This window comes from Koromonas humicola (genome assembly GCF_059726255.1).
Genome location: NZ_AP040873.1, coordinates 864102 through 1786847 on the forward strand (window position 1 = coordinate 864102; position 922746 = coordinate 1786847).

Genomic DNA, 922746 nt, shown 5'->3' on the forward strand with positions numbered 1-922746 from the left:
AAACATTCGACACCACAGCGGAGACGTATTCACGCCCTCAGTACCGCACCCTCCGAAGCAGCTGCTCGAACGCGCAGCTGAAGTGATCAACGCAGGAAAGAAAGTTGCCATCCTCGTCGGCCGTGGCTGCCTCGGCGCCGGTCAGGAGGTGGAGCAACTCTCTGACAGCGTTGCAGGACCAGTTATCAAAGCGCTGCTCGGAAAAGCGGTGATTCCGGACCGGAGTCCGTACACGACCGGTGGCCTCGGATTGCTGGGTACCGCGCCATCGCAAGATGCAATGGAAGAGTGCGACACGGTAATACTGGCCGGAACGTCATTCCCGTATATGGAGTTCTATCCGAAGCCTGGAAAGGCGAAGTGCGTACAGATCGACATTGACAGCACAAGAATTGGCCTGCGTCATCCTGTTGACGTCGGCCTGGTAGGCGACTGCAAGATCGTGCTCGGTGAACTCCTCCCATTGCTGACGCGCAAGGAGGATCGCAGCTTTCTTGAGACAGCTCAAAGCCGCATGAGGAGTTGGAACGAGCTGATGAAAGAACGCGGCACGCGCATGGACAAGCCGATGAAGCCGCAGGTCGTTACGTATCACTTAAACGAGTTGCTGCGGGATGACGCGATCATCTCGTCAGATAGCGGAACCATTGCGACGTGGAGCGCACGCTATCTCGAAATGCGCGGCAACATGCAGTTTTCGCTGTCAGGCAGTCTCGCAACGATGGCCAATGGTCTGCCTTACAGCATCGGAGCCGCTATTGCATATCCCGGAAGACAAGTGGTCTGCGTTGTCGGTGACGGTGGCCTGACGATGTTGATGGGCGAGATTGCGACACTTGTGAAATACAAGCTCCCCGTGAAAGTCGTCGTTATCAAGAACAACGTTCTCGGGCAAATCAAGTGGGAGCAGATGGTCCTCGACAGCAATCCAGAATTCGGAGTCGAGCTGCAACCGATTGATTTCGCCAAGTTGGCAGAAGCTTGTGGCGCCGCAGGTTACACGATTGAAGATCCGAAAGACGCAAGAGACGTGCTGAGCAAGGCTTTGGAGCATGATGGGCCAGCGATAATTCAGGCGGTCGTAGATCCGAACGAACCACCTTTGCCCGGCAACATCAATGTCAAGCAGGCTCTGCACTTCGCTGAGGCGATTGCGAGAGGTGAGCGGGACCGTGGCAAGATTCTCAAAACCATAGCTGTCGACAAGATTCGTGAGGTGATATAGGTGCGAGCGGCGTCCAGTCGCATGAGCCCGGTCGGTGATGGCCCTCGCGCTTTGCAAGACGCAACTCATCTTTTTGAAGTTGCGGATGTACACATTCGCGAGGGCCGTTTCCAGCGGAGCCTAGCGCTGATCGCCGGGCTCTCCAGTGTCTTGAGCGGACTAGAAGTCACATATGAGCACTACCGTGGCAGCTATAGCAGACGGATCATGTACACGCCCGTCTTGCTAAGCGGAGGGCTGCTGGCAGTCGGCGTGTGGAGTTTCAAGAGCAAGCGAGCAGCCGAGACCGTTCTGCCTGTGGTGTCGGTCATCACGCTTGTGGATGGCCTGGTCGGTTTCTATTTTCACGTACGCGGAATCCAGCGCAAGCCCGGTGGTTGGCGGATTCCTGTGGTCAACCTCGTCATGGGACCGCCTGTCTTTGCGCCGTTATTGTTCGGCATCAGCGCTTACTTGGGCTTGATCGCCCACTACCTTCGTCGTGAAGGCGACACGCGGGACGACAATTTTCCTCTTCCCGCGCACGCCCGTAGCTGGGCAGCAAGGATTCCCAGCAACAAACACGAGAAGATCAGCTGGCAGCAGGACCTTCGGGAAGGACGATTCCAGAAGCACATGGCTACGGCCACCGCGATCTCAGCGTTCTTCAGCGGATTTGAAGCCTTGTACTCGCATTACAAGAACAATTTCCGCTACAAAATGCAGTGGACGCCGGTGGTGATCGCGCCCGCACTGATGATCTCCGCAATGGCAGCAACGAAAACCCGTCGCGCCGCTCACACGTGGCTGCCCGCAATGTCGGCGTTAGCAATCGCAAACGGTACGATTGGTTTCTACTATCATGCGCGCGGAGTAGTCCGGCGGCCAGGCGGCTTGAAAATGCCGTTCTACAACATCATGTACGGCCCGCCGATTTTCGCTCCGCTGTTGTTCGCTGCCAGCGGTTTTGTCGGACTGCTCGCCAGTTTGCTCCGGAGGGAACAGTGAGCACCACTTCGAAAATCGAACCGCGCAGTTTGCCAGTTGATGTTAAGACTGGCGAGCCAATCTACCCAAGGCCGCAGCCGGGCTATTACCCGGGCTACAGCACCCTTTCGCAACAGGATTACTGGGATGAGGCGACACGCAATGTTGTGCTTCAGCGTGTGCATAACGTTCCGCCGGTTCGGTTTTTCTCGGCCGAGCAGGCGCGGCTGATGACAGCAATCTGCGACCGCATCATTCCCCAGGATGACCGCGACGTGGAACATAAGATCCCGGTGTTGCCGTTTATAGATCAGCGCCTCCACACCGGCAAGATCGACGGGTATAGATACGAAACCATGCCGTCGGACCGTGATACCTATCAACTCGCGCTCGAAGCCATCGATTCAGCAGCTCAAGATCTGCACGGACGCAGTTTCGTCGGACTCTCGATTCCGGACCAGGAATCACTTCTGAAGCGAATTCATGATGGCGACGCTCCATCCGAGCACGCCGCGTGGAAGAGAATGGACGTGCACAGATTTTGGCTGTTGTTAGTGCAGGATTGTGTTGATGCCTACTACTCTCATCCGTGGGCATGGGACGAGATCGGTTTTGGCGGACCTGCATATCCCCGCGCGTACATGCGTCTTGAAGGGGGGCAGCCTGAACCTTGGGAAGTCCGCGAGAAAAGATATGACTGGCAAGGGCCGGCGGATTCGATTTCCGATCATTATGAGGCCGTTGGTAAGCAAGCCGAGCATCATGGCAGTCCTGGGCAGGGAGGAACGCACTAGTGTCCTTCCCATTGTTCGGCAAATTCGGTTCGCCTCGGAAGAAACATATGCTTGGGCCGGTGCAGCGGATCGATGTGCCGATGAAGCGTTACGCCGAGAACGAGTCCGTTGATTACTGTGTCGTTGGTGTCGGGTCGGCAGGAGGCGTGCTTCTTCAGCGACTCGCGCGCGCAGGCTTTCACGTTGTGGGCGTGGAGGCGGGACCCTTCTGGGACTCCGAACGCGATTGGGTCAGCGATGAAGCGGGTTCGCATAATCTCTATTGGGAGGATCTCCGCATTACGGGCGGAAAGGATCCTCTCGCGTTAGGCGCAAACAACAGTGGCAAAGGCGTCGGCGGAGGATCTGTCCACTGGGCTGCTTTCACTCCACGGTTACATCCATCTGATTTCCGCGTGTATTCCGAAGACGGAGTTGCCGTTGACTGGCCCATCGGCTATGACGAACTGAAGCCGTACTACGAACAGATCGAACTCGAAATGCCAGTCGCCGGCCCCGCATATTATCCGTGGGGAGATCCGCACGCATACCCGTATGGACCGCATCCGATGGGCGGCTGCGGTGATGTGCTGATCAAAGGATGTACAAAGCTTGGTATCGGCGTCAGTGTCGGCGGTCCTGTCGCGATTTTGTCAGGAGCTCACGGCGATCGACAGCACTGCATATATCGCGGATTCTGTATCCAAGCCTGCAAAGTCGGAGCGAAAGCCAGCACGCTGATCACTCATGTTCCTGACGCGTTGCGTAGCGGAGCAGAGATTCGCGACAACTGCATGGTTTCGCGCATAAGTATCGCAAGCAACGGTCGCGTCGATGGCGTTTGTTACTTCGATCGCGATGGAGTCGAACACTTCCAGAAGGCGAAGGCGGTCATCGTCTCCGGATACGCAATCGAAACTCCTCGTCTTTTGCTGAATTCCGCGTGTAAAGGATTCGAGAACGGACTTGCGAATTCCAGCGATACCGTTGGCCGATATTTGATGGCGCAGGCAGGAAACGTCGTTCTAGGCCGATTCGAAGAACTTGTTCGGATGTACAAGGCGCCTCCGGCGCACGCACTCACCGAAGAGTTTTACGAGACCGACGGGAAGAGGGGATTTGCTCGCGGGTTCGCGATTCAGACGGTCGGACCTCTCCCGATCGCTTTTGCCAAACAGATGATGGTCGCTAAGGGCGCGTGGGGTTGGGGAATGCGCCGCGTCATGATGGATTACAACCACTGGGCGGCAATCGCACTGTTGGGAGAGATTCTTCCGTGGCCGGACAATCGCGTCGAACTTGCAGAAGAGAAGGATAGGTTCGGAATTCCAGTCGCGAAAGTCACATTCAATCTTCACGAGAACGACAAGAAGCTCATCGAGTTTGGCAAGAACAAGGTCATGGATGTGATGTGGGCTGCCGGAGCTCAAGAGGTCGTACAAGAAGCCCGATATGCGCATCTCGTAGGCGCAGCACGGATGGGCAACGACCCGCGAACGTCAGTCGTCGATCGGTATGGTCGCTCACATGACATCGCAAACCTGTTTGTTTGCGATGGCAGCGTCATGCCAACCCAAGGCTCTGCGAATCCAGGACTAACCATTCAGGCTTTGGCGGCACGAACCGCCGACTATCTCATTTCGCAAGGCGCCCAGATATTTACATCGAACCAGCGGAGTATGGAGCGGCCGAAGATCCGCCCTGAGTTGGCTCCTCCTGAAACGTGGGGCAAGGGAGTGCCGAGGCTAAAATAGCTTCGCCCCTCGCTTCCAGCCCGGCGGCTCCCGCATGAAAAAGTGAGACATCTATGCAGCCTTGCTGTGAGTTGGTATCTCCAAGCGAGCCGTGTCGGCGTCATACATGTAGCCAACGGTCCAATCCAGAGCAGCCGCCACTTTGTTTCGCGTACCCGTGAGGCGCGCGACGTGAACCACTCGCCAAATCAGCCACCCGGAGAATCCCCCGATGACGCGACCCGCCACCCGAGCAACACCCGCCCTTGGACCCACTGAAACAACGTTGCCGAGATCGCGATAACGAAACGGTCTAAGAGCCTCTCCACGCAACTCGCGAATGATGTTCGCTGCCGCAGCCTGTCCTTGTTGCATAGCGGTTGCGGCCAGAAGTGGGGCGGACTTCTTCGTTTCAGGGTCGGTGAAATGCGCGTTGTCGCCCACTGCGTAAGCGTTGTGGCGGGCCTCAATCCTGAGAAACTCGTCAACCACGATGCTGCCGCCGTGCGAGTGTCCTGTCGAAATACCCGCGACGACATCGGGGACGCGAACGCCGGTCGTCCAGATTACCGTTCGGGACGGGATCGGCGTGCCAGATCCGTTTTCGTTCTCGGCTGAGACGGAGTTCACGGCCACGTTTTTCACTTTGCAATTCAGCCGCACATCTACGCCCGCGTCGCGCAATTCACGCGAGGCAACCGTAGCCATATCCTCAGGCATGTGGCCGAGAAGCTTCGATCCCGCCTCGAACACAATGACTCGCGCCTGTTCGCGCTTGAGACTCGGATAATCAGTCGGAATAAGCTCGGAGAGCAGTCCTGCAATCGCACCAGCGGTCTCCACGCCGGTTGCGCCGCCGCCAACGACCACGTACGTGAGCAGTTCATTACGCAGGCCATGGTCGGCCGTTGTCGACGCTTGCTCGAGCGTGTCGATGATATGCGAGCGAATCGCGACGCCATCCTCCATGGTCTTCAGTGGTAGGGCGTGTTGGCTGGCCGACTCGTTTCCGAAGAAATTCGTCGTCGTACCGAGAGCTAGGACAAGGAAGTCGTACGACAGGTCGCCGGAGTCGAGGTGGACCGTGTTCCTGTCCAGATCGACGCCCTCGACGTTCGCCTGCTGAAAGCGAACTCCGTGTCGGCCGGTCCATTGGCGAATCGGATACACGGCGTCGTACGGAACGATGCCACACGTCGCAGCCTGGTAGAGCATGGGCGTGAACAGGTGATAGTTGTGGCGGTCTATCAGTGTCAGTCTGAGTTGCGGCACTGCATCGCAAAGGTGCGCGGCTGTCGCGAGCCCACCGAAGCCGCCGCCGAGAATCAGGACGTGAGGTCCCGAATTAGCGGGTTCGCGAGTGCGCTTGCGATTCGCCATCGTATAGGCCGCCACTCCAACCGCTGCTCCAATGCCTACAAGCGTGCGCTTCTTCATGCATCACCTCACAGACTGCCGGTTTGGTGCATCAGGCCGCCATCGATAACCACCGTCGTACCGGTGATATAGGACGCGTCATCAGAGGCGAGATAGCACACGAGCTTCGCGACTTCCTCAGGTGTGCCAGGGCGACCAAGCGGAATCTCTCGATCGAGCGCGAGCTTCTTCTCCGGGTCCGACATCGTTCTCTTGTTGATCGGCGTGTCAATCGCCCCTGGCGCAACATTGACAACATTGATGTGGTGCCGCGCTAACTCGAGCGCAACGTCGCGGCACAACATCCGCACGCCACCTTTTGCAGCACAGTATGCGGCGTAGCCGGGGAATGGAAGGTCTTCGTGAACGGACGAAATGTTGATGATCGTGCCTTTACCTCTTTTGGCCATTTCTCGGGCAGCCATCTGAGTGCAGAGGAACACACCTTTCAGATCCACAGAAACGATCTTGTCCCATTCCGCTTCCGACTTTTCGAGAAACGGGGTCTCCTTCTCGATCCCAGCGTTGTTAACGAGTACATCCAAGTGGCCGAACTGCGAGATCGCGCGGCTGACCATGCTCGAAACATCAGCAGCTTTGGACACATCCGCTTGCACCGCGATTGCTTGCGCATCTTCATTGCTGATAGATTTGACAGCCTCTTCAGCGGCATCCGCGCTTCCGACGTAATTGACGACGACGCTCGCGCCACGGCGGCCCATTTCAATCGCGATGGCCTTGCCGATGCCGCTTGAGGCACCGGTCACGAGGGCAACTTTGCCTTGCAGATCCTTCACTGGAGTGCCGTGATGCTGTGGCTGCATTTTCAGAACATTACTGCTCATGATTAATCTCCTTCAGATACCCGCCTCCGGGCTGTAGAACTGGTAGTCTTCGCGCCAGTCGCCTTCGCCGGCGGTAGTGGTCGACGATTCGATCCGCTCGACGTGCGCTGAGTATCTCCAGCCCACTACGGATCAGCAGTGTGATGAACAGCAGGTTGCAAAAGTGCAACGCGCGAAGGCAGAGCGGATAATCGAGTGGATGCACGCTACGCCACCTTGCGCTGCTGCTGTTGCTCAACCTTGACCTGCACGCCGCCGGAAGTGCCGCGCACATCCACCTGCACGCCCGCGGGCTGAGTGCGCCGAAAGTGTAGGTCCACAGAGCCTCTGCCGATCTTTATGCGCTTGAACTCCAGTTCCTGGACGCCGCTCGGCAGCACGGGGCGAACGACCCGCAGCGTGTTGTTGAATGCGTCAGGAACGAGTCCCAGCAGCGCAGTAAGGAACAGCGGTACCGATCCAGCCGCCCAGGCTTGGGGATGGCAAGCGACGGGATATCGAACTGGCTCATCGAACTGCTCGCGCGAGAACCCTGCGAATACCTCGGGTAGGCGGAAGTGCTGGAAGTACCGCGACGCTTGCACGATTCCACCAAACACCTGGACCGCTTCGTTATCAAAGCCGTACCGCCGCATGCCAGAAGCGATGATCGAGTTGTCGTGCGGCCATACGGTGCCGAGGTGATATCCGATCGGATTGGCCCTGACCTCCTTCGTCGAGAGCGTCCGCACACCCCATCCGCTGAACATGTCCGGTTCGAGCAAACGCTTCACGACATCCTGCGTCTTCGAGTCGTCAATGATTCCCGTCCATAACGCCTGGCCCGGATTCGAACTAATGACCACGGCTGGCCGGTTGTCCTTCTGCAGCGCGATGGCGTAGAAATTCTTATCTGCGGTCCAGTAATCGCGATTGAAGCGCCGCTTGAGACCCGCTGCCTCATCGCGAAGTCGCGATGCCGTGTTGTCGTCCCCCGATCGCGCATAGAGATCCGCGATCAGCAACTTCGCCATGTAGACATAACCTTGAACCTCAACAAGCGCTATCGGCGCGGTGGCGAGCGAGCCGTCGGAGTTCATGATCGAATCGCCCGAATCCTTCCATCCCTGGTTCCCGAGTCCTTTGCTCGACCTCCTGTCGTAGGAAACGTAGCCGTTGTGGCCGAGGTCGCCGTAATCATCGATCCAGCGCAACGCGGACTCGATCTCGCGTTTGAGCGAGGTGAACACCGACAAGTCGCCGGTCCAGCGCGCGTGCTCGGCGACCAGGATGAGGAACAGGGGCGTGGAATCTACCGAGCCGTAGTACGGCGTTTGCGCGATCTCATCGAGGTTGGCAAGTTCGCCGCGGCGAAGTTCATGCAGGATCTTTCCCGGCTCTTCATCCCGCCAGTCATCCTTTTTCGTGCCTTGATGCTTCGCAAGCAGGCGGATCGTGTCGCTGGCGATGCTCGGCTCAAACGCGAGCGTCTGCAATGAGGCGATGATGCTGTCACGCCCAAACAGCGCGCCATACCAGGGCAGACCGGCCGAGATGTAATGAAAGCCGTCGAACTCGCTCCGAAGTGTGAGCACATCGAGCAGACAGCGGCGCATCAGGCGATTGATGATGTCAACGTCGCAGCGGACCTCCGCGTACTGTGATAACCAGTCCCGCGAACGGTTGTCGATGGAATGGACGACGGGCTTCGGATCGCTGGTGTGGCGATGAGGCGTTTTCGGCTGCTGCTTCGATTCGGTGATCCGGATCGAGATACTGATGCGCTCCTGCTTTCCCGCGCCGAGATTAAGGTTGAAGTGCGCCTCCGCACCAGAGATCTTCGCCGGCTTCGGCTCAGTGTGGATTTCAACGCGGCGCACTACTCCGTCCGCTCCGTCATAACGAAGAACCAGCACGCCATCGTTCCAAGCCGGTTCCGCGGTCTTCCCGCTGGTCTTCCCGGTGATCCCGCGGATAACGAATATGTCCTCGAAATCTGACTGGAACAGCAACGCAACCGGGAGTTCGTGATCCTCGACGTCGTAGTTCTCAATCGTGATTGCATCGTGCACAGCACATTCCTTGCTGTCGATCACGCGTTGCACCTTGATCCCGAACGTCTGCTCCGGGATCGAATTCCCGCCGCTGACTTCAATTTTCTCGTTCGTCAGTTCGAACTCTGCGATGGAGCCGCGATCGGTCGAAGCCATAAGCGGGTTCGGTGGAGTGCCGGCCAACTGCAGTTGGTACCCGTCGAGATAGCGGCAGTCGTGGTAATACAGCCCGAAACCATCCTGGCTGTGTGCGGGAATTTCAGCGTCGTGGCGGCAGAGGAGGAATATATCCTCAGACTTGATGACGATTGCACTGGCTACGTTGCGCGGACGGGGAGCGGGATCGTGCTTCGGACTAGACATATCGCGGCTCAATTTGTTCTTGTGATGCGAAGCGCTTCAATCTCGTGGCCATCCTGAAGCGGGTAACTACTCTTGCTGAATGAAAGGCGCGGCTCGGAGCAGTATCACCACCAGACAAAGTTTTCATTTGCCCGCCGCTAACTCCCGCAGAGAAGCGGTTGACAACAAACTGCCCACCACTGCTGCCTTCGCTTGCTCCGATTCTGGAAGGCCGTTTTGCAGCAATGTGACCCACGCAGCAGAGAGTGCTTTCTGCTTTGGGGCAGTGCGACCTGCATCCAAGAATGCACGAGGGAGTATCAGATTGGGAGGTATATAGAATCAGCCAAACGCGCTCGAGTGCTCTTCGTTGATCACGAGCCCGGTATTCGAGAAACATTGCCTGCGATCCTAGATTCAAAGGCTATGAGGTTAGCGTCTCGGCCACCGTTCGTGAAGCGCTCGAACAGATCACGTCTGGTCCGTTTGATGTTCTTATCGCCGATTTGAACATCGGGAACCCGGGGGATGGCTTTATCGTGGTGAGCGCGATGCGCCGTAGCCAACCGAACTGTTTCACCCTGATTCTGACTGGCTACGCTGCATTTGAGACAGCTTTCGGGGTCGAGATGAATGAAAGCAAAGAGAGCGTATTAAGATCGCTAGCGGGCCGGTGTCATGGCACGCCGAAGATGCGACTTGGAACTATATCGCACAGGGAGCTGCGTCCCTGTTTGAAGGCTACAGTTGGTACGTGAGCCGAAAAGAGATCAATCGACGCCGTCTGCCCGGCGAGTGGCTGGTCAGCGCCGTCCGCAACAGCAAGGCCCCATCCGTCTTTACTGTACTCGTTGAGGATACCGCCGCGCTGTTGGGGCTCTCGATTGCATTCCTCGGGGTGTGGTTGTCGCACGATTAGAACTACCTCAAATTGATGCAGGAGCGTCTATTCTCATCGGAATCGTCCTAGTACTTGCCGCGGCTGCCCTCGGAATGGAACTGGCGGGTTGCTGGTGGGCGAAAGCGCTGATCGGCATATTCTCGATAACCTGTCCAGCATCATCGGGAGCGAAGAGGCAGTTGAGTCGGTGGGAAATCTGTTGACGATGCGATTGGGCCCGGAAAGAGGTGCTCCTGGTTGCTGATGTCAGCTTTAAGGCGCAACTTGGGACACGTGAGCTTGAGGATGTCGTCGATCGCATTGAAGAGAACGTTCAGCGGCGTTACCCTTCGGTCCAGTGCATTTACTTCGAAGCCAACACAATGTCACGCAAGCCCCGCAACAGGGATCCCGCCGCGTAACGAGAGGTTTAGAGCGCTTCTTCTGCCGTCGCTCATTTGCGAACAAGTAGACGACACGAGCCATGGATCAGCCCCACACTGCTGCCCCAAGTGCGTTGAAGATCAGAAAGCTCTTCGATGGCATGCCGAGCATTCCGGCTTGCGGACCGGCGACAGTTCGCGGGCCGAGATGAACCGCGCCCCAAAGATCGTAGCGGCCCCGTGACGACGGAGTTGGTTTTGTGCTGCAGCAACGTCGACATCCTTAGTATCGAACGGGCCTTGGATGTTCGCGTCGCAAGGTGGTATCGCGAGCGGCGAAACTGCGCATTCCTCCTGTTACCTTGCTTTCTGTTGGTCCAGAGGCTTGCGCTCGGTTCGCCGCGATCAGAGATCTGAGCACCTGTCCTTTTAACTGTCGGTGCCTTGGGCATTGGAGAGCAGCGGGTCGTCCGATCTGGGATCGTGCACACTGCACAGTTCCAAGATTGCGTTCCCGCCTCGCGTTCCTGCTGATTTCGAAGCTGTACAGGCAAATGTATGCAAGAACTGGGTTCGCCACGGATAGCGCACGCCATTCCAACGCAACCGCGTGGGCACGAAGACTTTTGAAGCCCTGCCGTAAGCTCTTTGCTGCGAAGCCCATGCCTTTTTTGAACGCCCCAGCACCAGCGCGAGGCGGTACAGCTGCGTCCGATTTTCCGGCGCATTACGCATCATCAGGTGACAGTTGTGGGCCGTGCAGACCTGGCGACGTTCGCAGTAGAAGCAAGTCTCCTCTTCGAACATCGCTATCACTGCGGACAACGCTCGCCTCCTCCTTAACAGTTGTGTGACTGACGCCTACGAGAAGGTGCCCGAATACTGTGAATCGGTGCCAATACGAATGGACTGCTACTGGTGGCCCTATGTCGAAACTATGTAATCGGCTGTGAACAGTGCTGGGCGGGTTCTGGATAATCTCGTTGGCAGAAACAAGCGTCCTGCTTCCATAACCGCCGCTGACATTGCCTTCCATGATGTCTTTTGGCTATGCACGTCGCGGCGCGCGTGGACGGATTGCGATTCCAGGAGATTGCGAAGAGCAGAGGTCCCATCCATTGAAGGGGAGATCGCAACAAGACTACCGTCGCTTTCGAGGACAACGGCCAATGTGCCCTCAACGGAGGTTCCGCCGAACTCTCGAATTGCTGCATTGATCCATCTTCCGTGATCCGCTCCCGCCGCATAGCACCTTTACGCAAGCTTCCCCGGTAGAGCAGAAGCGTCGGCTCGGACTTTAAAACTGATTGGAAAGATGAGTAGCGCACCTGTATCCATGCCACTGCGAACTGAAAGCCTATTAGAACGCCGAGAGCCAGCAAACCTTCAAGGATAGGCGTCGTCTTCGAGAGGACGAGAGTGGAAAACGTTGAACCCAGCGCGATGGTGATCACGAAATCGAATGCATTCAGTAGGCAGCTAGCTGCTGCTGGCGTGCGTCTGCCTCGCTCGATAGACGGTGCGCTTTCAAGTACTGCGGAACGAAGCCGACCAGAAATGCTGCAACAAGTGAAACGCCCCAGAGCAGAACACGATTTCTCACTCGTACTTCTCCTTCGGCTTCGATGGATGCAGGACCGTGCGGAAAGGTGAGCGCATCTGTTCCCCGAACCGAAGCAAACTCTCGCCCTCACTTGAAACGTCGTTGCTACGGCAATACTAGGTCTTCGCTACCGGTCGCCAGAAGCAATCGATAACTCATCAGACTTATCAGGAGGAAGATGATCAGAATCAGTCGCAGTCGAGCCAGAGCAGCAAACAGACGCCGGGTCAGGCGACTAGTCAGGCTTCGAAAAGTGTTCGGAGCAGATTCTCGAGGGCTGCGTTACCCGCGCGAAACAGATTTCTACATCACACCCCTGAGCGGGGAGTCAGTGAAACTTCGCGGTAACAACGAGCTGAACGGAGCTGAGAATCATCAGGCCCGGGTGCATGGACGCTATGCGAACTCAAACCAGAGCGCCAGTAACGCATCGGGCCAAGAGAGTCAAAGCAATGCAATGAGCAGCGCGAGTCAAAACTCCCAGCCAGGCCACATGGGAGGCAATTCGAATGCGAGTAACCAGTCAATGAGCGGGAATTCCAACCCTCAGACCGGACAGGAGTTCGAAGTGACCAAAGTGGATTCTGTGAGCACAGCTTGCCCTAGTGACAGCCAGACTGACACCCAGAAGAAGTAGTCTTGGTCTGAGGCCTAAGTGTTCGCCGCCTTACGCTCTGGTGTTTGTCAGCGGCTTGGGCCTCAGCACCATGATCACAGTACTCTCGACCACTCAACTGCGAATGTGCAATTCCAGTGACTGTTAGCTGCAGGATGCACTCAGAACGGTCGGGAAGTACGCCGAACAACATTTGCTTAGAGGTTCACTCGTCTCGCGTATTCGCCCGCGACAACCCGATACTTCGGGCGGTGAATCTCAGTTCACTTAACCTGGTGATTTCGATGTTTGAAGGTGGGTTCATTAAAGGTTGGCATCTGTTGAAGCAGGTGCGCTCAGGGGATTGGCGCGCCACTGGTGAAACAGCTTGGAGTTCGCAGACTAAGTCTCTGCTCCCGCGCCATCATGACGCACAGGTCACTTCTTCTGTGTGTCCGTACTGCGGAGTCGGCTGTGGACAGCTCATTTACCATACGAAAGATCAATTAATCAGCATCGAAGGCGATCCGAATTCGCCCATCTCGCGCGGACACCTCTGTCCCAAAGGGGCAAATACGCATGAGTTGCACACACATCCCAATCGGCTGAAGAGCGTAAAGTACCGTCCTCCCTATTCCACCAAGTGGCAGGATCTTCCGCTCGAGCAAGCGATGGACATGGTCGCCCAGCGCGTGTGGGAGACGCGCGACCGCTCTTTTGTTGAGGAGCAGGATGGCCGGGCGGTGATGCACACACTTGCAATCGCGCACCTGGGCGGAGCGACGCTCGATAACGAGGAAAATTACCTTATAAAGAAACTGTTCGCTGGCGGCTTGGGGATGAATTGCATCAGCAACCAGGCCAGGATATGACATAGCTCTACTGTGCCCGGTCTGGGCACGTCATTTGGTCGTGGCGGTGCAACTACCGCACAGCAGGACCTGGCGAACGCTGATGCAATTCTCATCATGGGATCTTCGATGGCAGAAAACCATCCAGTCGGATTCCAGTGGGTCATGAAGGCGCGAGAGAACGGAGGCAAAGTCATCCATGTTGATCCGCGCTTCACGAGGACCAGCGCGATGGCTGACATCTGGGCTCCGTTGCGTCCCGGAACAGATATCGTCTTCCTCGGCGGACTGATCAATTACGTCCTTACAAATGAAAAGTTCTTCCGTGAGTACGTCGTGCATTACACGAATGCCCCGACGATCTTGCGTTCTGATTTTCAGGATACAGAGGATCTCGGCGGCGTGTTCTCTGGGTGGGACCCCGAGAAGAAGAAGTACGATTTCACGACCTGGCTCTACGAAGGCGAAGAGAAGAAAGAGGCGCAGCCCGGGCATTCTGCGGCAGGCGGAGGACACGGCAAAGACCGGGGCGGTGAAGCTGGCGAGGCAGGCGAACAAACGGAAGACCTAACCTTGGAGCATCCCCGTTGCGTGTTTCAGGTGTTGAAGAGACACTTTGCACGCTACACGCCGGAGTTCGTGGAGCAACAGTGCGGCACACCGAAGGACGTCTTCCTCAAAGTGGCTGAGACATTTTCAAGTGCGAGCGGACGCGAGCGTACCGGTGCCATGTGCTATGCCGTTGGATGGACGCAACACTCCAAAGGACCGCAGATCATCCGGACGGCAGCCATTCTGCAACTGCTGCTCGGAAACATCGGGCGCCCCGGCGGCGGAATTCTGGCGTTGCGGGGCCACGCCTCCATTCAAGGCTCGACCGACATCCCGACGCTTTACGACATTCTTCCGGGATATCTGCCAATGCCGTTTCTTGAAAGTGACAGCGCCGATCTGAACGACTACATCGAAAAGCACCGATCGCAGACCGGATGGTGGTACTTCTTCGACAAGTACATTGTTAGCCTGCTGAAAGCGTGGTACGGCGAACAGGCGACAGCGACGAACGAGTTTGGATTCGGGTGGCTACCGCGCGTCACGGGCGATCACAGCGAGTTCGGCTACTGGCTCGACATGGCAGATGGCAAACTCGACGGTCTGTTCGTAATGGGCCAGAACCCCGCTGTCGGCGCGGCGAATGGAAGGCTGGAACGCAAAGCTCTTGCAAAGTTGAAGTGGCTCGTAGTACGCGACATGGTGGAGACCGAGACCGCAAGCTTTTGGTACAACTCGCCTGAAGTTGGACGTGGTGAATTGAATCCGGAAAGTATCGCGACAGAGGTCTTCCTGTTTCCTGCCGCGGGCCAGGCGGAAAAGAGCGGAAGCTTCACCAATACGCAACGCCTCCTTCAATTCCACAACAAGGCAGTAGAACCTCCGGGGGACGCGCGTAGCGAAATGTGGTTTATGTATCACCTTGGGCGGCGTTTGAAGGCGAAAGCTGCCGCAGACCCGCGCCCGCGCAATGCTGGTCTAAACGCCTTAACTTGGGACTACTCTACTCACGGCGAGCACGCGGAGCCCGACGCGCAAGAGATACTCCAGGAGATCAACGGTTACACGGTGGCTGACAGAAAGTTACTGGATGGTTTCAAGAACCTCGAAGCTGACGGCTCGACTGCGTGCGGTTGCTGGATTTACTCCGGCGTCTTTCCTGAACAGGGGAAGAACAAAGCGAATATGCGAGAGCCGCACAACTACCTCGGTCATGGTTGGGGATATGCGTGGCCGTCAGATTGTCGCATCCTCTACAACCGTTGCTCGGCAGCACCAAACGGCGAACCGTGGTCAGAGCGCAAGAAGCTAGTCTGGTGGGATAAAGCGACAGAGGAGTGGACGGGCGTTGACGTCCCTGACTGGAACAAGCAGAAGAAGCCGGACTATAAGCCAGCCGACGGCTCAAAAGGAGAGGATGCCATTGCTGGTGATAAGCCCTTCCTCATGCATCCCGACGGACGGGGATGGATATTCGTTACAAGCGGCTTGAAAGACGGCCCGCTGCCCACTCACTACGAGCCTCTGGAATCGCCTTTCCCGAACGCACTCTATCCGGATCACCCAACGAATCCGCCTGCCCAGAAGAAAGAGCGTCCAGATAACCGTTACATTTCCGAAACAGGGGATGCGCGGTTTCCTTACGTACTCACCACGTATCGCCTAACAGAACACCACACGGCTGGCGGCATGTCGCGCACACTGGGACATCTTGCAGAACTGCAACCGGAGCTGTTTTGCGAAGTTTCGCCAGAGCTGGCGGGCAGTATCGGCTTGCAGCACGGGAATTGGGCGACGATCACGACGCCCCGTGGAATTATCGAGGCGCGCGTCCTGGTAACTACGCGCATGACTCCGTTGTGGGTGGCCGGAATTAAGGTACATACAGTTGGACTGCCGTACCACTACGGCTATAACGGCGAGTCTAAGGGAGACGTTGTGAACGATCTGCTCGCAATCAGTGAGGAGCCTAACGTACGCATCATGGAAACCAAGGCCCTAGTCTGCGACATTCAGCCGGGTAGGCGAGCGAGAGGTGCAGGCGCGCTCAGTGAGTTGAAAGACAAACTGAACGAAGCTGCATGAACACTTTTGATCAGGGAACAGCAACGGACCATGGTGGAGACAGATATGAGCGCGACATTGTTTCAACCGAAAAAAACCGCGTTTCTGACGGACTCGACACTCTGCATCGGTTGCAAGGCGTGTGAGGTCGCGTGCAAGGAATGGAATCAACTTCCCGAAGATGGCCTGAACTGGTCTGGCCTCTCCTACGACAATACTGGCGCAGTCGGCGCCTCAAGCTGGCGGCACGTGAAGTTCGTGGAAGGAACGCCCCAACCCGGATTCGGAGGCAATGCTCCGGAATCGTTTTCGTGGGAGTTCTCGTCGGATGTCTGCAAACATTGTGTGAATGCCGGATGCCTCGAAGCATGTCCCACCGGATCGCTTGTGCGCATGGAGTTCGGAGCTGTGTACCTGCAACCGGATATCTGCAACGGGTGCTCGTACTGTGTTGTGGCTTGTCCTTTCGGAGTTGTGCAGCGCAATGAAAAAGATGGGCGCGCGTTCAAGTGCACATTCTGTTCGGACCGCCAGCGGCTGGGATTAGAACCGGCGTGTGCGAAAGCTTGTCCCACAGAGTCGATTAAGTTTGGCGAGCTTGAGGAGTTACGTGTTGAGTCGTTCGTGCGCGTTGAGCAACTGCATTCGCAGGGCATGAAAGATGCACAGGTTTATGACCCGCGCGATACGAGTGTGCAGGGAATCCACGCCATGTTTATTGTTCGCGGTGATCCGAGGCAATACAATCTTCCGCCTAAGCCTGAGGTGCCGACCATCTACTTGAAAGACGGCTGGCGCGCTTCGGCCATTGGTGCAGCCCTGTTGCTGGCGGGTACTGTCGCAGCGTTTCTCGCGTCACCGCGACAACATATTGGAGTTTAGGTAGTCGTCCGCGCAAGTTCGAGGTGAATTTCAGAACATCATGAGCAGCGAGACACAATTTCCATGTCGAGCGACCGAGGGCCGTCTGCTTCAGATCCGCAGGGAAGCAGAGAAGCGAGGCCACGTAGCGGCACCGGGCGTCAAGCCTGCAGGAGCACCCTTTCCCGTTGCCTCGCCCGAAACCGGTTATTACGGTATCCACCTGCTCAAAGAACCCCAGTGGAGTTGGGAAATTCCGGTGTATTTTTTCGTCGGAGGTGCTGCGGGATCAGCGGCGATCATCAGTACCGTGGCGCGTTGGATTGGACACGATGAGCGACTAGCCCGCGACGCGCGCTTCGTTGCTGCAGGGGGTGCGATTCTCTCAAGCGCACTGCTCGTTGCCGATCTTGGAAAGCCAGAGCGATTCCTGAATATGTTGCGCGTGTTGAAGCCGCAGAGCGCTATGTCAGTAGGTGCGTGGGTGCTAGCCGGATTTGGAACATTTTCGGGCGCCGCAGCAATATCAGAACTGATCAGCGCGCGAACCAACGTACGTCCCATCTCGATTGCAGGTGAAGTAGCGCAATTCGTGTCATCTGCATTCGCGCTTCCGTTTTCAAACTACACCGGAGTGCTCATTGGTGCCACGGCCATTCCTGTCTGGAATCACAACATCAAGACACTGCCGGTGCACTTCGGAATGTCAGGACTCAACAGCGGCGTCAGCATCCTCGAGTTGTTAGGCCATGACCATAGCACCGCATTGAATCTGCTGGGTGCATATGCTGCTGTGCTCGAAACGTATGAGGGGGTTCATGTTGAATTGCGGCGAGATCCGGTTATTAACGAACCGCTGAAGCGTGGCGCCAGCGGTTGGATTACGCGCATCGGCGGAGTTCTGTCAGGTCCCGTACCGCTCGCGCTTCGAATAGCCGCTGCGCTGAGTTCGCGGCGAACGTCCACCCGGTTGCGCCGCATAGCCGCTTGGAGCAGCATCTCGGGATCCTTGCTGACGCGCTTTGGCTGGGTTCGGGCGGGATATGCATCCGCACGCGATTGGCGCCTTCCTTTGGACATCCAGCGCGAACGTAGCCGTCCAACCGGATTGCACTCCGAAGAAGTGTCAGCTCATCTGAAGGCTAGTTGATGTTCTTGCTTCTTCGTCCGCGAGATTCTGACTTCACTTGCCTGGGAATGGTAGCCAACCGCGAGTAATGTAATCACACAGCGTCAATGTGAAGAGTATCAGGATCCACATCACGCCTCCTGCGACGACAACCTTCACCAGCTTTGTTTCATAGAAGACGTGCATAAAGAATCCCGCGATCAGCAGCGCTTTAGCCCCGGCAATCAACAGTCCTATGATCATGCTCATTCTGCCAAGGTTAAGCAGTGCGAGCAGCGAGGTCAGCAGAGTTAGGCCCAGCAGACCAAGCCACGTGAAAAGATATACGGGCGCTGAAACGCGAGGATGGTTCATTTCAGATGGGCTCCCGGAATATAGAAAATTGCGAACAGAAAGACCCACACCATATCGACGAAATGCCAGTACAGTCCTATGTTGTCGATTGGAGTGTGGTACCCGGTTGAGAAGGAACCGAAGAGACTGCGCGCAAGCATCACTGCAATCAGGCCCATGCCGATGATCATGTGCGTGGCATGCAGGCCGGTCATGATGAAGTAGAAAACAAAGAAGAGCTGCTCGTGGGCTGCATAAGGACTGGTGGAGTGGAAGTTCAGCCCAGGTACTTTGCTATCCAAATAGTGTAGATAGTATTCATAGAACTTGAACCCGAGAAAGACCATGCCGATGAGGATAGTTGCCAGAAGGAAGAGCGCGAGGCGGGTTCTTCTCCCAGTTTCGGCGCTGTGCACAGCCATCGCCATGGTCAGGCTGCTACAGATGAGCACTGCCGTATTCACAGCGCCAATCAAGAACTCCATCTCTTTGCTGCCCACCTCAAAGCCTTGATAGAAGTTGAGCCGATACACGGTGAAGGCCATAAACAGGCCGCCGAAGAGCATGAACTCGGTGATGATGAACACCCACATCCCAGCCGAGGCAGTCTCGCGCTGCTGCTCGGGGTTGTGAAACTGTTCTCGGACGACGATGGATACGGGATCAGCCAAGTTTCAGCTCCTCTTTTTGCGTCTCAAAGTCGTAAGCACCCCAAGTGACGGTGGGTGTCTCCTCGAAGTTGTGGGTGGGCGGAGGCGAAGGCGTCTTCCACTCGAGGCCCGTAGCTCGCCAAGGATTGGGCGGGGCGGGATCGCCATACTTCCACGCCCAGATTAGATAAATCAGCGGCACAATGTAACCAACTCCCAGGATGGAAGCCCCAGCTGTGGACAACACGTTGAGAATTTGGAATTCGGCAGGGTAACTAGCATAGCGTCGCGGCATCCCCAAATAGCCGAGAACAAATTGCGGGAAGAATGTGAGATTGAAACCGAGAAATACCGTTAGCGCACAGAGCTTGGCTATGAACTCCGGATACATCTTGCCACTGATCTTAGGCCACCAGAAGTGGATGCCGCCGAGGAATGCCATCACTGTCCCACCGACCATGATGTAGTGGAAATGCGCGACGACGAAGTATGTATCAGTAACGTGGACATCCAATCCTAAAGCAGCAAGAAACAGCCCTGTCATGCCTCCAATACTGAAAAGTCCAACGAAGCCGATGGCGTATAGCATCGGAGTAGATAATTCGATGGAACCGCGATACATCGTTGCCGTCCAGTTGAAAACCTTGATTGCCGAGGGAACGGCGACCATGTAGCTGAGGAAGGAAAAGGCCATCGCCGAGTAAACCGAGAGCCCAGCGACAAACATGTGATGCCCCCAGACGAGGAATCCAACGACGGCGATGGCCATGCTCGAGAAGGCGACCGCCTTGTAGCCAAAGATTGGTTTCCGCGAAAACGTGGGAATGATTTCGCTGACTACCGCCATGGCGGGCAGCACCATGATGTACACCGCAGGGTGCGAATAGAACCAAAACAAATGCTGGAAAAGCACCGGATCGCCACCAAGAGCGGGGTCGAAGATGCCGACCTTGAACAGGCGCTCGACGGCGACCATCAGTAAGGTGATGGCGAGCACCGGCGTGGCTAGCACCAGGATGAGACTGGTAGCGTACGTTGACCAAATGAAGATTGGCAGCCGGAACCAGGTGAGTCCCGGGGCCCGCATGCGATGAACAGTGGCTATAAAATTCAGCCCGGTCATGATCGACGAGAAGCCTGCGATGAAAATTCCTAGCGCAGCCGCAATAACGTATGTGGTGGAATATCCCGTGCTGAAGGGAGTGTAAAAGGTCCAGCCGGTATCAACGCCACCGCGCGCCATAGCAAAGAGAGTTACCATTCCCCCCAACATGAACACATACCAACTCGCCAGGTTGATTTTAGGAAAGGCGAGATCCTTGGCCCCGATCATCATGGGAAGCACAAAATTGCCCAGTGTGTTGGGAATGGAAGGGATCAGGAAGAACCAGACCATCATGATGCCATGCATGGTGAAGAGCTTGTTATACGTGGCCGGAGTGACGATGAGACCGTGAGGCGATAACAGGTTCAGACGCATCAACAACGCGAACAGTCCGCCAACAAAAAAGAAGCCGGTAATCGAAAAGATATAGAGAAGGCCGATACGTTTGTGATCGGTGGTCAGCAGCCACGAGAGAATTCCCGTCTTCTCATTCAGATAGTTCTTTTCGATTGTGAGTGCGGTGTTCGACATCAGCGTTCTCCTGGTTCAGGGCCGTTCAGCGGTGGAACTCCGGGGCCGGCGATTCCGGGTTGGATTCCATATCCTTTGGGCGTGTCACCGGAACTGGAGGGCATCTCAGTGCCCGGCGCCTCTCCGATAGCCTTTATGTAAGAGATCAACGCGATCACCTCCTCCTCCTTGAGTTGGAATGTGGGCATGATCGGCTGGTACCCGTACACGATCTTGGCATTCGGCTGAACAATGGATTCGCGCAGATAGCTGTCATCCGCGACGATGGTTCGTCCGCCGTCGATTTGCACCGGCCGGTTGTAAATTCCTTTCAGGTTCGGACAGCGTCCGGAAGTGTCAAGACGATGACAGTTGCTGCAGCCGTACTGGTGAAAGAGTTTCGCGCCCGTGGAGGCCAATGAGCCTTCAGCTGCACCCTGTTCAAGCCAGCGCTGATACTCCTTTGGCTCCATGGCATAGATCCAGCCAATCATCTGGGAGTGATTCGTGCCACAGTACTCGGCACAGAACAGGTGATACGAGCCGGGCCGCTCGGCCTGGAACCAGATCGTGGTATATCGACCGGGGAGCACGTCTTGTTTGACACGAAAGTCGGGAACAAAAAAACTGTGAATGACGTCCTGAGAAATCATGTTGAGACGGATCGGCTTTCCGACCGGGATGTGCAGTGTATTGATCTCGCGCTGTCCACCCGGATGTTGCGTCTTCCACATCCACTGCTTAGCTACTACATAAACCTGCACAGAGTTATCCGGGGGGCGCTCAATGTTGAAGTACAGATGCACGCCGAAGTAAAACATCACCAGAAACAGCAACGTTGGCAGGGTGATCCAGGTCACCTCGGCCGGGATGTTCAGGGCATTCTGCGACGGAAGTTCGTTCGGCGAGCGTCGGCGATATTTAGAGACGGAGTAGATAAGAAAGACCGCGATACCTGTGCCCACTGCACCGCACAGAACGACCATCGACCAGAAGAAGAGATCGTATTCCCGTGAGATCGAGCTTTGCAGCAGGGCGAGGGTCATGAGGCGCGCACCCCTTTGCCGTGACGCAGCAGATCTACCTTCCAGAGCGCCGCAAGTGTAATTCCCCCCAACACCAGAGTGAGAACCGCGCCCAACCGCAGTATGTTCATCACCATCGCACCGTACCGGCCCTTGGTGGGATCGTAGTGGTAACAGTAGAGAAGTATCTGATCGGCTCGACTTCCGATTTTTCCGTGCGAGGCTTCGATCAATCCGAGCTTAAGGTCCTTAGGTTCGTAATCAATGCCATAGAGATACCGTGCAATCTTGCCGGAGGGCGTGAGCATCATCACGCCACTCTGGTGAACAAACATTTGGCGCGGCTGATCGTAGCGGTAATGGAAACCAATCGCTTCGGTGGTGGCGTGAATCGAAGGCTCCGCGGCAGTGAGGAAGTGCCAGCCGTTGGTACCGGCTGATGGTGAATAAGCACGGGTGTAGCGGTCGCGCGCCTCGCGAGCTGCGGCGGTGGTCTCGGCAGGATTGAAGCTGAATACGACAACCTCGAAGTCACGACCGGGTTTTATGGAGAGAGGACGAAGTCCGGATACGACTCCGTGCAGCACCTGGCTGCAGAGCATGGGGCAGGTGAAGTAGACCGGCACCAGGAGCACCGGACGCCTACCGAAGAAGCTGCCCAGTTTTACCTCCATGCCCTGCTCATCCAGGAACACCGTATCGAGCGGTACCTGCGCATTCAGTCGCTGATCGATTCCCACGCCCACAAGACTTGGCAGGCTTTGGGCTGGCTGCGCGAGGCAGAGCGTTGCAACAAAAACTATCAGGATCGGCAGATACTTCATCGCGGTTCCGGTTCCACCTTTCCTTCAAAGCCGGTGAGCGGATATCCGGCCTGCGGCTGTGGCTGAAATTGTTTTGGGTCGAAGGGATGTGGCTGAATGCCGCGCTGCACTGTGAGCTCTATCGCTCGCTCAATTGGAATTGCGACGATCCCCTTGTTGCGTTCGATCCAGCTATAGCTGTTCAACGCGGCTGAATTTTCAGCGTTGAACTCAGCCAAGTCGCGTGCGGGCGATTGTTGCAGTCGCGGCTCTGGCGGGACGTGCACGTACTGCGCCTCCTCCGCCTGTGTTGGCGTTGACCCTCCCTGATGAACATGAACAAAATGCTCGAAAAGAAAATAGAGCAGAGTAATGCTGAGCCAGGTGAAAACCAACATCCCCACTCCCGCAAGCACCACCCACTTCGCCCGGAGATCGCTATGCTCAAAGCGCACGCTCGGACGAACGGTGTCGCCTGCGGGTTCAGAGAAGGTCCATCCGAGGAACGCCGCGACGGCAGCCATTGCCATCCAGAGTGCCCCGGCAGGCGATGAGCTCAGCTGTTTTTTATCGCTCGCCATGATGTAGCGCCCTCTCAAGGTTTGGACTCTTAAGCGGAATCAGCGGAAGTTTCTCCAGTTGCCAGAGAAACGCAGCCATCCACAATCCGCCCAGAGCAACAGGTGTGGTGAAGTTAAGCCAGTGGAGCGCGACAGCGTTCGTGTGCAGTGCTGGCATGGTCTCCCAATAGAGATCGACAAACCGCATCACCAGCAGGATTGCGATGACGGAGGACAGTGCCCATGGACTCCGCTTCAGGCGACGTGAGAGCAGCAGAAAGAAGGGAAGACCAAACTGCAGTGCTGCTAGCGAAATTCCCACGCCCGCCCAAGTCGTTGCAAATCGCGGATAGTACCAGTGGATTTCGCTCGAGAGATTACCTGACCAAACAATCAGCAACTGCGAAAATGCGAAGTACGCCCACAGCATGACGAACATCAGCAGCAGCTTGCCAAGATCCTGGAAGTGCGCAGGACGCAGCAGACGGCTCATTGGCTCCGTGGTTGAAAGCACAGCTAGCACGACAATGGCGAACGCCATAGCGGACAGTCCCTGGCTGGCAACGAAGAGAAATCCCCAGATCGTCGAGTACCAATGATTGACAAGCGACTCTGCCCAATCCACCGACGCGAATGTGACGGTAAAGACATAGATGATCAGACCAGGCGCGCTCAGGCGCTCCAGTCGCGGTCGCTGCCCGCCAATCTCGTCTTCCGCTCGCGACCAGCGATTGAGAAGGTAAATGATGGTTCCCCAGATGATGAAGTAAATCACCGCGCGAAGAACAAACATCGATGGATTCATGTACCCGCTGCGATGCCGAAGAACATCATCAACGCGCACCAGTTCCGGATGAGCCCACGTGTACAGGTAAGGAATCCCGATGATGATGGGAATGAAAAGCAGGGCATCCAGGGCGAGCGTGCGGCTGGCCGCCTCTGAGACTCTGCGCGACATTGTGCCCCACGCCCCACCTGTGAGGTACTGCGTCATAACCAGCGCCATCGAGCCCAGCGTGAGGCCGATGAAGAAGAGATATCCAAACAGATAGGAACCGTAGAACTCGCGAGCGTTGAAGACGGCTCCGATGCAGGAAATGATCAATAGAACAATCCCAACCATGAGGGCGCGGTTGCGCCAGCGTCGCACTCCCGTGGGTTGCAGAAGATAGCTTGTGGGCACGACCGTGCTCATTGGTGATCCTCCAATTTCCCGCGTTGATCCGCTGGAACATCTGCAACAGTGGCGTTGCGGCTCAGTTGCAGTGCATGGATGTAGGCAACGATTGCCCAGCGATCGGCAACATTGATCTGCGCAGAGTAGTCGGGCATGGCCCCATATCCATTGCTGATGACCTGGAACATGTATCCGGGCGGCGCATTGCGCAGGCGCTCGCTTTGCAGATTGGCTGGCCACTTGAATCCGCGCTTCGCGATCATGCCGTTACCGTCTCCGAGCGGGCCGTGGCAGGGAGTGCAGTAGATGCCGAAACGCTGCTGTCCACGCTTCAGCAATGCGCGACTGACCGGCACCGGCATAGCTTCCACGAAGCGCCCATGATCGGCGCCGGTGTGCATCGGGTCAGTATCGTTGAGTGCGTCGCGCGCGATAGTGTTCGGCGGAATCGGGCGCGCCGATCTGCCATCGGCAAAAAAGCGGCTGGCCTGTAACGGGAGCACCTTGGGCTGGTCCTGCATATCGCGCCGGCAACTCGCGCACAGCGCAGCCAGGCAGGCAACTGCGGCAAATGCGGCGGAGCGCGCCGCAGTACGACCGCTACTCGTTGATGACCTGCGATACATGCAGCGGCTCCAGTTCTGAGAGAAAATCCTCGATCTTTTCCGCATCAAAGTCCCACTCGCGGGCCTCAATGCAGAGCAGAAACCGGTCCTTGGATACCCGGGCGGCCCCGCGTGCGTTGAAGATGGGGTGGTGCAGCAACGGCAGCCCGCAAAGCCAGAGCGTACCGAAGAAAGCTGCTGCGGCTGCAAAGAGTACGGAGAGTTCGAAAATGATGGGTATGAATGACGGCCAGCTATTAAGCGGACGTCCGCCGATGTTGGTCGGATAGTCTATGACCGCAATGTAGTACTGCAACACCCAGGCAGTAATGCCGCCGCAGAGTCCGCCCGCGAGAACAATGGCGGGGACAGGATCGCTGCCGGGTACGACTTCGTCGAGTTCTTTCACCGGATAGGGAGTATAGGCTTCGAAGTACTTGTAGCCCCTATCGCGAACAGCCCGCGCCGCCTGCAATAGCTTCTCCGGATCATCAAACTCGGCAACCACACCGTAGACTGGCAACTCAGTCATTTCTCGGCACCTCCTCCCGGCTTCGAGAATGGCAGCAACTGGCGCACTTCAAAGATCGAGATCATCGGCAGGAAGCGGACGAACAGCATGAAGCACACGGTAAACAGTCCGATGGAGCCGAGCAGAATCCCGAGGTCCCATCGCGTTGCGACGAAGTTGGCCCAGGCGGATGGCATAAAATCGCGATGCAGTGAACTAACAATGAGCATGTACCGCTCCAGCCACATGCCATACAACACAACCACGGCCACAAAGAAGAGCCGCCCGGGTCGGACGCGGAATGACTTGAACCACAGCAGTTGTGGAATAAAAACATTGCACGTCAAGGTGAGCCAATAGGCCCATGCGTAAGGCCCAAACGCCCGGTTGTGCACCACGTACATCTCAAAGCGGTCGCCGCTGTACCAGGCAGTAAAGGGTCGAAGGCATAGGTGTAAGCGAGAATCAGACCGGTGCTGAGCATCAGCTTGGCGCAGTTATTCAGGTGACGCTCAGTGATCAGGTTTTGCAGTCCATAAACCGCTCGTAACGGAATAGCCAGGATCAGCACCATCGCAAACCCTGAGTAGATTGCCCCAGCGACAAAGTACGGGGGAAAGATGGTGGAGTGCCATCCGGGAACTATGGCAATGGTGAAATCGAAACTGACAACTGTGTGCACAGAAAGAACAAGCGGCGTAGCCAATCCCGCGAGTAGCAGCGATGCCGTGTCATGCCAGCGCCAATGCCGAGATGCTCCGCGCCATCCCAGGCAAAGAATTCCGTAGAAGGCGTACGCCAGTTTGCTCCGCGACCGATCGCGCAGACTGGCGAGGTCGGGGATCATCCCGAGATACCAGAACAGTAGCGAGACCGTTGCGTAAGTGGAGACAGCGAAGACATCCCAAACCAGCGGACTCCGGAATTGCGGCTGGATTGTCATTGTGTTGGGATAAGGGAGCAGCCAGTAGAGCAGCCACGGACGCCCAAGGTGGATTACCGGAAACAGCCCTGCGCACATCACGGCGAAGATGGTCATCGCCTCGGCAAAGCGATTGATCGAGTTGCGCCAGCCTTGGTTCAGCAACAGCAGGATTGCGGAGATCAGCGTGCCAGCATGGCCGATTCCGATCCACCAGACAAAGTTGGTGATCGGGAATGCCCATGCCACCGGGATCTGTGTTCCGAAGATCGCGATGCCTTTGTACATCAGATAGCTGAATGCAGTGAGAAACACCATCAACGCCAGCATGCCCACGCCAAAAGTGGCATACCAGAAGATAGGTGTTTTGCGCGTGAGCACCAGCGACGTGATCTGGTCCGTTACTGTCCCGAAGGTTTGCCCGGCAGCCAGCACGGGAGCGCCTGCATCAGGAGGCTTTTCAGGAGTCGCCAGGCGCTGTTTCTCTTCGATCACGAGGGGTCTCCCTTCTTGAGCTCTGGATTCGGATTGCGCAATTCAGCCAGATAGCTTGTTCGCGGGCGCGTGTTCAATTCAGCGAGCAAGTCATAATTCAGATTGAGCGTCTTCAACTTCGCCACGCGGTTGGAAGGATTATTGATGTCTCCGAAGACGATGGCTTCGGAGGGGCAGACCTGCTGGCATGCTGTCTTCACCTCACCGTCTCGAATGAAGCGGTTGTCGATACGAGCATGGATATCGGCCTCGCGGATGCGCTGCACGCAGTAGGTGCACTTCTCCATCACACCTCGGCTGCGGACGGTAACGTCAGGATTGCGCTGCAGTTTGATCGACTCCGTCACCCAATCTTGGAACAGCGTGAAGTTGAAGCGACGAACTTTGTATGGGCAGTTGTTGGAGCAATAGCGTGTGCCGACGCAGCGGTTGTACACCATGTCATTCAGGCCATCACTACTGTGATTAGTGGCTTGAACCGGGCAGACGAGTTCGCACGGAGCGTTCTCGCATTGCATACAGGGCACCGGTTGATATGCCGCTTCGGGAGATTCAGCACTTCCTTTGTAGTAGGTATCAATGCGCAGCCAATGCATGGCGCGATGTGTAAGCACCTGCTCCTTCCCGACGACCGGAATATTGTTCTCCGCCTGGCACGCGACTACGCAGGCGTTGCAGTTGACACATTTCGTGAGGTCAATCGACATTCCCCATGCATAGCCGGAGTAGTCCCACTTGGGATAGAGCGTGAGCTTGGGCGGAGGCTCTTTGGATTCCCGCCTGGCGAAGTCCGGTTCCCTCATGTACTCATCCACGCTATGCGAGAGGATGAGATCGCGGCCCTCCATGCGCTGCTCAGTCTGCGTGGTAGCGAGTGCGACGTGCTTGCCAGTCTTCTTGATCTCTACCCCTGAGCCGTTCCACATGGCGTCGGAAGTTCTTATGTGATACGCATTGAAGCCAGCACCAGTGCCGGCGTGTCCCGCTCGCCAGCGTCCCCACCCCAGATGAACTGTTACGGAGTCATCCGGATGGCCGGGGAGAACCCAGACGCCTCCCTCAACGGTTCGTCCTTGCCGGGTCAAGGTCACGACATCGAGGTTCCATACTCCGTATCGTTTCGCAGTTGCAGGACTCAGGTAGATGGCGTTGTCCCAAGTGAGCTTAGTCATCGGCTGAGGCAATTCCAGAAGCCAAGTGTTGTTTGCGAAACGGCCATCGAGGAGATACGGATCGGGGCGGAACACGACTTCCAACTCCTGTGCTGGCTGCGGCTGGTTCAGTGCAGTCGCGAAAGTTGCAGCCGGCGCAGGTGTGATCTGCGGCATAGCCGAGTTGGCGACAATGCCATCGTGCACTGACTTGCGCCACCATTGCTCGAAGTCACTGGCTTCTGAGTGATTTTTCCAGTGCTCGCGAACGACCTCGTAAGAGCTCCGGCCCGGCTGCAATACCAACGCATCCAGCACGCGTAAATGCGAGTAGGAGTCATACATCGGCATGATAAGCGGCTGCAGAATGGATACGCTGCCATCGGGTGCGCGTCCGTCGGCCCACTCTTCGAGGAAATGCGATTCCGGGATGTGCCATGCGCAGTGTGCCGATGTCTCGTCGTCATGCAGACCAACGTGCACCGCATTTCGCACACCTTTCAGAGCTGCGGCAAAATCAAGATCGGCAGGCGCGTTGTAGACGGGATTTCCGCCAAGAATCAGGAGCAACTCGACGGCGCCGGAGCGCATGTCTGCCGCGAGATGCTTGAGCGATTCAATCTGATCTACCGATTGAACTTCAAGGGATGCGGTATAGATGACCGTTCTGCCCGTGTTTCCAAGCTTGGCATTGATTGCGTGCGCAAGCGCCTGTACGGCTGCGGACTGATGTGAGCCAGTAACGACGGCGCACCTTCCGCGATGGCTTTGTAGATCCTGCACTAGGGCGCGCACCCACTCGGGATGAAGCGAAGACGGGGTACCGCTTTCAACCACGCCCAACGCGGCAGCCAACTCGCGAGTGAAGAGTTCAACCTCTGTGTAACGCAATGGCAGTCGATGGTCTGCCTTGCCGCCGGTTGCCGTCATGGTGCTTTCGACCGCATACAAACGGTTCATGTTCGTGCGGTCGCCTTGCGTTCGCCGAAATGCGTAATCGTGCGTCAGTCGAGTGGAGTCTTCACCGCAGGCCAGGAAGTCGGAGTCGAGTGCGAGGATTACATCAGCGTCGGCTAGGTTGTAGCGTGTGTTGACGGCCTGACCGAAGGCGAGCTGTGCGCCTGCACGTGCGGAGTGAGAACCGGCGGGATCAAACTGGTGCCATTGTGCTTTTGGGAACGCAGAGATGACTCTCCGTATGCACTCGCCGAGCGTGGGCGAGACAACGGTCTCAGTCAGAATACGAAGGCCCTCGCCTTGAGAAGCGCGCAAAGAGTCTAACTGCTGGCCGATGGCGATGAGGAAGTTTTCCCAAGTGCGTGCTTCATCGTTGTAACGGATTTGCCTCGCGCGATCGGGATCATAGAGGTCGAGTATGCTGGACTGCGAGTGAACCGAGGTCGCGCCCAGACTTGCAGGGTGGTCCGGATTCCCCTCGACTTTCGTCGGCCTACCGAGATGGCTCTCAACCAGCACGCCTTGGAGGAGGCCCCCAATCGGAACCGCAGTTGCGTAGAATACGGGCTTCCCGGGAATTGCCTTCTCGGGTGGATCAACATAAGGAAGAATCGTCTCCACTGGCTGACGCGTACATCCCGTTACTCCCGCCAGGGCAAAGGACGCACCCGCAAGCTGCAGAAATCGTCTCCGACTCAGCTCTGTGATCGAAGTGCTTCCATCGCAATGCTCTTCGTCTTTGAATCCGGAGCAGTCGAGTTCCTCCAGACGCTGCCAGTAGCCTTGGTACGCGGGCTGGTCGGTCAGCGCTTTGAGAGGGACGAAGTTGGAATTAGGTTTTGGCATGTTCATCGATGGCATGTGGAGCAACTTGTTAGGCTCTGGATGCGGTATTCGCTAACCAGACGTTTCCCGAGCGCGGCCTGATTGTGCGGCGGTGTATACGTCATGTCGAACACCTTGTCTTCGGGACGAACATACTTTTCTGGATGCCTATGGCAGTCTAGGCACCAACTCATGCGCAGATTCTGGGCCTGCCAAGTAAGCGGCATCTTGTCGACGCGGCCGTGACATGAGGAGCAGCCGATTCCCTTATTCACGTGGATGCTGTGATTGAAATAAACGAACTGAGGCAGGTCGTGCACGCGTGTCCACTCGAGCGATTTTCCAGTCCGATAGCTTTGACGCAGCGGTTCCAATATCGGAGCTACAGCCCACATCTGCGAATGGCAGTTCAAGCAAATTTTCGTTGCAGGTAGATTTGCAAACGACGATGTTTCAACGCTGGTGTGGCAGTAGCGGCAATCAATGCCTAGTCCAGAAACATGATGCTCATGACTGAATGCAATTGGTTGTTGTCGGGGAACATCCTGCACGGTCTCGTACGGAGAGCGGACGAGCAGATAGCCAAGCCATGCCATCAGTGCGAGAGCGGCCAATACCCCCAGCAAGGACAGCCGAATAATCGCATTAGCGATAGGCGGGAAGAACTGGGACATCTTCCGTCTATCCTTTCTCTGCGCCAAAATTTCTTTGGGATTCACCCAAAACAGGCCACCTTCTACTGCGCTAGTCTGCGGATTTGGAGGCATGTCACCTACGGCCGCGATGCCCAACATTCCAGCGCTGCAGAAACGCTTTGGGCTGTGTACAGCAACTCAACCACTGCGAGCAGGAATGAATAACAGCAAGTCAGTGACCGGTGGATCGTTCCGATCAAAATCCAAGCAAGAAGCAGAGTGGCTCAAGGCCGATGGCCGAGTCAGGATTCGCCCAATCTGGTCGTGCAACTCGCGCGCTACCATCGTGCGTTCCTCCTCGCGTACTCGTTGCAGGCGGCCCGCAAGCCCGCGCAAGTGCGTTGAGCACGGGCAAATTGATGCTGATCGAATAAAAGCGGATGCAGATGCCTGACGAGAGGATATTGTGCAGCTAAACTGCAGCCAAGGAGAAGAGTTTGAAAAGCAGACGAATTCTCAGGAGATCTATTCCTGTTGTTGCTCTAACGATGGGCAGTGCCGAGGGACGAGAGGATGGTTGCAAGGTACAGAACCCGCACAGAATGTAAAGCATTCCGCTTTGGCCTTGTCGAATGCATGACATTTAACTAAACAGATACACATTTCAGATGATCTGCGGGGGAAACACGTTCCTCGTTTCAGGAACCTGAGTCCCTTACCGCCCCGGCCCTGAGCTCCTGCCCCGACTGCAGATGCTGGTTCTAGGCTGCGGACCCTTTGCTCAGGTGGGACGGGTTGACTTCCGACCTCACCTGGTCGATGAGTTTCACAATCTCCGGCGCGAACATTCGAGGAGTCTCGAAGTCCACCCTCAGCAATTGCGTAACCGTCTCGGCTACTCTAGTCAGTTGCTCCTGTGCCATCCTCACAAGATCACGCGCTTCACTTTGAACATCCTTGTGGGTGGATAAAAGGTCGGTGATGTTCGTGAGTGCCTGGAGTGGATTGTTGATCTCGTGCGCCAACTTGTTCGCAAGCTCCAATGAGTCCGGCGTCCATCTCCTCCTGCGTATAACCAATCATCTGCAGGAACGCTTCGTTTGCGTTCGTAATTCGTTCCATTGCACCCGAGACAACGCCAAGATGCTCTGATCCGTGTAGGAGAGCAAGAGAGGCGAAGAGTTTGGAGTCAAGGCTTGATGTCATGGTTCAGGCTCCCAGCTCGGAGATGCATGTTGATGAACTGCATGTTAGTCGCCAATTTCGGGTCAGCAGTTGAGAGCGATCGAGCTACAGCTTGCACCCACACAGCGATCCGTGAACCCATCGCCTCAGAACAACATACCCATTGCAAAGAGCGCGGGGTATCTGGCCATACACTTTAAACCCGGCTAACGATCTTGGGGCCTTTTCTATTCTGAATCAGTGCTTGCGATCACCTTTTCTCGCAGCTAACGTCACATGAATGCTGAATGGCAGTTGGCGATTTTTTACATCCAGCTGGATTTTTGAGTCGAGCCTGCCCGGAAAACTGTGAGCCACGCGCCCGTGATGCAGAACACGGAGAGCATGAGAATCCACTGTTCGCGTGTATTGTTGTGTCGATGCATCGTGAGGATCAGGATCAGATTCGCAAGGCCTAACAGGGTCAACGAGAGTGCGTGGTGAAATTTGCGGAGCTCAGACTGGAGCCACGAGTCAGGTTGGACTTCAATGACCCGGCCTTCATCGGAATCAGTGCATCGGTATTTAATCGGGCAGTCGTTGCAGTGATGTGCATGCGCCCGATAGCGCACCGTGCTCGATTCCAACACCTCAGTGCGATAGAGGTGTTTACCGTCGGGACATTTCCAGATGTCCAGTTCTGGCTGATATGAGAACCCAACAAGAGGGATCTTTTTCGTCCGCTGATGTGAATGACGCGCGGCGAGTTCAAGGACCCCCGCGACGAGTGCAAGGAAAATCGCGTAGCCGGATGCTAACAGTACCTGAACATCTATACCGTGCATCGCTAACGTCCCTTTGTGGAGTCGGTCAATTCGGTGAAGAGAATGTTCGATGGCTCTACGGCGGGACTATGCCTTCTCATATGACGAACCCCCAACCCGCAGAGATATAGAACAGGCAGAGTACCGCCGAGAATGAACACGATGTCACCCGGAAGTCGCAGCCATTCGATGAGTGAGTTGGTTGAATTTCCAACGAACTTCAGAGTGCGTGCGTCGTAATAGCCATAGGCGATGGAGTGGTAGAGTTGCAGGACCCCCAAAGGAAAGAGCGTCGCAAACACCATCCAGGCCAGCCCGAGATTCAGTGACCAGAAACTGATCTTAGCGGCTCGGTCAGACCATAGCTTTTCGGGAATGATGTAGCGCAAGCAGAACAAAGCCAGCCCTACCGACAACATTCCGTACACCCCCATCATTGCGGCATGACCATGATTGGGCGTGAGAGCTGTACCGATCTCGTAGTACGACACAACGGGAAGATTGATCAGAAATCCAAATATCCCGGCACCCAGAAAGTTCCAAAATCCTACGGCGGCGAGAAACATCACAGCCCAGTAGTGGGGGAACAAGGTCTTCGATTTTGTTTCCTGCTCCGCTCCAAGTTGCAGGAAGCTCCATGCCTCCAGGGTCAGCAGCGTGAGAGGGATCACCTCAGCTGCAGAGAAGAAGGCGCCCAACGACATGTGAATAGCGGGCTCTCCTGAAAAATATAGGTGGTGCATCGTGCCGATTACGCCGCCAGCCGAGTAGAGCACCATGTCCAAATAGATCATGGTTAATGCCACGCGTTCATGCACCACGCCTAACAGCACGAACACATAGGCGACCATGATTGTCGTGAACAATTCGAGGAAGTCTTCTACCCAGAGATGCACGACCCAAAAGCGCCAGAAATCAGTGGTTGTAAAGTGCGATCCGGGGTGAGCGAGCAATCCGACCGCATAAAACGCCGGGATTGACAGCGCCGAAAAGAAAAAGAGCCAGGGCATGTTCCCCATGTGCTCGCCTTGTAGTCGTCCCCGCAGCCCACGAAAGAGAATGATGACCCAGAACAAAAGGCCAACCGTAAGTAATATCTGCCAGAATCGTCCCAAGTCGAGGTACTCAAAACCCTGACTGCCAAACCAGATCCAGGCCTTGGTCTTGAACCATCCTTCGATCCCGACATACTCACCAATCAAGCTCCCAAAAACCACAATCGCCAAAGCGCCCAAAAGGCCATACGCCAGCAAGCTCTGGCCACGCGGTTCGCGACCGGTAATCATCGGGGCAAGGAATATTCCAGCGGCAAGGTATGAGGTCGAGACCCAGAATATTGCAAGCTGCAAGTGCCAAGTGCGCGCGATGTTGAACGGAAGAAGGCGCGCAAGGTCGATTCCAAAAAAGTTGGAGATATCAGCTCGATAGTGCTGGGATGCACCACCCACGAGCGTTTGCAACAAAAATAGCAGGCCCATGACGAGGAAGAACCAGGCACACGCCCGTTGTGCTGGGGTCAAAATGACCAAGTTCGGGGGGCGAAATGAGACCGTCTGCTGTTCACGTCCATGCCAACCTAAGAAGTTCCAGCGCCCAAATGCAGCAAACAGCAGACCGATTCCGCCCAGCAGGGCAATCAGCGATAGGACACTCCACACGATTGCATCAGCAGTCGCCCGGTTCTCGACCAGCGGCTCGGGAGGCCAGTTGTTGGTATAGGAGTATTGCAGGCCAGGCCTGAGAGTCGATGCGGTCCAAGCCGACCAGCTGAAGAATGCGGTCAGTTGGCGAATCTGCTCAGGGTCGCGAATGGCGTTGGGACGAAGGCCATACTTGGTGGTTGGCTCGCCGAACAACTCGCCGTAATAGATACGCAGTTGCTCGAATGCATGCACCTGGGCGGGTGTATAGGTCAGAACGTCGGCAGAACTATCGAACCGATTGTTCTTGAAATCAGTTACCGTCTTCCTCTTGGCGCTGTCCGATGAATCTCCGCCATAAAAATCGGTGACACTGAGCGCTGCACGATGCAGATAATCGGCCGTGAAATCTGGACCCAAATACGCACCATGTCCGAAGATCGAACCGTACTCCATCAGGCCATTTCGAAGGAACACTCCCTGTCCAGCAATAACGTCGCCGCGTGTGAAGAGTAGATGGCCAGAGGTATCTGTGACGCGTGCCGGAATCGGCGGCTCACCAGTGTATGTCCGATACGTCAAGAGCCCCATCACGGTAAAGCCGAAAATCATGACGATTACTACAGCCTGAATCCAACCCCGTGAGATCAGGAATTGCCGTCGTTGAGCGAGTTCCATTCCGCTGCTCCTCATCTGTATGTATCGATTGTTGGCTGCTGGCAGCTATCCCGGATGACAGTCGCGAAGCTTACAACAACAAGTACCGCGCTGAGGGAAGTACGCCTATCACTACATTGGTGACGCATGAATCATTTACGAAAGCTTTTGCACCACCGAGCATTGTGATGCTGACCGACATCAACGCTTTGCCATAGAAATCGGCAGCGAATCTGGTTCATCAGGAGACAAAGTCGATGAGCACACAAGATGAGAGCTGCCGGTCCGATGAATATCGCGCCAGTTTGACGAGGCTTCCTCAGTTGGCTGGAGCGAGCATCCAGTTCAATGTGGCAAAAGAATTGGCAGAACTTCATCATGCCGATGCCTGGGATCAGACAAGCGGACGCAGTTCGAAAACCCTGGCGAAATACGCGGACTTCCGAGTTGTGTTGATTTCGATGAAGGCACACACCCGCATGGATCAGCATCGAGCAGAGGGCAGGATTTCGATTCAGTGTCTTGCGGGACAACTTCGCTTACACCTTCCCAACTCACGAAAAGTAGAGGTGGCAGTTGGGGATGTACTGGTTTTGGATTGTGGAATTCCTCACGATGTCGAAGCCTTGGAGGAGAGTGCATTTCTACTAACTATTTGCTGGCCGACTTCGCACTCAGCAGACACGAAGTAAACCGACTCATCGATGCGTCGGTTAAGTGCCAGTCGTGTTACGAACAGAGGAGGGGAAGTGGCTGACCAAGTCGTACACATCAGAATCAAGCGACAAGGGAAGCCTGGTTCCCAGCCGTACTTGGAAGACTTTGATGTGCGCTGGCGTTCGGGAATGAACGTCATTTCGGCGCTGATGGACATCGCTGCTGACCCTGTCACGACTTCAGGGGTGGCCACATCTCCAATCGTCTACGAGTCCAATTGCCTGGAAGAGGTATGCGGTTCTTGTGCCATGCTGATCAATGGAAAGTCTGCAATGGCGGCGCGATCTCATGGTGGATCGAAGTGTGCTGTTTGAGAACCTGAAACGCTCGAAGGGAAGCATATCCTCTTTCCCGCTGCATCTCCTGCTGCGTGTGCCTGGAGGTATGTCCACAGATGACACAAGAAACCCGCTTCGTGGGCGCAGCCGTTATCAATCAAGTCCGTCTATTCAATCTGCATCCGACGGGCGAGGTACTGAAAGAGGAACGTCTAGAAGCAATGATGGGCGACGGCGGAATTCATGAGTGCAGCTATGCCCAAAATTGCGTTCGCATATGCCCGAAAGAAATTCCGCTGACCACTTCAATTTCCATCGTGTATGGGCAAGTGATGAAGAAAGCCATTGTCGACCTGTTTCGGAGATAGCCGGAAGGGCAAGCACATTTGCCGAGTTGCAGATTCCATCATCTTGGGTGGCTGGTATTTGCCTAACAAGCGGCAGTACAAAGAGTGCATTGTCCTTGCCCTGATATTGCAGGATAACTGAGACGGTTGCACATGGTCAGCTCATGCGCCTACGGAGCAAATACATGGTCAAAAAATGCGCCAATCCAAACTGCAATAGAGAATTTCGTTATTCTCGCGAGGGACATCTCTTCCCATACGAGATCAGAGATCCGGAAGAGCCCTGCCGCGACGTGCCCGCCGTAATCTGCGAGAAGAAACCTGGACACGCCACAGTTTACTTCTGGTTGTGCGGGCAGTGTTGCACCCAATTCAATCTGCAGTTCACGATGAGTGCTGGCATCATCCTCGTACCTAAATCTCCGGAAAGGGATATCCTTCGCGAATCCCAGTGGCAATCAGAAGAACCGAGACGGGATGAAATCGTTGAGCGGAGGTAGGAATCCGCGACCTCAATCGAGGCAAGGCGAGAGAGCTGTGCGTCAAAATGCGAAGCTCAACCTCATCGATCCAACGAGGGAGCGAGGCTTGGATGAGACTCTGAGCCACACTTTCCCGTGCAGCGATGCTCTCTCCTCCATACCGAATCCTTCAGAGGAGAGCGATGGATAAGCAGATACGATGGTGGGAGTGGTTCAGACGCCTGGCTAAATGAGCTTGCGCTGGATTGCATTCATCACGGCTTCGAGGCGATTGTGAGTCCGCAATTTCTGGTTGATGTGATGCAGGTGGTTCCGTAACGTCTGAGCTGTTATGCCTAGATGGTGGGCTACCTCGGCAGAGTCCTTCCCATCGGCAAACAGCTTCAGTACCCGCCTTTCGTGTTCGGACAGTGAGGGAACTGGGGCGGCGCGCACTGGGCTATTGCCTACGCCAGTCAACTCTTTGGAAAGGTGCAGCATTTTGTGAACTAGATCTTCGGTTCTCTTCTGATCGGTAATGTCGTGGGCGAGATGCACGAGCAGTTGACGCCCCGTACGCGGATTATCGAATACGACTGTTGACATGTTGATCCAGACCCGCTGACCAGACCGGGTCTTCGCACTCATATCGAAGTTTGGGATGCTGGCATCTTTCCCGACACACTGTAGTATGCAGGCGTGCTTGTGACAGACTTGTGTGCCGAGTGGGCCCAACCCGTGGAGAAGTTCATAGCACGTCTTGGATAGCGCCTCGGACGCGGTGTACCCGAATAGCTTTTCGGCTGCTTTGTTCCATGAACATATGCTGCCTTCCTGATCGACTGAGAAGGCGGCGTCACTAGTACGTTCGAAAAGTGAAAACAGTTCGCTCTCCAACATTCGCGCCGATCTGCTTTCTAGTACTAAAGATGCTCAATCAACAGTACAGATGCATCATTGTCCAGGATCGGTGTACGAGACGAACGTTGCCCGGGTCTTCCGCGTTTACCTTGGCGAATAGGAGGAAGCCAAGAATTGTACCGTCAAGACCATTCAGGCGGCTCGCATTCCGGACACTGGATATTTATAAACGTCACCCGGTTTAGGATCCCTGCCCATAACAGCATAAAAGCGCACCACTAGGCAATCAGGTAGGAGAACGTGTTGGCGGCATTTGAAAGCTGCCACCCAGTGCAAGAGATATGCTGCCGCTGGCCCGGCTATAGCGCAGAGTTAAGCTGCCGCCCAGTTAGCTTGATTCTGCCACCCTCGTCTTAAGCTCAGGGGGTCAGATCTGAGCGAGGCAGCGGAGAGCTAGTGAGGCGTCCGGGAACTGCGATGGTTCGGCTGCTATGGCCCAGTAAAGACCTCTTCCACGTTGATTAGAGACAGCCGATCTGTTCGATCGAAATGGAATATAACCTTGAAGTCTTTTCTTACGATCTGCGTTCTTGATTGTGTTTCATCTGGGATGATTGCAATCACAACGCCGCGATCGGATGAGTGCGCCACTCTCCGGGAAGCTAAATAGTTCTCTACATCTATTCTGCAGCTTCCGACTGGCGTGGCTCTACGCAAAGACTCTTTGACTTCGGGTACCATAGTGCGCTGACCGCTCTTGTAAAGCCATGCCGCACCAGCCACGATTGCGACGAGAACGATTGTCCAAGCCAGGCGACGCTGATGCATGCAGGCCGACTCCTCTGGTAAACGAATGCAAAACAGCCCTTCCCGTTCATTATCCAGAGACCCGGTACGTCGGGGTAGCAGAATCGTTTGAGAGTTTGGAATGCATGCCTGCCAAGGATGCGACGGCTGGACTTGGCACCCCCAAGTTGGAAGAAGGGGCAGGATTCGAATGGAATCGCTTGCAGCAATGAATGGGCACGCATGCAAGATTCACTCGATTTAACAGCGACTTGCAGGCGTCCCATGATCTGTGTGGCAGCTTAACTCTGCATCAGCGGCAGCATATCTCTGCACTGGGTGGCAGGATTGATTGCTCCCAGCAAGAACGACCTCAGTGACACTCGAACAGGAACTTCATGCATTACGTTCCAAGCGGGATTCGCTGCTCCTTAGGCCTCAGCGCGAGAAGAACCGCTAATGACGGATCCGCCAGACATCAAAAGGGGCACTATGATCTGTGCCCCAGTCTGCGAAATTGTTACACAGTAGGTGAAATTGTTGAACAGTAGGCGAAACTATTAAGCGCCTCCAGTGCGGCAGCCCGTCGGCCGGGGGGAGCCCTTGATGGCTATGATTTTTGATCAGTCGAGTGTGGTTACGTTGCTCCGTTGCAGTTATGTATTGCCTACTCTGCCTGACCACCGGTCATTACGACGGAGAATAAGTCAGATGCGATTTGTCACAAATTTCCGTAATTTTACTGATTTAGTCACTTTGAGGAGACTTCGCTATTTACGCGGCTTACCGATGCCCAAAATTTCCATAATTTTAGTAAATTTACGCGCCGCATCTCGTAGTTTGGGCAGTTATTCCACGGTTACAGATTTTGCAAGGTTTCGTGGCTGATCGACATCGCATCCGCGGCGTACGGCAATGTGGTATGCCAGCAGTTGTAGCGGCACAATTTCCAAAATTGGAAGCAGAAGCTCGGGCGCGTGAGGAATGGAAATCACGTGGTCCGCTGCCTCCTTAATGTCCTCGTCCCCGTGAGTTGCAATGGCAATCACACGTCCGGAGCGAGCCTTGACTTCCTTCAAATTCGAAATCGTTTTCTCGTATCGCTGTACCGATGCGGGATCATCTTTGTCCTGAGTGGCAATAACGACGACAGGCAGGTCCTCATCGATAAGTGCGTTCGGACCATGTTTCATTTCGCCAGCAGCGTACCCTTCGGCGTGAATGTAGGAGATTTCCTTCAGTTTCAGAGCGCCTTCCAGTGCAATCGGGAAGTGGATCCCGCGCCCAAGGAAAAGGAAGTCCTGTACTCGCTGATACGTGCGCGCCAGTTCCTCGATCTCGTCTTCGTGCGAAAGTACTCCCTCAAGATGTCCAGGAATCTTTGAGAGTTGCTGGGTCAACTTCACAGCTTCTTCTTCGCAGATTGTGCCACGGACTTGCGCGAGGCGAAGCGCAAACAGGAATAGCGCAACCAACTGGGCAGTGAATGCTTTCGTCGAGGCAACGCCGATCTCGGGGCCCGCATGTGTGTAGATGGTTCCATCGGCTTCACGCGCAATCATCGCACCTACCACATTGCAGATGGCGATTGTCTTGGCTCCGAGTGCCTTTGATTCGCGTTGCGCGGCGATCGTGTCCGCAGTTTCTCCAGACTGCGTGATCACCATCGTCATTTCATTCTTGTCGATGAGCGGATTGCGGTAGCGGAATTCGCTGGCATAGTCCACTTCAACTGGAACACGCGCAAGGCGTTCAATCATGTATTTGCCAGCGAGTCCAGCGTGCCAACTCGTTCCGCAAGCGGCGATGTTCAGCTTCTTCAAATTGCGGAACTCTTCATCCGACACGTCCATATGCTCGAGGAAAACTTTCCCCGTATCGAACGAAACTCTTCCCATGGCGGTGTCGCGGACTGCACGTGGCTGCTCATAAATTTCCTTGAGCATGAAGTGCTTGTAGCCGCCCTTCTCGGCCATTATCGGATCCCAGGTGATGTGCTGAACTTCGCGCTGAACCGGCTTGCCATCAAAATCCGTGAGTGTCACGCCTTCAGGCGTAAGCACGGCGAGATCGCCATCACCGAGGAAGAATAAGTCACGCGTGTGGAACAGGATTGCCGGGACATCGCTAGCAACAAAATACTCGTCTTTGCCCAATCCAATTACGGCAGGCGGGCCATTTCGTGCGGCGATGATCTTGTTCGGTTCGTCGCTGCAAATCACGGAGAGTGCGAAGACGCCGCTCAGCTGCTTCACTGTAATGCGCACAGCTTCTTCAAGAGAGACCTTTTTGTCGGGATTCTCGAGAAGGTAGTACTTCTCAACCAGGTGCGCGATGACTTCAGTGTCAGTCTCGGTTTTGTAGGTATGGCCCTCATCGCGAAGTTGCTTCTTCAGTGTCAGGTAGTTCTCAACGATTCCGTTGTGAACTACGACAATCTTCCCGGTGCAATCACGATGTGGATGGGCGTTTTCTTCGCTCGGCCGTCCATGAGTAGCCCAGCGCGTGTGACCGATACCGTACGTGCCCTCGATCGAATCGAGGCGAATCACCTCTTCAAGGTTGCGCAACTTGCCTTCGGCGCGGCGAATTTGCAGGCCGTTCTTTCCGCCAGCCACTGCAATGCCGGCCGAATCGTAACCGCGATATTCAAGACGGCGCAGGCCATCAATGATTACCGGAACGACTTGCTTCTTGCCAACGTATCCAACAATTCCGCACATGGGCGACTCCCTAAAATTGTAAAAACCCGCATTGGCGGGTTAAGTTTCAGCTCTGGGATTCCAGTTAGTCTTCGATTGAATAATGAAAATCTTCGATCACTGGATTGGTAAGGATTTCGCGGGCCATGCGCTCGACCTCTGCGCGCGCGGCATCACGTTCTAAGCTGCCGTCGAGCGACAATTCGAAATACTTGCCCTGGCGAACATCAGCAACGCCCTTGTACCCCATCTTGGTCAAAGCGCCCTGAATCGTTTTCCCCTGTGGATCGAGGACACTTTTTTTCATCGACACGTAAACGTAGGCTTTCATGGATACCTCTGATTATACCCGTCCGGCCGAGAGTTTCTGGTGGCAAGCGAGCGAAATCTGGTTCTACAGGCCGAAAAGATCGCGCAATCGCCGGGTCTGTGCGCGGCTGACCGGGATTTCCGTCTGCTTCTTGTCGTCCATTCGTATCTGGTAGCTGCTTTTGAACCACGGCACGACTTCTTTGATTCGATTGATGTTCACTAGATACGAACGATGCGCTCGCCAGAAAAGATTTGGGTCAAGCGAGGCCAAGAGTTCTTCTAGTGTGCGGCAATTAGATTGCCCTTCCATGTTCTGCGCCACAACAGTAATTACGCCGTCTTCGATCGACGCGAAACATATTTCCTTCTGATCGACGAGGAACAGGCGGTTGTTCGCCTTCAGCAATATCTTGGTGGTCTGAGGCTTTTGCTGCTCTAGGAGTTTTACCAGTGTGTCGAGGCGTTCGTTTGGCGGAACATCCGTGTCCAGCGCCTTGCGGGCTTTTTCAACTGCCTGGTAAACGCGCTTCTTGTCGTAGGGTTTCAGGAGGTAATCCAGCGCGCTGACCTCGAATGCCTTTACCGCGTACTGGTCAAATGCCGTAGAGAAAACAATGTTGGGTAACGGAATCTTCTTCTCAAGGAGTTTCTTGATTACCGCAAAGCCGTCCAGTCCTGGCATTTGTACGTCCAGGAACACAAGATCGGGCGAGCACTCCTTGATCAGGTTCACGGCATCAATGCCGTTCTTGCCCTGGCCAATTATGTCGACGTCCTCTAGATCGCGTAGCAGATATGAGAGCTCATCTCTCGCGAGCTCTTCGTCGTCGACGATGATGACGGATAGCGACATTCGGCAACCTCAATCAGTACAGACGAGTATAGAACGCCCGGGGGTGCTGGAAAAGTGGGTGTGGCATTTTTGCAACGGAAGCTAAGCGCATGTGCCGTACACTAGATGAGTTATGAGTGAAGTCCTCTACGGTATTCATGCTATAGGCGAGGCCCTGAAGCGCGGTGGCCGACGCTTTGATTATGTTGCGGTGTCCCGAGACCGCACTGACCATCGACTACAGAACATCATCGACGATTGCAGGGCGCAGGGAATCAGCGTGCGTTTCGTTCCTCGCGAAGATATAGATCGTGAGACCCGGACGAACACACATCAGGGTGTCATGGCCATTACCTCACGCAAGGAATACTCCGGCGTGGAGGAGTTACTCGAACAGAAACACGGCGAACACAACTTCCTGCTCGTCCTCGACGGCGTCGAAGACCCGCACAATCTTGGGGCGTTGATTCGTTCTGCCGACGGAGCAGGCGTGGATGGGGTTGTGATTCCCGAGCGCCGTGCTGCGGGGATCACAGGAACGGTCGTCAAGGCTTCCGCGGGCGCGAGTGAAAATCTCAGCGTAGCTCGCGTGGTGAACATCGCACGCACGCTTGAGGAATTGAAGGACCAGAACGTCTGGATTGTGGGACTCGACGAGCGCGGGGACAAGACCTACGACGAAGTGGATTACAACATGAACTGCGCCATTGTTCTAGGCGCTGAAGGCAAAGGATTGCACGACCTCGTGCGCCGCAAGTGCGACATCTTGGTTTCTATCCCGATGATGGGCGCTGTTTCTTCTCTGAATGTCTCTGTCGCCGGCGGAATCGTGATGTACGAAGTGCAGCGGCAGCGTCGGTCGGCGCAAAGGCCTGCCGTCCAGAAGTCTGCAAAGAAGAAGAGAGAGGAATAGCTGTGCCGTCCTTGCTTCGGTTGTGGCTGTTGGTGGTGGTGTGCGCTGTCGGAGTAACACCAGGATGGGCGCTGGATCGAAATGCTTTCAGCTTCACACGATATGACCTGCAAGCGACGGTCGATCCGCATCAACACGGTCTGTCGGTGGATGGAAAGCTAGAGCTACGCAACATCTCCAAGCAGCCGCAACACGAAGTTGTTCTGCAGATTTCCAGTTCTTTGCGCTGGCTATCGGTGACCATAGGCGGAGCGCCTGTTGAGTGGTTGAGCCAAACTTACACCAGTGACATTGACCACACCGGCCAACTGAGCGAGGCCATCGTGAAGTTGGAGAAGCCAGTCGCCGCAGGCAACACCGTGCAGCTTGGGGTTCGGTACGCGGGCACGGTGGACAAGAGTAGTGGTCGGCTGGAGCGCATTGGGACTCCTGAGGACGTGGCTGTTCGTAGTGACTGGGACGCTATTGGCGATAACTTTACCGCTTTCAGGGGCGTCGGATTTGTAGCGTGGTATCCGGTGTCAATGGATGCGGCGAATGTCCTGCGAGGCAATGAACTGTTCGAGACCTTGCGCGAGTGGCGCGAACGCCAGTCTTCGTCGGTATTACATGTTCACATCGCAACGCCTACTCAACCCGAGGATGACGATTCCAGATTCGCGTTTGTTACCAATGGCTCTGAAGGTAAAACAGGCAAGGAAATCACGGACGAGTTCCGCGGCGTTGATCCCGTAATTGTGTTGCTGAATGATCCGGCGGAGACTACGGATCGGCCGAGGGTGGCGGGGTATTACACAGCGGGGCATACCGGGTTTGCTCGGGACTACATGTCGGCTATCGAGTCGGTGGCGCCACCGCTGCAGGAGTGGTTCGGGGCTCCGCGAAGCAAGGTGGTTGTGGTGGAACTCACCGATCCCAACGCTCTGCCGTATGACGCCGGGTCGTACTACTTCGTGCCCTTAAAGTCGGTGACGCACACGGCAGCCGAAGTGGCAATGGCACGTCCGGTGGTTCATACGATGGTGGACTCACCGCGTCTGTGGATTCGTGAGGGGCTGGCCAACTTCGGGCAGGCGCTCATCCGAGAGCGTCAGGCAGGACGTCGGGCTGCACTGGCGTATCTGGGCCAGTTTGCCTCGGCGCTGGCCGTGGCCGAGCAGCAATCACACACCGCCCCGCAGGTGGGAGAGAACCACAAGGATGATGAGCTTCCTGGCAGTGGCCCGCAGCCGCTCATCTCAACTGCTGACGAACTGTTCCTACATACCAAGTCCGCATTCGTCTGGTGGATGCTGCGTGACATGGTGGGCGACCGGGCGCTGCAGGCGGCGCTCGCTCAGTATCGAGCGGCGAATGACCGCGACTCAGGATACGTGCAGCACCTCGTCGAGAAGCAGGTAGCAGGGAAGCGTGACCTGGAGACCTTCTTCGATGATTGGGTGTATCGCGACCGCGGCTTGCCGCAACTCCATGTGGATTCGGCTTACGTGCGCCAGACGCTTGGACAGCAGACGGTAACAGCCGTGACTATCGAGAACCAAGGTGAAGCCTGGTGTGAAGTTCCGGTCGCAGTGCGTGCTGCTGGACGTGAGAGCACGCAACGCGTGGTGGTTCCGGCCAAACAGAAGGCGATCGTGCGAGTGCCATTCGACATGACGCCGACGGAAGCCGAGGTAAACGACGGCAGTGTTCCCGAAGCGGAGCGTCGTGACAACGTGATTCCCGTGACGACCTCTCCTGCGCCTGCGCAATAACATCGTTGCAAGTTCCCTCTGAACGTCCTAAGGTGGTGTGTCGTTCAGGGGGAATAACGTGAGCTACATTCAATTCCTCGGCGCTGCTGGAACGGTTACAGGTTCCAAACACCTCATTCGGACCTCATCCTTTCAACTTCTGGTGGACTGCGGACTCTTTCAGGGTAAGAAAGAGTGGCGGCTGAAGAACTGGACTGATTTGCCAGTTCCGGCAAAGACCGTTGATGCCGTCATCCTGACTCATGCTCACCTGGACCACTGCGGCTGGCTCCCTCGTCTGTACAAGGAAGGCTTCGAAGGCACTATTTACGCTACTCCGGCGACGGTTGATCTGTGCGGCATCATCCTGCCTGACTCTGGCTACTTACAGGAGGAAGACGCGGCATTCCACAACAAGCACAAGAGCTCCAAGCACACGCCCGCGTTGCCGCTGTACACGATGGAGGAGGCGCAACGGTGCATGTCTCGGTTCCGCGCGGTGCCGTTCGGCGAGACGGTGAAACTGGCGGATGGCATCAGCTTCCGCTTCGTGAGCTCGGCACACATTCTGGGTGCGGCGATGGCCGAGATCTCCTTGAGGGAGAATGGCTCGTCACGCACATTGCTGTTCACCGGAGATATCGGGCGCGTGCGCAATAGCAAGATCGCTCCAGGCAAGGTCGTTCACTCCGGACCGACCGAGGGCGAGTCGCCGGATGTCTTGGTGATGGAATCGACTTACGGAAACCGCGAGCATCCGGATGCGGACGTGATGCCCGAAATGGCTGCCCTGATCAACGCAACCGTGAAGCGCGGCGGCACAATCGTCGTTCCGGCATTTGCGGTGGAGCGCACGCAGAAGTTCCTCTTCATGCTCAAGCAGTTGATGGAGCAACGACAGATTCCGCGCATTCCCGTGTATGCGGATTCGCCGATGGGGATTCACTCGGTGCAGATCTTCCTGAAGCACTCAGAGGAGTTCACTGCTGAGACGCGCGACTTGATCTCTCGCTATGGTTCTCCGCTGTCATGGCCGGAGTTTCACTTCGCCAGCACGCCGCAAGAATCGAAGCGGATCAACGACAGTCACTTTCCGGCGATTATCGTCTCCTCGAACGGCATGTGCATGGGCGGACGCATTCAGCATCACTTGATTCAACGCTTGCCAGACCCGCGCAACCTGATCATGTTCATCGGCTATCAAGCGGCGGAAACGCGCGGACGCCAAATCAAGGACGGCGCGCGCGAGGTCAAGATATTCGGAGAGATTGTTCCGGTGCGCGCGCAAGTCGCGTCACTCGAACAGTTCAGTGACCACGCAGACGCGAGCGAACTGCTGGAATGGCTGCACACGTTTAAGAAAACTCCGAACACGACTCACATCGTTCACGGCGAACCTGACTCAGCCGAAGCCTTGCAGCAGTCGATTGAAAAAGAGCTGAAATGGAACGTCGATGTGGCGAAATATATGCAGAAGGCGGAGGTCGATTAGACCCCGCCTCCCCCCCCCCCATATTTCCCGCCAAAAATTTGAAAACAAGGTACTTACGTCTGACCTATAAAGGCGATCCCGAGCAGAAATGCTCTCTATTTCAGGATAACAAGTTGGGCAGGCAATCCCCTCAGCATGCCGCAAAGTTTATGCGCTTTGAACAGAGGTGTTTACGAGAAAATGTCGGCATCCGAGGGTTGACAAGCTTTGACGCGGCGGCAATCGGGCGATTCTTTTCTTGAAGCGTCATCGCAGTGTAGGCACCTTGCTATCCCAGGTTAACTACGCCTCGCTACGTGAACCTGGGGTACTCATTGTTCTTTCGGAAACATCACCGGTCTTCGACGCTCAACTGCATCTTTGCGAAGTCGATAGTAACTGGACGCGCTTGCATTATGAGATCAAATCCCATGTTTCCTGCGGCCCAATTGCTGGTCTCTGTTGTGGCTTTGAGCAGGACCGTAGCCGGTGCGAGTTCGACTTCTTTTCCAAGCGAGAACCTGACTGACTGTAACTCGACAGATTCCTGAAGAGTGCTTCCGGAAAAACCGGTCAGTCTCCGCTGCTTCTTAGTCCCGGTGCGCATCAGTTCTGGAAATGTCTTCGCAAAGACTGGCCCCAGATAGGTCGTTTCAGCTCCCGTATCGAAAGTGAAGCTGAGTGTTTTTCCATTGAAGCCCATTTGCGTCAAGGGCGTTATGCCGTCAAAGGCTAGCGGAACACTTCTAGCCGGGACGGGGCTGGAGCCTTTGCCAATCTGGATGTGATCGTCGTTGTCAATGCGAACTGCTCCCAATGCAATCAAGACTGAGATTCCGAGTACTCCCTTGTGTGTCGGGGGCAGATCGGCGAATGGTGTGTTCGCGTCCGGATAAACGGCAAAGGCAACATTCTTCAGATGAGTCTTTCCGAGCCACAAGTCCGAAAGATGAGCCAGACGCATCGAAGAAGAAACCCCACTCACGTCAGACATCTTCGACGTGGTCTCCTCTACCTGCAGACCCAATCTGCGCGCCTCGGAATCGGAGATTACGGATAGTCCTGCTCCGGAGTCCAAGAGGTAGGTGGCAGCTACTCCATTGATTGTTACAGGCAAGAAGAGATTGTTGCCGATTACCTCGCCCTGAACGGTTGAGATTCTGCTGCTCGCGACCTTCAAGTCGGGATGCTTGGCAAGCGCAGCAAAGAGTGAATGCATTGCGCGCGTGTCTTGTACGTCGGGCTTCTCAGAAATAGTGCGCTCAAGTTGCGCCAGTGCTTCTCGATATCGTCCATTTCTGAAATACATTGTGCCGAGTGCCTCAAGCGCTTCGATGGCCGTGTCGCCGTGCGGCATGCGACGAATCACGGCATTGAGTTCATGTTCGGCGTCAACTTGTTGATTGAGGCTGGAATTCAGGACACCGAGGCAAAGCGAAGAACCTCCGCTAACCGCTAAGTGCTGCTGTAATTGGAACCAATCGCGAGAACCGCAGGAGCCAGGGACGTTCTGAGCTTGTGTACGGAGGGAGGTGCCTGTAAGCAATACAACCGCTATCAGAACAGTGCGTAGTTGCATGCGCGAATTGTAGTGCAGCTCTGGAGACAAATCGCTGATTATTAGCAGTGTTAGCTCATAGTCCGTGCTCCTTGAGAGGGGCTGGATTCCCGGTTCGGGATCGCAGCTGGCTTGAATGCGGTCAATCACTGCGCCTGCGCAACTTTCGGACGAAGATTACAACCTATGGGGGTTCAGTATGGCGCAGGCGAATGTGTCTCTGAGTACGATTGAGAACTTCCTGAAGCAGAAGCGGATTGCTTTTGTAGGGCTCTCGCGCGACCGTCACAGCATTGGCGCGGTGCTGGTGAAGGAGTTTCGGCGGCGTGGGTGCGAGGTGTTTGCGGTGAATCCCAATGTGGCGGAGGTATTGGGACAACTGTGCTTTGCGCGTGTGCAGGATATTCAGCCTGTGCCGGACGGAGCGCTGTTGCTGACATCTCCTACGGTGACTGACGCGGTGGTACGCGATTGTGCGGATGCTGGAATCAAACGGATTTGGATGTACAGAGGCGGTGGGCAGGGAGCGGTCAGTGAGAAGGCCGTTGAGTTCTGCCGCGAGCGGGGTATGGCGGTAGTGCCGGGGCAGTGTCCGCTCATGTATCTGGACCCGGTGCGCGGAGTGCATTGGTTTCATCGGTTGTTGGTCAAGGTGAGTGGGGCGTATCCGCAGATGGCGGCAGGGCGGTAGGGGTGATGGAGCGCAGTATTCTCCCAGGTTAGCGCCCGACGAAAGGGCACCATTGGGGCAGTGAGGTTTGAGCGGAATAGGGGACGTTCGCTTCGCTCAGGATGACACCCTGTTGTTGCTTAGCAAGAAACGCGCTCTACAAGAGCCAAGGGTATGATTGAGTTCTGGAGTTCACAGGAGGACTGACCAATGGCAAGAGCACGGAAAGCAACTGCAGCGGATGCCGAGCTTTGCATAAAGCTGTATGAAATGCGGCGCGAGGCAGAGATGCGCAAGGCACGAAATTTCGTCAACTACGAATTCAAGCCGAAGGACGCAGGGGATGTGCTGCAGTTGGTCCAGGCGATCGGGACGCAGGAAAATGCGTGGGCACGCCAGGTGTTTTCGTACTGGGAGAATGCGGCTTCGCTGATTCTGAATGATGTGGTGCATCCTGCGCTGTTCTTTACGTGGAACGGCGAGATGGTGTATGTGTATGCGAAGTACAAGCCGTTTCTGAAGGAGATTCGGCAGGCGCTGGACAATCCGATGTTTCTTTCGGGGGTCGAGAAGGCTGTCAATGGGGCTCCTGAGGCGAAGAAGCGCGTGCAAATGATTCAGAAGCGCATTGCGAAGATGGCAGAAAAGGTGAAGGTCGCGAAAGCATAGGACGTCGCCACGATTGAATGAGCCCCACTTTTTGTGGGGCTTCTTGTTATGGCGTGAAATCGCAGCACGACACTGATCTCTGCCGAACAGGAGCCCGGGAGGAACCTGGGTAGGTGACCTGGAATCGCCGTTGGAGATTTGAGCCGAGGAAGGGATCCTTCGCTTCGCTCAGGATGACGCTCGAGACGGATAAGCGGCGGGCCATAAAAAATCCCCGCCCTAGCGAGCTAGGACGGGGCACCCTGGTGAGAGGTGAAGGTTAGAAGGTGAATTTGGCAGCGAGCTGGATTTGGCGTGGCGGCATGGCATTGACGATTTGTCCGAAGCCGATGCTGCTGATGTTGCCGTTGACTGCGGCTGCTCCGAAGAACTGTGCGTGGTTGAAGACGTTGAAAGCCTCCATGCGGAGTTGAATCATTTTGCTTTCGGTGATGGCGATTTCCTTCTGCAAGGAGGCGTCGAAGTTCTCGAGTCCGGGGCCGTAGAAGAAGCGGCGTGGAGCGTTTCCGAGTGTGCCAAGTTCCGGCACAGAGAACAGCGACGTGTTGAAGGCGGCCTGTCGGACTCCTGCTACGGTGTGGCGCGGGTCGCGGTTGATGGCGAGGTTTCCGGGGGTGTAGTAGGGGGTATCCACTCCGTTGTTGTTGATGCCGTTGGGCATGGATCCGAGCAGGGAACTGTCGGTGTTGTTGTAGAGCGTGACGGGCAAGCCGGAGGCAAAGCGAGTGATTCCGGAGATAGACCATCCGTTGGTCCAGCGGTTTTGCTTGCCGGTGAGGCGAGCGAAGGGAAGTGCGTAGCGATAGCTGGCCACGAAGTTGTGGCGAAGGTCGAAGGCGGAGATGGCTTTGCTCATTGCAGCACCCATCGGATACACGGGCTCGGAGAGGCTCGATGAGGAATCAAGCGACTTGCCGTAGGTGTAGCCCGCCATCAGATCGAGCGTCTTGCTGTTGTGGCGAAGTGTAGCTTCGAACGAGTTGTAGTTGGAGAAGCCAACCGTCTTCTGGTAGGTGATTCCGTCGAAATCGGAGCTAAATGGGCCACGGACCTGAACGGTGGAACCGTCGGCGCGGGTGAAGGTGCCGCCTTCGGAGAACTGTCCGCAGGTAGCCGTGCCGGGAGCAACCTGGTTCTGCTGGCTCACGCTGAGGCAGAGCGCGGCGTTGCCGGGATTGGCGGAGGTGAGGACCAGAAGGTGGTGAGCCTGCGAGCCTACGTAGGCGAGTTTGAGGACCGTGTTATGCGCAAGTTCGCGTTCGATGGAGAGATTGTAGCTCTCGGTATAAGGAGAAGTGTTGCGGTAGTAGAAAGCGGGGTCGCCGGTGATGGGGTTGTATTTCGACCAGTCCACAGTGTTGTTGGGGTGTGAGGCGGATGCACCGAAAGTTGGGATTGGCGACGGATAGGGCTGTCCGTTGCTGAGTCCGGTCATGGCGGAAACAAATGGCTCGTCGAATTTTGGGTGTCCGCTGGTGCTGTCGTAATCGTAGCCGTAGGGAGCGCAGGCACTCATGATTCCGGCGGAGAGGCCTTCGAACGCCGAGTAGAAGACTCCGAAGCCACCTTTGATGCTGCTCTTACCGGAGGGGCCGAAGATCTTTTCGAGAACGGGATCGCGGAAGGTGGGTGAGTAGGTGAAGCCGAAGCGCGGCGAGAAGTTATCCCACTTCGTGGGTGCGAGGGTGGAGGGAACGCCGGGATCGCCGGGGAAGACCATTCCCTTGGGCGCGCCGGGATAGACGATTGACTGCTGTCCGAGAACGAATGTCTGAAGCTGGTTGTACTTCTCGTGCCAGGGGGGAAGGACATCCCAGCGGAGGCCGTAGTTGAGCGTGAGGTTGGGGCGGACTTTCCAGCTATCCTGCGCAAAGGCTCCGATGTATTTGTTGCGAATATAGAACGGGCTGGCATCGCCTTGTTCGTAGGTGCTGGCTACGCCGAGCAGGAAATCGGCGAAATCGGATCCGGTTTCGGTGCCGTTGAAGACGAACGATCCGTTGTTGATGGAGTTGGAATCGATGTTCACCTGATCGAGGTGGAGGCTGGCTCCGAGCTTCAGGGTGTGGTTGCCAATGACTCGCGAGAGATTATCGCTCCACTGGAAGGTGTTGTTGACCTGTCGCTCCCCGGTGACATCGACGCCAATGGTGAAGTCGTTGAAAGCTACGTTTTCGATGCCTTCAGTGCTCTTGTTGAGAGGAACGATTCCGAGGCAGTTGTAGTCGGTGCCGGAGCACTCTTTGAAACCTTGCGAGGCGAGCGAGGGGCCGACGCCTCCGGCGGGCTTGCCGATTACGTTGTAGTCGCGCATGTAACTGAAGCGCGCTTCATTGACGGTGTTCGCGCCAAAAGTGCGCGTGAGTCCAAGGCTGATGAGTTGGGCGCGGCCGTTGGAGACGGCGTTGAAGCCCGGGACGTTCGCTCCGCCTTGTGCGGCGGGGTAGGGATTGTCGAGCGTGTACTGGTCAAAGAAGTAGTAGGCCGAGAGATTGCCAAGTCGGGTATTTACGTCAAAACGAGCGGCAGCCTTGTTGTCGCCAAGAGTTTCGTTCTGCGCGGAGTTGGAGAAGAGGTTTGAGGCAACGTTGGCTCGTGGGATGTAGGCCAGCAGCTTTGAGGCAGGAGAGGACCAGACTGACGTGGGGATCTTCGCGTTCGGGAAAACGCACTGCGAGGTGTCGGTACATCCGGCGGTGTAGTAGGGCATTCCGGCGGTTACGTTTTGTCCGAGCTTGGCCGAAAGCTGATTGGCCCAGTAGGTTGTGCTGACGGTTCCGGTGAGCTGGCTGGAGAGATCGGCGAGGTTGCCGGAGCGTGCGGCGTCGCTAGGGATGGAGATATTTCCGGTTTCCTGCCCCTGAGTCATCGTGGTGCCCTGGTAGTCAACGAAGAAGTACGCCTTGTTTTTGCGAATGGGGCCGCCGAGGGTGCCGCCATATTGATTGCGCTCGTAGCTGGCACGGTCAGTTGCGAAGTAGTTGCGGGCGTCGAGCGCGGTATTGCGAAGGAATTCGAAGGCGCTGCCGTGGAGTTGATTGCTGCCGGATTTCGTGGTGACGAGGACTTGTCCGCCGCTGAAATTTCCGTATTCAGCGTCGAAGTTGCTGGTGATGACCTTGAAGTCCTGGATGGAGTCGAGATTAGGGACAACGGCGGTGCCGTTGTTGAAGTCCTCTTCGACAGCCGAGCCGTTCACAGCAAAGCCATTGCTGGTTTCACGTTGTCCGCTGACAGAAAGATTACCGGGATTGAGGTCGCCAGAGGGCGGTGTAGCGGTGCATCCGGACATGACGACAGCGTTGGGCTGCGCGGAACTGGCGGGGATTACGCCGGGCTGGAGAGCTAGCAGGTCGGTAAAGCTGCGTCCGTTGAGCGGGACGGCCGTCATCTTTTCGGCCGTGATGGTCTCGCCAATCTGAGTGTTCGTGGTGTCGAGCGTCGGCATTTCTACGGTGACACTCATCGACTCCGTTTGGGTTTCGAGCTGCAATTGGATGTCGAGCGTGACATCGGCGCCCGAGGCCGTGTCAATTGCGCGGCGACTTGCCTGCTGAAATCCCACTTCGCTGAAATCGATGTCGTAGCGACCTGGGGGAAGGGGAATCGAGTAGATGCCTTCAGAGCCTGTAGTGACTTCGACGACTGCGCCAGTGGTGAGATTGCGTGCGTGAACTTTAACTCCGGGAACAACGGCGCCGGAAGGATCGGACACCTGGCCGCGAAGCGTGGACGCGCTCTCGCTCGAGGCGAAGGTGAACAGCGCGGAAAGTAGAATGAATAAGGCTAGAGAGAGGGTAATGCGTATTGCCGAGGACTTCGGGCGACGATACATAAAGGCGACTCCGGCGATCACTTGCTGTACGAAAATGAAAATCGTTTTCAATTTCATTATCCTACAACTCTGAACCAATATCGCCTGTGACCGTTATCACGTTCAGAAGTGAGATTTGACGCTGGAGAAGACCGTAATCGGCTTTGTCTTTGCGAACGCGCCGAATATAATCACGAGTTCTATTCCTGCCGACCTTAAAACGTCGGCTGTTTTCCATCGCAACAAATCCGCAGGCGGATGTGCGTTGGGGTGCGTCGGTCTGCAAATGCGAGCGAAGGCTCGTGCCGTCCTTAGTAAGAATCCACGTATGAGAATTCAACTATGAAAATTCACGAGTATCAGGCAAAAGCAATCCTCGCGAAATATGGGGTGGCGGTTCCTCGGGGCGAGATGGTGGAGTCGCGTGAAGCAGCAGAGCGTGCGGCCAAGGACCTGTTGAGCGCCGGAGCAACGGGAATCGTGGTGAAAGCGCAGATTCACGCAGGCGGCCGGGGCAAAGGCGGCGGCGTGAAGCTGGCAAAGACTTACGAGCAAGCCAGTGAACTCGCAGGACAGATCCTGGGCATGCAGTTGGTGACGCACCAGACAGGGCCCGAGGGAAAGAAAGTGAACCGCCTGCTGATCGAGGAGACGTTGCCGATTGCAAGCGAACTGTATTTGGGAATTGTGCTCGATCGCGCCGTTTCGCGTCCAGTGTTTATGGCTTCGAAGGCGGGCGGCATGGAGATTGAGGAAGTCGCAGCGAAGGATCCGGATGCGATCGTGAAGGAGTATATCGATCCAGCGCTTGGGTTCAGGGCTTTCCAGGCGCGCAAGGTGGCATTCAAACTAGGCCTGAAGCCGGAACTGATTGCGCCCGCGACGAAGTTCATGATGGCGCTCTACAAGGCTTACGAAGAGACGGACGCCTCGCTGTTTGAGATCAATCCATTCATCACGACCACCGATGGGCGAGTGTTTGCGCTTGATGCCAAGGTGAACATCGACGACAACGCGCTCTATCGCCACGCGGACATCAAGGAACTGCGCGACATCAGCGAAGAGGACCCGCTGGAAGTCGAAGCAAGCAAGTACAACCTGAATTACATCAAGCTGGACGGCACTGTGGGCTGCATGGTGAACGGCGCCGGATTGGCGATGGCGACGATGGACATCATCAAGTTTGCTGGTGGCGAGCCTGCAAACTTTCTGGACGTGGGCGGCGGAGCGAACGCAGAGCAGGTGACGCACGCGTTCGAAATCCTGCTGGCAGACAAGAATGTGAAGGCCGTGCTGATCAACATTTTCGGCGGCATTCTGAGGGTGGATACGCTGGCCAATGGCGTAGTTGAGGCCGCACGAAAGACGAACATCCAACTGCCGATTGTGTTGCGCCTTGAGGGGACGAACGTCGATAAGGGGCGCGAAATTCTGCAGGCGAGCGGATTCAATTTCATTGTGGCAAATACCATGAAGGACGCGGCGGAGAAGGTTGTTGCCGCGGCGGCGGGGAGGTAAGCAATGAGCATACTTGTGGATCAGAACACGAGATTGATCGTTCAGGGCCTCACCGGCCGCGAAGGCACGTTCCACGCCAAGGCGTGCTCCGATTATGGAACCAAGGTTGTAGGCGGAGTGACTCCGGGAAAGGGCGGAACCAAGCATGAAGGCTGGCCCGTATTTGATACCGTGCAGGACGCGGTGCGCGAAACCGGAGCCAATGCCACGGTGATCTTTGTGCCGCCTCCGTTCGCGGCTGACGCGATTCTGGAAGCGGTTGATGCTGAGATTCCGCTGATTGTCTGCATAACGGAAGGTATTCCGGCGCGCGACATGGTGACGGTGTGGCGCTACATGCAGGACAAGAAGTCGCGGCTGATCGGGCCGAACTGCCCGGGCATCATTTCGCCGGGAAAATGCAAGATTGGCATTATGCCCGGAAATATTCACCGTCCGGGAAACGTGGGCATCGTCTCGCGCTCAGGCACGCTGACGTATGAGGCGGTGCACCAGATTTCGCAACTCGGAATGGGGCAGTCAACGGCGATTGGAATTGGCGGCGATCCGATCATCGGCACGAATTTCGTCGATGCGCTGGCGCTGTTCAATGAGGATCCGGAGACCGAGTCGATCATCATGATCGGCGAAATTGGCGGTACTGCGGAAGAGACTGCGGCGGAGTACATCAAGGCTCATGTGAAGAAGCCTGTGGTGAGCTTCATCGCCGGTCAGACGGCGCCTCCGGGACGCAGAATGGGACATGCGGGAGCCATCATCAGCGGCGGAAAGGGCACGGCGGAAGAGAAATTCAAGGCCCTGAAGGCTGCGGGGGTGCACATTGTGAAGACTCCGGCGCTGCTGGGTGAGACCCTTGTGGAAGCGCTGGGGGCGAAACGCTAAGACGAAACTGTTAAGCTGTTATGGGCGGTGTGCGGCTGGCTAGTGTGGCAGCCGCCCGCACCGTAACGATAAGAATCTGTCAGGGACAATTCAGGGATAAATATGGACACCTTGCAACGTACACTTGCCATCGTGAAGCCCGATGCAGTAGCCAAGGGCGCAGCCGGCGACATCATCGCCAGCATCGAAGGAGCCGGATTCCGCATTATCGGGATGAAGATGCTCCACCTCAAGAAGGCTCAGGCCGCCGCGTTCTACGCGGTTCACGTAGGTAAGCCGTTCTTCGATTCGCTGGCTGCCTTTATGACTTCGGGGCCGGTAGTCGTGCTGGCATTGGAAAAGGCAAACGCGATTGCCGATTGGCGCAAGCTGATGGGCGCAACGAATCCGGCAAACGCTGAGCCGGGAACGATTCGCAAGAAGCACGCCGAGAGCATCGAGAAGAATGCTGTTCACGGCTCGGATGCCGAGGATACGGCGCGCTTTGAGCTGAGCTTCTTCTTCTCCGGATACGAACTGGCGAAGTAGTTGTTCTGGTTTTCAGGCAAAAGAAGAGTCCCACACCGACTAGGATGTGGGACTTTCTTTTAGGCGAGGATTTCTTTCGCAGCAGCAAGCACTTCGCTGACAACCAGCAGCACGTCTTCTTCTGTCGTTCTGTGATTCACAACGCAAGCCCGCAGTGCAAACTTTCCATGGATGGTTGCGTTCGACATATACACCTGGCCGCGTCTCACTACTTTGTCGAGAATTGCGCGGTTCAAGCGATCGAGGTCGCCGGGTTCACCGACGTAGCGGAAGCAGACGGCGCTGAGCGCAACGGGAGCAAGCAATTCGAGTTGTGATTCACTGTGGATGGCGTCGGCCAGGACGTGCGCGAGGTGCAGGTCTTCACGAATGGATTCCTGGAACGCGCGCAGACCGTGATATTGCAAAGAAAGCCAAAGTTCGAGGGCGCGGGCAGGTCGCGACAGTTCGATAGATTCTTCGAAAAAGCAGAAGCCCTCGACAGGATCATTGGTGAGCGAGCGTGCGTAGTCTCCAGAGTGGGAGAATGCGCGCTGGGCCGCCGCGGGATCGCGATAGAGCAGGCATCCGCAGCCAGCGGGTTGGTAAAGCCATTTGTGAGGATCGAGCGAGAGCGAGTCGGCGCATTCAATGCCGCGGAAAGCATCCGGAATGGCGAGCGCGGCGAAGGCACCATAAGCGCCATCCACGTGCATCCAGAGACCGAATTCTCTGCAGACTTCGGCGATGGCCTGCAACGGGTCGATGCTGCCGGTGGCAGTGGTTCCGGCGCTGGCGACCACGGCGATTGGAAGCTTGCCTTCGCGCAGGTCTTGAGTGATCTGTTCGCGCAACTTATCGCATTGCATGCGGAATGCGCCATCGACCGGAATGAGGCTGACGGAACTGTGGCCGAGTCCGAGCAGAGCGGCTGCCTTTGCAATTGACATGTGGGCTTCGGTCGAGCAGTAGATGACACCACCGCGAACTCCAGTATCATTCGCAGGAGCCTTGGCTTCGCGGGCCATGCACAATCCCATGAGGTTGGCAGAGGATCCACCGAGAGTGAGGCTTCCGCTGAAGCCTTCGCATCCAATGGCTTTTGCAAGCCAGCGAACAACCGTGCGCTCAAGAGTGACGAGCGATGGAGCGGAACGCCAGGCGGTGGCGTTCTGGTGCAGAACGGTTGCGGCAAAATCACCGAGCGCCGAGATGGGTTCGCCTGAGCCGAAAACGTAACCGAAGAATCGGGGAGAAGCAGGCCGCGAATTCTCGAAGATAGCGGGTAGTGAATCGAACGCCGCGCGACCGACCCCATCCCATGGAATCTCGCTGCTGAAGAGGCGTTCGGTGTCTTTTCCGTTAATACCAGCAGGATACGACGGTAGCTGTGGGAGCTTGTCGAGGTAGTCGGCTGCGAAATCGCTAAGGTCGTGGGCCAGCTGACGGAAGGATTGAGATGACAGGTCAAGAGATCGCATTGCGACCTCCATGTTACACGCACGCGTGGCCGGTGCTGCAAGCTACGCGATGACGACTTGTCGCATGACGTTACTGGTGACACGATCGCAACGAGGCGCGAAGAATTGAAATGCCATGCTGCTGGTTGCGCCAGCGCGGGCATAGAGTTCTTTCCGGAGCAGGGCGCGGGCGCGATGCAACCGAACTTTGACGACGGTCTCCGAAACACCGAGCGCATCGGCGGCTTCGGTGGTGCTCATGTCCTCCACATCGCGCATGACAAGCATGGTTCGGTAAGTTTGCGGCAGTGCGAGTATTCCTTGCTCGATCAGAGTGCGAGTCTCGTGCAAAGACGCCTCCTCCTCGGGGCTCGACGACGTACTAGGCGGGATGTCCATCTCCGGCGAGTTATCGAAATCCACGTTCTCCACGTGCTTGCCTTCGCGTATGCGTGCGAGTGCTTCGTTGATGGCGATGCGCGATAGCCAGGTGGAAAAACTGGAGCGGCGCTCGAAGGTCGCCAGATTCTTGTAGGCACGCAGGTATGCTTCCTGCATGACGTCTTCTGCCTCGCTGTCGTCGTGCAGAATGGAACGCACCAGACGATAGACCCTCTGGTTATAGCGCCGGACCAAGATTTCGTAGAGTGCCGGCGTTCCTGCCAATACTGCGCCGATCACCTGCTCATCGGACCATGCTTGTTGCACTGTTGCAGTCACATTGGGGACGCTGCTCATTGTCGCCTCGCAGTTATAGAGTCCACCAGAAGGCAAAAGGTTACACGGTTACTCTCATCAGCGACAGAAATGCGGTTGGCGGAACTTATTCGAGCGCTGTAACCAAATTGCGAAGGCCACACTCTATGCGCTGGAGGGAAGGTATGGGATTTGATTCTCGATTGAACAACACGTGGTGGGTGCTGCGAATTGGTTTGGGGCTGGGGCCGATCCTCGCAGGGCTCGACAAGTACTTCAACCTGCTAGCGAATTGGGAGATGTATCTGAATCCGCTGGTGCCGCGACTCCTGCATGTGTCCGCGACCACATTCATGCACGTCGTCGGAGTCGTGGAGATCGTTGCGGGAGTGCTGGTACTGACCCGGTTCACGCGATATGCAGCCTACCTAGTAATGGCGTGGCTCATCTCAATTGCCGTGAATCTGGTGAGCCAGGGAGCATTTTTCGACATCGCCGTGCGGGATATCGAAATCTCGCTGGGTGCGTTCGCTCTGGCGAAGTTGACCGAGGTTCGAGAGCAGGCTGCGGTGGCGCATTCGGCGGAAGAAACACATAGGCCGAAGGTTCGCGCCGTTGCATAAACACTTCTGAGGTGGAGGAAGGTGATGAAGATACTTCTCATGACGGCTCTAGTGCTGTCGAGTGTCGCAGCGCATGCCGAGACATGGACGAACGTTCCGCTGGTGGACAGTTCCTGTGCTGCGCAGGTGAAAGCAAATCCAGATGCTCATACACGCGACTGTGCGCTGCAATGTGCACGGTCCGGCTATGGGATTCAGACAAGTGATGGACGTTTTCTGAAATTCGACAAGAAAGGGAATGACGAGGCTCTGAATTTGCTGAAGGCCTCAAACAAGAAGGACCACCTGAGAGTGAATGTGGACGGCGATGTGAAAGGCGATACGCTCGCCGTCAAGACAATTTCATTTTGAGCGGACGTGTGGCGGATGGAACCCCACGCTAGCCAGAGGCAGGCAGAGCGTGGGGAGCATCTCAGAAATCTAGTTGCCGACCATCTCCTTCACACGCTCTTCGATCTGTTCGGGAGTGAGGGTTTCCTGCGGAGTGCTGAGTCCCCAGCCGTGCCCGAATGGGTCGATGATGTAGGCGTAGCGGTCTCCCCAGAAGGCGTCGGAGGGAGGCATCTTGGAGGTTGCGCCAGCGGCGACAGCTAAATCGTGCGTCTTGTCGGCGTTGTCGACGGTGAGCTGTAGCACTACGGAAGTTCCGCCGTAGTGCTCGGGTGAGCGAGCTCCCATCTCGGGAAACTCGTCGTTAACGAAGATTTTCATGTCGCCAATGATGAGTTCGGCGTGCATGACGCTGCCGTTCTTGCCGCGCATGATGGGACGTTCCTGCCGCGCGCCGAACACCTTCTGATAGAAGGCGACGGCCGCGTCAGAATTCTTTACTGTGAGTGAAGGAATGATGGTCGGGCGGTTCTTGTCCATCCTCGTGATCCCCTTTCAGGCGAAAAAGTCTAGCATGGCGGGAAACGGTAGAACTGCCATGAATGTTAATTTCGCGAGCAGCAGAACTGTGTACTGGCCTGAAGTGAAGCAACTACGCCAAAAACGAACAGAACGTTGGGTGGGCCACCTGTGAACTAGATTACGGGCACAAAGAGTTCGCGAGTGCGAGAGTCGAGCAGGTTGTCGATTCCGCCTTTCACGTAGCGTGCGAAATGCGGTGAATTGCGATGCGCTTCGAGTGCGGCTTCGTCAACGTACTGCTCGTAAAAGGCGAAGTTCAGAGGATTGTCAGTGGATTGATGCGCAATGTATTGCAGGCATCCGGGCTCTTTGCGGGTTTCCTGAGTCAAGGTGCGGAGGAGTTCCTTGAACTCCTCCACCTTGTCAGGTTTCGCCGTCATGTGAACGATCAGGACGATCATCGAATCTCCCTTACGCTCGTTTCGATGCAGTTACTTCTTTAGCATTGCAGAGAATTCATCGACGAAGATTGTCTGATCGCGGTCGGGGCCGGTCGAGACCATGCCAATCTTTGCGTTGGATTCCTTCTGGATGAAGCGGAGGTAGTCCTGCGCTTTCTTCGGCAGCTTATCGTGCTCGGTGGTGCCGAAGGTGTTCACCTGCCAACCGGGGAGGCTGTGGATGATCGGCTCGATTTTGCGATAGCCGGAATCCTGCGCCGGGATCTCTTCGGTTTCCTTGCCATCGATCTTGTATCCGACCACGACAGGAATTTCCGCGAGTTCATCGAGCACATCGAGCTTGGTAACCACGAGCCATTCGGTGCCGTTGATCATGTTGGAGTAGCGCAGCAGCGGCAGATCGACCCATCCGCAACGACGTGGGCGTCCTGTAACGGCTCCGTATTCGTTGCCCTTCTTGCGAACGACTTCGCCAAGTTCGCCTTCAATTTCAGAGGGGAACGGGCCTTCACCTACGCGGGTGCAGTATGCCTTGGTTACGCCGATGACGGTAGAGATCGAGGTCGGCGGTACACCTGTGCCGATGGAGGCTCCGCCGGAAGTCGCCGAGGACGAGGTTACGAATGGGTACGTGCCATGGTCGATGTCGAGCATCGTGCCCTGCGCGCCTTCGAACATCAGGCTCTTGCCGGAGGCAATTGACTTATTGAGCAGCAGAGCAGTGTCGGCGACAAAAGGCGCAATCTCGTCGGAGATTTTCGCGTACTGCTCGTACATTTCTTCGGGATCGATTGCTTCGCCGTTGAATAAGGCGTGAGCGATGGTGTTTTTTTCCTGGCACGCGTTATCGATGTGCTTTTTCAGCAGTTCCTTGTCGAGCAGGTCGGCGACGCGCAGACCGCGGCGGGCCATCTTGTCTTCGTAGGTGGGTCCAATGCCGCGCGAGGTGGTACCGATCTTGACGCGTCCGGGAGCGTTTTCCGCACCGAGTTCAATCATGCGGTGATAAGGCAGAATAACGTGGGCTCGGTTGCTGATGAACAGATTGGGAGAGGAACCGTTGTCTCCGGGACCCTGGACCTGAAGGCCAGCGCTACGCAAGGAGTTGACTTCCTTCATGAGCGCGAATGGATCGAGGACAACGCCATTGCCAATCACGGCCTGGGATTCCTGGCGGAGAATGCCGCACGGAATCAGCTGGAGTACGAATTTCTTGCCGGAGATGGTGACGGTATGTCCCGCGTTGTGTCCGCCAGCATAACGGGCGACAACATCGAAGTTGTCCGAAAGCACATCGACAATCTTTCCCTTGCCCTCATCGCCCCATTGGGCTCCGAGAACGACCGCGGTTTTAGCTTTGCTCACTCTTGTCTCCAAACACACGCAGACGATGCTGCGGAAATGCGCACACAGGCGTTCGTTTTGAGAGTCTCAGGCGGAGAGCCGGAAGGATTCCTGACCAGGCTGTGTACGAGAAATTCTACCGTATTCGCACCCCATCGCAAAACGGCGTCGCGACACCATTCGACCAGTCACCCATGAAGACGCGTTAAATCTCTATCTGAATGGGACGGCCAAGCTCCGGCCAGCGCAGTCGATCGGTCATGTCGGCAGCAGCAAATTCGCGTGCAATCTGCTCGCGGCCTTCTGAAAAGTGCTGCCAGCCTTCGAAATGCAACGGGATGATGCTGGCTTTGGGGAATGCGCGTGCGGCTTCTACGGCCTCCGTGGCAGTCATTGTCAGGTGAAAGGGGCCAACTTCGGTAACCCGCGCAGCTCCAAGATTGAGAATCGCAGCCTTTGCAGGAAAACGTGATGCCACTTCAGCTACGCCTTCGAACCAGACGGTGTCGCCGGAGAAGTAGGACCCGTGATCCGGCGAGTCTGCGGCCGAGACGGCAAACCCGATCACCGGACCTCGATCCATGTTTGCCGGGCCGTGACGGGCGGGTGTGGCCAGGACACGGACACTCGTGCCGTTCTGGGCAGGCAGATCGTAGGTCTGCCAAGACTTTAGGCCAATACTATTGCCGCCAAGTCGCGTGGCACCAGCATCAGTGGTGAGTACAACTTTTGCGGAACTGAGAAACTCACGGCCAGCGCGGTCGAGATTGTCGAAGTGGTGGTCGTGGCTGAGCAGTACGCAATCAACAGGACCGATGCTCGACGGGGTGAGGGCTGGCCCGGTGAGCTTTCGAAGGGTAGCTGGGCCAGATGGGTACTCGTCAGGTGCAGGATCAAAGGTCGGATCGGTGAGGAAGCGGATGCCGCCGAATTCGATTAATGCGGTGGGACCGCCAATGTGCGTGAGCAGGAAGTGATCGGCCATAATCGACTCGCTTTCTGTAGGCCTTGAATTGTACTCCTGGGAGGACGGGCTATTCCGAACCTAGCGGCCTCGGGATCTTGCGTTACACTTGCGCCATGCCTGAACTGCCCGAGGTGGAAACAATTGCGCGCGGCCTGCAAAAGGCCGTAGCGGGAGATCGGATCGAAGAGGTTTGGATTGGCGATAAGTCGAACCTGTTGAAGTCTCCGGCGACGGAGATCGCACGTGTGCTCACAGGCGCGGAAATCGTGGCATTCCGCAGGGTTGGCAAGCATCTGGTCGGCGATTTGGAGTCGAAGAAGGGCCCGGCGCAGTGGGTGATTCATTTGGGAATGACCGGACGCTGCCTAGTGTGCGATCCGGACGCGGAGATTGCAAAGCACACACATCTCATCGCCACCTTGAGGTCGGGCCGCGAGTTGCGCTTCGTCGATCCGCGAAGATTTGGAAAGCTGCAGGTGCTGGAAGGGAAGCAGTTTGCAGCAGCGGGTTCGGAGCCGATCGCGGCGGACCGCGAGAAGTTTGGGCAGATGTTCAGAGGGCGCAAGACGCCGATCAAAAGCGCACTGTTGAACCAATCTCTGCTGTCGGGGATAGGGAACATCTACGCGGATGAAAGTTTGTTTCGAGCAGGGATAAGGCCGAGGCGAAGAGCGGCTTCGCTGACGAGGGCCGACCTGTTGCGGCTATACGACGCAATACAGGAAGTGCTGGCCGAGGCGATCACTGCCGGAGGATCGTCGGTTTCGGACTACGTCGATGCCAGCGGAGACAATGGGTGGTTCCAGTTGCAGCACAGGGTTTACCAGCGCATGGGCGAGCCCTGCCTCGTTTGCGGCACAAGCATCAAACGAGTAGTGGTGGCGGGACGCAGCAGCCATTACTGTCCGCACTGCCAGAAGTAGGTGGTTGTGCGCGAAGCGTTGCGTCTCCCAGGTTAACGCCCAAAGAAAGGGCGCGAACCTGGGGCACCCTGTCAGATAGATCGAAAGGACCCTGCCGGATATGCCCTCCTATGCAATTGGAGTTGACCTGGGTGGAACGAACCTGAGAATTGCCGCAGTGGACGAGGGCGGCCATCTGCTCTCGAAAACAACTCTCGGGACGGAGGTATCGCGAGGCCGCGAGCATGTAGTCACGGAGTTGACGCGTGCAGTGGAGGAAATGCGGGCGAAGTACAAGGGCGAAGCGGAACTGCGCGGCATTGGAGTTGGGGTGCCGGGGCTGATCGATATGGAGACGAGCCAGGTTGTGAAGTCTCCGAACCTGCCGGGCTGGGAGAATTTCGATGTCAAGGGCGATATCGAACGGCGGCTTGGAACCTCGGTGATCCTGGAGAACGATGCCAACGTCGCAGCATTGGGCGAGCAGTGGCTGGGCGCCGGACGAAACGCGGAAAGCCTGTGCATGTACACGCTGGGCACGGGCGTGGGCGGCGGGTTGATTCTGAACGGCAAGTTATGGCGCGGGTGGAACGGCATGGCGGCCGAACTTGGACATTGCAATGTTGAGCCGGAAGGGCATCCGTGCCAGTGCGGAAGTCATGGGTGTGTTGAGCAGTATGCTTCGGCAACAGCAGTGATGCGGATGTCGCGCGAGGCAATGAGAGGAGGAGCGGCAACGCGGTTGCAGTCACTCTCGGAGAAGGATTTCAACTCGCGCATGGTTTACGAGTTTGCAATGGCCGGTGACACGGTGGCCAGAAGCGTGTTCGAGCGCGTTGGGAGAGCGCTGGGATTGGCAATTGCGAGCATGATCAATGCGATGAACATTCAACTGTTCGTGATCGGCGGTGGCGTGTCGAGCGGTTGGGATGCGTTCGCCCCTGCGATGTTTCAGGAGGTGCGACGGCGGTCGTACATCTTCGACCTGACTACAGGGGAAGATGGAAAGGGACGTAGCGGGCGACAGAGAACTACCGTGATAACGCGAGCGATGCTGGGTGGAGATGGCGGACTGTACGGCGCGGCGAGGCTGGCGTTGGTTTCCAACGCGTAGAATGGAGATTGGGAGGAGTGCAGATGTCGATCGAAACTGCTGAAGAACTGGCAGCAATGGAGCTGGCCGGCAAAGTTACACGGGCCGTGTTGGATGCAATGAAGGCGGCGGTGAGACCAGGGATCAGCACTCGCGAGTTGGATAAGGTTGGCGAAGCTGTGATGCGGCGGTTGGGTGGCAAGTCGGGGCCCAAGTCGGTGTACGGCTTCCCGGGACAGAGCTGCATTAGCGTCAACGATGAGATTGTGCATGGAATTCCCGGGAACAGGAAGCTTGCGCATGGCGACCTGGTGAAGCTCGACGTTACGGTGGAAGTGGGCGGATTCATGGGAGATGCCTGCGAGACAGTGATAGTGGGCGAAGTATCGAAGGTTGAGAGAGAGTTCGTGGATTGCGCACGTCGCGCATTCGCTGCAGGCTTGGCACAGGTGCGTCCCGGAGCGAGGGCTTACGACATCGGCAGAGCTATTCAAAAGGTAGTGGAAGGCGCTGGTTACTGCGTTGTTCGCGAGCTCGCGGGACATGGCATTGGACGCACAATTCATGAGGAGCCATGTATCCCCAATGAGTTTGATCGGCACTGTGATGACGTCCTTACGGAAGGACTGGTGTTCACGATTGAGCCAATCATTGCCATGGGAACTTCGAGGTCGGTGACGATGAGGGACGGCTGGACGATCCGGACGCGCGATCATTCGCTCGCTGCGCATTACGAGAACACGGTGATGGTGACAGCCACAGGAGCACGCTTGCTCACGGCATAAGCAGCAAGACAACGGGAGAAAACAAAAGGCCACCTGCTGCGGTGGCCTTTGTTATTAGCGGACTTGAGCGCCCTTGGTGACGTTCTTCAAGGCTTGAATGAAATGGCGATTCTCTTCGGGAGAGCCGATGGTGATGCGAATCGCGGTGCGCGCACCCCAGCCTCCGGTGAGAGGACGGATGATGATGCCCTCCATTTGCAGGCGGCGTCCGAGGGCTGAAGCATCTTCGCCGGTTTCGACGTAGATGAAATTTCCCCAGCTCTCGATAGGCTTGTAACCCATTTCGCGAAGCTCACGCGTGAGCCATGCAAGTTGCGCGGAGTTGTTGCGCATCGATTTTTCGTAGTGCTCGCGGTCATCGAGCGCAGCGAGGGCTCCGGCGTCGCCGACGCCGTTCACGATAAATGCCGTCTTGAGACGGGCAATGTAGCTAATGAGTTCGGCAGGCCCCATGCCGTATCCAACACGTGCGGCCGCAAGCCCGTAGGCCTTGGAGAACGTGCGTAGAACGATTACATTGCGCTCCTGCCGAACGTAGTCGAGCGAGTGCGTGTACTCAACGCCGCGTTCGCGGGCGAGCCAGTCGGCGTACTCGAAATAGGCTTCGTCGAGCGCCACCACAACATGGTCAGGGAGCCGGTCGAGGAAGCGATCCATTTCGGCGGCAGGGATCATCGTGCCGGTCGGGTTGTTGGGATTGGCGATGAAAATGAGCCGTGTGTTGGAATCGATGGCGTCATAAATGGCGTCGAGGTCGTATCCGTCGTTGCGAGTCGGCACCTGTCGTAGCTCAGCGCCAGCGGAGCGCGTAACGATGGGATAGACGATGAACGAGCGCTCACTGGTGATGGCGTTGAGTCCCGGAGCAAGCAGCGTGCGAGCGGTGATGTCGAGCAGATTGGTCGAGCCCGCCGTGACGATAAGCTGGTTGGAAGAAAGGCCATGGCGCTCAGCAAGGCGTTCGCGAAGCGCCACCATGTCGTTGTCCGGATACAGATTGACCGAGCGAGATGCGGCCTGCATCGCAGTAATGGCGAGCGGAGAAGGACCGAAAGGATTCTCGTTCGATCCGAGTTTGATCATCTTCACGCCTGATTCGGCTTCTGCCTGCTGAATCGGCTTCCCAGGTACATAGGCGGCCAGAGCACGCACACGCTCCGGCACTAATTCCGCAAATTTACCCATGAGTGGCCTCGTTGAATTGCACCGAACATTCTAGAACTGGTTGGATAAGTTGGGTACACCTTGTTGCAACGTTGAAGCGCCCCGCCTATTGACGGGGCGCAGACCAGCTTTTAAGCAAGCAGCCTATTCGGGACGGCGTCGAGGTGGACCAGAGGGGCCACGACGATTACTTCCTCCGCGAGATGGCCCTGAGGGGCGGCGCGGACCACCTGAACTGGGGCGGCCGCCACGCTTGAAATCTCCAGCGCCAGAGCGTTTGAAATCACCGCCACCACTGCGCTTGAAATCACTACCGCCGCCTCGCTTGAAATCTCCGCTGCCGCTGCTGCGTTTGAAGTCACCGCTGCCAGAGCGCTTGAAATCGCTACTGCCACTGCGTTTGAAATTTCCGCCGCTGCCTTTGAAGTCTCCGGTTCCCGATCGCTTGAAATCGCTTCCGCTACGACGTTTGAAATCGCCACTTCCGCGCTCGAAATCGCCTTCGCCACGTGCGGGGCCAGGCTTGCCTGGACCACGAGAGTATTTGCGGTCGCGGGTGAATCCACCCGGTTTCTTGTCGAAACCGCCGCGCTCTTTCGAATATGGGCGGTCGCCATAAGGCTTGCGCTCTTCGAAGTCGTGGGTATTATCACTGCCGAGGTCGCGATGCTTGCTGGGCTTAACAAACTTGGGTTTGGTAAAGCGCGTGAACCCGAATTTGCTCCCTCCGGAAGCGCCGCGCCTTTCCGGACGTTCCTCCGAACCCCCTTGGCGCGTGAAGCCGTCTTCGCGTTTCGCAAACCCGCCTTCACGCTTCGCAAATCCGCCTTCACGCTTCGCAAATCCACCTTCTTGGCGCTTTGCAAAGCCGCCTTCTCGCTTCTGGTAACCGCCTTCGCGGCTGGCGAAGTCTCCTGAAGGTCTGCGGCTGAAACTACCGGGCTTGCGGTCGAAATCCCCTTCCGGCTTGCGACCGAATGGCCGCTTGGGCCGGTCTGCGGAGTCTGCTGTGCGCCTGGAATCGAAATCTGAGGACTGGCGCTGATACGGGCGTTTTGCGGCGAAGCCGCTGTCTCGGCGCTCTTCGCGGTCGAACTCGGGACCACGGGGGCGGCTGAATCCGGTGCGCTCGCCCGTATTCCTTGCGAAATCTCTGCGAGGTGGGCGCTCGGTGCTGGGACGAGTTGTGCGGAATGCAGCGCCAGATGCAGGGGCAGTGGCTTCGGCACTAGGATTGCCGCGACGTCCCTTCACGAAACGCGCAGCGTCAATGCGAGGCTTGTGCTCGGGGCGGTCGTCCTTTCGCTTGGCCTTGAGGGGCTTGGGCTTGAACTGTGTTTCGAGCGACTTGCGTAACTGGTTCACCTCTTTGGGCGTGAGGTGGCGGAATTCGCCGGACTCAAGATCCAGTGTGAGCGAGCCGTAACGTATGCGCTTGATTTTTTCGATGTGATAGCCGATCTGCTCGAACATGCGGCGGATCTGGCGGTTGCGGCCTTCGGTCAGAGTCACCTCGTACCACGGGTTTTCCTGATCAACGGCAAGCTGGATGACGGCGGGCTGGGTGCGAACAGCGAACGAGCGACGCTCAACGCCGGGCTGCTTCTTGCCACGCACTCCGGTCAAGCCGGGCTCCGGCGGCAGCATAATACCGTCGCGCAGACGGTCGATCTCTTCTTCGGTGGGCTTGCCGCTGACCTTGACCATGTACGTCTTGGCGACGTGTGAGCCCGCCTTGGTCAGCTCGGCCATGAGGTCGCCATCGTTGGTTAGGAGCAAGAGACCTTCGCTCATGTAGTCGAGGCGGCCAACAGGGAACACGCGCTCTTCGACATCCTTGAGCAGATCCATTACCGTCGGTCGGCCTTCGGGATCGCTGACGGTGGTCATAACGCCCTTCGGTTTGTAGAGCGCGAGATAGACGTGGCGCTCGGGACCTCGCAGCAGCTTTCCATCGACACGGATTTCGTCGAGGCGCGGGTCCGCCTTAGTGCCGGGCTCGGTAATAACGTGTCCATTCACGGAGACGACTCCGGCAGCAATGAGTTCCTCGGCTTTGCGGCGCGAGGCGAGCCCTGCGGCGGCTAATATTTTCTGTAATCTTTCCGGTTTTGGTTCCATGAACCCACAGCCTTTCAATCAATCCGTTCGCCATCAGGCGATCGTCAATAGTATCGCGTAAAAGAAATCAGGGGGCATGAACCCCCAATGGCTTTCGCCATTGCGGGTGCTCTCGGCGGCCCCTGAGAAGATTCCCGAAATTGCTATCTGCCGATGGGGTGCTCGGTTTCGGGGGCATTGCTTGGCTCAGTTTCCGAGGGCTGGCTGTCGGGTTCTGAGGATGCTTCTTGTGGAGCCACGGTATCTTGCGCCGCAGGCTGTGGTGTTTCAGACGCGGGCTGACCTGATTCCTCAGCTTCGGTCTGAGTAGCCTCGGGCTGGGCAGGCTGCGCTGCTGATGCCTCGGGCTCTGGGGAGGTGGCGGCTGCTTCGCCTTTGCTCTCTGGAACTGATTCAGTCGTGCTGGCAGCTTCGGCGGGCTTTGTGCCCGGTTCGAAGAGAGACATGCTCTCCTTCGACTCGGACGTGATCTCAATGCCATCGGCGGCAAGTTGCGAGAACTCTTCCATGCTGGGCAATTCGCCAATGTCGTTGAGGCCGAAGCGCAGAAGGAACTCTTTGCTGGTCTTGTACTGCATCGGGCGTCCGATGACCTGCTTGCGTCCGGCAGTGGTGATCAGCTTGCGGTCAAGCAACGTGCCGAGAACACCGGCAGATTCGACGCCACGAATATCGGAGATTTCCGGTCCAGTGATCGGCTGTTTGTAGGCAACGACGGCCAAGGTTTCAAGTGCGGCGAGCGACAGACGGATCGGCGGCTTCAGGCTCTTGGCAAAAGCGCGAACGACATCATGATGCTCGGGCTTGGTGGCCATGCGGAATCCACCTGCGACCTGACGAACTTCCATTCCGCGGTCTTCGCTGGCGTAATCGGTGACGAGTTCGACGAGAATCTCGCGAAGCCGAGTGCGAACAGCCTTGTCCTCTGCAATTTCCTGCTCGGTCTTCTTGGGTGCACGCTTGCGGGATGTGCCCTCAGGCGCAGAAACGCTGGCCGATTCCGCAGGGGCGGGCTCAGCAGGGGCAGCCTCGGTTGGGGCAGGCTCAGTGCTGGCTGGCTGTTCAGTAGCAGTGGCGTCCGGAGAAGCAGTATCGCTGCTCGGAGACACGGACTCTTCCGCTTCTGGAGCTTGTTCTTGTGCAACTGTGGGCTGCTCTACAGGCGTGCTAGTGCTCTCAGGCTCGGATGTTTCTGTGTCAGTTAATGATTCTGAAGCAGCAGAAAGGGTCGTGCTAGTTTCGTCCGCTGAGTTGGCTGCTGGAACTTCTGCTTCAGGCTGTGCTTCATCCGATGTTGCTTCTGCGGTGACTTGCGCGTCCTCGGAAGGAATCTCCGCAGCAGTCTGAGCCTCTGCATTGGCGCCCGCAGGCATGAGTGGACCGGGTTCGGGGCTGACGTGGTTACCGTTCCCATTGCCGTTGGAAAGCTCCGGCATCGCGGTGCTTTCGCTATTGGTAGCGGCTTGTTCTGCGACGGCAGCTTCGGCTTGGAGTGCGGCCTCTTCTTTGGCGGCAGCAATGTCGGCGAGGACGGCGTCCTTCAACAGTGCAGACATCTGCTCCAGAGTGATTGGTTCTTCGGCCGCGTAGATGATGGCCTCGACTTTTGCTTTCAAACTCATCGTGACTCGCCTGTTAGGAAAAGAACTTATCTACTGCCAGTCGTCTTTTACGGCACTGCTTCCCTCATCCACCAGGCGGTCAAATCCGGTGGACTTTTTGAGGACGACTTCGCCAAAAACATCATCCTGCCTACAGACGACAGCCTGCAAGCGGATCATTTCCAGTATTGCCAGGAACGAACAGATCAGCGCCTGACGCGACCGCAGGTGACGCAGCAATCGCTTCAGCCGAATGGGGCGATCTTCGACCATGAGTCGCCGCCGGACGTAATCGATCATCTGGCCGACTGTGACCGCTTCCTCGTTGACCTGTAGGCTCGGGCGATTCTTCGCGCGTTGCAGAATACTCTGGAAAGTCTTCACCAGATCGATGACATCGGCTGCAAGCTCGGGTTCTGTGCCCTCGGCGTTTCGGAACTCTTTGAGCGCTGGGTTGGTGAGCACCGCCTCTTCGAGCTGTTGTTTCTGCAGGAGCATTTGGGCAGCCTGCTTGTAGCGCTCGTGTTCCAACAGCCGATTGACCAACTCGATACGAGGATCCTGCTCTTCGGGCGGAGCATCGGGGTCCCTTGGAAGCAGCATCTTGGACTTGATCTGGATGAGCAGCGAGGCCATGTAGATGAACTCGGCGGCCAGATCAATGTCGAGATTGCGGATGTGCTCCACGTAGCCCAAGTATTGCGCCGTGATCTTCGCAATGGGGATGTCGTAAATATCGATATCCTGCTTGCGAATGAGATCAAGAAGCAGATCGAGCGGCCCGTCGTAAACGGTACCCACACTCACCGAAAAGGGAAACGCATCGGCTGGCAGTTGCGGGTTCTTGGCCGCGTCCTGCTTGCCTTTCGCCGCTTCGGTTCCCTTGGCGGGAGTTGGTTGCGTGGTGGGCTGGTCGCTCATCCGTTAGACCCCAATCTTCTCCGATGCCGGGTAAGCCAGCGACATGCTCATCGACTCGCGCACCTGCTCCAGCGTTTCGTTAGCAGCATTGCGGGCACGCGCTGAGCCAGCTTCGAGGATGTCCCATGCGCGCTTCGGGTTCTGCTCGTATTCGTGGCGGCGTTCCTGAATCGGGTTCAGGATTTGCACGATATTGTCGGCAGCCCAGCCCTTGCACTCGATGCAGCCAATACCAGCGGTCGTGCAACCCGCATAAACTTTGTCCAATGTTTCCTTGCTGCTGAAGATTTTGTGCAGGTCTCCCACAGGGCACTTGTCGGGCGAACCGGGATCAGTGCGGCGGATGCGGGCCGGGTCTGTAACCATGGTCTTGAGCTTCTTGCGAACGTCGGGCTCGGGATCGCTGAGCAGGATGGAGTTGCCGTAAGACTTCGACATCTTGCGTCCATCGGTGCCCGGAAGCTTCGCGGCCGGGGTGAGCAACGGTTGAGGCTCAGGGAACACGGCTATGCGCTTCTCTTCCGGAAGCGAGCGGTCGGCTGGGAATTTGCGATCCTGATCGAGCCAGTAGAACTGGTTGAAGCGACGCGCAATCTCGCGAGTGATCTCGACGTGGGCGACTTGGTCCTCACCAACCGGGACGTAGGAAGCCTGGTACATGAGGATGTCGGAGGTCATCAGGACGGGATAGCCGAGGAACCCGTAGGTGTTCAGGTCCTTTTCCTTCAGATTCTCCTTCTGCTCCTTGTACGTCGGAACGCGCTCAAGCCAGCCAAGCGGGGTCATCATCGAGAGCAGCAGGTGCAGTTCGGCGTGCTGCGGCACGTGGGACTGGATGAAGATAGTCGCATGCTCGGGATCGAGCCCGGCGGCGAGCCAGTCAAATGCCATTTCGAGGATGTTGTCTTTTACGCGCGAGGTGTCGGCGTAATCAGTCGTCAGGGCGTGCCAGTCGGCGACAAAGAAGAAGCAATCGTAGTCATTCTGGAGCCGGGTCCAGTTCTGCAGGGCACCAACGTAGTGGCCAATGTGCAGCTTTCCGGTCGGTCTCATGCCGCTGAGTACGCGGCGGTTCATCGGGTGCTTTGTTTCTGCCGACATCCTTCTCTCTCGGGGAACCCTTCGGATTGGGGAGAATCCGGTGGGAAATGGGCTGGCCAGCGCGGCCAAACCGGCGGGCGGCAGACACAATCCGGCTGGTCGCCAGAATCAGTCTGCGATATGCCCGAAAGCTTGATACTAACACGGCAGGAGCAGGAGTTCTCGCCGGAATGAAACCCGTTTGCCTGCAGTGAGTTAGCGCTGGGTCACGGTGACCTGATCCGATCCAAGGATGGCAGAATCGATCCGGTTATGCAGGGGGAACGTGGATTCCATGCCGATCGAGCGGCCGAAGCGCGGACGAAGATAGTGGTTGACGAAGTATTCGAGAGCGAATCGGGGCACCTCGACGCCATCAAACGCCACGGATTCAACACGCACGGAGCCGAGTCCATTCACGGCTGAGGCTTGGGCCTCGACCTGCACGTGGTGGCGTCCGGTAAAGAGCGAGAGAAGGGGATTGTTGCGGGTTCGGCTCGCAGTAAGACGGTCAAAATCTACGTCGGCGTCGCCATGGATCACCGCAGGCTGGCTCCTCAAGCGCACGTTATAGACGCCATCGGGCAGTTGGACTCCACCTTCGTTGATGTAGGCATTGCATTCGAAAGCGGTCAGTACGGTGGGCCGGGGATTCGGGTGCGGACTGCGACCGTTATTTCCAATCCAGTTGAACTTACGTTCGGCGCTCTGATATGCGACGGAATGATGCCGTTGGACCTGAGCAACAGAGAAGGTGAGACAGGATGCCACGGCCAAGAGCAGCAGCATCCTCCGGTACTGAAGAAGTTTCATCTACGCCTTGCTTGAGTGGGCTGCGGAGCCGATGGAGTACTCAGTTGCGGCTTCAGCAGCGTTCCTGAGACCTTCCATGTGGCACCGTTCTCCTGTGTAAACTCCAATGCCAGCGCTAAGTCGCGCGAAGCGGTGCCGGTGAGGCGATAATTGCCGCTTGGCGTTGCCCATTCGCTGCTGGAGATGGTCCAGCCATCTTTACCGAGAACGGCTTTGCCGTCCCCTGAACGTACCCGCAACGGGCTGTGGCCGTCGGGAGAAATGCGCAGGGTGCCTCCAGTCCAGTTGAAATCGGTGTCGGCTCGGGCAGACTTGGCCAGAGCGTCAGAATCCCATCCGGACATCGACATGTTGTATCGAAGTGCGAGTGTACCTGTTCCCAGCGAGGCTTTCAGAATGGGAGCGAGCTTATCGATCTGGATGCGTGCGGCGGTTCCGTTGCTTTCGTACTTCGGCTCGTTTCCCCGGAAATCAATCTTCCAATCCGACGAGACTATGCCTCCTAACATGTCGGCGCGAGTATTGCTAAGTTCGAGCACTCCGTTCGCGACCTTAACGTTAGTTTCGAACGCGGAGCCCGCGGTTGTGCCCAAGGTCAGGCGATGCGCGGTGAAGTGGCCAGTGGAGCGAAGGTTGGCCATCACGTTGTTTTCTTCACCGGAACCAAAGAGGCGATACCACGGACGCTTCTTCAGGCGAGGGTTGAGAACTTCGTTCCAGCGCTCGGGGTTCAGATCGTCAGTGCTTAGATCAAACGTCGATTGGCAGGCCGAGTATCCATCGCACATGCGTGGGAAGCTCGCGGCACCCGCAAGAGTGATCTTGCCAATGTTGGCCGACGCATTACGCAGGTTCAGGCGATCGCGATCAAGATCAAGGTGGGCAGAAGCGATTTCGACAGGAACAGAAAGGCCGGGGACTTCGGCGCGTGCATTCTTGATCTGCGCCGTGCCGGTGACTTCCGGAGCCACAGAGGCCAGCCATGGGCCGCCGATTGTGATGTCGATGGTGGCAGGTCCCACAACAGCGATCTTTGGACTTCCGACACCCGTGGCGCGAGCAAACTGCTGCAGGCGCTCTAGTGTTGCATCACCCTTGATGTGAAATGCATAGTGATCGCCGTCAATGGTGCCGGTCGCAACTGCCGGAGCCGCAGCTCCGAGGGGCAAGTCGAAGTTCTGAACAATCAATGCGCGAACTGGAGCTTGTGCCGGAACTGTGGCGCGCCCTCGGCGCTTAGTCTGAGGCTGAATCGCTTGGTCGGTGTTGACCATCCCCACTGCCTTGGCTACAGCAAGGTCCTTGCCGAGAACAGAGGAGTGCACGACTAGATCATTGACGACCATATTGCCGATCCAAGAGGAGGGCACATCGTCGGTCAACCGCTTCGCGTGGAAGGACGCCGAGACGGAACCCTTCGCCGTGAGGTCGTCCGGAAGATCGCGCTTGGCACGACGCGCAAGATCGACCAGCGCGTTTGCCGGGAGGTTCTCGGCGACAATTCCAACGTCGTAATGAGGTGAACGCAGTCCCTGCATGCTTCCCTTGACGGAGAGCAGTCCGCCTTCGAGCGGGAGGCGGCAATCGGTGTTCTGGAGAAGGTTAGAACTGATATTGAGTTCGCCGGAGCAGGTTGCGTTGAGGTTGGCAGGGCTGCCGCTGGAAATGTCGTAGCGGCGGAAATCCTGTAGCTTCGCAGCGGTAGTGAATTGGAGGGCAGCGGGGCTTCCGTGGAACTCGACGTCGGTCTCAAGTGCGCCGCGCCAGCCTCGATCCTCGCCGTAAATGAGGCGGGTCAGGTTGCCGAGTTGTACTCGTTCCCAGGTAAGACTGCCCTTCATGGGAGCATCACGCAACAACGTGGCTCGCTGCACGGTGGCTTCCGCCTTTACGGTGCCTGTGTCAGTCACAGGCATATCGGTGCGAACAGGATGGGCTTCGAGACGCATGCGCCACTGGTTTTCAGCGGGACTCCAAAGGCTGAAGTCGGCATCGGTGAAGGAGAAAACGCTCTTCTCAAGGCCGTACTTGAAGTTGATCCGTCCATTGGTGGCTTCGATGTAGGGGAAGCGAGTGCGGGCTTGCGATCGTGCCGTGGTAGGAGCGGCTTGGGTTCGCGAAGCTTTCCAGAGGAGGGATTCGAGATTCCAACTTGCGTCCTGGCGCTCGACAAGGTTGAGGCTTGGATAGTTCAGGTTGAGACGAGCGATTTCAAGGCGTCCGCGCCAAAGTGAAGTCAAGCGCAGTTGGGCGGTGACTTCCTCGGCGTGCAGGATGGATTCGGCGCTATAGGCCGGATCGTCACCCACAACCACGTTTTCCATGAAAAAGCCGGGTTGAGGGAATAGCCGCAGTTCGATGGAGTCGGCGGTGACAGGGCGTCCGAGAGCATTGCTCATCGATGCGGTGACGCGGCCTTTGTATCGGCTGACATTGATGAAAGGGGGCAGCACGATCGCAATCGCAGCTGCCGCCACGGCAATTAGGATTCCACGACGAATAATTTTACGGGTCACGGTTAGCGTACCAAATGCAGCATACGCGACCAGCGGGTTTCGTTGAAGAAGTGAGTGAGGATATGGAAGAAGAATCCGACACGATCTCCCACATTCGTCTTCGTGTACTGATCATCCGGCGTCTGGAAGGACCAGTAGATGAACATCGGGCGTCCTACGACGTTCTCACGTGGAATGAAGCCCCAGTAGCGGCTGTCGTAGCTGACGTCGCGATTGTCGCCCATGCCGAAATATGCGTTTGGCGGAACGACGATGTCTTCACCCTGAATGTGATCGGGCAAAGTCAATTGCCACTCCGGCGCCAACTGGTCTTCGCGGCCTGGTGCCACGGCAGGGAAGTTCTCCCGATACGGTGTGCGCAGCGAAGGATCGGTGTGAACGACATAAGGCTCGTTCTGCGGTTGACCATTGAGGAATACTTGGCTTCCACGAAGGTGAATGTGGTCTCCGGGCACCCCGATTACGCGCTTCACAACGAATAACCCCGGCTCGGAGGGCGAGACAAATACGACGATGTCGCCGCGACGAGGATCGCGGTATGGAATGATCTTGTCGATAAAGCTGGATTTGGGAGCGAGTCGCACGCGATCGACGAAGACGTGATCGCCGATCAGCAAGGTGCCCACCATGGACGAGGTTGGAATTTCGAAAGCCTGCATGCAGAAGGTGATGATGAACAGGCCAATGACGAGTACCGAGGCGATGGACGCGATGAATTCAGGCGTGGTTTCTTTCGGCTGTTCGGCTGCCTGCTTCTCGTCGGTTTCTTTTGCCAACTCTTTTTCTTTTGCTAGTTCTTTCGCCAACTTAGTCCAATCCTGATCTGGCCGGCGTCATGGCGCGAGGCGCAGAATCCGCTGCCAACGCAAATCCTCAAACACGTGGGAGATGCGGGCGCGTAGAGTCAAAATTTTACCATTCGCAAGGCTTGCTGCAGGAGCATCATCGTCGTCTCCAGCCTCGACAATGCTGAAGTAGATCACCATCGGACGCCCGATGATGTTTTCTCGAGGTACAAAGCCCCAATAACGACTGTCTAAACTCTGGTCGCGATTGTCGCCCATAACGAAATACTGGCCGCTGGGAACAATCAATTCGCCGTCCTCGACCAGAGTGCGCATCCGGTTAGCCCAGTCAATGGTCACATTCTCATTGATCCAGTTTCCACGCGGAAAATTGTCGCGGAACTCGTCAGGGAAGTGCTCCTTGAAAACGACATAGGACTCGTGCAAAGGGCGCCCGTTGACATACACGTGCCCGCGGATGAGGTGAATGCGATCACCTGGCAGTCCGATCACGCGTTTCACAAAGTGCTGCGAAGGATCTACGGGATACCGGAAAACGACAATGTCTCCACGGTGAATGTGCCGATAGGGAAGAACGGACTTCCACATTCCGCCTGGGCCAAAGCGCGTCTTATCCACCAGCAGGTAGTCGCCGACGAGCAGAGTGTTTTCCATTGAACCCGAGGGAATTCGGAACGCCTGCACCACAAAAGTGATGATGAACAACGCAATGGTGAGCGCCAGCAACCCAAACTGCACGTGCGGCAGGACGCTCCAGTCGATCGGTGAGGCGGTGGGCTTGGCTGACGGTTGGTCCTCCTGCGGTTGCGGCGCCGTTACACCGGATTCAGGGGCGACGCCGGGCAGGGCAACATCGTCGGGGGCGAGCGAAGGCACTTGGCCGGACGGTGATGGATTTGTGTTACTCAGCTCTTGCTCGCTCATTCTAAAACCGACTGGTGAACTCCATTAAGATGCTGCCCCAGGCTATGCGTTTCCGAGGTCTTGAAGTCGTTCAAGCGCCTTTTGCGCCGCAAGCTGGCCAGCGGCCTTCTTGCTGTTGGCCGTGCCCTCCGTAGCGAACTCAGTTTCGTTGCCCGGATTGAGGACGATTACCTTCATGGTAAAGGTTTTGCGATGATCTGGCCCATTCTCGGCAATCATTTCGTAGCGCGGCTCTGGGCGTCCACTGGCCCGAAGCAATTCCTGTAGCCGCGACTTGTGGTCGGCAACAAGGATTTCGTCCTTCGACTTTGAAAGACGCTCCAACTCGGGTTCCAGGATGCGTGAGAGAACAAAGGCCCGGGTCACATGGATGCCACCATCGAGATAGAGGGCGGCCAGAACCGCTTCGACGGCATCGGCCAGAATGGCTGTCTTGCGGCGTCCGCCACTTTTCTCTTCGCCTCTTCCCAATCTCAGATAAGTGCCAAGCTGCAGGCCGGTAGCGCAGTGCACGAGATGGTTTGCGTTTACGAGATGGGCGCGCAATTTGGACAACTCCCCTTCCTGATACGAGGGGAAGCGCTGGAAAAGTTCCTGGCTGGCAATAAATTGAAGCACGGCGTCGCCGAGGAATTCGAGTTGCTCGTTGTCGCGTGCCTCAGACGAGTTTTCACGCGCAAAAGAACTATGGGTCACAGCCTGTTCGAGCAGTTCGCGGTTGGCGAACCGATGGCCAAGCTCCTGCTCGAGATTGTCTAAAGGGAGATGCTTCATAGAAAGGCGTTTTACTGTGAGATGAAATCCCGCACCCTGAGTCGCAGAGTGCGGGATCCTGAATCGAGATTACTTCTTTGCAGGTTTCGCGGTGTTCATCTTGTCTAAGCGAGACTTTTCCTGCTCCGCGAGTTGGCGAATCTGGGTGCCAGGAGTTGAAGTGGCGATTGCCTTATCGACGGCCGCCAGTGCCGCCGTGGGATCGCCGCTCTTGTCCTGAGCCACGGAGAGGCGCAGCCAGACAACGCTGTCCGTATGATCCTTCTCCTCGGCAATGGCCGCGTTGTATTCCTTGATCGCAGTGGGGTAGTCACCCTTCTTGAACGCTACGGTGGCGAGCACTTCGTGGGCGGTGCCGCGAAGCTGCGCCAGCGCTGCGGCGAACTGCTCGGGCGTCATGCTGCTGGGCTGGGGGACCTGATCCGCGTGTTCCAGCGCATTGAGCGCATCGGTGTTGGCTTCGGCAAGGCGATCATCGCGATCCAGATCGTTGTCGTGAGTGCGCTCGGCCAGCATCTGGCCAGCGGTGAGCAGGGCAACCGGATTGTTGGGATCGTACTTCAGGGTCGCGCGAGCCATCTCCAGCGTCTTTTCGTAATTGTTCGTCTGCTGGTAGAGTCCCATGGCCTGCTGGAACAAGAAGGGACGAAGCTCACTCTCAGGATATTTCTGGGCAAAGTCGATTGCCGCCAGCTCAAGCTTCGCCGGATCCGTTTGGGATGCAGCAGCCTTGTAGGCGTCGTATTCGGCTTGTGACTTCGGCGCAGGCGATTTTGCTGCGGTGCTCTGAGGTGCCTGCTTGGTCGGTGCGGCGGCGTTGGGTGTGGTCGCCGGCGTCGGGGCGTTCGGAAGATTGCCTTGTTGCTGCGATAGCGCCATCGCGGCGGTAGCGGACAACAGGAGCGCAGCCGTGCTCATGAGGATTTTTGCTGTTTTCAAAGTCGTTCTCCGTTTCTAGTCAGTGGGACGCTTTGCAGGTGCTTGATAAGCCTGCTGCAATCCCTTTTCTGCAGCCGCCTTCAGTTCGGGTGTGCCGGCTTCGGCTGCGTTCATTGCTGCGCGATAATGTTCGACCGCCTCCTGGCGATGTTCCTGAATATCCAAGATGCGTCCGAGGTAGATGTGCGACCAGCCTTTTATTTTGGTGTCGTTGGAAGAGGCGGCGGCACGTTCGAAATAGCCCTGCGCGGAGCCGATCTTGCCCTGAGCGATGGAGACGCGGGCCAGCACGAACAGCGCACGTCCCTGGTCTTCCTGATTCCGTAATGCCTGCTGCGCGTAATTCTGCGCTCCGTCTAGATTGCCACTGGCCAGAGCACGGTCGGCGAGGTCTACGAGCAGGTCGCGGTGCTGGTTCTTGCGGACCAGTTCGGGGGTGCTGGATTTCAGGAACGGAACCTTGGCCGCGAACTTCTCCTGCTCTTCCAGATTGATGTCGTGTAGCCAGTCGGCATAAGACTGGTCGAAGCCTACCTCGTCGCCTTCAAAGGTGCCCAGTTTGTCGAAGAAGTACTGGGTAAGAATGAATCCCTGGCGGGTAGAGTTCCACGCCAACTGCTCCTTCGCCTTCAGGTCCCCTTTGCTGCCACCGAGTGAGCGAGCTTCAATCGCCTTTATGAGGGATTCCGTTAGCAACAGTCCCATGTCGAAACGGTAGCTTTCGTCGAGCGGAGCAGATTTCACGTAGTCAAGCAGCGGCGACAGGCGTTGAAGAGTCGTGCCGCGGGCCAGCACCTTCGCGTCGAGGATGTAGTGCAGATAGGCGTGGCGGATGTCGTCTATGCGAATCTTTCCATCATCGGTGGGCGAAATGACCATGTAGTAGTCGTCAGAATAATTGCGCGAATTGACTTCGCCAGGCGCGGCAAGCGGTTCGATGTAAACCACGAACTCATGCTTGATGTAGCCGCTCAGATTGCGCTTGAGGTAGAGATCAGTCGAAACCAGCGTATCGCTGACTGGCTTGTGGAAGCGCCGGATCAGGGCGTCGTATTCCGGACGATGGTGCTGCCAGATCGCGTTCAAATCCACAGTCTGGCTGAAGCGCTGAACCAGCGGCAGGAAGCCCAAAACAAAGATGGCGTCCGGCGGAAGGCTGCTCTCCGGGGTTCGCAACTGGAGCTTTGCGTCATCCTGCAAATTCAGACCGAGCGAAACGTAGTTGGAGAGGGTGCGGGCAGCGGTGTCCTGCTGGTGATCCTGATAGAAGGCGCACATGTTTCGGAGAGCCGTCTGTGCTTCTTGTGATTGCGCGGCCTTCAGCACTTCGGCGCGAACTTCTTTGCGTACCGGAAGCGATTGGGACAGATCTGAGTCATAGCCGCAGGCATTCACGGCTGCCATCACCGAAAACAGCGCCTGGCTCGTTTCCACGCTCATGCGAGGCGTTTGCTGGGCCTGGGCCGAGAGCGAGAGCGTAGCGCACAATGCGAGAACGATAAAAAGGCGGGTTTTCAGGGTGAGCCTCCTGCTTAACTGACGAGTAAGTCTCATTAATGGAGTCAGTTTAAGAGTTGCGGGCGAGGGAAGCAAATGGTTGTGTGAGCCTCAACGGTGAATGAAAGGCGGATTCTTCGTTCTGCAATAAGGCGAACCCTGTTGGGTTCGCCTTGAACTCTCGACTCCAGTTCAGAGTTAGCCGCCAACGTTGATGTTGGCAAACGAAATCACGAGTCGCCCGCTAGTCGGAATCCCGAAACTCGTTGCGGGGCGGAACTGAGTAAAGATCAATGCATTCTTCATCTCGGGGCTTAGCTCGCTGCTCGAGTTCAGAACACGATAGTCCTGCACGCGGCCATGAGCGTCGATGGCAACTTCCACGAGTACGCCGTCATTGCTGAGGCCACTCTCCATACCGAATGGAGCCAGCGTCATCTCAGGAGGCGTATAGAGCATCGTGGGCACGTCGTTGGCGCTGGAGAGATGCGCCGGAACGAGTACGCCGATCAGAAGTCCGAAAATGAGGACGGCGGAAACCAATCCTGCGGCGGCAGGGAACATGAATGCATTCAGCGCATTCTCCCACCGAACTTTGAAGCTCTCCCAGCGGCTAACGCGCTGTGAAGCTAATTGCTGCGAAACGGCTACCTTTAGCCTGAGCGCTAATTCCGGCGGCGCTACGTGGGGCTGCATGGTTTTCATCAACCACTTTGTCCTTCGTAGAGTCGCATACTCCGCGCTGCAGTTCTCGCATGTGCCCATGTGCTCATCGAGCGCAATGGTCTCATTATTGTCCAGCATCGAGTCCAGCATCGGAGAAAACAAACGCTTTGCTTCGGTGCACTTCATGGTGTGACCTCAATCTCCCGATTCCCCTGCGCGATCTTGCGAGTACGACCTTTGCCGTCGGACTGCGAAGAGGTTTCTGCTTCCGGGCCCAATTCGTGGGCATAGCGTTCGAGCCGCTTGCGTAACGCTTCGCGCCCGCGAACCAGTCTCGACTTAACAGTGCCCAACGAAGTCTCAGTCATCTCTGCGATTTCTTCATACGACAGGTCTTCAATGTCACGAAGAACCACAACAGTGCGATAGTGCTCCGGCAATTCCTGCAGCACCTGCTCCACGCGGGCTCGCACCTGACTACGTGCGACAGTTTCGAAAGGCGATTCGCCAGAGTCCATAAGACTGTCGCGCAGGTTATCCGATTGGCCCTGGGAGTCATCCCGGCTGGGTTCAATCGAAAGTTCCTGCACTTTATGGCGGAAGAACCAGCGGCGGCGGTTGCTTGCCTCGTGGATCGCAATGCGATACATCCACGTTTTCAAGCTGCTTTCGCCGTTGAACTTTGCCATCCCGCGAAAGACCTTTATGAAAACTTCCTGTGTGGTGTCGGGTGCGTCGGTAGGATCGTCCAGAATTCGGTAGACGAGATTGTAGATGGTCTGATGGTACTGTGAGATAAGCCGCGTGTAGGCATCTTCATTCCCCGCCTTTAGCTCGGCGACGATTGAAGTTTCATCGGGGCGCATATCCCATGCGCTGGCCAGATCGCCCACGGTCGTAACTCCCACGGCACTCACCGTACGACCTCCATAGTAATCCCGTTAGCTCCTGCCAAACAACCCACACCAGAGCTGCAAGTTTCTGAAATTGCGAAACATGCTTGCTGTGGCACTTCAATTAAGGCGTTTCCCCCGGGCATACCGACCCCGGACGGTTTGCCTTACACCCTTAATAGACCCCGAACTGGGCCGAAATGTTCCCGACTCGCACGCCAAATAACGACATCGAGCTCAGAGTGGACTATTTCGAGGGCGTCTGAGAACTGGTTTGCGTGCTCTTGGCCTTCTTCTTAGGCTTGGGCTGTTCGTCGTCCACTACGACCTTGCTGGGAGTTTTTGCGGAGGTTTTTGCAGCCACTTGAGAGCGGAGCCGGGCCAACTCGGCATCGTTCGATCCGGCCAAAGTGTCAACGCGCTCAGCGACTTGACGACGGAGCTGGTCAATCTGCGAAACGTCGGAGGCCAGCAGGTCGTATTGGTCTTTAGGGCCAAAGGCACCTGCAGATTCCGCGAGTGTCGAGAATGTGTCGTAAAGAGCATTCAGGTTGCGGTAGAGCCGGAAGTTTGCGTTCAGAGAAGATGGCGCGGCCTGGATTCGCTGAATAAGGTCGGGGACGGCGTACTGGAGATTTCGGCGAATTGAGTCGGCACTTGCGACTGATTGTTGCTTGGCAGCAGCTTCGGTCTTCCACTTGTCGATACGCACTCGGGCAAGGTCGCCATCGGATTTCCGCGCGGCAGACTGGATCCGGCTGAGCAGGTCGTTCAGGGCTTGAGCATCGGGCGACACCGATTGAGTCGAGGCCATCGCCGGGGCCGTGTTTGAGCTTTCACTGGGGGCCTGTGCCCAGAGCGTGGAGGAAGCGAGCAGGACGAAAACGGCTATCTTCATAAGCACGTTCCAAGGAAACGGTAATTCCTGAGTAGTAGGATGCGGTGCGCTCGCCGAAAGCTGCAACTCACGGAATCTTCTGTTGTAACCCTGGCTGCTGCTTCTGTTGCCCCGGTTGGCGGGCGCCCGGCGTCATGAAATTGTGGAACATCAGCCAGAGCACGATGGCAAACAGGACCAGCGCTACCACGGCCCCTAGCAGTTTCATGGACATGTTGGCACGTGGAACGACGGTAGCTGGATTGGGCGGGTGGTAATCGACGGCAGGATCGTGAGGTCCGCGGATCGGAGTCACTTTGGAATGAGAAGGCGTTTTCGGGGGCGCCTGCATGGGATCCGGCTCGGGATGTTCCGGAGACCGCAAGAACTCATCAGTAAGAGACTCCTTGTCATCCCCGAGTAGCGGATGATCTCCGTATTTGCTGTCTCCGCCTTCTACATACTCGTTTTCGGGACTCTGCCTGGACTGCGACTCGCGCTTGTATTCCCGCCCGTTGTTCGCCATTCGGATTGAGATGCATAACGCAAGTCGATGGGAGTTGGATTACGCATCTCAATCCGGAAGAAGGAAATTGAAAACGGGCAGGTGTGAGATGAGCGACAGGGCAGATGAACGCGATGATTTCGAAGAGCCTAGAGATGACTACGAAGCGCGTCTCGATGAGCTTGGGTCAGACCCGGGACAGGTAGGACCGACCAGCGGAGGCCGCTCGGGAGATACACAGGGAATTTCCGGAACGAGTGAAGCTGCCCCAGAAAGCGTTGAGGAGTTGGCAGACAACGACCAAAGCTTTGAAGCCGGAGTGATCGGCGGTGTAGAAGAAGCTGGCGACGAGCCGGAGCGGCCTGTGCGTGTCCACGAAGATCCGCGTCCCAAGCACGATAGTGAGTTGCCGCCTGATGCCGACTGGTCTCAATAGTCGGTAAGTAGGCGAGTCGCGTGCCGTTCCCGCGTCCCTGTTTTTGTCTAATCAGAAAAGGACTGCGGGATATGGCACGGCCAACCTAAGCAATAAAGTAGTTTTTACCCACCTGTACCTCGCAAGCCACCGACCCTTAGACAGTTCTGCTGACAACTCCACCGCAGGAACGCGCCTCGAACTTCAGCATCGACCGTCTACGCTGGCCGACCCTCGCCCACGAGGTTCGGAGAAGCGAATCTGCAACTGAATTTTGTGACAGTGGCCCTCTGCACTGGCCAAAGTTGACATCAAACGTTTGTAGAACAACGACGGCGCAAACATGACGCGATGAAACGTCGGTGAGTTCTGCGCGCTGGGTGGGGTGAAAATGATTCGGCGATTGAGTTTGTACGAATTCTTTTTTCGTAGCTGCTGTTTTCTCCTTCCTTTTCTAGCCTTTTTCATCAGTGGTGTTGGGCTGCGATCTTTATCGTTAATAAATCCGCTCAGTCATGATTACGTGTACTTATGCATAACGTTCACGTTTGTGTGGATCGTATGCTCGGCCCACTACCGAGTCACCAGCATTGAGTCGCTGTTTCTTGATTCGGATGGTGTGCAGAACTGCGTAAAGGCTGCGGCATGGACGTACATGCTTGGGTTAAGTGCGCTGTTCTTCTATCGCGGTGCCTCGTACTCTCGTCTGCTGTTCGGTGTGAGTGCCCTGCTGATGCTTGCCGGTGTGCTGATATTGCGATCGGCGTTCCGCCGCATTATTGACAAGGCTGGCAAGGAGAAAGACCGCATCCGGATCATCATCATCGGAGCGGACCGGTTCGCGCAGAAAACGTCCGACAGTTTACGCAACAGTTCGATGGCACCGTGCGAGACGGTAGCGTTCGTGCGCATTCCGGGGCAGAAGGTTGACGTGGAGCCAGGGGTTCCCGTGTTTGAGATGGAGCAGTTAATGCGCCAGAACCTGAAGCACTTTGCAAATGACATGGTGCTCGCGGCTTCGGCCGAAATGCTCCCCATCCTTTCGCACCTGATCGACCAACTTCGTGAATTGGCGATTCCCATTCGTTTCTGCATCGATCTTGGTCCTGATGTGAAAGTGCGTGAGCGCTTCTTCAGAATTGGCGGAACGCACATGCTGGACGTGCATGTCGCACCTTCGGAGACGATCAACTACGTAGTCCTAAAGCGCTGTTTCGACGTTGTGTTCTCACTCGTGACGCTGGTAATTACTGCGATTCCAATGTTGCTGATCGCGCTTGCCGTGAAGCTCTCATCTCCGGGACCAGTGTTCTTTGTCCAAGAGCGGGTTGGGATCAACGGACAACTTTTCAAAATGCTGAAGTTCCGCACCATGAAGGTGGCTCCTCCGTCTCTAACGGATATTTGCTGGGCCGATACTTCACGCAGCACCCCGATTGGAGACTTCCTGCGACGCTGCAGTCTGGATGAGTTGCCACAGTTCTTCAATGTGTTGATGGGCGACATGAGTGTGGTTGGACCGCGTCCGGAGCGTCCACATTTTGTTGAGAAGTTCAACGACGAGGTAGACGCGTACAACGCGCGTCATCACCTGAAGTCAGGCATCACGGGATGGGCGCAGGTGAATGGATTGCGCGGCGATACGGATATCAGCAAAAGGATCGAACTGGACCTGTACTATATCCAGAACTGGAGTCTGATATTTGATGTACGTATCATCCTCATGACTCTGATGTCAGGCATCTTCGCGCAAAACGCGTACTAACATCTACAGGCGAGTTGCGGATTGCTGCGTATAAAGCAGTGGAAAATTCTTTGCGTGTACGTGAGCTGCTGCTGTCACGTAAGAACAGTGGGTAAGAGATCGTGCCATTTTCCAGATTACATCCCGGGATGCTAAAGGTGCGGAAATGGTTCGCGTTCGCTTTGATCGCGGCACTGGCTTTCAGCACCCAAGCGCAAGGGCAGGATGCAGCTCAGACGAGCGTGAATCCAGTGATACAGGCGAACGACGAGAATGAGCGCGGTGTGCGAGTGAAGTATTTCCCACGCAACATTCTTCAGGATCAGGAAGCACTGTTCACTTCGCCGCTCCGCATGAATGAGTCGCAATGGAAGCGTCTCGTGCCGTTGACTGTGTTCACCGTTGGGTTGGTCGCCTCAGACACGGCATTTGAGAAGCACGTGACGACAACGCCATCGACGGTTTCGCAATTCACCTCGCTTTCAAACTACGGTGTCGCAGCCCTGGCCGGAGCTACGGGCGGAATGTACTTGTGGGGCAAGTTCGCGAAGAATGATCGCATGCGCGAAACGGGCTACCTCGGCGGAGAGGCCGCCGTGGATGCGTTTCTCGATACCACAATGATCAAGTACGTCGCAGGACGCGATCGGCCGTTCACGGCAAATGGGCGAGGCAATTTCTTTGACGGGGGAAGTTCGTTCCCGTCGCAACATGCCGCCGTCAGTTGGGCTATCGCGAGCGTCGTTGCACACGAGTATCCCGGGCCATTGACGAAGATCGCCAGTTACGGATTGGCCGGCATGGTAAGCGCTGCTCGAATCGAGGGACACAATCACTTCCTCAGCGATGCCGTGATCGGCAGTGCGATTGGTTGGTATCTGGGGCGACAGGTATATCGTGCGCGATCAAGCGATGCCGATATAGATCCGCACCGCTGGGGCAAGTTCATCAAGTACTCCGGCGAAGAAGAGGAGCGTGCAACAAGCCAGATGGGATCCAGTTTCGTGCCGCTGGATAGCTGGGTCTATGCAGCCTTCGACCGCTTGACTGCAATGGGGTTCGTGAATGCCGGTTCCGCTGCGTTGCGTCCATGGACGCGACTGGAGTGCGCAAGGAAGCTCGCGGAAGCTAAAGAGAAAGACTGGGAAGAGAATCCCATTGCAGCGCAGTCGATCCGGTCACTCGAAGGCGAGCTCAGCTATGAAACCAGATTGATCGGCGGAGAGAAGAACTCTGCGGCTGAAGTGGAAAGCGTGTACGCACGCTTGACTGGGATCTCTGGTACGCCGCTTCGCGATTCATATCATTTCGGTCAGACAATAACCGACGATTATGGGCGTCCATACGGTGAGGGTACGAACGCCGTTAGTGGCATCAGCATGCATGCGGAAACGGGGCCACTCGCGTTCTACGTACGCGGAGAGTATCAGTACGCATCGTCGCTTCCTGCATACAATTCGACGGCACAAGCCGAGATTGCAACCACCGACAATTTGCCGGTTGGATATGGATCTTCGGGCATTCGTAGTGTCAGTCGCTTTCGTCCCATCGAGGCATACGTGGCCTTGAATATGGCCGACTGGCAATTGAGTTTCGGGCAGCAGAGCTTGTGGTGGGGGCCGGGGCGAAGCACGAGCCTGATATTGTCCAACAACTCTGAGGCGATGCCGATGGTGCGTCTGAGTCGGGTCAGTGGACTCAAACTTCCATTGCTGGGCCAGATGCGGGCAGATGCATTCGTCTCACGCGTAGGCGGGACGCACTTCATACGCCTGGGACGCACATTCGTCCTCAACGGTAGTCCTAATCGCTCATTGGAAAGACAGCCCTACATCTGGGGAGTGGACGCGTCGTTTGCGCCTACGGAAAATCTTGAGTTTGGGTTCGGCCTGACGTCAATGATTGCTGGACTGGGACGGCCACTCAACCTGAGGACGTGGGTACACTCGTTCTCGGGATCAGGGAACGGCCAGGCCGTCGATCCGGGGGACCGCAGGACGGAATTCAATTTCAGCTATCGTATTCCAGGCATGCGCGACTGGCTGACCCTGTATGCGCAGGGGATGGCCGAAGATGAACCGCTACCGCTCGTGTATCCGCGGCGCTCGGCAATGAACCCAGGCATTTATCTTTCGAGGGTACCCGGCGTCCCGAAGCTCGATCTGCGAGTGGAGGGCGTCTACACGAATCTCCCGGGATTGAGACATCAAGGCTTTTACTATTTCAACGCGCATTACGCTGACGGCTATCGCAACTACGGCCAGGTGATCGGCAGTTGGATTGGTCGTCAGGGTAGCGGAGGAGCAGCAACCAGTACATACTGGTTTACGGGGCGCAACACCGCTTCGGTGAGCTATCGCCACATGATCGTCGACAAGAGCTTTCTTCTCGGCGGACAGATGGACGATTACTCTGGAGCGGTGACGTGGATGATCAAACCAGGAGTGGAACTGTCGGCGACGGCTCAAGTCGAGCGATGGAAATTTCCGCTGATTGCTGCAGGATTGCAGTCGGATGTCTCCACATCGGTTCAGATCCGTGTTTATCCTCACGCGCGCTCCGCAGCCAAGCCGTAGAGCATGGCTGCAACTACTCAGAATTGGTACCAGGGGCACATGAAAGTAAGAAAGACGAAGATTCCAGAGGTGCTGGTTCTCGAACCAGAGGTGTTTGGGGACGACCGCGGATTCTTTCTTGAAAGCTACAACCAGAAAACTCTCGAAGAACTCGGCATTCGGCGAAACTTCGTTCAGGACAATCACTCTCGCTCATCGCGCAACGTGCTGCGTGGATTGCATTACCAGCTCCAGCAAACACAGGGGAAACTGCTTCGTGTAGTCGCAGGCTCGATCTGGGATGTCGCGCTCGACATTCGCCGCAGTTCGCCGACTTTCGGACAGTGGGTGGCCGAGGAACTGTCGGCAGAGAATAAGCGGGTTTTTTGGATCCCCGAGGGCTTCGCGCACGGCTTTGTCGTAACTTCGGACTCGGCTGACGTGTTATACAAGGCGACGGATTTCTACATGCCGTCGAGCGAACGCTCAATCCTGTGGAACGATCCTGAACTAAAGATTGAGTGGCCGCTGAGTGGCGAGCCATTGCTTTCCAAGAAAGACCGCGCTGGAGTGCCGCTCCACGACGCTGAAGTATTTGAATAGGACTGAAACTTGCGAATTTTGATAACGGGAGCTACTGGACAGCTCGGAACGGATCTAATCCCAGTATTGAGGCAGCAGGGCGAGGTGGTCGCAGTTGGTCGTAAGGAATGCGACCTCTCCTCCGCCGCTGCGATCAGGAAATGTGTGGCCGAGGTTCGTCCTTCGGTCATTGTGAACCCGGCCGCATATACGGCGGTCAACGATGCGGAGTCGCATCGCGATCTTTGCTATGCAGTCAACTCTACGGCGCCGGGCATCCTGGCCGAAGAAGCGCGAAAGCTAGGGGCGGTGTTTATTCACTACTCCACTGATTATGTCTTTGATGGCAACAAGCATGGGGCGTACGTGGAATCGGACACTCCGGCTCCTCTGAATGTTTACGGAGCGAGCAAGTTGGTAGGCGAGCGCGCCGTAGCGGATGTTGGTGGACGCTGGATCGTTATGCGCACGAGTTGGGTGTATGGCGCGAATGGGAACAACTTTTTGCTCACCATACGGCGCTTGGCGCATGACAGGGAAGAACTAAAGATTGTCGATGATCAAGTGGGTGGACCTACGAGCTCCATTCAACTGGCAAGGGCAACGGCACGAATCGTGCAGCAGTTCGGATTAGCGTCGGAAAATGAATTTCCTTCTGGCGTGTATCACGCTACAGCCGCGGGCGGCGTTTCATGGTGCGGATTTGCCCGCGCGATTGTTGATGGCCTCCGGAATGCTGAGACATTCAAGGTGAGGTCAATTACGGGAATTCCGTCTAGCGAATATCCGACGCCTGCACCCAGGCCACTGAACTCCGTTCTCAGCAACGAAAAGTTCGAACGCACGTTCGGATTTCGGATCGAGGACTGGAGGGACGGTTTGGCCGAAGTGATCCGCGAAATACATTCTCGCGAGGCAAAGCCCACGATTTGACAAGGGGAAGTAGAATGGCTGCCTGAGTTGATGGTGATTTACGCGAAGAGTCAGAGTTGTTCCCGTTTCGTAGAGCAAGCGCTATTTAAGTTATTGCGCAGTATGTGGCGGCAGTTCCGTTGCAGAAACCAGTTACGTTTGGGGAGACAATGCTCGGAATTCGGAGTGGATGCAGACGTGAATCATCGGGCTCTAACGCATCAAGTCATCGAAAACTTCTCCTGCTGTTGACGGTTGTGGCCGTTGCAGGTTCTTGCCTGGCGCAACAAGTTGAAACAGGCGTAGGCACCGGCACCCGTCCGTCACAGGCGGATTGCGCGTTGGCTGCTAGTAGTGGGCGTCTGTTATCTGGCTGTGGCGCAAGTTCAGAAGACACGGGCAATGGGATCGGCGGTACGAGCCGGCAGCAGGGGATACAAGAAGCTGCGCCTATCCAGCCACCGCAACTGACGGGCGCCCGACCTGAAACACCGGAAACGCGCACTGTCGCTCCGGTGAATCCGTCCGAGCGCAGACGGGTGGAAGCCCCAGTACGTCCGCACAACGAGTTTGAGCAAATTGTTGCAGATAGTTTGGGACGTGCGATCCCGCGCTTTGGACAGTCTCTGTTTGCCCAGCCTCCGAGCACATTTGCCCCTACAGACCGAACGCAGGTTCCGAGCGATTACATCATCGGGCCAGATGATGAGTTGCAGATACGAGTCTGGGGTCAATTGAATGCGGACCTCCGCACCGTGGTCGATCGCTCCGGGCAGATCTACATTCCCCGCGTGGGGCAGATCTCCGTTTCGGGCCTGCGATATAGCGAACTGAACAAGGATTTGAAGGCGGAAATCGGAAAGTACTTCCACGACTTCGATCTCTCGGTGAACATTGGGCGGATACGCTCGATTCAGGTTTACGTTGTCGGACAGGCGCGATACCCGGGAACATACACCATCAGTTCGCTCGGTACGCTAGTCAATGCCATCTTTGCCTCCGGAGGCCCATCGGACCAGGGTTCCCTACGCGATGTGCAAGTGCAGCGTGATGGCAAGACTCTCACTCATTTTGACTTTTACGAACTGCTTGTAAGGGGTGACAAGTCGAAAGACGTACGGCTGCAATCGGGCGACGTGTTGTATTACCCGCCGAGTGGTCCACTGGTGGCCGTCGCAGGGTCGGTGAACACCCCCGCCATTTACGAGATTAAGTCGGACTCGACCGTCGCCGACGCAATCGAGATTGCAGGCGGCATGAGCACCGTGGCCGATACGAATAAGATCACGCTCGAACGGATCAGCAATCACGCAGAGCGCTCCGTCTTGGAGTTTCCGTTTGATGCCCAATCACGCGAGTTGAAGCTGACTGATGGCGACATCCTGAGAGTGTTGTCCATCGTTCCACGATTCAGTAATGCCGTGACGTTGCGTGGCAATGTTGCCAATCCCGGACGGTATTCGTGGAAGCCAGGGATGCGGGTTCGCGACCTGATTCCCGATGCGCAGACGTTGTTAACCCGGCCCTACTGGATGGGACGAGCGGCCATGACTGACGCTCGCAGCACGGAGTATCCCGTGCGCGTGCCGCCAAGGCCGACGATAGCTCCGCCCGGCACGACTCCAGCGACTAGCCAAACCAATACGGGAGTAGTTTCTGGACAGGCCGATCTGGACGTAACCCAGGGAACTCTGCCGACGCAGTTTGGCGTCAGGAGTTCGAACGCGGAGACGCTGACCGGGGATCTGCATCGTGCGTCCCCCGAGATCAATTGGAACTATGCGATTATCCAGCGAATTGACCCAGTCAATCTGTCAGTGAGGCTACTGTCTTTCGACCTGGGCAAGGCTGTGCTGGAAGGCGATCCGGCGAACAATCTGGAATTGCAGTCCGACGACATCATCACAGTGTTTTCTCAGGCTGATGTATCTGTTCCGCAAAGCGTGCGAGCGCGGTACATACGTCTGGAAGGTGAAGTCGTGCGTGCCGGAGTTTACAAGGTAGAGCAGGGCGAACTGATCCGGGACGTCGTCAGGAGAGCTGGCGGTCTGACGCAGAACGCCTATATCTACGGTACTCAGTTTACGAGGGAATCCGCGCGCCTCGAGCAGCAGAAGAGCATTGATGAACTTGCCCGCACGCTGGAAGGAGAGATATTGCAGGCCCAGATCGCGGCCGGAATGACCTCTCCTCAAAACGCGCAACAAACGATGATTGCGCAGGTGAGAAACGCGAGGGCCACCGGGCGTGTTGTACTTACCCTGAAGCCTACGGCCAACTCTATAGACGCATACCCGGCAATTGCAGTGGAGGACAACGATCGTATTGTGATTCCGCATCTCCCCTCTACAGTGTCTGTGGTCGGAATGGTCTATAATCCGGGCTCGTTTGTCTATGACCCGCATCGGAAAGTGGGTGACTACTTGAGAATGGCAGGGAAAGGCAAACCACACTCGGATCTGCGGCACGCGTTTGTACTGCGGGCGGATGGTACTGTGGTTGCTCGAAATGCAGTCAACGGCGTGTTAGTGGGAAACAAATTTGAACAGTTGAGAATGTACCCGGGAGATCAAATTGTGGTGCCGACGAAGATCCCCACGGGAGCCTTGGTTCGTGGACTCCGCGACTGGAGCCAGATCTCTTCACAACTGGCGATAACAGGTGCTGAACTGGCTCTCATTCACTGACGGGCTAACGAACTGACATGATGGCTGAGACAAGCATTTGCAGCTTCAATTCGGGAGACGATCCAGCATGAAGTCGGAATTCATCAGCGAGCAAAGTCGTGAACTAGGTAGACACGCCGCGCCCGCGCAAGATGTTCAACTGCTGGACCTGTTGATTATCCTTTTAAGGCGCCGGAACTTTATCGTCAGATTTACGGTTGGGGCGGCGCTCTTGTCCATCGTCACTGTTCTGTTGATTCCGAGGCAGTACACGGCTGCGGCGACAGTCTTACCTCCCAACCAGCCCTCCTCTATGAGTTCGGCCTTATTGAACCAGCTTAGCTCTGCTGCAGGAGCCGGAGCGTTGGCGTCGCTTGCAAGCGGCAGTCTTGGTGTTAAGAATTCCGGTGAGATGTATGTTTCTCTGTTTCGTAGCCGGACGGTTGAAGACTCCGTTATACAGCGCTTCGATCTGGAGAGAAGGTATCGCCAGAAGAAAATGTCCGATGCCCGCAAGTCATTTGAGAATCATTCGACCGTGGCACTTGGCGCGAAAGACGGCCTGCTTCGAATAACGGTGAGAGACCGCGATCCAAACATGGCTTCAAATATAGCCAATGGATATGTGGACGAATTCAAAAAGCTCTCGGCTAACTTGGCAATCACAGAAGCAGGACAGCGCCGTGTATTCTTTCAGCAACAATTGCTGGAGGCACGAGAAAACCTAACCAACGCAGAAGAGGCAATGAAGAGGACCCAGGAAACGACGGGGGTCCTTCAAATCGACAGTCAGGCAAAAGCCTTGATTGAATCGGCTGCAATGCTGCGTGGGCAGGCTGTGGCAAAGGAAATCCAGATCCAAGCGATGCGTTCCTATGCTACCGAGGATAATCCGGAGTTGATTGTCGCGAAGCGGCAGTACGCCGAGCTTCAAGCGCAACTGAGTAAACTGGCCGGACAAGACTCGGGCTCCGATTTCATCGTGGCAAAGGGAAGAGCGCCTAAAGTTGGACTGGAGTATCTCCGCAAGCTTCGCGACGTGAAGTATTACGAAACCATCTTCGAACTGATCGCAAAGCAATTTGAATTGGCTAAACTCGATGAAGCTCGCCAAGGCGCCGTCATTCAGATTGCTGACGCTGCAGTACCTCCAGACAAGTCATCGTTTCCTCCGCGCGCATTAATTGTTGTCTTAGTGACCTTGTTTGCATTCGGAATCGCTATTCTCTGGGTTATGGCATCCGAGCGATGGTCGGAGGCTATGGTTGACCCAGAGAAGCACAGCAAGATGTTGACGGTACGCGCACTGCTCAGAAACAAGCAGTGAACGGTAGAACGTTCATTGAATGTTGAATCATGATTCTCAGGAGCAGTCATTTGAGCGAAAACGCGAGCATATGCGGGGGGATCCGATGCAGAGGCATTGCGGTTGAGGGCAGCGAAGACCACCCTCTCGTTACTGTAATCACGGCTGTATACAACGGAAAGCAGTACATGGCGGAATGCATTGAAAGTGTGTTGTGCCAAGATTATCCATACATCGAACACATCATAATGGATGGTGGATCGACTGATGGAACTGTCAACGTGCTGCAACAATACGACGACAAAGTTGCGTTGTGGCGCAGCGAGAGGGATTCGGGGATTTATCACGCCTGGAATAAAGCTCTAGTTGAGGCGCGCGGCGAGTGGATCTGCTTTCTGGGAGCAGACGACCAATTGCTCAAAAATGCAGTTTCGGAGTACATGGACCTCGCGAAGCGATATCCGCAAGCGGACTACTTAAGCTCGAAAGTGAAAGTGGTACATCCTTCGGGATATGAGAGGACGTTGGGGTGCGCTTGGTCTTGGAGAAAGTTCTCCAGGAAGATGTGCACACCTCACGTGGGAAGCATGCATCGCCGCAGTCTGTTTCAGCGATTAGGGACCTATGACACTTCTTACCGGATTGTCGCAGACTATGAGTTACTGCTCCGCGCGCGGCACGAGCTCAAAACCGCATACATGCCCGTAGTAACCGCGCTAATGAGGGCAGGAGGCGTGGGCAGTACAAGATTGGCTCAGGTGGAGACTGCGCGTGCGAAGGTTGCAACCGGGGGGCTGAGTAAGTTCCGGACCAAGATTGAGTTCTATTCAGAAATGGCTGTTTCGCTACTACGCCCTTCGGTTCGTCGCGTGCTGGTCACAATAAACGAATGGCGACCTAGTTCTGAAAACTCGGTCATACAAAGCGCTAATAAGACCAGGGTTGGATCAGATTGAGGTGCCCACTTCCGGGCTTTAGCTACTTTCTTTCGACAAGAGACCGATGACGCTACTCGGGTACATCATGTTGCCAGTGGGACTGGCTGGACTATTTCTATCGACGAAGTGGTTGTACCGCTTGTGGGTGTTCTGGACCTTGTTTTCTGCTACATCCGCTGCAAATTTTGGCGAAGGCGAGAATGGTTCGGCCCTGCAGTTGTGGATGTTCTTCGGCTTACTCTGGCTAGTTCGACTGGTGATCGATCACACCTCTGCGCTTTCATTATCTATTGATAGGAGGATTCTTCTTCCCTGTCGCTGGCTAATCGCCTTTTGCCTTATTGCGGCGGTCTCGCTAATAATGCCGTTGTACATAAATGGTGGCCTTGTGATTGCTTCTCCGACACTGTTCGAAGGTGCGGACGCGCCGCTGTTCCTGACATTGCACAATGTGACACAGCTTTTGTATCTGTTCTTTGGATGCGGTATTGCGATTGCGGTGGCCCATACAAACCTGCGCGAGGAAAATAGGCACGAGACCGAGAAGATCTTGTTGGTTTCGGCTGTATTTGTTTCAGCGTGGGGGCTCTTACAGTTTGTTTGCAACGTAACAGGAATCCAATATCCGGACTACATCTTTAATAACTCCGGTTCCGCATCAGGAAAGGGATTCCTGGAGACGCTTGATGGAGTGGGAAGAATTAGCTCCGCTGCCGTTGAGCCTTCGGTATTTGCCCAAAGTCTAGTTACCTTGCTACCACTCACGATACCAGCCTGGCTTGAAAGAGGATCGGTTTTCTCTATATCAATCGACCGCCTTTGTTCGGTGTTCTTCGTTGTGCTATTGATCCTTAGTACATCCTCAAGTGCGTACTTGGGGATGGCGCTGCTGGGCATGTTGCTCGTGCCTGTTCTTGTGCGTACGCAAACTATGTCTGCGGCGAGAGCGATGAAACTTTCGATAATTATGACGGTGCTGGCGGGAATAGCGATCGCTGTGGCTGTATTCTCAATCTCAATTGTCGGAAACGTTTTGAATTCGTCTTTACTCGCTAAAGCAGCCTCAGGCTCCGGACTAGAGCGCGCGATGACTGTTGCACTTGCCTTCGGCTACTTTCAGAAATATCCGATTCTAGGGATTGGTTGGGGCAGTGCTACGTCTCATGATCTGCTCGTGAAGTTGTTGTCGAATGTTGGCATAATTGGGGCAGTCACTTTCCTTGGTGCGATGTATTGCATCCTGCGCGAAAACTGGCGAGCTTTGGAACCACTCATATTCTCAGCCAGCCTTTCACGCACGGCTTGGTTTCTGGGACTTTCGGTGTATCTCTGCTTGTGTACCCTCGGCGGATTCCCATTAGCATTTGGTAACTTTTGGCTGATTATCGGCATGGCAATATCAACAGCTTGGCCTGAAATGTCGGGGTCAGATCCGATTCCGGCACTTGCCTCAGAGTCGGTTTGAACGTAAAGAAAAAGAGAGTGGGTTAGAGAGTCGCTATGCCTCGCTTTAGCCTTATTGTTGCGACGGTCGATCGAACCAAGGAACTCTCTCTCCTTTTGGAGAGCCTTGCGAATCAGGAAATGCGCGATTTCGAGTTGATCGTTGTTGATCAGAATTCCGACGATCGCCTTTGTCCGTTACTGAAACGATGGACTGAAAGGATTGGAGATCAAAGTGAATCGACGCCGATTCAGTTGAAGTATCTCCGTTGCCCGCCGGGTGTTTCGCATGCTAGGAATGTGGGCATCGCGGAAAGCAGTGGAGAGATTCTTGCTTTTCCTGATGACGATTGCTGGTACCAGCCCGACACCTTGAAGAACGTAGACAGTTGGTTCAGGCAACACGAAGAATATGGCATTTTAAGCTTGGGTTGTAGAGATGAGATGGGGCGGATCAGTTCAAATCCGTGGTGGCAGGCAGAGTGCGATTTGAAATGGATCAACATCTTTCGCACCTCGGCCACATTTTGTTACTTCGTACGGCGTCCGGAGGTGACAATCCCATTACGTTTTGACGAACGGATTGGTCCTGGTTCAGGTACTACATTTGGATGTGGAGAGGACACAGACTTTCTACTGGTCCTGATGGCGCATGGGATTCGTGGCCGGTTCAATTCCACATTCTGTGTTGGCCACCCGCTTAGGAATGGATTTGTGGACGTACAGAGAGCGCGGAAGTATGGCGGTGGCTTCGGACGGGTACTTTCCAAACATTCGAATCCGTTTTTGTTCTATGCATTCGTTGTCTTTGACTTCACAAGAGCAGCGGGGCACGCCGTTTTCGGAAATCGCACCAGAGCCTCGCAATTGTGGGCACACGGCCAAGGCATGATTAGCGCTTACTTCTCTCGCTAGTCCCAACGAGATTTGCTTGCATTGAGACTCAGTGGAATCGACCAGAACAAATGCCGGTTTGCATCCGACGTTCGACTCAAAGGAACGGAGTGTGGACGAATGTCAGCTTCGATTCTTGAGGACTCCAGAAGGCACGGCAGTAATGTTTTATCCGCTTCTGTCCCTTGATCGTGCAATGGAGCAGGCCGGTGTGCAATCCATATTCAATCGCCAGAGCAAGGCAGAAATTGTTATCACGAAGATCGCATCTAGGCTGGGCTTAGTGCGCAACCTGTGGCGCTCACGCGTCGGCCCTGTATTTGTGGGCATGATGGCGCTTTCGGAACACAGGACTTGGCCTTTTGCTTATTGGAACGAGATTATTCCTTACTGTTTTGACTGTTGGCCCATGCACTACGAACGCTGGACAGCTTTCTTCATGAGACACCGCGTTCGATTTGCATTCTTTTCGGCGCGGCAATCCGCGCAGTACTTTGCGTTTGCACTTCCGCAAATGAAGTCGGTGTGGCTTCCAGAGGCTACAGATCCGAGCGAGTACAAGCCCCGTCTGGCGCTGTGCGAGAGGGACATAGATGTATTGGAGTTGGGAAGGAAGAACGACCGGTTCCACAATCAAGTTGTGAAGCCGCTAGCCGAAGCGAACAGGTTGCACCTTTATGAGCGCGTGAAGGGACAAATTATATTTCCGGACAGGAACCGCTTTATCGATGGTTTAGGACGGAGCAAGATATCGATTTGTTTTCCGTGCTCGCAAACACATCCAGAGCGGTCAGGGAATGTTGAGACAGTAACACACAGGTATTTTGAGTCAATTGCATCACGGTGTCTTATTGTGGGCCACGCTCCAGAAGAACTGAAGGATCTGTTCGGCTACAACCCCGTCATCGAGGTGCAGGAAGGATTCGAGGTCGAACAGATTCAGTCTGTCCTAAGCGACATTGGGTCATATCAAGACTTTGTTGACCGTAATTATCAGTGCCTTCTGGAGGTGGGTACGTGGAAGACACGGGTTGAGCAGATTCTCGACGACGTTCGGGCGCATTACACGCAGTCCTGAGTGCGGCTAAACATCACATCTTTCACCTTTGCATCTCACGTATGGAGGTAACCAGATCGGATGAGGGAAGCAAAATCTCGGAGCCTTCGTCACCAGCTAAGAAGAATCAAAAATCTAAGGCCCTTCGTGTGGGCTGAGGAAGTGTGGAGATTCGGGATTGTCACACCGGGGCTCAATGTGACGCGACAAACAGACCCGAGAGATGTGCTTGACCTTATTCGGAAACTGACACCCCAGCAGCTCGATATGCCATTGATCCGGATAGGAGGGACGGGGGATGGAGGTTATCTCATCCCTGACGACCTTGAAGGGATTGAATTTTGCTTTTCTCCTGGAGTGAATACGATCTGCGATTTTGAGAGCCAGTTGGCGGACCGCGGGATCAGGTCGTTTCTCGCAGACTATTCAGTCGAGTCTCCTCCGACGATGCGGCCAGAATTTACGTTTGATAAGAAGTACCTGGGGGCAATGGACAATGAGCGGTTCTTTACGCTTTCTTCGTGGAAGAATAAATACTTAAAGAACTACACCGGCGATCTTATCTTGCAGATGGACATCGAAGGCGGCGAATATCAGGTAGTTCTGAGTACTCCGGATGAGTTGCTACGTCAGTTTAGAATCATGGTGATCGAGTTTCACTCGCTGGAAAGGCTTTTTGATCCGATAGATTTTGGAATCCTGTCGTCGTGTTTCGAAAAATTGTTGGCGTCATTCCGCGTTGTTCACATCCATCCCAACAATTTTTATGGAACTGTCAAACGGGCAGGAATTGAAGTCCCGAGACTTATGGAATTCACTTTTGTAAATAAGAACCGCATGGGTGTTGGCAAACCAGTTCGCACATTTCCAAACCCACTGGACGCGCCCAATTCGCCACTTAGAAGAGATGTGCTCCTTCCTGAATGCTGGCGTTCCTAGCATTAGAGTGGTTGTCGCGAGAGCGAACAAAAACGCCATCCGCCTGAAGAAGTCGCCCAGAGGAATCGCGAAATCCAGGCTCTAGATTCCATAGCTCAAAATGGCGTGCGGCTAAGTATTCCACCATGTCTTGCATGAGCGGTTGCCCCTCGTAGAGTGGAGTTAGTGACAGTTCCAGATGCAAGCATTGGATATCTTCTAGCACCCTGGAGGCTCCTTCTAGAACATCGCGCTCGTAGCCCTGAACATCGATCTTGAGTAGAGCACGATGGGACCCAATGAATGATTGCACCTGGTCGTCCAAGCGGCCCATTGGAACCCGCTCCGTTCGAATGTACACGGACTCGGGCGCGGCGTTTCTGTGAGCATCTGTCATGGGCAGAATCGAACTGGAAAAGCTGTTGCCTGCGACGTGCATCTCCACTTCTCCGACGCGTGGGCCTAGGGCGATTCTTGGAGCCACAGTCCATCGGCTATCGCTTTCAGCTATGCGTGAAAGTTCTGCGTGGGGGGAGCTTAAGGGTTCGAAAGAGATGATTTCTCCGCGATAACCTAGCCCACGTAGCCAGCTCCCAAAAAATCCCGCGTTGGCGCCAACATCGATCACTAGATCGATGGAGTGAAGGTGAAGAAGGGCTGCCATTCGAGCCTCTTCTGAGCCGGACACGATGTTATATCCGAACCTCTGGGCACAGGATTTCACAAAACGTTTCGCCGATCCAATTACGCTCATTTGCCCTCCCGGCGATGCCTCGGATAATTGCGAGGCGAGCACCTGCCTTGGTAGTTAGTATTTTCCCAGACGGTAATTGCGAACACATTCACTGTTTCGAAAGAGCTTGGCCCATGCTGACGGATTATTCTCCGCGATGGAGCGGTGATGCTCCTTTATGAGGCGATTCACCGAGTTGAGGGCCTTCGCGCCTGCCCAGTCGCCGTTCCATACGACCCCAGTCTGCGGGTTCAGCGCATCCATGCAGAATATGTGATCGAAACCTTGAGCGCTCCTCCTGATCTTCCAGAGGTCAAAATCATGGATGACGATGGGAAGTCGATGCAAGCGCAATGAGGCAATTTGGGCAATCGTTCCAGCTCGTTGATCGCCCGTGGGCGAGTCATCCACAAAAACCAAGTCAGACTCTGCGAATGCGATTTCAGGAATCACAGATTCAATTGCTCCATCTATCAGCGTGAGCACGACTCGGTCGTCATTGCCAATATGGTTGAGAACGCTCTCGTGCCATTTGCAATCGTTCTCAAAAGACAACAACGATGTCATTCGGGGGAACGCATCGCGGTTCTGGAATGCAGGAGTGCTCACCAGCCCGGAACCTAGTTCGATGATACGCGCCGGTTCAACTATGGCTCCCAGACCGCATAGTACAGGTAAGTGGGTGGCATACGGCGCGTGCGACCTTGGTGCGAGATGGATGCTGCGGTGAAAGAGATACTTAGTCAGATTCCGAACGACGTTAGGTCTGGACATGGTGCCGTCTTTCCGTCACATACTTGTTGCATCTTGCACAACCAATGCTTGAGAAGATCTTGTTCTTTTCTCGTCGGATTCGGTCTGCAAGGCAGACAGCAGCCTAGGCAGGAACATTGCTGGTGCACAAACGAATAAAGCATAGGCGATATCGGTGCTCCACATAATGGCGGCAAGGTTGAAGCGCGGAGTCAGCACGAATTTCAGCAGCAGCGAGAGACCACACACTCCCAAAGCACAGATAACCTGGACGCGCATTCTGTTCGCCCCATTAAGGAAAACCGAGATCGCGCCGGCACCGGTACTTAGCATTGCCCACAGAGCCATGCTGGCCAGTAGAGATATTGACGCGTTAAAGCTCTTCCCCACCCAGATGTGCAATATCCAAGGGCCGAATAGGACGAGAAACACTCCCGAGGAAGCCGTTACTGCAAGAATGAGCTTCAAGGAACGCACCAGAGCACGTCGTGCCCAGGATATCTCTCCGCGGGCAATTGATTCTCCATATGCCGGCCACAATGGCATGAGCATCATAACCAGCACTCCCGGAATTACGGTGAACATCCTCATCGTAACGGCATAGGTAGATACCGCGGAGGGACCTAACAATTGCGAGATGATTAGATTGTCGGCGCTCGTTGAGACCACAACGCACGTTTGCAAGATAAAGAAGTACATCCCATAGTGGAGCAACTGCTTGATTTGTTTTTTGCTTACTTCGGACAAACGTGGGCGAAGTGCTGGACGCTGAACGCCGAACAGGAAAACGGCATTGAGCAAGGTAGCGAGGAGCGGTGCGCCAGTGATTGAAAGCACGAGCCAAGGGAGGCCGGCCCGGAAGTGCACCGCTAACAACAGCCCAGCGAGCCCCATGAGGCTGCCGACGGCAGTCCAAAGATTATTGGTGAATCCATCCTGGTAGCCAGTCTGAACGCGTTGCACGATTCCCAATGGCAGACCAGCCGCGAAACACATGATGAAAACGGCAGTCGCGGGACCGGACTCGCTGACTGCAAGTCCAGAAGTGACGTTGTAAAGGCGAGCCCACGGTACAGCATGATATCCAGCCAATAGAGCCACTGAAACTAACAGAGCTATTCCAGACAGCATAAAGAATGCGCTGGATACATAGCTTCGCGCCGCATGCTCATCGCCTTTTCCGTGGGATTCGGCAATGGCATTCAGGAGACCGTTGCCAATTCCGAGATCACTGAACGTGAGCATGGCTACGCTGGAACTGATGACCATCCAAAGCGCATACCGCTCGGTTCCAAGGTAATGAATTGTGAGCGGGACGGAAATGATCATGGTCAAAAGCAAAATGGCTTTGGCCGAAATAGATGTAACCGTAGTCAGGGCAATGCGCCGGTAGCGTTCGCGGGAACGTCCCTCGGCGGTACGGGTGTTGAAGGGTTTCAATCCCAGGAAGATTAGTTTGTCACTGATCATCCGAGCTTTCTGCGTGGGCCGCGTGGAGTGCGGGGGGCCTCCGACTGGCACTCGATGTAGCGTTCAGTAACTTTGATGCGAAATATTGCAACCGGGAGCACTGAACATTCAGGAACGCGTTCCCTAGCTGCCATCATCTTGCATCCTTCCGCCTTCATTGGTTTTTTCTTCCTATCGCGCAAGCATATAGAACATTGAGAGTTGACATCGTAGTATAAGGCGATAGTCTTGGCTCGTCGCGCATTTCTGATTATCTCGCTTGTTATGATTCATCGCGAAAGGTGAGATCCTTGCTTCCCACTTCAAATGCAGCGGACCCATTTTCTGGCCTTCGCGTCGCGATCGTCCATTACTGGTTTGTCTCCCGAGGTGGAGGTGAGAAGGTCGTAGAGGCATTAGCGGAGATGTTTCCGCAAGCCGATCTTTTCACACTTGTCGCTGATGGCGACACGCTGACACCTGCATTGCGGAAGCGAAATCTGCACACCTCGTTCTTGGGGTGGATTCCCGGCGCGACGAAATTTCATCGCCACTTTTTGTTTCTGCAACCGTTGGCGTTGGAACAGTTTGACCTGAGTGGTTACGACCTTGTGATTAGTTCGGAATCTGGCCCTGCGAAGGGTGTGATCACCTCTTCCGAGACCTGCCACATCTGCTACTGTCACACCCCAATGCGGTACATCTGGGACATGTATTCCGAGTACAAGCGTGGTATGGGATGGCTCGTAGGGACGATCTTCTCGTTGACCGCCCACTACATGCGCATATGGGATGTGGCGAGTGCCGCACGCGTGGATTATTTCATCGCTAATTCTCAATTCATCTCCTCTCGCATTCGCAAATACTACCGTCGGGAGAGCACGGTTATTCATCCCCCGGTCGACACCGAGAATGCATGGATCACCGACAAACCCGGTGAGTACTACTTGGTTGTCGGGCGCATGGTCGATTACAAGCGTTTTGATCTGGCCGTACAGGCATGTACCCGACTTGGTCGCCATCTGAGAGTTATAGGCGGAGGTCCGCGCTATAAAGACGTGCGAAGGATGGCCGGACCTACCATTGAGTTTCTTGGCAAGGTGAGCGACGAAGAACTGCACGAGAATCTCGCTGGATGCCGTGCGCTGTTGTTTCCGGGAGAAGAGGATTTCGGTATCGTTCCGGTCGAAGCGCAGAGTTTTGGTCGTCCGGTTATCGCCTATGGCTCCGGGGGCGTACTCGAAACTGTACGAGGAATTCGTCCAGGGGAAGTTGCCATCGAGAATCCAACTGGCCTCTTTTTCCGCGAACAGTCAGCAGAATCTCTGGCCGAGGCCATTCTTCATTTTGAGAATATCGAGGACCAATTCTCGCCGGATACGATTCGCCAGCATGCGCTGCAATTCTCGACGGAGATATTCAAGTCCAGGATGTCAGAGTTCATTGAATTCGCGTTGAGCGACTTCAAGACTCGGGACCGGACGCAAGAGGCGGCAAGACGAGATGCGCGGCCTGACTTCGTGGCTTGACCCCGCAAGCCGCTCAGAAACGCTGGTCTAAGCCGCCGAACGTTTGGGGAACGGAACAGTCTTTCCTGTATCCACTCTCGGGCGCTTTGCGATGAGTGGTAGCACCAGTGAGCAGATCATTACCACTGCGATTATGTAGATTGCAGTCTGGTAGTTTCCAGTCGTTTGCCGCACGCGTGCGATCAGGATGGGGGAGGGAACTGCTCCCGCGCCCCACGCGAGCAGGATCCATCCATAGATTCCACCCATGTACTTGGGGCCAAAGAAGTCGGCGGTGAACGATGGCATTGTGCCGAATCCGCCTCCATAGCAGAGGCCCACGGTTGCGACCGCAATTGTAAACAGAGTAGCTGAGTGCAGGTGCGGCAGAGCAAAGAAGACTCCTACCTGGATAAGGTAAAGGAGGAAGTACACACGTGCTCGGCCAAGATAATCGGATACGGCAGCCCAGAACACACGCCCCAATCCATTGAAGATCGAGATGACGCCCACGATTCCCGCTGCGGCGACCGGTGTCAGGCCCACGAGTTGCTGCGCCATTGGTGACGCCTGGCTGATGATCATGATTCCGGCCGAGACGTTGAGGAACAACATGAACCAGAGCAGCCAGAACTGCGGCGTCGACATTGCTTCTTTCACGGTGAAGTCGTAGGTCGACGCTTGTTTGGATACGGCCGAGCGAGGCTCCCATCCCGCAGGACGCCAGCCTTGTGGCGGGTTGACGTAGAACTGTGCGGTGACCACGACGACGACCAGGTACACGATGCCGAGCATCATGAATGTTGAAGGAACGCCACGGGCAGCAATCTCGCGAGCTGCTATTGGACTCATCACGAGCGCGCCCGCTCCGTAGCCGCAAACAGCGACACCCGTCATCAATCCGCGCATGTCCGGGAACCATTTCACGAGAGTCGCGACCGGGCAGATGTACCCCATCCCCATGCCGATTCCTGACACAACGCCGTACCCGAGGTACAAGCCTATGAGCGAGTTTCGAGCCGCAGCCATCGAGGCAATGAGATATCCCAAGCCGTACAGCACGCCAGCAACGCTTGCAACAATCCTCGGACCAACGCGATCTTGCCAGAGACCTCCGATTACGGTGCCCACGCCCAGAAACACTATAGCGAGAGTGAACGTCAGGGAGACTTGCGTGAGTGTCCAGTGTGCGGAATTGATGAGCGGTTTTACGAAGACGCTCCAACCGTACACTGCACCGAGGCATAGCTGCATGATGACCGCTGCCACCGCAATACCCCAACGATTTGCAAGACGTTCCGTCGCCATATTGTTTTCCATTCCTTAACACGACGCCGAAGTGGAATTCATGAGCCCGACGGTCCTTTGTCAGTCCTGCCCTCTTCAGCTTGCAGCGTTTGCTTAGTCACATCTCGCGCTGAACTCATTACCGCAAAATGTTCCGCACGCCGGAACCTTAGGATTGGCAACTGAGGACAAAGGGTTTCCTTATGCGCGAGGTTTCGCGAATGCTGCAACTCGCACATTCGCAACAGATAGTCGGCTTGGAGGCGGGGAAAGTTGCTGAAGTACTTAACCACACTCAGGTAAGGTGCGAGGCAGATGAGAAGCTCTTTTAGGTTCTACCCCTGATCGAATCCAGCATCTTACGGGAGCTACAATGCTCTCGTGAAAAAGGTAATTTTCTTCGCCAGCATCGTTTTGATCATCGTGTTGCCGTTTGCGTATTTGATTGGACGCTCCGCAACGCCCGTTGTGGAACTCCCAAATCCGATCAGCACAATTGGTCTGTCTACGCCTGTATCAGTTCATGTCCGCGACCGTCGTGGCATCCGTAAGCTCGCCGCATACGTCGAGCAAAACGGCTCGCAATATCGCGTGTGGGAAGCCGGGCAGCCTTCAAAGCTGAAGGACAGCACGTGGAGCTTCGTGACCGGAGTGAACAGCACTCCGCAGTTGAAGGACGGCAAAGCGAAGCTGGTCGTCGAGGCCACGTCGAATGACTTCATGCGCAAAACGACGCGCGTGGAACGCGATGTGATGGTGATTACTCGGGCTCCCATGGTCACCGCAGACTCAGAACAGCACTACCTGTATCAAGGCATGGCCGAAATGGTCACCTTCAACGTTTCGGGTACTTACACGGAGGCGGGAGTTCGCGTTGGCGATCAGACGTTCCGCTCCTGGCCGATGCCGGGCGGCAAGCCGGGAACGTTCTCGCTGTTTGCGTTTGCTTGGAATATGCCTGGCACCACTGTTCCTGTTGTGTATGCTTCAAATGGCACGGGAACCGATGCAACCGGCCCCATGGTCATCCAGTTCCCCAAAAAGGAGCAGCCTCACTACACTGTTCACGAACTGCAGATCAGTGATCAGTTTATTCAGAAAGTAGTCAATGAACTCGACCCGAGCGGATCGGGTGATCCGGTTGCGCGCTTCGTGAAGATCAACAACGAGATGCGTCGCTCTAATAACAAGACGCTTTCAGATCTGCGTTTCAAGACCGCCGATCACTTCCTGTTCTCGCAGCCCTTCCAGCGCCAGTCGCATTCCTCTTCTGAAGCGACGTTTGCCGATGTTCGTAATTACATCTACAAGGGGCAGAAGATCGACCAGCAGGTTCACCTTGGCTACGATCTCGCAGTGACTCAGCATGTAGGTGTCGAGTCATCTAACGACGGGGTCGTGGTGTACGCCGCTCCACTCGGGATTTATGGAAATTGCGTTGTTGTTGATCACGGCTATGGACTGCAGACAATCTACGGCCACATGAGCCAGATCACGGTTCACGAAGGCGACACATTGAAACGCGGACAGGTGATGGGATTCAGCGGCATGACTGGAATGGCGGGTGGCGACCACATCCACTTTGCTATGCAGTTGGATGGCGTGCAGATCGATCCAAAAGAATGGTGGGACGCGCACTGGATCAAGGATCACATTGCCAAACGCATGGACCTGCCCGGGTTCCAGAACTAAGAGTCACCCTGATCGCAGGAGCCCGCGAAACCTCGCGGGCTTTTCCTTTTCCGAAATTTGGAATCGGAGTTGGGCAGGGCTCCACATCTTTTTCTGTCCAATCGCGGCTCATTGCAATCTCATCGGTATGGCTACTGAAAGCGTAAACGCAGGCGATACGATTTCGATTGGCGGGGATCTAACCGTCAACCGGTTGGGGTTTGGCGCTATGCGCCTGACCGGCGAAGGCATTTGGGGCGAGCCCAAGGACCCGGCTGAAGCGAAGCGAGTTCTCAAGCGCGCTATCGAGTTGGGCGTGAACTTCATCGACACTGCCGACTCGTACGGGCCAGAGGTGAGTGAGCGCCTCATCGGCGAAACTCTGTTCCCCTACGACAAGGGTCTGGTGATTGCCACAAAGGGAGGACTGACACGCTCAGGCCCGAACAAATGGCATCCTGTTGGGCGGCCGGAGTACTTAAGGCAGTGCCTCGAAATGAGCCTGCGCCGGTTGCGAATTGATCGCATCGATCTGTATCAACTTCATCGCATCGATCCCAAGGTTCCCGCAGCGGAGCAGTTCGGCGAGCTGAAGAAATTGCAGGATGAGGGCAAGCTTCGCCATATAGGACTCTCCGAAGTGAAGCCCGCTGAGATCGAGTCCGCGCGGAAAGTGATCGAAGTTGTGAGCGTGCAGAACATGTACAACATTGGCGATCGTCAGCATGAAGACGTGCTGCAGTATTGCGAGAAGAACGATATCGCATTCATTCCGTGGTTCCCGGTTGCCGCTGGAAAACTCGCGCGTCCGGGTGGAGTGCTGGACTCGGCAGCCAAGAAGCACAATGCCACTGTCGCTCAACTGGCGCTGGCGTGGCTGCTCCATCGCTCGAGGGTGATGCTGCCCATTCCGGGGACTTCGTCGGTGAAGCACCTTGAAGAAAACATGGGTGCAGCAAAGCTGAAGTTGAGTTCTGCGGAGTGGGATGCCTTGGAAGGACAAGTGAAGCAAGCGCAAGCCGCGTAGCAATAACGCGGTGATAGGCCCATTCGGATTGAATGGGCCGCTTTGCTCTTTACGCGTGTACCGGACTGAAGTTGGTTTGCAGTTTCGTCATCGTTGTCTCACACTCGCGAACAAGCTTCTCAATCAGTTCTGATGCGGATTGGCGACGTGCCATGCGAACCCCCTGACCTGCCCAGAGCGACAGGAATTCTGCGCGGCCTTGTTTGGCCGCTGCGGTGCGAAGCGGGCGGGTCAACGCATTCTGCATAGGGAAGGGTGCGATTTGTGAGTCGCCCATTGCATCCACCTCGCTCATGAACTGGTTTACTACTCCGCGGGCGGGACGCCCGGAGAATGCTCGTGTCACCCGTGTCTGGTCTTCGTGCGTGCGCAACAAGACTTCTTTGTAAGCTTCGGGAACGCCAGCTTCATCACAGGTAAGAAACGCGGTTCCCATCTGCACGGCCGAAGCTCCAAGCGCAAGAGCCGCGACAATCCCCCGCCCATCCATAATCCCGCCGGAAGCAATCACCGGAACCCGCACTGCATCTACCACCTGCGGCACTAGCGAAATTCCGCCGATCATCGCTTGGGAGAAATCGCCTGCGAATGTGCCGCGATGACCTCCCGCCTCGTACCCCTGAGTAACGATCGCATCTACGCCTGAGCGTTCGAGCGCGAGCGCTTCATCCACGGTCGTTGCCGTACCAATCAGAAACATTCCCCGCACCTTAATGGCATCGACGGCGTTCGCGGGAAGCATTCCGAAGGTGAAGCTGAAACTCGCGGCGCCGCTATCGAGGGCCGCAGCAAACTGCTGCTCGAAAGCGTCTTCCGGAACTTTCGGCTGTTCGGGAGGGGGGAGCCCCACCTCTGCGAAATACGGTGTAACGCGATCCAGCATCGTCTTTGGAATCGTTGCCGAAGGAGTGTTCTGCGGCGCAAACAGGCCGATGCCGAATGGACGCGATGTTCGTTCTCGAACGGCTGCGGCAGTGCTGGCAATCTGTTCTGGCGTGAGGTATGCGGCTCCGATGAATCCGATACCTCCGGCGTTTGCAACGGCTGCCACCAACGCAGGAGTATCACCGCCTCCCGCAAGTGGTGCCTGGATGATGGGGTATTGAACCGCGAGACGCTTTGTCAGTTGGGTTTGCAAGCTCATCGACTTCACCTCGTGTCGCGCCTGCGACTAGCGCAGTGCACGCACTGGTTACAGATGCACGCCGATGAGCCAGAAAACTGAAAATCAGCTTCTAGACAACGACGGGGACATGAGCAACTCCCGCCAGGCCGAATACTCGTTGGTACCGTTCGACTTCCTTCGGCGTGCCCAACGCTTTTTGGAAGTTATCCGACAGCTTTACTGCTGGACGTCCCTCCGCATCATGGAGCTTGCAGACCAGCCCAACCGGGTTGAACCCATCGTCGCCTCGAGGATTGCAGCCACGAAAGTCATTTGTGAGCAGAGTGCCCCAGCCCGAGCTAAAACGGATGCGGCGATCCGGAACCCATTTTTTCTCGTTATCAAAATCTGCTGCGCTGGTGAAATCCCCTGGCAACGCGCCGTTGCGAAGTGTGCCAGCGAAGTATGCATGAAGGCTCAGGATCTGCTGTACGTCTAAGGCGTCGGAGGCGATAAACAGCTTTTCACGAGGATCGCGGCCGCGTGACTGAAGCCACTGGATATATTCGTCTCCCGCGAGGAATGGATCCTTGCTATCTGCTCGTTGGCCTGTCCAATCCGCTACCCAATCGGGGGCGTCGCGCAGAAACTGCGTGGTGCCATACGTGTCGGGCAGCATAATGAGCAACTCGCCTTGGTATGTCTGCTGCCACAAGTCGAGCAGCTTGTATTGCGAAGCCTTCAACTCCTCATCATTGCTGGCGAGTGCCGCGAGAGCCATTGGCAACTCATGCGCATTGGTGCCAATCGCTTCGAGATCGTGTTTGTAAGCGAGATATGTATTGGAGGTCCCGCTGAAGCTGCTGCCCAGCACGTCCGCCATTGCCTTGACGACATACTCCTGCCACAAAAAGCTATGGCGGCGGCGCGTTCCGAAATCGCTCAGTCGCAGCCCTGGAACTCCCCGCAGTCGCGCCATCTTCTCCCAAAGCTTCGTCTTCGCACGCGCATACAGAATGTCGAGCTCGAACTCGCTTAGACGTTTCAGGCTTGCACGCGTTCGCAACTCGCTAACGGCAGAGAGAGCATAGATTTCCCACATTGTAGTCGACGTCCATGAACCGCGGAACGCGAGTGTAAGGTGGCCGTCTTTGACTGACAGTTCGTAGTCCGAGAGTCGAAAGTCCTCAGCTAGCCATTCCAGAAAGTCCGGCTCAAAGATGCCGCGTTTACCGTAGAATGTGTTGCCCGCCAGCCAGATCAGTTCAGACTTATGAAAGCGGAGTCTCTTCGTGTGTTCCAGTTGCTCGCGCAATTCATCGACATCAATCAATTCAGCGAGACGAACAGTCGCCGGCCGGCTGCTGAGAACAAACGTGGCGTGCGTCTTTGGGAAACGCTTCCAGATGAACTGCAACATCAGCAGCTTGTAGAAATCGGTGTCGAGGAGCGACCGCGTAATCGGGTCAAGCTCCCAGTTGTGATTGTGCGCGCGCCTTGCGAGATTGATGATCACGTTGCAACTTTAACTTGCCGAACGCATCTTTCACAATCGCTTGTGCGCGGGGCGAGGTCAAAACAGCGAAAGCTGTCCCGAAGGCGGAGCCTGCGATTTCTTGACTCGCTTGGAATCGCGATCAAACACCGTGCGCCCATCCAGAGAGGCTGAGATCTCCCGTTCGTGCGCAACTGCAGCAGCAAAATCCGCCAGAGGCTGACGTTGTTCTTCCACTGCGCGGGTCAAGCGGTCAAGACGGCGAAAACCATCGCGCTTCTCGGAGTAGTCAACCCGAATCTTGTCGAGCGCTCCTCTCAGGACGGAGATGGATTCATCGTAGGTTTTCAGCGGTACCGGGAATGGATGTCCATCTTTACCGCCGTGGGCAAACGAGAACCGAGCCGGATCCGAAAAGCGGCTTGGCGCACCGTGCATGACCTCGGCAACGAGTGCCAAAGATTGCAATGTTCGAGGCCCAAGTCCCGGGGTCAGCAATAGGGAAGCGAAGTCACGCAACTCCTGCTCATGTGCGACAGCCAGCACCGCTCCCAGCCGCTTCAGGTCCACGTCTTCAGCGCGAACCTCATGGTGCGCAGGCATTGTAAGCTTTCGAACCTCCGCCAGCGATGCATCCACAGGTTCCTTCACGATCTCGAGCAGCGCTTTCTGTGCCTGATCGGCGCGCGCATCCACCAGGTTCAGAATGATCCCTTGTGGCTGTCCCAGAATGGCCGTATGCGGGTTGGAAGTGAAATCGCGCACCTCCGAGGAATGCCAATGGTATCGGCGTGCAAGATGCGTCTCGGGATTCATCCCTTGTTGAATTACCGCCCACTCGCCGCTCTTACTGATCACGAATGAATGCAGGTAAAGCTGGAATCCATCGGCGATTGCGTTGTTATCGATGCGCGCCGTCAGGCGACTGGTTCGTGCAAGAGCGTTGCCGTCCAATCCTGTGCCTTCCGAGTATGCTCGCAGCTCGTCAGGTGTTCGGCGGGAGTGGCGGCCGCGCCCTCCACACACGAAGAGCCCGATATCAGCAGTGCGCGGGTTCAGTCCACGCTTGAGCGCGCCCATCACCGAGGTCGTTATGCCCGACGAGTGCCAATCCATGCCCATCACGCAGCCAAGCGCCTGAAACCAGAATGGATCGCTCATCCGCGTGAGCACTTCTGATGGTCCGTATGCCGCGACGATGTGCTCGATGATTAGCGTGCCGAGCTTCGTCATGCGCTCACCCAGCCACGCTGGTACCCGGCCTCCATGCAAAGGCAGATCGGCGGTCCCGGAACGTTTCATGTATCCATTTTGATGGCAAATCGGCTCGAGGTGAACAGAATTGCGCTTGAGTGCACAGCGCTGAGCCGACTTCACATCGGGGACGCAGATTTCGGACGATTCAGATGAATTTCGACGTGAGTAGGGACTTTCCCCTCTGGCGAAAAGGTGCATCACAGGCGAAAATGTAAATATAAATAGATGATGGTTCCCGGACAGACAAAGGTACTCGCCATTACAAAGCGGACCGCACAGTTGTGCGCCACCCAATCGCAGCTTCACATGAATGGAATTGAACTGGTCGCGGCGACCAGCCTCCCTATGGTCGAGGTGGTGCTGCGGTCAATCGACGTCAAAGGCGTTATTGTGTGCAGGAATTCCTGGTCTGACCAGGAGCGTGAAAACATTGCGAACGAAGTCACGACACTTCGTCCAGACTCAGTCCTGATCATGAAATGTTTAGGATGCTCGGGATGCGACGAAGCCGCAGGAATTCCCGGCGTGTTGAACGACACTGCACCACTCTCGCAGTTGATTCACGGAATCCGGGCGAGTCTGGCTTAGTTCGAAGATTCAACTCTACAACTGATGCTCGAACGGGATAAAGATGGAGAAGCAAGTTCCCGACTTCACTCCATTCGTCCCAGGGTTGGTCCTGCTGCGCAGTTGCATGGTCCCCTCATACTTGCGCAGAATGTCAGCAGTGATCCACAAACCTAAGCCGGTGCCGCTTTCGCCCTTGGTAGTGAAAAACGGCTCGAAAATCTTGTTGCGAACGTCCGTGGGGATTCCCGGACCATTGTCCGCCACTATCACTCGCACGCCCTGCTTCTTCGTGCGGTAGTCGCGCGATGCATGGGCGCGCAGAGTGATTGTTCCACGGTTTGGCCCAACTGCTTCTATTGCGTTCCCCACCAAGTTGGCAAACATTTGCCTCAGCTCACCCGGCAGTGCCAGGATCTCGTGATCGCCTTCGAACTGCTGTTCGAGTCGAATCTGCGTGTGTTTTATCTTACGATCGTAAAGCCCCACTACGCTGGAGAGAATGTCTCCAATGCGAACAGGAATTGGCTTGGCTGCTTCACGTTGGAATGTCAGCATCTGCTGCGTCATTTGCGTAACGCGTGCTAATTCCTGGCTCGCCATCGTCGCAAATTCCCGGGTTGTGCTCTCCTGCGTATCCTGATTGATCAGGTACAGCAATCCTGAGATTGCATCGAGGGGATTGTGAATCTCATGGGCGATGGTCGCTGCCAAGCGTCCTGTGGTCGCCAACCGGTCGCTGTCGCGCACCGCCTTTTCCGCACGGCGTTGCTCGGTGACGTCATGAAACACCAGCACCACCCCTACAAGAACTCCATCCCGGTTGCGTATGGGGGCCGCGGAATCCTCTATCGGAACCGCGTTGCCTTCGCGCTGGATCAGCATCGTGTGGTTTGCCAGTCCTACGACGCGCCCAACACGGATGACCTTTGCAACCGGACTTTCTGGCTGAACCTTTGTTCCTTCCTGAACGATGTTGAAGCACGTTTCCAGCGGTTTGCCTTGCACTTCACCCAGATGCCAGCCCGTAAGGGATTCGGCCACCGCGTTCATGAACTGTACGCGGCCTTTTGCGTCGGTCGAGATGACCGCATCGCCGATACTCGCCAGCGTGGTAGACCATCGTTCTTCACTCGCCCGAAGCGCTTCTTCTGTCTTCTTGCGCACATTGATATCGACAATGAAGGAGACACCTTCATCGCGATTGTCTTCCCAAGCTACGGCCGAGATCAGGCCCCAAACTCGCGTTCCATCCTTACGGAAGAATTGCTTCTCGTAAGGCAGATGCATACCGGTCTCCCGAATCTGCCGCCTTGCATCTTCATCTGCATCCTTGTACTCAGGCGGAGTCATCGCCGTCCAGCTCAAGCGCCCCGCACGCAGATCTTCGCTAGAATAGCCGGTCATCTGCAGGAACTTATCATTGGCATTGATGATGCCGCCGTCGATATGCCAATAAAGAATTGCAAACAGGTTCGTGTCGTAGAAGCGGCGCAGGCGTGCCTCAGCTTGTTTGCGCAGCGTAATGTCGCGAAGGATCACGGTGAAGATTTTGTGCTCATCCGACTGGAGCTGCGAGATGGTCGCCTCGATCGGGAATTCCGTGCCGTCCGCTCGAACGGCGGTCAGCGTAGCTGGTGCGGCCATCGATCGCTGCGTCCGTCCATCGACTCCGAACTGGTGTATGTATCGGCGATGAGCTTGGCGGGCGGATGCGGGGATAAACCTGTCAATGCTCGTGCCCAATGCTTCTGAGGCAGGGCAGCGAAACGCTTTTTCGGCCGCATGATTGAAGAGCACGATGCGTTGCTGATCATCGAGTGAAATCACAGCATCCATAGCGGAGTCGATGATGCCTTGCAACTTCGCCTGGCTCGCCTGGAGAGCTTGCTGGCTCTTGCGCAACTCGATATTGCAGGCTTCTGCTTGCTTCGCAGCGAAGAGTCGATTTTGATAAGTGCGACTGCGTTGTGCGATCGCGCTCACCACAATCCCCATGCCGGAAAAAACAGCCAAATGCGCAAGATCGGCAATGCGATCGTTGGCGGAGTGTCCCAGTGGCATGAAGATGAAAAACTCGGCGAGCACAGAGGAAAGCAGGGTAGCCAAGACTCCGGGCCAAAACCCAGCCAATAAGGCCACAATCATTGCCGCCGGATAGAAGGTGATAAAGACCGGCAGGGGAATATAGTGAACCACCGCTTGCCTGACGAGAAATGCAAGCGCGACGGCTGCTAAGGCAATGAAATACTGAACACTGACGTTATCTAGGTCCCTCTTGTCAGCATCAACATCCGGCATACACCCATCCAGAAAGAAGACTCATGCGAGCCGGGATTACCCAGGCCGCAGCGTTGATCTAAAGCTGCTCAATCACCGAGGAGCTTCCGAAGATCATCGAGGAAATCAGTGGGTGACACTCCCTTGACCACGCGCATGTCGATCCATTGCAGCGCCTGCTCAGGGATGTCAACGTAAGCTGATAGCAAGAGGATTCTGACCGAAGGTTTGAGCCGTTTCATTTCCGCCGCGACTTCATCCCCGTTCATACCGGGCATGGCATAGTCCAGCACAACCGCCGTAACTGGATTATTCCGGAAAAGTTCAAGTCCTTCGGGGCCGCTCTGGGCCGTTAACACGTCGTACCCTTGTCGTTGAAGCAGCATCTTGCGTACTAGCAAGCCAAGATGCTCATCATCAATGCAAAGAATCATAGGCCATAGTAGCTGAGCTCAATTACGCCCGAGTAACAGAATCCACGGTGTCATGCATCTGGCAGGCAAACAGTGACGCACAACCCTGCATGGTGTGACGCAAATCACACGCAAGTCTCTCGTTGAAATCACGGAGTGGCAGAAGAAGCGGAAAAGATGGGGTAATTCCTGCGGTGCACCGGACACAGCACACAAAAGTGCCGGGCGCCCGCAGTTAACAGACGCCCGCGCAGTTTTGAGGACTTAGAGCTTCCAGAATGAGTTTGCGGCGACCACCAAGCCCAGTGTCAGCAGCGCAATGAAGACCTCGCCAAGCGCTCCGACGATGAATGGACGCAAACCCTGCTTCGACATTTGGCGGAAATTCGTGCGCAGCCCGACTCCGGCAAACGTCAGCAGAAACGCCCACCGCGACAGATTCGCAAGGACGGAGACTTGGGCAGAGTTGAACGTGTGCGCGCTCACCAGCACCGAAATTGCGATAAAGCCAAGCACGAACTTCGGGAACTTCTCCCAGAGGAAACGCCCTTTGTCTGCGACGTTCGAGGCCTGCCCGCGCTTTGCCCAGTAGATCGCATAGGCAAGCACGACGAATCCGATCATTGCGTTGCGGCAAGTCTTGGTGAGCACGGCGACCTTGCCCGCAGCATCCGAATAGAGTGCTCCGGCGGCGGTGGCCTCGGCGGTATTATCCACGGCTAACCCAGCCCACAATCCATAAGCGTTGTTGCTCATGTGCAGAGCGTGGCCAACTACGGGGAAGGCGACGAGCGCGATTGCTCCAAGAGCAAGAATGGCGGCAATAGCGAACGACGAGTCTTCATCATCGGCATCGATTGCGCCCTTGGCAGCGATGATGGCTGACACGCCGCAAATCGAGGACCCAACAGCAAGAAGCGTCGTGAGTTTGGGGCGAAGTTTAAACAGCCGTCCAAGCGCCGTCATCAGTGCGAGTGATCCGGCAATTTCCACCACGACCAAGCCGAGGCTGATGCCTCCAAGCTTTGCGATATCGGCGAACACGAATCGCGAGCCGAGGAGCACGATGCCAGCTTTGAGCCAGAACTCGTAAGTGGACACGCCAGGTTCGAAAATTTTGGGAATGGTCAGGGTGTTCGAGATCACCAGTCCAATTCCAATTGCCCAGAGCACATATTCCACGTTGGGGATGATGAGGTGATGTGCTTTCGCGTAATGCGTGATGCTCTGCTCGATCACTTTGCCTGCGTACCCGATAGCCGCAAGCAGAAGCACTCCCGGGATGAACCGCAGCACGCGAGCAAAAGGATTCTGGAGCTCTATGTTCTGTACAGCAACGTTAGTTGACATGAATCTTTCCTTTTCGCTTGTTGTCGGGTTACCAGGGGATCTGCTTAATGGCGCCTACGCGCACGAGCAGGGCAAGGGTGAAAGCAAAAATCACGGCCCACACGTCAAGTGATAGGCGGAAGCGGGGAGCGGGAACTGCGTTGTTGTTTTCTGGCATTCGAGATCACCTATTCCTTGAAGCGTTGGGTCGAACCTGTTTGCAAAGTTGCGAGCGCGGCGGCAGCAACATCAACCTGCTCCACCCGATTCAATGCTTTCCCCACCAGTACATGTGCGGGCGAAGGCAGCGCATTGCATTGGCCAAGATGAGAGAGCGTGGTGTACAGAACTTGCTGATCGGGCAGTGAAGCGCGGGACACCACAGCGCAAGGTGTCTGGTCGTCGAGTCCCGCATTCACTAGATCTGCGGCGAGCCGACCGTATTCCGAACCCGGCATGTAAATTGCAAGCGTAGAGCCCGAGGTGACGATCCGATCCCACTCGACCGCGCCATTGCCTATACCGCGATGCGCAGTTGTCAGCACGAGACTCGACGCGAACCGCCGATCCGTCAGTGAAGTCTTCGCGGCGGCAGCAGCAGCGAGAGCCGTGGTGATGCCCGGCACAATCTCGAAGTCGATTCCAGCATCGAGCAACGCATCAATCTCTTCACCTGCGCGTCCAAAAACCGAAGGGTCGCCGCCTTTTAGGCGAACTACCAGCGCAGCGCTTTGGGCATGTGTCACGAGTAGAGAATTGATTTCGTCTTGTGTCAGCAGCTTGTGCCCGAAACGCTTACCAATGTCGATGCGCACTGCTCGCGTGCCAATGAGGCGGAGAATCGCCTCGGAAACCAATCCGTCGTGCAGCACTACGTCAGCGGTCTGAATCAGACGCAGCGCTTTCACCGTTAGCAGATCTGGATCTCCGGGACCAGCGCCGACCAGGAATACCTTACCCATGGTGCACCTCGGAACGGCGCAGCCTTGACGCGCGGAATCGCTCATACACCGGACTTGCCGCGATCTGATGCAACGTACGCACGCGCAACTCGGTTGCGATGCGAAGACGGAAGTACAGACTGCGCACATCGCCCAGCCAGTTCAGCCACAAGGCATAGGACTGGTCATAGCGCTCTTCGAGTTCCTTGCGAATGCGCTGCGCAAGCGCAGGACTCTTTCCGCTCGTAGAGATCGCAATCTGCAGATCGCCGCGTTGCACGATCGCCGGATAGTAGAAATGGCAGCGCTCCGGCTCATCGACCGCATTGCAGAGTATGCCAAGCGTATCCGCAACACGATAGATCTGCTCGTTCACCTGCGGATCTCCGGTCGCGGCAATCACCAGCACTGCGCTATTCAGATCTACAGGTTCAAATCGACGCGCCTTCCACTCGACTTCATGGCGCAGGATGCGTTGACGAATCGGCTCGTTTACTTCAGGCGCAACCAATGTCACGGCTGCACCGGATTCCACCAGTGACTGCAGCTTCTGCTCGGCAATGCGGCCACCGCCAACCACGAGGCACTTGCGACCCTGCAACTTCAGAAATATCGGGAATAGTGCAGACATCAACCCTCCACGCCGTGAGGGACTTTGCCCGTCGGTTGATCGCGTTCGATGTTCTCGGCGGGTGCGCCAGCGAGGAATGCCCGAATCTGCTCATTACTGTGGCGCGAAAAGAACTGGCGTAGATTCTCGCCGCCCGTTCGCTGGCCAACGTAACTTTTCAGCAGACGTGTGATCGCATCGGGTACTTCCGTTGCGAGCGCGCGAAATCCGACCGGGCGTGCTATCGCCTGTTCGCGCCCCACGCTGCCGCCAACGCAGAAGTAGTACGCATCCTGAAGCTTGCCGTCGACCTTGAGTTTCTTGCCTTCCAGCCCCAGGTCGGAGATCCAGTGCTGACCGCAACTGTTTGGACAACCAGTGATGTTCAGACGCAATTGCTCGTCAAATCCCGGCACGCGCCCTTCGAGTTCTTCGACCACCCAACGTGCGAATGATTTTGTTTCTGTAATGGCCAGCTTGCAGAATTCGGTTCCCGTGCACGCGACTGCTCCGCGCCAGAACACCGACGGCTCAACCTGCAGTCCGAGTGCATTCAGTTCGCGCGCAAGTTTCGCAGCGTTTGCATTGGGGACATTCACGAAGATCAGGTTCTGCATCGTCGTCGTGCGCACCTCGCCACCGCCGAGGCGGTCAGCGAGATCAGCAACAGCCTGAAGCTGATCGGCACTGGTGCGCCCACGCAAAACCGATGCGCCTACATAGCTCAGACCAGGCTGCTTTTGAGGATGCACGCCCACGTGATCTCGGAATACTCCAGTGGGAAGGTCCTCCGGTTCGGCTGGATCGAACTTGTATCCAAGGCGGCGCTGAATTTCGTCGAGCACGGTTTGTTCATTCCATCCGTGCTTGAGGAAGAGAAATTTGAATCTCGCCTGTTCGCGGCTCTGGCGCAGTACGTCGGCGTCGCGGAAAATCTCGGCGACCGTGCGCACGGTGTCGACGACCTTGGCTTCAGGCACAAAAGCATTGAGCTTCAATGCGAGATGGGGTTGGGTGGAAAGCCCACCGCCAACACGCAAGTGAAATCCGCGTTCGTCGCCCGAAGCACGCTTGCGAATCGCCGCCGTCAGTCCGACGTCGTTGATTTCCGGATAGCTACACCATTCTCGGCAGCCCGCGATGGAGATTTTGAATTTCCTCGGAAGATTGTAGAAATCACCATTGCCCACGAAGAAGCGATTCAGTTCCAGCGCGAGCGGAGATGCATCGAACACCTCGTGACCATCCACTCCTGCTAACGGGCAACCGGTGATGTTGCGCGTAACGTCACCGCAAGCTCCCATGGTAGAGAGCCCTGCCGCGGTGAGTGCTTCTAGCAAATCGGGAACGTCTTCGATCCGCACCCAGTGAAACTGCACGTTCTGTCGAACCGTGATGTCTGCCAGGCCTCGCGCATAGCGCCGAGACAGATCGGCCAGTGTGCGAAGCTGCGAACTGCTGAGGATGCCATTCGGAATCCGGATGCGCACCATGAAGTAGGGAACTGCTTTGCCTTCTCCCCCGACGCCTCCGACGGCGCCAACACCGTCACCCTGCGTATACACGCCCCAGGATCGGAAATACGTGCCCAGCCATTCAGGTGTAATTGCCTCATGGCCTTCGCGCGCAAACTGACGAATTTCGTCCATGCGATCCCATGCATTCTTCTCGCGCTTCAGGCGTTCGACGCGTTGCGCCTTAGTCTCTTTAACTTCGCTCACTTTGACCCCAAATAAAAAACCACCCGCCATACTTGCTGGCGGGTGGTTTGGAAAATCTGATCTCGGTTAGGCTACTGCACTACCTCGATCCCCTTTGCGCCAGCAGATGTAATGCCGCAACAACACATGCAGCACATACACATCGCGACGTTGGAGAAAATCGAAGTCATGTCTGTTGTTTACAGGATTGCTCTGCTCACGTCAAGCATCGCACCGGGGAAAGTACATTCCTAGGCGCATGAGTTTCAGATACCTTTTCTCTTCCGAAAGTTTCAAAAAATGGCCCGTGCTGATAGTGGCACAGTTTCTTGTTTGCTGGCGTTTGTTGCTGGCGTAGGCGAGAATTCACGATTGTTAATCCTGCAATAATCGCGTTTATCGCTGGCCTCCTCTGTCCGTAGTGTTCGCATCGATTGAAGAACACGCGGGCCCGAGGTGGATCATGAGTAGGTGTTTTGCTCTTTGCAGTTCTCGACCGACTTCAGTTTTCACGCACACCCTGCAACTGTTCAGTCTTTTTGTACTCGCCTCGGGAGTAGCAGTCGCGGCTCCGTGCACCCTGAATCCAACATCGCCTTCAGTCACGATCTGCTCACCGGCAAATGGATCGACGGTCTCGTCTCCTGTTACCGTGGTTGCCGGTACTACTGACAACTCTCATCCAGTCACGGCGATGATCTTGTACGTGGACAATCTTGCCGTGTACAAGGTCACGACCAATCAACTTACGTCTCCGCCCATATCGCTCACGGCAGGACAGCACAACCTTACGGTGAATGCATGGGACAGCAGTGGAGCGGTCTTCAAGAGCACAGTCATCATCACTGTTTCGGGTACTGGGACGTCGCCGGTGTCAGTCGCTGTTACGCCTTCTAGCGTAACCCTCGCCCCGGGCGCACAAGAGCAGTTTGCCGCGACTGTACTCAACACCACGAACACTGCCGTGACCTGGTCGATTGATGGAGTCGTAGGCGGAAACAGTACGGTGGGGACCATCTCTGCTTCGGGACTCTACACTGCGCCCGCTGCCAATGGCACTCACAACGTTGTTGCACGCAGTGTTGCTGACACGTCAAAGAGCGATACTGCCGTGGTCACTGTGACCAGCACCGGTGGCGGCGGAAGCTGTGCCCCCTCAGGTACTTCGCCCTCGATCACGATATGCAGTCCAGCGGCGGGATCTACCGTGAGCAGCCCCGTGCAGGTATCGGCGGTTGGTCTTTCGTCCACCTCGATACAAAAGTTCCTCGTATATATCGACAGTGTGCTTCGGTATCAAACCACCGGCAGCACGCTCAGCACGTCGCTAGATGTTGCCGCAGGAACGCACAACCTTACGGTGCAGTTCTACAACGGCACATGGATCAAGAAGAGTGAGACCTTCACTGTCAGCACGGGCGTGCCGATCACCGTCAGCATTTCACCAACTACGGCATCTGTTGCTGCGGGAGCCACTGAGCAGTTTTCGGCTACGGTAACAGGCAGCACAAACACTGCCGTGAACTGGAGCGTCGATGGCGTCCCCGGCGGCAACAGCACGACCGGCACAATCACCTCCACCGGACTTTACACCGCGCCAGCAGTGTCCGGCACTCACACGGTCAAAGCAACAAGTCAGGCCAGTTCTGCATCTTCGGCTACTGCCCAGGTGACGGTCACTGGAGGGAGCACCGGCCCGTGTACTCCCACCTCACCAGCACCATCCGTGACAATCTGCTCACCGACAGCTGGAAGCAGTGTTTCGAGTCCCGTTACAATTACCGCGGTCGATAGCTCAACAACATCCATTAGCAAGACTCTGGTTTACATCGACAGCGTGCTGCAGTATCAGACAACAGCCAGCAGCGTGAATACCGCGTTGAGCGTTGCCGCGGGCACGCACAACTTGACCGTGCAGTTCTACAACGGTGCATGGATCAAGAAGAGTGAGACGTTCACGGTTTCGGGAACTGGGGGCGGTGGTGGCGGTACCGCGAATGTAACAACGTGGCACTACGACAACGAACGCACGGGTTTGAACCCACAGGAAAGCGTCCTGACTACGTCCAATGTCAAGGCGGGAACGTTCGGCAAGTTGTTCTCCTATCTTGTCGATGGTTATGTCTATGCGCAACCGCTGTACGTCTCCAATCTGACGATCAATGGTGTGAAGCACAACGTGGTCTTCGTCGCCACGGAGTACGACAGTGTGTACGCGTTTGACGCAGACACATACGGCAGCGGCGCTCCGCTGTGGCGCAAATCTCTGCTTCAATCAGGAGAGTCGCCCGGCACCGGAACGATCAAGCCTTACCAGGGAATCACCTCGACACCTGTAATCGATCTTGGTTCAAACACGATGTACGTTGTGTCGGCGCAAAAGAATTCGTCTGGTTCATTCTTCCGCCTACATGCGCTCGACATCACGACAGGGGCAGAGAAACTCGGCGGTCCGGTGGTGATTCACGCTTCGGTACCGGGAACCAACTCTGATTCCGTCAACGGAGTGATCACGTTGACCACCTCGTGTGTGCAGCGTACCGGACTGTTGCTGGTGGACAATTCGGTAATCTTCGGATTCTCTGGATGTCACAGTGGGTGGTTGCTCTCTTATGACGCGCAGAGCCTTGCTCAAACAGGAGTATTCAATTCAAGTCCGAACATCAACGGCTACGGTACGTACGGAGGTGCCGGAGGCATTTGGATGGGCGGCGGTGGACCGGCAGCAGACAGCAATGGCAACGTGTACGTCACCACCGGCAACGGTCCTTACGACAACAGCACATCGTTTGGCGATTCGGTGTTGAAGTTCAATTCGCAACTCACATTGCTCGACCACTTCACGCCATTCGATTGGGCTTTCCTGCAATGCAGGGATGCTGATCTTTCTGCCGGAGGACTGTTACTCATTCCGGGTGCTTCGCGCGCACTCGTCGGAGGCAAGACCGGAAAGATGTACTTGGTCAACACTGACGCATTAGGCGGCGAGCAGGCCAACGATGCGGGCGCAGCGCAATGGATCTGGTTCGAGCAGGACCTCTCGGCTGCGTACACAGCTACATGTACCGACAACAAAGGCACCGTTCTCAGCGGACAGGTCACTGGATATCAGATCTACGGTACAGCCGCTTTCTTCAACGGTTCCGCTTACCTTGGCGTCACACCGTCGGTGGCTTCAGTTCGCGGCCCCGTCCGGCGATTCACGTACTCGGCTGGCGTACTCACACCCAGTTCTGTTACTCCGGACAGCATTGCCCCGAACAGTTATGGAACGACTCCATTCATCTCGGCCAATGGAACGGCGAATGGTATTGTGTGGATCATCGATCACGGCAAGCCTTTGCAGGATCCCGACAACGTTGCTCCCACGCCTGCCGTCCTGCGTGCCTACGATGCTTCTAACCTTGGGGTGGAACTCTACAACAGTAGCCAAAGCTCTGCGGACACAGCAGGATTGGGCATAAAGTTCACCTCGCCCATTGTGGCCAACGGAAAGGTGTACATTGGCACCGGTCAGGATCCAGTTAGCACCTCAAATCCGCGCGGCCGTATCGATGTGTATGGATTGAAGTAACGCGACCTATCTGGCCGGATTGCCTCGTGCGACTCCGGCCAGACATTCTTCCATCGCATCCTACCAACAGATGAATTCATCGAAAACACCACTTCGCCTTGGCTTTCCGGTGAAAATACTTGGCCAGCCCGGATTGAAAACCCACGACAGTCGCCGCTGGCAAAACAATCCTCATCTGCGCTTCTCACTTGGATACCTTCACGATGTTCTGAAGTACCTGGCAAAGCACCACATTTCCATGTACCGCATGTCGTCGGATATAGCTCCTTACGCTACTCACCCCGATATGCCGCAGTTCCACTCTATGGTGAAAGACAGCAAGACAATACTTCAGCAGTTTGGTGCCGCTGCTCGTTCAATGGATCTTCGATTGTCATTTCATCCTTCCCAGTACGTCATTCTGAATAGTCCCGACGAGAAGCTAGTTCGCAAAAGCATATGGGACTTGGAATCGCAGGCCGAGATGCTCGATCTCATGGAAGCCGGACCCGAAGCGGTAATCGTGATTCATGTCGGAGGTATGTACGGAGATCGAGAGAGCGGACGACGGCGTTGGGTTGAGACTTGGAACAAGTTGCTCTCCGAACCCGTGCGTCGGCGACTAGTGCTTGAGAATGACGATCTGCGTTACAGCGCTGCTGATGTTCTGTGGATCCACGAACACACGGGCGTGAGGCTCATCTTCGATTATCAGCACTTCTGGTGCCTCAATCCCGAAGGGCTCGAACTGATTCCGACCTTGCGGCGCATGCTTCGTACGTGGCCAGAAGGAGTCCGTCCCAAGATTCATTTCTCTTCGCCACGAACAGAAATGCGCGAAGTAGAACGACGAAACAAGCAGACAGAGAAGAAGGAAATCGTTCATGTCGCACCTATCTGGACTGGGCATGCCGACTTCGCTAATCCATTTGAGTTCATCTCTTTCATGCGACAGGCGGCGGCAGTCGAATTCGACGTCATGCTGGAAAGCAAATCGAAAGACCTGGCAGTGATAAGGCTGAGGAATGATCTCCTGCGCTATGCACCCGACGTAGCTGCACGGTTCGGGGTGTTTCCAGAACAAGCTTCGGTCTTTGAACGTGATCAGCAGGAAACAATGGAGTTGGAAAAGCAATCGGTGGCGTGAAGGATCGGACCCGGAGTAGTGCGACCATTTCTAGCGATTGGCCGGAGCAAGCCACCACTTCATCGCTTCGTTCACAATTTCGTCTGGGACTGTGTGTCCGCCTTCGAACTCGCGATACGTAGTGTCGTAGTTCCATCCGCGCAACACAGGAAGCATTCGACGACTGCAACGATCGATCGGCAGTATCTCGTCATAAATGCCATGAGAAATGAAAATCCTTGGTGCATCTTCCATGCGTGGCGGAACCATGAATCCCGGTGAGAACGCGATGATGTGCTTGAACAGATCGCCATTCGTAATGCCCACTGTCAGAGCATAAGACGCGCCGTCCGAGAATCCCGCAATGGCCACGGCTCCGGCGTCCACACGACAGCTTTCAAAAGCGTATGAAAGTGCACGATCTAGGAAACGAATGTCGGGCCCGAAGCCGCTGATAAGAACGTCCCACGTGTACTGCCGTGCATCGGGCACCAGCAGGATACAACCGTGCACCTCTGCGGACGATTGCAGCATGCCGATGATGTTATGTGAATCAGCTCCCGAGCCGTGAAGCAGCATCACCAGTGGACGGCTCATGTCTTGAGCGTTTGTCGGAACGTACAAAATGCCATCGCGGCCGCTGCCGATTCCCAAGGGATGCGTGCCTGGTGCGAGGATGTGCGTTGGCGATGTCGGACGTGCGCTCAATTCACCATGCAAATATCTTTGTCTTGTCATTGTGCCAGTTGGTCATGCATGACGAAGAGCTGATTCAGTTTGGGTCAATCTAGCTCGCCTTTCTGCGTGGCTCCCCTGTACGCGTGTCATAAATCTTGTGACCATTCGGACATTCAGGGATCGTGTGTCCCTTGGTGACGTGCACGACTGCATTACAGGATTGGTAATGGAAATCCCCAGTCTCTTGAGCCTTTTCTCCAGCGTGAGCAGGCATCGCTCTCTCCTTTCGGTTCTGAAGCGCTACAAGCGCGACAACACGCACAATCGGATGCATGTGCCCAGAGAGCCGCGACTTTGCTGGTCCCCAAATGAGTCTATTGTGATGACAATTACTTACCGAAAGCAGCGCAGTGGCTGCAGCGGTGAGTTGGCTAAGTTGTTGAGGAGATTTGGTGGACCTGGTCGGGATCGAACCGACGACCTCTTCCATGCCATGGAAGCGCGCTCCCAGCTGCGCCACAGGCCCACTTTGGTTAGGATCGCAATCGCTTGCGACTTATTCATTTTCAACTACTGTGGGCTGATAAGTCAAATGTCACCATCACCGCGTGTTTCCTGTTCTAAAGGCGCTTTTCCTCTGTAAGGGCAATTGCGGCATCCACTGCCACAGCAGAATCCGCGGCGCAAAAGATAGTCGGCAGTGAACACAACACGGCCCCACTCATCCACCGTGTAGTCGAGACCTTCGATCAATTCTTCGGACATCAGGGGCGGATCTCCACTACAGTGCCGTCGGGAGCGGCGCTGTAGAGTTCTTCGATCTCGTCATTCCTGACCGCAATGCAGCCAGCAGTCCAGTCGTGGAGCGTATGGCCGCGTCCGACCCAGCCATAGCCGTTTGGGAGTCCGTGAATCATGATGTCACCGCCCGGGGAAAAGCCGAGTTTGGCTGCATGCGCGCGATCCTGCGCACTGGGGTATGAGATGCGAAGCGAGAGGTGGTAGGAACTCTTTGGATTGCGGCCGCTGATCGTGTATGTGCCTTCGGGAGTGCGTCCGTCTCCTTCGCGCTCTTTGGTACCTACCGAATGCGGGCCGAGCGCGACCTTGTAGGTTTTGATGAGTTTCCCCTGTGACCATGCCTGCAGTTCGCGACGCTGCTTCAGCACGACGATCCGATCGATGGTAGGCAGTGCGGTCGCGCTTGCGTGCGTGGGCAGCAGAGAACAAAGGAGCACGGGAATGGTAAGAAAGCGCCATCGAACTCGCATTCTGGACAGCTTACACCGCAGCTTCGCGCTCGGGTAGATCGTTGGTGGATGCATTTGCGGCAACCATCGTCGTTGGAGCGTCTGAGTGGGAGAGATGGACGCCGTTTCGGAAGCTGACACTACGCGGACCGATGGCGGGAACTCGTTCACCGGGGACGATGATGCCGACGAGGTTCAAGGGATCGGAGGCGGAGATCGTGATGATCTCGTTTGAGGCAGGTAATTTGCGGCTTTCACGAAGACTCTCGACCGCGATGGGCAAAGCGAATTGTTCGCCGACGAAGCCGGAGACAAAACGCCCACCACGAATTTCGGCGCGCGCTTCGAGGCGGCGGAAAGCAACTTGGAGTTCGCGCCACTTCGGAAGGTTTGATTCGCGTGTGAGCACTTCGCGGAAAACGACTCCGTAGCGTCGCAACAGCATCCAGCAGGTGGCCTCGACTCGCTCGGGATCGAGTGCTGTGGGAGCCGCATGTTTACTTGATGAGATCGCATTGGCGTTGTTCGCTTCGAAGCCTTCGTTGTGAGTATTGCCAAGCAGAGACCAGCGTCCTGCGGTATGGCGGGAGCGTTTGCTGCGAGATGTGATCGGCGAAGGTTGAGCTTTGGAGATCAGAGATCGCAGGTTGTCGAAGCCATCGGCGGTCACGAATCCGGCGGCGACAAGTTCCCATAAACCGCGTTCTAGTTCGGGGCGATCGAGTCCGGTGAGGCGCTGGAGATCGGCGAAGAATGAGGCTCCGCGGCGGCGCAGTGTGTCGAGCACACATATGGCGGAGGCGCTTAAACAGCGCTCCTGATGGACATCGTTGGGGCGGGGCTGCATCCATGCACAGTCCTCGCGAAGGAAGAATGTGATGGGCGCAACCGAAGTTGGAACGACCCTCCGAGTCGATAGTCCCGGGTCCTCCAGCGTCGCTGGATGCGGCGAGAGGCGCCCCCATCCAGCGACACCCATCAGACAGAGCTGATCGAGCATGCCGCCATCGTAGTCGGCTACGCGGCGGGCGAGGATGTGGCGTTCCCAAGCGGAGGCGGGGACTTCGAAGCCTTGCAGTTGGCGCAGGGCTTCGAGCAATCCTTGGTCGCCGCGCAGGGCGGTGCCGGGGGCGACGTGTTGCCAGCGGAGGAGCCAATGCATGAATTGGGCCGCCGTTACTGGCTCAATCTGCTTGCGCAGGGTGGCGACGGTGAGGCGGTGGATGCGGGCAAGGAGGCGGCGGTCGCACCACTCAAGCGGTCCGGAGGTGCTGCGGAAGTGTCCGCGAAGGATCGCTCCGGTGGATTCTAGGCGGAGGAGTGAGGCTTCTATGAAAGGGAGCGAAGGATTGCACGACTGTGCAATGGCTTCAGAGCCATTTGTTGCGTCTGGAGCAATGGTTTGTTCTGGAGGTGCGGCATTGACCGTTGTATCAACGCTGAGAAGCCTTGTCAGTTCCTCACTGGTTAATGGTCCGGTGTGCTGCATCCATCCGAGCAGGGCGCGGTCGAGAATTGTCTCCGGGGAGGGGGCTTCCACGCCGAGTTGGGGAGGCTCGGGGGAGAACGATAGATCGCTATATATCGATGCAAGGTGCTTGGATTTTTCGGAGGCGACCCAGAACTCGCGGTGTCCGACGAAGGCGCGGACGGCGCGGCGGGTGGAGACGAGGTCGGTCATCCAGCGGGAGAGGTCAGAGGGTGGAGATGCGAGGCTTACCCCAGAGATGCCAACCGAGGGCGAATGTGAGACACGGGGTTCGGAGGAGGGATGAGAGGAACTACCCCACCCTCCGGAAGCGTGGGGCACCCCGCGTTGTAGATCATTGATATTTGTGAATGTATCGGAAAACTGGAGATGGGGCGCTGAGGGTAGGGGTCCTTCGCTTCGCTCAGGATGACACTCAAAACCCTGAGGTCCTGCGCTGCGCGCAGGATGACAACTAAAAACACTGCTTTGCTCAGCCGATGACCTGATTATACCTGCGGGGAAGAGGATGAGGGTTTGGAGGAGGTCGTGGAGGTCGTCGGGGTCGCGCGGGTCGGGGCGCGATTCTTCGATGACTTGGGCGATGGCCGCCGGGTCGAGTTTGCCAGCTTCTTCGAGGACGGAAGCAGGAAGGGTGCGGCGGAGCTGTACGGCGCGAGCGCGGCGCTCCTCAAGTGGAGCGTCGTCGAGGAAGGCGTAGGGATTGGCGTTGAGAATCTCGTGCGCGAACTGCGAGGGCACAGGTGTGTCGATGGCGACGGTTTGGATGCTGCCGTCGCGAATGCATTCGAGGACGCGGCGGAGGCCGTCGATGTCCATTGCTTCGTGCATGACGTCCTTCATGACTTCTTCGACGAGCGGGTGGTCGGGGACCTGGATTTCTCCTTCGATGTTTTCGAAGCAGGCGGCGACGTCGGGGAAGACGGTGGCGAGGAGGTCGTCGCCGCGAAGGCGCTGGATATGGGCAGGGATCTTGCGTCCGTTGCGGAAGCGGAGAAGGGCGAGGGAGCGATTGGCGTCCCAGCGGAATCGTGTGGCGAAAATAGGCGAGCCGGTGAGGACGGCTTGCTGGAGGACTTCCTCTACGGTTTCGGGCTGGAGGAAGTGGAAGACATCGGCAAGCGGAAAGCTGTGCTGCTCGGCGAGAGCGATGTTGATGCCGTCATCGGTGGCGGCGGCCTGAAGTTCGAAGTTGAAGCTGCGGCAGAAGCGCTTGCGGAGAGCGAGTCCCCAAGCCTTGTTGATGCGGGCTCCGAAGGGAGCGTGGATCACGAGCTGCATGCCTCCGCCTTCGTCGAAGAAACGCTCGGCGATGATGGTGCGCTGCGAGGGGATCGCGCCCAGGACGGTGCGGCCTTCTTGGATGTAGGCGGTGAGCTGGCGGAATGATTCGGGGTCGAGGAAGGAGAGGTCGTTGTTTGATGCAGGCGGCGTGCTGTCCCCACACATGCCAAAGGAGGGCATATGTGGGGCACCGGAGAGTTCTGAATTACTCCAGGCTCGGGCGTTGCTGGAACGGTCGGGCACACGCGTTGGATCGATATTTGTAGATGTTTTGGGGAAGATGGTGGCAAGGGCTAGGGGTCCTTCGCTGCGCTCAGGATGACGTACTAACCCGTTTACCTCAGGAGCGTCGGCGGAATCCGGGTGCTCAGGATCAAGGGACTCGCGGAGGTGGCCGACGTGGGCGGAGAGTTCGAGGGTGCGGCCGGGGGCTTCGCCGCGCCAGAAGGGAATGGTGGGGGGAAGGCCGTGAGCGTCTTCGACGAGGACGCGTCCGGAGTTGGACTCGACGCGGTGGACGCGCCAGCTTGTGTTGCCGAGCAGCATGATGTCGCCGGCGTGAGACTCGATGGCGAAGTCTTCGTCGAGGCTGCCGATGACGGTTTCCTCGGGGAGAGCGACAACGTTGTAGAGCGCAGTTTCTGGAATAGCTCCGCCGGAGGTGATAGCGGCAAGGCGCGCGCCGCGGCGGGCGCGCAGGCGATGGTTGACCTGATCGCGGTAGAGGTAGGCTCCGTAGCGTCCGCGTTTGGCGCTGATACCTTCACTGAGCATGACGAGAACTTTGTCGAATGCTTCGCGGGTGAGGTCGCGGTAGTTGCGAGCGCGGCGGACGAGGGAGAAGAGCGCGTCTTCGTCCCATTCGTCGGCGGCGCAGCAGGCCACGATCTGCTGGGCGAGGATGTCGAGCGGAGCTTCAGGAATTATGAGGCGGTCGAGGTCGCCCTGGAGGATGGCGCGGATGATGGCGGCGCATTCGACCAGTTCGTCGCGGGTGGTGGCAAAGAAGCGGCCCTTGGGCGTGGCTCCGCGCCAGTGGCCCGCGCGGCCGATGCGCTGGAGTGCGATGGCGATGGCGCGGGGAGAGCCGATTTGGCAGACGAGATCGACGTTGCCGATGTCGATGCCAAGTTCGAGCGAGGCGGTGGCGATGAGGATGCGGCACTCGCCTTGTTTCAGGCGGCGTTCGGCCTCGAGGCGCAGGTGGCGCGAGAGCGATCCGTGGTGGGCGGCGACGTTGTCCTCTCCCATGCGTTCGGCGAGGCGGTGGGAGATGCGTTCGACGAGGCGTCGTGTGTTGACGAAGACGAGGGTGGAGCGGTGTTCGAGGGCGAGTTGCTCGAGTCGGGCGTAGATTTCGTCCCACATTTCGTTGGAGGCGATGGGCCCGAGTTCGGTGGAAGGGAGCTCGATGGCGAGGTCGAGCGGGCGGGTGGAAGGGATATGGACGACGGTGGGGGTGTGGTGAGGTGGATCGATATGTGTCGATGAATCAACTGGGACGGGCAGTGGGTTCCCACATTCGCCAAACGAAGCTGGTCTACCCGGTGTGGGGAGTTGAGTTGGCAGAGATGCAGGCGGTGTGCTTACCCCACACATGCCAAAGGAGGGCATATGTGGGGCACCGGGCTTAGCAAAATCGCTCTCAGGATGACGCTGAAAGGCAAGATCGACGGCGTTGCCGCTGAGGAATTCGGCGACGAGGGAGAGAGGGCGCTGGGTGGCGGAGAGGCCGATGCGGTTTGGGCGTTGGCGGGTGATGACGTCGAGGCGCTCGAGCGAGAGGACGAGGTGAGCTCCGCGCTTGTTGTTGGCGAGGGCGTGGATCTCGTCAACGATGACGGTGCGGACGTCGCGGAGGAGTTCGCGGCTGCGGGCGGCTGTGAGCAGGATGTAGAGCGATTCGGGGGTGGTGACGAGGATGTGCGGCGCGGTCCTCAGCATGCGGGCGCGCTCGCGCGGAGGCGTGTCTCCGGTGCGCACCATGGTGCGGATGCCGGGCATGAAGTAGCCGCGCTGGGCGGCGAGTTGCTGGATTTCGAAAAGCGGCTGGTCGAGGTTCTTCTGGACGTCGTTCCCGAGGGCCTTGAGCGGAGAGATGTAGAGGACTTGCGTGCTCTGGCCGAGGCTGCCGTCGAGCGACTGGCGAACGAGGGAGTCGATGCAGGCGAGGAAGGCGGCGAGAGTTTTGCCGCTGCCGGTGGGAGCCGAAATCAGAGTGTCACGATGAGCGAGGATGTGCGGCCAACCGGATGTCTGCGGCTCAGTGGGCGTGCCGAAACGCGAGATGAACCATTCGCGCACGACGGGATGCGCCCAGGAAAGAAGGTCATCTGAGGTCCCCACAGAGGGATTGTAAATCAATGTTTCGCGAGGTTGCGCGAGGTTTCACAAGGTTTCACTGGAGGAGAGTGGAGAGGGCAACAAGTAAGAGGGAAGAGCAACAACAACCCCGGGGAATGGTGGCCGAAAGGCCTTTGAGGCAGCAGTGAATGTTTGGGCAGCGCTGGAATGCTTCGCTTCGCTCAGGATGACACCCCAAAGCACAATCGACCTCCTGAGACTCAGGATCCGACTAGAGCCAACATTTACTTTCAAGAATTGAAACCTGTGAAACTTTGAAACCTTGCAGTTATACTTCATCCACTATGAACAACTTACGTTTTGAGATCGAGCGGCTGTTTGCGCTGGGAATGGATGCGAAGAGGGAGTGCGGGGCACTGGAGACCTTCAAGCAGTTCCGCGAGGAACTGTCGCTGGGCGAGATTCGCGCGGCGGAGAAGCGCGATGGACGCTGGGAAGCGAACGTTTGGGTGAAGCAAGGAATTCTGTTGGGGTTTCGGCTGGGCGCGGCCGAGGAGACTCATGCGGGCGATGTATTTACATTTGTCGATCGACACACGTACCCGGTGAGGCATTTTCAATCGCGAGATGGCGTGAGGATTGTGCCCGGCGGGTCGACCGTGCGCGAAGGAGCGCACCTCGCGAAAGGTGTGATCTGCATGCCTCCTATGTACATCAACGTGGGCGCGTATGTGGACGAAGGGACGATGGTGGATTCGCACGCGCTGGTGGGTTCGTGTGCGCAGATTGGAAAGCGCGTGCATTTGAGCGCCGCTTCGCAGGTGGGCGGTGTGCTGGAGCCTGTGAACGCTACTCCGGTCATTATTGAAGACGATGTACTGGTGGGCGGCAACTGCGGCATTTATGAAGGTACGCAGGTGAGGCAGAGAGCGGTGCTGGGCTCGGGCGTGATTCTGACGAGATCGACTCCGCTGTTTGACACGGTGCGCGGCGAGATTTATCGCGCGACGGAGACGGAGCCACTGGTGGTTCCGGAAGGCGCGGTCGTAGTGGCCGGAGCAAGGGCGATCACGAAAGGCAAAGCGAAGGATTGGGGTTTGAGTGTGTACACGCCGGTGATTGTGAAGTATCGGGATGAGAAGACGGAGGCGGGCGTGGAGTTGGAGGATTTGCTGAGGTAAGGCAAGGTTTCAAGGTCTCGCGAGGTGAGCGAAGTTTCGCGAGTTTGAAGATCAAAGGCCAATGCAAGAGCAAAGGCAACTACCCCGCCCTAGCGTAGCTAGGATGGGACACCCTGAAGCGATGGTGATTTGAGCGGCGGATGATTCATCAGGTAGGGAGTTGGGTGGTTTGGGTGGGTGTAGCGTGGCTTTGGCTGCGGTGGGCGGCCATTGTCGCTCTGTTTGTTTATGCCGGGATGCGGCGGACGCTGACCACGTGGATTTTTGTCTGCATGGTGGCGGGAGCGGAGATTGGGTATGACGCTCCGGCGCTGGCGCTGAATCTGCGCGTGCTGAGTTTGATCTTTCTGCGGCTGATCAAGACGATTATTGCCCCCCTGCTGTTTGCGACGCTGGTGAGTGGGATTGCAGGGCACGCGGATTTGAAGCGCGTGGGGCGCATGGGCGTGAAGGCCATAGTGTATTTCGAGGTCATCACGACTTTTGCTCTGGTCATCGGACTGTCGGCAATTCATTTGTCGCAGGCGGGAGTCGGTATTCATCTGACGGGGGCGGCGAGTGAGGCGCTGCCGACGCAGAAGCTGACGCTGGTCGATACGCTTCTGCATGTCTTTCCGGAAAACATCGCCAAGAGTGTGGCCGAGGGCCAGGTGCTGCAGGTGGTGGTGTTTGCCGTGATGTTTGGAATTGCGCTGGCGATGGTTCGCGAGGAGCGGCGCAGGCCTTTGCTGGCCGTGGTGGAATCGTTGGCCGAGACCATGTTCAAGTTCACGAACATCGTCATGCTGTTCGCACCCATCGGGGCGGGAGCGGCGCTGGCGTACACGGTGGCTTCCACCGGACTGGGCGTGCTGGGCAACTTGGCGAGGTTGCTGTTGACGCTATATGGCGCGCTGGCGGTTTTTGTACTCGGGATTCTGTTGCCGGTGGCTCTGATTGCGGGCGTGCCGCTGCGGAGATTTGTAAAGGCTGTCACTGAGCCGGTGACACTGGCGTTTGCTACGGCGAACAGCGAGGCCGCACTGCCGATTGCGATGGAGAAGATGGAAGGCATCGGAGTTCCGCGGCAGGTGGTGGCCTTCGTGATGCCTACGGGGTACAGCTTCAACTTGGATGGGAGCACGTTGTACCTTTCGCTCGCGGCGCTGTTCGTGGCGCAGGCGGCGGGAGTGCATCTTTCGTTGGGACAGCAGTTGTTGCTGATGTTGACCTTGATGCTGACGAGCAAGGGTGTGGCCGGGGTATCCAGAGCATCGCTCGTCATCCTACTGGGCACGGTGAGTTCGTTCGGGTTGCCGACAGAGCCAGTTTTCATCCTGCTTGGGATCGATCAGTTGATGGATATGGGACGGACGGCGGTCAACGTACTCGGGAACTGCCTGGCAACCGTAGTGGTGGCGCGGTGGGAAGGGGAGTTTGCCGTAGCGAAAGCTGCGGCAGCCAAGTAGGTTTCGGCAGGCGAACTCAGGGCAAAAGGATGTGAAGTCGTAGGCTGAGGGCCGAGTGGCCGTCAAGTTCAACCGCCCCACTCAAGCCAACAGAGAGCTTGAATGTGCCACCCTCGACAGTAAAGAGGGATTGAATCGGGCGCGGGACGTGCATACTCCAGAAACATTATTTGTGGGACAACTTTTTTCCGCGAGGTGTGTCTAAGGTATACAGAGCCTCCTGAAACGGACACGTTCTCAGGGGAAACGGTGACCCACCGGCTGAGTAGGCCGGTGGGATTTTTTTTGAACTTCCGACGACAGGGTTACTGGTGCTTTTCGGCGGCGGGAGTGCCGTTGGATACATAGGCATCGACACAGCGCGAGAGCGAGCCCTGGGCTTTGAGGATGTACTCGACGGCATCGCGCACGGCACCTTCGCCTCCGCGATGGTCAGTGATGACGTGGGCTTCGTCTTTTACGTCTTCGCGGGCATTGGCAACAGCAAAGGCGAGTCCGCATGCGCGCATGACGGGAAGATCGATGATGTCATCGCCTACGTAGGCGACTTCTTCGGGACGTAGCTTCTCTTTGCTGATGATTTCGTGGAAGGCGGCGAGTTTATCGGCAGCTCCCTGGTAGACATGCTCGATTTTTAGATCACGGGCGCGAAGACGAACGGTCTCTGATATACGCTTGGTGATGATTCCGGTCTTGAGTCCACCAAGGCGGGCGAGGGAGAAGGCTGTGCCGTCGTGAGCATTGAAGCCTTTGAACTCGACCATGCCTTCGCTGGAGAGAGCGACGCCGCTTACATCAGCTTTGCTTTTAGTGGCGGGACGAGGGATGCCGCCGGGAAAAGGGAAGAGGTAAATAGTGCCATCGGTCATTACGCCATCGACATCCAGCAAGATGAGCTTTATTTTTTTTGCACGAGCCTTGGACATGGCGGGATTGTAGCATCTGGGAGAGAGCTGTCTTAGTGATGTTTATGCGAACTGGAACGAAGTGGAAGACGGGAGTGCTCGTACTGCTGATGGCGCTCTCGATTGTGTGGCAGAGCGGAGCGGCGCAAGCACGCGTCAAGGGAAAGCGCAGGCCAAAGAAGCCGGCCAAGGCTTCGGCGCCTGTGGTTTCGCGAGCCCAGGTGGAATTGTCGGAGCAGATGGTGCGCAACGCGTACGCAATCGGCCGGGGCGTGCCCATCAAACAGCGCGTATCACTGATGACAAGGCTGCTATACACGATGCGTCCGGAAATGATGGCGCAGGAGAAGAAGCAGTGGGCCGAGGAACTGTTTTTATTGGCGCAGCAGTTGCCGCGCAACGAGGCAGTCGAAGTCGATAGCGCGAGGAACTCGGCAATTGCCACGGCAGCCGCGCGCGTGGCCGTCTATGACGCAGACCGCGCGTTGGAATTGCTGGACTCATTGCCTTCGCAACACGGTACGCAGGAAAATCCGAGGACCATGGCGGCACGGTTGGTGTTTGCTGGATACATGCAGCATCACCCCGCGATGGGAGCGCAAACGCTACTGGCGCATGCGAAGAAGTGGGGCGAGCGTGGCGGGTTTCCGTATGCCGCAAGTGCGACCTGCGTAGCGAGGCTGAGGACGAACGAGGCTGCTTCGGAAGACTTCTTCAGGCAGGTGCTGGCAATTTTCAAAGGCGGGCACGAGGGCATTTACGGCGTCGCGGATTTTGCGTCGTTATTGCAGCAGTCGGTGGCCATGGATGCAATCTCCGAAGCATCGGCGGATGAGGCTGGGCGAAGCATCACGTCGCAATTGAGAAAGCTGACCGAGAATCCGGACGTGGCGCTCACTGCCGATCAGAAGGCGATGGTGGTGGAAGCCATGGCGGACGTGAGGAATTCGGCTCCGAAGACATACGAGGAAGCGCGGAGAACGGCACCATCGGTTCTGGCCGTGAAGGCGGATCGAGTTGCGCCGCGTGTGGAGATTCCGAAGGTCGACTTGGGATTGCAGTCGGCGTTTCGCGAACTGGCAGAAGCAATGAGAGAAAAGCGCGGGCCGGAAGCTATACAGCAATCGACTGCGCGCGGGTTGCAGTTGGTGAATGCGAAGTATAGCGCGGGTTCGTGTGCGGACTGCGCATCGCCGGATGCACAGTCGTGGGCGTTGGTGTCGCTGGCTGCTTATGGCTCACCGATGACGATTCAGAGCCAGCTGAATGCGATCCAAGATCCCTTCTGGCATGCATATTTCCTTGCGATCGCGGCACAGCAGGTGGGGCAACCGACGAGGGTTGCTGATCCTACTGCGAGGAAGATCGCGGAAAAGGAAGAGGCGGAGCCGGAGTAGGTCTCGCGAGGCTTCGCGAAGTAGGAGTGAAGGCTATAGGGTCCTTCGCTTCGCTCAGGATGACACCTCAAAGCAAGTCAACTATCCCACCCTAAACTCGGAAAACACGAGTTTAGGATGGGGCACCCTGTACGCCTTCTGGTGTGCCCTCCTTCTTTGGTAGTTCCTTCCTGTGGTTTCTTGTGGCGTTTCCCTCCTGAGGTAAGTGCATCTCACAATTTATGGCGGATTTGAACGAGCTGAGTGGGCGTGTGCTTGTGCTGGTGGCGCATGCGGACGATGAGTGTGTGGCCTATGGGGCGCTGATGCAGAGGATGAAAGAGTCCGTGGTGGTGATTGCCACGGATTGCACGCCGAGGGATGAGTTTTTCTGGGGGAGATTTGGATCGCGCGAGAAGTATGGGGAGGTGCGGCGTGAAGAGTCGCGCAGGGCAACGGCGCTGGCCAAGGTTCATGAACTGGTGTGGCTGGCGGATGAGGATTCAAGACTGGAGGACCAGCGGTTGTTTCTGAACTTGGGGGCTGCATATGAGCAACTTGGGCGTCTGGTGAGACGGGTGAAGCCCGAGGCGATCGCCACGCTCGCATATGAGGGCGGGCATCCGGATCATGATAGCTGCAGCGTGCTGAGTTGGAAACTGGGCGCAGAGTTTGGGATTCCGGTGTGGGAGGCGGCAGTGTATTCGCGCGGGGGTGAGGACGGGCACGAGAAGATTCGGGTGCAACGGTTTCTTTGCGAGTCGGGCGGCGAAGTGGAATTGGATATTTCGGAGGCGGAGCTGGAGACGAAGCGCAAGATGTGTCGGCAGTACGCATCGCAGGGAGATTTCCTGCGGGTGTTCGATGCGACGAGGGAGGTGCTGCGTCCGCAGGTGAAGTATGACTATGCGCGGCCTCCGCATGAGGGGCCGACGAACTATGAGAAGTGGCAGTGGTGGATGACGGCGCGCGAGGTGAGCGAAAAGTTCAAGGAATTTGTGGAGCGTGGACGATGAGCCGGCGCGTGTTGCTGGTGGCCTATCCGCTGCTGCCGGTTACGGAAGCGAGCGCGGGGGGAGCGGAACAGATTCTGTGGACGCTGGAGCGAGAACTGGCGGCGAGGGCATGGGAGACTTCGGTTGCGGCCTGTGCGGGGTCGAGGGTGAGTGGGGAATTGATCGTTACGGATCGGGGGAGATGGGGAGGAAGTGTGCTTTCCCAGGTTAGCGCCGAAAAACACAGCGCGAACCTGGGGCACCCGAGTGGGAGTGAAGGGCAAGGGCAAGAGCAAGGGCAACGGCAAGGGCAAGGGCAACGGCAAGGGCAAGGTCAACTACCCCAACTCGAACAGAGCGAATTTAGGATGTGGCTCCCTGGTTTGGGAAACCCCGGTGTGAGTTGTGATGATTTTGCGGAGAGGGAGCGGGAACTGGCGGAGAGGGTGGTGGAGGCGTGCGGTGATCGCGCATTTGATCTGGTGTTGGATCACAGCGGTCATTTCTTCAGGCATGCGCGGAGGGTGGAGACGATGGTGCTGGCCACACTGCATCTACCGAGGGAGTTGTATGTGGAAGGCAGTTTTGATTCGGTTGCCGAGAACGTGTACTTCCACTGCGTGAGCGACTCGCAAAGATCGACATTTGTGGATGTTCCGCGACTGCTGGGCGTGGTGAGGAATGGCATCGCGCTGGAGCGTTTTTCGGTGGCGGAAGAGAAATCAGAGAGGCTGCTATGGCTGGGAAGGATTTGTCCGGAGAAGGCTCCGCATCTGGCGATTGAGGCAGCGCAGCAGGCTGGTTTGCCGATTACGCTTGCCGGGCAGGTGTATCCGTTTGAGTGGCACCAGCAATACTGGCGGCGCGAGGTGGAGCCCCGAATTGATGGCGAGCAGGTGAGGTGGGTTCCTCTGCCGACGTTCGAGGAGAAGAGTCGGCTATTGGGAGAGGCGCGGGCGCTGCTGGTGACTTCGCAGATTGCCGAGACGACGTCGCTTGTGGCTCTGGAAGCGATGGCGAGTGGGACTCCGGTGATTGCGTTCAGGCGCGGGGCGCTGGTGGATGTGGTTCCGCCGCAGGCGGGGGTGCTGGTCGAAAACGTGGAACAGATGGCAGCAGCGTGCCATCGGCTCCAAAACATCCGCGCAAAAGATTGCAGGATGTGGGTAGAGGAAACGTATTCGGCCAAGGCAATGACTGACGCCTACGAAGCGCTGATCGGCAATGTGCGGACCAGAGGTGCTATGTTCGGGAAGGGCGAGAGACTGGTATGAGGTTCTTTCCCGCGAACGCGAGAGCCGTCAGGCTGCGACGCTTTGCGCGGGAATCTTGATACGCCGTTGCCGAGCTTCGATCATCTCGCAGAGCAACGTTGTGACTTCCTGATTGCTGGCTGGCGCCTCGAGATACACATCCGCGAAAGGTTCTCCGGAGCGAAACGCCGCACCAAGCCTGGCGGTTATGACCAGCACTGGAAGACCGAGTTGGGTAGCTTCGGCAATGGTCCTGCGATCACTTTCCGATTTCCAATGGAGCACAACGGCCACGCAGGCTGGGTACTGCCGCAGAAGTCCAGGACTGTATCGTGCCTCGACAAGCTTGTACCCAAGATTGCGGAAGTCTCGGGCGAGGCCGGGCTGAGGATGGGAGCCGAGGTAAAAGATTTCCATTGCAATCCCTCCAATAGCGGGGGAGGTGCGCGGTCGCGAGTATACATCGAAAGGCCGCAGGGTACTCTGGAGCATGCGAGTTGCCAATCAGCAACTCAGAATTCCGGAGACACAGAGCGGCGCGCCGTCGGTTTCTGTTGCGGTGTGGAGGTAGGAAAGCGCTCAGAGGTGCGTGGCAAGTCCGGTTACGAAATGACACAGACTAACCCATCCGAGTTCAGCTTGAACTCGAATGGGCCAGTGAAAACTTTGCTATTCGCGAGGGATGCCGAAACAAGCCAGCAACTCTCTCAGATCCACGTTGTAGACGACGGATAGCGAGTAGAGACGGAAAATACCAGGGACGACGCCTTTGTTTTCTACTTCAGACAGGCGGCCTGGAGAGATGGCGTATTCTTCGTTGTTTTGGGCTTCGGCGATACGTCGCGTCGCGTCGGTAACGTCGCGAAGAACCATATGGCGCTGCTTACGAAGAGAGCGCAGAAGTTCGCCGGAGGTACGGCCCTGTTGATCAATGCGATGCTCGGCGGGCGAAGCAGCTGTCATTTCCATAACAATTGGCCTACCTTTCCAATCGCGCACATTTTAGTGAGAGTCGCACCCCCGAACAACAGACGGCGGCAGGTTTATTTTGATCTGTACCGAATCCGGAAAATTCCCAGGAGGTGGTGCTAAGGCAATGAAGGTAATTATTTTTGGCGCAACAGGTATGGTTGGCGCGGGCGTTCTCAGGGAATGCCTGCTGGATGCAGGTGTCGAGCAGGTGCTGGCGGTGGGTAGAAACGCTACGGGGCAGCGCGATCCGAAGCTGAAGGAGATTGTGCGGCGCGACTTGCTGAACTTTTCGGAAATCGAAAAGGAGCTGGGCGGATATGACGCGTGTTTCTACTGTCTGGGAGTTTCGTCGGTCGGAATGAGCGAGGCGGATTACCGCAGGATCAGCTATGACATGCCGTTGGCTGCGGCGCGAACACTGCTGAGATTGAGTCCGGAAATGACATTTACGTTTGTGACCGGAACAGGTGCGGACAGCACTGAGCGCGGGCGAGTGATGTGGGCTCGAGTGAAAGGTGCAACCGAGAACGAGTTGATGCGCATGCCGTTCAAAGGTGCGTACATGTTTCGTCCGGGAGTAATTCAGCCGCTGCACGGGATCCGATCGAAGACCGCGCTTTATCAAGTGTTCTACAGCGCACTAGGTCCATTGTTGACGCTGTCGCGAAAGTTGTTTCCGAAATACGTCACCACCACGGAGAACGTGGGGAAGGCAATGCTTGCGGTAGCGAATAAGCGCGGGGGCCGTGGAGTGCTGGAGAACGCAGATATCAATCTGCTGGCGAGATGAAGAGCAAAAGCGTTGCTGTATGGAGAGCGAAATTTTGTTCTAGCCCGAAAAGGGACAGATTTCAGGAAATGCAGCTAGGGTGTGATGTGATCACTGAATGGGAGCTGATCTTTGCAGATACTTTCGGCGGCCGATAAGCAAGGTTCGGCGCAGGAGGGTTTTGTCATGGATGAGCGTACTGACGTAGCAGTCATTCCGGAAGAGCAGGAAGACTCAGCATCCTTGATCACAACGTCAATCTTTCCTGGTCGCTATGTGCAGGGCGCGGGAGCGCTCAGGTCGCTGACCCAGGAGGTTGCACGCCTTGGCACGAAGGCATTGGCAATCTTCGGACGCTCGGGAAAGAAACAAGTAGCCGGATACGTGAAGGACAAAGAGGGCATCACTTTTGTCCATGAGGATTTCTGCGGAGAGTGCTGCGACGATGAGATTGCGCGGTTGTCGCGTGTGGCACAGGAGCAGAAGTGCAATGTGATAGTGGGCGTGGGAGGCGGGAAACTGCTGGACACCGCCAAGGCCGTGGCGCATGGCATGGGCTGCCCGGTAGTGATCGTTCCTACGATCGCCTCGACCGATGCACCATGCAGCGCGCTTTCGGTGATTTACACACCGGAAGGAGCTTTCGCTCGTTATCTGGTGCTTCCGCACAATCCGAATGTGGTGCTAGTTGATACGGCGGTGATTTCGCGCGCGCCGGTGCGGTTCCTGGTTTCGGGCATGGGCGATGCGCTGGCAACGTGGTTTGAAGCGGAAGACTGCCGCAACAAGCAGGCTGGAAACATGACGGGGCGCGTCGGATCGATGTCGGCCTATGCGCTGGCTCGGCTCTGCTATGACACGCTGTTGAACTACGGGCCGCTGGCGAAACGGGAGTGTGAAGCGGGCGTCGTCACTGCGGCTCTGGAGCACATTGTGGAGGCCAACACGCTACTGAGCGGTCTGGGATTCGAAAGCGGTGGACTGTCGGCTGCTCACGCGATTCACAACGGGCTAACGAAGGTTCCGCTAACGCATCCGTTCTGGCATGGAGAAAAAGTAGCCATCGGAACGCAAGCGCTGTTGATGCTCACGGATCGTCCGCCATCGGTGATCAAGGACGTGTATGACTTCTGCCAAGAAGTCGGACTGCCGATCACGCTGGAACAGATCGGACTCGGCAAAGCGACAGAAGAGCAGTTGATGGAAGTGGCAAAGGGCGCATGCGCACCGGGCGAGACCATCTATAACGTTCCTGTGTTAGTGACGCCGAGACGTGTGCTGGCGGCAATCAAAGCGGCGGATGCAGAAGGACGTATTCGCCTGGGCAAGATGACTATGGCGGCTGCGGTAGCGCACTGAGGTTAGTGGCTTGGAGTAGATGCCAACGGGTTGCTCTCCCAGGTTAGGCGCGCAAAATACGCGCGTCGGAACCTGGGGCACCCGGGGCACCCGTATTGCGAGCAAGAACAAGAGCAAGGACAAAAACCCCACCCAAGCGGAGCTTGGATGGGGCACCCTCAGGTTTTTCCTTTTAGCGGAGTTACTTCACGACACCGCAATTGCGTGCGATGGTTTCGAGTTTGGCTCGCGTGTCGGGTTTCATCTTGACCATGGGGAGTCGGTAGTTTTCCTCGATGCGTCCCATCATGGCGAGCACGGCTTTCACTGGCATTGGATTGCTCTCGATGAAGTTGGCCTGCATGAGCGGCAGGTACTTGTGATAGAGAGCGCGCGACGTGGTCCAGTCGTTATTGAGCGCGGCGCGAGTGAGGTCGGCCATTTCGCGCGGAATGGCGTTGGATGCCACGGAGATGATGCCCTGTCCTCCGACCGAAATGACGGGCAAGGTCAATGCATCGTCGCCGCTAAGCACGGTGAAGTCGGGCAGCAGGTTGCAGATTTCGGCGATCTGTCCGAGGTTGCCGCTCGCTTCCTTGACGGCTGCGATGTTGGACAGCTTCGAAAGGCGCGAGAGAGTCGCAGGCTCAATGTTTACGGCCGTGCGGCCCGGAACGTTGTAGAGAACGATGGGCTTATCAATGGCTTCGGAGATGGCCTTGAAATGCTGGTACTGACCTTCCTGCGTCGGCTTGTTGTAGTAGGGCGAGGCGGAGAGAATCGCGTCCACACCTTTGATCTTTGAAACTTCCGCGGCCTTGTGGATGGCTTCGCAGGTGGAGTTGGAGGACGCACCGGCAACAATGGGGATGCGTCCGGCAGCGACCTCGATGGTGGTTTCGATGACCATGAGCCACTCATCATGAGAGAGAGTGGGGGTTTCTCCGGTGGTGCCGCAGGGAACCAGGAAATCGATTCCTGACTCGACCTGCCAAGCGACGAGCGCCCGCAGAGCTTTTTCATCCACCGATCCATTGGCCTGGAACGGAGTGACTAATGCCGTTCCGCATCCGCGTAGTTTAAACATTGCCTCAACCCTTCAGCTCGGAAAACATTTCTTGAAATTCGTAGAATCCGCGCTTGCCCTTTACCCACTCTGCCGCACGCACCGCTCCTTCGGCAAATCCGCGTCGGCTGTGGGCGTTGTGAGTCAGCGTAATCTTATCTGCTTCAGACATCAACTCTATGGAGTGAATGCCGACGACTTCGCCCTCACGAATGGATTCTATGGGAGCCTTCTTACCCCCGAACTGTTCAAGAGTTTTGGCCAGAGAGACGGCGGTGCCGCTAGGGGCATCGAGTTTGTGGATGTGATGCGTCTCGGTAATGTGAGCTTCGTAGCCGTACTTCAGGGCCTTGGCGGCTTCGCGTGCGATGGCGAAGAAGAGGTTGACGCCGAGGGAGAAATTAGATGCCCAGACGAATCCCGTGCCGCTGCGCTCTACCAGATTGCGGACGTGAGAAAGCTCGGCGTACCAGCCAGTTGTGCCGACGACCATGTTGGCTCCGGCGTGGACCGTAGCCTCGATATTGGACATGACCGAGTCGGGAGTGGTGAAGTCGATAACGGCATCGACTCCGGCGAGGCGACTGCGCGTGAGTGCGGCACCACCACGGTTTTCCTGCACCTCGACGATCTCGACAGAGTGCCCGCGTGACTTCGCAACCTCGGCGACGAACGCACCGGTCTTGCCCGCTCCCAGTAGTACAAACCTCATTTCAAATCTCCGTGCTTAGGATGTGAACTCGATTGTATAGGTTCGGCCGGGCGGTGGTGTGGAGGAGGGGAAAGTTTTGGGGCTAAAGTGCCAAAGCGAATACCTTGCCTGGTGCTTGGTGACCTGGGGCGGCATTGAAGAGGAATGGGGGTGGTAGGGATCCTTCGCGTTGCTCAGGATGACACCTGACAGCAACAGCAAAACAAAAACCCCACCCAAGCGGAGCTTGGATGGGGCACCCTCGCGGGTTGAGGAGATTCTTGGTTTGTTAGTCGAAGACTTCGGGGTCGACTTCGGTGAAGAACATTTTGTGAAGGCGCCGGATGGCCTCGGGCACGTCGTCTTCGTTGATGACGAACGTGATGTTGATCTCCGAAGCGCCTTGGGAAATCATTCGGACGTTGATTTCGCCGAGGGCGGCGAATACTCGGGCGGCGATTTGTGGTGTCTCCCGAATGTTCTCGCCGACCAGGCAGACGATGGCGTTTCGTCCGGCATATTTCACGTCGGCAATCTTCTCGAGATCGGCGGCGATGGCCGGGATAGCTTCGTTGGAATCGATCGTGAGAGAAACCGAGACCTCGGAAGTGGAGACGACGTCGATGGAACAGTGATGGCGGTCGAAGATGTCGAAGATTGTCTTCAGGAAGCCGTGGGCTCCGAGCATGCGCGCCGCGACGACATCGACGATGGTGATGCGCTTCTTGGCGGCGATAGCCTTGAAGGTGGATTTGGATTTTGGAGCGCGGCCTACGATCAGCGTGCCTTCGTTCGTCGGATTCAGCGAATTGAGAACGTACACCGGGATGTTCTTCTGCACTGCGGGGAGAACGGTCGCAGGATGCAGGACCTTGGCTCCGAAGTAGGCTAGTTCGGCAGCTTCCTCGAAGGAGATGACGCGGATTCGGCGGGCTTCGGGACAGATGCGCGGATCGGTGGTCATCATGCCGTCAACGTCTGTCCATATCTCGATAGCGTCGGCGTCGAGCGCGGAGCCCATGAGCGCAGCAGAGAAGTCGGAGCCGCCACGTCCAATGGTGGTCTGCACGCCTTGCTCTGTGGCCCCAATGAATCCTCCCATGACGGGAACCTGCGAACCCTCGAGCAGAGGGCGAACAAGGTTCTTGGCACGGTGCTCGATTTCATCTACCAGGGGAATGGCCTTGCCGTGCTGTGCGTCGGTGATCATCACCTTGCGCGAATCAACCAGGGCAGAGCGAATGCCGCGAGCAGCGTACGCTTCGGTCACAATGCGGCTATTCAGTCGCTCGCCGTAGCTGACAACATAATCGGAACTGCGGGGTGAAAGTTCGCCAACGGCAACGATGCCCTTGAGCAACTCATCGAGAGTATCGAATTCGCGCTCGAGTTCGGCGGAGAGGTGTGCGTACTGCTCGGCGCTGACAAGCTCTTTGGCCGTGGCGTGATGACGCAGACGCAGTCCATGAGCTAGTTCGAGAGCCTTTTCGCGCTGGCCTTCTCCTGCAGCTTTACCGGCGGCAAGCAGAGCGTCTGTAACCTTGGACATGGCGGAAACAACGACGACGGGTCGGCGTTCAAGGCGGCCTTTTACGATTTGTGCTGTGCGGTCGATGGCCGCGGCATCCATAACGGACGTGCCGCCAAATTTCATTACGATCATGGGGAAGAACCTATGTTTCGCGAGGTTTCGCAAGGTTGCTAGGTTTCGCGAGGTTGAAACAGGCTAAGGTTTCAAAGTTTCAAGGTTGCAAGGTTTCAAATTCAACAAGCAACGGCAAATCAAGATCAACAGCAAAGGCATGGTTGAGGTGCTTCGCTTCGCTCAGGATTTAGATCGAGAGCGAAGCGAAAGCTCGCAAGAATTAATCCAAATAGCCCTTAGCTTTGAGTAGCTCTGCATTCAGCAGCGCGGCACCGGCGGCGCCACGGATGGTGTTGTGCGAGAGCATGGTGAATTTCCAGTCGAGCAACGAGCAAGGGCGAAGGCGTCCGCAGGAGACGGTCATGCCGTGTCCACGCTCGATGTCGAGGCGGGGCTGCGGGCGATCGGGACGCTCGTCGTAGAAGATCGGTGCGGCTGGAGCGAAGGGCAGCTTGAGGTCTTGAGACATGCCGCGGAACTCGCGCCAGGCAGCGATGATCTTTTCGGGAGTCGCGCGCTTCTTCAGCTTAATGGAGATGGACTCGGTGTGTCCGTCTTCAACGGCGACGCGGTTGCAATGAGCGCTGATGGTGAAGTCGGCTGGAACGACCTCTCGGCTCTTGAGCTTGCCGAGAAGCTTGCCAGCTTCTTCCTGCATTTTCTCTTCTTCGTTCTTGATGTAGGGCACGACGTTGCCGAGGATGTCCATGGAGGCGACGCCGGGGTAGCCTGCACCGCTGACGGCCTGCATGGTCACGGCAAAAACGGATTCGAGGCCGAACGCCTTCTGCAACGGTGCGAGCGCAATGGCCAATCCCATAACGGAGCAGTTGGAATTCGTGACCATGAAGCCGCCGGACCGCTTGCGCCAAGTTTGCGAATCGATGAGCTTGATGTGGTCGGCATTGATCTCGGGAATGACGAGCGGCACCTGCGGGTGCATGCGGAAGGCCGAGGAGTTGGAGATAACGGCGCATCCGGCGTCGGCGAAGGCGGGCTCCATTTCGCGAGCGATGTCGGCATCCAGAGCGGCAAAGATGACCTTGGGCGCTCCTTTAGGCTCAGCAGCCGAGAGCTTCATGCTGGCAATGCGGCGTGGGATGGGAGTCTTCATCTTCCACTTGGCGGCTTCCTCGTAGGTCTTGCCGAAGGAACGTTCGCTGGCCGCAACCCAGGCAACTTCAAACCATGGGTGCTGTTCGAGGAGTTGGATAAATCGCTGGCCCACCATGCCGGTGGCTCCCAGGATTCCTACAGGGATCTTCGCCGTCTTTGCCATGAAGCCAAATCTCTTTCCGAATCTTACAAAAATGAGTGTGTTTCTCTTTTTTATATCACCCGGAGACGTGCTTTGCCGTGAGATTCGCGGCACCTTTCGATGGTGGACGGCGTGTGCAGGGCGAGTTGCCAGCTTTTAAGGGTAAAATCAATTGATGCTGGAGCAGGTTATTGCGGCATCTCGCGGAGGGGCGAATGATCAACGGAAAGCGCGTGGTGGTGGTTCTACCGGCGTACAACGCTGAGAAAACACTGCGCACAACGATAAATGAAATTCCGGAGATCGTGGACGACTGCATCCTCGTTGATGACCACAGCTCCGACCACACGGTGCAGGTCGCACGCGAACTCGGATTGCCGTGCTTTGTTCATGACCGGAATTATGGCTACGGCCGCAACCAGCAGACATGCTATCGAGAAGCTCTCGCGGCAGGCGCAGACGTGGTGATCATGGTGCATCCGGATTACCAGTACACGCCGCGACTGATCACGGCGATGGCGAGCATGGTGGTTTATGGCACCTACGATGTAGTGCTGGCATCTCGCATTCTGGGTGGTGGCGCGCTTAAAGGCGGCATGCCGCTGTACAAATACGTCGCAAACCGATTGCTGACGGCGTTCGAGAATATGTTCCTGGGAGTGAAGCTCTCGGAGTACCACACGGGGTATCGCGCATTCAGTCGCGAAGTGCTGGAACAACTACCGCTGGTGGAGAATTCGGACGACTTTGTCTTTGACAACCAGATGCTGGCGCAGTGCGTGAAATTCGGATTCCGCATCGGTGAAGTGTCGTGTCCGACGAAATACTTTGCTGAGGCATCATCCATCAATCTGCGACGCAGCATCACCTACGGACTTGACGTGTTGACGACCACGATGCAATTCGCATTGCAGAAGTGGAATCTGGCGAGCTACAAGATTTTCGACGAAAACGGGCGCAAGCTCACTACAGCGTTCGAGCACTATTACACCACGACAGAAACGATACAAAGATAGTGACAGCGGGAATCAAGCGAACACAATTCGCAGAGGGACAAGACTATCCAGGCGAGCATTCGACCGCAGCCCAAAGGGTGCAGGAGAAAGACTCGGCTGGGCTTGGAATCAGGGGCACGGGATTGCTGGCGCTGATCTCGGCGACAGCTTTGGCTGTGCATGGGTATCATCCATACGTCGAAGACGCCGAGATCTATTTGCCTGGCATCAAGAAGCTGCTCGATCCGGCACTGTATCAGCAGAACACGGGATTCTTCGCTTCACATGCGGGGATGACCCTGTTTCCGAATTTGATTGCGGCTTCGGTGCGCGTGTCGCATTTGCCGTTCGATTGGGCACTGCTGGCGTGGCAGTACGCATGCATCTTTGTGATGTTGCTGGCGTGCTGGAAAATCGGGCGACTGGCATTTGCTTCGAGACGAGCAGCCTGGGGCGGCGTCGCGCTGGTGGGTTCGATGTTCACATTGCCGGTAGCGGGAACGGCGCTTTACATCATGGATCAGTACTTGAGCACGAGGTCAATTTCGGCTGCGTCGGTACTGATGATGGTGGCCATGGTCGGAGAGAGGAAGTATCTTCAGGCTGCGTTGTGGGCGGTGTTTACAGCCGCTATTCACCCACTGATGTTCGTGTTCGGGTTCTCGTTTGCGGCTTTGCTTACGCTCCTCCGAATTGTTCCTGTGGGCGCATTCCAGCGGCAGTTCGCCTCCGCCGCGCTGCTACCGTTGGGATTGTTCCCGCCCATGTCACCGGAGTATCACGAAGCTCTGCGGAGCCGGGGATACTTCTTTCTGTCGAATTGGGAATGGTATGAGTGGGTCGGAATGCTGGCTCCTTTTGCAGTGTTCTGGTGGATGTCGAAGGTCGCGAGACGACGTGGGTTGGTGGAATTCGAACGGATGTGCGTGGCGCTGAATGTCTTCGGCGCGATCTTCGTTGCCGCTTCGCTGATGACCATACCGATGGCGATGGAGCGGTTTACGTTGTTGCAGCCGATGCGGTATCTCCACCTGACGTATGTGCTGATGTTTGTGTTTGCGGGTGGCATGCTGGCCGAGTTCGTGTTGCGCGACAAGGTGTGGAGATGGGCGGCGGTGTTTGTGCCTGTTTGCCTGGGGATGTTCATCGCACAGCGCGCACTGTTTCCGGCAACTCCGCATGTGGAACTACCGGGAGTGCAATCGCAGAACGCGTGGGTAAATGCATTTGTGTGGATTCGCGGGAATACTCCAAAGGACGCGTACTTTGCGCTGAACCCCGAGCACATGCGGATGGACGGGGAAGACCAGCACGGATTCCGTGCACTGGCCGAACGGTCGATGCTCGCGGACGCAGTGAAGGATTCGGGGGCGGTAACGATGTTCCCGAAGATGGCGCGAACGTGGAAGGAACAGACGGAAGCGCAACGGCAATGGACGAAGTTTGACCGGGCGGATTTCCAAAAACTCAAGAATGAGTATGGCGTTGACTGGGTTGTGTTGGAGAAGACGCAACGTGCCGCGCTCACGTGTCCCTATGCAAACGACGCGGTCAGGGTCTGCAAAATCGAGTAGATGAATTTTGCATAAGAGCGATAAACCCTCGCGGGTGCGAGGGTTTGTCTTTGGTTGTAAGTGGCTGGTTGCAGCGCTGTCGTTTGTATCGTTCGGCGTGAATTGGGCAGTGTTGGAAGGCACACAAGTCCATATGTAAGTGACCTTGATCGGTTGCCGAGGGATGGAGGGCGGCAGGAATCCTTCGCGTTGCTCAGGATGACACCTTAAATTCAGCTAAATCAAAAGCCCCACCCAAGGTTAGCTTGGATGGGGCGTTCTGAAGTGTGGCGTCGATTGGATCGGCGCCGTTTTGTTTAGCGGCTCGGCGGGTACTGGTTGTCCGGGCTGTTGCTTGGATAGTTCTGGTTGTTATCGGGATAGTTCCGATTGTCAGGATAGTTCTGGTTGTAGTTGCGATTGTCCGGTGGCGGATAGTTGCTCTGGTTATTCGGATTGCGATCATCCGGATAGTTGCCACGATTGTCGTAGTTACGGTTATCCGGGTAGTTGCGGTTGTCGTCGCGGTCGTGGTAGTTGCGGTTGTCGTTGTAATAAGGATCGTTGGGGTTCGGGAGCCGATCGCGATAAGCGGTGGCTACAACCGGGACAGTCAGATCGTTGTTCAGACGGAACTGGAGCTTGGTTTCAGCGGGAACGCTGAGATCTTTGCCGCGGGTGATTACTTGAGCTCCGGCACCAGCTGCACCTCCGGCAATAGCGCCGATGGCTGCACCCTTACCGCCTCCGGCGAGAGCGCCGAGAAGGGTTCCGGCTAGAGCTCCGCCGCCAACGTAGGTTCCGGTGCGCTTGTTCATGCCGATTCCGCCGTTCTTGCTACTTCCTGCAGCACTGGCACTTTCACCTATGATATCGACGGTGCGGCCAGCAAGATCAATCGAGTGAAGATCGAGAGTCATGGTGCGGCCATTATCGTCAGAGACGACGCGCAGGCGCGCCGGGGTGCCACTAGGAATCGCTACGCGGCCGTCCTGATCGAGCACGTCGCGCGAGATCGTGGCAGGGTAGGTTCCTCGCGGCTCTTCGCCCTGACGTACGGTGATGGCCTGGTCGGACCGGACTTCGATCGCCGTACCACTGGTGATGACTGTACGCTGCTGAGCAAAAAGTCCGGCTGCACTGAACAAGAGCGTCGTCATGAGCAGACTTCGAATTGCCTTGGACATTAGCTCCTCCTGTAGACGGTGGCGTTCGTTTAGAGGACGGAGGACTAGAGGAAGTTGGCTTCGGGGCAAGCCGAATAGACGCGGTCAAGGCCGGGGTCGAGTATTGCGGCGTGGGAAATATGTCGTGAGAAGTCGGGGATGATTTAGCTGCAAGCGTGTTGCTCTCCCAGGTTATCGACGCGGAAAGCGCGTCGCGAACCTGGGGCACCCTGCGTCTTGCTCATGCAGCGCGTCTTGGTGCGTGCAGCATGGTGGCAGCAGGTACTGACGAGTACTTCTACTGGCGAAGGATGTCGGTGGCGCTGTCAGGGATAGAGATGCGGACTAGCTTGTGATCGGGATCCAGCCAGAGGTGCCAGTCGGGACCGTCTGTCTGGATCAGGAAATGACGGAGGCGCTGGGGACGACCGTTCAGGGGAGCGTCTTCATAGCCCTTGAATTCGATGAAAACCTGCGACGATGTACGGCGACGCGGGATGAGAACAGGCACACGCTGGCGTTCTAGATCGCAGCCGTCTCCGGCAGGGCGAGGCTTGCAAGCAGTGGAGGCGAGATAACGCCAGAGGAGAACCTCGCGAGTGGAAAAGAAATAGTCGTCGAGAACGAACGTGTCCAGACCAAGGAAGAAGGGCTGATCAGAGGTTTTGCCATCGCCGACGACATGCATGTTGAGCACCTGATCGCCGGGCTGAACAGTAGCGGAGCTATGCGACGGGGCTGTCTGCTTCCATTCGTATCGAGAAAGACTGCCGTTGGGAAAGAGAACCAATTCGCTGGTCTGTTCGATTTTGCCGCTGGTTTGATTGTCCGCGCGAAATTCGGACCAGGTGACGCTCGAGTCGGGGTACTGCCGGATGACGAACTTTTCGCTTGCTACGCGCTGGCCGTTCTGGAAGACCCCAAAAGTACCTTCGTCCACCACTTTGGGCTGGACCTTGGCAGGCGAGGACTTGCTGCCGGCGAAAGCGGCGAGGGTGAGCAGCAATACAAGCAGGGCGGAGGAGATGGAACGGCGCATCATGTCGAAGTCTCTGGCTAGAGTTTATCTCGGGAAGGGTCGGGAACGCCAAGCCTAATAGCGAGTCGGACAAGCGAAGAGACAAGGGCCGAAGGGTCACTATTGGACGCGTCGAGCGTGTAATGCGCTGTGAGATACGTAGGGCGGCGCTTGTCGTAAAGCTGCCGAAGCTGTTCGAAATCGCGGGCCAAGGGGCGTTGGTGCCCAGTGTTGGCGATGCGCGCGTAGGTCACGTCAAAGGGCGCATCGAGGAAGCATACGGTTGCGTTGTGCTGTTTGAGAAGTTCGCGATTAGCGGCCTGGAGGAACGCACCACCTCCGAGAGCGAAGATGGAGGGGCGAGCAAGGCGCGGCAGAGTGAGATCGAGATGATGGTGTTCGATTGCACGGAAGCCACTTTCACCGCGATTGGCGAAGAGCTCTGGGATTGGGCCATGGACACGCGCTATCTCGTGATCGAGGTCGATGAACGTGCAGCCCAGGCGTAAGGCGAGGAGTCGTCCGACAGTGCTCTTGCCGGCTCCCATGAAGCCGATAAGAACCAATAAAGGCGCTTGAGAATGAGTGTTCACTCAAAGTGGATTGTAGCAGGGGTGCGCTTCATTCAAGGACAGGCGGTAGCGATCTGAATGAAAGGCCGCGAGGGTACGCGGCCATCAACGATCGGAACGAGCGCGGAGAGACGTAATAATCGCTAGACGGACCGCCGCGCCTGCGCGGGCTTAACCAAACCCTCAACCTTGAGTTTCTGTTCAATGCCATCCCACACACGCGGACTCGGATCGTACAGGGGGATCAGCAGTTTGGCTTGGTCGGCGATATATCGAAGGTCATTCACCAAACCACGACACACTTCACAGGATTTCAGGTGCTCTTCTTGCTCAACGGAACCGCCCGAGTCGATGATAAGCGGCAAATCGCGCTGGAACTCAGCACAGGTCATTTTGTTGTCTCTCCCAATATGGACGGCGGTTGGGGCCGCAGCGGTTGCATAACATCCTTTAGTCATATTGCTTGCCTGCTTGTAGGTCTAGAGGCGTTCCTCTCAGCGCGAGTAAGTTTGAGAAGATCACGAAGCTTCATACGCGCTTTGTGGAGCTGGGATTTACTGTTGCCAATGGAACAGCCCATCATCTCGGCGATTTCGTTATGCTCATAGCCTTCGATGTCATGCAGCACGAAAATGATGCGGTAGCCGGGAGGAAGACTTTCGATTGCACGTTCAAGGTTTACTCGGTCGATCGATCCGGCCAGTACCTGGTCATGAGCGCCGATGTCCTTCTTCGGTCCATCCTCTTCGGTGGGCTCAAGAGTTTCCTGGAGAGAGACCTCGGGGAGACCCTTTTTGCGCAGGTGCATGAGGACAACGTTGACGGCAAGGCGGTGCAACCAGGTTGAAAATGCGGATTCTCCGCGGAAGGTAGCGATTTTGCGATAGAGCTGTAGAAATGCCTCTTGCGTAAGATCCTCTGCCTCGGCGGTATTTCCGGTCATGCGAAGGCAGAGTGAATAGACACGACGTTTATGAAGTCCGTATAAAGCTTCGAAGCATTCACCATCGCCTTGTTTGGCGCGCTCGATGGCTTCAGCTTCTGACATTCCTGTCGCCAGCATTTTCTTAGGGGTGGTCAATAGAGACCTCTTTGGAGCGGTGTTCAATTGCGTTGCAGACTTCGGGGCGGCACCCCGGGCAGGCGAGGGGACGTCTTCGACAACTGGTGCAGACTTGCGTATTGGCACTCGGTCCTCCGCCGCACACTGGTACACCCTTCCGGTATGTAAAAAGTACGATGCGCTTCAGAGCCGATTCGTTGCATTTCCCGGCCACTCAGGGGAGCTTGCGCCACTCTGCTCAGGTGAACGCACTTACATTGGACATCCAACGTGGTCCTCTACTCATCCCTACGCAGAACCAATTCCGCAGAAAGCAACCCATCCTGAATAGTACAGAGCAAGGAGAGACTCCCATGTTCGATTCTAAGTACTGGAGCCGTGCGCTGGCCACAACATTTCTGATTGCCGCACTCTCACCGGCAATGCTGGCCCAACTAAACACGTCCGACGAAGGCATGCAAATCAGCGTGAATGCCTGGGACAGGCAGGCGGTGAAAGAAGCGACATCGCTGAAGCATCATGGAACGCCCGCGAATACGGTTGCAGCGAGAACGAGGCGAGCGGAACTGTCGAACCTTCATGCGGGAGCAACGGCGGCGGGAATCAACCTTGGAAGTTCGACACTCTACCCGGGAGACCTAAGCTTTAGTGGCGGCAAGATGGTGGAGTACGCGCAGTCGCATCCGGTTTATCTGTATTCGACTGCGGCGAAGTGTACGACACCGGCTTGTTGGGGCGACGTGCAGACGTTTTTGACGAACCTGGGTGGCAGCACGTTTATTCACGTGCTGGACCAGTACACGGGAAACACGGCGAGCAATCGGTACACGCTGGGCGCATCGACTCATGCGACGATCAAAGCGCCTTCCAAAACGGCTCCGCTGACGGATGCGGATATGGCGGCGCATGCGCACGCCGCGGCTCTCTCGCTGGGAAAGAGCGGTTATGCGCACATCTTTCATATCTTCTTGCCGCCGGGGCAGGATGTGTGTTTCACGGCGACCGATGGGATGTGCTACTCGCCGGACGTTCCGGCTAGCTTCCATTTCTGCGGATACCACGCGAGTGCCGATTTTAGCGACGTGGGCCACGTTTTGTACACGGTTGAGCCTTATCAGAACGTGACGGGGTGCAGGCTGCAATCGGGGACGCCAAACGGCGAACTGGTCGATTCAACCGCGAACGTGCTTTCGCACGAGCTGTTTGAGATTATCAGCGATCCCGATGGAAATGGATGGTTCAATACGACGGACCTCGCATTGTACGGGCAGGAAGTGGCAGACGAGTGTTCGTTCTTGTCGCCCAGCGGAGGATTCAATGCGCCGACATTCCAAGTTGCGGCAAAGAGATATGCCATACAGCGTGAGTACGACAACAATCGCCACGCCTGTGCGGAAGCTCCATAATCTTGGGGAGGATCATCGGGCATAGAAAAGGCGGAGACATAATCTCCGCCTTTTGTGTTTGCAGTTCGATTACGCCGTGATGGTTTCGAGTCCGTGACCTTTAGGTCCGAGTTCGCGCTGGCGTAGCAGGAAGGCGAGCAGCGCTCCGATCAGGCCCATGGCGGTGAGGATGTGAAGCATGGGTAGGTATCCGTGAGGATTGCTTGCCGAAGCTCCGGCGGCGTCATTGGCTTTGCCGAGTCCCCAGTTCATGCTAGCCATGCCCATGTTCTGGACCATCGTCATGAGGCCGAGTGCAGTTCCGATTGTGCGGCTTGGAACGATGTAGGCCACAGACGGCCAGATGATAGCCGGGACGAACGTGAATGCGAATCCGAGCATAGCCATCGGAACGTAGAGGGAGATGTTGGTGTAGCCCATCATGAGGAATACCGGAATGAGCAGAAGTACTCCGAGGCACATGATGGTCGCACGACGTCCCATTTTGTCGGAGAAGAGGCCGACGATGGGGGTTCCGAACATGGTGAAGGCCGTGAGGATGCTGAGCAGTTTGCCGCCGAGTTCGCGCGTGGTGCCGTGAGCATCGATGAAATACTTCACGGCGAAGGTCTCGAAGGGGAAAATCGCTGAATAGAAGATGACGCAGAGTCCGACGAGATACCAGTAGGAAAGTCCAAAGTTCTTTACGTCTTGAAACACAATCTTGTCGGCTTCGCCAGCGGCTCCGAGAGCATAGCGGCGCTCAGCGCGGGCTTCCATGATCCAGTAAAAGATGGGGCCGATGACGCAGAGTGAAACGAAGCAAACCCCGATCAACCAAGGTGCCTGCCAAGTGTTGTAGGCGGAAGATGCCCAGCTTGGAGAGCGCTGCGCAAGGTAGGTTCCGAAGCGCGCCAGCATGAGGTTGAGTCCGAGAGCGAAGCTGAGCTCTTTGCCTTTGAACCACTTTGCGACTGCGGCGGTGATGGCGACTATGAGCGACTCGGCGCCCATGCCGAAGATGAAGCGTCCCGCGGCCATAACCTCAAAACGTGGGCTCGAAGCGGTGATCATCGAGCCGGTGAGACAAATGCCTCCGAAGAGAAGCAACGCGCGGCGAACGCCTAGGCGGTCGATGAGAATGCCTCCGATGAGAACCGTGGCGATGGGCGCGATGGAATAGAAGGAATTGAGCAGACCAATCTTCTGGTCGGAGTACCCAAGCTGCTTCTGCAGGACGTCGGCGAGAGGCTCAAGCGCGTCATAGAAGTAGTAATTCCCGAACATGGTGATACTCAGCCAGAGAAGGACGATCCAGCGGTAGAGCTTACTGGGCTCGGAGGTGGAGACGGGTTGGGGCATGAATGGAGACCTTTCTGGCTTATTAGTTCGGTGCAAATTGAATGTAGCAGCAAGCATGGACAGGTCGCCAGTTACGAATGAAGTGACGCAGCTCAGAAGCGAGAGCTAGAATTCGTCAACTCACGTTTCGGAGCGAAAAATGATGCGTACGGCGTGCAGTTGTGCGTTGGTGATGGCGTTGGCTTGCGCGTGTTGGGCGCAGGAGAAGAAGCCTGATTCGAAGGCTGGGGACACGGGTTCGAAGCAGAAGGTTGTGAAAGTGGCTGCCAAGCAGGCTCCGGACAGGAAGCTAACGCCGGAAGAGCGCACGGGGCGTGATCTGCTCGAAAGTTCGTTGGCGCAGAGCCGGAAGATGGATCCGGTGTCGCAGGGGCAGGCGGCGTGGGCGGGCGCGCGAATCTATCTGCGGCACTCGGGCGACAAGGCAAAGGCGGCTTCGCTGCTTGAGGACGGATTCTATTCGGTACTAAGCCAGAAGGAAGAACCCGAGAAACGATTGGAACGCGTGCGCACGGCTGTGGAGGCACGCATTTTGAAGGCGTTGATTCCGCTGAATGTGGTGCGGGCAGAAGAACTGCTGCTTCATGCGGAAGAACCGGCTCGGAAAGAAGTGCAGAGCGCGCTGGTGTCGTATTACTTGAGCAAGGGCGATGACGCCAAGGCTCTGGAACTCGTGCGGCGGATGGCTACCGAGTACGAGATGAATTACGGCGATGCCATGACACTGATGGGCCATGCGAAGCCGGGACAGGAGTCGCTGCGAAGGGAGCTGTTTGGTGAGGCGCTGGCAAGCTACAGTGCCCATGAGCACAGCAGCATGTTCAATTGGAATGATTTCGCGACGATGATCCTGCGCTTTCATGCGGATGTGCCCGCGCTCTTGGTGTCGCAGGCAGTAGTTGAGGTGCTGGACCAGGCCAAGAAGGCGGACGAGAAGATGGCGGAAAAGAACAGCTATATTCGGGCCCAGATGTCCACTGAGAAGGGTGACATCGCGTGGACGAATAGCTATGAGTATCAACTCTTCACTTTGTTGCCGGTTTTGCGAGAGGTCGATCCGGTTGAGGCCGATGCCCGGCTGAAAGACAGCGCGACAACGCGGGAGCAACTGTCGAAGTTTGAGAATGGGCTCGATGATTTGGCGCCGTGGATGATTGATCCGTCCAACAAGAAAAAAGGGGCGAGCTCTACGATCACCATGAGCATGGGAACGGTGGACGGGGGACAGCGGCCGCCATCAGGCACTCCGGACCCGGAGGGTCTGCTCTGGGCGCAGGTTAACCAGGAGGTGGGGCCGCATCCGGATAGCGCGATGGCGAAAATCCCCCGGCTGAACTCGGTATGGAGTCGCACAACGAGCTACATGATGGTCGCGCAGTTTCATTGGAAAGATCAGCCGGCTGTGGCGAGGGCGGCGATTCGCAAAGGTTTGGAGGAGGCTGGCAAATGTGAGCCGAAGTCGGCGGGGCCTTTCTACGCCGATGCGGCGGATGTGTACATGCAAATGGGAGACACGGAAGGCGCCAAGCAGGCATTGCTGAAAGGCGTGAGCGTGGCCGCCAAACTATACGAGGAAGATACGAAGACGGATAGCCCGAACCTGGCTCCGATGTGCTTCTGGCCCTCGACGGAATTGTGGTTGAAGTTGGTGAGGATGGGGACGAACATCTCTCCGCTGTGGGCAATGGAACTGCTCAAGGGTGCGCCAGCGGAAGACGTGCTTGGGATGGGGCAGATGGTCATTGCCTCCAAGCTGCTGAAAGTGGACTACCTGATGGGAAACACAATCACGATCCATGATCAGAGCACGGAATGGGCTGGGGAGGAACTGGACAACACGAGCCCGGCGGAGGTGCTGGCAGGCGCACCAAAGAACGCGAGCATCGAGACGACAAGGATCGTGTATTAGCCACTACAGCCGGGGAGTGGCGGTATCGGGAGCGGCCTTTGGGGTCGCTCCTTGCTTTTGGGCGCGGAGCTGGCGGGCGTATTCGCCGAGGCTTATCGAGTTGTCGTACATGCTGCCTTGGGGCAGGAATTCGGTCCCGCCGGTCGGGGAGGCGAGGAAATCGAAATGCCGCTGGGCCAGCAGTTCGGTGCTTGCGGGAGGCACGTCTGCCATAGGTTGTTGCTCGGGGATTCCCGGAATGAACTCAATCGGCGGGACGGTCACAGTGGAGGGCGTGGTTCGCGAGCCGATATGCACCTCAGGCGTGTAGATTGTGCCTGGGTATTGGGCGTGCGCCGAAGCGGTCAGCACGAGCGTGACAAATAAGAGCAGCGCCAGTGCGTGAGTTCGGAAGATGGAACGTGACGTGCCGTATGTCATGGCTGATTGGAATGAAGCTGAAACTGAAAGGGATGTCTCGAAAGGGCAGTATCAGGAGTGAAAACTAGCTATCTGGAATAACACTGATTGGACTGCGGCATTCTGGAAGGCAAGCCTTATCATGGGTGTTCGGGTTAACTTACATGGTTGACAGTCATCCGCGGGGACTCGCGTGAGCATTTGGGCCTCCGGGCGCAGAAGTAAAACAAGCTTGGCAATGTGGGCAGTGCTGCTGGTGGGAGTTCTTGCTCCTGCGGCAGGAGAGGGACAGTCTGCGCCTCAGGGCTCGGCAACAGATACGGTCAAACATTCCATTTCTGATGGGCAAAAGACTGATTCAAATAGCCGATCTGCACAGGAAAATGGGGAACCGCAGGTCGAGCAGATACCGGAGAGTGCACTTCCGGGTGTGCAGTCCGAGGTTATACAGGGGCGCACGGTAGAGCAGATTCGGCTCTCGGCAATCGGGGATGCGAAAAAGCAAGCCGACTTTTTGCAACGAATTCCACTGAAAGTTGGTGACAAGCTGGAGCGCAGGAATCTGCGAAGGAGTTTACGTGTCCTGTTTGATACCGGCCGTTTTGCCGACGTGGTGGCTGACGCGACGGTGTTGCCCACGGGAGGCGTGGCAATTGAGTTTCGCACGGAGCCGAACTACTTCAATGGAAACGTCTCAGTTACGGGGCTTCCGAAGAACGGTCCGAATGAAACGCAGGTGATCAATACCGGGCGGTTGGAACTTGGAGCGCATTTCACGGAAGAAAAACTGAGGGACTCCGAGAACCGAATTCTGCGACTCATGCACGACAACGGCTACTGGAGAGCCGAGGTGGGAGCCACGCTACACCGGCACGAGGACACGCAGCAGATCGATGTCGAATTCCGGGTGAAGCCGGGGCCCTCGGCGCAGGTTGGCAAGCTGATGGTCACAGGAGATCCGACTCTGTCCGCAGAAGAGGCCGTGGAACTGTGCAAGATGCGTCCGGGAACGCGTGTGAAGGGAGATTTACTCCAGCGGGCCGTGGCGAGATTGCGCAAGCATTATGTGAAGCAGCATCGGTATAAGGCGCAGTTAACGGCGGGCGTGCCGGTGTATCACTTGGCGACGAACTCCGTCGATTACTCGTTTGATGTGAATCGTGGGCCGGTGCTCGATATACGAGCGGAGGGGATGCGGATAAGCGCAGGCAAGCTGAAGCGCTACGTCCCGATCTATGAAGAGAACGCGGTGGATGAAGACCTGCTGAACGAGGGGCGTCGCAACCTGCGGGACTATTTGCAGGGACAGGGATATTTCGATGCGACGGTGCAGGTTCGGCAGGAAGAAGACAAGCAGCACGACCGGTTGCACATCATTTACTCAGTCAATAAAGGCGAACAGCACAAGATAAAGGCGGTCGAATTTCAGGGAAATGAGCTCTTCAAGGCTGATGAACTGAAGGAGCGCATTGGCACGCAGGCATCGAGCATGCTGCTGCCGCATGGACGATACAGCCAGTCGATGATGACGAATGACCTGCAGGCGATCAGGAACCTGTACCTCTCGAACGGATACCAGTCGGTGAAAGTCACGAGCGAAGTTGTGGACGACTTCCAAGGCGTGCGCGGAGACATGAAGATCATCATCAGGGTCAATGAAGGTCCGCTGGTGACGGTCGGAAAGCTGGACATCAAGGGGCTGAACGAAGTTAGCGAGGACGTGATTCGCGGCATGATCAACACTCATGCGGGACAGCCGTTCTCGGAATCCACTGTGGCCGATGATCGCGAGGTCGTTCTCAACTACTACTTCGACCACGGCTTCCCCTCGGTGCAAATGGAGAGTTCGGCGAAGTACGCCAACCAAGAGCACACGAAGATGGACGTGCAATACGACGTCCACGAAGGCCCGCAGGAGTTTGTGGATCGGGTGCTGGTGAACGGAGTGGAGCACACGAAGCCGCATATTGTGAATCGCGCGGTCGTGATCCAGCCGGGGGCTCCGCTGAGTCAGGACAAGATGCTGCAGACGCAACGCAATCTGTACGACTTGGGCATATTCAACGAAGTGAAGACAGCGATCGAAAATCCGGAAGGCGACGAAAAATCCAAGGACGTGATGTTCCAGATTCGCGAGGCGAAACGCTGGACATTCAATTATGGTCTTGGATTGGAAATCGGAACCGGGTTGAATGTGGCTCAGGGTGGTTCGGCTCAGGGCGAGACCGGCGTGAGCCCGCGAGTGACCTTCGATGTGACACGAGTGAACTTCCGCGGACGAGATCAGTCGATCATCTTCAAGTCGCATTTCGGCAATCTGCAGAAGCGGGCATCGCTGAGCTTTGATCAGCCGCGATGGTTTGACCTGCCGAGCTGGCGGCTGACCTTTACCGGTTTGTATGACAACACTCGCGATGTGAACACGTTTAGCAGCGAACGTCTTGAAGGCTCGGTACAGTTGACGCAGAAGGCTACGAAGGCTTCGCAGTTCCTGTATCGATTCGCTTACCGCAGGGTTCGTGTGGATCCGACCAGCTTCCCCTCGGGATTCAGTCCGGACTTGATTCCGATTTACTCACGGCCGGTGAGAGTGGGTATGCCGAGCTTGACGTATCTGCGTGATACCCGCGACGACCCATTGAACTCGACCAAGGGAACCTACAACACTGGCGATATCGGAGTGGCCTCGGGATACTTTGGATCACAGGCGAACTTCGGGCGGCTGCTTCTGCAGAATGCGACGTACCATAAATTCCGCAAGACCTGGGTGTTTGCACGTTCATTGCGGATCGGCGTCGAAACTCCATATGGAAATCTGTGCCAGGATGTGTTGCCGCAGAATGGAATTTGTCCTTCGAGCGTGAGGGCCACGGGATATGTGCCGCTCCCGGAACGCTTCTTCGTTGGCGGGTCGAACTCGCATCGCGGGTTCGCGATAAATCAGGCTGGGCCGCGTGATCCTTCTTCGGGCGCACCGCTGGGCGGCAATGCGATGATCGTCAACAATCTCGAGTTAAGGCTGCCTCCCGCTCCACTGCCGCTGGTGGGCGACAGCTTGAGCTTCGTCGTGTTCCACGACATGGGAAACGCATTTTCGACGGCGAACCAGATGTGGAAGAACCTGGCGAGGTTCAGCCAGCGGAATCCGGGGAGCTGTAAGGATTTCCAGAGTGCAACCTCGACCTGCGATTTCAGCTACATGTCTCATGCACTGGGAGCCGGAGTGCGATACAGGACTCCGATTGGGCCGATACGCGTTGACATGGGATACAACTTGAATCCACCGTACTTCCCGGTGAAGGATCCGTGTGCGGATGTGACAGGATGTACGGCTGTGCCTCACTACGAGCAGGTGCGGCATTTCAATTTCTACTTCAGCATTGGACAGACCTTCTGATGATGCGCGGACGAAACTTCGCTGGCTTGGTGGTCGTGCTATTGGCGCTCGCGCTGGTGCCTGTCCGGGCCGAGGTGGTGGATCGCACGATCGCGATGGTCAACAACCACATGGTGACGTGGAGCGATCTCGACGAGCAGATGAGGTTTGAGGCGTTGCAAAACGTACGCGAGTTGAAGGATTTAGGAGAAGCAGATCGGCACACAGCGTTCGATCATCTCGTGCAATACCAGATCTTGCGCGACCAGATGCAGGGCTCGGCGCCCGCAACCGAGGCACAAGTGCAGGGACGCATTGCCGAGATTCGCGCAGGATGGAAACTGGCTCCGGAAAAGGGCGAGAGCGCGAACAGCATTGCGGAGAAGAATGCAGCGTGGGCGGCGACGGTGCGCAGGTATGGACTCTCCGAGGCTGAGTTGCATGATCTGGTCACGACGCAGGTCGAGATTGTTAAGTTCATGGAATTTAGAGTGCGACCGCTGGTGCGGGCCTCGCGCAGGGAAGTGGAAGAGTACTACAACAAGACGCTCGTTCCTCAGGTACTCGCTGCTGGGCAACAGCCGGAGTCGTTGGAGCAGATGACTCCGAAGATTCGCGAACTGATCGTCGAAGAGAAGATGACACGCGAGATGGATTCGTGGATGAATACGCTGCGGAAGCAAAGTTCTGTGCAGGTGTTGTGGGACGGAGCGCGATAGAGGGAAGGAAGTAGAACTCTCGAGAGTGCAATGAGCCAAGAGCCAGAGCAGGGAAAATCCGTCGAGACCCCGCAGGAGGACGTCACTACTGGTGCGATAAGCACTGCGGAGTCCCCGCGCAGGCGCTCGCGCATTCTGCTCGCATTGGCTGTCGTGGCTGTTGCTTTGGGAGCGGCAGCACTGGGCGTCTGGCGTTATGTGAATGGAGCCGAGTTCCACGAGCGCGCACGTCTAATTGCGATTGAACAGATTGAGCACGTGACCGGCGGTAAAGTCGAGGTTCAATCAGTCGGGTGGACATTACCGAAACTGCAGTTCGAGATGAACGGGCTAGTCGTTCACGGAAAGGAACTGGCGGGCGAGGCTCCGCTGCTGCAAGTAGAGAAGATCGCGGCTCGCCTGCGGTGGGCTCCGCTACTGCGTGGGCGCGTTTCATTCGAAGAACTGGATGTGAGAAGGCCGCTCGCTCACGTCGATGTGTACAAGGACGGCTCAACGAATATCCCCGAGCCGAAGCTCCGACGCAAAACGACAGGCAATGAGGCTGAGCAACTGCTGCGGCTCGCGATTGGACACGCGGAAGCAACGGACGGTCTGCTCGTGTGGAACGAACAGAAGATCAAGTTGATTGGCCGCATCGATGATGTTGGAATCAGGCTCGATTATCGTCTGGCGGCACATCGCTATGACGGCGAAGCCAAGGTGGGCCAGGTGCGAATTCAGTTGCCGCAATGGGAGCCTGTAATGCTCGGCGCTCAGACCCAGTTCCGAATCTATAAAGACCGTGTGGAACTTCCGCAGATGCGGGTGAGTCAGGGACGCTCGTGGGTAGAAGGCTCGGGCGCGGTGACGAACCTCGCGAATCCTGTTGCGCAGTTTACGTATCGTGGGTCGAGTGATCTGGGCGAACTTGCCCATCTCGCTCGCTACTGGCAGTTGAGAGGCGGCGTCGCACAGTTTAGCGGTCAAGGCAGCTATCGCTGGGATCGTGGCGAACTGGACGTGGTTGGGAAAGCGCAAGGAAGCAACGTGACTTGGGCCGATCACGTCGTCCGGTTGGAACGGCTGAACGGCGGCATGTTGTATGCAATCGATCGTGAGCACTTCAGCGCGAATTCAATTTTCGCAAGCGCGCTGGGTGGAACAGTGCGCGGCAAGATGAACGTTGATAGCCCCGCCCGCAGTCCGCAGGTAGGCCGTATCGAGCTGCAGGTAACAGGAATTGAATTGGCTCACGCGCTGCGAGCATTTTCCACCAGCGAGTTGCCGCTGGATCGGTTGCATCTGGCGGGATTGACCTCAGGCACTCTTGATGTGAATTGGCGTGGCACGCCGCTGAATGCGGTGATGGACGGCGACCTTATCGTGCGTCCAGTAAAGCGAGGTGGAGACTTGCCGGTGCAGGCAACCGTGCAGGCTTCAGTGAATTTCAGGGATGAGGCTGTGCAGGTACGCAGCGTGGACGCTACCACCCAGACCACTCATCTGACGGCGCAGGGAAGGCTGGCTCTGGATTCCAACCTGGTGCTGAATGTGACCGCTGCGAACTTTTCGGAAGTAGCACCGCTGGTGGCGTCGTGGCGTGGAAGCCGCGCGAAGGATTTGCCAATCGAGTTTGGCGGAAATGCAGCGTTTCGCGGTGCTGCTAAAGGGAAGCTGAGTTCACCTTCGATAGCAGGGCATTTGGAACTGCACGATTTCACAACAGTCTTTCGGAAGTCAGAGAAGCAGCCGAATGACAAGCAAGCAGCGCAGCGCTTAATGCGTACGCACTGGGATGCACTCGAAGGAGAGGTCGAGTATTCGAGCACGCGCGAGAGCCTGCGGAATGCCGTGTTGCGGCGTGGCGCAGCGCGGATCGCGGTTGATGCCAGCGTGGCGTTAGTGAATGGAAGCTACGACGCGCGGCAGCCTTTCTCGGCACACGTGAGAGCCACTAATGCGGAAGTCAGCGATTTGCAGGGAGTGCTGGGTTCCACTTATCCCATCACCGGGCAGGTGAGCGGCGACGTGCAGGTGTCGGGCACGGAAGATCACATGAGCGGCAGCGGTCGCGTAAGTCTGACGAATGCGGTGGCGTGGCAACAGGCTGTGCATGCGGCGACAGCGGATGTGAACTTCACGGAGAACCGCGCCGAGTTGAGAAACATACTTGTGAAGAGCGACGCGATGCAGTTGGCTGGCGAAGCGCAGATGAACGTGGAGACAAGCGAGTTTGCTTTTGATCTGAAGGGTACCGAAGTAAAGATCGAAAACCTGCGCGCGGTGCGAGACAGAAATCTGCGAGTGTCAGGCCAGGCGGCATTTGAGGCAAAGGGAAGCGGGACGCCGGCAGCTCCGGTAATCAATGGGCGACTGCGATTGCGAAATCTTGCGGTCAATCGTCAACTGCTTGGCGATATGACAGTCGACGCAATGACGCGTGGCGCGGAGATGACGCTGATTGCCCGTTCGGAGTTCAAAACGGCAGAGGTCAAGCTCGATGCGCAAGTGCATTTGCGCGATCAGATGCCAATGCACATTGTGGGCGACGTGCGGAGTACGAATCTGGCGCCGCTGCTCGAAGCGTACCTGCCGATCCGGCATGGAAGTTCGATGGGCCTCAGCATGCACGTGGAAGCGTCGGGCGAAGCAAAGCGGCCTAAAGATATGGTGGCCGACGCTACTGTGGATCGCTGGACGGGTAACTACGCAGGCATCGTGGTGACGAACGATGGACCGATTCGTCTGAAGATGGCGAACCAGATCGTTTCGGTCGAGCAGTTCCGTATCGCCGGCGAGCAGGGAACGCGATTCCTGCAGGTGCGCGGGCAGGTGCAGTTGGGCGGTGCACGCCAGATCAATCTGCGAGCAGATGGCAGCATGAACCTGAAGCTGCTGGAGACGGCCGATCCGAGCCTAACGGCTTCGGGTGTAGCGAACCTCAATTTGCAGTTGAATGGCACGATCTCCCGGCCAGCGATGCGTGGACGTCTGAACGTGGTGAATGGCACGATCGCGTACATCGATTTCCCGAACGGACTGAGCGACATCAATGGATCGATGGTGTTCAACGAAGATCGATTGCAGGTGCAGGAACTGACGGCGCGCACGGGCGGCGGACTGTTGCATTGCGGAGGATTTGTTACGTTCTCTGCGACGCAAGGCTTGGGATTGAATCTTTCGGCAACTGGTAATGAGATTCGATTGCGCTATCCAGAGGGATTGAGTTCAACGGCCGACGCTTCGCTATCGCTTTCGGGCACGATGCGAAACGCGGTGCTGTCAGGCGACGTGACCGTAACAAGGTTGGGAGTGAATCCGCAGTTCGATTTTGCGACGTACCTTGCAAAGGGCATCAAAGGCGCTCCGGCGCAGAAGATCGATTCTCCGCTGAACAACGTGCACCTGGAAGTTCATGTGACTTCGACGCCGGAATTGCAGGTGCAGACTTCGCTTGCACGCGTGAGTGGCAACGTAGATTTTCGGCTGCGCGGAACAGCAGCGCGCCCGGTGGTGCTGGGAAGAGTGAATCTGCTTGAGGGCATGATCTTCTTTAACGGCACGAAGTACAGGTTGGAACGCGGCGACGTGACTTTCACAAATCCGATCAGAATCGATCCGAATCTGGATGTGGAACTTTCGGCGAGGGTGCGCGATTACGACATCACGCTCGGCTTCCACGGCCCGCTGAACAGATTGACGCCTTCATATCGCTCAGACCCGCCTCTTTCGAGCAGCGATATCATTTCGCTGCTGGCGCTGGGCAGGACGACGGAAGAGTCAGCGAATCCGGCGATGATGGGAACGTCGCAGTATCAGCCAACAGTTTCGGAAAGCGCTTCGACGGCGATCATCGGCCAAGCGCTGAATGCAACGGTGAGCAGCCGAGTGCAGAAACTGTTTGGCGTGAGCCGGTTGAAGATCGATCCGAATGTGGGGCAGGCGCTGAACTCGGGACTGGCTCGCGTGACGGTCGAGCAGCAGGTATCGAATAAATTGACACTTACCTATATAACGAACCTGAACCAGTCGGCCCAGCAGATCATTCAGTTTGAATACAACGTGAATAGGGATGTGTCGATCGTAGGCGTGCGCGACCAGACGGGTGTTGTATCGATTGACGTGCTGTTCAGGAAGCGGAGGAAGTAGCGGCCTGCTGCTTATGTACGACTACGCGCTCACGGCCTTGATCGACACTTACCCACAACTTTAGTCCACACGAACGGCAGGCGGCGGCGTGCGCAGGATCCGATCCGCGCTGATTCTCCACGATCGTCGCTAGCACCGGAGCATCACAGTTCGGGCATTTGAAAGCGACATTGTTGCCAAAAGCGTCACAGGAAAGATAGCGCCCACGTTCATCCACACACTGGAAATCTGTAATCGTTGCCATCGTGAGTTCATTGTGGGTCGAAACGATCGACCGGGTCAACGAAGATTATCGGGGCTAAGGGCTCAAGAAAGCTAAGTTGGGCCTGCAAATACGGCAGCAACGTGAGATTGCCGCGATCCAAAAGTATACTTGCTGGCTATGTGTGGTCGATTTCGGATAGCGCGCAAGAAAGAGATTCTGGAAGCGGAATTTGACGCCGAGTCAGTAAGCGATGACCTGGAGTGGGTGCCTAGGTACAACGCCGCTCCGGGACAGGATATTGCTGTTGTGCGGCAGGCGAAGGATAGTCCTGCACGGAGGTTGTCGCAGATGCGGTGGGGGCTGATCCCCTTCTGGGCGACCGATCCCGGCGTAGGCTACAAGATGATCAATGCCCGGGCGGAAACCGCGGCTACGACGGCCGCTTTCAAAGAGCCGTTTCGGCTGCGGCGGTGTTTGATTCCTGCCGATGGGTTCTATGAGTGGAAAAAGGAAGGGAAGCAGAAGCTGCCATTCTGTTTTACGTTGGCCGATGGCGGGGTGTTTGCCTTCGCAGGATTGTGGGACAGGTGGAAGTCTCCCGAGGGACAGTGGATCAAGAGCTGCGCGATTTTGACAACTGATGCGAATGAGCTGGCGCGGGAGGTTCATGATCGCATGCCTGTGATTCTGCCGAAGGAGGCTTATGATCTGTGGCTCGATCCGGGGTTTCACGATGTAAGGGAGCTAAAAGCAATGCTGAAGCCGTTTCCGGCGGAACTGATGCGGAGCTATCGGGTGAGCCAGCGGGTGAACAAGGTCGATAACGACGATGCAGAGTGCGCAGAGGAAGTAGAGCCGGAGCAGGAGAAGGGAGACTCGGCGCAGGCGGGGTTGTGGGATGAGTGAGGGAGGTTTCAAGGTTGAAAGGTTTCAAAGCAAAAGCGAGGTGGGTGGAAGGTGACCTGGAACTGCACTTGAGATTTCGGCGAAGGTAGGGATCCTTCGCTACGCTCAGGATGACACCGTCTCTCTCCCCACCTCTTGCAGATTTTCAGATTGGTGGCTCGCAGTGCTCAGTGGAAGTCGTGGGAGCGGACGTCGGCTTGGCTGATGTTGAGCGGTTGGATGCTGCGGGCTTTGATGGAAATAACGTTCTGCTGGTTTTGTAGTTCTCCTTCTATCAGCAGGAATTTCTCGTAAATCACAGTGTGGCGAAACTGCTCGTAAACAGCGGGCGTGATGATGGCGTTGGCGATTCCGGTTTCGTCTTCGAGGCTGAGGAAGACGAAGCCTTTGGCGGTGCCGGGACGCTGGCGCGCGATGACGCATCCGGCAACGCGGGTGGGGCGACCGTGCGGGAGTCCTTCGAGATCGCAGGCGGCGAGGATTCCCTGCTGTTGGAGTTGGGCGCGGTGGTAGGCGATTGGGTGGCGGCCAACGGTGACTCCGGTGCCGGAGAAGTCGGCGACAAGCCGCTCTTCGATGGTCATCTGGCGAAGCGGCGATGAGGGCGCATCCTGTTCGGGAAGATCGTTGAGCAGGGGGCCGGCGGGGCGTCCCGCGTATTCGACTTGCCAAAGAGCATCGCGGCGATGAGTGATGTCACCGAGCGAGTTGAGGGCGCCGATTTTGGCGAGGAGCGCGAGGTCGCTTTTACGCAGTTCGGGGACACGCGAGACGAGGTCCTGGATCGACGCAAAGGGGCGCTGGCGGCGGGCGGCGACGATGGCTGCGGCGGTGGAGCGGTGGAGGCCGCGGGCGTAGTTGAGTCCGAGGCGGAGGGCGAAGGGATCAGGTCTGGGGATGGCGTGATGCGGATGGGGCGCAGGTTGCTCTCCCAGGTTATCGCCGCAAACGGCGCGGCGCGAACCTGGGGCACCCGGCGTTAACCCACCAATGGTTTGGTGGAGGTCGGGAAGGTTTTGATGTGAGTTTGCGTGCTCTCCCGGGTTATCGCCGCAAACAGCGCGTCGCGAACCTGGGGCACCCGGCTGTCCTGTTGGGGGTAGGGGTCCTTCGCTGCGCTCAGGATGACACCGTAAATCAAAATCCTTTAGTTCGAGGGTGCAGAGGAAGTCGGAGTGCTGAACGTCGACGGGTTTCACGCGGAGGCCATGGCGCTGGGCGTCCTTGACAATGGTTGCGGGTGAGTAGAAGCCCATGGGCTGGTTGTTGAGCAGGGCGGCGGTGAAGGCGGCGAGGTAGTTGCACTTGATGTAGGCGCTGGCATAGGCGATGAGCGCGAAGCTGGCGGCGTGGGACTCGGGGAATCCGTAGAGCGCGAAGGACGAGATGGACTGGATGATTTCGTCCTGCACGTCGGGGGCAATGCCGTTGGCGGTCATGCCGCGTCGGAGCTTGCCATCAAGATCGCGCATGCGGGCCATGGAGCGGCGCATGCCGACGGCACGGCGCAGTTCTTCGGCTTCGCCGCCGGTGAAATTGGCGACAATCATGGCCATGCGGATGAGCTGTTCCTGGAAGAGCGGGATGCCGAGCGTGCGCTTCAAGACGGGCTCGAGCAGCGGGTGGTAGTAGGTGACGGGCTCGCGGCCACAACGGCGCTTCATGTAGGGATTCATCATGTTGCCGACGATGGGGCCGGGGCGGATGATGGCGACCTGCACGACGAGATCGTAGAAGCATGTGGGATTGTTGCGCGGGAGTGCGGCCATCTGGGCGCGGCTCTCGACCTGGAACATGCCCACGGTGTCGGCCTTGCGCAGGGCGTGGTAGGTGGGCGGATCGTTTTGCGGTAGCTGCGCGAGATCGATGGGCTCGTGGTAATGGTCGGGGATGAGGGTGAGGCAGTCCTTGAGCACGGCCATCATGCCGAGTCCGAGCAGATCGACCTTGATGATTTTCATGTCCGCGCAGTCTTCCTTGTCCCACTGGATGACGGAGCGGCCGGGCATGGAGGCGGGCTCGATGGGGACAACGGCGTTGAGCTGGCCTCCGCAGATGACCATGCCGCCGGAGTGCTGTCCGAGATGGCGCGGGATGTCCTGCATGCGCTGGCAGAGCTCGACGTACTTGGCGATGCGGCGGTGCTGGATATCGAAGCCGGCTTGCTGAAAGTTGTGCGAGAGCGAGTCGTTCTTGTCCTTCCACTCCCATGCGCTGACGAGTTTGGTGAGGCGGTTGAGGGTTTCGGTATCGAAGCCGAGGGCCTTGCCAGCTTCGCGCGCGGCGGAGCGTCCGCGATAGGTGATGACGTTGGCGGTCATGGCGGCGCCGAGTTCGCCGTAGCGCTTGTACACATACTGGATGGCTTTTTCGCGATCGTCTCCACTGGGCAGGTCGAGATCGATGTCGGGCCACTCGTCGCGCTCTTCGGAGAGGAAGCGCTCGAAGAGGAGTTCCATGCCAACGGGGTCGATGGCAGTGAGTCCAAGGGCGTAGCAGACGACGCTGTTGGCGGCCGAGCCGCGGCCCTGGACGAGAATGCCTTCGCTGCCGCAGAACCGCACGATGTCCCACACGATCAGGAAGTATCCGGCGAGCCCGAGCTTGCCGATAAGCGCAAGCTCGCGTTGTGCCTGCTTTTGCGCGCGGGCGAGGAGGTCGCGATCGCGCTTGGGAAGATAGCGATGGAGAATGCCTTCGGCAGTGCGCTTCTCGAGGAACGACTGCATATTGTCGCCTTCAGGGACGGGGTAGTCGGGGAAGCGGTAGCCAAGATCGCTCATCTGGTAGGTGAGGCGTGAGGAGAGCTCATGGGTGTTGGCGATGGCCTCGGGAAGATCGTGGAATAGCTGCTCCATTTCCCATGGAGCGCGGAGATAGCGCTCGGCGTTGGGTGCGAGCAGGCGTCCGGCGGTGGCGAGCGTCGTGTGATGGCGGATCGTGGTGAGCACGTCGAGAATTTCGCTCTCGTATGGGGTCGCATAGTTGACGCCATTGGTGGCGAGCAGCGGCAGATGGAGAGTGCGGGCGATGCGCACGGCGGCCTGATTACGATGCTCCTGCTCGCGGTCGAAATGGCGCTGCAACTCGACGTACACATTGCGTGGACCAAAGATGCGGATGAGGCGTTCGACCTCGCGCAGGGCGGCCTCGTAGCCTCCGCAGGCGAGGGCAGAGGCGAGCGGGCCTTCATCGCCTCCGGTGAGGCAGATGAGTCCTTCGGCGTGCTCGGCGACTTCACTGAGCAGGGCGGAGCCTTCGGATTTAGTAGGCTCTCGCAGCTTGAGTTTGGTGATAAGGCGACAGAGATTCTGGTAGCCGGTTTGGGTTTCGGCGAGCAGGGGCCAGCGAACGGGCTCGGATGGAAACTGGTTCGGTAGCCAGTGCGGCGGGCGCATGCGTTCGGGGAGGTCGCGGATGGCGATTTCGGCTCCGATGTGGGCGCGGGTTCCGGCACGCTGGGCGGCGAGATGAAAGCGCGGAGCTCCGTAGAGACCGTTGCGGTCGAGCAAGGCCATGGCTGGCATCTGGAATTCCGCTGCCTGCGCCATCAGAAGCTCGGGGAGCGATGCGCCTTCGAGGAAGCTGAAGGCGGAGCGGGCATGAAGTTCGATGTACACGTGCTCCTCCTAGTCGTAAATTCCGATGACATACCAGCAGTCGGCGCTGGGATCGTGGGCGAGGCGCAGGCAGCGTTGTGGCTCGGCATGGATGACGATGTCCCACTCTTCGCGGCACCACGCAGGATGCGTCCACCAAGCCCCATTGGTGCGCCACGGGCCAGAGGCGGTGTGCAGTAAAAGGCGCTGGCCTTCGTAAATCATGGCCATGGGCGTGGATTGGAGGAGTTCGACGGAGACCTCGCGTGGAGGTCGCACCATGCGTAGAGCGGACGTTTGCGCGGCGGATAACGGCGGCAATGGCGTGGAGGTCGGGGGAGCGGTATTGGCGATTTCGAAGGCGGTGAGGCGGAAGGGCTCGGGCGCGTGCGTGTCGATTAGTTCGGGGGTGCCAACGTGGTCTTCGCCGACGAGCTTGCGCAGACGGGCGAGGAGGATTTCGAGGCGTCCGGCTTCGGGGGCTTGGGCGGCAAAGAGTCCCTGCTGCGCAATTTGCGCAGGCGCAGGGTGGGCGGTGATGTGGAGCGCGATGATGGCGGCTTCGGGAGGGTGGAGTTCGAGGTCGAGCTGGATGAGTTTGAGCACCGTGAGGTGGTTGCGTTCGGGAAGCGCGGGGCGCACCGTGCGGCGAAGTTCGGCGCGGGATTCGTTGAGCTGCGGGGCAAAGGCGTGGTTGGTGACCTTGGGCGGTTGTCGAAGGATGGAAGTGTGCTGGGATCCTTCGCTTTGCTCAGGATGACAGTCAGAAACAAAGGCCGGGGAGTGTTGCTTTCCCAGGTTATCCGCGCAAACAACGCGCGGCGAACCTGGGGCACCCGTGGTCTCGAGGAGACCTGCGGGGTGTTGGTGCGAGCTGGTTGCATCCCCATACATGCCAACAGAAGGCAGATGTCGAGCACCTGTGGATTGGTTGAGATCCAAATCGTTATTGGTGGAGTCGAGGATCAGGGTGGTTTCGACCGAGGCGATGGCGAGGGCTCGTTCGGCGGCACGTTCAGTGATCTGCTCAAGCATATGGCCGAGGAGGAATAGCAGAGGTTCGAGAAGTTCGACGGGGTGGTCGAGTTCCATGTGCTCGGAGAGCGGGGCGTCGGCGGGTTCCTCAGTGGGGACGAGCAGGTGGGAAGATTCGGCTCGAGCCTGCGCCTGAAGGTGGAGACCGCTTTGGCCGAGGCGCGCGGCAAGGGATTTCGTTGGAAGAGCGGCGAGCTTGCCGAGGGTTTCGATGCCCCATGAGGCGAAGGTTTCGGCTTGTGCTTCGTCGGGTTCGAGGACGCAGAGCGGCAGCGGGGCGAGGACTTGGGCCTCGTGTCCGGCGGGGATGGTGGTGGTGCCCGGGAGCCCGCGGGCGGTGAGGAGCGCGGCGCAGGCGTTGTGGGCGGCGACGACGCTGGCCTCATATCCGGCTTGGGTGACACGGCGGTGCAGGGTGGTGGCGATGTGGCGCGGAGTGCCGAACAGGCGTTCGGAGCCGGAGACATCGAGCACAAGCGTCGCGCCGGAGGTTTCGTCGGCGGGGGCGGCGATGACTTCGACGCGTGGCGAGAGTTGCTGGACGCAGGAGATGAGTTCGGCAAAGGCGAGGTCTTCCTGCTGGCGGTTTCGGCGCAGCAGGGTGATGGCGAAGGATTCGGCCTGTACACGAGTCATTCCAAGCTGGAGTCCGAGTTTGCGGGCGGGATGATTGGCAGCAAAGACGCGTTCGAGTGGAGGCTCGCCGGAGAGGACGGCAAGTGGAAATTCCGTGGGGGATGTGTGCGGGTGCGAGTTGGTCTGATGGTTGGTTACCTTGGATTTTTCGCGAAGGCTGGAGCCCTGCTGGAATCCTTCGCTTTGCTCAGGATGACAGTCAAAAACAAAGGCGGGGGCGTCGGAGTGTTGCTCTCCCAGGTTATCCGCGCAAACGGCGCGCGGCGAACCTGGGGCACCCGCGTGATGGAGGAGACTTGCAGGGGTTTGGCGCGAGCTGGTTGCATCCCGAATGGTTAGGGCTTGGGCGGCGAAATCACGGAGATGCAGACAGAGGTACAGCGGGGACGGCATAACTCATCTCGACCATTGCATGCGGCTTGTCCAGTCGGCTTCGACGGAGGCTGCGGGTTTCTTGCGTGTGGGATCAATGGCACGGTTGCGCTCAATGCTGATGCGGTAACCGAGGCCTGTGAGCAGTTGCGGACTTGTGACGTCGGCCTGCTGGAAATCGATTTGTCCCTGGCGGCAGCGGAGCGAAACGGCGGCGCAACTGTTGGCGCAGGCAACGCGGGTCATCAGGAGGAAGAGCGTGCGGGATTTCTCGACCTGGAGGCGGAAGCGGTACCAAGTGGCGAGAGGGACGCGGCGCGCTTGCTCGGGGCGGATATCTCCGAGGTCGAGGACAATGGCGCGGAAGCCTCCGGTGCTGAGCAGCAGATCGGTGGCGCGCAACGCTTGATCGAGGCGCGTCCAGGACTGCTGGCGCGGAGTGGTGTGTCGGGATGAATGCGCTTCGAGTTTTCCTGCGAGTGACACCGGAGAGAATGCAACGGGACGCAAGGGCTGGCGGCGCTTGGGTTCGGCGCAGCGGGGCGAGTAGTCGGGGTCTCCCGAGGCGGATTGGAACATGTTGCCGACCGCGCGGTGGAGGCCGATGGTTTCGCTGCGAGGATGACCGAAGCCTTCGCAGCGACCAGAGGGTATGGACTCTTTTTGCTCGAGGACGGATCCGAAAAACGGGGCTTGGATCTGGCATCCGCTGGTCTGGCCGGGATGTTTTTTCTGCGTGGGCTCGGCGGGAGTGCGGATCCAGAGCAGGCGGCGGAGGTTGACGCCGAGGGCGGCGGCAGAAAGCGGGTCAAGCGAGTCGGAGACATCGACGTAAGCGCAGCTTTCGCCCTTGCTGGTGATTTCGGAAAGGGTGGAAAGAACGAGTGTGGTGCGTCCAGAGGAGTGGGTTCCGGTGAGTTCGGTGATTGCTCCAATGGGCAGGCCACCTGAGAGAACGGAATCAAGTTCGGGTATGCCGCAGGAAACGAGTTCAGACGCGACGGGAGAGCGAAAGGACAGGGCAGAAGGAATGCGCCCGGCCAGTGCGGATTCGATTTGTTTTCGAAGCTCTGCGGCAGCACTCATATTCGCCTTTTCTTCGCCTTTGTAAGGTAGCGACAAAAGGGGAGGTTGTCAATTGTGGTTCGGGAGGATTTTTTTGAGGCTAGAAGGGTGCTGGTGCGGACAAGGTGCATCCCACATCCCCTCAAAAAGGCATATGTGGGCCACTACTGGTTCAGCCAACGATCAGGGTTGGGCTTTCTCCTCTGGTGCGGGTGCGGAGGTCGGGATGAGTTCGGGTTCGCGAATGTACTTTGGCATTTTCTTCCACCCGTAAAGCATGGAGGCGAAATTGTCCCAGCCGTGGATGGCCACCATGAGCAGGTGCCCGGGGAGGAAGGCCCAGAGCCCACACATGGCCACGAAGTGCCAGATGCGGGTGAGGCGGAAGCCTCCCAGAAGGAAGGCAATGTAGTGGAACTGTACGGGCTTGTAGAGGACAAGTCCGGTGAGCATGAGCACGGCTCCGAGAAAAAGGGCCGTGGTATAGGCGAGTTTCTGAAGAGGGTTGTAGGGCTCGAATTCTTCCGGCTTCTTGCCAAAGAAGAAGTAATGGCGAGCCATGGGCCATACGCCTCGGATGTCGCGTGCGTGAAAGAGGACGGTGCGGTAGTGGCCGCTGATGATTTCGTAGAGAACATAAGCAACGCCACTCGCGATGAAGAACCACATAAAGGTGAAGTGCCACTGGAGTGCTCCGGCGAGCCAGCCTCCGAGTCGGATAGAGCGTGGTGGAACGAAGAAATTGTGCTGAGGAAGCTTGGGCCCGAAGGATGGGAAGGCGTAGAAGATTTGGAGTCCGGTCATGCTGAGCACAACTATGGAGATGGCGGCAATCCAATGTGTGAGGCGAACCACGGTGGGGTGTTCGTAGGCGGCGCGGACGCGATTGCGGGCAGAGAGAGCAAACTCGGAGACGGTGAGGTAACGCAGGTCGCGGGTGGTGGTTGGGCGTGGTGCGGTGCGGGCTTTCATAGGCCTCCAAACCAGTCATAGCCTTGGTCTTCCCAGTAGCCGCGCTCCGGGCTGAGGACGCTGGTGATGCGAAGGGTTTCGAGATACTTGGCTTGCTTGTAGCCGAGCTTGGTTGGCATCTGCAGGCGTAGAGGAGCGCCGTGTCCGCGATCGAGTGGCTTGCCGTACATCTCGTAGCAGAGTAGGGATTGGGGATGGAGTGCGCTCTGCATATCCATGGATTCGTAGTAGTCGTCTGAGCACTCGACCTCGATGAAACGGGCAGATGGCGAGGCTCCGACCATGTGGAGGAAGTCGCTGATGCGTGTGCCTGCGAAGTTGCCGACGACGTCCCATCCTTCAACGCATACGTGGCGGGTGTTTTGGGTGATCTTTGGGAGCGAGGCGATTTGGGCCATGGTGTATTCGCCGGGATGTTGCACGTCGCCGGTGACGGTCAGTGTCCAATTGGCGAGGTCCACACCGGGATCGAGCACGTCGTAGTAGTTGTAAGGAAACTTGGAGAAGGGCACGACTTCGGAGTCGGCGAAAGTGAGGCGGCGGTTGTGTCCGAAGAGTGCTGCAGAGGCACGGTCTCCGAAGTGAAGCCCAGTATCGAGCAGATGCTTGCGCGCGAAGGGGAAGAAGAACGCTCCACCGAGAAGCAGTGGCGTCATTTTGAGTAGTTCTCGGCGGCGGGCGCTCTGAAGCTCGTCGGCAGGAGCTTTGTCCTTGGGCATCGAAGGACCTCCCGAGGTGGTAGTGCATTCGACGAGAAGTTACTGGGCGGCGGTGCAGATTATTTGGCGAGGAAAGCTCGTTGCGAGTAGCTGAAAATCCCTACCCTCCGGTTTTCCGGAAGGTAGGGCCTGATGATGAGTTATTCGGAGTAGAAGCCGTCGCGGGTTTGAACCGTGAGGTCGGAGTTCTTGGTTGCCAAGTGCAGTTTGTGGTAGCCACTTTCGGCCTTGTCAGGCGTGTAGCTAAGGCTGTATTGGTGGCGCAGTTCGTCTTCAATCTGGGAGTAGATCTGCTCGGCGGTTAGCTTCTTCGAGGTTTCGAAGTACTTACCTCCGGTTTCCTTCGCAATGCGCTGTAGCGTTTTCTTTCCGGCGTTGTCTTCACGCGGGCGCTCTTCAGGTACGGGGCGACGTCCACCGCCGGGGAATGGGCCTCCACCACCGGGGAAGGGTCCTCCTCCGCCGCCGGGATAGCCTCCACCACCTCCGCCTCGACGCATACCTCCATCGCGGTCCTGTTCATGCTCGGACTCTACGTAGGCACAGTAGACGATCGTGTCGGCACGCTGGGCGGCCTCAATGGCCTGTTCCAGAGACGTCTTGCTTTCGCGATCCTGTCCATCGGAGAAGATCACAATTGCTTTGCGCCCCGGTTGACTCTTCAGGACTTCATCGGCAGAGAGGAATATAGCGTCATAAAGCGTGCTGCCGCCAAAGAAGAAATGCGGATGGTCGCGATCAGGTTCGTCGCGGCGGCGTCCGCTGTCAGAACCGCTGCCTGGGCCCTTCTGTTCGCCGACCGATATCTGGTCGATGCCCTTGGCTAGTTTGTCGGAGTGGGTTGTGACGTCCTGCAGAAGTTCGACGTCCTTGTCGAAATGGAGCACGAAAGCCTTGTCCTTGCCTTCACGCACTGCACGCTTTACGAAGTCGGTGGCAGCCTTGCGCTCGTCGGCAAGTTCTTTGCGCTGTCCGGGGCCGGTGTCGGCCAAGATGCCGAAGGTAAACGGCGCATCATTCTGCAGCGCAAACTGGGTGATAGTCTGCGGCCGTCCATCCTGCTCGAGAACGAAGTCCTGTTTGCCGAGATTGTTGACCGGTTGGCCCTTCTTGTCGCGCACGGTCGCGATGAGGTTTACCTCTTTGACCTGAACCGTGAGTTTGGGACCAGATGAGGCTTTGGGCTGATTGTCGGCAGGGGGCTGCTGAGCGATCAGAGGCAACGCCAGGCAGAGCACAGGGACAATGGTTAGGCAGCGAAGACTTTCCATGACACTAAAGGATGGCACAACGCAGGTCCGGCGGAACCCTCGGGGTGGCTCTGCACTCTGGATTCACAACGCTGGATAGGAAGCCAGGGCGGATTTAGAGTTGGTTTCGCCACATGCGTTTTGCTCACCCACCTTAGCCGCGCACATGCGCGTCGAAGGTGGGGCACCCGGGGCACCCGGGATTTCAAAGGCCCCACCCTCCGGGCTTGCGGAGGGGTAGGGCACCCTCAAGTTGTCAGGCTTGTTCGGGCTCGCCGGCCGATTTTGGCGAGTTGCCGAAGAAAATGGAGTAGATGGCGGCCAGCGCCACGATCACGTTAGCTACCACAACCGGCATGGCGTGGATGAGCACTCCGTAGGTGATCCAGAGAAGGGCCGCGCCAGCCTGAATGAGGCGGAGCGTGGCCGGCTTCTTGAAAAAGTAGGAGAGCCCGAAACAGGCAGTTGCGATCCAACCAATCCAGCTCAGCATTATTGGGCCTCCGCGGCCATGCTGAACGAGGACGCGTCGGGAGCGGTGGACTTCAGCGTGACGAAATCGGTCCGCATGCGCGCCCATTCCTGGACGAGGAAGCCCTGCGATTCGAGGAAGCGGCGGATCTGTGGCTGCGTCCAGAGTGCCACCTCTTCGAGGATCGGAATAAGGACGCTGAGCGCATTGTCGCTGAGTACGGTGCGCTTGGCGATTTGTGTCACGCAGCGCGATTCGGATACAGCGATGGTGAGTCCGTCGCCTTCGTTGATATGCAGCATGGCGTTCATGTCAGAGCTGCCGTCGCCAGCGTAAACAACGTGGTCGAGTCCGATGGAAAGCTCGGCCTGGAGCTGCATGATGCGCGCAACCTTGCCGTATCCGGCGGTGCAACGCACAAGGCGCTCGATCGAGCCATCGGCGCGGTACTTGAATTCGGTGCCGAAGATGTGATCGGCGGGAACAATGCCCTCAAGGGCCGACTGCACGATTTCGACGGGTGCGGCGGAAAGCACATAGAAGTCGAACTCGTATCCCGGAATGCCGTCGCGAAGCGTGCGATAGAGCAGCTCAATGTTGTGCTTGAGCGGGATGCGCTTGCCGGTTTCAATGAGGTGCTCGCGGCGCACACGGGAGCTGTAGGCCGGGTCGTGCAGAAGCAGGTAGGCGAGTTCGGCCCCCTGCTGTACCAAGTTTAGTTCTGCCATGCCAGCCGCTTTTTCCTTGAACTTCTCAACCGACATGCCGAGCAATTCGGTGAGAACCAGACCGGAGTCGTCAAAGCTAAGGGTCTGGTCGAAGTCACTGGCGAACAAGTACTTCTTCATCATCATTTCCATATGGATATGATACGGGTCCGCGTGAGCAGGATGGTGAAATTGCGGTCAATTTGCTATCGAATGATTTAATTAGGGCTATGGGATGGGGTGATGGGGAGGTAAGCTGCTGAAAATCCAAGGGTTTGACGCCGGGAGCAATGAGGGAATTGCTCCCGGATTGAAACTTTAGTTTCCGTACCGCTCGGCCATAAACTCGGTGATCTTGGCATAGGCTTCCTGTAAAACTTCTTCTTGCGGCAGGAAGACGATGCGCATGTGGCGCGTTCCGGGGCGCTGGCCGAATCCGGAGCCGTGTACGCAGAGGACGTGCTTTTGCATCACGAGGTCGGTGACGAATGTACGATCGTCCTCGGGAATGTCAAGTTTGGGGAAGGCGTAGAACGCTCCGCTGGGCTTGACCAATGAGACATGCGGGGTGCGTGCGGCCCACTCGACGGTTAGATCACGACGTCGGCGCAACTTGGCACGGACTTCAATGAGATGGTCCTGCGAGCCTTCAAGCGCTGGAGCGATGGCGCGCATGAACGGGTGCGGTGCCGAAAGGCGTGCACGAAGGAGCTTGTAAACCGCTTCGAGGTAGTCGCCGAGCGATTCGGCGGGGCCGGTCGCGACTGCGTATCCGATACGCCATCCGGGGACGAGGTAAGCCTTCGAGAGTCCGTTGAAGGTGATGACCGGAACGTCGGGAGCAAGCGTGGCGATGGAAATGTGCTTGTATTCTTCGTCGAGGATCAGGCGGTCGTAGATTTCGTCGGCAAAGATGAGCAGATTGTTGCGACGGGCGAGTTCGACGATTCCTTCGAGCGTGGCACGCGAGTAGATTGCCCCGGTCGGATTGTTGGGATTGATGAGCAGGATGCCCCGGGTGCGCGGGGTGATGCGTGACGCAATGTCATCAAGATCGGGCTGCCAGCCGTTTTCTTCACGCAGGTAGTAGGAGTTGGGCTCCACGCCGAGTTTGCCGAGAACCGCCCCATATAACGGATAGTCAGGGCAAGGCGTGAGGACGTTATCTCCGGGGTTGAGCAGCGCGGTCAGGCAGTTGTCGATCAACTCTCCGGAACCCATGCCGACCATGATGCCCTGAATGTTCTTGAATCCATTGGATTCGGCCCGATTGCGAATGGCGCGCACAGCCGTGCGCTCACCCAGCGATTCACCGTAACCGTTGTAGCCCTCGCGCATCGCGCGGTCGACTGCCTCGATCATGTGCGGAGGCGTAGGGAAGTCGAAGCGACAAGGATCCCCGATGTTGAGGTACAGGATGCTGTGACCCTGGCTGGCGACTTGGTCGGCAACGACCGCGAGATCGCGGATGGCATAAGTCACATTTTCCATTCGGGTGGCAGGGGCAATACGGTAGGTGAGGCTGGGTGTCATGAAAAGGCTCCGAAACAACTGCGGAAGTATCATTGAACCTTATGCGGGAGGGAAGTGCAACCCGAACGGCGCAGGCAGTGAGGATTAATCTTCTGCCTGCGCCCATTTCTGTCCGGCTCGTGCGAGAAAAAAGCTAGTACTTGGAGATTGCTCGGAAGCTGTGCAGCTTTTCGATAGCCGGAAATGAGGAAACTGTGCCCACTGTTTTTTCGGGAACCGGTTCGCCGCGAAGTGCTTTCGCCAACAGATCGAGCGCAATACCGGCATTTGCCGGAACCGCGATAGTGGCCGTGAGGATGCCACGTCTTACGAGTTCCTGACCGCCAGAGGGCAGGCCATCGCATCCGGTAATGGGCAGGCGCAGCCAAGCATCACGTTCGGCGCCGCTCAAAGTGGTTTCGATTGCTTCGCGAACTCCCAGGGCCATGGCGTCGTTCTGGCAAACAATGGCAGCGACGCCAAGGCTGCGGGAAGTGCGGATTCCAAGCCAATTCGCAACGCTGCGACGAGCATGGGCCTGGGTCCAGTCACCTTTGAGTATCTTCAGTTCAATGTTGGCTGGCTTGGTGGAGAGCATCCCTTCGGTTCGCAGACGTGCCGCGCCTCCAGTGGCCGGACCTTCCATATAAAGCACTACACCACCATCGGGCAGAAGGGCTCCGGTTTGCTGTCCCTGTATATGTCCAATTTCAAGGTGGTCGTTCGTTACTTCGAACTGGGTCGCTTTGCTCGTGCGGCGGAGCGAACTGATGTAGGTAGTGTCGTGGTTCAGGATGCCCCAGATAACTCCGGAACTGGCTGCCAGTCGGGCCGCCTGTTCCATGCTGGTGCCGACCGGTTCGGCGATGATGGCCGAGTAGCGGCGCTGCTTCGACTGGAGGGCGCGCAGGATCTGCTGCACCTGAAGGACGGCGTCGTTTTCGGCATACTGAATGTCGATTTGCATGCCGTGAGCCCGCGCTGCATCTTGAGCGGCTTCAGCCTGGGCACGTTGATAGTCGTTGTCGTCGGTAGGAAACGAAAGTAAGACTTCGTGTAAGGCCATGGTTCCCCTAAAGCCAAGTGGGTGCGCAGACTATCACGCAGGTCGTCATAGCGACCTTAGCACTTGGTCTTGAACTCTGCTTTGGCTAGCAAGTAAGTGTATTGCACGAGAACGTATTTACAAAGCCAAAGTAGAAGGTGTCGTGACCTTTGTAATGCGAGAGACAGGGCTAGGAGATGGAAAAGGCGCGGAGCAGCTCCGCGCCCTTTGTCATCCGGAGAAGTTATTCTGGGCGATCGATCTGCGCCTTCTGCAGCCGATCGGAGTAGTCGACGTAAACGGCCTTCCACTCGGTGTAGAAGTCGAAAGCTCCCACGCCACCCTCACGATGTCCGTTGCCTGTCTGCTTCACTCCGCCGAAGGGGAGGTGAACTTCGGCACCGATGGTGGGCGCGTTGATGTAGGTGATTCCCGCGTCGAGGTCGCGAATGGCATGGAAAGCGCGGTTGACGTCGCGAGTGTAGAGCGCGGAGGAGAGTCCGTACTTTACGTCGTTAGCGATGGCAATTCCGTGCTCAAGCGAGTCGCAAGGGATGCAGGAGACGACGGGGCCGAAGATCTCCTCCTGGGCGATGCGCATCTTGGGATCAACGTCAGAAAACACCGTGGGCTCGATGAAGAAGCCGTTGGAGTGGGCGGCGTCTTCGAGGCGATGGCCTCCGCAGGCGAGGCGAGCACCTTCCTTCTGGCCTATGTCGATGTAGCCAAGAACGGTGTCGAGTTGCTGGCGATTGACGACCGGGCCTACGTCGATGGATTCATCAAGGCCGTTTCCAAGCTTCAGGAGTTTGGCCCGGCGAACAAGCTCATCGACGAATTGCTGATACACGCCTTTTTGCAGGATGATGCGGCTGGTAGCGGTGCAGCGCTGTCCGGCGGTGCCGAAGGCTCCCCAGAGTGCGCCCTCAAGAGCGAGTTCAAGATTGGCGTCGTCGAGGACGATCATCGGATTCTTGCCGCCAAGCTCAAGTGAGCAGCGCTTGAAGGTGCGCGCACAGCTCTCGCCGATGATGCGGCCCACTTCGCTGGAGCCGGTGAAGGAGATTGCCCTCACTTCGGGGTGCTCCATGAGAGGGGAGCCCACCTCGGAACCGTGTCCCGTGACGATGTTGACCACCCCGGCAGGGACTCCGGCGTCTGTTAGTGCGCTAACGAAGTTGAATACAGAGAGCGGCGTGTCCTCGGCTGGCTTGATGATGCAGGTGTTTCCGGCAACCAAGGCAGGGAAGAGCTTCCACGAGGGAATCGCCATGGGGAAATTCCATGGGCAGATCATGCCGACGACGCCGACAGGGTTGCGCGTACACATGGCGAACTTGTGAGGAAGTTCGCTGGGCGTGGTGAGGCCGTACATGCGGCGGCCTTCTCCGGCGAAGTAGTAGCCGGTGTCGATAGCTTCTTGCACGTCACCGCGCGTTTCTTTGATGACCTTGCCCATCTCGCGGGTCATGTCGCGGGCGAAGTCTTCTTTCCTTTTCTCGATAATGGCCGCGGCTTTGGCTACGATCTCGGCTCGGCGCGGTGGCGGAACCATGCTCCACTTGGGGAATGCGGCGTGAGCGGCTTCAACAGCCTGGTTCACTTCAGCGGCGCCGGAGCGCTGGAAGACGCCTACTACTTCGCGGGTATCGGCAGGATTGCGGTTCTCGCAGGTGTTTCCGGAGGCGGCCGGAACCCATTTTCCATTGATGAAGTTTGAGTAGGTTTTTACATCGGACGCGGTGGTGGCCATTGAGTTCTCTCCGAGATGAAACGACCGGATATCGTAGTCGGGCGAGAGGCGGGGTGACAAGTGGTAAAGACGCGGCCGGACAGAACCGGCCGCGATGTTTGGTTACTTGCCGAATGGGGACCAGGAGGACAGGAAATTTGAGAGCGCGTCGTCGATTCGGGTTGCTCTTTCTGGAGCGGGCCATTTGACGTCCCATGTGACATAGCCGCCAGGGAGAGTCAGTGTCTTCTTATGAGTCGCGATTGCACTCAAAACAGTGCCCTGCCATGCCCGGTATTCCCTCTGAAGGTTGCCGTACTCGGGATGATTGCCCCGGATGTCGGCAATATGCGTGCCGATGTGCACTATGGCTTTCGCCAGAGCGTCACCTCTCAGTCTGTCCATATCGAACTTGCAGGAGAGAAGTAATCCATCAGGAGAGCGGCCTAATCCCTTGAGACCGTCGTCCTTGCGTACTTCATTGGGAACGCCGAAACCGATGTCCACGCCGTTGTCTTCACCTGGCTTCCCGAAAGCGGCGGCCGCTTCCTCGATTTGACGTGCAGCAGGGCTACCTGCGCCGATTGCTCTCGCCGATTCGTGAGCTGCAGCAACAGGATCGCCCCCACGAGCTTCGCCCTCATTGTCATCCTTGGTCGCCATAGTTGCCTTTGAGTAGTCGATTTCATGCCCGGAAACGTCGGTGACCGATTGCAAGACTAACCGTGCGGTGTAGCTATTCATGTTGCCAAATCCGCCCACGGCGACGAACTTTCCCGACGGATCGCGTACTGCGCCAGTGCTGGAGGAAGCGTCGAGTCGCCCTATTAGCGTGGCGCTCACCGTGTTTTGCTGGCAGCCAAGGCACATGCCCGAGGACCTATGCGGAGCCGAGAGTAGCGAGTCGAAGGTCTTGAAGTCTTTGTTCTTGTCTAGCTTCACAGGAAGGCGGTTGGGCGAGGATGCTGTGCCCACACTGTTGCTTGCAAGTTGCAATTCGACTACGGCGGCGGGGCCCGATTTAGCTTTCGTCCCTTCAGGGTAACTAAGCCAGATTCCGTTGACAGCCTGCTTGCAGGACGAGTCCTTGATAACGAACTCGTCGAATCCGGCGATCGCGGTCCCTTTGATCATGACGGTCTTGCCGTCAAAGCTCGCAGGATTGGCGAGCACTTCACAAACGGATGTACCTATTGTTTGAGCACTCAAAGAAGCCATGCCCAAGAGGCAGAACAGTATCGCGAGAATATAACGTTTCATCCTTAGTCCCTTTTGAGGTTCGGAGAATCGTAATCCAGTGACTTGGGACGGGCAAATAGATTCGTGGGCGGGGTAAGCAGGGCAAAGTGTCTGCATATGCGCGTTGACTGCTCCATGCAGTGTGCTTGATTTTTGCGAATGCACCCTTGTCGAGCCCGAGCGGAGTAGTAAGATAAGTGTCTAGTCCCGGCTAGTGCTCTTATCGCATTGGTTCTGTAGCGGCCTACCCGTATTATCTGAGTGAAGATCAACACTGATTTTTCCTGAGCAGAGAGGGTAGGCAACAGTGAGGACCCGCTTGGTGATCCTCGCCGTGGACGAATTCTTTCTGTACGAAAAAAGAGAGACAGCATAGATGTCAAACAATGGCTTCCACACCGGTTCGCGATTCGGGAATTTGCGTTCTTTGTTCAGCATGTTCTCCAGCGACCTCGCAATTGACCTGGGCACGGCGAACACGCTTGTCTATGCACGAGGAAAAGGCATCGTTGTAAACGAGCCATCAATTGTCGCAATTAACAAGAACACAAACGAAGTGGAAGCGGTGGGCAAGGAAGCCAAGGAAATGCTTGGCCGTACTCCTGGCAACATCGTCGCCATCAAGCCGATGAAAGACGGCGTGATCGCCGACTTCAAGATCACGGAAAAGATGTTGAACTACTTCATCCAGAAGGCGCACAACCGCAAAATGCTGGTGCATCCGCGAATCGTGATCGGCGTGCCGAGCGAAATTACGCAGGTGGAAAAGCGTGCGGTTATGGATTCGGCTTATCGCGCGAAGGCCAGCGAAGTGCACTTGGTGGAGCAGGCGATGGTGGCGGCAATCGGCGCAGGACTTCCGATTACCGAACCTAGCGGCAACATGGTGGTCGATATAGGCGGCGGTACCACAGACATCGCGGTGATTTCGCTGAGCGGCATCGTGTACTCGCGTTCGGTTCGCATGGCCGGCAATCAGATGGACGAGGCCGTGATGAACTACCTGAAGCGGAAGTACAACCTGCTGATTGGTGAGCGCACGGCGGAACAGATCAAGATTGAAATTGGCTCCGGCTACCCCTTGGAAAAGCCGCTGACGATGGAGATCAAGGGACGCAATCTGATTGAGGGCGTGCCGAAGACGATCACCATCGACGACAGCGAGATCCGCGAATCTTTGAGTGAATGCGTGGGCACGATCATGAACGCCATTCGCGTGGCGCTCGAGCGGACTCCTCCGGAATTGAGTGCGGATATCAGCGACCGTGGCATCGTATTGACGGGTGGCGGCGCACTGCTCAAGAACTTGGACAAGCGCATTCGCGAGGAGACTGGGCTGCCGGTTTCGATCGCCGACGATCCGCTTGCCAGCGTGGTTCTGGGTACGGGCAAAATGCTCAGCGACTTCAAACTTCTGCGCAAGATCAGCATCGAGTAACAAAGGACACAGCGGCCGGAGCGTTGCTCCGGCCTTGCAGTTTGCGCGCTCTGTGGGGCGGCAGCGCGAACGTCCGTTCATAGGCGGAAACTGGGCAGGAACTCTGGAAATCCGGTAGCATACTGAAAATCTGAACACATGAACTTCTTCTCGCGGCACAAGAACACGGTGGTTCTGGTGACTGTACTGATGGCCCAACTCCTTGGGCTGGCAGTACAGATCAAGCGCCAGACAGCAGAGGGTCCGGTTCGGTTGATCCGGCTCGCAACCGTGAACACCATCGCACCTTTTGAGCGATTGCTGATCTATACAGGTTCGAGCGTGCGCGGGGTTTGGTCGAATTACATCGATCTGCGCAATGTGCGGCGTGAAAATCAGGAACTGAAAGCCGAGGCCGATCGGACTCGATTGGAGCGCGCGCGAGAGCAGGAAGACGCACGCCAGGCACGTCGCATTCAAGCGCTGCTGGAATTCAAGGAACAGTGGGTCGATAAGACCGTTGCGGCGCAGGTGATCGGCACGAGCGGCAGCGAAAACTCGCGGCTACTCTATTTGGATAAAGGCGCAAAGGACGGCATAAAGGTCGACATGCCGGTGATTACGCCGGATGGCGTCGTGGGCAAGATTCTGAGCGTGTACGGCGACACCTCCCAGGTGCTGATGATCAGTGATCCTACGAGCGGAGTCGGCGCCACTCTAGTGACGTCGCGCTTGCAGGGAATTGTGAAGGGCACGGCCACCGGCGAAGTGCAGTTGAGCTACATCATGAACGACGAGTCCGTGCAAAAAGGTGAACAGCTAATCACGAGCGGCGGCGATCGCGTTTTCCCGAAAGGGTTGCCGATTGGTTCAGTCGCGAGCGTCACCACCGGACGCAACCTGTTTCTGGAAGTTAAGTTGAAGCCTGCAGTCGACCTGAATCGTATAGAAGAAGTGCTGGTTATCACAGAGCAGAAGGCCCGCACGCCCGATACGACAGGGCTCGGTCCGATCCGAGCTTCGGACATCCTGGCGCAACACTTGCCGAGCGTACCTCAGCAGCCTGCACCAAATGCTGCTCAACCGGGACAAGCGCCTCAGCAAGGTACCCCGAACGCTCAGGGTGGCATCGCTCCGGGAACGGGGCAGGCGGCACCGAAGCCTCCGGTTACGGCTCCGGGAGGACAGACGACAGCTCCCAAGCCTCAAGCTGTGAATCCGCAGGTCGCAAAGACTCCGGGTAGCACGGTGGTAAGGACGGGGCTGGCACAGACACCGACCGGAACTACAGCAAAGCCCTCGGCTCTAAAGACGACGGGTGCGAATGGCACGGGCACTACGGCGAAACCCGCCGCGCAAACGGGAGCAGCGAAACCTGCGGCGTCGAAGACTCCGAACGCGAGTCCAACCAAGCCAAAACCAGCAGCGAGCGAGGGGGCAAACCCACAATGAAGACGATGTCGATGAGCTATACCTCGCGCGAACAGGTTGAAGTCTATCGCTTCTCCTGGCCGATTTCTGTCGGCATGCCGTTGTTGCTGGTCGGATTGCAGGCGTTTCTGCCATTGCGGCTGCATTTCTTTCGCGTCTTCGACTTTGGGTTATTGCTGACGATCTTTTTTGCGGTTTCGCGTCGCAGCCAGTTGAGCGGAACGCTGACTGGTGCTGCAATTGGACTATTGCAGGACGGGTTGACCTCAACACCGTATGGGGTCTATGGAATTGCGAAAACAATCGTTGGCTATCTTGCCTCCTCGATCGGAATCCGGATCGACGTGGAAAATCCGGGGTCGCGCTTCCTCCTTACGTTCGTCTTCTATGCAGTGCATCAAGCCATATTCGTGGCCGTTGAGCGCGCTTTAATGGGGCAGACCATACATATCAACCTTGTGCATCAGGCAGGAGCAGCAGTCGCTAATTCGGTGATGGCGGTGTTTTTGTTTGCAATGCTGACGCGCTTCAAGATCAGAGACTAAAAGGCTTCCGGGTAGTAGCAATCCATGTTGGGTCGTGACGAAAAAGTTCCAATAATCCGTCTGGCGATGGCCCAGTACGTCATCCTGTTCATATTCCTGTTGCTGGTTTATGGACTGTGGCGTCTGCAGGTGTTGCATTCGGATTACTACGCGAGTATGGCGGAGCAGAACCGCGTAAAAGAGGTGCCGATACTGGCTCCACGTGGCAAGCTGTTGGACCGCGAAGGACGGCCGATTGTTGACAACTATCCTTCGTTTTCCGCACTCCTGCTGCGCTCGCAGGGAAAGATTACAGACGCCAACCTGGATGCTATCGCGCTTGGGTTGCATCTTGACCCCGATGAGTTGAAAGCCCGTGTAAAGCGCATGTCGGCGCTACCTGGGTATCAGCCGATCTTTATTAAGTACGACATTACGCCTGACGAACTGGCGTTCGTCGAATCGCATCGCAACGAATTCCCTGAACTGGACACGATCACCGTACATCGTCGCCTCTATCCGAAGAACGGATTCATGGCGCACCTGATCGGGTATGTCGGCGAAGTCAGTGAAGACATGCTGAACAATCCGCGCTACGAGCTTTACAACCCGGGCGATGTAGTGGGACAGAGCGGCGTGGAAGCTGAATACAACGACATGCTGATGGGCAAGAACGGTTCACGCCGCGTGCTGGTGAACAGCAAGGGCAAGGAAGTCGGCGAACTGAGCGATACCCCGGCGGTTCCCGGCAAACCTTTGCAGTTGACGATTGATTTGGATGTCCAGATTGCGGCCGAAGAGGCGTTAGGCGACAAACCCGGAGCAATCGTGGCAATGGATCCGAAAACCGGCGAGATTCTCGCCATGGTGAGCCGCCCGACATTCGATCCAAACGCATTTGCCGTCCGCATCACGTCCAAGGAGTGGACCAGCCTCGTAACGGACGAAGGTAAGCCGCTGCTGAATAAGGCCATTCAGGCACAACTCGCTCCGGGATCGGTTTTCAAGATCATCATGAGCGTGGCGGGTTGGCAGGAAGGCATTGCACAGAACCTGCACGTGAACTGTGGTGGTGGCGCTTCATTCTATGGACGCTACTTCAAGTGCTGGGTCAAGGGCGCGCACGGTTCAGTAGATCTAACGAAAGGCATTTACCAGTCCTGCGACGTGTACTTCTATACGTTGGCCGAGCGCCTGGGCATTGGACGCATTGCGAAGTACGCAACCGACTTTGGGCTGGGCAAGAAGACCGGAATCGATTTGCCGCAGGAAGTCAGTGGCGTGATCCCCAGTGAAGAGTGGAAGCTGAAGAACTTCCATCAGAAATGGTTTGCCGGGGAGACGATATCAGTAGGAATCGGACAGGGTGCGGTAGCAACGACTCCTGTGCAGTTGATTCGCGCGATCAGCGCAATATCGACCGGCGGACACCTGGTGCGTCCGCACGTGGTCTTCCCGGACAAAGTGCCGCAGACCTATCAGGCAGCACTGCACTACACTGATACGAAAGACATTGCGATCGATCCGGCGGGTTTCGAGACCATTACCGATGCGATGGGTCAGGTTCTTTTGCCGCAGGGAACGGCTCCCAGCGCGCATATTCAAGGAATCGATATCGCGGGCAAAACCGGTTCGGCACAGACGATTTCCAATGCGATGAAGGCCAAAGTGGCTAACAAAAGCGCCTACAAGGACAACGGCTGGTTTGTCGGCTTCACGCCACGGCGCAACCCCGACGTTGTCGTTTGTGTATTGTTTGAAGGCGGCGAGCATGGAAAACTTGCGGCGCGTTTGGCGACCCAGGTGATAAAGGCTTACGTGGCGAAGAAAAACCATCAGCAAATTGAGCATATTAAGCCGCCAACGGATGAAGGGACTCCGCAGGAACAGACGCCAGAAGCGCCTCCTCAGCCTGCTCCCGACTCAAAGCCCACGCTAGTAACAGGGCTCTGGAGTGATGGTGGCGATGAGTCAGGACATTTGCAGGCGGCGCGATTCGACGCCGGCGTGGAGCGTAAGCAGTTCCGTCGTGCAGTTGCTGCTCCGGGAATGGAACAGTTCGCACAAAAAGACGAGTCTCAGCAAAGCAAAATTCCGCAGAGAGGCCACGGCCACTCGTGGAAGGAGATTCCCGGGATTGTGGCCACCTTGCCTGAGCCGGGTTGGCGGTTGGGAGGCAGGCAATGAGCCGCTATATACGATTCCGCGACTTCGACTGGGTGCTGCTGATTTTCGTGCTGATCATCTGCATGCTTGGCGTGTCGGAAATCTATTCGGCAACGCTGCACACGAAGTTCGAGGGCATGCACATCAAGCAGGTGTACTGGATTCTGGCTGGGTTGGTGCTTATGTTCATCATGAGCCTGATCAACTACCAGGAACTGCTGGAAATGGTGCCGTGGCTGTATGGCTTCAGCTTGGTGTCATTGGTGGCTGTGCTGATTTTCGGCAAGAAGTACCTGGGAGCGCGGCGCTGGATTGACTTCAAAGTGTTCCACTTCCAGCCCTCGGAGTGGGTGAAGCTAATTCTGATCCTGACGATGGCGAAGTACTTTGCCGAGTACAGAGAGAACGATCTGCCATTCCGAGAGCTAGTCAAGGCCGGATTGGTGGTGCTTTTCCCGATGCTGCTGGTCCTGAAGCAGCCCGATCTTGGGACATCACTCACCTATGTTCCGATTGCAGTAATGGCTCTGGCTTTGGGCGGCATGCGGCCCAAGCACGCAATCATCATGCTGGTGATAGCTGCGGTTCTCGCCCCGGCTGCTTGGAAATGGGGACTGAAACCGTATCAGAAAGAGCGGCTCTCCACCTTCGTTGAGCCTGAGGCGGATTCCCATGGCTCGGGGTACCAGGTGATCCAGTCATTGGTAGCCGTCGGTTCGGGCGGAGTTTGGGGTAAGGGCGTTGCTAAAGGCACGCAAACGCAGGGGCAATTCCTTCCTGTGCCGCACACCGATTTTATATTTGCGGCCTGGAGCGAAGAGCATGGCTTTGTGGGCGCACTCGCAGTAATGCTGTTATACTTCGGGGTGTTGATGCGTCTGATTCATGACGCTCAAACGGCGCCTGACCGGGCCGGGGTCTTCCTGACGATGGGAGTGGTCGCGGTGCTGGCGTTCCACGTTTTAGTGAACGTGGGAATGGTGGTGGGTTTTATGCCCGTGACGGGCATTCCACTTCCATTGATGAGTTACGGAGGATCGTCGATCCTGTTTACGTTCCTGGCACTGGGCATCGTGATGAATGTTCGTATGCGCCGGTTTGTAAACTAGGATGGCGGCACAAGCGCGCGGAAGTTCCGGAACCACGGTGATTATCCGCTGCGTGCGAGTGAGGCCTCGAACAAAAAGCGAGGCTTGCTGAAAAGAAATCTTGCAAAATCCCGTGAGAGCCGCCGGAAACAGGCGGAGGGAACGGGTCTTCGGCGGGAACGTCGAAGCTTTCGGCGGGGGAGTTTTCCAGCCGCTTACAGAGTTGAAACCCTCCGTTGGAGGGCACAGCCGGCAACTGAGGTTTCAGGCCGGTCAGGATTGAAGAATTGCGCGGTGTACGGGCAGGGAACGGCCCCATTCCGGACTCCAGGTGAACGGAGCGCGGAAGAGAAGTGGTCACAAACCCCATATGCGGTGCAACCGGACCAGGTGCAATAGACCTGGGGAGAACGGAATCGGTGCAAAGGTTCTCATCAAAAGCAGCCAGATCCCCGAATGGTGCAGAGCGCCACGGCGGTACTGGCCGCGTGATCCCCTCAAATCAGTTGAGTGGGCGAACTTCGCTTCGCGCCCCGGCATAATGCCGGAGGTGCGATTTGCGCATTGATTTTCAACACTGACTGCTTGCCTTCATGCTTCCGGCTGACAACAGCCTGCTCACGCCAGCAGGCCGGGAGCGAAGATGAACAAAGAACTTTACGTTTCGACCACGCCGCACGAGACCAAGGTGGCGTTGGTAGAAGACGACCAGCTATCAGAGGTGTATTTCGAGCGCGAGAATGAGTACACCCTCGCTGGATCGATTTACAAGGGCCGTGTAACCCGCGTGCTGCCCGGCATGCAATCGGCTTTTGTCGATATCGGACTTGAACGCGACGCGTTCCTCTATGTTTCCGATTTCCTCGAACTGCAAGATGAAGAAGAAGCCGAATTCGGCGAAGTGAAGGTGACAGGATCGACGCTGGCTCAAGCCAACGGAATGATCGTCACCGAACCGCAGGCCTCAGAAGAAGAATCTGCGCCGGACATTGAAGAAGACACACCCATCGAAGGCGAAATCGTGCAGGCCGAGGGAAGAGATGGCGCACCCCGCTGGCGTGGACGTCGTCGCCGTCGCGGCAGACGCGGTGGGCGCGACCGAGTGAATGGCGAGCGCCAGCAGGAATTGCAGGGAAACATTCCCGCACAGGCCGGCGAGGCAGAGATTGAGGAGCCTTCCGAAGGCGAAGAGCAGTCTCGCCGCCCAACCGAGCCGCAGCCCCGCAAACGCGAACTTCGTGGTTTCGAACCACGCGGGCTTGTCGTTCATGGATTGGCGCGCACGGTAGAGGACTCGGATGAGGCTGAACTGGAGATTGCAGCGGAATCCGAAGCAGAAGTGAGTGATGTGCCAGCAGAAGCAGTCACAGAAGAGAAGGCGGCAACGACCTACTCTCCGATGGTTCTGCCGGGCGAATCGATTTCTAAGTACAACCGCGCAGGAGGCGATGTGTCCGCGCCGACTTCTGAGCCCGCAGCAAGTGAGGAGCCAGAGCGGACATACGGACGTCGCGATCGTAGCGGTCGTCGTGGAGATCGTGGCCGCGATCGCGATCGTGACCGAGACCGCCACAGCCGTGATCGTGAGCCTCGTGTGCGGGAGGAATATACCCTCCCTGAAAACTACACGCCGATTGTTTTACCCGGAGAGTCGATCTCGAAATATCGCGGCGTAGAACCAGTCGCGGCTCCTGAAGCTGTCGTGGATGTGAATGCTGCAGCTCCGGTAACCGAAGTTCCAGCTCCGACAACTACCGAAGAAACTCCGGATGAGCCGCTCACCAGCGCTAGTTATTCGGGTGCTACTGGACTTCCTTCACTGACCCAGCGCCGTGAGGCCGCGGTCGAAGAGGTCGAGGAAGAGCCCGTTGCAGAGTTGACGCAGGAAGCCATGCAGGAGCCTAAGGCCGAGGAGCCTGAGGCAGCGGCACCGACCACTGTGTTCACTACTGATCAAACGACTGTTCCGGTTGAGCCTCAGATGGAAGAGCACTCGCAAACGCTGCAGGAACCGGAAGCGCAACGGCTTTCAGAGCCCGAAGCGCAGGCACCTGCTACGGAATCGACCGTAACGGAAGAGACTCCGGCGGGCGAGATTCCAGCAGAGACAATTCCTGCGGAACAAGCTCAGGTGGACGAAAACAGCGGCGAGCAGCCGAAGCGGTCCGGTCGGCGCTCCTGGCGTGATCGGGTTTCCAAGATATTCGGTAACGCTCCGGAGGGTGTTTCCGGCACAGAACCAGTCGCCGAAGGCACCGCGAGCGAGTCCTCACAATCGGGCGCACAAGAGGGAACTGTTGAGGCTGTTTCCGAAGCCGGCGAAGGGAAGAAGTCCTCTTATGAGAGCCAGTTTGGCAGCTTCGTAATCGAGGGCGGCAACGTTGAGCACGAAGAGCTGGATGCAGACGAAACCGAGATGCCTGGCTTGACCGAACATCGCGATCGCTACGAAGAAGGCGATGGTGAACAGGAAACGGTCGAGAACGGTAACGGTTCGCAGTTTGGAACCGCAGTTCGCGAGAGCGACGAAGATGAAGTTCTAGAAGAGGAAGAGTACGACTTCGAGGGCGAGGAATTTGAAGAGTCCGAACTCGTAGCGGACGATGCTGCAGAAGAGGCCGAGGGTGAGGAGCAGGAAGAACCTGAGCCGACCGAAGCGGCTCAAGCACCGGAACGCCATCGTCCAGAGCGTTTCGACCGCCGCGAGCGACGTGGTCGTCGTGGAGCTCCGCAGCGTGGACGCATGCGGCCGCGTCAACAGACCCGCGCCGTGCCTCTTATCAGCGAATTGCTGAAGGAAGGCCAGGAGATCCTCGTACAGATCGCGAAGGAACCGATCGGCAAGAAGGGCGCCCGCATCACGAGCCACATAGCGTTGCCCGGCCGATTCCTTGTGTACATGCCGACGGTGAACCACATTGGCGTGTCGCGCAAAATCAGCAGCGAAGAAGAACGCCAGCGTCTGAAGAGAATCGTGTCGAGCGAGCGCGAGAACGGGCATGGAGGCTTCATCGTTCGCACGGCTGCCGCGAACATCAAGGAAGACGAACTTCGCGCTGATATCCGCTTCCTGAAGCACCTGTGGACCGAAATTCGTACGCGTGCCGAGGCAAGCAAGAGCCCAGCCCTGATCTATCACGATCTGAATCTGGTGGAGCGCGTGTTGCGCGATCAGGTTACGAGCGACTTCTCGCAAATCTGGGTCGATAACGAATCAGAGTACGAACGCGTGGTGCGCTTCGCATCGCGCTTCCAGCCGAACCTGGTGCGCCGCATCAAGCTGTACACCAAGGACACGCCGCTGTTTGAGCAGTTCGGCATACATGAGGAGATCAATAAGAGCCTCAAGTCCAAGGTGTGGTTGAAGAGCGGTGGTTACATCGTGATCAACCAGACAGAAGCGCTGGTCGCCATCGACATCAACACCGGCAAGTATGTTGGAAAGACGGCGCGCCTGGAAGATACGATCGTGAAGACCAACTGCGACGCTGTGAAGGAGATCGTGCGGCAGATCAGACTGCGCGACCTCGGCGGCATCATTGTCGTTGACTTCATCGACATGGACGAGCGCAAGAATCGCCAGAAGGTGATGCAGGCGCTCGAAGAAGCTATGAAGGCCGACCGCGCGCCATCGAAGATCCTGCAGTTTAACGACTTTGGATTGGTTGCGATCACGCGTAAGAGAGTCAAGCAGTCGCTTGAACGCACTCTTGGTACTCCGTGCCCGTATTGCGACGCGACTGGCTTCGTGAAGTCGGTGCAGAGCGTGTGCAACGAGATTTATGTCGAGATGCGCAAGATGCGCCGTCACATCGAGAGCAAGGAAGTCATTCTGCGCGTGAACCCCGAGGTGGCAAAGGAACTGAAGTCCAGCAATGCATCTTGGTTGCAGGAGATGGAAGAGTTGATCGGACATCCTGTGCTGATCAAGAGCGACCCATTGCTGCACCAAGAGCAGTTCGATATGAACTATTGATTCTTCGGGGAAACCCGACATTGAAAAGCCCGCCTTTCGAGGCGGGCTTTTTGGTTCTGATGCAACAAAATCGGCCGGACCCGAAGGCCCGGCCATGCATGATTGCACAGGATAAAGACATAAACATTGTAGCTGAAAAGCCGACGTTTTGTCGTGTGAGCGGCAGGCGCGAGAAAGAGGAATCTAGTTTGGCAACGGCACAGTTCGCGACAGTCTTTTACCACCATCATCGCTAAAGTACCTGAAATATGTGTCTGAGTGCCGAGCACACACGCCCCTTCGTAACTCCTTGTAAGCACGACGCGCATCGTTTCTCTAACTGCCCCACGATGTTGTGGTGTATGTTCGATTCAGCTACAAAGAATTGCGAATAGGTTCTAGTTTGTGGCCGAAGTTGAGCCGAATATACCCGTTATCTTCCGGTTTCTCCCGGAAATCTGGGTTGACTGCAGCACCAGGAACTCTGCTATAAACCAGCGAAGCGAACCGCATTTATTTCGGCAAAGTAGAAGCTCGGGAGATTGCGGCCGTTTGGGAGTACTAAGGCTCTACTTAGCTCTTGAGCCTTGAAACGATAAGGACAGCAGGTCCGGTGAACTGCGCTTTGGTTTGAGAGGGCACGAACTATGTCCGATTCGCCTGAGGTAATGAACATTCGGCAAGCGTCGGCGTACCTGGGAGTGAGTCCCGATACGCTTTACAAGTACGTGTCCGAAGACAAAATCCCAGCTTTCAAGCTGGGGAACCGCTGGAAGTTCAAGAAGGCACTACTCGACCGCTGGATGGAACAAAAGAGCAGCGGCGGCGAGGGAATGCTGAAGAAAAAGCCGCGGGCGGTTCGTGCAACTGCGGTGAGGTAACGAGGGCGTCCGCTATGTTGGGTTCTCTTTTTGGGTCAAACAAAACGATCGTAGGCCTGGACATCGGTTCGAGCAGCATCAAGGCTGTGGAACTGCAGCGGAGCCGCGGCGAAATCTCCGTCAGCCACTTGGGTATCGAACCTTTGGCGACCGATATCGTCGTGGACTCGATGATCGTCGACAGTGGCAGCGTGGCCAGCGCTATCAGCAAGATTTTTGCCGAGCAAGCATTCAAAGGCAAACAAGTAGCTACCTCCGTCAGCGGACATTCCGTCATCGTCAAGAAGATCTCGATGCAGACGATGGACGAGCCGGAATTGGGCGATGCCGTCCGCAACGAAGCCGCGCAATACATTCCGTTCGACATGTCGGACGTGAATGTCGATTACCAGGTTCTGAGCAGCAGTCTCGATGGTCCGACGATCGACGTTCTGCTCGTCGCGGTGAAGAAAGACAAGATTCTGAATTACACCAACGCCCTGCAACTTGCAGGACGCCAGCCAGCCGCCGTTGATATAGACGCCTTCGCCATCCAGAACTGCTACGAGTACAACTACGATCCAGCACCCAACTCGACAGTCGCGCTCCTGAATATCGGTGCCAGCGTGATGAATATCAACATCGTCCGCGGGCGAATCCCGCTGTTCACTCGCGACGTGAGCGTCGGAGGCAATCAATACACGGATTCGCTGCAGAAGGAACTCGATCTGAGTTTTGACGATGCCGAGGCTCTGAAACTCGGGCGAAAGATTGGGACAGTCAGCGAGGACGCGAAGCTGCCGATCTTGCAGCAGGTGACTGAAATCATCGTGCTCGAAATTCAGAAGACGTTCGACTTTTTCCGCGCAACAGCCAGCGGAGAGCACATCGAGCGCATTTACGTGAGCGGCGGTTCGTCGCAGGTTCCCGGACTGATGGAAGCTCTGCGCCAGGAGTTCTCGATTCCCGTGGACCCTATCAATCCATTCCTGAAGATTGTGCCGCCAATTGGCGAGGGTGCAGACCTGATTGACCGCAACTCCCCGCAATTGGCAGTGGCGGTGGGATTGGCTTTGAGGAGCTTTGAAAAACTATGATCCGGATCAATCTGCTAGGCACGGCAAAGCCGAAGAAAGGGAAGGGACGGCGTCGACTGTTTGTGATGCCGCAGATCACAACCGATGGGCCTTCCCCATTGATTACAGGACTTGCACTCCTGGTGGTGACCGGCGCTGGGTTGTACCTGTATGACATCAAGTTGCAAAGCACGCATGAGCAACTGCAAACAAAGATCGCGGAAGCAAACACGAACATAGCTTCGATGACCAAGGTGAAGCAGGCATATCTGCAGCGCCAGAAAGACTACGACGCATTCAAGCGCAGGTTCGATGTCATCGACCAGTTGCGCGCTGCGCAAGTAGGGCCTGCTCCGCTGCTAACCGACGTCAGCAGCACGGTCAACAAGACTGATGGTGTTTGGTTACTGAGCATGAGAGATGAAGGGCCTAAAGTCTCGCTCGATGGTGTGGCACTGGGGCCAACATCAGTAGCAAATCTGATGACCAATCTGCGGCGCTCCGGGTATTTCAAGAACGTCGAACTGCGCGAAGCCGTCCAGGAAGACAATCCGAAGATTCAGACATTTAGCTTCAGCCTGGTTTGCGAAAAGTCGAAGGCGTAAACGTCATGACGAACTTCAAAGAACTGCCTTATATAGCACAAATCGGAATAGTGGCGGGCACGATTCTTCTGCTTGCGGTGGGCGTGTTTGTGTTCTCACTTCAGCCACTGGCTAAGGCAAATCAGGCAGACGCACTGACGCTGAAAAGCAAGCAGGCAGAGGTTGCGCAATTGGCTCCCTATCGCACCAAGCTTGCCGAGTTAAATGCGCAGACCGAAGCCTTACAGATCCAGATTGAGGCACAGCGGAAAGTCGTTCCGGAAGAAAAGGAAGTTCCGAACTTTATTTCGATGGTTCAGAGCGAAGCAGTTGCTTCGGGCGTCGAAATACGCCGATATACACCGAAAGATCTGGTTACAAAGGAATACTACGTTGCGGTTCCGTTCGAGGTTGACGTGGATGGGCCGTACTACGCGGTATTGAACTTCTTTGACCGACTGCAGAAGTCGGAACGAATCGTCAACGTGGACAAACTTGCGATGGGTGCGCTGAAGGGCGGAAAGTCGCCGGCGAAGAAGGCATATCACTGGGCGCCAAATGAGACCGTCGCTGCCAGTTGTGTCCTGACCACGTTCTACAGCAACTCCAAGGGTGCAGCGCCGGCACCGGCAGCAGCCGCGCCGAAGAAGTAGGAGGAGGCCATGAGGAGCAGCAGAATCATTCTCGCAGTATGGCTGAGCGCAAGCGCATGGGCCCAGTCCGCGCCGCAAAAACCGCAGGCGCATCCTCCGGTTGCGACCGCGGCGAAAGCGCCAAACGCGGCAGCAAAGCCTTCGCAGGCTGCGAAGCCCACTCCCAGCACTGCAAAACCCTCGCCTTCCAAGGCGGCACCAGCGAAGTCGTCAATTGCGAGTACTCCAATACAGCCTGCTGCGGCCGCTCCGAAGAAGGCCGTAGTTTCACAGACTTCGACCAAAAAGCCCAGCGCTGCTCAGCCAAAGCTGGCAAGACGCAACGTGGTGCGCACCAGGAGCACTACGGCCTTGGCAATACCCAGGGTTGCAACGCCCAAGCCGGCAGGCACCGTGATTCGCGGACGGCGTGATCCATTCGTGAGTCCCATCGTCGAGCGAGTAAGCAACGGTCCGCAATGTGTCGGCAGCGGCCGTAAGTGCCTTGCGGTGGGAGATATCACTTTGCATGGCGTGGTCAGTTCTCCAAGCGGCTTGATCGCCGTCGTCGTGAACGGAGACCGCACCTACTTCCTGCGTGAACACGATCCGCTGGCCAACGGTGCCGTGGAGCGAATTACCCGGGACGCAATCGTTTTGCGTGAGCGTTCGTCCGATGCGTTGGGACGGCCCTTCATGCGCGAAGTTACCAAAAAGCTCGGCGTGCCCGCGGTTTAAGCGGCTGCCGACAGATGGATTTAGAAGAGATGAGCCCGGAAACTGGGAAGCACGTAACTGGGGAGGACGCGCGGGGACTGGCAACAGGCTTCGCGGGGAGAGCCACGATGAAGTTTAAGCGACTGCTTACGGTAGGACTGATGGCGCTGTGTAGCGCCGGCATGGCGATGGCTTCGCAATTGAACCAGGTGCAGGTGACGCCGACGGCGAATACAGCCGTGCTGAATCTGCGGACCAGCGGTTCGTTTGCGCACAAGGAATATCGGCCAAGCGATCACATGGTGCTGATTGATCTCACCGGGGTCAGCGCCGATGCTGCCATCGAGCGTACGGCCACGGTCAGTTCAGCCGTGCTCAAGGGCTATAAAGTTTCCGACTACACCAGTGCGTCGGGCGCGCAGGTTACACGTCTTGAGTTGACTTTGGGCGACGGCGTGGGTGTAGAGGTTCTCGACCGCAGCGACGGATTGCAGATCAACCTCAGCACGACCGGCTCCAATACTCCGGTTTCTGGCATAACGGTGTCGTCTGTTCCCAGCGCCTTCCCGGCCTCGGTAGTCGAGTCGAAGCCAGCCACCAAGGTTTCAGAGTCGCCGAAGGCCGCAAAGCTGGCTCCTGTGCCGAACGTTGCCGAGCGCAACAGCCCAAGGCAATCGGGAGCGGCGCCGTCTACAACGATTCGCAATGTCAGCGTGCAGCGCGGCAACGGCACGGTGGACATCGTGATCGAGGGACCAAACTCCGCATCACCGTTCTTGATTGAGAACCCCGATCGCCTTGTAATCGACTTCGCTAATGCAATTGCCAAGCCCGGGGTGAAGAGCATACCGGTGCATACGAAAGATGTGCGCCAGGTTCGCGTGGGACGGTTCCAAGCTGAGCCCCCGGTTACGCGAATTGTTGTTGATCTCAACGGCCCGCATACTTTTGACGTTGTTCCGTCGGCCAAGCAGGTGACGGTGCGCGTAAAGTCCGAGCAGTCTGCGAGCATGGCTCCGAAGCCGGCACCGCTTCCCGCGTTAGCTTCCGCCGGGACGCCAGCCGTGGCCGGACGCCCCGCAAGCGCAGATCTTGCTGCTCTGGCCAGCGCGTCACGTCGGGCTGAAGCTAAGGAACCTGCTCTGCCTTCGCTGCCATTGACGACTGTGGCAGCAACACCTGTTCAGGACGCGCCGACTCCTGTGTCGGAGACCAAGTCGGTCGAAGCCAGTGAGCAGTCCGGTCCGAAGCTCCAATTGGCAGCGCTTACCACTGTAGTTCCTTCTCCCAAGGTGAACACCCCCGCTGTAGCGGAGTCGCCAAAGCCTGCACAGGCGGTGGTTCCCCCAATTTCAGCGGAAACGAAGACCGTATCTGAGGTTCCAGTGGTTGCGTCGGTAGCTCCTGCCCCTTCGCCCAAAACGGCGATCGCACCGAGTGCGACTCCGGTAGTTGCTGCGGCGCAGATGCCCGAAGTTGGCGAACCGAAAACGCGAGCCGGGGTTGCTGCCGAGACACTGGCTGGAACTTCGCAGCGCGGTCAGGAGATGGCGCGCTTGTCAACGCCTCTCGATCAGACAGTCAAGAGTTCGGTACCGTCCACACTCAAGTACACTGGCGAGCCAATCTCGGTCAATTTGAAAGATGTGGACCTTCGCGATTTCTTCCGCCTCGTTCACGAGATCAGCGGATTGAACATCGTTCTTGACCCGAATGTGAAGGGAACTGTCACCTTGGTGCTCGATGACGTGCCATGGGATCAGGCGCTGGACATCGTTTTGAAGAACAACTCGTTGGATCGTGAACTGCAGGGAAATGTTCTTCGAATTGCCAGCATCGATACGCTTCGCCGTGAAGCTGTGGACCGTCGTGCACAGGCAGAAGCGGTGGCTCTCGCTGTCGACCGCCAGACCATAACCAGATTCCTGAGCTATGCAAAAGCCAAGGATGTCGTTGCGACGATCAAGAAGTTTATTACGGCTCGCGGGGATGTGATTTCGGATGAACGCACGAACGCTCTTATCATCTCGGATATTCCAAGCGTGCTTCCGAACCTCGATCGCCTGATCTCGCAACTGGATCGCAAGAGTCCGGAAGTAGAAATTGAGGTGCGTGTAGTCTCGGCCACGCGTTCCTTCTCACGTGACCTTGGCGTACAGCTCGGATTCAACTGGGCGAACGGTGTCACAACTATCGGAGGCTCAAACCCGAATAGCTCCTCGAGCTCAAGTTCGTCGTCATCGTCCTCGTCTTCGAGTTCCAGTACTTCGTCCGGGACCAGCAGCACTGTTCCGCTGTTTACAAACTTCGCCGTTACTGGTGCAACAACGGGCTTCTCTTTGAGTAACATCACGAAGAGCTACGGTATCGATGCCATTCTGACCGCGGCTGAAACTCATAACCTCGCGAAGGTTCTGTCGCGTCCACGTGTTGTCACGCAGAGCAACGTGAAGGCCGAGGTAAAGCAGGGTGTCAAGATCCCGGTCTACACGGCACAAACGGCGAACTCGAACGCCAGCGTGAGCTATCTCGACGCTGTACTGCGCTTGTCGGTTACTCCGCAGATCACGGCGGATAACACAGTATTCCTGAGCGTGGACGTGGAGAACACGCAACCCGGCAACCTCATCAACAACAACTACGTCCTCACCACGCAACAGGCGACGACGCAGGTGTTGGTAAACGATGGAGGCACGGTTGTCATCGGCGGCGTAATCCAGACATCGAATACGGTCAGCACCTCGCAAACGCCGCTGCTCGGTGACATCCCGTGGCTCGGCAACCTGTTCAAGCAGCGCACAGTCAAAACAGAGACGGATGAGCTGATCTTTTTCATCACTCCAAAAATCCAGAGCTAGCGAAACTAAGCATCTGGCTGAATGTGGGCTTCTCCGGAAGCCCACATTTCTTTTGAGCATTTACAATCATTTCAATGGACTTCCGACAGCGGCAAAAGAATGTGCGTGAGCTTCTCGTGCGGCACAAGGTCGATGCTCTCCTCGTGTCTCATATGCCAAATGTTCGTTACCTCTCCGGGTTTACCGGGAGTGCAGGGGTGTTGCTCGCTGCCGAACGAAGCTTCGTTCTGTTCACTGATGGCAGGTATGCCGAACAGGCTGAGTCGGAGGTCGAAGGCGTGAAGGTTTCCATCGCGAAGGGAAGCCCCCTGGCTGTGGCCGCCGAAGCGTGCGTCAAACGTGGGGCAAGGCGCATTGGAATCGAGTCAGATCATCTGACCGTGTCACAGTTGAGTGCGCTGGAAAGTTCGCTGGGCAAAGTTGTCAAGATAGTCCGGCTTTCTGGAGCTATCGAAGAACTTCGCGCGGTGAAGGATGTCGGAGAGGTAGAACTGATCCGCAATGCGATCAAGCTGTCGTCGCACTTGTTTCGCCCGCTGCTTCGTTCGTTGCGCCCCCAAACGGTCGAGGCGGCTGTCGCGGCGCGCCTTGAATACATGGCACGACGGGCGGGTGCGGAGAAGATGTCATTCGATACGATCGTCGCTTCCGGCGAACGGTCATCGTTACCCCACGGCGTTGCCTCCTGTGCCAAGCTGCCATCATCAGGATTCGTAGTGTTAGACTACGGAATTGTATTGGATGGTTATTGCAGCGACATGACGCGTACCGTCCATCTCGCTAAAGCGTCGCCTGAGGCGCGGGGGTTGTACACCGCCGTTCTTGAGGCTCAATTGGCAGCGATCAGCGCTGTGGTACCCGGAGCGACCACTGGGGAGGTCGATCACGCAGCGCGTCAGGAACTGAAGCGAGCGAAACTGGATCGCTATTTTACGCATTCAACGGGACATGGTGTGGGGCTTGAAATCCATGAACCACCAAGAATCGGCGCAGGAACTGATACAGTGCTGCGCCCGGGCATGGTGATCACGATCGAACCGGGCGTCTATCTTCCAAAGAAGTGCGGAATTCGCATTGAAGATATGTTGCTGGTAACCGAACGCGGATATGAAGTGCTAACGCCTGTAAGCAAAGATTTGATTGAACTGAACTAATGCCCGATCCGGGCAAATTCTATGTAAAGGTGAAGTCCAAACTGCGCCGCCTCTGTGCGACGCTTCTGGCAGCCAATGAATCAGAAAGAAATCAAAGAATTGATTGAGTTCCTTGTCGAAAAAGACATCGCTGAGTTTGAGTTGGAGCGCGGCGAGGTCAAGGTTCGAGTGAAGCGTTCGCATGCCGTCATGGCTGCCTATCCTGCTGCTCCCGTACCGATGCAGGCAGCGGCGGCAGTTGCTGCGCCTGTGATTACCCCGCCTTCGGCCGAACCGGCATCCGAAAACGAAGCGGGTATCGAGATCATTAAGTCTCCCATTGTTGGAACCTTCTACGCGTCCGCTTCTCCGGGCGCACCGGCATTTGCGAAGGAAGGAGACACGGTTGCAGTTGGCCAGGTGCTCTGCATTGTTGAGGCCATGAAGTTGATGAACGAGATCGAATCTGAAGCGGCAGGGCAGATCGTAAAGGTTCTGGTTTCCAACGGCCAACCGGTTGAGTACGGCCAGCCACTTTTCAAAATCCGTACGAAATAAGCCGGACGGTTCAGCCGTGGAGAGGGCGCGTGCAAACTGCCGCGTCATGCGAGCTTGGTTCGCCGCCGCTCGCAATTTCCTCGATGGCTAGCCAGGAGCACACTCGAGCATGTTCAAAAAGATTCTGATTGCCAATCGCGGAGAGATTGCTCTCCGCATCATTTGTGCCTGCAAGGAACTCGGCATCAAGGCGGTCGCGGTTTACAGCGAACCAGATCGCAACTCGCTGCATGTACGCTTTGCCGATGAAGCTCTGTGCATTGGACCGGCGCGTGCCGGCGAGAGCTACCTGAATATCCCCGCTGTCATCAGCGCTGCCAATATCGCCAACGTTGAAGCTGTTCATCCGGGCTACGGCCTGTTGAGTGAAAACGCAAACTTCGCCCACGTGTGCGAAACCTCCGGGCTGAAGTTCATCGGGCCACCGTCAGAGATTATTCGGATGATGGGAGAGAAGGATAAGGCGCGTCAGGCGATGAAGCGCTGCGGAGTGCCGATTCTTCCCGGTTCGGATGGCGTGATTAACACTCCGGAAGAAGCCCTGGAGTGGGCGAAGGAAGTTGGTTTCCCCGTGATCGTGAAGGCCTCGGCCGGAGGCGGCGGACGCGGCATGCGCGTGATTCGTTCGGCGGAGGAACTGCCGCACATGTTTAACGCGGCACACTCCGAAGCGGCTTCGGCGTTTGGCAATGGCGATCTCTACATGGAGAAGTTCATCGAACGCCCTCGCCACATTGAATTCCAGGTGCTTGCCGACGAGCACGGAAACGTAGTCAGCCTCGGCGAACGCGACTGCTCCATTCAACGCCGCCATCAGAAACTGGTCGAAGAATCTCCTTCTCCCGCCGTCAGCCCTGAGCTGCGCAGCAGGATCAACGGCATTCTCGAAAAGACGATGAAGGAGATTGGGTACGTCAATGCAGGAACGGTTGAGTTCCTCATGGACGAGAGTGGCGATCTTCACTTCATCGAAATGAACACACGCATTCAGGTTGAGCATCCCGTAACGGAGTTTGTTACAGATATCGATTTGGTGAAGAGTCAGATTCTGATCGCTGCCGGAGCCAAGCTACCCGACATTATTCATCAGCCGATTGCGCCTCGCGGACACGCGATCGAGTGCCGCATCAACGCCGAGCATCCGGAGAAGTTCACCCCTTCGGCCGGGAAGATTACGGTTTTCCATACGCCAGGTGGAAACGGAGTGCGTGTCGATACGGCGCAGTACCAGGAAGGAGTCGTGCCTCCGTACTACGATTCACTGATCGCCAAGTTGATCGTGCGCGGCAAGGACCGAACTGAGGCCTTGGCTCGCATGAAACGAGCTCTGGACATGTTTATCGTGGAGGGAATTCATACCTCCATCCCCCTGCACAAGCGTATCCTCAGCGAACCTGACTTCGAGGCTGGGAATTTCGATACGAAGTTCATGGAACGTTTCATGGTGAAGAAATAGGTGCAATGAAGCTTCCGCTGCTGTATCCGATCGTTGATGCCGATGCTCTCGCGGCTATTGTTGGAAGCGGCGATTTGTTGCGGTGCGTGTGTGAGCATGCACGAGAACTCGCCGAGGGCGGCTGTACGCTGATGCAGTATCGCGCCAAAACCCTGAGTGCCCGCGCAGTGCTCGCACAAGCGCGTGAGCTTCGGCGCATACTTCCCAGCATCACGCTAATCATGAACGACCGGTCTGATCTGTGCGTGGCGGCAGGATTCGATGGGGTTCACCTTGGGCAGGAGGATCTATCTCCCGAGGGTGCGCGCCTAGTCGTCGGAGCCGGGCGCAAGGTGGGCCTCTCGACCCACAATATCGAGCAGATGTCGGACGCTCTGACGAAGCCGGTGGACTACGTTGCCATCGGCCCAGTTTTCGCAACCGGAAGCAAGCTGAATCCTGATCCGGTTGTCGGTCTCGCTGGAGTGGAGGAAGCGAAGCGACTCCGCGACGCTTCAGCCCACGACCTTCCTCTCGTGGCTATAGGGGGCATCACCCGACAAAACGCAGAAGCCGTGCTGCGGGCGGGAGCGGATTCCGTGGCCGTTATCGGAGACCTTTGCCGCACCCCCCGCCAATCGGCTAGGGAATTTTTCCGGCTGATGATGTAGAGTTCTCATCAAAGCTTCGAGAGCGGCTGGAGTCCAGCCGCTTAGACCTGTCGCAGAGCACGCATCTCTTTTCTCGTTCAAGGAGAGTAGTGAGTCAGCTTACAAAGGTGTCGGAAACAAGCCAGGATCAGGAGTTTGTTAAAGGACTCGGGCTAACTAGCTCGACCACACTTGTAATGGGCTCCATGATCGGCTCAGGCGTGTTCATTGTCGCAGCTGATATTGCTCGTCTCGTGGACTCGCCTGCGTTGCTGATTGCCGCTTGGCTGGTGACGGGCTTCATGACCATAGTCGCCGCGCTGTCCTACGGTGAGCTGGCCGCCATGATGCCAAAGGCGGGTGGGCAGTACGTGTACCTGCGCGAAGCGCTCGGTCCTTTGTGGGGGTTCCTGTATGGCTGGACGCTATTTCTGGTAATTCAATGCGGCACGATTGCGGCCGTAGCTGTTGCCTTTGGGAAGTTCTTGGGCGTGTTCCTGCCATCCGTATCTTCAACCACTTGGATTCTGCACATTTGGAAAGTTCCTGCCGTTCATATCGGCCCAGTGGTACTGGGCAACATGGAAGTGGGATTGAACACACAGAACCTGGTCGCGATCCTGACGATTGTATTGTTGTCGGTCGTGAACGTCTTTGGGGTAAGGACGGGAGCGTTTGTCCAGGTCGTGTTCACGACTGCCAAGATTGCGGCTCTCCTTGGATTAGTGGTACTTGGTATCTGGTTCGGCATGACACCGGAGGCGGTGAGCGCGAACTTCGGTGCGAATTTCTGGCTGCATGCCGGACTTCACTCCTTGCACAAGATTCCGATTGGAGTGAGTGGGGCCACAGCATTAGTCTCGGCGATCACTGTGATCGCGGTGGCGCAGGTGGGATCGCTGTTTTCTGCGGACGCTTGGAACAATGTGACATTTACTGCAGGCGAGGTTCGGAACCCGCAGCGCAATTTACCGCTTTCGCTAGCACTTGGTACGGGCACGGTCATCCTGATCTACATTGCCGTCAACTTCATTTATCTGATGGTGCTTCCGCTGTGGGGCGATCCTTATTCAATGACCAGCGTCGGGCGCGGCATCCAGTATGCGTCTGAAGATCGCGTCGCCACGGCGGTGATGCAGCAGATTATGGGGCAGAGCGGAGCCAAGTTGATGGCTTTGGCGATCCTGATCTCGACCTTTGGTTGCAACAACGGTTTGATACTTGCCGGATCACGCGTGTACTACGCCATGGCTCGCGACGGATTGTTCTTCCACTCAGTCGGACGACTCCATCCTCGCTTCAAGACTCCGCATCTGTCGCTGATCGTTCAGGCTCTCTGGGCCAGTTTTCTATGCCTGAGCGGAAGCTATGGACAGCTACTCGACTACACAATTTTTGCCGTGCTGCTTTTCTACGTGCTCACATTAGCTGGAGTTTTTGTTCTGCGCCGCACTCGTCCGGAGGCTCCGCGGCCTTACCGCGCCATTGGATACCCGTGGCTTCCGGCCATCTACATTGTGATGGCCGTATTCATTGATGTAGTCTTATTGCTTTACAAACCTCAATACACTTGGCCGGGACTAGTCATTGTCCTACTCGGTATCCCGGTCTATTTTCTGTGGTCGCGGCAGACTAGAGCTGTCAGCGCCGCGGATTGATGTACCCAAGAGCGAAGGAGATCCCAAAACCGAATGTTAAAGCTGCTGGCCAAGAAACCAATGGATATGCTTCTCAACGAAGCGTCCGAAGAGAATGAGCACAGTCTTAAACGTGAGTTGGGACCTGTATCGCTGACGGCGCTCGGAGTTGGCGCGATCATCGGCGCTGGCATTTTTGTGCTCTCAGGGCTTGGTGCACACTACGCCGGTCCGGGTTTGATGATGTCGTTTGTCCTTTCCGGTCTTGGTTGCGCATTTGCAGGGCTTTGCTATGCGGAGTTTGCTGCCATGATTCCCTTGGCAGGCAGTGCGTACACTTACGCGTATGCGACACTTGGCGAGTTGTTTGCGTGGATTATTGGCTGGGATCTCACTCTTGAGTACGCGATGGGTGCGAGCACTGTCTCCTCGGGATGGTCAAACCACTTCATCGAGTTCATGAGCATTTTCAAGATCAAGATTCCGCTGTGGCTGGCTTATGACCACTGGACGGCACTGCGCACCGCGCAGGATATGGTTGCACGGCAGATGATCCAGGCCTCGCATCCGGAACTGACGCCGGGAACGCAGGGATTCCTGCAGGCGCTTGATGCTCTCAAGCACAGCGGTTCTGCGGAGTTGGCGCAACGCGCACATGCACTGCTCGGTGCTCCGCACCTTTTCGGGGCTGAGATAGGCTTCAACCTTCCCGCATTCCTGATCGCTCTGATCATTACCTGGGTTTTGGTCGTGGGCATCAAGGAGAGCGCACGTTTCAACGCCGCTATCGTGACGATCAAGGTCGCCGTAGTTTTATTCGTGATCGCGCTCGGGATGCGGTATATAAGTTCCAGCAACTGGGGCACTGATTGGCATTCGTTCGCTCCGTTTGGCTTCTCGGGAATCGGCGCAGGGGCGGCATACATCTTCTTCGCCTATATCGGCTTTGACGCCGTTTCCACAACGGCGCAAGAGGCGAAGAATCCGCAACGCGACTTGCCTATTGCAATCATCACCTCGCTTGTCGTGTGTACGCTGCTGTATATCGCTGTCGCAGCCGTTCTGACCGGCATGGTTCCCTGGCGCGAAGTAAACATCGAAGCGCCAATTGCACACGCGTTTTCTGATCGCAACCTTGGATGGGCTTCGCACATTATCACGGCCGGAGCACTGGCTGGACTTACAAGCGTGATGCTGGTCATGTTGCTCGGCCAGACTCGCGTGTTGTACGCGATGGCTAATGATGGTCTGCTGCCGAAAAAGTTCTTCAGCTCCATCCATCCCCGGTACCGCACGCCTTACAAGAACACGATTCTGGTTGGCCTGCTTGCGGCCATCGTCGGCAGCGTGACACCGATCGACGACATCGGCAAGATGGTGAACATCGGCACCCTGCTGGCGTTCGTCATCGTGTGTGTGGCGATACTTGTGTTGCGCCATACGAATCCCACGCAGAACCGTCCGTTCCGCACACCTTGGGTTCCGTTCGTGCCGATCATGGGCGTATTGTTCAACGGCTACATGATGTACAAGTTGGGATGGGTGAACTGGGCACGACTCTTCATCTGGTTAGTGATTGGTCTGTTCATCTATTTCTTGTACGGTCGACACCACAGCAGAGTGCAGGCAGCCAATGTGAACACCGCAGTTTCAGCGGACTAAGGATCGCTTCCAAACACTCCAAGCGCCCTCTGGATGAGGGCGCTTTTTCTTTGCCCAATGAGGTGCACCACGGTAGTTGCTTTTCGGCACTCCCGTAATGCAGGTACAATCGCCGCCAGAGCAATTATGCGGGCACTGAGAAACATGAAGTTTCTGATGGCGGCACTACTGCTGGTCATCTCCATAGGTACGGCGGGCTTCCATTACATCGAGCACTGGAGCTGGTTCGACGGCTTTTACATGGTGCTCACCACATTGACAACTATCGGCTACGGCGAGACGCACCCGCTATCACCTATGGGCCGCTACTTCAACGTGGCACTGATTTGTGCTGGTGTGGGACTGGTATTTCTCATTCTTGGAGTCCTCGGACAGTGGATCCTGGAGTTCGAGTTCAACAAAATATTTGGCAGGCGCAGAATGGAACGTGAGATTGCACGTTTGCACGGGCATTACATCATTTGCGGAGCCGGACGCGTAGGGCGTGCCGTCGCTCGCCAACTGATGACGAAACCGGCACAATTCATCATCCTCGACAACAATGAGACCAAGGCCGAGAGGATTCGTACCGAGACGAACTGGTTGGTTGTCCACGCAGATGCTACCCAGGAAGCTCAATTGAGAGCAGCCAGAATCGATCAGGCCGCCGGACTTGTGGCCGCGACTACTACGGATGCGACAAACACCTACATTGTTCTGACTGCACGCAGCTTGAACCCCTCGATCAAGATTATTGCCCGGGCTAGTGAAGAGTCGGCAGAGAAGCACCTGAAGACTGCCGGAGCTGATCAGGTGATCTCGCCTTATGGCTTTGCCGGATTTCGTATCGCACAGGCATTCCTTCGCCCGCATGTCATCAATTTCCTTGAAGTCGCGCTACTGCGAAGCGATGAACTTGGGCTGGAGCTCGAGGAACTGACAATCGACCCGTCGTCGATTTACGTCGGACAAGGACTGCGCGAGTCCGGTATTCGCCACGACCTCGGAATCACAGTGCTGGCAATCAAGAGGGAAGGCGAAGATATGAAGTATAGTCCTGCCCCGGACGCTCGCCTTTGCGCGGGCGATCATCTCATTGTGATGGGTGAACCTGCGAATCTGCGACAACTTGAGATGCTGGCTGGAGCGAAAAAGTGAAGATTACGACCGCCGCCGAGATGCAAGAAATCGACCGCGTCACAATTCAGCACCACGGGGTGCATTCGCTGGCGCTGATGGAAAATGCAGGCACCGCCGTGGCGAACTTCGCTCGCGAGCACTGGGCGAGTGCCAACCGCGTTATCGTTATCTGCGGGCGCGGTAATAACGGTGGCGATGGCCTGGTGGCGGCACGTCGCTTGCACAGTGCAGGAAAAGTCGTCGAGGTTCTGCTACTTGGTCCGAGAAATAGTCTGAAAGCGGATGCGGCGAATATGCTGGCCCGGCTGCCCGTGCGTCCGATCGTGTTGAGCAGTGAACAGGAAGTCGAACGCGAATCCACCAGAAGCCTGGCTGAAGCCGACCTGATCATCGATGCGATCTTCGGCACTGGATACAAGCCGCGCATGGATGCTTCGCCGGCGCAAAAGCTGGCTGAAGCCGCAATACGCGCCATCAATGCAACTTCGGCGCCCGTTCTTTCCGTGGATCTGCCTTCCGGGGCCGACGCCGATGCGACCGCTTTGCCTGACGAGGCTGTTGTTTGCCGATCGAGTGCAGTGGTCACATTCACCGCTCCAAAGCTTGCTCACGGTTTCGCGCAGTTGACGCGCGGACCGATTGTCGTGGCTCCAATTGGTACACCGGACTCGGCTATCGTTTCCTCTCAGCACCTTCACACGGTAACTCCGCACGAAGTCGCCTCCCTGTTCTCTCCTCGCGCACTGGATAGCAATAAGGGACGCTTCGGACACGTGCTCGTGCTCGCCGGGGCGCTTGGCAAGAGTGGCGCAGCAGCCATGTGCGGCATGGCAGCTTTGCGGGTTGGAGCCGGGTTGGCAACGGTTGCGACGCCGGGTGCGGTGTTGTCTTCAGTTGCGTCCTTCGCCGCTGAACTGATGACGGAACCGATGGGCGAACTGGCGGCTTCGAGTGCTTCGCCGAATGACGCTGCGCATTGTCTCGAACTCGCAAAATCGCGCAACGTCGTGGCCATTGGTCCTGGATTGTCTCAGAAGCCTGGCGTTGCCGAGTTCGTGCATCGTATAGTCAAAAACGTGCATGTGCCCGTGGTGCTCGACGCTGACGGGGTCAATGCTTTCGCGGGCTCACCCGAACTTTTGCAGGGCGGCAGTCGCGCTCTGATCCTCACACCGCATCCCGGCGAGATGGCGAGGCTCATTGGAAAGTCCGTGCCCGAAGTGCAGTCGAACCGTGTAGTTGTCGCACGAGACTTCGCTCGCCGCCATCGCTGCATTCTGGTTCTGAAAGGTTTCCGTACCGTGATCGGCTATCCCAACGGAGAAGTCTGGGTTGTCACCACGGGAAACCCCGGAATGGCAACCGGAGGAACCGGAGACATCCTGACCGGCATGATTGCCGGAACCGTCGCGCAGTTCCCGAACCGAGTCGAGGAGGCGGTGCGCGCTGCTGTGTACATGCACGGCCTGGTCGCCGACGCTGCAGTGGCCCATACGGGCGAAGAGTCCATGGTCGCAACCGATCTGTTGCGGTATCTGCCTGTGGGCTTCCGCAGAATGCGGCATCGTGCGAAAGCGAAAAACATTCGCCTTTGCTGACGCATTCTGCACGCTCGATGCTATGATTCGGGCAATGACCCGGGAATTCACTTCGCACTCCGCCGATGAAACTGTCGAACTCGGACGAAAGCTGGCCTCCGACTTGCGGAATGCACATGTAGTGTTGTTGCGAGGCGACCTTGGCGCCGGAAAGACGACACTGGTCAAAGGCATTGCCGAAGGTTTTGGCGCAGCAGAGGCCGACGATGTTACAAGTCCCACGTTCACGCTAATTCACGAGTACCACGGCCCCGATAAGGACGTCTTCCACATCGATCTCTATCGGCTGGAGAAGCCCGGCGAGGTAGATTCCCTTGGACTTGAAGACCTGATGACCGAGGATCGCAACGTGCTGCTGATCGAATGGGGCGAGAAGTTCCCGCGCATTTTGCAGCAGAAAGACGCGGAAATCGTGATCCGCCGTATCGGACACGACGAGCGAAGTGTTCGCCTGAACATCGGCAACTAGCACTTTGCCATAGACAGTTTCGCCGCGCCCTGACTGGACGCGGCGTTTGATTTTGCGTTCTCTGCGGACCTAGTAGCCCATGATGTTGTAGCCGCAATCCACGTGAATGACTTCACCCGTGATGCCTGCTGCACCTTCGGAGGCAAGGAATGCCGCGGTCGCAGCCACTTCGCTCGTTTCCACGTTGCGTTTCAACGGTGCGCGATCGGAAACAATCTTCAGAATGTCGTTGAAATTACCGATGCCGCGAGCCGCCAGCGTCTTGATTGGTCCGGCGGAAATAGCGTTGACGCGAATCGCCTTCGGTCCAAGAGATGCGGCAAGGTAACGCACGCTTGCTTCCAGCGCGGCCTTCGCCACGCCCATCACGTTGTAGTTCTGAATAACGCGCTCGCTGCCGAGATAGCTGAGCGTCATGATGCTGCCACCCTCGGTCATAAGTGGCGCCGCTCCGCGAGCCAAAGCAATGAGCGAGTAAACGCTGATCTCGTGTGCGATGCGGAAGCCCTCGCGACTGGTGAGCAGGAAGTCGTTCTTCAACTCGTCGGCCGGAGCAAAGGCGACCGAATGAACCAGCGTGTGGATCTTGCCGTTGTACTTCTCGCCGATCTGGCGGAAAACTTCGGTGATTTCCTCGTCCTTTGTAACGTCGCACTGGAAACCTTGCGCGCCGGGCAGGCTTTCGATCATGTCTTCTGCTTCCTGTCGAAGCCTCTCGTTCTGATAAGTAATTGCGATCTGCGCGCCCTCCGCGTGCAACTTCTGGGCGATGGCCCAGGCGATACTGCGCTTGTTTGCCAGACCAAAAACAACGGCCACGCGCCCTTCCAGGCTATTTGCCATCTATGTTCGTGCTCCTGATTATCGAAAACTGGAATGAAACCTTTGTTCAAAGGATAGCAGCCCACGCGCTTAACTGGAAATCTTGGCCCTGAAGCACTGCCTCTCGGTGAGCAAAGAGGCGCGACTGATTCTTGAAATGCATATGGTCACATAACTTTGTGAGGCAAATCACTTCGAGGCCGGTGAAACGCGGCTATGTTGTAGTCCTTATGACGACCAAGACTCTCGACACGACGACGGCAGTTCAAGAAGGGCAGGGATTGCCTGTGCTGGAACCGCCCCGAGGAGCTTGTGTTGAGTTCGTGAAGTTCTGCAAGGAGCAGCACCTCCGCTCCCGTGCGGCCCACACGTTCCTTCGCGTGCTCCACAACAAGAGCTGGGAAGCGGAATGCGACCATATTCGCGAATCCATGCGCCCCGAAGTCAATCGGATTTTCGAACCGGCGGAAAAAGCTCTCGCCGACGGCGCCAACTGCAAAGAGGTTCTCAGGGTTTTAGTGGAATCCCTTAAGAAAGCGGAAGACCTATAGTTGCAGGCGGATTCATTTCATTCATAAACGCAGTAAGCAAGGCCCGTCCCCCGCGACGGGCTTTGTTTTGCTTGCTTTCTGTAACTCCGACACGCTGCTCCGAGGCTGCTGCCTGTTCGCACCATGGTTTATCGTTAAGTCGATTTGAAACTCTGGGCGACATCGCTCATCAGATACTTGTTTTCGCGATTTCATTTCGGAGCACAAGCAAGATGAAAATGACGGGCAACACCATTCTCATTACGGGCGGCGGATCTGGTATCGGACGCGGGCTGGCCGAAAGCTTCCATGCACTTGGCAATCAGGTGATCATCGCAGGGCGACGTAAGCAGGTGCTGGATGAGGTTACGTCTGCCAATCCCGGCATGAAGTCTCTCACGCTCGACATCGAGGACCGAGCAGCCATCTTACGCTTTGCTGAGCAGGTCACAAGGGAGTTCCCATCGTTGAACGTGCTCATTAACAATGCCGGAATCATGCGGGCGGAGAGTCTATTGGCTGAACCTGCCGACCTTGGCGATTCCGAGGCAATGATTACGACCAACCTCCTTGGACCTATTCGGTTGACCTCGGCGCTCATGCCCATGCTTAGGAAGCAGCCTCACTCCACGATCATGAACGTGTCCTCCGGACTTGCATTTGTCCCGCTGGCTCTTACTCCCACGTACTGCGCGACCAAGGCAGCGATCCATTCCTACTCGCAATCGCTCAAGTTCCAGCTAAAGGGCGGCAACACCGATGTGATCGAGCTGATTCCGCCGTACGTGCAGACCGATCTCATGGACGGTGCCGACGATCCTCGAGCCATGCCGCTGAAAGAGTTCATCACCGAAGTTATGCAGATTCTCACGACGCAACCTGCCGCCGATGAGATCTGTGTCGAACGAGTGAAGCCGCTGCGTTTCGCCGCCGAGAGCGGCCATTACGACCAGGTTTTCAATGGATTGAATGAGGCAATGTCAAAACCTGTAGGTTCAAACTAGCTGTTCGCCAGCCTCCGATTACAAAAATGCCTGCTCCTCCCAAAACGGGAGCGTGCAGGCACCTCCGTTTGTAAGTTGGCGAAAATCCAAGGTTTCGATCCTGATCGGGGTAGTAAATTTGGTATTCGAAATCGGATGTGTTCTTTTGCCGATAGCGGAGGATTGATGGCGGACTGCGAAAAACTCGAGAAGTGTCCCTTCTTTCATGACAGGATGTCAAACATGCCGATTGCCAGTGAGCTTATGAAGCAGACTTACTGCCGCGATGACAAGATGTCCTGTGCCCGGTATCAGCTTGCAACCGCAGGAATAGCGGTGCCACCTGATCTGTTTCCCCACGACTTGGCTCGTGCTCGGAAGTTGATCTCGGGAAACTGATTTAGGTCTTTCTATGCAACGAGTGTTCGTCGATGTCGCTCTGTCCCGCCGATTGGAACGTACTGAGGCTGCGGCAAATGCGTGCTTGGTGGAAACACGAGCGCGCGTAGATCCGGGTTCCGGCGCGAATTGGATCGAAGTCGCGGGGGCATACGCCATGTTTGATGGTTTGTCCTCGCCCTGCACGCAGACTCTGGGCCTTGGACTTTTCGCGGTGCCGACCGCAGCGGAACTGAACAACATCGAGGATTTCTACCATGATCGGTGCGCCACTGTTTTTCATGAAGTGAGCCCACTGGCCGATCCTGCGGTATTTGCGATGCTCAATGAACGCGGCTACAGGCCTATCGAGTTTACGAGTGTCATGTTCCTTGATCTCGATGAGCGCACGCCATCCACATACACACCAAATCCTGAAGTGAATGTACGCATGATAGGCGAGGACGAACGTGAGCTCTGGGCTCAGACCTCGTCCAAGGGATGGGCTGGCGAGGTCGAGTTCGCTGACGAAATACTAGAGCTGGCGCGGGTCATCGCTTCGCGTTCCAACGATACGTCGTTCATCGCAGAGATAGAGGGTAAGCCTGTGGCGACGGGCGATCTTCTGATGCATGAAGGCGTAGCTCTGCTGGCGGGGGCGAGCACAATACGGGAATTTCGTCACCGCGGTGCACAGAATGCACTGCTCGAAGCACGGCTTCGCTTCGCGTCAGAGGCCGGTTGCGATCTGGCGATGTTCTGTGCCGCGCCGGGAAGTGCCAGCCAGCGCAATGGAGAGCGCAAAGGCTTTCGCATCGCTTACACGCGGGTGAAGTTCGAACTACCTTCGAAAACTGAGTGATGTTACTTCGAAAGCTCGTTGGCCAGCAGATTTGCTTTCACAGCCAGGTTGTAGGCTCGTTCGATATCTCCGCCCTGCAGTGCTTGGCTTGACTGGGCAATGTAGTTTCTCGCCTGCCGCACCATGTTCTGCTCGGCATCGCTCAGCGCTCTCGTTATGTGCGAAAGCTTGCCTTCGGAGTTGCGATTCAGGTTCTCCGCATTCTGCCGCTGCGACTGAACGGCCGCGCGTGGTACGTCTGCCGTAATCTGCACTGAGTTGTCAGGCGTCTTCGGTGGTTCCGCTTTGGGAGCCTCCGCTACAGACGGCTGCGCCGGTCTTCGTGGAACGGGCTTGCGCGGTTTAGGCTTGGGCTTTTGAGAGTCGCGTTGCGGTGTGTTGGCCGGAACAGGTACGGGAATCGAGTTTGCGTTCTCGGCGGGGGGATTTGGCGAAGGCGGCGCGGGCTGCGGTTCAGTTTCAATCGTCGGCACAAGCACCATGGGTGTAGTGCGGACCGGCTTCTTCGCGCATCCCGTGGCGAGCAGAGCGATGACTAGAGCCGTGCCCGTGAGCGAGCGAGGTGACAAAGTACGTAGATCGAAAGGAAAAGAGAACATATTTCTTCTTGCCAGCATATCTCAGTGCGGCGGAGGGATCACGGTTTCGTTCATCGCGTCCGGAGTTCTCTCTGCGGAAGTTTCAGGCTCAGCCAGCGGAAGCATGAAGCGGAAGGTCGTGCCCTCGCCGGGAGTCGAATCAAGATCAAGCGCGCCGTTGTGCAACTGCATAGCGCGATAAGTTAGTGCCAGGCCGATTCCGCTGCCCGACTTCTTCGTAGTGAAGTATAGATTGAAAATCTTGTCGCGAATCTCTGATGGAATACCTGGGCCAGTATCATGCACTTCTAGAACCGCAGCATAGCCGGATGTAAAGGCGCGAATCGTCAGCGTGCCTCCGTCGGGCATAGCCTGAACGCCGTTGATCAAAACGTTGAGAATAGCTTGTTTGATCAGGTCTGCGTCCACACGGACGGGCAGCGGTTCCTGCCCCAAGTTCTGAACCACTTCCACGTTGTGGGAGAGTGCATCCAGACCTGATAGTGCGACCACTTCGTGTGCCAGCGTGCGCAGATCGATTCGCGTCAGCTTCAACTCGACCGGACGAGAGAAGTCCACCAAGGTTTTGACCACACGATCGAGCCGATGAATCTCCGAACTTATGATGTCCATGTGCCGACGCGTTTCAGGATCGAGTTGCAGGATGCGTTCGCGCAGGATCTCAAGGTGAATAACAATGGCGTTGATTGGGTTCTTGACTTCGTGAGCAACGCCCGAAGTCAGTCTGCCGATTGCCGCAAGGCGTCGCGATAATTCAATCTCATTTTCGATGCGCCGAACCGATTCCGCATCACGCACCGTAAGCAGGGCACCGATGGGCACGCCGCGCTCAGAGATGAAGTCGAGAGACATTTGCACGCGGCGCCCTTGTTCCATCTCAATTTCTCGGGACGGAACTTCCTGCCGCAGGGCAAATGCGTCGAGCACGATGCGCCCGAGCCGGTTGGAATCGTCAAAGACCTCATCGACCATGTGACCCAGCATTTGGCTGCGCGGGCGGCCCACAAAGCGCTCAACAGAAGCGGATACGAGCACGATGCGTCCGTCACGCGTGAACAGGATCAGACCGTCCTGCAGGGTGGACATGAGCTGGTCGAGGTTTTCCTTCAGTGCAGAGAAGACCTCGCGTACGTCGTGGATTTGTCTGCCTAAGCGATCGATTCTGTTGCTGACCGCTCCAAACTCGTCCGTGTGCTCGGGTTTCCGTTCAACCTCCGGCTCAGGCCTGCCGGTTTCTGCCGTCATCGCGTCCAGACGGCGGGCAATCAATTCCAAGGGGCGTAATGCGAGATTCGACAAAGCAGCCGCAATGATAAGCGATAGTAAGACTGCCGATCCTGAAAGCAGCAGAGCGCGATTGAGCTGCGGCACCAACTCCTGTTTCAGGAAAAGAGTTGAGAGCCCGACGCGAATTTCGCCGAATGGGGTCCCTTGTCGCTGAAGGGGCAAGGTTACTTCATACACACGTGCCGGGCCGTACACAGCCCGAAGCTGATCGAGGAATCCGCCATCGCGCAGTCCCGAAAGCGGAGGTCGTCGCGGTATAGGCTTGCCAACGGAAGAAGCGTCTGTATCAATCAGAGCAATTCCGTTGCGATCCACGAGTCCTGCGTCATAAACCTCGGCGTTGTAGCCCAAGACGGACTGCAACAGCATGTCGCTCGCCTTGTCCCGCTGCAGGATTGTTGCTATTGCATCGTGGGCCTGAGTAGAGTTCTGTGGGTCCGGGATGTTTCCGGGCAGCTCAGTTTCCAGTGCTTGGCGTGCGGCATGCAGAACCTGATGTGCGATGAAGTCTGCGTTGTCGTAGCTCTCGTTGATTCGCTGCCGGAGCATCTGCGAAATGTAAATGCACGAAAGAGTGGCTACCAGAATGAACACCATTCCGGTGATGGCGAGCACCAACTTAGTCTTAAGTCTCAGTCGTGGCATTGAACGTGGAGGCGGAGAGCCGGTCTTAGTCAGTTTCCGGCTTGATGCCCGGCGACTGCGCCAGATGTGACCTGCCCCTGTGTCCCGTACTCCTTCAATTTATTGTGCAATGTCTTTAGGCTGATGCCGAGTATTTCGGCTGCTCGGGTCTTATTATTGTGCGTCGATTCCAGAGTTTTCATGATCAATTGACGCTCGGCCTCGTCTACTGTGGTGCCTACACCAACGTGGATTGCATCGGCATCATTGATCGGCATGCGCGAAGGACTTGAGCCAAATGATGGCGGCAGGTGACGCGGCTCAATCACGCTGGAGTCGCATACGATCACCGCACGTTCTACCGTATTTCGCAACTCGCGCACATTGCCCGGCCATGAATACGAGTCGAACAACTGCATGACAGAATCGCTTGCGGTCCTGACGCTGCGCTGATGCTTGTTGTTCATCTCCTTGATCATCGTGTCGGTCAGGCTGGGGATATCTTCCTTGTGCTCGCGCAGCGGCGGCATGTGAATGTTGAAAACATTCAGGCGATAGTAAAGGTCCGTGCGCAGTTCGCCCCGCGAAACGGCCTCTTCGGGAACTTTGTTCGTTGCTGCCACGACACGCACATCAACGGTCGTTTCCGATTTACTACCGAGTCGACGCAGCTTTCGGTCCTCGAGTACGCGAAGCAACTTAGCTTGCGTGCCAATCGGCATTTCACCAATTTCGTCGAGTAAGAGCGTTCCACTCTCGGCAAGTTCGAAGCATCCTGTGCGACGCTCCAGAGCTCCGGTGAATGCGCCTTTTTCGTGTCCGAAGATTTCGCTTTCGATAAGCGTTTCGGGAATCGCAGCGCAGTTGATCGCAACAAAAGGTTTGTTCTTGCGCGTAGAAAGCTCGTGAATCGTGCGCGCGACGAGTTCCTTGCCTGTACCGCTCTCGCCGGTGATGAGAACCGAGGCGGTGCTGGGAGCGACGAGCTCGATCAGGTGAAATATCTCCTGCATTTTGCGCGACGAACCAACAAGGGAGCCAAGCTGGCCGCTATCGCGCAGCAGTCGCCGAGTCGCTTCGAGCTCGCGATCCGTGCCGCGCTGTCGTGCCGCATTTTGCAGAATGTTGCGGAGTCGCGTTGGGTTGACAGGCTTCTCGATGAAGTCATACGCGCCCAGCTTCATTGCGGCGACGGCGGCGTCAATGGAACCTTGTGCCGTGAGCAGGATGAAGGAAAGCTCGCGTGGGCTTTGTGAAACGCGCTCCAGCAATTCCATGCCGTCCATGCGTGGCATTTTTAGGTCCGCAACGACAATGCCAGGGTCCCATGACTGAACTTTCTCCAACCCCTCCATGCCGTCACGTGCTGTCTCGGTTCGGTAACCCCAAGCAGAGATTAGTTCTGCCAGACCTGAGCGCTCATGCTCCTCGTCTTCAACGATCAGTACTTTTTCCCAGCCCATCGGCAATGAGTCCCTTCATAGCATTGACTACCGTGTAATGAATACCGCTAGCAACACTGTACCTGTTCGGCAACCGTGTAAATTAGATGCAGGAACTTAGTTCTGTGTAACTTTTGCTCGAGTTTAAATTCTCCAGCCACAATAATTCAGAGAACCTCAAGTTTATAAAAAAGATTCACCCTCTCGCACGCAGCAACATTGAGTGAGCTACAATCAAGTAAGCAGCAAGAAAGGGTAATCCCTTTACCCGAGTGGAAGGCAAGTCTAGTACGAAATCAGATTCAATTTCGAACGCCTGTACCAACTCTAGGTTCTGACGAGCTGTCTAAAGTTTCTGACGAGCTGTTTTCAAAGTTTCGGAGGATCACGTAATGTCGCTTCGTCGTTCATTAGTTGTTTTACTTTCAACATTCGTCCTCTGCTCGGCGTCTGTTCTGTCTGCACAGACGCAGGAGGCCCCGAAGGTAGAAGTCTTTGGCGGATACTCGTGGTATCACGCTGGAGGCAGCATCGCGGGCACCAAAGTTCCCGATTTCAATAAGGGTTGGGGAGCTCAGCTCACCTACAACCTCAATCACTGGGCCGGAATCGCCATCGACGGCGGTGGGCACTACAACGATTTTGCAAAGGCTCACACGCTGGCAATCGGACCTCAGATCAAGTTCCGCATGGAAGGTGTTACGCCCTTTATCGAAGGGTTCGTTGGCGCCATGCACTGGGATCCTAAGTTTACAAACAACCAGTACCGCTTTGTGACGATTGCGGGTGGCGGCCTCGAATATCCTGTAACCCGTCGCTTCACGCTTCGTCCGATCCAGGTTGACTACGTGAAGACTGCGTATCACGATCCGTCGCACACGAACATTGATTTCGACGGAGCTCGTTTGCAGGCAGGTCTTCTGTTCAACTTCGGTGTGCCCGCTCAAGAAGGTGTCGTGAGCGCGACCTGTAAGGCTGACCAGCAGGCAGTCGATGCTGGAGCCCCGGTCACCGTTACTGTCACTCCTTCGGGCTTCTTGCCGAAGCGCACCCTGAGCTACTCGTATTCGGCCACCGGCGGCAAGGTCACCGGAACGACTCCGACCGCGCAGGTCGATACCACTGGTCTTGCACCGGGCAGCTACACCGTTACCGGCAAGGTTGTGGACAACGGCAAGGGCAAGCATCAGCAGACAGCTAGCTGCCAGGCTGCGTTCAGCATCAACGAACCGCCGAAGCATCCTCCTGTGTTGTCGATCACGGCTCAGCCCACTACTGTGACCGCTGGCGAACCTGTCACGATCACCGCAAATGGCAGCAGCCCCGACAATCGTCCGCTAAGCTATAACTGCAACTCGACCGCTGGACGCCTCACAGGCAACGGCCCAACGAGCTATACGCTGGACACCGCTGGCGTTCCTGACAGCACGGTCAACGTTAACTGCACGGTCAGCGACGATCGCAACCTCACCGCTTCGTCCAACGCTTCGGTGAAGGTCAATGTTCCGCCGCCGCCGCCAACTGCCAGCGACTTTGGCAACATTCAGTTCAAGCACGACCTCAAGCGGCCCACTCGCGTCGACAACGAAGCGAAAGGCGAGCTCGATCGTTATGCTGACGCTCTGGCTGCTGCACCTGATTCAAAGGGCGTAGTCGTGGGTTATGCAACGGCTCAGGAAAACACCCCGAAGAAGGGTCGCAAGGCCAACTTCGCTGCTGAGCGCGCTGTAAACACCAAGGATTACATGGTGAAGGAGAAGGGCATCGATCCGGCTCGCATTGAAGTGCGTACCGGAACCGGCGACGACCAGAAGACGGAACTGTGGGTCGTTCCCGCTGGTGCAACCTTCCCGGCACAAGACACGCAGGTGGTGAACGAAGGAACCGTAAAGGCCACTCCGCGCACTGCTCCTGCACGTCCGGCACATAAGAAGGCGCGCAAGTAGTAAAACCTATGTTCGCCGGGAGTATGCACTTACGTGCTGCTCCCCATATTCTTCAACCCGGGCAGATGAGCTAATCTCTTAGCCATCTGGCCGGGATTTTTCTTGCCCGTGCGGAATCAGGCCGACTTTGCATGTTGTAGACCTTGATTCCGGGAGTCTGGATTGCAAAACCGTGATCGCCAAAGTTCGATCTTGACGCATCCTCATTCAAGAGAAAGTGATACAGGCAGCTCTGCCTCGGGACATTGAAAAGGAATTCGATGTTGAAACGCTGGTCTGTTCTCTGTTGTACGCTGCTGGTTTTAATCGCTACTAGTGCTTTTGCTCAATGGCGTTCGGTAGGACCTTATGGCGGAAACGCTCGCGCGCTTGCCTACGATCCTTCTAACCCGGATCACATCCTTCTTGGTTCCGGTGCTGGAGCGATGTTTGAGTCTACAGATGGTGGGCGTCACTGGAAGCACTTTGCCCATCTCGGTTCCGGCAATGAGCTGATGCTGGAAAACATCGCTTTCGATCCAGCGCATCCTGCCACGATCTACGTTGCAGCGTGGAACGTCACCGGTAATGGTGGAGGTTTCTTTGTCACCCGTGATGGCGGGCGCACCTGGAAAGAACCGGCCGACCTCCGTGGCAAGAGCGTTCAGGCTCTTGCGCTGGCCGACTCCGACCCACGAGTCCTGATCGCTGGAGCGCTCGATGGACTCTATCGCAGCACCGATCGTGGCGAGACCTGGATGCGCATCAGTCCCGTTGGTCATGCCGATCTGAAGAACTTCGAGTCGGTTGCCATCGATCCGAAAGACCCCAAGGTCATCTACGCAGGTACCTGGCATCTTCCCTGGAAGACTACGGACGGTGGCGCCACCTGGAACAGCATCAAGCAGGGCGTGATCGATGATTCGGATGTGTTCTCGATCATCATCGACCGCTCAAACCCCCAGGTCGTCTTCGCCTCAGCCTGCTCGGGCATTTACAAGAGCGAAAACGGCGGGCAGCTTTTCCATAAAGTGCAGGGAATTCCCGGCACAGCACGCCGCACCAGAGTGTTGCAGCAGGATTCGAAGGATCCCAACACGGTTTATGCAGGGACTACCGAAGGGCTCTGGAAGACAGTTGACGGCGGCAAGACGTTCAAGCTGATCTCGCCGTCGAACTTCATTCTGAACGATGTTCTGGTTGATCCCCGCAATGCCCGGCGCGTACTTATAGCCATCGACCGCGGTGGAGTTTATGTTTCCGACGATGCAGGCGCGACGTTCCGTCCTTCCAATGACGGCTTCTCGCAGCGCCAGATCACATCGGTAATAGCCGACACGAAAGATGCTTCCGAACTATATGCCGGAGTGGTGAACGACAAGGAATTCGGTGGCGTATTCCGTGGTCATGACGGTGTGTGGTCACAGATGAGCGATGGTCTCGGTGGACGAGACGTGTTTGACGTGCGCCAGTCCGTAAAAGGGCAGCTCATCGCCGCTACAAACCGTGGCATGTACTTGTTTGATAGCAAGGCACAGCGCTGGGAAATCACCAAAGACGTCGTGCACGAAAAGGCGGCTCCTGCGCGCAAGCCTGTTCGAGGCAAGAAGGGCAAGATGATCACGCCGAAGGCGCAGCCCGCGCTGGTGACTCATTCGTCCTATGAGGGCCCGGTGAGGTCGCTCGCATTGGGCGACGGCCACTGGTATGCAGCTACGAATGACGGCATCCTGAGCAGTAAGAACGAGGGGAAGAGCTGGACAGGCGGAGCTATCGATTCCGAGAAGACGTTCTTCTCTGTAGGAGCTCACGACAAGTCGGTTGCCGCTGCAACCCTGCGTGAGGTCTGGCTGAGCAAGGACGAAGGTGAGCATTGGGTTCGGCAATCGGTTCCGACCTGGGTAACCCGGATCTACTCCGTCACGGTCGCAAATGACGATTCAGTCTGGATCGCGACGCGAGAGGGTGCATTGCACTTGGCGATGGCTGTAGATAAGGATTCCAGTGCGGCACCGCAATGGGTTCACGTGCTCAATGGGCTTCCCGCACGCGAGGTGAGTTCAATTCGCGTGGAAAAGGGCGTGCTCTTTGCCGCTGCAATCGGTTCTCGCACAATGTACGTGAGCCGCGATGACGGAAACACCTGGAGCGCTCAGCCTGCGGCCTCGTTCGAAATCACAGGGGCTCTCCTGCAGGGCAGCACGCTGTACGTAAGCACTCGGCACAATGGAGTTCTGGTCGAGGACACCCGTACTGCATCCGCTTCGGGGCAACACTAACCATCAATGCTTTCCCACTCAGGGCATGGCCGAGCGCCATGCCCTTTCGCTTATCCGGAAATCTCCTCCAGAAGTATGTCAAAACTACTCACCTGCTAAATCCTGAGCGCCTGTAAGTAGCTGAAAATGAATCCTGAGAAGGTTGGCACCTCATCTGCTATGTAGCAGTTGTAATACTCTGGAGGGAGTTCATGAACAAGATTTACGTGTTACTGCTTGCGAGCACGATGGCCTTGACGGCGGCCTGCAACAAGGTTTCGCAGGATGCCTCGGCCGCTGGCACCACGCCTGGCACAGGTTCCTCGCCCACGCTCACGACCCGCAACGAAGTTCCTGCGCCGGTCGATCCTGCGGCGACGGCCAATAATGCGGGGTATACGCCAGCTAATCAGACTGCAAGTGCACCTGCTTATCAGCCGATTGAGATTCCCTCGGGTACCGCCATCAACGTGCGCTTGCAGAATTCTATTTCGTCGGCAAGTGCTCAATCTGGAGACCGATTCCACGCTGTTCTCAACTCGCCGCTGCGCGTGCATGGACAGACTGTTGCTCCTGCGGGAAGCGAAGTTATTGGCAAGGTCGTTTCCGCCGAGCACTCAGGACGCCTGGAGCATCCAGGATTCCTTGAGCTCTCCCTGGATACCATCCAGATCGATGGCCGCAGCGTTCCAATCCGCACCTCGCATGTGAGTGCCAAGGGTACTTCGCACAAGAAGCGCAACCTCGCGTGGATTGGAGGCGGTGCCGGCGGCGGCGCTCTTCTCGGAGGCCTAATGGGCGGAGGCAAAGGTGCCCTGATCGGTTCTGCCGTGGGTGCCGGAGCGGGTACGGCAACCGCTGCTGCAACGGGAAAGCATGACGTTGCTTTCAATGTGGAACATCAACTCACCTTCCAGTTGCGTCAGCCAGTCACAATCCAGTAAGAATTCGGGGCTCCGGTTCGTAGATTGGGCCGGAGCCCAGTTCTGTTTTCCACAGGTAATTCCCGCCTCGGCGTCCTGTCTCCCGAACCAGGAAATATTCCCGAAATTGCAAGTCTCTCAGTCAAAACAACTTTCAGCTTCCTGCACAATTCAAGTTTCGATTTGGGAACTCCTCGCCAGCGCCATCCACCTCCAGAAATGCTTGCCAATCTAGCTAAGTTGCTGATCCTACTTGATTTGTGATTTTTAACCCACTTTGGCACATGTATTGCCAATGGTATGGGCGTGAACTCCGAAATGAACACGATAGAAACGATGATCTCCGGGACGATGTATCAGCCCGGGGTCGTTGTACTGGATCCTGATGTCATCAGGGCTATTCGAGAGAGCCTTCACGAACTGGCCAATGTGCTCACCGGAGTCACGATTGCGGGCGACCTGCTGTCGCAGAAGCTCGAAACTGAACCGACGCGGCACTACGTCACGAACATCTGCGAAGGCAGTGAGCGTGGCTGTGACCTAGTGCGGGAAATTCGCCGGCAACTAATAGCAGCCGTTGGTGCTGCAAGTGAAAAGAATATTGGCAACGGCGCAATGGAACAAAAGCAGCTTGGAGGGGATTGGCAATGCATTTACAAGGGGTAGGCGAACAGAGTTGGCTGCCCAATCACAACTGCCACGTGTCAGGCGGCACACGAATACGTGATATCGACACTACTGTACCTGAGGTGGCTATCAGTACAATTCTGGGCGCGCTAGCCATGGACCCGAATCAGGAAAAGTCGGAAGCGAATCTGCTGAACTTGCTCATCGTAGACGACGAGCGGTCTATCCGTGAGGGGTGTCGCGATGTCGCCCAGAGCATCGGCTTTACCACCTATATTGCAGATAATGCGGAACATGCTTTCCGAGTTCTGGATACCACAAGTACCGATGTGGTTCTGCTCGATCTGCGGCTTCCGGGACTTGGCGGCCTAGAGGTTCTGAAGGAAGTTAAGCGACGCCGTCCCGAAACGGTCGTGATTGTAATGACCGGCTACGCCAGTGTGCAGTCGGCCGTGCAGGCGATGAAGCAGGGTGCTTATGACTACGTCACGAAGCCTTTCAACCTCGAAGAGCTTCGCCTGATCCTCGACCGAGCTCTGGGGCACCTGCAGCTTTCCAGCGAAAATCGCATTCTGCGTCAGCAGGTGAAGAGCAAAGAAGGGTTCGGCGCGATCATTGGCCGTTCTCCGGAGATGGAAAAGCTCTACCGAATCATTTCCAAGGCAGCTCACAGCTCGCATCCAGTTCTGATCATGGGTGAAAGCGGAACGGGCAAGGAACTCGTAGCGCGATCCATCCATTTCTCTGGCCCATACCGCGATAAGCCTTTCGTCGCAGTTGATTGCGGATCTCTTGTTCCTTCGCTCATCGAAAGCGAATTGTTTGGCTATGTGAAAGGTGCGTTCACTGGAGCCATCAAGAATAAGGACGGACTGCTTCAGGCTGCGAATGGCGGCACCATTTTCCTCGACGAAATTGGAGAGTTGCCGATCGACTTGCAGTCGAAGCTGCTGCGCGCTTTGCAGGAAAAGGAAGTGCGTCCGGTCGGCGGAACAAAGGCTGTGCCGATAGACATTCGCGTGCTGGCTGCTACGAACCGCGATCTTGAGCAGGCTGTTGCCCAAGGTACATTCCGAAAAGATCTGTACTTCCGACTGAACGTACTCAGCCTGCGGATCCCGCAACTGCGTCAACGCAAGCAGGATATTCCTCTCCTCGTAGGCCATTTCCTCGAGCGGCTTACGCGCTCTACAGGCATTCAGCGCAACATCAGCGACGATGCGCTAAAGCTGCTACTCAGCTATGAGTGGCCGGGCAATATCCGCGAGCTCGAAAACTGCATTGAGCGAGCGTGCGCTCTGACGAGCGGTCCCACGATACATATAGCGGACCTGCCTACGTCGATTCAGAACTGGCGCGAGCTTAATGAGCAGCCGTCTGAAAAGGCCGTGCCGCGGCGAGGCATTCTGCCCATTGCGGAGATAGAGAAGCAGGCAATTCTCGGCGCCATCAACCAACTGCATGGCGACAAGCTCGAAGCTGCGCGCCTGCTTGGCATTGGCAAGACGACCCTTTACCGAAAACTGAAAGAGTACGGCGCTCTCCAGTAGAGTGACGTTCCCCAACGCGGTGCACAGGGCGTTCTGCGCCTATAAGCAACGTGCGCCTTTGGGCCAGAGAGGACCCTATGATTCTTCTAGTCACATCCAGCAATCGCCGCGTCGAATGCGGCCTCTCTCTTGAACAAGCAATAGGTGAGTCGGTGGAAGTTTGCGAATCGGTGCGCAGAGCCGTCTCAATGCTGCGTAAAAACGAATACTCGGCGGTAATCCTGGACGATCCGATGGTCGAGGTCGATTCGGACGCGCTTGAAACAATGCTGAATCATCTCGGGCTTGCGGTGCCCGTTTATGTGAACCTCGCGATCAGCAATGCCGAACGCATCACACGTGAGTTACGTCAGGCAATGCGTCGCAATCGTGAGTCACGCATGATCGCCGTCCGTGCTGCCGAGCTACAACTTCGTAGCGAAATTCGCGATGCGATCACCGGCATCCTTCTCTCCACCGAACTCGCGATGCGCACGCCTGAGATCCCCCCTGATGCTATGGAAAAGCTCACAGCGGTGTGTCGGCTGGCCAGCGGCGTTCGCTCACGGCTCGAGAGCGTGAATTGAGTTCTTGCACGAAGCTTTTGTCAGCAACATTGTTCCACTCGGCCACGCGCGTAGCTTCCGGCTGCGCGCGCTTTTTTCTGCAACACAGTTTTGTTTGTGAGCAGCCAACTTCAGGCGTGCTGTTTCACTCATAGGCTTGTGGCCGCTTGTGACGAGGGCCAACGGAGGGGAACATCGTGCTTTGGACAATTTTCGCCATTCTGCTGGTCCTGTGGTTGCTCGGCTGGGGATTCCACGTGGCTGGCTCTCTTATCCACTTGCTCTTAGTGGTAGCGCTGGTGATCGCAGTTGTCAATCTGCTGACCGGAAGGCGCACAGTTTAGAGTGCTTGTAATCCGTCGCCGGAGTGCGTCAGCCGGACGAGTGCGCTTGTACGAAATAGTTCAGCCAGTGACGTTCTGTTTCGGCTCCGGTGGCGGTGAGGCATCCCGAGTAGATGCCCGTGCCTCTAAGACTTCGAATGGCGGGGATGGCACGCCCGGTTCCACCGCCTAACAGGTCCGATGCCACCATTGCAGAGCTTTTCTTCGACAGAACCGTCCGCTACCCACGACGCACTGGCACAGCAGATCTCCGAGCTTGGCGATTGGTTCCACAACATCGACATCCACGGGATTCAGACTGCTCCCAACCATTTTCTCGGCGATTTCCCCAACGTCAAGTGGCGCCACATATCGCAGGCGATACCACAGGATCTCACCGGAGCCACGGTGCTCGATGTGGGCTGCAATGGCGGCTTCTACTCTCTGCAAATGAAACAGCGCGGAGCGAAGCGCGTACTCGGCATTGATATCTGCGAGCGCTACCTTGAGCAGGCGCGATTTGCGTCGCGCACACTTGGTCTCGAGATTGAGTTGGAAAAGCGCAGTGTCTATGACGTCGAGGCGATAGCGGGCAAGTTCGACTTCGTCATCTTCATGGGAGTGCTTTACCACCTACGCTATCCGCTCTATGCGCTTGACAAGGTTGTCACGAAGGTTGGCGGCAAGCTTGTCTTTCAGACCATGATCCGCGGCTCGGAAGACGTGAAGCAGTGGGAGAGCAACTACGACTTCTGGCGCAAGGACATTTTCGCCGACCCCGCATGGCCCCAGATGTATTTCGTCGAGCAGAGCTATTCCAACGACCAGACGAACTGGTGGATCCCCAACCGCGCTGCTGCTGAAGCCATGTTGCGCTCTTCTGGACTCGAAATCGAGGCCCACCCCGAGAGCGAAACCTGGATATGTACCCCGAATCAGCGGTCACGCGAGGGGCAGTTTGTACATCACATGGAGTTGGAAGGTTCGCTGTAATCGAGTTTCTCCGAACTGATAGCTGCGCGCCTGCTGCAAGGCGATTTCTGTGCGAGGTACTTTCCCCGATGGTGGAAGCCGTAATGTTGTGGAATGAGCCCAATAATCTGTCGCATTGGGACTTCAACATCGATCCCGAGTGGAAGCAGTTTGCTGCACTTGTAAAAGCTGGCTCGCAAGCCATCCGTGAAGTGAATCCAGACCTCAAGATCGTGCTCGGTGGAATCTCTCCCATTGATCCACGGTTTATCGAACTGCTCGCAGGCTATGGGGTGCTCGATGCGGTTGACATCGTCGCCGTTCATGGATTTCCGCTTGACTGGAATCACTGGAACATATCCGAGTGGCCGAAGAAGCTGCAGGAGATTCGGGCAGTTGTTGGCAGCAAAAACATTTGGGTCAGCGAGGCAGGAGCTTCTTCCTTTGGCGCGGAGGAGGTTCAACTCTTCGGCATGCAGCGCACTGCCGAACTTCTTCTTCCGTTGGTTGAGCGCGTGCACTGGTACAGTCTTTTCGATTTGCCGGCGACCTGGACCGCCACAACTCGCCACAAGGAGGCCGAAGGCAGCGCCTACTATCGCCATTACTACATGGGGCTCTTCCGCGAAGATGGATCGCCGAAATTAGCTGCGTCCCATTTTCCCCCTGGCCTCGGCGTGTGCCAATGGTTTCACTTCGAGGACCATCGTCTTGACATGGGCGTCGAGCGTCTGCGCCAGCTCGGAGTGCGCGCTGTTCGCACCGGCATCAGTTGGGCGGATTGGTTTCGGTCCGCATCCGAGGCGTGGTTCGATCGTCAAATGACAGCGCTCGATGAGTTCGATACAACGATCACACTTTGTTTCACGCCAGAGCATCTTGGCGTTGCTCCTCACTACACCAGCCCAGCCAAGGATCCGGCAGACTTCGCCGAATTTGCGAGTTGGGCTGTATCTCGTTATGCATCGCGCGGCCGCACCTCCGGCGTCAGCGCGCCGCATGAACGTGAAATCGTTGTGGGAGCGGAGGAAGCATGAGCAGAAAGATCCTGGTAACCGGCGGCGCAGGATTCGTCGGTTCGCACACGGTGGATGCGCTGTTGCGCGAGGGACATTCCGTTCGAGTCTTTGACAATCTCAGCGATCAGGTGCATCACGGCAAGGTGCCTGACTATCTCGCAAAGGACATCGAGTTCGTGCGCGGCGATGTGCGCGACCTAGAAGCCTTTCGCAAAGTGACGTCCGACGTCGATGTTGTGTATCACTTTGCTGCGGCTGTCGGGGTGGGTCAATCCATGTATGAGATTGCACGCTACATGGAGATCAACACTCAGGGGACTGCCAACCTGCTGCAGGCGCTGCTCGATCGCAATAAGCCGCTGGAAAAGCTGGTGGTCGCATCTTCCATGTCAATCTATGGCGAAGGCCAGTACTGCTGCGAAGAGCACGGCACGGTTGCTCCTCCTACACGGCCCCCCGAGCAACTCAAGGCCAAGCAGTGGCAGGTCGCGTGCCCTCAATGCGGATGCCCGTTGAGCCCGGTCGCGACCAGCGAGAGCAAGCCCTTGCAATGCAGCTCGATTTACGCTTTGGGAAAAAAGGATCAGGAAGAGATGTGCCTGCTGTTCGGGCGCACATATGGGTTGCCTGTCGTCGCTTTGCGGTACTTCAATATCTACGGAACGCGTCAGGCGCTCTCGAATCCCTACACCGGAGTTGCTGCAATCTTTGCTTCGCGCCTGCTTAATAGACGTGCGCCCATGATCTTTGAAGATGGCGAGCAGATCAGGGATTTCGTCAGCGTGCATGATGTCGTGCAGGCCAACCTGCTCGCGATGGAGCGCAGCGAAGCCGATGGCTATGCGCTGAATATCGGCTCCGGCCAGCAGGTAACGATTCGCGAGGTGGCCAACATTCTGGGATCGACCCTCGGCGTAGAGGTGCCTGCGGAAATAACAGGAAAGTACCGTGCGGGAGATATCCGTCACTGCTTCGGAGACATCTCACTTGCACATAGGCTGTTGGGCTACAGTCCCCGCCACAAGCTGCAATCAGCGGTGGGAGAGTTGGTACAGTGGCTGCGCTCGCAGGAAGCGGTGGATCGGGTCGAGGAGGCGTCGAGCCGTCTAGTCGCCTACGGCCTTACAGCCTGAGACGTTACCGTTCGACAGGAGTACCTGCCTGGGAGAACGGGGCGCGAACGAGGACTGGCATAGCCCATTGCTCGCGCCAAGCTAGAGCCTCCGCGGCGGAGAAACTACCGGCGCGGAGGCGCTTACATTGGAGCGGAATGCACATTCTCGTCACAGCGGACACCGTTGGCGGCGTTTGGACATACACACGAGAGTTGGTGACCGGACTAGCTCAGCGCGGTATTCGTGTCACTCTTGTCAGTTTCGGAGCCATTCCTTCCGCCTCTCAGGCGTCGTGGCTTGAGGAGCTCAAATCCGTTACCTACTTTCCCACTGCATTTTCTCTCGAATGGATGCAGGACTCCGCTTCGGACATCGCAGAATCGACGGTGTATCTGCGCAACATTATCGACGAGGTGCATCCCGATCTGCTGCACTTAAGCCAGTATTGCTATGGGGCAATTGATAGTCCTTTGCCCAAGGTTGTGATTGCACATAGCGACGTCATGACCTGGAGTCGCTCGGTTCGTGGCTCAGAACCGGACGATGGATGGTCGCACTGGTATCGCGAAGTCGTCGCGCGAGGTTTAGCTGGAGCAAGCATGGTAGTAGCTCCATCGGGCTGGATGCTTGAGTCTCTGGAAAAGTGCTATGGCCAGCAACCACGATCCAGGGTGATTTACAACGGACGCTCGCCCGAACTGTTCAATGCGCTGGTCTCCAAGCACAATTACGCAGCCAGTGTTGGACGCCTTTGGGACGAGGCGAAGCAGTCGCAATTGCTTCTGGAACTACTTGACTCACCTGTCCCAATTTTCCTTGCCGGTGCCGAATCAATTACGGGTGACACTTCGGACGGCTTTGTGAAGGCTGCGACCGAGGCTGCACGTAATGTGCAATCAAGAGGTCAATTATCCGAAGGCGAAATGCGACAGCTTCTCAGTCGCGCGTCAATTTACATAGCCACCTCGAAGTACGAGCCGTTCGGTCTCGCTCCACTCGAGGCCGCTCTCTCCCGATGTGCTCTGGTTGCGGCGGACATTGAGAGCTTTCGTGAAATCTGGGGCGACGCGGCGTGCTATTTCAAACCGGGCGATGTGCAGTCACTACGCAACATTCTCGCGATGCTACAGGGCGATCGAGAGCTTCGCCTGAACTTCGCGAACCGTGCCTATCATCGTGCACTGCAACTCTATTCGGCCAAACGCATGGTTGACGAATACCTGCAGCTATATTCGGCTCTACTTGAGCGAAGGGTTTCTGCCGCATGAAGCAGGAAATGAGCATCAGGATATTTGCCCACTCGTGGATCAGCGATTGGAATCACGGCAACGCGCATTTCCTGCGTGGTCTTGCGCGCGAATTAGTTCGCATGGGGCACGAGGTCCGCTGCTACGAAGAAATAGGTGGATGGTCGCTGACCAATCTCGTGCAAGAAGGCGAGATCGGCTCGAAGGCCATCGAGCACTTCCATCTCACCTACCCTGAGCTCGACGTTCGCTTCTACCAACAGGATGAAAGCTTGCCCGCTTTCCTCGATCAGGAACTTCGGGATGCTGACCTCGTCATCATCCACGAGTGGAACGAGCCGCGGTTGGTGAACGAAGTTCTCGCCCGAAAGCAAAGTTTCGGCTTCCGCGCACTGTTTCATGACACGCACCATCGCGCCTATACAAACGCTGAGCAGATCCTGCGCTTCCCGCTGCATTTGTTCGACGGCGTGCTGGCGTTTGGTGACGCCATTCGCCGGATCTATAGCGATGGGTTCGGTGTCGCTCGCGTTTGGACGTTCCATGAAGCCGCCGATACTACGGTTTTCCGGCCCATGTCTTGTGATAAGAGCAACGATGTGGTCTGGATCGGAAACTGGGGAGATGAAGAGCGCACGCAGGAGCTCATGGAATTTCTGATCGCTCCCGCCGCGCAACTCGCTAGCGAGCACCGTCAGGTCGTTGTTCATGGTGTACGCTATCCCAGCAATGCGCAGGAGACGCTAGAGCGCAGCGGCATTAAGTACGAGGGATACTTGCCCAATCTCAGCACTCCCGAGATCTATGGACGGAGCCGTCTCGCACTGCACGTTCCGCGCCGGCAGTACGCGAATGGATTAAGCGGCGTGCCGACAATTCGCGTTTTTGAAGTGCTTGCCTGTGGCACTCCGCTTGTATGCGCGCCGTGGACCGACACGGAAGGGCTTTTCCGCCCTGGGCACGACTACCTGATAGCCAACAATGGAAAGCATATGGGTGAGTTGCTTGCGGAATTGCTTGCAGATGAATGCGCTCGTCGCCAGATCGCAGAGAGTGGACTGGAAACGATAAGACAGCATCATACCTGCAGGCACCGTGCCGAGCAGCTCATGGAGATTTGCGGAGAATTCAGAGTATGAGGATTTTCGTATTTGGATCCAGCATTACCTCGAGCTATTGGAATGGGGCCGCGACTTACTACCGTGGTATTTATAAAAACCTTGCAGCTCTAGGGTATGAGGTTACGTTTGCCGAGCCCGACATTTACAACCGGCAACAAAACCGAGATCTCAGTGAAGTGGAATACGCGAAGGTCATCGTGTATCAGACTCCGCGCGATATCGACGATCTCCTTAAGCTGGCGTCTACCGCCGACCTCGTGATCAAGCACAGTGGTGTAGGCGGCGACGACGAGTTGCTGGAGGATCGAGTTCTAGATTGCCGCTCCTCGCATACGCAGGTTGCTTTTTGGGACGTCGATGCGCCCGCCACGCTCTCGCGGGTTGAAGGCAACCGCTTCGATCCTTTCCGGCACTGCATTCCGCAATACGATTTCGTATTCACGTATGGAGGTGGGCCTGAAGTGCAGCAGCGCTATCGCAAACTCGGCGCGCGCAACTGTCACCCCATCTACAACGCCTTGGATCCTGACACTCATCATCCCGAGCTGCCGGATTCATCGCTCGCGTGCGATCTCGTATTTGTCGGAAATCGTCTGCCTGATCGCGAACGCCGCGTGGAACAGTTCTTCCTTCGTGCTGCTGAGCTTGCGCCCGATATGACTTTTATTCTTGGTGGCGAAGGGTGGGGTAGCAAACAGCTTCCGTCAAATGTTCGCTGGATCGGACATGTGCGTACAGAATCGCACAATCGCATCAATGCCTCAGCACGCATGGTACTCAACATCAATCGCGATTCCATGGCTGATGTCGGATTCTCCCCGCCCACTCGCGTATTCGAGGCTGCCGGTGCCGGTGCATGTCTCATCACGGACAAGTGGCAGGGAATTGAGATGTTCTTCGAGCCAGGACGCGAGATCCTCGTTGCCGAAAATGCTGAGGACATCGTGGGCCATCTTCGCAAGCCCGCCGCCGAAGCGCGTGAGATCGGCGATGCAATGCTGCGCCGGGCTTTGGCCGAGCACACTTATTCGCAGCGTGCCGAAGAGGTGGAAAAGATTCTTGCTGCTGCGCGTGCGCTTCGTCATCCCAGCGCACTCGACCCAGTCGTGCTGCAGTCGGCCGAGAGGCGTGCTTGAGTTCGTTTGAAAGGTGAGAGCATTGAAAATCGTCATCTTTGGCCTGTCGATCACGTCGTCCTGGGGAAATGGCCACGCCACGACATTTCGCGCGCTCGCCCGCGCCCTTTCTGAGCGCGGCCACCGAATTGTTTTCTTCGAGAAGGATGTCGAGTGGTATGCGTCCAATCGCGATCTGCCCGAACCTGCGTTCTGCGACCTGAAGCTCTACACACAGTGGAAAGATGTTCTGCCGTTGGTACGGCGCGAACTCGACTCTGCCGATGTTGCCATGGTCGGGTCGTATTTTTCCGATGGCATCGCTGCAATGGAAACGATGCTCGCATCGCGAGTCCCGGTGCGCACGTTCTATGACATCGACACGCCTATCACTGTCGCTATGCTGCGCGAGCGCGGCACGACAGATTACGTTCGCGCCGATCAGCTTGCCGCCCTCGATGTTTATTTCAGCTTCACCGGAGGACCGCTGCTGGCAGAAATCGAAAGCCGCTTCGGCGTCCGCCGTGCAGCACCGCTGTATTGCAGTTTCGATCCCGAGCGCTACCGCACTTATCCTCGCGCGCTTCGCTTCTCTTGCGCCATGAGCTATATGGGAACCTATGCGCCTGACCGCCAGCCCAAACTGGAAGAATTCTTGTTTGGTGCTGCAAGTCTCATGTCCGATCAGCAATTTATCGTTGCGGGCCCACAGTATCCGCGTAGTGTTCAATTTCCGCGCAATGTGCGGCACATCATCCACCTGAACCCACGCTGGCATCCTCACCTTTACTCGTCTTCGAGGTTAACGCTCAATGTCACTCGACGCGACATGGTAGTGGCTGGCTATTCGCCCTCTGTGCGCCTGTTTGAGGCTGCAGCTTGCGGCGCCACAATCGTGAGCGACAACTGGCCTGGGCTCGATTCCTTCTTTACTCCCGGGAAGGAAATTCTGCTCCCCACCAGCGCCTCGGACATTGTGCACTATCTTCGGGGCGTTCATGAATCGGAGTTGCGCGCCATCGGAATGGCCGCACAACAACGTGTGCTTGCCGCGCACACTAGTCAGCAGCGCGCGATCGAGTTCGAAACTGAAATTGACTCTGCGCAACGGGGCGAGCGTGTGTCGCTTGTGAATTCACAGGCGGAATAGTTTCAGCTCACCATTCCAAAGCTGGCGTGATAACCGAAATTTTCATGGTGGCATCTTACTGGCAGCAACTGCCTGTGGTGCGCTCATGGTGGCATCTTACTGGCAGCAACTGCCTGTGGTGCGCTCGTAGTCCGCCCAATCCAACCTGCTGTCCCGGGAGTGCCAATGAGAATCGCCCTTATCGCTTCGCCATTCATCAGTGTTCCTCCTAAGAAATACGGCGGAACAGAGTTGTTCATAGCTGAGTTGGCTAATGGTTTAACTCGCCTCGGCGCCGATGTGGTTGTATATGCAAACGGAGAAAGCACTATTAGCGCAGAGGTGCGTTGGATCTATTCGAAGGACGATTGGCCCATCGGGGGCGAACTCTATTCCAGCATGAAGGATCTCAACCACACTTCCTGGGCAGTCGCCGACTGTTGGCACGATGCGGACATTGTTCATCTGAATAACGCTCCCGGCTTGGCACTTTCCCGAGTGGACGGCGGCCCGCGTTGGGTGTACACAATTCACCATCCGCAACTGCCACCTCTATCTGACTTTTACGCAGGTTTCCCGAACGTTGAGTTTGTCTCAATCAGCGATTTCCAAAAGCAGAAGGAGTCGATTAAGCGCATCCGTACGATCCACCATGGCGTTGATCTCACTGCATATCGGCTTCGCGAACACAAGTCGGAATACTTTGCTTTCGTTGGACGCATCGCCCCGGTGAAGGGAGTCCATAACGCAATTGAGATTGCGAAGAAGAGTGGCATCCCGCTCAAGATGGCGGGCGAAGTACAACCTGCTTTTCGTGACTACTTCGAGTCCCAGGTCAAGCCACATATCGACGGCAAGTTCATTGAGTTCCTGGGCGACGCCGACCTCGCGATGAAGAACGAGTTGCTCGGCAATGCGATGGCCACACTGTTCCCGATCGAGTGGGACGAGCCGTTTGGTCTCGTGATGATCGAGTCTATGGCCACAGGAACGCCCGTATTGGCCTTCCCTGGAGGATCGGTCCCCGAGATCGTGATCGATGGTGTTAGCGGAATCGTGTGTTCAGGAGTTGACGAGGCGGTAGCCCGGGTTGGGGAACTGCAGGCGCACAAACCCGCGGCCGTCCGCGCGTATGCACAGCAGTGCTTCTCTGTGGAGCGAATGGTACAGAACTATCTCGCGCTCTATCGTGAACTTTACGACGAAGTACCCCTTGCCGAGGATAGTGATTTCGGGAGACAAGCCGCAGCATGAGTTCTGGAATACTTTATCGCGAGCAACTCGTTCCCATCGAGTCTCCGCATGTCGAACCGCGCCTTGCTCATCAGGTGCAGGAACCGCGCAAGGTTAACAACCTCACTCTCATTGAGGGCAAGACGTTCCTGGCCACAAGCGTTGCTGGGGATATTGTTCCTCCGGGCGCTCCGGATGTTGGCTTCTTTCACGAAGACACGCGTTTTTTGTCGCATCTTGAATTCAAAATCGACGGCCAGCGTTCAGTCGTGCTTTCCAGCAGTACTGAGAAAACGTTTGTCTCACAGATTGAACTGACGACCGGAAACATCACCCTTCGCGACTCGTTTGACCTTCCCGAGAACACTGTTCATATCCGTCGCGAACAGTTGCTGGCGTCTGGCATTCTGTTCGACCGATACACCTTTGAAAACTTTAACCGCTGTCCGGTGGAGTTCACCGTCGAACTCTCGTTCAATGCAGATTTTGTAGACGTATTTCAAGTGCGTGGTGTGGCACGAGCGGATCACGGCCAATATTACGAGCCCGTTATTGAGCGAGACGGAGTCATCTTCAGCTATCGCGGACGCGACAATGTGCTGCGCCAAACCGTCATTCGCATGGATCCGTCTCCTGTGGGGTTCAGCGGCACAACGGCCCGTTGGGAGCTACGTCTCGAGCCGCTGCGCAAGAGCGCACTCGAGATTACTGTTACTCCCACGGTCGATCACGCTGAGTCTCGCGACACCAACTACGATTACGACACTCAGCTTCGCTCCCGTCGCAATGCGTTTCGCGAATTCGACTCCGCCTCCACCGCGTTCAGCAGTTCGAACTCGGTCTTCGACACGCTGCTGCGCAACGCTGCGGGAGACTTCCACGCATTGCGAATTCCTGTAGGTAATGAGCACATCATCGCCGCTGGAATCCCGTGGTTCGCCACGATGTTTGGGCGCGATTCAATCATTGCTGCGTATCAAACGCTTCCGCTAAACCCCGAGCTCGCAAAGGATACGCTGCGAGTGCTCGCGCGTTATCAGGCGACTGAACTCGACGATTGGCGCGACGCGCAACCCGGGAAGATCCTGCACGAGTCACGTGAAGGCGAAATGACTCGGTGCGGCGAGATGCCCTTCGGCCCATACTATGGCACGGTCGATGCCACGCCGCTCTGGCTCGTGCTTCTGAGCGAGACCTTCAATTGGACAGCGGATGAAGCTCTCGTGCGCGAGATGCTTCCGCATGCTTATCGCGCGCTCGACTGGATCGACCAGTATGGTGACTTTGATGACGACGGCTTTGTCGAATACCAGCGGCGTTCGCCACGGGGCCTTATCAACCAGGGGTGGAAAGACTCGTGGGACGCGAACATTCATCGCGATGGGCGCGTAGCGACGCCACCGATCGCACTTTGCGAAGTACAAGGCTATGTCTACGATGCGAAGTATCGTATGTCATCGCTCCTGCGGATGTTCGGAGACTCCGAACGTGCGGAGAAGGTGCGCCGCGAGGCAAACGAGCTCGCCCGCCGCTTCGACAAGACCTACTGGATGCCGGAGCGCAACTATTACGCCATGGCACTTGATTCCGAGAAGAAGCCGCTTGAAGTAATATCTTCAAATCCCGGCCATCTTCTCTGGAGCCGCATCATCAATCGTGAGCGAGCGCGCGCGGTTACACAGCGCATGATGAAAGACGACATGTTCAGTGGCTGGGGTTGGCGAACGATGTCTCAGACGGAGCAGGTCTTTAATCCTCTGAGCTATCATCGTGGATCTGTGTGGCCGCACGACAACTCCCTCGTTGCACATGGGATGTGTCTAAACGAATTTCGCGAGCCGGCTCTGCAGGTTCTTACGGCGCTCTTCCAGGCCGCGCTTGAATTCCGCGCCTACCGACTGCCCGAACTGTTCTGCGGTGTGCAGCGCCGTCCCTTCGACGAGCCTGTGCACTATCCGGTCTCGTGCTCGCCGCAGGCCTGGGCCTCTGGAGCGTTATTCCTCATTCTTTCGTCTGTGCTTGGTATCCGCCCGTCGGCACATCGCAAGGAACTCAACATCATCAATCCCAAGCTGCCCGAGTGGCTCGGTCACCTTTACATACGCAATCTGAGGATCGGAAACTCACGCGTCGGACTCGACTTCACGCGACGCGATCACCGCACGTTCTGCAACGTGGTTGATATTACTGGTGACAAGCTTCTGGTCAATGTTGCCTTCCGTCATTGAGCGTTGTGCGACAATGATTCCGCATGTTCAGGAGGAACAATGTCGAAAGTTAGAATCATCGTTCGTCCCAATGGACCTTACCGTATCGAAGACCCTGAAGGAGTGGTCGAGCTGGTTAATGCCGATGGAACTCCTATTGCGCTTCCAACTAACAAGCCTGGCATTTCTCTCTGCCGCTGCGGCGCGAGCGTGAACAAACCGTTCTGTGATGGTACGCACTCCAAGATCGGCTTCCAAGCTGCTGAAGCCGCCGTCCGCACCGAAGAGAACAAGTAAACAAGCAGAGTTGGGAAGGGAATCACCCACATATGTCGAGTGCTGGCATGTGTGGGTGTTGTGAAGATTGAACTGTGGCGCTAGTGGACTGTTTTTGTTTTCCTGCTCATGTAATCCATCAGGAGATATTGTCCGAGCGTGTACGGAGTAGTGAAGTAAGCCTTGCCCCTGCACATCTCAGTTACCTTCTGCACGAATTGCACCAAGCCTCGATCTGACGCAAGCATGAAGGTGTTGATCAGCACTCCGGACCGTTTACACTTCGCGACTTCTTCCAGCGTCTGACTCACGACCATTGGATCAAGCCCGAACGCATTCTTGTAAATGCGACCGTCGGGCAGCGTCACCGCGGATGGTTTCCCGTCCGTGATCATGATGATCTGCTTCATGTCCTTGCGCTGCCGTTCCAGAATTCGCTGGGCCATCTTCAGCCCTTCGCGCGTATTCGTGTAATAAGGGCCGACACGAACCCTCGCAAGTTGCGAGATGGGTAATTCCTCGGCTGAGTCATGGAACAGAACTAGTGACAGTGTGTCGCCAGGATACTGCGTTCGGATCAGTTGAGTGAGCGCCATGGCGACTTTCTTCGCCGGAGTGAAGCGATCCTCGCCATACAGAATCATCGAGTGCGAACAGTCGAGCATCATCACCGTTGCGCATGAAGACTGATATTCGCATTGATGCACGTGTAAGTCGCTGTACTCGATGTTCAGCGGCAGCGCGAGCCCCTCACGTTGAATTGCCGAAGAGAGTGTCGCATTGATGTCGAGGTTTAGAGTGTCGCCGAATTCGTAGAGCTTACTCGATCCGCTAGTCTCTATGCCGGTTGCTGTATCCCGCGTGTCATGACGCCCGAAGCTCGCCCGCCCTAGCGATCCAAGCAGATCGCGCAACGTGCGGTATCCCAGAAAATCAAGACCCTTGTCGGTTACTTCAAACTTAACTGGCTTCTGTTGCCGCGACTGATCCTTGCCCACATTCCCCGGCGTCGTGGACATCTGTGTAGGGTTGTGAGGAGGAGAGATCGTTACAAATCCCTCCTGCTCCATCCTCTCGATCACCTCGTCGATGAGTTGATCCATCTGGCCTTCGCTCTGCATATCCTTCATCTGCTCACGCATTTGTTCGTCGAACAGATCGGAGTTCATCAACGCTTCTCGGATCGCTTCACGCAATGCATCCAGTTCGTCGTCGCTGCTGCCCGGTTTGTAATAGCGTCCAAGCTCGTTTTCAAAGCCGCTCTCAAGCAAGAAATCAGAGAGCGCGTCCATCAGGTCGTCGAGGTTTACATCTTCTGCCAGGTTCGGGATGTACTTGCTGTACTTGACCCGTTTCATCGAAACTCCAAACTTCCGGGTAGCCCACCAAACCTTCGTTCATCCAGTGGGGCAGTTACTCTTGCTGGTCTCGCTCAGTTAAACGGGCGACGGTTCTTTCTTCTCTGTTCCCACTCTGATTCGTATTCGCTCCTCAGGTCATCGCGCTCAGCATGTCTCGATCTCTCGCCAGAGGTGAATACACGATCTTCTGTTCGTCCGATCCGTTTATGGGCGTGCAGTCCTTCGAGGATGAATTCTGCGGCGGACACAATCGACTCTGGAGGCTCGCCTTCACCCGCTCCGACCTTCTCTGTCTTTTCCAGCAGACCTTGGATCTTCTCCATGCTTTTCAGACCGTCATGAGTGCGCGTATTGTCCGTGAGCGTCACTTGCCCGCCGAGTTCAAACCACTGCACAACCTGCTTCAGATCGTTCACGCCGAAATAGCGATCGAACGTCTTTGCCACTGCTGCCAGAATCACCTCGCGCGCGACAGTGTCTGCACCCTTCATCTCTCCTTCGTATTCCAGTTCCAACTTGCCCGTGATCGAAGGCATAGCTGCGTAGATATCAGACACACGTGGAACAGCCAAACAAGAGCCTTCCATCACAGCTCGTCGTTCAGCATTGGAGACGACATTCTCCAACACTGAAATCGGCAATCGCTGACTGACACCGCTCCGTTTGTCCACGCGCTTGTCATTGCGCGCCATGAATGCAATTTGCTCTGCCACTTCGCGTATGTAGGATGGGATGATCAGTTCCGGGCCCCGGCGCTCACACCAGGCTTCCTGCGCGGTGATCGCCATGGCTTCTTCCACTGTGGAGGGATAGTGCGTGCGGATTTCGCTACCGATACGATCTTTCAGTGGCGTCACGATCTTGCCACGAGCCGTGTAGTCCTCCGGATTCGCGCTGAATACCAGTGCCACGTCAAGCGGGAGGCGGACCGGGAACCCCTTGATCTGCACATCTCCTTCCTGCATGATGTTGAACAAGCCCACCTGAATTTTGCCTGCCAAGTCTGGCAGTTCATTCACGGCGAAGATGCCACGATTGGCGCGTGGCAGAAGCCCGTAGTGAATTACGAGTTCGCTTCCTAACTCATGACCGCCGCGAGCTGCCTTGATTGGATCAATGTCTCCAATCAGGTCGGCGATTGTGACGTCTGGAGTTGCCAGCTTTTCGACGTAGCGATCATCTCGGCTCAACCACGCAATCGGAGTGCGGTCTCCTTCGCGTGCTAGAAGTTCCTTGCAACGGCGGCACAGTGGAGCGTATGGATTGTCCCGGATTTCGCATCCCGCAATATAGGGCGTGTACTCGTCCAGCAACCCTGTCAGCGCTCGCAGAATTCGACTCTTGGCCTGGCCTCGCAACCCAAGCAGGATAAAGTTGTGACGTGAGAGTACTGCATTTACCAGTTGTGGAATAACCGTGTCCTCGTACCCGACGATTCCAGCGAAAACCGGTCCGCTCTGCTTTAGCCTTTCGAGCAGGTTGTCGCGCAGCTCGTCTTTTACTCCCCGGCGCAACATTCGTTGTTCATTGAATTCCGTGCTGTTGCGAAGCTCGCCTAACGTATGAATCATCATCACTGTCTCCAGAGGCCTCTGCCAGCGTCGCTCGCTCCGGGCACAATATGGTCCGGCGTTGTCAAAGGATTCCCATTGGACGCAAATTACTGGCCTGACGTTGCGTCGTGTTTTCAATCAGCTACATACGTCGGCTTGACTTTTGAGACCGCTGCCACTAGAAGTTGCCAATGAGCATTTCTGGAAAAGTGGTGGTAGTAACCGGTGCCTCCATGGGTATTGGAGAGGCGATTGTCCGCCGGTTTCTTCGCGAGGGCGCTTCTGTCGTGCTTGCCTCCCGTGATTTGGAGCGCGTCGAGGCCGCACGTCAGCGGGTTGGTGCACCTGAACGCACTCTGGCTGTGTCTTGTGATGTCACGGTGCGCCCGCAGATCGAAGCTCTGCTTGCCTGTACCATTCAACGATTCGGACGCGTAGACGTCTGGGTCAACAACGCCGGCTTCGGCCTCGTTGACTCTGTCGGGCGCATGGACATGGAAGCGTGCCGTCGCATGTTCGACACCAACTTGTTTGGGGCAATCGAATGCATGCAGGTCGTCTCACCCGTCTTCAAACAGCAGCGCTCTGGCGCGATCATCAACATTTCCAGCATGGCTGGACTTGTAACCGTGCCCTACATGGCTGCCTATGGAGCTACGAAGCATGCACTCAACTGCATCTCTCGCGGGGCACGACTTGAGCTGGCGCCGTACGGGGTTCACGTGAACACGGTCTGCCCCGGATATGTGAAAACTGAATTCAACACGCGCGCAGTGTGGGGAAATGAAAGCCTTCGCGTAGGAGGTGCCGCGCGTCGTGGAATCACAGCCGAGCGCGTGGCGGAGGCAGTCTGGTACGCATATCGCAAAAATCGCAGGGAGGTAGTTGTTCCCTGGAGTGGGCACCTTCTCGTCGCGGTTTATCGCTTCTTACCTGGCCTGTTCAATTGGGGGCTGCTCAGAATGCTACGGCGACTCGATCGCAAGCAACCAGAACGTCCTCAGGCACCGGCTTAGAACGTCAGCTCTTCCAGTAACGCCTGCATCTCACTTTCGGCGTGACGATTTCCAGTGCGCTGGGCGCATGCAATGCCATCACGCAGCCATTGGACTGCTTCATCGTTCCGCCCGGCGCGCTGCAGCGCTTGCGCTCCCATAAAGAACGCGTTTGCATAATTCGCGTCCACTTCCAGCAGTTTGCGAAATTCTGCAAGCGCCGCGTCCGTCTCGCCTGCTGACGAATACTCCATTCCGATCGCATATCGCGCGAAAGTGTTCTTCGGATCGTGTTCCAGAATCGCTTTCAACTGTTCTAGTCTCTCTGTCGACATAAGCAGAACATACCACACTGACCAATCGCATTGTGTCGCATGACTGACCAATCGCATTGTGTCGCATGCTGGTACGAGGGCCCATTCTAAGCTCGTGAGGTGTTTGAATCGCACTTTCGTGATCTACTCTTGCCCCTGCTATGAGTATGCAATGAAGCGGTTGCGACACTCCAAAACATCTCCCACGATGCCTTCAATTCCTACTTTCCAAAACGTTTCCAGCAGTAGAATACCCATGTGGCTTGTCCCTTTTTCATTCCTACCGAACACCACCCGAGCCCGTTGTGGCCACATCGGCATCGGCTGTCGCTGGGCGACGGTTTTGCCGGACATTGCTCTCTCTGTACCGAAGCGTGCGACGACGAAACCCTCCGCACTCAATGCAACATGGGATACGCTGCCTGTCCGCACGTTCCAGCCGAGCGTGCTTTCGATTCAGTTCGCTTTCTCGTGAACTCGCAAGCAGAGTCGGTTCTACGCGTTCAATTCGCCTGTGAACGCGCCCATCTTCCTGCAAGCGTTGGCGCGCTGCGCTTCGACCAGCAAGCGATGACTTGGCTCGACGAGCCCGATCCACAGCTCATCCATCTTGCGAATGCCGCCGTTCGCGCTTGGCTTCGTCGTTCCATGCTTCCGCCCGAGACGCCAGCCACCGGTGATCCCGATGCTAAAATTGCAACGGATTGAACTCTGCAGGCGTCAAATCCAATAGCATGGAAGCTTCTGAAACCCTAATTCCGCGCCCCGTATCCGACTCCGCCTCCGAGATGATCGAACTCGTGCTTCCCAACGATGCGAATCCGCTTGGGAATCTGCTCGGCGGCCGCCTTATGCATTGGATCGACCTAGCCGGAGCTCTCGCTGCGCATCGTCACTGCCGCAGCTACGTTGTCACCGCCTCCACCGATCACCTCGACTTTCTCACGCCAGCCAAGGTCGGCGACCTCGTGATCTTCAAGTCTTCGGTCAACCGCGTTTACAACACATCGATGGAAGTGGGAATCAAGGTGTGGGTTGAGAGCTACTTCACCGGAGAGCGCAAGCACATCAGCTCGGCCTACCTTACTTTCGTGTCAATCGATCGCCATGGCCGCAAGCTTCCCGTTGCACCCGTGATTCCCGAGACAGAGGAAGAACTGCGTCGCTACGAAGACGCTGGCCGTCGTCGCGAGATTCGCAAAGCCGAGAAGATGCGCAAAGCCGGAGTTCTCAGCCGCACATAGCGGACCGCAGATAGCGGTCCACTTACGTACTTTCAATCACGCGCAATCTCAATCCCTAATTGCTGGCACTTCTTGTACAGATGGCTGCGCTCTAAGCCCAGTGCCTTCGCAGCGTTTGTCATGTGGTTGGCATTGCGCTTCAGCTCAGCTTCAATCGTCGCGCGCTCAAACTCCGCCACTCTAGCCGCCAGCGGTCCCGAGTCCGCGATGCTGGCATTCGCACCTGCGCCGGAGGCACTCCCGGGTAGCGCCATTGCAACTGTCGCCGCATCCACCGGGCCATCTGCCAGCAGCAGCAAGCGCTCCACAATGTTGCGCAACTCGCGCACATTTCCCGGCCACCCGTATGCGCACAAAGCCTTCATCGCTCCTTCGGTGAATGTTGCCGGTCTCCAGTTGTTCTGGGCGGCTACCTGCTTTGCAAAATGCTCCACCAGTGCGGGAATGTCGTCGCGACGCTCGCGCAAAGGTGGCAGCTCAATCGGAAATACATAGACACGATGAAACAAATCTTGCCGGAACTTTCCTTCCTTCACCGCCTCTTCCAAATTGCAGTGCGTCGCCACAATCACCCTTGCGTCGACAGCGATCTTCTTGTCGCCTCCAACACGTTCCAACTCGCCCTCTTCTAGAATGCGCAGCAGTTTGGCCTGCATCGTCAGCGGCATGTCGCCAATCTCGTCCAGAAACAGCGTCCCCCTATGCGCCTGCTCGAACTTTCCAATGTGCCGCACCAGCGCACCGGTGAACGCGCCCTTCTCATGGCCAAACAGTTCGCTCTCGATCAGCTCGGTCGGCACCGCCGCGCAGTTCAGAGTGACGAACGGCCCTTCGCGCCGCGTGCTGTGTTCGTGCAGTGTTCGCGCCACCAACTCCTTGCCCGTGCCGGTCTCGCCGTGGATGCACACTCGCGCTTCGCTATTCGCCACTCGCTCAATCTGCGCCATCAGTCGTCGCATCACTTCACCGCTGAATACGATCTCGTGCTTGCCCACTCTGCGACGCAGCTCGCTATTTTCCTGCTCCAGACGTTTCAGCTTCAGCGCGTTGTCCAAAGTGAGTAGCAGCTTGTCTGTCGAGATCGGTTTTTCCAGAAAATCCAATGCGCCCAGCTTCGTCGCCCTCACCGCCATTTCGATGTGCGCCTGCCCGCTCATCATCACCACCGGTGATGACACTTCCGCGTTGCGCAGATCCTCAAGCAGACTTAACCCATCTCGTACCGGCATCACCACATCGCTGAGGATCAGGTCATACGCATGATGCCGCGCCAGCTCCAATGCTTTTGCCGCGTTGTCGCACACGGTGGCCTCATGTCCCGCTATCCGAAAGGCCCTCGCCAGCGAGGCCAGCGTGTTCGCCTCGTCATCCACAATCAGAATGTCAGCGTTGCGTGCGGTCATCGTCCGGCCTCCGCGTGCAGAGCAGTCTCAGGCTGTGTGCGCGGCAGTCGCAGCCGGAAAGTGCTTCCGCGCCCCGGCTCGCTCTCCACCGCAATCGTTCCGTTGTGATCGCTCACCACCGACTGCGCAATTGCCAATCCCAGTCCCGTGCCATGCTGCTTCGTCGTGTAATAAGGAGTGAACAGCCGTGCGCTTTCCTCCCGAGTCATTCCGGTCCCCGTATCGCTCACCTCGATCACCACGTCATCATTCTCCGCACGCGTGGCCATCGTAATCGTTCCTCCCTCAGGCATCGCGTCCACTGCATTCAGCACCAGATTGCTCACCACGCGATACAGCAACTCCTCATCACCTTCAATTTCGCCAGCAGTAGCATCCAGCTTCGTTTGCAACTGCACCGGATGCGCCGCATGCAGATTCTGCACCCGCGTAATCAGCGCGTTTACCTGCATCGGCTGCACCTGCGGCTTCGGCATTTTCGAAAAGTCGCTGAACCGCCCAATGATCGCCTTCAAATGCTCCAGCTCTTCCAGTAGCGTCGCCGTGCTCTCATCGAAAATCTCGTCGAACTCCTGCGCCGGAAGCTTTCTCGCCCGCATCAGGTTCTCCACCGTAATCTGCAATGGGAACAGCGGATTCTTCAGCTCATGGGCCAACCTGCGCGCCAGCTCTCTCCATGCTGCCACGCGTTCGGCCTGCACCAGCTTGTCTCGCTGTGCCACCAGTTGTGTCGTCATGGAGTTGAACGTCTCGCCCAGTTCTCCGAATTCATCACGCGAACGCAGGTCCACTCGCGCACTCCAGTTTCCCGCGGCAATCTCGCGTGATGCCGCCGCAAGTTTCTCGACCGGACGGCTGAAACGACCTGCCACCCAAAGCGCCAGCACAATCGACACCAGCAGTCCGGCACCCGCTGTCGCCATTGCAACGGCTTTGATCTGGCGTTCCAACTCCAGCAGCGGACGCCTCGAAGTCTCCACCAGCAGCACCGCGCTCACCGCGCCCTGCTCGTCCCGCAGGGGAATTCCTTGCACAGTGACGCGGTCCAGCGGGTCGGGCGAAGTTTTAATCGCCGCGCTCGTTTCTTTGCCGGCGAGCGATTCGCGCAGAAGTGGCCTCAGCAATTCGATTGCGGGTGGATGGTCGCCTATCAGCGAACTCTGTTGAGGCTCTCCCGTGCCGACCTGCAACATCCAAACCCGCGCTCCGGCAGGCATCGACAAATCCTTCAGGAAGGCCGCATTGAGTCGCTTGCCGCCATAGAGGTACAGCACTCCGTCCGGAACTGTTACTGCACGGGAAGCCACGATCCCGAGCTCCGATCCCTCTGCCAATTCGATCCTGTCTAGCGCTGGAGTGCCTCTTGTAACCAGTGCTTCCGGCATCTTGTAAGCAAAGTGTGCGGGCCATTCCGCCGAAGACACAATTGTTCCATCGGCTGTCACCAGATCCAGGTAATCCAATTGCTGTTCGCGTGCCAGCGTCGCGGCCTCGCGCACGTAAAGCGAAGTATCGCCGCCGTGCGCTGCCTCAAATGCAATGCGCTGAACCGTGTCGTTTGTGGACAGTCGTTGCAGCGCCTCCGTTACTGTTGCTTGCCGCGCCCCGAACTCCTGCCGGAACTGAGTTACGATTGCCGAAGTGCGCTGCCGATCCACCTGTTCGAATGCTGCCCGCGCTCGCACTGCCGTGAACCACGCCACCGACGCGACGGCGGCCGTCACCATCACGGCCATTGCTAACAGCAATCTCTTGCGAAAACTCATGGCTTGCTCTCCACCCAACTATCAGCGGGCAGGGGCGCAATGGCCGTTGCCCCAAAACTAGCGTTTTGCGGCGAGGCCGTGCTGGTCGAAGGCAAAACCGCCCAATCATGCATCCGCTCGCTCGCGGCCCACGCCTTGTTTAAGTGCAGCAGCGGAAGGACCGCATAGTTCGCCAACGCCGCACGTTCCGCTCGGTACACGCTCTCGAGCATTGCATCGCTCAACTCCACATTGCCATGTAGCGCATGCACGAGTGCCGTCAATGCCGCTGCCGGATTTGCCGACCGCACTTCCACTCTCCGCAGCACCCAGTCAACGTTGCTTGTGCGCGCCACAGCCTGCGCAGTCATTCCTGCCTCGCGCGCATTCAGCACAATGCGTTCGGCAACGAGTTGCAATTCCGCATCGCTTGCCGCATAGCCAATCGTAAAGTTACCTCGTGCACCCACCTCTGCCTGAAGTTGCTTGGCCTTCACCACGTCGTGCTGCGCGGTCATCAGTGCACCGTAACCGCTGATCCAGTTCGGCAGCAATCCTCCAGTCGCTTCTCCTTGCTTCTGGAAGATGAAGTTCAGCAACGCTGTCCTATCAATTGCCTCGCTCAACGCTTGGCGCACTTTCGAATCAGCTCCGCGCCCTCTCTCTGCCTCGAGTACGATCAACTCCGTCGGTTGTACCTGAGAAAGTCGGATTCGTTCCTGCTGTGCCTTCCGCAATTCCTCGCTGGTGACCTCTATAATGTCTGCCCGTTTTGCGGCCAGATCGAGCCATTGTTCGTGTGCGCTCCGTCCGCAGGTGACCGTAATCGTCTCAGGGAATCGCTGCCCGCCCCAGTAATCTGGGTTTGCCTCCAGCGTCACTCGACCGCCGCCGCTAGACCGCCCGACGTATGCGCCGCTCGTAGAGGCATGTTCATCCCAGATGCTTCCGCCTTCATTGACCCCAGTCACTATGCCAAACTCTGCCCCTGCCACCATCGCCGCAAATTGCGGCATGGGCGATGAGAACTCCACCGCTATCCACTCACCATAGTTCTGGACGCGTGCTTCAATGGCGTTCTTTGCCAGACCCGCGCGCACAGCATTCGCCACCGTCGCTGCGGTCATCGGCATGTCTGTGTCTGGACCATGCATTCTTACTCCCGGTCGCAACCAGAACTGCCACTTGCGGAAACCGTTCTGGCTTTCCCATCGCACCGCTAGCCCCGGTATTACCTCGCCGCGAGTATCTACATGTGTCAATGTATCGGCGACGAGCAACTTCAGGAATTCCGGCGGCTCCGACTCTGCGGTCTCAATGCGAACTTCGCCCCCGTAGTGCGGACGCACCCTCGCTGCTGCATGCGGTGCAAGGCTCATCGTGGCCATCATGCAAAGGGCAATTGCTGGCTTACTGATTACAGCCGATCTCCACATTAAAAACCTCGTAGTCACCTGTCCTCGGATTGTGTGTCACTGCAATTGCACTCGCGCCGTCGCTCATCGTCCATAGCGCCGTAATTGCGCCAGCAAGATCCAGAGCAGGAGCGACCAGCACCGGTTGTCCTGCCGAGATTGAATAAGCGCGCAACGAATCGTTGGATCCCGTGTCCGTCGGCGCCGTCACGAGCAGTTGCGCTCCGCTGCCGCATCCCGAACGCACGGCAGCCAGATCACTTCCCCAATCGCGCACCGGCAGAGTGGTCTCACGCCCGGCCTCAATCATGCGGACGCGTCCATCAACGCCGGCGAAGATCCACATTGTCGATCCAGGGAAAGGAAGTGCCGCGACAGAAAAGAACGGCGGCATCTGCTTGCCAAATCCAGGACTCAGCAGACCATTGAAGTAATTACGGCCAGCGTTGAAGAACGCTGCTTGCTCGCCTAGAGGCCACGGATCATCTGCATCGCGGCAATCTGCATGAACGCCGCCCTGGAGGTTTATCGAACACACCACGCCGGGCAGATAAGCCTCCACCGCGTGCTCTCCCATCAGCATCAATCTGCCCCGCACGTCCTGCGGGAAGCTCCTTGCGTGGGTGATGACCGCGTTCGAATCCAGAGTCCACGCGCCGTCCTGTTGGCGATACAGCACAACCGACTCCGGTGTAAGCACGGCTAACCGGTTCTCGCCCGCAACGCGAATGAATGCCGCATCAAGCACCGGGTCGGGTCTCGCGATCAACAGCGTGCGATGCAATGACATTGCCGAAGTGCTTTGCACGACGCTGGCGCGTCTGGCTTCGACGATCACCTCATTGGTTTCGGAGCCCTGCTCGATCTCTGCCACATACACGAGCCCGCGGGCGTTCTCGCTCAGCACTGCGCGAATCTCATAGCTCCCGCTGTCCTGAGCACGCCGGATGCGTACGCCCGCCTGCGAGAGGTTTCGCTCCAGAGTTCTGCTCCAGGCTGCGAACTGCTCAGGCGTTGCTGAGGAGGCATTTTTCAGCCGCAGCCGAGCCGTCCCTTGTCCGCCCGCCGCAACAATGCGGGTTGCAAACTGCGTGACCGCGTCCGGCTCTGTCGCAGACGCTCGTATCGAAGCCACACCCAGTAGCAACAGACAGAGAACAACGCTGATTACGAGCCCTGTGCGCACGATGCGCGAATTATAGCGGCTCCTACTCAGTCCACCAATTCTCTTATTTGAGACGGGTCATTGCGTGCGATTGCGGCCGAATTAGAGAACAGCGGGATAGAACTCACGAGACAAAAGAAAAAGGGCCCCGGATGGCCACGCAGTCCGGAACCCTTTTGCTCTAGCGAATCTCTGAGAGGTCGATACCGAAAGTGCCACTAAGCGGCAGGATCTTTTTCGTCGCGGTCAGTGTGTTCGCCTTCACTGTTGCGATCCAGTACATCGCGTCCGGCGTCTTTGACCTTCCCCCAAGCGTTCTGAATCTTGCCCTTGGCCTGATCTGCGGTTCCCTCAGACTGGGCTTTCTCATCCCCAGTCCATTCGCCAACCTGGCGCTTGACTCTACCTTTCACGTCGTCTATCTTGCCTTCGATACGGTCCTTATCCATGTTTCCTCCTGGCGTTCTTGACTCGATTTCGGCGTATCAGATCGCGGCTAAACTACCGTCCTTCGTCCAGAGATCAGCTGGAACACCAGTGCCACGACTGCCAGCACCAGCAGAATGTGAATAAAACCACCCAAGGTGTAGCTGCTGACCACGCCGAGCAGCCAAAGCACTAGCAGTACGACAAACAGTGTCCAAAGCATGTTTGTAACCTCGGCCCCCAAGTTTTCGGTTTCACCGGCCTCTATCACCGGTAACTCAAGAAATTGGGTGCAACGACGGACATAGAGGTTGGCGCTAATCGGTAGTAGCGCGTTCGGATTGCCCTTGTGCAGGGCCAACCAGGGCACAATTCGCACTGCTTTGCTTGGGGCGCAGTTGCTATCGGCCTGTTCAGGGACTACAATCCCCCGCTTGAAGCTCACACTCGTGAATTTTTCATCCTATTTATGGCAATTATCGTCAGCACAGCGGGGAGAGAAAGATAGCAATTCTGACCCTGATTTCAGCCAAAAGCCCAATAAGTGTTTGCATTCCATCAGCTTAGGCAAATCAGAATCTTTTCTTGTACTATAGTCATCAAAGTTGAGTACGATTGACTCAAGGAGATTAGATGGCGAACGAAACGCGCAACCCTGAACTTATCCCTACCGTGCGCGACCTCCCGGTTTTGCCGGTGCGAGATACGGTTCTGTTTCCGCATGCCGTTCTCCCGCTGACAGTGGGACGGGAAAGTTCGGTGCAACTTATAAATTCTCTCGGTGAGGACAAGACGATCGTCGTGATCGCTCAGCGTGAAGCGCGCATAGATGCTCCGCAGCCCGTCGATCTCTATCCCATCGGGACCCTGGCCACCGTGCACAAGGTGGTCAAAATGCCAAACCAGAGCCTGTTCGTATTCGCCGAAGGTTTGGAGCGCGTCAATGTTGTGGAGTACACCCAACTGGCGCCGTTTATGAAAGCTTCGGTCGCAACCGTGGCCGAAACGCTTCCCGAGATGAATGCCGAGGTCGAGGCATTACAGCGAAATATTCTCAACCTGTTTCAGCAGATTGTCGCCGGATCGCCGACGTTGTCAGATGAACTGTCAACCGTCGCAATGAACATAGAGGAGCCGGGCCGCCTGGTGGATTTTGTCGCCAGCTCGCTGCCTTCGCTCTCCACACGCGACAAGCAGGACGTGCTGGAAACGTATGACGTCCGGACGCGACTCGACAAGATTAATCAGCATCTCGCGAAGGAACTCGAAGTCCAGCAGCTTCGCAACAAGATCCAGAGCGAAGTACAGGATCGTGTTCAGCAGACCCAGCGCGAATACTACCTACGCGAACAGTTGAAAGCGATTCAGAAGGAACTGGGCGAACAGGACGACACCACCCGCGATGTCGAGGAGTTCAAGGAGAAGATCGAAAAGAGCGGCATGCCTGAGGACGTGAAGAAAGAGGCAATGAAGGAGTTGAATCGCCTCTCGCGCATGTCCCCTATGGCCGCCGACTATTCGGTCACTCGCAATTACCTCGAGTGGCTCGTGGTTCTGCCGTGGACTAAGTCCAGCGGTGCCGAGGTCGATATCACCAAGGCCAAGGTGATCCTCGATGAAGATCACTACGACTTGCAGAAGGTCAAGGATCGCATCCTCGACTATCTATCCGTGCGCCGTCTCAATCCCAAGATGAAGGGGCCAATCCTCTGCTTCTTCGGACCTCCGGGTGTCGGCAAGACCTCGCTTGGCAAGTCCATCGCCCGTGCCCTGGGACGCAAGTTTGTCCGCATGTCCCTTGGTGGCGTGCACGATGAAGCTGAAATTCGCGGTCACCGCCGCACCTACATCGGAGCTATGCCCGGACAAATCATCCAGGGCATCCGTCGTGCCGAAAGCAACGATCCGGTGTACATGCTCGATGAAATCGACAAGGTCGGACGCGACTACCGTGGCGATCCCACGGCGGCCCTGCTCGAAGCACTCGATCCCGAGCAGAACTTCAGCTTCCGCGACAACTATCTGGACGTGACGTTTGATTTGTCCAAGGTGCTGTTCATCACCACGGCCAATCAACTCGACACCATTCCCGACCCCTTGCGCGACCGCATGGAGATCATCGACCTCCACGGCTACACCGAGGAAGATAAGCAGCACATCGTCTATCAGTACCTCATCAAGCGCCAGTCGGAGGAGAACGGACTCACGCCCGAGCAGATCGAGTTCACGTCCGATGCCGTCAGCTACATCATTCGGCATTACACGCGTGAAGCCGGTGTCCGCAGCCTCGAACGTCAGATCGGCACCATCTGCCGCAAGCAGGCGCGCCGCATCGTCGAGGGCAAGACCGAAAAGCTGGTGGTCACCCGCGAAGTCGTTCAGGAAATGCTCGGTGGCATTAAGGTCCGCGTCGATACCGAGATCGCGGCCCGCACCAAGCACCCCGGCGTTGTCGTCGGCCTGGCTTGGACGCCCACTGGAGGCGACATCCTCTTCATCGAGGCGATGAAGATGAAAGGGAAGGGCGACTTCCGCATCACCGGACAGATCCAGGAAGTCATGCGCGAGTCCATGCAGGCGGCCTTCAGTTGGGTGCGAGCGCACGCTTCGCAGTTGGGCATCGATGATGAGGTCTTCACGAAGAATGACCTTCACATCCACGTCCCGGCCGGAGCTATCCCAAAGGATGGTCCGTCGGCTGGTGTCACCATCGTTACTGCACTTGTCTCACTGCTAGCAGATAAGCAAGTGCGGCCGCAGATGGCGATGACCGGCGAGATCACACTTAGCGGCAACGTCCTGCCGATTGGCGGCGTCAAAGAAAAGTTCCTTGCCGCCAAGCGAGCTGGAGTGAAGGACATCATCTTCCCGGCTGAAAACCAGCAGAACGTGGAAGAGGACGTTTTGCCGGAACAGATGGAAGGCGTTAGTGTCCACTACGTCTCCAGCATAGAAGAGGTGCTCGACATAGCCCTTCCGCAAAGTCCTGCCGAGGCCCGCGAAGACGCCGAGACCCGTGAGCAAGTCCTCGCCGACGCTGAAAAGTAACAGCGGCGACTCAACCGTCAGAGGCCAGTCCCTTTCGGACTGGCCTTTTGCGTGTCGCGCGCCGCACGGTGTTGCCCATGAGACAAAGCCATGTTCCACCTGGCCGTGCCCTAAAGCTTCGCGTGATGGTGTACCAAAATCGCAAACCAGAATTGCCTTGTATTCCAGAATCTCTGTTGCGAAGATGAACCTATTCATCATTAGGAGATTCACCATGGTGCGCCGGTTACCAGTTGTGCTGTTGGTCTGTGTTGTGATGCTGTTCTTCGCGAGTTGCGGCCAAACCTATGAATTGCAGTCGATTACGATCTCTCCAACCCAGCCCAATGTAGAAGGAATCAGCTCATCGCTGCCCCTCACTGTCACGGCCCACTATTCAAATACGAAGACCGAGGACATCACGACCAAGGTCGTCTACGCGATCAGTCCCTCAGCTGATCCAAATGCCCCGGCGGATGCGCTTGTTGTGAACAAGTCGGGCATCTTGCAGACGACGGTCATTCCCGCGTGCACCTGGATGAGCAAGCTCAATGCTGACGGTAAGACCTATAGCTACGCAATAACGTCTCCGTATGTCGTCACTGCGATGTACTCCGGAGTTACTGCCAATGCCGCTGTCAGTGTTGCGTCGGCTGCCAACTGCTATGACGGAATCGGCTTTAAGAAGCCTGCGCCTGCACTCGAGCGCTAAATCTTAGCAATCAAGAACATGCTCGCCCCATCCTGAATTGTGTTCTGGATGGGGCAGTTGATTTTGCTTCTGCTGTCGCGCTGGTCTTGCTATCTTTTTCATCATGCAAATCAGAGTTCTTTGCTTCGGACGCCTGCGCGATATCGTTGCTGCCGAGAGCGTAGCCGAGCTACCCGACTCCGCCACCGTTGGTGATCTCTGGAAATCGCTTCTTGCCGATCATCCCGCATTGGCTCCCTACAATGGAGCGGTGGCCATCGCGGTCAATCAGTCTTTTGCGTCGAGTACGACGCAGTTATCTGCCGGAGACGAGGTGGCACTTTTGCCTCCCGTCAGCGGAGGAATGCCGGAGCCAAAACTTCCGCTCACTTCCTCCCACACCTGCCTGCAGCGCGATCTCATCGATTCCGCAGCACTTGTATCGGGACTCAAACAGGGCGAAGACGGCGCTGTGTGCATCTTCGATGGCATTGTGCGCAATCAGACCCGTGGTCGTCGCACGCTTTACCTTGAATACGACTCGTATCCCGCCATGGCCGTTTCGGAGATGGAAAGACTGGCGTCGGAGGCGCTTTCTCACTTCGCTATCCGTGATGTCCGAATCGTTCACCGTGTCGGACGTCTTGAAATTAGTGAGTCGAGCGTGATCATCGCTGTCGCCAGCGCCCATCGTGGGGCAGCTTTCGACGCGTGCCGCTGGTTGATCGACTCACTGAAGAAGACTGTCCCTGTGTGGAAGAAGGAGTTCTTTGAGGACGGAGCCGTCTGGTCGGATGGTGAGCCGTTCCCTCCGGAAATACGGGTTTAGAAGATGCTGGTCCGATGGTGACGGCCATTCCTATTGGGCCTCGGGTGCTCACCAACTTCTGAATCTCGACAATGTAACTTTCCTTATAATTGGCTACGGATGCTCCGACGACTCGCACCGCTGCTGCTTTGGCTCTTCCTCGCGCCTGCATTTGCGCAGGACACCCCCAATTCCTCCAGAGCAGGTTCCGAGCAACCCTCTTCCAACGCCACACAGGTTCCTCGCCCGCCGGTTCGGCGTGCGCCGCAGACTGGTGAATCCACTCCAACCATCTCGGTCAACGTCAAACTCGTAAACGTCTTTGCGAGCGTCGCTGATGAGAATGGCGCCCCTTATGCCAATCTTCAGAAAGAAGATTTTCGGATCTTTGAAGACGGATTCGAGCAAAAGCTTTCTGTTTTTGAACGCGAGTCCGGCCTGCCACTCTCGATCGCTATGGCGATCGACACCAGCATGAGCACACGCAAAGATCTGCCGTTGGAAATCGCTTCGGCTCGCAAATTCGCGCACACACTGCTGCGGCCGGTTGATTCCATTTCGCTCTATCAGTTTTCAACCTATGTAAGTGAGGTACTGCCTTTCACCAACGAGCCACGCCGTTTCGACGCAGCTCTTGACCGCCTGCATCCGGGAGCCGCGACGGCACTCTACGATGCGGTCTTTCTGAGCTCCGAATCTCTTGAGCATCGTGATGGCCGCAAGGTCCTCGTCCTCATCACCGATGGCGGTGACACCACGAGCAAGGTCGATTATCAGGAAGCACTGCGCGCGGCCCAGATCGCCGAGGCCATCATTTATTCCATCATCATGGTCCCAATTGAAGCTGATGCTGGGCGTGATATCGGGGGCGAGCACGCTCTGATCCAGTTGTCGCGCGACACAGGAGGGAAGTCCTATTATGCGTCCTCCCTTTCCCAGCTCGACGAAGCCTTCCACCAGATCAGTAATGAGCTGCGAACGCAGTACTTGCTTGGCTACTATCCCGTCCAGCGGGTAGGAAATGAGTTTCGTCGCATCTCCATTGAACTCACCAACGATGCCCGTAAGCGCGCCCAGCGGGAACTCTACGTCCGAAACCGGGCGGGTTATTACAACAGCAAGATCGAGTAGTTTCACGAATCGTACTTCCAGAATTCATATCTGAGCTGGCCAACATCCCTGATTTTGTAATCACATCAGAGTAAGACCCTAGATAACGCTTGTTTTACTGCCACTTAGCAGAGTTTCTGTTTGGAACTAGGCGTGCATGCCTAATCACAGAACCGAATGCGGGTGTTGGCCGAAGTTATAGACGTTATCCGCAACTTAGTCGTAACTGGCAGCAGTTTTTCATCCTCAAAGGTTTGTTTTGTTCGCCCTTCCGGATTTCTCGGACGAGCGACTTTTAGAAGGGTTGCGAGTACTCCTCGCGGCTTTTTCATTTCACTTAGGCCACAAACCTAGGTTGGTGTGAACAGATGTCACCTCGACATCGTTTAGGAGACTAAAAAACAAAATGAGTGGACGATTTCGTCGCTTGAGCTGCTTGCTGCTAATCGCAGGCATCATGCTCACCTCCATCGCTCTATTCGCCCAGGAAACCACAGCCGGTCTGCAGGGCACCGTACATGACCCAAGCAATGCGGTCATTGCTAATGCAACCGTCGAAATCTCTAGCCCGGGGTTAATCGGGGTAAAGAAAGCTGAAACCAACTCAGTGGGTTATTTCCGCTTTGCCAACCTGCCCCCTGGTGACTATGTGATCACAGTCACTGCGCAAGGATTTGCGAAGCTGAAGCGCGAAGGCGTTTCCCTCAAAGTTGGAAGCCTGCCTACGCTCGACCTTGCCCTCAAACTGGGCGATAAGGGAGAAGTGATTGAGGTAAGTGCGGCCGCTCCGCTTGTGGATACTGCTGTCACTAAGGCCCAGACAAATATCACGGAGGATGTTATTGCGGATGCTCCTCACGGCACCTCTTATCAGTCGGTAATTCAGTTCGCCCCCGCAGCGCGCAATGAGCCTCTTCAGGCCGATCATAGCGTTTCTTCAACTGCGCCTAACAAGAACTCCAATGGCTATCAGATTGGCGGTGGTGCTGACTCTGAGAATGCCTATCTCGTAGAAGGTCAGGACACCCAGAACATCACCGGTGGTTCTTCGAACGCCAGCGTGCCGTTTGAATTCATTCAGGAAGTTCAGGTCAAGACTTCCGGAATTGAAGCCGAACACGGTGGTTCGCTTGGTGGCGTCGTCAATGTCGTCATGAAGCGTGGTGCAAACGCCTTCCACGGCGACCTTTTCGCTTCGCTAGAGTCGGATAAATTCGATGCCAATCCTTCGAATACTCTTCGCTTGGATCCAAATGGAAGCCAAGTGGGGCGCTTTGATCAGGCTTCCCAGATCTACGTCAACAAGAAGGATCACTTCAACTATCTTCAGCCCGGCGGCAATATCGCTGGTCCAATCCTCAAAGATCGCATTTGGTTCTTCGCTGGATTTGCGCCGTATGTGACGTCAACTCGCCGCACGGTTGATTTTGGCGGCATTTCAGGGCGCCAGGACTTCACTGCTGATTCCCAGCGGTATTTCTCCACTGCACGCATTGACGCTCTTGTAACCAGCAACATTCGTGTATTCGCTTCGTGGTTGTATCAGTACTCTCGTTCCAGCGGAACCAACCTTCCAAACGCTGATTCCGCAAATGGCCTGGTCAATGTAGATGTTTCCAGCCCGATCACGAATTTCACACACAGCATCGGTTGGGTCGCCCCGAACCAAACCGTGAATCTCGGTGTTGACTGGACGATCAAACCAACCCTGATTGCCACGACACGCTTCGGTCACTACTTCGCAAACTATGCCGACCGCGGTTGGCCTTCTGGTCCTATCTTCAATTGGCGCACCAATGGTCTTAAGGGAACGGACCTCAATGGCAATTCGCTCAGTTCAGTAGCTCCACAGTTAGCTAAGACATCCGGAACCTTCTCCGCACCAGTTCAGGACATCTTTATGAGGGATGCGGACAAGCACGATCAGTTCAACCAAGACTTGGCGTGGTACAAGAGCGGTTGGTTGGGAACCCATAACTTCAAATTTGGGTACCAGTTGAATCACCTCTCCAATGACACGTTGGACGCATACAATGGTCCTCTCACCCGCATCTGGGCCGGTTCGGGTGCGATCTACACGACGGCGGGCGCGACCGGAACCGCGAATTGCGCTGCCATCGCCGCCGCAAACGCCGCTGCCCATCCCGGTAACCCTAACGCCGGTGTTTGCACGGGTAACTACGGGTATCTCGTTGTTCGTGATGTCTCAACCTCCGGCAAGGCCAGCAGCTACAATCATGGTCTGTATGCACAGGACTCCTGGCAGATTGCGAAGGGCCTGACCATCAACGCTGGTATTCGTATGGATAAGGAATACCTTCCTTCTTATTCCACGACCGATACTGCTCACGTAATCGATTTCGGCTTTGGAGATAAGATTGCTCCTCGTATCGGTGTAGCGTGGGATCCGACCAATAAAGGCAAGATGAAGGTGTTCGGAAGCTATGGAATCTTCTACGACCAGATGAAGCTGAATCTGGCTCGCGATTCCTTCGGCGGTTCCTACTGGCACAATTGCGCCTACGCACTTGACACACCCGATCTGTCGTCCATCGTCCCTGTCTATGCCACGAATGGTCACTATTGCTCGGGAACCGGAGACGCAACCTTCATGGGTGGCGTTGTTCCTTCTGGTCTCCGCTTCATCGAGAACATCAACTTACGTCAGAATGCTCTCGAACTGGTCGACCCGGCCATCAAGCCTTATCGTCAGCATGAGTCCACCTTTGGTGTCGAGTATCAGCTTGCCAAGAGCTGGGCTTTGAACGTGACCTGGGATCGCCGTCGCATTGATAATGTAATCGAGGACATGGGTGTTCTCGATTCGGACGGAAACGAGAACTTCTTCGTGGGCAATCCTGGGTATGGTGTTGACAAGTTCATCACTGGTTGCGCATCCTGCCAGCAGAACGTCAAAGCTGCCCGCAGCTACGATGGTGTTGAGTTCCGCCTGAATAAGGCATTTTCGGAGCGCTGGCAAGGGCTCTTCTCTTACACCTATAGTAAGTTCCGCGGCAACTACGCTGGCTTGACGAACACGGATCTCGCCGATGGTGGTTTCGGTGGCCGTGATAACCCCAATGACAACCGCGCGTTCGACGAGCCGTACTTCCAGCTCAACTCGTACGGCAAGTCCTCGAGCGGTCCTCTCGCCACAGATCGTCCCCACACCTTCAAATTCTCCGGGTACTATTCGTTGCCTTGGGGAAAGAAGACTCAGACAACCACTCTTGGTCTCTTCCAGCAGTGGTTCTCCGGCAGTCCTCTCAGCTCCTACATCGATGTGGGTGATGGCGGTTCTGACGGCGGATTCCCTGTGTACGTCGAGGGTCGTGGAAAGTGGGCTGACATCACCGCTGATCAGTTTGGTAATTTGACCGTGACCGGTGTTCGTAACCGTCGCACGGATCAGTTCCTCCAGACTGACGCCAGCCTTTCGCATGAGATCAAAGTAGGTGAAGGCAAAAAGGTTGTGTTTAACGCCAACGTTAGCAATCTTTTCAATCAGCGCAAAGCTGTTGCCTACTACTCCCAGATCAACAGCATCACTCAGGGATTCTTCCTCACGCCGTCAAGCACGTTTGACTATGCAGCTCTGACGTCACCTTATAATTGGAAGTCCTTGCTGAATTCGGATGGCATCGCCTTGAGCAGCCGCTACGGCAAACCGCTGTATTGGCAGGGGGGACGCACGCTCCGTTTGAAGCTTAGTTACAGCTTCTAAACTGAAACACTACCTTGCCGGGGAGCCAAAAGCTCCCCGGTTTATTTTTCGGAAGTGTCTCGGCTTCGGATTTTCGAAGCGAGAGTTTCTGGATTTCCAGTTTTTGATATTCAATTGCTGACATTCTGGGCGTTTGCGTCAAATTCTGCCTGAAAACTACGACTGAGTGTTTGGATATCGGCGTGCTCTAAAGCCGACAAGCCCGCCCAAGCTCAGACAAACGAGGCTGGCGTTTCAGAATGCTCGGAACCAATGCAGATTGAATCTATTTCACCTCTCCCTTGGTAGCTCGTTTCGGCTGGCCCGTTTCGAGTCGTTCTGTGGGAGACGGTGAATTGAGCAGCTCTCGCCTGTGCAGTGCCGTTACTGTTCTCCTGAAAAATCAATCGAATTCACCATGTTCGCTCGACCGTTCAGGAGATTCGTATGTCAGTCAGTGGGCGTAGTATTTCGTTCGTCACACCGCGATCACCCGTTTTCGCGATAATGGCTTGTCTCGTTATCTGCATCGGATGCTCGTCGCTGCTTTTCTCGCAAGCCACGGTTTCGACAGGAAGCATTCAAGGTACAGTCACTGACCCTTCTGGTGCGGTACTTCCGGGCGCCAAGGTCCTTATCACAAACACTGCCACAGGCCTTCGCGTTGCGCGCACGACTTCTTCGACCGGTGCGTATGCTTCCGGCCCAGTTCCCTCCGGTAGATATGAGGTGCGCGTCGAAGCGCCGAGTTTCTCAACGGCCGTTGTCAATGTGATCGTGTCAGTCGGATCTGCTGCGTCCGGCAACGTCAAAATGTCGGTAGGTTCCAGCACACAAACAGTAGAAGTCACGGGCGAAACTGTCGCCGTCAATACCGAGCAACCAACAGTGCAAGGTGTGTTGACTTCAACCCAGATTGAAAATTTGCCTGTCGGCGGGCGCAACTTCCTCGACCTTGCACAGTTGGAGCCAGGTGTTCAGATTCAGGACGGCGGTAACTTCGACCCCACGAAGAACGGATTCTCCTCGATTTCGTTCGGTGGGCGCGCAGGGCGTACTGCCCGCATCGAGGTCGATGGCATCGACATCTCCGACGAGACGGTGGGCACAACGACCCAGAACGTGTCCGCCGGAGCGATCTCCGAGTTTCAGTTGAGCCAATCGACCCTCGATCTTTCGACCGAATTGACCTCTTCGGGCGCGGTGAACGTCGTAACCAAGACGGGCACGAACAACGTGCATGGCGAAGGCTTCTACAACTTCCGCGATAAGAGAGCTGGCATTGCCAACTTCCCCGGCGGGCAGGACAACTACTTCCAGCGTAACCAGTTTGGTGGCAACCTCGGCGGCAGGTTCGTAAAAGACAAGCTGTTCTGGTTCCTCAACGCTGAGCGTGTAAAGCAATCGACGCTCGTCCCCATAGTAGTTTCGGCGCCTTTCACGACCATTCCCCCGGGTTATAGTTCACCATTCAAGGACACCACCCTTCTTGGCAAACTCGACTACAACGGCCCGAAGGGAATGAAGATCTTCTATCGTTTCAACTACAACTGGAATGGTGACATTGCGGCTTATGGTTCGACTTTCCAGCCATTCGCCAACCGCAATAACACGCCTTCTCATGGCTTGGGACTTGACTGGTCTACGGGCAAGTTCACTCACTCCGTTCGCTACGGATACCAGAAGTTCCAGAACCATATTGCCGATGCCGTAATCGGCGGTGGCGTGTTTGATCCGGCAGGTAATTTGCCGGTTGCGATTCGAATCGGTAGCGCTTCCAGTCAGTATCGGTTCGGTCCGTCGCGCTTGGCGCCGCAGGCTACGTTCCAAGAAAACAATCAGATCAAGTACGACGGCTCGTATCTGCGGGGAGCGCACCTGATTCGCTTCGGCGTCGACTACAACCACATCGTGGGCGGTGGTTATGCGTCGTTCTATCAGTGGCCCGAACTGCGCGCCTCCAGCTTCAACTCCGACGCGCAAGCAGCAGCGAGTGGCGGCCCATTTCCTGGCGGAGCCGCAAATCCTCTGAACTATGCCGTAAGCCAAATCGTGTTGGGCAACGGGCAAGGTTTCTCGACCGAGCGTCCCGACTTCAACCTTCCGGGCGGCGGCCAGTTCGACAACCGTATTGGCTTCTATGTTGGCGATACTTGGAAGATTCGCCCAACCCTGACTCTAACTTTTGGTGTGCGCTACTCTCGTGACACGGGACGTCAGGACAGCGATTTGCCTCCGATCACCTGCAGTCAGGTTCCAGGCGATGTCGTAACTACTGCGACGTCTGCGCTAGGCTCTGCTCCGTGCACGGGCAGCCAACGAGTGCTCGATCTGTTTGGCGGAGCCTATGGTGGCCGAGTCAATCAGCCGAATTCCAACTTCGGTCCCCAGATCGGCTTTGCGTGGAACCCAGGTGGAAACGGCAAGACTGTGATCCGCGGTGGTGGTGGGCTGTACTACGAGAACGCGGTGTTCAACAACGTGCTCTTCGACCGTCCTGTGCGCCTCGCTGCGGGACTGTTCAATCAGGTAATCCCGATTTGCCCGTCAGGAAACCTTACTGTTCCGGGCGGTATCATCACCAGCTTCCCATACAACGGAACTACCAACTTCCCAATCGCGAACCTGTGCAACGGGAACATTGGCACGAACATGGCTGGAGTGGCTGCACTGGCTAGCTACTTCCAGAGCTTGACCGCGGCGGGAGGTGCACAGGCCAACGGTGCATTCGTCGGTGCCAACCTGAGCAGCGGCACTAGCGCGTCGTTGATCGCCCCCAACTACAAAACGCCGCATTCGTGGCAGATGAACCTCGGCATTCAGCACCAGATGGGAAAGGGAACAGTAGTCAGTGCTGATTTGATCCGCAACGTAGGTTTGCGTTATCTGCTTGGTGTAGACACGAACCATGTGGGTGACGTGCGCTACTTCAACCGAGCTGCGGCGCAGGCTGCAATTAACACGACCATTGCGGGTTGCGGAGCGACTGTCGACGCGGCAATCACCGCCTGCGGATTGACCATGGAAGACTTCGCTGCTAATGGTCTTGGCTCCGGCCTCGACGTGGGCGGTGGTTTGCCGTGGTATCTGGGCGGACTTTCTCAGCCCTATGCCTTCGGTGGTATCAACCCCAATGTCGGCACCAATCCGATGCTGTTCCCGATTGGCCGCTCCGTCTACACCGCGCTGCAACTGAAGCTCACAAATCGAATTGACAAGCCGATGCGCGGAATTGAGCGCTTTACCTCCCAGGTGTCATTCTCGCTGTCCCGCTTCAACAGCATGACGGTTGATCAGGACTTCGTGAACAACGCTTATAGCTATGCAAACCCGGGCAGGTATTTCGGTCCAAACTCGCTTGACCGCACGGGCCAGATCTCGTTCGGCACGTTCATGGACCTTCCAAAAGGCCCGCGCATCAGCTTCATCGGACACTTCTTCTCGCCACTGCCGCAGACTCCAACGCTGGTCACTGGAGAGAATTTGGGAGAAATCTTCTACACGGACGTTCAGGGTGATGGAAACACGCTGCCTGCCAACGATGTTTCCACGGGCCAGATCGTGCCTGGTGCAAATATCGGTGATTTCGGCCGCAAGTACAAAGGAAACCAGATCAATAGCCTGATCAACCGCTTCAATGCTAACTATGGCGGCAAACTCACCCCTGCTGGTGCGACACTGGTGAACTCCGGTTTGCTTACAGAGGGTCAGATGGCTGCATTGGGCGCGACCATTGCTCCATTGCCTCTCGCTCCCGCCGATCAGGCGAATATGGGCTGGCTGAAGACGTTTGATTTGAAATTCGGTTACCCGATTCGACTGCGCGAAAACCTGAAGCTGACGCCGTCGGTGGCTGCCTACAACCTCTTCAACTTCGTCAACTATGACGTGACAACCGTTGCGCCGGGCTTGGCCCTCACCGGCGCGGTGGATGGATCTCCCGGCTCGATTAACGGAACTCCGAAGAAAGATCCTTCGCATCCTCGTGCGGGCCTCGGAACTGGTGTAAATACAATTGGTTCGCCGCGCCAGATGGAGTTCAGTCTGCAACTCGTGTTCTAACTAAGCCACCTGTTTTCCTCCGTCGGGGAGCTTCATGCTCCCCGATTTTCGTATTCCAACTTCGAGAGTCACTGAATCCAAAATTTCAAAATCTCATATTTGCAATCCACATTCAGAGTCTCACATATCCCGTTTGGCCCTGTGCCCCCGGCCGAACACTTTGGAGACCTGCGTGCTCCTCTCGTGTGGTTGAACAGCCACCAACTGATTCCCATTTGTTGATGGCAAGAGTGTGTGGAGTTCGCGGCCTGTGCGCCGTTTTGCCGTTCCTCGAAAGTCCGCCTTCAGTCGGGCAGTTTCCAGTGGGAGACACCGTACCTGGGCAGCTCTGAATCAGGGCAGTTCGGTTGTTTTCCTCCGACTTCATAGCGTGCGCCGCGAGTGTCCCAGCATTCGCGTAGCGAAGTGAACTCAAACTTCGCCGACGGCGCATTGATGGCGTTACGACATGACACTTGTCATGCCAGGGTAGAGGAACCCATGACACGAGAAAGTTCGTTTCTAACCAAATGCTCCTTGGTGCTGGCGCTGATTGTCTGCCTCGCTGCCGGAGCCTTGGCCCAGTCAATTGTCTCTGGCGACATTACAGGTACCGTCACCGACCCCAGTGGTGCGGTCGTGCCCGGTGCCAAGGTCACCATCAAAAACAATGACACCGGAGCCACAAAGGACGGCGTCACCAACTCAGCCGGTGTGTATCGTTTCCCCCTGTTGAATCCCGGCCGGTACACCGTCACTGTTAATCAATCTGGCTTCGGAACCGTGAATCAAGGTGCTTTCGTCGCTGTAGGCCAAGTCACACGTGCTGACATCAAGCTCACCGTGGGTACGGCCTCGCAAACTGTTGAAGTAACTGCCGAAACGCCTCTTGTACAGTCCGACAACGGCAACACCCAGACCAGCTTCAACACCGCGCAGATCGATGCCTCGCCCATGCCGGGCGGTGACATCACAACAATTGCCGAACTTGCCCCTGGCATCCAGGCCAATACTTCTTCGGGTGGCGGCTACGGCAACTTCGTCTCCAACGGCATGCCCGCCACTGCCAACCTTTTCACGGTCAATGGTAATGATGAGATGGACCCGTATCTCAACTTGAACAACTCGGGTGCCAGCAACCTCAGCATCGGTTCCAACGAACTGGCCGAAGCCACTGTCACCACCAACGGTTACACCGGTGAATTCGGACGCAATGCTGGCGCGCAGATTAACTACGCCACCAAGTCCGGCACTAACCACTTCCATGGCAATGCCGTCTACAACTGGTCTGGAGCCGCCATCAACGCTCGAGACTGGTTCGACACTGAGGGTCGCGCGCCCAATACTCACGATCACCAGTGGGCGGCTTCTGTTGGTGGCCCAATCTGGAGAGACAAGACCTTCTTCTTCGTCAACACGGAAGGCATCAAGTACACCCTCCCGACCAGCAACCGCGTTGCGATTCCGAGCCCTGCATACCAAGCGCAAACGCTCGCCAACTTGGCCGGTTCCGGTCAGGAAGCGTTCTATCAGCAGATGTTCAATCTGTGGAACAGCGCGCCGGGAGCGCAGAACGCCGTCGTCGATCCTACCGACCCTAACGTTGCAAACTTCCGCAATGCTGTTACCAACAGCGCGCATGAATGGACCTTGGTAGGTCGCGTAGATCACCAGTTCACGGCCGTTGATCGCGTGTTCTTCCGGTTTAAGACTGATCATGGCCTGCAGCCAACCTTTACCGACCCGATCAACCCCGTTTTCAACGCCGAGAGCAATCAGCCCTCTTACTCGGGGCAAGCTAACTGGACGCACTCGTTCGCTAATGCATCGGTGAACCAGTTCATCCTTTCGGGAGCCTATTACAGCGCGATCTTCAAGCCTGTGAATCAGGCGGCCGCGCTGGCAGCGTTCCCATATGCCATGTTCCCCGCAGGGCCTTTCACTCCGCTCGGTGGTGAGAACTATGCATTCCCGCAGGGCCGTAACGTCGGTCAGGCGCAGATCGTCGATGACTTCTCGTTTACCCGCGGCAATCACAGCTTCAAAGTCGGGGTCAACTGGCGTCACAACAACGTGACTGACTTCTTCTACTCGGCGCGTGCTGTTTTCCCGTTGGTACAGCTGCTGGATGAAGATAGTTTCTCCTCGGGCGTTTGGGATTTCTATCAGCAGCGTTTCTCGTCGCGGCCCTCGCAGCCGTTCGTGATTGACAGCCTTGGCTTCTACATCCAGGATCAGTGGAAAGTCACTCCTCGCTTGTCTCTCACACTGGCCGTGCGCGGGGACCACAACTCCAATCCTTACTGCTCCACACATTGCATCTCCATTCCGCCAGTGGAGTTCAGTCGCCTGCCCCACGATGCAGCTATCCCATACAACCAGGCCGTCGTTGCCGGTCAGGGCAACACCTTCCACGAACTCGAACCTGTGGCTTGGCAGCCACGTTTTGGCTTCGCCTTCACTCCTTCCGCTAGCGGGCGCACAGTGCTGCGCGGCGGCATCGGCTTCTTTGCCGATATCTCCCCCGGCGTGCTGGCAGAGTTCTTCTCGCGCAACGTTCCAACTCAGAATTCGTTCACGGTGCTCGGCCTCTCGGCTGCTCCGAACGTTCCGGATAGCTCACAGGCTGCCGCGACCGCAGCCAACGCTGCTTTGGTCAACATCTACAACACTGGGGGAACTGCGGCTAATCTAGTAGCAGCAGAGACTGCTGCGGGTGCCGTCGCAACATTCCCCAACCTCAATGTGCCGACTCGTCGGTTCACTAATCCGAAGTTTCTCAAGTACAACTTGGAACTCCAGCAGGGATTCGGTCCGAAGACATCGGTCTCCATCAATTACAACGGGAATCACGGCCGCGACATCATTGTGAACAATCCCGGTTTGAACGCATTCTGCCCCGCGAGCCGGTGCTTCAATCAGGTCACTGGCGAAGATTCCGGTGTAAGAGGATTCCCGACTGCACAGGGTCCTCTTAGTTCACGTCAATCTCCAATTGATGGTCGTTTCGGTACTGTGCAACAGTATTCCAATACGGGCGTTTCCGACTACAACGGAGTCACGGTCAGCATGCAGCGTCGTTACTCCACGTTCCAAATGGCAGTTGCCTATACGTGGAGCCATGCCACCGATGATGTTTCAAACGGCGGCGTAAACCCATTCAGCGTAAATGACTCCATCATCACGCAGATCGATCCCAACTGCCTGCGGTGCCAGAACCATGGCAACGCCGATTACGATGTTCGACACTTCCTTCAGGCCAACTACACCTGGACGCCGGGATGGAAGTTCAATCGTGGGTTCCTCGACAGTGCGTTTGGTGGCTGGACACTCTCCAACACCTTCTTCTTCCGGACTGGGCTGCCGTTCTCGATTTATGACAGCGGTCTCTCCACCACTATCCGGAACTACGGCGGATTCCTACTGGTGGATCTGCCCAATGGTCCGATTAGCTGCGGTGCGGCGTCGCCCCGTAGCAACCAGTGCTTTAACCCAGCCACTGACCTAGGTCCGTATGTCGCGGCAACTTCTGATCCCAACAACGAATTCTCGGGCGGAACCCCGTCCGCAGATCCGAGTGTAGGCGTTGCCAGCAACCAGCGGCGTAACCAGAACCGTGGTCCTCGTTACTTCGACACTGATATCAGCATCTCGAAGACCTTCAAGATCGCCGAGACTCTTCGCTTCGGTGTCGGACTCAACGCGTTCAATGTTCTCAATCACCCCAACTTCGGCAATCCGCAGAACGACATCTCGTTCGGCACGGGAGCACAGGGTGCTGGAGCCATCGTCAACACGGTTTCGCCTCCGACCAGCCCCTTCGGTTCATTCGCTGGAGTGGCTTCGGGCCGTATCGTCCAGTTGAATGCCCGCATCACCTTCTAAGCGGGATTGCCTATCCATGCTCTCGGGCGGCCTTCGTGGCCGCCCCTTTTTTCGTCCGTCCTCAAACGAATCCGGTAAAATCACCTCATGCCCATTCGTCCAACCAACAAGGGAAAGACCCCTCCTCCAGAAGAGACCTTTGAAGAAGCCGCGTACCTCAAAGCACTCGGCGAAAAGCAGAAACTTGTCAGCATCAAGTTGCAGGGAGGAGAAATCGTTCGCGGCTGGATCGAATACTACGATCGCAACATGCTTCGCCTCACGCGGGAAGGTGCTCCGAACCTGTTCATCTTCAAATCCGAGATCATGTACATCGCCGAAGGAGAGATCAAGCCTGTGCGCCCACGTCGCACAAAGCCCGCCGCATCATCCCATTCGGCTCCGCTGACCCCGCAACGGGCAGAAGACGAGTAACAATGACGGTTTCTGCTACATCCGGTTTTCTTTCGCAAACCACGGCCATTGCGCGCGAGGCAGGAAAGCTCCTCCTGCCCTATTTCGAGCGGCGCATCGGATTTGAGTACAAGGGCGACGTCGATCTGGTCACCGAGGCCGATCGTGCCAGCGAGAAGTTCATCGTTTCACGCTTGCGCGCAGCCTGGCCTGAGCACGACATCGTTGGCGAAGAGGGTACACGCGACACGCATGGTGGCGATTTCCGATGGTATGTAGATCCGCTGGACGGCACAACGAACTTCGCTCACGGCTATCCTGTGTTCTGCGTTTCAATGGGTCTCGAGTATCAAGGCCGACTCATCGCGGGAGTGATCTACGATCCCACTCGCGATGAACTCTTCGCGGCTGAGCAGGGAAGTGGAGCCACTCTTAACGGTCATCCCATGCATGTGTCGAGCACCAAGACATTGTCGGAATCGATCCTCGGTACAGGCTTTCCCAGTTTCAAGCGCCACAAGAATCCGAACATTCACTTTTACCACCAGCTGACGTTGCGCTCACATGGTGTACGTCGTGCGGGCTCCGCTGCACTCGATTTAGCAAACGTAGCTTCTGGTCGTTACGACGGCTTCTGGGAATTCAAATTGAATGCCTGGGACACTGCTGCTGGAGTCCTTCTTGTGCGGGAAGCGGGAGGTACCGTCAGTCGCTTCGATGGTTCGCCGTTCAACATCGACAGCCGAGAGACGGTTGCTACGAATTCTCTAATTCACCCTGAGCTCTTGGAGAATTTTCGGGCGATTTTCGAAGGGCGTACTGACGACATACCTCCCGTCAACGCTCTAGAGGGCTAGCGAAGCTCTCAGGTTCTCCACAGCACGTATTCTGCTGTTTTGCTACAATCAGTGGTTCGAATTGACTATTAAGCAAAGGACAGCAGATTCATGGCTTACGTAATCGCAGAACCGTGCATTGGAACGAAGGACACCGCCTGCGTGGATGCATGTCCAGTGGATTGCATCCACCCAAAGAAGGACGAAGCCGCACACGCTAACGAAGAGATGCTTTACATTGACCCTGTCGAGTGCATCGACTGCGGAGCCTGTGTCCCGGTCTGCCCCGTCTCGGCCATATTCGCCATCGACGATCTTCCCGATAAGTGGAAACACTTCGCCGAGCGCAATGCCAAGTATTACGGCCGCTAAGATCGAGCTAGTGCCCCACCTCTGCTGTCGCTAGCTGAGGTGGGTGCCAACTCTTCACCTTCGTCCTTACGTTTCCACTCCTGCGGCAGTTTGCGCTACATTGAGTGAAGTGACATCGCAAACCCATCGACCTACCATCGGAGTTTTTGACTCTGGCGTTGGCGGGTTGACCGTCCTGCGCGCCATCGCGCGAATGGTCCCCAACGCTGACTACCTGTTTTTTGGCGACACGGCCCGCCTTCCCTACGGAACCAAATCGCAGCAGTTCGTCGCGCGCTATTCGTCTTTGGCCGCCAAATTCCTGGCTGCGCGAGGTATCGATCTCCTCGTTATCGGCTGCAACACGGCATCGGCTTTGGCCCTTTACGACATCAAGTCCGCCGTTTCCGTGCCGGTCGTCGGAGTGATCGAACCCGGCGCTGACGCTGCCGCCGCTGTTTCGAAGAGCCGCGAAGCTCTTGTCTATGCCACAGAAGCGACTTGCACAAGTCACGCTTATCAGCGAGCGCTTGCTCGCCGCGGCTTCGCGACATTTGAAAAGCCCTGTCCACTCCTTGTGCCTCTCGTGGAGGAAGGATGGACGGAAAATCCTGTCACCGAGCAGGTCGCACGCATTTATACAATCGAGGCTTTGCGCACTGCATCGACAAATGTCGATGTTCTCGTTCTTGGCTGCACGCACTATCCACTCCTGCGCCCCATGCTGCGACGCGTCGTTCCGCAGCGCATCTCAATCGTCGATTCAGCCGAGGCCACTGCCTGCGCCGTGTTGCAGTATTTGGCAGGACACGACCTCAAGGCCGGTACACCGAGTTACAAATTTTTCGTGACCGATTCGGTCGAGAAGTTCCATAAGCACGCTCCTGTCTTCCTCGGATTTCCCGCCGACTGCGTTGAGCGTGCCGACCTCGATTCCGGACACTGAACACCCTACTCAGCCCGGGCAAAGATGCCTGCGGCAGCAAGGAACTCATCATGATTTTTCGTTCTGATAATCGCTCGCTCGACCAGATGCGCGAGTTGAAACTGGCCCCTGAATTCATTCGCACCGCCGAGGGTTCATGCCTTATTGAAGTAGGAAATACGCGGGTCATCTGCACTGCTACCATCGAGGAGAGCGTCCCTGGATGGATGCGCAACCAGGGCAAGGGCTGGGTTACCAGCGAGTACGGCATGCTTCCCCGCGCCACTCTGACCCGCACTGCCCGCGAGGCTTCGCGAGGAAAGCAAGGCGGACGGACCCACGAAATTCAGCGACTCATCGGCCGGTCCATGCGAGCCGTCGTTGACACTGCGAAACTCGGAGAACGCACGTTGTGGATTGATTGCGACGTGATCCAGGCCGACGGCGGAACGCGCACCGCCTCCATTACGGGAGGCTTCATCGCGATGACGTTAGCCATGCAGAAACTCGTGGACGCAGGAACTCTCAAGCAGCTTCCAATCAAGGACACGGTAGCAGCCATCAGCGTCGGAATTGTGGATGGCGAACCCATGCTCGACCTCGCCTACGAAGAAGATTCGCGAGCCGAAGTCGATATGAATTTTGTTCTCACAGGCTCAAACAAGTTCATTGAAGTTCAGGCCACGGCCGAGCACGAGCCTTTCGGCGATGACCAACTGTCCGCCATGACGGCCTTGGCTCGGAAGGGAATTGCGGAGCTGGTTTCCCGCCAGCGCGAAGTGCTCGGTGCCGCTGGAGTGAAGCTTTAGTCGCGTGCTGCCTCCTTCCGGCTATTCGCATCAGAGTGCTGCAGGAGGCACACGTGAAACTTACTCCCGGAAAGATGGCTGGCATGCAGGCTGTCTCCAACGAGCGTGGCGTAATTGCTGCTGCTGCGATGGACCAGCGGGGCTCTCTGAAGAAAGCACTCGGTCCGAACGCAACAGATCAGGACTTGATTGATTTCAAGGTCGCCGTCAGCGAAGTGCTGACACGCTACGCGAGTGCTATTTTGCTGGATCCAGAGTGGGGATTGCCTGCTGCCAAAGCGCGCAACAAAAATAGCGGCCTGCTTTTGGCTTACGAAAAGACTGGCTACGACAAGCAGGTCCCCGGGCGGCTGCCCGACCTGCTCGATCTTTGGAGTGCGAGACGGCTCAAGGAAGCTGGTGCTGATTGCGTCAAGATACTTCTTTACTACGCGCCAAGCGATCCCAAGCACATCAACGAGCACAAGCATGCCTGGGTCGAGCGCATCGGTGATGAATGCGTCGCTAACGACATTCCGTTCTTCCTTGAGATCATCGGTTACGAAGAAGGTCTCGACGAGAAGAGTCTTGAGTACGCGAAGCGAAAGCCTGAGATAGTACAGGCCTACATGCGCGAATTTAGTAAGCCGCGCTACAACGTCGATGTACTGAAGCTCGAAGTGCCGGTGAACATGAAGTTCGTCGAAGGCACTCGCAGCTTCAAGGGAGAGCGGGCATATACCAGGGCTGAAGCAATGCAGTTGTTCCGCAAGTCGGCCCAGTGTACGGATCTGCCCTATATCTACCTCTCTGCTGGTGTGAGCAACGCCGAGTTCTCAGAAACCCTCGAACTCGTTGCCGAGAGCGGAGTGAAGTACAACGGCGTTCTATGCGGTCGTGCGACGTGGGCCGATGGCGTTCCCATCTTTGCCGAAAAAGGCTTGGCAGCATTTCGAGAGTGGCTTGAGACAGAAGGCGTGAAGAACATCCAGAATGTGAATCAGGCGCTGAGGCGCGCTTCGGCCTGGTACCCGATTAGCGACGTCAAAGCCGCGTAAAACCTGACTCAAATAAAATACGGAGGAGCATAGCTCCTCCGTATTCATTCGTTGTCGAACCTCAACTACACCGTTACAGGTGCTTCGGCGTAGCGCTTCTTCATCTCTTCGAGAGAGATGGGTTGGTAGTCTCCGGCGTGTCCGGCCTGGCCGAATTCACGCATGCGCTGCGCCACAACCTTCTTCATCGCTTCACGCGCAGGCTTCATGTAGTCGCGAGGATCGAACTTCTCCGGTGTTTCAGCAAACACCTTGCGGATTGCGCCCGTCACCGCCAAACGGTTGTCGGTGTCGACGTTGATCTTGCGAACGCCGTTGCGAATACCGAGCTGGATCTCTTCGACCGGAACTCCCCATGTCGGCTTCAACTTGCCGCCGTACTGGTTGATGATGTCCTGAAGATCCTTCGGTACGCTGGAGGAGCCATGCATAACGAGGTGCACGTTCGGCAGGCGCTTGTGGATCTCAATCAGGATGTCCATCTTCAGCACGGAACCGTCTGGCTTGCTGGTGAACTTGTACGCGCCGTGGCTGGTTCCGATCGCGATCGCCAATGCGTCGACGCCGGTGCGCTTCACGAATTCCACTGCCTGAGCCGGATCGGTGACATGCTCAAGTCCGCTGCCGCCCGCGCCGTGTCCGTCTTCGATTCCGCCGAGTACGCCGATTTCACCTTCGACCGTGACGCCGTACTTGTGAGCGAGGTCCACCACCGCACGGGTGACTGCCACGTTCTCTTCAAACGTCGCGGGAGTCTTGCCGTCTTCCTTCAGGGAGCCGTCCATCATCACTGAGGTGAAGCCGAGTTCGATAGCCGACTTGCAGGTTTCAAAGCCATTGCCGTGGTCGAGGTGCATCACGAGCGGAATCTCAGGATAGAGTTCTGCGGCAGCCAGCATCAGGTGATACAGGTACTTGTCCTGGGCATATGCGCGCGCGCCGCGGGAAGCCTGGATGATGACTGGCGACTTGGTATCGCGCGCAGCCTCCATTATGGCTTGAATCTGTTCCATGTTGTTTACGTTGAAAGCGCCCACACCGTAACCGCCCTTGGCGGCTTCGTCCAGCAACTGCCGCATAGAAACCAGAGGCATAGAAATCTCCTTAAGAAGGTTGTTTGCCGTGAATATTTGCGTTCTCGCCTAAAAAAATACGCAGGGGTGGCGAGGAACCCCTTTCGAAGCTTAGTAGCTACCTACTTTGCCACGGAAGTCCTTGAACAGATGAAGCTATCACGCGATGGTGGACGGATCAACCTCTACAGAGAGTGGCGGAAAGAAACGGCGTACTGTGCTTGATGAATCCTGACCGAATGTGATCTGCAGTTAGAAGTGCGGCGCGATCCACTCACTCCACACGAACATCCCATTCGCGACCAGCATCGCCAGTACGGCAAACGACAAGCAGAGGTCGTCGAATCGCCGATTGGATTCCTGCACTACCTTGCGATTTCGGCCTAGCAGTACGAGGAACGTCAGAATAGGGACGACTAGCGCTCCAGCCCCCACCTGCGACCAGTAGAGCACTCGCACGGTGTTCACTCCAAACAGAGAAATGACGACCGAGACTAGAAGGATGGACGAGATCGCGATATAGAAGTAGCGCGCCTCCCAAGGTTCCTTATTCAGCCCCGACGTCCATCCAATCGCCTCCGAGATGCTGAACGAGAGTGACGCAGCCAGAAGAGGAAGAGCGACCATTCCAGAGCCTAGAATTCCCAACGCAAACAGCAGCGGCCCGGCTGAGCCAAGAAACGCGAGCGCGTGCGAAGCCGAGCGCGTCGTCATGGCAGCCGCGTCAGGTAGGTGGAAGCTGGCTGACACTACTATTGCCGAAAGTGAAATCAGCGTGGCTACCAGCGTTCCTGCGTGGGACTCAGTTTCGTGCGATGGATCAACCCCAGGCGGCAGATCTCGTTTTGAACTCGTCTGCCAGATGATCACATCTGGCGTAAGCAGGGAACCAAACACCGCAATCACAGCCATTGAGTAGGCCGATGTGGCTTCCAGGTGCGGCAGCAGAATGCCTTTTGCAACATCAACAGGTGAATGCACTGTATAGATAGCCGCAACCACATAGGCAATGAGAAACAACGAGAGCAGGCCGAGTCGCTCCATGCTCTTGCGAGCATTGCCCACAATAAGCATGTACCAGATGATGAATGCCAGCGGAACAAGGAAGAAAGCTCGCCATTGATTCGTCACAATCGAGAGCGCATCACTGACCGCGACGAGATCTCCGATGATCATGGCGAAATTCACGCCAAATACGGCAATCGCAAGACTCACTGCTGCCTTGCGCCCATACTGCTCGCGCACAAGTTCAACCAAGCCTTTGCGCGAATCACCGCCAATGCGTGCTGAAACTGAAAACACGCTCCAAAGCACAGGCATCGCGAGCAGCACGACCCAACCTACGCTGTAGCCAAAGGTCGCGCCGGCAACTGTGGCTGTAAGCACGGCCGCCGGATCAAGATCTGCTGCTCCAGCCACCACTCCGCGCACAAATGCCGAGAGCCGGCGGTACGGTTCGGCAGCAGGCGCAGGTTCGGGTGGTGGAGTAAATTGATACGGCAGATGGGGCATATTCTTTTGACAGGATGCCTGGAGAGGAGCTCTGGTTGGCATGCTGCCCTCAATGAACCCCTGCCGTCATGCCACGCCACAATTCTCCCGTTTCACGCCTCTCAACTGTGAATTTCCGACCAAAATTATCGCCATTCGCTAAGTGTTTGTAGCTAAATAACCTAGAGTACTTACCGTTCGCTGCTCGCGCTTGCCTTTTCTGGATTTTCAGACCTATACTTCTATTGGCGACTGAAAAGGTCGGAGATCCGCGCTCTTATGCTGAAGCTCACCAAAAAGGCCGATTACGGGTTGATCGCGGTTCGGCACCTTGCCGGACATGCTGATCTGGGGGCTTGCAGCGCCAAAGATTTGGCCGAGATGTACGGAATCCCACAAGAGGCACTGGCCAAAATTCTGCAACGGCTGGCCCGAAGCAAGCTGCTGGTTTCGCAGCAGGGAACGAATGGCGGCTACGCGCTGGCGCGTGATCCACGTCAGATCAGCGCGCTTGAGGTCATTCGTGCCATAGAGGGTCCACTTTTCATCACTTCCTGCAACAACTCTGATAAGGCCTGTGACCAGAGCTCAAAATGCACGGTCCGGGAACCTTTGCAGAAGGTGAGTCGCGCGATCGAAGACGTACTTGACCGGTTGACGATTTGGGAGCTGCGCGAAGGCGCCGACGATTCCAGTCGCCTTGAAAGCGAGCTGGTCAGGATCGAGGTTTCTGGAGGGAATTATGGCAAGTGATTCATCAGCAGTGAAGCTACCGATTTACATGGACAATCACGCCACCACGCGGACCGATCCACGGGTGATTGAAGCCATGCTGCCTTACTTTGGCGAAATCTACGGCAATGCTGCAAGCCGCAATCATGAGTTCGGCTGGGTGGCCGAGCAGGCCGTGGAAAAAGGTCGTGAGCAGGTAGCCAAGTTGATTGGTGCCACGGCAAAAGAGATCGTCCTGACCTCCGGAGCGACCGAGAGCAACAATCTCGCCATCAAGGGTGTTGCCGAGATGTACCGCGAGAAGGGCAACCACATCATCACCGAGGTGACCGAGCACAAGTGCGTTCTCGATACCTGCAAGCGCCTTGAGAAGCACGGCTATCGCATCACATACCTCCCGGTACAGAAAGATGGACGCATCGACCTGAACCAACTCGAGGACGCTATTACCGATCAGACGATCCTGGTCTCGATCATGGCGGCTAACAATGAAATTGGCATCCTGCAGCCGGTACGTGAGATCGGAAAGCTCTGCCACGAGAAGGGCATCCTTTACCACTCCGATGCTGTGCAGGCGGCTGGCAAGGTTCCGTTCAATGTCATCGAAGACAATGTCGACCTCGCTTCTGTTTCGGCCCACAAGATTTACGGACCAAAGGGTGTAGGCGCGTTGTATGTGCGTCGCCGCAATCCTCGCGTGCAGCTCGTAGCCCAGATGGATGGTGGTGGTCACGAGCGCGGCATGCGTAGCGGAACCCTCAACGTACCTGGCATCGTCGGCTTGGGTAAGGCTTGCGAGCTGGCTCAGCAGGAGATGGCAGAAGAATCGAAGCGTCTTTTCGCGTTGCGTGAAAGCCTGCGCGAGCAGATCACGTCGCAGCTCGACGAAGTTTACGTGAATGGCAGCATGGAGCATCGCCTGCCCGGCAGCTTGAACCTGAGCTTTGCTTACGTTGAAGGCGAGTCGCTGCTGATGGGGATCAACGACATTGCGGTTTCCAGTGGTTCCGCTTGCACGTCGGCGACGCTTGAACCCAGCTACGTGCTCAAGGCTCTCGGCGCGGGCGACGACCTTGCGCACAGCTCCATTCGCTTTGGCCTTGGCCGCTTCAACACCCAGGCCGAAGTCGATTACGTCGCAAACAAGGTTGTCGAAGTTGTAAGGCGCTTACGCGAACTCTCGCCTCTCTACGAGATGCACAAGGAAGGCGTTGACCTTACAAAGGTGAAGTGGGCTGCTGAACCTGCGAGCCACTAATTCGGTACTGGGCAAAAGGATTTTGAAGGAGAACAAGGATGGCTTATAGCGATAAGGTGCTTGATCACTACACCAATCCGCGCAACGTCGGCACCATGGACAAAACTGCCGCCGAAGTTGGCACGGGCCTGGTCGGCGCTCCCGAGTGCGGCGACGTGATGAAGTTGCAGATCCGCGTCAACCCTGCGACGAACGTCATCGAAGACGCGAAGTTCAAAACGTTTGGCTGCGGCTCGGCGATTGCCTCGTCTTCGTTGGCAACCGAGTGGGTCAAGGGCAAGACTGTGGATGAAGCGTTGCAGATCAAGAACACGGACATCGTCAAAGAACTGTCGCTGCCTCCCGTTAAGATTCACTGTTCGGTGCTGGCTGAGGACGCGATCCGCGCGGCCATCTCCGACTGGAAGAAGAAGCAGAGCTAACTGGTTTCACAGGGCTGGAGCCCCGAACAGAAATGGCACTAGAACAACAGACTGCGCCTGTACAGGGCATTCACATCACGGAAAAGGCTTTGGAGCACATTCGAGCCACCATGCAGAAAGAGGGCATTGCTCCTGACGTTGGCGGACTTCGTCTAGGCGTGCAGGGCGGAGGTTGTTCAGGGCTTTCCTACAACATCCGTTTCGATACGCAGCCGCGCGAACGCGACCGCATCTTTCAGTTCGGCGATGTTCGCGTGTTCATCGATCCGAAGTCGTTTATCTATCTCAATGGCATGACGGTTGAGTGGGAAGAGACGCTCATGCGTCGTGGCTTCGTGTTCCACAATCCCAACGCGAAGAAGAGCTGCGGTTGCGGCTCAAGTTTCTCCTGAGGGGAATAGACGTTGAGCGACCAACCAAACACGGAAACGAAGTCTCGAACGGCGACTCTGCAGGTAATGCAGCCCGAGCATCACTATCACCGCTGCTGGTCGTGCGGTGATATGCGGGCTGAGCATTTCTGCGGTGAGTGCGGACACGTGCAGCCAGCGCGGCCTACCGACTACTTCTCGTTCTTCGGGATGCCGCGCAAGCTTCAACTCGACGAGTCATTGCTGGAGCGCGAGTTCTATTCGCTTAGCCGCAAGCTGCATCCCGACGTGTATTCGCGGGCAAGCGACAAAGAGCAATCATGGAGCCTCGAGAAGACTTCTCAGCTCAATGACGCGTACCGCACTCTGCGCGATCCTATCGCACGCACCGAGTATCTGCTCAGCCTGCAGGGCATTGCTCTCGAAGAGCAAAGCAAGATCGCTACGGAAATGGCGCGCACCGCCGGGAAAGAGAAGAAGCAGGTAGTCCCGCTCGAGCTGCTGGAAGAAGCATTCGAGCTGAACATGCTGCTCGAAGAAGCGAAGGCAGGACCCATCGATGACGACCTTCGAACTCAGCTTGTTTCAACTCGTGACAGCCTCAACCAGCGGCTTAACGACTTGCAGAAAGAACTGCGCAGCGCGTGGCGCAAGTGGGACAGCGGAGATGCGGAATCCACATCGCTCATGGTCGATGTTCTTAACCGGCGCGGCTACCTGCGCAATCTGGTACGCGATATCAATGAAGTACTGAAGTAATTTGGCTTACTCATAATGGCAGACGATAGAGTAGTTGGAATTGATCTCGGGACCACGAATTCACTCGTAGCATATATGGGGCAGGGCCCTTCGCTAGCGCATCCCGACGCGGCCAAGGGTGTCTTCATCATCCCCGGCGAAGACGGCTCAGCCCTCGTACCTTCTGTTGTTGCTCTCGACGGCGAGAATCGTTTCCAAGTCGGCAATGCGGCGCGTGATGTCCTGATTACCGCGCCCGAGCGCGCCATCTATAGCGTGAAGCGCCTGATGGGACGCGGCGTTGAAGACGTTAAGGAAGAGCTGAAGCTTTTCCCATTCCACCTTGCGGAAGACCTCGCCCCTGGCGAAGTCCTTCGCATCAAGCTTGGTGATCGCACCTACACGCCTCCTGAGATCTCGGCGCAAATCCTTCGGCAGCTCAAGCGCAACGCCGAGCGGTTCTTCGGCGCTCCCGTCAAACAGGCTGTCATTACCGTTCCCGCGTATTTCAATGACGCACAACGTCAGGCCACAAAAGATGCGGGACGCATCGCAGGACTCGAAGTTCTCCGTCTGGTGAACGAGCCTACAGCCGCATCGCTCGCCTACGGCCTGGATCGCCAGCAGAACGGAACGATAGCGGTTTACGATTTCGGCGGCGGCACTTTCGACATTTCCATCCTGAAGCTGAAGGACGGAATTTTCGAAGTGATTTCCACGAACGGCGACACACACCTTGGTGGAGACGACATCGACAACCTACTAATCTCTGTCGCAGTAGAAGACATTGTTGGCGACCTTGGCATCGATGTTCGCAATCATCCTGACGTCATTCAGCGTATTCGCCGCGCTGTGATCGAAGCCAAAATCGCACTCTCTGCGGAGGAATCGGCAAAGATCGAACTCGATCTTCCCGGGAACAAGCTCTATCAGCGCACCATTACTCGCGAGATGCTTGAGCAGATGGTCGCCCCCGTCGTAGAGCGCACTCTGGGCCCATGCCGACAAGCTCTGGAAGATGCGGGGCTCACTCCCGATCAGGTCGATGAAGTTGTCCTGGTTGGTGGATCGACTCGCATCCCACTTGTCCGGCGCAAGGTCGAAGCGCTTTTCGGACGCAAGCCTCACACGGAGCTGAACCCAGATGAAGTTGTCGCTCTCGGCGCCGCGGTGCAGGCAAACATTCTCGCTGGTGGATCGACCGAGACGAAAGACATGCTGCTGCTCGATGTCACGCCGCTTTCGCTCGGTATCGAAGCCCTCGGCGGAGTGACGGCCAAGATCATCCATCGCAACTCGACCATTCCGGCCAGTGCCACCGAGAATTTCACTACTGGTGTCGAAGGCCAAACTTCGGTTGCGATTCACGTTCTCCAAGGCGAGCGCGAACTCGCCAAAGATTGTCGTTCGCTTGCGCGCTTTGACCTGAAGGGAATTCCTCCAATGCCGGCTGGATTGCCGCGCATCGAGGTTCGTTTCCTCATAGACGCGAACGGAATCCTTCACGTCTCTGCACGTGAGCAACGCAGCGGCAAAGAAGCCGAAATCGACGTTCAGCCCAGCTACGGACTCACGGACGAGCAGGTCGAGAACATGATTCTCGAATCGTTTGACAATGCCGAGAAGGATTTCGCTAAGCGCCAACTGATCGAAGCTCGCAACGAGGCCGACACCATCCTGACCGCACTCGAGAAGGGGCGCAAGAACACTGCATGGCAGCAACTCAGCCCCGACGAACAGAGCAGCATCGACACTCTTGAGTCCCGACTGAAGTCAGCCATCACGGGCACGGACTATCAGCAGATTCGCACCAGTATTGACGAGTTGAATCAGGCTACGATGCACCTTGCCGAGTTGATGATGGACACCGCAGTGAGCACTGCTCTGCGGGGCAAGAACATGGAGACCACGGATATCGCGGAAGGTCCCGCAGCTCCGCATCCGATTGGCAAAGCCGAATTTACTAACTGATATAGATCGACGGATATCGATGTTCGAAAGGACAAAATAGAATGCTCGATGTGAAGGCCGAATCCGCTGAAAACAGGAACGAACTTGGGCCGAATACAGTTCGTCTGACATTTCTTCCCAGCGGAAAGAGCGTGGAGTTTGAAGCGGGCAAATTGCCCTATCAGGATCATGGCAAGCCGCAATCCATTCTGGACGTAGCCATCAATTTTGGAGTGCATCTTGAGCACGCCTGCGGTGGCAACTGTGCCTGCACGACTTGCCACGTGGTAGTCAAGAAGGGCAAAGAACTTCTCAGCGAACTGACCGAAGAAGAAGCCGACAAACTCGACACTGCAGCCGATCTGCAACTCAACTCGCGCCTCGGATGCCAGGCCATCATCGAAAAGCCCGGCGAGGTCGTCGTGGAAATACCGTCATGGAATCGCAACTACGTGAGCGAGGGCGGCGGAAGCTCCCTCTGATTCCTATGAAGTCGTTCGCCCTCATTTTGCTTTTTATCGAAGCCTTGCTGGTGCTAGGCACCTTGAGTCATCGACTGGAGAGCAACACGGCCGTGCTCTTGCTGGCCTGTAACTCCGTTCTGCTTATCTGGAGTGTGACTCGCCTGCGCCGCAAGCCTTCTTGCTGCCGCTGAACCCCCGGTTTCCGTAATGCGGAGGAATAATGAAAGAACTGCATTGGACTGACTCGGAAGATATCGGAATCGAACTCTTCGAAAAGCATCCCGAACTGGATCCCCTCACGGTGCGCTTCACTGAATTGCACCGCCTCGTAATCGACCTGGACAACTTCAAGGACGACCCTCAAGCCTCCAACGAATCGAAACTCGAAGCTATTCAAATGAGCTGGTACGAGGAATGGAAGGATCAGCACAGTTAGAACGTTGAGAGCGGCTAAAGAAGTTCTTGCTGAGACAAGCATTTCACCCCATGGATGATGGATTGGCAAGATTATCAGAGTAGCCGGCCCGCACTGAATCCATTTTCGGGAACGCCAGCAAAGTCCTTGACCACTCTCCTCAGCTAAGTCAGAGTTGAAGCCACATCTTTGGCGTAATTCGGGGGCGACGTGCGCAATCCTGATTTGTGGTGGAAGTGTGTTTGGGTTTGCTCTGTGCTTTATTTCCAATTTGCACGTCGGTTGCTAGCAATGGTTCGGTTGTGGGACCCTGCGATAAACAGCTTTACGCCAATTCCGCTGGGGAGCAGATTCTCTGGATGAAGCCAACACGGGAACAATAAAGACGGCCGGCAAATTCAGTACGTACCCCATCATGGGCGCTGCAAATGCGTAGGGAACGCAATTCGCAGTGTTTGTTCGAGATCTGGACGAGGGACACGACATTGCGGGTGGTCGGCCAGATCAGCGACGCTCGAATCGGCTGACTGCAACCTCTCCGGCGACGACGCATGCGAAATCAGGATTGTTGATTCTGTCCGTCAATTAGAAGTGGCCGCAGGAGAGATTTATGGCGCTGACGAAACCCAAAATCGCACGTACCGTGAACGTACAGAAGCGGCGTCGTGTTACTGGCGCGGGCCAGAGTAATTTGTAGGTGAACGCCACGAGGCTCAACAGTGCAACTCAAACGGTCCAAATCAATTCAGTTTGGTGAGCCGATTGCTCTATCAGGTTCTTGCAAAGTGCCGGTTCTATTCGAATCCTAATTTTCAGCCCAGGCAGAACGCCGCAGAGGTGTTTTCTTGATGTTGGGGCGGCACGGCATTGAGTCTTTGATGGAGAGTTTATGAGCCGAGTGCGACCCCTTTATGCTGCTACTTTTCGATGCATCGGCGGTGCATGTGAAGACACCTGCTGCCACGGTATGGGAGTCATGCTGGACAAGGCGACCTATGAGAATTACCAGGCCCTTCCGGCAGGCGATATAAGCTCGCTAGTTCAATTGAGGGTGTCGCTGAACTCATCGGGGCAGACGGATTCCTTGTACGCAAAGATTGATGCAACTCCTTCCGAGGATTGTCCCTTTCTCGCTGCAGACCGGCTTTGTGGCATACAGAAGGAGCTTGGAGCCAAGTATCTGTCTGCTACCTGCTCGATCTATCCGCGTGTTCTAAACAGCGTGGATAATGAGTTGGAGACCTCGCTCTATCTTTCCTGTCCGGAGGCGGCAAGGCTTGTGCTGCTGAACCCAGACTCTACTGAGGCGGAGGGAAATGTTGCTTCGCGTCCTTTCAGGACAGACCAGTTTTCTCGGCTGCTGACTCACGATCACAACTCGATTCACAAGCCGTATTCATATTTTCATGAGATCAGGACATTCATCGTCGATCTGATCCAGAATCGTGCTCGTCCCCTGTGGCAGCGTGTTTTTCTGCTGGGCATGGTGTGCCGTGATCTTGACAGGCTCGACACGCCTGAAAAGGACTCTCACGTCCCGGGAATATTGAATGGCTACCGCGAAATGCTTGCCAAGGGCACCCTCTACAAAGAACTAGAAGATGCGCCGGCGAAGCCCGAGCAACAATTGAGGCTGGTTTTACGGCTGGCTGACCAGTGCATTACTGGCGGAGCAAGCGGTCGACGCTTTGACTCGTGTTTTGCCGAGTTTCTGAATGGCATCCGATATTCTCCGGAATCTACGGTGGAGAGCATTACTCACAAATACGTGGAAGCTGAAGAGCGGTTCTTTCAGCCGTTTCTGGAGCAGTACCCCTACATGATGGAAAACTATCTTTTAAACTATGTTTTCCGGACATTGTTTCCGTTTGGCCGCGAGGCAAGTGCTCACCACACGCCCAAGAGCATACTCACCGAATATGCGATGATGGCGGCCCAATACTCTCTTATTAGGGGTTTACTGATTGGCTTGGCGGGGCACCATCAGAGAAACTTTAGTTCTGAGCATGTGGTTAGGTTGGTCCAGTCTGTTTCAAAGGCAGTGGAACACAATCTCACTTTTCTCGGTGAGATTAGCAAGGTTGTTCAACAGCAGAATCTATGTACGGTCGAAGGATTTCTGGCTCTGCTGAAGTGTTCGACCGCGGAGCGTAGCCAGCTCGCCAGCGAACGTCGGCCCATCTTGACGAGCTACTCGCCACGACCGGCTATTGCGTAAAGAGCTCTTCGAATTCGGAGATCAGCTATTTCGAGTAACTGATCGTCAGCTTGATGGACAGAGCGGCTCGCGCGTTACGGGGCCGCTTTGAAGTTTGCTCCAGAAACCGCCACGGCCTGTCCTGAATGTCTGCCCGTCCACGTGTGGGTTGTGGTGCCGGATCCCGGGCCGATGTCGCCGCCGGCCGCCTTGGAATCAACTCCCCACTTCAATATCTGGTTTGTGAATGGGCTTACCCATAGGTCAGCTGTCATCGCGACTGTTGCGGTCAAATCACCTGGATTGCTGGCCACTGTAACCGATGCAGTCTTGGTTGGATCTGCACTAGAAGCGCCAAAAATCCCGTTCACCACAGGAGCGGTCTGATCGGCACCGGTTACAGCAATTACACCGACATCCGCCGTTGCGCTGTTTGTCCACGTCACCATGGCGTACTGTGAACCGGAAGGGGGATTGATCACCTGGAAAATCATGGTCCGAACTGAAGAAGTAGTCCCTGAATCGGTTCCCGGAACCAAGCTCGCCGAGACGCCGCCAAGTGTCGCACTCACCGCAGTCGCAGTGTTGCTGGTCATGGTGACCATGATCATGGCTGCGCGATTCGCGCCGGTTCCGATCGTGATGTTAGGCGTTGTAACGCTTGTAACTCCGAACTGGAAACCAGAGCTGACCTTGTTGTCAAACGTGACTCCGAGGCGATTAACCGCGAGCGATACCGTTGCCGTATGACTCAGGACGCCGCTCACCGCAGTAATTACCAGGGGATAGACTCCGGCCGGAGTACTGGATGTCGTGGTTATTGATAGTGTCGAGGACAATGTCGTTGGGTTCGGGCTGAATGTGCCTGTGGCGCCTGTGGGTAGTCCAGACACGCTCAATGTGACTTGTCCAGCAAAACCTAGAATCGGCGAGATCGTCACTACATATGTTGTCGAGCCACCTTGGGTAATTGTCTGAGATGCGGGCGTGGCGCTGAGTGCAAAATCCGGATTGGAGATGACGAGGGTTATCGTTGCTGTATGCGTCACTCCACCACTGACGCCTGTGACCGTAAGAGTGTAGCTGCCAGTCGGCGAGCTCGCGCTTGTCGCCACCGTGAGGGTGGATGATCCGCTCGCGGGATTGGGGCTGAACGTTCCTGTAGTGCCGGTCGGTAGTCCGGCGACGCTGAATGTTACTTGTCCGGCGAATCCGTTGATTGGAGTTATCGTGATCCCATAGGTAGTAGAAGTTCCCTGGGCCACAGTTCGACTTGTGGGGGAGAGCGTAAGGCTGAAATCTGGCTGCGTGCTCACGAAAAGCGTTACCGTTGCCGTATGAGTCAGGCTGCCACTGGTTCCCGTAATAGTGAGTGTGTAGTTTCCAACTGGCGTGGAAGAACTTGTGGTCACAGACAGAGTCGAGGATGAAGTCGCAGAACTCGGATTGAAGCTACCGGTTGCTCCTGTGGGTAAGCCGCTGATCGTAAGAGCGACCTGCCCAGAAAATCCATTCGTAGGATTGATCGTCACGCCGAACGTCGTTGAGCCGCCTTGTAATACTGACTGACTCGAAGGCGAAGCACTGAGGGTGAAGTCTGGTCCTCCAGACACGACCAGAGTGACACTCGCTGTGTGAGACAAGGATCCACTCACGCCAGTGATTGTTAATGGGTAACTTCCTGAGGGTGTACTGGCAGTCGTCGACACCGTGAGAGTTGAATTCGTAGCAGTCGGATTCGGACTGAAACTGGCAGTCGCACCATTTGGCAATCCAGATATCGATAAGTTGGCTTGCCCGCTAAAACTGCCTACCGGGTTCACGGTAATGCCATAACTGGCTGACCCGCCCTGTGTCACGGTTTGTGTTGACGGTGAAGCGCTCAGCGAGAAGTCGGCGGATCCCGATGCTCTGAAATTAGCTCCAGAAACGGCGTGCATCTGGCCCGCATACGGATCTGTCCACGTGTGAGTTGTAGTGCCTGTCCCAGGGCCAATGTCGCCCCCCACAACGCCTGAATCGATTCCCCACTTCAGAGTCTGATTCGTGAATGGACTTTTCCAATTGTCCAGTGTGTACCCAATGCTCGCCGTCAAATCTCCAGAATTGCTGTTGACCGTTACTGAGGTACTCGCAGAACTGGAATTGGCTGCCGAGAACACACCATTGTTCGTTGGCGCCGTTTGATCTGCACCACTGACTGTAATTACTCCTACATCCGCGTTCATGCTTGTTGTCCACGATACAGTTGCAGTTTGTGAACCGGATGGAGGATTGATTACTTGGAAGATCATCGTGCGCCCGGTTGCAGTTTGCGCTGTGTCGGTTCCAGGGATCAGCGTCGCGGGAACTCCGCCCAAACTCGCAGTAATGTTTGTGGCCGTGTTCGCGCTCATGGCCAGCATGATCATGGCGGCGCGATTGGCACCACTCCCAATCGTGAATGCAGGCGTCGTTATCTTAGTCGTGCCGAACACGTAACCGGACCCACCCTTGTTATCAAACACGACCCCGGCCGGCGACACTACTAACACTACTGAGGTTGTATGTATCAGCAGTCCGCTGGCGCCTGTAATGGTCAGCGTGTACGCTCCGGCAGGTACGCTGGACGTGGTAGTTACAGTTAGCGTTGACGCGGCACTCGCTGGGTTTGGAGCAAAGCTTCCGGTCGCACCTGTTGGTAGGCCGCTAAGGCTGAACGTAACCTGTCCGGCGAATCCGAGGGAAGGAACGATCGAAATGTTGTAGCTCGTTGATTGTCCTTGCGTGACCGTTTGGCTTGCGGGAGAAACGCTCAACGCAAAGTCCGATGTGCTCACAACCAACTTAATCGTCGCGGTATGGGTGACGGTTCCACTTACGCCGGTTACAGCCAGCGTGTACGTGCCTAGTGGTGTCGTACCATCCGTCGTGATCAGGAGAGTCGACGTCGAGGTTGCTGGATTGGGAGAGAAGGTGCCGCTTGCACCTGTTGGCAGTCCACTTACGCTGAAGTTCACTGATCCGGAGAACCCATTCACCGGAGTGATTGTCATTCCGTAGCTGGCTGAACTTCCTTGAACTATCGTCTGGCTCGATGGCGAGGAGGTAAGTGCAAAATCCGGTGCCGAACTCACAACGAGCGTAGCCGTAATTGTGTGTGTCAAAGAGCCGTCTATTCCGGTGATGGTCAGTGGATACGTGCCCGCTGGAGTACTCGAAGTTGTCGTGACATTGAGAGTTGTAGATGAAGTTCCAGGGTTGGGGCTAAAACTGCCGCTCGCTCCCGTTGGCAGGCCACTCACACTGAAAGTGACTGCGCCCGTGAATCCATTCGTCGCCGTGATTCCGACTTGGTAATTGGTTGACTGTCCCGGAGTCACCGTCGCACTCGTCGGAGATACGGACAGACTGAAATCACCATTCGGCGTTCCGGATACAAATCGGTTCAGGATGTTCGCGGTTGTTTGCTGAAGGCGCGCGTCTACAACGCTTCCACCACTAGGATTCCAGTTGTCCAGCGCATTCGCCCAGCCGATCGTCCCTGACGCGAACACCCATGCTCCGCTTGTGGCCTGGTAGATAGAGGAGTTGGAGTAGTCGGCGGCTCCGCTCGAAGTGAATGGCGAATGAGATAGCAACGTGTACGTGCCAGCCACAGCCGATGGCCCCGAATACCCGCTAAACAGGCGGTCGGCTTCGTAACCCACCACTCCCGGAACGCTGTCGCCGTCCTTGAACCCTGATCCGGCATACACCCAGTTTCCACTGTTCGTAACAACGTAGTTTCCGGATGAACTGGAATCCACGATGTCCGTGTACATCACGCCAATGAGGGTCTGCTCTGGTCTGTTAATAATCGGATCGCGCCAGTTTACGGTCTTCAGCGATGGGTCGGGGTTTGGATCGATTGTTGCGTCCCGATAGCAAACAACGACTCGATTCGGCACTCCGCTGCTCGATGCTTCATAGCGCACTTGCCAGTAAATGGTGTTCGCACTGAAGAAGCCCAGATTCACACCCGCATCTCGCGCAGCAGTCACATTGTTGTACATCCCATTTGACCAGTATTCGTTGTGTCCTCCAGAGATGAACCCGTGATGATTCAACAATTGGGCTCCGCTCGTTTCAGTATCCACGTCACTTATGTATGAGACGTCGTATCCCGAGCGTTCCATGTACCGAATGAATGCCGTGCTCTGCGAGAGTACGCAATATCCCCAAACGCCGCAGTCACCGTCATAGCTATAAGGGCGGTCATACGAAACCTTGACGGCAGCCGTAGTCCCTCCCACGGTGTTTGCGCCATAGCTGTTGAACGAGTAAAGACTCTTCCCGGTCTTCTGATCGTATGGGTAGTCGTTGTAAGCCTGGAAGGTGTTGTCAGGCAATTGATAGACAAGCGCGGCAGCACGTGAATCATCGCGAACGACAAAGTGTGTATATGTCTGGAAGTTTTGCGAGTTCGTGAGAACTGCAATATAGACTCCACTTGTCCAATTGGACTGAGTGGTTAATGTGTACGCAGGCGCCCAGTGACATTCAGTCAACCCGGTGGTTGCATCGATCGGGCATGCGGGTTGCTGAGTTCCGTTGAGGGGCCCGATGTGCTGCATCAGGCGTCCCCCTGTTCCTTGATACCAGCCGAGACGGTAAACGTCGATTGTGTACGACTGTGCGGGATTGACACTTACGTTGAATGTAATGTTTCCGCCCTTGTTGACACTGGTGGCGGACATATAGGCCCTTATCTGACCTACAGCATCTGATCCGACATTCCCTCCAATGGGTGATTGCCACGACGTTGTACCGGGCTGCTGATTCTCAAGAACTATAGGGTTCTGAGCTACTGAAGCAGTAGCATGCAGCAAAAGAGTCAATGCCGCTATTAAACCTACTATCCTCAAGATGACGGAACTATGGAACTGCTGCCTACTCCGTATGTAGTCGTTCTCGCTTCCGGATGAGCATGCTGATTGTGGCCAGTAGATAAAGTGCTTCATCTTTCATTGCCTCCGGAACTTGTAACGAGTAGCGTTCGCAAGTAGAGTCGGGCAGCGAATTGGTGACACATGCCATGCAACCTGGGCACCAACCCACTTCTGTCTTTGCAGTGAGCTGTTTCTTCATCACTGCGCAATCACATGCACACCCGGAAGAGAATTACTGTCTGTCCAGCGTGCAGAGCGACGCGACAACGCTGCACCGACTGCCTGCTGGGGCGTCGCTCGCTGATCACGGGAGAATTGAAATTTCAGTGGTTGAGTTTGCGGATCAGGTCAAATCCTGTTGGTGCCCCGCCTCATCTGTCTTCTGCTTGTTGCACGTCAACATAGACAGGATCGGACGGAATTCCATTTGCAATGACAACTAGGCTGGCAGCACCGAGTTCCTGGTTTGATGGCACATCGAAGTTCGTGGACACCATCCCAACCGTACCGACGGCCATACTGCTGTGATCGTGTGTTCTGGCATAGGACACGTGCCCGGTCGCCCGATTTGTGATTTGCACCAGAGGGTAGTTTGTCGCGGCTTGTTGATCATCTCCATAGGAGGCGCCTTGCGACATACCATTGAACCGGATTCCGGAGATGGCGTAAGACTTACCCGGATTGATGCTTGTTGCCACCGATTTGATCTTCGGCGCCCATGCACTCTTGTAGTGACCACCCGCGGTGTATATCTCGACGTCGTGGGAGAAGTCTGTGAACAAAACCTGGCCAGTTGGAAGAACGAGCATGTTGCTCACGAACGGCACTTCTATATTTGCGTTCGGTGTTCCTGGCTCTTGGATCAACCTGTTGCCGTCAAACTCGAAAAAATGAAGTGGAGATTGATCCGTCCCGGCGGCTACTAACACGTTGCCGCTAGGCAAAAGGCAGGCTGCCCCATCAGGTATGTCGAGCTGACCTTGGCCCGCTAAATCTGGAAAATCCGGACCGGGAGTCCAGACACCTGTTTCCCAACTGTAGATTGAGGTGTGTCCACTTGCTCCCGTGGCGAATACGGTTCCATTCGGGCGCAAAACTGCCGGACCAATTTCTTGTCCGAAATCAAGTAATGCGACGGTGCTGCCGGCGCTCGACCATGTTCCTGACAAAGGTGAGTACAGTTCAGAGTTCGTTGGGTTTCCAGGATTGTTTGTGTCTATGGTTAACACTTTCCCGTTGGGCAGCAGAGTCCATCCTTCCTCATTGTTAGTATCCGCTTTGTTCCCGCCTGTCGCTGACCAAGTCAGTGTCTTTGCGTCTAGGATTGCTGCTTGCGAGCTACAGCAATTAGCCAACATGAACTTCCCGTTAGGCAGCACAACGCTTGCAGCGTCGCCGATACTGGACCAACCTTCCGGAGGCAAGACCGATGTCCAAGTATTTTTTGGGGGGTCATAGATCGCGCCTTTGTTTGTCCATGCAGCCTGGAAGAAGTTGTATTCTCCGCCCTCTATGATTACGCGGCCGTCGGGCAGCACCGCGGATGCGAAGTAAAGAGGGCTGTAGTCAGAGGGCAAAGAAGCTATCTGAGACCATGTCCCATCAACGTAGCTGCCGTAGGCATTCGGGCTCAGCCTCCACCAGTCTCGACCGCCCGTGACGTGCACTAGAATCGTGCCGTCAGTCAGTAGAAGAGGGTTGCTCGCTGAAAAGCTCGGCTGATTGGTAAGAGGCTGCCAGAACTGCGCATCGGCCTCCGCAAGGCACGTGAGCATTACAACCACCGCCATCACCGCTGTTTGTATTCGCATGGTCTCTCCTTCTCAATTCCATCGAAACGTCGCCTTCTATCCCAAGCGCATAGCGGGGATAGAAAATGCGGGGCATGTGCACCCACATGCGTCGCCTCGTGATCGGAGACATTAGCGCCGAAGACTCGGGGCAGAATCACCCTTCAGGGTGAAAGATAAACTTTTCTTGGTGGTGATGTGGTGATTCGGGCAGTGACTCTATAACGGCTTTTTGGCTGTGAGGCAGAATCGACGGGATATGATTCTTATAGTTTGGAGAACAAGCGAATCAGACTGCTCTGTCTGTTCACGCCAATCTTGTCGTAAACGGCTTTGATCTGAGTCTTGATTGTGTTGACACTAACATTGGTCTTGTCTGCAACCTCTTTAACGGAATGCCCTTCGACTAGAAGAATTGCAACCTGTCTCTCCGCTCTCGTGAGCCCAAAAAAATTGCACACGCTCTCAAACGTTCCGCGAGAGCTGATTTCAGGGTCGGTGACAATGACCAGCGCGCAAGTCTCTGCCGAGGCCAGCAAAGATGAGGAGCGAAATGGCAATGCAGTCACGATCAAGGGCGGCCGATTCGCTCGCGAGAGAACGATAGCTCCACCAGGCGCGATCGCACGGCGGCCTGCTCCGGTCATGCACGCCTGCTGAACAATCTTTCCCAATTCGAATGCTCGCTGAGGGTCCGTGCACGTCAAGCGACCGTTCTTCATTCGAAGATAATCGCCTCGCTGAATCAATGCCTCTGCCAAACTGTTAATCGCAATGGTTCGGCCATTCCCATCCATGGAGAACGCGGCCTTGCCGATTGCCTCAAGCAGAACTTTTGCCCCTGAACTGGAATTTCGAGCATTAGTTATTTCGCGATGGATCGAAACAGCGCGGTGGAGGTGAGGCACGAGCAGGCACATTAGTTTTTCTTCAGCGACATCCATTGGCTCTGCATCTTCGGGGCGTCCAAAGCTCAAAGCAATCGTATTGTTTCCATTAACGACTGCTGCCGCGCAACCGTAGAAGATTCCATGCTTCCGTCCGAAATCGTTATAGAACTCTGTTCGTCGATACTCACTCGCCGACATAATGGACTGCGCAATTCCTGCCCACCTTCCGCCAGAAGACGAGAGATTGGAAATCTTCTTCACCAGAGGATTGCGAGCACCATAATGTAAGGAAAAGTCGCGAACCGCGTCTGCGCTCAGTCCTGTGGATGACGCCAAGTTATACGACGACTCTCCTTGAGACGCATTAACTCCGACGAGCGCGATTTCGGATCGCATGAGGGATGCAGCATAGTTTACGAACTCCTGCCAGAGACTGGGATCCGCAGCAGCCTCATACAATCTGCCAATCAGTTCACTGAGAGCACGGAAATCTTCGTTCACCCGATCCCCACCCACGGAAAAAGATTGAGCAGGATATCCCATCCTTTTTGGAATTCCAAGCTCCATAACTCGGTACTCAGTTTTTTCGAGCAACAATCCTGGTCGGCAGCGCCAGACGTAAAGTGCGCCGTTTCCAGTTGCGAAGATTTACCTGTGAACTGCTGCGCGTCACGGCTGATTGATGCCGGGCATAAGATATGTGTGTTGATCATGAGCATACTTGAGGGAGTGCGAAGCAGGCTTCACCACTTTTGACTGCCCCGAGTCGAGTGGATCATTGGTGTTCGTACCGGTAGGTAACGGCCACGCATTGCGATCAGCTACAACTAGCGAACCCTACCCTCTTTTTCATCACTTCGCATCCAAATAGCCATAACCACCATTTCCCTTACATCGAGTTACTAGGAACTTCCTGTGCACCGATTCCTTCTATTCGACGGGGCATGTTGTGTCTTCCGATATGAACAAAGCATCATTTCTTCGCAGCTCTGACCTGATTGGCTTCAGTCGCCTGACTATCGACGGCGTCACCGGAGTCACCGGCTTGTCAGAAGATTTGCATCACCAAATCGCTACAGCGTTCGATCCGGTGGGGGTCGCAACTGGAATTTCTTCGCTCGTCTATAGCGGCATCCGGGCTGTGAACAGCCTTGTCGGCAGTGGCGTCGAGAGCTTAGTGGCGCCGTCACTCAGGACAGACCAGCACCAGCAAGTGTCACGAGCGCGAGAGGCGATCGTCGCTGCCGTGAACGGAGTTCTCGGGGATCACTTGGTCAGAACCCAAAATCCGTTGTCGATTTCGATGTCACTACGTGATCGCGGTCGGCCGCTCGCGATTGAAAGAGATGCGCTAGAAGCTGCAGTTCCGAACCCGAGTTGCCGGATCCTTCTGCTGGTCCACGGTCTTTGTCGTGATGACCTGCAGTGGCAACGGAAAGCGCACAATCACGGAACAGCGCTGGCTCGCGACCTGGGCTACTCGTCCCTCTATCTGCACTACAACAGCGGTTTGCATGTTTCGGAAAATGGACGATTGTTTGCCGAGCTAATAGAGCGGCTTGTCGACGAGTGGCCCGTCCGAGTAAGTGAAGTCGCGATTCTTGCCCACAGCATGGGCGGACTGGTCGCCCGAAGCGCCTACCATCATGGAGTTGCGTCAGGCCATCAGTGGCCGAAGCGTCTGCAAAAGTTGGTATTCCTCGGAACGCCACACCACGGCGCAATTGCCGAGCGGCTGGGGAACTGCATAGACGCTGCTTTGAAGATCAGTCCGTATTCGGCTCCATTCGCTCGCATTGGACAGATTCGAAGCTCGGGCATCACCGACATGAGATACGGCAACGTACTGGAAAGCGATTGGGCCGGGCGTGATCGATTCGCGCGAGCAGGCGATCTTAGGACTCCTCTTCCACTTCCTCAGTGCGTGAGGTGTTACACACTCGCAGCCTCGAAGGGAAACTCACGAATTAACAACATCGATCCGCTTGGTGATGGACTCGTAACCGTTAGTAGCGCGTTAGGTCGCCATCGAAATACAGGAATGAGTTTGGCTTTCCGTCGCGAGCACCAGCAAATATGTTATGGCACCGACCATTGGGGACTTCTCGACCGTGAGGTTTACATACACATCAAGCGTTGGCTCGCTCACTCACACGGGGCGCGTCGTCGCAATAGATCTAGTCCGCTACCCGCCATTGCATCGCCTGATTGCCAGAGCTAGCGCACGAGGGACTCCCGTCCTGTGTGTGTAGCGAAGGTCTCTTACGCATTCGCAATGACGACCTTGCGGTCGTACAGATCGATTCAACGTCAGCTCCGTTATCTCACCTACATCATCGGCAAATTTACGGCCAGCCGTTTAGCTGAGGTGTTCCTCTGGGGATAATTTGTTTCCAGAAAGTCATGAAGAATCCGTGACTTGCCGCCGATATAGCCCTCCAGCGATTTCGCAAATCCGAACTTTCGTGCGCCACTGAAAATCCATCGGCGTGCAGGAGCCGAGGTTTGCAGTTAGAGAGAGCATCCCATGGGGCCAATTTCGCTGGAATTGCGAGACAACACCGCGCACCTGACACTCAGCGGTGATCTACGAATTGAGACTGCTAGCGAGTTGTTGCAAAGGGTTTCAGGGTCAACGTCATTTGATTTTGCAATTGATTGGGGATCGGTAGAGCACGTGCACGCGAGTGTTCTCCAGGTACTCCTCGCATTGCAAAAGACACTTAAATCTGAAGGCCGACAGATGTATATCGAAGCGGACAATCCCCAAATGAGGGAGTTCCTGACCGTATGCGGCCTTTCCGAACACTTCCAGCCACGACAAGAAAACAGAGAAAGTTGCTAGGCGGAGAATATGGCAAAAAGGGTTCTCGTTGTCGACGACTCTGACCTCATGCGCCAGATGGTTTGTTTCACTCTCTCGGAGGCAGGGTTCGAGGTTCTTCAGGCCTGCCATGGGCAGGATGCACTCAACCACGTTAAGAGCGCCAAGCTTGATCTGATCATCACGGACCTCAACATGCCCGTGATGGATGGCATCTCTTTCATTCGCGAAGCTCGCAATCATCCATCAACTCGTTACGTTCCTATTCTTATGCTGACTACCGAAAGCCAGGCCGAGAAGAAAGCACAGGGTAAAGCGGCTGGAGCAACCGGTTGGATCGTGAAGCCATTTGAACCCGCAAAACTTCTTTCCGTAATCTCCAGAGTCCTCCCCTAAGGTGTGTGAGCGATGAAGATCGATCTAAGTCGATTTCGCCAGGCGTTCTTTCAAGAGTCAGCTGAACACGTGGACAACATGGAGTCAGCGTTGCTCGCTCTTGATCCGAATTCCGCAAACTCGGAGGAGCTAAATGCAATCTTTCGTGATGCGCATTCAATCAAGGGAGCGAGTGGAACGTTCGGACTCGACGACGTCACGCGATTCACTCATGCTCTTGAGGAATTGCTTGACGGCATGCGTCAAGGAACCGTTGAAGCAACTCCCGACCGTGTGAATCTGTTGCTTCGGTCCTGCGACATGCTTCGTCTGATTCTTGCTGCAGCCCTGGATAGCCAGGTTGCGCCCGAGGGAATGCGGGAGGTCCTTGATCAGCTCACAATTGCACAGCGGCCCGGCGCTTATGTGCCTGAAAGCAGGCAGAAGCTGCTCGGGTCCGATCGTCCCACGGAATCAGTTTTCACAAAGTACCAGATAGTATTTCGGCCTTCGACCTCAGTATTTCAGGAAGGCATGGATCCCCTGTTGGTCATCAGGGAATTGTCTTACCTCGGCACGCTTGATTCCGTGAGCGCGAGCATCGAACGGGTTCCGAGCGTTAACGAGTTGAAGGCTGACCTCTGCTACCTCTCATGGCAGTTTCAGTTAACAACGCAAAAGCCTGTAGAAGAAGTTCGCGATGTTTTTGCTTTCGTCGAGGACGGAGCTCAGATCGAGATTTCCGAGTGCGAACCTGCGCCCAAATGCACCCGCGATCGCAAGCGGAAGCCGAACTCTTGTAGCAGTTCACCGCACGCGCATGAATCCAGTTCCTTACGTGTCGCCACCGAAAAGGTCGATGATCTCATCAACCTCGTAGGTGAACTCCTGATCGCGCAATCGATGGCAGTCGATGTCGCCGACCACTTCGCGCTTGAAAGGCTTCAAGAACTCCAAGCCGCACTGGCCGAGGTCGGCAGGAATACGCGCTTGTTGCAGGAGCGCGTTATGGGCATCCGCATGCTGCCTGTCGGAACGGCTTTCGCCCGCTTGCCACGAATCGTCCACGACATCGCTGATACGAACGGGAAGAGCATACGTCTTGATATAGAGGGAGAAGAGACTGAGTTGGACAAGACAATCCTTGAAGGAATGGTCGATCCTCTCACCCATCTTGTGCGCAATGCCGCTGACCACGGCATCGAGCCTGTCAGTGACCGCGTGGGAAAAGGAAAGCCGCAAGAGGGCGTGATCTCCATTCGCGCGCGCCACGAGGGCGGCAACTTTGTTGTCCAGGTGTCAGACGATGGGCGTGGTCTGAGCGTAGATCGCATTCGGCGAAAGGCAATTGAGCGCGGTCTTATGTCGGAAAATGACGAGTTCCCAGATGAGCAGATCCGGGCCTTTGTATTCCATCCCGGCTTTTCGACCGCTGATTCCGTGACCGAGATTTCCGGCCGAGGTGTTGGAATGGACGTCGTGCGGAAGAACGTCGAGGCGCTCGGAGGTGCGGTTTCTCTGAGCAGTCGCGAGGGGCGAGGCACCTCGGTCACGCTTCGGTTGCCGCTAACGTTAGCGATTCTGGACGGACAACTTGTTCGGGTAGGTTCCGAGATTTACGTACTTCCCCTGATCTCTATCGTTGAGTCCGTCAAGCCCACCGATTCGCAGCTTCGCAATGTAGCTGGTCAGGGAGAAGTCGTAGTTGTCCGACAAGAGAGTGTGCCTCTGTTGCGCCTGCACCAGTTATTCGGTGTCGCAACCGAGGTCCTCGATCCATCGCGTGGATTGGTGGCCATCGTTGAAATCGACGCTCGTCGTTTTGCGCTTCTAGTAGACGAACTGCTTGGACAGCAGCAAGTCGTAATCAAGAACCTTCAAACCAACTTCCGAAAAGTCGAAGGAGCCATGGGCGCAACCATCCTTGGAGATGGACGCGTTTCACTGATTCTCGATGTGTCGGGGTTGGCAGAACTGTCACTTAGAAAGAGCTTACTGCCGACTGCAAAGTCGGCATGCTGAATCATATCGCGGACCTAATAGAGCACTGGACAGAGCGGTTCACTCATAAAGGCGGAAACAACAATGCAGTGGTTTAAGAATTGCAAAACGCTTACAAAATTGATGCTCGCATTTTCGCTCATGTCGATCTTGATGGGCGTTGTGGGATATGAAGGCATTAGCGTTGCGAATACGATCAACGACAAGAATACCGTCTTGTACGATCGGGACATGGTGGGCTTGGCTGCCGCTCAGAAGGCGGCAATCAGCCTTGCAAAGATTGGTCGCGAGACTCGCTCTGCCGTCATCTCAACCGATCAGACTGAAATGGAGCAGTTCGGTCGCACAATTGATAAAGAGTTCTCAGATTTTGATGAGAACATGGCCGCCGTTGAAAAGCGTTTGGTCACTGAGGACGCAAAGGCTGAACTCGCGAAGGTGAAAGAGCTACGGCCACAGTATGAGAGCGATGTCAGGTCCGTACTGCGTCTCACGATGGCAAACAACAACAAAGAAGCGTGGGTAAAAGTCCAGCAGGCGAAGGTGACCGCCGACCAGATCAACCGTTCCGTTGACTCGATCGTTGCAACGAAAGCGAAGGTCGGCAAGCAGAACGCGGATGATTGCACAGCGATCGCCGCGCGGGGGCGTGCAACTCTGCTCACCATAATTGCCGTAGCCATGGTGCTTGCGCTCAGCATCGGGTATTTCATCGGCGCAGCTCATCGCGAAACCTCTGGTAGCTACCGTTTCCATGCTGGAGAACGTAGCGGAGGGCGACCTGACGGTGTCCCTGCAGGTTGACACAACGGACGAAGTCGGTGCAATGGCCGGCGCACTGAATCGCACCATCGAGGAGATGCGGAAAGCTCTCGGCGAGGTTCGTACCTCGGCACAGAGCATGGCGAACTCGGCACAGGAACTTGCCTCTGCATCCGAAGAACTCTCCTCTGGTGCTCAGGAGCAGGCCTCAAGCTTGGAAGAGACGACTGCGACGCTGGAGGAAATCACGTCCACGGTTAAGCAGAACGCCGACAGCGCCAAGCAGGCGAGCCAGGTCGCGAACGGGTCCAGAGATACTGCCGAGAAGGGAAGTGCAGTTGTCTCGGAAGCGGTTTCCGCCATGGGCGAGATCAACGAGTCCTCGAAGAACATCGCCGAGATCATTACTGCTATTGACGAGATCGCATTTCAGACCAACCTGCTCGCTCTCAATGCTGCAGTTGAAGCAGCGCGTGCTGGCGAGCAAGGACGCGGCTTTGCCGTGGTCGCCACGGAAGTTCGTAACCTTGCCCAGCGTAGCGCCACATCCGCAAAGGAAATCAAACGCCTCATTCAGGATTCGGTGCGCAAGGTAGAGAACGGCTCCGGACTAGTGAACAAGAGCGGCGAAACCCTGCAGAACATCATCGTCTCTGTTAAGAAGGTGAACGATATCGTTGCCGAGATTGCAGCCGCATCGCGCGAGCAGTCCACTGGAATCGAGCAGGTCAACAAAGCAATGTTGCAGATGGACCAGGTGACGCAGACCAATTCCTCCCAGACAGAGGAGTTGTCAGCGACAGCTCAAAGCCTTGCTGCCCACGCCGAACAGTTGCAGTCACTGGTTCAGCGTTTCAAGGTGGACAAAGGCGGGCGTCGTGGAGCGGTCGAGTCCCGAAGCGTAAGTGCCAAGCCTGCAGCCAATGTCAGCAGTTCGCGTGGGGCCTCGGCGAGAGTCTCTGACAGTCGCCCGAGTGTCCATAACTCCGCCATGCCGCCCGTAGCCGTCAAGCCAAATGGCCACGACATTGATGCGAGCGCGTTCATCGAGTTTTAACTCTCCAAGCGATAGAAGCGGCAGGCGAACGCAACCCTGCCGCTAATTCCCAGAGAAGGTTCTTTATGGAGCAGTCGCAGATCCCCGAAGTGCAGACGTCAGTTGCAGGTGTGAATCAGTTTCTAACCTTCATGCTAGGCTCAGAGGAATATGGCATTGAGTTGTTGAAGGTTCAGGAGATCAAGGGCTACTCTGCCATCACACCGATCCCTAACACTCCCGCGCATGTTAAAGGTGTCCTTAACCTGCGAGGAGCCGTGGTGCCAATCCTTGAATTGAGGACGCGCTTCGGTATGGAACAGATCGAGTACACCAAGTTCAACGTAATCATCGTTGTGAATGTAAACGGCAAGATCATTGGCCTGCTTGTCGATGCTGTGTCCGACGTCCTCAACGTCGTTCCCGCCGATGTGAAGCCCGCTCCTGATTTCGGTGCCCGGGCTGACACCAAATTCATCAGCGGAATCGCGTCATCAGGCGAGAAGATAGCTGTTTTGCTGGACCTGCAAGCCTTGCTTGGTGACATGGACGCCATCACCAGCATTGCTCCGCCGCAGTCAGAGATTGTGCAGTAGTTTGGACTATTCGCCAATATGAGCCTGACGGGCCTTGCGAAGGATGTGAACACCGTTGGGCTAAAAAGTTGGCAGTGACGAGTATCTATGTTGCAGACTGAGGAAGTATCTCTCGAAGAACATGAGTTCCACTTGCTCCGTGACCTGGTTTACGACCAGACCGGAATAGCTCTCAAAGATGCAAAGCTGCCTCTATTGCGAAGTCGCCTGACCAAGCGCGTACGGCACTACGGTTTTGACGGCTTCGCACCATATTACGAATTGTTACGCCAGCGCGATCCCAATGGCCTCGAGCTACAGGAAATGATCAATGCGGTTACGACGAATAAGACGTCGTTCTTCAGAGAGCCGCATCACTTTGATCTGCTCGACAGGTTAGTTCTCGAACCTGCTCGTCGTAAATTCGTGCGGGGTTCCGCTCCATCTCTTCGCATCTGGAGCGCGGGCTGCTCCAGTGGTGAAGAGCCATATTCGATCGCAATTACGATTGCAATCAACATCGAGCGCTTTGCCGGATGGGATATCAGAATACTGGCGACAGATATCGACACGGAGATACTGGATCGAGCTCGCGCTGGTATTTATTCCCGGGAGAGCGTTGCCCATCTGTCAGCCACGACCATGCATGAATGTTTTCTGTCCGGGACTGGTCAGTTCGCAGACAGCGTGTGCGTCAAGCCGGAAGTCAAGAATCTCGTCACCTTCGGCCGCCTGAACCTGAACGATAGCGAATGGCATGTGCGAACAGCCTTTGATGTGATCTTCTGCCGCAACGTGATCATCTACTTCGATCGCCCCACGCAGCAGAAACTGCTGGAGCGTTTCGCGGGCTGTCTCAACCCTGAAGGTATCTTCTTCTCCGGTCATTCAGAGAACCTCTTCTGGCTCGGAGATATGTTTCAGTCGGTCGGCACCACTGCGTATCGCGTCAGGCAACAAGCACAGCGTTGAGCGAGGATATGTCTCCTAAAGTTCGCGTTCTAATTGTCGACGATTCTGCCGTGATGCGAGAGGTGCTGTCTGAAATCCTCTCGAGTGACAAGTCGATCGAAGTCGTCGGTACGGCCAGTGATCCCTATTCTGCTCGTGAGAAGATTTATCGACTTAGGCCTGATGTCATCACTTTGGATGTCGAGATGCCAAGGATGGATGGCATTTCGTTTCTCGAGAAGATGATGAGAGCGCACCCGATACCGGTTGTGATGATCTCATCTCTCACCGACGGCGGCTGCGAAACTACTCTTCGCGCTCTCGAACTCGGAGCAGTGGATTACGTCACCAAACCATGTCTCGATGTCCGCTCCGGAACTCTTGCCGAGGCAGAAGAGATTGTCGAGAAAGTGAAGGCTGCCAGTCGCGCGCAAGTTTACAAGCATTCCGACGCCGCGCCGACTCCAGCCACCTCGGTTGCGTCCAAACTCTCAACGCTTAAAACCACAGAGAAGGTCATCGCAATAGGCGCGTCCACCGGAGGCACAGAGGCACTGGTTCGCGTCCTGACAAAACTTCCTGCGGATTGCCCCGGCATCGTCATCGTTCAGCACATGCCGGCAGGTTTCACGCGCTCGTTCGCTCAGAGGCTTGATTCTCTGTGCCGGGTGCGAGTGAAAGAAGCCGAGGATGGTGATCGCGTTCTGGCCGGACACGCTCTGCTCGCCCCAGGTAACTTCCACATGGAAGTTCGTCGCAGCGGCGCTGAAAGCTCCGTCCGGGTGTTCAGCGGTGAGCCAGTGAATCGACATCGGCCCTCGGTCGATGTTCTGTTCGAGTCTTGCGCAAAGGTTCTCGGGCCCAACGCAGTCGGCATCATCCTGACTGGAATGGGAGCCGACGGAGCCAAAGGGCTGTTGTCGATGCACAAAGTCGGAGCGCGCACGATCGCGCAGAATGAAGCTACATGCGTCGTATTTGGAATGCCCCGTGAAGCCATAGCACTCGGCGCAGCCGATGATGTACTAGCTCTGGATTCGATTGCACCCGAAGCCGTCCGGCTTCTGCGGACATCGTGATTGAATTCACTGCCGTAAATGCCTTCGGCCTTGAAAACTTAGTTTCTGTCTGTGTTCAGTGCTGAAGAGGTATCATTGCAGTTCATTCGGAGATTGCAATGAACGAGTTCACACATCTCGACGAGCAAGGACTGCCGCGCATGGTGGACGTCAGCGCCAAGCAGGAGACGCTACGTCAGGCAGAAGCCGAAGCCGTACTGTGGGTTGGCACTGAAGTCATGAGCGCGATTCGCGATGGTCGCACGCCAAAGGGCAACATCTACGAGACCGCGCGCATTGCTGGAGTAATGGGCGCCAAGCGAACCTCCGATCTGATTCCTCTATGCCACCAGCTCAACCTGACGCACGTATCCGTGGACATGGAGCCCTTGGAAGATCGAATCATCGTCCGCACCGTGGCTCGTACCCGCGGATCCACCGGTGTCGAAATGGAAGCTCTTACCGCAGCGTCTGTTGCTGGCTTGACTCTCTATGACATGCTGAAGGCGCTTTCCAAGAGGATGCATCTCGACGGCCTTCGCCTGATTGCAAAGTCTGGAGGCCGCAGCGGAGATTATCGTGCGGACCCTGCGCAGGAATAGCGTTGCTGGCGTTCAGTTTTGCCGTTGATCGCTGAGTCGGACGAGCAGACATGTGACGTTATCGCTGCCTCCATCGTCCTTCGCAGCTTTAATCAGCCGATTACAAGCGTCCATCATGCTCCGTGCTGATTCAACGATCTCCAGAATGCGGTCGTCGTTCACGTGTCGTGTGAGTCCATCCGTAGTAAGCAGCACAACATCATCGGCCTTCAGCACAAGGTCAGCTATATCCGCGCGAACCGTGTCTTCTGCTCCGAGTGCGCGCAAGATGATGTTTTGAACGCTGGAGTTCTGAGCCTCCTCCATGCTGATCAGTCCATTTCGCACGCCTTCCATCACCAGGGAATGATCGCTGGTCAGCAGCTCAATTTGATGATCTCGAATGAGGTAAATGCGGCTGTCGCCAACATGGCCAATGCTCATCGCCTCGCCATTCCAAACCGCCGCCACAATCGTGCAGCCCATTCCAGCATGGCCGGGAATTCTCGCTGCAGCCTTCCGAATGCGTTCATTCGCAAAGGAGATCGCGCTCTCCAGTTCTGCACCGGAGCGCTCGCGCTTTCCTCCCGATGCTGTGCGGAAGTAGTCGAGCACCGTTCGAACGGCCATTCCGCTTGCGACCTCTCCTGCCGCGTGGCCGCCCATGCCGTCCGACACAACAAAGAGTCCAGCCCCTGTGTCATAGTCGAAGCTGTCTTCGTTGTTGCTGCGCATGCATCCCACGTCTGTTTTTCCTGCTGCTTCAAGGGCCAATGCCATCTGGCACTTCCTCTCAACACAGTTTTCGCAAGCGCAATGATTCTATCTCTGGCTGCGTTCTCCTGCCTTCACCTGTTGCGTGAATTCCAGCGATCGATTGCGCGGAATGCTGAGTGACTTCCATTCTGCGGCCCTGAAATGCTTTGCAAGGAACACGATCTGCCCACAGTGGTAGGCATAGTGGGCGATCTGGCGATTGATTGCCTGCATCACCGAATGCTTCTCGCCGCGTATCATGACAATTCGCGTCAAGTCGTCGCCGCTTAGCGGCTCAAGTGCAGCAAAGACCAGTGCCCACGCATCCTGCCAGCACTTCATGATCTCGGCGCGGGTTACCGGCGGATCCATGAATTCGCAGTCGCGGTTGCGATCGGGCTTCTCTCCGTCGCTGGTCAGAAAGTCTGTCCAGCGCGATCGCATATTGCCCGTCATGTGTTTCACAATGAGTGCAATCGAGTTCATTTCCGGGTCTAGGACTTGCAGCAGGTCATCATCCGAGACCTGTGCCATCGCACCTTCCGCCATCTTCTTGTAGTAGCGGAAGATTGCCAGTGAGTCCTCAATGTAAGAGGTAGTGAAGTTCAAGGCCATGCTGGAATGGTATGCCTTCAACCCCGGATGGAGTTGTACGGCAAAGTGCAATGACCTCTCTCTCGCCACTCGCTATTCCGCTCCCACTCAGCAATCAAACCTGCAGACGTAAGTGGATTTCCGTAGCCAGCTCTCGCGTACTTACGTTCAGAATCAATTAGCTCCCCAGTTCATTACGCCGAGGCGATCAGGTGCCCAAATCCAAACTCGCGCACATCTGCGTCATCACCGCCCTGCTTCTCAGTTCGCTTCCTCTGCAAGGGCAGGAGATCGAACCCAAGCACAAGTTCTTTGACGTCCCAAATGTCGCTCTGTGGTCTGGTGTCGCCGTGGCACACGCGATGGATTGTGATTCGACGTGGCAGATGCTGGATTCCGGTGCGGGGCGCGAAGTGGAATTGCCGGAGTCGCTTGCTCGCTCCCGTGTGCAGATGACCCTGTTCTCCATCGGAGTAGTCGGTGCTCAGGTCGGCGGCAGTTACCTCCTGCATCGCCTGGGATGGCATAAGGCTGAGCGTTGGACCAGTTCCATGCACATTGGTGCAACTGCCATGACGGCCATTCACAACTACGGTCTTCGTCCGCAGTACGTACCCCAGTAGGCGAATAATCCTCGTGCAAGTCATCTCTTCAGCGGGATAATAGGTGCGCCTTACCGAGGAGCGTGCCTAATGAGTTCGCCCGAGAAGCTCACCCCAACGCCAACCCAAAACGACGCGCTAGAGCACGTGGCAGAAGCTCACCAGCAACTCACAACTCTTCGCAAACGTTTGGGACAGCATCCTGAGTTGGACGAAGCCATCATGAAATTGGAACTGGCGCTCAGCGCCCTGACTATCCAAACCGGAGGCTTGTTGTAACCGCATACGGCAAAAACCCCTTCAGCCATCTCCGACTGAAGGGGTTTGCAAATTCACCGGGTCATCGTTCGAGCCTGCCCTTTTTTAGCGGCGATAACCTCCCCGCCATCCATAGCCGTGACCCCACGGACGTCCGTCGTACACTCGCCCTCTATAAGGTCCATGCCATCCATAGTGACCCCAGCCGTGACCACGTCCCATCACGACATAGTCATATCCATAGGGATAGGGATAGACATAATCCGGCGCGTAAGCGACATACGGTGCCGGAGCGGGCGTGTAAACGTAAGCCGGTGGCGGAGGTGGCGGCGGTGCGACCACGTAGCCGTAAGCCGGACGAACTCCAATTCCAACTGCCACTGAAACCTGTGCGCTTGCTCTCTGCGGGGCTGCAAGGGCGACTGCGAGAACCAATCCAAAAAGGGCTAAAACCGTTTTCTTCATCATGCTCGGATACCTCGATGCTCTATACGCATGAACCCGCTCAGCGCAAAAAGTTTCGCTTTGGAACCAGAGTTTATGTTTCGTAGCAAACTGCCTCCCGAACCATAAGTTTCAGCGGGAGCTCCTGATAGAATCCGGCGATAGATTTGGTTGTTTGCGGAGTTTGCCTTGTGAGTTTCTCGCTTGCTTTCGAAGAGTCGCGCCAGGTTCTCCTCGGTAGCTTTTCCGGACTCGTCACGGATGAGATTTTGCTCAACTCCTACCAACTCGTGCGCAACTGGATTGAAGAAAACGGACAGTATTGCAGCATTGCCGACTTCACCGCTGTAACTTCCTTCGAGGTGACACCTCAGGCCGTTCGGCAACTGGCCGCCAGTTCGCCGCTGCTTCCGAATTCATTCACAAGGATCGTGGTCGCGCCCAAGGATGAGATCTTCGGCATGGCGCGTATGTTCGAAATCCTCGGCAGCGAAAACCGTGAGGGTGTACGAGTTGTTCGCACTCTGCCCGAAGCCTTCACCGCACTCGGGATCGACGCTCCGAGTCTGCGCACGATCCACAATCTGTAATCCTTTATTCATGTCCGCATAGCGAGATCATCAAACAGTTAAATCGCGCTGTCACATGGCGCGATTTGACGTCTAGCGCGCATCTAACCCGCATCAACCCAAGACGCGGAGGCTGTCTTATGTACGTCATCACTGGAATTACCGGAAACACTGGAAGTGTTGTTGCGGAACGACTGTTGGCGGCGGGCAAGCAGGTTCGAGGTGTTAGCCGGACTGCGGGACGCCTCCAGCCTTGGATAGCAAAAGGCTGCGATCCGGCCGTAGCCGATCTCACCGACAGGGAAGCGCTTGCCGAGGCATTCGATGGAGCCCAGGGAGTCTACGTCATGATCCCTCCCGACCCAGCCGGGCCCGATTTTCGTCTTCACCAGAAAGCGGTGATCGAAGCGGTGGGGTCTGCCTTGCGTCGAGCAAAAGTGAGGCACGTTGTCACTCTGAGTAGCGTTGGAGCCGATAAGCCGGAGAAGACTGGCCCCGTGGTCGGACTTCATGAGTTGGAGCAATGCGTCAACAGCATTCCCGACGTGAACGTTCTTCATCTCCGAGCTGGATACTTTATGGAGAACACGTTGACTCAGGCAGCCATTATCCAGACACTCGGGCACGCCGCAGGTCCGCTGCTGCCGGAATTGAAGATCCCGATGATCGCCGCCCAGGATATCGGAGTCGCCGCCGCCGAAGCTCTCCTCAAGTTGAACTTCAATTCCCACAGTACCCGTGAACTGCTTGGACCTCGCGACATAACGATGGAAGAGGTTGCGTCGATCATTGGTCGTGCCATCAACCGCCCCGACCTCCAATACATTCAGGCCCCTCGCGACCAAGTGCGTGAAGCACTGATTCGAACGGGTATGCAGCCCGACTTGGCATCTCTGATTCTGGAAATGGCTGCTGCGATGAATACTGGTTTCATGAAGCCCATGGAACCCCGGAATCCGCTGAACACAACGGCAACGACGTACGAGGAATGGGTGGCGCAGAAGTTTGTGCCGCATTACCAGAGCACGCGCGTTGCGGCTTGAGGCATAGTCACATAACGATTTACGTTCAACACTAGAGGCCAGCAGTAGGGCAGCCCCAGCTCCAAAAGCTTTCGCCGCAGTTGACGAAACCCGGAGCATAGGGCTATAACACAATCATCGTGATCGTTTGCCGCCATATCTGTCGCGCTTGTGCCTGCTGTTGTTGCGGGGCGCGGCCCTCTGGCGAAAACGAGATCGTGAATTAGGCGTCACTTAACACAAGTTCACGAACCCGCCGCCAGACACCCTGGCAGGCGGGTTTTTTATTTTCACCAAATCACTGTTGTGGCGCATCGGTAAATTGAGCCTCGCGTGGATTTCCCTAGAGCGACAACATCGCGAATTCGCCCGCAGGCATACAGTTGCGGTTCCGCCCAAGGCGGGCCAGAGGAGATGAAATGGCAATTGCAAACAGCGTAACTGAGTTGATTGGAAAAACTCCGCTGCTTTATCTGAACAAGATCGCCAAGGGCACTGCGGCCCGCGTGGCCGTGAAGCTTGAAAGCCACAATCCGCTCGCCAGTGTAAAAGACCGTATCGGCGTTGCACTGATCGAAGCTGCCGAGCGCGAAGGTCGAATCCAGCCGGGCAAGACCGTCCTGATCGAGCCCACCAGCGGCAACACTGGAATCGCTTTGGCTTTTGTTGCTGCTGTAAAAGGGTACGAGCTGATCCTTACCATGCCTGACACGATGAGCCTTGAGCGTCGTGTATTGCTCCTCGCTTTCGGTGCGAAGATCGTGCTCACGCCCGGTCCCAATGGTATGAAGGGTGCCGTCGCCAAAGCTGAAGAGATCCTGGCAAACACTCCCAACGGCTACATCCTGCAGCAATTCAACAATCCCGCTAATCCCGAAATTCACTACAAGACCACTGGCCCAGAAATCTGGAACGACACCGATGGTAAGGTCGACATCCTCATCTCCGGCGTAGGCACCGGCGGAACGCTCACCGGCGTGGCTCGCTATATCAAGGAGCGCAAGCCCGAATTCAAGGCGATTGCCGTTGAGCCCACCGACAGTGCAATTCTCTCTGGAGGAAAGCCTGGACCGCACAAGATTCAGGGTATCGGTGCTGGTTTCGTGCCCAAGGTTCTCGACACTCATCTGATCGACGAAGTGGTCCAGGTTTCCAACGATCAGGCACTCGAATTTGCGCGTCGCCTGCCAAAGGAGGAAGGTCTGCTCGTCGGCATCTCAGCCGGAGCCGCAGTCTACGCTGCTGTGCAGGTGGCTAAGCGTCCAGAGAACGCGGGCAAACTGGTCGTCGCAGTTGTTCCAAGCTTTGGCGAGCGTTACCTCAGCACCGTTCTCTTTGAGGAACTGCGCAAGGAAGCCCAGGCACTTCCGACTTCTCCTGTTCCCGAGCCCGTCGCGCCCAAGGCATAACCGAAGAGCATTGCAATGAAAAGTCCCAGCAGTTTGCTGGGACTTTCTACTGTACTTGCAATCCTGAGCGAAGCGAAGGATCCCTGCAGAGCGTAGCATCTCCGCTGCGGCCCAAGGTCACTAACCACCAACCGTGTTGCCTACCCTCGCGAAATCCTCATCCCGCCCCACGCAAGCCCTGAGCCGACCACTGCCATGTGAATCACGGAACTCTGCAATTCTTCCCAATGCTGCGAAAGCACGCTAGGCGCGCCTGCCGCCCCGCAATTCCCGAAGTGCGCAACATTCGCATAGTGGTCATCCGGCGCAATCGAGGTTCGCTTGCAAACGTTCTCCAGCATTCGCAAATTCGCCTGATGTCCAATGAACACCTGCCGCCGTTTCTCGTCTTGGGGCAGGGAAGCTTGCAGGCTCTTCACCAAGTTCGTCGTGGTGCGGATCGCAAACACCTGCACGGCATGTCCATCTTGCGCGAAGTGTCCGCCAGTAGGAATCGTGATCTGATGCTGTCCCGCCGGATCGCATCCAAAGCTTGTTTCAGAAATCACCGACGACGCTGGCACCCGGGCCGAGACAATAGCCGCCGTCGCTGCATCTCCAAAGAGCACGGCTTGGCGACGGTCGGTGTAATCGATGCTGCGTGTGAAAGTCTCGCAGTTGACCACCAGAACGAAGTCCGGCAATGCTTCTGGCTTCATCTGGTCGAGGATATGGATCTGAGAAGCAAAGGTCGAGCAGGCCGACTGCAGGTCAAAACACTTTGCCGGGATTCCCAGCGCATTCGCTACTCGGCTCGAGTCAGCTGGAATCTGCATTTCGGGCGAGCACCCGCCGGATACGACCATTCCGATTTGCGAGGCTTCCAATCCAGCACGCTTCAGCGCCAGTTTCGCAGCGTTCACGGACATCTGAGTTGGCGTCGTATGTGCCGCTTCGGCTGCTGCTCGCGGATCGCGATTATGCGTTGCGCGTAGATAGTCCAGTGGCAGGGTAGTGCGACGTTCAACGATGCCGACGCGATCCTCGATCCATTTCGCGTCCACTCCAATTTCGAGTGCGGTAAGGAAATGATTATCGAGAACTGTTTCGGGATGGAAGTGTCCAACGGCGTGGAGGTACAGCAAAGCGTCTCCTGAACCCGCTAGGTTCTCTGCTGCACACTGGGCAACCTAGGAGCATTGCCGGTCCATGTCCTGGGGATTGGGATCGGACTCGGTTAAATGCTTTCCAGCAGCTTTACAGCGGGTATAAACAGAGTCTAGCGGAGTGCCGACTTTCGAGCAAATGAACAAACCTGTGTAGGGCCCATCCTCAACACCTTCTGACAAAACTATTACGCTCCCCCTCATACGCCATTTCATCTTCATGTCAAGCGCAGATCGCGGCATTTATGCCGGGGTTTTCAACACGAATGTGGAAATGAAGGTGTAAAAGCGGGAGGAACGTTCTTCAAACCTCTTGTACAGAGGGGCTTCTCCAATTTGCACACATTGCAGTGCACCTCTGGATATGTGCAACATTGTGCTTTAGGACGGGGGCAGAGCTTCCGTCTTCCCGAACTGAGTTCGCCACATTCGCAATTGCATCTTTGGGCTACTCTGCTGTTTAATGTTCGTCCCACGCTCTTCACGAGTGTTTTTCGCCCGACTAGCGCAATTTCATGAAGAGGTGGTAACATAAATTGTCTGGTGGATGGCTCTTTCTCGCCTCCCCTCTTCAACTTTCCACACTGCTCATTCGTCATTCTTATTACAAACTGCTGAGAATCAATAACATAACTTAACAAAAAGAATTGTTGACCTTTCGCCCTGTAAGGTTTTAATGTACGAGTTGTCGGTAGCGCCGCAGAGAGATGAGCGGTTCAATCGTTTCTTTTTAGCCCAGATTCAAGGGTGTAAGGCCCCTCCAAGTAAAACCGAGATTCATAGGGAGGTCGTTCTCCTTGCGCGTTCTGGAGTCTCAGGACCGATTGATTGCGTCATCTTCTGCAATGGGCTGAGCTGTTCTCAGATTGAGCGACGGACCTCAGGTACTTTGCATCTCAAACTGAGGGTCTGCAAAGCGAACGACCGTCCAACTGCGCACTCACGTCAGGCAGTCTTGAATCCTGGATATTAGCAAGTCGCAGGTCAGTACAAAGGAGAAGTCATGCGTTCAGACAAAGTCTTCGAAGCTTTACACACGCTGCAGAATCGGTATATGCTGTGCCAAATTGCTTCCAAGGCAACACGTAAGTTTCACAAACCGAATACCCGCATTCAGGACACGACGAATGATGTTCTGAACCGCATCTCCGATAACGAGCGCTCCAATGTGATGGCGGAGCCGGTAGGTGCAAAAGACGCCCAGCGGCGCGCGGCATAACGGCTGAAGTGGATCCTTACCTTGCGGCGGTCGCAATTTGCGACGGCTGCAAGGGAGCAGCCTCTCAGAAAGAATCGCATCAAAATCCATAAAGCACTGATAAGAGAGTTTTCTGGTTTGCAGCATCTGTAACGACCCATCCGGCCATCGTGACCGTGTATATAGGCCGGCTCCCATCCAAATGGTTGCTTGTTAGCAGAGCCACGATTAACAGTAGCCACATTTCCCGCGCTTCGGGCGCACCCGATTCCCCCCTCTCGAACATTCCGTAGGTGGACATGACGATCGCTGAACTCAAAGAAAAGAACATTACCGAGCTGACCAAGATAGCTCGCGAGCTCGACCTCCCCGGTGCGAGCGGACTCCGTAAGCAGGACCTGATTTTCAAAATCCTGCAGGCCCAGAGCGAAAAGGAAGGACATATATTCGCCGAAGGCGTTCTGGAGATCCTCCCCGACGGTTATGGTTTTCTCCGCTCCCCTGACTACAACTATCTTCCCGGCCCCGACGACATCTATGTCTCGCCCTCGCAAATCCGCAAGTTCGATCTGAAGACAGGCGATACCGTCAGCGGCCAGGTCCGTCCGCCACACGAAGGTGAAAAGTACTTCGCGCTCGTCAAGATTGAGGCTGTCAACTTCGAGTCTCCTGACGAAGCCCGCAACAAGATTCTCTTCGATAACCTCACGCCGCTCTATCCGCAGGAGCGCCTGAAGCTCGAAACCGTGCGCGAGAACATGAGCGCCCGTGTCATGGACATGCTGATTCCGATCGGCAAGGGCCAGCGCGGATTGATCGTTGCTCCTCCGCGTACCGGTAAAACGATGCTATTGCAGAACATCGCAAACTCCATCACCTCCAACCATCCCGAAGTTGTGCTTATCGTTCTGCTCATCGACGAACGCCCCGAAGAAGTCACCGACATGCAGCGCTCGGTCAAAGGCGAAGTTATCAGCTCCACCTTCGACGAACCCGCAGCACGCCACGTGCAGGTGGCCGAGATGGTGATCGAGAAGGCGAAGCGTCTTGTCGAACACAAGCGTGATGTAGTGATTCTGCTCGACTCCATCACCCGCTTGGCGCGCGCTTACAACACCATCGTTCCGCCTTCGGGCAAGGTCCTCTCTGGCGGCGTTGACTCTAACGCGCTCCAACGTCCGAAGCGTTTCTTCGGCGCAGCTCGCAACATCGAAGAGGGCGGCTCGCTCACGATCATCGCCACAGCGCTTATCGAAACCGGCAGCCGTATGGATGACGTGATCTTCGAAGAGTTCAAGGGCACCGGAAACATGGAAGTCATTCTTGACCGCAAGCTCAGCGATAAGCGAGTCTTCCCGGCCATCGACATCCAGCGTTCTGGCACGCGTAAGGAAGAACTGCTTCAGCCCAAGGAAGACCTGCAGCGAATCTGGGTCCTCCGCCGTGTTCTCAATCCGCTCTCGCCTGTCGAAGCGATGGAATTGCTCATCGACAAGCTGAGCAAGACGCGTGCAAACGGCGATTTCCTCGCGAACATGAGCAGTCTGTAAAGTCTGTCTTGCAAGAGAAAAAGCGCCCGGCTTCGGCTGGGCGCTTTGTTTTGATAATGAATGTTGATGATCGACTTTTCTGAAGCGGCGCTACAAACTCGCGCCTATCTTTTTCGCTCTCCGCAGTACTCGTGCTGAAACCTTTGGCTTCTCTTTCTGCCCAGCCAATCCAATCCAGAGTTTTGCCACCGTGTGTGCACCTAGACAATCCGCTGCCGATCGCAGAGCCTTTGGAGCTCCGGTTGCGATACTCATGAACATTTTTGGCGCGGCCATCGAAGCAATCAGCACGGCTTTCCTGGGACGTTCCTTCGAGCGCTCGATCGGAGCCGGTTGTCCCCAAGGCCAGTATGCCGAGCTAACTAGTCTTTCAAGGAAGGTTCTGAAGACCGCCGTAGTGTTGTAGAAATTCACGGGCGAAGCCAGCACCAGCGCGTCGGCCCTGTGCACTTCTGTGAGTACCTTCATCAGGTCGTCTTGGATTACGCATTCACCGCGTACGAGGCTTTCCTGCTGTGTGCAACTGCGACAGTTACGGCAATACTCAATATGCTGGTCGATCAGGTAAATCTTCTTTGTTTCGGCGCCGTTTTCCCGAGCTCCGCTCAGTACGGCATCGACGGCCGTGTCGACGGTACCGCCTTTACGATAGCTGCCGACCACGGCAACCACGTTCTTTGCCATCGTTTTCTCCTGGATCTACATTCTACTCCGCTTGGCTTTCGCTGCTCAGTGATGCTGGAAGCCCTTGCGTAGTGCTCGCCTTTCGTTCGCTCGCCGCACAACGCGTCGACCCATGTGATACTTTGCTGCATGCTCGTGATTCCGAGTGCAGCGCTTCCCGTATAATCAACGGTTACAACTAATCCCTGCTTGTTAGGACGCATCCTTGCACATGCATGCACATTCAGGCGGCCCGCAACAGCCCCAGGGGCCCGAAGCAATTCCCGGTATTAACTCCATCATCGCTGTCGGCTCCGGTAAAGGCGGAGTAGGCAAAACCACTCTTTCGGTGAATCTCGCGCTTGCCCTCGCGCGCCTTGGCCACAAAGTCGGCCTGCTCGATGCAGACATCTACGGTCCGAACGTTCCATTGATGTTGGGTTCGAGCGGCGAGCCTCAGCTCACCGATGACAATCGCATCGTTCCTGCCGAGCGTTATGGCGTGAAGGTCATCTCTGTCGGCTATCTCAATCCGGGCGACAAGCCTCTCGTCTGGCGCGGCCCCATGCTTCACTCCGTCATCCGCCAGTTCCTCGGACAAGTCGCATGGGGCGAGCTCGACTATCTCATCATTGATCTGCCTCCGGGCACTGGCGATGTCGTCATCTCGCTCACCCAGACCGTGCCTCTCACCGGAGCCATCGTCGTCACTACTCCGTCCGACGTCTCTCTGCAGGACGCACGCAAGGCGATCGAGATGTTCAATCAGGTTCGCGTTGAACTCCTCGGCATTGCCGAAAACATGAGCTATTTCGTCTGTCCGCATTGCAATCACGAGATCGACGTATTCTCCACTGGCGGTGGCGAGCGTGTGGCCAAGCAGTTCGGTGTTCCGTTCCTCGGACGCATCGAGCTTGACCCGACCATCCGCGAGGGTGGTGATTCCGGACATCCGGTGACACTCGCTGGCGAACAGGCCAACAATGCCAAGAGCCTCTTTGCCTTCGCGCGCAAAGTTCTGGAGCGTGCCGAAGAGGTCAAGAGCAGCAGCGGCGGCAGCATTCTCAGCATCGACTAGCAACCTGCGGAGAGGCCAAGGAGACTCATGGAAAGCACCACACCAAGTACTGCGCTCAACGAGACCCCGCCCGTGGAGAAGCCGTTCGCTATCCCTTACTGGCATACCGCTGTGCTGGTCGTGGTGCTTGGTGTTTTGAGCGCGGCCAATTTCAAGACCGGTCATGGTGCTCATTCAGGCCATGGGCATATCCGAATCTACTTGGCGACCATCATCTACGAATGGCTTTTCACTGGTTACATCTGGTGGGGAGTTCGTCGCTGGGGCGGATCAATGCGCGAGTTGATCGGAGGCCGTTGGAAGACTGTCGAAGATTTTCTGATGGACGTCGCTATCGCGTTTGGCGCATGGATCGGCACACTGATGGTCATCGCTGCTGTTGCCATCGGCATGGGCATGGATCACGCAAACAATCTCGAAGACGCTCGCAAGCAGATCGGCTTCCTCGCACCACAGAGCCACTTCGAGATCTTCCTCTGGATATGCCTCAGTGCAACTGCTGGGTTCTGCGAAGAGGTGCTCTTCCGCGGCTATCTCCAAAGGCAGTTCACTCGATTGCTTCGCAATCAGTGGATCGCGGTCGTCATCGTCAGCATCCTCTTTGGCCTCGGCCATGGATACGAAGGAGCGCAACGCATGGTCCTCATCGCCATACTCGGGCTCTCGTTCGGCATAATGAGCATCGTGAGAAAGAGTCTGCGTCCCGCGATGATGGCTCACACGGTACAAGACACCATCTCTGGGCTGCTCCTGCGGGCACTTCGTTAGTCGCAGCGCTCGAAAAAATCGAAGGCATGATCATCGTCTGATGCTCATGCCTCATTTTTTTTCTTGACATGCTTTTGTAATCAACATATACAACTATGCAATTGCAACATTTGTGTTGCGATTACATCCAAGATTGTTCAAAGGGAGAATAGTCATGGCAACCAAGAAAGCTGCGAAGAAGGCCGTTAAGAAGGCTGCAAAGAAAGTCGCAAAGAAGAAGTAACAACTTTCACGAAAAAGGCTACACGACGGGGGGAGCGCAAAAGCGTTCCCCTTTAGTGTTTATGCGGACAAGATGAAATCCAAGTAGAAAGAATCATGACGCCAGATTCGGTCCCCAATCCGGTGCCCAATATCTGCCGTAGTCAGCAGATGTGGGGCTTTCGCTCTTCGGTTTACTTCTGAAGTCATCCTGAGCCGCAGACGAACGATGCCCCCGGGTGCCCCAGGTTCGGCGCGCTTCCTTTGCGCGGCTAACCTGGGATTAGCAAACTGTTCCGCTCTAGGAATCTCCCTTGGAAGCAACGCAGCGCGAGAGGAACTTCAGTCGAGAATCGTCGCCGCCGCCGCGAGTGCGGCTACCGCTGCGGTTTCGGCCCGCAAAATCGTGTGTCCGAGCGTAACGCTCTTCCATCCAGCCTCGGCAAATTGGCCCAACTCCTCATCGGCCCATCCACCTTCGGGGCCTATCGCAAATGCAATCGGTCCCGACGCCGACTCCAATGCCGCGCGGACGGTTTCACTGCGCTCGTTCTCGTTCAGAAGCAGTCGAGTTCCATCCTCCAATCCCAAAGCCGCCTTCAGCTTCATCGGTTCATCGATCACCGGAGGCTTCACTCTTCGCGACTGCTGCGCGGCCTCATGCGCAATCCTTCGCCAGCGCTCCACCCGCTTCGCCGCTGCCGAGCCGAGGTGAGCATCCGTCCTTCGCGCAATCACCGGCAAAATCCGCGTAGCTCCCAACTCGGTGCACTTCTCAATCGCCCATTCCATGCGATCGAACTTGTAGATGGCCAGCAGTAGAGTGAGCTCCCGATCAACGGCCCCGCACACTTCTTCACCCAGCGAAAACTCGAGTCGCTCATCGGACACCGACGCGATCGTTCCCGTTCGTACCACCTCGCCGCAAACAATGTCGAACTCCTGTCCCACTCGTGCCCTCAGCACGCGAGCGAGATGCGCGGCGTTTTGTCCCAGCAGGGAAGCGGTGTTTCCATTGAACTCATCAGCAATCCATCGGCGTCGTGTCATAGCTCAAGCCTAATCGAAGATGATCCTGCTTTAAAGGCATGCAACTGTGAAACACAACGAAGGCGCAGAGCCCCAGCCCTGCGCCTTCAACCTTGAAACTTTGTAACCCTGCAACTTTGAAAGTTTAACTAAACATATCCTGAAGCTTACTCAGCAGCCCTTTCTCGGGCTTATTCTCCTGCCCAAGCGTTGCTGCCAGTTGCTCCATCAGTTCGCGTTGCTGCTTCGTGAGCTTGGTCGGCGTGGTGACCTTAACTGCTACGAACAGGTCTCCGCGTCCAGTGCTGTTGAGTATCGGCACGCCCTTCTTCTTAAGACGGAAGCTCGTTCCGGTCTGTGTTCCTGCCGGAATCTCCAGCATCGCCTCGCCTTCGAGCGTCGGAATCTTTACCGCCGCACCGAGAGCCGCTTGTGCGAACGAAATCGGAATGGCACAATGCAGGTCCTTTCCGTCACGTTCGAAGAACGCATGTTCGGTAACGTGCAGCACAACATAAACGTCGCCCGCCGGTCCACCATCCAGCCCGGCATCGCCGTGCCCGTTGTACAGAATGCGCGTTCCGTCCTCCACGCCTGCAGGAACCTTCACCTGCATCGAGTGGCTCTTGGTTACCACTCGCTGGCCTCGGCACTGCGTGCACGGATTCTCAATCATCGTGCCCGTGCCCTGGCATACCGGGCAGGTCCGGGCCACGCTGAAGAATCCTTGCTGATAGCGCACTTGGCCACGGCCATTGCACTGTCGGCATGTGCTCGGAGCTTTACCTCCAGTCGCGCCGGTTCCGTGACACGATTCGCACTGCTCGTGCCTTCGGATCGTGACTTCCTTCTCGACGCCGAACGCAGCTTCTTCGAAGGAGATCGTCAGGTCTTCGCGAATGTCGGCGCCGCGCTGTGCACGAGAACGACGACCGCGCCCGCCACCACCGCCGAAGATGTCGCCGAAGCCGAACATCTCTCCGAAGAGATCGCTGAGGTCGACTTCCTGGAAACCGCTAGCCGACGCTCCGCCACCATTCGTGAACGCATCGTGGCCAAAGCGGTCGTAAGCCGAGCGCTTCTGCTGATCGCTCAGCACCGAGTATGCCTCGCTGCATTCCTTGAAACGTTCTTCGGCTTCCGGATCGTCAGGATTGCGGTCCGGATGATACTGCAGCGCCATCTTGCGATAGGCGCTCTTGATTTCGGTATCTCCCGCCGTGCGGGTTACGCCGAGCACTTCGTAGTAATCGCGTTTTACGTTCGTAGCCAGTGCTTAAAAGACCGCCGTAGCGGTCTTCCTCCTTGGCGCAAGTGCGCCGTTTCCAAAATTACTTGCTAGAGTTCTGAGCCACGCGAACCATCGCGGGGCGAAGCACACGGTCTCGAATCCGATAGCCGCGTTGCAGTTCGTCCAAGACATGATGGTCCGGCACCTCATCTGTATCGACCATCTGAATCGCCTGATGCAGGTTAGGATCAAACGGCTGTCCTTGAGCAGCGATGGGTTCCACACCGAGCCGGGTTAGCACATCGTGGAATTGACGATCAATCAGCTCCACTCCTGCCCGCAGGTCTTCTACGCTAGCGCCTTCGGTCTTCGCCGCACGCTCCAGGCTGTCGAGAATAGGCAACAACTGCTTCAAAGTGTCTGTGAGCGCGTACTCCCGGAATTCCTGTTGCTCGCGTGCGTTGCGCTTGCGGAAGTTGTCGAACTCCGCTTGCAGGCGGGCCAGTCGATCTAGGTAGAGCGCGTTTTCCGACTTCAGCTTGTCGATTTCAGAAGGTTGCTGCACGGTCGTAGTATCGTCCGCTGCCGTACCCTCTTGAAGTTCGTGCTCAACATCTACTGGGGTATTCTCAATATCTTTTTCTGCCATGAGTCTATTATTCCGAATCGTTTAACACCTTGTCGAACAGCCGCGCGATGTAGGAAACGGCTGTGATCGTGTTCTGATAATCCATCCGCGTCGGACCAATCACCGCAAGGCGGCCAAGGATCTCTTCGCCGCTTCGGGCCGGTGCTCCGATGAGCACGAAACTGCTCAGGTCGGGCATGGTCTCATCGAGGCCGATGATGACGCGAACTGCTTCCTGCTTCGTATCCACGTAGGAGGAAAGCAGCTCGACTACGCGGGTTTTCTCTTCCAGCGTCTTCAGCAGCACGCGCAAGCGCTCCCGGTCATTCTCTTTCGACACCAGGTTTGCTGTGCCTTCCACGAAGACGTCGACGGCCTCACCTTCGTCTGTCGCCAGTGCGCCGCTCTCATATAGCTGAGAAACCGAGCGCATCAGGCGATCATACTCACTGCGTTCCTGTTCGATGCGCCGTTCCAATTCCCGTCGCACATCTTCGATCATCCAGCCACGGAAATTGTCGTTGATGTACCGCGCTGCCAAGTCGAGTTCCGGCTGAGTTACATCGTGCGTCAAGCGCAGCACGCGATCATGAACTACGCCACTCCGCGTAACTACAATGGCTAGTGCCTTACCTTCTGTCAGCCGCTGGAAGTGAACATGCTCAAGAGCTTTGCGAGGCCCAGCCAAGGTCATCGCGACACCCACGCCCGAAGACACAAGTGAGAGCACATGGGACGTTCGCTCCATGAATTCCTGAACGTCGTTTACACCCTGGAAGTAGCGCTGGATTACGTGCTCGTCATCAGGTTTGAGGCCTGCTTGGCCCGAAAGCTTCTCCGCGTAGTAGCGATAGCCTTCGACGGAAGGAACTCGACCGGAAGAGGTATGCGGCTGCGAGAGTAGTCCGGCGTCGGCAAGGTCGGCCATTACATTGCGGATCGTTGCCGCACTCAGCCCCTCGCGACTGTTGCGAGCCAACGTGCGCGAACCCACAGGCTCACCTGTCGAGATGTAGGTCTCGATGATGGCTGTCAGGATCTCCTGCTCACGTCTTCCGATGCTCGCCATTGCCTGTACCTCACCGGTTTACCGGCCCCTTATCCCCCGGTCGCGGTCATGTCTTTTAGATGCAGTAGCTTAAATTCACGATGCTGATGCTGCCGTTCTGGAGTGAGGGGGACAAAGATATTTTAGCAAAGCTGGCTCAAGTTTGCGACGAGAGAGGCCGCTCCAGCGATTAACAATGTGGTAAATCGATTGCGAACAGTATGTTTGCAAACTGAATAATGCTTTCAGTGCGGAAGCAAATCCATTATCTCGAGAGCTACTGGTTTGACCTTCAGGCATTAACTGGATGTGCAATCTTCTGGCTGTTGATGCGGTTACCGGAAACTTGCCGTAGAATTGCCTCACATTCAAAGTCACTGGATTTTTCGCGGGCATACGCAGTCCTTAGCCTGCACGAAGGACAGCAGTTCTATGCTTTTTAAGACCCTGAGCGCAGCCGTCTACGGCATCGACGCAAACTTGATCGACGTAGAGGTTGACGTTTCTGGCGTAAAGATCAACGAAGATCATTTCACCACCGTTGGCCTGCCCGACACCGCAGTACGCGAGAGCCGAGAGCGCATTCGTGCTGCTCTGAAAAATTGCGGGTACGACATACCTCCCACTCACATCACCATCAATCTAGCTCCGGCTGATTTGAAGAAAGAAGGATCGGGCTTCGATCTGCCGATGGCGTTGGGAATCCTTGGTGCGTATGGCGGACTCAAGAAGCAAGACCTTGCAGAGTTCGTCATTGTCGGCGAGCTCTCGCTCGATGGAGGACTGCGTCCAGTTCGTGGAGCCTTGCCCATCGCTGTCGCAGCGTGGGCCCGCAAGATCCCTTACCTGATTGTTCCCGAGCAGAACGCGCGTGAAGCAGCGGTGGTGGAAGGTGTGAAAGTGCTGCCAATGAAGAGCCTGCTCGATGTGGTTCGGCTCATAAACACCGGAGCAGGGCCAGAACCTCTGGTTGTGAACAGCCAAGCTCTGTTGCATCAGGTCGAGCACTTCCCAGTGGACTTCAAAGATGTGCGCGGACAGCACACGGCGAAGCGGGCGATGGAAGTGGCCTGCGCGGGTGGGCACAACATTCTGATGATCGGACCTCCGGGCGGCGGCAAGACCATGCTTACAAAGCGCATGCCTACGATACTTCCGCCAATGACCTTCGAGGAAGCGCTCGAGACAACAAAGATTCACAGTGTCGCTGGCGTGCTCGATGCCACGAATGGATTGGTCGGTGTGCGCCCATTTCGTGCACCTCATCACACGATCAGCGATGCAGGGCTGATTGGCGGTGGAGCGGTGCCACGTCCGGGCGAGGTTTCGCTGGCACACAACGGCGTGCTCTTTCTGGATGAGCTTCCCGAGTTCCCGAGGAATGTACTGGAAGTGATGCGCCAGCCACTCGAAGATGGAACAGTGTCGATCGCACGTGCTGCCATGTCACTGACCTTTCCGGCGCGTTTCATGCTCGCAGCCGCAATGAATCCGTGCCCTTGTGGCTTTTTCAATGACCGCTCACGTGAGTGTCGCTGCACGCCGCCGATGATCCAGCGCTATATCTCAAAGATCAGCGGCCCGCTGCTCGATCGCATCGACATTCACATTGATGTACCAGCGGTGAATTACAAGGAACTGCGCTCGAACGTTCCTGCCGAACCTTCATCGGCTATTCGCGAACGAGTGCTTGCGGCACGAGAGCGGCAGTTGACGCGCTTCCGCGCTGCGGGCGAGAAGATATTTGCCAACGCGCAGATGGGCTCGCGTCAGATACGCACATTCTGCGAACTGTCCGGCGATTGCGAACGGCTGCTCGAGCGAGCGATGACGCAACAGGGACTCAGCGCACGTGCACACGACCGCATACTAAAAGTCGCCCGAACGGTAGCCGATCTCGAAGGCGCAGCGCAGATTGAAGTCAAACATATCGCCGAGGCAATCCAGTACCGCACGTTGGATCGGACCTACTGGGCGTAATCAGACGTTGTTGCAGTACTGAACTGCGCGAGCGAGCACAGCTTTGTTTCCGCTCACCGCACAGCGTCTTCATTTCAGATCGGCATCTTATGGCGTGCAAGCTTTGGAGACTCCCTTGTGCGCCATTCTGCTTTTTGAAGTCGGTGTGTCGAACGGCTTTGCTGTTTGCGCGGTATTTGCGTTGATAGCTGTGGCATGGGTGATCTTTGTGGCGCTGTTTGATCCAGGGTTGCGCTACAAGATTTCTGCCTTGCATTCGGAACCGCTGGACAGCGATGAATTCCTATACATGCTGGAAGCGGTTACCGACGCGAAGGTGAATCACTGTGCCGGTCTGGAAGTGCTTACCAATGGCGATCAGTTCTATGAAGCGGAGCTGAGGGATATCGGAGAGGCAAAGCAGACCATCAATCTCGAAGCGTACATCTTTCAAAAAGGTCAAATTGCCGGAAGGTATCTTGCGGCGCTGACCGAGCGCGCACGTGCAGGGGTGAAGGTGAAACTGCTGCTGGATGCCCTCGGCAGTGCCGGCATGAATAACGATACTCTGCGTGAATTCAAAGATGCCGGCGGTTGCGTCTCTTTCTACAACCCGATGAGCTGGAACAGGCTCCCGCGGTACAACAATCGCACTCACAGGGAGCTGTTGATTGTAGATGGCCGCATTGGTTACATCGGCGGAGCTGGCGTTGCAGATCATTGGTATCGCGGAACGAACAAGCAGGCACGCTGGCGCGACACGATGGTTCGCGTGGTGGGTGATGCGGTTCCGAATCTGCAGGCGACCTTTGCCGAGAACTGGCTTGAGGGTTGCGGTGAGGTGTTGACCGGCTTCGAGTATTACCCCAGAGATGAACGGGATACAGGAGCATCGGTCCTGGTGGTGAACAGCACGCCTTCAGCTGGTGGCGCGACGCGCGCACGAATTCTGTTCCAGGTGCTTGTCGCGTCGGCACAGAAGAAGATCGACATCACAACTCCGTATTTTCTGCCCGATCGAAGCTTGGCTGATGAGATCGTGCGAGCCGCAAATCGTGGCGTACACGTTCGGCTCATTTTGCCGGGACGGCATAGTGATCATGGCCTGACGCGGAGTTCGAGCCGACACTCGTATGGAAAGTTGTTGAAGGCCGGAGTTGAGATCTTCGAGTATCAACCGGCAATGATTCACGCAAAGATTCTGATGGTAGATGGCCTTTGGAGCGTCGTGGGTTCGACGAACTTCGACAATCGCTCTTTCGGTTTGAATGATGAAGTGAATCTTGCAGTTCGCGATGCCCGCTTCACCGCGCGATTGGAAGAGGACTTCGTGCGCGATCTCGCAAACAGTCGCCAGGAGACGTATGAAATGTGGCAGCACAGGCCTGTGCTCGAGCGTGCTCCTGAACTGCTTGGGTGGGTGCTCGAACGGCAGCAATGAGCGGCAACACACTCCGCGTAGTTACCTATAACATTCACAAATGCCGTGGAATCGATCGACGAATCGATCCGCTGCGCATTGCGTCGGTGTTGAGCGAACTTGATCCGGACATCGCTACGCTGCAGGAAGTTATGGACCTCGAGGATGGCGATCCGAAATACAACCAGGCGAAGAGTATCGCCGCGCAGTTTCCTGAGTATCAGTATTTGTTCGGCAGCAACCGACGACATCTTGGAGCAGCTTACGGCAACATGACACTTAGTCGGCTACCAGTGCGCTTTTCACAAAATTACGATTTGACATGGAAGCACCGCGAACGGCGCGGGTGTCTTCGTACCGACGTTGAACTCTCATGTGGAACGGTGCTCCATGTGTTTAACGTGCACCTCGGGACGGGGTTTGTGGAGCGGCGAAATCAGGGGCGGAAGCTAGTGAGTCTCGAACTGTTGGGGGATGCGGGGCTGACCGGGCCTCGGATAGTGGTGGGAGATTTCAACGAGTGGACTCGCGGACTTGCAACAAAGCTGATGTCGGGGGAGTTTGAAAGCGTGGATATCAAGGCGTATGCGCGCTTTGGTCGAACTTATCCGGGAGTTCTGCCGTTACTTCATTTAGACCACTTCTACTTTGACGAGCGCCTCAGGCTGACGAGCTACAAGGTCCATCGTTCGCGGACGGCTCTAGTGGGATCAGATCATCTGCCGCTAGTAGCTGAATTCGAAATAGCGTGAGGCGAACCGGGGAAACACACTTTCCTGCTAAGGCAAGCACGCGGAAGATGTGGCTCATACACCCTGTCCGTTGTTCATTGCATCTGGCTTTGCATGCCACGACATTGCCTGCTGAGCTTTACGATGCGCCCTCTCAGTGTTTCCAGAACCGAGACCACGCTTGGTTACGCAGTGGTGGTCGTCACTGCGGCTCTATCTCTGTCGCTGGCCGGGTGTGGTGCGGGTGCATCGGCTAAGACTGCAATCACTGTGCCTGGTCAGGTAACTACGACGAACAATCCGCAGGTCGCACTCTACACGATCACTCCACCTTCGGACGCGACGGTTACAGTGCAGTTCGGCAAAGATACGAATTACGGACTCGAGTCGTCGTCGCAGGCGACACCAACAGGCGGCGGCACCGTGCAGATACTTGTTGCGGGCATGCAGGCGAAAACTACTTATCACATGCAGGCTCAAGTGCAGTTTGCTAATGGAAAGCAAGTGGTGGACACGGATCACTCTTTTACCACTGGCGATGTGCCTGCGAATGTCGTGCCTTCATTCACGATGAACACAACACAGGGAATGACGCCACAACCGGGTGTCGAACTGGTGGACGACGTGGCAGGCGGGAAACCTTCGGCAGTGTTTGCCACCGACTTATCGGGTAACGTGATCTGGACGTACGCAATTCCTGACGTCCAGGCAGGCTCCACTCTTTACCCCATCAAGCTGCTTCCGAATGGACACTTCTTGATGTTGATCGGCCCACTTTCGCAATCGGTGCTGGCCGCACCGGCTTCGGATAGCGCACTGAACGTAATTCGCGAGATAGACCTTGCGGGCAACACGATTCGCGAACTTCGAATGTCAGACTTGAATGCACGGATGGCATCCGCAGGATTCAATCTAAAGCTGCAGACCTTTCACCATGAGATCACTCCGCTGCCGAATGGTCACTGGCTTGTGCTCACCAACATGTTGAAACAGTTCACGCTGAGTTCAGGCACGGTAAACGTCTTGGGAGATGTAGTGGTCGATCTCGACACAAATCTGCAGCCGGTATGGGTGTGGAATGAGTTCGATCACTTCGACGTCAACCGACACCCATTCAGCTTTCCTGATTGGACGCACTCGAACGCAATAACGTATTCACAGGACGACGGCGACATTCTGGTTTCGATTCGCCATCAGAACTGGGTTGTGAAAGTCGATTACAAGAACGGAACAGGCACGGGAAATGTGCTCTGGAAGCTGGGACCGGGCGGGGATTTCAAACTGCAGAATGGTTCTGATCCGGTCGACTGGTTTTATGCGCAACATGACCCGAAGTTCTTCAGTCCCAATACAAATGGAGTTTTCCTGCTTGGATTAATGGATAACGGCGATGACCGCATCTTGTCCAATGGTTCACAGTGCGGGGCTTCGGGAGCGGCACCGTGTTATACGACGGTTCCGGTGCTTCAGGTGGACGATCATGGTATGACGGCGACCTTGAAGTCGCATCGCGTACTGACGCCCGATATGTACTCTTCATTCGCCGGGGGAGTAGGGCTGTTGAAGAACGGGAACCTCGAGTACAATCTCGCGGCTGTCGGCTCAGACGCCTACACCTACGAAGTGACGCAGGACAGCAATCCACAAGTCGTCTGGCAGATGCATATCTCTGGCGAAAACACCTACCGGGTGAACCGGCTGCCGAGCCTCTATCCCGGAGTGCAATGGTAAATAGCCGGTTGTCGCGAAAGTAAGTTCTTGTTAAGGAACTCTGGCTGGGGTAGCTTCGTATGAATCTACATGCGAGCACTCGCTGACAGCTTCGGCCAAGTAGTGCGTGCGATGTGGGCACATAAGCTCCGCTCCTTTCTCACCATGTTCGGGATCGCATGGGGCGTGGGTTCACTTTTGTTGCTGATTGGTCTGGGAGAGGGATTCCGCTCGGGAACCCAGAAGAACCTTGACGAGATTGGCCCGGACATCATGTACATCTACGGCGGTCGGGTGCCCTCGATTGGCAATAGCCAGCTCTCCTCGCGCCAATACGCGCTGAATTACCAGGACTACATCGACATAAGAAGCTCGCAGTGGGTTCGAAATGCTACGCCTGTGATCTATCGCGGCGATCTGCGCGTTGTTAGCGAGTTTGGCAGCGCGAACGGCTTTGTCGATGGTGCCGAGCCGCAGTTCTACGACATTCGCTACATGCCAATCGACCAAGGGCGCTACATGAACTGGGAGGACGAGCGCCAACGCCGAAACGTTTGCGTGATCGGAAATGAATTTGTACGCAAGCTGTTTCCGGGCAGGCCTGCCGTGGGTAGCACGATCCTGATCAACGGCATTGAGTTCAAGGTGATTGGGACTGTAAAGCGAATCGGGCACGGAAACAACAACGACAACAATCTGCGGATGATGATGCCTTACTCGACCATGGCTACTTATTTTCCGATGAAGGGAGAGGGCAACGCCAAAGCGATCACCTATGTGAACTTCCAGCCGATATCACGCGACAAGCACGCAGAGGCAAAAGCAGCCGCGCGGAACATCGTTGGTAGGAATCATCACTTCGATCCCATGATTTCGGACGCGTTCAACGATTGGGATTCGGTCGCGGACGCAGAGATGATGGGGAAGATCTCGGACGCGATGGACGGGTTTCTCGGCGCTGTGGGGTTGGTCACGCTGGTGCTCGGCGCGATGGGCGTGATCAACATCATGCTGGTTTCCGTGGCTGAGCGCACTCGTGAAATCGGATTGCGGAAGGCCTTGGGTGCGACGAATCGGCTCGTGCTGTTCCAGTTCTTCATGGAAGGAATGATGCTGACGCTGATGAGTGGCGCGATCGGATTTGCCTTTGCGTATGGGGCAACGAGATTGTTTGCCATGTTGCCTCCCATGGATGGATTTGACCAACCACATATTCACCCGGCCTCGGCTGTGCTTGCGATCTCCAGCCTGGGGCTTGCCAGCATCGTCGCCGGACTGTATCCGGCGCGGCGTGCGGCAAGGCTTGAGCCAGTGGAAGCGCTTCGACAGGAGTAGGAATGGTCCACGTTAGAGACGTCCTCTCGGAATCCTATGGTTCGCTGAAGCATAATCGCTGGCGAAGCGTACTGACCACTGTGGGCATGGCATGGGGCATCGCTACGGTGGTGCTGCTGCTGGCCTATGGCGCTGGGTTCGCCGAAGCGATCGTGAACATCTTCAGGACCTACAATCTTCAATCAATGGGCGTTGTGGGTGGACGTACGTCGATGCAGGCTGGCGGAAACAAGGCGGGTACAAATATCCGGCTGACAATTGATGATCTTGATCGCATCACTGCCAACGTGCCCCAGATTACGCATATAGCTCCGGAATCTTTTTACAACGGACCGGTGCGATATGAGGGCCGGGGGTACACGTGGCAAGTTCAAGCTTCGGTGCCGGTCAGTCAAGACATTGAGCATCTCGAACTGGAGTCCGGACGCTTTTACAACGCAGAGGACGTACAGCAGAGGGCGCGCGTGTGCGTCATCGGTTCGGAGGCGAATGAAAAGCTGTTCGCTGGCCGCCACGCTCTCGGAGAGAAGCTTCGCATCAACGGAATTCCCTATGAAGTGATTGGAATCATGAAGCCCAGACCGCAATCGGGAGATGACAACAACTCGAATCGGGTGCTCTACATTCCATATCCGACGCTGAGTGATTTTCGCAGCACGCGCTATGTTGACATCATCTGGCTGGAATTTGAGGGCAATGATTACGGAGCGATCGAGAAGACGATCCGCAACACGCTTTCGGCGCAGCACAACTTTCGCGCAGACGATAGGCGCGCGCTCAATGTATTCAGCGCGCTGGAACAGCTATCACAGTTCCGCATCATTATCGTCTCGCTGCAGGTAATGCTGGCATTCATCGGAACATTGACACTGGGGATCGGTGGAGTGGGACTGATGAACATCATGCTGGTGAGTGTCACGCAGCGAACGCGCGAGATTGGAGTGGAGAAGGCGCTGGGAGCACGTTCACGCGACATCCTGCTGCAATTCTTGTCCGAGGCGCTGGTCATCACGTTCCTCGGTGGCGCAATGGGAATTCTGCTGGCTTACTGCGTGTCTTATTCCGTGGGAACATTGACCTTGTATAGCGCAGTGGCCAAGCACGGCGAGATGGGTGACATTCGATTGTTGATATCGCCAATGACGGTAATGATCTCGACTGGGATTTTAGCGTTTGTAGGATTGATCAGTGGAATGTTGCCTGCGATACGAGCTGCGCGGCTGAATCCGATTGAGGCGTTGCGTTACGAATAAGGGAGAGGACATCCTGATCCATGCATCGGGATGTCCTCGAAATAAGGCGGCCAGGGTTGGTTTAGAGACAGCCATTTTGCTCTCCCACCTTAGCCGCGCAAAGAGCGCGCGTCGAAGGTGGGGCACCCGGCTTCTCCGTTCTTGATCGAATGGACAACCGCTTGAAACATCACAGGCACCCGGCCGCTCCGAACCCGGTACAACCTCTTGATCATCTGCAGAAACCCATGGAGCAGTGATTCGGAAAATGCGCTCAGGCTTTTAGTAGTTCGTCTGCGGCATTCACAATCAGCTTCCATGCTTGCTCGACGTCGGCTGTGGCGGTCGCGATGTTGCCGATGGCGATGCGAATGACGTACTGGCCGTTCAAGGCCGTGTGCGACAGGAACGTTGTGCGGCTTGCGTTCACTTTGTCGAGCAGCGCTTTGTTCAGTTCGTCATTGCCTTTCAGGCGGAAACAGACGACGGAGAAGGGAACAGGTGCGACGCGCTCGAAACGAGAGTCGGCGTCGACCCAGGAAGCGAACTGTTGCGCGAGCTGGATGTGGCGGCGTAGGAACTGCATGATGCCGTCGCGTCCGAAGTAACGCAGAATGAACCAGAGCTTCAGGCTGCGGAAACGATGGCCGAGGGGAACTCCGTAGTCCATGAGGTGCACGGCACGAGGATCTTCGCTGGCACGCAGGTATTCGGGGACGAGCGACAGCGCGTTGCGGAGAATCTCAGGCTTACGTGTGTAGAAGACGCTGCAGTCCATCTGAGTCATTAGCCACTTGTGCGGATTGGTGACGACCGAGTGAGCTTGATCGAGGCCGCGGAAGTGCTCAGCGCATTCGGGCAGGAGGGCGCAAGGTCCGGCATAGGCACAATCAACGTGCAGCCACATGTTGAACTCTTCGGCCAGCTTCGCGCAGTCGGCGACCGGATCGACTGAAGTTGAGGACGTGGTGCCGACGGTGGCAACGATGGCGCAGGGTCGAAGTCCGGCGCGCAGGTCGGCCTCAATCAGGGAGCGAAGAATGTCGGTCTTCATACGGAACTGCGAATCGCTCGGAACCTTGCGCACGTAATTCTGTCCAAAGCCGACGGCCATGGCGCCTTTCTCGACCGAGGAGTGCGCCTGATCTGACGTATAGACGACCAGCTTGCCCTTGTAGCCTTCTTCGCGTGACTCGGGTTGTGCGAATTCGCGGGCGCAGATGAGGGCGTGCATAGTGCTGGTGGATGCTGTGTCGTAGATGATTCCGAAGAACGAGGGCGGCAGACCCAACCATTCGCGAAGCCATCCGAGTGCAACCTGTTCGAGTTCCGCTACGGCGGGAGATGTCTTCCAGTGCAGGCCGTTGGTGTTCATTGCTGCGATGAGCAGCTCGGCCAAAATTCCTGGAGTAGACGCCGAAGTGCCAAAGTAAGCCATGAAGCCCGGATGATTCCATTGCGTAACTGCCGGGAGAATCTGGCTGCGGAAATCGTCGAGAATGGTGTCGAAGCTTTCGCCCTGATCAGGCCCGCGAGCAGGAAGGGAATCGACCAGTTCGCCAGGATGCAGGGTTGGCAGCACTGGAATTTCACGAATGTTGCCGAGGTACTGGGCGATCCAATCCACAGCTTCGTGGGCGGAGGTGCGGAAATCTTCTACGTAGCGTGCCCACGCCTTTGGATCATTGGGGTCGGGAAGGCGCGAATCGGCGGCTTGCGGCGCAATAGCCGCGCGAACGTTGGGTTCGGGATGAATGCTGTCTGACATTTCTTCTCCGGAAAAGTGAATTTTAGCCCAGCCGCTGCGTTGGGCGAAACCGTGGGCGTCAAGTTGTGAGCATCGTCACAGCCAAGGTGTTCATGAGAAGATGAGAATCAATACATCGCGCATGGGTGGGTGATTGCGCGACTTTTCCCCGGGGTCTTGATGCACGAACTATCCATCGTATCTTCCGTGTTGGACCAACTCGAAGAATTGAAGAAACAGCATGACGGTGCACGGTTCTCCAAGGTGGGTTTGCGCGTGGGAGAGTTGGCGGGCATTGATGTGGACTGCCTGCGGTTTGGATTTGAATGTGTGGTGAAGGATACGCCCTGGGAATCGCTTGGCTTGGAGATTGAGCAAGTCGCACGTCGGCAACGATGTCCGCAGTGCAATACGGAATTCAAGGCGGAGAACTGGGCCACCGAGTGCCCGAAGTGCGGCGAGGCCGGAACCATACTCATTGCTGGAGAAGAACTCCAGATTGCTTTTGTCGAGGTAGAAGAATGAGCCAGATCGTGGTTGAAAAGAAAGTACTGAACGAAAATCAGAAACTTGCCGCCGAGCTTCGTGAGAAATTCCGCGAGCACAAGATCCTGGTGGTAAACATCATCAGCTCGCCGGGCTCGGGCAAGACCACGCTGCTGGAAAACACGCTTGAGCGCTGGGACAAGAGCAAGCGAATCGTGCTGCTGACCGGTGATTTGCAGACGGAGAACGACGCGAAGCGGCTGGCGAAGGCTGGGTTTCCAGTGAAGCAGATCATCACCGGAGGCACGTGCCATCTGGATGCAAAGATGATCCAGAAACACCTTGAGGATTGGCCGCTGGACAGCTTCGACGTGCTGATCATCGAAAACGTTGGGAATTTGGTTTGCCCGAGCAGCTACGATTTGGGCGAGCACTTGAAGATCGTGATGCTGAGCGTCACAGAAGGCGAAGACAAGCCTTTGAAGTATCCGTCGATATTCGTGAAGTCGGAGCTGATGGTGCTGAGCAAGGTGGACCTGCTGCCCTATGTTCCATTTGACGCGGAACTGGCAAAGAAAAATGCACGCACGGTGCATCCGGGCATGGAGATTATCGAGACTTCGACCAAGGGTGATGGGCTGGATCAGTGGATCAAGTGGCTGGAAGGAAAGTTGGCTGCAGTGAAGTCGGGCGAGTTGGTTTCAGCGTAAAAAGCGGGATCGTGATGGGCCGGGGACGTATGCTCCCCGGCCTTTTTGCGTTTATGGGTTGCGCGGTGACGGGGTGAACAGATACAAGGGAATCGGTGATCTACCGAAACATAGTCGTCAAGCTGTTGGCGCTGTGCCTCGTTATGGCAATGGCTGCGACCGCGCATGCACAGGCAGATGTGGCTGCAGACGATCCTCTCACCGCTGTTCGCGCTCTTGGGACGACGCTTCGCGTGCTGCAGGTGACCGCGCATCCAGGTGATGAAGACGGCGCGCTGCTAATGAAGCAAGTGCGTGGGGAGGGAGCGGAGGTCACTCTGCTGACGTTGACCCGTGGCGAGCGTGGCGATAATGTGCAGAGGGTGATGACTCCGACAGAGCAAGGACTGGTGCGCACGATGGAGCAGTTGGCGAGCGATGCGCATTACGGAGTTGACCAGCGCTTTACGCGATTGGTTGACTTTGGTTTTGCACGCACGGCCAATGAGGCTTTTGATCGCTGGGCGGGACACAACACGGCAGTGTCCGACATCGTAAGAGTGATTCGCGAGAAGCGTCCTGATATCGTTGTCGTCCCGTTTGATCCGAATGAACCAGACGGTGATGGACAGCATGAGGCCACTGCTATTGCCGTGCGAGAAGCATTTCGTGCGGCTGCCGATCCCAAGAAGTTTCCGGAACAACTGAAGGATGGTGTGGAGCCTTGGCATGCTAAGCGGTTGTTTGCATTGGCACGCTCGGGTGCCTTTGCGGTGTACTTCCACGCGGCTGGAGTGGGCGCGGGAAGGCGCGAAAGCTGGCAGCAACAGGCGGATCGTGCGCTGGCCAAACATCGCTCGCAAGGCATGCTGGTGCACGCTCCACGAACCGCAGTGCGCCACTACAAGTTGATCGATGTCGCTCCGGGCTTTGGAATGCCGGAGGGCGCGAGTGATTTTGCAGAGGGACTGAATAGCTCGATCACGGCAATGAGCAGTGGAGCAGACACACCGCGCATTACGTCGGGATTGTATGCCGTGGAGGTCGCGGCCCGTACCGCAGAGGAAAGTGTGGGTGATCGCGCGGCGTGTGTTGCGCAGGTTCTTGAGTTTTTGCGAAACCTGCGTGCGGTCGAGGACAGTGCCGTTGCAGCAAGGGCTCCGAAGTGGAAGATTGCAGAGTTGGAGACCAAGCGCGCGCAGGCTGAGCACGCTCTGTTGCTGGTTGCGGGGGTGAAGCTGCAAGCTACGTTGTCAGACGATGGGCAGGGTGGAGCGCAGAACGTTCTGTACCCTGGGGCGAACTATTCCTTGCAGGTGCGCGTCGAGTCAGGCTCGCATTTGGGCGCTCGCGTGGTTGGCATGGAATTGAAGCCTGAGGGTGGGCGCTGGACGCCGCGACGCGAATGGATTGCGGGCGAGAATCATGCAGTATTCCACGGTAGGGTGCCGATGGATGCGCCATTCACACGCCCACCGCTTGTCTTGGACAACGATGTAGATGGCGCATATAGAGTGCTCGACGAGCGCAGCGCCACTCGCGCTTTGCCTAATCCTTCGCTGCAGGTTGTAGCTGAAATTGAGATCGAAGGAGAATTAGTCCGGGCGACTGCTCCGGTGATGGCGCAAAGTCAGGACCAAGTCATGTCGGCAGTCGCAATTGCGCCTCCGGTTTCTGTGGTCATAGGACCGAGCACGCATTGGGAGCGGCGCACCAACGTTTCATACGGAGTGATCGAGGTGCGCGTAAGAAACAACCTGCCACGTCTGCAGAATGCGCTTTTGTCGGTTCATGCGCCGAGTGGTTGGCGGGCGGAACCAGAGCATGAAGTGCTCGATATTGAACAACGCGGCGAGGAACACACTTATCGCTTCTATTTGATACAGGACTATGGCGGCGAGGGTGCGTATCCGGTGAGCGCGGTTGTGCGGTGGGGTGGAACGGTCTTCGACCAAGGCTACAAGATGGTGCACGGCGGAGATGGGCGGCTTGCGTTTGACTACAAACCTGCCACAGGATCGCTGGTCTCGACACGAATCGATGTGCCAGAAAATATCTCGATTGCATACCTTGGCGTTGATGGAGATCCGATCCCTTCGGCATTGCGCGATGTGAATGTGCGAGTAACCGATCTGGACCGTGACGAGTTGATGAATGCGCGGCTGGGAAAGTACTGGGCGATTGTTCTGGGGCCGCATTCCGTCGATGCACGAGGAGAGTTGCTGGCCGAGGTTCGTTCGCGAGTCCTTCAGTACGTGGAAGAGGGCGGGGCATTGGTGATTTTGCAGCAGTCCGACCGAGAGCGGTTCGCGCGATATGCTCCGGTGCCTTATCGGTTGGACTTGGGAACAGGTCGGGTCAGCAATGAAGCTTCGGCGGTGGAGAGGATTGAACCGCATGATGATCTCCTTTGGGATCCGAACGAGCTTGGGGATAAGGACTTCCGAGGATGGAGCGAAGAACGGGGACGAAACTTTGCCGAGCGCTGGGATGGGCATTTTGAAAGCTTGTTGAAGATGAATGATCCCGGCCAACCTCTCCAGCAAGGGGCACTCGTTCGGGCGCGTTATGGACGTGGATCAGTGGTTTACACGGGATTGTCGTTCGATCGCCAGATCGTAAACGGAGTCCCTGGAGCAATGCGCCTGCTTATAAATCTCATAAGTTCCAGCTCGGAACTTCACCGATAGGCTTTCCCTTTCTTCCTGACTACAGTATGATCCTGCGGCACTAAGTGTGGGGCTAAGTGTCTAAACATCATCGTGCGTAGAGCAGAACGCATCTCTTCTGTGGGGGAAGAATACAGATGAAACGCATTTACATTGCCGCTTATCACCAATCAAAGTTCGGCAAGCTGATGGGAATGACTGTTCCCGAAATAGCAAAGAACGCGATTGAAGGCGTATGCAAAGAGATCAACACTGACCCATCGATGCTGGACGTAGGAGCGGTGGGCGCGGCGTGCAACATTGCACTGAATGAGCAGGGGCTTGTGTCTGGTCTGGCGGCCACGGTTCCGGGGTTGGCCTGTAAACCGATTGAGAGTGTCGAGAATGCCTGTGCTTCGGGCGGACAAGCGATCCTGTCAACAATCCTGAAACTGCAGGCAGGATGGGGCGATACGGGTTTCGCGCTGGGCTACGAAAAGATGCGGGATGCCGAAGGCAAAATGGATGGCAAGCTGATTGGCAAAGCGCTGGGCTACTATTCGCATCCGGACGAGCGCGAGGGCAAGACCTACATATTCCCGCATCTCTTTGCGGAAATCATGGAGTGCTACATCAAGCGCCACAAGGTGACGGAAGCAGATCTGGCGAAGGTCGCGGTCGAAGAGTACGCGAACGGCAACAAGAATCCGCTGGCCCAAATGAACAAGGTCAAGGTCACGCTGGATGATGTGGTGAACGTAACGGACCGCAATCGCTACATCGTGGATGGATTGCCGCTGAAGACTTACGACTGCTCTCAGATAACAGATGGCTACGCGGCATTGATCCTGGCAACGGAAGAAGGATTGAAGAAGCTGGGTGTGTCCAAGGAGGATGCGGTCGAGATCGCAGGCTACGCGCAGGCAACGGACCCGTTGTTGAAGGAAGGCCGCGACATTCTCCGGCCTGCGGGCGCGAACCACGCCATGCAGCGGGCGTACGAGATGGCGGGAGTCCATCCGGCGGATGTGAACGTGGCCGAGGTGCATGACTGTTTCTCGGTGATGGGCGCAATCGGCTCGGAGGTCATCGGGAAGGCGAAGGTGGGCGAGGGGTGGCGCTTTTGGGGCGAAGGCAAGGCGCGGGTGGATGGCGAATGCGGCATCAACCTTTCGGGTGGACTGATCTCCAAAGGACATCCGATCGGCGCGACAGGCGTAGCGATGGTGGGATGGTGCTTCGAGCAGTTGATGGGGCGCGCACCAGAGGGATTGCAGGTGAAGAATCCGAGGGCGGCAGCAACATTCAATGTTGGAGGAGCGATCTGCGCTTCGGTGTGCACGGTGCTGAAGAAGTAGAGATTAGATAGCCCCACATCTGTTAACTGCGCAGATGTAGGGCTCCAGATTAAGTTTGGAGTTTAGGCCGGCGAATATTTCGCCGGCCTTTTCTTATTCCACTTCGCGGGAAGGCATGATTTGTCCTTCTCCCGGGATGAAGTCATCCGTGGAGTAGTCCGAGAATTCGTGGCAATGAGGGCACTCGAAACGGCCAACCTCTTTGTGGTGGACGAGGGCTTCGGTGCTTTTGCCTTCGACGTGTTTACGCGGCAGCACGGCGAAACGCAGCGCGCAGATTTTGCAGTCAACTTGCCAGACTAGAGCCATAGGATTCGAGGTTTCAAAGTTAGAAGTTCAAAGTTTCGCGAGGTTTCGCAAGATTAGGGGCACTGAAGAGAAAGCTCTCCAGTGCCCTTTTTGTTTACCAGATCCGGACTCGGTCTGCGGGAGCGAGGTACAGCTTCGCAGGCGGCTTCACGTCAAATGCCGCATACCACGAATCGATGTTACGGACGGTGGCAGCGCGATATTCGGCGGGAGAGTGCCCGTCGGTCGCCACTTGCTGGCGCAGCGCAGCTTCACGAGCCTTCGATGCCCAGTTCTGTGCGTAGGCAATGAAGAACTGCTGATCACTGTTGTAGCCGCCCTGTTCAGGAGCGGGGTTGCCGTTGAGCGAGGCGCGATATCCATCGTAGGCCGCCGAGATTCCGGCGACGTCGGCGATGTTCTCGGCCAGCGTTTGCTCGCCATTCACGGAAAGATCAGGGAACGGCTTGTACGTGTCGTACTGGTCGGCGAGACGCTTCGTGGCTACGCCAAACTTTGAGAGATCCTCCGGAGTCCACCAATTACGCAGCGCACCAGTGGAGTCGAAGGTGCTTCCCAAGGTGTCAAACGTGTGGCTGATCTCGTGTCCGATGACCGAGCCAATTGCACCGTAGTTGGCTGCAGCCGGAGCCTGTGCGTCGAAGAACGGAGGTTGGAGGATGGCAGCAGGGAAGTTCAACGCATTCTGCAACGGCAGATTGACTGCATTCACCGTCTGCGGCGTCATGGACCATTCCTTCTTGTCCACCTGCTTGCCAACTCGTTTGATCTCGCGCTGGTACTCGAAGAGACTGCCCCTCCAGAGATTGCCAAGGATGTCATCGGGCTTGATTTCAAGCGCCGAATAGTCATGCCAGGTTTCTGGATAGCCGATGCCGACGTAGAGCGTGTTCAGCTTTTGCTTGGCTTCGGCTTTGGTCGCGGGTGCCATCCAATCAAGTGCGTCGATGCGCTTGCGGAACGACTCGATGATGTTGGCCACCATGGCTTGCGCGCGCTGTTTTGCTTCTGGCGAGAAATAGCGCTGAGCGTAGATCTTGCCGACCTCATCGCCAAGAAGGCCATTCACGACGCTAACGCCACGCTGCCAGCGGGGACGCTGCTGCGGAGTTCCGGAGAGGGTCTGTCCGAAGAATGCGAAGCGCTCATCGGCAAACGCCTTGGGCAGCACTCCACCGTACTGCTCGATCAGATGGAAGGCGAGCCAATCTTTCCAGGTATCAATCGGAGTAGAGGCGACGAGTGCTGATTCTCCCGTGAATGCTGTGGGCTGCCAGACGGTAAAACTGGCTTGCTTCTCGAGTCCTGCGCCACGGAAGAACTCAGCCCAGTCGAGTCCGGGAGCTTTTGCCGTGAAATCAGCCTTCTTCCACGTGTTGTCAGCCTTCAAAATGTCGTCATTTTCGGCGAGAGTAATGTGCTTCTCTGCGATGGCGTGCTCAAGATCGAAGATGCGCTGGGCACGAGCGTCAACATCGTCATAGCCAGCAAGCTTAAGCATGGCAGAGATGTGCGCAAGGTACTTGGTGCGGATGGTGCCCATGCGCTCGCTCTTGGAAACGTAATAATCGCGATCCGGAAGAACGAGGCCGCCCTGCAGCAAGTAGGCGTTGTAGTGGCCTGAATCATGCAGACCAGGAGCTACCCAGAGACCGAATAGGTGCGATGTGTGGAAGTTCGTATTGTTCAGCGGATCGACGTCGGCACGAAGCGTCTGGCCGAGAACATATGCGAGCTGGCGCTTGTCCTTGATTTCAGCGTAGCTCTTCAGCGTCGGCTGCAAGGGGGTGAGCCCCTTGTCCTCGATCGCCTTCTCGTTCATGTAGGAGTTATAAAGATCAGCGATCTTGCGGGTGCCGGTGCCGGCTTTCGCGTTGGACTTGGCTGCTTCCTCGATGATGCCTTGCGTGCGTTTGTTGCTGATGTCATCAAGCACGCTGAACACGCCAATGCGACCACGGTCGGGCGGAAGCTCGGTCTGCTTGATCCAGTTGCCGTTGGCGAACAGATAGAAGTCGTCGCCCGGATTGATGGACTTGTCGATGTGGCTCAGAGCGATGCCATGAGTCTCGGGCGCAGCGGGCGTTTGCTGGGCCGAAAGGGACGTTGAAAGTACGAACGTAGTACCAAGCGCGACGCAGAAAGCAAATCGCGCGACTTCGAAAAGAGATCTCATTGTTTCAGGCTCCGAAAATGCTGCAATTTTGGCCGGAAATAAGTTTAGACGAGAGGAACGAACATTGGATAGCGCAGGGTCGCTCTGCAGTCCAGGGCCGCAAACGAAAACGCTCCAGCACGGGAGCGTTTGTGAGTTGGACGATGGATTACTGAATGCGCTCGAACTGGTATCCAGCTTTCAAAAGAGCCCCGAGCAAGTTCTCGACGTGTTCGTTGCCGCGAGTTTCAACCGTGAGATCGATGGCAGAGTAGCCAAGATCAACTCCGAACTTGCGGTCGTAGGCTGTCTCTACGATGTTCGCGCGGTGATCAGCGAGAACTCCCGTCAACGTATGCAGCGCACCGGGGTAGTCGGGCAGGTGAATGCGAAGACGGATCAGGCGTCCGTCCTTCGCGAGGCCGCGCTCGATGATGCGGGAGAGAATGCCCACATCGATGTTGCCTCCGCTGATTACGGCCGCAATGCGCTTGCCTGTGCAGTCCACTTTGCGATGCAGAATGGCAGCTACAGCAGCAGCTCCTGCCCCTTCGGCCACAGTCTTCTCGCGCTCAAGCAAAAGCAGAATGGCGCTGGCGATTTCTTCTTCTTCGACCGTAACGATCTCGTCCACGTACTTGCGCACCATGGGCATGGTGCGCTCTCCTGCGCGGCGAACGGCGATGCCATCGGCGAGAGTAGAAGCTACGGGAAGCGTGACTAGCTGATTGGCGTCAATGGCCGCCTTCATGGAAGGCAGGCGAGAGGTTTGCACACCAATGACTCGGATGCGCGGATTGATCTCCTTCAGGGCACAAGCCATGCCGCTGATGAGACCTCCACCGCCGATGGCGGTCACAACCAAGTCGATATCTGGAGTCTGGCTGAGTAGCTCGAGACCGAGCGTACCCTGTCCGGCGATTACGGCATCATCATCAAAGGCGTGAACGAAAGTGAGTCCGTCCTCTACAGCACGACGCTTTGCTTCTTCACAGGCTTCATCGTAGTTGGCTCCGTGCAGGATCACATCACCCCCAAAGCGACGAGTGGCCATCACTTTGTTCAAGGGAGTTGCGAGAGGCATTACGATCTGCGCTGCGATCTTTCGCTTGCTGGCATGGTAGGAAACAGCCTGGGCATGGTTGCCCGCCGAAGCAGCTATTAGCCCTCGACCGCGTTCCTCTGGGGTAAGCTCAAGGATTTTGTTCAGCGCCCCGCGTTCCTTGTAAGCGCCCGTCATCTGCAGGTTTTCCATCTTCAGGAAGACCTTGTTGCCGGAGATCTGGGAGAAAGTTTCCGATTGAGAGCAGGGTGAAAGGTACACCGATTCGCGGATCCGCGAATACGCCCTTCTCACGTCATCAACTGTGACCATGGCTTCTGCCGCGCCAGCGGACATATAGTTTTATTCCTCTATAGCGATGCGCTTTAGTCCAAAGGGCTTAAGGATCTCGCGGGGATTGTTTTCAAGTATAAGCGATTCGAGCAGCTTCTACCGAGTTCCCGATCAAAATGGACTTCGGAGTCAACGTATATACGAGGGCTCGCATCTACTTACCCGTGTTGGAACTGCCAGAAAGTAAATTGACTTTGCCCCGTGAATGTGACGAATGATGTTCCGGGAGACAACAGGGGACGCAACGAAATGGCAATGACGAGGTCAGAGTTCCGGTCCATTGTGATTTTTGGCGGAGCCGGATTCATCGGCTCGAACTGGACCGAGAGACTACTGAAGACCACCGACGCAAAGGTCCATGTATTCGACAACCTCTCCCGGCAGGGCGCACGGCACAATCTGGAGTACTTGCAGAAGGTGGCAGGGCGCAGCGGGCGTTTGCAGATTACGGTAGGCGATGTGCGCGACGCAGAGATGGTGAGCCGCGTAGTGAAGTACGCCACGGAGATCTACAATTTCGCCGCGCAAGTGGCGGTGACGACCTCATTGGTGGACCCCAAGCTGGATTTCGACGTCAACCTGGGCGGAACATTCAACATTCTGGAAGCGGCACGGCGGCACGGGAACAATCCCTTTCTGTTGTTTACCTCGACCAACAAGGTTTATGGCAACTCGAGCGATGGCGAAGTGCGCGTTGAGGGCAATCGCTACGTCTCGGTGGACGGTAGTGGAACGAACGAATCGCAGCCACTAGATTTTCACTCGCCCTACGGTTGCTCCAAGGGTGGTGCAGACCAATATGTGCGGGATTACGCGCGTATCTACGGATTACGGTCCGTTGTGTTTCGAATGTCGTGCATTGCTGGTCCAAGGCAGTTTGGCAGCGAAGATCAGGGGTGGGTGGCACACTTCCTGTATTCGGCACTCGAAGGAAAGCCAATCACAATCTATGGCGATGGGCGGCAAGTGCGCGACGTGCTCTACGTCGAAGATCTCTTGAACGCATTCGAGTTGGCGTATGGCAACCGTAAGGTCACCGCAGGACAGATCTACAACATTGGCGGCGGCACGAGGAATACGGTTTCGCTGTTGGAGTTGATGGACCGCATTGAGGAGTTGACGAATGCACGGTCGCCTTATGACTTCGGGGAGAAGCGTGCCGGGGATCAACTGATTTATGTGACCGACCACGGAAAGTTCACGCGGGAAACAGGGTGGGAGCCGAAAGTGGATCTGGATGGGATCCTCAAGGGGATCTACAAGTGGTACAGGGCCAATCGCGAGGTGTTGGCTCCAACGCGCGCGGAAATACTTCGAGAGTCGCCGGAGCTGGTGGCATCACTGCGGAGAATCGCCTGATGTCCAAGTATGCCTTGGTGAATCCTAACTGGGACTTTGAGGGCTCGACCTACTTTGGATGTAAAGACCCGCACACGCCTTTGGAGTTGCTGTTTGCGGCACAGAAGATCCGCGCTCGCGGGAACGAAGCTCTGGTGATCGATGCCCAAACCGAAGACCGAACTCTGGCCGACGTTCGCGAGCAGGTCGCTGAGTTTGATCCGGATTTCCTTGTCATTCCTTCGACTCCGTCTTATCTGTTCTGGCGTTGTCCTCCGCCAGAGGTCCGGGTGCCACGGGAATGGTTCGCAGGAATTGGCGGCAGGGCAAAGAAGGTTCTGATTGGGCCACATAGCTCGGCGACGCCGAGGGCTGCGATGCAAAAGACCGGCGCGGACATCGTCATAAAAGGCGAGAGCGAGGATGCGCTGGCGGCATTGGCTTCGGAGCCTTGGGAAATGATCGACGGGGTGTGCTTCCGGGAGGCTTCGGGTCGTGAGCACTACAGCACCGGGCAGGCCGTGGTGGATATGAGGACGCTCGGCGCTCTAGACTTCGGCGATTATCCCGTGGAGAAGCACTGGCATCGGCATCACGTGTTTAATCAAGGAAGTGGGCGCGGGGCCGAAGTGGAGTTCGCCCGTGGCTGCCCCTGGAACTGCAATTTTTGCAACAAGCAGCTCTTCCGTAATAAGTTCCGAGAACGCGATGTCGATTCCGTTCTGCTGGAAATTGATCGACTAATTGCGCGAGGAGTCGATTACATCTATTTCATCGATGAAATTTTTGGCGTCGGCAAAAACGTGCTGCGTCTGCTGGAAGGAATCGCCGCGCGGAAAGTAAATATCGGTTTCCAGACGCGTATAGATCTGTGGAACGAAGAGAAGCTTGACCTTTTAGGCAGGGCGCACACGATTTCCATCGAATGCGGGATCGAGTCGATCACCGACGAGGGGCGGGACGAACTCAACAAGAACTGCCGCATGAGCACCGAGAGAATCAGCGAATTGCTGATCTACGCCCGAAAGCGAATTCCGTGGGTGCAGGCGAATCTGATCCTCACCGAGCACGATGATCGCGGCGAGATTCGACGGTGGCAGGAAAGGCTGAAATCCGAAGGCGTGTGGGTCAGCGAACCGGTGCCAATGTATCCCTTCCCCGGATCGCCACTTTATATACAGACGTTTGGCGCGCCTCCTGACGACCAGGCATGGGAACGGGCACATCGTTATTACACCAACCTCTTTGATCCAAAGGGATACAGTGACATTCAGGAACAAAGACCGCTGGCTCTCGAAGTTTTGGAGAAATAAAGCTAAAGTCGCGCGTTGATTTTGCCGAAACCTGTTGTATAGCTGGCGCCGTCACTTATGGCAGCCGGGAAAGGTCAGGGCCGAGCGCCCTGAACACGTGAGGGACCTCAAGGTCCCGGAGGCAGTCGCTGAGTCAGGCCAGCGGCTGCCTTTCTTGTTTTCAGCTAACCGGCTTTCATCAACACAAGTTCCTCAATGAAAGCTCCTGAATCTAGGGTGTTTACCTGTTTCTGGGAGCGCTTCGCCCGCTGTTTCAGCTCAAACGCGAAATTCTTGGGCTGAACACAAAAAATCTCTGAATAAAAACGCATTTAGCCCTTGACAGGCAAAGGAATGAAGGTAGGATGGAGTCCAGTGGAGCGTAGTGGAGTCTAGGGGAGTGAATTGGAACCCAAGAGACTCAAAAACGACGCTTCATAAGCCTCCTCCGACTTAACCCGGAGGGTTTGCCCATTGAGAGGGCTTTCAAAATGTTTCGCGGCAACTGCCCAACCCGACTGGATGAGAAGGGCCGCCTGAAGATTCCCGCCGATTTCAAGCATGAGATCGACAGGAGCTACGACGGTCGATTTTATCTCACCAGCCTGAATGGGGAGGTTATCAAGCTGTATCCCCTGAGTGCGTGGGAGCAGTTTGAGTCGCAGGTGAAGAACGGCCCCGGCAGCTATCAGCAGAAGGAAAAGTTTCAGGAAGTGACCGGCTACTACGGTCAGAACGTTGAGATGGATAGCCAGGGGCGCGTGACGATTGCCGAATGGCTCCGCAACAAGTTTGGATTGAAGGGCGAAGTGGCCGTGCTGGGGAAGTTGGATCACATCGAGATTCGAGTGATGGAAGAGTTCGGCAAGGCGGTTGAGGCGAATCCGCTTACGCCGGATGAAATGAACGCTCTGTTGAGTTCGAGGAACTAGCGGGTGGGCGACGGTAAGGAGCCCGAAAACAGTGAAGGCGCTCTGAAGGGCGCGCATGGCGGACGGAAATTCAGTCATGCACCTGTTCTTTTAAATGAGGCAATCGACTTCCTGGCTGTAAAGCGCGGCGGGACTTATATCGATGCCACTCTCGGGTTGGGCGGACATAGTTCCGTCATCGCAGCAATGCTCGGACCCGAGGGACGGTTAATTGGCTTCGATAAAGACACCACGGCGCTGGAAATGGCACGCAAACGTTTGATGGCCCCCGAGGGGCGTCAACAGGACTGGCCCGAGATCACGCTGCATCATGCGTCGTACGCCGAAATAGCGGAGCGCGTGACCCCCGGCAGTGCTGATGGCGTACTCGCCGATCTGGGCGTCAGTTCGATGCAGTTTGACGATGCCAGCCGAGGATTCAGTTTTCAGGCGGAAGGTCCACTCGACATGCGGATGAATCCGAATGCCGAGCTAACCGCCGATCAAGTGGTAAACCAGTTCGACGAGAGCAATCTCGCTGATCTGATTTACGAATTCGGTGAGGAGAGGAGGTCGCGGAGAATCGCCAGAGCCATTGTTCGGGCACGGCCGATAAAATCGACCGCTCATCTAGCACAAGTTGTATCGGCCGCAGCCCGGCCAATGAAACAACCGCGAGGAAAAGGCATTCATCCTGCGACGCTGACTTTTCAAGCAATCCGAATTTACGTGAACCGCGAACTGGAGGATTTGAGGGCGCTGCTACAAGGTGCGCCCAATGTAATAAAGCCGGGTGGCAGGCTGGTAGTGATCAGCTTCCACTCGCTGGAAGATCGCATGGTGAAGGACGCCATACGAGAGGGAGCCCATGAGGGAATCTGGGAGCCCTTGACCAAGAAGCCGGTGATTGCCTCAGACGAGGAAATTGCGGAAAACGCGCGGGCAAGGTCCGCGAAGATGCGCGCGGCGATAAGGCTGGAAGCGCAAAAACGCAGGAAGAACGAAAGATAGATTTTTTCAAAGAGTTCTTCACAGCATGTGGAAAAACCTGTGAATGCTGTGGAAGAACGTGGAAAAGGTAGGGAGTGAAATATGGCGATCTGGGCAGCGGCATTGCCTCAACGCGTGAGTGCAGCACTTGAGAACACGGCTCCGGCCGCCCCGCGCCGTTACATGCCCGGGGCTCCCGAGATTTACTTCCATAAGGCAATCGACAACTCCCGACTGGTGCGTTCGGCCGATCCCGTTCGGCAGCGCGAAATGCGCATGTTCTCTGTGACGGTGGTGATCTGCTTCATCATGGCCCTCGTATATCTGGGCCAGCACTGCAGCTCGATCGAGTACGGATACAAGATCGAAGACCTCCGTGCGAAGCGTGACCAGCTCGCGGACGTAAATCGCACGTTGAAGCTAGAGCAAGCCACGCTGAAGGAACCGGCTCGCATCGATGCTTTGGCGCGCAGTATGGGGATGTCGTTGCCTGCAGTGGGCCAGGTGCAACGTCTTGATGATTCGAGCACGGTTGGCGATACGGGCGCTCCGGTGATGGCGAAGGCCACGAACGTCTCAGTGATTTCAGTTCCAAACTAAGGCACGAACTCGAAGGTGGGTTCAGGGCAAACGACGGCCCGGGTGCGCCTTTTTTCACATGTAGCACCTGTACGGGCCGTCAGCACTGTATTAACTTTGAAATATGCAGTTTCCCGGCCTTCTCAAAGCATTTCGGCGCGTCTCGCGCGCTTCTTCATTCGTGTGGAACAGCACCCAAGGCTGTTCCGGAATGGCCGGTGAGTTCAATTCGCGCGCAGGAGACTTTCCGGGCTCCCTCGCGGTGCGGGTGTAAGCGATGGCTGGCGGCAAGACTCCAATTGATGCACAGTCTCGCCTTCTACGTTTCGGGATCTTTCTCCTTGCATGGGCGTTAATCATTGTTCTACGTCTTGCATATCTTCAGGTCCTGCACTACGGAGAGTGGGTTCAGCGTGCGCAAAGGCAGCAACAGCGCACAGTAGAAGTTTCGCCACAACGCGGAATTATCTACGACCGAAACGGGCAGGAACTGGCGATGACGGTGCAGGTCGATTCCGTTTTCGCTGTACCGAGCGAAATTCCCGATCAGAAGACTACGGCAGAGATTCTTAGCAAGCTCACGGGCGAAGATGCGATGAGCATTCTGCAGCGTCTGCAATCGCAGAGGAATTTCGCGTGGGTCGCTCGCAAGATCGATGCTGACGTTGCGGCGCGAGTTCGTGCACTGAATCTGCGCGGAATTTACTTCCAGAAAGAACTGAAGCGTTTCTATCCGAAGCGCGCGCTGGCCGCCCAGGTGCTTGGCTACGTGGGCATGGAAGATAGTGGCCTGGCCGGTATAGAGCATCTTTACCAAACGCAGTTGAACGGCGTGAAGGGCCGCGTCGTGATCACGATGGATGCGCGACGGAAGTGGTTCGGTCACATGGAGCATCCTCCAGAACCGGGCGCAAACGTGGTGCTCACGATTGACGAGAAGATTCAGTACATCGCCGAGAAAGAGCTGGAGCAGGCGATGCAGGAAACGCAGTCGTTGAGCGGAACGGTGGTCGTACAGAATCCGCGAACTGGCGAGATTCTGGCATTGGCCAACGCACCCTCGTTCAATCCGAATCTCTCGAAAGAGATCACTCCTGAGAAGCTAAAGAACCATGCGCTGAGCGATGTGTACGAGCCCGGATCAGTCTTTAAGACAGTGACGTTCTCATCCACATTCGATGAGAAACTGGCCCGGCCTGAGGAGATCGTGAACTGCGATCCCGGATACATTGTGATCGGCGGAATACGCATCCGTGACTCGCACCATATCGGAACCGTAAGCCTCGAAAGGGCATATGCGGAGTCGAGCGATACTGCGTCCGTCAAACTGGCAATGAGGATGGGCCCGGAGCGTTTCTACAAGCACATCAAGGATTACGGCTTTGGGCAACCCACAAATATAGAACTGCCGGGGGAAACTCGCGGGCTCGTTCGGAAGCCGGAACGCTGGGCAGCTTCGTCGATCGGTTCGGTCGCGATTGGGCAGGAAATAGGCGTCACGCCGTTGCAGATTGTTTCGATGATGTCGTCGATAGCGAATGATGGACTCTATTCGCCGCCACGCATCGTCGCCGGAGTGACCCCGCCGAATCAGGGGTATCAGCGAATCGAGTTCCACCCGCAAGGACAGCACCGGGTGATCTCTTCTTATACGGCGGCCATCATGCGTCGGCTAACGGAAGAGGTGGTGCTGGATGGAACGGCCCGTCGCGCGATTCTCGACGGCTACACGTCTGCCGGTAAAACGGGCACAGCGCAGAAGATCGATCCACGGACGCACGCTTATTCCAAGACGGATTACGTCGCCAGCTTCGTTGGGTTTGCTCCGGTAGGCAATCCTGCAATCACGATTGCGGTCATTCTCGATTCGCCGCGCGGACTGCACCAGGGCGGCCAAGTTTCGGCTCCGGTGTTTAAGCGCGTGGCAGAGCAGGTGCTGGCTTACTATGGCGTGCCGCACGATGTAGAGCCCAAGAACAATGCTGCGCGGCGTACACTCGTTGCAAGGGCCGCCGAAGCCGACAACGAAGACACACAGCAGCATGCGCCCGGTGAGATGATGGATTTGGCTGCGCTTGCGAACGCACCTACTCAGGCTGCGCCAATGCCAGCGGTACAGGGCGGTTCGGCTCCACTGCGCGCGCCGGAAACTACGCATCCTGATCCACGGGGCGGAACTGTTGTGCTCGATGTCTCGGGCGGTTCTACGGTACCATCGCTGCTTGGTTTGTCGATGCGCGCCGCGGTTGAGGCGGCACACAAAGCTGGATTTGAGCTACGCATTGTGGGCAGTGGAACTGCACGTGAACAGCAGCCACCGCCGGGTTCATATCTGCCTGCCGGTTCGAAGATCGCCGTCCGTTTCTCTCGATGATCCAAGGGTGCTCTGAAAGATACGCTATGAATTTTCTTGAAATTCTCGATGGAGCCGAGGTGCTCTCGCAATCAGGCGAAGACTGCCGGATCAAGGGGCTCGACTACGATTCGCGCCGCGTTCGGCCGGAATGGGTGTTTGTGGCCATGCACGGTGAAAGCACCGACGGCAATCGGTACATCGATGCGGCAATCAAGGCTGGAGCAGTTGCAGTGGTCACCGATTCTGCGACGGAAACCCCTCGCGACGGCGTTGCGTGGGCGGTAGCGCAGCATGATCGACGCGCGTTGGCACGCTTGAGTGCCAATTTCTACAAGCATCCGGCTGAACATTTGCGCATCTCCGGTGTTACCGGCACGAATGGTAAGACGACAACCACGTTCATCGTGGAGGCCATATTGCGCTCTGCTGGCCGCAAGAACGCACTCATCGGAACCGTTGAGTATCACCTTCCGGGAGAGGTCTTGCCAGCCCCTCACACTACGCCCGAGTCGCTCGAACTGAACCAGATGTTCGCTCGCTCGCTGGCGCGGGGTGCAACCGAAGCGGTGATGGAGGTTTCCTCACACGCACTGCAACAGGGGCGCGTGTTCGGAGTGCCATTTGATGTGGCGATCTTCAGCAACCTGACACAGGACCATCTCGATTATCACGGCACGATGGATGAGTATTTTAAGGCAAAGCGCATCCTGTTTGAAGGTTGCGGAACCGAGGCTCCCCGTTGTGCAGTGGTGAACCTTGATGATGAGCATGGGCGCAAACTTGCCGAGTTTTCGCGCCGCCACTCAGAGTTGTTTACCTACGGAATCGAGCAGGGAGATTTTCACGCTGAGCATCTGGAGATGACGCCACAGGGAAATCGATTCTCGCTTACGACTCCGAAGGGCCCGATCGAGTTGCGCTCGCCCCTTGTAGGCCGAGTGAATGTGTACAACGTGATTGCGGCTTGCGCTGCGGCGTACGCACGTGGATGCACGGCAGAACAGATTGCGGCGGGGATATCTAACATTAGGCGCGTGCCGGGCCGATTTGAAGGCGTCGATGAAGGTCAGCCATTTGCTGTTGTTGTTGACTACGCGCACACGGACGATGCTCTGAAGAATTTGACCAAACTGGCGCGGGAGTTTGCTGAGCGCGGCAACGGGCGCGTTATCACGATCTTCGGATGCGGTGGCGACCGCGATCGTACGAAGCGTCCGAAGATGGGACGTGCAGCGGGACAGGGAAGCGATTTTGTGATCGTGACTGCCGATAATCCTCGCAGCGAGGATCCCGAGGCAATCATTGAGGAGTCGCTGCCAGGACTGCGCGAGACGCGTACTCCATTTGTGACCGAACCCGACCGGAGGAAGGCGATTGCAATGGCGCTGTCCAAGGCTCAAAAGGGAGATATCGTCCTGATCGCAGGAAAGGGGCACGAGCGCACGCAAACGACGCGTGACGGGGTGTTCCCGTTTGACGACTACCAGGTGGCGAGCGAAGAACTGAACCGGATCGGATACAAGCGAGGAGGCGCACACGCATGAAGCTTCCCTTGGGTAGAGTTGCCGAATTTACGCAGGGTCACGGAGTCTTCAATCGCGAGGCGGTGGCCGAAGGTTATTCGATTGACACTCGCACGTTGCGCCGGGGCGACCTGTTTTTTGCAATCAAGGGCGAGCGTCTTGATGGCCATGACTATGTAAAAGCCGCGCTCGATGCTGGTGCGGTCGGGGCCGTAGTGGCGCGGGACCAGCTTTCCCGGTTTGCCGATGATGCCAGCCTTATCGTCGTAGATGACACAACCATCGCTCTTCAGCATTTGGGCGCTGCGGTGCGAAGGCTGTGGGGCAAAAAGCTGATTGGAGTCACCGGCTCGGCTGGCAAGACGACAACCAAGGAATGCATTGCGCACGTGCTTGGCGCGCGGTTCCAGGTTCTGAAATCACTAGGAAATCTGAACAATCATTTTGGATTACCCATGCAGCTTTTGCGACTCGAACCGCAACACGAGATTGCGGTAATCGAGATGGGGATGTCGCACGCTGGCGAAATCACCCGGTTGGCCCAGATCGCAGCGCCTGATGAGGGCGTGGTGACGAATGTCGGGTTGGCGCACCTTGAGAGTTTTGGCACTCAGGCGGGAATCGCCAGGGCAAAGTACGAACTGATCGCATCACTTCCTGCGCGAGGTCACGCTTTCCTGAATGCAGACGACTCGTATGCTTCGCAGTTCGGTCGCGACTTCCATGGCAAAGTTACGCTGTATGGAATTGGACACCCGGCTGATTACCGCGCGGAGAATGTTGAGATGAGGGGGATTCTCGGCTCCAGGTTTGACATTGTTGGGCCAGGATTCCGCGAATCTGCAAATGTGCCGCTGATCGGTCGACACAACGTACTGAATGCGCTGGTGGCAGTGGCCGTCGCTACCGAGCACGGTGTAAGTCCGTCCGACGCCGTGACACGGCTGTCTTCACTCAGTGCGGGGGACAAGCGCGGTGAGGTGAGGGAAGTCGCGGGCGCAATTCTCATTAACGATTGTTACAATTCCAATCCGCAGGCACTCGATAGCATGGTCGCAGCCCTGGCGCAAACTCCGGCCAAGCGGCGCGTTGCGATTGCAGGCGAGATGCTGGAATTGGGGCCAACCTCGGCGGAATTGCATCGCCAATGCGGGCGCAACATGGCGCTGAACAAATTGGATTACGTTGTGGGCGTTCGCGGCAATGGAGAATCCATTGCTGAGGGCGCGGCTTCGGCCGGTGTCGCTTCAGAGTTTATGGAGACTCCCGAGCAGGCAGGTGAGTGGCTGGCAAAGAATCTGCGCGAGGGAGACGCTGTTTTGCTGAAAGGTTCGCGTGGCGTGGGCCTGGAGCGCGCGCTCGCAGTATTTGACGCGCAAAGAAAAATTTAGACCGGATTGCGGAACCGTGAATCCGCCCTAGTTCAACTGCGGGTAAGCCCCGCGCACGATTGAGGACCCATTGCTTTACTGGCTTTTATACGAATACATCTTTCGCCATTTCAACGTAGGACCCTTCAGGATCTTCCGGTACCTGACGTTCCGCACTGCATTCGCCAGTTTGACCGCACTATTCATGGCACTCATTATCGGGCCGTCGGTGATTCGACGTCTGCGGGAATTCCAAATAGGTCAGTACATTCGCGAGGAAGGACCGCGTTCGCACCAGAAGAAGGCTGGCACGCCGACAATGGGCGGCTTGCTCATTGTCGTTTCTATATTGTTGCCAACGCTACTCTGGTCAGATCTGTCGAATAAGTTTGTCTGGATCGCGGTAATGTCGACTCTGTCGTTCGGAGCTATCGGCTTCGCTGACGACTATCTTAAGGTTGTTCGCAAGCAAAACCTTGGGTTGAACGGGCGCAGCAAGTTGATGCTGCAAACACTGGTCGCGTTTGTGATCGCGGTTGTCCTGATCATGATGCAGGCCCAGGGCGACTATTCGACACACTTGATCGTGCCGTTCATGAAACGGTTTCGCCCAGATCTGGTGATGAGTGGATTGGTGCACAATCCTCATCTTTGGCCTATTGCGTTTCTTCCGTTCATTATCTTCGTGGTGTTTGTGCTGGTTGGTGCCAGCAACGCTGTGAATCTTACGGATGGTCTGGACGGGTTGGCGATTGGCTGTACGTTGATTGCCGCTGGAGCGCTTACGGTTCTCACTTATGTCAGCGGCCATGCAGTCTTCTCCGACTACCTGGAATTGCAGAAAATGCCGATGGTTGGGGAATTGACGATCTTCTGCGGAGCCATGGTGGGCTCGTCCATTGGATTCCTGTGGTACAACACACACCCGGCTGAAGTCTTCATGGGCGACGTGGGTTCGCTGGCCCTCGGCGGGGCAATTGGAACCGTAGCGGTCATCATCAAGCAGGAACTGTTGCTGCCGTTCTTTGGTGGAATTTTCGTTTTAGAAGCGCTATCGGTCATTTTGCAGGTAGGCTCGTTTAAGCTGCGGAAGAAACGCATCTTCCTGATGGCGCCCCTGCATCACCACTTTGAGCAACTCGGCTGGTCAGAATCGAAGGTGATTGTGCGATTCTGGATCGGCTCATTGATCTTTGCTTTGTTTGCCCTCACGACGCTCAAATTGCGTTAAGTTAAGAAGGCAAACTGCTCAATACAGGAATGGAATCCATGGACGTAAAAGGCAAGCGAGTTCTGGTAGTTGGATTGGGAAAATCGGGAGTGGCTTCAGCGCTATTCCTTGCATCGCGTGGCGCGCGTGTGACGGTGAGCGATGCCAAGAGCGAAGAGCAACTCCGCACTGAGATTCCCGCACTGCTCGATCGCGGCATTACCGTCGAAACCGGCAAGCATGGCGAGCGCACGTTCCGCGATCAGGACCTGATCGTGGTCAGCCCCGGCGTTCCGAACACGGTGGCTCCGTTGCAGCATGCGATTCGGTTGGGAATTCCTGTTATTGGCGAAATCGAATTGACGGCGCGCTTCCTCAAAGGCCAAATCGTTGCCATTACGGGTTCAAATGGAAAGACCACCACGACCACATTGACCGGAGAGGTGATTGCCTCGGGTGGGCGCAAAACACTCGTTGGAGGCAACATTGGAACCCCGGCCATCACGTTCGTGGAACAGTCTTCTCCGGACACCTGGGTCGTGCTGGAGATTTCAAGCTTCCAACTGGAGTCCATCGAGACCTTCCGCCCGCATATTTCTTCCATCCTAAACATCACGCCCGATCACTTGGACCGCCATGGTTCGATGGAGAACTACGTCGCGGCGAAGAAGCGGATTTTTGAGAATCAGACCTCGGATGACTTCGCCGTATTGAACGCTGATGACGAAATCTGCCGTGGATTGGCAAAGGGACTAAAGCCGCAGGTATTGTGGTTCAGCCGCAAGCATCCAGTGGAGCGCGGGGCATATGTAAATGGCGGTGCGATTGTGTATCGCGACGCAGAAGAAGTAGAGATCATGCCGGTTTCAGAAATCACTCTGAAGGGCACGCACAATGTGGAGAACGTGCTTGCCGCGGTCGCGATCGGTATGGCCGCCGGAATTGAGCCCTCGTCAATCAGGCGCGCTGTAAAGGATTTCCGTGCCGTCGAACATCGGCTTGAGTATGTAGCGACCTTGCGTGGTGTGCAGTACTACAACGACTCCAAGGCGACAAACGTCGATGCGACGATCAAGGCGCTGGAAGCGTTCCCGGCCAACATCCACCTGATTCTCGGAGGCAAGGACAAGGGCAGCGATTACACAGTCTTGAAGCCGCTGATCGCTGAGCGTGTGAAGCGCGTGTACACGATCGGTGCAGCCGCGGAGAAAATCGAGTCGCAGATCGGGACGGCCGTTCCGGTCATCCGCGCTCAGACGCTTGAATCGGCAGTGCGCAAAGCTGCAGACATCGCGGTTGAAGGAGACATCGTGCTCTTAGCTCCGGCTTGCGCGAGTTTCGATCAGTTCACGAGTTATGAAGAGCGAGGCCGGATATTTAAGGACCTAGTTCAGTCGCTGGCGGCTCTTCACTCGGAATCTCCTGCTGGAGGGCGGTAAGTGGCGAAGCGGGTCAGCGTCGATCGATGGCTATTCTGTATCACGCTGCTGATGACCTTCGCCGGACTGGTGATGGTTTTCAGCGCGTCGGCCATCGTCGCCAAGGAGCGATTCGGCTCTGAGACCGCATTTCTGTTGAAGCAGGGAATCTATGCTGCGGTGGGGTTGGCGGCGATGTTCGGCTTTATGCGATTGGATTATCGCAAGCTGAATCGTCCGGCATTGGTTTTCACCTGTCTCGGAATAACCTCGCTGTTTCTCGCGGCAGTCTTCCTGCTTGATCGCTCGCACAACACGCATCGCTGGATCAAGTTGGGTTTCTTGTCGTTTCAGCCGTCGGAGCTCGCAAAGCCGGCCATCATCCTCTTCATGGCTCATTTCCTGGAGAGCCGGTTGCGCTCCATCACCGACTTGCGACACACGCTGCTTCCGGCCATTGCGCCTACTGTCATCTTCTGCCTATTGATCGTTGCGCAGCCGGATTTAGGCACGGCCATGACCTGCGCTTTCATCACGGCAGCCATTCTGTATATCTGTGGCATGGAAGCGAAGTACTACCTGTGGGCGGTCCTGATATCGATTCCGCCGTTGTATGTGCTGCTTTTTCGAACGGCTTGGCGTGCGCGCCGCATGGTGGCCTTCATCAACCCATACGCTGATCCGCAGGGATCGGGTTTCCACATCATCCAGTCGCTCATTGCCGTGGGCACCGGAAGCCTGACCGGACTCGGATTGATGGAGGGCAAGCAGAAGCTGTTCTATTTGCCGGAGCCGCAGACCGATTTTATATTTGCCGTTGTGGCGGAAGAGTTGGGATTGCTTGGCTCCGTGTGCTTTGTCGCAGCGTTCGCGTTCTTCTGCTTCAGGGGATTGAGAGCCGCCTGGAACACTCGCGACAACTTTGCGCGGATCCTGGCCGTCGGCATTACTTCCATGATTGGCATCCAAGCATTCTTCAACATCAGCGTGGTGCTTGGATTGTTGCCGACAAAAGGCATTCCTCTGCCATTCATATCTTATGGTGGCTCATCGCTCATCGTGATGCTCGCATGTGTTGGTGTGCTGCTGAACATCACTCAACAGACTGATTGATATGAAGATAATTCTTGCCGGCGGTGGCACGGGCGGACACGTGATTCCTGCGCTCGCTATCGCTGAAGAACTCCGAAAACAGGGCCATGAGGCAGCGTTCGTCGGCACTCAGCGCGGCATAGAGATGCGTCTTGTTCCGAAGTCTGGGTTCCCGCTGTACACCGTCAAGGTTGGCGCGCTGAACCGCGTGAGTCTCGCTACACGTCTGCGCACTATGGCCGACCTGCCATTATCGATTCTGGCGGCCATGCGCATTCTTCGTGAGTTCAAGGCCCAGGCTGTTATCGGCGTCGGAGGTTTTGCGGCGGGGCCGGCAACGATGGCCGCTGTGCTGATGCGAATTCCGGTAATGCTGTTCGAGCCCAATGTCGTCCCGGGGTTTGCCAATCGCATGGTGGCGCGCTTTGCGGCCGTTGCGGCGGTACATTTCGAACGAACTGGTCGCTGGTTCCCGAAGTTTGAAGTAACAGGCGTGCCGGTGCGGCCCGCGTTCTTCTCTCTTCCACCCCGGCAGACGGATAGTCCTACACTGCTCGTTTTTGGAGGCAGCCAGGGAGCACGCGCATTGAACCGTCTTCTGCGTGATTCGGCGGCGGAGCTTTTGCGGTGTCTGCCTGGGTTGCGTATCGTTCACCAGACGGGCGAGCGCGAATTTGCCGAGGTGAGCCGCTATTATGCGGAACAAGGGCTGGACGTCCAGGTGAGCGCGTTCATCGACGACATGCCACAGAGCTTCGCGGATGCCGACCTTGTCGTCTGCCGCTCCGGCGCATCGACCGTGGCGGAAATAGCGGCGGCAGGGAAGTGTGCATTGTTCGTGCCGTTTCCGGGGGCTGCCGACGACCATCAGTTGCGCAACGCCGAGTTGCTGGCGCAAGAGAATGCCGCGCTGCTGATTCCAGAGAGCGAGCTGAGCTCAGAGCGTTTTGTGAACGAGGTCAGTGGACTACTAGCCGACCCCGCGAGGCTGGCGGAGATGTCTGCACACGCAAAGGCGCTCTCGCATCCTGATGCTGCAGCGCATATCGCACGAATGGCTTTGGCGACGATCGGTCGTTAGCTAAAGAGTCAGATACTCGCGGATATATTCATTCTCTGAGTTCGCAATTTCCTCGGCGCTTCCGTCGAAAATCTTTTTTCCATCCTTCATGACAAGGAAGCTTGTCCGCGAGTCCCAATTGGTTCCGGGAGGGACGGGTACCATCTTGTTGTGCTGCTGGTCGAAGGTGTGGGTGGCCATGGTGAACGCATCTTGCAGGCGATGCGTCACCAGCAGCGCACTGGTCTTGTAGAAATCGCGCTGCTTCACGATCAACTCGACTATGGTGGTCGAGGTTACGGGGTCGAGCCCAGCGGTTGGCGAATCGTAGAGCAGGATTTCAGGCTGTGAAATGATTGCGCGTGCAATGGCGACTCGGCGTCTCATGCCTCCAGAGAGTTCAGCGGGGAAGAGATGGATTGTCTGTTCTAGTTCCACGAAGCGCAATGCTTCGTGCACGCGATGTTGAATTTCGTCTTCAGGAGTCTTCTCTTCGTGGAGACGGAAAGCTACGTTCTCCTCGACTGATTGCGAGTCGAACAGTGCGGATTCCTGAAAAACCATCCCAAGCCGTCTGCGGAGGTCGTATAATTCCCGCTCGCGCATAGCCGTGATTTCCTGACCAAGCACGAAAATGCGGCCACTGTCGGGGCGTACGAGTCCGAGAGTGAGCTTGAGGATCGTAGTCTTTCCGGAACCTGCGACACCAAGTAGAACCTTGGTCGCACCTTGCTCCAGTTCGAAAGAGAGGCCATCAAGAATGACCTGCTCATCGAAGCGCAGGTGTACGTCCTCGAAGATAACTGCCTTTTCCAAACCGTTGGGAGCGGCGGTGCTCATTGTCTATAGCGGCCCCAGCACCACCATCAGCAGGCGGGTGACAATGAGATCCACGGCGAGAATCAGCACGCTGGCGGCAACCACAGCTTGCGTAGTGGCTCGACCCACACCTTGCGTGCCGCCCTTGGCACTCAGGCCGTAGTAGCAGCCCACGGTTGCGATGATGAAGCCGAACATCACGGGCTTAATCAGACCCATGAAGACATCCGCAAATCGCAGTGTTTGCCATGCTGAGGTCCAATACTCATTCAGATCGAGCCGCAGCAACAGAAGCGCAATTGCCGAACCACCGGCCAAGCCGACAAGATCCGAGAGGATCGTGAGGAAGAACAGCATGAATATCGTCGCGGACAAGCGCGGTGTTACCAGTTTGCGGGTAGGATCGGTGCCTAGAGCTCTCATGGCATCAACCTGTTCGGTTACGACCATGGAGCCGAGTTCGCTGGCCATGCCGCTGGCATTCCGGCCCGCGACCATCAGGCTGGTAAGCACGGGGCCCAATTCGCGCACCATCGACATCGATACAAGTTGTCCGGTGAAGGCCAGAGCACCAAAGCGGGCCAGGGAGTTCGCGCTCTGAAGAGCTAGAACTGCCCCGGTGAAGAATCCGGTTAGAACGACGATTGGCAGTGAGCCAACGCCGATGATATCCATCTGCTGGAGAATGTCGCCAAGATAAAGCGGCTGGCTGAATAAATTGGCAATGGCCCGCCAGGAAAGGATTGAATACTCCTGCACCGCCAGAACATTGCCCTTCGCGTATTCAGATAGAGAAAATGCCATTCGGTACGGGACGCCGCAATCAAATGAAATTCGGCGTGCGGCTCTACCTTGGACTATATCAAAACACAGCGCAATACACCTATTGACGTGCCCGGCACTACTCGCGCTGTCCACGCCGCTTTATTTCGATATTTAACCGCTTGATCTTCTGGTTTAGCGTGGACAAGGGCACGTGAAACCGCTCTGCAGCCTCCGTCTGGTTCCACCCGCAGCGCTCCAGCATGGATGTAATGACGCGGCGTTCGCAGTCCTCCACGATTTCAAACAGCGATGCATCAGGCTTATCAGTGATCAGAGGAAGCGTGTCCCCGCGGCTCACGATGTCCTCGGGAAGCAGGTCAGCGGTAATAACAGGGTGGGCTGACAGCACGACGGCGCGCTCGATTGCGTTTTCGAGCTCGCGAACATTTCCTGGCCAGTCGTAATCCATCAGCGCGCGCAGCGCATCGGGGCCGAGTTCACGCTTTGGCTTCTCGTTTTCGGCGCAGAACTTCTGCAGAAAGTGCTGCGCAAGCATCGGAATGTCCTCCTTGCGCTTGCGTAACGGTGGCAGTTCGATCGTGATGACATTGAGGCGATAGTACAGGTCTTCGCGGAAGCGGCCGTCTTTGACGGCCTGGCGCAATTCCGAGTTCGTGGCGGCGATGACGCGCACGTCAACCTGAACCTCCTGCACGCCACCCAGATGCATGAAGCGCTTGTCCTGCAGCACGCGAAGCAGCTTGGCCTGTGTTTCCATCGACATGTTGCCGATTTCATCGAGGAAGATGGTGCCTCGGTCGGCGACCTCGAACAGACCTTTCTTGCTGCTTACAGCGGAAGTGAATGCGCCTTTCACGTGCCCGAAGAGCGTGGATTCGAGCAACTCACTCGGCATCGATCCTGTATTCACAGGGACAAATGGGCGGTCCTTGCGGGGCGAATTCGCATGGATAGCTTTGGCGATCAACTCCTTGCCCGTGCCACTCTCGCCCTGCAGAAGGATGGTAGAACGCGAAGGAGCAACCTGCGCGACGAGATCAAACGTGCGCAACATCGTCTCGCTCTTGCCAACGATGTTTTCGAAGTTGTAGCGCTGTTTGAGCTGACGCTTGAGCTGGACGTTTTCTTCCTGCACGCGCTTGCGTGCAATGGCGGCGCGCACATCGGCCTGGAGTTTCTCGTTTGTCCACGGCTTGGCGATGAAGTTCGCCGCGCCTCCCTGGATAGCGGCAACGGCGTTTTCAGGCGTGCCATAGGCGGTGATCATGATGACCGCTGTGTCCGAGTCGCGATCAAGAATGTCTTTCAGAACCTCGAGTCCATTGCGTCCGGGGAGTTGGAAATCGAGCAACACCAAGTCGAACGCTTGTGTGTCGAGGAAAGCCAGTCCTTCTTCGCCATCTGCCGCGTTGATAACCTCGTATCCTTCATCTTCCAGAAGAATTTGGAGCGACTCGCGGATCGCTGCCTCGTCATCGATGACCAGGACCTTGCCCACGCTCGATTGCTCAATCGGCGCTGAAATGCGCTTCGCTCCTGCTACATCAGACATGGATCGCCTTTCTGGACATTGGGAACTCCATAAAGAATGTTGTGCCTTCGCCGGGCTTGCTATCGACTCGAATCTTGCCTGCATGTTCCTGGATGATGCCGTATGTCACGGCCAAGCCCAAGCCAGTGCCACCGCTGCCGCCTTGCTTTGGGCGCCCCTTGGTGGTGAAAAATGGATCGTAAATGCGATGAATGTGCTCGGGTGCAATTCCCGTGCCAGTATCCTCTACATGCACGCACACGCCGTGGTCATGGGTGGTACGCACCGTCAGGGTCCCTCCCTGCGGCATGGCATCCTTCGCGTTCAGAAACAGGTTCAGGAATACTTGCTGCAACTTTCCCTGATTTCCGTGTATCTGCGGCAGAGTAGGATCCAACTCGCCGACGACACGAATGCGAGCAGTTTTGAACTGGTGCTCAAGCAGAGCCAGTGTGTCGTGGACAATGCGATTCACATCCACGCTGCCAAACTCGGTCCCGCTCGTTCGCGAGAAGTTAAGCAGGTTGTTGACGATCTCGGAGGCACGGAATGTCTGCTTGGTGATTTTGTCGAGCAGAGCAGAACGCTTCTCGTCACCCTGCAATTGTTTCGCGAGCAACTGCGCGTAGGAACTGATCACAGCCAGCGGCGTGTTGACTTCGTGCGCAACTCCGGCAGCAAGCAGGCCGATGGACGACATCTTATCGGCCTGTGCAAGTTGGGTTTCCAGGTCAATGCGTTCGGTGATGTCGTCGACAATCACGAGACGCCCGATTACGGTGTAGTCTTTGCTGATCAACGGCGCGATTGCAACATTTACCGTGCGCATGTCGCCGGCAGTGGTGCCCAGGCGGAACTTGTACAGGTTGTGAATCCCTGGGTTGTCACGCACGCGGAGGAATTCGTCGCAGAATGCAGCAGGCAGAACCTCGCCGATGGGCTTGCCGATGGCGTCAATGCGCGGCAGCGCGTACATCACTTCCATCTGCGAATTCCAGGACTCAATCTTGTCCTGTAGATCGACCGCAAACACACCTACGTTGATGGACTCTACGATGTTCTCGTTGAACTCTTTCAGGCGCTCGTACTCTTGCGCCTTCTCCTGCAATGAGGCGTAGAGGCGTGCATTCTGCAAGGCGATGGCGATGTAGCCCGCGAGAGTTTCAAGCAGCTCAACGTCTTCGCTGGAAAGGAAATCGCCCTGGCTCGTCTTTCCCAGGCCAAGCATAGCGATTGTGCGATTCATGACAGTGCAAGGAATGTAGTAGTTCAGGTCGAGCGTGCGGATCGTTTCCTGCGCGAGAGGATCTTCGCGAACTGCTTGGTGGGTGTTGTCGAAGAATAGATGGCCTTCCGCAAATTCCGGTCTTTCGCTGCTCAGGAAACTCAGATCGAGCCAGTTCGGCTGGGCGATTCCGCTGGACTTTGCCAGCACAAATCCCGGGCCGTCATCATTTGAAAGGAAGATGGCCATGCGATCAACGAGCAGCGTGTTCTGAATCCGCTCAAGAATCGCTTCAAGCATTTTGCCCAAGTCGCGTTCGGAGTTCAGTTCGCGGCCAAACTCAATGAGCGTGCGGCGATAGTCGTAGCGCTTGCGGTAGAAAAATCGATCAATGCGCTCCTGAATCCAGTTCTTGATGGGATCAAACAGGACCGCGGTGAACACCATTGCGACGACCAGTCCGCCTGGGCCGGCGCTTGGGAAACTCTTGTGGAACAGCTCGGCTGTCGCTCCAACGGCAGCGATGTAAACTGCGGCGATCGTTCCGGCAGCAATGGTGTAGGCCATGCCACGCTTGAAGATCAGGTCCACGTCCATCAGACGGTAACGCACGATGGCGTAACCGAAGGTCAATGGCAGGAACACCAGAGCCAGCACGCTGACCTTCATCATCGCCGACGGCGCTTGTCCGTACATAAAGGGGACGACATAGAAGATCGTGAATGGGACCACGGCGAGGAAGGTGCCGCGAGTGACCCACTTCATCTGCTGCCGAAGGATTGGAGTGCGGGCGCGCAGATAGGTGTGCCAGAGGACGAGGGTCGCGCTGAGAAACAGCGCAGCCACGTAGCCCATCTGCATGCGGTCAAGGTTCCAAAGCAGCAAGCCGCTGGGTTGCGCGGCTGCTACGAGCAGCACCCAGATACCCAGCAGCAATGCGCCCGGAGCATAGACCATCGGAAGCACCCAGCGATGCTTCTGCACGAAAGCCTTGCGTTCGGGGAAGCTCAGTGCGAAGTGCAGGAACATCGCAGGCTGCAACATGCCAGCGACCACATTGGACCAATACACTGTCCAGTCAAATTGATTGAGCTTGCCTGTGAACTTGAAGGAATAGAAGACGAAAGAGACAAGACAGAACACATAGAAGTGTCCGGCTTTGGGTGCCGTCCAGCGGCGCAGAAGAACGTAGATACCGATGCTGAGGTACACCAGCGCGATCAACCGCAAGCCTTGGTTCAAACTCTTGTCCGCAGGCTGCAGAATCAGCGGTACTTCGAGATTCACATTGTCGCGGTTGAGGGTATAGGAGAGCCGAGTCCATATCCCAGAGCGATACATCTGGCGGGCTACGTCTGCGGTATTGTCGGCCGGAATACCGCCTATCGCGACGAGCACGTCACCAGCTTTGATTCCGCCGCGGTCGCCAGGCCCCATGGGATCGACACGCTGGGCTACGAGCTGGCCATGATTTTCAACCCACCACACGCCATCGGTAGGTGTCGAAAACTCACGTTCTTTCTGGAAGTTGATAGCCGCGAACACGACCGCCCACAGCGTTAGCAGAATGAATGCTACGGCGGCGAAGCGGATCTGAGTTTCCTTGGTCATGGGCGGTTTCGTTGCCAGCCGCCCACCGCTCAGCGCCGCGGAGGTGGGCCACACATTACTATGCAACTCAGTTGCCACCTTCCCATTCGTCATAGGTCGCTCAAATCGTGGCATCAAAAGGGTATTCATGAATTATAAAGTCAGGTTCGGCTGGCATACTCCCGAATCAGGAACATGGCTATGAAAATTGGAAGATTTCGCATGATTGCTTTGGATGCAACGGCTCGCATCTAAGCTGGTAATGATCGATTAAGGTGAGGGTTCGTGTTGCGCTGGCCGGAGCGTCTGAAATCCATGTCCAGGCCCAAAAATGACGGGAGGATCGTTGCAAGAATCTGAAACTGAACGTTTTCTCCAACAGCAGGAATTCTGGTTCCCCTGCGGAGAACATAGAATGCGGTACCTCCATGTCCCGTGCATCGGTTCGGACGGGAACTCCGCGCCTCCAGTGGTTTTCGTGCACGGACTCCTCGGCTACAGCTTTAGCTGGCGGCACAATCTTCAGCATTTTGCGCAATCACGCGATGTCTACGCTGTCGATCTCCTGGGAATTGGCCACTCTGATCGTCCTCCGGCGGGTTCGGTAGATCTCAGCCTCTCGGCGACCGGCTCGCGCCTGATGGACTTCATTCGGTCACTCGGCCATCCCCAAGTTGATCTGGTTGGCACCTCTCATGGAGGAGCCGTGGCGATGTTTGCGGCGAGCCACGATCGTCAGTACGCAATGCCAAAGATCCGGAGGCTGGTTTTGGTCGCGCCAGCGCATCCCCTTATGCCGAACGCGAAGCTCCGGTTAGCGCTTTTCAGCACCACAATTGGGCGATTCATCATGCGCAGTATTGGTCCGGCCAGCCACGCGTTTCGGGCGCACGCTTTAGGAGATATGTACTGGAACGAAGCATTAATCACGGCCGAAACTCGCGCTGGGTATGACGTGAACCTAACGGATCCAAGTTCGTACGACTATGCACTGGAGATTGTGCGCACGTGGGGTCGCGACATGGAACAGCTGCGAAAGGCGCTACCCACAATCGCCAACATTCCTACGCTGCTCCTTTGGGGCAAAGAAGATGCAGCAGTCTCGGCAAGCTCAGGTCCGCTGCTTCAGCGCTATTTCCGCGATGCAAAGTATGAGGTGCTGCCACAAGTCGGACACCTTCCATACGAGGAAGCTCCTGAGGAGTTCAACTCACGTGTCCAGCGTTTCCTGGAATCCTGATTGAGCCGCTCTGGCGGGTGGAAACGCGTTTGCTGCATGCCAGATGGCATAATGACCTCATGAATCTGCGCCAGCAGCTCGGGGATGCGCTTCGCGGTGTGGATCGCGGCGCATGGGTCCGGCTGTTCATCGCCGTTTTTGGGTTGGCGTTGGCGTTTGCGTCTGCTCTGCTCTCAACTGCATCGCGAGAAGCTGGAGACCTGCTCGCAACAGCAGTTTTTGCATCGTCGGCGCTGCTGCTGTCAGCCGTGGTCGCAGTATCGACCGTTCCTTACCTTGCAAAACAAGTCGTATCTCGCCGCATGCGAGAGGCCTTGAACTATGAGGTTACCCGCGAGGGACTAATCTACCTGGCGCTCACGTTATTGATTGCCGTCGCGGCGCTAAACACCGGAAACAATCTTCTGTTCATCGTCGTTGCGGCCATGCTCGGGGCGGTGCTGGTCAGCGGAATCGTCTCGGCCATCATGATCAGCGGACTTGAGGTGGACCTGCATCTGCCGCACCACGTATTTGCCGGGCAGAGTTACGCAGGAGCGGTGCTGTTGCGAAATCGGCGGTGGCTGCCCGCCTTTTCTATCAACGTGGTTCCTCCAGTACAGAAGAAAGTGCGTTCGCGCTGGCGTTGGCAGCGGTCAAACTTTGTCTTTCCTCCCGAGCGCACCGGGCGTAAGCCGCTGTTGCGGTGGCCGGATTTCGCATACGTGAAAGTGCCTCAGCCGAAGCAGTTGCCACCTGTGTTTGAGGACGTGGTGTATTTCCCGTTCCTCCCCGGCAGTAACCGGCAGAGTGCCGAACTGAACCTGTGCTTTCCGCAAAGAGGCCGGTATCAGCAACGCGGTATCGGAATCTCGACGCGATTTCCGTTCTCGTTTCTGACGAAGACGCGGACTGTGCCGCTGAACCAGGACGTGATTGTCTTTCCGGTGGTTGATCCGACGGATGAGATGCTCGAAGTGCTGCCGATGATCACCGGCGAACTGGAAACCAATCTGCGCGGGCGGGGAGCCGACCTGTACCGCATCCGAGATTACGAACCGGAGGACAGCGCCCGACACGTGGACTGGAAGGCTACGGCGAAGTCAGGGGAACTCAAGGTTCGCGAGTTTACGCGGGAAGATGAGCGACGCGTGCGAATCGTGTTCGACAACCCCGGGCAGGGAGCTCTTAACGCCGAGCATTACGAGCGCTGCATCAACCTCGCGGCCTCTATTGCGTGGCACTTCTTTCAGGATCACACTGAACTGTCGTTCACTGCACCTTCTCTTGGTGAAGAGCACGATATCTACAACTTCCTCGAATATCTTGCGCTTGCCGAACCCGGTACAGACTCGGGGTTTCTAGCCACACTAGCGAATTCAGGCCAGTACAACATCATCATCACATCCTGTCCTCGTGGCCGGATTCCAACCGAACTCTGGGAATCGTCGTACGTATATTTCGCGCAGGAATAATCGGTCGTAGCAGGCAAGGCGTCCCCGTGAGCATCACTGAAATGGGCTTTACACGCGTGCTTCCCTTGAAAATCGAAAGCTGGAGCGAGTACCTTCGAAAGAGCACTCATGCAAGGGAGAACTTCTCTTACGATGTCACCTGCGAAACGTAACGCCCTCTGGATCGCTCTCTTTGCGATACTGCTATCCACACTGGCTGTTCCGTTTCTACTTGTGCATGAGCCTCCACTGCTCGATTTCGCGAATCACCTCGCCCGAGCTTTTGTCCTGCATCACCTAAACGATCCCGCATATCAGTTTGCCGACTACTACAAAGCCGATTGGAAGCCCTATCCATATGTCTTGTGGGATCTAGTGCTGGTTGGGTTTCAATATGTACTTCCGGTCGAGGCCGCCGGAAAACTCCTGCTGATCCTCACCACGATGCTCGTGCCGGTCTCAGTGGCTTGGTTCTTGTGGCAAGTGGATCGCGATAACATCAAGCTCTCACTGCTGGCTTGTGCATTGTCTTTCTACACGCTGTTTCTTTGGGGATTCACTGCGTATCACCTGTCGGTTGGCTTTTGCTTCCTGATGGTCGGAACGTGGCTGTGGTATCGACGAAGTCCCTCGCTGGCGCGAGCTGTGGTGTTCGTGCTCGTGAGCTTTGCGACGTATTTCGCACACCTGTTGGGATTCGCTGCGGCGGCGTTCATCTTGGTGTTGTATGAGCTGACCTCGTTTAAGTGGCGCGAGTGGATGAAGCTCGCATGTTTTCTTGCTCCACCTTCGCTGCTCTTCTTGTGGGCGCGTCCAGGACTCTCGGAACAAAAACGTCTGGAATGGCGTCCACTGGCCGACAAAATCGAAGCGCTTCGCAACATTCCGACGCAGGGGTATGACCTGACGCTGGACAAGATCTTTGCTGCCGGACTTGTAGTGTGCTTGCTGGTGGTTGTGGTGCGCAACCGCGAACTCAAGGTGAACTGGCGCTGGCTCTTTGTGTTCGCCGGTTTCTTCGTCGTCTATCTGTTGCTTCCGTATGGGTGGGGAGCGAGTTCCGACCTCGACGTTCGCCTGGTCCCGCCGCTTTGCCTGCTGACTCTGGCGTTGTTTCATGTGGGACGCCGCGCAAACTGGATTGCAATTCTGGCCGTGGCCCTCACGCTTTTGCGCGTGTTCAACATCACCACGGGATTCCAGGATGAGACGGATAAGAACGTGGCGATGAACGAGGCCATTCAACAGATCGCTCCCGCCGCGAAGGTTTTTCCGCTCGTCGATACCTGCAAGGAACAAGACCCACTCGACTACTACTACGTTCATTATTGGGCGTATGCGGTCATCCGCCGTGGTGCGATTTCGCCATACCTGTTCGACATTCCCGGACAGACACCGATGCGTATCACGTACGATCCGTACATGAGCGATGGATATTGGGGGCACTGCTTTGACGTGGAGCCTGAGTGGAGCGCCGTCGCTGCCGATTACGATTACATCTGGAGCTACGGCGCTAATCGCTACGGGCGAGGAATCGGCGAAGTGGCGGACAAGGTGTTTGAGCAAGAACCGCTGATTCTATATCGCGTAAGAAAGCCCGCTGGGGATTGAACTATTTGCCGCTTCGGGCGCTGTCCGCCATCTCCGGTTCATGTGCCAAGTAAACGGTCTGCGAGGGAAACGCCAGAGAACTTCCGCAGCTCTCAACAATATCCATCACACGCAACAGCAAGTCCTCTCGAACAGCGCTGAATTCGTTGTACTCGTGCGTCAGCACATAGGCCTGCATCTCGAGTTCGAGCGAACTGTCAGCAAGCTTTGCGAGGCGAATCCATGCGGTTGAGGATTCTACCTTCGAATGCTCCTGCAACATGCTGGTTACTTCTGCCAACACTCGCTCCAACTGCGCACGGGTGGTTTCATAGCGCAAACCGATCTTGCAGAAGACGCGCATCTTGTCGCGTGCGCTCAGGTTCTCGACGTTCGCTGTTGCCAGCGAACCATTCGGCACGGAGATGAGTCCGCGGTCGTAGGTTCGAATGAGCGTGGAGCGCAGACCGATATCCTCAACTGTCCCGACTGTGTCTCCCACACGGCACAGGTCACCTACACGCATAACTTGGTCGGTCAAGATGCTGATACCGCCGAACAGATTCTCAATCGTTTTCTGCGCGGCCAAAGCCACCGCGATACCGCCAATGCCGAGTCCAGCGAGTGCGGCCGAGAGATCAAACCCGGCGAGGTACAAGATGCTTAGCACCGCGGCAGTTACAATGCCCATCTTTAATACGCGGTGTAGCAGCAGGGAAAGAGAGAGCGTGCCGCGATCTTTTGGGGCGGTCATCTGCCGTCGTGTGCGACGACTCCAGACCGTTACGAAGTCCCACAACAACCACGCCACCGCAAACAGCAGCGCCGTCGCCTGCACCTTAAGGTAGTATTCGCGGAAAAGCAGTGGGACCGAAATCATCCGCATGCCGATTGCGTGCGCAGCGGCAGCGGCGAACAACAGCACCGGACCGCGAATGTTGGTCCACACTTCCGACTGTGCGGCGCGATGGTGGATGCGGGCCAGCAGCCATGCAGGCGAGCGCGCAACCGACACCGCTACCAATCCCGCAAGTAGGGCAATCGGAATGAGCAAGACGAAAGCTGCCCAAACCCAGAGCGGAATGGACAGGAATCGCTGGCGCACCAGCACATGAGGCAGATGGCGTTCGACCTGGTGCGACCGTACATCATTGGCCAAATCTTCAGTTTTGCTTAGGGTGCTCCAGGAGATGAGCCAAACATGCCCGCCATTGCTATCGGGCACGCGCACGAGCAGCAATGGCAGCTCTTTGCCACTTACGGTGAATTCCCCTACGCGCTCGTGATTCGGTTCGAGTTGCGGATCGTAGATCAGTTCAGGATTGTCGGTAATCCCACCGAGCCGGCCAACATAGGCCTCGTCGAGCAAGGATTTCAGGTCCTGCACAATGCGAGTTGAGTCGAGTTCAGTTTCCTGGCGGGGAAGTTGCAGGTATTCGGCTGCGCGCTCGTTATCACCCTTTTGCGCGGCCTGCATAAAGCCAGTCAGTGTTCCGCGAGGCGTAGCACGACCGAGTGGATCGAGGGTCTTTGCCGATTGCCCAGTGCCTGCACCTGCAGAGAGCGCCTTCAGCACCGATTGTGCCGCCATCGGAGCACATAGCAGTGCCAGAAGAAGCAGGAAGCGGAACGTGCCTTTTACAACTCGCATGAATTCAGGGTACCTCTTTCGTACCGCTGAAGCTAGCCGCACATCTTCCGTTGTTGCAGGACAAAACCTACCTAGTTTGCGTGCGTAGGCTCGTGTTCTGGCTCGGTTACAGGTGCCTGCTCCGGGTACGCAGGGGTATCCTCGGGGAATCCGAGAGGGTAGTGTCGCTCGATTCTGTTAGGTTCGCCAATATCAGCCAATCCGTGTCTCCCATTGTTGTGATTTTGAAAACTCCCTTTACCTGGTGCACTCTCGAAAGCTTGCCCCACCACTCGGGGGCACACCATGCATCAAGGATGCGAGCCTTTTCCGCACGGTATCCATAGCTGTGCACGATGACGTCGCCATAAAGCGCAACTCGGCCGAACAACAATGGCGATCCCCCTCCAAGGCGTTCAACAGCTGCAGGTTTGTACGCGTAAAACCCACGCCGGTTGCCAAGCGACAGTTGCTCTGTCGAGTTCTCTCCAGCCCACTTCCACCGATAGGGAATTCCTATGCTGCAAGGGTGCGGATTTGGCGATTTTTCATCGAGCAACCACCATCTCCAACCCGTGACATAGCCAACGTACACTTCAGAACTACTCATCAACCCGCTTTTCTTTCGATTGGATTCATCTATCTACTCTGATGAACCTTCGGCGAATTTGGATGGTGTTAAGTGTGCGTAAAGCGCCGTTGCGCAGTGTGGTTCATCTGCCATGAAATTCGGAAAGGCGTATGTGCCTCAAAGGAGAGACCTTCTCGCAAATGCAAAAGCCCTGCCCCGGACACTCTGGTCAAGGCAGGGCTTTGTAGCTACTAACTCCTACTGTTTGCCGTTTGGCTGCCAACGCAGGACAGGCTTGCGGGCTGCCGCCGTTTCATCGAGACGCGAGATGCGCGTCGAGTAAGGTGCATCTTTGATCACCTCTGGAGTGTCGAGCGCTTCCTGTGCAATGGACTTCATGGCATCGACAAACAGATCAAGTTCCTCGAGCGGTTCGCTCTCGGTTGGCTCGATCATCAGCGCGCCATGCACGACCATGGGGAAGCTCACGGTGTACGGATGGAATCCATAGTCGATGAGGCGCTTTGCAATATCTCCGGTCTTGACGCCCGCTTTGGTCTGCAGTTTGTCACTGAAAACCACTTCATGCATCGTCGGCGTGGAGTATTGCAGTTCGTAGGTGCCTTCGAGTTTCTTGCGCAGGTAGTTCGCGTTGAGTACCGCGTCTTCCGTTGTTTGCCGCAATCCATCGGGGCCATTTGCCATGATGTATGCCAGCGCACGAACATGCATGCCGAAGTTTCCGAAGAAAGCGCGAACACGGCCGATCGACTGCGGACGATCGTAGTCCAGTCGAAGTAATCCGTTTTCACCTTCTACGACCACAGGCTTGGGCAGGAAGGGTTCCAGATGCTTCTTGCAGGCAACTGGACCTGAGCCCGGACCGCCTCCGCCGTGTGGCGTCGAGAAGGTCTTGTGTAGATTCAGGTGCATGACGTCCACACCGAAATCGCCGGGCCGAGCCTTGGCAACCAAGGCGTTCATGTTGGCGCCATCCATGTACAGCAGACCGCCCTTGCGATGCAGAATTTCGGCGATGTCCGCAATCTGCTGCTCGAAAATTCCCAACGTGTTGGGATTCGTGAGCATGAGAGCGGCCACATCCTCGTTCATTTGCGCTTCGAGAGAGGCAAGGTCGACCATGCCATTCTCGTTGCTGCGCAAGTTCTCGACTTGGTAGCCAGCCATCGCAGCGGTTGCTGGATTAGTACCGTGCGCCGAGTCTGGAATTAGAACCTTCTTGCGTGCGTTACCTTTCGATTCCAGATACGCGCGCACCAGCAGGATTCCCGTCAGTTCACCGTGTGCTCCCGCTGCAGGCTGTAACGTGATGGCGTCCATGCCGGTGATTTCAATCAGCTGATCGGCCAAAGACTTCATGATGCGAAGTGCACCCTGAGAAATCTGTTCCGGCTGATATGGGTGTGCCCCCGCAATTCCATCGAGCCGCGCCACGATTTCGTTTACACGCGGGTTGTACTTCATCGTGCAGGAGCCGAGCGGATACATGCCATGATCGACCGCATAGTTCCAGGTCGAGAGCCGCGTGAAGTGGCGAATGATCTCAACCTCGCTGACCTCAGGCAACGGCGCTGGTTCGGTCCGAAGTGCATCGCCCAGTTCGGCAGCGGCGTCGATTTCAGGCACATCGAGCTGGCGCAGGCGATATGCCTTCTTGCCGGGAGACGAGTGCTCGAAGATCAGTCCTTCGTTCTGCGAGATGTGGGTGCTAGCCTTACGAATGTCTTTGTTGCTCATGCATGCACCTCGTCAGCGGCAGCGTCGATCGAAGCCCTTGATGTAAGCTCTGTCGCGCACCAGACGGCGGCATTGCCGAGTTCGGGATAGAACTTGCGGAGCGGGAAGCCTCCGATGATCTTCCGCTTTTCAGCAAGTCGATGCGAAAGTTCGTACGAGTCCTCAGTGGTCTGCAACACAAACTCGTTGAAGCGCGGTGCGCCTTCAAAGAGCACCTTCCCCTTACGGCCAAGCGTCTGGCGCGCATAAGCAGCCTTCGCCAAGTTCTGGGTTGCTAGATCCTTGAGACCCTCGCGGCCGTAAACATCCATGTAGATGTTGGCCATCAGCGCGATAAGTGCCTGATTCGTGCAGATGTTCGACGTAGCCTTTTCGCGACGAATGTGTTGTTCGCGAGTAGAGAGTGTCAGAACGAATCCGCGCTTGCCGTTGCGGTCGGTGGTCTGTCCCGCAAGGCGTCCTGGAATCTGCCTTACGTACTTCTCGCGTGTGGCAATTACTCCGGCATAAGGTCCGCCATAGCTGAGAGGAACACCGAACGACTGAGCTTCCATCGAAACAATGTCGGCCTCTGCCGGTGGACGGACAATCCCAAGCGAAAGCGCTTCCGCGATGGAGACGACAAGCAACGCGCCTTTCGCATGGGCGACGTCAGCGATTGCCGCGACGTCTTCAATGGTGCCGAAGAAGTTCGGAGATTGGATTAGTACGCACGCCGTATCAGGAGTAATCGCCGCGTCCAGCGCTTTGAGATCGATGCGTCCGTTGTCGGTGAATCCGACCTCGGACATTGGCAATCCCTGGTATTTCGCGTACGTGGCAATCACTTCGCGATATTCCGGATGGACGCTGCGGGCAAGAATCGCCGAGGTTCGTCCGGTGATGCGCATGGCCATCATCACGGCTTCAGCAGCCCCGGTCGAACCGTCGTACATTGATGCGTTTGCGACTTCCATTCCGGTGAGTTCGCAAACCATGGTCTGAAACTCAAAGATTGCCTGCAATGTGCCTTGTGCGATTTCGGGCTGGTAAGGCGTATAGGCCGTGAACCACTCTCCGCGCGAGATGAGCGTGTCGATCACCAATGGGCGGTAGTGGTTGTAGGCGCCAGCACCGAGCAGGATGTCGTATCCAGAGCCGTTTTCAGCGGCGCGGTCACGGAACCAACCGACAATCTCGCTTTCCGCCATCTGGCGTGGAATTGCGAGATCGCGCTTCAGGCGAAACTGCTCGGGTATGGGCTTGAACAGCTCGTCAACGCAACAAACACCGATTTCGCGCAGCATATGCTCGCGTTCGGCTGGGGACTTCGGGAGATAGCGCATGATGAATTCTTTTCCTGACGGCGAACTCGCCTACTTCTCTTCGGCGATGAACTTCTCGTAGTCGGCCACCGAGAGCAGGGCAGCGGTTTCAGACGGATTGGCCATAGTCACCTTCACCATCCACGCGGTATGAGGAGAACTGTTGACCTTTTCAGGAGAGGTGGTGAGCTCTGCATTGATCTCCGTTACTGTTCCCGAGATGGGGGCATAGAGATCGCTAACAGCCTTGACCGACTCAACCGTGCCGAAAGTCTTTCCGGCAATCAACTCGGCGCCGACCTTTGGCAATTCGACGAAAACAATGTCGCCCAGCGAGTTCTGGGCGTAATCAGTGATTCCGATTGTTCCTGTTGTGCCGTCAACTGAAAGCCACTCGTGCTCTTTGGTGTATTTAAATTCCGGCGGATAAGCCATGATCGTCTCCAGAAATTGATTACAAGCCGGGAAGACCGGCAATGGTGGACCCAACATCAACAATTTGATGAATGCTGAAATTGTACTCTACTGCTTTTGCACGGATTCGGTCGCCGCAGTGCTGGTGGACTTGCTTGGCCGCTTATAGAACGGCGTAGGCACCACCTTGCACTTCACGGTCTGACTGCGAACCTCTACTGCTAATTCAGTTCCTTCGGATGAGTACTCAATTGGAACGTAAGCAAGCGCGATGTTCTTCTTCAAAAATGGCGCAGGGGATCCGCTCGTGACGTTTCCGATTCCGTGTCCCTGAGAATCCAGCACGCGATATCCGTCACGCGGGATGCCGCGTTCGATTGCTTCGAGTCCAATGAGAATGCGTTGCAGTCCACGTTTCTTCTGTGCTTCAAGTGCGGGCTTACCGATGAACTCGTCCTTTTCCATCTTCAGGAAACGGTCCAGACGCGCTTCCCATGGCGTGATGGTGTCCGAAATCTCGTGCCCGTAGAGCGAGAGAGCCCCCTCAAGCCGTAGCGTGTTGCGCGCTCCGAGACCGCAAGGCAGGACTCCGAACTCTTCTCCGGCAGACATCAACTCGTTCCAAACCCGCGTGCTAGTGGCTTCGTCTGAAGGAATGTAGATTTCGAAGCCGTCTTCCGCGGTGTATCCAGTGCGCGCAATAAGCACATTCGGAAGTCCGCAGACTGTGCCGTGAGTAAACCAGTAAAACTTCACCTTGGTCAGATCTGCGTCAGTCAACTTCTGAAGAGTGCGCCAACCGTTCGGGCCTTGGATTGCGATCTGGGTGTAGCGGTCGCTCAAGTCTTCAACTTCGCAGTTGAATCCTTTCGCCGCATCGCGAACCCAGGCCGCATCCTTCTCGCGGGTGCCTGCGTTGATCACCAGCAGGAAGTCGGACTCGCCAAGACGATGAACGATCACATCATCGACAAACGTTCCTGTGGGATAGAGCAGTGCAGAATATTGCGCCTGGCCAATCGCGAGTTTCGAAGCATCATTGAACGTCATGTGTTGCACGGCCTTCAGCGATTCGGGGCCATGCACCCGGATGTCGCCCATGTGGCTCACATCGAACAGACCAACCGATGTGCGGACAATCATGTGCTCGGCGATGAGACCGCCGGATTTACGGGTGGCGTTGGCCGGATACTCAACCGGCATATCCCATCCATTGAAGTCCACCATGCGCGCGCCAAGTTGGCGATGCACGGCGTTGAGAGCTGTTTTGCGGATTACGGCAGATTCGGTAGATGAAGACAAGGACAGGACCTCTGGACGGGAATCAATTGGCCATAATCAGGCCGCTGGAACCTTAAAACTTAACACGCGGTGAGCAGTGCAGGCAATTTGCTGCGACACCCCGGAGAGACACTGTTGCGTAACAGGAAAATGCGAGTTAAAGTGCGCCCATGGCCCAACGATTTACATGCAATGTTTGTGAACAGGTAGAAGAGAAGTGCACGTGCGACAAGTACTGCTTTCTGTGCATGGGTGAGCACGATGTCCGCCTCGTACAAGATGGCTGCTACTACTGCCTGGAGTGCCGTGAGGCTTGTGAATACCTGCCCGAGAGCAGATCAGTCGCGCACGAGGATTGATCCCAGCGCGTTCTAGAAATTAAAGCTGAGGCCCGCCCGAATGCTGCGTACTCCCTGAACCAGGTACACCACGCTACCGTCAGGACTCAGTACGGGACGATACCCTTGCGCCAGCAGATTGCGAACATCAATCAGAGCTTCGAGGCCGTTGGGCAGCAGGTGCAGCGTCGGTATCGGTTGACGAATAAAGAAGCTCAGGTATGGATCCGTCTGGCCCGCAGAGGCGTTGAACATGTCAACCGGAGTCAACGCGCTGCCGCTCAGCCATCGATAGCTTGCAATCACCTTCGTCTTGCTTGCTGGAGCCGTGCCTGAAATCTTCGCGGCCGCCGAGTGCCGTTTGCTAGTCACAAGCGAAGTCGATGTCTGTGTGACGAGCCGGAGCTGGGGAGGCGCGTTTAACACTCCTCCAAAGCCGTAGTCGAACGTGCCATCGAGGCCCTTTACCAGGGGATGCGAGTACACGGCGCGAACGCCCTGCGTGCGCAAGGTGCCGCCGTTGTACGAGAAGTTCCCTGAGTATGGATCGCCGATCAGAAAATCTGTATCGCCGGTGAGCGCTGCCCCGGTCCCCGTGAGCGCGGCGTTATGCAAGGTGTCTGAATATGCAGCGAATTGGACCTTGTGCTTGCCCATGCGCTGCGAGATAGAAACCTCATGGTGCTGGGCGCGTTCGACCCGCTGTCCGAGTTGCGTCATGGTCAGGCGCGGATTGCTTTCGCTCAGATCGGCCGGCGCCGTATCGAAACCCTTTGCTCTTCGCAAGTTCGGAGCGCTAGTCGCGTAGCGATACTGCAGAACGGTGTTCTTTCCGGGATGAACGCTGACGCTGGCAAATGGACGATAGCTGACCGCCCGCTCGCGGAATTGCAACATCTGGGTTTCGCCGCCATACTCGATCTCCAGCTTTTCGCCAAAGGTCATCGCGTTCGCTACCGAAAGAGCAAGTGCCTGTATCGCGGGCTGATCGGGGTTGAGCGATGCAAAGTGCTTGGCGGAGATAGCGATCTCAGGGAATGAGCCGTCGGGCATTTCGCGCGAATATGCAGCGCGAATGACTGCGTTCGGATTGGTGGTGTTCGTCGCGACTCCACCATTGAGCGACCACTTCTTCAAAGTCGAACGCTTGCCAAACATCGACTGCTCAATGTGGAAGTTCGTGTCGACGTTCGGGCCGCCACTGAATGCATCGCCATCCGCACCCGCGATAAATGACACCCGTGCCTTCAACTGTCCGTCCGAACTCTCGTCTCGCTGTACTACCACGAGCGGCTTATCGTCAGCCAATCTTAGAATCGGCCGGTTCGCCATGGATCGTAGAGCCCATCGCCAGTCGTCATCTCCATCAGGCGTAGGCTTTCGGCGGGGAACCAGTTGAATTGCTTCGAACAAGGTGTTCAGCGTGACGTTCAGCAGCAGACTTGCGCCGGACTGCAAACTCACACGTTCGCGGATAGTTGGGAGGAAGCTTGGGGCGCTAACCTTTACGGTGTAAAGACCTGGCAGCAGACCCGGCATCGTAAATACGCCGTGTGTATCGGTAAGAGCGGTCTGGGTGCGGGAGGTTGTGCTCGAGAGTACCTCTACTACAGCACCCATCTGCGGCACTCCGGAGCTGTTGCGCACGACTCCGCGGATATTACCTGGGTTAACGGCAGCAGACGCTCCAAGGCACCAGACGATTGCAAGCGCCAAGATTCCGAGCTTACGCGTCATTGAGCCTCCCTTGCCATTCATGCGCTGGCGGGAATTGGATGTTAACGTCAGGCCTCTGAACAACTCCACCCTCAGGTCAATAGAGATTGGCGGCGCCGTCGCGGCCCGCCAATCATCCAGCAAACATTCTATCCTATTCGACTTGGAAGCGGGCCGAAGGATTGACCGTTTGTTTCGTAACCTCGTCGTTTACTGTGACTTTCAGAGTGTACAAACCGGGTTCAAGGTTGGCCAGCGGCATGGATTTCTCGATCGTGATCTGCTCTCCGGTATTGCCGTAGGCTGCCGAAGGTTCATCGGCGTGCAGTACAGACTTGTTGGTCTGAATGTTCACGATGTCGTAGCTGATCGTTGCCTTGGTCTTCTTGATTTGCTGATCCTGCTGCAAGTTATAGACCTGCATCCAGATATTCAGCTTCTGGTTACGTTTGAATATGGCAGGTTTGCCGTCGGCTGCATCGAGGCGCGGACGGACCTTGGTGTCTCCAATGATGAAGTTCCCGGAACCAATGCTCTTGGCGGGAACGCGCTCCATCACGTCGGCCAGAATCAATGATGAATTGGCGAGCTTCTCGTCATCAAATTCCGGAACCCGAATCGACCGAACCAGAGTGCCTACACGATCGCCGTTCACGTCCTTTACCGCGAGGTCGATCTTGTACATGCCCGGCTTCAACGGAACTGCTTTCCAGTAGATCTGGCTCGTTTGCAGGGCTTTTTCCAGCAGCTCGTTCGGTTCATCGACGCCGACAGTGTCTTCAAAGGTCGAAGCGACACGTCCGGAAAGGGTGGTGATGCGTCCAAAGATGTTTGCTGCAGCGCGCTGAATGCCTTCCTTCTGTACGAAGGTCAGATCCTTCGTTTTGATCTGAATCGTGATCGGTACCAGCACGGTGTCTGCCGTGATTTTCACGAAGTCCGATCGCATGTCAAACGGCATCAGGTTGTAACGAATCTTGGTGTTGACCTTCTCTTCCAGATCCTTGAACTTGATCGGAGGAGGCGTGTTCAGCTTGGCGTAGCGCTCGAGGGCGTCAAACTGCTTGGAGCCATTGCCTTGCATGCCATCCGGGTTGGAGCCACCAGGGATGCCCATCATGCGAGACGAGCGGTCACCCCGTCCCATTTGCTCGGCCAAGGTCGGGCCGCCCCCTGGAGTATGTAGCAGGGCGTCCTTTTCGTTCGGATCGATCGAGATGTGGTAGTCGCCGCACATGCAGCTGTCCACAAACTCGATGATGACTTCGTTGCCGATTCCCTCAAGGTAGCGATAGCGCCAACGTTCAAATGGGAATGTAGAGGTCGTGCCGCCACCCTCTGAGTTTTCGCGCTGATAGGTGCCGCCCGAAGGATGCGATTCGATTTCGTCTGGTGCACCCCAAACGATGTACATGCGACCGCGATCTGTCTTCCATCCCGGAATTCCGGCAGGGAAGTGCTCGTTTGCGTACTGAATTCGGCGGTAATGCTCTTCGCGGAATTCGTTTTCCTGCGTATCGGGCGTCGGATCGCGACGAAGCCAGAACTGTTCGATGAATTCGTCACGTTCTTCATCGGTGCCCAGCATCTTGAACGCCTGTTCTTCTTCCGACGTGATGATGTAGCGCACATCCTGGTCAAGCCAATTCTGGTAAGTCTTGCCGACCTCGCGTTTGAAGCTGCGAAGGCGTTCTTTTCTTTCCTCGGGAGTAAGCTCTTTCTTTTCCGGGACGTCCTTCTTTTTACCGGCTTTAAAATCCTTTAAGGACGTGCCTTCGTCCTTGCTAGTGGCCGAATCCTGTGCCAAAACGGGGGTGGCCAGCATAGCGGATGCCGCTATGAGCAAAGAAAATTTACGAACGGAAAAGAACCGCATGGGACAGTCTCGCTCCTGAGCTTGTTTCGGGCTGCAAGGAATTGTAAGTTTTCGCGGGATGCAAGGCAAGGAAGGATAAACTTTGCTCAGCAAATCACGATTCGAGAAGCAAATCATGGCAAAGTATGATATGCGAGCATCGAGGCCCACTGCGGAGAGTTACAATCAACCCGCAAGACTTCCCACCCAAAAAGCTGTATCGCATCGCGCGATTGTGCGATGCTGAACGAAATCATTTGTGCGCAGCAATTTTGTTTTTGGAACTTTCAAGCGACACTGATCGTATGAAGCAACAGGCGTGAGTAATCCTGGAGTTGCCGATCTTGCGCAGTTGTAATCCCGGGTTCAGCCGGGCTAATGAGGACTGATGAAAACCTGGAAGAAAGTATCGCTCGCTCTCTTAGGTGTGGTGGTGGTTGCTGCAGTCATCTTCTTCAGCATCCAGCAGAGCCGCAAAGGTGTGGTTCAGGTTCAGACCGGAAAAGTTACCCGACAGGACCTGACGTCACAGGTCACTGCCTCGGGCGAGATCCGGCCTAAAACGTTCGTAAACGTCGGAGCGAATGCCTTCGGCAAGATCGTGCACTTGTACGTCAAAGAAGGCGACCACGTCAAAAAGGGCCAGTTGTTGGCGCAATTGGAAAACGTCCAATCTGAAGCTGACGTGAACGCCACCCGCGCGTCCCTCACAGCAGCAGAAGCCGACTACACCGCCGGTATCGAGCAACTGAATACCAATGTTGCCGATCTGGATCGTGCCAAGGCTGACCTGGAGCAGAAGGCGTATGACTGGAAGCGCGCTGAGGGGCTCTATAAAGATCAGTTGATCGCCAAAAAGGACTACGACGCCTCCAAGAACGCCTATGAGGCTTCACTTGCCGGATTGAGTCAGGCCAAAGCCCGGATTGCGCAGTCCAAAGCTGCAGCCGAAGCTTACAAGCGTCGTATCGCCGTACAGAAAGCCACTCTGGTCCACAACACAGACGTGCTGAGCAAGACCGAGTACCGCGCTCCTTTTGATGGCGTGGTGACGAACCTTCCTGTGCGCGAAGGCGAGACCGTGGTTGTCGGTATTCAGAACTCGCCGGGATCGACTCTGATGACGCTGGCCGATACGTCGGTGATCACGGCCGAAGTTAAGGTCGACGAGACAGACATCGTCAACGTGAAGCTCGGTCAACCCGCCGAAGTCAGCATTGACGCGATCCCGAAAAAGAAGTTCAAGGGCACGGTCACCGAGATTGGCAATAACGCCTTGCTGCGATCGACCGGTGTTGCGACGTCGCAGTCCACTGGCAGCACGCAGGAGGCAAAAGACTTCAAGGTGGTTGTGACTTTGACTGAGGTGCCGGAGAATCTACGTCCTGGCCTGTCTTCGACTGCGAAGATCACTACTGCCAGCAAGTCCGGCGTGCTATCGATCCCGATTCAGGCCCTTACCATTCGCCAGCGCGGCGACCTGATTCCAAAGAAGAAGGGCAAGGACAAGAACGCGGTTCAGGCTGCCGAAAAGCCTGAAGAGGCGAAAGCCAAGAAAGAAGAGCTTCAAGGCGTATTCGTTATTCGCAACGGCAAGGCCCAGTTCGTGCAAGTGCAGACAGGCATTACTGGTACGACTGACATCGAAGTTTTGGACGGGCTCAAAGAAGGCGACGAGATCGTGACCGGAAGCTACAAGGTTCTGCGCACTATCAAGCCTGAGAGCACCGTGAAGATTGATAACAGCGCGCCCAGCAAGGACGAGTCGAAATCGTAACAGCCAAGCATCTCAGGGAGACATGATGGCAACGCAAACCGCAGGAATTGGCCAGGAACTGAAAGCCCCACCGGCTAACTGCGTCATCTGCACGCAGGATTTGTGGAAGACCTACGACATGGGCAGCGAGCAACAAGTGAATGCGCTCAGCGGCGTAGATATCTCCATCCATCGCAATGAATATGTTGCGATCATGGGCCCCTCAGGTTCGGGCAAGTCAACACTGATGAACCTTATCGGCTGTCTCGATACGCCGACCAAGGGCACGTATTGGCTCAATGGACACTTGGTCAGCGAACTCGATGACGATGAACTGGCGCGAATCCGTAACAAAGAAATTGGATTCGTGTTCCAGACGTTTAACCTGTTGGCGCGTGCTTCGGCTCTGCACAACGTGGAGTTGCCGCTCATCTACGCAGGCATTCCCTCAGAGGAGCGTCTTGAACGCGCGCGGCAGGTGCTGGTCAGCGTTGGTATGGGCGAGCGTATGAACCACAAGCCCAACGAGCTTTCCGGAGGTCAGCGTCAGCGTGTCGCAATCGCGCGCGCGCTGGTCAACAAGCCTTCCATCATTCTGGCCGACGAACCCACGGGCAACTTGGACACGAAGACCGGCAATGAAATCATGGCGTTGTTCGATGATCTGTATGAGCAAGGAAACACCATCGTCCTCGTCACGCACGAACACGATATCGCCGAGTTCTCTCATCGCATCATCCATATTCGCGATGGCAAGGTCGCCGGTGATGAGAAGACGGCAAGAGCAAAGAATTAGTCAGGTATCAATGTTTCAAAGGTTTCAAAGTTTCAAAGTTTCAAGGTTAAGGCCCTCGGCTTCGGCTGAGGGTTTTGCTTTGTGTGCGTCAGAAATTTCAGCAACTGACGCTGGCTTCAACCTTGAACCTTTCAACCTTGAAACGTTGAAACCTTGCTCTCTAGTGTTACGCTTGCTGCAATGAGTCTGTTTGCCAATCCACTGAACGAAGCCTCTGACCACAGTCGTCCGCTGGCGGACCGCATGCGTCCACGCGATCTCGACGAGTTTGTCGGGCAGGAGCACATCCTCGGCCCGGGGAAGCCGCTTCGTGTGCAGATTGATCGCGACGACATTGGCTCCATTCTCTTTTGGGGGCCGCCGGGAGTAGGGAAGACGACTCTGGCCAAAATCATCGCCCGCCGAACCCAGGCTGAGTTCGTGGAATTCTCAGCCGTGATGTCCGGCATTAAAGAGATCAAGCAGGTAATGATGGAAGCTGAGCGAGCGCGCCAATACGGTACGCGCACGATCGTCTTCATCGACGAGATTCATCGCTTCAACCGTGCCCAGCAGGACGCCTTTTTGCCCCACGTGGAGCGGGGCAACATTCGTCTGATCGGTGCTACGACGGAGAACCCATCGTTCGAAGTGAACTCGGCTCTGCTCTCGCGCTCGCGTGTTTACACGCTCAATCCGCTCACGGAAGAGCAATTGGTTGAGCTTATGCAGCGTGCTCTGAAAGACGAAGAACGCGGCTTGGGCCTACTGAAACTCACTGCCGATCCTGCGGCGCTTGCAAGAGTGGCCGCCTATTCGAGCGGAGATGCGCGCTCTGCCTACAACGTGCTCGAGGTCGCCTCGACCCTGGCGGTTGAGGCCGCAGGAGGCGCGAGCGGCGGGACAATAACTCCGCCACAGGTTGAGGATGCGCTACAGCGCCGTGTTCTTCGCTATGACAAGGCAGGCGAGGAGCACTATAACCTCATCTCGGCCCTGCACAAGTCGGTACGCAACAGCGATCCTGACGCGACACTGTATTGGCTTGTTCGCATGCTCGAGAGTGGCGAAGATCCGCTGTATCTTGCACGTCGCATCGTACGAATGGCTGTGGAAGACATATCTCTCGCCGATCCGCACGCACTTGAAATATGCATTGCCGCGCGGGATGCAATCGACTTCCTGGGCATGCCAGAAGGTGGACTGGCACTGGCGCATGCGGCTGTGTATCTGGCCATTGCGCCCAAATCGAATGCTCTGTATGTGGCGTACGGGGCGGTGAAGCGTGATGTGGAAGAGACCGCTTCAGACCCCGTGCCGTTGCACTTGCGGAATGCTCCGACGCGCCTCATGAAAGACTTGGGCTACAGTGCAGGATACAAGTACGCTCATGATTTCGAGGAGAAGGTGACAGACATGGAATGTCTGCCCGAAAACCTCAAAGGCCGTCAGTGGTACCACCCCACCGAAGAGGGCGTGGAGAAGAGAATTCGCGACCGCCTCTCCGCGATCAAAGCCAAAAAGCAGAGAATGCGCGAGCAGGAGTAGCGGCCGCAATCCCGCTGCGGCCGCCTGCTTGTTCCCTAACGATGGGTTGTGAAACGTTCAACATGGCTGCGAGCTTCAGTTCCCGTTCCCTGACCTTGCCCCGAATCCACGCTGTAGTAGTAAGTTGTTCCCGGCCGCAGGTGATCTATCTTTACGCGATGTGTTTCGCCAGGTTGTCCTTTATCCACAGCATAGGGTGATTCCGCCGTCTGATCCAGGCGGTTGGGCTCTGTTCCGTAGCGCACAATCGAGCTTCCTCCCGTGTTTGTCGACCAGGCCACCGTCGCCCAAGTTGAACCCATGGATTCCACCACCGGACCGTGCGTGATTCTCTCGTCTGCCGCTCTGCCCCTGTGCTCATCCCGGGCGTCTCGCGGCTCGTATTGCGCAAATGCCAGACCGCACAACAAAGCTGGCATCATGAGCAGTGAGCATGCCTTCTTCATGAACATCCCCCTGAATTGATTTAGACGGGCTGGCGCTCGTAGATAGAGCGGGGGATGAGGGCCCGGCGTTGCCTGGCAATGAGACCGGCGGAAACAGGCTCTTGGCTCAGCCTCTCTGGCGCCGTGCCTCATACAGCAGAATGCTTGCCGCGATGCCTGCATTCAGGCTTTCCACTTTCGGAGAGTGTGGAATCAGAATGGCCTCGTCTGCCGCCTCGATCAAAGACCGAGGCACTCCTTGACCTTCGCTGCCGATGAAGATCGCCGTTGGGACCGTCAGATCCACTTCCTGCACCGCACGACCGTTATGAGAGGAAGTCACGGCCAGCCGCACACCATTCTCTTGCAGAGCTTGAAGGGCCTCTACGGTCGCAGTTTTCACGCAGGGCAACCTGAAGACAGAGCCAGCCGACGCTCGCGCCACCTTAGGATTCGCGGCGGACACGGTTCCCTCGGTCGTAAGCACACCGCTAGCGCCGAAGGCTTCCGCACTGCGGAGAATGGTGCCCAGATTTCCGGGATCCTGAAGCCCGGCGCAGCCAAGAATCAGCGGATTCTGCGTCCGAAATAGATCCCGCAGTTCGGCCGTGAGCGGATATACCAGCGCCGCTACCCCCTGCGGAGTTTCGCTCGCCACTGCGCTATGAAAAATATCGTCTGGCAGTAGAATCGTCTCGACCGTATGCCCGATCTGGGGCAGCAAACGATGAGCGCGCTCGCGGGCTGATTCCGAGAAGAAAACGGCGCTCAGCCGCAATCCGCTGCGAATTGCCTCCTCCACCAGCTTCACCCCCTCGATCGCTACTGCACCTTCGTCCGTCGGTGTAGCCTGCGAAAAAGTCTTGCGCAGTTCCTTTACAAGCGCGTTTTGGCGGCTGCTGATAGGGCGCAGGCGTTCATTCCGCGGGTGAAACGATGCTTCAGTCATGTTCTTCTCCTGAGCCAGAGCGTGGACAATGTAGAATGCTGGAGTAGCGGTGGCATGGACATCATAACCTCCCGCACACACTCCTCCCGCGCGGAGAGTTGTTGAGTTAACCTTGTACGTTGATTTCAACTTGTGTTAAGGTTCGCTGGTTTCGAGCCTTACAGATGAGGTAGATCGGGTGCGCCCGGAAATTATTCGCGTTCACGCAGCAGAACCTGAGCCGTCGCTGGTCAACTATGTGGCCGACAGAATTCGCCAGGGAAGTGTCGTCGGAATGCCGACGGACACGTTCTACGGTCTGGCCGTCGATCCTTACAACCTCCACGCCGTGGAGCGGGTATATGAAATCAAAGAGCGCGGTCGCCACAAGCCTCTTTCTCTGCTGATCGAAAGCGTTGAGCAGGCGGACGAGATGGCCGCCAACTTGCCCGATGATTTTTATCTGCTGGCAGAAAAGTTCTGGCCTGGACCGCTGACGATCATCGTCCGCGCCGCCTCGCGCTTGCCGCTGAAGGTGACTGCAAACTCCGGCAACATTGCCGTCCGTATGCCGGACTCTGCGGTGGCGTTAGCTGTCGTGCGGGCGCTTAAATGTCCGGTCACGGCGACTTCGGCCAATCTGGCTGGTGAATCGGAGTGCACGACCGCCTTGGCCGTTGTGGAACAGATGGGCGACCGAGTGCAGCTACTGGTGGATGGCGGAACGACACCGCGCTCTGTTGCCACTACGATCGTGGACCTCACACTTCCCGATGGGAAATGGTCACTTCTGCGTGAGGGTGCCATCGCGCAATCTGCGATTGAGGATGTGCTAGGCGATCAATGAAGGTTGGTGGGCTCCGGAGATGGTTGAGGCCGGGAAGAGTCATATTGGCACTGCTCGTCGCCTATGCCTGTTACTTCGCCTGGGCGTGCGTTCAGGTCGTGCAACAGTCTGGGCGCGATGAAGCGCGCCCGGCGGATGCTATAGTCGTTTTCGGCGCCGCTGAGTATTTCGGCAAACCCTCACCCGTATATCGCGCACGCCTCGATCACGCCTTCGAACTGTACCAGCGCAAACTCGCACCCATCGTAATAACAACCGGCGGCAGCGGGGGAGAGCAACGGTTCACCGAAGGCTCCGTTGGTCGCGATTACCTGATTGAGCGCGGGATCGGTGATCGCCATCTGATCGCGGAAACGCAAAGCGACAACAGCGCGGAAAGTGCCGAGCGCATTTCCAATATCATGCGCGCGAACAACATGCTTTCCTGCATTGCGGTTAGCGATCCTTATCATCTTTTCCGAATCAAGCGGTTACTCGAGGCGCAGGGCTTCATAGTGTATGTTTCGCCTCGAAAGCTCGAAACGACTGTAACCACGCAGGCCCGTACCATGAATGTCATGCGCGAAGCTGCAAGCTACACGTTATGGAGATTGCACGTGTTTCGCTGGTAGCCGTCCGGTTGCTTTGATACGATCAAAGTACTCACATCGGAGGATTTGGAATGGCTAACGAACCTGGGAGCACAGCTCCGCAGACGGGAATCTACTGGTGCAGCGTGTGTAAGACACCGGCACAGTTCAAAGCGGGCGAAACGCTTCCTAAGTGCAAGAATCTTTGTGGCCGTGGCAAGTGGGAGTTTATTCGGCCAGAAAAGCAGTAGCACTCAAAAGCATGCGGCCGGAGCCATTCGCTCCGGCTTTTCTTTTTGGGCTTCAATGTCGCTAGAACCAGCGATGAACGAATAAAACGCCAATGGTCAGAGCGGCTGAGAATGCGGTACTGGTGAAGTTCACCGCATTATTCCCGAGACGCCCGGGGCGCTCCAAGGTCGCCCCCAGCAGGCTGTCTACGATTGTCCCGAAGAATGCCGCACTGAACGCCGTCCAGAAATAAGCCGGTACAAGCAGATTTGCCCACAAGCACGCAATACAGACTATCGCGACGGCCACAATCGCCCAGATCGTGCCGATGATGGTGACTCCACCGTTTTCTCCAGGACACACCGGACGCAGGGTCGTGATAAGAAGTGGCCTGGTTCCAAAGGCTTGTCCCAATTCGCTACTGACCGTATCTCCCGCTGCCTCGGCCAGAGCGGCCGAAGCTCCTGCGAGAAGGATGTACCTGGCATGAGCTGTTAACAGCAGGGGAGCTGCGCAGATTCCGGCCACACCGACGTTGGCCAATATCTGCAATGCGCTACGACCAAAACGATCTTCCGCCGTTCCATACCGTTCTTTTTTTCGGTGACCAATTCGAGTGCTAACAACTGCGAGGAAAAATACGACGATGATCGGCGCTAGGGACGCTGGTCCTGCAGCGAGGCAAATGACGGCGCTGATAATCACTCCGGTCAGTGCCGCGCCGGCGGTTACCGCCCTTATTCCCCAAGCTAAAAATCCGAAAGCAACACAAATCCCGACGGCGGCGACCACTTGGGGCATGGCGGCCTGCCAGCTATAGAGAACATTCATGCGCGATTCAATCGTACTCTGAAGTCGTGCGACAGACAGTCCTCGACCTTGCTGGCCTCCGGGCCTGCCTGAGAGCGCATCCTATCAGATTCGATTCAAGAACGGGCACCCACGACAGAGAAGTTCTTGATGGAGGCAAGAAAATGGCGTCTTCGGTCTGGTCCGGTTATTTGACCTTTGGCTTGATTTCGTTGCCGGTACGGCTCTACAGCGGAGCTCGCGGAAGCCGTATCTCCTTCCATATGCTGCACAAGCCGGACCTTTCCCGGATTAAACAGCAGCTCTGGTGCCCGCAGGAAGAGCGAGTTGTCGAGCGCAGTGAAATTGTTAAAGGCTACGAGTATCGCAAAGGCGAGTATGTAGTGATCGAGCCTGAAGAACTGAAGAAAATCGAACCGAAAACGGCCAAGGCCATGGAAATCGTCCAATTCGTAAAGGCCGAGGATGTGGACCCCATCTATTTCGAATCGAGCTATTACGTTGCTGCGGAAGAGGCCGGTAAACGCCCATATGCGCTGCTTGCTCGAGCCATGCGCGACAGCGGATACATGGCTCTGGCGCAGCTCACCATGCACAACCGCGAATACACGGTATTCCTTCGCCCGTTCAAGGAAGGTCTCGCTCTCCACACGATGTACTACGCGGATGAGGTTCGCACGATGGAAAGCTTCGGCACTGAATCGGTCGAAATCAAAGAGGCGGAGCTGAAAGTTGCGCACCAACTCATCGATGCTTTGGCCGATAAGTTCGAACCCGAGCGCTTCCACGATACCTATGAGGAGAACTTGCGCAAGCTCATCGATGCCCGCCTCGAAGGTAAAGACGTTTCCGGCGTCGAGCGCCCCGCAAAAATGGCCCCTGTAGTTGATCTGATGGATGCTTTGAAGCAAAGCTTGGCGCGCATGGAAGGGAAGAAGTCGTCCGAAGTGGCCGAAGAAGCGCAGAGAGCTTCGCAAGTCGAGGAAATTGCCGCTGGAGTCCCCAAAAAGGCGCCAGGAAAAGCCAAGCCCAAGCGCGGGCGTGCTGCATAGGCCATGTCGTATTTCCCGGAACAAATATCCGGCCTTGCGTGTGCGAGAACTGACTCGCCCTAAGCCTCGTGCTTCCTTTACAATGGACGCACCCGAACAGAGCAGATGAATCATCATCGGCAGGGGCGGAGTGCGAATGAAAGTTCTACGGAATGCCGCGTGTGCGGCCGTCCTTTTGGCAATCACCATTATTGAGATTGGCTGCGGCGAGACCTATCGGCCCGTTGCGGTACCCAACCCTGTCACGACCGCTAATCCCTCAGGCGCTGAAACAGAAGTTGTCCTGAACCAGACCGATGGCGGAAACAGCGTGCTCACTAACATCAACGTTAGTGGTGACACGAACGCCGGTAACAAGCAGATGGGCAACGTGGCGTCATCCATCGCCTTTGACGCTAACCGTACGACCGTTTACTCCGCCAACACGGACAGCGACTCGGTGACGCAGGTCCTGCTCAATAGTTCGACTGCAGGTTTCGCGGCCAACACCACGACGATCACGCTTGAGCCTGGCTCCAAGCCCATCGGGATGACCTTCCAATACTTCGGTAGCACCTACACGCAAGACTGGGTCATCAATTCGGGGCACAATGCGACCTGCCCCAATTCAGGTTCGATCAGTTCCATCGCGCAATCCTCCAACCTGGTGAAAGCCACCGTGTGCGTTGGGCCGACGCCGGTTTACGCATGGATTTACAAGGATCAGAGCAAGGTCTTCGTTCTCGACAGTAACGGCAGTGTGTACGTCGTCAGCGCCTCGAAGTACAAGGTCACCAACACTATTTCTGTCGGTGCAACGCCCATCAAGGCTGCCCAGAGCGCCGATGGTCTTTACGTATACGTACTCAACCGTGGCGGGCGCTCCATCTCCATCATCGACGGACAGACGGAGACCGTGAGCCAGACGATTTCGACTGCGAATCCCACGACGTCTACTACGGTTGTTTGCGGCACCTTGTGCGACGCCGATCCCATCGACATCGCGCAGGACGTCCAGTACAACGACACTACCCAGAATCTGCAGTACAACCACATCTGGCTGTTACATGCCAACGGAACAGTGAGCGTGTTTGACGCCACCAATCCTGGCACGCTGACTTGGCTCACGTCGCTGTCGACGGGCGCTAACCCGACCAATATCGCACTGTTGCGTGATGGAACTCAGGCTTACGTGGGACTGAGCGGAACAGACAGAATCGTCGCCATCAATGCGAGCAAGCTGGCCACCGGCGGTATAACGCTGAACGCGACATCGACCATCACCGTGGGTGTTCACCGCTCTGTTACAAAGTCGTTCAACGACTCCAAGGGTGTGGCTCACAATGTCTTGGTTGAGACCACGACTCCGGTCGTGAGCTACGTCGCCGTATCCCGTCAGGGCGATTCGGCTTACCTCTCGAAGGCATACGCGGCCACTACCACCACGACCACTTATTACTATTACGACGGCGACGTAAATCCCACGACTACGGCAACCTACCCGAACCTGTACAACGGCACGGCAGTGGTTGCAGCAGCCGCTAACGGCACGACGCCGATAAACACCTACATCGGTACAGTTCCGGCTCCGACCGTGGTCACGTATTGCGATTCTGGGAACCCGGATACGGGCATCTATGACGGACAGAGAAATTGCCCGGCTATGATTCCGGTCCTACTGCTCGGTCGTAGTTAAAGGCTGTGGATCCACAAAAAGGCGAACCCGATGGGGTTCGCCTTTTTGTTTGCTTTGAAAGTTGCGCGCTAGCTACTCTGATCGGCGCGGCGGCGACGGTTATAGCGGATCGCCACGTTCATAAACACGCTTCCGGCGGGTGAGGCAAAGTCCATCACCAACGCCTCCATGTCTTCCGAGCCGCGGAAGCCCTGTTCGCCGTTGTATTCGGCTGGGGGATGCACCTTGAACCGGAATCCCTGGTCGTTGAGAGTCGTGACGGCATTGCCGATCACAAGATTTGCCAACTCCGCCACAGTTTCACGAATCAGTTGGGGATCGCTCTCCATCTCCATTCCAGCGATGGTGCATGCGACCTTCATCGCCGTGCTGTCTTCCACGTCGAAGATGACGCGCCCTTCAATGTCCCCCGTAATTTCGACCAAGGCGGCGTTGGCTCGGCGATGGTAAGCCTCTTCATCCATCGAAATGTCCGACACTGTAATCGAGGACGCAAGCGTCTGCGAGAGCACCGCGTCGGCGGCATTGATGAATGGTTGGATCAACTCCATTCTCATCGACTAATCTCCTGCTCCCGCCGTTGAGGCCGTAACCACGGCGTCGCCTAGAACGTACTTGATCACTTCGTACAGCAGCTCGGGCTTGACTGGCTTCTGCACAAAGTGGCGCGCGCCCTTTTGCAGCGCTGCGACAATGTTTTCCTGGTACCCGACGCTCGACACCATGATGATCCGGGCATCCGGATGCTGGCGCACGATGCGCTCGGCGGCTTCAATGCCTTCCATCTGCGGCATGGTGATATCCATCAGCACGATGTCGGCGCGGGTACGGTCGTATTCCGTAATTGCCGTGCAGCCGTCGCCGGCCTCGCCAGCCAGTTCTCCTCCATAGGTTTCGATGATGCGCGCAAGGTTCTTACGCGCAAAAACCGAGTCATCCACTACAAGGTAGCGGACGGGGTGGCGATCGGTAGCACGCAGCAGAGCGGGGAATTGCTCCATAGTTTCCTCAGATCTGTCCGGCTGTGCGGACTGGATACTGTTCCTTAGTCGGCATCGCGCGATGATGGCCGCAATGCACGATCAGTGTGTTTGCCATTGCTTCAAGCGAAACGACGCGGCTTGCATGGCCACGCTCGATTGCTGCCCGAGGCATGCCGAAAACAATCGACGAGTCCTCGTCTTGCGCAATCGTCAGTGCACCGGTTTTCTTTATCTTTCCAAGTCCTTCGGCGCCGTCTTCGCCCATTCCTGTCATCAAGACCCCGACCGCATCTGCTCCAAACTCCGTAGCTACGGAGTCGAACAGAACATCTACGGAAGGTCGATGGCCGTTAACCTTTTCGTCGTCCGAGAGCACCACAACGTCGCCCAGCGGCATCCGGCGGATCCTCATATGCCGATCTCCCGGGCAGATTAGCACACGACCGGCTGTTAAAAGATCGCCAGATTGCGCCTCTTTCACTTCGAGCAGCGTCGATTCGTTCAGCCTTCTTGCGAACGTATCGGTAAATCCTGCCGGCATGTGCTGCACTACTGCAATCGCTGCAGGGAAGTCCGCAGGCAGATGGCTGAGCAGGTATTCCAGTGAATTCGGGCCGCCTGTAGAGATTCCGATAGCCACCAACTTCGATGCCGGGATGACCACATTGTCGCGTTTTGGCTTTTGCTGTGGCACCACACCAGCAGGAGTCGGCGTAGTCCGCAGGGGACTGTTCACAGCGGCTTTGATCTTCACGATCAGCTCCGACGCGATCTCGTTCATCCCCTCGGATAGCACGTTCTCCGGTTTCGCCACGAAGTCAAATGCGCCCATGTGCAGTGCTTTGAATGTTGCGCTTGCACCCTCGCGTGTATGAGCGCTCACCACAACTACCGGGACCTGTTGCTGACGCATGATCTGTCGCAAAGTTTCGATGCCGTCCATTCGCGGCATCTCCAGATCCAACGTGATTGCGTCTGGCTTCAGTTCCTCAATCTTCTTCAGGGCAAAGGCACCATCCATTGCGGTACCAACCACGTGAATGGAACTGTCGCGCTCAATCAGTTGCGGAATCAGTTTGCGCATGAGGGCCGAGTCGTCCACCACCAGCACGCGAATCATTCTCTTGGCGGGCGTCATTGCCTCACCCCCACTTCTTGTTGTTCAGCCTTGGTGCGGCTGTACGATCGGCCGAACTTCTCCACCACGTCCGAGATACTCAGAATCAGAACTACCCGTCCGTCGCCGAGGATGCTGGCTCCGCTGATCAGGGACGTGCTAACCATGCTTTCGTCCAAGGCCTTGATCACCAGTTCCTGTTCACCGATGAGCCGATCAACGACAAATCCCACCTTGCGATCGCCTAGGCTTACCACGATGACGAAGAGCTTGGGCTTGCGTTCGCCTCCCGGATGCATCCGGCTCAGGCGAATCAACGGCACGATTTCCTCGTGAATCTGCAGCACTTCCTGCCCATCGACGAAATGAACTTCGCTCTCTTTCGCCCGCAGAATGTTCAGGACGTTGCCCAACGGCACGGCGTAGAGTTTTTCCGACACCCGGAAGAGCAGCGCCTTAATGATCGCGAGCGTCAGCGGTACCTTCAGCAGGAAGGTTGTACCTTCGCCGGGCACGCTGCGGACGCTGATCGTCCCTTTCAGGCGATCCATTACGGCCTTTACCACGTCCATGCCGATGCCACGTCCACTAACCTCTGTGACCTCGGTAGCTGTGCTCAGTCCTGCGTGGAAGATCAGGTCTAAGGCTTCGCCGTCGCTCATGCGCGAGGCCTGCTCGGGCGTAACAATACCGCGAGAAATCGCCTTTTCGACAACCTTGGGCAGGTTGATGCCTGCGCCGTCATCGCTCACTTCGAGAACTACCTGATTTCCCTGGTGATAAGCATTCAGCCGAATGGTGCCTTCTGGCGATTTGCCTGCCGCGGCGCGCTCAAGTGGGGGCTCAATACCGTGATCCACGGCGTTGCGCAGCAGATGCATCATTGGCTCGGCTAGTGCGTCGAGAATGCTCTTGTCCAGATCAGTGTTCTCGCCCTCGAGGACGATATTGACTTCGCGGCCTGTTGCTTTTGCCGTGTCGCGGACAATTCGGGGCATTCTGCGGAACATCTGCTCGACGGGCACCATGCGGATCTTCATTACCGCTCGTTGCAGCTTGTTCAGAATCTGCGACTGGAAAGTCAGGATGTCAGCAGTCCTCGTGCGCAACGGAGTGTTTCCGAATGTGCGATGCATTTCCGAGAGGAGATCCTGCATCATGCTCTTCGCGATGATCAGTTCGCCTACTAAATCCAGCACCACATCGACCCGCTCTGCTTCAACTCGAATGACGTTCTCGGTTGCAGCAGGAATCCGCTCCTCGCGCGCCTTGGGACGCTCCATCGCTTGGCGAACTGCCTGCACTGCCCGGGCCTTATCTTTTTCTCTTTGCGTGCGGGGCGGAGTTGGCAACTTCGTCTCATCAGAGCTCTCTTGCGAAGCTGGCGATTCTTGTACGGGCGCGGGCGCTGGTGACTCGGCAACCTGTTCGGCAACTGCCGTCTCTCCCTGCAATGATTGTTCAGCGGTTGCAGCCGCTGGCGCCACAAATACCTTTGAAACTACAGTTGGAATCTTGCTTTTGCGCTCCACCCAATCCACTTCATGATGGCTGGCCAGGGCTACCTCGATCACGTCCGGAATCTCTTTTGCATTTTCGTCCGGACGCATCACGAGAATGGTTCCAACTTCCTGTAATACGTTGCGCACCAGTTGCACTGCGGCCGCACGCATAGGACAAGCGGGATCAATCGCTAGCGCGATGTTATAAACCTGCTGCCCACGTACGCCGTTCTTCGAAATCAGGAGCTGCTCGTACTCTGTCCAGTTGAACTTGGGAGCGAACTCAACCTTGGGCTGAGGATTTTTCAATCCCTCGATGAGTTCATACACGGGCTGAGTCGACGGAGCCTGCAGATCATTGCGATATGCCGAAAGCAGATTGTCAAACGAGTCGGCCGAGACTAGTACTAATTGCGCGAGGGCTTCGCCATCGCGGGCAGCAACCTCGGGTGTCAGCACATCTTCGACGGCATGGGCCAGTTCGCTCAACTCCTTGTAGCCGCATGCGGCGGAGTCTCCCTTCAGCGTATGAACGCTGCGACGGAGATTGCGAACGATTTCGGCATCGCGCGGGGACTTCTCAAGCAACAGTGCCTCTTCGATGAGGGCCTGGAGAATCTCCTGCGAACTATCGAAAAACAAATTCCGTAGCTCATTTGCGCGATCGTCAGAAAAGATGCCCACGTTTATGCCTCGATCTTGCTGTATGCCGTGCCGTTGTTCTGGTGAATCATCTGAAACTGATCAGTCAAACCAAACAGGCTCTCGGCGTGTCCAACAAACAGGAACCCATCTGAGTTCAAGCAACGCCAGAACTTCTGAATTAACCGTTTCTGCTCCGCCTCGTCGAAATAGATCATCACGTTGCGGCAGAAAATGAAGTCATTGCGCTGCGGAAGGAACTCAGTTTTCAGGTTGTGGAAGTCGAAGTGAACCAGTTCCTTGACCGCGGGCTTAATCGCATACCGCTGGGGTCCGACCTTATCGAAATAACGCAGGCGATAGGTGTAGTCCACGGACTCCATGTGATGCTCCATGTAAATGCCTTCCTGCCCGGCTCGGAGCACCGAGTAGTTGATGTCCGAAGCAATGATCTCCACCTTCCAAGGCGGCGGGATCAGCGGCTTCGGGCTAGGCATTTCAAACGGCAGCGGATTGCGTAAATAGTAGTAAGCCAGTGCATCGGCAACCATCATTGCCAGCGTGTACGGCTCCTGGCCGGTAGAGCATCCTGCGCTCCAGATGCGGAGGGTCCAATCGCGCCGTGCCTGCTTGCGATGAAGCAAGTCTTCCAAAACGGTCTTCTGGAACAGGTCCAGTTGTGGCCGATTGCGGAAAAAGCTGGTCTCGTTTACCGTCAGGTTTTCCAGCAGGGCAGAGAGTTCTACTCGCCCCTGCGGGCTCGTCAGCAAGCGATAGTAGTCGTAAAAAGAACTGACATTGCAGGTGCGCAAACGTCGTTGCAGGCGGTCCTGCAAGAAGTGTGCGCGACGGTCGTCAAAGTACATGCCGCATTCCTGATAGATCAGGGTCTGCAGCAACTTAAGTTCGGCTTCGCTGAAAGCAACTGGTATTAAAGACGACATTCGTGTGTGTCCTACTATGACTGCGGAATCGGGTCAGCGGCTTCCGCAATGTCAGAGAGCCGTCGCAGTTCGCCTTTCTGCATGATTTTTGCAAGGTCGATCAGGATCACCAGCTTGCCATCAAGCTTTCCGACTCCTGTCACGTAGTTCACTTCGCCTTGTTCGAAGATATTTGGAGCTGGCTCAATGAGCTCAGGGTTAATCTTCAACACTTCATTAGCGGCATCCACTACCAGTCCGACCAGGTGACCATCTAGCTCCGCCACAAGAATGCGGTTGCGCTTGTGCGGTACCGCAGGCTCGGCGAAGCGCTTCCTCAAATCCACAACGGGGATGATCTTCCCTCGAAGGTTGATGACGCCCTCGATATAAATCGGCGAATCTGGCACGACGGTGATGTCCATCATTGGCACAATCTCGTGCACAATGCTGATCGGCACACCGAAGTTCTCTCTTCCTACTCGAAACCCAACGATCTGTTGAATCTTCAGCATTCGAGTCTCCGTGCCTTAGTGGCTTGCTCCCGCGATGGCATACTTCGCTCCGTTCAGCTTTCGTGCTTCCTGCTGCAGGTGCTCTTCCAGCACGAAGCGATCCATGGATTCGAGCAGCGAGCGGGCCATCTTCGACATCTGTTCCGAAGAAGCCGCAAGTTCAGTCGAACTCGATGTGGACTGCTGTACCATTTCGCGCATGCGCTCCATGGCGCGGACCACTGCCTGAGCTCCGCCTGCCTGCTCCTCGACGGAGGAGGTGATTTCGTGTGTGATTTCGTTCAGGCGGGTTGTTGCCTTGGCAATCTGCGAAGATCCATGCGACTGCTCATTCGTTGCGGCACCGATTTCCTGCGCGAACTTGAACACCTCGGTCACCACATTAGAGATCTTGCGAAGCGCGAGGCTCAGATCATTGCCCAGGTCCAGACCTTCGTTGACGATGGACGTGCTCTTGTCCATGTTCTCAACTGCTTTGCGGGCCTCACTCTGGATGCTGCTGATGAGTTCGCTGATTTCCTTTGTCGAGGTAGCGGACTTTTCTGCCAGCTTGCGAACCTCATCGGCGACGACGGCGAAGCCCAGGCCATGTTCGCCAGCGCGTGCTGCTTCGATGGCGGCGTTGAGTGCGAGCAGGTTCGTCTGCTCGGAAATGTCATCGATCACTTCAATGATCTTCCCGATGTTGTCCACGCGGTCGCCAAGAGTGGTGATGATCGCCGCCGAAGAGCCGATCGAACCATTGATGCGATTCAGTCCTTCGGTCGTCTTCTGCATGGTGCCGATACCGCTCTGCACTTCGTCACGCGAGCGATTGGAGATGTCGAGCAGCACCTTGGCTGTGTCGGCCACGCGCTGAATGCTGGCGACCATTTGGTCGATCGAGGCAGAGGTTTCGCTCACGCTCGATGCCTGCATTTGCGTGTTCTTCACCATGTTCTGCACGTTGATGCTCATCTCGTGCATCGTGCTTGTGACTTCATCGATGGCAGAAGACGACTGCACATTAATCTTGGCGGAGTCTTCAGAAGCATCCGCGACCTGGTTCGATCCAGCGGCCACCTGAGCCGCTGCATCGCGAACTGAGCTCACCAGCGAACGCAATCCATTCGTCATCTGCGAGAACGCGAGCGCCAGAGTGTCACGATCTGAGCGCGGCGTGACTTCTACCGAAAGATCGCCACCCGCAATCGCCTGCGACACCGATGCCATTTCCTTGAAGTAAACGACCATGTTGCGGAAGGTCTGGGCCAGTGTCCCCAGCTCGTCTTCGCTGTGGATGTCAATCTCCTGGTTCAGATCGCCCTTGTCGCCGACCTCGCGAGCCACCATGATCAGGTGCTCAAGCGGATCAGTGATGGACTTCGCAGTGCGAAGGGCAATGAAGATGCCAAGTGCGAGTCCCGCAATCGCACCCAAGATGCTGACCACGATAATCATGGTCGAGGCATGTTCTTGGGTGGTGCGTAACTGGTCAAGTTCGCGCTGGTTCGCCGACTGAACCTCGTTGAAAACATCATTCATGTGCCTTAGCTGTTCTGTCGGGTCGGCATTTGTGTAGTCGCCTAGCAGATCAGTTGCGGTCATTTTCCCGCTATCGACTTCCTGATGTTCCCTTACAAACCTGTCAGCGAAATTGCCGGACCAGTCGCGCTCGAGAGCCTCAATTCGGCTCAATCCAGCTCGCTGGTTTTCGTTCGTAACCTTCGACTGTGCGTCTCGCAACAGGTCGAAGGTCTTCTGTGTGCCCTTGTGAAGACGATCTAGTTCTGTCCCAGCGCCGGTCAGGAGATAGCTGCTCAGAATGACGCGATTGTCCATCATCTGCTGGCGAACTGCTTCGGTTGCGTTTGCCATGGTGGTGAAGTCGCGAAGGTCTTTTTGGGCCGCTTGCGAACGGAACATCGTGAAAATGCTGATTAAGAAGCCAATGCCCAAAGCTCCGAGCAAAATCGCAAAATGCAGGAGCAGCTTATTACGGATCTTCATGCCAAATCGCCTCCAGAGCCGGGGAGTTCCTTGCCATTTGCCGCTATTCACGCCGAAATCTCCCTTAGGTTCGCCGGGTTTGCATCTTTATGAGTTCAGTGCTGCTTAGAACCATGACTTCCTGCCAACAAGTTCGCAAGTAACTAGTCGAACTCTCCACATTGGTCCAGATTCGGATCCGACGCGGGGATGTAGGACAAACCAAGACTTACGCGTGGGCATTGAACCTTCACGCCGAAGCCCGGGTATCCAGATGTGTGCTTCTCTCATTGATAGCAATCTTTGATTCATTACGAAAGGGGCAAAAGGGGCTAGAACAAAAGTTTCCACGCTGAACGCCGCATCGTCGGACAGGATTTGGGGAGATTTCACCCAAGAAATGACCAACGGAGAGTTGTTACACATTCCTTAAGTAACATCCGATTGTCTCTAAGTTATGAAGAAGCTTGACTCTACAAGCGACTGGTCCTACTCTGATCACCAATCTCCCCCAGAGCATGTGTACCCTTGTGGGTACGATTCAAAGTTCACCAGAGAGCTGATTGCTCACAGAGCGGCATGGTTACTCCGGGTTGTTACCAGCGACGCAGTAGGCCTCCCGCGTCGACCACGACCGATCGTAATAAATGGCGAAACCTATGACCGAATCCTTGCCAGTACTGGTGGTCGAAGATGAAGACATCCTGCTCGCGTTTCTAAAAGCAGCGCTTGAGCGTGGGGGATTGAGTATCGTGCCGGCATCTTCCGGCGCGGAAGCACTGGGTTTGCTGGGCCAGCGAACGTTTGCGGCCGTGGTCTCCGATCTGAAGATGCCGGGCGGTGTCGGAGGCGCCGAGATCTACGACTGGGTTCTGCAGAATCGTCCGAAATTGGCTCCCTGCTTCCTCTTTATTACCGGAAACGTCAGCGATCCTTATGCTATCGAGGTGCAGAAGCGCACCGGTGCTTTATTCATTGAGAAGCCCTTCAGGATCGCGCTGTTGATTGAGTTGATAAAGAAAGCCATTGCTCGCAATGAACAATCCGTTGTCGGAGAGTCTTCTGACCCCGGCCCCGACCCGGGTGCCAGCGTATGAGTCGTTCCGCGTGATTCGCATATAAAGTAATGATCGAAGCGGTCGAAAAGTTCCAGAGTTGGAGGGTTCGCGGAGCGCGAACCGGGTGATACTCTTGTCTAAACGCCAGGACGCAGTTGAACGGCAGGTTATTGGGGGCGATGTCTCCTATCAGTTACTTCCGCACAGGCGAAATGACTGCTAACTTGCCCCGTGGAACTCTCCGTGTCGGTGTCGGTTGCTGCTCCCATTGGCGGGGGCGCGCAGGTTGATGCGGAATGGCCTGTGTTTCGACGCATACATGCAGTCGAGGCAGTGTGAAACTTAGCTCTGGTCTGCAACGCTGGTCGAAGAACCTTTTTGCAGATCGCGCAGCCAGAGATTTGCGAGTGAAGTGTGCTTGTGCCGCAGTTAATGGATTTGAGGTGCATCGTGCTGAAAAAGGTTCTGATTGTTGACGATTCACAGGCGGAAAGCCGGTTGATGCAATCTTTCCTGCAAAGCGCCGGATACTCTGCGGTTTCATTGAGTGATCCTTCGCGCATTGAGCAGATGGTCGCCGCCGAGCATCCGAACCTGATTCTCCTCGACGTTGTCATGCCGGGCAGGAATGGATTTCAGGCTTGTCGTGAATTGAAGAGCAGCCAGGAGTTCAGCCGAATTCCCATCGTGCTGGTCAGTTCCAAGAGTGGCGAAAGCGATAAGTTCTGGGGCCTGCAGCAGGGTGCAGACGGGTATGTCGTCAAACCATTCACCGGCCAGCAATTGGTGGGGGAAGTTCAGCGGGTGATCGGATAAGAACGATGGAGGAGCAGCCACAAAACCCGGAATTGCAGGAGCCTTCGGTAGTCGACCCCGAATTCGCGGGGGAAGAGGCTGTTGCGCCTGAGCCCGAGCTGCCGCAAGAACAGTACTGCATCTTCCGTGCCGGACGCGAGCGATTCTGCCTGCACGTGCTGGAAGTCGATGAAGTAGTGGAGTGGCCACGCCTGACGCGCCTGCCACTGTCGCCGCCATTCTTAATGGGTGTTTTCAATCTGCGAGGAACGATCGTTCCCGTTGTTGATATTGCGTTCACCGAGGTGCGCCGCGCCGATATGCCGCCGAAACAGGTAGTTGTGGCTTGCCTTCGTGGGGACGCTAATGCTCCTGACGTGCGTGTAGGCATAGCGGCCGATGAGGTGATTGGAACTTATAGCACCAGCGAACCGTTGCTCAAGGATGAGGCGCCGCGTGACGTTCCGCACTGTGCGGGCATGTTGCGCCATGGTGATCGGCTGGCATTGGCTTTGGATTTGAAGCGCGTTCTGGATTCTTTCCCAGTTGGCGCTATTTAGGTTTGAGCCGGAACCTTAGCGGGCCGGCCAGATTTTGCGTTGTACGGCGCAATTGCGCCTGAGAGTAAAGGCGGCGCGTGGTGTACGAGGCGCTCGCGTTGTCCTGGAGGTCTTATGAAAGGTCGTCTGAATTCGGCAATCATCGTCCTGGTACTTGTCAATCTGGTGGCTGCCGTTGCGGTGTTTTGGCTGGCCTTCTCGGCTGGCGCGAAGTCCGGTAACAAGTCGCTGCTCCAGATAGGCGCGTTGCCTTCGGATGCTCTAGTTCTGCTGCTTGCAGCGCTTGGGTTCCTGGTGATTGGCTCGTTGTTCGTTCTGTTCCGCCTTTCCAACAAGGTTTCCGAACCTGTGAAAGGACTCGCCGAGTTTGCCGAGCAACTCAGTTCGGGTGACTTCAAGGCGCGTCTTGACGAAGGCTCTCAGGACGACTTTGGTTACATCGCGATACATCTGAATCAGGCAGCCGAGAAGGCTGCTCGGTCCATGCAGGATGACGAATCGCAGAAGAACCTGCAGCGCTCGATCACCGAGTTCCTCACCATCGTTAGCCAGATTGCCCGCGGCGACCTGACTCTTCGCGGAAGTGTTACGAACGATGCTCTTGGAAATGTAGTTGACTCGGTCAACTACATGCTCGACAACTTTACGCAGGTGTTGCGCCGCGTTCGCGACGCCGCCAACGACGTATCTACCACGGCGAACCAGATTCTTGCAGCCTCCGAGGCGATGGCCACCGGCGCGACTCAGCAGGATCACGAAATCACCAACACCTCGTCGGCAGTGGAAGAGCTCACGGTTTCGATGAAGCAGGTGAGCAACAATGCTGAAGCCAGCGCCGAAGCGGCCCGCCGCGCTCTTGACGCCGCCGAGCAGGGTAACCGCTCCGTCCGCGACACTCTCGAAGGCATGCAGCGCATCCGCGCCAGCGTCCAAGCCACGGCCAAGAAGATCAAGTCCCTCGGCGACCGCTCTCTCGAAATCAGCGAAATCATTAACGTGATCAATGACATTACCGAGCAGACAAACCTCCTCGCGCTCAATGCCGCCATTGAGGCTGCGCGTGCTGGTGAAGCCGGGCGTGGTTTTGCCGTAGTTGCCGATGAGGTCCGAAAACTTGCCGAGCACTCGCGTACCGCGACCAAGGACATTGCTGCGCTGATTAAAGCTATCCAGGCCGAAACGAATGAAGCCGTCGTCGTGATGGAAGATGGCACCCGAGAAGTGGAAGTAGGAGCTAGGCTGGCTGATCAGGCGGGCAAAGCGCTCGAAGCCATTTCCGCTGTCGTGCGTCAGTCCGCCGAACTTGTGCAGGAAATCTCACTCGCCAGTAAACAGCAGGTGCGCGGCACCGAAGGCGTGGCGAATGCTATGCAGATCATCTCCAACATCACCCGTCAAACATCGCAGGGCGCACGACAGACTGCCCGTAGTACCGAGCAGATGGTGAAGATGAGCGAGCAGCTCAATGAAGCTCTTGCGCAGTTCCGAGTACAGGCCGCGGCACAGCAGCAGCCTCGCAAAGAATTGCAGGCAGGCGTGGCACGCAACTAACAGTCCGGCTAATCACGGCAGAGAAGTGAACTGTAGTAACGCGCGATGAACGAAGCTGAAATCAATCCGCTGCTGACCGATCACGAGGTCCGAGAGCTCCAACTGCTCATTGAGCAGCGCTCCGGCGTTGTCTTCGACGACTCGCGTGAGCGCTTTCTTACTTCGCGTGTCGTCGAACACATGCAGCGTAAGCGCCTCACCTACGGGCTCGAACTGCTTCGGCTCGTTCGCAATTCCAACGTTGAATATGACAATTTACTTGAGCGCCTGCTGACTCAGGAAACGCGTTTCTGGCGCTATCCGGGCCTGTTCTCTGCATTCCAGGAATACGTGCTTCCCGATCTCGAAGCCCGGAAGTTCTGGGACAAGGATCACTCCCTACGAATCTGGAGCGCAGGTTGCGCCAGCGGTGAAGAGCCATATTCCGTAGCATTAGCCGTGAGTGAAGCCGCTGGAGAATGCACGGGGCTCAATGCGAGCATCATGGCCACCGATATCAGTCGTGAGGCTCTTGAGCGGGCCGATCGCGGCATTTACTCAGCGCGCGTGCTTGAGAATCTTCTCCCCGCATACATTCCCAAATATTTCACTCCCCACGGCGAGCACTTCAAGGTAAAGCCGCAGCTTCGCGAGATGATCAAGTTCGCGCCGATGAACCTCGCTCAGCAGGTTTATCTGGGCCGATTCGAGTGCATTTTCTGCATGAACGTGCTGATCTACTTCAGTGACGAACTGCGCACCCGGCTGATCCAGCGCTTCTTTGATTATCTCGAACCCGGCGGCTATCTCTTCCTCGGACACGCCGAGTCGGTCGCTAATGTCCCGGTGCGCTTCAAGCAGATCATCATGAACGGTGCGCGCCTGCTTCAAAAGCCCCTTACCCAAGGCGCTGCTGGCGGAGGTGAGCGATGACCGGACCTAGCCAGGAGATGATCGAGCTTTTCCTCCAGGAAGCCAGCGAGCACCTGCAGTTTCTGCGTGAGTACTCGGGCATCCTGCAGGATCCCTATCCTCTGTACGACGATATCGAGCGTCTCTACATTTCTGCGCACGGGGTCGCAGGCACGGGCGGTACTTATGGCTACTCGCTATTTCAGGAGGTAGCCAGCAAACTGGCGCACATCTTCCAGTACGCGATGAACGCGACAATCAGCCCCGAGGCCACCGCCCCTCTCGTCGAGTTCATTTACGAGGCCATTGCCGTTCTCGAGAGCGACCTCATCATGATCAGCGCGAATGGCGTTGAGGCCGCCGACGACATTGCCGCATTTAAGCAGCGCTATCCGTTCGCATTCCAGGGACAGCCAGCCGCGCCAGCACCGACCGAGCCGCCACCTGCTCCTGCCGCTCAGCCCGCAACGCCCGCTCCCGCACAATGTGCGCCTGTCGTGCCATCGTGCCCGGCACCCGCCGCGCCACCCGTACCTGTGGCTCCGCAACCTGCGCCGACGATGACGCCCGCACCTGTACAAAGTGCACCGCCTCCGGCTCAGACTACAACTCCTGCGCCGTTGATTCCGGCAGCGCCCGCCCCGCCTCCGCAAGCTTCTGAACCCGCTCCGGTTGCTGCATCTCCGGTTACCCCGGAACCGCCTATTCCCGCGGTTGCGTCTGTTGCTACTCCTGTGCGCCCATCGGCTCCGGTTTCCATTGATGATGTTCCCGAGCTTGCGCAGGATGAGCCGATTCCCGACGAGATTCTTGAGTTCTTCATCCCGGAGGTTGAAGAGCATCTCCAAGTCATTACCGATTGTCTGCTTGCGCTCGAAGCAAATCCGAACGAAGAGGACATCCACCGCCTCTTCCGTTCCATGCACACGATCAAGGGGTCGGCTGCACAGGTTGGATGCCAACGCATCTCGACCATCGCTCATCGTGCCGAAGATCTCATTGGCAAGCTGCGCGATGGTGAACTCAAGCCCAGTGCGACAATCATCGATCTCTGCCTTGAGACGATCGACGTCCTAAAGAAGCAGATTTACCGCCAGTGGGAAGACGAAGCTAGTTTCCAACTCGCCGCTCGCACCCTCATAGCGCGTCTGCAGCACGCCATCTCTGCCGAGCCGGTTTCGGCGGAAGCCGTTTCAATTGAGCCTGCACCTGCGTCCATTCCTCTGGCTCAGCCTGCGACTCAGCAGAGTTCCGCCGACCCCGCTGCAATCGAACGTGCGCCTGCGACAGACGCGAGAACCGAAGAGGCCAACGAGGAGCCTAAGCCCGAGTCTTCCGAGATCGCTCCCGCCCCGCGTGCCCCGGTGGGCATGGCCCAATCGAAGTCTGTTCGCATCGGCCTGGAGCGCCTAGACCGCATGATGAACGCGGTAGGCGAACTGGTCATCAACCGTACTCGCATGCTCGGCCGACTTGCCGAGCTCGAAAAGCTTGCTGATGTCCTCAACTTCTCCAAAGGCCGCATGGCCGACAAGGTCAATGAGTTCCAGGAGAAGTACGAGTTCAGCCGAATCAATTCCTCGCCCGCATTTTCCGCTACGCAGTGGCCCGGATCAGCGCTCTCTGCTCATTCCTCTGCGGGATGCGGCAGCGGACAGGCGTTTGGGAGTCCATTCGTACCCGGTCCCGGCGTGGGTGGTCACGATTACGGCTTTTCCTCGCCATCACTTGGCGGGTTCGACGGCACCTCGTCCGAGTTCACCGAACTTGAGATGGACAGGTATGACGATTTCGGCATTCTCTCGCGCTCGCTGACCGAAATCTCTGCTGATATCACCGAGGTCCTCAATCAGCTCGACGGATTCGTGCGGCGTGTTGATGGCGATATCGACGAATTCACGAAGTTGGCTCATCGCCTGCAGGACGAAATCACGCAGGCCCGCATGGTGCCCATCGGCAACCTGTTCACGCGTATCGCGCGCACGGTTCGCGACGCAGCCAAGGCTAGCAACAAGCAGGTTGAGCTCAATCTCGCCGGAGCCGAAACCGAACTCGACAACAACATCATTCAGCAGATTGCCGATCCGCTGCTGCACCTGGTCCGCAATGCCGTTGCACACGGCATTGAACGCGTGGATGAGCGTTACGAGGCTGGCAAGCCCGACCAGGGCAATATCGCCGTCCGCGCGTACCACAAGGGCAACCACATCTACATCGAGGTCGAGGATGATGGCCGTGGCGTGGACTTCGAACGCGTAAAAGGCACCGCCATCGAGAGCGGAGTCGTTTCCGCCGAAGATGTCGAAGGCCTCAATCGGCAGGAACTCGTCGATCTGCTCTTCCGCCCTGGATTCTCCACCGCGCCTCGCCGGACCGAACTCGCTGGCCGTGGCGTTGGTCTCGATGTGGTGCGCTCTAACGTCAACAACCTCAATGGCGAAATTGAGGTTGAGACGGAGAAGGGAATCGGCACTCGATTCACCCTCAAGGTCCCGCTCACGCTCATCATTTCGCAGGCACTGTTCGTGCAGTGTGGCGACCAGACCTTCGCCTTCCCCTTGGCCTTCGTCGAAGAGATCCGCCGCATCCGTCCCGCCGAAATCGAGGAAGTTGGCGGCAAACTCATCACCAAGGTTCGCGACGTACTTACCGAAGTCGTGCGGCTTGATGAAGCTCTGCAACTGCCCGCCTTGCGGCCCATCAACGGCTATCTCCGACTCGTTTTGGTCAACGTCGGAGGCCGCCAGGTCGGCGTCGTTGTCGAGGAAGTCCTGCGCAAGGATGAAATCGTCATCAAAAACCTCGGCGAGTACCTGCGCAACGTCAAAATGTTCCCCGGCGCCACAATCGCGCCTGACGGCAGCCTGATTCTGCTCGTCGATATCAATCGCCTCATCATGGGCGAGTCCATAGAGCGCCGTCCACTGACCACGGCTATCAATGCAGCGCGTCTATTCCTCCCCGGAGCTGCGGCTGTTGCTCGCGGTGAAATTCCCGCCGAGGCCGTCGATGTGGTCGAGAAGGAAAAACTCGTCGTCCTCGCGGACGACTCCATCAGCGTGCGCAAGTTCGTTGGTCGCATGTTGGAGAAGGCCGGGTATCGCGTCAAGCTCGCTTCCGATGGTCTTGAGGCGCTTGAAATCGCAACCTCGAATGACTGCGACCTGGTCATCACCGACCTTGAAATGCCGCGCACCAACGGCTACGAGCTCATCATGCACCTGCGGCAAACGCCCAGTACGAGCAAGGTGCCTGTCATGGTCGTCACCTCGCGCGCCGGAGCAAAGCACCGCGATCGCGCACTCAAGGAAGGTGCTGTGGCGTTCATGGTCAAGCCGGTGCAGGAGGAATCCTTCATCGCGCAAGTAGTGGAGTTGATTGGAACCTCGGGGCAGGCCACTCCCGCTCCCGTTATTCAGTGAGAAAGCTGGATTCGAGTATTGGAAAGACGGTAAGAGAAAGACAATGATCAATGGTGAAAAGATCCGGGTTTTGGTTGCCGACGATTCGGCCTTCATGCGCCGAGTTCTGCTTGGCATCCTCGACTCTGATGGGGCCTTCGAGGTAGTGGGCGAAGCGCGCGACGGACGCGAGGCCGTGGAGAAATCCGCCCAGCTCAAACCCCAAGTCATCACCATGGACATCAACATGCCCCACATGGACGGTCTCGAAGCCACCGAGATCATCATGTCCACCGATCCTCGCCCTATCGTCATCGTCAGCTCCGAATCTCGCGAAGGAGCCCAAGCCACGCTTCGCGCGCTTGAACTTGGAGCTATCGACTTTCTTGCCAAGCCCAGCGCCGCCATCGATCTCGACATGTCCGAAGTGCGCGACGATCTCGTGCGTAAGCTGCGCATCGCCTCCAAGGTTCGCGTGGTTCGGAATCTGGGTCGCTCAGCCGCTCCCAAGCCAGCGGTGCCTCTGCCCCCGCTCCTAGCGATCGAGAATCCGTTGTCGGAATTGGACCCGTTGCCCGCACCCGCACCGATCACGCTTTCGGGTGGAACTCGTGTGCCCATTGCCGTGCTTGCAGCCTCCACCGGTGGCCCTGCGACATTGATGAAGCTTGTTCCCGAGTTTGCTTCTGACTTCCCCGCAGCCTTGTTGATCATTCAGCACATGCCCGGAGCCTTCACGCCGCAGTTTGCCGAGCAGCTTGCCTCTGTAGCCCGCATTCCAGTGAAGCAGGCACAATCCGGCGAGACCCTCTGTGCAGGCCAAGCTTACGTCTGTCCTGGCGATTGCCATTTGCGGGTCGCTTCTCCGGGACGAATCGTGCTCGACGACGGTCCGCGTATTGCTGGCTACCGTCCCAGCATTGACGTCACCCTGGAATCTGTTGCTGCACTTGCGGGGAGCAGTTCCGTGGCTGCCATCCTCACCGGAATGGGCAACGATGGTGCTCGCGGAGCCATGGCGATTCAGGAAAACGGCGGCACCATTTTCGCGCAAGACGAGACGACCTCGGTGATTTTCGGTATGCCGGCCGAAGCCATCAAGACTGGCGCGGTATCTCAGGTTCTGCCTCTTGAGCAGATTGCGTCGGCTATTTCGCGGCGCATGGCTATGTATCGCAGTGCTCTCGGAGCGTCGGGGCAATGAGTGTTTGGAGCAGATTTGGTTTTTCGCGGCGGAAGAAGTGAGCGAACGTCGTCCAGTATTTATCTCGCGCCCGGCCAAGCCCGCGCCAACAACGGCTGGTCCGGTGATCCTGTTTACAGCCGGAGGGCGTCGCTTTGCGGTTGAGGCCAGTGAGGTTGAGGAGATTCGGGATCGTGACGATCGTGCCGCGATTCGCAAACTAAAGGAACCCGGCTCCATCGATTTTGCCCGCTTAGTTGGGCTCGGAGCGGGGATACTGGAGAGGTACGTCGTACTAAAGCCCGGAGACTGCTCTCTAGGCGTGACTGAGATTGAGCGAATGACTGCTCTGCCCAGAGTGGTGCCGCTTCCCGGGTTGTTCCGCGGATCGGAGCGCCAGTGGTATCGCGGCCTGTTGTTGCTTGAGAACGATGTTGTACCGCTCGTTAGAACCGAGTATTGGCGCAAAGTTGCCGCAGGTTTGCGTGGTTTGGGAGTGGCGCATGAATGACACAACGCGGTTCGTGATATTCCCGCTTGGCGATGAGCGCTTTGCGCTTGATTCCAGCCATGTTCGCGAACTGATCATGCCGACCAGTCTTTATTCGTTCCCGCATACCATGGCATCTCTTGCCGGGGTATTGGTTCGGCGCGGTTCGGTGATTCCTGTTTGCGATCTGCGCGAAGCGTTCGGGCAGCCGGGCAAATGCAGCTTCTACGTGGTGGCTGAGTGCAATTACGCTGGGCGTACCGAAACTGTCGCAATCCCGGTCTCGGGTGATTGCGAACTGGTTCAGGGGGAGCGGGGCGAGGCGGAGGATAAAGTGACTTTCGTCGCTGGACTGTTGTACACCCGTGGTACAACGGTGCCGCTGCTCGACCTCGATCAGGTTGTGGCACACTGCATTCAACCCGTCCACTCGTTGGCGAGGGAGAGTAATCGATGAGTACCCCACGAGCTCTCAATCAGCGCATCCTCGTGATTGACAGCAACGTTTTTTTTGCGCGGCGCCTGACAGATGCGTTGAAGGCACAAGGGTTCGAGGTCACGCACAGCACCCAGGCCTCCTATGCTCTGACGATGCTCGAGTGGGACGCGCCCACCGCGATACTCTGCGCCACAAATCTGCGCGAACTGAGTGTGTTCGACCTCCCGCGGATACTCCACAACGACGCCGCCACGGCAAACATTCCCATCCTCGCCATGGGCGATGGAGGCGATCAGGCTCTCATGGAAGCCTTCCGCGCCGGATGCGATGACTACATTGACCGCCGCCGTGGACCTGAAAACATTGCCTCCCAAGTACGTACATTCCTGTTGAGCCGTGCCGAGGGATTCCATCCCACGCAGATGCTTGAGCAGGAGCAAACGGTGCTCGAAGGAAGCCTCTCGCACCTCGATCTTCCCGGTGTCATCCAGATGCTCGCTCATTCGCGCCAGTCCGGTGGACTGTATATCAATGCCGAGGGGCTCGACGCCACCATCTTCATGAAGCGTGGCGAGCTTCGTCATGCTGAGGTTGGCGAAATCATCGGTGACGAGGCTGTGATCAAAATCATCAAAAGCTGCAACGGACAGGAACGCGGGGTTTACAAATTTGTGCCCGGCTCGCTGGCCACCACCCGGACAGTTTTTCGGTCCGTGACCGAGTTGATGCTGGACGCGCTGCGCGAAATCGATGAAGAACGCGCAGCCAACGACGGAGGATATAAATGAGCGCGAAGCCAGTCGTGTATTTCATCGACGACAGCGCGACCATGCGCGAGGTGATCAAGATCGCCTTCCGGCGCGAAGATCTCGAGGTCATCACTTGTCACGACGCCAGCAGCGCCATGGACCTGATGGACCATAACGCGCCTGACGTCGTTATCACTGACGTCATCATGCCCGGTCGTGATGGATACGAGGTCTGCTCTTACATAAAGCAGCACCCCCGTTTTGCGCTTACGCCTGTCATTCTGATGTCGGGAGTGGTCAACAAGGGCGTAGCCGAACGTGCATTTGCCGTTCGCGCTAACGAGCTGATTCGCAAGCCTTTCCAGCCGCAGGATCTTATCGCCCGTGTTCGCCACCTGCTCTCGGTTCCTGAGCCTGAGCCAGCGAACTCCCGTGTACAGCAGCAGGATGCCAGTGCTGTTTTGAGCAGCATTTTCAGCGGCCCTGTGCCGCCACGCAACGGTCATGGAATGCCCCCGCGCATGAACGGACCTGTCCCGGTTCCGCCGCGCAGTACAGGAGCACGTCCAGCTCCGCCGTCCATTGCAGCCACCGTGGCAGCCACATTGCAGCCTCCGGTTGTTGCTCCGCCGATCTCGATTCCCGGCGCCCAGATTACCGGAGCGGCTCAGCTTCCGGTGCCGCCGCCGCAACCCGGCCGCGTGCCTGCTCCTCCCATTCCTGGCAATTCGTCGGAAGTGGGCAAAATGCGCCTTGAGATTCTGCGACTGCACAGCCAGATCAAGAAGTTGGAGATGGAGCTAATGGCCGAGCGTGAGTACACCAAGGCTCTGGAGCAGCACGTCACCTCACTTCAAGAAGCTGAGTAGGATTGGATCGCTCGATTAGCCCGGACTAAGGTTCTTTTTACCGATGCAGCATCTTGCTTGCCCGGGAACTTAGAACCATAATGCCTGCCGCCCAAATGTCGCCCGATTGACATTCGGCGCGGAGGCAAGTGAATGGAAAGAACCCGGAATTCATCAGTAAAGCTGCCCATCGTGGCCTGTAAGGTGGGCGAAGATCTCGTCGAAGTCCAATACAAGAATCGAACGGCTTATATCTACAAGGATTCGCCAAGTGCGCAACAGACTTTCAGCGCGCTTGAAGCCTTGTCGCATCCAGAGCGCAAGCTAGCTGCATAACGAAGAGCGAGCAAAAAATGGGCACATGGCCCATGTACAAGAAAGAGAGCGAGGAGTGGCACATGGCCCCTCAACGCTCTTTCCTTTTTGCCCAGAATTTCCAGCTTTCTACGAGAACAGAAACTCCTTTATACGAAGTTCCTTGACCGCATCTCTCAACTTTGCAGCGCGTTCAAACTCGAACTTCTTCGCCGCCTCGCGCATATCCTCTTCCATCTTTGCGATGAACGCATCGAGTTGCTCCTGTGATTTGAACTCCGGTACGCCGTTGCTCTCCACCGGAACCTCGGCATAATCCGCCTCGATCACATGTGCCAGCGACATATCGGCCGAGCGTCCCACCGTCTGCGGAATGATCCCGTGCTCCTCGTTGTATGCCTCCTGAATCGCCCTGCGTCGATCCGTCTCGCCAATCGCGTGCTTCATCGAGTCAGTCATCCGGTCGGCATAGAGAATCGCCCGTCCTTCGACGTTCCTTGCGCAACGTCCAATGGTTTGAATCAGCGACCCAGTCGAGCGCAGGAACCCTTCCTTGTCCGCATCCAGCACCGCCACCAGCGACACTTCCGGCAAGTCCAACCCTTCGCGCAGAAGATTGATACCAATTAGCACATCGAATTCGCCTTTGCGCAGATCGCGAAGAATGTTGATGCGCTCCAGCGTCTCGATCTCCGAGTGCATATATCGGCACCGCACTCCCACCTCGCTGTAGTACTCTGCCAAGTCTTCCGCCATGCGCTTCGTCAGAGTAGTTACGAGTACGCGCTCATTCTTCTCCACTCTCGCTCGAATCTCGTGCAGCAGGTCGTCAATTTGCCCCTTCACCGGACGCACCTCGACCTGCGGATCCACCAATCCTGTCGGACGAATGATCTGCTCCACCACTACGCCGCTCGACTTCGTAAGTTCATACGGCCCCGGCGTGGCGCTCACATAGACCACCTGGTTCACTCTCGCCTCAAATTCCTCGAACGTAAGCGGACGATTATCCAGCGCGCTCGGCAGTCGGAAACCGTAGTCGATCAGGTTCTGCTTGCGTGATCGGTCGCCATGCCACATGCCTCTTACCTGTGGCACTGTCTGATGCGACTCGTCCATGAACAGCAGATAGTCCCTCGGCACATAATCCAGCAGTGTTGGTGGAGGTTCGCCCGGCAGCCTTCCCGTGAAATGGCGCGAGTAGTTCTCAATGCCGTGGCAGTATCCCATCTCCTTGATCATCTCCAGATCAAATCGCGTGCGCTGGTGAATGCGCTGCGCTTCCACGATCCTTCCCTGATTCTCAAGCTCCTTCTCCCACCACAACATCTCCTGCACAATGGTGTCGATTGCGGAGGACTTCGTCTCCGGCTTCATGACATAGTGCGACTTCGGATAGATCGGCAGCCGCTGATATTTCTGCTTCACCGTCCCAAACAGCGGATCGATCTGCGCCAGCGTGACTACCTCATCACCCCACAGCTCAATTCTGTATGCGCTGTCATCGTAAGTAGGGAAGACCTCAATGACGTCCCCCCTGCATCGGAACGTGCCGCGCTTGAAGTCGCCTTCCGTGCGCTCATAGAGGATCTCGACCAGCTTGCTTGTGATGTCCTTGCGCTTGATCTTCTGTCCCTTCTCCAGGAACAGCAACATGCCGTAATACGCTTCCGGAGAACCGAGGCCGTAGATGCAGCTCACCGAGGCGACGATGATGCAGTCCCTCCGCTCAAACAGCGAACGCGTCGCGCTCAGCCGCAACTTGTCCAGCTCATCGTTGATGGTCGATTCCTTCTCGATGTAAATATCGCCCGCCGGAATGTACGCCTCCGGTTGGTAGTAGTCGTAGTAGGAAACGAAGTACTCCACGGCGTTCTGCGGGAAGAAGCTCTTGAACTCGTGATAGAGCTGCGCCGCCAAGGTCTTGTTGTGCGCCATCACCAGCGCCGGACGCTGACAGGCCTCAATCACCTTCGCCATCGTGAAGGTCTTGCCCGAGCCCGTCACTCCGAGCAGTGCTTGATGCTTCTCGCCTTCGTCCAAGCCACGCATAAGCTGGTCAATCGCGCTGGCCTGATCGCCCTGAGGTTTGTAGTTGCTTTGAACTTTTAATTCCATGATTTCGGCGGGAGCCCCACTCCCAGCGAGTTCCAGCCGGCTCCCAGTGAGCGACGGAGGACTCTGGATATCTCTCGATTATAGCGTGAGGCGCAATTCTGGCTAATTTCGGGCCTTTTCTACTGCCCACCAACAATTTACCATCGTAAACAGACACAAACCTTTCGGACCTTCATCATGCGGATTGCGTTCCTCGTCGCGGTGCTCGGGCTACCTGTTCTGCTGTTTTCGCAGGAGCAAGCTTTTGAATCCAACTCTCATTACTCCGCCGCGCAGTCTGCCTACATCAGCGGAGATTACCCACACGCAGCCGATGAATTCGAGAAGGCCAACGCCGACCTAAACGGCCATTGCTCGCCCTGCCTCGCCATGGCCGCCCGCGCTCGCGGACGCTTCGGAGACCAGCAAGGCGCCGCCCTCGCTGAATCCGCCCAAGCGCTCCAGATCGCCAGCACCCCCGCCGAACGCGCCCTTGCTCACGTCCAGCGCGGCTCCATCTACCTCGAAACCCGCAAGAGCCCTGCCGACCTCGTCGCTGCTGAATCCGAAGCCCGTGCCGCCCTTGCCGAGAATTCCGAAAGCCTGGAAGCGCGCATCCTTCTCGGCCTCTCCCTCCTCCGTCAGGGCAAGTTCGACGACGGACTCCGCGAACTACAATCGCTGGCCAGCTCTCCCGACCTCGACAGCGGGTCGCGCGAAATGATCCGCCACTGGATCGACAACCCCAAATCACAGCGCCTCGAGTTCGCTCCCGAATTCCATGTCACCACCATCGACGGCCAACAGCTTTCGCTATCGGATCTGAAAGGCAAAGTCGTTCTCCTTGATTTCTGGGCCACTTGGTGTCCGCCATGCCGCGCCGGAATTCCCGAACTCAAGCGCCTTCGAGACGAATACAAAGACCGCCTCGTCATCCTGAGCATCAGCGTTGATGAGAGCGCACCGAAATGGCGCGACTTCGTGACTGCCAACGAAATGACTTGGCCCCAGACTCGGGACAGCGACGAAAGCCTCAGAATTCTCTTCGCCGCCAACGTCTGCCCCACCTACCTGCTGCTCGACCGCTCTGGAGTCGTGCGCCTCCGCATCAACGGCATGGATCCCGAAGCCTCGATCACCTCACAACTCTCCACCGGCCTGAAAATGCTCCTGCCCTGATCCCAGCGCCAGCCCGTTCGGCTGGGTCGGTCGAATCTTGGCCCTAGCTTTTGCTGTTATCTAGAGCTGTCATCCTGAGCGAAGCGAAGGACCCCTACCCCCCACCTCCGAACTTCGATCCCAAAAAGAAAAAGCCCCACTCCTCATCAGAGTGGGGCCGTGCTGAAAGCGCTCTTACACGGACGCCTGCGTCTCCCAGACTCCCGTCGTCAAATACTCATGAATCGACGCCGCAGCTTTTCTTCCCGCGCCCATCGCCAGAATTACCGTAGCGCCGCCGGTCACAATGTCGCCTCCGGCAAACACGCCGCGCTTCGAAGTCCGCGTTGTCTCCGGATCTGCCGTAATGTAGTTCCGCGAGTTGGTCTTCAGATCAGGTGTCGTGCTCTGGATCAACGGATTCGCCGTAGTGCCCAGTCCGATAACTGCGAGATCGGCTGGCATCACAAACTCTGATCCCTCGATCTCCACTGGACTGCGACGTCCGCTCGCATCTGGCTCGCCTAGTTCCATCCGAACGCAACGCGCTCCCGTCAGCCAGCCCTTTTCGGTGCCGACGAACTCCAACGGGTTCGTAAGCATACAGAACTCTACGCCCTCTTCCCGCGCATGCTTCACTTCTTCTTTGCGCGCGGGCATCTCGTCCTCGGAACGCCGATAGACCAGCGTTGCCGTCTTCGCGCCCAAGCGTTTCGCCGTGCGCACCGCGTCCATCGCCGTATTGCCGCCGCCGACCACGATGACGTTCTTATCGCGGCAGTTATAAACCGGCTCATCGTACTGATCCGGCAGATACGCGCGCATCAGGTTCACACGCGTCAGGAACTCGTTTGCTGAATACACCCCGTTCAGGTGCTCGCCGGGGACCCCCATGAACTTCGGCAGTCCCGCGCCAGTCGCTACGAACACGGCATCGTACTTCTCGTCTTGCATGAGCTCGTCGATGGTCACGCTCTTCCCAACCACGACATTTGTCTCAAACTCCACGCCCATCTTGCGCAGGTTTTCGACCTCTCCGCGCACAATGGTTTTCGGCAGCCTGAATTCAGGAATCCCATACACCAGCACGCCGCCCAACTCATGCAGAGCTTCGAACACGCGTACGCGATGTCCCTTCTGAATTAGGTCGCCCGCCGCCGAGAGTCCCGCCGGTCCACTGCCCACAATCGCGACACTCTTGCCCGTAGCCGGAGCCTTCGGCGGTAATCCCAACTGGCCGCTCTCGCGCTCATAGTCCGCGACAAAACGTTCCAGATTTCCAATCGCGATCGGCTGGCCCTTCTTGCCCAGGATGCATCCACCTTCGCACTGCTTCTCCTGCGGACAGACCCTGCCCGTGATCGCGGGTAGAGCATTATCTTCGCGAATCTTTGCCGCCGCTTTCAGATACTCACCGGCATAGATCAGGTCCACGACTTCCCGAATCTTCACTCCCACAGGACACTGCAATACGCATCCCGGCTTCGGGCATGCAATGCAGCGCGTCGATTCGGTTTTTGCGTCGTCGACTAACAATCCGCAGTTCACTTCTTCAAAGCAGCGGCTGCGCACCGCCGGATCCATCTCCGGCATATGGGTACGTGCAATCTTCATGCGCTCGCGATTCGGCAGAGTGTTCGTCTCAGGCATGGGCGGCCTCCTTCTTGGCAAACTGAGCCCTAACCTGGGCCAACTCCTGTTCCTTGTTCTCTTCAAACCGCTTGAGCGATTCGCATTCCTTCTCGCGATAAATCGTGTTGCGCTGCATCAGCACTTCAAAGTTCACAATCGATGCGTCGAATTCCGGTCCATCCACGCAAGCGAACTTGCTCTGGCCGCCCAGCAGCACGCGGCACCCGCCGCACATCCCCGTGCCGTCCACCATGATCGAGTTCAAGCTCACAATCGTCTTGATTCCCAGCGGCACCGTCACCTGAGCAACAGCTCGCATCATCGGAACCGGTCCGACCGCCAGCACATGGTCGATCTTCGTTCCCGCCGCGAGTAGGTCGTTCAGCTTTTTCGTGACCAGGCCTTTTTCGCCATACGTGCCATCGTCGGTCATGATGTACGTTTCATGACTCGCCTCGCGCACTTCATTCTCAAACACGACCATCTCCACATTGCGCGCGCCTTCGATGAAGATGACGTGGTTCCCGGCCTTCTTCAGCGCCAGCGCCGTCGGCAGAGCCATCGCCGTACCCACGCTTCCGGCGATGATCGCGACCGTGCCGAAGTTCTCGATTTCCGAAGGCTGTCCCAGCGGCCCAACAATGTCCATGATGTAGTCGCCGGCTTCCAGACAACTCATCAGCGAAGTTGTCTTGCCAATGGCCTGCACCGCGAGCGTAATCGTCCCGGCTTCAGGATCGGACGCCTTGAGCGTCAGTGGAATGCGCTCTCCGTTCTCATGCAGGCGAAGGATGACGAACTGCCCTGGTTTTTGCTTGCGGGCAATCCGTGGTGCCTCAATGACGAACTGCTTGATTTTGAAGCCCACATTGCGGGCGTCCACGATCTTGTACATGTATGAGTGCTCCAGCAATCGCAGATATCTAACACACAGAAATACGCACGCATTCCAAAAGGGCGCACTGCGGCAACCCTCGTGGCGCGAACGCAATAATCCTGCTATTTACCTTTACTAGAGTAGCCGTTTTCAGCCGGAAATGATACCTGTGTTGCTGCCGGAATATGTACCTAGACCAAGCACTTCCAGCAGTTCCTGAGGATGGTCAATCATCACGTCTGGAGGGTGAATCCGCAGTGAATCCGGTGACAATCCATAACTTACGCCGACCGAATACATTCCCGCGTTGTTCGCGGTCAGCACGTCGTTCTGCGAATCGCCAATCATGACCGCCTGCTCTGGATTTACGTCGTGCTCTTGCAGCAGAACTTTCGCTCCGTGGGGATCTGGCTTTTTGGTAGGGAAGCTGTTGCCGCCGTAAATCTGGGACATGAATGGTGCGATATTCAGACCTTCGCAAATTCCACGCGATGGGTTCACCGGCTTATTCGTCAGCACAGCCATCTTGATACCGCGCTCGCTGATTGTCTTCAGGGTTTCCGGCACGCCCGGATACACGTTCGTGTAATCCAGCTTGTGCTCGCGGTAATAGGCCATGAAGTATTCCAGTGCGCTTGCGACCAGCGGCTCATCTTCCGGGTCGCCCAGAGCTCTGCGAACCAGCATTGGAGCGCCATCGCCGATGTAACTGGCCACCACCGGAATCGGCAATTCAGGACGGCTCAAATGCCGCAGCATCGCATTTACTGAATGCGCCAAGTCAAGTTCGCTGTCCACCAGCGTACCGTCCAGATCCCACAATAGAAGCTTGATGTCCTCAGCAGGTATCGCTCGCGTCGTCTGAATCATCTCCAATTCAGTATATGTCGTTGGCAGGAACGCACGAAGCGCACGCTCAACTTTCATTTACAATAGAGGTTTGGCCGTAACCTGTACGCGTGCATCCAAGAGAAGCGGCCGGGAATTCAGAAGAGGGAAGTCGAATGCCGTTGAAAGTAGCGCAGACGGAGCCATCCGCCACAATAGAAAAGACTTATGAGGGACTAACCCCCCAGCAACTTATCCAGATGTACCGGCTCATGTACCTCTCGCGCCGCATCGACGACCGTGAAATCATGCTCAAGCGACAGCAGAAGATCTTCTTCCAGATCTCCTGCGCCGGCCACGAGGCTCTCCTCGTGGCTGCTGCCGCGCACCTCCGTCCGAGCTACGACTGGTTCTTCCCCTACTATCGTGACCGTGCCCTGTGTCTCTCCCTCGGAGTAACACCTACCGCCATGTTGATGCAGGCCGTTGGAGCTGCTGCCGACCCAGCGTCCGGCGGACGGCAGATGCCTTCTCACTGGGGAAGCCGCGAGCACAATATCTTCAGCACCTCGTCTCCCACCGGAACCCAGTTCCTCCAAGCCGTAGGCTGTGCCGATGCCAGCCGATACCTGCACCGCCATCCCGAAGCCGCTGCCGATGCTGAGGGTGATTACCGTCAGTTCAAGCACGTTGAGCATCATGCCGACGAGCTCACCTACGTCTCCACCGGCGAGGGAACTACCTCTCAGGGCGAGTTCTGGGAATCGCTGAACACCGCGTCCAATCGTAAGCTGCCGGTGCTCTACCTCGTCGAAGACAACGGCTATGCAATCTCCGTCCCGGTGAAGTACCAAACTGCGGGAGGCAACATCAGCCGCCTTGTTGCCAACTTCCCCAACTTCCATTTCGAAGAGGTCGATGGCACTGACGTGCTCGCCAGCTATGCTGCCGTGCGCCGTGCGGTCGAACACATTCGCGCAGGAAACGGGCCCGCACTCGTTCACGGACACGTCATCCGCCCCTACTCTCACTCGCTTTCCGACGACGAAAAGCTCTACCGTCCCGAGATCGAGCGCAAGAAGGACGCTGAGCGCGACCCAATTGCCAGATTGCAGAAGTTCCTCATTGCCGAAGGCATTCTAGACACCGCCGCAGTCAAGAATCTGCAGCGCGACGTCGATGCTGAGGTGCAGGAAGCAGCCGACGCTGCTCTCGACGCATCTTTCCCGGAGAAGGACAGCTACGCGCTCCACGTCTATTCGGACGACATCAAACCCACGGCGTCGAACTTCGAGACCTCTCCCGCCACCGAAGGCGGCGACCGCACCATGGCCGACCTCATCAACACCTGCCTCGGCGACGAAATGCGTCGCGACCAGCGCATCGTGATCTTCGGCGAAGACGTTGCTGACTGTTCCAACGAGGAATACCTCGAAGACAAAAAGCTCAAAGGCAAAGGTGGAGTCTTCAAGCTCACAGCCGGACTGCAGCGCGAATTTGGTTCCGACCGCGTCTTCAACTCGCCGTTGGCCGAAGCGAACATCGTCGGACGCGCCGTCGGCATGGCCACCCGCGGTCTCAAGCCTGTGGTCGAGATTCAGTTCTTCGATTACATCTGGCCAGCAATGCACCAGCTTCGCAATGAGCTTCCCCTCGTTCGCTGGCGCTCAAATGGAGCCTGGTCCTGCCCCGCTGTCGTTCGCGTCGCCATCGGTGGATACCTCACCGGAGGCGCCGTATATCACTCGCAGTGCGGCGAGAGCATCTTTACCCACACGCCCGGAATGCACGTCGTATTCCCGTCCAACGCACTCGATGCCGCTGGCCTCCTGCGCACCGCAATCCGTTGTGACGACCCCGTGCTCTTCCTCGAACACAAGCGTCTGTATCGCGAACCCTTCGGACGCGCACCTTATCCAGGTCCGGACTTCACCATTCCGTTCGGCAAGGCGCGCATCTGGAAAGAGGGAACCGACGTCACAATCGTTACCTACGGAGCGACCGTTCCTCGCTCTCTCCAAGCCGCTCAGCGCCTCGAACGGGAGCACGGAATCAGCGTCGAGGTTCTCGACCTCCGCACCCTGAATCCCTACGACTTTGAGGCCATCGCCAAGTCAGTAACAAAAACGAGCCGTGTCCTTGTCGTCCACGAAGACATGCAGAGCTGGGGCTACGGAGCAGAAATCGCCGCCCGCATCGGTACCGAGCTGTTCGATAAACTCGACGCTCCTGTCCGCCGCGTAGCTGCTAAGGACACCTTCGTCGCCTATCAACCCCAGATCGAAGACGTCATTCTCCCCCAGGCCGATGACATCTTTGAAGCGGTGAAGAGTTTGCGGGCATACTAATTCGTCGACGTGCCCCACTCAACATTTCTTTCGTTGAGTGGGGCTTTTGCCCTTGCTATTGCAGTTGTTCTTGTTCTTGCAGTTGTTCTTGTTCTTGCAGTTGTTCTTGTTCTTGCAGTTGTTCTTGTTCTTGCAGTTGCTCTTATTCTTGCAGTTGTTTTTGAGGTGTCATCCTGAGCGAAGCGAAGGATCCCAGCGCCCATCTCGTTCTCCACTGCGGCCTGAGGTCACCAACTACCGCCCGGGTTTTGACCTTGCTGTCGCCCTTGCATTTGCCTTTTTGAATCCGAACGAGGTGCTCCATGACCGAGTCATCCAACCAGCAACTTCGCGAAGAGTTCAACCAGTGGGCCGCTGACGGCCGTGGTGAAGAGATGGAGGCGCACCACATCTCCATCGCGACCCAAACCATCGACCGCATGAAACTCGCACCCGGAGACACCGTTCTTGATCTCGGCTGCGGTGCGGGATGGGCCACGCGCCTGATGGCTCCCAAAGTCGCCCCCAGCCTTGTTTACGGCGTTGATGTGAGCGACCAAATGATCGAGCGGGCCATCGCTGGCTCGCAGAACGTCCCAAACACTCGCTTCATGACTGGCTCCGCCGAAGACCTCCCCCTCGACCACGGCACCGTTACCAAAGTCCTTTCCATCGAGAGCTTCTATTACTACGCCGACCAGCACAAAGCGTTGCGCGAACTCTACCGCGTCATGACCGCCGATGCTCGGATGTTCATTCTTATCAACCTATACCGCGACAATCCCTACTCGCTACGCTGGGTCGATGAACTCAACGTCTCCGTCCAGGTCCGCAGCGAAGCCGAATACCTCATTCAGATCACCGAAGCGGGATTCGATAACGCCCGCGCAGAACGCATTCCAGACCTCACACCCACGCCTAATGAATACAGTGGCAAGTGGTTCGCCAACGCCGACGAACTCCGCGACTTCAAACGCATCGGCGCCCTCCTCCTCACCGCCACCCGTCCCTAAGTGCCTAAATCCGAGGGCGCCCCATCCTAAACTCGCGCTTTCCGTGAGTTTAGGGTGGGGTATTTGACGTTGTTCTTGCCCTTGCTCTTCTCTTGCTCTTGCTTTTGCCTTTACTCTTGCATTCCGGTGTTATCCCGAGCGCAGCGAGGGACCTCTACCCCACCTCTCCTCAACTGGAAAATTCCTCCCTCTTCTGCCATAATCCCTCCCCGCCAGTGGGGATGGCCCGTGCACCACTACGTCTCCCCACACGAGGTGCCCTAGATGACTACTCCTGCCATTGGTGGTACGGCTCACGAACAGTTCAAGGCAGCTCGCGATCTTCTGCTGCGTTACCGCGAAGACTACGATTCGGCTTACTCGCAATTTCAGTGGCCCTTGTTGCAGCAGTTCAATTGGGCACTCGATTGGTTTGACGTAATTGCCCGCTGCGAGCGCCGCAATCAAACCGCATTGTGGGTCATGCACGAATCCGGCAGTGAAGATCGGCTCACCTTTGCCGAACTCTCGTCACGCTCGTCGCAGATCGCCAACCATCTCCGCTCCCTAGGTGTGCGGAGAGGTGACCGCCTTCTGCTCATGCTCGGCAACGTGCCGCAGCTATGGGAATCGCTTCTCGCCTGCATGAAGCTCGGAGCCGTTGTGATCCCAACTACAACGCTTCTCACCCCCGATGACATCTCCGACCGCATTTTGCGGGGCGGTGTGCGACACCTGATCGCCGCAGCCGAAATGGCTCCCAAGTTCAGCCACGTCACGGGCCTGACTTGCATCTCCGTCGGAGGCTCATCACCAAGCGGATGGCATAGCTTCGAAGCCGGATACGCGCAGCCGGCCGAATTCACTCCCGACGGCCCTACGTACGCCTCCGATCCCTTGCAGCTCTATTTCACTTCCGGCACGACCAGCAAGCCCAAGGTCGTCATGCACACCCACGCGAGCTATCCCGCCGGACACCTTTCCACCATGTACTGGATCGGAATCAAGCCCGGCGACATCCACTGCAATTTGTCGTCTCCCGGATGGGCCAAACACGCGTGGAGCTGCGTGTTCTCGCCGTGGAACGCCGAAGCCACTGTCTTCGCCTTCAATCAGCCACGCTTCCAAGCTGCCTCGCTGCTTAACGCTCTTGTGAAGGCGGAGGTCACCACCTTCTGTGCTCCACCCACTGTCTGGCGCATGCTTTCGCAGGAAGATCTCTCCTCCTACCAAGTGAAGTTCCGCGAGCTTGTCAGCGCGGGAGAGCCGCTTAATCCCGAAGTTATCGAGCGTGTGCGCGATGCTTGGGGCATCACCGTTCGCGACGGCTACGGACAAACCGAAACCACCGCGCAGCTCGGAAACTCCCCCTCACAGCCTCTCAAACTCGGTGCCGTCGGTCGCCCCATGCCCGGATACCGCGTTCAACTCATGGATGTAAACGAGCAGGAAGCCCCCGAAGGTGAGCTCTGCATCCGGCTCGATCCTCCACCTCTCGCCCTCATGCCCGGCTATCAGGACGATGCCGGACACATTCAGCCGCTCACCGGAGACCTCTACCACACCGGCGACGTCATGTCTCGCGACGACGATGGCTATTACACCTTCGTAGGCCGCGCCGACGACGTCTTCAAAGCGTCTGACTACCGCATCAGTCCCTTCGAACTCGAAAGCGCGCTGGTCGAGCACCCCGATGTTGTCGAGTGCGCCGTCGTTCCGTCGCCCGACCCCATTCGCACCGCAATCCCAAAGGCCTTTATCATTTTGCGCAATGGCGTCGAGCCCTCGCGCGAAATGGCACTTTCCATTTTCCAGCACATCCGGAGCGTGCTCGCTCCCTACAAACGTGTCCGCCGCATTGAGTTCTCCGAATTGCCCAAGACGATTTCCGGCAAGATTCGGCGCGTGCAACTGCGACGCGCCGAAGCCGAACATGTGCAGTCTGGCACACGCCCAAGCGTGGAATACCGCGAAGAAGATTTTCCGGAACTCCGCTGAATTGATTTGAACCAGGCGCCCCACATATGCCTTCCTCTGGCACATGTGGGGTATGCGAAACGCACGCATCCTCGCTCTTAAGTTGTCATCCTGAGCGCAGCGAAGGACCCCTACCCGCAAACATCATCCACCGGCCGCAGAGGTTTCTCAGATACCCGTTGCTAGCTCTTTCTCAGATGAATGCTGCCATTCACCGTTTCCACTTCGATCAGCGCGCCGCCCGAACCCAGCGTAGTGTTCACGCTTGCTCCCGGCCCGTACTGTGGCTTATTCACCGTCATCGGTAGATCCGAATGAATGCTGCCCGTCACGGTGTTCATCTTGACGCGGGCATTGATCGAGGCCGGAACACTCACCGTTACTGTGCCGTTCACAACCTTCACTCTTACATGGTCTTTCATTCCGTTGTTCAGCGTCGCCTTTACGTCGCCATTGACGGAGGCAAGATCCAGTTCGCCTGCAGTGTTCCACACGTCAACTTTCCCGTTCACCGTCTTGGCTCTGACTACTTCTTTTGTGCCGTCCACGCGAACGTCCCCATTGACGGTCTCCACAGCCTGCAGCTTCACTCCTCTAGGCACATGAATCGTGTACTCCACGCTCGCGCCGTTATTGCTGTACGGAGGATATTTTGTGCTGACATCTACCGAATGCCCGCTGCCTGCGACTTCAATGCGTGCGTCACGCAATTTATCGGCGGAGTTTGCGGTCTTCACAGCATCGATCTGCACTTCGTTCTTGTCCCATGCAGAGACGTTCACGTTGCCATTCACGTTCTTGACCGTGAAGTTTCCGCTGGCATCCATTGCCACCGTCTTATGAAACTCTTCGTGTACTGCGGCGCGCGCAGGCAATGCGGCCAGCGTGACTACCATGACAGGCGCCATCAATAGCGCCCCGATTCGCGAATTCAGCATCGTCTTCCTCTCTTCTGTCGAGCACGGCCGTAGTGGCCCGCATATGCCCTCTGTTGGTATATGTGGGGTGTGCAAAAAGCCTGCATCTACACCAGTACAGCCGGATTGGAGAGGACTAGAAGAACCTGTAGCGGAACAGATGATAAGTAGCTGCCAGCCCATCCACCCAGCTGATCTTCTTGCCCTCTGCATACGTCCGCCCGTGATACACGATCGGCACTTCATAGATACGTGCGCAGGTCTTGGCAAGTTTCACCGTCAGCTCAGTTTCCAGACTAAATCTCTCACTTTCGAGTGCAAGAGAGTCAAGGACATCGCGGCGAATCACCTTGTAGCAGGCAGTAACGTCGTTCAAGGCAAGGCTGGTCAACATATTGCAAAGGATGGAGAAAGCGCGGTTCAGCAGGTACCGATAGTACCTCGGAACCCGGTGCGCTCCGGGATGAAAGCGGTTTCCAAACACCGCGTCTGCGTGTCCGTTCAGAATGGGGCTTAACAGGGCCGGGTAGTCTGCCGGATCATATTCCAGATCGGCGTCCTGCATGAGCACGAGCTCTCCCTTGGCCTGTTCGAGAGCTGTTCTGATCCCCGCGCCCTTGCCGCGATTACAGTCATGCAGCAGAACTTGCACCGTATCGCTCGAGTCTTGGCAGAATTCATCCCAGTCGACGCTTTGCAGCAACTCCCGCGTGCCGTCTGTTGAGCAGTCATCAACCACAATAACTTCTTTCGCCAACGGCGAAGTGTCTTGCTGCAGCACCTTTTCCAAGAGCGCTAATACTGTCTTTCGCTCGTTATACACCGGGACGATGATGGTCAACGTGCGATAGAACGAACGCAGCTCAATCGTCGTAGGATCAAAGCTTGCAATCCGTTCCGGCGCGAGTACCTGCGCAAGCTGCAATTCGGTTCCAGCAGCTTGCGCCGGAATGGAATCCATCTGCGAACTTCGTTCTCTTGTAACGTGACTCGACTGCCTCGCGAGGTGTTTCGATCTCAATCATCTACCCCCACAGAATGGAGTAGTGAATCTCGGTCGCATTCGAGTGGACTCGGACGGCACACCGTGCCAATGCAGAAATAACGATTTTTACTCAAGTTGCGGGACGTCCTGCAGTTGATAAATACCAACAAACGTTTGGATGCAGGATCGCCCTCTGGTTCCGCCTGCTGATTCAGCTCAACAAGATCGGATAAAACCATTCACTCGGGATTGCCCTGATTGGATTTCAACAGTGGGAGGTAAGTACTAAGGTCGCCCGGAAACAACAGTGCTTCAGAGTTCTTCGCGTGTGATTCCTAGCCTACGCATCCGCGCATTGAGAGTAGTGCGCTTTAGTCCAAGCCGCGATGCCGCCCCATTCATGCCTCCGATGACACCGTTGCATTCGCGCATCACTTTCAGGATGTACTCTCGCTCTTTCGCTTCCAGCGTCTCTGAGTTTGCTCTCTGCGGTTTGCGCAATTCCGTCAGGGGAACCTGAAGCGTTGTTCCCCGCGACACAATGACCGAGCGTTCGACAAAATTCTCCAACTCGCGAATGTTCCCCGGCCAATCGCATTGAGTTAGGTAATCCATCACGTCCTGCGGAATCGCATCGATTCGCTTACGCATGCGCGCGGCATATTTCTTGACGAAAAACCTCACCAGCAGCGGAATGTCCGATCGCCGTCCAGATAGCGGAGGCAAGTTGATCGGAAACACGTTGAGCCTGTAATACAAATCCTGTCGGAACTGCCGTTCTTCTATCAGCTCTAGCAGATCGCGATTCGTCGCAGCAATCACCCTTACATCCACCTTCAGGGTGCGTGAGCTGCCAAGGCGTTCAAACTGCTGCTCCTGCAATGCTCTCAACAGCTTCGGCTGCAACTCCAGCGGAATATCGCCAATCTCGTCCAGCAGCAGCGTCCCTCGGTGTGCCAGCTCAAATCGTCCAATCTGCTGCGAGATCGCTCCCGTGAACGCACCACGCTCATGACCAAAGAGTTCGCTTTCCAGCAGCCCTGTCGGCACCGCTGCGCAGTTGATCTTTACAAATGTGTGCTCCCGGCGCTGGCTCCTTTCGTGAATCGCCCGGGCGACCATTTCTTTGCCGGTGCCCGTCTCGCCAATAATGAGCACGCCCACGTCTGTCGGTGCTACGGTCTCAATCTGCTCAAGTACCTGCCGCCACTCCGCACTCTCTCCAACCATCTCCTCTGGATGGTGCTCGGCGCGAATCTCATCCTGTAGGTAGGTTTTTTCCTTAGCCAACTGTTCTTTCAATTCGCGAATTTCGCGGAACGCCAACGCGTTTTCTACAGCGATCGCGATCTGTCCCGCCACCGTAGTCAGAGCCGCCATGCCTTCCTGGTCGAATGTCGCCGCCGCCCGATTGCCCACACACAGAACCCCCAGGCACCGGTCGCCTCTGATCAGTGGCACCCAGCACGCTGACTGAATGCCTTCCTCAATCAGCCATCCCGTCACGTCGTTTGGAAACTGTTCTTCGTAGAGATTGTCCACCACGAGGGGCTTCCGCTCGATGAACGCAAGCCCAGTCGGCGAGCCCGTTACCTTGAAAACAGTCTGTTCATGCAGCACGCCCTTTCCTTGCGGAAAGTCCAGCGCATGAATGCGAAATTCGTCTTTTGCGGGATCGTAAAGGCACAAACTCGAATAGTCGTGCCGCACCACGCGCCCAATTGCCGCAGAGATTGCATGAAACAGGGAAGGGAGCTCAAGATTCGAGACCAGCGCATTGTTCACTTCGAGCAGCAGTTGCAGATGCTCGCGATCACGTGCCAACACTTCGGCATTCACCAACTGCCGCGCTAGTTTCTCTCCCGTGGTTTCCATCCGTTACCTGCTGACCTGCTTAGTGGTGACGTTATATTGTCACGCTGTGACACAGTATTGTCACGCGTCACCTGCACCGCCGTACACCAACGAGCTGCAACATCCCCGACCTCTTCCTTTTCTGGAACTTACAGTCCCTTCGCCGCTGCGCTCGAATTGGCCTCTCGCGTGCTCTTTTCAAGGTGCATTTATTCAACAGGCCGCAGCAAAAACAAGCTTCCAACCAAGCCTTAGCAGGCATTGGAAGCGAAGGCCGAGGAGTACGTTTATGCCGTTCCAAATCACATCGCAATGCTCTGGTAAGGACACCGTATGCAGCGATGTTTGTCCTTACAACTGCATTGAGGTCGACGCTGCGAGGCCAGCCAATGGCCGCCAATATTTCGTCATCGATGCGCAGTTCTGCGTTGATTGCGGTGCTTGCGCCATGGCGTGTCCAGAGAAGGCCATCGTTTATGCCGGAGCCTACAACCCATTGAGCCTTGTCGCTCTTGGACAGGCTGTCTGGCTGCGTCCACTTTCCAAGCGCTGAGCCGCACTCGCACCAACGTTTTCGCCGGAGCACGGCTCACCCGGGCTCCCAGCAAAAAACACAGCCTTACTGCAAGGGAGGAATTTATGCCGTACAAGATCACGCCGAAATGCTCTGGAAGCGAAACTCTATGTCAGGATGCATGTTCCTACGACTGCATCCAAACCGTTACCGAATTCGGACATCAGCACTTGGCCATTGATGAAGAGCAGTGCACCGATTGCGGAGCCTGCGCTCTCGTCTGTCGCGAATCTGCCATCGTCTTCGATAACGAGTACATGGCACTCAAGCCGCAGCCAATGACCCCTGCATCATTGAAGGGAAATATGACTGGTTTCGCCGGGGGCTGGGATGGAAAGGAAGATCCGACAAACAAACTGGAAATCCCCGAAGATGGCTTTGTCGTTATCGATCGCAAAGTCCAGTCCTGGGCCCGCCTTATGGCCGACTCCAGCAACTAGAACAGGTGGCCCAGAGTTGGAGATTTTCCAACTCTGGGTGCTTTCGACTCGTCTTCCACCGCATGAACTCAGGTGCCCCAGGTTCGACGCGCGTTTTGTGCGCGGCTAACCTGGGAGAGCAAGCTCTGTGTTTCTAGAACACCTCTCCCAACATCTTGAACTTCTCCAGCGTCATCAGCGTTTGAGGAGCCGGAGCCATACACAGTTCCGCATGTTCCAGAATCCATGTCTCGGCGTGCGGAATGAACACTGCATTCAGTCCCGCTGCAATCGCCGGATTAATATCCGACTTCGGACTGTTTCCCACCATCCAGGTTTTCAGAGGCTCCAGACCGTATTTGCCGACAATCGCCGTATAACAGTTGGCGTTTTTTTCTGGTACTACTTCCACTGCCTCGAAGAACTTCTTCACTCCCGAGCGCTCCACCTTAGCCGTCTGCTCGATAAAGTTTCCCTTCGTCACCAGTAGCAGCCGATGCCTTTTCTTCAGCGCCTGCAGTGTCGGCGAAACATGCTTCAGCAACTCGATCGGCTGCTCGGCGATCTTCTGCGCGAATCCATGAATTGTTTCCTCCAGCGCAGGCGTCAGGGGCTCCACCGAGAGCTGTTCAAACGTTGCGACCAGTGCTGCTGCAAAACTCTTGATTCCATACCCATGCTTCAGCACGTTCTCGTGCTCCACCTGGTTCAGCGTTTGCCTCACCTGCGCAGGCGTGAATTGGCTATGGTTCAAAAACGAGATGAAGTCCGCAATCGCGCGCTCAAAGTAGATGTTGTTTTCCCAAAGCGTATCATCCGCGTCGATCATTAATGTCTGACGCGTAGTCTTCAATTCACCATTTGTCGGCATACAACCCCAGTTTAGTCGCCTCAGCCTCGGGCCGCTACTCGCTCCTCCGGCATACAATCAGGAAAGCTATGCGATCCACACTTCTTGTCCTGATCCTCGCCGCCTCTGCATTCGCCCAGACGCACCGCATCGCGCCACCTAAGACGTTCCCCATCGGAGGCTCTGCTCCCAGCAGCGCCCAAATCAAGGTTCCTTCCGACCTCGCAGCGCGCATCGCCCGCTGGAAAACCGTCGACATGCCTTTCCATCCTTCGCGCTCGCTTACCCCGCGCGATATCAAGATGATCTCCAAGCTCGTTGATGCCGCGCGTCAGCTCGACGCCATCTACTGGCGTCAGAGCGATCCCTATGCTCTTACTCTCCAGGCGCAGCTCAAGGGAGCCCACACTGCCCGCGACCAGCAGATCCTGCGTTATCTCTACATCAACGGTGGCCAGTATGATCTACTAAACGGCAATCGCAGCTTCATCAATAGCGAACCCGCCCCTGCCGGGCGCGGCTTCTATCCCCTAAACGCCACTCGCGAATCCATCGAGAGCTACGTTGCTGCGCATCCCGACTCTCGCGCCGAAATCTATTCGCCCTACACGCTCGTTCGCGAAATGGGCTCCGATCTTATGGGACTTCCTTATCGCTCCGCTTTTCGCACGCAACTCATGGAAGCCTCAAAGGATCTCCGCGAAGCCGCTACCCTCAGTGATGACGCCGATTTCGCTGCCTACCTGACTGCGACTGCCGACGCGCTGCTCACCGACAACTACACCCATAGCGACCAGCTCTGGATGCAGCTCAAGTCTCCGAAGATTGATCTCATCTTCGCTCCCTACCTCGTCTATCTCGATCAGCTTCTCGGGGTGAAAGATTCATACGGCGCTGCCATCCTCATTCGAAACGACGAAGAGAGCCGCAACCTAGATCTCTTCCGCGCTGCCATTCCGCAGATTCAGCAATCGCTCCCGCTCGCAGCCGGAGACAAGCCCACGCGCGATGCCGAAGCCTCTCCCATGGAAGTTGTCGATTCGCCTTTTCGCACCGGAGACTTCTTGCATGGCTATCAGGCCGTTGCCGCCAGCCTCCCGCCCCTTGGGCAAGTAGCGTCCACCTCTGCGCCCAGTGGCACCAAGAAAATCTTCTTCAAGAACTTCATGGATGCCCGTGTGAACCACATCATCCTGCCCGTCGCCCGTAAGCTGATGGATCCTTCGCAGTCCTCCACTCCCACCGCGAACGGCTATCTCACGGTCGTTATCATGCATGAAATCAGCCACGGACTCGGACCCACCTTTGCTCGCGTCAACGGCCAGCAAGTTCCGATTCGCGAAGCTATCGGCCCGACCTACTCCGCTCTCGAAGAGGCCAAGGCTGATGTCACCGGAATGTACGGCCTGCATTGGCTCATTGAGCACAACCGGCTCCCGCGTGAACGCGAACCGGAGCTCGCCGCCTCGTATTTGGCGGGCATTCTCCGTACTGTGCGGTTTGGTACCTCCGAAGCTCACGGCCGCGCTCAATTGATGGAATTCAACTATCTGCTGGAGAAGGGCGCGCTCGTTCCTCACGCCGGAACCCTCAGCCGCGGCACGGCCAAAGTGGTCTATTCCGTGGATCCCGTGAAACTTCCCGATGCAATCGCCTCGCTAACCCGCGAACTGCTCGAAACCGAAGCCACAGGTGACCGTGCCCGGGCAGAGAAGTGGTTTGCACGCTACGGCACCATGCCTATGTCGCTCGCATCCTCACTGGAATCAACCAAAGACATTCCCGTCGACATCTTTCCCAAGTTCTCCTGGGATGTGCCCATGCGCTGATTGTCTTTGAAAATGTTTCGAGACAGAAATTGGGGTGCCCCACCCTAAACTCGTTCCGTTCGAGTCTAGGGTGGGGTAGTTGCTTTTGCAGTTGTACTTATTTTTGTTGTTGCCTTTGCTTTTGAATCTTGCGCTAAAGGTGTCATCCTGAGCGCAGCGAAGGACCCCAGCCTCGGCCCAAATCTCCTCTGCCGCTCCAGGTCACTGGCCACCCTTCGCCTGAGCAAAACAAGGACTCCTACTTCAAGTATTCCTTCGGAATCGGATTGTCCGCACGCTCTGAATCCCACAGCAGTGAGACCACCCACCACCGCTCGCCGTCCCACATCAGCTGAATGCTGTTAATCCCGCGAGCAAAAGGCTTTCCGTCCTTCTCGTGACGCGACTCATAGGTCGAGAACACCTGCGCTATGTTGCCGAACCGGTCGACATGATTTGCCACGCCACGTTCATAGAACGCTTCTTTTTCGAAGAACGCGCCAGCCCGCTTCTCGTACGCCCGAGGACTCATCACCCGCGTCACGATTTCGCCCTTGTCGTTCTTTCCGCTGAAAACTAAGTGCCCCTCGGGAATGAACAGCGCATGAAAGCGTTCCCAGTCTCGCACTCCCGCTGGCCCGCTGATCACGTTGTAGAGAGCCGCCAGCGTGCTTTCCAAAGTCTTCGTATCCTGCGGATGCATGCTCGTTGTGGGCTGTGGCTTGTTCTTCGCGCTCTCATCCTCTTGAGCCGCTCCGCTCACCACCGCGCAGCACAACAGCACAACCACCATCCCCATCCGAATCCAGTTTCCGCGCACAGTCGTTCCTCCAATGAAAAAAGCTCCGTGTTTTACCACGGAGCCTCACAATCTAAGATGCTCTTTGCGAGCTTTACGCCTTCACCGTCTCGCTAACCCACTCGATCTTTACCGGGTGCGGAATGATGCCTTTTTCATGGCCCATCGTCAGCAGCTTTTCGACTGCTTGGCGGCCATCCTCGCCATAATCCAGCGTGCGCTCGTTCACATACATGCCAACGAACTTATCGGCATCGCTCGTGTCCAGATCACGCGCAAACTGCATGGCATACTCCAGAGCCTGCTCGCGGTTGTCGAGCGCGTGCTGAATGCTGTCGCGCAGCGCCTTGCAAACTTTCGCAATCAGTTCCGGACCCAGTTCTTTTTTGATCGCATTCGCGCCCAGCGGCAGAGGCAGGCCGGTCAACTCGCGCCACCACTTGCCCAGATCCAGGATCTTGTGCAGACCGCTCTTGTCATACGTAAGCTGGCCTTCGTGAATGATCAATCCTGCTTCATACTTGCCTTCCAACACTGCGGGAATGATCTTGTCGAACGGCACAACCTCGGTCTCGATCTCCGGCGCGAACAGCTTGAGCCCCAGCACGGCTGTCGTCAGAGTACCCGGGATGGCGATTTTCACTTTCTTCACTTCGTCCAGCGTGAAGGGCTTGGTTGCCACGATCATCGGACCGTAGCCTTCGCCCACGCTGCCGCCGCTCGGCATGAGCGCATACTTGTCCTGCAAGTACGGATACGCGTGGAACGAGATCGCCGTCACGTCGTAGTAGGCTTCGGAAATTGCCTTGTGATTCAGCGTCTCGATATCGCAGAGAACGTGAGTGAACTTCAACCCCGGCACTCGAACCTTGTTTGTTGCCAGGCCGTAGAACATAAACGCATCGTCCGAATCCGGACTGTGCGCAATCTTAATCTCCGTCAAATCAGTACCAACGCTGCTCATAAACCTTTTTCCGGAGGCTCCAAGGCCTCCCAGTAAGAGTACGAACTGCCAACCCGCCCGCAAATCCGTGCGGTGAATATCAGAATCTACACTTTTTGCGATCTACCCCGGCGCGTCACTGAACTCCGCGCTCCTGCGCCACATCTGCGTCTCCCGGTTTCCGCCCTTCGGCCTTCCGCGCCTTCATATGCCACCAGACGCGAAACGCCACCGCAGCCGCCACTCCGATCAGAGCTGCAGCCGACAGCACCAGGATCGCAAAAAGAACTTTGATGATCACAAGCGTCTAGTTTATCAGAGTAGAGCCTGCCCGGCCCCAGTTTTCGCGCTCTACTTGCGCATTGCCGCTTCCACTTCTTCTGCCGTGTGAGGCAGGTCAGCCGTCAAATTCACCAGCTTACCTTGCTCATCCAGCATTACGATGTCTTCAATGCGCACGCCAATTTTTTCTTCTGGGATATAAATTCCGGGCTCTACGGTGAATACATCACCCTTGTCCACGGGACCACTTCCCACGTCATGCACTTCGAGTCCCACTCGATGCCCAAGCCCGTGGATGAAGTATTTCCCCAGTGGTTGCCCCTGCATATCTTTTCCGTGTGCGTTCATGTAGTCCAGCGCAACTTGGTATAGCGAGTCCTGGCCCTTGCCTGTCAGCGAACTCTTGCCGGCCACCACAGCCTGCATCACTGCCTGCTGCGCGCCGAGCACGATGTTGTAAATCTCTCGCTGCCGTGGTGTGAAATGCCCATTCGCCGGAATCGTTCTGGTGATGTCGCTGGCATACATTCCATACTCGCCAGCCACATCCATCACCACCACGTCACCATCATGAATCTGGTTTGTGTTCTCCGAATAATGCAGCACCGTCGAATAGAACCCCGACCCCACAATTGGCGAATACGCCGGACGCTCGCATCCTGCATCTCCGTACTTGTACTGCATCAGTGCCGCAATCTGGTACTCGTAAAGCCCCGGCTTCATCGCCTTAAATGCCGCTCGATGCGCCACCTTCGAAGCCTCGGTCGCGTGTCGAATTCGCTCAATCTCACCTGCGTCCTTGTGCTTGCGCAATTCGGCGATCGTGTCGTCGATTCCCACAATGCGTACAAAGGATGGCAGCGAGTTGCTCCGCTTCAGCCATTCCATCGAAGTGGTCGAAGGCGTCGATTCCGGCGCCTCAGCCGTTGCCGTGTACACAATCCCACGTGGTTGCGGCATGATCTGCTTCAGAATGTCGTGCATCTGGTCGAGTGTCGCAACGCGATCAAATCCCGTTACCTGCCGCGCCTCCGTATCTTCCGCTCCCAGCTTCGGCCCAGTCCACTTCTCCTGTGTCCGGTTGTGCGCAGGCAAGAACAACACTTCGGTATAGGGACGCGCCGGAGTATCTCCCTGAGCCTCTACTGCCGGAGCAATCACAACTGCCGCGCCCGGTTCCGCCCATCCAGTCAGGTAAAAGAAGTTGTTGTCCTGACGAAATCCGTACACCGCGTTCGGTCCCTCCGACTCCGTAGCCGCAAACAGAATGGCCACTCCGCCATTCAGCTTTTGCGAGAGCGCCACGCGCCGTGCGCGATAATCCGCCCCAGATTGCCGATCAAGCGCAAACAAAGATGTGCTGAGGACCGTGATGCAGAGAAAGGAAATGCAAACAGCAAAAGTAGAGGAGAATAGCCGCTTCAGCGGCAGTGTCCGAGCCTTCATGAAAGCCGAGTATAAATGATCCCCCTCAGCCGAAGCAGAACGGGCACACGGGCGCAGTCGGCTTGGCTCTGTTGTTGTAAGGTCATCCTGAGCAGATCGAGGGTCCCTACCGCTTCCTGCCGCTTCTACCACATTCCACCTCTTCAGATTAATATGGCGGCACCAATGCACATAGAAACCGAACTCGACTGCGGCCATTGCCTCCTCCGTCCCCTTCGCCCCGAAGACCTATCCGCGCTTGCCCGCCACGCCAACAATCCCAATGTCGCCGCCTATCTTCGTGATCGTTTCCCCATTCCCTATTCCATTGCTGACGCTCAGCGCTTCCTCGATTACGTGGATCGCACTCACGAAGAATGTGTAGCGGGAGTCGTCGTGAACGGCGAGGCAGTGGGTGCCATCGGCCTCCAGTTCCGTACCGACATTGAGCGCTGTTCCGCCGAACTCGGCTACTGGCTTGGCGAATCCTGCTGGGGACAGGGTATTGCCACGGCTGCCATTCGAAGCTTTACCACCTGGGCGATGCCGCGCTTCGAGTTGACCCGAATTTACGCCGAAGTATTCGCCAGCAATCCCGCCTCAGCCCGCGTGCTTGATAAAGCCGGATTCCACTACGTCGGGCTCCTTCGCAAGGCTGCCATCAAACGCGGCGTGCATCACGATTACCTTCTCTACGATCTCGTGCGCTGATGCCATATTCCGAACATATGTAGGTGACTGCAGTCACACCAGAGTTGATTGCCCTCCCAACTCAATGACACTATCTGCGCACGACTTACCGAGTCAGTGGGGTGAAGGCCATGAAAGAACCTCCGGAAGATATTCAAGACGAGCAGGTCTGCTGTTCGCGATGCGGAACCGAAGTTTGCGGACTCTCCGTTATTCCTCAAATTGCCGGGGAGTGCTCCACCATGGAAGGCATACAGAATGAAAGCAGCTTAGAACTAGGTCAGGAAGTAGTGGGCACCAAGCGCATAGATGTTGAATCCGACTTGTTGGAGCCCAACTCTGGAGAGCCTGGCTAGGCAGTTATCGCCAATACAAAAGCGCGCTCATTTCCTCATGAGCGCGCTTCATCTTTTTGCCTGAATTGATCTGAAAACTACACGCCCACAGGGAACGGCTTTGCGTGCTCTTCATCGTTCACGCCCGAACTGCGCCCGAACATCTCAAAACGTCCTTGCAGCAGCGACATCAGCCCCGTGTACCAGTACCCATACACAAACAGAAGAAGGAAGGGAACTGTTACGTAGTTTTCGTTCGTCAGCGCATACCAAACCATGTAAGCAAAGCACGTGCCGATGCCCAACTCGATCCACGGCACCAGGCCAAGGCGCTTGCGATACTTCTTCGCAGCCTTCACTGCCAGCGTCTTCTCGCCCTTGGTCTTTACACTGTACTTCGGAGTTCTCGCGAACGCCGTCTGCTTTCCGAGCAGCGCCTCGATAACGCCCTTCGAGTTTGTAATCGTCAGTCCAATTCCCAACGCCATCAGGAACGGCAGATAGAAGAATGTTCTCCACCATTTCCCCGGGAACAGTTCCTTCTGCGACACCAGGTAGAAGCTCGAGATCGAGAACGTCGATGCCAGGAATAGCGGCACGTCGATGTACATCATCTGGAACCAGCCCTGGTAGAAGCGGATGATCATTGCAGGCATCAACAGTACCGAGAGCACAATCATCAGCGGATAGCTCAAGTTGGCTGTCAGGTGATACCACGCTTCAATCTTCTCCCTGCGGCTTACCTGAGCCTTCATCACCTTCGGCAGGTCTTTGATCGAGCACTGAATCAAGCCCTTCGCCCAGCGTACCTGCTGAGTCTTGAAGGCCGTCATCTCAATCGGCAACTCCGCCGGACACTCCACATCCTGCAAGTACAGGAATTGCCATCCCTTGAGTTGGCACCTGTAGCTCAGGTCCGTGTCTTCGGTCAGAGTGTCATGCTGCCAGCCGCCAGCTTCCTCGATGGCCTTGATGCGCCACATTCCCGCCGTGCCGTTAAAGTTGAAGAAAACTCCTGCCCGCGAGCGTCCGCCGTGCTCCAGCACAAAGTGCCCATCCAGCAGGATTGCTTCGACTTCTGTCAGGAACGAGTAGTGCCGGTTGATATGCGTCCATCGCGTCTGCACCATTCCGATGTTCGGCTCAGCAAAATGGTGGATCACTTTCATCAGCCAGTCGGTGGGAGGCGTAAAGTCCGCATCGAAAATCGCCACGAACTCGCCCTTCGCCGTCTTCAGTCCGTTTTCCAGCGCTCCAGCTTTGAACCCGGTGCGGTCCGTGCGATGTATATGGACAATGTCGTTCCCCATCGCTCTGTACCGCGCGACCACGTTCGCTGCCACTTCCACCGTCTCATCCGTTGAGTCGTCAAGTAGCTGAATATCCAGGAGCTCCCGAGGATATTCGAGTTTGCAAATCGAATCGACCAGGCGATCGACCACGAATTGCTCGTTGAAAATAGGCAGTTGAATTGTGACCCTGGGGAGCTGCGTAAAGTACGACTTTGGAGTGGTGACCTTTTTCTTGCGGTGCTTGTAGTACATCCAAACCAGCTGGTATCGGTGGAATCCGTACGCGGCGAGGATGACCAGCACAATGAAGTAGGGAATCAGTAACGCCAAGTCAAACCCGTTGACGTGATACAGTCCCTTGAATGCAGGATTAGTTTGCTTCTGTAAGAACTGCACCACCGGGCTCGGGCGTGGTGCAACCGCAAGTAAGGCCAAACAGTGAGTGATCAAGGCGGATCCCGAAGAACTGGATTAAGCCGGATGCAAAAGTTTCCCGGAAAATTCGATTGTACCCGAAGCCGTGCCCGCCACCGTAATGCGGTCGCCTACATTTTCGCCCTATTTACCCTCATGGTCACCTCAGCTCTGGCCCAAACTGCTGCTCCTGCTCCTGCCCCAACCGAAGTTGCTGTTTCCTATCCCGAAGTTGGCTGGCGCAGCCGCAGCACCTACTGCAACCCATACTTCGGATTCCGCCTGCGGCTTCCTTCCGGACTCAAGACGGAGCCCATCTTCCTCCCCGTGCAAACCTCCGGAGAGCACAAGCTGCTTGCCACCCGCCTTGTTCGTCTTGATCGCACAGCCGAACTGTTCATCTCCGCATCTGAAGATCGCGCCGAGGACGCCGCACGCGAGGCAGCCCATAATCGCCTCCAGCTTTCGCGGCAACACGAGCTTCCTACCTCCGGCCCGAGCAAACTCTCCGTCCGCGAACACGAGATTCACCGCATACGCATCGCCGGAGACGATCAGGGCCTCGGTGAAGAGAGCAGCTATTTCTTCTCCCTCCGCGGATACGTCATCCACGTAGCCCTCTTCGCTCACGAACTCGACTTTGCCGACTCCATGGACACCGTCATGCGACAAATGGAGTTCTTCGATCCGAGTGTTTCAGCGTGCAACGAGTCTGCCCCGAGTGCATTAACGCAACCTCCCACTCCAGACGCGACCTCTGCCCCGGTTGCGGTTCCATCGTCTACCCCTACCAGCGATCCAGCCGCGGCGCACCTCGCGTCGTCATCCACCAAGAGCGCACAGGCTAAGGATTCGAAACTTTCCTCGCCCAAGGCCCCTCGCGAAAGTAAAGACACCGCCGAAGCCCCCGCACGTCTCTATTACGGCCCTGCGCTGCCCAATGCCATGGTCGAATCCATCATCCAGCGCTCGCCCGGTTCCACCATTCCCGATGGCAAGTTCGCTCGCGGAAACTTCTTCAGCCCCGAGGTGGGAGTCCGAGTAGTCCTCCCATCAGGATGGCAGCCTCTCTCCAATGAAGACGCGTACCAGGTCACCGAACTCATGCGCGATCCCACCAACGATCCTGCGCTCACCGACCGGCGCCGCGCTCTATTCCGAGCCTGTTCGCGAGTTATCTTCACTGCCCGCGAACCCCGCACCGAACTCATTCCGCTCGTTCACCCCGCGCTGGCCATCGTCGCCATGCCTCGCGGCTGCGTGCCCGATATGGAAATGCCGACCTCCACCGAGGACCGCATGGAGCTAGAGGATTTCGCCACTATCCTCGTCCGCTCCCTCGGAACCCTCCAACTCAAACGAGGCTCCATCCTGCGCACGCCCTCGGGGCGCTTGATCTTCCACCTCGACGGCACCCTTCCGTATCAAATCCCCAACGAGAAGCTCTCGCGCCGCTTGAGCCTCCGTGTTTCAACCACAACGAGCGGCCCTTGGTTCGTGTTCATTTACTCCGTGACCGCCTCTCCCGCCGCCGAACGCGACCTCGAAACCCACATTGCCATCACAAATGCCAACACCGTCGCCTCGAAGTAGCAACGAACTGAGGTGGCCCAGAGTTGGCGAATTTCCAACTCTGGGTCCGCACAAATCGCCACTGCACTTCCGAAAGAGCACAGAGTCGTTGGCGTAGTGCACCCGGGTGCCCCATCCAAGCTCCGCTTGGGTGGGGTGGTTGCATTGGCTTTGCTCTGTACAGGATTTTCATCCGTGCGATGTACAATGCACGGTCATTCTCAACGTCTGACTTAGCAATGGAGAGGTGAGTAGAAATCGCATGAGCTTGATCCCGTCTCGAGTGCCGACCCTCATTTGCGTTGCATCCCTGTTCTTCACCACCTCCATCGTCCCGACTTCGGCACAGCCGTCGCGCCGCGCATCAAGCAAATCCCTCCAGTCGCGCCTTGCCGCGCAATCTGAACTCTTCAAGCAGCAATGGGATTCCGACATGCAGTTCTCTCCAGAGTCCGCAACCGCCTACGGAGACCTTCGTTACAACTCGCGTGTGGATGACTACTCCCTCGCCTCCGCCGCTGAGCAGAATACTGCTGACCGCAAGTTCCGAGCCCGCCTCCAAGCCATCTCCACCGAAGGGTTCCCCGAGCAGGACCGCCTGTCCCACGATCTCCTGCTCTCCATTCTCGACCAGCGCCTTGCCGACTACGCACTCAAGGAATACGAGATGCCGCTGTCCCAAATGCACGGCATTCACACCGAACTTGCCGACCTGCCCAATTCCGTGCCTCTCGATTCCTTGCAGCATTACGAGGACTACATCGCCCGCCTCCATCAAATCCCGCACGCCTTCGATCAATACATCGCCGTGCTGCGTCAGGGAGAGAAGGATGCACTCATGCCGCCGCGCTTCCTGCTGGAAAAGATTCCTGCGCAGTGCCAAGGCACCGTCGCCGACAATCCTTTTCTGAGCCCGACCAAGAAGTTTCCCTGGTCCATCTCTGCTGCCGACCAGAAGCGCCTCACCGATCAGATCAACCAAGCGGTCTCCGCCGAAGTTCTCCCGGCATACCAGCGCTTCGCCGACTTCGTTGCCAAGGAATACGCTCCCCACGTCCGCACTGCCATCGGACTCAGCAGCCTGCCCGATGGCGCCCGCCGCTACCAGAACGCCATTCGCAAGCAGACCACTACCAACATGACTCCCGAGGAGATTCACGCCCTCGGTCTACGCGAAGTCGAACGCATCAACGGCCTGCTTACTGACCTGGCTCACCACGCCGGATACCCCGACCTCGCCGCCCTTCGCACCGCACTCAATAGCGATCCCAAGTACATCCCGCACAGCGCCGATCAGATCGTCGCCGACTTTCGCCACTACGTCTCGCAAATGCAGCCGCACCTGCCCGAACTCTTCGGCGTCTTCCCCTCCTCACCACTCACCGTTGAAGGCGTTCCACCCTCACAGCCCGGCAACGCCACCCACTACGTCCCCGGAACCGCCGATGGCAGCCGCCCCGCGCGCGTCGTCGTCGCCACTTCCAATTACGAACGCCGCAAACTGCTCAGCGATGAGACCATCGCCTACCACGAAGGCATTCCCGGCCATCATTTACAAATATCGATACAGCAGAAGATCAAAGACGTGCCCGAGTTCCGTCGCCACGCCATCTACAACGCCTATGCTGAAGGATGGGCCGTCTACGCCGAAGCGCTCGGCAAAGAGATTGGATTTTTCCGCGACCCTGCTTCCGATTACGGACGCCTCAACGCGGAGCTAATGCGTGCCGTCCGCCTTGTTGTCGATACCGGCATACACTCCCAGGGATGGACCCGCGATCAAGCCGTCGCTTATTTTCGTCAGAGTGGTGCCGGAGGCGATGAGCCCACCATCCAATCCGAAGTCGATCGCTACATCGCTTGGCCTGCCCAGAGCCTCAGCTACAAAATCGGACAACTCAAGATTAGCGAACTCCGCGACCGCGCCCAACAAAAACTCGGCCCCCGCTTCGACCTCAAATCCTTCCACGACGAAGTCCTCAGCGCCGGCAGCCTCCCCCTCGACATGCTCGAGTCCCGAATCGATCGCTGGATTGCCGCGAAACAATGAACCGGGTGGCCCAGAGTTGGCGCTTTTCCAACTCTGGGATTGTTTCACGCTACCTATACTTTCAGGCGACACCGCAAATCAACTTCACTTAGCCGCTTCCTGACTCTGCTGCTTTTCTGCAACCCAAGTATCAGTCGTCCCGCGGCGATTGTCCTGACTCACGATGGTCATGGACTTGGCATCCGGATTGAGCGTGATCTTGGATGTGCCCGTGACTTGGCCATTCCGCTTGTAGGTCTCAACAAACGTGTGGTCGTCCACCTTCTTCAGCGAAACCGAAGTCGTCCCCGGATCGCCGTGGAACGGATAATCTTTGCCATCGAATTTCGCGTTGTAGTTCTCGCCGGTCTTGGCTTTGTAATTCACTCCGTCGCCGGTCAATTGATAGCTAAAGGTCAGCCCATTGTCTGAAACCGAGTCAAAGCGGTCAGTTCTCCACGAACCCGAAACCATATTCGCTCCCTGTTCCGGTTCGCCTACTCTTGAGTAGTATCCCGTGGCCGTCACCGCCTGGTCGCTTCCCATCGGATGCCCTTCGTACTTTTGCACCATCTTCTTGCCGTCATCCGAAACTGTCAGCGTGTCGCGGAATACGATCTTCCCGCCTCGCATGCCCACGCGCTCGACCGTGTTGTTGTTCACGATCTTCACCTGCTCGCTATCGACATAAGGTGAGCCTTCAACTTTCTGCGGAGAGCCGTCGGCTTTGATGTTCACTTTCGGATCGCACGTCTGGCAGCTATACATGCCATTCTTGAACTCATATACCTGCGGTTTTTGATCGACTTTTGTCTTGTTCAGATCGATTCGCCAGGTGCCGTCAATTCCGTTCTGGGCGATTGCAAACATCGGCAACAGCAGCATGAACCCTAGGAGTTTTCTCATGGTGTTTGTCCTCTCCAACTTCCTGCGATAAGGGTTTGGGGCCGGCTGGCACACTTTGCGCGCAGCCAGTTGGCATCAGGACGAGGCGGCGCGGTTCCTTCTATCCGTCGGAAACTGATGCGCCTTTCAGGGCCAGTGTTGCGTACCAGCGTACCCAATTCAGAGCTGCCCTCCCGAGTTGGCCCTGCGCTAGGTTCCTCAGAAAATTCTCACCTGCCGATGTGAGTTAAATCACAGCCTATTTCTGTTTCCGGTAGTGCAATGCAGATGGTGGGGATATAGCGCATTCATATGTACTGCTGTCAGGGAGCGGTCCCGACGGGTGCGTCTCCGCTTATTCCATGGAGGGCCGATTTATGAATCGGATCAAAGTGACCTTAGACGGTAATGAAGCAGCCGCCTATGTCGCGCACAAAACCAACGAAGTAATCGCCATCTATCCAATTACTCCATCGTCTCCAATGGGCGAGTTCAGCGATCAGTGGTCCTCGGACGGCAAGCCAAATATATGGGGTTCGGTCCCCCAAATCATGGAAATGCAGAGCGAAGGCGGTGCCATCGGGGCGCTGCACGGCGCCTTGCAGGGTGGCAGCCTCGCCACCACGTTTACGTCCTCGCAGGGCCTCCTGCTCATGATCCCAAACATGTATAAGATCGCGGGCGAACTTACCTCCTGCGTCATTCATGTTGCTGCCCGCTCCATCGCGGCCCAGGGACTGTCCATTTTCGGTGACCATCAGGACGTAATGGCTGTGCGTCAGACCGGCTGGGCTATGCTCGCCTCCAATAACGTGCAGGAGGTCATGGACACCGCTCTCATCGCGCAGGCCGCAACTCTTGCGTCGCGCGTGCCCTTCGTCCACTTCTTCGATGGATTCCGCACCTCGCACGAAGTCACCAAGATCGAACAGCTCACGCTTGACGACATGCGCGCCATGATTCCCGAGGATGCTGTCCGCCAGCACCGCGCCCGCTCGTTGTCGCCTGATCGTCCGATCCTCCGCGGCACCGCGCAGAATCCTGATGTTTACTTCCAGGCGCGCGAAACCGTGAACCCCTACTACGAAGCCGTTCCCGCCATCCTGCAGAAAGCGATGGATCGCTTCGCCGAAGTCGTAGGACGCCAGTACAAGCTTTACGAATACTACGGCGCACCCGATGCCGAGCGCGTCATCATCCTTATGGGATCCGGTTGCGACATCGTCGAGGAGACTGTAAACAAGCTGCTCCAGTCCGGCGAAAAGGTTGGCGTCGTAAAGATTCGCCTCTTCCGTCCGTTCTCTCCCGAGCATTTCCTCGCTGCGCTTCCTGCCACCGCTCGCACCATCGCCGTTCTCGATCGCACCAAGGAACCCGGCTCCATCGGCGAACCGCTGTATCAGGAAATCGTTACTGCGCTGGCCGAATCCGTTGCCGCCGGAAAGCTCTCCGCTCTGCCGCGCATCGTTGGTGGCCGCTATGGTCTGTCGTCGAAGGAATTCACTCCTGCGATGGTCAAAGCCGTCTACGACAATCTTGCGCAGTCCACTCCGCGCAATCACTTCACCATCGGCATCAACGACGATGTTTCGCACACTTCACTGCCGTTCGATCCCAAGTTCTCCACCGAAGATCCCAAGACCGTTCGCGCTCTGTTCTACGGACTAGGCGCTGACGGCACAGTCGGTGCGAACAAGAACTCGATCAAGATCATCGGCGAAGACACTGACAATTACGCGCAGGGCTACTTCGTTTACGACTCCAAGAAGTCCGGCTCCATCACGACTTCGCACCTGCGTTTCGGCCCTAAGCCGATCCACTCCAGCTATCTCATCTCGCGTGCAAATTTTGTCGCCTGCCACCAGTTCTCGTTCCTGGAGCGCATCGATGTTCTCAAGCACGCCGACGAAGGTGCGGTCTTCCTGCTAAACAGCCAGTTCGGCAAGGATGAGGTTTGGGAGCATCTACCTCGCCCCGTGCAGCAGCAGATCATCAACAAGAAGCTGAAGTTCTACGTCATCGATGGTTACAGCGTGGCCAAGGAAACTGGAATGGGCCAGCGCATCAACACCATCATGCAGACCTGCTTCTTTGCCATCAGCGGCGTCCTCGAGCGCGAGGAGGCCATTGCCGCCATCAAGAAGGCCATCAAGAAGACCTACGGCAAGCGCGGCGAAGCTGTCGTGCAGAAGAACTATGCTGCCGTCGATTCCACACTTGAGCACCTGCATCGTGTCGAAGTTCCAGCGGCTGCCAACAGCGCTTACGAGCTTCGTCCTCCAGTGCCCGCTCAGGCTCCCGAATTTGTGCAGGATGTTCTTGCTCCCATGATCTTCGGAGCAGGCGACGATCTTCCGGTCAGCAAGCTTCCTGTCGATGGAACTTATCCCACCGGCACCGCGCAATGGGAGAAGCGCAACATTGCTCTCGAAGTTCCTGCCTGGGATGAGTCGCTCTGCATCCAGTGCGGCAAGTGCGTTCTCGTCTGCCCGCACGCTGTCATCCGCGCCAAGCTCTATCCCAGCGATCTGCTCGCCTCCGCGCCTGAGACTTTCAAGTCCGCCGCTCCCAAGTGGAAGGGATTTGAAGGCTACAAGTACACTCTCCAGGTCGCTCCCGAGGATTGCACCGGTTGCGCTCTCTGCGTCGAAGCCTGCCCGGTCAAGTCCAAGACCGAAGTGAAGCACAAGGCCATCAACATGGTGCCCCAGCCCGAGATCCGCGAACGCGAAGCTCGTAACTGGGACTACTTCCTCACCCTGCCCGAGGTTCAGCGCGACAAGCTCTCCACCACGCAGGTCAAGGATGTTCAACTTCTGCAGCCGTTGTTTGAGTTCTCTGGCGCTTGCTCCGGATGCGGCGAAACCCCGTACATCAAGCTGCTCTCGCAGCTCTACGGCGACCGCACGGTCATCGCCAACGCCACCGGATGCTCGTCCATCTACGGCGGCAACCTGCCCACCACGCCCTACACCTTCAATAAGGACGGACGCGGTATCGCATGGTCCAACTCGCTGTTTGAGGACAACGCCGAATTCGGTCTCGGTCTGCGCCTCTCTCTCGATAAGAACTCTGACTACGCTCGTGAGCTATTGGTTCGCCTCTCTGCCAAGCTGCCCGAGGAACTGATCAAAGCCATCCTGCACGCCGACCAGAAGGGTGAAGCAAATCTTGCCGCCCAGCGCGCTCGCGTTGCCGAACTCAAGAAGCTGATCGCCGGAATCGATGCTCCTGAAGCACGCGCTCTGCTCGATGTTGCTGACAACCTCGTGCAGAAAGCGGTCTGGATCGTCGGTGGCGACGGTTGGGCTTATGACATCGGTTACGGCGGCCTCGATCACATCATGGCCTCCGGACGTAACGTCAATGTGCTGGTCCTCGACACCGAGGTGTACTCCAACACGGGCGGACAGATGTCCAAGTCCACTCCGCGTGGCGCCGTAGCCAAGTTCGCTGCCGGTGGCAAGAGCCGACCCAAGAAGGACCTCGCACTCATCGCGATGAGCTATCCGGCTTATGTCGCACGCGTCGCTATGGGTTCCAGCGATATGCAAACGCTCAAGGCATTCAATGAGGCCGAAGCCTTCGACGGCCCATCGCTCATCCTTGCCTACAGCCACTGCATCGCGCACGGCTACGATCTGGTTCACGGACTCGATCAGCAAAAGGCTGCCGTGGCCTGTGGTCACTGGCCGCTGTTCCGCTATAACCCCGAAGCTCCTGCCGGTCAGCCCAACTTCGTGCTCGACAGCAAGGCCCCGAGCATTCCACTCGAGCAGTACATCTATAACGAGACGCGTTACACCATGCTGCGCCAATCCAATCCCGCAGCAGCGAAAGAGCTGCTCGCGCTTGGTCAGCAGGATGTGAACGATCGTTGGAAGCGCTACGAAGCATTAGCTGAGAAGGCCAGCGCAGCCGTTGCCGAAAAAGCCGCTGCTGCCGCCGCTGCAAAGGGAGGACAGTAATGATTGATCTGACGACTCAATATCTCGGATTCAAGCTGCGCAATCCGCTCGTTGCCTCCGCCTCGCCTCTGTCGAAGGAGATTGCTAATCTTCGGCAGATGGAGGATACCGGAGCCTCGGCTGTGGTCCTGCACTCGCTCTTCGAGGAGCAGATCAACATCGAGTCCAACGAACTCGACCGTTTCCTCTGGGAAGGCACGGAGATCGGTGCCGAAAGCACTTCGATGTACCCCGATCTCCACAACTACAACCTCTCGCCTGACGGCTACCTCGAACACATCCGCCAGGCCAAGCAGACGCTGGAGATTCCCGTCATTGCATCTCTCAACGGCGTCTCCCGCGGCGGCTGGGTCAGCTACGCTCGCGAAATGCAGCAGGCCGGTGCCGATGCCATCGAGCTCAACGTTTACTTCGTTCCCGCTGATCCCTTGGCTGGCTCGGAAGAGATCGAAAAGCTCTACCTCGACCTCGTCACCCAGATCCGCAGCACCGTAACGATTCCTGTCGCGGTGAAGGTCGGCTCCCAGTTCAGCTCTTTCGGTAACATGGCACAGCGCCTTGAAGCCGCTGGAGCGAACGCCATCGTGATCTTCAATCGCTTCTACCAGCCGGACTTCGACCTGGAAGCGCTTGAAGTCAAGCCCGCACTGACCCTGTCGAATAGCAGCGAACTTCTGCTGCGTCTGCACTGGGCGGCCATGCTTCACGGCCACATCTCGGCCGACATCGCCATCACCGGAGGCGTCCACACCGCCGAAGACGTAGTGAAGTCGATGATGGCTGGGGCCAAGATCACGATGCTTGCTTCGGCTCTGCTTCAGAACGGAATTGGCTACCTGCGCCCCCTGCGCAATCAGCTGGAATCCTGGCTCGACAAGCATGAATACGCAAGCATCCAGCAAATGCAGGGCAGCATGAGCCAACGCAACGTCCCAAACCCGAAAGCTTTCCAGCGCGCCAACTACATGAAGGTGCTCTCAAGCTACGCGGGCAAATAACCGAATCGCAACAACGTTCCACTCGGAGCGGCCAACCGGCCGCTCCTTTTTTCGCGTCACGGTCGCCTCAGACAGGAGAGTCATCCTGAGGCGAAGCCGAAGGATCCCAGCCGCCGCTTCCATCACAACGCCGACCCATGTCACCAATAACCAGTCCTGATGTTCCTATTCCCACTGTTAGATCTCCACCGCAGGTTCGTGCAATCTCACATTGCCAACTTGACCACTCCTGATATGATGATCCGTTTGCTGATTCATCTCAGGAGTTGGATATGAAACGTCGCATCTGTGCCGTTGGGGCATTGCTATGCAGTCTCGTCGCGTTCTCCGCTGCCGATGAAGGCATGTGGCTCTTCAACAAGGCGCCAAAAGACCAGATCAAGAAGGACCACAATTTCGCTGTCACGCAGTCCTGGCTCGATCACCTTCGCCTCGGCTCCGTGCGCTTCAACAATGGTGGTTCCGGTTCCTTCGTCTCCGAAGATGGATTGGCTTTCACCAACCATCACGTCGGACGCGTATGTCTCCAGCAGCTTTCCACCGAGAAGAAGGACTTCATCAAGGATGGCTTCTACGCCAAAACGCAGGCAGAGGAAGGGAAGTGTCCTGACCTCGAGCTGAACGTGCTCGTCGAGATCCAGGACGTCACAGCCGACATTCATGATGCGGCGAAGCCCGGCATGACCGACGCTCAAGGCGCCCAGGCTCAGCGCGAGAAGATGTCCGGCATCGAGAAAGAGTGCTCCGAGAAGACGGGCCTCCGCTGCGATGTTGTCACCCTCTACGCCGGCGGCATGTACAACCTATACAAGTACAAGAAGTACACCGATGTGCGCGTTGTCTTCGCGCCCGAGGCGCAGATGGCGTTCTTCGGTGGCGATCGCGACAACTTTGAGTACCCGCGCTACGACCTCGACATCACCTACTTCCGCGTGTACGAAAACGACAAGCCCGTCCACCTGACGAACTTCCTCAAGTGGTCGCCCACTGGCACCAAGGCTGGGGATCTGGTATTCGTCTCCGGACACCCCGGTGGCACTGAGCGCTTGCTCACGATGGCCGAACTGAACTTCCTCAAGGACGTTCAGACCGGATTCGTAATCGATCTGCTTACTCGCCGTGACAAGGTGCTGCACGACTTTGCCGCAAGGTCCGCCGAAAATGCTCGCGTTGCTGGCGATGACATCTTCGGTGTCGAGAACTCGCTGAAGGCTTACAAGGGACGTCGCGGCGGGCTTGATGATCAGGAACTCATGGGCAAGAAGACCCAGGCCGAGCAGAAGCTTCGCGCTGCTGTTGCCGCCGATCCCAAGCTCAAGGCCGAGTACGGCCCTGCATGGGATGAGGTTGCAAAGGCTGTTCAGGTACGCCGCGAAATCTTCATCCCCTACTCGTTCGTCGAGCGCGGCATGGGATTCAACGCCGAGATGGCACGCTTCGCCCGCACACTTGTTCGCGTCACGGCCGAAAAGCAGAAGCCCAATGCTCAGCGTCTGCGTGAGTTCAGCGATGCTCGCCTGCCTTCGCTTGAGCAGCAGTTGTTCTCCACTGCTCCGGTCTATCGCAATCTCGATGTAGCGACCCTCGCTGAGTCGCTCGCTTACATGCAGGAAAAGCTGGGAGCCGATGACCCGACCGTCAAGCGCGCTCTCAACGGAAAGACTCCTGCTGAAGCCGCGCAGGCTTACATCGATGGCAGCAAGCTCGATGATCCTGCCGTTCGGAAGCAGCTATATGAGGGCGGAGCCGCTGCCGTTCAGGCCAGCACCGATCCGCTGATCGTCCTCATGCGCGACATTGATTCCCGCGCCCGCGACATGCGCAAGGAGTGGGATGACAAGGTCGAAGCTGTCGTTCGCCTTAACTCCACCAAGATCGCCAAAGCACGCTTTGCCGTGCTCGGCACCAACACCTATCCCGACGCAACCTTCACCCTTCGCCTCAGCTACGGCACCATCAAGGGCTACGAGGAAAACGGTAAGCAGATTCCTCCCTACACCAACATGGGCGGAGCCTACGAACACGCCGCAGCCAATGGCAACAAGGGTGACTTCGAACTACCGAAGACCTGGGATGCAGCGAAGAGCAAGCTCAATCTGAGCACTCCGCTGAACTTCGTTCATACGTCCGACATCATCGGCGGCAACTCCGGTTCGCCGACCGTGGACAAGAAGGGCGAAGTCGTCGGTATCATTTTCGACGGCAATATTCAATCGCTGCCGTGGGATTTCGCCTATGACGACCGTCAGGGTCGTGCCGTATCCGTCGATTCCCGCGCCATCGTTGAGGCGCTCCGCACGATTTACCACGCGGACGCTCTTGCCGACGAACTCGTGAGCGGCCACCAGAAAAAAACTGCCGCAACAAAAAATAAGTAGTCTCCGAAGTTCACACCTCGACCGCCTGACCTCAGGCGGTCATTTTTCTACCACCATTGACCTCAAAGGCAATAGTTCTAACGTGGGCTGTTGCCTTTTCTGTTAATTCATTGCTCGCTCCGACTTTTTAATACTCAAGTTGTAACAAGCTGCCTCAAAAACGATTGTCAAAGTGGTCAATGACCTCCCCTGTCTCGGCTACAATCAAGCTCGGCCCGGTTTTATGCTTCGCACCTATTTCCATGTCGATATGGACGCGTTTTTCGTCTCGGTCGAGGAACTCTACGATCCCTCGCTCAAGGGCAAACCTGTCGTTGTCGGTGGACGAGCTGATCAGCGAGGTGTCGTCGCGGCCGCGTCTTATGCGGCTCGGAAGTATGGTGTCCATTCGGCTATGCCACTACGCGAAGCGTCCCGTCTGTGTCCCCACGCCGTGTTTCTAGAAGGACATCCCGAGCGCTATCGCGAGTCATCGGCCGCGGTGCGCCGCGTTCTCCTGCAGTTCACTCCCGCCGTTGAAATGGCCTCCATCGACGAGGCGTATCTGGACATGACCGGCACCGAACGGCTGCATGGGCCATCGATGAAGGCCGCGAATTCACTGCACGAAACGATGAAGCGCGAGACCCGGCTCAACTGCTCCATCGGGATCGCCGGCGCCCGAGTGGTTGCCAAAGTTGCCAGCGACCAAGCCAAGCCGAATGGTGTGCTTCGCATCCTACCCGGTCTCGAAGCCGCCTTTTTAGCGCCTCTGGATGTTCGTCGGTTGCCCGGAGTGGGCAAGGTCACCGAAGAACATTTGCGCAACTACGGCGTGCGCACGATTGGCGATCTCGCGTCGCTCACTGAAACCAGACTCGGCAGACAGATCGGAGAAGGACTCGCAACGCTGATTGAGAAGTCGCAAGGGCACGATGCTGGCGGGTGGTATGACGCGGAGGTTGGGGCCGACGAAGATCCGAAATCAATCAGCCACGAACACACATTCAATCGCGACGAAAGTAACCAGGGTGCGTTGGAATCAATGTTGGCGCGGCTTGCCGAGATGGTCTGCCGCCGTCTGCGCGAGCACCAACTTCATACGCGCAAGGTCCAGATCAAGCTGCGATATTCCGACTTCTCCACCTATACTCGCGGACGCACGCTCGAACGCTCCACGCAACTCGATGCCGAAGTGCTGGAAATTGCTCGCGAGCTATTCCGCGCCAATTGGCAAAAGGGCCGCGCCGTGCGGTTGATCGGAGTACAGACAAGTTCGTTGGAAGAAGGCAGCGGCCAAATGGACTTGCTTGCCAGTGTTCAGGAAACAAGGTTGAAGAATGCGATGAACGCTGTAGACGCGCTGCGCGATCGCTTTGGGGAATCGGCCGTCTCACTCGCGAGCGGCATGAGCGCACGGTTCCGCGAGCGCACGCACGAAAACCCTGCTGCGCTTCCCGGCAAAGAGCCGCGCTCAAAGCGCGAACCTTCGGAGTAGTTCTACTTCTCGCGCTCACTTGACTGAAGCGTTTCGTCGCTCCAGCGGCATGCTTCTCGATGCGCATCCCAAATGGCCTCTTCGGTCAAGGTACTTGCGCACGAGACTTCAGCAATCTCGGACCAAAGCCCACGTTCGCAGCACACAGCGAGACGAAGGAATCTGCCGAGGCCAGTCGTATTGCCTTGCAGTGCTTCTTTGCACTCAGGTGCGAGTGGAAGTTGGGCAATGACGGTGTCCATGGGACTGTCAAGGATGGCATCCATTAGCGACATGAGCCCGACCATGAATGCGCTATTGCTGTCTTCTCCTGTGAGTGTGGCCAGTTGTTCGCAGGTGCGAGCGCGGGTCAGTGCACTCAGGATCAACTCGCTCGGTCTATCGCACGAGACGGCGATGGTGACCACGATCAACACCCATTTTCGGATGTCGTTTTGACCAAGCATCGAGAGTGCGTGCCGAATGGAGCGAATGGGAAAGAGCCCGAATGCCGCTGAGTTCAGATATCGCAGCAAGCGATAGCAAAGGGAAGGCTCCTGCAAAATGGCACGTTCCAACTCATCTACTTCATACGTGTCGCGTGTGGCGATGCTGAGCACATGGATGTAGGTGAAATTAGAGACCGGAACGTCAACCATCGTTAAGGTCTGAGGTTTGCAGAAGAAGAAGCCCTGAAAATAGTGGTATCCCAGCTTCATGGCGAACTGAAAACTTCCGCTTGTCTCAATCTTTTCAGCCAGCAGCTTCACTCCGCGGCGTTGCATATTGGCTGCGATCGCGGCCTGACGAGCTGCATCCGTTGCCAGGAAGTCGACCTTAACCATATCGGCAAAGGGCAACAACCGAATCGTGTTTGGCGTAGGGACGAAGTCGTCGAGCACAATCTTGTATCCCGCTCGACGCAGGCGATCGCAGGCTGCAAGAGTCTGCTCGTCGGCTGTCACGTGTTCCAGAATTTCGACTACGACGCGATCTCGTGGAAGAAGGGTTATCACGTCTTGCAAGAGCACATTTCGCGTGCAGTTGATAAATGCAGGACGGCCTCCGGTCAATGATGCGGCACCGAAGAGCATTGAGAAATCGATGGTGTTGCAAGTCGCAGCGTCACCGTCGCCACAGGTGAAAACATTCTCTGGGCCGGAGCGAAACAGCAATTCGTAGCCGATCGTCTTCTGTTCGCGATCGAGGATTGGCTGCCGCGCGATATAGCGTTGGTAGTGGTTGGCATTGTTGGTGATCGTGTGCGGATCTGTGCCGGTTAATGCTGGAGTCCATGTGCTCACGGACAAGGTTTACCACGTGCCTGCCAATAACTCACGATCTTGCAAAGAGCAACAGTTCAGGCGCAACCCGGATTGGAGCTGCTCCCAGTATGAAACGGCATTCCTGTCGGTGGGGGCACGCCGGGGTCATTCGCGGAATAGAATGTTGCCATGATTTTCAAGCGCGATGGCGTCGATCTGTTTTATGAAGTCAGAGGAGAAGGACCGGATGTAGTGATGCTGCACCCGTATCCTTCCGATCATAGCTTCTGGCTACCCGTAGCTGAATACCTCGAGTCACGTTTTCGGCTTGTGCTCCCGGACCTGCGCGGACTAGGGCGCTCTGGAGTGGGTGAGGGCACAACCAAGATGGGGTTGCTCGCCGATGACCTGCAGCGGCTTTGCGATGAGCTGAATATTGGGCGCGCAGTGTTTGCTGGTTGTTCGGTTGGCGGCTATGTTCTGTTTGAGTTTTGGCGGCGTTGTCGCGAAAGAGTGAAAGCGCTGGTCTTTGCCGACACGAAGGCAGGAGTCGATCCGGAACAGGCACGAGTTGGACGTCTGACGAACGCAGACGATCTCTTGCAGCGAGGTCCTGCATGGGGAATTGAGCAAATCATGCCGAAGTTGTTGTCTCCTGTGACACTGAGTTCGCGACTCGATGTGGTGGATGCAGCGAAGCAAACGATGGCACATGCTGGAGCCGCGGGCATGGCGGCGATCCAGCGTGGAATGGCGGAACGTGCCGACAGCCTCGAAACGCTGTCCCAGATCGACGTCCCGGCGCTCGTGCTCGGAGGCGAGCATGACGCGGCTTCACCAATTCCTGAGCTAGAGCGAATTGCGCGCGGCATTCGCGGAGCCGAACTGAAAATTGTCTCCAAAGCGGGCCACTTCGCACCTTTCGAGCAGCCATCGGAAGTTGGTCGTATCGTAAGAGAATTTCTGGAAAGGCATGGAAGTTGAGTGGATGCAATCCACTCAACTCCTCCCGCTACTTGCTTGCACTGATCGTGGGGGCCTGCATGCTGTCAATCAGTTTGTGTGCTGCGTTGGCGCCCCGGCCATTCGGATCTCGCGCCAAATACGCTTCCGCCTCCTGAGTCGCATTGGCATTCTGCGTGAGTCCAGCCAAAGCATAGGCGCGGACAAGATGCACTTCGGGCATTTGTTTTTCCGCTCCGCCCTGCATTTCCGAAACGCGATCGATGGCGCGGAGGGCGTCTGAGTACTGACCTTTACCGACGTTGGCCCGAGCGAGTTCGAAGTATATCTGCCACATATTGGGTGCGAGCCGCTCGGCCTGGTTCAAGATCAAAATCGATTGATCGAACTTTCCAAGGTTATTGAGCGAGGATCCTAGAACAATGTAGGACAGGGGATACTTGCTGTCGCAGTGTATGGCTTGCTCTAAGTCGGCTATGGCTGCGTCGTCTTTTCCTTCACCAGCCAGGAGCACACCTCTCAGGGTCAGAGCCTCGGCGAAATTTGGAAAGATTTTCAAGGCGGCGTTCGCCTTTCCAAGCGCACGATCACTCTTGCCTTTTGCCATCTCCTGCACCGCTTTTTCGTATTCCGCCCGAGCTTTGGATGGCACCTTGTACTGCGACACCGACACCGTCGAATTCTTGTCGGTCTTCACTTCGCTGTCAGCTTTGTTGGAAAGGCGTAGCTCGACTGTTGATGTGTGCAGCGTAGCGTCCACTCGCAGACGCTCACGTGCTTCGGACGTGCCCGATGTGGCAGCTACTTCATAGTCGCCAGGGGGAACGTTGTACAGTACGAAGGAACCACTCGCGTCGGTGGTAGCTCCGAGCATTCGACTTCCGCGCAAGTTATCGCGGATTTCAATGCTTGCGTTAGGAACGGCGTGGCCATCGAAGGTGCGCACCGTCCCGGAGATCGTGGCCATGCCGCTATCTCCGAAGGTCGGCTGTCCCTGAGATGACATACTTCTCTGGACATCGCCGGAATGCTGGGCCAGAGTTTGAGCTGGCAGGGAAATGCTGGAGATTAACAGGAACGCTGCGACGAGGCGAAAGAGCTGCATTGTTTCTTCCTTAAACTGAAAGACAGTTTTGGGGGCCCAGCCGCTGAATTCATGCGGTGAACATTGGAGAAGTGATGGATAGATGAAGTTGGCCTGTGTCAAGGCGGAAACAGCATTTATATTTCTTTGTACGCAGGCAACCCTAAACAGTGAAGTGCAGGAAAGGGCAAGGATGGACGTAAAAATCGGGGCAGCAAAACAGGTTCGTGGCAGTGTGAGGACCGCAGGCGACAAGTCAGTTTCGCATCGCTATGCCATGTTGGCGGGCATTGCCGAGGGCACTTCTGAATTCGAAAACTTCTCGAGTTCGGCTGACTGCGCAAGCACCCTTTCTTGCATGGAAGCGTTAGGCGCGCGCGTTCGCCGCGAAGGGAACCATGTTGAAGTGGATGGAGTCGGCGGCAATCTGTCGGCGCCGACGCGCACGCTAGACTGCGGAAACAGCGGCTCGACGATGCGCATGCTCAGCGGCATTTTGGCGGCTCAGCTATTTGAAAGCGTGATGATCGGAGATGCCTCCCTCAGCAAGCGCCCGATGCGGAGGGTGATCGAGCCTCTTCAGCAGATGGGAGCAAAGATTGACTCGCACGACGGATGTGCACCGTTGACCATACATGGGACTCGGCTGAAGTCTGTTACGTATGAGCCTCCTGTGGCGAGCGCACAAGTAAAGAGCTGCGTGCTGCTGGCTGGCCTTTTCGCCGATGGAGAGACAAGCGTGATCGAGAAGGTTCGGACACGCGATCACACAGAGTTGGCAGTGAAGGCATTCGGCGGAGAAGTTCAGCGGAATGGCGACCGAGTCAGCATTTGCGGAGGGCAGAAGTTAAAGTCAATCAAGGCCTACGTGCCAGGAGATTTGTCGTCTGTAACGTTTTTCCTCTGTGCTGCTGCGCTGTTTCCGGGCTCCAGTCTCGTGATTGATTCAGTGCTGCTGAACCCGACGCGTTCGGTTGTGCTGGATGTGCTCTCAGGTATGGGAGTGAAAGTGAACTTCCTGAAAATAGAGGATCAGTACGGAGAACTGATCGGCACAATGCAGGCCGAGGGTGGCGTGTTCAAAGGTGGCACGATCAGCGGCGCACAAAGCGCGGCACTGATTGATGAACTGCCCGCAATCGCGGCGATCGCTCCATATAGCACGGATGGTGTCGAAATTAGAGATGCGGCTGAGTTGCGTGTTAAGGAAAGCGACCGCATCAAGGCGGTCGTGCGGAACCTCCGCGCAATGGGCGCTGAAGTGGAAGAATTTGAAGATGGAATGCGCATTCCAGGTGGGCAGAAACTGCACGGAGCGAGGGTTGAAAGCTTTGACGATCATCGCATTGCTATGGCCTTCGCCATCACTGCGTTGCGTGCCCAAGGGGAGACAACAATAGGCGGAGCGGAAGCTGTTGCGGTTTCGTTCCCGGAGTTCTTTGAAGCTCTAAACGGCGTGGTAGAGCATTGAGAGCTGCGGAATACGCGGGGTTCATGACCTTCAGTATTTTTGAACGCAAGATTTGATAACGACGAAATAGCCCACCCCCGGTGAGCTTCGACCATCATATTCAGTCAGCATACCGCCTTATTTAAATTGCCCGGAAGCATATCTCCGGTGTGGGCGGATGGAAAGTTGATGGGGAGAGAGCATCATGAAACGCAAACTACTGGGGATGGCTCTGGCGTTGTGTGCGTTCGTTCCTGCGTCGTTCGCTCAACGCTTCGACAACAATAGCTCGACATACAATCACGCTGAAATTGGCGCTTTCTTCAATTACACGCGATTGCATCATGCGGCTGATACCAACTTCTATGGGCTTGGTGGCAGGCTCGGATTCAACGTGCATCCGAATGTGCAACTTGAGGCCGAGGGCGCCTATGATTTCGAGAAAAACGTTGACACGTCCTTCTCGACGTCAGGCGTTTCCGTTTCGAGAAGCCCGCTTCGCTTGGCACACTTCATGTTTGGTCCGAAGCTGCAGGTGGGCACCTCGGGACCAATCCGTGCGTTTGTGACCGCCAAGGGCGGACTGATCAACTTCTCGACGAGCAAAAGGTTGAGCAACCAGATCACAGGCATTCCGAATGGCGATACGAACGGAGTGTTCTATCCCGGTGGTGGACTAGAACTCTTTGCCGGATGGTTCGGCATGCGGTTTGAAATAGGCGATGAGATCTATTTCGATCGCGGGGCGAACAACAACCTGCGTGTCACGGCCGGACCTGTGATTCGCTTCTAATTTGCTGATAAGTCGGAGTTGTGAAGAGTCTGATACTTCTTTGTGAGTATCAGACTCTTTTTGCCTGAGCCCTATTGCATACCTGAGTGGCTGGATTGTAAAGAAGACGGGGCATCGAGTTCGAAGATCAGTTCGGTGCCGATGGGCAACGTGAGTTCTCGGTGCTTGACTACGATGTGTCCCGCGGCAACCAAAACACCGCTCGCGGTGCCGATCAGGAGACCTTCGGGACCTGCGATCACTCCACCCGCAATGGCTCCTACTCCGGTGAGCGATGCCGTTTCAATTTTGTTAAGCGGATTCGGCGAAGCTCCGCGTACGTTTCCTTCTTCGTCCACATCGAGTTGATCAGGGTGCGCTGTATCGACGACGGATGCGGTGAAGCTGAGTTCCTCGCCACTGGGCAGTTGCGTACCTCGAGCCTTGATGGTGATGGAAGGTTTTCCGGAAAATCGGCGTGCTCCATGGGCGTGCTCGACTCGGCAATTTACAACAGAGCCGGCGGGGAGAACTGTGTGGCCGTTTACGACAACCGGTGCCGTTAGGGTTCCTGTTATGGGCTCGCCAGGTTTGGCGCTTGCGGTGGAAACTGCGCGGTCAAGCTTCAGGCGGAGCACCGTCGCTACAGGGAGTACGGTGGCTTCAGTGGTACGTGGCTGAAGATCAGGATGCTGTCTCTCCGGGGCGATTGGAGATGGCTTTTCGGTTTGGACTTCGGTGGCAAGTGATGGATCAGCAGTGACGAACGAGGGATTAGACGCCTGCGCGAAGGCCGCGCTGGTCAGCGTGATCAGACAAAGCAGTCGGGGGAAACTGTTCATTTGACGAACTCCTGGGCAGCAGAAAAATCATCCCACGGCACGAGCGTAGAGCCCTGTTTGCTGGTTGCGCAACGCGATTGAACCAAGGCAGTTACGAGATAGGCTGGAAGTCCTGAGTTTTTGCCAAGACTGCGATGCCGCTTTTGATTTTCGAAACTCAGGGCTGGGTGCGGAGCGATGGCTTTCCGTGGAATATAATTCTTCTTGGTTTGGCGAACTACCTAAATCTCGCCTATACATCTGTGTCGCCGATTGTTAACTCAGTTGGCGGCAACCGCAATTATCTCCCGAAAAACAAGAAGAGGAATCTATGACCGAGATCGATCTGGTACATGCGCGCGAAGTACTCGATTCACGTGGCAATCCTACGGTGGAAGCCGAAGTTATTCTGAGCAGCGGAGCCAAGGGGCGTGCAATCGTTCCCAGCGGCGCTTCTACTGGCGAACACGAAGCTGTAGAACTGCGGGACGGAGATAAGTCACGCTATCTAGGCAAGGGCGTGCAGAAGGCAGTAGATAACGTAAACACCGTCATCGGTCCGCACATCGAAGGTCTGGACGCCACACGCCAGAGCGACCTCGATGCCGAGATGATCGAGCTGGACGGCACGGACAACAAGGAAAAGCTTGGCGCAAACGCCATCCTTGCCGTGAGCATGGCTGCTGCCCGTGCCGCTGCCGACCACTATGATCTGCCGCTGTATCGCTACCTCGGTGGCGTGAATGCGACGATTCTGCCGGTTCCGATGATGAACATCATCAACGGCGGCGCACACGCAGACTCCAATGTTGACTTCCAGGAATTCATGGCGATGCCAGTTGGCGCGCCGTCGTTCTCCGAAGCACTGCGCTGGGGCGCCGAGACCTTCCACGCGCTGAAGAATGTGCTGAAGCAGAGAGGGTACAACACCGCGGTAGGTGATGAAGGCGGATTCGCTCCTTCGCTGAAGGCGAACGAGGAAGCGATCGAAGTGATTCTTGAAGCGATCACGCAGGCCGGTTACAAGCCGGGCATCGACATCGCGATTGCTCTCGACCCGGCGTCGAGCGAGTTCTTCGACAACGGCAAGTACGTGTTCAAGAAGAGCGACAAGTCCACGAAGACCTCTGAAGAGATGGTGAAGTTCTGGTCTGACTGGGCGCGCCAGTATCCCATCGTTTCGATCGAAGACGGCTTGGCCGAGGATGACTGGGAAGGCTGGAAGCTGCTTACCGACGAATTGGGTGGCAAGATTCAGCTCGTGGGTGATGATTTGTTCGTCACGAACACTGCCCGCCTCGCGCGCGGCATTGACAGCGGCGTAGCCAACTCGATCCTGATCAAGGTCAACCAGATCGGTACCATCACGGAGACGCTCGAAGCTATCGAAATGGCACGGCGCAATGGTTACACGGCCGTCATGTCGCATCGTTCGGGTGAATCCGAAGACACCTTCATCGCAGATCTCGCAGTGGCGACCGGAACCGGCCAGATCAAGACTGGTTCGGCGAGCCGCACCGACCGTATCGCGAAGTACAACCAGTTGCTCCGCATTGAAGAGGAACTGGGATCGGGTGCCAACTTCCTGGGACTCGGAGCCCTCAACTACTCTGGCGAACTGCTGGAAAAGGCAGGCGAGCAGGAGTAAGTCATTTCGGACTCGCCGTGCACACGTGTGCGGCGAGTCCAGCAATGCTCATTTCCGCACAAGATTGCGAGTACGAACAGCTTCTCAGGAGAAGGTTGATGGGGCGTAGATTTGCATTTTTAACTCTGCTGTTCATGTTGGGTTGCGCGGTCGCGCAGTCGCAGACCGTGGCGCTGGACAGCACTCCGCCTTCACGCGCACAGGTGTTGAAGCTGATGTCGGCGATGGGCGTTCAGGAGAGCATCGATGCTTCGCTCAAGAGCACACAGGCGAAGCTGAAAATGTCTGCTCGCAATTCGTTTCAGAAGAAGAATCCAGATTCGGACGCGGCAACGCTAAAGAAGTTGGACGCTGTATTTGACTCCACACCGCTGTTCTCGTTTGAGTCGATCACCGACACTTTGGTTCCTGTTTATTAGAAGAACCTGAGCGCCGAAGACGTGCAGGCCGGGATCGATTTCTACAGTTCTCCATCCGGAAAGCGACTTCTAGAGAAGGTTCCTGTAATCATTCGTGAATCCAACGAGGCCGGCGGAAAACTAGTACAGCAGAAACTGAAGGCGTACAGCGACGAGCTAGAGAGAAAGTTGGAAGACTTCCAGGCCCAGGTGAACAAAGACAAGCCGAAGCTTTCTCAAAATTCCAAAGCCGCGGACGACAAATCATCGACAAAGGACAACGCGTCCAAGTAACCGAAGCGCTCAAGCAGAAGTGAATCGTGCGCTGTTGACGGGAGTGTTTGATAGATCATGGCTCGACCTAAACCGCTGGTTCTAATCATTCTAGATGGCTGGGGATACGCTCCGCCGTCGAAGACCAACGCCATTTCGCTGGCTCGCAAGCCAACCTACGACAAGCTGCTCCGTGAATTTCCAAACACGCTGGTTCATACCAGCGGACGTTTCGTCGGGCTTCCTACGGGGCAAATGGGCAATAGTGAAGTCGGGCATTTGAACATCGGAGCCGGGCGTGTGGTGTACATGGACATCACGCGAATCGACCTGATGATCGAGAACGGTGAGTTGTTCAAGCATCCGCAGCTGCTGGCGGCGATGAAGGAAGCGCAGAAGAACGGCCGCCGCTTGCACTTCATTGGATTGTTGAGCGATGGTGGCGTTCACTCGCACCAGAACCATCTGTATGCGTTGCTGCAGATGGCGAAGCAGAGTGGCGTGGAGCGCGCATTTGTCCATGCATTCCTCGACGGGCGCGATACTCCGCCGGATTCCGCTGCTGGATATCTTGAACAGCTACAGCAGAAGATGCGTGAGTATGGCGTTGGCAAGATTGCCAGTGTCAGCGGACGCTACTACGCGATGGACCGCGATAAGAAGTGGGATCGTGAGCACAAGGCTTTTGACGCGATGGTGCGCGGAAAGGCCGAGGGCGGAGCTACGGCGGATCCGGTGCAGGCCGTTAAGGAGTCGTATAACCGCGGCGTGTATGACGAATTCGTGGTGCCCTTTGTGTGCGTCGATGCGCAGCATGAGCCGGTAGGCACGATTCGCGATGAAGACGTTGTCATCAACTTCAATTTCCGGGCCGATCGCGCTCGCCAGATCACCCAGGTGCTGACGAGAGAGAGTGGCATTACTCCGCAGGCCGGACGCGACCTGCCGGATGCGGATCGCCTGGAAGCTGAGATTCCGTCTCATGAGCTGCCGAAGAACCTGCACTATCTCTGCATGACAGAGTATGACGCTCGTTTCAAAGTGCCTACGGTGATCGTGCCAGAGCGGTTGAATAACATTCTGGCCAACGTTATGGCCACGCAGAACATGCGAAATCTACGCGTGGCAGAGACCGAGAAGTATGCGCACGTGACGTTCTTCTTCAACGGCGGCGTAGAAAAGCCGTTCGCAGGTGAAGATCGCATTCTGGTGCAGTCTCCGAAGGTGGCTACCTACGACCTTAAGCCGGAGATGAGCGCAGCTGAGATCGCGCAGAAAGTGGTAAAGAACATCGAAGACAACACGTTCGACGTGATGGTCGTGAACTTCGCGAACGCGGACATGGTTGGTCACTCGGGCAAGATTGAACCAACGGTAAAGGCCGTCGAAACAGTAGACGCCTGCCTGGGTGAAATCTACGCGGCAATAAAGCGCAAGGGTGGCGCGATGCTGGTCACGGCCGATCACGGCAATGCGGAAGAGATGGTCGATCCGGCAACCGGAGGGCCGCTGACTTCGCATACCACGAATCCGGTGCCGTTCCTCTACGTCGCCGAGAATGCTGATCAGTTCACGCTGCGTCCGGATGGTGCCTTGCAGGATATTTCACCAACCGTGTTGGGTATTCTGGGCGTACAACTGCCGCCGGAGATGACTGGACGCGACATTCGAGTGAAGAAACAGTAAACGAGCAGAGAAGAAAACGAGGGGCCACGGCGCGAACTGCCGTGGCCTTTTTATGCGTGGAGAAACTTTGGACATCCTATTTGCACACTTACGTATCTTGGGCAGGGACTCCGAACCTGTTGGGTAAGCGTCGCGGATCTGAGCTGCTGCGCGGAACTTCCTGAGATATTGACGTCCCTCAACAAGGGGGCGAATTCACGGAACTCCTTGATATGCAAAAGCGTATCTGCTGGAGAGTCGAGTCACCGATGGGAGTAGAATCGGCTCTACTGCAATTTGAATCCTTAGAACGATCTGGAGTGCTCATGCAGAAAAATCTCAGCCGAATGGGGTGCCTGGTGCTTTTGGGTGCTAGCGCCTGTTTTGCGCAGTCGTCCGCAGCCAAGCCGAGCGCGGATAACCAGGCTGCTCCGAAGCTGGAGCGGTTTGACGCGTCAATGTTGGACAAATCGAAGGATCCTTGCGTCGATTTCTATCAGTACGCTTGCTCAAAGTGGCAGGCCGCACATCCGATTCCGAGTGACCTTCCGGCCGTGTCCACCGGCACTCCTCTGTACCTATGGAATCAGACAATCTTGCGCGAAACCCTTGAGAAGGCCGCTGCCAATTCGAAGGCCAAGGGTACTGAGCAACTTGTGGGTGACTACTACAAGAGCTGCATGGATCTTGATCTGCGCGCCAAAAAAGGGAAGCAGTGGCTGGCCGATGCGTTGAAGCCCGTCGATGGAATGAAGAGCAAGCAGGAGCTTCCCAAGCTCCTCGCGCGGTTGCACAAGGGCCTGATTCCGGCATGGGAAGGGGACGACAACCAGACGGGCACTGCGCTGATTGGATTCGGGCCGACGCAGGACCTTGAAGACTCGTCCAAGATGGTGGCAGGCTTTGATCAAGCTGGATTGTCGCTGCCCTCGCGCGAATACTACCTCGGAGATGACGAGAATTCGAAGAAGATTCGCGAGGAGTATAAGAAGCATCTCGTGCGCATGTTCAAGCTGGCTGGCGACGACGAAGCCAAGGCGCAGAAGGAAGCTGCGGCTGTGTTCGAGATTGAGAGCGCACTGGCAAAATCGCAGATGCCTGCCGTAGATCGTCGCGACCCCGTGAAGATCTATCACAAGCAGTCTCTAGCGCAGATCAGGGCCGCGATGCCGTCGTTCAATATCGACGAATACATACAGGCGATGAATCCTCCCACGCCGCCGTTCTACATCGTGACAACGCTTGAGTTCCTCCCTGCGCTGGATCAGCAGATCAAGACGCGGTCTCTGGATGAGCTGAAGTCGTACCTGCGCTGGTGGACGATTCGCGCCTCGGCCAACAAGACCACTCCCGAGATGGAGCAAGCGAATTTCGACTTCTTTGGAACCACCTTGCAGGGAACTCCGAAGATGCTCCCGCAGTGGCGTCGGTGCGTTGCGTCCGTAGACGCTCGGCTGGGCGAGGCGTTGGGACAGGAGTACGTCAAGGTCGCTTTCCCGCCGGAGAGCAAGGCCAAGGCTGTTGAACTGATGACCGGTATTCGCACCGCGCTGAAGCAGGACATTGGGCAGTTGGACTGGATGGCGGACCCGACGAAGAAGCAGGCAGTCGAGAAGCTGGACGCCATGATTCAGAAGATCGGGTATCCGGATACCTGGCGCGACTACTCTTCTGTGAAGGTCGTTCCTGATAACTACCTGGCGAATGTCGACTCGGCGAACGCGTTCGAGGTGCGGCGCCAGTTGAACAAGATCAACAAACCAGTGGACAAGATGGAGTGGGCGATGACTCCGCCAACCATCAACGCCTACAACGATCCGCAGAACAACACGATCAATTTCCCGGCGGGTATCCTGCAACTGCCGTTCTTCAATGCGAACCAGTCCGATGCAGCGAACTATGGCTCGATCGGAATGGTTATCGGGCACGAAATCACTCACGGCTTCGACGATCAGGGCAGGAAGTTTGATGCCAAGGGAAATCTGCACGACTGGTGGACTCCGGCGGATGCAAAAGCCTATGACGAGCGTGGAAACTGCATTGCTTCGGAATACACCCACGACGTGCCAGAACTCGGGACCAAGACTAACGGCAAGCTGACGCAGGGCGAGGACACGGCTGACAATGGCGGAATCCATTTGGCGATGATGGCCTTGGAGAACCTGTACAAGTCACGTGGCAAGTCGCTCGACACGCCAGAGGAAGACGGCCTCACCGCACGGCAGCGGTTCTACGCAAGCTATGCGTTTAGCTGGTGCGAAACTGCTCGTCCGGATATCGAACGTATGCAGATCACGACCAATCCGCATTCGCTCGCACGTTACAGGGTGAACCTACCGCTGAGCAATCAGCCGGATTTCGCCAAGGCGTACGGTTGTCAAAAAGGGAAGCCGATGGCAAGGGAGAATGCCTGCCACGTGTGGTAAGGCGTTACACCGCGGTCGAAAAGGGGAGCCCTCGCGGCTCCCCTTCTTTATTGCAAATACAAAAGGCTAAGCTGCCGGATTCACGAGGTAGATCAGGTAGAAGAATATTGCGGCAACCAAGGCCGAAGCCGGAATTGTAAGAACCCAAGCCCACACGATTCGGGTAGCAACTCCCCAACGAACTGCCGAAAGTCGCTGCGTAGTTCCTACACCAACGATCGCTCCAGTAATGGTGTGAGTGGTGGAGACGGGGATTCCGAGGATAGCAGTGGTGAAGAGCGTAACGGCACCAGCACTTTCGGCGCAAAATCCACCAACAGGCTTGAGTTTGGTGATCTTGCTGCCCATCGTATGAACAATCTTCCATCCGCCAAAGTAGGTGCCTGCGGCAATCGCTCCGTTGGCCATTATGATGATTGGCCAGTGCAGGCGTCCCCAGTCGTGGGTGACGTCGTACTGAGACATGTAGTGAGCGGAGTAAAGAGCCCCGGCGATGATTCCCATTGTCTTCTGCGCGTCATTGCCGCCATGCCCAAGCGAATAAGAAGCGGCTGAGAGTAACTGGAGCTTGCGGAACAGGGTATCGACCTGCCTTGGAGACTTGCTGCGGAATATCCAGGAGACCAGGACCATCAGGAGAAAGCCAACAACAAGACCGACAATTGGCGAGATGAAGATGAAGCTGATCGTCCGAATCCAGCCCTTTGTGATGAGAATGGCAGGAGCCGCATGCCAGCCGGACAGCAGGGCAGTGCGGCAGATCGCCGCTCCCGCATACGCACCAATCAGCGCGTGAGAGGATGATGTCGGAAGTCCCCACCACCAAGTGAGAAGGTCCCACACAATGGCACCAAGCAGGCCGGTGAGAACGACGTACTGGGTGACGGCGCTGATATGAATCATGCCACCGTAAATCGTCTTCGCGACTGCGATGCCAAAGATAAAGGCGGCAATGAAGTTGAAGGCTGCCGCCCAGATTACCGCCAATCTTGGAGAGAGAACTCGTGTAGAAACGACGGTAGCAATGCTGTTAGCTGCGTCGTGAAATCCATTAATAAAATCAAACGACAGAGCCACAAAACAGGTGAAAACTAGCAGTAATAATCCAGTATCCAAGACGTACCTCTAGCGGAGGCGCTGCCCCATCCGCGATGTGAGCCGTTACTCAGGCGCTCTTGAGTACCACGGTTTCCAGCACGTTCGCTGCGTCCTCGGCCTTGTCTGTGGCCATTTCCAAAACTTCGAGCAGCTCCTTGTGCTTGATGAGCTGAATAGGGTCCGTTTCGGTTTCAAAGAGCCGGCCAATGGCTGCACGGCTGACGCCGTCGGCCTCGTTCTCGAGGCGATTTACTTCGACGCAGTATTCAATCAGAGCATCGCCTTTTTCAATGAGAGCTACGGCCTTGGCGAGTTCCTCGGCTTGGCGCAGGATGATGGTCGCCAGTTCGGCTGCGGCTGCGGGAGGATTGTGAATCTTGTACGTCGTGAGACGATCGGCGGCGGCGTTGATGTAGTCGAGCACGTCATCAAGAGAGCTGGCCAGAAGATGAATGTCTTCACGGTCAAAGGGAGTGATAAAGGACGAGTTCAACTTGACGAAAACAGCGTGGGCGATATCGTCGCCCTTGTGCTCGGTGCCCTTGATCTTCTGGACTCCGGCTGAAACGTCCTGATAATTATTGAGCAGATCCCGAAGCTGGCGAGCACCGGTAGTTAAGTTGTTCGCCATATCGGCAAAGAGATCGAAGAACTTAGTTTCGCGCGGGATTAAGCGCATAGCTGAGGAGAAATCTCCTATGGACTGGTAGTCGGTCTAAGACTGGCCCTGCCCAGAGTTGGTAGCACTGGATTTATCGCAATGTAACAATTGAATATCGCACTCTAGGTCTATGCCCGTCAATCGAGAGAGCAGCGAATGGATGCGAATGAGGACTGGAAGTCCTGTGCTGAAATGCAAAAGGCCGCTAGGTCAGCGGCCTTATTTCCGTCTTAATTCCCCACATTACAGGGTTGACTCGATTTCGAAACCCCAAGCTTCAAGGAGTGGCTCAGGAATATACTTCGAGTTCTTATTTCTGCGCGCCCACTCACGAAGGCGAGTGGAGCGGAGGTACTGGTCCGGAGTGAGCTTAAACTCCCGGACGACCTGCTCGAATTCGGTGATGGTGGGGGTTACGGGGCCGATTGGTTCGGGTTTGCCCCAGTTGGGATTGCCTCTTCTCTTTGCCATGGAGTTGTCTTTACCTCTGCGATGAAATTGAAGCGTCCGGGAGAGCGAAACAACAGCCCAAAGTTCAATGTTGCACGTGCTGGATTCGATCTGGGCACTTCCGGCTTTCAGATGGGCAGATCGTTTTCTGATATCAAACGATTCTGCTTAGTGCGCCGCCTGATATCTACCCGGGCCATATCAAGATCGATAGGACATAGTACGAGGATATGATACTACAATTTCGCGGCGTGGATCCAGATGTTCGAGGTCAGTATTCGATTTCTGAACCGCAAAGAAGTAAGTGCAAGTCAGTCAATGACTTGTAAAATCGACCTTCGGCAGCTTGGGAATTCAGAATACGTTGTGCAAGCGAAACTAGGCAGTCTCACCGCTGACCTTGAGTCCGCTTTCCCGAAGCCGCTTCCACAGTTCGTCCTGCCCCATTCCAGTTTTCGCTGAATAGGGAAGCACAGAATCGACACCGTGTGCCTGCTTCAGCGCATTGAGCGAGGCTTGCAGGCGTGTGCCTACACGGTCGGCCTTCGTTGCAACCACCAGCATGGGACGATTTGTCTGCCGCAGGTAGTCGATCATGTGCGTGTCTGACGATTGCGGCGGGATGTTTGCGTCCACCAGGCAGAGGCAGAGGCTCAGGCAGGATCGCTCAGCAAGGTACGGCTCGATAAACTCCGGCCAGGTGCGCGTAATCGCTCTCGGAACCCGAGCGTAGCCGTATCCCGGAAGATCGGCAAAGACGAGTTCCGGCCTCGGACGACCCGGCCACCGAATCTCGAAAAAGTTGATGGTCTGAGTGCGTCCGGGAGTGTTACTGGTTTTCGCGAGCTTGGCGCTTACCAGCGAATTGATGAGGCTGGATTTCCCAACGTTTGAGCGGCCGAGAAAAGCAATTTCCGGAAGATCGGGCGCGGGAAAGTGCTCTGGCGCGGCCGCTGACAACATAAATCTCGCAAGAACCTTCATCCTACTATCATAATCTTAAATCCCACTCGTTGAATCAATAGCGCTTTCAGGAGCAGGTTCGTGCACCGGTTGGTGAGGACGAACAATGTCCTTGCTGCGGTCAGGAGTCGATTTTTCTTCGTGATACTCGGCCTCGGTATTTACGGCCCAGATATTGGACTGATCGAGTCGTCCACTCAGGATGTTATCCACCGCAGTCATAGCCGTCAGCATGGAGTGATCCTGATTGTTGTACTTGTGCATGCCGTTGCGGCCTACAAGAAACAGGTTCTGGTAGCGGAGCAGGTAATCGCGAAGGTCATCGAAGCGCTCATAAGTCCCGAAGTATGCCGGGTAGGTCTTCGGCATGCGGAGAACGGTCGCATCGAGCACGTCAGCCTGGTTGATGATACCGATGGTAGCGAGTTCGCGGCTGGCGAGTGCGGCCATGTCCTTCTCGGGCATCGTCCAAAGATCATCAGTCTGGTAGCAGAAGTATTCCACCCCGATCCATACCGTGTTGGGATCGCGCACGAGATACGGACTCCAGTTGTTGAAGATTTGCAGACGACCCGCACTCACCTCGGGCTCCTGAATGTAAATCCAGTTGTCTTTGATGAGCGTGTTCGGAGTTGTCGGGTCCTTCACCACAAGCTTGTTCACAAGCAAGCCAACAGTGACGAAATCGCGATATTGGAGACCGTCGCTGATTTCTTTGATACTTGCCGGAGCGGGTTCACTGAGCGAGTGAACCAGTTCTTTGATCGGCATGGTCGAGAAGAAATAGTCGCCTTTGAATGTCTGCTTGTTTCCTGCGGCGTCCGTGCCGGAAATGCTGACAACTCGATCGCCGTCGACCTGAATGCTGTCCACTTGGAATTCCGTTTGAATGACGCCGCCCATGGCGTTCACCTTGCGAGCGACGATTTCCCAAAGCTGACCTGGGCCAAGCCGCGGATACATGAACTGCTCGATGAGCGAAGTCTCAACTTCCTTCTGCCGAAGGTCCTGCTTGGGCTTGAACAGCTTACGAAGATGATGCGCGATGGTCTTCGTGATTGAGAGGCCCTTCACACGCTGTGCGCCCCACTCCGCGCTTATCTGATCGCAGGGAACACCCCAGACCTTTTCGGTATAAGAGCGGAAGAATGTGCGATAGAGCTCTCCGCCGAAACGGCTGATAAAAAACTGCTCGAGATTTTCGATACGCTTTGGTGGGAACAGCGAGTTCCATACGTAGCTGAACCCAATCCGAATTACCCGCACAAGGCCAAGGTTGCGAAGTGTCTGCGCGCTGAGTTGGATCGGGTACTCGAAAAACTTGCGCAGGAAGTAAATGCGCGATTTGCGCTCGCGCAGCAGCATCGTTTCGTCGCCAGAGCCGACGGGGGTATCAGCAGGCAGGGAGCGTTGCTTGTTCTGATACTGAATGACCTGCTCGCCTGCGTTCGTGGCGCCGTTCGCATCGAGCGGCATGTGCTCGAGCCACCAGTTCATGACGCGGTCGCTCTTGGAGAAGAAGCGATGGCCACCGATGTCGATACGGTTCCCCTTGTACTCGACGGTGCGGGAAATGCCGCCCATATACGTGCTCTTTTCAAGCACGATCGGCTGGATGTCGGATCGGGTTAGCAGTTCGTACGCGGCGGTGAGTCCTGCCGGGCCGGCGCCGATGATGATGGCAGTTTTCTTCATTTTGTGATCACGCTATCTAGGGAATGTAAGTTGCAGCGTATAGGCTGTCAACTCTGAACAACGACACATCACGATGTGCTAGTGGAGTGAACCCACCGAGATCGTGTGAACGGAAATCAATATTTACGCGTCGAGCAGGGACTTCGTCATCACGAAGTTGCTGCAGCAGCCAGTTGTCATCTGGCCCAAGCACGTAGTACGTCGGCTCGGCCGCTAGAAGTTTGCTGAGCGGCACAATCGGGATTGAGTAAATCTCGGGTGCAGCCGCAAGATTCTGCTCGGGCGAATCTTCGCGCTTGTATTTGCGGATTGATTTCAAATCCATCGGGAACACAAGTCGACTCGCGAGCTCCGGAGGCGCGTAGTGTTGAAGCGGTGTGGCCAGCAGGGAATCAGGAACTAGGATTGTGCCTTCCTTTGGAAGCATTGAAATTACACGATCGAGCGCCTGCCGCTGATTGCTGTAGTCTCCAGCGATGTTGCCCGCACGACATGCAAACCAGCAGAAGCTAACGACAATGCACGCCAGCGCTGCCGTGGCACTCTTGCCAAGTAACTTAAATGCGGCGATGGCAAACGCGATCGACACACCAACGCAGAATGGAATGACGAATCGTGGACTAATCATTCCGCCACGAACTATCGCCATCAAGTAACCCAGCACTGGGTAACCTGCAAGCAGCGTGACGGCAACAAACTCAGGCGCTCGCAAAATCGATGTACGCCGGATACCCAGTTGCAAACGCTCGTATGCGAGAACTACGAAGATTGCATAAATAATCGCCAACGCAAGCCACACGCTCGCTTCCAACATCTGCGCGTAAGCATCGCCCATGAACTCGGGATACGGCTTGTTCCAGGCATAAGGAGAGAATCGCGCGACAGCCGCGTGCACGAGGGGTAAGTAGAGGAGCAGCGGAACAGCACCGGCAGCAAGCGCGACCCACACCCGCCAAAATATCTTGCGCCGTTGCAAGCTGGCTACAAACTCTCCCGCAGCGAGAGGAACGAATGCGAGCACGCCGTAGTAGTTCGAGGATAAGCCGAGGGCGAGCGACAAAGCGAGCAATGTGGCCGCCGCGTGTTTGTGACGCGATTCATGCGTCCAACGCCAGGAAAGTAATGCGAGCGATGCAAAGCAGATAAGAAACGAGTAGGACCGCGCCTCGTAGTGATAGTCAAAAGCGTGAGTCGTCATGTAGAAGAAGACTCCCACGGCAGCGAAAACAGGCGAAATCCGGCGAACCAGAAATTCGTAGATGCAGAAAACTGTGACTGCTCCGGCGCAAATGGCTGGTAGGCGAACTGCGATCTCACTTGTTCCGAACAAACGAATCGAACTGAGAGTGAGTAAATGCGATAACGGCGGATTAGGATCGGCAGCGCGCGTCAAAAGATTCCAGATGGCATGGAAGCTTCCCTGACGTGCAATGTTGAGCGTGATGATCTCGTCGAACCAGAATGGTTTCAGAGCGGCCAATGCCAGTGCGGCCGCGAAGTAGAGACCGAGTTGCACTGTCAGAATTAGTCCACTCTGCGCGTTTGCTGCTGCGAAGAGGCGCTCGGTCCAAGGCAGAAACGGGCTGACGCCCGGCATGGATGGAAGTGGGCGTCGCTCGACAGTTGCCATGCTCTAGGAAAATCTCCTGAAGGAAAGTCTAGGTGATACGTCTAACCCCTAGGATGAGCACGTGAGATGCCATGTTGTATGCAGTGCCATGCGATCAGACAGAGTTGGTGTTATTGTTTCTTTTTTGCTTAGACTGAGGTTCAGTCGTGTAGATTGGACACGGTGCCTTCATCTAACTTAAGCAATAGGGTGAAGTAAGGAATGCAGAACTCAAGCCACAAATGCGGCTTGCGTACGGTTGCAAGTATCGAGGCGTTGAAGGGCATAGCTGTTATCGCTCTATGCGTCGTGCTGCTCTCTTTGTTGCACAAAGATCTGGATAGCGTGGTCGACCACATCGTGGATCTGCTACGGTTGAATCCGGATTCTCGCGTAGCAGACTGGTTCTATGACGTGGCCGACCGTACGACAGGACGTGGAATTTGGACAGCAGTATCAGTCGGTTTCGTGTACTCGACAGGTAGATTGGTGGAAGCCTATGGCCTGTGGTATCAGAGGCAATGGGCGGAGTGGTTTGCCGTAATTTCCGGTGCCGTGTATCTGCCATTTGAGGTTTTTGCGCTGATAGCGCATCCCCATTGGACGAAAATGGTCATCCTCCTGATCAACATCGTAGTGGTGCTGTACATCCTTCGAGTGTTGCTCGAAAGTCGGCGCGAGCGATTCATTCAGCAACGTCCGGAACCAGCGCGCGAAGCAGGGCCGTTGCATTCGTGACGCATTATGGCGTCAGGCGCACCCAGTTCTGCGTTCGTCCTAGCAACGAGATTCCAACGAAACCTCGCATCGAAAGCTTGTTGTTTCCGACGGCCCAGATTTTGCCTTTGTATTCCTTGCCGTTTTCCGGATCAACGACAGTCCCACCGACCCAGTTGTCGCCTTCAGGCTTGAAGTTTCGAATGATGAGAAGGCCAAGAAGAGGCTTGTTCTTGAGTTCCCCAGAACACTTTTCGCATACGTCGTCGGCCTTGCGTCCGGGCTTTAGTTCGATCACCTTGCCGAACAGCTTGCCATTCATCAGGTAGGTTTCGACCTTGCCGCCGGGCTTGCCTTCGTCATTGATCACTTGCCACTTTCCGACTGCGTTCTGGAGAACGGGCGAGAGCTGCTGGGCGTGAGCTCCGGCGATCAGCGACAACGTCAAAATTCCAAGTGCTGCGGCGCGAAGAACCGTCGGGCGGAAATAAGTTTTCACGTTCGTGATCCCCTCAATGCGGCAATAAACGACCAAGGCATTCTAAACTGCAAGCCTGCTTTACAGGGAACAACAAGCCAGAAACTTTCTCGTGTTCCCAAATAGAAAATCCCTCGCTCGGGAGGGATTTTCAAAGGATTGGAGGTGCTCCGAGCTACGCTTCCGTGGGTACGGGCTCGGTTCCTTTGCGCGGACGCTGCTTGGCCTGAAGTATCTTCTTGCGCAGGCGTAGCGATTTCGGCGTGACCTCGACGAGTTCGTCGTCGGCAATGAACTCGAGACTCTGCTCCAAGTTCAGTGTGCGGAAAGGAATCAGGCGGATGGCATCGTCAGCGGTAGAAGCGCGCATGTTTGTCAGCTTCTTCTCGCGGACAGCGTTCACGACAATATCGTTTTCTCGCGAATGCTGGCCGATGATCATGCCTTCGTAGACTTCCACGCCCGGACCGACGAACAGTTCACCACGCTCCTCAAGACCGTTGAGTGCGTAAGGAGTGGTGGTTCCGTTGCGGTCCGATACGATTACGCCCGCAGCGCGTTGGGGAATGACTCCCAGCCACTCGGTGTAGCCGTCGAAGAGCGAGTTCATGACGATAGTGCCGCGAGTTTCAGTCAGCATTTCGCTACGCAGACCGATGAGGCCGCGGCTGGGGACTCGGAACTCGATCCGCACGCGACCGTAGCCGTGGTTGTGCATCTTGCGCATTTCAGCTTTGCGAATGCCGAGTTTCTCGATGACCACGCCGATGAACTCTTCCGGGATGTCGACGGTGAGCAGTTCGACCGGCTCCATGAGCTTGCCATCGATGGTGCGAGTGACAATCTCGGGTTTGCCTACAGCCACTTCATAGCCTTCGCGACGCATCATTTCGATCAGGATGGCGAGTTGCAGTTCGCCGCGACCCATCACGGTGAAGGTGTCCGGAGCTGTCTGCTCGACGCGGATGGAGACGTTCGTCAGCAACTCCTTTTCGAGTCGCTCGCCTAGGTTGCGCGATGTAACGAACTGTCCTTCGCGTCCGCTGAAGGGCGATGTGTTCACCATGAACTGCATTGCGATCGTGGGTTCGTCGATCAGGATGGTTGGCAGCGGATCCGGGGTCTCGAGATTGGTGATCGTCTCGCCGATGGTGATTCCAGTAACGCCCGCAACGGCAACAATGTCTCCCAATTCGGTTTCTGTGATGTCGGTTCGCTTGAGGCCGCTGAAGCTGAACAGCTTCGTGATCTTTATCTTCTCGATTTCGCCGTTGAGCTTGGCAATGCCGACTTCTTCACCCGTGCGGAGCGTGCCATTGAAGACGCGAGCTATGGCAAGGCGTCCGAGGTAATCGCTGTAATCGAGATTTGCCACAAGGATCTGCAACGTGGCGTTTGCGTCTCCGGCAGGTGCGGGAATCGTATTTACGATTGCCTCAAACAGGGGCTGCAAATTCGTGCCCGGAACATCGGGATCGGTGGTTGCTGTGCCGAGCTTGCCGTTTGTATAGAGAACCGGAAAATCCAGTTGTGACTCTTCGGCATCGAGATCGATGAACAGATCGTAAACTTCATTCAGCACTTCCTGAGCACGTGCATCAGGACGGTCGATCTTGTTGATGACGACGATGGGCTGCAGATGGGCTTCAAGAGCCTTGCTCAGAACGTAGCGAGTCTGCGGCAGGGGACCTTCGCTGGCGTCAACCAGCAGCATGACGCCGTCCACCATCTTTAGCGCACGCTCGACTTCACCGCCGAAGTCACTGTGGCCAGGCGTGTCGACGATGTTGATCTTGAGGTCGTGATAAAACACGGCTGTGTTTTTGGCAAGAATGGTGATGCCTCGCTCACGTTCGAGGTCGTTCGAATCCATGACGCGGTCAACCACTTCCTGGTTAGCGCGAAATACGCCGCTCTGGCGCAGCATGGAATCAACTAGTGTGGTCTTTCCGTGATCGACGTGGGCGATGATGGCAATATTGCGAATCTGGGTCAAAACCTTAAGTCCTTAATTGAACAGCTCGTGCAAGCTGTGTTCTGTGGGGCGCAGCGCGAGCGCGCGCATAAGGCAGGGAACTCTGCCGCGAGTCCGTTGCACGATTCTGTGACGAAGCGAATGAACGAAAACTCAGGTATGCTCCCTTGATTATATCCTGAGCGCGCCATTACTGCAGCTTAGGTAACCCCTGAGGCGGCAGATATACAGCGAATCTGCTTCAAATAGCGCGAGTTACTGCGATAAACTGCACCTGAATCATGTCACTCTCAACGGCACCAGAAGATAAGACGCAGACGTCTGTCTCCGAGCAGCCTACGACTAGATCGCTCTGGTCACGACTTTGGGCGTTATTCCAGACCGAGCCTTGGCTGCTGCGCACGGCATTGATACTGCTGTTTGGGCTGTATGTGCGCACGGTGGCCTTCTCGACCGTGTATGACGATAACATCCCAGCTTCCTGGAGCCCTCGGCTGAGGGACATTGGGCAGTTCTTTGTCCATGACATATTCGGTTCGGACGGAACGGCGCACTCTGTGTACTACCGTCCTCTGGCGATGTGCTGGGGATTCCTGCTGTCGTACTTCACCGGGGGTGCGCCGGGATGGCTGCACCTGTTTGCCATTCTGGTGCATTTGGGCGTGGTGATTCTTGCGTTTGAGTTCGGACGTCGCCTGCTGCACGACAACCGGTTAGCACTGTTTTCGGCATTGTTGTTCGGGCTGCATCCCACGAAGGTTGAGAGCGTTGCCTGGATCGGAAGCAGTCTCGTTGACGGTCTTTGCGCACTGTTCTTTTTCGCCTCGCTAATGACGTTTCTGGATTTCTTCGCGAGGAAGTCGAAAACGAAGCTGGGCTTCTCGGTACTGCTATTTGCCTGCGCAATCTTCACTAAAGAGACGATGCTGGTGATTCCGGCGCTGATCGCGGTTTACCTGTGGCTTGAATCGCCGCGAGGCGAGCGGGTCTCACGGATGCTCGTCGCTCTACCGTGGTATAGCGTTGTGGGCGCCGTTTACATGGCAATTCGCCATCAGGTCATCAAGCCTCCGGCCGCCACGGCCGAATATGTGCACCCCACCTACACGTACTCAAACCTGTGGACCGCACCGTATGCGATCTGGTGGTACGTTCGCCACCTGGTTGCGCCATGGGGACTTTGTGTCGAGTATGCAGTGACCATCCTTCGTCAGCCAACGTTTCGGAACTTTGTGTTGCCGGGAACAGGCGCACTGTTATTGATGGCTGCGATCTTCTGGTGTTGGTACAAGCGCAAATCAAATACGGCAGCGTTTTTGATCGTTTGGTTTGTGCTGACGCTCGCTCCTGCTGTGGCACTGTCGGTGATGGTTTCCGAGCATGATCGGTATTTGTACCTTCCCAGCTACGCATTTTGCGTGCTGGTGGCGTGGGCAATTCTGAGATTCGGGGCGTTGCAGCCGAAAATGCGACTCGCGCTGGCGCTGGGGCTTGTTGCCCTCTGGTCTGGTTTGACGTGGCACGAGACGGGCTTCTGGGATTGCGAAAAGACGCTCTGGACCCGAGTCAACCAGATCGCTCCCCGGCAAGCGAAGGGGCAGTTGCAACTCGCCTTCATCTACGAGGAGGAGAAGAACGTCCCCAAGGCAATCGAACTGCTCGATGAGGCAATTCAATACCATCCTTCCGCGGCGAAGTTGTTTGAGGCGCGCTCGGCCATTCTCCTGGCGGATAAGCAGTACGATCGGGCACGACCGGGCTTCCTGAAAGTGCTGGAATTAACGAATCCCGGCAACGGCCCCCTGCTTCCGGGCGGAGAATCCTTCATTTATCGCAATGAAGCCGCGTATAAACTGGCGCAGGTGGAGTTCGAGACCAAGAATGTTGGCGAGGCGGAACGGTATCTGAATATCGCCTTGAGTCTTGATCCCACAGGGCCGGGATATCACGGCCTGCTGGCCAGAATCAGGTCTGCGCAGGGACGAACCGAGGAGGCGAAGGCTGAGACCTCGCTGGAACTGCGTCTTCGTATTGAGCAGCATCGGAAAGCGAATGCCACTGCGCATCCGTGAGAGAATTGAAGAGATATCTTACAGTGCGGTCCACTTCTGAATGATTCAGCTCACGGGTGCCGGCAAGCGATTCGGCCACAAATTACTTTTCGAAAACCTGAATTGGTTAATCACCCCCCAGGACCGGATAGGACTGGTTGGCGGCAACGGGACAGGGAAGTCCACCCTGCTCAAGATCATTGCTGAGTTCGAAACGCTCGACTATGGCACGATCACCCGCGGCAAGGGCGTGAGCGCGGGATACCTGCCCCAGGACGGTCTGAACCTGAGTGGCCGAACTGTGTTCGCCGAGTGCTTGTCGGTATTTGAAGATGTTCATGCGATGGAGCGCGAGTTGGAAGACTTGACGCGCCGCATGAGCGAGATCGATCCTTCAGGCGTTGAGTACGAGCAGGTAAGCGAGCGTTTCCACCGCGTGCAGAGCGAATTTCTCACGCGCGACGGTTACAGTCTCGAATCGCAGGTCGGCACGGTCCTGACCGGACTCGGATTCGGCAAAGGTGATTGGCTGCGCCAGACGGAAGAATTCAGTGGCGGCTGGCAAATGCGAATTTCGCTGGCGAAGCTATTACTTTCCAAGCCGAACATGTTGCTGCTCGACGAACCTACAAACCATCTGGACCTCGAGACGCGTAACTGGCTCGAGGGATATCTGAACGATTATCCCTACGCGTACGTTCTGATTTCGCACGATCGATACTTCCTCGACGTTACGGTGAAGAAGATTGTGGAGATATGGAACAAGGGTGTTCACTTCTATACTGGCAATTACGACAAGTATCTGCGGGAAAAGGAACAACGGCGCGATTCGCTGATTTCCGCGTACAACAATCAGCGCGAGCGCATTGAACAACTGGAAGCCTTCATCTCGCGTTTCCGCTATCAGGCAACAAAAGCGAAGCAGGTTCAAAGCCGCATCAAGGAACTGGAAAAAATTGAGCGGATCGAAGTGCCAGAGGAAGAGAAGACAATCCACTTCACTTTCCCTCAGCCGAAGGCGAGCGGGCGAATCGTTGCCGAGTTCAAGGGCGTCAGCAAGAGTTACGGTGACAAGCATGTGCTTCACAATGTGAACTTCACGATTGAGCGTGGAGAGCGGGTCGCACTGGTCGGAGTGAACGGAGCCGGCAAATCGACCATGATCAAGATGCTGGCGCAAACTGAGTCCGTTTCAAGCGGTGATTACTCGCTGGGGCACAACGTCGAGGTCGATTACTTCGCGCAGGATCAGTACAAAGAACTCGATACCGAGGCGCGCATGATCGACGATCTCGACATGGTGGCGCCGCGATCGCAGACGGAACTGCGCAGCCTGCTTGGAAGCTTCCTGTTCAGCGAAGATGATGTTTTCAAGAAGATAGGCGTGCTCAGCGGAGGCGAGCGAAATCGCTATGCGCTGGCTAGAATGCTGCTTCATCCATCGAATTTCCTTCTGCTGGATGAACCAACAAACCACCTCGACCTTCGAGCGAAGGACGTACTGCTCGAGGCGCTGCAGAAGTTTACTGGCACCTGCGTTTTCGTATCGCACGACCGATACTTCATCGACCGCCTGGCGACACGGATTTTCGAAGTTGCTGATGGGGAAGTGAACATCTATCCCGGCAACTACGAAGACTACTTGTGGCGCAAGCAGAACGGCGCGCAGGCGCTGGACGAGTCGCTGCGTTCATCGATTGGCATTGCGACTGGAGCGCCGGCGGTGGCTGTGGCCGAGCCTGTCGTGGCTCCAGCGGTGGAAACGAAACGGCGCGTCAATCCCATGAAGCGCAAACAGATGGAGGATCGCCTGGCGAAGTTGGAGGAAGAGGTCAATGCAACAGAATCCGTCATTGCCGAATGCGAAGAGTCGCTAAGCCGCTTTGTCAGCGTTGAAGAGACGCAACGCCTCTCAGCTTTGCTCGGCGAAAAGCGGACTCTGCTGTCGGATCTGGAGAATGAATGGGCAGCGCTCAGCGAGGAATTGGAGAGCGCGGATTAGGCCGCTGACCATCATTTCTGGTTTAGCGCTGCTTTCACCACAGGGGAAAGCTTATCCGCGTGAGCAACGAGCATGGTTACCTGCCAGCGTTGCGCATCGGATAGCGTGCTGACAAATCCCGGCATTCCGGATAGCCGGATGCCATGCGTTACTTTCCAGTAGGTCACACCTTCAGGATCATCAGTCACCATGTCATCTTTCTCGAGTAGCTGCGGGGGCTTCGGGAACATGCCTTTCGAAATCATGGTTTGAGGTTGCTGCGGAGTTCCGTGGCAAACCGAACACTGCTGTTTGTAGATTGCAGCACCGGCCATCATGTTCTCGTCCGATTGCGGAAGTGGATCTTTCTGGTCTTTTGCTGATCCTATGCTGGCCTTGAGAGCCATTTTTGCGGCTCTTGCTTCGCCCGGGAGCGGTTGAGCTGTGGTCGCGAGTTGAACTCCGCCGCCGCGAACGAACATATATCCGGCTATCACCGCAAGCAAAATGGCGATCACAAAACCAAACAAAAATCCGCGCATCGTTTTCACCTTTCAGTGACTCTGATGCGCGGCATGTATTGGTTGTTTTCTGTCGCGGCACTTGCCGGTTCCGAATTTCAAACCGGGAAAATGATCTCTACTTATACGGGTAGAAGATGAAGAACAGCAGCGATAGAGCTGCCAGTATCCACAATCCCGAATGAAGCTCGCGCGCCTTTCCTGTTAGCAACTTGCAGAAGGGATAAAGCAGGAATCCAGACGTAATGCCGACCGCGATGTTGTAGGTGAAGCACATCAGCGAGACTACGGCAAAGGCCGGGATCGATTCGGTGTAGTCGGTGAAATCGATCTGCGTGATCGGGGAGAGCATGAACAGCCCAACGATGATCAGCGCCGGGCCGTAGGCCTGCGGAGGGATGGCGCCCACGAACGGCGCGGCAAAAGCCGAGAGCGCAAATCCTATCGCTACAACGATGGCGGTGATTCCGGTGCGTCCGCCAGCTTCGATTCCCGTCGCAGATTCGACGAATGCTCCGGTGGTAGTTGTGCCGAGGATTGGGGCCAGTGCAGTGCTGATCGCATCAGTCATCATCGGGCGCTCGATTTGGGGCAGATTGCCGTTCTTGTCCAGGAATCCCGCGCGAGCAGACAAGCCGATAAGGGTTCCCATCGTATCGGCGAATGCCATGATGAAGATGATGAGCACGACGGGCAGCGACTTGGGCGACAAAGCTCCGCGAATATCAAGCTGGCCGAAGATAGGCGCTACGCTGGAAGGCGCGCCGAGAACTGCATGCGGCCAAGGAGCAACGCCAGTAGCGAATGCAACGATCGCCGTGACAATGATTCCGATCAAGATCGCGCCCGGTATCTTCTTGATCACAAGAGCGGAAATCAGCACGAAACCGAAGATCGAGACCAGCACGGGAGCGCTGGTAAGCGCTCCTGCCCTGACCGGCGCACCAACCACCCCGATCTGGACGATTCCGGTGGTGTTGAGTCCAATAAAGGTGAGAAACAATCCAATGCCGACGGCAAAGCTGTAGCGCAGAGAAGTGGGAATGGACTCCACAAGCCATTGCCGCAGGCGCAGAACGGTCAGCAATATGAACGCGATGCCCGCGAGAAAGATCGCTGCGAGTGCCGTTTGCCAACGAAGTCCCAGGCCGAGGCAGACCGTGAACGCGATGAATGCATTCTCGCCCATGTAGGGGCCAATCGCGAAAGGCCGGTTAGCGTAGAAGCCCATCAGCAGGCATCCGAAGACCGAGGCGAGAATCGTGGCCGTCATCGACGGTCCGACAGGGATTCCGGCAGTCTTCAGAATGGCGGGGTTCACCACAACGATGTACGCCATTGTGGTAAACGTGGTGATTCCGGCAAGGATTTCACGACGAATACTGCTGCCGCGAGCCTCAACTTCGAAAAAACGGAGCAGAGAGTTCACAGGATTGTCCAGCTATGCAAGGGTGTGTTCCTGTCTCAATAATACAGTGTGCAGAGCTGAAGTGCTCGATTTGCTTGCCCATGGCAGTCATGCGCGATAACGTCAATAAAGCATGTTTGCAACAAGAACGAACTGGAACCTTGCGCCGAACCGCTTTTCGCTGGCGCTCGACGCGGCACGCCGAAGCGGGAAGGCGCTGCTTGACCTGACGGCTTCGAATCCCACGACGGTAGGGCTGTGCTTTGAGACGGAGCGCATCTTGCATTCGCTTCAACACCCCCATGCGCTGCAATATGAGCCCGCGTCGAAGGGCATCCGACCAGCACGAGAAGCAGTCGCTGGCTACTATTCGCAGCGTGGAATTGCCGTATCGCCGGAACAGATCATCCTGACAGTCAGCACCAGCGAGGCTTATTCCTATTGCTTTCGTCTGCTGTGCGACCCGGGAGATCAGGTTCTGGTCCCCTCTCCGAGCTACCCGCTTTTTGAGTTCCTGGCCGATATTCAGGACGTGGAACTCGTGCCTTATGAGTTGGTATATGACCACGGCTGGCAGATTGAGTTTGAGTCGCTGAGGCGAGCGATGACTGCGCGTTCGCGCGCCATTATGGTGGTGCATCCAAACAACCCCACGGGGCACTATACGAAGACTTGGGAATTGGAACGGCTGAACGCGTTATGCCGGGAGCATCAACTCGCGATTGTGGCCGATGAGGTTTTTCTCGATTATGGGCTGAACGACGAGGCCCCGCTGAGCTTTGCTGCGAACAACGAGGCCCTGACATTCACGCTTAGCGGGCTGTCAAAAATTTCGGCCTTGCCGCAGATCAAAGTGGCGTGGATTGCAGCCGGCGGCCCTGAAGCCTTGGTCAGAACCGCTCTCGAACGTCTGGACGTGATCGCCGATACTTATCTCTCTCCGAACGCTCCGGTGCAGTGGGCGGTTCCTGAACTGCTGGAAACGCGAGGCGGGATTCAGCGGCAACTTTGCCAAAGAGTGCAGCACAATCTGCATGAACTCGATTCCCGACTCCAGGAAGCAAAGATGACCACCCGGCTTGCGTTCGATGCTGGATGGTATGCGGTCCTGCGCACCTCAGCCGTTCAGTCTGATGAGGATCTAGCGATTGAATTGATGGAGACAGACGGCGTTCTCGTGCATCCGGGACACTTCTTCGACTTCCCTGGATTCGGTTTTCTAGTGGTCAGCCTCATAGCGCCAGAAGCAGAGTTCTGCGAGGGAATCGAGCGCGTCCTCAGGAGATTGGATAGAGGCGTCTGAACATTTTGAAATCTTTGTTGGTGATGGATATCATCTCTCTATGATTCACGAGATACTCGCGGTTGGTCCACTCCAGTGCAATTGCTCGATCATCGGCGATGAGACCTCGCACGAAGCAATGGTTATTGATCCCGGCGCGGACGTGTCGGAGATTCTGGCAATTGTGGCGCAGCATGGTTTGAAGGTGAAGCAGATCGTTGTTACCCATGCGCACCTCGACCATATCGGCGGCGCTATGGAACTGAAGAAGGCTACCGGGGCACCGATCCTGCTGAACGAGAACGACTCGGACCTTGTAGCTATGCTGCCCATGCAAGCGCAATGGCTGGGAATGAAGAACCCGGGCAGGGTGGAGATCGACGACAGTCCCATTGCAGGGCAGAAAGTCTCGGCCGGTTCGCTGAATGGCGTCGTGATTCTTACTCCGGGACACACCGAGGGGTCGCTCTGTGTTTATTTCGAGCCGGAAAAGAAGTTGATCGCCGGAGATACGTTATTCGCCGGGTCCATCGGAAGAACCGATCTCCCGGGCGGCAGCTATCAGAAGATTCTGCATTCGCTTCACACCCATGTACTGGAGCTTCCAGATGATGTCATCGTGGTTCCCGGACACGGACCGTTGACGACGATAGGAGAGGAGCGCGAGCAGAACCCGTTTCTACAGAAGTAGGGAAGTGTTCATGGCAAAGAAAATCCCCGCCTTCGGGCGGGGATTTCGTCTTGAAAGAACTTTGATCTTACTTTGCAGGAGCGCTCTGCGTAGGAGCAGCCTTCTGATTGCCGAGGACCGAACCACCGGTTCCCGTGTTGCGGGCTGACATGATAGCCAGCGTGAATGAGGTAAGCATGAAGATGATGGCGGCCCAAGTGGTGAGCTTGGTCAGGAGGTTGGCTCCCGCACGCGGTCCGAATGCCGTCTGGCTGCCCAGTCCACCGCCGAAGGCGGCTGCAAGATCGGCACTGGCGCCGCTTTGGAGCAGAACGACGGCGATCAGGAACAGGCAAACAATTACGTGAACGATAGTGACCAGAACGAGTAGCATGCTATTCCTTCCCGATGGATGAAAACACACCGGAGATATCTGAACTCTTGCCTTCTCGGGACGTTTGGAACGTACAACTCCACAGGGGAGGACGTATGGTGCGGAAGGCGGGACTTGAACCCGCATGCCTTTCGGCGCCACCCCCTCAAGATGGTGTGTCTGCCAATTCCACCACTTCCGCACAGCTCTCGCTGCGCCCGCATTGACTTCGGGCTGCAACGATCAATCCAGGTTCCAAAGAACGTGTACTGAGGCATTTCGAGTATAACAAACTCGGCGTACTTGGGAAGCCCCTGACAGCTATTCGCGGTAGATTGCTGTGGAATTCCGGCTGCGATTTGCCTTCACAGCCGGAATTCCGGCAATAAGCTACCAGTTCACGACCTTTGTGAAAGAGTCAGGCTTCAGGCTGGCTCCGCCAACAAGAGCGCCGTCGACATCTTCCTGCGACAGCAGGGCATGTGCGTTCTCGGGCTTCACACTGCCACCGTAGAGGATGCGGAGTTGACCCGCGAACTCTTCGCCGAAGACATTGGCCGCTTCCTGGCGGATAAGAACGTGTGCGTCGTTTGCCATCTCAGGCGTTGCGGTCAGTCCGGTGCCGATAGCCCACACCGGTTCGTAGGCTACAACCATCTTGGCGGCTTTGCGGGCGGAAATTCCGCTGAATGCGCGTGTGCACTGGCGGCGCAAAACGTCTTCGGTCACACCGGCTTCGCGCTCTTCCTTTACTTCGCCCACGCAGACGATAGGAGTAAGTCCGGCTTCGCATGCGACTTTGAGACGGCGATTTACGGTGTCGTCGGTTTCGCCGAAGTACTGGCGTCGTTCGGAGTGTCCGATGATGACCCACTTGCAACCGGCACCGATGAGCATTTCACCGCTGATCTCGGCGGTGAATGCACCTTCTTTTTCCCAGTAGATATTCTGGGCGCCGACTTCGATGTTGGTTCCCTTGGCTTTTTCGACGACGGCCGCAATGTCCACAAAAGGTGGGCAGATCACGATTTCGTCACGCGTGTGATCGGCCACGAGCGGCACGAATTCTTCCATGAACTGGCGAGCCTGTTCAGGGGTCTTATACATCTTCCAGTTTGCTGCGATGATCTTTTTGCGGCTCATAAGCGCCTCGTTGTCTTTCAGAGAATGAATCACTCAATTGCAATGGTTGCGAAATTCCAGTCAGAGGCTTTGCGCCGCTGCTGTTCTTCCCTCGCAGCCTGTATGAATACCGACAACATATCAGTACTGAACAATACGAAGCGTGCCTCGCGAACGCTGCGCGCTTCTGCTAACTCATTCACAACCGTACGAACCGCAATCTCCGCGGCGGCTTCAGGGGGATATCCGTAAACTCCGGTAGAGATAGCGGGGAAAGCCACAGATTGAAGTGCTAACCGGTCGGCCAGTCTCAGGGAATTGCGATAGGCACTGGCAAGGATGCCGCTTTCGCCTTGCATCCCGCCTTGCCAGATCGGCCCCACGGTGTGGATCACGAAGGCTGCTTTCATCGCGCCGCCTGTGGTCTGGACGGCTTCGCCTGGAGGCAGATGCCCCTGGCGAGCGACAATCTTTTTGCATTCTGCGAGGATCGCCGGACCGCCGGCGCGATGGATGGCGCCATCGACGCCACCGCCTCCCATCAAACTGGAGTTTGCGGCATTGACGATGGCGTCGGTGGTCTGTTTCGTTATGTCACCGGCCTCGAAGAAGATCTGGGAACCGTCTCCGAGGTCCAGCCGAACGATGTTTTTCACAGTCGACTTGCGTGACCTATTTGTCTGTCAGGGCTTCCACGCCGGGCAATTTCTTGCCTTCAAGGAACTCGAGCGACGCGCCGCCACCGGTGGAGATGTGGGTGATCTTGTCGGCCACACCTGCCTTGTGAACGGCTGCTACGCTGTCTCCACCGCCAACAATCGAGGTAGCTCCGGGATTGTCAGCCACGGCAGAAGCAACTTTCGTCGTGCCCTTGCTGAACTGGTCGAATTCGAAGACGCCCATGGGGCCGTTCCACACGATTGTGCGTGCGGTAGCGATCTCTTCGGCGAACTTCTCGATCGTAGCTGGACCGATGTCGAGCGCCATCTTGTCGGCTGGAATCGCCTGACCTTCTGCAATGACGGTGGGAGTCGCCGAGGCGTCGAACTTGTCGGCAACGACGTGATCCACCGGAAGTAGCAGACGAACCCCTTTTGCCTTGGCTTCGGCGATCAGTTCCTTGGCGAGATCGATCTTGTCGGCTTCAAGCAACGACTTTCCGATTTCCTGACCTTCGGCCTTCAAGAACGTGTAAGCCATCCCGCCGCCGATGATGAGTGCGTCCACCTTGGGCAGGAGGTTACGAATCACGCCGATCTTGTCGCTGACCTTGGCGCCACCGAGAATTGCCAGGAACGGCTTGGCAGGATGTTCGGTCGCTTTGCCGAGGTACTCGAGTTCCTTCTCCATCAGCAGGCCAGCGGCATTCTTTGGGATGTAATGCGTTACACCTTCAGTGCTGGCGTGCGCGCGGTGAGCGGAGCCGAATGCGTCATTGACGTAGAACTCGGCTAGGCTTGCCAACTGCTTGGCAAATTCCGGATCGTTCTTCTCTTCTTCTGCGTGATAGCGGACGTTCTCGAGAAGCAGGGTCTGACCGCGCTCGAGTTGGTTTGCCATCTCAGTGGCTTGCATTCCGATGCAGTCAGGAGAGAATCCTACGTTCTGGCCGCGTCCCATCCGCTCATCCAGAAGAATGCGGAGACGTTCGGCAACGGGCTTCAAACTGTATTTTGGATCGGGCTTGCCCTTCGGGCGGCCCAAGTGGGATGCGAGGATGAGCTTTGCGCCGTGACGCAAAGCGTATTCGATAGTGGGTAGCGTCTCCCGGATACGTGTGTCGTCCGTAACCCGGCCATTGTCGAGTGGAACATTAAAATCCACTCTCATCAAAACTCTATGATTATTAAATTGCAGGTCGCGGATCGAAAGCTTGGCCATGGCGTGCACCTGAGTGTTTCGTTGACTGCGGATACTTGAACAATGCTATGGAAGTATGAAAGGGGCTGGAGCATGATCTCCAACCCCTTCCGGTATTACAGTCCCTTTTCGCCGAGGAAAAGGATGAGGTCTTTTACGCGGTTGCTGTAGCCCCACTCGTTGTCGTACCAGGCGAAGGTCTTCACCAGGTTGCCGCCAAGAACGCGGGTCAGTTTGGCATCCAGCGTCGAAGAAGCGGCGTCGCCCTTGAAATCCGAGGAGACAAGCTCTTCTTCGGTGTAGTGCAGGTAGCCCTTCAGCGGAGCGGTCTCGCTGGCCTTCTTCAGAGCAGCGTTGACTTCCTCCACTGTGGTGTTGCGGCCCACTTCACAGACCAGGTCCACGGCCGAGACATTCGGAGTCGGAACGCGAACGGCGAATCCGTCCAGCTTGCCTTTCAGTTCGGGGATCGCAAGATAGATGGCCTTTGCGGCGCCGGTCGAGGTAGGAATCATCGACAGGGCAGCGGCGCGGGCGCGACGGAGGTCCTTGTGCGGGAAGTCCAAGATGACCTGATCATTCGTGTAGCTGTGAATGGTGGTCATGGAGCCCTTCACAATTCCGAAGCTGTCCTGCAGAACCTTGGCAACCGGAGCCAGGCAGTTCGTGGTGCAGGATGCGTTCGAAATGATGTTGTGCTTGGCCGGATCGTACTTGTCCTGGTTGACGCCGAGCACGATCGTGATGTCTTCGTTCTTCGCCGGAGCGGAGATGATGACCTTCTTCACTGAGCCGCGCAGGTGCTTCTTAGCGTCCTCAGCATTGGTGAAGCGGCCGGTGGATTCGACCACGACCTGAACTCCAAGGGAGTCCCATTCAAGCAGTGCAGGGTCCTTCTGCGCGAAGACCTTGACTTTCTTGCCATCGACGACGATCGAGTCGCCTTCTGCCTTAATGTCAGATTTAAGATTGCCGAGAATAGAGTCGTACTTAAGAAGGTGAGCCAGCGTGTCGGGGCTGGTCAGATCGTTTACAGCGACGATCTCAATGTTTGGATCGTTAAGAGATGCGCGGAAAACATTGCGGCCAATGCGACCGAATCCGTTGATGCCAACTTTGATTGCCATTCTTGCCTCCTGGCATTTGAACAGTGCAGAGGACAGTCCCATAGCGCAGTTCCGGACGTCCTTCTTGCAGCCGTTTGAAATGCTAGCACCCCCATCTGTGTCGGGGCAAACTGTGAGCGGGAATAACTCATGCATTCCATGTCGCAGCACTCATTCCGCCTCTCGCCTCGTAATTCGTGATCGTCGTGTCCGACGCAAATCCACGCGAATCGAAGTCGAACGAGTGCGGTGCCGAAGCAATTTTGCGACTCCGAACGAGTTTGAGGTTGTGTGAGTAGGACTCGCTTGGAAGTGGTCGAACGTGGTATAAGTCCATTATGCGCAGATGGATGCGCGATCGCGTGAAGCGTCGCAATCAGCAGAAGAACAACCCGCAGAAGTCTGAAGAACAGCCTCAGGAACTGGCTCCTTTACAGCCGACGTTCCTTGACCGCGAAGCTAACTGGGCGAAGACCGGCGAAGGCCGCGAAAACGCTTCGCCGGATGCTCCGCCCGAACCTGTTTACGAGGCCCAGCCAGAGAAAGACCCCTTCGATGGAGAGACGCAGCCGCCTATGTCCGGTCGTCCTTCAGTTCGCCGAGATCGTTCCCGACGCCGCGGCCGAGGCGGTCGCGGACGTAACCGCACTGACCAGCAGCAGAAAGCTGCGCAGTCGTTGTCATCCGGTCCCGAGCTTCCCATTCAGCCAGGTCTTGCTACAGGTGAAGCCGCCGAAATCGACGCCCCAGAGACAGTTCCCGAAACTCCCGAAACGGAAGCTCCAGAACCAGTAACTCCGAAAGCGGAAGCTCCAAAAGCAAAAAAGGGAGCTGTGGTCCTAGCCATTGGGCTGCCCGGATCCGGTAAGAGTTCGTGGTTCAAGCGCCACAACATCATCCCGTTGTCGAGTGATCTTGTTCGCGGTCTCCTCTTTGATGATGCGACCGAGCAGCGTTTTCAGGACCTGGTGTTCTCCTCGCTCCGCTCGCTGTTGCGCGCGAGACTGATAGCCGGGCGTCCGATGAACTTCATTGACGCAACCAACCTTTCGCCGAAGGAACGCCATAGCTGGATCAAGATGGCCAACGATTTCGGTTATGAAGCGCACGCCGTATTCTTCGACGTACCGACGGAAGTCTGCATGGAACGCAATCGAAAGCGTTCGCGTAACGTTCCGGATGACGTCATGCTTCGCATGGCACAGAAGCTGCGTCCACCGAAGTTCGAAGAAGGTTTTGCCAAGGTCATCGTGGTCCGCCTCAAGACAAAGAAAGACTCCGATGTCGCCGAGCCGTCACAACCGTCATCATCGGAGAATCCTCCTGAGGGTGACGAACAGTAACTTAAGACTTTAAGAACAAACAAAATGCGTGGGCCATGTGCTCACGCATTCTTGTTTGCTGCTCATTACAGAAGGCAACCGTGCCCGCATGCGCAGTGCTTTGGCGCTCGAAAATACGTCGCTTTTGCGAAGTCTGGTCGGGAAATAGCTCAGCTTGCGAATCCGGCATTGAAGGCCTTCGAAACAAGCTCGGTAGATTGGAATCAAAGTAAAATCCCGTTGAGGTGCAACGATGCGCGCTTTCGTGACAGTGCTTCTGCTTTCCAGCCTCGCCGTGGCGCAACAAACGCAGCCAGCTGCGGAGAACACATCTGTGAAGCCTGGCGGTAGTCCTATATTGACCGACCCCAATGCCGTTCCTGTCACTTCGCCGACCGTGCATGCAGTCCCGTCATCCTCTCCCAAGGTGGACGCATATACATTGGCCGCTGGAACGCGTATAGCGGTCACTTTGAAGCATGCAATCTCGACAAAGAGCGCGCGCGAAAATGATCCGGTTTATGCAGAAACATCTTTTCCCGTGGTGTCAGACGGGAAGATCGTGATTCCGGTTGGCACGTATGTGCAAGGCGTGATCCAGCGCTCGCAGCGCCCGGGACGCTTGAAGGGCCGCGGCGAACTGGTCATCCACTTCAATACCCTGATCTTTCCTAGCGGGTACACACTGCTGCTGCCCGGCACAATTGACAGTGTTCCTGGCGAGGAAAAGACTGAAATGAAGGATCGCAAGGAAGGCAGCGTCGAGAGCCAGCCAACGAAAGGGAAAGATGCCGGAACTGTGGCCTCCACCAGCGTGACTGGAGCAGCTATTGGAGCGGTTGCTGCTCGTTCGGCGGGAGGCGCTGCAACAGGGGGCCTGATCGGTGCCGGTGTCGGACTTGCTTCGGTGCTGTTGACCCGCGGTCCGGATGTTCGCATCGAGAGCGGAACCTTGGTCGATATGATCCTGGAGCGCCCGATTACCGTGGAGCATTCTCGGGCGGGCACATCGGAAACTCAGAGCATTCGGGTAATCCGCTGAACGGATAGCAGAACGGCTGGATTGCGGGGAAAAGTTCAGGGCCAACAATTTTCCTGAATTGAGACAAATATCGCTTGACTGAATGGCAATTCATTCAGTACAGTCAGTACAACTTAATAAGGCGCACGTCGTTGCCATCCTCACCCCACATTCTCGACGTGCGCCGCCTTTATTTTGGGGCGATTTTTTGTTGACCCTGAAGAGGTTATGGCTCGTGGGTGCCGTCTTGGGACGATTGGCTGATCCTCCCTTGATTGATTTCTCTTCCTCTCCGTTTCCATGCATCAGAGTTGTTGATGTTCGTGTCCTCTGTTCGTTCTGCGCGATCGTTTCGCGTTGGAAGGACTCTTAGACGGCTTGTCCGTTTAACTGGGCCGTGTTCGTTGCAGTGGATCGTTCGGAGAAGCTTCTTCGATGCTTAAGAGAATTGAGAAAGTCGCCGTCCTCGGCGCGGGAACCATGGGTTCCCGCATCGCTGCGCACCTGGCTAATGCCGGGGTGCGTTCCTATCTACTCGACATCGTTCCACCCGACGCTGCCGGCGGCGGGCCGACAGCCCGAAACAAGATCGCGGATGCTGGTTTGGAAGCTGCCCGTAAATCGAAGCCCGCGGCGTTCATGGAACCGGGTTTCGCAAACCTGGTCACGACTGGCAACTTCGAAGATCACCTTGGCCTTCTCGCCGAATGCGACTGGATCATCGAGGCGGTGGTTGAGAATCTCGACCTCAAACGTGCCCTGCTGCGGAAGGTAGAAGCGGTTCGGCAGCCAGGAAGCATCGTGACGACCAACACCAGCGGTCTTCCGGTGCACTCGATTGCCGAAGGCTTCAGCGAAGATTTCCGCCGGAACTGGTTTGGCACACACTTCTTCAATCCTCCCCGCTACATGCGACTGCTGGAAATCATTCCCACCCCGGAAACCGACCGCGAGGCCATCGAGGCCGTCGCACAGTTCGGAAGCGTTCGTCTGGGCAAAGGGATTGTTTATGCGAAGGACACGCCGAACTTCATCGCGAACCGCATCGGTACCTTCAGCGTGGTGAACATTATTCGCCTGATGCAGCAGTTCGACTTCTCGATTGAAGAGGTCGATGCGCTCACTGGATCCGCCATTGGGTTCCCGAAATCTGCGACGTTCCGCACCATGGACATGGTTGGCCTGGATGTTCTCGGCCATGTGGTGAGGAATGCAAAGCGTCTTGCCCATGTAGTTGCGGCAGGCGGTGGCGGCGAGACCGAGATGCTCGATGAGCGCGGCGATATTGAGCTGCCAAAGTTCTTTGACCAGATGCTCGAGCGCAATTTGCTTGGCGACAAGACCAAGGCTGGTTTCTACAAGAAACAGCGTGGTCCGGAAGGCGAACAGCGCTTTGCTCTCGACTGGAAGACCATGGAGTATCGTCCGGCACAGAAGCCGAAACTTCCGGCGCTTGAAATGGCGAAGAATATCGAATCCCTCGGCGAGCGCGTGCGCATGCTGACCGGCTTCGGTGGCCAGAAGATCGACCAAGCTGGGGAGTTTCTCTGGACTGCACTTTCAGAGGTCTTCACTTACTCGGCCAATCGCATTCCGGAGATTAGCGACAACGTGGTTGAGATCGACCGAGGCATGCGCATGGGGTTCAACTGGGAGATGGGCCCGTTCGAAATGTGGGACGCCATCGGGGTCTCAGAATCTGTCGAGCGCATGAAGAAGGAAGGGAAGCCGGTCTCGGAGAACGTCGAAAAGCTGCTCGCTTCCGGTAATAAGAGCTGGTACACCGATGCCTCAAATACTGCGAGCGGACGAGCGTATTTCGACCTCGCAACCAGCACCTACAAGCAAGAGAAAGTCGCGCCCGGTGTGTGGAGTGTGAACGTCGCGAAGAAGTCGATTGGCATCGTGAAGTCGAACTCCGGCGCATCGCTGATCGACCTTGGTGACGGTGTTGGCTGCATCGAGTTCCATTCCAAGATGAACTCGCTCGGGGCCGACATCATTCAGCTCACGACGCAGGCTCTGAAACCTGGTGGCCTCGGCGAAAACTTCGACGCGTTTGTCATCAGCAATGATGCGCCGAATTTCTCCGTTGGCGCCAACATCATGCTGCTGCTGATGGCCGTGCAGGACGAGGAATGGGACGAGGTGGATATGATGATCCGCCAGTTCCAGAACATGACCCAGCTCATTAAGTACTCGCCGAAGCCGGTCGTTGCTGCGCCATTTGGCATGAGCCTAGGCGGCGGTTGTGAAGTCTCTCTGCACGCTGCTGCCCGTCAGCCCCATGCCGAGCTCTACATGGGTCTGGTGGAGGTAGGCGTCGGTCTGCTGCCCGGTGGAGGCGGCTGCAAAGAGATGACTCTGCGAGCCGTGGATGCTGCACAGTCGATTCGACCCGATGGGCGCGGCGAGTCAGTCGAACTGATGGAAGCGATGAAGAAGGCCTTTGAGACCGTCGCGATGGCGAAGGTTTCGACCTCCGCGTTCGAGGCTCGCGGGCTGGGATTCCTTGGTCGCGGCGATGAGATCACGATGAATCGCGAACGTGTTCTCAGCGATGCCAAGGCGCGCGCACTTGAACTGGCTCGTTCCGGATACCGTGCTCCTGTCCCGCGCACAGACATTCCGGCTCCAGGCGAAAACATTCTTGCGACGCTGAAGCTGGGAGTACATCTGATGCGGCAAGGTGAGTTCATCAGCGATCACGAGGTCAAGATCGCCACCAAGGTTGCCGAGGTGCTTTGCGGCGGCGCGTTGACGCCCGGAACTCCTGTCAGCGAGCAGTATTTGCTCGACCTAGAGCGCGAGGCGTTCAAGAGCCTGTCTGGCGAGCGCAAAACACAGGAGCGTATTCAGTTCACGCTCAAAACCGGCAAACCACTTCGCAACTAGATCGACCGAGGAGATAGCGAGTCATGCGTGAAGCAGTCATCGTTAGCGCCGTCCGCACCGCGGTCGGCAAGGCTTACAAAGGCTCATTACGCGCCACACGTCCAGACGATCTGGGCGCGGTGGCCATTCAAGGAGCACTTGCGCGCGTCCCGCAGCTCGACGTGCACGAGATCGAGGACGTAATTCTAGGGTGCGCAATGCCGGAGGCGGAGCAGGGAATGAACGTGGCCCGCATCGCCTCGTTGCGTGCCGGTCTTCCGGTCGAAACATCGGCGATGACGATCAATCGATTCTGCTCATCGGGATTGCAATCGATCGCCATTGCAGCGGATCGGATTGCAGCCGGTGGCGCCGAGGTCATCGTCGCTGGCGGCACCGAGTCCATGACTATGATTCCCATGGGCGGGCATAAGGTGTCGTGCAATCCGTCGCTGGTGCAGAACTATCCAGATGCGTATCTCTCGATGGGACTGACTGCCGAGCGGCTGGCGAAGCGATTCGAAATCACACGCGAGCAGTCTGATGAGTTCAGTTATCAGAGTCATCAGAAGGCTCTGCGTGCGATCGAGTCCGGTGCGTTCGCCGACGAAATCGTTCCTGTCCAAGTCACCTTCCGCACTCCGGTAGCTCAGGCCACTCGGGGCGGAGCGGCGGTGCAGCTTTCGGCTCAGGCTTTCGAATTCAAAGTCGATGAAGGACCTCGCGCGGATACCACCGTGCAGGCGCTGGGTGCTCTGAAGCCCGCATTCCACGCCAAGGGAACGGTGACGGCTGGCAATTCTTCGCAGATGAGTGACGGGGCCGCTGCTGCGGTCGTAATGAGTGCTGAACGTGCCAAGGCTCTCGGTCTGAAGCCGCTGGCACGGTTCGTAGCGTTTGCGACGGCAGGCTACAAGCCGGAAGAGATGGGCATTGGCCCGGTGTATGCAGTGCCGAAGGCTTTGAAGCTTGCTGGCCTCACTGTCGATCAGATCGGCGTTTTTGAACTGAACGAGGCGTTTGCTGCGCAGGCGCTGTCGGTCATCAAGGAACTGGGTCTTGATCCAGCGAAGGTCAATCCCAATGGCGGCGCTATTGCGCTGGGTCATCCTCTGGGGTGCACCGGGGCCAAACTTACGGCGACTCTTCTGCGCGAACTTAAACGACGCAAGGAGCGCTACGGAATCGTCACTATGTGTGTCGGCGGTGGAATGGGCGCTGCCGGAATCTTTGAAAACCTCGAATAAACCGATCGATTCGGACGAACGCGCGCGGGTGCTCCCCGCGCGCCTTTCAAGATATCTGGAGGAAGAATGGCAACGACTGTGACCCCGGCGCAAAAGAAAGTTGTAGGCGGAAACTTCCTGATCGAGGAAACCAATTCCAAGGAAGTTTTCACTCCTGAAGACTTTAACGAACAGCACAAATTGATTGAGCAGACCACGGAGGACTTCGCGGTTCAGGAGATTCTGCCCAACGTAGATCGCATCGAGAAGAAAGACTTCGCCTTCAGCCGTGAGTTGCTGAAGAAGGCCGCCGATCTTGGATTGACGAGTGTCGATATTTCAGAAGAATACGGCGGCACTGAGATGGACAAGGTATCCTCGGCCATCATTGCCGACCGTATCGCAAAGTGCGGCTCCTTCGCTGTAACGTTCAGTGCTCACGTTGGCATAGGTACGCTCCCGATTGTGTGGTTTGGAACAGAAGATCAGAAGAAACGCTACCTGCCCTTGCTTGCCAGCGGAGAATGGGTTGGCGCGTACGCACTGTCAGAGAGCAGCTCCGGTTCTGACGCCATGCACGCCCGCACAAAAGCTGTACTCTCTGAGGATGGAAAGCATTACATACTCAATGGCGAGAAGATGTGGATCACCAACGCGTCGTTCGCGGACCTGTACGTGATCTTCGCCAAGGTTGACGGTGAGAAGTTCACTGCATTCTTGGTCGAGCGCACATTCCCGGGTTTCAGCGTTGGACCGGAAGAACACAAACTCGGCATTCGTGGATCTTCGACCTGTCCGCTGATTCTGAACGATTGCAAGGTTCCGGTAGAGAATGTTCTTGGCGAACTCGGCAAAGGCGCGACGATTGCGTTCAATATCCTGAACGTAGGGCGCTTCAAGCTGGGAGCTGCGGCCGTGGGGGGTGCGCGCACGTGCCTCGCGAACTCCATCAAGTGGGCCAAAGAGCGCAAAGCCTTCGGCAAGTCGATTGGCGATTTCGGCATGGTTCGCGAAATGCTTGCTGACATCGCAATCGGAATCTACGCAGGCGAGGCGCTGGTGTACCGCACGGTGGGCATGATGGACGCCGCCACGGCAGACATTCCGAAAGGCTCGCCGGATGAGTCGAAGCTCATTCGCAAGGCCATTGAGGAGTACGCTGTCGAGTGCTCAATCATCAAGGTTTGGGCTTCGGAGATGTTCGACAAAGTAGTCGATAACCAAGTTCAGATATTTGGTGGGTACGGCTTTGTTGAGGAGTATCCTGCCGAGCGGGCCTATCGCGACTCGCGTGTGAACCGCATCTTCGAAGGCACGAACGAGATCAATCGCCTTATCATCACTGGATGGTTGTTGAAGCGCGCCATGAGCGGTCAGCTTCCGCTGCTTCCGGCGATTAAGAAGCTGATGGATGAGATCATGTCTGGCCTGAGCTTTGCCGAAGAAGATACTCGCAAACTCGCAGCCCAGCGCAAGATGATCGAGAACGCGAAGAAGATTGGCCTCATGGTGGCCGGTGCTGCTTCACAGAAGTACATGCAGCAGATCACTGATCATCAGGAAGTGATGGGAGCCATTGCCGACATCGTAATCGAGATCTACGCAATGGATTCCGTCTTGGCCCGCACCTTGAAGCTGATGGAATCACAAGGCGAGGAAGCTTGCGGTGTAGCGCTGGCGATGATGGATGTTTATCTCCAATCCGCTTTTGCCCGCGTAGAAGCTGCAGCAAAGAAAGCTCTCGCCGATGTTGCTGATGGTGACATGCTGCGCACTCAGATGACGATCCTTCGCCGTCTGGTGAAAATAGACCCGGTGAACGTGATTGCGGCTCGCGAAAAGGTTGCGGCTCGCGTGCTGGATGCAGGGAAGTACGCGCTATAGCCGGTTGCAAATAGCAAAGGCGAGGCATCAAGCCTCGCCTTTTTGTGCACAAACCGTTGCGGTATGAAATGAACCACTGCGCTTTTCAGCTACGCCACGTGAAGCGAATTTTGGACTGCATCGAACATGCGCTCCATTTGCTCCAAGGCGAAGGCACCCATCGTGCGACGCGTGCGCTTGGCTTCATACATCGAGAACACCCAAACGGCCACGCACAGTGCACCAACTGTCACGCGATTCATGGTAGAGCCCTCTGTTTTATTCTTGCCTTGTTAGATGGTCATCGTGCCTGTACGGATACTTTCCTATACCAACTTATATCGTCGCAATGTTGAACGTGCAAGATGCTGTCGAGGAATGACAATATGCGATTCTGCCGTTTGAGGATGCTGACATTGTCTCGCGAGAAATCATGATCCGCATGGCTGTCATGAGCCAATGTTTACGCGCCCGGAATTGATGGTGCAGGATGCTGCTGCGGTACAAACTTGTTCAACTTCAACACGGCGTCTTTCAAATGCGCACGTTCCAATTCTCCGGTTTTCGGATCTGCGAGACGCGTGTTGATCCACGCCACAGCGGCACGCGGAGAGACATGCGGAGATGTGGGGGTGAGGTCGGTCACCACCAGATCGCCATTTTGTTCCTGAACGCGGAAGCTGACGCGATCACTGAAATTGGCCTCGGTGTATCCATCAAGTTCCTGGTAATAGCCGACGGCTTGATACTTCACGCCAACGTTTTCAGAAGGAGTTTCCTGCGGCTCAATATCAAAGCGAGTCACTATCACTACCCGCGTGTATTCGGGATTGGCGCGCAAAGAGGTAAATGGTCTCAGTCGATCCCACCCCTTCGGTTGAAGGCGTGCGCCTTCGAAGTCCACTCGGCAGAAGTTCGACAGCAATATCTTCTGTCCGGCAAACAGATCCGCGAAGGTGCGGCCGCGCAGTTTGACTCCGGCCTGAGAATTCGGTCCATACTGAGCCAGAGCACTGGCCGCCAAGAGCGAGAGAACGATGAGAGTAAGAACTTTTCGACGCATATGTAGAGGAAACTCCGATTCCAGCGTAAAACGGCCAGCCCACTAAGAGCAAACGTCACTTTAGGATAAGCATGTCTCGCGTTTGCTTTTCTGAGCCTCTGTTGCTCCACAATCCACAGGAACCACGAAGGTAGCGGGAGAGCTATCTCCAGCGAAGGAGCTTTTGTCGTAGGATAAGTCCGAGAACCCTGCCCGCGAATCCGCATGGTGAAAGAGCATTCCATTTTCGTTCGTGTCTCGACTCTGCTGCTTGTTTTGCTGGCCATCGGCTTTGCTGCCGAACCCCGCAGGGTCAGTGTTTATGCGCCGCAGACCAGCTACCAGATCGACATTCTGGTGCGCGATGGCATTGATTACGTCGGGGTCACCGACTTGCTTGAGCCCCTGGGCCGCTTGGAGTCGCGTGTCAGCGGCAAGAGCCTGAAGCTGAACTTCAATGGCACGGAGTCCGAATTTCAGGATGGCAAACGGCAATTCCGTGCTCGGGCGAGTTTTCGCGATCTGCCCGGAAACTTCCTTCTAGTCGATGGTCGCGGGTATGTTCCTGCCGGAGCGCTTGCTCAGCTGATTCCGGCGATCACAGGCCAGGGTGCGGACTTTCATTCTGCTTCTCGCCGGCTTTTCGTTGGATCAACGGAGGTGCGCTTCTCTGCGGAACTTCGTCACTCGCCATCTAGGCTGGTGTTGACCTTTCCTGCCCCAGTGAATCCATCCAGCCTGATCGAGAATGGAAGAGTGCGGCTGCTGTTCCGACGGGAGCCCGTTGTGAGCAGCGGCGCTGAGAATGTCAGTTACAACGACCCTTTCGTGCGCAGTACGAGCTTCGCGGAAGTCCCTGGTGGAGCTGAGTTCATCGCCAACATCCAGCACCCGGCCACGGTTTTCACCAGTGACGGCGGGCACACCGTAACGATTGCTGCCGTGCAGGGCTCCAACCCGCAAAGTTCATCGACTCCGCCAACAGTCCAGCAGCCCTCGGCGATGAATCAAGAGCAGAATCGTGTGGCCACCGCCCGCGTGCGTCCGTTCGTCATTCTCGACGCAGCGCATGGCGGATACGAGACTGGGTCGGTATTCTCTCCAACTCTCACCGAAAAAGCAGTAAACCTGGCCATCGCACGTCGTCTTCAGCGCGAACTCGATGCTAAAGGCGTTCCCGTCGTGCTCACGCGCATCGCGGATAACCTGCTCACTTGGGATCAACGAGCAGTTTCGGCCAACACCTCGCACTCTACGCTGTATGTGGCTCTGCACTCGTCTTCCAGTGGGCACGGAATTCGTGTGTACACGTCCATGGTCCCTCCGGCTCAGCCGGGCCAAACTAGCCATAGCTTCCTGCCGTGGGAATCGGCGCAATCTCCGTATCTCGCCCAATCGAGCGTCGCTGCATCAGGAATTGCCGTGGATTGCGCGGCAATCGGATTTCCTGTTCGCACCTCCGCAGCTCCGCTTCGTCCGCTGAATTCCGTCACGATCGCGGCCGTTGCCGTGGAAGTCGCGCCTTCAGGAAGCTCGGTGGATGAACTCGGGACGCCGGAGTATCAGCAGAAGGTTGCTGCCGCACTGGCCTCGGCGATTGCAAACCTGCGTAGCAAGCTGGAGGTCGCACAATGATCTCTCGCAAGCTGCAGTATGTAGTCGCTTTCCTCGTGGTCGCCATCCTTGCGATGGGGTTTTATTTGGTACATCTGAAGCGCAAGGCTGAGTCGATGGGAGGTACTCCGGTCGCAGAGTCTCTTACGCCTCCGGTGAGTGGTCCTGCCGAGGAACTAACGCTCTACCTCGCAAACGATGATGACAACTCGCTCCGTCCGACCACGATTTCTTCTGCTCTCCCGCAGGATCCGGGCGAGCGTGGACGTCTGGCGCTGCATGCGCTGATTAGTCGATACCTGCAGAAGGACTCGAAGCACCCACTCGGTGCGGGAGCAGATGTGCACGACGTGTTCTTTCCCGACCGCGCCTCAGCCGTCGTGAATTTGAACGCAGCCTTCGCGAATACGCATCGCAGCGGAGTCGAAGTCGAGCAGTTGACGATCTTTTCAATGGTGCGAACACTCAAAGCTCAGTTGCCACAGGTTACGCGAGTACGTTTCGTAGTGGACGGGAAGACGCGCGAGACTCTCGCCGGGCACATTGACTTGGCGAATTGGATTGACGTGGCTCTCGTGACCGAAGCCTCCAAAGACTTGAAGTAATCCCGCTGTCGGCTCCTGTAAGCATCCTGCTGAAACTCCCACCGCATCGCACCGTGCCATGCACGTACCCTCGTGACCCTGTCGCTAATCTAAAGCTCAACCAGGAGGCCGCCATGAAACTGATGCTCAAGTTCAACCTGCTACTCGTGGCCCTAATGGCGATTGGCCTATTCGCGGTTTCATATGTAGCGCGTTCGTTTCTGGTTGAGAATGCAAAGGCGCAGGTGCTAAAGCAAGCAGAGTTGATGATGGAGAGTGCGAGTTCCACCCGACAATACACAACCGAAGAACTCAAACCGCTGCTGCAACAGAGCGCGGCGCATAGAAGGACGTTCCTGCCCCAGACAGTGCCCGCATATGGCGCTACGGTGACTTTTGCACGGCTTCGCAAGAAGTTTCCCGAATACACCTACAAAGAAGCGTCACTGAATCCAACCAATCTCGAGGACCGGGCTGCCGAGTGGGAAAGCGACATCATTCAGCATTTTCGGAACAATGCTAATGCGAAGGAACTTGTGGGCGAGCGTTTGACGCCCACAGGGAAATCCCTATTTCTGGCGCATCCGATTTCTGTACAGCCAAGCTGCCTGGAGTGTCACAGCGTGCCATCGGCGGCGCCTCGTGCAATGGTGGCCAAGTACGGTGCGAACAATGGATTCGGCTGGAACCTGAATGAGGTCATCGCGGCACAGATCGTTTCTCTTCCTACAGAACTGCCAATGAAGATTGCGACCAAGGCTTACGGCACGCTGTTGTGGACGTTGACTTCCACGTTTGCCGCCATTCTGCTCGCCATCAATCTCGTACTCTACTTCATCATCATCAAGCCCGTGCGCAGGCTTTCGCGAGTGGCAGACGAGGTAAGCCTTGGTCAGACGGAGCCGGGAGAACTTCCAGTTCGTGGCAAAGATGAAATCGCAGAACTGACGGCGGCGTTCAATCGTCTGTTTGTCACTGTCTCAAAAGCGCTGCGAATGCTCAGCTAAAACTCGCTCGCACGCAAGTGCCCCTTCACTGAATTGAGGAACTTTCGCCTTGCCTCGGGAGAGTCGATTTCCTTTGCAACGAGATCGCACAACTCATGAAGGTCGTGTGCGCTACTTGAGGCGCGCTTCACCAGCACATTTGCAATCGGTCCAACGTGACTTGCCAGATGTTTCGCGATTTCGTGTAACACTTCCGGTTGATGCACAGAGGTTTGGTTCGACCCTGTTTGATTTGATCCTGCTGGACTGTGTGGCCGTATTGGCGTTCCTGGCGTGTTCTCAATTGGATTAGATCGCGTGACGAACAAACGTGATGAGTCTTCGGGTGCCGCAGCATCGAGTGCTTCACGAAAGTCGGCGGCAGTCTGCCAGCGGTACTTGCTATCTTTTGCAAGCGCCTTCATCACTGCGGATGATAACTGCTCAGACACACGAGGGTTGATCTGCCTTGGTGCGGTCGGATGCAGTTGCAGATGATTGGCGATGATCTGGGCATAACTCGTGCCGTTAATTGGCAGCTGTCCGGTGATCATTTCGTAGAGTGTGACACCCAATGCATATAGATCAGATCGCGCGTCGGCAGGCTCACCTGTAATCTGCTCGGGAGAGATGTAATGCATTGATCCCACCACTCCTCCTGCGCACGTCAGTCTCGTGTCAGGTGCACTGAGCGCCAGTCCGAAGTCGAGAAGTTTGATTCGTAGCGAAGGCGTCACCATGATGTTTGAGGGCTTGATGTCCCGATGTATTACGCCCTGTGCGTGCGCGTACTCCAGCGCATCCAGTATCTGCCGTGCGAAATCCAACGCCTGCTGCAGATTGATGCCATGGATCATGCGGCTGCTGAGGTCCGCACCATCCACGAATTCCATCACCATGACGAGTTGGCCTTCGTGATAGAAGGCCGTGTGAAGTTGAGCAATGTTGGGATGATTGAGATTTGCAACGACGCGAATTTCGCGGCTGAAGCGCTCGAGCAGTTCCTCGTTTTCTCCTGATGCGGACGCGAGTATCTTCAGCGCCTCAATGCGGCCCGTGATAAGGTGCCGCGCGCGGAAAACTCTCCCCATGCCTCCGTGTCCGAGCAGACTGACGATTTCATAAGAGCCGATTCGCGTGCCGGGAGTCCACGGAGACATCCAGATATACTAGCCCGAAGTGGGGCGAGCTATTCTCGATAGTCACGCGTTTTCCGGCCACTTACGTTTAAGAACGGGTGTTATCCTGCAACTCTCTGCAGAACGAACGTGGGGCTTCGGTTGGGCCCAAAAGGACAAGTCCGCGACAATGATTAAGACCTTCCGGGTAGGAGCGGTAGTTCTATTTCTGACCATCGTCTCTCTCGCGCAACAGGCAAGTTCTCCCGCGATCACCGGTTTCCGTGATTCTAGCGCCGAGCGCAAACTCGAACAGCGCTTTCTTTCTGTTCCTGAAACCAAACTTGCCCAGGAGCACTTGCAAGTCCTCACGCGAGTGCCGCACATTTCAGGATCGCCGGAAGATCGTGCGACTGCCGAATACGTTGCGAAGAAGTTCCGTGAGGCGGGGTTTGACACACGCATCGACACCTACAAAGTCTGGCTCAACTTGCCGCGGCAGATTGTTGTTGAGGCGACCGCCCCCGCCGGTCTCCAGATGCATGGCCCGACACGCGAGCACGTCGAAGGCGATCCATTTCAAGACGACCCTCGCGTTGTGATGCCTTTCAATGGCAGCTCGCCTTCCGGAGAAGTCGAGGCCGAAGTGGTTTATGCGAACTACGCCCGTCCTGAAGATTTTAAGAAGCTGAAGCAGATGGGCATCGACGTTCGAGGAAAGATTGTCATCGCTCGCTACGGTCAGAACTTTCGAGGAGTGAAGGCCCTCACCGCGCAGGAAGCCGGAGCCGCTGGACTCATCATCTACTCCGACCCGATTGATGATGGATATTTCCGCGGCGACGCGTACCCCAAGGGGCCATATCGTCCCGCAACAGGTGTTCAGCGCGGTTCGGTTCAATTCACATTCGAGTATCCCGGAGACGCCACTACGCCGGGAATTGCCGCGCTTCCTGATCTGCCGCCCTCTCAGCGAACTCCACCATCGCAGGCTGGCAATCTTCCTAAGATACCTGTGACACCTCTGTCCTATTCGGATGTCTCGCCATTGTTGCAGGTCCTGGGAGGTCCTGAGAGCCCGCGCGATTGGCAAGGCGCACTGCCATTCACGTACCATGTCGGCTCTGGCCCAGTTCGCGTTCACATGAAGCTCGTGCAGGAATACAGCTATACGACTATCTGGAATGTGATCGGAACAATCAAAGGAGTAACGCAACCCGACGCGATGGTGATTGCCGGGAATCATCGTGATGCATGGGTGTACGGTGCTGTCGATCCGAGCAGCGGCACCGCCGCAATGTTGGAAACAGTTCACGGCCTTGGTGAGTTGCTGAAAAGTGGCTGGCGTCCTCAGCGCACAATCGTTTTCGCCAGTTGGGATGCCGAGGAGCAAGGACTCATCGGTTCGACAGAGTACGCCGAGCAGTTCGCGGGGCCGCTGCAGAACGCGGTAGCGTATTTCAATATGGACGTGGGAGTAGCGGGACCGGATTTCGGTGCATCCAGTGTTCCCAGCCTGAAGCAGTTTATTCGCGAAATCACGCGTGATGTTCCAAGCCCGAAGGGCGGTACGGTGTATGACGTTTGGAAGGCGCAGACTGAAGCGGCTCGTCGGCGCAGAGAGACAGCCGATGTCGGATCATTCACCGAGCGGCGCGGGGATGCTGATCGAGGTGATGTTCATGTCGGCGACCTCGGCAGTGGCTCCGACTATTCTGCTTTCATCCAGCACTTAGGTGTGCCTTCGTCCGACATTGGGTCAAGTGGCCCTTACGGTGTGTACCACTCCGTGTTCGACAACTATGCATGGTTCACAAAGTTTGCCGACCCCACTTTCGTGTATGAACAGGAGATGGCTCGCATCTTCGGACTTGAAGTGCTGCGCATGGCTCAGGCTGATGTACTCCCGCTCGACTACGAGCCTTACGGTGTGGAAGTCCGCAAGCACCTGGAGAATGCCCAGCGTCGGGCACAGGACCTTGGGTGGAAAGGTCAGCCGGATTTCGCACCATCGCTCAAAGCCGCAGATCGTTTGATCGCAGCCGCGCGCTACGTCCGCCCCTTTACACTCACGGCATCCAGCGCTGATGTTTCGCAGATCAACGCTGCGCTACTCAACGCCGAGCACGCGATGCTTGGGAAGGGATTGCCTCATCGATCTTGGTTTCGTCACACTATCTATGCGCCTGGCGAATACACGGGATATGCGGCTGTCGTGCTTCCTCGTGTAAATGAAGCTATGGATCGCAACGATGCCGCAGGTGCTGCAGAGGGATTGATCGAGATAACTTCAGCTTTGGATCGCGCTGCTACCGTTCTGGAGTCCGTTCTAAATACCCGTTTCCCGCAGTAGTCACAAACGAATGTGACGAGGATCGCTCGCTTTTGTGCTTAGGAAATGGTACTTATCCTGAACGTTTTTGTGATTTTCAACGGGGGAGCTTCGAGCTCATGGGGAAGACAAGCGGGAAAGCGTTCTACAAGAACCTGTATTTCCAGGTGCTGGTCGCTATTGCGATCGGTATTATCCTGGGATATCTCAATCCAAACGCTGGCGCCGCCATGAAGCCCTTTGGGGATGGCTTCATAAAGCTGATAAAAATGATGATCGCCCCGATCATCTTCTGCACAGTCGTGCTGGGAATTTCCGGCATGGAAGATATGAAGTCAGTGGGCAAGACCGGCGCACTGGCAATCCTGTACTTCGAAATTCTGAGCACCATCTCGTTGGTGATCGGACTCGTCATCGTTGACATGGTGCACCCTGGCACAGGGATGAACGTAAATCCGCTGAGCTTGGATTCAAAGGCCGTGGCCGCCTACACCGGTCCCGGCAAATTGCAGACAACTACTGGATTCTTACTTGACGTAATACCGGACACGATTGTCGGCGCTTTCGCAAAAGGTGAGATTCTTCAAGTACTGTTCTTCGCGATCCTCTTCGGATTTGCGCTGCACATGATCGGCGGCAAGGGCCGCATAATCCACGACGTCATCGACCAGTTCTCGAAGGTGCTGTTCCGAATCGTCGGCATTATCATGCGCGTGGCTCCGCTCGGCGCGTTTGGTGCAATGGCGTTTACCATCGGCAAGTACGGCATGGGAACGCTCTTCCAACTTGGAAAGCTAATGGCATGCTTCTATTCAACGTGCCTGATCTTCATCTTCGTCGTACTGGGGCTTGTTGCGTGGATGCATGGTTTCAGCATTTGGAAGTATTTGAAGTTCATTCGTGAAGAGCTATTCATCGTGCTCGGCACTTCGTCTTCCGAAGCCGCTTTGCCCCGCATGATGCTCAAGATGGAAAGCGTAGGCGTGCACAAGTCTGTTGTGGGCCTGGTTATTCCTGCCGGATATTCCTTCAACCTCGACGGCACTTCCATTTATCTAACAATGGCGGCTATGTTCATTGCTCAGGCGACGAACTGCCATCTATCGCTCGGGCAGCAAATAGGATTATTAGCCGTGTTGATGTTGACCTCCAAGGGTGCTGCAGGCGTGACCGGTAGCGGCTTCATTGTGTTGGCCGCAACTTTGTCTGCAACCGGTTCGGTTCCGGTCGCGGGCGTAGCTCTGATTCTTGGAATCGACCGCTTCATGAGCGAAGCTCGTGCACTTACGAACTTGATAGGCAATGGTGTAGCCACGATCGTCGTTGGACATTGGTGCAAGAGCCTGGACGAAGTGAAGATGCGCCATGTTCTGCACGACGGAGCTTCGGCTGAGATCGAAGAGCCGGAGACGGTCAGCGCATAGAAACTCTCCTGAAGGTAGTCTGGCCCCGAATTCGTTTGGAAAGAGAAGATGAGAGGCAACAAGACTCGTTATACCTTCGTGATCGAATTTCTTGGTGGTACGTATGTCCATCAGGTTTCAGCGGAATCCCCAGAGCTGGCGTTGCGTGCATGCTTACGCAACGCCAGCTCCGATACCGAATGGACGGCGTATCGGCAAGCCCTCCTAGAAGCCACAAGCGACCAACCTCTTGAGCCGGTAGATGGCTGCCGAAACGTCTGGTGCGTCTCAGGTATAGCTGGAGATTATCTGTATCTCATTCACATCATCGCCACCGCTACAGGCTCCTCGCAGGGAACGCTTTTGGCTGAGAAGCAAGCTGAGCACGCTGGTGCAGGGCCAAGGCGCTGGAGCGGCTGGGGTGACCGCTGGTAACCCTTACTGTCAACCTTAGGTATCATCTGTGCTCATTACATAAGGGCTAATACCGATTCAAATCAAACTCGTGTGCATTGAGAATGCGGGTGAGGGAATTTGTTGACATGTTCCGAGAAATGAATCGTTTTGTTGCTGCGCACGACCGTTACATCGCGCTCGACGATGCCCGAACCCAGTGCACTAGCCCCGAGCAGCGGGAATTGATGCACATTGAAATTCTTGAAGCCTACCTGGAAGTTCAGATGCGCGCTCGCCGCATTGCCGGCCTGCAATCAGCAGAGCTAGGCTCCTGCATGAATCCCAACTAATTCGTCGCCGCATAAGAAAAGGCCGTGCATTCCGCATGCACGGCCTTCGTAGTTCTGAACCTAGATCTACTTCGGCGTAACTAGCTTCACCAGCCCAGAGTAGTCCTTCTTCTCCAGTCCATGAACCTGCTTGTTGTACTCGTCCACCTTGGATGAGTAATTCATTGAGCAGAATTTCGGACCGCACATCGAGCAGAATGAAGCTTCCTTGTAGAACTTGTCCGGAAGCGTCTCGTCATGCATCGTGCGTGCTGTCTCAGGATCAAGTGAGAGCTCAAACTGCTTCTCCCAATCAAACGTGTAGCGCGCATGGCTGAGTGCGTCGTCGCGATCTTGAACCCCGGGACGGTGGCGGGCGAGGTCAGCCGCGTGAGCCGCAATTTTGTAGGCGATAATGCCGTCCTTCACGTCCTTCTCGTTCGGCAATCCGAGATGCTCTTTTGGTGTCACATAGCAGAGCATTGCAGCCCCGTACCAGCCAATCATCGCGGCGCCGATCGCCGATGTGATGTGGTCGTATCCCGGAGCGATATCTGTGACGAGCGGTCCAAGCGTGTAGAACGGCGCTCCGTCGCACAACTCCACTTCCTTGTCCACCTGCTCCTTGATCTTGTCGATCGGCACGTGACCGGGGCCTTCGATCATCACCTGAACATCGTGTTTCCACGCGATGCGCGTCAACTCGCCAAGAGTCTTCAACTCTGCAAACTGTGCCTCGTCGCTTGCATCGGCAATGCACCCGGGTCGTAATCCATCGCCCAGAGAGAATGCAACGTCATACTTTGCCATGATCTTGCAGATGTCTTCGAAGCAGTCGTAGAGGAAGTTCTGCTTGTGATGATGTGCCATCCACTGTGCCAAAATGGCTCCGCCGCGACTCACAATGCCCGTGATGCGTGAGGCAACCAGAGGCAGGTACTGGACGAGGACTCCAGAGTGGATCGTCATGTAATCGACGCCCTGCGCTGCCTGTTCTTCAATCACTTCCAGCATCAGCGACGCCGTCAGATCCTCAATGCGTTTCACGCGTGCGACGGCCTCGTAAATCGGCACGGTCCCCATCGGTACGGGACAATGCCTCAACAGCGTCTCGCGAATACCGTGGATGTCGCCGCCGGTGGAGAGGTCCATCATGGTGTCGGCGCCATAGTGCACGGAGGTATGCAGCTTCTTTAGCTCTTCCTGAACGTTGGACGTGACCGCCGAGTTTCCGATGTTGGCATTGATCTTGCAAAGCGAGTCCACGCCAATGCACATCGGTTCGAGTTCAGGATGGTTGATGTTGGCGGGGATGATCATCTTTCCCTCGGCAACCTTGGTGCGCACCAGTTCCGGCGAGATCTTTTCGCGCTCCGCCACGAACAGCATCTCTTCCGTGATCTGGCCTTTGCGCGCATAGTGCATCTGGGTCATGTTGGTGTCGCCACTGCGGGCCGCTTCTTCGCGGCGTCGCGCAATCCACTGCTCTCGGATCTTCGGAATACCCTCCGAGATTTCGTGTGGCGAGATGCTGCTGGTATTGCCGTTTGATCCGTTGCTTCCGCTCATTGCTGCAACCCCTTCCTGCTTGAATAACGGCCATTATACGATGCCATTGTGTGCTGCATTCCCCCGGGCTATTTTCTGAGTCGTGGGCCTACTCAGGCGCATCGAAAACAACGGGTTCTTGTGTTTGTCCCATTGTCTTGACCCATGGTACTCGCTGAAGTACGCTCTTAGCACTGGGGAAGGGATGGCAGTTCTGTCTCTGTTGCTTTGCTGCTTTCCTTTGGGTGGAAAATGAACAAATATGTGAAGTTTGGTGTGCCGATATTGCTCATCGTGGCCGGACTCGCCTACTTGGCCTTCACTGGCGTTCAGGAGAGCAAAAGCTACTACGTCACCATCAAGGAAATGACCGAAATGGGCAACGGCGCATACAGCAAACGTCTTCGCGTCGCAGGCAACGTACAGCCCGGTTCGATTCGCCGCCAAGGTACTCACGTCGAGTTCGTACTCGCCGAGCAGGGGCGCACCTTGAATGTCGTTTATTCGGGCACAGAAGCTCCTCCTGACACTTTCAAAGACAATTCACAGGCATTAGCCGAAGGATCCTACGGGCGCGATGGCGTTTTCCACGCAAAGCAATTGCAGGCGAAGTGCGCCTCCAAGTACGCACCCGCGCAGAATGGAGCACAGGGAGGGGCAGAGAAAGCACAAGCCTCGGCTCCCTCCATGGCGCAGTAGAGCGAGCGACGGCGGGTGATGCCCGCACGTATGCGCAAATTTCCGGAGAGGACGCGTTACACTCGCATAACGTGTGACTGATACGATCCAACCGCAACCTGCAGTTTCCGTTCACGATGTAGTTCGCCATTTCGGACGCTTTGCCGCGCTACGCGGCATCACCGCTGATTTCGCTCCCGGCAGACTCTATGTGCTTCTTGGTGAGAATGGCGCAGGGAAGAGCACTCTTCTTCGCGTAATCGCCGGCCTTCTGGCTCCCTCGCGTGGCACTGTCCGCGTCCTCGGTTCCGAAAACATCCGCTCTGTGGCTCCCCGCTTCGGGTATATGGGGCATGCCCCGTTGCTCTACGACGAGATGTCTGCGCTCGAGAATCTTGAATATTTTGCGGCCCTCTACGGCATTACCGATCGTGCCCGCTGCGAAGATGCGATCCGAACGGTTGGACTCGACCCCACGTTGGAGCGTCGAGTAGGGCAGTATTCGCAAGGAATGCGTCAGCGGATCTCGCTGGCCCGTGCTATCGTGCATGGTCCCGAATTGCTCTTCCTGGATGAGCCTTTTTCGAATGTCGATGTGCGTTCAGCGAAACAGATGACGACATTGCTGGCCAGAATGCGCGACGCCGGAACGACCATTTTTGTTGTGACCCATCAGGCAGCTCTCATGGAGCCAGTCGCCGACGAGTGTCTTGTGCTCGATGCCGGACGATTGATTGCCCGTGAGCAGGGTATCCCCGCGCGTTTGCTGACGCCCTATCTTGCCGAAGAACGTGCCGCGCTGCGAAGTAACTTCGTTCACGACAGCTTGGAGGCGAAACAATGACTTCAGCTCCTGGCATCTGGTCCATAACCCGCCGCTCGCTGATCAAGGATCTGCGGCTGGAGTGGCGTTCCAAGGACGCAATTAACAGCATGTTGTTCTTTGCGCTGCTTGTGGTGGTTATCTTCAGTTTTGGGTTCGATCCTACGGCGGAAGAGTCGCGCAAGATCGCTGGTGGCTTGCTGTGGGTGGCAATTCTGTTTGCTACGGTTGTTGCTCTCAACCAGACCTGGACCCGTGAACTCCGCAACCAGGTACTCGATGCTTACCGCCTCTCACCAGCTCCAGCGCAAGCACTATTCCTCTCCAAGACCATTGGAAATTTCATCTTTGTCTCAGTTCTTGAGGTGCTGATGGTGCCGCTGTTTGTCGTGTTTTACAACCTTCGATCCATCGGACCTGCATGGCAGTTGGCCGTCGTTGCTTTGCTGGCCACGTGGGCGCTGGTTGTAAACGGAACGTTTTTCGCCGCGCTTTCCATTCGCACCCGCAGCCGCGAAATCATGCTGCCATTGATTCTGTTCCCCATTTCCATTCCCGCTCTGTTGGCGATGGTTGACGCGACCACATCGATTCTCACTGGCGAGAACTCGCCCATTTTCTGGATGCGTCTGCTGGCGGTGTATGACATTGTGTTCACCACCGTCTGCCTCATCCTTTTCGAGCCGGTACTAAACGCGGAATGAACACACTATTCAAAGTTCTCGCAGTGCTCACAATTGCGCTTCTTGCCTATGGGTTCGTGCAGGCCATGTACGTTGCTCCAACCGAAGCGACGATGGGCGATGTGCAGCGAATCTTCTACTATCATTTGCCCTCGGCATGGGTCGCCTTCCTGTTGTTCTTCGTGAATTTTCTCGCCTCTACGTGGTACCTCATCCGCCGCACTCAGAAGGCTGATGCTCTTGCATTGGCCTCGGCTGAGGTGGGCGTTTCCTTCTGCACCATCGTGCTGCTGACCGGTCCCATTTGGGCCCGACCGATCTGGGGAATCTGGTGGACGTGGGATGCGCGACTGACTAGCACGCTCGTTCTGTGGCTCATCTACGTCAGCTATCTTGTGTTGCGCCACTATGCCACGGGAGGTCAGATTCAGGTACTGGCCGCCGCCCTCGGAATATTCGGATTTGTCGATGTACCGATCGTGTACATGGCCATCCGCTGGTTCCGCACGCAGCACCCACAACCCGTGATTGGTGGAGGGCAAGGCTCAGGTCTGCATCCTGCGATGTGGGTTGCAGTTCTTTGGAATCTAGCTGCCTTCGCCATGTTGGCATTGATGTTTGTCTGGATTCGCTATCGCCAGGCGCTGGAAGAACAGGCACTTGAAGAAGCACATGCCCAGGCATCGCTTGACTTTGAAACGGAGGGCTCACGATGAACAGCGCCGCGAATAACGTCTACCTCTACGCCGCGTATGTTGTCGTCTGGACTGTTCACGTACTGTATGCGTTCACTCTAGTTGCGCGCAACAGGCGCATGAAACGAGAAGCGCGCGAACTAAAGCAGCAATAGCTCTCAGCGATAACTTTTTAGCGGACGTCTGTAACAGTCACGCCCGCATCTAGGCCGACCAACGCACAAATGGAAAAGCCCCGGACCTGCTCCGGGGCTTCGTGCTTAACAAAGCTCAACTAGAGTTGTTTGACTGTCTCAACCGTCACGGCGTAATCTTCGTTCGCGTGACCGGCATCGACGGCCTTCTGATACACCTTCTCGATTTCTTTCAGCGCAGGCAATTGCAGATTTTGCTGTTTTGCCGCGTCCATCATGAGATGAATATCTTTCAACATCAGCCGCAGCGGGAAGTTTGGCGACCAATCGTTCTTCAACACAAAGCTCGCCTTGTAGTCTGTGACGCCACTCTTGATCATCGATGAATTGATCAGATCGATCAGCTTTTCCGGAGGCACGCCAAGCTTGCCTGTAAGTGCCAGCGCCTCAGCAAAGCCTTCGAAGATGGATGCAATCATCAGATTCATGCCGATCTTGGCGCTTTCACCCGCGCCGGTCTCGCCGACTCGGATCACTTTTTTCCCGAGTGCCATGAAGAGCGGATCGAGTTTCTGAACCACTGCTTCCGGTCCGCCGACGATGAATAGAAGCTGAGCGTTCTCGGCGCCGATCTTCGATCCTGTCACGGGCGCATCGACGAATTCCGCACCCTTCGCTCGAACTCGGGCTGCAAAGTCCAGCGTTGCCTGTGGTGCGATTGTGCTGGAATCGATCACCGTAACTCCGGGGCGCAATACCGACTCAATACCTTGCGCTCCGAACAGCACGCTTTCCACCGCCTTGGTGTCTGCCACACAAATCCAGATGACCTCCGCATTCTTGGCGGCCTCTGCCGGAGAGGCTGCAACTCGCGCGCCGTCCACCGTCTTCGGCGTCCTGTTCCACACAGTTACGTCGTGGCCAGCCTTCACCAGGTTCACAGCCATCGGACGTCCCATGATTCCTAATCCCAAGTACGCAATCTTCACCAGACTTCCTCGCTTTCCACTGAGTAAACTCTGATTAAATGACAGCTGAGCCAATTGTTGCAACCCCGAGCAGGTATGAACGATGATTGCAATCGTTGGAGGCCGAAATTGCGTCCAATATGATTGGGATGCTCAACATCAGTATCAGCAGGAAAGCCGGGCAACTCCGAAAGCTCGTTCAGCACTCCGCGATGGCGAAGCGCACCGGGCGCACGTACCATCCTGTTCTGGCGTCGCCGGGGCAGATGGGCGTGACTTTCATTGGTCATTCATCGTTTTTCCTGCAAGTAGGCGCCATCAAAGTCGTCGTCGATCCCATATTTGCGCCATGGCTCTTTGTCTTGAAACGTCTGCGCCGCCCGGGGCTCCGCATTCAGGATTTGCCGCCTCTCGACGCCGTGCTTGTAACTCACGCGCATTTCGATCATCTGCACCGGCCATCGCTGCGCGCCATTGCACGTTCAAGCCGCATTAAGCGTGGTCACGCGCCACTCTTAATTGTTCCCGAGAATGTAAGTGACCTTGTCTACGACCTCGGCTTTGATCGCACAATCGAGCTGAAATGGTGGGAGGATCTGGAGATTTCCGGCACGCAAATCACGGCAACACCTTCGCAGCATTGGGGTGCGCGCGTCATTCGCGACATGCACCGCGGATACGGCGGGTACGTGCTCGATGACGGGAAGCACTCGATCTACCACTCAGGTGACACGGCTTACTTCGAGGGCTTCCGCGAGATCGGGCAACGATTGAATCCCGAGGTGGCACTGCTTCCGATCGGAGCGTATTACCCTGACAGCTTCCGCGCCGTGCACACGAGCCCAGAGGACGCCTTGCGCGCATTCGTCGATATGAAGGCGCAATACATGATTCCCATGCACTTCGGAACGTTCAAGCTTTCGCAAGAGCCGCTCGATGAACCTGTGAAAAGACTGATCGCCGGCGCTCTCGAACTCGGTGTCGAAGAGCGTGTGCACGTACTCGAAGAAGGTGTTCCTGAGTTCTTCTAAAACTTACCAGGCCAGCAACACGCGAATATCTCGCACGTTCGTTCCCGTGTATCCGGTCATGATGGTATCGCCTATGTCGGAAAAGAACGGAAAAGCATCGAACCGGGCGAGAGCATCCTTCGGACTTAAGCCTTTTTCGGCTGCGCGCTCGAGCGTCGTACCATCGACAACTGCACCTGCGGCCGGACTGTTTCCGTCGATTCCATCCGTACCGGCGCTCAGGATTGCAATGTTCTCGCCTTTGATCCGCTCGGCGCAGTAAAGCGCAAATTGCTGATTTCGCCCTCCAGCGCCGGGTTTTCCTTCTACCGTCACCGTGACTTCACCGCCTGAGATGAGGCATACGCGGGAAACGCCTTTGCGTAACTCCCGCACACGATCGAGCAGGTAGTCTGCTGCTTTGCGGTAATCCCAGTCATCGCATGTGTTGTCGATCTGAATGGCGAAGCCCTTCATGGCGGCGTGTTCCACTGCCGCTTTTTGTGCTGACACATTGGAGAGGATAGGCCACCAGCGCGCACGCTCAAAAAGAGGATCGCCCGCTTTAGGAGTCTCTTCCAGGCTCCGCGTTTCTAACAACGTTCTCACGCTTTCCGGCAACTGAGGCATCAAATTGTAGCGCTCGACGATCTCGTAACATTGCTCCACCGTGCTGGTGTCTGGCATTGTAGGCCCGCTGGCCAATGAATCGAGCGCGTTATCCGGAACATCCGAAATCAGGATCGAGAGCTGATGCGCGGGTGACGCGGCCAATGCTAAGCGGCCGCCCTTGACCGCGGAGATGTGTTTGCGGACTGCATTGATCATTGCGATTGGCGCGCCCGAATGCACAAGCGTCCGATAGGTCTGAACCAAGTCGTCGTAACTTATGTCATCACTGATCGGCTTTTCGACGATTGCCGATCCGCCTCCGCTGATCAGGTAAATGATAAGTGAGCGGCCGTTCAGCGATTCCAGCGAGCGCAGAATCGCCTCTGCTGCTCGCAAGGATTCATGGTTCGGCATCGGATGCCCGCCCTCGAAGTAGCGGAATCCAAAGACCTGTGATGCGGGAGATGTCGGGGCGCACACAATGCCCGTGGCTCCGACTCCGGGACCAAGCCGCGACATGAGGGCTTCGAGACTGCTGTGTGCTGCTTTTCCGAACGAAACCACGAACACGCGGGAGAACGTCCCTAAATCGTACAGGTCCTCGCCCACTCTCAAAATGCCGCGTTCATAATGGATGTTGCGGGTGAATCCCCGTTCAATACTGCTCTCATCCAATGCGTGCTGAAATATTTCGCGTGCAACGGTGCGCATTTCGAGCGCCGTGCTCATGGTCTGGGAGCCCTTGTCGGACGCAGTCATGCGGGGCATTATACGGCAGGCATTGGCCTTGGCCCTATAGCTTCTCGCACCCAAGAGGTAAGTTCTGTGCGCATTTGATCCAGATGGCCGGCGAAGAAATGATCCGCATCCGGAACCATCACCAACCGTTTGGGTTCCGCAGCCGCCTTAAATATCTGCTCCAATCGGGATTGAGGGGCGTACTGATCATTTGCGCCGCTCAGTAAGAGCTTGGGCAGTTGGCTAGCTTGTAAAGTTTCGTACGTGTACTCCCGTCCATCGGCGTTCACGGGAATTCCCAGCCCGACCAGCGCCTGGACGTCGCCATAATCGACTGCCGCACGTAATCCGACGGCCGCTCCGAATGAGAATCCGGCAAAGATAATGGGGAGGGAATAGCGCTGTCTCACATAGTCGAGCGCAACCCGAACGTCGTTGACTTCGCCTCCACCATAATCGTGCTCGCCACCGCTTGTACCGACTCCGCGAAAATTGAAACGAAGCACAGGAAAGCCAAACGAATTCAAGGCCTTCATCGCATGGAAAACGACCTTGTTGTGCATGGTTCCGCCAAAGAGCGGATGCGGATGCGCCACAACGCACGCATACTGCGCGTTTGGCAATCCGAAATTCAGCAGTGCTTCGAGTTTTCCAGCTTCGCCTTCGAGGTAGAAGGATTCAATGCTGCCGTGCCGCGAAGTCATTCGCGGCCCTTTAGCTTGATGGAATCCAGCACAGCCAACCCCGTCTTTCCTTCGCGTGATGTCAATGGCAGATTCGTGTGGCACGTTGCCAGCAGCAGCGTCCGGCCATTAGAAATGAACCGCACAAACCAGTTGTCGCCTTCTTCATCGCGGAAACGCGCGCTGGCTCTCTGTTTCGAGGATTCCCGCTGTTGCAGGCCCTTGGCGATTGGAGCCGTTTCCAGGAAGTGCTGCAGGTAGTCCCGTGCATCCAGCGACTTCACATCTGCGTTGCGTTGATAAGCTGTCAGAATGACCGAGGTTTCGCTTGCTTCGGATTCAACCTGCAGGTCGTCATTTGTTTGCCGCAATGTCCAGAACGTCGGCACTGCAACGCTCACATGCCCACGCGGCACAATGTAGGTTCCTGGATGAAAGCCATTCTTGCTGGTTTTAGAGCTCTTGGTTGTGGTGGAGGCCGGAGAGGACTTCCGGGCTACTGATTTCGTTGCCGCTTTCTTGGTTGCGGTCTTCTTGGTGCTCTTCGTTTTCGTGGGCATGTTCTCACTCTAGCGCGAAGGTGCGCTGCAGGTCTATGGATATACCCGATTCGTATCTGTCGTGATCCGGTCAACCGAGCCGAGAGGCGATTTCATGCGGCCTGCTGTTGTCCTGAAAATGCATTGGCCAAAGCCGTTCCCAGCTCCTTCGGTTCGCGTATAGGTGGCTGGCACGTGAATCCACTGCACAGCAATGCCACTGCGCCTTTGTCCAATCCCGGCACGACGGAGATAGTTTCAGCCAGAGCCTCGGGCAGGTGGTCCTTAATTTTCGTGGGATCCTTCACCCGCAGGACGATCTTATTCAGTGCAAATGGGGCAAGCGCCTCTTTGTACAGCGCATCGGCTTCAGCGCCATCGCCGATTATCACAATTTGCGTATGCGCACGTGACATCCACACTGCGGCGATTCCATACGAACCCGCGTGAATCCCGAATTGTCCGGCCACGCCAGCAAATACCTCAAGTGTTTCCTTCGCCCGCCGATGCAGGCTCTCGTCCTGATTGAGCGCATGTAGGCGGAGCAAGGCAATAGCGGCTGCCGAGTTTCCTGCTGGAGTCGGCGAGTCCTGGAACGGTTTGCGACGCGTGCTTAGGGCTGCGATGGCGTTGTCCGATGCAGTGTTGAGGTCAAAGAATCCGCCCTCCTGCGTGTCATAGAATCCGGCAATCATCCGCTTTGCGATCTCTTCAGCAGTCTGGAAGTGACGCAGTTCGCTCGTCGTCTCGTAGGCATCAAGACACGCCAGAATTGTGAATGCGTAGTCGTCCAGCACGCCCGCGGGACGCTGACTGCCGCCATTCTCGGCATAGGCAATCACGTGCAGCAAGCCCTGATCGGCGGAGTACGCTTCGGAAAGCAGTCGTTCCAGTGAACGCAGTGCAAACTGCTGCTCGTTTTCCTCCCCAAGCGCACGCGCCGCTTGCAGCACGGCTGAAATGCAAAGCGCATTCCACCCTGTGTACTGCGTACGGTCGACGTATGGCGTTGGTCTCTGGAGCCGTGCTGAATACATCTTCTTTCTTGCCGAGGCAAGCAGCTCTGAGGTTTCCTGCGTTGTACGATTCTGCGCCTGCGCAATTTGCTCAATCGACTGGCTCACCCAGAGCACGTTCTTCTTGGGATTGTGGTGCATCTCTCCCTGCTCGCCAATGTCGTAGTGAGCAGCAGCAACCGCAAGTTCGTCCGGGCTGAGGACAGACCGGGCTTCGTCCAGCGTCCAAGTGAAGTAATCGCCATCATCGTCCAGATTGATATCTGCATCCTGTGAGCCGTAATACCCGCCCCGCTCGCGATCGCTAAGCCACTCTCTCATCCACCGCAGAATGTCGCGCGCCACGTCGGCAAAGAACGGATTACCCGTTGCCTGCCACGCGTGGACGTAGTTCCTCAGCAACTCGGAGTTGTCGTATGCCATTTTCTCGAAGTGCGGCACACACCAGCGCTCATCGACGGAGTAGCGATGGAACCCGCCCGCGAGCTGGTTATAAACACCACCCCGAGCCATGTGTTCCAGTGTGACGTTCACAACCTTGCCGACCTGCTCTTCTCCCGTGCGTACGTACCAGTCAGCCAGCAGCTCGACTACAGGAGGATGCGAGAACTTTGGAGCATCGCTGAATCCGCCGTGTTCGCGATCAAATGCCCCCAAAGCAGCTTGCACCATCTCTTGCACAATGCGCGGAGAAAACTCTCCCCGATGGCCCTGCATTCCTTCAGCGTGAGTCAGTGCGTGCATCAGGCCATTGCTCTCCGTCTCCACTTCATCCCGGCGTTCTTTGAATGCTTGTGCAACCGCCAGCAGTACGCGTTGGAAGCTGGGCCTCCCGTATCCGTCCACGGGAGGGAAGTAGGTTCCACCAAAGAACGGCTTGCCCTCTGGAGTCAGGAAAACCGTTAGTGGCCAGCCCCCCTGTCCGGACATTGCTGACACCGCTGTCTGATATCTGCAATCCACGTCCGGGCGCTCATCTCGATCTACTTTGATCGGGACGAAATATTCATTCAGAATGTGCGCGATCTCGGCGGATTCATACGATTCGCGGTCCATCACGTGACACCAGTGACACCACACCGCTCCAATGTCGAGCAGCACGGGTTTGTCCTCAGCCTTTGCGCGGGCAAAAGCTTCGGCACCCCACTCGTTCCATTTTGTGGGCTGATGGCTTGCAGATCGAAGGTAGGCAGAGGAAGCGTTTACGAGAGCGTTTGGCTGGCTCGTGCTCATGCGGACAAGTGTAACGCGAAGCGAGGCGTCCCGTGCTCGACCGCAAAAAGAAACGCCCGGACCGTATCCGGGCGTTAGGGCGAATGCAGATGTTATGCGTCCAGATGGCTCTCAAGGAAGTAGAGATCCTGATCGGCCTGGCGCACGATTTCCGTAAACAGATCAGCCGTGGCCTTGTCGCCCAAATCATCGGCTTGATCGATCGCTTTACGTGCAAGATTCGAGTACTTTGCCAGCACCGAAGACAGCGCTCGCAGGTGTTCCTCGCCTTTCACAGCCGTCAAATCATATTCCGGCAGGGAAGAATTCTGAGCAGCAGTACGTGCAGTGCCCAATGCAATGCCGCCCAGTGCTGTTGTGCGCTCTGCGATCAAGTCAACGAACTTTTCGGCGTGTTCAGCGACTTCATCGAACAGAAGATGCAATTGGTAGAAATGATGGCCCTTAACATTCCAATGCGCTTGTTTGGTCTGTGTCGCAAGGTCAAGAGAATCGGCTAAGCGGGCATTCATTAGCTCAATGAGCTTTTCCCGTGTTTCTTCCTTGATGTCGATTCCAGTCTTATACGGCGGAGTCTTCGTTGCAGTGGACATATGTTCTGCTATCCCTTCTTTGTGATTCGATGCGATAGCAGAACTGATCGACCTTTTATCTCAGTAAAAAGCTTCCTGCCTGAACGTACAGATCCACTGCATGCATCAGCTCTGACTTCGCGATAAATTCACGATCCGTGTGTGCCACCAGAATCGATCCCGGCCCCAAAAGCACCGGCGTTCCCCATGCCGTGAGCTTGGGAATATCGGTTGTGAATGACGCGGTCATTGTAGGAATATCCGGCACGGTGATGAATCGCATGTAAGCCATGTCGAGCACGAACTCAACCTCGGCAAGCGATCCAACTTCCTCAACGATCTGCTTGCGCAGCTTCTCCGAAGGTCCCACCAATCGATACAACAACTGCGCTTTAGCGAAGTCTGGGATCACGTTTGTCGCGCGGCCGCCTTCGATAATGCCAATGTTCATCGTACTGGAACCGATCTCGGGATTATGCGGCAACTCCATCGCACGCAGCTTCTGAAGTGCATCCAGCAGCTTCTCTATTGCCGACTCACCCAGCTCCGGATACGCGGAATGAGCCATGCGCCCGCGCGCTGTGACCTCGACCCGCAGCGCTCCTTTCGAAGCGAGTGCAATCCGATTTTCCGTGGGTTCGCCATTCACCAGAAACTTCGAGCCGCGTGGATTCTGGTTCGCAACTGTCGCGCCCAACGAGTCGCGCTCTTCTCCGACTACGAATAGCAGTCCGACGGAGGCTCCAGTCTTTCTCAGCTCTTCGCAGGCAGCAACTTGTGCTGCAATGATCCCCTTCGCATCACAAGCGCCACGCCCGTAGATATTCTTTTCGTCCTCGGATGACGTGATGAACGGTGGCACGGTGTCCAAATGCGTAGAAAAGACGAGCGCCGGAGTATCGACATTTGCGGGTACGGCAAAAATGTTGAAACGCTCGCCTTCGACCGGCATGCGCTCCACTCTGTAGCCAAGCTTCTCAAGGTAGTTGCCAAGGAAGCCTGCTACAGCGCCTTCATTTCCGGTGATTGATTCAATGTCGATCAGTTGACGTGTCAGCGCGACTGGATCCATAGCGAACAGAATAGCAGGCACAATGATGGTAGAAAAACGCACAAAAAAGGCCCGCCGTGGTGGGCGGGCCTGCGAACAGCAACTCAGGTTACTGGCAACCAGTGAACGCAAGCGTCTTTGCAGTCACCGTTCCGCCAGAGGTAATGGTCAGCGGCGTTGCTCCGTCCTGCTGTACCGAGGTTGTCAGTTCTGAAGGCGAGCACGTCGGCGTAGAACCTGTATTAGGCGTGAACGCCAGAGCATCCACTGAATAGCTCACGTTCGTGCCGGTCGTCTGAGCATAGGTTGCTCCGTTCGCCGAGTAAGCCCCCAGGTAGGGCAGAACTGCGGGCACTGCCAAGCTATAGCCGATGCAATCAGTGCCAGTTGTGCAAGTACTGCCACTCGCCGTCGTGGCGGAGCGCAGCGTAGTCTGCGTTTGCACCAGCGGAATCGTCACGTTTGCAGTCGTTCCGCCAATTGGCATTTGCTGCAGAGCGGAGACAATCAGATCCTCGCTGATCGCACCCGAAGCGCCCGCCGTGGTCACAGTCCCATTCAAGCTTCCGAGCTGCGTCGTTTGCGGATACATCGAGATTGCGCCGAGCGCGAAGCCGGGCTGAACTCCTGTTGTCACGGTTGTGGCATAGGTTGTGGTGGTTGCGCCCGAGGTTGTTTGCAGCACGGCGACGACGACATAGGTTCCCGCCGGAACCGGGCAGAAGATGAAGTTCCCGTTTCCATCTGGAGTGGTCTGCATCACCATGCGATACACGCCCGTAGAGTCCGGAGCCTCCAATGCAACAACGCTCTTCGCTGCGATAATCGGGTTCTTGGTTGTGGCATCCACGAGCTGTCCGGTTACGGAAGTCGAACTAGTGCTAACTTCACCAGCGTGCAGCACGGGCTTCAGTCTGAAGTGCCCATTGCCTTGCACTACCATGGAAGCGCAAGCGTCAAAGTCGATCACCAGACCTTTCACTTGTCCGGGTTCAACCGTGAACTGCCCTCCTGCAAGCTGGCCAGAAGGAATCTTGATCCCAGTCTTCGTTTCGCTCGAGAGATCCAGTGCCGTGATATGGCCGTTGTACACAACGCAGTTGTTGGTGCTGCCGCACTGATTTCCAGACACGGTTGCCGAATCCGGCGCGAGGAAAAGGCGGATCTGCTGATACGTTCCTGCCTGAATCTGCGTATTTGAACCGAGCTGCGCCAGGATGCACCCGTTCCCGCCCAATGCCAGCAGATCAACCTGCATGGGGGCCGATTTGAGTGAAGGCGTCAGATCCACCCATCCGCTATCGCCCGCCTGTGCCGACGCACTCTTATGGATTTGCACGTCCGCAATCGAGACATAGACGTGCGTGTAAGGACCAGTTGGTGCAGCGCATGTGGGGGGATCGCTCAGTGACACATTCACGGTCGCCATTTGTGACGATGATGATGAACTTGAGCTGCCGCAACCTGCCAGCCAGCATGCCATCGCGATAGTTACCACAATGGCAAGGGCAACGAATTTTGTGGGCTTCATGATTCCAGTCTCCTCCAGGTGACCCACCGATGTAAGTTGCACAAGCTATTCCACTCTGGACTGGTGTTAGCACTTCCGTGCTGATCGCCCAGCCCTCTGATAAATGAGCTACTTACCATTTGTCGTGTGGTTCGCGCTGTGCAGGTCAAGTGCTTCCGATTGCCGAACAATGAAAAAAGCTGCCGGACTAAGTAAGTTTTGCGGTTCTATCCAGTGATCATGGAAGGAAAGTCAGTGTATGGGGAGTTACTACTTGCTTAACTATACACACAAAATAAGAGGGCTCCCCGACAAGCAGGGAGCCCAGTTCTGTTCCGAATCGAACCTAGTCCTGAGAACGAACGATTCGCATTTTGTAGAAGCTGAGCCAGACGAAAAGTGCCGACACGAACAGGAATCCGAGTGCCAGCAAATGGGTCAGCATCGAGCTTTTCAGGTTCAGCGTTACCGCCAATTGAACAGCCAACAAGCCGAAGAGGGTGGTGAACTTGATGACCGGGTTCATGGCTACCGACGATGTGTCCTTGAACGGGTCGCCCACGGTGTCGCCCACAACGGTCGCATCGTGCAGCGGCGTGCCCTTGGCCTTCAGCTCGGTTTCCACGATCTTTTTGGCGTTGTCCCAAGCGCCACCGGCATTTGCCATGAAGATCGCCTGGTACAAGCCGAAGATTGCGATCGAGAACAGGTAGCCGATGAAGAAGAACGGCTCCATGAACGCAAACGCCAATGTTGCGAAGAACACCGCCAGGAATATGTTGAACATGCCCTTTTGAGCATATTGCGTGCAGATCTCAACGACCTTCTTGGAATCTGCCACGCTGGCCTTTTCAACACCTTCCAGCTTGATGTTGTCCTTGATGAACTCCACCGCACGATAAGCACCGGTCGAGACCGCCTGCGTTGCCGCACCGGTGAACCAGTAGATCATCGCACCGCCAGTGATCAGTCCGAGTACAAATGGAGCGTGCAGCAGTGACAAGCGGTCGGTGTTCTGGGTCAAGCCATTGGTTAGGCCCATGATGATCGAGAAGATCATCGTTGTTGCGCCCACCACAGCGGTTCCGATCAGCACTGGCTTTGCCGTGGCCTTGAAGGTGTTGCCAGCGCCGTCGTTTTCTTCCAGCAGATCCTTGGCGCGCTCAAAGTTCACATCGATTCCGTACTTCGACTTTAGTTCGGATTCGACGTTCGGAACCTGCTCAATCAGCGAAAGCTCGTACACCGACTGAGCGTTATCCGTCACCGGGCCATAGGAGTCAACGGCAATGGTTACAGGTCCCATTCCGAGGAATCCGAATGCGACCAAGCCAAACGCGAACACCGCGGGAACCAGCATCAGGGCCGAAAGTCCGTGCAGGCTCACGTAGTACGCGACCGACATCAGGCCTACCATGGTGAGCCCCAGCCAGTATGCGGAGAAGTTGCCCGCCACAAAGCCCGAAAGAATGTTCAGCGATGCGCCGCCCTCGCGCGACGATGTCACGACTTCGCGTACGTGTCCGCTGGAAGTCGAGGTAAACACCTTTACCAGTTCCGGAATCACAGCTCCGGCAAGAGTGCCGCAGCTAATGATCGAAGCCAGCTTCCACCACAAGCTAGAGTCGCCGCCGAGATCCGGAATCATCGCATAGCTGACGATGTAGGTAAGGACGATGGAAACGATGGAAGTGAGCCACACGAGCGAGGTCAGTGGAGCTTCGAAATCCATGTGGTCGGCTTTTCCGTACTTCGCCTTTGCAAAGGCGTTATTCAGGAAGTACGAACCGGCGCTGGCCACCAGCATCATTACGCGCATCACGAAGATCCAGACCAGCAACTGAACCTGAACGGTCGCGTCGTGCACGCCAAGTAGGATAAAGGTGATCAGAGCCACGCCGGTGACGCCGTAGGTTTCAAAACCGTCAGCCGAAGGTCCAACCGAGTCGCCGGCATTGTCGCCCGTGCAGTCGGCGATCACGCCAGGGTTGCGAGCGTCGTCTTCCTTGATCTTGAAGACGATCTTCATAAGGTCGGAGCCGATGTCGGCAATCTTGGTGAAAATGCCGCCCGCGATACGTAGAGCCGCAGCTCCAAGCGATTCGCCAATGGCAAAACCGATGAAGCACGGACCGGCATAGTCGCCGGGGATGAACAACAGAATGCAGAGCATGATCAGCAACTCGACGCTGATCAGCATCATGCCGATGCTCATGCCAGCCTTCAAAGGAATGTCATAACAGGGGAACGGCTTCCCACGCAGTCCGGCAAAAGCCGTGCGCGAATTTGCAAAGGTGTTGACGCGAATACCGAACCAGGCCACGCCATAACTGCCTGCAATTCCTATCAAGCTGAATGCGAGGATGATGGGCAGGGTAACGCCAACCGACTTCCCTGGGACAGGCGAAAGCCATCCAAAGTAAGTAGCGATGATGACGGCGATAAAGGCCCAGAGGATCAGGATGAACTTTCCTTGGGTGACCAGATAGGTTTTGCAGGTCTCGTAAATAAGCTCAGACATTTCGAGCATGGAACGATGAACCGGCAACCGCTTCAAGTGGGTGTAGATGGCCAAACCAAACAGCAGTCCTAAGAAGCTGAACAGAATGCCGATGAGGAGCAACTTGTGCCCATCGATTGCGCCATTAAAGAAGCTGACGCTGCTCAGGTCGGGAAGCTTCAGTGCGGCTTCGCCTCCGACCGGTTCGGCAAGGGCTGCTATGGATGTGAAAAGGGTAAGGGCCACCAGCGAGACGCCACGACGAAGCGAAATTCTTTTGCTCATCCGGCCCAAGGAGTTGAGGCTCTGCGAGAGCCACACAATCATATTGTTCCTCCGAAATAAAACTCGTTACGGGTTGTAACTGCAGTTCACATTCAGCCGTGCGCAGAAAATCGATGCGGCCGCGACCGCACTCAATAACGTTTCCGGGCACAACTGACCCGAAACGCGCTTCCACTCCAAGGGAAATTGAGGCTTGGCCGCGTTGGGTGTCACAGGAGTCGCTTGCGAGACGCTCCACTTCCCGAATCGTCGTTCTAGCTAGAACTACTCTCCGGGAAGCGAGGTTTATACCACGTTGGGGAGCACAGATTCAATAACATACCAACAGAAGTGTCAGCCTGGTGACTGTCACTCTTGTGCTCTCATGTTGTTCTTGACCTGCCGGGCCAGTTTTTCCATCTCCTCAGCCTTACGAACGACCTCTAGGGACAGCACATTGTCGCCAGCTTTATCCACATACGCCTTCAACTCTGTAGCAAGCTCAAGCAGTCGCTGCGAGTCACGTTTCATGTCCTGTGCTCGCTTTGTGAGCCGCTCTTTTTGCAACCGGTGCTGCATCTCGATCTCTCGCTCGGTTTGGCTGCTGGTTGCGGAGCGGTCGGGAGGAATTGGTGGACCCGGAAAACGTTGAGCAGGGGACAAAACCACTGAGGCGAGCAGAGTCGAAATAAGGCCGAACATTCGGATAGGTGTCATGGACCGAACCTCAAGATTTTGAAAGACGTGCAGATTATAGATGTCTATAATCCTCCACATCGTGAACTCTCCCCAGCTTCCGCGCAACTGGCACGAAATGTTCCGCATAAACGACTGGTACGGCGACCTCTACATCCTGGTACACGACAAACTCCCGAAGATCCTTGTCACGATCATCATCGCCGTCGTGCTCATCCGTATTCTGAATCTGGTCAGTCGCAGGCTGGCTCGCATCAATCAGGCCCATCTGGTTACGTCCGCCGTCCGCATCCAGCAGCTTCACACGATCTCGTCGATCATCCGCAGCGTAGGGTTAACTGCCATCCTGTTTTTCGCGATCGTGACCATCCTGTTTGATCTCGGCATTCATGTAGAGCCGCTGCTGGCTAGCGCCGGAATAGCGGGAGTGGCTGTCGGGTTTGGAGCTCAGACACTAGTTCACGATTTCCTCAACGGGTTCTTCATCCTGGTAGAGAATTGGTTCGATGTGGGGGACGTCGTGAAGATCGGCAATTTCCAGGGCTCGGTCGAAATGATGACGCTCCGGCGTGTGGTCTTGCGGGATGCCGACGGCTCGGTTCACACGATCCCCAACTCGAACGTAACCACAGTCACAAACATGACTCGGGACTGGACCCAAGTTTCCATGCACATCGCCGTTGATTACAAAGAGAACAGCGATCGTATCATCGACTTGCTTCAGCAGGTCGGTGCGGATCTCCGCAATGATCCCCGATTCCTGGACGCCATCGTGGCGGATCCAGTCGTGCCCGGCATCGACCGAATGACAGGGAACGAAGTCGACTACCTGATGCTGGTGAAGACCCGGCCCGGTCAGCAGTACGCCATCAGTCGCGAGCTTCGGCGCAAGATCAAGGACTGTTTCGAACGGAACAATGTGCAGCCGGGTGGCCAGAATCGCTACTTCGTGTTGGACTCAAGTACTCCTGATTCAAAAAGACCGGTCTGAAGGGTTAAATGAGAGTATCTGATTTTGCGCGCTCCGGAAGGCAATAGCATCTCTCTGCGGACCCTACTGCATCCCAGATAGTTGTCATGTGGCAATCCATTCTTCTCAGCATCACATTTGGTGTTCTGATCGTGGCTGGCTGGTACTGGGCCTTTACGCACCTGAACCGCCGTCGTGCGGTGAACGTATTGCGTTGGATCGAGACTGCAATCGTTTCCCATGGCCAGATCAGCGGAGTGGAATGGATCACCCCTTCGCATTTCCGCGCCAGGCTTCGGCTTTCCGGTTGTGCCTTTCGGCAGCCGTCTCTAGATGCGCAGTTTGCCCCTCGTGAGATGCCGGTCCGCTGGGCTCTCTGGCGTTGGCGTCGTCGTCAGGAAACGCTGACCTTCGAAGCCAATCTAACCTGTCCTCCCCGCCAGAGCGTCGAGATCGGGCGCACACGGTGGACCGGTCTGACTCGCCGCTGGACCCGCAACACCGCCGAATGGCCCACTTATCCCGTCGCGTCGTTGTTCATTTCCACACAGCCTGAGTGGGAACCAGAGATCACCAGTCGCATGACAACCGTTGTTTCGAGTCGTGAATTCGAGTTCCTCGCTGTTTCGTTCCGCCCGCGCTCGCCACACTTCTCGGCTACTCTTTCTTTGCAAGAAACGATGAAGCACCCCAACAGTGAACTTGTAATCTTTGACAGCCTGCGTGAACTAGCCGAGGGCTCGCCGACCTCGAGAATGTAATCGATGTAATTGGAGATAAGAAAAAGCCGATACCCCTGAGGGCATCGGCTCTTTATCTTTCCGTCCCGAAGCTTACTTCAAGAACGCGGCAATCGCCTTCGCCTGCTCGGCGGTCACACCAGCGACCGGCTTCGTGTGCGGAGCCTTCGCCAAACCACCCTTCTCGACCACGTCAGCGACGTTGGCCTTGCCCTTGATGGCAGGGGCGGACTTGCCTTCGCCAGCAGCGCCATGGCACATCGCGCACTTCGCCTTGTAGAGAGCCGCGCCGTCTTCAGCAAACGCAGCGGTGGACATCATCATCGCCAGTGCAGCCAGAACAATAGTAAAACGCTTCATGGAACAGGATCTCCTGTGAGTAATAGGTACAACCTGATGTATCCCGCAATTAACCGCGTTGGAAACATCATCAGTTTGGGGAGCCTCTTTCAAGAACTCACCTGGGAGATCATTCTATCGCCGCCGAGAAGATATTCCACTAAAAACATTCCTCGGCGGCTCATTGTTTGTGTTGTATCTCGTTTTCTAGAGCGGTGTCTTTAGATTCTGCTCCAGATTGTGCATTCAGGCCGCCTTGCGCCGCCGTGATGCGCTCTTCTTTACCATTCGAGGGCCGGGTTGCTGTGTCCGCGTATTAGAGCTCTCCTCGGCTGACTCCTCCTGTCCTTCTTCTTCGCCAATGCCCAGATCCTCGGGCACGACCTTCTCGGCGAGACCCTGCATCTTCTTTAGCGTCTGTTCCTCTTCTCGCAAGTTCTGGGTCAGCAGTTTCGCAACTTTCGTTTGCTCCATCATCTCCGCCATGCGAATCAGCGATTCGTAAGACGAGATCTCGTACCGCTCCACCTTGATGGCTGCACCCACGTTGAATGTGTCGAGAATGTCCGGTGTCGGCTCCTCCTCCTTGAAGTTGTCGTGTTCTTCACGGAGTCCCATGATTCCGGCACATTCGGTTTCCTGAGGCTCTTCTTCAAGCAACTCGAAGCATTGCCGCAGGCGCTCAATCTGACCTTGCGTTTGTTTGTGGTGAGCCGTGAAGGCTGCCTCAAGGGAAGAATCGCTGCTCTCATCACTCTGTTCAGATAGCGCGTCTAGGATCTTCTGTTCTGCATCCAGCATATCGCTCAACTCGTGCAGAAACAGTTCATGTGCGGTTTGCATTAATCTGCTCCTTATCATCTTCGGATGCGGCGCCACTGGCATGTGTCCTTTGAAATCGGGAGCTCAATCGGCACAAATCTGGCGTTTGTCACAGACGTTGGGTATGGCACAATGTCCGATGCACGTCTTCAACTTACAATGGTGAGTGGACGTGCTCTGTAAGCAGGCTTTGTCCGATGCCTGTATTCTGTAGTAGAGAGATCTTTATGTTTTACAACTGCTTCCTCGAGTCCGTGGAGCGATGGCCAGCGGCACCCGCGGTGGAGATTCAGCGGCAGCCCGGAGCCGCGGTTCCCCAATCTTCGTTATCCACCATCACCACGGTTCCAGATGGCCACACAATCGAGAGCTTCTCTTACCAGCAGCTTCGCCACTTTTCTGATGGTGTTGGGCAGTGGCTCGTGCGCAACGGCATTGGAGGCGGTGTGCCGGGAGGCGCTCGCTGCGCCATTCTGGCCTTCAACAGCCCACGCTGGGTTGCTACGTATCTGGGCATCATCGCCAGCGGGAATACGGCGGTGCCGCTAGACACGGCGTTCACGCCCCATCAGGTTCGCAAACTGCTGGATGACTCCGGGACGTCGCTACTCTTCGTGGACGAGCGCAGTTACCACGTAGCAGTAGAAGCAGTCAAAGATAGCAACATTCAGCTCGCGATGATCGACGTACCGCATGAAGGCCTGCCATACGTGCAGGACATGGTGCTCTCTTCCGAGCCTGGCTTTACTCCGGTTGCGCTTCAACCGGACGACGTTTCATCCATCATTTATACCTCCGGAACCACGAGCGACCCCAAAGGTGTAATGCTGACGGACGGCAATCTCACTGCCGAACTGGAAATTGTTCGCAAGTTCGTTCCGCTATCGCCGGCCGACGGTCTGCTGGGTGTTCTGCCGTTGTTCCATGTTTTGGCGCAGATGGTAAACATCTTCCTGCCCTTAGGCAATGGTGGAAAGGTCGTATTCCTTGACTCGCTGAATACGCAGGAGCTCATGCTCGCGCTTCGTGAGCGCGGAATCACTATCTTCTGCTGCGTGCCGCAGTTCTTTTATCTGATTCACGAGCGCATCTTCGGCGAAGTCTCAAAGAAAGGTCGTCTTGCCGAGCGGGTCTTTGGCCTTATGCTCAAGGCCAGTTCCGTTTCGCAAAAGATCGGCCTTAATCTCGGCAAGATATTTTTCAAGAAAGTACATGCGCAGCTTGGCCCGAACATCCGCTTCTTCGTAACAGGCGGGTCACGCTTCGATGCGCAGATCGGCCGGGATATCCAGGCGCTCGGCTTCGAAATGCTTCAGGCGTACGGTTTGACCGAAACGACCAGTGGCTGCTTCTGCACACCGCTTGACGACAATGTGATCGGTTCGATTGGGCGTCCTCTGCCGGGGCTGCAGGCGAAGCTGATTGATCCAAAGCTCGATGAGAATGGTCACATGGTGGGGGAGATTGCCTTGTACGGCCCGACGATGATGAAGGGCTATTACAAACGTCCCGAAGCGACGGCCGAAGTTTTGCGCGACGGCTGGCTTCACACCGGAGATCTCGCCTACACCGACGATAAAGGCAACTACTTCATCACTGGACGTGCCAAAGACGTCATCGTTCTGAGTTCCGGCAAGAACATCTATCCCGAAGAGATCGAAAGCTACTACCTGCGCTCGCCGTGGATCAAGGAAATCTGCGTGCTCGGTCTTGAGACTCGAAAAGCGGGTGAGCCGCTCAGCGAACGTCTGCACGGCGTCATCGTCCCGAACTTCGAAGTGCTTCGCGAGCACAAGATCGTGAACATCCGCGAAGTAATTCGGTACGACGTCGACGGAATCTCCGCCACGTTACCTGCAACCAAGCGAATCCTGTCCTATGACATTTGGCAGGACGATCTCCCGCGCACAACAACGCGCAAGCTGCGTCGCAACGAGATCGAGAAGAAGCTGAAGCAAATGTATGCCAGCGGCAAGGTCGAGGAGATCACTGCTAAAGAGCGCGAATTCTCCGATGCTGACCGCGCATGGCTCGCATCCCCAGACGTGCAGCGTGCCTTGGCCGTCATCAATGAGATCACGAAAAGAGAGCAGGGCAAGGAGATTCATCCCGACGATAGCCTTGAACTCGATCTCGGTCTCGATTCCATGGAGCGTGTGGAGTTGCTTGTCGACCTGGCTCAGCGCCTCGGCGCAGACGTCGAAGATTCAGCAGCAAGCGAAGTCTACACAGTCCGCGAGCTGATCGATCTCGTGCTTCAGAACACCGGAAAAGCAGGGCGTGAAACCCCTGGCTGGAGTTCGGTGTTCGAGGTCGAGACGACGGACCCTGAAGTGCTCGCCATCACCGAAAAGCGGCCTGTAGTCGGGTTCTTCTGGTGGTTGTTCGGCAAGTCCGTGAAATGGGCTTCACACGTGCTGTTCAAGTTGCGTGTCGAGGGCATGGAGAATCTGCCTGAAGGTCCCTGCATCATCTGTCCCAATCACTCGAGTTATCTCGATGCGCCCATTCTCACTGCGGCGCTGCCTTGGAAGGCGTTCCATAACGTGTTCTATGTTGGGACCAGTGAGATTTTTGGTGCGGGATCTATGCGTAAGTTCGCTCAGTTCCTGCACCTCATCCCCGTCGATCCCGACTCGAATCTCGTTCCCGCCATGCGCGCCGGAGCTTATGGATTGCGTGCTGGAAGGATTCTTGTCATGTATCCGGAAGGTGAGCGCTCAATCGAAGGCCCGCCGAAGAAATTCAAAAAGGGCGCGGCGATTCTGTCGCAACACCTCAATGTGCCGATTGTGCCAGTTGCCGAATATGGATTTCACGAGTGCTGGCCACGTGGCAAAGGGTTCCAGGGATTCCATGCGCTGCGCATTCGAGTTGGTAAGCCCATCTATCCTGACCTGAACGAGAAGCCCGAGCAGGCGTACGAACGCCTCACAGAGCAGCTTCGATCGCAGGTGGTTGAAATGTGGGATGACCTCGATGAGCAGAAGAATCCCAAATCCAACAAAACAGAACTGACCCACGCGTAACTCCCTGCCTGCATTCACGTCGAACTAGCGTGAATGCAGGTCATATACTTTTCCGTTAATACTGCCTGTCACCTCGGGCTAGCAACCCGGATCCTCGTCAATTTGCTCCTACAAACACGAGGTCTGGAACCCAGAGTAGGTGTACGCTTCGTATCGAAAGGCAAGCTTTGTTTTTGTACGTTCCTCTGCCCGAGTTCTGGCGAACTCTTCTCACGTCCCTCATTGGTCTGCTGACACTCGTTGGCATCATGACACGTCCGTTTCGCTGGAACGAAGCACGCATTGCGTTGTCCGGCGCTGCTGTCCTGATTCTCCTCGGGCTGGTTCGTCCTTCCGATGCCGCATTGACGTTGGTGCGCGATTGGAACACGTTTCTGTTTTTCCTCGGTCTCATGGGAGTGTCGGCCATGGCCGAAGCCGCCGGCCTCTTCGACTGGCTTGCGGTTCAGGCAGCGAGATTGGCAGGGAAGAGTGCAGCGCGGCTGTTCTTCAATGTGTTTCTGCTTGGCACAGTCATCACCATGATCTTTTCGAACGACGCTACGGCTCTCATCCTTACGCCCGTCGTGTATGTTCTCGCAACTCGGCTGCGACTTCCGGTTCTGCCGTACTTGTTTGCGTGTACGTTCATTGCCGATACGGCTTCGTTCCTGCTACCAATCAGCAATCCGATCAACATCATCGTCATGTCCCGATATCCATTGGGACTCACCACTTTTCTGCGCTTGTTGTTGATACCGAGTGTCGTCGTGATTGCCATCAACTATGGTGTGTTCTACTTGCTTTACCGAAAACAACTCCACGCGACATTCGATCTTTCTCACCTGCCGACTAGTGAGAAGGCGATCAAGCATCGTTCATTCTTTCGATACACGATTTGCGTGCTGGCGGTAGTTGCGCCTGCATACGTGGTTGCTTCGGCGTTCCAGTTTCCACTGTCGATCGTCGCTGTTTCCGGTGCATTCCTGCTGCTTGCAGGAGCGCTGTTCTGGAAGCGGACCACGATGCTTGAAGCCGCCAAGGGGATCTCGTGGTCTATTTTCGGATTCATCGCCGGGATGTTCATCGTCGTTCGGGCCATCGAGGACACGGGACTCACGGCTAAGTTCGGCAACCTGCTGTTGCACCTCTCCAGAGGCACCAGCTTTGGGTCCGTCATGGTGGGCACCTTCGGTTCTGCGCTGGGGACGAACCTGATCAACAATGTACCCATGGCGGTCGTGATGAATTCTTCGCTCATCACGGTGCAGAGCGCTGCGCCCGCCATTCGCAATGCTTTTGTCGCATCCACAATCTTTGGCTGCGATCTCGGTCCGAACCTGACAACCGTGGGTTCTCTCGCTACAATCCTATGGCTCCTCATTCTGCGTCAGAGGAACGTAGATGTTTCGGGTTTGGATTACTTCAAGGTTGGAGTCGTGGTCACGCCACTGATGCTCCTGGCCGGTGCGGTCACGATCTGGTTGTTGCTTTAACAGGAGGCAACCATGCGAGTTCTCGCCTGTCTGGATGGAACGAACGCGGAGAGTATTAGCAATGCGGTCCAAACATTCTTCAGCGATCAATCAGTGACGGTAGCTCTGCTTACGGTAATCGACCTTGGGCCTCGACACGAAATCGACCGCGTGCGCGAGCGTTTCCTGCGGCACCCTATGCAAAGAGGTCCAATCACAGAAGAGATGCTGCAGGCTGAATCTGCTTCAGCGCAGGAGACTCTGGAGGCCGGAAAAGTTTACCTGAAGAACGCTGAGACCCTATTGCGTCAAGGACGTCCAGAGCTAGAGATCGTCAACACGGCCGCAGAGTGGCAAGCGGATGTGATCCTGATTTGCGCCAGAGCGGAATACGGAGAGCCCCCGCACGTTGGACCAAAGTCAATCGGACATGTAGCGCGATTCGTGCTCGATCACTCACCTTGTCCTGTGCTGCTGGCCCGTCCGCTTGCGCGAGATCAGTTCCCGATCAACCGTTGATTACTTTGCGCGTGGGTGCGTCTTGTCGTACACGTCCAGCACTTGCTTTGTCGTAAGCTGGGTGTAGCGTTGCGTAGTTGAGAGTCGCGCATGACCTAGCAGCTCTTGTATTGCGCGCAGGTCTGCACCTTCCTCGAGCATGTGAGTTCCAAAGGCGTGCCTCAATGTATGCGGATGTACGTCGCGAGGCAGCCCGCGCGCTACCGCGATTGCTTTCACAATTCTTCCCACACTTCGAGTCGTTAATCGCGTGCCACGTACGTTAGTAAGTAGTGCGGTCTCGCGGGTGCGCTTGTGTTCTTCCAGAGTTCGAGCACGCAACGGTAAGTACTCCCGGAGCGCAATCGCAGCGGAGTCCCCGAAGGGAACGATCCGCTGTTTGCGGCCTTTGCCTCGTACAAGAATCACGCCCTGACGCGCATGGATATCATCGACATTGATCCCCGTCAGCTCGCTATTACGAATTCCGCAGCCATAGAGCAATTCCAGAATGAGCCGGTCACGCTCGGGATAAGCTGCCTCCTCTGGCATCGAGCTATCGAGTACCGAATTCATTTCCTCCATCGTGGGCACCCGTGGAAGCTTCTTCGGTAACTTGGGTGCGGCAACCAGAAGGGCGGGGTTGGATTCAATCATTCTCTCTCGCCCCATCCACTTGAAGAAGGATCGCAGCGATGACAGCGCCCGCGCAACCGAACTCTTGCTGAGGCCGCGTTCGTAGAGATGCGATAGGAAGGCACGGATCAACAGGTGATCCAGGTTCTTCAGTTCTTCCGGACCGACAAACGTCACGAACTCCGTCAGGTCGGTGCGATAAGCCTTGATCGTGTGTGCCGAGGCATTCTTCTGTGCGAGTGCGCGGAGGTAGCCTTCGAGAGCAAGAGCCGTTGGTGTCTGCTCGGGATCTATCATTTCTCCTCGCGACGTGCACGGGCATGCGCACGAGGATGGTGTGCGGCATACACCTGCTGCAGTCGATCGAGAGCAACATGCGTGTACACCTGGGTCGTTCCGATATCGGCGTGTCCGAGTACGGTCTGCACGGTGCGAAGATCGGCGCCATGCGACACCATGTGTGTGGCTGCCGAATGCCTCATCATGTGGGGCGACGCATGGCGTCCTGCAGCCTTCGAAGCTTCATCTACAATCATCCAGATTCGTTCGCGCGTGAGTTTGTGTCCTCCCCGCGCCAGGAACAGTTCCGTCGCATGCTTCTTTCCTGCGAGCACTGGCCGCGCACTGCGCAGATACTCCCGAAGCGCCTCCTGCGCCGGAGCACCGATGGGCACTATGCGCTCCTTGTCACCTTTGCCTCGCACCAGCAGGTATCCGAGATCGAGCTTCGTATCCTCCTCGCGCACATTCACCACTTCGCTCACGCGAATTCCCGATGCATACATCACTTCCAGAATGGCTTGGTCACGAACTGCTAACGTCTTGGCAAGTCGTGATTGTCCTGCTGCAATCTCGCGCTGCTTGGGACTCTCGACCAAGGCGGTGACCTCCTCCTCAGACAATGCCTTGGGAAGAACCTTCCACTGTTTAGGACTATCGATGTCGAGAGTGGGATCGTGTGCAATCAACTTGTCCAGCAGCAGGTAACGGTAGAACTGTCGGAGTGCCGACAATTTTCGAGCGATCGAACGGGAGTCCATTCCGTGCCCCAGTAAGTAGAGCAGCCACTCCTTTACGTCCTCGCGCTGCGCTGTCATCACAATCTTTTCGCGCTTGGTGACAAACTCTACCCATAATTGGAGGTCGCCGCCGTAGGATTTAATGGTCAGCGGGGCGAGTCCCTTTTCGACTCGCAGGTAAACGGCGAAGCTGGCAAGGGCGCGGTCTTGAGCAGTGTTGGCCACAGCTAGAGTATGACTTGTTTCCCGTTCCGGCGGGTGGTGTCATCCTTGGTTCCAGCTGCTCACGTGCAACCGAAAGCAAATTGAACTTCATCTACATAAGTGCCGATATATTTGGTTTCTCATGACGAGAGTTCCGCGAGATTTCAACTCGAACGTACCACAATCCTCGTTGGCGAATGGAGAGCTGTTCGGCTCGCATCGCCGTGGCGCAATTCGTGGACTGCTGATCGCTGGTGGGCTTTCGGCGCCAGTCTGGATTGCTCTGTACCTGCTTCTCCGATAAGCTCAGTGCAAAAGCGTCTGCTCAGGTATAATGACAAGCATGCGCCCGTAGCTCAGCTGGATAGAGCGAACGCCTCCGAAGCGTTAGGTCGTGAGTTCGAATCTCGCCGGGCGCACCATCTCTTCTTTAAGCACCATCCCATTCTCAAATTGTGCAATAGCTCTCGGGTAAACCAGTAGCATCCAGGTTAATGGTTTTCGTTCGTCGATACGTCCATTGACACGGAAGTAATCAGAACGAGATTCGACGGTTATCTGATATAAATTCCCGTCGGGAAACCACAACGCATTCTTTCGAGCGGAAAGTGCCTTTTGAGATTAAAGGAAGTGAAGCGAGGCTAGATGCCCCACCCTAGGTTCCTGCGCAGGAGTTAGGGTGGGGCGTTTTGTTATTTGTTGGCAGGTATCAATTCATCGGCAAGAGGCGCGGCATTGTAGATCTTGCGCAGTGCCTCGATCACAGCGCGCGAGTCGGTGATCACGCTGCGTCCGACTTCATCCTCGTACTGGAAATTCCAGGGGAGAGACTGGATGTTGCCGTCGAAGAGGATACCCACGAGCTCGCCCTTGGTGTTGACGACTGGTGAGCCGGAGTTTCCTCCGATGCTGTCACCGGTGTTGATCGTGTCGAGAACGGTGTTGAGGTCAAGCTTGTCCTTGGCACGGTGATAGCTCTCGGGCAAAAGGTAAGGCGGTTTCGCTCCATGCACTGCTTCGTGCTCGAAGGCTCCGGCAAAGGTAGTGAAGTAAGGAATCTTCTTGCCGTCTTCAACGTATCCTTTCACCGCCCCGTAGCTGAGGCGAAGTGTGCCGGTAGCGTCGGGAGCAACGCCGGTGCCGTAGAGTTCGAAACGAGCTTTGGCGATCAGTGCGCCGTTACGACGGACGACGGAGTCGACGTGATCTTCGAGGTCTTTGCGGGTGGCGCGGGTTTCTGGATCAATCTGCTTCAGGAGAACGATCATTGGATCTGCAGCAGCATTAATGGCGACCTTGCCGCCCTTGTATAGCTCGTTGCGGAACTTCGGATCGTCAAGGTGTGAGCTGTTGATGAGTTCCGTAGCGCGCTCGGCGGGAGCTTTCCCTGACAACACTTTTTTCACGAATGCATTGTCAGCGCCGAGGTTCTCTTGCAGGTTCTGAAGAGCCACGGTGACCTGTCGGATTTCCAAGGGACGGGAGAGCGGTGCCGTTGAGGCAAGCGATCCTTCAATCGAAGGAATGTTCTGGTCCTGATAGCCACGCAGGCGCTGATCGCTGGGCTTTTGAAGTTCGTCAGCCAAGCGAACAAGCGTGCGAGCGTAGTTGGCAAACATTCCGGGGATGGCCGTATCGCTCTGCCAGTTGAGGCGGGTGAAGTTCTCGGTTTCCCACTTCATGGCGCCAGCGATTTCGGTCCAGGCGGAGGCGTAGGACTTTAGCTTGGGATTGGTGGCGACGGCCTGCCGCAACTTGTCTTCTTCAGCCTTCTTCTTTGCCATTGTGGCGGCACTGTTCAGGCCAGAGTTGTAGCCGGTAATTGCCTTGTAGCTATTTTGTGCCCCAAAGAGCACGCGCTCGGCGGCGCGGGCGTTGTCAGGAGATTCGGCAGAGAAAGCCAGCAGGGTGTCGATGGTCTGCTTCAACTGCTTCATGCGAGCGGGATAGCTTACGTCGCGTAGGAAGGCAAGCTGGGCCTGGGTGAGAAGGCGTCCCGTCGAGCCTGGGTGGCCGGAGATGAAGACGAGGTCACCTTCCTTTACGCCGGAAGTGGTGAAGGGCAGGTAGTTGTCAACGCGGACGGGCTTGCCGTTCTCGTACACGCGGAAAAATGTGATATCGAGGTCGTAGCGGGGATAGGTGAAGTTGTCAGGATCGCCGCCGAAAAACGCCGCGTCAAACTCGGGAGCCATCACGAGGCGAACGTCGGTGTACTTCTTGTATTTGTAAAGATGATAGAGCCCGCCGGAGTAAAGCGTCACGGTTTCGCAACGGATGTTGTGGGCCGGATCAGAGCATTCCTTCTCGAGACGCGACATGGTGGCGCGCTGGGCGGTTCCGGCTTCAGCATCGGTCATACCCGGCCTGGCGGCCTGGTGAACTTCGTTGGTGATGTCCCGAATGTCGAGCAGATTTTGAACCTCGATGCCGGGGCAGCGGGGTTCCTGCTCGCGGCTAGGAGCATAGAAGCCATTCTTGATATAGTCGCGATCGTTCGTGGAGAGGTTGTGGACGCATCCCGCCCCGACGTGGTGGTTCGTGAATACTAGGCCGTCGGGCGAAACGAAGCTGGCAGAGGCTCCCATGCGAACGCTGGACAGGCGAAGGTGATCCAGGAAAGGCTGGGTTACGGTGACCTTGTAATGCGATTTCACCTTGGCGGACGGGAACGCGTTGTAGAGCCACATGCCTTCGTCAGCGAAGGCCGACACAGCGAAAAGTGCTGCGATGAGGATCAGGATGAACGGTCGAGACGCGAAGCGCTTGAACATGCGAAGACTTCAACCTTCCTAGAGGCATTTTGAAATTTGCTTTTTCAGGGCAGAAGAATGGTACGTCTCTGCGGGGGCGTGAGGCAAACGAGAGGCCCAGGCGTGGCTTGGTGAGCGCTGAGCAAACAAGTTTGTTCACCAGAACTGAGGATTGAAGCTTTATTCATTTGAGGTGAGAACGACCTGCTCGGCACCAACATCTAAGTTACGTGTATAGTTTTACGAAAACGGGAAGGTTAGGTAAGAAAGCTTATGTAATAGAAGGTCGTTCGAGGCGCTTTGATCATCTATGGTCTGTGGGGACCCGTAGATGCCTGACCGCCGGAGTTTCCCGCCGGACCGTTATTCCGCAAGTTTTGATTCCTGAGTGCTGAGAGGGGCAGATGTCCACGACTACTACTACGCAAAATCGGGGTCTCGAAGATGTCATTGCAGGCGTCTCGTCCATTTGCTACATCGATGGCGAGAATGGAGTTCTAGCGTATCGTGGGATTGACATTCACGAGCTCGCAGACTACGCCACGTATGAGGAAGTTACGTACCTGCTATGGCACGGCAAGCTGCCGACGCGTTCACAGCTCGCAGATTTCGGTCTGCAACTGGCGCGCGAACGGAAGCTGGACGCGCAGATTATCAGCCTTCTGCGTCAGGCTCCGCGACATGCGTTGCCGATGGATGTACTGCGCTCAACTGTGAGCTCGCTGTCGTACTTTGATCCTGAAGAGAAGGTCAACACGAAAGAGGCGAACTATCACAAATCAATTCGCCTGGTCTCGCAGATAGCGATGGTGGTGGCGGCCTATGACAGGATTCGCAAAGGCCTACCGCTGATTGAGCCCGACCGCTCGCTCTCGCACGCAGGAAATTTCCTGCTGATGCTGACAGGGCAGAGGCCGAGCGAGACAGCTATTCGAGCATTGGACATCTCGCTCATCTTGAGTGCGGACCATGAATGGAATGCCTCGACCTTTGCGGCTCGCGTGACTGCGGCGACGCTGAGCGATATGCATTCGGCCATAACGTCGGCAATCGGCGCGTTGAAGGGACCCCTCCACGGTGGCGCGAACGAAGCGGTGTTCAAGCTGCTCATGGAAATCGATGAGAACGGCGCAGATCCGGTCGAATATATCAAGGGGATGCTGGCGCAAAAGGCCAAGGTTCCGGGCTTCGGGCATCGCGTCTACACGACGGAAGATCCGCGTGCGACACACCTGCGGCGCATGTCACGTGATCTCGGGTACTCAAGCGGACAAACGAAGTGGTTCGATTATTCACGTGCAATCGAAGAGTTCATCAACGCTGACAAACATCTGAACGCGAACGTCGACTTCTATTCGGCTTCGACGTACCACACGCTCGGAATTGACGTGGACTTGTTCACGCCATTGTTTGCCGTATCGCGTATCGCGGGCTGGACTGCGCATGTGATGGAGCAACTGGCGGACAACAGGTTGATTCGTCCTCGTGCGGAATATGTCGGGCCTGTTTACCCGGCCAAATGGATTCCGATGGACGAGCGCGGATAACCCTAAGAGCACCTCTGAAGCCCGGTTGTGCCGCTTGCTGATGTCGAGCGGTGCGGCCGGGCTTTTCGATTTAGAAGCGATCAGAATCGTCCCGGTGGTTGCGGCGCGCAATCACGGAGACGACCGCGAGAATCGCACCGCAGGCGAGCAGAATCGCGAAAAGAGCGTGTCCTTCGTTTCCGGGATTCGGTTGCCATTGTCCAGCGTTGCGGGTGATAGCAAGGTCCCCGAGATAGGCGACTGTCGCAATGAACAGCAGGAACAAAGCCCAGAAGCAAAGGGCTCCTACGCGATGCCCCGCTGGACGCTTTCGCGGACGCGGCGGCAGCAAGGGAGGAGTCTGAGGCTCGCTGTCTGAGGTACGTTCCGGCATCTGAGTTTCGATGCCCGCTGTAGAGGATTGAGCACTCGCCGAGGGATAAAATAAGAAGCAACGATGCAGCGTATCTACTTTGACAATAATGCGACTACCCCTCTGCTCCCGGAGGTGCTTGCTGCTATGCAGCCCCACTTCATCGAGAGCTTTGGCAACGCGAGTTCCATCCATCAGCAAGGGCAACAAGCGCGAGCCGCAGTGGAGGGTTCACGGGAGCGAGTGGCGGAATTGCTTGCGGCGCGTCCCAGCGAGATTGTATTCACCAGTGGCGGAACGGAGAGTGACAACCTGGCGCTGTTCGGGATGGTGGGGCCGGGGGATCACGTGATCACCTCGACTATTGAGCATCATGCAGTCCTGAATGCCTGCAAGCGGCTGGAGGAAGCGGGAGCAACAGTCACGTATGTGAATTGCGACTCGGACGGGGTGGTGCAGCCCGAGGCTATAAGACAAGCGTTGAGGCCGGAGACGAAGCTGATTTCCGTGATGATGGCCAACAACGAAACGGGAGCGCTGCAGAAAGTGGAGGAGATTGGCAGAATCGCGAAAGAGGCGGATGTCTATTTCCACACGGACGCGGTGCAGGCAGCAGCGAAGGTCGCGATCGATGTAGAGAAGATTGGGTGCGATCTGCTGTCCATGGCGGCGCACAAGATGCACGGTCCGCAGGGTGTCGGAGTGCTGTATGTAAGACGCGGGACGCTGCTGAATTCGCGGCAAGTAGGTGGCAGGCACGAACGAGGACGCCGGGCCGGGACAGAAAATCTGGCGGGCATTGTGGGGTTGGGAAAGGCTGCTGAACTTGCGACGGAGTGGCTCGCGAGTGGTGGTCCGGAGCGGATGGCGCGGTTGAGAGACAGGCTGGAACAGGGGATTTCTAGCGCTGTGCCGGGAGTGCGTGTGAACAGCGCGAACGCAGATCGGGTTCCGAACACCTCAAATGTGCTGATCGATGGCATCGAGGGTGAGGGCTTCGTCATAGCCATGGACCTGAAAGGCATCTCGGTTTCGACCGGGGCGGCTTGTTCCTCGGGCGCGATTGAAGCGTCTCATGTGCTGACCGCGATGGGACTGACCGGGGATGATGCGAGAGGATCACTACGATTCAGCCTTGGCAAGCAGAACACAGAAAAAGAAGTGGACGAAGTGCTGTCGAGAGTTCCAGAGGTAGTGGCGAAGCTAAGAGAAATGAGTCCGGCGTGGGCGGGACGTCAATAATTGGGGAATCCAGTGGACGAGACGTTAACAGAAAAGAAGACGGTCGCGGTGGCGATGAGCGGCGGGGTGGATTCCTCGACCGTAGCGGCCATGATGGTGCGCGACGGCTACAAAGTGATCGGGCTGACAATGCAGTTGTGGAATCAGCGTAGGTTGCCGCAGGCGAATCCGGGAGGAGAGCCGCAGGCGGGCCGGTGCTGCTCGCTGGACGACGTGTATGACGCGAGGTCGGTGGCGCAGCGGCTGGGGATTCCGTATTACGTTGTGAATCAGGAAAATCGTTTTGAGCGCGATGTGGTGCGTCCATTTGTGGAGGACTATCTCTCGGGAAGGACGCCGATTCCGTGCTCGCTCTGCAACAATCATCTGAAGTTCGATCAACTGCTCAGGACGGCGCGCTCGGTAGGGGCGGAAATGATCGCCACGGGGCACTATGCGCGGAACGAGTGGGATGAGCTCCGGGGACGGTGGATATTGAAGCGTCCGACGGACAGGGCGAAAGATCAGACGTACTTCCTGTTTGGGCTGACGCAGGAGCAGTTGAGTAGGACGCTGTTTCCGGTGGGAGAGATGTGCAAGCCCGAAGTGCGCGAAGAGGCAAGGCAGCAGGGCTTGACTGTGCTGGCGGAAAAGCCGGACTCGCAGGAGATCTGCTTCGTTCCGGGTGGGGACTACAAGACTTTCCTCGACGCTTACATGGAAGAGCAGGGCGAGCAGATGCCGGATCTCTCGGGTGAGATGGTGACCACGACTGGCGAGGTGATCGGCAGGCACGAGGGGATTCACAATTTCACGATTGGGCAGCGAAAGGGATTGGGTATCGCAAAGGGAACGCCGCTGTACGTGGTGGAGATTCGCGGAGACCGCAATCAGGTGGTGGTCGGAGATGCGGACGCGTTGATGTCGAAGTCTCTGCGGGCTAAGAAAATGAACTGGATTTCTGTGGCGAAACTTGAAGGACCAATGCGGGTGCAAGCGAAGATTCGGCATCGGCATCAGGCGGCCTGGGCAACGGTCGAACGGGTGGGCGAGGATGAGGTACTGGTGACGTTCGATGAACCACAGCGGTCGGTAACTCCGGGGCAGGCAGTGGTGATGTACGACGGGGACGAAGTCGTGGGCGGAGGGTGGATCGAGTAGGCGAGAGGAGGTCCTTCGCTGCGCTCGGAATGACACTTCAAAACCAAGAACAACACCAAGACCAAAACCAAGAACTAGGAAGTTGCTTCGCGCTTCTTTGTTAGATCCACATAAGCTTGCCAACAGAGGCAAGCTTATGTGGGGCACCCGCGGTGCTTAGGTATGGTTCTGCTTAGCGCGACGCAAGAGGCTGGCTCCGAACCAGAGGGCGTAGCAGGCGAGGAGCAATGCTCCGGAGAGAGCACAGGAGAGCGGCAGAGAGCCGGTGACTTTTCGGAATACCACCAGTAGGTCGCCAGAAATTCCCGGGGCTAGGAAGACTAGGGCGGCGAGAAGCAGGGCGCTCGCAACAGTGTGGAAGTGTTCGGTTTCTTCGCCGGATTCAGCGAGGCGGTGGTAGGCCGCAGGCGCGATGAGCAGAACAATGGCAACTGTGCTGGCCATGAGGCTCGCGAAATGCACCCACTGCGAAGAGCGCGGCAATTTTTCGAACCCTTCCGTGAAGATAATTGAGAACTGAAAGCCTAAAAAAGCCTGTGCCCCAGGAAGCGCCATTCGGCACTCGATGAGAACCTCTTTGATTCTTTTGCTCAGGTCTGATTCGTCGGGATTGCGTTGTTGCTGTTCTTGCGTGAGCTGGCGGCGAGTTTCGTCGCGCTTGGTGCTGTCGTAGCGAAGCAGACCTCCGTACCAGGCAATCAGGGCCAAAATGAAGACGAACACGCTGATCACGGCGCTATGTGGAGCGCGGAATGCAAGACTCGCGGAGTAGAAGCTGAACCCAAGTCCTGCGGCGAAGGGAAGCAGCCCCCAATCGAGTACACGGGTACTGAACCTGTGGATCGTTTCGGTTTCGGCTCCATGTTCGGCTATTTGGTGAAATGCTGCGGGCCAGATAAGCCATCCCAAACCAGCGGACATAAGGAGCAGAGCTGTGATTTCGCTGACTTGGGCCGCGGGGGAGATACGATCAAAGTTCTTTTCGAAACAAATCCGATAGCTGAATCCGATTAGGACCTGGCCTCCGAGGAGGAGCATTCGCCCCTCGTTGAGTACGTTTTCAATGCGGTCGCTCAGGGCGGGCATGATCAGGCGGCAGTCCTCTGGGTTTCGATCTGCCGACGAGCTTCGTCGGGGCCTTTGAGTCCGAGGACGCGGAAGGTGCGGCCTTCGAGTCTGTGGTAGTTGACGAAGAACTCTCCGATCTCCTTAACGAGCTGCTTGGGAATTTCCTTGACGTGCCGCAACTCGGAATACATGTGGCTGCGCGATTCGACGGCAATGAGACGGTCGTTGCGCTGCTTCTGACCGTTCTCTTCCTGCTCTCCTTCAATGACGCCAATGAGCCGACACTGAATCATGCATCCGGGGAATGCCGGTTCTTCCATCAAGACAAGCACATCGAGTGGGTCGCCATCTTCGCCCTGAGTTCGGGGAACAAAGCCGAAATCGTAAGGCAGGGACATGCCTGCGGGAAGAACGTGCTTGAGGGTGAATATCTCGTTTTCAGGATCAAAGGCGTACTTGTTGCGACTGCCCTTGGGGGTCTCGACGATGACTCGAACGAACTCGTCTCGTTTGCTGAGTGGCTTGAGAGTTGTCGGATTGGCAAGCCCGCCACCATTTCTGTTGTTCTGTTTCTTGGCCATGAAGCCTCGCTTGTAACCGCACTGTAATAATCGAGGCGTTAAGGACGTTAGGAGTTGTGTGGCCGAGCGATTGATGAGGGGCAGTGTGTCTGACGTGCTGCATTCGTGGCAGCAACACAGCCGTGACGCTTGGGCGATCTACTCGTATCTGCAATCACTGTGATCGGCCTCTGTGGGGAGCAAAATCGCCGCGCACGGGGGTGATCTCATGATTCGCATTCTCAGGCACTTCGGCTATCGCGTATTCGTATCCTGTTGTGGCGTGCTGCTTACGCTGGCGATATTGGACTCAGCTCTCCACGCGCAATCGTTCTCAATGCAGAGGATCGCGGTCCCGAGTGGTCCGGAAGACGTGATTGCCGTTGACCTGAACCACGATTTTCTTCCTGATCTGGTTGTTCTCCACCGCGCTGCGGCACTTGTATCGGTGCACCTGAACTTGGGTGGTGGGAACTTTGCGGCAGCAGCGACGTATCCGACTCCGGCTGGGCCGATCTCTCTGGATGCTGTTGATGTGGACCTCGATGGGAATCTCGACCTGATCATTGGCTCGTCGTCGATGGCGGCGTTCTCTGTGTATCAGGGGAATGGAAATGGATCTTTCCTGCCGCATCGTGATTACGATGTCGCGGGCTGGTCGTCGTGGCTGTCAGTTGATGGGAACCAAGGTTACGCCCGAGACCCGATATCTACAGATGTGCTTAGCACGAGTATCGACCAGGTTTCCCTCGCCTTTGGACGACCGCGAGATACGACGTTTGTCGGTGGGAGTCTGGTCTATCAATGGACGGGGCAGGGAAAGCTGACCCACGGAATCTATGCTGATTTCAATAACGACGGCGGTATGGACATAGTTTTCGCTCAGTGCTGCGGTACAGGATCCGTACCAAAGACAACGTTGTATCTGATGAAGGGAACTCCGGGAGTGGCATTTCAGTTCAGCCCGCCCGTCAAAGTAGCGGTGCTCAATCAGGTGCAGTCACTTGTATTGGCCGACATTCGGCAGAACGGCAATCAGGGCATGCTGGCTACATTTAATGGGTGCAGCGGAACCAGTTGTCAGGGTGTAATGCTATTGATCGGACTGGGAAACGGAACCTTTCAGCAGACTTTGCTCGAGGTTCCAGCAAGCAAATTCGATACCCCACGCAGCCCTCAATTGATTGACTACAACGGTGACGGGCTGAACGATATTGCCGTGCTGGCGCATCATCGAGTGACAACTGACGGCAGCGCTCCGCATGATGCTGTTCTGATCTGGACGGCTAATCCCGACGGCACTTACAAGGCATTCACGGAAATCAATCTGGGAACCAATGGACTCGATGCGACCTCCACGGCGAATAGTTTGCGAGCAGTAGACGTAAATGGGGATGGCAGAATTGATCTAGTGGCAGCGGACCCGATGAGGAACTCGATCACGGTTCTAACGAACAAAACACCGCAGTCAGCTTCGTGCTTGACTCGGGTCGATGGACCCTCTGTCGTGAGTTGCAGACCGCTTGATGGAGCGCTGGTGGATGCAACAGATCTGAGAGTGAATTGTGCAGCCGACTCATGGCAAACGATTACGGGCTGCAACGCCTACATTGATGGCGTGTTGATGTACCGGACAAACGGCGCGACGTTCGATCAGAAGTTCGTGATTCCGTCTGGCAAGCATGTTGTCACGGTGCGCGCGTGGGACAGTTCTGGGCGGTACATCACTACGATGAAACGAATGACGCTCTTCAACCACTACGTGGCGATCTGCCCGCCGGGACGGACGGAGACTGTGAATTTTTGTGTGCCTGCGCGCGACGGGACCGCGATTTCTCCAGTCCGTGTGCTTGCGACTGGAAGTTCGAATAATGTGGTCACGGCCACAAACATCTACATCGACAACGTTCTAAGGTTTGTCGGCGGGATGTTCGTCGATAATCGCTTTGCGCTTACGAACGGAACTCATCGGATAGTCGCGCAGTCCTGGAACCGCAACGGCGCGTATTTCCTCAGTTCGAGAACGGTAAATGTCACTTCCCAGGGGTGCCCGGCTGGTCCGTTAATGAGTGTCAATGTGTGTATGCCTGCAAACGGGAGTACGTTGAGTTCTCCGGTGCATGTTGAGGCGGTGGCAAGTTCCGATCACGCGATCACTGGTTGGCGAATGTATTTGAATGGCACCAGCATATTTGCTTCGTTTGACAAGCAGCTAAGCACCGACATCGTGCTGCCAAGAGGAACACAAACTATGGTGATAAAGGCGTGGGATAGCGCGGGGCGGGTTGTGGGCACTGTGAATCGAACTGTGAACATTCAGTAAGCACGGAGTCTGGCCTGAGGCCGAATGGACCGATTCGGCCTCAGCTCCAGATTGTCACCGGCCTTTTGTCCACACACGAATGTTTGCCAACAGGCATGTGCAAGCACTAGGATTTTGCTTTCGCGCTGATAGCTACGGCGCGCGAGGCCCGCTATGTCTACTGAACTCGAATCGGCTGCTCGTACCTACACTCCTATAAAAGCTGCTCGCGGAACAGAGCTCTCCTGCAAAGGTTGGGCGCAGGAAGCCGCGTTGCGAATGCTGATGAACAATCTGGATGAAGAGGTGGCGGAGCGTCCGCGCGACCTGGTGGTGTATGGCGGGACGGGCAGGGCGGCGCGCAATTGGGAATGCTATGACGCAATCGTGCGCTCGTTGAAGTCTCTGGAAAACGATGAGACGCTGCTGGTGCAGTCGGGAAAGCCGGTGGGAATTTTCCGCACGCATGACTATGCGCCGAGAGTGTTGCTGTGCAATTCGAACCTGGTGGGGCACTGGTCGAACTGGGAGAAGTTCAACGAACTGGAGCGCGCGGGGCTGATGGCCTATGGGCAGATGACCGCTGGATCGTGGATCTACATCGGCTCGCAGGGGATTATCCAGGGGACGTATGAGACGTTCATGGCGGCGGCCGAGCAACATTACGGTGGCGATCTTTCGGGCAAGCTGATCGTGAGTGGCGGCATGGGGGGCATGAGTGGGGCCCAGCCGTTGGCGGCGACGATGACCGGAGCGTCGTTCCTGGGCATTGAGGTTGATCCGGAGCGCATTAAGCGCAGGTTGAGAAGCGGCTACTGCGACTTCATGGTGAACTCGCTTGACGAGGCGCTCAGGATTCTGAAGAACGCGATCAGGAAGAAAGAAAACATCTCGGTTGGATTGGTGGGGAACTGTGCAGACGTTATTCCCGAACTGGCCGAGCGCGGCGTGGTGCCGGATATTCTGACCGACCAGACTTCGGCGCACGATCCGCTGAATGGATATGTGCCGAATGGGATGACGCTCGAGGAGGCTTTTGAGCTGAGGGCGCGCGATCCGAAGGGATATGAGCAGAAGTCTCTGGAGTCGATGGTGCGGCACGTGGAAGGAATGCTGCGGCTGCAGAAGATGGGCTCGGTGACATTTGATTACGGGAACAATATACGGACGTTTGCGTTCCAGCAGGGAGTGAAGAACGCGTATGACTTCCCGGGATTTGTGCCGGAGTATATTCGTCCGCTGTTCTGCGAAGGCAAGGGGCCGTTCCGTTGGGTGGCGCTGTCGGGCGATCCGAGGGATATTGCGGTGACGGATGACGTGGTGCTGGAGCTGTTTCCGCAGAACCGCGGGCTGACGAGGTGGATCGATCTGGCGCGGAAGAGGATTCGGCATCAGGGATTGCCGGCGCGGATTTGCTGGCTGGGGTATGGCGAGCGAGCTGAGTTCGGGTTGAGGATCAACGAGTTGGTGAAGCAGGGGAAGATCAAGGCTCCGATCGTGATTGGGCGCGATCATCTGGATTGCGGGTCGGTGGCCTCGCCTTTCCGCGAGACGGAAGCGATGAAGGATGGTACGGACGCGGTCGCGGATTGGCCTTTGCTGAATGCGCTGCTCAACACGGCTTCGGGCGCGTCGTGGGTGTCGATCCACAATGGCGGCGGCGTGGGCATTGGGTATTCACAACACGCTGGGCAGGTGACGGTGGCCGATGGCACGGACGAGATGGCGCGGAGAATCGAACGCGTGCTGACGAACGATCCGGGAATCGGCGTGGTGCGACATGTTGATGCCGGATACGACGAGGCAAAGCAGTTTGCGCAGAAGGCAGGAGTGAAGGTTCCGATGGGAGAGAGGTAGCAAGAATGCCAACTCCCAAGAGGAATGAGAACGAGACACCGAGTAGCGAGCCGAATGTGCTGCTGCATCGCATCTCGCAGCTGGTAACGATGCGTGGTGAGCCGGGCAAGCGGCGCGGTCGTCAGATGCGCGAGATCGGCGTGGTTGCGGACGGCGCGGTGCTGGTGAGAGATGGCAAGATTGTCGCCGTTGGCACCGGGGCTGAGGTGTTGCGCAGTTCGTGGGTGCGAGAGCATCGCAAAGAGCTGATCGAACTGGATTGCCGGGGCAAGGTCGTCGTGCCGGGATTTGTGGACTCGCATACGCATCCGGTCTTTGTAGCGCCGCGGCTGATCGATTTCGAAAAACGCGTTGCCGGGGCGACCTATGACGAGATCGCGAAGGCAGGCGGCGGCATTAGGTCAAGCATCGATGGCGTACGTACGACGAGCGAAGCAACGCTCGCGGACTACGTCATGGGTGCGCTAAGACAGGCGCAGGCGCAGGGAACGACGACGCTTGAGGCGAAGTCCGGCTATGGGCTGGACGCCGCATCGGAAATCAAAAGCCTGAAAGCGATTCGTCGCGCAGCAAGGGAATGGCGCGGAACGATCGTGCCAACGTTCCTCGGAGCGCATGTCCCGCCGCCGGAGTATAAGCAACGTCCGGACGAGTATGTAGAGCTGGTCTGCAAAGAGATTTTGCCGGAAGTGGCGCGGCTGAAACTGGCGCGGTTTGTGGACGTGTTCTGTGAGCAGGGAGCGTTTTCGCTGGCGCAGACGGAGCGGATTCTGCGCGAGGCGGAAAGCTGCGGCTTGGGAACGCGGGTTCACGTGGGACAGTTGACGAACACTCCGCTGGCGACGATCCTGGCGCACACGCCGCTGTCAGTGGATCATTTGGATCATCTAGAGAAGGTCGATGTGGCCGCGCTAGCAGCAGGCGAGACCGTGGCGACGCTGTTGCCGGGAGCGAATTATTTTCTGGCGACGCGGAAGTATCCTCCGGCCCGCAAGCTGATTGATGCGGGGGCGGCGGTGGCGCTGGCGACGGATTACAATCCCGGGACTTCGCCGACGATTAGCATGCCCATGGTGCTTTCGCTGGCTTGTACGCAGATGCGAATGACAGTGGAAGAGGCGCTGACGGCAGCAACGATCAACGGTGCTTGTGCGCTGGGTGTCGATGACCGGAAAGGAAGCGTGGAAGTTGGGAAGGACGCAGATTTTGCGTTCTTCGAACTCGACGATTACCGCGAGATTGCATATTGGTTTGGCACGAACCATTGCGCGGCGGTGATGATGGGTGGGAGGTTTGCGGATCTGGATTGATGCTCGAATCCAGGTTAGCCGCGCAAAGGATGCGCGTCGAACCTGGGGCACCCGTCCGGTTAGGCACCGCGTTGGAAACCGCTTGGGAGCAGAAGCACGCGACGTGGGAGCGGTTATCCACAGTTGAGGTTTGCAGAGGGTGGGGCTGCTGCTATAATCAAATTCGTTCCAGCAAGCAATGTTTCGCTTCTGAGATCCCTTCCGTAAGCACTCATCAAAGTGCGTTCAGGATGGCCAGGTAGCTCAGCTGGTAGAGCAGCGGACTGAAAATCCGCGTGTCGGCGGTTCGATCCCGTCCCTGGCCACCATCAAATCCAATTCAAATCAGATGCGGTTCGCGGCAGATGGCTTCGCATTGTCATTGAGCCATAGTTTGCGCTTCAGGTCAGAGCCTGACTGTGGCGCAAACCGGAGATAGCTGCTTTGAAAGCCAGCTATTGGACCGCTTCGTAGATCTGCATTGTGGCGGCAGGCTTGCCGTCGCGCTGCTCCTCGGGCGTGTAGATTCGGTGTGTCGTTTGATCCACTGCGAGGGAGTGGACTTTCTTTTCGACGGGGAAGTCCTGCAACTTGCGGTAGTGAGTGGGGTCGTCCTGGTGAAAGGTTGAGATTGCTCCGCTGTTGCAGGCTGCATAGATTCGCTGGAGACCCGCGTCGAACTTGATGACATCGGCTCCGGGCGCCATGGGTAGGTAGGCAATGGGTTTGTGGTTTTCGAGGTCGAAGACGGTCATCAGGTTGTTGCCTTCGCAGGCGAGAAAGGCACGGCGGTGCTGGGAATCAATTGCCATGCCGTGATTTTCTTTGCAGTTGCCGACAGGATACTTGGCGAGCACAGTGTCGGTGGAAGGATCGATTTCGGCGATTAGATTTTTGTCCTGCAGATTGACCCAGAGATGTTTGCCGACGGCGTCGTACTGCGGCATCCCGGTTTCACTATCGAATTTGATGGTCTTCACTATCTCATCTCGTAAGACGTCAATGACGACCTCGGCCATGGCTCGCTCATCCGAGATGTACATCTTGTGGAAGGGCGCTGCGTAGGCGATTCCGTCGGGTTTGTCTTCTACTGATAGCTTCTTCGTGATTTTCATCTGTTTAAGGTCGATCACGCCGACCTTGTGTTCGCCCCAATCTGAGGTGTAGGCCTTTTGGACGTCGGGCGCGATTTCAACGGCTTCGATTCCGGGTACGTCGTCGATCGTGTGCAGGACCTCATTGTTTGTGAGCTTGATGACGTACAACTTGCCCGCGCCAAGGTGTGAGGAGAATAGCAGGTTCCGCTCGGGCCAGATGGTGAGATAGTCGAAGCGCTTGCCCGAGGGGCCGGGAAGATTGAAGCTGATGACTTTGCGCAGAACGGGGCTCTGCTCGGCAGCATTAGCCGTACCAATACGAGGGCTGCTAATCACGAGTAAAGCGGTGATTGCGAAGGCGAGAAGCGCGAGGCGTGCGGTGCTGAGTGGTTGCATTTGGAATCTCCTCACGAGATATGTTGCGGTTGGATGCGCGTTCCGCGTTGGGTGCTCTGTATCGATTGAGGTGACCAATCAAAGTGGAATGAACGGAAATTCAGGCTGCGGTATCAGGCTATTTGATTCTGAGACTTTGGCATATCATGTATCCATGCCCACAGTGGACGAACGATATTCAAGGCAAGTACTGTTTCCCGGGATTGGCGCGGAGGGACAGGAGAAGCTGGCAAAGGCTCGCGTAGCGATCGTTGGATGCGGCGCGACAGGTTCGGTGCTGAGTTCGCTGCTGGTGCGCGCCGGAGTGGGTTACACGCGGATCATTGACCGCGACTACATCGAGCCGAGCAATCTGCAGAGACAGGTGTTGTTCGATGAACAGGATGCGGCAGAATCGTTGCCGAAAGCAGTGGCGGCGCAGCGGAAATTGCAGCAGATCAACTCAAGCGTGACGATTGAGTCTCATGTCGAAGATCTGACGCCGGAGAACTGCGAAGACCTGCTTGAAGATGTTGATCTGATCCTCGACGGCACGGACAATTTCGAGACGCGGTACCTGCTGAATGATTACGCGATTCGCGAAGAGCGGACCTGGATTTATACGGCGGCAGTTGGAAGTTATGGCGTGTCGATGAACATCCTGCCGGGTGAGACAGCGTGTCTTGCGTGTGTGTTTCCGCAGTCGCCCATGGGAGCGATCGAGACTTGTGAAACCGGCGGCATCCTGAATCCCGCGGTGAACCTGATCGGGTCGATCACCGTCATGGAAGCCACGAAGTTTCTGGTGGGGAATCGGGCTCAGATGCGGCGGACATTGCGTTCCATCGATGCATGGTACAACGATGGTTCGGAAGTTCGTGCAGATCGACCGAGGACGGATTGCAACGTTTGCCAGCGACACGAGTTCACGTATCTCTCGGGGCGGGCTCATCCACATATATCAATGTGTGGACGCAACTCGGTGCAGATTCATGAGCGGCATCGGCCGATTAACTTTGCGGAGCTGGAGGCACGACTTTCGGCTCACGGCTCGGTTCGTTACACGGAATATGTTTTGAAGTTTGAGCGGCCGCCTTACGAAATGACCCTGTTTCCTGATGGTCGCGCCATCATCAAGGGCACGACCGATACAGGCGTGGCTCGCAGTTTGTACGCACGATTCATTGGCTCTTAATAACGCGGGAATGGGACCACGCTTGCACATACTTGTTCTTAGTATCAACTACTGGCCTGACACCACTGGGATTGCTGCTTTCAACACTTGGCGCTGCGAGTTTTTGGCTTCGCAAGGACACGACGTCACCATCTGCACGGGACCTCCTTACTATCCGGAATGGCGAGTACCGCCAGCATATAGTCACAAACTACTTGGGAGTGAGACGCGGAATGGAGTGAGGATTCTGCGCTCGTGGATGTATGTGCCAAGCAAGGTAAGCACGAAGAAGCGCATTTTGCATGAGGCGTCGTTCCTGGCGTCGTCATTCCTTCGTGCAATTGGGACGCGCAAGCCCGACCTGATGTTCGTCGTGTCGCCGCCGCTGGGGTTGGCGTTGACGGCTGTGACGCTGGGCAGGATCTGGAATGTTCCATTTGTGTTCGATGTCGAGGACCTGCAGCCTGATGCCGCTTTAGAACTGGGCATGATGAAAGAGGGGCGCGCCACGCGTCTGCTGTATGGAGTCGAGCGAATAGCGTATAAGAACGCCGCGCTGGTCAGCACAATCACGGAAGGAATGCGCGAGCGAATTGTGCAGAAGGGGATTGATCCGGCAAAGGTCGTGTTGTTTCCGCCTCGGGCCGACTCTTCGCTGTACACAATTCGCGAGCAGGCCGATACTCTGGCGTTCCGCAAGAAGTACGGGCTCGAGGGCAAGATCGTTGTTTGCCATTCGGGCAATATGGGCGTAAAGCAGGGTCTCGGAGTCATCCTCGAAGCTGCTGAGAGGACTCGAGAGCACGCTGAGATTGAATACCTTCTGGTAGGCGATGGCGCTGTCCGGCGAGAGTTGGAGTTTGTGGCCCGTGCGAGAGGAATAAGAAACATTCGCTTTTTGCCGCTACTCGAAGATGAAGAATTCAAGCAGATGCTGGCAGCGACCGATATGGCTTTGCTCACGCAGCAGAGAGTGGTGTCAGATATCGTCTTTCCTTCTAAGACCGTCACGTTGCTTTCGGCTGGCTGTCCGGTGATCGCATCCGTGAATTCCGAGAGCGAAGTTGCGAAGACCATCGAGAGATCCGGCGCGGGGGTTGTTGTAGAACCGGAGAGTGCGGAAGCATTGTCGAAGGCGATTTTAAACATGGCAAAGCAGCCTGATGCCCTCGTCCGCATGAGTGCGAATGCGCGAAGTTACGCGATGGAATCTTGGGATGAGCGTAGGACGTTGCCGCGTATGGAACTGCAGATGAGAGAGTGCGCCAGACACTGGCATGCCAATGCCACGAGCCTGGCGCAAAGCTAAAGTCTAGGCTGGCACGACTTCTGCTTCCTTTGCAGCCGCGACGAACGGGATTGCCTTTGAAGTGGAGGCAATCGCCTGAGCGGGAACAAGGCTGAGCAGCGTCTTTACCGCTTGTGCTGCTGGATAAGGCTTCGCGTCGGGTGATATGAATCGCAGGATGCTGTTTAGGTCATCTCCCGTGGTTACTAGACCCGGCTCTTCTCTGCCATCCCTATGAACCTGCTGCAAGCCGATATTCGCTAGCAGGCAATTGCATAGACACTTGCGACCCTTGGTTTCTTCCAGATTTCCGCCCTTTGAAGCGTACAACTTCTCGGGCTCAGAGGCGCAACGATAGGCAATCTTGCCGCTCTCGGTGCGATAGGCCTCGCGCAGAATGCCCACATCGCAGATGCGGGTGCGATTCTGATAGACCTCGCCCTCGGAAGTCGTGCCTTCAAGTTGGGCCGCCTTGAAGGGAAAGCCGGTTGGGGAAGAGAACGGATCGGTAAACACCGAGCCGTTGCCGCGCTGAATCTTCGCAAGCAGCGCTTCCTTATAATCCGGACGCAAGCCCGACTCTTCAGAGAACGCGAAAACTGTTCCGACCTGAACTCCGGCTGCGCCAAGGTCAAGCGCTTCCACAATCTTCTCGGGGGTGCCGTAGCCTCCAGCAAGCCAGAAGGGAACACCCATTTGGCGAATCTTCTCGAGATCTACGCGATCACGCTCGCCGTAAACGGCTTCGCCTCTTTCGTTCAGGACCATCTGGCCGCGAGGCGGAGCATTGTGTCCACCAGCAGTGGGTCCTTCGATCACGAATCCGTCCACCTTGCCGTTCGAGCGACGAACCATTGTGGTGGCAAGTGTGTTGGAGGAGATGATCGCAAGGAAGACGGGACGCTGGAGAGGCGGCATCGGCATGCCGAAGAACTCCTGCGGATCGAAGTGCATCATCACATCGTCATCGGGATGCGCCCCGGTGACAGAGAGCGGGTAGCTGGCAGCACGACCCTCGGCGAAGGCGTCGAGAGCACCGGGAACCTTTAGCGGGATTCCGGCGCCCATCAGTACGTATCCAACACCGGCCATCATCGCTCCATATAAGGAAGCAAGAAGCGGAAGCTGGAGCTTCTCCATGCAATTGATGCCGACGGGACTGTTGTGGCCCTCGCGAGCAAGCACAACCTCGACGAAGTTGGAGACAATCAGCAGTTCGGTAGCTTCGCGAGTGTTCACGCGCGCGAGCATCGGCACAACCTTATATGGCGTGTTCTTGGCCCGTCCGCCGGCAATGTAGTACTTGTCGATGACGCGTTGCGCCATCTCCGGGAAGGGGAACATGGCAAGGCCACGGCGCATGTTGCCACCGGGATCGCCATCCTGCAAGCGACGCGCTAGGATCGTGTCGAGCGCTACGCTGGAAACTACACCAAGTTGCCCGGTGAGGGACACCGCCCTCGCCAATCGCCAATCAGATACGGCTGCTCCCATGCCGCCTTGTATGAGTACCGGATGCTGAGTCATACCCCGAATTTTCGCAGGTATTCAGGCGGTGGAAAGTCATAGTTTTGTAACAACGTAAGCAGTATTTTGGCGAGTGTGAAATGCGGGATTCCGGCGGCCCCCGAATCCCGCTCAGGAGCGCTATTCGTCTTTTAGCGCGTGCGTGCCGTGAGTGATTGCGGCTCCGGCGCGAAGGGCGGCGGCTATGGCTACGACCTCAGAGATTTCCTGATCAGACGCTCCAGTCTCGCGCGCTTTGCCTGAGTGAATCTCGATGCAATAAGGACATTGAGTGGTGAATGCGACGGCCAGAGCCATGAGCTCCTTATATTTCACGGGAATTGCTCCTTCAGCCATGGCAGCTTTGTCGAAGGCCAAGAATGCCTTCAGTGCATCTGGTGCGTTTGCTTCGAGCTTCTTTAGCCTCTTGAGATTCTTCATGTCATACATAGCCAATCCTCCACGGCGTTCCGGAATAGGTTTGTTCGATGGCGACCTGCTTAGCTGGGTTTGACGCACCGGTTGTTGGCCAAATAAAAAGAGCAGAGGCCTGAGCCGCTGCTCTGTAACTTCGATTCTCGGTTTAGCTACTTAGACTGAAAAGCCCTTACCGTTTTCGCGTCGCGCTCTGCGGCCAGACGTGAGCTCGTGGAAGCCAGCCATCACGCCGTCAAGAACCGCCGAGAGTCGGCGACTTGGCGTTAGCACAGTGTGCTGCAGTGCCGCCGCAGTGATGTCGATCCGTTGCATGGTGCGGGTAGCTAGTTCATCCGCTCGCTGAGCCTGAGCGTGAACAATTCCGGTCACCTCGGTAACCGTTTCATCGATCCGGCCGATCTGAGTGCGCACCAACCCTGAAGTTTCCGTCACATTCGTGACTACAGTCCGGATCATCGGCGCGCTTTCATCCACGATGCCACGTACCTTCACCACCAAGGGAAGTACCTGCTCTTCCATCCGGTTTGAAAGCGCGTCCACTCGCTTTGCTATCTTGCGCGTGGAGAAATACATTCCGGCCAGGATCAACATCTGCAAAACAACGGCAATCGAAGTCACCGCGACAAAGGCGATGAGTGCCTGATCCATATGGTCCGTCCATCTGCCCCTGGAGTGAAACTCACGCCGGGTAGCTCTTAAAAGTTAGAATTTGGGAGCGTCAGGCTCGGGAATCGGCTCTTGGCTGGCATCGCGATATGCTTGACGGCCAGCTTCAAAGGCAGAGCGAACGTTTTCCTTCTGGTGCGAGAACATTTCCTTGCCCCGGTCGGCCCATTCCTGCGCTTGTTCCTTGTACTTGCGAGCCTGTTCCTGGACCATATCGCGACCTTCCTCGGCCGCGTGCAGGATGGATTCGCGAGTTTCGCGTCCCGACTTAGGAGCGTAAAGCACACCCAGGGCGGCCCCTACGCCGAGTCCTGCGAGAAACCACAAGATTCCGCCACCGCTGCAGCTTTCATCAGCCATGTATTGCCTCCTGAAAACACCTTAAGCGTTGAATGGTAGCACCCGAAATCGGGAAAGACAAACCAGGGTTGCTGGACGAAATTGGCCGGGTAAAGATTTCTGGAGGCGGGATGGAAATTAGATTTCTGCTTGTGAACAGGGGTAAAATTTATTCATTGATTGTGGGATTCTCATTCCGGTGTGATGGTCATCACACGTTGCGGTGATAGTTACACTTAGGGCCAAATCGCTCCTTTGTATAATCGGTAAGTCCTTGCCCACAATTCTGTTCATTTTGAGGGGTTGATTAGGACCCATTTTTTATGCCTCTACTCTGGCTTCGAGTTGCAACCGTACTGTACGGGGTGGGCCTGACGCACGCGATCCTTATGCTTCGGCAGAAGGGCGAGCGCTCGGGACGTGTTGCTGCACCCGCAGTCGGTCTGGGAATGGTGTTCCATCTCGTGTCTTTGGTGGAAACCGCCCTGTTGTTCGGCTATTCCGAACTCCTCACGATCCGCCATGCGGAGTCTGCGCTGGCGCTCATCATTGCTCTGATTTTCACTGGTATGTACCTGCGGTATAAGACTGCCTCGCCGGCAGCGCTGATCTTTCCGCTGATTTTCCTTCTGACTTTTTCTTCAGCAATTTCGCAGCGCCCGATGGCTTTTACGTCGCCAACCTTCCGGAGCGGCTGGATTCTGTTTCATGTAGCTACGCTGTTATTTGGCTACGCGATGCTGTTCCTTAGCTTCGTTTCGAGCCTGCTTTACCTGATTCTGTCGCGCCAGCTCAAGCGCAAACAGACTGTAAGTTGGGCTTCGCGTTTGCCTGCATTGCAAGAGATTGATGAACTGGGGTACAAGGCGCTGCTGCTTGGCTTCCCGTTTATGACGGTGGGCCTGCTGGCGGGTGCCGTAGTGGCCCAGGAGCGCTTCGGGGCCACGTACTTCACTGATCCCAAAGTTTTGCTATCCCTGCTAATGTGGGGCATCTATTTAGTTCTCCTTTACACGCGCTGGAGTGCCGGGTGGCGCGGTCGCAAGGCCGCTTACTTGGCCAGTGTAGGATTTGTGGTCTCCGTATGCGCGTGGGGTGCGAATTATATGAGCAGATTGCATAGGTTCATCGCCCCATGAACTTCTTTGTGTTAGGTGTGAATCACAAGACAGCTCCGGTTCAAGTGCGTGAGCGCTTTGCCATCCCCGAGTCGCGCCTGCCAGACGCTCTTGGCAAGCTGACCTCGATGGAGGGCATCGAAGAAGGCATGATTGTCTCTACCTGCAACCGGGTGGAGATCTTTGCGCGATCCCGCAATGGACACTGCGATTTGCAGCAGTTTGTGCGGGAATACTTCGGATTCGCTCCAGGGGAATATGAGCCTTATATCTTCGAGCACAGGGAACTGGAAGCCGTAAAGCACGTATTCCGCGTAGCTTCGAGCCTCGACTCAATGGTGGTGGGCGAATCCCAGATCTTGGGGCAGGTGAAGGAAGCGTATGCTACGGCCCGCGCCCTCGGCACCGTCAATTCGCAACTGGATCAGTTACTGACCCGCGCTTTTGCGGTTGCCAAGAAGGTGCGCAACGAGACGACCATCGCCTCGTCGTCGGTATCGATTGCTTCCGTCGCGGTGGAACTTGCGGAGAAGATCTTCGGTAGCCTCACCGGCAAGTCGGTGTACCTGGTCGGCGCAGGAAAAATGTGCGAACTGGCTGCAAGGCACCTGATTGCCCATGGCGCAAAGAAGATTTACGTCGCGAATCGTACGTACGACCGCGCGGTGGCATTGGCCGAGAAGTTCGATGGGGAAGCGGTCCCGTTCGAGCGGCTTTACGATACGGCCTCCTGGGCTGACATCATCATTAGCTCTACGGGTGCTCCTCACACGATCTTCCGGAAGGAACACGGCGAGAAGTTCCTGTCAGCCCGCAAGAACCGTCCAATGTTCTTCATCGACATCGCTGTACCGCGCGATATCGATCCCGCTCTGAACGATCTTGACGGAATCTTCGTCTACAACATCGACGACCTGCAGCAGGTGGTGCAGTCGCATCTCGGAGATCGGCGTAAAGAGGCAGTCCGCGCCGAGTCCCTCGTCGACGAGGAAGTACGCAAGTTTGAGCAGCGTGCGCAGACGGCCGAAGTGGTTCCGACCATCGTTTCGTTGCAGCAGCATCTCGAGAACTTGCGACAGGCGGAGATTGATCGTGTTCGTGGTCGGCTCGGCAATTTGACGCCCGAGCAGGAGATGGCCGTTGAAGCGCTCTCTCGGGGCATCATCAACAAGATCATGCACACGCCGATTACGACGCTGAAATCGGCAGCGGCCGATCCGGCTGCAACAACCGTCGTGGATGTCGTCCGCAAGCTTTTCAACTTGCGTGAGGAGAAACATCCGGAACAGCAAGTTGCTCAGCCTGCGCCAACAAGTCCGGAGAAGAAGTCGGATGCCGCGCCGGTTTGCACGTCGGCGTCAGTGACCAACCAAACCAGAAACAAGTAAAGGAAGTTGAATGGCTCTGCTTCGTATCGGATCCCGTGGTTCACAGCTTGCGCTCTGGCAGGCACATCACATCTCAGACTTGCTCAGGAAGCAGGGTCATGAAGTGCAGCTTGAGATTATCAAGACCACTGGCGACAAGATTCAGGATGTTGCGCTTGCCAAGGTAGGCACAAAGGGCATGTTCACCAAAGAGATCGAGGAAGCCTTGTCTGAAGGCAAGGTTGATCTTGCGGTGCACAGCCTGAAAGACCTTCCCACGGCTCTGCCCGGCCCGTTTGAGATCGCGGCAATCACGGAGCGCGTCGACCCGCGTGACGCATTCCTGTCGATTCGCTACAACAGCGTCAAAGAATTGCCGAACGGAGCCCGTGTTGGTACGAGCAGCTTGCGGCGTCAAGCTCAGTTGAAGCAGTACCGGCCCGACCTCGACATTCATCCTCTGCGTGGGAATGTTGACACGCGCGTCAGGAAGCTGGAAGAAGGCGAGTACGACGCGGTGATTCTGGCCGCAGCTGGATTGAAGCGCTTGGGGAAGACCGAGCACATCAAGGAGATCATCGAACCGGAGATTATGTGTTCGGCCGCCGGACAGGGTGCCCTTGGCATCGAAATCCGGCTAGGGGATACCGCGATGCGCGAGCACCTCGCGTTCCTGAACGATGAGCCTTCCCGCTTGGCTACGGTGTGTGAGCGCGCTCTGCTGAATCAACTGGGCGGCGGATGCCAGGTTCCTATTGGTGCGTACGCTGTCGTCAAGAACGGCGAGATCAACCTGACCGCGATCTGTGCGCGTCCGGATGGAAGTGAGTTGCTGCGTGAGGTTGGCACCGGGACGGATCCTGTCGAACTCGGGCAGCGCTTGGGGAATAAAATCCTGAAGCGCGGTGGCGACAAGATTCTGCAGGACGTTTACAGCGAGAACGCAGCAAGCACGACTCCTCGGTAAGTATTGGATCTGTATCATGGGCGAGAACGAGAACAAGCCGTCTACAAGATTGTTGCAAGGATGGCGCATTCTTGTTTCTCGCGCCAAGGACCAGTCCGGCTCACTCTCAACTGGGTTACGGGAACTGGGCGCTGAGGTCTACGAGATTCCGTTCATCGAGATTCGGCCGCCGCGCTCCTATAAATGCTTGGATGAGTCGCTGAAACTCGTCGCCGAGTACGAATGGCTGATTCTGACAAGCGTGAATGGCGTGCGAGCGATGTTCGACCGCATGGCGCTGCTGAATATTCCCAAGCGTGTTCTGGCTCATCTGAACATTGTGGCGATTGGTCCCGCGACGCGAAAGGCTATCGAACAAGAGGGGCTGAAGGTTGCGGTGACACCGAAGGAATACGTGGCTGAGTCGGTAGTGGAAGCACTAGCAGACAAGATTCGCGGCAAGCGCGTATTGCTATGTCGGGCAAAGATTGCCCGAGATGTGATTCCGAATGAAATCAGGCGCATGGGAGCTTTCCTAGACGTTGTCGAGGCCTACGAGACGGTCATTCCACAATCTTCGCGCGTAGAGCTTCGGGCCGTCCTGCGTGATCCGCTACGGCGCCCACACGTCATCACTTTCACGAGCGCGTCCACGGTAAAGAACTACGTTGCGCTGCTTGGAATACGCTCGGGCAAATCGAGGCTGGTGGAAGGAGTATTGAACGCGTCTATCGGCCCGGTGACGTCCGAGACCTTGCGGCAATTCGAGCTAAGCGTGGATGTACAGCCCAGCGAATACACCGTTCCCGGCCTGATCGACGCGATTGTAAAGCGCGCCAACACGCAGCTCTCCGCTGCAGTAGTCGTTCCTACGAACTAGGCAACACACGGTTCCGCTGCAATTTCCCTCGAAAATTCAATCAATGTATTTAGCTGGCACGCTTGATGCGTTCAGCGTATTTAGCGCGAACCTTTGCAACTTTGGGCGCTACAGCAAAAAGGCAATAAGGCCGGTGTGAGTTATTCGCGAAGTAATTCTGGTGGTACGCTTCGGCTTTCCAGAAGACGCGCGCCGGTTCGACGGCTGTGACGATTGGTTCGTCAAAGACTTTTTCGGAGGTCAATTCGGCTATCACGCGCTCAGCATCCTGCTTTTGCGCGTCGTTGGTGTAGAAAATTACCGACCGATACTGGGTGCCAACATCGTTTCCCTGCCGATTGAGCGTGGTCGGATCGTGCGCGGTGAAGAAAACCTCGAGCAGCTCCCGATACGAGATCATCGAGGGATCAAACTCGACGCGGACGACCTCGACGTGCCCGGTGTCTCCTTCGCAGACCTGCTCATAGCTTGGTTGGTCGAGAGTTCCACCCATGTAGCCGTTTTCGACATTCACAACGCCTTCGAGTTGCTGCAATGCCGCTTCAACGCACCAGAAGCAACCTCCGCCTAGAACCGCCGTCTGTGTGTTGGCCATAATCGTTTGATGCTTTTGTCCTCCGAACGGTGCGGAATTGAGGGCTGAAAGCTTTGGTTATCCCTGCCATAGAAAGAATGAATTTCACATGGGGGAGATTCTTTGTAATGCTGTTTTTGCGGCCGATAGTGGTTTGGTTCCCCTGAATCGATCGGCCTTGGATAGCTTGGACCTCGTTGTGCGGGTCACTCATTCTTCCCCTGAATTGTTCCACTTCGCCCGGCCCCGATGGCCGGGTTCCTTTTGCCCAAAATACTTCTTGGTTTCCATCTGCGAGTGCTGAGATTGTCCCTTTTGTGCCTGTGTTTAGGGGTGTCATGCTGCTGCAGGGTTGCTCTACAATGAATCCTTATGTTGCTTAACGGAATCTTTGCCGCCATTACCACGCCGTTCTATTCCGACGGTCGCGTCTATCTCAAAAAGCTGGAACACAACGTAGATAGATACACGAAGGGACCTATCACCGGGGTTGTTGTTCTGGGATCGACCGGGGAAGCCGTAATGCTCGGCTGCGAAGAGCAGAAAGAGATTTTCCGGACGGCAATTGAAGCAGCGGCTGCAGACAAGGTCATGGTTGCCGGGTGCGGCCACGAATCGGTTAAGGAAACGGTTGAGGCTTGCGAATACGCGGCTTCACTGGGATATGACGCGGCGATGGTACGCACTCCGCACTATTACCGTTCGCAAATGACACCGCCGGTGATGCTGAATTACTTCCGCACGGTGGCAGATCATTCTCCGATTCCGCTCGTACTCTACAGCTTTCCGCAGTGCACAGGATACGATCTGCCGGTGGAATTGATCGCGGAACTGGCAGAGCACCGCAACATAATCGGAATCAAGGAGTCATCGGGCGATGTGGCGAAGGTGGAGCGCATTGTTCAGAAGACCCGGCATATCAAGCGGCAGGCGCGGGTGACTCAGGAATTCCGCCCGGTAACGGGGCGCATGATTCAGCAGGCGACAGTCGCACCGGTCGGCGAACTTGTTTCTGCAGGCGCGTTAGCTGCAACGGCCTCCAAATCGGCACAGCCGCAAGCTCCATCCTCATCGGCCGTCGAGGTGATTGGCAGCCTTCGTACGCGTCCGAAAGAGGTTGGATTCCAGACCCTTGTCGGTTCGGGGCACAAGATTCACATCCTTTTGAAAGCTGGAGCGGTGGGCGGAATCCTGGCATTTGCAGCCTGTGCGCCCACAGCGTGCTATGAGATCTACGCCGCCTTCAAGGATGACGACCAGAAACTCGCGGCAGAGAAGCAGCAGCGCATAGAAGCTGCCTGCATTCGTATTGTGAGCGAGTTGGGAATCGCCGGAGTAAAATACGCTTCGGACCTCAACGGATTCTATGGCGGAAATCCGCGCCTTCCTCTGCTGCCGCTAACGGCGTTGCAGCGCGAAGAGGTCGAGCGATTGATGGCGGATTTGAAGAGCTAGGATTCAAGACCGACGAAATGTTCAGGGCAGGGAAGACACCCTGCCCTTTTGCTTTTAGAAATCAGGCAACACGATTTTTGCGGTTCTTTTCGAGAACCTTTGGGGACCGGTTCGTGCCCTGCATGCCTCCCTCGTTCACGCGATCGGCAGGTTCGCTGTCATCTGCTTCGGCAGGCTGTGTACGGCGGTTCATCGGACGACCCCCGACTCCACCGATGGCCTTGCCTGGGGGTTCGGATTCGCCAGCAAGACGAACACGTTCTTCACGGTGCTCTGACAAGGCGCGTTCTACCAAGTCGTACTCCTCCTTCGTTTCCGGCTTCACCTCTGTGCTACGTGCTTCCTCGTCTATTCCGGGGGAAACTCCTCGATCCGCCCCTGTACGGGGATCGACGACGAACAGCAGTTCGCTCAGTTCATCGGCATGCTCTTCTTCTTCGGCCTTGATGTGTTCAAACAACGCGCGTGTAGTGGGATCCTTCATTCCAAAGTGTTCGATGATGCGCTGATAGACATCGATTACGACGCGTTCAGCAATCAGGTCTTCACGGATCATATCTCCAAGCGACTCGCCCTCGACGTAGTGAGAAACCGAGCGCTCGACAAGAGTTCTGGGATTGAAGTCGGGCTTGCCGCCAAGTTGCTGTATTCGTTCGGCGATTTCATCCACGTGCTCGCGCTCTTCGTCGGAATGCGCCTTGAAGGTTTGAGCGACGCTTCTGCCGTGTACGCCGGAGGCCATGAAGTAGTGATGCTGGTAGCGCAAAACGCAGACAATCTCTGTGGCTAGAGCCTCGTTGAGTATTGCGACTGATTGCTCTTTATCGAGCTGATAGGCGTCTGTAACAGCGCCGTCTTCCAGTTTGCGCATTGCGCGATGCCGTATTTCTTCGACGTCTTTGATGAAGCTGGCCATGAATTCTGCCTCTCTGGAATGGTTAAGGGAGAAGAGTTCTGTGTGTGCCCCGAACTCATTCTGGTTTTTTGTTGCACGAAATCGAATCCGAGATGCCACGAGCTGGCAGTGCTATGCTCTAAACATGGCGCGTGACCAAGATGCTCCCGACACTCCCTGTGGCTGCACGAATTGCTACCGGCTATTTACGTTCGCCGACATCCAGGATTTCTGGGATGAAGGAGAAACGCCTGTTTGTCCCTGCTGTGGTGCAGATACGGTGATCATCTCCACTCCAGAGATGATCGTGGATGAGCATTGCCTTTTTGCAATGCGCAAGACATACATCTGATTGGAAAGACGATGGATTACGAGATCACGCCTCAGGATTTCAAGAAGCTGCAGGACAGCAACCAAGAACTCGTGCTGCTCGATGTACGCGAAGCCTGGGAACGCCAGACAGCGAGCATCCAGCCGAGCGAGCACATCCCAATGTCAGACATTCCAGCCCGCGTACAGGAACTCGATCCTGAGCAGCACATCGTTGTCTATTGTCATCACGGGGTGCGTTCACTCTCAGTGACAGACTGGTTGCGCAAGCAGGGCTTTGAGACGGTGCAGTCTCTGGCCGGCGGCATCGACAAGTGGTCGCGTGAGATCGACCCCGGGGTATCGCGGTACTAAGTGCTGGGCGGCAGCGAACCAGCGCGCATCTAGTTGTAAAATAGTAACCATGTCTACCACTGCCCAACATGCTGCACGCTGGTGGGAGACGCTGCCCGACGGGCGTATCCACTGTTACCTCTGCCCACGTCACTGCCACATTGGAGAAGGTCAGCACGGCTTCTGCTACATTCGGGAGAATGTAGGCGGAGAACTCGTGCAATTGGGGTACGGACGACCTGCTTCGATGGCGATCGATCCAATTGAAAAAAAGCCGCTCTTCCACTTCCATCCCGGGTCACCAATTCTCTCGATGGGCACGGCCGGGTGCAATCTGGGCTGCCAGTTCTGCCAAAACTTCGACATAAGCAAAGCGAAATCGGTACAGCAGAGCTCCAGGAGAATGTCGGCCGACGAGATCGTGGATCTTGCGATCGCACACGGGGCGCCTTCCGTTGCATTTACGTATAACGAGCCGACAATCTGGGCGGAGTTCGTAATCGACATTGCCCAAGCTGCTCACGAAGCTGGGCTGAAAACGGTGATGGTATCGAACGGATACATCACCCGCGAGCCCTTCCTTGAGGTGTACCGCCACATCGATGCGGCCAACATCGACATCAAGGGCTTCACCGAGAACTTCTACACCAAGATCACTCTCTCGCACTTGGCGCCTGTGCTCGACGTCCTGCGTTGGTTGAAGAATGAGACGAGCGTCTGGTTCGAGATGACCAATCTGATGATCCCCGGACTGAACGACACGCCCGAGGAGACGAATCAGCTTTGCGATTGGATACTGCGCGAACTCGGCAATGATGTGCCGCTGCATTTCACGGCGTTTCATCCGGATTACAAGATGCTGGACCGCGAGCGCACACCTGCAGAAACGATTCATCGTGCGCGGAAGCTGGCCTTGGAACGTGGCTTGAGATACGCGTACGAGGGAAATATCGTTACGCCCGAAGGCGGCAACACGGTGTGTCCGGGGTGCGAGCGGACGATTATTCGACGTAGCTGGCACGAGGTTGAAAGCTGCGATGTTGAAGGCGGGCGCTGCATCCACTGCAACACGCAGATTGCGGGCAGGTTCGACTAGTCGAATACGACGGTCTTCTTGCCATACAGCAGCACGCGATTTTCTAAATGCCAGCGAACGGCACGGGACAAGACAACTTTCTCAAGGTCGCGGCCTTTCTGTATCAGGTCCTCCACCGAGTCGCGATGGGAGATGCGAACGACGGCCTGCTCGATAATCGGGCCGTCGTCCAGAACTTCGGTGACGAAGTGGCTCGTGGCTCCGATCAGTTTCACTCCTCGCTCAAATGCCTGATGATACGGCCTCGCTCCTATAAACGCGGGAAGGAACGAGTGGTGGATATTGATGATCTGGTTCGGGAACTCGGCAAGGAACGCAGGCGAGAGTATCTGCATGTAGCGCGCCAGAACGATTACGTCGCACTGATACTCGCGAAGCAATGCGATCTGCCGCTGCTCGACATCGCTCTTCTTCTCACGCGTGATGGGAATGTGCACGAAGTTGGCACCATAGAAGTTGGCCATCTTCTCGCAGGCTGTGTGGTTTGAAAGCACCACGGGAATATCGCAGTCCAACTCTCCTGCACGATGACGGTAGAGCAGATCCGCCAGGCAATGGTCATATTGCGACACCATGATTCCCATTCGCGGGCGCCGTTCGCCATTTGCCAGCCGCCACTGCATGGAAAATCGCTCCGCTATATCAGCAAACTCCTGCTGCAACTGCTGAAGCGTTATGTCCATTCCGGTGGGATCGAATTCCACACGCATCAGGAACAGGCCAGTTTCTGCGTCCCGGTGCTCGTCCGCGTGCAGAATGTTTCCATTGTGGCGAAAGACAAAGTTGGAGATCGTCGCCACCAGACCTTTGCGGTCAGGGCAACTGATCAGCAGCACTGCGGAGCGACTATTCTGCGAGCGTTCGGCCAACGGTTCAATCACCCAGGTTCCAGGTATGAACGTGAGTGTACCATTCGCGGTGTCCGGTCCTAAGTAGACTCCGCGGGTTAGGCTGCGCGTTTCTGAATTGAGCGTCGCACGTTGGCTAGCTCTTGAGGTGTGAACTCGTTCTTGCCGTGTGCCTCGCGGGCGTGGGAACGCAAGTAGCCCAGCAGTTCCTCTTCCGTGTTTCCGGTTACAGCCCAATCACAGTTCTGCTGGTCGCAATGGAGACTGCGGTCGCGGTGAGAACCTGGACCTTCGGCAGCAGGATTCTGCGCCGCCTCGTTCTGTGGGTATGACGAGTGTCGGGGATCTCCCGGACCTGTTGCATCCGGACTCGATGCAGCAGGATTGTTCTGGCCCACACCTGCGCGCTTTTCGTCTGGCGTATTGCCCCATCCTGAAGTTCCGGTCGAAGGCGCAGAAGGATTTATTCCGCCCTCGGACGACTGGACGTTTGGGTTATTGCCCGGGTGGGGCACGTCTTGTGGAGTCTTGTTGCTCATTTTCATCCTCTTGCGGGGGGCGCGAAATACTTCGATGCACAAATCGAGGTGTGTGAAATGATCTGCCGCTTGGTGGGCGCGAAATCTTGCGAAACTTCGCGCATCCGGTCTCGCTCCAGCTACATCGAAACTGAGGAAGGAGAGTTATGGCTGAACATCATGCGCATCACGCTACGCACGAAGCCAGCGACAACCTGGTGGGGATCACACGCGATCCGGTGCTTCGACCTGTAGGAATTCTGATGATCATCGTCGGCGGGATTTGGGGACTGTTCATCGGTATGGCTGCCGAGGCGGGGACCTTCAAACAGCCGTTGGCTGCTGGCGCGCTGATACTCCTGGGCGTGATTATTGCGGGGCTAGGGAAGCCCGCTGAGCAGATATGAGTAAGGCCGGGGAACGAGCCTCGGCCTTGTAATTCCCGCAGTGTTCGCTGCTTATTTCGACTGCGAAAGTTTCTTCTGCTTCTCAGCCTGAAGTCTGGCTCTCTTCGGTATAGCCCATCCTTCTTTGACCACCTGTTGTGGACGAGTCAGTCCTAAAGAGTCTGCAGGAACGTCACTGGTGATGCAGGAAGCGGCACCGATGTACGCACCGTCTCCAACCTTGACGGGCGCGACCAGAGTCGTATCGCTTCCAATAAAGGCGTGCGCTCCAATGTGTGTCTTGTGCTTGTTCACACCATCGTAATTGCAGGTGATGGTCCCGGCTCCGATATTGCTGCGCTCGCCGATTTCCGCATCTCCGAGGTAGGTGAGGTGATTGGCCTTCGCTCCACGTGCCAGTTTGGTCTTTTTCGTTTCTACGAAGTTGCCGACGTGAGCTTCGGGGCCGATCTCACTTCCAGGACGCAGGCGGGAGTAAGGTCCAACAATCGCAGCCTGTTCTATGACGGAATCATCTGCAATGGTGCCTTGATTGATCTGGACTCCGTTGGCCACACGCAAATTGGTGAGCACTGAGAAACTTCGCACGACGCAGTCTTCACCGATTGCCGTATTGCCGAGCAACTGAACGAAAGGCTCGATTACTGTATCAATGCCAACTGTCACGCCGGCGTCGATGAGCACTGTTTCGGGCTTGTAGATGGTGACGCCGTTATCCATCAATTCTCTGGCCTTGCGCTCGCGCAGAATCGAATCGAGTTGAGCGAGTTCGCGTCGCGTATTCACTCCGAGCACTTCGTTGGCATTCGGTGTGTGTAACGCAAGGACCGATTCCTTGTCGCGCTGCAAGATGCCTGCAATCTCCGTTAGATAAAACTCGCCATGAGGATTGTCGGTCGAGAGTTGATCGATGCGGGCGAAGAGCTTCGGAACGCTGAATGCGTATATGCCTGAGTTGATCTCGCGAATTTCATTCTGCTCAGGGGTAAGCTGCTTCTGCTCAATGATCGCTTCTACGCGATCCGTGCTTTTTCCTGCAACTACGCGCCGCACGATACGTCCGTAGCCAAAGGGATCAGCGGGTTCGGCGGTAAGGATCGTCATTGCCGCAGAATTGTCGATGTGAAAATTGCGTACTGCAGCGATTGTCGTCGCACGAATCAGAGGAACATCGCCACTGAGCACTAGCACATGATCATAGCCACGCAGAGCTTCACGACACTGCATCAATGCGTGCCCGGTGCCGCGCTGCTCCCGCTGCTCTACAAATTGCGTTCCAAGAGGCGCAATCTCTGCGCGAACGCGTTCGGCCTCGTGACCGATGATGCAGAAGATGTCGGAAGGAGCAACGATATTGCTCGCGGCACGAATGACATGCGTGAGTAAAGGAAGTCCGGCAATTCGATGCAGGACTTTGGGTAACTTCGATTTAAGGCGAGTACCTTTACCCGCTGCAAGAATGGCGATAGCAAACTTTGGATTCGACATTTCGTGAATATTGTAAAGCAGCGGCCGACGATGTGAGAGTTTGAGCACGAACCTGGCGGACTCAGACGAAATACGGTGCTTTTCAGTTATGGACACCGGAGAGGCGCAGGCGTCCGCTCGTGCGAAGATAGTCAGAGAGGGTTTGCACGCGGAACAGATGGACAGAGCGACGTTTCATCGCATTTTCAAAGCGTTCGATTACCGTGATTTCCGGCTCATGTGGTTTGGGGCCTGCGCATCGAGCATTGGTACGTGGATGCAGACAGTGGCGCAGGGCTGGTTGATCTATCGATTGAGCCACTCGGCATTTCTGCTGGCGCTTGATCAGTTCCTGGCCGGCATCCCTATATTTCTTTTCTCGTTGATTGGCGGAGTTGTCGCGGACCGCGTTGAAAGACGCAAGATTCTGTTGGCTTCGCAATATGTGCAGATGGCGAGCGCTACCCTGCTAACGGCGCTGGTCGCTACCGGGTATATCCATGTCGCACATATCCTGTGTCTTTCCTTTGTCTCAGGGTTGGCGCAGGCGTTTGGTGGGCCGGCATACCAAGCACTCATTCCCACCCTTGTGGAGCGGGAAGACATGCCAAATGCCATCGCGCTGAACTCGATCCAGTTCAACATGGCGGTCACGATAGGGCCGGCACTTGCAGGTTTGGCGCTGGCGCGGTTGGGCGAGAAGTGGTGCTTTGGTTTGAACGCGATTTCGTTCCTGGCACCGATCATTTCGCTTCTGGTCATCTCGACGCGATTTGTACCGACGGTCACAACCGAATCAATCTTCGGAAGCCTGAAGCAGGGAATTCGTTTCGTACAAAAGCAGGAATCGATGGGTGCGCTGATCATGCTGGCGTTCTGCATGACCATGCTGAGTATGCCGATGCGAACCTATATTCCGGTGTTTGTGAAAGACATTTTCCATCGCGGGCCGGAGGTCTATGGCAGTTTGCTGTCCCTGATGGGCGTCGGGTCGATCGTGGGCTCGCTGATCATTGCGGGTAAGGGAAACATCCGGAACAAGGGACACGTCGCGCTGGTAATGATGATGTGTCTCGGTGTGGGTATCGCGGGATTCGCTCTGTCGCGATCGCTGCCGGTCAGCTACACGATGCTCGCCTTTGTTGGCGGATCAATGATGGCCGTGTTCGCAACGGTGAACTCACTGGTGCAGCTAATCACCACTAACGAAATGCGTGGACGCGTGATGAGCGTGTACAACTGCGCGTTTCGCGGCGGGATGCCGGTAGGAAATCTGCTTTCGGGATGGCTTGTCCCATTCTTCACCGCGCCGGTAGTTCTTGGCGTGAACGGTCTGCTGCTAATCATGCTTGGCATGTATTTTTTGCTGGTTCATAGGCGAGTTGCAGCGTTATAGCTCCGAAGCTCGCATTTCGACAGCGCTGTTTCCCGTGCTGATTTTTCTGGGGACGCTTTAGATCGTTGTCCAAAAGGCCGTATCGATGTGTGGCGATCAAGCAGCAGAGCTCAATCGCGCTCGGTCCCCGGAGGTTGGTACAGTGTTCGCCTTAGACTTGGAGAAACTGCAGGAGCACGAAAGGGAACTGCACGCAATTTCAAGGTTGGAAACCGCGGTTCCCAGTGGAGAAGTCGTATTGATGTTCTTTCGACAGGGCCTGGGATGGTCTGAGAAAGCATTCATCGAGAGCGTTCCCGCATCTGATTTCGAAAAGCACTTTTGATTGCGTGGCGGCTCTCTGCTGAAGACTTATCGGTTTGGGGCTGCCGCGTGCTGCTCACGATGAAGGCGTGTAGGAAGATCAAGTAAATCGAACGCGATTCGGTCAACGGCATGGCGAGCAAAATGGCTTGCGTCAAGGTAGTCGCCAAGAATCGGCGTGACGCCGAGCGCGCGAATGGCGTCCAGATCGTTTACGAGCGGCTCCGAATTGTCTCCTGCATACCGGGCGCGCAGTTCTTCAGGCACGGGAGCTTGATTCAGCATCACGTAATCGAAAATGCGGCACTTTGCGTGATTGAAGATCGCCTCAATGTGCTGTGATGCGGTGAGCCCAGTACTCTCGTTGGGCTGCGTCATGAGATTGCAGACGTAGACGCGAAGTGCTTTGGACTTGGAGATTGCCTGGGGCACGCCGCGCACGAGCACGTTTGGAATGCAGCTCGTAAAGAGCGAGCCGGGGCCGATACTGATGATGTTGGCGTTAGAGATTGCTTCCAATGTCTGCGGCAATGGATGAGCGTTGGCTGGCACGAGACGCAGTTTCGCTATTCCGCTCCGGCTGGCGGTAATGCTGGTTTCACCACGAACGCGCGCGCCGTCCTGCATAATGGCATCGAGTTGCACGTTGCTGGTGGAAGAAGGATAGATTTCGCCACGTGTTTTGAGAATTGCGGAGCTCAGCTTCACAGCCAGCGAGAAATCTCCGCAGACGTCTGCCAGAGCGCTCAAAAACAAATTCCCGAAACTATGACCCTGGAGCCCTCCGCCGCTGAAGCGGTACCGGAAGAGTTGAGACATTAACTCTTCATCATCGGAAAGTGCGGTCATGCAGTTGCGGATATCTCCCGGAGGGGGAACGCCGAGTTCTTTGCGAAGACGCCCACTGGATCCGCCATCGTCCGTCACAGTGACGATCGCGGTCAGACGCGAAACATAGGGTTCGATCGGAGTGGGCCCGGAAGGGTCGGCCGGGGATGCGGCGAGAACGTGTCGCTTCAGACCGCGGAGCAGGGTGGAAAGGCCGGTACCTCCCCCGATGGCGACGACGCGTAGAGCTTCTACTGGATTCGTAATCAATGGAGATGGCATCAGTGTAGCCAAATGGGAAGCGGGGGGACGCTTCCCAGCAAAATCATGCTCCTACGCTACCTTCGGGATAGAGCAGTTCAGTGAAACGAGGGTCGTCAGCCATGTTTCGGAAATCGGAATCATTCCGAGCCTGGAAGCGGTTTCCTGGGTTCAGGCGGATGGCTTCTGCCAGGTGCTGCAGACTTTCGCTGGTGCGCCCCGTCAGGCATTCAAGTACCGCAAGACCATACCACACGAAATCGAGATTAGGTTTCTGGGCTGAGAGGCTTTCGAGGTGCTCGCGCGCAGTAACGAAATCCCCCAGGTTCATCAGAGAAACAGCGAAGTCGTAATGCTCCTCAGGAGTGCTGAACGTGGTCTGAATTCGCTCCAACTGCTGGTTACATATACTGATATGAACCTTGGCCCGGTCCGCTAATTCGCTGATGCCGGACTCGATCACTTTCTCGAACAAAGACTTTGCCTTGTCGAATTTTTGGCCTTGGAGCAGTTTTAGACCCTGTTCGTAGGTCTGCAGAGTTTGGGCAAAGCGCGCTTGGTACTCTTCCCGCGGCTCAGCCTTCGAATCAGCAGAGGGGCTTTTCGGCTTCACTTCCACTTTTTTGGTCATGCGCCCTTCCAGAAACATGAATCTTACTGCCGTTCCAGATCGGTAGAAGTTTGGGAACGGTAACTATCTAAGAATACAGCTTTATACCGTTTGCTGGGCACAGCGTCAACCCGGAGAACTATTTAGGGCCAGCACACAACTCCTGCGCCCAGTCTACGTCTGTATACAATGAGCATAGTGGAGGGTTGGCGATAGATGGAGGAAATACCAGTTCCGGCAATGCGGCTGAGAAGATCGGCATCCAGACAGATGGGTATGCGATGGCTACGTGAGGTCGTAATCTCGCTGGGTATTTCGGTATTCATCGTGGTGTTTCTTTATCAGCCGGTCAAGGTTGAGGGAACCAGCATGATGCCGGGGCTGGCCGACCAGGAACGGATCTTCATCAACAAGTTCGCCTACCACTTCGGATCGATTGAGCGCGGAGACGTGGTCGTCTTCCGCTACCCGGGCGATTTAAGCAAGAACTACATCAAGCGCATCGTCGGCGTGCCGGGCGATCGCATCGAGATTCGGCGTGGAGTGGTTTACGTGAACGGCAACCGCCTGGTGGAGCCCTATGTACCTTCGCAGTTTCGCGATGAACGCTCCATCAGCGAGATAATCGTGCCGGCGGGAAGCTACTTCGTGCTCGGTGACCACCGAAACCTGTCGAGTGATAGCCGCGATTTCGGTTCGATTGAGCAGTCCTTGGTCTTTGGCAAGGCCGTTTTCGCGTATTGGCCCACGAGCATGCTGGGCAAATTGCACTAACTCTCGGAGCAAGGAAAGACAAATGAGGCTGGCAATTTTCGGCTCCACCGGGGGAACCGGGCTGGAGTTGACTCGGCAGGCGCTGGAAAAGGGGCACAGCGTCCGCGTACTGGTGCGGAATCCCAACCGCATGCCACTGACAAATCCTAATATGCGCATCGTGCTGGGCAATGTGCTCGATCACGAGAGCGTGACGAAAACCATTCTCGGGGCCGACGCGGTTCTAAGCTGTCTTGGCCAGCGAAACCTGTTTCGCAATACGCGAGTGGTATCGGTGGGCACTCACCTGATCGTTAGCGTAATGAAGGAGCACGGCGTCCGCCGACTGGTCGTGGAATCGGCGTTCGGAGCTGGAGAGAGCTTGGCGCAAGCTACTCCGATACAGCGACTGGTATTTGCCAGTCTTCTCTGGGCACCCTACGAAGACAAGAACCTGATGGAGCCGGAAGTGAGAAGTAGCGGGCTTGAGTGGACGATCCTGCGCCCAACCATGCTGACCAACGGCGAGCGGACTGGCCGATACGCAGTCACAGTTGGCCGACGTCCTGAGAAGTCGATGGTGTCCCGGGCTGATGTAGCTTCGGCGATGCTGCGTGCGGTGGAAGAGCGATTGTGGGTAGGGGAAGCGCCGGCCGTAACGGGCATGTAGAGGCTTTGCAGTGGGCCCCTTGGCAATAAGGAGGGCTGGATGCGCGTTGTGATGGCGCTGCTGCTGATGCTGGGCTGCGGATGGGCTCAGACAGGACTGCGAATCAGGTCAACATCTCATTCGGATTTTCCCGGCCTGCAGGGGCGGTTCCGAGATATTCAGACCACGGCCTACGTGCAGGGAGGTCGTATTCGAGTCGAATCGGTGCTGCCGATTTCGGGCTCCTTGATCTTCATACAACAGTGCGACACTCGCAGGCTGTACACGCTCCATCCCGAAAAAAATGAATACCGGGAAGCTCCGATGCTGTCACCGGATCACTTGGCCGAGGAACAAAAGAAACCTGAGAAGGGGGCTACGGAGCCTCCGAACATCATCTTCGAAACTACAACAGTAGATACAGGAGAAACGAAAACGGCCTTCGGGCATACGGCCCACCACTACCTCACGACTACAAAGCAAACGTCCACACCAGAGTTGAATCACGAGCCCAGCGAAACAGTCGAGGACGCGTGGTATCTCGATATTCCCGACCCGATCGATTGCGACAAGGGTTCGCGGCAGGTAGCTGGTCATATTTTGACGTCAACAACGCGATCCGGAGGATTGATTGGCGATGCGAGCGTGAAGTTGGCTCGGCCTGAGTTCAGGCATTCCGGGCCGGAGCCGCAGGGATTGGTACTTTCCTCGAAGCGGACTACGACCTCGATTCACGTTCTGCAAACAGGGGAGAAGCAGAAAGTTACATCGACCAGCAGCCACGAGATAGTGGAGATGTCGGAAGAAAAGCTGGATCCAGCTTTATTCGAGGTGCCGCGAGATTTCAAGAAAGTGGACCGCTTCACGGGCCGGTAGTCGCAGGGCAAAACGTGAGATGCATATTATGCGTGGATATGTATTTATATGCATGACAATGCTGCCTTTCCGCGACTTAGAGGTGCACAGTCGGTTGAATAGCTGATATTATCTAGAAAATCCACTCCCTGAGGATGCGATGCAAGCTATCCTGGCGCTGGAAGACGGCAGGGTCTTCCGCGGCAAAGGCTACGGAGCGCGGCTCGAACGAACTGGCGAAGTAGTTTTCAATACATCCATTACCGGTTACCAAGAGATCTTCACCGATCCCTCCTATGCTGGGCAGATCGTAGTTCTCACCAACCCCGAAATCGGTAATTACGGCACGAATCCAGACGACAATGAAGCCCGCAAGCCCTATATCGAGGGCCTGATCGTGCGCGAGTTCTCGCCGTATGCGTCGAATTACCGCTCGCACCAGGTCACGGACGAGTACCTTGAGCGGCATAAGGTGCCTGTGCTGTCTGATATCGACACACGAGCACTTGTCCGCCATCTGCGTGATAAGGGCGTGATGCGGGGCGTCATTTCAACTCAGGAAACGGATGTGGACAAGCTGGTCGCGATGGCGCGCGCCACTCCTTCCATCGATGGCCGGGATCTCGCCAGCGAAGTCTGCACGACAGAGCCGTATCAGTGGACGAAGGGCGACGTAGAAGAGCGCATCATCACCGTCGAACATCCTTCGCTGAAGCAGCTTTCGGTCGTAACCACAAGCGAAGAGATTTCGCCCGAGAGCGCAGCGGAGCGCAAGAATGTTGTCGCCTTCGACTTTGGCATCAAGAACAACATTCTGCGTCGACTGGTCTCCTCTGGATGCGATGTGACCGTGGTTCCTGCGCAGACATCTGTTGAGGACGTCATGAGTTTGAACCCCGATGGCGTGTTCCTGTCAAACGGGCCGGGCGATCCGGACGCAGTCATATATGCCCAGAAGACAATTCGAGATATGGCTGGCCGGGTTCCGATATTCGGCATCTGTCTTGGACACCAACTGATTGGCTTAGCGCTGGGCGGCAAGACTTACAAGCTGAAGTTTGGGCACCACGGCGGCAATCATCCGGTGAAGCAATTGAAGACCGGAAAGATCGAGATCACGGCTCACAATCACAACTATGCTGTTGATCCGAATTCCTTGAAACAGAGTGAAGTGGAACTGACGCACGTTGATCTGAACGACGATACGCTGGAAGGCTTGCGGCACCGCACATATCCGCTATTCAGCGTGCAGTATCACCCCGAGGCTTCGCCCGGGCCGCACGATTCGCATTACCTGTTCTCTGATTTCGTGCAGATGATGAACGAGTGGCGGGGTTAGTGAAGCGCGCGCTTTTGTACTCAGTCCTGGCCCTCGCGACTGCGGCGACGGCACAAATGCCACACGGGCAGATGAGTGACGGGAAGTCCAAACCAACGGGGCCGATTCCGCAGGATATTGTTGCTAACCGGCAGGAGTTTGGACGGGTGTGCGGCATAGCAGACACCTCACGGCAGAGTGCATTGGCTTTTCGCCGCAACGATGCTGGCGAGTGGCTTGCGATGAATGCCGGTCAGGTTCCGGTGTTGACCGATAGCGCGGCTGCACGAGTGTGGCGCGAACAGAACTGGATGGTCGACATTCACGATGGCTCGGGCCGGGGAAGACCGACGATCCATAGCGGACAGTTGTGTTATGACCCTCAGGGGCGCATTAATCGCATGGTGGACCGCTACCTGGAAATGGCCGAATGCGGTTGCATGCGGTTCACAATGCTGACTTACGGGCAGGATGGCCGCGTCACACGAAAGGAACAGCACTTCGTTAGCATGAGCACGGGACAAGAGATTTCCGCGCCTGAGGCTGCGAAGGATTTTCCTCCGTTGTGGGAATATCGCAGGTTTGAACAACTGCCTTTCTATTCGCTGGTAAAGAAGTAACAGACTAATTTGCAGCTTGATCGGCAAGCATTGCAGGTGAGAAAGCATACGTAAATGCCACGTCGCACAGATATATCTAAGATTTTGATCCTTGGTTCGGGGCCGATCGTCATTGGACAGTCGGCGGAGTTTGACTACTCCGGCACACAGGCATGTAAGGCGCTGAAGGCGGAAGGGTTCGAGGTAGTGCTCGTGAACTCGAATCCCGCGACCATCATGACCGATCCGGAGATGGCCGACCGTACTTATGTAGAGCCACTCACGCGGCAGTACGTAGAGGAAATAATCCGTCAGGAAGTAGCGCTCGGTGTGGGCAAGGGAATGGCTGTGCTGCCGACAGTCGGCGGCCAGACAGCTTTGAACCTCGCCGTCGAATTGGCAGATAGCGGCGTGTTGGAGAAGTACGGTGTCATCCTGATTGGCGCGCAACTTGAGGCTATCAAGAAGGCCGAAGACCGCCTGCTCTTCAAAGATGCGATGACTCGCATCGGGCTCGATGTGCCTCGTTCTGCGCTGGTCAACAACCTGAAAGATGGATTAGATTTCTCGAGCAAGCTGGGCTTCCCTGTAGTGCTTCGTCCATCATTCACACTGGGCGGATCAGGTGGCGGTATTGCGTACAACCGCGAAGAACTGCTTGACCTGCTTGCGCGTGGCCTTGATCTTTCGCCTGTGCACGAAGTGCTAATCGAAGAGAGCGTGCTCGGATGGAAAGAGTACGAGCTTGAGGTGATGCGTGATCTGAAGGACAACGTCATCATCGTCTGTTCCATCGAGAACTTCGATCCCATGGGTGTGCACACGGGGGATTCCATCACCGTGGCTCCGGCGCAGACGCTAAGCGACCGTGAATACCAGCGCATGCGCGACGGCGCGATCAAGGTGATGCGCGAGATCGGCGTGGAAACGGGTGGATCGAACGTGCAGTTTGCTGTGAATCCGCTGACAGGTCGCCAGATTGTCATCGAGATGAATCCGCGCGTGTCGCGCTCATCGGCCTTGGCATCGAAAGCCACGGGCTTCCCAATTGCGAAGATTGCCGCACGATTGGCGGTCGGCTATACGCTCGACGAAATCACGAACGACATCACGCAGAAGACTCCGGCATGCTTCGAGCCGACACTCGACTATGTCGTGACAAAGATCCCGAAGTGGCAGTTTGAAAAATTCCCCGGCGCAGATGAAAGCCTTGGGCCGCAGATGAAGTCTGTGGGAGAGGTGATGGCGATCGGTCGCACGTTCAAGGAATCTCTACTGAAGGCCGTTCGCTCGCTCGAGACCGGCAAGCGGTTGGAAGCCGAGGCGATTGAGCCAAAGATCATCACGAAGCGTCTTGTCTCGCCGCACCCGGAGCGCCTGCAGTATGTTCGCTATGCGCTACGCAATGGCTGGAGCGTGCCACAGGTTGCGAAACTGACGGGCATGGATCCGTGGTTCCTCTACCAGCTAAAGGAAATAGGAGACGAGCTCAATGTGCTCTCCGAGAAGTCGCTGGAGACGATTAGCTACGACGACTTGCGCGAAGCCAAGCGCATGGGCATTAGCGACACGCGACTAAGCGAACTATGGAACCTTCCTACGCGAGAAGGAGTCATCAAGGTTTACGAGAAGCGGCAGGGCATGGGTCTCGTCCCTGTTTACAAGCGAGTGGATACTTGCGCTGCTGAGTTCGAGAGCTTCACTCCCTATATGTATTCGACTTTCGAAGAAGAGGATGAAGCGCAGCCTACTTCTCGGAAGAAGGTCATCATTCTCGGCTCGGGACCAAACCGCATAGGGCAGGGAATCGAGTTCGACTATTGCTGCTGCCATGCTGCATTCGCGTTGCGCGATGATGGCTACGAAACCATCATGGTCAACTGCAATCCTGAGACGGTATCGACCGATTACGACACAAGCGATCGTCTCTATTTCGAGCCGCTGACCTTCGAGGACGTGATGTCGATCTACGATCACGAAGCCAAGGGGACAGACGACATTGGAGTGATCGTCCAGTTCGGCGGGCAAACGCCGCTGAACCTTGCGCTGCCCCTGAAGCGAACCGGGGTGAACATTATCGGGACATCGCCTGAATCCATCGATTTGGCCGAGGATCGCAAGCGCTTTGAGGCTCTGCTGCGGGAACTGAATATCCCTCAGTCGCCGGGTGGAATGGCGACCTCCGAAGAAGAGGCATTGGCTGCGGCTGAGAAGGTTGGCTACCCGGTGCTGGTTCGTCCGTCATACGTTCTGGGCGGGCGCGCGATGGTGATCGCTTACGACGCAAAAGCCGTTAAGGAATACATCGAGAAAGCCGTTGAATACTCGCAGGATCGCCCCATCCTGATTGATCACTTTCTTGAAGCCGCGACGGAAGTTGATGTCGATGCATTGTCAGACGGTGAAGACGTCGTGATTGCAGGCATCATGGAGCACATCGAAGAGGCTGGCATCCACTCGGGGGACTCGTCGTGTGTATTGCCAAGTGTCGATCTATCGCCTGAGGTGCTGGAGACGATCCGCGATTACACCTTCAAGCTGGCTAAGGCACTGAATGTCGTGGGCCTGATGAACATTCAGTACGCAATTCAGCGCGAGAAAGTGTACGTCATTGAAGTGAACCCGAGAGCATCGCGCACAGTGCCATACGTCTCGAAAGCTACGGGAGTGCCCTGTGCGAAGATCGCTGCGCGGTTGATGACCGGTCGCAAGCTGAAGGAGTTTTTGCCCGAAAATATTGCACTTCGGAAAGACTTGGATACTGGTGATCACTTCTATGTGAAGTCCCCGGTGTTCCCCTGGAACAAGTTCCCGGGAGTCGACACAGTGCTCGGTCCGGAAATGCGCTCCACAGGCGAAGTGATGGGAGTGGCGGACAATTTTGGCGAGGCGTTTGCTAAGGCGCAGCTTGCCTCGGGACAGGCGCTGCCTGCGAAGGGAACCGTATTCATCAGCGTGAACGAGCGGGACCAAGAGTATGTGGCCGAAGTCGCTCGGAAGTTCATGGATATGGGATTCAAGCTGGTTGCGACCCACGGTACTGCCGAGACTCTGGAAAAGGCGGGTATGCGGGTCGAGCGCGTTTACAAGGTGAAAGAGGGGCGCCCCAATGTAGTCGATTTGATTAAGGGCGACCGGATTCAACTGATCATCAACACACCGCAAGCTCGAGGCGAGCCTTGGTTCGACGAAAAAGCAATCCGCCGTGCCGCGATTACGGCGAGAATACCAACGATCACTACTTTGTCGGCTGCGCGTGCGGTGGTGGAAGGTATTCCGGTGTTGCAGGCTGGAGTGATCAGCGTCAGCAATCTGCAGGAACTGCACGCAACGCACGAATCAGTAAAGCGCGATGCAGTTGCGAAGGAGTAGCAAGATGGTAAGAAAGGCACTGGCGGTGATGCTGGTGTTCGCGTGTTCCGTGTTGGCCGCGGCGCAGAAGGTTCCGCAGCCTGCCACATCTCCTCAGCATCCATCTTCGGTCGATGGTACAACGCCGGTGACTCTGCCCAGCGGACTCGTTTATTGGGATCTGGCCGTGGGCTTGGGCAAAACAGCGGTCAAGGGTAGCACTGTCAAAGTGAATTACACCGGATGGCTGCTGGAGCAGGGGACGAAGTTCGACAGCTCCTACGATCGCGGTCAGCCGTTGGAGTTTACGATCGGGGCAGGCCAGGTGATTAAGGGATGGGAACTGGGTGTCGCTGGTATGAAAGTTGGCGGCAAACGACAGCTTAGAATTCCACCGGAGCTGGCCTACGGATGGCGCGGACAGCCGCCTGATATTCCGCGCAATGCTTATCTCATCTTCGATGTGGAGCTGTTGGAAGTAGAGTAAATCGGCGATTCTGTAGAGGGGCGTCCGAAGGGGCGCCCTTTTTGCGCTACTCAGGCAGTTCAGGAGTCCACATGAAACCGGAAGTTTTCCAAGGCAGGAAGTAAGCTGACGAGGTTGTCGCCAGCACGAGAGCCTTGTTGGGATCGAATGCGAGGCCAACTAAATTTTGGCCGCTAACGACCAGTGACGCTTCCTTGTCCGGGGTGATCTCAATAACGCCGCGATGACCTTGCCACGAAGCCGCCAGGAACAGATTGCCCTCGAGATCAAAGGCAAGCCCCTGAGGCCGTCCGAGGTTGCCGAAGAATGGTGTGACCACGCCATGCGGATCGATCTCATAGACACAGTCGTTTGAAGACGTCGTGGGACCGGTGACGAAGAGACTGCCGTTTGGCGAAAACGCTAAGTGATAGGCAGCCACGCTCGGCTCGAGTGTCGCGAATACAAAGATCTGCCGGTCAGGTGCGATCTTGAAGATTGTGCCGCTGCGATCTCCCACGTAGAGATTCCCTTGCGCATCAAAGGCCAGTCCTGTCGCGACGCCCATCCCTTCGGCATAGGTTGTGAGATCTCCTGTGTTAGACAGCCGATACACCGCACCGTCATGGCGCGAGGACACGTATAGATTGCCCGCCGCATCGAGCGCGAGCCCCGTGGCGTTCATTATGTCGGCTGTGAGCGGGTGCACATTCGACTCATCATCGATTCGGAAAAGGGAATTCGGTACTGACTGGCCGCGGCCGCCAGAGAACGTGACAAATATATTCCCTTCATCGTCGATGGCAGGATTGGCAACGGGATGAAGGTTCTCGGAAAGCAGAGTGGCCAGTGTGAACTCGACCGAGGCCGAGCCGTGGGGCGTGGCAACGCTCAGTGTGTCTCCCGAGGCGTTCTCCGGAACAATGACTGTAAGCTGGTTCGGACTGGCGAAGACTATAGTGCTGAGTGCCTGGCCGAAATACACCTGTGTGGGCTGAGTAAGGCTTGCGAGCAGAGCACGGCCGCGCACCACTACTTCGCCCCCCGGTAGGGCAAAAGAGGGCTCAACGGAGATGATGACGGGAGATTCTGGCTTGGAAGTCATATTTGCGCGGGTACTCTTCGAACTGACTATCTTACGACGCCAAAATGTAACAAGAGCTGTAGAACAACAAACCCGTAAAAACCAGCGCCAAGATCGTCAACAATAATCCCTACGCCCTCCGGACGCAAACGCTCGAGCAACCGGATCGGCGGGGGCTTAAAGATATCAAAACCGCGGAAAAGTATGAAGCCTGCTAGCTGCGCCTTCCATGTGATCGGGGCCGCAACGAGTGTGAGCATCTGCCCGGCAACTTCGTCGATTACCACATGCGAGGGATCGTCGCGATGGCAGGCTCGGGCTGTCAAAGTCGCCGCAGGAATGCCGATTGCTGTAGCCAAGGCACAGTAGGTCAGCGCTGCGGGCGTGAGCATGTTGGTAGGCAGAGCGCGTGCAATCAGCGCCCAGCTAAGAACTGCTCCAAGAGAACCCCAAGTGCCGGGACCCGGCTTCAGCGCACCTGCCCCGAAGAAGGTGGAGACTGTCCACGCCCAATAAGGACGTGTTGGGCGGGCCGAACCTTTCTTGGTGTGCTGCGTCGTGAGCTGAGGATTGCTCGTCGTGTGTTCCTCAGTTTGGCTTTCGGCTTCCATCGTACTCGCTTTCGTTCACTTGGCCAGAGGCTTCGGGCCCTTTGCGCAGGTTTCCGATTTGCCTTTGTCTGGGCTCATTGTACTCGGCTTCGCCGCCCGATTCCGGATCGTTCATCGGAGTTGAGATGATGTAGCCACCACTGACCCACTTGCCGAGATCGATCACTCGGCAACGGTCAGAGCAGAACGGGAAATCCGGATCGGACCTCAGCACGATCTTCCGGCATGTGGGACAACGGAGCGATGCAATCTTCTTCTTTGCCATGGTTCAGTAATCAGGTTAAATCAGCCGGGCGACCAGATCGTACTCGTGCGCTTCTTCTACGATTGCACGATGGAAGCTGCCGGCTTGGGGCGACGCATGTTCGCCGAAATCGTTGATGAAAACCTTGCCGTCGATCTCGGGCGCATGGGCCGTTGTGCGAGCTTCCCAGAGCAGTTCGGTCTCCTCGCTCGGCCCTTCGAGCATTACTTCGATCTCGCGCCCAATCCATTTCTTCATGCGCTGACGGCTGATGCGCTTTTGAAGTTGCATCAGTTTGCGGCGGCGACGCTCAATTTCCTTTGGTGGCACTTTGTCCCCGAGAAGATAGGCAGGCGTACCCTCCTCGTCGGAGTATGCGAAGACTCCGAGCCAATCGAACTGCGCCGCAGTGACGAAGTCACATAGCTGCTGGAAATCTTCTTCTGCTTCTCCGGGAAAGCCCACAATGAATGACGTGCGCAGTGTGACGTCAGGCACGGTCTGGCGTATCTTCGCAATGAGCTTCAAGAAGATTTCTGCCGAGCCGCCCCGCTTCATTCGCTTCAGCATCGCGGTGGATGCATGTTGCAATGGAACGTCAATATAGCGACACAGGCGCGGATACTTCGCCAGGACCTCAAGCAAGCGCGGCGTGACCTTGTTGGGATACGCATACAGGAAACGCACCCAGCGAAGGTCTTCGACTTGCGACAGTTGCTCGAGCAGCAGAGCGAGCCCATCCTGAACGCCGAGGTCCTCGCCAAAACACGTCGTGTCCTGGCCGATCAGGTTGATTTCGCGTACGCCTTGTGTGGCTAAGCGACGCGCTTCGGCCACCACGGACTCAATGCTGCGCGAGCGAAACTTTCCGCGAAGCTGCGGGATGATGCAGAATGCGCACGGATGATCGCAGCCTTCGGCGATTTTGATGTAGGCAGAATGACGAGCCGTAGCCAGCATTCGCGGCGTGTTTTCGTCGTAGAGATAACTTGGAAGCTCCGCGCTGGCACCGGACCACGTATCACGCGCAAAACGACCGGCCTTCTCCCGAGCCTCGCCTTCGGGGCGGGATGGCGGCTCATACAGGCCGCTCTTTAGCTGCTGCGACGCGCTCTCATGCGCGTGCCCGGCAGTGGTCAGGATGTTGAACGGCGACGCTTCATGCGTCACGGGAGCTATTCCTGCTGCGGCAAGAATCTCGGACAGTTCACCTGTACCAAGAACCGCGTCCACCTCGGGAATGTTCTTCTGAATCTCATCGCGATAACGCTCGACGAGGCAACCCGTTACGATCAGTTTCTTGGCGCGTCCACGTGTCTTGTGCTCCGCCATCTCGAGGATGGTATCCACAGACTCCTGCTTAGCCGTATCGATGAATGAGCAGGTATTGATGACAATGATGTCGGCATCATCAGCTTGGGGCGTAATTTCGGCCCCAGAGGTGGACAGCATTCCCATCATCACCTCGGAGTCGACCAGGTTCTTGGGGCAGCCGAGGCTGACAAAGCCCACTCGCGGACGCGTCTGTGCCGGAGTGGATGGCGTGCTGTTTTCTGTGGGGGTACTGGAGTTAATCGGCATTCTTATGCCTATTTTACCAGCAGCCCGCAGATGACATTTGGAGGGCTAAATTAACTGTGGGTGAGTAGAAGCACGCCGCCGCAGACGCATATCGTGGCAAGCCAGCGGCGCTTGTCCACGTTTTCATGCAGGAAGAACTTGGCTCCGAGAGCATTCATGACAAATGTCAGCGCAGCGGACGCGGGACCCATCAGGCTCAGGTCGGCCCAGGAAAGGCCAATAAGATTGCTAAAGAATGCCATCGCCATGAACAGAATTCCACCGAACAGTGCGCCACTGGAAAGAACTCGCGTGATGACGGCCAGGATTCCATGCTTGCGGCGAAAGTCGCCAAGGTCGCCGATGCGTCGCATGGCCAGCGCAATCAGGACATCTCCTGCGGCGGCGGAGCATACTACGAAGAAAATGCAGATCCAGGTGTAGAGGGTTTTCATACGCGTCCTCCGATCGTCTCTTTGGTGGAAGTCGCGGCGGGAGGATGTTCGGTGCGAGATGGGCCGCCGGCTACGAGACCGACCCCCAAGACAATAAGACTGATGCCAGCCCAGCGACGGAAGCTTACATGTTCATGCAGCCAGAAGATGGAAAGCAGAGTCATGAAGACATAGCTGACCGCTGTGGCAGGAAGCACATAAGTTAGGTCGGCAAATGAAAGCGCGGTCATGTAGCTGTACATGAAGCCGATCAGAAATAGAATCCCCAAGATCACATACGGATTGGCCAGCGCCGTGAACACCGTCGCGAGATGGTGCACGTCAATTGCACCAACGTCCTTCATTCCGCGTGACAGGAACGTGTCTCCAATGGAGCTGAAGATAACGACAAAAAGTAGAACCAGGTATTTGCGAAAGTTCAAATTAGGCTTCCTGGGTGAAGGTCAATCCTGATGTGCGGCGCATGCAGCCTGCCGATCAGACACGCAAAGCAGGCGCTAGAGCTATTTGCCCAGCGCCCATGTGCGAAGCTCGCCGATTTGGCGCAGAAGCTTGAGTTGGGCTTGCAGATACTCAAACTGGCTCTGCAAATATGCCACCTGACGATTCGCGATGTCGGCCCGCGCCATTTCCTGATCCTGTGCCGTGGCCTTGCCATTCTGAATCTGAAGTTGGACGGCATCAATGTTGGCCTGAGCCAATTCAAATTCCAGACGCGAGACGTTTGCCGCCGCTTGAAGCTGTCGCAGTGCGCGCTGTGAGCGGATTGCATCCATGGCCACTTGATCGCGAACAGTTTGGGCATCGGCCTGCGCCCGGAGAGCTTCGGCATCGGCTGCTGCCGCACGGGCATTCTGGCTCAAGTTAAAGATCGGAATCCGCATGTTGATTCCGAAACTGTAATTGTGCCGCGTGAAGCTCTTGTAATACTGGTCGTAGTTGTTAAAAGCCGCGAGTTCCTCATACTGTCCAGCGAAATCAATCGATGGATAGTTGACCCGGTGCTCGGCACGCGCACGTAGTTTGGCGCCGCGGGCATGTTCGTCGGCTACGCGCACTGCATTGGAGTTAGAAACCGCGGCCCGGGACGCGTCATCATCGGTGTTGAATGTTGGTGCTGAGGGGATCGACGTGGAAACGGTCTCGAGAGAAGCCGGCTTACGGCCGACTGCGAGCGCCAAGCGCTCTCTCAATACGTCGGCTGCGCCTTCAAGCTCGGCGATACGAAGATCCACGCGCGCCAAGTCGAGTTCAGCGCGTTTGCTGTCGATCTCGCTGCCTAATCCTTCATGCTGGCGCTGTTGAGCTACGAAGAGAGCGTGATTGACTGCCTCTCTTTGTTGTCTCGCGAAGTTGAGTCGCTGAGTAGTGTTGTCGAGTTCGATGTAGATCAGGGAAGTGTCGAGGATGACCTGCTCGCCGCGATCCACATAATCCATATTGGCTGCCACTGAGTCGCTGTGTGCAGCCCGCACCACGTCACGCTGGGCGAGGTTGAATACCGACTGAGTATGAGTCAGATTGAAAAGCGAAGGTGCCTGCCCGGCGATAGCTACCGGAATGCCTACGCTATAGCCCAGGCCGGAACCGAAGACTACTGTCGGAAAATATGCGTCGCGTTCCGCATGATAGCGTTCCGCTGCGCGGGCACGGTCGGCTGAGGCCGCCAGCATTACACCGCTATGCTTCAGGGCTAGTTCAACCGCCTGCCGGAACTCGAGCTGCTCGGCATGCATGGGTTGTGCGGCAAGTGGCACAAGAGCAAGCAACAGAGCTGCCATTTTGCGAGAACGCGGGCCTCTGGCTCTTAGGTTCTTCATGGAATCGTTCTCCTCCGCTCGCTGGCCGCGCATCTAGCGCTGACCCAGGCGCCGAAGCGCATCTGCGGCGGGGCGATAGGAACTCGCCAGAGCTAACGCTGCACGGTATTCAGCAACAGCATGGGACGAGTTTCCGCTCTTCAGCAGAATTTCTCCAAGTAGGTAGTGCGCGCGAAATGCCGGAGCTGTTTCTTCCGTATGACCGCTCTGTATGTAGGCACGCATCTGCTGCTCTGCTTCAGGAAGATTGCGGTTCGTGTTCAGCAGTAACTCGGCGGCGTCGTAGCGATCACTGGGGCGAATGCGAGGGGATTTCACTGCTCGCTGCACCATTTCCTGTAGCTGATCCCAGCGCTTACGGCCTCTCAGGTAATGCGCGAACTCAAGGTATGTGGCTGCGGAGTTGTTGTCCAGCCGGATTGCCTCGGAGTATTGGCGCTCCGCCTCTGCGTGATTGCCTTCATGTCCCGCTACGACACCGCGAATCCAGGCGGCGTCGGCCGGATGTTGAGCTGCGAGTTCTGCAGCAAGTGCCAACGCTTTGTCCGATCCACCACCAACGATCGCGGGAGCGGTCGCGTAGTATTCGGCGAGGTCTCGAGCGATGTCCACACGGCTGCGGTCGAGATTGTGCGCGGCGATGAATGCGGCAACCGTTTTGCGCGCTAACGAGTAGCCTGAGAGCGGTCCAGCAACGTTAGCCTTTTCACCATAGCTTCGTCCAAGCCAGAGCTGGTAACTCGCGTTTCGGGAATCAGACTGAACGGCGCGCTCGCAGTTGCGAATGGCGTTGTCCCAATCGCCCAAAGCGTAGTAGCTGCGGCAAACATAATTCAGTGCTGAGGCGTTTCCTACCGCCGCCTGCGGAAGCAGCAAACGAAGTGCCTCATCAATGCGTCCAGCATCGAGAAGCTCTCGTGGAGCATTGTTTGCGGCCTGGGCAGTGGATGCCAGCGGGCAGAGCAGAAGTAGGAACAACATCCGCAGCATGCGGCTGACCGAAGATACGAAATACGGGCGGACGCGAAGTTCTGTGGTCATTACGCAGGATTCTCTACGATCTTTACCTCGACACCATCCGACATAGGCGACGGACTGAAGGACTGAACACCGATGGTGTCATTTTGGGTTATTCCACTCACAATTTCGACACGGGTGAGGTTCGAAATGCCGAGCTTTACTTCCCGTCGCCAGAGGTGTTTGTCCCTGAGTACATAAACATAATTACGACCGTCATCCTCACGAACTGCCTCGCGAGGGACTGTAAGAGCGTTGTCCTTGTTCGTGGCGATAATCGTGGTGCCGACGTTCACATTCGGCAGCAGAACGCGATCGGAGTTATCGACCTTGCAAAGGATTTCACCCACAACACGCGAGCCGCGGTTCACGACCGTGGAGGGGAGAGTAGTTACCGTGCCTTGCCAGGACTTTCCGGGCACTGCATCCCACGTGATCTTCACCGTCTGACCGAGGGATAGGCGGCCAATCTCTGGTTCATCGACGAATGCACGAACCTGCAACTGCGAAAGATCAGCTTCCATCAGAAGCAGTTCACCGATATTTACGAAGGCTCCAGCGCGTGCTGGCAGAAAATAGACAGTTCCATCAAACGGAGCGCGAACATTGCAATCGCGTATAACCTGTTGGGCGGAATCGACCGAGGCTTTTGCCTCTGCAATCTCGGATTGCCAGTGTGCCCGGTCCTGAGGTGAGTAGCGCACCTGAGACTGCAACTGGGTCAGGTCAGCTTTGGCACGGGTCACTCGGTCGCGGGCGGCGGTTACTTCTTCGGACGTGGCGGCACCACGCTGTTGCAGGCGCTCAAGGGAGGTTAGCTGCCTTTCCGCTGAGTCGCGGTCGATGATGGCCTTCTGTAGTTCGGCCTGTCTCGAAAGTACCTGCTGCTGATTGCCTCCGGCGAGCAGGTTGGAATAGCCGGCTTGGGCCGCTTTCAGTCTTGCCTCGGCTGCAGCCAGATCGGTGCGAGCGCGCGAATCATCGAGCACGACCAGAAGCTGTCCTGCCTTTACAGCCTCTCCTTCTTTGACTAAGACCTTGCGAACCGTTACGGCCAAAGGAGCGTGGGCTTCAAAGCTACGAATTGGCTCCACTTTGCCATTGGTGACAATAGAACTCGACAGGTTCTGGAGAACGGGTTTCACGACTGAGACGCGGATGCGGCGAGGCCGAAGCTCGAGGTAAGCTCCAGCTGCAAGGAGAACAATCAGCAGAATTGCTATCGTCGTTATCCAGCGCCGGCGGCCTTCGCCAGAGCTGTTAAGGGTTCCATTAGGCATGAGTAACAGCTTTCAGTATATCTGAGCGATCAATTCCCGAGGTCAACTGTTCCAGACTAGGAGGTTTGTTGCAGATTTGGCAAGTTACTACGTTGATTTGTCAAACTACGATGTTTCGAACGCTGACCAGTGGTTTGCCCTACGCGAAAACCATTGCAACCTATCATCTATGCCCGGAGCCCCAAACCATCATCGAAAGACACTACGGCAAGCCCAAAGACACTCAGACAAGGTCGCTCGAAGTCTGGGCAAGGCGGTGGATTGTGCGAAAGTGGGCACGGATTTTAAAGAACGCAATCTCGGACGTAGACCAGAATCACACGATGGCCTTTGCCGCGGGACTTTCGTACTACTTCGTCCTTAGCCTGTTTCCGGCATTGATCGCCCTTTCGGCTGTCGTAGGATTCCTCCCTATTCCCAATTTGTTCGATCAGACTCTGGGACTGATGAGCCGTTTCGTCCCGGCCGACAGCATGGGAGTCGTGCGCCAAATCGTGCACGATGTCATTAACCCGCATAAGGGCGCGTTGTTGTCCTTTGGCTTGATCGGTACTTTGTGGTCCGCGTCCAGCGGATTTGCAGGGATGATTGAAGCACTGAATGTCGCCTACAACGTTCCTGAGACACGTCCTTATTGGAAGACCCGCGGCTTGGCGCTGCTTATGACCTTCATCGTAGGTGGGCTTCTTCTGGTCGCCTTGGCCATGATGCTCGTAGGGCCACGTTTCGGCGAGTGGTTGGCCGGAATGCTGCACCTGAGCTTCGTCTGGGCCCGCGTCTGGCCCATCATCCGTTGGGCAGTTTCAGGTGCTTTCATTGTCATAGCGGTGGAACTCCTGTACTTCATGGCTCCCAATGTGAGGCAGCGATTCTGGCATACGCTGAGCGGGGCGATCTTTGCCGTTGCTGGCTGGCTGCTTCTTTCTTTCGGGTTAGGGATCTATTTCCAGCGGTTTGCCAACTTCAATAAGACTTACGGCGCACTGGGCGGAGCCATCGCCTTGATGACTTGGCTTTATTGGAGTTCCTTCGTGATCTTGCTGGGCGCTGAGATTAATGGCGAAGTTCTACAGGCGAATGGTGACGGAACGCTACCTTTGAAGCAAGCTCCGCCAGAGAAAGTCGCTCCGAAACCAGCGACCGCCGGCGATATCGCTGCCTGAGCTGCTGGTCAGCTAGAATAGCTGAATGGCAACCAGAAAAGAGAAGAATGCGGTCCCGGGTGCAACGCGCCTCGGCTACACTCCACACCATGCTGAAAGCGGCTTGGATCATGAATTCCCGGCAATCGAGTGCTGGCCCAACCAGTTTCCCGCTTACGAAATCGAAATTGATATCCCGGAGTTCACTTCCGTCTGTCCAAAGACAGGCTTGCCCGATTTTGGAACCCTCTGGATTCGATACGTTCCTAACAAGCTCTGTCTCGAACTGAAATCTCTGAAGGAATACATCAACGACTACCGCAACCTTGGTATCTTCCAGGAAAACGTGGTTAACCAGGTACTTGAGGATGTCGTGAAGGCGTGCAAGCCTGTCTCGTGCGAGATTCGTGGACAGTTCCGCCCTCGTGGCGGACTTGGAACACTGGTAGTTGCACGCTATCCGCGCAAGAAGTAAAAGGGCAAAGCAGGATTAGCGGTTCGAATTCGCTGGGCATACCAACCGAAACGAGGCATACCGCTTGACCGACGAGCAAGGACGGGTGAAGCGTTGGGCGACAACAGCGCTGGTGATTCTCTCGGCGCTGAACTTCGTGAACTACATCGACCGCTCGGTGCTATTCGCCGTGCAACCGCTGGTTCAGCATGAGTTCCCCGGATCCGACGCCAAGTTCGGACTGTTAACTACGGCCTTTTTCTTTTGCTACATGGCAACGGCTCCGCTGGTCGGTTGGCTGGCGGACCGTTACCAGCGCCGATACATCATGGCCTGTGGCGCACTGCTGTGGAGTGCTGCAACGCTGCTCACGGCGGTAACGAACAACTTCACTGAATTGATGATCCGGCACACGCTGGTCGGGGTGGGCGAGGCGACCTTCGTGACGATCGCTCCTTCGTTCCTTGCCGACCTTCACCCGGAGCATCGACGAGGTCGGGTGCTTTCGGTCTTCTATCTTGCAATCCCCGTGGGTACGGCGCTCGGATATCTGCTCGGCGGCGCTTTAGCAGCAAAATGGGGCTGGAGAGCACCATTCCTAGTGGGTGCGGTGCCCGGTGTACTACTCGGACTGTTTCTACTGCGGGTTCCGGAACCAAAGCGTGGAGCCCAGGACCATCTGGCCGTTACCGTGGAGCGCGGAACATTCCTCGGACTTTGGCGCAACCCAGCTTTCTGGACCGGGACGCTTGGGATGGCGATGATGACGTTTGCTGTGGGAGGCATGCAGGTCTGGATGCCGACCTTCCTTTCGCGGATCCGCGGAGTGCCGCTCGACAAGGCTAATCTGCGGTTCGGTCTGATGACTCTTGCTGCCGGAATTTTGGCAACGATGCTTGGCGGTTGGCTCGGCGATCGCATGGAACAACGAAAGCGTGGCGGCCACTGCCTGATTTCCGCCATCGGAATGTCCCTCGCTCTACCGGCCGTCCTTCTTGCGGTTTTCCATACCGGCTCGTGGATGTACCCGTCGATCTTTTTAGGCGAGTTCTTCCTATTGCTGAATACCGCACCGCTCAATGCGGCCATCCTAAATTCAGTTGCAGCACCCATTCGCTCCACAGCCTTCGCCGTGAACATTTTCACGATTCATCTGCTCGGTGATGCATTTTCGCCGAGCCTCATGGGATACATCTCCGACCGCAGCAACATGCAGATGGCCTTTGTAGCCGCCTCAGCGGCAATTGCCATTTCGGCAGCACTGCTGTTCGTCGGCATGCGTTATGCGCCGCAACTGCCGCCGGGAGACTCCGTGTGACGGTGTTGCACGCATTGAATCTGATATCGGGAATTGGGTCGGGTGCGACATGGCTCTACCACATGATGGCCGCTGCCAAAGGCATTCAGTCCATCCCAGAACTGACTCGGCCTGAGTTTGCTGTGCCTGCGAGCTCGAAGTTGCCGCGTGTGAGCATCGTCGTCCCGGCTCGCAATGAGGCGGCTATGATCGAGACCGCAGTTCGCTCGCTGCTCACCATCGACTATCCCGATTACGAGCTCGTCGTTGTTGACGATCGTTCTGAGGATGAGACTGGCCGCATTCTCGACAGGCTTCAGGAAGAATACGGCAGCCGTCTGGTTGTGGTGCATGTTAGCGAACTGCCCACGGGGTGGCTGGGCAAGACTCACGCAATGTGGAGCGCCGCAAAGGCTTCCTCCGGAGAGTGGATACTGTTCAGCGATGCCGACGTAGTGCACGCTCCGGAAGCATTGCGCCGCGCTGTGCATTATGCAGAACAGCAGCGCGCCAGTCACGTGGTGCTTCTGCCCACCATGCAGATGGAGACCGTCGGCGAGCGCATGATGATCTCTTTCTTCCAGGCCATGTTCATCTTCGCCTATCGGCCATGGAAGGTGTGCGATCCCAACGCACGTGACTCGATGGGAGTCGGCGCATTCAATCTGATCCGCCGTTCTGCCTACGAGAAGATCGGCACTTATGAATCTATGCGCCTGAGCGTCGTGGACGACATGCGCCTCGGCGAGAAGGCAAAGCAGGCCGGGGTCGGTTCATGCGTGGCTTTTGGAGAGGGAATGGTTTCGATCCGCTGGGCTGTGGGTGCGCGCGGAGTGGTACAGAACCTCACGAAGAACTTCTTCGCCCAGCTTCGATATAGCGTGCCGTTCGCAATTTTAGCTGCAATAGGGATGCTTTGGCTGCACCTTGGACCGTGGCTTGGCACCGCATTTTCGTCCGGGTGGACGCGAGCGGGCTACGCGTTAGCGCTGGCATCTCTGTGGACGATCTACGCCGCAATGGGAAGACGCACTAAGATCAGCATCGGCTACGTCCTGCTACATCCAGTAGCGAGCCTCGTCATGGTGTTTACGATGATTCGCTCAACGGTGCTTACTCTGCTACACGGCGGAGTCGATTGGCGCGGGACCTTCTATCCGCTATCCGAGTTGCGTCGTCAGGCCTGATCGCCAAGTTAGTTCAACTTTCGTTTGCGGTGCGAAGGTGTGATTTGAATCGGCCCCATGCTGCGGCTGGCGTCGAACTCTGAGGGCTTTCCATCGGAAAATATACGAAGTTGCTTGCGGCTATTCAGCACCAGTTCAGGGCTCGCACCATGCTGCTTCACGTCACCAATTAGCATCAGCGTCCGCGCACGCAAATTCGATACATCTCCGAATTCGCTCCGCTGCTCTGCTGGGATCACTACGTGCAGTCGCGTTTCTCCTTTGGGCTGATACAGGGAAAGGTGAATGCTTCCAAACCGCGCCGATGTGCGAAACGCGTCCAGCTACGCAGCCCGTAATGCCGATGAGTTCCGAGGCCCTCGATGGTGACAGGCATTCAATCTTCACAGCCGCTGGCCATTTCGACTGCGCAGCAGGGAGTGATTCCTGCTGCGCTATCGCAAACAATGCAAACATCAGCACGGGAACGAGCCCGTAGATCCTCACTTCGTAGGTTCCATTCTCAGCGCGTTGTTGAATCGGTTGAAGTAGTTGAACAGTCCGATTGCCGCCGCGAGTTCGATGATTTCGCCCTCGTCGAAATACTGGCGTAGTTTCGCCCAGAGTTCGTCATCGATATTGTTCGAGTCGCCAGTCTCGCGTTCAGCTAGTTCCAGAGCGGCTTTTTCGGCGTTGTTAAAGTCATCTCGATTGCGGAAATTGGCTAGATCCGCGATCTGTTCCTTCGAGTATCCGTGCTTCTCTAACAGAGAAGTATGGCTGGCCAGTCAATACTCACACTCATTCAGTTGACTTGTCCTGACAATAACCAGTTCCTTCGTTTTGGCCGGGAGCGTGCCAGTCTCCATGATTGCCCGGAAGTGGGCGATCATGGTGCGAAGTATCTCCGGGCGGTGTGCAACGGTCCGAAACATATTGGGGACGTTGCCGCGCGCCTTCTTGTAGTGGTCGAAGATTTCCTTCGAGTTCGTGTCAGCCTGTTCGTAGTTGATGGTAGGTATTCTAGGCATGCCAGCTATTGTGCGGCGGTGTGGGCAAAGTGTCTAGTATGTCGCAGCATAAAGCAGGGCGGCCTTTTAGCCGCCCGCTTGTGATTCCACTGCTCTAGATACGACTACTTGTTGAAGGCGGCGATGGCAGACGCCTCGTCGTCCTGAATGTCGAACACGGTGTAGAGCTTTGTAATCTGAAGGAGGTCGTGAACCTTCTTCGTCAGGTTCAACAGTTTGAGTTCGCCACCCGCGTTGCGCACGCTGGTGAAGGCGCTGACGAGTTCACCGATCCCCGAACTGTCGATATAGGTAACGTCGCCCAGGTTGAGGAGAATCTTCTTGTGTCCCTGGCTGGAGAGGTTCTTCACTGTATCGCGCAGAACGACGCTGCCTTCGCCGAGTGTGATACGCCCGCTCAGATCAACGATTGTGACACCGTCCACCTGACGCGAGCTTGCTTTCATCGTCACTGGTTAGCCTCCTTGTTGCCGTCGCGGCCCGGACCGCGCACGAATTTAGTCATGGTGATTTCGGTTCCGGGAGACAAGGCACGAAAGCTAATTTCGTCCATGAATGCCCGGATAAGAAAGATTCCGCGACCCGATTGTTTCAACAGGTTCTCAGGGGCCAGAGGATCAGGAATTATTGATGGATCCAGTCCCGGCCCTTCATCACATACCGAGACCCGCAGCCTTTCGGGTGTGCTTTCGAAGGAGACTGTCACGCGCTTGTTGGGGTCGTAACGGTTTCCATGCAGAACTGCGTTTACAGCAGCTTCGCGCACAGCCATGGCAATTCGGCCGCTCTCGTCTTCGTCAAATCCTGACTTAACGGCGACCTCCGTGGCGGCTTGCTCCGCTTTGTTTACACTCGCCAGAGTGGAATCGAGTGTGTATGAAACCCTTGTTCCATTCATCGCGTGACGTATCCATCGTGCTTGTTTGGACGGCAATGAAAATATAAGTCCAACAAGGATGCGTGAAGTGTGCCTGTTGCGTTACTACGCTGTCAATTCCGGAACGCTAAACACAACCCAACCACTTTACCAGCTCAGGCGGATGAAGTCGCCCAGAATTGTAGCGGTAACAGCAGCGAGGTTCGGAAGCAGAGCCGTTGCGGCAGTTAGTTCTTCGACGGGATAGGTGGTCGGGAGCCCCAATACCGGCATTCCCGCATCGATGGCTGACCTGATTCCGTTGGGTGCGTCTTCGAACGCTACACAGTTGCTGCCAGCGAGCCCGAGTAGAGCGGCTCCTCTCTGGTACGGCTCCGGATGCGGTTTCCCGTTTTGAATGTCGCTGCCGGTGATCATGCGTTCAGGAACACGAAGTCCGGCGACCTCCAGCCGATGGCTGGCCAGGTCTCGAGTGCCACTGGTCACGATAGCCCAGCTTTGCGCCGGCAGAGACGCGAGCAGTTTCGCAGCTCCGGGGAATGCCGTGACGTCATAGGAATCGTCAATTTCGCGGCGTTCCAGATCTTTCAACTCGGCTTCGGCATCTAGATGTGGTGCCAGCAGACGAACCGTATCGATAGCGCGGCGTCCATGAGCAGTATGGGCCACCTGATCGGGATCGAAACCGTGACGCCGTGCCCAGTCGTGCCACACACGAGTGACGCCAGCGGTGCTGTCAATGAGTACACCGTCCAGATCGAAGAGAACTCCTTTGACTTCCAGAGATGACATATTCCGAGTGTAAAAGAAAACCGCAGAAAGCGTTCGTTACCTCTTCCGCCGAACGCACTTCAGCCATGCAATCGGCAAAGTTCATGGATTATCCTTAGTTCCTGACGAGCGAAACCGTCCTATGATTTCGAGCAGAGATGGTAAATATGAAACGACTCTGCACTCTGCTCGCACTTGCCCTGTTCTCCATACCTTCATTTGCCACTGACAAGCTCATCGCGCTGACCTTCGACGATGGCCCGCGTCCATACGTTCTTTACGGAGTGAAGCAGCCCGGAGCGGCTCCCGGCATGCTGGACGTTCTCGATCGCAACGGCGTGAAAGCCACCTTCTTCTACATGGGGTGGCGTCTGACTCCAAAGACATGGGGCGAAATGCCGCATGAGACCAACATCGGCATCACTTGCCTCGACGCTGCGCGGGACGTTCTGAAGCGCGGGCACGAAATCGAAAACCACACCTATAGCCACGCAGACCTGCGCATCGCCGAAAAGAAAAAGGGTGAAGCTTGGGTGGTATCTGACGTAGAGCGCGGGGCTGAAGCCATCAAGGGCGTCACAGGGTCGAAGCCGCTGTGGCTGCGTCCGCCCGACTGGGATCTGACGGCCAATGCGCGCCAGGATTTGGAAAAGCACGGCTTCAAGATACTCACCATCTCGAATCAGAACCCGGTCGCACTGCGTGATGTGAACTCGGTCGACTACCTTTGCGTAGGCCGGGGAACAGGCTGCCCAAAGCCCTCTCTAGCGCAATCAGTCGTTAAGGTCATTGAGCAACGCGAGAAGAAGGGTGTGTACACCCACATCCTCGCTTTCCACGAATTGACGACCACGACGACGCAGTTGCCCGAATTGATCACCGCACTGAAAGGGAAGGGCTATCGCTTCGTGACCGTAAGCGAGTACATGAGAGTCGTAAAGAATTAGTTCGGTACCGTCATCCTGAGCGAAGCGAAGGATCCGAGCAAAGGCCCGAATCGCACGTGACATTCACGGTCACCTGCGTCGGGCCTTGCGCGTTCTTCAATCCACCTGCTTCTTCAACTCGTATAGCAGATTCAGCGCCTCGCGTGGGGTGAGCGAATCGATATCCGCTTCACGCAGCCGATCGAGCACCACGTTCGATACCGGCGTGAAGATCGTCAACTGCAGCGGCCCGGATTTCTCTTGCTTGGGTGAGAGCTTGTCCGTAGCGGTGTGCTCTGCGTTCTCATGCTGATGCAGGACTTCGCGGGCGCGCGTGATCACGTCAGCAGGAAGACCCGCAAGCTTGGCGACTTCAATGCCGTAGCTCTTATCCGCGGCACCGGGCGAAACCTTCCGCAGGAAGACGATGTTGCCTCCGGTCTCCTTCACGCTCACGTGGTAGTTCTTTACCGATTCCAGCAGCGATTCGAGGTCCGTGAGCTCGTGGTAGTGGGTCGCAAAGAGGGTCTTGGCGCGACTGCGCTGGTGAATGAATTCCACCACGGCCCAGGCGATCGCCAATCCATCATAGGTGGCCGTACCGCGACCAATTTCATCCAGCAGAATCAGTGAGCGCGACGTCGCTGTGTTGAGGATGGCGGCAGTTTCGGTCATCTCGACCATGAAGGTTGAGCGCCCGCGTGCCAAATTGTCCGCAGCCCCGATTCGGGTGAAGATGCGATCTACAGTCGAAAGGCGTGCCCGCGTGGCAGGTACAAAGGAACCCATTTGCGCCATCAGCACGATCAGCGCTGTCTGGCGAAGGTAGGTTGACTTGCCGCCCATGTTCGGGCCCGTAATGAGGAGAATCGATTGCTTCTTGCCGTCGAGGTACAGATCATTGGGCACAAAGCGATCGTTCGATCCTGTGAGTTCGGGCTGTTCAATAACAGGGTGTCGACCCTCCAGAATCTCCAGTACTTGCCCTTCTTCATCGAACTGCGGGCGGCAGTAGTTGCGCAGTGCGGCCAGATGCGCAAACGAAAGCAGGACGTCTATTTCAGCTACGGCCATTGCGCTCTGCCGAATGCGGCGTGCCTCAGCGGCGATGGCCTGTCGCAACTCGGCAAAGAGTCGGCGCTCGATTTCGACGATCTTCTCTTCGGCATCGAGAACCTTGGTCTCGTACTCCTTTAGTTCCGGAGTAGTAAAGCGCTCAGCTCCGACGAGCGTTTGCTTGCGTTCATAGTCATCAGGAGCGTGCTGCAGGTTGGCCTTGCTGATCTCGATATAGAAGCCGAAGACGTTGTTGAACTTGACCTTGAGCGAATTGATTCCCGTCCGCTCGCGTTCCCTCTGCTCAATTTGCGCAATGTAGTGCTTGCTGTTGCGGCTGATGTCTCGTAGTTCGTCCAGTTGTGAATCGAGTCCTGGCTTGATGACGCCACCGTCGTTCAGCGTGACCGGGGGTTCGGCCACAATTGTCCGCTCGATACGCTCGCGGACGTCCGTGAGTTCGTCTAGCAGATCCTCAAGAGCGCGGAATCGGTCAGCAGGGAAGTGTTGCAGCGCCCGCCGAACAATGGGCAGCTTTGCCAGTGAAGCACCCAGCGCAAGAACGTCCCTGGGATTCGCCGTTTCCAGCGTGATACGGCTGAGGAGGCGCTCGATATCGAGAATGCCTTCGAGTCCGCGCCGCAGTTCTTCGCGATGAATAAGTTGACCCCGGGCCGCATCGACCGCGTCCAGTCTGTGTTCGATCTCGGCAATGTCGATCGACGGCCGCAGCATCCACGAACGCAGCAACCGTTTCCCCATGGGCGTAAGGGTGTGATCGAGGGCGCGGAACAGCGTTACGGCATCGCCAGCTCCTGAAAACAGTGGCTCAACCAACTCCAGATTGCGAACGGTGACCGCATCGAGCATCAGGCAGTTCTGCCGCTCGTAGTAGCTGATCCGGTCTACATGGTCCAACGACCCACGTTGCGTCTGCCGAACATAGTGCAGGATCGCTCCCGCTGCACATGCTGCCGCATTGTGATTCGCTAAACCAAAGCCTTCGAGCGACAGCACGCCAAAGTGATTCTCGACCAGCGGGACCGCATAGTCCGAGGCAAAGATCCAGTCATCGAGCGGAGTTTCGCTCCAGCGAGCGAAGGGCGCGATCTCCGGCGGGGCAAGACGGGGAGCGGCGGCCGCTGCTGCTGCAGCTGTCGACGGCAGGCTAGGCTGCGAAGCTGCAAACAGTGGAAGGGAAGCAGCGAACAGGAGTTCGCGAGGACGCACCGTTTGCAACTCATCCGCAACGCGGCGGTCGGCGTCCGCGCCGGTGAATTCCGTTGTACGGAACTCGCCCGTGGAAAGATCGAGAGCGGCAAATCCCAAACCACTGCTGTTCCTGGCGATGGCGCAGAGGAAATTGTTTTCCTCAGAGCCGAGCTGTGAATCGGCGGCTGTACCGGGTGTGACGACCCTCGTCACCTCGCGCCGGACTAGCTTCTTCGTGAGCTTTGGATCTTCTACTTGGTCGCAGATGGCGACCTTATATCCTTTTCGGATGAGCTTGGAGATGTATCCCTCGGCGGCATGGTAAGGGACTCCGCACATAGGGATGGCGACCCCATCCACCTTTTGGCGCGACGTCAAGGTGATCTGCAGTTCGCGCGCGGCGGTTACGGCATCGTCTAGAAAGAGCTCATAAAAGTCACCCACGCGGAAGAAAAGCAGTGCGGTTGGGTGCTCTTTCTTGATAGCGGCGTGCTGCCGCATCAGCGGTGTAGAGGCTTCAATCATCGGAAAATTGTGGTCTCAAAAGGGCGAGTATAGCAGAGCCGCCCTCATCCGCAGACCTGAACTCCGGTGCAAAATGCAGACGTGTAGGCGCCATATTTGACTCCGGGCCGTGGTTTTGATTTGCTATCGCAATGGAACTTCGGAAGGATCCAATCACGCGCTCCTGGGTCGTTATGGGCGACCAACCCTCACCCGGACGAAATTTGCAGCAGGTCTGTCTGTTCTGTCCTGAGTCGCCGCAGCAGCCGCAAGTCATTTCGTCGATGGCGTCCGTGAATTACGGACCTTGGTCAGCGCGGGCTGTCGTGCATCCCCAGCCGCTCTATCACGTCGAAGGAGATCCCGGAAGACGGGGTGTTGGGCTGTATGACGTTATGCGCTCGGTAGGCGCACACGAAGTCATCGTGGAAAACGCGCGCCATGATCGCCAGCTTTGGACCGCTTCCGATGCGGAAATCGAGCAGTTCCTTCTCCTCTGTGCTCGGCGAGTCGAAGATCTGAAACACGACCACCGTTTCAAATATGTCAGCATCTTCAAGGATTTTGGATCCCTTAGCGGGCAGGAATTCGACCACCCGACGTCGCAGATTGTCGCGACGACCTATGTACCCCGGCGCGTCCTGTACGAGCTGCGTTCCGCACGTGAGCACTACGCTCATAAGGAGCGTTGCGTATTCTGCGACATCCTGACCCAGGAACTGCACCAGCGGGAGCGCATTGTCGAGATCCGAGGCGACTTCGTGGCTTGCTGCCCGTTTGCGTCTCGTGCTCCGTTTGAGACCTGGATAATTCCTGTCGTCCACAGTGCCCATTTCGAGCGTACCTCCATGTCGCGCCCGGGGGCTCTACGAGACTGTGCATCCCTCCTACGCCGAATGCTCAACCGGATTCGCTCGATTACCGACAGCTTCCATCTGGTTGTTCACACGGCTCCAAACACTCAGCATCAGTCGAAGGTTCTCAACTATTGGCGAACTATCGACGACGATTATCACTGGCATATTGAGATACTGCCTATCCTGCAGGAGCGCCAGAAGTCATACTCGTTTAAAGAGGCTTACCGTTCAGCCGTGCTGCCCGAGGATGCTGCTGCTCGACTGAGAGAGGCTCCCACGGAACATACGTTGACGACGACCTAGGGAGTAGCTGTCCTGATCTGAAACGGGCACACACAAGTGTTCAAGTGTGGAGTTGTATGGGCGTGTTATACTCAGGCGTTACCCAACGTTAGTTGCGGTAGTGGTTGCCCTCTTGGCTGGATAGGGCAAAACCTAGAGCATTTTCCAGAAATCACACAAATTACGAGGTTGGCATGTCTGGCCACTCAAAATGGGCCACAATCAAGCACAAGAAGGGCGCGCTGGATGCTAAGCGCGGCAAGATTTTCACCCGCCTGATCAAGGAAATCACGATGGCTGCCAAGGGCGGCGGCGATCCGGAAAAGAATCCTCGATTGCGCACGGCAGTCGCTGCGGCCAAGGCCGAAAACATGCCGCAGGACAATATCAAGCGCGCTATTCAGCGCGGTACCGGCGAACTGCCGGGCGTTACCTACGAAGAAATCACATTCGAAGGCTACGGCCCTGGAGGCGTGGCGGTATTGGTTGAGACATCGACCGACAACCGGAACCGCACGGTCAGCGATATTCGTCACATCTTTGGCAAGAACGGCGGCAACATGGGCTCTTCGGGATCCGTGGCTCACTTGTTCAGCAAGAAGGGCACGATCTTGATTGCGAAGTCTGACGCCAAGGAAGATGACCTGATGAATCTCGTGCTGGAGCATGGCGCAGACGATCTGAGGGACGAGGAAGATAGCTGGGAGATCGTAACCGAGCCGTCCGCGTACGAAGCCGTGTTGGAAGCCGTGAAGGCCGCTGGCATAACTCCGGAGCACAGCGAACTCGGCATGGTTCCTGCGAACTACATCAAGTTGGAAGGTCAGCCGGCTCGCACGATGGTCCGGATGATGGAAGCTTTCGAAGACTATGACGACGTGCAGAACGTCTACTCGAATGCCGATATCGACCAGAAGGACTTGGAAGAGGTCGCTGGCTAGTCGAACCACAAACGTTTACTGGAAGAGGCCGCTTACGAGCGGCCTTTTTCATTTGCGCTTGGAAGCAGGGTTCCTTGCCTGTTACCGTATTCAGGTAATCCATCCGCCTATGAAACAGTCTCGTTTCTGGATTCTCGCGTTTCTCATCCTCGGCACGGTTGCAGCCGTTGCCCAGACGACGGACGACGCAGCAGTTATGCGGCGTGAACACTGGAATTTTGGCATACTGGCCAGCGGAGGGACAGGGCTGATCGATCGCACAAACGTGCAGTTCGTTCGGGGCGGCGTACGCGTCGGCCGTGTGATGACCGGCGAACTTGGACATGGCGCTCTGCGCGGCTCGTTCGAACTCGATTCAGAACTGATGCCAGTCGATTTTGTGTTGTGGAGCGGCTACAAGGATGTTTACGGATTCGGATTCAACCCGCTCATCATGAAGTGGAACTTCACTGGCCACAAGAAGGCAGTTCCGTATTTCTTGGCGCAAGGTGGAATTCTTTGGACGGCGGACAACGTTCCTCCCGGAAATACCTCGAAGATCAACTTCATTTCAGGCGCCGGAGTGGGCATGCAGTATTTCATTCGGCCCAGGCGTTCGGTGAATTGGGATGTGCGAGCGACGCATCTGTCCAATGCTTCGCTTGGATCGCACAACCCCGGCGTGAACGCCAGCCTGCAATTCTCAATCGGATACAACTGGTGGAAGCAGTAAGCGCGGAGGTGCAAGTTGGCAGCGCTCATTGAATGTGTACCGAACTTTTCTGAAGGTCGCGACAAGTCGCGGGTTGACGCTATCGTCAACGCTATGAAGCGAGACGGCGTATATCTGCTCGATTATGAAATGGACGCCGACCACAATCGTTCAGTTGTGACTCTCGTTGGCGACCGTGAACCGTTAATGGCTGCCGTGCTGGCCGGAATCGGCAAAGCCACCGAGTTGATCGACCTCAACGTTCAGCGAGGCGCGCATCCTCGCCTTGGCGCTACCGATGTAGTGCCCTTCATCCCTATCGAAGGCGCAACGCTTGATGATTGTGTGCAGATGGCGCGCGAACTCGGACAGAAGGTTTGGGAAAGCTACAAGATTCCCGTGTACTTCTACGAGGCTGCTGCGACTCGTCCTGAGCGCGTCAACCTTGAGAACATTCGACGCGGGCAGTTCGAGGTCATCCGCGAAGAAATCGGCCATGTAGAATCGCGCCGTCCCGATGTAGGCGATCCCTGCTGCCATCAGACCGCCGGAGCCGTCGTTATCGGTGCTCGCAAGTTTCTTGTTGCCTACAACGTCTATCTGCAGACGAAGGACGTTGATATTGCCAAGAAGATTGCAAAGGCTGTTCGCTTCTCCAGCGGAGGATTCCGGGCAGTGAAGGGAATGGGTGTAGAGGTGCGTGGGCAGGCGCAGGTTTCCATGAACCTGACTGACACCGATCTCACTCCTATGGCGCGTGTCTTCGAGTTCGTGAAACGTGAAGCGGCGCGGTACGGAGTTGCCGCACAGTCGAGCGAAATCGTGGGGCTTGTCCCGAAGCGCGCTCTCGAAGATGCTGCGGAATGGTTTCTGCAGGTCGAAAACTTCAACTCATCGATGATCCTGGAGAACCGCCTAGCCGCCGTGATGAGCGGCAAAATGGCCGCGGGCGGGTTGCGCTCTGGCGTAGAGCCCTTCATCGAGCAATTGGCAGCTCCCACGGCGGTGCCTGGAGGTGGAAGTGCCTCTGCTGCCGCAGGAGCTATGGCTGCGGCGCTGGCCTCGATGGTTGCCGGAATGTCCCGCGGTAAGAAAGCGTACACGCAGTTTGACGCGGAACTTACGGCTGCCATGGCGCGACTTGAGACTTTGCGAGAAGAGCTGAAGGCAACGATCGATGCTGATGCCGCCTCTTACGAAGCAGTGGTGCAGGCCTACAAAGCCCAAAGAAACTCCACTCCCGAGCAGGCCAAATCAGCAACCGAGGCCGTAGCATCAGCCCTGCGCGGTGCCACGAGCGTTCCGTTGCGAGCAGCCGAGTATTCTGCCGAGATCATTTCTCTGGTCGAGGCGTTGCGCACGAGAACCAATCAAAAGATGGCGAGCGATCTTACCGTTGCTTCAGCGCTGGCCCAGGCGGCGTTATCAGGCGCGTTGGCCAACGTGGAGATCAATCTCGATTCGTTTGATCCAGGGACCGAAACAGACTTTATCTCAAAGACTCGGGCTAGGGTCGCTGAGCTACGTGGCCACAGGCAGTGACAAACCTTAGGGCAAACTGCGACTTTTGACTAAGTGTGGGCTCCAGCTATACGGGGGTACAATCGTTATTATGAAACGTTTTTCACTTGCACTACTTTTAGCTTGTGGTTTTTGCGCAAGCGCTTTCGCTGCTCCGCTGGGGACGAATACGCGAACCGTGCTTCCGGCGCAAATTCAGCAGGTGATCTCGGTGGATTACCGCACGCTGCGCAACTCCCAAAGCGGCATGGCGCTGAAGAATCGCGTGCTGCCTGATAATCTGAAGGCATTTGAAACGTCACTGCGCAGCATGGGCATCAACCCCGATGTAGATGTAGAGCAGTTGACGTTTGTCGCGTACCGCAATGGACGCGGTGCGTTGCGCAATTTCGGCGTTGCGTCCGGGCAGTTCGAACCGAAGCGGGTGCTAGCGCGCCTACGGCTCAAGAAGCAGAAGAGCGACAAGTACAAGGACTCCGACTTGTGGTCAGCCGGCGGTGGCTTTGTCATGACATTCCTCGACGACAACACGATGTTGTTCGGTGAACCCAGTTCCGTGAAAGACGGCTTGGATGTTCGCAACGGAGATACGCGCGGCGTCGCGTCCACTCCCGAGATGATGCAACTGATCGTTGATGCCGAATCTGGTCCGGTTTGGAGCGTTCTCGATCAGCAGGGAACGCAGAACATGATGCGCTCGGCACTTGGCGAAGCATCAGCGCTTGCGGACTTCGATACGATCAAGAAACGTCTTCTGGCATCGCGGTACAGCCTTGATTTGCAGCATGGTATCGACTTCGGTCTGCACGTTCAGACCTCTGATTCGTTCACGGCAGGAACTCTTTCTGCGCTGATGAAGGCAGGTATTCTCTACAAGAAGGCAGCCGGAACGGCAGTTGAAAAGAGCGCAATGGATAGCATGGAAGTTGATTCCGACAGCGGTCGCCTCACAGTGAAGTTCCGTGCAGATGACAGCAAATTCCAAGCGTTGCTCAAGAGCGACTTGTTCCAGGCCATTTCGCACTAAGTTCGAAACGAATGCAATAAGTTGGCGGCCCCTCAAGGCCGCCAATTTCGTTCTATAACAATGCGTGTTCTAAATCTCTTCTTGCAAGCCCTTACGGATTGCGCGAATGGCCGTCTCGACCCTGCGATAGCGAACCCAAGTGCCTTCCTTAGTTGATTCGATCAACCCTGCACCCTTCAGTATTTTCATATGATGCGAAATAGTCGGCTGCGCGAGTTTGATGCGCTGCTCGATATCCGATGCAGTCCAACCCTCTGGGGCACCGCCCTTGCGCGGTGTGCTGGGGTGCAGAAGTCGAAGAATCTTGCGCCGTGTTGGATCGGCGACGGCTCGCAGAGCGAGGCTCAGCTTGTCAGTGGCGGCCTTCATGATGATTCACTCATCATAGAGCATTTGAATGCTGCAAGAAGCGCTAAAGAAATCTCAGCTATTACTTTTGTAATGCAATCACCCTACATCGACGTTGATCGATCTTATCGTTTTACAAAAGCGTTGTATCCCGCACTGACGAGCTTGCCGCGAATCGTCTCGGCTTCCTTGATGTCGGCATATGGACCGACCTGCACGTGAAATAGCTTGTCTCCGGGCTGTGCAATCACCACAGGAAAATGCTGCTTCTGAAGCGTATCGCTCAAGAGCTTCGCATCGTCCTGGTTGCGTACGGCTGCAATCTGCACCATGTATCCCGTTCCCAGCGTTACACGCTGCGTTTCCGCAGGTTTCGGGGCAGGAGCAGGTTCGGGAGGCGCCAATTGCGGATGCGTTTCCTTCTGTTGCACGGACTGGTAGAACGTCAGATCGCTTGTGCTGGAAGGAGCCTGAGCCGACTGCTGCTGCGGGCAGTTTTCATTTGGAGTGGAACAGTCCGGTGGCTTGGGCGCTGAAACTTGCGCCGCACCTGGCTTTGCCGCCGAGGAGGTCGGAGCGGCGGGTGCAGCGGCATTGGCATTCTCCGTTGCCGCAGCCATCGCCTGCTTGGCCGAGTTCCTTCCCAGCGAGTAACCGATTCCTAGCGAGATACCACAGAGCACCACGAGCCCGAAAAATAGTGCCAACAAATTCCCTACGCCGAGCGTGATTTCCGTATCAGGACGCTCGACTTCTGGCAGTGGTTTCTGTTCCCGAGTGTAAGTGTTTACCACCGCTACACCTCAGTTCCAGGTGTTGCATTGCCCGCGGGAGGAGCAGACTTCGGCGCCACGCCTGTCAACTTCTGCAGCCCTGAAAGCAGATCCATAGGAACAGGGAAGATAACGGTAGTGTTCTTCTCGACTCCAATCTCGGTAAGAGTTTGGAGATATCGAAGTTGGATCGATGCGGGCTCGGTCTGCAACAGGTGAGCGGCCTCTACCAGGCGCTGAGCGGCAGAAAATTCGCCTTCGGCGTGGATGATCTTGGATCGCTTTTCGCGCTCGGCTTCGGCCTGCTTTGCCATAGCTCGCATCATGCTCTGGTCCAGGTCCACCTGCTTCACTTCCACGTTGACCACCTTCACACCCCAAGGCGCGGTGTGCTGATCCAGAATGGATTGCAGGCGGAGGTTGATCTTGTCGCGATGCGCAAGCAGTTCGTCCAATTCGACCTCGCCCAAAACACTGCGCAGTGTCGTCAATGCAAACTGCTGCGTCTGATACTGATAATTCGTGACTTCGACCACTGCTTTGAGTGGATCGATTACACGAAGGAACACAACGGCATTCACCTTCAATGTGACGTTGTCTCGGGTAATCACGTCTTGCGGAGGCACATCGAAGGCTACCTGCCGAAGATCGACGCGTACCATGCGGTCGAGCGGCGCGAAGACGAGAATAATTCCGGGTCCCTTGGAATTTTCGAGCAAACGTCCGAGGCGGAAAATTACACCGCGTTCATACTCGCTCAAGATCTTGATGGAGCTAAACAGATAAAAAGCGATGATTACCACCACAACTGCGGTGAGAGGAAACATATTTGCCTCCGTGCCTGTTAGTCCGTTCCTGTTTGCAATTCAGGAGGATTCTACCGCAGTGGCAGCTACTCTGAAAGGAAGAAGCTCACACGAGAGGAACCTTGCGACTACACCTTCGCACCATGTCCTGCAGGTAAGCCGAGAGGACACCCGGCGCAGGTGATTGCCGGAACCTTGGATCTAGGTGTAATCTAGTCCTGCTCATCCGTGAGCGGGAGTAGTTCAGCGGTAGAACGCCAGCTTCCCAAGCTGGATGTCGCCGGTTCGATCCCGGTCTCCCGCTCCAAAATCTCTTCTCAGATTCAATTACCAGGAATAGAGAGCGACCATTCGAGGCGGGCCTGACCGTCCGTCGATCACCTGTGTTTCGATGACGACTTCCAAGCCGCGGCTGGCCCAGTCCTTGGGTGCCTTTCGCACGGCTTCTTGCAGTTGTGCCGCGTCGGTCAGGAACTCGCCCGCGCTCACAGTTCCGCCACGCGCGATTCCGGCGGCAATGACCACTGGACGATCGGCGTTCGAGTCCCAGTAACGCGCCACAATGGCGTAGTCCTTGTAGGTACCCTTAAGCTGTTGAGCCCGATCCAGAAACCAAGCGCGCTTCCCAGGATTCTGGCGATCCTCAATCCAGAATTGCGTCATATCGCTGTTATTGGCGAAGTGATAGCGCAACGGATCTGTCAATCGCAGGGTCCAACTGTTGTCGTAAGCGCCAATAAAGACCGTCGGACCTTGTCTGAGATCGGTAAACGTTGTGGCCGATTCAGCTTTCACCCGATACGATCGACCGTGTGATTGCAGAATTCCGGCGATGTTCACCAGTGGGCTTACGTCGTCGAAAATCAAAGTGACCATCTGGTCGTCGAGCGTTGTCTGGCGCGCAGGATTCGAAGCGTCCCGCAGAGTGATGTTCGAGTAGTGCACCTGGTCGGCGATGCAAAAAAGCACCGGATCATTCGAATGAACAAACGGCTTCCAGAACTCGTCGAGTGTCGAGTGGTGCAGCAGTTGCCATCCGCTCCAGCTACTCAAGACAACAAAGGCAATCAGTCCCACGGCCATTGCGAACCGAGCGAGACGGTTGGCTGTTCCTCTTTCCGGTTGCTGGTTATTGAATTCCCCCTGGCGATTCTCTGCCGTCGCATCGGGAACGACTTGTGCAATTTCGTCTGGCTGAACGTTCTGATTGCTCGGAATGAAAACCGGTGCGTACGAGCCCGAAGGCAGTAGAAGGCGCAGCTCGTTCTCGTGTCCCGGGTCCTGGTAATACTGTGCGATTCGCTTACGAATTTCTGCGGCCGTAACACGAACGATGGGATCGTCGGTGGTGTCGTAGTTCGGATCGCGACCGAACACCTCGACCCCAAGTGTCCGCTCCTTCAAAAAGTGCGACTGCCCGGCGAGCGCCTGTGAGACCACGTATTTCAAGAAACTGGGATAGCGCTTGCTGTGGTTGAAGTGGGAGTCCTGGACCATCCGGCTCAACTGCTCGAGGACGAGGGCCTTCTCCTCTTCGGTAGAAGGCATCCAGTTTGCAAGGTCCGTTCCGGACGGCATGCTTTGATCTCCCATGTACTTGGAAAGGCAAGCGGAATTGTATCCAACGAGTTCCAGAATGTCACCAATCAGTTTTTCGAACACTTCTTCTCGTCGTCCCGTGCATCATCGGCAAGTTGCTGATTCAAGACCGATAAGATGCGGTCTTTTCATGTAAAAAGAGCACACAGGAGGCCCGACCACTATCTGCTAAAGCCAGCAGTTACGGTTGCAAAATCAACACGCGGCCCTTGCCATGACTTCCCCTCTCCACACTTATCGTTTCTATTTGCCGTAAGGAACTTTTCAGGGTCGAACACGCCAAATATAAGTGACATCATGCTGTCGGCTTCGAATCGGTCGGCTGACAGTAGTGATCCGTACATTCATAAGTTCATAAGGCGACCCATGATTCGGAAGACAACTGCGGCGCTCTTCGTTGCACTGATCCTGTTTAGTACGTCTATGTGGGCTGCCGAAAGCGCGGGGACAACAGCGGCCCCAGCAACACGGCCGTCCATTACAGTACTTGGCGCCGTTTCGTCGAGCACGCCAACTAGTTCCGGCGTGGAAGTTCGCGGCGGCGAAGCGGTTCTGCAGGTTGTCGCCCTTCGCGATGACTTGCTGCGTGTTCGCATCGCGCCCGGCGGAGAGTTCCCGGAGGACGCGTCATGGGCTGTCCTGCCAGAATCTTCGAAGCAGTCAGTTAGTGTTATCCCGGAATCAAATGATCGCACCGTGAGTTTCCGCACGCAGGCGCTGAGAGTTGACATTGATCGCGCGACGATGCGGTTACGTGTTTCAGACCTTGAGGGCAATGTTTTACAGGAGGACGCCGAGGGCTATTCCGCTGAATTCCGACAGAATGCATTTCGCATTTACAAGCGAATGCCAGACGACGAACACTACTTCGGATTGGGAGACAAGACCGGTCCGATCGACCGGCGAGGTCAGACCTTCACTCTATGGAACACCGATGCATACAGATTCCAGGAGTCGACGGATCCTATCTACAAAAGCATTCCGTTCTTCCTTGCCGTGCGCCAAGGACGCGCGCTGGGAGTGCTGCTCGATAGCACGTGGCGGAGCAGCTTCGACTTTGGCCGTCAAACTCCCGGCACTTATTCCTTTGGCGCTGAGAATGGTCCACTGGATTACTACTTGCTGTATGGCAGCGACGCTAAGCAGGTGCTGAAATCTTACGCGTGGCTGACCGGAACCACGCCGTTGCCACCGCTGTGGGCGCTAGGCTTCCAGCAGTCCCGCTTTACGTATGAACCAGAGAGTCGTTTGCGCGAAGTTGCCGCAAGGCTTCGCGCCGATCACATTCCCACCGATGCGCTCTATCTCGATATCGGATTCCAACAGGACAACAGGCCGTTCACAGTCGATAAGCCAAAGTTTCCCAATTTCCGGCAAGTGGTCGAGGATCTCAAGAAGCAACAGTTTCATCTAGTGGTCATCACCGATCTTCACATCGCCAAGCAGACAGAGTATTTGCCTTATGACTCGGGCCTTGCCGGCGATCACTTCCTGAAGAACCCCGATGGCTCAACCTATGTCGGCAAGGTCTGGCCCGGCGCATGTGTGTTTCCTGACTTCACTCGCAAACTAACGCGCGATTGGTGGGGCTCTCTCTACAAGGATTTCGTCGCAACAGGAGTTGCTGGAATTTGGAATGACATGAACGAACCTTCGGTGTTCGATGGTCCGGGCGGCACTATGCCGGACTCGGTACGGCATCGCATCGAAGAGCCTGGCTTCGAAGCAAGGATTGCTGGACATCGCGAGATTCATAACGTGTATGGCATGGAGAACTCGCGCGCAACCTATGAAGGCCTGCTTAAACTCGAACCCGACTTGCGCCCGTTTGTTCTCACTCGTGCAACGTTTGCAGGGGGGCAGCGATACGCAACCACGTGGACAGGAGATAACAGCAGCACGTGGAATCATCTCCGCATGACCAACCCGATGCTTCTCAACCTCGGCCTGAGCGGATTTGCAATGAGCGGTGCCGACGTAGGAGGTTTCATCGGATCACCGTCCGCGGAGCTGCTTACAAAGTGGACTGAGATTGCGGCTTTTCAGCCGATAGATCGCTATCACGCCGAGAAGGGGACAGCGGACAAGGAGCCTTGGGTGCACGGGGCAGAGCACGAAAGCATTCGTCGCAAATACATCGAAGAACGTTATCGGTTGATGCCGTACCTTTACACCACTACAGAAGAAATGTCGCGCACAGGCATTCCGATTGTGCGTCCGCTCTTCCTCGAGTTTCCGAAGGCGACTGCCGATGCACATCCGCTGGATATCGATGCAGGCAATGAATTCCTCTTTGGACGCGATTTGCTTATCGCACCCTCACCATATCCCGAACGCCCAGACGATTATGCCGTGCAACTTCCTCCGGTCGATTGGTATGACTATTGGACTGGTGAGCGCTATCCGGCTAACTCGCAGCAAACTGCTGCTTCCGAGCCGTCGAACGCTCCCGCAAGCCCAACCGCTGGATTGACATCTGTCAATATTCATCCACAACTCGACCAGCTTCCGGTGTACGTGCGCGAAGGTGCAATTATTCCGATGCAGCCGCTGACCCAGAGCACAGAAGAGAAACCGAAGGGCCCACTCACAATTCGCGTCTATCCGGGACGCGACTGCGGAGGATCAATCTACCTGGACGACGGCAAGACCATGGCTTACAAGCGCGGCGAGTTCATGCGAATGCAGTTCACGTGTGAAGTAGCTGAGAATGCTGTAAGACTGCATCTCGGAAGCCATGAAGGAAGCTACAAGCCTTGGTGGAACCAGATTCAGGTAGAAGTGTATGGCTGGCACGGTACCAGCGCACGTGTGTGCGGCACAACTGTTGCCTCCAAACCCACAGTAGATGCAGCTAACCATCACACCAGCTTCACTGTCCTAGATGACGGCCAAGGATTGGATATGGAAGTCGCACACTGACCTCAAAGCTGGTTAGTCGATATGAGGGCCGGTGATATGCGGGACATCACCGGCGCGGGACAACAATCCAGCGCACAGAAATCATGGCTCGCGCCGAAGCGGCCAAGCGCCGGGCGAAGTTCGTCCGCTTTAAGCCTCTCTTCAATCAGTTCGCGAATCATGCTGACGAATCGCTGATGAGTTCCGGCGGTGTGCGCGCGTTGATAGGTCAGGCCAAGCTGTTCGCACCGCTCCCGTGCCTGTGTGTCCAGATCGAAGATGATCTCCATGTGATCGGAAACAAAGCCGACTGGCACGAGCACGAGATCTTTCGCTCCGTTTGCGTTTTCCTCGTCAATGACATCCAGAATGTCAGGAGCGAGCCACGGCTGCGAGGGTGATCCACTCCGACTCTGATAAGCCAGTCGGGGATTGGGATGACCCGCGGCATCAGCTACGAGGCGCGAAGCTTCTTCCAACTGCTCGACGTAACGTGAGGTTGTCGCCATCGTCATAGGAATGCTGTGAGCTGTGAAAAGTAGACGCGCTGCAGCACGGCGCTCGGCGGGCACTTGCGCGAGAGCTTCATTGGTGTGCGCCGTAACCGCGTCGATGTAGCCTGGATGATTGTAGAAGGCACGAATCTTATCCACTCTGGGCGCACCGTCTCCAACAATCTGCTGTGCGGCCGCAATGTTCTCGCGATACTGACGACAGCCCGAATAAGAACTGAAAGCTGAGGTAAAGAATCCAAGTGCGTTTCGGACGCCATCATGCTTCATCTTGGCCAGAGTCTCGGGAAGCAATGGATGCCAGTTGCGATTTCCCCAGTAGATTGGTAGCGAGATTCCGTGGGAATCCAGCTCACGGCGGAGTGCTGCGATCAAATCTCGATTCTGCTGATTGATCGGGCTCTTGCCGCCAAAGTGATAATAGTGCTCGGCTACCTCAAGTAGGCGTTCGCGCGGGACAGGCTTGCCACGCAACACGTTCTCAAGGAAGGGAATTACGTCTTCAGTTTTCTCGGGGCCGCCGAAGGAGACCAGCAGAATCGCATCATACATAGCTACCTGTCAGATGCTTTGCGCTGAGTAGCGGTGCAGTATTCCGCCGGACTATGAACTCTGGTTCAAATATGGATTCAAGATTTCTCCGGAGAATAAAATACGGGAATGAAAGTCGGAGTCATAAGTGATACGCACGGCTTGCTCAGGCCAGAAGCGCGCGAAGCACTGCGTGGGAGTGAATTGATACTCCACGCAGGAGATGTGGGCAAGCCGGAGATTCTGCGCGAACTGAAGTGGATCGCACCTGTTGTGGCGGTTCGTGGAAATGTGGATGTGGAAGCGTGGGCAAAGCAATTGCCCGCGACCGAGGTTGCAGAATGCGCGGGCAGTAGCTTGTACATGCTGCACCGAGTTGCCGATCTCGATTTGAAGCCGCAGAGCGCCGGATTCGCAGCTGTGATCTACGGGCACTCGCACAAAGCGTTGATCGAGTGGCGAGACGGAGTTTTGTTTCTTAATCCAGGAAGCGCTGGTCCACGTCGGTTCTCGCTTCCTGTCACCGTGGGAAGAATTGAAGTCGTAGATGGAGAGCTCCGTCCGGAGATCATCCCCATCCTCTAGTTGTTCAATCCTTACCAAATCCCCTTATCGCTGCCGGTGAGCTTGTAGCTTATGGCCGCAGCAGATGCGAGATAAGGCAGGAGAGAAAGCCTCAACGTTCCTGCGACATCACCGCGCATGGCAGCCGTAGTGACCTGCGCAGTATAGAGTTGTGCACCCTGCGGCACGATCGGAACTCGTATGAAGCGCGAGCGGATGTAAACCTTCTCGCCTCCGAAAACTGCGTCGGCGAGGACTTCTGATGGCAGTACAACAGGCGTGCCGCGATACTGCATGACGTAGTCGCTCACGATGCGCAACAGCGAGCACACGCCTTTCCAGATGCCTCCCATCGATGCAGAGCGGTGCAGTTCGACAAAGTCAACGGCTCCGGACTCGACCAGAGCTGCAATGTTCACGATGTCGCAAACACGGAAGTAGAAGTGGCGATACATGCGCTGAAGTGTGGCGACGATGATCCGCTCTTCAGGTGCAGGCACTCTGAAATCAAATCCGAGCACAGACTTGGTGACGCGGCGCGAAACAAAGCGCTGGGCCATGGCGATGTGCTCGCCCGTTTGTCCGAGCCGCTGAACATGCACCTCCACGGCTTCAGGAAGTCCTGGCACCGCAAAATTCCATTTGTTTGCCAGCCGGTCTCCCCAGCTACGCGGCTCAATTTGCGCGTGGAAACGCGAGATCATAACGTCACAGACTTGCTTCGAAGTTGCTGTGGTGTACAGGTCGAGGTCGTTGCCGAGATCGGGCCAATGGTCGAGCGACTTCATCACCGTCGTGGGACAGTTCGCTGACTCGAGTGCGCCAGTGATGACGAACAGGTGCTGTCCGGCATTGCTGATGCGATTGCGTTCCTGCTCGATGCGAGCCTTGCAGCGAGCGGCCAGCACCGTGTCGCCGAGGTGTTCGGCCGTTTCTTGCAGAGGCATCATGGCGCGGAGCAAGACGTGATTGGAGTCTGCAAGTGAAGTGAGACTGTCGAACTCCTCATCGCTGAGTTCGCAGAGTCGAGGATAGACCTCGTGGGCGCGCTCAGGCGCGAGCGTAAGAGTAGACAAAGCTTGAACGAACGCAATTTCTTGAGAACTGGACATTTTCATAAGCAGGAAGGCTGATCCACACACCTAGGATGAACGCGAGATGCGGGGAGTTGCAGGTACTAGGGCGCTGTTCAAACGATTGGCACAAGAGTGAATGGGATTATGGAAGGAGAGTGACTGTTTCGTTAATCAATTCCCGAGGAAGAAAAAGTTGACCAGATATGAAGCAATGTGGAAGGCAGTAAGAAGGTTTGGCAATACCCATCGCGCGATCGCCTGAGGCGATCGGCGATTAACGAGTTCTTTTGGAAGAAGCCGGGCGCGAGGTGGACGCGCCCAGCTTCTTCAGGCGCTCGCGCGCCTGAGTCGCTTCAATGGTGCGAGGGTAGCGCTGAATCAGCGCGTTCAGTTCTCGAACTCCGGCGTCCTTGCGTCCGAGTTCAAGTAGAGCGTAGCCCTTTTTGAGCTGAGCTGCTGCGGCTTTGTTTCCGCCAGGGAACTGCTCGAGTACCTTGTCGTAATCGGCGGCAGCGGCCTCGAAGTTTCCTGCACGGTACTCGACGTCAGCAACGTAGTACTGCGCGTTACCAGCGAGGTCGGTGTTCGGGTAGTACTTGATGTAGTCCTGAAACTGCGAGAGCGCGAGGTCGTAGCGGCCTGAGTTGTAATCGCGCAGCGCGTTGTTGTAGAGAACGTCGGCCGGGGGAGCAGCGGCAGCGCCAGTAGGCGCGGCTGCAGGGGAGCCGCCCGATGCGGGCTGGCCGGGCTGAGTCAGGTTCTGCTGCTGGTTCTGAAGATCATCGAGCTGCTTGCTGGTCTTGGCCAGGCGCGCTTTGAGTTCGTCGAGCGAATCGTTAAGAGTCTGGATCTGTCCGGAGACCTGATCAAGGCGCCCTTGTGAATCGGAGCTCTGCTGCTGCAGTGTTCTCTGCAAGCCCTGTACGGATTCGGTGAGCTTATTGACGTTGTCGGTGCTCTGCTCGATAAGGCTGCGCATTACGCCCATGCGCTCGTCGAACGACTGCTGCATGTGAGCCATGCGGTCGGCGAGGTCCTGCACCTGCGTCTGAAGCTGGATGATTTCCTTGGAAACGGCAAAGGCCGGAGTGGCGGGAGCCACGATTGTGATGGCCATTACCGCGAGAGCTGCTGCTTTTCTCAAATTCATTTCTCGTCTCCGGGCGCCTGGCGCCGGACTCTGCTCTCCTACACAGAGGAGCAGAGGTATTAACAACTGCCAAAATCGAGTTTAATACAAGCGACTTACTTTGTCTCGCAGGCCAGCAAAATCGTTTGTACAGCGGGTGGAACTAATACGGCGGGACGTTATGAGACGCCCCGCCGAGTTGTTGCAAAGCTGAGACTACTTCTGTCCGAAGACGAAGTGGTCGCGGCGGTTCTGCTGCCAGCAGGATTCATTGCTTTCGGAGCAGAACGGCTTTTCCTTACCGAAGCTGATGACCTTGATCTGGTCAGCCGACACACCAGCCTTGATGAGGGCGTTGCGAGCCGCATTGGCGCGGTTGTCGCCGAGAGCGAGGTTGTAGTCGGTGGACCCGCGTTCATCGCAGTGTCCTTCGATGGTGAACTTGATCGACGGATGGGCCTTCAGGAAGGCGGCATCAGCATCAACCGTGGCCTGATCTTCTGCGCGGAGATCGTAGCGGTCATAGTCGAAGTAGATGTCCTTCACGTTCTGAGAGAACAGAGCTTCATCGGTCGGCTCGGGAGCCTTGGGCGCCGGCGGCGCAGGAGGCTCGACAACGGTCAGGCGTGCGGTCGCATCTGCGGATCCGCCAGCACCCTGGGCCGTAAGGCGATAGGTGGTGGAGACCGTCGGAGAGACCTGCTGCGAACCATTGGGATTCACAGTTCCGATGCCATCGATGCTAACGGTGGTGGCATTCTGAGTCGACCAGGTGAGGGTCGCCGAACCGCCGCGGGTGACGCTCTCAGGGCTGACGCTCAGGGTCGCAGTGGGTTGTGCCGGAGGAGGAGGCGGCGGCGGGGTCGGGGGTACTTGTTTCTTTTTGCATCCGCCAACGACAACAATCGTGGCCAGAGCAAGCGTTATAAGAAACCACTTCATCTTGCTATGTTTCAAATCATCCTCCAGGCGAGAAATCTCGCATTTGGCCGACTCGTAAAATGGCCGGACCGTTATGAGTTACGGACACGAATCAGCAACTGCTTTTAAAAAGCCGTTCCGATTTTTCTATTTCCAACTCCAATTAGGTTGCGAGTTGGAACCGGTGAAAGTCAACTGCGTTTGCTGGCTACCATCAGCCAGCATGGACCAAATCTGCTCTGTGCCGCTGCGTGTGGACTGGTACACGATGTGACGTCCGTCTGGAGACCACGACGGAAAATCATTGCGCCCACCGTCATGCGTGAGCTGCACCCACTGGTGGCTGGCGACGTCCATGATGTAAATGTCGGAAGCGCCCGGCGCACCGGGACCATAGTGACGAATCCATGCAAATGCAAGGAATTGTCCATTAGGCGACCAGGAAGGGGAGACTGCATAGCCCTGATCGGTGATACGCTGCGCATTTGTACCGTCTGCATCCATGATGTAGATCTGCGGCAGACCGCTACGCCCGCTGACCCACGCAATCTGTGCGTTGGTCTTCGGATTCCATACGGGCGACACGTCAGGTCCATGATACGCCGTCAGACGCTTCAGGTTACTTCCATTCTGATTGCAGACGTAAATTTCAGGATCGCCACTGCGCGAAGAAGAGAATGCGATGCGCGAGCCATCGGAGCTCCATGCAGGCGATAGGTTCGTGCCGCCGAAGCTCGGGAAGCTGATCAGGCGTCCAAGTTCAACCGAGTACATCGCAATGTTGGGGCCTCCATGCGCGAAGGACGAGAACGCCAGGCGGGATCCATCGGGCGAGATGCGGGGCGCAAGCGAAATGGAACCCAGATGCATTAGCTGGTGCTGTCCTGCACCGTCGTAATCCATCGTCCAGACTTCCTTGCTGCCACCGCGATTGCTGATGTAATAGATCTTGGTTTCGGCGATGCCGTTGATGCCGCCCCCGAGGCGGAAGATGATTTCATCGGCGAAGCGATGCGCGATTGTCCGAGTATTCTCTTCCGTTGCCGTTTCGCGGTACTGCTTGGCGAAGACTTGCGGGTTCTGCACATTCTTAACGTCGAAGAGCCATCCCTGAACCTGGAGGCTTCCGCCGCTGACTCCGAGATTGCCGAAGGCGAGCATCGCGGTGTTGACCGGAGGCGCGGCCCAGACGCTAAGTTTGGCATCACCGGGTGCGCCGACTGCGCCGAGCGGATAGAAGCTCTTCGAAACCATGTCGAAGATGCCAGCCTGCGTAAGGTCGTTGAAGAGAACACTATTGAATGTTTTATCGAGTGGGGTGGATTGAGGGTCGGCGGTTGCGATCTTGAAGTCCGGTACTGCAATGCGGATCTTCTCACCACCAACGCCAGTGCCCGTACGGATCCAATCCTGCGCGGTTGCTGGTGTCAGCGAAGCGAGCACCAGCGCCAGGAGCAGAGTGGACAGGGCTGCGAATTGCTTCATTCAACTCTCCCAGAATTGCTGTGGCGCATGGAGCGGTCGCTCCGGCAGCTTCCTGTGAAGCCCCGGTAAGACGGACTTACTCAGCGCCTGTAATCGAACCAGAACTCCACGGAAACGTAGCTACCGTTGTACTCCCGGGGCAGATCTCCAAAGGTGTCGATACGCTGCAGGGTGCGAACCGCGGACGTGTCGAGTGCTGGAATACCCGAGGACTGCTCGATACGTACGTTGGACGGCCTGCCGTTCCGCGAGATATCAAAAAGTATATAAACACGCTTTGCCGAGGAGACACTCGGATTTACTTCGCTCTGCCAAGCCTGGTGAACCTTTCTTGCCACCACCTCGGTGTACCAGCCAAAGCGTGAGCCGAAGGTTCCGGTGCCGCCTTCACCAAACTTCATTCCGCCGGTCGTCCCACCACTCTGAAACGTAGTGAAGGGGCCTGCGACAGGTCCGCCACCGCCAAAGGGAACAGTGTTATCGACCTTCGCCATTTCACGCGGTTTCTCGCGGCTTGGCGTGGGAAGCGTCGGACGTTGTTGCTTTTGCACTTCGCGCGGACTGGGCTGCGGCGAGGTATTGGCGACGGGCTTCTGCTGCTTTGGCGTCTTGACCTTCGTGTTGCGATCAGGGATCGCGATCGCGTTGTCGTCGGGCTTCGAGATGGGAGCCGGAACGGATTGCGAAAGTCCCTTGCTGTCGTTGGCTAGCACGTTTTCAGGCTTCGCTTGCGGGTTTGGAGGCAAGGGAATGCCGCTGACCAGATGAGCGCTCATGGCCCCGCCAGGTTCTCCGCCGTTGCCATTGTTTCCCCAGGCATCGCCAGCGTGGGAGAACACACCAGGCAGCAAAAGCGCACAGGCGAGCAACGCCCCGTGAAGCACTGTGGAAACGGCCAGCGACGGCGCGAGTGATTCTTTACGACCGTAGATGTCAGCGTCCAGAGGCATTTGTCTTCGTATCGATCGGTTGCGTCACGATGCTCACGTTGGTGATGCCGGTCTGCTTCACGGCGTCCATTACAGTGGCAAAGGCGCCAAAGGGCACATTCTCATCGGAGCGAATGAAGACGCTCTGGCCTTGCGGATCGCGAATTTTGTCGTGCAGCCGATCGGAGATTTCGTTGATATTGATGGGATCATTCCCCAGAAACACACGCTGATCCTTGTCGATGGTGATGACCAGACGCTCTTCGGTAATTTCCTTGACCGTCTTGGTCTTGGGCACCTCGACCTCAATGCCGGACTGAAGGATCGGAGCGGTCACCATAAACATCACCAGTAATACGAGGACCACATCAACGAATGGCGTGATGTTGATGTCCGAGAGCGATGTCTGAGTGCGTCCCCTGCTGTTTGTAAACGCCACCGCAATCTCCTATCGAGCGTCGCCGTTACGATCGATGATGTTGAGCAGCTCGAGGCTGAAGTCATCCATGCGCGCGGCGAATTCACGAATGTTTTGCAGGAACACGTTGTATGCGATCACGGCGGGCACGGCGGCAAAAAGTCCGGCAGCAGTGGTAATCAACGCTTCGGAAATGCCAGGGGCAACGGCGCGAAGCGTGGCAGCGCCAGCATTGCCGAGTCCGTGGAATGCGTCGATGATGCCCCAAACGGTTCCGAATAGTCCTACGAAGGGAGCAATGGAACCCGTGGTGGCAAGCCAGTTGAGACGGCTCTCAAGACGCGTAAGTTCTTCGGAAGCGGCGATCTGGGTAGCGCGCTGTACGGAGATAGTGCGCGGATTGGCACCGCAACGCTTCAGCTCTTCTACGGCGCCATCAAACACGGCGACCAGGGGTGAAGGCTTGAACTGATCCGACACGGCAGCGAGTTCCTGAAGGCGCGTGGCACGACGGAACGTGCGAACGAAACGTCCGCTCTGTACCGCGGCGCGGCGGTAGAGGCCGTACTTGGAGAGAATGATCGTCCAGGACAGAAGACTGAAGGCGAGAAGGATCAGAAGTACGATTTTTGCGACGAGGCCGGTATTGGAAACCATGTCCAAAACCTCCCCGCCCAGTGCGAAAGCTAGAAAGTTAGTAATCGGCATCCTTTTCTCATTGGAGCGGGCGCTGAAGTCGCATCACGCTCAGGCGAGGCTTGTTGGCTTGGGGCTTGGGCAGTGTTGCGAGTCGATTTCATTATAGTCAGCTCTGTAGAGCTTTGCGCGCGCGCCTTGTGCAGAAGTCCATTTTAACGAGCAAACAGGAATACGAAATGGCAACTTCAGAGTAGGTTCTAAGGGGATGTCAGTAGGGAAGGCTCTGCAGCAGTGTAAACTGCGAGCACCTGAAATAAGTGGAAACGGACTGAACATAATCATGAAGACTAATGGATTGTTGATGATTGCGCTGATGTTGGGCTCGGTTGTAGCGACTGCGCAGAACAATGCGACTCCGTCGGCTGCGCCCGCTGCGACAAAGGCGGCCGAGCGGCCTCTTAAGGCCCTGCCTTACACACCGAGTCTCGATGTTCCCTCGATGGACAAGGCAGTCGATCCCTGTGTCGACTTCTATCAATACAGCTGCGGAGGGTGGATGAAGAAGAATCCGATTCCGCCCGACCAAGCGCGTTGGGACGTCTATTCGAAGCTGGCGAACGACAATCTGCAATACCTGTGGGGCATTTTGGACGATCTTTCGAAGCCGAATGCCTCGCGCACGCCGGTGCAGCAAAAGATCGGGGACTACTTCGGCGCCTGCATGGACGAAGCAACGGTCGAGAAGCTAGGGGCGAAGCCGATTGAGCCTACGTTGAAGCAGATTTCTGCGATGAAGTCGAAGCGGGATCTCGCGCCGTGGCTGGCATCGCAGCATTTGAATGGAGCACATCCTGGACTAGTGTTCGGATTCGGCTCGAACCAGGACTTTGGCGACGCGACGCAGGTAATCGCCTTTGCCGTAGGTGGCGGGTTGGGACTGCCGGACCGTGACTATTACGTAAAGACTGATGCGAAGTCGGTCGAGCAACGGCAGAAGTACGTCGAACATATCGCGAAGATGCTGGCGCTTGCTGGGGAATCCGAGGCACAGGCAAAGTCTGATGCGGCGACCATCATGCGCATGGAAACTGCGCTGGCCAATGCGACTTTGACGAGGGTGGAGAAGCGCGATCCTTACAAGCTGTTCCACAAGATGACTCCGGCAGAGGTGGACAAGTTGACGCCGGAATTCGACTGGAAGGCATACCTCACGAAGAGCGGCCTGGATGGTGTAAAGACCATCAACGTGACAGAGCCGGACTTCTTTAAGGAGCTGAACAAGCAGCTTCAGAGCGAGCCGCTGGAGAACTGGAAGGTGTATCTGCGGTGGCATGTGATTGACGGCGCGGCCCCGTATCTATCGAAGGCTTTCGTGGATGAGGATTTTGCATTCAATAGGAAGTACTTGCGCGGAGTGGCCGAGCAGAGGCCGCGCTGGAAGCGCTGCGTTGCCGATGTGGATCGTTTGCTGGGCGAGGCGCTGGGACAGGAGTTCGTGCGCAGATCGTTCTCGGAAAAGACGAAGCAGGACACGGTGCGCATGACGGAGTTGATAGAAAAGGCAATGGCCGAGGAAATCAACAAGCTCGACTGGATGTCTCCGGAGACGAAGAAGCAGGCATTGACGAAGCTGAACGGCATCAGGAACAAGGTTGGATATCCGGACAAGTGGCGAGACTACAGCTCGGTCGACATCAAGGCGGGAGACCTGTTTGGCAATCATCAGCGCGCAGCTTCGTTTGAGGCGCATCGCGAGCTGAGCAAAATTGGCAAGCCGGTGGACAAGCTGGAGTGGGGCATGACTCCGCCCACAGTGAATGCGTACTACAACCCGCAGATGAACGACATCAACTTCCCGGCTGGCGTGCTGCAGCCCCCGTTGTACGACCCGAAGATGGACGACGCTCCGAACTATGGCAATACGGGATCGACCATTGGGCATGAGTTGACGCACGGTTTCGACGACGAGGGAAGGCAGTTTGACTCCACAGGGAATCTGAAGGACTGGTGGACTCCCGAGGACGCGAAGAAGTTCGAGGAGAAGATCAACTGCGTGCGCGACCAATATGCGCAGTATGTGGTTGTGGACGACATCAAGATCAACAGCAAGCTGACGAGTGGCGAGGATGTGGCTGACCTCGGAGGCACTCTGCTGGCTTATCTGGCGTGGAAAGAGGCGACGAAGGGCATGAATCTGGAATCGGTGGATGGTTTCACGCCGGATCAGAGGTTCTTCATCGGCTTCGCGCAGTGGGATTGCGAGAATGCAAGGCCTGAGGAATTGAGAGCCAACGCAATCACCGATCCGCATTCTCCGGGGCGGTATCGCATCAACGGCATTGTGAGCGATCTGCCGGAGTTCCAGAAGGCGTTTGGATGTAAAGCCGGACAGCCCATGGTGCGAGCGAACGCCTGCAAGGTGTGGTAGGCATGTAGCGCAAGCAGTTGTGCTGGTGCAATCAGTCCCAGAGTTGGGGCACTGTGCCAACTCTGGGCCACCCTGGGCGCAGCTGAGGCAGAGTTTTTCGTAGGCGAAGATGCCGGTTGGCGTGGTATCCTCGCCGGGAAATCTACACACGATGGGTGCCTGAGTGCTTAGGGAACTGCGGGTTGAAAACTACGCCGTCATCGACAATGTGGTGGTTGAGTTTGGGACAGGGCTGAACCTGCTCACGGGTGAAACCGGTGCGGGTAAGTCGATTCTAATCGACGCGCTCGCCTTGCTGTTGGGCGAGAAAGCCTACAGTGATGTCGTGCGCCATGGAGCGGAGAAGGCAACGGTCGCTGCCTTGTACGATTCCGATGACCCGGCGATCGCCGCTGTGCTTGAAGAAAACGGCATCGACAGCGAGGGTTCCGAAGTCATTCTGCGAAGAGACATCGCCCTGAACGGTAAGGGAAGGGTGTTCATCAATAACCAGCCAGCAACGGTGGCAGTGCTGAAAGCTCTGGCTCCGCGGCTGGCTGTTGTGCATGCGCAGAATCAGACAATGCTGATGTTCGATCCTCCCGAGAGGCTTGCGCTGCTGGACGCGGCGGCGGGGCTGAGTGTGATCGCAGTGAGCGATGCGCACGCCAAGTGGAAGGAAGTCGCGGAGCGAATTGCCGAGTTGGAGCGGGACGAGCAGGAAAAGCTGCGTTTGGTTGATCTGTGGAAGTTTCAACTCAAGGAGATCAAAGAAGCGAACCCCGCAGCCGGAGAAGATCAGAAGCTCGAGGCTGAAAAGCGGGTGTTGGCGAACTCCGAGCGCGTGTATGGTGCGGCGCAAGGGGCCTTTGATGTTTTGTATGAGGTGGAGGAGTCGGCAGTAGCGAGGCTTCGGGCGGCGACGAAGCATTTGGAGGAGCTGGCGCGGTTCGATGAGTCCTTCAAGGATGCGCTGGCGCAGTTGGACGGCGCGCGCATCACGGTCGAGGATGTGGCTACGACGTTACGCGATTTCGCCGACGGAATGGACGCTTCGCCGGAAAGGCTGGCGGAGGTTGAGGACCGGTTGGCGGTGCTGGACAAGCTGCGCAGGAAGTATGGCCCGACTCTGGAAGATGTGTTGGCGTTTCAGCAGGAGACGGCTGGCAAGCTGAATGATCTGGAGAACAAGGATGAGCTGCTAGCAGGTTTGAGAAAACAATTGGCAGCGGCGGCAGCGAAGTATCTGGATGAGGCGCGAGCGCTGAGTAAGAAGCGCTACGAGATGGCGCGCAAGCTGGAGAAGACGGTCGAAGCCGAGATCAACGATCTGGCAATGAAGTCGAAGTTCAAGATTGAGGTTTCGGGATCGGATGAGGAAGGGAACTGGTCGGCAACAGGATTCGATCGAGTAGCGTACCTGATTTCAACGAATCCGGGAGAGCCGATGGGGCCGATCGAAGAGATCGCGTCGGGCGGCGAGTTGTCGCGTGTGATGCTTGCGCTCAAGGCGAGCGTCGAGGCTGGCAGCGCGAAAAGCAGCAAGAAGTCGGATGGGCAGCGCTCACTGGTGTTCGACGAAATCGATACTGGAATTGGCGGGCGCGCTGCCGATGCTGTAGGCAAGAAGCTGAAGGCTCTCTCGCGGACGAAGCAGGTATTGTGCATCACGCACCTGCCGCAAATTGCGTCCTTTGCGGACAGACATTTCCTGATTGAAAAGCACGAGAGCGGGGGACGAACGAAGACAACGGTGCGCCCTCTGAGTGCAGACGAGCGGCGGAGAGAAATTGCTCGCATGCTGAGCGGGGCGAAAGTGACCGAGGCGAGTTTACAGAACGCGGAGCAGTTGCTGAAGGCTAACGCATGACGAGGACGAGACAGTGGGGGCCGACAATTGCGGTCGGAAGCGCGCTGATTTTGTCAGTTGCATTCGTGGACCGTTATCCATGGATTGATGTGGCTTGGATCTGCGCGCTGTTTGCATGGATTGTGTTGGCCTCGGTTCATTCTGTAACAAAGGCTCGACGTCGCAAGAGCGGGGAGATCTCGCTTGGTGGGTATCCACGGTGGTTCCTGCGGGTTGCTCTGGATGAAGACGAAGGTCGCAAAGTCTGCGAGTAGTAAATGACTGCGGAGAGCGGCACGTGAGCAGATTCCTAGTAGAAACCATCGTTTCAACTCTGCCTGAAACTTATCGCAACAGAGTGCTGGAATATTCGTCGAGAGGCACGAGCGGACCGACGATGGCTTCAGGAATCGCCGAGCTCCTGATCTCTGGTACGCTGACCATCCTTCGATACAAAAGCTTCATGCTGATGAGGGCGATGCAACTCAGGCATTTAACCTTCCCCAATGAGGGATCTCAGCTCTACATGAGTGGGATTCTCACTGTCGAGTATGTTCTGCAACCACTCAGCTTTTTGCTCCTGTACTGTGTTGCCGAGGGATTCGTGCGTTTCTTTGCGGCATGGAGTCAGGACGAAATTCTTCCAATGCTTCCGATGAAACTGCTCGAAGTCGTTGCGGCGCGAGCGTCCCGAGTGCGACAGGAATCGGGACGACAACAGCGTCGGCTTCCGGATGTGCTGGATCGCCAATCAGAAGGTCTGATACTAAGAACTTGCCAACGGAGGGAATGGCATGAAGGCGTGACTGTGGCTGTGGGAGATGAACTTTATGACCTCACAAACGTAGAGCAATGTTCGGGGCCACACCGATACTTGTATCAGTTTTTGAAGAAGAGGGAAGGATCTGTTGTAAGGGGAGTGTATAGGTATGAGCCCACCGTGCAATCCAACGCAGAACGATGATCTGATCGGACCACGGTGGCTAGAGCGGTTCAATTATTGCTACTAGCCGTTGGCGTTTTGCTCTCCCACCTTAGCCGCGCAGAAAACGCGCGTCGAAGATGGGGCACCCGACTTTAGAATAGACCGGCCTCGCGAATAGGCCAGTTTTCATTTCACCTCAAAGGGCATGTGTACCGTGCCGATTTGGCCAGTCTGGTTATCGCGGACGACGAAACGGCACTCATACTTCCCAGGGACGAGCTCAAGTTGTTCCTTCAGTCCAATGCCATACTTCTGGATTCGGGCGAGCCTCTCGGGAGTGAAAGAGGCCTGCACGGATTGTGAGATGCGGGCGACGTCTTTGCCGGACTTGTCGAGAGCTACGGCGGCTATTTCAAGGCTTACGCGATTATTGTTCTGAGAGTCGATGCGCACGCTTGAAACCGGAATGTGCACGACAAAGTCCTCAACTGTTCGCACTTCGGACGAGGGGGCATCCGCTTTGGGCGCGAGTTGCTTCGCGCCGGAGTTGTGCACGTCGATGACGATGCCCGTGTATTCGAATGGCGATGACAGGGCCGACACGATTTCCTGACGGCGGTTGGCTGGAGTGTCCTCGGGGACCGCAGCAGCATAAAACCCTTCTCGGGAGCGGACGTGTGCGTTAGGCGCAGACACATGGACTTTAAGTTTGCGCCACCCGGTCTTCTTGTCGTCTCCGGAAAGGTAGTAGCCGAGCAGGTAGTAGGATTTCGAATCGTCGATAGCTTTAGCAAAACACTCCTTGAAGTCGTTGGTATTCAAGCATGCCCGCCCGCCGGTTGCGTCGGCGAAGGCGCGGAAAGTTTGCTGGCGCTCCTGGTACACGTCGTAGGTGGGAACGATGCTCGTTCCCAGCGGATTTCCACCACGCGACCTGCTTGGTTGGGAGGATTGGCGACGCTGGCTGGCATCCACGATTCGAGAATCCAAACCAGTGAGTTCGACCGGATAAACAGCGATGTTCGCAGACGTAAGTGCGCGCCATGTCCGTTCGTACTGCTGGACCATGTCAAGGCCCATATGGGCGAACGAGTGTGGATCATTGATCATGAATGGAAAGCCAGAACTGGCCCAGATGAGAGTCTTGCGGGCGCTATCGCCTGAATAGGCGGAGGCAATCTGATTCAAGGCATCAAGCGTGCGCCGGGTTGAATCACGCTGCTGGAAGGCGGCTGATCCATCCACCGTATCCTGAAGAAATTGCGAAATCTGCTGTGCCTGGTCGGAAGCAAAACTCACCAGTTCGGCCTGCCAATCGGCTATGGCTGCTATGTCGGCCTCGTTCATTTCGCTGGACGAAACGGAGGACTGCAACTTCTTCACGGCTGCAATTAGAACGCGAGTGTCTGTGGTAAACGAGTGCAGCTGATAAATGCCCTTCCTGTTTAAGCCGAGCAGTGTGATGGGTTCATCCTGTGGCAAACCCTTGGACAGGAACTCAATCAATTGGCGGCGACCTTCCGCCTGCTTGATCGCCGGTGTGTTGATCATGTCGAGCACGACAATTGTGAAGTGTCGGGAAGCTGCATCGGTCCCTGAAAAGTTGGAGGCGGTGCCAGATGGCCGTGCAGGTGCGGTCGCTTGGACATGCTCGGGTGCAGTCACTTCCTCGAAAAACCCAAGTTTCTGCGGCTTGTTTTCCTCGTCGATTCGGAACGCATCGCGCGAGAGCCCCGGAAGATGTTTGCCGGACTTGTCGGTAACAATTACGGGCACGAGCACCAGTTGTGAACGTACTTTGAGAGTGGTGGCGCTCTGAGGGTTCTCTGTCGAGGGCTGAGGAGTGGGAGTTGTTTGTTGCGCCTGTTGCGCGATGAGAGTTGAGCCGAACAGCAGACCTATGGCAGACAGCCGATGAATGTTCATGTGTGTCCCGGCACAGAGTCGTTGACGAAAAAACATTGTCACTCTGTGGGGAGAATGCTGCAAGCAGAGATGAAGAAATCAGTGTCCCTGAGAGGTTGCGCTTTTGTTCGTGGCAATCACTTTCAGGAGTTTCTTGACTTCGTTCTGCACCTCGGTTGTCGATTGGGCACCGTGTTCAACCCAGCGCATCACGCCTTCGGGATCCACTACCACATACGTGGGAAATGAATGGATGCCGAACAGCTTGGCGATGTGGCGGTCCTTATCGAAGTACTGAGGCCAGGTCATATCGTTTTCCGATATAAATGCCCGCCACTGGTTCTCGTCCGCATCGCTGCTAACACTGAGCACGACAACAGGGTCGTTAACGAAGCGCTTCGCCATAGAACGTACATCGGGAATGGAACGACGGCAGGGAGGGCACCACGAGCCCCAGAAATCAATCACGAGCACTTTGCCAACAAGGTCGTCCGACGAAATGTAGTGTCCGTCAGCGGTGGTCACAGAGAACTCGGGAACATAGTTTTCGCGAGTGCGACGTGGGTTCTCTATGAAAAGTTCTGCCGTATGACGCCATCGATTGATCTCGGCATTAGGCCGTTCCGGGTGTTCGGCGAGAAAACGCTTGAGTTCGGTAATCCCCTCGTCATCGCGACTCATCTTCATCAAAACACGGCCAAGTTCGAGATGAACTAGCGGTGGCGCTGGCGTAAGTGCAGCAGCTTCGCGTAATTCGCGCTCGGCGGCGAGGAGCTTTTCGCGGTCGCCAGAACTGAGCTTCTCCTTGCCAGACTCGCTGACGAGTCTCTCATAGCCGAGTCCCATGATGTCGTGGAGATGGGAGCGCATGCGGTCTTCGGTGGCTACCTGCAGCCCGCGCTGGGCTGTTGCAATCACGTCCTTGTACGCATCCACGGTTGCGTATGCCTGCGCAAGCTTCAGGTACGCCTCAGCGTTCGAAGAATTGAGCTTGATTGCCTTTTTGTAAGTACGGATCGCGTCATCATTCTGGTGAGACCTGAGAAGAGTGTAAGCCCGAGTCATCAACGCGTCGAAGTCAGTATCGTTTTCACCAGCCCAAGCAAAAGCGGTGCACAACAGGACGACAACGAGTAATTCAGCAGAACGCTTCATCCGATAGTCCCAACCAGAGACACTGATTTTGGCAGATCGGAAAAAGAAAATCAGCAACTAGAAGCACATTCGCCCCCACTCAAGCCCAAGAAGAAACTTTGAGTGGGGCGCGCGTGTCGTGTGCTAGCAGGCTTCGATGGTGTACGCGGGCGATTTTACGAACCCGCCATTGCTATCCACCACGATGAACGTTACCTGACTGAAGTCGTTGATGTAGAGACTGGTGTTGATTTTGTTGCCGGGGAAGTTAGCCAATTTCGTGTTGCCAACCCACAGTTCCATGCGAACTACAGACCCGCTGAGTGGGGTTCCGGTGACTACGAACGTAGAGTACGGCGCCGTGTGGCAGCCCAAGGTGGAGAACGGTTCGCAAACGTGCACTCCGGGACTGCTGGGCGCCGGGCAGAATTCAGAAGCGCTGTTGTTCTGAACGGAAACGGAAAACGTGGGAGACTTAGCGTAAGAGCCCGTTGAATCCACCTCCACTAGCGTGAGATTGTGGGTGCCGATTGGAAGCGTGACTGGCTGGTCGAACACGTACGAATAGGTCTGAGTGATTTTCTTGCCATCAGCCCAGAGCTCTATTCGCTGCACCGGGCCGCCTCCGCCGGTTGCGACACCAACGACCTGAAGAGGCGAGGAAATCGGGGCCGGTGCGGTGCCAGTGAAATTCGAGATGGGAAAACACGCATTGACCCCGGCATGGGACAGCGGCATGCAATTGCCATAGGGGCCGACGCTAGCTGGCAGGTTCGCCGGGACGGCGGCGACCGCAGACCGAGTACTCAGAATGATTGGAGTGAAACAGAGTGCTACCAGAAGTAGCGCTTTCATCAAGGTTGCGGCGGGAGGTTGTATCTGCATAGAACCCTCTGCTTGCTGTCTCATCGTGGAGCACGAGACGGAATTGGACTCAGGTTCCGGCGAGTGCGGCACGTAGAGTCGGCCCATTGTTCGAGTGGAATCCTTCAGAGAGTCAACCGAGCAATTGAACTTATGCATTCTGGATTCCACAAAGCGGGGCAGCGACATAGCGCAACTCGCGCGTTATCTGCAGAGTGTTGTGGAGGTATGTGCTCCAGAACGGAAGAGTGCTGCGCAGAATTAGCAGAACATGTGAAACTCCCGTTGCGAACAGTAGCGCGGGGCTGCGCGGAAGAGGCTGGCAGCATCGGAGCGAGCATGACCTTATCAAAAGCTTCTCTGCTGACGACGGCGTGTGTTCTGACCGGATTTGGTTTGTACGGGTTGATCGCTCCCAAGGAAATGTTGGGCAAGGTGGACATCAAGCCTCGTTCGCGAAAGGCGATCACAGAGTTGCGCGCCATGTATGGAGGATTTGAGATCGGGTTGGGCGCCTTCTTCGCAGTCGCAGCATTTAGCAAGGAGATGGAGCGGGCGGCGCTGTGGGCCCAGTTGCTATCAACCTCTGGACTTGCCGGAGCACGGCTCGGAAGCCTTATCTATGACCGGCCCGAGGGTGGATTGCTGAAAGCGCTATGCGCGGTGGAGTCCGCCGCAGCCGTGCTGGGCGGTGTGGCGCTAAAGCGGGCAGCGTGATGGTGGCGCGAATCTGCGGATAGCGGAACATTTGTTTTATTTGGAGCACGAAAGTGGCATAAGGCCTTCGGCTGCTATCGCCTAGAGGTCGCACCTGTTAGAATCATGTGAGTTCAGGATTGCTGTTCGCCTCCTGCTTTGGCCCTGCCCGATGCCGAATCGCGGCATTTCTATGCGATGAGGTGGCGGGAAATTGTGCTTGGACATAGACTTGCAGGAAGTCGAATGTGTGTTCCGGGTGGAGCACTGAAAATCCCCGCGGGCCACAGTTGAATCTAAAAAATCGAATGACGCAGACAACCGAAGCGAAAACTCTCCTATTGTTGAAGCCCCGTGGATTCTGTGCTGGTGTGGTGCGAGCGATCGACATCGTCCGTATCGCGCTGGATACGTTTGGTCCGCCCATCTACGTCCGCAAGGAAATCGTCCACAACAAGTACGTCGTTGAAGATCTGAAGGCCAAGGGCGCGATCTTCGTTGACGACGTAGAAGAGGTTCCTAACGGCGAGCGCGTGATATACAGCGCACATGGGGTAGCGCCTTCAGTCCGCGAGGCCTCGAAGTTGCGCACCCTGCGCGTAATCGACGCGACATGCCCGCTGGTGACAAAGGTTCACGTGGAGGCGATTCGTTTCGCTAAGGACGGCTATTCGCTGATCCTTATTGGTCACCTGAATCACGACGAGATCGTAGGCACTCTGGGCGAAGCTCCCGAGGTGACCCAGGTTGTGAGCAACGCTGAGCAGGTAGCTAACATACAGGTTCCGGATCCGGATCGCGTGGCCTACCTGACGCAGACGACGCTTTCGCTGGACGAAGCGAAGGACATCATTGAGGCGCTGAAGGCGAAGTTTCCGAATATTCGCGGGCCGCATGCACAGGACATTTGCTATGCAACGGAGAACCGCCAAGTAGCGGTCAAGAACGTAGCCGAGCAGGCTGACTTGTTGCTGGTTGTGGGTTCGCCGAACAGCTCGAATTCGAATCGGCTGGTGGAAGTGGCGAGGAATCTAGGCACAAACTCGCACCTGATCGACACCTGCCAGGACATCAACGAGCAATGGCTGGAGGGCGTCAAGACTGTGGCGTTGACCGCAGGAGCTTCGGCCCCTGAAATCCTGGTACAGGAAGTCATTACATTCCTCGCAAGAAAAGGTTTCGACAACGTGCGCGAGGTGGAAGTGATGCCGGAGCATGTGCGATTTGCGCTGCCGCCGGAGATCGTTGCTGCAATTGGTGCGGCTCCCGCAGCGACGGCGGAGTAAGAATTCATGGAAGCAAGCTCAACGCAGTCGACCGCGATTCGCTTCGGCAAAATATCTGGTCTACGTACAAGGCTGAAGAACGCGATCAGGGCGGGACAGGATTTCCTATTCTCGCGCCAGCACGAAGACGGCTGGTGGTGCGGAGAACTGGAAGCCGACACGACGCTGGAATCCGACTACATTTTTCTACACACAGTATTGGGCACTCGCGATGAGGGCAGATTCCAGCAGTGTGCGGACGAGATTCTGCGCCATCAGAACGAGGACGGCGGCTGGCCCATTTACCAAGATGGGCCGTCGAACATCTCGGCATCCGTGAAGGCGTACTTCGCATTGAAAATGTGCGGATACTCGCCGGATGACCCTCGGATGGCAAAGGCGCGCGAACGTATTCTGGCCATGGGCGGAGTCCCGGCGTGCAATACGTTCAGCAAGATCTACCTGTGCGCGCTAGGTCAATACGACTACGATGCGGTTCCGGCAATTCCGCCTGAGATCGTACTGTTTCCGAACTGGTTCTGGTTCAACATCTACGAGATTTCGTCGTGGTCGAGGGCGATCCTGATCCCGCTTTCGATCTGCTATGCGAAGAAGCCGTTCAAGAAGATTCCGGATGAATGGAATATCGATGAGCTGTTTCCGGATGGGCGGCACGGAAGTTCTCTGCGGCTGAAATGGGACAAGAAGCTGATCGGGTGGCGGAATTTCTTCCTCGTGCTCGACAGACTGTGCCACTGGTTTGAACGCGTCCACGTACGTCCTCTGCGCTCGGTTGCATTGAAGGCGGCAGAGAAGTGGATGCTGGAGCGCTTCGAACTCAGTGACGGCCTCGGCGCAATCTATCCCTCCATTCTGAACTCCATCATCGCGTTGCGCTGTCTGGGGTACTCGCTCGATGATCCGCAGGTCATTCGCGCGTTGGATGAATTTGAGAAGCTGGGCATTGCCGAGGGAGATAGCTTCCGAATGCAGCCTTGCGTTTCTCCGGTGTGGGACACCGCTTATTCGCTGTTTGCGTTAGCCGAGAGCGGAGTAGATACGCAGGATCCCCGCATGGTCAAGGGCGCTGAGTGGATGCTGAAGAAGCAGATTCGGCGCAAGGGCGACTGGTCGGTGAAGGTTCCGAATGCAGAGCCGGGCGGGTGGTACTTCGAGTTCAATAACGAGTTTTATCCCGATGTGGATGACACGGCGCAAGTTATGCTCGCCTTGAACCACATCGAAACCAGCGATCCACGCTTCCAGAGTGAGTCCGTGAAGCGCGGCATTGTGTGGGAACTCGCCATGCAGTGTAAGAACGGTGGCTGGGCGTCATTCGACAAAGACAATGATCGTATGGTGTTCCAGTACGTTCCTTTCGCCGACCACAACGCAATGCTGGATCCGGCGACGGTGGACATCACCGGCCGCGTGTTGGAGTGCCTGGCTGCGCACGGGTTCACCTTGGAAGACAAGCCGGTACAGCGCGCCATTGAATTCATCCGCAACGAACAGGAATCCGATGGATCGTGGTTTGGCCGCTGGGGCGTGAACTACATTTACGGCACCATGTGCGTACTGCGCGGGTTGGAAGCCGTGGGTTTCGACAATCACGACGCAATGGTGCAGCAGGCGACCGAGTGGCTGCGAATGATCCAGAATCCTGATGGCGGTTGGGGCGAATCGATCGGTTCCTACGACGACGTGAACGAAAAGGGCGTTGGCGTAAGTACGAGTTCGCAGACGGCTTGGGCGGTGCTGGGCCTGATGGCCGGTGGAGATTACCGGTCGGAGTCACTGGCACGAGGGATAGCTTATCTCATGGATCATCAACAGGCTGATGGTGGATGGAGCGAAGTACCGTACACAGGCACGGGATTCCCACGCGTGTTCTACCTGAAGTATCACTCCTATCCCTGGTATTTCCCGCTAATGGCGCTGGCAAAGTATGCACGTTATGAGGCGCAGGGAGAGTAAAGCCGGGTTCGGCGAGACTGCACGATTAGGGCTATGGGGCGCAGCCTGAACGGGCTGCGTTTCATTTTGAAAGAGGCCAGAGTTGAAAGCGTTTGTTACCGGAGCGACGGGGTTTGTAGGTAGTCATGTGGCTCGCCTGCTGGCAGAGCAGGGTGCCGATCTGCGCCTGCTGGTCAGGGCTGGGAGCCGGAAAGAGAATCTGGCGGGACTACCTGGTGACTTGGTCGTTGGCGACCTGACGGATCCGGCTTCGCTGCGCAAAGGAATGGAAGGCTGCGAGGCTGTGTTCCATCTTGCGGCGGACTATCGGCTATGGATCCGCGACCCGAAGCCAATGTATGCGACGAACGTGGATGGCACGGCGGCAGTGATCGAAGCAGCGCAAGCGGCGGGTGTGAGAAGGACGGTGTACTGCTCCTCGGTGGCGACCTTGGGATTCGGATATGAGCGGGTTGCAGTGGATGAGGATACTCCGGTGACCGAGGCCGACATGATTGGCCACTACAAGCGCTCGAAGTACTTGGCGGAACGCAAGGCAATGGAACTGGCGGCCAAAGGTGCCGAGGTGGTGATCGTTAATCCGAGCACTCCTGTGGGAGAGCAGGACATCAAGCCAACGCCGACAGGAAGGATTATTCTGGATTTCTTGCTGGGAAATTTCCCTGCGTACATGGAAACGGGAATGAACTTGGTCGATGTGCATGACATCGCTCGTGGGCATCTGCTGGCATTTGAAAAAGGACGCCGGGGTGAGAAGTATATTCTGGGTGGCGAGAACCTGACCCTGAAGCAGATTTTGGACATTCTGGGAGATATCACGGGGTTGCCCTCGCCGAAGATGAAGGTTCCGCATGGGGTGGCGATGGCCTTTGCGGCTTTCGACCAAACGTTCAACGGATACTTTAGGAATCGCGAGCCAAGAGCGACTTTGGAAGAAGTTAGGATGGGACGGAAATTCATGTGGGTGAGCACTGCCAAGGCTGAGCGCGAGCTAGGCTATACGCACGGAAATGTGCGGGCTGCGCTGCGGCGCGCGGCCGAGTGGTTCGTGTCCCACGGGTATGCCCCAGCATACGAGGTGATGTGTCCGACGGCATGAGGGGCGATCGGGTCCAGTTCGGGATAGTGGCGGCGCTTGAGCGCGAAGTATCGGGTCTGGTGCGCGGTTGGGAGAGCGCGATAGTCGAAAGCAAGGGCATGAAGTGGACCGTGTATCGTCAGGGAACGGCTGCTATCATCTGCGCCGGGACCGGGACAGCACGGGCATATTGTGCCACGAAGGTGCTCTTTGAGGACTGCTCTCCGAGAATGGTAACTTCTATAGGGTTTGTAGGTTCCTGTGTCGAGAGCTTGCCGGTTGGATCGGTGGTTGTTCCGGGAACCATAATCGATGTTGGAATGGGCCGGACGTACTCGTGCGCCTTCGGCAGCGGACGGCTTGTAACGATGGATCGCGTGGCCGGGAAGACTCTGAAGCAGGACGCTTGTGAGCGGCTGGGCGCCATTGTGGTGGATATGGAAGCCGCTGGCGTTGCAGCCGCGGCCGAGGAGTTTGGGCGAGAGTTCGCCGCCATCAAGGCAGTTTCGGACGCCGCCGATGAAGATTTGGAGTTCCTTTCGGACTTTGTGCGGCCGCAGGGGTTTGCGACGGGAAGATTTGTGGCGCATATCGCGCTGAGACCCAGACTGTGGTCGAGTGTTGCGAGATTAAAGGCGAACAGCGAGGTGGCTGCGAAGGCGTTGATGAGCGCTGTCGAAGACTGCATTCGCGATCCGAAGCAGTTTGCGGCGAAGTTTTCGAAGACCACCGCGCAGGTTTGATGAAAGTGAGTTACTGAGAAGAATGGATGTGAATCCCACGACGGCCGCGCTCGAGCGACCAAAAGCTTTGATCCCCGATCGGATGCTGGCGACAATCTACTACGGCAAAAACGATTTGCGGCTGGAAACAATTCCTGTGCCGAAGATTGGACCCGGCGAACTCCTGGTGCGCATTCATACGTGCGGCATTTGCGGGACGGATCTGAAGAAGATTGCGACGGGGTCGCACTCGGCTCCTCGTGTGTTCGGTCATGAAATGACCGGAGTCGTAGTTGCGAAGGGCGCGGGTGTCACGAAGTTTGCCGAGGGAGATCGCGTGATGGTCTTCCACCACATTCCGTGTGGTACCTGCTATTACTGCAAGCGCAAGGTGTTTTCGCAATGCGCGGTGTACAAGAAGGTCGGAACCACGGCTGGATTTGGTGAACCGTCGGGCGGCGGATTCTCCGAGTACATCCGAGTGATGGACTGGATCGTGGAAAAGGGCGTGATCCGGATTCCCGATGGGGTGAGCTTTGAGCAGGCTTCGCACATTGAACCGGTGAACACGGTCTGGAAGGGCATCGACACCCTGGGTGTTCAGAGAGGCGAAACTGTTCTGGTGATCGGTCAGGGGCCGATTGGGCTTTTGTTGGCGAAGCTGGCTCAACGGGCGGGAGCGAACGTAATTACTTCCGATTTGTTCCCGCAGCGGCTTACAATTGGTCAGCGTTATGGACTAAGTCAGTCGATCGATGCTTCAACGACCGATGTGGTTAAAGCGATTCGGGAACGGACCGACGGTCGCGGCGCTGATGCCGTGATTCTTGCAGTTGGTGGAAGCTCGCTGATCAAGCCGGCGATTGATGCTGCGCGTTTCGGCGGGCGCATTTTGCTGTTTGCGCAAACGGTGCGCGGTGAGGTCGTGATAGACCCCGCTTCTATTTGCGTAGACGAGAAGACGCTGCTGGGTTCCTACAGTGCATCGGTGGAACTGAATGAGGAAGTGGCCAAGTTTGTGTTCAGCGGCGAGATGGATTTAGCAGGACTTTACAGCCACCGGTTCCCACTAGAGCAGTCGCTTGAGGCATTGAGATTAGCTGCGCATCCACAGGCCGATACGATGAAGATCGCAATTCAGCCAAGCAGCGTCTGGGAAGGATGACAGAGTGAGTAAACAGATGACGGCAGCAGTCCTCTACGGCAAAGAGGACGTGAAGATCGAGCGGGTTCCGATACCGTCCGTGGAAAAGGGCGAGGTGCTGATTCGCGTGCAGGCTGCGCTGACCTGTGGCACCGACCTCAAAGTGTATCGCCGCGGGTATCACGCCAAGATGATTGTGCCGCCAGCGCTGTTTGGACACGAGTTCGCCGGAGTGATCGAAGAAATTGGACCGGCGGTGAAGAACTTCAAGGTTGGGCAGCGCGTGGTGGCTCTGAACTCGGCGCCGTGCGGGCAGTGTTTCTACTGTAAGAAGCATCAGGAAAATCTTTGCGAAGACCTGCTGTTCAACAATGGCGCTTATGCGGAATTCATTCGGGTGCCGCGGCGCATTGTCGAAAACAACATGCTGGTGATCCCGAAAGAGATCAGCTTTGAGACTGCAGCGTTGACCGAACCGCTGGCGTGCGTGCTGCGTGGATTGCACGCAACTCACGTCGAAATTGGCGATACGGTGACTGTGATTGGAGCCGGGCCGATCGGGCTGATGTTTATGCAGGTGGCCCACATCATGGGCTGCGATGTGATTGCCGTGGTAAAGCACGACGAGCAGGTTGTTTCTGCGAAACGTGCAGGGGCGAGCAAGGTGGTGCAATTCCCGAAGGTGGCGAATCCGATTGAGGCAGTGCGCGATCTCACTACAGAGCGTCGCGGTTCGGATGTGGTTATCGAAGCGGTGGGACGTCCCGAGGCTTGGGAGTGGGCCGTGGATATGGTCCGCAAAGGCGGAACGGTGAACCTGTTTGGCGGTTGCGCCAAGGGCACGCGCGTTCAACTGAATACCGAGCGCCTGCACTACTCGGAGATTACGCTGAAAGCGACTTTCCATCACACACCGGACACCGTGCGCCGGGCATTTGCGCTAATCACAGAGCGCAAGGTGAAAGGGACGGACTACATCACTGGGGAAGCGCCACTGTCGAAACTGCAATCTGTATTGCGAGACATGCTGGCCCGCGGCGGCGAGATCAAGACCGCGATCATTCCGGGACACTAGGGAAGCTGCGTGACGTCATCTGTGCCCAGCACTCGTGCAAACGGTTCCGGTTCACCGGACGAAAGCGCAAATCTCAAGGACAAGGCAATGCTGCTCGCTCAAGGATGGGCGAGTTTGCCTCCGGAGTACAGTATTCCGGAAGTCGCGCCGTCACTCGACGAGGCACGGGCGTATTGCAAGAGCCTTGCGACTTCGCATTATGAGAATTTCTCGGTAGCAACTTGGTTTCTTCCAAAGGCTCTGCATCAGCATTTCTTCAATGTGTACGCCTATTGCCGAATCTCGGACGATTTGGGCGATGAGGTTGGAGATACGGGCGCTTCGCTGGCCTTGCTTGATTGCTGGGAACAGCAGTTGTACGGCATGTATGCGGCGCTGGAAGGGCAAGAGATTCCCGTCAAACATCCGGTTTTCGTGGCTCTAGCAGATACGGTCCGGACATTTGGAATCCCTAAGCACGAGTTTGCCGACCTGTTGACGGCTTTTCGTCAGGACCAGACTGTGACGCGCTACGACAAGTTTGAGGACCTGCTTGGGTATTGCAAGAACTCCGCGAATCCAGTAGGCCATCTAGTGCTGTTTTTGTGCGGCTACAGCGATCTGGAACGGCAGCAGCTTTCCGATTACACCTGCACGGCGCTGCAGTTAGCGAACTTCTGGCAAGACGTTTCGGTGGACTGGAAAAAGGGACGTGTGTATCTGCCGCTTGAGGATTTGCGGCGATTTGGCGTGAGCGAAGAGCAGATTGCAGAAGGACGGTTCAGCCGCGAGTTCCGCCAGATGATGAAGTTCGAAGTTGAGCGCGCGCGGGAATGGTTTGAACTTGGCTTGCCGCTGATAAAGCACGTGAACCGCTCGCTGGCACTGGACCTTGAGTTGTTCAGTCGCGGTGGAATGGCGATTCTGAGCGCGATCGAGGCGCAGGACTATAACGTGCTTACGAAAAGACCCAGCCTGAGCAAGTTGCGCAAAGCAGAGTTGGCGATGAGGGCGCTGGTAGGGCGCATCGCATTGGGGAGAGCGGGGTGAGCGCTACGATGCAACAGACCGACTCGCAACTGACGACCGCTTACAGCGTTTGTCGCCATATCGCACGTTCTGCGGCCAAGAACTTCTACTACGGATTCATGCTGTTGCCTGCGCAGAAGCGGAACGCGTTGAGCGCCGTTTATGCGTTCATGCGGCATGCGGATGACCTGAGTGACGATCCGGGAATGACTCCGCAGGAGAGGCGAACGAAGCTGGCGGAGTTTATCGAATCCTACCATCGAGCGATTGAAACGGGGCGGACAGATGATCCCGTGTTCCTGGCACTGCGCGACTCGCAAGAGAGATATCAGATTCCGATGGAGTTGCTCGACCAACTTGTTGCCGGGACCGGAATGGATGTGCGCGAGGGCGAATCGACGGATGGTCCGCTGGTGGTGTATGGCACATTCCACGATCTCTATGACTATTGCTATCACGTCGCGTCGGTAGTGGGACTGGTGTGCATTCGAATATTTGGGTATCGCGACCAGGCGGCTGAGCAGTATGCAGAGCATTTGGGAATCGCGTTTCAGCTCACGAACATTCTGCGCGATGTGAAAGAGGACGCATCGATTTCTCGCGTGTATTTGCCGCAGGAAGACCTCGAGCGTTTCGGCATTACTCCGCAGGAGCTAGGCTCGGGCATACAGATGGAAAAGCTGCGTCCGCTGCTGGCGTTTGAGGCGGCGAGAGCGCGGGAGTTCTATAAGTCTGCTGATCGGTTGCTGCCGCTGATCGATGAGGTTAGCCAGCCAGCATTGTGGGCAATGGTCGAGATTTATCGTGGCATTCTGGATCGGATTGAGCTAAAGCAATATGACGTTTACTCACAGAGAGTGCGTCTGTCGGTTGCGGACAAGTTGAAGGTGCTGGCTAAGGGATTTGGGAAGAGATTGCTGTGAGCGACTCGGTGGCGCAGAAGCATGGGCATGCCAGCATTGGCATCATTGGTGGAGGACTCGCAGGACTAGCCGCTGGTTGTGCGCTGTCGGATGCGGGATATTGGGTCACGCTGTTTGAGCGCCGTCCGTTTCTGGGCGGGCGCGCTTCTTCCTATGAACATCCGGGTACGGGCGAGGTAGTGGACAATTGCCAGCACGTACTGCTGGGTTGCTGCACGAATCTGCGCGACTTGTACCGACGGCTCGGGGTTGAAGACAAGGTGCGCTGGTACCGTCGGATCACCTTCATTGAACCGGGCGGCCGATCGGGAGTACTTGAATCTTCAACATTGCCTGCGCCACTTCACTCGGCGATTTCATTTGCACAATTCGGATTGCTTTCCTTGCGCGACAAAATCGGCATCACACGCGCTTTGATGGCCTTGGTGCAGTGCGTTCCGGAGGACACCTCAGAGGACTTTTTGACGTGGCTACGGAAGAAGGGACAGACGCAGAGAGCAATCGACCGCTTCTGGGCCCCGGTGCTGATCAGCAGCTTAAACGAGGATCTGGATAAGTCTTCGGTGAAGTACGCGGCTCTGGTGTTTCGTGACGCGTTTCTGAAATCGGCGGAAGCCGGACGAATGGGCGTGCCCAGGGTTCCGCTTTCGGAGTTGTATGGCGTCGCTGCTGACTACATACATGCGCGTGGTGGTGAAGTGAAATTGCGCAGCGGAGTGGACGCACTTGCGTTCTGCGGCGACAAAGTAAAGCTGCGGTGTGGCGAGCACGAGCACAGCTTCGATTACGTCATTTCAGCCGCACCGTTTCATGCAATTGGACGACTGCTCCCGGAGGGTGATGAAGCAGAGAGGCTGCAGGAGAAAGTAAGTCATCTGAGGACGGTGCCGATCACGGGCGTTCATTTGTGGTTCGATCGCGAAGTCACGGAGTTGGAGCACGCCGCGTTGCTTGATCGGACCATTCAATGGATGTTCCAGAAATCTAAGATTCTGATACACGATGGCGAGACCGGCGGAAGCTACCTGGAACTGGTAGTGAGCTCGTCAAAAAGTTTGCTCGAGAAGGGTAGAGCGGAGATCATTGAACTGGCGATGAAAGAGCTGGCTGAGTTCTTCCCGAAGGCGCGGGAAGCGAGGCTGGTGAAGGCCACAGTGATCAAGGAAGTGAATGCAACGTTCGCTCCTGCGCCGGGAAGTGAGCGGTTCAGACCTCGGCCGGAGAGCGCGTGGCCCAGGTTGTTCCTGAGCGGCGACTGGACAGCAACGGGGTGGCCAGCAACGATGGAAGGTGCAGTGCGCGCCGGATATCTTTCCGCTGAGGCTCTCGTGCGAGCTGCCGGAGACGAGCGGAAGTTTCTGGCGGACGATCTTGCACCACAGGGACTGATGCGACTATTCCGCCCCTAAGAGATCGATGCTTCAAGTGTAATTTCTAGCCCACAACGCAAAAGCTTCCGATGGCAAAGCCGGGCGCTGCTCTGGATAGCCCGAAATCCGGGGCTGCTGGAACGGCCCGCATCCTGCATTGTCCAAGCCTATCAGGAGGATTTTGCATGAAGACTCTAGCGCTCGGAACAATGCTGTTGGGCTGCTGTCTGGCCGCAACCGCTCAGGTCGGCAGCACACCAAACCAGACACCCCCGACATCGACTCCACCGACGTTCCCCCAGGACCAGACGGGGCAGACACCCTCGAATCCCTCGACACCGTCTGACCCGACGGCGATTCCGCCAGATACACACGCTCCGGGGCAGATGGCTCACGACCGCGCGAACCAAACTGCAAACTCGCAGGCGACCAGCGTTCAAGGGTGCCTGAGCCAGACATCGGACGGGAATTTTGTTCTCGCCGACAACTCGGGAAACAGCTTTCAGCTTCGCGGAAGCACGTCGAAGTTGAGCGACTACATCGGGAAAGAAGTGCGCGTGGAGGGAATTGCAAGCTCTAGCAGTGGCTCTACTGCGGGTGCGATGTCATCTTCGACACCGTCCGGATCAACGAGTTCTTCATCGAGCTCGAACCCTTCAACTCAGTTCAACGTAAGCGATGTGCAGAAGGTCTCCGACTCGTGTGCGACGGGCACAAGCACTCGCTAGAATACATGGGCTGCTCGAAGCGGGTGGCCCTGATTCGAAGGCTTCTCAAAATATGAAAAGGCTGCTCTCGATTGAGTGCAGCCTTTCTGTTGTAAGCGATTAGGAACAACAACAGACGATCTTGTCGCAGGTCAAGCCGCAACTATTTTTTGAACGTTGCCAGCCTGAGGGCCCTTCTGACCTTCAACGATCTCGAACTCTACAGCATCACCTTCCTGCAAGCTCTTGTAGCCTTCGCTGGAAATTGCGCTGTAGTGTACGAACACGTCCGGACCGTCTTCGCGGCCGATGAACCCGAATCCTTTCGCATTGTTAAACCACTTTACCGTTCCCTTGAGACGAGCCACGTACTGTCCCTCCGAGCATCTTGAAACCGTTAGATGCGAGGAATTCGGAGCGCAGCGATATGTCGCGTTCTGATTCCCTCGCGCTGCTCATTAATTCAATTCGCGGGTAACTTGCCTTAGCTGATTTCGCTGCTCCTCCACCGCAATTGCTGTGTGACATTGATGGAGAATTAGCGCTGTTTTTTCGTCGATCCATCGCCTGAGATGTGGAACTTCTGCGCGGCCCAAAGGACACATGCAATGGCTTTTCCATCCTTGAGTTTTCCACTCATCACCCATTGCACGGCCGTCCTGAGGGGCACAAGTTTGCATGTGATGAACTCGTCTTCCTCGGGAGTTGCCTTTCCCTTTCTCAAATCGCGAGCTGCGAAAATGAACATCGTCTCATCAAGAAATCCGGGGCTCGAGTAGAAGTAGAGAATCGGTTTCCATTCGGAAGCCGTGTAGCCTGTCTCTTCCGCAAGCTCGCGTTGCGCTGCCGTGAGAGCGTCTTCTCCTTTATCAATGCGACCTGCGGGAATTTCCCAAAGTTCTTCATTGGCTGCATAGCGATATTGCTTGATGAGCAAAACGGAAGGCTCTTCCTTGCTCTCGTCCAATGCAAGTACAACGACCGAACCCGGATGCCGAATGATGTCTCGGCGTACTTTTGCTCCGGAAGGCTCTATGAGTTCGTCACTGGTGACAGTGAAAACGGGAGCGGTGTGCACAACCTTGGAGGAGAGGACTCGAACATTCTTTGCCGCACGCGAGGTGGTGGTCTTCTTCGGTTTGGGTGCGGCAGATTTCCGAGTTTTGCCGGGGGCTTTCGACGCGAGCTTCTTGCTTGCTTTCTTCATGGCGACACTATACACAAAACCATTCCCGCTCGTGCTACTCTGCTGATCGTGAAGACAGTGCGATCCATCTCGTTCATTGGGGCCGGGGCGCTGGCTAGTGGTCTGGCATGTGCGTTGTATGAGCAAGGGTTCGCGATCGACGAGATCATTGCGCGCTCGAATGCAGTCTCGAAGCGGAAGGCAGCGAGGCTGGCGCGCAAAGTTGAGGCGAGAGTCACAACGCTAGATGACGCGGAGTTCAGGGCAGATGTGCTCTGGTTCGCGGTTCCCGACGAAGCAATTGAGTTGGTGTCGCGTGAGTTGGCGAGGAAAGAGGTGCTGCCCAAACTCGTCTTGCATGCGAGTGGCGCCTTGAGCAGTGCGGCTCTGAGCGGGTTGAAAGATAGAGGCGTACACACCGGCAGTGCACATCCGATGATGACCTTTGTTGCGGGCGAGCCTCCTAGCTTGAACGGCGCGTGGTTTGCTGTCGAGGGAAGTGCAGTGGCGGTGCGGGCTGCGCAAGCAATGGCAGAGAAGCTCGGGGCGAGCACGTTAAGGATCAAGCCCGAGAGCAAGGTGATGTATCACGCCTTTGGAGCGATGCTGTCACCGATGCTGGCTTCGGAGCTTGAGGCGGCGGAGCGCATTGGCTTGCGGGCGGGCATCAAGAGAAGCGACGTGCGCAAGATCATGGAGCCTATTGTGCTTCGCACTGTGCGTAACGTGCTAACGATTGGAGCAGGGAAGTCCTTCAGCGGTCCACTTGCACGGGGGGATGTGCGGACGGTAGCAGCGCATCTGCACTCGCTGCAGGGTGCAACAGAGGCGAAGGTTTATCGTACGCTGGCGGAGTATGCGATTGGGGCGCTACCGGTGAAGCGTGCGGACGAGATGAAGAAGCTTATTGCGCAGAAAGAGTCCCCGTCGCGCGGACGTAAAGGCACGAAAACGTAGCTGAAGCTACATGAAGAGGTGTCCCATCTTTTCGCGCTTCGTGCGAAGGTACTTGGCGTTGCTCTCATAGGCTTCCACGTCGGCAGGCACACGCTCGACGACTTCGATTCCGGCGGCTTGCACTGCTTCGACCTTTTCTGGGTTGTTGGAAAGCAAGCGAAGTTTGCGTACACCGAGGAACTGCAGGATTTCGACCGGCATGTGGTAACCACGGCAGTCAACCTGGTAGCCGAGTTTGACGTTAGCCTCGACTGTATCGAGTCCCTGATCCTGTAATTCGTACGCTTGCAGCTTCGCCATGAGTCCGATTCCACGGCCTTCCTGCTCTTCGTAGATCAGAATACCGTTGCCGCTCTCGCCGATTTTCATTAGCGCGAGTTCGAGTTGCTGCCGGCAATCGCAACGCATCGAGTGGAAAACATCTCCAGTGAGGCACTGGGAATGGATGCGGACGAGAGGCGCGTCGCCATGAATGTCGCCCATGACCAGCGCTACTGCTTCCTCTTTTCGGCGTTCCTTCCCATCGGGTGAGCCTGTGGCGGGTGTTCCCGGGACAAAGCCTTCAAAACCTAGAATGCGAAAATGTCCCCAGCGTGTGGGAAAGTCGGCTTCTGCAATCTTCCTGATCGACATTGTATTCACGTATATCAGTATAGATGTTGCCGCGCTGGAGCGGATTCAGTCAGCTCGCTCAGCCAAGGCTCTGTTACGGGGGCGCGTGACGATGCTTGCGATAATCGATAGCGCCAGCACTCCGATAATGACTCCGAGTGCGCTCAGAGTGGGGATTTCGAAGTAGTGTTCGCCGACCATTTTCACACCAATGAACACAAGAATGATGGCCAGTCCATAGTGGAGCAGGTGGAAGAGATCCATCAGTCCAGCCAAAGCGAAGTACAGCGCACGCAGGCCCAGAATTGCGAAAATGTTGGAGGTGAACACCACGTACGGCTGGCGCGTTACCGCTAACACCGCAGGGATGGAGTCCACGGCAAAAATCACGTCGGTAGTCTCAATGATGATCAGTACGAGCGCGAGCGGGGTGAAGTAGCGCAGGCCATTGCGTACGATCGTGAAATTGCCATTGGAATAGTCGTCGGTGAGGCGAAGATGGCGACGCGCGAAACGCGTCATGGCATTGTCGCCCGGAACGCCTCTCTCGTGCTGGAAGATCAGTTTGAATCCTGCATAGATGAGGAAGGCTCCGAAGACGTACATGATCCATTCGAAGCGATTGAGCAACGTGACTCCGGCGCCGATAAAAACCGCACGCATCACGATGGCGCCGAGAATTCCCCAGAACAGGACTTTGCGTTGCAACTCCGGCGGAACTTTGAACTGCCGGAAGATGAGTAGGAATACAAAGAGATTGTCGACGCTGAGCGCTTCCTCAACCAGGTATCCGGTGATGAATTCGAGCGAAAGTTGCCGATTGCCGTCGGCCAAATCGCCCGTCATGCGATGTCCGTGGAAGTAGAGAAGCACGGCAAACAGTCCGGCTAAACTGACCCAAACAGCGGTCCATCCGAGCGACTCGCGCATGGTAACCGTGTGTGCCTCGCGATTGAGAACCTTGAGGTCGAGGATCAGCATCACGACTACGAAGCCGAGGAACAATATCCAGAACAGCAAATTGCCTGGGAGATGCATTTCTATCGCTTTGAGCGGAGCGTTACTGCGCGCAATCCTTTCTTACTAAGCGTAACACCCGCGGACGTGGCGCGGGCGGACCAGAGACTAACGCGTGTTCAGCGAGCGGATAGTTTCCATCACCACATCACCCACAATCTGCAGGCTGGCAGCGCTGCATTTGTCGGGAGTGTCCTGCGTAGTGTGATGGTAGATGTTATTGAATCCGTAGTTGAGATCGATGATGTCTGCCACGGGAATGCCAGCGTCACGGAACGGAAGATGGTCATCGGCGATCTCGTTCGTTTGCGCGAAAAAGTGGGACTGTTGTCCAGTTCTTTGCGCCGCGCGGTAGACGACATCGAGCAACCACGGCGTGGAATTCATATCTCGGAGGACATCGAGATTCTTGTCTCCGATCATATCGAGCAGTAGGAAGGCTTTGACTTTTGCGGCGGTGCCGTCCTGTTGCCACTTCTTTGCCAGATGCTTGCTACCGTACACACTGTCTGCGGCGGTCCATTCGATGGTGGCCTCTTCTCCGTCGGTGAACACGAGCCAGATGCTGTACCCCTCAGGCGGATGGAGCCGAAGCTGATCGGCAATTTCCAGCATGAGCCCGACATCGGAGCCGCCATCATTCGCACCGACGAAATTGGTGTTCTTCAGTGGAAGATTGGTGTCGTAGTGTCCGGCGAGAACGATGACGCCATCCTTCTTCCCGGGAAACTTCGCAATGATGTTGTTCATCGGGAAGGGGCCAGCTGCGGTCTGGGTGGTGAACTTATCCTGTTCGATTTGTGCGCCGTCCAGGTGAGCGAGGATGAATTGCTCGGCCTTGGTGTGTCCGGCGCTGCCAATGGGGCGGGGACCGAGCGCGACGAAATCCTTCAGATTGCGGTAGGCGCGCTCGCCACTGATTTTGAGGGCAGGTGGCGTGTCGGGCTTAGGGTCGAAGTCCACGGCATTGATGTCCGGGCGGCGCACAGATTGCGTCTGAGCGGAGGCGGTTTGGGGATTGGACTGAGTGTCGCGACACGCGACACTCAGACAGCAAGCCGTGAGGAGGAGGGCCAGAATCATGGGGCCTCCGATGCGATCAAAGTTCAGGAGACCCCGATGTCCGTTCATCATTTTGCGTTCAGCTCCCGCTTCTTGCGTTGCGCGGGATGCACAAGGTAAGCGACACCAATGCTAACGATGTACAGGATGATCATGGGCGCCGCGAACACGCACATGTTCATGATGTCAGTGGTTGGCGTGATGATCGCCGCGACCACAAAGATTACGAGAATCGAATACCGTAGATTGCGCCACATCCAGCCGGCGCTTACCAGACCAAACAGCGCAAGGAAGAAGACGAGGATGGGCATTTCGAAGACCACGCCCAAGCCGAGCACGATCGTCATGAACAGATCGGTGTACTCGTTGATGGTGATCATCGGAGTGAACTGCTTGCTGTATTCGATCAGGAAGTCGAGCGCGGCCGGGTACACCATCTTATAGGCAAAGAAGCCTCCGGCGACGAATAGCCCAACGGTGCTGAACATGAACGGGCCGATATAACGGCGTTCGTGCCTGTAAAGGCCCGGCGCAATGAATGCCCAAACCTGGTACAGGACAAAAGGCGAAGCGATGAAGATGCCCACGATCAAACTGATCTTCAGGTACATGTTAAAGGGATCAGTGGGGTTCGTATAGACGAGGTTCGTCGGCAGATTGTGGCGGGTGAGAGCAAAAACGATGGGGCTCTGCATCCAGCCAAATATCTTCTCGTGCCACCAGTAGGAAACACCGAAGCCAGCGGCGATAGAAACGATACTCCAGATGATACGTTTGCGGAGCTCCTCAAGGTGCTCGAGGAAGCCCATGGATGACAATTCCTGCCGTTCTTTCAATGTGCTTGTTGGAGTTGCTGTGTCTGCCATCAGAACCTTTACTGGATCACCCGTTTAGCTGTTCTGCTGAGCAGAGTCGCTCGCGGCGGGCGCTGGAGGGAGCGGAGATTGGCCTATTTCGGCTTGAACCGGCGAGGAAACGCTCGGCTGAGAATCCGCAAGAGTGGGCGCCGGAGCGGACTCGGCGGCAGCTTCTGCTGGAGCGGAGGTGGTCGTCGCCTCAGGATAAGCGGAGGACACGACTGGACTGTCAGGCGGACGCAAGGTGAAATTCTGCGCTTCAAACGCCATGCGGGCAGTCTTCATCAAACGGTCCTGCGCACTGTCGATCTCGGAAATAACGTTGTTCACTGCGGCAGGCAAAACAGTCTGAGTAAAAGAAGAACTCTGCTGGGAACCCGAATTCGTGACCTGGGGAACGTCAGTCGCAGCGTTTTCTATCTCAGTCTGGAGCTGGTATTTGAAATCATTGGACGCACGCTTGAATTCGGCCATGAACTTGCCGATCTCGCGTCCAATCTCGGGTAACTTCTTGGGGCCGAATAGTATCAGCGCCAGCAAGAAGATAAAAATCATCTCGGGCATTCCCAGATTCATACGGAAATATCATACACGGCATCGGGTTGAGCTAAGAAGCGGGTGGCGGACCTGAGAGTAGAAAAAACAAGACCTTAAGCCATTTGGAAGCGAAGTAAGCCCGAGGCGGTCAGGGCAAAAAGAAGTTGCGAAGCGGAGTGGGGTACTTTGGCATCTTATGAATGCCGCAATGGCGGGAATTCCCAAGCCAGCATCGGCGTGCCGCTAACCTCCGGGTTGGTGAAACTGCTATACTCTTGCGAAATTGAGGGTTGCGCTCCCTAGCGTGCGCGCAGGGCAAGCGCAGCAAAGATTCACGTCGCGCTGGTGCGCAACTGACAGAGAAGAAGGTATCAATGGCCGGTCGTTCCCGTCGCTCACTCATCGTAGTTTTCCTCGTTATCCTGACTTGCGGTTTGCTCGGAGTCGTCTTTGGGCGTACCGGGGCAGCGCCCGCCAGCAGCGATGACGATATGCGCGATTCGGTACATAACTTCGCGCAGGTCTATAGCGTGATTGAGCAAAATTATGCGGAGAAGGTCGATCCGGACAAGGCGATCTATGATGGCGCCATTCCGGGCATGTTGCGCGTTTTGGACCCGCACTCGAATTTCTTTGACCCCAAGCAGTACTCGGCATTGCAGGAAGAGCAGCGCGGCCGCTACTACGGCGTGGGCATGCAGGTTGGACCGAGGAACAATAAAGTTATTGTCATTGCTCCGTTCGCCGGAGCGCCTGCATATCGGGCGGGTATTCGCCCGGGCGACGTTATTGTGGCGATCGACGGCAAGCCTACGGACAACATGACGACGAGCGACGTGGCCGATCTGCTGAAAGGACCAAAGGGCACAACGGTCCACATTGCGATTTTGCGTGAGGGGAACTCGAAGCCAGTCGACTTCTCGGTCGTGCGCGACGAGATTCCGCGCTACTCGGTCGATCTACACTTCATGATTCGTCCGGGGATCGGGTATCTACACGTCAGCGGGTTCCAGGAGACAACGGAAGCGGAAACGGCGGCAGCACTGGACGAGATGGGCGATCTCAAGGGCTTGATCCTCGACCTTCGCAACAATCCCGGCGGATTGTTAAGCGAGGGCGTCGGTGTAGCAGATAAGTTCCTGAAGAAGGGACAGGTCATCGTGAGCCATCATGGGCGGAACTCACCGGAAAAGGTGTATCGCGCAGCCCATGGCAGCACGAAGGATTTTCCGATTGTCGTGCTTGTGAACCACGGCACGGCTTCGGCAGCAGAGATTGTTTCGGGAGCGATTCAGGATCATGACCGCGGGCTGATCGTCGGGGAAACGACGTTTGGCAAGGGATTGGTTCAGACCGTTTATCGGTTGAGCGAGAACACTGGGCTGGCGCTGACTACGGCGAAGTATTACACGCCGAGCGGACGACTGATTCAGCGTGATTACAACGGCGTGTCGCTCTACGACTACTACTACAACCGCAATCAGGACGATAACTCGATCAATGGCCAGAAACAGGATGACGCTAACCGCGAAGTGAAGCTCACGGACAGCGGACGGACAGTGTATGGCGGAGGTGGGATCACTCCGGATGTGAAGTTCCCGCCGATCAAGGCCAACAAGTTCCAGGAAGAGCTTCTGCGGAAGTATGCATTCTTCAACTTCGCAAAGCATTACGCGATCAATCACAAGACCGATAAGAACTTTCAGGTGGACGAAGCTGTCATGCAGGAGTTCCGGACTTTCCTGAATGACTCGAAGCTTCCTTTCACTGAAAAAGACTTGGTGGACAACAACGAGTGGGTTCGTTCGAGTATCAAGAGCGAATTGTTCGTGGGAGCTTTCGGTCAGCAAGAAGGCATGAGGGTCCAAGCCGAATCCGATCCGAACGTGCTGAAGGCCTTGGAACTGATGCCGAAAGCCAAGGAATTGGCTGAGAACGCTCGGAAGACCATCGCTGAGCGGAATCAGGCACGGCTTGGAGCAACGAAGTAGAGTCTTGGAAATAAGGGTTGAAAAGGGCACCCTGCAAGGGGTGCCCTTTGATTTGCGTTCGAAATTGCACCGAGCGGCGCATCTGGTGCGTAGTTTCGAACTACAGCGCCGCCGCTCCCTCTTCCTGATTACGGATGCGGATGGCTTGTTCGACTTTGTACAGGAATATCTTGCCATCGCCGATATGCCCTGTGGAAGCGGTGCTGATAATGCAATCGACGACGGCGTCAACCAGGTCATCAGGAACAACCGACTCCAGTTTGATTTTGGGCAGCAGGGAAATGTCATATTCCCGGCCGCGATAGGTTTCTGTGTGTCCCTTCTGGCGCCCGTGCCCACGAACCTCTGAAACTGTCATGCCCTCAATTCCGAGCGCGCCCAGTGCTTCTCTGACTGACTCGAACTTGCCAGGCTGAATGATCGCTTCGATCTTGGTCATTTTGATTCCCTCGCTTTGGTAAATGGTCAGTTAAGGACGGCAGCAGTTACCGAGCCGCCGTCCGTAGCAAATGGGTGTGTGGCGCTAGGTGCGCACAGTCACGCTGGTTTTCTTCTCTACTGGCGCTTCCTGGGCGGAAAGGCCCGATGGAGAACCCAACGCGGTAATCACGTACTCGGGGTAGGCAGAAATGCCGTGTTCGTGAAGGTCGATACCGTAGAGTTCGCCTTCTTCCGACACACGCAGCGTGCCGGTAGCGTTGACGGCGTACATAAGTCCGAGAGCCACCGTGAATGTGGCTACGGTCACGATCAGGCTGCCGAGAGCCTGCGCGCGCAGAAGTTGGAATCCGCCACCGTAGAAGAGGCCCTTGAGCGCAATGGAGTTGTCAGGAGCGAGCGGGCCTGTTGCGCCGTACTTGCCGCAGGCAAATAGGCCAAGAGAGAGCGTTCCCCAGATTCCGCACATGCCGTGCACCGGAACCGCGCCGATCGGGTCATCGATGCGCAGCCACTCGAGGAGTTCGACTCCAGCGACAACGACGACGCCAGCGATGCCGCCGAGGAGGATGGATCCAGTGGGGCTGACCCAGTAGCACGGGCAGGTGATGGCTACAAGTCCGGCGAGGAAGCCATTGACGGTGAAGCTGACGTCCCATTTCTTGCTTAAAAAGTAGGCGTACACCATGGCTGTAAGTCCAGCGGCGCAAGCAGCCAGCGTGGTATTTGCGGCGACGCGGCCAATGCCTTCAAAATCCATTGCGGAGAGCGTGCTGCCCGGATTGAACCCGTACCAGCCGAACCACAACAAGAGGCCGCCAGAAGCGGCAATCGTTAGATCGTGGGGCATCATCGGGCCACCGCCATCGCGCTTGAACTTGCGGCCAATGCGGGGACCGAGAACAATCGAGCCAGCAAGTGCGATGAATCCGCCAATGGTGTGAACCACCGTGGAGCCCGCAAAATCGTGGAATCCAGTACCCATCCATGGGAGGAAGTTGCCATCGCTGCCCATAAGCGCTAGAAAGCCATCCGGACCCCAAGCCCAGTGTCCGATGATCGGATAGATGAAGCCGGAGACGCCGACGGAATAGATTAGGTCGCCGACGAATCCGGTGCGCCCAATCATGGCTCCTGAAGTGATGGTGGAGCAGGTGTCGGCAAAGGCAAATTGGAAGAGCCAGAAGGCGAGGAAAGCGACGCCGGAGGTCTCATACGTCGCAGGTGCGCCTTGTAGGAAGAACCAGTGGTATCCGATAAATCCATTGCCGTGACTGAACATGAACGCGAAGCCGAATGCGTAGAAGAGCAGGCCGCACAAACATGTATCGACAATGCACTCCATCAACACGTTAACGGTCTCCCGCGAACGACAAAATCCGGCTTCGAGCATCGTGAAACCAACCTGCATGCCGAACACGAGGAATGCGGCAACCAGCGTCCATACAGTGTTGATCGGGTTGACGATGTCGGCGGCCTTGACCGGCGTTTCGGCAGCGAGCGCGTTGGTGAAGAACAGCGAGGAAGCCAGGGTCATCACCATCATGACAATTGCAATGCCCGCTGCTTTACCAGCGAAGAGCGTCATTCCGTATCGACGCCACTCGTGGCTACGCAACCGCTCCGCCAGCCGTGAAAACTTCTGCGAAAAAGACAGGCTGTTCGGATTCCTTTTCGCTTTGTTCATTCGAAGGTCAGTTCTAACCTCTGTCATCCCTATCTCCTCGTGAATGCCGCTTATATGCGACGGCTGGATGTTGATCTGGCGTGGTGTGACCGAAAATTCAGTGGTTGCTACTTTGTCTCGCCGGGCTCCAGCACGAAGACAAGTCCCGCATCAACGGTGGTCTGACCCTTGACGAACGACGACGTGCCGCGCTGGAAGAAATGTTGGTTCGAATTGTCGTGGCGATATTCGAGACGTGAGAGCAGATGACCGGCAATTCTGCGCTCGAAGGTTCCAGTGAACTCATGAACGTGTTGTCCGGTAGCAGAAACGAGATTGTTCGGGATGCCGGTGGCAAAGCCGTCGTGATCGTTCAGATACTCGTAACGAGCGGCCAATGCGAACTTGGGGCTGAACGCGTACTTCACGTATCCGGCGACGCCAGCGTAGTCTCCGGACCTGCCGCCGAGCACGCCTTCATCGCGGTCGTAATCGATGTTGGCCATCAAGGAGAGCTTCGCCGTCGGATTGAATGCGATGACCGTGTCAGAGAGGTGATTCCACTTGGCGTTGTCCCCTGTGCCAAATCGATCCAGTGGACCAGCAAGATAGTTCTCTGTGATGCTGAGTTTCTTGGTGGCGTTCCAACTGACCGTGAGCCCACCGGTCTTTCCTGTGTTCGTGGCGACGACGTTGTTCCAGCCGTTCATTGCATAGCCAGTGACTGCCCACTTGTCGTTGAATGTGTACTTCGCGCGGACCCCCATGTGGTAGTAGGGAATGGCGTAGCTGAAGAGCAGGCTGCGCGAGTAATTCCAGTTCTGGTTGGTCTCGATCACTTCCGCGCCAGTCGGAGTTACAAACTTGCCGACGTCAATTTGCAGGCCTTTGCCAATAGGGGCGAGATATGAGAGGTAGCCCTCCTTGAGGTACTGCTCAACGGGAATGCTTCGAGCAACTTCGAATGGAGTATTGTTTACCGCGTTGATTGCCTGTCCGAATGCAAGTGCGGCGCGGAAGCCGAGCGGTGAGCTTTTGTCTGGAGCTTTATCGAGTTGCAGTTCAAGCAGGTTCAGCGAAAACTGCCCATTAGTGAACTGGAACGGCTCGGACGAGGTGTTGCCAACGTGCGCTATGCCGAGCGCAGGATGGTTCGCGTTGTAGCCGTAATATGCGTCAACGACGCCAGTGAAGGTTACGCCGGCGAGTGCGCTGGTGACCCCCGCCATCGGATTAGGAGCGGTGGCCGGAGCAGTTGCCGCATCGGCGAACGCTGCAGGAGCAGGAGTTGACGTGACGGGAGCGGGAACGACGGTAGGGGCCGATTCCGCAGTTTTTGTTGCTTTCAGCGCGTCCAGTTCGGAGCGCATTGCTTGAAGCTGTTTTTCAAGATCAGCGACTCTCTGATCGACATCATCAGGCGGCGCTTGTGCTGATAGTGCAACTGGCAACATGCACGCGAGCAAGACTGATCGCAGCGCTACGGAACAGAGGCGTTTCATCCGCATTGAGAAGTTCTCCTGTCTAAACATCGTTCGAGCAAAGAGCAATGTGGGCAGCGATCACTTGATCAAGTGTTGGCCGAGAGTAGCTGTGGGTGGCTTTTTATTACCAATTCCTTTTATTTATCGGTGTGATAAGGGATGGTTCTAATGCGGACATTTCGCCGAAAGCGGAAAATGCAGACACGTGAATATTTATGCACGCGAGGCACGCTGTGTTGGCGTGCAGATCACGGGTTTCTCTCTTCAGATGTGCAGGTTAGGAAGCGGGGAACATCGCTGCGAATGGGGCATATTCGAAGAGTTTGGCTACTTTGACCGGCTGCGCAGAATAAAGAACATTTCTACAAGCAATAGAAAAGATTTCTAGACAGCCAGTGTTTTCGCGGGTGTTTCGAGATGAAGGAGGCGAGGATGGGAGAAGAATCTGGTGCGCCTGGCAGGACTTGAACCTGCAACCCCGAGTTCCGAAGACTCGTGCTCTATCCAGTTAAGCTACAGGCGCGTGCCTGTGACATTGTAAGCCAGCGGGTACTTGTTTGGCCAACGGATAGTGCTAGATCTGTTCGACGTTCCGCAGGAGTGCGGCGGGATTGTCCTCGACGAGACGTTTTGCGGCATCGGCGCCGATGAGGTCTGCTGCAAGGTCGCGCGCGCTAGAGAGAATCGGAGGACGCCTCCGGACGCCATGTGCATCACTTGCGATGAAGTGAATCAGATTCCTTCGAAGCATGGACTCGCATGCTTGCTGGCTCGGCTTGCCCCAGGCTCCAGTAAGGGAGTTCGCGGTGATCTGGACAAGGCATCCCGAATCTACGAGAGAATCGACCATGGTCAGATTGCGCAGAATGCTGGGATTGCGCTCTGGGTGCGTGATTATGGGCACGAGTGCGACGCTTTGAAGACGAAATATTGTCTGCGAGATGTTGAACGTGCTGTGGTCGGATAGCTCAACGAGCAGGTAGCGACTGTTTCCAATGGTGTAGCGCTCCGGATTGGTAAGCGCGTCTTCCACGTTGTCGTAGCACAGATGGAAATCGCAGCCAAGCGAGAAGCTCAGTTCTGGTACGCGTGCACGAACTTCATCGAGCAAAGCCAAGTGGCTTGCGCGGTCATAGCGGAACTCGTAGTTAGCGTGCGGGGTAGCGACGATGTGAGTGACACCATCCTGCTGTGCGAGACGACACATCTCAACCGTGGTTTCCCACGATTTTGAGCCGTCGTCTACGCAAGGCAGCAGGTGACAGTGGATGTCGATCATGCTTGTCAGCTTCGTTGTGCTTTGGCTACCGCTGCCTTTTCGCAAAAGTCCGAATAAGCCACACGAATGCCGTCTTCAAGCGATACCTTCGGTCTCCATCCGAAGCTGAACAGTTTGCTGCTGTCCATCAGCTTGCGAGGGGTGCCGTCGGGTTTCGTTGTATCGAAGACAATCTTGCCTTTAAAGCCAAGCTGCTCACAGACCTTTTGCGCGAGTTCGCCGATGCTTAAATCGCTGCCACTCCCGACATTCACGAGCGGGGCAACTTCAGGATTGCTGATCAACTTGCGGAACTGTTCCTGCGGAAGGTTAAGCAGAAAAACACAAGCGTCTGCCATGTCATCGCTGAAGAGAAACTCGCGGAGCGGTTTACCGGTTCCCCAGACAGTGATGTTGGAGTCATCTCGCTGCTTGGCTTCGTGCACTTTGCGAATGAGCGCGGGCAGCACGTGCGACGAGTTGAGGTCGTAGTTGTCGCCGGGGCCGTAGAGATTTGTTGGCATGGCGGCCAGATACTCAGTCCCATATTGGCGGTTGAAGGCCCAGCACATCTCTATGCCAGCGATTTTGGCGACAGCGTACGAACGATTGGTGAATTCGAGCGCGCCAGCAAGCAGTTGATCTTCGCTGATGGGCTGCGGGGCCAGTTTCGGGTAGATGCAGCTTGAGCCCAGAAAGAGCAACCGCTTTACGTTGCATCGATACGCATTCTCGATGACATTGCTCTGGATACGCAGGTTCTGAGATATGAAGTCGGCAGGGAAGTCGCGGTTGGCGAGGATGCCTCCAACCTTGGCAGCGGCAAGGAAAACAAAGTCGGGGCGCTGCTCGTCGAAGAACCGGGCAACAGCACTGGAGTCCTGTAGATCGAGTTCCTGGTGCGTGCGGGCGATGAGGTTGTTGTATCCCCGAGCGCGTAGATTGCGGACAATCGCCGACCCAGCGAGCCCGCGATGACCTGCTACGAAGATTTTCGCGTCCTGAGGAATATAGCTATTCATTGTGATGATGGAACACCTTGTAGCCGTTCGAAGAAACCATGGCGTCGCGCTTTGCGAGTTCGTAGTCGGATTCAACCATTTCAGTGACTAGCTGATCGAAGGTGGTCTTCGGCACCCAGCCGAGCTTGGCTTTCGCTTTTGCTGGGTTGCCAAGAAGCGTTTCGACTTCAGTTGGGCGGAAATAGTGTGGATCCACGGCGACGATACAACGCCCATTCTGGTCATAACCTTTTTCATCAATGCCGTTGCCTTTCCACGTAATCTGCATGTCGAGTTTCGAGGCGGCAATATTGATGAACTCTCGGACGCTGCGCTGCTCTCCCGTGGCAATGACGAAGTCTTCTGGTTTTTCCTGCTGTAACATGAGCCACTGCATCTCGGCATAGTCGCGGGCATGTCCCCAATCGCGCAGGGAATCGAGATTGCCCATGAAAAGTGCATCCTGAAGACCGGCCTTGATGCGGGCGAGTCCACGGGTGATCTTGCGGGTGACAAAGGTTTCGCCACGGCGGGGGGATTCATGATTGAACAGAATTCCGTTGCAGGCGTAGATCCCGTAAGCTTCGCGGTAATTTACCGTGATCCAGAAGGCATACAGCTTGGCAGCGGCATAGGGAGAGCGCGGGTAGAAAGGCGTCTTCTCGGTCTGCGGTGTTTCCTGCACGAGCCCATACAACTCAGAGGTGGATGCCTGGTAAAACCGCGTCTTCTTCTCCAAGCCGAGGATGCGAATCGCCTCGAGGAGTCGAAGAGTACCAACACCATCCGATTCGGCGGTGAATTCCGGTTCTTCGAATGAAACTCCTACGTGGCTCTGTGCCGCTAAATTGTAGATCTCATCCGGTTGGACCGTTTGGACCACGCGCACGAGACTGCTAGTATCCGTCATATCGCCGTAATGCAACATGAAGCGACGATCTTTGTCGTGCGGATCCTGATAAAGATGGTCGATACGATCTGTGTTGAACAACGAAGTGCGACGCTTGATGCCGTGGACTTCGTACCCCTTAGAGAGCAGCAATTCAGCCAGATAGGAGCCATCCTGTCCAGTGATGCCGGTGATTAAGGCTGTTTTCATTCGGATCCCAACTCCTGCCTCAAATTACCTTTCGGAGCGAGTCATACGCAATCGCCGGGCGTGTCCACCGGCTCAGCTCTCTTGAACGAGCACTACAGTTAGTAGTGGTGTTCAAGCGTGTTCCGAGTAGTTTGGCAAGTGTCTAGAGGATATCAGTTTCTGTGCTGGTGCGAGAATGGAGGTTTATCGATACGAAGCAACTATTCTCTACGTACATGCATTCCACTAAGACGTGAGTGGCTGATATTCTGACATATACCGTCCAATATCGAGAAAGCTCCAGAAGAGGTAAATGGTGGATCCTCAATCGAACTTAAACGCCCCCGTCAAGATCGCAGTAGTGGGTTCTGGTTACGTGGGACTGGTTGCCGCAGTCTGCTTTACAGAGATTGGGCATGAGGTGGTCTGCGTCGATATCGACGTGGCCAAGGTCGCGGCATTACAGACTGGAGAAAGTCCCATTTACGAGGAGCAGTTGCCGGAGTTGTTGCATAAGCATCGCGGCGAACGCCTGGTGTTCTCATCGGATCTGGTTGCTGCCGCGCGTGATGCAGAAGTGATCTTTATCGCTGTGGGCACGCCACAATCCCCGACTGGGGAAGCCGATCTGTCGTATGTAGAGGCGTCTGTGCGTGAGATCGCCGCCGAACTCAAGGACTACAAGGTCGTTGTGGAGAAGAGCACGGTTCCGGTTCTCACGAATCAATGGATCAGTCGCACACTTCGCTTCAATGGCGCCAAAGAGAAGAACTTCGACGTCATCTCGAACCCCGAATTTCTCCGGGAAGGAACGGCCATTCAAGACTTTCTGTATCCGGACCGTATAGTGGTTGGCGCCGACACCGAGCGCTCGCGTGAGGTGCTCCGGAGGGTGTATCAGCCACTGATCGATGGAACATATTACAAGCGAGAAGACCATGTTCCGGGACCGCGCGATCTGACCGCCGGAGTTTGCTATCTGGAGACGAGCGCAAAGAGCGCTGAACTGATCAAGCATGCCTCGAATGCATTTCTGGCACTGAAAATTTCCTTCATCAACGCGGTATCAAACATCTGCGAGTTGGTTGGTACGGATGTGCAGGAAGTAGCACTGGGAATCGGTACGGACTCGCGTATCGGCTCCAAGTTTCTGAATGCGGGAATCGGGTATGGCGGGTCGTGCTTCCCGAAGGACGTGCGTGCGTTCTACAAGATCGCTGAATCGATCGGGTATGACTTTGATCTTCTGCGGTCGGTAGAACAGATCAATGAGAAGCAGCAAGAGTGCTTCGTCAAGAAGCTTCGCTCGGCGCTCTGGACGCTAAAGGGCAAACATATAGGTGTGCTCGGGTTGGCCTTTAAGGGGGGCACTGACGATATTCGCGAATCTCCGGCGCTCAAGATTATCCGCTTGCTGCTGGCCGAGGGGTGCGTCGTTTCTGCGTACGATCCTGCCGCCATGGGGAAGGCGCAATGCGTGCTGCCCGAGAGCAAATCGCTGCAGTATGTGGACGACGAATTCGAAGCTGCTCGGGATGCTCACGCCGTGTTGGTTGTAACCGAGTGGCCGCAATTCGCGAAGCTTGATCTCGCGAAACTACGGCAAGTGATGCGATACCCGGTTATCGTCGACGGACGCAATCTGTTCGATCTGAAAGAGATGTCCGAAGCCGGATTCCACTACTACAGCATGGGACGGCCACTGTCGCAGCCAAAGTCGCCCGAAAAAGGCGATGGTGCAGCAAACTGATTCTGTCAATTAAGACCGAGGTCAAAATGCGGATTATTGTTACGGGCGGAGCTGGGTTTCTGGGATCTCATCTCTGCGAGCGGTTGCTGTCGGATGGTTACACAGTCGTTTGCGTTGACAATCTGCTGACTGGGCGACTTGAAAATCTTAAAGGCTGCTTCCAGAATGCGCGATTCAGCTTCGAGCAGCAGGATATCTGCGTTCCTTTTGACTTTGGCCCAGTTGATTTCATTTACGAGTTTGCCTCGCCTGCGAGCCCCTTCGATTACCTGAAGTACGGACTAGAAACACTTGACGTCGGCTCTTCTGGAACTCGCAACTGCCTGGAATTGGCACAGAAGTACAATGCCGGTTTTCTGCTGGCCTCGACGTCGGAATGCTATGGCGACCCAGAAGTGCATCCCCAAAACGAGAGCTACTGGGGAAGAGTGAACCCCATCGGGCCGCGCTCGGTGTATGACGAGGCGAAACGTTTCTCGGAAGCCTTGACCATGGCGTATCACCGTTATCGCAAGGTGGATACGCACATCGTTCGTATCTTCAACACCTATGGTCCGCGGTTGCAGATAATGGATGGCAGGGTGATCTCGACGTTCATGCGGCAGGCCCTGCGCGGCGAGGACATCACCATCTTTGGCGATGGTAGCCAGACTCGAAGTTTCTGCTATGTAAGCGATGAGGTCGACGGGATCGTGCGGCTAGCAGCTTCGAGCGAGCATCTTCCAACGAATGTCGGAAACCCTGGCGAGTTCACGATGATTGACTGCGCCAAGATTGTCCTGGAGGTGACCGGTTCTTCGAGCAAACTGGTGTTTGCACCTCTTCCGGAGGATGATCCAAAGCAGCGCCGACCCGATATTACGAAGGCAAAGGCTCTGCTTGGGTGGGAGCCGAAGATCGACCTCCGTACTGGCCTGGAATTGAGCCTTCCATACTTCCGGGAAAGCGTCGCCTCAGCCGATTTAGAATCCACTCGCTAGGATGGCGTGAGCACAATCCCGTGCTCGAAGTATTCATGTCGCAACGCAGCCCAAACACGGCTGCGTTGCATCGCATCAGGCGATGGGTACCTCCGACGGAATCGCACCAGAAAACCTAATAGTGTTATTCCGGATGCTAATCACGCGAGAACGTGATTTGCGTCATGGCGCGCATGTTCGACTCAGGCTTTAATGCTGTTCCGGATCGAGGGTTCTGCCCTCGAAACAAGGCCTCCGGGCCAACCTTTACCCTCGTGGAAAGGAAGGCACTGGATGGTAGTGGCGTAGTGCTTCAGGCTTGAGCACTCAAAGGTTTAGCCATTGCCTCCACCCCCTCTCCTTCGTGATAACGGCCCGCCGGGAGCCTTCTATTTGCAACTGGTTCAAACATCCTGGAGGCGTTACACATGCCAACCGAACTAAATATCGCAACCCCCGGATACAAGACTCCGGCAGGCTACATCGAAGAAGTCCTAGCCCAGGTAAAGGCGAAGAATCCCGCCGAACCGGAATTCCACCAGGCGGTGCAGGAAGTTCTCGAATCTCTGCGCCCCGTGCTTGATAAACATCCGGAATTCCGCTCGGCCCGCATCCTGGAGCGCATGGTGGAGCCTGAGCGCGTCATCATGTTCCGCGTGCCGTGGTTTGATGACCATGGCAATATGCAGATCAATCGCGGGTTCCGCATTCAGATGAACAGCGCGATTGGTCCGTATAAGGGTGGTTTGCGCTTCCATCCGTCGGTGAATCTTGGAATTTTGAAGTTCCTCGCATTCGAACAGGTGTTCAAGAACTCGCTTACTACGCTGCCAATGGGCGGAGGAAAGGGCGGTTCGGATTTCGACCCCAAGGGAAAGAGCGACGGCGAAGTCATGCGTTTCTGCCAGAGCTTCATGACCGAACTCTGCCGTCATATTGGCGCCGACACGGACGTGCCTGCCGGTGACATAGGCGTGGGCGGTCGCGAGATCGGATTCCTCTTCGGCCAGTACAAGCGTATTCGCAATGAATTCACGGGCGTACTGACTGGTAAGGGGCTGAACTGGGGCGGTTCGTTGATTCGTCCGGAAGCAACTGGCTACGGCTGCGTGTACTATGCGCAGGAAATGTTGAAGACTCGGAAGGACTCGCTCGAAGGCAAGGTCTGCCTGGTATCCGGTTCGGGCAACGTGGCCCAGTACACAGTAGAGAAACTGCTCGACCTCGGCGCAAAGCCGGTCACGATGTCGGATTCGAATGGCGTGATCTACGATCCGGATGGCATCGACCGCGAAAAGCTGGCGTGGGTGATGGAACTGAAGAACGTACAGCGCGGCCGCATCAGCGAGTACGCGAAGGAGTTCAAGAAGGCGATCTTCGTTCCGACGGACGTGCAGAAAGATCACAATCCGCTGTGGGCGATGAAGGGCGATTGTGCCTTCCCGAGCGCCACTCAGAACGAAATCAACCTTAAGGATGCGGAAAACCTGATCGCCAACGGATGCAAGGTGGTTTCCGAAGGCGCCAACATGCCGAGCACGCTTCCGGCAACGAGGCTATTCCTGGAACACAAGATTCTCTACGGTCCGGCGAAGGCTGCGAACTGCGGCGGCGTTGCTACCTCCGGTCTGGAGATGGCTCAGAACAGCCAGCGCATGGCCTGGAGCCGCGAGGAGGTCGATCAGAAGCTGCACAGCATCATGGTCGAGGTTCACCGGAACTGCTTCGAGACAGCCGAAAAGTATGGCCAGCCTGGCAATCTGGTTTCTGGCGCAAATATCGCCGGCTTCCTAAAGGTGGCTTACTCAATGATGGATCAGGGACTCGTGTAGGGACCTGCACTTGGGCTGCCGTGTAGCAAAACAAAGCCGCGGCAGCATGATCTCCCGGCAGGGACACGTTACGCAGCTAGAGAAAACAAGCTCGCTGCAAGCGCCTTCCTTGCCGGGAATCTTTTTTGCGGTCAGCGAGATGATTAGCGCACAATCCTTGTGATAGCGCGACGAGCCTTCGCCATGTACTATGTTCCGCGAACCGTTTGAATTGGACGCCATGTCGCCAGTCGAAGCCGCGAATGCGAAGCTGTTTGCCGATCCGGAGCGCTTGTTTGAAGGCTTCGAGAATCTTATGCCGTTTCGCGTGCAGGACATCCTGCTCGTCTCGAGCCTGTATGACTCGTTCATGTTGCGCGAAGATGGCCGCCTGAATGAGTTGCTGATCGGCGAGTCGATTGAGCTGCATCTGCAGCACACGCCTGAAATCACCCACGTAACCACCGCATCCGAGGCGCTGGAACTTGCTCGCACGCAGCCGCGTTACAACCTGATTATCGCCAACGTGCACCTTGGTGACATGGACTGCCTCGATCTGGCAGCCGCGGTGCGGCGAGCGGGCATGGACATTCCGATTGCAGTGCTGGCATTCGATCATCAGGAAGTGCAGGCGCTCATGGCCCGCAGTGCGCAGGATGGACAGAGTCTGAGAGGAATAGAGCAAGTCTTCCTGTGGCAAGGAAATCCGCGATTGCTGCTGGCGATTGTGAAGTCAATCGAGGATCGCCGCAATGTTGCGCACGACAGTCAGAAGATGGGCGTTCCTGTCGTATTGGTGGTGGAAGACGATGTGCGCTACTACTCAGCGCTGCTGCCAGAAATTTACACGGCACTCATTACACAGTCGCGTCGGGTGCTGAGCGAAGGTTATAACCTGGCTCACAAACTTGTACGCATGCGCGCGCGTCCGAAGATCCTGCTTGCACAGGATTACGAAAGCGCAAGCGGGATTGTGGAACGCTATCGCGATTATCTGTTTGGCGTTGTGTCGGACGTGGAGTTTCCTCGCGAGCGACATCTCGACCCTGAAGCTGGTTTTGAACTCGCTCGACTTGTGCGAAGGACGATTCCGGATATCCCTGTAGTTCTGCAGTCAAGTGATTCTCAGTTCCAGACGCGGGCGAATGCAGAGGGATTCGCATTCTTGCGTAAAGGGTCTGACACGCTGCTGGCCGATATGCGAAAGCTGCTGACGCACGAGTTCGCATTCGGCGATTTCGTTTTCAGGCTTGCGGACGGAAGGGAAGTAGGACGGGCCAGCGATCTTGATCAGATGGAGTCGCAACTTCGCCATATCCCCGTCGAATCGCTGATCTTTCACGGCGAGCGCAATGACATATCGCACTGGTTGATTGCACGTACGGAGTTGGCACTGGCCGAAAAACTTCGTCCTCGGCGGGTAGTGGATTTCAAAGATGCGGAGGCGCTCAGAGCGCTGTGCGTTCAGACAATTCGAGATTATCGGCGCGAGCAGAAACAAGTGTTGGTAGGCGACTTCGATCCCTCAAACTTCAAGCCTTCTCCGGGATACTTTCTGCGCTTTGGCGCTGGTTCGCTCGGAGGAAAGGCTCGCGGTCTAACGTTTGTTCGACACCTGCTGCACAAGTACAACGTGACTCAGCGATTCCGCGACGTGCGCGTCTCAGTACCCAATACACTGGTGATTGCCAGCGATCTCTTTGAGCAGTTTCTCTCGGAAAATAACCTGGAAGCATTCGCCATCCGCTGCGCGGATGATGAGGAGCTATTGAATCGATTCCTGGCGGCGGCGCTTCCACGCTCTCTTCGGGCTGCGCTGGCGTCCTTTCTTCGCGAGACAAAGGTGCCGCTGGCAGTACGCTCGTCAAGTCTGTTGGAGGACTCGCAATATCAGCCATTCACGGGCGTATATGACACGTTCATGCTCGCAAATAGCGACACTGAGCTGAACACCAGACTCGAAGAGTTGATCGAAGCGATCAAGCGTGTGTATGCCTCCACCTACACACAGCATGCAAAGGGATACATTCACGCAACTCCCTTCCGGTTGGAAGAGGAGAAGATGGCCGTCATCATCCAGGAGGTAGTTGGGGCCGAGCATGGGGCGCGGTATTATCCCGATTTCTCGGGTGTTGTGCGGTCACGGAACTTTTATCCTTCCGAGCCGATGCAGTCGAATGATGGCATTGCTACTGTGGCGTTGGGGCTAGGGCGCACGGTTGTGGATGGCGGCAAGTCACTTTCATTCTGTCCGATTTATCCACGTCACATGATCCAGTTCTCAAGCGTGGAAGACATTCTCCGCAACTCGCAGACGGAATTCATGGCGCTCGATCTCGATGGGCACATCGATCCCGTAGAAGGCGTTTCTGGAAATGGATCGGACGGCGCGGGTGCGCAAAATGGGGTTATGAAAGCCAGAAAAGCAGAGCATGGTCCCGAGCGACTACGGGAGCGGGCGTATTCGGTTCGTGCGGCGGAGAAGGATGGGACGCTACAGTATGTCGCTTCCACCTACTCGCGTGATAACGATGCAATCTACGATGGCTTGAGCCGTCCCGGAGCGCGAGTCATCACCTTTGCTCCGATTCTGAAGCATGAGATCTTTCCCCTGCCTGCGCTGCTCGACTATTTGCAAAAGATGGGTGCAGACGCGCTTGGCCGTCCCGTGGAGATTGAGTTTGCCGTAAGGATGGGAAATTCGACAGAGCCCTCGGAATTTGGGTTCCTGCAAATGCGGCCGCTGATTTGTTCGCGTGAAACCGAGGATTTTGCGATCGAAGCTGCGGATCCAGCGAGCATTCTTTGTCGCAGCTCGAATGTTCTCGGGAATGGACGGATTGAAGACATTCGGGACATCGTAGCGGTGGATTACGAGAGCTTCCACCGTGGCGAAAGCATCAAGGTTGCGGAGATTGTCTCGCGGTTGAATGCGCAGCTTGCGGCTGCAAACACCAGCTATGTCCTGATCGGAGTGGGGCGCTGGGGGTCAAAAGATCCCTGGCTCGGAATTCCTGTTACTTGGGACCAAGTATCCGCAGCCAGGGTGATCGTGGAAGCAGGATTCCGTGACTTGCGTGTCACTCCATCGCAGGGCAGCCACTTCTTCCAAAACCTTACCGCATTTCGAGTCGCCTATTTCACCATCAACCCTGATCTTGGTGAAGGCGTGGTGGATTGGTCATGGCTCGCGCAGCAACCTGCATTGGAGCAGTTTGGCGCCGTGCGGCATATTCGGCTAGAAAAGCCAGTGACTGTGCTCATCAGCGGAGTGCGGGGAGTGGGCGTCATCCTGAAACCCGCTTCGTGATAGCCATCCAAAGTCACGCATTTCGTGCGGGACGAGTTCATCACGCCGCGACTTTGACCACAATCTTGCCTATCTGCGCATTTGATTCAAGATATCTGAATGCATCGACTGTTTGTGCAAATGGGAACACCTTGGCGACCTTGGGCCGGAAACGTCCATCGGCGAGGCGTTTGTAGATGTAACGCTTGGCGGCTGCAAGTCTCTCGGAATTTTGCGTGATCTCCATTAGGGTATATCCGCGAATAGCGAGTCCTTTTGTCAGCGCGACTGTCAGAGGAAATGGCGTGGGCTGCATGGAAAGAGAGCCGTATTCAAAAATGATTCCACCGGGCGCCGCTGCTTCGGCAAGCTTTTGGATGAACGGGCCCGCGACTGGATCGAACGTGACACGTGCGCCTTTTCCGCTGGTAATTTGCTTCACGCGCGCTACGTAGTCTTCTTCTTCAGTGGCAATCACGTGATCGGCTCCAAGCGAGAGTAGCTCGTCCTTCTTCGCGCTTGTTCGAGTGGTGGCGATTGAGATAGCTCCCTCGGCCTTGGCAATCTCGATGGCTGCGATGCCGACACTGCTCGATGCTGCGGGGATTACAACGTAATCACCCTTCGTCAGATGTGCGGTTGGAATGAGCGCTCCATACGCTGTCATGTATTGCATCCATATCGCAGCAGCTTCTTCGGGAGACAACTTGGGAGGGTATTCGCCGAGCGCGTGGGCTGGGGCTAGAACTTCCTCCCCAAGCATACCGTACTGATTCATGGAGAACGAGGGAATTGTCGCGACAGACTTCCCGATCCACGACTTGTCTACATCTGGCCCGACGGCTTCGACCACCCCTGCGGCTTCGTAGCCGATTCCGGTGGGGAGGATCGGTTTGTCGAGGTATTGACCGCGGTAGAACAGAGCTTCAGCGCGATTGAGTCCAACCGCCTTTACGCGCAAGCGAACTTCGCCTTTGCCAGGCTGTCGTGGACTCTCGTCTGTGATCGTCAACACCTCGGGGCCGCCGAGCTTCTCGAAGCGAACTATCTTTGCCATACAGTTTCCATCTCCTGGAGCTTTAGATCGTGACGCATGCACAAACGATTCTGCTGTTGAGATGCGAGTCTGGCGATGACGCCCGAGCGTGCGATGGATGTGGCAGGGGAGTACCTCATTGATTCGTGATGTCTGCAAAGAATTGCAGCGAGCTTGGCGTCTCTGTTTTACGCAATTTCAATCTTCTCGTCACTCGCCGTTAACTTTGGGAGGTTATATCTGCAGCACGGTTGTGGTGCTCCGAGGCTCTAGATCTTGGCAGGAGCCCCCACGCTGGAGGCGTAAATGGAATCCTTCGTTCGTCCTGCGTTCCACTTTTCATCAACAATAACCCTCCTGCTTCGAATCCTCGCTGTACATAGTCAGAGCTAAATCTCCGTTGCACGCCAATCTGCTGATGGTGCCGGCGTGTGCACTTCAGAACAGCCGCACGAACTGTGAGGCCGAGACAAGAGTCTCGCCTTTGAAGGAGTATCCGCAATGAAGAACACAGCTGTGGTCTCTTGGGTGTTTCTGCTGCTTGCGGTGGCCAGCGTGAATCTATTGGCCCAAAACGCAAACAGTCAAAAAGCTGCTCTGCGCAATGTCATTATTTTTGTCGTTGATGGCCTACGGCCGGGATCGGTGAATGTAACGGATGCGCCGACGCTTCTCAGCGTGCGACAGCGAGGAGTGTATTTTGCGAACAGTCACTCCATGTTCCCGACGTTTACGACGGCGAATGCGGCCTCGATCGCGACGGGGCACTACATCGGTGATACCGGAGACTTCAGCAACACCCTGTATTCGGGGTATCCGGTGTTCAACTCTGGAAATTTCGGATTACCGGGGGGAACGGTGACTCCGTTTGTGGAGAATGATCAGATTCTGAGCGATCTTGATGATCACTACAACGGGAATTACCTGAACGAAGAGACGCTGCTCAGTCTGGCGCGAAAAGCTGGATACAACACGGCTGCGATCGGTAAGCTTGGTCCCGTTGCCATTCAAGATGTATCGCAGCTAGATCCCGTTTCGAAAACGTTTGTCGTTCCCCAGACCGTGATTATCGATGATGCGACCGGATCTACATCGGGCGTGCCCTTGAGTGCGGAAGTTATCTCCGCGTTGACGAGCGCAGCGCTAGGAACTGTGCCAACGCCACGCAATCAGCCCTCGGGAAACAACACGACTCCCGGAACTTTGAACGCCAACGTTGGCCAGCAACAGTGGTTTGCCGATGCCACAACCAAGGCCGTGTTGCCGAGCTTTGCGAAGAGCGGGAGGCCTTTCGCATTGGTGTACTGGTCACGTGACCCTGATGGGAGTCAGCACAACCAGGGCGATAGTTTGAACAAGCTGGTGCCCGGCATCAATGGTCCCACCTCAAAGGCTGCGATCAAGAATGCAGACAATAACCTGAAACAGATTTTGGATTACATCAACAGCAATCCTGCCCTTGCGGCGAATACCGATCTGTTCGTGACTGCGGACCACGGCTTTGCAACCATCAGCAAGCATGAAGTAGATGCGCAAGGAACTGCCACCAGGAGCTATGCGGCTTCGTTGATTTACAAGAACCCAGCGGGCGTGCAGGAAGTGAACACAGGATTCCTTCCGGTTGGATTCCTTGCGATCGATTTAGCTCATTTCTTGGGTTTGCCTTTGTTTGACCCGGATAACCAAATCACGGTGGGTGGGCACAAGGCTTACGAGCCTGTCGACCCGACCATCGGACAACAGACCGCAACGGCGAGGCAACATCCAGGCAGCGGTAATGGGCTGATAGGCGGAACGGGAGCGATCCGGGAACGGACAGATGCGAAGGTGGTCGTGGCAGCGAATGGCGGCTCAGACCTGATCTATGTTCCGAGCCACGACTACGAAACGGTGCGTAAGATTGTGGGATTCCTTGCGGGCCAGGACTATGTCGGTGGATTGTTCGTGGACGATAGTTTTGGAGATATACCGGGAGCATTGCCCTTGAGCTCGATCGGGCTGGTGGGTTCGGCCAAGCTTCCGACACCAGCAATCGCGGTGAACTTCAAAACATTTGTGCTGGATCCACAAAACCCGCTGATGACTGCCGTTCAGATTGCAGACTCCACGCTGCAGGAAGGGCAGGGAATGCACGGCACTCTCAGCCGCGACAACACTTTCAACAACATGGCCGCGATCGGTCCGGACTTCAAGCGCGGTTATGTAGATCAGTGGCCCGTGAGCAACGCGGATATTTCCCGGACACTGGCACACATCCTTGGATTCAGTTTCAGTGACAACGGAACTCTGCAGGGTCGGGTTGTGAATGAGGCACTTTCATCCAACGAAGGCAAAGCCGAGCCTGCGGCTGAAAGCCATGTGGCGTTTTCAGCGCCTGCTAGCAACGGGAAGGCTTCAGTGCTGGTGTGGCAGAGGCATGGCCAGCAAAATTACTTCGACACGGCTTGCCTGGCGGATATGACATCGCTTTCGGCAAGGGGCGAAAACCCCTGCCAGTAGTGACGCACCTAGCAGCGGGAGAATAGCGACGGGCCACCTTCACGGTGGCCCGGTTTACATGGAAGTTCAACGTTGTCGTGCCTATCCTGCAACCCCGCCCGGACGTTATAATCTAAGTAACTAAATAGCGCATAGAATCCGCTGGAGGATATTTCTTTGGGATCACAGCTCACGCCAGTTCTTACCGACTTCAAGGTCGCCGACCTTTCGCTCGCCGAGTGGGGCCGCAAGGAGATCTCCATTGCGGAGTCCGAGATGCCGGGCCTGATGGCAATTCGCCGGAAGTACTCGGCAGAGAAGCCTTTGCAAGGTGTTCGCATCAGCGGATCGCTGCACATGACGATTCAGACAGCGGTGCTGATAGAGACCTTGGTGGAGCTTGGCGCTGATGTTCGCTGGGCGAGCTGCAACATCTTTTCAACCCAGGATCACGCTGCGGCCGCGATTGCCGTCGCTGGAACTCCAGTTTTTGCCTGGAAAGGCGAGTCTCTGGAGGAGTACTGGGAATGCACCTACAAAGCGCTGAGCCATGTGGATGGAAAAGGCCCGCAGTTGATCGTGGATGATGGCGGCGACGCTACCTTGCTGATCCACAAGGGATATGAGCTGGAGAACGGCTCCGATTGGGTTAATACGCCCTCCGACTCGCACGAAGAGAAGGTCATCAAGGACCTGCTGAAGAAGATTCACGCGGAGAACCCGCAACGCTGGCACGAGGTTGTGTCCGACTGGCGCGGCGTGTCGGAAGAGACGACGACCGGTGTGCATCGCCTGTATCAGATGAAAGAAAAGGGAACGCTGCTGGTTCCGGCCATCAATGTCAACGATTCAGTTACGAAGTCGAAGTTCGACAATCTCTATGGCTGCCGCGAATCTTTGGCTGATGGCATCAAGCGCGCAACGGACGTGATGGTTGCGGGCAAGGTGGCCGTTATTTGTGGTTATGGCGACGTGGGCAAGGGGTCTTCGCAATCGTTGCGTGGAATGGGCGCGAGAGTGATCGTGACGGAAGTCGATCCGATCAACGCTCTGCAGGCCGCAATGGCCGGATACCAGGTGACTACGATTGAAGACACGCTGGGAACGGGCGACATCTACGTCACCTGCACAGGCAATGTGGACATCATCACCCTTGAGCACATGGAGCGCATGAAGGACCAGGCGATCGTTTGCAACATTGGCCACTTCGATAACGAAATCCAGGTGGATCGCTTGAACAATGCTCCGGGCGTGAAGCGCACGAATATCAAGCCGCAAGTGGATATGTACACCTTTCCGGATGGCCACTCGATCTTCCTGCTGGCCGAGGGACGATTGGTGAACCTTGGCTGCGCGACTGGGCACCCGAGCTTTGTCATGTCGAACAGCTTTGCGAACCAGACACTGGCCCAGATCGACCTCTGGAAGAATCGCGACAAGTATGCCGTGGATGTGTATACGCTTCCGAAGCATCTGGACGAGGAAGTAGCGCGGCTACACTTGGAGAAGATTGGCGTCAAGCTGACGACTCTCACGCAGAAACAGGCTGACTACATCGGGGTTTCGGTAGAAGGCCCGTTCAAACCTGACACGTATCGTTACTAGTGCTGTAGCGGTGCTTTTAGGCCGCGCGTATAGGTAGAAGTTCCTAAACGGAGTCAGGCAAGCCTTACGGCTACGGTGGCCTGGCTCCGTTTTCGTGTGCACGAAATCCATCGGCTAGTGGTACGATTCAGGAATTCTCGAAAGCTAGAGGGCCTATGAAGGCAGTTATCCTGGCTGGCGGTCTAGGCAGCCGCCTGAGCGAAGAAACATCCCAGCGTCCCAAACCGATGGTTGAAATTGGCGGCCTTCCAATGCTTTGGCACGTTATGAAGATATATTCGTCCTATAACGTGAACGATTTCATCATCTGCCTGGGGTACAAGGGATACTTCATCAAGGAGTACTTCGCCAACTACTACCTGCATTCTTCGGACGTCACGTTCGATCTGGGCAAGAACACAATGCAGGTTCACAAGCATTTTGGTGAGCCGTGGCGCGTTACGCTGATCGATACCGGCCGAGAGACGCAGACCGGTGGTCGTATCAAGCGGATTCTGCCTCACGTGAAGGATGATGAATTCTTCCTCATGACATATGGCGACGGCGTGGCGGATGTGGACATAACACGCACCATCGAATTCCATAAGCAGCACGGAAAGCTGGCCACCTTGACTGCCGTGCAGCCTGCCGGGAGATTCGGGTCGCTGATAATGAATGGCGACTCAATCCAAGATTTTCAGGAGAAGCCAGCGGGGGACGGTCAGTGGGTGAATGGAGGCTTCTTCGTACTCTCGCCGAAGGTTGGCAAATACATCGACGGAGACCATACGCCTTTTGAGCAGGATTCCCTGAAGCGGATCGCCAAGGAAGATGAGTTGCGAGCGTTTCATCACCGTGGATTCTGGCAACCGATGGATACATTGCGGGACAAGAACCAACTTGAGGCGCTATGGGCTCGCGGAAACGCCCCGTGGAAGAAATGGACATAAACTTCTGGAGATCGCGGAAAGTACTCGTCACCGGACACACCGGCTTTAAGGGGAGTTGGCTGTCTCTGTGGCTCCTCTCGAACGGCGCAAACGTGTGTGGGTATGCACTGGAGCCTCCGACGGACCCCAGCCTGTACGGGTTGTTGAAGCTGGATAGCGACATGCAATCCGTTCGAGGGGATGTTCGCGACTTGGCGTCCTTGGATCGGTGCATGCAGGAATTCGCGCCCGATGTGGTGATCCACATGGCCGCGCAGCCTTTAGTGAGGCTGTCGTACCAGAATCCGGTTGAGACTTATGAAGTGAATGTAATGGGGACGGTTCACATGCTGGATGCGGTTCGGCGTACGCCAAGCGTCCGAGCTGTGGTCGTGGTGACGAGCGACAAGTGTTATGAAAATCAGGAGTGGCACTGGCCCTACCGTGAGTCGGAGCCGATGGGCGGCCATGATCCTTATAGCAGCAGCAAGGGATGCGCGGAACTTGTGACAGCCGCGTACCGCAGTTCATTTTTCGCTTCTTCGGATCAGGTGGCCGTAGCGTCAGCAAGGGCCGGTAATGTCATCGGTGGGGGCGACTGGGCCGTGGACCGGTTGGTTCCGGACATCATGCGCTCTTTGGGAAAAGGCGAAGTCGCAGGTATTCGAAACCCGAACGCGGTGCGTCCATGGCAGCATGTGCTTGAGCCGCTGTCCGGGTATCTGCAACTTGCAGAGCGTCTGTATGCGGAAGGGCAGACCTATGCCGAAGCTTGGAACTTCGGGCCAGCCGAGTCCGATGCGCGCACAGTGGGAGAACTAGCCAGTCATCTGTCCCAGAATTGGGGAGATGGGGCTGCCTGGCGCATAATCAAGGAAGAGAATGCCAATCATGAGGCGCACCTGCTAAGGCTGGATTCGTCCAAAGCACGAGCCCGGCTGGGGTGGACTCCGCGTTGGAACTTTGACGACACGCTGGCCCGAACGGCGGATTGGTACAAGCAGTTCTATGGCGGCGGCGAGATGCGAGCCTACACGCTTGGGCAGATTCGCGAGTACGAAAGCAAGAGAAGTCAGAAGTCTTCGGATGTGAGTGCATGACCGCAGAAGAATTACGCCTACAGATCCTCCAACTTGTAACGGAATACACACAGCAACGACACGCGCAGCGGCCCTTTGTTCCGGGTGAGACAGTCATCCCTCCTTCGGGCAAAGTGTTTGGAGCCGAGGAAGTTTGTAATGCGGTCGATGCCGCACTCGATTTCTGGCTGACAACAGGTCGATTCAATGCCGAATTCGAACGCAAGCTGGCGAAGTTTCTGGGCGTTCGATGGGCGGCAACGACAAATTCCGGCTCGTCCGCCAATTTGTTGGCGGTGGCGGCGCTGACCTCACCTAAATTGGGAGCGCGTGCGCTGCGTCCGGGTGACGAAGTGATCACGGTCGCCGCTGGGTTCCCGACGACGGTGAACCCGCTCGTGCAGTACGGATTGGTGCCGGTTTTTGTGGACGTAGACATTCCGACGTACAACATTCAGGTTGAGCGGATCGAGTCCGCCATCAGCGACAAGACTCGGGCCATCATGGTTGCCCATACACTGGGAAATCCGTTCGATGTGGCCAAAGTTGTGGACATTGCTCGCAAGCATGGCCTGTGGCTAATTGAAGACTGTTGTGACGCGCTAGGAGCGAAGTACGACGGGAAAATAGTCGGCGGGTTCGGAGACATCAGCACGTTGAGTTTCTACCCTGCACACCACATTACGATGGGCGAGGGCGGGGCTGTCTTCTCGAATAACAATGAACTGAAGGTGCTGGTCGAGTCGTTTCGCGACTGGGGAAGGGATTGCTGGTGCGATCCGGGGAAAGATGGGACCTGCGGAAAGCGCTTCCAGTGGAAGCTCGGCGATCTGCCCGAGGGCTACGACCACAAGTACGTCTATTCCCACGTAGGCTACAACTTGAAGATTACGGATTTTCAAGCTGCAGTGGGATTGGCACAACTTGGGCGCGCAGAGGATTTCATCGCGAAGCGGAAAGAGAATTTCGCCTATTTATACGAGACTCTTAGGCCGTATAGCGAGTTCCTCATAATGCCGGAGGCCACTCCGAACTCGGATCCATCGTGGTTCGGATTCACGATCACGGTGCGTGACAATGCTCCATTTTCGCGGCTCGAACTGCTGAAGTTCTACGACGAGAATAAGATCGGTAGCCGACTGCTGTTCTCAGGAAACATTATCCGCCAGCCTGCCTATAAGAATGTGAATTACCGGGTTTCGGGGTCTTTGAAGAACACGGACACCATCATGAACCAGACCTTCTGGATCGGCGTTTATCCGGGGATCAGCCGCGAAGTGATGGACTTTGTGGCTGAGCGCACGGGGGCGTTCATAAAGAAGGCTGTGCAGGGCTCACCAAGGGGTTCTGCAGCAGCAAAATAGGCGGATCACATCCAGATAAGCGCACCGCGCCCAGTGATTTCCGTCACGGCGCGATTTTGCGTCCGGGACTCTAATGCTTGGGAAAATGGAGGCCCTTATGCTGGTGATGGAAGACGATGCTGCCGTCATGCTGGTTTGCGAGCTGTGTGGTGGGCCGATCCTGCCGGGCCAACCATACGTCAAGCACAAGGATGCGGCGGTCCACTCTGAGTCCGAGGACTGCCATCCGGAGGAAGGCTGGAACCCACATATGGACGTCGAGTGATCACATCTACTCGATTGCGCCTCCGCCAACGGTTTGGCGGGCCGGTTCACGTATGAAGCTGGTAGGATGGGTACGAACCTTCGATCGGGATTATATGAAGTGGACCTTCTAGCTAGTCGTTCATCGCGCAGGCTTGCCTGGGCTGCGGTGTTTTTACTTTTCCTTGCCGTTTATCTCGGTTCTGCTTTCTCTCCTGCTTTACAGGACGACGTAGATACCTCACATGCCGAAGCTGCGCGAGAGATGAATCTGCGTGGCGACTATGTCACTTTGCACATCAATGGCGTGCGCTACCTGGAAAAGGCGCCGCTGATGTACTGGTTGGTTGCAGGCTGCTACCGCGTGTTCGGTGTCAACGAATTCGCTACCCGACTACCAACTGTCACGGCAATGTTCCTGCTGGTTCTGCTGGGAATCCGCTGGGGCAGACGTGCTTTCGGTGATCGCGCGGGATTGTATGCCGGAATGTTCATGGCTACCGGCGCGGGGTGTTATCTCTTCACCCGTGTCATGATTCCAGAGGCCATTCTGAGCCTGCTGATTGCAGCGGCATTCTATTGCTTCGTCGCCGCGCTCGAACGCAGAGGCTCGCGATGGGAATGGTACGCTGGATACGCGCTACTCGCCTTGGCAGTGTTGACCAAAGGCCTGTTGGCGCTCGTGGTCATCGGCATCACTCTCCCGGTGTACCTGGTGATCACCGGCGAATGGCGTCGCTGGCGTGAATTCCATGTTGGCTCAGGGATCGTGCTGTTCCTTGTGATCGCCGCACCGTGGCACATCCTCGCGGGGCTCAGGAATCCTTCCGTTGGCGACCATCACGGATTCTTTTGGTTCTACTTCGTCAACGAGCATATTCTGCGGTTCTTGGGAAAGCGCGTACCGAGGGACTACAACAAGCTTCCGGGATACCTTTACTGGACCCTGCACTTAGTTTGGTTGTTCCCGTGGAGTTTGTATCTGCCACTCGCGATACGCAGGCTGATCGGCGACTTCCGCCAGTCGAGGGCCGAGCGTAAGCCCCTGGATTTCCGCAGCCGCACACGACTGATCTGCGTACTCTGGGCGTCGGTCACTTTGCTGTTCTTCTCGCTGTCCACCAACCAGGAGTACTACACCTTCCCGGCGTACCTGGCAATGTTCCTGCTGTTAGGTGCAGCTGTTGCAGGAGAAGAGCGCGAGGTCGAGACAACTGGCGCGAAGCAGAATTGGCTGCTGGGCACATCGGCAGTAAGTGTTACAGCCCGGCTCGCATTCGCTGTGGTGCTGATTGCTGGACTTTGGTCTTCCCGACACCTGCCCTATGTGCCCGATATTGGAGATGTGCTGGCGCAGACGAACCTGGAGAACGATACGCTATCCATGGGGCATGCGCTGGATCTCACGGGTAAGTCCTTCGCTGCACTGCGGTTCCCAGCGATCCTGGCGGTGATTGCATTCCTCTTCGGATCGCTTGCCGAAATCATCTTGCGGTGGAAGCGCAAGAACTTTGCTGCGAACTGGGCTCTCGCCGTGACCATGACGGTGTTTCTCCTGGCCGCGCATGTAGCTCTGATTCGGTTTGATCCCTATCTGAGCTCTCGCAACCTGGCGAACAAAATTGCCGAACAGGTGCAACCCGAAGACAGAGTGCTGATCTACGGCGACCAGTCGTTTGGATCGTCAATCGTGTTCTATCTGCGCCATCAGGTGGAGCTCGTTAGTGGCCGTAGCACTTCGATGTGGTTTGGCTCGACATTCCCGGATGCGCCACACATCTTTTTGGAAGATCAGGATTTGGTGCGGCTGTGGAACTCAGGTACTAAGGTCTTCTTGTTTGTTCCTGACTTTCAGCAGAAAAAGGTGACCGGACTGTTGGGGCCCAATCTGCACGTGTATGCCTCGAGTTCCGGAAAAATCGTGTACACAAACCGCGATTGAATCTCAACGCTGTGAGATGTATCGGCGGACCTATGGTCCGCCGTTTCTTTTGCTGACCCAGCCTGAAGCTCTCCCACACAGCTCTAGGTGCCGAATTTGTTGTCGGAGCGGTTCCGCGAGTGGGGCAAAAAGGTTAAAGTATCTGCGCTCGGGGCAGAGGACATAACACCCATAATCTTCCTTTGAATGTGCTTTGACGCACGGACCTCAGAGCAGATCCGTAATTCACTCAGGGGGTCGAAATGCTGAAAGGTCGCAATGCGGTCGTAACAGGTTCCACCAGCGGCATTGGAGAGGGCGTTGCCCGTGCGCTGGCCGCGCAAGGTGCAAACGTGATGCTGAACGGCTTTGGAGACGCTACCGCCATAGAACAGTTGCGCACAGGAATCGCCAAGGAGTGCGGCGTGAACGTGCTCTACAATCCGGCCGATCTGTCGAAGGCAGAGGATTGTGAGGCGCTGATCCGAGACGCAGAAAAGCAACTTGGCTCGGTGGACATTCTGGTCAACAATGCGGGAATTCAGTTTGTAGCAAACATTGAAGACTTTCCTGTCGATCGTTGGAATCAGATTATCGCCATCAATCTGTCCTCTGCATTTCACACAATTCGCGCGGCACTGCCGGGAATGAAAAAGCGCGGCTGGGGACGACTCATCAACACCGCATCCACCCATGGTCTGGTTGCTTCGGCGGGCAAGGTGGCGTATGTCGCCGCAAAGCACGGAATTCTCGGTATCACCAAGACCGTTGCACTAGAAACAGCAACAAGCGGCATCACCTGCAACGCCATCTGTCCCGGATGGGTGCTTACGCCTCTTGTGCAGAAACAGATCGATGATCGTGCGAAGCGCGAAGGAATCGATGAGCCGACAGCAAGAGTGAAACTGCTTGGGGAAAAGCAACCGTCGCTCCGCTTCACCCAGCCCAGTGACATCGGCGCACTCGCCGTGTTCCTTTGTTCCGAAGCTGCGCAGAACATGACGGGCGCTAGTCTCCCCGTCGACGGAGCCTGGACTGCACAGTAAAGACGTGCGCACAAAGAAAAACGCCAGAGGCTTGGACCACTGGCGTTTTTTGTTGAGGAGCTCAGATTAAGCGAAGACTTCGCCCGGAAGGCTGTTCAGGGTTCGCGACCGCAAAGTGTTGGTGTGCGGACGGACCTTCGTGATTGCAATGGGCATAGTTGCTGGAGATGCTTTACGCATTCTGCCGAGGTCCTTGCGCTCGATGCGAAGCTTCAAAGTGCGTTCGAAGCGACGCAATTCAATCATTTCTGCTCCGCTCACGATGCTTGTTGCACGGCCGCTCATTCCAGCGCGTCCAGTGCGTCCGACGCGATGAATGAAGTCCTCGGCGAGCGAGGGCAAGTCATAATTCACGACGTGGGCAACATCTCCAACGTGAATGCCGCGAGCCGCTACATCCGTCGCAACCAGCACCTGGAAACGTCCGGCTTCAAATCCGGCCAGTGCAGCGGACCGTTGGTGTTGAGTGCGGTCTCCGTGAATCATTGATGCGGCAAAACCGTCGCGCATAAGATCCTTGGCAAGCCGTTCAGTGCCACGCTTTGTGCGGGCAAAGATCAGGGTCTTGCCCTTTTCGGCATAGAGCAGCTCGCGAAGAACATTGGTCTTCTGCATGGCAGGAACTTCGTAGGCCTGCAATTGCACGGTTTCAGCAGGCTTCAGAACGTTTCCGATCGAGATGCGAATTGCGTCTCGAGTGCACTTGTAGAGCAGTCCCTGAACTGATTTCTCGAGCGTTGCCGAGAAGCAGAGGGTCTGGCGTTCGGCGGGCAATGCAGCGATGATACGCTGGATTGCAGGCAGAAAGCCCATGTCGAGCATGCGGTCCACTTCGTCCATAACTAGCGTGCGAACTGAGCGCAGATCGATGATCTTGCGACGCATGTAATCTTCCAGACGGCCGGGAGTAGCCACCACGAGGCGTGCTCCAGAGCGCAGTGCCCGGATCTGAACCTTCTCGCTCAGACCGCCGATCACCAAGGCGGCGCGCGTTGCCTTCTTCGACCGCAGTGCTTCGTACTGCTCGTGAACCTGGATCGCGAGTTCGCGCGTAGGAACCATCACAAGGGCGTTGATTTTTCCCGCTGGCGCGGTCGCCAGCATCTCCATTACGGGAATCAAAAACGCGAGCGTCTTGCCGGTACCGGTCTGCGCTGTCGCAACTACATCACTGCCCTCGAGGGCGGGGGGAATAGCCTTAACTTGAACTGGGGTAGGTGTAACAAAATTCTTTGCCGCAAGCGCCTGTTTGAGCTGCGCCTGAATCGGCATTTCCTGAAATGTACTCATTCTTAGGGTTTTCTTCTTCTTTCTATCTGTGCGCGCAAGTTGGTATGTGTGTGCGCGCGGAAACACATATCCTGCTCAATTGTCGGGAGGAGATTTTGAGATCGAATCGCAACAGTTCCTGGCGGGGTCAACTCAGAATCGCGCATCCAACTCGCGAGATACTGAAATCATAGTATCACATTGTGATGTGATTTTCTGACGACAGAATCAGGTATTTGCCCGAGCCTGCAGCGCCGTTGTGCGCCACACAAAAACGAATATGCATGAATGGTGCGTTTTGTGCGGGCTTTTCGGCCAAACAGCCGGCCCGGACGTTGACTCTCGCTTCAATCTCGGCTAATCTCTGATATCAAACTATGCTTCACATCGCTACAACCCCGCTGACAACACCGGTGACGCTGAACGTACGCACAATGGGCGTACTTAAGCGAATTACCACCTAAGCGGGGGATAGCATTCAGGCAATCTTAAGTAGCCCGAGCACTACTCACCCGCCAAGTACAGAATTGGCGGGATTTGTGTTTTAAGGACCTGTTTCCAGCCTAGAGGCGCACTGGCAAGCGCACAGGAGAGCAATGCGAGAGAACAACGAAGTGCACGACGAGGATCACCAACAACAGCACGTCAGCGGAATGCCGCCAGCGCAGGGGCTCTATGATCCCGTTAACGAACACGACGCATGCGGTCTCGGGTTCGTTGCGAGTATTCGCGGTGAGAAGAGCCACTCCATCGTAGAGAAGGGAATCGAGGTCCTGAAGCATCTCGAACACCGCGGAGCCTGCGGTTGCGATCCCGAAACAGGCGACGGCGCAGGCGTGCTGATTCAGATTCCACATGAGTTCTTCGCTCGTGAATGTGCCTCGCAGGGCATGCAGCTACCGGACCTTGGGCAATATGCCGTGGGCATGGTTTTCTTGCCAGTAGGTAAGCTGGAACGTCTGCAATGTGAAGGTGTGGTCGAAACGATAAGTCAGGAAGAAGGGCTGGAAGTGATCGGCTGGCGCGATACTCCAGTCGATCCAACCGCGGTTGGGCGCGTCGCTCGCGGATCTCAGCCGTATATCGAGCAGATCTTCCTGAAAACGCCGGTGCCTCTGAGCGAGCGCGATTTCGAACGGAAGCTATACATCGTGCGGCGTCGGATCGAGAACAAGATCGCCCGTTCCGACATCGAAGGTAAGTCCAGCTTCTACATCCCCTCCCTCTCCTGCGTAACGATCGTCTACAAAGGCCTGCTGCTCGCCCCCCAAATTACAAAGTTCTATCCTGAGCTTCGTGATCCGCTGGTAAAGAGCGCATTGTGTCTGGTTCACCAGCGCTTCTCCACAAACACGTTTCCGAGCTGGCCTTTGGCGCACCCCTACCGCCATGTAGCGCACAATGGTGAAATCAACACCGTCAAGGGAAACGTCATCTGGATGAACGCACGCCAGAGCCTGCTTGAGTCGCCGCTTTTCGGCGAGGACCTCAAGAAGATCCTTCCCGTGATCACGCCGGGAGGCAGTGACTCTGCATCGTTTGATAACGCCGTTGAATTGCTGCTGCATTCAGGTCGCGATCTTCCGCACGTGATGGCGATGTTGATCCCGGAAGCCTGGTCGCGCAATCACCACATGGATCCTGCTACGCGCGCATTCTACGAATATCACGCTTCGTTGATGGAGCCGTGGGATGGCCCGGCATCAATCTCGTTCACCGATGGACGCCTGATTGGCGCGACGCTCGATCGAAATGGATTGCGCCCGGGCCGCTACGTTGTGACGACGGATGATCTCGTGGTGCTGTCGTCTGAGGCGGGCGTGCTGGAGTTTCCGCCGGAGCGTGTGAAGTACAAGGGCCGCCTGCAGCCGGGCCGCATGTTCCTGGTGGACACCGTCGCTGGTCGTATCGTGAGCGACGACGAAATCAAGCAGCAGCTTGCATCTCGCAAGCCGTATGCAGAATGGATTAAGCAGAACCAGATCACGTTAGATCAACTTCCTGAGCCCACGCGAATGGTCGGGCCTAGCCACGAGTCGATCATTACTCGCCAGCGCGTTTTCGGTTATACGGAAGAGGATCTGAAGATGATCCTTGAGCCGATGGCTCGCAACGGAGAAGAGCCAATTGGGTCGATGGGTGTCGATACGCCGCTAGCGTGCCTGTCCGACAAACCTCAGATCCTGTTCAATTATTTCAAGCAGTTGTTCGCACAAGTCACAAATCCTCCGATCGATCCGATTCGCGAAGACCTGCTAATGTCGCTCACAAGCTACATCGGAACCGAGCGCAACATTCTCGACGAAAGCCCGCTGAACTGCCACACCCTCAAGCTGCCGCAACCTGTGCTGACAAATCGGGACCTGGAAAAACTGCGTCGCGTCTCGAGTGGTGACCTGCTGGCGACTACGCTTTCAGCGGCATTCCGCGTCGAGGAAGATGGCTCTGGATTGAAGCGCGGACTGGATGGCCTGTGCCGGCGCGCTTCGTTTGCGGTGGAGTCTGGCTATACGCTGCTCATTCTTTCCGATCGCGGACTGGACAATGAGTACGCGCCAATTCCGTCATTGCTCGCTTTGGCCGCTGTACACAACCACTTGGTGAAGGAAGGTTCGCGTACAAAGATTGCGCTGATTGTTGAGAGCGGCGAGCCTCGTGAGGTGATGCATTTCGCTTTGCTGATTGGCTACGGTGCAAGCGCTGTGAATCCATATCTAGCAATTGAGACGTTAGAGGATATGGTGTCGCGCGGAATTCTGCCAGAGGAGATCACGGCTGAGATGGCTGTGAAGAACTTTATCAAGGCCATTGACAAAGGGTTGCTGAAAACCTTCTCGAAGATGGGCATCTCGACCCTGCAGAGCTATCGCGGCGCGCAGGTGTTTGAGGCCATTGGATTGAGCCGCGATCTGGTGAAGGAATACTTCTCGGGCACGGTTTCTCGCATTGAAGGCGTTGGACTGGATGTGATCGCGCGTGAGTCAGTGATGCGTCACGCCTACGGGTTTTTGCCGCGCAAGGATTCAGAACTGGAACTGGAAGTTGGCGGAACTTATCGCCACCGAGTTGATGGTGAGTATCACCTCATCAATCCGCAGACTATCAGCAAACTGCAGCATTCGGTGCGGCAGGGCAACGCGCAGACGTTTAAGGAATATACCGACCTCATCAACGAGCAGAACAAGCAGCTTTGCACGCTTCGCGGTCTGCTGAAGCTGAAGGAGCTCGATAAGCCAATTCCTCTGGAAGAGGTGGAGTCGGCGAAAGAGATCGTCAAGCGCTTTGCGACTGGGGCGATGTCCTACGGTTCAATCAGCAAGGAGGCGCACGAAACGCTGGCCATTGCAATGAATCGCATCGGCGGGCGTAGCAACACTGGTGAAGGCGGGGAAGATGCAGCGCGTTTCCAGCCGGATGAAACCGGCGATCTACGCCGCAGTTCGGTGAAGCAGGTTGCTTCGGCTCGTTTTGGAGTGACGGCGCATTATCTCGTGAATGCGGACGAGTTGCAGATCAAGATGGCGCAAGGTGCAAAGCCGGGCGAGGGGGGACAGTTGCCCGGACACAAGGTGGACGAAGTGATAGCACGTCTGCGGCACTCTACGCCTGGCGTGACGCTCATCTCTCCTCCGCCACATCACGACATTTACTCGATCGAAGATCTGGCTCAACTTATCTACGACCTAAAGAACGTGAACCCGCAATCGCGCATCAGCGTGAAGCTGGTTTCCGAAGTCGGTGTGGGCACGGTCGCTGCTGGCGTCGCCAAGGCGCACGCGGACGTTGTGCTCATCAGCGGAGATAGCGGCGGAACAGGCGCATCGCCTCTTAGTTCAATTCGTCATGCGGGTATTCCCTGGGAATTGGGGCTCGCCGAAGCGCAGCAGGTATTGTTGCTGAACGATCTTCGCAGCCGCATTCGTGTGCAGACGGATGGCAAGCTGCAGACCGGACGCGATGTCGTCATTGCCGCATTGCTGGGTGCAGAGGAGTTCGGCTTTGCAACAACTCCGCTGATTGCGATGGGCTGCATCATGATGCGCAAGTGCCACCTCAATACCTGTCCGGTGGGAATCGCAACGCAGGATCCGGTTTTGCGAGCGCGTTTTGCTGGGGAGCCTGAGCATGTGATTAATTTCTTCTTCTTCCTTGCCGAGCAGGTTCGCGAATACATGGCGCGACTTGGATTCCGCACCTTCGATGAGATGGTGGGAAGAGTAGATAAACTCGAAGCGAGGCTCGCAACGGAGCACTGGAAGGCCAAGGGCATCGATCTTTCGACCATTCTGTACACGCCTCCCCTACCCACGCGTGTGGCTCGCCACTGTATTCACAAGCAGGATCATGGGCTGGAGCAGGCACTCGATCACCAGTTGATGAGTGCCGTGAAACCAGCGCTCGACGAAGCGAAGCCAGTCGAGGTCTCGTTCAAGATTCAGAACGTGCACCGAACTGTTGGCAGCATGTTGAGCGGCGAAGTGGCACGGCGGTTCGGCGCTGATGGCTTGCCTGATGAGACCATTCGTCTGAACTTCCACGGTTCAGCAGGACAGAGTTTTGGCGCCTTCCTCGCAAAGGGAATCACGATGACGCTCGAGGGCGATGCCAATGACTACGTGGGCAAGGGACTCTCGGGAGGACGCATTGTGGTTTATCCGCCGCGAGAAGCGCGGTTCCGTCCCGAAGAAAACATCATTGTTGGCAACGTGGTGCTATATGGCGCGACAACTGGAGAAGCGTACTTCAGCGGCGTAGCCGGCGAGCGATTCGCAGTTCGTAATTCCGGCGCCACGGCTGTTGTCGAAGGCGTTGGCGATCACGGATGCGAGTACATGACGAAGGGCGTTGTCGTAGTGCTCGGGCCTTGCGGCAGAAACTTCGCGGCTGGCATGAGCGGCGGTATTGCCTATGTTTACGACGAGCGCGGCGACTTCCACGACAAGAGCTGCAACCTTACTTCGGTCGACCTTGAACCGGTGATGGGCGCGGAAGATGTGCGCATCCTGACTGCGCTGGTCGAGGAACATGCCAGGCGTACGGGCAGTCCACAGGCAAAGAAGATCCTAGCGAACTGGACATCAGTGCTGTCTCACTTCGTCAAGGTATTCCCTCACGAGTTGAAGAGAGTATTGGGAGTGGAACGCAGAAAGACTCAATATACCGGGTTGCGCGAGATGGCCGCGGTCGCAGCCGTGGAGGTGCAACGTGGGTAAGCCAACAGGGTTCCTGGAATTCGACAGAGCACTGCCTCAGCGCCGTGCGCCGCAAGAACGTATCAACGATTGGTTCGAGATCTATCAGCCGTTTCCGGTTGAAAACGTCCAGCAGCAGGGTGCGCGCTGCATGGAGTGTGGAGTGCCGTTCTGCCACACTGGATGTCCGGTGAACAACCACATCCCCGATTGGAATGATCTTGTTTACCACGAGCGCTGGGAAGAAGCTGTAAGACGTTTGCACTCCACCAACAACTTCCCTGAATTTACTGGGCGCATTTGTCCCGCTCCATGTGAGGCTTCTTGCGTACTTGGAATCAATCAGCCTCCAGTTACCATTCGACAGATTGAGAAGACCATAGTTGAGCGTGGATGGGACGAAGGTTGGATACGGCCTGAACCTGCAGCGGAAAAGACCGGCAAGAAGGTTGCCGTAATCGGCTCAGGTCCGTCTGGACTAGCGGCGGCGCAACAGTTAGCTCGTGCGGGACACGACGTGACCGTATACGAAAAGGCAGATCGCATTGGTGGACTGCTGCGCTACGGCATTCCCAACTTCAAGCTTGAAAAGCATGTCATCGACCGCCGCCTGAAGCAGATGGAAGCGGAGGGCGTGAAGTTTGTGACGAACGCGCACGTTGGCGTGAACGTGGACGTAGCGAAGCTGCGCAAGGAGTACGACGCGATTGTTCTGGCTGGTGGAGCAGAATGGCCTCGGGATCTGAAGGTGCCTGGGCGCGAGTTGAAGGGAATTCACTTCGCGATGGAGTTCCTGCCTCAGCAGACACATCGAGTGCTGGGCGACGTGGTTCCCGACGGGGGCGCCATTCTGGCCACAGGGAAGAAGGTTGTCATCATTGGCGGCGGTGACACGGGAGCCGATTGCCTCGGCACCAGCCTGCGCCAGGGCGCCGCGAGTGTGCGGCAGTTTGAGATCATGCCCAGACCGCCAGAGACACGCTCGGAGAAAACTCCGTGGCCGATGTGGCCATTGCAGTTGCGAACCGAAAGCTCGCATGAAGAGGGCGGAACGCGCGAGTGGAGTCTGAATACAGTGCGCTTCGAAGGTGATGCCGACGGCAACGTCAAAGGCATGCATGTCGTGCAGGTTGGGCCTCCTCCGAAGTTCGAGCCTGTGCCCGGGACGGAGACTGTGATCGAAGCAGATCTCGTCCTGTTGGCTATGGGGTTCCTCGGTCCAGTGCGCAATGGAATGCTTGAGCAGTTCGGAGTCGCTCTAGATGCTCGCGGCAATGTCGCGACAAATGAGCATGGAATGACTTCGGTCGAAGGCGTCTTCGCAGCCGGCGACTTGCGGCGTGGTCAGTCGCTCGTCGTTTGGGCAATCGCAGAGGGCCGCAAGGCTGCGGAGCAAGTGAATGCTTACCTGAGTTCGGCGAAGGCTGCAGGCGCATAGACTAGCAACAGCACAACAAAAAGAAGGCGGCTTCGGGCCGCCTTCGCTATTTGTTACAAGTTTCAGGAAGAGAGTTCTATGCCTTCCAGCTGCTCGCGCTTTCCACACAGAAACTGCGCGCCTGCATGATGCCGCAAGGTTTTCCAGGTGCGTTGGTAGGATGCACTTGGAGTGTACGAATCTTGAACGGAATAGATTTACGAGTGTAAATGCCTTGCAGCAGCGCGCTGATCTCATCGAGATTCTGTTGAGCGAAGGCGACAACCGAGGGTCCCGCACCGCTCAAACAAACCCCGAGCAGGCTGGGGTGCCGCAGTTCGAGTGCCTCTTTCAATCCCGGGACGATCTCAGCCCGGTAAGGCTGGTGTAGTCGATCTTCGAGAGCTTCGCGCAGGAGCGCAAAATCAGCGGTGCGCAAAGCTTCCAATAAGAACGCAACACGCTGCACATTGAAAATAGCGTCGCCTCGCGAAATCATCTCGGGCAGCACGGCTCGTGACGTGGCAGTAGCTAGATGTAATTCCGGGGTTACCACAACAATCGCGAGCGACTCAGGCCAGATCGCGCGTAGCACCCTCAGAGCGCCTGGGACCTCGCAACTGACCGTTAGGCCGCCTAAGAGCGCAGCAGCAATGTTGTCCGGATGACCTTCAAGTTCGCATGCGGTGGTAAGCAATTCCTGCTCATCAAGTGGACCACTTACGGCTTCGAACAATCGCAAGCCCGCGACCGTGGCAGCAGCGCTGCTGCCAAGTCCGCCCTTCATCGGAATGTCACTTTCGACTTGTACATTGAGGGAGGGAATTGCGAAGTTGTGTCGTGCGGCGATGAAGCGAAACGCCCTCTCGATGTAGTTCTCGCCCTCAAGTCGTTGGTTCAGAAACTCGAATTGCAAGTTCCCCATGCCCGGCATCACGCGGACGTGCATAGTGAGGTATAGCTGAACGGCGACAGCGAGCGTGTCGAAGCCTGGTCCAAGGTTAGCGATGGAGCCGGGCACGCAAATGACAATCTCGTCGTTAGTGCGCATATGCTTCCTCCCGCTGATGAGCGCGGATGATGAAGTTGGTATCTTTCAACCCATGGCCAGTAAGAATAGCTACGACACTGGCGTCCTTTGGGATGGCCCCTTTCGTGCGCAGTTTTCGCAGTCCGGCAAGTGTCGCGGCCGATGCGGGTTCGCACCCAATGCCGTCGCAGCCAATCACGCCCTTTGCCTCTGCAATCTCGTCGTCGGTAACATCGAGTACCTGGCCTCCCGTCGCTCTCACTCCATGCAGAGATTTCTTCCATGAACGCGGATTGCCGATCCGAATGGCCGTAGCGACCGTTTCGGGATGTTCAACAGGCGAAAGCTCGTCAGCGCTGTCGCGCCACAACTGTGCAAACGGATTAGCTCCCGCAGCTTGCACAACGATCATGCGCGGCGCTCGTTCGATCAATCCGAAACGAAGCAGTTCATCAAACGCTTTGCCGAACGCGGCTGAGTTTCCGAGGTTGCCTCCGGGCACAACGAGATAATCCGGAGCCTGCCAGTTGAGTTGATCCATTAGCTCGAACATCGTGGTCTTCTGGCCCTCGATGCGGAAAGGATTGATTGAGTTCAGAAAATAGATTCCTTCCCTAGTCTTCTCCAGCAGAGTGTTCAGTGCATCGTCGAAGCTTCCTTCGATCTCTACCACCTCGGCCCCAAAGTCGAGTGCCTGCGCTAGTTTGTTCAGCGAAACCTGTCCTGCAGGCAGATAGACACGTCCTACAAGTCCGGCACGTGCTGCATAAGCCGCAAGCGAGGCGGCGGTGTTTCCGGTAGATGCGCAGGCGACGATCTTGGCGCCCGTGTGTACGGCTTCGGTCATGCCGACCGTCATTCCTAAATCTTTGAAGCAGCCAGTGGGGTTCCATCCGAGATGCTTGAATTGAAGGTCGGAGACTCCGGCCCAAGTTGCCGTTTTGTTTCCTCGCACCAGAGGCGTGTTGCCCTCGCCAATCGTGACGATTTCTGATTCCGGGTAGTCGGGTAAGAATTCGCGATAACGCCACACACCGCTAATATCGCGGGGATCCCGCGATCGGCGACGTTCGCTCCAAATCTCCTTCAAGGCAGAAGCCGAAAGCTTTGGCTCATCAACTTCGACTTCGAGCAACTCGCCGCATTTTGGACAAGACAATACTGGCTCGTGCAGATCCAGCTTGGTCGAGCAATTTACATTAAAACAGCGCAGTTGCATTAGAGCTCCTTCGTAAGAATCGGCATGGTCAACGGCGGGTGGACCAAGAAATCGAGCTTGCGGATATCGTCCATCGCTCTTTCGAGTTCTTCGGCTCCGCAATGTTCCACTGTGACAACGAAGGGAAGAGCGTCTTTGTCGAAGCCCGGCTTCTGCAAAAGGGCATCAATGTTTATCTTGTGCTTCGCGAGTGCATTGGCGATAGCGGCTACAATTCCCGGGCGATCACGCACGGTGAACCGTAGATAGTGGGCCGAGGAGAAGTTCCCGCTTACCGGAAGCTCGTCGGCTGCGGTGAAAGGACGAGCATGGCCTGCACGTCCGCGTGCTACGTCGAGCAGATCGCTAACTACCGCTACAGCCGTGGAGTGACCGCCAGCACCATGTCCGCTGAAGGCGGTTTGTCCGCCGTACTTACCGGTCGAAAGTACGAGGTTCAGACTCCCAGTGATGTGTGCCATCGGAGAGTCGATGGGCACTAGTGCGGGCTGAACTGATGCATAGATCTGGCCGTCGCGACGTTCGGCACGTGAGATTTGTCGAATGGTGCAGCCGAGTTCGTGCGAGTAGATGAAGTCAACTGCGTCGAGACTGCGGATCGATACGCATGGGATCTGCTCCGGTTGGACAACAGCCTTCAGTCCGATGCGGGAGAGGATGACCAGCTTGGCGCGGGCATCATATCCATCTACATCGTCGGTCGGATCGGCTTCTGCGAAGCCTGCCTTTTGCGCTTCCACAAGCGCCTCTTCGAAAGAAACACCTTCGCGCTCGACCTTGGTAAGAATGTAATTGCAGGTTCCGTTGAGGATGCCGCAAACTTTATAGAGTTGATCTCCCGCGAGTCCTTCCTGCAAGGCATCAATGACCGGCACCCCACCCGCAACAGATGCTCCGAAAGCGAGCGCTGCACTATTTTCACGAGCGAGCGCCGAGAGTTGCGGACCGTGTTGCGCAATCAGCTTCTTATTGGCGGTGACAACGGACTTGCCCGCCTTCAGCGCGCGCGTAATCCACTCGTGTGCGGGGCTGAGTCCGCCGACGAGTTCGACGACAATGTCTGCATCAGAGGCAAGCACCTGCTCGATGTCTTTCGACCAAGCAACCTTATTGTTGACCCAATCAACGCGCTTGCTTTCGACATTGCGATTGAAGATGTGCGTGAGCTTCAGTGGCGAGTGCTCGGGTTGATCGCTCAAGATGCGAGCGACGGCGCTGCCTACAGTCCCAAATCCCAGAATGGCTACCTTCAAAGCGGGAGCCTGAGCCGGGGAAGCCTGATCAAATGCGGTGCTAGTAGACAAAGTGTTTCTCCAATGTTGTATTGCCGTTGTTACGCTTGAGCCGTTTCGCACGAGGCCGTCGACGGTCGCGACGATACGCAAGAAGGCTGCTCAAATAAATGGCGGTGTAGTTGTTGGACAGATCTCACTGCATCCTTTTCTTCTACAACAAAGCTGACGCTAATTTCAGTCGAACCCTGCGCGATCATGCGGATGTTGACTCCGGAAGCGGCAATCACGCTGAAGACTTCGGAGGCGATTCCGATTCGGCCTCGAATGTCTTCACCAACGAGGCAGATGATCGCCATTTCAGGCTGAAATTCAACTTCGCCCAGCGCTTCAAGTTCGGAGATCAACCGCAATAGCTCCTGATTTCCTTCGACCGCAACAGATGCAGTTGCACCCGAGATGGCAACGATCTCGCTCTTCAGGTGATGCCAGCGCAGCAAGCTGAAGAGATCATCCAGAAAGCGAAGTGAGCCAACATGACGCGGTGCCCGCACGTTGAAAATCGAAATGTTGCGCTTGAGTGCGATGGCACGGAAAGCTGAAGGCCCATGCGATGCAGCCGCGCGAATGATGGTTCCGGCCTCGTTTGGTTTATGGGAGTTCAAAACGGCGACCGGAATATCGTGCTCGACTGCGGGCAGCAGAGTGGCCGGATGCAACACCTTTGCTCCGAAGCAGGCGAGCTCAGTGGCTTCGTGGAAACTGATTTCCTCGATGCGCTGCGCCTTAGGACAGATCCGCGGATCGGTAGTGAGAATGCCGTTTACGTCCGTCCATATCTCGATGCGGTCGGCCGAGAGCGCTGCACCGACAATGGCCGCAGAATAATCGGAGCCACCACGACCGAGAGTGGTAATCTCGCCCGACTCGCTCGACGAAATGAAGCCCCCCATGACAGGGACCAGGTTCTGCTCGATTACGTGCGGGATCACTTCGAGGAGCCTTGCGCGAGTTTGGGAGGGAAGAACGTTTGCGGCGGGGTGATGGGACTCGGTAACAATGAACTTTCTGGAGTCGGCGAGCGAAGCGGAAATTCCTAGTGCACTGAATGCCGAGGCGACTAACGAACTCGATAACACTTCGCCATACGAAAGCATGTGCGAGTTTTGCGCGGGAGAGATCGACCGCTGTGCGGCGAGCTGCGTGATCAGCCCCGTGCACTCGGCGAGCCGGGCATCCAGTTCATCGAGATATTCCAACCTGGGACCGGCTCCGAGTATGTCCTCGGCTGCAGCCACGTGCCGGGAGCGGATACCATCCAGCAGGGCAAGAGCAGCGCTGAGGTCACTGCGTGCCGCAGTTTCGGCTATCTGCACCAATTTGTCGGTCACCCCACCCATCGCGCTCACCACTACGACTGGTTGCTCCGACTGTCGAGAAGCGACGATGGATGCGACACGCCGAATTGCGGTAGCGTCTTGCACCGAGGTGCCGCCGAACTTCATTACGATCATTACCGCTCCTTGATTTCCACCAAAACAAAGAACCCATCGTCTGTTGGCGATGGGTTCTGGAAGTGTGCGAATCAGTTTTGTTTAGCTGATCTCTTCGCGGAACTCACATGCGCCCGGTGTCAGGCATGTTGTTGTGCCTGTTGTCATTGTCCGGGATGTCATAGTAATTCGCATGTAAGTGTGATGAAGATAGCGAAAGCACAGGGCAAAGTCAAGCTCTGAACTGCGTTTCGCCATTGAAACGTGGGTGCAAGCACCAACGTGCCTGATGGCGTTGCACCTCAATTGACTGAGATGACGAAAACTACTTCGCGGCTGCCACAGAAGTTACAGTCAACGTATTTCCGTTCAGGTTGCCGCTCACTGTCGCCTTCTTGCCTGCCAGTGCACTGACTTCAGAGGTCTTGCCGGCGAGGACGTATGTCTTTCCGTTTGCGACTACCGCGAACTTCGCTCCATGCTTTGCGCACTCACGAATGCACTCGGCATCGGACTTGCCGGGCATCATGTGCTTACCAGCTTTGCACATATCGTCAGTGATCAGTCCGGTGACGGTCGTCGGTGCGGCGAGCGCGGGAAGCGCCATTGCACTGAGAAGCATGAGAGAGGCAAACATCTTTTTCATCGTGTTACTCCTTTAATTGTTTCGAATCGTTCAACCTTGTTGAATATCGAGAATCACGCCTTACATCGTGACATGATCAATTTCGTTTTCCGGTACTCCGTTCAATGCCGCCGAGCGTCGAATCGCAGGTCGGAGTTCGAAGTTCCACTTCCAAATCGCGAACAGTGGTGGATACACGATCAACTCCATCAGGAACGACGTTACGATTCCGCCCACCATTGGCACTGCGATGCGCTTCATGACATCCGCACCAGCTCCGGTTGACCACAGGATGGGAAGAAGTCCGAAGATCATGCAGGCAACGGTCATCACCTTGGGACGGAGTCTCTTCACAGCTCCATGCTCGATAGCATCGCGCAGTTGTTTCCATGATGAGAGTTGGCCACGCGCTGCCGCCTCTGCGCATGAGAGATCCAAGTACAACAGCATAAACACAGCAGTTTCGGCATCGACTCCGAGCAGAGCGATTAAACCGACCCACACGGCAACGCTCATGTTGTAACCCATCCAATGCAGCAGCCATATGGCGCCGATTGCAGAGAAGGGCACTGCCAGCAAAATGATAGATGTCTTTACGACGGAGCCCGTGTTTGCGTACAGCAGCAGGAACACAGCAAAGATCGTAATAGGCAGCACAATCTTCAGCCGTTCGCGTACGCGCTGAATCGACTCGTACTGACCGCTCCATACAAGTTGATAGCCAGTGGGCACGTTGACCTTCGAATTCACCGCGCGTTGCGCGTCGGCAACGTAGCTGCCGATGTCACGTCCAGCTACATCGACAAATACGTAGCCACTCAGCCGCCCATTTTCATCCCGGATCATCCCAGGTCCGGTACGCATGGACAGCGTCGCAAGCTCTCCGAGCGGAACCTGGGCGCCGTTAGGAATCTGCACGAGCACGCGTTCGAGCGATTGCAAGTCACTGCGGTATCCGCGCAAGTAGCGGATGCTCACCGCATAGCGTTCGCGACCTTCGACCGTGGTCGTAGCTGTCTGTCCTCCAACGGCGGACATGATGACGGATTGTGCATCATCGATGTTGAGACCGTAGCGAGCAAGCGCATCACGCTTCAGATCGAAGTCGAGGAAGTATCCACCTGTGGTGCGTTCGGCGTACACGCTGGCCGTTCCCGGCACACTGTGAAGTGTCTGCTCTACGTCGTGACCGATATGCTCAATCTCTTCCAGGCTCGATCCAAGAACCTTGATGCCGAGAGGGGTCCGCACGCCGGTGGTAAGCATGTCTATACGACCCTTAATCGGCATCGTCCAGGCATTCGTAACGCCGGGGAAGGTGAGTGCTTCGTTGAGACCACCGGGGCCATAGATCAGTTCATTGGTCGTTTGGCGGTCGGGCCAGATGCGGCTCAGAACCGAGTGCGTCCACTGCGGCATGTGATGTGTGTACCAGCGTTCTTGAACTGGCCACTCATCTCGGGGCTTCAGCACAACAACAGTTTCCATCATCGAGAACGGAGCCGGATCGGTCGCACTCTCGACGCGTCCAGCCTTGCCGAAGACCGATTTTACCTGCGGATAGCTGCTGAGAATTCGGTCCTGCTCATGCAGCAGCAAACTCGCCTGTCCAACGGAGATACCCGGAGTCGTGGTGGGCATGTAGAGTAGCGTGCCCTCGTCTAGCGGGGGCATGAACTCCGATCCCAGTCTGTTGTACACCGGGATGGTCACTGCCATCAGCACCAGGGCGGCAGTAATCGGAATCCACTTATGCTCCAGTGAGAACTCGACTACCGGCTGATAAATTTTCATCAAAGGCTTGCTGATCGGATGCTCTTCTTCGCTCCGAATCTTGCCTACGAGCACCGCATTAGTCACTCGCGACAGCCACTTCGGGCGGAAGTTGTACTCCTTCATGTGCGTAAAGATCAGGCGCATTGCAGGGTCGAGCGTGATGGCCAGCAACGCAGCAATGACCATTGCCAGCGTTTTCGTGAGCGCCAGCGGTTTGAACAAGCGGCCTTCCTGCGCTTCAAGAGCGAAGACTGGAAGGAACGAGACAGCGATCACCAGGAGAGCAAAGAAGCTTGGCCCACCGACTTCCTTCACCGCATCGATCACAACGCGCCGGTAATCCTCTTTGCGCCCGCCTTCTTGCCAGTGTTCAAGTTTCTTGTGCGTCTGCTCAACGACAACGATCGCGGCATCGACCATTGCACCAATCGCTACCGCAATTCCGCCCAGCGACATGATGTTTGCCGTCATTCCCGAAAGCTGAAGTGGAATGAAGGCGATTAGCACGGTCACCGGAATGGTAATAATCGGAATCGCAGCACTCGGAAAGTGCCACAGGAAAATCAGGATCACCAGGCTGACGATGATCAGTTCCTCTACCAACGTATGGCGCAGGTTATCGACCGCACGATTGATCAGCTCAGAACGGTCGTAAACAGGCACGATGCGCAGGCCCTTGGGCAGCGATGGCTGTACAAGCTCGATCTGCTTCTTTACACGTTGAATGACCTTCTCTGCGTTCTCGCCCACACGCATCACAACCACGCCGCCGACGGCTTCGCCCTTGCCGTCCAGATCGGTGACGCCACGCCGCATCGCCGGACCGTAGGTGACCGTCGCAACATCGCGAACACGAACGGGAGTTCCGCTCTGAGCGTTATTGATGAGAACGATGTTGCCGATATCATCAAGCGAGCGCAGGTAACCACGGCCGCGCACCATGTACTCGCGCCCACTGAACTCGACAAGTCGTCCGCCAACGTCATTGTTCGACTTGCTGATCGCGTCAGCGACCGCGTTCACCGGAAGTTTGTAAGCCTGCAGACGATTCGGATCGAGGTTCACCTGGTACTCGCGAACGAAGCCGCCAACAGGTGCCACTTCAGCTACGCCGGGCAGCGATTGCAGCGAGTACCGCAGATACCAGTCCTGATAGCTCCGCATCTGCTCAAGGCTGTATTGCCCCGTGTCGTCGATGAGAGCGTACTGGTACACCCACCCCACCGCAGTCGCGTCCTTTGCAAGCTCGATGCTCGCCTCTTTTGGGAGTCGTGACGTGATGGAGTTCAGATACTCGAGCGTGCGCGACCGCGCCCAGTAAATATCGGTTCCTTCTTCGAAAACGATGTAAATATAGGAATATCCGAAGTCAGAAAAGCCGCGAATATCTTTTACCTTCGGCATTCCGAGGAGCGCCGACGTAATCGGATACGTGAGTTGGTCTTCGATAATGTCAGGACTGCGATCCCACTTGGCATACACGATGACTTGCGTATCGCTCAGGTCGGGGATGGCATCCAGCTTGGTGTTGGTCATCGCGCGATAGCCAAACACGGCGGCCAGCGCGACAAGGATCAACACCAAGACACGATGATGAGCGCTGAATTCTATGATTGCGCTTATCATTTCATGCCTCCCATGTTCATCGGAGCATTAAGCTTCGTATCCGAGTCGAGTAGGAAGTTGCCGCTCTGGACAATGGTTTCGCCCTTGTTCACGCCTGAAGTCAGGATGGTCTTGCCATCGACGGTTGCGCCGATCGTGACGGCACGCGGTTCAAACGTCGAATCGTCCTGCGCGACGAAGACGGTCTGCATCGTGCCGCTATTGAGGACTGCTTCGGCGGGCACAATGATGTGGTGGCCGTAGTTAATCTTGAGTTCCACGTCGGCGAGCATATTTGGCTTTAGCACCATGCCTGGATTCGCAACATCGATGCGGATCTTCGCCGTATGCGTTTGCGGATCGAGCACGGGGAATGTATAGGCAACGCGTCCGGTGATACCTTTTCCCGGCGCGTAAGGGAAGTGAATGATCGCCGTTTGCCCAGCCTTCACATAGGGGAGATCGGCTTCGAACACGTCCGCCGTCACCCATACGCGCGAAAGATCGGCAATCGTATAGAGGTCTGTATCGCCCGATGTAGAGGTGTGTGGGAAAGCCTTGCGGTCTGTGATGTATCCGCTTACGGGCGAGTACACGGTGATCGTCTTGCTTACCGCGCCGCTGCGATCGAGTTCGGCAATCTGCTTGTCCGTCATGTCCCACAGCTTCAGGCGCTCCCGTGCGGAAGCCATCAGCGATTGCGAACTCTTCGCCACATCTTCGTACTGCGATTTCCCAAGCTCCTGCATCCCGCGCCTGGCGATCAAGTACTCCTGTTGCGTGGCGACGAGGTCGGGGCTATACACGGTGAAGAGTGGCTGGCCTTTTTTTACGAGCTGGCCGACGAAGTTTGCGTAAACTTCCTCCACCCATCCCGCAGTCTTCACGTGTACGTGTCCAATGCGCGTTTCATCGGCAGTCACTACGCCCGAAGTGCGAAGCGTGCGGCTGACGTCCTGTTCATCTACGGTGGTCAGGCGCACACCGAGCGCACGCTGCTGGGTGGTGGGCATGTGGATGAGTCCCTGCTCGGTTGTTGGTTGTTCCGATGGCGTTTTTGATTCATACATCGGAACGAGTTCCATCCCGCAGTCAGGAGCGATGCCCGCTTTGTCCGAGTGATAGGCGGGATGCATTGGGTCATACCAGTACAGAATCTTCTTTTGTGGCTCCGAAGTCGCTGTCGACGCGGTTGCCTGCGCGACCGTGTGCGAGCTGTGTAATTCCGCACGCTTCCCATAGACAAGAAACGCAATGAGGGCGACGGCGGCTACTACAGCGCCCAGGCGGGCAATGGTGCGAATTTTGGGATTCATTAGTGTGCCTCCGTTCCGGTTGGCGCTTCCATGTCGCCGGTAAATCCGTGAATGCGCGCGATAGCGATTTCGTAATCGGCGCGCTGACGGTAGTAGTCAAGTTCGTATGAATAGATAGCTGTGTAGCTGGTGAGCACCGTGAGGAAATCAACAGAGCCCACTGTGTACGAGGATTGCGCGGAATCTCGTGCCAGCCGTGCCTGAGGCAATATCGCCTGATCGTAGAGGTCGAGCATCTGCTTCGCGGTTTCGGCCACGGAGTACGCCTGCTTCAGCTCATAGCTCAGTTCCAGGCGCCGAGCCTCCTGCCCCTGCTTTGCTGCGCGAACGCGCAACTCACTCTCGACCACTTCCTGCTTGTAACGGTCGCGATGAAGGTAGGGAAGGTTCACCGTGAACTGCATGCCATGCATATCCGGCATGCCCGGACGCTGCTGGTACATGTAGCCGACGTTCAGGTCTGGAACTGCGTCCTTGCGGCTCAGAGCTAGCGCGGCGTTTTCCTTTTCACTCATGCGCTTCTCGCGCGCGAGCATGAGGTCGTTTGCTTCTGCTTCTCGAGCGAGCGCATCCATTGGCGGCAATGAGCTGTGAGCGGGTTCGGCGGGCGCGGCCAGTGGGGAGTCGGGCGCACGACCCATCAACGTATTCAGGCGGCTAGCTGACACCGAGCGTTGTTGACGCAGAGTGGCCGTCCGCTGAAGAAGCATGGAAATTTCAAGCCGAGCCCTGAGCACATCCTGCTGCATGGCTTTGCCAACTCGATAGCGTCCCTCAGTAATGTCGGCAAGTTGTTGGAGCCTTTCATGATTCTGTTCCGTGATTTTCAGAGCGAGGTCGTAATAGTAATAATCAAAGAAAGCTGCTCTAGCTTCGGTAACTAGATTTCGTTGTGCTGAGCTCTGCGAGACCTCTTCGACTGCAACATCCCGACGCGCTACTTCGCGCTGCAATCCGCGCTTTCCACCCAGCGGAAGCATCTGCATCACGGTGAGTCCGCGATAGCTCGACGGATCGTTATTCTGCACCTTGAATGGAACCGGATCCCCCATCCATGACAGGGTTACATTTGGGTCGGGCAGAACGCCCACTTGCGAAACATGTGCTCGTTGCGCAGCTACCAGTGATGCCGCCCGCCCGAGCCCGGGATTGGCAGCAAGAGCTTCGCGAACAACATCCTCCAGGCGGAGCTCACTGTTAGCTTGCAGAGCCGCCCCGGTAGCGACCTGTTGCGCGCTCTGCTGAGTGTCCTGATTCGTACCTTGGGCGCTTCCCGAGGTACTTGCCTGTGCCAGCGCCATTGGCGCGAGTGCAAGCGTCAAGCATAGTTCTCTAAACATTTCTTATCTCTTTTCCGTGCATAGCAAAGTCATGCGCGCGCGACAAAGTCGGGCGCAACTCAGCGGCGGAGAAGAGATCTCAGATCAGTAAAGTGCAGAGGCGTTGCAACGGTGATAACAAGGGGGGTGGCGTGCTGATCTCTGCGGTGCACGACGCAGGCGCGACAGGCCGCTGTGCAGAATACGCCGGTGCCGGCATCAGCGCGATCTGTACCGGAGGCACGATCTGCGCGGCGGACACACTAGTGGCAGGTGCGGGAGCCTTGCGTTGGCAGCAGGGCATTGCTGGAGGTGCTGGCGCGTGCGAAGGCAGTCCAGCGGACCAGCCTACATCTTGATTGTGGCTGCACATGGGGCAACCATCGTCAGTACTCGACTGTGCAGGCCTGCAAATCGCCAGCCCCAGGACCGGTGCCAAGAGCACGGCCAGGAGCAAAGCTGACGAGATGAGTCTGCGGATCTGCATAAATTGCTTATACACCCAATCCTGACTTCAGAATTGTGACTGTAGTCACTTTTCCTCTTTTTAGGATGTCTGGAACTCGGCTCTGGTCGCAAAAAGCCCCGCCTCTCGGGCGGGGCTTCCTGTTCTGCAACTTTCTACAGCTTAGTACATTCCGCCCATGCCGCCCGCACCCGGGTGCGCAGCAGGCTCTGGCTTCGGTTCCGGAATCTCAGCGATCAGGGCTTCCGTGGTCAGCATCAGGGCCGCAATAGATCCTGCGTTCTGCAGGGCGGTGCGGGTCACCTTGGTCGGGTCGATGACGCCGGCCTTGACCAGATCAGTGAATTGGCTGCTCTGGGCGTTGTAGCCGTACGCCTGATCCTTGTTGTCGCGGATCTTGCCGATGACGACAGCGCCTTCTTCACCAGCATTGGCAACGATCTGGCGCAGCGGCTCTTCCAGGGCGCGCTTTACGATGTTGGCACCGATCTGCTCGTCACCTTCCAGCTTCAGAGCTTCCACGGCCGGAATGCAACGGATCAGGGCAACGCCGCCGCCCGGAACGATGCCTTCCTCGACCGCAGCGCGGGTTGCGTGCATTGCGTCTTCCACGCGAGCCTTCTTTTCCTTCATTTCGGTCTCAGTGGCTGCACCGACCTTGATCACTGCAACACCGCCCACGAGCTTCGCCAGGCGTTCCTGGAGCTTTTCGCGGTCATAGTCGCTGGTGGTCTTTTCGATCTGCGCACGGATTTCCTTGACGCGACCGGAGATGTCCTCTGCCTTGCCGGCTCCCTCGACGATGGTCGTGTTGTCCTTGTCGATGGTGACCTTTTTGGCATTGCCGAGATCAGCGAGCGTGATGTTTTCGAGCTTCAGGCCGAGGTCTTCGGTGATGGCCTTTCCGCCGGTCAGGATCGCGATGTCCTGCAGCATGGCCTTGCGGCGATCGCCAAAGCCAGGAGCCTTGACGGCGGCAACGTTCAGGGTGCCGCGCAGCTTGTTGACCACCAGGGTCGCAAGCGCTTCACCGTCGATGTCTTCGGCGATGATCACGAGCGGACGGCCGCTCTTCGCAACCTGCTCGAGCAGGGGCAGCAGGTCCTTCATGCTGCTGATCTTCTTTTCGTGGATCAGGATAACGGCGTTGTCGAGAACAGCTTCCATGCGCTCGGCATCGGTCACGAAGTAGGGCGAAAGATAGCCACGGTCAAACTGCATGCCTTCGACGACTTCAAGCTGCGTCTCCATGGTCTTTGCTTCTTCCACGGTGATCACGCCGTCCTTGCCGACCTTCTTCATCGCTTCAGCGATGATGTGGCCGATGGTCTCGTCGTTGTTGGCGGAAATGGTGCCCACCTGGGCGATCAGCTCTTCGCGGTCAACCGGCTTGCTCAGCTTGTCGAGAGCGCCAGGAACGCGGTTGCCTTCCTTGTCCACAGTACCGTTGACGGCAACAATGGCCTTCTCGATTCCGCGCTTCAGAGCCATCGGGTTCGCGCCGGCGGCAACGGTCTTCACGCCTTCGCGGAAGATCGACTGTGCCAGAACGGTCGCGGTGGTGGTGCCGTCGCCGGCGATGTCGCTGGTCTTGCTGGCGACTTCCTTCACCATCTGCGCGCCCATGTTCTCAAGCGTGTCCTTCAGCTCGATTTCCTTGGCGACGGTGACGCCGTCCTTGGTGATGAGCGGGGAACCAAACTTCTTCTCGATAACAACGTTGCGGCCCTTCGGTCCAAGCGTGACCTTAACTGCGTCTGCCAGGACATTGACGCCGCGGAGAATAGACTGACGGGAATCCTCACCGTGAACAATCTGTTTTGCCATTGCTTAAAGCTCCTATCGGAATCTTGTTCTGCTCCACCTGTATTGGTGAAGGGAATCTGAATGATGGCGGCTGCTGCCGCGACAATTACTTCTCGAGAATGCCGAGAACTTCTTCTTCGCGCATGATCAGCAGCTCTTCGCCGTCGATCTTGATCTCGGTTCCAGCGTACTTGCCGAACAGGATGCGATCGCCCGGCTTCACAGCCAGCGGGAACACCTTGCCCTCATCGTTGGACTTGCCTTTGCCGACTGCGATCACTTCGCCTTCCTGCGGCTTGTCTTTTGCGGTATCAGGGATGATGATTCCGCCACGGGTCGTTTCCGCCTCTGCGATACGGCTGACGACGATACGGTCATGCAACGGTGTCAGCTTCGTTGTGAGTGCTGTTGCCATTCGGAACTCCTTTCAGGATTCGGAAGAAAAATGGTGCGGTGAAAGCCGCGACTCCAAGTGACAGGTGCAGCACCCGTGGAGGGTGATTGTTAGCACTCCTGCCACACGAGTGCTAATCTAACGTCTCCGAGCGGCAGGTGTCAAGCACTCTGAGTGTAATTCACTCAGATTTCATGGAGAATCAGAGCTGATATTTAGCGTTCGGTAAGCCTATCAGAAATCGCCATTTCCACTCTGGCCAGCCCGGAAAAAACGGCATCTGTTGCGCTATCCGGGTCTCTGACTACAATGGAACACACCAGAACTGGCACCTACTTGCCAGCATCGTGCTCTGGCCGGGAGATACTCTCATGCTTTCGAGGTTCCGTTTCACCGTTCTCATCGCAGCGCTGCTCGTTGTGCCCCTGTTGCTTGCAGGTGCCGATAAGAAGAAGAAAGCACCCGAACAGTTTTGCAAATTGAGCTTTGTGGTGCTCAGGGATTCGAGTGGTAAGCCGATCAAAAATGCCAGCGTAGTAATCCACTCGCTCCGCAAAGACGGCACCCAGGACTCAGACGGCTTTCAACTGAAAACGAATGAGGAGGGTAAGGCCTCTATCGACGACATCCCGTATGGCACACTTCGCCTGCAGGTGCTCGCCCCACGTTTTCAGACCTACGGCGAGGACATCGAGATCAACCAGGCAACACAAGAGTTGGTGATTCGCTTGAAACCACCCGCCGACCAGGTGACAATTTATTGATAAATCTTCTTCAGGATTGACAACGAACCGCGCTCTGGCAGCGCGGTTTCATTTTGCTGCGATTCAGCGCAGTAAGGTGCCCAGAATCGTCGCCTGAGTTTGTCTGCAGGTGTTTCCGGAGTGAACGACGGTTGATGCGGCTGCCAGGGACAGGACAAATACGCAAACGATCAGGAATGCCACAGCCAAGGGGATGAATTTAACTGATACTGCCCGCAACATGAGAACTATATGACTACACGCCGCCGGCTTTGTCGTGTTACGAAAGGTGAAGATTGGATTCCTCATTTGACGCGGGCCAGGGGAAATTAGAACGGCTGGTTGCCGTGCCGCACCATGTAGTCGCGCAGGTTCTCAAGTGCACTCTTGTTAGCGCCGATCCGCAGTGAAGCCAGAATACTTGGTCCGCGCTGATGGCGAGCATGATGCAAAGCTTCTGTGGTGACTCGATATGCGGCGATCGCGTCATTTGCGTCGACGCTGAATGCTGGAATTCCAAACTCGGCGGAGAGTACACGCAGATCGGTCTCGGGGCGCTTTGGTGGCAGCTCCTCGGAAATCAAAAACAGGATGGGAAGCTTGTGCCGAGACGCAAACTCGAAGGCGTTGCGGTAGTCCTTGTGTGCAGCCACAGTGTTGCCGAGTTTTCCTGCGCAAATAAGCGCAGTTGCCCTCGGGTTCTCGACTAGATCTGCGACTGCAGCAATTACTGCAGAAGTGAACGGCTTGCCCGCTGCGCGCGCGATCTTCGCATGCTTACGCATCTTGAGAGCACCCGGCGCAGGATAACCGAGTATCACTGAATCTTGATCATCGATCGCCGTGCATGCCGCGATTTCCAACACTTCACATGCGAATGCCTTGCTGCGCACGCGTGTCTTCATCGTGCTTAGTGCTTGATACATGCATCGTTGAGCTTCGGCTGGCACAAGCGAAAATGGCTTCGTGCTCGCTCTTTTGGCGGCTTTGGGGTGTTTGGCTAGCATTGGAATAGGCTTTGTAATTCTAACCTAAGTACGTTGAGAGTTGGGTGTGCGGCTAGCTTTGAATTCTCAATGTTTTCAACAAACATGTGGATATACCGGTGGGGAACCTTCGGACGAACGCGAATTGGCCAGTATCCATGCGGGTTTCTCCAATCTGCACTGAATTTGGTGCGGCCATTCTGAGTTGCACTTTCGCTCCATTTATGCGTCTGGCGCTCTTTTCAACACAAATGTGGAAATAGCAGTGACAAACCTTGGAGAACCTCGAAATGGCCCAGTGTTCATGCGGCTTTTTCCAAACTGCACACATCCAGGTGCTACTCTGGATTTGCTCACAGGGCAGATTCGCTCTCGATTCCGAGCGCGATCTGCCCTAGAGCTTTCAACACAATTGTGGAAATCACGAAGGGAAAACTGCGCAGTAGTTTGCTAGAGGCTTGTAATATTTGGCTCTGGTCCACTTTGCACTATCTGCGGTGCGACGCAGAAATCGCATCATTCTCGTCGCAATCTTTGTCAGACATTCTCGTGAGAGACTAAGGAGTCTTGAAAAAGCGAATTGACATTCTTCTGGTTGAGCGAGGATTGCTGCCTTCGCGAGAGCGAGCGCAAGCCCTGATTCTTGCTGGTCGCGTGCTTGTGAATGAACAGAAAGTTACGAAGTCTGGGCAGTCTGTTGCTGAAGATTGCGCGATTCGTCTGCTTGGAAGTGATCTGCGTTATGTCAGTCGCGGCGGGTTGAAGTTGGAAGCAGCACTCAAGCATTGGAATATTCAACTGTCTGGTGCCGCGTGCATGGATGTGGGAGCTTCGACTGGAGGTTTCACAGACTGCATGCTGCAGCACGGTGCCGCAAGCGTCCTGGCTGTCGATACAGGCTATGGACAGATCGACGCACGCCTTCGTGCCGATTCCCGCGTACGGCTACTCGAGAAGACCAACGCGCGCTATCTGGAACCGCAACAAGTGCCGGAAACGATCGAGTTCATTTCCATGGACGTTTCCTTTATCTCCGCGACACAAGTGCTTCCAGCCGTGATCGCCGCCGCACTCTCCGATAAAGGACAGCCTCGCAGAGAGCTGGTTCTGCTTGTTAAGCCACAGTTCGAGGTCGGGCGCGAAGCGGTCGGCAAGGGAGGAATCGTCCGTAGCGAGGAAGCTCAGCTCGGAGCCGTAGACAAGGTGCGCGCAGCCGTGACCTCACTCGGGGGATATGACATAGACGTCATCGATTCGCCGATTCTTGGCACAGAGGGGAATCGCGAATTCCTTCTACACGCATCTTTCTCACTCCCGCGGAGTGGAGTACAAATATCACTGTGAAGATCGCCGCCATCGTCTCGAAACCAGCCAAGCCGGAGCTGGCCGACATCGTACCGGAAGCTCTGAGGTGGCTCGCCGCCCAGGGATACCGCGTTTACATCGATCAGCAGACGGCCGCATACGAGACTAACGAGTTTGTCGTTCCTCGTTCGGAACTGGCGCGGTACTCGCCCGAATTTATCCTCGTGCTTGGTGGTGATGGAACGCTGCTCTCAGCCGCGCGAGCTATAGGACCGGCCGAAATTCCGCTGCTCGCCGTGAACTTGGGGTCTCTCGGGTTCCTGACCGAAGTCAGACTCGATGAGATGTATGCGACCCTGAAGGCTGTTGTGGAGGGACGCTGCCCGATTGAAACCCGTTCACTTCTCGACTGCAGGCTGGTACGCAATGGAGAGGAGATCGCTCGCTATCGCGCTTTGAATGATGTGGTGATCAAAAGCACGGTGGCGCGCCTCATTGGCTTTCGTCTGTGTCTGAATGGCGAGCGCGTCGTGGAATATCAAGCCGATGGAGTCATCATCTCGACTCCCACGGGTTCGACGGCGTATTCACTGGCAGCTGGAGGTCCGGTTCTTATCCCGACCGTAGAGGCGTTCGTGCTCACACCGATCTGCCCTCATTCCCTCACGCATCGTCCACTGGTTGTCAGTGACGAGTCATTCATTACTGCTCGTCTTGACAGCGGTGCTGATGGAGTCCTCAGCATTGACGGCCAGGTCGGTACTCCTGTTTCTCAAGGAGACATCATCGAGTGTCGCAGAGCAGAGTACCGCGTGAAGCTTCTCCGTATGCGGCGTCCATTCTTCGATGTATTGCGAAACAAACTCCAGTGGGGACAGCGGTAGAAAGCATTCAGGCGGGCCGGGCTTTACACTATTGGCGTGACCGCCGAACTCATCATTACCAACGCACGTGTCTGCACCGTCGACCAATCAAGACCAGCAGCGGAAGCGGTTGCCATCGTCGGCGAACGCATTGTAGCTGTCGGTTCTGCAAGAGAAGTGGATAGCTGGCGCGGCCAGCACACCCGAGTCATTGACGCTCACGGTCGCCTGCTCCTTCCCGGATTCAACGATGCACATGTTCACTTCAGTACGGGTGGAATTGATCTTGATGGCATTGATCTACGCGATTGCAGCAGCGCAGAAGAATTTGCCGCCCGCATAGAGCAACGTGCGAAGGTGACGCCTCCCGGAGAGTGGATCACTGGAGGCTCATGGGACGAACAGCGCTGGGCGAGAAACGAAAACAGGCGCGTCGAACTCCCAACGCGGCACCTGATCGACAAGGTATCAGGCGATGTTCCCGTCCTCGTAATGCGCATGGATGTTCACATGGCATTGGCGAACACTGCTGCGCTGAGGATTATTGGCATCACTCGCCAAACGCCAAATCCTCCCGGCGGTGAGATTCTTCGCGATGCTGAGGGGGAACCTACTGGCATTCTGAAAGATGCGTCGATGGTGCCTGCATTTGCAAAAGTCCCGCCAATGTCTCACGAGCGGCGGCTGTCCGCCCTACGAAGAGCGATGGCTCATGCAGCCCAATCGGGCGTCACGAGCGTGCAGGACATGAAGACCTCCTATGAGGACCTCCGTGCCTTTTCCGAACTCGCCGAAATGGGTGAGCTAACGACCCGGATCTACGCTGCTCCGCCGATTGCCATGTGGGAAGATCAGGCCAGACTCGGGTTGAGACGTGCGTTCGGATCGCCATGGCTACGACTCGGAGCGGTAAAGGCCTTTGCTGATGGCTCCATCGGTTCCAGTACTGCTTACATGTTCGATCCCTATCTGGACGCGCCTGACACGTTTGGCTTGCTCGGGGAAGACATGATTCCCATGGACAAGATCCGTGCACAGTTACGTGGGCTTGACGCAGCAAACATGCAGGCGTGTATCCATGCGATTGGCGATCGCGCAGTCTCAGCCGTACTCGACTTAGTCGCAGAACTTAGTCCGCAGAATCGCGACCGCCGTTTTCGAATTGAACATGCACAGCACGTAGCACCCAAAGACTTTGCGCGATTTGGCGAGCTAGGCGTTGTAGCCTCAATGCAGCCGTACCACGCTGTTGACGACGGCCGTTGGATTGATTCGCGCTTAAGCGCAAAAATTCTAGCGAACTCATACGCGTGGCGAACCATGCTCGAACACAACGTGCGGCTTGCCTTCGGCACCGACTGGCCAATTGCGCCTTTTGAGCCGCTGCGTAGCATTCATGCGGCAGTCACGCGCGCTACTCCCGATGGGCGCCACCCCGAGGGTTGGTATCCGGAGCAAAAGCTAACCGTAGCAGAAGCTGTAGAGGCATACACACTCGGATCGGCCTATGCAGAATTTCAGGAAAAGGAGAAGGGAAGCATCACGGCAGGTAAGTTGGCCGACCTCGTCCTGCTCAGCGAGGACATCTCTTCCATCGAGCCAGCACGTATTCAGGATGTGACCGTGGAACTCACGATCGTTGGTGGACGCGTGATATATGAGTCAGATTGGTTGCGCAACTGAGCTGCGCATCTACAGGTTGCCGCCGTCCCCCATGTCACGAGGTTCGCGAGGATGCGTGATCTCGATAGCACACAATTCCTGAAATAGCCAGAACTTGGCTTCGATCTCGCACTTTCGCGAGCAGAACACGCCTTTGCTGTGCTGTGGCAATTCGGTTCTCCCCAACTGATCACCACACCATGTGCAGGCTGTGGGGGAAGCTTCTTCCGGCTGAAACGGATCGGGTGACATCGTGGTGCAAGAGTAAGCACGCGACGTCACCCTGGGAATCCAGCAATTCTCTTAATTTATATTTCGTTTCTGACTAGGTCCTCGAACGATTCGCGCTTGCGCACCAGACGCACCTTCTTTCCGTCTACCAAAACCTCAGCAGCACGTGTGCGAGTGTTGTAGTTCGACGACAAGCTCATGCCGTAAGCACCTGCATCAAGCACTGCCAACAGGTCGCCAGATTCAACGGGAGGTAGCTCCCGGTCCCGTCCGAAAAAGTCTCCTGTCTCGCAGATCGGCCCCACAACGTCCATCACGCCATTTTTCTTGTTGCGAGGGGTAACCGGCACGATCTCATGGTGGGCACCGTAGAGCGAGGGACGAATCAGGTCATTCATGGCCGCATCGACGACTGCGAACTGCTTCCCTCCGTTCTCCTTCGAATACAGAGTGCGAGTCACAAGCGCGCCCGCCGGAGCGATGATCGACCTCCCAGGTTCCAGCAGCAAATGCAATCCTGTGCGACGCAAGGGTGTGGTTAACGCCGCTGCATAAGCCTTTACACTACGTTCAAACTCGGTATAGCTCGTGGGCTTGTTCGACTTCTCGTACCTAACTCCCAGCCCGCCACCTGCGTCGACGAAGTTGATATTGAGACCATCCGCCGTAAGATCTCGCACGAGCGCCAACACTCGCTCCATCGTTTCGGCAAATGGCTTGACGTCGGTGATTTGTGAGCCGATGTGCACGCTCACGCCAACGGGATCGAGATATGTAAATTCAGATGCTTTGCGATACAGTTCACGCGCCTCAGCGATGGGCACGCCAAACTTGTGCTGCCGCAGCCCTGTGCTGATGTACGGATGCGTCGATGCCTTCACATCGGGATTCACTCGAAACGCAACACGGGCCGTCTTCTTCAGCTTTTCAGCGCGGGCGCCCAGCAGTTTCAACTCGGCTTCGCTCTCGATGTTGAAGAGCAAAATCTGTGATTCGAGAGCTAGGTCCATCTCGTCAGCCGTCTTGCCCACGCCGGAGAAGACCACGTTTTCAGCTGCATGCTTACCCGCCAGCGCGACGCGCTGTAGTTCGCCTCCGCTAACCACATCGAAGCCGCAGCCCATCGAAGCAAGCAAGCGCAGGATCGAGATGTTCGAATTAGCTTTAACCGAATAGCAGATCGTGTGTGATTGCTTGGCAAAAGCGCGCTGGAAGGTTTCAACCCGCGCACGAATGGCGGTTGCAGAGTAAACATACAACGGTGTGCCGAAACGCCTCGCCAGGCGTTCGATTTCAATCTCGTCGCAGAGCAGTGTGCGGCCTTGCTTTCTGCCGCCAAAGGTAAAAGCCGGGGGACGCTCCTCGAGGGAGGTTTTGCGAATCTTCACTTCTTTTTGGTCGTTTCCTTGATTTTCAGCACCGCGACGGTCTGGTCATCGAACGCTTCCACGTTACCCACGAACTCGTTAACGTCCTCGAAGACGGCATTCACAATGTTGTTTGCCGATTCCTTGCAGTGGGTTTCCAGAACGCGTGCCAGCCGTTTCATGCCGTACGCAACGCCCGCTTCGTTTTGCGCGTCCGGAATGCCGTCGCTGAAGAACAGGTAGACTTCACCGGGGCGCGTGCGAAACGTAACTTCATCGTACTCTGCCGTGTTGAACAGGCCAAGAGGTATTCCGCTGATTTCCACGCGCTCTGCCTTGCCGTTCTTGCAGCGGTAAGGATGCGGAAGCCCGGAATTGGCTATTCGCAATGTGTGGTTATCGTCGTTCCAGAGGGCGTAGATGATCGAAACAAATTGCGCAGCAATGGGGCGCTCGCAAAGCGAGTGATTGATTGCCGCAAGCATCTCTGCCGCACCGGGTTCCTCGGCTGCTTCGGAACGCAGGATGCCGCTCACCAGTGCCTCGTAAATGGCCGCAGGTGCGCCCTTGCCGCTAACGTCGCCAATCGCAAGCGCTGTGAACGGCGTGCCTGCATACGGAACATAGTCGTAAAGATCGCCGCCTATTGTGCGCGCCGGAACCGAACGCGCAGCGAAATCGGCTTTCTCCAATACCGGAACCTTTTGCGGCAGCAAGCGGTACTGCAATTCGCGGGCGAGTAGCAAATCCTTTTCCAGACGATGTTCTTGCCGCTCGACTTTTTCGTACAGTCGTGCGTTCTCCATCGAGATCGCAATCTGCGCGGCCAACGTCTTCACTACGCGTGCGTGTTCTTCGGTGAAATAGTTGCGTCTCGTATGCTCGAGATCGAGAACACCGATTACCTCGCCCTTGTACACCAGAGGCACACACAGTTCGCTCATTGTTTCCGGATTGAGCGGAATATACCGATCGTCGCGAGTTACGTCTGGAGCCACGATGGCGCGATTTTGCTCCGCCGCATAACCCACTAGCCCGCGCCCGAGCGGTATCTCGTGCTTTAGCTGGACGCTTTCCTTAAAGCGCAGCGAGAACCGGTGTTGCAGTTTCGTTCGCTTGGCATTGAGCAGGAGGATCGAGAACATCTGGTAGTCGATCAACCGCAACAGCAAGTCGCCAATCCGCTTGAAGAGCTGGTCAAGATTGAGAATCGATGTGAGTTCCCGACTTATTTCGTTCAGCAGAACAAGCTGTTTTGCTTGTCGCGCCACGCGGGTGTAGAGACGTGCATTCTCTACGCCAATCGCCACACGCGATGCGATAAGCATCAGCAGGCTGCGATGTTCTTCCGTGAAGAAGTTGCTTTCGGAGGCCTCGACGTCGATCACGCCGATCGTGCGACCCTTCACGATCAGAGGAACGGCCAGCTCTGACAAAACCTTGGCACCGCTCTCGATGTATTCGGGATTATTAAGTACGTCGTTTACCAGCACAGGTTCGCCGCGTTGCGCCGCCAACCCGGTAATACCGGAACCCACCTTAACGCGAATCCGCTCTGCGACCTCGGGCGAGTGGCCGACCTGGAAGCGGATACGCAACTCCTGGCGACGCTCGTTCAGCAGCAAAATGGCAAATACGTCGTATTTGATGATGCGACGCACCATCGAAGCCACCCGGTGCATGAGGGTTTCCAAGTCGAGCGTCGTGTTCACGGCATCAGCTACCTCAAGCAGGTAGCTTTCCATGCGCTTCGACGCGTCCTCGCGCTCGTCTTGTGTGTGAGCTAGGTTCGACATTCAGATGTGTCCGGAAAACGCCTGTCGGGGGAGGCAAGAATCGTTATCTCCAAACGGCCCGACGCAGTCCCACCGCATCGAGGATTCTATCATCAGGCCAGCCGCTGGCATGGAACTCTGTTGCGGCGCTGGGGTTAAAATGTTGGGCCTGGGAGGATAAACACCATGGCGATGCCTGAATTTCAGGAGTTGGTGAAGGAAGTGAAACGCGACGTTCGCGAAATCTCAGCTTCTGAGTTGCGCGACATGCAGTCTAAGGGCGAAGACTTCTCGCTCGTTGATGTACGCGAGCCCGACGATTGGCGGCAGGGAACTATTCCCGGTGCCGCGACCATTGCCCGTGGCGTGCTCGAAATGAACATCGATCAGGTCACGACCGACAAAGATCGCAAGATTGTGCTCTACTGCGGCGGTGGCAGCCGTTCCGCGCTCGCAGCCTATATGCTTCAGCGTATGGGATTCCGTAATGTTCTATCGCTTGCGGGTGGTTACCGCGACTGGAAGGACTCCGAAACGCGTTAGCAACAGCCGCGGTTTCGCAGGCAACCAACAATCGATAGGGGAAAGTGAAAGATGCCGATCTATCTTACGTGGCTGGGACACTCCACATTCAGAATCGAAACCGAGGAAGGCAAGACCCTTCTGATTGATCCCTGGATTAAGGGGAACCCTAAGTGCCCGGAATCGGAGAAACGTCAGAAGAAAGTCGATGTGCTTCTCTGCACGCATGGACACGGTGACCACATTGGCGACGCAGTTGATGTCTGCCTTCAACACCAACCCAAGGTCATTGGGATTTATGAACTCGCTTCATGGCTTGGGAAAAGGGGTGCCAAGAATATCTCCCCGATGAACAAGGGCGGCACACAAGAAGTTGATGGCGTGAAAGTCACCATGGTTCATGCTGTGCATTCCTGCGGCATCGATGACGGTGACGGCTCATTCATCTACGGTGGCGAGGCCTGTGGATACGTCCTTGAGTTCAGCAATGGGCTGAAGCTCTATCACGCGGGGGATACGGCAGTATTCAGCGATATGCAGATCATCCATGACCTCTACGCCCCCGACTTTGCCCTGCTCCCAATGGGGGACCACTTCACGATGGGCATTCGCGAGGCAGAATATGCCTGCAAGCTGCTAAAGCCCAAGGTGGTTATTCCAATGCACTTTGGAACTTTCCCGGTGCTTACCGGAGACCCTCACAAGCTACAGCCCACGGCTCAATCCCAGCACTTCCAGCTCTGGGAGATGCAGCCCGGCGAGCGACGCGAACTCGTCCTCAAATAGCCTTTTCGGGTTGGACCGCCCAGCGCGGTCCAGCTCTCGCCAAGAGACACTAGGCGGGCCAGAGCTAAATGCTGGTCTAGGTCAGTGGGGGAAGGTCTGCGGGCGTTCAGTTCGTGTCCGGCTGTCGTGTTCTATCGTTCGCCGGAGTGTTTCCATGGAACTTCCGTAAGGTGCCCGGTCTTTACGTCGTACACGAATCCACGGATCACCAGTTCCTTACGGATCCAAGGGTGCGAAGCTAGGCGCTCCAGTTGTTCGCGCACGTTCTTGGCGACATCCTTGAAAGCGTAAAACCGAATGGGGAAGCTGGCCGGTTTGCCTGCTTTGCACTCAATCAGATCCCGCATCTCGTCTTCTGTAGCCTTCTGCAGGCCGCAATCGGTGTGGTTAATCACCATTACTTCCTGCGTGCCGAGCATGTAATGCGAAATCAGCAATGACCGGATTGCATCGTCCGTCGCGATGCCGCCTGCATTACGAATGAAATGTGCGTCGCCAAAATCGATCCCAAAAGCATGACGATCAAGTCGCGTGTCCATGCACATCAGGACTGCGAGCTTGCGCTTCGGTTCTGGAGAATACAGTGAGGCGTCATGCGTTTCCTTGTACAACGCATTCGAGGCAAGAACTTCGTCGATAACGCTCATCTGGAAGCACCTCACGCACTATAGGCTGAATAAGTCTACTTCTTTCGCTCGACCAAGTATCGCGCGATTTCCTTGAGAGTATTTGCGCGTTCGCCGAAACTGTCCAGCGTCGAGCAGGCACTCCGGATCAACTGTGCGGCCATCTCCTCGGCCTTCTCCAGCCCAAACAGTGCGGGGTACGTGACTTTCTCTGCCGCAAGATCCTTGCCTGCGGTCTTGCCAAGCTGTTCGCTCGTCTGTGTCACGTCAAGAATATCGTCCGCGATCTGGAAGGCTAGTCCTGCCGAGCGTCCAAACTCGCGCACACGCTGGACTTCCACGTTCTTAGCTTCGGCATAATAGCAGCCCGTCAGAAGGGAAGAGACGATGAGTGCTCCGGTTTTTGCGCGGTGAATGTATTCGAGCGTAGGCAGGTCGGGGCGGACGTGTTCAGATTCCAGGTCTACGACCTGTCCACCGATCATGCCCTCAATTGTTCCTGTGCCATGCGCCAGCTCTTCTATGATGCGCACCCGCGCCTCGGCTGGACACTTCAGACGCGCCATCACCTCGTATGCCTGTGTTTGCAGGGCATCTCCTGCGAGGATGGCTGTCGCTTCGCCAAAAGCCTTATGGCACGTAGGCCGCCCTCGGCGAAGATCGTCATTGTCGAGTGCTGGCAGGTCGTCGTGAACCAGCGAATAGGTATGCAGCATTTCGATCGCTGCACCCAGTTCATCCACACCGTCGGGCATGGTTCCCGCGACCATTCGTGCGGCTTCCATGCACAGAATCGGCCTAAGCCGTTTACCTCCGGCAAAGACGCTGTGGCGCATAGCCTGATGGATGGAGCTAGGGTATTGGGTGGCGGCCGGTAACAAACGTTCCAGCGCCGCGTCGGCAGTTTTCTGGCCTTGGAGCAGAATTTCTTTCAACATGGACGCTAAAAGTGTACCAGCCACTTAGCCGCTCGGCTACCACACTGTTATGGGAACACACACCAGCAAAAGGCCCTGCCGGGCGGCAGGGCTGAGCAACTCTTAGGCGGCTACCGTCAGTGGAGGCTTCACCACCGTACGCGAGGCGCGCAGTATCGAGCGGACATCCTGCGGTACGCACAGTTCCACGGCTCCCGCTTCCAGTGCCGTCGTCCACATACGTTCGTCAGGCGCGCGATGCGTACATACAATCGACAAATTGAAGAATGCGTGTGCTAGCTGGCGCACTTCTTCGACGTTTAGTAACTCTAGGTCCACTACGGCGAGCTGAGCCTGATGACGCAGCAAGAGGTTGCGCAATTCCAGCGCGTCACTTGCCACTACAATGCGCGAGAAATGTGTATGGAGCTCGTCTGCCAAATGTCTTGTGACATTCGGGTCTTTCTGAGCGACTACAACCGCAGGTGACGGCATTCTTCTCTCCCGTAGATGTACACTCCATCTGGTTTACAGATAGGTGACGGAAGGGTCTTGCGTTCCGTTTGATTTATAAGCCGCGAAGGGTCTTGCTAACGCGTCACTTAATTTCCAACTCGCCGAAGGGCTCGGCTTTCAACTTCCCGTTTTGCCTCATCAGGATCTCGATCTTTCCTTCTGCTTCTTCGAGTTCCTTGCGGCACGCGCCTGAAAGCGCTACGCCTTCTTCAAAGAGCTTCAATGACTGTTCAAGAGGAAGATCCCCACGTTCCATTTCCTTGACGATTGCTTCCAGTCTTTGGAGACAGTCTTCGAATTTCGGCAAGCCATCCTCCATGTTGCGATCATTCTACTGCAAAGCCTTAGTAGCTAGATCAAATCTTTAGTAGCTAGATCAAATCTAAGGTTAAAACGTGAGTACGTACACTCTCATCAGTGCAGTGTTGCGTAGCGCAGAAAGTCGTAGTTACCCGCGGCCGTTAGGCGTATGTTCTGCAGCCTTCGCGTGTGCACTAGTACGTTGTCGGCCCACCAGAGATTTACATACGGGAGGTCGCGATTCAGTATCTCCTGAATTTGGCGATAGACCTGTGCGCGCTGCTTCTCATCTATGGTGCGCCGCCCTTCGGCAACGAGCCGATCAACCTCAGGATTTGAATAGAACCCGCGATTAGATCGATTTGGTGGCACGCTCGACGACTCAAAAACACTTTCGAAAATGTCCGGGTCCTGATTGCTGCCCCCCACCCAGCGCATGGAATAAAGCTGGAAGGCGCCCTTGGTCACATCTGAGTAGAAGGTCGCAAACTCGTAGCTTCGAATGTCGAGGGCGATCCCTACTTCTCTCAACTGTTGCTGTAGTACGGCGCTAAGCAACCTCGTGCTCTCGTCTGTGGAGGTCTTCATCACCAGACGAAATCTCACTCCAGTAGAGTCCGCGTGCAGTCCTGCCTTGTCCAGTAATTCGCGTGCCTTCGCCGGATCGTGCGGATAGTCTTTGGCATTTTTGTCGTACGCCCAGTGCTGAGGCGGGAGGATGCTGTTTGCAGGCCGCGCCATATCTCGCCAGAGATAGTGGATCAGAGTCTCTCGGTCGATGGCATATGCCAGCGCCTGCCGCACAAGGTCATTCTTCAGAATGGGATCTCGCAGGTTCATTGCAACATACTGATAGCTGGTGCCGGGAGCGCGCTCTACAACGAGCTGCTTCTGCTGCGCCAGCACTGGAATAGTGTCTCCGGGCAGTGCATTGATTTCCGCGTCGGCTGAACCTTTACGCAACTCAAGAGCTCTAGTCGTAGCATCTGGAACAACACTGAATCGCACTCGCGCGAGTTCCGCCTTGTCGCCCCAGTACTGGTCATAGCGCTCGATCACGACTTCGCGATCCGGAGCCTCGGACACGAATCGAAACGGCCCTGTCCCAATCGGGTGATGTCCGAGTTCGTCCCCCGAACCTGCAGGTACAACCCCCATTGCTCCGTCGGACAAATTCCACAGCAACGCCGCGTAGGGTTCCTTGAGCCGGATCACTACCGTGTTGGCGTCAGGAGCCTCCACGCGATCTACGTAGCGGTATGCATTTGTTTTCGCAGACCGAATCTTCCCGCTCAGCAAAGAATCCAGCGTCCATTTCACGTCTGCGGATGTGAGCGGCTGCCCGTTGTGGAAGTGCACTTCGCGCCGAAGGTGAAAAACGTAAGTAAGCGGATCGGAAATCTCCCAGCTCTCGGCAAGGCGTGGTTGCAATTCAAAGTTCTCATCGCGCCGGACCAAGCCCTCGAAGATCAACTCTCCTATTCTTTCGGACTGAGCGTCGGTGCCGATTCGCGGATCCAGATTCAGCGGAGCGCTCTCAATCAACATCACCGCTGTGTTCGCATCGGGCTTACGATCCGAGCACGAGCTCATCCCCAGGCAGAGCACGACGCCCGCCAGGGCGAGCGTGAACCTACGCATAGCTCACCTTCCCAAGGATCACCTCTCGAGCGGCTCCAGTCGCTCCGGGAACGTTCGACGGCCTGCGGTGCCAACTCTCATATGCAAGTACCGCAAATGCGATCGCCTCTTTCGCTTGCGAGGGCACTCCGGCAGCGTCGGTCGTCTTGACCTCCATTCCAAGCTCACCCAGTTCTCTGCGAAGCATCTCCATCATCGTGTGATTCTGAGTCCCACCGCCCGAAGCAAACAAATCGTGATATTTCGCAGTTCGCGACAGATCTCTCACGGCGTGCCCAATTGATTTCGCCGTTAGCGCCGTAGCCGTCGCGATCACATCATGCTTGTCCGCATCACCGCAGTGCCGCAGAAATTCCTCGACGTACTCTCTCCCGAATTCCTCACGTCCGGCGGTTCGCGGCCCAGAGCGGTGGAAGAATGGATTTTGCATCAGTTCTGCGAGCAGATCGTCGAGCACTTTCCCTTGTGCTGCCAGCTTGCCCCCGTCGTCGAAGGGAACACCGAAGAGCCTTTCGCACAGCGCATCGATGACCATATTTCCCGGGCCAGTATCGAAGGCGCACAACTCGGAAGCCTTTGCTCCTGCGGGGATGGCGGTCAGGTTTCCGATCCCACCGATGTTCTGCACGATTCTTCCTCTTCGAGCGTGCCGGAAGACGATCATGTCGAGAAAGGGAACCAATGGCGCGCCGGCGCCGCCTGCTGCCATATCGGCAGGACGAAAATCGGTCACCGCGGGAATTCCAAGTCGGGTAGCAAGCACCGAGCCGTCACCGATTTGCCAGGTACATGCAACCTGCTGTCCTAGATACTCCGCAGGCGTGCCCTGATGATAGATTGTCTGCCCGTGGCACCCTACCAGTTCACACTCAACTCCGGCCTGCGTCTGCGTGGATTTCACGCACTCCGCATAAATCTCTGCGAGGCGGAAGTTCATCCTCGCCAACTCGCTGACGGCGATGTCTTGAGCATTCATTGCGTTGAGCACCGCGTTGCGGACGGCCGAAGGGTAGGGAAATGAGGAATGTTGTATGAGTTCGAACTTCGTGCGAAGTCCTCGTCCGGTCAGGCGCACGATAGCAACATCGACGCCATCGGCAGAGGTTCCACTCATCACTCCGGCGACAATCAAGTTCAGCGCTCCTCAGCTAGAAGTGTCTAGTTTGTCAGAAAGGCCGATTGTACTATTCACGGCCTTGCTCACTGAACATCGAAATTTGCAGAGATGTGTATCCGGAGGCGAGTACCTATTTGCTAAGTGTCGCACGGGCTTTCGCAGCGCAATCCTCGCAGAATGTATGTTCCTTGAGGTCTATCCACTCAACCGCATGCGAACTCGACATCACGCAGCTATAGTCGTCGCAGTGGTGGAGTTCTAGCGTGTGGCCCAGTTCGTGAATTGATTCGATCAGCAACCGGCGTGCGAGCAAGTTCGTGTCCGTAGGAAGGCCATAGAACTCCTGCCGGAGGCGGGCGTAAGAGACAACGGAGCACTTGCCACCCATCTGAGCCTCCCCGAATACAAAGGTCAGAATAGGAATGTAGAGATCGACAGGCGTCACGCCCAGCAAGCGCCAGGTCTTCCATGTCGTGTACTGCTGCATCCTCCCCAGCAGTTCGCTGGAGTGGTACTGGCCACGTTCGACGTGGAATGCGAAATCGGGCCGCAACGGGGGACTCAGAATCTCGCACCGAATCTGGAACGCTTCGGAGAGTTCTGAGCGTAACCAGTCGAGCATCGGTTCATGTGGTCCCCCGATGGGAAGTAACTGTAAAACCTTCATCGAGTCTCAGACGCAGCTAATGCCTGCTTGCTCCAGCCATACTTCTTCAACTTATGGTGCAGCGTGACGCGGTCAATGTCCAGAATTTCGGCAGCCCGTGTCTGGTTGCCGCCGCATTCATCCAGAACTCGGAGAATATGGCTCTTTTCTATATCGTCCAGCGAACGCGATTCCATCAGAGGCGTTGCAGTAGTAGCGTGCGGTTGGATGGTGAAATCGCGCTCGCGCAGCTCTGGTTCCTGAGAAACCACCATTGCGCGCTCGACTGCATTCTCCAGTTCGCGGATATTTCCCGGCCAGTTGTACTGTTGCAGCATATCCATGGCGCGCGGGCTCACCCGCAAGATTTTCTTGTTCATCTCACGCGAGAACTTACGCACAAAGTGATCGGCTAGCAAAGGAATATCGTCGCGGCGCTCGCGAAGCGGCGGCAACTCAATGCGGAATACATTCAGTCGGTAATAGAGATCTGGGCGGAAACGCCCCTCCTCGATTTGCTGCTCCAGAGGCTTGTTTGTTGCGGCGACACACCGAAAATCAACTTTGATGGATGTATTTCCACCGACGCGCACGATCTCGCGCTCCTGCAGCACGCGCAGCAAATCGGTTTGCGTCCTAAGGCTGATGTCGCCAATCTCGTCCAGGAAGACCGTGCCGCCCTCGGCTACCTCAAACTTGCCCTTCTTGCGATATTGCGCCCCGGTAAACGCTCCCTTTTCGTGTCCGAATAATTCACTCTCAAGCAACGTCTCCGTCAAGGCACCGCAGTGAATTGCGACTAATGGATGATAGCGTCTTGGACTTGCGAAATGAATGGCTCTCGCCACCAGCTCTTTGCCCGTTCCGCTTTCGCCTGTAATGAGTACGGTGGCATCTGTCGGTCCAACCGTCTCGATAGCCTCAAACACCCGCTTCATCGCGGCACTCTGCCCAACCATGTTGTCCGGACGTACTGCCGCATCCACCTGCTCGCGTAACCGCACGTTCTCTTCTCGCGCCTTTCGATGCGACAATGCGTTCTGCATCAAATGCGCGATCTCATCCGGATCGAGTGGTTTCGTGACATAGTCATATGCACCGTTTTTTAGTGCTGCGACTGCTGTTTCCACCGAAGCGTAGCCGGTCATCATTATCACAATCAGGTTCGGATCGAGTTCGTGAATTCGCTTTTGCAACTCGATTCCATCCGTCCCGCGCATCTTGATGTCGAGCAATGCGATATCCCAGGGATGCTCGGCAAGGCGCAACAGAGCCTCGCTTGCGTTCTCCGCCGTGCCAACTTCGTATCCCTCTTCGCGGAACCACTTGTTCAGCGAATCCCGAACGCTCAACTCGTCATCTACGATCAGCAAACGACCTTTGATCTCGCTCACGTTTCCCGCTCCCGCGCTTGCGCGCCGTGCTTACGCGCCGGTTGAAGCCTGTGCCCGCGCTTGGCTCGTTTGACCCGCGCGCACTGGCAATATGATCCGGAAAGTGGTTCCAACGCCGAGTTCGGAAGTAACTTCGATGTGCCCCCCGTGACGCTCCACAATCCCCTTTGAAACGGCAAGCCCCAGTCCAACACCCTTGCCGACTTCTTTCGTCGTTGTGAAGGGATCGAATATCTGTGGCATTATTTCCGGCGGAATACCCACGCCGTCGTCTCTAACCTGTAGTTCTAGTTGTTCGCCACCTGGCAGGACGCGGGTTGAGACCCATAGATTTCCCCCGTGCGGCATCGCGTCGATAGCGTTGATCACCATCGCGAGTGCCACCTGCTCAAGTTGCGCAGCGTCACACTGCAGTGGCGGCAGATTGCGGTCTAAATCAACCTGCAACAGTACGCCGCTCATCTCAGCCTTGTGCTCGGCCAGGCGGATCGTCCTTGCGATCACCATGTTCAAATCCGAGAGGCTAATGTTCATGGGAGCTGTGCGTGAAAAGGAGAGTAGGTTCTGCAGCAGCTCCCCACAACGCTTGCTCTCACTCGCGATCAGGTCCAGTGACTCGACCGACTCTTTCTTCTGCTCGTCACTGACGATCCCGCGTACGATCCACTTTTTCAGTAGCTTCGCATACGTAAGAATGCCAGCCAGCGGGTTATTGATCTCATGGGCAATCACTGCTGACATCTTGCCGATTGCAATCATGCGTTCGACCTGTAGCATCTGCTGCTGAGTTTTCTGCAACTCGCTGGTTTTCTGCTCAACTCTATGTTCCAGAGTGTGTGCCCAGCTTGTGATTTCGCGCTGTGCCGCTTGCAACTGGCTGCTCATGCTGTTGAACGCTATAGCAAGCGCACCAAGCTCATCGGCGGACTCCACTTTGATCTGATAGCCCAGTTCGCCCTGCGTGAGATGTTCAGTGCCTTCCCGCAAGCGCTTCAGTGGAGTGTGCAGCACGGTGCGAATCGCCAGCCACACAAGCAGCGCGACAAATGCACTTCCCACCAGAAGCACAATGACCACCCACATCGTGCTCTGTGCGAGACTTGCATCTTCGTGCTGGAGTGAGAGCCCAGTGTCCAGAATGCCGAGCACGTGCTGCGTTGGGGGATGCGCGTGGCACGCTGCGTTTGAACATTCGGGCTTGTTCATGATCGGCGTAATTACGCCAAGTACTCGGTGCTTGCCGCTATCGCCTTCTGCCTCATAGATTCGGAAGCGTGAGCGGAGCATTGGATTGCCGTTGCCCTGATGACATGCAAGGCACTGTGCGCTGTTGATCTGGAGGGTTGTTCCGGCCTCCCGAGGATCGCTTGAGAATGAAACCTGGCCGCTGCGGTTAATTATTCGAATGCCTTGAATCTCACTATGATTGCCGATTTCGCGTATGGTCTGGTTCAAGCCTTCGCGATCGTTGGACATCATCGAATGCGTGGTGCTGGCCCGAACGAAGTCGCTGATTTCTATCGCCTGCTCCAGTGATACCTCTTCCAGATCGTGCCGGTGCAGGCGGATGTTGATATATCCCAGCAATGCCGAACCACAGACGAGGCACGCCAACAGCAACACGAGCAATTTGGTGCTGACGTGTTTGACTCGTGATTCGAGACGCTGAAGCATGGTTTCTCCAGTGAAATTGCGGGAGTGCTTACGGGCACTCCCGCACCGTATTTAGTCAGCCAACGCAGGCTCAGGCTCTGCGTCGGTAGCTCCATCAAGGGCCTTCTTCTGTGCCTTCAACGGAACTGCCTGATGCTCATCTTCAAAGATGGGCAGGTACTTAACGCACATCGCAAAGATGAAGAATCCCATCGCGCAGATCATCACGGTGATCATCGCTTCGGTCCACTTCGGGACATAGTGAATCCCCGCCGACCGCTCAAGTCCCGTAATGCCCACGTTCATGCGGTTGGTCACAAATCCCAGCAGCGAGATGACCGAGGCCACATACAGACCAGTGCCACTCAGTCTCACCTTGCGGAACGAGAGAAGGAACAAAGGAATCACCAGCGCCATCAGCAATTCGGCCCAAAGGAAATAGGCTTCGTAGCTGGGATGGAAGATCGCGCGTAGCTGGTCGCGATGGTAGTAGTCTTCGAACCTCAGCAGCGCATATACCCACAACGAGACATACAGAATCGCGCCGAGTTCCTGAAGAACTGGTAACTCCAGTGCGCGGCCAAATGCACGCGAACTGACAGACGATTCAAAGATCGTCATTGCCAATCCCACGCACACGGCCGAAATGAAGAAGAAGAACGGCAGCGCCGGAGAATACCAGAATGGGTGTAGCTTCTCAGGCATGATCAGGAAGAGGGAGCCCAGTGAGGACTGGTGCAGTGTCGAGAGCAGGATGCCGAGGATGACCAGCGGCACCATGCAGGCGCGGACGATCTTCAACGGCTTCTCGAGGTTGAAGCGTTCCAACACTGCGGCTGAGAATTCGAACGCCAGCACCGTCGTGTAGAACATGACGCAGCAACCGACTTCGAACATCACCGAGTGCACGTTCATGTAAAGTATTTGGTGCCAGATGAACCAGGGACGGCCAAGGTCAACCAGCAAGCCAACAATGAACAGAACATAGCCCAGGAATGCGGTAAGCACTGCGGGGCGTGCAATAACGTGCAACCGTTCTACGTTGAGAACATAGACTGTGCCGGTTACGACGAAGGCACCCGCGGCCAGCATCACTCCGCAGAGGCAGTCAAAGCCGATCCAGATTCCCCACGGGAATGTGTCATTCAAGTTTGAGACTGCGCCTAATCCTTGGCTGTAGCGCACTGCCATTGCGTACAGGCCGAGGACCATGATGATGCAGAAAACAACCTTCCAGAAGGTCCACTTAATCTTCATTTCGTACCTCCCTGCTGGTTGTCTCCTTCAGCCAGCGAAACTGCCTCGCGGCGATGCGTGATCCAATAAACGCCGCCTAACACCAACGCCCATAGCGGAACAAAGTCGGGGATCTTCGAGAGGATGCGGAACGTGTAATCCGGCATCGCCGTGTCACCCAGCTTCTTTGAGGAGGGAAGTCCATAGGACTCGAACGCAACGGAGGAGAGCATCAGAACCGATGTTCCACCCACTTCGTTCAGACCATAGATATGCGGAACGTAGTTGTCGGGATTCTGACGGAGACGATCTTTTGCTTCCGCAATCAGAGCATCGCGATCGCCAAACTTGGTCGCGCCCGTCGGGCAAGCTTCGGCGCAAGCCGTCGGAAGTCCCTTCGCGACACGGTCGGGACACATAATGCACTTGCGTACGCGTGGATTCAGTTTGCCCCATTCATACTTGGGCTGACCAAATGCACAGGCCACCATGCAATACCGGCAACCGATGCATTTGTAGACGTCGTAAACCACCGGGCCGTCCTTTGTCTTGTGCAGGGCGCCCACAGGACACGCGGAAGCGCACGCCGGCTCTTCGCAATGCATACACAGCCGACGCATATATTTGTCGTTATTCGCGAGAACAACCGTAAATTTGTGGTCCGATTGAACGGATTCCGCTGCGACCTTGTCATCGTAGGGGAGTTCGTTCTGCTGGGCACATGCGGTCTCGCACTGCTTGCAGCCGATGCATTGGGTAGCATCGTAAAGAATTGCCTTGCTCATAAGATCTCCGCACCGCTAACGGCTGGCATATCCATGTCAGTCGGATTCTTTACACTTGGCGTGGGATCTAGGCGGGATTGAACTACAGACAGAGTCGCTCGGTGATCACGATCTTTCGTTGATCACCTTCACGCAGGCCAGCGGTTCGCGCCGCTGTGGTCGAGCGTGCAGTGGCTCCGGCATCAAGGGCGCCCGAATTCCACATCACACATACTTCCGCCGGGGTAATCTCCAGCGTTATGCTCTTCCAACTGCCTGACATTTCAGCAGACGAAGTATTTTGCTTCGCCCGAAGTGAAACTGCGTGCCGGAGCCTGTGGCTTCGGACATGCTATGCGGTCCAATTAGACATCGGCCGCATCAGCGGGATCTCTCATCGTTTCGCCAACCCAAATATTTTGTTCGGCTATCCGATGCCAGCAACAATGTACCTGTATGTTTAGTATCTCTGTGATAAGCGTCACTTCATCTCGTGCTGTATGACTCACGAATTTGCTGTGCATGCTGCATAGTGCAACAGCAAATTGCTTGATATCGCTACATTGTTGAAGAAATCAGCAGGGAGGGTCTTCATTACTGCGGAGAAATTCAACGTTTAAAAAGTGTGCCAAAACGGGAAAACTCGCCAAAATGGCGAGTTTTCTTTTTTGCAAAGCTAAAGTTTATGCTCCGACTAACCGTTCTAGCGCCGGCTTATTTCGGATCATCAAGGTCGAACCCTTCAACACAGCAATCTGCTTTTTCCGGAAGTCGGCCAGTGTTCTCGTGACCGTCTCGCGGGAAGTGCCGATGATCTGAGCAATCTCTTCATGCGTGAGTGCGACCTTGATCCGCATTCCAGCTTCGTCGGCGCCCTCGCCATGCGACCACTCGAGCAGCAGGCGAGCGAGTCTCTCCGGCGCTGAGTGTGAGAGGCCCAGAGAACGAATTTGTTGGTAGGCCGACTGGCAATCGCGGCTCAAGTGCTGTGCCGCCTTCAGACAAGCATCGCCGTGCTGCTGCAGGAACCGAAGAAAATCTTCTCGCTTAATGAAGTTCAACTGGCAAGGTTGACCCGTCTCAGCCGTGATTTCGTACGGAGTGTTTGAAACCGTAGCATGCAGTCCCAGGACTTCACCCGGTTGCACAATTTTCAATATCAGTGTCTTCCCATCGCTGGAGGTCGTTGAGAGTTTTACGCGCCCCTTGCACAACATATAAATGCCACGCGGCGCCTGGCCCTCGACAAACAAAACTGCTCCGGCAGGATAGGCAGCAGTAAACTTGATTTTCTCAAAGGCTTCCAGGGACGCCTTGGGGAGACCGCAGAAGAAGCTGTCAGTACGCAGCTTACATATCAGGCAGTTCTCAACGAGTTCCAAGCCGTATGGTGATCCCAACTCACCCTCCCTACAGTGACGTGACTTGGTCTACCGGTGTCTTCCGGAAGTGACTCACATCACTTTCTGCTTGTGATAATGATTACAGACTCTAGCTCTGGATGCTAGAGGAAACTTTTCAAATATTTCGGGTTGGGGTGGTACTAGGCAACTCCAAAACGAAACTCGGGATAGCTCGGGTGCCCTGACTCTAAGCTTTCTTACTTAGTACTCCAGTTTGCCGGCCAATTCCAAGGCCTCCTCCGTCTCCAACGCCGTCCCCAATTCATTCTTGACTTAACGCGGGAGACTCGAACCTGCAATCCGCTTTGCTCATTGGATTTGATATGATGCCGAACGCGCTGATCGGCGTAGAAATCTGGATGGCATACGCGATCGCGGCTCAGATTTGTCTCCCAGGGGTGGGGGACATTTCAGCATTCTGATCTTCGCAACTCCGTTCAACCTAGGCAGTCAAACTTAAAGGAGTGTTCTCATGAGCAGTCCCGTCAAGTCGGACGTCGTTTCTCCGGCATACTCCTACGACGCGCCTGAAGTCGTGAAGCGCGACGCCATCGTCAAGGACTATCTCTCCGAGTACAAGCGTTCCATCGAGGATCCTGAAGCCTTCTGGGCTCAGGAAGCCGAGAGCTATACCTGGCTCAAGAAGTGGGACAAGGTTCGCGAGTGGGATGGCATTCACCACAAATGGTTTGTAGGTGGCAAGACCAACATCACCCTCAACGCCCTCGACCGCCATGCAAAGAGCGACCGTTTCAACCGCGTTGCTTACATTTGGCTCGGCGAAGACGGTTCCGAACGCGTGGTCACCTACGGGCAGCTCTATCGCATGGTTTGCCGTTTTTCCAATGGCCTCCGCTCGCTCGGAGTAGGGAAGGGCGATCGCGTTGTAATCTACATGCCGCTCACAATTGAGGGCGTAGTTTCCATGCTCGCCTGTGCTCGAGTCGGGGCCATTCACTCCGTTGTTTATGCCGGACTTGGGCACACAGCGTTACGCGACCGAATTACCGACGCGCAGGCAAAGGTGGTAATTGCAGGTGAATCCGGTGTTCGCCGTGGCAGGACTGTGCCGCTGAAACCCATTGTGGATGAAGCTCTTGATGGCCTCGACACTGTTCAGAACGTCATTGTTGTCCCGCGAGGAAGTGAAAACTACGAGCCCACCAGCGCTCGAGAAGTGAACTACTACGACCTGCTCAAGTTCTCTGCCGAGAGTCCCGCGCAGGAAATGGATGCGGAGGACCCGCTCTTCATTCTCTACACCAGCGGCACTACCGGACGCCCCAAGGGAGTGGTTCACGTACATGGCGGCTACATGGTGGGCATCACCTATCACCTGCGTACGTTTTTCGATGTCAGCCCTCGCGATCTTTTCTGGTGTACATCCGACATAGGCTGGGTTGTAGGACATAGCTACATTGTCTACGGGCCGCTTTGCGCCGGTGCTACTACGGTCTTCCGTGAAGGTGCTATCGACTGGCCAAACCCCGGTATTGCTTGGGAGATTGTCGAGCGCTACGGCGTGACGAAGATGTTCACTGCCCCGACTGCTGTTCGCATGTTCATGCGCTACGGCGAGCAGTTTCCCTCCGCTCACGACCTGAGTTCGTTGCGTGTTATCGCCTGCGCCGGAGAGCCACTCAACCCGGAAGCGTGGCGTTGGGCTCAGACGTATCTTGCTGGAGATGGCAAATGGGGCTACGTCGTCGATAACTGGTGGCAGACCGAGCTTGGCGGCCCCACGCTCGGCACTCCGGTCACTATGCCTTATCGCTCCGGAATGGCTGGCATCCCGCTCGCCGGAGTTCTGGCTGACGTGGTCGATTCCGAAGGCAATTCGGTTCCAGCCAACGAGCGTGGACGCCTTGTTCTGAAGAGTCCGTTCCCTCACATGATGCGCACTGCCTGGGGCGACAACGCTCGCTATGAGCGCGACTGGAAGCAGATTGAGGGTTGCTATGTCACCGGTGACGTGGCGATGAAGGACGATCTGGGCTACATCGCCGTCATTGGCCGGGCCGATGACGTTCTGAATGTCGCAGGCCACCGTATCGGAACCGCTGAGGTTGAATCTGCTCTTGTCTCTCACCCCGCTGTGGGTGAGGCGGCTGCCATCGGATTACCTGACCCGATGCGTGGCGAATGCATCAAGGTGTTTGTGCTGCTGCGTTCTGGGCACGAAGCAAGCGACGCGTTGTCGGCTGCTTTGATTGAACATGTCCGCCGCGAACTCGGACCTATTGCAACACCGTCCGCTCTCGAGTTTGTAACGCAATTGCCCAAGACTCGATCGGGCAAAATCATGAGGCGTTTTCTCAAGGCCAAGGAGACCGGCCAGGAGATCGGAGATATTTCAACGCTCGAGCAGTAAGCGCCTGCGCACATTTGAACCACTTCAGCGGGTTCCTATCCCGCGCTACACAAATGGAGGAAGCAGCCCGAATGGCGAACATCAGTCCCGCAGATAGCGTCAATATCGACTCAATCCTGCAAGAAAACCGCGTATTCCCCCCAGCTGAGGAGTTCAGAGCGCAGGCCCATATCAAGAGCGTTGATGAATACAAGCGCCTGTACGCCGAAGCCGCCGAGAATCCCGAGGCTTTCTGGTCAAACATCGCTCAAGAGCTGCATTGGTTTGAACCTTGGACAAAGGTTCTCGACTGGGAAGCTCCATGGGCAAAGTGGTTCGTTGGTGGCAAGGTGAACCTCTCCTACAACTGCCTCGACCGACATGTTGCTTCCGAGCGTCGCAATAAGACGGCCATTCTTTGGGAGGGAGAGCCCGGCGACACTCGAGCGCTGACCTACGCGCAGTTACTCGCCGAAGTCGAGCGTTTCGCCAGCGCACTGAAAGATCTCGGAGTCAAAAAAGGTGATCGTGTCGCTATCTACATGGGCATGGTTCCCGAGCTCCCGGTCGCTATGCTCGCCTGTGCCCGCCTCGGAGCCGTACACTCCGTCATCTTCGGAGGCTTCTCCGCAAACGCTATCGTGGATCGCGTCAACGACCAAAAGTCGTGCATGCTGATTACGCAGGACGCATCCTGGCGTCGCGGCTCGCAGTTCCCGCTGAAGGATACCGTCGACGAAGCCCTCGTAAGCTGCCCCACAGTAAAAAGCGTTGTTGTTTATCAGCGCACGGGAGCCAAGGTCAACATGCAGGAAGGGCGAGATCATTGGTGGCACGATGTTGTGGCCAAGGCGTCTCCTACTTGCCCGGCCGAGCCGCTCGACAGCGAGGATCCGCTCTACATCCTCTACACGTCCGGCTCAACTGGAAAGCCCAAGGGAATTGTGCACACTACTGGCGGCTACGGTGTCGGGACGTACATCACGACGAAGTGGATCTTCGACCTCAGGGAAGACGATATTTACTGGTGTACTGCCGATATCGGCTGGGTTACCGGACACAGCTACATCGTTTACGGCCCACTGCAAAACGGGGCGACCACGATGATGTATGAAGGAGCGCCGAACTATCCTGACCTCGACCGCTTCTGGGCGCTCATTGCGAAGTACAAGGTGAGCGTCTTCTACACCGCACCCACGGCCATACGAACGTTCATCAAGTGGGGAGACGAATACCCCAATCGCCACGATCTTAGTAGCCTTCGCTTACTCGGCTCCGTCGGCGAGCCGATCAACCCTGAAGCGTGGATGTGGTATCGAGAGGTCATCGGAAAGGGCAGTTGCCCCATTGTTGATACCTGGTGGCAGACTGAAACCGGCGCCATTATGATTTCGCCCCTTCCGGGTGCTATTCCCACCAAGCCCGGATCTGCCACTCGCCCATTCCCCGGCATCATTGCCGAGGTAGTAGATCGCAGTGGAGAGAAGGTCCCGCTCGGCTCAGGTGGATACCTTGTCATCAAGCAACCGTGGCCTGCCATGGCTCGTACCATCTTCGGAGACCCCGACCGCTACGTGAAGCAGTACTGGTCTGACATTCCCGGCGTCTACTTCACCGGGGATGGTGCTCGTGTCGATAAGGACGGATACATCTGGATCATGGGGCGCGTTGACGACGTGCTCAATGTCAGTGGCCACCGCCTCTCGACGATGGAGATCGAATCCGCCCTCGTTGCGCACGACAAGGTCGCCGAGGCTGCTGTTGTAGGGCGCCCGGACGACATCAAGGGACAAGCCGTTGCTGCATTCGTCACTCTCGAAGGGGGAGTGATGCCCAGCGCTGCTCTGAAGGAAGAACTTCGTACCTGGGTAGCCAAAGAAATCGGCGCCATGGCGAAGCCTGACGACATCCGCTTCACCGAACAGCTACCCAAAACCCGCTCCGGAAAGATCATGCGCCGCCTCCTGCGCGAACTCGCCACCAGCGGCGAAGTCAAAGGCGACATCACTACGCTCGAAGATCTCGCGGTGATTACCAAGCTGAAGGGAACGGAAGAATGATTTGAAAACCGTGCCCCTACGACTCTCCAGCCCACCTTTACCAGGTGGGCTTTTTCGTGTACCCCGGCATGAACTCCCGGAGGACCAAGAGCGTAGTCGCAGGAAACGGATAGCCCTGCACGTTGTGTGAATCGCCCTGAAATGCTGCATGTTTTTGCACACGCGCCCAATAAGAACCAATTTGGGCCGCAAATCCAAAAACTCACATTTGAGGGATTGACGACCAGAAATTACGGGATACGATTGCACTAAAGGCGGCTATCGCCTCTGTCCTTCAGGCCATGTACTTCAGTCACCTAGTAATCGAGCATGCAGGGGGTTCTGGCGATGGTCATCAAACGCTCGTCAGTCATCAATTCTGATTCTGGACAATCGCTGATTGAGGCGGCGCTTGCGATTCCGCTTCTCATCATGCTCGTCTTAAACGCCATCAACTTCGGGTATTTCTACGTTGTCATGGTGAACCTCACGGGAGCCGTACGCAGTGGGGCGGAATACTCCACACTCGGCTCTGCTACGCCCCATGGCCACTCGTTACCCGTGGAATCATCTAGCAACCACCCCGTAAGTGATCTGACCGTGCAAGACCTGTCTGGAGCGCTCGCGTCCCCCAATAGCGCGTTCGTCAGGGTCTGCACCGCATCGATCGGCACAAATGGCAAAGGAACCGGCACCGCGAAGTGCTTGACCACCGGGAAGGGAACAGCTCCGAGCTTTCCTAATCCCGATCCCGACCCTGAACCATCAAGCTTCGTGCTGCATCGTGTGGACATTAACTACCAGTTTCGCCCCATCGTTCCAGGCAAAGTTTTCGGAATCGCTCTGCTGGCCAGCCCTGCATGTTCAACCAGTGGAGGTAACGTCCTTTGCACCTTCAAGCGCCACGTCTCGGTGCGAGGCATGAATTGAGGCACCTGTCATGGCAAAACTGAACGGAGTCGGCAAGAGCGGTACAACTGCGTCCAAACGCGAGCGCGGCAGCGCTCTGATCGAGTTTGCACTGACCACGACGATTGTGCTCGTCACCTGCTTCTGGCTTTGGGAACTCTCAATGCTCGTCTATACCTACAACCTCATGGCCGATGCGGCGAAGTCGGGCGTTCGATATGCAATCGTCCACGGTGCGAGCAACTCTTCCGCTGCAAGCGGACCAACTACAGGCGCGACGTCTGACTGCGCGACCAATGTTGCGGGCGTAAAGACGGTGGTTACAAGCTACATCGCCGGACTTGCGTTTCATGACCTGTCTGGCATGACCGTCAACGTGTGTTATCTGGACGGAAACAACAGCGTCACCAATCGTGTGCAGGTGACGGTTACTTATCCATATAAACCGTATATCTCTTTGGGCTGGACTCCTCCCACGATCCACGCAGCCGCCGAGGGACGAATCGCTTATTGAGGACAGTGCCTTATGAACCACAGATTGATTGGACGTTGGAGCAAGCTTCATAGCGGCAGATGCGGTGAGCGCGGTCAGACCATGATTCTCCTAGTACTCGCGCTTGGGTTCTTTCTGCTTGGAATTGTCGCCTTTGCGGTCGATTACGGCGGGCTGTATTTTCACAAGCAGGCGGCTCAGAGCGCTGCCGACTCCGCCTGTACGGCGGCTGTGATGGACATGCTCTATTCGACCCCAAGTTCCTCCAGCGGCTTCACTGCCGGAACAGATTTCGATTGCACCGATCATCAGACCGCAGCGCCATGCAAGTACGCGAAGCTCAATGGATACGACGGAACCGGTCTCGTCTCTGGTTCTGCGTCCAGCAATATCGCAGTCACATTCCCCGGTTCGGTCTCAGGTGTCCCCGTCTGCACGCCGACGAATCATGGAGACGTGTGTGATGCGTCAGGAGCAGTGACTCACCCCTACGTCCAGATTGTCGTTACGGAGAGGGTGCCAGTTTACTTTGCCGGAGTGGTCTCCGCCTCGCGAACCGTCGATGTTGCCGCAAAAGCAAAGTGCGGTCTGGTTATGTCGAACGCCCCCATTCCGCTGCTGGTGCTTAACCCCAGTGTCAGTGGCGCCCTCGACATGAAAGGTTCAGGCAATACGAGCAAAATCACAATTTCGGGCGGCCCGGAAACGAGCATTCAAGTCAACTCGAGTAGCGCAAGCGCCGTCACAGACTCAGGAAATCCGAAGGTCGATCTCAGGGCCGCTGGACCGAATGGGACAGGTGCAAACTTTGGCGTGTATGGCGGGCCTGATTCTCCAGGTTTCACACTCTTGCCAGCAACGGGGTGGCTCCAACCCTCATCTCCAATTCCAGATCCTTTGTTCATGCTGCCCGTCCCCAAGCTACCCGGCAATTCGCCGAGCACAAGCTCGGTTAAAGGAGGGCAAGAAGGGTGCCCCGCAGCCACTTCTGGCTCATGCACCAAGTATCAACCGGGCTACTATCCGCACGGAATAAACGTCTCGGGCACGTCTATCTTTGATCCAGGAATCTACTACCTTGATGACGATTTCTCTGCGGATTCCCAGTCCTGCATTCGCCCCAGCAGCAATGCGAGCACAGGATCGAACGCAATAGGAGGCACAATGTTCTACCTCCACAAGGGGACGGTAGACATCTCCGCGAATTCAGGCAAGAAGTGTCCCAGTGCTTTCAACATCAATACCGTCCTTGGCACGGGACAACTGCAACATGGCGTGAAATGCAGTTCTTCTTCTATGATCCCGGCAAACCTTGCATCCGCAACGCTCGATGGCAACGTACTCCTAGGCCCATGCACAGACGAATACGGAGACCCGCTGGGTGCGAGCGACCCGATCGGCATGCAACGCGGAATTGTGTTCTTTCAGAATCGCTCGACTTCGGCATCTCCATCATGGGGTGGCAACGGTAGTTCCGCGATTGTCGGCACAATGTATTTCCATCAATGCAATTCCACCGATGGTTCGGAACTGGGTACAAATTGCAACTCCAGCGCTTTCAACGACAGCTTAAGTTTCAGTGGAACTTCGGGGTCAACATCGTATGTTGTGGGAGAGATCATCACTGACAAGCTGGACATGAACGGCACACCAGCGGTGAACATGTATCTCAACCCGAACGCTCTTTACTACGTGCTCAAAGCGTCGCTATTGCCGTCGGACTAGGATGATTGAGAAGAGAATCTGAGGAGGGGAATCTTTGGTGGAGCTAGTCGGGATCGAACCGACGACCTCATCGTTGCGAACGATGCGCTCTCCCAGCTGAGCTATAGCCCCACTATCTGGGTGTGTTGCGTTTCCTTACTTCGCAATCATAACAGCAGACTTGCAGATTGGCCAAGCGGCGTTCTCCACAGGTTCAGTCGAAACGGACATCTCCGTCGACGAGCACCGAATGGCGACAGAAACTCGCATCGTCCTTTGCTGGGAAGTCAATGCGATAGTGCCCGCCTCGGCTCTCCCGTCTCGCCAGCGCTGAGCGCGCAATTGCCAATCCACTCTGCGCAATGTTGCGTGCCTCTGCGCGCAGTCTTGTCGATGAGGGCGGCAGAGCCCGGAGAATGTCCTGCAGTCGCTGGACCGCCGCCGAGAGCCGCTCGCCATCGCGCACAATTCCAACATGGCTTTCCATTAACTGTTGCACTTCGGCTTTGAGTTGCTTCTCATTGCCATCACCCTGGCAAGTGCATCTCTTCCCAATTTTTGCATCCAAGACTTTCGGAGCGGCCTCGCCCACCATTGCTCTCGCTGCACGTGCGCCAAATACCAATCCTTCCAGCAGAGAATTACTGGCTAGGCGGTTTCCTCCATGTACTCCTGTGCATGCTGCTTCTCCGGCTGCATACAGCCCCGTCAGCGATGCTCGTCCGTCCAGATCCGTGCGCACGCCGCCCATCATGTAATGAGCAGCGGGGCGAATTGGAATCAGGTCGCGTGTTATGTCGATTCCGTAACTGAGGCAAGTCTGGTAAATACGCGGGAACCGTACCTTCAGCCGTTCTCCATTCAGGTGAGTGACGTCCAGAAACACTAGTGCTTTCGGCGCCGTACTCGTCTGCAGTTCCTGATGAATCGCCCTCGCCACCACGTCCCTCGGCGCTAGCTCCCCCAGTTTGTGATACCGCGGCATGAATCGCTCGTGCTCACTGTTGCGAAGGTATGCGCCTTCACCCCGCAGAGCCTCCGACAGCAGGAACCTCGGTGCACCCTCGACGAATAGCGCAGTAGGGTGGAACTGCAGAAATTCCATATCGCTCAGCTCTGCGCCCGCTCGCAACGCCATCGCCGGACCATCAGCGGTCGCCACCGTGGGATTCGTCGTGTTCGCGAACACCATCCCCGCGCCGCCTGTCGCCAGCAGCACTGCGCGGCCGGTCATCAACTCTGTCGTGCCATCGTCATTCAGAACTTCCGCGCCGACCACTCGACCATCTTGTACAAGCAGGTCGCGCGTAAAACCGTAGTCTCGTAGCTGAACGTTATTCAGCTTCTTGGCTTTTTCGTAAAGCGTGCGCCCAATCTCTCGCCCGGTCGAATCTCCATCGGCGTGCAGCACCCGATTGCGCGAGTGTGCCCCTTCTCGCGTGAAGGCCAGTTTGCCTTCCTCATCGCGATCAAACTGCGCACCCCACTCAAGCAGTTCCAGAACTCGCTGTGGACCCTCTGTCACCAGAACACGCGCGGCAGTTTCGTTCACCAACCCTGCTCCGGCTCTCAACGTGTCCTGCAGATGAATCTCGGGGGAGTCATCGGGGGCCAACGCAACAGCGATGCCGCCCTGCGCATATTGTGTGTTCGATTCAGTCAGTTCTTGCTTAGCGAGGCACAGCACGGTCCCATACTGGTTGAGTTCAATGGCGGCCCGCAACCCCGCAACACCCGCGCCTACAACGATAAAGTCGTACGAGTTCATGGCAAGCTTCGATGGTACCACCCTGAATCTGCACAGCATATGTACTCACATCCAGAGCTCTCCACCAAACAGTTCGCTGCTGTAAGATAGAGGCTTGATCCGAATTGGAATCCAAACTCGAAGCAAGTCTTACGACGTCGTCATAGAGCAGGGCTTACTCCGCTCTGCGGCTACGTACATCCGCGAAGCCGTACCCATTGCTCGTCATTTCGTCGTTGTCACCGCTGCGCCCATTCGCAAGCACTGGGGCAAGCTGCTGGTGGACTCCTTTGCCAGCGACGGAGCCAAGGTGGACGTGCTTGAAATGCAGGATGGCGAGCGTCGTAAGAATCTCGCGACCATCGAGAGTCTTTCCAATGCACTTGTTCGCTTGCAGGCGGATCGCAACACCGTGCTGATCGCCCTCGGCGGCGGAGTGGTGGGCGACGTAGTCGGATTCCTTGCCAGCATCTACATGCGTGGCATCCGGTTCGTGCAGATACCAACAACGTTCCTGTCGCAGGTGGATTCCTCCGTAGGTGGCAAAACCGGTGTAAATCTCACGGTGGGAAAGAACCTGATCGGCACCTTCAAGCAGCCGGAAGTGGTGTTGGTTGACCCGCAAGTGCTCAGCACTTTGCCCGATCGGGAATATCGCTCGGGTCTTTATGAATCCCTGAAAGCCGGGGTTATCCGCAATCCGCGCATCTTCGAGTTTATGGAGCAGAACCGTGGTCAGATTCTTTCGAAGCAGCCCGGAGCCCTTGAGTGGCTCATTTCCGAGTCCGTTCGTGTGAAGGCCGATGTTGTCGGACAGGACGAAGAAGAGCATGGTCTGCGCAAGATCCTGAATTACGGACACACCATTGGCCACGCGCTCGAAGCTGAGACCGCGTACAAAGTTTTTCTTCACGGAGAAGCTGTTGCCTGGGGAATGGTCGCTTCAGCCATGATCGCCGTAGGCATGCAAAAGACCACGCCTGCAGAGGCCCAGCGCATCATCAGCCTCGTTCTTGCCTATGCAGCCCTGCCTCCTGTCGAGGTAAAGCCTAAGTCCATCTTTCGGCGTCTTGCGAGCGACAAGAAAACTCTCGATGGACAGGTTCACTTCATTCTCCCCGTGCATGTCGGCCAGGTGGATGTCACAACTGATGTGCCCGAAAAAGCGGTGCTGCAGGTGGTCGCTGAGCTTCGCGATCTCTCCCGGGCTTAGTCTTGCAAAATGTCAGAACGGAATCAGCCAATGGATAAGTTGAAACAGGCGCCCGCGACCGAAGCTGCGCCAACCACGCCCGGAGCGCGCGTTACAGCCGCACAGGATCAGAAAGCCGCGGCGAATGCCGTGCGCCAAATGTTCTCAACCATTGCGCCGCGCTACGATCTGCTCAATCACGTGCTCTCGTTCAATGTGGACCGTTACTGGTGGTGGCGCACTGCTCGCCGCTTTCGTCACATCCTGCGTCGGAACGATGCGACGGTGCTCGATTTGTGCTGTGGCACAGGGGACATGACCTTTGCGCTATACCGGCAAGCTGGCCCAGTCGGTGCCTCTCTCGTCGGAGCTGATTTCGCGCACCCCATGCTCTGCCGCGCTGTCCAGAAGAGCGCTGGTCGCCGCATTGAATGGGTTGAAGCCGACGCCTTGCAGATGCCTTTTGCGGATGGCCGTTTCAATCTCGTCACCTCGGCCTTTGGTTTCCGAAATCTTGCCAACTATGACGCTGGCCTGCGCGAGATCCATCGTGTACTAGCTGATCAGGGTGAGGTCGCGATTCTCGATTTTGGAGAACCACCTGGCCTGCTCGGAAAGCTCTATCGCTTCTACTTCCGCCGAGTTTTACCAGCAATAGGCTCAGTTATCTCTGGAACGCGTGGTCCTTATGCATATCTGCCTGCCAGCGTTGCGCGTTTCCCGCCGCCGCCTGAGATGCTGGCTCGCATGAAGGCTGCTGGATTCCGCGAAGTCAATTACACGCCGTACACGTTTGGAGTCGCAGGCGTGTTTTGGGGTCGAAAATAGAAGAACACTGAAGTCGCACATTACAGCTTTGGGCATCGCTGTCCCGAGTGGACTTTCTCGAAATCAGGGTCGTTCGACCACGAAGAACGAAAAGCTCCGCCGCCCTTGGCATTGGTGTGTGGCCACGATAAGCTCATGGGAATGGTTTCTGCGGCGATCAACACGGAGCTGATGCGCAGCGAGAAGCAGCGCGTGGCGCGCAATAGCGTCTTGGTCGCTATTGTGATCACCACATTCAAGTTCATCGTCGGCTTCTTCACCGGAAGCCTCGGCATCATCTCAGAAGCGCTGCATTCCTCACTTGATCTCGTAGCGGCTGTCGTAACGTTATTCTCCGTTCGCGTCAGCGATAAGCCTGCCGACGCCGACCATCAGTACGGACACGGCAAAGTCGAGAACTTCTCTGCGTTCATCGAAACAGGTTTACTCCTAGCGACGTGTGTCTGGATTGTGTGGGAAGGCATCCACCGCCTCTTTTTCCGCAGTGTCGAAATTGAGCCTACGATCTGGGCCGTTCTCGTCATGGGCCTTTCCATCACGCTCGACTACGGACGCTCGCGTTCCCTGAAGCGTGTTGCCGACAAATACTCAAGCCAGGCGCTGCAGGCCGACGCGCTACATTTCGCTACCGACATCTGGTCGAGTTCCGTCGTGATCGCTGGGCTCGCCTTCGTTTGGGCCGGACGTCATTACAATTTGCCCTGGCTGCAGAAGGCCGATCCCATCTCCGCGCTTGGCGTTGCTGCAATTGTGGTCTGGGTCAGTTGGCGACTCGCTCGCGAAACTCTCGATGCTCTGCTCGATGCAGCACCCACGGGTGTTCGCAACGAAATCATCTCCCAGGTGAGGAATGTTCCGGGTGTGCTCGGCGTTGAGCGCGTTCGCATTCGCAAGGCGGGAAGTCGTTACTTCGCCGACGTCGCTGTAGGCCTCGCGCGAAACGTGACTTTCCAGGCTTCGGATGCCGTCGTGTCACAGGTGCGGCAGCGCATCCACATACTGCTTGGCGATTCCGATGTGCTTGTGAATGCCGTCCCCCGCGCGGTTTTGAACGAGAGCACCTTCGACCGTATCCGTGCCGCGGCTCTGCGCAACAATTTGATGGTCCACGACGTAAGTGTGCAGGATCTTGATGGCGATATCCATGTTGAACTGCATGTTGAACTCGATGAAAATATGTCCCTCATCGCAGCGCATGACCGTGTTACCACTCTCGAAGCCGATATACGCGACCATGTCCCGGAGATCACCTCCATTCTGACGCACATTGAGAGTGAGCCCGCAACTATTGAGACGAGCGATGAGATCGTGCAGGACCGAGCACTCGAAGCGAAGCTCAAGGCCATCGCTGCCACATTCCCTGATGTTGTTGACATTCACGAGATTGTCTTCAAGCGGGTGCGCGAGCATACTTTTCTTTCGTGCCACGTTACTATGAAGGACGATCTCCCTCTGTCGCGGGTACATGATGTTCAAACCGCTTTGGAAATAAAGTTCAAGAACGAGGCGCCCAAACTATTTCGCGTGCTCATTCATCCTGAGCCGCAGACCGACAACAGGCGCTGACCTGATAGGAGCAAGTCTATGCATGCGTGCGTAACCTGGATTGCTGCAAACGAGACTGAAGATCGATATCTCGGCGTCGCCACCAGCGGGCACGCCGTGGTAGTAGACGCCAGCCAGCTGAAGCAAGGCTCCAGCCCCATGGAACTCGTCCTCATCGGACTTTGCGGCTGCACCGCAAGCGATGTTCGGACGATTCTCCACAAGAAGCGCGAATCGTTCTCGCTCCTTGAAGTTCGTGCCACTGCTGAACGCGCCGTAGATCCGCCAAGCGTATTCACCGAAATCAAGCTGCTTTATCGCGTCAGTTCCAATGTCAATCACAAGGCGATGGAAGACGCCGTTCACTTGTCGAAAGAAAAGTACTGCTCTGTCTCTCAGATGTTGCAGAAGACTGCGAAGATCACGTCAGAGATCGAGTATGTTGATTAGATGACCCAGTGTGTACGCCGGGAATCGTCCGGTGTCAGATCGTCAATCGCAGGATACTTCTACATCGGCGGAGCTGCGCTCTTTTGGGCCATCTCCGCCACTCTTGGGCGAGCAGTCTTCACTGGCCGGCTTCGGCTGTTTGGTGCAATTGTCCCAACAGTGCCGCCTCTGATGCTTGCCCAGAGCCGCACAACGTTTGCCGCCTGCGTGCTGTTTCCACTACTCCTTTTTGCGCGTGGCTCCGCCGCGCTCCGCATGCAGAAGGCTGATATCCGTGACTGCGCCATTCTCGGGATTCTCGGTATTGCCGGGTCCAATTACTTCTACTATCTCTCCATCCAGCGCACCAATGTAGCTACCGCAATCATTCTGCAATATCTTGCGCCAGTATTCGTCCTCTGCTGGATGCTGCTCCGAAAGATCCAGTCGCCCACTGCCGCTCGTGTCGGCGGAGTTCTCACTGCGGTTATCGGTTCGGTGCTCGCGATCGGAGTTGTGAGCCAGTCCGTTCATTTTCCTTGGCTGGCCGTTCGTCCCGGACAAATACGTTTCGACCTCATCGGTGTGATCGCGGCCTTGGTTGCGGCGGTGTCATTTGCCTTTTATAACGTCTTTGGACGCCACCTGATCGAATCTCACGATCGCTGGACCGTGCTTGCCTGGGCATTGGCCGGAGCGGCTTTAGGATGGATCTTCGTCAATCCTCCTTCGCACATCATTGCCGCGCATTACACGCGCTCACAGTGGATATTCATGGCGCTATTCTCGATCACGTCCATCCTGATTCCGTTCTCGCTCTACTTCGCCGGATTACATCACCTCGACGCCACTCGTGCCATCGTCACCAGTTGCCTTGAGCCTGTTTTCTCAATTTTGATTGCAGCTCTTGCCCTTGGAGAGCTAGTAGGCCACATCCAGATTGCCGGAATTTGCCTCGTCCTCGCCTCCACGATCCTCGTTCAACTCGAAACACAAAAGGACGGCCCGGTGCCGCCCTTCGACCCCGTGGAGTGAGTGATGCTCACACGTTCTGCGTTTTGCGCAACGCCCCTCTGAGTCGGAAAAACTTCTCGGCCCGCGCCACGTCTTTTCCTATCTGTACCTTCAGTGCCTCAGGGTTAGGATATTTCCTCTCCTCCCGAAGCCTGTAAAGGAAGCTCAATCGAATCGGCGTGTCACTCTTCAATTCGATCGGGTGAAAGTTCAGAATGTAGCTTTCGATGGCGAAAGAATCTGGGCCAAACGTTGGTCGGTTGCCCACATTCGATACCGACTGGAAGCATTCGCCGTTGATTTGCATCTCCGTCACATAGACACCAAAACCTGGCGTCAACTCGTCATACTGCGACAGGTTGATTGTGGGTACAGCGTACTTTGTTCCGTAGCCCCGTCCTCGTCCTGGCGTCGAATCGATGCTGAACACGCGCCCAAGCAGGTGCCGCGCGGCTTTCACCTCACCACCCAGCAGCAGTGCTCGTACGTTGCTACTTGAAACCACAAACTCGCCCCACATCATCGGTTCGTGCATGACGACAGAGAAGCCGAGCTTTCCCCCGAACTCCTTCAAGCGTTCGATGTCAGCCTCGGCCTTATGCCCAAACCGAAAATTGAATCCCTCGTGGACTTCAACGGCATGTAGCGCATTGGCCAGGATTTCTTCCGCAAATTCGAACGCGGGCATCAGCGAAAGGTCGCGAGTGAAGGGAATCACGACCACCGCATCAAGTCCTGCCGCTTCCAGCAACTCCATTTTCCGCTTCATCGGCGTGATCAGTGGAGGTCCGCCGTGGGGCCGTAGAATTCGCGATGGGTGCGGATCGAACGTGACTAGGACTGAGCGAGCTTTCAGTTCCTTTGCGCGTTTGCAAATCGAATCGATCAGCTGGCGATGTCCGCGATGGATTCCGTCGAAGTTCCCAACCGTCACTACTGAAGGCCCAAGATTCTTCGGAACCTCTTCTAAGGATTCGTACACCGTCACAGCTCATTCTCCAGATCGATCTCAATGCGCAAGCCGTCATAGGCCAGGCGCACGTCAGGTGGCAGTGCATCGTTCGTTGCTTGATGTGGCAGGTTGTGGCTGATGTGTGTGAAGAAGGTCTGTGCTGCACCAATCTGCGATGCGACTTTCAGAGAGTTCTCAACCGTCGAGTGTGTCGGATGCGGCTCATGCCGCAGTGCATCCAGAAACACTACATTGACCCCCTGCAGCATGCGAATCGAGTTTTCCGGCACCGTGCTGAAATCCGTGAGGTACGCAAACCGCCCGATCCTGTATCCAATAATCTCGTTGTCTTCGCCATGCAGGATTGGCACCGGAATCACCTTCAGGTCCAGCAGTTCAAAAGGCGCGCTGATCTCCTTGAGCTCCACCTTGGCGAGCCCGCCATACTTATAGTTGTCGTCGAAGACGTACTTGAATACCGATTGCAGAACCCGCGAGGTCTCCGCCGTTGCATACAGCGGAAGTCTCGACCCGCCAGTCACTCGCGAATACGTCAGCGGTCGCAAGTCGTCCAAGCCAAGAATGTGGTCCGCATGCCCGTGCGTGTACAGAACCGCATCCAGCCGGTCGATCCCTTCGCGCACAGCTTGTTCGCGGAAGTCGGGTCCGCTGTCGATCATAATGCGGTGGCCGTCCCACTCGATCATCACCGAGGGGCGCGTCCTCCGGTCTCTTGGATCGGCCGAGTGGCACACCGCACAGTCGCAACCTATCGTGGGCACGCCCATGGATGTGGCGCTGCCCAGCACTGTCAACGTGCCCTTCTTCACTTCCGCGGAGCCCCCGGTGCGCCCGGCGCTTTCTGCATGGCCTCGCGCTGGATCATGTTCACAATTTCCATGTACGTCATGCGAAGCTGAAAGACTGTGTTCTGCAGGATCGCCTGCTCCTGCTCGGTCAGGTTGCCCTTAGTCTTCTCTTCGAGAACGCCAACGAGATCAATCATTTGCCGCAGACCTACGATGTCCACCCGGCGTTCTGCGCCCGTTTCCATCGCTCCGGCATACATCATTGCCGTCTGCACCAGCATATCCAGCAGATGAATGAATTCCATCTTCTGGCCGCCAAACGCACTCCGCTCGTTCTCAGCGTTGTATCCGGTCTCGCCCATCGGACTCGGTGCGGGAGCCTGCTTTGGCTTTGCCTCTTCCTTCTTTTGCTCGGGCTTCGCTGGTTCCGGCTTGGGAGCCTCCGCTGCGGGTTTCTCCGGCGTGGGCGTGCTAGCCACCGTCGCTTTTGAAGCCTCACTCGACTCTGCCTGCGCTTCTGGACGAGGCTCGCCATCAAAGTTGAACTTTCTGCGGTCTGTCACTACGAAATCAGGCTTCTTCTCTTTTTCCATCTGCCTCTTCTCGCTTACCAGAATTCGAACTCGCTAGAACTGAATCGGCAGGGGCACGAGTCTTGCGACCGCTTCGCCTGCCTTCAACTGAGAATCCTGCGCAGCAGCTTCTCGTCTTATGAAGCCCAATGCCACCGTGCGCGTTACGCCACCCACAACCAATTCTGCACTGCTCGTAATCTCGCCAAGCTCCTTATCGCCGGCCATTACCTTGGTCCCGCGTTCCGGAGCCTTCCCGTCCACCACCAGTCCTGAGAACTTTCGATGAACGTTGCCCCGTGAATGAACTCGCTCCACTATCTCCTGCCCGATGTAGCAGCCTTTGGAATGATGCAATGCGTAGTCCTGTCCCGTTTCCTGGGCCAGTTCTCGCTGTCCAATGTCCACTCCCACGCGAGGTAGCCCGAGCAGGATTCTTTGCCACTCCAGCGCCTCTGCCCCAACCGGCACCGCGCCCGCATCAACCAGCGCTTTCCAGAACGCCTGTACGTTTTCCGCCGCCAGCCAGAGTTCGTACCAGTCGCGCACCGTCACGGGATCGCGCACAACTGAGTAGCTTATGCCTCGCCAGCTTCCGTCCACGATTTGCCCTGGTTTCGCCGTCGCTGCATCAACGCCCAGTTTCCCGAGGATCTCGACCGCTTTTGGCCCTGCCACCCCAATGGAGGTCAGTCTGCCGCTGATGTCGCCCAGTTCCACGTCGTCCATGATGATGTAGTGGTCCAGGAACTCGCGTACTGTGGGAATCTGCGCCGCCTCGCTCTCCAGCACATAGAAGTCGCCGCGTTGGAAAGCCATCAGGTCTCCCTGAATCCTCCCTTGGGCGTTCAGCAAGTAGCTGAAGTTGCCAAAATCCTGCGCAAGGTCGCGAGTGTTGTTCGTGACCATGCCGTTCAGCCAGCGCACGCGATCCTCGCCTCGCACGACCAGCTTGCCCCGCCAGCTTAGGTCAAAAACGCCGCATCCATGCCGCAGCGCTTCCAGTTCCTCTGCCGCCGAACTAAACCGCAACACTGTTTCAGCCCCGGCATAACTGCCCAGCGCCAGTTGCGCTCCGAATTTTCCAATCAGGGAAGTAGAAGACATAATTTTGCACGTCAGCCGAACCACCGATTATATCCAACGTCGCCGCTTTCTGTTTCCCATCGCCAGCCAGCTCCGAACATCGTCGCCTTAAATGCGCAAATCGCCGTCTAAAGCCCGTTCAGCTTCACTCAAGTGTTATCTTTTCAGCGTAGCGCATCACCAAGGACGTGCATGGCACCGACTCGAAAACTGCTCCGGCTCCTAGCTCTGTTTCTCTCGTTCACCATGCTCGCCTCCGCGCAGCAGCCGCCTGCGCCCGTTCCCGAAGCAGCTCCCGAACCCGAGCACCACATCAGCGAAGCCGAAGCCAAAGAGTTCTTCCGCTCCCTCGATGACCTACTCAAATTCGCCTCCGACCGTACCGGCTTGCCCATTCATCACCCAGTGAAGAAGAAGCTTGCCACTCGCGAAGAGGTGGCCAAGTACGTCGAGCAGCGTATGAAAGATCAGGGCGATGGCGAGCGTTTCGACCGTTCCTCCCTCGCTCTCAAGAAACTGGGCCTTCTCCCTCGTGACTTCAACCTTCGCCAATACATGCTCGGCCTCTACAAGGAGCAGGTCGAGGGATGGTACGACGCCCACAGCAAAACCGTGTACCTGCTTGACTGGGTTGCCCCCGACCTTCAGAAGCCCGTCATGGCACACGAACTCGTCCATGCTCTGCAAGATCAGAGCTACGACCTTGAGAAGTGGCTGAACGTTCGCAAGGACTCCAAAAACGAAACCGAGCAGATGGTCATCGACGAGCAGCGCACCGCTCGACAGTCCATCGTCGAGGGGCAGGCCATGGTCGTGCTGTTCGATTACCAGCTCACACCAGTAGGGCAGACTGTCGAGAGCGCTCCCGACCTCGTCGATTCGATGCGAGCCTCTATCGCCGACGAAGACTCCACGCCCATGTACAACAAGGCCCCCGTCTATCTTCGCGAAGCCATGCTGTTCCCCTACACATTCGGCATGGATTTCGTTCGCACGATTCTCACCAAGCGAGGCCGGGACGCAGCTTTCGCCGGAGTGCTTTCCAACCCGCCGCTCGACACGCGCCAGATCATGGAGCCCGCCACCTACCTGAGCCACGAGCCTCAGGTGCAATTCGAAGTGATTCCCTTGGAGAAGGTGCTCGGTCCCGGCTGGCGTCGCGAAGACTTTTCCGGCATTGGGGAAGTCGATCTCCGCGTCATCCTTCGCCAATGGGCAGGGAAGGAAGTAGCCTCGAAACTATCGTCTAGCTGGCGGGATGGCTACTACATGACACTAGCCAACAAGAAAGCCCCCAAGGATGCGCCCATCCCTTTGGCGCTGGTCCTTAACTTTTCCACCCCCGATGCTGCCAATAACTTCGCGGCCATCTACCAGGCCGCGCTCTCGGAGCGATACAAATCCGTGCACCCCGGTACTCCGCGCCAGTGGAATACCGAAGAGGGAACCATGCGTCTTTATATCGACGGAGCCACTGCCATCGCGCTCGAATCGTTCAGCCCCGAGGAGTCCGCGAAGATACACGACGCACTCAAACCCGCGATCCGCAAGCCGTTCGACATCGTGCCTACTCCCGTTACGCCGGAAACTGCGACCCCTGCGCCCACGTCTTAATGAGACGTGTGATCGTACTGAGTGTGTCATCCTGAGCAAAGCGAAGAATCCCTACCCAACAGCCCAAGCCTTTAATCACCGCTCCCAAACATTCAAGAGCGCAACACTCGCCTACCTCCCTGCGCTCAGCCATTCACTTCGGTATAATCAGCTTTTCCGCTCACTTATTTGCACGCGCAGGAGATTGAATTGGCACAGGCAGAGATCGGCATAATCGGCGGCAGCGGCCTTTACTCGATGAAGGGCCTCACCGACATTCACGAAGTTAAACTCGAAACTCCTTTCGGCTCGCCATCGGACCCTTATGTAATCGGAACTCTTTCCGGACGCAAGGTTGCCTTTCTCGCCCGTCACGGACGTGGGCATCGCATCCTTCCCACCGAGTTGAACTTCCGCGCCAATATCCACGGCTTTAAGCAGCTTGGTGTTGAGCGCATTTTGTCCGTCTCCGCCGTTGGATCTCTGAAGGAAGAGCATAAGCCTACTGACTTCGTCATCCCCGACCAGTTCTATGACCGCACCAAGCAGCGTGTTTCCACCTTCTTCGGAGAAGGCATCGTTGCGCACATCGCATTCGGAGATCCCGTCTGCCACGAGCTTGCCGAAACCGTCGCCAAGGCGGGAGCCGCCGCCGGAGTGGTCACCAAGAGTGGTGGCACCTACGTCTGCATGGAAGGCCCACAGTTCTCCACCAAGGCCGAGAGCAATGCTTATCGCGCCATGGGATTCGATCTCATCGGCATGACCAACCTCCAGGAAGCAAAACTCGCGCGCGAAGCCGAGATCTGCTACGTCACCATCGCCATGGTCACCGACTACGATTGCTGGCATCCCGGACATGACAACGTCACCGTCGAGCAGATTGTGGCAGTACTCAACAAAAATGCCGAGAATGCCGCTGAAGTGGTTCGCCAAGCCGTCGCCATACTGCCCAGCGAGCGCCATTGCAAGTGCGGACAGGCACTAGCCACGGCTATCATGACCGCTCCTGACGCGATTCCTCCTGCCACCCGGATCAAGCTTGATCTGCTGGTCGGCAAGTACCTCAGTGCAAAGGCGGGGGCATAAATTGTCCATTCTTGTTGTTGGTTCGGTTGCCTTTGACACGCTGAAGACTCCATTTGGCGAACGCACCAAGATTCTTGGCGGCGCCGCTACGTACTTCTCGCTTTCGGCCAGCTTCTTCACCCAGGTGCGCGTCGTGGGCGTTGTCGGCGAAGACTTCACCTCCGAGCACGAATCTGTCCTGACCAAGCGCGGAATCGACACTCGTGGCATCGAGCACGCGGCAGGGAAGACCTTCCACTGGGGCGGGGAGTATGGTGAAAACGTTAACGAGGCGAAGACCAATTTCACCGACCTCAACGTGTTCGAGAACTTCGCCCCTAAAATTCCTGCCGAATACGACGACTCCGAGTTTCTGTTCCTTGCGAACATTCAGCCCGACTTGCAATTGGACGTGCGCCGCAAAATGCCCCGCGTCGCTCTAGTCGGCGGCGACACCATGAATCTCTGGATCAACATCAAGCGTCCCGAGCTTCTCGAAACATTGAAGGAAGTCGATATTCTCCTCATCAATGACGGTGAAGCGAAGATGCTGTCTGGGGAGAACAGCCTGGTCCTTGCGGCCAAGAAGATTCTCACTATGGGGCCGCGTTCTCTGGTCATCAAGCACGGCGAATACGGTGCCACGATCTTCTTCGGTGATGGCTCATATCCGTTCCGTGCTCCGGCCCTGCCAATCGCGGAAGTCAAGGACCCGACCGGTGCTGGGGATACGTTCGCTGGCGGCTTCATGGGCTACATTGCATCACAGCCCAAACTGACCCCGAGTGTGCTCAAGCGCGCGATGTTCTACGGAAGCGTCATGGGTTCGTTTGCGGTTGAGTGCTTCGGCCCAGAGCGCCTTCTCTCGCTCACGCACGACGAGATCGAAGCGCGCTTCAAGCTGTTCCGCAACCTGACCCACCTTGACTAGCGCAGGCCGAGGTCGCAATGAACATGGGTGACCCAGGTTCGCCGCGCTGCGTGGCTAACCTGGGATAGCAGAATGTTGAAAGAGTAGTGATTTTGTTTTCAAGAACGAGGCTCGAACTGCAATGAGAGAACGTCAGCGACGAGGCGACCTAGCCTTCGTCTCAGCTTTGGCTGCATTGCTTTCGCTCCTCGCTTTCACATGGTTCTATCGCAATGGAGACATCCTTCTCTACGGCGATGCCGTTGCCCACCTGAACATCGCACGCCGAATCGTTGATTCTCGCTACCCGGGTTGGGATCAGATTGGCACGGTCTGGCTTCCATTTCCGCACCTTCTGGTCGCGCCCTTTGTGGCCAGCGATCAGTTATGGATCAGCGGCGTTGGGGGATCCATTCCATCGATGTTTGCCTACGTCCTTGGGGTCGTGGGAATCTTCCGTCTAGTGCGTGCGCGCACTTCCATTGCGGCGGCGTCCCTTGCTGCGTCAATCTACGCATTCAATCCGTCGTTGCTCTACATGCAATCAACGGCGATGACTGAAACCATCTTCCTCGCCGCCGTGATCTGGGCGCTGGTTTACTTCGATGAGTTTCTCCGCGGCCTACATCCAGAAGCAGGCGATGCTCCAATGCTTCCAGCCTGGCGTGCGATAGAGCGCTGCGGAATGTGCTTGGGAGCGGCTATCTTCACGCGCTACGACGGATGGATAATAGCCTTCATATTTGGCATCTGTGCTGTTGCTGCTGCTCTTCGTTGGTACAGTCAGCATCCATCGCAGCGCGAGGTCGGACGTCTTGCGCGTTCGCTGTTCTCGTTCCTCTTGCTGCTTGCGCTGTGTCCCGTCCTTTGGCTTGCGCATAACTACAAGACCACGGGACATCCGCTCGATTGGTTCAACGGTCCCTATTCCGCCAAGGCCATCGAAAAGCGTTCTACTCCCAAAGGTGATCCGCCCTATCCGGGCAAGAATCACATGGTTGTCGCCGCTCAGTACTTTCTGAAGGCCGCGCGCATGAACACCGGCGAAGGATCGCGCCAGAACTGGCTCATTCTTCTCGCTACGGCCGGAGTCCTCGCCTCCGCGGTTCACCTTCGGCGGTTTGCCCCATTCTTTCTGCTCTGGATACCGTTGCCGTTCTACGCCTACTCAGTCGCTTACGGCAGCGTCCCGATATTCGTCCCGGAATGGTGGCCTTTCTCGTATTACAACGTGCGCTACGGACTCGAACTCCTGCCCGCAATTGCTGTCTTCGTGGGCGCCTTGCTCTGGGCCATTTCGCGTCTCAATCGCCCAAAGCTCACCTTCGTGACCACGTTTGTTCTGGTTATTGCGACTCTGTTGTCATTTAGCTCGTCAGCCTGGTGCTTTTCTCCTCGATCGCATGACCGAAACTGGGGCCGAAAGTGGATGATTCCTATCTGCTACCGCGAAGCCTACGCCAACAGCCGAGGTCGGCAGCAACTGGAAGCTCAGGTCGCACAAGCCCTAATCGCAGTGCCGAAGAACGCTACGCTCATGATGTACACAAGCGATTACATCGGGGCCGTTCAGAAAACGGGAATTCATTTGAACCGTGTTGTCTCCGAGTCAACGTACGTCGCTTGGGACGCGGCACTTAGCGCCCCTTTTGCCACAGCCGATTACATCATCGCCGTTGATGGAGATCCGGTAGCCGAGGCCGTACGCACCAATCCCCGCGGTCTCACCAAGCTCATGATCATCCATACCCTCGGCAAGCCGACTGTCACCATCTATCGCAGCCTACGTTCCCGCTTCTAGGTTCGATAAATTTTATTTCTTATCCAAGCAGGGCAAAAACGGGTTAAATAGACGAAATCCAGCTTTGGAGAACGTGGTGATCTTAACCTCGGGGTCTGCTGCCCCATTACTTCGCCGCTTAAGCCTGCGCCTGTTTCTGCTACTGTTGCTATTCTGCTCGATTGCCGCCACCGCTCAAACCGCTTCGCAACCGCAACTTGCAGATCTTCAACGTCAGATCGCCGAAGCCCGCAGCAACGCCGACAACTCCTGGATGCTGGTCAGTTCGGCCCTTGTGCTCATGATGACTGGGCCCGGGCTTGCGCTCTTCTATGGTGGCCTGGTCCGCCGCAAGAACGTGCTCTCGACGCTGATGCATAGCTTCGCGATGATGGCCGTCGTCACCGTCATCTGGGGCGTAGTTGGATTCAGCCTCGCATTCGGTCCCGGCAACAGCTTTATCGGCAATTTCCATCACCTGTTCCTGCACGGAGTTGGCGCCGCACCGGATTCCGATTACGCGGCGACAATTCCGTTCGAAACATTCATGGTGTACCAGTTGATGTTTGCCATTATCACTCCGGCTCTCATCTCTGGCGCGTTTGCTGAGCGCATGAAGTTCAGCGGAATGCTCGTTTTCCTTAGCCTCTGGTCGCTGTTTGTCTACTCCCCCATGGCACACATGGTCTGGGGTAAGGGCGGACTGCTCAACGCTGCACTCGGTGGACGTTTCCCATGCCTCGACTTTGCCGGAGGTACAGTCGTACACGTCACATCGGGCGTTTCGGCGCTTGTCTGCGCTCTCTATCTCGGCAAACGTAAGAATTACCCTCACGAAGTCGTCCCGCCCCACAGCGTAGTGCTGTCGTTTGTCGGAGCCTGCATGCTCTGGGTAGGCTGGTTCGGATTCAATGCGGGTAGCGCTCTCTCTGCCGGGAGCTTGGCAACTTCGGCATTTGTTACTACTCACTTCGCAGCCGCAGCCGCCGCGCTTGGTTGGTTGGCTGTTGAATGGATCCGCGAAGGTCATCCGAGTGCGTTAGGAGGCATTTCCGGTGCGGTCGCTGGATTGGTTGCCATAACTCCTGCTGCCGGATTTGTCGGCCCCATGTCGGCGCTCGTGATCGGATTCCTCATCGGTCCGATCTGCTACTTCATGGTTGCCAAAGTGAAGGCTCGATTCCGTTACGACGACTCGCTGGATGCTTTCGGCGTTCACGGAGCTGGCGGCACGATAGGCGCTATTCTCACCGGCGTTTTTGCGAGCCATTACGTCAACCCGGTTTTTAAGGATGCACAGGGAAATGTGTTAGGCTCCGGTCTGTTCGACGGCAACGCTCACCAGCTGCTCAATCAGTTTGTGGGGGTCATCATCGCTTGGATCCTTGCAGCGGCCGGCACTCTCGTGCTGCTCAAGATCACCGATTTAGTCGTAGGATTGCGCGTTACTGACGACCAGGAAGTTGAAGGGCTCGACCTCTCGCAGCATGGTCAGGAAGGTTACGCAGCCGATTAATGGTTCCGCAGGCGCAACATTTGCGCTCTGCGCTGGCATGAAAGAGCAAACATTATGACGAAACTCGAAGCAGTCATCCAAACCGCCAAACTCGACGCTGTGAAAGAAGCACTCTTCGCAATCGGCGTCGACGGACTCACTGTCCTCGAAGCTCGCGGCCACGGACGCCAGAAGGGCCATACCGAGTTCTATCGCGGTCGCGAATACAGCGTCGATCTTCTCCCAAAGATCAAGCTTGAGATCGTGCTCAGCGATGATCGTGTCGATGAAGTCGTTCGGGCCATCATTGGTGCGGCTCAAACAGGCAAGATCGGCGACGGAAAGATTTTCTTGTCCCGCATCGACGAAGCCATCCGTATTCGCAACGAAGAACGCGGCAACGACGCCCTCTAGCTCGCAACGAAAATGCCCCATATCTACGTAGCTTGTAGATATGGGGCATTTCTTCATCGGCCTAGCGAATTCAGAGTTACCGGCGCTTATCTTTGAAGCGTGCTGCTCCTTCTCGTTTCCTGCCCTTTTCCGCCGACCCCTGTTTCTTTCCGAACTTCTTCTTGAAACCAAATTTCTTCTTTCCCGGCACAAAGCTCTTACTCTTCGGACGAGCTTGGCTTTTGTACGGTCCCGGATCTTCCAGTACCTCCGGGGCCGGCAGTGATTCGCGTCGCATGCGGACAAGAACCGCCGCCACCTGCTCCGCGCTGAGTTCCTGCAACAACACTCTGCCCGCTGCCAAATCTTCTTCCGCCGGAGTCTCTGCTCCCGCCACGATCTCTCGCACAAGGTTGGCCTGATCCCGCGTCCGGATCGCCTTTGCCGAAGGTGCCGCTGACCATGTTGCTTTGATCTTCGCCGACGCGAACAAACGTTCGGCTGCTCCCCGGTGCTGCGCCGTCACAATCGTCACCGAAACTCCTTTGCGTCCCGCGCGTCCAGTACGTCCGCTCCGGTGCAGCAGGATCTCCTTGTTCTGCGGCAAATCAGCATGAATCACCAGGCCGAGGTCCGGCATGTCCAATCCGCGCGCGGCCACATCGGTCGCCACACAAACTCTTGCCCGCCCATCACGAAGCGCCTGTAGTGCCGTCGTACGTTCAAACTGTGTCAGCTCTCCCGACAGTGCGACCGCCGAAAATCCTCTCTCCCTCAAACTCGCGTGCAAATGCCGCACCGCATCTCGTGTCGAGCAGAAAACCAGTGCTCCCGGCGCATCGATGTAACGCAGCGAGTTCACCACTGCATGTTCCATATCTCGCGGAGCAATCAGGAATGCGCGATGTTCGATATCGGCATGCGGTTCATTCTCCGACGACAGCGCCATCCGCATTGCCTCGCGTTGATACGCTCGCGCCAGTCCCAGGATCGACTTCGGCAGCGTCGCCGAAAACATCAGTGTGCGCCGCTCCGTCGGGGTAGCTTTCAGCAGCAGTTCGAGCTCTTCGTGAAACCCGAAATCCAGCATTTCGTCCGCTTCATCCAGAACCACCACCCGAATATCCGACAGCTTTAGGAATCCACGTTCAAGATGGTCGGCCAGGCGTCCCGGAGTACCCACAATCACATGCGGTCCCGTGCCAAGCGCTTTCTGTTCTCGCCGAATATCCATGCCGCCCACGCATGCGACCACGCGTGCGCCTGCATCGCCCAGCAACCATCCCAGCTCTTTCTGAACCTGCAGAGCCAGCTCGCGCGTCGGAGCCACCACTAGGGCGAGCGGCCGCTTCGCACGGTCAAATCTCTCCGCCTCTCCTAGCAGGGAATCTGCCATCGTCAGACCATACGCTACGGTCTTACCCGACCCAGTCTGCGCCGACACAAGCAGGTCGCGCCCTGCGGCTTCTGGACGCAGCACGGCCTCTTGAACCGGCGTTGGTTCTGTGTAATTGCGCGCTGCGAGTGCTCGCAGCAAACTTGGATGACCATCAGAAAAAGACATATTTCCAGTATAGGTGAGTATTCAGGTTCTACGCTGTTTCGTCAGCACGGGCCCCTACCAATGCAAATGCCCCAGCCCTGCCGTTCTCAGCAGTTCTGGGGCATTTGTTTTGGATTTATGCGTTTCTTGGTCCGATCAAACGCCTATACGCCGACGCGCTTTGGCAGCAATTCCCCAATACGTTTCACTTGGGCTCCCACTCCGCGCAGCTTCTCTTCTATCCGTTCATAGCCACGATCCAGGTGGTACACACGATCGATGATTGTCTCGTCCTGTGCTACCAGTGCTGCGAGCACCAGCGACGCCGAAGCTCTCAGGTCGCTGGCTTGTACCGCAGCTCCGCTCAGCACGCTTTTGCCGCGAACCACCGCGCGCCGTCCCTCGATCTTGATGTTCGCTCCCATGCGGCTCAGTTCAAGCGCATGCATAAAGCGGTTCTCAAAGATGTTTTCCGTGATGATCGAGGTGCCTTCTGCTTGCGTGACGAGCGCCATATACTGCGCCTGCACATCGGTCGGGAATCCCGGATACTCTTCGGTTGAAATATCCGCGCCCTTCAGCGGAGCCGCGTCGCCCATCACGCGCACGCAGTCCTCGCCAACCTTGACCTTGATGCCGACCTCTTCCAGTTTGTTCAGCAGGGAAGTCAGGTGCTCCGGTTCGCAGTCCGTGAGCATCAAGTCCCCCCCCGTCAGCGCCCCGGCGATCAAATACGTGGCTGCCTCAATGCGGTCTGGGATGATCTTGTGCCGCGCTCCATTCAGCTTGTCGACGCCCTTCACGCGAATGGTCGATGTCCCGGCGCCTTCGATCTTCGCTCCCATCTTGGTCAGCAACTCGGCCAAGTCCATAACTTCGGGTTCGCGAGCACAATTCTCCAGAACCGTGTCGCCTTCGGCCAGCACCGCCGCCATCAGAATGTCTTCGGTGCCCGTCACGGTGATCTTGTCGAACGAATAGTGCGCGCCCTTCAACTTCGCCGCCCGAGCTTCGATGTACCCGTGCTCGGTCACGATCTTCGCGCCCAGCTTTTCCAGACCCTTGATGTGTAGATCAATTGGACGCGCCCCAATTGCGCACCCTCCAGGAATTGATACCCGTGCAAAGCCGACTCTCGACACCAGCGGCCCAAGTACGAGTGACGAAGCCCTCATGGTCTTCACCAGTTCATAGCTCGCCTCGGGGTTTTTGCTTAGATTCTCTGCGCAAATCGTCGTCCGGTGTTGTGCGCGCCCATATCCCAACTCCACATCGGCGCCCATAGCCGCCAGCAAGCGGCGTTCGGTTTCGATATCCCGAACCTGCGGAATGTTGTCGAGGATGACTGGTTCGTCCGTAAGAAGTGCCGCCGCCATGGCTGGCAGCGCGGCGTTTTTCGCGCCACTGATTCTGATCGTACCCAGCAGCGGGTTCCCGCCGCGAATGACTAGCTTGTCCATGAGAAGAAGTAAACCTTTATGAATGCTGCTTTTCTATGATTCTACACACTCCAGCATCACGCTATCCGGCGCAACCCTCATTCCTTATCTAGTGCTTCTACGAGTGCATCGTGCACCGCAGGGCGAACCGCCCTTATGGCCTGGTTCTTCGCATCTGGCCACGTCCTGTTCGTCAGGAGCGTGACCGAGAGCCCTCGCTCGGGATCGCACCACAGCGAGGTCCCCGTGTAGCCCAAATGCCCAAATGATCGCTCTGAAAACTTCGTTCCTGATGACGATGGCTGTGAAGGAGTGTCCCAACCCAACGCCCGCGAAGTCCCCTTGGGCAGATCCTCGCGTTTGGTGAAAAGCCTCACGGTTTCTTGTCTGAACAGTGGTGTGCCGCCGTTCAAAATGCATCGCGCAAAGCGAGCCACCGATAACACATCGCCGAACAAACCTGCATGCCCGCCAACGCCTCCCATCGCCCAAGCGTTTTCGTCATTCACCTCACCCTGAACGATGCGATGCCGGTATTCATGATCGTTCACAGTCGGGCAACAGCCTTCAATTTTCTGCGATTGCGAGCTAAACCTGAATTTCAACTGCAACGGAGCGAAGATTTCCTCGGCACAAAACTGATCCAGACTTTTTCCCGCAATTCGCTCCAGCAACTCGCCCAGAATGATGAATCCGATATCGCTGTATTCCGCTCGAGTCATGGGCTCCGCTTCCATCGGGACCCGCGTTGCCGCCGCGACCATCTGTTCCCGTCCCGCGTGTTCCAGGTACAGCTTGCGGTGGGCCGGAAGACCCGCCGAATGGGCGAGTAGCATACGAACGGTGATCTTGTTTCTACGCGGGTCACCGTCGGCGAACTCCGGGACCACATCCACAACCCTTCTGTCGAGTTGCAGTTCCCCTCGCTCGTACAGCAACATCGCCATCGGCGTCGTGTCTAGCACCTTTGTGAGCGATGCCAGATCCCACATCGTGTCGCGAGTAACGGCCTCGGCCCCACGATCGTATGTGAAGCGCCCAAAACCTTTCCACGCGACCAGTTCCGCGCCCAGCGTCACGGCTAGCGCCGCTCCAGGAAAGGATTTGTTCTCAACAGCCCCTTCGATCACCGAAAATGCGGCGTGAAAACGTTGCTCCTGATCCGACGTAGCGTCGACCAGCGCCAGAGCGTTCCCCACGATCTTTCCGTTCTTCACTTGATGTACGGCAACATTTCTTTGAACTGTGCCGTCCCGCTCTTTCTCAGCAGCTCGTAAACCATCATTTCCGTCGAGGAAATCACACATCCTGCTGATTCCATCCGTTCCAGGCCGACCTTCCAGTTCCAGTCGTTCCGGGAACCCACGGCGTCCGAGGCCACGTGCACCATGTATCCGGCTTCGAGCGCGCCCAACGCCGTTTGCGTAACGCAAATATGGCTTTCGATTCCGCAAAGCAGGATCGTTGTGCGGTGCTCAGCCACCTCATGCAGGCTGTTGCGAAAACGATCTCCTGCAAAGCAGCCGAATTCCATCTTGTCGATCGTGTCTGACTTGCCTGCCAGCTCCGCAATCTCCGGAACCGGGCATCCGAGCCCTTTGCTGTATTGCGTAGTCACCAGCGTCGGAATCTCCAATATGCTGGCCAGCTTCATCAGCATTCTGGAATTCTTCACCACGTCTTCGCGATTAACGATGGCGGGCAGAAGTCTCTCCTGGATGTCGATGACCACCAGTGCGCATTGACTTGCGTCGAGAGTCCGTCGGGCTATGGGTTCTGTGGTCAGTCCAGCCAGTCCGGGAAGGGTAGAAGGATTCATCGCAAGCTCCTGTCCTCGATTTCGAACCATTGTGCGAACACCTAAGCCTACGCTACCGACCGCACAGGGTTCCAGATGCGCCCTGAATTCTCTCTGGGCAGCAGTCTTCACCTACACTGCATCCATTAACGTGTGAACCTGTCCTATTTCGCCTGTTTAGTTCGACAACTTGCCCTGGTCTTAGTCGCTCCCTTACTTGTCACCGCCGTTACACCTCCGGCGCTCAAGCAGATAGCGGTGCTCGATATCCCCGGCCGGCCGGGTTTCGACGAAATTGCCCTCGTCCACGGAATGATTCTCGTGTCCCATGGCGGCGCCGGGACTGTTGACCTCTTCGATCCCCAAAAACGCCGAGTTGTAGGACATGTTCGGGACATGTCCTCCCCGCGCGGTGTTGTTTACGACGAGCACGATCACCTCGTTTACATCGCAAATTCGGGAGCTCGCAACATCGTCGTCATTTCCACCGATGATTGGCAGGTGAAGCGCACTATCCCCGTCGAATTTGCGCCCGATTCGTTGTTCCTTCTCCCCGCCGAACACGTTCTCTACGTCACTTTTCCCGAGGCCCAAGCCATCGTCGCGCTCGACCTCACCTCCAACGCTCAACCGGTCTCGTCCGTCAAGGTGGAGGGATCTCCGAACACTTTTGCATTCGATGCGTCGCGGCACCAACTTTACCTGACTTTGCAGGACCGCCGCAGCATCCTGGTCCTCAGCCCCTCTCTCAGGACGATCACGCGTTTTGAGCTCAACGCCTCGGAGCCTACCGGGATAGTCTTCAGCTCCAAGCATGACCGCCTCTACGTTGCCGTCCGCTATGCCGTACTTGCACTTGACCCCGGCACAGGGCAGGAAGTCTCTCGCTCTGCCGTCGCCGGAGGCATCGATCAGCTAACTCTTGATGAGGGAACCAGTTCGCTCCTTGGCGTCTCCAACGGCTCTGTTTTCATCCTTCCCATTTCCAGCACCGTGGGCGCTGCCAGCGAGATGCCGCTCGACGTCAAAGGCCACACCTTCGCCTATGATTCCGCAACCGGATACTTGTACGTTCCAGGAGGCCGCGAGGGCCGGTCGAAGCTTCTCGTTCTGAAGCGTCTGACTCCCAAGTCCCCCTCGTAACCGCACTAGCGAAACTTCCGCTTTTACCGTCGTAAGCTCGTGTTTCGCGAGGGTGGATACGTTTGCGCCGATTTCAGCCTGAACCTGCCACTCTGAATTCCGTCTACAGCTTTGCTCCCGTAATTTCCAAAGCTGGCGTCTGGAAGAGGAGAGCGCCTCATGACTCCGCCGCTTTGTCGCGTAAGGGATGCAATCACGAAAAAGCGGAGACTCAATGTCTATCTCAGGCAAATTGCGAGTGGCGATGGTGCTTTCTAGCCTCTTGCTGGTTTTGTTTTGCAGTTCATGTGCGGGGTTCTGGGTTTCCGAAAGCTCCATTGACACTGTCGTTATCAGTCCCAACACGCTGTTGTTGAAGAAAGGCGAGATCGCCGATCTCATTGCCACAAGCACAACCGTGGGTGGAGCCACCTCCGACGCGACGAGCACAGCCACTTGGACCACAACACCCATCTCGTCCGACATTGCCTCTGTCTCCAGCGCAGGCGAAGTCACCGCCGCGTCGAAGGGAACAGTTGTTGTGAATGCCGCCTCTGGTGGAGTCACGGCAACGGCTAACGTGCTTGTGGCAAATTCCACCCTTCCAAGCACCATCAGCATTTCTTACTCGGCTTCATCTACGACCGTTCTTCCATCCGCGACTTTTCAGGTCAAGGCCACTGGCCTTGTGGATGGGATCAATACCAATCTGACCACGTACGTGACTTGGTCCAGTAGCAACACCAGCGCTGCGACCATTGACGTCAACGGGAAAGTCACCGTTCTCAGTACTGCGGTCGCCGGAGCCACCTTCACCGTCACGGCCACCGCAAACACCGCAAGCAGCACTGTCACCGGCACTTCCAACGCGTTCACCGTGGAATAGCCCTTTCCAGGCTGCTTGCAACAAAAAACAGCTTGCGATGCGACTTCCCCTACGTGATACAAATGGTTCATGCCTGCAAAGAATGCCATGCAGCCGGGCGTAATTGCCCGGGCTGCTTGCCGTGTAGATCTCGCTGGCGGCACCGTTGATATGTGGCCGCTTTACCTGTTCCATCCGGGTTCGGTTGTCGTGAACATCGCTGTTCAGGTAATGACTACCTGCCGCATCGTCCCAACATCCGGACGCGCTATCGAACTCTTCTCGACCGACACCGGACTCGCGGACACGTTTCCCAGCATGCAGGCCTTGCGAGAGGCGCCGAAATATCAACATGCCCTCGCCGCATATCTTCTGCGCTTCTTCTACCCATCGCAGGAGCCCACTACAGGCTTCCGCCTCGAGACTCATTCCGAATCTCCTGCAGGTGCCGGAATCTCCGGTTCCTCGGCTCTTATGATCGCCTCGACTGCCGCGCTCGCTCGGTTTTCCGGACGGCGGCTGTCCCCCGAGCAGATTCGCGAGATTGCGCAGAACGTCGAAGCACAGCTCATACGCGTCCCTACCGGATGCCAGGACTATTACCCAGCTCTTTATGGCGGGGTCAGTGCGGTTCAACTCGACGTGGATGGCATTCACCGCGAGGTCATACCCGCCGACGCCGACGAAATCGATCGCCGATTTGTTCTCGCTTACACGGGAGCCCCGCGACAGAGCGGCATCAACAACTGGGAGGTCTTCAAGAGCCACATCGATGGCGACCGTCGCATCTTCCGCAATTTCGAGCGTATCCGCGAGATCGCCCGCGCCATGCGCACCTCTGTGTCCAATGCCGATTGGGATGAAACCGGACGCCTTCTCCGAGAAGAATGGAAGTTGCGCCGGACCAACGCTCCGGCCATCGCCACACCGCTCATCGACGAGCTCATTTCCATTTCGCGAAAGAATGGAGCCACTGGTGCCAAGGTGTGCGGAGCCGGAGGTGGCGGCTGTGTGCTCTTCATGATTGAGCCGGATGCTCGTTCACGTGTCGAGCAGAAGCTCACCGCCGCCGGAGCGCAGATCCTGCCGTTTGCTGTCGCTCGCAAGGGCGTTTCTGTCGGCTATGTGAAAGCCGCAGCGAGCAGGTGATCCCCGTTGCTCTCTGTGTCGAACTGGAACAGGTTGCCGTGAGTGCTGGCGCTGAGTATGCTTGAGGTCTGATCGAATCACAGCGTCCATGCCCCAGCCCCAGCACATGACCGGAGCCGACCAATTCGAGACGCAGCGCCCCGGAAACATTCATCCTGTGCCTGCGTTATTGCCGCCGCTTGTTCGGTTCATGGTGGCTTCCACTTGGACGTTCGGCGTCTTCTGGGGCAGTGGATTCGTGTACGCGCTCTTTCCCGAGCACAACCTGATCCCCGGACTCCTGTTTCGCCTCGTGGCGTGCCTGCTTACGGCCGCAGGATTTGCTTTCTTCGTCCGAATTCTTGATTACAACTTCGCACCATTCCCCATCGCTCTAGGCCTGCCGTTCGATTTCACCGCTGGCCGTCAGTGGGTTACTGGCCTCCTTCTCGGAGGAGTTCTGATGGGCGCGGACGTTCTCATGATCGAAGTTTTCGGGGTCGTCCAGTTTCACATCCACCTTAACCGCCATACTCTTCTGCGCGCAGCCGCTACGGTGGTGCTGCTCCTCTTCGGAGCTCTGCTTGAGGAGCTTTCCTTCCGCGGTTATCCGTTCCAGAAACTCACCGAAGCTCTCGGCCCATTTTGGGCGGTAGTTGGGCTTTCAGCTCTCTTCGGAGCTGTCCACCTTTGGAATCCAGACGCGAAAGGTTTTTTGAGCTGGGGATTCTTCAACACGCTTGCAGTCGGTGTGCTTTTTGCATTAGCCCGCATTCGAACCGGCTCACTCTGGTTCTCTTTTGGCCTGCACTTCGGCTGGAATCTATTTCAGGGCGCAGTGTTTGGTCTTCCAGTAAGCGGCATGCGTGAGTTTTCGAGCATCATTGTTGCGTCTGTTCGTGGTTCGGTGGCTCTCACCGGCGGCAGCTACGGCCCTGAAGCAAGTGCAATCTGCAGCATTGTTCTGGTTGTCGCATTACCAGCGTTGTGGGTTGTCACTTCTTGGCGCAATATCCAGCATCACCCGCCCAGTCACTCCGCCCCAGTCAGCATCTAAAAACTGCATGCGCCTTGCTGGATTCCCGGCGCTATAATCCCCAACACGCATTGGGAGATTTGCAATGAACTCGCTGGTAGTATCGCCAAAGTCTCTTAAGCCCATGGAACGGAACCTCGTGTTCGCTGCCACCCTGCTGGTTGCGCTGCTCGTTCCTGCGCTTGCCAGTGCTTCCGATGCGAAGTTTTCAGACAATCAGCGCCAGCAGATCATTCGAACATTCCTCGCCGAGCGCCCTTTCGTTCACCGGGCGTTGCCACGCGGCAAGACGGGCCTCCGCGTAGAAGACGAGAAGCTTATGCCATCCGAGGCCGAACTCAACCAACTGGTTGCGCAGTTCGGTCCTGCGGCCAAGCCCGGCGATCGCGCCAGGATCACGGCAATCAAGTTCGTTCGTGATGGCATTTTGTTTGAGATCAACGGCGGTTCCGTAAAGCGCAAGAAGTGGACCGACCGCATCAGCGTAGGAATTGGCGGTGTCAATGCTGGCGATCCGAGCCAGCGTCAGCAGCCGCAAGAGCAACAGCAAGGCGGCGATCCTTCAAACGTCTATACCGACTCGACGGGTTCCTCAATCCTGCTTGTCTGCAAACATGACTCCGCATCTCTCACCACTGACCGAATCAAGGACCTGCTCGCGCCAGTACTCGACTTCAAAGCGATGACGGTGGCCGAGGCCTATCAGAAGAGCCTTCCTCCGGTGCTGGCTGAGGCCGTCAAAAAGCACCGTGCGCTCGTAGGAATGGACAAAGAAATGGTGACCTACGCTCTCGGGCGTCCTCCGCACCGCCTGCGTGAGAACAAGGACGGCAAAGATATCGAAGAGTGGATTTACGGTGCGCCTCCACAGAAAGTAGATTTCATCCGGTTTTACAACGACAAGGTCATCAGCATTGAGGAAATGAAAGTTACTGGCGAGAAGATCGTTCGCGATAAAGATGAAGTCGGCGATATCGGCATACTCGATGCTTCGACCAAACAGCAGAAACGTCCTGGCGAGGCCACCCCAGACGAGGAACGCCGTAGTGCTCCATCTTTGCTGCGGCCGGACGAGAAGCCAGCCGTGACGCCTACTGATGGCCCGCGTGACCCGAATCCGATGCCCATACCCGATGGCCCTGCTTCGAACGCGCCTAATCGAAATTAGTACCTGCCGTTTTTCCATCTACCGCTTGACTGGCCATTGCCAATTCAGGCGGTAGGGAATTGCTTTCGTTCGGCGATTATCCGGCACTGAGAGTAGCTGAACTTCCCCCTCACCCCTTCTGCGCTTTACACTAACTCTGTGAAGATTGCACTCGCTCAGATCAATCCCACTGTTGGAGACTTCACTGGCAATGCCGCCAAGCTCCGAACCTTCACTGAGAATGCACGCTCCCGAGGTGCAGACCTCGTTGTGTTTCCCGAACTGTCGGTCTGCGGGTATCCGCCTCGCGACCTAGTCGAAGTTCCTAGTTTCATCGCGCGTGCGCGCCAGGTTCTGGAGGAGATTGCTTCAGAATTTCCAGACGTCGCAATCATCGTGGGTTTCCCATCGCCAGCCGCGTCCGATACCGGCAAGACGGTCATGAACTCCGCAGCGCTCCTGCGCGAGGGGCGCATCGATTTCATACAGTCCAAGCGATTGCTTCCCACTTACGACGTATTCGATGAATCTCGCAACTTCGCTCCTGCCGCCGTTCAGCGCCTGTTCACCTGCAAGGGCAAGTCGATCGCGCTCACCATCTGCGAAGACGCATGGAACGACAAGGCGTTCTGGAGCCGTCGTCTGTACGGCTCTGATCCGGTTGAAGACCTCGTTCGCGCCGGAGGGCAGATTGTCCTAAATATTTCCGCCTCGCCGTTCAACGTTGATAAGCGTGAACTTCGGCAGGCCATGCTTGCTAGCATTGCCCGCCAGCACAAGGTGCCCGTTCTTCTGGTCAATCAGGTTGGAGGCAACGACAGCCTCGTTTTCGACGGATCAAGTCTCGCCCTCAATCCTGCCGGAGAACTCATCGCACAGGCTCGCTCGTTTGAGGAAGACCTCATCCTCGTCGACACCGATACCATGACCGGCGACATGCACAATCAGGTTGAGGGATTGGAGGGAAGTGCTTACGCCGCGCTCGTCCTCGGCACACGCGATTACGTCCACAAGTGCGGATTCAAGAAGGTTGTGGTTGGCCTAAGCGGAGGCATTGATTCCGCTCTCACTGCCGCGGTTGCCGTTGACGCGCTTGGCGCCGAGAATGTCATCGGCGTCTCCATGCCAAGCCAATATTCTTCTGAAGGCAGCATCACTGATGCGCAGGAATTGGCCACCAATCTCGATATCTGCTTCCAGGTCGTCCCTATCCGCGAGATCTTCGAGTCTTACCGCAACGCCTTGTCCGGTCTATTTAAGGGCATGAAAGAGGATGTTACAGAAGAGAATCTCCAGGCCCGAGCCCGCGGCGCAATCCTCATGGCCGTAGCCAACAAGTTCTCAGCGCTTGTTCTCACCACCGGCAACAAGAGCGAACTCGGCGTGGGTTACTGCACTCTCTACGGCGACATGGTGGGAGGACTTGCTGTCATCTCCGACGTTCCCAAGACGTTGGTGTATGCGCTTTCACGCTACGTCAACTCCAATCGCAAGCTCATTCCCGAGGCGTCTATTACGAAGCCTCCTTCGGCCGAACTGCGTCCCGATCAGAAGGACAGCGATTCGCTTCCGCCCTACGATGTTCTCGACCGTATTCTCGAGGAATACGTAGGCAATCTCAAATCGGCGCCGGAAATTGCCGCCATCACCGGCTTTGATGAAGATGTAATTCGCTTCGTCATTCGCCTCATCGACCGCAGCGAATACAAGCGCCAGCAGGCCGCGCCCGGCATACGCATCTCAACCAAGGCTTTCGGCGTGGGACGTCGTTTTCCCATTGCTGCTCGCCACCAGGTCTAGTACAACTTGCGAATCGGCTGTGTTCAACGGACAGCCTGTTTAAGGAAAGAATTGATGCGCAATCTTCTCAAGTGCTCAGCCGTACTGTTGCTCTCGTGTTCTCTGTTTGCTCAGCCGGCGAAACTCGCCGCGAAGTCTGCTCCTACCACAAAAACACAGCCTGCTGGGGCGCCAACCCAGGAAACAGCAGAAGCGTTCTTTCATCGGATGTTCGGCTACGATCCGAACCTACAGGTGAAAGTGCTGAACATCGGAGCCTCGAGCATCCCCGATCTGTACGACATCACGGTTGCATTTGTCACTCCTGAGGGACAGCAACTGACACACTTCTACGTTACCAAGGATCAGCAGCACGCTATCGCCGGAGACATCGTTCCGTTTGGCGTAGATCCATTTGCTGCCGATCGCCAGAAGCTCGCGCAGTCAGCATTCGGTCCAACCAAGGGGCCTGCCGACGCGAAAGTAACCATTGTTGAGTTTGCCGATCTCGAGTGCCCGTCCTGCAAGGACGCAGCCCCCGTGATGGAAAAGCTGCGCAACGATTTCCCGCAAGCTCGATTTATCTTCCAGAGCTTCCCACTATCGCAGATTCATCCTTGGGCCGTGCGAGCCTCATCTTACCTCGATTGCATTGCCCGCACGAATCAGGATCAGGCTTACACCTTCATCGAGGCCGTATTCACTCACCAACGCGATATTGAGAACGCCGTGCGCAAGACCGACGCCAACGGAAACATCTCTGTGGACAACGCTACCGTTACCGAACGCATGCGCCATTACACTGAAATGGCGGGTGCTGACCCTGCCAAAACGCAAGCTTGCGCCGAGAGCAACGAAACTTCCGAACGCATAAATCGCAGCGAACTTCTGGCGAAGGCCTTGAATGTGACCGGCACGCCTACGCTCTTTGTGAATGGCCGCCGCATCGGTAATCCGACTAATGCTCCCTACGAAGCTCTGAAGGCGATCATCAACTTCGAAATCGGGGAGGCGAAGTAGCAGAATCGCACACTCGAACGTCCAACACCCCACCTCGCTCAGTTTTGCGGGCTTGGTGGGGTGATTAGTTTTTGGAAGAGCGTTTTCTGAGGAAAGCAAAGGCCAGCGGTGTTGCTCACTACCTAGACCAACAAAGTCTCAATCTCTATTTTGGAACGACTGTAGGGATCGGCACATAAGTCCCCTTACCGCTCCTCAAGGAAGTGACATACGGAGTTAGGACGATCAGCAATTCATCTCCGACCTTCTCTTTAGTTTCGTACGAGAAAGCCTTTCCCAGCACCGGAACCATCGACAGCAGTGGAATTCCATTGATGCTCGCCGTCTCACTCTTGCTCATCAATCCAGCGATCACGATGGAATCTCCGCTGTTGGCGCTGATCGTGCCCTTTGATTCGCGGCTCGTAATCACCGGGAGCCCGTTGACCTGTGTGGTTCCAAGCGCGCGCATCGCCATCTCGTAATCCATGCTCACCAGCGTGCCATGCACGTGCGGCGTTGTCTTCAGCGTGAGTCCCAGGTCTTCATACGAAAACTGCGGCAGCGGCACCGAAGCCGAGACAGAACTACCGATTCCGAGTGATGACAGCAGGCTGCTTGCCGCGCTGCTCGCCGAAAACTGCGAACTGACGATCGGATAGCGCTCTCCCACTTTCAAGGTCGCAGGTTTCCCATGTGCTGAACGTAGAAGAACGTCCTGCACGGTTCGCGCGCTCGACCTATTTACAGAAAGCTTCAGCGATGTCTGCGGAATCGTCACACCCGTCAGCGTAATACCTCCGCCAAATGTCCCAAATGGCTGACCGAGCACACTCGAAGAACCAGAAGATGCAAGCAGTGCGGCCAGAATCGTCGATGTGTTCACGGTTTGTCCGGCAGACTGCAGCGCCGCGATGATCTCTTGTAGCTGCCCGCTATTCACAAGGTTCTGGATCTCTGTGCCGACATTGAAGACCGTGAACTCGTTCGGTACTGAGGTCCCCAGGTCTCGCGTGAATGAAGTAGAAATCTGGAAAACCTTCACGCCGACCATCACCGTCGGCGTCGTGTCTTCCAGTCCCTCCAGGAACTCCGTGATGGCGTCGATCGTCGCTTGGGGCGACCGGACCACGATCGTTCCTTTTCCGGCATTCTGCGAGATGTATCGTAGGTCGAATAAAATGCGCAGCGACGTTGTGAGGTCGTTCAGTTCCTGTGCCGACGCTGCTCCCTGTGCGTAGAACGTGCGCAGCGTCATCTGAATCAGGTCGCGCCGATTCTCCGGAGTGTCGTTAGCCACCAGCACTTGCCGATCCGTCATCGGGATCAAAAGCACTTTGGCCACGCGTGCTAGGATCTGCGAACCGGTGTCCCAGTCCACGTCGTCCAGCTTGATCCTTACGTTTCGCGATTGCAGTCCCTGATCCGCTACGGCTGTAATTCCATACAGTCGAGCGAACTGCGTCATCATGTCTGTCGAGTTCCCGCGATACTCGAAACTGTGCGCGCCGTGCGTGGGTTGCAGCCGTGTCTCGGCCAGTTCGGGCGTTAGCTTAGCATCGGCCATCTGTTCGGGAGGGGGTAGAGCATCGCGCAGTCGCTGTTGCGCATATTCGTCTGCGGGGTCAAATTCCACCGCCTTACGAAAAGCGAGCAGTGCGGCTTCTTTATCGCCCTTCTGCATCGCCTCGTTACCTCTTCGCAACTGGTTCGAGGCTACCTGCTGGCCAATAGCTGTTTCTGCCGTTGCATAAACGGCGTCACGCGGAGATATCGCGCGTGCATCCCGCAGTTTGTTCAGCGCCTGCTCGTACTTCTGCTCCCGGGCAAACTTCACCCCCGACTCGTACAGAGCCTTTGCCTTCTTCTTATCTGCTTTTGCAATTCCGCAGGAGGGGAAGTCCTTTTCGTAGTCTGAACAGGGCTGCTGAACCTTGGGCGGCTCTACGCGCGTTGCAGTGTCTTCTGCATATAACACGCCTCCAGTCAGGAGCGCAGCCGCGAGCAGGGCAGAGCGAAGCATGACCCGAATTCTACCGGAATCTTAAAGCTCCGTGTAACTCCACAGGGTTTCGCAACATGGGACACACATATCCGGCTCTTCTTTCGCCAATTCCAGCAGCGAGAATATGCCGGTAGCCACCGCAATGACCGGAACATCGCATGCTTTTGCCGCAATCACATCTGCCGGAGTATCACCCACAATGCAGACCCGAGCTTGCTCGTTCTTCAACCTGCGCTTTGCTTCCTCAATGCCCCAACGGAAAATCTCGCTGCGCGTTTCGTAGCGATCACTGAACGATCCGAAATCGAAGAACTTGTCGATTTTGGCCGACTTTAGCTTCGCCCAACCAACCTTCTCAAGGTTGCCGCTCGTCAGACCGAGAAGTTTCCCCGAGCTTTTCATTTCCGACAGAAGTTGAGGAATTGCCGCGCACGATTCCGCTCTCAGGTCGTGTGCGTGCGACTCTACTTCGGAGCAGATCCGGTCCATTGCTGGTTTCAGCGCACCGCGAGCTTCATCCTCTTCCATTCCCGCCTGCGCCAGAGCATCCAGCAGAATGATCGGGTCTGTGCTGCCTTGAATCGGAATACCATCTAGCGTCACGGGCTTGCCAAACAATTCGTTCAAAGCCGTCAAACACGCGTTGTAGTGGATTGCGTCCCGCGAGATCAGCAGCGTGCCGTCGATGTCGAATAGGTACGCATCGAACGACCGCCAATTGAATCCTCTTGGCAGGTCTTCATTGTTCTTGAAGCCCTCTGCCGCCCGGACGATCGCACCATCGCTCCGTGATCCTGCAATGTTCGCGTGACCGTTTGCCTTGCTCGCCGTTTTCTTACCAGCCGATTTCTTTGTCGCTCTTGCCATTCTCGTCCACCATGATCCGTTTTATCGCGCGAGCTTTTCCGGTGTTTTCATCACAGTCCACCAGCACCGCACAAAAATGCACATCGTTTGACGCAGCTTCAAACCTTCCCGGGAGACTCGTCAAGAATCTCTGCAGAACCAGTTCCTTCTGCACTCCAATAACGCTATCGTATGGGCCTGTCATGCCAACATCGGTTTGGTACGCCGTGCCTAGAGGCAACACTCGCGCGTCCGCCGTCGGAATATGCGTATGAGTCCCAATCACCGCCGTCACGCGCCCATCCAGATACCATCCCAAGGCGATCTTTTCCGACGTCGCCTCGGCATGGAAATCCACGAAGATCACCTTCGCCGAAATCTCCTTCAGCAGCTTATCTGCAACGCGAAACGGGTCGTCGATGTTTGCCATGAAGACGCGCCCTTGCAGATTCACCACCGCATAAGGCACGCCTGCCCGCGACTTACCCTCGAACACGCCCACGCCAGGCGTACCTGCAGGGTAATTTGCCGGACGCAACACCTTCCGTGCTTGACTGTACGGCTCGGTCACTGCCGCATTGAAGTACTCCACCAGTTCGCGCTTGTCCCAAACGTGATTTCCGGTGGTAATCACCTCTACGCCCAAATCAAAGAACTCTTCCGCAATGGCAGGCGTAATTCCAAAGCCCCCGGCCGCATTCTCTCCATTTGCGATGCACAGATCGACTTCGTGCTCCTTTAGAAGCCCCGATAGCTGCTCATGTACGATCGTGCGTCCCGGCCTGCCAAAAATGTCCCCAATGAACAGTATTCGCAATCCTTATGTCCTCAACCATCCATGCTATCACCCACGCAGGGAAAGACCGGATGATGACCTTATCAGAAGCCCCACCGTTGAATTCGTTTTCCGACTTCAGGGTGGGGCGATGTAGTGTTTGCTCGTTGAAAGAGACTGGACGCGTGCCTATAACGCGCTTTCCTCTCTCTGTCCAAGTGCTTCGATTACATCCACTGCCGCTGCAAATTTCCCCAGTGGAGCGCTGACCTGAACTCCTTGCACCATCGAGTGGACCTGCATCAGCATTTCGCGTGCGATCAGCACGCCTTCGGCCCGCGACAAATCACTGCTCGCACTCGCTGCCGCCATACGCGAAATAATTTCATCCGGCACCGAAACCCTCAACTCGTTTCGCATGAACTCCGCATTACGAACGCTCGTTAATGGCCAGATTCCCGCAAAAATAGGGAGCTTGCAGTGTTCAACCCTGCGCAGAAACTGTTCCAGCAATCGCAGATCGAACACCGGCTGCGTCACCGCAAAGTGAGCTCCCGCTTCGCACTTGTACTCGAAACGTCGGATCTCCTGGTCGATGTCGCTGATTCCCGGATTCGCTCCCACTCCAATCACAAACGAAGTAGCCGAGCCAATCGGGTTCGCGCCAAGATCAACCCCGAGGTTCAGATTGCGCACAATATTGACCAACCCAATCGCATCCACGTCAAACACCGCCGTGGCATCGGGGTAATTTCCCAGCTTTGGCGGATCACCCGTAATGCAGATCAGGTTGTTCAGACCCAATGCTGAAGCGCCCAACAGATCGCTCTGAATACTCAGCACATTCCTGTCTCGACAGGTGTAGTGCAGGATCGTCTCAATGCCGCATTCGCGCTCGATCAACGTGCACAGAGCCTGATTGCTCATGCGTGCCGAGGCTCGTGGGCTGTCCGGAATATTCACGGCATCGATGCCAACACTTTTCAGATACTTCGCCGCTGCCAGTTCTTTTGACGGATCGCTGCCTTTTGGTGGAACGATCTCAACCATCGTCACGAACTCGCCTTTCGCGAGCTTCCTGCCGAGTTTCGACCGTTCTTCCAGAGGTTTCACCGCAGGAGCCGCTGTCTGGCTCGCTGTCGTGACATGGAATGAGGATGTTCGCGCCTCACCGACTCGAAGAGCAGACTTCATTGCTCTGATGTGGTCGGGAGTCGTGCCACAGCATCCACCTACCAGCGTGACGCCCGCCGCGACGAACTTCCTCGCATAACTCGCCATGTATTCCGGCGAGCATAGATAAATGTTTCGGCCCTCAACGCTCCTCGGCATGCCCGCATTCGGTTGCGCAGCAAGGGGAAGAGTAGTGACCTTCCGCAGGCGCTCAATCGTGTCCAGCATCGCTGCCGGACCAACCGAGCAGTTGCATCCAACGACGTCCACTCCAAAATCCGTCAGTCGTGCTCCAAAAACCTCCGCGTCGGTTCCGTCCAGCGCGTTGCCGTCTTCGTCAATCGTGACTTCGGCCACGATGGGCAGTCCCGGAGCCACTTCTCGTGCTGCCAGCACCGCCTGATTCAATTCATCGACATATCCGAATGTTTCTAGCAGAATCAGGTCCACGCCTTCTTCCGCAAAAACCTCAATCTGTTCGCGGAACGCCGCGCGTGCTTCCTCACGGGCCACTTTGCCCAGCGGTTCAATGCGGATTCCCAGTGGCCCCACGCTACCCGCCACCATTACATCCGCTCCTGCGGCCGCTCGTGCCAGTTGCACACCAGCGCGATTGATTTCCTTCACCCGACTCTCGAATCCATGCCTTAGCAGCCTATAGTGGTTCGCGCCAAAGGTGTTGGTTTCCAATATCTCCGCACCGGCTTTCACGTAATCGGCGTGGATTGTGGCAACCCGTTCAGGCTCTGAAACATTCAGTTCGTCATAACATCGATTGATGAACACACCTTTTGCATATAACAGTGTGCCCATAGCTCCGTCGCAGAGGACGGGGCCACGGCTCAGGCGCTCTAAAAACCTTGACATCGCTGGTCCTTGACCTTCATTTATCCTGGACTGCAAATAAATCGTTTCTGAAGCTTAGGATAGCAGGCTCCCCGAATTCCTCTACCCTCAATGTTATAATCAGGCTTTCCAGCTTCTTTCGAATCCATTTCTTCTGGAGTGCGTTGCTTGAAGCAAGCGACATTGGTCCTGGCCCTGTTGGGCGCAATCTTTCTGGCTGGATGTGGCGGCAGCAACGATCATACGAGCCAATCAACCTTCAACAACGGCTCTGGTGATCAGCCTTTTAAGCCCACAACCCACCTTCTGCATCGCAGTGTTGTCTCCAACTATTACGCGGGGCAGTTACAGGTGGTGGATACGGTTCAGAACCGGCTGACGACTTACGCGTTTACCACGGGTAATCAGCCCACCTTTCTCCAGTCTTCGCCTGACGGCACCCTCACGTTTGCTTACAACAGCACGGCGAACACGATTTCATCACTGAACAACAATCTCGAGGCGGTCAAGGCCACCATTCAGTTGAGCGGATGGACCGACAGCTTTGTGACCTCGACAAACAACAAGTTCGGGTTTGCTGCTGTTTATAACTACTCCAACGGAACGTTCCGTTCTCCCGGCGCAATTGTTCGTTTCAATCCGACTGACGGCAGCTTGAACACGCAGATCCAATTCCCCAACGTTCGTTACTTGGCGATGGATCCTGCGGAGAAGCACCTGCTCGCCTTCACCGATTATTCGAACGATCCTGACAGCGCACATTGGGTTGACCTCTCGGCCAACGATCCCACGACCGACGTTCCTCCGGTTTACACTCTCACTCTGACCGATACGACCGGAAACACCGTTTCGCTCTCGAAGCCAGTTGCAGCGTTCTTCTCGTCTGATAACAACAAGGCCTTCATCTTGAGCTGCGGAACCGAATGTGGCGGCTCGGCAGGCTCAAGCGTCACCGCAATCGACATCACTACACTCACGCTCGATATCACCACGCACACTGGAACCGCAAAGGTTCTGTATCAGCTCGCCGTCAACGGCGCTCGGCGTGGTTATTTCGATTCAACCGCAAACAAGCTCTATGTTGCCGGATCGACGACGAGTTTCACCGATGCTAGTGGGAATCTGGTACAGGACGGCTACTTCACCACCATCGACGTTTCAGCCGGAACAGCCGCAGCGCCCATCAAGATAGGTGCTGGCGCCAAGCGTTGGGTTCGCAACATAAATGGAGTCTTCTGGGTTGCGTCCACGAGTTGTGGCGTGCAGAGCTGCATCACGATGGTTAATCCGACTGCGAACACCGCCACAGTCCTCCCGACCGCGAAAGGTGACGCTACAGGAGTTTCACTCGCGGCCAATACCGGTCAGGTTTACACGATTGAAGGCGGCGAACTCTACATCTACGATCAGAAGGGCAACACGATAACATCTGAATATGCAACCGATGTGAAGGGCCAGGCCTACGATGTGCTTTACATCAACTAGTCTCTAAGGTCTCTAGAACGAAAATGGCTCCTTCGGGAGCCATTTTTATTTGATCTGTTTTCTGAGTGCCGGCAAAGGATCCCGGCCGCGACCATGTCCCGCGACCGTATTCTTGAGTGACCTGGAACTGTCCTCAACCCTGCGACTCAATGGTGGCCCACATATGCCTTCCTTTTGCATATTTGGCAAGACAATACCCCCGGCATCTGCATTTCCCCCGGGGTTGTCAGAGCTTAGCGAAGCTTCCGTCCGAGATTGCTGCCATCCGTACCTACGCGGCCTGACCCTACTCGCCCACCAATGTCAGCCGATGCGCCGCCGTCTTTTGTACCGTCTCTGGTCTAAACGCCAGCCCGAATGTCGTCCCGCGATACCAAGCCTCGAACTGATCGTTGAAGTACGGACTGAAGAGATTTCCCGACTGCCCATTCACAATGTTCAGCGTTGATTGGTCCAAGTCTGCAAAATCAGCCGTGAAGCGTTCCGATGGAGCAAACATTCCGCCCACCTGCTTCACCGTGATGCCATTGCCCGACTGTGGCAGCTTCGGAGTCATTGCATACTTCTTCAGCCACGGCAGCTTGCTGAAGATCGGATGCCCAATCTGCACCGTCGCATAATCGCCATACTTCCACTTCGCCAGGTCGTGCGGAGCCAGCGAATCGCTTACCGCCGCCTCCACCGATGCGGCCAGCAACGCGTCCCAGCTTTTGTACTGCGCTGGCAGCCAGCGGTCCGGTTGAAATGCGATCGTGTTTTCCAGCCACACGGTCTTCATGAACCACGCATATAGCTCGGTGTCGTTCCCCAGCTTGCTTTGCAGCAGAGTTTCTGTCAGCCAATGCCGCGCTCGCTGCTCGATTGCGGCGCCAGCCGAATCCATGCTGATCTTCCCATCAAACTTTCGCAGAATATCTGCCGCCGTTCGCGCCCTGGCACTCGCGTCCGGAGTCTGATCTACGGCATACACCATCCGCTGCGCGACAAACTTATCCAGATCGCTCTGCACGTCCGTCTGCAGCGCCAGCATGTCTGCCGCCGTAAACTTCTTGTTTTCTCTCAGCACACGATAAATCCGCTCTGTCCTGTAAGGCGACTCCCATTCCTTCGTGATTGAGTACTTGTACCCGTCTGCCGTGATGCGTCCATTCGCCGTCGCGATGATCCCCGAAGGAGGGTTGTACACGCTCGGCATCTCTTCAAACGGCACATACCCAATCCACTCATGAGCATCATCGGCGCCCCAGACTGGCAGCGTCCCATCGCCAGCAGCCCGAATCGGCACTCGCCCGGTCGCTTGATATCCGATGTTGCCGTCCACATCGGCATAAACCACGTTTTGTCCCGGCCCGTTATAGCGCCCGAAGGCCGATTTGAACTCATCCCAGTTCTGAGCCGCATTCACCGAGAAGAATGGAAGGCTCAGCCCCGTGTCGTAGATCGCCCACTTCAGCGCCAGTTGCCGTCCCTCGCCCTTCATTTCTCGCGAAATGATCGGTCCGTGCCTCGTTACCAGCACGTCCATCTTCACGTCCAGCCCGCGCTTTACGTGAATCACTTCATGCCGGACCTGCGGCTTCTGCCAGCCCTGAGGCGTTTGATACTCGCCTTGCGCGTTGAAGTTCTCGACATAGACGTCTTCAACATCTGGCCCAACGTTCGTAAATCCCCATGCAATCCGGCGATTGTGTCCCACAATCACCCACGGAGTTCCCGGCAGCGTCACGCCCGCCGCATCGAAATCACCACACGTCAGGTGCGCCTCGTACCATGTGTTCGGAATCCGGTGCGGCAAGTGCATATCGTTCGAGAGCAACGGCTTTCCACTCTCCGTGTGGCTGCCGTTGATCACCCAGTTGTTCGAGCCTGCCCTCACGCGATCCATCAGCGGAGTCAAAGGCGCGTTCCCCATGCTTGCTTCAAAGACGGAGCGCGGCGTAGTCCTCTCCAGCTCCGCTCTCCGACGATGGTGCCTTTTCTTCACATGCTCAACCGGAGGCGCTACTTCTGCTTCTTTCTCTGTCTTCTGTGCCGTGTCCGGAGCCACCGACTCCGGTTCGATCTCGTCCAGATCATGTCCGGGCACAATATCGCGTTGCGACTTCTCGACGTACAAATCGCTTGTCAGCTCCGGTCCGAGCTTCGCCAGAATCTTCTCATGGTTCAGATCGTCCAAATACGTGCCATGGTTCAGCATCTCAGCCATCGATACGCCAACCAGCACCGAATCCTCAGCCGTCCACGCCCTCGGGAAGTACCTCATGACTCGCATTTCCAGAGGCAGCCCATAGTGATGATCCGCGATATACGCATTCACCCCGCGCGCATAAGCCTCTAGTTGTTCTCGCTCCTGCGGCGAAGCATTCGCCAGCGATCTCTGAGCCACCTCGCGTAACCCCAGAGTCCTCTGTTCGCGGTCCACCTTCACGTAGTCCGATCCAAGTGCCGCTGACAGCTCTCCTGCCGCATAGCGCCGCATCATGTCCATCTGCCACAGCCGGTCCTGCGCCGTCACATAACCCTGCGCAAAGAACAAGTCGTCCAGTGTCTGCGCTGTAATCGTGGGCACCCCATGCCCATCGCGAATCACGCTTACCGGCGCCGAAAGCCCCGTCAGTTTCACCGTGCCATCCAGTTGAGGCATCGCCGAGTGCGCCGCCGACTCAAACCAGACGAAAACTCCTCCCGCGAGCAGCGCCACTAGCGCCAATACGATCAAAACAACTCGGCCCGCGAGCCGGAGCCGCGAGCCATTCAGAATTTGCAGGGAAGAGGAGCTTGTTGCAAAAGACATGACGTTCTCGATTGTACCCGCTTGTGAGCCGCTTCGGTCGTACGCAGAGCGGTCTGGTTTTCCACCAAAAATGCCTTACCCCCATGGCACCCCAATCCCTCTCTGCGGAATCTGAATCCAGTCGTGTGTGATGCTCCCGGCCCGGCGCATTTCTCCCGTATGCACGCCTACTCTCTTCGTGCGCCGTCCAGTACCGCCACAACACATCGGCACCTCAGAAAAGGAGTTTGCATGGCCACTATTGCTTCCCCGAACCTAAACTCCGATGCGCTGAAATTCGTTGAGCGCAAACACTCCTTGTTGATCAATGGCAAGTGGATGGACGCTGCTTCCGGGAAAACCTTTCCCACCTACAATCCGGCTACAGGCGACATCCTCTCCAATGTCGCTGAAGGAGATACTCAGGACATCGATCTCGCCGTTTTCGCCGCGCGTCGTGCGTTCGATCACGGACCTTGGACTAAGATGACCGCCTCCGAACGAGGTCGTCTTATCTGGAAACTCGCCGACCTCATCGAGCAGCACGCCGACGAGTTCGCCACGCTCGAAAGCCTCGACAACGGCAAGCCGCTCACCGTCGCGCGTGTTGCCGATGTTCCGCTTGCGGTAGATTTGTTTCGCTACATGGCCGGATGGGTCACCAAGATCGAGGGCAACACCATCCCTATCTCGGTCCCATACACTCCAGGCGCGCGTTATCACGCCTTCACACTTCGAGACCCTGTCGGTGTCGTAGGCCAGATCATTCCGTGGAACTTTCCACTGCTCATGGCCGCCTGGAAACTCGGTCCCGCGCTTGCCGCCGGATGCACCATCGTCCTCAAGCCTGCGGAACAGACACCGCTCTCGGCTCTGCGACTGGGCGAACTGATCTGTGAAGCTGGATTCCCGGACGGAGTCGTCAACATCGTTCCTGGCTACGGCGAAACCGCAGGAGCCGCGCTCGCAGCTCATCCCATGGTGGATAAAGTCGCCTTCACGGGATCGACCGAAGTCGGCAAACTCATCGTTCACGCCGCCACGGGAAACCTCAAGAAAGTCACACTCGAACTCGGTGGCAAATCGCCCAACGTCGTCATGCCCGATGCAGACCTCGATGTCGCCATCACAGGAGCCGCCTCGGCCATATTCTTCAACCACGGACAGTGCTGCTGTGCTGGATCGCGCCTCTACGTACACAAGCAAAACTTCGACAAGGTGGTGGAAGGCATCGCCGAAGTGGCGAAGCAGATCTGCGTCGGTCCCGGCTGGGAGCCAGGAACCCAGCTCGGCCCGCTTGTTTCCGAAGAACAACTCAAGCGCGTAAAGGGCTACATCGATGCAGGATTGGTCGAAGGGGCCTGCGCTCTCACCGGAGGCAAACAGATCGGCGAAAAAGGTTACTTCGTCGAGCCGACGGTCTTCACCAACACCAACAAGAACATGAAAGTCGTAAAAGAAGAGATCTTTGGCCCGGTCGTCACCGCCATGCCTTTCGAGTCGCTCGATGAACTCGTGGACCAGGCAAACGATTCTTCCTACGGCCTCGCCGCTGGTGTCTGGACTCGCGACATCGCAAAAGCCCACCAGATTGCCGCTGCCTTGCGCGCCGGAACTGTATGGGTGAACTGCTACAACATCTTTGACGCCGCCATGCCATTTGGCGGCTACAAGGAGAGCGGTTGGGGCCGCGAAATGGGCCACAACGCCATAGACAACTACACCGAAACCAAAGCGGTCTGCATCAAGGTCGCCTAATCGGCGCAACACTGAGGGTGCCCCATTCTAAACTCGCGTAATTGGCGAGTTTAGGGTGGGGTAGCTGCATTTGTTATTGGCGTTGGCTTTGCTTTTGAGTTCGGAGTGTCATCCCGAGCGCAGCGAAGCATCTCTACACAACTCCAGCATCAGTTTCTGGTCAGCCCGTCCCTAGCACTCACTTCCAACAAAGCCTCCAAGTTGCTTCACCTCGGCACTTGAACCACACTATCCCCCATGGGACGTTTCGCCTCGACTGTCGAGTTCTACTCCCGATACCGAGAGCCCTATCCACCAGCATTCTTTCAGCAAATCGTGCAACGCCTTTCGCTCACCGGAAGGGAATCGCTACTTGATATTGGTTGCGGTCCGGCTCCCCTCGCCATCGGCCTCGCCTCATACGTCAGAGAAAGCACCGGCATCGATCCTGAGGCCGCGATGCTCGCCGCAGCCAAAAACGCCGCTGCTCAGGCAGGAGTCTCGCTCACACTTGTCAATGCCCGTCTTGAAGACTTCGCTACAGGTGAGACCTACGATCTCATCACAATCGGACGCGCACACCACTGGCTCGACCGCGCAGCCGCGATACCCATTCTTGATCGCATCCTTGCACCGCGCGGCCGCATTCTGATCTGCGCCGCCACCAATCTACAAAGCCCTCTCAGTCCTTGGCGCACCGCATACGATGACGTACGCCACTCCTATGCCCGCAACAACGAGCACGAACTCGACCGCCTCACTCCCGAAGAATTCTTCTGCGGTTCGCAATTCCGCGAACTGGAAATCATCTCGGGTACCGAAACTCGCACTGTCACCATTGCTGACCTCGTCGGCCGCGCCCTCTCCCGCTCCTACACTTGCCCCGAGATGCTCGGCGACCGCCGCTCGCAGTTCGAATCCGACCTTATCTCCACCCTCAAAGCCTTCGCTTCCAACGGTGCCTTGCAGGAGGAGGTTGTTGCACGCGCTGCTGTCTTCAGTCGCAGGCACGATAGGTTGTGATAGGCCGCGTTGTCAGCCGGGTGCCCGGGTTCGGCGTGAACCTGGGAGTAGGGGTATCCGCATGTTTCAGTCGCGCTTCCCCGGGCCGTGACCAAAGCGAATCAAGCTTTCGCAATCGAGGCGCACTCATCCTTCCTTGCCCCTCGCCACCGCGTAATTTATCCTTGATCTACTCAGAAAAATCAGAAGAGGTGAGTTAGTTGAATCACGGCAATCACGGACATCATCCCGGCGAAGGCTCCGGTATCGAGCGCGAGCTGCACGACCCTATCTCAGACAAGCTCGTAGCTCTTGAGCCCCTCGACCTTTCCAAAGTCACAACGGTCGACGACATCGTTCGCGCCATGGGCAAGACTGCATTCACTGGGCGTCAGATCGGCCATGCTGCCGATGTGCTCGAAGTCATGGCACGCGATAAGGATGCGTTCGTCGTCATGACCCTTGCAGGCGCGATGACCGTCGCAAAGCAGGGACTCATTATCGCCGACCTCATCGATGCCGGAATTGTGAAGGCCATCGTCTCCACCGGAGCTCTCATGGCTCACGGCTTGGTCGAGGCTGCTGGCAAGTCCCACTTCGTTTGGGACGAAAAGCTCAATGACGTTGAACTCTACGAAGCTGGCTACAACCGCGTCTATGACACGCTCGAGCCCGAGACCAATCTCAACTTCGTCGAAGGCATCGTTGCCCAGATCCTCGAGTCGTGGGATGCCAACGAAGTCCTCTGCTCGTACAAGTTCACACACGCTATCGGCAAGTACCTTTCCGAACACGCCGAAGGCCGCGGCATTCTGCGCTCTGCCTACGAGAAGGGCGCCTCGGTTTACATCCCGGCATTCACCGACTCCGAAATGGGACTCGACGTAGCGCTGCACAACCGCAAGCGTGCGAAGCAGGGAAGACCGCTCATCCAGTTCGATCCGTTCCTCGACCTCAACCACTTCGCCGAGAAGAATCTCCAGCAGACTCGCCTCGGTATCTTCACCATCGGCGGCGGCGTGCCGCGCAACTGGACCCAGCAGTTCGGGCCATACATCGAACTGCGCCATCGCCGTGGCGGAGAAGATGTTCCTCTCAAGCGCTATCACTACGGCTTGCGCATCTGCCCCGAGCCTGTTCACTGGGGCGGACTCAGCGGCTCGCCGTACAGCGAAGCCATCTCCTGGGGTAAGTTCGTTCCTCCGGCTGAAGGCGGCAAGTTCGCCGAAGTGTTTGATGACGCCACGGTGGCTCTGCCTCTCATCGCCGGAGCCGTTCTCGAGCGTCTGAAGAAGAAGTAGAGGCTCGGTCTCAATCTCAATCGCCCATCTCCGATTCTGAATCGGGGATGGGCGATTTTGTTTTGTGGCATTCGACAACCGGGAAGTTGATCAGCTAGTTACTGCCGATGGTTTCAGCGTTAGCAGATGGGTAAACTTTTGGTGTCATCGGGAAAACGATTAACCAACCTGCAAACTTACGGTTCAAGAGTCATTAATCACCCGTGCAATGGCTGCCCTTAGTAAAAGAAAACGCCCTGGATGGCCTCCAGGGCGTTTGAACCTGCATAAATACTGAACTATTCGAAGATAAGAATCGCTGCCGCGATTGTCGTCGTCCACAGTCCAGTCTTGTCTCCAATCGCGCTCTGCGTGATGTTGGTTGTCCGCACGATCTTGTTCGAGAGGCGATAGACTTCCTTCTTTTCGTCCCAGCTCTTGTCGGGATCGAATTCGACGTTCAGGGTCGTTGCGAGCATTTCCGCCGCCAGTTCTTCTGCGTAGTCGCCGGCAATCTGGTCGGTTTCGCCGAAGCTGTGATGTTCGCTCAAGTAGCCGTAAGTCTTGCTGTCTGCGGGCATAGCCAGACCGATGCTCGAAGCTACTAGGCGGTGCGGTTCACGGGTCGAGTTCTCCGCGACCACTGCGAAAACAACCTCGCCCGGGCTCAGATACTTCTGTCCCTGCGCGCGCGTGAGCAACTTGCAGTTAGGCGGGAAAATGGAAGAGACGCGCACCAGGTTTTGCGCGGCAATACCAGCGTCGCGCAGCGCGAGCTCAAATGAAGTCAAACGCTCTTTGTGCTTCCCCACGCCCTTGGTGAGAAAGATGCGTTTGGGGACCATGTCTTTGGCCAATTCTTGTTACTCCTCTGCGAATCACATACAACCGAGCCAGATGTATTTTTGGCGGCACCTCTGAAATTAAATGATTCCGACAAGAGGTGCAATCCACAATCCAACAATTTCCAAAAGAGATGATAGGCGGGAGGGCATTACTTGCGGGCAAGCTGCGGAGATTTTAACCTGACAGCAATATCGATGAACGCCAATGCGGCCCGGCTCAGCGCCTTGTCTTTTCGGAACACCAGCGCCATATCGCGTCGAATCTGCGCATCTCCAAGCTTTACGACCGCGAGGATGCCGAGTCGCACGTCGCCCGTCGCCGTTGTTTCAGGGCTAAACCCGATGCCAACGCCGGCGGAAACAAAACGCTTCAGCAGTTCACTGGAGTCAAGCTCCATGCTGACATTTGGCTTCATGCTCCGTTCCTCGAACATACGCTCGATGCTGTCGCGAGTTCGTCCCAGCTTTGGCAGCAGCAGGGGATAATCCGCAATCTGGGAAACGGTGATTTCCTTTTGTTTGGCTAGGGGATGACCAACGGGAGTAATAAGGACCAGTTCGTCCTTATGAATGGGCACAGCCGTGATCCGCTTGTCCGTGATCGGCATGGCCGCAACACCGAAATCAGCGGAATTGTCGACAATGCTCTCTAGCACCTCGCGTGTTTCTGAGCGCTTTACGGTGATTCCGACATCGGGATAACTGCGCTTAAATTCGGCGAAAACTTCAGGAAGGATATGCAGGCAGCTACCTTCATTGGCTGCAACGACGATTTCGCCACCGGGCACTCGTTCTGCTTCTGCAACCGCATGTATGGCGACGCGCCGCGCTTCCAACGCGCTCTCCACGTAATTCAAGAAGATCTTTCCCGCGGCTGTGACCGAAACCTTTCCCCCAGTGCGATCCAGCAGCTTTGCGCCAACCTCTTCCTCGATCGCGCGGATTTGGGCAGAAATCGCTGGTTGAGTGCGAAAGCGTTTCTCCGCGGCGCGCGAGAAACTTAGATTGCGCGCTACCTCCAGAAAGGTCTCTAGCTGGTCAAAGTCCATGCTCTATTTTCACTCGAAGATCGAACAAACCCGCACTCGTATGTGTTGCCGTTCTTGGTGATCCCAAGCATAATTCGACAAGGGAAAGAGTCTATGCTCTCAAGAGAATAACAACGTTTTACTGATCCTGTTCGTATTGACGCATCAACGAGAGAAACTGAAGCTGATCATAATCGAGAGTTATCTCTCCCATAAGAACTTTCGATTTCCTGCGCGAGCACCTGATCCATACTCTTATTTCGCCACGGACACGCCCCATTGCACGTGAGAGTAGCTATTTTCTAATGGTCTGTTTTTTTCGGAGCTTCGTCCAGCAAATTTTGAGGTGAATGGTTATCCTAGTCGTGTCGTGCCCGCTTGTGGCACCGAAAAGGACTCAAGAATGAGCTCGTCCAGTGAAGTGAATGCTTCCACTGTTTTAGAATTCGCCCAGCAACAAGGCGTGCAGATGGTCGATCTTCGTTTCAGCGATCTCCATGGCCTTTGGCATCACATATCCTTCCCAATCGCGCAATTGACGCTGGACTCTTTCCGTGATGGCTTCGGAATGGATGGTTCCTCCATTCGGGGTTGGGCGGCCATACACGAAAGCGACATGCTGCTGATTCCGGATCCGACGACTTACATTTTGGATCCCTTTGCGGAAGCCCCAACGCTTGGAATGACTGCTGACATCATCGATCCTGTGACTCGGCAGCGCTACGATCGCGATCCTCGTTACATAGCGAGCAAGGCTGAGATGTATCTCGCATCCTCAGGCATCGCCGACCAAGCAATGTTTGGGGCTGAGGCGGAGTTCTTCGTCTTCGACAACGTTAGCTTCGACCAGAGCACGAATCACGGTTTCTATTACATCGACGCCGACGAAGGCCGGTGGAATTCTGCTCGTCGTGAAAGCAATCTTGGCTACCGTCCGAGATATCGCGAAGGGTATTTCCCGGTTCCTCCGACCGACCATCATCAGGATCTGCGCACAGAGATGCTGCTAATCATGCAGCAGTGTGGATTGCAGGTGGAAAGCCATCATCACGAAAGCGCCAGCGGCGGCCAGGGTGAAATAGATCTGCGGTACAACTCGCTACTACGTTCGGCTGACGCAATGATGCTTTACAAGTACATCGTTCGAAATGTCGCGAGTCAGCACGGCAAGACTGCGACGTTCATGCCTAAGCCTCTGTTCCAGGACAATGGCAGCAGCATGCACACGCATCAGTCGCTTTGGAAAGACGGCAAGCCGCTGTTCTTCGGCGATGGATATGCTGGATTGTCGGAGCAGGCACTGTGGTACATCGGAGGGCTCATCAAGCACGGTCCTGCATTGGCTGCGCTAACCTCGCCCACCACGAACAGCTATAAACGGCTGGCAGCCGGGACGGATGCACCGGTGAACCTCGCGTATTCACGTCGCAATCGTTCGGCAGCGTGCAGAATACCCATGTACTCTTCCGCTCCGGATGCAAAGCGTGTGGAGTATCGGCCGCCTGATCCAAGTTGCAATCCGTACATTGCATTCTCGGCGATGCTGATGGCTGGTCTCGATGGCATCGAGAATCGAATTGATCCGGGATCGCCACTTGATAAGGATATCTACGACCTTGGGCCGGAAGAGTTGCAGAGAGTCCCGGCAATCCCTTCCTCGTTAGAGGCAGCGTTGGAAGCGCTATCAGTTGATTACCAGTTCCTTCTCAAGGGAGACGTGTTCACGGAGGACCTACTTGAGACGTACATCGCATACAAGCGCGAGCACGAGGTGAACGCGCTTCGTGCGCGGCCGCACCCATACGAATTCGCGATGTATTTTGACATCTAGGCGCGATTCGCAATTCAGTACGCGCCCGTACTGTGAGACTGGCGCGTGCTATTCTTCCGCGGGACCGGGAATTTGAGTGCTGCCTGAAACCAATCTAAGTTCGATATTGGGTTTCTCCTTCGTTGAAAGCTCTTCGCCAGCACGCTTTGGACGTGTTTGTGAACTGCTGCCGGCAAGAGCTGCGTCATTGCTGGGGCGTTTTCTTGCGGAGGCGGGGAATCGTGATCAGGCCGTTCTGCAACTTGAAATGCTTCTTCAGCAACATCCTGTTGAGGCGTTAGCGTCTTTCGATGCAAGCGCGATGGCTTTGCGTGCCTGTGTTGTTTTGTTCGGCTCAAGTCAATGGCTTGGTCAAACTCTAATCCAAAACCCAGACCTACTTCTAGATTTTGCGAACCCTCAAGGACTGGTTACAAGTCGATGGTTGGAGAATTTTCGGGAGGAACTCGCTAAGTTCTGGCCCGAAGCCGGAGAAGCGCAGTTACCTCTAGTGCTGGCACGGTTCAAGCGGCGCGAGTATGTGCGGATCTTCACTCGTGAACTACTTGGGATGGCATCACTTGCTGAGATCACAGCCGAAATCTCGGCTCTCTCGGATGTATTGATTGAGCGAGCACTGGCGCATTGCGCAAGTGAGATGAAGCTTCAATATGGGGGCTGGCCCAAGGTGCGTTCGACTCGAGGCCGAATACATCCGGCACGATTCTCGGCGTTGTCACTCGGAAAGTTGGGCGGAAACGAGCTGAACTATAGCTCGGACGTCGATCTGCTGTATCTATGCGATGACGCGGAAGACGCGGGCAATCTCGCAGTTTCCACACGGGAATTCTGCACACAATTTGCTCAGCGTTTAACAACAGTCCTCTGCAGCTTGAGTTCGGAGGGGCAGGTGTTCCGAGTGGATCTGCGCCTTCGGCCACAAGGCATCAGCGGAGAGATGGTCGTGGGCCGCAGCCAAGCGATCCGATATTACCGCGACGTAGCTCATGACTGGGAATTGCAGTCTCTCCTAAAGGTTCGTTATAGCGCTGGCGACCGCGCATTAGCGCGTGAGTTCGCCGCGGAGGTAGAGGAACTCATTTATCGCAATCAACTGAGCGTTGATGCTGTCAAGACTGCGGCTCGTTCACTTGAGCGCATTCAGCGTGGCGTTGTCCGACCATCTTCAGGCGACTTGGATGTGAAGAATGGTGCCGGGGGATTGCGCGAGATTGAGTTTGCGGTGCAGTGCCTGCAAAGAGTGTATGGCGGAAACGAAATCTGGTTGCGCTCAGGGGGAACGTTGTCTGCTCTCCAGAAGCTCTACGACAAGGGGCATATCGGAGACGCTGAATTCCGCGAGTTGTTGCAAGGATATGGACTACTCCGCGCAATCGAACACCGCATTCAGTGCAGGCATGGAGTGCAGTCGCATCGGATGCCACGCGACCGGGGTGAGCAGGCAGCCCTAGTGCGATCGCTGGGACGAGAGGACGTCAAGAGCGCGGACGACGTGCGACGCGTGATGAGTTCGATCAGTGCGTTATGCGCGCGAGTACTCAGCCTAGGTGCAGAAAATGCTCCTGCCCCCGTGTCTGTGCGCTCCGTAGGTCTTGGCTTGCCAGGTGCAGAGCGCCTCGTTCGCGAACTGAAATCACGTTCTCCGGTGTTGGTGGACGCACTGGCAGAACAGGTGGGCGGGCCAGCGCTACACAACCTTCACCGCTTCCTGGCGGCTGCTTCCACTGGGGATGACCGCATTACTGCAGCAATCGACAACATTCAGTGGATAGAAATAGCACTTCCGGTCTTCGCCCAGAGTGTTTTGGCAACAGACATCCTGTCGCGTCATCCGGAGGACATCGTTGCTCTTTTCCGTCCTTGCAAGCCTGCCTCGTGCGACTCCGTTGCGGACGAGATTCGAGTTGAGTCGCGCCGATGCATACTGCGCTTGTTAGGACGCTCATTGCTTGAGCGAGCGCCAGTTTGGGACGCCCTGCGCGAAAACACCGCAAAATTCGACGCTCTGCTGCAAAGGGCAGTACGGGCGACGAATCCACCGGACGGTTTCGCGGTTTTCGTTGTTGGTCGCTTTGCGACCTGCGAGCTGGATGTACTCTCGGATGCGGATCTGATCTTCCTTCGCACTTCCGAGTGTGATCCCGACAGGGCGGAGCAGAGTGCACGTGCGCTGGTAGAGCTGCTGTCAAGCTACTCGCGAGAGGGTTCGGTCATCGCGGTCGATACTCGACTCAGACCGCATGGATCAGAAGGCGAACTCGTGGCGTCCTCGCGACAACTCGCCCAGTACTTCGAAACAGAAGCTCAGGCATGGGAGACGCTCGCGTTCGGGAAACTTCGGTTCATTGCGGGTTCTGAGTGTCTCGTTCCCGAAGTGCAACAAGCAGTGACGCGTTTGAGACAGTCTTCCGCATCATCGTCCGACTTTGTGCCGGAACTGCGGAGCATGCGCAAGCGCCTGGAGGATACGAGCGAGGCAGACAGCTTCAAAACCGGGCCGGGCGGGCTCTTTGATCTGGATTTCCTGATTGGCTTGCTTGAGACTCGGGCAGATTTGCCTTCGGCAGGGAAGCAGCTTCCGGACCGATTGCGAACGCTGGCGGATGATGGATTGCTCTCACTAGTCCAGTCTAGCCAGTTGCTGCATGCCGTCGATCTCTTCCGTCGTATCGACCATGCCATCCGCATCGTCGAGGGGAGATCAAGGAAGCGTTTGCCGGAAAGCGATGCGCTTCGTGAATGCATTAGCAACGTTGCTGGATGCTACGACATGGACGAAGCGCTGAGGAGTGAAATGGTCAAAGTACGTGCCATTTTCACCGATTTCTTCGGCGATTGAAGCCCGGCACGTCCGGTGATAATCTCGACTGTTCGACAACTTCACGCCGGAGGTCCGTACAACTTCTGCGAGTGCGGTAGCCACGTGGGGTGGTGCCGTTTAGGCCCAGGTGCGAGTAGAGAACTGTTCCAGAGACTCTTAGTTTCAAATCCCAGGAGGATTCGATGTCGGCTTCCTACAATGGCTTTCCGCTTCCGGCGAATGGCCGCGCAATTGAGTTTAAGAGCGGGAAATTCATCGTTCCCGACAACCCGATCATCCCGTTCATTGAGGGGGATGGGACGGGGCGCGACATTTGGAAAGCAGCCGTTCGGGTGGTGGATGCCGCAGTAGAGCGCGCCTATGGCGGGAAGCGCCACATCGTGTGGTACGAGGTGTATGCCGGCGAGAAGTCGAAAGAAATGTTTGGAAGCTGGCTTCCGGATGAGACGGTCAATGCATTTCGCGATCTTCGGATCGGAATCAAAGGGCCGTTGACCACTCCAATTGGCGGGGGCATTCGTTCTCTGAACGTGGCGCTGCGTCAGATTCTGGATTTATATGCCTGTGTGCGTCCAGTGAAGTACTACAAGGGCATTCCTTCGCCGGTGAAGCATCCTGAACATATGAATGTCGTAATCTTCCGCGAAAACACGGAAGACGTATATGCCGGGATCGAGTGGAAGCAGGGTACAGCCGAGGTCAAGAAGCTGATCAATTTTCTGAACAACGACATGCTGGCTGGCACAAAGAAACGCGTGCGCCCCGATTCAGGAATTGGTATCAAGCCGATGTCGATTACGGGAAGCAAGCGTCTGATTCGTATGGCAATTCAGTTTGCGTTGGACAAGAAGCGCCCAAGCGTCACGTTAGTCCACAAGGGAAACATTCAGAAATACACGGAAGGCGCGTTCCGCGAGTGGGGCTACGAAGTGGCGACCCAGGAGTTCCGCAACGAAACCGTGACGGAGCGCGAAAGTTGGATTCTAGGCAACAAGGACAACAATCCTTCGCTTACAGTCGAAGAAAATGCCGCAATGATTGAACCCGGCATGGAACACGCACCTGAAGATTTCCGGCAGGGAATCTATGCGGAGGTGAGGAGCGTTCTCGAGTCGATCTACGAGACCCATGGGCAAGGAAAGTGGATGACGAAGCTGCTGATCAATGATCGCATTGCAGATTCGATCTTCCAGCAGATCGTGACGCGTGCGGACGAGTATTCGGTGTTGGCTACGCCGAACCTCAATGGCGATTACATTTCGGACGCATGTGCAGCTCAGGTTGGGGGCTTGGGAATCGCTCCCGGCGCAAATATCGGGGCGGAACATGCGATTTTCGAAGCGACACATGGAACAGCGCCGAAATATGCAGATAAGGATGTAATCAATCCGGGATCGGTGATTCTGTCTGCGGTTATGATGCTGGATTTCATGGGCTGGCCAGAAGCTGCTCGCCTGGTGGAAAACAGCATGGAGCTCACGATCGAACAAAAACGCGTAACTTACGACTTCGAGCGCCTCATGGAGGGCGCGACAAAGCTGCACACGAGCGAATTTGCCACCGCAATCATCGAGAATATGGCGGCAAGTGTTTCAACTGCGAGATAATTTCTACGTCGTCGGATTGTTAGATCGATTCGACGCAACTGTTCTTATAACGCAATAATGCCGCGTGAGCGGCTTGAAAGGGAAACAAATGCGCAAGAAAGTGTCCATTGTTGGATCAGGAAACGTAGGGGCTACAGCGGCCCATTGGATCGCCTCGAAGGAATTGGCCGATGTGGTTCTGATCGACATCATGGAGGGAGTTCCGCAGGGCAAGGCTCTCGATCTGCTGCAGGCAATGCCGGTTGAAAAGCGCGACAGCACGATCGTCGGCACGAATGATTATGCCGATACTGCGAACTCGGACATCGTGATCATCACGGCTGGCATTCCTCGCAAGCCCGGAATGAGCCGTGACGACTTGCTGAATACGAACTACAAGATTATGCAGGATGTTGTGGGCAAGGTCGTGAAGTACTCGCCGAACTGCATCATCATTGTCGTCAGCAATCCTCTGGATGCGATGGCCCAGGCTGCATTCAAGCTGAGCGGCTTCTCCCGCAATCGCGTAATCGGCATGGCCGGAGTGCTGGATTCGGCTCGTTTCCGTACGTTCATCGCGCAGGAACTGAATGTCAGCGTCGAGAACGTTACCGCCTTTGTGCTGGGCGGACACGGCGACACGATGGTTCCGCTGCCGCGCTACTCCACAGTGGCTGGTATTCCTATCACCGAACTCATTCCAGAAGATCGGCTGAAGGCTCTGGTCGAGCGCACCGCTAATGGCGGCGCGGAGATCGTGAAATACCTGAAGACTGGTAGCGCCTACTACGCTCCCTCGGCCTCGGCTGTGGAGATGGTTGAAGCGATTCTGAAGGACAAGAAGAAGATCCTGCCTTGCGCCGCATACCTCGAAGGCGAGTATGGCATTAATGGCCTATTCGTTGGCGTGCCGGTGAAGTTGGGCGCGAACGGCCTTGAGAAGGTCATCGAGATCAAGCTGACTGCCGACGAGCAGGCTGCTCTGAACAAGAGCGCCAATGCTGTCCAGGAGTTGGTCAAGGTGATCGGACTAGCCTAGTCGTATAAGTGCTTGCAAAAGGAAACCCCGAGGCGCTGCCCCGGGGTTTTCATTTTTGGAAGCCGAGTTAGACGCGCGTGATCGTAACGCTTTCGAGCACCACGTCGTTTTTGGGCCGGTCCTGATGATTGCGTGCCACTGTGCTGATCTTGTCCGCAACGTCCTGACCTTCGATGACTTCGCCGAAAATGGTGTGATTGCCGGTAAGCCATGGCGTTGCAGCCACGGTCACGAAGAACTGGGAGCCGTTGGTATTGGGACCGGCATTAGCCATAGCCAGCTTGCCTGGCTTATCAAATTTGTAGGGCGAGCCCTTCGTTTCATCCTCAAACTTGTACCCCGGACCACCCATACCTGTGCCGCTGGGATCGCCGCCCTGAATCATGAAGTCAGGAATGACACGGTGGAAAACCGTTCCGTTATAGAGTGGACCAGGACCCTTCTTCCCGCTGACGCTGTCTTTCCAATCGCGCTTGCCTTCGGCAAGTTCAATGAAATTGGCAACCGTCTTCGGTGCTTCCTTTTCGAACAAACGGCATACGATACTGCCATGATTGGTTTGAAGCGTGGCGTATAACCCTGGAGTACGTTCAGCCATGCTGGCTCCTTGCTGGGGGAATATATGACGATTCAGATTAACAGAAGTGGTTTGCTGCTTCGAGCGGGGGCAAGACGGATCGACGTCCTGCCTCCTGTGCCACGCGATAGAAGAACAGACTAGTGCGTCCCGTCTTCGATCTTAATGTGCTTGATCACAATGTCAGTCTTCGGACGATCATTCCCGTTCCTCGGCTGGCGGGCAATCTTCTTCACCAAGGCAACACTCTGGTTATCGCACTGGCCGAAAATTGTGTAGTTGCCGTTCAGGGACGGATATGAACCTTCGGTGATGAAGAACTGCGATCCATTCGTGTCCGGGCCGGAGTTGGCATATGCAAGGCGGCCAGGCTGATCGAAGTTCAGGTTTGAGTGGGTTTCGTTCTTGAAGCGGTATCCCGGATTTCCTGTGCCGTTCCCAGCCGGATCACCGCCCTGGATCATGAAGTTTGGAATCACACGATGGAAGATCGTGTTGTCGTAAAGCGGAACACCGTGCTTGACCTGCCCAGTTTTTGGATCTTTCCAATCCTTCGTTCCCTTAGCAAGGTCGATGAAGTTCTTAGTTCCAATCGGGGCCGCTTTGGGAAACAGCACACAGTGCAAGTCGCCCATACTGGTTTCGATAACGGCGGCTGGCTGTTCTTTCGTACCTTGTTGCGGCTTCTGAGCGTAAGCGCCCAGCGCGAATACAAGCATGCTGCCGGCGATCAAGATTCTTCGCATATCTATTCCTCCAAGTGAATTGCTATTTTGTTTGCGGAATGACTACTTCAGGCCGCTGATCTGGGTTTTGTTCATTCTGAATTTCGCGAGAGACGCGTTCGACTTCACTAAAGACACGGAGTAGATTGCCACCAAGAATCGCCTTCATGTCATTGGCCGAGTAGCCCCGACGTATAAGTTCAGCAGTAATCTTTGGCAGATCCTGTACGCCATCAATCCCTTGTGGCAGGCATTCAACTCCGTCAAAGTCGGACCCGATACCGACGTGTTCTACTCCTGCCACTTTGATCATGTGATCGAAATGATCGATCAGCGAATTGAGCGGAGGGCGGGGAACAGCCGCGTTCTTCATGGCCGCCAATTTGTCGAGCTCTGCTTTGCTTTCCGGAGTCTTTGGGCCACGCCATAATTCTTCTGCACGCTTTACTTCTGCGGGATGCGCTTCGTCGAAAGCTTTCGAGGAGGCATTGTATTCGTCACTGACGAAGCCGCAGTTGAAGTTGACCTGAGCTACGCCGCCATTTCGCGCAAGTGCGACCAGCATATCGTCTGTCATGTTGCGAGGATGATTGGCGATTGCGCGTGAGCTGCTATGAGAGGCGATGATAGGAGCTCGGCTAACAACGAGCGCGTGATAGAAGGATCTGTCGCTCACATGCGAGATGTCCACCATCATGCCAAGCCGGTTCATTTCGCGGATCACGTCACGACCGAAGTCAGTCAGACCGGGATCTTTGAGTTTTCCATTATCGCCCACCTTTTCATCGCCCGAGGACTGGCCAAGTTCGTTGGAGTTCGCCCAGGTAAGAGTCATGTAGCGGGCGCCGAGCCGATAGAAATCCCGAAGAACTCGGATGTCGCCTTCAATCGCGTGCCCACCCTCAACACCTATGAGTGCGGCAAGTTTCTTGTTCCGACCTGAGCGAGCATTGATTATGTCCTGTGCGGAATAGGCCATCACCAGGTCATTCGGATGTGTGCGAACCACTTCGTACACCGAATCGATCATGTCGAGCGCGCGACGCGTGTAGTGGTCCTTGTACTCAACTGGATCGACCCAGATGGAGAAAAACTCTGCGCCGAGATTGCCTGCTTTCACTTTTGCCAGATCCCAGTGTCCTCTGCCAGCGTCGGTGGAGGGATCGAAAGCTTCATCCACAAATCGGCCAGGAGTGTCGGCATGAGTGTCAATGACGATTGCAGCGTTGTGAACTGCACTGGCTTCGGTAGTGGTCGCAGATGGCTTGTCGCTCACAGCCGACTTCTTATCCGTGTTTTTTTGCGAGGCGGCCTGCGAGGTTAGGGCCGGAAGAAGTAAGGCAAGACAGGCCAGAACTAGCTTCGATCGCATCTTGTCTCCGTAAAACTCTCAATTATACCGAACGATGTTCGCGGACAGTGTTGAGTCCAAACGAAAACGTCCGGGCCGAGGCCCGGACGCAATGAGACATTTCACTCCTAGCGGTTCACGGCGAAATCGAGCGGAGCCTGCCGATACTCGTCATAACGATCGCTCACCATAATGTGATAGCAGGCTTGACGGCGCTCTTCGGCAGCCTCTACCAATCCGAGTTGCTGGAGCTTTAGCACGTACTGATCGAACCAAGCACGCTGCTTCGTCGTCATGGGACGCTTGCCAATGTCGATTGTCAATCCTGCGAGGTGCGAAGAGGCTGTATCGCCGTCGATTGGAGCAGCGTTGTGGTTCCAGCGCTGGAGACGCGCTTGTTGATCCACGGTGCGGACTGCAGACGTCACCTGGATCGGCTGATGGAATCGAGCATAGAATGCCTGGCTCAAATCTTCCAGAAAAGATCGGGTCCACGGACGGCAGAAGCGACGGTTTACATCGAGGTTCGGGGCAATCTGGAGCGCCTTAGACTCATGGAGACTCACTAGATCGCCGCGTAACTCGAGTTCCTCGAGTTCCTGGTCGTCGTTGATGCGGGTGAGCTTTAGGCGATCGATTTCGTCGTTCTGTCGAAGCATGGAATCATGCGAACCACGCAGCACTGGATTCCAGCGAACAACGCGAGCACGCGCGTGTCGAAACGAACGCCTCGGGGTTCGGTACGAGGAGCGGATGGTCGCGCCAGAGGCGAAGGCCATGCCCAGTACAAAAACGAAAATGAGTGTGGCTCCTATGCGTCGCGTCATCGAGAACGAAACTACTCCCAATTTGTATGATGTCCGTCCAGCCCACAGTGTAACCTAGCGGCCCTGAATTTCCGCTCGGGTGAATTGCGGAATCTTGCCCATTTTGGAATAAGTGTTGCCCGGTGAGGTTGCACAATATGTCCCCACCCTGAACCGCATTGGTTACCGTGGCATCAGCCGAAAGGATGAATGTTGCTCTTGATCAACTCTCTTTTAATACTCATTCAGCACTCGCTCCCGGAGTTGGCGGCATGGGTTCCCGGCATTTACCGTCCATTCGCGCACGCTCTTCGTCACCACAGACCGCGCGCCCACCACGGCTCCCTCACCGATTGTCACGCCCGGAGAGACAAATACTCCGGCTGCGAGCCAAGCCTGCGAACCGATCTCAATTGGCTTGCTCACAAGCGGGAACACCGGACTGCTGAAATCGTGAGTAGATGTGCAGAGGTACGAGTATTGTGAGACGACTGCATTGTGCCCGATCCGGATGGGAGCGAAGTTGTACAGCTCCACGCCAGATCCAATCCACGAACCCTCGCCAATCTCAAGGTTCCACGGACACCACACTTTTACTCCACCGCAGATGAGATTGGAGTACCTTACCTTGGCGCCGAACAACTTCAGCAGAAACACTCGCAAGGGACTCAGAATTCGCGGTGTATGCGGCAGAAATGGGAGCTGAACACAACTCCACAAGGTACGTAGCAGCTTGATGCGAGTGGGTGTCGTACTGACGACGCGTCCAAGATCAACGACCGCTTTCAATTCCGTTGGCATGCGTAAGCCTCATCTCCCGGGTTTTCATATGGTCGGATTCGTGTGTCAAAAGCCTACTCTTGTCGCCTACGCGAAGATTCGTCCGATCGCCGCTCCGAGCCTTTGCATGAAGCTGTTCCGAGCTTCGGGACGGGAGAGAATTATGAACCCGCCTCAGACCAGGCTGAAACTGCAAAGCGTCCTCTCGCGACTGCACGAGCGTATGGTTGGGCTGGACGGAGGTATTGAACTCCCATGCGCCGCCCACTCCCAGCGATCTCTTGCGCAATGGACGATTGACCAGAACATTTTGTGCGCTCTTGGGTGGTAGCGATGGTTCCACTGTAGAAGATTTAGCCGCTAGCTGATTCAGATATGCGGCATCCTGTGCAAAGTGTGAAGCAGGGACGGCGGAAGCCTTCGGCGGAGTCGTAGGCGTCTGCAGAGTGGGGCCCCAGGTTGAGGCAGTTTTTGGCCGTGCGGTTTCAGGCTGGAGACGAAGCGCATCCGTTTCTCCTGCGTGTGACGATGCGGAGGTGGGCATCACACTCACCGCGCGATCGATGTGGCGCACTGCGGAAGAAATCGTGATTACGCCGCTCTCCTGTGCAGAAGCGGAGAGCGCGAAGATAAGCATGCCGATGCTCACGGCAACAAAGACTCGAACGGAGGTTTTTGTGCGCCTATGCATGAGATTTGCTATCAAATCCAAATTTCACCATCTCAAGCGCATGGATCAAACTTTGGGCGGCGTTTGCGATCTCAAAGCGCTGTTCAAAACACGTCCGGGTGCGGAGACGTATAGCGGCCTTCTGCTCTCTCGACATTTCGCGCCACATACGGAGCATTGTCCTCGCTCCGGCGAGATCGTCCGTGCCGACGATTCCAGCCCCGTCCTCCTGAATCTCCTGCCAGATATTTACCTTTCTCGATATTAGAACAGGCACGCCGCAGGCTAAAGCTTCAGCGACCACGATTCCGAAGTTCTCCTGATGCGACGGAAGCACGAAAACCTCGGAAGCACGCAGTGCTCCCCACTTCATTCCGCCTTTAATCATGCCAAGCCATGAGATGCGGTCTGCAATGTTCCTCTGTCGTGCCAACTCCTCAAGTGTTGCCTGCCAGCCTACCTGATCCGGACCGCACATCAGCAAATGCCACTCCGGGTCTGAAGCAAGCTCTTCGGCGAATGCTTCAATCAGCAGATCGCAGCCTTTCTTCTCATGTATGCGCCCAAGGAAGATCGCTAATCGCTTGCCGACAAGCTGAGGATTTGCGTCGTAGAAAGTCTGTAACTCGGATTCCGGATCGCCCGTAGGCCCAGCCGTACCATAGTTCACAACAATCTCATCGCATTGGTAGGGTCTAAATGACTGACGTGCGAGTACCCGCTCTTCTTCTGATGTAAACAGTACTGCTCCTGCGTCGCGTAGAACCCGGTATTCGCTCCAAGGCCAATACAGACTCTTCTTCAGATGTTTCAGCGGATAACGCCTGAACCATGGATCGAGCATGCCATGAGTGAACACCACGTATGGAGTCTCAGCCCCATGCAACGCCCGCCATGCGGCAAAGCTGTGATACTGCCAAATGCCATTCACGATCACAATGTCGTAAGCCGACGCGTTCTGCTTGAGCCACGGTACGAACCGACTGCTGTAGCCATACTTGGAATTCCCTGGTCCAAGCGTATGCAACGGGAGCGAGAAGTCATTTATCCATGGATCGGTCGGGCCGTCTAAAGACGCAACTTCGATCTGGTGTCCGGCAGAGCAATTTACTGCCGCCAATTGCTTTACGCCCTCAATAGGGCCACCGCCATTGGGATGAACCGATCGAATGAGATGGAGAATCCTCATCTCGCAACCTCGGCGATTGCGTTCGACGAATTAGCATCAATTACGTGCTGGTAGATCTTAAGGTAGTTGTCGATCATCTCTGATTCACTGAATCGAGCGGCGTTTTCCAGGTTCATGGCAGAGCGGTCACGCAGGGTTGGAATCTGAGCGGCGATTGTTTCAGCCGCTGCAACGGGATTCTCTGGATCAATGTAGACTGCGGCGTCTCCTCCGATCTGATTCATTGGAGGACGATTGCTAGTGAAGACCGTGCAACCGCATGCCTGCGCCTCAACAATTGGCCATCCGAATCCCTCTTGGAGAGATGGAAAGAGCAAGGCATTTGCCGACGAATAGAGCGCACGAAGATCTTCGTTCGAGACGTTGGACAGGCGGACGACTGAGGCTTCCAATTGACTACCGGCTACAAAACGTTCCATGGAAGAAGTCCAATGTTTGCCGACCATCACGAGTGTGAACTGCGCGGCAGCGCGATGTCGCAGTAGTTCGGAGAAGATTTGCAGAACGCCAAGCCGGTTCTTGTACCACTGATTTCCACCCACGTGGAGTAGGAAGTGTGTACCGTTCGGGATTCCAAGCGCGGCGAGGTGTTGTGCGGCGATGCCCGCCTGCATTGGCGTATACGGATACGAGAGCGCATTCGAGACTACGCCGGTAGCACCGGTGAGGTTGGCCGTCCTTCGCAGATCGTGCATAGTGGCACCAGACACACACGCGATGTATTGCGCCATTTCCAGTCCCCTCAATATGAAACGCTGCAAGTGACGTCCAGACCAGCGAGTTGGATTTTCTGGGAACTCTCCAAGCGCACTTCGGATCGCCAACAGGTCGTGACAGGTGACAACGTGAGGTGTGCCTCGTAAATAGCGCGTGTACATTGCGTTTGAGTGATCGCAAATATGAACGACATCAGCCCACTTCGCGGCTGCGGTCAGTGCGCGAGGAAAGAGCAGAAACTTGTCTGCGTATCCCATCCATTTTCCGACGCCATCTGGAGAACGTTTCAATCTTCCGATTACCACCGGAGGACGGATAACGCGGACGTCATGACTCTTCCGACATAGTCCAGCTTGCATCAGCGCGCCGAACCGTTGCATGCTTTGCTGCTGATCACAAATGTAGTTCGCGACAAGTAAGATCTTCATCTCTCGCATCCAAGGTTGTCGCAGGTCTGGTGCCGTAGTTTATGCAAACTGGTCCTCTGCCTTCGCACGCGGCGTGAAGTAGAAGGTCAAAGCAAAGAATAGATAGAGTGCTGAAATGCCATAGAACTGTTCCATCCCACCTTCGGTTATTACGCACACAACAATCGTGGAAATGGTCGCGAGGACAAACACGTTATCTCGATAGTAGCCACGAACAGCACGAGCGAGAGGCACTATCAGGAAACCCATGGTGCAAAGGCTGTATGGCCAACCATAAGCTACAGGCATTCGCAACCATGATTCATCGCGGGCCGCTATCTTGGAACCGCTAGCAAATTCGCCGTGCTTGCCTATGCTCCATTTCAGATACGGGCTAGAGTGGCCGTGTCCAACAAATGGATGTTCTACGCTGGCCCTCAGCAACAAAAGGTTCAGAACATCGCGCCCGGTATAGATTCCGGTGGTAGTTCCTGGCGACGTTCCTATTATTCGAACCGCAGGTAGCTGATCCTGCAAATTCGAAGCTGTATTCATAATGGTCGTTTGAATTCCAGGCGCGAAGATTCCTGCAAAGAAGACAACGCAAAGAGCAAATGGGGTACAAGCGAGTACAAGCCGGTGACGGATGATCCTGAAGTATGTTGCAACTGCGACAATGAGAATGACCAAGAAGAGAAGAACAACCCGCGATTTGGACGCGAAAAGGATGAGCGCCAATGGGACAAGACTCCAAAGGCGTAGTGCAGATATGCCTTTGCTGGCACAGAATGAAATAGTGAACAGCATCATTAACATCGAAATCCAGAGGACATTCGAATGCCCAGCTGTGTCATCTGCCATCAGTAAGAGTCGCTTACTTGAGGTGAATGATTCCCAGAAGAAGTGGCTCGGCATCGTCGGCCAGTGAATCGCAGTCAGAGCCGTGCTGAGAAAGAACATTGCAAAGGCACTGACCCCAAGTAATACAAACAACTGCCGCATAAGTGCTTCAGGGCCCATGATGCGAAGGCATGCTCGTGCGAGACATGCGAGCGCGATAATTGAAACCAGCCGCGCCACCAAATTGATCATGGAATCCGGATCATCGGCATGAGTCAGCATGGCGGAGAGCTGGGACAGAACCAATGCAAACAGTGCAACGGATCCGCGCGGAAGCGTCAGCTTGCGCCAGACAAGGATTCCAACGAGCAGTAATACAAGGTAGAAGAACGTGTACCACTTTGTTAGCTCTGGCGGAAACAGCGGCAAGAAGAGAAGTAGGGAAAAGACAAAGCTATAAAGCATCCCCCCTGTGAACGTCAGGGGGACCCTGGGGATCGGTTGCGTATGGTCGAGGCTCAAGCAGCACCGCCGTTGAGCTTTGTCGTGAGCCTTAAGTCCCGGATTGAAATCATGGAAGTAGCGAAGTCGAACAGGGAATCGTGAACCTGGTTCAGAGCGGTTCGAAGCACCAGCCATGCCATGCTGAAATCAATGCAGAGCAAAGCCGCTGCCGCACCAGAAAGGCCGAAGTGTTTCATCAGGCCCCAGGCAAACAGCAGGGAGATGAAGGTTCCTCCAACGTATGCCATTGCGATCTTCTCGTGTTTGTTGATCGCCATTGGTACGACAGAACTCGTATACCAAAACGAGTTGATTAATATGACCAGTAGCAAAAGATTGAACGTCAGCGGATCGAAAACTACAGCGTGTCGGGTCCAACTTACATAGACCCGAGGACCGACCGCGGCGAGAGCCAAAGTACATGCCACTGATAAGATGAGTGCGAGTTGGCATGCACGCCGATGCAGAACTCTCACAAGGTCGATCTTGCCTGCGCCAAATGCGACAGAAATCTCGGGCCAGACAGTCCATGCGACCACATTCATGATTTGATAGCCGACGCGACTCAGTGTGCGCATGGTTGAAAATGCGACGATCGCAACCGGACCAAGCACCAGACCCACAATCAAGGTGAAACCTTGCAAGCTGATGGCATTGCCGATCGGGAACGCCATAAATGCGAATGCGGGGGCTGCTAGTCTGCGGATCGTGGCCCGGCTTGCGTGTCGTACTCCGTAGCAGATCCAGGGGCTTCGCGAGCGCAGAATGAGGGTAAGGACGGCAGTTCCGAGAGCACGCGTGGCTAGAAATGAAACCGCGACTCCGAGCAGACCTCCTCCGCAGACTACAGTCAGGGTTGCGAGCAGATTCTCCAGCATTCGCACAATGTTGAGTGCCATGACTCCAAGTGCATAATTGCCACCGCAACGAAACCCGCTATCGAGCAAGCCGTTCTGCAGCGTGAGCAGAACATACGCAGAGAAAACTACCATGATCGTGGCAGAGGCGTGATTGCCAAGCGTGCTGATCTTCATCCACCTTGTCCATGGAATGAACCAGGCAAAACAGACGACCAATCCCATCAAAGCAACTGAGAGCGACGTAACGAGCAACCAGGTACTCTGAAACGTACCGAGCGCGGCACTGCGGTTTCCTGCGGAGACGTTCATGGTCATGTCGCTCGCGGCGACGCGCCCGAATCCAATGTCGCTGAGCGCAAGATAGCTAGGGATTGCACTCAGAATCAGCCATTCTCCATAGAGCGTAGCGCCCCAATAATGCAGGAAGATCGGTACGCTGACCAGTTGTACGACAACGGTGACGATAGGCCCAAGGGCGCTTGCGCCAAGGCCTCGCACCAAGCGCTTTGCAACGCTTGAACCTATGGTGGGCTTTGCCTCCGGCTGAGTCGTTTGAGTTCCGTTTGACTGCTGCACTTCTAATATGCCTTGTAAACCAGCACCCCTGAAGTTGTGCTGACCGCTGCTTCGATTCCGCGATAGCCAAAGATCTTGGTTCGGCTCGATGGCACAAACAGAATGTCGCCGTCTTCTACTTGAATATCCGGTGCTTTGTTCTGCAAAATCTGTTTAATGTGGACGGGAAATTCCTGACGCGTGCCCGCGATCTTGCGAATCAATTTCGCCCCGTTGGAGGTTGCGGTGCGATTCGCTCCCTGCGCCAGTGCGAGGGCCTGGATCACGGTAAGCCGGTCATTGGTCTCAATCAGGAATCCGCCTGGCTTGCCCACGTCGCCAACTACATAGACAACTCCGGCTTTCGCAATCATGATTGTGTCGCCGGGGCGAACGTCAGGGCTTGCCACAACTGCTCCCGGGCGGGTATCGAGCAGGATTACTTCAGGTTTGTCGGGTGATGCCTTGTGAGTGATAGTGATGGAGCGGCTTGCTGATTGAGTCAAGCCCCCAGCAGCGGCGATAAGGTCCGGAAGTTTGTGATTCCCGAGCAAGGGATAGATGCCCGGGTTCTTTACTTCCCCTGTTACGGTTACGCCCTGGGTCGCGTATTCAGTGATGAATACGGTGACATGGGGCGAGCGGAGGACATCGGAATTGCGCAGTTTCGCCTCGACTGCGACAGCCGCCTCTTCCGCCGTCATGCCGGAAACGGTGACGGCACCCGCGATGGGTACTGAGATTTCTCCTGCGTCGTTCACGCGAAGCTTTCCAGAGAGTTCTGGAGTATCAAAAACACTCACTTCAAGCAGATCGCCGGAGGAGATCGCTAACAAGCTGGTCGCCTGTGAACTGGAACTCGACTGCGCTGCCGATGTGTTTTGAGCCAATGCAGGGAGAGCAGAACCCAAGCTTAACGCAAAGGCAACTACGCACATCACAAAGGCGGAGGCAAGTATGCTGTCGTTTTTCCCGAATTGCCGCTGCTGATCAGTTCTCTTCGTCGACATAATAGTTGGCCATAGACTTGCCGTACATTGCGCCCTGTGCGTAGTAGTAGTTTTCCAGCTTCATGTTCACTGCGTTGAATACGATTCCGATGAGATTGCTGTTTGCGCGCTCAAGCAAGCGTCGTGCGCGAATTACTGCTTTCTCTCGAGCCAAGCCTGAACGAACGACCAGGACAACTGCGTCCGCAATATGTGCAATCGGCAGCGTGTCTGCCACGGCAAGCACGGGCGGAGTGTCGATAATGATCCGGTCATATTGGCCGCAGAACTTCTCAAGCAGATCGATCATGCGATTGGACCCGAGCAGTTCTGCTGGGTTCGGCGGATGTGGTCCTGCAGGAAGAAGCTTCAGGTGAGGAAGAGACTCGATTGGTGTTACGAGTGGATGAGCATCACCGACTTGCGTTAGAACAGTGCTCACGCCGGCACGCGATGCTCGCAGCCCAAAGTGTTTGTGCATCGTCGAACGACGCAAGTCGCCATCGATCAGAAGTACCGATTCGCCACGCTGGGCAAACGCAACACCGAGATTCGTCGAGACAGTCGTTTTGCCTTCGCCTGCTACGGAACTCACAACGGCGATCATCTTTGGCGGGCGATCTGGCGAGGAGAGCAAAAGCGAGCTTCGTAATCCTCGAAACGCTTCCGCTGCCTGCGACTGTGGACTGTGGAGCAGCAACGGACTGGCGCCAACATTCATGGTGGGTGCCGTAACGTCGTTCATCGGAATGCTGCAGAGAACGGGGAGTGCAACTTTGGATTCGAGATCCTCAGAACTGCTCAATGTATCGTCAAAAGATTCGACGGCAACCGCGATCACAGTCCCGATAACCAGTCCTCCCAACAGGGCTATTATCAGGTTGATGGTTTTCTTCGGGGAGACTGGTTTTGCAGGAATCTCTGCGGGATCGACGATGCTGACGTAGCTTGAACTCAATCCTGCCGTCACGCCCGCCATCTTCAATTTCAGTTGCAGCGTGTCGTAGAGTTCGCGACTGTTCTCGACCTCATGCTTCAAAAGCGCGTACTGTACAACGTGCTCATTCAGTTCGTATGCTTTTTCCTTCTGATCATTGAACTGGTTTCGCAGAAGAGATTCCGTTTTCGAACTTGAAAGGTACTCATCTTCAAGACGTTTCCCTACATTTGCCACCTCGGTGGCAATCTCGCTCTCTAGCTTGGCTTTTTGGGCCTGCATCTCGCGCAGTTTTGGATACGCGCTTCCGAACTTTGAATTGAGTTGCGCCAATTGCGCGTTCAACTCCGCTTCTTGTGCCCGCAGTATCTGCAGATTGGAATTGGGAACTACGGAGGCAATTAGTTCGGGGTTTCCAGAGGCTGCCATCTTGTGACGCGCTTCTTTGACGATGCGGTCTGCTTCAGCTTCCGTGAGTTGCTGATTCAGCAATCTCAGGCGATCGACGACTATGTTGTCGTTTTCGCTTGCGCCAAGGATATTGTTCTGCTTCTGGAAGTCTGCCAGCTTCTGTTGAGCTTCTGTTGACTTCGCCTGCAGGTCCTGCATCTGCTTCGAGATCCAATCGGAGACCTGAACTGTTCCTTCATAACGACTCTGCAGGTTCCGTTCCATGTACTTCTGGACCACTGCATTGGCAATCTCGGTAGCCAGTTTGGGATCTGTACTGCGGTATCGGACTTCTACGATCTGTGTATTCGGTACAACCTGAACAGCCAGCGATCCCGCAAAATCCTCGAGCATGTCATGTCGATCCGAAGGGGACATCGCGCGTGGATCCGTGACCTTCATCTGCGCAGCTTTCTTTCCTGCAAACGTGGATAGCTTGGGAAGGCCGAGCGAATCGATCACACGCATGGCAACTGCGTCGCTCTGAATGATCTTGACTTCGGATTGCAGGCGGCTGTTGTCGTCATCGCTGCCCGACAATTTGTCGTTGATCATTTCTTCCAAGCCGAGCGAAGAAGAGCGAGTGGGATCGATCTGCAGCCGAACGACGCTTTCGTACACCGGCTTGCGGGTGAAGCTGTACAGGGCAGTTAGTACGAGCAACACGGCCGTTGTGGTCAGGATGATGTACTTGCGCCTGAAGATCGTTCTCCAGATTTCCTGTAAAGACAACTCCTGCTGAGCCGCACCGTCCTCAATTGCGAACGGTAGGCTGTTGGTTGCAGTTCGGCTGTCTTCACTTGGTACACGCATTGAAATTCCTCATTGCTTTGCGAGTTGTCGAACTGCTCGTCCGAGATACGTGCACGCACCTAGCGGGTGTGTGCACATGATGAGTCTGGAGAGTGAAGCCTATCGACAGAAGGCTCGGCCCTGCATTCTGCAGCCGAGGCCGACGAGGACTAAGTAGCCAATCGCAAGCACCAAACATGCTTCGCAGAAGAGTGCTGAACTGGACAACTAGGCTCGATGTTGGCCGGATCGGACCAGCAGAGGAGTACTGATATTCACTCTTGTTCTTGAATCAGGTTCGACTATAGGAAACGTGAGTAGATCCTGTCAACGATCTAGCACTTTCTCGAGCGTTACTCACGCGCATTACTCAGTTTGCGAATGTGCGTTACTACAAAAGAGAGCGTCTGCACGTGGCAGACGCTCTTCGTAGAAGACAACTAATTAGAGCTTTTCCAACACTGCAGTCAGATACTTCCAGAACTCCGCAACAGATGAGATCTGCACGCGCTCTGCGGGGCTATGTGGATGCTCGATTTGAGGTCCAAATGAGATCATCTGCATGTCGGGGTAGTTCACGCCGAGCACGCCGGTTTCAAGTCCTGCATGCATGGCAATCAGTTTGGGCGAGGTGCCGTACATCTGTTCGAAAACTGCCTTCGATGTACGCACGATGTCGCTGTTTGGTTCGGGCTTCCAGCCAGGATATCCGGCTGCATGCTCCACTTCGAAGCCCGCCAATTTGCAGGCTGTGGCAACGAGGCGCTTGGCAAGATTCTTGCTGCCCTCGATTGCTGACCGCTGGCTTGTCACAATCTCCACGACACTATCTTTCAAACTCACTGTAGCAACGTTTGTGGAGTCCTGTACCAAACCGGGCACATCGGGGCTCATTGCGAGCACTCCGTGGTGAAGAGTGGAAATCAGGTCGACTACCTTCTTCGCATCGTCGTTGGCAATCACGTGCTGTGGCCGTTCGGCCTTTTCTACCGTGATCTGCAGGTCCGGATCGAATGCTCCGAGATCGGCACGAACATCTTCTGCAAATTGCGCCACAATTGATTTGAGCTGAGCTTCGTTCGCCGCGTTCGCTACAACGATGGCCGACGCCTCGCGAGGAATCGCATTGTGAGCGCTGCCACCCTTCAAATCGGCGAGCTCGGCAGGTAGTTGCTCCATCACAAGTTGGAGTGTGCTGCCCAGAATGCGGATCGCATTGCCGCGTCCGAGATGGATGTCGACTCCCGAGTGACCGCCCTTCAGGCCCGTAACCTTCACTCGATATGCAGAGTCGCCTTTCGAGGGTTGGAAGGAAACCTTGCGGCGGGCCCGCGTGTTCAGACCACCGGCGCAACCGATGCACAACGTCCCCTTTTCTTCGTTGTCCAGATTAAGCAGGTAATGTGCCTTCAGAACGCCCGGCTTGAAAGCGGAGGCGCCACCGAGAGTGGTCTCTTCTTCAACGGTGAACACAAATTCCAGAGGGCCGTGTTTGATGTTCTTGCTCTGCATCACGGCAATGGCGGCAGCAACGCCGACGCCGTTGTCAGATCCCAGAGTTGTGCCATCAGCATAGAGCCAGTCGTCCTTGCGCACCATGCGAATTCCATCGGTGTCGAAGTTGAACTCTGTGCCTTCGTTCTTCTCGCACACCATATCCAGATGGCCCTGCAGAGCGGTGACCGGAGCGGATTCGCGTCCGGGGTACGCCGGTTTGCGGACGACTACGTTTCCAGCCTCGTCAACAAAGGTCTCCAACCCAAGATCCCGGGCGAGCTTGAGAATGTGCTCACGTGCAGCCGCCTCCTTTGTGGACGCACGAGGGATAGCGGCCAGTGCTTCAAAATTTTTCCAAACCTCTTGTGGTTCAACTCCTGCAAGTGCAGATGACATGACACTCTCCAGATAACCGAATGCAACTATCCTACAACGATTGACTTAGTTATGAGCGACCCTACAGCCCGGCAACACCGACACTGACAACCTCCGGCTCCGGTTCGATCCTCTCAGGATGGGGTGGTCATGTCCCCTTCGTTGAATAGGTTTTAAGTGTCGCCCAGGTACTGTTCTTCCGAGATGCTGCACATCATCGCTCATCTATAACCAAGGTCGGGGAAGGTCGGCGGAGCAAGTAACTTATCATTTCCGCCAGGGGTTTCTCAGATGGACCGCACAGCTACGCTCAAACCAGACACTCGAAAACGCGCTGCTCTTTGGAGGTTCCTAAGCTACATCACAAATAATGAGGCTCAATCACGCCATGAGGAAATGTTCGATGTGATTTTCTGGTGTGTCGAGACTTTGGCTCTGGCGTTAGGAATCTGGATATTACTGGCAAAGCACAGTGCGGAATGGATTCCTTTTCTGGTGATTGAGTATTGCTGGGCGATGGACAATCTGAGGCATAACCGCCCGTAGGCGATTTGTCGGAGGCAGAGCATGTCAACTCAGGGAAACACTGCTGCGAACTCAGATCGGCTCGTGAGCGTCAGGCCGCTTTTGGAGCGTGACTTGAATGACGCAGATAGAATCTTCCGCCTCGCCTTCGGAACCTTCCTCGGCATGCCCAATCCCTCCGACTTTGCGGGCGACAGTAGCGTAGTCCATACACGATGGCGCGTGGATCCCTCGATGGGAGTAGGGGCTGAAATCGATGGGAAGTTGGTCGGGTCCAACCTCATCACGCGATGGGGAAGCATAGGGTTCTTCGGGCCCTTAACGGTCGAACCCTCGCTTTGGCAACAGGGAATTGCTTCCAAGATTCTATCCGCCACGATGGATATCCTCAACGAATGGGGAGTGACCCACGCGGGGTTGTTTACCTTTAGCCACAGTCCAAAGCATATTGGGCTCTATCAGAAATTCGATTTCTGGCCCCGCTTCCTGACCATGGTCATGGCCAAGCCTGTCCCCGCCGAGCAGGCAGCCCCGATCCAGCAGCTTTCTACCTACGACTCGGAAGATCGCGTGGAAATCATCTACCAGTGCCGACAACTAACAGATGCGATCTACCCTGGACTCGAAGTTCTCCGAGAGGTTCGCGCCGTAATTGACCAGAAGCTGGGAGAGATTGTCCTGCTCATTGAGGGCTCACGGGTGGTTGGGTTTGCTGTATGCCACTCCGGTCCTGACACGGAAGCCGGCAGCGGTACCTGCTATGTGAAGTTCGCGGCCGTCGATGCCGGGAATGGGGGTGAGCGACGCTTTGAGAAGCTGTTGAAGAGCTGCGAATCCTATGCTCTTGCGAGCGGTGCCAGCCGGCTGGTCGCTGGAGTTAACACGGCGCGATCTGAAGCGTATCGAGCAATGCTAGGGCGAGGATTCCGCATTGAGTTTCAGGGCGTTACTATGCATCGCAAGAATGAGGCTGGTTACAATCGCCCGGGAGTTTACGTCATTGACGATTGGCGTTGATCCGGACGATCAGCTCTCTCCGTCCCGGCTTCAACGCCTCCGGCTTATCGTATCTTCCTAAAACAGCCACCCTTTTGCGCGTTGTCTGGTCTAGAGTTAGCCCCGGAGTGCCCCTGCTCAGCCCTCCCTGACGTGGCTGATACCCCCTTTGTCTTGCGATCATAGAAGGGTGGGGAGGGTGATTTGCTCTCTTCCTGAAGGGAAACGATGAATTTTATAGATGATGACGTCTTTGTCCCGGAGGACGACATGCCGGAACAATGGATGGCCCAAGTTTTTGAATTAGCCACACGCAAGGCAGTGGTGAATCGTAAGAACTCACCGCAAACGCTATGTCGGGCGAAGCACTGCGAGAAGAAGCCGAAGAAGATTTGAAGCGAAGATGTAAAGGAAGACCGGGCCGGGCTGGAGGCGAATCCCAGCCCGGGGGTGCGGTGTTCGGTCGATGATTTAAGCCACTCTTCCCGGAGCTTCGGGCTGGGCATTGAGCGGAACTTGGTCGACTTCCTCCCAGATCCGTTCGCCATGCGACTCGCGTAGAGCAAAACTGCCAACCACGAATGTCATGGCTGCGATTGCCATGGGGTAGTAGAGGCCGCTGTAAATGTTTCCTGTTGCAGCAATGGTCGAGAGTCCGATCAAGGGGACCAACCCGCCAAATACGCCATTGCCGAGGTGATATGGAAGCGACAACGAGGTATACCGTATCTTCGCAGGGAATGCTTCGACCAGGTATGCCGCGATAGGTCCATACACCATGCAAACAAACAGCACCTGCAGGAACACCAAGCCTACGATTGCCGGCATGTTCGGGTGCTGAGCAACGGGCGCCGGGACGAGTTTGCCCGCCGGGTTTACCGTCATAGGCGTCAACTTGACCGCTCCGGTTACTTTGTCCTTGGCTGACGTGACGCTCACCACGTTGTTGCCGACCGCATTCTCCATCGCTCGGTAAATCGGCAGGTAGCAGATCACGGCCAGCAAGCAGCCCGCCATCATGATCTTCTTTCTGCCGATGCGATCTGAAAGGGCGCCGAAGACCGTGAAGAATGGCATGGCCAGTAACAACGCGATTGCCACAGCGATGTTCGCACTCTTCGGATTCATCTTCAGAATCGTTTGCAGGAAGAACAATGCGAAGAATTGGCCGGTGTACCACACAACGCCCTGTCCCGCGGTGGCTCCAAGTAGCGAAATCATCACGCGCTTGAGATTTGGCCACTTCGTGAGGGCGTCCTTCAGGGGTTGGGTGGACGTCATTCCCGCGCTCTTCAATTGCGTGAAGATTGGCGACTCTTTCATCTTCATGCGGATGTAGAGGGAGATTGCGACCAGCACGAGCGAGATAAGGAAGGGAATGCGCCATCCATAGGAACGGAATGCCGCGTCAGACATGCTGCCCTGCGTAATTAAGATGACGCCGAGCGAGATGAACAACCCCAGGGTAGCCGTGATCTGAATGAAACTGGTGTAGAACCCGCGTTTGTGATCGGGCACGTGTTCGGCAACGTAGATTGCAGCACCGCCGTATTCACCGCCCAGCGCAAGTCCTTGCAGCACTCGAAGTGCGATCAATGCAATAGGCGAAAACCATCCAGCTGTCGCGTAGGTGGGCAACAAGCCAACTACGGCCGTCGAGAATCCCATGATGCTCAACGTGACTAGGAAGGCGTACTTGCGACCGACGAGGTCTCCAATGCGTCCGAAGAACAACGCACCGAGAGGGCGTACGATGAAGCCTACCGCAAACGTAGCAAGGTATGCGATGTAGGCGAACGTGTCGTTTCCGGGTGGATAGAACTTGGGGGCGAGATAGGCTGCCAAACTTCCAAAAATATAGAAGTCGTACCACTCGATCATGGTGCCGACAGCCGATGCTGAGATTACCTTGCTGATTTGATACTCGGGTAAAGCCAGATTGCTTGCCTCAGTCGCCATCTGTGGTCTCCAGTTCCATCTATCAATGCTGAATAGCAGAAAAGGGTTGCCTCAGAGTCTGATGTTCTTGAGATCTTCAACTGAATCGGGCGCAAATGGTCGCTGCGCCGTCGCATCTCGCGAAGAGGCGGCGCAACGAAACAGCAGATGTTTGTGAGTTCTACTTGCGGCTAAATTGCGTTTTCGAGGAATTGGACAGCGTACTCGCCCGCGAAAGACTCACTCGGCTTGCTTTGTATTCTCACGACCCGCGCCTGCTGGAAGATGTTGTGTCCTGCCTCGACGTAATGTGTCGCTATCGACAACTCGGCGTTCAGTCGAAACTTCTCGAAGCTCGTGAAGCAGGCACCTCCTCGGCTCAGGTTGAGAACGTCAACGATGACGACGCTTCCTTCTTTCGTTTCAATCGCTGCGCGCGTGTTTCTGCATGAAATCCTTCTATGGCGCCGCTCATCCACTGTCCGGATTGCGGGTCTTAATTGGTAGATCTCATGGCAGAGCGGAACGAGGTTGGGTTCGTAGTTCGCATAATGCGACTCGCTGTTCGCGGAGACGGCCTCTTCGCCAGTTTCCGGATGGAACATAGGCGGGTGTAGGTGCGGTATGGAGTCGAAGTCAGAATTCACTGCGGTACGAATGGCCCTCTGGGAAGTACATAGAATTCTGCTTCAATCAGCGCAAGCGATCATTCGGGCGATCTACTTACAAGCGACTGCAAGTTCACTGAGGTGAGTAGGGCGAGCAAGGAGTCTTCGAAACGGGGCAGTTCGGGTGAGCAAACGCCGGTGCACAAACAAAAACGGGGCTCTTTCGAGTCCCGCCAGAACTTATATATAACTTTATTTAGGAGATCTTGGTTGCGGGGGCAAGATTTGAACTTGCGACCTTTGGGTTATGAGCCCAACGAGCTACCAGGCTGCTCCACCCCGCACTCTGATAGTAGCAATCGAGTCGTTTAGCGTCAAACCGTTCAGCCGTAAATGTGTGGAAATTCTAGAGGGTAGGTCCATTCTGGTCAGTAACCATGCATGTTTGAGGCACAAACCTTTTTTGTTCTTTTCGCTTCTCGGAATGCATGATCTCAGTTTGCACTCGGTTGGCAAACCTAAGCAGAGTGAGTGCATCTTACAGACGTTCTTAGTCGAGATTGGCCCACGGAAGCCCAAAGCAAATCATGCCATCAATCCACCCTCGTAATATTTCCTCATCGATAGGGCTTGCAGCAGTGTTGTTCTTCGGCTCGTTACTCGTTTCACAAACGAACCCGGTCTCCGTTGAGAAAGTCGAACCTGCCAGTTGGAAGCCCGACACTAGTTCCGAAATGATGCTACGTATTTCGGGACGCGGGCTTGGCGATGTCGTAAGAGTGAAGACAAAGCACAAGGGCATCCGGGTGACTCGCATTGAGTCGCCCGATTACAATCATCTGCTCGTTTGGCTTCGGATCTCGTCAACTGCGGAACCCCGCACAATGATGCTGCAGCTTTCCACTCGCTACATGACGACTTTTGCGGCGGTTCCGCCATTTTCGGGTGAACCGCCCGCTGTTGTTGCTGGCAAGTAGGCCGTAGACTACGCTCAACTCCAATACAGCAGCGTGACGCGGTATGCAATGAATGCCGCGACATAAGCCACCGTGGTCATGTATAGGAACTGCGCTGCAGGCCATTTCCAACTGTTGGTCTCGCGCTGCACGACTGCCATAGTCGACATACACTGCATGGCAAAAGCGAAGAAGACCAAGAGTGCGATGGCACCCGCCGGGCTCAGGTCGCTCCTTAAGGCTTGCTGTAGTGCCATGGCGTGCGATTCCGGATCGACACCATGCAAGGTTCCCATCGTAGAGATGATTACCTCGCGTGCTGCAAAGGAGCTTAGCAGGCCAACTCCCACTTTCCAGTTGAAGCCGAGAGGCCGAATTGCTGGTTCGATGAAGTGCCCAACTTTCGATATCGCGCTATCGGCAATCGCCGGAGGCTGGCCGTGATTCATCGGCAGATAGGTGAGAGCCCACAGAAGAATGCTGACTCCAAGGATCACAGTTCCTGCGCGGAAAAGGAAAGCCTTCGCGCGATCCATTAACCGCAACCCGAGCGACTTCCACATCGGCCAGCGATAAGGCGGCAATTCCATTACGAAAGCAGCGTCACGACTCCGAAGAATGGAACTCTTCAGCGCCTTGGCCGTTATCACGGCCATCACAAAGCCGAGTACGTATAAGCTCAACATCGCCACTGCGCGAGTACCCACAACAGGCCCAAGGACCGGATGATTAGGTATGAACGCGGCGATAACCATCGTATAGACCGGCAGGCGCGCAGAGCAGGTCATAAACGGTGCAATCAGGATGGTCGCAATGCGATCACGCTTGTTCTCGATGGTGCGAGTCGCCATGATTGCCGGTACCGCACATCCGTAAGCCGAGAGCAGGGGAATGAAAGACTTTCCATTCAGCCCAACCCTGGCCATCACCTTGTCTGAAATGACCGCTGCGCGCGCCAAATATCCCGAGTCTTCGAGAATGCCAATCACGAGGAACAGAAGAAGTATCTGCGGCAGGAATACCAGCACCGATCCTGCCCCCTTCCACACTCCGTTCACTACAAGCGAATTGATCAAGCCCGAAGGGAGAATACCTCCGAGCCAGACGCCCACATGGTCGAGCAATTTTTGTAGCAGGTCGCTCGCTGGTTGGCCGAGAGAAAAGATCGTCTGAAATACTGCGACGATTACGACCGAGAAGATCACTCCACCCCAGAACTTGTGTAAGAAGATAGAGTCCAGCCGTCGCGTCCACTCGGGAGTTGCGCCACGCCGGTACGCCGCTTCTGATCCCATGCGCACAGCCCATTCGCGGCAATGCTTAGGATCGCCGAAGATCGGCAGTTCTAAAGGTTCTGGCGTGTGCGGAGTCGCTACCAGAAAATTAGCAACAGCCTGCAGACCTTCGCCAGTTGCGGCGCTTACGAGCGCGACCGGTGTCCCAAGGTGTTTGGCCAAAGCCAGCACGTCAATTTGTCCACCCTGTTTGCGCAGTTCGTCTGCCATGTTCAACAGAACAAGCGTCGGCAGACCGAGTGCGATCACGCGCCCAGCCAACACGAGGTGGCGATTGAGATTGTTGGAGTCGAGTACGAGAATGATCGCGTCTGGACGTTCCGTGCCGGGCATTTCGCCATTGAGCACGTCGACCGTTACTTTTTCATCTTCCGATTTCGGTTTCAGGCTATAGACGCCAGGAAGATCGATGAGCGCAACTTCTCGTCCTGAATCGAGTCGAAGACTTCCTGTATGGTGTTCAACGGTGACACCCGGAAAATTGCCTACGCGCTGACGGAGCCCGGTAAGTCGATTAAACAGGGTAGTCTTACCAGCGTTGGGCGGCCCGACGACTGCAACGGTCTTGTAAACCGGTGTGCCACTTGTTTTCGAATTGATAAGGGTTCCCGGGAGCGATACTGGGAGACTCACTGCTTACCTCATCTCTGCTTCAGTATCTGCGAGGGGTCGTACAGCGATGCAGCGAGACAGCTCGCGACGCAGCGCTACTTCTGTTCCGTCCACGCGATACACGCGCGGGTTACCACCTGGCCCGCTGCGCGCCACCAGCACCTCCAGGCCCGGCACAAAACCGAGATTCATCAGATGCTCGGCAGTGCTCTGGGGCATGTCGAATTCTTCAAGGATTCCGCTTTCGCCAACGGCGAGGTCCGAGAGGGACTGGGGTTTGTCTGTGTGAACTTTCATGAAGTTGAAAACCATTTTCAATACCGAAGTTATTCTAACTCTGTTTGATCCATCTTCAACGGATCAAAGTCACAATAGTTTGTGACTGGCGAACCAATAATGTTAATGTGTTCACAATCAATCATATACGAGCACACGCGGCTCTGTCTCTAGGGCTCCCACTCTATTGCAGATGAAAAACTCATTAGCGGACGCAGCTCGCGGCTGCCACTAGACACGCCTACAACTTCAGTCCATTCAGGCTCATCCAAACGCATGGTTTAGCTGCCGGGGCGTTCGGTCTCTTTCTCTCGGTGACAGGGTGGGCTCAATGGAAAACCCGTTACAAATCAAGCGAATTCATCACGTCGAGTTCTGGGTCGGTAATGCGAGACAGGCGGCGTACTTCTACCGCAATGTCTTCGGTTTCTCGCAGATTGCGTATCGCGGACAGGAGACAGGCAGTCGCGAAGTAGCTTCCTACCTGCTCAGCCAAGGAAAGACAAATTTCGTTCTAAGTACTCCGCTCATCTCCTCTCATCCAGCAGCGGAGCACATAAAGCGGCACGGAGACGGTGTTCGCGACATAGCGCTCGAGGTCGCTGACGCGGATCTCGCTTTCGAGCAGGCTCTGGCTCGCGGGGCCGAAGCTGCCGAAGCTCCTCATGATCTCAAGGATGAATTCGGCACGGTCCGGCGGGCAGCGATTCGGACCTACGGTGACACGATTCATTCCCTGATTTCTCCGCGTGGTTATAAAGGGCCGTTCCTCCCGGGCTATGGCGAGCAGAGAATTGCTGGCGATGACGTTGGAATCCTTCGCATCGATCACATGGTAGGGAATGTAGAGCTCGGGCAGATGAATCGCTGGGCTGAGTTCTACTCGAAGATCTTCGGGTTTCACCGATTCATAAGTTTCGACGATAAGGACATCTCGACGGAGTACAGCGCCCTGATGTCGATCGTGATGTCAGATGATTCCTATTCCGTGAAGTTCCCGATCAACGAACCCGCTCCTGGGCGCCGCCGCAGTCAGATCGATGAGTATCTCGAAGCGTATCAAGGCGCAGGCGTACAACACATCGCCCTACAGGTGAAAGACGTCATAGCCACAGTGGACAAGTTGCAGCGAAATGGCATGCAGTTCTTGCGGGTGCCAGACAGCTACTACGACTTGCTCCGGGATCGTATTGGTCGGCTGGAAGAACCGATCGAGGAAATCAAGCGTCTCGGCATTCTCGTTGATAAGGACCAGGACGGCTATCTGCTGCAGATCTTCACGCGCCCCGTTGAGGATCGTCCCACTGTCTTTTACGAGATCATTCAGCGTAAGGGAAGCAAGGGATTCGGCAAGGGGAACTTCAAGGCACTCTTCGAGGCCATCGAGCTCGAGCAGGCCCGCCGGGGCAATCTGTAACACCTGTACCGTAGTCGCGAATCGGAGATGCGATGGCACCCAATGTCATGATCAGCAGCCAGGCAAGCAAGCCGGAAGCGCGCGATCGCCAGCAGCATCCTGCGCTCAGCTATCAATCAGGTTTCGGGAATGAGTTTGCAACCGAAGCCGTTTCCGGAGCGTTGCCACAGGGGCAGAACGCGCCTCAGAAGGTTCCGTTTGGCCTGTACGCTGAGCAGCTCAGCGGCACTCCGTTCACCATGCCACGATCTCAGAATCGCCGCACGTGGGCCTATCGCATCCGTCCAAGCGTGATGCATCAACCCTATCATCAGACCAGCAATGGTCTGTGGCGTTCGACTCCGTTTGACGAAGTTCCGGCTCCGCCAAACCAGATGCGTTGGAACCCGCAACCCATGCCAGCAGCTCCTACTGATTTCGTCACCGGGATACGAACGCTGGCCGGCAACGGCGATTTCGCGATGCATAGCGGTATTGCGATTCACTTATACGCTGCCAATCAGTCCATGGAAGGCGTTTACACCTACAACGCCGATGGCGAGATGTTGATTGTGCCGCAGACTGGTCGCCTGCTCATTCACACGGAATTGGGACGGATTGAACTTACTCCAGGAGAGATCGCCGTCATTCCGCGTGGAATCAAGTTCCGAGTGGAGTTGCTCGAGGGGGAAGCCCGAGGATACATATGCGAAAACTATGGAGCAACTTTCCGGCTGCCGGACCTCGGCCCAATCGGTGCTAACGGCCTCGCAAATCCGCGTGATTTTGAAACTCCGGTTGCAGCGTTTGAGGATATTGAGCGACCGGTGCGCGTCATCTGCAAGTTCCAGGGTAATTTGTGGGAAAGCGAATACGATCATTCGCCTCTGGACGTTGTTGCCTGGCACGGAAATTACGCGCCTTACAAGTACGATCTTGCGCGCTTCTGCGTGATCAATACAGTCAGCTTCGATCACCCGGATCCATCGATTTTCACTGTACTCACTGCGCCTTCTGAGATTCCAGGAATGGCAAATTGTGATTTTGCAATCTTTCCTCCGCGTTGGATGGTGGCCGAGCGCACATTCCGACCACCGTGGTTCCATCGCAACTTCATGAACGAATTCATGGGCCTGATTCGTGGCGAGTACGACGCCAAGGCAGAGGGCTTCGTCCCCGGAGGTGCGAGCCTGCACAACTGCATGAGCGGTCACGGTCCCGATTCAACGAGCTATGAAAAAGCGTCATCGGCTGAATTGAAGCCGCAGTATCTGGCCGATACACTGGCCTTTATGTTTGAAACGCGTTTCGTATGCCGTCCGACGCGCTTTGCCCTTGAGACCGCGGAACTGCAACACGAGTACTACACCTGCTGGCAGAGTTTAAAGCGGAATTTCCCGCGGGGTTAGCGATCATGTCCACGTCGGCTCGAACTGCAACTGCTTCGCTACGAGTGTTTCTTGAATCGATCATCGACTATGCAGGACTGTTTCCGCCTGCCTCTCTGGACATGATTACTGCAGTGAACAAATATGCAGGGTATCTTGCGGGTCCGGAACGATGGGCTCTCGGGTGCTTTGTTGTTCCTGTCGCACGCCTAGATGAGTTCATCAACGCACAGGAGAACATTGCGAGTGATCCCTGGCAGTTGACTGGAATCATTTCAGCCGACCTACAAGCTGAACTTGCTGCGGTTGGTGAATTCAATCGCAAAGCTCTGGGCGCAGTCATTCGGTCAGTCGAGGTGCGAGTGACTAGATCCAACGAAGTTGAGCTTGCACGAAAGCATCGCCCGGCCGATGTCGAACTGTTCTTTGAAATCACTCCTCAGCAAGCCGCCGAGTTGTTGCCCGTCATACGGGGTGACCGCGCGAAGCTTAGAGCCGGTGGAGTTACACAGGAAGCATTCCCCGCAGTGGAGCAGATTGCTGACTTCCTGGCGCAATGTGCTGAGTCGCGCGTGCCATTCAAGGCTACTGCCGGACTTCATCATCCAATCTGCGGTGTTCGCCCTCTGACTTACGAGCCAAATGCACGGGAGGGGAAGATGCACGGTTTCGTGAATCTGTTTACGGCGGCAGCGGTTGCGTTCACAGCCGTGAGCGCCGGTCGCCCCGTTCCACGACGCTCCGTCGCGACCTGTCTGATTGACGCAGATCGTGCCAATTGGCATTTTGGCAACGACGCTATGGTGTGGAACGGCGATGACGCGCCTCTCCGAATCAATCTGGACACGCTACGATCCATGCGCTCACAATTCGCACTGAGCTTTGGTTCCTGCTCATTTGAAGAGCCATTTCAGGATCTGCGCGAGCTAGACCTTCTATGAAATCTGAATTGAACGAAACACACGACCCCAACGCACGATCGTTCGTAGAGTCTGCGAACATTCCGGGTTGCGACTTTCCCATTCAGAACTTGCCATTCGGAGCTTTCACGAATGGGCAAAATATCGGCTCTACGCTATGTGTCGCGATCGGGGACCGTGTTCTCGACCTCAATGCCGTCGCGGAGCTCTGCCTTCTCGAGGGCGTCGACGAAAGCGTATTCGAGGTGTGCAAGGACTCGTGCCTAAACGGCCTGATGGGACTGGGCGACGCTCGGTGGTCTGCGCTGCGTCGCTCCCTATTTATATTGCTGAGCAGAGATTCCAAAAAGCGATCTGAAGTCGAGAAATGCCTTCATCCGCTTGGTGCCACCACGTTGGTTATGCCGGTCGATATCGGCAATTACACCGATTTTTACGCATCGATCCATCACGCCAGCAATGTCGGAGCACTATTCCGGCCCGACAATCCGTTGCTTCCGAATTACAAGTGGGTACCGATCGGCTATCACGGTCGTGCGTCGAGCATCGTTGTGAGCGGAACCGAAATTCGCCGACCGCGTGGGCAATTGAAATCAGGATCCTCTGACCAGCCCGAGTTTGCGCCCTCCCAGCGCCTTGATTACGAAGCAGAACTCGGGGCGATGGTCGGAGTCGGTAACGAAATGGGAGAACCTATTCCCATCTCACAGGCAGTAGATCATATTTTCGGTTTCTGCATTGTGAATGACTGGTCAGCACGGGACATCCAATCGTGGGAATATCAGCCACTCGGGCCGTTTCTGGCCAAGAGCTTTGCCACCTCTCTCTCTCCATGGGTTGTGACGGCCGAAGCTCTGGCGCCCTTCCGTGTTCCTGCTTCATTGCGAGTCGAGACAGACCCAAAGCCGCTCCCATATCTCAGTGATCCTACCGACCAGAAGACAGGCGGATTCGATATAACCATCGAGGTCTGTCTTCGAACCGAGGCAATGCGCAACGCCAATTACGAAGCACACGGCGTCAGCCGAGGAAATCTGCGCGACATGTATTGGACCTTTGCGCAGTTGTTCACTCACCATACTTCCAATGGTTGCGACCTGCGCCCTGGGGATCTTCTCGCCAGCGGCACGATTTCCGGAGCCGATTCAAATTCGCGAGGATGCCTTCTCGAGATTACTCGTGGAGGTGCCGAGCCCATTCATTTTCCGGGCGGAGAGCAGAGAACATTTCTGCAGGACGGTGACGAGGTTCTCATGAAAGCCTATTGCGAGCGTTCCGGTGCTACCCGCATCAGTTTTGGCGAGTGTCGTGGCATCGTGGGCCCCGCAATGTGAACCGCCTCCGCGACAGTGTTTCTTTAAGCAATGGCACAGGGCTGTACATGTGTTTTGCCGATTGAGATCGCTTGCCTTGCGTGGTAGAACGTTGCTGTAGCTCGGTGCTCCCTCGCGTTTGCACCGGGCCGGAGGCAACGTGACGCGCTATTACGAATATTTCGAGCATGCGGTGGCAGCAGCCATTTCTGGCGCCACAGTGTTGACCTCAAATACTCGTGCCGCACGTGCGATTCGCGCTAGAGTCGAACAACGCTTGCGTGGTAATCGGTCAGCATGGCTCACACCAGAAGTCATGCCGTTCGGAGCGTTCCTTGAGCGACTCTACTCAGATGCTGTTGTCGTCGGAGCAATTCGGCTGCATCCACTTCAACGGGAACAGGAATTTCAACTTTGGAGACGGGTGATAGAGCGGTCGACTAGCGGTCGCGAACTTCTTCTGCCCGAATCGGCTGCAGCTCTCGCCTCGGAATCGTTCCGTACCGCTGCGGAGTATGAGATACGGCTCGATTCACCTCAAATGTATGTTTCCAGCGACACGCGCGCATTCGCCACTTGGGCTGCCGAATTCAAGCAACAGCTGGCAATCCATGGCTGGACATGTCCAGCACTTTACACGAGCGAGTTGCTTCGCATCCTGCCATCGCTAAAGCTGCCAACGCAGATTTATATCTACCTTCCTGAACTTACTCCTGCGCAGGAGCGCTTCGTTGACGCACTCAAGCGCGCGGGCATTCGCATCTCCGATTATCCAGAGGCGTCTGATGGCGCAACGGACGATGTCGCACGTTATGAGTTCGATGGATGCGTTGACGAGTTGCGTGCCGCGGCTACTTGGGCTCGCAATCACATCGAGGCCAAGCCCGACGCCCGTATCGGAGTCGTACTGTTCGATCTCGATCGCAAACGCTGCCAAGTCGAGCATGCTTTTCGATCCGTGCTTCAGCCAGAGTGCCTACTTGGCGAAAACTCGGTTTCAGCGTTTGAGATTGCCGAGCCCATGCCGCTCGCCGAGTATCCTATCGTTCACTGCGCATTGCAGTTGTTGTCCATGGTAGCTGCGCCAGTGGACTTCCATGACTTCTGCGAGATCTTTAGCTCGCCGTACATCGATGCGGATCCCGAATCTGCGGCGAAGTTCATTGCGCGGGTACGAAAGCTTGCGCGGCGACAGGTGAGCATCGACGATGTCATAGGTTGGCTGCGCGATTCGAAAGAGCTCGCACAGTTCAGTAGGGTCGTTGATTCGCTCCCGCGGCGGGCGACAAAGGCCATTGAGCATCCGGCGACGTACTGGGTTGATGTCTCCCGCAAGGTGCTCGGCGCTTTTGGCTGGCCCGGGCGAGTGGCCTTGAACAGCGAAGAGTTTCAGTGCACTGAGAGTTGGAGCGATCTTCTTGTATCGCTCTCGTCATTGGATCTGCTGGATTGGCGCACGGATTTCAACGGCTTCGTACAGAGGCTAACCCGCTCAGCCGCAAACAAGAGCTTTAAGCCAGAGAGTCATCAAGCACCAATTCAGGTCATGAGCGTCAGTGAGTCCGAAGGCTCAACGTTCGATGCGCTTTGGATTGGGTCTTGCAGCGATGATCTCTGGCCGGACTCGCCCCGAAACTCCCCTCTGATCCCAATCGTTCTGTTGCGCGGAGCGGGCGTACCGCTAGTTGGATCGAAAGCGGCGGAACTGCGTACTCACAGCATTACCTCCCGACTGTTGCAGGCAGCCCCGGAGGTCCGGTTGAGCATGGCTTTGCGGACTGAAGACGAGCGCGAGCAGCGCTGGAGCCCGCTCTTTGCAAAATGGCAGAACGCGACGGAACCACTCAGCATAGCGCCCCCTGTTCCGGCATCGTTTGCGACACAGGAGCTCGAAGAGTTAGTAGATTCAGCGGCACCTCCGTTGCACGTGGACGAGGATGCACGTGGCGGCACATCGCTTCTTCAGGAGCAATCAGTTTGTCCCTTCCAGGCTTTTGCCAAGCGTCGCCTTCTTGCCCGGGAACCCGAGAAGCCGAACGAGGCAGTTGCTCCTACGGAGCGAGGCAACATCGTTGAGCTTGCACTCCAGTACACGTGGGAGGAACTGAAGGATAGCGATGGACTTCGACGCCCGGATCTCCACGCCTTCGTCGAGAAGTCCGTTAGTCGGGCCATGGCCCACGTTTTGCCCCCGACGAGTGATGCGTGGACGATTCGCTTTAGACACATTGAGCGCGATCGAACCATCGCTGTTATTCAAGAGTGGCTGCAGGTGGAAGCAACGCGAGCCCCCTTTGAGGTGCTCGGCCATCAACTCGAGGTCGAAATCAAACTTGGAGGTCTTGCAATCAAGGGCCGACTTGATCGCCTCGACCGAGTTGGGGATTCACACCTCGTCCTCGATTACAAGACGGGCGCTGCCATGGGAGTAAGTGCGTGGCAAGTCCCTCGTCCTCGTATGCCGCAGATGCCGTTCTACGCCGTCGCCATGCAGCAGCAGAAGCGGGACATAGCGGGAATCTCTTTCGCTGTGGTGCGCAGAGGGGAGTGTGGATTCAAGGGATATCTGCAAGACGCAAAGTCGCTTCCGTGTGTTGATCCTTCAAGGCGGACATTTGAAGGCACGTCCTTCGGCGAATACACCGTCCGCTGGGCGGAAGAATTGGAGCGCATTGCAGAATCTTTTGTGCAGGGATTTGCTGATATCGATCCAAAAGTGCCTCCCGGCAGGGGAAACTCGACCTGCGATCTCTGTCACCTGAGCGCACTATGCCGCATTGGTGACATTGCAATGGACAACGCCGAGAGCGACGCCGGAGGGGAAATCAATGAGTAGCCCAACTCACCGTGCCATTGCATCCGACGCCGGCGTACGCAAAGCTGTTCTGGATACATCGCAATCCTGGATGTTGCAGGCCCCGGCAGGTTCCGGAAAAACGGAACTGCTGATGCAACGCTATCTGGCGTGCCTCGCCACGGTTGATCAGCCCGAATCAGTGCTGGCCATCACTTTCACTCGCAAGGCCGCCACCGAGATGCGCAATCGCATTCTTGCAGCCTTGCAGCGAGCCAGCGAAATCAGCGATCTAGAACTGTCTGAGTCCGCCCCGCATGTGCAGCAGTCGTTGCAATTGGCGCGCGCAGTCCTGAACACATCGGCGGAACTTGGCTGGAACATTCTTCTGCATCCATCGCGGCTACAGGTTCGCACGCTCGACTCCTTCTGCGAAGCCGTGGCCCAGCGTGCGCCATTCAAGGGATTGCTTGGCGGCGTCGCGCAGGTCTCAGAGGATGCACGACCGCTCTACGAAATTACTGCGCAGCGCGTCATTGATCAGTTGGCATTTGAGGGTAGCCGTGGAGATGCCGTTGCGGTGTTGCTTCAGCATATGGACAACGATGTCCGTGGTGTGCGCAACCTGCTGGCTTCCATGCTTGGTCAACGCGATCAGTGGCTGCATTTTCTCGGGCGATCCGACGTGCTCGACGCCGATCAGCAGGATGCCCTTCGCAGCAGACTCGAATCGGCGCTCGTTCTTGCCGTCGAGGAAGACCTCGCTCTCGTTCGTGAGCATCTGAAATCAGCTCTGAGCGGCGTGCAAGAACTCGAGTGCTTGCAACTACTGCACTACGCGAGCGCGCAACTGGCAGATACCGGCGGCACTACATCGGCAGTGTTTGATGCCATAGCTGCTGCGGGAGAGGTCATCGAGATGCCGTCCAGCACTGATCCCACGAGTTGGCCCAGTGCGACTGCTTCCGAATTGAATGCGTGGCGAAACATTTGTGACTTTCTGCTCACCTCCAACAAAGCTGCATTTCGTAAAAGTGTGGACAAGCGGCACGGCTTCCCGGTATTGACGTTGGAGCAGAAGGAAATGAAGCGCATCTGCATGGAGTTTTTGGCTGGTCTTGCTGGCCTGCCATGCTCTGCAGAACTCTGCGCTGCACTACATCGCATTCGTCGCATTCCCGATCCCCGCTACACTAATGCGCAATGGCAATTGATTCTGGCCGTACTTGAACTCTTGCCACTGGCTGCTGCCAACCTAAGCCTGGTGTTTGCGGAGCAGGGAACCATTGACTTCGCCGAGTACGCACAGCGCGCTCTCGACGCGATCGGTGCACAGGGTGACCCCACTGAGTTGGGACTGCAGCTTGGGTATCGTATTCGCCACATCCTGGTGGATGAGTTCCAGGACACGAATCGAGTGCAGGTGGAATTGCTCTCCCGCCTCTTCGGCACATGGGAGCAGGATGAACCCTGCTCAACTTTCTTCGTCGGCGATCCTATGCAATCCATCTATGCGTTTCGGCAGGCGGATGTCTCCATCTATCAGCAAGCGCGCAAGGAGGGAATTGGCGGGAACGAGCATCGGTACGATCGTCTGACTCAGAATTTCCGGTCGCAGCGGAAACTCGTCGACTGGATCAATCGGGTGTTTCCTTCTATCCTGCGCGAAGACAGCGACCTTACAAACTCCGTTCGCTATTCCGCAGCGGAGCCTTCGCGTGCCGCGCTGGATGGCGCTCCAGTGTTTGTAAAGGGATTTGCGCCGGGAGATAGGACCGGAGAAGCCGAGCACCTTGCGGCATGCATTCGCCGTGAACTTGCAATGCCAACTCCGCCGGGAGAGAAGCCAATAAGGATTGCGGTGCTTGTCCGCTCCAGAACTCACCTTCCACATCTCGTGGAGGCGCTACGCAGGTCCAAGATTCAGTATCGAGCGGTGAAGACGGACCGTTTGTCCGATCGCCCCCTTGTTCGCGATATGAATGCACTTCGGTGTGCACTGGGAGATCTTTCCGACCGAACGTCGTGGCTCGCGGTCTTGCGCGCACCGTGGTGCGGACTGAGCCTGGCCGATCTGCTGGAGATTTGCCGGGGGGACGAGCGTTCTACAGTGCGAGAACTGTTGCGCAGCCGATGGGGACATTTATCGTTAAACGCTCGTACGGCACTTGCGCGTTGCCTTCCGGTTCTCGATGATGCTGTGTCGAAGAAGGGACGTGGTTCCCTTCGCTTGCTAATTGAATCCACATGGCTCAGGCTTGGTGGCCCTGCTTGTCTATCCAAGCAGGAGCAAATGCAGGGGATTCGCGAAGCCGAAGCGTACTTTTCGCTACTGGACGAGCAGTCTTCAGCTGGTGCTCTGCGCGACCCTGAGCTGTTTACGCGAAAGCTACACGATCTGTTCGCGCCAGCGGATACCCGCAGCGACATTCGCGTGGAAATCATGCCGATTCATCAGGCAAAGGGCCTGGAGTGGGATGTTGTGTTACTTCCCGCACTCGAGCGCCGCTCCCGTCAGGATGACAAGAGTTTGCTTTATTGGCGCTCGCGGCGGCGCAAGAATCAAGAATATCTGCTGCTGGGGCCACTGGAGGCACCAGGCAAGAAGGACAGTAAGAGCGCCACCATAGAAAGCTATTTGCGCGATATTTCCAGTGACTGTTCGCGTGAAGAGCTTAAGCGGTTGTTCTATGTTGCTGCCACGCGCGCGCGCAAACGGCTGTATCTTTCCGCAGCCGTTCCTGACAACGCACCTGATGCCAACTCAATGCTTCGCCTGCTGTGGGACGTTCCTGAACTGCAACAGGCCTTTGCCCGTCCGGCAGAGCAAAACCAACTCGCGCTTCCACTCGAGAACGTCGCGCCTCAATTGCTGCTGCGTCGACTTCCAGCTACATACAAAGTGCCGGACCCACCCGAGGCGTTGAGATGGAATGCACCTCAACCGGCTACAACGGATCAGGAACACAGGTTTGAGTGGGTAGGAGATTTACTGCCTCGCATTGGCGTGGTAACGCATAGCTTCCTTCAGCGAATTGCATTGGATGGTCCTGAGCGTTGGGATACTCCGCATCTGCAAGCCGCGAAGCCCTCGATATCCGCGGCATTGCTGCGAGCAGGAGTCAGGCGAGAGGAACTGGAGCAGGGGATTGCTCGGGTTACGGACGCGCTAATCAGAACGCTTAATGATGAACGTGGACGGTGGCTACTCGCGTCTCACGATGAACATCGGTGTGAGCTTGCAGTTTCAGCCGTCATCAACGGACAAGTGCAGAACATTCGTGTGGATCGCACGTTCATCGAGCAAGGCACTCGATGGCTGATCGATTACAAAATTAGTGAGCAACTTGGTGGCGATCCAAAACGATTCCTTCAGATGCAGGTTGAAAAGTACCGTCCTGACATGGAGCGCTACGCTCGTGTGATGCAGGCTTTCGATCCGAGACCAGTGCGTTGCGCGCTCTACTTCCCGCTGCTGAGTACGTTTTGTCAGGTCGAAGTTGAGCGTTGATACTGCCGTCGCATCCCACACATCAGCCACTGCAAAGGTTAGACTGTTGTATATCGCATGAGTAAGATTCGGATTGCACTTCTCGTTTTCTTTGTTCTCGGATTCTTCTGTTCTGCCATTGCAATGCAGGGGGTGCCGCCAGCCGTTCGTCCCAACAACAATGCTTTGGCTGCTCGCGGATTCGAAGAACTCTATAACATGGATTACGACCTCGCAATCCGCGATTTCAGCAGGCTTCAGAGCGAACACCCCTCCGATCCTTTCACCTACAATTACCTGCTCGCAGCCGAGGTCTTCAAGGAACTCAATCGGATCGGGGCACTGAATACCGAGATTTATTCGACGGACAGTTTCCTCAGCAGTAGAGCCCGCAAGCCTCTCGACACGGCTGCGCAGAAGCGCATTCTTGATCTGATCGGAACAGTCGAGTCAATCTGTAACGCCCGGTTGCAGAAGAATCCATCCGACACCGATGCCCTATACGCGAGGGGCGTGGCTCGTGGATTTCGTTCGACCTACATGGGCATGGCGGAGAAGTCGTGGATGTCCGGCATTCGATCGGCTTTGGCTTCACGACGCGACCACGAGCGAGTGCTCCAACTTGATCCAACGTACATTGATGCGAAGATGACCGTTGGTATCCACAACTACATCATCGGATCGCTCAACTGGGCTGGCCGGGCCGCAGTCGCATTGGTCGGGGTCACCGGAAATCGTCAAAAAGGTCTCGAATACCTTCGTGAAGTAAGCCGCTCACATGGTACGTCGAGCAATGATGCAGCGCTTGCGTTAAGCCTCTTCCTCCGTCGCGAGCAGCGTTATCCAGAGGCGTTGGCTCTTGTTTCTCGCATCTCGCGAGAGTATCCCCGCAACTATCTGCTTGCTGTTGAATACGCTCACTTGCTCAATGCTGCTGGGCACGGGCGCGAAGCGATTGCGCAGTATCAGCACGTTCTGCAACGCGGTAAAGAGGGGAAGTACTCAACCTTTCAGCCCGAGCTTGCCGCGTGGGGATTGGGCGTCTCGGCGCGAGGTCAGCGAGAATTTGCAGAGGCAGCTCAAGCCTTTGAACTTGTGACCACATGCAAAGGTGCCGACCCCGAGTTTATCGAGCGTGCGAATTTGGCTGCCGGTGAAATGCACGACCTTCTTGGGCGCCGAGATCAGGCTCTTGCGCATTACCGCCGCGTAGTCGGCTCAGGGCACGATCAAAACTCGATCTCTGCAGCACGCAAGTACCTGCGCCGCCCATATCGCGAAAACGAGTAGTGGCACCCCGAATCACCTTTGGAATCCGCAATCATCCCGTGTACGCTAGTGGTGGGAGACACAGTAAGAGTTATGTTCCTTCCACCAGAGGCATCTCGCATTCATACTTTCTTCAGTTCCATAACTGAGTTTTCTTTTGTTGCTTTCAGTTCGATTTTCTTCCTCGTCGATCCTTTCGCAGCCGTGCCGCCATTTTTGGCAATGACGAGTCGAGCGGACTCTCGTACTCGCCGACGCATGGCAGCGCGTGCGGCGTGGACGTGCCTCGTAGTGCTGAGCCTGTTCGCGATCTCTGGCACATTCATATTCAAGCTATTTGGCATCACGCTGGCGGCGTTCGAGATTGCCGGAGGCCTGATCCTCCTTCTCATCGGCTTGGACATGTTGCAGGCTCGTCGTTCCACTCAGGAAGGCGTAAGCGAGACCGAGGAGGGCACTCACAAGGAAGACGTGGGCATCACTCCGCTCGGCATTCCATTGCTCGCTGGCCCTGGTGCCATTTCTACCGTAATGGTTCTCATGGGAGCCTCTCCTACGTGGCAGCACGCAATACCGATCTTTTTCGCTATCATCGTGACGGCCTTCACCAGCTACCACATACTCGCTTCGGCTGATCGTGTTCGTCGCAGTATGGGCGAGACTGGAATTCGTATCATGATGCGAATCATGGGCTTGATGCTCACGGCCATTGCTGTTCAGTTTGTTATCAATGGACTTGCGCGCATCAACGTCATCAATGTAGCTCCACAGTAGAACCCTTGCATGGAAAGGGCACGACAGCGGTCGTGCCCCTTTGCTAAGTTTCGCGAAGATTAGAAGCGCACTGCGAAGTCCTTTCCCGGTTCGATGTGGATGCCTTCAATAAAGCGCACCTTGCGGGAAGCCATTTTCATGACAACTGATGATGTGCGAACACCTTCACCAAAGAATCTAACACCCTGCATCAGTGGACCATCCGTCACGCCCGTTGCCGCGAAAATGATGTTTTCACCCGGAGCCAGTTCCTCGGCCGTGTAGGTTTTGTTCAAGTCGTTGATGCCGTACTGAGTCATTCGTTCGCGCTGCTCTTCGGTGTATCCAGTGAGCCTGCCCACCATGTAACCATTCAGGCATCTCATGGCGGCTGCGGTGATCACGCCTTCCGGAGCTCCGCCCGTGCCCATAACTGCGTGCACGCCGGTGCCGCGGACCGCTGCGGCGATTCCAGGAGCAAGGTCGCCATCGCCGATCAGCTTGATGCGTGCGCCAGCCTTACGAATCTCATTGATAAGGGTCTCGTGACGCGGACGATCCAGAACGATGATTACAAGATCCTCAACGTCGCGGTTCAGAGCCTTGGCGATCATCTTGAGATTCACGGCTGTCGGAGCATCCAGATCTACTGCACCTTTGCAGGCCGGGCCGACGACGATCTTTTCCATGTAGCAATCTGGAGCGTGCAACAAACCGCCACGTTCGCTCGCAGCCAGAACGCAGATCGATCCCGGTGCGCCCGTTGCTGTCAGGTTGGTGCCTTCCAACGGATCGACCGCAATGTCGACTTCGGGATAGACGACACCGTCCTTCGGGGGACGCCCGACCTTCTCTCCGATGTAGAGCATCGGCGCTTCATCGCGTTCACCTTCGCCGATCACGATAGTTCCGCGCATGGGCACCGTGTCCATGACGCGGCGCATGGTTTCTGTCGCCACTTGGTCGGCTTTCTTGCGGTCGCCTGTTCCCATTTGCCGGGCTGAAGCGATTGCTGCTGCTTCAACTACTCGCAACAACTCCAGTGCGAGATCCGACTCCAGATTCGTCTGGACGTTGTCTTCGAGGTGGACTGCTTTGTTATACGTCTGTGTCGCCATAGTTGCTCCTGATCACATCGGTCGCGGCTCTAGTTCTTACTTGCTCCGGCTGCGTACCGCTTACCGCATTGCCCTGCCACAGGACGTCAGTCCAGATTTATGGAGGCGCAATTGTGCTACTAAACTCAAAACGCATCAATTCCGGTCACAGCTGATCCGATGATCAGCGTGTGAACATCGTGTGTTCCTTCGTACGTCTTCACCGACTCAAGGTTCGCCATGTGTCGAAATACGGGGTACTCGTCTGCAATGCCATTTGCGCCTAGAATGTCGCGCGCCAACCGAGCGCATTCCAATGCCATCCACACGTTGTTGCGCTTTGCCATCGAGACTTGAAAGTGCTCGGCTTTCCCTTGATCCTTCAGCCTCCCCACTTGCAGAGCTAGAAACTGCGCCTTAGTGATCTCGGTGATCATCCAGGCCAGCTTCTCCTGAACCAGTTGATGGGATGCAATCGGCTGATCTCGAAACTGTTTGCGAAATTTGGAATATTGCAGAGCTGTGTCATAGCAGGCCATCGCAGCGCCCATGACGCCCCACGCGATGCCATACCGAGCTTGGTTCAGGCACATCAGCGCCGATTTCAGCCCTGAAGACTTTGGTAGCAAGTTGCATTTCGGAATCCGGACATCCTGGAGAGAAAGAGAAGACGTAACGGAGGCGCGCAGAGACCACTTGCCATGCACGTCCTTGGCGACGAATCCCGGCCTGTCGGTCTCAACCAGAAAACCCTGGACCTCGCCACTATGTTCGTCACTCTTTGCCCACACCACGGCAACGTCTGCAATGGATCCCGAGGTGATCCACATTTTCTCGCCGTTCAGCACATAGCTGTCGCCATCGCGCACGGCTCGTGTTCGCATTGCCCCCGGATTGGAGCCGGCATCTGGCTCCGTTAGTCCGAAGCACCCGAGCTTCTCACCTTTGGCCATTGCCGGAAGCCAACGATCCTTCTGTTCGTCGCTGCCGAACGTAAAGATGGGATACATGACAAGGCTGCTCTGGACACTGACGAACGATCGCAATCCGCTGTCGCCGCGCTCCAGTTCCTGCATCATTAACCCGTACTCCACGTTGCTCATGCCTGCGCAGCCGTAGCCTTTCAGCGTAGGACCAAAGAAGCCAAGTTCACCCATTGGCGCTACAAGTTCGCGAGGAAATCGACCTTCGCGATTGCATTCTTCAATGATGGGGATGAGATTATCTTCGACAAACTGGCGGGCAGTGTCGCGCACCATGCGCTCGTCTTCGCTTAGAAGGGAATCGAACTCGAGGAAATCGACGCCACGGAATTTGAGAGCCATAAGTTAGCCTTGCCAAAAAGCCTGCAGGGTCCGATAGGGACCCTGCGAAGACGTTTGACAGTATCAAAGCCCGATTCTGAACGTCAATGATCTTTGCTAAACGTGCTCTGACGCACCTTAAGATGCGGTTTTCGGCTACTCAGCTGCAAGGCGATCGTTACCACTGGTTTCGGTTTCGTAAGCCGGCAATGTGTGCGAGGTGATGAGCTCCGTGCCAGGCGTAGAGACCGAGAATGTCGTTCAGCGTCATCAAGCCTGCTTCGGGATGCGTCAGCTTCCTGCTCCAGTCTTCCGGCTTCAGACTTCGTAATAACACGACCCAGCGGGCATGAAGGCTATCAACCATCGCCAGACTCACGTCGATCGGAGTTGCACGGCTGTCAGCGAGTTCTGCCCAGCGCGTTTCGTCAAAGGGCTTGATAACCGGATTCTCTTCCGTCATGGCCAGCTTGAAGCGAATATAGGCATTCATGTGGCTGTCAGCCACATGATGAGCAACCTGCCGCACCGTCCAACCGCCCTCGCGATAGGGTGTGTCGAGCTGCTTGCCATTCAGACCAGCGACTGCCTGTTTCAGATTTTCTGGCAGTTCGGCAATCGCCTCGATCAGCTTCTTGCGCTCTTCCGGCGTGCTCGGTGGTTTGGATCTGTCGTACTTTCCGATGGGGTAGCGTAAGTCTTCCATTCTCTGCCTCCGCGGCGCATCACCACACCGCTGCAGAATACAACCTCCCTGATATACAATCAAAAGGCTACCCGGCGGTGCGCTGATTTATGGTGCTGCCTTGCTGAGTTCTCGGCAGGTTCCGCCGTGGGTTCCGGTGCAAGCGAAAGCTTCCTGGGTGGTTATCGGGCAGAAGCCCGCACAGGATTATTCGGTGCGGTGTCCCATGTCCTGCCAGAGCAATTCCGCCGAGCCTCGCGCCGGCCCGTTAGGAGATATACAGAAATGGCTAAGATCGCAAAAACTGGTGACCGCAAGAAGGTGATGGACACCTCCAAGAGCACCGATTGTCCGAAGTGCGGAAAGCCCACTCGCATTGTGAAGCGTGTCAAAGACCGCGAGCGCAATGTGCCGGGCGGTGTGTACATTTCCTGCTCAGCCTGCGAGTTCTTCGAAAAGCTCTAAGCGGCAATCAGTTGCCGCAAAATCAACGCGCCTCGTTCGGAGGCGCGTTTTGCGTGGATGCAGACCTGCTATCACCCGAGCTTCCGTTCAACTTCAGGCTCCTTCAATTCGGAATAGGACGCAGGAGAAGATGCAGCTCTGGGAATGATCGTGCGGCTCGGGCCCGTGATGAGTCTGGCACCGCGCTGGAACGTGATGTATGCCCAGAACCATTCCCATATAACTTGCACTTTGCTCCTGAAACCGATCAGGAACAAGAGGTGAACAAAGAGCCACGTAAGCCAGGCAAAGAACCCGCTCATCTTGAACCCGCGAATGTCTGCAATTGCCGAGGATTTTCCGATTGTCGCTAAGCTACCCTTGTCAAAGTAGTTGAACTTATGGCGAGCATCGCCGCGCAGGTCTCCTAAAATACAGGCTGCTGCGAATTTCCCCATCTGGATGGCGCTAGGAGCGACGCCCGGAACTGGTTTTCCATTGTCCTGTATGACTGACGCCAAATCCCCTAGCACGAATACTTCCGGGTGACCAGGAATCGTCAGATCTGGCTGAACTTGCACTCGTCCTGCGCGATCCATAGGCGCTCCGAGCAGTTTGCCGAGTGGCGACGCTGCAACGCCTGCGGCCCAGAGTACAACCGAAGCGTGAATGGCCTGCTCGCCGAGATAGACTGTGTCTTCGGTGATGTTGGTGACGGCCGCGCCTGTTTTGACCTCGACCCCCAGCTTTCCGAGCTGCCTGACAGCAGAAGCGGACAGCTTCTCGGGGAAGGAAGGTAGGATGCGCGGTCCAGCCTCGATCAGCATCACTCGCGTGCTGCGTGGATCAATCGCGCGGAAATCAGCCGCCAATACGTGCTGCGCAATTTCGGAAAGCGCCCCTGCAAGTTCAACCCCGGTTGGACCGCCCCCGACAACCACGAAGTTAATCGGGTTATGGCTGTTTTCCAACCGGGCGCTTCGCTCTGCAATCTCAAACGCCAACAACATCCGACGTCGGATCTCCGTAGCGTCCTCCACCGTCTTCAAGCCCGGGGCAAACCGCGCCCACTCTGGATGCCCGAAGTACGCGTGTGTCGCACCGGAAGCGACTATGAGGTAGTCGTACGAGATCTCCTCGTCGTCGAGTAGGACCGTGTGATGCTGCAGGTCGAATCCTGTCGCTCTGGCCAGCAATACTGAAATGTTCTGCGCTTTTCTAAGAATGTGGCGAATGGGGTAGGCCATCTCGCCGGGCGAAAGCGCAGCGGTCGCGACTTGATACAACAGCGGTTGGAACGTGTGGTGATTTCGGCGGTCCACGACCGTGACGCGAACGTTCTTGTTAGCGAGGGCGTGCGCAGCATAGAGCCCCGCGAAGCCCGCGCCGATGATTACGACGTGAGGAGTGGATCGAGTGCTAGACATAGTTCTCTCTGTATAGATGAGTGCATTTGCCTGAAAGGCTCTATCCAACTCCACCTATACCGCGTTCGATGTTCCTGTGTTGAAAACTGAGGTATTAAGATTTCTTTCTTAAACCTTTCAACCTATGTTCATCCTTGTGCTAGTCTGATGCTTAGAAAATGATGAGAACCTGTTCTGAGCAGGGCTTGCTTTATGAGCTCGGCGGACAGGATTGTTTGTACCTGCCGTGCAAGTTGCTGCATTGCTTGCGTTTACTCTCGTAAACTTGGGTCTTATGTTCCGGGCCCTCAACATAATGCAGGAACGAAGCTGCCGAACGAATTCAATAGAACACGCCGGAGCTAAGCTCTGCCGGGGAGTTGTCTGTGGGTAGTTTTGCACCATCGGGAATTGGACAGAGCCCATCTTTCGAGGGACAGCGTTGGAGCCTTGGGCTTGAACTGCTAGCAAAACGTACATTTGATATCACTTTTGTGCTATTCGCGGTCATCTTTGTACTTCCTGCATTGCTGGTGATCGCACTCCTGGTCAAATTGGATTCCGAAGGGCCCGTATTCTACGTTTCTGAGAGAATCGGTAAAAATGGCGAGCCTTTTCGATTCCTGAAGTTCAGGACTATGGTGAAGGACGCCGAATCGCTCAAGCATTCATTGCTCCACCTCAACGAAAGGCGCGGAAATCTGTTCAAGATGTCCGACGATCCGCGTGTAACGCCCATCGGCAAAATGCTCCGCCGGTACAGCCTCGATGAGTTGCCCCAGTTCTTCAACGTTCTTACTGGTGATATGAGCCTTGTGGGCCCTCGTCCATGTCTACCCAGCGAGTACGCAAACTACACCGAGAACGAGCGTCTGCGCGTACATGCGGTACCCGGTATTACGGGAATATGGCAGGTGGAAGCTCGCCGCGACCCATCGGCTGAAACCTATTTTGCGTTGGATCTGTATTACATCGAGAACTGGACGTTTTGGCTCGACATCAAGATATTGCTCAAGACCGTACTCGTTGTATTCGCCGGGACTGGCCAGTAACGAGCTATCCAAGTGAGATAAAAAAAGGGGCGTTCGCCCCTTTTTTCGTAACTGTGATTTGATTTATTTCTCGCGAGCTACAACGAAATGCGGCAGCCACAGAAGGGCTCGCTTGAATTCGTTTTCCGCAAATCCATCCAATTGAGCAACCGCAAGACTGGCGTACTTTGCGGCTTCCTGGCTGGCTGCCGAAATAGAATCATAGCGGGCGAGGATGTTCAGGATGTCCTGATGCGTTACGCCATTGAAAGCGCGCTGCTCAAGGACGGTTTGAATCTTCTCCCGCTCCTCAGGCTTGCAGCGTTCCAAGGCGTGGATCACAGCCAGTGTCGCTTTTCCTTCGCGCAGATCGCTTGCAACAGGCTTGCCGAGCATTGACTCGGAAGCAGTCAGATCGAGCACGTCGTCGGTGATCTGGAAAGCCATGCCTATGGCCCGCCCATACTCTCGCAATTTGAGTTGCTGCTCTTCGGGCGCTCCAGCCAGTACCGCACCAAGCTGCATGCACACAGCGAAAAGGCATGCGGTCTTGCGGTAGATCAGGTCGAGATGGCTCGCGCGTGAGATCAACGATCCCAGCTTCTCCATCTGCATCAACTCGCCTTCAACCATCTGCTTTGTCAACTCCGTCAGCAGATCGAGGACAAGAAGATTCCGCTCCTCAAGGGAAACCTGGAAAGCTTGCATGTAAAGCCAGTCGCCAGCCAGTACACATTTGGGGTTTCCCCAAATTGTGTTGGGGGAAGGGCGTCCCCGCCGGATTTCGGCTTCATCGATAATGTCATCGTGCACCAGCGTGGCCGTGTGGATGATCTCAACCACCGCTCCCAGTCTCACCGCGCCGGTTCCCTTATAGTTCAGCAGTTTGGCGGCGAGGAGCAGGAGTGCCGGGCGCAGGCGCTTTCCGCCGCCTTGGCGCAGGTAGTCGCCGATCTCCGTGATCGCCTGTACGTTTGAAACGCTGTAGTCGCCGAACTCGCGCTCAATTGCGTCAAGGTCTTCGCGCAGAAGGTCGAAAATTTCTTTGCCCGTCGCTAATGCCAAGCTGTTCAAGGTTCAAGCCTTACATCAATCTATTGGATTCCGGTTGAAACTGTCGGCTTCCGTGTGCCGGCTGTTTTATGCAGCCTCATTGCACAAGGTTCAATCTAGTTAATTGTTGCGATAATTCGTGAACTGCATGTCGATTCCGAAGTCTGTATTGCGCAGCAGGGCAATGATTTCCTGTAAGCTGTCTCGGTCTTTTCCTGTGACTCGGACAATGTCTCCGTTGATCGAGGCCTGCACCTTCTTCTTCGAGTCCTTAATCGTTTTTACGATCTCGCGTGCCTTCTCGATCGCAATGCCTTGTTGAAGCTTCACCTTCTGTCGCACAGTGGAACTTGCAGCGGGCTCAATCTTTCCATATTCCAAGGACTTGAGCGAAACATTGCGCTTCACCAGCTTGGACTGCAGCACGTCGATCACTGCCTTCAACTTGTATTCGTCTGCCGAAGTCAGAACCAATTCCTGCTTACCATCAAACTGGATGTCTGAATTAGACCCCTTCAGGTCGTAACGCTGATGGATCTCCTTAAGGGCCTGCTGGACGGCATTAGTGACCTCCGGCAGGTCTACATTGCTGACGATGTCGAACGAGTTTTCAGCGGCCATGAGTCTCTAGTGTATGACAAAGTGGCACTTCCCGCATATGTTGAATTGTCGTTGCGACGAGGGAACTTCAGCAGGTTCTCAGGGATTCACTTTAGGCTCGTGGCCAGCTAGTGAATTGTCGTTGAAAGTTGGGAACAATAAAAAAAGGGAAGCCGGCAAGCTTCCCTTTTTCTACGAGTCTTGGGCAGCGTGTTTATTGGCCGCCGAACGTATATCCCACGTAAACCATGCCCTGAGTCACCAAGTCACTGCCGTACTGCTTGAAGTTTGGCACGTAACGCAGATCGAACTGTGGGCGTACGAAGAAATGATCCTTCACATAGATCGGCACGCCAGCACCGAAATGAAGCTGGAAGTGGTTGGCGCTCGTGAACTGTTCAGACGAATTGGAATTCCCGAGCACGGTCGAAGAATTGATCACGTCATAGAACCGCAAATTGGCCCCGCCAAATCCGCCCTGTAGCTCAAGAGAAGCTCGCTTGCTCCTTAATGGCCGTGCAAAACCATTGAAGTCATAGAACGTGAGCCTTGACTGCAATTTTTCGCCGAATCCCGAGGAGGATGGCGAAATCACAACATAGTCCTGCTTGGCTGGCTGGAACGTTACTTCTGCGCCGACGCCGTACTTCTTGGTGAGCATGTAGTGCCCATCGAAGCCCATCATCACACCGGAAAGCTTGGGTGTAGTAACGCAAGCCGAATCAGTAGAGGGCGAGCAGGAGAGGAGGGTATTCAGGTCGATGCCAGTATTGGGAGCCTTAGCGTGGGCAGTCCCCAAGCCGAAGCTTACGTCAAAGGACCCGGCCTGCGCTGTCGCCAGAGTTACGCACAGAGAACAAAATACTAGCAAGCACAGGAACGTGCGCTTCACACGAGTAGGAATCGCCGATCCAGTCTCATCAGCCTTCTGCTCTTTGCTCATGCTTGAAGTTCCTTTCTACATCAAATCTCATGTTGTTGTTGCTGCCTCTAGGATGGCACCAACTCACAGAAATCTTGTCGACACGGCAGAAAAAAAGAGTATGAAGTACGGTTTGTAATGTCCGCTTTACAATCGTGCGCACACTAGTTCTTGTGTTGAGTATCTACCTGGTCTTCGACGTTCGTTTCGCACCGAATGTGGTCCGCACCCTTCACTAGCTGTTTCACCTGTGCTTCGTACCACTTCCGTTTTCGCAGTATTTGCTGAACCGCTTGGGTCAATTGATTCTGCATCCAGTTGCCACCAAGAGGAGGTTCCGTAAACGTGATGCCTCCGTTCGGCGCTGTTACGAAGGTCGCGTTGTTTTCAATGCTGTAGTTACGGTGCCCTTTGATTCGAATGTCAAACACCTTACCCCCGTCCCGCTTCGGCGAGTTGAACACCACGACATATAGATACTTCGCGCCATGAAAGGCCTTCTTATCCTCGTGGAATCCCAATGCGAGCGCCTTGGTGTTCTCGACGTTTATCCATTCATATTTGCCGGTGGCGAGGCACTGCGCAGCGTCCCACAGTACGGCGGGCGGTTTGTCTTGTGCGTAAAGCGAGGTGCAAGCTGCAAGAAACACAAGGAACAGTAGAAGAGCAAGAGTTCGTTTCATTGTCGAATCCTCGGCGAGGAAGAGCGCTGTATTTGACTGAACTCATGAGCCTACCCAGCGCCCCCCTCAAAGTCAATTGCCCCAGTTATTCGCAAACAGCCTTTGCTGCTAAGGCACGAAACTATCGAACTGCGGCAACTCCGCGATACCACTGAATGGTGCGCCGTAGCCCTTCCTGGAAGTCGACCGTGGGTTCGTATCCGAGGGCTTCGCGCGCCCGCGAGATATCTGCCACAGAATGAGCGATGTCGCCTGCGCGAGGCTCGGAATACTCTACGGTGCCGGTGTATCCCGTGAGCTCACGTAAATGCTCGACGGTCTCGTTCAGAGAAATGCGCTTGCCTGTTGCGACGTTGAATACACATCCCGAAACCCTCTCCGCTGGTGCTGCCATCGCGAGCAGGTTCGCATTAACAACGTTCTCAATATAGGTGAAATCCCGGCTTTGCGTGCCGTCGCCATAAATGACAGGCGTTGTTCCATTCAGCATGCTCAGAGAAAATTTCGCGAGCACCCCGGAATACATGGATGATGGGTCCTGATGCGGGCCGAACACATTGAAGTAGCGAATCGTGACCGTTTCCAAACCATAGACCTGCGTAAAGCAGCTCATATAGTGCTCGCCAGTGAGCTTGCTCACGGCATACGGGGAGATCGGCTTAGGGATCATTTCTTCGTGCTTCGGCAATGTAGGCTGGTCCCCATAAGCCGATGAGGATCCCGCATAAACAACACGGCGAACGTTTGAATTTCGCGCCGCGACCAGCAGGTTCAACGTTCCGGTCACATTGGTGGCGTTCGAGGCGACAGGATCTTTCACCGACCGCGGTACGCTGGCCAGTGCAGCTTCGTGGAATACGTAATCCACGCTTTCGCATGCGCGGGCGCACATCTCTGGATCTTCGATTGTGCCTTCGATGAATTCAATTCCGTGCAGGTCTTCGAGATTCTCTCGTTTGCCTGTGGCGAAGTTATCGATGCCGCGAACTGAGGCGCCTTTTGCGAGCAGCGCGCGAGCGATATTAGAACCAATGAATCCGGCGATCCCGGTAATGAGGTATTTCGACATTCCCTTATGCTAGCTCCAAGCGAGCCACGCCTGCTCTCAGGTAAACACTCGCGTTTCGCGTTTCCGTCAAGCAATGACACGCCCTGCTTTTCGCAAGGCGTGTCGCAAATCTTAGATTGTGGCTCTGCTCGATTCTAACAGTGGACGATGTTGTCCGCTCGGATGCCTTTTGTGGCGTTCCGCGTATCCACCACAAGTTGTGCCTCATCGACAATCTGCTGATAGTCGTAGTTGCTGTGATCGGTCACGATGAGAACGGCGTCATACTGGTTCAAATCTTCCAGTGGCGTCGAGGTCATGTTCAGATCGTAGTGGCGTCCGTGTCCGACGGTAGGGAAGTATGGATCGTTGTAATACACGTCGGCGCCTGCCTTGCGTAGCAATTCAATAACGGTGAGCGAAGGAGATTCGCGAAGGTCATCGATATCGCGCTTGTACGCGAGTCCAAGCACAAGTACGCGCGATCCATTCAAGCACTTTTTGCGTTCGTTCAGAGCCTGCGACGTCTTTTCAATCACGTAGTACGGCATGTCACCGTTGACTTCGCCCGCCAGTTCGATGAACCGTGTGCTGAAGTCAAACTGCTTGGCCTTCCACGACAGGTAGTAGGGGTCGATCGGGATGCAATGCCCACCTAGTCCCGGTCCGGGATAGAACGCCTGGAAACCGAATGGCTTTGTCTTGGCTGCGTCAATTACCTCGAAAATATCGATTCCCATGCGATCGCATAGCTGCTTCAACTCGTTCACGAGTGCAATGTTCACGCAACGGTAGATATTTTCGAGCAACTTGGTCATCTCGGCAGTCGCGGGAGATGAAACTGGCACCGTGCGATTGAAAATGCTGCTATATAGAGCCGATGCCAACGCCGTTGCTGTCGGTTCCAATCCGCCAACTACCTTGGGAATGTCTCGCCGGGCGACAGTATCGTTGCCTGGGTCTTCGCGCTCCGGAGAAAAAGCGATATAGAATCCCGAATCGCCTTCCTTGCGCACGGCACGCAGTCCCGACCTGTTCCCGGACTCCAGAATCGGAATCAGCACTTCTTCTGTCGTGCCAGGATAGGTCGTACTTTCCAACACTATTAATTGCCCTTCGCGTACATGCGGTGCGATGGCCTTTGCTGTTCTTTCGATGTAGCTCAGGTCGGGCTGATGATACTCATCGAGCGGGGTCGGAACGCAGATGATCACCGCATCCATTTCGGTGATCTCGGAGTAGTTGCTCGTCGCCCGGAATCCCGCCACCTGTGCGCGCGCAATTTCGCTGCCCGGAATACGGACAATATAGGAATTGCCGGAGTTCAGCGCCTGTATCTTTGCGGGGTCAATATCGAATCCGGTCACCCGAAAAGTCTGTTCGCTGAAAAGCAGCGTGAGCGGCAGTCCGACGTAACCCATGCCAATGATGCCAATCCGAGCTTGGCGAGTGGCTATGAGTGATTCCAATTTGGAAGACTGCGAGACGGAAATGTGCATCGGTGATGCCTCCACGAATGAACAACATTACCTAATCTAGCAAAAAGGAGCCCACCAGAGCCCCTCCTGAATATCTGTGATGCTGAATACTGCTTCAGCGTCCATGTTTCATCAGAATAGTTGGACCAAACACAGCAATCATATTGCGCATCTGAATTGGCCGGAGGCGCATGTGTCTGCTTATCAGAGTCGCTTCATTCCTTGTAAATCTTTGGTCTTGATTCCTTGCCTTACGCTGTCGCTGTTACTTGCCGCATGCGGTAGTGGTAGCAGTTCAAGTGCCACAAACCCGCCCACTACGAATCCTCCGACCAATCCCACTCCGACGCCTCCACCCGCGCCAGCGAACAAAGCCGATCACGTTGTTCTCGTGGTGCTCGAAAATGCCAGCTACTCAGAGGTCGTGGCCAGCACAAATGCGCCTTATCTGAATTCCCTCATTCCTCAGGGCGCACTGGTGCCCAATTTCTATGCCAACACACATCCCTCCATCGGAAACTATTTCATGATGACTGCTGGGCAAGTGGTGACGAACGATGACAATTACAGTGGCACCGTTTCGCCTCCTGAATTAGCCAGTGCGGAGACCGGTTCTGCAAAATCTTGGAAGGTGTATGCCGAAGGAATTCCCTCGGCCGGCTATACGGGTGGAAATACTGGAGCCTATCTCAAGCGCCATAACCCGTTCGCCTATTTCACCGATGTAGCTGGGACCGCAGCGGCAAACAATATTGTTCCCTTATCGCAGTTCGCCACCGATGTGACCGCCACGTTGCCCAACTTCACCATGATTGTCGGCGACATGTATAACGTCGGACACAACTGCGCTCCGACAGTAACGACCTGCACATCAGCCATCCGGGTGCAGCAAGCCGACAATTGGCTGAAAGCCACGCTGCCGGCGATCTTCGCTAACTCAAGTTTCCAAAGTAGCGGCTTGCTGGTGATCACGTTCGATGAAGCCGAGGAGGCCGACACGACCAACGGTGGCGGGCATGTAGCTACGTTGTTGATTGGGACAAATGTGAAATCTGCTTACCAAGCCACCGGAACGTACCAACACCAGAGCCTGCTGCGCCTGATGTTGTCTGCGCAGGGCATAACCTCGTTTCCAAACCTCGCCGCCGCCGCTCCCGATATGGGCGAGATTTGGAAGTAAGGCATTATTGAATTCCGCAGCCACAACCGGGCGAGGGAACCCGCACTCGTAGAAAATCTGCGACCCTCTGGTAAGCGTCGATCTGATTCTCAACGCGGGCAAAGCCATGCCCCTCATTTTCATAGACCTTCAGAATTGCAGTTCCGCCGTGCTTCTTGATGGCGTCGGCGACCTGTTGCGCCTCTGTCTTCGGGCATCTTGGGTCGTTGCCACCTGCAAGGATCAACAGCGGAGCCTTCACTTGATCGATGAAGTTTATCGGCGAGCGTTCCTGCCACAGTGCCTTGTCCTTTACCGGATCACCCATGAATAGCCGGTCGTACTCCTGCAACTGCGGATCTTCGTTTTCGAACTCCGTAAACCAGTTCACAAATGGAACGATTGGCACTCCGGCTGCCCACATTTCCGGGTGCTTGGTAACCGCCATCATCGTCAGGTAGCCGCCATAGCTGCCTCCCATCACAATCAACTTCTTGGGATCGACGAATCCGGTCTTCAGGATGAAATCCGCCGCGCCAAGCACGTCATTCAGTTCCTCGCCGCCCGCGTCGTGGCGGTTGGCCTCTTGGAACTCCAACCCATACCCAGTACCGCCGCGATAATTGGGGGCTATCACGATGTAGCCCTGATTGTTGATGTACTGGATAAAACGATTAAACCCGTCCATTGACTGTGAAGCGGGACCACCGTGGATGTAGACAATCGCCGGATATTGCTGGTTGCGTACGATGTTGTTAGGGATATAGGCCCACGCCGAAATCGTGAACTTCCCATCCTTGCTCGGGTATCGAACCAGCGTAGGTGTCACCATGCTACTCGGGTTCAACCCGGCCAAAAGCGAATCCGTCAACTGAACCGAGTGCTGCGATTTCATGTCCAGCGCGTGGAGATCGTTCGGAGCTTTCGCGCCTGTGTGGTAGTAGAGCAGTCGCTGTCCATCGTGGGAGAAAGGCGACACATTTCCACCAAAGCCGTTCACGCCGTCCGGCACTGCCAATCTCGCAACATCTCCGCCCGCCGTTGCGCGTGAATACAGTCCCTCCCGGCCGTCCACGTTCGCCGTCCAGTAGATGCTCTCGCCATCGGGAGAGAAGGCATGTGCTCGGATCTCCCACTTGCCATTTGTGACCCAAGTCAGTTTGTGGGTATCGATTTCGAGCAGCGCAACATTGTCGTATCCATTTTCCGCATTGCTCGTGATCAACAACCGCTTTCCATCCGGAGAAAATGCCTCTGCCGAATACTTTTTGTCTCCAGTGTGCTGCGTCAGATTCGTCGAAGTCCTGGTCGCAACCTCATATAGGAAAATGTTGGAATCTTTTCCACTGGCGTTCTCTTGCGTATATGCAATGAATTTCCCATCAGAGGACCACAACGGATACATGTTTCCAAGCTGAGATGGGGAATTGCGTGTCACGTGCGTTGTCCGGCGCGAAGCGATGTCGATGACGTCGATCTCGAAGCTTGGTGAAGTCTTCTTCTTCGTCATGTATGCCACGAAGTGCGAATCGGGGGACCACACCGGAGCCTCATCCGCCGAATCTGGAGACGCCGTCAAGTTAGTCACCTCACCGTTCTGCGGACTCACAAGGAAGATGTCCCACAGCTCGTTCCCATCTTTGTCGCTCATGTAGGCGATCCACTTCCCATCCGGAGACCATGTCGGCGACGCCTGCCGCTGATCGCTGATCGTGAGCTGTGTGGGCCAACCGCCCGATGACGGCACTGTCCACACATTGTTGCGTCCGCTGATGTTCGAAATAAACGCAACTCGCGATCCGTCCGGAGACCATGTCGATCCGCCGATCTGCCGCGTGCTGTAAAGCGCAGCGATTGAGAACTTCTGAAGGTTCTCGACCGTAGCGGATTGGAGCTTTGTTGGATCAGTGACGGCCTGAGGGACAGGAAGCGATTGCGCTGTGGCCAAAGTGCTCATGCACATGACGATAGCAGATGACATAGCCGAGAACAGTGCACGTGAAAACATGCCATGCAGTTTAGCAAACGAGGGAGCAATGTAGGTCCGTTCGAGAATTTCTGGCCCTGAACTCAGCTCTCGGCTACCATACCGGGCATGGGCTTCCCAATTCCAGTGCGCGCTATATTTCCAGTGTTGGTTGTGTTACTCGCATTTCCCGTCTACTTCATTGCGATCATGTGGCTGCTTAGCAAACTCAGCGGCTGGTCTTTCCTCACTCGCCGTTTTCGACAGGAAGATCCGTTTCAGGGCGCGACTTGGCGGTGGCAGAGTGCTCGATTCCGGGGATGGTGCGATTACAACAACTGCTTAAGCGTGGGTGCGAATCACAAAGGACTCCACCTTGAGGTAATGGCGATCCTCATGCCTTTGCGTCTGTTTCATCCACCGCTGTTTATCCCATGGCACGAGATCCAGGTTGAGACCGGAAAGGCCTTCTTCGGCCTCCGAGACACTGCAAAGCTGAGCCTTGACTCAGAGGAGCAATTGTCGATGCGGGTGTACGGAAAGCTGGTGAAACGCCTGCACGACGCTGCTGGAGAGCACTGGCCGCTGTACCAACAGGAGCAGCTTGAATTTCAGTCCAGAAGCTAGCCTGCTTTTGCCAGAGAGATTTCGGGCACATCCGCGTTGCGGTTTCGCATACGCGCCACCAACGCGTAAGCGATCATGACCATGATGATCGGATCCATGGGGTGCCGATAGTCATAGCTTGGGTGTGTGATGTAGTAGGGAGCAGGGAAGAGTAGCAGGAACAGCAGCATCGGGATCAACATGGCAGCAAATCCTCGTCGCGACGCGAGCACAATTCCCGCAGTAGCTAGCACCGTCATGAGCGTGAAGTAAGCAGTCGCAAAGAGTTCCATCGGTTCTGATCGCAGGTATTCGCGACTGGCGCTCCAGAACCCGGTCCACACGAATAAGGCCCGCCGAGCACTCAACTCCAGAAATTCCGCCGGATGCTGCCGGATGTAATTTGTGGCCTGCATTTTCTTGGCGTCCATGTACCCAAGTTCCCCGAAACGCACCCATTCATCCCGTTCCTGCGCCGAATTCGACGGGTGCACGGCGTCTGGACATGGCTGCCTGTGGTCTCCGTTGTTTCCCACGTGCATTTCCAGCCAGAAGTTATCCCGGACGGGTATGAACCGATGCAGGACTACATAGTTCCTCGCCACCCACGGCGCGAGAATCGCGCAAAATATGAGCGCCGAACTCGTCGCTTGCCAGAACCACTGGCGCCCACTGCGCTGATGACGCCAAGCAATCCAAAGCCCCATGGCTGGCAGTGCAGCGAGCAGGGCAGTGCTCGTCAGTGCGCCAAGTGCCCAGGTTGCGCCCCACAGTATCCAAACGCGCAGACGTCCATCTCTTTCCACTTTGTAGGTCAGAGCGAGCAGGCATGCCGCCAGCAATGTTGTGAGAGTGTTCTCCCAGATGCGTTCCCCTGCGACGTAGATCGAGTATGGAAGTAAAGCCCACATCCAGCCTGCGATCTTGGCCTGCTGTTCTGCGCTATTTCCAAACACTGCACGAACAGTCGCTCGGATTGGCAGAGCCGTCAGTGCTCCAAAGAGTGAATTCAATCCGAGAATGAACCAGGCTGCCGCAGCCGTATAGAGTCCGAAGATCTTGAAGCCTAGTGCAATCAGCAGCGGATACACAGGTGCTACCCATGCAGTTGGCCCAGATGGCTCGTACATTGGCGAAGCAAAGCCGTGTCCTTCGTAGATCGACCGAGCCACGCGTCCCATCTCCCAGCCAAATCGCCAGTGATCCAGCGCGGGGTTCAGATGATATCTGAATTGGTAGGCGACGGAGCCGAGGCGCAGCACTAGCCCCACAGCGACCATCAGTGCGCCCGAATGTCGCGCTAAGAACCGGCTCATCTTCAGTGGGAAGGCAGTTTGCAGCTCTGAGTTGTAAAACGAAAAACCCAGGCTCATTGGAACTCGGGGTTTAGTAGATAGAAACCGTCCTACTCGTATCGCAACGATTCGGTCGGTTGCAGCTTCGAAGCCTTGTTTGCTGGAAGATACCCGAAGAGCACTCCCGTCGCGCAGGAGACCACAAAAGCCACGATGACCGAATACACCGAGATCGGAATTTTCAGCCCGACCTCTGGCGGGATCAGTGGCTCGACGATGATCTTCACGCTTACGGCAATCAGAATTCCGATGATCGCTCCCACACCGCTGATGATTAATGCTTCGATCAGGAACTGGTACAAAATCTCGTCTGTCTGCGCACCCACAGCTTTTCGCAGGCCGATTTCGCGCGTACGTTCCGTGACCGTTACCAGCATGATGTTCATGATTCCAACGCCGCTGATAATCAAAGCGATCGTGCCCACCAGCATCAGCACCATCGTGAGCGCCATTGAGATCTTGCGCGCCGCTTCGAGAATCGAGGAGAGGTTCTGTACGGAATAGACCGCACCCGGCGTATGTCGGCTTTTAAGCAAATTCTGCACTGCAACGGTCGCGGCGGGAACGCTGTCGCCCGAATCCGTCTGCGCATACATCGTCTTGACGTAATCGTTGCCGGAATAGTACTTGATCAGAGAGAATGGGATTAGTACCGACTGCGAAGTGATTTCCGATTGTCCGAAGGTCGCCACGCGTTCCCGAAAAACTGCAATCACCGTAAACGTCTGTTCGCCGACCCGAAGCTGGCGTCCAATCATGGGCCCCGGAGGTAGTTGCTTCGCCAGATCCTGCGTAATCAGGCATCCCTTGGCTCCGGTCTGCTGATCGAGGTCGTCAAAAAAGCGGCCCTCGAGTATTTGCAGATTGCGAATTTTCTGGAAGCCCTCGGTTACGCCAATCAGCGATACCGGTTTTTCCTGCCCATTGATGACGACGCTCGTCGCCATGTCATAAGTGCCTGCCACTTCGATTACGTGCGGCAGATGCCTAATGGCTTCCATGTCATTCAGACTGATTTCGTCAGCCTGCGAACGCGCACTTGCGGTGCCGCCCATGTACCCGGCATAGACCAGGTTCGAGCCAACGCCCTCGATCTGCGCCATGACGTAGGTTTTGCCGATCAAGGCAATTGTCACGACCAGTACGATACAGGCCGAGCCGATCACGACGCCGAGCATCGTCAGCGCAGCCTTCACCTTGTTGGCTCGCAGAGCGTCGATTGCCACCTGCCATGTCTCGCGGCTGATATGCGCCATGTTTTCCCCTTCGTGTCTTAATCGCTTTTTAGTTTCATGTCTCGCCTAGCCAATTTGCAAGTGTGAACGAATTTCGGTCAGCAGGCGCAACCGCTTGCCAAGACTCTGAATCGATTCTGGATGGGTAATCTAGGCCAACCGATCCGCTGTTGAGTCACCAGAATTGGCAAGGCTGAAGATTTGAGCTCTGCCCGCTGATGCTCTGCGACGGTTCACCATTGGTTTTTCACATTCCGCATGCATTTCGTGCTGCCATTGAAAAGCCGATGATAGTATCAGAGATGGATATCTATGCCTTTGAAAACACTGTTCCTCAATCCGCCCTCGTTTGAGAACTTTGATGGCGGCGCCAGCTCACGCTGGCCGGCCACGCGCGAAATCGAGTCGTATTGGTACCCGGTTTGGCTCGCTTACCCTGCTGGAATGCTGGAGGGCTCGCGGCTGCTTGATGCCAACCCGCACCACGTCACTGCCGAACAGACCATCGAGATCGGCAAAGAGTACGACTTCATGGTGCTGTTCACCAGCACGCCCGGATTCGAAGGCGATGTGAAGCTCGCTGGCCTCATGAAGCAGGCCAATCCGCGACTGAAAGTCTGCTTTGTCGGCCCTCATGTGACGGTCTCACCCGAGCACGCGCTCAGCCATCCCGAAATCGATTTCATCGTGCGACGCGAGTTCGACTACGCCGTGGTTGAATACGCCAATGGCAAGCCGCTGCCCGAAATTCTCGGCGCGAGTTTCCGCGGTCCTGACGGTAAGATCATTCATAACCTCGATCGTCCCGCTGTTGAGAATCTCGACGAATTGCCGCACGTCACGGATGTTTACAAGCGTGACCTCGACGTTACGCGCTACAACGTGCCGTTCCTCATGCATCCTTACGTGGCACTCTATTCCACACGCGGATGCCCGGCTCAGTGCACCTTCTGCCTCTGGCCGCAGACGCACTCCGGCCACGCCTGGCGCAAGCGCTCATCTGACGACATTGCTGCCGAAATGGCCAAGGCGAAGCAGTACTGGCCTGAGGTCAAGGAATTCTTCTTCGATGACGACACCTTCAACATTCAGAAGGCGCGCACAATCGAGCTGTGTTCCAAGCTGAAGCCGCTCGGGCTAACCTGGTCCTGCACCTCGCGTGTCACCACCGACTACGAGACGCTGAAGGCGATGAAAGAAGCGGGATGCCGCCTTCTGATTGTTGGTTTCGAATCTGGTGACCCGCAAATTCTCAAGAACATCAAGAAGGGTGCCACCCTTGAGCGCGCTCGCCAGTTCGTTAAGGACTGCAAGAAACTCGGGCTTGTCATACACGGCGACTTTATCTTGGGTCTTCCCGGCGAGACTCGCGACACCATTCGGCGCACGATCGAGTTCGCGAAGGAACTCAACGTCGAAACCATCCAGGTTTCGGTCGCCCACGCTTATCCCGGCACCGAGTTCTACGACTATGTCAAGCAGAACGACTATGTAATTCGTGAAAACGACATGGTCGATCTTGGCGGACACCAGGTAGCTCACGTTGAGTACCCCGGCTTGCCCGCCGACTACACCATGGAGATGGTGCACAAGTTCTACGACGAGTACTACTTCCGTCCCAAGGTCTGGGTTCCCATCGTTCTCGGCTCTCTGTTTAAGAGTGAAGATCGTAAGCGTCTTTACAAGGAAGCCAAGGAGTTCCTCACTCTGCGACGCTCACGTATCAAGGCGGTTCAGCAAGCTCGAGCGAAGCAAGCCGCTCGCGCTGCCGAAGAACCCGCCAAGGTGTAGAGCTATTCAAAGCAAATCAAAGGCCCGCAGCAATTGCGGGCCTTTTTCATTTCGCTCGCTATTTCAGATATCTAATCTGCTACACCCTCAGCTTTGCTCGGCACTTCCTGCGCCTTACCTGAGAGTTGTTCGGCGGCTTTCACGCGGTTTCTCCAGTGCCCTTGCACGAAGTAGAAGATCCCGACCAGCAGCACGAGTACGATGACGGCATCCAGACGGTGGAACCACATCTTCAACCGCGGATCGCTGTCCCAACGCTCGCCAAGGGTCGCGCCCACATAGGCCAGCACATAACACCACGGCCACGATCCGGCGAAAGTGTACAGATGAAACTTGCCGCGAGACATGCGCGCGATTCCCGCTGGTAGTGCGATAAACGTGCGGACCACCGGTAGCAGCCGTCCGATGAACACCGTAATGCTGCCGTATTTCTGGAAGAAGCGATCGCTTGCGTCGAGATCATGGCGATTCATCAGGATGTAGCGGCCATAGCGCTCAATCAGCGGACGTCCGCCATAAGCGCCGACTTCGTATGCGAGGATCGAGCCCAGGTTGCAGCCAATTGCTCCCAGCGTGGCAACCATCGCCAGGGAACTGAATCGTCCGGTATACACCAGGTATCCTGCAAAAGGCATGATCACTTCAGAAGGCAGAGGAATGCACGCTGACTCAACGCCCATCAGCACCGCGATGCCCGGATACCCGAGCGAGGAGATCACGGCTTTGATGATTCCAGCCAGTGTCAGCAAGATGTGTTCGATCATGAGTCCTTCAGAACTCTTGGTTAGAGTCTTGTGTGAATACGTATCCCGGCAGCAATAGCCCCTGTGCCGTCTTTGTTACTTTGATGCGGCGGGTCTCTGCCGAAGGTGCCGAGGCGTTGGCCGGGCGCAACATGGCAAATTGCGAAAATACCTCGTTGTAAACCTTCGTTACGAGGAAGCTTTCACCGCTGGCTTCCTCTTTCCAAACTTGACCTAGCTGAATCGCTTTAACTGCCATAACTTGAGCCTAGTAGCTTCGCCTCCTGTGGTCAATCAGCAAAAGGCCGCATCCCCTTTACTGCTGCGGTCTGCCCGGGCGGCCCAGTCGGGCCTGTTCTGTTTTCGGAAGCGCTTTGGGTGTTCGGCCTTCGAGCAGCGTCCCTAATTCGCCTGCCCCACACCGGATACCGACGGAGAACGCACCAAAATTCGAAAACACTCCGCTGACTTCATCAAACCTCATCTCGTAAATCAGTTTCTTGAACACAACAGGCTCGTCGGCAAACAGATCGACGCCCCACTCCCAATCATCGAACCCGATCGAGCCACTGATGAACTGTTGCACCTTTCCCGCGTACCGCCGCCCAATCTTGCCGTGCAAATCCATCTGCCGTTGACGTTCCTCGATCGGCAGTGTGTACCAGTTCTTCTGCTCTCCCCGCTTGCGGTCCATCGGATAAAAGCAGAGATATCGGCTCTCGGGAATTTTTGGGAATAGCCGGACGTGCATGGCTTCGCGCTGACGCTGCATAGACTCCTCCAGCGCCTCATTCCATTCAGGCGAATGAGGTTCCACACCTTGGGCCGTAAGAGCTTTGTAGAGCTTCACTGTTGAGTCATACAGCCCCAGTTCGATCACTGATACATACGAACTCGCCGACTCCAAGTAGTTCATCAACTCAAGCTGATTCAGCGTCAACTGGGCTTGGTTTAGTGCCTCAAAATCATCCCGGAAGTGAACAAACAGAATGTCGCCTTTGTGGCCGAACATAGAGAACATTGCCGACCCAGCAGCTTCCATCTGTTCAAGAGCGCCCTGGGCCTCTGCTGTGATCCGCGCCCGATCTTCGCTAGAGGCCGCTCTCCATTGTGTCCAGCGAAAGCGGAAAAACTGATGCAATACGGCGGATCCTTCCAGTGTTAATGGAACGGCGGGTAGCTCTGCGCTCTGCACACTTACGCCCTGTTGTTCGCTCGTGCTCATATTGTTTTGAAATCCCCGACTTTCTTTGACCACATTGCCATCCATTGTAACGCGAGCCCTGCTGATGGGTTCCGCGCTGCCGAGTGATACTATTTTCTCCTTGAGCCATGGCCACGACTGCAAAGAAAGCTTCTCCCAAGCCTCCTGCGAAACGCAGCAACTCCAAATACAATCCGCTAGCGCCTGAGCGCGTGACGAAGATCCTCGAGATCTTAGACCAGACCTATCCTGCTCCAAAATGTGCGCTTAACCATCGCGATGCGTGGGAATTGCTCGTGGCGACGATCCTTTCTGCCCAGTGCACGGATGTGCGCGTGAATCTGGTCACCCCGGAGTTGTTCAAGAAGTTTCCCGGCCCCGAGGCGCTGGCCAAAGTCGAACCGGAAGAGGTCGAGCCAATGATCGTCAGCACTGGCTTTTTCCGGAACAAGTCCAAGTCCATCGTTGGTGCTGCCCGCAAAGTTATGTCTGAGTTCGGCGGGAAAGTCCCTGATCAGATGGAACAACTGCTCTCGCTTCCGGGCGTCGCACGCAAAACAGCGAACGTTGTGCTCGGTTCATGGTTCGGCCGCGCCGAAGGCGTCGTTGTAGATACTCACGTTCACCGTATTTCGCGCCGTTTGGAACTGACCAAGTCTGAGGACCCCGGAAACATCGAGCAGGACCTAATGAAGGTGATTCCGCAATCCAAGTGGATAGACTTTTCTCACCAGATCATCCTTCACGGACGCGCTCTCTGCGTCGCGCGTGCTCCCAAGTGTGTGGACTGTCCTCTCGAAACACTCTGCCACGCCGAGGACAAGACGTGGTCCACGGTTGAGCAGCACAAGGGCGCGATGGGCAAAAAAGCATGAACTTCAGGGTGCCCTAAACTCTCCTGTTGAGTTTAGGTGGGTAGTGTCTCTCATCTCCGGTCCGGAGAACGCTCTTCGTGCGGCTGGCCGAATCTCGGCCGAGCATTTATACTGTTTCGTCACTGTGGGGGCACATGAGCGTTCTACGGAGCATAGCGGCAATCGCCAAAGGTATGAGCATCACCTTCCGGGAGATGTTCCAACCAACAACAGTCGAAAACTACCCAGATGGTAAAGGCCCCATGCGCGGAGCCGTGTTCCAGGAGCGCTTCCGCGGCCTGCACGTGCTCCAGCGGGATGAAGATGGTTTGGAGAAGTGCGTAGCCTGTTTTCTATGCGCCGCAGCCTGCCCTTCGAACTGTATTTACATCGAAGCCGCCGAGAACACGGCTGAAAACCGAATCTCCAGCGCCGAGCGCTACGCCAAGGTTTACAACATCGACTACAACCGCTGCATCTTCTGCGGCTACTGTGTCGAAGCTTGCCCGACTGACGCCATCACTCACGGGCACGGGTTCGAGCTTGCCACCTATAACGCGACCAATTTAATTTATCGCAAAGAACAGCTCCTCGCCATCTCTCCCGCGCACGAAGGCGAGAATGCGCTCTTCAACGCGAGCGATGCAGAGAAACAGAGAGCGTTGGCGCGCTGATTCGCATCGTATAACTCACACCGCCGCTTCAGGCCTGCAAAGCTGAAGCGGCTTTTGCATCTGGTTACCACTCCTGTTTCGTTTCAGCTATCCTGTTATTTCTGAATCGAAGGATCCCTATTTCTGATGAGCGAATTTCTTAAAGCCGTGAATGAGCGCGTCGTTGTGTACGACGGTGCAATGGGTACAAACATTCAGTTCCGCAACCTTACTGCCGACGATTATTGGGGCAAGGAAGGTTGCAACGAACTGCTCGTACTGTCGCGCCCTGATGTCATACGTGACATCCACGCCGCCTTCTTCTCGGTTGGTTGCGACGTCGTCGAAACCGATACCTTCGGTTCCACCCGCATCGTTCTTGCCGAATATGGTCTCGAAGAGCGCACTCGCGAACTAAACCTCGCTGCCTGCAGGGTCGCCCGCGAAGTCGCCGATCAGTTCTCGACTCCGACCCGTCCACGGTTCATCGCCGGATCCATCGGCCCTACCACGAAGCTTCCTTCTCTCGGGCACATCACTTGGGACGCCATGCTCGCCGCCTATGTCGAGCAAGCCGAGGCCCTCATCGAAGGCGGCGTCGATGTCCTGCTGGTCGAAACCTGCCAGGACATTCTGCAGGCCAAGTGCGCCATCGCTGCCTGCTTTGACGCCATGAAGAACGTGGGCCGCCGCGTCCCCATGCAGGTGCAGGTCACGCTGGAATCAACCGGCACCATGCTTCTTGGTACCGAGATCGGCGCTGCTCTCACCACACTTGAGGCGTTCGACGTGGATGCAATCGGTCTGAACTGTGCAACCGGCCCACTCGAAATGAATGACGCGGTCCGCTATCTCGGCGTCAATTCGACGAAGATCATCTCCGTGCTCCCCAATGCCGGACTGCCTCAGAACGTTAGCGGGCGCGCCGTGTATCTGCTCAAGCCTGAGCAACTCGGTGCTTATCACAAGCATTTCGTCGAAGACTACGGCGTCCGCATTGTTGGCGGATGCTGCGGCACCACTCCCGAGCACCTGAAGGCAGTCGTCGAAGCGGTCAGCGGAATTACGCCCGCAGCACGCGACATCAAACCCACGGCAGCCGCGGCCAGCGCCTACAGCACTGTCCCCCTCGACCTCGACCCCAAGCCGCTCATCGTTGCCGAGGAGATGAACACTACGACGCGCATTGAGCACTTCCGCAATATGGTGCACGCCTCCGACTACGACGGCATTCTCACACTCGCCAAGAAGTTGGTGAACGACGGTTCGCACATGCTTGATCTCTGCTGTGCCATCGTCGGCGAAGACGAGAAGGCCTACATGGCCAACGTGCTCGAGAAAATTGCCACCCGAGTGCCCGCACCCATCCTCATCGACACCACAGAGGCCGAAGTACTGGAAGAGGCACTCAAGCGTGTGCCCGGCAAGGCGATCATCAATTCCATCAATCTGGAAGACGGCGAGAAGCGGACGAGCCGCGTCCTGCCCATGGCGAAGCGTTATGGCGCAGCAGTCATCGCGCTCACGATCGACGAAGAGGGAATGGCGCTCACCGCTGAAAAGAAAATCGCGATTGCGAAGCGCATCTACCAACTCGCAGTCGAAAAGTACGGTATCCAGCCGCAGGACCTCATCTTCGACGCGCTCACGCTGCCCATCTCCACTGGACAGGACGACTATCGCACCGCTGGCATGGAAACCCTGAAAGCCGTCGAAGGCATCAAGAAGGCGCTGCCCGAATGCAAGACCATTCTCGGCGTGTCCAACATTTCCTTCGGCCTCAATGCTTACGCGCGTCGAGTTCTGAACTCGGTTTTCATGCGCGAAGCCGTTGATCACGGCCTCGACATGGCCATCGTCAATTACACAAAGATCTATCCGCTTTACAAGATTCCCGAGGCTGAGGTCGAACTCGCGCGCAAGCTCATTTACGCCGACCGCACTGCGGGCGATCCGCTCCAAAACTACATGGCTCATTTCGCCGCGATGAAAGGGAAGCAGGAAGCCGAGCCCACCGCGCAGGTCGAGTCACTCTCCGTCGAAGACAAACTCAAGTTCTGCATCATCCACGGCGAAAAAGGCATAGGAGAGAACGCTTCGCGCCAGACCATCGAGCAGATCCTCGACACAGCGCTCGAAACCTACACGCCGCTCGACATCATCAACAACATTCTGCTCGACGCGATGCGCACTGTCGGCGACCTCTTCGGCGCTCGTAAGATGCAGCTTCCCTCCGTGCTCGACTCCGCTGGAGTCATGAAGACCGCCGTCGCCTATCTCGAACCCAAGATGGAGAAGACCGAGGGCTCGCAGAAGGGGACCATGGTGCTTGCCACCGTGAAGGGCGATGTTCACGACATAGGAAAGAACCTCGTAGATATCATCCTCACGAACAACGGCTACAAGGTCGTGAATCTTGGCATCAAGCAGCCAGCCGAGGCCATCCTGCACGCTGCGCAGGAGCACCACGCCGACGCCATCGGCCTCAGCGGTTTGCTGGTGAAATCCACGCTGGAGATGAAGTACGTCATTCAGGATCTTGAGATGCGCGGCCTCAAGTATCCGGTCATCTGCGGCGGTGCGGCACTCACGCGCAAGTACGTTGAAGATGATCTCCGCCGTGAATATTCCTCCGCCGTGTTTTACGCCGAAGACGCTTTCGCCGGACTTCACGCTATGGAGGAACTCAGCGGACCGCAGCGGGAAGCCACCATCCAAGTCGGCTCTGTGGTAAAGGAGTTCGCCCGAGCGAAGGCCGTCGCTGATGCAAATCTTCCGCAGCAGCCACGCGACCCGATGCCTCCAGCCGAAATCCCTCAGCCGCCGTTCTGGGGTGTGCGCACCGAATCCGATTTCGATCTAAAGACGCTGTTCAAGTACATCAATTTGACCGCGCTCTTCAAGAATCAGTGGCAGCTCAAGACTGCTTCGCAGACCGACTACGTGCGCGTCGTCGAAGAGAAGTACAAGCCCGTCCTCGCCGCTCTTGAGCAGGACGCCATTGACTGCGGCTGGTTCGAACCTAAGGTCGTTTACGGCTATTTCCCTTGCCAGTCCAACGGCAACGACCTCATCGTCTACGCCCCGAAGCCTGGTCTCTCGCTCGACGAATTCCGCAACGCGAGCCCCAGCTTCGACGCTAGCACGCTCCGGGCAGGCTGCCCGCTTCCCGCGAAGCTCCCCGAGTTGCTGCGCTTCACCTTCCCACGCCAGTCCGAAGGTCGCCGCCTCAGTATTTCCGATTACTTTGCGCCGCAGTCCACCGGCCGCGCTGACGTGCTAGGTCTCTCGATTGTCACCATTGGTCCAAAGGCCAGCGCCGAAACACAGCGCCTCTTCGAGCGCGGCGAGTACACGCGTTATCTCTACTTGCACGGGCTCTCTGTCGAAACCGCCGAGGCACTCGCTGAATACCTGCATCAGCGCATCCGCCAGCAGATGAACATCGCTGCCGATGACTCGCCCAACATCAACGACCTTTTCCATCAGAAATATCGCGGCTCGCGCTACAGCTTCGGCTACCCCGCCTGCCCCAACATGGAGGACCAGACCAAACTCTTCGCTCTCCTCCGTCCGGAGCAGAATATTGGTGTTCACCTTACGCCGACCTTCCTGCTTGAGCCGGAGCAGAGCACCTCGGCCATCGTCGTCCATCACTCAAACGCGAAATACTTCGTCGTCTAGTCAAAGGTGTGGGGGCTTCCACAGCCCCCACGTGACGGAATCCATCTCTATTTGTTACACTCGCAATGCGGGCATTCGCCCGTTCTGCGCCGCGGAGAGGTGGCAGAGTGGTTGAATGCACCTGACTCGAAATCAGACGTGGGGGTAACTCCACCGGGGGTTCGAATCCCCCCCTCTCCGCCAGTCGTTCCTTTCTAGCGCTGTAGTTCTCCTCAATCCACTATGCAACTTGATGCTCCATGCGTCGTTGCTGCCCTTGCACCTGCTTCCAGAGCCACATAGCCGCACCCAAAGCTGTTGCTATACCGGCCATTCCGATTGCGGGCTGAGCCATTGTCTTCCCCTGTCTTTCTTTCCAGCCTCCCGACACCTGTGCGGTGCCCTTCATGGGCTTCAGCAAAGCGCCCGAGGTGTTAGGTGCGGCTTCGTCTGTGAAATGCGCTTTCCACCCGCGTCGACCCTGTATCTGCTCGTAAGGGCCCGGCATCAACGCCGCGAAGGTCGACCACACCAGCGAGGACGTCCCCACAAATTTTGCGCGCTCTGGACGCCGCGCCAGATCCACCAGTGCCTGTGCTACTTCCTGGGCTTTGTAGGAGGGAACCATCGTCTTTGGCACGCGGCCTGTGAAGTTCGCGGCATGCTGGTAAAAAGGCGTGTCAATGCTGGCCGGGTACACGCTGCACACGTGAATATTCGTTCCCGCCAGTTCCTGCCTCAAACACGAGTCGAGTCCCCGCACGCCCCACTTGGGAATGACATATGCGCTTGCGTTTGCCAGTGGCGTATGTGCCCCTTGCGAACCGACCTCCAGCAGCACTCCCTTGCCCTGTTTACGGAACTGCCGGATCGCGGCTCGTGCGCCCCATATGTAGCCCATCAGCACCACATCCACCGCTCGGCGGAACAGGTCGGAGGGCACCTCATCAAATCGCCCCAACAGCGCTACGGCAGCGTTATTAATCCAGATATCGATTCGCTTGAACTCTCGAATCGCTCGTTGTGCCAGTCGCTCCACTTGCGACTCGTCTGCGGTATCGGTCGGCACAGCAATCGCGCGGACTCCGCGCTTCTCGCACTCCCTTGCAAGATCCTCCAAAACATTCCCACGCCTTGCGGCCAGCACGAGGTTAGCCCCTTGATTAGCGAATTCAATGGCCGTTGAGCGACCAATTCCGCTCGAAGCACCAGTAATTACGACTACGGCATTATTCAACTCGAGAGTCTTCATCGACTTCCTCCGCTAGGTGTGATTCTTCGTCCCGGAGAAAGTTGGCCGCACCTGGACAAGAGCCGCCCATATCGTGCGTAGCCGAATGAGCGCTCAGCATTGCTCAAGGAGTGTGCTGGGACTAATGCTGAATGCCGGTGAGTTGGGTACTATGTCGCCGACGTCAGATGGCAGGGTTTATTGCTGGAGTGAAACAGGTCGCTACCGCTGCTTGCGAGCGGTGCAGTGATGATTCTCTTCCGCCATCCTCAAACTTGCCGGAGTCGGGCTGCCAATCGATTGCGTGCAGGCCATGCATGTTGAGATCGTAATTCCGTTCGGCAACGTCTTATGCATGAACCCCGGAAGTGGAGAACGCGGGGTGGCCTTGCTCTGGCGTGCCTGATTATGTGTCATCCCTGGGCCCTTAATTCCTACTTTCCGTTGGTCAGTTAGCACGCTGACAAATTGCATTCAGGTTCGGGGTGTCGTTTTTTGCCAGCCGCAGTATAACCTTATCACCCGTGACTTCCACTTGAGGGTGCATCAGCTTCGCGCAATGCGGACAAAGCCACACGAACTCCGTCTTATATTCGTCCGCGCCAGCTTTGCTGCCTATGTCTAGATCTAGCCGAAAGAGCTTTCCCTCGTGTTGTTGCCTTACCGTAGGACACCAGTGGTTAGCGCACTTCAAATCCATGACAACCTGCTTTGTGCTGAGTTATGGATACCGTAAAGCACGGAAAGCTGTAATGCTGTTCACCGTGACCCGAACAAAAGTGAGGTGCCTCACACTCGGCCCTGAGCTGCAGAAAAAATGTTCTTATCGCAGAAAAACTCACTCGAGCAGCGTTGAACACTTGTCCTGCTCCGGATAACCTCTTCTCTACCGGAAAGTAAAACTCAGCGAAGAAGTGGACTACCCGATGAGCCGCAAGGTGATGGATTGCCGCTGGTTTCCCGCCGAAATTCCGTGTGAGTTCGCAACCCTTGGCGATGAAGAAGAAGTGCTTGACCTCGCAGTCGAGCATGCGGTTGAGTCTCACGGATACCGCAACACGCCGGCTCTAAGAGAGCAGCTTCGTTCAATGCTGCGCAATGAAGACACAGGTCTGGTCAAAGAAGAAGCTGCCTAGCTGCCAAAACAATTCCATCCGACGCGCAGCAATTGCTGTATTCGATGTGCATAGCTTTGCGCAATAGTTCCGAATTCGTGAAAGCTTAAGCTTTGCGCTGTATTCATCGACCTCTGGGCTTAGATTCTTGACATTGACTGTTTCGTGTCCCGAAAGGACGCGTTGAGAAGTGTACCGAGCGGTTCTATTTTTCCTAAATCTGCAGCCGTTCCTGTGACTGTTGAAAAGTAGGTTTAAATCAGCAACGTTCTGCCGGATTCGAACCGCGAAGCTGCTCTTTCATGTCGGGTTGTATCTATATCGATACAAAAAAATAATCGTTCCCATATTCAATCTGTTCGAACCAGTGGTATATTCCTCGGGTTGCGGCAGAGAGTAGAGAAGCCGCCCGTTACGTACACAGGAATACGTGTATGCCGCGGGCGGCTTTTGTCGTAAGTGCATAAAGGGCGAATCTTGAGAATTGGAAACACTTAAAAGGAGAACGTAATGGCGAGATCTCCACTGTTTTGTGGTCTTCGTAGCGGTTTCGGAAAGCTTGCGGTTGTTTCCGGCTATGCGTTGATCGTGATAGCGTTAGCGCTCCCCACCTTCGCACTTGCCGGGGAACCGCCTGCGACAACTGATACAGCAGTAGCTACGGCACCCACCGCTGACACACAGGCCGAAACCACATCTCCAGCGGCTGGAACTCCATCCGGTGGCATGATGTTCATGCATCAGGACTACATGTTGAACTGGGGACCAGAGCGCCAGAGATTGGCCGACAAGGGGTTCACCTTCAACTTCTTCTACATCACCGATGCATTGGATGATGTGCGGCGTCCAGCTGGCACACGAGAAGTGTTCAACAACTGGAATCGTATCCGCGGCACCATCGACCTGGATTTCGGAAAGATGTCGTCTGCAAAGGGTCTCAGCTTCCACGCTACTGGACTTTGGCAGAACGGCTCCAACATGGGTGGCGTAATCGGTAGCATCGCCAATCCTAGCGGTCTGGTCAGCTTCCACCAGTTCCGAATCGACTCCATTTGGTTGCAACAGAAGTTTGCGAACCAGAAGGTCACTGTCACTGCAGGTCTGATGGCGTCTCAGGACTTCTACGGCATTCAGGAATACGGCGGCAGCTTCCTGATCGAGCCTTTGGATTACAACTACGGCAACATGGGCAATGTTCGCGCTTCTTACGATCCTTCTTCGGGTCCAGGTGCCGAACTGAAAATCTCTCCGAGCAAGAGCTACTACGTCAAGACCGGATGGTTCATGCCGTCTAGCCGCGAATTTGCTCCGAGCGATCCACTGCACACCACTCACCCGCCGCTGTATCCAACCGGCTTCAAGTATCGCAACGGATCGTTCGGTTCCACTTGGGACACCGAAGTTGGTTTCTATACCGATCCTAATGCGCCTACCACCCGCAAGAGCTATCCCGGCATCATCAAGGTCGGCGCTATCTACAACGGTGGTCGTGGCTTCACGAACTACAGCACTGGCCGAACCGAAAGCGGAAACTACACGATTTACGTCCAGGCGAACCAGCCTATTTACCGTGTAGCTGCAGGCAGCAATCGTGGCCTCGACGTCACGTTCGGCTTCAACACCGGCCCGCAAAAGATGAGTGAAGTTCCGACCGAGTTTACAGGCGGACTGGTCTTTAACGGACCGATCCCTGGTCGTGCCAAGGACAGCCTGGATTTCGGCTTTGTCTATAGCAAAATCGGCAGCGACTTCAACCGGCTTGCTGCTTTAACCCCTGGCGGTCGGCTTGAGGATGAGAAGGCCTTCGAGGTGAATTACAAGATTCAAGTCTTCCCATGGTTCCTGCTCCAGCCCGTGTATCAGTACTACGCAAACGTAGGCGGACGCAGAGTGGGTGCAGCGGCGAATGCTGGCTTCCGTTTGCAGACAACGTTCTAGAACTCAGACTGGAGTGCTGGATGAGAAGCCGTAAAAGCGCACGTCAGGCAATAACTGAAAAGACGTTCGACGTGTGTGTGATTGGTGGAGGTGCGACAGGCACGGGTTGTGCTCTCGACGCACAACTGCGCGGGCTTGCCACGGTGATGCTGGATGCGTCCGATTTCGTGTCGCATACCTCATCGGCCTCCACTAAGCTCGTCCATGGCGGCGTCCGATACTTACAGCAAGCCGTGTCCGATCTGGATTACGGCCAGTACACGATGGTGAGGAAAGCATTGCACGAGCGCATTCACATGTTGCGTTGTGCGCCTTACCTTGCTCATCCGCTGGAGTTGCTGGTCCCGTGCTACAGCTCCTGGGAGTTGTTCTATTTCACCATCGGCATGAAGTCTTACGACTGGATTGCCGGTTCAGCAAGTCTCTTTCCCAGCCGCATGCTGTCGAAGTCGGAGTCGCTTCGGCGCATGCCGTCCTTGCGGAGCGAGCGGCTGGTTGGGACTGTGTCGTACGCCGACGGTCAGTTTGACGACGCGCGTTTCGGCATCACTCTGGCGCAGACCTTCACTCAGCAGGGCGGGGAACTGATCAACTACGCCAAGGCTGTGAGCTTCGGAAAGGATTCTTCCGGCAAGTTGAAAACCCTTGAAATCGAGGACCAGCTAACCGGTGAACATTTCCAGATACGCGCTCGTGTGTTCGTAAACTGCACGGGCCCGTTCGCCGACCACATTCGGCTCATGGCCAATCCCGCAATGCCCGAGCGCTTGCGCTTGAGCAAAGGTGTCCACTTGCTCCTCCCAGTCGAGGCGATCCAGAGCTCATCGGCTCTGCTGATCCCCAAGACTGAGGATGGACGTGTGATCTTTGCCATTCCGTGGCTAGGTCGCCTGCTAGTGGGCACGACCGATGACGAAGCCAAACTCACGGACGAGATGGTCGTCACGCCTGAAGAAGTCAGGTTCTTGCTCAAGTACGTCAATCAGTACTTGAACGTGAACTTGATGCCGAAGGACGTGCTTTCCGCCTATGCGGGGATGCGGCCTCTCGTGAAGTCGAAAGATGCAGTGAATACCAAGAAACTCATTCGCGATCACGAGGTAGAAGTTGATCACGCCAGTGGTCTCGTCAGTGTTCTTGGTGGAAAGTGGACTACTTATCGCGCTATGGCCGAGGACGGCATCAATCACGCCCAGCAAGCCCTACCTGGCAAGCAGGCTCCGTGTAGAACGCTCGATTTTCTTCTTACTGGCGCGAGAGGATTTTCACCGGAGTATTCAAAGCAACTGGCAAACGAGTACCAGTTGTCCCCCGAGACTGCCCACCATCTCGCAACAAAGTTCGGCACAGATTCGCCCAAGGTGCTCGAACTGGCAAAGCGGGAACCGCAACTTCTGCAGCCGATCACACCGGGTGGCGCTCCCATTCGGGCCGAGGTGGTTTACGCAATTCGTGAGGAGATGGCTCAGACAATCGAAGACATTCTCCTTCGAAGAATAGGTGTGCAATTCCATAGCTGGAAGGAAGCCGAACAAGCTGCACCCGTGGTGGGCCAATTGCTGGCCCGGGAGTTTGGTTGGACTGAAGCACAAACTAACGAAGCCATCAACGCTTACGTTGGTTCAGTCCAGCATCTGCTCCATACCGCCGGGATCGAGTAATTACGTTCTGACGACGCACGTGTGAGGAGGACTCTCCGTCACGATGCGCAGATCTTCACAAAAGATAGGGGATGAACGAAATGGCAGACTACATTGGAGCTATCGACCAGGGAACAACCAGTTCGCGTTTTATGGTATTTGATCGGACTGGACGAATTGTCAGCGTTGCACAGAAAGAACACGAGCAGATCTATCCAAAACCCGGCTGGGTTGAGCATGATCCCGCCGAAATTTGGCGTCGCGTCGAGGAAGTAATCGGCGAAGCGATGCAGGCTAAGGGCCTGAAGCCCTCCGATCTCGCTGGCATCGGGATCACCAACCAGCGTGAAACCACGGTTGTTTGGAACAAGAAGACTGGCAAACCGGTTTACAACGCTATCGTATGGCAGGATACCCGCGTTGCTGACACCGTCGCAGAATTTAGCGCACATGGTGGGCAGGACCGTTATCGTGCGAAGACCGGTCTTCCTCTTGCTACTTATTTCAGTGGCCTCAAGATCCGTTGGATCCTCAACAACGTTCCCGGTGCCCGTGCCGCTGCTGAAGCAGGCGATCTGCTCTTCGGCAACATCGACACCTTCCTGATCTGGCATCTCACCGGCGGCGTAAACGGTGGAGTCCATGTCACGGACGTCACTAACGCCAGCCGTACTCAGTTGATGGACCTCAGCACCCTGAGCTGGGATAAGGACATTCTGGCTGAGTTCAATATTCCCGAGTCCGTGCTGCCCAAGATTGCGTCGAGTTCAGAAGTCTATGGTAAGGCTGTTCTCGGCCCGATCAAGGACGTTGCAATTGCTGGCGACCTTGGCGATCAACAGGCCGCACTGTTTGGCCAGGCTTGCTTCAAACCCGGCGAAGCAAAGAACACTTATGGCACCGGCTGCTTCATGCTGATGAACACTGGTGAGAAGCCCGTTCCGTCCAAGAGCGGATTGCTTACCACGCTCGGCTACAAGATCGGCAAGAAGCCCGCAATCTACGCCCTTGAAGGCAGCATCGCCATCACCGGCGCATTGGTGCAGTGGCTGCGTGACAACCTCGGCATTATCGAGAAGAGCTCCGACATCGAGGCTCTGGCCCGCACGGTCAACGACAATGGCGGACTCTATATCGTTCCGGCGTTCTCTGGTCTGTATGCGCCGTATTGGAAGGACAGCGCCCGCGGCGTATTCGCCGGCCTGACCCGCTTCATCAACAAGGGGCACATCGCCCGCGCCGCTCTCGAATCCACGGCTTTCCAGGTTCGTGAAGTGCTCGACGCGATGGAAAAGGACTCGGGCATCCAGCTCGAGAGCCTGCGTACTGACGGCGGCATGGTCGTCAACCATCTGCTGATGCAGTTCCAATCCAACATTCTGAACCGTCCGGTGATTCGTCCTGTTGTGCAGGAAACCACTGCTCTAGGCGCTGCTTATGCGGCTGCATTGGCGACTGGATACCTGAAGGACACCGACGAAGTAGTAGCAAATTGGGCTGAGGATCATCGTTGGAATCCGTCCATGGACGAGGAGAAGAGAGCTTCCCTGTATCACTTCTGGAAGAAAGCTGTAACGCGCACTTTCGACTGGGTCGAATAACGGCGAGAGCCACAGAGAAATGGCAGTTGAGATAAAAAACTAATTGAAAGAGAGGTTCGAAATGCACGGACCAGTTTTTGGTGAATTTCTCGGGACGTTGGTGCTGATTCTTCTCGGTGATGGCGTTGTTGCCGGCGTCCTTCTCAACAAGTCCAAGAGCCAGAATAGCGGCTGGATTGTGATAACCGCGGCCTGGGGTTTCGCGGTCGTCTGTGGCATTTTCACGAGTCTCGCTGTTGGAGGCATTGCTCACCTGAATTGCGCTGTTACATTCGCCTTGGCATTGGCGGGTGCTACACCTTGGGCTCAGGTTCCGGGGCTAGTTGGAGCTCAGTTTTTGGGAGCTTTTGTAGGTGCCGCTTTTGTGTGGCTTGCTTACATGCCTCACTGGAGTGAAACATCTGACCAGGGCCTGAAGCTTGCTGTCTTCTGCACCGGTCCTGCAATCCGCAATCTGCCATTGAACCTCCTGACCGAGATCATCGGAACGGCAATGCTGGTGATCATTGGCTTCGCGCTCGGATCCAAGGGCGTGTCTCCGACTGGATTGCCCGCTGGATACGGGCCGTTTATGTGGGGCATCCTCGTTTGGGGCATTGGTCTTTCGCTTGGTGGTCCTACTGGATATGCCATCAACCCCAATCGTGATCTTGGTCCCCGTATTGCTCACGCCGTGCTGCCAATCGCAGGAAAAGGCGGCTCGGATTGGGGCTATTCCATGGTGCCCGTAATTGGTCCACTTATTGGCGCTGGAATCGGCTCGGTAATCTGCAAGGCAACGGGCATTCTGTAGAGACATTCAAGGCGGCGCTCCGTTCAGGGGCGCCGCGCCCGCAAGGAGAGAACGTTTCATGAAGAAGCTCATCAATTCTCCGGAGAATGTGGTTCGGGAAGAGTTGGAAGGCATTCAGTTAGCGCATGGCGATCGCGTCCGAGTTAGCCTCGATCCGTTTTATATCGCGCGAAAAGATGCTCCGGTAAAAGGCAAGGTCGCCCTTGTTAGCGGTGGTGGCAGCGGTCACGAACCGATGCATGGTGGCTTTGTTGGCCTTGGAATGCTCGATGCAGCGTGCCCTGGCCATGTATTCACCAGCCCCACTCCCGATCAGATGTTCGAAGCCAGCAAGGCCGTTAATGGCGGAGCTGGAGTTCTTCACATCGTGAAGAACTACACCGGCGACGTAATGAATTTTGATCTCGCCGCCGATATGCTGCGTGAAGAAAAGATCGAAGTCGCAAGCGTGCTCACTGACGACGACGTTGCCGTGCAGGACAGCCTCTACACAGCGGGCCGTCGCGGCGTAGGCCTCACCGTCCTGATGGAAAAGCTTCTTGGCGCTGCTGCCGAGAAGAAGATGGATTTGGCAAAACTCAAAGCTCTAGGCGACACCATTCGCGCTACGGGACGCAGCATGGGCATGGCGCTCACGCCCTGCACTGTTCCGCATGCTGGCAAGCCGTCGTTTGAACTTGCCGAAAACGAGATGGAAGTCGGCATCGGCATTCACGGCGAGCCTGGGCGCAAGCGTCTACCACTCGCTCCCGCTGATCAAATCACCGAGATGCTGATGGAACCAATCCTGAGCGATCTACCTTTTAAGCAGGGCGACAACGTCATCCTGTTCGTAAACGGAATGGGTGGCACTCCGCTCATTGAGCTCTATATCGTTTATCGCAAGGCCGCTCAGATTGCCGAAAAGCACGGGTTGAAGATTGTTCGCAACCTGGTTGGCAGCTACATTACCAGCCTTGAAATGTCGGGCACGTCCATCACCCTTCTGCGCGCCGATGATAATCTGGTCAGTCTTTGGGACGCTCCGGTCAACACTCCAGGATTGCGCTGGGGAATCTAATTGACACAGGGAAGCACGATGAATTCGTTGAACGTTGAGCAACTGCGGTCGTGGATCCTCACGGCCGCAGCGGCTATTGAACAGAATGCCAGCATGCTGTCTGACCTCGATTCCGCTATCGGCGATGGCGACCATGGCGCGAACATGTCGCGCGGATTCACCGCCGTCAAAAAGAAATTGGAAACTCCGCCCGCTGACATCGGTGCCATGTTTAAGACCATAGGCATGACGCTTCTCTCCACGGTCGGTGGCGCTGCTGGGCCACTCTACGGAGGGTTTTTCCTCGAACTCGGAAAGCAGACTATTGGAAAGCAGGAGCTCGATGTAGCCACCCTGTCGTCGGTGTTTGCCGCTGGTCTCGCGGACATCGTCCGTCGCGGGAAGGCGGAATTGGGTGACAAGACTATGGTCGACGCCCTCACCCCCGCGTTCGAAGCTTTGAAATCTGCAGGAACCGATATCACTACGGCGACGCGCGCCGCAGCGACGACGGCCCGAGACGCCGCGGTGAAAACGTCGCCGCTGCTGGCGCGCAAGGGGCGTGCCAGCTACCTTGGAGAGCGTAGCATTGGCCATCAGGATCCAGGAGCCACCAGCTCCGCAATCCTTCTTGAATCGCTCGCTGAAGTCGCAGCGAAATAGCGTCATAAAATCATGGTTGGAATCGTCCTGGTTTCTCACAGCAAGAAGCTGGCGACGGCTCTTCGGGAACTCGTGCTCCAGATGGTTGGACCAGAGTTCCCGATTGCTGTTGCCGCAGGTGTTGGTGACGAGCACGAAGAACTCGGAACCGATGCGGTTCACATATCCGAGGTCATGCAGCCGTTTCTTGAGGGTGACGGCGCTGTCGTGCTCATGGATCTCGGCTCCGCTGTCCTAAGCGCCCAAACCGCGCTCGAGCTGCTCGATGCTTCCGCGGACCCCGCATCCAAGCTGCGTCTTGTTCCCGCACCCTTGGTTGAAGCTGCCGTCTCTGCTGCCGTGCAAGCCAATGCCGGAGGCAGCCTCGACGATGTAGCGCGGGAAGCGAAGGCCGCACTCGTTCCTAAACAATCTCAACTTGAGACCGAATCGGAGCCCGCTGCACCTGCTGAAGCACCTGCAGCGGAGCATCCCGACGCCAATGCTATCGAGTTCGACGTTGTCATCGAAAACCCTCACGGCCTACACGCGCGCCCCGCTGCTACGCTCGTGCAGGCAGCCAGTCATTTCCAGTCTGATGTTCAACTGACAAATCAGACCAGTCGCCGTGGGCCATCTTCCGCGCGCAGTCTCACCAGCGTGAGTCTTCTCCAGGTGCGAAAAGGCGATAACCTTCGCTTTACGATTCGTGGTACAGATGCCGCCGAAGCGGCTACGCGCCTGAAAGAACTTGCTGCTGGGCGGTTCGGCGAGACTGAATCGGAGCCCACGCCTGCACCTAAGTTGGCTGAGCAACAGAAGGCGACCTCTGGCCCGGTCGGTGCGTCCGAAGGCATCGCAATCGGCCGTGTGCTCGCCCTCAACGCTGCGTTATCACTCCCGCAAGATTCTGAGCCTCGTGCGCCTCAAGAGGAGTTTGCAACGCTAAGCAAAGCCATTGCACAAGTCCAGCACGATCTCAAGGCGGAAGCCACACACGGCACTGCCGCCGAGATCCTCGCAGCACAAGCTTTGATTCTCACTGACCCCGTGCTTCTCGAGGCTGTTCGTGCGAAGGTGAATTCCGGGAATGTTCCCGCATCGCGTGCCTGGCGAGAGGAATGTGCCAAGCTGGCCGACTCCTATGCTTCGATGGATGACGAATATATGCGCGCCCGTGCTGCCGATGTTCGCGACATCTCCGTACGCGTCCTGCGCGCCATGGCAGGGGAGTCGCAAGCCGCAAAAATTCGTCCCGAACCGCCCGCTATCCTGCTTACTACCGAGCTGCTTCCCAGCGAGGCGATGGCCTGCGACCCGCAGCATGTTCTGGGCGTACTGGCCTCCGCAGGAAGCCCCACCGCCCATGCCGCCATACTCATGCGAACCCTCGGAATTCCGATGGTCGTAGGCGCTGCGAATATCAACTCCGCGACGATCTCACCGAACACAATCATTGCCATCGATGGCTCAACGGGAGAGGTGTGGATCGATCCTCCAGCCACGGAGCGCGCAAAAATCGAAGCTCGTCAGCAACTGCTCCTCGCCGAACGCAAAGCCGTTGAAGGCACGCGCCATGAGCCGGCGTTCACTCGCGATCAGGTTCAAATAGAGGTGCTCGCAAATGTTGGTAACGCAGCGGATGCCGCGCAGGCACGTGCGAACGGCGCCGAAGGCGTAGGCCTCCTCCGTACCGAGTTCGTTTACATCAACAACAAATCAATGCCGACAGAAGACGAGCAGACCGCCGCTCTTCGCACAGTTCTTGCTCCGCTCGGTGCTGGCCCAGTAGTTATTCGGACTCCCGATGTTGGTGCCGACAAGCCCTTGCCTTATCTGCCTTCCTCAGACGAGCATAATCCGTTCCTTGGAGTGCGTGGCCTGCGGCTTTCCTTCCGCCATCCTGAGTTCTTCCGCTCCAATTTGGGAGCCATTCTTCGTGCCGGAGTTGATGGCCATGACGTCTGGATTATGTTCCCCATGGTGACTAGTCCAGAGGAGATGCAGCACGCCCGTGAGTTCGCCGAGCAGGTTCATCTGGAACTGGAGCGCAACAAGGTCCCACATCGCTGGCCCGTAAAGCTTGGCATGATGGTCGAAGTGCCGTCGGCAGCTCTGATGGCTGAGCGGTTCGCACATCTTGCCGACTTCTTCAGTATCGGAACAAACGACCTGACGCAATATGTACTTGCTAGCGAGCGCGGCAATGCTGACCTCGCATCCTTGCAGGACACAGCTCACCCAGCAGTTCTGCGTACCATACGCGAGATCTGTGATGCAGCTCAGGTCACTGGTTGCCATGTATCCGTCTGCGGTGATGCGGCATCCGATTCAGTAGCGGCCGCATTGATGGTAGGTGCTGGAGTTCGTTCCCTAAGCGTGCGGCCAAATCGCGTCGCTGCCATCAAGGCCGAAATGCGAAAGTGTTCCACTGCCGACTTGCAAAAGCTGGCAATCCAAGCAATGGACCTGGACAACAGCTACGAGGTGCGCAAACTGGTCGAAAGCTTCATCCACAGCGATGGCCTCGTTCAGAAGGATCGTTAAGCCATGGAAAAGTCCGTATTGATATTCATCGAAAACGCCTACGAAGACATGGAACTCATGTACCCGAAGTACCGCCTGCAGGAAGCCGGATACCGCGTCGTTGTCGCCGGCCCGGAGGCGGAACACACCTACATCGGAAAGCATGGTTATCCCTGCAAGAGTGACGCCGCTATCGCTGACATCAATGAAGCCGATTTCGTCGGCGTAGTCCTTGTCGGCGGATGGGCTCCTGACAAGCTTCGCCGCGATCCCAAGGTGAAGAAGCTTGTAGCCGAGTTCGCACATTCCAACAAGCTCGTCGCCGCCATCTGCCACGGTGGCTGGATGGCAATTTCAAGCGGTATTTACAAGGGTGTACGTGTAACCGGAAGTCTCGGCATCAAGGACGATCTCACAAACTCCGGAGCGATTTTCGAGAGCTCATCCTGCGTGACGGACCGTAACTTCGTCAGCAGCCGCAATCCTGACGATCTGCCCTCATTCATGAAAGGCGTGTTGCAGGTTCTGGAAAGCAGCAGAAGCAGCGAAGTAATGAGGCAGGGAAAATAAGATAGGGAAGTCTTTTCGCCGATCAGGCGCCCGTACTTTTCGCGGCGCCTGTTTTGGCCGGAATCACGCCCGGATTGTGACTTCTGGCGGAGCGATCTACGCGATCCCAGAATGCTATAAAGTAGTCCACTGCCGACATCAGCGACACCACCAGCATGAACCAGATCGAGATTCGTGCGATCAGATCCACTCCAATAATGAATCCGAGGAAGTTCCACTCATACCAGCGATGAGCCAGTATCGCAGCCACCACGGCTACTATCTGCAGAACCATTTTTAGCTTGCCTAAATCGCGAGCCTGAATGGCGAAACCTTCCGTCGCCGCCACGCTTCGCAATCCAGTGATCAGAAACTCCCGTCCGAGCACCAGCACCACGATCCAAGGTGGCATCAGGTTCGGAGTAAAGCGGACCAGCAAGATAAGCCCTGCGGCCACGAGTAGCTTATCTGCCATTGGGTCGAGCAGAATTCCCATGCTGCTGATCTGCCCGTTTTTGCGGGCATAGTACCCGTCCAGACCGTCCGTAATCGACGCTAGAATGAAGATTCCGGCTGCGAGCAGTTCCTGTTGACCATGATGGAAGATGCTGCTGGAGAGTACCCAAATCAAGAACGGGATGCACCCGATTCTGCTTAAGGTGATCGTATTTGGCAGGTTCAGCAAATTTCTAAAGTCCCAAGTCGGTGTTAGCCTTCCAAATTATGCTGGATGCATCCGGGAAAAGCAACGCACACGAATAGTGCCTACCCAAGAAAGGCGTTCTAAAGAGGGAACTTACACCGAAACTATGGAATCCAAAGCTTCGTGTTGCTCACGGAAACCGAGCTTAGCCCCTGTTTCAGCAGATCTTCAATCTCGCGCATCGATTGGATCAGCCCGCCACCCACCAACGGCATTTCGGGGCGAATTGAACGAACGGAGTCCACCAACCGTGGAGCTGCAATCGCGGGCAATACCTCTAGAGCGTCGGCTGCGGTGGTCCGCAACTGATTCGCAACGCTTTCCATCGCTCCACGATCCAGCAGAAACGTCCGCTGAATCACGTACATTCCGAGCGCATGGGCCTGTCGGAAGGATTCATGGTGGGTCGAGATGATGCCCTTCAGTCCACGTTTCTGCAGGAATGAGAGGGCACTGGCGTCCCGAGAGAATCCATTCAGCAAGTCCATATTCACAATTGGGATCTTGCCCCCAGCCAACGTCCTTTGCAGCAGCCCCACTATGTTTTCGGGGTCCCCGCAGAGGAAATAGATGACTTTTCCATGAGACGCTATCGCCAGATCCAAGTGCTCCGGATCGCGTATGGCTGGAATGATCGGAGTTTCTGCCAGCAGGCGTTTTATCGGAACGAGTTCTGCCATGGCTGCTGCGCCGGCCCCCTGAGGTCCGCTGTTTGCCTTGTATGCAGTAGTCTTTCGTGCCAGATCCGCCATTGATCGCCCTGACGGCATTGGGTTCCTCCAATTTGTGTACCGACTTGAAATTCCACTGGGTAACAGCAATCCCAAAAAATTACCGGGCAGCTCAAACTTTGGTGCACGAAGTATAACCGAAGTCGCGAAAAAGAAAAGATCACATCCCTTGCACGTAAATGGGGAATCGGGTTAGGCACTGTAGATGGTACGGATGAGGCGTCGGGTTTCACCAGCACAGCTTCCGCGGACCAGACTTGTCGAGCGTTGACCTTAGTTCCCGCGAAATGTCCCTAGATGGCCCGTATTTCCTTGACTTTTGTGCATCGCAGTATCAAGATTCGAGACGGTTGGACCTTCCACGCCGCCACGTGAAGAGCGCATGAGATCAGCACGTGCGGGGGACGAAAGCCGCTAGAGAGATTGCTTCCGGTGCGAGATTTTAGCCCGGATCTAAGTCTGTATAGCTTGCGGCTAGGCACCCTGCATTGATCGCTTCATTCAGCGAGTCTTCACGTCAGAGCCTTCCGCAACACACAGAATTCTTAATCAGCAGGGCACTCGCTCTCAAGTTGCACTCATCCTCCGCAAGCCGGTCCGCCCAGCCAGTCCGGGCAGACCCGTGAGTGAACGGAATGTCGCAGCCTCGCTTGCATAGGAGGAATCATGGAACAGACGCGAGTGGTAATTATTGGCGGAGGCGCCACCGGAGCAGGTATTCTCTGGGATCTGTCTCTGCGCGGGATCCCGGCCATCCTTTTGGAACAGAAGGATCTGGCGAATGGAGCGACCGGACGTTGCCATGGGCTGCTGCATTCAGGCGGCCGTTACGTGGTCAAGGATCCGGAAGCGGCCAAAGAGTGTGTTGCCGAAAACCGGATTCTCAAGCAGATAGCGCCTCATTGTGTTCACGACACAGGCGGCCTTTTCGTTCAGTGCCGCCAAGACGACCCAAACTTCTTTGAACAGTGGTTCGAGTCCTGTAAGAAAATTGATCTCCCTAGCCAACGCCTTTCGGCCGACGAGGCCTTGAATCTCGAACCTAATCTTCCTCACGACATTTTCGGTGCCTTCACTTGTCCCGATGCGCACGTCGATGTTTTTCAACTGACGCTCTCCAATATCGAGTCTGCTGCCGAGCGCGGTGGCCAGTTCAGAACCTACTGCGAGGTGTATGGAATCGACATTGATCGCGGTAAGGTTAAGGGAGTTCGCTATCGCGACACTCTCACCGGAGAAGAGAATTACATCGGTTGTGAACTCATCGTCAATGCTGCCGGAGGATGGGCCGAAAAAGTCGCCGAGATGGCAGGCGTTGAAGTCCCGGTTCGTTGCGACAAGGGCACGCTTCTCGTTCTGAATCATCGGCTATCCACTCGCGTCATCAATCGTTGCCGCAAGCCTGGGGATGCGGACATTCTGGTTCCCGCCGGTCCGGTCTGCATCCTCGGCACAAGCTCAATCACGGTGCCGGGCCCCGAAGGTCTCACCGTTTCACAGGAAGAGATTCAGCATCTGCTTGATCTCGGTATCGAACTCGTTCCCGCACTCGCTGACGCACGCATCCTTCGCATCTTCTCCGGCGTGCGCCCACTCTACGTTCCTAAGGCTGCGAGTGGTGCCGGTGGACGTGAAATCAGCCGCGGCTTCGCACTGCTCGATCACGAAGCGAATGACGCAGTTCACGGCTTCGTCTCCATCGTCGGAGGCAAACTCACGACCTATCGCTTGATGGCGAAATCGGTTGCCGACCTTGTAAGCAGCAAGCTTGGTGTAAACGTTCCGTGCACTACCGACACGGTTCCGCTTCGTCCTCAAGCTAGCGATGTTGTTCTCCACAAGGCGCAAAGACTGCTCCCGGTGCCGGTTGTTGAAAAGGCAGGGAAGCGTCTCGGGCCGAAGCTCGGCAAGATTGTCAGCGCCATCGAAGCCCGTCCTGAACTTGCAGAAGTCGTCTGCGAATGCGAATTGGTCACTCGTGCCGAACTTGAATACGTGCTAGGCGACGAGACGTTGATCCCGGCGAAAACCATCAGCGACGTAGGCCGTCGTACTCGGTTGGGCTTTGGTCCATGCCAGGGAACATTCTGCGGATTCAAAGCCATGGTTGCAGGCTTCCAGTCCAATCGCTGGGATTCCAATGAAGCCTCAGCTCAATTCGAGCGTTATCTCGACGAGCGTTGGAAGGGGCAGTCGGCAATTGAACATGGCAAACAAGTTGAGCAGCTCTATCTCAGCCACGACCTGTTCGGAGTGTCCTACAACTTCCACGAGCAGAAGGGCAGGTGAGCCACGTGAAAACAAATGAATTTGACGTAATCATCGCGGGCGCTGGCATTGCCGGAATTACCGCTGCGGCAGCCGCTAGTCATCGTGGCTTGCGTGTCGCAATTGTTAGCACGGGGCCGGGTTCATTCGTCTTTGGTGCTGGTTCGGTTCAGTTCGAGCGGGGAGAAGCATCTATGCCTTCCCTCGAGAACGCCGTGAACTTTTTTGCCAATCTCACCGATGTCGCTGGTTGCGGCTATCGTGGTGGAATCGGCCATGTGCACTGCGTTCCCACGATTCTCGGCAGCTTCCAGACCGTATCGATGGCTCCATTCTTCGTCTGGAATGGTGACCCCGCAATGGCCAGTCGTGCAGCCGTAGTTGGTGTTGAAGGTTTGTGGTCCTTCGACAGCAAGTTCATGGCGGAGCGCCTTTCGTTCCATGCGGCTCAACTTGGGCAAAGTGTTTCGTACACCGCGCACACAATCAAGCTTTCGCATGCAAGCAACACGTTCCCCGGAGCATTGGAATTTGCGAATCGTTTTGACCGCGATCCCGAATTCCGTCGTGAACTGCGCGATGCACTCAAGCCGATAGCCGACAACTACGAACTCATCATCTTGCCGGGAATTCTTGGCATTAAGTCTGGCTGGAATGAGATCGAACGTCTGGAAAGGGAACTGGGCGCGATGGTCTGCGAAGTGCCAACTTTGCCGCCATCTATCCCAGGCATGCGCCTCTACAACCGCCTAGAAGCGCGCCTTCGCAAGCTGGACGTCGAGGTGTTCACTGGCTTCCCGATCGAAGAGCTTGAGATTCACAACGGTCACTTTGAAGGTCTGCTCATCGATAGTCCGGCCAGACCGCTGAAGCTCTCAGCCTCGATGCTCATCCTTGCCACGGGTCCATTCTCGGGAACCCTCCTCGGGCCAGACCTTCATGGCTTCGACGAGGATCTTCGTCCCGTCAATTCTTCGGGCGCAGTCATTGCAAGAAATGTTTTCGGCGCAGGCGCTATCTTGCGCAACAGCAGTGCGCGCGCTGGCAATGCCGTGGCCATTCTTACCGGATACCACGGAGGAATGATCACAGCGGGAGCAGGAGTTCAATATGCGCACAGATGATGTGTTACTCGATAATTGTTTGAAATGCTCGGATTGCAATACTGCCTGCCCTGTCGTGACGGCGCTTCCTGCTTATCCCGGACCCAAGCGGCTCGGACCTGAGCTTGAACGCATGCGCCGCGAAGGCATATCGTGCGATACCGACTGGGTGGAGTATTGCCTCGGTTGCCATCGTTGTGACCTTGCCTGTCCAAACGAGGTCAATGTTTCTGAGCTGATCGCCCGTGCAAAAGCGGAGCACAAGAAATCGCCAATACGCAGCCTGCGGGACTTCTGGTTTGCGCGCCCCGCGCTCCTTGGCGAGCTCTGCACCATTGCGCCTGCGGTCACAAACTTCTCTTTGGGACTGAAGCCGGTACGGCAGCTCATGTCGAGTCTCATTGGCATTGGAGCCGAGCGCCAGTTCCCGTCCTACACCACGCCTAATCTCAAGACTCCGAGCCCTGCGAAAGGAAAGGGCGAGCGTATTCTCTTCTTCCCAGGATGTTTCATTCAGTACAACAACCCTGATCTTGGGCGCCGGATTCTCGAGTTGCTCCAAATCAATGGCTTCCAGCCTGAGGTTGCCAAGACTGGATGCTGTGGCGTTCCGTCGCTCGCCAACGGCGATGCTGACCAGGCCCGAACCCGTGCCAAAGATAACGTTGAAAGCATGTCTGCCGCAGTGGAATCCGGAGCCCGCATTGTTACTGCCTGCTCCAGTTGCGGCCACATGCTCAAGACAGGTTTCGGGCGCATGCTCGAGTCCGATCCAGCCCTGAAGGAGAAGGCCGAGAAGATCGCCGCCAGTACTTTCGACTTGGCCGAGCTACTCGCCTCGCAGCAGGATGCAGGCAAACTCAACACCCAGTTTGAGCCTGCAGCAACAAGGCTCAAGCTTGCCTATCACGCTCCGTGCCATCAGAAGTCTCAAGGCATTGGCCGTCCTTGGTATCACCTTCTCAGCCAGCTTCCCGGTATCGAGATTCAGGACCTAAACGCCGGCTGCTGCGGAATGTCTGGAACTTACGGCTTCAAGAAGGAGAAGTACCCGGTGTCCATGGCTGTAGGACGTGAGCTCTTCGCTGCAGTTGAGGAGAGCGGTGTGCAGACCGTTGTGACCGAGTGTGCCACCTGCCAGATGCAGATCGAGCATGGCACTGGTGTTAAGACCATTCATCCGGCTGACATTCTGCTCAACGCCTACGCCGAGAACACTCGACATTGACTTTCCTCCGGCCGTTCACCCCACGGCCGGCAGGTTTTATCCTGTGCGGGGATACTCCTCCGCCCCCTTTCTGGGGCGGAGGATTTTTCATTCTGTGCAACCTCCCCTCTCACTCCCCAGCTTTCTTCCGCCCTGCCTTCTTCTAGCCGTTGACAACCGATTCCGCGCTGACGTAACGTGCTCGACGGTTTCGGAGGGTGAACAGTCCTTTGTAGATGAAAAATTGAGCAGAGCCAGCGTTTCCCTTTGAGAATTCATCGAATCGTGAGAAGCTTGTGCCCCTGTGTCACCGCTGTGGGGCGGAGCGACACGAACCCAAGATCACATCGCGGTACCCCGATACACCAGTAAGACCCGTACGACCTGAACAAAGAGCGCTCAACAAAGCCAACGTACCCCAACCTGTAGGAGGAAATTGAATGATCCAGTTTCTGATTTGTATAGGTGCGCTAGCCTTCTTGATGCTGGTGGCATACCGCGGATTTAGCGTCATCTTGTTTGCGCCAATCGCGGCCTTGGCAGCGGTTCTGCTTACGCAACCGCATGCCGTGCTGCCCATTTATAGCGGCCTGTTCATGGAAAGCATGGTTGTCTTCGTAAAGCTCTACTTTCCTGCTTTCATGTTGGGAGCGCTCTTCGGAAAGCTCATTGAGCTCTCCGGCTTTGCAAAGTCGATTGTCTCGGCAGTGATCGGGGTTCTCGGCGAAAAGAGCGCCATTCTCTCCATTGTCGCCGTATGTGCCCTACTCACCTACGGTGGTGTCTCGCTCTTTGTTGTGGTGTTTGCCGTGTACCCGTTCGCGGCTGAAATGTTCCGCGAGGCCAAGATTCCGAAGCGCCTCATTCCTGGCACAATCGCGTTGGGCTCTTTCACTTTCACGATGGATTCGCTGCCGGGCACCCCGCAGATTCAGAACATCATCCCGACAACGTTCTTTAAGACAACGATTTACGCTGCTCCCGTGCTTGGTACTCTTGGCGCAATCTACATCCTCATCGTCGGCATGATGTACCTCGAGTGGTGCCGTCGACGTGCGCATGCTGCCGGTGAGGGCTACGGTACCGGACACATCAATGAAACCCTCCCAGCCGGAGAAGGGAAGTTGGTCAACCCGGCTCTGGCCATCCTCCCTCTGTTCGTCGTAGGAATCGCCAATCTCGTCATCACGCGAATGGTCATCCCGCGCATCTACGGCGCGAGCAACACCATTCAACTGACTGCGGCTGGTAAGCCAATTACGCAGGATGTAACAAAGCTAAACGGCATCTGGTCGGTCGAGACCGCGCTGGTACTGGGCATCATCACCGTGGTGTTGTTCGGGTACTCCCGCATCAAGAGCCAATTCGCCGAAGGCAGTAAATCGGCAATTGCGGGCGCGTTGCTCGCCTCAATGAACACCGCGTCGGAGTACGGTTTTGGCGCTGTAATCGCGGCTCTTCCTGGCTTCCTGATTGTTCGTGACGCGCTCTCTCACATCCCGAACCCGCTGGTAAATGAAGCTATCAGCGTAAACATCCTCGCTGGCATCACCGGGTCTGCGTCAGGAGGCATGAGTATTGCGCTGGCTGCTATGGCTAACCAGTTCATTGCCGCTGCCACCGCTCATGGCATCCCCATGGAAGTGCTGCATCGCGTAGCGTCCATGGCCTCTGGTGGTATGGACACACTGCCTCACAACGGAGCCGTCATTACATTGCTCATGGTGACAGGACTTACGCACAGGACGTCTTACAAGGATATTTTCGCTGTCACCTGCATCAAGACCTCGGCCGTGTTTGTCATTATCGCCCTGTTCTACATGACTCACCTGGTCTAGCACCAGCAGAACTCAAAGGGGCTGCCCACGGCAGCCCCAACCAACTTCAAATCGCGAACTCCGGAACTGGATCTCTTACATTGCCGTCCTTCTTCTCTCGCGAAAGAACGCCTGCAGTATCTCCATGCACCTTCCGGCCAGAACTCCTTGTGCTACTTCCATCCGATGATTCACCTTCGGATGATTGATCACCTGCATGATTCCGCCTACAGCACCTGCTTTCGGGTCCATTGCCCCAAATACCAGACGTGCGATCCGTGCGTGGACCATCGCTCCTGCGCACATCGCACAAGGCTCCAGGGTGACGTAAATCTCGCAACCGCTCAGGCGGTAGTTGCCAAGTTCGCGGGCAGCGTCTCTCATTGCCAGAATCTCCGCGTGACCGCACGGGTCGCTGCTAGATATCACCTGATTCCAGCCTCGTCCGATGATCCGCCTCTCAAGCACAACCACAGCACCTACTGGAACCTCTCCAGCGACCTCCGCCAGATGCGCAAGCCTCAGCGCCTCTTCCATCCATAGTTCGTCAGGTGTTTTGTCCCGGATACTGCTACCGTCGTTCATCGGCAGTCTTTACCTCAGCCAGAAGATCGCAAAGCAAAATTAATACTGCAGCTCCTCAGTTCGAAGAAAACCCGCGAACAGCACCTCACCTCTAATTTCCCAGAATTGATGCTATCAGGGGTATCGTCATGAATCGCGTCATCATCGCGTGTGTATTCGTATTGAGCGCGGTTTGTGCGTTCGCACAAAGTACATCTCAAGGCTCGTATTCCGGTGAGCTTCGTCCGCTCACGTTTCGCGGATGCCTTGTGCAGTCAGGCGCCGAATACGACCTGATCATGGCTGGCGCCACAACTCGCCAGTATCGTCTTGTAGGTACCAATCTCAATCAACTCGAAGGAAAAGTCGGCCACGTGGTCTCCATCACCGGAACGGTTCCCGACACCTTGGCCGTGGGCACTACAAACGTGAGCTCTTCCAACGACACCATAAATTTCCTCGCCGTTGATGACCTTGGAACCTCCTGCAAGAACTCCGTTCAGTCCCCCTCGGGCGAGACTCCGTACTCCTCCGCGTCCTTGTTTGGCCCGTCTGAAAACCGGCTTCTTCGCCGTTCGGCAACTTTCCTTCCTGACTCCGGCCGACTGCGCTCGCAGCCAGGAAGTTACATGATCGTTCCGCTTGTAGGCGTGCTCGCGCTGGGGCTGCTACAAACAGCTCGCCGCCGCCGTAAGTAGGCTATCCCGCCGCCGGCTCCTGCTGCGTCATGCAGTGAATAGCGCCCAAGCCCCAGATAAGATCGCCACAATAGATCGGAATTACCCGGTGCTTCGGTAGAACGCGCTGGATCGTATTCAGTGCCTTGAGATCATTCGAGTCGTTGAACGTTGGAACCAGCACCGTACGATTTGAGATGTAGAAGTTCGCGTAGCTTGCTGGCACCCGCTGACCTTTAAAAACCACAGGCGCAGGCATGGGCAGCGGAATGACTTCCAGCGGCCTTCCCACGGCATCCGTCATCTTCTTCAGACGCTTCAGATTGTTCTTAAGGATCGTGTAGTTCGCGTCCTCTGGATCTTGCTCGCTTGCGGCCAGCACCGTGCGTGTCCCCACGAATCTTGCAATATCATCGACATGCCCGTGCGTGTCATCGCCCACAATTCCGCTTTCGATCCACAGCACCTTTTTGACGCCAAGCATAGCTCCCAGAGCCGCTTCGATTTCTGCGCAGTTCATCCCCGGATTTCGCTGCTGCACGGTGCTAAGTAGGCATTCCTCTGTGGTCATCAGCAGTCCGCGACCGTTGACATCGATCGAGCCGCCTTCCAAGACCATCTGCCGACAAGCGCCATCAACCTCGACCGCTGCTTCGAAAGCCTTGTACCTCAACTTACTCGACACCAGTCCGGGCAGTTCGTTGTCGAGCTTCCAGTTCTTGTACTTGGCCCATGCGTTGAACTTCCAATTAGTCACAGCGACTTTTCCGGCCTTGTCTTTGACAAAGATCGGTCCGGAGTCGCGCAACCATCCACGATTTGTGGGCCACTGATGAAACCGGATGCGTCGTTCCAGCGCAGGCAGTACATTGGCGGCTGTTAATACTCCGCGTGCCCGCGCTTCAGCAGCCTCATCGTTCACGATAAGCTCGACCCCGGCCGCGTGTGCCAAATGCCGTACGATCTCAGCATATACGTAGGGAATAGGTTCAAATTTTCCTGGCCAGTCCGACCTGTTGTGTGGCCAGGCCAACCACGTTGCACGCTGCGGTTCCCACTCCGCAGGCATGCGAAAACCCAATGCCGCCGGATACTCCACTCCCGTCTTTTTCGCCATTACCGTCCGAACCTCTGCGTAATAGGCGTATAGGCGTCAATGCGTCGGTCGCGCAGGAAAGGCCAGTTGCGGCGAATCTCCTCTTGTAGCTTTACGTCAATAGTCCCGATCAGGATCTCTTCCTTGTCATGCGAGGCCTTGGCGATGATTCGTCCAAAGGGATCAGCCAAGAAAGACCCTCCCCAGAACTCCAGACCCGCTCCCTTGACGTCATTGCCGCGAATGTTGCCGGTCTCGTGCCCCACGCGGTTTACCGCGCCCACATACACTCCATTCGCAATCGCGTGCGCCCGCTGGATGGTGAACCATGCCTCGTACTGTGCCTGTCCCCACTCGGCCTTCTCTGCCGGATGCCATCCAATCGCCGTTGGGTAGAAGATTATGTTTGCCCCTTGCAGAGCGGTCAGCCGAGCGCCCTCCGGATACCACTGATCCCAGCACACCAGCGTGCCTACCGCACCTTCCTTCAGGTCAAAGCACTTGAATCCAAGATCGCCCGGCGTGAAATAGTACTTCTCGTAATACAGGGGATCGTCCGGGATGTGCATTTTGCGGTAAATGCCCTGAATCTCGCCATCGCTGCCCAGCACTACGGCGGTATTGTGATAAAGCCCAGGCGCGCGCCGTTCAAAGAGCGAAACCTCAATAGCGACTTTCAGCTCGCGAGCGACAGCAGAGAATCGCGCCGTCGTCGGCCCGGGGATCGATTCCGCGAGGTCGAAGAGCGCGGTGTCTTCGCGCTGACAGAAGTATTGGGTGCGGAAGAGTTCCGGCAGGCAAATAACCTTTGCACCGCGGCGGGCGGCCTCCCGCACATGTTCCACTGCACGCTCGACGTTGTCATCCGGTTCGGGCGAGCAGCACATCTGTATAAGGCCTACTTCAAATTTGTCGGCCGCCAATGGGTCCTCCAGCTATTTGAGAGTCAGAGTTAGAATATCAAAGGCCAATGGTATTCTTCTCCAAGCGCCTGAAAACATATGACTACGCCGCCAAAACGCGTTGACGATAACTCCCAGCTCTCGCACGAATCGATACGTGAGGCCGAGGAGATCTTCAATCGTCATCTGAAGCGTGTCGGTCTCAAGCACACCGAGCAGCGCGATTCGATCCTGCGCACGTTCCTCGAAACTCACGATCACCTCTCGACCGAGGAACTGCATCAGCTCGTAAAGCGGGCCGATCCGCACATTGGATTCACCACCGTCTATCGCACTCTCAAACTATTGGCCGAGTGCGGCTTGGCGAGCGGAGTAGCGTTCCACGACGGCATCACTCGTTACGAACATCAGTACCAGCGGCGCAGCCATCACCACATGCTCTGTACTGAGTGTGGCAGCTCCGTCGAGTTCTTCTCTCCGGAGATAGAGAACGTCGAGAAGGAAATGGGCCGCAAGTACCACTTCAATACGACGCGCCATACCTTCCAGATCTATGGCATTTGCGATCAGTGCCAGAAGAAGCAGAAGAAGTGACTTCCTTTCGGCTTCCCATTCTGAATGGCTGTCGAGTGGTATGAATCCTGGTGCGGCAACCTCCGTCAAGGCTGCGGCACTCTGAATATCCAGCATCAGCTCGGCCCACGGAGGCACAAATGGCATTCTGCACAAATTGCGGCGCGGCTCTGGGTGAGAACGCTAAGTTCTGTTCGCGATGTGGACGCTCGGCTGGGCCAGTGTCTGGAACTGTGCCTCCTGGCGCCAGTGACTTCGGAATCCCGCGCAACATAGCTGCAGCGCTTGCTTACTTCGTCATTCCGGCAATCGTTTTCCTGCTCATCGATCCCTACCGAAATGACCGATCTATTCGTTTCCACTCGTTCCAGTCGCTCGCTTTCACTGTCGTTTCCATGATCCCGAGGATTGTCATTTATGTCCCGGTCGCAGGAATCTTTCTCTGGCCTATTCTCGAAATAGCCCTCTTCGTGATCTGGGTCATCCTCGTTGTAAAAGCTTTTCAAGGCAGTGAATTCAAGTTGCCGCTCATTGGCGACTGGGCAGAAGATCAGGCGGTCAAGATCGCATAGCAATCTGGTGCCCAGAGTTGGCGCAGTCCCGCTTCGGGATTCTCCTGTCAGGCAGAGCCTTGGCGAAACACAACTCCTTAGCTCTTGACACTCCCCTTCAAAAACATTTATGTCTAAGTGCTTTCCTCCCAGGCATGCGCTATGCACGGTGACGAACCGTTCAGAAAGGGAACCATTGATAGTTAAGGTTTTTTATCACGACAAATGTTTTGATGGAGCTTGCTCTGCGTCACTGTTTACGCGCTTTTACCGCGAGCGCATCCGTCGCAATGTAGAGTTCCAGTTTCAGGGCCTACTTCACCGCGCTGGCGCACTCTTCAATATCGACGACTTCAGCGGAGACGAGAACGCCATTGTCGATTTCAAGTATCTCGCTTCCGACAAGCTGACATGGTGGTTCGACCATCATGAGAGCGCGTTTCTCACCCAGGAAGACGCCGAGCATTTCGAGCAGCAGGAGAGCAACAAGAAGTTCTTTGATCCGGACTTCAAGTCCTGCACCAAGTTCCTCGCCACCATTGCGCAGAACCGCTTCGGCTTTGACTTATCTGCCGTCGAGGAACTCGTCACCTGGGCTGACATTGTCGATGGTGCATCCTACGAGTGCGCCGAAGTCGCTGTCGCGATGAAAGAGCCTGCCATGCGCATCACCATGGCAATCGAGGCGAATCAGGATCCCACGCTTATTCCACGCTTAATAGAACTTCTCGCTTATCGTTCCCTCGGCGAAATCGTCGCGATGCCACTAGTGGCAGACCGTATTCCACCTCTCCTCGATCGTCACCAGCGTTCTATCGACATCATTCGCGAGCACAGTGAGTGCGTTGATAAGACGATCTTCTTCGATGTGACTGGATACGATCTCGAAGGCTACAACAAGTTCATCCCGTACTACTTGCATCCGCAAAGCATCTACAGCGTTGGCCTCAGTAAGAGCAGCTTCCGCGTGAAGATCTCTGTTGGCTCCAATCCGTGGACCGATGCAGAGAACATGATCAACCTCGCAAAGATCTGCGAGCGCTACGGTGGTGGAGGTCATGCTCGTGTCGGAGCGATCAGTTTCCCGCCGGGCGAATTCGTGCGTGCGACCGAGGCCGCGAAAGAGATTGTTGCCGAGTTGAGGAGTCACGCTGCGAGGTACCACTCGAAGTAATTAGCCAGAGGGTAACGATTCAGGGCAAAAGCTTAACTGATTGGGCAATCCTGTGCTGAAAGTGCAGCTCAGTGCCCGATCAGTTACACTTTTACCCCGATGAGATTGGCAGCTAGATTAATCCTTGGCATCACAATGTTCAGCACAGGGCTGGCCTTTGCCCAGGGCGGAAGAGCAAATGCAGTCGCGCGTGGCAGTAAGACTGACGCTCCTGACGTCACCGCAAAGCCTCTCGATTCCCAGAAACGATTCGCTTACGATGTCGTCCGAGCCGCTGTAGCTCTGCCTCAAACTGATCCTCAAGACAGACTGAGGGTTCTTGCTTCTGCTGCTTCCGTGATGTCGCCCATCCGCCCATCGCTAGCCAAGACCTACAGCCGCGAGGGTCTGCGCATAGAGCAGGATCTGATCCAGCGTGGTACTCGGCCCGAGATCTCCATGCTCACGTCTGGCGTAGTCGATTGCCAAGCGGTGCTGAGCCTTGTTGAGAGCATTCATTCTGCGCGAGCCGACGTTGCCGAGCCCACGCTCATAGCGGCGGTATCAGCGTGCCCGGCTACGACACCAGTCGCACAACGATTGATCGATGCTGGACTTGAGCAGAAGAAAGTTGCTCCTCGGCTCACGCTCGCCCTCATGGATCGTGCTGGTCTGAAATCGGCGTGGACCGCCGTGCATTTCGAGACGCTGTTCGATTCGCTCCCGAGTGAAGCTGAGAAGATGCAGCATGAAGCACCAACCCTCGCAGCGATGTATGCGCGTATTGCGGGCAACGTTGACTCAGGTGTTGCGAGGAACTCTGGTCTGCGCCTGTTGCTGTGGCTCGGCAAACTCGAGGAGAGTGGAGATCGCACGGTAGCTCTGAACGTGACCACGAGTGCGATGAAAAGCGTGCTGGGAACAGAGGGCTACGAGGAAGCTCTCGCCTCTGATGTAATGGCCCGCCAAGCCGCGCAAACTGCCGGAGGCGAAGGAGAGATTTCACGCCCCGAGGAGGAATCAGCATCAATCCTGGATGCAATGCAGTCAGGTAAGCCGGATCGCATGCAGCAACTTGAAACCTTGCCAGCGTCACAGCGAGCGCGCGAAGCTGCGGCGAGTGGCTTTGTTAGCGGATTAGGTGGAGACAAGAAACTTGCGGCGCGCTATTTTGATCTGGCCTTCAGCTCTGCCAATGATGCGTGGAAAGAACGCCAGACCGTGCCGGGTACGCCCGCTTTGATTCAAGAAGTCAGCGAAGCCTCAGCACAAGTTAGCTCAATTGACGCGCTACGCAGGGTGCGAGGACTGGATGACACTGCAGCTCAGGCGATCGGTATGATTGCTGTTGCTCGTGTTGTGGCGAACAAAGATCAATCCGCCACAACCGCTTCTGCTAACCGGTAAGCAGGTACATTTCGAGCGAAGAGCTTTGCCAAGGAGCAGCGTTAGTCGCGACTGAGAAAGGTTGAATGTTCGGCTGGCAGATGCCCGTCGCGAGAACCTTCTCGCCGACTCGCGAAATGCCAGCGCTAATCTCATGCCGCTTTGATGAAACCTGTAACTGGCTCTGCCGAGAGCGGAGTAGAGGCACTGGGCGCTGTGCTTTCAGCCGACAGTACCTTCATCTTGTTCCAGTCGTAAGGGAACTCTTTTCCGCAATCGAGGCAAACAACATAGGTCCCCGTGACGCGCGCAGCTTCAGAGCGAAGGGCGTGTCCTTTCTTCGCTGTGATAGGGAAGCTGTACCTCTTATGCCAGCAGCCGAAGAGCATGTCGAAGACACCTAACATCGATATACCTCCTGGTCCCCGGTTCGGACCCTGACGCCAGTACTAAGGCATCTGGGTACTTTGATTCTGCACAGGGCAAAAAGGTTCGACAGAGTAGCAAATTCTGTTTCTGCAGAGATGACGGAAGTAAGTGTCCAAAATCCTATGTTGAACGGGTTGGCTGACATCGTGGTCAGTTTGGACAGGCCAGATGTCGAGGGCTGATGAAGAAGATGGAATGTGACAGAAAACGGTAACTGGTGACGTAGTTCCGCACTTTTAACCTGAAAATCCGACCCGCACACGTGCCCTTGAAACTCCGAAAGTTGCTGAATGGTGAGCTGTTTGCAAGCTTTTCCTCACATTCCAGCTACTTCGGCGCGAACCCGAGCGGTAAACTAGCGGTAGCCATGTCTGCCGATTTCGTCCATCTGCATCTTCATACCGACTACTCCATGCTCGACGGTGCATGCGACACCAAGTTGCTGTGCAAGCGAGCAAAAGAGCTGAATATGCCTGCCGTTGCCATGACGGATCACGGGAACATCTTCGGCGCCGTGCATTTTTTCAACGATGCGAAGGAAGCTGGGATTAAGCCGATCCTCGGTTGCGAGCTCTACATTTGTAAGAAAGAAGATCATCGAACCGAGCCACAAGGGGATAGCTACAACCACCTGATCGTGCTTGTAGAAAATGAAACTGGTTACAAGAACCTCACCAAGATCTGTTCTGAAGCATCTCTGCACGGCTTTTACTACAAGCCTCGCATCAGCAAACGTTATCTTGCGGAGCACGCAGAAGGACTCATTGGTCTGGCAGCATGCCTGAAGGGCGAAGTCGCTGAACGATTAACAGAAGGTCAGTACGAAAATGCGCGTACGGCAGCAAAGACTTTCGAAGACATTTTCGGACGTGGCAATTTCTTCCTCGAGATCCAAGATCAGGGACTAGAAGAAGAGAAGCGCATTCACAAAGATCTACTTAGGCTCGAAAAGGATCTCGACATTCCGATGGTAGCGACGAACGACTGTCACTACATCTGCGAGGACGATGGAATGGCTCAGGATGCCATGGTGTGCATCCAGACCGGTAAATCCATGGCCGATCCGAATCGAATGAAGTTCCAGACTAACCAGTTCTTCGTAAAGAGCTACGAGGAAATGGCAAAAGTCTTCCATGGATACGAGCAGTTTCTTACCCGCACGGTGGGGATTGCAGAGCGTTGCAATCTGAAAATGGCGAAGTTGAAGAATGCGTTCCCGCGATTCGATGTTCCGGAAGGCGAGACCATCGACAGCTACTTCGAACGAATCGCGCGGGAAGGCATGGCACAGCGCATGGTGTTTCTGCGCGAGTTGAAGGACAAAGGCAAACTGAAGCACAGCTTCGCCGATTACGAAGAGCGTCTGAATCGCGAGATCGGCATCATCAAGCAGATGAAGTTCCCTGGCTACTTCCTAATCGTGTGGGACTTCATTCATTATGCGAAGGAAGCTGGAGTTCCTGTAGGCCCGGGACGTGGTTCAGCCGCAGGTTCGCTTGTGGGTTACGCCATGGGAATCACGAATGTAGATCCCATTCAGAATGAATTGCTGTTCGAGCGTTTCTTAAACCCTGAACGCGTGTCCATGCCTGATATCGACGTGGATTTCTGCATGAATCGACGCGGCGAAGTCATCGACTACGTGACCCAGAAGTACGGGCGTGAGCAGGTGGCGCAGATCATAACCTTCGGCACCATGGCTGCAAAAGCAGCGATCAAAGACACGGGTCGAGTGCTTGATATGCCATACAGCGAAGTGGATCGGGTCGCAAAGATGATTCCTGGTACGCCAGGAATGACCATCGACAAAGCCCTCGCGGATGTCTCCGCGTTTCACGATGTTTACACCAACGAACCAACCATACGGAATCTGGTCGACACGGCAAAGAAGTTGGAAGGGATGGTTCGGAACTCCGGCGTGCACGCTAGCGCCGTTGTAATTGCCCCGGTGCCGCTTGACGAGCTCGTGCCGCTCTATAAGACAAAGAACGATGAAATCGTGACGGCCTACGACATGAAGGCCGTCGAGAAGATGGGCTTGTTGAAGATGGACTTCCTCGGGCTCACCACTCTGACGATCATCGACGACTGTCTGAAGATGATTAAGCAAACACGCGGCGAAGACATCGAGATGGAAAAGATTCCGCAGGAAGACATGGAGACATACGAGAAGGTCTTCCACACGGGACATACCTCGGGCGTCTTCCAGTTCGAATCCGATGGCATGCGCGATGTGCTGCGGCGCTACCATCCGATGACCATCGAAGACCTGACGGCTTTGAACGCCCTCTATCGTCCTGGGCCGATTCAGGGCGGCATGATCGACGACTTCATCGAGCGCAAATGGGGACGCAAAAAAGTCGATTACATGTTGCCGGAACTAGAGCGCCTGTTGAAGGAAACACTGGGCGTCATCGTCTATCAGGAACAGGTAATGCAGATCGCAAACGTGATTGCCGGCTATTCACTCGGCGAAGCCGATTTGCTGCGCCGCGCAATGGGTAAGAAGATCGCCGAGGAAATGGACAAGCAGCGTGCGCGATTCATGAGCGGCGCGGCAGAGCGAAATTTCTCTACTGAGAAGGCCGGACACATCTTCGACCTAATGGCGCAGTTCGCGGGATACGGTTTCAATAAATCGCACTCTGCAGCGTATGCGCTCGTTGCGTATCGTACAGCGTACTTGAAGACGCACTACCCGGTTGAGTTCATGGCGGCGCTGTTGACGTCCGTTACGAGCAAAACCGAAGACGTTGTGAAGTACATTGGCGAATCGCGCGAAATGGGTATCGAGGTCTTGGCTCCAGATGTTCACGAGTCTGCGTCGAACTTCACACCAATAGTGACTCCCGAGGGAAACAAGATTCGCTTCGGCCTTTCGGCGGTGAAGAATGTAGGCGGCAACGCAATTGCGTCCATCATAGATGCGCGCAAGGAAGGTCCATTCAAAAGCATCTACGACTTTTGCGAGCGCGTTGATCTGCGCCTGCTGAATAAGAGAGTTCTGGAATCGCTAATCAAGAGCGGCGCTATGGATTCCCTGGGGCGTCGCGCACAATTGATGCAGGTTCTGGACAAGGCCATGGAACAGGCGCAGAAGGCTGCACGTGACCGCGACGCGGGCCAGCACGGGCTATTTGGCATTTTCGAAGAAGCTAGCCCTACCGCGAATTCCGCCGACCAGTTGCCGGACGTGCCGGATTGGGAAGAATCGGTGCGGTTGCAGAACGAGAAAGAAATTCTCGGCTTCTGGATTAGCGGTCACCCTCTTGAGAAATATCAGGACAAAATCGAAGACCTGCATGCGTTGAAAACAGCCGATGTGCTGAAGATGAAGCGATCGACGCCGAAGAACGAAGAAGTGCAGGTTACAGGGTTGATCACAGGTCTGCGCATTGCCAAGACACGAAAAGGCGACATGATGGCTGGCCTTGTGCTCGAAGATATGGTCGGGCGAGTAGAGGCCGCTGTTTTTCCCGAGGCGTATAAGCGTCTGCACGAGAAGGTGAAGCTTGAGATTCCTGTGCTGGTAAAGGCTGCTGTGCGCGTCGAAGAAGACACCGCTCCAAAGCTGTTCATCAATGAGATCATTCCTCTCGATGAAGCAAAGGTGAGACTGCCACGTTCACTGCGTATCTCTGTTCGGCTGACGGAGGCCACCCCGGACACTGTCGATGCGTTGCACGACTTGTTCACGCGCTCGAAGGGCGATGCGAAAGTCTTGTTTGATTTGGAGCGCCCGGGCGAGTACGTCGTGGTGATGGAAGCTGAAGGCTATAATGTGATGGCTGATAGAGCCTTCGTGAGGAGCGTCGAGCAGTTGTGCGGCGCCGACTCGGTCAAGGTCATCGACTAAACTGGCGAGAAGAAGAGACGAATGGAAGCTGGAATTAAGGCAGACCAGGAACTAGAGCAAGTTGAACGCCAGATCGCGCATCTGGAATCGATTGCAGGCAGCGATAGCGAAGCGCAAAAGCAAATTCGGGATCTGAGAGAACGTGTCGACGGCCTTCGCAAGCAGGTGAACGCGAACTATGACGCCTGGAAGCGCACCGAACTCGCACGGCATCCGCAGCGTCCCTATCTGCTGGACTATGTGGAGCACATGTTCACTGACTTCTCGGAAATCCATGGCGATCGAGCATTTGGCGATGACCCTGCGATGGTCTGCGGGATGGCACGATTTCATGGTGAAGAAGTGCTCGTAGTCGGCACGCAAAAGGGCCGTGACACGAAGCAGAAAATTCATCGCAACTTTGGCATGCCCAATCCGGAAGGGTATCGCAAGGCAGTGCGAGCGATGCAGACTGCTGAAAAGTTTGGCCGTCCTATATTTACATTCATCGATACGCCGGGAGCATATCCGGGGCTGGGCGCTGAAGAACGTGGGCAGGGCGAAGCCATCGCGTACAACTTGCGCGAGATGGCGAGGTTGAAGGTTCCGATCATAGCGACCGTGACGGGCGAGGGCGGTTCGGGAGGAGCGCTGGCAATTGCCGTTGGAGATCGAGTGTTCATGCTGGAGAATAGCGTTTATTCGGTGATCTCTCCCGAAGGTTGTGCCTCAATCATGTGGCGCGACGCCAGCAAGCGCGATCTTGCGGCACAGGCCATGCACATCACTGCGCCTGACCTGATCCGGTTTGGCATTGTCGATGGCGTTGTACCGGAGCCGAATGGCGGTGCGCACAGCGATCATGCCCAGATGGCAAAGAACCTGGACAGGGTACTGGCAGAGAGCCTCGCTGAGTTGAAGAAACTGAGCACGGACGAGCTGCTCGAGGCGCGATATCAAAAGTTCAGAAAAATGGCCCAGTTCTTCAGCGAAGAATAGGCTGGCCGTGGCTCAATTCCCATTCTCAGTTACCAATCCGAGGGCGGATTTCGCGCTCTGATGCAGCGGGGATGCAGGTAGATGCCACAGTGCAGCGGCAGGGGTTGACGGCTGCCGTATAATGACTGAGCTCATGCAAAATGTTGGCGTTAACAACGTAACCGCACGCCCTTAAGGATGGCCTTTTCTCATGGCAAGTATCGACCTTGCCCTAAATCAGGGCACGGATCGTCGGCAAGATGGCGAACCCGTTGTAAACAATTTCAGCATTCAAGTCGGGACCGTAAATGGTTCCGGTTCACAATCCGCAAATTCCGTTCTTCTGCGCACAATCTTCCAGATGGGTGTTCCCGTCAGCGGTAAGAACCTGTTTCCCTCGAACATAGCAGGGCTTCCAACATGGTTCACCATTCGAGTGAGCAAAGATGGATACATGGCACGCAAGCGCGATACCGAGCTGCTCATTGCCATGAATCCCGAAACTGCTGCCGATGACGTTCGAGCACTCAAACCCGGTGCAGCTGTGCTGTATGACGAGCCGCTGAATCTGTCCGGTCTGCGCGATGATCTGGATTTCTTCTCAGCTCCGTTCGACAAGCTTGTAAGCCCAGTTTCTCCGGAACCGAAGTTGAAGAAACTGTTGCGCAACATGGTTTATGTCGGCGTGGTGGCGCATCTGCTTTCGCTCGATATGGCCGAGGTGGAAACGGCTATCAGCAAGCAGTTTAGTGGCAAGAAGCGCGCTACTGACGTAAACGTTGCCGCAGCGCGAGCTGGATTCGAGTATGCCGCTGCGAATCTTGCACACTCTCGTTTCAAGGTAGAGCGCATGAACGAGAATGCGAACAAGATCATCATCGACGGCAACTCGGCTGCAGCTCTCGGGGCGATGTTCGCCGGAGTGACCGTGGTTCCCTGGTATCCGATTACGCCTTCGTCTTCGGTGATTGAGTCGTTGACGGATTTCCTCAAGGAATACCGCGTAGATGCTGATGGCAAAGCTACTTTCGCCGTTGTTCAGGCTGAAGACGAGCTGGCCGCAATCGGGATGGTCCTCGGGGCGTCATGGGCTGGTGCGCGGGCTATGACGGCATCATCGGGGCCGGGCATCTCGTTGATGACGGAGTTTACTGGCTTAGGTTATTACGTCGAGCTGCCAGCAGTGATCTGGGACGTGCAGAGAGTTGGGCCTTCAACTGGATTACCTACCCGCACCGCCCAGGGCGATGTGCTCGCAACGGCGTTCCTGTCCCACGGAGACACGAAGCATCCGTTGCTGCTGCCGTCATCACCTGCTGAATGCTTCGAGTTCGCCGGGGTAGCGTTTGACGTTGCCGAGCGCCTGCAGACGCCGGTGTTTGTGCTGAGTGATCTCGACATCGGCATGAATAACTGGGTAAGCGAGCCGTTCCAGTATCCCGAGAAGCCGTTTGACCGCGGGAAGGTGCTCAGCAAAGAAGAACTCGACAAGGTTGGGAGCTTCGCGCGGTACAAGGATGTAGACGGAGACGGAATCGGATACCGTACCGTGCCAGGAACTCTTCATCCCTCGGCCGCATGGTTTGCACGTGGCAGCGGACACAATGAGAAGGCACAGTACTCAGAACGTCCAGATGATTACGTCAACAACCTCGACCGATTGAATCGTAAGTGGGAAACGGCGCGAACCATTGTTCCTGGGCCGGTGCTGGAGCATAAGGCTCAGGGCGCGAAGGTGGGGATCATTGCGTACGGGTCATCGCACTGGGCAATGGTGGAAACGCTGGATCAGCTAAGGCAGCAGGGAATCGAGGCTGACTACCTCCGCCTGCGAGCCTATCCGTTCAACAAGGATGTACAGAACTTTGTGAGCGCGCACGAACGCGTATACGTGATCGACCAGAACCGCGATGCGCAGATGATGCAGTTGATCAAGATGGACATTGCGGGCGAGGACGCGTCGAGATTGCGTAGCGTTTGCCACTACAACGGCCATCCGCTGGAAGCGCGTTTTGTAACAGACAGCATTCTGTCGCAAGAGAATGTGTCGCAGGAGCGGAAGTAATGGCTACCATACCGAACACTTCTACAGCCGCTAAGACAAATCGCATTGGTCTCTCCGTTATCGACTACCGCGGAGGCAAGTCAACACTATGCGCGGGTTGCGGCCACAACGCCATCTCTGAACGTATTATCGACGCGTTTTACGAGATGGGTGTTGAACCCGAGCAGGTTGCGAAACTGAGTGGAATTGGTTGTTCGTCGAAGAGCCCCGCATACTTCATGGGGCGGGCGCACAGCTTCAACTCCGTCCACGGGCGCATGCCGGCGATAGCGACAGGAGCTGCCGTTGCCAATCACAAGATGCTCTACATCGGCGTGAGCGGTGACGGGGACACTGCCTCGATTGGTATGGGACAGTTTGCTCACTTGATGCGGCGCAATCTTCCGCTGATTTACATCATCGAAGATAACGGCGTTTATGGCCTCACCAAGGGACAGTTCTCGGCGACTGCCGATGTGGGTTCAAAGCTGAAAACTGGCGTAGTTAACGAATTGCCTGCCATTGACACCTGCGCGCTGGCCATCGAGTTGGGAGCTACGTTTGTGGCTCGCAGCTTTTCTGGTGACAAGAAGCAGTTGTTGGCATTGCTGAAGGCGGCAATCGTACATAATGGGACGGTGCTCTTGGATGTGATTTCGCCTTGTGTAACCTTCAACGACCATGAAGGCTCGACGAAGAGCTACAAGTTCATGAAGGATCACGAGGAACCGCTGCAGGACATCAATTTCGTGCCCTCGTTTGAAGAAATCGATGTCGAGTACGAAGAGGGAAGCGGCATCGATATCTCCCTGCACGATGGCTCGAGGATGCACCTGAGCAAATTGGAGGAGGACTACAACCCGACCGATCGGATTGCAGCCTTGAAGAGACTGGCCGAGGCTCGCGAGAACAACGAAGTGCTGACAGGACTATTCTATGTAAATCCCAATCAGCCGAGCTTTACGTCTCTGTTGAACTTGGCAGACGAGCCTTTGGTGAAACTGCCACAGGACGTAACGCGTCCGCCTAAGAGCGTTCTAGACAAGATCATGGAAGAGTATCGGTAGGCATTCGGTTGTCCGACACGAGGCGCGGAGCAATCCGCGCCTTTGTTGTGTTCTCTCTCGTTCTCAGGTTTGAGAGTTCCCTCTATAATCGTTCCTGAAATCCAGTATTGGAGTGCCTGTGGCCTATAACGACCTGCGTGAATGGATATCAGCGCTTGAGAAAGCCGGCGAACTGAAGCGCATTAAAGCCGAAGTTGATCCGACTCTTGAAGTAACCGAGATAACGGATCGGGTGTCGAAGTGGGGCGCGCGGAACGGGCACGGACCAGGTGGTCCGGCGTTGCTGTTTGAGAACGTCAAAGGTCATCCGGGCCACAAGATACTCATCAACCAGTTTGGATCAGAGCGGCGCATGAATTTGGCGCTTGGGTCTAACTCTCTGGATGAGATTGGCCAGCGCATTCACCAGATGATGGACGTGAAGACCCCGCAAGGTTTGCTGGAAAAGATCAAGATGCTGCCAATGCTGGCTGAACTGGGCAGCGTGTTTCCAAAGCGCGTATCGAGCGGCCCCTGTAAAGAGGTGATCAAGAAGGAGAACTTCTCGCTTCTGGATTTCCCGATTCTTCAGTGCTGGCCACAGGACGGCGGACGTTTCATAACGCTGCCGTGTGTGATGACGCGAGATCCGCGTACGGGGAAGCGCAACATCGGTATGTACCGCATGCATGTGTACGATGGCACGACAACTGGCATGCACTGGCAGAGGCACAAGAACGCGGCCGAGCATCAGCGTGAGTTGATGCGTGCCGCTGTGGCGGATGGTCCAACGCTCGGGCGGACTTCCTCGGTAGACATCATGGCGCGCAGCGGTGGCGGGAGTATTGCCGTGCAAGGCAAGCCCGTCAATGGGCGCATGGAGGTTGCCGTGGCGATAGGGACTGATCCGGGGCTGACGTTCTCGGCTATCGTGCCAGCACCACCGGAGGTCGAGGAGTACATGATCGCGGGTTTCCTGCGGGGAAAGCCGGTCGAGGTGGTGAAGTGTGAGACGGTGGATCTGGAGGTTCCAGCAAATGCAGAAATTGTGCTGGAAGGATACATCGATATCGGCGAATTGAAGACCGAAGGGCCATTTGGCGATCACACCGGATTTTATTCGCTCGAGGACCTATACCCGGTGTTTCATGTGCAGTGCATCACACACCGGAAGAATCCGATCTACGCCGCTACGATCGTAGGCAAGCCTCCGCAAGAGGACGCGTGGATGGCACTCGCCGTGGAGAGAATCTTCCTGCCTGCGGCGAAAATGATGATTCCCGAGTTGGTGGATTTTCATCTGCCGCCAGAGGGCGTGGCCCACAATCTGATGATTGTCTCGATCCGAAAATCGTATCCGGGACAGGCTCGAAAGGTGATGAACGCCATTTGGTCGCTCGGTCAGGCGATGTTCACCAAGTGCATTGTTGTTGTGGATGAGGATTGCGATGTCAAGGATTTGCGCGAAGTAACGTTGCGGGCGTTGAACAATATCGACCCCGAGCGCGATATTCAGTTCACACTTGGGCCGGTTGACACGCTGGATCATGCCTCGCGCTTGCCAAACTTTGGCAGCAAGATGGGCATCGACGCGACGCGCAAATGGTCCACCGAGGGTTTTCATCGTCCGTGGCCGGATGAAGTCGAGATGTCGGATGATGTGAAGCAACGTATCGCAAAACGCTGGAAGGAGTTTGGGCTGGAGTAGAGGCCAACGATTCCGGAGATGCGCCCCTGAGTGGGCGCATTTGTTTTCGATCTATCGGAAACGTAGGACGAAGTAGATGAGTAATCCCCAGAAGGGGAGAGAAATCAGTGCCGCTATAAAGAGCCCTCTGAAGGCGCCACCCGAGCGGTGAGATTTAGATGAATTGCCAAGATCCGGTATGGACTGGTTATGCTCCCCCATGAACTGCCTCCGACATTTGTGTGAGCGCACCGCAGTTTTTCTTTTTGGATTGGTGCGATTGGCGCTGAAAGTTCTTGGAGTAATTCGCGGAACAAATCGAGTGCGGGTGGGTTTTAGAGAACATCCACGGTTGTGGCTGGTGGCCACGTCCGTTCCTAAGAGGTACACGAGATGAGGCTCTCCCAAGTTCTTTGGCTCTCGATCGTTGGTGGGGCTCTGGTTGTGAACGTGGCCGCTCAACAGCAGTCCTCATCCTCTCCATCACAGGATCAGAGCTACACGACAGAGCAGCAACGCGGATACCCACAGCAGCAATCGGGAGACCCGCAGAGATCGCAGTATCCGGGCTATCCTCAGTCGCAGACACAGGTTCCGCCGAGTTATCCGCCCCAAGAGCCGTTGTATCCGCCTTCACAGGTACAAAGCCAGCCTGACGCTCACAATTATCCGCCGCAGCAGGACGGAACGTATGCGTCTCAGCAGGAGAACTATCCTCCTGCATCGCAGAATCCGAACTATCCATCCTCTCAAGATCAGGGTTATCCATCAGCGCAGTCGCAATCATCGGCGACGGCACAATATCCGTCAGATCAGTATCCGACTGGGCAGCAATACCCAACAGAGCAACAATATCTTTCGGCTGGGCAATACCCCTCAACTCAGCAGTATCCACAGCAGGGCCAGGAGCCCTATCCGCAGCAGTCGCCGTATCCTCAGCAGCAATATCCCCAATCAGAATCGCAGTACCCGCAATACCCACCACCTCAAGAGCCGTATCCGGCACCGCGGCAAGGAGGGTATCAACCTCCTCCAGTTCAGACACGTGAATGGGTACCGCAAGGAATCGAAGCTCTAGGGCAGTATGCATCGCAGAAGACCGAGTTCACACTCGATCACTCAATGCTGGTTATGGTTTCGAAAATGGATCGGGACAATGACGACTTGAGGCATGTGATTGCCGGAGTGAGCGGTGTCTCCGTGCACAATTTCCGCTTCCCAGGAAGAGTGACGTGCGATGCGAGATTGATGGCGTTCATCACGAATCAATACCGCGAGGCGGGATGGCAACACTTGGTGAGCAAGCACCGCCGCGAGTATGGAGGGATGGGGACGGACCTTTGGCTGAGACTCGACCGCGGAGCGATCACCAATATCGCTGTGCTTTTTGCGGGCGAACGGCAGCTGAACTTCGTTTCGGTTGCAGGCTCAATCTCGCCTCTGGAATTGCTGCATTTGAGCGGGCACTTTGGGATTCCACGAATGGATGGCGGAATTGCGGTGCCGGTCCCAGAAGATAAGCGACATCATCACGATCGTTACGGAAGCGAATACCACTAATTACTGTTTGAGCTTAAAGAAACGCAGGAAGTTCTGTAGAGCGAGTTCGCCAGCCTCGTTGGGTGCGAGGCCACGTAGCTCCGCAAAATGGCGGGTGGTTTCGACCACGTAGGCGGGCTCGTTGCGCTTTCCGCGATAAGGAACCGGTGCGAGGTATGGGCAGTCAGTTTCGAGGAAGAAGCGGCCGAGAGGCACCATTGCGGCAGCGTCGCGAATGTTCTGCGCCTTGGGGTAGCTTAGGTTTCCGGCAAAGGACAACATGAAGCCGAGGTCGAGTGAGGCCTGGGCCTGTGCGAGGCTTCCGGTGAAGCAGTGCATGACCCCACCAAGCCCTGTAGAAGCCCATTGCTCACGAAGAACGGCGAGCAGGTCGTCCCATGCGTTGTCACTGTTGGCACTTGGTCGGCAGTGGATGAGGATGGGAAGCTTGAGAGAGGCTGCGAGCTCAAGTTGTTGGCGGAAAACTGTCTGCTGAATGTCGCGAGGCGAATAGTCGTACCAGTAGTCGAGTCCGATTTCGCCAATGGCGATCACGCGCGGGTGAGCCGCGAGGCGCTCTATATTCACCAAGTGCTCGGGCGTGAGCAGGCGAGCTTCGTGAGGGTGCACGCCCAGCGATGCGTAAATCCAAGGATGTTTCTCAGCGAAGGGAATCGCGCAGGCCACGTCATCAGGACCCTCGCCGTTGCCGATAGCGAGAAGTGCGCGGATTCCAGAATCAAATGCGCGTTGAATAACTTCTTCGTGGTCAGAGGCAAACTGAGAACCATCCAAGTGGGCGTGCGAATCGAGATACATAAATGGAATGATACGGGAAGGGGACTGGGAGGCGAAAGCGCTGGGTGTCTCTAGGGAAAATCTACCCCACTCAAGTCAGAGGCAGGCTTGAGTGGGGTGCTCGCTACAGTTTGGCTTAAATCTTTTGCAGCTTTTGTTCCAGGGTTGAAACCCATCCGACCTGAAATTCGGGCTGAATGGTTTTTGCGAGACTAAGGGCTGTCTGATACTCGGCTCGGGCCTCGGTATCCCGCTTCAGGATGGTGAGGACGTCTCCGAGAGTCGCGTGTGGGCTCACGGCATTGGGTGCCAGACGAACTGCTTCCTGAGCCTCGACGAGAGCTTCATCATACCGCTTCTCGCCCATGAGATTTCCAGCTTTCTGCGTGTGTACGAGTGCCGCGCCGAGTGGAAGCTCGAAGTGTCCTTCATACACGAACACGGCTTTGTGGATAACATCTTTTGGCTGCCTACGTAGGAATTCATCGTAAGGGTTCAGCGTGGGGCCGGGGCCAAACTCGAATCCGGAAAGATTGCCTGCACTGACCAGCACCGGGCCATCGATGGCGGGCGGTACGTCTATTTGTTGATTAAGCCAGAAGGTGTTAGCTGTGGGGAGAGGCTTGCAGGGGATGCCATAGTAGCTCGGATCGACTACTCCTGCCGCGAAGTAAACAAACCAGCAGTCCTTGATTCCTCGATCATTGAGATAGCGGTTCGTGAACTTGAGCTGCTGTCCCCAATCGGCGTTCGAATCGCTGAGGAGCTTGTGAGTCTGCGACGGACCTCCCCAGAATTCATTCGCGTACGGAATGTAGTCGGGATAGACGCGCACGGAAGAGGCAATGTGCAGGAATACGAGGGCCCCTACCACGAAGGCCCATGCCTTATGCTGGCGGATCAGAACGCCGGAGGCCGCAGCCGCCAGCACAATGAGGAAAGGATACATCGGGAGGATATGGCGCATTCCAATGTTCATTCCGGAACTCATGGCAACGAGCAGATACACGAGAGGCGGAATGGAGAGGAAAATGACTTCTCGCGACACGCGAAGCTTACGAATAGCCAACGCCACGCACGTCAGGACGAAAAGTCCGAGAAGGCCAACGGTTGTCTTGATGAGAATGACGACAGGGAAGTAGTACCACAGTCCGTGCGGATAGGCTTTCCCTAACAGATAGGTTTGGTAGAAGTCGGACATGAATCGGACATCGACCAATCCATAGAGATACGACTCAGGCAACAGATGCCAGCGAGCCACGAAGGACAAGAGAGCAACTTCGCGAGCGCGAGACAGTATGGGGACGTAGCTCGCAAAAGTCGGGTTGAGTGGAAGCCCCGTGGGCCGCGCCGAATACCGGAAGCCATAGGTTGCCCAGAGCACAAATACGGCGATCACGCTCATGAGGGCGATTGCCGAGGCGGTATTGCGGACTTGGTGATCCTGTTTTGCGCGGAATAGTTCGGTAAACGCAAGAAGTATAACAATGGGAAGCAGGAGGATCGCACTGTGCTTGGTGGCCAGGGCGAAGCCCGCGGCAAGCCCTGTTATCAGAAGTCTGCCAATGGTGGGCTGCTTCACATAACGATACAGGGCGTATATGGTCGCGAAGAGCGTGCACGAAAGCGCTGTGTCGGTCGCAACCATGGCTCCGAACGCGAGGAAGTTGGGATCAAAGGCGAGGAGCACCAGAGACAGGAAGGCAGCCGTCAAGCCAAACATTTCGTTGGCGGCAATGAATGCGGTGATCAGTAGCACGATGGCGAAGATGGAGGCTGCCGTCCGTGTACGACGCAAGATTGAGTCGGCGTCGTTCTTGAAGAGGAAGTCTTTGCCGCTGAGGAACGCTTCCTGCTTGAAATTACGATTCTGAAGGTGGGGCACGTGCAACTGCATATGGAGGAGCGGCACGGTAGCCACCAGCTTAAGCAGAGGCGGATGCTCCGGGTTCAATCCGTAATCAGCATGCTTCCATGACATGTATCCGGCGAAGATGTGATCGTCTTCGTCCCATGTGATGGACTGTTGGAACGTGGAAGTGAGGAGTTGAATGGCGAACAGTGCGATAAGGAGTGCAGCGCCGGAGAGGATGAGTATGTTTCGGCGAGTCAGGTGTCTAGTAAACATTTCTCTCTGTGAAGATGAATGAGGTCTGCAAATCAACTGCGACGATACTACATACGTGATCGATTTCCTCCTATGTTCAGGGAAAGATCGGCCAAACCTCAGCAGGTTTAGAAAAGGTGTGTGTGGCTCTTACGGGAAAAGAGGTCTTCTTAACGGCGAATTGCTGGGGGAGAGGGAAGTCTCCGGTCCACGTCGCTGACGCAGACCGGAGAGTCAGAAGTTCCTAGGGATGTCCCTACTTCAGGCGTGCGCCGTTCGGGGTCTCGGCGGGAACGCTGACCAGAGCCGGGAGCCCCTCCTCACCATAAGAGGCCGCTACGATCATGCCTTGTGATTCGATTCCACGGAGCTTGCGGGGAGCTAGATTGGCAACGATGACGACCTTGCGCCCCGGCAGGTCCTCCGGAGCATAGACCTTTGCAATTCCGGCGACAATCTGACGGACTTCCGTACCAATATCCACGGTCAGGCGCAGTAACTTATCAGCCTTTTCGACCTTCTCGGCGGTCAGGACTGTTCCTACGCGAAGCTCTACCTTCAGGAAATCGTCAATGCTGATGTACCCATTTGCCTGTGCAGAAGCAGGTACGGCAGCGGGCGTCGCAGCGGCAGGAGCAACCTGAGGAGCAGGCGCGGGGGCCGGCGTTGCAGGTGCAGCTGTATTGGCTGCGGCGCTCTTACGTTCTTCTTCCATTTGTTGCATCCTTTCGATCGCGCTCTTGTCGGCGCGTGGGAAAACAGGTTCGATCTTGCCGAGGCGTGTGCCTACGTTCAACTGGCCCCACTTGATTGTGCCAAGGTCAGTTTTGGCGATATCGGGGAGTCCGAGCTGGGTGAAAATCTTGGCTGTGGACTCGGGAATGATGGGATGAGCCAGAGCCGTGATAATGCGGAGGGCTTCAGCCGAGGTGTAGAGAACCGTCGCCAGCCGTGACCGGGAGTCGCGGTCGTCCTTTTCGGCTATGGCCCAAGGCTGCGATTCTACAATGTACTTGTCAACGGCGCTCAGCAGCGTCCAGAGAGTTTCGAGCGCGCGCGAGAACTGGAAGGCATCGAAGAGGCGGTTGTACTCGGTAATTGTCTCTTCGGCGAGCTTGCTGATGGCAGCTTCGGCAGGCGTGTGTCCGATGGTGGCGCTGGGGTAGGGAATTTCTCCTCCGAAGTAGCGACCAATCATGGACAGAGTGCGGCTGGCGAGGTTGCCGAGGCCGTTGGCGAGATCACTGTTGAAGCGCTGAACAAGCGCGTCGAACGAGAAGGATCCGTCCTGCCCGAACGCGATTTCGCGGAACAGGAAGTAACGCAGGGCGTCGGCACCGAGCACATCGAGAATGGTCTCGCTGCGAACGATGTTGCCGCGCGACTTGGACATCTTGCTCTCTTCAAACAGGAGCCAGCCGTGAGCAACGATCTGCTTAGGCAGTGGCAGTTCGGCTGCAATTAGGAACGCAGGCCAGTAAACGCAGTGGAATCGGACAATCTCCTTGCCGATCATGTGTACGTCGGCGGGCCAGTAATGCTGATACTTCTGCTGGTCAGCGGCTTCGGGGGAACCGAAACCTACCGCCGTCGCGTAGTTGCAAAGGGCATCGAGCCACACATAGATGACGTGCGAAGGATCGTCTGGAACCGGAATTCCCCACGTGAACGTGGTCCGCGAAATGGAAAGATCACGAAGACCACTCTTAACGAAGGCGATGACCTCGTTTCGACGAGTCTCGGGGTAGATCAGGTCCGGATTCTCTTCGTACAGCTTGAGCAACGGTTCCTGCATGGCCGAGAGCTTGAAGAAGTAATTCTCTTCCTGCACCGTCTCGGTTGGGCGTCCGCAGACTGGGCAGGGCGTGCCGGGGGTGTTGTCGTCGGCGTACAGTTCGTCTGATACGCAATACTGGCCGGTGTATGAGCCCTTATAGATGTAGCCGCGATCCTTCAGGAGCTTGAACATGGCCTGAACGCCGCGCTTGTGCTCGGGGCTGGTCGTCCGGATGAACTTGTCGTAGCTGATGTGCATCCGGTCCCACAGACCGCGAAACTCGGCGCTGACTTCATCGGTGAACTGCTGCGGAGTCTTGCCAGCGGCTGCCGCGGAACGCTCAATCTTCTGGCCGTGCTCGTCGGTTCCGGTGAGGAAAAGGGTATCGTTGCCGAGCATGCGCTGACGGCGGGCAACAGCATCGCAGACCACGGTTGTATAGGTGTGGCCAATGTGGGGCCGCGCATTTACGTAATAGATCGGCGTAGTTATATAGAACTTCTTGCGTGGTTCGCTCATACAAATCTCTCGATCAGGACAAAATACTTTTAGGAATATCGCCGCATGACGCACTGCTATCAGGAGCCTGCGCCGAATTGGCTGTGGAAGCGAAATACGAACGCATCGCTTCCTGTAAAACGGTCTTGAGCGGCACTCCGGCGCTTTCCGCGATGGTGCGACAATCTTCGAACTCGGGCGCGCAGTTCACGATTTCACCATCGAGGCGCCCAAGCTTGACTCGAATTGGCCCCCAAGGAGACTGCACGGTGACGTGCTCGCGCTCGAGGGTGGAACGCTGCTCGGTACGCATTCGCACGCCTAGAGTAGTGGTTTCGGTCAGCAGGATGCGGGTGAGAGCATTGGAATCGGCGGGCGAGGCGAGCGCAGTTATGAGGATGCCTGGACGGCCTTTCTTCATTTGTACCGCGACGCCAAATGCATCGAGCGCACCAGCCTTGAGCAGCTTCTGCTGGACATAGGAGAAAAGCTGAGGGTTCATGTCATCGATATTGGCTTCGAGCACGATGACAGTGTTCGCCTCAGAGGTGGATTGCTGTGTCGTAGGAGTCATGCGCGAGACAGGAACGGTGGTCGCTTCTCCTATCAGGAGACGTACAACATTGGCATTACCTGGAATATCGCGCCCGCCAGCTCCGTAGCCGGTGGCGGTGACGGCCATGGGCGGAAGCGGTTCATAGCGGACATCGAGAGCACGCAGGAGAGCGGCGCCAGTAGGGGTGAGCAGCTCTTTCTGAATGCCCGAGGAAAATATGGGCGCACCATGCAGCAGCTCCGCTGTCGCGGGTGCAGGAACAGGTAAAACGCCGTGAGCACAGTTGACGGTCCCGCCGCCAACGTTGAGAGCAGAGCAGTACCAGCGATCGATGGCTAGTGACTCGATGGCAATGGCAGAGCAGACGATGTCGATGATGGCATCTTCGGAGCCAACTTCATGGAAGTGGATCAGCTCGGGATGCTTGTTGTGAATCTTCCCCTCAGCTTCGGCCAGCAACTCAAAGGCCCGCACTGCAAAGTCCTTAGCTGTAGGGCTGATGGCAGCTTGGGCGATGATGGCGCGGATCTCCTTTAAGCCACGGTGGATGTGCGGCTTAGAGTCGTGCTCGTGCGGGTGTTCATGAAAGTGTTCATCATCGTGCTCATGGGGGTGATCCTGATGCACATGTTCGTGATCATGCCCATGGTGGTGCTCGTGCGCATGCTTATGATGGTGGTCATCAAGGTCGAGAGGTTCATCGGGATGCCCCTGAACGAGCACGTCAATCTTGGTGGCAGCGATCCCGCCACGTTCGACGCGATGTGAGTGCACATCTGTGTCGAGGCCGAGGTTGCGGGCGACCGCCTGTATTTTCTCCAGTGGAACACCGGCATCCACGGCCGCGCCGAGAAACATATCGCCACTTATTCCAGAGAAACAGTCGAGGTAGGCAATGCGCATACTAGTCCAAAGGGCAATTTGGCCCGAACTTCAAATATAGGAGGCGGGAGAGATTGGGTCAAACCGATGAGCGCCCGAGCTTTGGAGATGTTATGGGATGACCGGAGTGGTTGAGAGTTTCGCAAATCGCAAAAATGAGCGGGAGTAAGGGATCGATGGCAATTTAGTGCTGCCCTAAAGTGGCCTGAACGCATCACATTATCCGTACTGCACTTCGTTGGAAGCGACGTGGTGTTGCGTTTTGCCTGCTCAGGTGCGGTACGAGGAGAGCCCTGAACGAAGGTACACAGGACTGGTCGGAGAGTGTGTAGGTTCGTGAAGGAGAACCCTCAGGAGATGGAACTCGGGTGAGCGGGATAGCGACAGAGCGCGCAAGGCGCACGGTACTGCTGATTGATGACGAGCTTTCGGGACTACGACTAAGGGAGCTGGTGCTCCAAAGTGCCGGGTTCAGAGCACTGATTGCCACGAATGGCGAGCAGGCGATGGATCTGTTTCGGATGCATGACGTCGATGTTGTGGTGACAGATCACCTATTGGGACGCACGACGGCTGCTGGCATGGTGTCGGCAATGAAACGGCTAAAGCCGCATGTCCCAGTGGTTTCACTATCTGGAACCACGAACTTCGAGGAGGCACTGACGTACGCGGATCATTTTATTGGTAAAGGCGAGGGGCCTGAGACCTTGATTAACACGCTAGATCAGTTGCTGGGACAGATGCCGAATGGTGGAGGTGAGTCAGCCGCCGCTGCGGAGCAGACCGCCAAAGAGCTACCACCTGCAGCATTGCTGGCCGCCATCGTGGAAGACTCTTCCGATGCAATCCTGAGCAAGACGCTGAACGGAATCATCACGAGTTGGAATCATGCGGCGGAGCTGATGTACGGCTACAAACGGCAGGAAGTGATTGGAAAATCAGTCACTCTGCTGCTGCCCCCAGATCGTCCGAATGAGATCAACCACATTCTGAGCAGACTGAAGCGTGGGGAGCGGATCTACCACTTCGAGACCGTTCGCGTAACCAAGGACGGCAGGCATTTGGACGTGGCACTGACGATCTCGCCGATTCGCGATACCCAGGGGCGATTGGTGGGCGCGTCGACGATTGCGAGAGATATCACGGAACACAAGCGCGCCCAAGAAGCGTTGCAGAAGGCGGAGAAGCTGGCACTTGCAGGCCGGATGGCTGCAACTGTCGCGCATGAAATCAATAATCCGCTGGAAGCAATTGGAAACATTTTGTATCTGCTGCGAAATGTGGTCGAACTGAGCCCCGAGGCCCGGAAATACGTCGATATCGCGTACGAGGAACTAAAGAGAGTTTCTGAAATTGCGAAGCTGACCTTGGGCATGCAGCGTGGCGCAGCCGATAGCAGGGAATCGGTGCAGGTTACCAAGCTGCTGGACAACGTGCTGACGCTGTATCAAGGCAGAACGAAGACGCTTGGCATAAAGCTGACGAAGAAGTATTCGTATGACGGAAATGTGATGGGTTCGCCGGGCGAACTGCGCCAGGTCTTTTCGAATCTCATCGTGAACGCAATGGATGCCCTGGCCATGAAGGGCGACAAGCTATCAGTGAGCGTGCGTTGCGCTCGCCGCTGGGACACTGGGGAAGAGGGCGTTCGGGTGATTGTGTGCGACAACGGTCCGGGGATTCCTATAGAGCATCGGTCGCAGTTGTTCCAAGCCTTCTATACGACAAAGGGCGAGCACGGTACTGGAATTGGGCTCTGGGTGTCTCGGGCGATCGTGCAGAAACACGGTGGCCGAATGAGAATCCACAGCTCGGTTACACCGGGACGCTCGGGTACGTGTTTTTCTGTGTTTTTGCCGATGCAGGTGGCAGTGCATAACAAGAAGGCCGCCTAGCCCGTACCTCCCGTGACAGAGAGCTATGCAATGAGCAGCACGGAAAGTTAGCATCCCTTACAATCAGAGTATTACTACTCTCCACGGTGACCCTGCGGGCTGCCGTTGGCATGCAAGGAATGCTGTGTATCTCTCATTACAGAACCGCTTGATCGCGCACGTTCGCGAATTCCTGAACCAAAAATACAAAATTGTGCTGGCCAACATCGTGGTCGAGCAGCCCCCGAAGATTGAATTCGGCGAGTTTGCGCTCCCCGTGTGTTTTGAGCTGGCAAGGACATTGCGCAAGGCTCCGAGAAAGATCGCGGAAGAGATTGTGGCAGAGATGCCCGTGCCGGAGGGTTTCGCGAAATTCGAGGTTGCCGGCGGTGGGTACATCAACGCGCGCCTGGAACGGAGCGTTGCCGCGGCACTGATGCTTGAGGGAGAGGATGAGCCCTCGCAGGAGGGTTCTAGCCCAAAGGCGGCGCAGGAACCTGTGTCGAGTGTTGCGGGCGATGGTGCCGCGAGCGATCCGGTGACCGCGGATACCTCGGCAGCGACTCTGGCCGCTCCTGAGCCCGGAGCTGCTACGGCTATAGTGGCGGCGGAAGCTGCGCGAGGCAAAGTTCTGGTCGAGCACACCTCGATCAATCCGAACAAAGCCGCCCATATAGGACATTTACGAAACTCGATATTGGGTGACACGCTGGTTCGTCTATTGCGCGCGGCGAAGTATGCCGTGGACGTGCAGAACTATATCGACAACACGGGCGTGCAGGTGGCGGATGTGGTTGTCGGTTTTCAGCATGTGGCGAAATTATCCAAGCAGGAAACCGCGGAGCTGATTGCTGGGAACGACCGCTTCGATTATTACTGCTGGGATCTGTATGCAAAGGTTTCGGCCTGGTACGAGGAAGACCAGGCACGGTTGCAGATCAGGCGCGACACTCTGCACTCACTAGAAGTCGGAGGGAACGAGACGGCCGAGATCGCGCAAATGATATCTATGGCCGTGCTGCGGCGGCATTTGGAGACGATGCAGCGGTTGGGCATCGAATACGACTTTTTGCCGCAGGAGAGCGACATCCTTCATCTGCATTTCTGGGCGCGTGCTTTTGAGTTGTTGAAGGAAAAGAAAGTCATCTATTTCGAGGAACGAGGAAAGAACAAAGGCTGCTGGGTGATGACTCGCGCTCGCACCTCGAAGGACGAGATTGTTTCAGAAGGCCCAGATGAAGACGCGAAGGTGATTGTGCGTTCGAATGGCACGGTGGGGTACGTGGGCAAGGACATCGCGTATCACATGTGGAAGTTCGGTTTGCTCGGGGTGGATTTCGGGTACCGCAAGTTCTACGAATACAGCGATGGGCGCCCGGTATGGATCTCCTGCGATCCGAAGCAGACAGAGCCTGGAGCTCCGCACTTTGGGGGCGTGGGTGCGATCTACAACGTCATCGACGCGAGGCAGAGCGATCCGCAGGAAACGGTGAAACAGGCGATTCTGCTGATGGGACACGAAGCAGAGGCTGCGCGGTATACGCACTTCAGCTATGAGATGGTCGCACTAACGCCGCGGTGCGCGATGGAAATGGGATATGCCGTAAGCGAGGAAGATCAACAGCGCAGCTACATTGAAGTTTCCGGACGCAAGGGCTTTGGGGTAAAGGCCGACGATCTGCTTGATAAGCTGATTGCGGCGGCCAAGTCCGAGGTTGATGCACGGCATCCGGAGTTGGAAGACGCAGAGCGTGGCGAAATTGCACGGCAGATTGCAATTGGAGCGCTGCGGTATTTCATGTTGAAATTCACCAAGCAATCGGTGATCGCATTCGATTTCCGCGAGGCACTGTCGTTTGAGGGCGAAACCGGTCCGTATGTGCAGTACGCAGTCGTGAGGGCAACGAACATCTTCCGCAAGGGAAGGATTGCGCCCGAAGACGCGCTGAATACAAAGATCGCGGCAGATGCTTTCGACGGTAACGACGATCTGTGGTCGCTTTGGCTCGCGGCTGGGCAGACGTCGAAGGTGATTGAGCAGTGTATCGCCTCAACAGAGCCTGCGGCGCTGACCAAGCATGCATTCCAATTGGCGCAACAATTCAACAACTTCTACCACAAGCACCACATTCTCACGGAAGAGAATCCGGAGAGGAAGTCGCTGCTGCTGGCAACCGCAGCGGTAGTCCGCAGGGAATTGATTGCGAGCATGGCAGTGATGGGAATCCCGGCTCCAGCTGTGATGTAGGAGGAGAATTCAGAGCACGGGTGGGGGATGCTGGCTGCCCGTGCTTTACTTGCGAGGCTCTCGATAAGAGGTATTCGGTACAAGCCAATTCTCCGATAGCTTGTATCCCCTGCGAATCGCTTGATCGTAGAAGCCCATCATCGTGGAGTGTAATTCGTTAATCAAAGCCTGTTGGTCGCAGAAGTACGGCTTGTTTGCCGAGTAGGGCAGGTACTGAATCGCGGTCTTAATGAAGTGACTCTGCTCGGGAATGAGAGCACCGTCTGATTGACGGCGATATATGCAAACGCGAACTTGCGTGGTGAGGTCACCAATACGCAGTTCGTGGCAGGCAACAAATTCGCGACTTTCACTCGGCGGTGCGGTTTCCATGTGTTTGCCTGATTGTCACTCTTTCAAATGAAAGGGGCAAGACGGATTTGTCCTGCCCCTTCAATCAGAGTGCTACTTCTTGGGCGCGAGGTGTTGGGCGAAGTCCACAAGCGAGCGGACTGCTACCCCGCTCGGACCTTTGGGCATCCAAGCTTTGTTCTCCTCAAGCCACGCTGTACCCGCGATATCCAGATGGATCCACGGCTTGTCTTCCACGAACTCCTTGAGGAACATGGCCGCCGTAATAGCGCCGCCGTAGCGTCCGCCGGTGTTCTTGATGTCTGCGATCTCAGACCGAATGTGATCGAAGTAATCCTGATCTACGGGCAAGCGCCACGCTTTCTCTCCCGCGCGGATTGTCGAATCAAGGAAATCATCGGCGAAGTCTTCATTGTTCGTGAAGAGTCCGACATTGTGATACCCGAGCGCGATCACAACAGCTCCGGTAAGCGTAGCAGCGTCGATCAGATGCGTGGCTCCGAGTTGGCGAGCGTAGCAGAGACCATCGGCCAGAACGAGGCGGCCTTCGGCATCGGTATTGATGACTTCGATTGACTTGCCATTCATCGCAAACTGGACGTCGCCGGGCTTCTGGGCTTTTCCGTCAGGCATGTTCTCAGTGGCGCAGAGGACTGCGATGACTCGTACGTTCGGCTTGAGAAGAGCGATAGCGCGCATGGCTCCAATCATGGTGGCCGCGCCGCACATGTCGTACTTCATCTTCTCCATGCCGTCAGACGGCTTGATGCTGATGCCGCCTGTATCGAACGTGATCCCTTTGCCAACCAGTCCAAGCACGGGTGAGGCCGGAGCGCTGGCTGGCTCGTAGCGCATGACGATGAGGCGCGGCTCCTCTCCCGCACCTTGGGATACGCTAAGGAAGGCTCCCATTTTCAATTCGCGGAGCTTGTTGGGGCCATAGACTTCACATGCGAGGCCGGATTCAGCGCACATCGCCTTGGCACGGTCAGCGAGGATGGACGGGGTCATTAGGTTGCTGGGCTCAAGGGCAAGGCTGCGGGTGAGATTCTGCGATTCGGCGAGAATCGTGCCCTCGGTCACGGCCTGAGCAGTGGCTTTTTCATTCGCGCTGGCCGGGAAGGCGAGAGTCACATCCGTGAGCTGCTGATCCTTGCGGTCGCTGCGATAAGTGTCCACATCAAAGTTGCCGGTGATGATGCCTTCGGCTGCGGACTGGGCAGCGGCGGGGATCTCGATTATCTCGGGAAGTACAAGGGCAAAGGATTTGATGTTCTTGGCCTTGGCCGCACGAGCAGCCGTTCCCGCCAGCTTGCGGAGTTCGGTGGTACAGAACTTGTCCCGCTTTCCGGCTCCCACGAAGAGCACGCGCTTAGCGGAAATTCCTACCGGGGCGAGCAGCCACACGGTTTCCATAAACTTGCCGGTAAGATCGCTTGCCGAAATGAGCGCTGCAGCGAGGTTCTGCAGCTTGGAGTCGGTGGTCAGGAGTTCGGGGGCAGGAGTCTTGTCTCCCTTGTCTGCTACAGCGAGGACAAGGAGTTCGGTCTGGATTGCGGAGGGACTGCTGGACGATAGTGCTATGTTCATTCAAACCTCTCTAACTGATCTTTCTATAGTGCAGCTTCGCTTCGGATCTTCGTATTTCGAAACATGGCATGACACGTAGTCAGCGGGGCCTGTGCTGGTCAAGATCTGCGGCCGCGCGCGATTGCGTCGCGAGCTTCCTTATCAGCCGTGCGACGGCGTTCGGTCTCGCGCTTGTCCCAGAGCTGCTTACCCTTCGCTACCGCGATTTCCACTTTCACTCGCCCGTTTTTGAAGTACATGCGGGTTGGAATGAGGGTGAGCCCCTTTTGCTGAATGCTGGCGTGCAGTTTCAGTAACTCCGCGTGATGCACAAGCAACTTGCGAGTGCGTAGAGAGTCGTGATTGAACTGGGCGCCGGGAGCGTATGGGCCGATGTGCGCGTTAAGAAGGTAGAGTTCGCCATCCTTGACGATGCCGTAGGAGTCTTTCAGATTGGCTTGTCCGGCCCGAATGGATTTTACCTCGGTTCCGCGCAGGGCGACTCCGGCCTCGTAACGTTCGAGAAGGAAATAGTCATGCCCAGCGGTGCGATTCATGCAGGCGTCGCGTTCGCCGCTGGCGACGGGGTCGCGCTTAACGTTCTTTGGCTTGTTCGGCTGTGTCAGTTGCGTTTGATTGCGGGCCATGCTGGATTCCTGCTAAGTGAAAGAAAATGATTCAATTCGGAGCGCACTTGCGCGATGTTGCGAATTCAGTATCCTAACACAGCACGCGAAGAGAGCAGGGCTAACGACTTGAGCTCCGATGCTATAATCGGCCCGGTGAAGAAAGAGTTTTGCCCGCAGCCGCGGGCCACCTTCAGGGCGCAGCCCGCGGAGGGAAATCCCGTTCTTAAAGGATTGCGATGAAACGGTTCCAATGCGGTTGCCTGGTCCTGCTGGTAGCCATCATTTCTACGCTTCCTGCAATTGCCGACAAAGCGAAATCGCTCTACTCCAAAGGACAGCAGGCCGAAGCCAGACAGCAGTACGAAGAAGCCTACCAGTACTTCAAGCAGGCTTACGATCTGCATCCGGAAGACGTGCAGTTGCGGTCGTCGTACGAGCGAACGAAATTTCTCGCGGCATCGTCGCATGTCCACAAGGGGCAGGTACTTCGTGACGCGGGCAAGCTACAGCAAGCGATGCAGGAATTTCAGCTCGCCGCATCAATCGATCCCTCAAGCGGGATCGCGCAACAGGAAATCAAGCGTACGCAGCGACTGATCGACAAGGCACAGCAACCGTCGACTGCTCCGCCCACGTCCCGCGCTCAAGATGGCTTGAGCGAGATGGCATCAAACGTGGCGGGGCCGGTACAACTGGCCCCGATTTCGCAGACGCCGCTGACGTTAAAACTCGCCGAAGATTCGAAGACGGTGTATGAGACGATCGGCAAGTTGGCAGGGATCAATGTGCTGTTCGATCCCGACTATGTCTCGCGTCGAATTCGCATCGACCTGACCGCGGTATCGCTTGATCAGGCACTGCAAGTCGTGGCTCTGGAATCTCGTACTTTCTGGCGGGTGGTAACCCCAAACACGATTTATGTGGCGCAGGACACGCAGCAGAAACGGCAGGATATCGAACAGCAGGTGCTGCGGACGTTCTACCTCAACAATTTTTCGACCGTGGCGGAATTGCAGGACGTCGCAAACCTGATTCGTACGATTTTGCGCGTGGAACGCGTGCAGCAGTTCCCATCGCAGAACATCATCGTAATGCGCGGAACTCCGGACCAGGTGGCACTGGCCGAGTTGCTGATCAATAACCTGGACAAGGCAAAGTCCGAGGTGTTGGTTGATATCGTCGTGATGCAGGTGAGCAAAACGAAGCTGAAGCAGCTTGGTATCCAGTATCCATTCCAGGGTGGAACGACGAATCCGACGATTACGTTCCAGAGCCCCTCCGTCACGAGCGGAACTACAACGAGCGGCTCGACAACTTCGGGTTCGAGTACCACAACAAGTTCTGGCCTTACGTTGAACGATCTCTCAAGTCTGACGGCACGTGACTTCGCCGTGTCGATTCCATCTTCGAGTGTCGCGTTCCTCATGAACGACAGCAACACGAAGGTGATTCAGCGGCCGCAGATGCGGTCCGTTGATGGTCAGAAGGCCACGCTGAAAATTGGTCAACGCGTGCCGATCGCCGTTGGCACATCGAGTTCTACTTTGACAGCGACGGCGCTGACGCAGACGCAGTTCCAGTATCAGGACGTGGGCGTGAACATTGAAATGACGCCACACATCCACAGCAGCGGCGAAGTGAGCATGAAGCTCTCGATCGAAGTTTCTGCGATTGATAGCTATCAGACGATTGGTGGTTTGACGGAACCTGTTATTGGTCAGCGCAAGATCGATCACGAAATGCGCATGCGGGATGGGGAAGTCAATCTGATTGGCGGCATCCTGGAGCACGATGACGTGCAGAACATGAGCGGGTTGCCGTGGATTTCGCAGGTGCCGATCTTGAAGTATCTATTCGGGCAAGGGCAAAAAACGAAGACTGACAACGAGACCGTATTCGCCTTGATGCCTCACGTAGTGCGCCGTCTCGATGTTGAGGACCTGAACATCAGACCTGTCGATATTGGCACGCAGAACGTGGTTCAGGTGCGGCGACTCGCAAACGCGCCGGCAACCGTGACACCGGCTGCGCCAGCGGCGGTTCCGAGTGGTGTGCCGACGTCGGCACTTCCGCCCCGACAGGCAGGCGAAAACCCGCAGTTGGCGGGGAATGCTCCCGCGGGTGCAAGCGTCTCTGGCGCGGGTTCTGTGATTCCGGCTGGAAGTATCGCTCCAGCAAAGGCGACGAATGTAGGGCCGGTGTTGAGTATCGATCCGCCGATGGTTAACCAGTCCACTGGCGGAACCTTCGCGGTGAATGTGACGCTGAACGGCGGGCAGAATGTATTGACCGTGCCTGTGCAGGTCAGCTATGACCCAAAGGTCATGCAGTTTTTAAACGTCTCGAATGCGGGGGCGCTCTCAAAAGATGGTGCAGCGGTGGCGCTGGTGCATCGCGACGACGCAGAGAAGGGAACACTGCAAGTGTCGCTAATGAGGCCACCGGGGTCGAATGGTATCACTCCGTCTGGACCGATGTTCACTTTAACGTTTGTGGCAAAGGCGGCGGGACAGGGAACGCTGACTGTGAGCAAATCAACGCTACGCGATCCGAACATGGGCGCGATTGAGGCAAGCGGCTCACAGGCAATCGTCAACGTGCGGTAGGAGATTGGATGTTGATACGAAAAGGGCAGCACGGGATGACGTTGGTCGAGTTGATCGTGGCAATCGCGGTCATGTCGATTCTTGCGACCATGGTGCTGCCAATTTCGCGCACTGTCGTTAAGCGCGAGCGGGAAAAGGAACTTCGCGCAGCGCTGTGGCAGATGCGAGATGCCATTGATCGTTACAAAGACGCTGCCGACCGCGGTGCCTTTCAAACAAAGCTGGGAAGCGAAGGGTATCCGCCGGATTTGGAGACCCTGGTGAAGGGCGTGGACGTTAGCGGCAAGACTGTCCGCTTCCTGCGCCATATCCCGGTAGATCCGATGACCCACAGCACCGAATGGGGCCTGCGCTCGATGCAGGATGATCCTACGTCTGAGTCGTGGGGAGGGCAGTCGGTGTTTGACGTGTACACAAAATCCAAAGACACCGCGCTTGATGGAACGAAGTATTCGGACTGGTAAGGCAAACTAATGCAAATGAAACTGAAGCGATCGGGACGGGGAAAGATGGCGGGATTCACAATGATCGAGATGATCATTGTGATCGCGATCATCAGCATCCTTGCGTCGATTGCGGCTGCAAGCTACCAGCACTCGGTGTGGCGCGCACGAGAGGCGGTACTGCGCAATGACCTGTTTACCCTTCGTAGCAGTATCGACCAGTACACCTTGGACAAGCAGAAGGCACCGCAGTCGTTGCAGGACCTTGTGCAGGCTGGCTACATCAAGGCAGTGCCGAAGGACCCAATGACGAATTCGACCGAGACGTGGGTTCCGGTGCAGGAAGACTCGTTGCTGGCTATCGACCAGACAGAGCCGGGCATTGTGGACGTGCATAGCGGGAGCCCCGGGGTTTCGACGGAGGGAACTCCTTACAACACGTGGTAGAGACGCCATGTGGTCCAGAAAGTGAAAACACGCTGGAAAGACCAGCGTGTTTTCTTTTGTGCTACCAAAAGAGGCCTAGAAACGGGCACGCACATACTGATCGGGCCAATGCACCTCTTGCTTGAGGACGTGGGCCGCGTGCAGTGGCCAATATGGACTGCGGAGGAGCTCACGAGCTAGCAGGACGAAATCGGCTTGGCCAGTGCCTATGATGTGCTGAGCCTGTTCAGGCGACGTAATCATGCCTACGGCTCCAGTCAGGATTTCGCCTTCGCGACGGATACGTTCGGCAAACGGAGTTTGGTATCCGGCGCCGAGCGGAATTCTCGCTTTTGGTACTATGCCGCCAGAGGAGCAGTCGATAAGGTCGACTCCGAGCGGCTTAACTTGCCGCGCCAGTGCGATGGAGTCCTCGATAGTCCATCCTCCTTCGGTCCAATCAGAGCAGGAGATTCGCAGCCACAAGGGAAGGCGCTCAGGCCAGACTTTGCGAGTGGCTTCGATGATCTCACGCACGATGCGAGTGCGGTTCTCGAAGGTTCCGCCGTACTGATCGGTTCGGGTATTCACGAGGGGAGATAGGAACTCGTGGATCAGATAGCCATGAGCTCCGTGAATTTCAATGAGATTGAAGCCGGCCTGCAGACTGCGAACTGCAGCGTCAGCAAAGGCTCGGGTGATGCGCGCGATGCCTTCAACGGTAAGGGCTTCCGGTTGAATGGAATTAGGGCTGAACGCCTTGTCGGTGGAGGAATAGGTCGGACGCCAACCCCCTTCGGAGACTGGAACTGGCCCACCGTGATTTCGCCAGGGCACATCTGTGGACGCTTTGAATCCGGCATGGGCAAGTTGTGTTCCAGCAACTGCGCCGTGCTTGTGCAGGAAATTGACGATCCGAGCCAAGCCTTCAATGTGTTCGTCTTTCCAGATACCAAGGTCGGCAGGACTGATTCGTCCTTCAGGGAGTACCGCGTTTGCTTCGGTAATGACGGTTCCTGCGCCTCCAACAGCACGGCTTCCGAGATGAACAAGGTGCCAATCATTAGCGAAGCCATCTTCGCTTGAGTACTCGCACATTGGCGAAACGGCGATGCGGTTACGAAACACGACATCACGAATTTGAATCGAGTCGAACAGGTTCATAACCGTTTGATGATACAAGACGTGAGAAGCTTCATGGCGTAATCGATGATTGTGTGCTGGTTCCCCGGGAGGCCGGGAGCTGCCGTTGAAAATTGCAGTGAAATGGCGCACCGGATTTCCTACGCCAGCATCGTATGGGGAATGAAGCGAAGAGGGTTAGGTCTGGTGTTTGCGTCGTTGATCTGGGTCATGCTCGCTACCTCAGGCCTCTGGGCCGGAGCGCAGGGCACCTTCCGCGGGCAGATTGTGAGTCCCCCGCGGGGCGAGCGTTCGAGTGGGACGGTATACCTGATGGGGCGTGATGGAAACGTGCGGCGCGTAGTTCTGACGCGAGCGGCTATTGTGTACGATGCCGCGGTTCCTTCAGGAGATCGGCTGCAGCCTGCGCGCAAGTCGCTGGTTCCCGGTACCGAAGTGCGAGTGACAGCGCTGGTTGACGCGAGAAGCGGTGAATGGACCGCATCGCGTGTTGAGGTGATCGCGCAGCATGCATCAGAGGTCGGGGATGAGGAACCAGATAAGAACGATGACCCAGATGACAAGTCGCCTGACCACGTAGCTACCCCAAAGGACGCCACCGTTTCCTGGCGCACCATCTAAAACTGTTCCACATCCACGTGGATTGGAACAGGGGCATCTTTTCCGCAGCGACAGCAACTCCGCAACATTGCTACAATGCCTACGTGCGGTATGCCGCTCGGCAGCCGTTACCCACGATGGCCCCGTAGCTCAGCTGGATAGAGCAGCGGTTTCCTAAACCGGAGGTCGGCAGTTCGAATCTGCCCGGGGCTACCAGAAATCTTCGGGTTAGAAGCCGCCTAGTGCGGCTTTGTTATTGTGAGGGCTAATCATGTCTGTCGATCGAATCCAGCCCGGTGTCGTTGTAGCCGTTCAGGATGCGTGAGAAGGGAAGCAACACCCACGAGAGAGATGTGCGAAAGAGCCTGTGGAAAGTTGCCGACTTGCCGATGACGGACGGTGTCGAACTCCTCTGAGAGCAGACCGACGTCGTTTGCCATTGAGAGTAGGCGTTCAAATAGGTTCATTGCGTCACGCTCGCGGCCGATGAGTTGTAAGTTCGCCACCATCCAGAAACTGCATGCAAGAAACTTGCCCTCGGAGCCAGGGAGGCCATCATCGGTTTTGGAGGTGTCGTAGCGAAGAACCAGTCCATCTTGCATGAGATGATGCTCGATCGCCTCGACAGTGCTGCGAACGCGAACGTCCTCCGGTGGGAGGAAACCTACTAGAGCCATCAGCAGGAGCGAAGCATCGAGTTGATCGGAGCCATAGGATTGTACGAATGAGTTCAGCTCACGATTAAATGCCCGTTCGCAAATCTGGTTGTGTATGGTGTCTCGAATCTGTTTCCAATGAGCTATGGGCACATTCAGCTTGCCGTGCTCAGCAATCTTGAGAGCACGGTCGAACGCAACCCAAGCCATCATCTTGGAGTAGGTGAAATGTTGAGGCGCGCCGCGAACCTCCCATATGCCGTGATCAGGCTTCTCCCAGATGCTTTCAAGGTGCTCCATAAGGAGATTCAGGAGCGCAAAGTCGCCCTCGGGAACTTGATCTAGTTTGCTATAACTCCAATAGGAAGCGTCGAGTACCTCGCCGTAAATATCGAGTTGTAGCTGCTCAGAAGCTGCATTGCCGACGCGTACAGGAGAAGAATTCTCGTATCCGGGGAGCCAGGGCATCGAGCGCTCGAACAGCATGCGCTCACCTGCGATGCCGTACATAATTTGCACGTGATCGGGGCTTCCCGCGATTGTACGACGTAGCCAATGCATCCAGTTGCTTGCTTCGTCGTAATAGCCTGCATTCATCAAAGCCAGCAGGGTAAATGTTGTATCACGCAACCAGCAGTACCTGTAATCCCAGTTGCGCACCCCACCGATGTCTTCGGGAAGGGACGTGGTTGGTGCGGCGACGACGCCACCCGTATGGTCGAAGATGAGGGCCTTCAGCGTGATCAGCGAGCGCACGACGATGTCGCGATACTTGCCTTGGTAAGTGCATGCGGAACTCCAGTTCAACCAGAATTCTTTCGTCTCTTTGTAGGTTTCCGCCGGATCAAGTTGCGCAGGCGTGTCCTGTTCGCGGTAGTCGCCGTAGGTTCCGCAGGTAAGGACGAAGGACACGGTTTCGCCCGCTGAGACTTCAAATTCGCTGACGGTCTTTAGGTCCTCTCCGGTAAGAGGCGCGGTGGTTTCAAGCGTGAGCGAGTCAGGACCTGCAACGGCACGCACCCCCGTAGGTGTGCGCGTTACCCAAGGTACTGCGTTGCCGTAATTGAACCGGACAGCCAGTTCGCTCAGCATCAACACCTTGCCGCGAAGGCCCGTAATGATTCGGACTAGACGAGAGTGCTTGCGATGAACTGGCATGAAGTCGACGACCTTCACGGCCCCTTCGCTGGTCTCGTGCGTTGTTTCCAAGATGAGAGTCTGCGGTTGGTAGCAGCGGGTTGAATGCGTGTGCTCAAGGTCCTTGGGGGCGAGTAGCCAATATCCATGCTTCTCTGTCCCAAGCAAGCGAGCGAAACACGCGGACGATGAAAAATATGGCCAACACAGCCAATCGATCGAGCCGTTGCGTCCGACTAGAGCGGCGGTCTCACCGTCGCCGATCATTGCGTAATCTTCTATCTTCATTGCGTTGAGACAAAGAGCTGGACCATCTGCGCCGCACGTAAACCGTCTACGAAGAACGAGGTGAAGCTGCGGCTACGAGTTCCTTCTCCCCAGTCGGTCAAGAGTTCCTGTCAGTGCGTCTCTGAAATGCGTGCGTTCCAGACCTCCACGAGCGACACATTCCATACATGTCCAGTGAGATGCGAACTTACTAGGCTGTGCCTTGTTATCGGGTGATGTGAGGTCAGTTCCGCACCAGTTATCCAGAGACTCGCGAGTGTTATGATTCATGCCAACTTTATGCGGACACGAATATTTGCACTTATAGGAATCCTGTCGTTCTCGGTGTGTGCGTGGGCAGGTTCGTACTACACATCGCGGCCTAGTGACCCCAAAGCTGTCTATTTAACAGCCGAACAGTTCGGCGGCAAGGCTGATGGTACGGCGGACGCCACCGAGGCAATTCAGAAAGCCATCAACAAGGTACAGGAGACAGCGAACTCCGGGGTGGTGTTTATCCCCGAAGGCCGTTACCGGATCACGAAGACTGTTTATGTTTGGCCTTCTATTCGGTTGATCGGTTATGGGGCGCATCGTCCGGTATTTGTGCTCGCAGAGAGCACTCCGGGGTACCAAGATGCGCGAAACCCGAACTACATGGTTTTCTTTGCCGGAAGACGACCGGATGCAAAACTGAGCGCAGGCGAGCGTCCACCAGATGCGACGCCGGGCACGTTCTACTCGGCAATTTCAAATATTGACATAGAAGTTGGGGCCGGAAATCCGGGCGCAGTCGGCATTCGGGGTACATGGGCGCAACACTGCTTCTTGGCCCACATGGACTTTCGTCTGCACTCTGGAATTGCTGGAGTGCACAACACGGGAAATGCGCTGGAGGACCTCAGGTTTTACGGCGGTCAGTATGGGATCTGGACACGGAAGACTTCTCCGGGTTGGCAGACAACGGTCGTAGATAGCTGGTTCGAGGGCCAGAGTGAGGCAGCAATTCGGGAGACAGAGGCTGGCCTGACACTTATCCGTGCGCATTTCAGGCAGGTGCCGTTCGCGGTGACGATTGACGGCGATTATCCGGATCAGCTTTGGATCAAAGACAGCGTAATGGAGGATGTGAGTCGGGCCGGGGTCGTCATCAGTCTCGAGCAGAACCCGCGTACGCAGATCAATATGGAAGATGTGGTCTGCAGAAAGACCCCGGTCTTTGCGTTGTTGCGCGAGAGTGGCAAGAAAATGACCGCGCCCGCAGAGATCTACCGCGTTACGGCGTTCACGCACGGACTCACGTTCGAGAATCCACGGGAAATACCGCAGGTGCGGGATGCGTACTCGGCCAGCCCGCTACCGAAGATGCCGGAAGATGTGAAGTCCGACCTGCTGCCGCTGCCGCCCGTCTCTTCGTGGGTCAACATTCGCGATCTCGGTGCGAAGGGTGACGGAGTAACGGATGACACCGTGGTATTTCGGAATGCAATCGCGAAGCACAAGGCCATCTATATCCCGCTTGGCGACTACATCGTCAGTGACACTCTCACATTGGCTCGGGACACGGTGCTTATCGGGATGCATCCGAGTGCGACGCGAATCACGCTTCTTAATCGCACGGCGGCTTTCCAGGGGGTAGGGAATCCCAAGCCAGTGATCGAAGCGCCGCGAGAGGGAACGAACGTCGTAGTGAGCATCGGTGTGAATACGAACGGAATCAATCCGCGTGCGGTGGGTGTGAAGTGGATGGCCGGTACGAATTCACTTATGAACGATGTGCGATTCCTCGGCGGACACGGGAGTGGAGGTAACCCGTACAACAATAATCACACGGCCGATCCGGATCTCACTAAGCGCTGGGACGGCCAATACCCAAGTCTCTGGGTAACGAATGGCGGAGGTGGAACGTTCTTCGATATCTGGACACCGGATACTTTTGCCCAGGCTGGAATGCTGATCTCGGACACAACGACTGAAGGCAGGTTGTACGAGGTCTCGAGTGAGCACCACGTTCGCAATGAAGTTCAGTTACACAATGTGTCGAACTGGAAGCTGTATTCCTTACAGACAGAGGAAGAGCGCGGCGAGAGCGGGTTTGCATTACCGCTTGAGATCGACAATTCGAGCAACATAACAATTGCGAACCTGCATATGTATCGCGTTATTAGCTCGTTCCAGCCATTTCGCTGGGGAGTAAAGGTGTCGCGGTCGCATGACATTCGATTCTTAAACTTGCATTGCGATAGCAACAGCAAGGTGTCGTTCGATGACGCGGTTTACGATCAAACGAGTGGAGCCGAGATTCGGCAGCGAGAGTTTGCATCGCTAGTGATACGTGGTGACGAGCCTGCCGCCGAGAAACATACGCATCTAGAAAAGGTTGCGGAAGGCTTCTATAGCGCTTCCGGCGGAGCTGTCGCGCCGAATGGAGATTTTTACTTCGTCGACGCTAAGTGGCAGCGTATTTACCGCTGGGACGTAGAGCGAAAACAATTGTCCATTGTGCGAGATGCACCGCTCGATCCAATGAATCTGGCTATTGATAAGACCGGAAATGTGATGGTGGTTTCGTCGGCTGACACAGGCGTCGTGTACACGTTCAAGCCGGAGGATCCGGGGAACGAAGTCAAAATTCTGCCGGCTGATTCGGCTGTTCCCCGGCAAGGGATGAATGCTGTATTGCCGAGCGGAGAATGGCTTCTGCAGCGGAGCGAGACAGGGCTTCCGCTGGCGCGCACGCGTCAGTACGAATCGCCGGATAAGACCACCTTCATCTCTGCGACTGAGGGATTCGTGACAGGAGTGACGAGCTGGGGAGTGAAGAGCAGCGACGTGTTGCGCGCATTTGCGCTCCAGCCCGTTGTGCCTGGAAAGCCGTTCTATTTCACCAGCGAGTCCGAAGTGATGACGTGGAAGGCGGACGTGGCGCTCGACGGATCGATGACGAACCTGAAGTTGTTCGCCAACGATGGTGGCGAGAGCGTTACAACCGACGGCGAAGGCAACGTATATCTGGTCGCGGGCCAAGTGTACGTCTACAACCCGGAAGGGAAGCTGACGAGATCGATCAACGTTCCAGAGAGGCCGATCCAAGTGGCGTTTGGTGGCAAGGACGGACGAACGATGTTCATCTTGGGGCGAACTGCTCTATACGAACTGCGCCCCGAGTAGGTCAAGTTCCCACTCCGGCAGAAGAATTCGCCGGAGTGGGATGTGCTTTAGTGCTTCGCGGCGGACGCTGATGCTGTGGCATGCGGCCTCAGGATGCTGGTCAGCAGGTCGGGCTTGCTCTCGTCGCGGACCAGGTGTGGATGGCGTACGCCGTCGTAGTATTCCAGCGCTACCGTCCGGAAGTAGTCATTGTTCTCAATCAAGAGCCGAATTGGCTTATGTGTTTGCTGAGCTTGGCGTATGGCTGCAAGCAGAACTTCACTTGTGTATTTCCGCTCGTTCACCGCGACGACACGCATGCCAGGCCCGATTCCTTGTTTCGCCGCTATGCCGCCCTCAATCGCATCCAGAACCGCGCCATCCTTAGAGAGCAGCATGCCAAGCGAAGAACTGGCGTTTATGGTGCCACCGTGTTGCAATTTATCGATGGCATTTGGCTGATCGGTGTAAGCCAGTTTCCATCCACTGTTCTCGATCCCCGCGAGAGCGGGCTTATCGGCTACATGTGATATTCGGTTCATGAGAAAGTTGCGCCAGTCGAAGTACTGCACCGTCTCAAGCGAGTTCACAACGTCCTCAACCGTATATGTATGCAGTTCGGGGGCTGTGCTTTCGCCGCCGAAGAAGATATGTGCAAAGTCATCTATCGATCGCTTGCCGCCGCTCTGTTGCCGAATGATTGTGTCGACTTCTAGCCATATCAGCGCGCCCTCGTTATAGAAGTCGGTGCCGCGGCGATAGTTACTGAACTCACGGTGCGCATCGTAGAGGATCTGTGCGGCGGTAGCCGTGTCCTCTAACGGACGCCAATTGCGTCCGGATTGCATGGAATCAGCCTTTGCCATGAGAGCCAGTTGCTCACGAGACTGCTCTGGAGTAGCGAGACCGCTGCGCGCTGCCAGCACGTATCCGAAGTATGTAGTGAGGCCTTCATATACCCACAAGAGTTCGCCTTGCATGGGCGTCTGAAAATCGGCGGTTGCCAAGCCGGCAGGGCGGCGATACTTTCCGTTCCATGAATGAGTGAACTCGTGAGGAAGAAGAGAGGCTTCTAGCGTCCACTGGCTGGGATCGGTGAGGTAGTTTTCTCCAACACGATTGTCGCTTGACTCATGATGCTCCAGACCCGAGTGCTTGATGTGATCGCTCAGGGTCAGGAGGAAGTGGTAATCGCGATAGTGTCCCTTTCCGTAGAGTTCATGGGCCTCGGTCACGAGGTTGTTGAAGCTCTGGATCTGCGCGGGTGTTATCTCTAGCGCAGCCGCGGAGTCGGCAACCATGTCGAGTTCATGCAAAGGCTTCTGACCCGATTGAAGCGGAATTTTCTTCAGGTATTGGCCAATGAGGATGGGTGAATCGACGAGTGTGGTGAGTGAAGCCAGTGAAAACTCAACGCCATCGTTTCCACTGGAGGATGACGGGAGCGCACTGGCCCACTGCCATCCAGAAGGAAGTTTGAGCGATGCTTTCACTCCGACTTCATCAGATCCGCGTCCGGCAGGGTATAGCAGAAGGCAATTCCAACCGAGTGCGGCAAGCTTATCGGTACTTGAGGCACTCGCACTGAATCCGACCTGAGGATCGACCGGACTGAGAAAGTCGAAGGATGCGTTGATTTCAGTGACACCGTTGGGAACATCGACGTGGAAGGAGTACATGTCTGCAGGATCACGGTGCCAGGTGAGTGGACGGCCAGCAACATGGAAGTACATTCCTGCCGTGTCCACAACAGGGCCTGTGGGGCGATGGTTCCCTGGGATCCACTTGGGATAGACGAGGACAAAATCTCCAGGTGTTGCTGGGATTGTGAGCTGCACGTGCAGGACCTTACGCGGCGCTTCGGTCGCATCGACAGCGAGTGTTTCGACGACGGCGAATCCGGAGGTCTTGAGAGAACTCTTCGGAGATGGTCCGGTTTGAGTAAAAGACGAGGTTGTCGCAACCAGCGACAGAATCAGAGCGCAACGCAGATGTCTCATTCAAAAATCGTAAATGAGTTAGAGCGTGACATGGAAGCGCGTTTCACGGCATGCGTTGATGGTACTGACTAAGACGATATTTTGTTCTAAGCGACCCATTCTGGTCATAAACCTTGAAGTAATATGCCAAGACTCCAAGTTCGCCAGAGGTGCTGACTCATGCGCAAGCTATGTAGCGGGGCCCCACTCGCCGTTCTGCTCCTGCTCCTGTCTTCGTGGACGTCAGCGCAGACCACCACGCTTTCGGCTCAAACGGTGAATAACACAGCTGCCTGTTCGACTCCAGGCGGGCATTGTGCTGGGGCATTTTCTGGAATGTCGGACGGCGCGAGCGGAACATTCAATGCTGCGCCGGGCAATGTGAGCCATGCAAACATGCAGGAACTGGAATACAGCGGAGCAACCACCGCAATCTTCGCGCACTTCCAGCCATGGTTTTGCATGCAACCGGGATCGACTGCGACCGGCCCAGGTACCTCGTGCAACGGGCACTTGCAAGTTGGGTATAACTCGAACGACCCAGCAACGGTCAAGGCTCAGATGGATGACATGCAGGCGCGCGGCATCATGGGGCCTATCGTTGACTGGCACGGTCCCAACCGCAGCCTTGAGGAGAGCGCAACGGAACTTGTAAGGAGTGAACTGGAGAGTCGATGCTCGGGAGGCACCTGCAATATGCAGTTTGCGCTCACTGAGGATCAGGGATCAATCGCGGCCTCGTGTCCATACAACGGCGGCGGAGTTAACCAGACCAATTGCATTCTGAACGTGCTTGAAAGCGACTTCGACTTCATGAATGCGAACTACTTTCCGAGTCCAGCATACTTGCGAGTAGACTCGGCGAGTATGTCTGCATCACAGCAGGGACGTCCAGTTGTGTTCTTCTTCGTGTGTGAAGAGTGCTTTTCGAATCCTTCGCCGGACTGGACTATGATCTTCCATACCTTGCGTCAGCATGTGAATGCCTACACGACTGGGTCTCCGTTGATTTGGTTCATCTTCCGAAATGCTGGGGCGTTCACGCATGTCGAGAGCGATGGCGGATTCGCATGGATAAATCACTACGGCACGAATGATCCGTACGGGTTGGTGTACCTCGACAACTTCTACGACACCGGGACTAAGTATCCGCAACTGCAGCCATGGGGAGCCTCCTGGAAGGGATTCGATAACACTCTCGCACCTTGGAAGCCTGCGGTAAGTGTCACGGGCCAGCAGTGCGGAAACACATGGCTACAGACGATGGCCGAGATGGTGCACAACAACGATTATGGCCCGGGAAACCAGTTGCCATTTCTGCAAATCGTGACGTGGAATGACTACGACGAGGGCTCGGAGATTGAAACAGGAATTGACAATTGTCTGACTCTACAAGCAAGCACCGATGGCACGAACCTGAACTGGAATCCGATTTTTACGGGAGCAGGGAACGAGCAGACCGTCGATCATTACGAAGTGTATGAAGCGAGTGACGGCCAGAACCTCACCCTCGCAGCGACCGTCCCTGCTGGAACTCACGGAGTGCCATTGAACTCCATCAACGCGACGGCTGGGCAGACGTTCTACGTTGAGGCTATCGGGCGCGCGTCAATCCTGAACAAGATGTCGAACGCGGTCGCGTACACGCAGCAAAACGTGGTCACAATTACGGGCTTGTCTCCGACGTCGGGGACGGCGAATGGCGACACGTCTGTCACGATTATTGGGACGGGATTCGAGTCTGGAGCTAGCGTTACGTTCGGGGGAGTAGCAGGAACGGTGACAAGCCTGTCATCCACTTCTATTTCAGCATCAACGCCGCCGCACGCAGCAGGGACAGTGTCTGTGGCCGTGAGTAATCCGGATGGCAGCGGAGCCACGTTGGGTTCTGCCTATACGTATCTTGCTCCGGCTTTTGTGCTTAGCGCATCACCAACTTCGAAGACCGTGCTCAAAGGTACAACTGCGAGCTACAGCATCACTGTGACCCCGAACAACGGCTACACGGGCCTCGTCACTTTTAGTGTTTCTGGGTTGCCGGGAGGAGCTAGCTATTCGTTCTCGCCGAGTTCGATCAATACTTCTGGAACTACGCAACTTTCGGTGGGAACGAAATCTTCGGCGAAGGGCACGTTCAAACTCGCGGTAAAAGGTACAAATTCGGCAAAGACCATCTCAAGTTCTGTTTCCGTGACGCTGGTTGTGAAATAGCGGATGAGAGTACGGCGGCAGTCCTGCAAGAGGGCTGCCGATCTTGATCACCTTAACTATATCGAGACTGGCGAATCCGATTGAGGTCTGAGGTTTGATCCTGTTCAGGATATAATCATATTGTGCCTAAGTATTCGATAGTTGTCCCCTTTCACAACGAGCAGGATAGTGTCACCGAGCTCTACGACCGTCTGAAGGCGGTAATGGAGCAGGTTGGCGAACCTTTTGAGATGGTGTTTGTGGATGATGGCTCACGCGATGCCACGTTCCCGCTGCTAAGCCAAATCGCTGCCGTGGACAGTCGCGTTGTCGTCGTGAAACTCCGTCGGAATTTCGGTCAGACCTCGGCATTGGCCGCTGGGTTCGATCATGCCCAAGGCGACTTCATCATCGCGATGGATGGCGATATGCAGCATGATCCCGCGGAAATTCCGAACTTCATCGCCAAACTCAAAGAAGGGTACGACATCGTTAGCGGATGGCGCGAGAAGCGCATCGACAATCTCTGGCTGCGCCGCATCCCGTCACGCTGCGCGAACTGGACGATGGCCAAACTGAGCGGCGTGAAACTGCATGACTTTGGGACCACGTACAAGGCGTATACGCGCGAGTTGATCGAGGAGATTCCGCTTTACGGCGAAGGACTGCATCGCTTCATCCCGGCCCTGGCCTCGTGGTATGGCGCGAAGGTTTGCGAAGTTCCGATCAAGAACATCGAACGTGAGGGAGGGACCTCCCACTATGGCATTTCGCGCACGATCCGGGTGTTTTTCGATCTGATTACGATTCGCTTTTTGCTGAAGTACATGATGCGTCCGCTACACTTCTTCGGCGGCATCGGTATGGGCGGTATTGGAATCGGCTCACTGGTTGCACTCTGGATGCTGTTTGAGAAGGCCGTGCGGCACATGAATGTGATGGACGAGCACGGACCTATGCTAGTCTTTGGCGCCGTAATGTTGGTGGCTGGCGTTCAGATGCTCGCTCTTGGACTCCTTGGAGAGTTGCAGGTGCGCCACTTCCACGAGCCGCACTCGGGACAACCGTATCGCGTTGCCAAGGTGATTCGTTCCGAAACTGGAGAGGAAAGCGAAATCCACGGCTAGAGTTTCCGAAGTGTATGGAGCCTGCTCATTGAGCAGGCTCTTTCTTTTTGTGGTGGTACAGGTGCTTAGGGCGGGATAGAATACCGGCGGTTTGATGCGGCCGAATGGTTTCGATTCGTCCTGTTCGGCAGCGCTGTTGGGTACAGGAGGCTCGTGATGAGCAAAGCTATCCATACTGAACTGCGTTTAGCTCAGCGCATGTCGCGCCTGGGCACTGAAACTGCCTTTGAAGTTTTAGCGAAGGCGCGGGCCCTGGAAGCAAAGGGGAGAGACATCGTACATCTGGAGATTGGCGAACCCGATTTCGATACTCCAGCAAATATCGTGGAAGCCGCTGTGGATGCGCTGCACAATGGAATGACGCACTACGGACCAAGTGCCGGACTTCCTGACCTGCGCAAAGTCATCGCGGAGGAGATTGGTCGCACGCGGCACACCCAAGTATCTCCGGATGAAGTAGTCGTAGTACCGGGTGGCAAGCCGATCATCTTCTTTACGCTGATGGCGTTGGTCGATGAAGGAGACGAGGTCATTTATCCCAACCCAGGGTTCCCCATATACGAGTCAATGATTGAGTTCCTGGGCGGAAAGCCAGTCCCGATTCAACTTCGCGAGGGCATGGATTTTAGGCTCGACACAAACGAACTCAGACGCTTGGTCAATGAACGTACGAAGCTGATCATCCTCAACTCCCCCCAGAATCCCACGGGAGGCGTACTAACCAAAGAAGATATACAGGACATCGCAGCCATCATCGCGGAACACGACGTAATGGTCTTGAGCGACGAAATCTATTCGAGGCTTATCTTTGAAGGCGAGCATCACTCGCTTTTCAGCTATGACGATCTGCGCGATCGTGTTGTGCTGCTGGATGGGTTCAGCAAGACGTATGCCATGACCGGATGGCGCATGGGATACGGCGTCATGCGTCCTGATCTTGCGCAGCAGATTGCACGCCTGATGACGAATTCGAATTCCTGCACTGCGAGTTTCACCCAAGTGGCAGGTATCGAAGCGATCACCGGTCCTCAGGAGTCGGTGGCACAGATGAATGCCGAGTTCAAGAGACGGCGGGACTATTTCGCCGAGCGCATCAACCGCATTAAGGGCTTTAGCTGCCGCGTGCCGAAAGGGGCTTTCTACATGTTCCCAAATATCACGGGCACTGGATGGAAATCAAAGCCACTAGCCGACGCATTGCTTGAACAAGCGGGTGTGGCTGTCCTATCTGGAACGTCATTCGGTGCCTTTGGAGAAGGCTATTTGCGGTTCTCGATTGCAAATTCACTTGAGAACATCGAGAAGGCACTGGACCGAGTCGAGGCGTGGGCGACCCAAAACGTTTTGTAGCTTGATTTGTATGCTGTTGGCCCGCTTTCGAGCGGGCTTCTTTGTGGGCAGCAAACTTTGATCTACGGGGAAAGAACGAACGTGGAAAGAAAATTCCGGGTATTTGCAACTTGTGATATAGGGCCAAGTCTCGACATCCTGCGCAAGCGCGGTTATGAACTTGAAGTATTCCCAGGCCCTGAGGCACCACCACGCTATGTGCTTTTAGAGAAAGTTCGGAGCGGGATTGACGGGCTCATTACAACACTCCGCGACAAGATCGATGCGGAGGTTTTCGCGGCAGGGAAGGGAAAGCTGAAAGGAGTTGCTCAACTCGCGGTAGGTTTTGACAACATCGATCGGGCAGAAGCCAATCGGTACAAGATTCCATTTACGAACACAAGCGATGTGCTCACGGATGCAACCGCCGAGTTTGCGTTTGCAATTCTCATGGCAGTGTCGCGAAAGCTGTGGCCGAGTGAACGTCTGGTTCGCGAGAACAGATGGGGATCGTGGCATCCGTATCTGCCCTTTTTGGGCGATGAAGTCACAGGGAAGACTATCGCGATCATCGGTACCGGACGTATCGGACAAGCAATGATCGCAAAATGCTCCGGATTTGAGATGAACGTGCTCTGTTACGACGCTGCATACAAGAACGAGGAGTTCGTCGCGTCGATGCAGAAGGTAATGGATCTGAAGCAGGAGTTGGGCGTATCGCGCCGGAAGAACTGGATACGGTACGCAGAGCTAGATGAGTGTATGCGTGAAGCTGACTACGTGAGCTTGCACGTGCCATTGCTGCGCGACGGCGAGTCGAAGGTGCCAACCTATCATCTGATCAACGAACGCATTCTGAGAGAGATGAAGAAGAGCGCCTATTTGGTGAATACGTCGCGAGGGCCGGTGGTGGACGAGCAGGCACTTGCAAAGGCTTTGCGGGAGGGGTGGATCGCCGGAGCTGCGTTGGATGTTTTCGAACGTGAACCGCTGCCAGCAGATTCGCCTTTGCGAGACCCTTCCATAGAGGACCGCTGCCGCCTCTTTCACCACTTTGCTAGCGGTGGAGTGGCTACGCGTCTGGATCCAGATCCAAACGTCGGAATGGCTGGAAGGTGTGTGCAGGGTCTGATTGATATGCTGGAGGGAAGTGATTACGCACAAATGCCTTACTTGGTGAACAAAGAAGCATTCCAGCACTAGCGCGAATTGAAGTTGCAGAGAGGCCGGAGGCATCCGGCCTCTTTCTTCGTGCACTTGCTAACGGCTTGCGTTCTTTACACTGAGTTCGTTCACAACCTGCTGAACGTCTGGAATGCGCGCGGCGGAGCGCTCGATAGATTCGCGTTGCGCCGGCGTATCGACATCGCCTTTCAGCGTGAGCACGCCATTCTTTACTGTGGTCCGGATGTGCTGGTTGCCCCAATTGTTCTGGGCCTCAAGCGCTTTCCAATGCGACTTGATGGCGTCGTCCGTCTTGGAGTCCACCTTCTTGGCATTGCTGTTGTTGTCAGGACGTACGCCAATCTCGTTGGCAACGACATAGCCGTTTGCGTTGGAGCGAGCTATGTCTTCGGCCTGCTGCTTGGCAGAGTCGTTTTTCACGTCGCCTGTGAGTGTCACGACCTTTTTGTCATTGTTAACATCGACTTTGACGTCTCCGAGGTTGGCCTGTTTGAGGTTGTTCTTAATCTGGGAGTCGTCCAGCTTGTTCGCTGAAGCGGCTTTTTGATCCGGGGCGGACTTGTTGGAGCAAGCAATCGTTCCGAACGCCAGCGCCACGCTGAGAGCAGTTGCAGCAAATAGCTTCATCATTCCTCCGAAAAACGACAATCTCGTTTTCAGATTGGGATGATGGTTGTTGGCCGGGAGATGGCGGGAAGGGTAACGGGCTAGGCACCCAGCAGGGCAAACGCGACAATCGTCTTTCCTTCGCCTACTGTCTGCTCGATACGGCTGTTGAGAGATGCTTCCTTATCTTCGAAGTCGAGAGGAACTTCGGCAGCAATGATGTCGTCAGCGCTCGCCTGAGTAAAACATAACTCGCAAACCCCGATGCCGCCCTCAGTACGCACTGGGGGCCCGTAAATGCGGCAGGTCATAGGGCGATGAGAATAGAGATCGCAACGTCGAGTATCGGGATCCAGTGCTGGGCAGGGTTCGTCGTTGGCAAAATCCTCAAAAATTTCCTGTGCCTCGGCCGAGTCATCTAGAATCCCAGTCTCGACATCGCCCGGGAAGTAGTCGACAGTGCGTTCCAGCGACTCTGCCGCGCGCTGCAACACGCGTTGGGCACGATCGTAGTCGCGATCAGCGAGTTCGCTTAGGCCACGCTGAAGCCGGAACGCATCGAGGCGGTCGATTGCGAATACGCCTACGCAGCATTGCGAACAGCCTGGACGGCACGTGAGGTGATGCCCAGCCTTGATCGTGGCGCATTTCAGCCAGTTATCGATGATGGGGAGCAACTCTGAATCACGACGAGACGCTTCAGCTTCGGAAATCCGCTGCTTTGGATTACTGCGAACTGAGCGACGAGGATTCATACATCACCGAGAGACTGCGGCACTCTCCACGAGGGAACGAAGGATGCGCAGACCGTCCTTCATTCCGAGGACGTCTTCGCTGGCACGCTCTGGATGAGGCATCATTCCCAGCACGTTCCGACCCTCATTGCAAACTCCAGCAATGTTCTCGAGCGAACCATTGAGATTAACTTCCTCAGTGATTACGCCCTCTGGAGTGGAGTAGCGGAATATGATCTGTTCGTTCTTGTGCAATTGCTCAAGCGTGGGCTGATCGCAGAAATAGTTCCCGTCGCCGTGACCAATGGGGATTTCCAGAACTTCGCCGTTATTTAGCCCTTGAGTAAAGGGTGTGGAGGTGTTTTCAACCCGCAGATGAACGGGCTTACAAATGTACTTGAGCGTCTTATTCCGAAGCAGCACGCCTGGGAGGAGATGCGCCTCACAGAGAATTTGGAAGCCGTTGCAGATTCCGATTACGAGACCGCCGGATTCAGCGAAACGCTTAACGGATTGCATGATAGGCGAGAAGCGCGCGATGGCGCCGGTGCGCAGGTAGTCACCGTAGGAAAAGCCGCCGGGAACGACGATGACATCGCAGTTCTCTAGGTCTTGCGAATCGTGCCAGAGCAGTGTAGCGGGCTGGCCGCACACTTCCTTGAAGGCCCAATACGCATCGTGGTCACAGTTGCTACCAGGAAAAATAATGACGCCAAACTTCATTTCACGCTCGCAATTCCGCAGTCTTATAAGAAGTGTAGCATTGCGGTGTGGGCCTACGAGAGGATTTAGATAGAGGAATATGCAGTTTCAGTATCATGCAAATCTGACATTAGGAGCGCTGCGCAACTGGTTCAAAGCGCAGATCTATGACTCACTAATCGTGGGAGCCTTGTGGCTGGTTGTGCTACTCTGGCTTCACGTACCTTGGGCACCCTTCTGGGCAGTACTGGCCGGAGCCTTCCAGTTCATCCCGCACTTCGGCCCGCTACTCTCGTTGGCAGGGCCGGCGCTCGCCATGCTTTTCAGTGGCGCTCCATTTTCAGAGTGGCTGTGGTTTCTGGGCGCGTATGTCGCCATAGCGGTCGTGGACGGATTGATCCTGCAACCGTACCTGATGCATAGGCAGAATCGCGTGCCATTCTGGGCATCTTTGGCGTGTCCCTTGGTGCTTGGGATCGTGTTTCCATTCTGGGGAGTTCTGCTTTCTCCGCCGCTATTAGCGATCATTTACGCCTACCGCGGCACAGGAAAGAAAGAAACTCGTACCGTTGACCAACAGTTCTCGGACGATGGGAAAGGGATCATCTTGCCTCCTGATAATCGCCAGAATCGAAGGCCGCTGTGATTTTCGTCATAGATCGAAACTGCTGCACCGCATAGCTTGGATTCATGAGGAAAAGCGAAAGAGAAGAAGTGGCACAGCAAAGCGCCTCTATGGTGGGACATCGTCCCAGAAGGAGAGCAAAACTCCCGTGCGGAATGCAGGTGTGTGTCAGATGTCATAGAGGCTGCAAGGCGCTGAATGCCTCGTTATTGGCCACACTCGAGGACAAAGATCAATCGAGCGAAAAACAGGATGAATAACGGCTAGCAGCTTTGACGCCCCGACATAAAAAGGCCCCAGCTTTGAGCTGAGGCCTTTCCTGTGTAGGCACTCCCGCGTCTAGAACTCGTTCCAGAGGAACTGGTTGTAAACCGCATGGTGGAACTGGACTTCAGCGGGCTTCACGATCGTTCCGAGGAGACGGGGGCAACGGTCGGCGGAGTTCTGCTTGAGTTCCGCATAACGTTCCTTAACCTCTTCTCCAAACAACTTGCCTGTCCATTCGGAAGCGCGGAAGTTGTCGATTGCCGTGTAGATGTTGTCGGGCAGATAGCGATGTGCCTGGCGCAGGTTGTCGATCTTCGCGATCTCGCCGTCGAGGCCGGTCTTGAAGATCGAGTACAGCACCATGTACGGATTGGCGTCGGGAGCGACGGCACGAACTTCGACGCGGGCGCTCTTCTCGTTACCGATAGGAATGCGGACCATCGAGCCACGATCAACAGCCGAAGCCTTTAGCTGATTCGGAGCTTCGAAGTGCGGGTCGAGGCGGCGATAGGCGTTCACGCTGGGGTTGAGGACGAGGCACAGGTCGTTGCCGGCGGTCAGGACACGATCAACGAATTCCCACGCAAAGGAACTGATCTTCTCAAGGCCCTTGGCGTCCCAGAAGGTGTTCTTGCTGCCTTTGCTGACGGAAACGTTGGTGTGCATGCCGCTGCCGTTTACGCCTACAACAGGCTTGGGCAGGAAGCTGGCAGTGAGGCCCATGTTGTTTGCAACCTGACGGCAGATGAGCTTGTAAAGCTGGATCTGATCGGCGGCAGCAACAACATCGCCATAGGCATAGTTGATTTCAAACTGCGAAGGCGCAACTTCCGGGTGATCCTTCTCATTCTGAAAACCCATTGCGCGCTGTACTTCAGCAGCTGTGTCGATGAACGTGCGAAGCGGGTCGCCAGGCAGCGAGTGATAGTACCCGCCAGCATCAACGTATTCGAACTTACCGGTCTTATAGTATTGCTGCTCGGCGTCGCGGCCGTTGAAGAGGAAGCCTTCAATCTCGTTGGCGGCGTTCAGCGTGTACTCATTCTTCTTGAACTGCTCAGCAGCGTAGTTCTTCAAAACGCCGCGGAGATCGCCAGAGTAAGGAGTGCCCTGCTTATCGATTACCTCGCCGAACACCATCACCTTGCCGGTGCCAAAGATGTCGGAAGGAACCCAGTAGAACGAAGCCCAGTCGATACCCAAGCGAAGGTCGCTCTCGTGCTGAGCTGTGAAACCACGAATTGACGAACCGTCAAACGTAAGATTGTCATAGCTGTTGATCAGGAACTTCTTGTCGTAATCGAGGAGGTGCAGTCGGCCTTCAAGGTCGCTGAACATCACAGTGACAGCCTTAATGCGCTTCTCGTCGGTGAGATACTTCAGTCGCTCTTCTTTGATCTTGTCAATGGCAACGCGGGATTTGCGTTCTTCCTTGGCTTTCAAGTTCAGTTCTTCAAGCTCGTCGTAAGTAAGCGTCAAAAAGTTGCGCAGTTCGTTCGGCATGAATCTCCTCGAAAAGGTGTGGGGGCAAACCTTTGCAATGCACGTATAGGTTAACGGCAGAACTGAACAGCTACAATTCAAAACAAAATCCAGAGGCATTGAAAGTTTTGATAGGAGGCATAAGCGAAACCAGAGCAGGCGGGCGAAACACGCGCGAGGGCAGGAATTTCAGTCTACCACTCGCGCCTGATCCGTGTATCGAATCCGAAGCCACCGTTTTGATCTCGTGTTCCGCTAACCGCAACACGAGGTGTGGCTTGGTATTGGAGCTGTATTACTTGTCGTTGCGTGCTTGTTACGTCCGTTGAAAACGTGACGAATATCTTGCTCGTGACGCGCTGCTGCACGGTGATGGTCGCTCCAGCGTTCTGCTGATTGTTTCCCAATGTGGGATCAACGGAGAGGTGCGAGATGCCAGCAATCTTTTCAACGCGGCTTGTAACTTGTCCGCTTACCGCAGAAGCAATGCTTTGCTCAGCCGTTTGATTTGTAGGCGTCGCCGTAGCATTTGCTTCCTCTTGCGTCTTGCCGAATGCAATCAGGTTGATGATGTCAGCGGGCGGCAAAGCTGGATCCGACGAATACGTTGTGCGGAGATTCTCCATCGGCCCTTCAAAACGCATGCCGATGTTGTACTGGTCCACCGTCGCTGTGATGTTCACGTTTAAATTGGGCTCTGTCCGTGTCGGGTTGATGAAATCAATTACCCCGTTCTGCAACACATAGCGATTTCCTTTAAAGATCAGATCGCCCCCGGTCAGATTGATTCGACCGAGCACAACAGGTTCCGCTGCTGTTCCAGTGACGGTAAGATTTGCGGATCCATTCACACTCACGGTTCTGCTAACGAGATTCACGTTCTGAGTGGATCTAACTGCGATATTCAGAGCAAGGTTGTTTTCGAAACCGCGCGAAGGTGGAGCCTCGACCTGATTCCCCAGTGAAGTCAGGTTGGAGATGTCGAAGTCTGAGGTGAACGATAGTTGATCGACGTTCACTTGACCGCGCAGTGCTGCCTCCTCTGGCGTGCCGGTGAGCGTGAGGTTTGTACTGATGCCTTCGCGCACACCGTCGGGATACAGGAGACGAATACCTTGCCCGGCCAGTGCAAGATCAAATTGCAGAGCGGGATGGTACACGACTCCACCTCGAGCCGTTACGGTGCCGCCTCCAACTACCCCTTGGAAACGCGTGATGTTGAGCCGATCGCGCGTGAGTTGGAGAGTGCCGTTGCCATTTGATAGACCGAGCGGCGCATCAGCCGTGGCAAAGTTTGCATTCACAATCTGAACGTCGCCCTGCACGTTAGGATCGGTGCGCGCTCCATAAGAATTGATGTTGAACCGCAATTGCCCCGAACTCGTGACATCAGGATTGAAAAGCTGCGCAAGTTTCAAATCGACCGAGCCGAGCAGAAGCAATGCCATCGGCTTGGTTCGATCGAGCACGGGAAGCGTGCCTTGGAACTGGAGATCCGTGCCGGTGCCTTTGATCGCCGAACGCTGTAACGCGAGAACACCATTCAGGTAATCGGCACGAATCGGCCCCTCGGCAGCAACTTGAATCATGTTTTGATACTGCATATTCAGATTCGGGATAACCAAGTGCGCCTCGATGGCTTCCCGGCGCATGAGTGGGCCGCGCAAAGTTGCGTGGAGCTCGGTTTGTCCCTTGATGTTCTCCCCTTGTGACGGTGAGTACGTCGCAACGAGCGGCTGTAGAGGAATAGCTTGTGTGTCCAGCGTTGCGTCGGCGTTGTAGTCGCCGGTGAGTTGGACTTTTGCTTGTCCATGTATATTGGCGCTCAATGCACGAGTGTCAAGGGTGATGTTTGCCAAGTGATTGGCCACTATAGCACGCAGCGCGAGATTGCTGACATTCTGTCCTTTGGCCTGAAGTTCTGGAATCTCAAGCGTAGCGTTGAGTTGCGGGTCCTCGAGTGTGCCTCGACCAGTCGCGATCAGATTCATAACCCCAGTAATCGAGAGATTCCGCTCCTTGATCGATTGCAACTGGTCCAATCTGAATTTTCGCGATTCGAGTTGGAGGTCGTATCCACGCTGTTTTGGGTAGTAGATGATCTGTCCGGTTGTGACGCCAGCGGGCATCGTTACATTGAGTGTGGCGCGCGCAGCATTACCATCACCATTGAATTGCACGGTGGCCGATGGGATAGGTTCTCCGGAGACAGTGGCGCGCGTTAACTGGATGTTGCCTTGTCCCATCGGATTGAGTTCCGTTCCATGGGCTTGCACGTTCACGTCAAGCATGCCGCCAATCGGCGTTGTCGAACCGGCTATCCGAGCCAGTTGACCCGCATCCAGATGCTGCGCTTGCAGCGAGACCTGGAATGGACTGCTGGAGGCTAAGGCCCAGTTCTTGAGTTGTACTCGACCACTGAAATTGATGTTGCCCTGCGGGGAGCCCTTGGCCGCAACAGGCACGAGTTCACCGCCTTGAATCTCGGCGAATGAAGGAGCGGCATTCAGATGAGCGCGCAACAGACGCCACTCGGTCCCGCGCAGACGGATGTTTGCCCCGGACAGATCGCCAGTCAGGTGCGGAGCGGATGTGGGTCCAGAAAGCGCACCGTTAAACTTCGCTGAGCCATATAGGCCGAAGGGCTGGGATGGTTTGGTGAAGAGGGCTGCAATGGATTCGAACTCATGCAGATCGGCAGCGTTGAGCGCGATGCTCATCTGCGAACTCTTGCCGGCAGTGCCGTCCACAGTGAGTGTCGTTTGTGGAGTGCGAAGATAGCTTTGCCGCAAGGTCAGTTGCTGGTCGCTGTTCCGGAAATTGCCATGGATGGCCGCGTTCAGAGGTACAGCCTCCGTGGACTGACTAGAACCCGCGGCAGCATTGACGGTGGCCTCCAGTGTCGCGACCAAGTTCTTGATTGAACCCTTCCAGGATGCGTCGCTCCTCCCCTGCAACGTTCCGTTTAACCTCACATTGTTAGTAGCGGTCGAGTTCGACTGCGCAATCTGCTTGATGTCTGACAGTGAGATGTCGCTGACGTTCAGGTGCGCTACTCCGGCCTGTTCCCCGGCGAGATTTCGAACGGATGCACGGGCCTCAACTGTTCCTCCGAGTAGGGAAGCAGTAAGCGAGCGAATCTCAGCGTTACCGTTGACAAGGGAGTAGCTGGCGCGAATATTGCGAACATCGGTACGCGCCGCTTGAGTTGTTACCTGAAGGCGATCGCTGCGCAGGGTTCCATTCAGAACAGCACTGTCTAGTGCTGGCTTTGCAGGATTAGAAGCATATTCTGCACGACCATCGAGTTGGAGTGCGCCCTGCGGTAAGGTCGGGTTGCGGAGTTCTTTTCGTAGCTCTGTCGAATCGACAGACGCATGATAGTCGACCTTTACTTTCGGATTGCTGAAGTCGTCCACAGTTCCGGTGAGGGCGATGAGTGATGATCCGCTGTTCAGGTGTGCTTTGCGCAAATCGAGATGCGTTGGGGACATCTCAAATTCTGCCGAGAGGGCGTGCGGAATTGGGGAATACGTACCGCTCTTCAATTGCCCGTTAGCATAGGCAAGCGTTCCGGCGTAAGTGTTTCGCGAAGGATTGTAGCCGGCATTAAAAGCCAAGTCGCGGATATCAGCATTGAGTGAACTCTTGACATCGTTGTAGTAGAGCTCTCCGGCGTTTAGCGTTGCGCGACGGATTGCCAGATCAAAAAGCGTTTGTACGCTATTTGCTTGTTGGGTCGTTTGCTTGGGTTTCGGCTTGGGAAGATTGGTGTTGCCGTTAGCATCTACTCGCAGTTGCACGACAGGATGATCAAGTGTGATCTCGTTCAGGTACCACTTACGGCTGACGAGTGACACGATTTGAACACCAACGCGAGCATGTTGAGCCTGAAGAAGCGGAGGATTCGCGTATGGAGCAGCGCCGTGCACGACGACTCCGTATGCGTCGAGAGTAGGACTGATACCGCTAAAATGCAGAGCGTAGTTCTGAATATCGACGGGTACGCCGAGAGATTCTGTCGCACTCTGACGAGCCTTGTTGAGCACGTAATCGTGTACGCGATGACTGTGAAGAGCGACGTACACACCTACAATCGCAAGTAGGACGATGCCCGCTAGCACGCCGAGTATCCACAGCCCAACGCGCTGCCATGTTGGCGGGCGACGACGGCTCCGCGGCAAACGTGGCTCATCCGGAGTTGGCGGTAGGTTCGGAAGTGCGCTCAAAATGCCTGCCCCAAGGTTATAAAGTACTGTAAAGAGCTGATGCCCGGCGGTGAATTCAAGTTGTGGCCGATGTCTATTCGTACTGGCCCAACTGGAGTTGCATAGCGAATTCCGGCGCCGATTGTATTGGTGTACTGGCCGTGAAAGCCGATAGTGCGGAACACGTTTCCGCCATCGTAAAACCCGACTACTCCAAGACCCTTGCGAATTGGAACCGGGATGCGGAATTCGGAGTTCACAATGAATAGCTGGCGTCCGCCTTCCGGGACGCTGATTTGCGACGAGACCGTTGAAGTCCCTGAAGCACGGATCTGGACAGTGCGCTGCGGTCCGGCGCCATTGAGAGGGAAGCCACGAATCGTGCTCCCGCCGCCAGAGAAGAACAGCTGCGACAGAGGAACATGACTTCCTGCAAAAGCGCTGTCGAACCCTACTCGAACGCTGTTGGCCCAGATGATGCCCGACTGCTTTAGGTCCTTGTAAAACGCACTTTGACCTAGCACCTTTGCAAAACTCACGCTGGAGCCAAGCGCTTCAGGATTCAGATCCAGTTCAAGACTGTGGTACACGCCACGATGCGCATCGAGTGTGCTATCGCGAGTGTCGCGCGAGAATGTAGCCGAGAGCGTCGACAGGCGCACGTCGCGGTCGCTTTGTGAGGGAATCAGATCTGGGATGAGAAGCTTAGTGATTTGAGTTTCGCTGAAGCTATAGCGAAGGAACAGATTTTGCGTCTTCTTCTGATCGAGAGGCTTTTGAAGTTGAAATCCAACAGTTTCGATTCGGTCGGTGTAGATGGGATTCTCACTGTTGTGTTCAAAGCTCGCGCTCAGATTGCTCGCGAACGCAGTGCCACGGAAACTTGGATCCTGAAAGTCGGCTGTAACGCGTTGAGCGAGGCGTCCTGCGAGCGATCCGAATGTAAGCGTCTCGGCACGACCACGCACGTTGCGAAGAGTGAATTCCACGGAGCCGCGAGGTCCCCAAAACGTTTGCTGGCTGGTTTTGAAATCAGAGCCAAGCCCAACTGGAGGAATTCCTGGAACTGCTACGGTTCCGCTGGGCAGGCTGCCACCGCGATTTATCACCTCGAAACCAAATCCGTAGGTGAGCGCATGTCGCCGTGCCTCGTGAACTTTTACCAAAATGTCTTCCTGCGTTTGGGTGGTAATCTGTCGACGTGGGCGCACTTCGGCCCAATCGAAAATTCCGGCCGATGCGTACAGGCGAGACTCGGACGAAAGCATGTTGCTCATCGTGAGCGGGGCGCCAAGCTTAAACTTCGCGGCACGATCGATGAGTTGCTGGTTTGTGTGCTGACGTCCAAGGGTGATCACGCTTGATGTAGCGACTCGTGGCCCTTCGTGAATCTCATAGGTCACGATGAGGTTGTGCTTATCGTTGCCTTCCTGCTGAATGCGCTGCCGAAAGGTCGCGGTAAGATAACCATTCTCGAGGTACTTTACGCTGACGTTCTTTCGGTCTTCATCCGCTTTATTGAGGGAGTAGAAGCTTCCGGCCGTGAGGCGAAGACCCTTAGGCGCGAGTTGAGCCAGAGGCATCGTGTCGTTTCCAACTACGCGCAATTCCCGCACCACATCACGCTGCCCTTCGTTGACGTCGAAGGTCACGTCGATATTGCCGCCGTCTCGTTCGACGCGGGGCGTAACTTTAACATCACTGAAGCCTTCGGCCTTGTAGGTGGCCGTCAAATTCTGAACGCTGGAACGTAGGAGTTTCTCGCTATAGCTGCCGTGCGAAAGGATGTTGCCCTTCTTCACTCCCACATGGCTCATCAACTGCTTGTCGCCAAGCACATGATTGCCATCAATAGACACGCTGGAAACCTTGTGGCGAGGTCCCTTGGCAACTTTATAGACGATGGTTTCGGTGTCACCTTGCTTGTCGATGGCCGTCTCAACCTTTGCGTCGAAATAGCCCTTGGACTGGAAGTTTGATATGAGGTTGCGACGTCCCTCCTGCACGAGTTCATCATCGAGGCCAACGTGCTGATAAAGCGGAATAAGTCTTCTCTGCTTCGACTTCCACACGTGAGCGCCTTCGACTTTCACGTGCACAGTCGGGCCCTCGGATACATGAAACTTGATGTTGGCACGATTGGTGTCCGGATCGAATTCCGCGCCGATCATATTTACTTCAGCCCCAAGGTGATCCTGCTTCATCAGTGCGTTCTGCAAGTAGAGAGTCGCGTTCTGAATGGTCTTCAGCGAATAGGTCTTACCTTCGCGAATGGCCGATGAGCGCAGACGAGCCATGATGCTCGTGAGCTTGGCTTTTAATTGAGCAGTGTGTTCCGGGGAAGCTCCCTCAAGGTCGACCTTACCGAAACGTGCCTTCTTTCCGAGATTGATATTGAAGGTCACATTGACGATGCCGTGTGCGGGGTCGGAAGTGATACGTGGTGTTACCGTGGCCGTGAAGAAGCCTGTCTGCTGGAAGAACTTCGTCAATGCTGTCGTGGCGTTCGCGACATCCCGTCGGTTGTACGGCCCCTCGGGTGGATAGTTCGCTACCTGCAGCAATCTGGAATATGGAAAAGAGCGAGAGCCGGGAAACTCATACATTCCGAAGTAGAGTCCGGGTTGAACAATCAGCAGCACACGCACGCCTTCGATATCCGGTACCACACTGAGCTGCAAATCCTGAAACCGTCCGGTGTTCTTGATCGCCATTAGGCTGCGCATCACCTTGTCGCCGTCGAATGGCTCGCCAGCCTTCTGCACGAAAAGGGGTTGGAACTCCTCATCGTTCAAGTCTGGACGTCCCGCGATCTCGATGGACGAGACGGTCTGGCCGACATATGCCTGCAACATCGTTTGCGTTTCAGGTGGCGTACTGGCGGGAACTCCCGTGCTCGTCTGGCCTTTTTGTGCAGGTGGTGGAGCGGACTGTTGAACTTCCGCCGCTCGTGTCTCGCTGGCTTCAGCACCCAGAAGCAGCACAATGCATGCGAGCGCGCAGTACTGAATTAGGTGCCTCATCGCTTGCCAGGTCACCGTCCGTAAGATGGTGATTCGGAGCCGAATGTTTGTTCTCAGATGGCGAATTTCAAGCGGGAGTGCGGGCGAGGGAATGATGAAAGTTGCTGATTGAAACAAATCGCAACATTCAGGAACTTCGACATGGGGTACAAAGAAAGTGAGTTGTATTCTGGATTCGTGGTTTCTGAAAACGGTTCGTTGGGCTTGGAGTGCTGTAATGAAGAAGATATTCGAAGGTTTTGTTTTCCTGCTATTCCTCACCGCTTCAGTCGCGTCCGGGTATTGTCAATCTACGGGGGTTCCCGCCGGTGCAACCAAACAACTTGGCTCAATCCACAGAATCGCCGGGAATTCGATGATTCTCGCGACAGATCAGGGCAGCCAAGTCGAGGTGAAGGTTGCGCCCAGTGCTCGTCTGCTGCGGCTTGCTCCAGGACAAACCGACCTTAAGAGTGCGGCGCAGATTCAGCTCTCGGAGCTGCAAGAAGGTGATCGAGTGCTGGTCCGGGGAAAGCTTTCGGACGATGCAAAGGCCTTAGAGGCTGTTGCAGTGATCGTAATGAAGCAGCAGGACATCGCGCTGCAGAGACAGCAGGAAATGCTCGAGTGGCAGCGGCGAAGTGTAGGCGGTGTCGTCAAGCAGATCGACCCTGCGACCAAGAGCATTACGCTTTCGATTCCGAATGGGGGAGAGGCGAAGAGCGTAACCGTGCTTACGACGGCTAAGACGGGTTTTCGTCGCTATTCTCCCACTTCAGTGAAGTGGGAAGATGCGAAAGCTGCAACTCTTAACGACATCCATCCGGGCGATCAGCTTCGGGTTAAGGGAAAGAAGAGCGAAGACGACACGCAAGTTGTCGCCGAAGAAGCTGTCGCTGGCACTTTCCGCAACATCTCGGGCCTTATTACGGCAATTGATTCAATTCAGAACGTGCTCACCGTTCAGGATCTCGCGACCAAGAAGCCGGTAATGGTGAAGGTCACGGCAGATTCTCAGATGAAGAAGCTTCCAGCACAGGCGGCTGTGGGGTTGGCAATGCGGATGAAGATCGGAGCAAATGCGCATCCGGGTCAAAGCGCTGCTCCTGCGACCGCACCCGGCACTCCGGCGAATGGAGAGCGCACGAAGAATGCCGATTTGAATCAGTTGCTCGGGCGTTTGCCAGCAGCGTCCCTCTCCGATCTACAAAAGGGCGAGGCCGTAATGATTGTGAGCACCGAAGGAACTGCTGGTGAGCCTCCGATGGCGATCACGCTATTGGGCGGAGTTGAGCCGATCCTCACTGCGGCTCCTGCCGGAAGTGGCGTGCAGTCATTCCTGACGCCGTGGTCACTTGCTGGCGCACCAAGTGGAGATCAGTAATAAGCAGAATTGAAGTTCTTGAGCATTCGTGTGTTTCTAGGGAGTAAGGATTTGAGCGTTTATAGAAGGTTTGCAGTTTTGATAGTACTTGCCATTATGGCGCCCATGGTGTTTGGGCAGACCGCAAAGACCGGGAGCCTGCATGGCCAAGTTGCTGATCCAACGGGCGCGGTGGTTGTCGGGGCGTCAGTTACGGTTACCGCAGCGGACGGGCAGACACAAAAGGCAGTAAGCGACAAGCAGGGCAACTACTACGTGCAGGGAGTCTCGGCCGGCAATGTTACCGTGAGCGCTTCGGCAAATGGGTTTTCGTCGTATGCAATGCCGAATGTCATCATCCCTGCCGGAGGCGCTCAGCAACTGAACATTGCGCTTGATATCGCAGTGAAGCAGGAGCAGGTAACAGTTCAGAGCGAAAGCACTACGGTGGATGTGAGCCCGGGGAGCAACGCAAGTGCAACGGTTCTGAAAGAGAAGGATCTGGATGCACTATCGGACGATCCAGATCAGTTGGAACAGGACCTCCTCGCGCTGGCCGGACCTTCTGCTGGACCGAACGGTGGACAGATTTATATAGATGGCTTCTCCAACGGTACCCTTCCTCCGAAGTCATCGATTCGTGAAATTCGTATCAATCAAAATCCGTTTTCATCACAATACGACCGCCCGGGATTCGGGCGCGTAGAAGTCTTCACGAAGCCTGGGACCGACAAGTGGCATGGACAGGTGATGGTCAACGGGAACCAAAAAGCCTTCAACGCCCGTAACCCGTATGTCCATACGAGTATTCCCGACTACGATTCAGAGATTTATTCGGGAAATGTCGGCGGGTCCATAACGAAGGCCACTTCGGCATTCCTCAACCTGGAACGTCGCAATATCAATGAGACCTCGCCGATTGCCTCGACCATTGATAACGAAGCGGTTTTGGCGCCGCGAACGCGAACGAACTTCAGCCCTCGTTTCGACTGGCAGATCACCCCGGGGAATACGCTCACCACTCGCTACCAGTTCATGCAGAACGACGAGCAGAATCAAGGCATCGGTGGATTCACTCTTCCCAGCCGAGCTTACAGCAATACGCAGACGCAACATCAGCTTCAACTGAGTGACACACAGGTGCTCAGCCCCAACATGATCAACGAAACCCGATTCCAGTTCATACGCGATAGCAACGCGCAGAGGGCGAATCAACTGGGGGTGCTTGCGATCAACGTCCAGAATGAGTTTAACGACGGGGGTAGCACGGTTGGTCAAACTTGGGATCACGCAAACCGTTACGAGTTGCAGAACTACACCTCGTGGTCGAAGGGCAAGCATTTTGTAAAATTTGGTGGCCGCCTGCGTGTGACTGACGACACTAACCAGGCCCAGTCGAACTATAACGGCCTTCTGATCTTCAACAGTCTTGATGAATACAAGAGTGGCTTGGCTTCGCAGTTCCAAATTTCCCAAGGGAACCCACGAGCGCAGGTCTCATGGGCTGACGCGGGGGTCTATGCGGAAGACGACTGGAAACTGCGCCCGAACCTGACGCTCAGTTATGGACTACGCTTTGAGACACAGAGCGGCATCAGCGATAAGCGGGACTTCGCTCCCCGCTTCGGGCTTTCATGGGGCCTGGGTAGCGCAAAGAGTGCTCCCAAAACCGTGTTGCGAGTAGGCTATGGAATCTTTTATGACCGCTTCGGGTCTGACCAGGTACTGCAGGCGCAGCGTTTCAACGGCGTCACAGAACTGCAGTACATATACTCAAACGTTCAATGCGCGCCGAGTCCTACGAAAGCGAGCGATTGTCCACAACTGGACAACCCCTCTCTCGGGATTTACGAAATCAATCCGCGGCTTCGTGCGCCATACAACATGCAGACGGCAGTGAGTCTGGAACAGCAGATGGGAAAGTACGGCACTGTGTCAGTGACGTATGTTAATTCGCGGGGGCTTCACCAGCTGATCACGAAAAACATCAACGCTCCCGAACCCGACGGAATACGCGCCCTTGCCTCGACGTATAAGGACAAGAATGTTTATCAATACAACTCCGATGGCATCTTCAAGCAAAACCAGTTGATTACGAGCGTGCAGTTCCGCGTCTCGCAGAGAATCAGCCTGATGGGGTTCTATATGCTTGGGTACGCCGATACCAATGCGAACGGCAATCCGTCGAATCAGTTTGACTTGCGGCAGGACTATGGACGCGCGAGCTACGATGTTCGTAACCGGCTTTTCCTGAGCGGCACTCTCAGTCTGGCGCACGGGTTTCGCTTGAGCCCGTTCGTGATGGCGAATTCCGGAGCTCCGTTCAACATCACAACCGGCGAAGATACGAATGGCGATACGTTCTACAACGATCGTCCCGCCTTCAAGAGCTCGAGCAGTGATCAGAATTACGTCACGCATGGTTTATTCGATATCGATCCGAACTCTAAGGCTCCGCGTATTCCGGTGAACTATGGTAAGGGCCCGGCAAACGTGACGCTAAACCTACGGGCGTCGAAAACGTTCGGATTTGGACCTGAAACGAACAAGAGCGCGGGACAAGCCCAAGGGCAAGGGCAGGGTGGCCATGGTTCCGGTGGACGCGGCCCTGGCGGATTTGGAGGACCGGGACGTGGAATTGGGTCGATATTCGCGGATTTGAATACTTCCCGTCGTTACAACCTGACGTTTACGGTGATGGCTCGCAACCTGTTCAACACCTGGAATCCGGGAACTCCAGTTGGGAACCTTCGCTCCACGATGTTCGGTCAATCCAACAGCCTGGCTGGAGGGCCATTCTCTTCGGGAACTTCAAACCGAAGGTTCGACCTTCAGGCTACGTTCTCGTTCTAAATGTCAGAATGCGTTATGCAGGGCGGCTTCGGCCGCCCTTTCTCATTGCAGTCACAATCAGCATTTATTGCAAACTATTGCCCGGCGTCGAGCGCAATCCGGAGATGCTGCAACGCTTCCCGCGTGTGCGGCTCTGTAAAAAGCGATGCAGATTGGCGAGATTGATTCAGGAGAGAAGCGAAGACGGTCATGACATCGCGCAGGAGGCCGGGCCGACTTCCTGTCGTGTTTCGAGGTTGGCAGACCGAGTCGTGAGCGGGAGTTTGTTGGAGAGACACGGCTCGAGAGTAAGTGGAGTTCTAGTACCGAGTACTGCTTGAACTCCGCAGTTCGGAAGGCGTCCTGATGCGACTCTAGGCCGCCTTCGAAGTATTTTCTCTATACGCTAGGTGCGCTTGCCGGTTCCGATGGACTGGGAGACATCTTCTTCATGCCCGAGAGCCAAAGTTGAAGCTTGTCGAGGTACAGGTAAACGACAGGAGTGGTGTAAAGCGTTAACAGTTGGCTGAAGAGCAATCCGCCTACAATTGCGATGCCAAGCGGCCTACGCAGTTCAGATCCCGTGCCGGTGCCTAGCGCCAGCGGAACCGCGCCGAGCATTGCCGACATTGTGGTCATCATAATCGGACGGAAACGCATGATGCACGCCTGGAAGATCGCTTCCTCACTGTTCTTACCGTGATTTCTCTCTTGATCGAGCGCGAAGTCGATCATCATGATGGCGTTCTTCTTCACGATGCCTATCAGCAGGATTACGCCAATGATCGCAATAACGCTGAGGTCCGTGTGGAAGAGCATCAGGGCGAGAATTGCACCCACGCCAGCTGAAGGCAGGGTGGAAATAATCGTCAATGGATGAATGAAGCTCTCGTACAGGATTCCGAGCACCAGGTACACGGAGAGGAGTGCTGCAATGATCAGCCATTTCTCGTTCTTCAGTGAGTCCTGGAATGCCGCAGCTGTTCCTTGGAAGCTACCGTGAATGACGGAAGGCACACCAATCTCACGCTGAGCGTCTTCGATGATCCGTGTTGCCTCCCCGAGTGAAACACCCTCGGCTAAATTGAAAGATAGGGTGATGGCAGGGAAGAGTCCCTGGTGATTTACGCTCAGCGGCGTGCTTGATGGTCCGAACTTTGCAAACGCAGAAAGGGGGACCGTCGTTCCCGTGTGCGATTTCACGCGAACTGTTTGCAGTACATCTGGAGAATGATTGAGGCGCGGATCCATTTCCATGACCACGCGATACTGGTTCAAGGGGCGATAGATCGTGGAGATAATCGCCTGGCCGAAAGCCTGATAGAGTGCGCTGTCCACCTGGTCGGAAGTGATCCCAAGCCGCGCAGCAGCATCGCGATCGACGGTTACATCCATCTGCAAGCCGTGAATCTGCTGATCGCTGTTGACTTCTTTTAGCTGCGGAATGGTCTTGAACTTCTGAAGCAGGCGTGGTGCCCATTCATTGAGCAGCGCGAGATTGTCGCTCTGCACTGTGTACTGATATTGCGCGTTAGATTGACGGCCACCAATTTGAAGTTCCTGAGCTGACTGCAGGAAGAGTGATGCTCCGGGAACCTGGGCGAGCTTGGGGCGAAGTCTGGCGATGATTTGATCGCTTGTAACGTAATTCCTCTGCTCAAGGGGCTTGAGCGTCATGAACATTCGGCCAGCATTGTTAGCGGAGGTGGAGCTGCCGGCAAAGCTGACAATGTTCTCAACCGCTGGATCCTTTCGGATGATCGCAACGTAAGCATCCATCTTATCGTGCAACGCTGTGAAGGAGATATCCTGCTCAGCCTGCAGACCGCCGCCGATACGTCCGGTGTCCTGCTGCGGGAAGAACCCTTTGGGCACAATCACAAACAAGTAGACGTTCAAAATGATCGTGACGATCAGAGTTGCGAGGGTGATTGCTCTATGACGCAGAACAAAGCGCAGAGAGCGCCCATAACCCTGATTCAATCCCTGCAGGACTCGCTCACTCCAACGATATAAGGCTCCGTGCTTCTCTTCATTCTTGGCGCGTAACATGCGCGCACAAAGCATGGGAGACGTTGTTAGCGAGACAACGAGCGAAACGAGGATGGCAGCGGAGAGCGTCACGGCGAACTCGTGGAATAGTCGGCCCACGATGCCACCCATTAACAGAATCGGAATGAAGACAGCGATCAGTGAGAGGCTTATCGTTACGACAGTAAACCCAATTTCCTTTGCACCTTTTAGCGAGGCTTCAAGTGGGCTCATCCCAGCCTCGACGTGGCGCATGATGTTCTCGATCACCACGATGGCGTCATCAACCACAAAGCCTGTCGAGATCGTCAGGGCCATGAGCGAGAGATTGTCGAGCGAGTAGTGGAACAGATACATCACGCCGAACGTTCCGACAATGGACAGCGGAACCACCACACTGGGGATGAATGTGGCGCGGAGGTTGCGAAGAAACAGGAAGACTACCATCACGACGAGCGCAACCGAAATCATGAGCGTGTACTCGACGTCACGTACCGAGGCACGAATCGTAGTCGTGCGATCGAGCATTACCTGGAGATGCGCTGAGGCAGGAATGGAGGCGTTCAACTGTGGCAACAGGGCCTTTACTCGATCGACGGTGGCGATGATATTGGCGCCGGGTTGGCGGAAAACAATTAACATCACCGCCGGTTTGCCGTTCATGTTTCCGGCGTTATGCGTGTCTTGGACCGAGTCCTGCACATCTGCCACATCGCCCAGGCGAACAGGCGCTCCGTGCTGGTAAGCGACGATGATTGGGCGGTACTGTGATGCCTTGGATATCTGATCGTTAGTCGTGATCGCCCAACTGTGATGAGCATCGGAGATTTGGCCCTTCGGTCGGTTGGCATTCTGCCGAGCAACCGCGGTTGCAACCTGATCAAGTCCAATTCCGAGATTATCTAGCAGAAGCGGATTGGCTTCGATTCGAACAGCTGGGGTTGACGAACCGCCCACAAAAACCTGTCCAACGCCTTCGACCTGAGCCAACTTCTGCGAAAGCATAGAGTCACAGATGTCGTACAGGCGATCGAGCGTGAGTGCATCCGACTGCAATCCAAGAATCATCACCGGGGCATCGGCGGGGTTCACTTTGCGATAGCTTGGGTTGCTGGGCAGGTTCGCTGGAAGTTGACTGCGAGAGGCGTTGATGGCCGCCTGCACGTCGCGAGCGGCGGCATTAATATCGCGGCTCAGGTCGAATTGAAGCGCAACACCCGTCGAGCCTTGCTGGCTTGCGGACGTCATCTGATTGACGCCAGCTATGCGTCCAAACTGCCGTTCCAAGGGCGTCGCTACAGACGAAGCCATGGTTTCCGGGCTTGCACCGGGCAATCCCGACCCTACCCAAATCACGGGAAAATCCACTTGCGGCAAGGACGATACCGGGAGCTGGAAGTATGCGAGGCCGCCTGCAAGTAGCAGGGCAATTGCCAGCAACGTAGTCGCGATCGGACGCTTGATGAAGGGCTCACTGATACTGCTCATTGCTCCCCTTCCGAAGTTGTCATTGGTGCGATCGGAGCGGCAGTGCCGATTGCCGCCTTCGTTCTGATGCGTTTTAATGCCGAGCCTAGACGCTCAAACCACAAGTACACGACTGGCGTGGTGTACAGCGTTAGGATCTGGCTAAACAGCAGTCCTCCGATTATCGTGACACCCAAGGGGCGCCGTAACTCAGATCCCGTCCCTGAACCAAACGCAAGGGGTACTGCTCCGAAGAGTGCAGCCATCGTGGTCATCATGATAGGGCGGAAGCGGAGGAGGCAGGCCTCGTAGATCGCATCGTAGGGCGACTTGCCGTCATTTCGCTCAGCGTCGAGTGCGAAATCGATCATCATAATGGCGTTCTTCTTCACAATGCCAATTAGCAGGATGATTCCGATCAAGCTGATGACACTCAGGTCCATATGCAGAAGATAGAGTGCGAGAATTGCACCCACACCCGCAGACGGCAAGGTTGAGAGGATCGTCACGGGATGAATGTAGCTTTCGTACAAAACACCAAGCACGATGTAAACCGTGATGATCGCTGCGAGAATCAGCCAGCCCTCGTTTGCCAGTGAAGCCTGGAATGCCTTGGCTGTTCCTTGGAAACTACCAATCACGCTTGGGGGCATTCCGATCTCGGCTTCCGCACGCTTGAGGTCCTTCACGGCCTGACCTAAGGAAACGCCATTTGCCACGTTGAATGACAACGTAACAGCGGGGAATTGTCCTTGATGGTTGGAGGCAAGTGAAGCAGGCGCGGTCTCAAAGTGAGAGAACGCTCCAAGCGGAACCATTTGTCCAGTGGCCGATGCTACGTAGATTTGCTTCAGGGCATCGGGATCGTCTCGGAAACGCGGATCGACCTCTAGTACGACGTGATATTGGTTGAGTTGCGTGAATATGGTCGAAACCTGTCGCTGACCAAAGGCGTCGTACAGCGTGTTGTCGATCGACGCCATGTCTACGCCAAGTCTTGAGGCCGTGTCGCGATCGATCACAAGTTGTGCGGCAAGCCCCGAGTTCATCTGGTCCGTTGCAATGTCATGCATTGCTGGCTCAGCCTTGAGCTTGGTGACCAACTTGTCAGTCCATTCGGCCAGATCGCGCCCATCGGCCGACTCGAGCGAGTACTGATATTGCGTGCGGCTAACGCGATCTTCGACGGTCAGGTCCTGGACCGGTTGCATGTATAGCGTAATTCCTGACACGGACGATAGCCTGTCCTGCAACCGAGTAATTACCTCGGATGCAGTGGCTTTGCGCTGCTCTCGAGGCTTTAGGTTGATCTGGATGCGTCCTGAGTTCGCCGTCGAGTTTGTGCCATCGATTCCGATGAAGGAAGAGAGGCTCTCGACATCGGGATCCTGAAGAATTCCCTTTGCCAATTGCTGCTGCAATGAAGACATTGCTTCGAATGACACGGATTGCGGCGCCTCGGAGATGCCTAGAATGACGCCTGTGTCCTGAACAGGGAAGAACCCCTTCGGCACCGTGTATGCAAGGACGAATGTTAATGCCAGCGTTGCGACGGTGACGATCAGAGTGGCCGTCTGATGGCGCAGAACCCATTGCAACGTTCGGCCATAGAACGCAATGGTTTTATTGAACGCGTTCTCACTCCATTGATACAGCTTTCCGTGGTTCTCGTTTCGTTTTTGCTTGAGGAGCAGAGAGCACATCATCGGCGTCAGGGTGAGCGAAATGAACGCCGACATCAGGATCGCCACACTCAAGGTTACGGCGAACTCACGGAAGAGACGACCGACGATATCTCCCATGAAGAGCAGAGGAATGAGTACAGCAATTAGCGACACAGTCAAAGACAGAATCGTGAAGCCGATCTGACCTGCTCCCCGCAAAGCTGCCTCCATTGGTGGCAATCCCTGCTCAATGTAGCGATCGATGTTCTCGATCATCACTATGGCATCGTCCACCACAAATCCGGTGGAGATGGTCAGTGCCATTAGGGAGAGATTATCGAGTGAGTAGCCGAGGAGGTACATCACACCGAAGGTGCCAACAATCGAGAGTGGTACCGCGATGCTTGGAATAATTGTTGCCGAGAGCGTACGCAAAAACAGGAAGATGACCATGACCACCAGAGCGATGGTCAACATCATTGAGAACTGTACGTCGCGTACAGATGCCCTGATCGTTTCCGTGCGATCAGTAAGCACCTTGACCTGCACCGAGGCGGGAAGGCTGGCCTGTAGGCGCGGAAGCAGGCGCTTGATGCTATCCACCACCTTGATCGTGTTGGCGCCAGGCTGACGCTGGATGTTCATGATCACCGCAGGAGTGCTGTTCATCCACGCGGCCTGTCCTGTGTTCTCCACGCTGTCTATCGTTTGCGCGACGTCGCTCAAACGGACTGGCGCACCGTTCTTGTAGGCAATAACAACATTGCGATACTGCTCGGCACTGTAAAGCTGATCGTTGGAGTTGATCGTATAGGTCTGGCGGAAGCCGTCGAGCTGACCCTTGGCGCGATCAACATTCACCTGCCCAAGGACTGTGCGCAGTTGCTCAAGGCTGATTCCGTACGAAGCCAGTGCAGTCGGATTTGCCTGAATGCGAACGGCTGGCTTCTGTCCTCCACTCAGCGACACAAGACCGACACCGGGCAATTGCGAAATCTTCTGAGCGAATGAAGTGTCTGCCAGATCCTGTACCTTGGCCAGTGGCAAGCTATCAGAAGTAAGCGCAAGTGTCAGGATTGGCGGATCCGCCGGATTGACCTTGTTGTAGATCGGCGGGTTGGGTAGATCCGTTGGAAGATACGTCGTCGCAGAGTTGATCGCAGCTTGCACTTCCTGCTCTGCTACGTCGATATTCTCGTCCAGATTGAATTGCAGCGTTATGACGGAACTGCCAAAAGTGCTGCTTGAGGTCATCTGACTTAGCCCAGGCAGTTGCCCAAACTGACGCTCAAGCGGCGCAGTAATGCTGGAGCCCACGACGTCGGGGCTCGCGCCAGGGTAAAACGTGGAGATTTGGATGGTCGGATAATCAACCTGCGGCAGAGCTGAGATTGGCAACTGCTGGTATGCGACCAGGCCCACGAGAAGCAGACCGATCATTAACAGCGAGGTAGCAATCGGCCGCAGAATGAACGGCCGTGACAACGTCATCGATTGCCTCCAAAGTTCTCAGCCGTGCGTGTTGGTTTGGGAGTCGATTCGGCCACAGGCTCGTGCTTTGCCTGTGGCACTTGCTTCATCGCATTTGCCGGGGTGTTGCCCTTCGGCGTTACGGGATTTCGAGGAGTAACCGCGCTGCCGGCTTGCAATTTGTCCTGTCCCTCGGTGACAACCTGCTGGCCTGCCTCTAGGCCATTTGCAATCAGGGCGATGTTGCCTTGCGTGAGAGCAATCGTCACGGGTTGAATCTTGACCTTGTTATCTGGCCCGACGATATATGCAAGGCTCCCATCCGGACCGCGCTGAATCGCTGCCATCGGAATGACCAGAGCGTCTTTGGCTGTCGAGAGCTGCATGTGGATGTTTACGAACTGGTTTGGCCACAACCCGCCGTCCTTGTTGTCAAAGACTGCTTTGAGCTTCGCGGTGCCGGTCGAGGCGTCAATTTGGTTATCCACAGTCTCCAGACGTCCGACCGCCAGCAGATCCTGATCATTGCGGCTATATGCCTCGACCTTCAAGTTTCCTTTTCGGCTCTGGGCCAGCACGGACTGCAGTTGATCCTCTGGCAAGGTGAATACGACCGAAATCGGCCTCATCTGGGTCACAACCAGCATCCCGTTTGTATCGGAAGCATGCACCATGTTCCCGGGATCGATGAGCCGAAGGCCTACCCGACCGTCGATTGGGGAGATGATCCGGGTATACGTGAGATTGAGCTTCGCATTTTCAATCGCTGCCAAGTCGGCTTGTACGGTCCCTTCAAACTGTCCAGCTGACGCCTGCTGGGTATCAAAATCCTGCTGGGCGACGACTCCGGCGGTCAGCAAAGCCTTGGACCTCGCCAAATTTGCCTTCGCGGTGTTCAACTGCGCCTGATCACGGGCTAGGTTCGCTTTGGCTTGCTGGAGCGCTACCTGATACGGACGAGGATCAATGACGGCCAGCAACTGCCCCTTTCGAACATCCTGACCTTCCCGGAAGTTCACCGACATGATCTGTCCATCGATTCGGCTCTTCAGCGTTACTGTGTTGTACGCCTGAACAGTGCCGAGTCCGGTGAGGATAATGGGAACGTCCTGACGCAACACGGGGGCAACGCTTACTGGAACCGGTGCGCCTGCTCCATTTTTCCCGGGTCCAGCCGTCCCGGCCTGCTTGGAATTGCTAGCAGACTTATTACAGGCACTAACGGTGAAAAGCGATAAAATCGATAACAAAACAGTGGTGCGGAACTTCATCTTGCCTCCGTGCTGATTCATGCGAAAGGATGCTATGGCCAGTGTCGCATTTTTCATCACCTTTAGCATGAACCCCCTGAGCTGCCAGAACGAGTTAAGACTCAGTGAAGGAACGTAAACTTTTGTGAACTACCCGGGATCAACTCGTAACAGTTCTTCACAGCCATCGGCCCATGCTCCGCGCAGAATAGACGGCATGAGTCGAGTGCTGATTGTGGATGATGATCAGGGGTTGGTTTCGCTGCTGCAGCGATTCCTGCAGAACGAAGGATTCCAGGTTTTTGCGGTTTACGATCACCGGTCAGGCTTGGAAGCGGCGCTGAGTGGCGAATACGATGTTGTGATCCTTGACGTGATGTTGCCAGGCGGTTCGGGTTTCGAGCTACTTAAATCCTTGCGCGCGCAATCGCGCATTCCTGTGATCCTACTCACAGCGCGAGGCGAGGCCGTCGACCGCATCCTTGGCCTGGAAATCGGAGCCGATGATTACGTTCCTAAACCTTTTGATCCCCGCGAACTCGTGGCACGTATACGCGCGGTGCTGCGCCGCGCCCTTGAGACTCATAACGATGACGCCGGTGAGGAGTCACTCACGGTCGGCGATATCTCGCTCTCTCTGCTCTCCCGCACGGCATCCTGCAACGGCACACCTGTTGAGCTAACTGGCGCTGAATTCAACATGCTCGAACTGCTTTTGCGCCGCGCCGGGATGGTGGTGACTCGCGAAGAACTGGCACAGGCCGCCCTGGGACGTCCTCTGAGCGCATTCGACCGCAGCGTGGATGTTCATGTGAGCCGTTTG

At 56.1% G+C, this 922746-nt stretch carries 762 protein-coding genes and 10 tRNA genes (2 of these 772 running past the window's edge); 409 read left to right on the forward strand and 363 right to left on the reverse strand.

Annotation, left to right across the window (positions count from 1 at the left end; translation table 11 throughout):
• The 4 genes in view from AC6IZD_RS03825 to AC6IZD_RS03840 are tightly spaced (at most 21 nt apart) and all read left to right on the forward strand, a layout consistent with a single transcriptional unit that may run on beyond the window.
• Positions 1–1225 carry the 3' portion of a thiamine pyrophosphate-dependent enzyme gene (locus tag AC6IZD_RS03825; protein ID WP_497786357.1) on the forward strand. 527 nt of this gene lie to the left of the window's left edge, so 1225 of the gene's 1752 nt are visible here — the last part of the coding sequence; its start codon lies off the left edge, out of view; the stop codon is at positions 1223–1225.
• 21 nt (positions 1226–1246) lie between these two features.
• A complete protein-coding gene (locus AC6IZD_RS03830) occupies positions 1247–2212 on the forward strand; it encodes a hypothetical protein (RefSeq protein WP_497786358.1) in 966 nt (321 codons plus the stop codon).
• Positions 2209–2985, forward strand: coding sequence for a gluconate 2-dehydrogenase subunit 3 family protein (locus tag AC6IZD_RS03835; protein WP_497786359.1), 777 nt, complete (start codon positions 2209–2211; stop codon positions 2983–2985). Before AC6IZD_RS03830 ends, AC6IZD_RS03835 begins: the two co-directional genes overlap by 4 nt.
• Entirely contained in the window at positions 2985–4718 is a 1734-nt protein-coding gene (locus AC6IZD_RS03840; RefSeq protein ID WP_497786360.1) for a GMC family oxidoreductase, read from the forward strand. The genes AC6IZD_RS03835 and AC6IZD_RS03840 overlap by 1 nt, the downstream gene beginning before the upstream one ends.
• 51 nt (positions 4719–4769) lie before the next feature.
• On the opposite strand, the gene AC6IZD_RS03845 is transcribed toward AC6IZD_RS03840, so the two are convergent.
• The 3 genes from AC6IZD_RS03845 to AC6IZD_RS03855 form a co-directional block, all read right to left on the reverse strand.
• Positions 4770–6134: an NAD(P)/FAD-dependent oxidoreductase gene (locus tag AC6IZD_RS03845; protein WP_497786361.1), complete on the reverse strand. Its 1365-nt coding sequence runs from the start codon at positions 6132–6134 to the stop codon at positions 4770–4772.
• Positions 6135–6142: 8 nt separating this feature from the next.
• The gene (locus AC6IZD_RS03850) at positions 6143–6958 is read right to left on the reverse strand and encodes a glucose 1-dehydrogenase (RefSeq protein ID WP_497786362.1); all 816 of its coding nucleotides are present in this window, start codon (positions 6956–6958) and stop codon (positions 6143–6145) included.
• Positions 6959–7164: 206 nt separating this feature from the next.
• The gene (locus AC6IZD_RS03855; protein WP_497786363.1) at positions 7165–9354 is read right to left on the reverse strand and encodes an amylo-alpha-1,6-glucosidase; all 2190 of its coding nucleotides are present in this window, start codon (positions 9352–9354) and stop codon (positions 7165–7167) included.
• Between the two features lie 377 nt (positions 9355–9731).
• Here AC6IZD_RS03855 and AC6IZD_RS03860 point away from each other — a divergent pair, with 377 nt between their 5' ends.
• Positions 9732–10091 (forward strand): response regulator, encoded by a 360-nt coding sequence (locus AC6IZD_RS03860; RefSeq protein ID WP_497787556.1) that lies wholly within the window; start codon positions 9732–9734, stop codon positions 10089–10091.
• The gene (locus AC6IZD_RS03865; RefSeq protein ID WP_497786364.1) at positions 10007–10252 is read left to right on the forward strand and encodes a hypothetical protein; all 246 of its coding nucleotides are present in this window, start codon (positions 10007–10009) and stop codon (positions 10250–10252) included. Before AC6IZD_RS03860 ends, AC6IZD_RS03865 begins: the two co-directional genes overlap by 85 nt.
• Before the next feature lie 1812 nt (positions 10253–12064).
• Here the strand turns inward: AC6IZD_RS03865 and AC6IZD_RS03870 are convergent.
• Entirely contained in the window at positions 12065–12199 is a 135-nt protein-coding gene (locus AC6IZD_RS03870; protein WP_497786365.1) for a hypothetical protein, read from the reverse strand.
• 900 nt (positions 12200–13099) lie between these two features.
• On the opposite strand from AC6IZD_RS03870, the gene fdh reads away from it, so the two are divergent.
• From fdh to nrfD (AC6IZD_RS03885), 3 genes are read left to right on the forward strand one after another with little or no spacing between them, the layout of a single operon-like run.
• Positions 13100–16282, forward strand: coding sequence for a formate dehydrogenase (gene fdh, locus AC6IZD_RS03875; RefSeq protein ID WP_497786366.1), 3183 nt, complete (start codon positions 13100–13102; stop codon positions 16280–16282).
• Between the two features lie 45 nt (positions 16283–16327).
• Complete coding sequence (locus tag AC6IZD_RS03880) at positions 16328–17143, forward strand: 4Fe-4S dicluster domain-containing protein (RefSeq protein WP_497786367.1); 816 nt, start codon at positions 16328–16330, stop codon at positions 17141–17143.
• A gap of 40 nt (positions 17144–17183) precedes the next feature.
• The gene (gene nrfD, locus AC6IZD_RS03885; RefSeq protein WP_497786368.1) at positions 17184–18272 is read left to right on the forward strand and encodes an NrfD/PsrC family molybdoenzyme membrane anchor subunit; all 1089 of its coding nucleotides are present in this window, start codon (positions 17184–17186) and stop codon (positions 18270–18272) included.
• Between the two features lie 33 nt (positions 18273–18305).
• Here the strand turns inward: nrfD (AC6IZD_RS03885) and AC6IZD_RS03890 are convergent, their stop codons facing one another.
• The 16 genes from AC6IZD_RS03890 to AC6IZD_RS03965 form a co-directional block, all read right to left on the reverse strand.
• Positions 18306–18605, reverse strand: a complete 300-nt coding sequence (locus tag AC6IZD_RS03890; protein WP_497786369.1) for a cytochrome C oxidase subunit IV family protein — start codon at positions 18603–18605, stop codon at positions 18306–18308.
• Entirely contained in the window at positions 18602–19255 is a 654-nt protein-coding gene (locus AC6IZD_RS03895; protein ID WP_497786370.1) for a cytochrome c oxidase subunit 3, read from the reverse strand. Before AC6IZD_RS03895 ends, AC6IZD_RS03890 begins: the two co-directional genes overlap by 4 nt.
• Positions 19248–20870, reverse strand: coding sequence for a cytochrome c oxidase subunit I (ctaD, locus tag AC6IZD_RS03900; RefSeq protein ID WP_497786371.1), 1623 nt, complete (start codon positions 20868–20870; stop codon positions 19248–19250). Before ctaD ends, AC6IZD_RS03895 begins: the two co-directional genes overlap by 8 nt.
• Positions 20870–21895, reverse strand: a complete 1026-nt coding sequence (coxB, locus tag AC6IZD_RS03905; RefSeq protein WP_497786372.1) for a cytochrome c oxidase subunit II — start codon at positions 21893–21895, stop codon at positions 20870–20872. Before coxB ends, ctaD begins: the two co-directional genes overlap by 1 nt.
• Complete coding sequence (locus AC6IZD_RS03910) at positions 21892–22698, reverse strand: SCO family protein (protein WP_497786373.1); 807 nt, start codon at positions 22696–22698, stop codon at positions 21892–21894. Before AC6IZD_RS03910 ends, coxB begins: the two co-directional genes overlap by 4 nt.
• A complete protein-coding gene (locus AC6IZD_RS03915; protein ID WP_497786374.1) occupies positions 22695–23258 on the reverse strand; it encodes a hypothetical protein in 564 nt (187 codons plus the stop codon). Before AC6IZD_RS03915 ends, AC6IZD_RS03910 begins: the two co-directional genes overlap by 4 nt.
• Positions 23245–24432 carry a hypothetical protein gene (locus AC6IZD_RS03920; protein ID WP_497786375.1) on the reverse strand — a complete coding sequence of 396 codons (1188 nt, stop codon included), beginning with the start codon at positions 24430–24432 and terminating at the stop codon, positions 23245–23247. Before AC6IZD_RS03920 ends, AC6IZD_RS03915 begins: the two co-directional genes overlap by 14 nt.
• On the reverse strand, positions 24429–25040 hold the full coding sequence (locus tag AC6IZD_RS03925) for a c-type cytochrome (protein ID WP_497786376.1): 612 nt from the start codon (positions 25038–25040) through the stop codon (positions 24429–24431). The genes AC6IZD_RS03920 and AC6IZD_RS03925 overlap by 4 nt, the downstream gene beginning before the upstream one ends.
• Positions 25015–25551, reverse strand: coding sequence for a DUF3341 domain-containing protein (locus tag AC6IZD_RS03930; RefSeq protein WP_497786377.1), 537 nt, complete (start codon positions 25549–25551; stop codon positions 25015–25017). Before AC6IZD_RS03930 ends, AC6IZD_RS03925 begins: the two co-directional genes overlap by 26 nt.
• Positions 25548–25760, reverse strand: coding sequence for a hypothetical protein (locus AC6IZD_RS03935; protein WP_497786378.1), 213 nt, complete (start codon positions 25758–25760; stop codon positions 25548–25550). The genes AC6IZD_RS03930 and AC6IZD_RS03935 overlap by 4 nt, the downstream gene beginning before the upstream one ends.
• Before the next feature lie 113 nt (positions 25761–25873).
• Positions 25874–26947: an NrfD/PsrC family molybdoenzyme membrane anchor subunit gene (gene nrfD / locus AC6IZD_RS03940; protein WP_497786379.1), complete on the reverse strand. Its 1074-nt coding sequence runs from the start codon at positions 26945–26947 to the stop codon at positions 25874–25876.
• Positions 26944–29916, reverse strand: a complete 2973-nt coding sequence (locus AC6IZD_RS03945) for a 4Fe-4S dicluster domain-containing protein (RefSeq protein ID WP_497786380.1) — start codon at positions 29914–29916, stop codon at positions 26944–26946. Before AC6IZD_RS03945 ends, nrfD (AC6IZD_RS03940) begins: the two co-directional genes overlap by 4 nt.
• Positions 29904–30554 (reverse strand): cytochrome c3 family protein, encoded by a 651-nt coding sequence (locus tag AC6IZD_RS03950; protein ID WP_497786381.1) that lies wholly within the window; start codon positions 30552–30554, stop codon positions 29904–29906. Before AC6IZD_RS03950 ends, AC6IZD_RS03945 begins: the two co-directional genes overlap by 13 nt.
• Before the next feature lie 722 nt (positions 30555–31276).
• Positions 31277–31594, reverse strand: coding sequence for a histidine kinase dimerization/phospho-acceptor domain-containing protein (locus tag AC6IZD_RS03955; RefSeq protein ID WP_497786382.1), 318 nt, complete (start codon positions 31592–31594; stop codon positions 31277–31279).
• A gap of 411 nt (positions 31595–32005) precedes the next feature.
• Positions 32006–32524 (reverse strand): transposase, encoded by a 519-nt coding sequence (locus AC6IZD_RS03960; RefSeq protein ID WP_497786383.1) that lies wholly within the window; start codon positions 32522–32524, stop codon positions 32006–32008.
• A 2-nt stretch (positions 32525–32526) separates the two neighbouring features.
• Positions 32527–34821: a nitric-oxide reductase large subunit gene (locus tag AC6IZD_RS03965; RefSeq protein ID WP_497786384.1), complete on the reverse strand. Its 2295-nt coding sequence runs from the start codon at positions 34819–34821 to the stop codon at positions 32527–32529.
• Between the two features lie 236 nt (positions 34822–35057).
• On the opposite strand from AC6IZD_RS03965, the gene AC6IZD_RS03970 reads away from it, so the two are divergent.
• The 3 genes from AC6IZD_RS03970 to AC6IZD_RS03980 all read left to right on the forward strand — a co-directional run bounded on the left by AC6IZD_RS03970 (position 35058) and on the right by AC6IZD_RS03980 (position 36163).
• Complete coding sequence (locus AC6IZD_RS03970) at positions 35058–35492, forward strand: cupin domain-containing protein (RefSeq protein WP_497786385.1); 435 nt, start codon at positions 35058–35060, stop codon at positions 35490–35492.
• A 57-nt stretch (positions 35493–35549) separates the two neighbouring features.
• Entirely contained in the window at positions 35550–35831 is a 282-nt protein-coding gene (locus AC6IZD_RS03975; protein ID WP_497786386.1) for a 2Fe-2S iron-sulfur cluster-binding protein, read from the forward strand.
• Between the two features lie 80 nt (positions 35832–35911).
• Positions 35912–36163: a hypothetical protein gene (locus tag AC6IZD_RS03980; protein ID WP_497786387.1), complete on the forward strand. Its 252-nt coding sequence runs from the start codon at positions 35912–35914 to the stop codon at positions 36161–36163.
• 686 nt (positions 36164–36849) lie between these two features.
• Here the strand turns inward: AC6IZD_RS03980 and AC6IZD_RS03985 are convergent.
• The 4 genes from AC6IZD_RS03985 to AC6IZD_RS04000 all read right to left on the reverse strand — a co-directional run bounded on the left by AC6IZD_RS03985 (position 36850) and on the right by AC6IZD_RS04000 (position 42117).
• Positions 36850–37503 (reverse strand): helix-turn-helix transcriptional regulator, encoded by a 654-nt coding sequence (locus AC6IZD_RS03985; protein ID WP_497786388.1) that lies wholly within the window; start codon positions 37501–37503, stop codon positions 36850–36852.
• Between the two features lie 1595 nt (positions 37504–39098).
• Complete coding sequence (gene glmS / locus AC6IZD_RS03990) at positions 39099–40973, reverse strand: glutamine--fructose-6-phosphate transaminase (isomerizing) (RefSeq protein ID WP_497786389.1); 1875 nt, start codon at positions 40971–40973, stop codon at positions 39099–39101.
• A 64-nt stretch (positions 40974–41037) separates the two neighbouring features.
• Entirely contained in the window at positions 41038–41283 is a 246-nt protein-coding gene (gene purS / locus AC6IZD_RS03995; protein WP_497786390.1) for a phosphoribosylformylglycinamidine synthase subunit PurS, read from the reverse strand.
• 63 nt (positions 41284–41346) lie between these two features.
• Positions 41347–42117, reverse strand: a complete 771-nt coding sequence (locus AC6IZD_RS04000) for a LytR/AlgR family response regulator transcription factor (RefSeq protein WP_497786391.1) — start codon at positions 42115–42117, stop codon at positions 41347–41349.
• 112 nt (positions 42118–42229) lie between these two features.
• Between AC6IZD_RS04000 and rlmB the strand changes: the two genes are divergently transcribed.
• The 3 genes from rlmB to AC6IZD_RS04015 are packed head-to-tail and all read left to right on the forward strand — an operon-like array spanning position 42230 to position 46234.
• Positions 42230–43009 (forward strand): 23S rRNA (guanosine(2251)-2'-O)-methyltransferase RlmB, encoded by a 780-nt coding sequence (gene rlmB, locus AC6IZD_RS04005; RefSeq protein WP_497786392.1) that lies wholly within the window; start codon positions 42230–42232, stop codon positions 43007–43009.
• Between the two features lie 2 nt (positions 43010–43011).
• Positions 43012–44763, forward strand: coding sequence for a M1 aminopeptidase family protein (locus AC6IZD_RS04010; protein WP_497786393.1), 1752 nt, complete (start codon positions 43012–43014; stop codon positions 44761–44763).
• A 58-nt stretch (positions 44764–44821) separates the two neighbouring features.
• Positions 44822–46234 (forward strand): MBL fold metallo-hydrolase RNA specificity domain-containing protein, encoded by a 1413-nt coding sequence (locus AC6IZD_RS04015; RefSeq protein ID WP_497786394.1) that lies wholly within the window; start codon positions 44822–44824, stop codon positions 46232–46234.
• A 331-nt stretch (positions 46235–46565) separates the two neighbouring features.
• Here AC6IZD_RS04015 and AC6IZD_RS04020 read toward each other — a convergent pair whose 3' ends face one another.
• Entirely contained in the window at positions 46566–47792 is a 1227-nt protein-coding gene (locus AC6IZD_RS04020) for an aspartyl protease family protein (protein ID WP_497786395.1), read from the reverse strand.
• Between the two features lie 115 nt (positions 47793–47907).
• Here AC6IZD_RS04020 and AC6IZD_RS04025 point away from each other — a divergent pair, with 115 nt between their 5' ends.
• Together AC6IZD_RS04025 and AC6IZD_RS04030 are read left to right on the forward strand one after the other, a co-directional pair.
• Positions 47908–48462 (forward strand): CoA-binding protein, encoded by a 555-nt coding sequence (locus AC6IZD_RS04025; protein ID WP_497786396.1) that lies wholly within the window; start codon positions 47908–47910, stop codon positions 48460–48462.
• A 189-nt stretch (positions 48463–48651) separates the two neighbouring features.
• A complete protein-coding gene (locus tag AC6IZD_RS04030; protein ID WP_497786397.1) occupies positions 48652–49110 on the forward strand; it encodes a DUF4760 domain-containing protein in 459 nt (152 codons plus the stop codon).
• A gap of 259 nt (positions 49111–49369) precedes the next feature.
• Here the strand turns inward: AC6IZD_RS04030 and AC6IZD_RS04035 are convergent, their stop codons facing one another.
• Complete coding sequence (locus AC6IZD_RS04035) at positions 49370–52996, reverse strand: TonB-dependent receptor domain-containing protein (RefSeq protein ID WP_497786398.1); 3627 nt, start codon at positions 52994–52996, stop codon at positions 49370–49372.
• Positions 52997–53266: 270 nt separating this feature from the next.
• Here AC6IZD_RS04035 and sucC point away from each other — a divergent pair, with 270 nt between their 5' ends.
• The 3 genes from sucC to ndk all read left to right on the forward strand — a co-directional run bounded on the left by sucC (position 53267) and on the right by ndk (position 55852).
• The gene (gene sucC / locus AC6IZD_RS04040; RefSeq protein ID WP_497786399.1) at positions 53267–54442 is read left to right on the forward strand and encodes an ADP-forming succinate--CoA ligase subunit beta; all 1176 of its coding nucleotides are present in this window, start codon (positions 53267–53269) and stop codon (positions 54440–54442) included.
• A gap of 3 nt (positions 54443–54445) precedes the next feature.
• Positions 54446–55324: a succinate--CoA ligase subunit alpha gene (gene sucD, locus AC6IZD_RS04045; RefSeq protein ID WP_497786400.1), complete on the forward strand. Its 879-nt coding sequence runs from the start codon at positions 54446–54448 to the stop codon at positions 55322–55324.
• Positions 55325–55426: 102 nt separating this feature from the next.
• Positions 55427–55852 carry a nucleoside-diphosphate kinase gene (gene ndk, locus AC6IZD_RS04050; protein WP_497786401.1) on the forward strand — a complete coding sequence of 142 codons (426 nt, stop codon included), beginning with the start codon at positions 55427–55429 and terminating at the stop codon, positions 55850–55852.
• Positions 55853–55911: 59 nt separating this feature from the next.
• On the opposite strand, the gene AC6IZD_RS04055 is transcribed toward ndk, so the two are convergent.
• On the reverse strand, positions 55912–57312 hold the full coding sequence (locus AC6IZD_RS04055) for a pyridoxal phosphate-dependent decarboxylase family protein (RefSeq protein WP_497786402.1): 1401 nt from the start codon (positions 57310–57312) through the stop codon (positions 55912–55914).
• Positions 57313–57354: 42 nt separating this feature from the next.
• Complete coding sequence (locus AC6IZD_RS04060; RefSeq protein WP_497786403.1) at positions 57355–58029, reverse strand: RNA polymerase sigma factor; 675 nt, start codon at positions 58027–58029, stop codon at positions 57355–57357.
• Between the two features lie 143 nt (positions 58030–58172).
• On the opposite strand from AC6IZD_RS04060, the gene AC6IZD_RS04065 reads away from it, so the two are divergent.
• Positions 58173–58610, forward strand: coding sequence for a DoxX family membrane protein (locus AC6IZD_RS04065; RefSeq protein WP_497786404.1), 438 nt, complete (start codon positions 58173–58175; stop codon positions 58608–58610).
• A gap of 24 nt (positions 58611–58634) precedes the next feature.
• On the forward strand, positions 58635–58961 hold the full coding sequence (locus tag AC6IZD_RS04070) for a hypothetical protein (protein WP_497786405.1): 327 nt from the start codon (positions 58635–58637) through the stop codon (positions 58959–58961).
• Between the two features lie 69 nt (positions 58962–59030).
• On the opposite strand, the gene AC6IZD_RS04075 is transcribed toward AC6IZD_RS04070, so the two are convergent.
• From AC6IZD_RS04075 to AC6IZD_RS04090, 4 genes are all read right to left on the reverse strand, one after another.
• On the reverse strand, positions 59031–59480 hold the full coding sequence (locus AC6IZD_RS04075; RefSeq protein WP_497786406.1) for a VOC family protein: 450 nt from the start codon (positions 59478–59480) through the stop codon (positions 59031–59033).
• 155 nt (positions 59481–59635) lie between these two features.
• Positions 59636–59923, reverse strand: coding sequence for a putative quinol monooxygenase (locus AC6IZD_RS04080; protein ID WP_497786407.1), 288 nt, complete (start codon positions 59921–59923; stop codon positions 59636–59638).
• A gap of 30 nt (positions 59924–59953) precedes the next feature.
• Positions 59954–61288 (reverse strand): adenylosuccinate synthase, encoded by a 1335-nt coding sequence (locus AC6IZD_RS04085; protein WP_497786408.1) that lies wholly within the window; start codon positions 61286–61288, stop codon positions 59954–59956.
• Positions 61289–61472: 184 nt separating this feature from the next.
• Positions 61473–62252: an MBL fold metallo-hydrolase gene (locus AC6IZD_RS04090; protein ID WP_497786409.1), complete on the reverse strand. Its 780-nt coding sequence runs from the start codon at positions 62250–62252 to the stop codon at positions 61473–61475.
• 95 nt (positions 62253–62347) lie between these two features.
• Between AC6IZD_RS04090 and mutM the strand changes: the two genes are divergently transcribed.
• The 3 genes from mutM (at position 62348) to map (ending at position 65014) form a co-directional block, all read left to right on the forward strand.
• Positions 62348–63157, forward strand: a complete 810-nt coding sequence (gene mutM, locus AC6IZD_RS04095) for a bifunctional DNA-formamidopyrimidine glycosylase/DNA-(apurinic or apyrimidinic site) lyase (protein ID WP_497786410.1) — start codon at positions 62348–62350, stop codon at positions 63155–63157.
• Positions 63158–63257: 100 nt separating this feature from the next.
• Positions 63258–64250, forward strand: a complete 993-nt coding sequence (locus AC6IZD_RS04100; protein WP_497786411.1) for an ROK family protein — start codon at positions 63258–63260, stop codon at positions 64248–64250.
• Between the two features lie 23 nt (positions 64251–64273).
• Positions 64274–65014: a type I methionyl aminopeptidase gene (map, locus tag AC6IZD_RS04105; RefSeq protein WP_497786412.1), complete on the forward strand. Its 741-nt coding sequence runs from the start codon at positions 64274–64276 to the stop codon at positions 65012–65014.
• A gap of 54 nt (positions 65015–65068) precedes the next feature.
• Here the strand turns inward: map and hisC are convergent, their stop codons facing one another.
• From hisC to AC6IZD_RS04185, 16 genes are all read right to left on the reverse strand, one after another.
• Positions 65069–66199 carry a histidinol-phosphate transaminase gene (hisC, locus tag AC6IZD_RS04110; RefSeq protein ID WP_497786413.1) on the reverse strand — a complete coding sequence of 377 codons (1131 nt, stop codon included), beginning with the start codon at positions 66197–66199 and terminating at the stop codon, positions 65069–65071.
• 123 nt (positions 66200–66322) lie between these two features.
• Positions 66323–68299 carry a pseudouridine synthase gene (locus tag AC6IZD_RS04115; protein ID WP_497786414.1) on the reverse strand — a complete coding sequence of 659 codons (1977 nt, stop codon included), beginning with the start codon at positions 68297–68299 and terminating at the stop codon, positions 66323–66325.
• Between the two features lie 143 nt (positions 68300–68442).
• A complete protein-coding gene (gene scpB, locus AC6IZD_RS04120; protein ID WP_497786415.1) occupies positions 68443–69921 on the reverse strand; it encodes an SMC-Scp complex subunit ScpB in 1479 nt (492 codons plus the stop codon).
• 30 nt (positions 69922–69951) lie between these two features.
• Positions 69952–70821 (reverse strand): segregation and condensation protein A, encoded by an 870-nt coding sequence (locus AC6IZD_RS04125; protein ID WP_497786416.1) that lies wholly within the window; start codon positions 70819–70821, stop codon positions 69952–69954.
• Between the two features lie 3 nt (positions 70822–70824).
• Positions 70825–71922: a tryptophan--tRNA ligase gene (gene trpS / locus AC6IZD_RS04130; protein ID WP_497786417.1), complete on the reverse strand. Its 1098-nt coding sequence runs from the start codon at positions 71920–71922 to the stop codon at positions 70825–70827.
• Positions 71923–72117: 195 nt separating this feature from the next.
• The gene (locus AC6IZD_RS04135; protein WP_497786418.1) at positions 72118–72714 is read right to left on the reverse strand and encodes a hypothetical protein; all 597 of its coding nucleotides are present in this window, start codon (positions 72712–72714) and stop codon (positions 72118–72120) included.
• Positions 72711–75230, reverse strand: coding sequence for an AsmA family protein (locus tag AC6IZD_RS04140; RefSeq protein ID WP_497786419.1), 2520 nt, complete (start codon positions 75228–75230; stop codon positions 72711–72713). The genes AC6IZD_RS04135 and AC6IZD_RS04140 overlap by 4 nt, the downstream gene beginning before the upstream one ends.
• A 2-nt stretch (positions 75231–75232) precedes the next feature.
• On the reverse strand, positions 75233–76036 hold the full coding sequence (gene lepB, locus AC6IZD_RS04145) for a signal peptidase I (RefSeq protein ID WP_497786420.1): 804 nt from the start codon (positions 76034–76036) through the stop codon (positions 75233–75235).
• A gap of 27 nt (positions 76037–76063) precedes the next feature.
• Positions 76064–76960, reverse strand: a complete 897-nt coding sequence (gene lepB, locus AC6IZD_RS04150) for a signal peptidase I (RefSeq protein WP_497786421.1) — start codon at positions 76958–76960, stop codon at positions 76064–76066.
• A 42-nt stretch (positions 76961–77002) separates the two neighbouring features.
• Complete coding sequence (gene rnc, locus AC6IZD_RS04155; protein WP_497786422.1) at positions 77003–77734, reverse strand: ribonuclease III; 732 nt, start codon at positions 77732–77734, stop codon at positions 77003–77005.
• Between the two features lie 69 nt (positions 77735–77803).
• Positions 77804–78673 (reverse strand): tetratricopeptide repeat protein, encoded by an 870-nt coding sequence (locus AC6IZD_RS04160; RefSeq protein WP_497786423.1) that lies wholly within the window; start codon positions 78671–78673, stop codon positions 77804–77806.
• Between the two features lie 15 nt (positions 78674–78688).
• Complete coding sequence (locus AC6IZD_RS04165) at positions 78689–80113, reverse strand: tetratricopeptide repeat protein (RefSeq protein WP_497786424.1); 1425 nt, start codon at positions 80111–80113, stop codon at positions 78689–78691.
• Between the two features lie 255 nt (positions 80114–80368).
• The gene (locus AC6IZD_RS04170; RefSeq protein WP_497786425.1) at positions 80369–81022 is read right to left on the reverse strand and encodes a zf-HC2 domain-containing protein; all 654 of its coding nucleotides are present in this window, start codon (positions 81020–81022) and stop codon (positions 80369–80371) included.
• On the reverse strand, positions 81019–81753 hold the full coding sequence (locus AC6IZD_RS04175; protein ID WP_497786426.1) for an RNA polymerase sigma factor: 735 nt from the start codon (positions 81751–81753) through the stop codon (positions 81019–81021). The genes AC6IZD_RS04170 and AC6IZD_RS04175 overlap by 4 nt, the downstream gene beginning before the upstream one ends.
• 223 nt (positions 81754–81976) lie before the next feature.
• Positions 81977–82627 carry a hypothetical protein gene (locus AC6IZD_RS04180; protein WP_497786427.1) on the reverse strand — a complete coding sequence of 217 codons (651 nt, stop codon included), beginning with the start codon at positions 82625–82627 and terminating at the stop codon, positions 81977–81979.
• 67 nt (positions 82628–82694) lie between these two features.
• Positions 82695–83132 (reverse strand): hypothetical protein, encoded by a 438-nt coding sequence (locus AC6IZD_RS04185; protein ID WP_497786428.1) that lies wholly within the window; start codon positions 83130–83132, stop codon positions 82695–82697.
• An 88-nt stretch (positions 83133–83220) separates the two neighbouring features.
• Between AC6IZD_RS04185 and AC6IZD_RS04190 the strand changes: the two genes are divergently transcribed.
• The 12 genes from AC6IZD_RS04190 (at position 83221) to AC6IZD_RS04245 (ending at position 98562) form a co-directional block, all read left to right on the forward strand.
• Positions 83221–83547, forward strand: a complete 327-nt coding sequence (locus AC6IZD_RS04190; RefSeq protein WP_497786429.1) for a hypothetical protein — start codon at positions 83221–83223, stop codon at positions 83545–83547.
• 370 nt (positions 83548–83917) lie between these two features.
• Entirely contained in the window at positions 83918–85291 is a 1374-nt protein-coding gene (locus AC6IZD_RS04195) for an exopolysaccharide biosynthesis polyprenyl glycosylphosphotransferase (protein ID WP_497786430.1), read from the forward strand.
• 137 nt (positions 85292–85428) lie between these two features.
• Positions 85429–87846, forward strand: coding sequence for a capsule assembly Wzi family protein (locus AC6IZD_RS04200; protein ID WP_497786431.1), 2418 nt, complete (start codon positions 85429–85431; stop codon positions 87844–87846).
• Positions 87847–87885: 39 nt separating this feature from the next.
• Positions 87886–88428 carry a dTDP-4-dehydrorhamnose 3,5-epimerase gene (gene rfbC, locus AC6IZD_RS04205; RefSeq protein WP_497786432.1) on the forward strand — a complete coding sequence of 181 codons (543 nt, stop codon included), beginning with the start codon at positions 87886–87888 and terminating at the stop codon, positions 88426–88428.
• A 9-nt stretch (positions 88429–88437) separates the two neighbouring features.
• Positions 88438–89340, forward strand: coding sequence for a dTDP-4-dehydrorhamnose reductase (gene rfbD, locus AC6IZD_RS04210; RefSeq protein ID WP_497786433.1), 903 nt, complete (start codon positions 88438–88440; stop codon positions 89338–89340).
• Between the two features lie 320 nt (positions 89341–89660).
• Positions 89661–92006, forward strand: a complete 2346-nt coding sequence (locus AC6IZD_RS04215; protein ID WP_497786434.1) for an SLBB domain-containing protein — start codon at positions 89661–89663, stop codon at positions 92004–92006.
• A gap of 67 nt (positions 92007–92073) precedes the next feature.
• Positions 92074–93312: a GumC family protein gene (locus tag AC6IZD_RS04220; protein ID WP_497786435.1), complete on the forward strand. Its 1239-nt coding sequence runs from the start codon at positions 92074–92076 to the stop codon at positions 93310–93312.
• A 29-nt stretch (positions 93313–93341) separates the two neighbouring features.
• Positions 93342–94247 carry a glycosyltransferase family 2 protein gene (locus AC6IZD_RS04225; RefSeq protein WP_497786436.1) on the forward strand — a complete coding sequence of 302 codons (906 nt, stop codon included), beginning with the start codon at positions 93342–93344 and terminating at the stop codon, positions 94245–94247.
• Positions 94248–94485: 238 nt separating this feature from the next.
• On the forward strand, positions 94486–95694 hold the full coding sequence (locus AC6IZD_RS04230; RefSeq protein ID WP_497786437.1) for an O-antigen ligase family protein: 1209 nt from the start codon (positions 94486–94488) through the stop codon (positions 95692–95694).
• Positions 95695–95729: 35 nt separating this feature from the next.
• The gene (locus tag AC6IZD_RS04235) at positions 95730–96587 is read left to right on the forward strand and encodes a glycosyltransferase family 2 protein (protein WP_497786438.1); all 858 of its coding nucleotides are present in this window, start codon (positions 95730–95732) and stop codon (positions 96585–96587) included.
• Positions 96588–96729: 142 nt separating this feature from the next.
• A complete protein-coding gene (locus AC6IZD_RS04240; protein ID WP_497786439.1) occupies positions 96730–97644 on the forward strand; it encodes a CgeB family protein in 915 nt (304 codons plus the stop codon).
• A 60-nt stretch (positions 97645–97704) separates the two neighbouring features.
• Positions 97705–98562: a hypothetical protein gene (locus AC6IZD_RS04245; RefSeq protein ID WP_497786440.1), complete on the forward strand. Its 858-nt coding sequence runs from the start codon at positions 97705–97707 to the stop codon at positions 98560–98562.
• Here AC6IZD_RS04245 and AC6IZD_RS04250 read toward each other — a convergent pair.
• The 3 genes from AC6IZD_RS04250 to AC6IZD_RS04260 form a co-directional block, all read right to left on the reverse strand.
• Positions 98522–99205, reverse strand: coding sequence for an FkbM family methyltransferase (locus AC6IZD_RS04250; RefSeq protein WP_497786441.1), 684 nt, complete (start codon positions 99203–99205; stop codon positions 98522–98524). The two genes, AC6IZD_RS04245 and AC6IZD_RS04250, sit on opposite strands and share 41 nt — an antisense overlap.
• 144 nt (positions 99206–99349) lie before the next feature.
• Entirely contained in the window at positions 99350–100048 is a 699-nt protein-coding gene (locus AC6IZD_RS04255) for a hypothetical protein (protein WP_497786442.1), read from the reverse strand.
• A 15-nt stretch (positions 100049–100063) separates the two neighbouring features.
• Positions 100064–101497, reverse strand: a complete 1434-nt coding sequence (locus AC6IZD_RS04260; protein ID WP_497786443.1) for a lipopolysaccharide biosynthesis protein — start codon at positions 101495–101497, stop codon at positions 100064–100066.
• A gap of 290 nt (positions 101498–101787) precedes the next feature.
• On the opposite strand from AC6IZD_RS04260, the gene AC6IZD_RS04265 reads away from it, so the two are divergent.
• The gene (locus AC6IZD_RS04265) at positions 101788–103005 is read left to right on the forward strand and encodes a glycosyltransferase (protein ID WP_497786444.1); all 1218 of its coding nucleotides are present in this window, start codon (positions 101788–101790) and stop codon (positions 103003–103005) included.
• Between the two features lie 27 nt (positions 103006–103032).
• On the opposite strand, the gene AC6IZD_RS04270 is transcribed toward AC6IZD_RS04265, so the two are convergent.
• Positions 103033–104292 carry an L-lactate MFS transporter gene (locus tag AC6IZD_RS04270; protein WP_497786445.1) on the reverse strand — a complete coding sequence of 420 codons (1260 nt, stop codon included), beginning with the start codon at positions 104290–104292 and terminating at the stop codon, positions 103033–103035.
• A gap of 360 nt (positions 104293–104652) precedes the next feature.
• Between AC6IZD_RS04270 and AC6IZD_RS04275 the strand changes: the two genes are divergently transcribed.
• Positions 104653–105963, forward strand: coding sequence for a M23 family metallopeptidase (locus AC6IZD_RS04275; RefSeq protein ID WP_497786446.1), 1311 nt, complete (start codon positions 104653–104655; stop codon positions 105961–105963).
• Positions 105964–106090: 127 nt separating this feature from the next.
• Positions 106091–106969: an aldo/keto reductase gene (locus tag AC6IZD_RS04280; protein ID WP_497786447.1), complete on the forward strand. Its 879-nt coding sequence runs from the start codon at positions 106091–106093 to the stop codon at positions 106967–106969.
• A 49-nt stretch (positions 106970–107018) separates the two neighbouring features.
• Here AC6IZD_RS04280 and AC6IZD_RS04285 read toward each other — a convergent pair whose 3' ends face one another.
• The 3 genes from AC6IZD_RS04285 to AC6IZD_RS04295 form a co-directional block, all read right to left on the reverse strand.
• Positions 107019–108113, reverse strand: a complete 1095-nt coding sequence (locus AC6IZD_RS04285) for an NAD(P)H-dependent flavin oxidoreductase (protein WP_497786448.1) — start codon at positions 108111–108113, stop codon at positions 107019–107021.
• A 91-nt stretch (positions 108114–108204) separates the two neighbouring features.
• Entirely contained in the window at positions 108205–109590 is a 1386-nt protein-coding gene (locus AC6IZD_RS04290) for a nicotinate phosphoribosyltransferase (RefSeq protein WP_497786449.1), read from the reverse strand.
• A gap of 57 nt (positions 109591–109647) precedes the next feature.
• On the reverse strand, positions 109648–110871 hold the full coding sequence (locus AC6IZD_RS04295; RefSeq protein ID WP_497786450.1) for a DUF763 domain-containing protein: 1224 nt from the start codon (positions 110869–110871) through the stop codon (positions 109648–109650).
• A 261-nt stretch (positions 110872–111132) separates the two neighbouring features.
• Here AC6IZD_RS04295 and AC6IZD_RS04300 point away from each other — a divergent pair, with 261 nt between their 5' ends.
• Positions 111133–111414 (forward strand): hypothetical protein, encoded by a 282-nt coding sequence (locus AC6IZD_RS04300; protein ID WP_497786451.1) that lies wholly within the window; start codon positions 111133–111135, stop codon positions 111412–111414.
• 15 nt (positions 111415–111429) lie between these two features.
• Here AC6IZD_RS04300 and AC6IZD_RS04305 read toward each other — a convergent pair whose 3' ends face one another.
• The 6 genes from AC6IZD_RS04305 to AC6IZD_RS04330 all read right to left on the reverse strand — a co-directional run bounded on the left by AC6IZD_RS04305 (position 111430) and on the right by AC6IZD_RS04330 (position 118687).
• The gene (locus AC6IZD_RS04305) at positions 111430–113694 is read right to left on the reverse strand and encodes a PAS domain S-box protein (protein ID WP_497786452.1); all 2265 of its coding nucleotides are present in this window, start codon (positions 113692–113694) and stop codon (positions 111430–111432) included.
• Positions 113695–113762: 68 nt separating this feature from the next.
• The gene (locus tag AC6IZD_RS04310) at positions 113763–114107 is read right to left on the reverse strand and encodes a response regulator (RefSeq protein ID WP_497786453.1); all 345 of its coding nucleotides are present in this window, start codon (positions 114105–114107) and stop codon (positions 113763–113765) included.
• 243 nt (positions 114108–114350) lie between these two features.
• On the reverse strand, positions 114351–115436 hold the full coding sequence (locus tag AC6IZD_RS04315) for a YeiH family protein (RefSeq protein ID WP_497786454.1): 1086 nt from the start codon (positions 115434–115436) through the stop codon (positions 114351–114353).
• A 167-nt stretch (positions 115437–115603) separates the two neighbouring features.
• Positions 115604–116377 (reverse strand): uroporphyrinogen-III C-methyltransferase, encoded by a 774-nt coding sequence (gene cobA, locus AC6IZD_RS04320; protein ID WP_497786455.1) that lies wholly within the window; start codon positions 116375–116377, stop codon positions 115604–115606.
• Positions 116370–116987: a precorrin-2 dehydrogenase/sirohydrochlorin ferrochelatase family protein gene (locus AC6IZD_RS04325; RefSeq protein WP_497786456.1), complete on the reverse strand. Its 618-nt coding sequence runs from the start codon at positions 116985–116987 to the stop codon at positions 116370–116372. Before AC6IZD_RS04325 ends, cobA begins: the two co-directional genes overlap by 8 nt.
• Entirely contained in the window at positions 116987–118687 is a 1701-nt protein-coding gene (locus AC6IZD_RS04330) for a nitrite/sulfite reductase (protein WP_497786457.1), read from the reverse strand. Before AC6IZD_RS04330 ends, AC6IZD_RS04325 begins: the two co-directional genes overlap by 1 nt.
• A gap of 442 nt (positions 118688–119129) precedes the next feature.
• Here AC6IZD_RS04330 and AC6IZD_RS04335 point away from each other — a divergent pair, with 442 nt between their 5' ends.
• Positions 119130–122240, forward strand: coding sequence for an Ig-like domain-containing protein (locus tag AC6IZD_RS04335; RefSeq protein WP_497786458.1), 3111 nt, complete (start codon positions 119130–119132; stop codon positions 122238–122240).
• A 70-nt stretch (positions 122241–122310) separates the two neighbouring features.
• A complete protein-coding gene (gene uvsE / locus AC6IZD_RS04340) occupies positions 122311–123366 on the forward strand; it encodes a UV DNA damage repair endonuclease UvsE (protein ID WP_497786459.1) in 1056 nt (351 codons plus the stop codon).
• A 30-nt stretch (positions 123367–123396) separates the two neighbouring features.
• Here the strand turns inward: uvsE and AC6IZD_RS04345 are convergent, their stop codons facing one another.
• The 6 genes from AC6IZD_RS04345 to AC6IZD_RS04370 all read right to left on the reverse strand — a co-directional run bounded on the left by AC6IZD_RS04345 (position 123397) and on the right by AC6IZD_RS04370 (position 130392).
• Positions 123397–124083, reverse strand: a complete 687-nt coding sequence (locus AC6IZD_RS04345; RefSeq protein ID WP_497786460.1) for an alpha/beta hydrolase — start codon at positions 124081–124083, stop codon at positions 123397–123399.
• Positions 124084–124132: 49 nt separating this feature from the next.
• Entirely contained in the window at positions 124133–124297 is a 165-nt protein-coding gene (locus AC6IZD_RS04350; protein WP_497786461.1) for a hypothetical protein, read from the reverse strand.
• Positions 124298–124473: 176 nt separating this feature from the next.
• Positions 124474–124549, reverse strand: a tRNA-Ala gene (locus AC6IZD_RS04355).
• Positions 124550–124611: 62 nt separating this feature from the next.
• Positions 124612–124788 carry a DUF5522 domain-containing protein gene (locus AC6IZD_RS04360; RefSeq protein WP_497786462.1) on the reverse strand — a complete coding sequence of 59 codons (177 nt, stop codon included), beginning with the start codon at positions 124786–124788 and terminating at the stop codon, positions 124612–124614.
• Entirely contained in the window at positions 124788–125294 is a 507-nt protein-coding gene (locus AC6IZD_RS04365; RefSeq protein ID WP_497786463.1) for a L,D-transpeptidase family protein, read from the reverse strand. Before AC6IZD_RS04365 ends, AC6IZD_RS04360 begins: the two co-directional genes overlap by 1 nt.
• Before the next feature lie 10 nt (positions 125295–125304).
• Positions 125305–130392, reverse strand: coding sequence for a DEAD/DEAH box helicase (locus AC6IZD_RS04370; protein ID WP_497786464.1), 5088 nt, complete (start codon positions 130390–130392; stop codon positions 125305–125307).
• A 302-nt stretch (positions 130393–130694) separates the two neighbouring features.
• On the opposite strand from AC6IZD_RS04370, the gene AC6IZD_RS04375 reads away from it, so the two are divergent.
• Together AC6IZD_RS04375 and AC6IZD_RS04380 are read left to right on the forward strand one after the other, a co-directional pair.
• Positions 130695–131531, forward strand: coding sequence for a 2,3,4,5-tetrahydropyridine-2,6-dicarboxylate N-succinyltransferase (locus tag AC6IZD_RS04375; protein WP_497786465.1), 837 nt, complete (start codon positions 130695–130697; stop codon positions 131529–131531).
• A 140-nt stretch (positions 131532–131671) separates the two neighbouring features.
• Positions 131672–132979, forward strand: a complete 1308-nt coding sequence (locus tag AC6IZD_RS04380) for a dicarboxylate/amino acid:cation symporter (RefSeq protein WP_497786466.1) — start codon at positions 131672–131674, stop codon at positions 132977–132979.
• A 305-nt stretch (positions 132980–133284) separates the two neighbouring features.
• On the opposite strand, the gene AC6IZD_RS04385 is transcribed toward AC6IZD_RS04380, so the two are convergent.
• The gene (locus AC6IZD_RS04385; protein ID WP_497786467.1) at positions 133285–133905 is read right to left on the reverse strand and encodes a KdsC family phosphatase; all 621 of its coding nucleotides are present in this window, start codon (positions 133903–133905) and stop codon (positions 133285–133287) included.
• 44 nt (positions 133906–133949) lie between these two features.
• Here AC6IZD_RS04385 and AC6IZD_RS04390 point away from each other — a divergent pair, with 44 nt between their 5' ends.
• The 3 genes from AC6IZD_RS04390 (at position 133950) to AC6IZD_RS04400 (ending at position 137529) form a co-directional block, all read left to right on the forward strand.
• Positions 133950–135281 carry a hypothetical protein gene (locus tag AC6IZD_RS04390; RefSeq protein ID WP_497786468.1) on the forward strand — a complete coding sequence of 444 codons (1332 nt, stop codon included), beginning with the start codon at positions 133950–133952 and terminating at the stop codon, positions 135279–135281.
• A gap of 221 nt (positions 135282–135502) precedes the next feature.
• Positions 135503–136276, forward strand: coding sequence for a PIG-L deacetylase family protein (locus AC6IZD_RS04395; protein ID WP_497786469.1), 774 nt, complete (start codon positions 135503–135505; stop codon positions 136274–136276).
• Positions 136273–137529, forward strand: coding sequence for a glycosyltransferase (locus AC6IZD_RS04400; protein WP_497786470.1), 1257 nt, complete (start codon positions 136273–136275; stop codon positions 137527–137529). The genes AC6IZD_RS04395 and AC6IZD_RS04400 overlap by 4 nt, the downstream gene beginning before the upstream one ends.
• Positions 137530–137556: 27 nt before the next feature.
• Here AC6IZD_RS04400 and AC6IZD_RS04405 read toward each other — a convergent pair whose 3' ends face one another.
• Together AC6IZD_RS04405 and AC6IZD_RS04410 are read right to left on the reverse strand one after the other, a co-directional pair.
• Complete coding sequence (locus AC6IZD_RS04405) at positions 137557–137925, reverse strand: hypothetical protein (protein ID WP_497786471.1); 369 nt, start codon at positions 137923–137925, stop codon at positions 137557–137559.
• Between the two features lie 252 nt (positions 137926–138177).
• Complete coding sequence (locus AC6IZD_RS04410) at positions 138178–138477, reverse strand: hypothetical protein (protein ID WP_497786472.1); 300 nt, start codon at positions 138475–138477, stop codon at positions 138178–138180.
• Between the two features lie 127 nt (positions 138478–138604).
• On the opposite strand from AC6IZD_RS04410, the gene AC6IZD_RS04415 reads away from it, so the two are divergent.
• The gene (locus tag AC6IZD_RS04415; protein ID WP_497786473.1) at positions 138605–139270 is read left to right on the forward strand and encodes an NAD-dependent epimerase/dehydratase family protein; all 666 of its coding nucleotides are present in this window, start codon (positions 138605–138607) and stop codon (positions 139268–139270) included.
• A gap of 165 nt (positions 139271–139435) precedes the next feature.
• On the forward strand, positions 139436–140608 hold the full coding sequence (locus tag AC6IZD_RS04420; protein WP_497786474.1) for a glycerol dehydrogenase: 1173 nt from the start codon (positions 139436–139438) through the stop codon (positions 140606–140608).
• 181 nt (positions 140609–140789) lie between these two features.
• On the opposite strand, the gene dapA is transcribed toward AC6IZD_RS04420, so the two are convergent.
• The 4 genes from dapA to asd all read right to left on the reverse strand — a co-directional run bounded on the left by dapA (position 140790) and on the right by asd (position 145268).
• Positions 140790–141674: a 4-hydroxy-tetrahydrodipicolinate synthase gene (gene dapA, locus AC6IZD_RS04425; RefSeq protein WP_497786475.1), complete on the reverse strand. Its 885-nt coding sequence runs from the start codon at positions 141672–141674 to the stop codon at positions 140790–140792.
• Between the two features lie 4 nt (positions 141675–141678).
• Positions 141679–142365, reverse strand: a complete 687-nt coding sequence (locus tag AC6IZD_RS04430; RefSeq protein ID WP_497786476.1) for a 4-hydroxy-tetrahydrodipicolinate reductase — start codon at positions 142363–142365, stop codon at positions 141679–141681.
• A 268-nt stretch (positions 142366–142633) separates the two neighbouring features.
• Positions 142634–144007, reverse strand: coding sequence for a lysine-sensitive aspartokinase 3 (gene lysC / locus AC6IZD_RS04435; protein WP_497786477.1), 1374 nt, complete (start codon positions 144005–144007; stop codon positions 142634–142636).
• Between the two features lie 202 nt (positions 144008–144209).
• Entirely contained in the window at positions 144210–145268 is a 1059-nt protein-coding gene (gene asd / locus AC6IZD_RS04440) for an aspartate-semialdehyde dehydrogenase (RefSeq protein ID WP_497786478.1), read from the reverse strand.
• A 194-nt stretch (positions 145269–145462) separates the two neighbouring features.
• Here asd and AC6IZD_RS04445 point away from each other — a divergent pair, with 194 nt between their 5' ends.
• Together AC6IZD_RS04445 and AC6IZD_RS04450 are read left to right on the forward strand one after the other, a co-directional pair.
• A complete protein-coding gene (locus tag AC6IZD_RS04445; RefSeq protein WP_497786479.1) occupies positions 145463–146263 on the forward strand; it encodes a glycosyltransferase family 2 protein in 801 nt (266 codons plus the stop codon).
• 77 nt (positions 146264–146340) lie between these two features.
• A complete protein-coding gene (locus AC6IZD_RS04450) occupies positions 146341–147816 on the forward strand; it encodes a hypothetical protein (RefSeq protein ID WP_497786480.1) in 1476 nt (491 codons plus the stop codon).
• Positions 147817–148112: 296 nt separating this feature from the next.
• On the opposite strand, the gene AC6IZD_RS04455 is transcribed toward AC6IZD_RS04450, so the two are convergent.
• The 5 genes from AC6IZD_RS04455 to AC6IZD_RS04475 form a co-directional block, all read right to left on the reverse strand.
• The gene (locus AC6IZD_RS04455; RefSeq protein ID WP_497786481.1) at positions 148113–148982 is read right to left on the reverse strand and encodes a hypothetical protein; all 870 of its coding nucleotides are present in this window, start codon (positions 148980–148982) and stop codon (positions 148113–148115) included.
• 277 nt (positions 148983–149259) lie between these two features.
• Positions 149260–150003, reverse strand: a complete 744-nt coding sequence (locus tag AC6IZD_RS04460) for a hypothetical protein (protein ID WP_497786482.1) — start codon at positions 150001–150003, stop codon at positions 149260–149262.
• A 14-nt stretch (positions 150004–150017) separates the two neighbouring features.
• Positions 150018–150527 carry a shikimate kinase gene (locus AC6IZD_RS04465; RefSeq protein ID WP_497786483.1) on the reverse strand — a complete coding sequence of 170 codons (510 nt, stop codon included), beginning with the start codon at positions 150525–150527 and terminating at the stop codon, positions 150018–150020.
• Between the two features lie 167 nt (positions 150528–150694).
• Entirely contained in the window at positions 150695–151009 is a 315-nt protein-coding gene (locus tag AC6IZD_RS04470) for an anti-sigma factor (RefSeq protein ID WP_497786484.1), read from the reverse strand.
• Positions 151006–151614, reverse strand: a complete 609-nt coding sequence (locus tag AC6IZD_RS04475; protein ID WP_497787557.1) for an RNA polymerase sigma factor — start codon at positions 151612–151614, stop codon at positions 151006–151008. The genes AC6IZD_RS04470 and AC6IZD_RS04475 overlap by 4 nt, the downstream gene beginning before the upstream one ends.
• 353 nt (positions 151615–151967) lie before the next feature.
• On the opposite strand from AC6IZD_RS04475, the gene AC6IZD_RS04480 reads away from it, so the two are divergent.
• Positions 151968–153020, forward strand: coding sequence for a hypothetical protein (locus AC6IZD_RS04480; RefSeq protein WP_497786485.1), 1053 nt, complete (start codon positions 151968–151970; stop codon positions 153018–153020).
• 69 nt (positions 153021–153089) lie between these two features.
• Here AC6IZD_RS04480 and AC6IZD_RS04485 read toward each other — a convergent pair whose 3' ends face one another.
• Entirely contained in the window at positions 153090–154361 is a 1272-nt protein-coding gene (locus AC6IZD_RS04485) for an MFS transporter (protein WP_497786486.1), read from the reverse strand.
• Positions 154362–154500: 139 nt separating this feature from the next.
• Between AC6IZD_RS04485 and AC6IZD_RS04490 the strand changes: the two genes are divergently transcribed.
• Positions 154501–156270: a hypothetical protein gene (locus tag AC6IZD_RS04490; RefSeq protein WP_497786487.1), complete on the forward strand. Its 1770-nt coding sequence runs from the start codon at positions 154501–154503 to the stop codon at positions 156268–156270.
• Between the two features lie 3 nt (positions 156271–156273).
• On the opposite strand, the gene AC6IZD_RS04495 is transcribed toward AC6IZD_RS04490, so the two are convergent.
• Positions 156274–156690 carry a hypothetical protein gene (locus tag AC6IZD_RS04495; RefSeq protein WP_497786488.1) on the reverse strand — a complete coding sequence of 139 codons (417 nt, stop codon included), beginning with the start codon at positions 156688–156690 and terminating at the stop codon, positions 156274–156276.
• A gap of 217 nt (positions 156691–156907) precedes the next feature.
• Here AC6IZD_RS04495 and bamA point away from each other — a divergent pair, with 217 nt between their 5' ends.
• The 3 genes from bamA to AC6IZD_RS04510 are packed head-to-tail and all read left to right on the forward strand — an operon-like array spanning position 156908 to position 164895.
• Complete coding sequence (gene bamA / locus AC6IZD_RS04500; RefSeq protein WP_497787558.1) at positions 156908–160066, forward strand: outer membrane protein assembly factor BamA; 3159 nt, start codon at positions 156908–156910, stop codon at positions 160064–160066.
• Positions 160066–160764, forward strand: a complete 699-nt coding sequence (locus AC6IZD_RS04505; RefSeq protein ID WP_497786489.1) for a hypothetical protein — start codon at positions 160066–160068, stop codon at positions 160762–160764. Before bamA ends, AC6IZD_RS04505 begins: the two co-directional genes overlap by 1 nt.
• Before the next feature lie 30 nt (positions 160765–160794).
• On the forward strand, positions 160795–164895 hold the full coding sequence (locus AC6IZD_RS04510; protein ID WP_497786490.1) for a translocation/assembly module TamB domain-containing protein: 4101 nt from the start codon (positions 160795–160797) through the stop codon (positions 164893–164895).
• On the opposite strand, the gene AC6IZD_RS04515 is transcribed toward AC6IZD_RS04510, so the two are convergent.
• Complete coding sequence (locus AC6IZD_RS04515; RefSeq protein ID WP_497786491.1) at positions 164876–165139, reverse strand: hypothetical protein; 264 nt, start codon at positions 165137–165139, stop codon at positions 164876–164878. The two genes, AC6IZD_RS04510 and AC6IZD_RS04515, sit on opposite strands and share 20 nt — an antisense overlap.
• Before the next feature lie 138 nt (positions 165140–165277).
• Here AC6IZD_RS04515 and AC6IZD_RS04520 point away from each other — a divergent pair, with 138 nt between their 5' ends.
• On the forward strand, positions 165278–166006 hold the full coding sequence (locus tag AC6IZD_RS04520; protein WP_497786492.1) for an SOS response-associated peptidase: 729 nt from the start codon (positions 165278–165280) through the stop codon (positions 166004–166006).
• 167 nt (positions 166007–166173) lie between these two features.
• Here AC6IZD_RS04520 and AC6IZD_RS04525 read toward each other — a convergent pair whose 3' ends face one another.
• From AC6IZD_RS04525 to AC6IZD_RS04580, 12 genes are all read right to left on the reverse strand, one after another.
• Positions 166174–169626, reverse strand: a complete 3453-nt coding sequence (locus tag AC6IZD_RS04525) for a DNA polymerase III subunit alpha (protein WP_497786493.1) — start codon at positions 169624–169626, stop codon at positions 166174–166176.
• A gap of 9 nt (positions 169627–169635) precedes the next feature.
• Positions 169636–171669 (reverse strand): DNA polymerase Y family protein, encoded by a 2034-nt coding sequence (locus tag AC6IZD_RS04530; RefSeq protein ID WP_497786494.1) that lies wholly within the window; start codon positions 171667–171669, stop codon positions 169636–169638.
• A 3-nt stretch (positions 171670–171672) separates the two neighbouring features.
• Positions 171673–172734, reverse strand: coding sequence for an ATPase domain-containing protein (locus tag AC6IZD_RS04535; protein ID WP_497786495.1), 1062 nt, complete (start codon positions 172732–172734; stop codon positions 171673–171675).
• A 162-nt stretch (positions 172735–172896) separates the two neighbouring features.
• On the reverse strand, positions 172897–173685 hold the full coding sequence (locus AC6IZD_RS04540; protein WP_497786496.1) for a cytochrome b/b6 domain-containing protein: 789 nt from the start codon (positions 173683–173685) through the stop codon (positions 172897–172899).
• Positions 173682–174404, reverse strand: coding sequence for a molybdopterin-dependent oxidoreductase (locus tag AC6IZD_RS04545; RefSeq protein ID WP_497786497.1), 723 nt, complete (start codon positions 174402–174404; stop codon positions 173682–173684). Before AC6IZD_RS04545 ends, AC6IZD_RS04540 begins: the two co-directional genes overlap by 4 nt.
• Positions 174405–174544: 140 nt before the next feature.
• On the reverse strand, positions 174545–175675 hold the full coding sequence (locus AC6IZD_RS04550; RefSeq protein ID WP_497786498.1) for a VWA domain-containing protein: 1131 nt from the start codon (positions 175673–175675) through the stop codon (positions 174545–174547).
• Positions 175676–175910: 235 nt separating this feature from the next.
• Positions 175911–176147: a hypothetical protein gene (locus AC6IZD_RS04555; protein WP_497786499.1), complete on the reverse strand. Its 237-nt coding sequence runs from the start codon at positions 176145–176147 to the stop codon at positions 175911–175913.
• A complete protein-coding gene (locus tag AC6IZD_RS04560) occupies positions 176147–176980 on the reverse strand; it encodes an HAD-IB family phosphatase (protein ID WP_497786500.1) in 834 nt (277 codons plus the stop codon). The genes AC6IZD_RS04555 and AC6IZD_RS04560 overlap by 1 nt, the downstream gene beginning before the upstream one ends.
• Positions 176981–177151: 171 nt before the next feature.
• The gene (locus AC6IZD_RS04565) at positions 177152–178366 is read right to left on the reverse strand and encodes an aminotransferase class I/II-fold pyridoxal phosphate-dependent enzyme (protein WP_497786501.1); all 1215 of its coding nucleotides are present in this window, start codon (positions 178364–178366) and stop codon (positions 177152–177154) included.
• 133 nt (positions 178367–178499) lie between these two features.
• Positions 178500–179411, reverse strand: coding sequence for a substrate-binding domain-containing protein (locus AC6IZD_RS04570; protein ID WP_497786502.1), 912 nt, complete (start codon positions 179409–179411; stop codon positions 178500–178502).
• Positions 179412–179634: 223 nt separating this feature from the next.
• On the reverse strand, positions 179635–181143 hold the full coding sequence (locus AC6IZD_RS04575; RefSeq protein WP_497786503.1) for an aldehyde dehydrogenase family protein: 1509 nt from the start codon (positions 181141–181143) through the stop codon (positions 179635–179637).
• A 102-nt stretch (positions 181144–181245) separates the two neighbouring features.
• On the reverse strand, positions 181246–182382 hold the full coding sequence (locus AC6IZD_RS04580; protein ID WP_497786504.1) for a hypothetical protein: 1137 nt from the start codon (positions 182380–182382) through the stop codon (positions 181246–181248).
• Positions 182383–182737: 355 nt separating this feature from the next.
• Here AC6IZD_RS04580 and AC6IZD_RS04585 point away from each other — a divergent pair, with 355 nt between their 5' ends.
• The 21 genes from AC6IZD_RS04585 (at position 182738) to tsaE (ending at position 209930) form a co-directional block, all read left to right on the forward strand.
• Positions 182738–183799 (forward strand): rod shape-determining protein, encoded by a 1062-nt coding sequence (locus AC6IZD_RS04585; RefSeq protein WP_497777095.1) that lies wholly within the window; start codon positions 182738–182740, stop codon positions 183797–183799.
• Positions 183800–183937: 138 nt separating this feature from the next.
• The gene (gene mreC, locus AC6IZD_RS04590; protein WP_497786505.1) at positions 183938–185230 is read left to right on the forward strand and encodes a rod shape-determining protein MreC; all 1293 of its coding nucleotides are present in this window, start codon (positions 183938–183940) and stop codon (positions 185228–185230) included.
• Positions 185227–185754, forward strand: coding sequence for a rod shape-determining protein MreD (mreD, locus tag AC6IZD_RS04595; protein ID WP_497786506.1), 528 nt, complete (start codon positions 185227–185229; stop codon positions 185752–185754). The genes mreC and mreD overlap by 4 nt, the downstream gene beginning before the upstream one ends.
• 24 nt (positions 185755–185778) lie before the next feature.
• Positions 185779–187920 (forward strand): penicillin-binding protein 2, encoded by a 2142-nt coding sequence (gene mrdA, locus AC6IZD_RS04600; protein ID WP_497786507.1) that lies wholly within the window; start codon positions 185779–185781, stop codon positions 187918–187920.
• Complete coding sequence (gene rodA, locus AC6IZD_RS04605) at positions 187917–189008, forward strand: rod shape-determining protein RodA (RefSeq protein WP_497786508.1); 1092 nt, start codon at positions 187917–187919, stop codon at positions 189006–189008. The genes mrdA and rodA overlap by 4 nt, the downstream gene beginning before the upstream one ends.
• Positions 189009–189630: 622 nt before the next feature.
• Positions 189631–192963, forward strand: coding sequence for an Rne/Rng family ribonuclease (locus AC6IZD_RS04610; RefSeq protein ID WP_497786509.1), 3333 nt, complete (start codon positions 189631–189633; stop codon positions 192961–192963).
• A gap of 626 nt (positions 192964–193589) precedes the next feature.
• Positions 193590–193823 carry a helix-turn-helix domain-containing protein gene (locus AC6IZD_RS04615; protein ID WP_497777101.1) on the forward strand — a complete coding sequence of 78 codons (234 nt, stop codon included), beginning with the start codon at positions 193590–193592 and terminating at the stop codon, positions 193821–193823.
• 14 nt (positions 193824–193837) lie between these two features.
• A complete protein-coding gene (gene pilM, locus AC6IZD_RS04620) occupies positions 193838–194899 on the forward strand; it encodes a type IV pilus assembly protein PilM (RefSeq protein ID WP_497786510.1) in 1062 nt (353 codons plus the stop codon).
• Positions 194896–195483, forward strand: coding sequence for a PilN domain-containing protein (locus AC6IZD_RS04625; RefSeq protein ID WP_497786511.1), 588 nt, complete (start codon positions 194896–194898; stop codon positions 195481–195483). Before pilM ends, AC6IZD_RS04625 begins: the two co-directional genes overlap by 4 nt.
• A gap of 5 nt (positions 195484–195488) precedes the next feature.
• The gene (locus AC6IZD_RS04630; RefSeq protein WP_497786512.1) at positions 195489–196115 is read left to right on the forward strand and encodes a type IV pilus inner membrane component PilO; all 627 of its coding nucleotides are present in this window, start codon (positions 195489–195491) and stop codon (positions 196113–196115) included.
• 9 nt (positions 196116–196124) lie between these two features.
• The gene (locus AC6IZD_RS04635; RefSeq protein WP_497786513.1) at positions 196125–196832 is read left to right on the forward strand and encodes a hypothetical protein; all 708 of its coding nucleotides are present in this window, start codon (positions 196125–196127) and stop codon (positions 196830–196832) included.
• Positions 196833–196939: 107 nt separating this feature from the next.
• Complete coding sequence (locus tag AC6IZD_RS04640) at positions 196940–199669, forward strand: type IV pilus secretin family protein (protein WP_497786514.1); 2730 nt, start codon at positions 196940–196942, stop codon at positions 199667–199669.
• 101 nt (positions 199670–199770) lie between these two features.
• Positions 199771–200823, forward strand: a complete 1053-nt coding sequence (locus AC6IZD_RS04645; RefSeq protein WP_497786515.1) for a M24 family metallopeptidase — start codon at positions 199771–199773, stop codon at positions 200821–200823.
• 75 nt (positions 200824–200898) lie between these two features.
• Positions 200899–201360 (forward strand): acetyl-CoA carboxylase biotin carboxyl carrier protein, encoded by a 462-nt coding sequence (gene accB, locus AC6IZD_RS04650; RefSeq protein WP_497786516.1) that lies wholly within the window; start codon positions 200899–200901, stop codon positions 201358–201360.
• Positions 201361–201469: 109 nt separating this feature from the next.
• Complete coding sequence (accC, locus tag AC6IZD_RS04655; RefSeq protein WP_497786517.1) at positions 201470–202816, forward strand: acetyl-CoA carboxylase biotin carboxylase subunit; 1347 nt, start codon at positions 201470–201472, stop codon at positions 202814–202816.
• 5 nt (positions 202817–202821) lie between these two features.
• Entirely contained in the window at positions 202822–203466 is a 645-nt protein-coding gene (gene thiE, locus AC6IZD_RS04660; protein WP_497786518.1) for a thiamine phosphate synthase, read from the forward strand.
• Positions 203467–203555: 89 nt separating this feature from the next.
• Positions 203556–205103: an APC family permease gene (locus AC6IZD_RS04665; RefSeq protein WP_497786519.1), complete on the forward strand. Its 1548-nt coding sequence runs from the start codon at positions 203556–203558 to the stop codon at positions 205101–205103.
• A gap of 33 nt (positions 205104–205136) precedes the next feature.
• Positions 205137–206744 (forward strand): amino acid permease, encoded by a 1608-nt coding sequence (locus AC6IZD_RS04670; protein WP_497786520.1) that lies wholly within the window; start codon positions 205137–205139, stop codon positions 206742–206744.
• Positions 206745–206888: 144 nt separating this feature from the next.
• A complete protein-coding gene (locus AC6IZD_RS04675; RefSeq protein ID WP_497786521.1) occupies positions 206889–207881 on the forward strand; it encodes a potassium channel family protein in 993 nt (330 codons plus the stop codon).
• Entirely contained in the window at positions 207878–209461 is a 1584-nt protein-coding gene (locus tag AC6IZD_RS04680) for an NAD(P)H-hydrate dehydratase (RefSeq protein WP_497786522.1), read from the forward strand. Before AC6IZD_RS04675 ends, AC6IZD_RS04680 begins: the two co-directional genes overlap by 4 nt.
• Positions 209430–209930 carry a tRNA (adenosine(37)-N6)-threonylcarbamoyltransferase complex ATPase subunit type 1 TsaE gene (gene tsaE / locus AC6IZD_RS04685; RefSeq protein WP_497786523.1) on the forward strand — a complete coding sequence of 167 codons (501 nt, stop codon included), beginning with the start codon at positions 209430–209432 and terminating at the stop codon, positions 209928–209930. Before AC6IZD_RS04680 ends, tsaE begins: the two co-directional genes overlap by 32 nt.
• A 69-nt stretch (positions 209931–209999) precedes the next feature.
• Here tsaE and AC6IZD_RS04690 read toward each other — a convergent pair whose 3' ends face one another.
• Positions 210000–210773 (reverse strand): enoyl-ACP reductase FabI, encoded by a 774-nt coding sequence (locus tag AC6IZD_RS04690; protein WP_497786524.1) that lies wholly within the window; start codon positions 210771–210773, stop codon positions 210000–210002.
• A gap of 209 nt (positions 210774–210982) precedes the next feature.
• On the opposite strand from AC6IZD_RS04690, the gene AC6IZD_RS04695 reads away from it, so the two are divergent.
• The 3 genes from AC6IZD_RS04695 (at position 210983) to AC6IZD_RS04705 (ending at position 213505) form a co-directional block, all read left to right on the forward strand.
• Complete coding sequence (locus AC6IZD_RS04695; protein WP_497786525.1) at positions 210983–211303, forward strand: hypothetical protein; 321 nt, start codon at positions 210983–210985, stop codon at positions 211301–211303.
• Positions 211304–211515: 212 nt separating this feature from the next.
• Positions 211516–212286, forward strand: a complete 771-nt coding sequence (locus AC6IZD_RS04700; RefSeq protein WP_497786526.1) for an SDR family oxidoreductase — start codon at positions 211516–211518, stop codon at positions 212284–212286.
• A 391-nt stretch (positions 212287–212677) separates the two neighbouring features.
• Positions 212678–213505, forward strand: coding sequence for a GNAT family N-acetyltransferase (locus AC6IZD_RS04705; RefSeq protein WP_497786527.1), 828 nt, complete (start codon positions 212678–212680; stop codon positions 213503–213505).
• A gap of 2 nt (positions 213506–213507) precedes the next feature.
• Here the strand turns inward: AC6IZD_RS04705 and AC6IZD_RS04710 are convergent, their stop codons facing one another.
• The 3 genes from AC6IZD_RS04710 to AC6IZD_RS04720 are packed head-to-tail and all read right to left on the reverse strand — an operon-like array spanning position 213508 to position 217478.
• Complete coding sequence (locus AC6IZD_RS04710; protein WP_497786528.1) at positions 213508–214104, reverse strand: hypothetical protein; 597 nt, start codon at positions 214102–214104, stop codon at positions 213508–213510.
• A 21-nt stretch (positions 214105–214125) separates the two neighbouring features.
• A complete protein-coding gene (locus AC6IZD_RS04715) occupies positions 214126–216036 on the reverse strand; it encodes a sensor histidine kinase (protein ID WP_497786529.1) in 1911 nt (636 codons plus the stop codon).
• 29 nt (positions 216037–216065) lie between these two features.
• Complete coding sequence (locus AC6IZD_RS04720; protein WP_497786530.1) at positions 216066–217478, reverse strand: sigma-54-dependent transcriptional regulator; 1413 nt, start codon at positions 217476–217478, stop codon at positions 216066–216068.
• A gap of 371 nt (positions 217479–217849) precedes the next feature.
• On the opposite strand from AC6IZD_RS04720, the gene AC6IZD_RS04725 reads away from it, so the two are divergent.
• The 17 genes from AC6IZD_RS04725 to AC6IZD_RS04805 all read left to right on the forward strand — a co-directional run bounded on the left by AC6IZD_RS04725 (position 217850) and on the right by AC6IZD_RS04805 (position 237063).
• Positions 217850–219403, forward strand: coding sequence for an outer membrane beta-barrel protein (locus tag AC6IZD_RS04725; protein WP_497786531.1), 1554 nt, complete (start codon positions 217850–217852; stop codon positions 219401–219403).
• 260 nt (positions 219404–219663) lie between these two features.
• The gene (locus tag AC6IZD_RS04730; RefSeq protein WP_497786532.1) at positions 219664–221661 is read left to right on the forward strand and encodes a WD40/YVTN/BNR-like repeat-containing protein; all 1998 of its coding nucleotides are present in this window, start codon (positions 219664–219666) and stop codon (positions 221659–221661) included.
• Positions 221662–221852: 191 nt separating this feature from the next.
• Positions 221853–222584: a hypothetical protein gene (locus AC6IZD_RS04735; RefSeq protein WP_497786533.1), complete on the forward strand. Its 732-nt coding sequence runs from the start codon at positions 221853–221855 to the stop codon at positions 222582–222584.
• A gap of 297 nt (positions 222585–222881) precedes the next feature.
• Positions 222882–223229 (forward strand): hypothetical protein, encoded by a 348-nt coding sequence (locus AC6IZD_RS04740; protein ID WP_497786534.1) that lies wholly within the window; start codon positions 222882–222884, stop codon positions 223227–223229.
• Complete coding sequence (locus AC6IZD_RS04745; RefSeq protein WP_497786535.1) at positions 223211–224740, forward strand: sigma-54-dependent transcriptional regulator; 1530 nt, start codon at positions 223211–223213, stop codon at positions 224738–224740. Before AC6IZD_RS04740 ends, AC6IZD_RS04745 begins: the two co-directional genes overlap by 19 nt.
• Positions 224741–224817: 77 nt before the next feature.
• Positions 224818–225306, forward strand: a complete 489-nt coding sequence (locus tag AC6IZD_RS04750; protein WP_497786536.1) for a hypothetical protein — start codon at positions 224818–224820, stop codon at positions 225304–225306.
• A 176-nt stretch (positions 225307–225482) separates the two neighbouring features.
• Positions 225483–225629 carry a lmo0937 family membrane protein gene (locus AC6IZD_RS04755; RefSeq protein ID WP_497777129.1) on the forward strand — a complete coding sequence of 49 codons (147 nt, stop codon included), beginning with the start codon at positions 225483–225485 and terminating at the stop codon, positions 225627–225629.
• A 180-nt stretch (positions 225630–225809) separates the two neighbouring features.
• Complete coding sequence (locus AC6IZD_RS04760; protein ID WP_497786537.1) at positions 225810–226601, forward strand: TIGR04290 family methyltransferase; 792 nt, start codon at positions 225810–225812, stop codon at positions 226599–226601.
• Between the two features lie 83 nt (positions 226602–226684).
• The gene (locus AC6IZD_RS04765) at positions 226685–227617 is read left to right on the forward strand and encodes a glycoside hydrolase 5 family protein (protein WP_497786538.1); all 933 of its coding nucleotides are present in this window, start codon (positions 226685–226687) and stop codon (positions 227615–227617) included.
• Positions 227614–228732, forward strand: a complete 1119-nt coding sequence (locus AC6IZD_RS04770; protein ID WP_497786539.1) for an SDR family NAD(P)-dependent oxidoreductase — start codon at positions 227614–227616, stop codon at positions 228730–228732. Before AC6IZD_RS04765 ends, AC6IZD_RS04770 begins: the two co-directional genes overlap by 4 nt.
• A gap of 137 nt (positions 228733–228869) precedes the next feature.
• Complete coding sequence (locus AC6IZD_RS04775) at positions 228870–229982, forward strand: glycosyltransferase family 4 protein (RefSeq protein WP_497786540.1); 1113 nt, start codon at positions 228870–228872, stop codon at positions 229980–229982.
• 8 nt (positions 229983–229990) lie between these two features.
• Positions 229991–231100: a CgeB family protein gene (locus AC6IZD_RS04780; protein ID WP_497786541.1), complete on the forward strand. Its 1110-nt coding sequence runs from the start codon at positions 229991–229993 to the stop codon at positions 231098–231100.
• Positions 231097–232218, forward strand: coding sequence for a CgeB family protein (locus AC6IZD_RS04785; RefSeq protein WP_497786542.1), 1122 nt, complete (start codon positions 231097–231099; stop codon positions 232216–232218). The genes AC6IZD_RS04780 and AC6IZD_RS04785 overlap by 4 nt, the downstream gene beginning before the upstream one ends.
• A gap of 13 nt (positions 232219–232231) precedes the next feature.
• Positions 232232–233347, forward strand: coding sequence for a CgeB family protein (locus tag AC6IZD_RS04790; RefSeq protein WP_497786543.1), 1116 nt, complete (start codon positions 232232–232234; stop codon positions 233345–233347).
• A 165-nt stretch (positions 233348–233512) separates the two neighbouring features.
• On the forward strand, positions 233513–234580 hold the full coding sequence (locus tag AC6IZD_RS04795; protein WP_497786544.1) for a glycosyltransferase family 4 protein: 1068 nt from the start codon (positions 233513–233515) through the stop codon (positions 234578–234580).
• A complete protein-coding gene (locus AC6IZD_RS04800; protein WP_497786545.1) occupies positions 234577–236787 on the forward strand; it encodes an amylo-alpha-1,6-glucosidase in 2211 nt (736 codons plus the stop codon). The genes AC6IZD_RS04795 and AC6IZD_RS04800 overlap by 4 nt, the downstream gene beginning before the upstream one ends.
• Positions 236788–236826: 39 nt before the next feature.
• The gene (locus AC6IZD_RS04805; protein ID WP_497786546.1) at positions 236827–237063 is read left to right on the forward strand and encodes a CDGSH iron-sulfur domain-containing protein; all 237 of its coding nucleotides are present in this window, start codon (positions 236827–236829) and stop codon (positions 237061–237063) included.
• Between the two features lie 80 nt (positions 237064–237143).
• On the opposite strand, the gene AC6IZD_RS04810 is transcribed toward AC6IZD_RS04805, so the two are convergent.
• Entirely contained in the window at positions 237144–238400 is a 1257-nt protein-coding gene (locus AC6IZD_RS04810) for a vWA domain-containing protein (RefSeq protein WP_497786547.1), read from the reverse strand.
• 74 nt (positions 238401–238474) lie between these two features.
• The gene (locus AC6IZD_RS04815; RefSeq protein WP_497786548.1) at positions 238475–239977 is read right to left on the reverse strand and encodes a magnesium chelatase ATPase subunit I; all 1503 of its coding nucleotides are present in this window, start codon (positions 239975–239977) and stop codon (positions 238475–238477) included.
• Between the two features lie 170 nt (positions 239978–240147).
• On the opposite strand from AC6IZD_RS04815, the gene AC6IZD_RS04820 reads away from it, so the two are divergent.
• A complete protein-coding gene (locus AC6IZD_RS04820) occupies positions 240148–240972 on the forward strand; it encodes an SDR family NAD(P)-dependent oxidoreductase (protein ID WP_497786549.1) in 825 nt (274 codons plus the stop codon).
• Here AC6IZD_RS04820 and AC6IZD_RS04825 read toward each other — a convergent pair.
• Positions 240969–241286: a tetratricopeptide repeat protein gene (locus AC6IZD_RS04825; protein ID WP_497786550.1), complete on the reverse strand. Its 318-nt coding sequence runs from the start codon at positions 241284–241286 to the stop codon at positions 240969–240971. The genes AC6IZD_RS04820 and AC6IZD_RS04825 overlap by 4 nt on opposite strands.
• 237 nt (positions 241287–241523) lie before the next feature.
• On the opposite strand from AC6IZD_RS04825, the gene AC6IZD_RS04830 reads away from it, so the two are divergent.
• Both AC6IZD_RS04830 and AC6IZD_RS04835 read left to right on the forward strand, forming a co-directional pair.
• Entirely contained in the window at positions 241524–241973 is a 450-nt protein-coding gene (locus AC6IZD_RS04830) for a hypothetical protein (protein ID WP_497786551.1), read from the forward strand.
• A 26-nt stretch (positions 241974–241999) separates the two neighbouring features.
• Positions 242000–242509 (forward strand): acyl-CoA thioesterase, encoded by a 510-nt coding sequence (locus tag AC6IZD_RS04835; RefSeq protein WP_497786552.1) that lies wholly within the window; start codon positions 242000–242002, stop codon positions 242507–242509.
• 32 nt (positions 242510–242541) lie between these two features.
• Here the strand turns inward: AC6IZD_RS04835 and AC6IZD_RS04840 are convergent, their stop codons facing one another.
• The 6 genes from AC6IZD_RS04840 to AC6IZD_RS04865 form a co-directional block, all read right to left on the reverse strand.
• Positions 242542–243912: a sigma-54-dependent transcriptional regulator gene (locus AC6IZD_RS04840; protein WP_497786553.1), complete on the reverse strand. Its 1371-nt coding sequence runs from the start codon at positions 243910–243912 to the stop codon at positions 242542–242544.
• Positions 243909–245678 carry a sensor histidine kinase gene (locus AC6IZD_RS04845; protein ID WP_497786554.1) on the reverse strand — a complete coding sequence of 590 codons (1770 nt, stop codon included), beginning with the start codon at positions 245676–245678 and terminating at the stop codon, positions 243909–243911. Before AC6IZD_RS04845 ends, AC6IZD_RS04840 begins: the two co-directional genes overlap by 4 nt.
• Positions 245675–247093 carry an ABC transporter substrate-binding protein gene (locus AC6IZD_RS04850; RefSeq protein WP_497786555.1) on the reverse strand — a complete coding sequence of 473 codons (1419 nt, stop codon included), beginning with the start codon at positions 247091–247093 and terminating at the stop codon, positions 245675–245677. The genes AC6IZD_RS04845 and AC6IZD_RS04850 overlap by 4 nt, the downstream gene beginning before the upstream one ends.
• Entirely contained in the window at positions 247068–248207 is a 1140-nt protein-coding gene (locus AC6IZD_RS04855) for a hypothetical protein (protein ID WP_497786556.1), read from the reverse strand. The genes AC6IZD_RS04850 and AC6IZD_RS04855 overlap by 26 nt, the downstream gene beginning before the upstream one ends.
• Before the next feature lie 248 nt (positions 248208–248455).
• On the reverse strand, positions 248456–248686 hold the full coding sequence (locus AC6IZD_RS04860) for a CsbD family protein (protein WP_497786557.1): 231 nt from the start codon (positions 248684–248686) through the stop codon (positions 248456–248458).
• A gap of 47 nt (positions 248687–248733) precedes the next feature.
• Positions 248734–249033, reverse strand: a complete 300-nt coding sequence (locus AC6IZD_RS04865; RefSeq protein WP_497786558.1) for a lmo0937 family membrane protein — start codon at positions 249031–249033, stop codon at positions 248734–248736.
• 263 nt (positions 249034–249296) lie between these two features.
• Between AC6IZD_RS04865 and lon the strand changes: the two genes are divergently transcribed.
• The 13 genes from lon to AC6IZD_RS04930 all read left to right on the forward strand — a co-directional run bounded on the left by lon (position 249297) and on the right by AC6IZD_RS04930 (position 270279).
• Positions 249297–251711 carry an endopeptidase La gene (gene lon, locus AC6IZD_RS04870; protein WP_497786559.1) on the forward strand — a complete coding sequence of 805 codons (2415 nt, stop codon included), beginning with the start codon at positions 249297–249299 and terminating at the stop codon, positions 251709–251711.
• Positions 251712–251925: 214 nt separating this feature from the next.
• Positions 251926–252402, forward strand: a complete 477-nt coding sequence (locus AC6IZD_RS04875; RefSeq protein WP_497786560.1) for a hypothetical protein — start codon at positions 251926–251928, stop codon at positions 252400–252402.
• A gap of 103 nt (positions 252403–252505) precedes the next feature.
• Entirely contained in the window at positions 252506–253210 is a 705-nt protein-coding gene (locus AC6IZD_RS04880) for a molybdenum cofactor biosynthesis protein (protein WP_497786561.1), read from the forward strand.
• Between the two features lie 99 nt (positions 253211–253309).
• The gene (locus tag AC6IZD_RS04885) at positions 253310–254320 is read left to right on the forward strand and encodes a VWA domain-containing protein (protein WP_497786562.1); all 1011 of its coding nucleotides are present in this window, start codon (positions 253310–253312) and stop codon (positions 254318–254320) included.
• 385 nt (positions 254321–254705) lie between these two features.
• Positions 254706–258023: a TonB-dependent receptor gene (locus AC6IZD_RS04890; RefSeq protein ID WP_497786563.1), complete on the forward strand. Its 3318-nt coding sequence runs from the start codon at positions 254706–254708 to the stop codon at positions 258021–258023.
• Positions 258024–258449: 426 nt separating this feature from the next.
• Positions 258450–262064, forward strand: a complete 3615-nt coding sequence (locus AC6IZD_RS04895; RefSeq protein WP_497786564.1) for a TonB-dependent receptor — start codon at positions 258450–258452, stop codon at positions 262062–262064.
• A gap of 480 nt (positions 262065–262544) precedes the next feature.
• Entirely contained in the window at positions 262545–265928 is a 3384-nt protein-coding gene (locus AC6IZD_RS04900) for a TonB-dependent receptor (RefSeq protein WP_497786565.1), read from the forward strand.
• Positions 265929–266015: 87 nt separating this feature from the next.
• Positions 266016–266342: an RNA chaperone Hfq gene (locus tag AC6IZD_RS04905; RefSeq protein WP_497786566.1), complete on the forward strand. Its 327-nt coding sequence runs from the start codon at positions 266016–266018 to the stop codon at positions 266340–266342.
• A 2-nt stretch (positions 266343–266344) separates the two neighbouring features.
• The gene (locus AC6IZD_RS04910; protein ID WP_497786567.1) at positions 266345–267178 is read left to right on the forward strand and encodes an inositol monophosphatase family protein; all 834 of its coding nucleotides are present in this window, start codon (positions 266345–266347) and stop codon (positions 267176–267178) included.
• Positions 267179–267268: 90 nt separating this feature from the next.
• Positions 267269–267529 carry a 4Fe-4S dicluster domain-containing protein gene (locus AC6IZD_RS04915; protein ID WP_497786568.1) on the forward strand — a complete coding sequence of 87 codons (261 nt, stop codon included), beginning with the start codon at positions 267269–267271 and terminating at the stop codon, positions 267527–267529.
• Between the two features lie 43 nt (positions 267530–267572).
• Positions 267573–268454 (forward strand): glutamate racemase, encoded by an 882-nt coding sequence (gene murI, locus AC6IZD_RS04920; protein WP_497786569.1) that lies wholly within the window; start codon positions 267573–267575, stop codon positions 268452–268454.
• 50 nt (positions 268455–268504) lie between these two features.
• A complete protein-coding gene (rph, locus tag AC6IZD_RS04925) occupies positions 268505–269242 on the forward strand; it encodes a ribonuclease PH (protein ID WP_497786570.1) in 738 nt (245 codons plus the stop codon).
• 53 nt (positions 269243–269295) lie between these two features.
• Complete coding sequence (locus tag AC6IZD_RS04930) at positions 269296–270279, forward strand: tagatose 1,6-diphosphate aldolase (RefSeq protein WP_497786571.1); 984 nt, start codon at positions 269296–269298, stop codon at positions 270277–270279.
• Positions 270280–270344: 65 nt separating this feature from the next.
• On the opposite strand, the gene fba is transcribed toward AC6IZD_RS04930, so the two are convergent.
• Together fba and AC6IZD_RS04940 are read right to left on the reverse strand one after the other, a co-directional pair.
• Positions 270345–271373: a class II fructose-bisphosphate aldolase gene (gene fba / locus AC6IZD_RS04935; protein WP_497786572.1), complete on the reverse strand. Its 1029-nt coding sequence runs from the start codon at positions 271371–271373 to the stop codon at positions 270345–270347.
• Positions 271374–271604: 231 nt separating this feature from the next.
• Entirely contained in the window at positions 271605–272864 is a 1260-nt protein-coding gene (locus tag AC6IZD_RS04940) for an NRAMP family divalent metal transporter (RefSeq protein WP_497786573.1), read from the reverse strand.
• Positions 272865–273122: 258 nt separating this feature from the next.
• On the opposite strand from AC6IZD_RS04940, the gene AC6IZD_RS04945 reads away from it, so the two are divergent.
• The 9 genes from AC6IZD_RS04945 (at position 273123) to fliB (ending at position 281411) form a co-directional block, all read left to right on the forward strand.
• The gene (locus tag AC6IZD_RS04945; protein ID WP_497786574.1) at positions 273123–273596 is read left to right on the forward strand and encodes an RrF2 family transcriptional regulator; all 474 of its coding nucleotides are present in this window, start codon (positions 273123–273125) and stop codon (positions 273594–273596) included.
• The gene (locus tag AC6IZD_RS04950; protein WP_497786575.1) at positions 273586–274833 is read left to right on the forward strand and encodes an IscS subfamily cysteine desulfurase; all 1248 of its coding nucleotides are present in this window, start codon (positions 273586–273588) and stop codon (positions 274831–274833) included. The genes AC6IZD_RS04945 and AC6IZD_RS04950 overlap by 11 nt, the downstream gene beginning before the upstream one ends.
• 38 nt (positions 274834–274871) lie before the next feature.
• Entirely contained in the window at positions 274872–275255 is a 384-nt protein-coding gene (iscU, locus tag AC6IZD_RS04955; protein ID WP_497786576.1) for a Fe-S cluster assembly scaffold IscU, read from the forward strand.
• Between the two features lie 32 nt (positions 275256–275287).
• Positions 275288–275647: a HesB/IscA family protein gene (locus tag AC6IZD_RS04960; protein WP_497786577.1), complete on the forward strand. Its 360-nt coding sequence runs from the start codon at positions 275288–275290 to the stop codon at positions 275645–275647.
• Between the two features lie 12 nt (positions 275648–275659).
• The gene (gene hscB, locus AC6IZD_RS04965; RefSeq protein WP_497786578.1) at positions 275660–276385 is read left to right on the forward strand and encodes a Fe-S protein assembly co-chaperone HscB; all 726 of its coding nucleotides are present in this window, start codon (positions 275660–275662) and stop codon (positions 276383–276385) included.
• Between the two features lie 15 nt (positions 276386–276400).
• The gene (hscA, locus tag AC6IZD_RS04970; RefSeq protein WP_497786579.1) at positions 276401–278335 is read left to right on the forward strand and encodes a Fe-S protein assembly chaperone HscA; all 1935 of its coding nucleotides are present in this window, start codon (positions 276401–276403) and stop codon (positions 278333–278335) included.
• 41 nt (positions 278336–278376) lie between these two features.
• A complete protein-coding gene (locus tag AC6IZD_RS04975) occupies positions 278377–278796 on the forward strand; it encodes a 2Fe-2S iron-sulfur cluster-binding protein (RefSeq protein ID WP_497786580.1) in 420 nt (139 codons plus the stop codon).
• A 202-nt stretch (positions 278797–278998) separates the two neighbouring features.
• Positions 278999–279214: a Fe-S cluster assembly protein IscX gene (gene iscX, locus AC6IZD_RS04980; protein ID WP_497786581.1), complete on the forward strand. Its 216-nt coding sequence runs from the start codon at positions 278999–279001 to the stop codon at positions 279212–279214.
• Between the two features lie 868 nt (positions 279215–280082).
• Positions 280083–281411: a flagellin lysine-N-methylase gene (gene fliB / locus AC6IZD_RS04985; RefSeq protein ID WP_497786582.1), complete on the forward strand. Its 1329-nt coding sequence runs from the start codon at positions 280083–280085 to the stop codon at positions 281409–281411.
• Between the two features lie 74 nt (positions 281412–281485).
• On the opposite strand, the gene AC6IZD_RS04990 is transcribed toward fliB, so the two are convergent.
• From AC6IZD_RS04990 to AC6IZD_RS05000, 3 genes are all read right to left on the reverse strand, one after another.
• On the reverse strand, positions 281486–286108 hold the full coding sequence (locus AC6IZD_RS04990) for a N,N-dimethylformamidase beta subunit family domain-containing protein (protein ID WP_497786583.1): 4623 nt from the start codon (positions 286106–286108) through the stop codon (positions 281486–281488).
• 563 nt (positions 286109–286671) lie between these two features.
• Entirely contained in the window at positions 286672–288111 is a 1440-nt protein-coding gene (locus AC6IZD_RS04995) for a Kelch repeat-containing protein (protein ID WP_497786584.1), read from the reverse strand.
• 245 nt (positions 288112–288356) lie between these two features.
• Positions 288357–289481: a helix-turn-helix transcriptional regulator gene (locus AC6IZD_RS05000; protein WP_497786585.1), complete on the reverse strand. Its 1125-nt coding sequence runs from the start codon at positions 289479–289481 to the stop codon at positions 288357–288359.
• Between the two features lie 460 nt (positions 289482–289941).
• Here AC6IZD_RS05000 and AC6IZD_RS05005 point away from each other — a divergent pair, with 460 nt between their 5' ends.
• The 10 genes from AC6IZD_RS05005 to moaC all read left to right on the forward strand — a co-directional run bounded on the left by AC6IZD_RS05005 (position 289942) and on the right by moaC (position 299164).
• Positions 289942–291201 carry an esterase/lipase family protein gene (locus AC6IZD_RS05005; protein ID WP_497786586.1) on the forward strand — a complete coding sequence of 420 codons (1260 nt, stop codon included), beginning with the start codon at positions 289942–289944 and terminating at the stop codon, positions 291199–291201.
• 306 nt (positions 291202–291507) lie between these two features.
• Positions 291508–291825, forward strand: a complete 318-nt coding sequence (locus tag AC6IZD_RS05010) for an STAS domain-containing protein (RefSeq protein WP_497786587.1) — start codon at positions 291508–291510, stop codon at positions 291823–291825.
• A 9-nt stretch (positions 291826–291834) separates the two neighbouring features.
• On the forward strand, positions 291835–292200 hold the full coding sequence (locus tag AC6IZD_RS05015) for a response regulator (protein ID WP_497786588.1): 366 nt from the start codon (positions 291835–291837) through the stop codon (positions 292198–292200).
• A gap of 12 nt (positions 292201–292212) precedes the next feature.
• A complete protein-coding gene (locus tag AC6IZD_RS05020) occupies positions 292213–294201 on the forward strand; it encodes a chemotaxis protein CheA (protein WP_497786589.1) in 1989 nt (662 codons plus the stop codon).
• 63 nt (positions 294202–294264) lie between these two features.
• Positions 294265–294984 carry an MCP four helix bundle domain-containing protein gene (locus tag AC6IZD_RS05025; protein ID WP_497786590.1) on the forward strand — a complete coding sequence of 240 codons (720 nt, stop codon included), beginning with the start codon at positions 294265–294267 and terminating at the stop codon, positions 294982–294984.
• Positions 294935–295999 carry a methyl-accepting chemotaxis protein gene (locus AC6IZD_RS05030; protein ID WP_497786591.1) on the forward strand — a complete coding sequence of 355 codons (1065 nt, stop codon included), beginning with the start codon at positions 294935–294937 and terminating at the stop codon, positions 295997–295999. Before AC6IZD_RS05025 ends, AC6IZD_RS05030 begins: the two co-directional genes overlap by 50 nt.
• A 65-nt stretch (positions 296000–296064) precedes the next feature.
• Complete coding sequence (locus AC6IZD_RS05035; protein WP_497786592.1) at positions 296065–296574, forward strand: chemotaxis protein CheW; 510 nt, start codon at positions 296065–296067, stop codon at positions 296572–296574.
• An 87-nt stretch (positions 296575–296661) separates the two neighbouring features.
• The gene (locus AC6IZD_RS05040) at positions 296662–297525 is read left to right on the forward strand and encodes a CheR family methyltransferase (RefSeq protein WP_497786593.1); all 864 of its coding nucleotides are present in this window, start codon (positions 296662–296664) and stop codon (positions 297523–297525) included.
• Between the two features lie 8 nt (positions 297526–297533).
• A complete protein-coding gene (locus AC6IZD_RS05045; protein WP_497786594.1) occupies positions 297534–298583 on the forward strand; it encodes a protein-glutamate methylesterase/protein-glutamine glutaminase in 1050 nt (349 codons plus the stop codon).
• A 98-nt stretch (positions 298584–298681) separates the two neighbouring features.
• A complete protein-coding gene (gene moaC, locus AC6IZD_RS05050) occupies positions 298682–299164 on the forward strand; it encodes a cyclic pyranopterin monophosphate synthase MoaC (protein ID WP_497786595.1) in 483 nt (160 codons plus the stop codon).
• Between the two features lie 12 nt (positions 299165–299176).
• Here moaC and AC6IZD_RS05055 read toward each other — a convergent pair whose 3' ends face one another.
• Together AC6IZD_RS05055 and AC6IZD_RS05060 are read right to left on the reverse strand one after the other, a co-directional pair.
• On the reverse strand, positions 299177–299923 hold the full coding sequence (locus AC6IZD_RS05055) for a Stp1/IreP family PP2C-type Ser/Thr phosphatase (protein ID WP_497786596.1): 747 nt from the start codon (positions 299921–299923) through the stop codon (positions 299177–299179).
• A 42-nt stretch (positions 299924–299965) separates the two neighbouring features.
• Positions 299966–300565 (reverse strand): DUF1572 domain-containing protein, encoded by a 600-nt coding sequence (locus tag AC6IZD_RS05060; protein ID WP_497786597.1) that lies wholly within the window; start codon positions 300563–300565, stop codon positions 299966–299968.
• Between the two features lie 140 nt (positions 300566–300705).
• Here AC6IZD_RS05060 and AC6IZD_RS05065 point away from each other — a divergent pair, with 140 nt between their 5' ends.
• Entirely contained in the window at positions 300706–301116 is a 411-nt protein-coding gene (locus AC6IZD_RS05065) for a hypothetical protein (protein WP_497786598.1), read from the forward strand.
• Positions 301117–301185: 69 nt separating this feature from the next.
• Positions 301186–301374 (forward strand): hypothetical protein, encoded by a 189-nt coding sequence (locus tag AC6IZD_RS05070; RefSeq protein WP_497786599.1) that lies wholly within the window; start codon positions 301186–301188, stop codon positions 301372–301374.
• Positions 301375–301458: 84 nt separating this feature from the next.
• Here AC6IZD_RS05070 and AC6IZD_RS05075 read toward each other — a convergent pair whose 3' ends face one another.
• A complete protein-coding gene (locus AC6IZD_RS05075) occupies positions 301459–301821 on the reverse strand; it encodes a hypothetical protein (protein WP_497786600.1) in 363 nt (120 codons plus the stop codon).
• Between the two features lie 167 nt (positions 301822–301988).
• Between AC6IZD_RS05075 and AC6IZD_RS05080 the strand changes: the two genes are divergently transcribed.
• The 3 genes from AC6IZD_RS05080 (at position 301989) to cysK (ending at position 304797) form a co-directional block, all read left to right on the forward strand.
• On the forward strand, positions 301989–302387 hold the full coding sequence (locus AC6IZD_RS05080) for a hypothetical protein (RefSeq protein ID WP_497786601.1): 399 nt from the start codon (positions 301989–301991) through the stop codon (positions 302385–302387).
• Between the two features lie 119 nt (positions 302388–302506).
• Positions 302507–303409 (forward strand): NmrA family NAD(P)-binding protein, encoded by a 903-nt coding sequence (locus AC6IZD_RS05085; RefSeq protein WP_497786602.1) that lies wholly within the window; start codon positions 302507–302509, stop codon positions 303407–303409.
• Positions 303410–303807: 398 nt separating this feature from the next.
• The gene (gene cysK, locus AC6IZD_RS05090) at positions 303808–304797 is read left to right on the forward strand and encodes a cysteine synthase A (protein WP_497786603.1); all 990 of its coding nucleotides are present in this window, start codon (positions 303808–303810) and stop codon (positions 304795–304797) included.
• A gap of 140 nt (positions 304798–304937) precedes the next feature.
• Here cysK and AC6IZD_RS05095 read toward each other — a convergent pair whose 3' ends face one another.
• Complete coding sequence (locus AC6IZD_RS05095) at positions 304938–305921, reverse strand: 3-oxoacyl-ACP synthase III family protein (RefSeq protein WP_497786604.1); 984 nt, start codon at positions 305919–305921, stop codon at positions 304938–304940.
• Between the two features lie 1024 nt (positions 305922–306945).
• Between AC6IZD_RS05095 and AC6IZD_RS05100 the strand changes: the two genes are divergently transcribed.
• Positions 306946–307161, forward strand: a complete 216-nt coding sequence (locus AC6IZD_RS05100) for a DNA-directed RNA polymerase subunit omega (protein ID WP_497786605.1) — start codon at positions 306946–306948, stop codon at positions 307159–307161.
• 278 nt (positions 307162–307439) lie between these two features.
• Positions 307440–308690: a transcription termination factor Rho gene (gene rho / locus AC6IZD_RS05105; RefSeq protein ID WP_497786606.1), complete on the forward strand. Its 1251-nt coding sequence runs from the start codon at positions 307440–307442 to the stop codon at positions 308688–308690.
• A 90-nt stretch (positions 308691–308780) separates the two neighbouring features.
• Here rho and AC6IZD_RS05110 read toward each other — a convergent pair whose 3' ends face one another.
• Complete coding sequence (locus AC6IZD_RS05110) at positions 308781–309374, reverse strand: flavodoxin family protein (RefSeq protein ID WP_497786607.1); 594 nt, start codon at positions 309372–309374, stop codon at positions 308781–308783.
• A gap of 211 nt (positions 309375–309585) precedes the next feature.
• Between AC6IZD_RS05110 and AC6IZD_RS05115 the strand changes: the two genes are divergently transcribed.
• Positions 309586–310431 carry an Mrp/NBP35 family ATP-binding protein gene (locus tag AC6IZD_RS05115; RefSeq protein WP_497786608.1) on the forward strand — a complete coding sequence of 282 codons (846 nt, stop codon included), beginning with the start codon at positions 309586–309588 and terminating at the stop codon, positions 310429–310431.
• Between the two features lie 27 nt (positions 310432–310458).
• Positions 310459–311199 carry a CPBP family intramembrane glutamic endopeptidase gene (locus AC6IZD_RS05120; protein WP_497786609.1) on the forward strand — a complete coding sequence of 247 codons (741 nt, stop codon included), beginning with the start codon at positions 310459–310461 and terminating at the stop codon, positions 311197–311199.
• A 543-nt stretch (positions 311200–311742) separates the two neighbouring features.
• Here AC6IZD_RS05120 and AC6IZD_RS05125 read toward each other — a convergent pair.
• The 4 genes from AC6IZD_RS05125 to hrcA form a co-directional block, all read right to left on the reverse strand.
• The gene (locus AC6IZD_RS05125; RefSeq protein WP_497786610.1) at positions 311743–312450 is read right to left on the reverse strand and encodes an RsmE family RNA methyltransferase; all 708 of its coding nucleotides are present in this window, start codon (positions 312448–312450) and stop codon (positions 311743–311745) included.
• Between the two features lie 124 nt (positions 312451–312574).
• Positions 312575–313702: a molecular chaperone DnaJ gene (gene dnaJ, locus AC6IZD_RS05130; protein ID WP_497787559.1), complete on the reverse strand. Its 1128-nt coding sequence runs from the start codon at positions 313700–313702 to the stop codon at positions 312575–312577.
• Positions 313703–313760: 58 nt separating this feature from the next.
• A complete protein-coding gene (gene grpE / locus AC6IZD_RS05135; RefSeq protein ID WP_497786611.1) occupies positions 313761–314309 on the reverse strand; it encodes a nucleotide exchange factor GrpE in 549 nt (182 codons plus the stop codon).
• Positions 314310–314316: 7 nt separating this feature from the next.
• The gene (gene hrcA / locus AC6IZD_RS05140; RefSeq protein WP_497786612.1) at positions 314317–315357 is read right to left on the reverse strand and encodes a heat-inducible transcriptional repressor HrcA; all 1041 of its coding nucleotides are present in this window, start codon (positions 315355–315357) and stop codon (positions 314317–314319) included.
• 411 nt (positions 315358–315768) lie between these two features.
• Here hrcA and AC6IZD_RS05145 point away from each other — a divergent pair, with 411 nt between their 5' ends.
• From AC6IZD_RS05145 to AC6IZD_RS05170, 6 genes are all read left to right on the forward strand, one after another.
• Positions 315769–317316, forward strand: a complete 1548-nt coding sequence (locus AC6IZD_RS05145) for a YifB family Mg chelatase-like AAA ATPase (protein WP_497786613.1) — start codon at positions 315769–315771, stop codon at positions 317314–317316.
• Between the two features lie 115 nt (positions 317317–317431).
• A complete protein-coding gene (locus AC6IZD_RS05150; RefSeq protein ID WP_497786614.1) occupies positions 317432–318736 on the forward strand; it encodes a phospholipase D-like domain-containing protein in 1305 nt (434 codons plus the stop codon).
• Positions 318733–319467 (forward strand): endonuclease/exonuclease/phosphatase family protein, encoded by a 735-nt coding sequence (locus AC6IZD_RS05155; protein WP_497786615.1) that lies wholly within the window; start codon positions 318733–318735, stop codon positions 319465–319467. The genes AC6IZD_RS05150 and AC6IZD_RS05155 overlap by 4 nt, the downstream gene beginning before the upstream one ends.
• A gap of 123 nt (positions 319468–319590) precedes the next feature.
• A complete protein-coding gene (locus tag AC6IZD_RS05160) occupies positions 319591–321177 on the forward strand; it encodes an aryl-sulfate sulfotransferase (protein WP_497786616.1) in 1587 nt (528 codons plus the stop codon).
• Positions 321178–321246: 69 nt separating this feature from the next.
• Positions 321247–322491 (forward strand): ABC transporter permease, encoded by a 1245-nt coding sequence (locus AC6IZD_RS05165; RefSeq protein WP_497786617.1) that lies wholly within the window; start codon positions 321247–321249, stop codon positions 322489–322491.
• Between the two features lie 2 nt (positions 322492–322493).
• On the forward strand, positions 322494–323744 hold the full coding sequence (locus AC6IZD_RS05170; protein WP_497786618.1) for an ABC transporter permease: 1251 nt from the start codon (positions 322494–322496) through the stop codon (positions 323742–323744).
• Positions 323745–323997: 253 nt separating this feature from the next.
• On the opposite strand, the gene AC6IZD_RS05175 is transcribed toward AC6IZD_RS05170, so the two are convergent.
• Positions 323998–325491, reverse strand: a complete 1494-nt coding sequence (locus AC6IZD_RS05175; protein ID WP_497786619.1) for a pyridoxal phosphate-dependent decarboxylase family protein — start codon at positions 325489–325491, stop codon at positions 323998–324000.
• Positions 325492–325650: 159 nt separating this feature from the next.
• Here AC6IZD_RS05175 and AC6IZD_RS05180 point away from each other — a divergent pair, with 159 nt between their 5' ends.
• From AC6IZD_RS05180 to AC6IZD_RS05200, 5 genes are all read left to right on the forward strand, one after another.
• On the forward strand, positions 325651–325995 hold the full coding sequence (locus tag AC6IZD_RS05180) for a hydrogenase maturation nickel metallochaperone HypA/HybF (protein ID WP_497786620.1): 345 nt from the start codon (positions 325651–325653) through the stop codon (positions 325993–325995).
• On the forward strand, positions 325992–326666 hold the full coding sequence (gene hypB, locus AC6IZD_RS05185; protein WP_497786621.1) for a hydrogenase nickel incorporation protein HypB: 675 nt from the start codon (positions 325992–325994) through the stop codon (positions 326664–326666). The genes AC6IZD_RS05180 and hypB overlap by 4 nt, the downstream gene beginning before the upstream one ends.
• A gap of 95 nt (positions 326667–326761) precedes the next feature.
• A complete protein-coding gene (locus tag AC6IZD_RS05190) occupies positions 326762–329335 on the forward strand; it encodes a PIG-L family deacetylase (protein ID WP_497786622.1) in 2574 nt (857 codons plus the stop codon).
• 116 nt (positions 329336–329451) lie between these two features.
• Positions 329452–330651 carry a thiolase family protein gene (locus AC6IZD_RS05195; protein ID WP_497786623.1) on the forward strand — a complete coding sequence of 400 codons (1200 nt, stop codon included), beginning with the start codon at positions 329452–329454 and terminating at the stop codon, positions 330649–330651.
• Between the two features lie 174 nt (positions 330652–330825).
• Entirely contained in the window at positions 330826–330954 is a 129-nt protein-coding gene (locus AC6IZD_RS05200) for a hypothetical protein (protein ID WP_497786624.1), read from the forward strand.
• A 100-nt stretch (positions 330955–331054) separates the two neighbouring features.
• Here AC6IZD_RS05200 and AC6IZD_RS05205 read toward each other — a convergent pair whose 3' ends face one another.
• Positions 331055–333136 (reverse strand): M13 family metallopeptidase, encoded by a 2082-nt coding sequence (locus AC6IZD_RS05205; protein ID WP_497786625.1) that lies wholly within the window; start codon positions 333134–333136, stop codon positions 331055–331057.
• A gap of 148 nt (positions 333137–333284) precedes the next feature.
• The gene (ilvA, locus tag AC6IZD_RS05210; RefSeq protein ID WP_497786626.1) at positions 333285–334514 is read right to left on the reverse strand and encodes a threonine ammonia-lyase; all 1230 of its coding nucleotides are present in this window, start codon (positions 334512–334514) and stop codon (positions 333285–333287) included.
• 252 nt (positions 334515–334766) lie between these two features.
• Here ilvA and AC6IZD_RS05215 point away from each other — a divergent pair, with 252 nt between their 5' ends.
• The 12 genes from AC6IZD_RS05215 to murG all read left to right on the forward strand — a co-directional run bounded on the left by AC6IZD_RS05215 (position 334767) and on the right by murG (position 349671).
• Complete coding sequence (locus AC6IZD_RS05215) at positions 334767–335870, forward strand: GDP-mannose 4,6-dehydratase (protein WP_497786627.1); 1104 nt, start codon at positions 334767–334769, stop codon at positions 335868–335870.
• On the forward strand, positions 335870–337162 hold the full coding sequence (locus AC6IZD_RS05220) for a TIGR04295 family B12-binding domain-containing radical SAM protein (protein WP_497786628.1): 1293 nt from the start codon (positions 335870–335872) through the stop codon (positions 337160–337162). The genes AC6IZD_RS05215 and AC6IZD_RS05220 overlap by 1 nt, the downstream gene beginning before the upstream one ends.
• 470 nt (positions 337163–337632) lie before the next feature.
• Positions 337633–338073, forward strand: a complete 441-nt coding sequence (locus AC6IZD_RS05225) for a division/cell wall cluster transcriptional repressor MraZ (protein WP_497786629.1) — start codon at positions 337633–337635, stop codon at positions 338071–338073.
• Positions 338074–338115: 42 nt separating this feature from the next.
• Entirely contained in the window at positions 338116–339063 is a 948-nt protein-coding gene (gene rsmH, locus AC6IZD_RS05230) for a 16S rRNA (cytosine(1402)-N(4))-methyltransferase RsmH (RefSeq protein WP_497787560.1), read from the forward strand.
• Positions 339064–339144: 81 nt separating this feature from the next.
• Positions 339145–339642 (forward strand): cell division protein FtsL, encoded by a 498-nt coding sequence (locus tag AC6IZD_RS05235; protein ID WP_497786630.1) that lies wholly within the window; start codon positions 339145–339147, stop codon positions 339640–339642.
• 256 nt (positions 339643–339898) lie between these two features.
• A complete protein-coding gene (locus AC6IZD_RS05240) occupies positions 339899–341995 on the forward strand; it encodes a penicillin-binding protein (protein ID WP_497786631.1) in 2097 nt (698 codons plus the stop codon).
• Between the two features lie 26 nt (positions 341996–342021).
• The gene (locus tag AC6IZD_RS05245; protein WP_497786632.1) at positions 342022–343521 is read left to right on the forward strand and encodes a UDP-N-acetylmuramoyl-L-alanyl-D-glutamate--2,6-diaminopimelate ligase; all 1500 of its coding nucleotides are present in this window, start codon (positions 342022–342024) and stop codon (positions 343519–343521) included.
• Positions 343518–344891: a UDP-N-acetylmuramoyl-tripeptide--D-alanyl-D-alanine ligase gene (locus AC6IZD_RS05250; RefSeq protein WP_497786633.1), complete on the forward strand. Its 1374-nt coding sequence runs from the start codon at positions 343518–343520 to the stop codon at positions 344889–344891. The genes AC6IZD_RS05245 and AC6IZD_RS05250 overlap by 4 nt, the downstream gene beginning before the upstream one ends.
• Before the next feature lie 70 nt (positions 344892–344961).
• Positions 344962–346101, forward strand: a complete 1140-nt coding sequence (gene mraY, locus AC6IZD_RS05255; protein WP_497786634.1) for a phospho-N-acetylmuramoyl-pentapeptide-transferase — start codon at positions 344962–344964, stop codon at positions 346099–346101.
• 38 nt (positions 346102–346139) lie between these two features.
• Complete coding sequence (gene murD / locus AC6IZD_RS05260) at positions 346140–347519, forward strand: UDP-N-acetylmuramoyl-L-alanine--D-glutamate ligase (protein WP_497786635.1); 1380 nt, start codon at positions 346140–346142, stop codon at positions 347517–347519.
• Complete coding sequence (gene ftsW, locus AC6IZD_RS05265) at positions 347520–348611, forward strand: putative lipid II flippase FtsW (RefSeq protein ID WP_497786636.1); 1092 nt, start codon at positions 347520–347522, stop codon at positions 348609–348611.
• 1 nt (position 348612) lies between these two features.
• On the forward strand, positions 348613–349671 hold the full coding sequence (murG, locus tag AC6IZD_RS05270) for an undecaprenyldiphospho-muramoylpentapeptide beta-N-acetylglucosaminyltransferase (RefSeq protein ID WP_497786637.1): 1059 nt from the start codon (positions 348613–348615) through the stop codon (positions 349669–349671).
• Here murG and AC6IZD_RS05275 read toward each other — a convergent pair whose 3' ends face one another.
• The 4 genes from AC6IZD_RS05275 to AC6IZD_RS05290 form a co-directional block, all read right to left on the reverse strand.
• Positions 349672–350490, reverse strand: a complete 819-nt coding sequence (locus AC6IZD_RS05275; protein ID WP_497786638.1) for an ABC transporter ATP-binding protein — start codon at positions 350488–350490, stop codon at positions 349672–349674. It abuts the gene before it with no gap.
• A gap of 3 nt (positions 350491–350493) precedes the next feature.
• Entirely contained in the window at positions 350494–351273 is a 780-nt protein-coding gene (locus AC6IZD_RS05280; RefSeq protein ID WP_497786639.1) for an MlaE family ABC transporter permease, read from the reverse strand.
• A gap of 97 nt (positions 351274–351370) precedes the next feature.
• Complete coding sequence (locus AC6IZD_RS05285; protein ID WP_497786640.1) at positions 351371–352807, reverse strand: sigma-54-dependent transcriptional regulator; 1437 nt, start codon at positions 352805–352807, stop codon at positions 351371–351373.
• Positions 352800–355715, reverse strand: coding sequence for a GAF domain-containing sensor histidine kinase (locus tag AC6IZD_RS05290; RefSeq protein WP_497786641.1), 2916 nt, complete (start codon positions 355713–355715; stop codon positions 352800–352802). The genes AC6IZD_RS05285 and AC6IZD_RS05290 overlap by 8 nt, the downstream gene beginning before the upstream one ends.
• Positions 355716–356016: 301 nt before the next feature.
• Here AC6IZD_RS05290 and AC6IZD_RS05295 point away from each other — a divergent pair, with 301 nt between their 5' ends.
• The 3 genes from AC6IZD_RS05295 to AC6IZD_RS05305 all read left to right on the forward strand — a co-directional run bounded on the left by AC6IZD_RS05295 (position 356017) and on the right by AC6IZD_RS05305 (position 359885).
• Entirely contained in the window at positions 356017–356841 is an 825-nt protein-coding gene (locus AC6IZD_RS05295) for an alpha/beta fold hydrolase (protein ID WP_497786642.1), read from the forward strand.
• Between the two features lie 59 nt (positions 356842–356900).
• On the forward strand, positions 356901–358295 hold the full coding sequence (locus AC6IZD_RS05300) for a DUF58 domain-containing protein (RefSeq protein WP_497786643.1): 1395 nt from the start codon (positions 356901–356903) through the stop codon (positions 358293–358295).
• 132 nt (positions 358296–358427) lie between these two features.
• Positions 358428–359885 carry a hypothetical protein gene (locus AC6IZD_RS05305; protein WP_497786644.1) on the forward strand — a complete coding sequence of 486 codons (1458 nt, stop codon included), beginning with the start codon at positions 358428–358430 and terminating at the stop codon, positions 359883–359885.
• 1 nt (position 359886) lies between these two features.
• Here the strand turns inward: AC6IZD_RS05305 and AC6IZD_RS05310 are convergent, their stop codons facing one another.
• The 8 genes from AC6IZD_RS05310 to AC6IZD_RS05345 all read right to left on the reverse strand — a co-directional run bounded on the left by AC6IZD_RS05310 (position 359887) and on the right by AC6IZD_RS05345 (position 370701).
• Positions 359887–361515, reverse strand: coding sequence for a mechanosensitive ion channel family protein (locus AC6IZD_RS05310; RefSeq protein WP_497786645.1), 1629 nt, complete (start codon positions 361513–361515; stop codon positions 359887–359889).
• A gap of 106 nt (positions 361516–361621) precedes the next feature.
• Positions 361622–362104, reverse strand: coding sequence for a hypothetical protein (locus tag AC6IZD_RS05315; protein ID WP_497786646.1), 483 nt, complete (start codon positions 362102–362104; stop codon positions 361622–361624).
• A gap of 219 nt (positions 362105–362323) precedes the next feature.
• Positions 362324–363823, reverse strand: a complete 1500-nt coding sequence (gene gcvPB / locus AC6IZD_RS05320) for an aminomethyl-transferring glycine dehydrogenase subunit GcvPB (RefSeq protein ID WP_497786647.1) — start codon at positions 363821–363823, stop codon at positions 362324–362326.
• Entirely contained in the window at positions 363820–365148 is a 1329-nt protein-coding gene (gene gcvPA / locus AC6IZD_RS05325) for an aminomethyl-transferring glycine dehydrogenase subunit GcvPA (RefSeq protein WP_497786648.1), read from the reverse strand. Before gcvPA ends, gcvPB begins: the two co-directional genes overlap by 4 nt.
• A gap of 30 nt (positions 365149–365178) precedes the next feature.
• Positions 365179–365562 (reverse strand): glycine cleavage system protein GcvH, encoded by a 384-nt coding sequence (gene gcvH, locus AC6IZD_RS05330; RefSeq protein WP_497786649.1) that lies wholly within the window; start codon positions 365560–365562, stop codon positions 365179–365181.
• Positions 365563–365649: 87 nt separating this feature from the next.
• Complete coding sequence (gcvT, locus tag AC6IZD_RS05335; RefSeq protein ID WP_497786650.1) at positions 365650–366843, reverse strand: glycine cleavage system aminomethyltransferase GcvT; 1194 nt, start codon at positions 366841–366843, stop codon at positions 365650–365652.
• A gap of 350 nt (positions 366844–367193) precedes the next feature.
• Positions 367194–368897: a TonB-dependent receptor gene (locus AC6IZD_RS05340; RefSeq protein WP_497786651.1), complete on the reverse strand. Its 1704-nt coding sequence runs from the start codon at positions 368895–368897 to the stop codon at positions 367194–367196.
• Positions 368898–369030: 133 nt separating this feature from the next.
• A complete protein-coding gene (locus AC6IZD_RS05345) occupies positions 369031–370701 on the reverse strand; it encodes a GWxTD domain-containing protein (RefSeq protein ID WP_497786652.1) in 1671 nt (556 codons plus the stop codon).
• Positions 370702–371119: 418 nt separating this feature from the next.
• Between AC6IZD_RS05345 and AC6IZD_RS05350 the strand changes: the two genes are divergently transcribed.
• From AC6IZD_RS05350 to AC6IZD_RS05360, 3 genes are all read left to right on the forward strand, one after another.
• Positions 371120–372508 carry an efflux RND transporter periplasmic adaptor subunit gene (locus tag AC6IZD_RS05350; protein WP_497786653.1) on the forward strand — a complete coding sequence of 463 codons (1389 nt, stop codon included), beginning with the start codon at positions 371120–371122 and terminating at the stop codon, positions 372506–372508.
• A 25-nt stretch (positions 372509–372533) separates the two neighbouring features.
• The gene (locus AC6IZD_RS05355; protein ID WP_497787561.1) at positions 372534–373283 is read left to right on the forward strand and encodes an ABC transporter ATP-binding protein; all 750 of its coding nucleotides are present in this window, start codon (positions 372534–372536) and stop codon (positions 373281–373283) included.
• A gap of 180 nt (positions 373284–373463) precedes the next feature.
• A complete protein-coding gene (locus tag AC6IZD_RS05360; RefSeq protein WP_497786654.1) occupies positions 373464–374810 on the forward strand; it encodes a replication-associated recombination protein A in 1347 nt (448 codons plus the stop codon).
• Between the two features lie 35 nt (positions 374811–374845).
• Here AC6IZD_RS05360 and AC6IZD_RS05365 read toward each other — a convergent pair whose 3' ends face one another.
• Positions 374846–375256, reverse strand: a complete 411-nt coding sequence (locus tag AC6IZD_RS05365) for a fibronectin type III domain-containing protein (protein WP_497786655.1) — start codon at positions 375254–375256, stop codon at positions 374846–374848.
• A gap of 106 nt (positions 375257–375362) precedes the next feature.
• Positions 375363–376184 carry a TrmH family RNA methyltransferase gene (locus AC6IZD_RS05370; protein ID WP_497786656.1) on the reverse strand — a complete coding sequence of 274 codons (822 nt, stop codon included), beginning with the start codon at positions 376182–376184 and terminating at the stop codon, positions 375363–375365.
• Between the two features lie 178 nt (positions 376185–376362).
• On the opposite strand from AC6IZD_RS05370, the gene AC6IZD_RS05375 reads away from it, so the two are divergent.
• From AC6IZD_RS05375 to AC6IZD_RS05385, 3 genes are read left to right on the forward strand one after another with little or no spacing between them, the layout of a single operon-like run.
• A complete protein-coding gene (locus AC6IZD_RS05375) occupies positions 376363–377010 on the forward strand; it encodes an L-threonylcarbamoyladenylate synthase (RefSeq protein WP_497786657.1) in 648 nt (215 codons plus the stop codon).
• A 44-nt stretch (positions 377011–377054) separates the two neighbouring features.
• Positions 377055–377621 carry a YdcF family protein gene (locus tag AC6IZD_RS05380; RefSeq protein ID WP_497786658.1) on the forward strand — a complete coding sequence of 189 codons (567 nt, stop codon included), beginning with the start codon at positions 377055–377057 and terminating at the stop codon, positions 377619–377621.
• A gap of 50 nt (positions 377622–377671) precedes the next feature.
• The gene (locus tag AC6IZD_RS05385) at positions 377672–377830 is read left to right on the forward strand and encodes a hypothetical protein (protein ID WP_497786659.1); all 159 of its coding nucleotides are present in this window, start codon (positions 377672–377674) and stop codon (positions 377828–377830) included.
• A 61-nt stretch (positions 377831–377891) separates the two neighbouring features.
• Here AC6IZD_RS05385 and AC6IZD_RS05390 read toward each other — a convergent pair whose 3' ends face one another.
• Complete coding sequence (locus AC6IZD_RS05390) at positions 377892–378641, reverse strand: DUF92 domain-containing protein (protein ID WP_497786660.1); 750 nt, start codon at positions 378639–378641, stop codon at positions 377892–377894.
• Positions 378642–378784: 143 nt separating this feature from the next.
• Here AC6IZD_RS05390 and ku point away from each other — a divergent pair, with 143 nt between their 5' ends.
• Both ku and AC6IZD_RS05400 read left to right on the forward strand, forming a co-directional pair.
• On the forward strand, positions 378785–379672 hold the full coding sequence (gene ku / locus AC6IZD_RS05395; protein ID WP_497786661.1) for a non-homologous end joining protein Ku: 888 nt from the start codon (positions 378785–378787) through the stop codon (positions 379670–379672).
• Between the two features lie 136 nt (positions 379673–379808).
• Positions 379809–381347 carry a YncE family protein gene (locus AC6IZD_RS05400; RefSeq protein ID WP_497786662.1) on the forward strand — a complete coding sequence of 513 codons (1539 nt, stop codon included), beginning with the start codon at positions 379809–379811 and terminating at the stop codon, positions 381345–381347.
• A 68-nt stretch (positions 381348–381415) separates the two neighbouring features.
• Here AC6IZD_RS05400 and AC6IZD_RS05405 read toward each other — a convergent pair whose 3' ends face one another.
• From AC6IZD_RS05405 to AC6IZD_RS05435, 7 genes are read right to left on the reverse strand one after another with little or no spacing between them, the layout of a single operon-like run.
• A complete protein-coding gene (locus AC6IZD_RS05405) occupies positions 381416–381898 on the reverse strand; it encodes a chemotaxis protein CheX (RefSeq protein ID WP_497786663.1) in 483 nt (160 codons plus the stop codon).
• 9 nt (positions 381899–381907) lie between these two features.
• Complete coding sequence (locus AC6IZD_RS05410; protein ID WP_497786664.1) at positions 381908–382348, reverse strand: response regulator; 441 nt, start codon at positions 382346–382348, stop codon at positions 381908–381910.
• Positions 382349–382355: 7 nt separating this feature from the next.
• The gene (locus AC6IZD_RS05415) at positions 382356–383468 is read right to left on the reverse strand and encodes a protein-glutamate methylesterase/protein-glutamine glutaminase (protein ID WP_497786665.1); all 1113 of its coding nucleotides are present in this window, start codon (positions 383466–383468) and stop codon (positions 382356–382358) included.
• Entirely contained in the window at positions 383465–385633 is a 2169-nt protein-coding gene (locus tag AC6IZD_RS05420; RefSeq protein ID WP_497786666.1) for a chemotaxis protein CheA, read from the reverse strand. The genes AC6IZD_RS05415 and AC6IZD_RS05420 overlap by 4 nt, the downstream gene beginning before the upstream one ends.
• Before the next feature lie 2 nt (positions 385634–385635).
• Entirely contained in the window at positions 385636–386535 is a 900-nt protein-coding gene (locus tag AC6IZD_RS05425; RefSeq protein ID WP_497786667.1) for a CheR family methyltransferase, read from the reverse strand.
• 14 nt (positions 386536–386549) lie between these two features.
• The gene (locus AC6IZD_RS05430; RefSeq protein WP_497786668.1) at positions 386550–387029 is read right to left on the reverse strand and encodes a chemotaxis protein CheW; all 480 of its coding nucleotides are present in this window, start codon (positions 387027–387029) and stop codon (positions 386550–386552) included.
• A 15-nt stretch (positions 387030–387044) separates the two neighbouring features.
• Entirely contained in the window at positions 387045–389018 is a 1974-nt protein-coding gene (locus tag AC6IZD_RS05435; RefSeq protein WP_497786669.1) for a methyl-accepting chemotaxis protein, read from the reverse strand.
• Between the two features lie 638 nt (positions 389019–389656).
• Between AC6IZD_RS05435 and AC6IZD_RS05440 the strand changes: the two genes are divergently transcribed.
• The 12 genes from AC6IZD_RS05440 (at position 389657) to AC6IZD_RS05495 (ending at position 401298) form a co-directional block, all read left to right on the forward strand.
• The gene (locus AC6IZD_RS05440) at positions 389657–390094 is read left to right on the forward strand and encodes a response regulator (protein ID WP_497786670.1); all 438 of its coding nucleotides are present in this window, start codon (positions 389657–389659) and stop codon (positions 390092–390094) included.
• Positions 390095–390505: 411 nt separating this feature from the next.
• Positions 390506–390871, forward strand: coding sequence for a response regulator transcription factor (locus tag AC6IZD_RS05445; RefSeq protein ID WP_497786671.1), 366 nt, complete (start codon positions 390506–390508; stop codon positions 390869–390871).
• A 5-nt stretch (positions 390872–390876) separates the two neighbouring features.
• Entirely contained in the window at positions 390877–391410 is a 534-nt protein-coding gene (locus AC6IZD_RS05450; protein WP_497786672.1) for a chemotaxis protein CheW, read from the forward strand.
• Positions 391411–391524: 114 nt separating this feature from the next.
• A complete protein-coding gene (locus AC6IZD_RS05455; protein ID WP_497786673.1) occupies positions 391525–392961 on the forward strand; it encodes a methyl-accepting chemotaxis protein in 1437 nt (478 codons plus the stop codon).
• Positions 392962–393006: 45 nt separating this feature from the next.
• Complete coding sequence (locus AC6IZD_RS05460) at positions 393007–393873, forward strand: CheR family methyltransferase (protein ID WP_497786674.1); 867 nt, start codon at positions 393007–393009, stop codon at positions 393871–393873.
• Entirely contained in the window at positions 393870–397274 is a 3405-nt protein-coding gene (locus AC6IZD_RS05465) for a response regulator (protein ID WP_497786675.1), read from the forward strand. Before AC6IZD_RS05460 ends, AC6IZD_RS05465 begins: the two co-directional genes overlap by 4 nt.
• 43 nt (positions 397275–397317) lie before the next feature.
• Positions 397318–398457: a protein-glutamate methylesterase/protein-glutamine glutaminase gene (locus tag AC6IZD_RS05470; RefSeq protein WP_497786676.1), complete on the forward strand. Its 1140-nt coding sequence runs from the start codon at positions 397318–397320 to the stop codon at positions 398455–398457.
• Between the two features lie 37 nt (positions 398458–398494).
• Positions 398495–398947 (forward strand): hypothetical protein, encoded by a 453-nt coding sequence (locus AC6IZD_RS05475; protein WP_497786677.1) that lies wholly within the window; start codon positions 398495–398497, stop codon positions 398945–398947.
• Positions 398940–399383 (forward strand): chemotaxis protein CheW, encoded by a 444-nt coding sequence (locus tag AC6IZD_RS05480; protein ID WP_497786678.1) that lies wholly within the window; start codon positions 398940–398942, stop codon positions 399381–399383. The genes AC6IZD_RS05475 and AC6IZD_RS05480 overlap by 8 nt, the downstream gene beginning before the upstream one ends.
• Complete coding sequence (locus AC6IZD_RS05485) at positions 399380–400153, forward strand: DUF4388 domain-containing protein (protein WP_497786679.1); 774 nt, start codon at positions 399380–399382, stop codon at positions 400151–400153. The genes AC6IZD_RS05480 and AC6IZD_RS05485 overlap by 4 nt, the downstream gene beginning before the upstream one ends.
• The gene (locus tag AC6IZD_RS05490) at positions 400150–400983 is read left to right on the forward strand and encodes a response regulator (RefSeq protein WP_497786680.1); all 834 of its coding nucleotides are present in this window, start codon (positions 400150–400152) and stop codon (positions 400981–400983) included. The genes AC6IZD_RS05485 and AC6IZD_RS05490 overlap by 4 nt, the downstream gene beginning before the upstream one ends.
• A gap of 132 nt (positions 400984–401115) precedes the next feature.
• Positions 401116–401298 (forward strand): hypothetical protein, encoded by a 183-nt coding sequence (locus AC6IZD_RS05495; protein ID WP_497786681.1) that lies wholly within the window; start codon positions 401116–401118, stop codon positions 401296–401298.
• Positions 401299–401406: 108 nt separating this feature from the next.
• On the opposite strand, the gene uvrB is transcribed toward AC6IZD_RS05495, so the two are convergent.
• Positions 401407–403395, reverse strand: a complete 1989-nt coding sequence (gene uvrB / locus AC6IZD_RS05500; RefSeq protein WP_497786682.1) for an excinuclease ABC subunit UvrB — start codon at positions 403393–403395, stop codon at positions 401407–401409.
• A 177-nt stretch (positions 403396–403572) separates the two neighbouring features.
• Between uvrB and AC6IZD_RS05505 the strand changes: the two genes are divergently transcribed.
• The gene (locus AC6IZD_RS05505; protein ID WP_497786683.1) at positions 403573–404553 is read left to right on the forward strand and encodes a TlpA family protein disulfide reductase; all 981 of its coding nucleotides are present in this window, start codon (positions 403573–403575) and stop codon (positions 404551–404553) included.
• Between the two features lie 174 nt (positions 404554–404727).
• Here the strand turns inward: AC6IZD_RS05505 and gltA are convergent, their stop codons facing one another.
• The 3 genes from gltA to AC6IZD_RS05520 form a co-directional block, all read right to left on the reverse strand.
• Positions 404728–406182 carry an NADPH-dependent glutamate synthase gene (gene gltA, locus AC6IZD_RS05510; protein WP_497786684.1) on the reverse strand — a complete coding sequence of 485 codons (1455 nt, stop codon included), beginning with the start codon at positions 406180–406182 and terminating at the stop codon, positions 404728–404730.
• On the reverse strand, positions 406175–407059 hold the full coding sequence (locus AC6IZD_RS05515; protein WP_497786685.1) for a sulfide/dihydroorotate dehydrogenase-like FAD/NAD-binding protein: 885 nt from the start codon (positions 407057–407059) through the stop codon (positions 406175–406177). The genes gltA and AC6IZD_RS05515 overlap by 8 nt, the downstream gene beginning before the upstream one ends.
• A 132-nt stretch (positions 407060–407191) precedes the next feature.
• A complete protein-coding gene (locus AC6IZD_RS05520) occupies positions 407192–407911 on the reverse strand; it encodes an HAD family hydrolase (RefSeq protein ID WP_497786686.1) in 720 nt (239 codons plus the stop codon).
• Between the two features lie 134 nt (positions 407912–408045).
• Between AC6IZD_RS05520 and AC6IZD_RS05525 the strand changes: the two genes are divergently transcribed.
• From AC6IZD_RS05525 to AC6IZD_RS05535, 3 genes are all read left to right on the forward strand, one after another.
• Positions 408046–410217: an alpha-ketoacid dehydrogenase subunit alpha/beta gene (locus AC6IZD_RS05525; RefSeq protein ID WP_497786687.1), complete on the forward strand. Its 2172-nt coding sequence runs from the start codon at positions 408046–408048 to the stop codon at positions 410215–410217.
• Positions 410218–410519: 302 nt separating this feature from the next.
• Complete coding sequence (locus tag AC6IZD_RS05530; protein ID WP_497786688.1) at positions 410520–411209, forward strand: class I SAM-dependent methyltransferase; 690 nt, start codon at positions 410520–410522, stop codon at positions 411207–411209.
• A 264-nt stretch (positions 411210–411473) separates the two neighbouring features.
• Positions 411474–413186, forward strand: coding sequence for an AMP-binding protein (locus tag AC6IZD_RS05535; protein ID WP_497786689.1), 1713 nt, complete (start codon positions 411474–411476; stop codon positions 413184–413186).
• A 161-nt stretch (positions 413187–413347) separates the two neighbouring features.
• Here the strand turns inward: AC6IZD_RS05535 and AC6IZD_RS05540 are convergent, their stop codons facing one another.
• The 3 genes from AC6IZD_RS05540 to AC6IZD_RS05550 form a co-directional block, all read right to left on the reverse strand.
• The gene (locus AC6IZD_RS05540) at positions 413348–414103 is read right to left on the reverse strand and encodes a DUF4097 family beta strand repeat-containing protein (protein ID WP_497786690.1); all 756 of its coding nucleotides are present in this window, start codon (positions 414101–414103) and stop codon (positions 413348–413350) included.
• Positions 414104–414218: 115 nt separating this feature from the next.
• The gene (locus AC6IZD_RS05545) at positions 414219–415043 is read right to left on the reverse strand and encodes a glycosyltransferase family 2 protein (RefSeq protein WP_497786691.1); all 825 of its coding nucleotides are present in this window, start codon (positions 415041–415043) and stop codon (positions 414219–414221) included.
• Between the two features lie 336 nt (positions 415044–415379).
• A complete protein-coding gene (locus AC6IZD_RS05550) occupies positions 415380–416942 on the reverse strand; it encodes a sigma 54-interacting transcriptional regulator (protein WP_497786692.1) in 1563 nt (520 codons plus the stop codon).
• Between the two features lie 268 nt (positions 416943–417210).
• On the opposite strand from AC6IZD_RS05550, the gene AC6IZD_RS05555 reads away from it, so the two are divergent.
• Together AC6IZD_RS05555 and AC6IZD_RS05560 are read left to right on the forward strand one after the other, a co-directional pair.
• Positions 417211–417474: a 4Fe-4S dicluster domain-containing protein gene (locus tag AC6IZD_RS05555; RefSeq protein WP_497786693.1), complete on the forward strand. Its 264-nt coding sequence runs from the start codon at positions 417211–417213 to the stop codon at positions 417472–417474.
• Positions 417475–417560: 86 nt separating this feature from the next.
• Positions 417561–417935 carry a ferredoxin family protein gene (locus AC6IZD_RS05560; RefSeq protein WP_497786694.1) on the forward strand — a complete coding sequence of 125 codons (375 nt, stop codon included), beginning with the start codon at positions 417561–417563 and terminating at the stop codon, positions 417933–417935.
• A 133-nt stretch (positions 417936–418068) separates the two neighbouring features.
• Here the strand turns inward: AC6IZD_RS05560 and AC6IZD_RS05565 are convergent, their stop codons facing one another.
• Positions 418069–418785, reverse strand: coding sequence for an HAD family hydrolase (locus AC6IZD_RS05565; RefSeq protein ID WP_497786695.1), 717 nt, complete (start codon positions 418783–418785; stop codon positions 418069–418071).
• Positions 418786–418853: 68 nt separating this feature from the next.
• Here AC6IZD_RS05565 and AC6IZD_RS05570 point away from each other — a divergent pair, with 68 nt between their 5' ends.
• Positions 418854–420593 carry a DUF8614 domain-containing protein gene (locus AC6IZD_RS05570; RefSeq protein WP_497786696.1) on the forward strand — a complete coding sequence of 580 codons (1740 nt, stop codon included), beginning with the start codon at positions 418854–418856 and terminating at the stop codon, positions 420591–420593.
• 238 nt (positions 420594–420831) lie between these two features.
• On the opposite strand, the gene AC6IZD_RS05575 is transcribed toward AC6IZD_RS05570, so the two are convergent.
• From AC6IZD_RS05575 to AC6IZD_RS05590, 4 genes are all read right to left on the reverse strand, one after another.
• Complete coding sequence (locus AC6IZD_RS05575; protein ID WP_497786697.1) at positions 420832–421392, reverse strand: hypothetical protein; 561 nt, start codon at positions 421390–421392, stop codon at positions 420832–420834.
• Between the two features lie 73 nt (positions 421393–421465).
• Positions 421466–422335 (reverse strand): menaquinone biosynthesis family protein, encoded by an 870-nt coding sequence (locus AC6IZD_RS05580; protein ID WP_497786698.1) that lies wholly within the window; start codon positions 422333–422335, stop codon positions 421466–421468.
• Between the two features lie 115 nt (positions 422336–422450).
• Positions 422451–422615 carry a hypothetical protein gene (locus tag AC6IZD_RS05585; protein WP_497786699.1) on the reverse strand — a complete coding sequence of 55 codons (165 nt, stop codon included), beginning with the start codon at positions 422613–422615 and terminating at the stop codon, positions 422451–422453.
• Between the two features lie 50 nt (positions 422616–422665).
• On the reverse strand, positions 422666–423949 hold the full coding sequence (locus AC6IZD_RS05590) for an aminopeptidase P N-terminal domain-containing protein (RefSeq protein WP_497786700.1): 1284 nt from the start codon (positions 423947–423949) through the stop codon (positions 422666–422668).
• 258 nt (positions 423950–424207) lie between these two features.
• On the opposite strand from AC6IZD_RS05590, the gene AC6IZD_RS05595 reads away from it, so the two are divergent.
• Positions 424208–424732, forward strand: coding sequence for a GNAT family N-acetyltransferase (locus tag AC6IZD_RS05595; RefSeq protein WP_497786701.1), 525 nt, complete (start codon positions 424208–424210; stop codon positions 424730–424732).
• A 110-nt stretch (positions 424733–424842) separates the two neighbouring features.
• Positions 424843–425067: a hypothetical protein gene (locus AC6IZD_RS05600; protein WP_497786702.1), complete on the forward strand. Its 225-nt coding sequence runs from the start codon at positions 424843–424845 to the stop codon at positions 425065–425067.
• Positions 425068–425144: 77 nt separating this feature from the next.
• Here the strand turns inward: AC6IZD_RS05600 and AC6IZD_RS05605 are convergent, their stop codons facing one another.
• Complete coding sequence (locus tag AC6IZD_RS05605; RefSeq protein WP_497787562.1) at positions 425145–426737, reverse strand: cellulose synthase family protein; 1593 nt, start codon at positions 426735–426737, stop codon at positions 425145–425147.
• An 81-nt stretch (positions 426738–426818) separates the two neighbouring features.
• On the opposite strand from AC6IZD_RS05605, the gene AC6IZD_RS05610 reads away from it, so the two are divergent.
• Together AC6IZD_RS05610 and AC6IZD_RS05615 are read left to right on the forward strand one after the other, a co-directional pair.
• A complete protein-coding gene (locus AC6IZD_RS05610; protein WP_497786703.1) occupies positions 426819–428345 on the forward strand; it encodes a hypothetical protein in 1527 nt (508 codons plus the stop codon).
• A gap of 241 nt (positions 428346–428586) precedes the next feature.
• The gene (locus AC6IZD_RS05615; protein WP_497786704.1) at positions 428587–430374 is read left to right on the forward strand and encodes a DUF885 domain-containing protein; all 1788 of its coding nucleotides are present in this window, start codon (positions 428587–428589) and stop codon (positions 430372–430374) included.
• A gap of 84 nt (positions 430375–430458) precedes the next feature.
• Here AC6IZD_RS05615 and AC6IZD_RS05620 read toward each other — a convergent pair whose 3' ends face one another.
• The gene (locus AC6IZD_RS05620) at positions 430459–431259 is read right to left on the reverse strand and encodes a hypothetical protein (protein ID WP_497786705.1); all 801 of its coding nucleotides are present in this window, start codon (positions 431257–431259) and stop codon (positions 430459–430461) included.
• A gap of 356 nt (positions 431260–431615) precedes the next feature.
• On the opposite strand from AC6IZD_RS05620, the gene nifJ reads away from it, so the two are divergent.
• From nifJ to dinB, 4 genes are all read left to right on the forward strand, one after another.
• The gene (gene nifJ, locus AC6IZD_RS05625; protein ID WP_497786706.1) at positions 431616–435206 is read left to right on the forward strand and encodes a pyruvate:ferredoxin (flavodoxin) oxidoreductase; all 3591 of its coding nucleotides are present in this window, start codon (positions 431616–431618) and stop codon (positions 435204–435206) included.
• The gene (locus AC6IZD_RS05630; RefSeq protein WP_497786707.1) at positions 435206–436204 is read left to right on the forward strand and encodes a dihydroorotate dehydrogenase-like protein; all 999 of its coding nucleotides are present in this window, start codon (positions 435206–435208) and stop codon (positions 436202–436204) included. Before nifJ ends, AC6IZD_RS05630 begins: the two co-directional genes overlap by 1 nt.
• A 272-nt stretch (positions 436205–436476) precedes the next feature.
• On the forward strand, positions 436477–438582 hold the full coding sequence (locus AC6IZD_RS05635) for a S46 family peptidase (RefSeq protein ID WP_497786708.1): 2106 nt from the start codon (positions 436477–436479) through the stop codon (positions 438580–438582).
• A gap of 223 nt (positions 438583–438805) precedes the next feature.
• The gene (gene dinB / locus AC6IZD_RS05640) at positions 438806–440059 is read left to right on the forward strand and encodes a DNA polymerase IV (protein WP_497786709.1); all 1254 of its coding nucleotides are present in this window, start codon (positions 438806–438808) and stop codon (positions 440057–440059) included.
• Between the two features lie 2 nt (positions 440060–440061).
• Here dinB and AC6IZD_RS05645 read toward each other — a convergent pair whose 3' ends face one another.
• Positions 440062–441342, reverse strand: coding sequence for an EAL and HDOD domain-containing protein (locus tag AC6IZD_RS05645; RefSeq protein WP_497786710.1), 1281 nt, complete (start codon positions 441340–441342; stop codon positions 440062–440064).
• Positions 441343–441492: 150 nt separating this feature from the next.
• Between AC6IZD_RS05645 and AC6IZD_RS05650 the strand changes: the two genes are divergently transcribed.
• Complete coding sequence (locus tag AC6IZD_RS05650; RefSeq protein ID WP_497786711.1) at positions 441493–442287, forward strand: alpha/beta fold hydrolase; 795 nt, start codon at positions 441493–441495, stop codon at positions 442285–442287.
• Between the two features lie 28 nt (positions 442288–442315).
• Here AC6IZD_RS05650 and AC6IZD_RS05655 read toward each other — a convergent pair whose 3' ends face one another.
• A complete protein-coding gene (locus AC6IZD_RS05655) occupies positions 442316–443371 on the reverse strand; it encodes a carboxypeptidase regulatory-like domain-containing protein (protein WP_497786712.1) in 1056 nt (351 codons plus the stop codon).
• A gap of 172 nt (positions 443372–443543) precedes the next feature.
• Here AC6IZD_RS05655 and aroA point away from each other — a divergent pair, with 172 nt between their 5' ends.
• Together aroA and AC6IZD_RS05665 are read left to right on the forward strand one after the other, a co-directional pair.
• A complete protein-coding gene (gene aroA / locus AC6IZD_RS05660; protein ID WP_497786713.1) occupies positions 443544–444821 on the forward strand; it encodes a 3-phosphoshikimate 1-carboxyvinyltransferase in 1278 nt (425 codons plus the stop codon).
• A gap of 184 nt (positions 444822–445005) precedes the next feature.
• The gene (locus tag AC6IZD_RS05665; RefSeq protein ID WP_497786714.1) at positions 445006–445593 is read left to right on the forward strand and encodes a hypothetical protein; all 588 of its coding nucleotides are present in this window, start codon (positions 445006–445008) and stop codon (positions 445591–445593) included.
• Between the two features lie 71 nt (positions 445594–445664).
• On the opposite strand, the gene AC6IZD_RS05670 is transcribed toward AC6IZD_RS05665, so the two are convergent.
• Positions 445665–446414, reverse strand: a complete 750-nt coding sequence (locus AC6IZD_RS05670) for a hypothetical protein (RefSeq protein ID WP_497786715.1) — start codon at positions 446412–446414, stop codon at positions 445665–445667.
• 310 nt (positions 446415–446724) lie between these two features.
• Here AC6IZD_RS05670 and eno point away from each other — a divergent pair, with 310 nt between their 5' ends.
• The 5 genes from eno (at position 446725) to AC6IZD_RS05695 (ending at position 452803) form a co-directional block, all read left to right on the forward strand.
• Positions 446725–448041 (forward strand): phosphopyruvate hydratase, encoded by a 1317-nt coding sequence (gene eno, locus AC6IZD_RS05675; RefSeq protein ID WP_497786716.1) that lies wholly within the window; start codon positions 446725–446727, stop codon positions 448039–448041.
• 98 nt (positions 448042–448139) lie between these two features.
• The gene (locus AC6IZD_RS05680; protein WP_497786717.1) at positions 448140–448460 is read left to right on the forward strand and encodes a hypothetical protein; all 321 of its coding nucleotides are present in this window, start codon (positions 448140–448142) and stop codon (positions 448458–448460) included.
• 6 nt (positions 448461–448466) lie between these two features.
• Positions 448467–448733, forward strand: a complete 267-nt coding sequence (locus AC6IZD_RS05685; protein WP_497787563.1) for a DUF2059 domain-containing protein — start codon at positions 448467–448469, stop codon at positions 448731–448733.
• Between the two features lie 57 nt (positions 448734–448790).
• Entirely contained in the window at positions 448791–450398 is a 1608-nt protein-coding gene (gene gpmI, locus AC6IZD_RS05690; RefSeq protein ID WP_497786718.1) for a 2,3-bisphosphoglycerate-independent phosphoglycerate mutase, read from the forward strand.
• Between the two features lie 305 nt (positions 450399–450703).
• Positions 450704–452803, forward strand: coding sequence for a M13 family metallopeptidase (locus tag AC6IZD_RS05695; protein WP_497786719.1), 2100 nt, complete (start codon positions 450704–450706; stop codon positions 452801–452803).
• 66 nt (positions 452804–452869) lie between these two features.
• Here the strand turns inward: AC6IZD_RS05695 and AC6IZD_RS05700 are convergent, their stop codons facing one another.
• The 6 genes from AC6IZD_RS05700 to AC6IZD_RS05725 form a co-directional block, all read right to left on the reverse strand.
• Positions 452870–453919, reverse strand: a complete 1050-nt coding sequence (locus AC6IZD_RS05700) for an inorganic phosphate transporter (protein WP_497786720.1) — start codon at positions 453917–453919, stop codon at positions 452870–452872.
• A 49-nt stretch (positions 453920–453968) separates the two neighbouring features.
• Entirely contained in the window at positions 453969–454580 is a 612-nt protein-coding gene (locus AC6IZD_RS05705; RefSeq protein WP_497786721.1) for a DUF47 domain-containing protein, read from the reverse strand.
• Between the two features lie 225 nt (positions 454581–454805).
• The gene (locus tag AC6IZD_RS05710; protein WP_497777302.1) at positions 454806–455033 is read right to left on the reverse strand and encodes a hypothetical protein; all 228 of its coding nucleotides are present in this window, start codon (positions 455031–455033) and stop codon (positions 454806–454808) included.
• 357 nt (positions 455034–455390) lie between these two features.
• The gene (yihA, locus tag AC6IZD_RS05715; protein ID WP_497786722.1) at positions 455391–455996 is read right to left on the reverse strand and encodes a ribosome biogenesis GTP-binding protein YihA/YsxC; all 606 of its coding nucleotides are present in this window, start codon (positions 455994–455996) and stop codon (positions 455391–455393) included.
• A gap of 15 nt (positions 455997–456011) precedes the next feature.
• Entirely contained in the window at positions 456012–457670 is a 1659-nt protein-coding gene (locus AC6IZD_RS05720; RefSeq protein ID WP_497786723.1) for an NAD(P)/FAD-dependent oxidoreductase, read from the reverse strand.
• A 16-nt stretch (positions 457671–457686) separates the two neighbouring features.
• Entirely contained in the window at positions 457687–459300 is a 1614-nt protein-coding gene (locus tag AC6IZD_RS05725) for a glycosyltransferase family 39 protein (protein WP_497786724.1), read from the reverse strand.
• A 201-nt stretch (positions 459301–459501) separates the two neighbouring features.
• On the opposite strand from AC6IZD_RS05725, the gene AC6IZD_RS05730 reads away from it, so the two are divergent.
• A complete protein-coding gene (locus AC6IZD_RS05730; RefSeq protein ID WP_497786725.1) occupies positions 459502–460017 on the forward strand; it encodes a DUF2127 domain-containing protein in 516 nt (171 codons plus the stop codon).
• A gap of 4 nt (positions 460018–460021) precedes the next feature.
• Here the strand turns inward: AC6IZD_RS05730 and AC6IZD_RS05735 are convergent, their stop codons facing one another.
• Together AC6IZD_RS05735 and typA are read right to left on the reverse strand one after the other, a co-directional pair.
• Complete coding sequence (locus tag AC6IZD_RS05735; protein ID WP_497786726.1) at positions 460022–460495, reverse strand: DUF2147 domain-containing protein; 474 nt, start codon at positions 460493–460495, stop codon at positions 460022–460024.
• 154 nt (positions 460496–460649) lie between these two features.
• A complete protein-coding gene (gene typA / locus AC6IZD_RS05740) occupies positions 460650–462470 on the reverse strand; it encodes a translational GTPase TypA (RefSeq protein ID WP_497786727.1) in 1821 nt (606 codons plus the stop codon).
• A 260-nt stretch (positions 462471–462730) separates the two neighbouring features.
• On the opposite strand from typA, the gene AC6IZD_RS05745 reads away from it, so the two are divergent.
• Entirely contained in the window at positions 462731–464521 is a 1791-nt protein-coding gene (locus AC6IZD_RS05745) for a hypothetical protein (protein ID WP_497786728.1), read from the forward strand.
• 40 nt (positions 464522–464561) lie between these two features.
• The gene (locus tag AC6IZD_RS05750) at positions 464562–466502 is read left to right on the forward strand and encodes an ABC-F family ATP-binding cassette domain-containing protein (RefSeq protein WP_497786729.1); all 1941 of its coding nucleotides are present in this window, start codon (positions 464562–464564) and stop codon (positions 466500–466502) included.
• 11 nt (positions 466503–466513) lie between these two features.
• Here AC6IZD_RS05750 and AC6IZD_RS05755 read toward each other — a convergent pair whose 3' ends face one another.
• Positions 466514–467023 carry a c-type cytochrome gene (locus AC6IZD_RS05755; protein WP_497786730.1) on the reverse strand — a complete coding sequence of 170 codons (510 nt, stop codon included), beginning with the start codon at positions 467021–467023 and terminating at the stop codon, positions 466514–466516.
• A gap of 97 nt (positions 467024–467120) precedes the next feature.
• Entirely contained in the window at positions 467121–468431 is a 1311-nt protein-coding gene (locus AC6IZD_RS05760; protein ID WP_497786731.1) for an NCS2 family permease, read from the reverse strand.
• A gap of 112 nt (positions 468432–468543) precedes the next feature.
• Here AC6IZD_RS05760 and AC6IZD_RS05765 point away from each other — a divergent pair, with 112 nt between their 5' ends.
• Positions 468544–469713, forward strand: a complete 1170-nt coding sequence (locus AC6IZD_RS05765) for a pyridoxal phosphate-dependent aminotransferase (protein ID WP_497786732.1) — start codon at positions 468544–468546, stop codon at positions 469711–469713.
• 40 nt (positions 469714–469753) lie between these two features.
• Positions 469754–470383: an MBL fold metallo-hydrolase gene (locus tag AC6IZD_RS05770; RefSeq protein WP_497786733.1), complete on the forward strand. Its 630-nt coding sequence runs from the start codon at positions 469754–469756 to the stop codon at positions 470381–470383.
• A gap of 67 nt (positions 470384–470450) precedes the next feature.
• On the opposite strand, the gene secG is transcribed toward AC6IZD_RS05770, so the two are convergent.
• The 6 genes from secG to gap form a co-directional block, all read right to left on the reverse strand.
• Positions 470451–470756 carry a preprotein translocase subunit SecG gene (gene secG / locus AC6IZD_RS05775; protein ID WP_497786734.1) on the reverse strand — a complete coding sequence of 102 codons (306 nt, stop codon included), beginning with the start codon at positions 470754–470756 and terminating at the stop codon, positions 470451–470453.
• 96 nt (positions 470757–470852) lie between these two features.
• Positions 470853–470937, reverse strand: a tRNA-Leu gene (locus AC6IZD_RS05780).
• 188 nt (positions 470938–471125) lie between these two features.
• Positions 471126–471878 (reverse strand): triose-phosphate isomerase, encoded by a 753-nt coding sequence (gene tpiA, locus AC6IZD_RS05785; RefSeq protein WP_497786735.1) that lies wholly within the window; start codon positions 471876–471878, stop codon positions 471126–471128.
• 29 nt (positions 471879–471907) lie between these two features.
• A complete protein-coding gene (locus tag AC6IZD_RS05790) occupies positions 471908–472513 on the reverse strand; it encodes an O-acetyl-ADP-ribose deacetylase (protein WP_497786736.1) in 606 nt (201 codons plus the stop codon).
• A gap of 16 nt (positions 472514–472529) precedes the next feature.
• Positions 472530–473738 (reverse strand): phosphoglycerate kinase, encoded by a 1209-nt coding sequence (locus AC6IZD_RS05795; RefSeq protein ID WP_497786737.1) that lies wholly within the window; start codon positions 473736–473738, stop codon positions 472530–472532.
• Between the two features lie 95 nt (positions 473739–473833).
• The gene (gene gap, locus AC6IZD_RS05800; protein WP_497786738.1) at positions 473834–474844 is read right to left on the reverse strand and encodes a type I glyceraldehyde-3-phosphate dehydrogenase; all 1011 of its coding nucleotides are present in this window, start codon (positions 474842–474844) and stop codon (positions 473834–473836) included.
• Between the two features lie 329 nt (positions 474845–475173).
• On the opposite strand from gap, the gene AC6IZD_RS05805 reads away from it, so the two are divergent.
• From AC6IZD_RS05805 to AC6IZD_RS05825, 5 genes are all read left to right on the forward strand, one after another.
• Positions 475174–476166 (forward strand): AAA family ATPase, encoded by a 993-nt coding sequence (locus AC6IZD_RS05805; RefSeq protein WP_497786739.1) that lies wholly within the window; start codon positions 475174–475176, stop codon positions 476164–476166.
• 232 nt (positions 476167–476398) lie between these two features.
• Positions 476399–477187, forward strand: coding sequence for a hypothetical protein (locus tag AC6IZD_RS05810; RefSeq protein WP_497786740.1), 789 nt, complete (start codon positions 476399–476401; stop codon positions 477185–477187).
• Between the two features lie 414 nt (positions 477188–477601).
• The gene (locus AC6IZD_RS05815) at positions 477602–480061 is read left to right on the forward strand and encodes a 3-hydroxyacyl-CoA dehydrogenase/enoyl-CoA hydratase family protein (protein WP_497786741.1); all 2460 of its coding nucleotides are present in this window, start codon (positions 477602–477604) and stop codon (positions 480059–480061) included.
• 23 nt (positions 480062–480084) lie between these two features.
• Positions 480085–481287 (forward strand): thiolase family protein, encoded by a 1203-nt coding sequence (locus AC6IZD_RS05820; RefSeq protein ID WP_497786742.1) that lies wholly within the window; start codon positions 480085–480087, stop codon positions 481285–481287.
• Positions 481288–481353: 66 nt separating this feature from the next.
• Positions 481354–483150, forward strand: a complete 1797-nt coding sequence (locus AC6IZD_RS05825; protein ID WP_497786743.1) for an acyl-CoA dehydrogenase FadE — start codon at positions 481354–481356, stop codon at positions 483148–483150.
• Between the two features lie 89 nt (positions 483151–483239).
• Here AC6IZD_RS05825 and AC6IZD_RS05830 read toward each other — a convergent pair whose 3' ends face one another.
• Both AC6IZD_RS05830 and AC6IZD_RS05835 read right to left on the reverse strand, forming a co-directional pair.
• The gene (locus tag AC6IZD_RS05830) at positions 483240–483392 is read right to left on the reverse strand and encodes a hypothetical protein (protein ID WP_497786744.1); all 153 of its coding nucleotides are present in this window, start codon (positions 483390–483392) and stop codon (positions 483240–483242) included.
• A gap of 200 nt (positions 483393–483592) precedes the next feature.
• Positions 483593–484192 (reverse strand): hypothetical protein, encoded by a 600-nt coding sequence (locus tag AC6IZD_RS05835; RefSeq protein WP_497786745.1) that lies wholly within the window; start codon positions 484190–484192, stop codon positions 483593–483595.
• A gap of 204 nt (positions 484193–484396) precedes the next feature.
• Here AC6IZD_RS05835 and AC6IZD_RS05840 point away from each other — a divergent pair, with 204 nt between their 5' ends.
• From AC6IZD_RS05840 to AC6IZD_RS05850, 3 genes are all read left to right on the forward strand, one after another.
• Positions 484397–485806 carry an N-acetylmuramoyl-L-alanine amidase gene (locus tag AC6IZD_RS05840; protein ID WP_497786746.1) on the forward strand — a complete coding sequence of 470 codons (1410 nt, stop codon included), beginning with the start codon at positions 484397–484399 and terminating at the stop codon, positions 485804–485806.
• A complete protein-coding gene (locus AC6IZD_RS05845; protein WP_497786747.1) occupies positions 485803–486390 on the forward strand; it encodes a GerMN domain-containing protein in 588 nt (195 codons plus the stop codon). The genes AC6IZD_RS05840 and AC6IZD_RS05845 overlap by 4 nt, the downstream gene beginning before the upstream one ends.
• Before the next feature lie 113 nt (positions 486391–486503).
• Positions 486504–487376: a Tll0287-like and HAMP domain-containing protein gene (locus AC6IZD_RS05850; protein ID WP_497786748.1), complete on the forward strand. Its 873-nt coding sequence runs from the start codon at positions 486504–486506 to the stop codon at positions 487374–487376.
• Here AC6IZD_RS05850 and AC6IZD_RS05855 read toward each other — a convergent pair.
• Entirely contained in the window at positions 487373–488515 is a 1143-nt protein-coding gene (locus tag AC6IZD_RS05855; RefSeq protein ID WP_497786749.1) for a serine/threonine-protein kinase, read from the reverse strand. The genes AC6IZD_RS05850 and AC6IZD_RS05855 overlap by 4 nt on opposite strands.
• A 148-nt stretch (positions 488516–488663) precedes the next feature.
• Here AC6IZD_RS05855 and AC6IZD_RS05860 point away from each other — a divergent pair, with 148 nt between their 5' ends.
• The 4 genes from AC6IZD_RS05860 (at position 488664) to AC6IZD_RS05875 (ending at position 492954) form a co-directional block, all read left to right on the forward strand.
• Entirely contained in the window at positions 488664–490826 is a 2163-nt protein-coding gene (locus AC6IZD_RS05860) for a M28 family metallopeptidase (protein WP_497786750.1), read from the forward strand.
• A 98-nt stretch (positions 490827–490924) separates the two neighbouring features.
• Positions 490925–492229, forward strand: a complete 1305-nt coding sequence (locus tag AC6IZD_RS05865; protein WP_497786751.1) for a dicarboxylate/amino acid:cation symporter — start codon at positions 490925–490927, stop codon at positions 492227–492229.
• 48 nt (positions 492230–492277) lie between these two features.
• Positions 492278–492643, forward strand: coding sequence for a hypothetical protein (locus tag AC6IZD_RS05870; RefSeq protein WP_497786752.1), 366 nt, complete (start codon positions 492278–492280; stop codon positions 492641–492643).
• Positions 492644–492762: 119 nt separating this feature from the next.
• Positions 492763–492954, forward strand: a complete 192-nt coding sequence (locus AC6IZD_RS05875) for a hypothetical protein (protein ID WP_497786753.1) — start codon at positions 492763–492765, stop codon at positions 492952–492954.
• A 66-nt stretch (positions 492955–493020) separates the two neighbouring features.
• Here AC6IZD_RS05875 and thiC read toward each other — a convergent pair whose 3' ends face one another.
• Positions 493021–494502: a phosphomethylpyrimidine synthase ThiC gene (thiC, locus tag AC6IZD_RS05880; RefSeq protein WP_497786754.1), complete on the reverse strand. Its 1482-nt coding sequence runs from the start codon at positions 494500–494502 to the stop codon at positions 493021–493023.
• A 231-nt stretch (positions 494503–494733) separates the two neighbouring features.
• On the opposite strand from thiC, the gene AC6IZD_RS05885 reads away from it, so the two are divergent.
• From AC6IZD_RS05885 to AC6IZD_RS05905, 5 genes are all read left to right on the forward strand, one after another.
• Positions 494734–495180: a cytochrome c maturation protein CcmE gene (locus tag AC6IZD_RS05885; protein WP_497786755.1), complete on the forward strand. Its 447-nt coding sequence runs from the start codon at positions 494734–494736 to the stop codon at positions 495178–495180.
• A 73-nt stretch (positions 495181–495253) separates the two neighbouring features.
• Positions 495254–496003, forward strand: a complete 750-nt coding sequence (locus tag AC6IZD_RS05890; protein ID WP_497786756.1) for an ABC transporter ATP-binding protein — start codon at positions 495254–495256, stop codon at positions 496001–496003.
• The gene (locus tag AC6IZD_RS05895) at positions 496000–496686 is read left to right on the forward strand and encodes a heme exporter protein CcmB (protein ID WP_497786757.1); all 687 of its coding nucleotides are present in this window, start codon (positions 496000–496002) and stop codon (positions 496684–496686) included. The genes AC6IZD_RS05890 and AC6IZD_RS05895 overlap by 4 nt, the downstream gene beginning before the upstream one ends.
• A complete protein-coding gene (gene ccsA / locus AC6IZD_RS05900) occupies positions 496683–497381 on the forward strand; it encodes a cytochrome c biogenesis protein CcsA (protein ID WP_497786758.1) in 699 nt (232 codons plus the stop codon). The genes AC6IZD_RS05895 and ccsA overlap by 4 nt, the downstream gene beginning before the upstream one ends.
• Positions 497378–497515, forward strand: coding sequence for a CcmD family protein (locus tag AC6IZD_RS05905; RefSeq protein WP_497786759.1), 138 nt, complete (start codon positions 497378–497380; stop codon positions 497513–497515). The genes ccsA and AC6IZD_RS05905 overlap by 4 nt, the downstream gene beginning before the upstream one ends.
• Before the next feature lie 119 nt (positions 497516–497634).
• Here AC6IZD_RS05905 and AC6IZD_RS05910 read toward each other — a convergent pair whose 3' ends face one another.
• Entirely contained in the window at positions 497635–498483 is an 849-nt protein-coding gene (locus tag AC6IZD_RS05910; RefSeq protein ID WP_497786760.1) for an NAD(P)-dependent oxidoreductase, read from the reverse strand.
• Positions 498484–498674: 191 nt separating this feature from the next.
• Between AC6IZD_RS05910 and AC6IZD_RS05915 the strand changes: the two genes are divergently transcribed.
• Positions 498675–499493, forward strand: coding sequence for an MBL fold metallo-hydrolase (locus tag AC6IZD_RS05915; RefSeq protein ID WP_497786761.1), 819 nt, complete (start codon positions 498675–498677; stop codon positions 499491–499493).
• Between the two features lie 3 nt (positions 499494–499496).
• Here AC6IZD_RS05915 and AC6IZD_RS05920 read toward each other — a convergent pair whose 3' ends face one another.
• From AC6IZD_RS05920 to AC6IZD_RS05960, 9 genes are all read right to left on the reverse strand, one after another.
• Complete coding sequence (locus AC6IZD_RS05920; protein WP_497786762.1) at positions 499497–500852, reverse strand: glycerate kinase type-2 family protein; 1356 nt, start codon at positions 500850–500852, stop codon at positions 499497–499499.
• On the reverse strand, positions 500852–501526 hold the full coding sequence (locus AC6IZD_RS05925) for an alpha/beta hydrolase (RefSeq protein ID WP_497786763.1): 675 nt from the start codon (positions 501524–501526) through the stop codon (positions 500852–500854). Before AC6IZD_RS05925 ends, AC6IZD_RS05920 begins: the two co-directional genes overlap by 1 nt.
• Positions 501523–502065 (reverse strand): hypothetical protein, encoded by a 543-nt coding sequence (locus tag AC6IZD_RS05930; protein ID WP_497786764.1) that lies wholly within the window; start codon positions 502063–502065, stop codon positions 501523–501525. Before AC6IZD_RS05930 ends, AC6IZD_RS05925 begins: the two co-directional genes overlap by 4 nt.
• A gap of 92 nt (positions 502066–502157) precedes the next feature.
• The gene (locus AC6IZD_RS05935; RefSeq protein ID WP_497786765.1) at positions 502158–504293 is read right to left on the reverse strand and encodes a thioredoxin domain-containing protein; all 2136 of its coding nucleotides are present in this window, start codon (positions 504291–504293) and stop codon (positions 502158–502160) included.
• Between the two features lie 92 nt (positions 504294–504385).
• Entirely contained in the window at positions 504386–504886 is a 501-nt protein-coding gene (gene dps / locus AC6IZD_RS05940; protein WP_497786766.1) for a DNA starvation/stationary phase protection protein Dps, read from the reverse strand.
• A gap of 55 nt (positions 504887–504941) precedes the next feature.
• Positions 504942–505979 (reverse strand): M20/M25/M40 family metallo-hydrolase, encoded by a 1038-nt coding sequence (locus AC6IZD_RS05945; RefSeq protein ID WP_497786767.1) that lies wholly within the window; start codon positions 505977–505979, stop codon positions 504942–504944.
• Positions 505980–506025: 46 nt separating this feature from the next.
• Positions 506026–507447: a DUF4382 domain-containing protein gene (locus AC6IZD_RS05950; RefSeq protein ID WP_497786768.1), complete on the reverse strand. Its 1422-nt coding sequence runs from the start codon at positions 507445–507447 to the stop codon at positions 506026–506028.
• A 325-nt stretch (positions 507448–507772) separates the two neighbouring features.
• Positions 507773–510253, reverse strand: coding sequence for a sodium-translocating pyrophosphatase (locus tag AC6IZD_RS05955; protein WP_497786769.1), 2481 nt, complete (start codon positions 510251–510253; stop codon positions 507773–507775).
• 306 nt (positions 510254–510559) lie between these two features.
• On the reverse strand, positions 510560–510907 hold the full coding sequence (locus AC6IZD_RS05960; protein ID WP_497786770.1) for a hypothetical protein: 348 nt from the start codon (positions 510905–510907) through the stop codon (positions 510560–510562).
• Between the two features lie 40 nt (positions 510908–510947).
• On the opposite strand from AC6IZD_RS05960, the gene AC6IZD_RS05965 reads away from it, so the two are divergent.
• Positions 510948–511877, forward strand: coding sequence for a mechanosensitive ion channel family protein (locus AC6IZD_RS05965; protein WP_497786771.1), 930 nt, complete (start codon positions 510948–510950; stop codon positions 511875–511877).
• 86 nt (positions 511878–511963) lie between these two features.
• Positions 511964–512617, forward strand: a complete 654-nt coding sequence (locus tag AC6IZD_RS05970) for a hypothetical protein (RefSeq protein ID WP_497786772.1) — start codon at positions 511964–511966, stop codon at positions 512615–512617.
• Between the two features lie 72 nt (positions 512618–512689).
• Here the strand turns inward: AC6IZD_RS05970 and AC6IZD_RS05975 are convergent, their stop codons facing one another.
• Together AC6IZD_RS05975 and AC6IZD_RS05980 are read right to left on the reverse strand one after the other, a co-directional pair.
• Positions 512690–512956, reverse strand: coding sequence for a c-type cytochrome (locus AC6IZD_RS05975; RefSeq protein WP_497786773.1), 267 nt, complete (start codon positions 512954–512956; stop codon positions 512690–512692).
• Positions 512957–513181: 225 nt separating this feature from the next.
• The gene (locus tag AC6IZD_RS05980) at positions 513182–513778 is read right to left on the reverse strand and encodes a YciE/YciF ferroxidase family protein (RefSeq protein WP_497786774.1); all 597 of its coding nucleotides are present in this window, start codon (positions 513776–513778) and stop codon (positions 513182–513184) included.
• A 206-nt stretch (positions 513779–513984) separates the two neighbouring features.
• On the opposite strand from AC6IZD_RS05980, the gene AC6IZD_RS05985 reads away from it, so the two are divergent.
• The 3 genes from AC6IZD_RS05985 to AC6IZD_RS05995 all read left to right on the forward strand — a co-directional run bounded on the left by AC6IZD_RS05985 (position 513985) and on the right by AC6IZD_RS05995 (position 518759).
• Positions 513985–516786 carry an AMP-binding protein gene (locus tag AC6IZD_RS05985; RefSeq protein WP_497786775.1) on the forward strand — a complete coding sequence of 934 codons (2802 nt, stop codon included), beginning with the start codon at positions 513985–513987 and terminating at the stop codon, positions 516784–516786.
• A 167-nt stretch (positions 516787–516953) separates the two neighbouring features.
• Complete coding sequence (locus AC6IZD_RS05990; protein ID WP_497786776.1) at positions 516954–518261, forward strand: ArsB/NhaD family transporter; 1308 nt, start codon at positions 516954–516956, stop codon at positions 518259–518261.
• A gap of 12 nt (positions 518262–518273) precedes the next feature.
• Positions 518274–518759, forward strand: coding sequence for a universal stress protein (locus tag AC6IZD_RS05995; RefSeq protein ID WP_497786777.1), 486 nt, complete (start codon positions 518274–518276; stop codon positions 518757–518759).
• Here AC6IZD_RS05995 and xerA read toward each other — a convergent pair whose 3' ends face one another.
• Together xerA and AC6IZD_RS06005 are read right to left on the reverse strand one after the other, a co-directional pair.
• Positions 518760–519671, reverse strand: coding sequence for a site-specific tyrosine recombinase/integron integrase (xerA, locus tag AC6IZD_RS06000; RefSeq protein WP_497786778.1), 912 nt, complete (start codon positions 519669–519671; stop codon positions 518760–518762). It abuts the gene before it with no gap.
• Positions 519668–520618: a site-specific tyrosine recombinase gene (locus tag AC6IZD_RS06005; protein ID WP_497786779.1), complete on the reverse strand. Its 951-nt coding sequence runs from the start codon at positions 520616–520618 to the stop codon at positions 519668–519670. The genes xerA and AC6IZD_RS06005 overlap by 4 nt, the downstream gene beginning before the upstream one ends.
• Positions 520619–520942: 324 nt before the next feature.
• Here AC6IZD_RS06005 and AC6IZD_RS06010 point away from each other — a divergent pair.
• Positions 520943–521019: transfer RNA gene (locus AC6IZD_RS06010), tRNA-Arg, on the forward strand.
• Between the two features lie 270 nt (positions 521020–521289).
• Here the strand turns inward: AC6IZD_RS06010 and AC6IZD_RS06015 are convergent.
• Positions 521290–523371 carry a S46 family peptidase gene (locus AC6IZD_RS06015; protein WP_497786780.1) on the reverse strand — a complete coding sequence of 694 codons (2082 nt, stop codon included), beginning with the start codon at positions 523369–523371 and terminating at the stop codon, positions 521290–521292.
• 383 nt (positions 523372–523754) lie between these two features.
• Here AC6IZD_RS06015 and AC6IZD_RS06020 point away from each other — a divergent pair, with 383 nt between their 5' ends.
• Positions 523755–524897, forward strand: coding sequence for a citrate synthase (locus AC6IZD_RS06020; RefSeq protein ID WP_497786781.1), 1143 nt, complete (start codon positions 523755–523757; stop codon positions 524895–524897).
• A gap of 70 nt (positions 524898–524967) precedes the next feature.
• Here AC6IZD_RS06020 and AC6IZD_RS06025 read toward each other — a convergent pair whose 3' ends face one another.
• Positions 524968–525270: a hypothetical protein gene (locus AC6IZD_RS06025; RefSeq protein WP_497786782.1), complete on the reverse strand. Its 303-nt coding sequence runs from the start codon at positions 525268–525270 to the stop codon at positions 524968–524970.
• 63 nt (positions 525271–525333) lie between these two features.
• Here AC6IZD_RS06025 and AC6IZD_RS06030 point away from each other — a divergent pair, with 63 nt between their 5' ends.
• Complete coding sequence (locus AC6IZD_RS06030) at positions 525334–526491, forward strand: cysteine desulfurase family protein (RefSeq protein WP_497786783.1); 1158 nt, start codon at positions 525334–525336, stop codon at positions 526489–526491.
• Between the two features lie 12 nt (positions 526492–526503).
• Entirely contained in the window at positions 526504–527631 is a 1128-nt protein-coding gene (gene mnmA / locus AC6IZD_RS06035) for a tRNA 2-thiouridine(34) synthase MnmA (RefSeq protein WP_497786784.1), read from the forward strand.
• Between the two features lie 156 nt (positions 527632–527787).
• On the opposite strand, the gene AC6IZD_RS06040 is transcribed toward mnmA, so the two are convergent.
• Together AC6IZD_RS06040 and AC6IZD_RS06045 are read right to left on the reverse strand one after the other, a co-directional pair.
• The gene (locus tag AC6IZD_RS06040; protein WP_497786785.1) at positions 527788–528717 is read right to left on the reverse strand and encodes a DUF6328 family protein; all 930 of its coding nucleotides are present in this window, start codon (positions 528715–528717) and stop codon (positions 527788–527790) included.
• Positions 528718–528719: 2 nt separating this feature from the next.
• Positions 528720–529280, reverse strand: a complete 561-nt coding sequence (locus AC6IZD_RS06045) for an inorganic diphosphatase (protein ID WP_497786786.1) — start codon at positions 529278–529280, stop codon at positions 528720–528722.
• Positions 529281–529488: 208 nt separating this feature from the next.
• Between AC6IZD_RS06045 and AC6IZD_RS06050 the strand changes: the two genes are divergently transcribed.
• The 4 genes from AC6IZD_RS06050 to AC6IZD_RS06065 all read left to right on the forward strand — a co-directional run bounded on the left by AC6IZD_RS06050 (position 529489) and on the right by AC6IZD_RS06065 (position 535036).
• Positions 529489–531582 carry an FG-GAP repeat domain-containing protein gene (locus AC6IZD_RS06050; RefSeq protein WP_497786787.1) on the forward strand — a complete coding sequence of 698 codons (2094 nt, stop codon included), beginning with the start codon at positions 529489–529491 and terminating at the stop codon, positions 531580–531582.
• A 153-nt stretch (positions 531583–531735) separates the two neighbouring features.
• Positions 531736–533418, forward strand: coding sequence for a urocanate hydratase (gene hutU / locus AC6IZD_RS06055; protein WP_497786788.1), 1683 nt, complete (start codon positions 531736–531738; stop codon positions 533416–533418).
• A 5-nt stretch (positions 533419–533423) separates the two neighbouring features.
• The gene (hutI, locus tag AC6IZD_RS06060; RefSeq protein WP_497786789.1) at positions 533424–534728 is read left to right on the forward strand and encodes an imidazolonepropionase; all 1305 of its coding nucleotides are present in this window, start codon (positions 533424–533426) and stop codon (positions 534726–534728) included.
• A gap of 232 nt (positions 534729–534960) precedes the next feature.
• A tRNA-Phe gene (locus tag AC6IZD_RS06065) sits at positions 534961–535036 on the forward strand.
• Between the two features lie 126 nt (positions 535037–535162).
• On the opposite strand, the gene AC6IZD_RS06070 is transcribed toward AC6IZD_RS06065, so the two are convergent.
• Entirely contained in the window at positions 535163–536200 is a 1038-nt protein-coding gene (locus tag AC6IZD_RS06070) for a YncE family protein (RefSeq protein WP_497786790.1), read from the reverse strand.
• Positions 536201–536288: 88 nt separating this feature from the next.
• Here AC6IZD_RS06070 and AC6IZD_RS06075 point away from each other — a divergent pair, with 88 nt between their 5' ends.
• Positions 536289–537374 carry a ThiF family adenylyltransferase gene (locus tag AC6IZD_RS06075; RefSeq protein WP_497786791.1) on the forward strand — a complete coding sequence of 362 codons (1086 nt, stop codon included), beginning with the start codon at positions 536289–536291 and terminating at the stop codon, positions 537372–537374.
• Between the two features lie 22 nt (positions 537375–537396).
• Complete coding sequence (locus AC6IZD_RS06080; protein ID WP_497786792.1) at positions 537397–538662, forward strand: WcaI family glycosyltransferase; 1266 nt, start codon at positions 537397–537399, stop codon at positions 538660–538662.
• A gap of 3 nt (positions 538663–538665) precedes the next feature.
• On the opposite strand, the gene AC6IZD_RS06085 is transcribed toward AC6IZD_RS06080, so the two are convergent.
• The 4 genes from AC6IZD_RS06085 to AC6IZD_RS06100 form a co-directional block, all read right to left on the reverse strand.
• A complete protein-coding gene (locus tag AC6IZD_RS06085; RefSeq protein WP_497786793.1) occupies positions 538666–540168 on the reverse strand; it encodes a nitronate monooxygenase in 1503 nt (500 codons plus the stop codon).
• A gap of 120 nt (positions 540169–540288) precedes the next feature.
• Positions 540289–540597, reverse strand: a complete 309-nt coding sequence (locus AC6IZD_RS06090) for a carboxymuconolactone decarboxylase family protein (RefSeq protein ID WP_497786794.1) — start codon at positions 540595–540597, stop codon at positions 540289–540291.
• Positions 540598–540738: 141 nt separating this feature from the next.
• Entirely contained in the window at positions 540739–541233 is a 495-nt protein-coding gene (locus AC6IZD_RS06095; protein ID WP_497786795.1) for a hypothetical protein, read from the reverse strand.
• Between the two features lie 54 nt (positions 541234–541287).
• The gene (locus AC6IZD_RS06100) at positions 541288–541611 is read right to left on the reverse strand and encodes a YtxH domain-containing protein (RefSeq protein ID WP_497786796.1); all 324 of its coding nucleotides are present in this window, start codon (positions 541609–541611) and stop codon (positions 541288–541290) included.
• Positions 541612–541913: 302 nt separating this feature from the next.
• Here AC6IZD_RS06100 and AC6IZD_RS06105 point away from each other — a divergent pair, with 302 nt between their 5' ends.
• Genes AC6IZD_RS06105 through AC6IZD_RS06120 form a run of 4 tightly spaced genes read left to right on the forward strand, consistent with a single transcriptional unit; the run spans position 541914 to position 545901 of the window.
• The gene (locus tag AC6IZD_RS06105) at positions 541914–542729 is read left to right on the forward strand and encodes a cytochrome C assembly family protein (RefSeq protein WP_497786797.1); all 816 of its coding nucleotides are present in this window, start codon (positions 541914–541916) and stop codon (positions 542727–542729) included.
• On the forward strand, positions 542726–544096 hold the full coding sequence (gene hemA, locus AC6IZD_RS06110) for a glutamyl-tRNA reductase (protein ID WP_497786798.1): 1371 nt from the start codon (positions 542726–542728) through the stop codon (positions 544094–544096). Before AC6IZD_RS06105 ends, hemA begins: the two co-directional genes overlap by 4 nt.
• Positions 544097–544106: 10 nt before the next feature.
• Complete coding sequence (gene hemC / locus AC6IZD_RS06115; RefSeq protein ID WP_497786799.1) at positions 544107–545042, forward strand: hydroxymethylbilane synthase; 936 nt, start codon at positions 544107–544109, stop codon at positions 545040–545042.
• 16 nt (positions 545043–545058) lie between these two features.
• On the forward strand, positions 545059–545901 hold the full coding sequence (locus tag AC6IZD_RS06120) for a uroporphyrinogen-III synthase (RefSeq protein ID WP_497786800.1): 843 nt from the start codon (positions 545059–545061) through the stop codon (positions 545899–545901).
• A gap of 49 nt (positions 545902–545950) precedes the next feature.
• Here the strand turns inward: AC6IZD_RS06120 and msrA are convergent, their stop codons facing one another.
• The gene (gene msrA / locus AC6IZD_RS06125) at positions 545951–546496 is read right to left on the reverse strand and encodes a peptide-methionine (S)-S-oxide reductase MsrA (RefSeq protein ID WP_497786801.1); all 546 of its coding nucleotides are present in this window, start codon (positions 546494–546496) and stop codon (positions 545951–545953) included.
• 351 nt (positions 546497–546847) lie between these two features.
• Here msrA and AC6IZD_RS06130 point away from each other — a divergent pair, with 351 nt between their 5' ends.
• Positions 546848–547930, forward strand: a complete 1083-nt coding sequence (locus AC6IZD_RS06130; RefSeq protein ID WP_497786802.1) for a dihydrodipicolinate synthase family protein — start codon at positions 546848–546850, stop codon at positions 547928–547930.
• 61 nt (positions 547931–547991) lie between these two features.
• Here the strand turns inward: AC6IZD_RS06130 and AC6IZD_RS06135 are convergent, their stop codons facing one another.
• Complete coding sequence (locus AC6IZD_RS06135; protein WP_497786803.1) at positions 547992–548846, reverse strand: ferritin-like domain-containing protein; 855 nt, start codon at positions 548844–548846, stop codon at positions 547992–547994.
• 124 nt (positions 548847–548970) lie between these two features.
• Between AC6IZD_RS06135 and AC6IZD_RS06140 the strand changes: the two genes are divergently transcribed.
• From AC6IZD_RS06140 to amrS, 3 genes are read left to right on the forward strand one after another with little or no spacing between them, the layout of a single operon-like run.
• Entirely contained in the window at positions 548971–549177 is a 207-nt protein-coding gene (locus AC6IZD_RS06140; RefSeq protein WP_497786804.1) for a hypothetical protein, read from the forward strand.
• 11 nt (positions 549178–549188) lie between these two features.
• Positions 549189–549509, forward strand: a complete 321-nt coding sequence (locus AC6IZD_RS06145) for a rhodanese-like domain-containing protein (RefSeq protein ID WP_497786805.1) — start codon at positions 549189–549191, stop codon at positions 549507–549509.
• A 49-nt stretch (positions 549510–549558) separates the two neighbouring features.
• Positions 549559–550584 (forward strand): AmmeMemoRadiSam system radical SAM enzyme, encoded by a 1026-nt coding sequence (gene amrS / locus AC6IZD_RS06150; protein WP_497786806.1) that lies wholly within the window; start codon positions 549559–549561, stop codon positions 550582–550584.
• On the opposite strand, the gene purU is transcribed toward amrS, so the two are convergent.
• On the reverse strand, positions 550581–551465 hold the full coding sequence (gene purU / locus AC6IZD_RS06155; RefSeq protein ID WP_497786807.1) for a formyltetrahydrofolate deformylase: 885 nt from the start codon (positions 551463–551465) through the stop codon (positions 550581–550583). The two genes, amrS and purU, sit on opposite strands and share 4 nt — an antisense overlap.
• A gap of 65 nt (positions 551466–551530) precedes the next feature.
• On the reverse strand, positions 551531–551971 hold the full coding sequence (locus AC6IZD_RS06160; protein WP_497786808.1) for a DUF1059 domain-containing protein: 441 nt from the start codon (positions 551969–551971) through the stop codon (positions 551531–551533).
• Positions 551972–552117: 146 nt separating this feature from the next.
• On the opposite strand from AC6IZD_RS06160, the gene AC6IZD_RS06165 reads away from it, so the two are divergent.
• Positions 552118–552357, forward strand: coding sequence for a hypothetical protein (locus AC6IZD_RS06165; protein WP_497786809.1), 240 nt, complete (start codon positions 552118–552120; stop codon positions 552355–552357).
• A gap of 51 nt (positions 552358–552408) precedes the next feature.
• Here AC6IZD_RS06165 and glmU read toward each other — a convergent pair whose 3' ends face one another.
• Positions 552409–553845, reverse strand: a complete 1437-nt coding sequence (gene glmU, locus AC6IZD_RS06170; protein WP_497786810.1) for a bifunctional UDP-N-acetylglucosamine diphosphorylase/glucosamine-1-phosphate N-acetyltransferase GlmU — start codon at positions 553843–553845, stop codon at positions 552409–552411.
• A 157-nt stretch (positions 553846–554002) separates the two neighbouring features.
• Between glmU and AC6IZD_RS06175 the strand changes: the two genes are divergently transcribed.
• A complete protein-coding gene (locus AC6IZD_RS06175) occupies positions 554003–555220 on the forward strand; it encodes an MFS transporter (protein ID WP_497786811.1) in 1218 nt (405 codons plus the stop codon).
• A gap of 351 nt (positions 555221–555571) precedes the next feature.
• Here the strand turns inward: AC6IZD_RS06175 and AC6IZD_RS06180 are convergent, their stop codons facing one another.
• Both AC6IZD_RS06180 and AC6IZD_RS06185 read right to left on the reverse strand, forming a co-directional pair.
• Positions 555572–556633 carry a gluconeogenesis factor YvcK family protein gene (locus tag AC6IZD_RS06180; RefSeq protein WP_497786812.1) on the reverse strand — a complete coding sequence of 354 codons (1062 nt, stop codon included), beginning with the start codon at positions 556631–556633 and terminating at the stop codon, positions 555572–555574.
• A gap of 43 nt (positions 556634–556676) precedes the next feature.
• Entirely contained in the window at positions 556677–557243 is a 567-nt protein-coding gene (locus AC6IZD_RS06185) for a tetratricopeptide repeat protein (protein ID WP_497786813.1), read from the reverse strand.
• A gap of 255 nt (positions 557244–557498) precedes the next feature.
• Between AC6IZD_RS06185 and lepB (AC6IZD_RS06190) the strand changes: the two genes are divergently transcribed.
• The 7 genes from lepB (AC6IZD_RS06190) (at position 557499) to AC6IZD_RS06220 (ending at position 565234) form a co-directional block, all read left to right on the forward strand.
• Positions 557499–557996 (forward strand): signal peptidase I, encoded by a 498-nt coding sequence (gene lepB, locus AC6IZD_RS06190; protein ID WP_497786814.1) that lies wholly within the window; start codon positions 557499–557501, stop codon positions 557994–557996.
• A 22-nt stretch (positions 557997–558018) separates the two neighbouring features.
• Positions 558019–558645, forward strand: coding sequence for an NAD(P)-dependent oxidoreductase (locus tag AC6IZD_RS06195; protein WP_497786815.1), 627 nt, complete (start codon positions 558019–558021; stop codon positions 558643–558645).
• A 39-nt stretch (positions 558646–558684) separates the two neighbouring features.
• Complete coding sequence (locus AC6IZD_RS06200) at positions 558685–559500, forward strand: hypothetical protein (RefSeq protein ID WP_497786816.1); 816 nt, start codon at positions 558685–558687, stop codon at positions 559498–559500.
• A gap of 139 nt (positions 559501–559639) precedes the next feature.
• On the forward strand, positions 559640–560818 hold the full coding sequence (gene carA / locus AC6IZD_RS06205) for a glutamine-hydrolyzing carbamoyl-phosphate synthase small subunit (RefSeq protein WP_497786817.1): 1179 nt from the start codon (positions 559640–559642) through the stop codon (positions 560816–560818).
• The gene (locus AC6IZD_RS06210; protein WP_497786818.1) at positions 560806–561417 is read left to right on the forward strand and encodes a hypothetical protein; all 612 of its coding nucleotides are present in this window, start codon (positions 560806–560808) and stop codon (positions 561415–561417) included. The genes carA and AC6IZD_RS06210 overlap by 13 nt, the downstream gene beginning before the upstream one ends.
• Before the next feature lie 54 nt (positions 561418–561471).
• On the forward strand, positions 561472–564768 hold the full coding sequence (gene carB, locus AC6IZD_RS06215) for a carbamoyl-phosphate synthase large subunit (RefSeq protein WP_497786819.1): 3297 nt from the start codon (positions 561472–561474) through the stop codon (positions 564766–564768).
• Positions 564769–564772: 4 nt separating this feature from the next.
• Positions 564773–565234, forward strand: a complete 462-nt coding sequence (locus AC6IZD_RS06220; RefSeq protein ID WP_497786820.1) for an FKBP-type peptidyl-prolyl cis-trans isomerase — start codon at positions 564773–564775, stop codon at positions 565232–565234.
• Positions 565235–565280: 46 nt separating this feature from the next.
• On the opposite strand, the gene AC6IZD_RS06225 is transcribed toward AC6IZD_RS06220, so the two are convergent.
• The 9 genes from AC6IZD_RS06225 to AC6IZD_RS06265 all read right to left on the reverse strand — a co-directional run bounded on the left by AC6IZD_RS06225 (position 565281) and on the right by AC6IZD_RS06265 (position 573284).
• Complete coding sequence (locus tag AC6IZD_RS06225; RefSeq protein ID WP_497786821.1) at positions 565281–566318, reverse strand: IPT/TIG domain-containing protein; 1038 nt, start codon at positions 566316–566318, stop codon at positions 565281–565283.
• A gap of 26 nt (positions 566319–566344) precedes the next feature.
• Positions 566345–566908, reverse strand: coding sequence for a phosphatidylglycerophosphatase A family protein (locus tag AC6IZD_RS06230; protein ID WP_497786822.1), 564 nt, complete (start codon positions 566906–566908; stop codon positions 566345–566347).
• Positions 566886–567173: a DNA gyrase inhibitor YacG gene (locus tag AC6IZD_RS06235; RefSeq protein WP_497786823.1), complete on the reverse strand. Its 288-nt coding sequence runs from the start codon at positions 567171–567173 to the stop codon at positions 566886–566888. The genes AC6IZD_RS06230 and AC6IZD_RS06235 overlap by 23 nt, the downstream gene beginning before the upstream one ends.
• Positions 567174–567188: 15 nt before the next feature.
• Positions 567189–568733, reverse strand: coding sequence for a 30S ribosomal protein S12 methylthiotransferase RimO (rimO, locus tag AC6IZD_RS06240; protein ID WP_497786824.1), 1545 nt, complete (start codon positions 568731–568733; stop codon positions 567189–567191).
• 50 nt (positions 568734–568783) lie between these two features.
• Positions 568784–569167, reverse strand: coding sequence for a hypothetical protein (locus tag AC6IZD_RS06245; protein ID WP_497786825.1), 384 nt, complete (start codon positions 569165–569167; stop codon positions 568784–568786).
• Positions 569164–569589 carry an EamA family transporter gene (locus AC6IZD_RS06250; RefSeq protein WP_497786826.1) on the reverse strand — a complete coding sequence of 142 codons (426 nt, stop codon included), beginning with the start codon at positions 569587–569589 and terminating at the stop codon, positions 569164–569166. Before AC6IZD_RS06250 ends, AC6IZD_RS06245 begins: the two co-directional genes overlap by 4 nt.
• Before the next feature lie 81 nt (positions 569590–569670).
• Complete coding sequence (locus AC6IZD_RS06255; protein WP_497786827.1) at positions 569671–570987, reverse strand: TolC family protein; 1317 nt, start codon at positions 570985–570987, stop codon at positions 569671–569673.
• 33 nt (positions 570988–571020) lie between these two features.
• Positions 571021–572028: a tetratricopeptide repeat protein gene (locus tag AC6IZD_RS06260; RefSeq protein ID WP_497786828.1), complete on the reverse strand. Its 1008-nt coding sequence runs from the start codon at positions 572026–572028 to the stop codon at positions 571021–571023.
• Positions 572028–573284 carry an efflux RND transporter periplasmic adaptor subunit gene (locus tag AC6IZD_RS06265; RefSeq protein ID WP_497786829.1) on the reverse strand — a complete coding sequence of 419 codons (1257 nt, stop codon included), beginning with the start codon at positions 573282–573284 and terminating at the stop codon, positions 572028–572030. The genes AC6IZD_RS06260 and AC6IZD_RS06265 overlap by 1 nt, the downstream gene beginning before the upstream one ends.
• 110 nt (positions 573285–573394) lie before the next feature.
• Here AC6IZD_RS06265 and AC6IZD_RS06270 point away from each other — a divergent pair, with 110 nt between their 5' ends.
• The 4 genes from AC6IZD_RS06270 to AC6IZD_RS06285 all read left to right on the forward strand — a co-directional run bounded on the left by AC6IZD_RS06270 (position 573395) and on the right by AC6IZD_RS06285 (position 577364).
• Positions 573395–574447: a YihY/virulence factor BrkB family protein gene (locus AC6IZD_RS06270; protein ID WP_497786830.1), complete on the forward strand. Its 1053-nt coding sequence runs from the start codon at positions 573395–573397 to the stop codon at positions 574445–574447.
• 25 nt (positions 574448–574472) lie between these two features.
• Positions 574473–574901 (forward strand): preQ(1) synthase, encoded by a 429-nt coding sequence (gene queF, locus AC6IZD_RS06275; RefSeq protein ID WP_497786831.1) that lies wholly within the window; start codon positions 574473–574475, stop codon positions 574899–574901.
• Between the two features lie 64 nt (positions 574902–574965).
• Positions 574966–576198, forward strand: coding sequence for a spinster family MFS transporter (locus AC6IZD_RS06280; protein ID WP_497786832.1), 1233 nt, complete (start codon positions 574966–574968; stop codon positions 576196–576198).
• Positions 576195–577364: a glycosyltransferase gene (locus AC6IZD_RS06285; protein ID WP_497786833.1), complete on the forward strand. Its 1170-nt coding sequence runs from the start codon at positions 576195–576197 to the stop codon at positions 577362–577364. The genes AC6IZD_RS06280 and AC6IZD_RS06285 overlap by 4 nt, the downstream gene beginning before the upstream one ends.
• A 767-nt stretch (positions 577365–578131) precedes the next feature.
• On the opposite strand, the gene AC6IZD_RS06290 is transcribed toward AC6IZD_RS06285, so the two are convergent.
• The 4 genes from AC6IZD_RS06290 to AC6IZD_RS06305 form a co-directional block, all read right to left on the reverse strand.
• On the reverse strand, positions 578132–578374 hold the full coding sequence (locus AC6IZD_RS06290) for a carboxymuconolactone decarboxylase family protein (RefSeq protein ID WP_497786834.1): 243 nt from the start codon (positions 578372–578374) through the stop codon (positions 578132–578134).
• A gap of 104 nt (positions 578375–578478) precedes the next feature.
• Complete coding sequence (locus AC6IZD_RS06295) at positions 578479–578820, reverse strand: STAS domain-containing protein (protein WP_497786835.1); 342 nt, start codon at positions 578818–578820, stop codon at positions 578479–578481.
• 2 nt (positions 578821–578822) lie between these two features.
• On the reverse strand, positions 578823–579272 hold the full coding sequence (locus tag AC6IZD_RS06300) for an ATP-binding protein (RefSeq protein WP_497786836.1): 450 nt from the start codon (positions 579270–579272) through the stop codon (positions 578823–578825).
• Positions 579273–579398: 126 nt separating this feature from the next.
• Positions 579399–580043 carry an HAD family hydrolase gene (locus tag AC6IZD_RS06305; RefSeq protein WP_497786837.1) on the reverse strand — a complete coding sequence of 215 codons (645 nt, stop codon included), beginning with the start codon at positions 580041–580043 and terminating at the stop codon, positions 579399–579401.
• A 146-nt stretch (positions 580044–580189) separates the two neighbouring features.
• Here AC6IZD_RS06305 and AC6IZD_RS06310 point away from each other — a divergent pair, with 146 nt between their 5' ends.
• Positions 580190–580969, forward strand: a complete 780-nt coding sequence (locus AC6IZD_RS06310; RefSeq protein WP_497786838.1) for a polysaccharide deacetylase family protein — start codon at positions 580190–580192, stop codon at positions 580967–580969.
• Between the two features lie 96 nt (positions 580970–581065).
• Here AC6IZD_RS06310 and mutS read toward each other — a convergent pair whose 3' ends face one another.
• Positions 581066–583741 carry a DNA mismatch repair protein MutS gene (gene mutS, locus AC6IZD_RS06315; protein ID WP_497786839.1) on the reverse strand — a complete coding sequence of 892 codons (2676 nt, stop codon included), beginning with the start codon at positions 583739–583741 and terminating at the stop codon, positions 581066–581068.
• 131 nt (positions 583742–583872) lie between these two features.
• Between mutS and AC6IZD_RS06320 the strand changes: the two genes are divergently transcribed.
• The 5 genes from AC6IZD_RS06320 to AC6IZD_RS06340 all read left to right on the forward strand — a co-directional run bounded on the left by AC6IZD_RS06320 (position 583873) and on the right by AC6IZD_RS06340 (position 589039).
• On the forward strand, positions 583873–584880 hold the full coding sequence (locus tag AC6IZD_RS06320) for a galactose-1-phosphate uridylyltransferase (protein WP_497786840.1): 1008 nt from the start codon (positions 583873–583875) through the stop codon (positions 584878–584880).
• Positions 584881–585053: 173 nt separating this feature from the next.
• Positions 585054–585800: a YebC/PmpR family DNA-binding transcriptional regulator gene (locus tag AC6IZD_RS06325; protein WP_497786841.1), complete on the forward strand. Its 747-nt coding sequence runs from the start codon at positions 585054–585056 to the stop codon at positions 585798–585800.
• Positions 585801–585909: 109 nt separating this feature from the next.
• Positions 585910–586512 carry an acyloxyacyl hydrolase gene (locus tag AC6IZD_RS06330; protein WP_497786842.1) on the forward strand — a complete coding sequence of 201 codons (603 nt, stop codon included), beginning with the start codon at positions 585910–585912 and terminating at the stop codon, positions 586510–586512.
• A gap of 15 nt (positions 586513–586527) precedes the next feature.
• Entirely contained in the window at positions 586528–588033 is a 1506-nt protein-coding gene (gene ftcD, locus AC6IZD_RS06335; RefSeq protein WP_497786843.1) for a glutamate formimidoyltransferase, read from the forward strand.
• Positions 588034–588103: 70 nt separating this feature from the next.
• The gene (locus AC6IZD_RS06340) at positions 588104–589039 is read left to right on the forward strand and encodes a hypothetical protein (protein WP_497786844.1); all 936 of its coding nucleotides are present in this window, start codon (positions 588104–588106) and stop codon (positions 589037–589039) included.
• 69 nt (positions 589040–589108) lie between these two features.
• Here AC6IZD_RS06340 and AC6IZD_RS06345 read toward each other — a convergent pair whose 3' ends face one another.
• From AC6IZD_RS06345 to AC6IZD_RS06355, 3 genes are all read right to left on the reverse strand, one after another.
• On the reverse strand, positions 589109–589408 hold the full coding sequence (locus AC6IZD_RS06345) for an ArsR/SmtB family transcription factor (protein WP_497786845.1): 300 nt from the start codon (positions 589406–589408) through the stop codon (positions 589109–589111).
• Positions 589409–589512: 104 nt separating this feature from the next.
• The gene (locus AC6IZD_RS06350; protein ID WP_497786846.1) at positions 589513–590181 is read right to left on the reverse strand and encodes an SPOR domain-containing protein; all 669 of its coding nucleotides are present in this window, start codon (positions 590179–590181) and stop codon (positions 589513–589515) included.
• Positions 590182–590183: 2 nt separating this feature from the next.
• Complete coding sequence (locus AC6IZD_RS06355) at positions 590184–590987, reverse strand: slipin family protein (protein WP_497786847.1); 804 nt, start codon at positions 590985–590987, stop codon at positions 590184–590186.
• Between the two features lie 211 nt (positions 590988–591198).
• On the opposite strand from AC6IZD_RS06355, the gene AC6IZD_RS06360 reads away from it, so the two are divergent.
• A tRNA-Gly gene (locus AC6IZD_RS06360) sits at positions 591199–591273 on the forward strand.
• 20 nt (positions 591274–591293) lie between these two features.
• Here the strand turns inward: AC6IZD_RS06360 and AC6IZD_RS06365 are convergent.
• Complete coding sequence (locus tag AC6IZD_RS06365; RefSeq protein WP_497786848.1) at positions 591294–592628, reverse strand: hypothetical protein; 1335 nt, start codon at positions 592626–592628, stop codon at positions 591294–591296.
• A gap of 303 nt (positions 592629–592931) precedes the next feature.
• Between AC6IZD_RS06365 and AC6IZD_RS06370 the strand changes: the two genes are divergently transcribed.
• Entirely contained in the window at positions 592932–595487 is a 2556-nt protein-coding gene (locus AC6IZD_RS06370; RefSeq protein ID WP_497786849.1) for a glycoside hydrolase family 31 protein, read from the forward strand.
• Between the two features lie 2 nt (positions 595488–595489).
• Here AC6IZD_RS06370 and AC6IZD_RS06375 read toward each other — a convergent pair whose 3' ends face one another.
• Positions 595490–596530 (reverse strand): ferrochelatase, encoded by a 1041-nt coding sequence (locus AC6IZD_RS06375; RefSeq protein ID WP_497786850.1) that lies wholly within the window; start codon positions 596528–596530, stop codon positions 595490–595492.
• A gap of 108 nt (positions 596531–596638) precedes the next feature.
• On the opposite strand from AC6IZD_RS06375, the gene AC6IZD_RS06380 reads away from it, so the two are divergent.
• On the forward strand, positions 596639–597094 hold the full coding sequence (locus AC6IZD_RS06380; RefSeq protein WP_497786851.1) for a metallophosphoesterase family protein: 456 nt from the start codon (positions 596639–596641) through the stop codon (positions 597092–597094).
• An 11-nt stretch (positions 597095–597105) separates the two neighbouring features.
• Here the strand turns inward: AC6IZD_RS06380 and AC6IZD_RS06385 are convergent, their stop codons facing one another.
• The 7 genes from AC6IZD_RS06385 to AC6IZD_RS06415 all read right to left on the reverse strand — a co-directional run bounded on the left by AC6IZD_RS06385 (position 597106) and on the right by AC6IZD_RS06415 (position 603739).
• Positions 597106–598185, reverse strand: coding sequence for a hypothetical protein (locus AC6IZD_RS06385; protein ID WP_497786852.1), 1080 nt, complete (start codon positions 598183–598185; stop codon positions 597106–597108).
• A 238-nt stretch (positions 598186–598423) separates the two neighbouring features.
• The gene (locus AC6IZD_RS06390) at positions 598424–599299 is read right to left on the reverse strand and encodes a tetratricopeptide repeat protein (protein WP_497786853.1); all 876 of its coding nucleotides are present in this window, start codon (positions 599297–599299) and stop codon (positions 598424–598426) included.
• Between the two features lie 195 nt (positions 599300–599494).
• Complete coding sequence (gene pal, locus AC6IZD_RS06395) at positions 599495–600235, reverse strand: peptidoglycan-associated lipoprotein Pal (protein ID WP_497786854.1); 741 nt, start codon at positions 600233–600235, stop codon at positions 599495–599497.
• A gap of 111 nt (positions 600236–600346) precedes the next feature.
• On the reverse strand, positions 600347–601684 hold the full coding sequence (tolB, locus tag AC6IZD_RS06400) for a Tol-Pal system beta propeller repeat protein TolB (protein ID WP_497786855.1): 1338 nt from the start codon (positions 601682–601684) through the stop codon (positions 600347–600349).
• 80 nt (positions 601685–601764) lie between these two features.
• Positions 601765–602634, reverse strand: a complete 870-nt coding sequence (locus tag AC6IZD_RS06405; protein WP_497786856.1) for a TonB family protein — start codon at positions 602632–602634, stop codon at positions 601765–601767.
• Positions 602618–603052 carry an ExbD/TolR family protein gene (locus tag AC6IZD_RS06410; RefSeq protein WP_497786857.1) on the reverse strand — a complete coding sequence of 145 codons (435 nt, stop codon included), beginning with the start codon at positions 603050–603052 and terminating at the stop codon, positions 602618–602620. The genes AC6IZD_RS06405 and AC6IZD_RS06410 overlap by 17 nt, the downstream gene beginning before the upstream one ends.
• A 9-nt stretch (positions 603053–603061) precedes the next feature.
• Positions 603062–603739 carry a MotA/TolQ/ExbB proton channel family protein gene (locus tag AC6IZD_RS06415; protein ID WP_497786858.1) on the reverse strand — a complete coding sequence of 226 codons (678 nt, stop codon included), beginning with the start codon at positions 603737–603739 and terminating at the stop codon, positions 603062–603064.
• A gap of 271 nt (positions 603740–604010) precedes the next feature.
• Between AC6IZD_RS06415 and AC6IZD_RS06420 the strand changes: the two genes are divergently transcribed.
• From AC6IZD_RS06420 to AC6IZD_RS06435, 4 genes are all read left to right on the forward strand, one after another.
• Positions 604011–606098, forward strand: a complete 2088-nt coding sequence (locus AC6IZD_RS06420; RefSeq protein WP_497786859.1) for a M13 family metallopeptidase — start codon at positions 604011–604013, stop codon at positions 606096–606098.
• 163 nt (positions 606099–606261) lie between these two features.
• Positions 606262–607947 carry a DNA repair protein RecN gene (gene recN, locus AC6IZD_RS06425; RefSeq protein ID WP_497786860.1) on the forward strand — a complete coding sequence of 562 codons (1686 nt, stop codon included), beginning with the start codon at positions 606262–606264 and terminating at the stop codon, positions 607945–607947.
• Positions 607944–608201, forward strand: coding sequence for a hypothetical protein (locus tag AC6IZD_RS06430; RefSeq protein ID WP_497786861.1), 258 nt, complete (start codon positions 607944–607946; stop codon positions 608199–608201). The genes recN and AC6IZD_RS06430 overlap by 4 nt, the downstream gene beginning before the upstream one ends.
• A gap of 23 nt (positions 608202–608224) precedes the next feature.
• Positions 608225–608890: a hypothetical protein gene (locus AC6IZD_RS06435; RefSeq protein ID WP_497786862.1), complete on the forward strand. Its 666-nt coding sequence runs from the start codon at positions 608225–608227 to the stop codon at positions 608888–608890.
• A gap of 147 nt (positions 608891–609037) precedes the next feature.
• Here AC6IZD_RS06435 and AC6IZD_RS06440 read toward each other — a convergent pair whose 3' ends face one another.
• From AC6IZD_RS06440 to AC6IZD_RS06450, 3 genes are all read right to left on the reverse strand, one after another.
• Positions 609038–610813 carry a VWA domain-containing protein gene (locus AC6IZD_RS06440; RefSeq protein ID WP_497786863.1) on the reverse strand — a complete coding sequence of 592 codons (1776 nt, stop codon included), beginning with the start codon at positions 610811–610813 and terminating at the stop codon, positions 609038–609040.
• A gap of 42 nt (positions 610814–610855) precedes the next feature.
• The gene (locus tag AC6IZD_RS06445) at positions 610856–611911 is read right to left on the reverse strand and encodes a redoxin domain-containing protein (RefSeq protein WP_497786864.1); all 1056 of its coding nucleotides are present in this window, start codon (positions 611909–611911) and stop codon (positions 610856–610858) included.
• A gap of 123 nt (positions 611912–612034) precedes the next feature.
• Positions 612035–612775, reverse strand: a complete 741-nt coding sequence (locus AC6IZD_RS06450; RefSeq protein ID WP_497786865.1) for a hypothetical protein — start codon at positions 612773–612775, stop codon at positions 612035–612037.
• 318 nt (positions 612776–613093) lie between these two features.
• On the opposite strand from AC6IZD_RS06450, the gene AC6IZD_RS06455 reads away from it, so the two are divergent.
• The 11 genes from AC6IZD_RS06455 to AC6IZD_RS06505 all read left to right on the forward strand — a co-directional run bounded on the left by AC6IZD_RS06455 (position 613094) and on the right by AC6IZD_RS06505 (position 624740).
• The gene (locus tag AC6IZD_RS06455; protein ID WP_497786866.1) at positions 613094–613471 is read left to right on the forward strand and encodes a DUF4345 domain-containing protein; all 378 of its coding nucleotides are present in this window, start codon (positions 613094–613096) and stop codon (positions 613469–613471) included.
• Between the two features lie 287 nt (positions 613472–613758).
• Complete coding sequence (locus tag AC6IZD_RS06460; RefSeq protein WP_497786867.1) at positions 613759–614736, forward strand: 4-hydroxy-3-methylbut-2-enyl diphosphate reductase; 978 nt, start codon at positions 613759–613761, stop codon at positions 614734–614736.
• A gap of 6 nt (positions 614737–614742) precedes the next feature.
• Entirely contained in the window at positions 614743–616692 is a 1950-nt protein-coding gene (shc, locus tag AC6IZD_RS06465; RefSeq protein WP_497786868.1) for a squalene--hopene cyclase, read from the forward strand.
• 82 nt (positions 616693–616774) lie between these two features.
• Entirely contained in the window at positions 616775–617791 is a 1017-nt protein-coding gene (hpnA, locus tag AC6IZD_RS06470) for a hopanoid-associated sugar epimerase (protein ID WP_497786869.1), read from the forward strand.
• On the forward strand, positions 617776–618513 hold the full coding sequence (locus tag AC6IZD_RS06475; protein ID WP_497786870.1) for a phosphorylase family protein: 738 nt from the start codon (positions 617776–617778) through the stop codon (positions 618511–618513). The genes hpnA and AC6IZD_RS06475 overlap by 16 nt, the downstream gene beginning before the upstream one ends.
• Positions 618514–618541: 28 nt before the next feature.
• Positions 618542–619657, forward strand: a complete 1116-nt coding sequence (locus AC6IZD_RS06480) for a zinc-dependent dehydrogenase (RefSeq protein WP_497786871.1) — start codon at positions 618542–618544, stop codon at positions 619655–619657.
• A 4-nt stretch (positions 619658–619661) separates the two neighbouring features.
• Positions 619662–620711 carry a zinc-dependent alcohol dehydrogenase gene (locus AC6IZD_RS06485; RefSeq protein WP_497786872.1) on the forward strand — a complete coding sequence of 350 codons (1050 nt, stop codon included), beginning with the start codon at positions 619662–619664 and terminating at the stop codon, positions 620709–620711.
• 9 nt (positions 620712–620720) lie between these two features.
• Complete coding sequence (gene hpnC / locus AC6IZD_RS06490) at positions 620721–621740, forward strand: squalene synthase HpnC (protein ID WP_497786873.1); 1020 nt, start codon at positions 620721–620723, stop codon at positions 621738–621740.
• Positions 621737–622642, forward strand: coding sequence for a phytoene/squalene synthase family protein (locus AC6IZD_RS06495; protein WP_497786874.1), 906 nt, complete (start codon positions 621737–621739; stop codon positions 622640–622642). Before hpnC ends, AC6IZD_RS06495 begins: the two co-directional genes overlap by 4 nt.
• A complete protein-coding gene (gene hpnE / locus AC6IZD_RS06500; protein WP_497786875.1) occupies positions 622639–624051 on the forward strand; it encodes a hydroxysqualene dehydroxylase HpnE in 1413 nt (470 codons plus the stop codon). The genes AC6IZD_RS06495 and hpnE overlap by 4 nt, the downstream gene beginning before the upstream one ends.
• Before the next feature lie 146 nt (positions 624052–624197).
• Complete coding sequence (locus AC6IZD_RS06505; RefSeq protein WP_497786876.1) at positions 624198–624740, forward strand: DUF5818 domain-containing protein; 543 nt, start codon at positions 624198–624200, stop codon at positions 624738–624740.
• A 131-nt stretch (positions 624741–624871) separates the two neighbouring features.
• Here AC6IZD_RS06505 and AC6IZD_RS06510 read toward each other — a convergent pair whose 3' ends face one another.
• A complete protein-coding gene (locus AC6IZD_RS06510; protein WP_497786877.1) occupies positions 624872–625087 on the reverse strand; it encodes a cold shock domain-containing protein in 216 nt (71 codons plus the stop codon).
• A gap of 170 nt (positions 625088–625257) precedes the next feature.
• Positions 625258–625926, reverse strand: coding sequence for an NUDIX hydrolase (locus AC6IZD_RS06515; RefSeq protein ID WP_497786878.1), 669 nt, complete (start codon positions 625924–625926; stop codon positions 625258–625260).
• 57 nt (positions 625927–625983) lie between these two features.
• Between AC6IZD_RS06515 and AC6IZD_RS06520 the strand changes: the two genes are divergently transcribed.
• Positions 625984–626862, forward strand: a complete 879-nt coding sequence (locus tag AC6IZD_RS06520; protein WP_497786879.1) for a Rossmann-like and DUF2520 domain-containing protein — start codon at positions 625984–625986, stop codon at positions 626860–626862.
• A 6-nt stretch (positions 626863–626868) separates the two neighbouring features.
• On the opposite strand, the gene ribA is transcribed toward AC6IZD_RS06520, so the two are convergent.
• The 5 genes from ribA to AC6IZD_RS06545 all read right to left on the reverse strand — a co-directional run bounded on the left by ribA (position 626869) and on the right by AC6IZD_RS06545 (position 630965).
• A complete protein-coding gene (gene ribA, locus AC6IZD_RS06525; protein ID WP_497786880.1) occupies positions 626869–627495 on the reverse strand; it encodes a GTP cyclohydrolase II in 627 nt (208 codons plus the stop codon).
• 45 nt (positions 627496–627540) lie between these two features.
• Positions 627541–628512: a TerC family protein gene (locus AC6IZD_RS06530; protein ID WP_497786881.1), complete on the reverse strand. Its 972-nt coding sequence runs from the start codon at positions 628510–628512 to the stop codon at positions 627541–627543.
• A gap of 87 nt (positions 628513–628599) precedes the next feature.
• Positions 628600–629574 carry a M28 family peptidase gene (locus AC6IZD_RS06535; RefSeq protein ID WP_497786882.1) on the reverse strand — a complete coding sequence of 325 codons (975 nt, stop codon included), beginning with the start codon at positions 629572–629574 and terminating at the stop codon, positions 628600–628602.
• 47 nt (positions 629575–629621) lie between these two features.
• A complete protein-coding gene (tatC, locus tag AC6IZD_RS06540; RefSeq protein ID WP_497786883.1) occupies positions 629622–630419 on the reverse strand; it encodes a twin-arginine translocase subunit TatC in 798 nt (265 codons plus the stop codon).
• Positions 630420–630443: 24 nt separating this feature from the next.
• Positions 630444–630965 carry a Sec-independent protein translocase subunit TatA/TatB gene (locus tag AC6IZD_RS06545; protein ID WP_497786884.1) on the reverse strand — a complete coding sequence of 174 codons (522 nt, stop codon included), beginning with the start codon at positions 630963–630965 and terminating at the stop codon, positions 630444–630446.
• Positions 630966–631321: 356 nt separating this feature from the next.
• On the opposite strand from AC6IZD_RS06545, the gene AC6IZD_RS06550 reads away from it, so the two are divergent.
• On the forward strand, positions 631322–632938 hold the full coding sequence (locus tag AC6IZD_RS06550) for a S41 family peptidase (RefSeq protein ID WP_497786885.1): 1617 nt from the start codon (positions 631322–631324) through the stop codon (positions 632936–632938).
• A gap of 100 nt (positions 632939–633038) precedes the next feature.
• Here the strand turns inward: AC6IZD_RS06550 and AC6IZD_RS06555 are convergent, their stop codons facing one another.
• The 7 genes from AC6IZD_RS06555 to gmd form a co-directional block, all read right to left on the reverse strand.
• Entirely contained in the window at positions 633039–633377 is a 339-nt protein-coding gene (locus tag AC6IZD_RS06555; RefSeq protein ID WP_497786886.1) for a P-II family nitrogen regulator, read from the reverse strand.
• 84 nt (positions 633378–633461) lie between these two features.
• Positions 633462–635090, reverse strand: coding sequence for an ammonium transporter (locus tag AC6IZD_RS06560; RefSeq protein ID WP_497786887.1), 1629 nt, complete (start codon positions 635088–635090; stop codon positions 633462–633464).
• 80 nt (positions 635091–635170) lie between these two features.
• Positions 635171–636544, reverse strand: a complete 1374-nt coding sequence (locus AC6IZD_RS06565) for a porin (protein ID WP_497786888.1) — start codon at positions 636542–636544, stop codon at positions 635171–635173.
• Positions 636545–636972: 428 nt separating this feature from the next.
• Positions 636973–637049, reverse strand: a tRNA-Arg gene (locus AC6IZD_RS06570).
• A 51-nt stretch (positions 637050–637100) separates the two neighbouring features.
• Positions 637101–637805: a tyrosine-protein phosphatase gene (locus AC6IZD_RS06575; RefSeq protein WP_497786889.1), complete on the reverse strand. Its 705-nt coding sequence runs from the start codon at positions 637803–637805 to the stop codon at positions 637101–637103.
• A gap of 5 nt (positions 637806–637810) precedes the next feature.
• Positions 637811–638806: a GDP-L-fucose synthase family protein gene (locus tag AC6IZD_RS06580; protein WP_497786890.1), complete on the reverse strand. Its 996-nt coding sequence runs from the start codon at positions 638804–638806 to the stop codon at positions 637811–637813.
• A complete protein-coding gene (gene gmd, locus AC6IZD_RS06585) occupies positions 638799–639884 on the reverse strand; it encodes a GDP-mannose 4,6-dehydratase (protein ID WP_497786891.1) in 1086 nt (361 codons plus the stop codon). The genes AC6IZD_RS06580 and gmd overlap by 8 nt, the downstream gene beginning before the upstream one ends.
• 292 nt (positions 639885–640176) lie before the next feature.
• On the opposite strand from gmd, the gene AC6IZD_RS06590 reads away from it, so the two are divergent.
• The 4 genes from AC6IZD_RS06590 to AC6IZD_RS06605 all read left to right on the forward strand — a co-directional run bounded on the left by AC6IZD_RS06590 (position 640177) and on the right by AC6IZD_RS06605 (position 647693).
• A complete protein-coding gene (locus tag AC6IZD_RS06590; RefSeq protein ID WP_497786892.1) occupies positions 640177–641613 on the forward strand; it encodes a UDP-glucose dehydrogenase family protein in 1437 nt (478 codons plus the stop codon).
• 26 nt (positions 641614–641639) lie between these two features.
• Positions 641640–642593 (forward strand): UDP-glucuronic acid decarboxylase family protein, encoded by a 954-nt coding sequence (locus tag AC6IZD_RS06595; RefSeq protein ID WP_497786893.1) that lies wholly within the window; start codon positions 641640–641642, stop codon positions 642591–642593.
• 407 nt (positions 642594–643000) lie between these two features.
• Complete coding sequence (gene gdhA / locus AC6IZD_RS06600) at positions 643001–644404, forward strand: NADP-specific glutamate dehydrogenase (RefSeq protein WP_497786894.1); 1404 nt, start codon at positions 643001–643003, stop codon at positions 644402–644404.
• Positions 644405–644594: 190 nt separating this feature from the next.
• A complete protein-coding gene (locus tag AC6IZD_RS06605) occupies positions 644595–647693 on the forward strand; it encodes a PEP/pyruvate-binding domain-containing protein (protein ID WP_497786895.1) in 3099 nt (1032 codons plus the stop codon).
• A 40-nt stretch (positions 647694–647733) separates the two neighbouring features.
• Here the strand turns inward: AC6IZD_RS06605 and AC6IZD_RS06610 are convergent, their stop codons facing one another.
• The gene (locus tag AC6IZD_RS06610) at positions 647734–648729 is read right to left on the reverse strand and encodes a zinc-dependent alcohol dehydrogenase family protein (protein WP_497786896.1); all 996 of its coding nucleotides are present in this window, start codon (positions 648727–648729) and stop codon (positions 647734–647736) included.
• Between the two features lie 480 nt (positions 648730–649209).
• Between AC6IZD_RS06610 and AC6IZD_RS06615 the strand changes: the two genes are divergently transcribed.
• The 8 genes from AC6IZD_RS06615 to AC6IZD_RS06650 all read left to right on the forward strand — a co-directional run bounded on the left by AC6IZD_RS06615 (position 649210) and on the right by AC6IZD_RS06650 (position 659352).
• Positions 649210–651207 carry an alkaline phosphatase family protein gene (locus AC6IZD_RS06615; RefSeq protein WP_497786897.1) on the forward strand — a complete coding sequence of 666 codons (1998 nt, stop codon included), beginning with the start codon at positions 649210–649212 and terminating at the stop codon, positions 651205–651207.
• A gap of 156 nt (positions 651208–651363) precedes the next feature.
• Positions 651364–652791 carry an adenosylhomocysteinase gene (ahcY, locus tag AC6IZD_RS06620; RefSeq protein ID WP_497786898.1) on the forward strand — a complete coding sequence of 476 codons (1428 nt, stop codon included), beginning with the start codon at positions 651364–651366 and terminating at the stop codon, positions 652789–652791.
• Positions 652792–652946: 155 nt separating this feature from the next.
• Positions 652947–653720: a glucose-1-phosphate cytidylyltransferase gene (gene rfbF, locus AC6IZD_RS06625; RefSeq protein WP_497786899.1), complete on the forward strand. Its 774-nt coding sequence runs from the start codon at positions 652947–652949 to the stop codon at positions 653718–653720.
• The gene (gene rfbG, locus AC6IZD_RS06630) at positions 653711–654799 is read left to right on the forward strand and encodes a CDP-glucose 4,6-dehydratase (protein ID WP_497786900.1); all 1089 of its coding nucleotides are present in this window, start codon (positions 653711–653713) and stop codon (positions 654797–654799) included. The genes rfbF and rfbG overlap by 10 nt, the downstream gene beginning before the upstream one ends.
• On the forward strand, positions 654796–656142 hold the full coding sequence (rfbH, locus tag AC6IZD_RS06635; RefSeq protein WP_497786901.1) for a lipopolysaccharide biosynthesis protein RfbH: 1347 nt from the start codon (positions 654796–654798) through the stop codon (positions 656140–656142). Before rfbG ends, rfbH begins: the two co-directional genes overlap by 4 nt.
• A gap of 73 nt (positions 656143–656215) precedes the next feature.
• Complete coding sequence (locus tag AC6IZD_RS06640; RefSeq protein WP_497786902.1) at positions 656216–656407, forward strand: hypothetical protein; 192 nt, start codon at positions 656216–656218, stop codon at positions 656405–656407.
• 99 nt (positions 656408–656506) lie between these two features.
• Positions 656507–658327, forward strand: a complete 1821-nt coding sequence (locus AC6IZD_RS06645) for an ArnT family glycosyltransferase (RefSeq protein WP_497786903.1) — start codon at positions 656507–656509, stop codon at positions 658325–658327.
• A 242-nt stretch (positions 658328–658569) separates the two neighbouring features.
• On the forward strand, positions 658570–659352 hold the full coding sequence (locus AC6IZD_RS06650) for a 3-hydroxybutyrate dehydrogenase (protein ID WP_497786904.1): 783 nt from the start codon (positions 658570–658572) through the stop codon (positions 659350–659352).
• 66 nt (positions 659353–659418) lie between these two features.
• Here the strand turns inward: AC6IZD_RS06650 and AC6IZD_RS06655 are convergent, their stop codons facing one another.
• Positions 659419–660642 (reverse strand): DEAD/DEAH box helicase, encoded by a 1224-nt coding sequence (locus AC6IZD_RS06655; RefSeq protein ID WP_497786905.1) that lies wholly within the window; start codon positions 660640–660642, stop codon positions 659419–659421.
• Positions 660643–661217: 575 nt separating this feature from the next.
• Here AC6IZD_RS06655 and gltB point away from each other — a divergent pair.
• Together gltB and AC6IZD_RS06665 are read left to right on the forward strand one after the other, a co-directional pair.
• On the forward strand, positions 661218–665834 hold the full coding sequence (gene gltB / locus AC6IZD_RS06660; protein WP_497786906.1) for a glutamate synthase large subunit: 4617 nt from the start codon (positions 661218–661220) through the stop codon (positions 665832–665834).
• Positions 665827–667251, forward strand: coding sequence for a glutamate synthase subunit beta (locus tag AC6IZD_RS06665; protein ID WP_497786907.1), 1425 nt, complete (start codon positions 665827–665829; stop codon positions 667249–667251). Before gltB ends, AC6IZD_RS06665 begins: the two co-directional genes overlap by 8 nt.
• Before the next feature lie 76 nt (positions 667252–667327).
• Here AC6IZD_RS06665 and thrB read toward each other — a convergent pair whose 3' ends face one another.
• From thrB to AC6IZD_RS06705, 8 genes are all read right to left on the reverse strand, one after another.
• A complete protein-coding gene (gene thrB / locus AC6IZD_RS06670; protein ID WP_497786908.1) occupies positions 667328–668281 on the reverse strand; it encodes a homoserine kinase in 954 nt (317 codons plus the stop codon).
• A complete protein-coding gene (gene thrC / locus AC6IZD_RS06675; protein ID WP_497786909.1) occupies positions 668271–669479 on the reverse strand; it encodes a threonine synthase in 1209 nt (402 codons plus the stop codon). Before thrC ends, thrB begins: the two co-directional genes overlap by 11 nt.
• Complete coding sequence (locus tag AC6IZD_RS06680; RefSeq protein WP_497786910.1) at positions 669479–670783, reverse strand: homoserine dehydrogenase; 1305 nt, start codon at positions 670781–670783, stop codon at positions 669479–669481. Before AC6IZD_RS06680 ends, thrC begins: the two co-directional genes overlap by 1 nt.
• Before the next feature lie 29 nt (positions 670784–670812).
• Complete coding sequence (locus AC6IZD_RS06685) at positions 670813–672225, reverse strand: aspartate kinase (RefSeq protein WP_497786911.1); 1413 nt, start codon at positions 672223–672225, stop codon at positions 670813–670815.
• Between the two features lie 304 nt (positions 672226–672529).
• Positions 672530–672850 carry a hypothetical protein gene (locus AC6IZD_RS06690; protein WP_497786912.1) on the reverse strand — a complete coding sequence of 107 codons (321 nt, stop codon included), beginning with the start codon at positions 672848–672850 and terminating at the stop codon, positions 672530–672532.
• Between the two features lie 60 nt (positions 672851–672910).
• On the reverse strand, positions 672911–676231 hold the full coding sequence (locus AC6IZD_RS06695; RefSeq protein ID WP_497786913.1) for an efflux RND transporter permease subunit: 3321 nt from the start codon (positions 676229–676231) through the stop codon (positions 672911–672913).
• Complete coding sequence (locus tag AC6IZD_RS06700; protein ID WP_497786914.1) at positions 676228–677526, reverse strand: efflux RND transporter periplasmic adaptor subunit; 1299 nt, start codon at positions 677524–677526, stop codon at positions 676228–676230. The genes AC6IZD_RS06695 and AC6IZD_RS06700 overlap by 4 nt, the downstream gene beginning before the upstream one ends.
• Complete coding sequence (locus tag AC6IZD_RS06705) at positions 677526–678866, reverse strand: TolC family protein (protein ID WP_497786915.1); 1341 nt, start codon at positions 678864–678866, stop codon at positions 677526–677528. The genes AC6IZD_RS06700 and AC6IZD_RS06705 overlap by 1 nt, the downstream gene beginning before the upstream one ends.
• 131 nt (positions 678867–678997) lie before the next feature.
• Between AC6IZD_RS06705 and AC6IZD_RS06710 the strand changes: the two genes are divergently transcribed.
• The gene (locus tag AC6IZD_RS06710) at positions 678998–679204 is read left to right on the forward strand and encodes a hypothetical protein (RefSeq protein WP_497786916.1); all 207 of its coding nucleotides are present in this window, start codon (positions 678998–679000) and stop codon (positions 679202–679204) included.
• A gap of 269 nt (positions 679205–679473) precedes the next feature.
• On the opposite strand, the gene groL is transcribed toward AC6IZD_RS06710, so the two are convergent.
• Positions 679474–681138 (reverse strand): chaperonin GroEL, encoded by a 1665-nt coding sequence (groL, locus tag AC6IZD_RS06715; RefSeq protein ID WP_497786917.1) that lies wholly within the window; start codon positions 681136–681138, stop codon positions 679474–679476.
• Between the two features lie 85 nt (positions 681139–681223).
• On the reverse strand, positions 681224–681532 hold the full coding sequence (locus tag AC6IZD_RS06720) for a co-chaperone GroES (protein ID WP_497777531.1): 309 nt from the start codon (positions 681530–681532) through the stop codon (positions 681224–681226).
• A 350-nt stretch (positions 681533–681882) separates the two neighbouring features.
• Here AC6IZD_RS06720 and AC6IZD_RS06725 point away from each other — a divergent pair, with 350 nt between their 5' ends.
• Positions 681883–682275 (forward strand): carboxypeptidase-like regulatory domain-containing protein, encoded by a 393-nt coding sequence (locus AC6IZD_RS06725; protein ID WP_497786918.1) that lies wholly within the window; start codon positions 681883–681885, stop codon positions 682273–682275.
• A 308-nt stretch (positions 682276–682583) separates the two neighbouring features.
• Here AC6IZD_RS06725 and AC6IZD_RS06730 read toward each other — a convergent pair whose 3' ends face one another.
• Positions 682584–683180, reverse strand: coding sequence for a thiamine pyrophosphate-dependent enzyme (locus tag AC6IZD_RS06730; protein ID WP_497786919.1), 597 nt, complete (start codon positions 683178–683180; stop codon positions 682584–682586).
• A gap of 627 nt (positions 683181–683807) precedes the next feature.
• On the opposite strand from AC6IZD_RS06730, the gene AC6IZD_RS06735 reads away from it, so the two are divergent.
• The 3 genes from AC6IZD_RS06735 to AC6IZD_RS06745 are packed head-to-tail and all read left to right on the forward strand — an operon-like array spanning position 683808 to position 687091.
• Complete coding sequence (locus AC6IZD_RS06735) at positions 683808–684584, forward strand: TlyA family RNA methyltransferase (RefSeq protein WP_497786920.1); 777 nt, start codon at positions 683808–683810, stop codon at positions 684582–684584.
• Positions 684581–685429: an NAD(+)/NADH kinase gene (locus AC6IZD_RS06740; protein ID WP_497786921.1), complete on the forward strand. Its 849-nt coding sequence runs from the start codon at positions 684581–684583 to the stop codon at positions 685427–685429. The genes AC6IZD_RS06735 and AC6IZD_RS06740 overlap by 4 nt, the downstream gene beginning before the upstream one ends.
• Before the next feature lie 36 nt (positions 685430–685465).
• Positions 685466–687091: an amidohydrolase gene (locus AC6IZD_RS06745; protein ID WP_497786922.1), complete on the forward strand. Its 1626-nt coding sequence runs from the start codon at positions 685466–685468 to the stop codon at positions 687089–687091.
• A 9-nt stretch (positions 687092–687100) separates the two neighbouring features.
• Here the strand turns inward: AC6IZD_RS06745 and AC6IZD_RS06750 are convergent, their stop codons facing one another.
• From AC6IZD_RS06750 to AC6IZD_RS06760, 3 genes are all read right to left on the reverse strand, one after another.
• Positions 687101–687241, reverse strand: a complete 141-nt coding sequence (locus AC6IZD_RS06750) for a hypothetical protein (protein ID WP_497786923.1) — start codon at positions 687239–687241, stop codon at positions 687101–687103.
• Between the two features lie 137 nt (positions 687242–687378).
• Positions 687379–688689, reverse strand: coding sequence for a diaminopimelate decarboxylase (gene lysA, locus AC6IZD_RS06755; protein WP_497786924.1), 1311 nt, complete (start codon positions 688687–688689; stop codon positions 687379–687381).
• Positions 688686–690464 (reverse strand): GAF domain-containing protein, encoded by a 1779-nt coding sequence (locus AC6IZD_RS06760; RefSeq protein WP_497786925.1) that lies wholly within the window; start codon positions 690462–690464, stop codon positions 688686–688688. Before AC6IZD_RS06760 ends, lysA begins: the two co-directional genes overlap by 4 nt.
• A gap of 165 nt (positions 690465–690629) precedes the next feature.
• Here AC6IZD_RS06760 and AC6IZD_RS06765 point away from each other — a divergent pair, with 165 nt between their 5' ends.
• Positions 690630–690986 carry a rhodanese-like domain-containing protein gene (locus tag AC6IZD_RS06765; protein WP_497786926.1) on the forward strand — a complete coding sequence of 119 codons (357 nt, stop codon included), beginning with the start codon at positions 690630–690632 and terminating at the stop codon, positions 690984–690986.
• Positions 690987–691037: 51 nt separating this feature from the next.
• Positions 691038–691751, forward strand: a complete 714-nt coding sequence (locus tag AC6IZD_RS06770; protein WP_497786927.1) for a metal-dependent hydrolase — start codon at positions 691038–691040, stop codon at positions 691749–691751.
• A 131-nt stretch (positions 691752–691882) separates the two neighbouring features.
• On the opposite strand, the gene AC6IZD_RS06775 is transcribed toward AC6IZD_RS06770, so the two are convergent.
• The 13 genes from AC6IZD_RS06775 to AC6IZD_RS06835 all read right to left on the reverse strand — a co-directional run bounded on the left by AC6IZD_RS06775 (position 691883) and on the right by AC6IZD_RS06835 (position 703961).
• Complete coding sequence (locus AC6IZD_RS06775; protein WP_497786928.1) at positions 691883–692398, reverse strand: beta-class carbonic anhydrase; 516 nt, start codon at positions 692396–692398, stop codon at positions 691883–691885.
• A gap of 35 nt (positions 692399–692433) precedes the next feature.
• Positions 692434–693315: a polyprenyl synthetase family protein gene (locus AC6IZD_RS06780; protein WP_497786929.1), complete on the reverse strand. Its 882-nt coding sequence runs from the start codon at positions 693313–693315 to the stop codon at positions 692434–692436.
• A gap of 102 nt (positions 693316–693417) precedes the next feature.
• Entirely contained in the window at positions 693418–693789 is a 372-nt protein-coding gene (locus AC6IZD_RS06785) for a hypothetical protein (protein WP_497786930.1), read from the reverse strand.
• Between the two features lie 103 nt (positions 693790–693892).
• On the reverse strand, positions 693893–694117 hold the full coding sequence (locus tag AC6IZD_RS06790) for an exodeoxyribonuclease VII small subunit (RefSeq protein WP_497786931.1): 225 nt from the start codon (positions 694115–694117) through the stop codon (positions 693893–693895).
• A 107-nt stretch (positions 694118–694224) separates the two neighbouring features.
• A complete protein-coding gene (locus AC6IZD_RS06795; RefSeq protein ID WP_497786932.1) occupies positions 694225–695751 on the reverse strand; it encodes an ABC transporter substrate-binding protein in 1527 nt (508 codons plus the stop codon).
• Positions 695744–696883 carry an anhydro-N-acetylmuramic acid kinase gene (locus tag AC6IZD_RS06800; RefSeq protein ID WP_497786933.1) on the reverse strand — a complete coding sequence of 380 codons (1140 nt, stop codon included), beginning with the start codon at positions 696881–696883 and terminating at the stop codon, positions 695744–695746. Before AC6IZD_RS06800 ends, AC6IZD_RS06795 begins: the two co-directional genes overlap by 8 nt.
• A gap of 115 nt (positions 696884–696998) precedes the next feature.
• A complete protein-coding gene (locus AC6IZD_RS06805; RefSeq protein ID WP_497786934.1) occupies positions 696999–697535 on the reverse strand; it encodes an archaemetzincin family Zn-dependent metalloprotease in 537 nt (178 codons plus the stop codon).
• On the reverse strand, positions 697532–698908 hold the full coding sequence (locus AC6IZD_RS06810; RefSeq protein WP_497786935.1) for a sigma-54-dependent transcriptional regulator: 1377 nt from the start codon (positions 698906–698908) through the stop codon (positions 697532–697534). Before AC6IZD_RS06810 ends, AC6IZD_RS06805 begins: the two co-directional genes overlap by 4 nt.
• A 30-nt stretch (positions 698909–698938) precedes the next feature.
• Positions 698939–700582: a sensor histidine kinase gene (locus tag AC6IZD_RS06815; protein ID WP_497786936.1), complete on the reverse strand. Its 1644-nt coding sequence runs from the start codon at positions 700580–700582 to the stop codon at positions 698939–698941.
• A 51-nt stretch (positions 700583–700633) separates the two neighbouring features.
• A complete protein-coding gene (nrfD, locus tag AC6IZD_RS06820; protein ID WP_497786937.1) occupies positions 700634–701818 on the reverse strand; it encodes an NrfD/PsrC family molybdoenzyme membrane anchor subunit in 1185 nt (394 codons plus the stop codon).
• Complete coding sequence (locus tag AC6IZD_RS06825) at positions 701815–702582, reverse strand: 4Fe-4S dicluster domain-containing protein (protein ID WP_497786938.1); 768 nt, start codon at positions 702580–702582, stop codon at positions 701815–701817. Before AC6IZD_RS06825 ends, nrfD (AC6IZD_RS06820) begins: the two co-directional genes overlap by 4 nt.
• 82 nt (positions 702583–702664) lie before the next feature.
• Positions 702665–702790: a hypothetical protein gene (locus tag AC6IZD_RS06830; RefSeq protein WP_497786939.1), complete on the reverse strand. Its 126-nt coding sequence runs from the start codon at positions 702788–702790 to the stop codon at positions 702665–702667.
• Positions 702791–703244: 454 nt separating this feature from the next.
• On the reverse strand, positions 703245–703961 hold the full coding sequence (locus AC6IZD_RS06835; RefSeq protein ID WP_497786940.1) for a Crp/Fnr family transcriptional regulator: 717 nt from the start codon (positions 703959–703961) through the stop codon (positions 703245–703247).
• A 475-nt stretch (positions 703962–704436) separates the two neighbouring features.
• Between AC6IZD_RS06835 and acs (AC6IZD_RS06840) the strand changes: the two genes are divergently transcribed.
• The 5 genes from acs (AC6IZD_RS06840) to AC6IZD_RS06860 all read left to right on the forward strand — a co-directional run bounded on the left by acs (AC6IZD_RS06840) (position 704437) and on the right by AC6IZD_RS06860 (position 711480).
• Entirely contained in the window at positions 704437–706335 is a 1899-nt protein-coding gene (gene acs, locus AC6IZD_RS06840; RefSeq protein WP_497786941.1) for an acetate--CoA ligase, read from the forward strand.
• 71 nt (positions 706336–706406) lie between these two features.
• Positions 706407–708374, forward strand: a complete 1968-nt coding sequence (gene acs / locus AC6IZD_RS06845) for an acetate--CoA ligase (RefSeq protein WP_497786942.1) — start codon at positions 706407–706409, stop codon at positions 708372–708374.
• 327 nt (positions 708375–708701) lie between these two features.
• On the forward strand, positions 708702–709283 hold the full coding sequence (locus tag AC6IZD_RS06850; RefSeq protein ID WP_497786943.1) for a TadE/TadG family type IV pilus assembly protein: 582 nt from the start codon (positions 708702–708704) through the stop codon (positions 709281–709283).
• Between the two features lie 10 nt (positions 709284–709293).
• Positions 709294–709776 carry a TadE/TadG family type IV pilus assembly protein gene (locus AC6IZD_RS06855; RefSeq protein ID WP_497786944.1) on the forward strand — a complete coding sequence of 161 codons (483 nt, stop codon included), beginning with the start codon at positions 709294–709296 and terminating at the stop codon, positions 709774–709776.
• A 12-nt stretch (positions 709777–709788) separates the two neighbouring features.
• Positions 709789–711480: a pilus assembly protein TadG-related protein gene (locus AC6IZD_RS06860; protein WP_497786945.1), complete on the forward strand. Its 1692-nt coding sequence runs from the start codon at positions 709789–709791 to the stop codon at positions 711478–711480.
• A gap of 35 nt (positions 711481–711515) precedes the next feature.
• Here the strand turns inward: AC6IZD_RS06860 and AC6IZD_RS06865 are convergent.
• Positions 711516–711591, reverse strand: a tRNA-Ala gene (locus AC6IZD_RS06865).
• A gap of 82 nt (positions 711592–711673) precedes the next feature.
• On the reverse strand, positions 711674–713227 hold the full coding sequence (gene nadB / locus AC6IZD_RS06870; RefSeq protein WP_497786946.1) for an L-aspartate oxidase: 1554 nt from the start codon (positions 713225–713227) through the stop codon (positions 711674–711676).
• A 94-nt stretch (positions 713228–713321) separates the two neighbouring features.
• Here nadB and aroB point away from each other — a divergent pair, with 94 nt between their 5' ends.
• From aroB to AC6IZD_RS06895, 5 genes are all read left to right on the forward strand, one after another.
• Complete coding sequence (gene aroB / locus AC6IZD_RS06875) at positions 713322–714419, forward strand: 3-dehydroquinate synthase (RefSeq protein ID WP_497786947.1); 1098 nt, start codon at positions 713322–713324, stop codon at positions 714417–714419.
• Between the two features lie 30 nt (positions 714420–714449).
• Positions 714450–715226: a ubiquinone/menaquinone biosynthesis methyltransferase gene (locus tag AC6IZD_RS06880; protein WP_497786948.1), complete on the forward strand. Its 777-nt coding sequence runs from the start codon at positions 714450–714452 to the stop codon at positions 715224–715226.
• Positions 715227–715361: 135 nt separating this feature from the next.
• Positions 715362–716792 carry a cation diffusion facilitator family transporter gene (locus tag AC6IZD_RS06885; protein WP_497786949.1) on the forward strand — a complete coding sequence of 477 codons (1431 nt, stop codon included), beginning with the start codon at positions 715362–715364 and terminating at the stop codon, positions 716790–716792.
• Between the two features lie 18 nt (positions 716793–716810).
• The gene (locus AC6IZD_RS06890) at positions 716811–717221 is read left to right on the forward strand and encodes an OsmC family protein (protein ID WP_497786950.1); all 411 of its coding nucleotides are present in this window, start codon (positions 716811–716813) and stop codon (positions 717219–717221) included.
• The gene (locus AC6IZD_RS06895) at positions 717222–718235 is read left to right on the forward strand and encodes a DMT family transporter (protein WP_497786951.1); all 1014 of its coding nucleotides are present in this window, start codon (positions 717222–717224) and stop codon (positions 718233–718235) included. It begins immediately after the preceding gene.
• A 7-nt stretch (positions 718236–718242) separates the two neighbouring features.
• Here the strand turns inward: AC6IZD_RS06895 and AC6IZD_RS06900 are convergent, their stop codons facing one another.
• The 4 genes from AC6IZD_RS06900 to ygfZ all read right to left on the reverse strand — a co-directional run bounded on the left by AC6IZD_RS06900 (position 718243) and on the right by ygfZ (position 721654).
• Positions 718243–719196, reverse strand: coding sequence for a bifunctional riboflavin kinase/FAD synthetase (locus AC6IZD_RS06900; RefSeq protein ID WP_497786952.1), 954 nt, complete (start codon positions 719194–719196; stop codon positions 718243–718245).
• Between the two features lie 2 nt (positions 719197–719198).
• Complete coding sequence (locus AC6IZD_RS06905; RefSeq protein ID WP_497786953.1) at positions 719199–719873, reverse strand: MBL fold metallo-hydrolase; 675 nt, start codon at positions 719871–719873, stop codon at positions 719199–719201.
• A 119-nt stretch (positions 719874–719992) separates the two neighbouring features.
• Positions 719993–720568 (reverse strand): DUF1844 domain-containing protein, encoded by a 576-nt coding sequence (locus tag AC6IZD_RS06910; protein WP_497786954.1) that lies wholly within the window; start codon positions 720566–720568, stop codon positions 719993–719995.
• Positions 720569–720601: 33 nt separating this feature from the next.
• A complete protein-coding gene (gene ygfZ, locus AC6IZD_RS06915) occupies positions 720602–721654 on the reverse strand; it encodes a CAF17-like 4Fe-4S cluster assembly/insertion protein YgfZ (protein WP_497786955.1) in 1053 nt (350 codons plus the stop codon).
• A 171-nt stretch (positions 721655–721825) separates the two neighbouring features.
• Here ygfZ and AC6IZD_RS06920 point away from each other — a divergent pair, with 171 nt between their 5' ends.
• The 6 genes from AC6IZD_RS06920 to AC6IZD_RS06945 all read left to right on the forward strand — a co-directional run bounded on the left by AC6IZD_RS06920 (position 721826) and on the right by AC6IZD_RS06945 (position 728893).
• Positions 721826–723247: a hypothetical protein gene (locus AC6IZD_RS06920; RefSeq protein WP_497786956.1), complete on the forward strand. Its 1422-nt coding sequence runs from the start codon at positions 721826–721828 to the stop codon at positions 723245–723247.
• A 189-nt stretch (positions 723248–723436) separates the two neighbouring features.
• A complete protein-coding gene (mtnP, locus tag AC6IZD_RS06925; protein ID WP_497786957.1) occupies positions 723437–724315 on the forward strand; it encodes an S-methyl-5'-thioadenosine phosphorylase in 879 nt (292 codons plus the stop codon).
• Position 724316: 1 nt separating this feature from the next.
• On the forward strand, positions 724317–725225 hold the full coding sequence (locus tag AC6IZD_RS06930; protein ID WP_497786958.1) for a PfkB family carbohydrate kinase: 909 nt from the start codon (positions 724317–724319) through the stop codon (positions 725223–725225).
• 121 nt (positions 725226–725346) lie between these two features.
• Positions 725347–727005, forward strand: coding sequence for a hypothetical protein (locus tag AC6IZD_RS06935; RefSeq protein WP_497786959.1), 1659 nt, complete (start codon positions 725347–725349; stop codon positions 727003–727005).
• Between the two features lie 79 nt (positions 727006–727084).
• Positions 727085–728500 (forward strand): ammonium transporter, encoded by a 1416-nt coding sequence (locus AC6IZD_RS06940; RefSeq protein ID WP_497787564.1) that lies wholly within the window; start codon positions 727085–727087, stop codon positions 728498–728500.
• Positions 728501–728554: 54 nt separating this feature from the next.
• Positions 728555–728893: a P-II family nitrogen regulator gene (locus AC6IZD_RS06945; RefSeq protein ID WP_497786960.1), complete on the forward strand. Its 339-nt coding sequence runs from the start codon at positions 728555–728557 to the stop codon at positions 728891–728893.
• Positions 728894–728969: 76 nt separating this feature from the next.
• Here AC6IZD_RS06945 and AC6IZD_RS06950 read toward each other — a convergent pair whose 3' ends face one another.
• From AC6IZD_RS06950 to AC6IZD_RS06970, 5 genes are all read right to left on the reverse strand, one after another.
• A complete protein-coding gene (locus AC6IZD_RS06950) occupies positions 728970–730436 on the reverse strand; it encodes a DEAD/DEAH box helicase (RefSeq protein WP_497786961.1) in 1467 nt (488 codons plus the stop codon).
• A gap of 143 nt (positions 730437–730579) precedes the next feature.
• Complete coding sequence (gene murA, locus AC6IZD_RS06955) at positions 730580–731875, reverse strand: UDP-N-acetylglucosamine 1-carboxyvinyltransferase (protein ID WP_497786962.1); 1296 nt, start codon at positions 731873–731875, stop codon at positions 730580–730582.
• Positions 731876–731952: 77 nt separating this feature from the next.
• Positions 731953–733071 (reverse strand): serine hydrolase domain-containing protein, encoded by a 1119-nt coding sequence (locus AC6IZD_RS06960; RefSeq protein WP_497786963.1) that lies wholly within the window; start codon positions 733069–733071, stop codon positions 731953–731955.
• Positions 733068–733673 carry a hydrolase gene (locus tag AC6IZD_RS06965; RefSeq protein ID WP_497786964.1) on the reverse strand — a complete coding sequence of 202 codons (606 nt, stop codon included), beginning with the start codon at positions 733671–733673 and terminating at the stop codon, positions 733068–733070. The genes AC6IZD_RS06960 and AC6IZD_RS06965 overlap by 4 nt, the downstream gene beginning before the upstream one ends.
• A 192-nt stretch (positions 733674–733865) precedes the next feature.
• On the reverse strand, positions 733866–734039 hold the full coding sequence (locus tag AC6IZD_RS06970; RefSeq protein ID WP_497786965.1) for a hypothetical protein: 174 nt from the start codon (positions 734037–734039) through the stop codon (positions 733866–733868).
• 9 nt (positions 734040–734048) lie between these two features.
• Between AC6IZD_RS06970 and AC6IZD_RS06975 the strand changes: the two genes are divergently transcribed.
• From AC6IZD_RS06975 to AC6IZD_RS07005, 7 genes are all read left to right on the forward strand, one after another.
• Positions 734049–734795 carry a YncE family protein gene (locus AC6IZD_RS06975; RefSeq protein ID WP_497786966.1) on the forward strand — a complete coding sequence of 249 codons (747 nt, stop codon included), beginning with the start codon at positions 734049–734051 and terminating at the stop codon, positions 734793–734795.
• Positions 734796–735009: 214 nt separating this feature from the next.
• Positions 735010–735660, forward strand: a complete 651-nt coding sequence (locus AC6IZD_RS06980) for an Ig-like domain-containing protein (protein WP_497786967.1) — start codon at positions 735010–735012, stop codon at positions 735658–735660.
• A gap of 69 nt (positions 735661–735729) precedes the next feature.
• Complete coding sequence (locus AC6IZD_RS06985; protein ID WP_497786968.1) at positions 735730–736788, forward strand: GHMP family kinase ATP-binding protein; 1059 nt, start codon at positions 735730–735732, stop codon at positions 736786–736788.
• An 88-nt stretch (positions 736789–736876) separates the two neighbouring features.
• The gene (locus tag AC6IZD_RS06990; RefSeq protein WP_497786969.1) at positions 736877–737824 is read left to right on the forward strand and encodes a CPBP family intramembrane glutamic endopeptidase; all 948 of its coding nucleotides are present in this window, start codon (positions 736877–736879) and stop codon (positions 737822–737824) included.
• Positions 737825–737888: 64 nt separating this feature from the next.
• A complete protein-coding gene (locus AC6IZD_RS06995; protein ID WP_497786970.1) occupies positions 737889–738971 on the forward strand; it encodes a hypothetical protein in 1083 nt (360 codons plus the stop codon).
• Between the two features lie 138 nt (positions 738972–739109).
• Complete coding sequence (locus AC6IZD_RS07000; protein ID WP_497786971.1) at positions 739110–740750, forward strand: NAD+ synthase; 1641 nt, start codon at positions 739110–739112, stop codon at positions 740748–740750.
• 54 nt (positions 740751–740804) lie between these two features.
• A complete protein-coding gene (locus AC6IZD_RS07005; RefSeq protein WP_497786972.1) occupies positions 740805–741749 on the forward strand; it encodes a thioredoxin domain-containing protein in 945 nt (314 codons plus the stop codon).
• 145 nt (positions 741750–741894) lie between these two features.
• Here AC6IZD_RS07005 and AC6IZD_RS07010 read toward each other — a convergent pair whose 3' ends face one another.
• From AC6IZD_RS07010 to AC6IZD_RS07025, 4 genes are all read right to left on the reverse strand, one after another.
• Positions 741895–743751, reverse strand: coding sequence for a secretin GspD/PilQ domain-containing protein (locus AC6IZD_RS07010; protein WP_497786973.1), 1857 nt, complete (start codon positions 743749–743751; stop codon positions 741895–741897).
• A 21-nt stretch (positions 743752–743772) separates the two neighbouring features.
• Positions 743773–744600, reverse strand: a complete 828-nt coding sequence (locus AC6IZD_RS07015) for an HAD family hydrolase (RefSeq protein WP_497786974.1) — start codon at positions 744598–744600, stop codon at positions 743773–743775.
• The gene (locus AC6IZD_RS07020) at positions 744569–745396 is read right to left on the reverse strand and encodes a TIGR00282 family metallophosphoesterase (protein WP_497786975.1); all 828 of its coding nucleotides are present in this window, start codon (positions 745394–745396) and stop codon (positions 744569–744571) included. The genes AC6IZD_RS07015 and AC6IZD_RS07020 overlap by 32 nt, the downstream gene beginning before the upstream one ends.
• A 147-nt stretch (positions 745397–745543) precedes the next feature.
• The gene (locus tag AC6IZD_RS07025; RefSeq protein WP_497786976.1) at positions 745544–747394 is read right to left on the reverse strand and encodes a bifunctional homocysteine S-methyltransferase/methylenetetrahydrofolate reductase; all 1851 of its coding nucleotides are present in this window, start codon (positions 747392–747394) and stop codon (positions 745544–745546) included.
• A gap of 147 nt (positions 747395–747541) precedes the next feature.
• Between AC6IZD_RS07025 and AC6IZD_RS07030 the strand changes: the two genes are divergently transcribed.
• Positions 747542–748858, forward strand: a complete 1317-nt coding sequence (locus AC6IZD_RS07030; RefSeq protein WP_497786977.1) for a YncE family protein — start codon at positions 747542–747544, stop codon at positions 748856–748858.
• Between the two features lie 286 nt (positions 748859–749144).
• Here the strand turns inward: AC6IZD_RS07030 and AC6IZD_RS07035 are convergent, their stop codons facing one another.
• Positions 749145–751652: a penicillin acylase family protein gene (locus AC6IZD_RS07035; protein ID WP_497786978.1), complete on the reverse strand. Its 2508-nt coding sequence runs from the start codon at positions 751650–751652 to the stop codon at positions 749145–749147.
• Positions 751653–751883: 231 nt separating this feature from the next.
• On the opposite strand from AC6IZD_RS07035, the gene AC6IZD_RS07040 reads away from it, so the two are divergent.
• From AC6IZD_RS07040 to AC6IZD_RS07050, 3 genes are all read left to right on the forward strand, one after another.
• The gene (locus tag AC6IZD_RS07040) at positions 751884–753389 is read left to right on the forward strand and encodes an aldehyde dehydrogenase family protein (protein ID WP_497786979.1); all 1506 of its coding nucleotides are present in this window, start codon (positions 751884–751886) and stop codon (positions 753387–753389) included.
• Positions 753390–753626: 237 nt separating this feature from the next.
• The gene (locus tag AC6IZD_RS07045) at positions 753627–754391 is read left to right on the forward strand and encodes a class I SAM-dependent methyltransferase (protein ID WP_497786980.1); all 765 of its coding nucleotides are present in this window, start codon (positions 753627–753629) and stop codon (positions 754389–754391) included.
• A 200-nt stretch (positions 754392–754591) separates the two neighbouring features.
• Complete coding sequence (locus AC6IZD_RS07050) at positions 754592–755671, forward strand: deoxyhypusine synthase family protein (protein WP_497786981.1); 1080 nt, start codon at positions 754592–754594, stop codon at positions 755669–755671.
• A gap of 278 nt (positions 755672–755949) precedes the next feature.
• On the opposite strand, the gene AC6IZD_RS07055 is transcribed toward AC6IZD_RS07050, so the two are convergent.
• Entirely contained in the window at positions 755950–756507 is a 558-nt protein-coding gene (locus tag AC6IZD_RS07055) for a pyruvoyl-dependent arginine decarboxylase (RefSeq protein ID WP_497786982.1), read from the reverse strand.
• A gap of 137 nt (positions 756508–756644) precedes the next feature.
• On the reverse strand, positions 756645–757544 hold the full coding sequence (locus AC6IZD_RS07060; protein WP_497786983.1) for a LysR substrate-binding domain-containing protein: 900 nt from the start codon (positions 757542–757544) through the stop codon (positions 756645–756647).
• Positions 757545–757926: 382 nt separating this feature from the next.
• Between AC6IZD_RS07060 and glnA the strand changes: the two genes are divergently transcribed.
• The 4 genes from glnA to mdh all read left to right on the forward strand — a co-directional run bounded on the left by glnA (position 757927) and on the right by mdh (position 764800).
• On the forward strand, positions 757927–759354 hold the full coding sequence (gene glnA, locus AC6IZD_RS07065; RefSeq protein ID WP_497786984.1) for a type I glutamate--ammonia ligase: 1428 nt from the start codon (positions 757927–757929) through the stop codon (positions 759352–759354).
• A gap of 301 nt (positions 759355–759655) precedes the next feature.
• Positions 759656–762193, forward strand: a complete 2538-nt coding sequence (locus AC6IZD_RS07070) for a [protein-PII] uridylyltransferase family protein (RefSeq protein WP_497787565.1) — start codon at positions 759656–759658, stop codon at positions 762191–762193.
• Positions 762194–762357: 164 nt separating this feature from the next.
• Complete coding sequence (locus tag AC6IZD_RS07075; RefSeq protein ID WP_497786985.1) at positions 762358–763782, forward strand: NADP-dependent isocitrate dehydrogenase; 1425 nt, start codon at positions 762358–762360, stop codon at positions 763780–763782.
• Positions 763783–763870: 88 nt separating this feature from the next.
• Positions 763871–764800: a malate dehydrogenase gene (gene mdh / locus AC6IZD_RS07080; protein WP_497786986.1), complete on the forward strand. Its 930-nt coding sequence runs from the start codon at positions 763871–763873 to the stop codon at positions 764798–764800.
• Between the two features lie 67 nt (positions 764801–764867).
• Here the strand turns inward: mdh and AC6IZD_RS07085 are convergent, their stop codons facing one another.
• The 13 genes from AC6IZD_RS07085 to AC6IZD_RS07145 form a co-directional block, all read right to left on the reverse strand.
• Positions 764868–765398 carry a peptidylprolyl isomerase gene (locus AC6IZD_RS07085; protein WP_497786987.1) on the reverse strand — a complete coding sequence of 177 codons (531 nt, stop codon included), beginning with the start codon at positions 765396–765398 and terminating at the stop codon, positions 764868–764870.
• 119 nt (positions 765399–765517) lie between these two features.
• Positions 765518–766123: a peptidylprolyl isomerase gene (locus tag AC6IZD_RS07090; protein WP_497786988.1), complete on the reverse strand. Its 606-nt coding sequence runs from the start codon at positions 766121–766123 to the stop codon at positions 765518–765520.
• Positions 766124–766145: 22 nt separating this feature from the next.
• Positions 766146–767474: a dipeptidase gene (locus AC6IZD_RS07095; RefSeq protein ID WP_497786989.1), complete on the reverse strand. Its 1329-nt coding sequence runs from the start codon at positions 767472–767474 to the stop codon at positions 766146–766148.
• Positions 767475–767581: 107 nt separating this feature from the next.
• Complete coding sequence (locus tag AC6IZD_RS07100) at positions 767582–768280, reverse strand: DUF5715 family protein (RefSeq protein WP_497786990.1); 699 nt, start codon at positions 768278–768280, stop codon at positions 767582–767584.
• Positions 768281–768493: 213 nt separating this feature from the next.
• Positions 768494–769060: a WcaF family extracellular polysaccharide biosynthesis acetyltransferase gene (locus AC6IZD_RS07105; protein WP_497786991.1), complete on the reverse strand. Its 567-nt coding sequence runs from the start codon at positions 769058–769060 to the stop codon at positions 768494–768496.
• Entirely contained in the window at positions 769032–769730 is a 699-nt protein-coding gene (locus AC6IZD_RS07110) for a hypothetical protein (protein ID WP_497786992.1), read from the reverse strand. The genes AC6IZD_RS07105 and AC6IZD_RS07110 overlap by 29 nt, the downstream gene beginning before the upstream one ends.
• On the reverse strand, positions 769723–770898 hold the full coding sequence (locus AC6IZD_RS07115) for a glycosyltransferase (protein ID WP_497786993.1): 1176 nt from the start codon (positions 770896–770898) through the stop codon (positions 769723–769725). Before AC6IZD_RS07115 ends, AC6IZD_RS07110 begins: the two co-directional genes overlap by 8 nt.
• Positions 770895–772043, reverse strand: a complete 1149-nt coding sequence (locus AC6IZD_RS07120) for a glycosyltransferase family 4 protein (RefSeq protein WP_497786994.1) — start codon at positions 772041–772043, stop codon at positions 770895–770897. The genes AC6IZD_RS07115 and AC6IZD_RS07120 overlap by 4 nt, the downstream gene beginning before the upstream one ends.
• Before the next feature lie 39 nt (positions 772044–772082).
• Positions 772083–773327: an O-antigen ligase family protein gene (locus tag AC6IZD_RS07125; RefSeq protein WP_497786995.1), complete on the reverse strand. Its 1245-nt coding sequence runs from the start codon at positions 773325–773327 to the stop codon at positions 772083–772085.
• A gap of 53 nt (positions 773328–773380) precedes the next feature.
• Entirely contained in the window at positions 773381–774802 is a 1422-nt protein-coding gene (locus tag AC6IZD_RS07130) for a lipopolysaccharide biosynthesis protein (protein WP_497786996.1), read from the reverse strand.
• A 2-nt stretch (positions 774803–774804) separates the two neighbouring features.
• A complete protein-coding gene (locus tag AC6IZD_RS07135; RefSeq protein ID WP_497786997.1) occupies positions 774805–775791 on the reverse strand; it encodes a polysaccharide biosynthesis/export family protein in 987 nt (328 codons plus the stop codon).
• The gene (locus AC6IZD_RS07140; RefSeq protein ID WP_497786998.1) at positions 775772–777970 is read right to left on the reverse strand and encodes a GumC family protein; all 2199 of its coding nucleotides are present in this window, start codon (positions 777968–777970) and stop codon (positions 775772–775774) included. The genes AC6IZD_RS07135 and AC6IZD_RS07140 overlap by 20 nt, the downstream gene beginning before the upstream one ends.
• A 423-nt stretch (positions 777971–778393) precedes the next feature.
• The gene (locus tag AC6IZD_RS07145) at positions 778394–779842 is read right to left on the reverse strand and encodes an aminoacyl-histidine dipeptidase (protein WP_497786999.1); all 1449 of its coding nucleotides are present in this window, start codon (positions 779840–779842) and stop codon (positions 778394–778396) included.
• Positions 779843–780388: 546 nt separating this feature from the next.
• On the opposite strand from AC6IZD_RS07145, the gene AC6IZD_RS07150 reads away from it, so the two are divergent.
• Together AC6IZD_RS07150 and AC6IZD_RS07155 are read left to right on the forward strand one after the other, a co-directional pair.
• Positions 780389–781363 (forward strand): GNAT family N-acetyltransferase, encoded by a 975-nt coding sequence (locus AC6IZD_RS07150; protein ID WP_497787000.1) that lies wholly within the window; start codon positions 780389–780391, stop codon positions 781361–781363.
• Between the two features lie 207 nt (positions 781364–781570).
• On the forward strand, positions 781571–781738 hold the full coding sequence (locus AC6IZD_RS07155) for a hypothetical protein (protein ID WP_497787001.1): 168 nt from the start codon (positions 781571–781573) through the stop codon (positions 781736–781738).
• 75 nt (positions 781739–781813) lie between these two features.
• Here the strand turns inward: AC6IZD_RS07155 and AC6IZD_RS07160 are convergent, their stop codons facing one another.
• The 3 genes from AC6IZD_RS07160 to AC6IZD_RS07170 form a co-directional block, all read right to left on the reverse strand.
• A complete protein-coding gene (locus AC6IZD_RS07160; RefSeq protein ID WP_497787002.1) occupies positions 781814–783301 on the reverse strand; it encodes an MFS transporter in 1488 nt (495 codons plus the stop codon).
• Between the two features lie 170 nt (positions 783302–783471).
• Entirely contained in the window at positions 783472–783927 is a 456-nt protein-coding gene (locus AC6IZD_RS07165; protein ID WP_497787003.1) for a PilZ domain-containing protein, read from the reverse strand.
• A gap of 228 nt (positions 783928–784155) precedes the next feature.
• Positions 784156–784232, reverse strand: a tRNA-Met gene (locus AC6IZD_RS07170).
• A 243-nt stretch (positions 784233–784475) separates the two neighbouring features.
• On the opposite strand from AC6IZD_RS07170, the gene AC6IZD_RS07175 reads away from it, so the two are divergent.
• Complete coding sequence (locus tag AC6IZD_RS07175; protein ID WP_497787004.1) at positions 784476–784865, forward strand: cyclomaltodextrinase N-terminal domain-containing protein; 390 nt, start codon at positions 784476–784478, stop codon at positions 784863–784865.
• 14 nt (positions 784866–784879) lie between these two features.
• Here AC6IZD_RS07175 and feoB read toward each other — a convergent pair whose 3' ends face one another.
• Positions 784880–786772, reverse strand: a complete 1893-nt coding sequence (gene feoB, locus AC6IZD_RS07180; protein WP_497787005.1) for a ferrous iron transport protein B — start codon at positions 786770–786772, stop codon at positions 784880–784882.
• 3 nt (positions 786773–786775) lie between these two features.
• Positions 786776–787048, reverse strand: a complete 273-nt coding sequence (locus AC6IZD_RS07185; protein ID WP_497787006.1) for a FeoA family protein — start codon at positions 787046–787048, stop codon at positions 786776–786778.
• 310 nt (positions 787049–787358) lie between these two features.
• On the opposite strand from AC6IZD_RS07185, the gene hppD reads away from it, so the two are divergent.
• From hppD to AC6IZD_RS07225, 8 genes are all read left to right on the forward strand, one after another.
• Positions 787359–788444 carry a 4-hydroxyphenylpyruvate dioxygenase gene (hppD, locus tag AC6IZD_RS07190; RefSeq protein WP_497787007.1) on the forward strand — a complete coding sequence of 362 codons (1086 nt, stop codon included), beginning with the start codon at positions 787359–787361 and terminating at the stop codon, positions 788442–788444.
• Between the two features lie 32 nt (positions 788445–788476).
• Positions 788477–789832 (forward strand): homogentisate 1,2-dioxygenase, encoded by a 1356-nt coding sequence (gene hmgA / locus AC6IZD_RS07195; protein WP_497787008.1) that lies wholly within the window; start codon positions 788477–788479, stop codon positions 789830–789832.
• Between the two features lie 5 nt (positions 789833–789837).
• Positions 789838–790752 (forward strand): hypothetical protein, encoded by a 915-nt coding sequence (locus AC6IZD_RS07200; RefSeq protein ID WP_497787009.1) that lies wholly within the window; start codon positions 789838–789840, stop codon positions 790750–790752.
• Positions 790749–792065: a fumarylacetoacetase gene (gene fahA, locus AC6IZD_RS07205; RefSeq protein ID WP_497787010.1), complete on the forward strand. Its 1317-nt coding sequence runs from the start codon at positions 790749–790751 to the stop codon at positions 792063–792065. Before AC6IZD_RS07200 ends, fahA begins: the two co-directional genes overlap by 4 nt.
• 139 nt (positions 792066–792204) lie before the next feature.
• On the forward strand, positions 792205–794880 hold the full coding sequence (locus AC6IZD_RS07210) for a PD-(D/E)XK nuclease family protein (protein ID WP_497787011.1): 2676 nt from the start codon (positions 792205–792207) through the stop codon (positions 794878–794880).
• Positions 794873–798349, forward strand: coding sequence for a UvrD-helicase domain-containing protein (locus tag AC6IZD_RS07215; RefSeq protein WP_497787012.1), 3477 nt, complete (start codon positions 794873–794875; stop codon positions 798347–798349). Before AC6IZD_RS07210 ends, AC6IZD_RS07215 begins: the two co-directional genes overlap by 8 nt.
• 57 nt (positions 798350–798406) lie before the next feature.
• Positions 798407–799618, forward strand: a complete 1212-nt coding sequence (locus AC6IZD_RS07220) for a tetratricopeptide repeat protein (RefSeq protein ID WP_497787013.1) — start codon at positions 798407–798409, stop codon at positions 799616–799618.
• A 72-nt stretch (positions 799619–799690) separates the two neighbouring features.
• Positions 799691–800371, forward strand: coding sequence for a MarC family protein (locus AC6IZD_RS07225; protein WP_497787014.1), 681 nt, complete (start codon positions 799691–799693; stop codon positions 800369–800371).
• Positions 800372–800430: 59 nt separating this feature from the next.
• On the opposite strand, the gene glpX is transcribed toward AC6IZD_RS07225, so the two are convergent.
• From glpX to AC6IZD_RS07240, 3 genes are all read right to left on the reverse strand, one after another.
• Positions 800431–801468, reverse strand: a complete 1038-nt coding sequence (gene glpX / locus AC6IZD_RS07230) for a class II fructose-bisphosphatase (protein ID WP_497787015.1) — start codon at positions 801466–801468, stop codon at positions 800431–800433.
• A 125-nt stretch (positions 801469–801593) separates the two neighbouring features.
• Positions 801594–802772 (reverse strand): acyl-CoA dehydrogenase family protein, encoded by a 1179-nt coding sequence (locus AC6IZD_RS07235; protein ID WP_497787016.1) that lies wholly within the window; start codon positions 802770–802772, stop codon positions 801594–801596.
• A 157-nt stretch (positions 802773–802929) separates the two neighbouring features.
• Positions 802930–803457: a YfiT family bacillithiol transferase gene (locus AC6IZD_RS07240; RefSeq protein WP_497787017.1), complete on the reverse strand. Its 528-nt coding sequence runs from the start codon at positions 803455–803457 to the stop codon at positions 802930–802932.
• A 264-nt stretch (positions 803458–803721) separates the two neighbouring features.
• Between AC6IZD_RS07240 and AC6IZD_RS07245 the strand changes: the two genes are divergently transcribed.
• Entirely contained in the window at positions 803722–803901 is a 180-nt protein-coding gene (locus AC6IZD_RS07245; RefSeq protein WP_497787018.1) for an Rcat domain-containing protein, read from the forward strand.
• 71 nt (positions 803902–803972) lie between these two features.
• Here the strand turns inward: AC6IZD_RS07245 and AC6IZD_RS07250 are convergent, their stop codons facing one another.
• Positions 803973–805307, reverse strand: a complete 1335-nt coding sequence (locus AC6IZD_RS07250; protein WP_497787019.1) for an NAD(P)/FAD-dependent oxidoreductase — start codon at positions 805305–805307, stop codon at positions 803973–803975.
• 365 nt (positions 805308–805672) lie between these two features.
• On the opposite strand from AC6IZD_RS07250, the gene AC6IZD_RS07255 reads away from it, so the two are divergent.
• Positions 805673–806338, forward strand: a complete 666-nt coding sequence (locus AC6IZD_RS07255) for a sugar transferase (protein WP_497787020.1) — start codon at positions 805673–805675, stop codon at positions 806336–806338.
• 63 nt (positions 806339–806401) lie between these two features.
• Here the strand turns inward: AC6IZD_RS07255 and AC6IZD_RS07260 are convergent, their stop codons facing one another.
• From AC6IZD_RS07260 to AC6IZD_RS07285, 6 genes are all read right to left on the reverse strand, one after another.
• A complete protein-coding gene (locus AC6IZD_RS07260) occupies positions 806402–807391 on the reverse strand; it encodes a polyprenyl synthetase family protein (protein WP_497787021.1) in 990 nt (329 codons plus the stop codon).
• Positions 807392–807490: 99 nt separating this feature from the next.
• Positions 807491–807991, reverse strand: a complete 501-nt coding sequence (locus AC6IZD_RS07265) for a YajQ family cyclic di-GMP-binding protein (protein ID WP_497787022.1) — start codon at positions 807989–807991, stop codon at positions 807491–807493.
• A gap of 193 nt (positions 807992–808184) precedes the next feature.
• Entirely contained in the window at positions 808185–808913 is a 729-nt protein-coding gene (locus tag AC6IZD_RS07270) for an autotransporter outer membrane beta-barrel domain-containing protein (protein WP_497787023.1), read from the reverse strand.
• A 143-nt stretch (positions 808914–809056) separates the two neighbouring features.
• Complete coding sequence (locus tag AC6IZD_RS07275) at positions 809057–809575, reverse strand: hypothetical protein (RefSeq protein ID WP_497787024.1); 519 nt, start codon at positions 809573–809575, stop codon at positions 809057–809059.
• 121 nt (positions 809576–809696) lie between these two features.
• Positions 809697–810644, reverse strand: coding sequence for an SDR family oxidoreductase (locus AC6IZD_RS07280; protein ID WP_497787025.1), 948 nt, complete (start codon positions 810642–810644; stop codon positions 809697–809699).
• 134 nt (positions 810645–810778) lie between these two features.
• Complete coding sequence (locus AC6IZD_RS07285; RefSeq protein WP_497787026.1) at positions 810779–812122, reverse strand: nucleotide sugar dehydrogenase; 1344 nt, start codon at positions 812120–812122, stop codon at positions 810779–810781.
• 172 nt (positions 812123–812294) lie between these two features.
• Here AC6IZD_RS07285 and AC6IZD_RS07290 point away from each other — a divergent pair, with 172 nt between their 5' ends.
• The gene (locus AC6IZD_RS07290) at positions 812295–813281 is read left to right on the forward strand and encodes an alkaline phosphatase family protein (protein ID WP_497787027.1); all 987 of its coding nucleotides are present in this window, start codon (positions 812295–812297) and stop codon (positions 813279–813281) included.
• 4 nt (positions 813282–813285) lie between these two features.
• On the opposite strand, the gene AC6IZD_RS07295 is transcribed toward AC6IZD_RS07290, so the two are convergent.
• Entirely contained in the window at positions 813286–815268 is a 1983-nt protein-coding gene (locus AC6IZD_RS07295) for a S9 family peptidase (protein ID WP_497787028.1), read from the reverse strand.
• An 87-nt stretch (positions 815269–815355) separates the two neighbouring features.
• Between AC6IZD_RS07295 and AC6IZD_RS07300 the strand changes: the two genes are divergently transcribed.
• The gene (locus AC6IZD_RS07300) at positions 815356–815853 is read left to right on the forward strand and encodes a hypothetical protein (protein WP_497787029.1); all 498 of its coding nucleotides are present in this window, start codon (positions 815356–815358) and stop codon (positions 815851–815853) included.
• Here AC6IZD_RS07300 and AC6IZD_RS07305 read toward each other — a convergent pair.
• Together AC6IZD_RS07305 and AC6IZD_RS07310 are read right to left on the reverse strand one after the other, a co-directional pair.
• Entirely contained in the window at positions 815850–817205 is a 1356-nt protein-coding gene (locus AC6IZD_RS07305; protein ID WP_497787030.1) for an ArnT family glycosyltransferase, read from the reverse strand. The two genes, AC6IZD_RS07300 and AC6IZD_RS07305, sit on opposite strands and share 4 nt — an antisense overlap.
• A gap of 32 nt (positions 817206–817237) precedes the next feature.
• A complete protein-coding gene (locus tag AC6IZD_RS07310; protein ID WP_497787031.1) occupies positions 817238–818443 on the reverse strand; it encodes an ABC transporter permease in 1206 nt (401 codons plus the stop codon).
• Positions 818444–818734: 291 nt separating this feature from the next.
• Between AC6IZD_RS07310 and hpnJ the strand changes: the two genes are divergently transcribed.
• A complete protein-coding gene (hpnJ, locus tag AC6IZD_RS07315; protein ID WP_497787032.1) occupies positions 818735–820213 on the forward strand; it encodes a hopanoid biosynthesis associated radical SAM protein HpnJ in 1479 nt (492 codons plus the stop codon).
• A 71-nt stretch (positions 820214–820284) separates the two neighbouring features.
• On the opposite strand, the gene AC6IZD_RS07320 is transcribed toward hpnJ, so the two are convergent.
• From AC6IZD_RS07320 to hemQ, 3 genes are read right to left on the reverse strand one after another with little or no spacing between them, the layout of a single operon-like run.
• A complete protein-coding gene (locus AC6IZD_RS07320) occupies positions 820285–820977 on the reverse strand; it encodes a DedA family protein (RefSeq protein ID WP_497787033.1) in 693 nt (230 codons plus the stop codon).
• A 7-nt stretch (positions 820978–820984) separates the two neighbouring features.
• Positions 820985–821215, reverse strand: coding sequence for a hypothetical protein (locus AC6IZD_RS07325; RefSeq protein WP_497787034.1), 231 nt, complete (start codon positions 821213–821215; stop codon positions 820985–820987).
• Positions 821216–821272: 57 nt separating this feature from the next.
• A complete protein-coding gene (hemQ, locus tag AC6IZD_RS07330) occupies positions 821273–822181 on the reverse strand; it encodes a hydrogen peroxide-dependent heme synthase (protein WP_497787035.1) in 909 nt (302 codons plus the stop codon).
• A 107-nt stretch (positions 822182–822288) separates the two neighbouring features.
• Here hemQ and nth point away from each other — a divergent pair, with 107 nt between their 5' ends.
• The 4 genes from nth to AC6IZD_RS07350 all read left to right on the forward strand — a co-directional run bounded on the left by nth (position 822289) and on the right by AC6IZD_RS07350 (position 827534).
• Positions 822289–823035, forward strand: a complete 747-nt coding sequence (gene nth, locus AC6IZD_RS07335) for an endonuclease III (RefSeq protein WP_497787036.1) — start codon at positions 822289–822291, stop codon at positions 823033–823035.
• A 134-nt stretch (positions 823036–823169) separates the two neighbouring features.
• Positions 823170–823688, forward strand: coding sequence for an NADH-quinone oxidoreductase subunit NuoI (nuoI, locus tag AC6IZD_RS07340; RefSeq protein WP_497787037.1), 519 nt, complete (start codon positions 823170–823172; stop codon positions 823686–823688).
• A 126-nt stretch (positions 823689–823814) separates the two neighbouring features.
• Complete coding sequence (gene metH / locus AC6IZD_RS07345; RefSeq protein ID WP_497787038.1) at positions 823815–827351, forward strand: methionine synthase; 3537 nt, start codon at positions 823815–823817, stop codon at positions 827349–827351.
• Positions 827352–827444: 93 nt separating this feature from the next.
• A tRNA-Ser gene (locus AC6IZD_RS07350) sits at positions 827445–827534 on the forward strand.
• Positions 827535–827571: 37 nt separating this feature from the next.
• Here AC6IZD_RS07350 and AC6IZD_RS07355 read toward each other — a convergent pair.
• Positions 827572–828582 carry an SDR family NAD(P)-dependent oxidoreductase gene (locus tag AC6IZD_RS07355; RefSeq protein WP_497787039.1) on the reverse strand — a complete coding sequence of 337 codons (1011 nt, stop codon included), beginning with the start codon at positions 828580–828582 and terminating at the stop codon, positions 827572–827574.
• A 905-nt stretch (positions 828583–829487) separates the two neighbouring features.
• Here AC6IZD_RS07355 and AC6IZD_RS07360 point away from each other — a divergent pair.
• The 9 genes from AC6IZD_RS07360 (at position 829488) to AC6IZD_RS07400 (ending at position 840425) form a co-directional block, all read left to right on the forward strand.
• On the forward strand, positions 829488–829697 hold the full coding sequence (locus AC6IZD_RS07360) for a DUF1059 domain-containing protein (protein ID WP_497787040.1): 210 nt from the start codon (positions 829488–829490) through the stop codon (positions 829695–829697).
• A gap of 489 nt (positions 829698–830186) precedes the next feature.
• Positions 830187–831614, forward strand: coding sequence for a carbohydrate porin (locus AC6IZD_RS07365; RefSeq protein ID WP_497787041.1), 1428 nt, complete (start codon positions 830187–830189; stop codon positions 831612–831614).
• A 20-nt stretch (positions 831615–831634) separates the two neighbouring features.
• On the forward strand, positions 831635–833275 hold the full coding sequence (locus AC6IZD_RS07370) for a glycerol-3-phosphate dehydrogenase/oxidase (protein WP_497787042.1): 1641 nt from the start codon (positions 831635–831637) through the stop codon (positions 833273–833275).
• Between the two features lie 80 nt (positions 833276–833355).
• Positions 833356–834855 carry a glycerol kinase GlpK gene (gene glpK / locus AC6IZD_RS07375; protein WP_497787043.1) on the forward strand — a complete coding sequence of 500 codons (1500 nt, stop codon included), beginning with the start codon at positions 833356–833358 and terminating at the stop codon, positions 834853–834855.
• 61 nt (positions 834856–834916) lie between these two features.
• Positions 834917–835648: an MIP/aquaporin family protein gene (locus AC6IZD_RS07380; RefSeq protein ID WP_497787044.1), complete on the forward strand. Its 732-nt coding sequence runs from the start codon at positions 834917–834919 to the stop codon at positions 835646–835648.
• 58 nt (positions 835649–835706) lie between these two features.
• Positions 835707–836708 (forward strand): dihydroxyacetone kinase subunit DhaK, encoded by a 1002-nt coding sequence (gene dhaK / locus AC6IZD_RS07385; RefSeq protein WP_497787045.1) that lies wholly within the window; start codon positions 835707–835709, stop codon positions 836706–836708.
• A gap of 18 nt (positions 836709–836726) precedes the next feature.
• Positions 836727–837350 (forward strand): dihydroxyacetone kinase subunit DhaL, encoded by a 624-nt coding sequence (dhaL, locus tag AC6IZD_RS07390; protein ID WP_497787046.1) that lies wholly within the window; start codon positions 836727–836729, stop codon positions 837348–837350.
• 12 nt (positions 837351–837362) lie between these two features.
• Positions 837363–839876 carry a phosphoenolpyruvate--protein phosphotransferase gene (gene ptsP / locus AC6IZD_RS07395; RefSeq protein WP_497787047.1) on the forward strand — a complete coding sequence of 838 codons (2514 nt, stop codon included), beginning with the start codon at positions 837363–837365 and terminating at the stop codon, positions 839874–839876.
• 3 nt (positions 839877–839879) lie between these two features.
• Positions 839880–840425, forward strand: coding sequence for a type 1 glutamine amidotransferase domain-containing protein (locus AC6IZD_RS07400; protein WP_497787048.1), 546 nt, complete (start codon positions 839880–839882; stop codon positions 840423–840425).
• Between the two features lie 22 nt (positions 840426–840447).
• Here the strand turns inward: AC6IZD_RS07400 and pgsA are convergent, their stop codons facing one another.
• The gene (pgsA, locus tag AC6IZD_RS07405) at positions 840448–841089 is read right to left on the reverse strand and encodes a CDP-diacylglycerol--glycerol-3-phosphate 3-phosphatidyltransferase (protein ID WP_497787049.1); all 642 of its coding nucleotides are present in this window, start codon (positions 841087–841089) and stop codon (positions 840448–840450) included.
• 122 nt (positions 841090–841211) lie between these two features.
• A complete protein-coding gene (locus AC6IZD_RS07410; protein WP_497787050.1) occupies positions 841212–841877 on the reverse strand; it encodes a glycerol-3-phosphate responsive antiterminator in 666 nt (221 codons plus the stop codon).
• 627 nt (positions 841878–842504) lie between these two features.
• Here AC6IZD_RS07410 and glpA point away from each other — a divergent pair.
• The 4 genes from glpA to AC6IZD_RS07430 all read left to right on the forward strand — a co-directional run bounded on the left by glpA (position 842505) and on the right by AC6IZD_RS07430 (position 848254).
• Positions 842505–844127: an anaerobic glycerol-3-phosphate dehydrogenase subunit GlpA gene (gene glpA, locus AC6IZD_RS07415; protein WP_497787051.1), complete on the forward strand. Its 1623-nt coding sequence runs from the start codon at positions 842505–842507 to the stop codon at positions 844125–844127.
• Between the two features lie 5 nt (positions 844128–844132).
• A complete protein-coding gene (locus tag AC6IZD_RS07420; protein ID WP_497787052.1) occupies positions 844133–845230 on the forward strand; it encodes an FAD-binding protein in 1098 nt (365 codons plus the stop codon).
• Complete coding sequence (locus tag AC6IZD_RS07425) at positions 845217–846437, forward strand: anaerobic glycerol-3-phosphate dehydrogenase subunit C (protein ID WP_497787053.1); 1221 nt, start codon at positions 845217–845219, stop codon at positions 846435–846437. The genes AC6IZD_RS07420 and AC6IZD_RS07425 overlap by 14 nt, the downstream gene beginning before the upstream one ends.
• A 419-nt stretch (positions 846438–846856) precedes the next feature.
• Positions 846857–848254: a GntP family permease gene (locus AC6IZD_RS07430; protein WP_497787054.1), complete on the forward strand. Its 1398-nt coding sequence runs from the start codon at positions 846857–846859 to the stop codon at positions 848252–848254.
• 75 nt (positions 848255–848329) lie between these two features.
• On the opposite strand, the gene tadA is transcribed toward AC6IZD_RS07430, so the two are convergent.
• Positions 848330–848818, reverse strand: a complete 489-nt coding sequence (tadA, locus tag AC6IZD_RS07435; protein WP_497787055.1) for a tRNA adenosine(34) deaminase TadA — start codon at positions 848816–848818, stop codon at positions 848330–848332.
• A 128-nt stretch (positions 848819–848946) separates the two neighbouring features.
• Here tadA and AC6IZD_RS07440 point away from each other — a divergent pair, with 128 nt between their 5' ends.
• Positions 848947–849495, forward strand: coding sequence for a hypothetical protein (locus tag AC6IZD_RS07440; RefSeq protein ID WP_497787056.1), 549 nt, complete (start codon positions 848947–848949; stop codon positions 849493–849495).
• A gap of 1 nt (position 849496) precedes the next feature.
• Here the strand turns inward: AC6IZD_RS07440 and AC6IZD_RS07445 are convergent, their stop codons facing one another.
• Together AC6IZD_RS07445 and AC6IZD_RS07450 are read right to left on the reverse strand one after the other, a co-directional pair.
• Positions 849497–850591 (reverse strand): agmatine deiminase family protein, encoded by a 1095-nt coding sequence (locus AC6IZD_RS07445; protein WP_497787057.1) that lies wholly within the window; start codon positions 850589–850591, stop codon positions 849497–849499.
• Entirely contained in the window at positions 850591–851493 is a 903-nt protein-coding gene (locus tag AC6IZD_RS07450; protein WP_497787058.1) for a carbon-nitrogen hydrolase, read from the reverse strand. The genes AC6IZD_RS07445 and AC6IZD_RS07450 overlap by 1 nt, the downstream gene beginning before the upstream one ends.
• A gap of 78 nt (positions 851494–851571) precedes the next feature.
• Here AC6IZD_RS07450 and AC6IZD_RS07455 point away from each other — a divergent pair, with 78 nt between their 5' ends.
• The 4 genes from AC6IZD_RS07455 to AC6IZD_RS07470 all read left to right on the forward strand — a co-directional run bounded on the left by AC6IZD_RS07455 (position 851572) and on the right by AC6IZD_RS07470 (position 855156).
• Complete coding sequence (locus AC6IZD_RS07455) at positions 851572–852066, forward strand: Fur family transcriptional regulator (protein WP_497787059.1); 495 nt, start codon at positions 851572–851574, stop codon at positions 852064–852066.
• A gap of 119 nt (positions 852067–852185) precedes the next feature.
• Positions 852186–852617, forward strand: a complete 432-nt coding sequence (locus AC6IZD_RS07460) for a zinc-ribbon domain-containing protein (RefSeq protein WP_497787060.1) — start codon at positions 852186–852188, stop codon at positions 852615–852617.
• Between the two features lie 175 nt (positions 852618–852792).
• Positions 852793–853770 (forward strand): phosphoesterase, encoded by a 978-nt coding sequence (locus tag AC6IZD_RS07465; protein ID WP_497787061.1) that lies wholly within the window; start codon positions 852793–852795, stop codon positions 853768–853770.
• Between the two features lie 105 nt (positions 853771–853875).
• A complete protein-coding gene (locus AC6IZD_RS07470) occupies positions 853876–855156 on the forward strand; it encodes a hypothetical protein (RefSeq protein WP_497787062.1) in 1281 nt (426 codons plus the stop codon).
• Between the two features lie 131 nt (positions 855157–855287).
• Here AC6IZD_RS07470 and AC6IZD_RS07475 read toward each other — a convergent pair whose 3' ends face one another.
• Positions 855288–855542, reverse strand: coding sequence for a hypothetical protein (locus AC6IZD_RS07475; protein WP_497787063.1), 255 nt, complete (start codon positions 855540–855542; stop codon positions 855288–855290).
• Positions 855543–855832: 290 nt separating this feature from the next.
• Between AC6IZD_RS07475 and dnaE the strand changes: the two genes are divergently transcribed.
• From dnaE to AC6IZD_RS07505, 6 genes are all read left to right on the forward strand, one after another.
• Positions 855833–859420, forward strand: a complete 3588-nt coding sequence (dnaE, locus tag AC6IZD_RS07480) for a DNA polymerase III subunit alpha (protein WP_497787064.1) — start codon at positions 855833–855835, stop codon at positions 859418–859420.
• Positions 859421–859441: 21 nt separating this feature from the next.
• Positions 859442–860398 carry an acetyl-CoA carboxylase carboxyltransferase subunit alpha gene (locus tag AC6IZD_RS07485; RefSeq protein ID WP_497787065.1) on the forward strand — a complete coding sequence of 319 codons (957 nt, stop codon included), beginning with the start codon at positions 859442–859444 and terminating at the stop codon, positions 860396–860398.
• A gap of 190 nt (positions 860399–860588) precedes the next feature.
• Positions 860589–862442 (forward strand): 2-oxoacid:acceptor oxidoreductase subunit alpha, encoded by a 1854-nt coding sequence (locus AC6IZD_RS07490; protein ID WP_497787066.1) that lies wholly within the window; start codon positions 860589–860591, stop codon positions 862440–862442.
• Entirely contained in the window at positions 862442–863488 is a 1047-nt protein-coding gene (locus AC6IZD_RS07495; RefSeq protein WP_497787067.1) for a 2-oxoacid:ferredoxin oxidoreductase subunit beta, read from the forward strand. The genes AC6IZD_RS07490 and AC6IZD_RS07495 overlap by 1 nt, the downstream gene beginning before the upstream one ends.
• Before the next feature lie 118 nt (positions 863489–863606).
• Entirely contained in the window at positions 863607–865175 is a 1569-nt protein-coding gene (locus AC6IZD_RS07500; protein WP_497787068.1) for a UbiD family decarboxylase, read from the forward strand.
• Between the two features lie 372 nt (positions 865176–865547).
• On the forward strand, positions 865548–866714 hold the full coding sequence (locus AC6IZD_RS07505; protein ID WP_497787069.1) for a hypothetical protein: 1167 nt from the start codon (positions 865548–865550) through the stop codon (positions 866712–866714).
• Here AC6IZD_RS07505 and AC6IZD_RS07510 read toward each other — a convergent pair whose 3' ends face one another.
• The 4 genes from AC6IZD_RS07510 to larC form a co-directional block, all read right to left on the reverse strand.
• The gene (locus AC6IZD_RS07510; RefSeq protein ID WP_497787070.1) at positions 866715–867512 is read right to left on the reverse strand and encodes a TatD family hydrolase; all 798 of its coding nucleotides are present in this window, start codon (positions 867510–867512) and stop codon (positions 866715–866717) included.
• 115 nt (positions 867513–867627) lie between these two features.
• Complete coding sequence (locus AC6IZD_RS07515) at positions 867628–869619, reverse strand: ArnT family glycosyltransferase (RefSeq protein WP_497787071.1); 1992 nt, start codon at positions 869617–869619, stop codon at positions 867628–867630.
• Between the two features lie 235 nt (positions 869620–869854).
• Positions 869855–871894 (reverse strand): methionine--tRNA ligase, encoded by a 2040-nt coding sequence (gene metG, locus AC6IZD_RS07520; RefSeq protein WP_497787072.1) that lies wholly within the window; start codon positions 871892–871894, stop codon positions 869855–869857.
• Positions 871895–871907: 13 nt separating this feature from the next.
• Complete coding sequence (larC, locus tag AC6IZD_RS07525) at positions 871908–873332, reverse strand: nickel pincer cofactor biosynthesis protein LarC (RefSeq protein WP_497787073.1); 1425 nt, start codon at positions 873330–873332, stop codon at positions 871908–871910.
• A gap of 347 nt (positions 873333–873679) precedes the next feature.
• Between larC and AC6IZD_RS07530 the strand changes: the two genes are divergently transcribed.
• Both AC6IZD_RS07530 and AC6IZD_RS07535 read left to right on the forward strand, forming a co-directional pair.
• Positions 873680–875206 carry an ATP-binding response regulator gene (locus AC6IZD_RS07530; protein ID WP_497787074.1) on the forward strand — a complete coding sequence of 509 codons (1527 nt, stop codon included), beginning with the start codon at positions 873680–873682 and terminating at the stop codon, positions 875204–875206.
• A 124-nt stretch (positions 875207–875330) separates the two neighbouring features.
• The gene (locus AC6IZD_RS07535; protein WP_497787075.1) at positions 875331–877433 is read left to right on the forward strand and encodes an arginine--tRNA ligase; all 2103 of its coding nucleotides are present in this window, start codon (positions 875331–875333) and stop codon (positions 877431–877433) included.
• Positions 877434–877478: 45 nt separating this feature from the next.
• Here AC6IZD_RS07535 and AC6IZD_RS07540 read toward each other — a convergent pair whose 3' ends face one another.
• The 3 genes from AC6IZD_RS07540 to smpB all read right to left on the reverse strand — a co-directional run bounded on the left by AC6IZD_RS07540 (position 877479) and on the right by smpB (position 880000).
• On the reverse strand, positions 877479–877805 hold the full coding sequence (locus AC6IZD_RS07540) for a hypothetical protein (RefSeq protein WP_497787076.1): 327 nt from the start codon (positions 877803–877805) through the stop codon (positions 877479–877481).
• A 72-nt stretch (positions 877806–877877) separates the two neighbouring features.
• Positions 877878–879374, reverse strand: coding sequence for a leucyl aminopeptidase (locus AC6IZD_RS07545; RefSeq protein ID WP_497787077.1), 1497 nt, complete (start codon positions 879372–879374; stop codon positions 877878–877880).
• A 98-nt stretch (positions 879375–879472) separates the two neighbouring features.
• The gene (gene smpB, locus AC6IZD_RS07550) at positions 879473–880000 is read right to left on the reverse strand and encodes an SsrA-binding protein SmpB (protein WP_497787078.1); all 528 of its coding nucleotides are present in this window, start codon (positions 879998–880000) and stop codon (positions 879473–879475) included.
• Between the two features lie 218 nt (positions 880001–880218).
• Between smpB and AC6IZD_RS07555 the strand changes: the two genes are divergently transcribed.
• From AC6IZD_RS07555 to AC6IZD_RS07565, 3 genes are read left to right on the forward strand one after another with little or no spacing between them, the layout of a single operon-like run.
• Positions 880219–882588 carry a secretin GspD/PilQ domain-containing protein gene (locus tag AC6IZD_RS07555; RefSeq protein WP_497787079.1) on the forward strand — a complete coding sequence of 790 codons (2370 nt, stop codon included), beginning with the start codon at positions 880219–880221 and terminating at the stop codon, positions 882586–882588.
• A gap of 8 nt (positions 882589–882596) precedes the next feature.
• Positions 882597–883052: a type II secretion system protein gene (locus tag AC6IZD_RS07560; protein WP_497787080.1), complete on the forward strand. Its 456-nt coding sequence runs from the start codon at positions 882597–882599 to the stop codon at positions 883050–883052.
• A 15-nt stretch (positions 883053–883067) separates the two neighbouring features.
• On the forward strand, positions 883068–883478 hold the full coding sequence (locus AC6IZD_RS07565) for a prepilin-type N-terminal cleavage/methylation domain-containing protein (protein WP_497787081.1): 411 nt from the start codon (positions 883068–883070) through the stop codon (positions 883476–883478).
• Positions 883479–883553: 75 nt separating this feature from the next.
• On the opposite strand, the gene AC6IZD_RS07570 is transcribed toward AC6IZD_RS07565, so the two are convergent.
• The gene (locus tag AC6IZD_RS07570) at positions 883554–884621 is read right to left on the reverse strand and encodes an NADH:flavin oxidoreductase/NADH oxidase (RefSeq protein ID WP_497787082.1); all 1068 of its coding nucleotides are present in this window, start codon (positions 884619–884621) and stop codon (positions 883554–883556) included.
• A 102-nt stretch (positions 884622–884723) separates the two neighbouring features.
• Here AC6IZD_RS07570 and AC6IZD_RS07575 point away from each other — a divergent pair, with 102 nt between their 5' ends.
• Positions 884724–885221, forward strand: a complete 498-nt coding sequence (locus tag AC6IZD_RS07575) for a hypothetical protein (protein ID WP_497787083.1) — start codon at positions 884724–884726, stop codon at positions 885219–885221.
• Between the two features lie 118 nt (positions 885222–885339).
• Positions 885340–885416, forward strand: a tRNA-Arg gene (locus tag AC6IZD_RS07580).
• A gap of 53 nt (positions 885417–885469) precedes the next feature.
• On the opposite strand, the gene AC6IZD_RS07585 is transcribed toward AC6IZD_RS07580, so the two are convergent.
• Complete coding sequence (locus AC6IZD_RS07585; protein WP_497787084.1) at positions 885470–887281, reverse strand: glycoside hydrolase family 15 protein; 1812 nt, start codon at positions 887279–887281, stop codon at positions 885470–885472.
• A 279-nt stretch (positions 887282–887560) separates the two neighbouring features.
• Here AC6IZD_RS07585 and AC6IZD_RS07590 point away from each other — a divergent pair, with 279 nt between their 5' ends.
• Positions 887561–890431, forward strand: coding sequence for a glycosyl hydrolase family 28-related protein (locus tag AC6IZD_RS07590; RefSeq protein WP_497787085.1), 2871 nt, complete (start codon positions 887561–887563; stop codon positions 890429–890431).
• 47 nt (positions 890432–890478) lie between these two features.
• Here the strand turns inward: AC6IZD_RS07590 and AC6IZD_RS07595 are convergent, their stop codons facing one another.
• Positions 890479–892410 (reverse strand): M61 family metallopeptidase, encoded by a 1932-nt coding sequence (locus AC6IZD_RS07595; protein ID WP_497787086.1) that lies wholly within the window; start codon positions 892408–892410, stop codon positions 890479–890481.
• Positions 892411–892569: 159 nt separating this feature from the next.
• Between AC6IZD_RS07595 and AC6IZD_RS07600 the strand changes: the two genes are divergently transcribed.
• From AC6IZD_RS07600 to AC6IZD_RS07615, 4 genes are all read left to right on the forward strand, one after another.
• The gene (locus AC6IZD_RS07600) at positions 892570–894600 is read left to right on the forward strand and encodes an IPT/TIG domain-containing protein (RefSeq protein ID WP_497787087.1); all 2031 of its coding nucleotides are present in this window, start codon (positions 892570–892572) and stop codon (positions 894598–894600) included.
• Positions 894601–894722: 122 nt separating this feature from the next.
• Entirely contained in the window at positions 894723–895706 is a 984-nt protein-coding gene (locus AC6IZD_RS07605) for a glycosyltransferase family 2 protein (RefSeq protein WP_497787088.1), read from the forward strand.
• Between the two features lie 156 nt (positions 895707–895862).
• Positions 895863–897056 (forward strand): pyridoxal phosphate-dependent aminotransferase, encoded by a 1194-nt coding sequence (locus AC6IZD_RS07610; RefSeq protein WP_497787089.1) that lies wholly within the window; start codon positions 895863–895865, stop codon positions 897054–897056.
• A gap of 81 nt (positions 897057–897137) precedes the next feature.
• The gene (locus AC6IZD_RS07615) at positions 897138–898238 is read left to right on the forward strand and encodes a 2-hydroxyacid dehydrogenase (RefSeq protein WP_497787090.1); all 1101 of its coding nucleotides are present in this window, start codon (positions 897138–897140) and stop codon (positions 898236–898238) included.
• A gap of 57 nt (positions 898239–898295) precedes the next feature.
• Here AC6IZD_RS07615 and AC6IZD_RS07620 read toward each other — a convergent pair whose 3' ends face one another.
• The 3 genes from AC6IZD_RS07620 to purQ all read right to left on the reverse strand — a co-directional run bounded on the left by AC6IZD_RS07620 (position 898296) and on the right by purQ (position 900283).
• Positions 898296–898850, reverse strand: a complete 555-nt coding sequence (locus AC6IZD_RS07620) for a BON domain-containing protein (protein ID WP_497787091.1) — start codon at positions 898848–898850, stop codon at positions 898296–898298.
• Between the two features lie 77 nt (positions 898851–898927).
• The gene (locus AC6IZD_RS07625) at positions 898928–899581 is read right to left on the reverse strand and encodes a YkgJ family cysteine cluster protein (protein ID WP_497787092.1); all 654 of its coding nucleotides are present in this window, start codon (positions 899579–899581) and stop codon (positions 898928–898930) included.
• Positions 899582–899584: 3 nt separating this feature from the next.
• Positions 899585–900283, reverse strand: coding sequence for a phosphoribosylformylglycinamidine synthase subunit PurQ (gene purQ, locus AC6IZD_RS07630; protein WP_497787093.1), 699 nt, complete (start codon positions 900281–900283; stop codon positions 899585–899587).
• A 79-nt stretch (positions 900284–900362) separates the two neighbouring features.
• Between purQ and AC6IZD_RS07635 the strand changes: the two genes are divergently transcribed.
• Positions 900363–900908 (forward strand): AI-2E family transporter, encoded by a 546-nt coding sequence (locus AC6IZD_RS07635; protein ID WP_497787094.1) that lies wholly within the window; start codon positions 900363–900365, stop codon positions 900906–900908.
• 318 nt (positions 900909–901226) lie between these two features.
• On the opposite strand, the gene AC6IZD_RS07640 is transcribed toward AC6IZD_RS07635, so the two are convergent.
• The 3 genes from AC6IZD_RS07640 to AC6IZD_RS07650 form a co-directional block, all read right to left on the reverse strand.
• Positions 901227–902657 (reverse strand): glutamine synthetase family protein, encoded by a 1431-nt coding sequence (locus tag AC6IZD_RS07640; RefSeq protein WP_497787095.1) that lies wholly within the window; start codon positions 902655–902657, stop codon positions 901227–901229.
• Positions 902658–902830: 173 nt separating this feature from the next.
• Positions 902831–906865, reverse strand: a complete 4035-nt coding sequence (locus tag AC6IZD_RS07645; protein WP_497787096.1) for a translocation/assembly module TamB domain-containing protein — start codon at positions 906863–906865, stop codon at positions 902831–902833.
• The gene (locus AC6IZD_RS07650; protein ID WP_497787097.1) at positions 906862–909867 is read right to left on the reverse strand and encodes a BamA/OMP85 family outer membrane protein; all 3006 of its coding nucleotides are present in this window, start codon (positions 909865–909867) and stop codon (positions 906862–906864) included. Before AC6IZD_RS07650 ends, AC6IZD_RS07645 begins: the two co-directional genes overlap by 4 nt.
• A gap of 217 nt (positions 909868–910084) precedes the next feature.
• Between AC6IZD_RS07650 and AC6IZD_RS07655 the strand changes: the two genes are divergently transcribed.
• Both AC6IZD_RS07655 and AC6IZD_RS07660 read left to right on the forward strand, forming a co-directional pair.
• Positions 910085–911230: a DUF5666 domain-containing protein gene (locus tag AC6IZD_RS07655; protein WP_497787098.1), complete on the forward strand. Its 1146-nt coding sequence runs from the start codon at positions 910085–910087 to the stop codon at positions 911228–911230.
• 51 nt (positions 911231–911281) lie between these two features.
• A complete protein-coding gene (locus AC6IZD_RS07660; RefSeq protein WP_497787099.1) occupies positions 911282–914062 on the forward strand; it encodes a TonB-dependent receptor in 2781 nt (926 codons plus the stop codon).
• Between the two features lie 378 nt (positions 914063–914440).
• Here AC6IZD_RS07660 and AC6IZD_RS07665 read toward each other — a convergent pair whose 3' ends face one another.
• From AC6IZD_RS07665 to AC6IZD_RS07675, 3 genes are read right to left on the reverse strand one after another with little or no spacing between them, the layout of a single operon-like run.
• Positions 914441–917560, reverse strand: a complete 3120-nt coding sequence (locus tag AC6IZD_RS07665) for a multidrug efflux RND transporter permease subunit (protein ID WP_497787100.1) — start codon at positions 917558–917560, stop codon at positions 914441–914443.
• On the reverse strand, positions 917557–920694 hold the full coding sequence (locus AC6IZD_RS07670; protein WP_497787101.1) for a multidrug efflux RND transporter permease subunit: 3138 nt from the start codon (positions 920692–920694) through the stop codon (positions 917557–917559). The genes AC6IZD_RS07665 and AC6IZD_RS07670 overlap by 4 nt, the downstream gene beginning before the upstream one ends.
• Positions 920691–921944: an MdtA/MuxA family multidrug efflux RND transporter periplasmic adaptor subunit gene (locus tag AC6IZD_RS07675; RefSeq protein WP_497787102.1), complete on the reverse strand. Its 1254-nt coding sequence runs from the start codon at positions 921942–921944 to the stop codon at positions 920691–920693. The genes AC6IZD_RS07670 and AC6IZD_RS07675 overlap by 4 nt, the downstream gene beginning before the upstream one ends.
• A gap of 196 nt (positions 921945–922140) precedes the next feature.
• Between AC6IZD_RS07675 and AC6IZD_RS07680 the strand changes: the two genes are divergently transcribed.
• Positions 922141–922746, forward strand: partial view of a response regulator transcription factor gene (locus tag AC6IZD_RS07680; protein ID WP_497787103.1) — the 5' portion only. Its footprint extends 99 nt past the window's final position; the window shows 606 of its 705 coding nt (coding positions 1–606); it begins with the start codon at positions 922141–922143; the stop codon falls past the right edge of the window.

Bases quoted from the DNA above. Each gene is read 5' to 3' on its own strand.
- AC6IZD_RS03830 (WP_497786358.1), top strand. From the start codon at position 1,247: ATGAGCCCGGTCGGTGATGGCCCTCGCGCTTTGCAAGACGCAACTCAT.
- AC6IZD_RS03845 (WP_497786361.1), bottom strand. From the start codon at position 6,134: ATGAAGAAGCGCACGCTTGTAGGCATTGGAGCAGCGGTTGGAGTGGCG.
- AC6IZD_RS03850 (WP_497786362.1), bottom strand. From the start codon at position 6,958: ATGAGCAGTAATGTTCTGAAAATGCAGCCACAGCATCACGGCACTCCA.
- AC6IZD_RS03855 (WP_497786363.1), bottom strand. From the start codon at position 9,354: ATGTCTAGTCCGAAGCACGATCCCGCTCCCCGTCCGCGCAACGTAGCC.
- AC6IZD_RS03880 (WP_497786367.1), top strand. From the start codon at position 16,328: ATGAGCGCGACATTGTTTCAACCGAAAAAAACCGCGTTTCTGACGGAC.
- nrfD (WP_497786368.1), top strand. From the start codon at position 17,184: ATGAGCAGCGAGACACAATTTCCATGTCGAGCGACCGAGGGCCGTCTG.
- AC6IZD_RS03890 (WP_497786369.1), bottom strand. From the start codon at position 18,605: ATGAACCATCCTCGCGTTTCAGCGCCCGTATATCTTTTCACGTGGCTT.
- ctaD (WP_497786371.1), bottom strand. From the start codon at position 20,870: ATGTCGAACACCGCACTCACAATCGAAAAGAACTATCTGAATGAGAAG.
- coxB (WP_497786372.1), bottom strand. From the start codon at position 21,895: ATGACCCTCGCCCTGCTGCAAAGCTCGATCTCACGGGAATACGATCTC.
- AC6IZD_RS03910 (WP_497786373.1), bottom strand. From the start codon at position 22,698: ATGAAGTATCTGCCGATCCTGATAGTTTTTGTTGCAACGCTCTGCCTC.
- AC6IZD_RS03915 (WP_497786374.1), bottom strand. From the start codon at position 23,258: ATGGCGAGCGATAAAAAACAGCTGAGCTCATCGCCTGCCGGGGCACTC.
- AC6IZD_RS03920 (WP_497786375.1), bottom strand. From the start codon at position 24,432: ATGAGCACGGTCGTGCCCACAAGCTATCTTCTGCAACCCACGGGAGTG.
- AC6IZD_RS03925 (WP_497786376.1), bottom strand. From the start codon at position 25,040: ATGTATCGCAGGTCATCAACGAGTAGCGGTCGTACTGCGGCGCGCTCC.
- AC6IZD_RS03930 (WP_497786377.1), bottom strand. From the start codon at position 25,551: ATGACTGAGTTGCCAGTCTACGGTGTGGTTGCCGAGTTTGATGATCCG.
- AC6IZD_RS03935 (WP_497786378.1), bottom strand. From the start codon at position 25,760: ATGCTCATTGTTAGTTCACTGCATCGCGATTTTATGCCATCCGCCTGG.
- AC6IZD_RS03945 (WP_497786380.1), bottom strand. From the start codon at position 29,916: ATGCCATCGATGAACATGCCAAAACCTAATTCCAACTTCGTCCCTCTC.
- AC6IZD_RS03950 (WP_497786381.1), bottom strand. From the start codon at position 30,554: ATGTCCCAGTTCTTCCCGCCTATCGCTAATGCGATTATTCGGCTGTCC.
- AC6IZD_RS03960 (WP_497786383.1), bottom strand. From the start codon at position 32,524: ATGCACGGTATAGATGTTCAGGTACTGTTAGCATCCGGCTACGCGATT.
- AC6IZD_RS03965 (WP_497786384.1), bottom strand. From the start codon at position 34,821: ATGGAACTCGCTCAACGACGGCAATTCCTGATCTCACGGGGTTGGATT.
- AC6IZD_RS03970 (WP_497786385.1), top strand. From the start codon at position 35,058: ATGAGCACACAAGATGAGAGCTGCCGGTCCGATGAATATCGCGCCAGT.
- AC6IZD_RS03980 (WP_497786387.1), top strand. From the start codon at position 35,912: ATGACACAAGAAACCCGCTTCGTGGGCGCAGCCGTTATCAATCAAGTC.
- AC6IZD_RS03985 (WP_497786388.1), bottom strand. From the start codon at position 37,503: ATGTTGGAGAGCGAACTGTTTTCACTTTTCGAACGTACTAGTGACGCC.
- glmS (WP_497786389.1), bottom strand. From the start codon at position 40,973: ATGTGCGGAATTGTTGGATACGTTGGCAAGAAGCAAGTCGTTCCGGTA.
- purS (WP_497786390.1), bottom strand. From the start codon at position 41,283: ATGAAAGCCTACGTTTACGTGTCGATGAAAAAAAGTGTCCTCGATCCA.
- AC6IZD_RS04000 (WP_497786391.1), bottom strand. From the start codon at position 42,117: ATGTCGCTATCCGTCATCATCGTCGACGACGAAGAGCTCGCGAGAGAT.
- rlmB (WP_497786392.1), top strand. From the start codon at position 42,230: ATGAGTGAAGTCCTCTACGGTATTCATGCTATAGGCGAGGCCCTGAAG.
- AC6IZD_RS04020 (WP_497786395.1), bottom strand. From the start codon at position 47,792: ATGCAACTACGCACTGTTCTGATAGCGGTTGTATTGCTTACAGGCACC.
- AC6IZD_RS04025 (WP_497786396.1), top strand. From the start codon at position 47,908: ATGCGGTCAATCACTGCGCCTGCGCAACTTTCGGACGAAGATTACAAC.
- AC6IZD_RS04030 (WP_497786397.1), top strand. From the start codon at position 48,652: ATGGCAAGAGCACGGAAAGCAACTGCAGCGGATGCCGAGCTTTGCATA.
- sucC (WP_497786399.1), top strand. From the start codon at position 53,267: ATGAAAATTCACGAGTATCAGGCAAAAGCAATCCTCGCGAAATATGGG.
- sucD (WP_497786400.1), top strand. From the start codon at position 54,446: ATGAGCATACTTGTGGATCAGAACACGAGATTGATCGTTCAGGGCCTC.
- ndk (WP_497786401.1), top strand. From the start codon at position 55,427: ATGGACACCTTGCAACGTACACTTGCCATCGTGAAGCCCGATGCAGTA.
- AC6IZD_RS04055 (WP_497786402.1), bottom strand. From the start codon at position 57,312: ATGCGATCTCTTGACCTGTCATCTCAATCCTTCCGTCAGCTGGCCCAC.
- AC6IZD_RS04060 (WP_497786403.1), bottom strand. From the start codon at position 58,029: ATGAGCAGCGTCCCCAATGTGACTGCAACAGTGCAACAAGCATGGTCC.
- AC6IZD_RS04065 (WP_497786404.1), top strand. From the start codon at position 58,173: ATGGGATTTGATTCTCGATTGAACAACACGTGGTGGGTGCTGCGAATT.
- AC6IZD_RS04070 (WP_497786405.1), top strand. From the start codon at position 58,635: ATGAAGATACTTCTCATGACGGCTCTAGTGCTGTCGAGTGTCGCAGCG.
- AC6IZD_RS04075 (WP_497786406.1), bottom strand. From the start codon at position 59,480: ATGGACAAGAACCGCCCGACCATCATTCCTTCACTCACAGTAAAGAAT.
- AC6IZD_RS04080 (WP_497786407.1), bottom strand. From the start codon at position 59,923: ATGATCGTCCTGATCGTTCACATGACGGCGAAACCTGACAAGGTGGAG.
- AC6IZD_RS04090 (WP_497786409.1), bottom strand. From the start codon at position 62,252: ATGGCCGATCACTTCCTGCTCACGCACATTGGCGGTCCCACCGCATTA.
- mutM (WP_497786410.1), top strand. From the start codon at position 62,348: ATGCCTGAACTGCCCGAGGTGGAAACAATTGCGCGCGGCCTGCAAAAG.
- AC6IZD_RS04100 (WP_497786411.1), top strand. From the start codon at position 63,258: ATGCCCTCCTATGCAATTGGAGTTGACCTGGGTGGAACGAACCTGAGA.
- map (WP_497786412.1), top strand. From the start codon at position 64,274: ATGTCGATCGAAACTGCTGAAGAACTGGCAGCAATGGAGCTGGCCGGC.
- hisC (WP_497786413.1), bottom strand. From the start codon at position 66,199: ATGGGTAAATTTGCGGAATTAGTGCCGGAGCGTGTGCGTGCTCTGGCC.
- AC6IZD_RS04115 (WP_497786414.1), bottom strand. From the start codon at position 68,299: ATGGAACCAAAACCGGAAAGATTACAGAAAATATTAGCCGCCGCAGGG.
- scpB (WP_497786415.1), bottom strand. From the start codon at position 69,921: ATGAGTTTGAAAGCAAAAGTCGAGGCCATCATCTACGCGGCCGAAGAA.
- AC6IZD_RS04125 (WP_497786416.1), bottom strand. From the start codon at position 70,821: ATGAGCGACCAGCCCACCACGCAACCAACTCCCGCCAAGGGAACCGAA.
- trpS (WP_497786417.1), bottom strand. From the start codon at position 71,922: ATGTCGGCAGAAACAAAGCACCCGATGAACCGCCGCGTACTCAGCGGC.
- AC6IZD_RS04135 (WP_497786418.1), bottom strand. From the start codon at position 72,714: ATGAAACTTCTTCAGTACCGGAGGATGCTGCTGCTCTTGGCCGTGGCA.
- lepB (WP_497786421.1), bottom strand. From the start codon at position 76,960: ATGAGCGAGCAAGAGCTGAGTAACACAAATCCATCACCGTCCGGCCAA.
- rnc (WP_497786422.1), bottom strand. From the start codon at position 77,734: ATGAAGCATCTCCCTTTAGACAATCTCGAGCAGGAGCTTGGCCATCGG.
- AC6IZD_RS04165 (WP_497786424.1), bottom strand. From the start codon at position 80,113: ATGAGCGTGGAAACGAGCCAGGCGCTGTTTTCGGTGATGGCAGCCGTG.
- AC6IZD_RS04170 (WP_497786425.1), bottom strand. From the start codon at position 81,022: ATGAAGTGCACCGAAGCAAAGCGTTTGTTTTCTCCGATGCTGGACTCG.
- AC6IZD_RS04180 (WP_497786427.1), bottom strand. From the start codon at position 82,627: ATGAAGATAGCCGTTTTCGTCCTGCTCGCTTCCTCCACGCTCTGGGCA.
- AC6IZD_RS04185 (WP_497786428.1), bottom strand. From the start codon at position 83,132: ATGGCGAACAACGGGCGGGAATACAAGCGCGAGTCGCAGTCCAGGCAG.
- AC6IZD_RS04190 (WP_497786429.1), top strand. From the start codon at position 83,221: ATGAGCGACAGGGCAGATGAACGCGATGATTTCGAAGAGCCTAGAGAT.
- AC6IZD_RS04195 (WP_497786430.1), top strand. From the start codon at position 83,918: ATGATTCGGCGATTGAGTTTGTACGAATTCTTTTTTCGTAGCTGCTGT.
- rfbC (WP_497786432.1), top strand. From the start codon at position 87,886: ATGAAAGTAAGAAAGACGAAGATTCCAGAGGTGCTGGTTCTCGAACCA.
- AC6IZD_RS04220 (WP_497786435.1), top strand. From the start codon at position 92,074: ATGAAGTCGGAATTCATCAGCGAGCAAAGTCGTGAACTAGGTAGACAC.
- AC6IZD_RS04225 (WP_497786436.1), top strand. From the start codon at position 93,342: ATGATTCTCAGGAGCAGTCATTTGAGCGAAAACGCGAGCATATGCGGG.
- AC6IZD_RS04235 (WP_497786438.1), top strand. From the start codon at position 95,730: ATGCCTCGCTTTAGCCTTATTGTTGCGACGGTCGATCGAACCAAGGAA.
- AC6IZD_RS04240 (WP_497786439.1), top strand. From the start codon at position 96,730: ATGTTTTATCCGCTTCTGTCCCTTGATCGTGCAATGGAGCAGGCCGGT.
- AC6IZD_RS04245 (WP_497786440.1), top strand. From the start codon at position 97,705: ATGAGGGAAGCAAAATCTCGGAGCCTTCGTCACCAGCTAAGAAGAATC.
- AC6IZD_RS04250 (WP_497786441.1), bottom strand. From the start codon at position 99,205: ATGGCAGCCCTTCTTCACCTTCACTCCATCGATCTAGTGATCGATGTT.
- AC6IZD_RS04255 (WP_497786442.1), bottom strand. From the start codon at position 100,048: ATGTCCAGACCTAACGTCGTTCGGAATCTGACTAAGTATCTCTTTCAC.
- AC6IZD_RS04260 (WP_497786443.1), bottom strand. From the start codon at position 101,497: ATGATCAGTGACAAACTAATCTTCCTGGGATTGAAACCCTTCAACACC.
- AC6IZD_RS04270 (WP_497786445.1), bottom strand. From the start codon at position 104,292: ATGGCGACGGAACGTCTTGCAAATCGTTGGGGTATTGCGGTGGCAGCG.
- AC6IZD_RS04280 (WP_497786447.1), top strand. From the start codon at position 106,091: ATGGCTACTGAAAGCGTAAACGCAGGCGATACGATTTCGATTGGCGGG.
- AC6IZD_RS04285 (WP_497786448.1), bottom strand. From the start codon at position 108,113: ATGAGCTTGCAAACCCAACTGACAAAGCGTCTCGCGGTTCAATACCCC.
- AC6IZD_RS04295 (WP_497786450.1), bottom strand. From the start codon at position 110,871: ATGAAACGTTCCGGGACCGCCGATCTGCCTTTGCATGGAGGCCGGGTA.
- AC6IZD_RS04300 (WP_497786451.1), top strand. From the start codon at position 111,133: ATGAATGGAATTGAACTGGTCGCGGCGACCAGCCTCCCTATGGTCGAG.
- AC6IZD_RS04305 (WP_497786452.1), bottom strand. From the start codon at position 113,694: ATGCCGGATGTTGATGCTGACAAGAGGGACCTAGATAACGTCAGTGTT.
- AC6IZD_RS04310 (WP_497786453.1), bottom strand. From the start codon at position 114,107: ATGATTCTTTGCATTGATGATGAGCATCTTGGCTTGCTAGTACGCAAG.
- AC6IZD_RS04315 (WP_497786454.1), bottom strand. From the start codon at position 115,436: ATGTCAACTAACGTTGCTGTACAGAACATAGAGCTCCAGAATCCTTTT.
- cobA (WP_497786455.1), bottom strand. From the start codon at position 116,377: ATGGGTAAGGTATTCCTGGTCGGCGCTGGTCCCGGAGATCCAGATCTG.
- AC6IZD_RS04325 (WP_497786456.1), bottom strand. From the start codon at position 116,987: ATGTCTGCACTATTCCCGATATTTCTGAAGTTGCAGGGTCGCAAGTGC.
- AC6IZD_RS04335 (WP_497786458.1), top strand. From the start codon at position 119,130: ATGAGTAGGTGTTTTGCTCTTTGCAGTTCTCGACCGACTTCAGTTTTC.
- uvsE (WP_497786459.1), top strand. From the start codon at position 122,311: ATGAATTCATCGAAAACACCACTTCGCCTTGGCTTTCCGGTGAAAATA.
- AC6IZD_RS04345 (WP_497786460.1), bottom strand. From the start codon at position 124,083: ATGACAAGACAAAGATATTTGCATGGTGAATTGAGCGCACGTCCGACA.
- AC6IZD_RS04350 (WP_497786461.1), bottom strand. From the start codon at position 124,297: ATGCCTGCTCACGCTGGAGAAAAGGCTCAAGAGACTGGGGATTTCCAT.
- AC6IZD_RS04360 (WP_497786462.1), bottom strand. From the start codon at position 124,788: ATGTCCGAAGAATTGATCGAAGGTCTCGACTACACGGTGGATGAGTGG.
- AC6IZD_RS04365 (WP_497786463.1), bottom strand. From the start codon at position 125,294: ATGCGAGTTCGATGGCGCTTTCTTACCATTCCCGTGCTCCTTTGTTCT.
- AC6IZD_RS04375 (WP_497786465.1), top strand. From the start codon at position 130,695: ATGAACAACTTACGTTTTGAGATCGAGCGGCTGTTTGCGCTGGGAATG.
- AC6IZD_RS04380 (WP_497786466.1), top strand. From the start codon at position 131,672: ATGATTCATCAGGTAGGGAGTTGGGTGGTTTGGGTGGGTGTAGCGTGG.
- AC6IZD_RS04385 (WP_497786467.1), bottom strand. From the start codon at position 133,905: ATGTCCAAGGCTCGTGCAAAAAAAATAAAGCTCATCTTGCTGGATGTC.
- AC6IZD_RS04390 (WP_497786468.1), top strand. From the start codon at position 133,950: ATGCGAACTGGAACGAAGTGGAAGACGGGAGTGCTCGTACTGCTGATG.
- AC6IZD_RS04395 (WP_497786469.1), top strand. From the start codon at position 135,503: ATGGCGGATTTGAACGAGCTGAGTGGGCGTGTGCTTGTGCTGGTGGCG.
- AC6IZD_RS04400 (WP_497786470.1), top strand. From the start codon at position 136,273: ATGAGCCGGCGCGTGTTGCTGGTGGCCTATCCGCTGCTGCCGGTTACG.
- AC6IZD_RS04405 (WP_497786471.1), bottom strand. From the start codon at position 137,925: ATGGAAATCTTTTACCTCGGCTCCCATCCTCAGCCCGGCCTCGCCCGA.
- AC6IZD_RS04410 (WP_497786472.1), bottom strand. From the start codon at position 138,477: ATGGAAATGACAGCTGCTTCGCCCGCCGAGCATCGCATTGATCAACAG.
- AC6IZD_RS04415 (WP_497786473.1), top strand. From the start codon at position 138,605: ATGAAGGTAATTATTTTTGGCGCAACAGGTATGGTTGGCGCGGGCGTT.
- AC6IZD_RS04420 (WP_497786474.1), top strand. From the start codon at position 139,436: ATGGATGAGCGTACTGACGTAGCAGTCATTCCGGAAGAGCAGGAAGAC.
- dapA (WP_497786475.1), bottom strand. From the start codon at position 141,674: ATGTTTAAACTACGCGGATGCGGAACGGCATTAGTCACTCCGTTCCAG.
- AC6IZD_RS04430 (WP_497786476.1), bottom strand. From the start codon at position 142,365: ATGAGGTTTGTACTACTGGGAGCGGGCAAGACCGGTGCGTTCGTCGCC.
- lysC (WP_497786477.1), bottom strand. From the start codon at position 144,007: ATGATCGTAATGAAATTTGGCGGCACGTCCGTTATGGATGCCGCGGCC.
- asd (WP_497786478.1), bottom strand. From the start codon at position 145,268: ATGGCAAAGACGGCGAAGATCCCTGTAGGAATCCTGGGAGCCACCGGC.
- AC6IZD_RS04445 (WP_497786479.1), top strand. From the start codon at position 145,463: ATGATCAACGGAAAGCGCGTGGTGGTGGTTCTACCGGCGTACAACGCT.
- AC6IZD_RS04455 (WP_497786481.1), bottom strand. From the start codon at position 148,982: ATGTCCAAGGCAATTCGAAGTCTGCTCATGACGACGCTCTTGTTCAGT.
- AC6IZD_RS04460 (WP_497786482.1), bottom strand. From the start codon at position 150,003: ATGATGCGCCGTTCCATCTCCTCCGCCCTGCTTGTATTGCTGCTCACC.
- AC6IZD_RS04465 (WP_497786483.1), bottom strand. From the start codon at position 150,527: ATGGGAGCCGGCAAGAGCACTGTCGGACGACTCCTCGCCTTACGCCTG.
- AC6IZD_RS04470 (WP_497786484.1), bottom strand. From the start codon at position 151,009: ATGACTAAAGGATGTTATGCAACCGCTGCGGCCCCAACCGCCGTCCAT.
- AC6IZD_RS04475 (WP_497787557.1), bottom strand. From the start codon at position 151,614: ATGCTGGCGACAGGAATGTCAGAAGCTGAAGCCATCGAGCGCGCCAAA.
- AC6IZD_RS04480 (WP_497786485.1), top strand. From the start codon at position 151,968: ATGTTCGATTCTAAGTACTGGAGCCGTGCGCTGGCCACAACATTTCTG.
- AC6IZD_RS04485 (WP_497786486.1), bottom strand. From the start codon at position 154,361: ATGCCCCAACCCGTCTCCACCTCCGAGCCCAGTAAGCTCTACCGCTGG.
- AC6IZD_RS04490 (WP_497786487.1), top strand. From the start codon at position 154,501: ATGATGCGTACGGCGTGCAGTTGTGCGTTGGTGATGGCGTTGGCTTGC.
- AC6IZD_RS04495 (WP_497786488.1), bottom strand. From the start codon at position 156,690: ATGACATACGGCACGTCACGTTCCATCTTCCGAACTCACGCACTGGCG.
- bamA (WP_497787558.1), top strand. From the start codon at position 156,908: ATGTGGGCAGTGCTGCTGGTGGGAGTTCTTGCTCCTGCGGCAGGAGAG.
- AC6IZD_RS04505 (WP_497786489.1), top strand. From the start codon at position 160,066: ATGATGCGCGGACGAAACTTCGCTGGCTTGGTGGTCGTGCTATTGGCG.
- AC6IZD_RS04510 (WP_497786490.1), top strand. From the start codon at position 160,795: ATGAGCCAAGAGCCAGAGCAGGGAAAATCCGTCGAGACCCCGCAGGAG.
- AC6IZD_RS04515 (WP_497786491.1), bottom strand. From the start codon at position 165,139: ATGGCAACGATTACAGATTTCCAGTGTGTGGATGAACGTGGGCGCTAT.
- AC6IZD_RS04520 (WP_497786492.1), top strand. From the start codon at position 165,278: ATGTGTGGTCGATTTCGGATAGCGCGCAAGAAAGAGATTCTGGAAGCG.
- AC6IZD_RS04530 (WP_497786494.1), bottom strand. From the start codon at position 171,669: ATGCCGTCCCCGCTGTACCTCTGTCTGCATCTCCGTGATTTCGCCGCC.
- AC6IZD_RS04535 (WP_497786495.1), bottom strand. From the start codon at position 172,734: ATGAGTGCTGCCGCAGAGCTTCGAAAACAAATCGAATCCGCACTGGCC.
- AC6IZD_RS04540 (WP_497786496.1), bottom strand. From the start codon at position 173,685: ATGAAAGCCCGCACCGCACCACGCCCAACCACCACCCGCGACCTGCGT.
- AC6IZD_RS04545 (WP_497786497.1), bottom strand. From the start codon at position 174,404: ATGCCCAAGGACAAAGCTCCTGCCGACGAGCTTCAGAGCGCCCGCCGC.
- AC6IZD_RS04550 (WP_497786498.1), bottom strand. From the start codon at position 175,675: ATGGAAAGTCTTCGCTGCCTAACCATTGTCCCTGTGCTCTGCCTGGCG.
- AC6IZD_RS04555 (WP_497786499.1), bottom strand. From the start codon at position 176,147: ATGCTGAGCTGGATTGGTTGGATCGCAACTGCCTGTTTCGGGCTCTCC.
- AC6IZD_RS04560 (WP_497786500.1), bottom strand. From the start codon at position 176,980: ATGATGATGAAGAAGTACTTGTTCGCCAGTGACTTCGACCAGACCCTT.
- AC6IZD_RS04565 (WP_497786501.1), bottom strand. From the start codon at position 178,366: ATGACACCCAGCCTCACCTACCGTATTGCCCCTGCCACCCGAATGGAA.
- AC6IZD_RS04570 (WP_497786502.1), bottom strand. From the start codon at position 179,411: ATGGCCTTACACGAAGTCTTACTTTCGTTTCCTACCGACGACAACGAC.
- AC6IZD_RS04575 (WP_497786503.1), bottom strand. From the start codon at position 181,143: ATGGCCACCACCGCGTCCGATGTAAAAACCTACTCAAACTTCATCAAT.
- AC6IZD_RS04580 (WP_497786504.1), bottom strand. From the start codon at position 182,382: ATGAAACGTTATATTCTCGCGATACTGTTCTGCCTCTTGGGCATGGCT.
- AC6IZD_RS04585 (WP_497777095.1), top strand. From the start codon at position 182,738: ATGTCAAACAATGGCTTCCACACCGGTTCGCGATTCGGGAATTTGCGT.
- mreC (WP_497786505.1), top strand. From the start codon at position 183,938: ATGAACTTCTTCTCGCGGCACAAGAACACGGTGGTTCTGGTGACTGTA.
- mreD (WP_497786506.1), top strand. From the start codon at position 185,227: ATGAAGACGATGTCGATGAGCTATACCTCGCGCGAACAGGTTGAAGTC.
- mrdA (WP_497786507.1), top strand. From the start codon at position 185,779: ATGTTGGGTCGTGACGAAAAAGTTCCAATAATCCGTCTGGCGATGGCC.
- rodA (WP_497786508.1), top strand. From the start codon at position 187,917: ATGAGCCGCTATATACGATTCCGCGACTTCGACTGGGTGCTGCTGATT.
- AC6IZD_RS04610 (WP_497786509.1), top strand. From the start codon at position 189,631: ATGAACAAAGAACTTTACGTTTCGACCACGCCGCACGAGACCAAGGTG.
- AC6IZD_RS04615 (WP_497777101.1), top strand. From the start codon at position 193,590: ATGTCCGATTCGCCTGAGGTAATGAACATTCGGCAAGCGTCGGCGTAC.
- pilM (WP_497786510.1), top strand. From the start codon at position 193,838: ATGTTGGGTTCTCTTTTTGGGTCAAACAAAACGATCGTAGGCCTGGAC.
- AC6IZD_RS04625 (WP_497786511.1), top strand. From the start codon at position 194,896: ATGATCCGGATCAATCTGCTAGGCACGGCAAAGCCGAAGAAAGGGAAG.
- AC6IZD_RS04630 (WP_497786512.1), top strand. From the start codon at position 195,489: ATGACGAACTTCAAAGAACTGCCTTATATAGCACAAATCGGAATAGTG.
- AC6IZD_RS04635 (WP_497786513.1), top strand. From the start codon at position 196,125: ATGAGGAGCAGCAGAATCATTCTCGCAGTATGGCTGAGCGCAAGCGCA.
- AC6IZD_RS04640 (WP_497786514.1), top strand. From the start codon at position 196,940: ATGAAGTTTAAGCGACTGCTTACGGTAGGACTGATGGCGCTGTGTAGC.
- accB (WP_497786516.1), top strand. From the start codon at position 200,899: ATGAATCAGAAAGAAATCAAAGAATTGATTGAGTTCCTTGTCGAAAAA.
- accC (WP_497786517.1), top strand. From the start codon at position 201,470: ATGTTCAAAAAGATTCTGATTGCCAATCGCGGAGAGATTGCTCTCCGC.
- thiE (WP_497786518.1), top strand. From the start codon at position 202,822: ATGAAGCTTCCGCTGCTGTATCCGATCGTTGATGCCGATGCTCTCGCG.
- AC6IZD_RS04670 (WP_497786520.1), top strand. From the start codon at position 205,137: ATGTTAAAGCTGCTGGCCAAGAAACCAATGGATATGCTTCTCAACGAA.
- AC6IZD_RS04675 (WP_497786521.1), top strand. From the start codon at position 206,889: ATGAAGTTTCTGATGGCGGCACTACTGCTGGTCATCTCCATAGGTACG.
- AC6IZD_RS04690 (WP_497786524.1), bottom strand. From the start codon at position 210,773: ATGGCAAATAGCCTGGAAGGGCGCGTGGCCGTTGTTTTTGGTCTGGCA.
- AC6IZD_RS04695 (WP_497786525.1), top strand. From the start codon at position 210,983: ATGACGACCAAGACTCTCGACACGACGACGGCAGTTCAAGAAGGGCAG.
- AC6IZD_RS04700 (WP_497786526.1), top strand. From the start codon at position 211,516: ATGAAAATGACGGGCAACACCATTCTCATTACGGGCGGCGGATCTGGT.
- AC6IZD_RS04705 (WP_497786527.1), top strand. From the start codon at position 212,678: ATGCAACGAGTGTTCGTCGATGTCGCTCTGTCCCGCCGATTGGAACGT.
- AC6IZD_RS04710 (WP_497786528.1), bottom strand. From the start codon at position 214,104: ATGTTCTCTTTTCCTTTCGATCTACGTACTTTGTCACCTCGCTCGCTC.
- AC6IZD_RS04715 (WP_497786529.1), bottom strand. From the start codon at position 216,036: ATGCCACGACTGAGACTTAAGACTAAGTTGGTGCTCGCCATCACCGGA.
- AC6IZD_RS04720 (WP_497786530.1), bottom strand. From the start codon at position 217,478: ATGGGCTGGGAAAAAGTACTGATCGTTGAAGACGAGGAGCATGAGCGC.
- AC6IZD_RS04725 (WP_497786531.1), top strand. From the start codon at position 217,850: ATGTCGCTTCGTCGTTCATTAGTTGTTTTACTTTCAACATTCGTCCTC.
- AC6IZD_RS04730 (WP_497786532.1), top strand. From the start codon at position 219,664: ATGTTGAAACGCTGGTCTGTTCTCTGTTGTACGCTGCTGGTTTTAATC.
- AC6IZD_RS04735 (WP_497786533.1), top strand. From the start codon at position 221,853: ATGAACAAGATTTACGTGTTACTGCTTGCGAGCACGATGGCCTTGACG.
- AC6IZD_RS04740 (WP_497786534.1), top strand. From the start codon at position 222,882: ATGAACACGATAGAAACGATGATCTCCGGGACGATGTATCAGCCCGGG.
- AC6IZD_RS04745 (WP_497786535.1), top strand. From the start codon at position 223,211: ATGCATTTACAAGGGGTAGGCGAACAGAGTTGGCTGCCCAATCACAAC.
- AC6IZD_RS04750 (WP_497786536.1), top strand. From the start codon at position 224,818: ATGATTCTTCTAGTCACATCCAGCAATCGCCGCGTCGAATGCGGCCTC.
- AC6IZD_RS04760 (WP_497786537.1), top strand. From the start codon at position 225,810: ATGCCACCATTGCAGAGCTTTTCTTCGACAGAACCGTCCGCTACCCAC.
- AC6IZD_RS04765 (WP_497786538.1), top strand. From the start codon at position 226,685: ATGTTGTGGAATGAGCCCAATAATCTGTCGCATTGGGACTTCAACATC.
- AC6IZD_RS04770 (WP_497786539.1), top strand. From the start codon at position 227,614: ATGAGCAGAAAGATCCTGGTAACCGGCGGCGCAGGATTCGTCGGTTCG.
- AC6IZD_RS04775 (WP_497786540.1), top strand. From the start codon at position 228,870: ATGCACATTCTCGTCACAGCGGACACCGTTGGCGGCGTTTGGACATAC.
- AC6IZD_RS04780 (WP_497786541.1), top strand. From the start codon at position 229,991: ATGAGCATCAGGATATTTGCCCACTCGTGGATCAGCGATTGGAATCAC.
- AC6IZD_RS04785 (WP_497786542.1), top strand. From the start codon at position 231,097: ATGAGGATTTTCGTATTTGGATCCAGCATTACCTCGAGCTATTGGAAT.
- AC6IZD_RS04795 (WP_497786544.1), top strand. From the start codon at position 233,513: ATGAGAATCGCCCTTATCGCTTCGCCATTCATCAGTGTTCCTCCTAAG.
- AC6IZD_RS04800 (WP_497786545.1), top strand. From the start codon at position 234,577: ATGAGTTCTGGAATACTTTATCGCGAGCAACTCGTTCCCATCGAGTCT.
- AC6IZD_RS04805 (WP_497786546.1), top strand. From the start codon at position 236,827: ATGTCGAAAGTTAGAATCATCGTTCGTCCCAATGGACCTTACCGTATC.
- AC6IZD_RS04810 (WP_497786547.1), bottom strand. From the start codon at position 238,400: ATGAAACGGGTCAAGTACAGCAAGTACATCCCGAACCTGGCAGAAGAT.
- AC6IZD_RS04815 (WP_497786548.1), bottom strand. From the start codon at position 239,977: ATGATGATTCATACGTTAGGCGAGCTTCGCAACAGCACGGAATTCAAT.
- AC6IZD_RS04820 (WP_497786549.1), top strand. From the start codon at position 240,148: ATGAGCATTTCTGGAAAAGTGGTGGTAGTAACCGGTGCCTCCATGGGT.
- AC6IZD_RS04825 (WP_497786550.1), bottom strand. From the start codon at position 241,286: ATGTCGACAGAGAGACTAGAACAGTTGAAAGCGATTCTGGAACACGAT.
- AC6IZD_RS04835 (WP_497786552.1), top strand. From the start codon at position 242,000: ATGGAAGCTTCTGAAACCCTAATTCCGCGCCCCGTATCCGACTCCGCC.
- AC6IZD_RS04840 (WP_497786553.1), bottom strand. From the start codon at position 243,912: ATGACCGCACGCAACGCTGACATTCTGATTGTGGATGACGAGGCGAAC.
- AC6IZD_RS04845 (WP_497786554.1), bottom strand. From the start codon at position 245,678: ATGAGTTTTCGCAAGAGATTGCTGTTAGCAATGGCCGTGATGGTGACG.
- AC6IZD_RS04850 (WP_497786555.1), bottom strand. From the start codon at position 247,093: ATGTGGAGATCGGCTGTAATCAGTAAGCCAGCAATTGCCCTTTGCATG.
- AC6IZD_RS04860 (WP_497786557.1), bottom strand. From the start codon at position 248,686: ATGGATAAGGACCGTATCGAAGGCAAGATAGACGACGTGAAAGGTAGA.
- lon (WP_497786559.1), top strand. From the start codon at position 249,297: ATGGCGAACGAAACGCGCAACCCTGAACTTATCCCTACCGTGCGCGAC.
- AC6IZD_RS04875 (WP_497786560.1), top strand. From the start codon at position 251,926: ATGGTGCGCCGGTTACCAGTTGTGCTGTTGGTCTGTGTTGTGATGCTG.
- AC6IZD_RS04880 (WP_497786561.1), top strand. From the start codon at position 252,506: ATGCAAATCAGAGTTCTTTGCTTCGGACGCCTGCGCGATATCGTTGCT.
- AC6IZD_RS04885 (WP_497786562.1), top strand. From the start codon at position 253,310: ATGCTCCGACGACTCGCACCGCTGCTGCTTTGGCTCTTCCTCGCGCCT.
- AC6IZD_RS04890 (WP_497786563.1), top strand. From the start codon at position 254,706: ATGAGTGGACGATTTCGTCGCTTGAGCTGCTTGCTGCTAATCGCAGGC.
- AC6IZD_RS04895 (WP_497786564.1), top strand. From the start codon at position 258,450: ATGTCAGTCAGTGGGCGTAGTATTTCGTTCGTCACACCGCGATCACCC.
- AC6IZD_RS04900 (WP_497786565.1), top strand. From the start codon at position 262,545: ATGACACGAGAAAGTTCGTTTCTAACCAAATGCTCCTTGGTGCTGGCG.
- AC6IZD_RS04905 (WP_497786566.1), top strand. From the start codon at position 266,016: ATGCCCATTCGTCCAACCAACAAGGGAAAGACCCCTCCTCCAGAAGAG.
- AC6IZD_RS04910 (WP_497786567.1), top strand. From the start codon at position 266,345: ATGACGGTTTCTGCTACATCCGGTTTTCTTTCGCAAACCACGGCCATT.
- AC6IZD_RS04915 (WP_497786568.1), top strand. From the start codon at position 267,269: ATGGCTTACGTAATCGCAGAACCGTGCATTGGAACGAAGGACACCGCC.
- rph (WP_497786570.1), top strand. From the start codon at position 268,505: ATGATTTTTCGTTCTGATAATCGCTCGCTCGACCAGATGCGCGAGTTG.
- fba (WP_497786572.1), bottom strand. From the start codon at position 271,373: ATGCCTCTGGTTTCTATGCGGCAGTTGCTGGACGAAGCCGCCAAGGGC.
- AC6IZD_RS04940 (WP_497786573.1), bottom strand. From the start codon at position 272,864: ATGCCCCATCTGCCGTATCAATTTACTCCACCACCCGAACCTGCGCCT.
- AC6IZD_RS04945 (WP_497786574.1), top strand. From the start codon at position 273,123: ATGCTGAAGCTCACCAAAAAGGCCGATTACGGGTTGATCGCGGTTCGG.
- AC6IZD_RS04950 (WP_497786575.1), top strand. From the start codon at position 273,586: ATGGCAAGTGATTCATCAGCAGTGAAGCTACCGATTTACATGGACAAT.
- iscU (WP_497786576.1), top strand. From the start codon at position 274,872: ATGGCTTATAGCGATAAGGTGCTTGATCACTACACCAATCCGCGCAAC.
- AC6IZD_RS04960 (WP_497786577.1), top strand. From the start codon at position 275,288: ATGGCACTAGAACAACAGACTGCGCCTGTACAGGGCATTCACATCACG.
- hscA (WP_497786579.1), top strand. From the start codon at position 276,401: ATGGCAGACGATAGAGTAGTTGGAATTGATCTCGGGACCACGAATTCA.
- AC6IZD_RS04975 (WP_497786580.1), top strand. From the start codon at position 278,377: ATGCTCGATGTGAAGGCCGAATCCGCTGAAAACAGGAACGAACTTGGG.
- iscX (WP_497786581.1), top strand. From the start codon at position 278,999: ATGAAAGAACTGCATTGGACTGACTCGGAAGATATCGGAATCGAACTC.
- fliB (WP_497786582.1), top strand. From the start codon at position 280,083: ATGAGCCGAGTGCGACCCCTTTATGCTGCTACTTTTCGATGCATCGGC.
- AC6IZD_RS04990 (WP_497786583.1), bottom strand. From the start codon at position 286,108: ATGTCCGCCACCAGTGTCAACAAGGGCGGAAACATTACATTCAACGTA.
- AC6IZD_RS04995 (WP_497786584.1), bottom strand. From the start codon at position 288,111: ATGCGAATACAAACAGCGGTGATGGCGGTGGTTGTAATGCTCACGTGC.
- AC6IZD_RS05005 (WP_497786586.1), top strand. From the start codon at position 289,942: ATGAACAAAGCATCATTTCTTCGCAGCTCTGACCTGATTGGCTTCAGT.
- AC6IZD_RS05010 (WP_497786587.1), top strand. From the start codon at position 291,508: ATGGGGCCAATTTCGCTGGAATTGCGAGACAACACCGCGCACCTGACA.
- AC6IZD_RS05015 (WP_497786588.1), top strand. From the start codon at position 291,835: ATGGCAAAAAGGGTTCTCGTTGTCGACGACTCTGACCTCATGCGCCAG.
- AC6IZD_RS05020 (WP_497786589.1), top strand. From the start codon at position 292,213: ATGAAGATCGATCTAAGTCGATTTCGCCAGGCGTTCTTTCAAGAGTCA.
- AC6IZD_RS05025 (WP_497786590.1), top strand. From the start codon at position 294,265: ATGCAGTGGTTTAAGAATTGCAAAACGCTTACAAAATTGATGCTCGCA.
- AC6IZD_RS05030 (WP_497786591.1), top strand. From the start codon at position 294,935: ATGCTGGAGAACGTAGCGGAGGGCGACCTGACGGTGTCCCTGCAGGTT.
- AC6IZD_RS05035 (WP_497786592.1), top strand. From the start codon at position 296,065: ATGGAGCAGTCGCAGATCCCCGAAGTGCAGACGTCAGTTGCAGGTGTG.
- AC6IZD_RS05040 (WP_497786593.1), top strand. From the start codon at position 296,662: ATGTTGCAGACTGAGGAAGTATCTCTCGAAGAACATGAGTTCCACTTG.
- AC6IZD_RS05045 (WP_497786594.1), top strand. From the start codon at position 297,534: ATGTCTCCTAAAGTTCGCGTTCTAATTGTCGACGATTCTGCCGTGATG.
- moaC (WP_497786595.1), top strand. From the start codon at position 298,682: ATGAACGAGTTCACACATCTCGACGAGCAAGGACTGCCGCGCATGGTG.
- AC6IZD_RS05055 (WP_497786596.1), bottom strand. From the start codon at position 299,923: ATGGCATTGGCCCTTGAAGCAGCAGGAAAAACAGACGTGGGATGCATG.
- AC6IZD_RS05070 (WP_497786599.1), top strand. From the start codon at position 301,186: ATGAGTTCGCCCGAGAAGCTCACCCCAACGCCAACCCAAAACGACGCG.
- AC6IZD_RS05075 (WP_497786600.1), bottom strand. From the start codon at position 301,821: ATGATGAAGAAAACGGTTTTAGCCCTTTTTGGATTGGTTCTCGCAGTC.
- AC6IZD_RS05085 (WP_497786602.1), top strand. From the start codon at position 302,507: ATGTACGTCATCACTGGAATTACCGGAAACACTGGAAGTGTTGTTGCG.
- cysK (WP_497786603.1), top strand. From the start codon at position 303,808: ATGGCAATTGCAAACAGCGTAACTGAGTTGATTGGAAAAACTCCGCTG.
- AC6IZD_RS05100 (WP_497786605.1), top strand. From the start codon at position 306,946: ATGCGTTCAGACAAAGTCTTCGAAGCTTTACACACGCTGCAGAATCGG.
- rho (WP_497786606.1), top strand. From the start codon at position 307,440: ATGACGATCGCTGAACTCAAAGAAAAGAACATTACCGAGCTGACCAAG.
- AC6IZD_RS05110 (WP_497786607.1), bottom strand. From the start codon at position 309,374: ATGGCAAAGAACGTGGTTGCCGTGGTCGGCAGCTATCGTAAAGGCGGT.
- AC6IZD_RS05115 (WP_497786608.1), top strand. From the start codon at position 309,586: ATGCATGCACATTCAGGCGGCCCGCAACAGCCCCAGGGGCCCGAAGCA.
- AC6IZD_RS05120 (WP_497786609.1), top strand. From the start codon at position 310,459: ATGGAAAGCACCACACCAAGTACTGCGCTCAACGAGACCCCGCCCGTG.
- AC6IZD_RS05125 (WP_497786610.1), bottom strand. From the start codon at position 312,450: ATGACACGACGCCGATGGATTGCTGATGAGTTCAATGGAAACACCGCT.
- grpE (WP_497786611.1), bottom strand. From the start codon at position 314,309: ATGGCAGAAAAAGATATTGAGAATACCCCAGTAGATGTTGAGCACGAA.
- hrcA (WP_497786612.1), bottom strand. From the start codon at position 315,357: ATGGCGAGCATCGGAAGACGTGAGCAGGAGATCCTGACAGCCATCATC.
- AC6IZD_RS05145 (WP_497786613.1), top strand. From the start codon at position 315,769: ATGCTTTTTAAGACCCTGAGCGCAGCCGTCTACGGCATCGACGCAAAC.
- AC6IZD_RS05155 (WP_497786615.1), top strand. From the start codon at position 318,733: ATGAGCGGCAACACACTCCGCGTAGTTACCTATAACATTCACAAATGC.
- AC6IZD_RS05160 (WP_497786616.1), top strand. From the start codon at position 319,591: ATGCGCCCTCTCAGTGTTTCCAGAACCGAGACCACGCTTGGTTACGCA.
- AC6IZD_RS05165 (WP_497786617.1), top strand. From the start codon at position 321,247: ATGCGAGCACTCGCTGACAGCTTCGGCCAAGTAGTGCGTGCGATGTGG.
- AC6IZD_RS05170 (WP_497786618.1), top strand. From the start codon at position 322,494: ATGGTCCACGTTAGAGACGTCCTCTCGGAATCCTATGGTTCGCTGAAG.
- AC6IZD_RS05175 (WP_497786619.1), bottom strand. From the start codon at position 325,491: ATGTCAGACAGCATTCATCCCGAACCCAACGTTCGCGCGGCTATTGCG.
- AC6IZD_RS05180 (WP_497786620.1), top strand. From the start codon at position 325,651: ATGCACGAACTATCCATCGTATCTTCCGTGTTGGACCAACTCGAAGAA.
- hypB (WP_497786621.1), top strand. From the start codon at position 325,992: ATGAGCCAGATCGTGGTTGAAAAGAAAGTACTGAACGAAAATCAGAAA.
- AC6IZD_RS05195 (WP_497786623.1), top strand. From the start codon at position 329,452: ATGAAACGCATTTACATTGCCGCTTATCACCAATCAAAGTTCGGCAAG.
- AC6IZD_RS05200 (WP_497786624.1), top strand. From the start codon at position 330,826: ATGAGGGCACTCGAAACGGCCAACCTCTTTGTGGTGGACGAGGGCTTC.
- AC6IZD_RS05205 (WP_497786625.1), bottom strand. From the start codon at position 333,136: ATGAGATCTCTTTTCGAAGTCGCGCGATTTGCTTTCTGCGTCGCGCTT.
- ilvA (WP_497786626.1), bottom strand. From the start codon at position 334,514: ATGTCCGCTGGCGCGGCAGAAGCCATGGTCACAGTTGATGACGTGAGA.
- AC6IZD_RS05215 (WP_497786627.1), top strand. From the start codon at position 334,767: ATGACGAGGTCAGAGTTCCGGTCCATTGTGATTTTTGGCGGAGCCGGA.
- AC6IZD_RS05220 (WP_497786628.1), top strand. From the start codon at position 335,870: ATGTCCAAGTATGCCTTGGTGAATCCTAACTGGGACTTTGAGGGCTCG.
- AC6IZD_RS05225 (WP_497786629.1), top strand. From the start codon at position 337,633: ATGTTTCGCGGCAACTGCCCAACCCGACTGGATGAGAAGGGCCGCCTG.
- AC6IZD_RS05235 (WP_497786630.1), top strand. From the start codon at position 339,145: ATGGCGATCTGGGCAGCGGCATTGCCTCAACGCGTGAGTGCAGCACTT.
- AC6IZD_RS05240 (WP_497786631.1), top strand. From the start codon at position 339,899: ATGGCTGGCGGCAAGACTCCAATTGATGCACAGTCTCGCCTTCTACGT.
- AC6IZD_RS05245 (WP_497786632.1), top strand. From the start codon at position 342,022: ATGAATTTTCTTGAAATTCTCGATGGAGCCGAGGTGCTCTCGCAATCA.
- AC6IZD_RS05250 (WP_497786633.1), top strand. From the start codon at position 343,518: ATGAAGCTTCCCTTGGGTAGAGTTGCCGAATTTACGCAGGGTCACGGA.
- murD (WP_497786635.1), top strand. From the start codon at position 346,140: ATGGACGTAAAAGGCAAGCGAGTTCTGGTAGTTGGATTGGGAAAATCG.
- murG (WP_497786637.1), top strand. From the start codon at position 348,613: ATGAAGATAATTCTTGCCGGCGGTGGCACGGGCGGACACGTGATTCCT.
- AC6IZD_RS05275 (WP_497786638.1), bottom strand. From the start codon at position 350,490: ATGAGCACCGCCGCTCCCAACGGTTTGGAAAAGGCAGTTATCTTCGAG.
- AC6IZD_RS05280 (WP_497786639.1), bottom strand. From the start codon at position 351,273: ATGGCATTTTCTCTATCTGAATACGCGAAGGGCAATGTTCTGGCGGTG.
- AC6IZD_RS05285 (WP_497786640.1), bottom strand. From the start codon at position 352,807: ATGTCTGATGTAGCAGGAGCGAAGCGCATTTCAGCGCCGATTGAGCAA.
- AC6IZD_RS05290 (WP_497786641.1), bottom strand. From the start codon at position 355,715: ATGACGAATGGGAAGGTGGCAACTGAGTTGCATAGTAATGTGTGGCCC.
- AC6IZD_RS05295 (WP_497786642.1), top strand. From the start codon at position 356,017: ATGCGGTACCTCCATGTCCCGTGCATCGGTTCGGACGGGAACTCCGCG.
- AC6IZD_RS05300 (WP_497786643.1), top strand. From the start codon at position 356,901: ATGAATCTGCGCCAGCAGCTCGGGGATGCGCTTCGCGGTGTGGATCGC.
- AC6IZD_RS05305 (WP_497786644.1), top strand. From the start codon at position 358,428: ATGTCACCTGCGAAACGTAACGCCCTCTGGATCGCTCTCTTTGCGATA.
- AC6IZD_RS05310 (WP_497786645.1), bottom strand. From the start codon at position 361,515: ATGCGAGTTGTAAAAGGCACGTTCCGCTTCCTGCTTCTTCTGGCACTG.
- AC6IZD_RS05315 (WP_497786646.1), bottom strand. From the start codon at position 362,104: ATGAGTAGTTCTGAAGTGTACGTTGGCTATGTCACGGGTTGGAGATGG.
- gcvPB (WP_497786647.1), bottom strand. From the start codon at position 363,823: ATGAGCAACAAAGACATTCGTAAGGCTAGCACCCACATCTCGCAGAAC.
- gcvPA (WP_497786648.1), bottom strand. From the start codon at position 365,148: ATGCGCTATCTCCCGAAGTCCCCAGCCGAACGCGAGCATATGCTGCGC.
- gcvH (WP_497786649.1), bottom strand. From the start codon at position 365,562: ATGGCTTATCCGCCGGAATTTAAATACACCAAAGAGCACGAGTGGCTT.
- AC6IZD_RS05340 (WP_497786651.1), bottom strand. From the start codon at position 368,897: ATGACGCGTAAGCTCGGAATCTTGGCGCTTGCAATCGTCTGGTGCCTT.
- AC6IZD_RS05345 (WP_497786652.1), bottom strand. From the start codon at position 370,701: ATGCTGGCCACCCCCGTTTTGGCACAGGATTCGGCCACTAGCAAGGAC.
- AC6IZD_RS05350 (WP_497786653.1), top strand. From the start codon at position 371,120: ATGAAAACCTGGAAGAAAGTATCGCTCGCTCTCTTAGGTGTGGTGGTG.
- AC6IZD_RS05355 (WP_497787561.1), top strand. From the start codon at position 372,534: ATGGCAACGCAAACCGCAGGAATTGGCCAGGAACTGAAAGCCCCACCG.
- AC6IZD_RS05360 (WP_497786654.1), top strand. From the start codon at position 373,464: ATGAGTCTGTTTGCCAATCCACTGAACGAAGCCTCTGACCACAGTCGT.
- AC6IZD_RS05365 (WP_497786655.1), bottom strand. From the start codon at position 375,256: ATGAAGAAGGCATGCTCACTGCTCATGATGCCAGCTTTGTTGTGCGGT.
- AC6IZD_RS05370 (WP_497786656.1), bottom strand. From the start codon at position 376,184: ATGACTGAAGCATCGTTTCACCCGCGGAATGAACGCCTGCGCCCTATC.
- AC6IZD_RS05385 (WP_497786659.1), top strand. From the start codon at position 377,672: ATGGCTAACGAACCTGGGAGCACAGCTCCGCAGACGGGAATCTACTGG.
- AC6IZD_RS05390 (WP_497786660.1), bottom strand. From the start codon at position 378,641: ATGAATGTTCTCTATAGCTGGCAGGCCGCCATGCCCCAAGTGGTCGCC.
- ku (WP_497786661.1), top strand. From the start codon at position 378,785: ATGGCGTCTTCGGTCTGGTCCGGTTATTTGACCTTTGGCTTGATTTCG.
- AC6IZD_RS05400 (WP_497786662.1), top strand. From the start codon at position 379,809: ATGAAAGTTCTACGGAATGCCGCGTGTGCGGCCGTCCTTTTGGCAATC.
- AC6IZD_RS05405 (WP_497786663.1), bottom strand. From the start codon at position 381,898: ATGGAGTTGATCCAACCATTCATCAATGCCGCCGACGCGGTGCTCTCG.
- AC6IZD_RS05410 (WP_497786664.1), bottom strand. From the start codon at position 382,348: ATGGAGCAATTCCCCGCTCTGCTGCGTGCTACCGATCGCCACCCCGTC.
- AC6IZD_RS05415 (WP_497786665.1), bottom strand. From the start codon at position 383,468: ATGACGCCCGCCAAGAGAATGATTCGCGTGCTGGTGGTGGACGACTCG.
- AC6IZD_RS05425 (WP_497786667.1), bottom strand. From the start codon at position 386,535: ATGTCGTCTTTAATACCAGTTGCTTTCAGCGAAGCCGAACTTAAGTTG.
- AC6IZD_RS05430 (WP_497786668.1), bottom strand. From the start codon at position 387,029: ATGCTGAAGATTCAACAGATCGTTGGGTTTCGAGTAGGAAGAGAGAAC.
- AC6IZD_RS05435 (WP_497786669.1), bottom strand. From the start codon at position 389,018: ATGAAGATCCGTAATAAGCTGCTCCTGCATTTTGCGATTTTGCTCGGA.
- AC6IZD_RS05440 (WP_497786670.1), top strand. From the start codon at position 389,657: ATGACCGAATCCTTGCCAGTACTGGTGGTCGAAGATGAAGACATCCTG.
- AC6IZD_RS05450 (WP_497786672.1), top strand. From the start codon at position 390,877: ATGGAGGAGCAGCCACAAAACCCGGAATTGCAGGAGCCTTCGGTAGTC.
- AC6IZD_RS05455 (WP_497786673.1), top strand. From the start codon at position 391,525: ATGAAAGGTCGTCTGAATTCGGCAATCATCGTCCTGGTACTTGTCAAT.
- AC6IZD_RS05460 (WP_497786674.1), top strand. From the start codon at position 393,007: ATGAACGAAGCTGAAATCAATCCGCTGCTGACCGATCACGAGGTCCGA.
- AC6IZD_RS05465 (WP_497786675.1), top strand. From the start codon at position 393,870: ATGACCGGACCTAGCCAGGAGATGATCGAGCTTTTCCTCCAGGAAGCC.
- AC6IZD_RS05470 (WP_497786676.1), top strand. From the start codon at position 397,318: ATGATCAATGGTGAAAAGATCCGGGTTTTGGTTGCCGACGATTCGGCC.
- AC6IZD_RS05480 (WP_497786678.1), top strand. From the start codon at position 398,940: ATGAATGACACAACGCGGTTCGTGATATTCCCGCTTGGCGATGAGCGC.
- AC6IZD_RS05485 (WP_497786679.1), top strand. From the start codon at position 399,380: ATGAGTACCCCACGAGCTCTCAATCAGCGCATCCTCGTGATTGACAGC.
- AC6IZD_RS05490 (WP_497786680.1), top strand. From the start codon at position 400,150: ATGAGCGCGAAGCCAGTCGTGTATTTCATCGACGACAGCGCGACCATG.
- AC6IZD_RS05495 (WP_497786681.1), top strand. From the start codon at position 401,116: ATGGAAAGAACCCGGAATTCATCAGTAAAGCTGCCCATCGTGGCCTGT.
- uvrB (WP_497786682.1), bottom strand. From the start codon at position 403,395: ATGGAATTAAAAGTTCAAAGCAACTACAAACCTCAGGGCGATCAGGCC.
- AC6IZD_RS05505 (WP_497786683.1), top strand. From the start codon at position 403,573: ATGCGGATTGCGTTCCTCGTCGCGGTGCTCGGGCTACCTGTTCTGCTG.
- gltA (WP_497786684.1), bottom strand. From the start codon at position 406,182: ATGCCTGAGACGAACACTCTGCCGAATCGCGAGCGCATGAAGATTGCA.
- AC6IZD_RS05515 (WP_497786685.1), bottom strand. From the start codon at position 407,059: ATGTACAAGATCGTGGACGCCCGCAATGTGGGCTTCAAAATCAAGCAG.
- AC6IZD_RS05520 (WP_497786686.1), bottom strand. From the start codon at position 407,911: ATGATTCAGACGACGCGAGCGATACCTGCTGAGGACATCAAGCTTCTA.
- AC6IZD_RS05525 (WP_497786687.1), top strand. From the start codon at position 408,046: ATGCCGTTGAAAGTAGCGCAGACGGAGCCATCCGCCACAATAGAAAAG.
- AC6IZD_RS05530 (WP_497786688.1), top strand. From the start codon at position 410,520: ATGACCGAGTCATCCAACCAGCAACTTCGCGAAGAGTTCAACCAGTGG.
- AC6IZD_RS05535 (WP_497786689.1), top strand. From the start codon at position 411,474: ATGACTACTCCTGCCATTGGTGGTACGGCTCACGAACAGTTCAAGGCA.
- AC6IZD_RS05540 (WP_497786690.1), bottom strand. From the start codon at position 414,103: ATGCTGAATTCGCGAATCGGGGCGCTATTGATGGCGCCTGTCATGGTA.
- AC6IZD_RS05545 (WP_497786691.1), bottom strand. From the start codon at position 415,043: ATGGATTCCATTCCGGCGCAAGCTGCTGGAACCGAATTGCAGCTTGCG.
- AC6IZD_RS05550 (WP_497786692.1), bottom strand. From the start codon at position 416,942: ATGGAAACCACGGGAGAGAAACTAGCGCGGCAGTTGGTGAATGCCGAA.
- AC6IZD_RS05555 (WP_497786693.1), top strand. From the start codon at position 417,211: ATGCCGTTCCAAATCACATCGCAATGCTCTGGTAAGGACACCGTATGC.
- AC6IZD_RS05560 (WP_497786694.1), top strand. From the start codon at position 417,561: ATGCCGTACAAGATCACGCCGAAATGCTCTGGAAGCGAAACTCTATGT.
- AC6IZD_RS05565 (WP_497786695.1), bottom strand. From the start codon at position 418,785: ATGCCGACAAATGGTGAATTGAAGACTACGCGTCAGACATTAATGATC.
- AC6IZD_RS05570 (WP_497786696.1), top strand. From the start codon at position 418,854: ATGCGATCCACACTTCTTGTCCTGATCCTCGCCGCCTCTGCATTCGCC.
- AC6IZD_RS05580 (WP_497786698.1), bottom strand. From the start codon at position 422,335: ATGAGCAGCGTTGGTACTGATTTGACGGAGATTAAGATTGCGCACAGT.
- AC6IZD_RS05595 (WP_497786701.1), top strand. From the start codon at position 424,208: ATGCACATAGAAACCGAACTCGACTGCGGCCATTGCCTCCTCCGTCCC.
- AC6IZD_RS05600 (WP_497786702.1), top strand. From the start codon at position 424,843: ATGAAAGAACCTCCGGAAGATATTCAAGACGAGCAGGTCTGCTGTTCG.
- AC6IZD_RS05610 (WP_497786703.1), top strand. From the start codon at position 426,819: ATGCAAAAGTTTCCCGGAAAATTCGATTGTACCCGAAGCCGTGCCCGC.
- AC6IZD_RS05615 (WP_497786704.1), top strand. From the start codon at position 428,587: ATGAGCTTGATCCCGTCTCGAGTGCCGACCCTCATTTGCGTTGCATCC.
- AC6IZD_RS05620 (WP_497786705.1), bottom strand. From the start codon at position 431,259: ATGAGAAAACTCCTAGGGTTCATGCTGCTGTTGCCGATGTTTGCAATC.
- nifJ (WP_497786706.1), top strand. From the start codon at position 431,616: ATGAATCGGATCAAAGTGACCTTAGACGGTAATGAAGCAGCCGCCTAT.
- AC6IZD_RS05630 (WP_497786707.1), top strand. From the start codon at position 435,206: ATGATTGATCTGACGACTCAATATCTCGGATTCAAGCTGCGCAATCCG.
- AC6IZD_RS05635 (WP_497786708.1), top strand. From the start codon at position 436,477: ATGAAACGTCGCATCTGTGCCGTTGGGGCATTGCTATGCAGTCTCGTC.
- dinB (WP_497786709.1), top strand. From the start codon at position 438,806: ATGCTTCGCACCTATTTCCATGTCGATATGGACGCGTTTTTCGTCTCG.
- AC6IZD_RS05650 (WP_497786711.1), top strand. From the start codon at position 441,493: ATGATTTTCAAGCGCGATGGCGTCGATCTGTTTTATGAAGTCAGAGGA.
- AC6IZD_RS05655 (WP_497786712.1), bottom strand. From the start codon at position 443,371: ATGCAGCTCTTTCGCCTCGTCGCAGCGTTCCTGTTAATCTCCAGCATT.
- aroA (WP_497786713.1), top strand. From the start codon at position 443,544: ATGGACGTAAAAATCGGGGCAGCAAAACAGGTTCGTGGCAGTGTGAGG.
- AC6IZD_RS05665 (WP_497786714.1), top strand. From the start codon at position 445,006: ATGAAACGCAAACTACTGGGGATGGCTCTGGCGTTGTGTGCGTTCGTT.
- AC6IZD_RS05670 (WP_497786715.1), bottom strand. From the start codon at position 446,414: ATGAACAGTTTCCCCCGACTGCTTTGTCTGATCACGCTGACCAGCGCG.
- eno (WP_497786716.1), top strand. From the start codon at position 446,725: ATGACCGAGATCGATCTGGTACATGCGCGCGAAGTACTCGATTCACGT.
- AC6IZD_RS05680 (WP_497786717.1), top strand. From the start codon at position 448,140: ATGGGGCGTAGATTTGCATTTTTAACTCTGCTGTTCATGTTGGGTTGC.
- gpmI (WP_497786718.1), top strand. From the start codon at position 448,791: ATGGCTCGACCTAAACCGCTGGTTCTAATCATTCTAGATGGCTGGGGA.
- AC6IZD_RS05695 (WP_497786719.1), top strand. From the start codon at position 450,704: ATGCAGAAAAATCTCAGCCGAATGGGGTGCCTGGTGCTTTTGGGTGCT.
- AC6IZD_RS05705 (WP_497786721.1), bottom strand. From the start codon at position 454,580: ATGCGCTTAATCCCGCGCGAAACTAAGTTCTTCGATCTCTTTGCCGAT.
- AC6IZD_RS05710 (WP_497777302.1), bottom strand. From the start codon at position 455,033: ATGGCAAAGAGAAGAGGCAATCCCAACTGGGGCAAACCCGAACCAATC.
- yihA (WP_497786722.1), bottom strand. From the start codon at position 455,996: ATGAAGGTTCTTGCGAGATTTATGTTGTCAGCGGCCGCGCCAGAGCAC.
- AC6IZD_RS05720 (WP_497786723.1), bottom strand. From the start codon at position 457,670: ATGAAGAAAACTGCCATCATCATCGGCGCCGGCCCGGCAGGACTCACC.
- AC6IZD_RS05725 (WP_497786724.1), bottom strand. From the start codon at position 459,300: ATGGCAACTGTCGAGCGACGCCCACTTCCATCCATGCCGGGCGTCAGC.
- AC6IZD_RS05730 (WP_497786725.1), top strand. From the start codon at position 459,502: ATGCAGAACTCAAGCCACAAATGCGGCTTGCGTACGGTTGCAAGTATC.
- AC6IZD_RS05745 (WP_497786728.1), top strand. From the start codon at position 462,731: ATGTCACTCTCAACGGCACCAGAAGATAAGACGCAGACGTCTGTCTCC.
- AC6IZD_RS05750 (WP_497786729.1), top strand. From the start codon at position 464,562: ATGATTCAGCTCACGGGTGCCGGCAAGCGATTCGGCCACAAATTACTT.
- AC6IZD_RS05755 (WP_497786730.1), bottom strand. From the start codon at position 467,023: ATGCGCGGATTTTTGTTTGGTTTTGTGATCGCCATTTTGCTTGCGGTG.
- AC6IZD_RS05765 (WP_497786732.1), top strand. From the start codon at position 468,544: ATGTTTGCAACAAGAACGAACTGGAACCTTGCGCCGAACCGCTTTTCG.
- AC6IZD_RS05770 (WP_497786733.1), top strand. From the start codon at position 469,754: ATGATTCACGAGATACTCGCGGTTGGTCCACTCCAGTGCAATTGCTCG.
- secG (WP_497786734.1), bottom strand. From the start codon at position 470,756: ATGCTACTCGTTCTGGTCACTATCGTTCACGTAATTGTTTGCCTGTTC.
- tpiA (WP_497786735.1), bottom strand. From the start codon at position 471,878: ATGAGCCGCAAAAAGATCATCGCAGCAAACTGGAAGATGTATAAGACC.
- AC6IZD_RS05795 (WP_497786737.1), bottom strand. From the start codon at position 473,738: ATGGCCAAGCTTTCGATCCGCGACCTGCAATTTAATAATCATAGAGTT.
- gap (WP_497786738.1), bottom strand. From the start codon at position 474,844: ATGGCAATCAAAGTTGGCATCAACGGATTCGGTCGCATTGGCCGCAAT.
- AC6IZD_RS05805 (WP_497786739.1), top strand. From the start codon at position 475,174: ATGCGCGATCGCGTGAAGCGTCGCAATCAGCAGAAGAACAACCCGCAG.
- AC6IZD_RS05810 (WP_497786740.1), top strand. From the start codon at position 476,399: ATGCGCGCTTTCGTGACAGTGCTTCTGCTTTCCAGCCTCGCCGTGGCG.
- AC6IZD_RS05815 (WP_497786741.1), top strand. From the start codon at position 477,602: ATGCTTAAGAGAATTGAGAAAGTCGCCGTCCTCGGCGCGGGAACCATG.
- AC6IZD_RS05820 (WP_497786742.1), top strand. From the start codon at position 480,085: ATGCGTGAAGCAGTCATCGTTAGCGCCGTCCGCACCGCGGTCGGCAAG.
- AC6IZD_RS05825 (WP_497786743.1), top strand. From the start codon at position 481,354: ATGGCAACGACTGTGACCCCGGCGCAAAAGAAAGTTGTAGGCGGAAAC.
- AC6IZD_RS05830 (WP_497786744.1), bottom strand. From the start codon at position 483,392: ATGAATCGCGTGACAGTTGGTGCACTGTGCGTGGCCGTTTGGGTGTTC.
- AC6IZD_RS05835 (WP_497786745.1), bottom strand. From the start codon at position 484,192: ATGCGTCGAAAAGTTCTTACTCTCATCGTTCTCTCGCTCTTGGCGGCC.
- AC6IZD_RS05840 (WP_497786746.1), top strand. From the start codon at position 484,397: ATGGTGAAAGAGCATTCCATTTTCGTTCGTGTCTCGACTCTGCTGCTT.
- AC6IZD_RS05845 (WP_497786747.1), top strand. From the start codon at position 485,803: ATGATCTCTCGCAAGCTGCAGTATGTAGTCGCTTTCCTCGTGGTCGCC.
- AC6IZD_RS05850 (WP_497786748.1), top strand. From the start codon at position 486,504: ATGAAACTGATGCTCAAGTTCAACCTGCTACTCGTGGCCCTAATGGCG.
- AC6IZD_RS05855 (WP_497786749.1), bottom strand. From the start codon at position 488,515: ATGTCTCCGTGGACTCCCGGCACGCGAATCGGCTCTTATGAAATCGTC.
- AC6IZD_RS05860 (WP_497786750.1), top strand. From the start codon at position 488,664: ATGATTAAGACCTTCCGGGTAGGAGCGGTAGTTCTATTTCTGACCATC.
- AC6IZD_RS05865 (WP_497786751.1), top strand. From the start codon at position 490,925: ATGGGGAAGACAAGCGGGAAAGCGTTCTACAAGAACCTGTATTTCCAG.
- AC6IZD_RS05870 (WP_497786752.1), top strand. From the start codon at position 492,278: ATGAGAGGCAACAAGACTCGTTATACCTTCGTGATCGAATTTCTTGGT.
- AC6IZD_RS05875 (WP_497786753.1), top strand. From the start codon at position 492,763: ATGAATCGTTTTGTTGCTGCGCACGACCGTTACATCGCGCTCGACGAT.
- thiC (WP_497786754.1), bottom strand. From the start codon at position 494,502: ATGAGCGGAAGCAACGGATCAAACGGCAATACCAGCAGCATCTCGCCA.
- AC6IZD_RS05885 (WP_497786755.1), top strand. From the start codon at position 494,734: ATGAACAAATATGTGAAGTTTGGTGTGCCGATATTGCTCATCGTGGCC.
- AC6IZD_RS05895 (WP_497786757.1), top strand. From the start codon at position 496,000: ATGACTTCAGCTCCTGGCATCTGGTCCATAACCCGCCGCTCGCTGATC.
- ccsA (WP_497786758.1), top strand. From the start codon at position 496,683: ATGAACACACTATTCAAAGTTCTCGCAGTGCTCACAATTGCGCTTCTT.
- AC6IZD_RS05905 (WP_497786759.1), top strand. From the start codon at position 497,378: ATGAACAGCGCCGCGAATAACGTCTACCTCTACGCCGCGTATGTTGTC.
- AC6IZD_RS05915 (WP_497786761.1), top strand. From the start codon at position 498,675: ATGGCGAAGCGCACCGGGCGCACGTACCATCCTGTTCTGGCGTCGCCG.
- AC6IZD_RS05920 (WP_497786762.1), bottom strand. From the start codon at position 500,852: ATGCCCCGCATGACTGCGTCCGACAAGGGCTCCCAGACCATGAGCACG.
- AC6IZD_RS05925 (WP_497786763.1), bottom strand. From the start codon at position 501,526: ATGACTTCGCGGCACGGCAGCATTGAATCCTTCTACCTCGAAGGCGAA.
- AC6IZD_RS05930 (WP_497786764.1), bottom strand. From the start codon at position 502,065: ATGCCCACGAAAACGAAGAGCACCAAGAAGACCGCAACCAAGAAAGCG.
- AC6IZD_RS05935 (WP_497786765.1), bottom strand. From the start codon at position 504,293: ATGAGCACGAGCCAGCCAAACGCTCTCGTAAACGCTTCCTCTGCCTAC.
- dps (WP_497786766.1), bottom strand. From the start codon at position 504,886: ATGTCCACTGCAACGAAGACTCCGCCGTATAAGACTGGAATCGACATC.
- AC6IZD_RS05950 (WP_497786768.1), bottom strand. From the start codon at position 507,447: ATGAAGCCCACAAAATTCGTTGCCCTTGCCATTGTGGTAACTATCGCG.
- AC6IZD_RS05955 (WP_497786769.1), bottom strand. From the start codon at position 510,253: ATGATTGTGTGGCTCTCGCAGAGCCTCAACTCCTTGGGCCGGATGAGC.
- AC6IZD_RS05960 (WP_497786770.1), bottom strand. From the start codon at position 510,907: ATGACACCTATCCGAATGTTCGGCCTTATTTCGACTCTGCTCGCCTCA.
- AC6IZD_RS05965 (WP_497786771.1), top strand. From the start codon at position 510,948: ATGTCTATAATCCTCCACATCGTGAACTCTCCCCAGCTTCCGCGCAAC.
- AC6IZD_RS05970 (WP_497786772.1), top strand. From the start codon at position 511,964: ATGTGGCAATCCATTCTTCTCAGCATCACATTTGGTGTTCTGATCGTG.
- AC6IZD_RS05975 (WP_497786773.1), bottom strand. From the start codon at position 512,956: ATGAAGCGTTTTACTATTGTTCTGGCTGCACTGGCGATGATGATGTCC.
- AC6IZD_RS05980 (WP_497786774.1), bottom strand. From the start codon at position 513,778: ATGCAAACCGCACATGAACTGTTTCTGCACGAGTTGAGCGATATGCTG.
- AC6IZD_RS05985 (WP_497786775.1), top strand. From the start codon at position 513,985: ATGTTTTACAACTGCTTCCTCGAGTCCGTGGAGCGATGGCCAGCGGCA.
- AC6IZD_RS05995 (WP_497786777.1), top strand. From the start codon at position 518,274: ATGCGAGTTCTCGCCTGTCTGGATGGAACGAACGCGGAGAGTATTAGC.
- xerA (WP_497786778.1), bottom strand. From the start codon at position 519,671: ATGATAGATCCCGAGCAGACACCAACGGCTCTTGCTCTCGAAGGCTAC.
- AC6IZD_RS06015 (WP_497786780.1), bottom strand. From the start codon at position 523,371: ATGTTCAAGCGCTTCGCGTCTCGACCGTTCATCCTGATCCTCATCGCA.
- AC6IZD_RS06020 (WP_497786781.1), top strand. From the start codon at position 523,755: ATGTCCACGACTACTACTACGCAAAATCGGGGTCTCGAAGATGTCATT.
- AC6IZD_RS06025 (WP_497786782.1), bottom strand. From the start codon at position 525,270: ATGCCGGAACGTACCTCAGACAGCGAGCCTCAGACTCCTCCCTTGCTG.
- AC6IZD_RS06030 (WP_497786783.1), top strand. From the start codon at position 525,334: ATGCAGCGTATCTACTTTGACAATAATGCGACTACCCCTCTGCTCCCG.
- AC6IZD_RS06040 (WP_497786785.1), bottom strand. From the start codon at position 528,717: ATGCCCGCCCTGAGCGACCGCATTGAAAACGTACTCAACGAGGGGCGA.
- AC6IZD_RS06045 (WP_497786786.1), bottom strand. From the start codon at position 529,280: ATGGCCAAGAAACAGAACAACAGAAATGGTGGCGGGCTTGCCAATCCG.
- AC6IZD_RS06050 (WP_497786787.1), top strand. From the start codon at position 529,489: ATGATTCGCATTCTCAGGCACTTCGGCTATCGCGTATTCGTATCCTGT.
- hutU (WP_497786788.1), top strand. From the start codon at position 531,736: ATGTCTACTGAACTCGAATCGGCTGCTCGTACCTACACTCCTATAAAA.
- hutI (WP_497786789.1), top strand. From the start codon at position 533,424: ATGCCAACTCCCAAGAGGAATGAGAACGAGACACCGAGTAGCGAGCCG.
- AC6IZD_RS06070 (WP_497786790.1), bottom strand. From the start codon at position 536,200: ATGCAACCACTCAGCACCGCACGCCTCGCGCTTCTCGCCTTCGCAATC.
- AC6IZD_RS06075 (WP_497786791.1), top strand. From the start codon at position 536,289: ATGAACGGAAATTCAGGCTGCGGTATCAGGCTATTTGATTCTGAGACT.
- AC6IZD_RS06085 (WP_497786793.1), bottom strand. From the start codon at position 540,168: ATGACTCAGCATCCGGTACTCATACAAGGCGGCATGGGAGCAGCCGTA.
- AC6IZD_RS06090 (WP_497786794.1), bottom strand. From the start codon at position 540,597: ATGTATGACATGAAGAATCTCAAGAGGCTAAAGAAGCTCGAAGCAAAC.
- AC6IZD_RS06095 (WP_497786795.1), bottom strand. From the start codon at position 541,233: ATGGATCAGGCACTCATCGCCTTTGTCGCGGTGACTTCGATTGCCGTT.
- AC6IZD_RS06100 (WP_497786796.1), bottom strand. From the start codon at position 541,611: ATGGCTGATGAAAGCTGCAGCGGTGGCGGAATCTTGTGGTTTCTCGCA.
- AC6IZD_RS06105 (WP_497786797.1), top strand. From the start codon at position 541,914: ATGCCTCTACTCTGGCTTCGAGTTGCAACCGTACTGTACGGGGTGGGC.
- hemA (WP_497786798.1), top strand. From the start codon at position 542,726: ATGAACTTCTTTGTGTTAGGTGTGAATCACAAGACAGCTCCGGTTCAA.
- hemC (WP_497786799.1), top strand. From the start codon at position 544,107: ATGGCTCTGCTTCGTATCGGATCCCGTGGTTCACAGCTTGCGCTCTGG.
- AC6IZD_RS06120 (WP_497786800.1), top strand. From the start codon at position 545,059: ATGGGCGAGAACGAGAACAAGCCGTCTACAAGATTGTTGCAAGGATGG.
- msrA (WP_497786801.1), bottom strand. From the start codon at position 546,496: ATGGCCAACACACAGACGGCGGTTCTAGGCGGAGGTTGCTTCTGGTGC.
- AC6IZD_RS06130 (WP_497786802.1), top strand. From the start codon at position 546,848: ATGTTGCTTAACGGAATCTTTGCCGCCATTACCACGCCGTTCTATTCC.
- AC6IZD_RS06135 (WP_497786803.1), bottom strand. From the start codon at position 548,846: ATGGCCAGCTTCATCAAAGACGTCGAAGAAATACGGCATCGCGCAATG.
- AC6IZD_RS06140 (WP_497786804.1), top strand. From the start codon at position 548,971: ATGGCGCGTGACCAAGATGCTCCCGACACTCCCTGTGGCTGCACGAAT.
- AC6IZD_RS06145 (WP_497786805.1), top strand. From the start codon at position 549,189: ATGGATTACGAGATCACGCCTCAGGATTTCAAGAAGCTGCAGGACAGC.
- amrS (WP_497786806.1), top strand. From the start codon at position 549,559: ATGTCTACCACTGCCCAACATGCTGCACGCTGGTGGGAGACGCTGCCC.
- AC6IZD_RS06160 (WP_497786808.1), bottom strand. From the start codon at position 551,971: ATGAGCAACAAGACTCCACAAGACGTGCCCCACCCGGGCAATAACCCA.
- AC6IZD_RS06165 (WP_497786809.1), top strand. From the start codon at position 552,118: ATGGCTGAACATCATGCGCATCACGCTACGCACGAAGCCAGCGACAAC.
- glmU (WP_497786810.1), bottom strand. From the start codon at position 553,845: ATGTCGAATCCAAAGTTTGCTATCGCCATTCTTGCAGCGGGTAAAGGT.
- AC6IZD_RS06175 (WP_497786811.1), top strand. From the start codon at position 554,003: ATGGACAGAGCGACGTTTCATCGCATTTTCAAAGCGTTCGATTACCGT.
- AC6IZD_RS06180 (WP_497786812.1), bottom strand. From the start codon at position 556,633: ATGCCATCTCCATTGATTACGAATCCAGTAGAAGCTCTACGCGTCGTC.
- AC6IZD_RS06185 (WP_497786813.1), bottom strand. From the start codon at position 557,243: ATGACCAAAAAAGTGGAAGTGAAGCCGAAAAGCCCCTCTGCTGATTCG.
- lepB (WP_497786814.1), top strand. From the start codon at position 557,499: ATGCGATGGCTACGTGAGGTCGTAATCTCGCTGGGTATTTCGGTATTC.
- AC6IZD_RS06195 (WP_497786815.1), top strand. From the start codon at position 558,019: ATGAGGCTGGCAATTTTCGGCTCCACCGGGGGAACCGGGCTGGAGTTG.
- AC6IZD_RS06200 (WP_497786816.1), top strand. From the start codon at position 558,685: ATGCGCGTTGTGATGGCGCTGCTGCTGATGCTGGGCTGCGGATGGGCT.
- carA (WP_497786817.1), top strand. From the start codon at position 559,640: ATGCAAGCTATCCTGGCGCTGGAAGACGGCAGGGTCTTCCGCGGCAAA.
- carB (WP_497786819.1), top strand. From the start codon at position 561,472: ATGCCACGTCGCACAGATATATCTAAGATTTTGATCCTTGGTTCGGGG.
- AC6IZD_RS06220 (WP_497786820.1), top strand. From the start codon at position 564,773: ATGGTAAGAAAGGCACTGGCGGTGATGCTGGTGTTCGCGTGTTCCGTG.
- AC6IZD_RS06225 (WP_497786821.1), bottom strand. From the start codon at position 566,318: ATGACTTCCAAGCCAGAATCTCCCGTCATCATCTCCGTTGAGCCCTCT.
- AC6IZD_RS06230 (WP_497786822.1), bottom strand. From the start codon at position 566,908: ATGGAAGCCGAAAGCCAAACTGAGGAACACACGACGAGCAATCCTCAG.
- AC6IZD_RS06235 (WP_497786823.1), bottom strand. From the start codon at position 567,173: ATGGCAAAGAAGAAGATTGCATCGCTCCGTTGTCCCACATGCCGGAAG.
- rimO (WP_497786824.1), bottom strand. From the start codon at position 568,733: ATGCCGATTAACTCCAGTACCCCCACAGAAAACAGCACGCCATCCACT.
- AC6IZD_RS06245 (WP_497786825.1), bottom strand. From the start codon at position 569,167: ATGAAAACCCTCTACACCTGGATCTGCATTTTCTTCGTAGTATGCTCC.
- AC6IZD_RS06255 (WP_497786827.1), bottom strand. From the start codon at position 570,987: ATGAAGAACCTAAGAGCCAGAGGCCCGCGTTCTCGCAAAATGGCAGCT.
- AC6IZD_RS06260 (WP_497786828.1), bottom strand. From the start codon at position 572,028: ATGACCACAGAACTTCGCGTCCGCCCGTATTTCGTATCTTCGGTCAGC.
- AC6IZD_RS06265 (WP_497786829.1), bottom strand. From the start codon at position 573,284: ATGCCTAATGGAACCCTTAACAGCTCTGGCGAAGGCCGCCGGCGCTGG.
- AC6IZD_RS06270 (WP_497786830.1), top strand. From the start codon at position 573,395: ATGTTTCGAACGCTGACCAGTGGTTTGCCCTACGCGAAAACCATTGCA.
- queF (WP_497786831.1), top strand. From the start codon at position 574,473: ATGGCAACCAGAAAAGAGAAGAATGCGGTCCCGGGTGCAACGCGCCTC.
- AC6IZD_RS06290 (WP_497786834.1), bottom strand. From the start codon at position 578,374: ATGCCTAGAATACCTACCATCAACTACGAACAGGCTGACACGAACTCG.
- AC6IZD_RS06295 (WP_497786835.1), bottom strand. From the start codon at position 578,820: ATGAAAGCAAGCTCGCGTCAGGTGGACGGTGTCACAATCGTTGATCTG.
- AC6IZD_RS06300 (WP_497786836.1), bottom strand. From the start codon at position 579,272: ATGAATGGAACAAGGGTTTCATACACACTCGATTCCACTCTGGCGAGT.
- AC6IZD_RS06305 (WP_497786837.1), bottom strand. From the start codon at position 580,043: ATGTCATCTCTGGAAGTCAAAGGAGTTCTCTTCGATCTGGACGGTGTA.
- AC6IZD_RS06310 (WP_497786838.1), top strand. From the start codon at position 580,190: ATGAAACGACTCTGCACTCTGCTCGCACTTGCCCTGTTCTCCATACCT.
- mutS (WP_497786839.1), bottom strand. From the start codon at position 583,741: ATGATTGAAGCCTCTACACCGCTGATGCGGCAGCACGCCGCTATCAAG.
- AC6IZD_RS06320 (WP_497786840.1), top strand. From the start codon at position 583,873: ATGGAACTTCGGAAGGATCCAATCACGCGCTCCTGGGTCGTTATGGGC.
- AC6IZD_RS06325 (WP_497786841.1), top strand. From the start codon at position 585,054: ATGTCTGGCCACTCAAAATGGGCCACAATCAAGCACAAGAAGGGCGCG.
- AC6IZD_RS06330 (WP_497786842.1), top strand. From the start codon at position 585,910: ATGAAACAGTCTCGTTTCTGGATTCTCGCGTTTCTCATCCTCGGCACG.
- AC6IZD_RS06340 (WP_497786844.1), top strand. From the start codon at position 588,104: ATGAAACGTTTTTCACTTGCACTACTTTTAGCTTGTGGTTTTTGCGCA.
- AC6IZD_RS06345 (WP_497786845.1), bottom strand. From the start codon at position 589,408: ATGAAGGCCGCCACTGACAAGCTGAGCCTCGCTCTGCGAGCCGTCGCC.
- AC6IZD_RS06355 (WP_497786847.1), bottom strand. From the start codon at position 590,987: ATGTTTCCTCTCACCGCAGTTGTGGTGGTAATCATCGCTTTTTATCTG.
- AC6IZD_RS06370 (WP_497786849.1), top strand. From the start codon at position 592,932: ATGATTCGGAAGACAACTGCGGCGCTCTTCGTTGCACTGATCCTGTTT.
- AC6IZD_RS06375 (WP_497786850.1), bottom strand. From the start codon at position 596,530: ATGTATGATGCGATTCTGCTGGTCTCCTTCGGCGGCCCCGAGAAAACT.
- AC6IZD_RS06380 (WP_497786851.1), top strand. From the start codon at position 596,639: ATGAAAGTCGGAGTCATAAGTGATACGCACGGCTTGCTCAGGCCAGAA.
- AC6IZD_RS06385 (WP_497786852.1), bottom strand. From the start codon at position 598,185: ATGTCCAGTTCTCAAGAAATTGCGTTCGTTCAAGCTTTGTCTACTCTT.
- AC6IZD_RS06390 (WP_497786853.1), bottom strand. From the start codon at position 599,299: ATGAATTTGAGAAAAGCAGCAGCTCTCGCGGTAATGGCCATCACAATC.
- tolB (WP_497786855.1), bottom strand. From the start codon at position 601,684: ATGAAGCAATTCGCAGCCCTGTCCACTCTGCTCCTGGCGCTGGTGCTC.
- AC6IZD_RS06405 (WP_497786856.1), bottom strand. From the start codon at position 602,634: ATGCCTCTGGACGCTGACATCTACGGTCGTAAAGAATCACTCGCGCCG.
- AC6IZD_RS06415 (WP_497786858.1), bottom strand. From the start codon at position 603,739: ATGCCGATTACTAACTTTCTAGCTTTCGCACTGGGCGGGGAGGTTTTG.
- AC6IZD_RS06420 (WP_497786859.1), top strand. From the start codon at position 604,011: ATGAAGACTAATGGATTGTTGATGATTGCGCTGATGTTGGGCTCGGTT.
- AC6IZD_RS06430 (WP_497786861.1), top strand. From the start codon at position 607,944: ATGACGAGGACGAGACAGTGGGGGCCGACAATTGCGGTCGGAAGCGCG.
- AC6IZD_RS06440 (WP_497786863.1), bottom strand. From the start codon at position 610,813: ATGTTTTTTCGTCAACGACTCTGTGCCGGGACACACATGAACATTCAT.
- AC6IZD_RS06445 (WP_497786864.1), bottom strand. From the start codon at position 611,911: ATGAAGCGTTCTGCTGAATTACTCGTTGTCGTCCTGTTGTGCACCGCT.
- AC6IZD_RS06450 (WP_497786865.1), bottom strand. From the start codon at position 612,775: ATGCAGATACAACCTCCCGCCGCAACCTTGATGAAAGCGCTACTTCTG.
- AC6IZD_RS06455 (WP_497786866.1), top strand. From the start codon at position 613,094: ATGACCTTATCAAAAGCTTCTCTGCTGACGACGGCGTGTGTTCTGACC.
- AC6IZD_RS06460 (WP_497786867.1), top strand. From the start codon at position 613,759: ATGACGCAGACAACCGAAGCGAAAACTCTCCTATTGTTGAAGCCCCGT.
- shc (WP_497786868.1), top strand. From the start codon at position 614,743: ATGGAAGCAAGCTCAACGCAGTCGACCGCGATTCGCTTCGGCAAAATA.
- AC6IZD_RS06505 (WP_497786876.1), top strand. From the start codon at position 624,198: ATGAAGACTCTAGCGCTCGGAACAATGCTGTTGGGCTGCTGTCTGGCC.
- AC6IZD_RS06515 (WP_497786878.1), bottom strand. From the start codon at position 625,926: ATGAAGAAAGCAAGCAAGAAGCTCGCGTCGAAAGCCCCCGGCAAAACT.
- ribA (WP_497786880.1), bottom strand. From the start codon at position 627,495: ATGTCGATCAGGAAGATTGCAGAAGCCGACTTTCCCACACGCTGGGGA.
- AC6IZD_RS06530 (WP_497786881.1), bottom strand. From the start codon at position 628,512: ATGCATCTCCCAGGCAATTTGCTGTTCTGGATATTGTTCCTCGGCTTC.
- AC6IZD_RS06535 (WP_497786882.1), bottom strand. From the start codon at position 629,574: ATGATTCTGGCCCTCCTCCTCACGGCTTGCTGTCTGAGTGTCGCGTGT.
- tatC (WP_497786883.1), bottom strand. From the start codon at position 630,419: ATGGCAGACACAGCAACTCCAACAAGCACATTGAAAGAACGGCAGGAA.
- AC6IZD_RS06545 (WP_497786884.1), bottom strand. From the start codon at position 630,965: ATGATTTTTATCTTCTTGCTGGCGCTGATACTATTCGGCCCCAAGAAG.
- AC6IZD_RS06550 (WP_497786885.1), top strand. From the start codon at position 631,322: ATGGCCGGTCGTTCCCGTCGCTCACTCATCGTAGTTTTCCTCGTTATC.
- AC6IZD_RS06555 (WP_497786886.1), bottom strand. From the start codon at position 633,377: ATGACCAAGATCGAAGCGATCATTCAGCCTGGCAAGTTCGAGTCAGTC.
- AC6IZD_RS06560 (WP_497786887.1), bottom strand. From the start codon at position 635,090: ATGACAGAGGTTAGAACTGACCTTCGAATGAACAAAGCGAAAAGGAAT.
- AC6IZD_RS06565 (WP_497786888.1), bottom strand. From the start codon at position 636,544: ATGAAACGCCTCTGTTCCGTAGCGCTGCGATCAGTCTTGCTCGCGTGC.
- AC6IZD_RS06575 (WP_497786889.1), bottom strand. From the start codon at position 637,805: ATGATCGACATCCACTGTCACCTGCTGCCTTGCGTAGACGACGGCTCA.
- AC6IZD_RS06580 (WP_497786890.1), bottom strand. From the start codon at position 638,806: ATGAATAGCTATATTCCTCAGGACGCGAAAATCTTCGTAGCAGGTCAT.
- gmd (WP_497786891.1), bottom strand. From the start codon at position 639,884: ATGAAAACAGCCTTAATCACCGGCATCACTGGACAGGATGGCTCCTAT.
- AC6IZD_RS06590 (WP_497786892.1), top strand. From the start codon at position 640,177: ATGGTGGATCCTCAATCGAACTTAAACGCCCCCGTCAAGATCGCAGTA.
- AC6IZD_RS06595 (WP_497786893.1), top strand. From the start codon at position 641,640: ATGCGGATTATTGTTACGGGCGGAGCTGGGTTTCTGGGATCTCATCTC.
- gdhA (WP_497786894.1), top strand. From the start codon at position 643,001: ATGCCAACCGAACTAAATATCGCAACCCCCGGATACAAGACTCCGGCA.
- AC6IZD_RS06605 (WP_497786895.1), top strand. From the start codon at position 644,595: ATGTTCCGCGAACCGTTTGAATTGGACGCCATGTCGCCAGTCGAAGCC.
- AC6IZD_RS06610 (WP_497786896.1), bottom strand. From the start codon at position 648,729: ATGGCAAAGATAGTTCGCTTCGAGAAGCTCGGCGGCCCCGAGGTGTTG.
- AC6IZD_RS06615 (WP_497786897.1), top strand. From the start codon at position 649,210: ATGAAGAACACAGCTGTGGTCTCTTGGGTGTTTCTGCTGCTTGCGGTG.
- rfbF (WP_497786899.1), top strand. From the start codon at position 652,947: ATGAAGGCAGTTATCCTGGCTGGCGGTCTAGGCAGCCGCCTGAGCGAA.
- rfbG (WP_497786900.1), top strand. From the start codon at position 653,711: ATGGACATAAACTTCTGGAGATCGCGGAAAGTACTCGTCACCGGACAC.
- rfbH (WP_497786901.1), top strand. From the start codon at position 654,796: ATGACCGCAGAAGAATTACGCCTACAGATCCTCCAACTTGTAACGGAA.
- AC6IZD_RS06640 (WP_497786902.1), top strand. From the start codon at position 656,216: ATGCTTGGGAAAATGGAGGCCCTTATGCTGGTGATGGAAGACGATGCT.
- AC6IZD_RS06650 (WP_497786904.1), top strand. From the start codon at position 658,570: ATGCTGAAAGGTCGCAATGCGGTCGTAACAGGTTCCACCAGCGGCATT.
- AC6IZD_RS06655 (WP_497786905.1), bottom strand. From the start codon at position 660,642: ATGAGTACATTTCAGGAAATGCCGATTCAGGCGCAGCTCAAACAGGCG.
- gltB (WP_497786906.1), top strand. From the start codon at position 661,218: ATGCGAGAGAACAACGAAGTGCACGACGAGGATCACCAACAACAGCAC.
- thrB (WP_497786908.1), bottom strand. From the start codon at position 668,281: ATGCGCACTAACGACGAGATTGTCATTTGCGTGCCCGGCTCCATCGCT.
- thrC (WP_497786909.1), bottom strand. From the start codon at position 669,479: ATGCAACTGCGCTGTTTTAATGTAAATTGCTCGACCAAGCTGGATCTG.
- AC6IZD_RS06685 (WP_497786911.1), bottom strand. From the start codon at position 672,225: ATGATCGTAATGAAGTTCGGCGGCACCTCGGTGCAAGACGCTACCGCA.
- AC6IZD_RS06690 (WP_497786912.1), bottom strand. From the start codon at position 672,850: ATGAAAAAGATGTTTGCCTCTCTCATGCTTCTCAGTGCAATGGCGCTT.
- AC6IZD_RS06695 (WP_497786913.1), bottom strand. From the start codon at position 676,231: ATGATAAGCGCAATCATAGAATTCAGCGCTCATCATCGTGTCTTGGTG.
- AC6IZD_RS06700 (WP_497786914.1), bottom strand. From the start codon at position 677,526: ATGAATCCCAAAATTCGCACCATTGCCCGCCTGGGCGCTGTAGTAGCC.
- AC6IZD_RS06705 (WP_497786915.1), bottom strand. From the start codon at position 678,866: ATGTTTAGAGAACTATGCTTGACGCTTGCACTCGCGCCAATGGCGCTG.
- groL (WP_497786917.1), bottom strand. From the start codon at position 681,138: ATGGCAAAACAGATTGTTCACGGTGAGGATTCCCGTCAGTCTATTCTC.
- AC6IZD_RS06720 (WP_497777531.1), bottom strand. From the start codon at position 681,532: ATGGCAACAGCACTCACAACGAAGCTGACACCGTTGCATGACCGTATC.
- AC6IZD_RS06725 (WP_497786918.1), top strand. From the start codon at position 681,883: ATGCTTTCGAGGTTCCGTTTCACCGTTCTCATCGCAGCGCTGCTCGTT.
- AC6IZD_RS06730 (WP_497786919.1), bottom strand. From the start codon at position 683,180: ATGTATCAAGCACTAAGCACGATGAAGACACGCGTGCGCAGCAAGGCA.
- AC6IZD_RS06760 (WP_497786925.1), bottom strand. From the start codon at position 690,464: ATGTCGAACCTAGCTCACACACAAGACGAGCGCGAGGACGCGTCGAAG.
- AC6IZD_RS06765 (WP_497786926.1), top strand. From the start codon at position 690,630: ATGGCGATGCCTGAATTTCAGGAGTTGGTGAAGGAAGTGAAACGCGAC.
- AC6IZD_RS06770 (WP_497786927.1), top strand. From the start codon at position 691,038: ATGCCGATCTATCTTACGTGGCTGGGACACTCCACATTCAGAATCGAA.
- AC6IZD_RS06775 (WP_497786928.1), bottom strand. From the start codon at position 692,398: ATGAGCGTTATCGACGAAGTTCTTGCCTCGAATGCGTTGTACAAGGAA.
- AC6IZD_RS06780 (WP_497786929.1), bottom strand. From the start codon at position 693,315: ATGTTGAAAGAAATTCTGCTCCAAGGCCAGAAAACTGCCGACGCGGCG.
- AC6IZD_RS06785 (WP_497786930.1), bottom strand. From the start codon at position 693,789: ATGCCGTCACCTGCGGTTGTAGTCGCTCAGAAAGACCCGAATGTCACA.
- AC6IZD_RS06795 (WP_497786932.1), bottom strand. From the start codon at position 695,751: ATGCGTAGGTTCACGCTCGCCCTGGCGGGCGTCGTGCTCTGCCTGGGG.
- AC6IZD_RS06805 (WP_497786934.1), bottom strand. From the start codon at position 697,535: ATGAAGGTTTTACAGTTACTTCCCATCGGGGGACCACATGAACCGATG.
- AC6IZD_RS06815 (WP_497786936.1), bottom strand. From the start codon at position 700,582: ATGCTTCAGCGTCTCGAATCACGAGTCAAACACGTCAGCACCAAATTG.
- nrfD (WP_497786937.1), bottom strand. From the start codon at position 701,818: ATGAAGATTAAGTGGACCTTCTGGAAGGTTGTTTTCTGCATCATCATG.
- AC6IZD_RS06825 (WP_497786938.1), bottom strand. From the start codon at position 702,582: ATGAGCAAGGCAATTCTTTACGATGCTACCCAATGCATCGGCTGCAAG.
- acs (WP_497786941.1), top strand. From the start codon at position 704,437: ATGAGCAGTCCCGTCAAGTCGGACGTCGTTTCTCCGGCATACTCCTAC.
- acs (WP_497786942.1), top strand. From the start codon at position 706,407: ATGGCGAACATCAGTCCCGCAGATAGCGTCAATATCGACTCAATCCTG.
- AC6IZD_RS06850 (WP_497786943.1), top strand. From the start codon at position 708,702: ATGGTCATCAAACGCTCGTCAGTCATCAATTCTGATTCTGGACAATCG.
- AC6IZD_RS06855 (WP_497786944.1), top strand. From the start codon at position 709,294: ATGGCAAAACTGAACGGAGTCGGCAAGAGCGGTACAACTGCGTCCAAA.
- AC6IZD_RS06860 (WP_497786945.1), top strand. From the start codon at position 709,789: ATGAACCACAGATTGATTGGACGTTGGAGCAAGCTTCATAGCGGCAGA.
- nadB (WP_497786946.1), bottom strand. From the start codon at position 713,227: ATGAACTCGTACGACTTTATCGTTGTAGGCGCGGGTGTTGCGGGGTTG.
- AC6IZD_RS06880 (WP_497786948.1), top strand. From the start codon at position 714,450: ATGGATAAGTTGAAACAGGCGCCCGCGACCGAAGCTGCGCCAACCACG.
- AC6IZD_RS06885 (WP_497786949.1), top strand. From the start codon at position 715,362: ATGGGAATGGTTTCTGCGGCGATCAACACGGAGCTGATGCGCAGCGAG.
- AC6IZD_RS06890 (WP_497786950.1), top strand. From the start codon at position 716,811: ATGCATGCGTGCGTAACCTGGATTGCTGCAAACGAGACTGAAGATCGA.
- AC6IZD_RS06895 (WP_497786951.1), top strand. From the start codon at position 717,222: ATGACCCAGTGTGTACGCCGGGAATCGTCCGGTGTCAGATCGTCAATC.
- AC6IZD_RS06905 (WP_497786953.1), bottom strand. From the start codon at position 719,873: ATGATCGAGTGGGACGGCCACCGCATTATGATCGACAGCGGACCCGAC.
- AC6IZD_RS06910 (WP_497786954.1), bottom strand. From the start codon at position 720,568: ATGGAAAAAGAGAAGAAGCCTGATTTCGTAGTGACAGACCGCAGAAAG.
- ygfZ (WP_497786955.1), bottom strand. From the start codon at position 721,654: ATGTCTTCTACTTCCCTGATTGGAAAATTCGGAGCGCAACTGGCGCTG.
- AC6IZD_RS06920 (WP_497786956.1), top strand. From the start codon at position 721,826: ATGGCACCGACTCGAAAACTGCTCCGGCTCCTAGCTCTGTTTCTCTCG.
- AC6IZD_RS06935 (WP_497786959.1), top strand. From the start codon at position 725,347: ATGAGAGAACGTCAGCGACGAGGCGACCTAGCCTTCGTCTCAGCTTTG.
- AC6IZD_RS06945 (WP_497786960.1), top strand. From the start codon at position 728,555: ATGACGAAACTCGAAGCAGTCATCCAAACCGCCAAACTCGACGCTGTG.
- AC6IZD_RS06950 (WP_497786961.1), bottom strand. From the start codon at position 730,436: ATGTCTTTTTCTGATGGTCATCCAAGTTTGCTGCGAGCACTCGCAGCG.
- murA (WP_497786962.1), bottom strand. From the start codon at position 731,875: ATGGACAAGCTAGTCATTCGCGGCGGGAACCCGCTGCTGGGTACGATC.
- AC6IZD_RS06965 (WP_497786964.1), bottom strand. From the start codon at position 733,673: ATGAATCCTTCTACCCTTCCCGGACTGGCTGGACTGACCACAGAACCC.
- AC6IZD_RS06970 (WP_497786965.1), bottom strand. From the start codon at position 734,039: ATGTCCTACAACTCGGCGTTTTTGGGGATCGAAGAGGTCAACAGTCCC.
- AC6IZD_RS06975 (WP_497786966.1), top strand. From the start codon at position 734,049: ATGTCCTCCCCGCGCGGTGTTGTTTACGACGAGCACGATCACCTCGTT.
- AC6IZD_RS06980 (WP_497786967.1), top strand. From the start codon at position 735,010: ATGTCTATCTCAGGCAAATTGCGAGTGGCGATGGTGCTTTCTAGCCTC.
- AC6IZD_RS06985 (WP_497786968.1), top strand. From the start codon at position 735,730: ATGCCTGCAAAGAATGCCATGCAGCCGGGCGTAATTGCCCGGGCTGCT.
- AC6IZD_RS06990 (WP_497786969.1), top strand. From the start codon at position 736,877: ATGCCCCAGCCCCAGCACATGACCGGAGCCGACCAATTCGAGACGCAG.
- AC6IZD_RS06995 (WP_497786970.1), top strand. From the start codon at position 737,889: ATGAACTCGCTGGTAGTATCGCCAAAGTCTCTTAAGCCCATGGAACGG.
- AC6IZD_RS07005 (WP_497786972.1), top strand. From the start codon at position 740,805: ATGCGCAATCTTCTCAAGTGCTCAGCCGTACTGTTGCTCTCGTGTTCT.
- AC6IZD_RS07010 (WP_497786973.1), bottom strand. From the start codon at position 743,751: ATGCTTCGCTCTGCCCTGCTCGCGGCTGCGCTCCTGACTGGAGGCGTG.
- AC6IZD_RS07015 (WP_497786974.1), bottom strand. From the start codon at position 744,600: ATGGCAAGAGCGACAAAGAAATCGGCTGGTAAGAAAACGGCGAGCAAG.
- AC6IZD_RS07025 (WP_497786976.1), bottom strand. From the start codon at position 747,394: ATGTCAAGGTTTTTAGAGCGCCTGAGCCGTGGCCCCGTCCTCTGCGAC.
- AC6IZD_RS07035 (WP_497786978.1), bottom strand. From the start codon at position 751,652: ATGTCTTTTGCAACAAGCTCCTCTTCCCTGCAAATTCTGAATGGCTCG.
- AC6IZD_RS07040 (WP_497786979.1), top strand. From the start codon at position 751,884: ATGGCCACTATTGCTTCCCCGAACCTAAACTCCGATGCGCTGAAATTC.
- AC6IZD_RS07045 (WP_497786980.1), top strand. From the start codon at position 753,627: ATGGGACGTTTCGCCTCGACTGTCGAGTTCTACTCCCGATACCGAGAG.
- AC6IZD_RS07060 (WP_497786983.1), bottom strand. From the start codon at position 757,544: ATGGACTTTGACCAGCTAGAGACCTTTCTGGAGGTAGCGCGCAATCTA.
- glnA (WP_497786984.1), top strand. From the start codon at position 757,927: ATGAGCTCGTCCAGTGAAGTGAATGCTTCCACTGTTTTAGAATTCGCC.
- AC6IZD_RS07070 (WP_497787565.1), top strand. From the start codon at position 759,656: ATGGCTTTGCGTGCCTGTGTTGTTTTGTTCGGCTCAAGTCAATGGCTT.
- AC6IZD_RS07075 (WP_497786985.1), top strand. From the start codon at position 762,358: ATGTCGGCTTCCTACAATGGCTTTCCGCTTCCGGCGAATGGCCGCGCA.
- mdh (WP_497786986.1), top strand. From the start codon at position 763,871: ATGCGCAAGAAAGTGTCCATTGTTGGATCAGGAAACGTAGGGGCTACA.
- AC6IZD_RS07085 (WP_497786987.1), bottom strand. From the start codon at position 765,398: ATGGCTGAACGTACTCCAGGGTTATACGCCACGCTTCAAACCAATCAT.
- AC6IZD_RS07090 (WP_497786988.1), bottom strand. From the start codon at position 766,123: ATGCGAAGAATCTTGATCGCCGGCAGCATGCTTGTATTCGCGCTGGGC.
- AC6IZD_RS07095 (WP_497786989.1), bottom strand. From the start codon at position 767,474: ATGCGATCGAAGCTAGTTCTGGCCTGTCTTGCCTTACTTCTTCCGGCC.
- AC6IZD_RS07100 (WP_497786990.1), bottom strand. From the start codon at position 768,280: ATGACGCGACGCATAGGAGCCACACTCATTTTCGTTTTTGTACTGGGC.
- AC6IZD_RS07105 (WP_497786991.1), bottom strand. From the start codon at position 769,060: ATGCCAACGGAATTGAAAGCGGTCGTTGATCTTGGACGCGTCGTCAGT.
- AC6IZD_RS07110 (WP_497786992.1), bottom strand. From the start codon at position 769,730: ATGCATAGGCGCACAAAAACCTCCGTTCGAGTCTTTGTTGCCGTGAGC.
- AC6IZD_RS07115 (WP_497786993.1), bottom strand. From the start codon at position 770,898: ATGAGGATTCTCCATCTCATTCGATCGGTTCATCCCAATGGCGGTGGC.
- AC6IZD_RS07120 (WP_497786994.1), bottom strand. From the start codon at position 772,043: ATGAAGATCTTACTTGTCGCGAACTACATTTGTGATCAGCAGCAAAGC.
- AC6IZD_RS07125 (WP_497786995.1), bottom strand. From the start codon at position 773,327: ATGCTTTATAGCTTTGTCTTTTCCCTACTTCTCTTCTTGCCGCTGTTT.
- AC6IZD_RS07135 (WP_497786997.1), bottom strand. From the start codon at position 775,791: ATGTCGACGAAGAGAACTGATCAGCAGCGGCAATTCGGGAAAAACGAC.
- AC6IZD_RS07140 (WP_497786998.1), bottom strand. From the start codon at position 777,970: ATGCGTGTACCAAGTGAAGACAGCCGAACTGCAACCAACAGCCTACCG.
- AC6IZD_RS07145 (WP_497786999.1), bottom strand. From the start codon at position 779,842: ATGTCATCTGCACTTGCAGGAGTTGAACCACAAGAGGTTTGGAAAAAT.
- AC6IZD_RS07150 (WP_497787000.1), top strand. From the start codon at position 780,389: ATGTCAACTCAGGGAAACACTGCTGCGAACTCAGATCGGCTCGTGAGC.
- AC6IZD_RS07155 (WP_497787001.1), top strand. From the start codon at position 781,571: ATGAATTTTATAGATGATGACGTCTTTGTCCCGGAGGACGACATGCCG.
- AC6IZD_RS07160 (WP_497787002.1), bottom strand. From the start codon at position 783,301: ATGGCGACTGAGGCAAGCAATCTGGCTTTACCCGAGTATCAAATCAGC.
- AC6IZD_RS07175 (WP_497787004.1), top strand. From the start codon at position 784,476: ATGCCATCAATCCACCCTCGTAATATTTCCTCATCGATAGGGCTTGCA.
- AC6IZD_RS07185 (WP_497787006.1), bottom strand. From the start codon at position 787,048: ATGAAAGTTCACACAGACAAACCCCAGTCCCTCTCGGACCTCGCCGTT.
- hppD (WP_497787007.1), top strand. From the start codon at position 787,359: ATGGAAAACCCGTTACAAATCAAGCGAATTCATCACGTCGAGTTCTGG.
- hmgA (WP_497787008.1), top strand. From the start codon at position 788,477: ATGGCACCCAATGTCATGATCAGCAGCCAGGCAAGCAAGCCGGAAGCG.
- AC6IZD_RS07200 (WP_497787009.1), top strand. From the start codon at position 789,838: ATGTCCACGTCGGCTCGAACTGCAACTGCTTCGCTACGAGTGTTTCTT.
- fahA (WP_497787010.1), top strand. From the start codon at position 790,749: ATGAAATCTGAATTGAACGAAACACACGACCCCAACGCACGATCGTTC.
- AC6IZD_RS07215 (WP_497787012.1), top strand. From the start codon at position 794,873: ATGAGTAGCCCAACTCACCGTGCCATTGCATCCGACGCCGGCGTACGC.
- AC6IZD_RS07220 (WP_497787013.1), top strand. From the start codon at position 798,407: ATGAGTAAGATTCGGATTGCACTTCTCGTTTTCTTTGTTCTCGGATTC.
- AC6IZD_RS07225 (WP_497787014.1), top strand. From the start codon at position 799,691: ATGTTCCTTCCACCAGAGGCATCTCGCATTCATACTTTCTTCAGTTCC.
- glpX (WP_497787015.1), bottom strand. From the start codon at position 801,468: ATGGCGACACAGACGTATAACAAAGCAGTCCACCTCGAAGACAACGTC.
- AC6IZD_RS07235 (WP_497787016.1), bottom strand. From the start codon at position 802,772: ATGGCTCTCAAATTCCGTGGCGTCGATTTCCTCGAGTTCGATTCCCTT.
- AC6IZD_RS07240 (WP_497787017.1), bottom strand. From the start codon at position 803,457: ATGGAAGACTTACGCTACCCCATCGGAAAGTACGACAGATCCAAACCA.
- AC6IZD_RS07245 (WP_497787018.1), top strand. From the start codon at position 803,722: ATGGCTAAGATCGCAAAAACTGGTGACCGCAAGAAGGTGATGGACACC.
- AC6IZD_RS07250 (WP_497787019.1), bottom strand. From the start codon at position 805,307: ATGTCTAGCACTCGATCCACTCCTCACGTCGTAATCATCGGCGCGGGC.
- AC6IZD_RS07265 (WP_497787022.1), bottom strand. From the start codon at position 807,991: ATGGCCGCTGAAAACTCGTTCGACATCGTCAGCAATGTAGACCTGCCG.
- AC6IZD_RS07270 (WP_497787023.1), bottom strand. From the start codon at position 808,913: ATGAGCAAAGAGCAGAAGGCTGATGAGACTGGATCGGCGATTCCTACT.
- AC6IZD_RS07275 (WP_497787024.1), bottom strand. From the start codon at position 809,575: ATGAAACGAACTCTTGCTCTTCTACTGTTCCTTGTGTTTCTTGCAGCT.
- AC6IZD_RS07280 (WP_497787025.1), bottom strand. From the start codon at position 810,644: ATGTCGAAATACCTCATTACCGGGATCGCCGGATTCATTGGTTCTAAT.
- AC6IZD_RS07285 (WP_497787026.1), bottom strand. From the start codon at position 812,122: ATGCACATTTCCGTCTCGCAGTCTTCCAAATTGGAATCACTCATAGCC.
- AC6IZD_RS07295 (WP_497787028.1), bottom strand. From the start codon at position 815,268: ATGTTTTCACGTGCACTGTTCTCGGCTATGTCATCTGCTATCGTCATG.
- AC6IZD_RS07300 (WP_497787029.1), top strand. From the start codon at position 815,356: ATGGGCTTCCCAATTCCAGTGCGCGCTATATTTCCAGTGTTGGTTGTG.
- AC6IZD_RS07305 (WP_497787030.1), bottom strand. From the start codon at position 817,205: ATGAGCCTGGGTTTTTCGTTTTACAACTCAGAGCTGCAAACTGCCTTC.
- AC6IZD_RS07310 (WP_497787031.1), bottom strand. From the start codon at position 818,443: ATGGCGCATATCAGCCGCGAGACATGGCAGGTGGCAATCGACGCTCTG.
- hpnJ (WP_497787032.1), top strand. From the start codon at position 818,735: ATGCCTTTGAAAACACTGTTCCTCAATCCGCCCTCGTTTGAGAACTTT.
- AC6IZD_RS07320 (WP_497787033.1), bottom strand. From the start codon at position 820,977: ATGATCGAACACATCTTGCTGACACTGGCTGGAATCATCAAAGCCGTG.
- AC6IZD_RS07325 (WP_497787034.1), bottom strand. From the start codon at position 821,215: ATGGCAGTTAAAGCGATTCAGCTAGGTCAAGTTTGGAAAGAGGAAGCC.
- hemQ (WP_497787035.1), bottom strand. From the start codon at position 822,181: ATGAGCACGAGCGAACAACAGGGCGTAAGTGTGCAGAGCGCAGAGCTA.
- nth (WP_497787036.1), top strand. From the start codon at position 822,289: ATGGCCACGACTGCAAAGAAAGCTTCTCCCAAGCCTCCTGCGAAACGC.
- nuoI (WP_497787037.1), top strand. From the start codon at position 823,170: ATGAGCGTTCTACGGAGCATAGCGGCAATCGCCAAAGGTATGAGCATC.
- metH (WP_497787038.1), top strand. From the start codon at position 823,815: ATGAGCGAATTTCTTAAAGCCGTGAATGAGCGCGTCGTTGTGTACGAC.
- AC6IZD_RS07355 (WP_497787039.1), bottom strand. From the start codon at position 828,582: ATGAAGACTCTCGAGTTGAATAATGCCGTAGTCGTAATTACTGGTGCT.
- AC6IZD_RS07360 (WP_497787040.1), top strand. From the start codon at position 829,488: ATGAGCCGCAAGGTGATGGATTGCCGCTGGTTTCCCGCCGAAATTCCG.
- AC6IZD_RS07365 (WP_497787041.1), top strand. From the start codon at position 830,187: ATGGCGAGATCTCCACTGTTTTGTGGTCTTCGTAGCGGTTTCGGAAAG.
- AC6IZD_RS07370 (WP_497787042.1), top strand. From the start codon at position 831,635: ATGAGAAGCCGTAAAAGCGCACGTCAGGCAATAACTGAAAAGACGTTC.
- glpK (WP_497787043.1), top strand. From the start codon at position 833,356: ATGGCAGACTACATTGGAGCTATCGACCAGGGAACAACCAGTTCGCGT.
- AC6IZD_RS07380 (WP_497787044.1), top strand. From the start codon at position 834,917: ATGCACGGACCAGTTTTTGGTGAATTTCTCGGGACGTTGGTGCTGATT.
- dhaK (WP_497787045.1), top strand. From the start codon at position 835,707: ATGAAGAAGCTCATCAATTCTCCGGAGAATGTGGTTCGGGAAGAGTTG.
- dhaL (WP_497787046.1), top strand. From the start codon at position 836,727: ATGAATTCGTTGAACGTTGAGCAACTGCGGTCGTGGATCCTCACGGCC.
- ptsP (WP_497787047.1), top strand. From the start codon at position 837,363: ATGGTTGGAATCGTCCTGGTTTCTCACAGCAAGAAGCTGGCGACGGCT.
- AC6IZD_RS07400 (WP_497787048.1), top strand. From the start codon at position 839,880: ATGGAAAAGTCCGTATTGATATTCATCGAAAACGCCTACGAAGACATG.
- AC6IZD_RS07410 (WP_497787050.1), bottom strand. From the start codon at position 841,877: ATGCCGTCAGGGCGATCAATGGCGGATCTGGCACGAAAGACTACTGCA.
- glpA (WP_497787051.1), top strand. From the start codon at position 842,505: ATGGAACAGACGCGAGTGGTAATTATTGGCGGAGGCGCCACCGGAGCA.
- AC6IZD_RS07425 (WP_497787053.1), top strand. From the start codon at position 845,217: ATGCGCACAGATGATGTGTTACTCGATAATTGTTTGAAATGCTCGGAT.
- AC6IZD_RS07430 (WP_497787054.1), top strand. From the start codon at position 846,857: ATGATCCAGTTTCTGATTTGTATAGGTGCGCTAGCCTTCTTGATGCTG.
- tadA (WP_497787055.1), bottom strand. From the start codon at position 848,818: ATGAACGACGGTAGCAGTATCCGGGACAAAACACCTGACGAACTATGG.
- AC6IZD_RS07440 (WP_497787056.1), top strand. From the start codon at position 848,947: ATGAATCGCGTCATCATCGCGTGTGTATTCGTATTGAGCGCGGTTTGT.
- AC6IZD_RS07445 (WP_497787057.1), bottom strand. From the start codon at position 850,591: ATGGCGAAAAAGACGGGAGTGGAGTATCCGGCGGCATTGGGTTTTCGC.
- AC6IZD_RS07455 (WP_497787059.1), top strand. From the start codon at position 851,572: ATGACTACGCCGCCAAAACGCGTTGACGATAACTCCCAGCTCTCGCAC.
- AC6IZD_RS07460 (WP_497787060.1), top strand. From the start codon at position 852,186: ATGGCATTCTGCACAAATTGCGGCGCGGCTCTGGGTGAGAACGCTAAG.
- AC6IZD_RS07475 (WP_497787063.1), bottom strand. From the start codon at position 855,542: ATGTTAGGTGTCTTCGACATGCTCTTCGGCTGCTGGCATAAGAGGTAC.
- AC6IZD_RS07485 (WP_497787065.1), top strand. From the start codon at position 859,442: ATGGAAGCTGGAATTAAGGCAGACCAGGAACTAGAGCAAGTTGAACGC.
- AC6IZD_RS07490 (WP_497787066.1), top strand. From the start codon at position 860,589: ATGGCAAGTATCGACCTTGCCCTAAATCAGGGCACGGATCGTCGGCAA.
- AC6IZD_RS07495 (WP_497787067.1), top strand. From the start codon at position 862,442: ATGGCTACCATACCGAACACTTCTACAGCCGCTAAGACAAATCGCATT.
- AC6IZD_RS07505 (WP_497787069.1), top strand. From the start codon at position 865,548: ATGAGGCTCTCCCAAGTTCTTTGGCTCTCGATCGTTGGTGGGGCTCTG.
- AC6IZD_RS07510 (WP_497787070.1), bottom strand. From the start codon at position 867,512: ATGTATCTCGATTCGCACGCCCACTTGGATGGTTCTCAGTTTGCCTCT.
- AC6IZD_RS07515 (WP_497787071.1), bottom strand. From the start codon at position 869,619: ATGTTTACTAGACACCTGACTCGCCGAAACATACTCATCCTCTCCGGC.
- metG (WP_497787072.1), bottom strand. From the start codon at position 871,894: ATGAGCGAACCACGCAAGAAGTTCTATATAACTACGCCGATCTATTAC.
- larC (WP_497787073.1), bottom strand. From the start codon at position 873,332: ATGCGCATTGCCTACCTCGACTGTTTCTCTGGAATAAGTGGCGATATG.
- AC6IZD_RS07540 (WP_497787076.1), bottom strand. From the start codon at position 877,805: ATGGAAACCGCACCGCCGAGTGAAAGTCGCGAATTTGTTGCCTGCCAC.
- AC6IZD_RS07545 (WP_497787077.1), bottom strand. From the start codon at position 879,374: ATGAACATAGCACTATCGTCCAGCAGTCCCTCCGCAATCCAGACCGAA.
- smpB (WP_497787078.1), bottom strand. From the start codon at position 880,000: ATGGCCCGCAATCAAACGCAACTGACACAGCCGAACAAGCCAAAGAAC.
- AC6IZD_RS07555 (WP_497787079.1), top strand. From the start codon at position 880,219: ATGAAACGGTTCCAATGCGGTTGCCTGGTCCTGCTGGTAGCCATCATT.
- AC6IZD_RS07560 (WP_497787080.1), top strand. From the start codon at position 882,597: ATGTTGATACGAAAAGGGCAGCACGGGATGACGTTGGTCGAGTTGATC.
- AC6IZD_RS07565 (WP_497787081.1), top strand. From the start codon at position 883,068: ATGAAACTGAAGCGATCGGGACGGGGAAAGATGGCGGGATTCACAATG.
- AC6IZD_RS07570 (WP_497787082.1), bottom strand. From the start codon at position 884,621: ATGAACCTGTTCGACTCGATTCAAATTCGTGATGTCGTGTTTCGTAAC.
- AC6IZD_RS07575 (WP_497787083.1), top strand. From the start codon at position 884,724: ATGGCGCACCGGATTTCCTACGCCAGCATCGTATGGGGAATGAAGCGA.
- AC6IZD_RS07585 (WP_497787084.1), bottom strand. From the start codon at position 887,281: ATGAAGATAGAAGATTACGCAATGATCGGCGACGGTGAGACCGCCGCT.
- AC6IZD_RS07590 (WP_497787085.1), top strand. From the start codon at position 887,561: ATGCGGACACGAATATTTGCACTTATAGGAATCCTGTCGTTCTCGGTG.
- AC6IZD_RS07595 (WP_497787086.1), bottom strand. From the start codon at position 892,410: ATGAGACATCTGCGTTGCGCTCTGATTCTGTCGCTGGTTGCGACAACC.
- AC6IZD_RS07600 (WP_497787087.1), top strand. From the start codon at position 892,570: ATGCGCAAGCTATGTAGCGGGGCCCCACTCGCCGTTCTGCTCCTGCTC.
- AC6IZD_RS07610 (WP_497787089.1), top strand. From the start codon at position 895,863: ATGAGCAAAGCTATCCATACTGAACTGCGTTTAGCTCAGCGCATGTCG.
- AC6IZD_RS07620 (WP_497787091.1), bottom strand. From the start codon at position 898,850: ATGATGAAGCTATTTGCTGCAACTGCTCTCAGCGTGGCGCTGGCGTTC.
- AC6IZD_RS07625 (WP_497787092.1), bottom strand. From the start codon at position 899,581: ATGAATCCTCGTCGCTCAGTTCGCAGTAATCCAAAGCAGCGGATTTCC.
- purQ (WP_497787093.1), bottom strand. From the start codon at position 900,283: ATGAAGTTTGGCGTCATTATTTTTCCTGGTAGCAACTGTGACCACGAT.
- AC6IZD_RS07635 (WP_497787094.1), top strand. From the start codon at position 900,363: ATGCAGTTTCAGTATCATGCAAATCTGACATTAGGAGCGCTGCGCAAC.
- AC6IZD_RS07640 (WP_497787095.1), bottom strand. From the start codon at position 902,657: ATGCCGAACGAACTGCGCAACTTTTTGACGCTTACTTACGACGAGCTT.
- AC6IZD_RS07650 (WP_497787097.1), bottom strand. From the start codon at position 909,867: ATGAGGCACCTAATTCAGTACTGCGCGCTCGCATGCATTGTGCTGCTT.
- AC6IZD_RS07655 (WP_497787098.1), top strand. From the start codon at position 910,085: ATGAAGAAGATATTCGAAGGTTTTGTTTTCCTGCTATTCCTCACCGCT.
- AC6IZD_RS07665 (WP_497787100.1), bottom strand. From the start codon at position 917,560: ATGAGCAGTATCAGTGAGCCCTTCATCAAGCGTCCGATCGCGACTACG.
- AC6IZD_RS07670 (WP_497787101.1), bottom strand. From the start codon at position 920,694: ATGACGTTGTCACGGCCGTTCATTCTGCGGCCGATTGCTACCTCGCTG.
- AC6IZD_RS07675 (WP_497787102.1), bottom strand. From the start codon at position 921,944: ATGAAGTTCCGCACCACTGTTTTGTTATCGATTTTATCGCTTTTCACC.